Source organism: Kribbella amoyensis, from assembly GCF_007828865.1.
Classification (GTDB): Bacteria; Actinomycetota; Actinomycetes; order Propionibacteriales; family Kribbellaceae; genus Kribbella; species Kribbella amoyensis.
Genome location: NZ_VIVK01000001.1, coordinates 625,760 through 1,528,058, shown reverse-complemented (window position 1 = coordinate 1,528,058; position 902,299 = coordinate 625,760). Strand labels below are relative to the sequence as shown.

846 protein-coding genes, 12 tRNA genes, 8 pseudogenes and 1 riboswitch (2 of these 867 cut by a window edge) are annotated in these 902,299 nt (G+C 70.3%); of the genes and pseudogenes, 512 read left to right on the top strand and 354 right to left on the bottom strand.

What is annotated here, in order from left to right:
- From FB561_RS07300 to FB561_RS07255, 10 genes are all read left to right on the top strand, one after another.
- Nucleotides 1-705: the 3' portion of a hypothetical protein gene (locus tag FB561_RS07300; protein WP_238334694.1), read on the top strand. 21 nt of this gene lie to the left of the window's left edge; 705 of the gene's 726 nt are visible here — the last part of the coding sequence; its start codon lies beyond the left edge, outside the window; its stop codon occupies nucleotides 703-705.
- On the top strand, nucleotides 705-2,273 hold the full coding sequence (locus FB561_RS07295; RefSeq protein WP_145804321.1) for a DNA cytosine methyltransferase: 1,569 nt from the start codon (nucleotides 705-707) through the stop codon (nucleotides 2,271-2,273). Before FB561_RS07300 ends, FB561_RS07295 begins: the two co-directional genes overlap by 1 nt.
- Nucleotides 2,270-4,621: an FtsK/SpoIIIE domain-containing protein gene (locus tag FB561_RS07290; RefSeq protein WP_145804319.1), complete on the top strand. Its 2,352-nt coding sequence runs from the start codon at nucleotides 2,270-2,272 to the stop codon at nucleotides 4,619-4,621. Before FB561_RS07295 ends, FB561_RS07290 begins: the two co-directional genes overlap by 4 nt.
- A 249-nt stretch (nucleotides 4,622-4,870) precedes the next feature.
- Nucleotides 4,871-5,185 (top strand): hypothetical protein, encoded by a 315-nt coding sequence (locus FB561_RS07285; protein ID WP_145804317.1) that lies wholly within the window; start codon nucleotides 4,871-4,873, stop codon nucleotides 5,183-5,185.
- A gap of 27 nt (nucleotides 5,186-5,212) precedes the next feature.
- The gene (locus FB561_RS07280; RefSeq protein ID WP_145804315.1) at nucleotides 5,213-5,404 is read left to right on the top strand and encodes a hypothetical protein; all 192 of its coding nucleotides are present in this window, start codon (nucleotides 5,213-5,215) and stop codon (nucleotides 5,402-5,404) included.
- Nucleotides 5,404-5,904 (top strand): RRQRL motif-containing zinc-binding protein, encoded by a 501-nt coding sequence (locus tag FB561_RS07275; RefSeq protein WP_238334693.1) that lies wholly within the window; start codon nucleotides 5,404-5,406, stop codon nucleotides 5,902-5,904. Before FB561_RS07280 ends, FB561_RS07275 begins: the two co-directional genes overlap by 1 nt.
- A 344-nt stretch (nucleotides 5,905-6,248) precedes the next feature.
- Nucleotides 6,249-7,121 (top strand): bifunctional DNA primase/polymerase, encoded by an 873-nt coding sequence (locus FB561_RS07270; protein ID WP_145804313.1) that lies wholly within the window; start codon nucleotides 6,249-6,251, stop codon nucleotides 7,119-7,121.
- Nucleotides 7,118-8,764: a YfjI family protein gene (locus tag FB561_RS07265; protein ID WP_145804311.1), complete on the top strand. Its 1,647-nt coding sequence runs from the start codon at nucleotides 7,118-7,120 to the stop codon at nucleotides 8,762-8,764. Before FB561_RS07270 ends, FB561_RS07265 begins: the two co-directional genes overlap by 4 nt.
- Before the next feature lie 89 nt (nucleotides 8,765-8,853).
- Entirely contained in the window at nucleotides 8,854-9,153 is a 300-nt protein-coding gene (locus FB561_RS07260) for a helix-turn-helix domain-containing protein (RefSeq protein ID WP_337692293.1), read from the top strand.
- Nucleotides 9,154-9,166: 13 nt separating this feature from the next.
- Complete coding sequence (locus FB561_RS07255; protein WP_238334692.1) at nucleotides 9,167-10,453, top strand: tyrosine-type recombinase/integrase; 1,287 nt, start codon at nucleotides 9,167-9,169, stop codon at nucleotides 10,451-10,453.
- 149 nt (nucleotides 10,454-10,602) lie between these two features.
- Here FB561_RS07255 and FB561_RS07250 read toward each other — a convergent pair whose 3' ends face one another.
- From FB561_RS07250 to FB561_RS07235, 4 genes are all read right to left on the bottom strand, one after another.
- On the bottom strand, nucleotides 10,603-12,039 hold the full coding sequence (locus FB561_RS07250; protein WP_145804309.1) for a S1C family serine protease: 1,437 nt from the start codon (nucleotides 12,037-12,039) through the stop codon (nucleotides 10,603-10,605).
- Nucleotides 12,040-12,134: 95 nt separating this feature from the next.
- The gene (locus FB561_RS07245; RefSeq protein ID WP_238334691.1) at nucleotides 12,135-13,757 is read right to left on the bottom strand and encodes a sensor histidine kinase; all 1,623 of its coding nucleotides are present in this window, start codon (nucleotides 13,755-13,757) and stop codon (nucleotides 12,135-12,137) included.
- A complete protein-coding gene (locus FB561_RS07240) occupies nucleotides 13,754-14,446 on the bottom strand; it encodes a response regulator transcription factor (protein ID WP_145804307.1) in 693 nt (230 codons plus the stop codon). Before FB561_RS07240 ends, FB561_RS07245 begins: the two co-directional genes overlap by 4 nt.
- Nucleotides 14,447-14,574: 128 nt before the next feature.
- Nucleotides 14,575-15,480, bottom strand: coding sequence for a DMT family transporter (locus FB561_RS07235; protein ID WP_145804305.1), 906 nt, complete (start codon nucleotides 15,478-15,480; stop codon nucleotides 14,575-14,577).
- A 63-nt stretch (nucleotides 15,481-15,543) separates the two neighbouring features.
- On the opposite strand from FB561_RS07235, the gene FB561_RS07230 reads away from it, so the two are divergent.
- From FB561_RS07230 to FB561_RS07220, 3 genes are all read left to right on the top strand, one after another.
- A complete protein-coding gene (locus FB561_RS07230; protein WP_145804303.1) occupies nucleotides 15,544-16,029 on the top strand; it encodes an Lrp/AsnC family transcriptional regulator in 486 nt (161 codons plus the stop codon).
- A gap of 262 nt (nucleotides 16,030-16,291) precedes the next feature.
- Entirely contained in the window at nucleotides 16,292-17,374 is a 1,083-nt protein-coding gene (locus tag FB561_RS07225) for an IS110 family RNA-guided transposase (protein WP_145812809.1), read from the top strand.
- A gap of 183 nt (nucleotides 17,375-17,557) precedes the next feature.
- Nucleotides 17,558-18,769, top strand: coding sequence for a pyrophosphate--fructose-6-phosphate 1-phosphotransferase (locus FB561_RS07220; RefSeq protein WP_145804301.1), 1,212 nt, complete (start codon nucleotides 17,558-17,560; stop codon nucleotides 18,767-18,769).
- A 696-nt stretch (nucleotides 18,770-19,465) separates the two neighbouring features.
- Here FB561_RS07220 and FB561_RS07215 read toward each other — a convergent pair.
- Both FB561_RS07215 and FB561_RS07210 read right to left on the bottom strand, forming a co-directional pair.
- Nucleotides 19,466-19,915 carry a low molecular weight protein-tyrosine-phosphatase gene (locus tag FB561_RS07215; RefSeq protein ID WP_145804299.1) on the bottom strand — a complete coding sequence of 150 codons (450 nt, stop codon included), beginning with the start codon at nucleotides 19,913-19,915 and terminating at the stop codon, nucleotides 19,466-19,468.
- Nucleotide 19,916: 1 nt separating this feature from the next.
- Complete coding sequence (locus FB561_RS07210; RefSeq protein ID WP_145804297.1) at nucleotides 19,917-20,303, bottom strand: phage holin family protein; 387 nt, start codon at nucleotides 20,301-20,303, stop codon at nucleotides 19,917-19,919.
- Nucleotides 20,304-20,434: 131 nt separating this feature from the next.
- Between FB561_RS07210 and FB561_RS07205 the strand changes: the two genes are divergently transcribed.
- The 7 genes from FB561_RS07205 to FB561_RS07170 are packed head-to-tail and all read left to right on the top strand — an operon-like array spanning nucleotide 20,435 to nucleotide 29,571.
- Nucleotides 20,435-21,655, top strand: a complete 1,221-nt coding sequence (locus tag FB561_RS07205; protein WP_145804295.1) for a DUF4185 domain-containing protein — start codon at nucleotides 20,435-20,437, stop codon at nucleotides 21,653-21,655.
- The gene (locus tag FB561_RS07200) at nucleotides 21,652-22,356 is read left to right on the top strand and encodes a FadR/GntR family transcriptional regulator (protein WP_238334690.1); all 705 of its coding nucleotides are present in this window, start codon (nucleotides 21,652-21,654) and stop codon (nucleotides 22,354-22,356) included. Before FB561_RS07205 ends, FB561_RS07200 begins: the two co-directional genes overlap by 4 nt.
- A 16-nt stretch (nucleotides 22,357-22,372) precedes the next feature.
- Complete coding sequence (locus FB561_RS07195) at nucleotides 22,373-23,659, top strand: ABC transporter substrate-binding protein (RefSeq protein WP_145804292.1); 1,287 nt, start codon at nucleotides 22,373-22,375, stop codon at nucleotides 23,657-23,659.
- Nucleotides 23,656-24,594 carry a carbohydrate ABC transporter permease gene (locus FB561_RS07190; protein ID WP_238334689.1) on the top strand — a complete coding sequence of 313 codons (939 nt, stop codon included), beginning with the start codon at nucleotides 23,656-23,658 and terminating at the stop codon, nucleotides 24,592-24,594. The genes FB561_RS07195 and FB561_RS07190 overlap by 4 nt, the downstream gene beginning before the upstream one ends.
- Nucleotides 24,591-26,261, top strand: coding sequence for an SDR family oxidoreductase (locus FB561_RS38510; RefSeq protein WP_238334688.1), 1,671 nt, complete (start codon nucleotides 24,591-24,593; stop codon nucleotides 26,259-26,261). The genes FB561_RS07190 and FB561_RS38510 overlap by 4 nt, the downstream gene beginning before the upstream one ends.
- Nucleotides 26,262-26,266: 5 nt before the next feature.
- Nucleotides 26,267-27,496 (top strand): enolase C-terminal domain-like protein, encoded by a 1,230-nt coding sequence (locus FB561_RS07175; protein WP_145812836.1) that lies wholly within the window; start codon nucleotides 26,267-26,269, stop codon nucleotides 27,494-27,496.
- Nucleotides 27,493-29,571, top strand: a complete 2,079-nt coding sequence (locus FB561_RS07170) for a glucosidase family protein (RefSeq protein WP_145804290.1) — start codon at nucleotides 27,493-27,495, stop codon at nucleotides 29,569-29,571. Before FB561_RS07175 ends, FB561_RS07170 begins: the two co-directional genes overlap by 4 nt.
- A gap of 45 nt (nucleotides 29,572-29,616) precedes the next feature.
- On the opposite strand, the gene FB561_RS07165 is transcribed toward FB561_RS07170, so the two are convergent.
- Nucleotides 29,617-30,285, bottom strand: a complete 669-nt coding sequence (locus FB561_RS07165; protein ID WP_145804289.1) for a GntR family transcriptional regulator — start codon at nucleotides 30,283-30,285, stop codon at nucleotides 29,617-29,619.
- 191 nt (nucleotides 30,286-30,476) lie between these two features.
- On the opposite strand from FB561_RS07165, the gene FB561_RS07160 reads away from it, so the two are divergent.
- The 6 genes from FB561_RS07160 to FB561_RS07135 all read left to right on the top strand — a co-directional run bounded on the left by FB561_RS07160 (nucleotide 30,477) and on the right by FB561_RS07135 (nucleotide 36,710).
- Entirely contained in the window at nucleotides 30,477-32,078 is a 1,602-nt protein-coding gene (locus FB561_RS07160; protein ID WP_145804287.1) for a phage tail tip lysozyme, read from the top strand.
- Nucleotides 32,071-32,691, top strand: coding sequence for a PEGA domain-containing protein (locus FB561_RS07155; RefSeq protein ID WP_145804285.1), 621 nt, complete (start codon nucleotides 32,071-32,073; stop codon nucleotides 32,689-32,691). Before FB561_RS07160 ends, FB561_RS07155 begins: the two co-directional genes overlap by 8 nt.
- A 113-nt stretch (nucleotides 32,692-32,804) precedes the next feature.
- Entirely contained in the window at nucleotides 32,805-33,677 is an 873-nt protein-coding gene (locus FB561_RS07150) for a dimethylarginine dimethylaminohydrolase family protein (RefSeq protein WP_145804283.1), read from the top strand.
- A gap of 79 nt (nucleotides 33,678-33,756) precedes the next feature.
- Nucleotides 33,757-34,836 (top strand): histidinol-phosphate transaminase, encoded by a 1,080-nt coding sequence (gene hisC, locus FB561_RS07145; RefSeq protein ID WP_145804281.1) that lies wholly within the window; start codon nucleotides 33,757-33,759, stop codon nucleotides 34,834-34,836.
- Nucleotides 34,833-35,549 carry an SDR family NAD(P)-dependent oxidoreductase gene (locus FB561_RS07140; protein ID WP_170284593.1) on the top strand — a complete coding sequence of 239 codons (717 nt, stop codon included), beginning with the start codon at nucleotides 34,833-34,835 and terminating at the stop codon, nucleotides 35,547-35,549. The genes hisC and FB561_RS07140 overlap by 4 nt, the downstream gene beginning before the upstream one ends.
- A 576-nt stretch (nucleotides 35,550-36,125) precedes the next feature.
- The gene (locus FB561_RS07135) at nucleotides 36,126-36,710 is read left to right on the top strand and encodes a hypothetical protein (protein ID WP_145804277.1); all 585 of its coding nucleotides are present in this window, start codon (nucleotides 36,126-36,128) and stop codon (nucleotides 36,708-36,710) included.
- A 246-nt stretch (nucleotides 36,711-36,956) separates the two neighbouring features.
- On the opposite strand, the gene FB561_RS07130 is transcribed toward FB561_RS07135, so the two are convergent.
- Nucleotides 36,957-37,970 carry an EamA family transporter gene (locus tag FB561_RS07130; protein ID WP_145804275.1) on the bottom strand — a complete coding sequence of 338 codons (1,014 nt, stop codon included), beginning with the start codon at nucleotides 37,968-37,970 and terminating at the stop codon, nucleotides 36,957-36,959.
- A gap of 236 nt (nucleotides 37,971-38,206) precedes the next feature.
- Between FB561_RS07130 and FB561_RS07125 the strand changes: the two genes are divergently transcribed.
- The 4 genes from FB561_RS07125 to FB561_RS07110 all read left to right on the top strand — a co-directional run bounded on the left by FB561_RS07125 (nucleotide 38,207) and on the right by FB561_RS07110 (nucleotide 43,392).
- Nucleotides 38,207-39,469: a phytase gene (locus FB561_RS07125; RefSeq protein ID WP_145804273.1), complete on the top strand. Its 1,263-nt coding sequence runs from the start codon at nucleotides 38,207-38,209 to the stop codon at nucleotides 39,467-39,469.
- 355 nt (nucleotides 39,470-39,824) lie between these two features.
- Nucleotides 39,825-40,991, top strand: a complete 1,167-nt coding sequence (pdhA, locus tag FB561_RS07120; RefSeq protein WP_145804272.1) for a pyruvate dehydrogenase (acetyl-transferring) E1 component subunit alpha — start codon at nucleotides 39,825-39,827, stop codon at nucleotides 40,989-40,991.
- Nucleotides 40,991-41,968 carry an alpha-ketoacid dehydrogenase subunit beta gene (locus FB561_RS07115; RefSeq protein ID WP_202880558.1) on the top strand — a complete coding sequence of 326 codons (978 nt, stop codon included), beginning with the start codon at nucleotides 40,991-40,993 and terminating at the stop codon, nucleotides 41,966-41,968. Before pdhA ends, FB561_RS07115 begins: the two co-directional genes overlap by 1 nt.
- Complete coding sequence (locus FB561_RS07110; protein WP_145804270.1) at nucleotides 41,968-43,392, top strand: dihydrolipoamide acetyltransferase family protein; 1,425 nt, start codon at nucleotides 41,968-41,970, stop codon at nucleotides 43,390-43,392. The genes FB561_RS07115 and FB561_RS07110 overlap by 1 nt, the downstream gene beginning before the upstream one ends.
- A gap of 119 nt (nucleotides 43,393-43,511) precedes the next feature.
- Here the strand turns inward: FB561_RS07110 and FB561_RS37740 are convergent, their stop codons facing one another.
- Entirely contained in the window at nucleotides 43,512-43,658 is a 147-nt protein-coding gene (locus FB561_RS37740) for a hypothetical protein (protein WP_170284592.1), read from the bottom strand.
- 100 nt (nucleotides 43,659-43,758) lie between these two features.
- Between FB561_RS37740 and FB561_RS07105 the strand changes: the two genes are divergently transcribed.
- The gene (locus FB561_RS07105; protein ID WP_202880557.1) at nucleotides 43,759-44,589 is read left to right on the top strand and encodes an EamA family transporter; all 831 of its coding nucleotides are present in this window, start codon (nucleotides 43,759-43,761) and stop codon (nucleotides 44,587-44,589) included.
- Nucleotides 44,590-44,658: 69 nt separating this feature from the next.
- Here the strand turns inward: FB561_RS07105 and FB561_RS07100 are convergent, their stop codons facing one another.
- Nucleotides 44,659-46,125, bottom strand: coding sequence for a S8 family serine peptidase (locus FB561_RS07100; protein WP_145804267.1), 1,467 nt, complete (start codon nucleotides 46,123-46,125; stop codon nucleotides 44,659-44,661).
- Between the two features lie 278 nt (nucleotides 46,126-46,403).
- Here FB561_RS07100 and FB561_RS07095 point away from each other — a divergent pair, with 278 nt between their 5' ends.
- From FB561_RS07095 to FB561_RS07070, 5 genes are all read left to right on the top strand, one after another.
- The gene (locus FB561_RS07095) at nucleotides 46,404-47,138 is read left to right on the top strand and encodes a GntR family transcriptional regulator (RefSeq protein ID WP_202880556.1); all 735 of its coding nucleotides are present in this window, start codon (nucleotides 46,404-46,406) and stop codon (nucleotides 47,136-47,138) included.
- Nucleotides 47,135-48,451, top strand: a complete 1,317-nt coding sequence (locus FB561_RS07090; RefSeq protein WP_145804263.1) for an MFS transporter — start codon at nucleotides 47,135-47,137, stop codon at nucleotides 48,449-48,451. The genes FB561_RS07095 and FB561_RS07090 overlap by 4 nt, the downstream gene beginning before the upstream one ends.
- A 756-nt stretch (nucleotides 48,452-49,207) precedes the next feature.
- Nucleotides 49,208-50,194 carry an ATP-binding cassette domain-containing protein gene (locus tag FB561_RS07080; RefSeq protein ID WP_145804261.1) on the top strand — a complete coding sequence of 329 codons (987 nt, stop codon included), beginning with the start codon at nucleotides 49,208-49,210 and terminating at the stop codon, nucleotides 50,192-50,194.
- Nucleotides 50,191-51,015 (top strand): ABC transporter permease, encoded by an 825-nt coding sequence (locus FB561_RS07075; protein ID WP_145804258.1) that lies wholly within the window; start codon nucleotides 50,191-50,193, stop codon nucleotides 51,013-51,015. The genes FB561_RS07080 and FB561_RS07075 overlap by 4 nt, the downstream gene beginning before the upstream one ends.
- Before the next feature lie 148 nt (nucleotides 51,016-51,163).
- Entirely contained in the window at nucleotides 51,164-51,790 is a 627-nt protein-coding gene (locus FB561_RS07070; RefSeq protein ID WP_145804256.1) for a TetR/AcrR family transcriptional regulator, read from the top strand.
- Here FB561_RS07070 and FB561_RS07065 read toward each other — a convergent pair.
- Nucleotides 51,780-55,028: an ATP-binding protein gene (locus FB561_RS07065; RefSeq protein WP_145804255.1), complete on the bottom strand. Its 3,249-nt coding sequence runs from the start codon at nucleotides 55,026-55,028 to the stop codon at nucleotides 51,780-51,782. The two genes, FB561_RS07070 and FB561_RS07065, sit on opposite strands and share 11 nt — an antisense overlap.
- A gap of 109 nt (nucleotides 55,029-55,137) precedes the next feature.
- Between FB561_RS07065 and FB561_RS07060 the strand changes: the two genes are divergently transcribed.
- Together FB561_RS07060 and FB561_RS07055 are read left to right on the top strand one after the other, a co-directional pair.
- Nucleotides 55,138-56,484, top strand: coding sequence for a serine hydrolase domain-containing protein (locus FB561_RS07060; RefSeq protein WP_145804253.1), 1,347 nt, complete (start codon nucleotides 55,138-55,140; stop codon nucleotides 56,482-56,484).
- Between the two features lie 27 nt (nucleotides 56,485-56,511).
- A complete protein-coding gene (locus FB561_RS07055) occupies nucleotides 56,512-56,745 on the top strand; it encodes a hypothetical protein (RefSeq protein ID WP_145804251.1) in 234 nt (77 codons plus the stop codon).
- A gap of 39 nt (nucleotides 56,746-56,784) precedes the next feature.
- Here the strand turns inward: FB561_RS07055 and FB561_RS07050 are convergent, their stop codons facing one another.
- On the bottom strand, nucleotides 56,785-57,426 hold the full coding sequence (locus FB561_RS07050; RefSeq protein WP_145804249.1) for a DUF433 domain-containing protein: 642 nt from the start codon (nucleotides 57,424-57,426) through the stop codon (nucleotides 56,785-56,787).
- Between the two features lie 122 nt (nucleotides 57,427-57,548).
- Nucleotides 57,549-58,073 carry a DinB family protein gene (locus FB561_RS07045; RefSeq protein ID WP_145804247.1) on the bottom strand — a complete coding sequence of 175 codons (525 nt, stop codon included), beginning with the start codon at nucleotides 58,071-58,073 and terminating at the stop codon, nucleotides 57,549-57,551.
- A gap of 320 nt (nucleotides 58,074-58,393) precedes the next feature.
- On the opposite strand from FB561_RS07045, the gene FB561_RS07040 reads away from it, so the two are divergent.
- Complete coding sequence (locus FB561_RS07040; protein WP_145804245.1) at nucleotides 58,394-59,017, top strand: TetR/AcrR family transcriptional regulator; 624 nt, start codon at nucleotides 58,394-58,396, stop codon at nucleotides 59,015-59,017.
- On the opposite strand, the gene paaK is transcribed toward FB561_RS07040, so the two are convergent.
- The 3 genes from paaK to paaI are packed head-to-tail and all read right to left on the bottom strand — an operon-like array spanning nucleotide 59,003 to nucleotide 61,960.
- Complete coding sequence (gene paaK, locus FB561_RS07035) at nucleotides 59,003-60,316, bottom strand: phenylacetate--CoA ligase PaaK (RefSeq protein ID WP_145804243.1); 1,314 nt, start codon at nucleotides 60,314-60,316, stop codon at nucleotides 59,003-59,005. The genes FB561_RS07040 and paaK overlap by 15 nt on opposite strands.
- A 16-nt stretch (nucleotides 60,317-60,332) precedes the next feature.
- Complete coding sequence (gene pcaF, locus FB561_RS07030; RefSeq protein WP_145804241.1) at nucleotides 60,333-61,538, bottom strand: 3-oxoadipyl-CoA thiolase; 1,206 nt, start codon at nucleotides 61,536-61,538, stop codon at nucleotides 60,333-60,335.
- The gene (gene paaI / locus FB561_RS07025) at nucleotides 61,535-61,960 is read right to left on the bottom strand and encodes a hydroxyphenylacetyl-CoA thioesterase PaaI (RefSeq protein WP_145804240.1); all 426 of its coding nucleotides are present in this window, start codon (nucleotides 61,958-61,960) and stop codon (nucleotides 61,535-61,537) included. Before paaI ends, pcaF begins: the two co-directional genes overlap by 4 nt.
- Nucleotides 61,961-62,066: 106 nt before the next feature.
- On the opposite strand from paaI, the gene paaN reads away from it, so the two are divergent.
- The 9 genes from paaN (at nucleotide 62,067) to FB561_RS06980 (ending at nucleotide 74,434) form a co-directional block, all read left to right on the top strand.
- Nucleotides 62,067-63,743 carry a phenylacetic acid degradation protein PaaN gene (gene paaN / locus FB561_RS07020; protein WP_145804239.1) on the top strand — a complete coding sequence of 559 codons (1,677 nt, stop codon included), beginning with the start codon at nucleotides 62,067-62,069 and terminating at the stop codon, nucleotides 63,741-63,743.
- A 33-nt stretch (nucleotides 63,744-63,776) separates the two neighbouring features.
- Nucleotides 63,777-65,162, top strand: a complete 1,386-nt coding sequence (locus FB561_RS07015) for a serine hydrolase domain-containing protein (protein WP_145804238.1) — start codon at nucleotides 63,777-63,779, stop codon at nucleotides 65,160-65,162.
- A 33-nt stretch (nucleotides 65,163-65,195) separates the two neighbouring features.
- The gene (locus FB561_RS07010; protein ID WP_145804237.1) at nucleotides 65,196-65,714 is read left to right on the top strand and encodes a flavin reductase family protein; all 519 of its coding nucleotides are present in this window, start codon (nucleotides 65,196-65,198) and stop codon (nucleotides 65,712-65,714) included.
- A gap of 655 nt (nucleotides 65,715-66,369) precedes the next feature.
- Complete coding sequence (locus tag FB561_RS07005) at nucleotides 66,370-67,401, top strand: zinc-dependent alcohol dehydrogenase family protein (RefSeq protein ID WP_145804236.1); 1,032 nt, start codon at nucleotides 66,370-66,372, stop codon at nucleotides 67,399-67,401.
- Between the two features lie 208 nt (nucleotides 67,402-67,609).
- Nucleotides 67,610-68,890 (top strand): ABC transporter substrate-binding protein, encoded by a 1,281-nt coding sequence (locus FB561_RS07000; RefSeq protein WP_145804235.1) that lies wholly within the window; start codon nucleotides 67,610-67,612, stop codon nucleotides 68,888-68,890.
- 39 nt (nucleotides 68,891-68,929) lie between these two features.
- Nucleotides 68,930-69,829 (top strand): carbohydrate ABC transporter permease, encoded by a 900-nt coding sequence (locus FB561_RS06995; protein ID WP_145804234.1) that lies wholly within the window; start codon nucleotides 68,930-68,932, stop codon nucleotides 69,827-69,829.
- Nucleotides 69,826-70,737 carry a carbohydrate ABC transporter permease gene (locus tag FB561_RS06990; RefSeq protein ID WP_145804233.1) on the top strand — a complete coding sequence of 304 codons (912 nt, stop codon included), beginning with the start codon at nucleotides 69,826-69,828 and terminating at the stop codon, nucleotides 70,735-70,737. Before FB561_RS06995 ends, FB561_RS06990 begins: the two co-directional genes overlap by 4 nt.
- A 232-nt stretch (nucleotides 70,738-70,969) precedes the next feature.
- Entirely contained in the window at nucleotides 70,970-72,604 is a 1,635-nt protein-coding gene (locus FB561_RS06985; RefSeq protein ID WP_238334687.1) for a hypothetical protein, read from the top strand.
- A 45-nt stretch (nucleotides 72,605-72,649) separates the two neighbouring features.
- Nucleotides 72,650-74,434 carry an NHL domain-containing thioredoxin family protein gene (locus FB561_RS06980; protein ID WP_145804232.1) on the top strand — a complete coding sequence of 595 codons (1,785 nt, stop codon included), beginning with the start codon at nucleotides 72,650-72,652 and terminating at the stop codon, nucleotides 74,432-74,434.
- A 3-nt stretch (nucleotides 74,435-74,437) separates the two neighbouring features.
- On the opposite strand, the gene FB561_RS06975 is transcribed toward FB561_RS06980, so the two are convergent.
- The 6 genes from FB561_RS06975 to FB561_RS06945 all read right to left on the bottom strand — a co-directional run bounded on the left by FB561_RS06975 (nucleotide 74,438) and on the right by FB561_RS06945 (nucleotide 81,334).
- Nucleotides 74,438-74,686: a DUF6458 family protein gene (locus FB561_RS06975; protein WP_145804231.1), complete on the bottom strand. Its 249-nt coding sequence runs from the start codon at nucleotides 74,684-74,686 to the stop codon at nucleotides 74,438-74,440.
- Nucleotides 74,687-74,829: 143 nt separating this feature from the next.
- Nucleotides 74,830-75,600, bottom strand: a complete 771-nt coding sequence (locus FB561_RS06970; protein WP_145804230.1) for a DUF4097 family beta strand repeat-containing protein — start codon at nucleotides 75,598-75,600, stop codon at nucleotides 74,830-74,832.
- 188 nt (nucleotides 75,601-75,788) lie between these two features.
- Nucleotides 75,789-77,054, bottom strand: coding sequence for a hypothetical protein (locus FB561_RS06965; RefSeq protein ID WP_145804229.1), 1,266 nt, complete (start codon nucleotides 77,052-77,054; stop codon nucleotides 75,789-75,791).
- A complete protein-coding gene (locus FB561_RS06960) occupies nucleotides 77,054-77,716 on the bottom strand; it encodes a hypothetical protein (RefSeq protein WP_145804228.1) in 663 nt (220 codons plus the stop codon). Before FB561_RS06960 ends, FB561_RS06965 begins: the two co-directional genes overlap by 1 nt.
- Nucleotides 77,713-79,020: a hypothetical protein gene (locus FB561_RS06955; RefSeq protein ID WP_145804226.1), complete on the bottom strand. Its 1,308-nt coding sequence runs from the start codon at nucleotides 79,018-79,020 to the stop codon at nucleotides 77,713-77,715. Before FB561_RS06955 ends, FB561_RS06960 begins: the two co-directional genes overlap by 4 nt.
- 454 nt (nucleotides 79,021-79,474) lie before the next feature.
- Nucleotides 79,475-81,334, bottom strand: a complete 1,860-nt coding sequence (locus FB561_RS06945; protein ID WP_145804224.1) for an acyl-CoA dehydrogenase — start codon at nucleotides 81,332-81,334, stop codon at nucleotides 79,475-79,477.
- A gap of 113 nt (nucleotides 81,335-81,447) precedes the next feature.
- Between FB561_RS06945 and FB561_RS06940 the strand changes: the two genes are divergently transcribed.
- Complete coding sequence (locus tag FB561_RS06940; RefSeq protein WP_145804222.1) at nucleotides 81,448-81,963, top strand: histidine phosphatase family protein; 516 nt, start codon at nucleotides 81,448-81,450, stop codon at nucleotides 81,961-81,963.
- Nucleotide 81,964: 1 nt separating this feature from the next.
- Here the strand turns inward: FB561_RS06940 and FB561_RS06935 are convergent, their stop codons facing one another.
- Both FB561_RS06935 and FB561_RS06930 read right to left on the bottom strand, forming a co-directional pair.
- A complete protein-coding gene (locus FB561_RS06935) occupies nucleotides 81,965-83,323 on the bottom strand; it encodes a hypothetical protein (protein WP_145804220.1) in 1,359 nt (452 codons plus the stop codon).
- Nucleotides 83,320-83,820, bottom strand: coding sequence for a SigE family RNA polymerase sigma factor (locus tag FB561_RS06930; protein WP_145804218.1), 501 nt, complete (start codon nucleotides 83,818-83,820; stop codon nucleotides 83,320-83,322). The genes FB561_RS06935 and FB561_RS06930 overlap by 4 nt, the downstream gene beginning before the upstream one ends.
- Nucleotides 83,821-83,965: 145 nt before the next feature.
- Here FB561_RS06930 and FB561_RS06925 point away from each other — a divergent pair, with 145 nt between their 5' ends.
- Both FB561_RS06925 and FB561_RS06920 read left to right on the top strand, forming a co-directional pair.
- Complete coding sequence (locus FB561_RS06925; RefSeq protein ID WP_145804216.1) at nucleotides 83,966-85,264, top strand: MFS transporter; 1,299 nt, start codon at nucleotides 83,966-83,968, stop codon at nucleotides 85,262-85,264.
- Nucleotides 85,264-86,439 (top strand): anhydro-N-acetylmuramic acid kinase, encoded by a 1,176-nt coding sequence (locus FB561_RS06920; protein ID WP_145804214.1) that lies wholly within the window; start codon nucleotides 85,264-85,266, stop codon nucleotides 86,437-86,439. The genes FB561_RS06925 and FB561_RS06920 overlap by 1 nt, the downstream gene beginning before the upstream one ends.
- On the opposite strand, the gene FB561_RS06915 is transcribed toward FB561_RS06920, so the two are convergent.
- Nucleotides 86,429-86,902: an AAA family ATPase gene (locus tag FB561_RS06915; RefSeq protein WP_238334686.1), complete on the bottom strand. Its 474-nt coding sequence runs from the start codon at nucleotides 86,900-86,902 to the stop codon at nucleotides 86,429-86,431. The two genes, FB561_RS06920 and FB561_RS06915, sit on opposite strands and share 11 nt — an antisense overlap.
- A gap of 79 nt (nucleotides 86,903-86,981) precedes the next feature.
- Here FB561_RS06915 and FB561_RS38925 point away from each other — a divergent pair, with 79 nt between their 5' ends.
- Nucleotides 86,982-88,007 carry a DNA polymerase III subunit beta family protein gene (locus FB561_RS38925; RefSeq protein WP_145804212.1) on the top strand — a complete coding sequence of 342 codons (1,026 nt, stop codon included), beginning with the start codon at nucleotides 86,982-86,984 and terminating at the stop codon, nucleotides 88,005-88,007.
- The gene (locus FB561_RS06905; RefSeq protein WP_145804210.1) at nucleotides 88,004-89,155 is read left to right on the top strand and encodes an MFS transporter; all 1,152 of its coding nucleotides are present in this window, start codon (nucleotides 88,004-88,006) and stop codon (nucleotides 89,153-89,155) included. Before FB561_RS38925 ends, FB561_RS06905 begins: the two co-directional genes overlap by 4 nt.
- On the opposite strand, the gene FB561_RS06900 is transcribed toward FB561_RS06905, so the two are convergent.
- Complete coding sequence (locus tag FB561_RS06900; RefSeq protein WP_145804208.1) at nucleotides 89,109-89,876, bottom strand: CPBP family intramembrane glutamic endopeptidase; 768 nt, start codon at nucleotides 89,874-89,876, stop codon at nucleotides 89,109-89,111. The two genes, FB561_RS06905 and FB561_RS06900, sit on opposite strands and share 47 nt — an antisense overlap.
- Nucleotide 89,877: 1 nt before the next feature.
- Nucleotides 89,878-90,474: a TetR/AcrR family transcriptional regulator gene (locus FB561_RS06895; protein WP_145804206.1), complete on the bottom strand. Its 597-nt coding sequence runs from the start codon at nucleotides 90,472-90,474 to the stop codon at nucleotides 89,878-89,880.
- A 187-nt stretch (nucleotides 90,475-90,661) separates the two neighbouring features.
- On the opposite strand from FB561_RS06895, the gene FB561_RS06890 reads away from it, so the two are divergent.
- Nucleotides 90,662-92,365: a DUF8094 domain-containing protein gene (locus tag FB561_RS06890; protein WP_145804205.1), complete on the top strand. Its 1,704-nt coding sequence runs from the start codon at nucleotides 90,662-90,664 to the stop codon at nucleotides 92,363-92,365.
- A 3-nt stretch (nucleotides 92,366-92,368) separates the two neighbouring features.
- On the opposite strand, the gene FB561_RS06885 is transcribed toward FB561_RS06890, so the two are convergent.
- Nucleotides 92,369-94,876 (bottom strand): polysaccharide lyase family 8 super-sandwich domain-containing protein, encoded by a 2,508-nt coding sequence (locus FB561_RS06885; protein ID WP_145804203.1) that lies wholly within the window; start codon nucleotides 94,874-94,876, stop codon nucleotides 92,369-92,371.
- Between the two features lie 351 nt (nucleotides 94,877-95,227).
- Nucleotides 95,228-95,301: transfer RNA gene (locus FB561_RS06880), tRNA-Gly, on the bottom strand.
- A gap of 222 nt (nucleotides 95,302-95,523) precedes the next feature.
- Between FB561_RS06880 and FB561_RS06875 the strand changes: the two genes are divergently transcribed.
- Together FB561_RS06875 and dcd are read left to right on the top strand one after the other, a co-directional pair.
- Nucleotides 95,524-95,964, top strand: coding sequence for a MarR family winged helix-turn-helix transcriptional regulator (locus tag FB561_RS06875; protein WP_238334685.1), 441 nt, complete (start codon nucleotides 95,524-95,526; stop codon nucleotides 95,962-95,964).
- A gap of 284 nt (nucleotides 95,965-96,248) precedes the next feature.
- Entirely contained in the window at nucleotides 96,249-96,824 is a 576-nt protein-coding gene (gene dcd / locus FB561_RS06870) for a dCTP deaminase (protein WP_145804201.1), read from the top strand.
- A 103-nt stretch (nucleotides 96,825-96,927) separates the two neighbouring features.
- Here dcd and FB561_RS06865 read toward each other — a convergent pair whose 3' ends face one another.
- The 3 genes from FB561_RS06865 to FB561_RS06855 all read right to left on the bottom strand — a co-directional run bounded on the left by FB561_RS06865 (nucleotide 96,928) and on the right by FB561_RS06855 (nucleotide 98,770).
- Nucleotides 96,928-97,146, bottom strand: coding sequence for a hypothetical protein (locus FB561_RS06865; protein ID WP_145804199.1), 219 nt, complete (start codon nucleotides 97,144-97,146; stop codon nucleotides 96,928-96,930).
- Between the two features lie 80 nt (nucleotides 97,147-97,226).
- Complete coding sequence (locus FB561_RS06860) at nucleotides 97,227-98,042, bottom strand: DUF4097 family beta strand repeat-containing protein (RefSeq protein WP_145804197.1); 816 nt, start codon at nucleotides 98,040-98,042, stop codon at nucleotides 97,227-97,229.
- Nucleotides 98,039-98,770: a hypothetical protein gene (locus FB561_RS06855; protein ID WP_145804195.1), complete on the bottom strand. Its 732-nt coding sequence runs from the start codon at nucleotides 98,768-98,770 to the stop codon at nucleotides 98,039-98,041. Before FB561_RS06855 ends, FB561_RS06860 begins: the two co-directional genes overlap by 4 nt.
- A gap of 111 nt (nucleotides 98,771-98,881) precedes the next feature.
- Here FB561_RS06855 and FB561_RS06850 point away from each other — a divergent pair, with 111 nt between their 5' ends.
- Nucleotides 98,882-99,676, top strand: a complete 795-nt coding sequence (locus tag FB561_RS06850; protein WP_238334684.1) for an SDR family NAD(P)-dependent oxidoreductase — start codon at nucleotides 98,882-98,884, stop codon at nucleotides 99,674-99,676.
- Between the two features lies 1 nt (nucleotide 99,677).
- Here FB561_RS06850 and FB561_RS06845 read toward each other — a convergent pair whose 3' ends face one another.
- The 9 genes from FB561_RS06845 to FB561_RS06805 form a co-directional block, all read right to left on the bottom strand.
- Nucleotides 99,678-100,481, bottom strand: a complete 804-nt coding sequence (locus tag FB561_RS06845) for an SCO4651 family lipoprotein (RefSeq protein WP_145804193.1) — start codon at nucleotides 100,479-100,481, stop codon at nucleotides 99,678-99,680.
- Between the two features lie 98 nt (nucleotides 100,482-100,579).
- Nucleotides 100,580-102,733, bottom strand: a complete 2,154-nt coding sequence (locus FB561_RS06840; RefSeq protein ID WP_145804191.1) for a (Fe-S)-binding protein — start codon at nucleotides 102,731-102,733, stop codon at nucleotides 100,580-100,582.
- A 94-nt stretch (nucleotides 102,734-102,827) separates the two neighbouring features.
- Nucleotides 102,828-103,172, bottom strand: a complete 345-nt coding sequence (locus FB561_RS06835; RefSeq protein ID WP_145804189.1) for a DUF6204 family protein — start codon at nucleotides 103,170-103,172, stop codon at nucleotides 102,828-102,830.
- Between the two features lie 28 nt (nucleotides 103,173-103,200).
- Nucleotides 103,201-103,797: a TetR/AcrR family transcriptional regulator gene (locus FB561_RS06830; RefSeq protein ID WP_145804187.1), complete on the bottom strand. Its 597-nt coding sequence runs from the start codon at nucleotides 103,795-103,797 to the stop codon at nucleotides 103,201-103,203.
- Between the two features lie 26 nt (nucleotides 103,798-103,823).
- The gene (locus FB561_RS06825; RefSeq protein ID WP_170284591.1) at nucleotides 103,824-104,945 is read right to left on the bottom strand and encodes an ROK family protein; all 1,122 of its coding nucleotides are present in this window, start codon (nucleotides 104,943-104,945) and stop codon (nucleotides 103,824-103,826) included.
- Between the two features lie 113 nt (nucleotides 104,946-105,058).
- A complete protein-coding gene (locus FB561_RS06820; RefSeq protein WP_145804183.1) occupies nucleotides 105,059-106,333 on the bottom strand; it encodes a sulfatase family protein in 1,275 nt (424 codons plus the stop codon).
- Nucleotides 106,334-106,366: 33 nt separating this feature from the next.
- Nucleotides 106,367-107,995, bottom strand: coding sequence for an extracellular solute-binding protein (locus FB561_RS06815; RefSeq protein ID WP_145804181.1), 1,629 nt, complete (start codon nucleotides 107,993-107,995; stop codon nucleotides 106,367-106,369).
- 53 nt (nucleotides 107,996-108,048) lie between these two features.
- On the bottom strand, nucleotides 108,049-108,996 hold the full coding sequence (locus FB561_RS06810; RefSeq protein WP_238334683.1) for a carbohydrate ABC transporter permease: 948 nt from the start codon (nucleotides 108,994-108,996) through the stop codon (nucleotides 108,049-108,051).
- Nucleotides 108,993-109,958 carry an ABC transporter permease gene (locus FB561_RS06805; RefSeq protein WP_170284590.1) on the bottom strand — a complete coding sequence of 322 codons (966 nt, stop codon included), beginning with the start codon at nucleotides 109,956-109,958 and terminating at the stop codon, nucleotides 108,993-108,995. The genes FB561_RS06810 and FB561_RS06805 overlap by 4 nt, the downstream gene beginning before the upstream one ends.
- A gap of 236 nt (nucleotides 109,959-110,194) precedes the next feature.
- Between FB561_RS06805 and FB561_RS06800 the strand changes: the two genes are divergently transcribed.
- Nucleotides 110,195-111,403: an exo-alpha-sialidase gene (locus FB561_RS06800; RefSeq protein WP_170284589.1), complete on the top strand. Its 1,209-nt coding sequence runs from the start codon at nucleotides 110,195-110,197 to the stop codon at nucleotides 111,401-111,403.
- A 90-nt stretch (nucleotides 111,404-111,493) separates the two neighbouring features.
- Nucleotides 111,494-113,896: a polysaccharide lyase 8 family protein gene (locus FB561_RS06795; RefSeq protein ID WP_145804177.1), complete on the top strand. Its 2,403-nt coding sequence runs from the start codon at nucleotides 111,494-111,496 to the stop codon at nucleotides 113,894-113,896.
- Nucleotides 113,897-113,970: 74 nt separating this feature from the next.
- On the opposite strand, the gene FB561_RS06790 is transcribed toward FB561_RS06795, so the two are convergent.
- Both FB561_RS06790 and FB561_RS06785 read right to left on the bottom strand, forming a co-directional pair.
- Complete coding sequence (locus FB561_RS06790) at nucleotides 113,971-116,841, bottom strand: M36 family metallopeptidase (protein WP_238334682.1); 2,871 nt, start codon at nucleotides 116,839-116,841, stop codon at nucleotides 113,971-113,973.
- A gap of 147 nt (nucleotides 116,842-116,988) precedes the next feature.
- Nucleotides 116,989-117,978 carry a hypothetical protein gene (locus FB561_RS06785; RefSeq protein WP_145804174.1) on the bottom strand — a complete coding sequence of 330 codons (990 nt, stop codon included), beginning with the start codon at nucleotides 117,976-117,978 and terminating at the stop codon, nucleotides 116,989-116,991.
- 124 nt (nucleotides 117,979-118,102) lie between these two features.
- Here FB561_RS06785 and FB561_RS06780 point away from each other — a divergent pair, with 124 nt between their 5' ends.
- The 6 genes from FB561_RS06780 to FB561_RS06755 all read left to right on the top strand — a co-directional run bounded on the left by FB561_RS06780 (nucleotide 118,103) and on the right by FB561_RS06755 (nucleotide 124,829).
- Entirely contained in the window at nucleotides 118,103-118,516 is a 414-nt protein-coding gene (locus FB561_RS06780) for an RbsD/FucU family protein (protein ID WP_145804172.1), read from the top strand.
- A gap of 127 nt (nucleotides 118,517-118,643) precedes the next feature.
- The gene (locus tag FB561_RS06775; RefSeq protein WP_145804170.1) at nucleotides 118,644-119,969 is read left to right on the top strand and encodes an ABC transporter substrate-binding protein; all 1,326 of its coding nucleotides are present in this window, start codon (nucleotides 118,644-118,646) and stop codon (nucleotides 119,967-119,969) included.
- Nucleotides 119,970-119,973: 4 nt separating this feature from the next.
- Complete coding sequence (locus FB561_RS06770) at nucleotides 119,974-120,894, top strand: carbohydrate ABC transporter permease (RefSeq protein WP_145804167.1); 921 nt, start codon at nucleotides 119,974-119,976, stop codon at nucleotides 120,892-120,894.
- Nucleotides 120,879-121,703: a carbohydrate ABC transporter permease gene (locus tag FB561_RS06765; protein WP_238334681.1), complete on the top strand. Its 825-nt coding sequence runs from the start codon at nucleotides 120,879-120,881 to the stop codon at nucleotides 121,701-121,703. Before FB561_RS06770 ends, FB561_RS06765 begins: the two co-directional genes overlap by 16 nt.
- Nucleotides 121,700-122,347: a hypothetical protein gene (locus FB561_RS06760; RefSeq protein ID WP_145804166.1), complete on the top strand. Its 648-nt coding sequence runs from the start codon at nucleotides 121,700-121,702 to the stop codon at nucleotides 122,345-122,347. Before FB561_RS06765 ends, FB561_RS06760 begins: the two co-directional genes overlap by 4 nt.
- Nucleotides 122,331-124,829 carry a GH116 family glycosyl-hydrolase gene (locus FB561_RS06755; protein WP_145804164.1) on the top strand — a complete coding sequence of 833 codons (2,499 nt, stop codon included), beginning with the start codon at nucleotides 122,331-122,333 and terminating at the stop codon, nucleotides 124,827-124,829. The genes FB561_RS06760 and FB561_RS06755 overlap by 17 nt, the downstream gene beginning before the upstream one ends.
- A gap of 108 nt (nucleotides 124,830-124,937) precedes the next feature.
- On the opposite strand, the gene FB561_RS06750 is transcribed toward FB561_RS06755, so the two are convergent.
- Nucleotides 124,938-125,315 (bottom strand): DUF779 domain-containing protein, encoded by a 378-nt coding sequence (locus FB561_RS06750; RefSeq protein WP_145804161.1) that lies wholly within the window; start codon nucleotides 125,313-125,315, stop codon nucleotides 124,938-124,940.
- A gap of 11 nt (nucleotides 125,316-125,326) precedes the next feature.
- Nucleotides 125,327-126,850, bottom strand: a complete 1,524-nt coding sequence (gene adh, locus FB561_RS06745; RefSeq protein ID WP_145804159.1) for an aldehyde dehydrogenase — start codon at nucleotides 126,848-126,850, stop codon at nucleotides 125,327-125,329.
- Nucleotides 126,851-126,959: 109 nt separating this feature from the next.
- On the opposite strand from adh, the gene FB561_RS06740 reads away from it, so the two are divergent.
- Entirely contained in the window at nucleotides 126,960-128,408 is a 1,449-nt protein-coding gene (locus tag FB561_RS06740; RefSeq protein WP_145804157.1) for a GAF domain-containing protein, read from the top strand.
- A gap of 93 nt (nucleotides 128,409-128,501) precedes the next feature.
- Here FB561_RS06740 and FB561_RS06735 read toward each other — a convergent pair whose 3' ends face one another.
- A complete protein-coding gene (locus FB561_RS06735) occupies nucleotides 128,502-129,509 on the bottom strand; it encodes a LacI family DNA-binding transcriptional regulator (RefSeq protein ID WP_145804155.1) in 1,008 nt (335 codons plus the stop codon).
- A 116-nt stretch (nucleotides 129,510-129,625) separates the two neighbouring features.
- Between FB561_RS06735 and FB561_RS06730 the strand changes: the two genes are divergently transcribed.
- From FB561_RS06730 to FB561_RS06715, 4 genes are all read left to right on the top strand, one after another.
- A complete protein-coding gene (locus FB561_RS06730; protein WP_145804153.1) occupies nucleotides 129,626-130,555 on the top strand; it encodes an amidohydrolase family protein in 930 nt (309 codons plus the stop codon).
- Nucleotides 130,556-130,663: 108 nt separating this feature from the next.
- Nucleotides 130,664-131,233 (top strand): cysteine dioxygenase, encoded by a 570-nt coding sequence (locus FB561_RS06725; RefSeq protein ID WP_145804151.1) that lies wholly within the window; start codon nucleotides 130,664-130,666, stop codon nucleotides 131,231-131,233.
- 91 nt (nucleotides 131,234-131,324) lie between these two features.
- Nucleotides 131,325-132,257 carry a class I SAM-dependent methyltransferase gene (locus FB561_RS06720; protein WP_337692291.1) on the top strand — a complete coding sequence of 311 codons (933 nt, stop codon included), beginning with the start codon at nucleotides 131,325-131,327 and terminating at the stop codon, nucleotides 132,255-132,257.
- Nucleotides 132,250-132,789 (top strand): hypothetical protein, encoded by a 540-nt coding sequence (locus FB561_RS06715; RefSeq protein ID WP_145804147.1) that lies wholly within the window; start codon nucleotides 132,250-132,252, stop codon nucleotides 132,787-132,789. Before FB561_RS06720 ends, FB561_RS06715 begins: the two co-directional genes overlap by 8 nt.
- A gap of 53 nt (nucleotides 132,790-132,842) precedes the next feature.
- Here FB561_RS06715 and FB561_RS06710 read toward each other — a convergent pair whose 3' ends face one another.
- Nucleotides 132,843-133,961: a TIGR03118 family protein gene (locus tag FB561_RS06710; RefSeq protein WP_145804145.1), complete on the bottom strand. Its 1,119-nt coding sequence runs from the start codon at nucleotides 133,959-133,961 to the stop codon at nucleotides 132,843-132,845.
- 114 nt (nucleotides 133,962-134,075) lie between these two features.
- Between FB561_RS06710 and FB561_RS06705 the strand changes: the two genes are divergently transcribed.
- Together FB561_RS06705 and FB561_RS06700 are read left to right on the top strand one after the other, a co-directional pair.
- On the top strand, nucleotides 134,076-134,471 hold the full coding sequence (locus tag FB561_RS06705; protein WP_145804144.1) for a RidA family protein: 396 nt from the start codon (nucleotides 134,076-134,078) through the stop codon (nucleotides 134,469-134,471).
- Nucleotides 134,472-134,545: 74 nt separating this feature from the next.
- The gene (locus FB561_RS06700; RefSeq protein WP_145804142.1) at nucleotides 134,546-135,406 is read left to right on the top strand and encodes a PhzF family phenazine biosynthesis protein; all 861 of its coding nucleotides are present in this window, start codon (nucleotides 134,546-134,548) and stop codon (nucleotides 135,404-135,406) included.
- On the opposite strand, the gene FB561_RS06695 is transcribed toward FB561_RS06700, so the two are convergent.
- The gene (locus FB561_RS06695) at nucleotides 135,407-136,045 is read right to left on the bottom strand and encodes a hypothetical protein (protein WP_145804140.1); all 639 of its coding nucleotides are present in this window, start codon (nucleotides 136,043-136,045) and stop codon (nucleotides 135,407-135,409) included. It lies immediately after the preceding gene.
- Between the two features lie 295 nt (nucleotides 136,046-136,340).
- Here FB561_RS06695 and kdpF point away from each other — a divergent pair, with 295 nt between their 5' ends.
- The 9 genes from kdpF (at nucleotide 136,341) to FB561_RS06650 (ending at nucleotide 147,657) form a co-directional block, all read left to right on the top strand.
- The gene (gene kdpF / locus FB561_RS06690; RefSeq protein ID WP_145804138.1) at nucleotides 136,341-136,430 is read left to right on the top strand and encodes a K(+)-transporting ATPase subunit F; all 90 of its coding nucleotides are present in this window, start codon (nucleotides 136,341-136,343) and stop codon (nucleotides 136,428-136,430) included.
- Nucleotides 136,430-138,091, top strand: a complete 1,662-nt coding sequence (kdpA, locus tag FB561_RS06685) for a potassium-transporting ATPase subunit KdpA (protein WP_145804136.1) — start codon at nucleotides 136,430-136,432, stop codon at nucleotides 138,089-138,091. The genes kdpF and kdpA overlap by 1 nt, the downstream gene beginning before the upstream one ends.
- Before the next feature lie 8 nt (nucleotides 138,092-138,099).
- Nucleotides 138,100-140,172: a potassium-transporting ATPase subunit KdpB gene (kdpB, locus tag FB561_RS06680; protein WP_145812818.1), complete on the top strand. Its 2,073-nt coding sequence runs from the start codon at nucleotides 138,100-138,102 to the stop codon at nucleotides 140,170-140,172.
- 14 nt (nucleotides 140,173-140,186) lie between these two features.
- Nucleotides 140,187-140,813 carry a K(+)-transporting ATPase subunit C gene (kdpC, locus tag FB561_RS06675; RefSeq protein WP_145804134.1) on the top strand — a complete coding sequence of 209 codons (627 nt, stop codon included), beginning with the start codon at nucleotides 140,187-140,189 and terminating at the stop codon, nucleotides 140,811-140,813.
- A 4-nt stretch (nucleotides 140,814-140,817) separates the two neighbouring features.
- Nucleotides 140,818-143,403, top strand: coding sequence for a sensor histidine kinase (locus FB561_RS06670; RefSeq protein WP_145804133.1), 2,586 nt, complete (start codon nucleotides 140,818-140,820; stop codon nucleotides 143,401-143,403).
- Complete coding sequence (locus FB561_RS06665; protein ID WP_145804131.1) at nucleotides 143,400-144,077, top strand: response regulator; 678 nt, start codon at nucleotides 143,400-143,402, stop codon at nucleotides 144,075-144,077. The genes FB561_RS06670 and FB561_RS06665 overlap by 4 nt, the downstream gene beginning before the upstream one ends.
- Nucleotides 144,078-144,184: 107 nt before the next feature.
- On the top strand, nucleotides 144,185-145,027 hold the full coding sequence (locus FB561_RS06660) for a prenyltransferase/squalene oxidase repeat-containing protein (RefSeq protein WP_145804129.1): 843 nt from the start codon (nucleotides 144,185-144,187) through the stop codon (nucleotides 145,025-145,027).
- A gap of 67 nt (nucleotides 145,028-145,094) precedes the next feature.
- The gene (locus FB561_RS06655) at nucleotides 145,095-146,330 is read left to right on the top strand and encodes an SGNH/GDSL hydrolase family protein (RefSeq protein ID WP_145812815.1); all 1,236 of its coding nucleotides are present in this window, start codon (nucleotides 145,095-145,097) and stop codon (nucleotides 146,328-146,330) included.
- A 109-nt stretch (nucleotides 146,331-146,439) separates the two neighbouring features.
- Nucleotides 146,440-147,657, top strand: coding sequence for an SGNH/GDSL hydrolase family protein (locus FB561_RS06650; RefSeq protein WP_145804127.1), 1,218 nt, complete (start codon nucleotides 146,440-146,442; stop codon nucleotides 147,655-147,657).
- Here FB561_RS06650 and FB561_RS06645 read toward each other — a convergent pair whose 3' ends face one another.
- Entirely contained in the window at nucleotides 147,658-149,088 is a 1,431-nt protein-coding gene (locus FB561_RS06645; protein ID WP_238334680.1) for an aromatic amino acid ammonia-lyase, read from the bottom strand. It abuts the gene before it with no gap.
- 511 nt (nucleotides 149,089-149,599) lie between these two features.
- Between FB561_RS06645 and FB561_RS06640 the strand changes: the two genes are divergently transcribed.
- Entirely contained in the window at nucleotides 149,600-149,995 is a 396-nt protein-coding gene (locus FB561_RS06640) for an ArsR/SmtB family transcription factor (protein ID WP_145804125.1), read from the top strand.
- Nucleotides 149,992-150,714 carry a hypothetical protein gene (locus FB561_RS06635; RefSeq protein WP_145804123.1) on the top strand — a complete coding sequence of 241 codons (723 nt, stop codon included), beginning with the start codon at nucleotides 149,992-149,994 and terminating at the stop codon, nucleotides 150,712-150,714. The genes FB561_RS06640 and FB561_RS06635 overlap by 4 nt, the downstream gene beginning before the upstream one ends.
- A 72-nt stretch (nucleotides 150,715-150,786) precedes the next feature.
- Here the strand turns inward: FB561_RS06635 and FB561_RS06630 are convergent, their stop codons facing one another.
- Together FB561_RS06630 and FB561_RS06625 are read right to left on the bottom strand one after the other, a co-directional pair.
- Nucleotides 150,787-151,032 (bottom strand): type B 50S ribosomal protein L31, encoded by a 246-nt coding sequence (locus tag FB561_RS06630; protein WP_145804121.1) that lies wholly within the window; start codon nucleotides 151,030-151,032, stop codon nucleotides 150,787-150,789.
- The gene (locus FB561_RS06625) at nucleotides 151,029-151,661 is read right to left on the bottom strand and encodes a GTP-binding protein (RefSeq protein ID WP_238334679.1); all 633 of its coding nucleotides are present in this window, start codon (nucleotides 151,659-151,661) and stop codon (nucleotides 151,029-151,031) included. Before FB561_RS06625 ends, FB561_RS06630 begins: the two co-directional genes overlap by 4 nt.
- 51 nt (nucleotides 151,662-151,712) lie before the next feature.
- On the opposite strand from FB561_RS06625, the gene rpmG (FB561_RS06620) reads away from it, so the two are divergent.
- Nucleotides 151,713-151,880, top strand: coding sequence for a 50S ribosomal protein L33 (gene rpmG, locus FB561_RS06620; protein ID WP_145804119.1), 168 nt, complete (start codon nucleotides 151,713-151,715; stop codon nucleotides 151,878-151,880).
- 5 nt (nucleotides 151,881-151,885) lie between these two features.
- Nucleotides 151,886-152,191, top strand: coding sequence for a 30S ribosomal protein S14 (gene rpsN / locus FB561_RS06615; RefSeq protein ID WP_145804117.1), 306 nt, complete (start codon nucleotides 151,886-151,888; stop codon nucleotides 152,189-152,191).
- Nucleotides 152,192-152,266: 75 nt separating this feature from the next.
- Here the strand turns inward: rpsN and FB561_RS06610 are convergent, their stop codons facing one another.
- The 4 genes from FB561_RS06610 to FB561_RS06595 form a co-directional block, all read right to left on the bottom strand.
- On the bottom strand, nucleotides 152,267-153,805 hold the full coding sequence (locus FB561_RS06610; protein WP_145804115.1) for a carboxylesterase/lipase family protein: 1,539 nt from the start codon (nucleotides 153,803-153,805) through the stop codon (nucleotides 152,267-152,269).
- Between the two features lie 99 nt (nucleotides 153,806-153,904).
- Complete coding sequence (locus tag FB561_RS06605; RefSeq protein WP_145804113.1) at nucleotides 153,905-154,663, bottom strand: IclR family transcriptional regulator; 759 nt, start codon at nucleotides 154,661-154,663, stop codon at nucleotides 153,905-153,907.
- A gap of 24 nt (nucleotides 154,664-154,687) precedes the next feature.
- On the bottom strand, nucleotides 154,688-154,882 hold the full coding sequence (locus FB561_RS06600) for a hypothetical protein (RefSeq protein WP_145804112.1): 195 nt from the start codon (nucleotides 154,880-154,882) through the stop codon (nucleotides 154,688-154,690).
- A 1-nt stretch (nucleotide 154,883) separates the two neighbouring features.
- Nucleotides 154,884-155,780, bottom strand: coding sequence for a GNAT family N-acetyltransferase (locus tag FB561_RS06595; protein WP_238334678.1), 897 nt, complete (start codon nucleotides 155,778-155,780; stop codon nucleotides 154,884-154,886).
- Between the two features lie 108 nt (nucleotides 155,781-155,888).
- Between FB561_RS06595 and hutH the strand changes: the two genes are divergently transcribed.
- The 10 genes from hutH to FB561_RS06545 all read left to right on the top strand — a co-directional run bounded on the left by hutH (nucleotide 155,889) and on the right by FB561_RS06545 (nucleotide 167,548).
- The gene (hutH, locus tag FB561_RS06590) at nucleotides 155,889-157,433 is read left to right on the top strand and encodes a histidine ammonia-lyase (RefSeq protein WP_145804110.1); all 1,545 of its coding nucleotides are present in this window, start codon (nucleotides 155,889-155,891) and stop codon (nucleotides 157,431-157,433) included.
- 15 nt (nucleotides 157,434-157,448) lie between these two features.
- A complete protein-coding gene (gene hutU / locus FB561_RS06585) occupies nucleotides 157,449-159,104 on the top strand; it encodes a urocanate hydratase (RefSeq protein WP_145804108.1) in 1,656 nt (551 codons plus the stop codon).
- 135 nt (nucleotides 159,105-159,239) lie between these two features.
- Nucleotides 159,240-160,241: an ABC transporter ATP-binding protein gene (locus tag FB561_RS06580; protein ID WP_145804106.1), complete on the top strand. Its 1,002-nt coding sequence runs from the start codon at nucleotides 159,240-159,242 to the stop codon at nucleotides 160,239-160,241.
- Nucleotides 160,238-160,891, top strand: coding sequence for an ABC transporter permease (locus tag FB561_RS06575; RefSeq protein WP_145804104.1), 654 nt, complete (start codon nucleotides 160,238-160,240; stop codon nucleotides 160,889-160,891). The genes FB561_RS06580 and FB561_RS06575 overlap by 4 nt, the downstream gene beginning before the upstream one ends.
- Before the next feature lies 1 nt (nucleotide 160,892).
- On the top strand, nucleotides 160,893-161,546 hold the full coding sequence (locus tag FB561_RS06570) for an ABC transporter permease (RefSeq protein ID WP_145804102.1): 654 nt from the start codon (nucleotides 160,893-160,895) through the stop codon (nucleotides 161,544-161,546).
- Between the two features lie 50 nt (nucleotides 161,547-161,596).
- A complete protein-coding gene (locus FB561_RS06565; protein ID WP_145804100.1) occupies nucleotides 161,597-162,529 on the top strand; it encodes an ABC transporter substrate-binding protein in 933 nt (310 codons plus the stop codon).
- Nucleotides 162,530-162,531: 2 nt separating this feature from the next.
- Entirely contained in the window at nucleotides 162,532-163,737 is a 1,206-nt protein-coding gene (locus FB561_RS06560; RefSeq protein ID WP_145804098.1) for an allantoate amidohydrolase, read from the top strand.
- On the top strand, nucleotides 163,734-165,041 hold the full coding sequence (locus FB561_RS06555; RefSeq protein WP_145804096.1) for a formimidoylglutamate deiminase: 1,308 nt from the start codon (nucleotides 163,734-163,736) through the stop codon (nucleotides 165,039-165,041). The genes FB561_RS06560 and FB561_RS06555 overlap by 4 nt, the downstream gene beginning before the upstream one ends.
- The gene (gene hutI, locus FB561_RS06550) at nucleotides 165,038-166,201 is read left to right on the top strand and encodes an imidazolonepropionase (protein ID WP_145804094.1); all 1,164 of its coding nucleotides are present in this window, start codon (nucleotides 165,038-165,040) and stop codon (nucleotides 166,199-166,201) included. Before FB561_RS06555 ends, hutI begins: the two co-directional genes overlap by 4 nt.
- Nucleotides 166,202-166,465: 264 nt before the next feature.
- The gene (locus tag FB561_RS06545) at nucleotides 166,466-167,548 is read left to right on the top strand and encodes an IS110 family RNA-guided transposase (protein WP_145812809.1); all 1,083 of its coding nucleotides are present in this window, start codon (nucleotides 166,466-166,468) and stop codon (nucleotides 167,546-167,548) included.
- A gap of 58 nt (nucleotides 167,549-167,606) precedes the next feature.
- Here the strand turns inward: FB561_RS06545 and FB561_RS06540 are convergent, their stop codons facing one another.
- Nucleotides 167,607-168,482 carry a type IV toxin-antitoxin system AbiEi family antitoxin domain-containing protein gene (locus tag FB561_RS06540; RefSeq protein WP_145804092.1) on the bottom strand — a complete coding sequence of 292 codons (876 nt, stop codon included), beginning with the start codon at nucleotides 168,480-168,482 and terminating at the stop codon, nucleotides 167,607-167,609.
- Between the two features lie 167 nt (nucleotides 168,483-168,649).
- Here FB561_RS06540 and FB561_RS06535 point away from each other — a divergent pair, with 167 nt between their 5' ends.
- The 3 genes from FB561_RS06535 to FB561_RS06525 all read left to right on the top strand — a co-directional run bounded on the left by FB561_RS06535 (nucleotide 168,650) and on the right by FB561_RS06525 (nucleotide 170,702).
- Nucleotides 168,650-169,672: a sialidase family protein gene (locus tag FB561_RS06535; RefSeq protein WP_145804090.1), complete on the top strand. Its 1,023-nt coding sequence runs from the start codon at nucleotides 168,650-168,652 to the stop codon at nucleotides 169,670-169,672.
- 55 nt (nucleotides 169,673-169,727) lie between these two features.
- A complete protein-coding gene (locus FB561_RS06530; RefSeq protein WP_170284587.1) occupies nucleotides 169,728-170,297 on the top strand; it encodes a phosphoribosyltransferase family protein in 570 nt (189 codons plus the stop codon).
- A 102-nt stretch (nucleotides 170,298-170,399) separates the two neighbouring features.
- Nucleotides 170,400-170,702 (top strand): hypothetical protein, encoded by a 303-nt coding sequence (locus FB561_RS06525; RefSeq protein WP_145804088.1) that lies wholly within the window; start codon nucleotides 170,400-170,402, stop codon nucleotides 170,700-170,702.
- Nucleotides 170,703-170,820: 118 nt separating this feature from the next.
- Here the strand turns inward: FB561_RS06525 and FB561_RS06520 are convergent, their stop codons facing one another.
- Nucleotides 170,821-171,294, bottom strand: coding sequence for a GNAT family N-acetyltransferase (locus FB561_RS06520; protein WP_145804086.1), 474 nt, complete (start codon nucleotides 171,292-171,294; stop codon nucleotides 170,821-170,823).
- 243 nt (nucleotides 171,295-171,537) lie between these two features.
- Here FB561_RS06520 and dnaK point away from each other — a divergent pair, with 243 nt between their 5' ends.
- The 5 genes from dnaK (at nucleotide 171,538) to FB561_RS06495 (ending at nucleotide 176,692) form a co-directional block, all read left to right on the top strand.
- Nucleotides 171,538-173,418 carry a molecular chaperone DnaK gene (dnaK, locus tag FB561_RS06515; RefSeq protein WP_145804084.1) on the top strand — a complete coding sequence of 627 codons (1,881 nt, stop codon included), beginning with the start codon at nucleotides 171,538-171,540 and terminating at the stop codon, nucleotides 173,416-173,418.
- Complete coding sequence (gene grpE, locus FB561_RS06510; protein WP_145804082.1) at nucleotides 173,415-174,113, top strand: nucleotide exchange factor GrpE; 699 nt, start codon at nucleotides 173,415-173,417, stop codon at nucleotides 174,111-174,113. The genes dnaK and grpE overlap by 4 nt, the downstream gene beginning before the upstream one ends.
- 30 nt (nucleotides 174,114-174,143) lie before the next feature.
- Nucleotides 174,144-175,319: a molecular chaperone DnaJ gene (dnaJ, locus tag FB561_RS06505; RefSeq protein ID WP_145804080.1), complete on the top strand. Its 1,176-nt coding sequence runs from the start codon at nucleotides 174,144-174,146 to the stop codon at nucleotides 175,317-175,319.
- The gene (locus FB561_RS06500; RefSeq protein ID WP_145804078.1) at nucleotides 175,319-175,774 is read left to right on the top strand and encodes a heat shock protein transcriptional repressor HspR; all 456 of its coding nucleotides are present in this window, start codon (nucleotides 175,319-175,321) and stop codon (nucleotides 175,772-175,774) included. The genes dnaJ and FB561_RS06500 overlap by 1 nt, the downstream gene beginning before the upstream one ends.
- A 342-nt stretch (nucleotides 175,775-176,116) precedes the next feature.
- Entirely contained in the window at nucleotides 176,117-176,692 is a 576-nt protein-coding gene (locus FB561_RS06495; protein WP_238334677.1) for a GNAT family N-acetyltransferase, read from the top strand.
- Nucleotides 176,693-176,760: 68 nt separating this feature from the next.
- On the opposite strand, the gene FB561_RS06490 is transcribed toward FB561_RS06495, so the two are convergent.
- Both FB561_RS06490 and FB561_RS06485 read right to left on the bottom strand, forming a co-directional pair.
- Entirely contained in the window at nucleotides 176,761-180,453 is a 3,693-nt protein-coding gene (locus FB561_RS06490; RefSeq protein WP_238334676.1) for a S8 family peptidase, read from the bottom strand.
- A 107-nt stretch (nucleotides 180,454-180,560) separates the two neighbouring features.
- The gene (locus tag FB561_RS06485; RefSeq protein WP_145804072.1) at nucleotides 180,561-181,772 is read right to left on the bottom strand and encodes a glycosyltransferase 87 family protein; all 1,212 of its coding nucleotides are present in this window, start codon (nucleotides 181,770-181,772) and stop codon (nucleotides 180,561-180,563) included.
- A 234-nt stretch (nucleotides 181,773-182,006) separates the two neighbouring features.
- Between FB561_RS06485 and FB561_RS06480 the strand changes: the two genes are divergently transcribed.
- The 6 genes from FB561_RS06480 (at nucleotide 182,007) to FB561_RS06455 (ending at nucleotide 189,943) form a co-directional block, all read left to right on the top strand.
- Entirely contained in the window at nucleotides 182,007-183,923 is a 1,917-nt protein-coding gene (locus tag FB561_RS06480) for a sensor histidine kinase (RefSeq protein WP_145804070.1), read from the top strand.
- Entirely contained in the window at nucleotides 183,920-184,594 is a 675-nt protein-coding gene (locus FB561_RS06475; RefSeq protein ID WP_238334675.1) for a response regulator transcription factor, read from the top strand. Before FB561_RS06480 ends, FB561_RS06475 begins: the two co-directional genes overlap by 4 nt.
- 167 nt (nucleotides 184,595-184,761) lie before the next feature.
- On the top strand, nucleotides 184,762-187,344 hold the full coding sequence (clpB, locus tag FB561_RS06470) for an ATP-dependent chaperone ClpB (protein ID WP_145804067.1): 2,583 nt from the start codon (nucleotides 184,762-184,764) through the stop codon (nucleotides 187,342-187,344).
- A 104-nt stretch (nucleotides 187,345-187,448) separates the two neighbouring features.
- The gene (locus tag FB561_RS06465; RefSeq protein WP_145804065.1) at nucleotides 187,449-188,237 is read left to right on the top strand and encodes a hypothetical protein; all 789 of its coding nucleotides are present in this window, start codon (nucleotides 187,449-187,451) and stop codon (nucleotides 188,235-188,237) included.
- On the top strand, nucleotides 188,237-188,590 hold the full coding sequence (locus FB561_RS06460) for an ArsC/Spx/MgsR family protein (RefSeq protein WP_145804063.1): 354 nt from the start codon (nucleotides 188,237-188,239) through the stop codon (nucleotides 188,588-188,590). Before FB561_RS06465 ends, FB561_RS06460 begins: the two co-directional genes overlap by 1 nt.
- A 57-nt stretch (nucleotides 188,591-188,647) precedes the next feature.
- The gene (locus FB561_RS06455; RefSeq protein ID WP_145804061.1) at nucleotides 188,648-189,943 is read left to right on the top strand and encodes an NTP transferase domain-containing protein; all 1,296 of its coding nucleotides are present in this window, start codon (nucleotides 188,648-188,650) and stop codon (nucleotides 189,941-189,943) included.
- Between the two features lies 1 nt (nucleotide 189,944).
- Here FB561_RS06455 and FB561_RS06450 read toward each other — a convergent pair whose 3' ends face one another.
- Entirely contained in the window at nucleotides 189,945-190,946 is a 1,002-nt protein-coding gene (locus tag FB561_RS06450; RefSeq protein WP_238334674.1) for a LacI family DNA-binding transcriptional regulator, read from the bottom strand.
- Between the two features lie 133 nt (nucleotides 190,947-191,079).
- Here FB561_RS06450 and FB561_RS06445 point away from each other — a divergent pair, with 133 nt between their 5' ends.
- Genes FB561_RS06445 through FB561_RS06420 form a run of 6 tightly spaced genes read left to right on the top strand, consistent with a single transcriptional unit; the run spans nucleotide 191,080 to nucleotide 197,741 of the window.
- Nucleotides 191,080-192,612, top strand: coding sequence for a sodium:solute symporter family protein (locus FB561_RS06445; RefSeq protein ID WP_145804056.1), 1,533 nt, complete (start codon nucleotides 191,080-191,082; stop codon nucleotides 192,610-192,612).
- On the top strand, nucleotides 192,605-193,834 hold the full coding sequence (locus FB561_RS06440; RefSeq protein WP_145804054.1) for an AGE family epimerase/isomerase: 1,230 nt from the start codon (nucleotides 192,605-192,607) through the stop codon (nucleotides 193,832-193,834). Before FB561_RS06445 ends, FB561_RS06440 begins: the two co-directional genes overlap by 8 nt.
- Nucleotides 193,831-194,589 (top strand): glucosamine-6-phosphate deaminase, encoded by a 759-nt coding sequence (locus FB561_RS06435; protein ID WP_145804052.1) that lies wholly within the window; start codon nucleotides 193,831-193,833, stop codon nucleotides 194,587-194,589. The genes FB561_RS06440 and FB561_RS06435 overlap by 4 nt, the downstream gene beginning before the upstream one ends.
- Nucleotides 194,579-195,355 carry a sugar isomerase domain-containing protein gene (locus FB561_RS06430; RefSeq protein WP_145804050.1) on the top strand — a complete coding sequence of 259 codons (777 nt, stop codon included), beginning with the start codon at nucleotides 194,579-194,581 and terminating at the stop codon, nucleotides 195,353-195,355. The genes FB561_RS06435 and FB561_RS06430 overlap by 11 nt, the downstream gene beginning before the upstream one ends.
- Nucleotides 195,352-196,497 carry an N-acetylglucosamine-6-phosphate deacetylase gene (locus tag FB561_RS06425; protein WP_145804048.1) on the top strand — a complete coding sequence of 382 codons (1,146 nt, stop codon included), beginning with the start codon at nucleotides 195,352-195,354 and terminating at the stop codon, nucleotides 196,495-196,497. The genes FB561_RS06430 and FB561_RS06425 overlap by 4 nt, the downstream gene beginning before the upstream one ends.
- Nucleotides 196,494-197,741 carry a neutral/alkaline non-lysosomal ceramidase N-terminal domain-containing protein gene (locus tag FB561_RS06420; RefSeq protein ID WP_145804046.1) on the top strand — a complete coding sequence of 416 codons (1,248 nt, stop codon included), beginning with the start codon at nucleotides 196,494-196,496 and terminating at the stop codon, nucleotides 197,739-197,741. The genes FB561_RS06425 and FB561_RS06420 overlap by 4 nt, the downstream gene beginning before the upstream one ends.
- Here the strand turns inward: FB561_RS06420 and FB561_RS06415 are convergent, their stop codons facing one another.
- The 3 genes from FB561_RS06415 to FB561_RS06405 form a co-directional block, all read right to left on the bottom strand.
- Entirely contained in the window at nucleotides 197,742-198,893 is a 1,152-nt protein-coding gene (locus tag FB561_RS06415; RefSeq protein ID WP_145804044.1) for a pyridoxal phosphate-dependent aminotransferase, read from the bottom strand.
- Nucleotides 198,894-198,927: 34 nt separating this feature from the next.
- A complete protein-coding gene (locus FB561_RS06410) occupies nucleotides 198,928-199,302 on the bottom strand; it encodes a hypothetical protein (protein ID WP_145804042.1) in 375 nt (124 codons plus the stop codon).
- A 225-nt stretch (nucleotides 199,303-199,527) separates the two neighbouring features.
- A complete protein-coding gene (locus FB561_RS06405) occupies nucleotides 199,528-200,232 on the bottom strand; it encodes a FadR/GntR family transcriptional regulator (RefSeq protein WP_145804040.1) in 705 nt (234 codons plus the stop codon).
- Between the two features lie 178 nt (nucleotides 200,233-200,410).
- On the opposite strand from FB561_RS06405, the gene FB561_RS06400 reads away from it, so the two are divergent.
- From FB561_RS06400 to FB561_RS06375, 6 genes are all read left to right on the top strand, one after another.
- Complete coding sequence (locus FB561_RS06400) at nucleotides 200,411-201,724, top strand: ABC transporter substrate-binding protein (RefSeq protein ID WP_202880554.1); 1,314 nt, start codon at nucleotides 200,411-200,413, stop codon at nucleotides 201,722-201,724.
- 4 nt (nucleotides 201,725-201,728) lie between these two features.
- On the top strand, nucleotides 201,729-202,706 hold the full coding sequence (locus tag FB561_RS06395; RefSeq protein ID WP_145804038.1) for a carbohydrate ABC transporter permease: 978 nt from the start codon (nucleotides 201,729-201,731) through the stop codon (nucleotides 202,704-202,706).
- Nucleotides 202,703-203,539, top strand: a complete 837-nt coding sequence (locus FB561_RS06390) for a carbohydrate ABC transporter permease (protein WP_145804036.1) — start codon at nucleotides 202,703-202,705, stop codon at nucleotides 203,537-203,539. The genes FB561_RS06395 and FB561_RS06390 overlap by 4 nt, the downstream gene beginning before the upstream one ends.
- Before the next feature lie 76 nt (nucleotides 203,540-203,615).
- Nucleotides 203,616-204,383, top strand: a complete 768-nt coding sequence (locus FB561_RS06385; protein WP_145804034.1) for an SDR family NAD(P)-dependent oxidoreductase — start codon at nucleotides 203,616-203,618, stop codon at nucleotides 204,381-204,383.
- 3 nt (nucleotides 204,384-204,386) lie between these two features.
- Entirely contained in the window at nucleotides 204,387-205,223 is an 837-nt protein-coding gene (locus FB561_RS06380) for an endonuclease/exonuclease/phosphatase family protein (protein WP_145804032.1), read from the top strand.
- Between the two features lie 92 nt (nucleotides 205,224-205,315).
- The gene (locus tag FB561_RS06375; RefSeq protein WP_145804030.1) at nucleotides 205,316-206,137 is read left to right on the top strand and encodes a hypothetical protein; all 822 of its coding nucleotides are present in this window, start codon (nucleotides 205,316-205,318) and stop codon (nucleotides 206,135-206,137) included.
- Between the two features lie 45 nt (nucleotides 206,138-206,182).
- Here the strand turns inward: FB561_RS06375 and FB561_RS06370 are convergent, their stop codons facing one another.
- Both FB561_RS06370 and FB561_RS06365 read right to left on the bottom strand, forming a co-directional pair.
- Nucleotides 206,183-207,094: a LysR family transcriptional regulator gene (locus tag FB561_RS06370; RefSeq protein WP_145804028.1), complete on the bottom strand. Its 912-nt coding sequence runs from the start codon at nucleotides 207,092-207,094 to the stop codon at nucleotides 206,183-206,185.
- Between the two features lie 46 nt (nucleotides 207,095-207,140).
- On the bottom strand, nucleotides 207,141-208,280 hold the full coding sequence (locus FB561_RS06365) for a mandelate racemase/muconate lactonizing enzyme family protein (RefSeq protein ID WP_145804026.1): 1,140 nt from the start codon (nucleotides 208,278-208,280) through the stop codon (nucleotides 207,141-207,143).
- A 169-nt stretch (nucleotides 208,281-208,449) separates the two neighbouring features.
- On the opposite strand from FB561_RS06365, the gene FB561_RS06360 reads away from it, so the two are divergent.
- The 7 genes from FB561_RS06360 to FB561_RS06330 all read left to right on the top strand — a co-directional run bounded on the left by FB561_RS06360 (nucleotide 208,450) and on the right by FB561_RS06330 (nucleotide 218,328).
- Complete coding sequence (locus tag FB561_RS06360; protein WP_145804024.1) at nucleotides 208,450-209,430, top strand: LacI family DNA-binding transcriptional regulator; 981 nt, start codon at nucleotides 208,450-208,452, stop codon at nucleotides 209,428-209,430.
- A gap of 196 nt (nucleotides 209,431-209,626) precedes the next feature.
- Nucleotides 209,627-210,997, top strand: a complete 1,371-nt coding sequence (locus tag FB561_RS06355) for an ABC transporter substrate-binding protein (protein ID WP_170284586.1) — start codon at nucleotides 209,627-209,629, stop codon at nucleotides 210,995-210,997.
- Nucleotides 210,994-211,935 (top strand): carbohydrate ABC transporter permease, encoded by a 942-nt coding sequence (locus tag FB561_RS06350; RefSeq protein ID WP_145804020.1) that lies wholly within the window; start codon nucleotides 210,994-210,996, stop codon nucleotides 211,933-211,935. Before FB561_RS06355 ends, FB561_RS06350 begins: the two co-directional genes overlap by 4 nt.
- On the top strand, nucleotides 211,932-212,813 hold the full coding sequence (locus FB561_RS06345) for a carbohydrate ABC transporter permease (protein WP_145804018.1): 882 nt from the start codon (nucleotides 211,932-211,934) through the stop codon (nucleotides 212,811-212,813). The genes FB561_RS06350 and FB561_RS06345 overlap by 4 nt, the downstream gene beginning before the upstream one ends.
- 6 nt (nucleotides 212,814-212,819) lie before the next feature.
- Complete coding sequence (locus FB561_RS06340; protein ID WP_145804016.1) at nucleotides 212,820-215,180, top strand: hypothetical protein; 2,361 nt, start codon at nucleotides 212,820-212,822, stop codon at nucleotides 215,178-215,180.
- Nucleotides 215,177-217,489 (top strand): hypothetical protein, encoded by a 2,313-nt coding sequence (locus FB561_RS06335; protein ID WP_145804014.1) that lies wholly within the window; start codon nucleotides 215,177-215,179, stop codon nucleotides 217,487-217,489. Before FB561_RS06340 ends, FB561_RS06335 begins: the two co-directional genes overlap by 4 nt.
- Entirely contained in the window at nucleotides 217,486-218,328 is an 843-nt protein-coding gene (locus FB561_RS06330) for an NAD-dependent epimerase/dehydratase family protein (protein ID WP_145804012.1), read from the top strand. Before FB561_RS06335 ends, FB561_RS06330 begins: the two co-directional genes overlap by 4 nt.
- Here the strand turns inward: FB561_RS06330 and FB561_RS06325 are convergent.
- From FB561_RS06325 to tdh, 5 genes are all read right to left on the bottom strand, one after another.
- Entirely contained in the window at nucleotides 218,318-218,533 is a 216-nt protein-coding gene (locus FB561_RS06325; protein WP_145804010.1) for a hypothetical protein, read from the bottom strand. The genes FB561_RS06330 and FB561_RS06325 overlap by 11 nt on opposite strands.
- A 229-nt stretch (nucleotides 218,534-218,762) precedes the next feature.
- The gene (locus FB561_RS06320) at nucleotides 218,763-219,587 is read right to left on the bottom strand and encodes an aldo/keto reductase (RefSeq protein WP_145804008.1); all 825 of its coding nucleotides are present in this window, start codon (nucleotides 219,585-219,587) and stop codon (nucleotides 218,763-218,765) included.
- A gap of 62 nt (nucleotides 219,588-219,649) precedes the next feature.
- Nucleotides 219,650-220,735 carry a winged helix DNA-binding domain-containing protein gene (locus tag FB561_RS06315; RefSeq protein WP_145804006.1) on the bottom strand — a complete coding sequence of 362 codons (1,086 nt, stop codon included), beginning with the start codon at nucleotides 220,733-220,735 and terminating at the stop codon, nucleotides 219,650-219,652.
- A gap of 34 nt (nucleotides 220,736-220,769) precedes the next feature.
- The gene (locus tag FB561_RS06310; protein ID WP_202880811.1) at nucleotides 220,770-221,939 is read right to left on the bottom strand and encodes a glycine C-acetyltransferase; all 1,170 of its coding nucleotides are present in this window, start codon (nucleotides 221,937-221,939) and stop codon (nucleotides 220,770-220,772) included.
- An 11-nt stretch (nucleotides 221,940-221,950) separates the two neighbouring features.
- Nucleotides 221,951-223,000: an L-threonine 3-dehydrogenase gene (tdh, locus tag FB561_RS06305; protein WP_145804002.1), complete on the bottom strand. Its 1,050-nt coding sequence runs from the start codon at nucleotides 222,998-223,000 to the stop codon at nucleotides 221,951-221,953.
- Nucleotides 223,001-223,109: 109 nt separating this feature from the next.
- On the opposite strand from tdh, the gene FB561_RS06300 reads away from it, so the two are divergent.
- The 3 genes from FB561_RS06300 to FB561_RS06290 all read left to right on the top strand — a co-directional run bounded on the left by FB561_RS06300 (nucleotide 223,110) and on the right by FB561_RS06290 (nucleotide 225,679).
- Entirely contained in the window at nucleotides 223,110-223,754 is a 645-nt protein-coding gene (locus FB561_RS06300) for a class E sortase (RefSeq protein ID WP_145803999.1), read from the top strand.
- A gap of 684 nt (nucleotides 223,755-224,438) precedes the next feature.
- The gene (gene pyrE / locus FB561_RS06295) at nucleotides 224,439-224,984 is read left to right on the top strand and encodes an orotate phosphoribosyltransferase (protein WP_145803997.1); all 546 of its coding nucleotides are present in this window, start codon (nucleotides 224,439-224,441) and stop codon (nucleotides 224,982-224,984) included.
- Nucleotides 224,984-225,679: a type III secretion system chaperone family protein gene (locus tag FB561_RS06290; RefSeq protein WP_145803995.1), complete on the top strand. Its 696-nt coding sequence runs from the start codon at nucleotides 224,984-224,986 to the stop codon at nucleotides 225,677-225,679. The genes pyrE and FB561_RS06290 overlap by 1 nt, the downstream gene beginning before the upstream one ends.
- On the opposite strand, the gene FB561_RS06285 is transcribed toward FB561_RS06290, so the two are convergent.
- Nucleotides 225,649-226,476, bottom strand: coding sequence for an IclR family transcriptional regulator domain-containing protein (locus FB561_RS06285; protein WP_145803993.1), 828 nt, complete (start codon nucleotides 226,474-226,476; stop codon nucleotides 225,649-225,651). The genes FB561_RS06290 and FB561_RS06285 overlap by 31 nt on opposite strands.
- Nucleotides 226,477-226,531: 55 nt before the next feature.
- Nucleotides 226,532-228,028 carry an amidohydrolase family protein gene (locus tag FB561_RS06280; protein WP_145803991.1) on the bottom strand — a complete coding sequence of 499 codons (1,497 nt, stop codon included), beginning with the start codon at nucleotides 228,026-228,028 and terminating at the stop codon, nucleotides 226,532-226,534.
- Between the two features lie 207 nt (nucleotides 228,029-228,235).
- Between FB561_RS06280 and FB561_RS06275 the strand changes: the two genes are divergently transcribed.
- The 8 genes from FB561_RS06275 (at nucleotide 228,236) to FB561_RS06240 (ending at nucleotide 237,367) form a co-directional block, all read left to right on the top strand.
- Nucleotides 228,236-229,420 carry a CaiB/BaiF CoA transferase family protein gene (locus FB561_RS06275; protein WP_145803989.1) on the top strand — a complete coding sequence of 395 codons (1,185 nt, stop codon included), beginning with the start codon at nucleotides 228,236-228,238 and terminating at the stop codon, nucleotides 229,418-229,420.
- The gene (locus FB561_RS06270) at nucleotides 229,417-230,217 is read left to right on the top strand and encodes a citryl-CoA lyase (RefSeq protein WP_145803987.1); all 801 of its coding nucleotides are present in this window, start codon (nucleotides 229,417-229,419) and stop codon (nucleotides 230,215-230,217) included. Before FB561_RS06275 ends, FB561_RS06270 begins: the two co-directional genes overlap by 4 nt.
- A 12-nt stretch (nucleotides 230,218-230,229) precedes the next feature.
- The gene (locus FB561_RS06265; protein ID WP_145803985.1) at nucleotides 230,230-231,093 is read left to right on the top strand and encodes a DODA-type extradiol aromatic ring-opening family dioxygenase; all 864 of its coding nucleotides are present in this window, start codon (nucleotides 230,230-230,232) and stop codon (nucleotides 231,091-231,093) included.
- Nucleotides 231,090-231,449 (top strand): hypothetical protein, encoded by a 360-nt coding sequence (locus FB561_RS06260; protein ID WP_145803983.1) that lies wholly within the window; start codon nucleotides 231,090-231,092, stop codon nucleotides 231,447-231,449. Before FB561_RS06265 ends, FB561_RS06260 begins: the two co-directional genes overlap by 4 nt.
- 14 nt (nucleotides 231,450-231,463) lie before the next feature.
- On the top strand, nucleotides 231,464-232,465 hold the full coding sequence (locus FB561_RS06255; RefSeq protein WP_145803981.1) for a quinone oxidoreductase family protein: 1,002 nt from the start codon (nucleotides 231,464-231,466) through the stop codon (nucleotides 232,463-232,465).
- A gap of 36 nt (nucleotides 232,466-232,501) precedes the next feature.
- Nucleotides 232,502-233,386, top strand: a complete 885-nt coding sequence (locus FB561_RS06250) for a LemA family protein (protein ID WP_145803979.1) — start codon at nucleotides 232,502-232,504, stop codon at nucleotides 233,384-233,386.
- A 398-nt stretch (nucleotides 233,387-233,784) separates the two neighbouring features.
- The gene (locus tag FB561_RS06245; protein ID WP_145803977.1) at nucleotides 233,785-236,763 is read left to right on the top strand and encodes an AfsR/SARP family transcriptional regulator; all 2,979 of its coding nucleotides are present in this window, start codon (nucleotides 233,785-233,787) and stop codon (nucleotides 236,761-236,763) included.
- A gap of 214 nt (nucleotides 236,764-236,977) precedes the next feature.
- Nucleotides 236,978-237,367 carry a hypothetical protein gene (locus tag FB561_RS06240; protein ID WP_238334673.1) on the top strand — a complete coding sequence of 130 codons (390 nt, stop codon included), beginning with the start codon at nucleotides 236,978-236,980 and terminating at the stop codon, nucleotides 237,365-237,367.
- Nucleotides 237,368-237,460: 93 nt separating this feature from the next.
- On the opposite strand, the gene FB561_RS06235 is transcribed toward FB561_RS06240, so the two are convergent.
- On the bottom strand, nucleotides 237,461-238,180 hold the full coding sequence (locus FB561_RS06235; RefSeq protein WP_272952531.1) for a DedA family protein: 720 nt from the start codon (nucleotides 238,178-238,180) through the stop codon (nucleotides 237,461-237,463).
- A gap of 34 nt (nucleotides 238,181-238,214) precedes the next feature.
- Between FB561_RS06235 and FB561_RS06230 the strand changes: the two genes are divergently transcribed.
- Both FB561_RS06230 and FB561_RS06225 read left to right on the top strand, forming a co-directional pair.
- A complete protein-coding gene (locus FB561_RS06230) occupies nucleotides 238,215-238,874 on the top strand; it encodes a TrmH family RNA methyltransferase (protein WP_145812798.1) in 660 nt (219 codons plus the stop codon).
- A 9-nt stretch (nucleotides 238,875-238,883) separates the two neighbouring features.
- On the top strand, nucleotides 238,884-239,684 hold the full coding sequence (locus FB561_RS06225; protein WP_145803975.1) for an endo alpha-1,4 polygalactosaminidase: 801 nt from the start codon (nucleotides 238,884-238,886) through the stop codon (nucleotides 239,682-239,684).
- On the opposite strand, the gene FB561_RS06220 is transcribed toward FB561_RS06225, so the two are convergent.
- The 4 genes from FB561_RS06220 to galE form a co-directional block, all read right to left on the bottom strand.
- Nucleotides 239,672-240,562: an intradiol ring-cleavage dioxygenase gene (locus FB561_RS06220; RefSeq protein WP_145803961.1), complete on the bottom strand. Its 891-nt coding sequence runs from the start codon at nucleotides 240,560-240,562 to the stop codon at nucleotides 239,672-239,674. The genes FB561_RS06225 and FB561_RS06220 overlap by 13 nt on opposite strands.
- Nucleotides 240,559-241,617 (bottom strand): maleylacetate reductase, encoded by a 1,059-nt coding sequence (locus FB561_RS06215; protein ID WP_145803959.1) that lies wholly within the window; start codon nucleotides 241,615-241,617, stop codon nucleotides 240,559-240,561. The genes FB561_RS06220 and FB561_RS06215 overlap by 4 nt, the downstream gene beginning before the upstream one ends.
- A gap of 80 nt (nucleotides 241,618-241,697) precedes the next feature.
- Entirely contained in the window at nucleotides 241,698-242,111 is a 414-nt protein-coding gene (locus FB561_RS06210) for a VOC family protein (protein WP_145803957.1), read from the bottom strand.
- A gap of 168 nt (nucleotides 242,112-242,279) precedes the next feature.
- Complete coding sequence (gene galE / locus FB561_RS06205; protein ID WP_145803955.1) at nucleotides 242,280-243,272, bottom strand: UDP-glucose 4-epimerase GalE; 993 nt, start codon at nucleotides 243,270-243,272, stop codon at nucleotides 242,280-242,282.
- A gap of 204 nt (nucleotides 243,273-243,476) precedes the next feature.
- Between galE and pelF the strand changes: the two genes are divergently transcribed.
- The 4 genes from pelF to FB561_RS06185 all read left to right on the top strand — a co-directional run bounded on the left by pelF (nucleotide 243,477) and on the right by FB561_RS06185 (nucleotide 248,073).
- Nucleotides 243,477-244,898, top strand: coding sequence for a GT4 family glycosyltransferase PelF (gene pelF, locus FB561_RS06200; RefSeq protein ID WP_145803953.1), 1,422 nt, complete (start codon nucleotides 243,477-243,479; stop codon nucleotides 244,896-244,898).
- Entirely contained in the window at nucleotides 244,895-246,289 is a 1,395-nt protein-coding gene (locus tag FB561_RS06195; RefSeq protein WP_145803951.1) for a hypothetical protein, read from the top strand. The genes pelF and FB561_RS06195 overlap by 4 nt, the downstream gene beginning before the upstream one ends.
- A gap of 15 nt (nucleotides 246,290-246,304) precedes the next feature.
- Nucleotides 246,305-247,069, top strand: a complete 765-nt coding sequence (locus FB561_RS06190; protein WP_145803949.1) for a spherulation-specific family 4 protein — start codon at nucleotides 246,305-246,307, stop codon at nucleotides 247,067-247,069.
- A gap of 224 nt (nucleotides 247,070-247,293) precedes the next feature.
- Nucleotides 247,294-248,073 (top strand): endo alpha-1,4 polygalactosaminidase, encoded by a 780-nt coding sequence (locus tag FB561_RS06185; protein ID WP_202880553.1) that lies wholly within the window; start codon nucleotides 247,294-247,296, stop codon nucleotides 248,071-248,073.
- An 11-nt stretch (nucleotides 248,074-248,084) separates the two neighbouring features.
- Here FB561_RS06185 and FB561_RS06180 read toward each other — a convergent pair whose 3' ends face one another.
- The gene (locus FB561_RS06180) at nucleotides 248,085-248,753 is read right to left on the bottom strand and encodes a response regulator (RefSeq protein ID WP_145803945.1); all 669 of its coding nucleotides are present in this window, start codon (nucleotides 248,751-248,753) and stop codon (nucleotides 248,085-248,087) included.
- Entirely contained in the window at nucleotides 248,750-249,487 is a 738-nt protein-coding gene (locus FB561_RS06175; protein ID WP_145803943.1) for an ATP-binding protein, read from the bottom strand. Before FB561_RS06175 ends, FB561_RS06180 begins: the two co-directional genes overlap by 4 nt.
- Nucleotides 249,488-249,800: 313 nt before the next feature.
- Here FB561_RS06175 and FB561_RS06170 point away from each other — a divergent pair, with 313 nt between their 5' ends.
- The gene (locus FB561_RS06170) at nucleotides 249,801-252,734 is read left to right on the top strand and encodes a fibronectin type III domain-containing protein (protein WP_145803941.1); all 2,934 of its coding nucleotides are present in this window, start codon (nucleotides 249,801-249,803) and stop codon (nucleotides 252,732-252,734) included.
- Nucleotides 252,735-252,869: 135 nt separating this feature from the next.
- On the opposite strand, the gene FB561_RS06165 is transcribed toward FB561_RS06170, so the two are convergent.
- Nucleotides 252,870-253,916 (bottom strand): SIS domain-containing protein, encoded by a 1,047-nt coding sequence (locus FB561_RS06165; RefSeq protein WP_238334672.1) that lies wholly within the window; start codon nucleotides 253,914-253,916, stop codon nucleotides 252,870-252,872.
- 113 nt (nucleotides 253,917-254,029) lie between these two features.
- On the opposite strand from FB561_RS06165, the gene FB561_RS06160 reads away from it, so the two are divergent.
- Together FB561_RS06160 and fbaA are read left to right on the top strand one after the other, a co-directional pair.
- A complete protein-coding gene (locus FB561_RS06160) occupies nucleotides 254,030-254,752 on the top strand; it encodes a GntR family transcriptional regulator (RefSeq protein ID WP_145803939.1) in 723 nt (240 codons plus the stop codon).
- 164 nt (nucleotides 254,753-254,916) lie between these two features.
- Nucleotides 254,917-255,942: a class II fructose-bisphosphate aldolase gene (gene fbaA / locus FB561_RS06155; RefSeq protein ID WP_145803937.1), complete on the top strand. Its 1,026-nt coding sequence runs from the start codon at nucleotides 254,917-254,919 to the stop codon at nucleotides 255,940-255,942.
- A gap of 139 nt (nucleotides 255,943-256,081) precedes the next feature.
- On the opposite strand, the gene FB561_RS06150 is transcribed toward fbaA, so the two are convergent.
- From FB561_RS06150 to FB561_RS06140, 3 genes are all read right to left on the bottom strand, one after another.
- Nucleotides 256,082-257,119, bottom strand: coding sequence for a hypothetical protein (locus FB561_RS06150; RefSeq protein ID WP_145803935.1), 1,038 nt, complete (start codon nucleotides 257,117-257,119; stop codon nucleotides 256,082-256,084).
- Nucleotides 257,120-257,371: 252 nt separating this feature from the next.
- Complete coding sequence (locus FB561_RS06145; protein WP_238334671.1) at nucleotides 257,372-258,400, bottom strand: type IV toxin-antitoxin system AbiEi family antitoxin domain-containing protein; 1,029 nt, start codon at nucleotides 258,398-258,400, stop codon at nucleotides 257,372-257,374.
- Between the two features lie 91 nt (nucleotides 258,401-258,491).
- The gene (locus FB561_RS06140) at nucleotides 258,492-258,935 is read right to left on the bottom strand and encodes an HNH endonuclease (protein WP_145803933.1); all 444 of its coding nucleotides are present in this window, start codon (nucleotides 258,933-258,935) and stop codon (nucleotides 258,492-258,494) included.
- A gap of 143 nt (nucleotides 258,936-259,078) precedes the next feature.
- Between FB561_RS06140 and FB561_RS06135 the strand changes: the two genes are divergently transcribed.
- From FB561_RS06135 to FB561_RS06125, 3 genes are all read left to right on the top strand, one after another.
- Nucleotides 259,079-259,486 carry a DUF3151 domain-containing protein gene (locus FB561_RS06135; RefSeq protein WP_145812793.1) on the top strand — a complete coding sequence of 136 codons (408 nt, stop codon included), beginning with the start codon at nucleotides 259,079-259,081 and terminating at the stop codon, nucleotides 259,484-259,486.
- A 51-nt stretch (nucleotides 259,487-259,537) separates the two neighbouring features.
- Nucleotides 259,538-260,281, top strand: a complete 744-nt coding sequence (locus FB561_RS06130) for a 2-phosphosulfolactate phosphatase (protein ID WP_145803931.1) — start codon at nucleotides 259,538-259,540, stop codon at nucleotides 260,279-260,281.
- Between the two features lie 167 nt (nucleotides 260,282-260,448).
- Nucleotides 260,449-261,666 (top strand): MFS transporter, encoded by a 1,218-nt coding sequence (locus FB561_RS06125; RefSeq protein ID WP_145803929.1) that lies wholly within the window; start codon nucleotides 260,449-260,451, stop codon nucleotides 261,664-261,666.
- Here FB561_RS06125 and FB561_RS06120 read toward each other — a convergent pair.
- Complete coding sequence (locus FB561_RS06120; RefSeq protein ID WP_145803927.1) at nucleotides 261,663-262,481, bottom strand: AraC family transcriptional regulator; 819 nt, start codon at nucleotides 262,479-262,481, stop codon at nucleotides 261,663-261,665. The genes FB561_RS06125 and FB561_RS06120 overlap by 4 nt on opposite strands.
- 57 nt (nucleotides 262,482-262,538) lie before the next feature.
- On the opposite strand from FB561_RS06120, the gene FB561_RS06115 reads away from it, so the two are divergent.
- Nucleotides 262,539-263,027, top strand: a complete 489-nt coding sequence (locus tag FB561_RS06115) for a VOC family protein (RefSeq protein WP_145803925.1) — start codon at nucleotides 262,539-262,541, stop codon at nucleotides 263,025-263,027.
- Nucleotides 263,028-263,365: 338 nt separating this feature from the next.
- Nucleotides 263,366-264,658: an adenylosuccinate synthase gene (locus FB561_RS06110; RefSeq protein WP_145803924.1), complete on the top strand. Its 1,293-nt coding sequence runs from the start codon at nucleotides 263,366-263,368 to the stop codon at nucleotides 264,656-264,658.
- Nucleotides 264,659-264,710: 52 nt separating this feature from the next.
- On the opposite strand, the gene FB561_RS06105 is transcribed toward FB561_RS06110, so the two are convergent.
- Nucleotides 264,711-266,732 carry a serine/threonine-protein kinase gene (locus FB561_RS06105; RefSeq protein ID WP_145803922.1) on the bottom strand — a complete coding sequence of 674 codons (2,022 nt, stop codon included), beginning with the start codon at nucleotides 266,730-266,732 and terminating at the stop codon, nucleotides 264,711-264,713.
- A 235-nt stretch (nucleotides 266,733-266,967) separates the two neighbouring features.
- Here FB561_RS06105 and FB561_RS06100 point away from each other — a divergent pair, with 235 nt between their 5' ends.
- Nucleotides 266,968-267,189 (top strand): DUF1330 domain-containing protein, encoded by a 222-nt coding sequence (locus tag FB561_RS06100; RefSeq protein WP_202880809.1) that lies wholly within the window; start codon nucleotides 266,968-266,970, stop codon nucleotides 267,187-267,189.
- 69 nt (nucleotides 267,190-267,258) lie between these two features.
- Here the strand turns inward: FB561_RS06100 and FB561_RS06095 are convergent, their stop codons facing one another.
- The gene (locus FB561_RS06095; protein ID WP_145803920.1) at nucleotides 267,259-269,346 is read right to left on the bottom strand and encodes a sialate O-acetylesterase; all 2,088 of its coding nucleotides are present in this window, start codon (nucleotides 269,344-269,346) and stop codon (nucleotides 267,259-267,261) included.
- A 196-nt stretch (nucleotides 269,347-269,542) separates the two neighbouring features.
- Here FB561_RS06095 and FB561_RS06090 point away from each other — a divergent pair, with 196 nt between their 5' ends.
- Nucleotides 269,543-270,133 carry a DJ-1/PfpI family protein gene (locus FB561_RS06090; protein WP_145803918.1) on the top strand — a complete coding sequence of 197 codons (591 nt, stop codon included), beginning with the start codon at nucleotides 269,543-269,545 and terminating at the stop codon, nucleotides 270,131-270,133.
- 2 nt (nucleotides 270,134-270,135) lie between these two features.
- Here the strand turns inward: FB561_RS06090 and FB561_RS06085 are convergent, their stop codons facing one another.
- On the bottom strand, nucleotides 270,136-271,269 hold the full coding sequence (locus FB561_RS06085; RefSeq protein ID WP_145803916.1) for an SAM-dependent methyltransferase: 1,134 nt from the start codon (nucleotides 271,267-271,269) through the stop codon (nucleotides 270,136-270,138).
- Between the two features lie 99 nt (nucleotides 271,270-271,368).
- On the bottom strand, nucleotides 271,369-272,070 hold the full coding sequence (locus FB561_RS06080; protein ID WP_145803914.1) for an SDR family oxidoreductase: 702 nt from the start codon (nucleotides 272,068-272,070) through the stop codon (nucleotides 271,369-271,371).
- 93 nt (nucleotides 272,071-272,163) lie between these two features.
- Here FB561_RS06080 and FB561_RS06075 point away from each other — a divergent pair, with 93 nt between their 5' ends.
- Together FB561_RS06075 and FB561_RS06070 are read left to right on the top strand one after the other, a co-directional pair.
- Nucleotides 272,164-272,754, top strand: coding sequence for a TetR/AcrR family transcriptional regulator (locus FB561_RS06075; RefSeq protein ID WP_145803911.1), 591 nt, complete (start codon nucleotides 272,164-272,166; stop codon nucleotides 272,752-272,754).
- A gap of 248 nt (nucleotides 272,755-273,002) precedes the next feature.
- Nucleotides 273,003-274,217, top strand: coding sequence for an alginate lyase family protein (locus FB561_RS06070; RefSeq protein ID WP_145803909.1), 1,215 nt, complete (start codon nucleotides 273,003-273,005; stop codon nucleotides 274,215-274,217).
- A 92-nt stretch (nucleotides 274,218-274,309) separates the two neighbouring features.
- Here FB561_RS06070 and FB561_RS06065 read toward each other — a convergent pair whose 3' ends face one another.
- Entirely contained in the window at nucleotides 274,310-275,146 is an 837-nt protein-coding gene (locus FB561_RS06065) for a siderophore-interacting protein (protein WP_145803908.1), read from the bottom strand.
- A gap of 116 nt (nucleotides 275,147-275,262) precedes the next feature.
- Here FB561_RS06065 and FB561_RS06060 point away from each other — a divergent pair, with 116 nt between their 5' ends.
- The 3 genes from FB561_RS06060 to FB561_RS06050 are packed head-to-tail and all read left to right on the top strand — an operon-like array spanning nucleotide 275,263 to nucleotide 278,322.
- Entirely contained in the window at nucleotides 275,263-276,339 is a 1,077-nt protein-coding gene (locus FB561_RS06060; RefSeq protein ID WP_202880552.1) for a FecCD family ABC transporter permease, read from the top strand.
- Nucleotides 276,339-277,409: a FecCD family ABC transporter permease gene (locus FB561_RS06055; RefSeq protein WP_145803905.1), complete on the top strand. Its 1,071-nt coding sequence runs from the start codon at nucleotides 276,339-276,341 to the stop codon at nucleotides 277,407-277,409. Before FB561_RS06060 ends, FB561_RS06055 begins: the two co-directional genes overlap by 1 nt.
- A 1-nt stretch (nucleotide 277,410) precedes the next feature.
- Nucleotides 277,411-278,322, top strand: a complete 912-nt coding sequence (locus FB561_RS06050; RefSeq protein WP_145803903.1) for an ABC transporter ATP-binding protein — start codon at nucleotides 277,411-277,413, stop codon at nucleotides 278,320-278,322.
- Nucleotides 278,323-278,336: 14 nt separating this feature from the next.
- Here the strand turns inward: FB561_RS06050 and FB561_RS06045 are convergent, their stop codons facing one another.
- From FB561_RS06045 to FB561_RS06035, 3 genes are all read right to left on the bottom strand, one after another.
- On the bottom strand, nucleotides 278,337-278,957 hold the full coding sequence (locus tag FB561_RS06045) for a DUF2238 domain-containing protein (protein WP_145803901.1): 621 nt from the start codon (nucleotides 278,955-278,957) through the stop codon (nucleotides 278,337-278,339).
- 107 nt (nucleotides 278,958-279,064) lie between these two features.
- Entirely contained in the window at nucleotides 279,065-279,436 is a 372-nt protein-coding gene (locus FB561_RS06040) for an FKBP-type peptidyl-prolyl cis-trans isomerase (protein ID WP_145803899.1), read from the bottom strand.
- A 127-nt stretch (nucleotides 279,437-279,563) separates the two neighbouring features.
- Nucleotides 279,564-280,436: an alpha/beta fold hydrolase gene (locus tag FB561_RS06035; protein ID WP_145803897.1), complete on the bottom strand. Its 873-nt coding sequence runs from the start codon at nucleotides 280,434-280,436 to the stop codon at nucleotides 279,564-279,566.
- 130 nt (nucleotides 280,437-280,566) lie between these two features.
- Between FB561_RS06035 and FB561_RS06030 the strand changes: the two genes are divergently transcribed.
- The 4 genes and pseudogenes from FB561_RS06030 to FB561_RS06015 form a co-directional block, all read left to right on the top strand.
- Complete coding sequence (locus FB561_RS06030) at nucleotides 280,567-281,307, top strand: hypothetical protein (protein ID WP_145803895.1); 741 nt, start codon at nucleotides 280,567-280,569, stop codon at nucleotides 281,305-281,307.
- A gap of 46 nt (nucleotides 281,308-281,353) precedes the next feature.
- On the top strand, nucleotides 281,354-283,552 hold the full coding sequence (locus FB561_RS06025; RefSeq protein ID WP_145803893.1) for a DEAD/DEAH box helicase: 2,199 nt from the start codon (nucleotides 281,354-281,356) through the stop codon (nucleotides 283,550-283,552).
- The gene (locus FB561_RS06020; protein ID WP_145803890.1) at nucleotides 283,549-284,085 is read left to right on the top strand and encodes an NUDIX hydrolase; all 537 of its coding nucleotides are present in this window, start codon (nucleotides 283,549-283,551) and stop codon (nucleotides 284,083-284,085) included. Before FB561_RS06025 ends, FB561_RS06020 begins: the two co-directional genes overlap by 4 nt.
- A gap of 26 nt (nucleotides 284,086-284,111) precedes the next feature.
- Nucleotides 284,112-284,525: pseudogene (locus FB561_RS06015) on the top strand (NUDIX hydrolase); the annotation flags it as partial.
- A gap of 125 nt (nucleotides 284,526-284,650) precedes the next feature.
- Here the strand turns inward: FB561_RS06015 and FB561_RS06010 are convergent.
- From FB561_RS06010 to FB561_RS06000, 3 genes are read right to left on the bottom strand one after another with little or no spacing between them, the layout of a single operon-like run.
- Complete coding sequence (locus FB561_RS06010) at nucleotides 284,651-286,057, bottom strand: ABC transporter substrate-binding protein (protein ID WP_145803888.1); 1,407 nt, start codon at nucleotides 286,055-286,057, stop codon at nucleotides 284,651-284,653.
- Between the two features lie 17 nt (nucleotides 286,058-286,074).
- Nucleotides 286,075-286,929: a carbohydrate ABC transporter permease gene (locus tag FB561_RS06005; RefSeq protein ID WP_145803886.1), complete on the bottom strand. Its 855-nt coding sequence runs from the start codon at nucleotides 286,927-286,929 to the stop codon at nucleotides 286,075-286,077.
- Nucleotides 286,926-287,867, bottom strand: a complete 942-nt coding sequence (locus tag FB561_RS06000) for a carbohydrate ABC transporter permease (protein WP_238334670.1) — start codon at nucleotides 287,865-287,867, stop codon at nucleotides 286,926-286,928. Before FB561_RS06000 ends, FB561_RS06005 begins: the two co-directional genes overlap by 4 nt.
- A 133-nt stretch (nucleotides 287,868-288,000) precedes the next feature.
- On the opposite strand from FB561_RS06000, the gene purD reads away from it, so the two are divergent.
- The 6 genes from purD (at nucleotide 288,001) to purB (ending at nucleotide 293,820) form a co-directional block, all read left to right on the top strand.
- Nucleotides 288,001-289,278, top strand: coding sequence for a phosphoribosylamine--glycine ligase (gene purD, locus FB561_RS05995; protein WP_145803884.1), 1,278 nt, complete (start codon nucleotides 288,001-288,003; stop codon nucleotides 289,276-289,278).
- Nucleotides 289,279-289,338: 60 nt separating this feature from the next.
- A complete protein-coding gene (locus FB561_RS05990) occupies nucleotides 289,339-289,842 on the top strand; it encodes a SigE family RNA polymerase sigma factor (RefSeq protein ID WP_145803882.1) in 504 nt (167 codons plus the stop codon).
- Nucleotides 289,843-289,853: 11 nt separating this feature from the next.
- Nucleotides 289,854-290,675 carry a hypothetical protein gene (locus FB561_RS05985; protein WP_145803880.1) on the top strand — a complete coding sequence of 274 codons (822 nt, stop codon included), beginning with the start codon at nucleotides 289,854-289,856 and terminating at the stop codon, nucleotides 290,673-290,675.
- Between the two features lie 18 nt (nucleotides 290,676-290,693).
- Nucleotides 290,694-291,857, top strand: a complete 1,164-nt coding sequence (locus tag FB561_RS05980; RefSeq protein WP_145803878.1) for a phosphotransferase — start codon at nucleotides 290,694-290,696, stop codon at nucleotides 291,855-291,857.
- A gap of 33 nt (nucleotides 291,858-291,890) precedes the next feature.
- Complete coding sequence (locus tag FB561_RS05975; protein ID WP_170284585.1) at nucleotides 291,891-292,304, top strand: glutaredoxin family protein; 414 nt, start codon at nucleotides 291,891-291,893, stop codon at nucleotides 292,302-292,304.
- A gap of 79 nt (nucleotides 292,305-292,383) precedes the next feature.
- A complete protein-coding gene (gene purB, locus FB561_RS05970; protein ID WP_145803876.1) occupies nucleotides 292,384-293,820 on the top strand; it encodes an adenylosuccinate lyase in 1,437 nt (478 codons plus the stop codon).
- Here the strand turns inward: purB and FB561_RS05965 are convergent.
- Both FB561_RS05965 and FB561_RS05960 read right to left on the bottom strand, forming a co-directional pair.
- Nucleotides 293,800-294,333, bottom strand: coding sequence for a pyridoxamine 5'-phosphate oxidase family protein (locus FB561_RS05965; RefSeq protein WP_145803874.1), 534 nt, complete (start codon nucleotides 294,331-294,333; stop codon nucleotides 293,800-293,802). The two genes, purB and FB561_RS05965, sit on opposite strands and share 21 nt — an antisense overlap.
- Nucleotides 294,330-295,175 carry an imine reductase family protein gene (locus tag FB561_RS05960; RefSeq protein WP_145803872.1) on the bottom strand — a complete coding sequence of 282 codons (846 nt, stop codon included), beginning with the start codon at nucleotides 295,173-295,175 and terminating at the stop codon, nucleotides 294,330-294,332. Before FB561_RS05960 ends, FB561_RS05965 begins: the two co-directional genes overlap by 4 nt.
- 82 nt (nucleotides 295,176-295,257) lie before the next feature.
- Between FB561_RS05960 and FB561_RS05955 the strand changes: the two genes are divergently transcribed.
- The 7 genes from FB561_RS05955 to FB561_RS05925 all read left to right on the top strand — a co-directional run bounded on the left by FB561_RS05955 (nucleotide 295,258) and on the right by FB561_RS05925 (nucleotide 301,500).
- Nucleotides 295,258-296,115 carry a helix-turn-helix transcriptional regulator gene (locus FB561_RS05955; RefSeq protein WP_145803870.1) on the top strand — a complete coding sequence of 286 codons (858 nt, stop codon included), beginning with the start codon at nucleotides 295,258-295,260 and terminating at the stop codon, nucleotides 296,113-296,115.
- Nucleotides 296,116-296,158: 43 nt separating this feature from the next.
- Complete coding sequence (locus FB561_RS05950; protein WP_145803867.1) at nucleotides 296,159-296,515, top strand: hypothetical protein; 357 nt, start codon at nucleotides 296,159-296,161, stop codon at nucleotides 296,513-296,515.
- A gap of 2 nt (nucleotides 296,516-296,517) precedes the next feature.
- The gene (locus FB561_RS05945; RefSeq protein ID WP_145803865.1) at nucleotides 296,518-296,916 is read left to right on the top strand and encodes a hypothetical protein; all 399 of its coding nucleotides are present in this window, start codon (nucleotides 296,518-296,520) and stop codon (nucleotides 296,914-296,916) included.
- Between the two features lie 63 nt (nucleotides 296,917-296,979).
- Complete coding sequence (locus FB561_RS05940) at nucleotides 296,980-298,227, top strand: bifunctional glycosyltransferase family 2/GtrA family protein (protein WP_145803863.1); 1,248 nt, start codon at nucleotides 296,980-296,982, stop codon at nucleotides 298,225-298,227.
- On the top strand, nucleotides 298,227-300,305 hold the full coding sequence (locus FB561_RS05935) for a glycosyltransferase family 39 protein (RefSeq protein ID WP_145803861.1): 2,079 nt from the start codon (nucleotides 298,227-298,229) through the stop codon (nucleotides 300,303-300,305). Before FB561_RS05940 ends, FB561_RS05935 begins: the two co-directional genes overlap by 1 nt.
- A gap of 14 nt (nucleotides 300,306-300,319) precedes the next feature.
- Complete coding sequence (locus FB561_RS05930; RefSeq protein WP_145803859.1) at nucleotides 300,320-300,964, top strand: hypothetical protein; 645 nt, start codon at nucleotides 300,320-300,322, stop codon at nucleotides 300,962-300,964.
- A gap of 104 nt (nucleotides 300,965-301,068) precedes the next feature.
- Nucleotides 301,069-301,500 carry a hypothetical protein gene (locus tag FB561_RS05925; RefSeq protein ID WP_145803857.1) on the top strand — a complete coding sequence of 144 codons (432 nt, stop codon included), beginning with the start codon at nucleotides 301,069-301,071 and terminating at the stop codon, nucleotides 301,498-301,500.
- Between the two features lie 9 nt (nucleotides 301,501-301,509).
- Here FB561_RS05925 and FB561_RS05920 read toward each other — a convergent pair whose 3' ends face one another.
- Nucleotides 301,510-302,109 (bottom strand): TetR/AcrR family transcriptional regulator, encoded by a 600-nt coding sequence (locus FB561_RS05920; RefSeq protein ID WP_145803855.1) that lies wholly within the window; start codon nucleotides 302,107-302,109, stop codon nucleotides 301,510-301,512.
- 46 nt (nucleotides 302,110-302,155) lie between these two features.
- On the opposite strand from FB561_RS05920, the gene FB561_RS05915 reads away from it, so the two are divergent.
- Both FB561_RS05915 and FB561_RS05910 read left to right on the top strand, forming a co-directional pair.
- A complete protein-coding gene (locus tag FB561_RS05915) occupies nucleotides 302,156-303,274 on the top strand; it encodes an FAD-dependent monooxygenase (protein WP_145803853.1) in 1,119 nt (372 codons plus the stop codon).
- A 132-nt stretch (nucleotides 303,275-303,406) separates the two neighbouring features.
- A complete protein-coding gene (locus FB561_RS05910; RefSeq protein WP_145803851.1) occupies nucleotides 303,407-304,282 on the top strand; it encodes a phosphoribosylaminoimidazolesuccinocarboxamide synthase in 876 nt (291 codons plus the stop codon).
- Nucleotides 304,283-304,298: 16 nt separating this feature from the next.
- On the opposite strand, the gene FB561_RS05905 is transcribed toward FB561_RS05910, so the two are convergent.
- The 5 genes from FB561_RS05905 to FB561_RS05885 are packed head-to-tail and all read right to left on the bottom strand — an operon-like array spanning nucleotide 304,299 to nucleotide 307,969.
- On the bottom strand, nucleotides 304,299-304,787 hold the full coding sequence (locus tag FB561_RS05905; protein WP_145803849.1) for a VTT domain-containing protein: 489 nt from the start codon (nucleotides 304,785-304,787) through the stop codon (nucleotides 304,299-304,301).
- Between the two features lie 26 nt (nucleotides 304,788-304,813).
- The gene (locus FB561_RS05900) at nucleotides 304,814-305,437 is read right to left on the bottom strand and encodes a CDP-alcohol phosphatidyltransferase family protein (protein WP_145803847.1); all 624 of its coding nucleotides are present in this window, start codon (nucleotides 305,435-305,437) and stop codon (nucleotides 304,814-304,816) included.
- Nucleotides 305,437-306,777 (bottom strand): hypothetical protein, encoded by a 1,341-nt coding sequence (locus tag FB561_RS05895; RefSeq protein WP_145803845.1) that lies wholly within the window; start codon nucleotides 306,775-306,777, stop codon nucleotides 305,437-305,439. The genes FB561_RS05900 and FB561_RS05895 overlap by 1 nt, the downstream gene beginning before the upstream one ends.
- Nucleotides 306,774-307,451, bottom strand: coding sequence for an ABC transporter ATP-binding protein (locus FB561_RS05890; RefSeq protein ID WP_145803843.1), 678 nt, complete (start codon nucleotides 307,449-307,451; stop codon nucleotides 306,774-306,776). The genes FB561_RS05895 and FB561_RS05890 overlap by 4 nt, the downstream gene beginning before the upstream one ends.
- Nucleotides 307,448-307,969, bottom strand: coding sequence for a PadR family transcriptional regulator (locus tag FB561_RS05885; protein WP_145803841.1), 522 nt, complete (start codon nucleotides 307,967-307,969; stop codon nucleotides 307,448-307,450). Before FB561_RS05885 ends, FB561_RS05890 begins: the two co-directional genes overlap by 4 nt.
- A gap of 114 nt (nucleotides 307,970-308,083) precedes the next feature.
- Between FB561_RS05885 and purS the strand changes: the two genes are divergently transcribed.
- From purS to FB561_RS05860, 5 genes are read left to right on the top strand one after another with little or no spacing between them, the layout of a single operon-like run.
- Entirely contained in the window at nucleotides 308,084-308,335 is a 252-nt protein-coding gene (gene purS, locus FB561_RS05880) for a phosphoribosylformylglycinamidine synthase subunit PurS (protein WP_145803839.1), read from the top strand.
- A complete protein-coding gene (gene purQ / locus FB561_RS05875) occupies nucleotides 308,332-309,003 on the top strand; it encodes a phosphoribosylformylglycinamidine synthase subunit PurQ (RefSeq protein ID WP_145803837.1) in 672 nt (223 codons plus the stop codon). Before purS ends, purQ begins: the two co-directional genes overlap by 4 nt.
- Before the next feature lie 14 nt (nucleotides 309,004-309,017).
- Entirely contained in the window at nucleotides 309,018-311,063 is a 2,046-nt protein-coding gene (locus FB561_RS05870; protein WP_238334669.1) for a hypothetical protein, read from the top strand.
- Between the two features lie 3 nt (nucleotides 311,064-311,066).
- Nucleotides 311,067-313,328 carry a phosphoribosylformylglycinamidine synthase subunit PurL gene (gene purL / locus FB561_RS05865; protein WP_145803833.1) on the top strand — a complete coding sequence of 754 codons (2,262 nt, stop codon included), beginning with the start codon at nucleotides 311,067-311,069 and terminating at the stop codon, nucleotides 313,326-313,328.
- Nucleotides 313,329-313,339: 11 nt separating this feature from the next.
- Nucleotides 313,340-314,050 carry a tyrosine-protein phosphatase gene (locus tag FB561_RS05860; RefSeq protein WP_145803831.1) on the top strand — a complete coding sequence of 237 codons (711 nt, stop codon included), beginning with the start codon at nucleotides 313,340-313,342 and terminating at the stop codon, nucleotides 314,048-314,050.
- On the opposite strand, the gene FB561_RS05855 is transcribed toward FB561_RS05860, so the two are convergent.
- On the bottom strand, nucleotides 314,033-314,809 hold the full coding sequence (locus FB561_RS05855; protein ID WP_145803829.1) for a TetR/AcrR family transcriptional regulator: 777 nt from the start codon (nucleotides 314,807-314,809) through the stop codon (nucleotides 314,033-314,035). The genes FB561_RS05860 and FB561_RS05855 overlap by 18 nt on opposite strands.
- A 116-nt stretch (nucleotides 314,810-314,925) precedes the next feature.
- On the opposite strand from FB561_RS05855, the gene FB561_RS05850 reads away from it, so the two are divergent.
- From FB561_RS05850 to FB561_RS05820, 7 genes are all read left to right on the top strand, one after another.
- Nucleotides 314,926-315,666, top strand: a complete 741-nt coding sequence (locus tag FB561_RS05850) for a DUF2306 domain-containing protein (protein WP_202880551.1) — start codon at nucleotides 314,926-314,928, stop codon at nucleotides 315,664-315,666.
- 31 nt (nucleotides 315,667-315,697) lie between these two features.
- The gene (locus FB561_RS05845; RefSeq protein WP_145803827.1) at nucleotides 315,698-315,892 is read left to right on the top strand and encodes a ferredoxin; all 195 of its coding nucleotides are present in this window, start codon (nucleotides 315,698-315,700) and stop codon (nucleotides 315,890-315,892) included.
- A gap of 5 nt (nucleotides 315,893-315,897) precedes the next feature.
- Entirely contained in the window at nucleotides 315,898-317,079 is a 1,182-nt protein-coding gene (locus FB561_RS05840) for an NAD(P)/FAD-dependent oxidoreductase (protein WP_145803825.1), read from the top strand.
- Nucleotides 317,076-317,549 (top strand): VOC family protein, encoded by a 474-nt coding sequence (locus tag FB561_RS05835; RefSeq protein ID WP_145803823.1) that lies wholly within the window; start codon nucleotides 317,076-317,078, stop codon nucleotides 317,547-317,549. Before FB561_RS05840 ends, FB561_RS05835 begins: the two co-directional genes overlap by 4 nt.
- 77 nt (nucleotides 317,550-317,626) lie before the next feature.
- Nucleotides 317,627-321,871 carry a P-loop NTPase family protein gene (locus FB561_RS05830; protein ID WP_145803821.1) on the top strand — a complete coding sequence of 1,415 codons (4,245 nt, stop codon included), beginning with the start codon at nucleotides 317,627-317,629 and terminating at the stop codon, nucleotides 321,869-321,871.
- A gap of 104 nt (nucleotides 321,872-321,975) precedes the next feature.
- Entirely contained in the window at nucleotides 321,976-322,479 is a 504-nt protein-coding gene (locus tag FB561_RS05825; protein ID WP_145803819.1) for a DUF1707 SHOCT-like domain-containing protein, read from the top strand.
- A gap of 120 nt (nucleotides 322,480-322,599) precedes the next feature.
- Nucleotides 322,600-324,990, top strand: coding sequence for a beta-L-arabinofuranosidase domain-containing protein (locus FB561_RS05820; RefSeq protein WP_145803817.1), 2,391 nt, complete (start codon nucleotides 322,600-322,602; stop codon nucleotides 324,988-324,990).
- A 59-nt stretch (nucleotides 324,991-325,049) separates the two neighbouring features.
- On the opposite strand, the gene FB561_RS05815 is transcribed toward FB561_RS05820, so the two are convergent.
- On the bottom strand, nucleotides 325,050-325,913 hold the full coding sequence (locus tag FB561_RS05815) for a hypothetical protein (RefSeq protein ID WP_145803815.1): 864 nt from the start codon (nucleotides 325,911-325,913) through the stop codon (nucleotides 325,050-325,052).
- On the bottom strand, nucleotides 325,900-326,484 hold the full coding sequence (locus FB561_RS05810) for an RNA polymerase sigma factor (RefSeq protein WP_145803813.1): 585 nt from the start codon (nucleotides 326,482-326,484) through the stop codon (nucleotides 325,900-325,902). Before FB561_RS05810 ends, FB561_RS05815 begins: the two co-directional genes overlap by 14 nt.
- A gap of 117 nt (nucleotides 326,485-326,601) precedes the next feature.
- Here FB561_RS05810 and FB561_RS05805 point away from each other — a divergent pair, with 117 nt between their 5' ends.
- The 3 genes from FB561_RS05805 to FB561_RS05795 are packed head-to-tail and all read left to right on the top strand — an operon-like array spanning nucleotide 326,602 to nucleotide 328,163.
- Complete coding sequence (locus FB561_RS05805) at nucleotides 326,602-326,934, top strand: YnfA family protein (RefSeq protein WP_145803811.1); 333 nt, start codon at nucleotides 326,602-326,604, stop codon at nucleotides 326,932-326,934.
- Nucleotides 326,935-326,948: 14 nt separating this feature from the next.
- Entirely contained in the window at nucleotides 326,949-327,494 is a 546-nt protein-coding gene (locus tag FB561_RS05800) for a GNAT family N-acetyltransferase (RefSeq protein WP_238334668.1), read from the top strand.
- 15 nt (nucleotides 327,495-327,509) lie between these two features.
- Nucleotides 327,510-328,163 (top strand): cupin domain-containing protein, encoded by a 654-nt coding sequence (locus FB561_RS05795; RefSeq protein ID WP_145803809.1) that lies wholly within the window; start codon nucleotides 327,510-327,512, stop codon nucleotides 328,161-328,163.
- A 1-nt stretch (nucleotide 328,164) separates the two neighbouring features.
- Here the strand turns inward: FB561_RS05795 and ptsP are convergent.
- The 7 genes and pseudogenes from ptsP to FB561_RS05770 all read right to left on the bottom strand — a co-directional run.
- Nucleotides 328,165-329,763 (bottom strand): annotated as a pseudogene (gene ptsP / locus FB561_RS05790) (phosphoenolpyruvate--protein phosphotransferase); the annotation flags it as partial.
- 29 nt (nucleotides 329,764-329,792) lie between these two features.
- Complete coding sequence (locus FB561_RS37735; RefSeq protein ID WP_170284532.1) at nucleotides 329,793-330,092, bottom strand: hypothetical protein; 300 nt, start codon at nucleotides 330,090-330,092, stop codon at nucleotides 329,793-329,795.
- Nucleotides 330,093-330,114: 22 nt separating this feature from the next.
- A pseudogene (locus FB561_RS39110) lies at nucleotides 330,115-330,342 on the bottom strand (HPr family phosphocarrier protein); the annotation flags it as partial.
- A gap of 54 nt (nucleotides 330,343-330,396) precedes the next feature.
- Nucleotides 330,397-330,804, bottom strand: a pseudogene (gene dhaM, locus FB561_RS39105) (dihydroxyacetone kinase phosphoryl donor subunit DhaM); the annotation flags it as partial.
- 31 nt (nucleotides 330,805-330,835) lie between these two features.
- Complete coding sequence (gene dhaL / locus FB561_RS05780; RefSeq protein ID WP_145812782.1) at nucleotides 330,836-331,456, bottom strand: dihydroxyacetone kinase subunit DhaL; 621 nt, start codon at nucleotides 331,454-331,456, stop codon at nucleotides 330,836-330,838.
- A 2-nt stretch (nucleotides 331,457-331,458) separates the two neighbouring features.
- Nucleotides 331,459-332,463, bottom strand: a complete 1,005-nt coding sequence (gene dhaK / locus FB561_RS05775; RefSeq protein WP_145803807.1) for a dihydroxyacetone kinase subunit DhaK — start codon at nucleotides 332,461-332,463, stop codon at nucleotides 331,459-331,461.
- Nucleotides 332,464-332,592: 129 nt separating this feature from the next.
- Nucleotides 332,593-333,153 (bottom strand): RNA polymerase sigma factor, encoded by a 561-nt coding sequence (locus FB561_RS05770; protein ID WP_145803805.1) that lies wholly within the window; start codon nucleotides 333,151-333,153, stop codon nucleotides 332,593-332,595.
- Nucleotides 333,154-333,215: 62 nt separating this feature from the next.
- On the opposite strand from FB561_RS05770, the gene FB561_RS38500 reads away from it, so the two are divergent.
- The gene (locus FB561_RS38500) at nucleotides 333,216-334,865 is read left to right on the top strand and encodes a serine/threonine-protein kinase (protein ID WP_238334667.1); all 1,650 of its coding nucleotides are present in this window, start codon (nucleotides 333,216-333,218) and stop codon (nucleotides 334,863-334,865) included.
- A 172-nt stretch (nucleotides 334,866-335,037) separates the two neighbouring features.
- Here the strand turns inward: FB561_RS38500 and FB561_RS05760 are convergent, their stop codons facing one another.
- The 5 genes from FB561_RS05760 to FB561_RS05740 all read right to left on the bottom strand — a co-directional run bounded on the left by FB561_RS05760 (nucleotide 335,038) and on the right by FB561_RS05740 (nucleotide 339,658).
- Nucleotides 335,038-335,724 carry a ubiquitin family protein gene (locus FB561_RS05760; RefSeq protein ID WP_145803803.1) on the bottom strand — a complete coding sequence of 229 codons (687 nt, stop codon included), beginning with the start codon at nucleotides 335,722-335,724 and terminating at the stop codon, nucleotides 335,038-335,040.
- Nucleotides 335,725-335,852: 128 nt separating this feature from the next.
- Nucleotides 335,853-336,551, bottom strand: coding sequence for a hypothetical protein (locus tag FB561_RS05755; RefSeq protein WP_145803801.1), 699 nt, complete (start codon nucleotides 336,549-336,551; stop codon nucleotides 335,853-335,855).
- Nucleotides 336,548-337,159, bottom strand: coding sequence for a thiaminase II/PqqC family protein (locus FB561_RS05750; RefSeq protein WP_145803799.1), 612 nt, complete (start codon nucleotides 337,157-337,159; stop codon nucleotides 336,548-336,550). The genes FB561_RS05755 and FB561_RS05750 overlap by 4 nt, the downstream gene beginning before the upstream one ends.
- Before the next feature lie 44 nt (nucleotides 337,160-337,203).
- Nucleotides 337,204-338,640: a family 43 glycosylhydrolase gene (locus tag FB561_RS05745; protein ID WP_145803797.1), complete on the bottom strand. Its 1,437-nt coding sequence runs from the start codon at nucleotides 338,638-338,640 to the stop codon at nucleotides 337,204-337,206.
- Between the two features lie 175 nt (nucleotides 338,641-338,815).
- On the bottom strand, nucleotides 338,816-339,658 hold the full coding sequence (locus FB561_RS05740) for a hypothetical protein (protein ID WP_145803795.1): 843 nt from the start codon (nucleotides 339,656-339,658) through the stop codon (nucleotides 338,816-338,818).
- Nucleotides 339,659-339,798: 140 nt separating this feature from the next.
- Between FB561_RS05740 and FB561_RS38185 the strand changes: the two genes are divergently transcribed.
- The 19 genes from FB561_RS38185 (at nucleotide 339,799) to FB561_RS05645 (ending at nucleotide 362,577) form a co-directional block, all read left to right on the top strand.
- Nucleotides 339,799-340,419, top strand: a complete 621-nt coding sequence (locus FB561_RS38185) for an excalibur calcium-binding domain-containing protein (protein ID WP_202880550.1) — start codon at nucleotides 339,799-339,801, stop codon at nucleotides 340,417-340,419.
- A 204-nt stretch (nucleotides 340,420-340,623) separates the two neighbouring features.
- Nucleotides 340,624-340,857 (top strand): hypothetical protein, encoded by a 234-nt coding sequence (locus FB561_RS05730; protein ID WP_145803793.1) that lies wholly within the window; start codon nucleotides 340,624-340,626, stop codon nucleotides 340,855-340,857.
- A gap of 150 nt (nucleotides 340,858-341,007) precedes the next feature.
- Complete coding sequence (locus tag FB561_RS05725; protein ID WP_145812778.1) at nucleotides 341,008-342,405, top strand: FGGY-family carbohydrate kinase; 1,398 nt, start codon at nucleotides 341,008-341,010, stop codon at nucleotides 342,403-342,405.
- Nucleotides 342,402-343,019 carry a histidine phosphatase family protein gene (locus FB561_RS05720; RefSeq protein ID WP_145803791.1) on the top strand — a complete coding sequence of 206 codons (618 nt, stop codon included), beginning with the start codon at nucleotides 342,402-342,404 and terminating at the stop codon, nucleotides 343,017-343,019. Before FB561_RS05725 ends, FB561_RS05720 begins: the two co-directional genes overlap by 4 nt.
- Nucleotides 343,016-343,813 (top strand): DeoR/GlpR family DNA-binding transcription regulator, encoded by a 798-nt coding sequence (locus FB561_RS05715; protein ID WP_145803789.1) that lies wholly within the window; start codon nucleotides 343,016-343,018, stop codon nucleotides 343,811-343,813. Before FB561_RS05720 ends, FB561_RS05715 begins: the two co-directional genes overlap by 4 nt.
- Nucleotides 343,814-343,826: 13 nt before the next feature.
- On the top strand, nucleotides 343,827-345,311 hold the full coding sequence (locus FB561_RS05710) for an FGGY-family carbohydrate kinase (RefSeq protein ID WP_145803787.1): 1,485 nt from the start codon (nucleotides 343,827-343,829) through the stop codon (nucleotides 345,309-345,311).
- Nucleotides 345,308-346,330 carry a 2-hydroxyacid dehydrogenase gene (locus FB561_RS05705; RefSeq protein WP_145803785.1) on the top strand — a complete coding sequence of 341 codons (1,023 nt, stop codon included), beginning with the start codon at nucleotides 345,308-345,310 and terminating at the stop codon, nucleotides 346,328-346,330. The genes FB561_RS05710 and FB561_RS05705 overlap by 4 nt, the downstream gene beginning before the upstream one ends.
- Before the next feature lie 22 nt (nucleotides 346,331-346,352).
- Nucleotides 346,353-347,045, top strand: coding sequence for an MgtC/SapB family protein (locus FB561_RS05700; protein WP_145803778.1), 693 nt, complete (start codon nucleotides 346,353-346,355; stop codon nucleotides 347,043-347,045).
- Nucleotides 347,046-347,114: 69 nt separating this feature from the next.
- The gene (locus tag FB561_RS05695; RefSeq protein WP_145803770.1) at nucleotides 347,115-347,918 is read left to right on the top strand and encodes an inositol monophosphatase family protein; all 804 of its coding nucleotides are present in this window, start codon (nucleotides 347,115-347,117) and stop codon (nucleotides 347,916-347,918) included.
- On the top strand, nucleotides 347,915-348,865 hold the full coding sequence (locus FB561_RS05690) for a carbohydrate ABC transporter permease (protein WP_238334666.1): 951 nt from the start codon (nucleotides 347,915-347,917) through the stop codon (nucleotides 348,863-348,865). The genes FB561_RS05695 and FB561_RS05690 overlap by 4 nt, the downstream gene beginning before the upstream one ends.
- Entirely contained in the window at nucleotides 348,862-349,677 is an 816-nt protein-coding gene (locus FB561_RS05685; protein WP_145803763.1) for a carbohydrate ABC transporter permease, read from the top strand. The genes FB561_RS05690 and FB561_RS05685 overlap by 4 nt, the downstream gene beginning before the upstream one ends.
- Before the next feature lie 2 nt (nucleotides 349,678-349,679).
- On the top strand, nucleotides 349,680-350,996 hold the full coding sequence (locus FB561_RS05680) for an ABC transporter substrate-binding protein (protein ID WP_170284584.1): 1,317 nt from the start codon (nucleotides 349,680-349,682) through the stop codon (nucleotides 350,994-350,996).
- Nucleotides 350,993-351,673, top strand: a complete 681-nt coding sequence (locus FB561_RS05675; protein ID WP_145803749.1) for a glycerophosphodiester phosphodiesterase — start codon at nucleotides 350,993-350,995, stop codon at nucleotides 351,671-351,673. The genes FB561_RS05680 and FB561_RS05675 overlap by 4 nt, the downstream gene beginning before the upstream one ends.
- A 1,091-nt stretch (nucleotides 351,674-352,764) precedes the next feature.
- Nucleotides 352,765-353,961: a Gfo/Idh/MocA family protein gene (locus FB561_RS05670; protein WP_145803747.1), complete on the top strand. Its 1,197-nt coding sequence runs from the start codon at nucleotides 352,765-352,767 to the stop codon at nucleotides 353,959-353,961.
- A 144-nt stretch (nucleotides 353,962-354,105) separates the two neighbouring features.
- A complete protein-coding gene (locus tag FB561_RS05665) occupies nucleotides 354,106-355,743 on the top strand; it encodes a phosphodiester glycosidase family protein (protein ID WP_145803745.1) in 1,638 nt (545 codons plus the stop codon).
- A 284-nt stretch (nucleotides 355,744-356,027) separates the two neighbouring features.
- Entirely contained in the window at nucleotides 356,028-356,438 is a 411-nt protein-coding gene (locus FB561_RS05660) for a DUF7144 family membrane protein (RefSeq protein WP_145803743.1), read from the top strand.
- A gap of 13 nt (nucleotides 356,439-356,451) precedes the next feature.
- Nucleotides 356,452-358,581, top strand: a complete 2,130-nt coding sequence (locus FB561_RS05655; RefSeq protein WP_145803741.1) for a phage holin family protein — start codon at nucleotides 356,452-356,454, stop codon at nucleotides 358,579-358,581.
- A 145-nt stretch (nucleotides 358,582-358,726) separates the two neighbouring features.
- Nucleotides 358,727-361,309, top strand: coding sequence for a LuxR C-terminal-related transcriptional regulator (locus tag FB561_RS05650; protein WP_145803739.1), 2,583 nt, complete (start codon nucleotides 358,727-358,729; stop codon nucleotides 361,307-361,309).
- Nucleotides 361,310-361,395: 86 nt separating this feature from the next.
- Entirely contained in the window at nucleotides 361,396-362,577 is a 1,182-nt protein-coding gene (locus tag FB561_RS05645; RefSeq protein ID WP_202880549.1) for an AI-2E family transporter, read from the top strand.
- On the opposite strand, the gene FB561_RS05640 is transcribed toward FB561_RS05645, so the two are convergent.
- From FB561_RS05640 to FB561_RS05630, 3 genes are all read right to left on the bottom strand, one after another.
- A complete protein-coding gene (locus tag FB561_RS05640) occupies nucleotides 362,539-363,549 on the bottom strand; it encodes a formylglycine-generating enzyme family protein (RefSeq protein ID WP_145803737.1) in 1,011 nt (336 codons plus the stop codon). The genes FB561_RS05645 and FB561_RS05640 overlap by 39 nt on opposite strands.
- 71 nt (nucleotides 363,550-363,620) lie before the next feature.
- The gene (locus tag FB561_RS05635) at nucleotides 363,621-364,112 is read right to left on the bottom strand and encodes a DUF1269 domain-containing protein (RefSeq protein ID WP_145803735.1); all 492 of its coding nucleotides are present in this window, start codon (nucleotides 364,110-364,112) and stop codon (nucleotides 363,621-363,623) included.
- A 109-nt stretch (nucleotides 364,113-364,221) separates the two neighbouring features.
- Nucleotides 364,222-366,579 (bottom strand): arylsulfatase, encoded by a 2,358-nt coding sequence (locus FB561_RS05630; RefSeq protein WP_145803734.1) that lies wholly within the window; start codon nucleotides 366,577-366,579, stop codon nucleotides 364,222-364,224.
- 265 nt (nucleotides 366,580-366,844) lie between these two features.
- On the opposite strand from FB561_RS05630, the gene FB561_RS05625 reads away from it, so the two are divergent.
- Entirely contained in the window at nucleotides 366,845-367,279 is a 435-nt protein-coding gene (locus FB561_RS05625; protein ID WP_145803732.1) for a DUF6325 family protein, read from the top strand.
- Between the two features lie 11 nt (nucleotides 367,280-367,290).
- Nucleotides 367,291-367,611, top strand: coding sequence for an SHOCT domain-containing protein (locus tag FB561_RS05620; protein WP_145803730.1), 321 nt, complete (start codon nucleotides 367,291-367,293; stop codon nucleotides 367,609-367,611).
- A 66-nt stretch (nucleotides 367,612-367,677) separates the two neighbouring features.
- Here FB561_RS05620 and FB561_RS05615 read toward each other — a convergent pair whose 3' ends face one another.
- The 5 genes from FB561_RS05615 to FB561_RS05595 all read right to left on the bottom strand — a co-directional run bounded on the left by FB561_RS05615 (nucleotide 367,678) and on the right by FB561_RS05595 (nucleotide 371,474).
- The gene (locus tag FB561_RS05615) at nucleotides 367,678-368,307 is read right to left on the bottom strand and encodes a hypothetical protein (RefSeq protein ID WP_145803728.1); all 630 of its coding nucleotides are present in this window, start codon (nucleotides 368,305-368,307) and stop codon (nucleotides 367,678-367,680) included.
- 7 nt (nucleotides 368,308-368,314) lie between these two features.
- Nucleotides 368,315-368,848 (bottom strand): DUF7144 family membrane protein, encoded by a 534-nt coding sequence (locus FB561_RS05610; protein ID WP_145803726.1) that lies wholly within the window; start codon nucleotides 368,846-368,848, stop codon nucleotides 368,315-368,317.
- A gap of 114 nt (nucleotides 368,849-368,962) precedes the next feature.
- Entirely contained in the window at nucleotides 368,963-369,388 is a 426-nt protein-coding gene (locus FB561_RS05605; protein WP_145803724.1) for an SHOCT domain-containing protein, read from the bottom strand.
- A 173-nt stretch (nucleotides 369,389-369,561) separates the two neighbouring features.
- Entirely contained in the window at nucleotides 369,562-370,029 is a 468-nt protein-coding gene (locus FB561_RS05600) for a DUF6069 family protein (RefSeq protein WP_145803722.1), read from the bottom strand.
- Nucleotides 370,030-370,052: 23 nt separating this feature from the next.
- The gene (locus FB561_RS05595; protein WP_145803720.1) at nucleotides 370,053-371,474 is read right to left on the bottom strand and encodes a hypothetical protein; all 1,422 of its coding nucleotides are present in this window, start codon (nucleotides 371,472-371,474) and stop codon (nucleotides 370,053-370,055) included.
- Nucleotides 371,475-371,628: 154 nt separating this feature from the next.
- On the opposite strand from FB561_RS05595, the gene FB561_RS05590 reads away from it, so the two are divergent.
- Genes FB561_RS05590 through FB561_RS05570 form a run of 5 tightly spaced genes read left to right on the top strand, consistent with a single transcriptional unit; the run spans nucleotide 371,629 to nucleotide 375,904 of the window.
- Nucleotides 371,629-373,173, top strand: a complete 1,545-nt coding sequence (locus tag FB561_RS05590; RefSeq protein ID WP_145803718.1) for an arylsulfatase — start codon at nucleotides 371,629-371,631, stop codon at nucleotides 373,171-373,173.
- 13 nt (nucleotides 373,174-373,186) lie between these two features.
- Nucleotides 373,187-374,113: a formylglycine-generating enzyme family protein gene (locus FB561_RS05585; protein WP_145803716.1), complete on the top strand. Its 927-nt coding sequence runs from the start codon at nucleotides 373,187-373,189 to the stop codon at nucleotides 374,111-374,113.
- On the top strand, nucleotides 374,110-374,652 hold the full coding sequence (locus FB561_RS05580; RefSeq protein WP_145803714.1) for a hypothetical protein: 543 nt from the start codon (nucleotides 374,110-374,112) through the stop codon (nucleotides 374,650-374,652). The genes FB561_RS05585 and FB561_RS05580 overlap by 4 nt, the downstream gene beginning before the upstream one ends.
- On the top strand, nucleotides 374,649-375,188 hold the full coding sequence (locus FB561_RS05575) for an RDD family protein (protein ID WP_145803712.1): 540 nt from the start codon (nucleotides 374,649-374,651) through the stop codon (nucleotides 375,186-375,188). Before FB561_RS05580 ends, FB561_RS05575 begins: the two co-directional genes overlap by 4 nt.
- Complete coding sequence (locus tag FB561_RS05570) at nucleotides 375,185-375,904, top strand: neutral zinc metallopeptidase (RefSeq protein WP_145803710.1); 720 nt, start codon at nucleotides 375,185-375,187, stop codon at nucleotides 375,902-375,904. Before FB561_RS05575 ends, FB561_RS05570 begins: the two co-directional genes overlap by 4 nt.
- Nucleotides 375,905-375,913: 9 nt before the next feature.
- On the opposite strand, the gene FB561_RS05565 is transcribed toward FB561_RS05570, so the two are convergent.
- Nucleotides 375,914-376,804 (bottom strand): YhjD/YihY/BrkB family envelope integrity protein, encoded by an 891-nt coding sequence (locus tag FB561_RS05565; protein WP_145803708.1) that lies wholly within the window; start codon nucleotides 376,802-376,804, stop codon nucleotides 375,914-375,916.
- Between the two features lie 187 nt (nucleotides 376,805-376,991).
- On the opposite strand from FB561_RS05565, the gene FB561_RS05560 reads away from it, so the two are divergent.
- Nucleotides 376,992-377,528 (top strand): potassium channel family protein, encoded by a 537-nt coding sequence (locus FB561_RS05560; protein WP_145803706.1) that lies wholly within the window; start codon nucleotides 376,992-376,994, stop codon nucleotides 377,526-377,528.
- A gap of 15 nt (nucleotides 377,529-377,543) precedes the next feature.
- On the opposite strand, the gene FB561_RS05555 is transcribed toward FB561_RS05560, so the two are convergent.
- The 3 genes from FB561_RS05555 to FB561_RS05545 form a co-directional block, all read right to left on the bottom strand.
- The gene (locus tag FB561_RS05555) at nucleotides 377,544-379,403 is read right to left on the bottom strand and encodes a glycoside hydrolase family 15 protein (RefSeq protein ID WP_145803704.1); all 1,860 of its coding nucleotides are present in this window, start codon (nucleotides 379,401-379,403) and stop codon (nucleotides 377,544-377,546) included.
- A gap of 1 nt (nucleotide 379,404) precedes the next feature.
- Complete coding sequence (locus tag FB561_RS05550) at nucleotides 379,405-380,160, bottom strand: CYTH domain-containing protein (protein WP_145803701.1); 756 nt, start codon at nucleotides 380,158-380,160, stop codon at nucleotides 379,405-379,407.
- Between the two features lie 82 nt (nucleotides 380,161-380,242).
- A complete protein-coding gene (locus tag FB561_RS05545) occupies nucleotides 380,243-380,746 on the bottom strand; it encodes a hypothetical protein (RefSeq protein ID WP_145803698.1) in 504 nt (167 codons plus the stop codon).
- A 138-nt stretch (nucleotides 380,747-380,884) separates the two neighbouring features.
- Between FB561_RS05545 and FB561_RS05540 the strand changes: the two genes are divergently transcribed.
- Nucleotides 380,885-381,112 carry a hypothetical protein gene (locus FB561_RS05540; RefSeq protein ID WP_145803696.1) on the top strand — a complete coding sequence of 76 codons (228 nt, stop codon included), beginning with the start codon at nucleotides 380,885-380,887 and terminating at the stop codon, nucleotides 381,110-381,112.
- A gap of 16 nt (nucleotides 381,113-381,128) precedes the next feature.
- Here FB561_RS05540 and FB561_RS05535 read toward each other — a convergent pair whose 3' ends face one another.
- Nucleotides 381,129-381,809: a GntR family transcriptional regulator gene (locus tag FB561_RS05535; protein WP_145803694.1), complete on the bottom strand. Its 681-nt coding sequence runs from the start codon at nucleotides 381,807-381,809 to the stop codon at nucleotides 381,129-381,131.
- Between the two features lie 199 nt (nucleotides 381,810-382,008).
- Between FB561_RS05535 and FB561_RS05530 the strand changes: the two genes are divergently transcribed.
- Genes FB561_RS05530 through FB561_RS05505 form a run of 7 tightly spaced genes read left to right on the top strand, consistent with a single transcriptional unit; the run spans nucleotide 382,009 to nucleotide 392,508 of the window.
- The gene (locus FB561_RS05530) at nucleotides 382,009-384,729 is read left to right on the top strand and encodes a UxaA family hydrolase (protein WP_145803692.1); all 2,721 of its coding nucleotides are present in this window, start codon (nucleotides 382,009-382,011) and stop codon (nucleotides 384,727-384,729) included.
- 11 nt (nucleotides 384,730-384,740) lie between these two features.
- The gene (locus tag FB561_RS05525; protein WP_145803690.1) at nucleotides 384,741-385,631 is read left to right on the top strand and encodes a fumarylacetoacetate hydrolase family protein; all 891 of its coding nucleotides are present in this window, start codon (nucleotides 384,741-384,743) and stop codon (nucleotides 385,629-385,631) included.
- Nucleotides 385,628-387,085 carry an aldehyde dehydrogenase (NADP(+)) gene (locus FB561_RS05520; RefSeq protein WP_145803688.1) on the top strand — a complete coding sequence of 486 codons (1,458 nt, stop codon included), beginning with the start codon at nucleotides 385,628-385,630 and terminating at the stop codon, nucleotides 387,083-387,085. Before FB561_RS05525 ends, FB561_RS05520 begins: the two co-directional genes overlap by 4 nt.
- Nucleotides 387,082-388,971, top strand: a complete 1,890-nt coding sequence (locus FB561_RS05515; protein WP_145803686.1) for an IlvD/Edd family dehydratase — start codon at nucleotides 387,082-387,084, stop codon at nucleotides 388,969-388,971. Before FB561_RS05520 ends, FB561_RS05515 begins: the two co-directional genes overlap by 4 nt.
- Nucleotides 388,971-390,278 (top strand): nickel pincer cofactor-dependent isomerase, group 22, encoded by a 1,308-nt coding sequence (locus FB561_RS37730; protein WP_170284531.1) that lies wholly within the window; start codon nucleotides 388,971-388,973, stop codon nucleotides 390,276-390,278. Before FB561_RS05515 ends, FB561_RS37730 begins: the two co-directional genes overlap by 1 nt.
- Nucleotides 390,275-391,141 (top strand): hypothetical protein, encoded by an 867-nt coding sequence (locus FB561_RS05510; protein ID WP_145803684.1) that lies wholly within the window; start codon nucleotides 390,275-390,277, stop codon nucleotides 391,139-391,141. The genes FB561_RS37730 and FB561_RS05510 overlap by 4 nt, the downstream gene beginning before the upstream one ends.
- Nucleotides 391,138-392,508, top strand: a complete 1,371-nt coding sequence (locus FB561_RS05505; RefSeq protein ID WP_145803682.1) for an FAD-binding oxidoreductase — start codon at nucleotides 391,138-391,140, stop codon at nucleotides 392,506-392,508. The genes FB561_RS05510 and FB561_RS05505 overlap by 4 nt, the downstream gene beginning before the upstream one ends.
- 184 nt (nucleotides 392,509-392,692) lie before the next feature.
- On the opposite strand, the gene FB561_RS05500 is transcribed toward FB561_RS05505, so the two are convergent.
- Nucleotides 392,693-392,893, bottom strand: coding sequence for a hypothetical protein (locus FB561_RS05500; protein WP_145803679.1), 201 nt, complete (start codon nucleotides 392,891-392,893; stop codon nucleotides 392,693-392,695).
- A 59-nt stretch (nucleotides 392,894-392,952) separates the two neighbouring features.
- Nucleotides 392,953-393,036, bottom strand: a tRNA-Tyr gene (locus FB561_RS37725).
- A gap of 126 nt (nucleotides 393,037-393,162) precedes the next feature.
- Between FB561_RS37725 and FB561_RS05495 the strand changes: the two genes are divergently transcribed.
- The 4 genes from FB561_RS05495 to FB561_RS05480 are packed head-to-tail and all read left to right on the top strand — an operon-like array spanning nucleotide 393,163 to nucleotide 394,966.
- Nucleotides 393,163-393,363, top strand: coding sequence for a hypothetical protein (locus FB561_RS05495; RefSeq protein ID WP_145803677.1), 201 nt, complete (start codon nucleotides 393,163-393,165; stop codon nucleotides 393,361-393,363).
- Between the two features lie 7 nt (nucleotides 393,364-393,370).
- Complete coding sequence (locus FB561_RS05490; protein WP_145803675.1) at nucleotides 393,371-393,889, top strand: DUF6879 family protein; 519 nt, start codon at nucleotides 393,371-393,373, stop codon at nucleotides 393,887-393,889.
- 31 nt (nucleotides 393,890-393,920) lie between these two features.
- Nucleotides 393,921-394,730 carry a helix-turn-helix domain-containing protein gene (locus FB561_RS05485; RefSeq protein ID WP_238334665.1) on the top strand — a complete coding sequence of 270 codons (810 nt, stop codon included), beginning with the start codon at nucleotides 393,921-393,923 and terminating at the stop codon, nucleotides 394,728-394,730.
- Between the two features lie 44 nt (nucleotides 394,731-394,774).
- Nucleotides 394,775-394,966, top strand: a complete 192-nt coding sequence (locus tag FB561_RS05480; RefSeq protein WP_145803671.1) for a hypothetical protein — start codon at nucleotides 394,775-394,777, stop codon at nucleotides 394,964-394,966.
- A gap of 48 nt (nucleotides 394,967-395,014) precedes the next feature.
- Here FB561_RS05480 and FB561_RS05475 read toward each other — a convergent pair.
- The 9 genes from FB561_RS05475 to FB561_RS37710 form a co-directional block, all read right to left on the bottom strand.
- Nucleotides 395,015-395,103: transfer RNA gene (locus FB561_RS05475), tRNA-Ser, on the bottom strand.
- Between the two features lie 46 nt (nucleotides 395,104-395,149).
- Nucleotides 395,150-396,346 carry an RtcB family protein gene (locus tag FB561_RS05470; RefSeq protein WP_145803670.1) on the bottom strand — a complete coding sequence of 399 codons (1,197 nt, stop codon included), beginning with the start codon at nucleotides 396,344-396,346 and terminating at the stop codon, nucleotides 395,150-395,152.
- A gap of 36 nt (nucleotides 396,347-396,382) precedes the next feature.
- Nucleotides 396,383-396,455 (bottom strand) — tRNA-Gln (locus tag FB561_RS37720).
- 31 nt (nucleotides 396,456-396,486) lie between these two features.
- On the bottom strand, nucleotides 396,487-396,933 hold the full coding sequence (locus FB561_RS05465) for an HNH endonuclease (RefSeq protein WP_145803668.1): 447 nt from the start codon (nucleotides 396,931-396,933) through the stop codon (nucleotides 396,487-396,489).
- 94 nt (nucleotides 396,934-397,027) lie between these two features.
- Nucleotides 397,028-397,103, bottom strand: a tRNA-Leu gene (locus FB561_RS05460).
- 27 nt (nucleotides 397,104-397,130) lie between these two features.
- Nucleotides 397,131-397,207: transfer RNA gene (locus FB561_RS37715), tRNA-His, on the bottom strand.
- Nucleotides 397,208-397,209: 2 nt separating this feature from the next.
- Nucleotides 397,210-397,283 (bottom strand) — tRNA-Arg (locus FB561_RS05455).
- A 90-nt stretch (nucleotides 397,284-397,373) separates the two neighbouring features.
- Nucleotides 397,374-397,449, bottom strand: a tRNA-Pro gene (locus FB561_RS05450).
- Nucleotides 397,450-397,680: 231 nt separating this feature from the next.
- Nucleotides 397,681-397,824, bottom strand: a complete 144-nt coding sequence (locus FB561_RS37710; protein ID WP_170284583.1) for a hypothetical protein — start codon at nucleotides 397,822-397,824, stop codon at nucleotides 397,681-397,683.
- 182 nt (nucleotides 397,825-398,006) lie between these two features.
- Between FB561_RS37710 and FB561_RS05445 the strand changes: the two genes are divergently transcribed.
- Nucleotides 398,007-398,795, top strand: coding sequence for an SDR family oxidoreductase (locus FB561_RS05445; RefSeq protein WP_145803665.1), 789 nt, complete (start codon nucleotides 398,007-398,009; stop codon nucleotides 398,793-398,795).
- A gap of 131 nt (nucleotides 398,796-398,926) precedes the next feature.
- Nucleotides 398,927-398,999: transfer RNA gene (locus FB561_RS05440), tRNA-Thr, on the top strand.
- A gap of 276 nt (nucleotides 399,000-399,275) precedes the next feature.
- Here the strand turns inward: FB561_RS05440 and FB561_RS05435 are convergent.
- Nucleotides 399,276-400,559, bottom strand: a complete 1,284-nt coding sequence (locus tag FB561_RS05435) for an IS256 family transposase (protein ID WP_238335133.1) — start codon at nucleotides 400,557-400,559, stop codon at nucleotides 399,276-399,278.
- A gap of 180 nt (nucleotides 400,560-400,739) precedes the next feature.
- Between FB561_RS05435 and FB561_RS05430 the strand changes: the two genes are divergently transcribed.
- Together FB561_RS05430 and FB561_RS05425 are read left to right on the top strand one after the other, a co-directional pair.
- Complete coding sequence (locus FB561_RS05430; RefSeq protein WP_145803663.1) at nucleotides 400,740-400,952, top strand: hypothetical protein; 213 nt, start codon at nucleotides 400,740-400,742, stop codon at nucleotides 400,950-400,952.
- A 79-nt stretch (nucleotides 400,953-401,031) separates the two neighbouring features.
- Nucleotides 401,032-402,126, top strand: coding sequence for a zeta toxin family protein (locus FB561_RS05425; protein WP_145803661.1), 1,095 nt, complete (start codon nucleotides 401,032-401,034; stop codon nucleotides 402,124-402,126).
- A 369-nt stretch (nucleotides 402,127-402,495) separates the two neighbouring features.
- On the opposite strand, the gene FB561_RS05420 is transcribed toward FB561_RS05425, so the two are convergent.
- A complete protein-coding gene (locus FB561_RS05420; RefSeq protein ID WP_202880547.1) occupies nucleotides 402,496-402,816 on the bottom strand; it encodes a hypothetical protein in 321 nt (106 codons plus the stop codon).
- A 110-nt stretch (nucleotides 402,817-402,926) separates the two neighbouring features.
- Between FB561_RS05420 and FB561_RS05415 the strand changes: the two genes are divergently transcribed.
- The gene (locus FB561_RS05415) at nucleotides 402,927-403,424 is read left to right on the top strand and encodes a DinB family protein (RefSeq protein WP_145803656.1); all 498 of its coding nucleotides are present in this window, start codon (nucleotides 402,927-402,929) and stop codon (nucleotides 403,422-403,424) included.
- 75 nt (nucleotides 403,425-403,499) lie between these two features.
- Here the strand turns inward: FB561_RS05415 and FB561_RS05410 are convergent, their stop codons facing one another.
- A complete protein-coding gene (locus FB561_RS05410) occupies nucleotides 403,500-404,414 on the bottom strand; it encodes a LysR family transcriptional regulator (protein WP_170284582.1) in 915 nt (304 codons plus the stop codon).
- Nucleotides 404,415-404,532: 118 nt separating this feature from the next.
- Between FB561_RS05410 and FB561_RS05405 the strand changes: the two genes are divergently transcribed.
- Genes FB561_RS05405 through FB561_RS05395 form a run of 3 tightly spaced genes read left to right on the top strand, consistent with a single transcriptional unit; the run spans nucleotide 404,533 to nucleotide 407,927 of the window.
- Complete coding sequence (locus tag FB561_RS05405; protein ID WP_145803651.1) at nucleotides 404,533-405,717, top strand: MFS transporter; 1,185 nt, start codon at nucleotides 404,533-404,535, stop codon at nucleotides 405,715-405,717.
- A complete protein-coding gene (locus FB561_RS05400) occupies nucleotides 405,714-406,955 on the top strand; it encodes a hypothetical protein (protein ID WP_145803648.1) in 1,242 nt (413 codons plus the stop codon). Before FB561_RS05405 ends, FB561_RS05400 begins: the two co-directional genes overlap by 4 nt.
- A 33-nt stretch (nucleotides 406,956-406,988) precedes the next feature.
- Nucleotides 406,989-407,927: an aldo/keto reductase gene (locus FB561_RS05395; protein WP_170284581.1), complete on the top strand. Its 939-nt coding sequence runs from the start codon at nucleotides 406,989-406,991 to the stop codon at nucleotides 407,925-407,927.
- Nucleotides 407,928-407,949: 22 nt separating this feature from the next.
- Here FB561_RS05395 and FB561_RS05390 read toward each other — a convergent pair whose 3' ends face one another.
- A complete protein-coding gene (locus FB561_RS05390) occupies nucleotides 407,950-408,330 on the bottom strand; it encodes a MerR family transcriptional regulator (protein ID WP_145803646.1) in 381 nt (126 codons plus the stop codon).
- Nucleotides 408,331-408,455: 125 nt separating this feature from the next.
- Here FB561_RS05390 and FB561_RS05385 point away from each other — a divergent pair, with 125 nt between their 5' ends.
- Entirely contained in the window at nucleotides 408,456-409,343 is an 888-nt protein-coding gene (locus FB561_RS05385) for an ester cyclase (protein ID WP_145803644.1), read from the top strand.
- A gap of 24 nt (nucleotides 409,344-409,367) precedes the next feature.
- On the opposite strand, the gene mraY is transcribed toward FB561_RS05385, so the two are convergent.
- The 6 genes from mraY to FB561_RS05355 form a co-directional block, all read right to left on the bottom strand.
- The gene (gene mraY, locus FB561_RS05380; RefSeq protein ID WP_145803642.1) at nucleotides 409,368-410,453 is read right to left on the bottom strand and encodes a phospho-N-acetylmuramoyl-pentapeptide-transferase; all 1,086 of its coding nucleotides are present in this window, start codon (nucleotides 410,451-410,453) and stop codon (nucleotides 409,368-409,370) included.
- Nucleotides 410,454-410,510: 57 nt separating this feature from the next.
- Nucleotides 410,511-411,293: an inositol monophosphatase family protein gene (locus FB561_RS05375; RefSeq protein ID WP_145803640.1), complete on the bottom strand. Its 783-nt coding sequence runs from the start codon at nucleotides 411,291-411,293 to the stop codon at nucleotides 410,511-410,513.
- A gap of 8 nt (nucleotides 411,294-411,301) precedes the next feature.
- A complete protein-coding gene (locus FB561_RS05370; protein ID WP_145803638.1) occupies nucleotides 411,302-412,000 on the bottom strand; it encodes a class I SAM-dependent methyltransferase in 699 nt (232 codons plus the stop codon).
- Between the two features lie 180 nt (nucleotides 412,001-412,180).
- Nucleotides 412,181-412,942 carry an SAM-dependent methyltransferase gene (locus FB561_RS05365; protein WP_238334664.1) on the bottom strand — a complete coding sequence of 254 codons (762 nt, stop codon included), beginning with the start codon at nucleotides 412,940-412,942 and terminating at the stop codon, nucleotides 412,181-412,183.
- A 185-nt stretch (nucleotides 412,943-413,127) separates the two neighbouring features.
- The gene (gene smpB, locus FB561_RS05360) at nucleotides 413,128-413,607 is read right to left on the bottom strand and encodes an SsrA-binding protein SmpB (RefSeq protein WP_145803634.1); all 480 of its coding nucleotides are present in this window, start codon (nucleotides 413,605-413,607) and stop codon (nucleotides 413,128-413,130) included.
- Between the two features lie 35 nt (nucleotides 413,608-413,642).
- Nucleotides 413,643-414,272: a histidine phosphatase family protein gene (locus tag FB561_RS05355; protein ID WP_145803632.1), complete on the bottom strand. Its 630-nt coding sequence runs from the start codon at nucleotides 414,270-414,272 to the stop codon at nucleotides 413,643-413,645.
- A gap of 131 nt (nucleotides 414,273-414,403) precedes the next feature.
- Here FB561_RS05355 and FB561_RS05350 point away from each other — a divergent pair, with 131 nt between their 5' ends.
- Nucleotides 414,404-415,276: an MIP/aquaporin family protein gene (locus FB561_RS05350; RefSeq protein WP_145803630.1), complete on the top strand. Its 873-nt coding sequence runs from the start codon at nucleotides 414,404-414,406 to the stop codon at nucleotides 415,274-415,276.
- A gap of 8 nt (nucleotides 415,277-415,284) precedes the next feature.
- On the opposite strand, the gene FB561_RS05345 is transcribed toward FB561_RS05350, so the two are convergent.
- The 5 genes from FB561_RS05345 to FB561_RS05325 form a co-directional block, all read right to left on the bottom strand.
- Entirely contained in the window at nucleotides 415,285-416,001 is a 717-nt protein-coding gene (locus tag FB561_RS05345; RefSeq protein WP_145803628.1) for an ion channel, read from the bottom strand.
- A 51-nt stretch (nucleotides 416,002-416,052) separates the two neighbouring features.
- A complete protein-coding gene (locus FB561_RS05340; RefSeq protein WP_145803626.1) occupies nucleotides 416,053-417,501 on the bottom strand; it encodes a DUF2252 domain-containing protein in 1,449 nt (482 codons plus the stop codon).
- 104 nt (nucleotides 417,502-417,605) lie between these two features.
- Nucleotides 417,606-418,094, bottom strand: a complete 489-nt coding sequence (locus FB561_RS05335) for a GNAT family N-acetyltransferase (RefSeq protein WP_238334663.1) — start codon at nucleotides 418,092-418,094, stop codon at nucleotides 417,606-417,608.
- Between the two features lie 156 nt (nucleotides 418,095-418,250).
- Nucleotides 418,251-419,096, bottom strand: a complete 846-nt coding sequence (locus FB561_RS05330; RefSeq protein ID WP_145803622.1) for an SCO6745 family protein — start codon at nucleotides 419,094-419,096, stop codon at nucleotides 418,251-418,253.
- 361 nt (nucleotides 419,097-419,457) lie between these two features.
- A complete protein-coding gene (locus FB561_RS05325) occupies nucleotides 419,458-420,012 on the bottom strand; it encodes a DinB family protein (RefSeq protein ID WP_145803620.1) in 555 nt (184 codons plus the stop codon).
- Between the two features lie 28 nt (nucleotides 420,013-420,040).
- On the opposite strand from FB561_RS05325, the gene FB561_RS39170 reads away from it, so the two are divergent.
- The 3 genes from FB561_RS39170 (at nucleotide 420,041) to FB561_RS05310 (ending at nucleotide 422,316) form a co-directional block, all read left to right on the top strand.
- The gene (locus tag FB561_RS39170) at nucleotides 420,041-420,412 is read left to right on the top strand and encodes a class I SAM-dependent methyltransferase (protein WP_170284580.1); all 372 of its coding nucleotides are present in this window, start codon (nucleotides 420,041-420,043) and stop codon (nucleotides 420,410-420,412) included.
- The gene (locus FB561_RS05315; protein ID WP_145803618.1) at nucleotides 420,405-421,061 is read left to right on the top strand and encodes a hypothetical protein; all 657 of its coding nucleotides are present in this window, start codon (nucleotides 420,405-420,407) and stop codon (nucleotides 421,059-421,061) included. Before FB561_RS39170 ends, FB561_RS05315 begins: the two co-directional genes overlap by 8 nt.
- 136 nt (nucleotides 421,062-421,197) lie before the next feature.
- The gene (locus FB561_RS05310) at nucleotides 421,198-422,316 is read left to right on the top strand and encodes a serine hydrolase domain-containing protein (protein ID WP_337692290.1); all 1,119 of its coding nucleotides are present in this window, start codon (nucleotides 421,198-421,200) and stop codon (nucleotides 422,314-422,316) included.
- Here FB561_RS05310 and FB561_RS05305 read toward each other — a convergent pair whose 3' ends face one another.
- The 7 genes from FB561_RS05305 to FB561_RS05275 form a co-directional block, all read right to left on the bottom strand.
- On the bottom strand, nucleotides 422,317-422,694 hold the full coding sequence (locus FB561_RS05305) for a VOC family protein (protein WP_145803613.1): 378 nt from the start codon (nucleotides 422,692-422,694) through the stop codon (nucleotides 422,317-422,319).
- A 27-nt stretch (nucleotides 422,695-422,721) separates the two neighbouring features.
- Nucleotides 422,722-423,015, bottom strand: a complete 294-nt coding sequence (locus FB561_RS05300) for a hypothetical protein (protein ID WP_145803611.1) — start codon at nucleotides 423,013-423,015, stop codon at nucleotides 422,722-422,724.
- A gap of 231 nt (nucleotides 423,016-423,246) precedes the next feature.
- Nucleotides 423,247-423,660: a GNAT family N-acetyltransferase gene (locus FB561_RS05295; protein ID WP_145803609.1), complete on the bottom strand. Its 414-nt coding sequence runs from the start codon at nucleotides 423,658-423,660 to the stop codon at nucleotides 423,247-423,249.
- Entirely contained in the window at nucleotides 423,657-424,142 is a 486-nt protein-coding gene (locus FB561_RS05290) for a GNAT family N-acetyltransferase (protein WP_145803607.1), read from the bottom strand. The genes FB561_RS05295 and FB561_RS05290 overlap by 4 nt, the downstream gene beginning before the upstream one ends.
- 2 nt (nucleotides 424,143-424,144) lie before the next feature.
- Entirely contained in the window at nucleotides 424,145-424,984 is an 840-nt protein-coding gene (locus FB561_RS05285; RefSeq protein ID WP_145803605.1) for an alpha/beta fold hydrolase, read from the bottom strand.
- Between the two features lie 51 nt (nucleotides 424,985-425,035).
- Entirely contained in the window at nucleotides 425,036-425,323 is a 288-nt protein-coding gene (locus tag FB561_RS05280; RefSeq protein ID WP_145803603.1) for a DUF1905 domain-containing protein, read from the bottom strand.
- A 19-nt stretch (nucleotides 425,324-425,342) separates the two neighbouring features.
- On the bottom strand, nucleotides 425,343-425,591 hold the full coding sequence (locus FB561_RS05275) for an Imm7 family immunity protein (RefSeq protein WP_145803601.1): 249 nt from the start codon (nucleotides 425,589-425,591) through the stop codon (nucleotides 425,343-425,345).
- 52 nt (nucleotides 425,592-425,643) lie between these two features.
- Here FB561_RS05275 and FB561_RS05270 point away from each other — a divergent pair, with 52 nt between their 5' ends.
- The gene (locus FB561_RS05270) at nucleotides 425,644-426,315 is read left to right on the top strand and encodes an HAD family hydrolase (RefSeq protein ID WP_145803599.1); all 672 of its coding nucleotides are present in this window, start codon (nucleotides 425,644-425,646) and stop codon (nucleotides 426,313-426,315) included.
- 17 nt (nucleotides 426,316-426,332) lie between these two features.
- Here FB561_RS05270 and FB561_RS05265 read toward each other — a convergent pair whose 3' ends face one another.
- Nucleotides 426,333-426,722, bottom strand: a complete 390-nt coding sequence (locus FB561_RS05265) for a VOC family protein (protein WP_145803597.1) — start codon at nucleotides 426,720-426,722, stop codon at nucleotides 426,333-426,335.
- 181 nt (nucleotides 426,723-426,903) lie between these two features.
- On the opposite strand from FB561_RS05265, the gene FB561_RS05260 reads away from it, so the two are divergent.
- From FB561_RS05260 to arcC, 5 genes are all read left to right on the top strand, one after another.
- The gene (locus tag FB561_RS05260) at nucleotides 426,904-427,311 is read left to right on the top strand and encodes a VOC family protein (protein ID WP_145803595.1); all 408 of its coding nucleotides are present in this window, start codon (nucleotides 426,904-426,906) and stop codon (nucleotides 427,309-427,311) included.
- Between the two features lie 126 nt (nucleotides 427,312-427,437).
- Nucleotides 427,438-428,253, top strand: coding sequence for an alpha/beta fold hydrolase (locus tag FB561_RS05255; protein WP_202880546.1), 816 nt, complete (start codon nucleotides 427,438-427,440; stop codon nucleotides 428,251-428,253).
- A 62-nt stretch (nucleotides 428,254-428,315) separates the two neighbouring features.
- Complete coding sequence (locus tag FB561_RS05250) at nucleotides 428,316-428,810, top strand: DinB family protein (protein WP_145803590.1); 495 nt, start codon at nucleotides 428,316-428,318, stop codon at nucleotides 428,808-428,810.
- Nucleotides 428,811-428,967: 157 nt separating this feature from the next.
- A complete protein-coding gene (locus FB561_RS05245; protein WP_145803588.1) occupies nucleotides 428,968-431,739 on the top strand; it encodes a cation-translocating P-type ATPase in 2,772 nt (923 codons plus the stop codon).
- 27 nt (nucleotides 431,740-431,766) lie between these two features.
- A complete protein-coding gene (gene arcC, locus FB561_RS05240) occupies nucleotides 431,767-432,681 on the top strand; it encodes a carbamate kinase (protein ID WP_145803586.1) in 915 nt (304 codons plus the stop codon).
- Between the two features lie 77 nt (nucleotides 432,682-432,758).
- Here the strand turns inward: arcC and FB561_RS05235 are convergent, their stop codons facing one another.
- Nucleotides 432,759-433,730, bottom strand: coding sequence for a 2-hydroxyacid dehydrogenase (locus tag FB561_RS05235; RefSeq protein ID WP_145803584.1), 972 nt, complete (start codon nucleotides 433,728-433,730; stop codon nucleotides 432,759-432,761).
- A gap of 98 nt (nucleotides 433,731-433,828) precedes the next feature.
- Between FB561_RS05235 and FB561_RS05230 the strand changes: the two genes are divergently transcribed.
- From FB561_RS05230 to FB561_RS05205, 6 genes are all read left to right on the top strand, one after another.
- Nucleotides 433,829-434,833, top strand: coding sequence for a magnesium and cobalt transport protein CorA (locus FB561_RS05230; protein WP_145803582.1), 1,005 nt, complete (start codon nucleotides 433,829-433,831; stop codon nucleotides 434,831-434,833).
- 81 nt (nucleotides 434,834-434,914) lie between these two features.
- Nucleotides 434,915-435,886, top strand: coding sequence for a hypothetical protein (locus FB561_RS05225; RefSeq protein ID WP_145803580.1), 972 nt, complete (start codon nucleotides 434,915-434,917; stop codon nucleotides 435,884-435,886).
- Nucleotides 435,887-435,939: 53 nt separating this feature from the next.
- Complete coding sequence (locus tag FB561_RS05220) at nucleotides 435,940-436,374, top strand: VOC family protein (protein ID WP_145803578.1); 435 nt, start codon at nucleotides 435,940-435,942, stop codon at nucleotides 436,372-436,374.
- A gap of 63 nt (nucleotides 436,375-436,437) precedes the next feature.
- Nucleotides 436,438-436,938, top strand: coding sequence for an AAA family ATPase (locus FB561_RS05215; protein WP_145803576.1), 501 nt, complete (start codon nucleotides 436,438-436,440; stop codon nucleotides 436,936-436,938).
- A gap of 10 nt (nucleotides 436,939-436,948) precedes the next feature.
- The gene (uppS, locus tag FB561_RS05210) at nucleotides 436,949-437,719 is read left to right on the top strand and encodes a polyprenyl diphosphate synthase (protein WP_145803574.1); all 771 of its coding nucleotides are present in this window, start codon (nucleotides 436,949-436,951) and stop codon (nucleotides 437,717-437,719) included.
- Nucleotides 437,720-437,728: 9 nt separating this feature from the next.
- Nucleotides 437,729-438,712 carry a LacI family DNA-binding transcriptional regulator gene (locus FB561_RS05205; protein ID WP_145803572.1) on the top strand — a complete coding sequence of 328 codons (984 nt, stop codon included), beginning with the start codon at nucleotides 437,729-437,731 and terminating at the stop codon, nucleotides 438,710-438,712.
- A 19-nt stretch (nucleotides 438,713-438,731) separates the two neighbouring features.
- Here FB561_RS05205 and FB561_RS05200 read toward each other — a convergent pair whose 3' ends face one another.
- The 5 genes from FB561_RS05200 to FB561_RS05180 all read right to left on the bottom strand — a co-directional run bounded on the left by FB561_RS05200 (nucleotide 438,732) and on the right by FB561_RS05180 (nucleotide 443,673).
- Nucleotides 438,732-440,093, bottom strand: a complete 1,362-nt coding sequence (locus tag FB561_RS05200; RefSeq protein WP_145803570.1) for a Gfo/Idh/MocA family protein — start codon at nucleotides 440,091-440,093, stop codon at nucleotides 438,732-438,734.
- A 9-nt stretch (nucleotides 440,094-440,102) separates the two neighbouring features.
- Nucleotides 440,103-440,927: a carbohydrate ABC transporter permease gene (locus FB561_RS05195; protein WP_145803568.1), complete on the bottom strand. Its 825-nt coding sequence runs from the start codon at nucleotides 440,925-440,927 to the stop codon at nucleotides 440,103-440,105.
- Complete coding sequence (locus FB561_RS05190) at nucleotides 440,917-441,798, bottom strand: carbohydrate ABC transporter permease (RefSeq protein ID WP_145803566.1); 882 nt, start codon at nucleotides 441,796-441,798, stop codon at nucleotides 440,917-440,919. The genes FB561_RS05195 and FB561_RS05190 overlap by 11 nt, the downstream gene beginning before the upstream one ends.
- A 6-nt stretch (nucleotides 441,799-441,804) precedes the next feature.
- Entirely contained in the window at nucleotides 441,805-443,091 is a 1,287-nt protein-coding gene (locus FB561_RS05185) for an ABC transporter substrate-binding protein (RefSeq protein WP_145803564.1), read from the bottom strand.
- A 93-nt stretch (nucleotides 443,092-443,184) separates the two neighbouring features.
- Nucleotides 443,185-443,673, bottom strand: coding sequence for an Lrp/AsnC family transcriptional regulator (locus FB561_RS05180; RefSeq protein WP_145803562.1), 489 nt, complete (start codon nucleotides 443,671-443,673; stop codon nucleotides 443,185-443,187).
- 120 nt (nucleotides 443,674-443,793) lie between these two features.
- Between FB561_RS05180 and FB561_RS05175 the strand changes: the two genes are divergently transcribed.
- From FB561_RS05175 to FB561_RS05165, 3 genes are read left to right on the top strand one after another with little or no spacing between them, the layout of a single operon-like run.
- The gene (locus FB561_RS05175) at nucleotides 443,794-444,882 is read left to right on the top strand and encodes a thiamine pyrophosphate-dependent dehydrogenase E1 component subunit alpha (protein ID WP_145803560.1); all 1,089 of its coding nucleotides are present in this window, start codon (nucleotides 443,794-443,796) and stop codon (nucleotides 444,880-444,882) included.
- Between the two features lies 1 nt (nucleotide 444,883).
- Nucleotides 444,884-445,870: an alpha-ketoacid dehydrogenase subunit beta gene (locus tag FB561_RS05170; RefSeq protein ID WP_145803558.1), complete on the top strand. Its 987-nt coding sequence runs from the start codon at nucleotides 444,884-444,886 to the stop codon at nucleotides 445,868-445,870.
- Nucleotides 445,867-447,291 carry a dihydrolipoamide acetyltransferase family protein gene (locus FB561_RS05165; RefSeq protein WP_145803556.1) on the top strand — a complete coding sequence of 475 codons (1,425 nt, stop codon included), beginning with the start codon at nucleotides 445,867-445,869 and terminating at the stop codon, nucleotides 447,289-447,291. Before FB561_RS05170 ends, FB561_RS05165 begins: the two co-directional genes overlap by 4 nt.
- A 13-nt stretch (nucleotides 447,292-447,304) precedes the next feature.
- Here FB561_RS05165 and FB561_RS05160 read toward each other — a convergent pair whose 3' ends face one another.
- Nucleotides 447,305-447,997 carry a TetR/AcrR family transcriptional regulator gene (locus tag FB561_RS05160; RefSeq protein ID WP_145803554.1) on the bottom strand — a complete coding sequence of 231 codons (693 nt, stop codon included), beginning with the start codon at nucleotides 447,995-447,997 and terminating at the stop codon, nucleotides 447,305-447,307.
- A 731-nt stretch (nucleotides 447,998-448,728) separates the two neighbouring features.
- On the opposite strand from FB561_RS05160, the gene FB561_RS05155 reads away from it, so the two are divergent.
- Together FB561_RS05155 and FB561_RS05150 are read left to right on the top strand one after the other, a co-directional pair.
- The gene (locus tag FB561_RS05155; RefSeq protein ID WP_145803552.1) at nucleotides 448,729-449,871 is read left to right on the top strand and encodes an abortive phage infection protein; all 1,143 of its coding nucleotides are present in this window, start codon (nucleotides 448,729-448,731) and stop codon (nucleotides 449,869-449,871) included.
- 105 nt (nucleotides 449,872-449,976) lie between these two features.
- A complete protein-coding gene (locus tag FB561_RS05150; RefSeq protein WP_145803549.1) occupies nucleotides 449,977-450,432 on the top strand; it encodes a MarR family winged helix-turn-helix transcriptional regulator in 456 nt (151 codons plus the stop codon).
- A gap of 59 nt (nucleotides 450,433-450,491) precedes the next feature.
- Here the strand turns inward: FB561_RS05150 and FB561_RS05145 are convergent, their stop codons facing one another.
- The gene (locus tag FB561_RS05145; RefSeq protein WP_145803547.1) at nucleotides 450,492-451,079 is read right to left on the bottom strand and encodes a hypothetical protein; all 588 of its coding nucleotides are present in this window, start codon (nucleotides 451,077-451,079) and stop codon (nucleotides 450,492-450,494) included.
- Nucleotides 451,080-451,358: 279 nt separating this feature from the next.
- Between FB561_RS05145 and FB561_RS05140 the strand changes: the two genes are divergently transcribed.
- The 3 genes from FB561_RS05140 to FB561_RS05130 all read left to right on the top strand — a co-directional run bounded on the left by FB561_RS05140 (nucleotide 451,359) and on the right by FB561_RS05130 (nucleotide 454,964).
- Nucleotides 451,359-452,321: a phosphotransferase family protein gene (locus FB561_RS05140; RefSeq protein WP_145803545.1), complete on the top strand. Its 963-nt coding sequence runs from the start codon at nucleotides 451,359-451,361 to the stop codon at nucleotides 452,319-452,321.
- 102 nt (nucleotides 452,322-452,423) lie between these two features.
- Nucleotides 452,424-453,704: a DUF1800 domain-containing protein gene (locus FB561_RS05135; RefSeq protein WP_145803543.1), complete on the top strand. Its 1,281-nt coding sequence runs from the start codon at nucleotides 452,424-452,426 to the stop codon at nucleotides 453,702-453,704.
- A 9-nt stretch (nucleotides 453,705-453,713) separates the two neighbouring features.
- Nucleotides 453,714-454,964, top strand: a complete 1,251-nt coding sequence (locus FB561_RS05130; protein WP_145803541.1) for a DUF1501 domain-containing protein — start codon at nucleotides 453,714-453,716, stop codon at nucleotides 454,962-454,964.
- Between the two features lie 69 nt (nucleotides 454,965-455,033).
- On the opposite strand, the gene FB561_RS05125 is transcribed toward FB561_RS05130, so the two are convergent.
- From FB561_RS05125 to FB561_RS05105, 5 genes are all read right to left on the bottom strand, one after another.
- Nucleotides 455,034-456,356, bottom strand: a complete 1,323-nt coding sequence (locus FB561_RS05125; protein WP_238334661.1) for a sensor histidine kinase — start codon at nucleotides 456,354-456,356, stop codon at nucleotides 455,034-455,036.
- The gene (locus tag FB561_RS05120; RefSeq protein ID WP_145803539.1) at nucleotides 456,353-457,021 is read right to left on the bottom strand and encodes a response regulator transcription factor; all 669 of its coding nucleotides are present in this window, start codon (nucleotides 457,019-457,021) and stop codon (nucleotides 456,353-456,355) included. The genes FB561_RS05125 and FB561_RS05120 overlap by 4 nt, the downstream gene beginning before the upstream one ends.
- Nucleotides 457,022-457,101: 80 nt before the next feature.
- Nucleotides 457,102-457,305 carry a DUF3099 domain-containing protein gene (locus FB561_RS05115; RefSeq protein WP_238334660.1) on the bottom strand — a complete coding sequence of 68 codons (204 nt, stop codon included), beginning with the start codon at nucleotides 457,303-457,305 and terminating at the stop codon, nucleotides 457,102-457,104.
- A 49-nt stretch (nucleotides 457,306-457,354) separates the two neighbouring features.
- A complete protein-coding gene (locus tag FB561_RS05110; RefSeq protein ID WP_145803537.1) occupies nucleotides 457,355-458,281 on the bottom strand; it encodes a cation diffusion facilitator family transporter in 927 nt (308 codons plus the stop codon).
- Nucleotides 458,281-459,198 (bottom strand): LysR family transcriptional regulator, encoded by a 918-nt coding sequence (locus tag FB561_RS05105; protein WP_145803535.1) that lies wholly within the window; start codon nucleotides 459,196-459,198, stop codon nucleotides 458,281-458,283. The genes FB561_RS05110 and FB561_RS05105 overlap by 1 nt, the downstream gene beginning before the upstream one ends.
- A 71-nt stretch (nucleotides 459,199-459,269) precedes the next feature.
- Here FB561_RS05105 and FB561_RS05100 point away from each other — a divergent pair, with 71 nt between their 5' ends.
- The 6 genes from FB561_RS05100 (at nucleotide 459,270) to FB561_RS05075 (ending at nucleotide 465,859) form a co-directional block, all read left to right on the top strand.
- Nucleotides 459,270-460,331: an SDR family oxidoreductase gene (locus FB561_RS05100; protein WP_145803533.1), complete on the top strand. Its 1,062-nt coding sequence runs from the start codon at nucleotides 459,270-459,272 to the stop codon at nucleotides 460,329-460,331.
- 48 nt (nucleotides 460,332-460,379) lie between these two features.
- Complete coding sequence (locus FB561_RS05095; protein ID WP_145803530.1) at nucleotides 460,380-460,970, top strand: helix-turn-helix domain-containing protein; 591 nt, start codon at nucleotides 460,380-460,382, stop codon at nucleotides 460,968-460,970.
- Nucleotides 460,971-461,038: 68 nt separating this feature from the next.
- Nucleotides 461,039-462,199, top strand: a complete 1,161-nt coding sequence (locus tag FB561_RS05090; RefSeq protein ID WP_145803528.1) for an NAD(P)/FAD-dependent oxidoreductase — start codon at nucleotides 461,039-461,041, stop codon at nucleotides 462,197-462,199.
- Entirely contained in the window at nucleotides 462,196-463,962 is a 1,767-nt protein-coding gene (locus tag FB561_RS05085; RefSeq protein ID WP_238334659.1) for an FAD-dependent oxidoreductase, read from the top strand. The genes FB561_RS05090 and FB561_RS05085 overlap by 4 nt, the downstream gene beginning before the upstream one ends.
- A complete protein-coding gene (locus FB561_RS05080) occupies nucleotides 463,959-464,861 on the top strand; it encodes a dihydrodipicolinate synthase family protein (RefSeq protein WP_145803526.1) in 903 nt (300 codons plus the stop codon). Before FB561_RS05085 ends, FB561_RS05080 begins: the two co-directional genes overlap by 4 nt.
- Nucleotides 464,858-465,859, top strand: a complete 1,002-nt coding sequence (locus tag FB561_RS05075) for a proline racemase family protein (RefSeq protein ID WP_145803524.1) — start codon at nucleotides 464,858-464,860, stop codon at nucleotides 465,857-465,859. Before FB561_RS05080 ends, FB561_RS05075 begins: the two co-directional genes overlap by 4 nt.
- A 1,104-nt stretch (nucleotides 465,860-466,963) precedes the next feature.
- On the opposite strand, the gene FB561_RS05070 is transcribed toward FB561_RS05075, so the two are convergent.
- Genes FB561_RS05070 through FB561_RS05050 form a run of 5 tightly spaced genes read right to left on the bottom strand, consistent with a single transcriptional unit; the run spans nucleotide 466,964 to nucleotide 471,871 of the window.
- Entirely contained in the window at nucleotides 466,964-467,803 is an 840-nt protein-coding gene (locus tag FB561_RS05070) for a 5-oxoprolinase subunit C family protein (protein WP_145803522.1), read from the bottom strand.
- Nucleotides 467,800-468,414, bottom strand: a complete 615-nt coding sequence (locus FB561_RS05065) for a 5-oxoprolinase subunit B family protein (protein ID WP_145803520.1) — start codon at nucleotides 468,412-468,414, stop codon at nucleotides 467,800-467,802. Before FB561_RS05065 ends, FB561_RS05070 begins: the two co-directional genes overlap by 4 nt.
- On the bottom strand, nucleotides 468,414-469,175 hold the full coding sequence (locus tag FB561_RS05060; protein WP_145803518.1) for a LamB/YcsF family protein: 762 nt from the start codon (nucleotides 469,173-469,175) through the stop codon (nucleotides 468,414-468,416). Before FB561_RS05060 ends, FB561_RS05065 begins: the two co-directional genes overlap by 1 nt.
- Before the next feature lie 24 nt (nucleotides 469,176-469,199).
- Nucleotides 469,200-470,477: an NRAMP family divalent metal transporter gene (locus FB561_RS05055; RefSeq protein ID WP_145803516.1), complete on the bottom strand. Its 1,278-nt coding sequence runs from the start codon at nucleotides 470,475-470,477 to the stop codon at nucleotides 469,200-469,202.
- 50 nt (nucleotides 470,478-470,527) lie between these two features.
- Complete coding sequence (locus FB561_RS05050) at nucleotides 470,528-471,871, bottom strand: hypothetical protein (protein WP_145803514.1); 1,344 nt, start codon at nucleotides 471,869-471,871, stop codon at nucleotides 470,528-470,530.
- 149 nt (nucleotides 471,872-472,020) lie between these two features.
- Here FB561_RS05050 and FB561_RS05045 point away from each other — a divergent pair, with 149 nt between their 5' ends.
- The 5 genes from FB561_RS05045 to FB561_RS05025 all read left to right on the top strand — a co-directional run bounded on the left by FB561_RS05045 (nucleotide 472,021) and on the right by FB561_RS05025 (nucleotide 476,490).
- On the top strand, nucleotides 472,021-472,752 hold the full coding sequence (locus FB561_RS05045; protein ID WP_145803512.1) for a GntR family transcriptional regulator: 732 nt from the start codon (nucleotides 472,021-472,023) through the stop codon (nucleotides 472,750-472,752).
- Nucleotides 472,753-472,779: 27 nt separating this feature from the next.
- Nucleotides 472,780-473,793 carry an LLM class flavin-dependent oxidoreductase gene (locus FB561_RS05040; RefSeq protein ID WP_145803510.1) on the top strand — a complete coding sequence of 338 codons (1,014 nt, stop codon included), beginning with the start codon at nucleotides 472,780-472,782 and terminating at the stop codon, nucleotides 473,791-473,793.
- 10 nt (nucleotides 473,794-473,803) lie between these two features.
- The gene (locus FB561_RS05035) at nucleotides 473,804-474,589 is read left to right on the top strand and encodes a putative hydro-lyase (RefSeq protein ID WP_145803508.1); all 786 of its coding nucleotides are present in this window, start codon (nucleotides 473,804-473,806) and stop codon (nucleotides 474,587-474,589) included.
- A 10-nt stretch (nucleotides 474,590-474,599) separates the two neighbouring features.
- Complete coding sequence (locus FB561_RS05030; RefSeq protein ID WP_145803506.1) at nucleotides 474,600-476,021, top strand: aminopeptidase P family protein; 1,422 nt, start codon at nucleotides 474,600-474,602, stop codon at nucleotides 476,019-476,021.
- 244 nt (nucleotides 476,022-476,265) lie between these two features.
- On the top strand, nucleotides 476,266-476,490 hold the full coding sequence (locus FB561_RS05025; RefSeq protein ID WP_145803504.1) for a hypothetical protein: 225 nt from the start codon (nucleotides 476,266-476,268) through the stop codon (nucleotides 476,488-476,490).
- A 50-nt stretch (nucleotides 476,491-476,540) separates the two neighbouring features.
- On the opposite strand, the gene FB561_RS05020 is transcribed toward FB561_RS05025, so the two are convergent.
- Nucleotides 476,541-478,043: an alpha/beta hydrolase gene (locus FB561_RS05020; RefSeq protein ID WP_238334658.1), complete on the bottom strand. Its 1,503-nt coding sequence runs from the start codon at nucleotides 478,041-478,043 to the stop codon at nucleotides 476,541-476,543.
- A gap of 114 nt (nucleotides 478,044-478,157) precedes the next feature.
- On the bottom strand, nucleotides 478,158-479,075 hold the full coding sequence (locus FB561_RS05015) for a hypothetical protein (protein WP_145803500.1): 918 nt from the start codon (nucleotides 479,073-479,075) through the stop codon (nucleotides 478,158-478,160).
- A 103-nt stretch (nucleotides 479,076-479,178) separates the two neighbouring features.
- On the opposite strand from FB561_RS05015, the gene FB561_RS05010 reads away from it, so the two are divergent.
- Both FB561_RS05010 and FB561_RS05005 read left to right on the top strand, forming a co-directional pair.
- Nucleotides 479,179-479,523, top strand: coding sequence for a DUF3817 domain-containing protein (locus FB561_RS05010; RefSeq protein ID WP_145803498.1), 345 nt, complete (start codon nucleotides 479,179-479,181; stop codon nucleotides 479,521-479,523).
- A 62-nt stretch (nucleotides 479,524-479,585) separates the two neighbouring features.
- Nucleotides 479,586-479,678, top strand: a riboswitch (glycine riboswitch).
- Nucleotides 479,679-479,756: 78 nt separating this feature from the next.
- Nucleotides 479,757-481,130 carry an L-serine ammonia-lyase gene (locus FB561_RS05005; RefSeq protein WP_145803496.1) on the top strand — a complete coding sequence of 458 codons (1,374 nt, stop codon included), beginning with the start codon at nucleotides 479,757-479,759 and terminating at the stop codon, nucleotides 481,128-481,130.
- On the opposite strand, the gene FB561_RS05000 is transcribed toward FB561_RS05005, so the two are convergent.
- Nucleotides 481,092-481,781: an alpha/beta fold hydrolase gene (locus tag FB561_RS05000; RefSeq protein WP_145803494.1), complete on the bottom strand. Its 690-nt coding sequence runs from the start codon at nucleotides 481,779-481,781 to the stop codon at nucleotides 481,092-481,094. The two genes, FB561_RS05005 and FB561_RS05000, sit on opposite strands and share 39 nt — an antisense overlap.
- Before the next feature lie 153 nt (nucleotides 481,782-481,934).
- Between FB561_RS05000 and FB561_RS04995 the strand changes: the two genes are divergently transcribed.
- The gene (locus FB561_RS04995) at nucleotides 481,935-482,555 is read left to right on the top strand and encodes a hypothetical protein (RefSeq protein ID WP_145803492.1); all 621 of its coding nucleotides are present in this window, start codon (nucleotides 481,935-481,937) and stop codon (nucleotides 482,553-482,555) included.
- A gap of 231 nt (nucleotides 482,556-482,786) precedes the next feature.
- Here the strand turns inward: FB561_RS04995 and FB561_RS04990 are convergent, their stop codons facing one another.
- The gene (locus tag FB561_RS04990; RefSeq protein WP_145803490.1) at nucleotides 482,787-483,491 is read right to left on the bottom strand and encodes an SDR family NAD(P)-dependent oxidoreductase; all 705 of its coding nucleotides are present in this window, start codon (nucleotides 483,489-483,491) and stop codon (nucleotides 482,787-482,789) included.
- A 102-nt stretch (nucleotides 483,492-483,593) separates the two neighbouring features.
- Here FB561_RS04990 and FB561_RS04985 point away from each other — a divergent pair, with 102 nt between their 5' ends.
- From FB561_RS04985 to FB561_RS04975, 3 genes are all read left to right on the top strand, one after another.
- Entirely contained in the window at nucleotides 483,594-484,442 is an 849-nt protein-coding gene (locus FB561_RS04985) for a helix-turn-helix transcriptional regulator (protein WP_145803488.1), read from the top strand.
- A 224-nt stretch (nucleotides 484,443-484,666) separates the two neighbouring features.
- Nucleotides 484,667-485,437 carry a hypothetical protein gene (locus FB561_RS37705; RefSeq protein ID WP_170284579.1) on the top strand — a complete coding sequence of 257 codons (771 nt, stop codon included), beginning with the start codon at nucleotides 484,667-484,669 and terminating at the stop codon, nucleotides 485,435-485,437.
- A 13-nt stretch (nucleotides 485,438-485,450) separates the two neighbouring features.
- Entirely contained in the window at nucleotides 485,451-487,601 is a 2,151-nt protein-coding gene (locus FB561_RS04975; RefSeq protein WP_145803486.1) for a bifunctional polysaccharide deacetylase/glycosyltransferase family 2 protein, read from the top strand.
- 3 nt (nucleotides 487,602-487,604) lie between these two features.
- On the opposite strand, the gene lysX is transcribed toward FB561_RS04975, so the two are convergent.
- Nucleotides 487,605-490,952: a bifunctional lysylphosphatidylglycerol synthetase/lysine--tRNA ligase LysX gene (lysX, locus tag FB561_RS04970; RefSeq protein ID WP_145803483.1), complete on the bottom strand. Its 3,348-nt coding sequence runs from the start codon at nucleotides 490,950-490,952 to the stop codon at nucleotides 487,605-487,607.
- Nucleotides 490,953-491,016: 64 nt separating this feature from the next.
- Between lysX and FB561_RS04965 the strand changes: the two genes are divergently transcribed.
- A complete protein-coding gene (locus tag FB561_RS04965) occupies nucleotides 491,017-491,784 on the top strand; it encodes an alpha/beta fold hydrolase (protein ID WP_145803481.1) in 768 nt (255 codons plus the stop codon).
- Here the strand turns inward: FB561_RS04965 and FB561_RS04960 are convergent.
- The 6 genes from FB561_RS04960 to FB561_RS04935 all read right to left on the bottom strand — a co-directional run bounded on the left by FB561_RS04960 (nucleotide 491,753) and on the right by FB561_RS04935 (nucleotide 500,288).
- Nucleotides 491,753-492,238 carry a TspO/MBR family protein gene (locus FB561_RS04960; protein WP_145803479.1) on the bottom strand — a complete coding sequence of 162 codons (486 nt, stop codon included), beginning with the start codon at nucleotides 492,236-492,238 and terminating at the stop codon, nucleotides 491,753-491,755. The genes FB561_RS04965 and FB561_RS04960 overlap by 32 nt on opposite strands.
- A 240-nt stretch (nucleotides 492,239-492,478) precedes the next feature.
- Complete coding sequence (locus FB561_RS04955; protein ID WP_145803477.1) at nucleotides 492,479-493,708, bottom strand: ROK family transcriptional regulator; 1,230 nt, start codon at nucleotides 493,706-493,708, stop codon at nucleotides 492,479-492,481.
- A 203-nt stretch (nucleotides 493,709-493,911) separates the two neighbouring features.
- Nucleotides 493,912-496,833, bottom strand: coding sequence for a helix-turn-helix transcriptional regulator (locus tag FB561_RS04950; RefSeq protein ID WP_145803475.1), 2,922 nt, complete (start codon nucleotides 496,831-496,833; stop codon nucleotides 493,912-493,914).
- Nucleotides 496,834-496,945: 112 nt separating this feature from the next.
- Complete coding sequence (locus FB561_RS04945; protein ID WP_145803473.1) at nucleotides 496,946-497,149, bottom strand: hypothetical protein; 204 nt, start codon at nucleotides 497,147-497,149, stop codon at nucleotides 496,946-496,948.
- A 62-nt stretch (nucleotides 497,150-497,211) separates the two neighbouring features.
- Nucleotides 497,212-497,415: a hypothetical protein gene (locus FB561_RS04940; protein WP_145803470.1), complete on the bottom strand. Its 204-nt coding sequence runs from the start codon at nucleotides 497,413-497,415 to the stop codon at nucleotides 497,212-497,214.
- On the bottom strand, nucleotides 497,412-500,288 hold the full coding sequence (locus FB561_RS04935; RefSeq protein ID WP_238334657.1) for a type 2 lanthipeptide synthetase LanM family protein: 2,877 nt from the start codon (nucleotides 500,286-500,288) through the stop codon (nucleotides 497,412-497,414). The genes FB561_RS04940 and FB561_RS04935 overlap by 4 nt, the downstream gene beginning before the upstream one ends.
- A 421-nt stretch (nucleotides 500,289-500,709) precedes the next feature.
- On the opposite strand from FB561_RS04935, the gene FB561_RS04930 reads away from it, so the two are divergent.
- Both FB561_RS04930 and FB561_RS04925 read left to right on the top strand, forming a co-directional pair.
- Entirely contained in the window at nucleotides 500,710-501,777 is a 1,068-nt protein-coding gene (locus FB561_RS04930) for an MsnO8 family LLM class oxidoreductase (protein WP_145803467.1), read from the top strand.
- Between the two features lie 61 nt (nucleotides 501,778-501,838).
- Nucleotides 501,839-503,299: an NAD-dependent succinate-semialdehyde dehydrogenase gene (locus FB561_RS04925; protein WP_145803465.1), complete on the top strand. Its 1,461-nt coding sequence runs from the start codon at nucleotides 501,839-501,841 to the stop codon at nucleotides 503,297-503,299.
- Here the strand turns inward: FB561_RS04925 and FB561_RS04920 are convergent, their stop codons facing one another.
- The 6 genes from FB561_RS04920 to FB561_RS04900 form a co-directional block, all read right to left on the bottom strand.
- Nucleotides 503,300-504,526, bottom strand: coding sequence for a glutathionylspermidine synthase family protein (locus FB561_RS04920; RefSeq protein WP_145803463.1), 1,227 nt, complete (start codon nucleotides 504,524-504,526; stop codon nucleotides 503,300-503,302).
- On the bottom strand, nucleotides 504,526-504,939 hold the full coding sequence (locus FB561_RS04915) for a hypothetical protein (RefSeq protein WP_145803461.1): 414 nt from the start codon (nucleotides 504,937-504,939) through the stop codon (nucleotides 504,526-504,528). The genes FB561_RS04920 and FB561_RS04915 overlap by 1 nt, the downstream gene beginning before the upstream one ends.
- A complete protein-coding gene (locus tag FB561_RS04910) occupies nucleotides 504,936-506,297 on the bottom strand; it encodes an APC family permease (RefSeq protein WP_145803459.1) in 1,362 nt (453 codons plus the stop codon). Before FB561_RS04910 ends, FB561_RS04915 begins: the two co-directional genes overlap by 4 nt.
- On the bottom strand, nucleotides 506,281-506,409 hold the full coding sequence (locus FB561_RS38920; protein WP_272952530.1) for a hypothetical protein: 129 nt from the start codon (nucleotides 506,407-506,409) through the stop codon (nucleotides 506,281-506,283). Before FB561_RS38920 ends, FB561_RS04910 begins: the two co-directional genes overlap by 17 nt.
- 47 nt (nucleotides 506,410-506,456) lie before the next feature.
- Nucleotides 506,457-507,128 carry a polysaccharide deacetylase family protein gene (locus FB561_RS04905; RefSeq protein ID WP_145812762.1) on the bottom strand — a complete coding sequence of 224 codons (672 nt, stop codon included), beginning with the start codon at nucleotides 507,126-507,128 and terminating at the stop codon, nucleotides 506,457-506,459.
- A gap of 273 nt (nucleotides 507,129-507,401) precedes the next feature.
- Nucleotides 507,402-507,956 carry a GNAT family N-acetyltransferase gene (locus FB561_RS04900; RefSeq protein WP_145803456.1) on the bottom strand — a complete coding sequence of 185 codons (555 nt, stop codon included), beginning with the start codon at nucleotides 507,954-507,956 and terminating at the stop codon, nucleotides 507,402-507,404.
- A gap of 49 nt (nucleotides 507,957-508,005) precedes the next feature.
- Here FB561_RS04900 and FB561_RS04895 point away from each other — a divergent pair, with 49 nt between their 5' ends.
- Nucleotides 508,006-508,578, top strand: coding sequence for a TetR/AcrR family transcriptional regulator (locus FB561_RS04895; protein ID WP_145803454.1), 573 nt, complete (start codon nucleotides 508,006-508,008; stop codon nucleotides 508,576-508,578).
- On the opposite strand, the gene FB561_RS04890 is transcribed toward FB561_RS04895, so the two are convergent.
- Genes FB561_RS04890 through FB561_RS04865 form a run of 6 tightly spaced genes read right to left on the bottom strand, consistent with a single transcriptional unit; the run spans nucleotide 508,532 to nucleotide 516,496 of the window.
- Nucleotides 508,532-509,404 (bottom strand): MerR family transcriptional regulator, encoded by an 873-nt coding sequence (locus tag FB561_RS04890; RefSeq protein WP_145803452.1) that lies wholly within the window; start codon nucleotides 509,402-509,404, stop codon nucleotides 508,532-508,534. The two genes, FB561_RS04895 and FB561_RS04890, sit on opposite strands and share 47 nt — an antisense overlap.
- Before the next feature lie 34 nt (nucleotides 509,405-509,438).
- Entirely contained in the window at nucleotides 509,439-511,964 is a 2,526-nt protein-coding gene (locus tag FB561_RS04885) for a glycoside hydrolase family 2 protein (protein ID WP_145803450.1), read from the bottom strand.
- A 51-nt stretch (nucleotides 511,965-512,015) separates the two neighbouring features.
- Complete coding sequence (locus FB561_RS04880; protein ID WP_145803448.1) at nucleotides 512,016-514,040, bottom strand: glycoside hydrolase family 36 protein; 2,025 nt, start codon at nucleotides 514,038-514,040, stop codon at nucleotides 512,016-512,018.
- The gene (locus tag FB561_RS04875) at nucleotides 514,040-514,651 is read right to left on the bottom strand and encodes an SGNH/GDSL hydrolase family protein (RefSeq protein WP_145803446.1); all 612 of its coding nucleotides are present in this window, start codon (nucleotides 514,649-514,651) and stop codon (nucleotides 514,040-514,042) included. Before FB561_RS04875 ends, FB561_RS04880 begins: the two co-directional genes overlap by 1 nt.
- Before the next feature lies 1 nt (nucleotide 514,652).
- On the bottom strand, nucleotides 514,653-515,750 hold the full coding sequence (locus FB561_RS04870) for a Gfo/Idh/MocA family protein (RefSeq protein WP_145803444.1): 1,098 nt from the start codon (nucleotides 515,748-515,750) through the stop codon (nucleotides 514,653-514,655).
- Nucleotides 515,747-516,496 carry a sugar phosphate isomerase/epimerase family protein gene (locus tag FB561_RS04865; protein WP_145803442.1) on the bottom strand — a complete coding sequence of 250 codons (750 nt, stop codon included), beginning with the start codon at nucleotides 516,494-516,496 and terminating at the stop codon, nucleotides 515,747-515,749. The genes FB561_RS04870 and FB561_RS04865 overlap by 4 nt, the downstream gene beginning before the upstream one ends.
- A gap of 266 nt (nucleotides 516,497-516,762) precedes the next feature.
- Between FB561_RS04865 and FB561_RS04860 the strand changes: the two genes are divergently transcribed.
- Nucleotides 516,763-517,791, top strand: coding sequence for a LacI family DNA-binding transcriptional regulator (locus FB561_RS04860; RefSeq protein WP_145803440.1), 1,029 nt, complete (start codon nucleotides 516,763-516,765; stop codon nucleotides 517,789-517,791).
- On the opposite strand, the gene FB561_RS04855 is transcribed toward FB561_RS04860, so the two are convergent.
- The 3 genes from FB561_RS04855 to FB561_RS04845 form a co-directional block, all read right to left on the bottom strand.
- Complete coding sequence (locus FB561_RS04855) at nucleotides 517,745-519,877, bottom strand: molybdopterin-dependent oxidoreductase (RefSeq protein WP_145803438.1); 2,133 nt, start codon at nucleotides 519,875-519,877, stop codon at nucleotides 517,745-517,747. The two genes, FB561_RS04860 and FB561_RS04855, sit on opposite strands and share 47 nt — an antisense overlap.
- A gap of 57 nt (nucleotides 519,878-519,934) precedes the next feature.
- Nucleotides 519,935-520,444, bottom strand: a complete 510-nt coding sequence (locus tag FB561_RS04850) for an AAA family ATPase (protein WP_145803436.1) — start codon at nucleotides 520,442-520,444, stop codon at nucleotides 519,935-519,937.
- A gap of 72 nt (nucleotides 520,445-520,516) precedes the next feature.
- Entirely contained in the window at nucleotides 520,517-521,116 is a 600-nt protein-coding gene (locus FB561_RS04845; protein ID WP_145803434.1) for a TetR/AcrR family transcriptional regulator, read from the bottom strand.
- 78 nt (nucleotides 521,117-521,194) lie between these two features.
- On the opposite strand from FB561_RS04845, the gene FB561_RS04840 reads away from it, so the two are divergent.
- From FB561_RS04840 to FB561_RS04830, 3 genes are all read left to right on the top strand, one after another.
- Nucleotides 521,195-521,752: a 2TM domain-containing protein gene (locus tag FB561_RS04840; RefSeq protein ID WP_145803432.1), complete on the top strand. Its 558-nt coding sequence runs from the start codon at nucleotides 521,195-521,197 to the stop codon at nucleotides 521,750-521,752.
- Between the two features lie 76 nt (nucleotides 521,753-521,828).
- Entirely contained in the window at nucleotides 521,829-522,476 is a 648-nt protein-coding gene (locus tag FB561_RS04835; protein WP_145803430.1) for a Pr6Pr family membrane protein, read from the top strand.
- A gap of 10 nt (nucleotides 522,477-522,486) precedes the next feature.
- Entirely contained in the window at nucleotides 522,487-523,128 is a 642-nt protein-coding gene (locus FB561_RS04830; protein WP_238334656.1) for a class I SAM-dependent methyltransferase, read from the top strand.
- A gap of 107 nt (nucleotides 523,129-523,235) precedes the next feature.
- On the opposite strand, the gene FB561_RS04825 is transcribed toward FB561_RS04830, so the two are convergent.
- Nucleotides 523,236-523,928, bottom strand: a complete 693-nt coding sequence (locus tag FB561_RS04825) for a transglycosylase family protein (RefSeq protein ID WP_145803426.1) — start codon at nucleotides 523,926-523,928, stop codon at nucleotides 523,236-523,238.
- Nucleotides 523,929-524,513: 585 nt separating this feature from the next.
- Between FB561_RS04825 and FB561_RS04820 the strand changes: the two genes are divergently transcribed.
- Complete coding sequence (locus tag FB561_RS04820; RefSeq protein WP_145803424.1) at nucleotides 524,514-525,113, top strand: response regulator transcription factor; 600 nt, start codon at nucleotides 524,514-524,516, stop codon at nucleotides 525,111-525,113.
- Here FB561_RS04820 and FB561_RS04815 read toward each other — a convergent pair.
- The 10 genes from FB561_RS04815 to FB561_RS04770 all read right to left on the bottom strand — a co-directional run bounded on the left by FB561_RS04815 (nucleotide 525,110) and on the right by FB561_RS04770 (nucleotide 537,774).
- Nucleotides 525,110-526,858 carry an ABC transporter ATP-binding protein gene (locus FB561_RS04815; protein ID WP_145803422.1) on the bottom strand — a complete coding sequence of 583 codons (1,749 nt, stop codon included), beginning with the start codon at nucleotides 526,856-526,858 and terminating at the stop codon, nucleotides 525,110-525,112. The two genes, FB561_RS04820 and FB561_RS04815, sit on opposite strands and share 4 nt — an antisense overlap.
- A complete protein-coding gene (locus FB561_RS04810; RefSeq protein WP_145803420.1) occupies nucleotides 526,855-528,510 on the bottom strand; it encodes an ABC transporter ATP-binding protein in 1,656 nt (551 codons plus the stop codon). The genes FB561_RS04815 and FB561_RS04810 overlap by 4 nt, the downstream gene beginning before the upstream one ends.
- Complete coding sequence (locus FB561_RS04805; protein ID WP_145803418.1) at nucleotides 528,507-530,459, bottom strand: prolyl oligopeptidase family serine peptidase; 1,953 nt, start codon at nucleotides 530,457-530,459, stop codon at nucleotides 528,507-528,509. Before FB561_RS04805 ends, FB561_RS04810 begins: the two co-directional genes overlap by 4 nt.
- Nucleotides 530,460-530,538: 79 nt before the next feature.
- Nucleotides 530,539-530,679 (bottom strand): SapB/AmfS family lanthipeptide, encoded by a 141-nt coding sequence (locus tag FB561_RS04800; RefSeq protein ID WP_145803416.1) that lies wholly within the window; start codon nucleotides 530,677-530,679, stop codon nucleotides 530,539-530,541.
- A gap of 5 nt (nucleotides 530,680-530,684) precedes the next feature.
- Nucleotides 530,685-533,252 carry a class III lanthionine synthetase LanKC gene (gene lanKC, locus FB561_RS04795; RefSeq protein WP_145803413.1) on the bottom strand — a complete coding sequence of 856 codons (2,568 nt, stop codon included), beginning with the start codon at nucleotides 533,250-533,252 and terminating at the stop codon, nucleotides 530,685-530,687.
- 247 nt (nucleotides 533,253-533,499) lie between these two features.
- Nucleotides 533,500-534,456, bottom strand: coding sequence for a catalase family protein (locus FB561_RS04790; RefSeq protein ID WP_238334655.1), 957 nt, complete (start codon nucleotides 534,454-534,456; stop codon nucleotides 533,500-533,502).
- 120 nt (nucleotides 534,457-534,576) lie between these two features.
- Complete coding sequence (locus FB561_RS04785) at nucleotides 534,577-535,704, bottom strand: ABC transporter ATP-binding protein (RefSeq protein ID WP_145803411.1); 1,128 nt, start codon at nucleotides 535,702-535,704, stop codon at nucleotides 534,577-534,579.
- Nucleotides 535,701-536,513, bottom strand: a complete 813-nt coding sequence (modB, locus tag FB561_RS04780; protein WP_238334654.1) for a molybdate ABC transporter permease subunit — start codon at nucleotides 536,511-536,513, stop codon at nucleotides 535,701-535,703. The genes FB561_RS04785 and modB overlap by 4 nt, the downstream gene beginning before the upstream one ends.
- A 65-nt stretch (nucleotides 536,514-536,578) precedes the next feature.
- Nucleotides 536,579-537,367 carry a molybdate ABC transporter substrate-binding protein gene (gene modA / locus FB561_RS04775; protein ID WP_145803409.1) on the bottom strand — a complete coding sequence of 263 codons (789 nt, stop codon included), beginning with the start codon at nucleotides 537,365-537,367 and terminating at the stop codon, nucleotides 536,579-536,581.
- The gene (locus tag FB561_RS04770; protein WP_238334653.1) at nucleotides 537,367-537,774 is read right to left on the bottom strand and encodes a TOBE domain-containing protein; all 408 of its coding nucleotides are present in this window, start codon (nucleotides 537,772-537,774) and stop codon (nucleotides 537,367-537,369) included. The genes modA and FB561_RS04770 overlap by 1 nt, the downstream gene beginning before the upstream one ends.
- 103 nt (nucleotides 537,775-537,877) lie before the next feature.
- On the opposite strand from FB561_RS04770, the gene FB561_RS04765 reads away from it, so the two are divergent.
- Both FB561_RS04765 and FB561_RS04760 read left to right on the top strand, forming a co-directional pair.
- The gene (locus FB561_RS04765) at nucleotides 537,878-539,797 is read left to right on the top strand and encodes an acyl-CoA dehydrogenase family protein (protein WP_145803405.1); all 1,920 of its coding nucleotides are present in this window, start codon (nucleotides 537,878-537,880) and stop codon (nucleotides 539,795-539,797) included.
- On the top strand, nucleotides 539,790-540,407 hold the full coding sequence (locus FB561_RS04760; protein ID WP_145803403.1) for a hypothetical protein: 618 nt from the start codon (nucleotides 539,790-539,792) through the stop codon (nucleotides 540,405-540,407). The genes FB561_RS04765 and FB561_RS04760 overlap by 8 nt, the downstream gene beginning before the upstream one ends.
- A 39-nt stretch (nucleotides 540,408-540,446) precedes the next feature.
- Here FB561_RS04760 and FB561_RS04755 read toward each other — a convergent pair whose 3' ends face one another.
- Together FB561_RS04755 and FB561_RS04750 are read right to left on the bottom strand one after the other, a co-directional pair.
- Nucleotides 540,447-540,632 (bottom strand): hypothetical protein, encoded by a 186-nt coding sequence (locus FB561_RS04755; protein ID WP_145803401.1) that lies wholly within the window; start codon nucleotides 540,630-540,632, stop codon nucleotides 540,447-540,449.
- 510 nt (nucleotides 540,633-541,142) lie between these two features.
- On the bottom strand, nucleotides 541,143-543,662 hold the full coding sequence (locus tag FB561_RS04750) for a bifunctional FO biosynthesis protein CofGH (RefSeq protein ID WP_145812758.1): 2,520 nt from the start codon (nucleotides 543,660-543,662) through the stop codon (nucleotides 541,143-541,145).
- A gap of 121 nt (nucleotides 543,663-543,783) precedes the next feature.
- Here FB561_RS04750 and FB561_RS04745 point away from each other — a divergent pair, with 121 nt between their 5' ends.
- Nucleotides 543,784-544,341: a TetR/AcrR family transcriptional regulator gene (locus FB561_RS04745; protein WP_145803399.1), complete on the top strand. Its 558-nt coding sequence runs from the start codon at nucleotides 543,784-543,786 to the stop codon at nucleotides 544,339-544,341.
- 95 nt (nucleotides 544,342-544,436) lie between these two features.
- Complete coding sequence (locus FB561_RS04740; protein WP_145803397.1) at nucleotides 544,437-546,317, top strand: FtsX-like permease family protein; 1,881 nt, start codon at nucleotides 544,437-544,439, stop codon at nucleotides 546,315-546,317.
- 49 nt (nucleotides 546,318-546,366) lie between these two features.
- On the opposite strand, the gene FB561_RS04735 is transcribed toward FB561_RS04740, so the two are convergent.
- The 4 genes from FB561_RS04735 to FB561_RS04720 form a co-directional block, all read right to left on the bottom strand.
- A complete protein-coding gene (locus tag FB561_RS04735) occupies nucleotides 546,367-546,915 on the bottom strand; it encodes a TetR/AcrR family transcriptional regulator (protein ID WP_145803395.1) in 549 nt (182 codons plus the stop codon).
- 71 nt (nucleotides 546,916-546,986) lie between these two features.
- A complete protein-coding gene (locus FB561_RS04730; protein WP_238334652.1) occupies nucleotides 546,987-548,204 on the bottom strand; it encodes an MFS transporter in 1,218 nt (405 codons plus the stop codon).
- The gene (locus tag FB561_RS04725) at nucleotides 548,201-548,659 is read right to left on the bottom strand and encodes a MarR family winged helix-turn-helix transcriptional regulator (RefSeq protein ID WP_145803393.1); all 459 of its coding nucleotides are present in this window, start codon (nucleotides 548,657-548,659) and stop codon (nucleotides 548,201-548,203) included. The genes FB561_RS04730 and FB561_RS04725 overlap by 4 nt, the downstream gene beginning before the upstream one ends.
- Before the next feature lie 61 nt (nucleotides 548,660-548,720).
- Complete coding sequence (locus FB561_RS04720; RefSeq protein WP_145803391.1) at nucleotides 548,721-549,983, bottom strand: glycosyltransferase; 1,263 nt, start codon at nucleotides 549,981-549,983, stop codon at nucleotides 548,721-548,723.
- Between the two features lie 37 nt (nucleotides 549,984-550,020).
- Between FB561_RS04720 and FB561_RS04715 the strand changes: the two genes are divergently transcribed.
- From FB561_RS04715 to FB561_RS04695, 5 genes are read left to right on the top strand one after another with little or no spacing between them, the layout of a single operon-like run.
- The gene (locus FB561_RS04715; protein WP_145803388.1) at nucleotides 550,021-550,503 is read left to right on the top strand and encodes a MarR family winged helix-turn-helix transcriptional regulator; all 483 of its coding nucleotides are present in this window, start codon (nucleotides 550,021-550,023) and stop codon (nucleotides 550,501-550,503) included.
- A complete protein-coding gene (locus FB561_RS04710) occupies nucleotides 550,496-550,987 on the top strand; it encodes a methyltransferase family protein (protein ID WP_145803386.1) in 492 nt (163 codons plus the stop codon). The genes FB561_RS04715 and FB561_RS04710 overlap by 8 nt, the downstream gene beginning before the upstream one ends.
- Nucleotides 550,988-551,014: 27 nt before the next feature.
- Nucleotides 551,015-551,665 carry an acyl-CoA-like ligand-binding transcription factor gene (locus FB561_RS04705; protein ID WP_238334651.1) on the top strand — a complete coding sequence of 217 codons (651 nt, stop codon included), beginning with the start codon at nucleotides 551,015-551,017 and terminating at the stop codon, nucleotides 551,663-551,665.
- Nucleotides 551,662-553,284, top strand: coding sequence for an MDR family MFS transporter (locus FB561_RS04700; RefSeq protein ID WP_145803384.1), 1,623 nt, complete (start codon nucleotides 551,662-551,664; stop codon nucleotides 553,282-553,284). The genes FB561_RS04705 and FB561_RS04700 overlap by 4 nt, the downstream gene beginning before the upstream one ends.
- A gap of 42 nt (nucleotides 553,285-553,326) precedes the next feature.
- Entirely contained in the window at nucleotides 553,327-553,626 is a 300-nt protein-coding gene (locus FB561_RS04695) for a thiamine-binding protein (RefSeq protein WP_145803382.1), read from the top strand.
- Here FB561_RS04695 and FB561_RS04690 read toward each other — a convergent pair.
- Nucleotides 553,623-554,384 carry an SDR family oxidoreductase gene (locus tag FB561_RS04690; RefSeq protein ID WP_145803380.1) on the bottom strand — a complete coding sequence of 254 codons (762 nt, stop codon included), beginning with the start codon at nucleotides 554,382-554,384 and terminating at the stop codon, nucleotides 553,623-553,625. The two genes, FB561_RS04695 and FB561_RS04690, sit on opposite strands and share 4 nt — an antisense overlap.
- 99 nt (nucleotides 554,385-554,483) lie before the next feature.
- Here FB561_RS04690 and FB561_RS04685 point away from each other — a divergent pair, with 99 nt between their 5' ends.
- Nucleotides 554,484-555,329, top strand: a complete 846-nt coding sequence (locus FB561_RS04685) for a helix-turn-helix transcriptional regulator (RefSeq protein ID WP_145803378.1) — start codon at nucleotides 554,484-554,486, stop codon at nucleotides 555,327-555,329.
- A gap of 31 nt (nucleotides 555,330-555,360) precedes the next feature.
- Here FB561_RS04685 and FB561_RS04680 read toward each other — a convergent pair whose 3' ends face one another.
- Entirely contained in the window at nucleotides 555,361-556,005 is a 645-nt protein-coding gene (locus tag FB561_RS04680) for a response regulator (protein WP_238334650.1), read from the bottom strand.
- Complete coding sequence (locus FB561_RS04675) at nucleotides 556,002-556,967, bottom strand: HAMP domain-containing sensor histidine kinase (protein WP_238334649.1); 966 nt, start codon at nucleotides 556,965-556,967, stop codon at nucleotides 556,002-556,004. Before FB561_RS04675 ends, FB561_RS04680 begins: the two co-directional genes overlap by 4 nt.
- Nucleotides 556,968-557,165: 198 nt before the next feature.
- Between FB561_RS04675 and FB561_RS04670 the strand changes: the two genes are divergently transcribed.
- On the top strand, nucleotides 557,166-557,735 hold the full coding sequence (locus FB561_RS04670; RefSeq protein ID WP_170284577.1) for an SPFH domain-containing protein: 570 nt from the start codon (nucleotides 557,166-557,168) through the stop codon (nucleotides 557,733-557,735).
- Between the two features lie 10 nt (nucleotides 557,736-557,745).
- Here FB561_RS04670 and FB561_RS04665 read toward each other — a convergent pair whose 3' ends face one another.
- Nucleotides 557,746-558,624, bottom strand: a complete 879-nt coding sequence (locus FB561_RS04665) for a bile acid:sodium symporter family protein (RefSeq protein WP_145803370.1) — start codon at nucleotides 558,622-558,624, stop codon at nucleotides 557,746-557,748.
- Nucleotides 558,625-558,754: 130 nt separating this feature from the next.
- On the opposite strand from FB561_RS04665, the gene FB561_RS04660 reads away from it, so the two are divergent.
- From FB561_RS04660 to FB561_RS04650, 3 genes are all read left to right on the top strand, one after another.
- Nucleotides 558,755-559,852, top strand: a complete 1,098-nt coding sequence (locus FB561_RS04660; protein ID WP_145803368.1) for a WD40/YVTN/BNR-like repeat-containing protein — start codon at nucleotides 558,755-558,757, stop codon at nucleotides 559,850-559,852.
- A 67-nt stretch (nucleotides 559,853-559,919) separates the two neighbouring features.
- Nucleotides 559,920-560,735 carry an endonuclease/exonuclease/phosphatase family protein gene (locus FB561_RS04655; protein WP_145803366.1) on the top strand — a complete coding sequence of 272 codons (816 nt, stop codon included), beginning with the start codon at nucleotides 559,920-559,922 and terminating at the stop codon, nucleotides 560,733-560,735.
- A gap of 291 nt (nucleotides 560,736-561,026) precedes the next feature.
- Entirely contained in the window at nucleotides 561,027-562,382 is a 1,356-nt protein-coding gene (locus FB561_RS04650) for a C40 family peptidase (RefSeq protein ID WP_238334648.1), read from the top strand.
- Nucleotides 562,383-562,476: 94 nt separating this feature from the next.
- Here the strand turns inward: FB561_RS04650 and FB561_RS04645 are convergent, their stop codons facing one another.
- Nucleotides 562,477-562,965 (bottom strand): inorganic diphosphatase, encoded by a 489-nt coding sequence (locus FB561_RS04645; RefSeq protein WP_145803362.1) that lies wholly within the window; start codon nucleotides 562,963-562,965, stop codon nucleotides 562,477-562,479.
- A gap of 51 nt (nucleotides 562,966-563,016) precedes the next feature.
- Between FB561_RS04645 and dacB the strand changes: the two genes are divergently transcribed.
- The 14 genes from dacB to FB561_RS04575 all read left to right on the top strand — a co-directional run bounded on the left by dacB (nucleotide 563,017) and on the right by FB561_RS04575 (nucleotide 575,530).
- Entirely contained in the window at nucleotides 563,017-564,378 is a 1,362-nt protein-coding gene (gene dacB, locus FB561_RS04640; protein WP_145803360.1) for a D-alanyl-D-alanine carboxypeptidase/D-alanyl-D-alanine endopeptidase, read from the top strand.
- Nucleotides 564,379-564,415: 37 nt separating this feature from the next.
- Nucleotides 564,416-565,513 (top strand): zinc-dependent metalloprotease, encoded by a 1,098-nt coding sequence (locus FB561_RS04635; RefSeq protein WP_145803358.1) that lies wholly within the window; start codon nucleotides 564,416-564,418, stop codon nucleotides 565,511-565,513.
- Nucleotides 565,485-566,576: a tRNA lysidine(34) synthetase TilS gene (gene tilS / locus FB561_RS04630; protein WP_145803355.1), complete on the top strand. Its 1,092-nt coding sequence runs from the start codon at nucleotides 565,485-565,487 to the stop codon at nucleotides 566,574-566,576. Before FB561_RS04635 ends, tilS begins: the two co-directional genes overlap by 29 nt.
- A gap of 4 nt (nucleotides 566,577-566,580) precedes the next feature.
- Nucleotides 566,581-567,132, top strand: a complete 552-nt coding sequence (gene hpt, locus FB561_RS04625) for a hypoxanthine phosphoribosyltransferase (RefSeq protein WP_145803353.1) — start codon at nucleotides 566,581-566,583, stop codon at nucleotides 567,130-567,132.
- Between the two features lie 200 nt (nucleotides 567,133-567,332).
- Nucleotides 567,333-569,363 (top strand): ATP-dependent zinc metalloprotease FtsH, encoded by a 2,031-nt coding sequence (gene ftsH / locus FB561_RS04620; RefSeq protein WP_145803351.1) that lies wholly within the window; start codon nucleotides 567,333-567,335, stop codon nucleotides 569,361-569,363.
- Nucleotides 569,364-569,367: 4 nt separating this feature from the next.
- Complete coding sequence (gene folE / locus FB561_RS04615) at nucleotides 569,368-569,940, top strand: GTP cyclohydrolase I FolE (protein ID WP_145803349.1); 573 nt, start codon at nucleotides 569,368-569,370, stop codon at nucleotides 569,938-569,940.
- Between the two features lie 162 nt (nucleotides 569,941-570,102).
- Nucleotides 570,103-571,218 (top strand): S1 family peptidase, encoded by a 1,116-nt coding sequence (locus FB561_RS04610; protein ID WP_145803347.1) that lies wholly within the window; start codon nucleotides 570,103-570,105, stop codon nucleotides 571,216-571,218.
- Between the two features lie 141 nt (nucleotides 571,219-571,359).
- Nucleotides 571,360-572,157 (top strand): dihydropteroate synthase, encoded by a 798-nt coding sequence (gene folP, locus FB561_RS04605; RefSeq protein WP_145812755.1) that lies wholly within the window; start codon nucleotides 571,360-571,362, stop codon nucleotides 572,155-572,157.
- Nucleotides 572,154-572,621, top strand: coding sequence for a nuclear transport factor 2 family protein (locus tag FB561_RS04600; protein ID WP_145803345.1), 468 nt, complete (start codon nucleotides 572,154-572,156; stop codon nucleotides 572,619-572,621). The genes folP and FB561_RS04600 overlap by 4 nt, the downstream gene beginning before the upstream one ends.
- Entirely contained in the window at nucleotides 572,618-573,010 is a 393-nt protein-coding gene (gene folB, locus FB561_RS04595) for a dihydroneopterin aldolase (RefSeq protein ID WP_145803343.1), read from the top strand. The genes FB561_RS04600 and folB overlap by 4 nt, the downstream gene beginning before the upstream one ends.
- On the top strand, nucleotides 573,003-573,569 hold the full coding sequence (gene folK, locus FB561_RS04590) for a 2-amino-4-hydroxy-6-hydroxymethyldihydropteridine diphosphokinase (protein WP_145803341.1): 567 nt from the start codon (nucleotides 573,003-573,005) through the stop codon (nucleotides 573,567-573,569). Before folB ends, folK begins: the two co-directional genes overlap by 8 nt.
- A 2-nt stretch (nucleotides 573,570-573,571) precedes the next feature.
- A complete protein-coding gene (locus tag FB561_RS04585; RefSeq protein WP_238334647.1) occupies nucleotides 573,572-574,087 on the top strand; it encodes a DUF3180 domain-containing protein in 516 nt (171 codons plus the stop codon).
- 11 nt (nucleotides 574,088-574,098) lie between these two features.
- On the top strand, nucleotides 574,099-574,539 hold the full coding sequence (locus FB561_RS04580; protein WP_145803337.1) for a hypothetical protein: 441 nt from the start codon (nucleotides 574,099-574,101) through the stop codon (nucleotides 574,537-574,539).
- A 196-nt stretch (nucleotides 574,540-574,735) separates the two neighbouring features.
- Nucleotides 574,736-575,530, top strand: a complete 795-nt coding sequence (locus tag FB561_RS04575; protein WP_145803335.1) for an inositol monophosphatase family protein — start codon at nucleotides 574,736-574,738, stop codon at nucleotides 575,528-575,530.
- Here the strand turns inward: FB561_RS04575 and FB561_RS04570 are convergent.
- Nucleotides 575,505-575,927, bottom strand: coding sequence for an HAD domain-containing protein (locus FB561_RS04570; protein ID WP_145803333.1), 423 nt, complete (start codon nucleotides 575,925-575,927; stop codon nucleotides 575,505-575,507). The genes FB561_RS04575 and FB561_RS04570 overlap by 26 nt on opposite strands.
- 54 nt (nucleotides 575,928-575,981) lie before the next feature.
- Nucleotides 575,982-576,875 carry a hypothetical protein gene (locus FB561_RS04565; protein ID WP_145803331.1) on the bottom strand — a complete coding sequence of 298 codons (894 nt, stop codon included), beginning with the start codon at nucleotides 576,873-576,875 and terminating at the stop codon, nucleotides 575,982-575,984.
- Between the two features lie 218 nt (nucleotides 576,876-577,093).
- On the opposite strand from FB561_RS04565, the gene FB561_RS04560 reads away from it, so the two are divergent.
- On the top strand, nucleotides 577,094-577,501 hold the full coding sequence (locus FB561_RS04560; RefSeq protein WP_202880543.1) for a hypothetical protein: 408 nt from the start codon (nucleotides 577,094-577,096) through the stop codon (nucleotides 577,499-577,501).
- Nucleotides 577,502-577,528: 27 nt separating this feature from the next.
- On the opposite strand, the gene FB561_RS04555 is transcribed toward FB561_RS04560, so the two are convergent.
- Nucleotides 577,529-578,734: an NADH-quinone oxidoreductase subunit D gene (locus FB561_RS04555; protein WP_145803329.1), complete on the bottom strand. Its 1,206-nt coding sequence runs from the start codon at nucleotides 578,732-578,734 to the stop codon at nucleotides 577,529-577,531.
- Between the two features lie 26 nt (nucleotides 578,735-578,760).
- Between FB561_RS04555 and FB561_RS04550 the strand changes: the two genes are divergently transcribed.
- The gene (locus FB561_RS04550) at nucleotides 578,761-579,249 is read left to right on the top strand and encodes a PH domain-containing protein (RefSeq protein WP_145803326.1); all 489 of its coding nucleotides are present in this window, start codon (nucleotides 578,761-578,763) and stop codon (nucleotides 579,247-579,249) included.
- Nucleotides 579,246-580,673 carry a PH domain-containing protein gene (locus FB561_RS38180; protein ID WP_145803324.1) on the top strand — a complete coding sequence of 476 codons (1,428 nt, stop codon included), beginning with the start codon at nucleotides 579,246-579,248 and terminating at the stop codon, nucleotides 580,671-580,673. Before FB561_RS04550 ends, FB561_RS38180 begins: the two co-directional genes overlap by 4 nt.
- A gap of 95 nt (nucleotides 580,674-580,768) precedes the next feature.
- Here the strand turns inward: FB561_RS38180 and FB561_RS04540 are convergent.
- A pseudogene (locus FB561_RS04540) lies at nucleotides 580,769-581,428 on the bottom strand (SAM-dependent methyltransferase); the annotation flags it as partial.
- Nucleotides 581,429-582,049, bottom strand: a complete 621-nt coding sequence (locus FB561_RS04535) for a 2'-5' RNA ligase family protein (protein ID WP_145803320.1) — start codon at nucleotides 582,047-582,049, stop codon at nucleotides 581,429-581,431.
- A 130-nt stretch (nucleotides 582,050-582,179) separates the two neighbouring features.
- Here FB561_RS04535 and FB561_RS04530 point away from each other — a divergent pair, with 130 nt between their 5' ends.
- The 7 genes from FB561_RS04530 (at nucleotide 582,180) to FB561_RS04500 (ending at nucleotide 589,223) form a co-directional block, all read left to right on the top strand.
- Nucleotides 582,180-583,055: a Rossmann-like and DUF2520 domain-containing protein gene (locus FB561_RS04530; protein ID WP_145803318.1), complete on the top strand. Its 876-nt coding sequence runs from the start codon at nucleotides 582,180-582,182 to the stop codon at nucleotides 583,053-583,055.
- On the top strand, nucleotides 583,052-583,879 hold the full coding sequence (panC, locus tag FB561_RS04525) for a pantoate--beta-alanine ligase (RefSeq protein WP_145803316.1): 828 nt from the start codon (nucleotides 583,052-583,054) through the stop codon (nucleotides 583,877-583,879). Before FB561_RS04530 ends, panC begins: the two co-directional genes overlap by 4 nt.
- Nucleotides 583,880-583,901: 22 nt before the next feature.
- Entirely contained in the window at nucleotides 583,902-585,566 is a 1,665-nt protein-coding gene (locus FB561_RS04520) for an L-aspartate oxidase (RefSeq protein WP_145803314.1), read from the top strand.
- Nucleotides 585,567-585,571: 5 nt separating this feature from the next.
- A complete protein-coding gene (gene nadC / locus FB561_RS04515; RefSeq protein WP_145803312.1) occupies nucleotides 585,572-586,426 on the top strand; it encodes a carboxylating nicotinate-nucleotide diphosphorylase in 855 nt (284 codons plus the stop codon).
- Nucleotides 586,426-587,190 (top strand): type III pantothenate kinase, encoded by a 765-nt coding sequence (locus FB561_RS04510; RefSeq protein WP_145803310.1) that lies wholly within the window; start codon nucleotides 586,426-586,428, stop codon nucleotides 587,188-587,190. The genes nadC and FB561_RS04510 overlap by 1 nt, the downstream gene beginning before the upstream one ends.
- A 117-nt stretch (nucleotides 587,191-587,307) precedes the next feature.
- Entirely contained in the window at nucleotides 587,308-587,742 is a 435-nt protein-coding gene (locus FB561_RS04505; RefSeq protein WP_145803308.1) for a DUF6220 domain-containing protein, read from the top strand.
- A gap of 35 nt (nucleotides 587,743-587,777) precedes the next feature.
- Nucleotides 587,778-589,223: a multicopper oxidase family protein gene (locus FB561_RS04500; RefSeq protein WP_145803306.1), complete on the top strand. Its 1,446-nt coding sequence runs from the start codon at nucleotides 587,778-587,780 to the stop codon at nucleotides 589,221-589,223.
- Nucleotides 589,224-589,225: 2 nt separating this feature from the next.
- On the opposite strand, the gene FB561_RS04495 is transcribed toward FB561_RS04500, so the two are convergent.
- Nucleotides 589,226-589,792: a carboxymuconolactone decarboxylase family protein gene (locus tag FB561_RS04495; protein WP_170284576.1), complete on the bottom strand. Its 567-nt coding sequence runs from the start codon at nucleotides 589,790-589,792 to the stop codon at nucleotides 589,226-589,228.
- Between the two features lie 144 nt (nucleotides 589,793-589,936).
- On the opposite strand from FB561_RS04495, the gene FB561_RS04490 reads away from it, so the two are divergent.
- Nucleotides 589,937-591,193, top strand: a complete 1,257-nt coding sequence (locus FB561_RS04490) for a hypothetical protein (RefSeq protein WP_170284575.1) — start codon at nucleotides 589,937-589,939, stop codon at nucleotides 591,191-591,193.
- Between the two features lie 12 nt (nucleotides 591,194-591,205).
- Nucleotides 591,206-592,465 carry a hypothetical protein gene (locus FB561_RS04485; protein ID WP_145803300.1) on the top strand — a complete coding sequence of 420 codons (1,260 nt, stop codon included), beginning with the start codon at nucleotides 591,206-591,208 and terminating at the stop codon, nucleotides 592,463-592,465.
- 6 nt (nucleotides 592,466-592,471) lie between these two features.
- On the opposite strand, the gene FB561_RS04480 is transcribed toward FB561_RS04485, so the two are convergent.
- Nucleotides 592,472-592,873: a TIGR03668 family PPOX class F420-dependent oxidoreductase gene (locus tag FB561_RS04480; protein WP_145803298.1), complete on the bottom strand. Its 402-nt coding sequence runs from the start codon at nucleotides 592,871-592,873 to the stop codon at nucleotides 592,472-592,474.
- A gap of 85 nt (nucleotides 592,874-592,958) precedes the next feature.
- On the opposite strand from FB561_RS04480, the gene FB561_RS04475 reads away from it, so the two are divergent.
- Nucleotides 592,959-594,245 carry a hypothetical protein gene (locus FB561_RS04475; protein WP_145803297.1) on the top strand — a complete coding sequence of 429 codons (1,287 nt, stop codon included), beginning with the start codon at nucleotides 592,959-592,961 and terminating at the stop codon, nucleotides 594,243-594,245.
- Here FB561_RS04475 and FB561_RS04470 read toward each other — a convergent pair.
- The 4 genes from FB561_RS04470 to FB561_RS04455 form a co-directional block, all read right to left on the bottom strand.
- Nucleotides 594,231-594,905, bottom strand: a complete 675-nt coding sequence (locus FB561_RS04470) for a DedA family protein (RefSeq protein WP_145803295.1) — start codon at nucleotides 594,903-594,905, stop codon at nucleotides 594,231-594,233. The two genes, FB561_RS04475 and FB561_RS04470, sit on opposite strands and share 15 nt — an antisense overlap.
- A 32-nt stretch (nucleotides 594,906-594,937) precedes the next feature.
- The gene (locus tag FB561_RS04465; RefSeq protein ID WP_145803293.1) at nucleotides 594,938-595,861 is read right to left on the bottom strand and encodes an SPFH domain-containing protein; all 924 of its coding nucleotides are present in this window, start codon (nucleotides 595,859-595,861) and stop codon (nucleotides 594,938-594,940) included.
- Nucleotides 595,837-596,295 (bottom strand): NfeD family protein, encoded by a 459-nt coding sequence (locus FB561_RS04460; protein WP_145803291.1) that lies wholly within the window; start codon nucleotides 596,293-596,295, stop codon nucleotides 595,837-595,839. The genes FB561_RS04465 and FB561_RS04460 overlap by 25 nt, the downstream gene beginning before the upstream one ends.
- Nucleotides 596,296-596,390: 95 nt before the next feature.
- Nucleotides 596,391-596,957: an ArsR/SmtB family transcription factor gene (locus FB561_RS04455; RefSeq protein WP_202880542.1), complete on the bottom strand. Its 567-nt coding sequence runs from the start codon at nucleotides 596,955-596,957 to the stop codon at nucleotides 596,391-596,393.
- A 57-nt stretch (nucleotides 596,958-597,014) separates the two neighbouring features.
- Between FB561_RS04455 and FB561_RS04450 the strand changes: the two genes are divergently transcribed.
- The 6 genes from FB561_RS04450 (at nucleotide 597,015) to FB561_RS04425 (ending at nucleotide 605,158) form a co-directional block, all read left to right on the top strand.
- Entirely contained in the window at nucleotides 597,015-598,277 is a 1,263-nt protein-coding gene (locus FB561_RS04450; protein ID WP_202880541.1) for an MFS transporter, read from the top strand.
- A gap of 62 nt (nucleotides 598,278-598,339) precedes the next feature.
- The gene (gene lysS, locus FB561_RS04445; protein ID WP_145803287.1) at nucleotides 598,340-599,860 is read left to right on the top strand and encodes a lysine--tRNA ligase; all 1,521 of its coding nucleotides are present in this window, start codon (nucleotides 598,340-598,342) and stop codon (nucleotides 599,858-599,860) included.
- 279 nt (nucleotides 599,861-600,139) lie between these two features.
- On the top strand, nucleotides 600,140-600,469 hold the full coding sequence (locus FB561_RS04440; RefSeq protein ID WP_145803285.1) for a histone-like nucleoid-structuring protein Lsr2: 330 nt from the start codon (nucleotides 600,140-600,142) through the stop codon (nucleotides 600,467-600,469).
- A gap of 348 nt (nucleotides 600,470-600,817) precedes the next feature.
- Entirely contained in the window at nucleotides 600,818-603,358 is a 2,541-nt protein-coding gene (locus FB561_RS04435; protein ID WP_145803283.1) for an ATP-dependent Clp protease ATP-binding subunit, read from the top strand.
- A gap of 181 nt (nucleotides 603,359-603,539) precedes the next feature.
- Complete coding sequence (locus tag FB561_RS04430; RefSeq protein WP_145803281.1) at nucleotides 603,540-604,073, top strand: SigE family RNA polymerase sigma factor; 534 nt, start codon at nucleotides 603,540-603,542, stop codon at nucleotides 604,071-604,073.
- Nucleotides 604,070-605,158, top strand: coding sequence for a CU044_5270 family protein (locus FB561_RS04425; protein ID WP_145803279.1), 1,089 nt, complete (start codon nucleotides 604,070-604,072; stop codon nucleotides 605,156-605,158). The genes FB561_RS04430 and FB561_RS04425 overlap by 4 nt, the downstream gene beginning before the upstream one ends.
- A gap of 45 nt (nucleotides 605,159-605,203) precedes the next feature.
- On the opposite strand, the gene FB561_RS04420 is transcribed toward FB561_RS04425, so the two are convergent.
- From FB561_RS04420 to FB561_RS04410, 3 genes are all read right to left on the bottom strand, one after another.
- Nucleotides 605,204-606,376 carry a hypothetical protein gene (locus tag FB561_RS04420; RefSeq protein WP_145803277.1) on the bottom strand — a complete coding sequence of 391 codons (1,173 nt, stop codon included), beginning with the start codon at nucleotides 606,374-606,376 and terminating at the stop codon, nucleotides 605,204-605,206.
- A gap of 141 nt (nucleotides 606,377-606,517) precedes the next feature.
- Nucleotides 606,518-607,033, bottom strand: coding sequence for a hypothetical protein (locus tag FB561_RS04415; protein WP_145803275.1), 516 nt, complete (start codon nucleotides 607,031-607,033; stop codon nucleotides 606,518-606,520).
- Nucleotides 607,030-609,633 (bottom strand): hypothetical protein, encoded by a 2,604-nt coding sequence (locus FB561_RS04410; protein WP_145803273.1) that lies wholly within the window; start codon nucleotides 609,631-609,633, stop codon nucleotides 607,030-607,032. The genes FB561_RS04415 and FB561_RS04410 overlap by 4 nt, the downstream gene beginning before the upstream one ends.
- A gap of 393 nt (nucleotides 609,634-610,026) precedes the next feature.
- Between FB561_RS04410 and FB561_RS04405 the strand changes: the two genes are divergently transcribed.
- Both FB561_RS04405 and FB561_RS04400 read left to right on the top strand, forming a co-directional pair.
- Complete coding sequence (locus tag FB561_RS04405) at nucleotides 610,027-612,042, top strand: kinetoplast-associated-like protein (protein ID WP_145803271.1); 2,016 nt, start codon at nucleotides 610,027-610,029, stop codon at nucleotides 612,040-612,042.
- A gap of 72 nt (nucleotides 612,043-612,114) precedes the next feature.
- Entirely contained in the window at nucleotides 612,115-613,068 is a 954-nt protein-coding gene (locus tag FB561_RS04400) for a DivIVA domain-containing protein (protein WP_145803269.1), read from the top strand.
- Between the two features lie 70 nt (nucleotides 613,069-613,138).
- On the opposite strand, the gene FB561_RS04395 is transcribed toward FB561_RS04400, so the two are convergent.
- Nucleotides 613,139-614,032: an HhH-GPD family protein gene (locus tag FB561_RS04395; protein WP_145803267.1), complete on the bottom strand. Its 894-nt coding sequence runs from the start codon at nucleotides 614,030-614,032 to the stop codon at nucleotides 613,139-613,141.
- A gap of 32 nt (nucleotides 614,033-614,064) precedes the next feature.
- Here FB561_RS04395 and FB561_RS04390 point away from each other — a divergent pair, with 32 nt between their 5' ends.
- A complete protein-coding gene (locus FB561_RS04390; protein WP_145803265.1) occupies nucleotides 614,065-614,769 on the top strand; it encodes a hypothetical protein in 705 nt (234 codons plus the stop codon).
- Here the strand turns inward: FB561_RS04390 and FB561_RS04385 are convergent.
- From FB561_RS04385 to FB561_RS04370, 4 genes are all read right to left on the bottom strand, one after another.
- Complete coding sequence (locus FB561_RS04385; RefSeq protein WP_202880540.1) at nucleotides 614,757-616,280, bottom strand: DHA2 family efflux MFS transporter permease subunit; 1,524 nt, start codon at nucleotides 616,278-616,280, stop codon at nucleotides 614,757-614,759. The genes FB561_RS04390 and FB561_RS04385 overlap by 13 nt on opposite strands.
- Nucleotides 616,256-616,831, bottom strand: coding sequence for a PadR family transcriptional regulator (locus FB561_RS04380; protein WP_238334646.1), 576 nt, complete (start codon nucleotides 616,829-616,831; stop codon nucleotides 616,256-616,258). Before FB561_RS04380 ends, FB561_RS04385 begins: the two co-directional genes overlap by 25 nt.
- A gap of 96 nt (nucleotides 616,832-616,927) precedes the next feature.
- Nucleotides 616,928-617,983, bottom strand: a complete 1,056-nt coding sequence (gene disA, locus FB561_RS04375; RefSeq protein WP_145812750.1) for a DNA integrity scanning diadenylate cyclase DisA — start codon at nucleotides 617,981-617,983, stop codon at nucleotides 616,928-616,930.
- Between the two features lie 312 nt (nucleotides 617,984-618,295).
- Nucleotides 618,296-619,234: a beta-ketoacyl-ACP synthase III gene (locus FB561_RS04370; protein WP_145803263.1), complete on the bottom strand. Its 939-nt coding sequence runs from the start codon at nucleotides 619,232-619,234 to the stop codon at nucleotides 618,296-618,298.
- A 263-nt stretch (nucleotides 619,235-619,497) separates the two neighbouring features.
- On the opposite strand from FB561_RS04370, the gene FB561_RS04365 reads away from it, so the two are divergent.
- On the top strand, nucleotides 619,498-620,058 hold the full coding sequence (locus tag FB561_RS04365; protein ID WP_145803261.1) for a dihydrofolate reductase family protein: 561 nt from the start codon (nucleotides 619,498-619,500) through the stop codon (nucleotides 620,056-620,058).
- Between the two features lie 22 nt (nucleotides 620,059-620,080).
- Here the strand turns inward: FB561_RS04365 and radA are convergent, their stop codons facing one another.
- The 6 genes from radA to FB561_RS04335 all read right to left on the bottom strand — a co-directional run bounded on the left by radA (nucleotide 620,081) and on the right by FB561_RS04335 (nucleotide 627,206).
- Complete coding sequence (radA, locus tag FB561_RS04360; protein ID WP_145803259.1) at nucleotides 620,081-621,490, bottom strand: DNA repair protein RadA; 1,410 nt, start codon at nucleotides 621,488-621,490, stop codon at nucleotides 620,081-620,083.
- 64 nt (nucleotides 621,491-621,554) lie between these two features.
- Nucleotides 621,555-622,880: a hypothetical protein gene (locus FB561_RS04355; protein WP_145803257.1), complete on the bottom strand. Its 1,326-nt coding sequence runs from the start codon at nucleotides 622,878-622,880 to the stop codon at nucleotides 621,555-621,557.
- Complete coding sequence (locus FB561_RS04350) at nucleotides 622,877-624,649, bottom strand: ABC transporter permease subunit (protein WP_145803255.1); 1,773 nt, start codon at nucleotides 624,647-624,649, stop codon at nucleotides 622,877-622,879. The genes FB561_RS04355 and FB561_RS04350 overlap by 4 nt, the downstream gene beginning before the upstream one ends.
- Complete coding sequence (locus tag FB561_RS04345) at nucleotides 624,649-625,887, bottom strand: ABC transporter substrate-binding protein (RefSeq protein ID WP_145803253.1); 1,239 nt, start codon at nucleotides 625,885-625,887, stop codon at nucleotides 624,649-624,651. The genes FB561_RS04350 and FB561_RS04345 overlap by 1 nt, the downstream gene beginning before the upstream one ends.
- Nucleotides 625,884-626,435, bottom strand: a complete 552-nt coding sequence (locus FB561_RS04340) for a P-loop NTPase family protein (protein WP_145803251.1) — start codon at nucleotides 626,433-626,435, stop codon at nucleotides 625,884-625,886. The genes FB561_RS04345 and FB561_RS04340 overlap by 4 nt, the downstream gene beginning before the upstream one ends.
- 75 nt (nucleotides 626,436-626,510) lie before the next feature.
- Nucleotides 626,511-627,206, bottom strand: a complete 696-nt coding sequence (locus tag FB561_RS04335) for a class I SAM-dependent methyltransferase (protein WP_145803248.1) — start codon at nucleotides 627,204-627,206, stop codon at nucleotides 626,511-626,513.
- A gap of 115 nt (nucleotides 627,207-627,321) precedes the next feature.
- Between FB561_RS04335 and FB561_RS04330 the strand changes: the two genes are divergently transcribed.
- Nucleotides 627,322-628,128, top strand: coding sequence for an SDR family NAD(P)-dependent oxidoreductase (locus FB561_RS04330; RefSeq protein ID WP_145803246.1), 807 nt, complete (start codon nucleotides 627,322-627,324; stop codon nucleotides 628,126-628,128).
- Between the two features lie 71 nt (nucleotides 628,129-628,199).
- Here the strand turns inward: FB561_RS04330 and FB561_RS04325 are convergent, their stop codons facing one another.
- On the bottom strand, nucleotides 628,200-628,802 hold the full coding sequence (locus FB561_RS04325) for a TetR/AcrR family transcriptional regulator (protein WP_145803244.1): 603 nt from the start codon (nucleotides 628,800-628,802) through the stop codon (nucleotides 628,200-628,202).
- Between the two features lie 78 nt (nucleotides 628,803-628,880).
- Nucleotides 628,881-630,161: an MFS transporter gene (locus FB561_RS04320; protein WP_145803242.1), complete on the bottom strand. Its 1,281-nt coding sequence runs from the start codon at nucleotides 630,159-630,161 to the stop codon at nucleotides 628,881-628,883.
- Between the two features lie 188 nt (nucleotides 630,162-630,349).
- Here FB561_RS04320 and FB561_RS04315 point away from each other — a divergent pair, with 188 nt between their 5' ends.
- On the top strand, nucleotides 630,350-631,774 hold the full coding sequence (locus FB561_RS04315; protein WP_145803240.1) for a beta-N-acetylhexosaminidase: 1,425 nt from the start codon (nucleotides 630,350-630,352) through the stop codon (nucleotides 631,772-631,774).
- Here the strand turns inward: FB561_RS04315 and FB561_RS04310 are convergent.
- Complete coding sequence (locus FB561_RS04310) at nucleotides 631,771-632,931, bottom strand: alpha/beta hydrolase family protein (protein WP_145803238.1); 1,161 nt, start codon at nucleotides 632,929-632,931, stop codon at nucleotides 631,771-631,773. The genes FB561_RS04315 and FB561_RS04310 overlap by 4 nt on opposite strands.
- A 117-nt stretch (nucleotides 632,932-633,048) precedes the next feature.
- On the opposite strand from FB561_RS04310, the gene FB561_RS04305 reads away from it, so the two are divergent.
- A complete protein-coding gene (locus tag FB561_RS04305; RefSeq protein WP_145803235.1) occupies nucleotides 633,049-634,482 on the top strand; it encodes a WS/DGAT/MGAT family O-acyltransferase in 1,434 nt (477 codons plus the stop codon).
- Nucleotides 634,483-634,509: 27 nt separating this feature from the next.
- Here FB561_RS04305 and FB561_RS04300 read toward each other — a convergent pair whose 3' ends face one another.
- Complete coding sequence (locus FB561_RS04300) at nucleotides 634,510-635,142, bottom strand: VOC family protein (RefSeq protein WP_145803233.1); 633 nt, start codon at nucleotides 635,140-635,142, stop codon at nucleotides 634,510-634,512.
- Nucleotides 635,143-635,237: 95 nt separating this feature from the next.
- Between FB561_RS04300 and FB561_RS04295 the strand changes: the two genes are divergently transcribed.
- Nucleotides 635,238-635,690 carry a group II truncated hemoglobin gene (locus FB561_RS04295; protein WP_145803231.1) on the top strand — a complete coding sequence of 151 codons (453 nt, stop codon included), beginning with the start codon at nucleotides 635,238-635,240 and terminating at the stop codon, nucleotides 635,688-635,690.
- Nucleotides 635,691-635,710: 20 nt separating this feature from the next.
- Here FB561_RS04295 and FB561_RS04290 read toward each other — a convergent pair whose 3' ends face one another.
- Nucleotides 635,711-636,454: a DUF3109 family protein gene (locus FB561_RS04290; protein WP_145803229.1), complete on the bottom strand. Its 744-nt coding sequence runs from the start codon at nucleotides 636,452-636,454 to the stop codon at nucleotides 635,711-635,713.
- Nucleotides 636,455-636,611: 157 nt separating this feature from the next.
- Between FB561_RS04290 and FB561_RS04285 the strand changes: the two genes are divergently transcribed.
- From FB561_RS04285 to FB561_RS04270, 4 genes are all read left to right on the top strand, one after another.
- Complete coding sequence (locus tag FB561_RS04285) at nucleotides 636,612-637,544, top strand: Ppx/GppA family phosphatase (protein ID WP_145803227.1); 933 nt, start codon at nucleotides 636,612-636,614, stop codon at nucleotides 637,542-637,544.
- 22 nt (nucleotides 637,545-637,566) lie between these two features.
- Nucleotides 637,567-638,427, top strand: coding sequence for a sugar phosphate isomerase/epimerase family protein (locus FB561_RS04280; RefSeq protein WP_145803225.1), 861 nt, complete (start codon nucleotides 637,567-637,569; stop codon nucleotides 638,425-638,427).
- Between the two features lie 95 nt (nucleotides 638,428-638,522).
- The gene (locus FB561_RS04275; protein WP_145803223.1) at nucleotides 638,523-639,245 is read left to right on the top strand and encodes an ABC transporter ATP-binding protein; all 723 of its coding nucleotides are present in this window, start codon (nucleotides 638,523-638,525) and stop codon (nucleotides 639,243-639,245) included.
- Nucleotides 639,242-639,979 (top strand): ABC transporter permease, encoded by a 738-nt coding sequence (locus FB561_RS04270; protein WP_145803221.1) that lies wholly within the window; start codon nucleotides 639,242-639,244, stop codon nucleotides 639,977-639,979. The genes FB561_RS04275 and FB561_RS04270 overlap by 4 nt, the downstream gene beginning before the upstream one ends.
- A 9-nt stretch (nucleotides 639,980-639,988) precedes the next feature.
- On the opposite strand, the gene FB561_RS04265 is transcribed toward FB561_RS04270, so the two are convergent.
- A complete protein-coding gene (locus FB561_RS04265) occupies nucleotides 639,989-641,026 on the bottom strand; it encodes a DUF695 domain-containing protein (RefSeq protein WP_170284573.1) in 1,038 nt (345 codons plus the stop codon).
- Nucleotides 641,027-641,254: 228 nt separating this feature from the next.
- On the opposite strand from FB561_RS04265, the gene FB561_RS04260 reads away from it, so the two are divergent.
- From FB561_RS04260 to FB561_RS04250, 3 genes are all read left to right on the top strand, one after another.
- Nucleotides 641,255-642,184 (top strand): proline dehydrogenase family protein, encoded by a 930-nt coding sequence (locus FB561_RS04260; protein WP_145803219.1) that lies wholly within the window; start codon nucleotides 641,255-641,257, stop codon nucleotides 642,182-642,184.
- A gap of 219 nt (nucleotides 642,185-642,403) precedes the next feature.
- Nucleotides 642,404-642,913 carry an excalibur calcium-binding domain-containing protein gene (locus tag FB561_RS38495; protein WP_238334644.1) on the top strand — a complete coding sequence of 170 codons (510 nt, stop codon included), beginning with the start codon at nucleotides 642,404-642,406 and terminating at the stop codon, nucleotides 642,911-642,913.
- A 326-nt stretch (nucleotides 642,914-643,239) separates the two neighbouring features.
- The gene (locus FB561_RS04250) at nucleotides 643,240-645,732 is read left to right on the top strand and encodes a tetratricopeptide repeat protein (protein ID WP_145803217.1); all 2,493 of its coding nucleotides are present in this window, start codon (nucleotides 643,240-643,242) and stop codon (nucleotides 645,730-645,732) included.
- Nucleotides 645,733-645,734: 2 nt separating this feature from the next.
- On the opposite strand, the gene FB561_RS04245 is transcribed toward FB561_RS04250, so the two are convergent.
- Complete coding sequence (locus FB561_RS04245) at nucleotides 645,735-646,223, bottom strand: hypothetical protein (RefSeq protein WP_145803215.1); 489 nt, start codon at nucleotides 646,221-646,223, stop codon at nucleotides 645,735-645,737.
- A 123-nt stretch (nucleotides 646,224-646,346) separates the two neighbouring features.
- Here FB561_RS04245 and proC point away from each other — a divergent pair, with 123 nt between their 5' ends.
- From proC to FB561_RS04225, 4 genes are all read left to right on the top strand, one after another.
- Nucleotides 646,347-647,150 (top strand): pyrroline-5-carboxylate reductase, encoded by an 804-nt coding sequence (gene proC, locus FB561_RS04240; RefSeq protein ID WP_145803213.1) that lies wholly within the window; start codon nucleotides 646,347-646,349, stop codon nucleotides 647,148-647,150.
- A 237-nt stretch (nucleotides 647,151-647,387) separates the two neighbouring features.
- A complete protein-coding gene (locus FB561_RS04235) occupies nucleotides 647,388-647,834 on the top strand; it encodes a hypothetical protein (RefSeq protein WP_238334643.1) in 447 nt (148 codons plus the stop codon).
- Between the two features lie 236 nt (nucleotides 647,835-648,070).
- Nucleotides 648,071-648,829, top strand: a complete 759-nt coding sequence (locus FB561_RS04230) for a beta-phosphoglucomutase family hydrolase (protein WP_145803209.1) — start codon at nucleotides 648,071-648,073, stop codon at nucleotides 648,827-648,829.
- The gene (locus tag FB561_RS04225) at nucleotides 648,826-651,195 is read left to right on the top strand and encodes a glycoside hydrolase family 65 protein (protein WP_145803207.1); all 2,370 of its coding nucleotides are present in this window, start codon (nucleotides 648,826-648,828) and stop codon (nucleotides 651,193-651,195) included. The genes FB561_RS04230 and FB561_RS04225 overlap by 4 nt, the downstream gene beginning before the upstream one ends.
- Before the next feature lie 210 nt (nucleotides 651,196-651,405).
- On the opposite strand, the gene FB561_RS04220 is transcribed toward FB561_RS04225, so the two are convergent.
- Both FB561_RS04220 and trpS read right to left on the bottom strand, forming a co-directional pair.
- Nucleotides 651,406-652,164, bottom strand: coding sequence for an endonuclease/exonuclease/phosphatase family protein (locus FB561_RS04220; protein ID WP_145803205.1), 759 nt, complete (start codon nucleotides 652,162-652,164; stop codon nucleotides 651,406-651,408).
- 88 nt (nucleotides 652,165-652,252) lie between these two features.
- Nucleotides 652,253-653,251, bottom strand: a complete 999-nt coding sequence (trpS, locus tag FB561_RS04215; RefSeq protein WP_145803203.1) for a tryptophan--tRNA ligase — start codon at nucleotides 653,249-653,251, stop codon at nucleotides 652,253-652,255.
- Between the two features lie 213 nt (nucleotides 653,252-653,464).
- On the opposite strand from trpS, the gene FB561_RS04210 reads away from it, so the two are divergent.
- The 3 genes from FB561_RS04210 (at nucleotide 653,465) to FB561_RS04200 (ending at nucleotide 655,372) form a co-directional block, all read left to right on the top strand.
- On the top strand, nucleotides 653,465-653,716 hold the full coding sequence (locus tag FB561_RS04210; RefSeq protein ID WP_145803201.1) for an amphi-Trp domain-containing protein: 252 nt from the start codon (nucleotides 653,465-653,467) through the stop codon (nucleotides 653,714-653,716).
- A gap of 146 nt (nucleotides 653,717-653,862) precedes the next feature.
- Nucleotides 653,863-655,038 (top strand): acetoin utilization protein AcuC, encoded by a 1,176-nt coding sequence (locus FB561_RS04205; protein WP_145803199.1) that lies wholly within the window; start codon nucleotides 653,863-653,865, stop codon nucleotides 655,036-655,038.
- 118 nt (nucleotides 655,039-655,156) lie between these two features.
- Entirely contained in the window at nucleotides 655,157-655,372 is a 216-nt protein-coding gene (locus FB561_RS04200; protein WP_012923942.1) for a helix-turn-helix domain-containing protein, read from the top strand.
- A 93-nt stretch (nucleotides 655,373-655,465) separates the two neighbouring features.
- Here the strand turns inward: FB561_RS04200 and FB561_RS04195 are convergent, their stop codons facing one another.
- The gene (locus tag FB561_RS04195; protein WP_202880539.1) at nucleotides 655,466-656,338 is read right to left on the bottom strand and encodes an alpha/beta fold hydrolase; all 873 of its coding nucleotides are present in this window, start codon (nucleotides 656,336-656,338) and stop codon (nucleotides 655,466-655,468) included.
- Nucleotides 656,339-656,429: 91 nt separating this feature from the next.
- On the opposite strand from FB561_RS04195, the gene FB561_RS04190 reads away from it, so the two are divergent.
- Nucleotides 656,430-658,346, top strand: a complete 1,917-nt coding sequence (locus FB561_RS04190; RefSeq protein ID WP_145803194.1) for an AfsR/SARP family transcriptional regulator — start codon at nucleotides 656,430-656,432, stop codon at nucleotides 658,344-658,346.
- Nucleotides 658,347-658,390: 44 nt separating this feature from the next.
- Complete coding sequence (locus FB561_RS04185; protein ID WP_145803192.1) at nucleotides 658,391-658,909, top strand: GNAT family N-acetyltransferase; 519 nt, start codon at nucleotides 658,391-658,393, stop codon at nucleotides 658,907-658,909.
- 20 nt (nucleotides 658,910-658,929) lie between these two features.
- Here the strand turns inward: FB561_RS04185 and FB561_RS04180 are convergent, their stop codons facing one another.
- Nucleotides 658,930-659,604, bottom strand: a complete 675-nt coding sequence (locus tag FB561_RS04180) for a class I SAM-dependent methyltransferase (RefSeq protein WP_145803190.1) — start codon at nucleotides 659,602-659,604, stop codon at nucleotides 658,930-658,932.
- Nucleotides 659,605-659,700: 96 nt separating this feature from the next.
- On the opposite strand from FB561_RS04180, the gene FB561_RS04175 reads away from it, so the two are divergent.
- The 3 genes from FB561_RS04175 to FB561_RS04165 all read left to right on the top strand — a co-directional run bounded on the left by FB561_RS04175 (nucleotide 659,701) and on the right by FB561_RS04165 (nucleotide 662,045).
- The gene (locus FB561_RS04175; RefSeq protein ID WP_008356322.1) at nucleotides 659,701-659,802 is read left to right on the top strand and encodes a 30S ribosomal protein bS22; all 102 of its coding nucleotides are present in this window, start codon (nucleotides 659,701-659,703) and stop codon (nucleotides 659,800-659,802) included.
- An 88-nt stretch (nucleotides 659,803-659,890) separates the two neighbouring features.
- Nucleotides 659,891-660,883 carry an NAD-dependent epimerase/dehydratase family protein gene (locus FB561_RS04170; protein ID WP_145812746.1) on the top strand — a complete coding sequence of 331 codons (993 nt, stop codon included), beginning with the start codon at nucleotides 659,891-659,893 and terminating at the stop codon, nucleotides 660,881-660,883.
- Complete coding sequence (locus FB561_RS04165; RefSeq protein WP_145803188.1) at nucleotides 660,876-662,045, top strand: lysophospholipid acyltransferase family protein; 1,170 nt, start codon at nucleotides 660,876-660,878, stop codon at nucleotides 662,043-662,045. Before FB561_RS04170 ends, FB561_RS04165 begins: the two co-directional genes overlap by 8 nt.
- An 84-nt stretch (nucleotides 662,046-662,129) precedes the next feature.
- On the opposite strand, the gene FB561_RS04160 is transcribed toward FB561_RS04165, so the two are convergent.
- From FB561_RS04160 to FB561_RS04150, 3 genes are all read right to left on the bottom strand, one after another.
- On the bottom strand, nucleotides 662,130-663,197 hold the full coding sequence (locus tag FB561_RS04160) for a DUF5667 domain-containing protein (RefSeq protein ID WP_238334641.1): 1,068 nt from the start codon (nucleotides 663,195-663,197) through the stop codon (nucleotides 662,130-662,132).
- Between the two features lie 253 nt (nucleotides 663,198-663,450).
- Nucleotides 663,451-663,993 carry a sigma-70 family RNA polymerase sigma factor gene (locus FB561_RS04155; protein ID WP_145803184.1) on the bottom strand — a complete coding sequence of 181 codons (543 nt, stop codon included), beginning with the start codon at nucleotides 663,991-663,993 and terminating at the stop codon, nucleotides 663,451-663,453.
- Between the two features lie 44 nt (nucleotides 663,994-664,037).
- Nucleotides 664,038-664,937, bottom strand: coding sequence for an HAD family hydrolase (locus FB561_RS04150; protein ID WP_145803182.1), 900 nt, complete (start codon nucleotides 664,935-664,937; stop codon nucleotides 664,038-664,040).
- 36 nt (nucleotides 664,938-664,973) lie between these two features.
- Here FB561_RS04150 and FB561_RS04145 point away from each other — a divergent pair, with 36 nt between their 5' ends.
- The 7 genes from FB561_RS04145 (at nucleotide 664,974) to hemB (ending at nucleotide 672,415) form a co-directional block, all read left to right on the top strand.
- The gene (locus FB561_RS04145) at nucleotides 664,974-666,422 is read left to right on the top strand and encodes a class I adenylate-forming enzyme family protein (RefSeq protein WP_145803180.1); all 1,449 of its coding nucleotides are present in this window, start codon (nucleotides 664,974-664,976) and stop codon (nucleotides 666,420-666,422) included.
- The gene (locus FB561_RS04140) at nucleotides 666,419-666,661 is read left to right on the top strand and encodes a glutaredoxin family protein (protein WP_145803178.1); all 243 of its coding nucleotides are present in this window, start codon (nucleotides 666,419-666,421) and stop codon (nucleotides 666,659-666,661) included. The genes FB561_RS04145 and FB561_RS04140 overlap by 4 nt, the downstream gene beginning before the upstream one ends.
- A 114-nt stretch (nucleotides 666,662-666,775) precedes the next feature.
- Nucleotides 666,776-667,534 (top strand): redox-sensing transcriptional repressor Rex, encoded by a 759-nt coding sequence (locus FB561_RS04135; RefSeq protein ID WP_145803175.1) that lies wholly within the window; start codon nucleotides 666,776-666,778, stop codon nucleotides 667,532-667,534.
- Nucleotides 667,531-668,817: a glutamyl-tRNA reductase gene (locus tag FB561_RS04130; protein ID WP_145803173.1), complete on the top strand. Its 1,287-nt coding sequence runs from the start codon at nucleotides 667,531-667,533 to the stop codon at nucleotides 668,815-668,817. The genes FB561_RS04135 and FB561_RS04130 overlap by 4 nt, the downstream gene beginning before the upstream one ends.
- Complete coding sequence (gene hemC, locus FB561_RS04125; RefSeq protein ID WP_145803171.1) at nucleotides 668,814-669,695, top strand: hydroxymethylbilane synthase; 882 nt, start codon at nucleotides 668,814-668,816, stop codon at nucleotides 669,693-669,695. The genes FB561_RS04130 and hemC overlap by 4 nt, the downstream gene beginning before the upstream one ends.
- The gene (locus FB561_RS04120) at nucleotides 669,692-671,428 is read left to right on the top strand and encodes a bifunctional uroporphyrinogen-III C-methyltransferase/uroporphyrinogen-III synthase (protein ID WP_238334640.1); all 1,737 of its coding nucleotides are present in this window, start codon (nucleotides 669,692-669,694) and stop codon (nucleotides 671,426-671,428) included. Before hemC ends, FB561_RS04120 begins: the two co-directional genes overlap by 4 nt.
- Nucleotides 671,429-671,431: 3 nt before the next feature.
- Nucleotides 671,432-672,415 (top strand): porphobilinogen synthase, encoded by a 984-nt coding sequence (hemB, locus tag FB561_RS04115; RefSeq protein ID WP_145803169.1) that lies wholly within the window; start codon nucleotides 671,432-671,434, stop codon nucleotides 672,413-672,415.
- Between the two features lie 153 nt (nucleotides 672,416-672,568).
- Here hemB and FB561_RS04110 read toward each other — a convergent pair whose 3' ends face one another.
- Nucleotides 672,569-672,841 carry a hypothetical protein gene (locus tag FB561_RS04110; RefSeq protein ID WP_202880538.1) on the bottom strand — a complete coding sequence of 91 codons (273 nt, stop codon included), beginning with the start codon at nucleotides 672,839-672,841 and terminating at the stop codon, nucleotides 672,569-672,571.
- 1 nt (nucleotide 672,842) lies between these two features.
- Complete coding sequence (locus FB561_RS38490) at nucleotides 672,843-673,100, bottom strand: helix-turn-helix domain-containing protein (RefSeq protein ID WP_238334639.1); 258 nt, start codon at nucleotides 673,098-673,100, stop codon at nucleotides 672,843-672,845.
- A gap of 507 nt (nucleotides 673,101-673,607) precedes the next feature.
- On the opposite strand from FB561_RS38490, the gene FB561_RS04100 reads away from it, so the two are divergent.
- From FB561_RS04100 to FB561_RS04085, 4 genes are all read left to right on the top strand, one after another.
- A complete protein-coding gene (locus FB561_RS04100) occupies nucleotides 673,608-674,303 on the top strand; it encodes a type IV toxin-antitoxin system AbiEi family antitoxin domain-containing protein (RefSeq protein WP_145803165.1) in 696 nt (231 codons plus the stop codon).
- 47 nt (nucleotides 674,304-674,350) lie between these two features.
- The gene (locus FB561_RS04095; protein WP_170284572.1) at nucleotides 674,351-675,202 is read left to right on the top strand and encodes a nucleotidyl transferase AbiEii/AbiGii toxin family protein; all 852 of its coding nucleotides are present in this window, start codon (nucleotides 674,351-674,353) and stop codon (nucleotides 675,200-675,202) included.
- 1,066 nt (nucleotides 675,203-676,268) lie between these two features.
- Complete coding sequence (locus FB561_RS04090; protein WP_145803161.1) at nucleotides 676,269-676,475, top strand: hypothetical protein; 207 nt, start codon at nucleotides 676,269-676,271, stop codon at nucleotides 676,473-676,475.
- Nucleotides 676,472-677,260, top strand: a complete 789-nt coding sequence (locus FB561_RS04085; protein WP_145803159.1) for a hypothetical protein — start codon at nucleotides 676,472-676,474, stop codon at nucleotides 677,258-677,260. The genes FB561_RS04090 and FB561_RS04085 overlap by 4 nt, the downstream gene beginning before the upstream one ends.
- 38 nt (nucleotides 677,261-677,298) lie before the next feature.
- On the opposite strand, the gene FB561_RS04080 is transcribed toward FB561_RS04085, so the two are convergent.
- The 4 genes from FB561_RS04080 to FB561_RS04065 form a co-directional block, all read right to left on the bottom strand.
- Nucleotides 677,299-677,823, bottom strand: a complete 525-nt coding sequence (locus FB561_RS04080) for a dihydrofolate reductase family protein (RefSeq protein WP_145803157.1) — start codon at nucleotides 677,821-677,823, stop codon at nucleotides 677,299-677,301.
- Nucleotides 677,824-677,878: 55 nt separating this feature from the next.
- On the bottom strand, nucleotides 677,879-678,901 hold the full coding sequence (locus FB561_RS04075; RefSeq protein ID WP_238334638.1) for a cobalamin B12-binding domain-containing protein: 1,023 nt from the start codon (nucleotides 678,899-678,901) through the stop codon (nucleotides 677,879-677,881).
- On the bottom strand, nucleotides 678,898-680,259 hold the full coding sequence (locus FB561_RS04070; RefSeq protein WP_238334637.1) for a PP2C family protein-serine/threonine phosphatase: 1,362 nt from the start codon (nucleotides 680,257-680,259) through the stop codon (nucleotides 678,898-678,900). Before FB561_RS04070 ends, FB561_RS04075 begins: the two co-directional genes overlap by 4 nt.
- Nucleotides 680,260-680,365: 106 nt before the next feature.
- Nucleotides 680,366-680,731: an STAS domain-containing protein gene (locus FB561_RS04065; RefSeq protein WP_170284571.1), complete on the bottom strand. Its 366-nt coding sequence runs from the start codon at nucleotides 680,729-680,731 to the stop codon at nucleotides 680,366-680,368.
- A gap of 338 nt (nucleotides 680,732-681,069) precedes the next feature.
- On the opposite strand from FB561_RS04065, the gene FB561_RS38915 reads away from it, so the two are divergent.
- A complete protein-coding gene (locus FB561_RS38915; protein ID WP_272952529.1) occupies nucleotides 681,070-681,204 on the top strand; it encodes a hypothetical protein in 135 nt (44 codons plus the stop codon).
- Entirely contained in the window at nucleotides 681,201-682,037 is an 837-nt protein-coding gene (locus FB561_RS04060) for a hypothetical protein (protein ID WP_145803153.1), read from the top strand. Before FB561_RS38915 ends, FB561_RS04060 begins: the two co-directional genes overlap by 4 nt.
- Here FB561_RS04060 and FB561_RS04055 read toward each other — a convergent pair.
- The 5 genes from FB561_RS04055 to FB561_RS04035 are packed head-to-tail and all read right to left on the bottom strand — an operon-like array spanning nucleotide 682,034 to nucleotide 687,684.
- Complete coding sequence (locus FB561_RS04055; protein ID WP_145803151.1) at nucleotides 682,034-682,864, bottom strand: carbohydrate ABC transporter permease; 831 nt, start codon at nucleotides 682,862-682,864, stop codon at nucleotides 682,034-682,036. The genes FB561_RS04060 and FB561_RS04055 overlap by 4 nt on opposite strands.
- Nucleotides 682,854-683,795, bottom strand: a complete 942-nt coding sequence (locus FB561_RS04050) for a carbohydrate ABC transporter permease (RefSeq protein ID WP_170284570.1) — start codon at nucleotides 683,793-683,795, stop codon at nucleotides 682,854-682,856. The genes FB561_RS04055 and FB561_RS04050 overlap by 11 nt, the downstream gene beginning before the upstream one ends.
- Nucleotides 683,792-685,057 (bottom strand): ABC transporter substrate-binding protein, encoded by a 1,266-nt coding sequence (locus FB561_RS04045; RefSeq protein ID WP_145803149.1) that lies wholly within the window; start codon nucleotides 685,055-685,057, stop codon nucleotides 683,792-683,794. The genes FB561_RS04050 and FB561_RS04045 overlap by 4 nt, the downstream gene beginning before the upstream one ends.
- Before the next feature lie 14 nt (nucleotides 685,058-685,071).
- Nucleotides 685,072-686,667, bottom strand: coding sequence for an FAD-dependent oxidoreductase (locus FB561_RS04040; RefSeq protein WP_145803147.1), 1,596 nt, complete (start codon nucleotides 686,665-686,667; stop codon nucleotides 685,072-685,074).
- Nucleotides 686,668-687,684 (bottom strand): LacI family DNA-binding transcriptional regulator, encoded by a 1,017-nt coding sequence (locus FB561_RS04035; protein ID WP_145803145.1) that lies wholly within the window; start codon nucleotides 687,682-687,684, stop codon nucleotides 686,668-686,670.
- A 145-nt stretch (nucleotides 687,685-687,829) separates the two neighbouring features.
- Here FB561_RS04035 and FB561_RS04030 point away from each other — a divergent pair, with 145 nt between their 5' ends.
- On the top strand, nucleotides 687,830-689,707 hold the full coding sequence (locus FB561_RS04030) for a hypothetical protein (RefSeq protein ID WP_145803143.1): 1,878 nt from the start codon (nucleotides 687,830-687,832) through the stop codon (nucleotides 689,705-689,707).
- A 95-nt stretch (nucleotides 689,708-689,802) separates the two neighbouring features.
- Here the strand turns inward: FB561_RS04030 and FB561_RS04025 are convergent, their stop codons facing one another.
- Nucleotides 689,803-691,494, bottom strand: a complete 1,692-nt coding sequence (locus tag FB561_RS04025) for a hypothetical protein (RefSeq protein WP_145803141.1) — start codon at nucleotides 691,492-691,494, stop codon at nucleotides 689,803-689,805.
- A gap of 203 nt (nucleotides 691,495-691,697) precedes the next feature.
- Here FB561_RS04025 and FB561_RS04020 point away from each other — a divergent pair, with 203 nt between their 5' ends.
- From FB561_RS04020 to FB561_RS38485, 5 genes are read left to right on the top strand one after another with little or no spacing between them, the layout of a single operon-like run.
- Nucleotides 691,698-692,624, top strand: a complete 927-nt coding sequence (locus tag FB561_RS04020) for a carbohydrate ABC transporter permease (RefSeq protein ID WP_145803139.1) — start codon at nucleotides 691,698-691,700, stop codon at nucleotides 692,622-692,624.
- Nucleotides 692,614-693,498 carry a carbohydrate ABC transporter permease gene (locus FB561_RS04015; RefSeq protein WP_145803137.1) on the top strand — a complete coding sequence of 295 codons (885 nt, stop codon included), beginning with the start codon at nucleotides 692,614-692,616 and terminating at the stop codon, nucleotides 693,496-693,498. The genes FB561_RS04020 and FB561_RS04015 overlap by 11 nt, the downstream gene beginning before the upstream one ends.
- 31 nt (nucleotides 693,499-693,529) lie before the next feature.
- Nucleotides 693,530-694,852: an ABC transporter substrate-binding protein gene (locus tag FB561_RS04010; protein ID WP_145803135.1), complete on the top strand. Its 1,323-nt coding sequence runs from the start codon at nucleotides 693,530-693,532 to the stop codon at nucleotides 694,850-694,852.
- A 32-nt stretch (nucleotides 694,853-694,884) separates the two neighbouring features.
- Complete coding sequence (locus tag FB561_RS04005; RefSeq protein ID WP_145803133.1) at nucleotides 694,885-696,114, top strand: Gfo/Idh/MocA family protein; 1,230 nt, start codon at nucleotides 694,885-694,887, stop codon at nucleotides 696,112-696,114.
- Entirely contained in the window at nucleotides 696,111-697,022 is a 912-nt protein-coding gene (locus tag FB561_RS38485) for a DUF6807 domain-containing protein (RefSeq protein ID WP_145803131.1), read from the top strand. Before FB561_RS04005 ends, FB561_RS38485 begins: the two co-directional genes overlap by 4 nt.
- A 51-nt stretch (nucleotides 697,023-697,073) precedes the next feature.
- Here FB561_RS38485 and FB561_RS39165 read toward each other — a convergent pair whose 3' ends face one another.
- A complete protein-coding gene (locus FB561_RS39165; protein WP_420371354.1) occupies nucleotides 697,074-697,331 on the bottom strand; it encodes an ATP-binding protein in 258 nt (85 codons plus the stop codon).
- Here FB561_RS39165 and FB561_RS38480 point away from each other — a divergent pair.
- Nucleotides 697,271-697,462: a hypothetical protein gene (locus tag FB561_RS38480; RefSeq protein ID WP_238334636.1), complete on the top strand. Its 192-nt coding sequence runs from the start codon at nucleotides 697,271-697,273 to the stop codon at nucleotides 697,460-697,462. The two genes, FB561_RS39165 and FB561_RS38480, sit on opposite strands and share 61 nt — an antisense overlap.
- 15 nt (nucleotides 697,463-697,477) lie before the next feature.
- On the opposite strand, the pseudogene FB561_RS39160 reads toward FB561_RS38480, so the two are convergent.
- A pseudogene (locus FB561_RS39160) lies at nucleotides 697,478-697,723 on the bottom strand (histidine kinase dimerization/phospho-acceptor domain-containing protein); the annotation flags it as partial.
- 178 nt (nucleotides 697,724-697,901) lie between these two features.
- On the opposite strand from FB561_RS39160, the gene FB561_RS38475 reads away from it, so the two are divergent.
- Both FB561_RS38475 and FB561_RS03990 read left to right on the top strand, forming a co-directional pair.
- Nucleotides 697,902-698,120 (top strand): hypothetical protein, encoded by a 219-nt coding sequence (locus tag FB561_RS38475; RefSeq protein ID WP_238334635.1) that lies wholly within the window; start codon nucleotides 697,902-697,904, stop codon nucleotides 698,118-698,120.
- Nucleotides 698,121-698,216: 96 nt separating this feature from the next.
- Nucleotides 698,217-699,104: a S1C family serine protease gene (locus FB561_RS03990; protein WP_170284569.1), complete on the top strand. Its 888-nt coding sequence runs from the start codon at nucleotides 698,217-698,219 to the stop codon at nucleotides 699,102-699,104.
- Nucleotides 699,105-699,107: 3 nt separating this feature from the next.
- Here the strand turns inward: FB561_RS03990 and FB561_RS03985 are convergent, their stop codons facing one another.
- Complete coding sequence (locus FB561_RS03985; RefSeq protein ID WP_145803124.1) at nucleotides 699,108-700,040, bottom strand: phosphotransferase enzyme family protein; 933 nt, start codon at nucleotides 700,038-700,040, stop codon at nucleotides 699,108-699,110.
- Between the two features lie 186 nt (nucleotides 700,041-700,226).
- Between FB561_RS03985 and FB561_RS03980 the strand changes: the two genes are divergently transcribed.
- Nucleotides 700,227-701,864: a hypothetical protein gene (locus FB561_RS03980; RefSeq protein WP_145803122.1), complete on the top strand. Its 1,638-nt coding sequence runs from the start codon at nucleotides 700,227-700,229 to the stop codon at nucleotides 701,862-701,864.
- Nucleotides 701,865-701,873: 9 nt separating this feature from the next.
- On the opposite strand, the gene FB561_RS03975 is transcribed toward FB561_RS03980, so the two are convergent.
- Together FB561_RS03975 and FB561_RS03970 are read right to left on the bottom strand one after the other, a co-directional pair.
- Nucleotides 701,874-703,082: a cytochrome P450 gene (locus FB561_RS03975; RefSeq protein ID WP_145803120.1), complete on the bottom strand. Its 1,209-nt coding sequence runs from the start codon at nucleotides 703,080-703,082 to the stop codon at nucleotides 701,874-701,876.
- Nucleotides 703,083-703,115: 33 nt separating this feature from the next.
- Complete coding sequence (locus tag FB561_RS03970) at nucleotides 703,116-704,066, bottom strand: GlxA family transcriptional regulator (protein WP_145803118.1); 951 nt, start codon at nucleotides 704,064-704,066, stop codon at nucleotides 703,116-703,118.
- A 71-nt stretch (nucleotides 704,067-704,137) separates the two neighbouring features.
- On the opposite strand from FB561_RS03970, the gene FB561_RS03965 reads away from it, so the two are divergent.
- Nucleotides 704,138-704,725, top strand: a complete 588-nt coding sequence (locus FB561_RS03965; RefSeq protein ID WP_145803116.1) for a DJ-1/PfpI family protein — start codon at nucleotides 704,138-704,140, stop codon at nucleotides 704,723-704,725.
- A 62-nt stretch (nucleotides 704,726-704,787) separates the two neighbouring features.
- On the opposite strand, the gene FB561_RS03960 is transcribed toward FB561_RS03965, so the two are convergent.
- Nucleotides 704,788-705,873, bottom strand: coding sequence for an aldose epimerase family protein (locus tag FB561_RS03960; protein WP_238334634.1), 1,086 nt, complete (start codon nucleotides 705,871-705,873; stop codon nucleotides 704,788-704,790).
- Between the two features lie 354 nt (nucleotides 705,874-706,227).
- Between FB561_RS03960 and FB561_RS03955 the strand changes: the two genes are divergently transcribed.
- The 8 genes from FB561_RS03955 to FB561_RS03920 all read left to right on the top strand — a co-directional run bounded on the left by FB561_RS03955 (nucleotide 706,228) and on the right by FB561_RS03920 (nucleotide 714,189).
- A complete protein-coding gene (locus tag FB561_RS03955) occupies nucleotides 706,228-706,827 on the top strand; it encodes an isochorismatase family protein (RefSeq protein ID WP_202880537.1) in 600 nt (199 codons plus the stop codon).
- Nucleotides 706,828-706,834: 7 nt separating this feature from the next.
- Nucleotides 706,835-707,761: a GlxA family transcriptional regulator gene (locus FB561_RS03950; RefSeq protein ID WP_145803112.1), complete on the top strand. Its 927-nt coding sequence runs from the start codon at nucleotides 706,835-706,837 to the stop codon at nucleotides 707,759-707,761.
- A gap of 150 nt (nucleotides 707,762-707,911) precedes the next feature.
- Nucleotides 707,912-710,068, top strand: a complete 2,157-nt coding sequence (locus FB561_RS03945; RefSeq protein WP_238334633.1) for an MMPL family transporter — start codon at nucleotides 707,912-707,914, stop codon at nucleotides 710,066-710,068.
- A 126-nt stretch (nucleotides 710,069-710,194) separates the two neighbouring features.
- Nucleotides 710,195-711,652, top strand: coding sequence for a helix-turn-helix domain-containing protein (locus FB561_RS03940; protein WP_145803110.1), 1,458 nt, complete (start codon nucleotides 710,195-710,197; stop codon nucleotides 711,650-711,652).
- A 5-nt stretch (nucleotides 711,653-711,657) separates the two neighbouring features.
- A complete protein-coding gene (locus FB561_RS03935) occupies nucleotides 711,658-712,593 on the top strand; it encodes an NAD-dependent epimerase/dehydratase family protein (protein ID WP_202880536.1) in 936 nt (311 codons plus the stop codon).
- A gap of 103 nt (nucleotides 712,594-712,696) precedes the next feature.
- Nucleotides 712,697-712,957, top strand: coding sequence for a hypothetical protein (locus tag FB561_RS03930; RefSeq protein ID WP_145803106.1), 261 nt, complete (start codon nucleotides 712,697-712,699; stop codon nucleotides 712,955-712,957).
- Nucleotides 712,958-712,966: 9 nt separating this feature from the next.
- Complete coding sequence (locus tag FB561_RS03925; protein WP_145803104.1) at nucleotides 712,967-713,785, top strand: DNA/RNA non-specific endonuclease; 819 nt, start codon at nucleotides 712,967-712,969, stop codon at nucleotides 713,783-713,785.
- Nucleotides 713,782-714,189: a hypothetical protein gene (locus FB561_RS03920; protein WP_145803102.1), complete on the top strand. Its 408-nt coding sequence runs from the start codon at nucleotides 713,782-713,784 to the stop codon at nucleotides 714,187-714,189. The genes FB561_RS03925 and FB561_RS03920 overlap by 4 nt, the downstream gene beginning before the upstream one ends.
- A gap of 11 nt (nucleotides 714,190-714,200) precedes the next feature.
- On the opposite strand, the gene FB561_RS03915 is transcribed toward FB561_RS03920, so the two are convergent.
- Both FB561_RS03915 and FB561_RS03910 read right to left on the bottom strand, forming a co-directional pair.
- Nucleotides 714,201-715,208, bottom strand: coding sequence for a hypothetical protein (locus FB561_RS03915; RefSeq protein ID WP_145803100.1), 1,008 nt, complete (start codon nucleotides 715,206-715,208; stop codon nucleotides 714,201-714,203).
- The gene (locus tag FB561_RS03910; protein ID WP_145803098.1) at nucleotides 715,201-715,830 is read right to left on the bottom strand and encodes a hypothetical protein; all 630 of its coding nucleotides are present in this window, start codon (nucleotides 715,828-715,830) and stop codon (nucleotides 715,201-715,203) included. The genes FB561_RS03915 and FB561_RS03910 overlap by 8 nt, the downstream gene beginning before the upstream one ends.
- 247 nt (nucleotides 715,831-716,077) lie before the next feature.
- On the opposite strand from FB561_RS03910, the gene FB561_RS03905 reads away from it, so the two are divergent.
- The 3 genes from FB561_RS03905 (at nucleotide 716,078) to FB561_RS03895 (ending at nucleotide 724,824) form a co-directional block, all read left to right on the top strand.
- Nucleotides 716,078-717,040, top strand: coding sequence for an LLM class F420-dependent oxidoreductase (locus tag FB561_RS03905; RefSeq protein ID WP_145803096.1), 963 nt, complete (start codon nucleotides 716,078-716,080; stop codon nucleotides 717,038-717,040).
- Nucleotides 717,041-717,250: 210 nt separating this feature from the next.
- Complete coding sequence (locus FB561_RS03900) at nucleotides 717,251-720,961, top strand: S8 family serine peptidase (protein WP_238334632.1); 3,711 nt, start codon at nucleotides 717,251-717,253, stop codon at nucleotides 720,959-720,961.
- A 182-nt stretch (nucleotides 720,962-721,143) separates the two neighbouring features.
- Nucleotides 721,144-724,824 carry a S8 family serine peptidase gene (locus tag FB561_RS03895; protein ID WP_145803092.1) on the top strand — a complete coding sequence of 1,227 codons (3,681 nt, stop codon included), beginning with the start codon at nucleotides 721,144-721,146 and terminating at the stop codon, nucleotides 724,822-724,824.
- A gap of 128 nt (nucleotides 724,825-724,952) precedes the next feature.
- Here FB561_RS03895 and FB561_RS03890 read toward each other — a convergent pair whose 3' ends face one another.
- Nucleotides 724,953-726,320, bottom strand: a complete 1,368-nt coding sequence (locus tag FB561_RS03890) for a lytic transglycosylase domain-containing protein (RefSeq protein WP_145803089.1) — start codon at nucleotides 726,318-726,320, stop codon at nucleotides 724,953-724,955.
- 229 nt (nucleotides 726,321-726,549) lie between these two features.
- Here FB561_RS03890 and hemL point away from each other — a divergent pair, with 229 nt between their 5' ends.
- The 8 genes from hemL (at nucleotide 726,550) to FB561_RS03850 (ending at nucleotide 735,198) form a co-directional block, all read left to right on the top strand.
- Nucleotides 726,550-727,872: a glutamate-1-semialdehyde 2,1-aminomutase gene (gene hemL, locus FB561_RS03885; protein WP_145803087.1), complete on the top strand. Its 1,323-nt coding sequence runs from the start codon at nucleotides 726,550-726,552 to the stop codon at nucleotides 727,870-727,872.
- Between the two features lie 41 nt (nucleotides 727,873-727,913).
- Nucleotides 727,914-728,537, top strand: a complete 624-nt coding sequence (locus tag FB561_RS03880; RefSeq protein WP_238335142.1) for a histidine phosphatase family protein — start codon at nucleotides 727,914-727,916, stop codon at nucleotides 728,535-728,537.
- Nucleotides 728,537-729,103 (top strand): TlpA family protein disulfide reductase, encoded by a 567-nt coding sequence (locus FB561_RS03875; protein ID WP_145803083.1) that lies wholly within the window; start codon nucleotides 728,537-728,539, stop codon nucleotides 729,101-729,103. The genes FB561_RS03880 and FB561_RS03875 overlap by 1 nt, the downstream gene beginning before the upstream one ends.
- A gap of 13 nt (nucleotides 729,104-729,116) precedes the next feature.
- Entirely contained in the window at nucleotides 729,117-729,860 is a 744-nt protein-coding gene (locus FB561_RS03870) for a cytochrome c biogenesis CcdA family protein (protein WP_145803081.1), read from the top strand.
- A gap of 1 nt (nucleotide 729,861) precedes the next feature.
- Nucleotides 729,862-731,442: a cytochrome c biogenesis protein ResB gene (gene resB / locus FB561_RS03865; protein WP_145803079.1), complete on the top strand. Its 1,581-nt coding sequence runs from the start codon at nucleotides 729,862-729,864 to the stop codon at nucleotides 731,440-731,442.
- On the top strand, nucleotides 731,439-732,413 hold the full coding sequence (ccsB, locus tag FB561_RS03860; RefSeq protein ID WP_145803077.1) for a c-type cytochrome biogenesis protein CcsB: 975 nt from the start codon (nucleotides 731,439-731,441) through the stop codon (nucleotides 732,411-732,413). The genes resB and ccsB overlap by 4 nt, the downstream gene beginning before the upstream one ends.
- Nucleotides 732,414-732,443: 30 nt before the next feature.
- Nucleotides 732,444-732,695 carry a DUF4229 domain-containing protein gene (locus FB561_RS03855; RefSeq protein WP_145803075.1) on the top strand — a complete coding sequence of 84 codons (252 nt, stop codon included), beginning with the start codon at nucleotides 732,444-732,446 and terminating at the stop codon, nucleotides 732,693-732,695.
- A 148-nt stretch (nucleotides 732,696-732,843) separates the two neighbouring features.
- Nucleotides 732,844-735,198: a LamG-like jellyroll fold domain-containing protein gene (locus FB561_RS03850; RefSeq protein ID WP_145803072.1), complete on the top strand. Its 2,355-nt coding sequence runs from the start codon at nucleotides 732,844-732,846 to the stop codon at nucleotides 735,196-735,198.
- 78 nt (nucleotides 735,199-735,276) lie between these two features.
- Here the strand turns inward: FB561_RS03850 and FB561_RS03845 are convergent, their stop codons facing one another.
- Nucleotides 735,277-736,206: an RNA polymerase sigma-70 factor gene (locus tag FB561_RS03845; protein WP_145803070.1), complete on the bottom strand. Its 930-nt coding sequence runs from the start codon at nucleotides 736,204-736,206 to the stop codon at nucleotides 735,277-735,279.
- 171 nt (nucleotides 736,207-736,377) lie between these two features.
- Here FB561_RS03845 and FB561_RS03840 point away from each other — a divergent pair, with 171 nt between their 5' ends.
- From FB561_RS03840 to FB561_RS03830, 3 genes are all read left to right on the top strand, one after another.
- Nucleotides 736,378-737,718 (top strand): FAD-binding oxidoreductase, encoded by a 1,341-nt coding sequence (locus FB561_RS03840; RefSeq protein ID WP_145803068.1) that lies wholly within the window; start codon nucleotides 736,378-736,380, stop codon nucleotides 737,716-737,718.
- 161 nt (nucleotides 737,719-737,879) lie between these two features.
- Nucleotides 737,880-738,488 (top strand): TetR/AcrR family transcriptional regulator, encoded by a 609-nt coding sequence (locus FB561_RS03835; RefSeq protein ID WP_145803066.1) that lies wholly within the window; start codon nucleotides 737,880-737,882, stop codon nucleotides 738,486-738,488.
- 54 nt (nucleotides 738,489-738,542) lie between these two features.
- Complete coding sequence (locus FB561_RS03830; RefSeq protein WP_145803064.1) at nucleotides 738,543-740,114, top strand: MFS transporter; 1,572 nt, start codon at nucleotides 738,543-738,545, stop codon at nucleotides 740,112-740,114.
- A 63-nt stretch (nucleotides 740,115-740,177) separates the two neighbouring features.
- Here the strand turns inward: FB561_RS03830 and FB561_RS03825 are convergent, their stop codons facing one another.
- Nucleotides 740,178-741,233 (bottom strand): FUSC family protein, encoded by a 1,056-nt coding sequence (locus FB561_RS03825; RefSeq protein ID WP_145803062.1) that lies wholly within the window; start codon nucleotides 741,231-741,233, stop codon nucleotides 740,178-740,180.
- A gap of 127 nt (nucleotides 741,234-741,360) precedes the next feature.
- On the bottom strand, nucleotides 741,361-742,347 hold the full coding sequence (locus tag FB561_RS03820; RefSeq protein ID WP_272952528.1) for an alpha/beta hydrolase: 987 nt from the start codon (nucleotides 742,345-742,347) through the stop codon (nucleotides 741,361-741,363).
- 92 nt (nucleotides 742,348-742,439) lie between these two features.
- On the opposite strand from FB561_RS03820, the gene FB561_RS03815 reads away from it, so the two are divergent.
- Nucleotides 742,440-743,147, top strand: coding sequence for a hypothetical protein (locus tag FB561_RS03815; protein WP_145803058.1), 708 nt, complete (start codon nucleotides 742,440-742,442; stop codon nucleotides 743,145-743,147).
- Between the two features lie 54 nt (nucleotides 743,148-743,201).
- Here the strand turns inward: FB561_RS03815 and FB561_RS03810 are convergent, their stop codons facing one another.
- Nucleotides 743,202-744,212, bottom strand: a complete 1,011-nt coding sequence (locus FB561_RS03810) for a M48 family metallopeptidase (protein WP_145803056.1) — start codon at nucleotides 744,210-744,212, stop codon at nucleotides 743,202-743,204.
- Between the two features lie 150 nt (nucleotides 744,213-744,362).
- On the opposite strand from FB561_RS03810, the gene FB561_RS03805 reads away from it, so the two are divergent.
- Entirely contained in the window at nucleotides 744,363-745,001 is a 639-nt protein-coding gene (locus FB561_RS03805) for a M23 family metallopeptidase (protein WP_145803054.1), read from the top strand.
- Here FB561_RS03805 and FB561_RS03800 read toward each other — a convergent pair.
- A complete protein-coding gene (locus FB561_RS03800; RefSeq protein WP_145803051.1) occupies nucleotides 744,977-745,315 on the bottom strand; it encodes a hypothetical protein in 339 nt (112 codons plus the stop codon). The genes FB561_RS03805 and FB561_RS03800 overlap by 25 nt on opposite strands.
- A gap of 127 nt (nucleotides 745,316-745,442) precedes the next feature.
- Here FB561_RS03800 and cds1 point away from each other — a divergent pair, with 127 nt between their 5' ends.
- Nucleotides 745,443-746,582 carry an L-cysteine desulfhydrase Cds1 gene (cds1, locus tag FB561_RS03795; protein WP_145803049.1) on the top strand — a complete coding sequence of 380 codons (1,140 nt, stop codon included), beginning with the start codon at nucleotides 745,443-745,445 and terminating at the stop codon, nucleotides 746,580-746,582.
- A 39-nt stretch (nucleotides 746,583-746,621) separates the two neighbouring features.
- On the opposite strand, the gene FB561_RS03790 is transcribed toward cds1, so the two are convergent.
- A complete protein-coding gene (locus tag FB561_RS03790; RefSeq protein ID WP_145803047.1) occupies nucleotides 746,622-747,494 on the bottom strand; it encodes a 1,4-dihydroxy-2-naphthoate polyprenyltransferase in 873 nt (290 codons plus the stop codon).
- Between the two features lie 89 nt (nucleotides 747,495-747,583).
- Between FB561_RS03790 and menE the strand changes: the two genes are divergently transcribed.
- The 4 genes from menE (at nucleotide 747,584) to FB561_RS03770 (ending at nucleotide 752,080) form a co-directional block, all read left to right on the top strand.
- Nucleotides 747,584-748,675, top strand: coding sequence for an o-succinylbenzoate--CoA ligase (menE, locus tag FB561_RS03785; protein WP_145803045.1), 1,092 nt, complete (start codon nucleotides 747,584-747,586; stop codon nucleotides 748,673-748,675).
- Nucleotides 748,672-749,613, top strand: a complete 942-nt coding sequence (locus FB561_RS03780; protein ID WP_145803043.1) for an o-succinylbenzoate synthase — start codon at nucleotides 748,672-748,674, stop codon at nucleotides 749,611-749,613. Before menE ends, FB561_RS03780 begins: the two co-directional genes overlap by 4 nt.
- The gene (gene menD, locus FB561_RS03775) at nucleotides 749,610-751,262 is read left to right on the top strand and encodes a 2-succinyl-5-enolpyruvyl-6-hydroxy-3-cyclohexene-1-carboxylic-acid synthase (RefSeq protein ID WP_145803041.1); all 1,653 of its coding nucleotides are present in this window, start codon (nucleotides 749,610-749,612) and stop codon (nucleotides 751,260-751,262) included. The genes FB561_RS03780 and menD overlap by 4 nt, the downstream gene beginning before the upstream one ends.
- Before the next feature lie 218 nt (nucleotides 751,263-751,480).
- Nucleotides 751,481-752,080, top strand: a complete 600-nt coding sequence (locus FB561_RS03770) for an Abi family protein (RefSeq protein ID WP_145803039.1) — start codon at nucleotides 751,481-751,483, stop codon at nucleotides 752,078-752,080.
- On the opposite strand, the gene mptB is transcribed toward FB561_RS03770, so the two are convergent.
- The 3 genes from mptB to FB561_RS03755 form a co-directional block, all read right to left on the bottom strand.
- Nucleotides 752,016-753,527 (bottom strand): polyprenol phosphomannose-dependent alpha 1,6 mannosyltransferase MptB, encoded by a 1,512-nt coding sequence (gene mptB / locus FB561_RS03765; RefSeq protein WP_170284568.1) that lies wholly within the window; start codon nucleotides 753,525-753,527, stop codon nucleotides 752,016-752,018. The genes FB561_RS03770 and mptB overlap by 65 nt on opposite strands.
- A 90-nt stretch (nucleotides 753,528-753,617) precedes the next feature.
- Nucleotides 753,618-754,382, bottom strand: coding sequence for an ABC transporter permease (locus tag FB561_RS03760; RefSeq protein WP_145803037.1), 765 nt, complete (start codon nucleotides 754,380-754,382; stop codon nucleotides 753,618-753,620).
- 76 nt (nucleotides 754,383-754,458) lie between these two features.
- Nucleotides 754,459-755,454: an ABC transporter ATP-binding protein gene (locus FB561_RS03755; RefSeq protein WP_202880535.1), complete on the bottom strand. Its 996-nt coding sequence runs from the start codon at nucleotides 755,452-755,454 to the stop codon at nucleotides 754,459-754,461.
- Nucleotides 755,455-755,563: 109 nt separating this feature from the next.
- On the opposite strand from FB561_RS03755, the gene FB561_RS03750 reads away from it, so the two are divergent.
- Together FB561_RS03750 and FB561_RS03745 are read left to right on the top strand one after the other, a co-directional pair.
- Nucleotides 755,564-756,193: a PadR family transcriptional regulator gene (locus tag FB561_RS03750; RefSeq protein WP_145803035.1), complete on the top strand. Its 630-nt coding sequence runs from the start codon at nucleotides 755,564-755,566 to the stop codon at nucleotides 756,191-756,193.
- 153 nt (nucleotides 756,194-756,346) lie between these two features.
- Nucleotides 756,347-757,174 (top strand): GNAT family N-acetyltransferase, encoded by an 828-nt coding sequence (locus FB561_RS03745; protein WP_145803032.1) that lies wholly within the window; start codon nucleotides 756,347-756,349, stop codon nucleotides 757,172-757,174.
- Between the two features lie 174 nt (nucleotides 757,175-757,348).
- On the opposite strand, the gene FB561_RS03740 is transcribed toward FB561_RS03745, so the two are convergent.
- Nucleotides 757,349-758,074, bottom strand: a complete 726-nt coding sequence (locus FB561_RS03740) for a hypothetical protein (RefSeq protein ID WP_145803030.1) — start codon at nucleotides 758,072-758,074, stop codon at nucleotides 757,349-757,351.
- On the bottom strand, nucleotides 758,071-758,637 hold the full coding sequence (locus FB561_RS03735; RefSeq protein ID WP_145803028.1) for a SigE family RNA polymerase sigma factor: 567 nt from the start codon (nucleotides 758,635-758,637) through the stop codon (nucleotides 758,071-758,073). The genes FB561_RS03740 and FB561_RS03735 overlap by 4 nt, the downstream gene beginning before the upstream one ends.
- Nucleotides 758,638-758,879: 242 nt before the next feature.
- On the opposite strand from FB561_RS03735, the pseudogene FB561_RS39155 reads away from it, so the two are divergent.
- Together FB561_RS39155 and FB561_RS03725 are read left to right on the top strand one after the other, a co-directional pair.
- Nucleotides 758,880-759,227: pseudogene (locus FB561_RS39155) on the top strand (RHS repeat-associated core domain-containing protein); the annotation flags it as partial.
- Nucleotides 759,228-759,815: 588 nt separating this feature from the next.
- A complete protein-coding gene (locus FB561_RS03725; protein ID WP_145803026.1) occupies nucleotides 759,816-760,295 on the top strand; it encodes a hypothetical protein in 480 nt (159 codons plus the stop codon).
- A gap of 407 nt (nucleotides 760,296-760,702) precedes the next feature.
- Here the strand turns inward: FB561_RS03725 and FB561_RS03720 are convergent, their stop codons facing one another.
- Both FB561_RS03720 and FB561_RS03715 read right to left on the bottom strand, forming a co-directional pair.
- Nucleotides 760,703-761,320: an MBL fold metallo-hydrolase gene (locus tag FB561_RS03720; protein WP_145803024.1), complete on the bottom strand. Its 618-nt coding sequence runs from the start codon at nucleotides 761,318-761,320 to the stop codon at nucleotides 760,703-760,705.
- A 2-nt stretch (nucleotides 761,321-761,322) separates the two neighbouring features.
- Nucleotides 761,323-762,594 carry an isochorismate synthase gene (locus tag FB561_RS03715; RefSeq protein WP_145803022.1) on the bottom strand — a complete coding sequence of 424 codons (1,272 nt, stop codon included), beginning with the start codon at nucleotides 762,592-762,594 and terminating at the stop codon, nucleotides 761,323-761,325.
- Nucleotides 762,595-762,778: 184 nt separating this feature from the next.
- Here FB561_RS03715 and FB561_RS03710 point away from each other — a divergent pair, with 184 nt between their 5' ends.
- The 17 genes from FB561_RS03710 to FB561_RS03630 all read left to right on the top strand — a co-directional run bounded on the left by FB561_RS03710 (nucleotide 762,779) and on the right by FB561_RS03630 (nucleotide 781,678).
- Nucleotides 762,779-763,477 (top strand): demethylmenaquinone methyltransferase, encoded by a 699-nt coding sequence (locus tag FB561_RS03710; RefSeq protein ID WP_145803019.1) that lies wholly within the window; start codon nucleotides 762,779-762,781, stop codon nucleotides 763,475-763,477.
- A gap of 208 nt (nucleotides 763,478-763,685) precedes the next feature.
- On the top strand, nucleotides 763,686-765,005 hold the full coding sequence (locus tag FB561_RS03705; protein ID WP_145803017.1) for a geranylgeranyl reductase family protein: 1,320 nt from the start codon (nucleotides 763,686-763,688) through the stop codon (nucleotides 765,003-765,005).
- A gap of 109 nt (nucleotides 765,006-765,114) precedes the next feature.
- Entirely contained in the window at nucleotides 765,115-765,474 is a 360-nt protein-coding gene (locus tag FB561_RS03700) for an NADH-quinone oxidoreductase subunit A (RefSeq protein WP_132147066.1), read from the top strand.
- Nucleotides 765,475-765,477: 3 nt separating this feature from the next.
- Nucleotides 765,478-766,032, top strand: a complete 555-nt coding sequence (locus tag FB561_RS03695) for a NuoB/complex I 20 kDa subunit family protein (RefSeq protein ID WP_145803015.1) — start codon at nucleotides 765,478-765,480, stop codon at nucleotides 766,030-766,032.
- The gene (locus FB561_RS03690) at nucleotides 766,029-766,736 is read left to right on the top strand and encodes an NADH-quinone oxidoreductase subunit C (protein WP_145803013.1); all 708 of its coding nucleotides are present in this window, start codon (nucleotides 766,029-766,031) and stop codon (nucleotides 766,734-766,736) included. The genes FB561_RS03695 and FB561_RS03690 overlap by 4 nt, the downstream gene beginning before the upstream one ends.
- Complete coding sequence (locus FB561_RS03685) at nucleotides 766,736-768,073, top strand: NADH-quinone oxidoreductase subunit D (protein ID WP_145803011.1); 1,338 nt, start codon at nucleotides 766,736-766,738, stop codon at nucleotides 768,071-768,073. Before FB561_RS03690 ends, FB561_RS03685 begins: the two co-directional genes overlap by 1 nt.
- A complete protein-coding gene (gene nuoE, locus FB561_RS03680) occupies nucleotides 768,074-768,901 on the top strand; it encodes an NADH-quinone oxidoreductase subunit NuoE (protein WP_145803009.1) in 828 nt (275 codons plus the stop codon).
- A 3-nt stretch (nucleotides 768,902-768,904) separates the two neighbouring features.
- Nucleotides 768,905-770,206, top strand: a complete 1,302-nt coding sequence (nuoF, locus tag FB561_RS03675) for an NADH-quinone oxidoreductase subunit NuoF (RefSeq protein ID WP_145803007.1) — start codon at nucleotides 768,905-768,907, stop codon at nucleotides 770,204-770,206.
- Nucleotides 770,203-772,632: an NADH-quinone oxidoreductase subunit G gene (locus FB561_RS03670; RefSeq protein ID WP_145803005.1), complete on the top strand. Its 2,430-nt coding sequence runs from the start codon at nucleotides 770,203-770,205 to the stop codon at nucleotides 772,630-772,632. The genes nuoF and FB561_RS03670 overlap by 4 nt, the downstream gene beginning before the upstream one ends.
- Nucleotides 772,629-773,966, top strand: coding sequence for an NADH-quinone oxidoreductase subunit NuoH (gene nuoH, locus FB561_RS03665; RefSeq protein ID WP_145803002.1), 1,338 nt, complete (start codon nucleotides 772,629-772,631; stop codon nucleotides 773,964-773,966). Before FB561_RS03670 ends, nuoH begins: the two co-directional genes overlap by 4 nt.
- A complete protein-coding gene (gene nuoI / locus FB561_RS03660) occupies nucleotides 773,959-774,519 on the top strand; it encodes an NADH-quinone oxidoreductase subunit NuoI (RefSeq protein ID WP_145803000.1) in 561 nt (186 codons plus the stop codon). The genes nuoH and nuoI overlap by 8 nt, the downstream gene beginning before the upstream one ends.
- Entirely contained in the window at nucleotides 774,519-775,361 is an 843-nt protein-coding gene (locus tag FB561_RS03655; RefSeq protein WP_145802998.1) for an NADH-quinone oxidoreductase subunit J, read from the top strand. The genes nuoI and FB561_RS03655 overlap by 1 nt, the downstream gene beginning before the upstream one ends.
- Complete coding sequence (gene nuoK, locus FB561_RS03650) at nucleotides 775,358-775,657, top strand: NADH-quinone oxidoreductase subunit NuoK (protein WP_145802996.1); 300 nt, start codon at nucleotides 775,358-775,360, stop codon at nucleotides 775,655-775,657. Before FB561_RS03655 ends, nuoK (FB561_RS03650) begins: the two co-directional genes overlap by 4 nt.
- 12 nt (nucleotides 775,658-775,669) lie before the next feature.
- On the top strand, nucleotides 775,670-777,541 hold the full coding sequence (gene nuoL / locus FB561_RS03645; protein WP_145802994.1) for an NADH-quinone oxidoreductase subunit L: 1,872 nt from the start codon (nucleotides 775,670-775,672) through the stop codon (nucleotides 777,539-777,541).
- Nucleotides 777,538-779,061: an NADH-quinone oxidoreductase subunit M gene (locus FB561_RS03640; RefSeq protein WP_145802992.1), complete on the top strand. Its 1,524-nt coding sequence runs from the start codon at nucleotides 777,538-777,540 to the stop codon at nucleotides 779,059-779,061. Before nuoL ends, FB561_RS03640 begins: the two co-directional genes overlap by 4 nt.
- Nucleotides 779,058-780,659 carry an NADH-quinone oxidoreductase subunit NuoN gene (nuoN, locus tag FB561_RS03635; RefSeq protein WP_145802990.1) on the top strand — a complete coding sequence of 534 codons (1,602 nt, stop codon included), beginning with the start codon at nucleotides 779,058-779,060 and terminating at the stop codon, nucleotides 780,657-780,659. Before FB561_RS03640 ends, nuoN begins: the two co-directional genes overlap by 4 nt.
- A complete protein-coding gene (locus FB561_RS03630) occupies nucleotides 780,656-781,678 on the top strand; it encodes a polyprenyl synthetase family protein (protein WP_145802988.1) in 1,023 nt (340 codons plus the stop codon). Before nuoN ends, FB561_RS03630 begins: the two co-directional genes overlap by 4 nt.
- 1,142 nt (nucleotides 781,679-782,820) lie before the next feature.
- On the opposite strand, the gene FB561_RS03625 is transcribed toward FB561_RS03630, so the two are convergent.
- Nucleotides 782,821-783,255, bottom strand: a complete 435-nt coding sequence (locus tag FB561_RS03625; RefSeq protein ID WP_145802986.1) for a GNAT family N-acetyltransferase — start codon at nucleotides 783,253-783,255, stop codon at nucleotides 782,821-782,823.
- A gap of 68 nt (nucleotides 783,256-783,323) precedes the next feature.
- Between FB561_RS03625 and cpt the strand changes: the two genes are divergently transcribed.
- Entirely contained in the window at nucleotides 783,324-783,857 is a 534-nt protein-coding gene (gene cpt / locus FB561_RS03620) for a chloramphenicol phosphotransferase CPT (RefSeq protein WP_145802984.1), read from the top strand.
- Here the strand turns inward: cpt and FB561_RS03615 are convergent, their stop codons facing one another.
- The 4 genes from FB561_RS03615 to FB561_RS03600 form a co-directional block, all read right to left on the bottom strand.
- Nucleotides 783,858-784,370: an NUDIX hydrolase gene (locus FB561_RS03615; protein ID WP_145802982.1), complete on the bottom strand. Its 513-nt coding sequence runs from the start codon at nucleotides 784,368-784,370 to the stop codon at nucleotides 783,858-783,860.
- 63 nt (nucleotides 784,371-784,433) lie between these two features.
- Nucleotides 784,434-784,886, bottom strand: a complete 453-nt coding sequence (locus tag FB561_RS03610; RefSeq protein ID WP_145802979.1) for a cupin domain-containing protein — start codon at nucleotides 784,884-784,886, stop codon at nucleotides 784,434-784,436.
- A gap of 15 nt (nucleotides 784,887-784,901) precedes the next feature.
- The gene (locus FB561_RS03605; protein WP_145802977.1) at nucleotides 784,902-786,323 is read right to left on the bottom strand and encodes an MFS transporter; all 1,422 of its coding nucleotides are present in this window, start codon (nucleotides 786,321-786,323) and stop codon (nucleotides 784,902-784,904) included.
- Nucleotides 786,324-786,371: 48 nt separating this feature from the next.
- Nucleotides 786,372-786,854, bottom strand: a complete 483-nt coding sequence (locus tag FB561_RS03600) for an RrF2 family transcriptional regulator (RefSeq protein WP_238334631.1) — start codon at nucleotides 786,852-786,854, stop codon at nucleotides 786,372-786,374.
- Between the two features lie 95 nt (nucleotides 786,855-786,949).
- Between FB561_RS03600 and FB561_RS03595 the strand changes: the two genes are divergently transcribed.
- From FB561_RS03595 to FB561_RS03585, 3 genes are all read left to right on the top strand, one after another.
- Nucleotides 786,950-789,106, top strand: a complete 2,157-nt coding sequence (locus FB561_RS03595) for a bifunctional serine/threonine protein kinase/MFS transporter (RefSeq protein ID WP_145802975.1) — start codon at nucleotides 786,950-786,952, stop codon at nucleotides 789,104-789,106.
- Nucleotides 789,107-789,178: 72 nt separating this feature from the next.
- Nucleotides 789,179-791,350, top strand: coding sequence for a bifunctional serine/threonine protein kinase/MFS transporter (locus tag FB561_RS03590; protein ID WP_145802973.1), 2,172 nt, complete (start codon nucleotides 789,179-789,181; stop codon nucleotides 791,348-791,350).
- A gap of 50 nt (nucleotides 791,351-791,400) precedes the next feature.
- Nucleotides 791,401-791,646, top strand: a complete 246-nt coding sequence (locus FB561_RS03585; protein WP_145802971.1) for a hypothetical protein — start codon at nucleotides 791,401-791,403, stop codon at nucleotides 791,644-791,646.
- A gap of 197 nt (nucleotides 791,647-791,843) precedes the next feature.
- Here the strand turns inward: FB561_RS03585 and FB561_RS03580 are convergent, their stop codons facing one another.
- Together FB561_RS03580 and rarD are read right to left on the bottom strand one after the other, a co-directional pair.
- Nucleotides 791,844-793,910 carry a PhoX family protein gene (locus tag FB561_RS03580; protein ID WP_145802969.1) on the bottom strand — a complete coding sequence of 689 codons (2,067 nt, stop codon included), beginning with the start codon at nucleotides 793,908-793,910 and terminating at the stop codon, nucleotides 791,844-791,846.
- Between the two features lie 136 nt (nucleotides 793,911-794,046).
- Nucleotides 794,047-794,955 (bottom strand): EamA family transporter RarD, encoded by a 909-nt coding sequence (gene rarD / locus FB561_RS03575; RefSeq protein WP_145802967.1) that lies wholly within the window; start codon nucleotides 794,953-794,955, stop codon nucleotides 794,047-794,049.
- Between the two features lie 127 nt (nucleotides 794,956-795,082).
- Between rarD and FB561_RS03570 the strand changes: the two genes are divergently transcribed.
- Nucleotides 795,083-795,835, top strand: a complete 753-nt coding sequence (locus FB561_RS03570) for a sugar phosphate isomerase/epimerase family protein (RefSeq protein ID WP_145802965.1) — start codon at nucleotides 795,083-795,085, stop codon at nucleotides 795,833-795,835.
- Here the strand turns inward: FB561_RS03570 and FB561_RS37700 are convergent, their stop codons facing one another.
- Nucleotides 795,836-797,239 carry a hypothetical protein gene (locus FB561_RS37700; RefSeq protein WP_170284567.1) on the bottom strand — a complete coding sequence of 468 codons (1,404 nt, stop codon included), beginning with the start codon at nucleotides 797,237-797,239 and terminating at the stop codon, nucleotides 795,836-795,838.
- Nucleotides 797,236-797,724, bottom strand: a complete 489-nt coding sequence (locus FB561_RS03560) for a SigE family RNA polymerase sigma factor (RefSeq protein ID WP_238334630.1) — start codon at nucleotides 797,722-797,724, stop codon at nucleotides 797,236-797,238. Before FB561_RS03560 ends, FB561_RS37700 begins: the two co-directional genes overlap by 4 nt.
- A 200-nt stretch (nucleotides 797,725-797,924) precedes the next feature.
- Here FB561_RS03560 and FB561_RS03555 point away from each other — a divergent pair, with 200 nt between their 5' ends.
- A complete protein-coding gene (locus tag FB561_RS03555; protein ID WP_145802961.1) occupies nucleotides 797,925-798,692 on the top strand; it encodes a D-Ala-D-Ala carboxypeptidase family metallohydrolase in 768 nt (255 codons plus the stop codon).
- Nucleotides 798,693-798,710: 18 nt separating this feature from the next.
- Here FB561_RS03555 and FB561_RS03550 read toward each other — a convergent pair whose 3' ends face one another.
- Both FB561_RS03550 and FB561_RS03545 read right to left on the bottom strand, forming a co-directional pair.
- Nucleotides 798,711-799,367: an HAD family hydrolase gene (locus tag FB561_RS03550; RefSeq protein WP_145802959.1), complete on the bottom strand. Its 657-nt coding sequence runs from the start codon at nucleotides 799,365-799,367 to the stop codon at nucleotides 798,711-798,713.
- Nucleotides 799,364-800,515, bottom strand: coding sequence for an alpha-hydroxy-acid oxidizing protein (locus FB561_RS03545; RefSeq protein ID WP_145802957.1), 1,152 nt, complete (start codon nucleotides 800,513-800,515; stop codon nucleotides 799,364-799,366). Before FB561_RS03545 ends, FB561_RS03550 begins: the two co-directional genes overlap by 4 nt.
- Before the next feature lie 103 nt (nucleotides 800,516-800,618).
- On the opposite strand from FB561_RS03545, the gene FB561_RS03540 reads away from it, so the two are divergent.
- The 4 genes from FB561_RS03540 (at nucleotide 800,619) to FB561_RS03525 (ending at nucleotide 803,820) form a co-directional block, all read left to right on the top strand.
- Complete coding sequence (locus FB561_RS03540; RefSeq protein ID WP_145802955.1) at nucleotides 800,619-801,821, top strand: MFS transporter; 1,203 nt, start codon at nucleotides 800,619-800,621, stop codon at nucleotides 801,819-801,821.
- A gap of 72 nt (nucleotides 801,822-801,893) precedes the next feature.
- Complete coding sequence (locus FB561_RS03535) at nucleotides 801,894-803,141, top strand: DUF445 domain-containing protein (protein WP_145802953.1); 1,248 nt, start codon at nucleotides 801,894-801,896, stop codon at nucleotides 803,139-803,141.
- Nucleotides 803,142-803,194: 53 nt separating this feature from the next.
- Entirely contained in the window at nucleotides 803,195-803,443 is a 249-nt protein-coding gene (locus FB561_RS03530) for a type II toxin-antitoxin system Phd/YefM family antitoxin (RefSeq protein ID WP_145802951.1), read from the top strand.
- Nucleotides 803,440-803,820, top strand: coding sequence for a type II toxin-antitoxin system VapC family toxin (locus FB561_RS03525; protein ID WP_145802949.1), 381 nt, complete (start codon nucleotides 803,440-803,442; stop codon nucleotides 803,818-803,820). Before FB561_RS03530 ends, FB561_RS03525 begins: the two co-directional genes overlap by 4 nt.
- 30 nt (nucleotides 803,821-803,850) lie before the next feature.
- On the opposite strand, the gene FB561_RS03520 is transcribed toward FB561_RS03525, so the two are convergent.
- From FB561_RS03520 to FB561_RS03505, 4 genes are all read right to left on the bottom strand, one after another.
- Entirely contained in the window at nucleotides 803,851-806,235 is a 2,385-nt protein-coding gene (locus FB561_RS03520) for an ATP-binding cassette domain-containing protein (RefSeq protein WP_145802947.1), read from the bottom strand.
- A 90-nt stretch (nucleotides 806,236-806,325) separates the two neighbouring features.
- Nucleotides 806,326-806,676, bottom strand: a complete 351-nt coding sequence (locus FB561_RS03515) for a VOC family protein (protein WP_145802945.1) — start codon at nucleotides 806,674-806,676, stop codon at nucleotides 806,326-806,328.
- A gap of 172 nt (nucleotides 806,677-806,848) precedes the next feature.
- Nucleotides 806,849-807,928: a 2-oxoacid:ferredoxin oxidoreductase subunit beta gene (locus tag FB561_RS03510; RefSeq protein WP_145802943.1), complete on the bottom strand. Its 1,080-nt coding sequence runs from the start codon at nucleotides 807,926-807,928 to the stop codon at nucleotides 806,849-806,851.
- Nucleotides 807,925-809,913, bottom strand: coding sequence for a 2-oxoacid:acceptor oxidoreductase subunit alpha (locus FB561_RS03505; protein WP_238334629.1), 1,989 nt, complete (start codon nucleotides 809,911-809,913; stop codon nucleotides 807,925-807,927). Before FB561_RS03505 ends, FB561_RS03510 begins: the two co-directional genes overlap by 4 nt.
- Nucleotides 809,914-810,191: 278 nt before the next feature.
- On the opposite strand from FB561_RS03505, the gene FB561_RS03500 reads away from it, so the two are divergent.
- The 3 genes from FB561_RS03500 to FB561_RS03490 all read left to right on the top strand — a co-directional run bounded on the left by FB561_RS03500 (nucleotide 810,192) and on the right by FB561_RS03490 (nucleotide 812,952).
- A complete protein-coding gene (locus tag FB561_RS03500) occupies nucleotides 810,192-810,995 on the top strand; it encodes a hypothetical protein (protein ID WP_145802941.1) in 804 nt (267 codons plus the stop codon).
- Nucleotides 810,996-811,893: 898 nt separating this feature from the next.
- Entirely contained in the window at nucleotides 811,894-812,250 is a 357-nt protein-coding gene (locus tag FB561_RS03495) for an NADH-quinone oxidoreductase subunit A (protein ID WP_145802939.1), read from the top strand.
- 60 nt (nucleotides 812,251-812,310) lie between these two features.
- Nucleotides 812,311-812,952, top strand: coding sequence for an SMI1/KNR4 family protein (locus tag FB561_RS03490; protein WP_145802936.1), 642 nt, complete (start codon nucleotides 812,311-812,313; stop codon nucleotides 812,950-812,952).
- On the opposite strand, the gene FB561_RS03485 is transcribed toward FB561_RS03490, so the two are convergent.
- Nucleotides 812,949-813,845 carry an ornithine cyclodeaminase family protein gene (locus tag FB561_RS03485; RefSeq protein WP_145802934.1) on the bottom strand — a complete coding sequence of 299 codons (897 nt, stop codon included), beginning with the start codon at nucleotides 813,843-813,845 and terminating at the stop codon, nucleotides 812,949-812,951. The genes FB561_RS03490 and FB561_RS03485 overlap by 4 nt on opposite strands.
- A gap of 43 nt (nucleotides 813,846-813,888) precedes the next feature.
- On the opposite strand from FB561_RS03485, the gene FB561_RS03480 reads away from it, so the two are divergent.
- Both FB561_RS03480 and FB561_RS03475 read left to right on the top strand, forming a co-directional pair.
- A complete protein-coding gene (locus FB561_RS03480; protein WP_145802932.1) occupies nucleotides 813,889-815,037 on the top strand; it encodes a serine hydrolase domain-containing protein in 1,149 nt (382 codons plus the stop codon).
- Between the two features lie 166 nt (nucleotides 815,038-815,203).
- The gene (locus FB561_RS03475; RefSeq protein WP_145802929.1) at nucleotides 815,204-815,596 is read left to right on the top strand and encodes a hypothetical protein; all 393 of its coding nucleotides are present in this window, start codon (nucleotides 815,204-815,206) and stop codon (nucleotides 815,594-815,596) included.
- Between the two features lie 66 nt (nucleotides 815,597-815,662).
- Here FB561_RS03475 and FB561_RS38910 read toward each other — a convergent pair whose 3' ends face one another.
- The 6 genes from FB561_RS38910 to FB561_RS03460 all read right to left on the bottom strand — a co-directional run bounded on the left by FB561_RS38910 (nucleotide 815,663) and on the right by FB561_RS03460 (nucleotide 821,632).
- Complete coding sequence (locus FB561_RS38910) at nucleotides 815,663-818,578, bottom strand: helix-turn-helix transcriptional regulator (RefSeq protein ID WP_145802927.1); 2,916 nt, start codon at nucleotides 818,576-818,578, stop codon at nucleotides 815,663-815,665.
- A gap of 179 nt (nucleotides 818,579-818,757) precedes the next feature.
- Nucleotides 818,758-818,919 carry a hypothetical protein gene (locus tag FB561_RS37695; protein WP_170284566.1) on the bottom strand — a complete coding sequence of 54 codons (162 nt, stop codon included), beginning with the start codon at nucleotides 818,917-818,919 and terminating at the stop codon, nucleotides 818,758-818,760.
- A 13-nt stretch (nucleotides 818,920-818,932) separates the two neighbouring features.
- On the bottom strand, nucleotides 818,933-819,064 hold the full coding sequence (locus tag FB561_RS38905; protein WP_272952527.1) for a hypothetical protein: 132 nt from the start codon (nucleotides 819,062-819,064) through the stop codon (nucleotides 818,933-818,935).
- A gap of 262 nt (nucleotides 819,065-819,326) precedes the next feature.
- Nucleotides 819,327-819,491: a hypothetical protein gene (locus tag FB561_RS37690; RefSeq protein WP_170284530.1), complete on the bottom strand. Its 165-nt coding sequence runs from the start codon at nucleotides 819,489-819,491 to the stop codon at nucleotides 819,327-819,329.
- A gap of 126 nt (nucleotides 819,492-819,617) precedes the next feature.
- Entirely contained in the window at nucleotides 819,618-820,145 is a 528-nt protein-coding gene (locus FB561_RS03465) for a cysteine hydrolase family protein (protein ID WP_145802925.1), read from the bottom strand.
- Nucleotides 820,142-821,632: a purine-cytosine permease family protein gene (locus FB561_RS03460; protein WP_145802923.1), complete on the bottom strand. Its 1,491-nt coding sequence runs from the start codon at nucleotides 821,630-821,632 to the stop codon at nucleotides 820,142-820,144. Before FB561_RS03460 ends, FB561_RS03465 begins: the two co-directional genes overlap by 4 nt.
- Nucleotides 821,633-821,799: 167 nt before the next feature.
- On the opposite strand from FB561_RS03460, the gene FB561_RS03455 reads away from it, so the two are divergent.
- The 3 genes from FB561_RS03455 to FB561_RS03445 all read left to right on the top strand — a co-directional run bounded on the left by FB561_RS03455 (nucleotide 821,800) and on the right by FB561_RS03445 (nucleotide 823,877).
- Nucleotides 821,800-822,546 (top strand): SDR family NAD(P)-dependent oxidoreductase, encoded by a 747-nt coding sequence (locus FB561_RS03455; RefSeq protein ID WP_145802921.1) that lies wholly within the window; start codon nucleotides 821,800-821,802, stop codon nucleotides 822,544-822,546.
- A 63-nt stretch (nucleotides 822,547-822,609) separates the two neighbouring features.
- Complete coding sequence (locus FB561_RS03450; RefSeq protein ID WP_145802919.1) at nucleotides 822,610-823,173, top strand: NADH-quinone oxidoreductase subunit B; 564 nt, start codon at nucleotides 822,610-822,612, stop codon at nucleotides 823,171-823,173.
- Complete coding sequence (locus FB561_RS03445) at nucleotides 823,170-823,877, top strand: NADH-quinone oxidoreductase subunit C (protein ID WP_145802916.1); 708 nt, start codon at nucleotides 823,170-823,172, stop codon at nucleotides 823,875-823,877. Before FB561_RS03450 ends, FB561_RS03445 begins: the two co-directional genes overlap by 4 nt.
- Here FB561_RS03445 and FB561_RS03440 read toward each other — a convergent pair whose 3' ends face one another.
- Complete coding sequence (locus FB561_RS03440; protein ID WP_145802914.1) at nucleotides 823,878-824,708, bottom strand: SDR family oxidoreductase; 831 nt, start codon at nucleotides 824,706-824,708, stop codon at nucleotides 823,878-823,880. It abuts the gene before it with no gap.
- 60 nt (nucleotides 824,709-824,768) lie between these two features.
- Between FB561_RS03440 and FB561_RS03435 the strand changes: the two genes are divergently transcribed.
- Nucleotides 824,769-825,719 carry a complex I subunit 1/NuoH family protein gene (locus tag FB561_RS03435; protein ID WP_145802912.1) on the top strand — a complete coding sequence of 317 codons (951 nt, stop codon included), beginning with the start codon at nucleotides 824,769-824,771 and terminating at the stop codon, nucleotides 825,717-825,719.
- Between the two features lie 13 nt (nucleotides 825,720-825,732).
- Here the strand turns inward: FB561_RS03435 and FB561_RS03430 are convergent, their stop codons facing one another.
- Genes FB561_RS03430 through FB561_RS03415 form a run of 4 tightly spaced genes read right to left on the bottom strand, consistent with a single transcriptional unit; the run spans nucleotide 825,733 to nucleotide 829,176 of the window.
- On the bottom strand, nucleotides 825,733-826,944 hold the full coding sequence (locus tag FB561_RS03430) for an ABC transporter permease (protein WP_145802910.1): 1,212 nt from the start codon (nucleotides 826,942-826,944) through the stop codon (nucleotides 825,733-825,735).
- Nucleotides 826,944-827,606 carry an ABC transporter ATP-binding protein gene (locus FB561_RS03425; RefSeq protein ID WP_145802908.1) on the bottom strand — a complete coding sequence of 221 codons (663 nt, stop codon included), beginning with the start codon at nucleotides 827,604-827,606 and terminating at the stop codon, nucleotides 826,944-826,946. Before FB561_RS03425 ends, FB561_RS03430 begins: the two co-directional genes overlap by 1 nt.
- Nucleotides 827,603-828,664, bottom strand: a complete 1,062-nt coding sequence (locus FB561_RS03420) for a peptidoglycan-binding protein (RefSeq protein ID WP_145802906.1) — start codon at nucleotides 828,662-828,664, stop codon at nucleotides 827,603-827,605. The genes FB561_RS03425 and FB561_RS03420 overlap by 4 nt, the downstream gene beginning before the upstream one ends.
- Nucleotides 828,661-829,176 (bottom strand): hypothetical protein, encoded by a 516-nt coding sequence (locus FB561_RS03415; RefSeq protein WP_145802904.1) that lies wholly within the window; start codon nucleotides 829,174-829,176, stop codon nucleotides 828,661-828,663. Before FB561_RS03415 ends, FB561_RS03420 begins: the two co-directional genes overlap by 4 nt.
- Nucleotides 829,177-829,313: 137 nt before the next feature.
- On the opposite strand from FB561_RS03415, the gene FB561_RS03410 reads away from it, so the two are divergent.
- From FB561_RS03410 to FB561_RS03355, 12 genes and pseudogenes are all read left to right on the top strand, one after another.
- Nucleotides 829,314-829,970, top strand: coding sequence for a response regulator transcription factor (locus tag FB561_RS03410; protein WP_145802902.1), 657 nt, complete (start codon nucleotides 829,314-829,316; stop codon nucleotides 829,968-829,970).
- Nucleotides 829,967-831,208, top strand: coding sequence for a sensor histidine kinase (locus FB561_RS03405; RefSeq protein WP_202880534.1), 1,242 nt, complete (start codon nucleotides 829,967-829,969; stop codon nucleotides 831,206-831,208). The genes FB561_RS03410 and FB561_RS03405 overlap by 4 nt, the downstream gene beginning before the upstream one ends.
- Nucleotides 831,209-831,254: 46 nt before the next feature.
- Nucleotides 831,255-831,599 carry a YciI family protein gene (locus tag FB561_RS03400; protein WP_145802900.1) on the top strand — a complete coding sequence of 115 codons (345 nt, stop codon included), beginning with the start codon at nucleotides 831,255-831,257 and terminating at the stop codon, nucleotides 831,597-831,599.
- A gap of 1 nt (nucleotide 831,600) precedes the next feature.
- On the top strand, nucleotides 831,601-832,812 hold the full coding sequence (locus FB561_RS03395) for an RNA polymerase sigma factor (RefSeq protein ID WP_145802898.1): 1,212 nt from the start codon (nucleotides 831,601-831,603) through the stop codon (nucleotides 832,810-832,812).
- Nucleotides 832,813-833,084: 272 nt separating this feature from the next.
- Nucleotides 833,085-833,300 (top strand): annotated as a pseudogene (locus FB561_RS38460) (4Fe-4S binding protein); the annotation flags it as partial.
- A gap of 260 nt (nucleotides 833,301-833,560) precedes the next feature.
- Nucleotides 833,561-834,082, top strand: coding sequence for an NADH-quinone oxidoreductase subunit J family protein (locus tag FB561_RS03385; RefSeq protein ID WP_145802893.1), 522 nt, complete (start codon nucleotides 833,561-833,563; stop codon nucleotides 834,080-834,082).
- A 1-nt stretch (nucleotide 834,083) separates the two neighbouring features.
- Nucleotides 834,084-834,425, top strand: a complete 342-nt coding sequence (gene nuoK / locus FB561_RS03380; RefSeq protein ID WP_145802891.1) for an NADH-quinone oxidoreductase subunit NuoK — start codon at nucleotides 834,084-834,086, stop codon at nucleotides 834,423-834,425.
- Nucleotides 834,422-836,188 carry an NADH-quinone oxidoreductase subunit 5 family protein gene (locus tag FB561_RS03375; RefSeq protein ID WP_145802889.1) on the top strand — a complete coding sequence of 589 codons (1,767 nt, stop codon included), beginning with the start codon at nucleotides 834,422-834,424 and terminating at the stop codon, nucleotides 836,186-836,188. Before nuoK (FB561_RS03380) ends, FB561_RS03375 begins: the two co-directional genes overlap by 4 nt.
- Nucleotides 836,185-837,735: a complex I subunit 4 family protein gene (locus FB561_RS03370; RefSeq protein WP_145802887.1), complete on the top strand. Its 1,551-nt coding sequence runs from the start codon at nucleotides 836,185-836,187 to the stop codon at nucleotides 837,733-837,735. Before FB561_RS03375 ends, FB561_RS03370 begins: the two co-directional genes overlap by 4 nt.
- Nucleotides 837,732-839,183, top strand: a complete 1,452-nt coding sequence (locus FB561_RS03365) for an NADH-quinone oxidoreductase subunit N (RefSeq protein ID WP_145802885.1) — start codon at nucleotides 837,732-837,734, stop codon at nucleotides 839,181-839,183. Before FB561_RS03370 ends, FB561_RS03365 begins: the two co-directional genes overlap by 4 nt.
- Before the next feature lie 117 nt (nucleotides 839,184-839,300).
- Nucleotides 839,301-839,669, top strand: coding sequence for a hypothetical protein (locus FB561_RS03360; RefSeq protein ID WP_145802883.1), 369 nt, complete (start codon nucleotides 839,301-839,303; stop codon nucleotides 839,667-839,669).
- Between the two features lie 80 nt (nucleotides 839,670-839,749).
- On the top strand, nucleotides 839,750-840,775 hold the full coding sequence (locus FB561_RS03355) for a lactonase family protein (protein WP_145802881.1): 1,026 nt from the start codon (nucleotides 839,750-839,752) through the stop codon (nucleotides 840,773-840,775).
- On the opposite strand, the gene FB561_RS03350 is transcribed toward FB561_RS03355, so the two are convergent.
- The gene (locus FB561_RS03350; RefSeq protein ID WP_145802879.1) at nucleotides 840,772-841,926 is read right to left on the bottom strand and encodes an MFS transporter; all 1,155 of its coding nucleotides are present in this window, start codon (nucleotides 841,924-841,926) and stop codon (nucleotides 840,772-840,774) included. The two genes, FB561_RS03355 and FB561_RS03350, sit on opposite strands and share 4 nt — an antisense overlap.
- Before the next feature lie 103 nt (nucleotides 841,927-842,029).
- On the opposite strand from FB561_RS03350, the gene FB561_RS03345 reads away from it, so the two are divergent.
- From FB561_RS03345 to FB561_RS03330, 4 genes are all read left to right on the top strand, one after another.
- Complete coding sequence (locus FB561_RS03345; RefSeq protein ID WP_145802877.1) at nucleotides 842,030-843,556, top strand: HD domain-containing phosphohydrolase; 1,527 nt, start codon at nucleotides 842,030-842,032, stop codon at nucleotides 843,554-843,556.
- 75 nt (nucleotides 843,557-843,631) lie between these two features.
- Nucleotides 843,632-844,657 carry a LacI family DNA-binding transcriptional regulator gene (locus FB561_RS03340; protein WP_145802875.1) on the top strand — a complete coding sequence of 342 codons (1,026 nt, stop codon included), beginning with the start codon at nucleotides 843,632-843,634 and terminating at the stop codon, nucleotides 844,655-844,657.
- A 111-nt stretch (nucleotides 844,658-844,768) separates the two neighbouring features.
- Nucleotides 844,769-845,875, top strand: a complete 1,107-nt coding sequence (locus tag FB561_RS03335; RefSeq protein WP_145802874.1) for a glycoside hydrolase family 172 protein — start codon at nucleotides 844,769-844,771, stop codon at nucleotides 845,873-845,875.
- A 15-nt stretch (nucleotides 845,876-845,890) separates the two neighbouring features.
- A complete protein-coding gene (locus tag FB561_RS03330; protein ID WP_145802872.1) occupies nucleotides 845,891-847,276 on the top strand; it encodes a glycoside hydrolase family 32 protein in 1,386 nt (461 codons plus the stop codon).
- 74 nt (nucleotides 847,277-847,350) lie between these two features.
- Here FB561_RS03330 and FB561_RS03325 read toward each other — a convergent pair whose 3' ends face one another.
- A complete protein-coding gene (locus FB561_RS03325; protein ID WP_202880533.1) occupies nucleotides 847,351-847,683 on the bottom strand; it encodes a hypothetical protein in 333 nt (110 codons plus the stop codon).
- A complete protein-coding gene (locus FB561_RS03320; RefSeq protein ID WP_145802870.1) occupies nucleotides 847,680-848,543 on the bottom strand; it encodes a phytanoyl-CoA dioxygenase family protein in 864 nt (287 codons plus the stop codon). Before FB561_RS03320 ends, FB561_RS03325 begins: the two co-directional genes overlap by 4 nt.
- 144 nt (nucleotides 848,544-848,687) lie before the next feature.
- Here FB561_RS03320 and FB561_RS03315 point away from each other — a divergent pair, with 144 nt between their 5' ends.
- Nucleotides 848,688-849,455, top strand: coding sequence for an AraC family transcriptional regulator (locus FB561_RS03315; protein ID WP_238334628.1), 768 nt, complete (start codon nucleotides 848,688-848,690; stop codon nucleotides 849,453-849,455).
- 54 nt (nucleotides 849,456-849,509) lie between these two features.
- A complete protein-coding gene (locus tag FB561_RS03310) occupies nucleotides 849,510-850,205 on the top strand; it encodes a VOC family protein (RefSeq protein ID WP_145802868.1) in 696 nt (231 codons plus the stop codon).
- A gap of 17 nt (nucleotides 850,206-850,222) precedes the next feature.
- On the opposite strand, the gene FB561_RS03305 is transcribed toward FB561_RS03310, so the two are convergent.
- Genes FB561_RS03305 through FB561_RS03300 form a run of 3 tightly spaced genes read right to left on the bottom strand, consistent with a single transcriptional unit; the run spans nucleotide 850,223 to nucleotide 851,700 of the window.
- Nucleotides 850,223-850,879, bottom strand: coding sequence for a phosphotransferase enzyme family protein (locus FB561_RS03305; protein ID WP_170284565.1), 657 nt, complete (start codon nucleotides 850,877-850,879; stop codon nucleotides 850,223-850,225).
- Entirely contained in the window at nucleotides 850,876-851,151 is a 276-nt protein-coding gene (locus FB561_RS37685; RefSeq protein WP_170284564.1) for a hypothetical protein, read from the bottom strand. Before FB561_RS37685 ends, FB561_RS03305 begins: the two co-directional genes overlap by 4 nt.
- A gap of 57 nt (nucleotides 851,152-851,208) precedes the next feature.
- A complete protein-coding gene (locus FB561_RS03300) occupies nucleotides 851,209-851,700 on the bottom strand; it encodes a YajQ family cyclic di-GMP-binding protein (RefSeq protein WP_145802866.1) in 492 nt (163 codons plus the stop codon).
- Between the two features lie 82 nt (nucleotides 851,701-851,782).
- On the opposite strand from FB561_RS03300, the gene FB561_RS03295 reads away from it, so the two are divergent.
- Nucleotides 851,783-851,865: transfer RNA gene (locus FB561_RS03295), tRNA-Tyr, on the top strand.
- Nucleotides 851,866-851,941: 76 nt separating this feature from the next.
- Here the strand turns inward: FB561_RS03295 and FB561_RS03290 are convergent.
- Nucleotides 851,942-852,220, bottom strand: a complete 279-nt coding sequence (locus tag FB561_RS03290) for a hypothetical protein (RefSeq protein ID WP_145802864.1) — start codon at nucleotides 852,218-852,220, stop codon at nucleotides 851,942-851,944.
- A gap of 481 nt (nucleotides 852,221-852,701) precedes the next feature.
- On the bottom strand, nucleotides 852,702-853,448 hold the full coding sequence (locus FB561_RS03285; protein ID WP_170284563.1) for an AraC family transcriptional regulator: 747 nt from the start codon (nucleotides 853,446-853,448) through the stop codon (nucleotides 852,702-852,704).
- Between the two features lie 85 nt (nucleotides 853,449-853,533).
- Here FB561_RS03285 and FB561_RS03280 point away from each other — a divergent pair, with 85 nt between their 5' ends.
- Nucleotides 853,534-854,301, top strand: a complete 768-nt coding sequence (locus FB561_RS03280) for a phytanoyl-CoA dioxygenase family protein (RefSeq protein ID WP_145802861.1) — start codon at nucleotides 853,534-853,536, stop codon at nucleotides 854,299-854,301.
- A 62-nt stretch (nucleotides 854,302-854,363) separates the two neighbouring features.
- Here FB561_RS03280 and FB561_RS03275 read toward each other — a convergent pair whose 3' ends face one another.
- Nucleotides 854,364-855,029 (bottom strand): DUF4097 family beta strand repeat-containing protein, encoded by a 666-nt coding sequence (locus FB561_RS03275; protein WP_145802859.1) that lies wholly within the window; start codon nucleotides 855,027-855,029, stop codon nucleotides 854,364-854,366.
- Between the two features lie 157 nt (nucleotides 855,030-855,186).
- Between FB561_RS03275 and FB561_RS03270 the strand changes: the two genes are divergently transcribed.
- Nucleotides 855,187-856,128, top strand: a complete 942-nt coding sequence (locus FB561_RS03270; RefSeq protein WP_145802857.1) for an ATP-binding cassette domain-containing protein — start codon at nucleotides 855,187-855,189, stop codon at nucleotides 856,126-856,128.
- Entirely contained in the window at nucleotides 856,125-856,868 is a 744-nt protein-coding gene (locus FB561_RS03265) for an ABC transporter permease (protein WP_145802855.1), read from the top strand. The genes FB561_RS03270 and FB561_RS03265 overlap by 4 nt, the downstream gene beginning before the upstream one ends.
- Here FB561_RS03265 and FB561_RS03260 read toward each other — a convergent pair.
- The gene (locus FB561_RS03260; protein WP_145802853.1) at nucleotides 856,852-859,992 is read right to left on the bottom strand and encodes an AfsR/SARP family transcriptional regulator; all 3,141 of its coding nucleotides are present in this window, start codon (nucleotides 859,990-859,992) and stop codon (nucleotides 856,852-856,854) included. The genes FB561_RS03265 and FB561_RS03260 overlap by 17 nt on opposite strands.
- A gap of 105 nt (nucleotides 859,993-860,097) precedes the next feature.
- On the opposite strand from FB561_RS03260, the gene FB561_RS03255 reads away from it, so the two are divergent.
- Nucleotides 860,098-861,231: a hypothetical protein gene (locus FB561_RS03255; RefSeq protein ID WP_145802851.1), complete on the top strand. Its 1,134-nt coding sequence runs from the start codon at nucleotides 860,098-860,100 to the stop codon at nucleotides 861,229-861,231.
- Nucleotides 861,232-861,255: 24 nt separating this feature from the next.
- Here the strand turns inward: FB561_RS03255 and FB561_RS03250 are convergent, their stop codons facing one another.
- Both FB561_RS03250 and FB561_RS03245 read right to left on the bottom strand, forming a co-directional pair.
- Entirely contained in the window at nucleotides 861,256-862,125 is an 870-nt protein-coding gene (locus FB561_RS03250) for a GIY-YIG nuclease family protein (RefSeq protein ID WP_145802849.1), read from the bottom strand.
- A gap of 70 nt (nucleotides 862,126-862,195) precedes the next feature.
- The gene (locus FB561_RS03245) at nucleotides 862,196-862,741 is read right to left on the bottom strand and encodes a P-loop nucleotide/nucleoside kinase family protein (protein ID WP_238334627.1); all 546 of its coding nucleotides are present in this window, start codon (nucleotides 862,739-862,741) and stop codon (nucleotides 862,196-862,198) included.
- Between the two features lie 181 nt (nucleotides 862,742-862,922).
- On the opposite strand from FB561_RS03245, the gene FB561_RS03240 reads away from it, so the two are divergent.
- The 3 genes from FB561_RS03240 to FB561_RS03230 all read left to right on the top strand — a co-directional run bounded on the left by FB561_RS03240 (nucleotide 862,923) and on the right by FB561_RS03230 (nucleotide 865,959).
- Complete coding sequence (locus FB561_RS03240; RefSeq protein WP_145802846.1) at nucleotides 862,923-863,720, top strand: class I SAM-dependent methyltransferase; 798 nt, start codon at nucleotides 862,923-862,925, stop codon at nucleotides 863,718-863,720.
- A gap of 108 nt (nucleotides 863,721-863,828) precedes the next feature.
- Nucleotides 863,829-864,878 carry a hypothetical protein gene (locus FB561_RS38170; protein WP_202880531.1) on the top strand — a complete coding sequence of 350 codons (1,050 nt, stop codon included), beginning with the start codon at nucleotides 863,829-863,831 and terminating at the stop codon, nucleotides 864,876-864,878.
- Between the two features lie 238 nt (nucleotides 864,879-865,116).
- Nucleotides 865,117-865,959 (top strand): FG-GAP repeat domain-containing protein, encoded by an 843-nt coding sequence (locus tag FB561_RS03230; RefSeq protein WP_145802844.1) that lies wholly within the window; start codon nucleotides 865,117-865,119, stop codon nucleotides 865,957-865,959.
- A gap of 43 nt (nucleotides 865,960-866,002) precedes the next feature.
- Here FB561_RS03230 and FB561_RS03225 read toward each other — a convergent pair whose 3' ends face one another.
- The 3 genes from FB561_RS03225 to FB561_RS03215 are packed head-to-tail and all read right to left on the bottom strand — an operon-like array spanning nucleotide 866,003 to nucleotide 868,417.
- Nucleotides 866,003-866,389: a VOC family protein gene (locus FB561_RS03225; protein ID WP_145802842.1), complete on the bottom strand. Its 387-nt coding sequence runs from the start codon at nucleotides 866,387-866,389 to the stop codon at nucleotides 866,003-866,005.
- Nucleotides 866,390-866,399: 10 nt separating this feature from the next.
- The gene (locus tag FB561_RS03220; RefSeq protein WP_145802840.1) at nucleotides 866,400-867,311 is read right to left on the bottom strand and encodes a TrmH family RNA methyltransferase; all 912 of its coding nucleotides are present in this window, start codon (nucleotides 867,309-867,311) and stop codon (nucleotides 866,400-866,402) included.
- 53 nt (nucleotides 867,312-867,364) lie between these two features.
- Entirely contained in the window at nucleotides 867,365-868,417 is a 1,053-nt protein-coding gene (locus tag FB561_RS03215) for a LacI family DNA-binding transcriptional regulator (RefSeq protein WP_145812719.1), read from the bottom strand.
- Nucleotides 868,418-868,663: 246 nt separating this feature from the next.
- Here FB561_RS03215 and FB561_RS03210 point away from each other — a divergent pair, with 246 nt between their 5' ends.
- Genes FB561_RS03210 through FB561_RS03160 form a run of 11 tightly spaced genes read left to right on the top strand, consistent with a single transcriptional unit; the run spans nucleotide 868,664 to nucleotide 882,497 of the window.
- Complete coding sequence (locus FB561_RS03210) at nucleotides 868,664-869,953, top strand: extracellular solute-binding protein (RefSeq protein WP_145802838.1); 1,290 nt, start codon at nucleotides 868,664-868,666, stop codon at nucleotides 869,951-869,953.
- Nucleotides 869,954-869,981: 28 nt separating this feature from the next.
- Complete coding sequence (locus FB561_RS03205) at nucleotides 869,982-870,926, top strand: carbohydrate ABC transporter permease (RefSeq protein ID WP_145802836.1); 945 nt, start codon at nucleotides 869,982-869,984, stop codon at nucleotides 870,924-870,926.
- A complete protein-coding gene (locus tag FB561_RS03200) occupies nucleotides 870,913-871,791 on the top strand; it encodes a carbohydrate ABC transporter permease (RefSeq protein ID WP_238334626.1) in 879 nt (292 codons plus the stop codon). The genes FB561_RS03205 and FB561_RS03200 overlap by 14 nt, the downstream gene beginning before the upstream one ends.
- Before the next feature lie 23 nt (nucleotides 871,792-871,814).
- Nucleotides 871,815-872,579, top strand: coding sequence for an SDR family NAD(P)-dependent oxidoreductase (locus FB561_RS03195; protein WP_145802834.1), 765 nt, complete (start codon nucleotides 871,815-871,817; stop codon nucleotides 872,577-872,579).
- Nucleotides 872,567-874,318, top strand: a complete 1,752-nt coding sequence (locus tag FB561_RS03190; protein WP_145802832.1) for a heparinase II/III domain-containing protein — start codon at nucleotides 872,567-872,569, stop codon at nucleotides 874,316-874,318. Before FB561_RS03195 ends, FB561_RS03190 begins: the two co-directional genes overlap by 13 nt.
- Before the next feature lie 2 nt (nucleotides 874,319-874,320).
- Nucleotides 874,321-876,345, top strand: a complete 2,025-nt coding sequence (locus FB561_RS03185; RefSeq protein ID WP_145802830.1) for a heparinase II/III family protein — start codon at nucleotides 874,321-874,323, stop codon at nucleotides 876,343-876,345.
- Entirely contained in the window at nucleotides 876,345-876,917 is a 573-nt protein-coding gene (locus tag FB561_RS03180; protein ID WP_145802828.1) for a YesL family protein, read from the top strand. The genes FB561_RS03185 and FB561_RS03180 overlap by 1 nt, the downstream gene beginning before the upstream one ends.
- Before the next feature lie 25 nt (nucleotides 876,918-876,942).
- Complete coding sequence (locus FB561_RS03175; protein ID WP_145802826.1) at nucleotides 876,943-878,007, top strand: DUF1565 domain-containing protein; 1,065 nt, start codon at nucleotides 876,943-876,945, stop codon at nucleotides 878,005-878,007.
- Between the two features lie 8 nt (nucleotides 878,008-878,015).
- Nucleotides 878,016-879,173, top strand: coding sequence for a GDSL-type esterase/lipase family protein (locus FB561_RS03170; protein ID WP_202880530.1), 1,158 nt, complete (start codon nucleotides 878,016-878,018; stop codon nucleotides 879,171-879,173).
- Nucleotides 879,174-879,183: 10 nt separating this feature from the next.
- Nucleotides 879,184-881,499 carry a polysaccharide lyase 8 family protein gene (locus FB561_RS03165; RefSeq protein WP_145802823.1) on the top strand — a complete coding sequence of 772 codons (2,316 nt, stop codon included), beginning with the start codon at nucleotides 879,184-879,186 and terminating at the stop codon, nucleotides 881,497-881,499.
- A gap of 11 nt (nucleotides 881,500-881,510) precedes the next feature.
- Nucleotides 881,511-882,497, top strand: coding sequence for an acetylxylan esterase (locus FB561_RS03160; protein WP_145802822.1), 987 nt, complete (start codon nucleotides 881,511-881,513; stop codon nucleotides 882,495-882,497).
- On the opposite strand, the gene FB561_RS03155 is transcribed toward FB561_RS03160, so the two are convergent.
- Entirely contained in the window at nucleotides 882,451-883,650 is a 1,200-nt protein-coding gene (locus FB561_RS03155) for a hypothetical protein (protein WP_145802819.1), read from the bottom strand. The genes FB561_RS03160 and FB561_RS03155 overlap by 47 nt on opposite strands.
- 105 nt (nucleotides 883,651-883,755) lie before the next feature.
- On the bottom strand, nucleotides 883,756-884,625 hold the full coding sequence (locus tag FB561_RS03150) for an alpha/beta fold hydrolase (protein WP_145802817.1): 870 nt from the start codon (nucleotides 884,623-884,625) through the stop codon (nucleotides 883,756-883,758).
- 73 nt (nucleotides 884,626-884,698) lie between these two features.
- Between FB561_RS03150 and FB561_RS03145 the strand changes: the two genes are divergently transcribed.
- Nucleotides 884,699-885,184 carry a CGNR zinc finger domain-containing protein gene (locus tag FB561_RS03145; protein WP_145802815.1) on the top strand — a complete coding sequence of 162 codons (486 nt, stop codon included), beginning with the start codon at nucleotides 884,699-884,701 and terminating at the stop codon, nucleotides 885,182-885,184.
- 20 nt (nucleotides 885,185-885,204) lie between these two features.
- On the opposite strand, the gene FB561_RS03140 is transcribed toward FB561_RS03145, so the two are convergent.
- A complete protein-coding gene (locus FB561_RS03140; RefSeq protein WP_145802813.1) occupies nucleotides 885,205-886,203 on the bottom strand; it encodes a LacI family DNA-binding transcriptional regulator in 999 nt (332 codons plus the stop codon).
- A 182-nt stretch (nucleotides 886,204-886,385) separates the two neighbouring features.
- Between FB561_RS03140 and FB561_RS03135 the strand changes: the two genes are divergently transcribed.
- Entirely contained in the window at nucleotides 886,386-888,296 is a 1,911-nt protein-coding gene (locus FB561_RS03135) for a glycoside hydrolase family 127 protein (RefSeq protein WP_145802810.1), read from the top strand.
- Nucleotides 888,297-888,388: 92 nt separating this feature from the next.
- Here the strand turns inward: FB561_RS03135 and FB561_RS03130 are convergent, their stop codons facing one another.
- Both FB561_RS03130 and FB561_RS03125 read right to left on the bottom strand, forming a co-directional pair.
- On the bottom strand, nucleotides 888,389-889,681 hold the full coding sequence (locus tag FB561_RS03130; protein ID WP_145802808.1) for a TerC family protein: 1,293 nt from the start codon (nucleotides 889,679-889,681) through the stop codon (nucleotides 888,389-888,391).
- An 88-nt stretch (nucleotides 889,682-889,769) separates the two neighbouring features.
- Nucleotides 889,770-890,333: a helix-turn-helix domain-containing protein gene (locus tag FB561_RS03125; protein WP_145802806.1), complete on the bottom strand. Its 564-nt coding sequence runs from the start codon at nucleotides 890,331-890,333 to the stop codon at nucleotides 889,770-889,772.
- Nucleotides 890,334-890,372: 39 nt separating this feature from the next.
- Here FB561_RS03125 and FB561_RS03120 point away from each other — a divergent pair, with 39 nt between their 5' ends.
- Nucleotides 890,373-890,897: a GNAT family N-acetyltransferase gene (locus FB561_RS03120; protein WP_145802804.1), complete on the top strand. Its 525-nt coding sequence runs from the start codon at nucleotides 890,373-890,375 to the stop codon at nucleotides 890,895-890,897.
- 7 nt (nucleotides 890,898-890,904) lie between these two features.
- On the opposite strand, the gene FB561_RS03115 is transcribed toward FB561_RS03120, so the two are convergent.
- On the bottom strand, nucleotides 890,905-891,555 hold the full coding sequence (locus FB561_RS03115) for a M15 family metallopeptidase (protein WP_145802802.1): 651 nt from the start codon (nucleotides 891,553-891,555) through the stop codon (nucleotides 890,905-890,907).
- Between the two features lie 93 nt (nucleotides 891,556-891,648).
- Between FB561_RS03115 and FB561_RS03110 the strand changes: the two genes are divergently transcribed.
- Nucleotides 891,649-892,152: a GNAT family N-acetyltransferase gene (locus tag FB561_RS03110; protein ID WP_238334625.1), complete on the top strand. Its 504-nt coding sequence runs from the start codon at nucleotides 891,649-891,651 to the stop codon at nucleotides 892,150-892,152.
- On the opposite strand, the gene FB561_RS03105 is transcribed toward FB561_RS03110, so the two are convergent.
- A complete protein-coding gene (locus FB561_RS03105; protein ID WP_238334624.1) occupies nucleotides 892,153-893,031 on the bottom strand; it encodes a M23 family metallopeptidase in 879 nt (292 codons plus the stop codon).
- A gap of 709 nt (nucleotides 893,032-893,740) precedes the next feature.
- Between FB561_RS03105 and FB561_RS03100 the strand changes: the two genes are divergently transcribed.
- The 3 genes from FB561_RS03100 (at nucleotide 893,741) to rpmG (FB561_RS03090) (ending at nucleotide 894,169) form a co-directional block, all read left to right on the top strand.
- A tRNA-Thr gene (locus FB561_RS03100) sits at nucleotides 893,741-893,813 on the top strand.
- Nucleotides 893,814-893,863: 50 nt separating this feature from the next.
- A tRNA-Met gene (locus FB561_RS03095) sits at nucleotides 893,864-893,937 on the top strand.
- Nucleotides 893,938-894,001: 64 nt separating this feature from the next.
- Entirely contained in the window at nucleotides 894,002-894,169 is a 168-nt protein-coding gene (gene rpmG / locus FB561_RS03090) for a 50S ribosomal protein L33 (RefSeq protein WP_131361122.1), read from the top strand.
- Nucleotides 894,170-894,364: 195 nt separating this feature from the next.
- Here rpmG (FB561_RS03090) and FB561_RS03085 read toward each other — a convergent pair whose 3' ends face one another.
- A complete protein-coding gene (locus tag FB561_RS03085) occupies nucleotides 894,365-895,123 on the bottom strand; it encodes a (2Fe-2S)-binding protein (RefSeq protein ID WP_145802794.1) in 759 nt (252 codons plus the stop codon).
- A gap of 81 nt (nucleotides 895,124-895,204) precedes the next feature.
- On the opposite strand from FB561_RS03085, the gene FB561_RS03080 reads away from it, so the two are divergent.
- From FB561_RS03080 to FB561_RS03045, 8 genes are all read left to right on the top strand, one after another.
- The gene (locus FB561_RS03080; protein ID WP_145802791.1) at nucleotides 895,205-895,627 is read left to right on the top strand and encodes an FAS1-like dehydratase domain-containing protein; all 423 of its coding nucleotides are present in this window, start codon (nucleotides 895,205-895,207) and stop codon (nucleotides 895,625-895,627) included.
- Entirely contained in the window at nucleotides 895,624-896,031 is a 408-nt protein-coding gene (locus tag FB561_RS03075; RefSeq protein ID WP_145802789.1) for a MaoC/PaaZ C-terminal domain-containing protein, read from the top strand. The genes FB561_RS03080 and FB561_RS03075 overlap by 4 nt, the downstream gene beginning before the upstream one ends.
- Nucleotides 896,028-897,074, top strand: coding sequence for a UDP-N-acetylmuramate dehydrogenase (locus tag FB561_RS03070; protein ID WP_145802787.1), 1,047 nt, complete (start codon nucleotides 896,028-896,030; stop codon nucleotides 897,072-897,074). Before FB561_RS03075 ends, FB561_RS03070 begins: the two co-directional genes overlap by 4 nt.
- 153 nt (nucleotides 897,075-897,227) lie before the next feature.
- Nucleotides 897,228-897,974 carry a type IV toxin-antitoxin system AbiEi family antitoxin domain-containing protein gene (locus FB561_RS03065; RefSeq protein ID WP_145802785.1) on the top strand — a complete coding sequence of 249 codons (747 nt, stop codon included), beginning with the start codon at nucleotides 897,228-897,230 and terminating at the stop codon, nucleotides 897,972-897,974.
- Nucleotides 897,975-898,063: 89 nt separating this feature from the next.
- Nucleotides 898,064-899,365, top strand: a complete 1,302-nt coding sequence (locus tag FB561_RS03060; protein ID WP_202880529.1) for an ABC transporter substrate-binding protein — start codon at nucleotides 898,064-898,066, stop codon at nucleotides 899,363-899,365.
- Nucleotides 899,365-900,297 carry a carbohydrate ABC transporter permease gene (locus FB561_RS03055; protein WP_145802783.1) on the top strand — a complete coding sequence of 311 codons (933 nt, stop codon included), beginning with the start codon at nucleotides 899,365-899,367 and terminating at the stop codon, nucleotides 900,295-900,297. Before FB561_RS03060 ends, FB561_RS03055 begins: the two co-directional genes overlap by 1 nt.
- Nucleotides 900,290-901,114 carry a carbohydrate ABC transporter permease gene (locus FB561_RS03050; protein ID WP_145802781.1) on the top strand — a complete coding sequence of 275 codons (825 nt, stop codon included), beginning with the start codon at nucleotides 900,290-900,292 and terminating at the stop codon, nucleotides 901,112-901,114. The genes FB561_RS03055 and FB561_RS03050 overlap by 8 nt, the downstream gene beginning before the upstream one ends.
- A gap of 12 nt (nucleotides 901,115-901,126) precedes the next feature.
- Nucleotides 901,127-902,299, top strand: partial view of a hypothetical protein gene (locus FB561_RS03045; RefSeq protein ID WP_238334623.1) — the 5' portion only. 201 nt of this gene lie beyond the right edge of the window; 1,173 of the gene's 1,374 nt are visible here — the first part of the coding sequence; the start codon lies at nucleotides 901,127-901,129; its stop codon lies beyond the right edge, outside the window.

Here is a 902,299-nt window from a genome sequence, read left to right as displayed (position 1 = left end):
GCGGCCTGGCTGCTGGACCCGATGGTGTCGCTGGTGCTGATCGCTGTCCTTCGGGCCGAGCAGATCACCGCCCGGTACCAGGTCAGCGACGCCGGTCCGTGGATCCGCCGTACGAAGCGGTTCGCCTTCGCCGCGACCTACGTGATGAACACGTGGGCCTCGTTCGGCAAGGGCGACCTGGCCGGGATCGTGTTGCACTCGGTGCCGCCGCTGCTGGTGTTCTGCGCGGCCGAGACTGCTCCGGTGCTGCGGGACCGGCTGACCGAAGCGGTGCTTCGGGCCGAGCAGGCCGCCGCGCTGGCCGACCCGCACAAGGCCGCTGAGCCGCTGACGGTGCCGGTGCCGGTGGTGACCCAGGAGATGCCCCCCGCGCCGGTCGCGCTCGAATCGGCGCCTGACCCGGAGGCGGGGGCATCTCCCGAGGCGATCACCAAGACCGCAGCTCCCCGGCCGCCGCGCAAGCCGTCACAGCCGCGCAAGAAGCCGGGCAAGGGTGCCAAGGCGGGCCGGATGTTGCTGGCCGACTACGTGGCCGAGGGCCTGGCCAAGGCCGACCCGGAGATCACCGCCGATGAGGTGAGCCCGGCGTGGGCGCGCAAGACGACGGGTTGTTCTGCGGGGCTGTCGGCCAAGGTGGCCGCCGGTGTCCGCGACCAGCTGGTTGCTGTTCCTGCGGTCACTTCGATCGAGAAGGCGGTGGCCTGATGAGTGGGCTGACGATGACCGACCTGTTCTGTGGTGCCGGTGGCTCGTCGACCGGTGCGGCGATGGTGCCTGGTGTGACGGTGCGGATGGCGGCGAATCACTGGCGGCTGGCGGTGGACAGCCACAACACCAACCACCCCGGCGCCGACCACGACTGTGCCGACCTGTCGCAGGTCGACCCGTCGCGCTACCCGCGCACGGACCTGCTGTGGGCCTCGCCGGAGTGCACGAACCACTCCCAGGCCAAGGGCCGCAAGCGCAACGTCGATTCGACTCCGGACCTGTACGGGCAGGTGTTGCCGCTGGAGGCGGCCGAACGGTCGCGGGTGTCGATGTTCGACCCGCTGCGGTTCGCTGAGTACCACCGCTACGCCGCTGTGGTGATCGAGAACGTCGTGGACGCGGCCAAGTGGGTGATGTGGCCCGCGTGGCGGGCTGGGTGGGACGCGCTGGGCTACTGCCTGCACGTGGTCTACCTGAACTCGATGCACGCCCAGGCCGGCGGGCGCCCCGCGCCTCAGTCACGCGACCGGCTCTACGCGGTGGCGCACCTGAAGGCGACGCGCTGCCCGGACCTGAACCAGTGGACCCGGCCCGCCGCGTACTGCCCCGGCTGTGACGAGATCGTGCGGGCGATGCAGGCGTGGAAGAAGCCCGACAAGGCATGGGGCCGCTACCGGGCGCAGTACGTGTGGCGATGCCCGCGCGTCACCTGCCGCAACCAGGTGCTCGAGCCGGGTTGGCTGCCCGCCAGCTCGGCGATCGACTGGACCATCCCCGGTCAACGGATCGGCGACAAGGCGCGCCCGCTGGCCGACAAGACCATGGCCCGGATCGCTGCCGCGCTGGAGCGCCAGGCCAAGCAGGGTGCGCCGCTGGTGGTGCCGATGGAGGGCCGCGACGGCAAGCAGGCCGCGCCGGTGACGGCGGTGCTGCGGACCCAGACGACCCGCAACGAATCCGCGCTGCTGGTACCTGCGGGCGGGACGTGGAACGACGCCGCGACCGGGGTCCTGGACGTGATGCGGACCCGGACCGCGAACGAGACCGAAGCGCTGGTGGTGCCGCTGCGGGCCAACAACACCGCCAAGGGTGTCGGGCAGGTCTTCGACACCTTCGCCGCCGCTGGCAACCACCACGGCCTGTTGATGCCCTACTACGGCAACGCCACCGCCCGCACCACCGACGACCCGCACGGCACATTCACCTCCCACGACCGGTTCGCGCTGGTGATGCGCAACAACACCAGCACCGGTGACGGTGCCGAGATGTCCACACCGGTCGGTGAATCGCTGCGGACACTGACGACCGCCGGGCACCAGTCGCTGCTGGAGTACTCGACCCCAGCCGTGGACGACTGCCTGTTCCGGATGCTGGAGCCGCACGAGATCGGCGCCGGGATGGCGTTCACGCCCGGCTACGTCGTGCTCGGGAACAAGCGCGAGAAGGTCCGCCAGCTCGGCAACGCCGTCACCCCGCCCGCCGCCCGTGACCTAGTCGCCGCCGTGGCCGAATCGCTCGGGCACTCCGTAGGCGACCTGGCCGGCGCGCAGGCGGTGGCGGCATGAACCACGATCCGGAGGAGAACGCCGTGAACGACCGTGACACCAACCAGAACACCAACCGTGACACCACCACGAACAACGTTCACCGGCTTCACGGGACCGATCATGAGACCGTTCAGGACGCCGTTCACGAGAACGTTCAGGAGGACGTTCAGGGCATCGTTCACGCCGACGCCGAGCGGGTCACCGTGAACGACACCGACGACGTTCACAGCGACGCCGAGGTGATCGAGGGCGAGGTGCTGACCGACGAGGAGTCGGCCGAACTGGACCGCCGGTTGGAGACGCGCGGTGCGCTGGTGGTGCGACGGGCGACCGCACCCGTGCGCGTGGTGAAGTCTGCGGCGGTGGCGGTCAAAGGCCACGAGCCGACCATGACCGCGGGCAAGACTGTTCTGCGCCACTCCTGGACGGTGGTGCAGGGCGTGGAGTCGTTCGCCAAGCGCGCCTACGACGCGTCCACGATGGGCGTCTACCGGCGCCAGATCAAGGCCGCCGAAGCGGTCGGGGACCGGGAGGCGCTGAAGGAGTGGGCCGACCGCAAGGAGATGGCCACCGAGCGCCGCCACAAGCGCCTGATGGACCTGCCCCGGCTGTTCATCGGTCTGGTGAAGGTGTTCGCCGCCACGCTGATCGGTATCCCGCTGGCGGTGTTCGTGATCGCCGTGCTGACCAAGCTCACCGGCAACGGATCGTTCACCGGCGTGTGGCTTGGGTTCTTCGCCGTGATCGGGTTCGTGATCGCCGCCGTGTCGCTGGTGTGGGGCCTGTTCGTGATAGCGCTGCCGTTCCTGCTGGTGCTGGCCTGCTACCGCGAGGGCAAGCGCCGCGCGGAGCCGCCGAACTGGCTCGTCACCACCAGCGACAACACCTACGAGGCGACGGTGGATGAGTCCACGATCGCGCTGGCGCTGGACGCGCTGCGGATCGGCAACATCACCCGCTACCTGAAGGAGGGCTACAAGCTGCAGTTCATCACGCCGGCGCGCCAGTTGGGGCGCGGTACTCACGCCGTGGTGCGGCTGCCTGCCGGTGTGCCCGCTGCTGAGATCGGTCGCCGCCGCACCGACCTGGCCACCGGTCTTCACCGGGCCGCCTCCGAGGTGTGGCCGACTGTCGGCGACGAGGCCGGAATCCTGGACCTGTGGGTCGCCGACAAGGGCGCGCTGGCCGACGGCGCCGGACCGTACCCGCTGCTCGAAGAGGGCCTGGTGGACGTGTTCAAGGGCGTCCCGGCAGGCCGCACGCTGCGCGGCGACGCGATCTACATGCCGATCACCGGACGGAACACGATCGTCGGTGGCGCACCGGAGCAGGGCAAGTCCAGCGCCGCCCGGATCACGATGATGGGAGTCGCGCTCGACCCGACCGCAGAGCTGCGGATCTGGGTGCCGGACATGAACTTCGACTTCGAGCGGTTCCGGCCGCGCTGCTCGCGCTACGTGCGCGGCGCCGACGACGACTCGATGCGCCAAATCCGCGACGACCTCAAGGAACTGTTCGAGGAGATGCAGTCGCGCGGCGACCTGCTCGACAAGTTCGAGATCCCCGAGGTGAACCGGCAGATCGCCGACAAGAACGTCGGCCTGCACCCGATCGTGGCGCTGCTCGAAGAGGCACACGTCGCCTACAACCACGCCGAGTACGGCAAGGAGATCAGCTACTACGCCACCCAGATCGTGCAGCTCGGCCGCAAGCGCGGCATTCACCTGATCACCTCCACCCAGGCGCCGACCGCGACGTCGATCCCGCGTGACATCACCCGCAACTGCACCAACGGGATCGCGTTCTACGTCGCCGACCACACCGCCAACGACGCCCTGCTCGGCCAGGGCGCCTACAAGGCCGGGATCAAGGCGACCGACCTGATCCCCGGCAAGGACCGGGGAACCTCGGCCACGAAGGGCTTCACCGCCGCCCGCTTCGAGTTCATCCAGTGGTACTTCCTGTCCGTTGCCAAGGACAACGACCAGGTCACGCCGCTGATCGAGCGGTCGCTGGCCGCGATCAAGAAGCGCAACATGCCCGCCCCGACCGACAACGCCCGGCCCGAGATCGAGACCCGCGACCTGCTCGCCGACCTGGACGAAGTCCTCAACACCGACCCGGTCAACATCGCCGACGTGCCCGCCCTGCTGCGGGATCTCGCACCGGACTGGACCCCGTACCAGAACCTGTCCGGCAAGGCGCTGCGGGAGACCCTGGCCGCCGACCACGGCATCAAGGTCCCCTCGACCGGGAACCGCTACCCCCTCGACCCCACTACCGTCCGTAACGCGATCGTGCTGCGGGAGCGTGACGCCGGCCCGGCCGACGACACCGCACCGGGCGCCGAACCGCTCGCCAGTTAGCTCCGAGCACCGGGGCCGGAAACCCCGCCGCGAGCGGCCTGACCAGCCCGTTCCCGGCCCCGGTTAACTCGGCCCACTCGGTAACTAACCGCAGGTCAGAGCAACATTCACCCCACCTCACTCGCCAAGTGAGGAACCTAACCCGATCACCGCCAGCTAACCCCAACCCGAAACCCCCGGCCGACGACCCGCAGCGGGTCGCCGCCTCCACCCGCCACACCCACACTCGACTACAGAAAGTGACTGATCGTGGTCCCCGCGAATCACCTCCTGTGGCTCTACGCCTCGACCGTCCTGCCCGCCAGCGTCGTCACCGAGACCCAGTCGCTGACCCAGACCCAACGCGTCGCGGTGTGGATCGGCACCGGCCTGGCCGCCGTCGCGCTCTACCTGCTCGGCTGCCTGATCTTCCCCTTCGCCAACTGCACCAAGTGCGCAGGCTCGGGCAAGTCTCGCGCCCCACGAGGCAAGTCGTTCCGCAACTGCCGCCGCTGCAAAGGCACCGGCCGCCGGACCCGGATCGGGCGCCGCCTGATCGATGCCCACCGCAACCGCACCCGCTGACCGCTACCCAGGGAGACCCGAACCGTCATGGCCCGCACCCCCCGCAAGACCACCCGCAACGCCGCCACCACCGACGACGCGCTGAGCCCGGCTGAGGAGTACCGGGCCGCGCTGGCCGACTTCAGCAGCTACTCCAGCGAGAACGAGACGTCCGAAGCGCTGGCCGCCCGCGACCGGCTCGACACCGCCGAACGGCGCCGCCGCTGGTGGCACTTCTGATGGCCGCGACGCTGATGGACAAGGCGAGCCTGCACCCGGCCTGCTCGCGCTGGATCGAGCTGTGGAACGGCCAACAGGCACTCGGCTGGGACCACGAAGGAACCCCGGTGTCCAAGTTCCGCTGGGCACCCGCCGGCCTGGCCACCCGCCGCCAGCTCCGCGCGATGCGGATGTGCCCCGGCGGGCAGGAACCCTACGCGCTGCTGGTGTGGCGAGGCGGTCAGCGATGGGCCTGGCTGTACCGCCTCGACCTCGCCCGGCCGTCGCGGGTCGCGTCCCCGGCACAGCTCAACGCCCTCGACAAGGCCATGGAAGCGCGGCGCCGCTGCAAGCTGTGCGGCCTGGTCGCGGACTACTGCATCCCCACCTCTGACGGCCGCTGCATCGACTGCATGACACCAGCCCCGAGCACCCCATCCCCTGGCCAGTTCCCTCCCACAGCCAGAGGACAGGGCTGGTGCGGCGCACCTTCGCCATCTGTACCTGCCGACACGGCCTGAGCGGTCGTACGACCGATGACCAGCCGCCACGGAGAGTCCCGGTACGCCCCCCTATTTGGCACCGGCACCTGGCGACTGAGGCTCCTGCAGAAACACCGGCCGCTTGCTGCGGACTGTACGCGCAATTTCCACCGCTGAATACACGAGCACAACGTTGAGCTGAGTCACCCATGAATGACCTGCTGACCGCCGCCCAACCCCGTACACGAGGCGGTCCCCGCCGGGGGGGAGGGCGGGGACCAGTGGGTGGCTCGAGAACACCGTGCATTTTACGCCCGACCGCCTCCACCTGCCAGCGATCCAAGCCCCAAAACCGTGACGTGCCACCCGAAAGGACCCTTCCCGTGACAGAGCTGCTGACCGCCGCCCTGGACGCCGCCAACCGTGGCTGGCCGGTGTTCGTGCTCGGACGCTCCAAGCGCCCCGTGGCCAACTGCGATGCCTGCCCCAAAGACGCGCACGACCCCGCGACGTGCGGTCACCTGACCTGTCACGGGTTCTACGCCGCGACCACCGATCCCGACCGCGTTGCGGCCATCGTCGCCGCCATCCCGTACGGGCAGCTCGCCGTCCGCACCGGCGCCGTGTCCGGGCTGCTCCTGGTTGACGTGGACCCCGCCCACGGCGGCGACCGCAGCCTGATGCACCTGATGGACGAGGAACTCGTCCCGCGAACCCTGCACGTCCACACCGGCTCCGGCGGACTGCACCTGTACTACCGCCACCCCGGCCACCACATCGCCTCCCGCCCCATGCCCGGCCGACCCGGCATCGACATCAAGGCAGACGGCGGCTACGTCGTCCTGCCGCCCTCGATCCACCACCGCACCCACCGCCCCTACCAGTGGGGCCAGACCGCCACCGACGTGGAGATGCCCCCGCCCGGACTGCTCGCCGCCTGCCAGCCACCCGAGGCCGCCCAGACCCCGCCCGCCGGCCTGCCGACCACCCGAACCGGCAGCGGGGGCATCTCCCACCCCGACAAGCTCCTCACCGCCCACCTGGCCGCCGTACGCGACGCCCCAGAGGGCAAGCGCCGAACCACCCTCTACGGAGCCGCCAGAGGCGTCGCACGACTCGTCGCGGCAGGCGCGATCGACCGCACCGACGCCATCGCTGTACTGACCGACGTAGGCCACCTTGCCCAGCAAAGCGACCGCGAGATCCGAGCCGCCATCAACGGAGGCTTCCGCGACGAAGGGATCGCCGCAGCATGAGCGCCGAACACATCCCCGACTGGCTACCGCCCCTCAGCGAACCGCCCGAAGACCCATGGGAACCGACCCCGCCGACACCGATCAAAACTCAGCACACACCCATGCATCACGAGCCGATGGCGCCGCCCGCCACGTCGCAGGCGACCACCGCCGGTCCGGTGTGGGACGGCGCTCCGGTGCCGCTGAAGACCGACCGGTTGCTCAGGCCGTTCCCGGTCGATGTGTTCCCCGGTTGGCTGGCCGACCAGGTGAGCGCCGTCGCGGAGGCGACCCAGACCCCGGCCGACCTGGCCGGATCGGTGGCGCTGGCCTGCCTGTCCACGGCAGCCGGGGGCAAGGTGCTCGTGCAGGTCGATCGGTCCTGGCTGGAACAGGTCAACCTCTACACCGTGACCGCCCTGCCGCCCGGGTCGCGCAAGTCGCCGGTCTTCCGGGCAATGACTGGGGCGCTGACCAGCGCCGAACAGGCACTCCGCGAGGCCACCGGGGAGCGGCGGGTGGAGGCCGAGCTGGCAGCACGGATCGCCCACGCACGCGCCGAACAGCTCGCCAAGAAGGCCGAAGCGCTCACCGTCAACCCGCAAGAGGCGCTCGCCGACGCGACCGCAGCAGCGAAGGAAGCCGCGGGGATCGTGGTTCCCGCCCTGCCACAACTCATGACCGACGACGTGACCCCGGAGGCCTGCGTCTCCCTCATGGCCGCCCACGACGGCCGGATCGCTGTCCTGTCCGCTGAAGGCGACGTGTTCGCCACCCTCACCGGCACCCGCTACTCCGCAGCCCCCAACCTTGGAGTGTTCCTCAAAGGCCACGCCGGCGACCCAATCCAGGTCGACCGCAAGGGCCGCGAGTCCGAGTCGATCGAACGGCCCGCGCTCACCCTCGGAGTCACCACCCAACCCGGCACCCTGCAAGGCCTCGCCGCCCAACCCGGCTTCCGTGACCGGGGCGTCCTCGCCCGCATCCTCTACAGCCTGCCCACCAACACCGTCGGCACCCGAAACAACCAAGCCGAACCCGTCCCCGAACCCACCGAAACCACCTACCGCGACGCCCTCCGCACCCTCGTCCTCCTCCTGGCCGACCACGACACCCCCCACCACCTCGACCTCACCCCCGACGCCCGCCAGATCCTGCTCGACTTCCAGGACTGGATTGAGCCCCGGCTCCACCCCCAAACCGGGCAGCTCGCACCCATCACCGACTGGGCATCCAAGCTCGCCGGAGCCGTCGTCCGGATCGCCGCACTACTCCACCTCGCCCACACCTTCACCACCGGCTACGCCACACCCATCACCGCCGACACCATGCACGCCGCCGAACGCATCGGCCGCTACTACCTCGACCACGCCCTGGCCGTCTACGACCTCATGGGTCGATCCCATCCAGACCTCGACGACGCCCGCGAAGTCCTCACCTGGATCACCAACCACTGCAACCGGACCGGCCGACCCACCTTCACACGCCGCGATGCCCTCAACGGCCTGAACGGACGAACCCGGTTCGCCACCGTCGCCGATCTCAAACCGGCACTGGAAGTCCTCACCGAGCACGGCCACATCCGTCCGGCCGAATCCAAGTCCACTGGCGGCCGCCCCTCCGTCGCCTACGACGTCCACCCCGCAGCCCTCCAGACCCCGTAGCAAAAGCAGCAAAAGGAGCAGAACCCCACTTCTGCACCTTTTGCACCTTTTGCTCCGGCCTTCCTCGCCACGCGAAGGAGACACGAGCAGTGACTGCCAGCACTGACTACGCCACTGACGACCGCAGTCCGCAGCACCAGCCTCACGACGGGAGTTCGCGCCAAGTGTCAACGACAGAAGAAGTCGCAGCTACTCCGCTGCTACTGCTCACGGTCGAGCAAGCCGCTAAGCGCCTCGGCATCGGCCGGACCACCTGCTACGCGCTTGTGAGCTCAGGGGAGATCGAATCCGTGCCGGTGGGCCGCCTCCGCCGCATTCCCGCCGAGTGCATCTCCGAGTACGTCAACCGCCTCCGAGCAGCCGCCCGCACCACCAACCAAGCAGCCTAGGAAGGGGATCCAAGTGGAGAAGCGACACAAGAACCCTGACGGCCGATCGACCATCTATCTCGGCGCTGACGGCAAGTGGCATGGCCGCGTCACAATGGGATTGAAGGATGACGGCTCGCCGGACCGGCGCCACGTCAAGCGAAAGAACAAGGATGCCGTGGTGGAGCGCGTCAGGGAGCTGGAGACGGAACGGGATACCGGCAAGGTCAGGCCGGTCGGTGAGAAGAAGTGGACAGTGGAAACGTGGCTGCTGCATTGGCTGACGATTGTCCAACCGAACCTTCGATTCGGTGCGTACAGGGCATATGAAAGCGCCGCACGAATTCATCTCATTCCAGGCATTGGGAAGCACAAGCTAGACAAGCTGCAGCCAGAGCATCTCGAACGGCTGTACACGCGAATGCAGAACGCCGGAGCACGGCCCGGCACCGCGCACCAGGTTCACCGAACGATCCGAACCGCTCTCGGTGTGGCGGAGGCACGAGGCCATATCAAGAGCAATCCGGCCACCAAGGCGAAATCGCCCCGATCCGATATCGAGCAAGAGGAAGAGATCGAGCCCTACACGGTGACGGAGATTCGGGCCATCCTTCACGAGGCTGGTAAGGGGCGAAACAGTGCTCGGTGGGCGATCGCTCTTGCGCTCGGTCTTCGCCAGGGGGAGGCCCTCGGCCTCAAGTGGTCGGACATCGATCTCGAAGGCGGGATCCTTCAAGTCCGGCGTAGCCGGAACAAGCCGCACTATGTGCATGGCTGTGTCGACAAGCCATGCGGGCGCAAGATTCCGGGCCACTGCCCAGGGCGAGTGTCTACGCGGCCAGACGCCGCACCCACAAAGTCCCGAGCTGGACGGCGCACAATCGGGCTCCCCGACGAGCTGGTGTTGATTCTGCGCACCCACCAGGTGCAGCAGACGGCGGAGAAGGAAGCTGCCCGGCAGCTATGGATTGACGAGGGGTGGTTGTTCGCGAGTCGCACGGGCAAGCCACTGAACGCACGCACGGATCACCAGGAATGGAAAGACCTACTGAAGGCGGCCAAGATCCGCGAGGGTCGGTTGCACGATGCCAGGCACACCGCCGCGACAGTGATGCTGCTGCTCGGGATACCGGAGCGTGCCGTGATGGATGCGATGGGCTGGGCAACTACGGCCATGGCCAAGCGCTATCAGCACATCACCGCACCGGTACGACGCGACATCGCATCCCGCGTCGGCGGGCTCCTGTGGGCTACGCCAGCGGTGGAAAAGGGCCACGATGAAGACGAAGACGGGAGCGCCGGACAGCTCGTGCCGGCCTAATCAGAGGGTCCGTTGAGACCCTCGTTGAGACCCTGCGGGGGGCAGCAGGTCTGCTGCCCCCCGTTTCACGCTCAGCTAAGGGCCGAAAATGCGCGACTGCGGCCGCTCGGTGGGCGGTCGCAGTCGCCGTTGGGGGTGGCGGGCTTCGGTCAGCCGGTGGGGTTGCCGTTGTCGGAGCCGAGGGTGGTCTTGGCGGTCTCGGTCTTGCCGCCGCGGATGTAGGTGATGGTCACCTGGTCGTCCGGGCGGTGCGAACGGACAGTGGCGACCAACGCGTCCCCTGACGCGATCGCCTTGCCGTCCACAGCGGTGACCACGTCACCTTGCCGCAGACCGGCCTTGTCCGCCGCACCGCCGGACGTCACCTCGCCGAGGGTCGCTCCCTGCGTGAGCCCGTCGGAGGACTGCGCGTCGCCGACCGTCACTCCGAGCCGCGCATGTGTGGCCTTGCCCTTGGCCACCAGCTCGTCGATGATCGGCTTGGCCTGGTCGATCGGGATTGCGAAGCCCAGGCCGATGTTCCCGCCTTCGGATTGTCCCGATCCGCCGGCGGTCTTGATCGCGCTGTTGATTCCGACCACCTGGCCGGCGAGGTCGATCAGGGCGCCGCCGGAGTTCCCCGGGTTGATGGCGGCGTCTGTCTGGATTGCTGGGAAGACCGTGGTGCTGCTGTTCTGCTGCTCACCGCCGGACGTCACCGGCCGGTTCAGCGCGGAGACGATGCCGCTGGTGACGGTCGCGTCCAGGCCGAACGGCGAGCCGATCGCGACCACACCCTGGCCGACCTGCAGCTTGCCGCTCTGGCCGAGCGCGGCCGGGGTCAGGTCGTTGGCGTCCGCGCGGATCACCGCGAGGTCGGTCAGCGGGTCCGTCCCGACGATGGTGGCCTGGACGGTCTTGCCGTCGTTCAGGATCACCGACAGCTTGCCGCCGTTCTCGGCGCCCGCCACCACGTGGTTGTTGGTGACGATCAGGCCGTCCTTGCTGATCACGATGCCGGATCCGGTGCCGGAGCCCTGGTTGGAGGCGAAGGCGATCTTCACCACGCTCGGCAGGACCTTCGCGGCGGCGTTCTGCACCGAGCCGTCCGGTGCCGACACCGGGGCGGCCTGGCTGCCGTTCAGCGGGGCGGTGACCGACGGCGTCGAGCCGGAGTCGTTGGTCGCCGAGTACACAGCCGCACCGCCCACACCGCCGGCGGTACCGACCAGCAGCGCGGTGGCCGCGACCAGAGCCAGCCCGCGCCGCTTCGGCTTCGGGGGCTCCGGCTGGGCCGGCTGCGGTCCGAACGGCCAGTTCGACCCCGGCGGCGTCCCCTGATGCGCCCCGGTCGGTCCGAACTGCCCCTGCGGATAAGCGCTCCCACCTGAGGAGTGCTGACCCGGCCGCGCCTGTCCTGCCGGCGCGTACTGCTGCTGCGTGTGCTGGCCGTAGCCGGTCGTCGGCAGCTGCTGAGTACGCTCCTGCGAACTCGAGCCGTACGACGGCGACGCCCCCTGCGCGGGGTTGTTCCCGAACGTCGAACCCCGGCCCGGGGTGTCGTTCCCGGTCGGGTTCTGCGGCTGGTGCGGCTGGTTCTCGGTCATGGACCTACCTTGACCGCCGGACCTGAGAGGGCCCTGAAGATCGTTTGGGAGCTGCCGAAGAACTCTGTGAAGATCCCCTGAAAGACCTGTGAGGATCAGCGGCCGGCCGTGGCCGCGTGCGGCAGCCACAGCGTGAACTGGGCCCCGCCGCCCGGCGCGTTGCGCGCGTAGATCATGCCGCCGTGCTGCTCGGCCGCGTGCTTCACGATCGCCAGACCCAACCCGGAACCGGGCAGGCTGCGCGCCTCGCTGGACCGGTAGAACCGCTCGAACACGTGCGGCAGGTCCGCCTCGGCGATCCCCGGCCCGCTGTCGGTCACCGTGAGCACGCCGTCGAGCAGGCGCACCGTCACCTTCGGCTTCGGCGCCCCTTCCTCGGCCGGACCCTCCGGCAGGCTGTACTTCGCGGCGTTGTCGAGCAGGTTCGTCACGGCGCGGCCGAGCAACCGCTCGTCGCCCCAGACCGGGAACGGGGTGATCTCCACCTCCCAGTCCAGCTGCGGGGCGCGCCGGCGGACCTTGATCACGGCGTCCTCGACCACGTTCGACAGCTCGATCAGCTCGGCGTCACGGACCTGCGGGGTGTCCCGGGCGAGCTCGGTCAGGTCGCCGATCAGCGTGGTCAGCTCGTCCATCTGCGCGCGGACGTCGTCCAGCAGTTGCTGCCGGTCCTCCGGGCGCAGGCCGCCTCGCTTGTCCGCCTGGGCGAGCAGGTCGAGGTTCGTCCGGATGCTGGTCAGCGGCGTCCGCAGCTCGTGCCCGGCGTCGCCGACGAGTCTTCGTTGCCGGTCCTGGGACCGGGCCAGCGCGGCCAGCATCGCGTTGAACGCCTGCGCGAGCCGGGAGATCTCGTCCGATCCGGTCACCGGGATCGGTTTCAGCTCCTCGGTCCGGGCGATGTGCTCGGCCGCCCCGGTCAACCGGGCCAGCGGACGCAACCCCGACTGGGCGATCGCGTTGCCGGCCAAGGCCGCGCCGATCACGCCGAGCAGGCCGACGGCCCACAGCACGATGCCCAGGTTGTGCAGCGTCTGGTCGATCGGCCGCAGCGACTGGGCCACCACGAGCGCGGCCGGCTGCAGATCGTCCTGGCTGCACCTGGTCCGGTACGGGCAGTACTGCGCGGGCACCGCGACCACCCGGAAGTGCGGCCCGTTCGCGACCCCGACAGTGCGGACGCTGTACTCACTGCCCTGGGACCGGGCCACCTGCAGCTCGGTCGGTCCCATCGGCGGCAGGTAGCTGTCCGCCGCGCCGAGGCTCTTGCCGTCCGCGGTGTACAGGCCGAGCTGGATGTCGCTCAGGCCGAGCGCGTCCGGCGGGATCTCCTGGAGGTTCTCCAGGTTGGTCAGTACGCCCTTCTTGGCGGCCTGGCTGGCCCGGTCGACCAGGCTGTTGTCCAGGTTGCGGTACATCTGCTGGCGCACGGTGAGGTACGCGGACACGCTGACGAGCGCGACCGCCAGGCCCACCGCGACGGCGGCGAGCAGGGTCACGCGAGCGTGCAGGCTCAGGTGGTGCAGCTTGTCGCGCCACCAGCTCTGCGTCCGGGCCGCGGTGGCCGTGAACGGGTTGGTGCTGTTGCCGGGGCGTTCCGGACGCGGGCCGGTGGTCGGCTGCTGGGCCCCGTCGGGACCGTTCGGGGAGCCGTCGCCCCGCCGAGCCGGGTCGCCGCGGCGCGCGGCGTACTCCGGGAAGTTGCTGGGGTCGGAACTCACGGCGGGGTGTCCCTCAGGACGTAGCCGATGCCGCGGACGGTATGGATCAGCCGGGGCAGTCCGTTCACCTCGGTCTTGCGGCGCAGGTACCCGATGTAGACCTCGAGCGAGTTGGCCGTGGTCGGGAAGTCGTAGCCCCAGACCGCGTCCAGGATCACCGCGCGCTCGAGCACCCGCCGCGGATTGCGGATCAGCAGCTCGAGCAGGGAGAACTCGGTCCGGGTCAACGGGATCGGGACGTCGCCACGGTGGACCTCGTGCGCATCCACGTCCACCACGAGGTCGGCGTACTGCAGCACCTCGCCGCGCGGACCACCCTCACCCGGCGCGGTACTGCGGCGGAGCAGTGCGCGCAGCCGGGCCAGCAGCTCCTCCAGCGCGAACGGTTTGGTGAGGTAGTCGTCACCGCCCGCGTCCAGGCCGTCCACCCGGTCGGCGACGGCGTCCCGCGCGGTGAGCACGAGGATCGGCACATTGTTGCCCGCGGCGCGTAGTGCCTTGGTGGTCTCCAGGCCGTCCAGCCGCGGCATCATCACGTCCATCACGACCACGTCGGGCTCGACGTTGCCGATCACGGCGAGGGCCTCGGCGCCGTCGGAGGCGGTGACCACCTCGAAGTCGTTGAACTCCAGCGAACGGCGCAGCGAGTCCCGGACCGCCCGGTCGTCGTCCACCACCAGTACCCGCATTCGTGCTCCCGCTCGCCTGAAGTCGTGACCCGGCAGTTCCCGGGCCTCCGTCTGTCGAGACTAGGCGGTCTCATTGAGAAACGGCTGAGAACCCGCGCAGAACCACCCACACCACTTCCGCAGGGCGGCTACCGCCGAGCGTCGACGGGTACTGAGCTCTCCACGCGAACCTTCGGAGTACGGCGGGAGAGGGCGACCCCGAGCAGGCAGAGGACGCCACCACCGAGCGCGAGCAGAGCGGGCGTCTCACCCAGCAGCAACCAGGCGAGCAGTACGGCCACCACGGGCACGAGGTACGTCGTGGCGCCCATCCGGCCCGCGCTGGTCCGGGACAGGGCGAACGCCCACGTGGTGAAGCCGAGCGCGGTCGGGAACGCGCCTAGGTACACCACCCACCACAGCGTGGACGTCTTCGCGGTGGAGACCTCGTCCACCAGCGCCGGGGCGTACGGGAGGCAGGCGATCGCGCCGATCGTGCAGGCGATCCAGGTGACCTGTGCGGCGGGAAGCCTGCGCAGCAAGGGCTTCTGGGAGACCACGCCCACGGCGTACGAGATGGCGGCCACGACACAGAGCACCACGCCCCACGTCTCCGCGTGCCCGGTCGAGGTGGCTGTGCCGATCAGGAGGACCCCGCCGAACGCGACGACGCTGCCGAGTACGAGCTGCCGCGGGAACCCTTCGCCGAGGGTCAGGCCGGCCAGTAGCGCGATCAGCAGTGGGGCGATGTGGACCAGCATGGCCGCGGTCCCTGCGTCCAGGCGCCGCTCGGCCTCGTTGAGCGCGACGTTGTAGACGCCGAACCAGAGCAGCCCGCACGCGATCAGCGGTACCCAGTCGCGCAGAGTAGGGCGACGCCACTCCTTGGTGAGCAACAGCAGGCCGAGCAGCACACTGCCGACCAGCAGGCGTGCCAGCGACAGCGGTCCCGCGGACAGCTCGGTCCCCACGTGGCGGATGGCGACGAACGCGGACGCCCACAACAGCACGGTCACCCCGGCCGCCGCGACGGCCAGCCCTCTCTGATCTCTCACGGTCTCAACGGTAGGAAGTACGCTGGCGGAGAACCATGCCGAAACGGAGCCTTGGAGGCCGTGATGGTTGCCGAAACGAAGGCGTACCGGGCGCCGGTCTTCCCGGCCGATCTGCTCGACGAGCTGAACCGGCGGTTGCTCCGCGAGCTGACCGACGACCCGCGGGCCCGGACGACCGAGCTGGCCCGCCGGCTGGGCGTGTCCACGCCGACCGTGCGCGAGCGGGTCGCCCGGTTGGAGGAGGCCGGGGTGATTCGCGGGTACCGGCTGGACGTCGATCCCGCCGCGCTCGGTCTGCCCGTGGCCGCGTGGGTCCGGCTGCGGCCCGGTCCGGGTCAGGTCGGCCGGATCGCGGAGCTCGCCGAGCGGATCCCCGAGGTGGTCGAGTGCCACCGGATCTCGGGCGAGGACTGCTTCCTGCTCCGCGTCCAGGTCCCCGCGATCGACGCGCTGGAAGGGATCCTGGACCGGCTGAACGTGCACGGCTCCACGAACAGCTCGTTCGTCGTCTCCACCCCGGTCCCGCCGCGCGGCGTCCCGCTCGACTGACAGCGGACGCGCAGCACTCACAGTGAGGATGATGGGTGTGGTCCCCCGCGGTGGTCGTCCTGACTCAAGCACTCACTGACTTCGGGTCTTGAATTGGATATGTCGGTCGACCACTGCGGGGGTCACGTGCACTCACCGGACGAGGGGTCTGTGACCTCATAGGAGCCTGTGCCAGCAGGCACCCATCACTGTCTTGTCCGCTCGCCTCGGCTGGTGCGTGCCGCCCTCATCCCTAGCCAGTGGAAGGACGGCAGTACCCACCATGCCACGAGCAGAGGCCCGGTCCCAGGTCGAGATCACCGGTGGTGTCGACACCCACCGAGACACTCACACCGCGGCCGCGATCGATCAGACCGGCCGGATGCTCGGCCATGCCACGTTTCCCACCACCCGGGCCGGCTATGCCGCGCTGCTGGCCTGGCTGCGGTCGTTCGGGCGGCTGGTCCTGGCCGGAGTGGAGGGCACCGGCGCCTACGGGGCCGGTCTGACGACCTATCTGAGCGAGCAAGGCATCACGGTCGTCGAGATCGACCGGCCGAACCGTAAGACCCGCCGCCGGGCCGGGAAATCCGACCCGATCGATGCCGAAGCCGCCGCCCGCGCCGCCCTGGGCAAAGTCCGCACCGGCACCCCCAAAAACCGCGACAGCCAGGTCGAGGCGCTGCGGAACCTGCGGGTCGCCCGCACCAGCGCCGTCGACCAACGCGCCGGCTGCATGCGCCAGATCAAAGCCCTGATCGTGACCGCACCCCATGGTCTGCGCGACCAGCTACGAGGCCTCACCACCGCCCGCCTGATCCACACCTGCCGCAACCTGCGACCCGATACCACCCAGATCGGCGTCCCGGAACAAGCCGTCAAAACCGCGCTGCGTTCACTGGCACGCCGCTACGCCACCGCCCAACAAGAGATCGCCGAGCTCGACACCCTCATCACAGCCCTGATCGAAACGATCAACCCGGCCCTTCTCCAGCTCACCGGAGTCGGCCCCGACATCGCCGGGCAGCTCCTGGTCACCGCCGGCCCCAACCCCGAACGGATCCACTCCGAAGCCGCCTTCGCGATGCTCTGCGGCGCCGCCCCCATCCCCGCATCCTCAGGCCAAACACAACGCCACCGCCTCAACCGCGGCGGCGACCGCCAAGCCAACAAAGCCCTCTACCTCATCGTCATCAACCGACTCCGCTGGGACCCACGCACCCACACCTACCTCGCCAAACGCACCGCCGACGGCCTGTCCAAAAAAGACACCATCCGCTGCCTCAAACGACTCATCGCCCGCGAGATCTACTACACACTCCGCCAAACACAACCCACCACCAACAAGCAACCAGCCACTACTTGACCATCCATAGGAGCATCCAACCGCCGGCTCGGCGCCGCTCGTCGCGGAGGCCCTGTGGAGCTTCTGTGGGCGCCGGAGATTGGTGAGTGGTGGATGTCCGGGTAGTGGCCCAACCAGTCCTCAGGGTGGTCTACATCACTACGCTGGAGGGGACTTCAGTGACGTCTGGAAGGACCCTGACCCATGGCTGCCGACAAGTCTGTCCGCAGAGTTGCCCTTCTCACCGCGGGCGGGCTCGCGCCCTGCCTGTCGTCCGCCGTCGGCGGGCTGATCGAGCGCTACACCGAGGTGGCGCCCGACGTGGAGATCATCGGATACCTGAACGGCTACCACGGTCTGCTCAGCGGTCGGCACATCGAGGTGACGCCCGAGGTGCGGGCCAAGGCCGGCCTGCTGCACAAGTTCGGTGGCAGCCCGATCGGGAACAGCCGGGTGAAGCTGACCAATACCGCGGACCTGGTCAAGCGCGGCCTGATCGCCGACGGCCAGAACGCCCTCCAGGTCGCGGCTGAGCGACTGGTGGCCGACGGCGTCGACGTCCTGCACACCATCGGTGGTGACGACACCAACACCACCGCCGCCGACCTCGCGGCGTACCTGCACGAGCACGACTACGACCTGACCGTGGTCGGCCTGCCGAAGACGATCGACAACGACGTGGTGCCGATCCGGCAGAGCCTGGGCGCCTGGACCGCGGCCGAACAGGGCGCCATCTTCGCCCGGAACATCCTCGCCGAGCACACCTCGAACCCGCGCATGCTCGTCGTCCACGAGGTGATGGGCCGCAACTGCGGATGGTTGACCGCGGCAACGGCCCTGGCGTACCGGGAGTGGTTCGAGCAGCAGGACTGGAACCCGGGCATCGGCCTCACCGCCGGCGGCTGGGACGTGCACGCGGTGTACGTGCCGGAGGCCGCGATCGACCTGGACGCGGAGGCCGAGCGGCTCAAGGCGGTGATGGCGGAGAACGACTGCGTCAACATCTTCCTCTCCGAAGGCGCCGGCGTGCCCGCGATCGTGGCGGAGCTCGAAGCCCGCGGTGAGACGGTGGCGCGCGACCCCTTCGGCCACGTCAAGCTGGACACGATCAACCCGGGTGCCTGGTTCGCCAAGCAGTTCGCCGAGCGGATCGGCGCCGAGAAGACGATGGTCCAGAAGAGCGGGTACTTCAGCCGGTCCGCCGCGGCCAACGACCGCGACCTGGAACTCATCAAGCAGTGCACCGACTACGCCGTCGAAGCAGCCCTGCGCGGCGAGTCCGGCGTGGTGGGTCATGACGAGGAGCAGGGCGACAAGCTCCGCGCCATCGAGTTCCCGCGCATCGCCGGCGGCAAGGAATTCGACCCGACCACGGCCTGGTTCACCGACCTCAAGTCGAAGATCGGCCAGCCGTAACAGCTTCAGAGAAAGTCTTGAGTGACCGGGCGCCCCTGACGGCGTCCGGTCGACCTCACGTCCTGCCCCGCTGAGCACGCGAGCAAGCTCGCAGCTGTGGTGAGGGTCGGTGTGTATGCCAGAGCGGCACGTGGTGCGTGATCGCCGCCGGTGGTGGGCCCGTGCCGAGGTGTTTCGTCGATGGCGCGTAGTTTGACGTCTGACGCGTTGCAACCCTGCCAGCGGTCAAAGAACGCGGCCTCTGGCCGGTCGCCAAGTCACGGGTGCTCGGCCACTGGCGCCTAGTTTCACCCACCGACGCGTTACAACCCGCCGTGGGTGAACAACCCGCTATCCGCTGGGCTGCTACAAGTCGAGTGAGCAGCTTGCGGGAGTGCTGAGCGAGCGGCGGCCTGATAGTTGATCGCAGCCCCGACCTCCAGCCGCGAGCTCGCTCGCGCACCCAGCCAGGCAACCCGCGGCACCCGACCAACCCCCAGCACCATCCGCCGTACTGACCCCGGGCCTGGCAGCCTGTTCTACACCTGCGAGCTCGCGTGCTCAGCCCGGCAGTTGCGGCACGCGACCAACACCAGCACCACGCGCCCGTAGTTTCCCGCGCCTGGCAAGCTGCCTTCACTCCAGCTGCGAGCTCGCTCGCCTGCCTAGCCTTTGGGTTGCTTGAGGTGGGCAACTGGTTTGGGGCGCACTCATCTTTCAGTGGTGCTTGAGGGTTTCTACCCAGGTGTCGGCGGCCTTCTCGATCTGGTCGAGGACTTCTTCGAAGCCTGCGTCTTCGCCGTAGTAGGGGTCGGGAACTTCTTGGTCGGCGTAGAGGTGGAGGGGTGCTTGCGGGCCGGCTTTGCGGCGGAGGGTGGTGAGGTGGGTTTCGTCCATCGCCAGGATCAGGTCGCGGTCGGGGAGCCAGGAGGTGCGGAACTCCTGGGCGCGGTGGGCTGATCCGTCGTAGCCGCGGTTGCGGAGTACCGCCGCGGCTCTCGGGTCCATCGGGTCGCCCGCGTGCCAGCCGCCGGTGCCCGAGCTGGTGACGATGACGTCGTCGACGCCGGCTTCGGCCAGTTTGGCGCGGAGGACGACTTCGCCGATCGGGGAGCGGCAGATGTTGCCGGTGCAGACGACCTCGACGTGGCGGACGGGGCCGGGCATGTCAGCGGATCTCCGCTTTGTCCGGGAGCAGGGTGTTCAGCAGGATGCTGACCAGGGTGATCACCAGGGAGCCGAGCAGCGCCGAGCCGAAGCCCGCGACGTGGAACTGGACGTCGAGCTGTCCGGTGATCCACGAGGTGAGCAGCAGCATCAGGGCGTTGATCACGAAGATCAGCAGGCCCAGCGTGAGGATGATGAACGGCAGCGAGATCAGCTTGGTGATCGGCTTCACCACCGCGTTCACGACGCCGAAGATCGCGGCGACGATCAGCAGGGTCAGGATCCGCCGGCCGGTGGTCGCGCCCTCGAGCGTGATCCCGCCGACGACCCAGGTCGCGACCGCCAACGCCACCGCGTTCGCCAGCAACTTGATGATCAAGTTCTTCATGCCCTCGATCCTGCCACCCCGGGGTTCATCGCCCCGCCGCACCCGGCCCTGACGCGACCCTGACTCTTGACAGGCTAATGACCAAGTGATCAGATCATTTTCCTACAGGTCACCCGCTGCCGAAGAGGATCATGGTGAGAGACAACAAGTCACGACGCCGCTGGGCCGCCGTCACCCTGAGTGTCACGGCGCTGACCGCCGTCACCGGTCTGTCGACGGCGACCGCTGCCACGTTCCCGCGCCCGACCACCGAGGCGGCGGGCCGGGTGCACCCCTTCGCCGCCCCCGCCGCCGGGCAGGACTGCGCGACCGTCCGCACCTCCTGGAAGGCGAGCGCCCAGCCGAACGCCGCCCCCGAGAGCCTCTTCAACGCGTACAGCGACACCGGCAAGGGCTGGACCGGCGCCGACAGCACGTACTCGGTACCGCTGCGGGGTGGCCGGACGGCGTGGATCTTCTCCGACACGTTCCTCGGCCCGGTCAACCCCGACGGCTCCCGCCCGACCACGACGCCGTTCATCAACAACTCGTTCATGGTCCAGCGCGGCAACACCCTGGAGACCGTCACCGGCGGGACCGCAGACAAGCCGACCGGGCTCGTACCGCCGCCCGACAACGGCTGGTACTGGTTCGGCGCGGCCGGGACGAGCAAGGCGGGCCGCAATCTCGACGTGGTCGCGCTGCGGTTCGAGCGGACCGGGACGGGCCAGTGGGACTGGCGCTGGGCGAGCAACTCGCTGGCCAGGTTCGACAGCAAGACCCTCAAGCTGCAGAAGCTCATCCCGTTGCCGTCGTCGGCCAACATCCAGTGGTCCGCCTGGTTGCTCCGCGAGGGCGCGTACACCTACGTCTACGGCGTCGAGGACCTCGGCTCGTCGAAGTACCAGCATGTCGCGCGGGTCCGTGGTGACGACCTGACCGCGGCTCCCTGGCAGTACTGGACCGGGTCCGGCTGGTCCGCGGACGAGAAGGCGTCGACGCGGATCCTCGAGGGGGTCGCCAACGAGCACAGCGTGACCCGGTGGGGTGACGGGTACCTCCTGGTCACGCACGACACCACCGAGCTGTTCAGCGACAAGGTCGTCGGGTACTTCTCCTGCTCGCCGACCGGCCCGTTCGTGAACCAGGTCGAGCTCTACAAGACCCCCGAGACGGGTGCGTCCGGCAGCTACGGCGACGCGGACATCATCACGTACAACTCGCACGAGCACCCGCAATTGCGCCGGGGGACGACCTTGCTGGTGAGCTACAACGTGAACAGCCTGGACTCGAACAACGACCTGTACGCCGACGTGAGCATCTACCGGCCGCGGTTCGTCGGCGTCACCCTGGTCCCGGACGGACCGCGGTGAGTACGCCCGGCGTCGCCCGGCGCAGTCTGCTCGACGATCTGGCCACGTCGATGCTGTCCCTGATCGCGGACCGGAAGCTGGTCTCCGGTGACCAGTTCGAGTCGGTCCGGTCGCTGGCCGATCGGTTCAAGGTGGCGGTGCCGACGGTCCGGGAGGCGTTGCGCCGGTTGGAGGCCACCGGTGCCGTGGAGCTGCGGCACGGGTCCGGGGTGTACGTGGGTCCGCACATCGGCCGGCTCGTGCTGGCCAATCCGCTGGCCCCGACCCCGTCGGCCGATCGGCTGGTCGAGCTGCTCCAGGCCCGCGCCCTGATCGAGCCGCCGGTGGCCGCGCTGGCCGCCCGGGTCCGTGACGACGCGGCGCTGACGCGGATGGCGGGCGACCTGGCCGCGGCCGAGGAGCTGATCGCCGGCGGCGACCACGCCCGGCTGGCCGAGGTGAACATGGACTTCCACCGCAACCTCGCGCAGGCGTCCGGCAACGCGACGCTGGCCGAGGTGGTCGAGTCGGTCACCGTCGTCAACGTGCGCGAACAGCTGGAGATCCTGCACATCCACGGTGAGGCGCAGACCGACCTGGACGAGCACCGGGCCATCCACGCGGCCGTCGCGGCCGGCGACGCGGAGCTGGCCGAACGGCTCACCCGAGAACATCTGGACGGCGTGCTCGCCGTCATCAACGACCGCGTACGGCACCCCTGAGCTGAGAGGTACACCCATGGCACGCATCGCCAACCGAACGACCGCCCTCACCGCCCTCGCGGTGGCCGGGGCGCTCGCGCTGTCCGCCTGCGGCGGCGGCGGCGGATCCCCGGCGGCGAAGGGCGAGGACAAGCCCGTCGACTCGCTGAAGTTCTACAACGACAAGGGCGGCTGGAAGGAAGCCTTCGTCCAGGTGGGCGCGGCGAGCAAGAAGGACATCGGGGTCGGGATGGAGCCGGTCGGCTACTCCGACTCCAACGCCTACACCGCGTTCGTCCGGTCGTCGTTCCGGACCAAGGAGAAGGCGGACCTGTTCAGCTGGCACACCGGCAAGGAGCTGGAGGACCTGGTCGACCAGAAGCTGGTCGCCGAGACCACCGACCAGTGGACCAAGGCCGTTGCGGATGGCAACATCCCGGAGCAGCTCAAGCAGTACTTCACCTTCGACGGCAAGCAGTACTGCGTGCCGCTGAACGCCGGCTACTGGGTGATGTACTACAACAAGGCCGTCTTCAAGAAGGCCGGGATCACCGCCACGCCGAAGACCTGGACCGAGCTGCTCGCGGTCGCCGACAAGGTGAAGGCGGCCGGGGTGAAGCCGTTCTACCAGACCAACATTCTGTTCAGCTTCGTCTGGTTCGAGACGCTGCTGGCCGGCAAGGACCCGGACCTGTACGACGCGCTCGCGGCCGGCAAGGCGAAGTACACCGACCCGGGCGTGGTCGAGGTGATGAACGACTGGAAGAAGATGCTCGACGCCGGCCTGTTCAGCGACCCGGGCTCGAAGACCGAGCCGCAGGCCCAGCTGAAGAGCGGCGACGTGGCGATGATCAACTTCGGCACCTGGTTCAGCGGCAATCTGAACACGCTGAAGATGAAGGCCGGCACCGACTACGACTTCTTCGTGATCCCGAACGTGAACCCGGCGCTGCCGAAGACCTCGATGATCTTCGAGACCGGCCCGGTCTGCTCCGCCGCGCAGAGCGACCACGCCTCGACGGTGACGAAGTGGACGGACTGGTGGGTCACCCCGCAGGCGCAGACCGCGTGGGCGAACTCGCGCGGCGACCTGTCCTTCAACCCGAAGGCCGAGGTGAAGGACCCGGGCCTGGCCACGCTGAACAAGGACGTCGGCGGCGACGGGTACCGGCTGATCAACCGCTGGTTCGAGGCGACGCCGGTGCCGGTCGCGACCAAGGCGCTGGAGGTGTTCGGCGCGTTCGTCACCAAGCCGGGTGACCCGATGCCGGGCCTGCAGAAGATCCAGGACGAGGCGGACAAGTACTGGGCCAAGCAGAAGTGACTTCTACCGTCCAGAGTCCGGTCCGACGGACCAGCAAGCCGCAGTGGCCGGTCCGGAACGCGCAGGGCGCGCGGACCGGATCCCGGGTCGCGCCGCTGTTCGGTCTGCCGGCCACCGGGATCGTCGCGCTGCTGCTGTACCTGCCGTTCCTGTGGACCACCTACATCAGCTTCACCGAGTACAACGGACTCGGTTCGCCGATCTGGGTGGGGCTGACCAACTACAAGGCGATGTTCAGTGACCCGGACCTGGTGGGGGCGCTGACCAACACGCTGCTGTGGGTCGTCGGCATGGTGACACTGCCGGTCGTGCTCGGCCTGCTGGTCGCGGTGCTCACGTACGGGCACCGCTGGGGTACGTGGCTGCGGCTGCCGTTCCTGCTGCCGTACGCGATTTCCGGGGTCGCGGTGGGCGTGATCTGGGGGTTCGTGCTGCAGCCGGACGGCGCGCTCGGGCAGGCGCTCGGGTTCTTCGGCCTGCCCGGCGCGAGTACCGGCTGGTTGCAGGCCGGGCCGGGTAACACGCTGATGATGATCGTCGCGGTGACCTGGCAGGCGGCCGGCGTGAACGCGCTGCTGTTCGTGGTCGGCCTGCAGTCCATCCCGGCCGAACCGCTGGAGGCGGCCCGGCTGGACGGTGCCGAGGGGTTCCGGTTGTTCCGGTACCACCTGTGGCCGCAGCTCCGGCCGATCACGACCGTGGTGATCGGGCTGTCGATCGTCGGCAGCCTGAAGACCTTCGACGTGGTCTGGGTGATGACCCAGGGCGGCCCCGGGACGTCGTCCGAGACGCTCGCACTGTCGATGTACAAGGAGACCTTCGTGCTGAACGACTACGGCCAGGGCGCGGCGATCGCGTTGTTCCTCAGCCTGGTCACGTTCGCCGCGTCGGTGCTCTACCTGCGCTACCAGCTCGCGGACGGGGACACCCGATGAAGAACACCTCCTCCGGACCGATCCGGACGGCTGTCCTCGTCGTCCTCGGACTGATCTGGCTCGCCCCGGTCTACCTGCTGATCGTGAACGCGGCCAAGCCTGTCGACGGGTACGACGCGGGCACCGTCTGGAAGCCGGAAGGGTTCGCGCTGCTGGCGAACTTCGCCGACGCCTGGGACAAGGCCGCGCTCGGTGGGACCCTGCTGGCCACCACCCTGTACTCCGTGGTCGCGCCGGTGCTCGCCGTCCTGATCGGGGCGGCGGCCGGGTACGCGATCGTGGTGCTGCGGTTGCGCCGTGGGTTCCTGTGGTTCGTGTTCATCTTCGGCGGCACGATCTTTCCCATGCAGATGGTGCTGATGCCGCTGTTCTCCGGCTACGCCAGCTCCGGCCTGTACGACACCAAGCTCGGCATGGTGATCGTGTACACGGCGATCAGCGTGCCCTTCTCGGCGTTCGTGATGCGGAACTTCTTCACCGGCATCGCCCGCAGTGTGTTCGAGGCGGCGATCGTCGACGGCGGCGGGTTGTTCCGGATCTTCCGCAGCATCTACCTGCCGATGGCCGGCAGCGCGCTGGCCGCGATCTTCATCCTGCAGGCGACGTTCGTATGGAACGACCTGCTGCTCGGCCTGACGCTGAGCCAGTCCGACTCGGTCCGGCCGATCATGCCGGCACTGACCGGACTGCAGAGCACGTACGGCGGCGCCGCGCTGCCGACCGTCCTGGCGGGCGGCCTACTGGTGTCGCTGCCGACCGTCGTGCTCTTCCTCGCCGCCCAACGCTTCTTCTCCCGGGGCCTCGCCCTCGGGCAGTTCTGGTCTCGGAGGATCTCTATGGCACAGCAACCGCACGCCACCCCTGGTGGCGGCGTGGTGGAGGACGGACCCGGCGCAGTGGTGGTGACCGGCGGCGCCGCCGGGATCGGCCGGGGCGCGGTCGAGCGCTTCGTCCGGGCCGGCGCCCGGGTGTTCGTCCTGGACCGGGACGCCGACGCCCTGGCCGCCCTGACCGCCGAGCTCGGCGACCAGGTCACCGGCCTGCGCGTCGACGTCGGTGACCGGGAGGCTCTCGCGGTAGTGGCCGGCCAGGTCTCGGAGGCGCTCGCGGGTGGCGGTCTGTCCGCGCTGGTCTGCGCGGCCGGCGTCCAGCGGTACGGCACCGTCGTCGACACCCGGTACTCGGTCTACGACGAGGTGATGGCCGTCAACGTCGGTGGCGTGTTCTTCGCCTGCCAGGCGTTCGTACCGTTGCTCCCCCGCGGCGGCAGCGTCGTCGTGGTCTCGTCGGTCCAGGCGTACGCCGCGCAACACGGGGTCGCGGCGTACTCGATGGGCAAGGGCGCGTTGCTGTCGCTGGTCCGGGCGATGGCCGTGGATCACGCGGCGGACGGGATCCGGGTCAACGCGGTCTGCCCGGGGTCGGTGGACACGCCGATGCTGCGGACCTCGGCGGCCGAGTTCGCCGGCGACCGGTCGACCGACGAGGTGGTCGCCGAATGGGGCCGCTCGCATCCGCTCGGCCGGGTGGCGACTCCGGCGGAAGTTGCCGACGTCATCCATTTCCTCACTTCGCCCGCGGCCGCGTTCGTGACCGGGGCGGACCTCAAGGTCGACGGCGGACTGACCGCCGGCCTGGCCGTGCTGCTGCCGGAGGACGAGCGGTGACCGGGATGAAGATCGTCGACGTCCGGGCGACCACCGTGACGATGCCGCTCGAAGCACCGCTGCGGCACAGCAACGGCGCGCACTGGGGCCGGTTCGTCCGTACCGTCGTCGAGGTCGAGGCCGACAACGGCCTGATCGGACTGGGCGAGATGGGCGGGGGCGGGCAGAGCGCCGAGGACGCCGTCGCCGGGCTCAAGCAGTACCTGGTCGGGCACGACCCGGCCCGGACCGAGGCGCTGCGGTGGATGCTGGCGAACCCGACCGCGAGTCTCTACAACAACCGCACCCAACTGCTCGCCGCGATCGAGTTCGCCTGCCTGGACCTGCAGGGCCGCGCCCTCGGGATCCCCGTGCACGAGTTGCTCGGTGGCAAGGTGCGGGAGCGGGTACCGTTCGCGAGCTACCTGTTCTTCCGGCACCCGGCCGACGACGGAACCGGCGAGATCCGGACGCCGGAACAGCTGGTCGAGCACGCTCGCGCCTTGGTCGACGAGCACGGGTTCGGCGTGCACAAGCTCAAGGGCGGCGTCTTCCCGCCCGACTACGAGCGGGAGTGTTTCCGCGCGCTGGCCGAGGCGTTCCCCGGGCATCGCGTCCGGTTCGACCCGAACGGCGCCTTCTCGGTCGAGGAGGCGATCCGGTTCGCCCGCGGGATCGAGGACCTCGACAACGACTACCTGGAGGACCCGGCCTGGGGTCTGAACGGGATGCGCCGGGTCCGCGAGAAGACCTCGATCCCGCTGGCCACCAACACCGTGGTGGTGAACTTCGAACAGCTGGCCGCGAACGTCCGCGATCCCGCGGTCGACGTGATCCTGCTCGACACCACCTTCTGGGGCGGGATCCGGCCGTGTATCAAGGCCGCCGGGGTGTGCGAGACGTTCCAGCTCGGCGTGGCCGTGCACTCGTCCGGTGAGCTCGGTATCCAGCTCGCCACCATGCTGCACCTCGGCGCCGTGGTGCCGAACCTGTCCTTCGCGGCCGACGCGCACTACCACCATCTCCGCGACGACATCGTTGCCGGGGGCAAGCTCCGGTACGAGGACGGCGCGATCGCGGTCCCGGACGGGCCCGGCCTCGGGGTCGAGCTGGACCGGGACAAGCTGGCCGAGTACGCCGAGCTGTTCCGCGAGCTCGGTCCCTACCCGTACGACCGCGACCCGGCCCGGCCCGGGTGGTACCCGCTGCTCCCGAACACCGACTGGGCCGATCCCTCCGCCGAAGGAATCCGATGACCATCCCGCGCAGTGCCGACCTGGCCAGTGACGTCCTCACCCACTCCTACGACGACATGTTCAACCCGCCGGGACTGACCAACTTCCTCGGCACCGCGCAGGTCGACCTCGACGTGTTCGCGATCCGGAGTGTGAACTTCCCGCCGTACTCGCACGGCGACACGATCACCGGCCAGCTGTACCTCGACGGCCGGCTAGCCCGCTCGTACGGTGGCGAGGTCGAGGTCGTCTGGCGGCCGGATCACGTGGTCCGGTCGACCACGATCGACGGGCTGTCGTTGCGTAGTACAACGGCCTGCGCTCCGGGCCGGCCCGCGGTCGTAATCCAGCTCGACCTGGAAGGGCTGCCGGGCCGCGAGGTACGGATCGGGTTCGCGCTGGCCAGTACGGCGACCCGCTCGCCGAGTGGCTGGTTGCGTCCGGAGCCGCCGTCCGAACCGAACACGCTCACCGCGTCCGACGGGCGGGTGGCGTTGCTGGGGACCGGTGAATCGGGGTCCGCGGTGAGCCTGCAGGGATTCGCCGGGCAGGGTGAGATCCGCGGGCAGTCGATGGTGGAGACGACGGTCACGCTGGACGAGGCGGGACGCGGGCGACTCGAGTACGTCCATGTCCTCGCCGAGACGGTGGAGGAGTGCGGCGAGCACTACGACGCCTGCGCGACCGACGTACCGGCTGTGCTGACCGCAGCGGAGCAGCACTGGGACAAGGCGTTGGCGGATGCGTTCGACCCGGCCGGGGACGGGTTCAGTGGGGCGCTGCCGATCCTGGAGACGTCGAGCGACGTACTGCGCAAGCTGTACTGGTGGGGCGTCCTCGGGGTGATCTGGTTCCGCCGGGACAACCCGGCCAGCGTGATCGGGCGGACGTACGACACGTTGATGCCGCGGTACTGGCAGACGACGACGTTCATCTGGGACTACAGCCTCTCCTCGCTGACGCACGCGCTGCTGGACCCGGTCCCGATGCGCAAGCACATCGAGCACTGGATCGACCTCGACACGCACGCGCACTTCGGGACCGAGTGGCTCACCGGTGGACCGGTCGGCTACTGGTACTCGGTCAACGACTTCGCGATGACGCGACTGGTGCGGGACTACGTCCGGTTCAGCGGGGACGGCGAGTTCCTGGCGACGCCGGTCGGGCAGGACGCCGTCCGCAAGCCGGTCGGTGAGCACCTGCACGACTGGGCGACCGCGTGGCGGGGGCTGCGCAAGGACCACGCGCTCGCCGACTACGGCGGCATCGACAACCTGATGGAGTGCGTCAGCAGCTACATCCACGAGGTCGCCAGCTTCAACGCGGCGAACGTCTGGTGCCTGCGCGTCGCCGCCGAGCTGGCCGACCGGGACGGGGACACCGACCGTGCGGAGCTGCTGCGCAAGGAGGCCACCGAGCAGGCAGGGCACGTCAACGAGCTGTACATCGAGGGCGCCGGCTTCTGGCACGCGCGGCAGCCCGACGGCACGCTGCTCCCGGTCCGACACTGCTACGACTTCAACCTGGTCGGCACGACGATGGCGGACGACCTGTCGGAGACACAACGCGCCGAAATGGTCGAGTTCTTCCAGCGCGAACTGCAGACACCGACCTGGATGCGCGCACTCTCCCCGTACGACGCGGACGCCGCCTTCAGCCTGCGGCCCGATCACCAGTGGAACGGCGCGTACCCGGCCTGGCCGGCGGACGCGGGGCGCGCTCTGTTCGCGCTCGGCCGGGGTGACGTCGCGCTGGACTGGCTGCCGGGGCTGGCGAAGACCGCGAACCAGGGCCCGTGTGGTCAAGCGCACTTCGTCGAGGAAGCGGTACCGGCGATGGCGGGCGGGGCCCGGAAGTCGCCGCCACAGTTCCCGTACCTGATCGACTGGTCCTGCTCGTCGTCCGGCTCGTGGGTGAGCCTGATCCTGGAAGGCGTGTTCGGCCTGGAGATCGGGCTCGACGGCAGCGTCAGCGCGAACCCGCAACTGGCGACCCTCGATCCCGACGCCCGGCTCCGCGGTCTCCGGGTCGGCGGCACCACGTACGACGTCACGGCGGCCGGCGCGATCGAGGTCGGTGTGACCGCGGCCGGCTGACCAGCGCGGCTGATCGGTTCGGCCTGGTCCCTGGGTGACCGGGGATCAGGCCGGCGGCGTCGTGATGGCTTCGAGCAAGGACTCCTGGGCGCCGGCCAGGTGCCGGTCCAGCTCGGCCACGGCCTCGTCCAGGTCGCCCTTCTCGAGCAGCCGGATCAGCTTGCGGTGCGACGCGACCTGGAGCTTGGCGTCCTGGCGGAGCTGGTCGACCCGGGCCAGCGCCAGCCGGGCCTCGGCGGTGATCGAGTCCTGGGTCGCGATCAGCCGGGCGCTGCCGGTCAGCGCGACCAGGCTGCGGTGGATCGCCAGGTGCGTCTCGGTCATCGCCTCCGGGTCGGCGCCCTCCTTGGCGGTCGCGGCGAACTCCCGCATCGCCTGCCGGACCCGCTCCCGGGCCACCTCGTCGGCGTCGTACCAGGCCCGGATCCCGGCCGACTCCAGCACGAACCGGGCCCGGCAGATGTCGGCGACCGCGGACGGGTGCAGGATCGCGACGCTGACCCCCTTGTTCGGCTCCCGGATCGCGAGCCCCTCGGTGACCAGCATCGTCATCGCCTCGCGCACGGTGCTCCGGGCCACCCCGAGCGCCTCGGCCAGCGGCTGCTCACGCAACGGCGTCCCGGGCTCCAGGTCCCCGGCGAAGAGGGCGTCGCGGAGGGCGTCGACCACCCGGTCCACCGTGGTCGAGCGGTCCACCCGCAGCCGTTCGTACATGGTGGTGATTCTCGTCCAGCCGGACCCCGTTGTCGCGTGCGGCACCCGGAGTTCGCCCGGTCGGCGGCCAACCTGTGGATAACTTTCGACCTGGTGAGCCGGTTTTCGGGCAATCTGTTCCCAGCAGGTCGACGGCCGCCCGTCTCCCTGACCCGCCCGGGGAGAGCCGCCGACAGCAGGAGGAGGAAGCCGTGCAAGGCAAGTCAGTGACGCTCCTCGGTGGACTCGGTCTGGGGTTCCTGTTGCCGTTCATCGTCGTCGTCGTGATGCTGTTCGCCACGATGGGGTCAGCTGGTGCCGAGGAGGCGTGTGACACCTCGGAAACGACCGGCAAGGCGTTCGGCTGGCCGACCGACGAGCATGAACCGGCCTTGGGCTACCTCCCGCTGGGAACGGCCAGGCACACCGGCCTCGACTACCGGGTGAGCAAGGGCAGCACCGTCCGCGCCGCCGAGGAGGGCGAGGTCGTCTCCACCGACGGCGACTGGATCAAGATCCGGCACGGCGAGGGCCTGGAGACCTGGTACCAGTTCTTCGAGTCCAAGTCGGTCCGCGTCGGCGACAAGGTCGGGCGCGGCACCGAGATCGGCAAGTCCGGATCGGGGACCGAGGACGGCCCCGGCCTGGACGGCGAGCACCTGCACTTCGAGATGCGGGTGCGCAAGGACGACGACGGCGACCTCGAGCCGGAGGACCCGACCGACCAGATCGGCGAGGAAGCGAGCGAGAGCGCGAGTGCCGGCTGCAGCTGCGAGGGCGCGCTGGTCGGTTCCAACAACCAGCAGAAGGCGTTCAACTACTTCGCCTCGAACGGCTACAGCAAGGAGCAGGCGGCCGGCATCGTCGGCAACATGATCCACGAGTCGAGCGTCGAGCCGGCCCGGCTGCAGAACACCGCGCCCGGGACGGTCACGAAGGCGAAGGCCGCGATCGACTCCCCGCTCGGCTGGGGCATCGTCCAGTGGACCCCGGCCGGCAAGATGATCCGGCCGTCGCTGGCCGCGACCAACGACGACGAGAAGAAGGTCGAGTCGCTGGAGTGGCAGCTCGAGTTCCTCAAGAAGCAGCTCGCCGGTGAGGGCCCCCTCCCGGAGGCCGACGCGGGGACCAAGCTCAGAGCGACCAAAACGGTTGAGGACGCGGCGGTCGCCTTCGGCCGGTGGTTCGAGCGGTTCGCCGGGTCGGAGGACCTGAGCAACCCGCGGTACATCCAGCGCAAAACCGCCGCCCGTGCGCTGCTGGAGATCTTCGGCGGTGGCGAGGGCGGTGCCGGTGGTGGCGGCTGCGGCGCGGGCAACGGCGACATCGTGCAGACCGCGCTCGGGCTGGCCTGGGACACCCCGGGCCACGGCAAGAACCGGTCCGACGCCAGACCGTCGTACCAGGAAGCAATGCCGAAGTACAACGGCGCCACCGACATCGATCCGTACAGCGACTGCGGGGTCTTCGTCGCAACGGTGATGGTGATGAGCGGGGTGGACAAGGACTACCAGAGGCGCAGCACCGGCGAGCAGCTCAAGTACGTCCGGGCCTCGTCGAAGTACGAGACCTTCGACAACATCACCGACGTCGACCAGCTCAGACCGGGAGACATCCTGGTGAAGGGCAGTGAAGGGGGTGAGGTCGGCCACACCTACCTCTACACCGGCAACTACAAGGGCGGTGACGGCAAGACGTACAACGCGGCCTCGGCGTCGCTGCACGGACACGTGCCGGAGGCAACGAACGTCTACTTCGACGGCTTCACGGTCGCTCGGATCAAGCAGTCAGGAGGCGGCGAGCAGGATGGATGAGAATCCCCGGCTGTGGATGCTCAGTGGCGTGGTCGTGGTGATCCTGGTCGTCCTCGTCGGCGGCTACCTGGTCTTCCGCGGCGGTGGCGAGCACACCGTGCGGGTGCGCTCGATCCCGAACGACCTCACCCTCACCGTCGACGGCGTCAAGGTCGACCCGAACGGCGACCTCAAGCTCAAGTCCGGCGAGCACACCCTGGTCGGCGAGCGGGACGGGTTCGAGACCCATACCCAGACCGTGAACGTGCGAGGTGACGTCGCCGTGAAGATGTTCCTGTTCTCGAACGGACCAGCCGGCCGGGAGTGGGAGAAGAACCACCCGGACCAGGTGCTGGAGACCGAGGCCGAGGGCGGCCGCAAGTTCGACGAGCAGAACAAGCGGATCCAGCGGAAGTACCCGATCCTGCAGGAGTTGCCGTACGTCGGGCCTGGCTTCACGGTGAACTACGGCGCGTCACGCAAGTCCAAGGACGATCCCGAGACGCTCGCGTTCATCATCAAGCTCAGCGACTCCGAGGGCCGGAAGAAGTCCCAGGAGTGGCTGGTCGGTCACGGGTACGACCCGAGCAAGCTCGAGATCGTCTACCAGAACGCGCCCGGCTTCACCGGCTGATCAACCGCTCCACCACCTCGTGTTGACTCCGGCCGGGTTGATCTGCACACTGACGGATTGTCGGACAATCAGGGGATCAGTCAATGCCGGTCCCGAGTGCAGCGAGGTGGATCATGGGTCAGCCGTTGGGGTGGGGTCGCCGTTATCTGATGGTCCGTCCGGACCACTTCCGGATCGACTACGTGATCAACCCGTACATGTCGACCCAGGACCAGCCGGACCCGGAGCTGACCCGCAAGCAGTGGGACGCGCTCGGCCAGGCGATCGTCGACGCCGGCGGCGAGGTGGAGGTGCTCGACCAGCGCCCCGACTCGCCGGACATGGTGTACGCGATGAACCTCGGCCTGGCCACCGTGGACGGCCGCGCGATGCTCTCGCACATGCGGTTCGCGCCGCGCCGCAACGAGTCGCTGACCGCGGCGCCCTGGTTCACCGAGCACGGGTTCGACCTGCGCCGGACCGGGTCCGACGGGGTCGGCCCGCACTTCGAGTCCGGTGACGCCTTCGTCTTCGGCGACAGCCTGGTCGTCGGGTACGGGCCGCGGACCGAGGCGGACGCGCTCAAGCACCTGGCCACCGAGTGGGGGATCCGGGTCCGCGGCCTGCGGATCGCGCACGAGGGCATGTACCACCTGGACCTGCCGTTCTGCCCGGTCGACAGCACCCACGCGCTGGTCTACCCGCCGGCCTTCGACGCCGCGAGCCAGGCCGAGCTGGCCGGGATCGTGCCCGAGCCGATCGTGCTCACCGACGACGAGGCGTTCGCGTTCAGCGGCAACTCGGTGGTGGTGGGCGAGACGATCATCATGCCGGCCTGCTCGGACCGGTTGCGGGCGATCCTGACCGGGCTGGGACTGCGGGTGGTGGTGCTCGACCTGACCGAGTTCCACAAGGGCGGTGGCTCGGCGCGGTGCCTGACCAACCCGCTCGACTTCGACCTCACCCCGGCGACGGTGGCCGGTGGCGAGGTCGTGCTGCCGGCCTGACGGGCCTCGCTCCAGGGGGCGGGTGCGGGCCGCGGGGTGTGGGGTTCTGCTGGCGACGCGCAGGGCTTAGCCTGCGGCCATGACCGCTCACGACGAGGTCCGCTTCCGCTCCTGCCTGGACGATGTCGCGGCTTACAAGCCGGGCAAGCCACCGGAGCGCGCCGACGGACGGCCGACCTACAAGTTGTCCTCCAACGAGAACCCGTACCCGCCGCTGCCCGGCGTCCTGGCCGCGGCGACCGAGGCGGCCGCCTCGATGAACCGCTATCCCGACATGGGCGCGCTCGAACTGCTCGAGACGCTGTCCGCCCGGTTCGACGTCCCGGTCAGTGACCTCGCGGTCGCGACCGGGTCGGTCGCGCTGCTTTACCACCTGCTGCAGGCCTCCTGCGCCGAGGGCGACGAGGTCGTCTACGCGTGGCGTTCGTTCGAGGCGTACCCGATCGCGGTGCAGCTGACCGGCGCGACGTCGGTCCAGGTGCCGCTGACCGACGACGCCCGGCACGACTTCAAGGCGATGGCGGCCGCGCTCACCGACCGTACCCGGGTGGTGCTGGTGTGTACGCCGAACAACCCGACCGGGCCCGTGGTCCACCGGGACGAGCTGGTGTCGTTCCTGGACGCCGTACCGCGGAACGTGCTGGTCGTGATCGACGAGGCGTACCGCGAGTTCGTCCGCGAACCGGCGACCGTCGACGGCGTCGAGCTGTACCGCGACCGCCCGAACGTGGTGGTGCTGCGGACGTTCTCCAAGGCGTACGGGCTGGCCGGGTTCCGGGTCGGGTACGCGGTCGGCCACGCGCCGGTGATCACCGCGATCCGCAAGTGTGCGCTGCCGTTCGGGGTCAGTGAGATCGCGCAGACGGCGGCCGTCGCGTCGCTGAAGGCGGAGGCCGAGCTGCTCGAGCGGGTCGAGGCGCTGGTCGCCGAGCGGACCCGGGTCGTCGGCGAACTCCGCGCGGCCGGCTGGGACGTACCGGAGACGCACGCGAACTTCGTCTGGATGCCGCTCGGGGACGACACCGTGGCGTTCGCCGAGGCGGCCCAGGCCGAAGGGGTCTCGATCCGGCCGTTCCCCGGGGACGGCGCCCGCGTCACGATCGGCGAGCCCGAGGCGAACGACCTGTTCCTCGGCGTCGCCCGGTCCTGGCGCCGGTGAAGTCGCTGGTCTGGATCTCGGGCGCCTCGGCCGGGATCGGCGCCGCGCTGGCCGCCGCGATCCCGGCCGAGGACACCCGGATCATCGGCATCTCCCGCCGGCCGACCCCAGCCGGAAGTTCGGTGGAGCACTTCGCCGCCGACCTGGCGGACCCGGCCGAATGGGCTCGGGTGGAGCGGCACTTCGGTGAGGCCCTGGCCGGGTTCGCGGGGGAGCGGGTGGTGTTCGTGCACAACGCGGGCACCATCGTCCCGATCGGCCCGGCCGACCAGGTCGACAGCGCGGAGTACGCCCGGGCGATCCTGCTGAACTCGGCCGCGCCCCAGGTCCTCGGCGCCGCCTTCCTCCGCGCGACCGCGGGGCTGGACTGCGAGAAGCACCTGATCCTGCTGTCGTCCGGCGCCGCGAAGAACCCGTACCCGGGCTGGTCGGCGTACAACGGCGGCAAGGCGGCCGTGGAGCAGTGGGTGCGCACCGTCGGTGCCGAGCCGAACGGCTGCCGGGTGCTCTCGGTGGCGCCCGGCGTCGTGGACACCGCCATGCAGGCCGAGATCCGCAAGGTCGACGAGCGCGCCTTTCCGGCCGTCGAGCGATTCCGCGACCTCGACCGGTCCGGCCGCCTGGTCAGTCCCGGCCAGGCCGCCCGCGGGCTGTGGTCCCTGCTGGACCGCGACCTGGACTCCGGCAGCACGATCGACCTGCGCGACTTCTGACCGCCGGTTCGCGCGGCCGCCGGTCCGCGCGGCCACCGGTCCGCGCGGCCACCGGTCCGGGCAATCACCCGGTCCGGGCAAAGGAAAGACCCGGGCTCCCATGGGGTGCCCGGGTCTCCCACCGCTGCCGATGCGCGCGGCAGCGGGTCTTGAGTGACCGGTCACGCGCCGTGCCCCGAAAAAACACGGCGCGAATATCCCGGTTGTGTTGCAATGACATTCCGACTCATCTTCATATTACCGATTCGGCGGCCACCGAGCCCACCGAAATATCACCGAATCATCGGACCATCCGTCTCCTGCGATCAGACAACGAGGAAGTCGCGGACGAGTTACGGCTTGCCTGAAAACACTTTCCCGCGCGGGCGGCTGGCCTTCCTGCGGTCTCAGCCACCGAGAAGTTGCCTGGTCAGAGGCATGTTGCTGCCGAGTCAGCGAACTCGGTGGGCGTCACCTCGGCCGTGAGCGGGAATCATCCCGGCCAGAAAAAATCGCCGACGAATTTTGTAACCCGCTACCGCACCTGTCGTTAGCCCCTAAGACGAATCCGTCAAACCCGAAAGGAAACCTCGCATAATGCAGGTAACTCGCAAGATCGCCGCTGCCGCGGCCGTGGCGACCGTCGCGACGCTGGGCCTGGCCACCGTCGTCAGCGCGAACATGATCGACGACACCACGTCCCAGGCCGGCCTGGCCGACGCGGCGTCCGTGGCCAGCAAGGCCTACAACATGGGTGGCAAGGACTGGTACTGGGTCCGCGACAACGGCTCGCTCGTTGCCGTTGACGACAACGCCATCGGCCCGTTCCAGGCCTGCCACAACTTCGTTCCGGTCAACGGCGTCGGCGGCCAGGTGCCGATCAACGACATCACCGCGATCGTCGGGATCGACCAGAACGGCAACGAGGCCACCGCGGTCAAGACCTGCGAGACCGACTCGGAGAACAACGGCGCCAAGTGGCACCGGATCGGCGAGGACGGCCTCGTCTCCGTCTCCGGCAACTCGGTCGGCCCGTTCCAGGCCTGCCACAACACCATCCCGGTGAACGGTGTCGGTGGCCAGGTGCCGATCAGCAACCTGACCGGCCTGCTGGGTCTGGACCAGAACGCCAACGCGGTCAACTCGCTGGAGACCTGCGAGCTGGAGTCCGAGAACAACTGACCTTCAGGTCGGTTCGATGCTCGCTGACCTCCTCCCTTGGTCAGTGATGCAGGACCCGGAGATGTCGCCTCGGTGGGGCGATTGACTCGGTAGCACCATTGAAGCGGCATCGGGAAGTACGCCTCACTCCTTCCCGATGCCGTTTCGCGTTCCCCGGAGGCCGGCGCACCGCAGGGCCCGGCCTCGTGGTTGTTCACCTGCCCGCCCGGTGGTCACCGGCGTCGGAGGATGCTCGGCCGGACCGGATCAGCGGTCGGCAGCAGGTGGCGCCGGGGGGACGGCGGGATCCGGTGGGGCCGGGTCAGCCGGGACCGCGGCCGCGCGAGGCCGGCGTTCCGCGCTGACGACCAGCGCGACGCCGAGGACGACGACCGCGCCGCCGAGCAGGATCTTCGCGGTGACGTGCTCGTCCAGGATCAGCCAGCCGAGGAAGACGGCGACCGCCGGATTCACGTACGCGTAGGTGCCGATCAGCGAGATCGGCGCGTTCGCCAGCAGGTACGTGTAGGCGGAGTACGCGATCAGCGAGCCGAAGCCGACCAGGTACGCGAGCGCGAACCAGCCCTTCGTGTCCACCGCGCCGAGGTGGAGCCGGCCGGGCTCGCCGCGGAGGACGCCGATCAGCACCATCGCGGCGCCGCCGATCGCCATCTCGTAGACGGTCGCCACCAGCGGGTCCTTCGGCAGGCCGAGCCGGGGCGAGAACCGGGACCCGATCGCCCAGCAGATGGTGCCGAGCACCAGGATCCCGACCGACAGCGGCTTCGCGCTGGTGTCGCCGCCGGAGACGGACAACAGGGCCGCGCCGCCGAACCCGATCAGCACGCCGGCCCAGGTCAGCAGTCGCGGCCGTTCACCGCCGCCGACGCGCAGCAGCATCAGCCACAGCGGGACCGCGGCGACCAGCAGGGCGGCCAGACCGGACGGCACCGTCTGTTCGGCGACCGCGACCGCACCGTTGCCAAGGGCAAGCAGCAGCAGCCCGACCGTCCCCGCGCCCAGCAACTCGCTCCGGGTCACCCGGAGCCGGCGCCCGCCGGACCGGACCACGAGGAACGTCGCCAGCAGCGTCGCCGCGATCAGGAACCGGGCCGCCATCCCGAGCATCGGCGGGATCTGTGCCTCGACGACGATCCGGATCGCCAGGTACGTCGACCCCCAGACCACGTAGACGACGGCGAGCGCCGTCCAGATCATCGCCGCCGACGGCTGGTGCGCCGCCAGGTCGGGCCGGACCGCGGGCGCGGACGTGGTGGCCATCGATCAACCCCTCGAATTCCATGTCATGGGTGTAATGCAGAGACGATCCTGACAGTAAGACCTGGTTCGACGTCCGGGCAAGCCACTTCCTGCCACCCCGCGCCGGTTTCCTGCCAGCTCGCCGCCAGGCGTCGAGGGCGCCGAGTTCACGTCCGGGTCAGGTGTTGGTCATGGCGCCGGGCGAGGGTGTCCGGCAGCGTCCGCCGGTGGGGTGGACCGAGCTCGAGGAGTGAGGCATGGGCATCACGCGGGTTCTGCTGGCCGGCGGTCTGGCCGTGGTTGCTGTGAGTGGTCCGGCGATGGCGGTGCGGGCCGACCCGGGACCGACGCCGGTGGTCGCGGCCGCCGAGACCGGGCCGAACTGGGACGACGAGGCGGGCAGTGACGCGAACGCCGACGACCCGGCGATCTGGGTCCACCCGACCCGGCCGGACCGCAGTGTCGTGCTCGGCACCCTCAAGAACGGCGGCCTCACCGCCGTCGACCTGGCCGGTCGTCAACTTCAGCACGTCCCGACCCCGCCGGCGCCGGAGCCGGACCAGGAGGCGGGCCGGTTCAACAACGTCGACCTCGTCACCGGCGTACGCCTCGGCGGCCGCGTCCGCGATCTGGCCGTCGTCACCGATCGTGGACTCGACCAGCTCCGTGTGTACGCCGTGGACCGCCGCGGCGCCGACGCGGGGAACAAGGTGCTCACCGACGTCACCAGCCCGGACGCCCCGCTCGTGTTCAGCAAGGACACCGACGACGTCCAGGAGCAGCGGACCGCGTACGGCGTGGCGGTGATCGCCGATCCGGCCGGCCCGCTGGTCGCCGTCAGCCGGCGCAGCGAGACCCGGATCGGCCTGTACCGCCTGGTCGCCGACGGAGCGAGGGTGACGTACCGGCCGGTGACGCACTGGGACTTCCCGGCGAGCTTCGAACTCCGCTCCGGCAGCACCTGGTCGCCGTGCGAGGACCCGGGTGACCGGCCGCAGTTCGAGGGCATGGTGTTCGACCAGGACACCCGGACCCTGTACGCGGCCCAGGAGGACGTCGGCATCTGGCGGATCCCGCTCGCCGGTGGCCGGCCGGCCCTGGTCGAGAAGGTCCGCGAGTTCGGTCAGCCCGCGGCGTACGACGAGGCGAGCGAGGAGTGCGTCCCGACCGGCCCGGTCGTCCCGGACGGCGGGAAGCACCTCAGCGCGGATGCCGAAGGTCTCACGATCGCGACCCGCGACGGTGTCCGGACCCTCTACGCGTCCGGCCAGGGCGACTCGACCTTCGCGGTGTACCGGATCGACGGGCGCGGACTGACGTACCGGGCCGGCTTCCAGGTCGTCGACGGCCCGGCGACCGACGGCGTCCAGCACAGTGACGGTGCGGCCGTCACCACGCAGCCGTTGGGGCCGCGGTTCCCGCACGGGCTGCTCGCTGTGCATGACGGTGAGAACACGCCGGGTGACGGCGGCCGGGAGGGAACCAACTTCAAGCTGGTCCGGCTCGAGCTGGTGCCGTAATCGGTACCGAGCTGTGACACATGCCGCACGGATCGCGCCGGTGGTGTCACACCGGGGCGATTCGCGCTCCCGGACACCCCTCGATACGACCAGTGGATGGACTGGTGTCTCAGGCCTGAACGCCTTTCGGTACCGGCGTACGAGTCCGCGTCCAGACAGTTAGCGGAGAAGCAATCCGGTCGGTACGGTGTCCGGCAAGATGGGCAGTGATACCAGTGAGGAGGTTCACTGCCGGACAGTGCATCAACCCTGGATCCACGGGGTCCTGCCTGCGAAGCCTCACCCGGCTGGTCAGGCCGGGCTGCGTGCAAGTTGCGGTCGCGGCGATCCCGCGCTCGAACCCGAGGAGTGCCTGATGAGTGAGTCGGTGCCGGGGATTGCCCCGGAAGTGTTCGCGCCCGTGGAGGCGCCGGTCAGTCCCCCGCAGACCTCCGAGGAGGTCGAGTTCGTCCAGCTGCTGACCCCCGAGGGTGAGCGCCGCGAGCACCCGGAGTACTCCTTCGACCTCGACGACGAGGCGATCAAGGGTTTCTACCGGGACATGACGCTGGTCCGCCGGATCGACACCGAGGCGACCGCGCTGCAGCGGCAGGGTGAGCTCGGGATCTGGGCCTCGCTGCTCGGCCAGGAGGCCGCTCAGATCGGCTCCGGCCGCGCGCTGAACAGCAAGGACATGGTCTTCCCGACCTACCGCGAGCACGGCGTCGCGTGGTGCCAGGGCGTGGACCCGCTGAAGCTGCTCGGCCTGTTCCGCGGCGTCGACCAGGGCTCCTGGGACCCGCGCGACAACAACTTCCACCTGTACACGATCGTGATCGGCGCGCAGACGCTGCACGCGACCGGGTACGCGATGGGCCAGCAGCGCGACCACGCGATCGGCGACGCCGAGCAGGGTGAGGCCACCATCGCGTACTTCGGTGACGGCGCGTCCAGCCAGGGCGACGTGAACGAGGCCTTCATCTACGCCTCGGTCTTCAACGCGCCGATCGTGTTCTTCTGCCAGAACAACCAGTGGGCCATCTCGGAGCCGATCGACCGGCAGACCCGGATCCCGCTGTTCCAGCGCGCCGCCGGCTTCGGCTTCCCCGGCGTCCGCGTCGACGGCAACGACGTGCTCGCGACGTACGCGGTCACCCAGCAGGCGATGAAGCGGGCCCGCGAAGGCAGCGGCCCCACCCTGGTCGAGGCGTACACCTACCGGATGGGCGCCCACACCACTTCCGACGACCCGACCAAGTACCGGCTCTCGGAGGACCTGGAGCACTGGAAGCTGAAGGACCCGATCGAGCGGGTCCGGGCGTACCTGACCCGGACCGCCGAGGTGGGCACCGACTTCTTCGACGAGGTGGACGCCGAGGCCGACACGATCGCGGCCAGGCTCCGCGAGGGCTGCCTGTCGCTGCCCGACCCGTCGCTGACCGACTTCTTCGACCACGTGTACGTCGAGCAGACGGCCCAGCTGGCCGAGCAGCAGGAACAGTTCGCCGCGTACGCCGCTTCGTTCGAAGGCGAGGCCCACTGATGACGAAGATCAGCCTCGGCAAGGGCATCAACGCCGGCCTGCGGGCCGCGATGGAGAACGACCCCAAGGTCGTCGTGATGGGCGAGGACATCGGCAAGCTCGGCGGTGTCTTCCGGGTCACCGAGGGCCTGCAGAAGGACTTCGGCGAGGACCGGGTGATCGACACCCCGCTGGCCGAGTCCGGCATCATCGGGACCGCGGTCGGCCTGGCGCTGCGCGGGTACCGGCCGGTCTGCGAGATCCAGTTCGACGGGTTCGTCTTCCCGGCGTACGACCAGATCATCAACCAGGTCGCCAAGATGCACTACCGGTCGATGGGCAAGCTCCGGATGCCGGTGGTGATCCGGATCCCGTTCGGCGGCGGCATCGGCGCGGTCGAGCACCACTCGGAGTCGCCGGAGACGCTGTTCGCGCACGTCGCCGGCCTCAAGGTGGTCGCCTGCGGGGACCCGGTGGACGCGTACTGGATGATCCAGCAGGCGATCGCCTCGGACGACCCGGTGGTGTTCTTCGAGCCGAAGCGCCGGTACCACGAGAAGGCCGAGCTGGACGAGTCGGTCCCGCCGGCGCTGCCGCTGCACAAGGCCAAGGTGGTCCGCGAGGGCACCGACGCGACGCTGTTCTGCTACGGCCCGATGGTGAAGACCTGTCTGCAGGCGGCCGAGGCGTCGCTGGAGGACGGCCGCAACCTCGAGGTGGTCGACCTGCGGACGATCTCCCCGCTGGACCTGCCGACGATCTTCGACTCGGTGAAGAAGACCCGGCGCGCCGTCGTCGTGCACGAGGCGCCGTACTCGCTCGGTCCCGGCTCGGAGATCGCGGCCCGGGTGACCGAGGAGTGCTTCTACCACCTGGAGGCCCCGGTGTTGCGGGTCGCCGGGTTCGACACCCCCTATCCGCCGTCGCGGATGGAGGAGGAGTACCTTCCCGACCTGGACCGGGTACTCGACGGCGTCGACCGCGTGATGGAGTTCTGATGGGCGTACAGCAGTTCCGCTTGCCCGATGTGGGCGAGGGCCTGGTCGAGGCCGAGATCGTCAGCTGGAAGGTCAAGCCCGGCGACACGGTGAAGTTGAACGACACCATCGTCGAGATCGAGACCGCCAAGTCGCTGGTCGAGCTGCCGGTCCCGTTCGCCGGGACGGTCACCGAGTTGCTGGTCCCCGAGGGCGAGACGATCCCGGTCGGTACGCCGATCATCGCGGTCGTCACCGGTGACGCGGCGCCGGGCGACCTGACCCCGCCGGTCACGGAGGGGACGCCGAAGGAGGACCTGGTCCCGTCCGTCCCCGAAGGCGACGAGGTCGAGGCCGGCAAGATCGGCGGCACCGCCCCGGGCGGCCGCACTGCAGTCCTGGTCGGCTACGGCCCCCGCACCACCGAAGCCAAACGCCGCCCCCGCAAGGGCACCCCGGCTCCGGTCGCCAGCGCACCTCCGGTTCCGGTCGCCGCACCCGTACCAGTGGTGGAGACGGCGCCCGCACCGCCTGTTGCTGAGGGCAACGGGGTGCAGGTGTTGGCGAAGCCGCCGGTGCGGAAGTTGGCGAAGGATCTCGGGGTGGACCTCGGCGCGGTGACGGCGACCGGGCCGGGTGGGATCATCACCCGGGCCGACGTCGAGAACCACGTCGCCGCTGTCCCGGCTCAAGGGGCACAAGCGGCTCCGGCCGAGGTCGCCGAGCCGGTGCAGGTGGTGAGCGGCCGCGGCGACACCCGGATCCCGATCAAGGGAGTGCAGAAGGTGATGGCCCAGGCGATGGTCGCCAGCGCCTTCACCGCGCCGCACGTGACCGAGTGGATCACCGTCGACGTCACCGCCACGATGGACCTGGTCGAGCGACTGAAGACCGACAAGGCGTTCCGCGACCTCAAGGTCTCCCCGCTGCTGGTGATCGCGAAGGCGGTCACGCTGGCGACCCGGCGGACCCCGATCGTCAACGCCGCCTGGGACGAGGCGAACCAGGAGATCGTGCTCAAGGGCGCGGTCAACCTCGGCATCGCCGCGGCCACCCCCCGCGGCCTGATCGTGCCGAACATCAAGAACGCCGACCAGCTCACCCTGCCGGACCTGTGCCGCGCGCTCAACGACCTGGTCGCCACCGCGCGGGACGGCAGGACGCAGCCGGCCGACCAGGCGGGTGGGTCGTTCACGATCACCAACGTGGGCGTCTTCGGCGTCGACGCGGGAACGCCGATCATCAACCCGGGGGAGGCCGCCATCCTCGCCGTCGGCGCGATCCGCAAGCAGCCCTGGGTCGTCGACGACGAGATCGTGCCGCGCTGGGTGACCACGCTGGCGTTGTCGTTCGACCACCGGCTGATCGACGGCGAGAAGGGTTCGGTCTTCCTCGCCGACGTGGCCGGGCTGCTCGAGGACCCGTCCAGGGCGCTGATGTTCTGATCCAGCCGATGTTCTGATCCAGCCTGCGGACGGCCGGTACCGGGTACCCACCCGGCGCCGGCGCCGGGTACCCACCCGGCGCCGGCCGTTCGCGCTGTGGTGGTTCAAGCGATTGTTGCTCAGGGCGACGGCTGGGAGGGGGACCGGATCCCGAACCAGGCGTCGAGCAGGGCGTCGTCGGTGGCCACGTCCCCGTGGTCACCAGCGGTGCGCTCCACCAACCTCAGCAGCGCGATGAGCCGTCGCGCGACGTCTGTTCCTGTCACCGGTCCTTGCTCCTCCTCCCAATCGCTCTATCGGTGCCGAGGGCCAGGATGTTTCACCCCCGGTGTGTCGTGAGCGCCACAGCTGGGAGAGGCTGACCTGGTGGGCGTCTTGCTGGCGGTACTCGGGGCTGCGGTCCTGCACTCGATCTGGAACGCGATCGCCCACGGGGTACCGGACCGCGCGGCCGGGTTCGCGCTGCTCGGGATCTCCTCCGGCACCGTGGGTGCGGTGGCCGCCGTCGTCACCGGGTTGCCACCGGCATCGACCTGGCCGTTCATCGCCGCGTCGGTGCTGCTGCACCTCACGTACTACGCGGGGCTGCTCGCGTCCTACCAGCTTGGCCAGTTCAGCCAGGTCTATCCGCTGGCCCGGGGGACGTCACCGTGGGTCGTGGCCGTGGTGGCGGTCCTGGTGCTGGGGCAGCAGGTCGCCCCGGTCGAACTCGGCGGCATCCTGCTCATCTCGGCCGGGCTGATCGCGCTCGTCTTCATCGGCGGCCGCCCGACCCGGAGTCAGCGGCCCGCTCTCCTCGCCGCGTGCGGGACCGGCCTCGCCATCGCGGCGTACACGGTGGTCGACGGGCTCGCGGTGCACCGGATGCCGGTACTGCAGTACATGGGGTGGGTGTTCATGATCCAGGGATTCAGTGTGCCGTTGCTGACCTGGTGGTGGCGCGGGCCCGGTTTCCTCCGCCAGGAGCGCGGCGCCCTGATCGCGGGGCTCGGTGGCGGCGTGGTCTCGATGGTGGCGTACGGGCTGGTGCTGTGGGCGCAGACGCGGGGCGCGCTGGCATCGATCGCGGCGCTGCGGGAGACCAGCATCATCTTCGGCGCGGTGATCGGCCGGGTCTTCTTCGGCGAGCGGTTCGGACCGGCCCGGGCGGCGGCCGCGGGGGTCGTCGTCGCCGGCATCGTGTTGATTGCTCTCTGAGCAGCGGCCGACCCGAACAGAAAGAATGAGGGGGTCCTGGGCGGAGGACCCCCTCATCCGGTCAGTGGATCACCAGCCGCGCCGGACGGCGTCCAGCGCGTCGGCGATGCCCTCGCCGTAGAAGGCGTTGTCGGCCGTGGTCCCGGTGCAGCGCGGGTCCGGCGTGGCCGGGCAAGCGGTGTCGTCAGCCTGCTTGCGCAGCCCTCGCTCCAGGTCCCGCGGACCCCACCACGGGTGCACCGACTTCATCAGGGCGGCGACCCCGGCGACGTGCGGGGACGCCATCGAGGTACCGCTCATCGTGCCGTAGCCGCCGCCGGGGAGCGTGGACAGGATGCTGCTGCCCGGCGCCGCGACGTCGATGGTGTGCAGCCCGAAGTTGGAGAAGCCGCTCTTCGCCTTCGCCTGCGTGGTGCTGGCGACCGTGATCACCCCGGGCAGCTCGGTCGGCAGGTCCAGGCAGTCGTTGTCGATCTGCCGGGTCACCGCGGTGCTGTCGTTCGGGCTGGACGAGTCCGTGGTCTTGTTGGACAGGTCGTAGTTCGAGTTGCCCGCGGCCGCGACGGACAGGACGCCCCGGTCGGTCGCGTACGCGACGGCCCGGCGGACCGCTTCCTGGACGGCGCCCTGGTCGGCGTTGTCGTCGCACCAGAACTGCCACGGGTCGATGAAGTAGCTGTGGTTCGTCACGTCCATGCCGTGCTCGGCGGCCCACACGAACCCGCAGATCGCGTACTCCGGGTAGATGTACCCGTCGTCGTTCACCACCTTGACCGACGCGATCCGGACCCCGGGCGCGACGCCGACGATGCCGACCCCGTTGCGGGCCGCGGCGACCGTACCGGCGACGTGCGTACCGTGCGCGCTCGTGGTCGGCCGCCAGCCGCCCGGGGTGGTGTCCGGGACGCCGTTGCCGGTGCAGTTGACCGAGTTGCGCGCGTCGAAGTTCGGGGCCAGGTCCGGGTGGGTGTCGTCCACGCCGCTGTCGTTGATCCCGACCAGGACTTGCCGGGAACCGTCGGTGACCTTGTGCGCCTGGTCCGCCTTGATCTGGACCATGTCCCACTGCTTGGCCTCGTCCGGGTCCGCGGCCATGGTCGCCTCCCCGGCGGCAAGACCCTTGGTGGGAGCTTGGGCGGAGGCCTTCGCGGCGGACCCGACGGGACCCTCCGAGACGGCCGCGGTCCGGGTGGCGCCGACGGACTGGACCTCGCGACCGTCGCGGCCCGCGCGGACGTCGGTACGGAAGTCCGGGTTGGTGGACTGGGCGACGACGACGCCGATCCGGGCGTACGACTCGACCACGGTGCCGCCCGCGGCCTTGACCGCGTTCTCGGCCTTGCGGACGTGGCCTGGACTGGCCTTGGTGTTCACCACGTAGTTCATCAGCGGACCGGGCTCGGCCGCGGTCACGGTGGATCCGGCCGGGGCGTACGGCATGGCGTACGCGGCGGAAGCGGCACCGGCCGTGGTCAGGGTGAGGGCTGCCACGGCGAGGCCGGCGGTGAGCCGGCGGGTTCGGGAGGTCAGGGACACGAGCTCTCCTCGGGGCGTGAGGCGTCACGGGGGACGGTGACGCTGCCCGCGACTCTAGGGTCGCGGGTCGGCCCCCGTCCCGGTTCCGCCGGAAAGCACGGGAAACCCTGCACTCGTCACTACAGAACGTCCCGGCGATCACAGAGAGCGAGAAGGGTGCCTGGAATATCCGAAGTTATCCACAGGTTGGTCCACAGGTGTGGGTCGGAGCGGTGAAGGCTGTGCACCCGTTACGATAGATACAACAGGTATACGAGATGTATGGGTTAGGGAGTGCAGTGGGTAGCGGGACAGCCGGAGACGAGCCGGCGAACGGGTTGACGTTGGGGGACGAGACGGCGGAGATCGCCCGGGTGGTGGTGGAGTCCGCGCCCGAGGCGGAGAAGATCCCCGCGGCCGAGCGCGTCTACGCGTACGTGAAGGCCGCGATCCTGGACCGGACGTACCCCGGCGGCGAGCTGCTCACCGAGGGCGAGCTGGCGACCGCGGTAGGCGTGTCCCGGACCCCGGTCCGCGAGGCGCTGCTGCGGCTGGAGGAGTCCGGCCTGGTCAAGCTGTACCCGAAGCGCGGCGCCCTGGTCCTGCCGGTGCTTCCGCAGGAGATCAACGACGTCGTCGAGGCGCGCGAGCTGATCGAGACGCACGCGGCCGCCAAGGTCTGGCCGCGGCGCAAGCAGCTGATCGCGGTACTGACCGAGAAGGTCGACGAGATGCGGACGCATCGCCGGGCCGGGGACGCGAAGAGCTTCCTGGAGGCCGACCGGGCCTTCCACGAGGCCATTGTCGATGCCGCCGGCAACCAGATTCTCGCCAAGCTCTACAACAGCCTGCGGGACCGCCAGGTCCGGATGGGTGTGCCCGGGATCGAGGTCCAGCCGGCCCGGATGGACAAGTCGATCGTCGCCCACCAGGAGATGATCGACGCGCTCGGCGGCAACAGCGTGAAGCGGTTCCGCGAGCTGGTCGTGGCCCACATCGAGACCGCCGCGGCGGATCTGCGAGGGGTGCAGTGACCGAGCTCCTCTTCCCCCTGGGCGGTCGGCGAGCCTGGGCGGTGTGGATGACGGCTGTCCTCACCTACCTCGTCACCGTGTTGCACCGTGGCTCGATGAGCGTGGCCGGTCTGCAGGCCGCCGAGCGGTTCGACATCTCCGCGTCCGCGCTGGCGAGCTTCACCGTGGTCCAGCTGACCGTGTACGCCGCGATGCAGGTGCCCGTCGGCGTCCTGCTCGACCGGTACGGGTCGAAGCGGCTGCTGATCCTCGCGTCCGGGCTGCTCTTCGTGGCCCAGTCCGCGTTCAGCCTGGTCGAGTCGTACCCGGCGGCGCTGGCGGCCCGCGCCGTCCTCGGGGTCGGCGACGCGTTGGTCTTCATCAGCGTGCTGCGGGTGGTGATGTCCTGGTTCCCGGCGCTCCGGCAGCCGGTGATGTCGCAGGCCACCGGGATGCTCGGCGGGATCGGCGCGATCGTGTCGACGGTGCCGATGGCGGCCGCGTTCCACGCGTTCGGCTGGACCACCACGTTCGCGACCGCGAGCGTGCTCAGCCTGGTGACCGGGGTCGCCGTGCTGTTCCTGATCCGGGACACCCCGTACGACGAGGCGCTGCACCGGGCCAAGCAGCCGCTAGCGGAGGTCCGGCGGAATCTGCGCCGCGCCTGGCAGGAGCCCGGGACCCGGCTCGGTCTGTGGACCCACTTCACCACCAGCTTCTCCGGCTCCACCTTCGGCCTGCTCTGGGGGTACCCGTTCCTCGTCCGCGGTGAAGGGGTCGCCCCGACGACGGCGGCCGCGATGCTGATCGTGCCGGTCCTCGCGGGATTGTTCTACGGCCCGCTGGTCGGCCGGTACGCCGCGCGGTTCCCGTTCTACCGGTCCTGGATCGTGCTGGCCGTGATCGCCGGATCCGTGCTGATGTGGACCGTCGTGCTGGCCTGGCCGGGACAGGCGCCGATGCCGGTCCTGCTGCTGCTGATCGTGGTGCAGGCCGCCGGTGGTCCCGGGTCGATGCTGGGCCTGGACTACGCCCGGACATTCAACCCGGCGACCCGGTTCGGCGCCGCCAACGGGATGGTCAACACCGGTGGCTTCATCGCCACCCTGATCTGCATCGGGATGGTCGGCATCCTGCTGGACGCGTCGTCCGGCGGTGCGCCGCAGACGATCACCGACTTCAAGTGGGCGCTGATGTTCCAGTACGTGCTGTGGACGATCGGCACGGTGCAGATCCTGAAGTACCGGCGCCGCGCCCGGGCCACCCTGGCCCGGTACAACCCGGAGATCTACGAAGCCCTCCGCGCCAACCGGATCGTCCCGATCCAGACCTGACCCACCCACCCCACCCCACCCCACCCCACCCACCCCACCCACCCCACCCACCCCACCCACCCCACCCACCCCACCCACCCCACCCACCCCACCCACCCCACCCCCTCGCCCGGCCGGTGGCGCGCGCCGTTTCGTGGGTTAACCCCTCGGTTGCAGGGTTGGCCCACCGTATTTCCGTTGGCCAACCCTCCACTTCGGGGGTTAACCCACCAAACGCCGCACCGCGGGTGGGAGCTGGCTGGGTGCGGGCCAGCACATCCGCGAGGCGGTGGTGCGGGGTCGCCCGCGGGTGAGCGCCGGGTGGTACGGGCCCGGTCGGTGGCGCCGGCCAGCACGGTCTGCCCGCCAACTGGCCCGCTTCCGCCTGCCCGCCGGGCGCCTGCCCCCGGCCGGTGGCGCGCGCCGTTTCGTGGGTTAACCCATCGGCTGCAGGGTTGGCCCACCGTATTTCCGTTGGCCAACCCTCCAACTCGGGGGTTAACCCACCAAACGCCGCGCGCGGGGTGGGCGCTGGCTGTGGTGCGGGTTCGCGGGTGGGAGCCGGGTGGTGCGGGGTTCGCGCGGTGGGCGTCGGCTGGTGTGGGCTGGCACCGGCTGGCACCGGCTGGCACCGGCTGGTACTGGTGGGCGTCGGCTGGCGCCGGCTGGTACCGGCTGGCATGGGGTGAGGCGGGGCTCTCAGCCGAGTGCCAGGGCGGTGCCAGCGGTGCGGTGGACGGTGGTTCCAGTCAGAGAAGTCCGCTGGAAGGAACCCCGATGTCCACCACGAACCAGGTCGCCATCCAGGCCGAGGGTCTGGTCAAGCGATTCGGCACCACCACCGCCCTGGCCGGCGTCGACCTGAGCGTGCCGGCCGGCAGTGTGCTCGGCGTCCTCGGTCCGAACGGGGCCGGCAAGACCACCGCCGTCCGGATCCTCGGCACGTTGCTGCAACCCGACGGCGGGCATGCGACCGTCGGCGGGTACGACGTGGTCCGCGAGGCCGGCAAGGTCCGGGAGATCATCGGTCTCACCGGGCAGTACGCCTCCGTCGACGAGGACATGTCCGGGCACCGCAACCTGGTCATGATCGGCCGGCTGCTCGGGATGAACCGGTCGGCCGCGAAGACCCGCGCCGACGAGCTGCTGGAGCGGTTCGAGCTCACCGACGCCGCCGACCGGATCGCCAAGACGTACTCGGGCGGGATGCGCCGCCGCCTCGACCTGGCCGCGAGCCTGGTCGGCGACCCGAGCATCCTCTATCTCGACGAGCCCACCACCGGGCTCGACCCGCACGCCCGCAACGGCGTCTGGGACACCGTCCGCGAGCTCGTCCTGGACGGGACCACGGTGCTGCTGACCACGCAGTACCTGGAGGAGGCGGACGCGCTGGCCGACTCGATCATCGTCATCGACAAGGGCGCGGTGGTCGCCTCGGGCCGCCCGGCCGAGCTGAAGGCGCAGGCCGGCAAGCAGTCCCTCGATGTCCGCCCGGCCGAGCCCGGTCACCTCGAACGGGTCGCCGCGATCGTCGCCGAGTCGGTCGGCGTCCGGCCCACCGTCGACGTGGTCAACGCACTCGTGAGCGCCCCGGTGACCGACGGCTCCGCGATGCCGGTGGTGGTCCGCCGCCTCGACGAGGCCGGGATCGCCGTCACCGAACTGTCCCTGCGGCTGCCGAGCCTGGACGAGGTCTTCCTCGCCCTCACCGGTCACGCCGCCGAAGCCGAAGCCACCGCAGTCCTGGAAGGAGCGGGCCGATGAGCACCGCCACGATCGACACAGCGCCGAAGGCCACTCACGCGGCCCGCCGGAGCCGCCCGTTCGCCTGGGTGGAGCAGAGCCTGACGCTCGCCTGGCGGAACCTGGTCCGGATCCGGCAGAACCCCGAAGCCCTGGCGGACGTGACGTTCCAGCCGATCATCTTCCTGGTGCTGTTCCTGTTCGTCTTCGGCGGCGCGATCTCCGGCGGCGGCACCTGGCGGGACTACCTGCCGTACCTGCTGCCCGGGTTGCTGGTGCAGACGGTCGTGTTCTCCACGATGGGCACCGGGGTCGCGCTCAACGACGACTTCGCGAAGGGCGTGTTCGACCGGTTCCGCAGTCTGCCGATCGCGCGGATCTCCCCGCTGGTCGGCGCGGTCCTCGGCGACGCGGTCCGGTACATGATCTCGATCGTGATCCTGATGGGCACCGGCTTCGTGCTCGGCTTCCGGTTCCAGAACGGGATCGGGTACGGCCTGCTCGCCTGCGCCGTGATGCTCGCGTTCGCGCTGGCGATGTGCTGGATCTGGGTCTGGCTGGGCCTCACCCTGCGGACGGCCCAGGGCGTCCAGGGGATTGCCTTCCTGGTGATGTTCCCGCTCACCTTCGGCAGCAACGTGTTCGTCCAGACCGACACCCTGCCCGGCTTCCTGCAGGCGTTCGTGAACGTCAACCCGGTCAAGTACCTGGTCGACACGATGCGCGGCATGATGCTCGGCGGCGACATCCAGAAGCCGTTCCTGATCACGCTGGCCTGGATGGTCGGACTGGTCGCGGTGTTCGCCCCGCTGGCCATCCGCGCGTACCGCCGGCGCACCTGATCCGGACACCCGGCGAGAACCGGTGGGAGCCCGTTGGCGCCCACCGGTTCGTCGGAGGTGCACCAGGCGGTGAGAACGGGGTGCGGACGTGGCTAAGATGTCCGTCACGCACGGGGTTTCGGCAACACGCACATCAACAAGAGGTGCAATGAGCGAACCCTCCGTACGCCGTTATTCCGGGCGCTCGGTCGACGAGTGGAAGGCGGCGCGACGGGAGCGTCTGCTGGACGCCGCGCTGGAGCTGTTCGGGACCGACGGGTACCCAGCGACCTCGGTGGAACGCCTGTGTGCACAGGCGAAAGTGTCGACCCGGCACTTCTACCACGAGTTCCAGAACAAGGAAGCCGTGCTCCTCGCCGTCCACGCGCAGGTGATCGAGCTGGCCGTGCGCAGTACCGGGGAGGCGTTGGAGCGCACCGCGGACGCGCCGGTCCGGGACCGGATCGGCGCCGCCGTCGACGGGTACCTGCGCACGATCATGACGGACCTGCGCCGGGCCCGGGTGTCCTTCGTCGAGGTGGTCGGTGCCAGCCCGGCGGTCGAGGAGCAACGGATCGCGTTCCGCGAGCTGCTGGTGTCCAGCGTGGTCGGGCTCGGGGAGGCCGCGGTCGAGCGGGGCGAGACCAGTCGCAAGGACTTCCGCTTCCTCGGGCTGAGCTTCATCGGCGCGGTCAACACTGTCGTCTACGACTGGATGCTGGCCGATCCGCGGCCGCCGGAGGAGACCGTCCAGTCCGCGCTGCGCGACCTGGCGGTGGACCTGCTCACGGACTGAAGCGCTTGCGGATCTCCGCGGTCGCGTCCTCGCGGGTGGAACTCGCGCCGGACAGGTAGGCGGCGTCGTACTGCTCGTCGCCGAGTGCCTGCCGGGCCCGGTCGATACTGCCGCGGACGTCGGAGTCCGGGACGGTACGCATCCCGCGCAGGGCCGCGGCGAGGCCGAGGGTCCGAGCGGCCAGCTCGGCGTCGCCGGCGAGCAGCTCGATGTCGGCGGCCATCTCGACGACCGCGGCGAGTAGCGGCATGTCCTCGGTCTTCAGGGCCAGTTCCAGTGATTCCTGGCTGCGCTCCCGGGCCTTCCCGAGGTCGCCGCGGGCAACGTCGACCCGGCTGAGCTGGGCCAGGATCATCGCCTGGCCGTGCGGCGCGACCCGCTCCGTCTCCAGGTCGAGCCGCGCGTACGCCTGCTCGGCGAGCTCGCGGGCCTCGTCCAGCCGGCCGGTCCGGCGGGCCAGGTTGGACAGGCCGATGAACGCCATGCTCTCGCTGCTCCGGCTGCCGGTCTCCTCGGCCAGCCGCAGCGCGTACTGCAGGTCGGCCCGGGCGCCGTCCAGGTCGCCGAGCTCGGACCGGTTCAGGGCGGACTGACCCAGCAGCTGGGACACGCCCTCGGTGGTGCCGAGCTCGCCGATCAGCCGGCGGGCCTCCTCGATCCGCTCCAGCGACTCCTGATGGTTGCCTCGGGCCCCTGCATAGGTGGCCAGCCCGCGCAGCGCGAGCGACGTGCCCCAGCGTTCGCCCAAGGCCCGGAAGCCGTCCAGCGCGAGGTACAGGTCGGCGGCCATGCTGTCGACGTCGCCCTCGTTCTCGCGCAGCATCGCCGACATCATCAGGGCCATGTTCCGGGTCCACGGGTCGGGGTGGCTCCGGGCCTCGTCCAGTTCGCGGAAGCAGGCCGCCCGGTCCCGGCGGACCGCGGCCCAGACCGCGTTGGTGAACCGGCCGACCCCGGACTCCCGGACCTCGGCGTACTGCCGGCTGAGCAGCCGGACCTTGGCCAGCGAGCGGATCGCGGCGACGAACGATCCGGACGGGTCGTCGCCGTAGGAGAGAGTGCCGAACGCGTGCATCATCAACGACGTGGCCCGGGCCTGCACCTCGGTCGAGCCCGGCGCGGCGAGCGCGGCGTCGAACCAGCCGACCGCCTCGGCCGGGCGGCCGCGCATGTTCCAGTACTCGCCGAGCACGGACACCATCCGCAGCGCCGTGTCCGCCTCGCCCAGGTCGATCGCGGTCCGGAGCGCGCCGAGCAGGTTCTCGTTGTCGGCGTCGAACCGGGCGATCCACTGCAACTGGTCCCGGGTCCGCAGGAACGTGCTGCCCACCGCGATCAGCTCGGCGAAGTACACCTGGTGCGCGGCCTGGACCCGATCGACCTCACCCGACGCGGCGAGCTGCTCCGCGCCGTACGCCTTGACCGTCTCGAGCATGCGGTAGCGCACGGACCGATCGTCGGCGGCTGCCTCCACGAGCGACTTGTCGACCAGCGAGGCGAGCACACCCAGTACTGCTTCGGGCGGCAGCCCCGGTCCGCTGCAGACCTGCTCCGCAGCCTCCAGGGTCGCGCCACCCGAGAAGACGGAGAGCCGCCGGGCAACCGCTTGCTCGTCCGGGTCGAGCAGGTCCCAGCTCCACTCGACCACCGCGCGGAGCGTCTGGTGGCGGGGGAGCGCGGTCCGGCTGCCGCTGGTGAGCAGGCGGAACCGGTCCTCGAGCCGCTCGACGATCTGGACCGGGGTCAGCGCCCGCAACCGCGCCGCGGCCAGCTCGATCGCCAGTGGCATCCCGTCCAGCCGGCGGCAGATCTCGTTGATCGCCTCGCGGTTGGCCGCGGTGACGGCGAAGTCGGGCCGCACCGCGCGGGCCCGATCGACGAAGAGCTGGACGGCCGGGTACCCGTCGTCCGTACTGTCGGCCGGCGGCAGACCGAGCGGGCCGACCTGATGCAGGTGCTCACCCGGGATACTCAACGGCTCCCGGCTCGTCGTCAGCACCCGGAGTCGCGGGCACTCGGCCAACAACGAGTCGACCAGGGACGCGACCTCCTGGACCAGGTGCTCGCAGTTGTCCAGGACGATCAGCACCCGGCGATCCGCGATCACCTCGACCAGGCGCTCGGTCGCCGCCCGGCTGGTCGGGAAGCGCTGTGGGGTCAGGGTGGTCCGCAGGTTGTCGACGTACTCGCTCGCGCCGAGCGCACTGAGCAGGGCGGGCGCGACGTCGGCCGCGTCACCCAGCGGGGCGAGCTCGACGAACCAGATCCCGTCGCCGCTCGCACCGACCAGCGAGCGCCCGGTCTCGGTGGCGAGCCGGGTCTTGCCGGCGCCACCCGGACCCACCATCGTCACCAACCGGGTCCCGTCGCTGAGCAACCGGGTCAGCTCCGTCACGTCCTCGGATCGCCCGACGAAGCTGGTCAGCGGGGCGCGCAGGTTGTTCCTCGGCGGCGTCGCGGCAGCCGGTACCAACGTCTCCTGGGTGACCGGGGCCGGGTCGATCGCGTCACCCCGGAGTACTGCGACGTGGAGATCGCGCAGCTTGGTCCCGGGGTCCGCGCCGAGCTCGTCGGCCAGGGTCTCGCGGATCCGCTCGTAGGCCGCCAGCGCCTCGGCTTGGCGGCCGTCGGCGTACAGGGAGCGGATCAGCAGTTCGTGCAGGCGCTCGCGCAACGGATGGGAGAGGGCGAGCCGCTCGAGCTCGGTGATCAGGTCGCGCGCGTGGCCCGTCGCGATCGAGGCCTGGGCCAGGTCCTCGGTCGCGCTCAGCCGTAGCTCGGCCAGCCGGTCGGCCTCGATCCGCGCGAAGGGCAGGTCCCGCAGATCGGCGAGTGCGTCGCCCCGCCAGAGCCGCTCGGCCTGGGTGAGGACGGAGCGCGCCTTCTCCGGGTCGGACCCGAGCAACTGGCGACCGCGGCGGACCAGGTCCTCGAACTGGAGCGCGTCGACGCAGTCGGTGCCGATGGTCAGCGTGTACCCGGCCGGACCGGATCGGACCGACACGCTCGACTCGGTCGCGGGCAGCCCGGAGCGCAGCCGGGAGACCAGGGACTGCAGGGCGTTCGCGCTCGGGGCCTCGCTGCCCCAGAGCCCGTCCACCAGCGTCTCCACCCCGACCGGCCGCCCCGCGCTCAACGCCAGCCGGGCGAGCAATCCGCGCAGGCGGACACCGCGGACGTCGAGCGGAGAACCGTCGGCCGCCCACATCGCGAGTGGTCCGAGCACCGCTATGCGCACCCGTCCAGCCTCCCACACGGCCAAGACCAAATCCCCTGTCTTTTGTCACGCCCTTCGCCCGGCGAAATCTCTGTCCGCGGCGACCGGGGATGACCTAAGGTCGGCAGTCGTGACCGACATCGCCGCGCCCACCCAGACCGCTCTCACCCGGATCGTCACGGACCGTCAGACGAAGGGCCGGGTACCAGGGCTCCTCGGTGGCCTCGCCCGCGACGGCAAGCTGGCCTGGTCGGCCGGGGTGGGCTCCGCCTCGCTCGACGAGCCGGGAGTACCGCCGACCGCGGACTCGCAGTTCCTGATCGCGTCCCAGAGCAAGACGCTGACCGCGGTCGCGATCATGGCGCTGCGGGACGAAGGCAGGCTGAGCCTGGACGACACGGCCGACCGGCTGATCCCGGAGAGCAAGCACGAGGGCATCACCGTGCGGCAGATGCTCAGCCACGTCACCGGGATGCAGCGCGAACCCGTCGGCGACGTCTGGGACCAGATGCGCTTCCCGGACCGGGCCGAGCTGGTCGCCGGCTGGAACGAGGCCGAGCGGATCGGCAAGCCGCACCACCGGTTCCACTACTCCAACCTGGTGTACTCCCTGCTCGGCGAGATCGTCGCCCGGCTCGACGGCCGGTCCTGGTACGAGTCGATCCGGGCCCGGATCCTGGACCCGCTGGAGATGCGCCGGACCACGGTCGGGATGGACGGCGGCCCGGCCGCGAAGGGGTACTACGTCCCGCCGTTCACCGATGTCCCGGTCGCCGAACCGCTGCTCGACCTCGGTGCGATGGACGCGTGTGGGGGACTGGCGAGTACGGCCGAGGACCTGGCGAAGTGGGCGATGTTCCTTGCCGACCCGACCGACGAGGTGCTGTCCGCGGACACCCTGGACGAGATGTGCCAGCCGCAGATCATGGCCGACCTGGACCGCTGGCAGCTCGGCTTCGGACTCGGGTTCATGCTGCTCCGGGTCGGCGAGCGCGTCTTCATCGGTCACACCGGCGGGATGCCCGGCCACATCACCGGGACCTTCCTGCACCGCGCCTCCGGGACCGCGGGGATCGCGCTGATGAACACCACCTCGGCCCCCTCGCCGGCCGCCCTCGCCACCGACCTGGCCGTCAAGGTGCTCGACGAGGACCCGGTCCTCGCCCCGGCCTGGACTCCCGGCACCACGGTCCCGCCCGAACTCGCCGACGTCCTCGGGACCTGGTTCACCGAAGGCGCCCCGTTCGTCTTCTCGGTCCGCGAAGGCCACCTCGAAGCCAGGTCCCCGGCCGCCCCCGACCACCAGGCCCCCGCCGTCTTCGAGCGCATCGGCGAAGACCTGTACCGCACCATCTCCGGCCGCGAGACCGGCGAACTCCTCCGCATCACCCGAACCCCCGAAGGCACCCCCGAAAAACTCCACTGGGCCACCTACCTCTGCACCCGCCAACCCCTCGCCTTCGGCCAGCACCTCTGAGCTTCAGCGCGGCCAGTACTTCGGGGGATGAAGGACTGGATCAATCGACTGATACCGGCTGCCCGGATCGAGACCGTTGATCCGGATGAGCCGCTGACTGCTGACCCGGCCGAGCTCTGCCATCACGAACGGCATGGCCGACAGGAGCGCGCCGAGTGCCAAGGCCAGACCGGCCAGGCCCAGGTCGTACCGTTGGCGGAACCGGACGTGGCGCAGCCCACTCCGCTTGATGGCTGCGGAGGACGTGCTGTAGCGCTGTGACGGCTTGGACTGCTACGTCCTCGTCGAGGAGTACCCGCATCAGGCCGCGGCAGGGGCGCGGTTGTACCGCTCGACGTAGTTCGCGAAGTCCAGTGCGTCGTCGGCGGCGTCGGCGGTGACGCCGGGGTAGTACTCCCCGACCTCGTCGACCGGCACGCCGTCCCGAACGAGGGCGGCGACGAGGTCGAACGGGACACGACTGCCGGAGATCGTCGGATGGCCGCCTCGAACGTCCGGATCCACTCGCAGACTCCGCCTCGGGTGCAGAAGGTCGGGCACCGTGATGTCGCCGGAGGTGGTGAAGGGCCGGAGCACCTCGGCCAGGACGACGGTGGTCACCTGCTGTCCGGGCCGCTCCACGAGGTCTACGGAGGGGCCGTCCTGTGGTACCAGCACCACGCTGTGGCCCTGGGCCAGAAGTTGGTAGCTCGACAGGTGATCGACCTCGCCCAGGTCACGCAAACTGCCCAGCGCACGGCGAATCCGCTGCAGGGACAGGCGTTCGCGAAGGTAGACCGCTGTCCGGAGGGCAACCACGTCCCGGAACGAGTAGAGCAACGGGCTGGAAGAGGTCTCGGGGACGAGCAGCGCGCCGGCCGGGCCGTCCGCCCGCCGCCAGTACGCGAGTTGGCCGACGGAGGCGCCGGACAGCGCGGCAGCCAGTTGCGGCCGGTAGGCCATTTCCCCACCTCGACTCTCTTCGAATGCTCACGATGGTAGACCGAGAGCCGAGGTGCCGCCGGACAGTTTGTGGACAACCGGCCGATCTGCCCGGGGATGCCCCGGGCAGATCGGAACCTGCCCTACTTGGTGTAGCCGGTTCTGCCGTCGAGGAGTTCTCGGATGATGTCGAGGTGGCCCAGGTGGCGGGCGGTTTCCTCGATCAGGTGGCAGAGGATGAAGCGGGTGGAGCCCGGGTTGTCGTCGCGGTAGGTGCCCTGCTCCAGGGCGTCCAGCGGCAGCGTGGCCACCAGGGCGTTGGAGCGGGCGCACTCCTCGTCGTACTCGTCGAGGAGCTGGGCGAGCGGGACGTCGTCGACGAACATCTCGGCGTCGACGTGGCCGTCGTCGGTCCACGGGGTCTGGCCGGTGTCGGGGACGCCGGCCAGGTTCAGCTGGAACCAGGAGTACTCGTTCCAGCGCAGGTGGGCGACCAGGCCGGCCACGGTCATCAGCGGTGAGGTGGGGAGGACCTTGCGGTGGGCGTCGGCCTCGCTCAGGCCCTCGCACTTCACCCGGACGATCGAACGCTGGACGTCCAGCCAACCGACCAGCTGGGTGCGCTCGTCGGCATCACCGGCGGGACGCTTGGTTGCTACTGCGGTCATTGCAGCTCTCCAAAGGTGGTGACGAAGCCACCTGTCAGCCGCGGGCGCGACGGGCAGGCAGCACGATTCGGTCGAACATCGCGCTCACCTCCTTCTCGTCTCGCCGAGCACTCTAGCCGACCCGGAGTCCAGGCCGCCGCCCGCTGCACCCAGCCCTTGCCGGGAGCAACGGAATCACGTTGACGCCGCGGTCGCCGGTGAGGCGGCGACCGGGCGATGGCACCAGCGTTTCCGACTTCTGGACGGTCGTCAAGACTTTTCTGGACACCTGTCAAGACAACAAGATCCGGCGTTACACTGCCGCCAGGAGGCAGCGCCCCATGACCGACGTGTCGGACCGGAACCCGCGCCGGCCGGTGGACAAGTTCGCCGAGCGCCGGGCGCAGCTGGCGACGTCCGCACTGCGCACCCTGTCCGAGCTCGGGTACGCCCGGACCAGCCTGCGGGAGATCGCGCAGAACTCGGACTTCTCCCACGGCGTGCTGCACTACTACTTCCGCGACAAGGTCGACCTGATCACGTACTGCGTCCAGCAGTACAAGGCCGAGTGCGTCACCAGGTACGACCAGATCGTGGCGACGGCGGCGGCCGCCGAGCCGCTCCGTCAGGACTTCGCCGAGGCGCTCACCGGGACCTGTCGCGACGACGCCACGATGCACCGGCTCTGGTACGACCTGCGCAACCAGGCGTTGTTCGAGGAGGCGTTCCGCGCCGACGTGCTGGAGATCGACAGGTCCCTCGAGCAGATGATCTGGCGGATCGCCAGTACGTACGCCGACCTCGCCGGCCGGCCGCTCGCGGTCACCCCGGCCACGGCGTACGGGTTGCTCGACGGGCTCTTCCAGCAGGCCCTGCTCCGTCATCTGGCCGCGGACCCGGCTGCGCTGGACAACCTGCGCGACTCGGTCGTCCAGACTCTTCCCAGACTGCTAGCGGCGCCGTAGATCGCTGATGCGTTTCGCCTTGCCCAGTGAGCGTTCCAGGGCGTGCGGCGGCAGCACCTCGACCTTCGCGCTGATCCCGATGTGGGTCTTGATCCGGTGCGAGAGTTCGGCGGCCGGGCTCTGGTGATCGGTCAGTCCGGGCGCCGCCTCGACCTGGACGGTCAGCTCGTCGAGCCGGTCCGGACGGGTCAGCACGCACAGGTAGTGCGGGGTCAGGCCCTCGATCAGCAGGAGCTGTTCCTCGATCTGGGTGGGGAAGACGTTGACGCCACGGACGATCATCATGTCGTCGGTCCGGCCGGTGATCTTCTCCATCCGGCGCATCCCCGGCCGCGCGGTCCCGGGCAGCAACCTGGTCAGGTCGCGGGTCCGGTACCGCAGCACCGGGAACGCCTCCTTCGTGAGCGTGGTGAACACCAGCTCACCCTCGGAACCGTCGGGCAGTACGTCGCCGGTGACCGGGTCGATGATCTCCGGGTAGAAGTGGTCCTCCCAGATGTGCAGGCCGTCCTTGCTCTCGACGCACTCCTGCGCGACACCCGGCCCCATCACCTCGGACAGCCCGTAGATGTCGACCGCGTGCATCCCGGTCCGGCCCTCGACCTCGGTCCGCATCTGCTCGGTCCACGGTTCGGCGCCGAAGATCCCGACCCGGAGCGCGGTGTCCCGCGGATCCAGGCCGCGGGCGTCCATCTCGTCGAGGATGGACAGGAAGTACGACGGCGTCACCATCACGATGTTCGCGCCGAAGTCCCGGATCAGGTCGACCTGCCGCTCGGTCATCCCGCCGGACACCGGAACCACCGTGCACCCGAGCCGCTCGGCCCCGTAGTGCGCGCCGAGCCCACCCGTGAACAGCCCGTACCCGTACGCCACGTGGCACACGTCGCCGGCCCGTCCACCGGCCGCGCGGATCGACCGGGCGATCAGGTCGGCCCAGCGGTCGATGTCGCCGCGGGTGTACCCGACCACGGTCGGCCGCCCCGTCGTACCGGAGGAGGCGTGCACGCGGACGACCTGCTCCCGGGGCACCGCGAACATGCCGAACGGGTAGTTCTCCCGCAGGTCGTGCTTGGTCGTGAACGGCAACCGGCCCAGGTCCGACAGCTCCCTCAGGTCGTCCGGCACGAAGCCGACGGCGTCCAGCGCCTTCCGGTAGTGCGGCACGTTCTCGTACGCCGTGCGCACGGTCGTCCGCAGCCGCTCGAGTTGCCGCGCTCGTAGCTCGTCGACGGACAGCCGTTCACCGGCGTCCTGCAGGTCGGGCGGACAGGGTTCACCGAGGAAGCGGTCGGTCATCGAGACCTCCGGGGACTCAGGGGCGGGCCAGCAGGGTCGCGATGCCCTGGCCCACGCCGATGCACATGGTGGTGAGCGCATACCCGGCGTCGCGGTGGCGAAGCTCGAGGGCGGCGGTGAGGGTGAGACGGGCGCCGGACATCCCCAGCGGGTGGCCGAGGGCGATGGCGCCGCCGTTCGGGTTGACGTGGTCGGCGTCGTCGGGGAGGCCGAGGTCACGCAGGACGGCGAGGGACTGGGAGGCGAACGCCTCGTTCAGCTCGACCACGCCGACGTCGGTCAGGGCCACCCCGGTCCGGTCCAGCAGCTTGCGCGTCGCCGGGGCCGGGCCGATCCCCATGATCCGGGGCGGTACGCCGGCCGCGGCCGTCCCGACCACGCGAGCCAGCGGGGTCACCCCGAGGCGCTCGACCGCCTCGCCGCTCATCACCAGCAGCGCGGCGGCACCGTCGTTGACACCGGACGCGTTGCCCGCGGTGACGGTCCCGGGATCGCGGAACGGCGTCCGCAGTCCGGCGAGCGCCTCCAGCGAGGTCTCCCGGGGATGCTCGTCCACCTCGACGACCGTGACGGCACAGCGCTTGCCGGGGACGGACACCGGCGCGATCTCCTCGGCCAGCCGCCCGTTCGCGATCGCCTTGGCCGCACGTTGCTGGCTGCGCAGGGCGAACAGGTCCTGGTCCGCGCGGGCGATGCCGAAGTCGGCGGCGACGTTCTCCGCGGTCTCGGGCATCGAGTCGATCCCGTACTGCCGCTTCAGTACCGGGTTCACGAACCGCCAGCCGATCGTGGTGTCGAACACCTCGGCCGTCCGGTCGTACGCAGTGGTTGCCTTGGGCATCACGAAGGGCGCGCGCGACATCGACTCGACACCACCGGCCAGCACGATCTCGTGGTCACCGGCAACGATGGACCGGGCGGCCGAGGCGACCGCGTCCAGGCCGGAGCCGCAGAGCCGGTTGATCGTCGAGCCGGGCACCGTGGCGGGCAGCCCGGCCAGCAGCGCCGCCATCCTGGCCACGTTGCGGTTGTCCTCGCCGGCCTGGTTGGCGCAGCCCAGCACCACGTCGTCGATCGTCGCCGGATCCAGCTCGGGGTGCCGGGCGAGCAAGGCGGACAGTGCGTGGGCCGCGAGATCGTCCGGACGGACCGCGGCGAGGGCGCCGCCGTACCGGCCGATCGGGGTGCGGATGCCGTCGACCAGATAGGCGACGCGGGTCATGACTCCTCCTTGACGACGGTGCCGGACAGCTGCCGGCTGCGGCCGCGGAACTCGGCGATCACCTCGTCGCCACGGCGGACCGTCACGTCGTAGATGCCGTTTCGGCCGAACGCGGTGCGCTCCCGGGCCTCGGCGATCAGCCGGTCGCCGCGCTGCGCCGGGGCGACGAAGACGATGTCGCACGCCTGCGCGACGGTGACCTGGTTGCGCGAGTTGCAGGCGAACGCGAACGCGGAGTCGGCCAGGGTGAACACGAATCCACCATGCGCGATGCCGTGCCCGTTGACCATGTCGTCGCGCACCGTCATCTCCAGTCGCGCGCTGCCCTCGGTCACCTCGACCAGGCGCATCCCGAGGCCGGCGCTGGCGGTGTCGTCGGCCCACATCGCGGCGGCCACCCGGGCCGCCAGTTCATCACCCATGCGTCCACCCGGGAAGTTGGGACTGACTGGTTGTGACACTCTATCCCCGATCTGGTCAATGACTGTAACATCAGCTCTGTTGTCGACCCGAGCTTGGAGCGCACCCATGACATCGACCGACTGGCTTGCCGCCCACCGCGAGCGCCTCGACGGCGCCCTGGCAGCGATCCGGACCCGGGGCTACTACTCCGCGTTCCCCGAGTCGCCCAGTCCGCGGGTGTACGGCGAGACCGCCGCCGCGGACGGCAAGACCGCGTTCGAGGCGCACCTCGGCACGACGTACCCGGTCGAGACGCCGGGCGCCAACGGCACGGTCAGCAGCGAGCAGTCGCCGTACGGGCTCGAGCTCAACGTGCAGTACCCGCGGACCACCGAGAGCGGGCTCGACGAGCTGCTCGCGGCCGCGCAGCAGGGCCTGACCGGCTGGCGCAACGCCGGGCCGGACGGCCGCGTCGGGGTCGCCCTGGAGATTCTCGACCGGCTGCACCAGCGGGTCTTCGAGTTGGCGAACGCGGTCCAGCACACCAGCGGCCAGGCGTTCGTGATGGCGTTCCAGGCCGGCGGGGCGCACGCCCTCGACCGCGCGCTCGAGGCGGTCGCGTACGCGTACGAGGAGATGAGCCGGTACCCGGCGGAGGCGACCTGGGAGAAGCCGGCCAAGGGCGACCCGATCCGGATGACGAAGAACTTCACCGTCGTCGGCCGTGGCGTGGCCCTGGTGATCGGCTGCAACACCTTCCCGACCTGGAACTCCTGGCCTGGCCTGTTCGCGTCGCTGGTCACCGGCAACGCGGTCGTGGTCAAGCCGCACCCGCTCGCCGTCCTGCCGCTGGCGATGACGGTCGAGGTGTGCCGCGAGGTGCTCGCCGAGGCCGGTCTCGACCCGAACCTGGTCACCCTGGCCGCCGAGCGGCCCGGCGACGGCCTGGCCAAGCCGCTGGCCGAACGCCCCGAGGTGAAGGTGATCGACTTCACCGGCGGCAGCGAGTTCGGCGAATGGCTGGAGCAGCACGCGACGCAGGCGGAGGTGTTCACCGAGAAGGCCGGCGTGAACGCGGTCGTGGTCGACTCCACCGACTCGTTCAAGGCGCTCTGCAACAACCTCGGCTTCACCCTGTCGCTGTACTCCGGCCAGATGTGCACCACGACGCAGAACATCTTCGTCCCGGCCGGCGGGATCGAGACCGACGAGGGGCACAAGTCGTTCGACGAGGTCGGGGCCGGGATCGCGGCCTCGATCGGCAAGCTCACCGGCGACGACGCCCGCGCGGTCGAGCTGCTCGGCGGCATCGTCAACCCGGCCGTGATCAGCCGGCTCGAACTGGCCCCCGAGTACGGCGACGTCGTGCTGGCGTCGCGCGCGGTCAAGCACCCGCAGTACGAGGACGCGGTGGTCCGGACACCGTTGGTGGTCGCCCTGGACGCCAAGGACGAAGAGGTCTTCGGGCGGGAGTGCTTCGGCCCGGTGTCGTTCCTGATCCGGACCGCGGACACGGCCGAGTCGCTCGACCTGTTCCGCCGGACCGTGGCCGAGGGTGGCGCGATGACGGCCGGGGTGTACTCGACCAGCGCGGACGTGCTCGACCAGGCCCGGGACGCGGCCCTCGACGTCGGCGTCGCCCTGTCGGAGAACCTCACCGGCCAGGTCTTCGTCAATCAGTCCGCCGCCTTCAGCGACTTCCACGGCACCGGCGCCAACCCGGCCTCCAACGCCACGTACACCGACGGTGCTTACGTGGCCTCTCGATTCAGGGTGATCCAGTCCCGCCGACACGTAGTCTGAGGTGTCCATTCCCACCGTCCAGGGAGTACACCCGTGACCGACGCGCCGAATCCGCAGACTCTGAGCGAAGTGCTCGCGTACTACGACAGCTGGCTGGGGTTCTACCAGCGGTACCAGCGGATTCCCGGGGTGCAGGCCGCGGTGTACGCGGGGGACCAGGTTGCGTTCTCGGCGGCGTACGGGCGGGCCGATGTCGCGGGTGAGGCCGCGCTGACCGAGCACCACCTGTTCCGGATCGCGTCGCACTCGAAGACGTTCACCGCGACGGCCGTGCTGCAGCTGGTCGAGCAGGGCAAGCTGCGGCTCGACGACAAGGCCGGCATGCACGTCACGGAGCTGGTCGGCGGCCCGCTGGGCGAGCTCACCCTGCGGGACCTCCTCAGCCACGGCGGCGGCGTGACCCGGGACAGCCTGGAGGCCGACTTCTGGCAGCTCGACCGGCCGTTCCCGGACCGGGACCAGCTGCTCGACGTGCTCCGCCGGGACACCTCGGCCGTGCTGGTCGAGAACGAGCGCTTCAAGTACTCGAACATCGGGTACGGCCTGCTCGGCCTGGTGATCGAGGCCGCCACCGGCACCACGTACAACGAGCACGTCCGGTCCGCCATCGTCGGCAAGCTGGGCCTGACCGACCTCGGTCCCGAGTACGAGCCAGACCGCGCCGCCGACTACGCGGCCGGGTACAGCGCGCACGCGTACGCGGACGAGCGGGTCCGGATCGACCACGTGGACACCCGCGCACTCGCGGCGGCGACCGGGTTCTACGGCACCGCGCGAGACCTGGTCGGGTACTTCTCCGCCCATCTGCCCGGCGACGACCGGCTGCTCACCGACGCGTCCAAGCGGCAGATGCAGCACCCGCACTGGCAGACCGGCAAGGAGACCGGCCCGCGGTACGGGCTCGGCCTGCAGATCACCAAGGTCGGCGACCGCGACGTCTTCGGTCACGGCGGCGGGTACCCGGGCCACATCACCCGCTCGATGGTCGACCCGGAACGCCGGATCGTGGTGGCCGTGCTGACCAACGCGATCGACGGCCCGGCCACGCAGCTCACCGAGGGCCTGCTCAAGCTGGTCGACCTCGCGACCTCGAAGGAGCGCGGCGAGGGCGACCTGGCCCGGTTCACCGGCCGGTTCGCGAATCTGTGGGGCGTGAGCGACGTCGCCCTGCTCGGCGGCCGTCTGTACGGCCTCGACCCGGCCGGCTCCGATCCGACCGCCGAGCCCGTCCTGCTGGAGCCCGACGGCGACGACGTCCTGCGGGTCACCGGTGGCAGCGGGTACGGCGCGTACGGCGAGACGTACCGTTACACCTTCGACGCCGACGGCCAGGTGGAGACCGTCCGCGGTGCCGGTGGCCTGATCAGCCGTCCGCTGGACCGATTCACCCTGCCGGACCGGGTCCGCGTCACCGACTGACCCGGTGACGACCGGCCGGGTAGCGTGACTCGCATGACGATTCACGGGGACCACCCGTTCCTGCCGCCCGAGTCCGAACGGAGCCCGGTCCGCCGGTTCCGTGGCCGGCTGCCGTCCCCGGTCAGCCTGTGGACCACGCAGTACGCCGGGAAACGGGCCGGGCTGACCGTGTCGTCGATCCTGGTGGCCGATGGCGAACCGGGGGCCGTGGTCGGGTTGATCGACCCGGACTCGGACCTCTGGGAAACGTTGCGCCAGGCAAAGACCGCCGTGGTCAGCCTGCTCGACGACCGGCATCGCCAGTTCGCCGACGCCTTCGGGTACGTGGCTCCGGCGCCCGGTGGCCCGTTCAAGCTGGCCGACTGGACCGACACCGAGTGGGGCCCGGCGCCGGTCGGCGTCACCACCTGGGCCGGCTGCCGCCTGGTCACCGAGGACCCGGCCGAGGTCGGCTGGTCCCTGCAGGTCCAGCTCGAGATCGCGCACGTGGAGCTCACCGCCGAGGAGCGGCCGTCGCTCGCCCATCGCCGCGGCCGGTACTACCCCGTCTAGTTCCTGGTTGGGATGGCTGACGCGCGCACAAGTCCGGCGCTGTGCTGGCGTGAGGTGGGGCGTTGCGCCGTACGCCGTGCCGGGCTGGGCTGGTGCCGCACCTTGTGCGCGTACCGGCTACGTCGCTCTGACCTTGTGCGTGGGTCAGTTGTCTGGGGGCGGCTGGGACGTCTGCTGCGTGCACAAAGTGCGGCCCGGCGCGGTGTGAGGGAAGGGGTTTTGCCGCCGGGCGGTGCCGGGGTGGAGCGGTCCGCAGTTTGTGTACGTACTGGTTGGGGCGCGCCGACCTTGTGCGCGGGTCAGTCGGCTGGCCGCGGCTGGGATGGCTGATGCGCGCACAAAGTGCGGCGCTGCGGCGGCGTGAGGTGGGGCATTGCGCCGTACGCCGTGCCGGACTGGGCTGGTGCCGCGCCTTGTGCGCGTACCGGCTACGTCGCTCTGACCTTGTGCGTGGGTCAGTCGGCTGGGCGGGGCTGGGATGGCTGACGCGCGCACAAAGTGCGGCGAGCTGGTTCCGGGGCGCGCGGGGGTGCGGCGTGCGGGCCAGGGCGTCCGGGGCCAGGGCGTGCGGGAGCGGCGGGGGTCAGTTCCTTGCCAGTGGCAACCAGGGTGGCCGCGGAACGCGCCGCGGTGCGCTGGTTCTACACTCCGAAGCATGCGTGCCGCGACGATCCATGCCCCGTTCGACGTCCGGCTCAGCGAGGTCCCGGACCCGGTGATCGAGAAGCCGACGGACGCGGTGGTGAAGATCGTCGCCGGCTGCATCTGCGGCTCCGACCTGTGGCCGTACCGCGGCGAGAACGCGATCACCCCGGGCAGCCGGATCGGCCACGAGATGGTCGGCCTGGTCGAGGAGATCGGTGCCGACGTCCGCACGGTCCGGCCGGGCGACTTCGTCGTGGTGCCGTTCGTGGCCAGCGACGGCACCTGCCCGAACTGCCTGGCCGGGTACCAGTCCGTCTGCCAGAACATCGTCGGGATCGGCGGTGGCCAGCACGACGGCGGCCAGGGTGAGTACGCGCGAATCCCGTGGGCCGACGGCACGCTGGTCGCCACGCCCGAGGTACCGGACGACGAACTGGTGCCGTCCCTGCTGACCCTGTCCGACGTGATGGGGACCGGGTGGCACGCGGCCCGGTCCGCTCGGGTCCGGGCGGGCGACACCGTCGTGGTGGTCGGTGACGGCGCGGTCGGGTTGTGCGGCGTCCTCGCGGCCGTCCGGATGGGCGCCGAGCGGGTCGTCGCGCTGTCCAGGCACGAACCCCGTCAGAAGATTGCGCGCGACTTCGGTGCCACGCACATCGTTGCCGAACGTGGTGACGCCGCCCGGGACGCGATCCTCGAACTCACCGACGGCGTGGGCGCGGACGCGGTGCTGGAGTGTGTCGGCACCGACCAGTCGTTCCGGACCGCGTTCGCGATCGCGCGGGCCGGTGCGACCGTCGGCTTCGTCGGGATCCCGCACGGCGTCGAGGTCCCGGCCCGGACCATGTTCAGCCGCAACATCGGCCTGGCCGGCGGAGTCGCTCCGACCCGGGCGTACCTGCCGGAGCTGATGAAGGACGTGCTGACGGGCGCGATCGAACCGGGCCTGGTGTTCGACCAGGAACTGCCGCTGGCGGATGTGGCCGACGGCTACAAATCCATGCACGAACGACGCGCGATCAAGACGCTGCTGCGTCCCTGACAGCACCGACGACGGTACCGGACCAGTGCCGAACTGGCCTGCGGGAGCAGAATGTGTGCGCTCTCATACCGGACGTGCGCACGGCATCACGTCTGCGCAACGCGCCTGCGCGGAGCGTTGACACCCGCCCGCGGGCGTGCCCAGAGTTGGGCCGTCAAGGGGGCATTCGTTGTCAGACAGCTCCGTTACCCGATCGGAGAGTGAAATCATGCGTGGTGGTTGGAGCAAGACCTTCGCGGCCATCGGTGCCGTAGGTCTTCTCGCGGTCAGTGCCTGCGGAAACAGCAACGACAGTGGCAGTGGTGACTCGTCGTCGGCCAGCAAGGATGTCACCGTCTTCACCTGGTGGGCGGACGGTGGCGAGAAGGCCGGCCTGGACGGGCTCGTGTCGGTGTTCGGCACCGACTGCAAGGACTACAAGTTCGTCAACTCCGCCGTCGCCGGTGGCGCCGGCTCGAACGCCAAGCAGGTGCTCGCGAACGACCTGGCCGCCGGCAACCCGCCGTCGACGTTCCAGGCGCACGCCGGGGCCGAGCTGGGCGACTACATCAAGAACGGCCAGGTCGACGACGTCAGCTCGCTGTACACCGAGTTCGGTCTGGACAAGGCGTTCCCGCAGAACCTGATCGACAACCTGACCGTCGACGGCAAGATCTACTCGATCCCGGCGAACGTGCACCGCGCGAACGTCGTCTGGACCAACCCGGCCGTGCTGAAGAAGGCCGGGATCGACGCGAACACCGCGCCGGCCAGTGTGGACGCGTGGATCGCGGACCTGGAGAAGCTGAAGGCCGCCGGGGTGAAGGCGCCGCTGGCCACCTCCAAGGGTTTCGCCCAGGAGATGGTGATGGAGGCCGTGCTGCTGGCCGAGCTGGGTCCGGAGAAGTTCACCGGCCTGTGGAAGGGCGAGACCGACTTCAACGGGGCCGACGTGACCGCGGCACTGGAGAAGTACAAGAAGCTGCTGTCGTTCACCAACGCCGACCGCGAGGCGATCGACTGGCCGGACGCGCTGCAGTACGTGAACAAGGGCCAGGCCGGCTACACGCTGATGGGTGACTGGGTCGCCGCGCAGCAGTTGTCCGACAAGGTGCCGGACAGCGCTTACACGTACTGGCCGGCTCCGGGGACGGCGGGCAACTTCCAGTACCTGGCCGACTCGTTCACGCTGCCGACCAACGGCAAGGACCCGGACGGCGCGAAGTGCTGGCTGAAGGTCGTCGGCAGCGCCGAGGGCCAGAAGGCGTTCAACACCAAGAAGGGTTCGATCCCGGCCCGGTCCGACGCGGTCCCGGCCGACTACCCGAAGTACCAGCAGGCCGCGATGGCCGACTGGAAGAAGGACAAGATCGTCCCGTCCTGCGCCCACGGTGCCGCCTGCACGCTCGGCCAGAACGACAGCATCCTGTCCGCGATCGGCCAGTTCAGCAGCGGTCAGAACGTGCAGACGTTCCAGCAGGCCCTGGCCGCCGCGGCCAAGCCGAACTGACCGCCGACCGCCTGACCGAGATTCGGAGGCCCGATAACCATGCACGGAAGAATCCGTACCTGGGGGCCGGGGGCGCTGGTACTGCTGCCCACGGTGCTGCTGCTCGGGTACTTCGTCTACGGGCTGATCGCCTGGACGTTCAACACCTCGTTGACCGACCGGCACACGGCCCGGAAAGGTCCGGCGGAGTACGTAGGCCTCGAGAACTACGTCAACCTGTTCGGTGAGGAGCGGTTCCTCAACTCGCTGAAGAACCTCGGCGTGCTCACGGTGTCGTTCATCGTGGGCACGCTGGTGTTCGGCGTGCTGTGGGCGCTGCTGCTCGAGAAGGGCGTCACCGGCGAGGGCGTGTTCCGGTCGATCTTCCTGTTCCCGATGGCGATCTCGATGATTGCCTCCGGTGTCGTCTGGGGCTGGTTGCTGAACCCGTCCCAGGGCGAGGAAGCCCGCGGCCTGAACCGGTTGTTCTCGATCGTCGGCCTGAATTTCCTGGAGAATCCCTGGTGGACCGCGGGCAGTAGATGGACGACGATGGCGGCCATCGCACTGCCCGCGGTCTGGCAGTTGTCCGGCTACATCATGGCGCTGTTCCTGGCCGGCTTCCGCGGCATCCCGCCGGAGCTGCGCGAGGCGGCCCGGGTGGACGGCGCCAGCGAGTTCAAGCTGTACCGGCACGTGCTGTTCCCGCAGCTGTCGCCGATCGCGCTGTCCGCGCTGATCATCCTCGGCCACATGTCGCTGAAGCTGTTCGACCTGATCTACGCGATCACCGGGCCGAACCAGTTCCGTACCGAGGTGCCGTCGATCTACATGTGGAACACCTTGTTGCGCAGTGACATGGCCAAGGCGGCCGCGATCGCGATCGTGCTGCTCGCCGTCGTCGCCGTCCTCGTCATCCCGTACGTGGCCTACACCGTCCGGCAGGAGAGCGAAAAATGACCGCGGCCGAAGTCCCGGCGGACGCGGCGACCGGCAAGGCCGCCGCCGCCATCTCCCGCAAACCGCGCCGCGGTGCGAGCAACGACGGCACCACCCGGGTCAGCCGTACGGTCCGGTACGTGCTCCTGCTGTTGTTCCTGCTGTTCGTCCTGATCCCCGTCTACGTCGTGGTGATCGGCAGCTTCAAGACCGCCAGCGACACCACCGCCGCCGCGCAGTGGAACCTGCCGGAGACCTGGACGATCGAGCCGTGGCGGAAGGCGTGGGACGTCCTGCAGCCGTACATGGTCCGCTCGCTGCTGCTGGCGGTCCCGGCCGCGATCATCTCGTCGCTGATCGGCTCCGCGAACGGGTTCGTGCTGGCCCGCTGGCGGTTCCCGGGCGCGAACATCGTGTTCGCCTTCATCCTGTTCGGCATGTTCATCCCGTACCAGGCGGTGATGCTGCCGCTGCGGACCACATTCCAGGAGCTGGACGTGACCCGCGGGGTCCCGACGCTGATCATCGCGCACGTCATCTACGGCATCCCGATCTGTACGCTGATCTTCCGCAACTACTACGCCACGGTCGTCCCGCACGAGGTGATCGAGGCGGCCCGGGTGGACGGCGCCGGGCTGATCCAGACCTATCTGCGGATCATCCTGCCGATCTCGATCTCCGGGTTCGTGGTGACGCTGATCTGGCAGTTCACCTCGGTCTGGAACGACTTCCTGTTCGCGCTGTTCCTGACCCAGCAGAACAACGGCCCGGTCACCCTCGGCCTGGCCGCGCTGGCCGGTGGGCAGAAGGTGGACTACGCGGCGAGCATGGCGGGGGCGCTGATCACCTCGCTGCCGACGCTCCTGGTCTACATCGTGCTCGGCCGCTGGTTCATCGGCGGCCTCATGGCCGGAGCCCTCAAAGGCTGACCACCCCACCCGCCCCCCCCGCCCACCCCGCCCACCCCGCCCCGCCCCCGTTGCGCGTTTGATGGGTTAACCCCTGAGGTGGTGGGTTGGCCCACCGAAATTCGGTGGGCCAACCCACCACGTGCGGGGTTAACCCATCAAACGGGGGCGGTGACTTTGGGTGGTGGGGGTTGTCCACAGGACGCGCGCACCGGTCTGCGGCCGGGTGGGGTTCGGCGGTAATCTCGCCAGGGTGACCAAGTCACGAGGCAGGGACGGACGCGGCAGCCACCTGAGGCTGGTCGGCTCCTCCCCCGAGCCCACTCCCCAGCCACCGGCGGGTGTCACCGACGTCGACACCACGCCGAGCGCCGCCGTGCTGGAGACCCTGCAGGAGACGTTGCTGCTGGATCTGGCCGCGGCGCCGTCCGCGCTGCACCCGGTGATCGCCGAGGCCTCGGTGGCCCGGTCCGCCGCGCTGCTCGCCGACCAGCTCTGGCCGGCCGGGCGACCCGACGAGATCGGCGAGGTGGAGCGGTTCTTCTGGGCCGACGCGGCCCGGGTCCTCGGTGAGCGCCGGGACCCGGATTCCTTCGTCCTGCTGACGAGTCTGGCCCGTACGGTCGGACCGGCCGGGCGGTTGCCGCTGCAGCGGGCCCATCTGTCCCGGGCGCGCACGCAGTTGGGCGTGCCCGAGTGGGTGTCCCGGATCGCCGGCTTCCGGCTGACCAGCGCGGTGGTCTCCGAGGACGTCACCGGCGACGGGCTGAGCGTCGTGCTCGACTACGACGACGACGAGTACGGCCATACCCTGGTGGTGTTCGTCGACAACAACGTCGGCGCGATCGTGAAGGACGTGTTCGTCGGACCGCCGGTGGACCGCGTGGTCGAGGCGTACCAGCGGGGTGGCCGGGTGACGGTCCGGTCGATCCGGCCGGCCGCGGCCGCGGGGATCATCCTGCAGGCGCTCGGCGAGACCGGCGACCACGACGACCCACCGGTGACCGAGGACTTCGAGTTCTTCTCCGGCCTGCTGGTGAACCGGCTGACCCAGTTGCCCGAGCGCCCGATCCGGCCGCCGATCCGGGCGATGCTGTCGCCGCGGCACCGGCAGGAGCTGGTCGACGAGTTCCTCGCGTCGGAGTTCGGGGCCGGCCTGCCCGAGGACGCGCCCGACATCGCCCGGCTGTGGGTCGACCACGCGCTGGATCGCACCGTGGGCGGGCCGATGCGGGTCAGCGCCGTCCTGGTCGAGCTTTTCCTGGCGTCCTGGCTGCCCCGCAAGGTGCTTGCCGACAGCACCTACTTCGGCGCGGTCCCGCGGGTGGTCAAGGCCTGGCTGGAGTTCGCCGGCGACCGGACCCACCTCGACCTGGACGCGATCGCCGAGGCGACCGACGCGGTCGACGTCTGGACCCCGGCGCTGGAGGCCGCGGCACTGGACGAGCCGATGGGCCCACGATCCGGCGAGCGCGTCTTCCTGGACGAGACCGGTACCGACCTGGAGGAGGCGTACCGGAGCCTGGCCGGCCTCGGCTCGCCGCCGAAGCCCGACCTCACCGGCCTGGACAAGAACCAGTCCGCCACGGTCTCGGTGCTCGCCCCGCACGCCTGGCTGCTGGCCGGCGAGACGCTCGGCCTGGACTTCGCCGAGGAGGCGTTCGTCATCGCCGAGCGGCTGGTTCGCGACGCCCCCGACCTACTCACCAAGGCCCGCCTCTCCACCTGGCCACGCGCCATCGTCTGGCACCTGGCCCATCGCCACCGCCTGGTCGGCCCGGGCGAGCAGCTCACCCCCCTCACCCTGGCCGCCGACCTGGCGTCGTCGGCCCCCACCCTCCGCAAAACCGCCAAACTCCTCACCGACACCCTGGTCCTACCGAGGTAGTACGCCCGGCGGCACCTCGCTTGGGGTGGCGCGGACAATGGGGGCATGCATGTGCGTGCGCCGGAGCTCAAGGGTCGTGGCTGGCTGAACACCGGAGGGCGGGAGCTGCGGCTCGCGGACTTCCGGGGGCGGTTCCTGTTGCTGGACTTCTGGACGTTCTGCTGTATCAACTGCCTGCACGTACTGGACGAGTTGCGGCCGTTGGAGGAGAAGTACGGCGACGCGCTGGTGATCGTCGGGGTGCATTCGCCGAAGTTCGCGCACGAGGGGGAGGAGGCCGCGGTCCGGGCCGCCGTCGAACGGTACGAGGTGGGGCACCCGGTACTGGACGACCCGGAGCTGGTGACCTGGCAGAACTACACCGCCCGGGCCTGGCCGACGTTGGTGCTGGTCGACCCGAACGGGTACATCGTCGCGCAGTACTCCGGGGAGGGGCACGCGCACGCGTTGGATGCCCAGCTGGCCGAGTTGATCGCCGAGCACGAGCAGGCCGGGACGTTGACGCGCGGCCGGTCGCCGTACGTCGCGCCCGAGCCGGTCCCGGGGGAACTGCGGTTCCCGGCCAAGGTGGTTGCTTTGGACAATGGTTTCCTGGTCGCCGACGCGGGGAACCACAGCGTCGTCGAGCTGGCCGAGGACGCGACCACCGTGGTCCGCCGGTTCGGCACCCGCGAACGTGGGTTCGTCGACGGCCCGCCGGACCAGGCCACCTTCTCCGAGCCGAACGGCCTCACCCTGCTCCCGGCCGAGGTGGCCGAGCGGGCCGGGTACGACGTGGTCGTGGCGGACACCGTCAACCACGCGCTCCGCGGGATCAACCTGACCACCGGGATCACCAGCACCCTGGCCGGGACGGGCAAGCAGTGGATGGACGGCGACGGGACCGACGTCCTCAGCTCGCCCTGGGACGCGGCGTGGTGGCAGGGCAAGGTGTGGATCGCGATGGCGGGCGTGCACCAGCTGTGGACGTACGACCCGCTCACCCGGGTGACCGAGGTGGCCGCGGGGACGACGAACGAGGGCCTCCGTGACGGCGAGCCCGAGCAGGCGTGGTTCGCGCAGACCAGCGGGCTCGCGGCCGACGGCGACCGGCTCTGGCTCGCGGACTCGGAGATCTCCGCGCTGCGCTGGATCGACACCGAGGTACACACGGCCGTCGGGACCGGACTGTTCGACTTCGGTCTGCGCGACGGCAAGGCGGACGAGGCCCTGCTCCAGCACCCGTTGGGCGTGACCGTGCTGCCGGACGGCTCGATCGCGGTCGCCGACACCTACAACGGCGCCGTCCGCCGGTACGACCCGCGGCAGGCGACCGTGGAGACGATGGCGACCGGCCTGGCCGAGCCGAGCGGTGCCGTTGTGGTAGGCAACGAACTGTTCGTGGTCGAGTCGGCGGCGCACCGGCTCACCCGGATCCCGCTCGGCGCGTCCGCCCAGGTGGACGAGTTCAGCACCCGGACCCAGCGACCGCCGACCGAGATCGCGGCCGGCGAGGTGACCCTGGAGGTGGTGTTCACGCCGCCACCGGGTCAGAAGCTGGACGACCGGTACGGCCCGTCCACGCGGCTGCTCGTGTCGGCGACCCCGGAGAGCCTGCTGCGCGAAGGCGCCGGCGACTCCACCGACCTCACCCGGACGTTGGTGGTGGACGAGCGGGTCGGCGACGGCGTCCTGCACGTCGCCGTCCAGGCCGCCTCGTGCGACGACTCGGCCGAGGTCGAGTTCCCCGCGTGCCACATGCACCGGCAGGACTGGGGCGTACCGGTCCGCGTCACCGCCGACGGCGGTCCCCGGCTCGAACTGGTGCTGTCCGGGGCGTCGGCCGGCTGAGGGCTACTCCCGCACGTCGCGGTGGTGCTCCTCGACGACGCGGTACTCCTCCTCGACCGCCGGGTCGATGGCCTCGGACGGGACTCGCCGGCGGCGGTTGGTGATGTAGAAGGAGAGCACGATCCCGGCCAGTCCGGCGAGCATCAGGATGTAGCCGACCACGGTCAGGTCGACGGCCTCCCACGAGTCCCGGACGGCGAACGCGAGGATGGCGCCCACCACCATCAAGAAGATCCCCACACCGATGCTCATCGCGAGCCTCCTCGTGAAGTCGTTCGACACTTCCGGTCCCGAACGCAGGACGGAACCGGCCCGTTGTCCTGGTACCCGGCCGGTAAACGGAACCGGCCCGGCGGTGGCGCCGCCGGGCCGTCCAACGTGTCGCCGAAACGAGCTCAGCGGGAGTGCAGTTCGACGTCCCCGCTCACGGTGGTTGCCTTGAGCAGCCGGGTACCGTCGCTCGTCTGGCCGAACGCGTTCTCGACGTCACCGCTGCGGGTCGAGGTCTCGGTCCGGTAGCTGCCGGCCGGCGCGGTGATCTCGACATCGCCGCTGCGCCCCTCGGCGGTCACGTCGGCGGCCTCGTCCAGCTCCACCTTCACGTCACCTGAGGTCGTCTTCGCGGTGACCGGGCCGCCCTTCAGCCGGGTCGCCTCGACGTCGCCGGAAGTACTCTCCAGCTCCACCTTGCCGGTCACCCGGTCGATGCTCAGGTCCCCGGACGTGAGCTCGACCTTCACGTCGCCGGTCACGTCCTCGACCAGTACGTCGCCGGACTGCGACCTGGCGTCCACACTCCCGACGCCGTAGAACTCCAGGTCCCCGCTGCCGTTCTCGCCGGTCACCTTGGTCCCGCGCGGGACGGTGATGACGTAGTCGGCGCGGCACTGCCAACCGCAGTCGCCGTCCAGCTTCAGCGTCGACCCGTTCACCTCGTAGCCCTTGCCGCGCTTCAGGAACCAGTACGTCCGCTGCTCCTCGACGACGGTCTTGTCCACGTCGTCGGTCCGGATGGTGACATCGGCGCTCGACGAGGCCAGCCGGACCTCGGAGATCCGCTCGCTCACCTCGTGCCGGTCGTTCGATTCGCGATCCGCGAACGACCAGATCGTCAACCCCACCCCGGTCGCCAGCAGCAGTGCGCCGACCTGCCTGACCTCGGCCATCGTCCGTCCTCTCCGTCCCACCACCCGATCGTGGTACGACCGTAGGCGGGCGGCGCCGGACGCCGGATCAGGCAGCGACCCCCAGCCACCCCTGATCGGCTCGGCGGGGACCCCGGCTCGTCCCTGACCAGGTCCTCAGGGGGAGCCGTCCGCCGGCGTACTCAGGGGGAGCCGTCGGCCCGTCGTACTCAGGACCGGTGCTCGCCGCGACCGACCGCGGTCGCGAGGTCCTCGCCGAGGCTACCGAAGAACGTCCGCGCCCAGAGGTCGTCGCCGTGCCAGTAAGGCCCGTCGTCGCCGGGCAGCGACCCGGGCGCGGTCCCACGCTTCAAGGCCTGCCGGCACTCCGCGCACAGCGGCAACGTCAAGGTCGTGCCGTCGTCCTTCACCTGCGTCGGGCGTCCGGACGAGCGGCCGTGCAACGGATTGAACGCGCACAGCGGTGCGACGTCGTCCACCTTGCGTCCGTTGGCGGCCGCGACGGCGAGGTCGTACTCGCGCCGGGCCTTGTCCAGCAGGACCATCGCACCGACCAGGTCGACGAGATCCTCGGACGAGTCGAGCACGCGGCCGGCCGCGTGGTGCGCGTCGAGCGCGGACTGCTGGTGCCGCAGGCCGTCGCCGGACGCGGCCGGCAGCGCGGCGAGCTGGGATCCGAGCTCGGTCAGCTCGGTGGTGGTCTCCTTGGTCAGCTTGCGGCGCCGTTCGGCGGCCACCGTCGCGGCGACGTGCGGCGGAATGCTGAACGCCTTCTCCCGGCGCGGCCGCTCGCCCCGTCGGGGGCGCTCGCCGCGGCGGCGCAGCCCGATCACCAGGCCGAGCAGGATCAGCAGGAGCACGCCCCCACCGATGCCCAAGGCCACCTTCCCGCCGGAACCGGCGTCCACGCCGTAGTCGTCACCGGACCGGCTCGCCTTCCGCTTCCCGTCCGGGTTCAGCGCCGGCAGCTTCGGGTTCGCGAGCAACGCGTAGAACCGGCTGATCACCTCGGTCGGCCCCGCGTCGTAGGAGGTGTCGTCGAGGGCGCGCTCCCGGAGTTGGCGGAGCTGCTTCTCGTCCACCTGTGGGAGGTCCTTGGCCTCGAACCACGGGAACCGGCTGCCGCCGTCGACCACGACGTACAGGCCGGGCTTGCGCAGCGCGTCCATCACCAGGGTGAGGACGTTGCGCTCCTTGCCCTCGAACGCGTCGCTCGGCGTCAGCGGCAGCACGATCGTGAAGACCGGGTACCCGAGCGCCGTGGCCTTGGTCTTGACGTCGGCCCGCAGGTTCGCCGGCACCGCCGCCCCGTACGCCGGGTCGATGTACAGCGGGTCCTTCGTCAGCGCGGTCGCGATCTCCGTGGCCCGTTCGGCCGGAGTCGGCGGATCGGCCCGCGGCACCGCGCCGGCCGGTAGGGCGGTCAGCGACACCAGCAGCGTCACCAGAACTGTCAGCGCGTACCTGGCCTTCACTACCGTCCTCCTCGTCGAGCGACCAGCGAGGCCACTCCCAGCACGATCCCGGCGAGCACCGCGCCGCCGATCAGTCCGATCACGCCCCCGCCGACGCCGTTGCCGATCGCCTTCTTGGGGGTGAACTTCTCCTCCGGGTACGACCGCTCCACCGGCGGCGGCAACGGCGTGGTCCGGGCCGGCTCCGGCTCGTACCGCTCACCCGTTTTGATCTCACCCAGGTACTCCTCGAGCTGGGGGACCAGGCCGTCCTCGGAGTCCGACATGTACGTCCGCCGCGGGCCCGACGCGGCGATCAGGTGATCGACCCCGGTCGTCGTGATGCCGTCCATCACCAGGTAGATCCCGGGCCGTTCGTTCGCCGTCGCGAGCCAGCCGGCCAGCAGCGCGGTGTCGCCCTTCTCCTGGTACCACGCACCGGACGGCAGCACCGCGACGTACACCGGCACGCTCGCCCCGCGGATCCGCTCGACCAGCTTCGCCTCGTCCTCACCGACCAGCGGCGCGTACGCCGGATCGACGTACAGCTCGCTGGTCTTCCAGGCGGCCACGGCGGCCTTGATTCGCGGGTCGGTCGGGACCGCGGCCGACGCGACCGACGGCGACACCACCGAGAAGAGGGCGATCAGCAACAACCCGAGAACCGCCTTGGCGCGCGTCATCGGACCCCTCCGAAGGCTCGCTCGACCCGCTCCGGCAGGTCGTCGGTCAACGCGCCGAACCCACTCGCCACCAACGGGCTGTCCTCCGGGTCGAGGGTCCAGTACGGCACCTCCGACCGGTCCAACCCGAGCAGACCGGAGCGGCCGGGCACCCGCAGACCGCGGGGCGTACCGCCGCGTTCGACGGTGCGGGCGCAGTTCCGGCAGGCCGGTACGTCCGTGTCGTCCGACCAGGTGGCCTGGTGCGTGCCGGACGGATGGGTCGGGTCGAAGAAGCAGGGCGGCTGGACCTTGGTCGCTGTCGCGGCCTGGTGCGCCTGCCGGGCGAGGACGAGGGCGCCGGCCGTCGTGAGCAGGTCGTCCGCCTTCGCCTCGCGCAGGGTCCGGGCCGCGTCGAGCCGCCGGACCGCGTCGTCGCGCCGGTCCAGCTGCTCGGAGGACTTGTTCTTCCGGGCCTCCAGGGACTTGACCGACCGGCCGGCCTTGGTGAGCCAGCGATCCGCCTGGTCCTGGACGGCCGACACCGTGCTCGGCGCCTCGCCCCGGGCCTTCGCGGCCGCTGCCGCCTTCGCCCTCGCCTTCGCGGTCGCCTTCGCCGTGGCGGAGCGGGGCCGGATCCCGTCCCGCCGGCGGGCCGTGGAACGCCGGTGCAGCAGGGTGAGGATCAGGGTGAGCAGGAACCCGATACCTCCGCCGATCCCCATCCCGGTGAACGCGGCCTTGTCCTCCTGGTCCGTGACCGACGGACCTTCCCGCCGCTTCCTCGGCGGCTGCAGGTCACTCGCCGGGATCTGCGGCAGCGGGCGGCCGTCGTACGCGGTCGCGGCCTGCTGGACGGTCCGCGCGATCCCCGGGGCGGGCCGGTCCTTGACCAGGTCGTTGTCCTGCTTGTCGTCGAGCTGCACGCCGACGAGCTCGCGGCCCTTCAGCCCGGCCGGCCGGGTCAGCTTCGACGACCCGGCCCAGTAGTCGTCCGAGACGGACCACACCGTGTACAGCGCGGGCTTGCCGATCCGGGCGTACAGCAACGTCACCAGGTCGACCTGGTCCTCGCGGAACTCCGGGGTCCGGGGCACCAGCGCGATGTACACGGGGAAGTCGACGGTCTTGGCGGCCGCGCGGATCCGGTCCAGCTCGGCCTTCGGGAACGCGACCCGCAGCCCCTCGTCGATGTACAGCGGGTCCTTCTTCCACGCGGCGGCGATCCGGTCCGGCAGCTCCGGAGGCGCGGCGTGCGCGGGACTCGTCGGCAGGAACGCCAGCACGGCCAGCAGGACGGCGAGGCGACGCAAGTGGGCGAACATCGCGCACAGCGTACGACGGGCGGCGGTGGACACGCCTGCACAGACGCTGGACGGACGGCGGCGGTTCCGGGTCGGAGCTCACCCCACTGACCCGGAACCACGGCGACCGGCCCCAGATTCAACTCAGGGGTTAACCCACGAGGTTGCGGGTTGGCCCACCGAAATCTGGTGGGCCAGCCCCTGCTCTCGTGGGTCAACGCCTGAAATGCGGCCGCCCGAAGTGGGGCCGCCTGAAATGGGGCCGCCTGAAATGGGGCCGCCTGAAGTGGGGCCGCCTGAAGTGGGGCCGCCTGAAGTGGGGCCGCGGCCCTGGCGCGGACAGGGGAAGCCGGGCCAGGGTCGCGGTGCCACGGGCGCAAACGTTGCCTCCGCCGGGACGGTTCTACCAGGCCATCCGGCGGGGCATCCCGGGGCAGATCGGCCGGAGCCGTCGGGGGCGCGACGGCTCGCGGGGTCAGAACGCGGACTCGGGCAGGTCCATCACGTCCAGGTCGGTGAGCTCCGCCTTGACCCGCTCGGCCCGGACCGACGGCATCGTGGACCGGACGAACCATTGCGCCGCCGCCACCTTGCCGGTGTAGAAGTCCTGGTCGGCCGGGGACAGCTCGCCGCCCAGCCGGTCCAGCGCGATCTCGGCCTGCCGCAGCATCAGCCAGGAGCAGACCACGTCGCCGAGCACGAAGAGCAGCCGGGACGTGTTCAGGCCGACCTTGTAGACGTTGCGCGGGTCACCGTTCTCCGCCTGCGGGTTGCTCGCCATCAGCGCCTGGCCCATCACGCCGAGGATCTTCTGCGCGTCCTCCAGGCCCTTGGCCAGCAGCCCGCGCTCCTCCTTCAGCCGGCCGTTGCCCGCCTCGGAGGCGACGAAGCCCTGGATCTGCTCGGCCAGGTGACCGAGGGCGCGGCCCTGGTCCTTGATGATCTTGCGGAAGAACAGGTCCTGGCCCTGGATCGCGGTGGTGCCCTCGTACAGGGTGTCGATCTTGGCGTCCCGGACGTACTGCTCGATCGGGTAGTCCTGCAGGAACCCGGAGCCGCCGAACGTCTGCAGCGACTCGGTGCCGAGCAGCGTCCACGACTTCTCCGAGCCGTACCCCTTGACCAGCGGGAGCAGCAGGTCGTTCACACCCTCGGCGACCTCGTCCTGCTCCCCTGCGTACCGGGCCTGCTCGGCGCGGTCCTGGTACGTCGCGGTGAACAGCACCAGCGCGCGCAGCGCCTCGGAGTACGCCTTCTGCGTCATCAGCGAGCGGCGCACGTCGGGGTGGTGGGTGATCGTGACCCGCGGCGCGGTCTTGGCCGGGTTGGTCAGGTCGGCGCCCTGGACCCGTTCCTTGGCGTACTCGAGTGCGTTCAGGTACCCGGTGGAGAGGGTGGCGATCGCCTTGGTGCCGACCATCATCCGGGCGTACTCGATCACCTGGAACATCTGCGCGATGCCGTCGTGCACCTCGCCGAGCAGCCAGCCCTTGGCCGGCGTGGTCTCGCCGAAGGTGATCTCGCAGGTGGTGGACACCTTGATGCCCATCTTCTTCTCGACGTTGGTGACGTAGGCGCCGTTGCGCTCACCGGTCAGCTCGCCGGTCTCCAGGTCGAAGTCGTACTTCGGCACCACGAACAGGCTGAGGCCCTTGGTGCCCGGGCCGCCCGCACCCTCGACACCCTGCGGCCGGGCCAGCACCAGGTGCACGATGTTCTCGGTCATGTCGTGCTCGCCGGAGGTGATGAACCGCTTGACGCCTTCGAGGTGCCAGCTGCCGTCCTCCTGCAGGGTGGCCTTGGTCCGGCCGGCGCCGACGTCGGAGCCGGCGTCCGGCTCGGTCAGCACCATCGTCGCGCCCCAGCCGCGGTCGATCATGTGCCGGGCGATCTTCTGGTCCCGCTCGATGCCGTTGCGCCAGACGACGTGGGCGAAGTTCGGGCCGGCCGCATAGATGTGCACGGCCGGGTTGGCGCCGAGCACCATCTCGGCGGCGGCCCAGCGCAGCGACGGCGGGGTCGGCTGGCCGCCGAGCTCGGCGGGCAGCTCGAGCTTCCACCACTCGGCGTCCATGTAGGCGTGGTAGCTCTTCTTGAACGCCGCCGGCATCGCCACCTCGTGGGTGGCCGGGTCGAACACCGGCGGCGTCCGGTCGGACTCCTCGAACGAGGCGGCCAGCTCGGTCCGGGCCAGCCGGTCGATCTCGGACAGCACCTCGCGGGCGGTGTCCACGTCCATGTCGGCGTACGGGCCCTGTCCCAGTACCTCGGTGCGGCCCAGGACCTCGAGCAGGTTGAACTCGATGTCCCGCAGATTCGACTTGTAGTGGCTCACGCGCCTACCCCTGCCTCTTCGCTGACTATACTCACGAGTAACTTAAGTATATACCCGCGGGTAACGAGGGCAAAGCGTTCTCCGGTGTGAGCTGGATCGGGGACCCTGGAGCAGTGGAGCTGATCTACGAGACGCACGCGACCACGGTGGACAACGAACGCGGCATCGCGACCGGGTGGTTGCCGGGGGAGTTGTCCGCGGCCGGGTGCCGGCAGGCCGTCGACCTGGGCAAGCGGCGCGGCGACGTGGACGTGGTGTTCAGCTCCGACCTGCACCGCGCGGTCCGGACAGTCGAGCTGGCCGCGCTCCCGGTCCCGCACTTCCAGGACTGGCGGCTGCGGGAGTGCGACTACGGCGAGCTCAACGGTGCCCCCGTCGAGGAGCTCCGGCCGCGGCTGCGCTGGATCGACCAGCCGTACCCCGGCGGCGGCCAGAGCTACTGGGACGTGCTCGAACTCACCAGGTCACTGCTCGAGGACCTCAAACGCTGGTACGACGGCCGCCGAGTCCTCGTCGTCGCCCACTCGGCCAACCGCTGGTCCCTGCAACACCTCCTCGACCACGTCCCCCTGGAAGACCTCGTAGACGCACCCTTCACCTGGCAACCCGGCTGGACCTACCGGGTCTGAGTCAGCGCAGGGTGACGACCGTCTCCTTGTCGCCCTGGACGACCTTGACCTCGGCGGCCGGGCCGGCCGGAACGAGCAACGCGTTCTGGCGGGGCTTGCTCCAGGACCCGGCGCCGAAGCGGTAAGAGAGGTCGGCGTCCCGTTGTGCGACCGCCCAGCCTTGACCGCCGGGGAGCTTGATCGACACCGGCAGGGCGGCGTCGCGGTCCGGGACACCACCCGGGGTAATGGTGATCCGGCCGGAGCGCGACTTCAGGACGGCATAGGTCCGGGTGGGGTCGTTGTCGAGCCGAATCTCGCCGAGGAAGAGGTGGGACTTGTCGGCGGTGACGCCGTAGCCGGTCCACAGCGACATCGCGAACGCGTACGTGTCGGGATCCCGCGCGGCGGACACCGGACCGTCGAACTGGTCGGCGGCGGTGCCGCGCAGGCTGTCGGCGCTCTCGGTCATCGGCCACAAGGCGAACTCGGGGAAGTCGGTCCAGAGCCGCTCGTCCTTGCCCTGTTCTATCGGAGCCCGGTTGACGCCGCCGTTGGCGATCGACAGGCTCGACGAGTCCTTGCTGGTGGGCAGCACGCTCAGTGCGAGGTCGGCCAGGTCGGTACCGGGCGGAAGCGCGACGACGCTCACGCCGTTCTCGAAGCGGAGCGGGGTGTACTCGCGACCGCTGCCGCCCTGCGCGTTGTAGTGCCGGCCCGGCGACCAGCCGGTGCGCTTCCCGGTGTCGAGCACGACGAGTGCCTGGTTCTCGCCCTGGGTGGTGACGAATCCGGCGTCCAGGGAGACGCCCGGGGCGGGATAGCTGTCGGCCACGACGGTGGGGCGCCCGTCTTTGCCCTCGCCGACGAACCCGACGAGCGTCTGCACGCCCTCGCGATCCAGTTGGATGTCTTCGTGGTGCCGTAAGTCCGAGTACTGCGCCACGATCGCGGCTCGACCGGCCGGCGTGGTGCCGGCCCAGACGACCTTGGGCCGGCCTTGCAGCCGGTCGAAGATCCCGCGGTAGTGGTTGGCGGACTTGCGGTGGCTGCCACGCCATGCGGCCAGGACCTGATCGAGGTACTCCTCGTCGCCGGCCAGATCGCCGCGGGTCGGCGACGTCATCAGGAAGCCGTACGGGTCGGTGGCTCCGGGGGCCGGAGTCGCGGCCAGGTCGTCGGACCGGCCGCGCAGGGTGGACGTCGTGGCGGCCACTCCGCCCGCCGCGGCCACGGCGGCGAGCGAGGCGCCCAAGGCGAGGAACCGCCGGCGACGGAGCCGGGTCCGGCCGCCCGATCGGGCCCGGTCGAGCAGGTCCGGCGGCGCCTCGACGTCGACGACGGTTGCGCTCAGCCGGTCCTTCAGTTCGGTGTCGGTCATCGCAGTCCTTCCATGATCGCGGGTTCGGTGAGCTGGCGGAGCCGGTCCAGGCCGCGGGAGGTCTGGCTCTTGACGGTCCCGACCGAGCAGCCGAGCGCCTCGGCGGTCTGCGCCTCGGTCAGGTCCTCGTAGTACCGGAGCACGATCACGGCGCGTTGCCGCGGTGGCAGCTCCTGCAGCGCGCTGAGCAACTGGTCCCGGACAGCGAAGGCGTCGGAGCGGTCCCCGGTCGGCCGGTCATGGCCCGGTCCGAGCGCCACCTCCGGTTTCCGGCCCTTGCGGCGCCAGCGATTCGCGACCAGGTTCGTCAGTGCCTTGCGGGCGTACGGCTCGGGGGCACCGGTGACCCGGCCCCAGTGCACGTACATCCGCTCGTAGACTTCCTGCACCAGGTCCTCGGCGGCCTGCTGATCGCCGGTGAGCAGGACCGCGGTCCTGAGCAGCCTGGTCGAACTGCCACGGACGAAGTCGTCGAAATCGTCACCTCTGGTGACCATCCGTCCCCCTTCTCGCTGTTACGCGCTACGACACCGGGCCGGTCGGAGAGGTTGCCAGGCCGGGCGACTCGCCAGGTGGGAACTGATGGACCAAGATGGGGCTGAGGGTGGGAGGAAACTTACGGGGCCGGACGAGAGGAACCCGATGAGCACTGCACCCGGTACGGCGACCCTGGACGTCCGGCGGCATCGCCGGTCGCTGGTGGCGGGCACGGTCGGCAACTTCGTCGAGTGGTACGAGTTCGGCGCGTACGGCTTCTTCGCCACCGTAATCGCGGCGAACTTCTTCAGCGCCACCTCGACCAGTGACGCCGAGAGCCTGATCAAGACGTACGCGTCGTTCGCGCTGGCCTTCTTCTTCCGGCCGATCGGGGCGGCCGTGTTCGGCCGGGTCGGGGACCGGATCGGGCGGCGGCCGACGTTGATCCTCGTGCTGCTGCTGATGACGTTGTCGACCACCCTGATCGGTCTGCTCCCGACGTACGCGACCGTCGGTGCGGCGGCGCCCTGGTTGCTCACGCTGGTGCGGGCGTTGCAGGGGTTGTCGGCCGGTGGCGAGTTCGGGGGCGCGGTCGCGATCATGACCGAGTTCGCGCCGAAGACGAAGCGCGGGTTGTACGGGGCGTGGCAGTCGCTGACCGTCGCGCTCGGCCTGCTCGTCGGGGCCGGGCTGGCCGCGATCCTGGGGACGGCGCTGAGCAAGGAGGCGCTGTACGACTGGGGCTGGCGGGTGCCGTTCCTGCTCGCGCTCCCGCTCGGCCTGGTCGCGTTGTGGTTGCGGCTGCGGCTGGACGAGACACCGAACTTCGCGCGGGTCCAGCAGGAGCCGCAACAGCCGGCGGACAAGGCCGAGGTGGCCAAGGCGATCGCGCTCGGGATCGGCCGGTTGATGGGCTGGTCGGCCGCCGGGTACACGTTCCTCGTCGTGATGCCGTCGTACCTGCAGGCGACGTTGAACGCGACGTTCCAGCAGGCGCTGGTCGCGACGGTGCTGGCGAACTTCGGGTTCGCGGTGTCGATCATGCCGGCGGGCTGGCTCAGTGACCGGATCGGCCGGCGCCCGGTGATGGTGACCGGAGCGGCGCTGGTTGTGGTGCTGGCGTTTCCGCTGATGAACCTGTTGCAGGACAAGGAGAGCTCGACCGCCGCCAAGGGGATCGCGGTCTTCGTTGCCGGTCTGGTGGTCGGGTTGATGGCGGGTCCCGGTCCGGCGATGCTGGCCGAGATGTTCCCGACCCGGGCGCGCTACACCGGGCTCGGGCTGGCGTACTCGCTGTCGAACGCGGTCTTCTCGGGCTGTGCGGGCCTGATCATCACCGAGTTGATCAAGCGGACCAAGAACGTCGACATCCCCGCCTGGTACGTGATGATCACCTGCGCGGTCAGCGTGCTGGCGCTGCTGACGTTGCGCGGCGACGACCACCGACGGGAGTTGCGCGACTGATGCGGGTCATCGGCCTCATGTCCGGCACCTCGTACGACGCGATCGACGCGGCGGCCGCGGATCTCTGGCTCGACGGTGATCGGCTGGTCCTCCAACCGCTCGGCCTGCTCAGCCGGTCGTACTCCGAGGAACTGCGCGCCGAGCTGACCACCTCGTTGCCGCCAGCAAGCACCTCGGTCCGGACCGTGTGCCGGCTCGACACCGGGATCGGCCAGGCGTTCGCGGAGGCGGCGGAGCAGGCGGTCGAGCAGTTGTGCGGTGGTCACGCGGATCTGATCGTGTCGCACGGGCAGACGGTGTTCCACTGGGTCGAGGACGGTGTCGTGCGCGGCACCCTGCAGCTCGGTCAGCCGGCCTGGATCGCGGAGGCCACCGGGACCGCGGTCGTGTCGGACCTACGTTCACGCGACGTCGCCGCCGGGGGCCAGGGGGCGCCGCTGGTCAGCATCTTCGACGTGCTCTGGTTGCGGGGCCGTCCGGGGACGCCGGTCGCGCTCAACCTGGGCGGGATCGCGAACATCACCGTGGTCCCGCCGGTCGGTGACCCGCTCGCGTTCGACACCGGTCCCGCGAACGCGCTGATCGACGCGGTCGTCCACGAACTCACGGCGGGCCGGGCCACGTTCGACGCGGACGGCGTGATGGCGGCGCGCGGCCGGGTCCATCCCGAGCTCTTCGACCGGCTGCTGGCCGAGCCGTACTATCAGCGGCCGGCGCCGAAGAGTACGGGCAAGGAGCTGTTCCACCTCGGGTACCTGGCCTCGATGATGGCGGGCCTGCCGGAGATCCCGCCCGACGACGTGGTCGCCACCGTCACCGCTCTCACTGCCCGGACCGTGGCCGACGCGGTCCGCAAGTACGCCGGGACCGAGGTGATCGCGGCCGGCGGCGGGATCCGGAACCCGGTCCTGCTGCACCTGCTCGAGCAGGAGCTGGCCGGGATCCCGATCCGCAGTACCGACGAGCTCGGGCTGCCCGCGGTCGCGAAGGAGGCGTACGCGTTCGCCGTCCTGGGCTTCCTGACCGCGAACGGGCTCGCCGGGACGGTTCCGAGCTGTACCGGGGCGCGGCACGCGAGCGTCCTCGGCTCGATCACGCCGGGCCGTGGACCGTTGCCGGTCGGGGTGGCTGGGTCGTTCCCGGTCGCGCTGGAGATCGCGGGGGCTACTCCTTGATCCAGGTGAGGATCTGCTGCGCGGCGTCCTCCGGCGTGCCCTGGTTGGAGACCGAGCGGGGGACCATCTTGCGGAGTTCCACCGCGTCCTGGAGCGCGTCCTCGACGGCGGCGGTGGACCAGCCGCGGGCGGCGAGGCGGTCGCGGCGCAGGTCGTCCGGGCAGTCCAGGTGCAGCCAGCGACCCTCCGGCAGCTCCTGCGGAAGGGCCGGTGTCAGCAGCAGCACCGGGGAGCCGGAGCGCCGGACCAGCGCGGTGATCCGGAGCCAGAGCGCGTTGTAGGCCGGCCAGATCGGCGCCGCCTCGGGATCGGCGACGGCGATCCCGAGCAGCCGGCCGTCGTCGTCGAGCAGCTCGTCCATGTCCATCACGACGAGCCCGTCCGGGCCGAGGCGGACCAGCTCCGGGACGACCGTCGACTTCCCGGCACCCGGTGCACCCGTCACCACGAACAACCTCGACACCTCCCCATTCTCACCAGGCCGGGCCGGCGCGGCACCCGGTTTTGACCTTCGACCCACTTGAAGGGCGAGGATCACGGGTATGGCGGACGGGTTGCTGACGATCAGCGGGTTCGCGCGCCGGGTCGGCCTGACCCCGAGCGCGCTCCGGTTCTACGACGACTGCGGGCTGCTCCGGCCGGCCTTCGTCGACGACGGCAACGGCTACCGGTACTACGCGCCCGGCCAGGAACCACGGGCCCGGTTGCTCCGGGACCTCCGCGAGATCGACCTGCCGCTGGCCGAGGTCCGGCAGGTGCTGGACGCGGGACCGGACGAGGCGGCGGCCGTGGTTCGTGCGCACCTGCGGACCGTCGAGGGCAAGGCGGAAGCGGCTCGGCGAGCGGCGGCGCGGATCCTCGGCACGCTGGGATCCGCGGGGACCGGGGTCGTCCTCGGCGGCGCGGAACTCGCCAGCGCGATCCGCCAGGTCACCCCGTCCGCGGCCGTCGAGGGCGAGTTCCCGGCGCTCGAATGCGTCCAGGTCGAGCTGACCGAGGACGAGGTCACCCTGGTCGCGACGGACCGGTACCGGCTCGCCGTCCGGAAGCTGCAGCCGCAGTCGTTCACCGGGACGCCCGGGAGCGTACTGGTCCGGGCCGGTGAACTTGCCGCGGTGGCGAGGTGGGTCGCGGCGACGGCCGAGGTGCGGATCGAGACCGGGAGTACGGTCGTGCGGCTGCACCGGGACGGGGAGGTCCGGGAGCTGGAGTCGGTGGAGGCGGAGTTCCCGGCGTACCAGGGGATTCTCGACGGGCTGCCCGCGCCGTCGTCCCGGGTCGTCGTGGACCGGCTGCGGTTGCGCGAGCTGCTCGGTGACGACGTGGTTGTCTTGAGCATCGAGTCCGGACGCGTCGTGGCCGGGGACCGGGGTGAGTTGGAAGCCGCCGTGTCCGGGCAGCCGGTCCGGGTCGGGTTCACGGCCTCGTTGCTGGTGGCCGCGCTGGACGCGAGTGTCGGGCCGGACGTGTTGCTGGAGATCGGGGCGCCGGATCGGCCGGTCGTGGTCCGGTCGGCGGACCAGGGCACGTTCACCACGTTGGTGATGCCGGTCCGCCTCGACGGGTGACCGCGTACTACCGCTGGCTCGCGGGTGCGTCGCTGTCGTCCTTCGGGGACGCGGCCGTCTTCTTCGCACTCGGCTGGGCGGCGACGGGGATCGGTCCGCACGTGGCCGGGTTGGTGCTCACCGCGTTCACGGTGCCACGGGCCGTCCTGTTGCTCGCGGGCGGCGTACTGGGTGACCGGTGGGGTCCACGGCGCGTGCTGCTGAGCGGGTACACGGCGCTTGCCGTCGCGACCGCGGTACTTGCCGTCGTCATCCACGTTCTCGGTACGACGACCGCCGTCCTGCTGGCGACCGCGTTGACGATCGGGGTGGTGGACGCGTTCACGTTGCCGGCGGCGGGGGCGTTTCCCCGGTTGTTCGCACGGGATGGCGAACTCGCGAAGCTGATGGCGTTGCGGGCCTCGACGAACCAGGTGATCACGCTGACCGCCGGACCGATCAACGGCGTCCTGGTCGCGGCCGCGGGACTTGTCGGTGCGCTGTTCGTCGACGCGACCACCTTCGCCGTGGCCGCGCTGATCCTGCTCGTCACCCATCCGCCGTACCGGGTGTCGGCGCCGCCCCGGCAGTCCGCGCTCCACCAGGCCGTCGACGGTTTGCGCCTGGCCGCCTCCGACGCCGTACTGCGGCCGCTGCTGCTCACCGTCGCGCTGGTGGCTGGGTTCGTGTTGCCGGTGACGTCGCTGTGCTTGCCGTTGCTGGCCCGCTCGCGTGGGTGGAGCGCGTCCACCACGGGCCTGCTGGTCGGGGCCACGGCGGCCGCCGGGTTGCTCGTGACGCTGGCCGTGGCGCGGTTCGGGACCTTCCGACGACCAGGGTTCACGGCTGCCGTTGGTTGCGTTGTCGCCGCGCTCGGTATCGCGGGGCTGGCGTTCGTTCCTTGGCTCGCGGTCCCGGCCGCCTTCGTCCAGGGGTTCGGGGTCGGGCTCTTCACGTCGCATCTGCAGCCGCTCTTCGTGGCCGCGACACCGGCGTCCCACCTCACCCGGCTGCAGTCGATCCTCAGCCTCGCGCAGACGATCCCGTTGCTGCTGACGACGAACCTGCTCGGAGTCCTGGCCGGTCACTCGGTACCGCTGGCCCTGACCGTCTGCGCGGCCGCTACCGCCCTTGCGGGACTTCTGCTGCTGGTCGCGCGGCGGTGGTGACCGGGCGGGACTTCGGCCGGAGAGCGAGGTGGGTCGCGATCGCGATCACGACGCCGACCGTCGCGAAGGCCGCCATCGGGAAGAGGTCGGTCTCCTCGTCGAACAGGAGCAGGAGGCCGAGGTTCACCGCGGCATGGGCGGCGGTGGCGACCGGGAGACTGGTGCGCGGCGCCGACCGCAGGATCGCGCCGAGGATCACCGACAACGCGGTCGTCATCACGACGAAGGCCACCATGTACGCGAGGCCGTTGGCGAAGCCGCCGATGTGCCACAACCCCCAGAGCGCGCCGACGGTGAGCGACGAGCGGAGCACGGAGTACCGGGTCTGCAGGTACGGCTGGAGGTAGGAACGCCAGCCGAGCTCCTCACCGATCGCGCCGACGATCATCGTCAGCACCAACGCCCAGAACGGGAACTCCAGGTCGCCGAAGTGGATTGACCGGCCCGCGAGGAGGTGTACGACGACGGTGGTCAGCAGCGCCGCGACAACGAGACCGACGGCCAGCGCGGATCTACGGACCACGTCGGTCGTGGACGTCCGGCCGACCTTGACCCGGGTGGTCCGGCGGAAGACCAGCAGCATCACGCCGACCGCCGACGCGGGGGCGAACTGGACCAGCTGGAGCAGTCCAGGATCCGGCCCGGTGGCGTTCTGCAGTGCGTTCAGGGCGCCCGAGAACAGGAAGGTGGTCAGGTAGAAGACGGTGACGCGCAGGAACATCTCACTCCCCACTCGGGATCACGTACGGCGAGAGCAGCAGGTCGAGCTGGTCCCGCAGGAAGTCGGTGAGCGCACCCCAGCCGTTCACGGCCCAGACCTGGAGCGCGCCGTTGAAACAGACGAGGGTGAGTCGGGCCAGCGCCGGGACGTCCACGTCGGGCCTCAGCCCCCCGGCCTCCTGTGCCGCTCGGAGCAGCCGGGCCGTGCTGTCGACGATCGCGGCCGAGTGCGCCAGCGCGTACGCCCGGAACTCGGGGTCGGCGACGTCCAGCTGGACGAACCCGAGTCCGTTGCCGAGCTCCTCCCGATGCTTGATGTGGGCAACGCTGGTCAGCGCGAAGTCCCGCAGCGTCGCCAGCGGTGAGGTGTTGCGCGCCTCGGCGGCGGCCGCCTCGCGCAGCACCATCTCGGGGGACCGCGCGGCCGAGGCGAGCAGCAGCCCGCGTTTCGAGCCGAACCGCTGCACCAGGGTCGGCGGTGCCAGCCCGACCCGGGCGCCGACGGCGGCCAGCGTGAGCTTGACCGGACCGAGCTCGGCGAGCACCTGGCGGGTCGCGTCCAGGATCGCGTCGTCGCTGATCAGGCGGGGTCTGGCCATGGCGTCAGCGCCCTTTCCAGGTTTATGAATGGCCGTTCACTAACGCCGGAGACCATAACAGATTCGCTGTCGGGTCAGTTAACGAAACGACGGGCGGCCGGCGGGATGACACCTCAGGCTCGCTAGGGTCTGTGCCGGTCGGCCCTCCGCCCTGGGTCGGCCCGACGTACCAACGGGAGACCTTCCAATGCGATTCGTCCGCGTCCTTCTCGGCCTGCTGCTCGCCCTCGCCGGACTGGCGGTGACGCTCGCCGGAGCCGTCGCCGCGTTCTGGCTGGTCGGCCCTGACAACACCGTCGACACCGGTGCGCAGCACCTGGTGAGCAAGGGTGCCGCCATCGCGACCGCGCCCGATCTGCTCGACCGGCACGGTCCGACCCTGCATGTCACCGCGACCGACAGCGCGAAGCCGGTGTTCGTCGGGATCGGCCAGGAACTCGACGTGTCCAGCTACCTCGAAGGCTCGGCATACACGCGGGTGGTGCGGCTCGAGGTGCCGCCGAAGCTGGAGACGCAGGAGATGAAGGGCGACGCGGCCAAGCTCAACCCGCCGGCCGGGCTGGACTGGTGGAGCGCGAAGGCGACCGGCGCCGGCGAGCAGTCGATCGCCTGGCCGATGGCCGACGGTGCGTACAGCGTGGTCGTGATGAACGCGGACGGTACGCCCGGCACGGATGCGCGGGTGACCCTCGGCGTGGAGCTGGAGGGGTTGTTCGTGACCTGCCTGCTGGTGTTCCTCGCCGGGCTGGTGCTGCTGGTGGTCGGGCTGCTGCTGATCTTCCTGCGCCGCCGCCGTCCGAGTACGCCGGTGCCGGTGCCCACCGTCCCGCAGTACGAGCAGCAGTACGCGAATCAGCAGTTCCAGGCGCCGGCGTACCAGGCCCCGCAGCAGCACCAGGGTGGCCCGATGCGGCGGACCGCGCTGGCCGCGACCGGGGTCTCCTTGTTGCTCGTGGCAACTGGTTGTGCGGCGGTCCCGGAGAAGAACGTGAGCCCGAAGGCGGCCACCCGGCCCGCCGTCACGGTGGCCGACGGCCAGGCGGCGGTCAAGCGGTACACCGACGTCAACAACAAGGCGAACCAGGCCCGCGACGCGAAGCTCTCCGAGACGGTCGAGGCGGAGCCGACGCTGTCGATGAGCCGGGCCGGGTTCAAGATCGGCCGCAAACTGGACGCGGCCGGCAAGGAGAAGTCCAAGCCGTTCACGTTCACCGAGCCGAAGATCGGCGCGCCGCGGTACGGCAAGTACCCGATGCGGTTCGTGGTCAGCTCCGGCGTCTCCGGTGCGGCGGACACCCGTCAGCTCGGCGTCTGGGAGCGCGAGAACGCGGGCGCCCCCTGGGTCGTGACGTACTCGGTCTACCCGGCGACGACGGTGAAGGTGCCGTCGGTCGAAGGGCTGCGGCAACCGGTCAAGGCGGACTGGGCCAAGCTCGCCAGCCTGCCGAAGTCCGCCGCCGACAACCTCGCCACGTACCTCTCCGAGGGCGCCCGTTCACCGAAGGCCGCGCTGTTCACCCCGTCCCCGGGCACGATCAACCTGCTCAACGCCCGGGCCAAGAGCAAGGCGGCCGACACCAAGGAGACCTACATCTCCACGGTCGTCGACACCTTCCGGACCTCGGGTGACCCGCTCACCTTCATCACCACCGACGGCAGCGCCCTGGTCTTCCTGGCCCTCACCGAGCAGTACCTGCAGAACGTCGAGCCCGGCTCCAACGCCTACTGGACCAGCGGCGCCGTCACCGCCTTCAGCAGCTACGTGAAGTACACCCAGAACCTCACCCGCGACCACCTCCACCAGGCCGCTCTGGTCATCCCCCCGAAGGGCAAGGGCAAGATCCGCATCCTCTCCCTCGACAGCCAACTCGTCGGCGCCGGCGGCAGCTGACGATCAGCCGCGCAGGTCCGCGGTGAGGGTGCGGCCGTGGGTCTGGTGGGTGGTGAAGGTGATGTGGGTGCCTACCGGGGTCGGGGTGACTCGGATGCCGGGGGTCGGGGTGACGAGGGTCAGGCGGCGAGCCGGGACGAAGACGGTGATGTCCCGGCGGGTGAAGGTGGGATCGGAGACGGCGACCTTGACGTGGCGGCCTTCGGCCTGGTGGATGACCGAGGCGGGTCCGTTGATGATGAGGCCCGGGATCACGTGCGGGCCGGGGGCGAAGGTGTTGGCCGCGGTCAGGCCGAGGGTGGTGTGGTGGACGGCTTGGGCGCGGGTGGTGTTGGTGAGGACCCGGACCGCGCGGTAGCCGGCGAGTTGGGCGGTCGTGGCGTGGGGGACCAGGACGTACGCGTGGGAGGTCTGGCGGCCGGCCTGCTGGGCCAGGGTGAGGCTGAAGACGTTGCGCGTGACCTGGGTGTCGGGGTTGCTCACCCGGACGACCCGGCGGCTCCTGGTCACCAGGGTCAGGTCGACCGTGGGGCTCGCCGGTTGGAGGAAGTAGTAGCCGAGTGACGTGTCGTTCCGGGTGTAGCGGAGCCACTTGAGGTCGGACGGTCCGGTACCGCGGGACCACGGGCGGCCGTCGCGGAGTACGCCTTCCAGGGTGACCGTGTCGGCCGGGAGGGACGGGCGGGCGTCGATCGTGGTGGTCACGGCGCGGGCCGAGTCGCCGACGCCGGCCGCGAGGACCACGATCTCGTCGTCGAGCAGGAACCAGGACTTGGTGGCCGACGCGTTCCGGTAGACCACGAAGTCCTCGGGCAGCTTCTTGCGGTTCGCGTACGCGTAGTCGTCCGACTGCACCCACCCGGCCGCGCCGTACGCGTCGAGGGTCGCACCGCCGGAGTACTGGTTGGTGCCGCGCGGGAAGTAGACGTACGTGTTCTGCGACTCGGACGACGCGGTGAAGTTCAGCGGGTGGTCCGCGTTGTCGTAGAAGGCCTTCCCGTACAACTCGGGGATCGACTTGCGCTGCTCGACCGGCGCGGTGACCCCGGCCAGCCCATACGGCGAGACCGTGGTGAGGTAGTCGACGCCGTACGACAGGGACTGGTCCAGGCCGGACAGGTACAGGTAGTACGCGCCGTCGCCCTGGAACCACGGCAACAGGTTCTCGTTGCTCATGTACTCGTACTTGCTGATCCGGCTCGAGTTCCGGGCCAGCGCGAACGCGTACCCGGGCCGGCGGTGCACCGTCTTGTCCATCGCGTTGAAGGCGACGCTGGTCGCGGCCGGGTTGAGGTCCGCCGGTTCGACCGAGGCGTCCGCGACGATGTCGGCGAACCGGGCCACGCTCACCGGCGAGACGAAGCCGGCCGGGTTCAGGGTGGGACGGGCGGTGAACTTCACGTACGAGCGGAGCCGGTCCGCGTCGGTCCCGGTGGCGTAGTCGGACAGGTCGACGATCGCCTCGACCACGACCGCCACGTCGTCGTACCCGGTCGCGGTCCGGGAGATCGCCCGGCCCTTGACGATCTCCAGCATCCAGCCCTCGAAGATCAACGGTGCGAACCCGGTCTCCACCCAGCCCTGCACGACCTTCACCAGGTCGTCGTTGCGTGCGTACTCGGTGCCGTCGAGCACCTTGATCGTCTGCACGACCCGGCTGAGCAGGGCCTTGCCGTACGACCCGGTGTACGCGACCGAGCTGTGCTGGATGAACGAACCGTCCGCGTAGTACCCGTCGGTGACGCCGTGCTGGAGGTTGTACGGGTCGACCGTCGCGAACACGGTGAACTGGTCCTGCAGCGCCTTGCGGACGCGCGCGTCGTCGCCGAGCAGGGCGCCCTGGACGACCCGGTTGGTGGTGATGTCCGCGAGGTTCGCGCCGGTGTGGAACCGCGAGTCGAGGTTCACGTCGCCGTTCGTGCCGTTGCGCAGGTACGCGTCCATCGAGGCGACGTACGGCGTGACCAGGTCGGTGGGCGCGTCCAGCAGCGCCAGGGTCCGGCCGGCGTAGGTGGAGATGCCGATCTCCCAGGTGAACCAGTTGCCGTAGTACCCCTTCGCCTGGTCGCCGTAGTAGTTCGCGTGCAACCACGCCAGCTTGTCGAGCACCTTCGTCCGGACCTCGGCCGCGCCCTGCAACTCGGACGCCGGTCCGGGCCGCCGGTACGCGAGCGCGATCTCGTAGAGGTGCTGGTACGTCGCGCTGAGGTTGGGGTCGCTGGTGCCGAGGGGCAGGCCGGCGAACACCTCGGTGCTCCCGGCACCTTCCAGGGCGGCGAGCCAGGTCCGCGCGGTCTTGTCCAGCGCGGTCAGCTTGGCGGCGACCTCGGGACGCGCGTTCACCTCGGGCGTCCCGGCGAAGATCGCGATCAGGTTGTCCAGCAGCCGCGAACTCTCCGCGGCTTGCCGGACCACGTCGGCGGGTCCGGCTTGGGCGACAGCCGGTCGCACTGCGGTCAGCAGCGCGGCGGCGGGGACGAAGGACAGCAGGCGGCGGCGACTGAGCTCCACGACAACTCCCGGGCGAAAGGGAAGAACCTCACCACCCGAGTCAATCAGTCGAAACTATCTGTCGGCAACCGTTTGCCACAGGTTGATTGCCGAGTTGACAGATTTCATCGGCTTCATCGGCACCGCGGCGAGGCCCCAGGGTCGCCCGAGCGCCGGCCCGATCGAACGATCGTTTGCCTAAGGCATGCAGTTGGCGGCGGTGCGTACCCCGGGCGGGATTTGATCAAACGGCCGGGACCAGTCGAGGTTCGCAGAAAGCGCCGGCGGGTCGGCGCACAGTGACCAAAGTGAAAAGGCGCCTTCCATCGGGAAGGCGCCCTCGAACCGGTCCGCACCACATGTTCGGACAAGTGGAGCGGGTGACGGGAATCGAACCCGCACTGTCAGCTTGGGAAGCTGATGTTCTGCCATTGAACTACACCCGCGGAACAGCGACGCGTTGGATCATACCCGGTCCCCGGGGTTGTTTGCACAGGGGGTGAATGGGCAGTTTTCCACAAAGCCTGCCCGAGGGCTGGGCACAGCGCCCGAACTCTGGCAGATTAGAACGCGTTGCCGGGGGCAACATTCGACGCAACGTGAGGATGCGGTCCTTGCCAGGACCGGACAAGATGGTTGCGGGGCAACTGCAAAGAAGGGGTGTAGAGGTGGCAACTGACACGAACGACGCGCTGGACAACCTGGAACGGGAGCTCGTCACGATGGCGCGCCGGCTGCGTGGTCTGCAGCGGACGCTGTCCGACGAGGCGCACCCGGACCTGGAGCCGGCGCAGTACGCGTTGCTGAACCACGTCGAGGAACTGGCACCGGTCCGGATGGCCGATCTGGTGGCGGCTCTCGAGGTGGACAAGGGTCCGGTCAGCCGGGCCTGCGCGCGACTGGAGGAAGAGGGTCTGCTCAAGCGGGCGGCGGACAAGTCCGACGCCCGGGCGACGTTGCTGACGTTGACGGCGAGTGGCCGGCGCAAGCTGGCGGCGGCCCGGAAGAAGCGGCACAAGGTGATCGAGGACCTGCTCAAGGATTGGTCCCCGACGCAGGTGAAGACCTTCGCGACGCAGGTCTCGAAGTTCAACAAGCTGGCCGGTTAGGCCGGCGGGCGGCCGGCCGCGACGTGGCCGGTGGCGCCTGGGAGGAGAGGCTGTTGCCGACGGCCCGTAGGTGTGGCGTGTTCCGGATGGCTGAGGGGTCCGGACGACGACACCGAGTCGCTGGGGGCGACTGGGACGGGCCGCCGGGCTGATCGGCCGCGGGCCGGGGACCACCCCGGAACCGCCGGCCGGTGTCCCGAGCGGCGTGGCAGCGGAAGCGGTACGGGTAGCACGTGGTAGGCAGGGAGTGCGCCGGAAGCGGTGTGCTGCGGTAACGTGCGTCCGTGCTGCTCTCCGACCGTGACATCCTGGCCGAGCTCGACGCGAAGCGGGTCCAGCTGGATCCCTTCGACGCTGCGATGGTGCAGCCGTCGAGCGTCGACGTACGGCTGGACCGGTACTTCCGGGTGTTCGAGAACCACAAGTACCCGCACATCGATCCGGCCGAGGAACAGCCCGACCTGACCCGGATGGTCGAACCGGAGGGCGAGGAACCGTTCATCCTGCACCCCGGCGAGTTCGTGCTGGGCTCGACGTACGAGCAGGTCACGCTGCCCGACGACGTCGCGGCCCGGTTGGAGGGCAAGTCCTCGCTCGGCCGGCTCGGCCTGCTCACCCACTCCACCGCGGGATTCATCGACCCCGGCTTCTCCGGCCACGTCACGCTGGAGCTGTCGAACGTGGCCACCCTGCCGATCAAGCTCTGGCCGGGGATGAAGATCGGCCAGTTGTGTTTCTTCCGGTTGTCCTCGCCGGCCGAGCACCCGTACGGCTCGGAGAAGTACGGGTCCCGCTACCAGGGCCAGCGTGGCCCGACGCCGTCGCGCTCGTACCGGAGCTTCCACCGCACCGACATCTGATCGGGCGGGAGCCGTCCGCCTCGGCCCGGTGCGTCACTTCCTGGTGACCAGGCCGAGGCGGTACAGCACGCTCAGCAGCGACTGGCCGGTCATGCCCACGCCCTCAGCGGACGAGGGAGAGGCCGGCCCGGCGGTGCCGGGGCTGGGGTTCGAGGCGGTCGGCGAGCCGGCGCAGGGCGCCGGCGATTTCCCGTCGCGGCGCGCTCACCCGCGCCTCCTCCGGCCGGCTCGCCCGATCCGCCTTGCGCAGTGCGCGGGCCTCCGCCGCGCGCAGCTGCTCGGCGACCTGGTACCGCGCGATCTCCTGGTGTTCCGTGATCATCGTGCTCTCCCCTCTGGTCGTTCACCGTGTCGGTGTATCCCGTGGCGGGCACAAGCCCCGCACCCGCCGAATTCGTTGCCTCAGGCCCGGATGACGGTGATGTCGCCCGAGGTCGTCCGTGCCCGCAGCAAGATCGAGCGCTCGTCCTCGGCCGGCTTGTCGGCCGGCTCCAGGTCGCACCGGATCTGTCCGGTGACGGTCTTCAGATCGAGGTAGGCCGGCAGCCCGTCCGGTACACCGACATGGACGTCGCCCCGACCGGTCATGACCTGCACGCTCGGCCCGTCGGCCAGTCCGGCCCGGACGTCGCCGGAGCCGGCGGTGGCGATCAGGTGGTCGAGCACCCGGTCGATGGTGATGTCACCGGAACCCACCTTGATCGTCGTCCGGCCGTGTGCGTCGCCGACCCGGACGTCACCGGAGCCGGTGGACAATGCGGCCGCTCCCGTGGCCTCGCCGATGTTCACCCCGCCGGAGCCGGTCCTGGCCCGGACGTCACCGGCCGCGTGGCCGATCCTGACGTCACCGCTGCCCGTGCCCACGCCGAGGCTGCCCTCGACCCGATCGAGCTGGATGTCGCCGGACCCGGTCGACAGTCGGACCTCGCCCAGTGCGGATCGGCCGGTGATGTCGCCCGAACCGGTCTTGACCCGGGCGTCCAGCGTCTTCGGGGTCTGGATCCGGACCTGGATCTCCGGGCCGCGACGGACGTTGCGCGGGCCGTCGACGATCAGTTCGCCGTCGACCACCTCGAAACGGACGTCGCCGTCCTCGCCGCTGTCGACCTCCAGCTCGGCGCGACTCTCGTCGCCGGGCACGATCTCGACCAGGCCGGAGCCGATCTCGATCCGGACCCGGTCGAACTCGTCGGCCAGGTGCGTCGCGTAGCCGCTCACTGGGCCCACCCCGTCATCCGCTGACCCGGGCCGCGGCCACCGCGGCGGTGGTCCCGGCCGTGTCCCCGGTCCCGGCCGCGACCGCGGTCCCGATCCCGGTCACCGAACACGCCTTCGGGGCCGAACGGTCCGTCGGGACCGAACACGCCGTCCGGGCCGAACACACCTTCGGGGCCGAACGGTCCGTCCGGGCCGAGTGCGCCCTCCGGGCCGAACACGCCACCTCGTGGTCCGCGCGGCGGGCGGGGCGGCCGGGGCGGGCGACCGCGGCCGCCGGACAGGGCGGTCATCACGGTGCGCATCAGCCACGCGTTCGAGGAGATGCCCTCGGCCGCGGCGGCCTCGTCGACCTTGTTCTTCACCGACAGCGGCAGCCGCAGGGTGACCCGGGCGGTGGGCTCGTCGGCGTCCGGCGCGAGGTCCTCCGCGGCCGGCTCTTCGTCGGTGTCGTCTTCCACGTCGTCGTCCGCACCGGTGAGCTGGCTCGGGGCCGGCGTCACCACGAACTCGGGACGGCCGCCGGCCATCCGGAGCTCCACCGATCCGGGCGACAGCTCACGGCTGATCTCCCCGGCGGCGTCGGACAGGGCTGAGATGAGGGCCAGCCGGCCCGCGTCATCCAGCGTGGCTCCGAGGCGTTCGGCCACGGAGCGAGTTTGGTCGTCGGCCAGGGCCGTGGCGTTCTGCACGCTGCGGCGGACCGACTCGAGGTAGTGGTCAAGTTCCATGACAGCAAGCATGACGTCATGATGACGTCACTGTCAACCCCTTCTGATGTCATCGCGTTGTCGTGGTGCCGTCACGGGCAGAATGGGGGCAGTCGAGGAGAGGGGATCAGCGTGTCCAGAGGAGTACTCGTCACGGGTGCCTCGCGAGGTGTCGGCGCCGAGGTGGCCAAGGTGTTCGCCGCCGGCGGCGACCGGGTCGTCCTGCACTGCCGCGGCGCCGTCGACAAGGCCGAGGCGGTCCGGCGCGAGCTCCCTGGTGAGGGGCATGCCGTGGTCGCCGCCGACCTCGGTGACGCGGACGCGATCCCTTCCCTGGTTGAGGAATCGGTGGCCGCGCTCGGCCGGATCGACGTCCTGGTGAACAACGCGGCGCTGTTCGTCGACGACCCGGTCGCCGGATCCCGCCGGATCGGGCACCCGCTCGCCGAGACGTCGTACGAGGACTGGGTGGCCGCGTGGCGCCGGACGCTCGCGGTGAACCTCGAGGGTGCGGCCCATCTGACCTGGTGTGTCGCCCGGCAGATGCTCGACACGGACCCGGCCGAGGGGGTGCGCCGCGGCGCCATCGTCAACGTCGGGTCCCGCGGGGCGTATCGCGGTGAGCCCGACGTCTCGGCGTACGGGGCCTCGAAGGCGGGGCTGCACGCGTTCGGTCAGTCGATGGCGGTCTCGCTGGCGCCGCATGACATCACGGTGACGTCAATCGCGCCCGGGTTCATCGCCACCGACATGGTCGCGCAGGGGCTGGACGGTCCGGGCGGCGACGCGATCCGGGCGCAGAGCCCGTTCGGCCGGGTCGCGACCGCCGACGAGGTGGCCGCGGCGATCCACTGGCTGGCCGCGCCCGGATCCGGGTGGTCCTCCGGCGCCGTCCTCGACTTCAACGGCGCCTCGTACCTCAGGTAGGTCAGCGGGTGACGATCTTGCTCGCCGGCGGGGCCTTGATCGTGACCGGCTTGTTGAACTCGTCCATCGTCATCACCATGCTCACGCCCTGCAGGTCGAACGACAGCCTCCGGACCAGCCGGGACGAGTCCAGCCAGAGGTCGTAGGTGAGCGTCTTCGGCACCCCGGCCGGTACCGCCTTGCCCTGGGCCTTCAGGGCGCCCGCGGTGTCGACGGTGACCGCGTACCGGTCCAGCTTGCGGCCGGCGATCGTCTCGGTGCGGACGAACTTCGCGTTGATCAGCGACTTGTCGAACGCGGCGAACGTCTTGGTCGGGTCCGCGCCGGCGGCCAATTCGGTGAACTTGGCCAGCGACGCGTCGTCCAGGTCGAGCGCGACGTACTTGCCGGCCGGGGTGACACCGGGCATCGACAGGTAGAGCTTGCCGCCGGCCATCACCACCTTGGCCTTCGCGCCGTCGAACGCGGCACCGCTCATCTCCATCGACATCGCCAGCGGCTCGGCCTGCTGGAACCCGTTCATCGTCATCAGCGTCTCGCCGCCGGCGGTCATCGTGCCGGTGGTCCGCCAGGCCTTCTGCCGGGCGAACGCCCCCTTCATCGCCGGCAGGAAGGTGACCCGGTTGAGCTGCGTGGCCGGCTGGAGGGCCTGCTGCTTCGCGACCGCGGGCTTCGACGGGGTCGACGACTCGACCGGTGCGGACGGCAGATAACCGGTCGGCTTGGGCTCGCCGCCACAGGCGGCCAGTCCGAGTGCGAGCGGCAGGAGGGCGACGGCAGCTGTCGCCCGACGACGGAACCTCACGACTTCATCCTCCCCAGGTGAACCGAGCCGTCGGATCCTACGGCCCGGAACCCCTGCCAGGGAAGAGACTTGCAGCTAGTTGCAGCGTTGGTGGTAGGTCAGCTCTCGCCGCGCTTCACCGAGGCGAGCAGCAGCTGCGCGACGTCGGCGACCTCGACCGACTCGCGGGCCGAGCCGTCGGCCTGCTTGGCGGTCAGCCCGTCGGACAGCATCACCCGGCAGAACGGGCAGCCGGTGGCGATCTTGTCGGCGCCGGTCTCGACCGCCTCGGTGGTCCGGTTCAGGTTGATCCGGCTGCCGAGCTTCTCCTCCATCCACATCCGCGCGCCGCCCGCCCCGCAGCAGAACGACTTGGTCTGGTTGCGCGGCATCTCGGCGTACTCCGCGCCCGGGATGATGTCGAGCAGTTCGCGCGGGGCGTCGTACACCTGGTTGTGCCGGCCCAGGTAGCACGGGTCGTGGTACGTGATCTTCTGGCCGTTCAGCGTGCTGTCGGCCGGCGCGACCGGGGTGAGCTTTTTCTCCCGGACCAGCCGGTTCAGCAACTGGGTGTGGTGGATGACGTCGAGCTCCACGCCGAGCTGGGAGTACTCGTTCTTCAGCGTGTTGAAGCAGTGCGCGCAGGTCGAGACGACCTTCTTCGCGCCGGTCTCCTGGAACACCTCGGCGTTCTGCATCGCCAGCTGCTGGAAGACGAACTCGTTGCCCGCCCGCCGGGCCGGGTCGCCGGTACAGGTCTCGCCGTCACCGAGGACGGCGAAGCTGACGCCGGCGATGTTGAGCAGTTCCGCGACCGCCTGGGTGGTCTTCTTCGCCCGGTCCTCGAACGCGCCCGCGCAGCCGACCCAGAACAGGTACTCGACCTCGGCCAGCGTCTCCACGTCGGTACCGACCTGCTTGACCTCGAACGGCAGGTCCTTGGCCCAGTCCATCCGGCCGGACTGGTTCATGTTCCACGGGTTGCCCTTGTTCTCCAGGCCCTTGAACAGCCCGTTCAGCTCGGACGGGAACGACGACTCGATCAGCACCTGGTACCGGCGCATGTCCATGATCGCGTCCACGTGCTCGATGTCGACCGGGCACTGCTGCACGCACGCGCCGCAGGACGTACACGCCCACAGCGCCTCCTCGTCGATCACGGCGGCATCGGCCGGACCGACCAGCGGCTTGTCCTGCTCGGCGAGCACCAGCTCGGGCAGCGACTTGCGCTCGTCGTCGTCACTCGCCAGCAGGTACGGCGCCTTGGCGTACGCGTGCTCGCGCAGGTTCATCATCACCAGCTTCGGCGACAACGGCTTCTCGGTGTTCCAGGCCGGGCACTGCGACTGGCAGCGGCCGCACTCGGTACAGGTGGTGAAGTCGAGCAGGCCCTTCCAGGTGAAGTCCTCGACCTTGCCGACCCCGAGCGCGGCGTCCTCGTCCAGCTCCTCGATGTTCTCGAAGTCGATCGGGGCGCCGTTCACCATGATCGGCTGCAGCCCGCCGAGCGCGGTCCCGCCGTCGGCCCTGCGCTTGAACCAGATGTTCGGCCAGGCGGTGAAGCGGTGCCAGGCCACGCCCATCGTCGCGTTCAGCGAGATGGTGATCATCCAGGCGAACGAGATCAGGATCTTCACCATCGCGACCAGGTAGACCGCGGTCTCCAGGCCCGACTCGCTCAGCCCGCCGAACAGCGCCTCGCCGACGAAGAACGTGGTCGGGAAGTGGAACTTCGACCCGGCGCCGAGCTCGTACTCCAGGCCGCGCAGCAACAGGATGCAGACCAGCACGCCGAGGATCGTGTACTCGACGTAGTACGCCTGCCAGGCCCGCGACCCGAAGAACCGGCTGTACCGCGCGTTCTCGCCCTTCGGCAGCTGGGTCAGCCGGATCGCGATCAGCCCGATGATCGACAGCAGCCCGGTCCAGGTGAGGAACTCGCTGACCCACTCGAAGACGAACCAGTGCCCGATCACCGGCAACGCGAAGTGCGCGTCGAAGAGCTGGCCGAACGCCGTCACCAGGCTGAGGAACAACCCGATGAAGCCGAACGCGACGAACCAGTGCAGCACACCGATGTGGCTCCACTGCAACATCCGGGTGTGGCCGAGGGTCTCCTTGGCCAGGGTGGCGGTACGCTGCCCGGGGTTGTCCGTCCGGCTGACCGGCTGACCCAGCTTGACCACGGACACCATGTGCCCGATCGTCTTGCCGAACAGCGCGATCCCGACTGCCGCGACGGCCAGCGAGACGACGATGGCGAGGATCTGCATACCAGCGATGGTATTGGTTGGTTACCGGTGAGTCATGTCGGTGTCGGCCTCATCACGCCCGCGTGTTCCGTCTCACTTCTCCGGGTACCACGGGTCAGCGGCGCGCCTTCGGCCGGTTCACCTTGACGTCCTCGAGGCAGGTCGCGCTGGTCCGCAGCCGGTCGTACCCGAGTTCCGCCCGCTCGAGCAGCTCGATCGCGACGAGTGTGCCGGTGTCGGTCGCCTCCTGGTCCGGCCGATCCGCTGGCTGCACCACCTGGCATCGCACGGTGAAGGGCCGCAGTTCGGCGTCGTAGCTGAGGCTGCCGCTCTCGGGATAGCCCGACGTCAGCAGGTCGTGCTGGTCCAGCTCCGCCCGCAGCCGGTCGCGTTGCGCCTCGCTCAGATCACGGAACTCGCCGCGCACGATGACCCGGAAGGTGCGTACCTCGGAATTCATATCCAGGACTGTATCTGAGTGAGCCGCCTCAGTCCTGCGGATTTCGGGCCAGCGCGACCCACGCCCGCGCGAGCAGGGTCACCGCGTCGACGACGGCCTCCGGCGGGACGGCGTCGGGATCGAGGGCGCGCTGGATCAGCAGGCCGTCCTCCAGCGCATGCACGATGAGCGCGAGCTGGTCGAGGTCGGCGGGAGCGGATCCGTCGGCGAAGAGTTCGGCCAGCCAGCCTTCGTGGGCCTGTCGGGCGAACCGTTCCCGGTCCCGAAGTTCCGTCCGAACCTCGGTGCCCTCGCGCGCGGCGTACAGCAGGAGTTCCAGCCGGAGCGCGAGCCATTCGGGGGTGTGCGCGGACCTCTCCTGATGCCACGCCCGCAGGCGATCCGCCGGCAGCTCACGCAGTTCGTCGTACTCGTGCCGCGTCCGCTCGGCGAGCAACGCGGCGACCACTTCGGGCTTCCCGGCGAAGTGTCCGTAGAAGGCGCCCCGGGTGTACCCGGCCCGCTCCGCGATCTGCTCGATCGACGTGCCGTTCACCCCACGATCGGCGAACAACCCGGCCGCCGCCGACAGCAACCGCTCCCGGGTCCGCGCCTGAGTCTCCGCCCGCGGTACGCGCTCACTCATGACGCGAGCCTAGGCCCGCGACGGCCTCACCCGGTCTGTCGCGAGGCCCTGTCCGTCTCGTGCTCGAGGGGGGACGCGAGGTACCGGTCCAGGGCGAGGGCCGCGGAGGCGTGGGCCCAGTTGAAGGAGCGGCTCTCGTAGTACCGGACGCTCGCGTCCCGCCCGACCAGCTCGCGGTGCCGTACGCGAATCGCGTCGACGCAGGTCGAGATCTCTTCGGGCGTGCCCAGCCGGCCGTGGATGGTGGTCTCGGCCGGGGCGACCAGGCTGATGATCAACGGGATCACGCGACCGAGATCCTGCGCCCGGGCCGTCCGGAGTTGCCGCAACGGCTCCGTGTCCTCGTCTGGGTAGAGGTCGCGCTGCAAGGCACCGGCCGGGAGCAGGCCGGCCTCGACGGCGCGCCGCAGCAACGCGTCGTCGGTACAGGTCGCCTTGACGCAGCCGATCTGTCCGCAGTCACAGGGGTACTCGGATCCCGGGACGACGAGGTGGGACACCAGACCACCGGCATCCGGCCCGTCGCCGACCAGCTCGCCGCCGCGCAGCTGGGCGACTCGGATCGAGCGTCCGACCAGCACCGTGAGGACGTCGTCGCCGGCGCCGTCCCACCAGTAGTGCTCCAGGGCCAGCGCGCGAACGTTGGGCTCCACCCGCACCGGAAGCCGGAGCCGCTCCCGAAGACGGTCCCGCAGCTCGTCGCGATCGACGTCCGCCACCAGCGGGGGCGGCTGCGCGTGGTGAACCTCGGCCCAGGGCGTGGTCACCCCGACACCGAGCACGGCCGCGGCACCGGCCTCGGTCACCACGTCGTCGATCAGCCGCGCCGCTTCCTCGATCCGCTCGTGCTGGTCGCGCCCACTCGCCGGCGCGGTCCGCCACGCGATCCGCTCGCCCCGCAAGGTGAACGCCCCGCACGACGTACTTTCCGGGTGCAGGTGGGCGCCGACCACCAGCCGCTGCTTGTCCGGGACGTCCAGCGGTACGACGGGACGTCCGGCGCCTCGGGGCGTCAACGGCGCCGCCTCTGTCAGGGCGCCGAGCTCGATCAACTCGGTCACGGTCTTCGTGATCGTGGTGAAGGTGACGCCGGTGGCCGACGCGAGCTCCTTCCGGCCGACCGGGCCCTCGCGGACGATCGCACGCATGATCGCTGAGGCCGTCGCGTTCCGCTGACGCACCATGAGCTCAGTCCGCACCGTGCCGGAAGCCACCGTTCAATCCTAGGTGCTGGCGGGGAGAAACGACGCCGTCGGCCGGCTCAGGCCGGTTGCCCGTCCGGCACCGGCGGCGGGACCGGGCCGCGCAGCAGCGGGTCGCCGGTCTCGAGCATCCAGCGGTCGAGTCGTTCGGCGAGGTCGGCCTGAACCGTCGCCACCGTCGGGTCGCCGGCCAGGTTGCGGAGTTCGTGCGGGTCGAACATCAGGTCGTGCAGCCGGACGCCTGGTACCGTCTGCTCTGCCCAGCCGGCCTCCACCCACAGGGTCTTGCTGCCCGAGGCGTCCACGTTCTCGAGGTTCGGCCGGCTCTGGTCGTCGAACGACCGGATGTACAGCCACCGGTCGGTACGGATCGCCCGCTGGGGTTGGTAGGCGGCGTGGTAGGTGATCTCGGCAAACGTCTCGTCCCGCACGGATCGGCCCTCCAGCGTCGGCAGCAGCGAACGCCCCTGCAGCCACGACGGCGGCTCGATGTCGAGCAGCTCGCACAGGGTCGGGAACACGTCGACCTGGCTGACCAACGAGTCGACAGCGAGACCACTCGGCAGACCGGGCCCGCGCAGCATCATCATCACCCCGGTGCCGGTCGCGCCAAGCGTGCACTTCATCCCCGGCATCGCCAGGCCGTGGTCGGTCGTCACCAGGACGATGGTGTTGTCGGCCAGGCCCTGCTCCTGCAACGTGTCCAGCACCGCGCCGAGCGTCCGGTCCACCTGGTCGGCGGCCGCGTGGAACGACGCCATGTCGCGCCGCGTGGCCGTTGCGTTCGGCATCGTCGGCGCCGGAGCGGTCCATCGTTCGTCACCGGCGGGGTGCCCGAAGAGCCACTCGGTGTCCCGCATGGTGTGCGTCTCCAGCAGGCCGACCGAGAGGAAGAACGGCTGGTCGTGAGGCCGCCGCAGATAACTCACCGCGGCCTCACGACGGGCCGGTGCCAGCCTGTCCGCCGTCGGCAGCTCCTCGTGGTACCCGATGGTCCGCGTCGCCGCCTCCGGGCCACTGGCTTCGTGCTGGACGCCGATCAGCGCGGACGTGTACCCGTGCCGGTGCAGCGTGTGGACCAGGTGCTGGTCGTAGTCGTTCAGCTCATGCCCGCGATGGGAGAGGCCCAGCATTCCCGCGCTGTGCGCCCACTGTCCGGTGAGCAGTCCGGCCCGGCTGGGCGAGCAGGTCGGCGCGACCGAGTGCGCGTTCCGGAACACCACCGACTCCTCGGCGAACGCCTGCAACCGCGGTGTCCGGATCGGCGCACCGTAGGGCTCGATGTATCTCCCGGTGTCGTGCGTGTGGAAGTAGACGATGTTCGGTCGGCTCATCTTCGGGCTGCTCCTCCTGGACGGACCCGCCGGTCAGCGGGACGACTTGAGTTCCGCGTTCAGCTCTTCGGCGATCTTGTCGCCGCCTGCGCTCTTCCACTTCTTGACCGCCGGCGCCCAGTCGGACACCTTTTTGCGGCCCTGGATGATGTCTTCGGACACCGTGGTGATGTCGCGGTTGATCTGCGCACCCTTCCGGCTGCTGGTCTCGGAGTACAGACCGTCGACCGGGTTGGCCAGCGCCTTGGGACAGATCTCCTTCATCGCGTTGAAGCAGGCCTCCGTACTGCCCTTCCGCTCAGGCAGGAAGATCGCCCACGGCCCGTCCGCCTGGTACTGCAGGGCGAGCTGCGTCTCGCTGAAGCCCTTCTTCGTCAGCACCGGGTCGCCGTCGCGCACCTGGTAGTCGATGCCCTTGATGCCGTACTTGCGGAACAGGTACTCGCTCGTCCCGAACGGAGCGGCCAGGTAGTTCAGGTACGCCAGCATCGTCTCCACCCGGTCCTCGGCCGACTTGCTGACGGCCGTGACCGAGAGCGTCGGGGCGCCCAGCCAGGTGTGGCCGTCGCCGGATCCGTCGTGCGCCGGTGGGGGGATGATCGCGATCTCCGCCTCCTCGTCCATCGTCTGCAGGTACGTCGGCCACCCGCTGAAGGTCGCCACCACCAACGGGCCGGTGCCGTTGCCGAACCGCGTCTTGCGGTCCTGGTTCTGGCTGGTGAACGCCTCGGGATGAACGTAGCCCGACTTCCACAGCTGCTGAACCAGCGCGAGGGCTTCCTGCTGGGCCGGATCCTCGAAGCCGCTGACCAGTTTGCCGTCGGCCTCCTTCCAGGAGTTCGCGATCCCGAACATGTTCCGGACGAACCCGGTGGGCAGATCGGCCAGGGCGAACCGGTTCTTCCGCTTGTCGGTGAGGGCCTTGCAGAGCTGCACGAAGTCGTCGGCGCTCTTCAGCTCGGCGGGGAGACCCTGCGCGTCCAGGATGTCCTTGCGCGCGTACAGCACCTCGGAACTGATCGCGCCGCGCGGGATCGGGACGCCGTAGATCTTGCCATCGAAGATCGCCGCGTTCCAGCTGGTCTCGGGCAGGTTGGCCAGGTACGGGTACTTCTTGATGTTGTCGCCGGACAGGTGCGGGGTCAGGTCAACGGCCTTGGCCGCGAGCATCTGCGGCTTCTGCGGGATGTTGCCGATCGAGAAGAGGTCGCCGAGGGTGCCGCCGGCCACGGCCGTGGCGAACTTCTGGCTGTAGTCCACCGACGGCGTGAGATTCAGCCGCACCGGGGACCCGACCCGCTCGTTGAACTGCTGCCAGAACGCGTTCTGTGGCAGGCTCGGCGGGATCGGCGTGTTCGTACTGGTCATCACCTCGATCGGCTTGCCGTCACCCGGCGGCTCGGTGATCGCCTGCACGGGGTCGGCCGGGTAGCGGAGGAACCCGTCGGGGATGCCGTACGGCTCGCCCGGCAGGTCGGCCTTGACGCCGTCGTACCGCACGTAGGCCGGCCGGACCTTCGCCTTCGCGGCGGAGTCGTTGGATCCGGACGTACCGCCGCGGCCGGCGTTGGAGCAACCGGTCACGGTCGCCGACACCGCGAGCGCCGCGCCGGCTCCGAGCACCGTCCGGCGGGACAACGGCTGTGAATCGAACTTCGGCATGATGGTCAGACCTTCCACGGTGAAGGAGCGGGACAGGGTGCTGCGGAGTTTCGTCAGCCCTTCACGGCGCCGGTCAGGACGCCCTTGGCGAAGTGCCGCTGGATGAAGGGATAGACGCAGAGGATCGGGACGACCGAGATCATCAGGATCGCCATCTGGATCGTCGTCTGCGGCGGGAGCGACTCGGATCCGATGCCGAGGTCCTGGCCGCCGAGTTCGACGCCGTTCACGACGTAGGTCCGCAGCACCAGCTGCAGCGGCCACTTGGCGGAGTCGTTCAGGTAGAGCAGCGCGCTGAAGAAGCTGTTCCAGTAGCCGACGCCGTAGAACAGGCCGACCACGGCCACGACGGCCTTGGACAGCGGGAGCCCGATGTGGCGGAACATCTTCCACTCCGACGCCCCGTCGACCCGGGCGGCGTCGAGGATCTCGGCCGGCAGACCGGTGAAGAACGAGCGCACCACGATGACGTTGAACGCGCTGACACAGGTCGGGACGATCACCGACCACAGGCTGTCCAGCAGGCCGAACTGCTGCACGACGAGATAGGTCGGGATCAGGCCCGGGTTGAAGAGCAGGCTGACCAGGACCAGCATCAGCAGCGGCTTGTTGCCGAGTGTGCCGCGCCGGCTGAGCGCCCAGCCCAGTGTGCAGGTCAACACGAGCGAGATCGTGGTCCCGACGACGGTGACGAAGCCGCTGACCAGGAGCGCCTGAGTGACGGTCCCGCCGGCGAAGATGGAGCGGTACGCCGACAGGTCGATGCCGTGCTTCGGGAACAGCACGAACCCGCCGGCCCGGTTCACTTCCTCGGGCGTCGCCAGACTGGTCGAGATCACCGCGACGAACGGGACCACGACCAGCGCGCTGATCACGGTCAGGAAGATCCCCTTGACGATCCGCTCCGGCATCCCCGGCCGGGGCATACCGTCGATCACGGCCTGCCGGCGTGGTCCGGTGGGAGGAGCGGTCGAGGGCTTGACCGGTGCCAGGGTTGTCATCCGCGGTAGATCCCTTCCTCGCCGAGCCGATGGGCGAGCTTGTTGGCGGCCAGGACCAGCGCGAGGCCGATCAGCCCCTTCACGAGCCCGACCGCCGCCGAGACTCCCCAGGCGCCGCCGAGGATGCCGTTGTTGTAGACGTAGGTGTCCAGCACCTCGCTGGCCTCGGTACCGACCGCTGGTTGCTGCAGGATGATCTGCTCGAAGCCGACCGACAGCGAGTCACCGAGCTTGAGGATCAGCAGCAGGATGATGATCGGCCGCAGGCCCGGCAGGGTGACGTGCAGGATCTGCTGCCAGCGGCTCGACCCGTCGACGGCGGAGGCCTCGTAGAGCGAGCGGTCGATCTGGGACAGCACCGCCAGGAAGAGGATCGTCGCCCAGCCGGTGTCCTTCCACATCACCTGCGAGGTGAGCAGGGCCCGGAACGCCTCGGCGTTGCCGATGATGTGCACCGGGTCCAGGCCGTGGCTGCGGAGCCAGTTGTTGATCATGCCGGTGCCGCCGAGCACCTGCTGGAAGATCGCGACCACGATCACCCAGGACATGAAGTGCGGCAGGTAGAGGATCGACTGCACCAGCTGCCGGAGCCGGTTCGACAGCAGGGTGTGCAGCGTGATCGCGACCACGATCGGCGCCGGGAACACGATCACGGTCTGGATCAGGGTCAGGATCAGCGTGTTCTTGACCGCGTTCAGGAACTCCGGATCGCCGTTGCCGACGACCGCGAAGTTCTGCACGCCGTTCCAGAGACTCTTGCCGATCCCGAGGTAGGGCTGGAAGTCCTGGAAGGCGATGACGTTGCCGTAGAGCGGGTAGTACTGGAACGCGAGGATGATCAGCATCCCCGGGATCGCCAGCACCAGCACCGGATAGTCGCGCAGCAGTCGCGCACCGAACGACAACGATCGCCGCCGTCGGGCCCCGCGCGCGGCAGGCCGTTCGCTCGCTGTGTGCTCCATGGACAAACCCATCGTGTGAAACCCCTGTGTGTACAGGGGAAAAGGTCGGTTGGTCGCTGCTGGAGCCCTCGCTACGGGCTCCCGGTCCGGACAGCCAGGACGAGATTTGCATCGCAGCCAATAATTTGTCAAGGGCATATTTTTAATACGCGCTTGATAAGATGCGGACGCGATGGGCCCACGTCGCCCGAACAGCTCGCCCACTCCCGTGGACCACCTCTGACAGGAGGCCAGGAATGCTGTCACCCGAACGCAGGATCGCTCGACGTCACTTGCTCGCAGGCTCGGTCGCCGCCGTCGGCGCGACCGTCGTCGCCGGCGCCGGTACCTCGGCGCAAGCAGCCGGACCACGGTCCCTCCACCGCGCACCAGCGCTGGACCTGGACCCGACGAGCTATCTCGAACTCGATGCCGACTTCCTCGGCACCCAGACCGCGCACTACCCCCGGATCAAGAAGATGCGGGACGGCCGGTTCGTCCTCTTCTACCAGAGCTCTCAGCACTCCTGGAGCGTCTACTGGACGACCAGTCGTGATCTGAAGACCTGGGACAAGCCGCGGTTGTTGTTCGCGACGCGCAAGATCCTCGACGGCGCGGACGACCTTTGCTTCGCCACCGCCGACGGCTGTGTCCTGGACAACGGCGACGTCCTGGCCGTGTGTTCGTTCCGGTCCAACCTCCACTTCAGTACCGCCATGGACCTCGACGGGCTGGTCCTGCGCCGCAGTGTCGATCACGGCCGTACCTGGCAAGCGGAGCAGGTGATCTACACCGGCGCGAACTGGGAGCCGTTCGTCCACCAGACCGACAGCGGTGAGGTCCAGGTCTACTTCACCCACAGCGCGCCGAAGATGGCCGTCGAGAAGACCAAGGGCTCGACCGGTGTCGGGATCATCCGGTCCCGCGACCGGGGACGGACGTGGACTCCACACGTCCGCGAGTACCCGTACGCCGCCGATCGGGTGGCGCAGCAGTACACCCGCACCACCGACACCGGCGTGCGGATGTTCACCGACCAGATGCCCAGCGCGCTGCAGATCCGGCCGCACGGGCGGATCGCGTTGGCGATGGAGTCCCACCTCGCCAACGGGAAGTACATGATCTCGTTGGCGTACACCGCGAGGAACTGGCCCGACAAGCTGGCCATGAACGAACCCGGGCCCGCGGATCGCCAGGACAACCTGTTCCTGGGGGCGGGTCCGTATCTGGCCCGCTTCCCGTCCGGTGAATCGGTGCTCGCCTACAACCAGGGTTCCCGGCAGTACCTCCGGCTCGGCGACCGGGAGGCTCGCGAGTTCGGTGACCCCGTGACGTTCCTGCCGGGTACCGGGTTCTGGGGGTCGATCGAGTTGGCCGGACCCCGCCGGCTGGTGACCACGATGGCCAACGTCCGGCCGGATGGCAACAAGATCATGCTCGGCGTACTCGATCTAGCGAAGCGTTAGCTAATCCGTATTAGCTTCTTGACTGCTGCCAGCGCAGCCGGATTCGATGGGGCCTTACCCAGCATCGACGACCACCAGTGAGGTGCACTCGTGTCCGACTCAGAATCCGGTGTTTCCCGACGGAAGGTGCTGCTCGGCACCGCGGCGGTCATCCCCGCGTACCTCAGCGCGTCGGCGGTCGCCCGGGCCGAACCGGCGCAACCAGGGCAAGCGGGGGTGGCCGCCGCGAGCAGCGACTTCGACACGCTGCGACTGCAATGGCTGGCGACGCTGGTCGTCTCGGAGCCCGGCGATCCTGTGGTGGCCAAGTACGTGCGTGACTCCGCGGCGGTCGCGGAGGAGCTCTGGCGGTCGATGAACACCGCGCCCGATCGCACCTACCTGTGGGCTGATCTCGACAGCACCACCATTCCCGCCGTGCAGCGCAACAACATCGGCCGGCTGCGGCAACTGGCGTTGGCGCTCAAGTCCCCGGGCTCGTCGATGGCCGGTGATCCGAAGCTCGCGGCGGACCTGCTGTCCGCGCTGGACTGGTTCCTCGCGAAGAAGTACGGCGTCAGCGAGCTGTACGGCGGCTGGTGGGACTGGCAGATCGGGATCCCGCTGGCCCTCAACGACTTCTGCGTACTCCTGTACGACGAGCTGTCCGCCGCCCAGCTCTCGACGGCGATGAATGCCATTCGGCGGTACCTGCCGGATCCTCGCCACATCGGCTCCGGACCGTCGACCGGAGCGAACCTGAACTGGACCTCGGCGGTGACCCTGCTGCGCGGCGCACTGAGCCGGGACGCGAGCACGATCAGGGCCGCCAAGTCCGCCTGGGCCGGGGTGCTGACCTACTCCACCAGCGGCGACGGCTTCTACACCGACGGCGGCTTCATCCAGCACGTCAACTACTCCTACAACGGCAGCTACGGCGTCTCCCTGCTGCAGTACCTGACCTACGGTGTGGTCGCGGCCCGCAACACACCCTGGGCCTTCACCGCCGGCGCCGTCGAGCGGATCGCCACCTGGGTGCAGGACAACTACCTGCCGTGGATCTACCGGGGCGCGTTCATGGACATGACCCGCGGGCGAGCGTTGTCCCGCTTCTACGAAACAGACCAGCGCATCGGCCGGCTCACGTCCGCGACGCTGTTGCAGTTGGCCGACGCTCTTCCCGCGGAGCAGGCCCGGCAGGTTCGGTCGCAGGTCAAGAGCCATCTGAGAGAGGACAGCTTCCTCCCGTTCTTCGAGTACGACCCGGTTCCGATCGAGCAGGTGCGCCTGCCTTCGATCGCCCAGGGACGCGCGGTGCTGGCCGACCCCTCGATCCCGGCGGCGGGCGCCCTGGTGACGACCCGCGTCGCGACGTCGATGGCTCGCGCGGTGCATCGCCGGCCCGGCTTCGCCTACAGCGTCGCGATGGACCGGCACGCGATCTACTCGTTCGAGACCGCGAACAAGGAGAACGTCGAGGGCTGGTACACCGGCGAGGGCGCGGTCTACGTGTACGTGCCTGGCCAGGTGGGCCAGTGGGCCGACAGGTACTGGCCGACCGTGGATCGGTACCGGATCCCCGGGGTCACGCGAGATCGCCGAACGCTTCCCGCTGGGGTCAAGCGATACACCTTCAACGACTGGGCCGGCGGTGCCGTCCTCGACAACAGGGCCGCCCTTGGCATGCAGCTCGATCCGAAGGGTCAGACGCTGCGCGGGAACAAGTCCTGGTTCTGTGTCGACGACGCAGTGGTGTGCCTGGGGTCGGCGATCTCGAGTACCGACGGGTTCGGCGTCGAGACCGTCGTCGACAATCGCGCCATCGGCGAGAACGGGGCAGCACAGCTGACGGTCGACGGCCGCCCGATCGCGTTCGGGGCCGGCGGTACTCCGATCCGGCGCGCGGCGAGCTGGGCCCATCTCGACCGGGTCGGGGGATACGTGTTCCCGGAACGCACGCCGGTCGACATCCTTCGCGAGGACCGCTCCGGGCGCTGGACGGACATCGATCGTCGCGGCGTGTACGAGGACGATGCGCTGTACACCCGCCGGTTCGTGACCCTGTGGGTCGACCACGGCACAGATCCCACCGACGCCCGGTACGCGTACGTGCAGTTGCCGGGGGCATCGGCCGCGGAGACGCAGCGCTTCGCGCGCCGCGGCGCGATCGAGGTGCTGGCCAACACTCCGGATGTGCACGCGGTGGCGCGACGCGATCTCGGGCTGACGATGGCCAACGTCTGGAAGCCCGGTACGCCCGAGGTGGGCGGGATCCGCGTCGACCGCACCGCCTCGGTCGTCGTGACCACCCAGCGGGGCGTCCTCACCGTCGGCGTCTGTGATCCGACGCAGTTGCTGACCGGGGACGTCACCGTGGAGATCGCGGTCCCGGTCAGCCGGTACCTCGGCGGTGATCCGGAGGTCCGGGCGGCTCGCCGGGAACGGTCGGCGGTCGTGACCGTGGACATGACCGGGTCAGCCGGTCGGACGTTCGTCGCGCGCTTCCTGCGCTGACAGAATTCCTGCGCTGACAAAGCCGAGGGCCGGTCGAGCGGGTGCTCGGCCGGCCCTCGCGGGGTGGTTCGGAGTTACTTGGTGCCGAAGACCTGCAGTTCCGTCATGTCGGTGAACTGGCAGCCGCCGTAGGCGCCGGCCGGGCAGTTCGTCGCGAAGTCGGGGACCTGCGGGCTGAGCATCCAGAACCGGACGTACTGGACGTTCGTGGCGTTGGCGCTCGGGGTGAGCTCGGTGTACTTGCCGCGGTTGGCGGCGGTGAACTCGCCCTCCTGGGCCGGGGCCCAGGTGGTGCCGTCGGCCGAGGTCTCGATCCGGTACTTGCCGGTCGAGGCCGAGCCCGGGTCGCCACAGGTGTTCGACGGGTCGACCGAGAACTTGGTCACGGTCACTTTCGACGGCAGCTTGATGTCGATGTGCTTCGGGACCATCACGTTCGTCGGGGTGCCGTTGTCGTCACCGGTGGTGCTGCCCCAGCCGGTGCCCTGGCTGGAGTCGATGGCGTAGTCCGGGCCGCAGGACGGGCTGAAGTCCGGCCCGTTGAACTTGGCCACGGTGCCGCCGCCGGAGGCCGCGGCCCAGTTGCGCCGCGGCGAGAAGTTCGCCGTGGTGCCGTTGGACTTGACCGCGAGCGGAGCACCCAGCACCTCGTACCCGGCGCCGGAGACGACGAACTTGCCGTAGGTGCCCGGCAGCACGCCGTCGATCTTGTACTTGCCGTCGGCACCGGTCACGGCGGAGTAGTCGCCCGCGTAGCCGGAGGCGTGGCCGCCGATGAAGACGAGCGCGCCGGGGACCGGGGCGCCGGTGTCCTTGTCGGTCACCTGGCCGGTGATGCTGGTGGTCTTGCCCGTTGGCGGGACGTGGAAGTCCTCGACCGGGTTCGCGTCGCCGCCGTCCAGCACACCGGCGAACCAGCCCATGCCACGGTTCGCGAAGACCTGCCAGATGATGCCCGCGTTCTTGCCGCCGGAGGCGACCAGGTCGGCCTGCACGATCGCGTTCCGCATGTCCAGCATGGTCGGGTCCGCGGCGGACAGCTCCATCGCCCGGGTGATCAGGCTGAGCGCGTACGCCCGGCCGAACCGCTCGCGCAGGTCCCACAGGGCCTGCGCCCAGACCTCACCGGAGGAGTGCACCTCCGGCGTCCCGCCGATGGTCGGGAAGTCGCCGTAGGTGTAACCGCCCTGCGAGCCGTCGATGCCGACACAGGTCGGCGCCTTGGCCTTCACCCGGCAGTCGATCGCCTGGGTCCGGAACAGCTCGCCGTGCGCGACGTACTTGCCCTCGAGCACCTCGCCCGGGGCGACGGTGTCCTTCTCCAGGCCGTGCGAGACCAGGTAGTCCATCGCGTAGAAGTCGCTCCACGCCTCACCCATCGAGCCGGCCTGGATGCTGTTCAGCGTCGAGTTGCCGGTGGCGTCGACGACCAGGCGGTTCGACAGGCCGTGGGTGTACTCGTGGTAGAGCACGCTGGCGTCGTTGCCCGAGCTGCTCGGCACGAACGGGTCCTGCTCGTCCGACGCACCGGGCTGGTGGAACAGGTACATCTGCATGGTCGGCGGGGTGCCGTCCGGCGGGGTGGACATGTTCGCGTTGTCGACATGGTTCGCGTCCGGCAGACCGTTCGCGGTGTTCGCGCCGTCGAGCGCGTTCAGCAGCACCGGGTCGCCGCCGTCGGCGTCGAACGAGCCGGCCGCCTTGGTGAAGCTGATCGGCGGCTTGGCCAGCCAGTCGTGGAAGTTGCTGGCCAGGTAGAACGCGTTGGTGACGTCCTGGTTCAGGTTGGTGCGCCAGGAGTTCGGCTTGGCCGGGTCCCAGGTGCAGATGAACTCCGCCGAGCAGAACGACGACGCGTCCGGGAAGCTGGTGAGCTTGTACTCCGCGCCGGTCTTGGTGCCCGGGACCTTGACGGTCTCGTCGGCGTTCGGCTGGTTGTCGTCGTTGATGTCGGCCCAGGCCGCCACCGAGGTGCCCTCGAGCAGCGTCTTGGCGTTCTTCGGCAGCCACTTGTTGTAGATCAGGTTCTCGACCCGCTGGGTGCCGCCCTTGGCCGCGCCCGGGTAGTTGTCCTGGACCAGCGCGTCACCGTTGCCCTCGGCCACCAGGTCCCGGCGGTACAGCAGGCCGCCGGTCTGGGCGTCGATCACGTGGCTGTAGATCAGCGAGCCGCCGGCGTTGACGTAGGTCGTCCAGGCCTTGCGCAGGCCGTTCGCGGTGTGGAACCAGACCGGCTTGGCGGTGTCGCCGTTCGCCCACTTGGTGGTCGCGCCGGACTTGCTCGCCTTGGCCGCCTTCGCCTTGCCGCCGATGTCCTCGGCCGCGGCCGAGCGGGCGCCGTCGGCGCTGACCGACGGGGCGGCCGAGCGGGACCTCGCCTGCGCGGTGAGCCCGGCGATCGGGGCGCCCTGCAGCGAGATCAGCTTGCCGTCCTTGGTGACGTTCGCCTTCAGGCCGTTGCCGAAAACCTCGATCCCGTCGACCTCCTGGACCCAGGAGATGTGGTGCGTGCCCAGGTCGTCGACGTAGTCGCGGCGCAGCTTGAGCGTGCCGAGGTCGGCCGCGGAGAGCTTGAAGACCTCCGGGTGGGCCTTCACGTAGTCGAGCGCGATCTGGCTGGCCTTCTTGCTGCTCGCGGCGGTGAGGAAGCCGTTCAGCTTGGTCACCTGGGCGGGGGTGCCGGTGTTCGCGTCGACGTCCACGATGCCCTGGGTGCCGAGCGAGTCACGGAACTTCGCCGAGCTCGCGGTCTCCTTGCCGACCACCTTGGCGGCGCGGGCGTAGGTCGCGCGGGCGTCCGGCGTCCGGGCGTCGTAGTTGCCCTTGCGCTCCTTCTTGGCGATCGACTTCGCGCCGGTCTCGCCGGGGGCCTGGTCCGGGGTCGCGGTGGTGGCGGCCGAGGCGCCGCCGCCGGCGGCTACCGCCAGCAGGGCGGTGGCAGACACGGCGGAGACTGCGAGCAATCCCCGTCCTTTGCCTGAAACTTTCACAGCAACGCTCCATGGAGTTGTGTCGCGCGGGTCGCCCTCCACGACCCGTCCGGGCCCGACCCTAAGCCTGTGGGTGGGCCCGGGGAAGGGAAATCGGCGGAATCAGGGTGAGACGAGGGACTTCCTTCGTGCGCGCAACACCACGAAGAGCGACGAGAAGATGGTCGCTCCGAGCAACGAAGCGGACGCGAGGAGTGTCGCCTGTCCAGGGTGCACGATCGACTCGCCGCGCTCGGCCTGCCAGGTCACCAGCCAGACCAGCCCTCCGTACGCCGCGGCGCCGATCGCGACCAGGGCCGTCCGCGGGGCCTCCGGCCGGAGCGCGGGGTACCGGCGGGCCAGCAGAAGGAGGCCCAAGGCAAGCAACGGGATCGCCTGCAGCGCGTGCACGCCGAGGAAGTGGCCGATCCGCAGGTCGCCGGCCTCGGTGCTCCACCCGGTGACCGGCAGGCCCGGTCCGCCGTCCTCGACGCCGACCGAGTGGGCGCCGAAGAAGTCCTCCCGGCCGGTCTCGTCCATCGCCCGCTGCTGGGCCGGCGTCGCCCGGAACATCAGGTTGCCGAGCAGCATGCCGGCCAGCGTGGTACTGAGGGCGAGTCGGATGCTCCATCGCAACGCACGGTCACCGGGCCGGTCGAACAGCAGTTGGATCGCGACCACCAGGACGGCGGCCCAGATCGCGTACACCGTGCCGGCCATGATGTCGTGGATCAGCTGGTCCGTCGGCGTCGACATGTTGAAGTGCAGTTGCCGGCCGCGGACCACGACCTGGCCGACGATCAGCACCATCTCGGCCGCGACCCCGACGGCGACCACGGTGCCCATCCACCAGCCCAGCCGGCGGCGCTTGGTCTGCAGGGACAACATCCACGCCAGCGTCGCGCAGTACACGGCGAAGCTGATCATGAACTTCAGCGGCTTCATCCAGAGCGGATGGCCGAGCAGGTCGCGGTCGTCGAACAGGGCGCCGCCGATGCCGACGAGGGTCAGAACGGCGAGCGCGGCGGCGACGACGAGCAGTGGGCGATGGAGGCGGTGCGGCCCGATCGGCAGGACCGAGCGGGCGGTGGACGGCGAGACGGTCGTGGTCATGGCTCGATCCTCGGGACCGCGGGCGGTGTCCACAGGAGCGTTGAGCCCCGCACGCGAGGTGGAGCTGGACCTACCCTGAGAACACCCTGATTTCGATTTCCCGCCGAGCTCCCGGAGGTCCCTGGTGCTGCGTCAACCGTTGATCCACCCGCCGTTGCTGAACGCGCTGGCCCGGGCCGGGCACGGCTCCGTCGTCCTGCTGGCCGACGGCAACTATCCGTACGCGACCGCGGTGGCGCCGGCGGCCGAGACGGTCTGGCTGAACCTGCGGCCCGGCCAGATCCCGGTCGACGACGTCCTCGAGACCCTGCTCGGCGTGGTCCCGATCGAGGCGGCCCGGGTGATGGCGACCGACGACGGTACTGAACCGGACGTGTACGGCCGCTTCCGCGAACTGCTGCCCGGCATCGCCCTCCAACCGTTGGCGCGCGCCGACTTCTACGCCACCGCCCGCGGCCCCGAGCTGGCCGTCGCGGTGGCCACCGGCGAGCAACGTCTGTACGCCAACATCCTGCTCACCTTGGGTGTTGTGGTCTGAACCATTTGATCGAACACCCTTGACAGAGGTGATGCGGCGGGCTCTATGCTGGCGAGAAATCGATTTCCCGCCGAGGCGCGGACCCGCTGGTGACGAGTCGTCGCGCCGGTCTCGAGGAGCGAGCGCGATGAGCCCTGCCACCGATCGATCTCTGCCGAATCTCAGCCGCCGTGGCTTCCTGCGCGCCGCCGGCGGTACCGCGATCGCCGCCGCCGCGGGTGGGACGCTGTCCGCCTGCGGTGGTGACGACGGTGCCGGCGGCTCGTCGTCGAAGGAGTTGTCCTTCGTCTACATGGGCACCGCCGAGCAGCAGGCGACCTGGAACAAGCTGTTCGCGAAGTTCACCGAGCAGCACCCGGAGATCAAGCTCAAGGCCGAGGGCATCCCGCTGTCCAACTGGGGCGACTTCTTCAACAAGCTGTCCACCCGGTTGGCCGGCGGCCAGGTCCCGGACGTGATCCAGGTGGCCACCGAGGGCCAGCGGCTGTTCGCGTCCAAGGGCCTGCTGGCCCCGCTCGACGACTACATCGCCAAGGACCAGGCGGTGATCGACGACTACTACACCGACATGGACCCGAACCTGGTCGAGTGGAACAAGAAGTACAGCTCCACCGACGGGAAGACGTACTACCTGCCGGGCGAGTTCAACACCATGTGCATGTGGTACTCCAAGGACCTTTTCGCCAAGGCCGGCGTTGCCGAGCCGACCGCGAAGTGGACCTGGGACGACTTCCGCAAGGCGTGCGAGCAGATCAAGGCGAAGACCGGCGCGTTCGGGTACGCCGCGGGTCCGGAGTACTTCGCGGCGATCATGCCGTGGCTGCTCACCAACGGGACGAGCAGCTTCACCGACGACTGGTCCAAGCCGACGTTCAACGATCAGAAGGTGATCGAGGCGGCCGAGTTCAACCGGGCCCTGGTCGCGGACAAGCTGTCGCCGCCGCCGGGTGGGACGTTCGACGCGACCACCGCGGCCGCGCAGGGCAAGCTGGCCATGTTCGGCGGCGGCCGCTGGCCGATCATCAGCATCCGGAACCTCAAGTTCCAGTCGAAGATGGGGATCGTGCCGTGGCCGACCAAGGTCGAGCAGGGCTCGCCGGTCGGCTGGAACGGCTACCCGATCATGAAGGCGTCCAAGCAGAAGGACGATGCCTGGACCTTCATCAAGTTCCTGATCTCCAAGGAGGGCTCGTCGTTCTTCGCCCAGCTCGGCGGCACGATCGTCCCGGCCCGCAAGTCGATCGCGAACAGCCAGTCGTTCCTGACCGACGCGCCGAAGGGCACCGAGTCGCTGTACCAGGCGCTGAGCTACGCGACCCCGATCCCGTCGCCGGACAAGGGCGCCGCGATCCAGAAGGCGATCGAGGACGGCTGGAAGCAGGTGCTGACCGGCAACGCCGCCCCGGCCGACGCGCTCGGCAAGGCCCAGACGGCACTCGAGGGGCTGGTCTGAACCGATGGCCACCGCGGTCGCGGAGCTGACCAGAACCGAGAAGCCGACCCCCAAGCAACGCCGGGACTGGTTGCCGGGCTACCTGTTCATCAGTCCCGCGGTGCTGTTGTTCCTGGTCTTCGTCGCCGCGCCGCTGGTGGCCGCGTTCGGGCTGAGCCTGTTCCACTGGGACCTGCTCAGTACGCCGGAGTTCGCCGGGCTGGACAACTTCCGCCAGCTGGTCACCGACGAGGCGACGATCCGGGCCGTGCTGAACACGTTCGTGTTCGCGATCGCCTCGGTGGTGACGCACATCGGGATCGGCATGCTGCTCGCGCTCGGGGTGCACCGGACGATGACGCGCGGCACGAAGTACTTCGTCCGGACCGCGTACTTCTTCCCGTTCCTGGTGTCGTGGGCGGCGGTCGCGCTGGTCTGGAAGTACGTGCTCGATCCGACCTTCGGGCTGGCCACCCACTATCTGTCGGAGCTCGGCCTGCCGACGACGAACTGGCTGGCCTCGCCGACCTGGGCGCTGCCGACGCTGATCGTGGTCGACTGGTGGCACACCATCGGGTACACCTTCATCATCCTGCTGGCCGGGCTGCAGACGGTGCCGGCCCAGTTGCACGAGGCGGCCCGGGTGGACGGCGCGAACGCGTGGTGGCGGTTCTGGAGTGTGACGCTGCCGGTGATGTCGCCGACGATCTTCTTCGCGACCGTGATCACCTTCATCGGCGCGTTCCAGATCTTCGACCCGATGGTGATCATGACCAACGGCGGTCCGGACGGCGCCACCCGCAGCATCGTGCAGTACACCTACGAGAAGGGCTTCCAGTCCTTCGAGGTCGGGTACGCCGCGGCGCTGTCGCTGGTGCTGTTCGTGGTGATCATGATCGTCACCGGCCTGCAGTTCCGGTTGAGCCGGAAGTGGGTGCACCAGTGAAGGGCAAGCTGCTCGACCTCGTCCTCGTGCTCGGCGGGTTGCTGATGATCGCGCCGCTGGTCTGGCTGGTCGTCACCGCGCTGTCGCAGCCGATCGACGCCTTCCAGCTGCCGCCGCAGTGGATCCCGAGTCCGCCGACGCTGGAGAACTTCCGCCAGGTCCCGGACCTGATCCCGTTCGCGCAGATGGCCTGGAACAGCCTGCAGATCGCGGTGATCACGACGGCCGGCTCGTTGCTGACCAGCGCCCTGGCCGCGTACGCGTTCTCCCGGTTGCGGTTCCCGGGGCGCGATCAGATCTTCATGGTGCTGCTCGCCGCGTTGGTGGTCCCGGTGCAGCTGACCGTCGTCCCGGTGTTCGTGCTGATGCGCTGGCTGCACCTGGTGGACACCACGGTGGCGATCTGGCTGCCGGCGTTGGTGAACGTGTTCGGCATCTTCTTCCTGCGCCAGTACATCGCGTCGATCCCGCGGGAGCTGGACGAGGCCGCGATCATGGACGGCGCCGGGCACTTCTGGATCCTGTTCCGGGTCATCCTGCCGCTCGCCCGGCCCGGCCTGACCGCGCTCGGGATCTTCGTCTTCGAGGCGTCCTGGAACAACTTCTTCTGGCCGTACATCTTCCTGTCGTCGCCGGAGAAGATGACCCTGCCGGTCGGCCTGGTGTCGCTGCAGGGCGCGATGGGCGGTGGCCCGGCGGTGGTGCTGTTCGCCGCGATCACCCTGGTGGTGCTGCCGATCCTGGTGCTGTTCCTGATCTTCCAGCGGTCGTTCATCGCGTCCATCGCGACCACCGGGTTGCGCGCATGACCGATCGCCTTCCGGCCGCACTCCGCGCGCTCTGGCACGAGCTGCCGTTGCTGGCGGTCTCCGGTGTCCTCGTCTGTACGGCGTTCGCCGCCGTCGTCGCCGTCCTTCCAGGGATGGGCCCGTTCGCGATCCTGCTGAGCGTCCTGCTCGTATCCCCGGTGTGGGCGGGCCTGGTCGCGTCCACGGACTCGGTCGTACTCCGTGACGCCGGTGGGGTCGCGTTGTTGTTCCGGAACATCAGGCGTTACTGGCGTCACGGCCTCGCGGTCGGCATCGTGCCGGGCGTCCTGGCTGCCGTTGCTCTGGTCAACTGGTCGCTCGCGGGGAGCACCGTGATGCTTGTGCCGCTGGGGATCAGCGGATGCGCGTCGGTGCTCGCCGTACTCGCGTCCTTCAGTGCCTTCAGTCTGCGGGTGACCGCGGGGCTGCGCGGCAAGGAGCTGTGGTTGACCGCGCTCACCCTGGTGGCTCGGAGCCCGTGGATCCCGCTCGGTGTCGTGTCGGTCGTCGTGGTCGCGATGCTGCTCGGCGTATCGGTTGCCGCGTCCCTGTTGTTGCTCGCGCCCGGTCCGGTGGCGTTGCTCGCCTCGGCCGGGACCTGGACTGTCTATCGGACGGAGAACCTGCATGCACTACACCGGTGAGCACCTGCGGCATTTCGCCCTGCCGCTCGGTGGACTGGGGACCGGCACCGTCGCGCTGGCGGGCAACGGCGCCCTGCGGCAGTGGCAGCTGCACAACATCGGCAACCACGAGGGTTACGTCCCGGACAGCTTCTTCGCGCTTCGGCTGTCCCGGATCGAGCCGCCCGTGGACGAGGTCCGGCTGCTGCAAGGGCCTTTGCTGGAGGCAACGAACACCCCGCTGGTCACCGACGACGTGATCCCGGCCGGGGAGCGCAGGTTGCACGAGGTGCTGCCGTCGATCGGCGCGGCCACAGTGACCGCGGTGTACCCGAACGCGAGGATCGACTTCGACACCGACCTGCCGGTGGACGTGAGCCTGGAGGCGTTCAACCCGCTGGTCCCGTTGGACGCGGCCGCGAGTTCGCAACCTGTGGCCGCGTTCACCTTCACGCTGCACAACCCGGGTGACGTCGAGCTGCACGGTTGGCTCGGCGGCGCCCTGCAGAACTCGGTCGGCTGGGACGGCGTCACTCCGATCGACGGTGTCGCGTGCGGCCTGTACGGCGGCAACACGAACCGCGCCCGCGAGCGGGACGGCTGGACCTCGCTCGTGATGGAGAACAGCACGCTCCCGGCCGACCACGCGGGCGCGGGCCAACTAGTACTTAGCGCGGATGCCGCCGGCACACAGGCGTACGCGCAGTGGGCCTCGCCCGAGCAGTTCGCCTCCTTCCTGGTCGGGCGGCCGTCGAAGCGCCCCGTCGTCGCGGACGGCCCCAGTGCTCCGGGGACCACGTGGAACGGCGGACTCGCGGCGCCGTTCAAGCTGGGCGCGGGGGAGACGGTGCGGCTGCGGTTCCTGATCGCGTGGCACTTCCCGAATCGGTATGTCGACTTCCCGCAGTTCGGTGCGCGCCGGATGGACTACGGGCACACCCGCTTCTGGCTCGGCAACGCGTACACGCAGGCACAGCCCGACGCGGTCGCCGCCGCCGAGGCGTTGACCGCACAGTGGAACGACCTGGCCGCCGCGGGTCAGGACTGGGCGGACGCGTTCACCAAGAGCACGTTGCCTGGGGAGGCCGGTGCACGGCTCGCCGCGCTGGTCGCCGACGTGCGGAGCCCCACTGTGTTCCGGACGGCCGACGGCACAGTGTTCGGGTTCGAGGGAGTGCTCGGTGCGTCCACGGCGATGTGGGGCGGCCGGTACGGCGGTTCGTGCCCGCTGAACTGCACCCACGTGTGGAACTACGAACAGACCTTGTCCCGGCTCTTCCCCGCGTTGGAGCGGAACATGCGGGACACGGAGTACGACGTGATGCAGGCGCCCGAGGGGTACATCCCGCACCGCGTGATCGCCCCGACGTACCACCGGCAGCTGTGGGACGTGGTGATCGGTGGGCCCGAGGAGCCGGCGCTCGACGGCATGCTCGGGAACGTGCTGAAGACGTACCGCGAGGTCCGCCAGGGAGCCGGGCTGGAGTGGCTGGGTGAGCGGTGGCCCAACGTCGTCCGGTTGCTCCAGCACATCCGGGACAAGTGGGACCCGGACGGTACCGGGGTGCTGCGCGGGATCCAGCCGAGTACGCACGACATCGACCTGTGCGGGGTCAACTCGTTCATGGGGACGTACTGGCTCGCCGCGTTGCGGGCTGCCGAGGAGATGGCGCTGCTGGTCGGGGACGACGCGAAGCCGTACCGGGCGTTGTTCGAGGCGGGCAGCAAGGCGTACGACGAGCTGCTGTTCACCGGTGAGTACTACCGGCAGGTGCTGTCGCCGGAGGAGAACCAGGACTTCCAGTGGGGCGACGGCTGCCTCGCGGACCAGCTGATCGGCCAGTGGTGGGCGCACCAGCTCGACCTCGGGTACATCCTCCCCGCCGACCACGTCCGCACCGCGCTGCGCAACGTAGTACGGCACAACCTGCGGACCGGGTTCGACGGGTTCGACCACCCGTACCGCGTGTTCGCCGACGGGGACGACACGGGGCTGCTGATGTGCACGTGGCCGCACGGCGGGCGTCCCGCGGTACCGACCCGGTACTGCGACGAGGTGTGGACCGGATCCGAGCACCAGGTCGCCGCGCACTGCCTGTACGAGGGCCTGGTCGACGAGGGCCAGGCGATCCTGCGTGGCCTGTGGGACCGGTACGACGGAACGCGGCGCAACCCGTTCAACCCGATCGAGTGCGGTGACCACTACATCCGCAACGCGGCCGGCTGGTCTGTCCTGGAAGCGCTGGCCGGCTTCCGCTACAACGCTCTCACCGGGACCGTCGCCTTCGCCCCGATGGAGCTGGCGCGCTCGGAGGACGGCTGGCGGCTCCCGTTCGTCGCGGGTACCGGCTGGGGTGTTGCCCACCGAACGGCCGACGAGCTGACCATCGAATGCCACTCCGGCCAGCTCGACCTGAAGACCATCCAGGTCGACGGCGCAGCGATCCCGACCGACTCGGCAGCAGTCGTCCCCGGCAGCCCTCTGGTCGTGCGTCTGACCTGAGACGAAAGAGAGCGCCGGCCGCCCGGCAACGCCACCGGACGGTCGGCACTCGTTCTTGGCCCGGGGTGGTGCCGCGTGGCGCTGCGGCACCACCACCGGGAGCTTGGGTCAGAGCATGCCCAGTTCTCGGGACTCTTCATCACTGAACAAGCGGGACCGGATCAGGAAGCGGACGCCTTCGGGGGCTTCGACGGAGAACCCGCTGCCACGACCTTTGACCACGTCGACGGTGAGGTGGGTGTGCTTCCAGTACTCGTACTGGCTCGCCGACATCCAGAAGCCGATCGGCTGCGCCAGTCCGTCGACGGTCAAGTTGCCCAGATGCACGTCCGCCGACCCCGTTCTGAACTCCCCGTCCGGGTAACACATCGGGGAACTGCCGTCGCAGCACCCGCCGGACTGGTGGAACATCAGCGGACCGTGCATCTCGGTGAGCCGGCGGAGCAGCTCCGCCGCCTCGTCCGTGAGGGACACCCTGTCGACCATCGCCGGCTCGCTCAGAAGAAGCCGAGCTTGTCGGGCGAGTAGCTGACCAGCAGGTTCTTGGTCTGCTGGTAGTGGTCGAGCATCATCTTGTGGTTCTCCCGGCCGATGCCGGAGTTCTTGTACCCGCCGAACGCCGCGTGCGCGGGGTAGGCGTGGTAGCAGTTCGTCCAGACCCGGCCGGCCTGGATCTCCCGGCCGGCCCGGTAGGCGGTGTTGATGTCACGCGACCAGACCCCGGCACCGAGCCCGTACAGGGTGTCGTTGGCGATCTTCAGCGCGTCGGCGTAGTCGTCGAACCGGGTCACCGAGACGACCGGGCCGAAGATCTCCTCCTGGAAGATCCGCATCTTGTTGTCGCCCTCGAAGATCGTCGGGGTGATGTAGTACCCGCCGCTCAGCGCGCCGCCGAGATCGGCCTTCTCGCCGCCGGTGAGCACCTTCGCGCCCTCGGCCTTGCCGATGTCGATGTACGACAGGATCTTCTCGAACTGGTCGTTGCTGGCCTGCGCGCCCATCATCGTGTCGGTGTCGAGCGGGTCGCCCTGCTTGATCGCCTGGGTCCGCGCCACCGCGTCGCCGAGGAAGCTGTCGTAGATCGACGACTGGATCAGCGCGCGGGACGGGCAGGTACACACCTCGCCCTGGTTCAGCGCGAACAGGGTGAACCCCTCCAGCGCCTTGTCGTAGAACGCGTCCCGCTCGCTCGCCACGTCGGCGAAGAAGATGTTCGGGCTCTTGCCACCGAGCTCGAGCGTCACCGGGATGATGTTCTCCGACGCGTACTGCATGATCAGCCGGCCGGTCGTGGTCTCACCGGTGAACGCGACCTTGGCTACTCTGTTGCTGGAGGCAAGCGGTTTGCCGGCCTCGACGCCGAACCCGTTGACCACGTTCAGCACGCCCGGGGGCAGCAGGTCGTGGATGAGTTCGAGCAGGACGTGGATCGACGCCGGGGTCTGCTCGGCCGGCTTGAGCACGACCGCGTTCCCGGCCGCGAGCGCGGGCGCCAGCTTCCAGGTCGCCATCAGGATCGGGAAGTTCCACGGGATGATCTGGGCGACCACGCCGAGCGGTTCGTGGAAGTGGTACGCCACGGTGTCGTCGTCGACGGCCGAGATCGAGCCCTCCTGGGCCCGCAGCGCGCCGGCGAAGTACCGGAAGTGGTCGACCGCGAGCGGCAGGTCGGCCGCCAGCGTCTCGCGGACGGCCTTGCCGTTGTCCCAGGTCTCCGCCACGGCGAGCAGTTCGAGGTTCTGCTCGATCCGGTCGGCGATCTTGTTCAGGATGTTCGCGCGTTCGGCCGCCGAGGTCCGGCCCCACGCGGGGGCGGCGCCGTGGGCCGCGTCGAGGGCGCGCTCGACGTCGTCGGACGTGCCGCGCGCGATCTCGGTGAAGTTCTCGCCGGTGACCGGGGTCGGGTTCTCGAAGTACCCGCCCTTGGCCGGCGGTACCCACTCGCCGCCGATGTAGTGGTCGTACCGGGACTTGAAGTCGGCCGGGCTGCCTGCCTGGCCGGGAGCCGCATAGATCGTCATTGGTCCTCCTGCGGTGCTGGTGCCCGACAAGCTAGAGCGCGCGACGTTGCACGGACGTTGCATAGGGTTGTGGTCTTGAACAGCCGCCGATTCCAAGCGAGGCTGAAGCGTGGACCCACCGGAGCAGGCCCGCCGGCTCAGTGAGCTGTACGACGAGGTGCTCGGCGGTGGCCGGGTGCCCGGCGTGCCACGCCCACTCGTCGCGGAGTCCTGGCAACGGTCCCTCGCGGCGCTGGTCGATCCCGAGCTGGACGCGCCGCCGGTGGTGGTGTCCGGCGATCGGCTGGAGGAGCTGCGGTCCGGCCACCCGCTGTACGCCGTGTTGCCGATCCTGCGGCAGACGCTGACCACGATCGCCGACGAGGCGTCGCACATCATGATCGTCACCGACGCGCAGGGGCTGATCCTCTGGCGCGAGGGTGCCGCCGAGGTCCGCCGGCAGGCCGACCGGATCGCCCTGTCCGAGGGCGCGGTCTGGGCCGAGGACGCGATCGGGACCAACGGGATGGGGACCGCGCTGGCGGCCGACCAGCCGGTCCAGATCCACTCGGCCGAGCACCTGGTCCGCCGGATCCACGCGTGGACGTGTGCGGCCGCGCCTGTCCACGACCCGGACACCGGCAAGCTGCTCGGCGCCGTCGACGTCTCCGGCCCGCTGCGGACCGTGCATCCGGCGATGATGGCGCTGGTGACCGCGGCGGCCAAGCTCGCCGAGGGTCAGCTCCGGGTCCGGATGGCCGCGGCCGACGAGGTGCTGCGGGCCCGCAACATGCGGCACCTGATCGCGTTGGGAGACGCCCCGGGCGCCTTGCTGACGCCGACCGGCCGGGTCCTCGCGGTCCAGCCGCTGGCCTGGTTGCCGGACCGGCTGAACGTCCCGCCCGGTACCGATCGCATCGATCTCGGCGATGGCCGGGAGGGGGTCGTCGAGCAGCTCGACGAGGGCTTCCTGCTGCGCATCCCGGGCGCGGCCCGCCGCCGACGCGCCTCGCTCCGGCTCAAGCTTCTGGGCTCGGGGCAACCGATCGCCGTGGTCGGTGGTCGTGAGATCGCGTTGACGCTGCGCCGGGCCGAGGTCCTCGCGCTGTTGCTGCTGCACCCGGCCGGACTCACCGCCGAGCAGCTGATGCTGCAGCTGTACGGCGACGAGGGCAATCCGACGACGGTCCGCGCGGAGATGCACCGGCTGCGCAACCTGCTCGGCGACGGCGTCCTGGACACCAAGCCGTACCGGATCGTGGCCGACGTCAGCGGTGACGTGACCGACGTCCAGCGCGCCGTCCGTACCGGCGATCTGGCCCGCGCCCTCGACCAGTACAGCGGACCGCTGCTCGGCCGCTCCGACGCCCCGGCCCTGCGCGCCGAACGGGACGAGCTCGACGTCACCCTGCGCGGGGCGGTGCTGGACTCCGGCGACTCCGACCTGCTCTGGCGGTACGCGGACACCTCGGTCGGCGCCGAGGACCTGGAGGTCTTCGAGTCCCTGGCGCACTGGCTGCCCGCCGACGACCCCCGCCGCGCCGCGGTCACGGCCCGGCTGCGGCGCCTCACTGACTGAGCAGATTGTTCACATGCTGGACGGTGAAATTTAAGTCCACTTGATTGGTCTAATTTCGACGGTGTGACCGTCGTGGGTGCATCCGGCTCGCCGTCACGCCTTCGCGGGCGGGGCGGCGACCGAGCCGCGCTCGATCAGGATGGGCGTCACGGTGGTCCGCCGGACCCGGCGGTTGGTGTCGACGGCCGAGGTGACGCGGGCGACCACATCGGCGACCAGGTCGTCGAGCGGCCAGTGCAGCGTGGTCAGCGGCGGCGTGAGCAGCTGGGACATCGGCTGGTCGTCGTAGCCGAGCAGGGACAGGTCCTGCGGCAGCCGGATGCCGAGCTCGGCGCACGCGGCGTACACCCCGAAGGCCATCGAGTCGGCGAGCGCGAGCACGCCGGTCGGCCGCGGGTTGCCGGTCAGCAGGGTGCGGGCCACCTCGGCCGCGCCGGTCAGGTCGTGCGTGCACGGCGCGATCAGGATCTTCAGGCCGAGCTCGAACGCGACCCGCTGGGCGATCTCCTCCGAGGGGCGCTCGCTGCCGAAGCGGCGTTGTGGGCTGAGCACGGCGACGGTCCGGTGACCCGCGTCGGCCAGCCGGCGCAGCGCCGTACTGATGCCGGTCTCGTTGTCGAACAGGACCTCCGACTTCGCCTTCGCGGCGGGCAGCTCGTCGCCGATCGCGATCACCGGGGCCTGCCGCGCGATGGCGGCCCAGCCCGGCGCGGCCGGGTCGATCGGGATCACCACGATCGCGTCGGCGCGATGGTCGACGAGGTGCTGGGCCAGTTCCAGCTGGCGGTCGCCGTCGCCGGCCGAGTCGATGATCCAGGCGTTCCGGTCCGGGGCGAGCAGCTCCCGGCCGAGCGCGGCCGCGAGTCGCTGCTGCCAGAGGTCCTCGAGCGAGGCGCAGAGCACGCCGACGGAACCACTCCGGCCGGACGCGAGCGCGCGGGCGACCGGATCCGCCTGGTACCCGAGCCGGTCCGCGGCCTCCTGGACCCGCTGCCGGGTCTCCGGGGTCCCGTGCAGACCGCGGAGCGCGTAGGACACCGCCGCCATCGAGAGGCCGGTCTCCGCCGCGATGTCCTTGAGGGTGGGCCTGCGTCCGGACATGGGGACGAGCCTAGACCGCGGCCCGGACACTCGGTTGACAAACACGGCTTTGAAGCGCTTCACTCTAAGGGTCTTGAAGCGCTTCAAAAGGTCGGCTCGGTGAAGGGAGGGCGCGGATGATCGACGTCCACCAGCACCTCTGGCCGGCCGAGTTCGTCGACCGGCTGCGGGCCCGGCCCGAGCCGCCGTACCTGGACGGCTGGACGTTGCACACCGCCGGCGAGGCGCCGTACGAGGTGGACCCGGCCGCGCACGCCGTGGACAAGCGGGTCGCCCTCGAACAGGACGCGGGGACGTCATTGGCGGCGGTGTCGCTGTCGAGTCCGTTGGGGGTCGAGCAAGTCGGCGATCAGGCGCTGCTCGACGCTTGGCACGACGGTGCGCTGACGTTGCCGGAGCCGTTCCGGGCCTGGGCGTCGGTAGATCTGCTCGACCCGGACGTGGCGGGCCTGGAGGCCTTGTTTTCCAAGGGATTCCTGGGTTTGCAGTTGCCGGCGCAGGTGCTCGGTACGCCGTCCGCGTGGGCTGGTGCCGGTGAGCTGCTGACCGCTGCGGAGCGCGCGAACAAGCCGATCCTGGTGCACCCGGGCCCCGCCGTACCGCCTGCTGGTGAGGTGCCAGGTTGGTGGGCGCCGGTGGTCGACTACACGAACCAGCTGCAGGCGGCTTGGTGGGCGTGGCACGCCTACGGCGGACGCAGGGAGTACCCGAACTTGCGGGTGTGCTTCGTGGCTGCGGCCGGTCTGGCTCCCGTCCAGCACGAACGGCTCGCTGCCCGTGGAGGGCGCCTCGGCACGATCGACCCGAACCTCTACGTCGACACGTCGAGCTACGGACCACAAGGTGTCGACGCGGTCGCCCGGGTGCTCGGCATCGACCAGGTGGTCCACGGCACCGACCGCCCGTACGCGGGGATCACCGAGCTTCGGCAAGGAGCGGCGGCCACCGCGGTCATCCGGCAGGACAACCCGCACCGCCTGCTCTTCGGGAGCGCGGCACCGCCCGGCGCGAGTTGGCCGGCGCCGACCGGTACGTCCCCGCCCTGAGTTTCGTACCGGCAGCCGTCGGTACGCCGGCCCGATCGCAGGAAGCGTGATCGGGCGACCATCCAGAGCCGGGCCACCAGCCCGGCGAGATCCCGAGAGGGGAGTGCAGTGACTGCTCAGCCCGTGACCGACCTACCCGTCGTACCAGCGCGCCAAGCCGGCCGGCTCGTGGAGCTCAACGACTGTTTGTCGCTGGAAAGCCTCCCGGGCCGCGACCTGGACAAGACCGAGCTCGCCGAACTGGCCGCCTCGATCGCCGCCCAGCCGCACCTGTGGGAGGACCAGGTCGCGTACAGCGACGAGGAGCGCGTCTTCGCCTCCCTGCACCGCGACGCCAACGTGGACGTCTGGCTGATCTGCTGGACCCCGGTCAACGACACCGGCTGGCACGACCACGACGTCAGCTCCGGAGCGGTAGCGGTAGCGCGCGGCAAACTGGTCGAGCACAACCTCTCCATCGGCAACGCCTCCGGCTCCGTCGAAACCGAAGTAGAAGCAGGCGACGTCTACGGCTTCGGCCCCGACCACATCCACCGCCTGACCGGTCTCGACAAGGGCTCGGTCACCGTCCACGCCTACAGCCCACCCCTGTGGCGCATGGGCCAGTACTCGGTCCGCGACGGAGTCCTCCGCCGCATCTCGGTCTCCTACGCCGACGAACTCCGCCCCCTGGACTGAGGGTCGTCCGGACCGCCACCACTCACGAACCCCCTCTCCAGCCCATCACCCCGGCTGACCACGGCGCGCTGCTGTCGATCAGCAGTACTTGATGAGTGCTGCACGTCCGCACTCCGTGTGTCGGGCAACGGAGGGTAGGTGCCCTGGGATGCCCCGGGTTGCCCTGGGATCTGGCCTCTGGGGATCGGGGTTCGGTTCGCAGGGTTGGGGGATGACGGTTGATGCTGAGATCGAGGTTCACTACACCACGCGGCATGACGAGGCTGTTCGGCTCAGTGGGACTTTGAAGGGGCGGCTCGAGCGGGTTCGGGTCGGGGAGCTTCTGGGGCGGTATCTTCCGCCTCCGCCGGCCCGGGTTGCGGATGTCGGGGGTGGGCCTGGGGTACATGCCAGTTGGTTGCAGGCGGCCGGGTACGACGTGGAGCTGCTCGACCCGGTACGGCGGCATGTCGACCAGGCCACGGCCGCCGGGATCGCTTCCGTACAAGGGGATGCCCGGCGGTTGCCGTGGGACAACGAGGACTTCGACGCGGTCCTGCTCGCCGGGCCGATGTACCACCTGCCCGAGGCCGCGGATCGGCGGTTGGCGCTGCGGGAGGCGATTCGGGTCCTGCGGCCTGGTGGGTTCGTGGCGGTGATCGCGATCAACCGGGCGGCGAACCTGATCGGGTCCGCACTGGCCAATCGGTTGCTCGAGCGGCAGCAGGTCGTGACCGAGATCCTGGAGACCGGGTTCAGCCCGGACAACGAGCGGATGGCGCACACGACGTACCACACGGTGACCCAGCTGCGGTCCGAGTTGGTGAACTCGGGTCTGCGAGGCGTCACCGTGCACGGGCTGACGGGGCCGGGTGGTTGGCTGACGGTGGCGATCGACGCGCACTTCCGCGATCAGGGGCTGCCCGACAGCCTCAACCAGCCGGACCCGTTGGAGACTGCGCTCGCGTGTTCGCGGCTCGCGGACCGCTGCCCCGAGCTGGTCCCCGCGAGCTCGTTGCTGTTCGCAGTTGGTCAGCGTGCTTGAGACGTGGAGCCGGAGCCGGAAGGCCCGTCGGTTGTACGAGCGCGCCGTCCGGTACGCCGCCAACGGGTGGCCGGTCGCCGCGTTGGCGGTACCGTGGCACGGCGTTTGCCCGTGTGACCTCGGGGACTGCGTGGAGCCGCATCCCGTCGGGGAGCCGATCCGGAACGGGTTCGTCGCCGCCGGGGTCTGGAAGGCGTACCCGTGGGACATCGCGCTGGTGACCGCGGACTTCGACGTCGTCGACCTGCCGCCGGAGTACGGCGCGTTGCTCAACCACCAACTGAAGGCGGCCTGCCCGACCGCGATGGCACCGGCTCGGCGGCGGTGGTGGTTCTTCGTCGAGCCGGGGTCGATCGAGGCGGAGCGGATCGCCGCGGCCGGTGGCGTGCTGCATACCGGGGTCGAGGACTGGGTGGCGGCGCCGGGGACGTTGGTCGAGGGCAGCGGCCGGATCCGCTGGCTGGTGCATCCGCATCTGACCGACTGGCGTCCGTACCGCCGGCGCGATCCGTTCGACCTGGTGCTGTTCTGACGCCGCCCTGCCCAGGATCTGGGGAGCCCCAGGTCCTGGGCAGCGGTGCGGTCCTACGGGTGGCGAAGTACGCCGAGCAGGCCGTGGTTCTCGTCGTCGATCCCGGCGGAGAAGAAGATCGAGTCCGTACCGCCGGTGGTCGCGGTGCCCTGGAGCAGGGCCCACAGACCGGGGATGACCAGGGTGTGACCGTGGCCGTTCGTCAGCTGACCGAAGATCCGGTGGTCGAAGCGGTGGTGCGGCTTCGGCAGTACCACGTTGATCCGGCCGTCACCGAAGTTGCCGACCAGCAGGGCGCCGGCCAGTTTGCCCCAGGACGACGGCGCGATCGCGAGTCCCCACGGCGCGTTCAGCGAACCGCGGGCGACGACACGGTCGACGAGCCGGCCGGTCGGGGTGTACTCGTCGACGAAGCCGAGACCGCGGCCGGCCTGCTGCTCGCCGGTGGCCGGGTCGACCTTGGCGTACGCGACGAAGATCCGGCCCTGCAGCGTCTGCACGTTGAAGGGTGCGTACCCCTTCGGCAGGTGCCGGTCCTGGAACGCCCACCGCGGCTGCTTCACCAGGTGGAACTTGTGGTTGAACACGTCGATCCGGCGCTGCGCGAAGTTCGCCGCGTACAGCCGGGTGACGTGCCGGTCGGTCGCGATCGCGAGACCGGTGTACACCGCGCCCCGGACCGAGGCCTTGATCTGGGCGGCGCCGATCAGCGGACTGACCGGCGGACCCCAGGCGGCGATCTTGCCGTTCTGGGTCGCGAAGATGAACCGGGCCGGCGCGCTGACCTGGCCCTTGGTGAGGACGAAGCCGGTGGTCGGGTTGTTGACCTGCCCGGTCGGCAGCGGCGGGACGTCGACGCGGACGGTCGGCACCTTGGTGGCGGTGGTCGCGCCGGGGGGCGAGGTGTAGAGCGTCGAGGACGCGGTGCCGTTGTTGGAAACCCACAACGGCGTCGTCGCACCGAGCGACAGACCCCACGGATTGACCAGATCGGGATCGGTCAACGCGGCCTTGCCCGGGAGATCGGAGACCAGGTTCACCTGCTGTACTGCGAGGTCGGTGCGGGGCGGATGCGACCGATGGGCAACGGCGGTGCCGGGCGCCATCAACGCGAGGCCACCGAGCAAAGCGGTGGCCAGGGCGACCGGACGGCCCTTCAGGCGTAGCGACATGGCACTTTCCTTCGAGTAGGGACTGGAACACCTTCCACACGAGGGAATCCGGTGGCCGGTTCACCCCTTCGCGAGATAAACAGTCCCGAGTCGACGACGAGGTGGGGAGACCAGATGACAGAGCTCGCGATCACGCCGCTGAACCCGGCGGTGTTGCCGGCCGCGACCGGGAACTACACGCACGGGGTCCAGGTGGACGGCGGGCGGCGCATGGTGTTCGTCAGCGGTCAGGTTCCGTGGGGTGACGACCAGGGCCGGATCCCGGAGGAGTTCGAGGAGCAGTGCCGGATGGTCTGGCGCAACCTGCTCGCGGTGCTCGGTGAGGCCGGGATGGATGCGCGGAACCTGGTGAAGGTGACCATGTACCTGTCCGACCGGCAGTACCGGGCCGCGAACTCGAAGATCCGCGAGGAGGTGCTCGGCGAGCACACGCCCGCGCTGACGATCATCATCTGCGACATCTACGCCGAGGAATGGCTGCTCGAGATCGAGGCGGTCGCGATCGCCTGACCGGGCCACTCGCCGGGAACTGGATCTGGTCCGGATCCTGCCCGCGGGGCACGCGGGGCACTAGGTTCGGGCGTATGCGAATCCGGATCATCGACGCGTTCACCGACCGTCCGTTCGCGGGCAACCAGGCCGGGGTCTGCCTGCTGCCGCTCGGGCCGTGGCCGGACACGGACTGGATGCAGCGGGTCGCGGCCGAGCTGAACCTGGCCGAGACCGCGTTCGCCCGGCCGGTCGGGCCGGCGGAGGCGGACTGGGAGCTGCGCTGGTTCACGCCCGCGGTCGAGGTCCGGATGTGCGGGCACGCGACGCTGGCGACCACGCAGGCGCTGGTGGACGACAAGCTGATCGAGCGCGAGGTGCGGTTCGGGACGTTGAGCGGGGTGCTCGCGGCGTCGGTGGGCGAGGACGGCGAGGTGACGCTGGACTTCCCGGTCTCGCCGCCGGTCCCGCTGACGACGCCGGCCGGTCTCGCCGAGGCGCTCGGCGTCGAGCCGGTCGGCGTGTACGGCACCGGCGCGCTCGGCGACCTGCTGGTCGAGCTCGCGGACGAGGCCCAGGTCCGCGCCCTCACCCCCGACCTCGGTCTCCTCGAACGCCTCAACCGCACCGACGCCGTCCGCGGCACCATCATCACTGCCGCGGCCGCGAAACCGGCCGCGGCATCGGCGCCGACGGCGGCCACACCCGAGCCGACCGCGGAGTACGACTTCGTGTCGCGGTTCTTCGCGCCGGCGTCGGGGATCCCGGAGGACCCGGTGACCGGGAGTGCGCACACCGCGCTCGCGCCGTTCTGGGCCGCTCGGCTCGGCGGAGACCACCTGACCGGGTACCAGGCGTCCCCGCGCGGCGGCGTCGTCCGCGTCGTCCTGGCCGGTGACCGCGTCCACCTGATCGGCCGCGCGGTCACCGTCCTGGACGGAGAACTGCTGGGGTGACTACGCCCAGGTCTCGGCGTGGGTGACGGTTCCGTTGGGTGCGCTGATCTCGGTGATCACGTCGTCGGCGTCCGCCTCGAGCGGCTCGAACGGGTACTCCGGGACGACGTACGCGCGCGCTCCGGCGACCAGGTCGACGCCGGGCAACTCGAACCACGCCTCACCGGTCTCCCGGCTGATCTCGTAGATCGCCTGCTCGGCGGTGTCGACCGGGTCGGGGTCGGACGGGTCGTCCACCTCGACCGGGTGCCGCTGCTGCGCCGCGCGGCCGGCCTCGAGCAGCGCGTCCAGGTCGACCACCTTCAGGTCGAACCGGGACACCACGCTGATCAGGTGGTCCTGGTCGGCCTCGTCCTCTTCCTCGACCTCCTCGACCTCGTCGTCGAGCAGCAGCGGGGCGGTCCCGGTGTGCTCGAAGACCGCGTCGTTCCAGCCGTCGACCACTTCCTCCAGCGCCGCGTTCTGCTCGAAAAGGGCGGTCTGCTCCTCGCTGCCGGTCATCGCCAGCAGGGCCTCGGTGTGGGCCAGCAGGCGCTCGGCGAGCAGCCGGCTCGCCTCGGCCAGCGCCTTGCGCGTCTCCTCGGTGAAGAACTGCTCGGAACCCTGGGCGGGGAACTGCCGATTGTCCACTTCAGTCACTGCGGTCTTCCCTAACTCTGTGAGGATCGCTGATTGCCAGGCGTAAGTATCAGGGCTGCGGCCGTCAGCGCGAAGTCGGGTCCGGAAAGGGGACTGTGAGATCCCCGTGAGAGCTGCGCCGGCACTCGTGAGAGTGCTGCGAGAAGACTCCTGACAGCGCAGCGGCCGAGGTCCAGTAGAGACATGAGTACTTCGTCCGAGGGGTGGGTCCGGCCATGACGGATCTGGTCTTCCTCGTCGTCTGTGTTGCCGTCTTCGCGACCGTGTGGCTGGTGCTGCGAGGGGTGGAGAAGCTGTGAGTGCCGAGAACATCGCCGGTCTGGTGATCGCCGCCGCCCTGGTCGTCTACCTCGTCGCCGCCCTGGTCTTCCCCGAGAGGTTCTGATGTCCGACACCTCCGCCGGCCTGCTCCAGGCCGGCCTTCTCGTCGCGCTCCTCGCGATCGTCTACCGCCCGCTCGGCGGGTACATGGCGCGCGTCTACACCTCCGAGCGGGACGGCCGGGTGGAACGCGGGATCTACAAGCTCCTCGGCGTCGACGCGAAGGCCGACCAGACCTGGGCCGTGTACGCCCGGTCGGTGCTCGCCTTCTCGGCCGTCGGGCTGATCCTGCTCTACCTGCTCCAGCGCCTGCAGTCGCAGCTGCCGCTGTCCCGCGGTCTCCCGGGCGTCGAGCCGTCGCTCGCGTTCGACACTGCCGCGTCGTTCGTCGCCAACACCAACTGGCAGTCGTACTCGCCCGAGGCGACGATGGGCCACCTGGTCCAGTTCCTCGGACTCGCGGTGCAGAACTTCGTCTCGGCGGCTGTCGGGATCGCGGTCCTGGTCGCGCTGGTCCGCGGCCTGTCCCGGTCGGCGACGGACCGGCTCGGCAACTTCTGGGTCGACCTGACCCGGACGGTCTGGCGGATCCTGCTGCCGATGGCGATCGTGGGCGGCCTGATCCTGGTCGCGACCGGCGTCATCCAGAACTTCGCCGGCGGCCACGAGGTCACCTCGGTCGTGGGGCAGACCCAGACCATTCCTGGCGGGCCGACGGCCAGCCAGGAGGTGATCAAGGAGCTCGGGACCAACGGTGGCGGCTTCTTCAACGCCAACTCGGCGCACCCGTTCGAGAACCCGAACCCGCTGTCCAACCTGTTCGAGATCTTCCTGCTGCTGGTCATTCCGGTCTGCCTGACCCGGACGTTCGGCGTGCTCGTCAAGGACAAGCGGCAGGGGTACGCCGTGCTCGCGGTGATGAGCACGCTGTGGATCGGGTTCACCATCGCCGCGACCGCGTTCGAGTCGGCCGGCGGCGGTACGGCGACGCAGGCCGCCGGGGCCGCGATGGAGGGAAAGGAGACCCGGTTCGGGATCTGGGCGTCCGCGTTGTTCGCGTCGTCGACGACCGGGACTTCCACGGGCGCGGTGAACTCCGCGCACGACTCGTTCACTCCGCTCGGCGGTGGGGCCGCGTTGTTCCACATGATGCTCGGCGAGGTCAGTCCGGGCGGTACCGGCTCCGGGTTGTACGGCATGCTCGTGCTCGCCGTCCTGGCCGTGTTCGTGGCCGGGCTGATGGTCGGCCGGACCCCGGAGTACCTGGGCAAGAAGATCACCGCCCGGGAGATGAAGCTGGTCTCGCTGTACATCCTGACCACGCCCTCGCTGGTCCTGATCGGGACCGCGGTCGCGATGGGGCTGGCGAGTGCGCGGGCCTCGATCTTCAACGTGGACAGCCCGCACGGGTTCTCCGAGGTGCTCTACGCGTTCACCTCGGCGGCGAACAACAACGGCAGCGCGTTCGGCGGACTGAGCGCGAACACGACCTTCTACAACACCGCGCTCGGTGTGGTGATGCTGCTCGGCCGGTTCGTCCCGATCGTGCTGGTCCTCGCCCTCGGCGGGTCGTTCGCCCGTCAGCGGCCGGTCCCGGTGACCCCCGGAACGCTGCCCACCCACAAGGCCTTGTTCGTCACGATGCTCGTCGGCGTCGTGCTGATCGTCACCGGCCTCACCTACTTCCCCGCACTCACTCTCGGACCCCTCGCGGAGGGACTGTGACCACCCTGATGAAGCCGCCGGCCGTCGAGGCCGCGGCAACGCCCCCGAAGAAGCTCGCCTCGGGGCTGTTCGATCCCAAGCTGCTGCTCACCTCGTTGCCGGACGCTCTGCGCAAGCTGGACCCGCGGGTGATGGTGCGCAACCCGGTGATGTTCGTGGTCGAGATCGGCGCGGTCGCGTCGACGGTGCTCGCCGTCGCCGAACCCAGCGGCTTCGTCTGGTGGATCGTCGGCTGGCTCTGGCTGACCGTCGTGTTCGCCAACCTGGCCGAGGCCGTCGCCGAGGGTCGTGGCAAAGCCCAGGCCGAGACGCTGCGCCGGGCCAAGACCGAGACCACCGCGCGCCGGCTGACCGGGTCCGGGACCGAGGAGGAGATCCCGGCCACCGCGTTGCAACTGGGCGACCGGGTCGTGGTCGAGGCGGGCCAGATCATCCCGGGCGACGGTGACGTGGTCGAGGGGGTCGCGAGTGTCGACGAGTCGGCGATCACCGGTGAGTCGGCGCCGGTCATCCGCGAGTCCGGCGGCGACCGGAGCGCGGTCACGGGTGGGACCAAGGTGCTGTCGGACCGGATCGTCGTCCGGATCACCACCCGGCCCGGTGAGAGCTTCATCGACCGGATGATCGCGCTCGTCGAGGGCGCCGCCCGGCAGAAGACGCCGAACGAGATCGCGCTGAACATCCTGCTCGCCAGTCTGACGATCGTGCTGCTGCTGGCGACCGTGACGCTGCCCCCGTTCGCGCGGTACGCCGGGATCGACCTCAACCTCGTCGTCCTGGTGGCCCTGCTGGTCTGCCTGATCCCGACCACGATCGGGGCCCTGCTGTCCGCGATCGGGATCGCCGGGATGGACCGGCTGGTCCAGCGCAACGTGCTGGCGATGTCGGGCCGCGCGGTCGAGGCCGCCGGTGACGTGAACACGCTGCTGCTCGACAAGACCGGCACCATCACCTTGGGCAACCGGCAGGCGGCCGAGTTCATCCCGCTCGGTGGAGTCGGCGAGGCCGAATTGGCGGATGCGGCGCAGCTGTCCAGCCTGGCCGACGAGACACCGGAGGGCCGGTCGATCGTGGTGCTGGCCAAGGAACGGTACGGACTGCGCGAGCGGACCACGGGCGAGTTGCCGCACGCGCACTTCGTCGAGTTCACCGCGCAGACCCGGATGAGCGGCGTCGACGTGGACGGCCGGCAGATCCGCAAGGGCGCCGCGGGTGCGGTGACCCAGTGGATCCACGACCAGGGCGGCACCGTGGTCGCCCAGCTCGGCGAGATCGTGGACGGGATCTCGGCCTCCGGTGGTACGCCGCTGGTGGTGGCGGTCAGCAAGGAGGAGGTGGCCCGGCCGCTCGGCGTGATCCACCTGAAGGACGTGGTGAAGCCGGGGATGCGGGCGCGGTTCGACCAGATGCGCGCGATGGGCATCCGGACCGTGATGATCACCGGCGACAACCGGCTGACCGCGCAGGCGATCGCCGAGGAGGCCGGGGTGGACGACTTCCTGGCCGAGGCGACACCCGAGGACAAGATGGCGCTGATCCGGAAGGAGCAGGAGGGCGGCCGGCTGGTCGCGATGACCGGCGACGGGACCAACGACGCGCCGGCGCTGGCCCAGGCCGACGTCGGGGTGGCGATGAACTCGGGCACGTCGGCGGCGAAGGAGGCCGGCAACATGGTCGACCTCGACTCCAACCCGACCAAGCTGATCGAGATCGTCGAGATCGGCAAGCAGCTGCTGATCACCCGCGGATCGCTGACCACGTTCTCGATCGCGAACGACGTGGCGAAGTACTTCGCGATCCTGCCGGCCCTGTTCACCGCGGCGTACCCGAGCCTGGACAAGCTCAACGTGATGGGCCTGCACTCGGCCGAGTCGGCGATCCTGTCCGCGGTGATCTTCAACGCGCTGGTCATCGTCGCCCTGGTCCCGCTGGCCCTGCGCGGCGTCCGGTACAAGCCGTCCTCGGCGTCCGCGATGCTGCGCCGCAACCTGCTCGTGTACGGCGTGGGCGGTCTCGTCGCCCCGTTCGTCGGCATCAAACTCATCGATCTACTGATCTCGGTCATCCCCGGGATCAGGTGAAGGAAGTACCGGAGATGACCAGAAGAGGAATGCTCGCCCAGTTGGGTGTCGGGGTCCGCGCGGTGCTCGTGCTGACCGTACTGCTCGGGGTGTTGTACCCGCTGGCGATGACCGGGGCGGCGCAGGCGCTGTTCCCCAAGAACGCGAACGGGTCGATCGTCCAGGTCGACGGCAAGGACGTCGGCTCGTCCTTGATCGGCCAGGCCTACACCCGCGACACCGGCAAGGTGGACGCCGACGGGAACGCGATCACCGAGCCGGACCCGCGGTGGTTCCAGACCCGCCCGTCGGCCGTGAACTACGACGGAGCCGGCAGCGCGGCCTCGCAGTACGGACCGAACAACGCCGAGTTGAAGGACCTCGTCGCGCAGCGCCGGGCCGAGGTGGCGAAGCTGGAGGGCGTGGACCCGTCACAGGTTCTGCCGGACGCGGTGACCGCTAGTGGCAGCGGCCTCGACCCCGACATCAGTCCCGAGTACGCCGCGCTGCAGGTCAACCGGGTCGCCCGGGAGCGCGGGATCGGCGTCGACCAGGTCAAGCAGCTGGTCGAGCAGAACACCAAGGGCCGCTCGCTCGGCTTCCTCGGCGAGCCGCGGGTCAACGTGGTCACGCTGAACCAGGCCTTGGCGGAGCTGAACTGACACTATGGGAGCTGTGACAGCCGGCGGGCAGGCGAGGGGGCACCTGCGGATCTACCTCGGTGCCGCACCCGGTGTGGGCAAGACCTACAAGATGCTGGGTGAGGCACACCGCCGGCGTGACCGCGGCACGGACGTGGTGGCCGGGTTCGTGGAGACCCACGACCGGGCCCAGACGGCCGCGATGCTCGAAGGACTCGAGGTGGTGCCGCGGCGGATCATCGACCACCGCGGCGCCAGCTTCACCGAGCTGGACGTCCCGGCCGTACTGGCCCGCCGGCCGGACGTGGTCCTCGTCGACGAGCTTGCCCACAGCAACGTTCCGGGCAGCCGGAACGCGAAGCGCTGGCAGGACGTGGACGAGCTGCTCGGCGCCGGGATCGACGTCATCTCGACGGTGAACATCCAGCACCTGGAGTCGATCAACGACGTGGTCGAGAAGATCACCGGCGTGCCGCAGCGGGAGACGGTCCCGGACCGGGTGGTCCGGGCCGCCGACCAGATCGAGCTGGTCGACATGACCCCGGAGGCGCTGCGCCGGCGGATGGCGCACGGCAACGTCTACGCGGCCGACAAGGTGGACGCTGCCCTGGGCAACTACTTCCGGGTCGGCAACCTGTCCGCGTTGCGCGAGCTCGCCCTGCTCTGGCTGGCCGACCGGGTCGACGCCGGACTGCAGGCGTACCGCGAACAGCACGGCATCGACTCCACCTGGGAGGCCCGCGAGCGGGTCGTCGTCGCGCTCACCGGCGGACCGGAGGGGGAGACCCTGATCCGCCGCGCCGCCCGGATCGCGGCCCGCTCGGCGGGTGGGGACCTGCTCGCTGTGCACGTCACCCGGTCCGACGGGCTGACCGGGGCCGACCCGTCCCGGCTGGCCCAGCAGCGGCAGCTGGTGGAGAGCCTGGGCGGGACGTACCACCAGGTGGTCGGCGACGACGTCTCGGCCTCGCTGCTCTCGTTCGCCCGGGCCGAGAACGCGACCCAGCTGGTCATCGGTGCGAGCCGCCGGCGCTGGCTGTCCACGTTGCTCACCGGGCCGGGGATCGGGTTGACCTCGATCCGGGACTCGGGGGACATCGACGTCCACATCGTCACGCACTCGGAGATGGGCCGCGGCCGGTTGCCGAGCGTCCAGGGGGCGTTGTCGCGGCGGCGCCTGGTGTACGGGTTCGTCCTGGCGATCCTGCTGCCGCCCTTGCTCGCCGTACTGCTCGGGTTCGGCGGTGACACGCTCAACCTGACCAGCAACGTGCTGGCCTTCCTGTTCGCGGTCGTGGTGGTCTCGCTCGTCGGCGGACTGTGGCCCGCCCTGCTGATGGCGGTGGCCGGGACGATCGTGCTGAACTGGTTCTTCACCCCGCCGACCAAGTCGTTCACGATCACCGAGCCGAACAACGCGCTGGCGCTGGGCATCTTCGTCCTGGTGGCCGCGCTGGTCTCGTCGGTGGTGGACCGGGCGGCCCGGCGGACCCGGCAGGCCGCCCGGTCGGCGGCGGAGTCCGAGACGCTGGCGACATTGGCGGGCAACGTCCTGCGCGGGGAGACGGCGTTGCCAGCCCTGCTCGAACGGGTCCGCGAGGCGTTCGGGATGACCTCGGCCTGCCTGATGGAGCGGGTGGACACCGACGAGCTCACCGAGACGTGGCAGCCGCTCGCCTCGGCCGGGACGCCGACCTGCCGCCGGCCGGAAGACGGTGACGCCGAAATCCCCGGCCGGGAGGACCTGGTCCTGGTCCTGCAGGGCCGACCGCTCGAAGCCGACGAACGCCGGCTGGTCGGCGCCTTCGCCGCGCACGCCGCGGCGCTCGTCGACCGGACCCGGCTCAGCGAAGCGGCCGCCGAGGCCAAGCCGCTCGCCGAGGCCGACAAGCTGCGGACCGCGCTGCTGCGGGCGGTCGGCCACGATCTCCGCTCCCCGTTGGCGTCCGCGAAGGCGTCGGTCACCAGCCTGCGCAGTTCCGACGTGGACTGGACCCCGTCGGAGCGGGAAGAACTGCTCGAAACGGCCGATGAGTCGCTGGACCGGCTGACCCGGCTGGTCGACAACCTGCTCGACCTGAGCCGCCTCCAGGCCGGGGTCCTCCCGGTCTTCCCGCGGCCGATGGCGCTCGACGAGGTACTGCCGGTGGTGCTGGCCGAACTCGGGGAGCCGGCCGACGAGATCCGGGTCGACGTCCCGCACACCCTGCCGATGGTCGAGGCCGACCCCGCCCTGCTCGAACGGGTCCTCGCGAACCTGCTGGCCAACGCGCTCCGGCACTCACCGGCCGACGCGCCGCCGTTGCTCACCGGCAGCGCGCTCGGCGACGTGGTGGAGATCCGGGTGATCGACCGTGGCCCCGGGATCCCGGCGGCCGACCGGACCAAGGTGTTCGCCCCGTTCCAGCGGCTCGGTGACACCGACAACACGACCGGGGTCGGGCTGGGGCTGGCGCTGGCCCGGGGCCTGACCGAGGCGATGGGCGGCGCCGTCCAGCCCGAGGACACGCCCGGCGGGGGCCTGACCATGGTGGTGTCGATGCCGTCAGCAACAATGAGGCCGGCGGACGCGCCGGTACCGGGCCGGCTCGAACGGGGAGAGGACCGATGACCAGAGTGCTGGTGGTCGACGACGAACCACAGATCGTCCGCGCGCTGCAGATCAACCTCCGCGCCCGCCGGTACGAGGTGCACGTGGCCGCGACCGGGGCGGCGGCGCTCAAGGTGGCCGCGCAGTATCCGCCGGACCTGGTCATCCTCGACCTCGGGCTGCCGGACTTCGACGGCGTCGAAGTGATCCGCGGGCTGCGCGGCTGGACCGAGGCGCCGATCCTGGTGCTGTCCGGGCGGATCGACAGTACGGACAAGGTGGAGGCGCTCGACGCGGGTGCCGACGACTACGTCACCAAGCCGTTCGGTATCGACGAGCTACTCGCCCGGATGCGGGCCGTCCTGCGCCGCAGCAACCTGGCCCAGGACGAGCCGGTGGTCCAGGTCGGCGACATCCAGGTGGACCTGTCCGCCAAGCGGGTCACCGCGGCCGGTGGCGAGGACATCCGGCTCACCCCGACCGAGTGGCACCTGCTGGAGGTCCTGGTCCGGCACCCGGGCAAGCTGATGGCCCAGCGCCAGCTGCTGACCGAGGTGTGGGGGCCCGGGTACGAGAACGCGGGCGGGAACCTGCGCTTCTACATGGGCCAGCTCCGCCGCAAGCTCGAGGCCGACCCGGCCCGCCCGAAGCACCTGCTCACCGAACCGGGAATGGGCTACCGCTTCGAGCCGTGATGCCGAGGGCAACGATCCGGTGCATGGGATCCGGCCGGTGAACCAGCGCGGGCCGAGTGTCCGATTCGTTCAAGACCCGGTGAGCGGATCTGCGCCAAGGTAGGTCCATGGACATCTTCGAAGCAGCGCGTGAGTTCGTCCGGCGGGAAGGCCGGCTGGTGGAGCGGCGGTTGTTCGCGACCGTCTTCGAGGGCGCTGACCCGATCGGGGTGGTGGACGCGTTGCGGGGGTACCGCAACGCCGACGGGGGCTTCGGGCACGGTCTGGAACCGGACAAGCGGGTCCCGGACAGCCAGGGGCTCGACGTGGAGACCGCGTTCAACGTCCTGATCGCGGCCGGCGCCCGGGACGACGAACTGGTCCGCGGAGCCTGCGACTGGCTCGCCTCGGTGGCGACGCCGGAGGGTGCCGTGTCGCTGGGGACCGCGGCGATCGAGGGGTACCCGCACGCCGATCACTGGGCTGCCTGGGCGTACCAGCCGGGCCTCAACCCGACGGCCGGGCTCGTCGGGCGGCTGCACACGCTCGGCGTCGAGCACCCGTGGCGGGACCGGGCCGCGCAATGGTGCCGGGCGCAACTGGCCGAGGGGTTTCCCGAGGACGCGCACGCGATGCACGAGTCGATGGAGTTCCTCGAACACGAGCCGGACGTCGACATCGACCGGGTCCGGGACTGGCTGCCCAAGCTGAGCCACTACCGCGCCGACGCGGCGGACCCGTCGTACGGTGTGACGCCGCTGCAGTTCGCGCCGACGCCGGACAGCTTCTGGCGGCAGCTCTTCGACGACGCGCAGCTTCAGGCCCACCTCGACCGGCTGCTCGCGGACCAGCAGCCCGACGGCGGCTGGGCGCTCACCTGGGAGCCCCCGGGCCAGGCCGCGACCCTCGAGTACCGCGGCGCCGTGACCGTCGCAGCCCTCACCAAGCTCAAGGCCTGGGGCCGCCTGTAAGACCGGGGTTTCTGCCCTTCACCCTGTGGAAGAATGCCCCGGGTGAGGAGGTGGCCGACAACCCGTGATGCTCGCTGAGAGCTGGTTGCAGTCGCTTGTCACCGCGGTCGCGGTGATCGCCTCCTCCCTCCCGGGGACCACCAGCGCCCCGGAAATGCCCGCCCAGGTTGCGTCGTCCGGCGACTGGGTGGCGAGCTGGGGTGCCGCGATGACCGAGGCGGGTCCCGCGGGCCCGGCCGCGAAGGGCGTCCGCAACCAGACGATCCGGCAGGTCGCGCACCTGTCCGTCGGCGGCAGCACGCTGCGGATCCGGCTGTCCAACCGGTTCGGCAAGCGCCCGCTCGTGGTCGGCCGAGCCACGGTCGCGCCGCGCAAGAGCTCGGCCGCCGGGACGCCGAACGTCGAGCTGCTCCGGCTCATCCCGGTCACCTTCCGCGGGAGTGCCGCGGTGACGATCCCGGTCGGTCGCGAGGCCGTGTCCGACCCGATCGACGTCGAGGCGCCCGACGACAGCGACCTGGTGATCAGCACGTACTTCCCGGGCTCGACCGGCCCGTTGACGCAGCACCCGGCCGGGTACGCGACCGCGTTCGCCGCGCCGGGGAACCAGACCGGCGCGGGTGGTGCGGCGTACCGGCGGATCCCGGGGATGGCGCGGTTCGTCGTCGACGGGGTGGACGTCCGGTCCGACGCGCGGGGCTCGGTGGTGCTGTTCGGCGACTCGATCACCGACGGCGCCTCGTCACCGATCAACGGCAACCTGCGGTACCCGGACCAGCTCGCCGACCTGCTCGCGCTGCGCCGGTACGGAGCGGTCAACGCGGGGATCGGCGGGAACCGGCTGCTGGCCAACGGCGGCGTCTCCGGCGAGGCCGCGATCGCGCGGTTCGAACGGGACGTGATCCGGCGGCCCGGGGTGAAGAGCGTGCTGGTGCTGGAAGGCATCAACGACATCCGGGCGACCCGGGGCGGCATCTCGGCGACCCAGCTGATCAACGCGCACAAGGTGATGATCGCCAAGGCGCACGCGGCCGGGCTGAAGGCGTACGGCGCGACCCTGACGCCGTACTGGGCGACCGAGCACTACACGGTCGGCGGCGAGATCGCCCGGCAGGCGCTGAACCAGTGGATCCGGACGTCCGGCGAGTACGACGGGTACGTGGACTTCGAGCACGCGGTCCGGGATCCGAAGCAGCCGTTGCGGTTGCTGCCGGCCTACGACAGCGGCGACCACCTGCATCCGAACGCCAAGGGGTTCACCGCGATGGCCCGCGCCGTCGACCTGCTGATGCTCACCAGCTGACCGGTCGTCGCAGCAGACCGACCGTTCACCGAGCGCGGGGTTGCGATCCTTCGTCACGGTCCGTGGAATCGGGGTACCACTCCGTATCCGTCCAGACGAAGGTGGTTCCATGCGACCGTTCCGCGTTGTCGCCACGCTCGCGCTTCTCGCCCTCCCCGTCACCCAGGCCGTCCCGGCCACCGCCGCCCCACCCGCCGACTGGGTCGGTACCTGGGCCGTCGCGGTCACCCCACCCGGTACCTCCGGGCTGTCCGCGACCGGCGTCACCGACACCACCCTGCGCCAGGTCGCCCACGTCTCGGTGGGCGGTCCCGAACTCCGGCTCCGGCTGTCCAACGTCTACGGCAGTACCCCGCTCGTCGTCGGCAAGGTCACCGTCAGCCCGCGCGCCGACAACCTCACCGGGACGCCGACCGTCGACCCGGCCAAGCTGGCCCCTGTGACGTTCGACGGCCGTGCGTCCGTCACCATCCCGGTCGGCGCCGAATGGGTGTCCGACCCGGTCCGGACGACGCTGCCCGACGACACCGACCTGGTGATCAGCACGTACTTCCCGGGCCCGACCGGCCCGCTGACCCAGCACCCGGCCGGGTACGCGACCAGCTTCTCCGCCACCGGCGACCAGACCGGCGGCGACGGGTCGCAGTACCAGACGCTGCCGGGGGCGGCGCGGTACATCATCGAGGGCGTCGACGTGAAGAGCCGGGTCCGCGGCTCGGTCGTGCTGTTCGGCGACTCGATCACCGACGGCGTGGTGTCGCCGGTCGACAAGAACCTGCGCTACCCCGACCAGCTCGCCGATCGGCTGCTGGCCGAACCGCCGTCGCGCGAACTCGGCGTCCTGAACGCGGGCATCAGCGGGAACCGGCTGCTCAACGACGCCGGTACCGCGGGCGACTCGGCGCTGTCCCGCTTCGACCGGGACGTCGTCGGCCAGGCCGGCGCCCGGACCGTCGTGCTGCTGGAAGGCATCAACGACATCGGCAACAGCCGCGGCGCGACCGACCCGGCGGACCTGATCGCCGTCCACCGGCAGTTCATCGCGCGGGCGCACCAGGCCGGGCTCAAGGTGATCGGCGCGACCCTCACGCCGTTCGAGGGCGCCGGGTACTACACGCCCGAGGGTGAGGCGGACCGGCAGGCGCTGAACCAGTGGATCCGGACGTCCGGTGAGTACGACGGTGTGGTCGACTTCGACAAGGCGGTGCGGGATCCGCAGAACCCGGGCAAGATGCTGCCCGCGTACGACGTCGGCGACCACCTGCACCCGAACGCCGAAGGCTTCAAGGCGATGGCCGCCGCCCTCGACCTCCACGCCCTCAACTGATCAGCTCGGGTCGGCTGTTTCGGCCGGGTGCTCGACCTGGCGATCGCCCCACTGCGTGAGCAGACCGCGGGCGATCTCCAGGTCGTCGCGCAACGACCGGTCCTCGAGGTCGTCGGGCAGGGCGGCGATCGCGTCGGCGAGCCACGGCCCGACGGCCGACGGGGCCAGATCCTCGGGCTCGAGACCGGCGAGCCGGATCGCGCGCACCGCGGTCACGAGTTCGCAGGCGAGGACCTCGCGTAATGCGTCCAGGAGCTGGGTGGTGAGCACCGCGGCCTGCGGCGCGAAGCTCGCGTGGTGCTCGGCGCCACGGGACAACGTCGCCGTACCAAGGGTCGCGGGTTGCGCCGTCGACCGTACGGCGGCGAGCGCGTCGTGGGCGACGTACTCGATCATCATCACGCCCGAACTCGCCTCCGCCCCGCTGGCAAGGAACCGGCTGAGACTGCTGAAGTCCGGGTCGACCAGGTTCGCCACCCGGGACGTGGACAGCGTCGCCACACTGTGCAGGCTCAACCGGAGCGAGTCCAGCGCGAGCGCGATCGGCATCGCGTGCCAGTTCCCGTTGTGCAGCACGGTGTCGCCGGCGACCAACGGGTTCTCCGCGGCCGCGTTGACGTCGATGGTCAGCGTGTTGCCGAGGGCATCGACATGGTCGACGGCCGGCCCCAGTACCTGGGCGAACGCGCGCAACCCGAACGGGTCCTGCACCCGCGCCGGTCGCAGCGGCAACCCGTCGAGCAACCCGCGCATCCGCTCCGCCACCCGGACCTGACCAGGCTGCGGCCGCGCCTGGTGGACCCGCTCGTCGTACACCTCCGCGTTGCCGCGCAGCGCGACGTGCGAGAGCGCGCCGACCAGCGGTACGACGTCGACGAGGGTCGCGGCCTCGACGTACGCGAGACAGCACTCGGCGAGGGTGAGCGCGTTGCTCGACAGCAACGGAAGCGCGCTGGTCCCGTCGACGACGTCGCCGAGGGCGAGCCCGAGTTCGGCGAGCGGCCCGAGGTCCCCGGTCCCGATCGCGCCGCCCCGATGGAGCTCGGGCAACGTCCCCTCGTTGAGCAGGCCGACGATCGCGTCAGCGACCTCGGGAGCGAGCCCGGATCCACCGGTGGCGAGCTGGTTCACCCGGATCAGCAGCCCGAGCCGGACGACGTCGGCCGGGTACGCCGTGGTCCCGGTCGTCGAGTGCGAAGCGAGCAACCGCGCCCCGTGCTCGGGATCCGCGGTCAGCACGTCCCGGTTCGCGCCGACCCCGGTCGTCCGCCCGTACACCGGTTGCCGCTGCGCGATCTCGGCCACCGCGACCGCCGACTCGGCCATCCGCTTCCGCGCGGTCTCCCCCAACCGCACAGCCGTCCGCCGCTGCCCGAGCGCCACCGCGCCCAAAGGCGTCAACCCACTCCCCGAAAGCTCCACCGGCTCCACCCGCCCAGTGTGCGACCACCCCACCCACCCCGCGAAACAACTTCACCCAGCCGCCGTCTCGTACCCGAGACACCCCCGAACCGAGCCCCCGAACGCCGCTGGCACTTGGTGCACGTACTGGCGCACGTACTGGGAACTCGGATCAGCCGGGGCCTCGGACATGTCATCGGGACCTCGGACACTGCAGGACTTGTTCCACGTAGCCGGTTGGTGTTCCAGGCACCCGGTCGGTGTTCCAGGTACCAGGTTGGTGCTCCAGGTACCCGGGTGGTGCTCCAGGTACCCGGGTGGTGTTCCAGGTCCGGGTTGTTCCCGCTGTACGCCTGGTCGGTGTTCGAGGTCGCTGGTTGGTGCCCGTGGTCCCGGCTTTGGGTGACTCTGGATCCGGCTTGAGGTTCAGGGCTGCGGATTCGTCCGCAGCGGCACCCGGTGGGATCCCGGTTTCCCAGCGGAAGGCGGCTGGCTCGAGGGAGGTTTGTGTAGGGCCAGGCCGCCGGACTACTATTTCGGTATGTCGCGAAATAGCGAAGAACCGGGAGACGGGCTCTTCGCCGCCCTGGCTCACGGTGGGCGGCGGGAGATCCTGCGCTATCTGCGCGACAAGGACTTCGTTCGGGCCGGTGACATCGGTGCCGCGTTGGGCATCGGTCCGTCGACCCTGTCCGGGCATCTCAAGGTCCTGCGGCAGGCGGGTCTGGTCGAGACCCGGCGTCGCGCGACCGAGGTTCAGTACCGGCTGCAGATGAGTTTGCTGGACGAGGCGATCGCCGCCCTGGCCGGGTTACGTCGCCCGCAACCGTCGCGGGCCGATCCCGAAGCGGCCGAAACCAGCGAAACCACGGCACGCAAAACCACCGAGCACGAGACCGCGGCACGCGAGGCCGCCGACCAGAAGGGCACTTCATGACCGCGACCGGCTCCACGGAAGTGTTCGGTACCGAGAACGCACCGCCTCCGTGGGTCCTCGTCCCCTGGCCGGGTGCCATGGTGGCGGTGGCCGCTGTCGGGATCATGGTCGTGGCGTCGATTGCCGCGTGGCCGGAGATGGCGGTCGAGGTCGTCACCCGCGAGGCCGGTGGACGGCACGGGGAGAGCGTGGCGAACCGTGGAGTCACGGCTGCCGCCATGCCGGCCGTCCTGCTCGGGCTCACGGTCCTGCTCTCCGTGGTACTCCGAGCGGATCACGAGCTGCTCAAGCGCACGCCCGTGGGACTCGACCGTTCACCCGAACGAGCACGACGGATGTTCAGCTGGACGCTGATGGGCCTGTCCGTGGTCCTGGTCGCGCTCCACCTCGGGTTGCTCTCCCTGCACACCGGAACCGCGTTCCCATTGGAGCAGGCCGTCGCGGCCGCCGTCGGCATCCTCCTTGCCTGTCTCGGTGTGGCGACGCCGTTGGTCGCGCCCGGCGGGCGTGTGACCGGGCGGCTCGAGCGGTTCAGGGCCGCGCAGAGCAAGCTGTACCGCGGGGCCGGCGGCTTCCTCGTGATCGCGGGCATCGCAACGGCCGTGGTGGCGGCTTTCGAGCCGGGGGTCGCGATGATGGTCGCCGTAGCGTCCGTCGCGGTCGCCTTCCTGGCGGTCGCCCTGACCGCTTTCCGGGCGTCGCGGAAGTCGCCGGAGTAACGCCAGCACCCCGGACATGCGAACGGCCCGCCGATCAGGTGATCGGCGGGCCGTCGTCGGCTTGGGCTGGGGTCAGCTCTGGCCGTAGCGCTTCTTGAACTTCTCCACGCGGCCCTGGGTGTCCATGACCCGCTGCTGGCCGGTGTAGAAGGGGTGGCTGGCCGACGAGATCTCGACGTCGACCACCGGGTAGGTGTTGCCGTCCTCCCACTGCACCGTCTCGGTGCTCGCCCGGGTGGAGCCGGTCAGGAAGCTGAAGCCGGCGGACTTGTCCCGGAAGACGACGCTGCGGTAGTCGGGGTGGATGTCCTTCTTCATGCTGCGGTACTTCCTTCCAGATAAGGGGCGAACGGGTCGGTCAGTGCGCTGACCTCCTCGTCCGCACGCAAGACACAACCGTCCAGGCGGCGCGCTAATTCCCAGACGTCCAACCCGGCCCCGGTCAGCGACAGGTACGACGAGCGGTCGCCGTGGTCGGGGTGCCATTCCAGGGCCGACCGGGCTCGGTGGCTCTGGCTGACCTCGGACCAACGGTCCACCGGCAGGTCGGCGAGCCAGCGGCCGAGGACGCCGATCGAGATGTTCGTGCCGAAGCTGTCCCACCCGAGCCGGGCGTGCGACTGGGTCGCCAGCCAGACGGTGCCCTTGCCGCGCGCGGTCCCGGCGACCAGGTCCTCGAGTGCGTCGTACAGCCTCTCCGGGTGGAACGGACGGGTCGACTGCCACACCAACGTCCGGACACCCCCGGATTCTTCCCACACCGGCGCCGTGATCGTCCCGGGCTCGACGCGCGTCTCGGCCGCGTCCGGATCGTGCAGCTGAACCCCGGTCAGTCCGTCGACCGTGGTCCGGACCAGAGCCTGCGGGTTGATCGCCTGAACCAGCGCGGCCACGGTCTCGTCGGGCCGGGTCAGGACCACCGCGTCGGCGTACTCGAGCTGCCGCACGATCGCCTCGGCCAGGGCGCGCGCGCGACAGCGCCCGGAAAGGTTGGTTCGATGGCCAAGCGCAACGACATCCGCCCGATCGTCCAGCTCCGGAGCACCGCGGGCACCGGGTTCACCTACGTGACCCGGAAGAACCGGCGCAACGACCCTGACCGGCTGACGATCCGCAAGTACGACCCGAAGGTCCGGCAGCACGTGGACTTCCGCGAGGAGCGGTAGGCCTCGTGGCGAAGACGAGCAAGATCGTCCGGAACGAACAGCGCAAGCTGACCGTCGCCCGGTACGCCGAGCGCCGCGCGGAGCTGAAGCGGATCATCGCCGACCCGCGGACGTCCTTCGCGGCGCGCGGCGACGCCCAGTTGCGGCTGCAGAAGCTCCCGCGCGACGCGAGCCCGATCCGGGTCCGCAACCGCGACGTCGCCGACGGCCGCCCGCGTGGGTACCTCCGCAAGGCCGGCATCTCGCGCGTGCGGTTCCGCGCGATGGCGCACCGCGGTGAGCTTCCGGGGATCACCAAGTCCTCCTGGTAGCAGGCGAACGACGGCCCGGCGCGGGGTCAGGTGGTCCCGCACCGGGCCGTCGTCATGTCCTCCCGACGAGGGCGGCTACAGCGAGGCCCAGAACGCGATCCGGTGGTCGCGGACGAAGTCGGTCCGGGTCACGCCCGCCGGATCCAGCGACTGCACCTGGCGATCCACCGGCGTCGCCCTCGGCCAGTACTGAGTGCCGCTGGTGTTCGGGTTCCCGGTCCTGGCAAAGGTGCTCCACCGGGTGATCAGCTCGTCGGCGAGCCGGTTCTGCGCGGGAGTGAGCGGCTCGAAGACGTTCGTGTCCAGGAAGTACGCGACGTCGCTCAGGTGGTGCGACCCGACGGGCCACGTCGGCCGGTCCAGCCCGCGGTACCAGGGGGCGTCCCCGGCGAACTCGAACGAGTAAGTCGGCATCCGGAGTGCGAGCAACGCGTTCGACCGGAAGGCCGGATACGCCCACTGCGCGTCGCTCAGCACCGTGGCCAGGGCGAGTCCGGCCGGCCGCACATCGGCGTACTCGGCGAGGATCCGGTCCGCGTCCGCCCCGAACGTCCGACGCACCTCGTCCTCGTACGCCGCGGTCGTGGTCGGCGTCCCGGTCGCGGATTCCTGGGCACCGATCTGTCCGTGCACCTCGTCGTGGTTCACGCCGTGCAGGACCGGGACCCGGTTGACCCGGCTGGTGAGCAGCGCCTTCGCCGGGTGGAGCGGCAGCACCGGTCCGCCGAGGACGGGACCGAACTCGTCGTCCTTCGTGGCCTCCAGCAGCCTGGCCGGGGTGACCTTCCGCAGGCACTCCGCGGTCGTGCAGCCCAGTGACGCGGCAAGGTCGCGGCCGTACTTCTCGGCGTCCGCGCGGGGTCTGGGAGCCGCGTAGTTGGTCGCGTGGTCCTGCGCGCACGGGCCGCTCTGGACGATCGCGCGCTGGAACAACCCGGCCGAACCAGGGGAGACCAGGTGGTCGCAGACGCTGTACGCGCCGGCCGACTCGCCCATGATCGCGACCGTTCGCGGACTCCCGCCGAAGGCCGCGGCGTTCCGCTGGACCCAGCGCAATGCGGCTTGCTGATCCTCCAGGCCGAAGTTGCCCGAGCGGTCCCCACCGAGCAGCGGGCTCGCCAGGAAGCCGAGCGCGCCCAGCCGGTACTGGATCTGGACGACGACCACATCGCCTTTGGCCGCGAACCGCTCGGCGTCGTACACCTGGGTGGCTCCGTTGGTGAAGCTGCCGCCGTGGATCCACACCACGACGGGCCGATCACGTCCCGGGGTCTTCGGCGTGGTCACGTCCAGGTAGAGGCAGTCCTCGCTGGTGCCGGCGATCCCGATCGGGTGCTCGCCTTGCGCACAGGGGTCGGCGTACTGCGTCGCGTCGCGAATCCCCGTCCATCGCTGGGCGGGACCTGGTGATCGCCAACGAGCATCGCCGGTCGGCGGGGCGGCGTACGGGATGCCACGGAAGGTCCGGGTGGTCTCGCCGGTCAGGCCGCGTACCTTTCCTTGTTCGGTGGTCACCACGGAGTCCTCGGTCCCGGCGAAGGCGAGGGCGAGGGGCGTCGTGGCGAGCAGGAGAGAAGACGCGGCGATCAGGGCGGCAGCGGAGCGGAGTCGCAAGGGAGGGCCTCTCTGAGGATCGGTGTGGGTCCAATCCTTCGAGCGGCGGCCGCCCCGGACACTGGCGTCAGGCCCACGCCCTGGGTAGGGGTAGGCCTACTATCCGCCGAGGCGGCGGGTGAGGGCGTCGGCGGTCTGGCGGACGCGGCGGGCCAGCAGGGCTCGTTCGGGCGGTGGGATCGACTCGCTGCGGAAGGAGACGCTGATCGCGGCCGCTGGATGGCCGGCGTGGTCGAGGGCGGCGCTGGCGACCGAGGTGACGCCTGGGGTGATGTGCGAGTCCTCGACGGCGAAGCCCTGACGGCGTTCGTCCGTGAGCAACCGGCGCAACTGGGGGAGGGACTGCGGGCCCTGGTCGGTCCGGCGGACGAAGCTCTCCGGTGCGGGGAACAACGCGCGCACCTGGGCCGCCGGAAGCGCGGCGAGCAGGGCACGGCCGGACGCCGTCAAGGTGGCGGGCAACCGGACACCGACATCGGTGACGAGGGTGACCGGACGCGGTGGCTGTTCCTTCAGCAGGTAGACGAGTTCACGGCCGTGCAGGACGCCGAGATGCGCGGTCTGGCCGACGTCGGTGACGAGCTGGGCCAGCAGTGGCCGGGCCAGCCGCTCCAGCGGATCGTGCCGCAGGTACGCCGAACCGATCTCGAACGCCGCGACGCCCAGGCCGTACCGCTTCTCCTCCGGCAGGTGCACCACGAAGCCCTCGGCGATCATTGCCTTGAGCAAGTGATACGTCGAGGAGCGCGGTAGTCCGACCGCGGCCGCGATGCGCTCCATCGGCACCGGACCGGGCTGGGTGGCCAGGAAGGTCAGGACCCGCAGGGTACGGGTGGAGGCGGGAACGTTGCCGCTCACACCTGCGAGGGTAGCGGGCCCGTCTCAGATTCCGGACGATTGACCGCTCCGGGCGCGGCTGCGGCGGATCCGGTACCGGATCGCCTCGCCGGCCAGCGCGATCGCGAACAGCCCGCCGCCCACCCGCCAGTCGAACGTCTCGTCGTCCCCGGCCAGCAGGAACCCGACGCCGATCGACAGCACGGCGAACATGGTCAGGGAAAGAATGATCCTGGTCATCTCAGAGCGTCTTCTCCGCGGTCCAGGCCGATCCGGACACCCGGTAGCCGAGCCAGTGGTTCACCGCGAGCATCGGCCGGTTGCCCGCGTCGTTCCCGGTATAAGCCGCGGTCAGTCCGGCCTCGCGGCTCCGCGCCAGCGCGTGCGACTTCACCACCTTGGCCAGCCCGCGGCCCCGGTACGCCGGGACGGTGCCGGTCAGGTTCGACCAGATCACCCCGCGGCCCGGATCGGCGGTGGTAGTCACGAACGACACCACCCGCTCGGCGTCCAGGACGGCGAAGCTGAGATCGCGGCGCAGGTCCGGGTGGTTCCAGTCCGTCGCGTACCAGTCGTCGTACGGCGGGACGTGGGACAGCCCGCTCGGGTCACCGTCGGCCACCGCGATCGTGGCGGTCCAGACCTGACGCGGCGTGAGCTGTTCGTAGCTGACCAGCTGAAGTCCGTCCGGGACGTCGGCCGGCTTCGGCAGGCTCGCCAGGGCGGCCCGCGAGTGGCTCATCTCCCGGCCGAGGGTGAAGCCGCGATGTTCCGCGAACGCCTTCGCCGCGGGGTCCTCGTTCACCACCACCAGCAACGAACCCGCGCGAAGTTCGACGGCCTTGGCGATCACCGCGTCGGCCAGTGCCGTGCCGATCCCGCGGCCGCGGTCGTTCGGTGGCACCTGGACCGCGATCCGCACCCGGGGCGCCTGCTCGCCGGCCTCGGGGCGGTAGACGTTGCCCATCCCGACGATCCGGTCACCCTCGGCGGCGACGAGCACGATCCGTGAGCCGCTGACCCGCAGTTCGGCCTCGATGCCCCGGGCCGTCTTCACCAACTGCGGCATCGCGGCGGCCCAGACGCCCGCGATCCCGCCCGCATCCGCCGGCACCGCTGGCCGCACCTCGAACCCCATCCCTTGACCCTATGCGGCGCGAGGGTCGCGCCCGGGCATCTCGGATCTGAGACAGAAAGGCGGCGGCGGTGCTGTCGGGGTGCCGGTGCGGCGCGGTGCAATGGGCGGGTGGAGACAGTTGAGGTTGTGGTCGGGGTCGGTCCGCTGACCGCCGGCGACGTGGTCGCGGTCGCACGGTACGGCGCACGGGTACGGATCGACGACCGGGCGCTGGAGGAGATCGCGAAGTCGCGGGCCGCCGTGGAGGCGCTCGCGCACGCGGAGACACCGCACTACGGGGTGTCGACCGGGTTCGGCGCGCTGGCGACGAGGCACATCGCGCCGGAATTGCGGGCGCAGTTGCAGCGCAGCCTGGTCCGTTCGCACGCGGCCGGATCCGGGCCCGAGGTCGAGGCCGAAGTGGTCCGCGCACTGGCGTTGTTGCGGTTGTCGACGCTCGCGACCGGGCGGACCGGGGTGAAGGTGGAGACGGCCCAGGCCTACGCCGGACTGCTGAACGCGGGCCTGACTCCGGTCGTGCACGAGTACGGCAGTCTCGGGTGTTCGGGTGACCTCGCTCCGCTGTCGCACGTCGCCCTGGCGGTGATGGGCGAGGGGTACGTGCGGACCGTCGACGGTGAGCTGGTCCCGGCCGGCGAGGCGCTGGCCGCGCACGGGCTGACCCCGATCGTGCTGGCCGAGAAGGAGGGGCTCGCGCTGATCAACGGGACCGACGGGATGCTCGGCATGCTCGTCCTGGCCCTCGCGGATCTCGAGCGCCTGCTGAAGACTGCCGATCTCGCGGCCGCGATGAGCGTCGAGGCGCAGCTCGGGACGGACCGCGTGTTCGCCGCCGAACTGCAGGCGTTGCGCCCGCATCCAGGCCAGGCCGCGGCGGCCGCCAACCTGCGCGCCGTCCTCGCCGACAGCGCGATCGTGGCGAGCCATCGCGGGCCCGAGTGCAACCGGGTCCAGGACGCGTACTCACTGCGCTGCTCGCCGCAGGTCCACGGGGCCGCACGGGACACCGCCGTGCACGCCGCGACCGTGGCCGAGCGGGAACTCGCGGCCGCGATCGACAACCCGGTCGTCCTGCCCGACGGGCGGGTCGAGTCGAACGGCAACTTCCACGGCGCCCCGGTCGGGTACGTGCTCGACTTCCTCGCGATCGCGGTCGCCGACGTCGCGAGTATCAGCGAACGCCGGACCGACCGGTTCCTCGACGTCGCCCGCAACCACGGGCTGAACGCCTTCCTGGCCGACGATCCCGGGGTCGACTCCGGCCACATGATCGCGCAGTACACCCAGGCCGCGATCGTCTCCGAGCTGAAGCGGCTCGCGGCTCCGGCCAGCGTCGACTCGATCCCGAGCAGCGCGATGCAGGAGGACCACGTGTCGATGGGCTGGTCCGCGGCCCGCAAGCTGCGCCGCGCGATCGACGGTCTGCAGCGCGTCCTGGCGATCGAGATCCTCACCGCCGCCCGGGCGCTCGACCTGCGCGCCCCGCTGACTCCCGCACCCGCCACCGCCGCCGTCGTGCACGTGCTGCGGCAGCACGTCGAGGGACCGGGCACCGACCGGCACCTCGCCCCCGAGCTCGAACACTCCGTCGTACTGGTTGCCGATGGCACCTACTTGTCCGCTGCCGAGGCCGTCACCGGCCCGCTGAACTGAAAGGCTGGATCACCCATGTCCGGACCTCGTCCTGTCCGCGCGCCCCGAGGCGCCACCCGTACCGCCCAGGGCTGGCCGCAGGAGGCCGCGCTGCGGATGCTGCAGAACAACCTGGACCCCGAGGTGGCCGAACACCCCGACGAGCTGGTCGTCTACGGCGGCTCCGGCAAGGCGGCCCGGGACTGGGCCTCGTTCGACGCGATGGTCCGCACCCTGACCACGCTGCGGGACGACGAGACGATGCTGGTCCAGTCGGGCCGGCCGGTCGGCGTGATGCGCACGCACGAGTGGGCGCCGCGGGTACTGATCGCGAACTCCAACCTGGTCGGCGACTGGGCGAACTGGGAGGAGTTCCGCAAGCTCGAGGCGATGGGCCTGACGATGTACGGCCAGATGACGGCCGGGTCGTGGATCTACATCGGTACCCAGGGCATCCTGCAGGGCACGTACGAGACGTTCGCGGCGGTCGCGGCGAAGAAGTTCGGCGGCACCCTGGCCGGCACCATCACGCTGACCGCCGGGCTCGGCGGGATGGGTGGCGCGCAGCCGCTCGCGGTGACGATGAACGACGGCGTGGCGATCTGCGTCGACGTCGACGACACCCGGATCCGGCGCCGGATCGAGCACCGCTACCTCGACGTCCGGGCCGATTCGCTGGACGAGGCGCTGCGGCTGGCCGAGGAGGCGAAGGCGGCCCGGCGGCCGTTGTCGATCGGTGTCCTCGGCAACGCCGCGGTGATCGTCCCGGAGCTGCTGGAACGCGGTGCGCCGATCGACATCGTGACCGACCAGACCTCGGCGCACGACCCGCTGATGTACCTGCCGGTCGGGATCGAGTTCGACGACTGGACCACCGCGCGGGAGAAGGACCCGGCCGGCTTCACCGAGCGGGCGCAGGCGTCGATGGCGCGGCACGTGGCCGCGATGGTGGGGTTCCAGGACGCGGGCGCCGAGGTGTTCGACTACGGCAACTCGATCCGGGACGAGGCGCGCAAGGCGGGGTACGGGCGGGCCTTCGACTTCCCCGGGTTCGTGCCGGCCTACATCCGGCCGTTGTTCTGCGAGGGCAAGGGCCCGTTCCGCTGGGCCGCGCTGTCCGGGAACCCGGCCGACATCGCCCGCACCGACCAGGCGATCCTCGACCTGTTCCCGGACAACGACCACCTGGCCCGGTGGATCAAGATGGCCGGCGAACGGGTCGCGTACCAGGGGCTGCCGGCCCGGATCTGCTGGCTCGGTCAGGGCGAGCGGGACAAGGCCGGCCTGCGGTTCAACGAGCTGGTCGCGTCCGGTGAGCTGGAGGCGCCGATCGTGATCGGCCGGGACCACCTCGACACCGGCAGCGTGGCCTCGCCGTACCGGGAGACCGAGGGCATGCTGGACGGCTCGGACGCGATCGCGGACTGGCCGTTGCTGAACGCGATGGTGAACGTGGCCAGCGGCGCGTCCTGGGTGTCGATCCACCACGGCGGCGGCGTCGGGATGGGCCGGTCGATCCACGCCGGCCAGGTATCCGTTGCCGATGGCACCGAGCTGGCGGCGGCCAAACTCGAACGGGTGCTGACCAACGATCCGGCGATGGGGGTGATTCGGCACGTCGACGCGGGGTACGAGAAGGCGGCCGAGGTCGCCACCGTCCAGGGGGTGCGGATTCCGATGCAGGAATCCTGACGCTCTGCGACGATGGCAATCCCTAGCGCTACAGTGCACTTTCCCGAGGGATGAGAAAGGTGCCGATCACGTGGCTCCGGACTATCCGTCACCTAGGATCGTTCGGGCGATCTCCGACGAGCGCGAAGGGGCGCCATGATCGAGTTCGAAGACGTCACCAAGCGATACCCGGACGGCACCGTCGCCGTGGACCGGTTGTCGCTGCGGATCCCGAGCAACGAGATCACCGTGTTCGTCGGGCCTTCGGGCTGCGGCAAGACGACCTCGCTGCGGATGATCAACCGCACCATCGAGCGCACCGGCGGCCGGATCACGATCGACGGTGAGGACATCAACGCCAAGGATCCGGTCGTCCTCCGCCGCGGCATCGGGTACGTCATCCAGCACGCCGGGTTGTTCCCGCACCGGACCGTGGTGGACAACGTCGCGACCGTGCCGAAGCTGCTCGGCTGGGACAAGAAGCGGACCCGTGACGTGGCGATGGAGCTGCTCGAGCGGGTCGGCCTCGATCCCAAGCTCGCCCAGCGGTACCCGGCCCAGCTGTCCGGGGGCCAGCAGCAACGAGTCGGTGTCGCCCGGGCGCTCGCGGCGGATCCCGAGATCATGCTGATGGACGAGCCGTTCAGCGCGGTCGACCCGATCGTGCGGCACCAGCTGCAGGAGGAACTGCTCCGGCTGCAACGCGACATCGGCAAGACCATCGTGTTCGTCACCCACGACATCGACGAGGCGATCAAGCTCGGCGACAACGTCGCGGTGCTGCGGGTCGGCGGCAAGCTGGCCCAGTTCGCGCCGCCGGCCGAACTGCTGGCGAACCCGGCCGACGAGTTCGTCGAGAGTTTCGTCGGCCAGGACCGCGGCTACCGGGCGCTGACGTTCCGGCAGGCCGAGGGCGTCGAGCTCGGACCGTTGCCGGACGAGCTGATCGTCGACGAGGCGGGCAAGCCGGTCGGCTGGAGCAAGGGCGGCGACGAACTGCTGCCGGTCGGTGCCGTGTTCCACCGCGGCGACTCGCTGCGCGCGGCCCTGGACGCGGTGCTCACGTCGCCGGTCGGCCAGGGTGTCTGCGTGGACGACGACGGCAAGGCGGTCGGCGCCGTCGACCAGGCGATCCTCGCGGGGGCGCTGCGCTCATGACCTGGATCGGCGACAACCTCGGCCTGATCTGGGAGCAACTGCGCGAGCACCTGTACCTGGCGATCGTGCCGGTCCTGCTCGGCCTGCTGATCGCGGTCCCGCTGGGCTACCTGGCGACCCGGTACAACTGGCTGGCGAATCCGTTGATCGCGTTCGGCGGCGTGCTGTACTCGCTGCCCTCGATCGCCTTGTTCATCGTGCTGCCGGTGATCCTCGGCACCCAGGTGCTGTCCCCGGTGAACATCGTCATCGCACTGACCATCTACACGGTCTCGCTGCTGATCCGCAACGTCATCGACGGGCTGCGCTCGGTCCCACCGGATGTCCGGCAGGCCGCGATCGCGGTCGGCTTCGGGTCGCTGCGCCGGGTGCTCACCATCGACCTGCCGATCGCGGTCCCGGTGATCTTCGCCGGCCTGCGGGTGGCCACGGTCGCCAACATCTCGATGGTCAGCGTGGGCGCGGTGATCGGGATCGGCGGACTCGGCGAGCTGTTCACCCAGGGGTTCCAGAAGGACTTCCTCACCCCGGTCGTCGTCGGTGTCGTGCTGTCGCTGCTGCTCGCGCTGCTCGCCGACCTGGTGCTCGTGGTCCTGCAGCGGGTCCTCACTCCGTGGGCCCGGGTGAACTCTCCGGTGAAGGCGGCCTGACATGTTCGAGTACCTCTTCGACTCGTTCAACTGGTCCGGTCCGGAAGGCATCGGCGCCCGGATCATCCAGCACATCTGGTACACGCTGGCCGCGCTCGGGCTGTCCGCGGTGATAGCGCTACCGGTCGGCCTGTACATCGGGCACACCCGGCGCGGCGCGTTCCTGGCCATCAACCTGGGCAACGCGGCCCGGGCGCTGCCGAGCCTCGGGCTGCTGATGCTCGCGGTGCTGCTGACCGACCAGATCGGCTTCCTGCCGGTGCTGATCGCGCTGGTGGCGCTGGGCATCCCACCGATCCTCACCTCGACGTACGCCGGGCTGTCCGGCGTGGACGCGGCGACCGTCGACGCGGCCCGCGGGATGGGCATGACCGGCCGCGAGATCCTCACCAAGGTGGAGATCCCGATCGCGATGCCGCTGATCATCTCCGGGTTGCGCGGCGCGACGCTGCAGATCGTCTCGACCGCGACCATCGCGGCCCTGGTCTCGCTCGGCGGGCTCGGCCGGTATGTCGTGGACGGGCTCAAACTGCGGGACTTCCCGCAGATGTTCGCCGGGGCCCTGCTGGTCGCGCTGCTGGCGATCCTGCTGGACCTGTTGTTCGCCCTGGCCGGCCGGATCACGGTCTCGCCCGGACTGCGGCGGAACGCATGAAGAAACTCGATCGGCGCCGGCCGGCGTCGAGCGGAATACTGGAGGTTCCCGTGTTGAGATCCACGCTCGTCCGCACCGCGCTCGCCGGAGTCGCGGTGCTCGGCCTGGCCGCCTGTGGGGGTGGAGGCGATCCGTTGTCGGGTGACAGCGACGCGGGCTCCTCCCCGGCACCGGACAAGGTCACCAGCATCACGGTCGGTTCGGCCGACTTCTCCGAGAGCCAGATCCTGGCCGAGATCTACGGTCAGGCACTGGCGAGCAAGGGCGTCGAGGTCAAGCAGCAGTCGAACATCGGCAACCGCGAGACCTACATGGCCGCCATCAAGGACGGCTCGGTGCACCTGCTGCCGGAGTACACCGGTGCGGCGCTCGACTACTTCAAGAAGGGCGCGACCGAGACCGACGAGAACGCGGCGTACGACGCGCTCAAGGGTGCGCTGCCGTCCGGGCTCGAGGTGACGGACAAGTCGCCGGCCGCCGACGAGGACACCATCGTGGTGACCAAGGCGACCGCCGACAAGTACAACCTGAAGTCGCTGGCCGACCTGAAGGCCGTGTCGAAGGACATGGTCGCGGGCGGCAGCTCCGAGTTCAAGGTCCGCGAGGCCGGGCTGAAGGGGCTGAAGGAGAAGTACGGCGTCGAATTCAAGGAGTACAAGACGCTGGACGCCGGTGGTCCGCTGAGCACCAAGGCGCTGCTGGACAACCAGATCCAGGTGTCGAACTTCTTCACCACCCAGTCGGTGATCAAGGACAACAACCTGGTCCAGCTGGAGGACCCGGAGAACATCCTGCCGCCGAACAACATCGTTCCGCTGATCCGGACCGACCACAAGTCGGACGACATCGCGGCGACGCTGAACGCCGTCTCGGCGAAGCTGACCACCGACTCGCTGACCGAGCTGGTCAAGCGCGCCGACGTCGGCAAGGAGCAGCCCGCCGCGATCGCCAAGGACTGGCTGGCGCAGAACCCGCTGACCTGATCTTGTCCGAGTCGTTCGAGAACCTGTGGGCGGCGCTGGCCGCCGTGGGCCGGGACCCCGACACCGGGGGTTACCGCCGCGGCGGCTGGACGCCGTCCGAACGGGCCGCCACCGACTGGTTCCTGGACCAGTGCGCCGCCCGTGACCTGACCGTCGAGACCGACGGGATCGGCAACACCATCGCCTGGTGGGACCCCGCGCAGGCAGCCGGGGACCGCCCGGGGGTGGTGACCGGGTCGCACCTCGACTCCGTCATCGACGGGGGTGCGTTCGACGGTCCGTTGGGCGTCGTCTCCGCGCTGTCGGCGATCGACCTGCTCCGGGCCGAGGGATTCGTCCCGTCGGTACCGATCGGGGTCGGGGCGTTCGTGGAGGAGGAGGGGTCCCGGTTCGGGATGCCCTGTCTCGGCTCACGGGTCGCGGCCGGCGTGATCCCGCGGGAGAAGGCGCTCGCGCTGACCGACCGGACCGGGCTGACCCTGGCCGAGGCGCTCGGCCGCTCCGGCATCGATCCGGCCGGTGTGGGGCCGTCGCCGTTGCCGGCCAAGATGGGCGCGTTCGTCGAGCTGCACGTCGAGCAGGGCCGGGCGTTGACGGCGCCGGTGGGGGTCGCGAGCTCGATCTGGCCGCACGGGCGGTTCCGGTTCACCTTCACCGGTGAGGCGAACCACGCCGGTACCACGCTGATGGAGGACCGGCACGACCCGATGCTCACGTACGCGATGACCGCGCTCGCGGCGAACAAGCAGGCCCGCCTCGCCGGTGCGCGGGCCACCTTCGGCCGGTTGTCCGTCGAGCCGAACGGGACCAACGCGATCCCGTCGCGGGTCATCGCCTGGCTGGACGCGCGGGCCGCGACCGAGGACGCGCTGCAATCGTTGCTTGGAGCAATCACCAGGCTCGCCACCGAGCGGGCCGAGCGGGACGGGACGACGGTCGAGCTGGTGCCCGAGTCGGTCACGCCGATCGTCGACTTCGAGGCCGGGCTGCGGGACCGCCTGGTCGGGGTCCTCGACGGGGCCCCGGTGCTGCCGACCGGCGCGGGTCACGACGCCGGGGTGTTCTCCGACGCGGGGATCCCGACCGCGATGCTCTTCGTCCGGAATCCGACCGGCGTCTCGCACTCGCCCGCGGAGTACGCCGAGATGGACGACTGCCTGGCCGGGGTGGACGCGCTGACCGCGGTACTGAAGGATCTCGCCCGGTGACGTCGTACTGGTGTGCTCGGGCCGTCCTGCCGACCGGAGTGGCGGACGGCGTTCTCATCGGGGTTTCCGAGGGGCGCGTCATCTCGGTCGAGACCGGCGTCGTGCCGGGTGACGCGGTGCGGCTGGACGGGCTGGTTCTGCCGGGCCTCGCGAACTGTCACAGCCACGCCTTCCACCGAGCTCTCCGGGGCCGGACCCAGACCGGGCGCGGCACCTTCTGGACGTGGCGCGAGCAGATGTACGCAGTGGCGTCGGTGCTCACGCCGGACACGTACTACCGGCTCGCGCGGGCCGTGTACGGCGAGATGGTGCTCGCCGGGATCACCGCGGTCGGCGAGTTCCACTATCTCCACCACGCTCCTGGCGGCCGCAGGTACGACGACCCGAACGCGATGGGCGCGGCCCTGATCGCGGCCGCGAAGGACGCCGGACTGCGGATCACGTTGCTCGACACCTGTTACGTCGCGGGCGGTTTCGACCAACCGCTGAACGAGGTACAGCAGCGGTTCAGCGACGGCGACGTGACCGGATGGGTCCGCCGGGTCCAGGAGTTGCGCGGTGACGACGACGTGGTGATCGGGGCCGCGGCGCACTCGGTCCGTGGCGTCCCGAAGGATCAGCTCGGCCCGGTCGCCTCGTTGTTGCCGGAGGCCCCTTTGCACGTCCACCTGTCCGAGCAGGTCGCCGAGAACGAGGCCTGCCTGGCGACGTACGGGCGGACGCCGGCGCAGGTGCTGGACGAGGCCGGGTTCCTGAGTGCGCGGACGAGCGCGGTGCACGCGACCCACCTGACCCCGGTGGACGTCGGCCTGCTCGGGAGTTCGGCGACGTACTCGTGTTTCTGCCCGACGACCGAGCGCGATCTCGCCGACGGGATCGGGCCGTCGGTCGCGCTGCGGGACGCCGGTTCGCCGTTGACGCTCGGGTCGGACAGTCACGCGGTGATCGACCTGTTCGAGGAGGCGCGGGCCGTCGAGCTGGACGAGCGGCTGGCGTCCCAGGAACGCGGGAACTGGTCCGCCTCCGAGCTGCTCACCGCCGCGACGTCCGCCGGACACCAGTCGCTCGGATTCGCGGACGCGGGCCGGATCGAGATCGGGGCCCGGGCGGACCTGGTCGCGGTCCGGCTGGACAGCGTACGGACCGCGGGGACGGGCGGGTCGGTGGAGACCGCGGTGTTCGCGGCGTCGGCGGCCGACGTCACCGACGTGGTCGTGTCGGGGCGCCAGGTTGTTGTTGAAGGCAAGCATGCAGGGATGGACGTGGCGGCCGAGCTGGCGGCCTCGATCGCGGAGGTGACATGAGCTCGCTGCTGTTGACGTCGATCGGTTCGCTGGTGACCAACGACCCGGCCCACGGCGGCCCGCTCGGCGAACTGCGGGACGCGGCGCTGGTGATCGAGGGCGGCAGGATCGCCTGGGTCGGCGGCCGCCGCGAGGCCCCGGCCGCGGACACCTCGATGGACCTCGGCGACCGCGCGGTGATCCCGGGATTCGTGGACTCGCACGCGCACCTGGTCTTCGCGGGGGACCGGGCCGAGGAGTTCGCGGCCAGGATGACCGGACAGCCGTACAGCGCGGGCGGGATCCGGACCACGGTGACCGCGACCCGCGGAGCGGCCGACCAGCAGCTCACCGCGACCGTGGCCCGGTTGGTGACCGAGATGCGCCGCCAGGGTACGACCACGGTCGAGATCAAGTCCGGGTACGGCCTGACCGTCGCCGACGAGGCGCGCTCGCTCGCGATCGCGGCCGGCTTCACCGACGAGACGACGTACCTGGGCGCGCACGTGGTCCCGGCCGAGTACCAGGACGACCCCGCGGGGTACGTGGACCTGGTGACCGGGCCGATGCTGGACCAGGCGGCCCCGCACAGCAAGTGGGTCGACGTGTTCGTGGAACGCGGGGCCTTCGACGCGGACCAGGCGCGCGCGATCCTGCGAGCGGGTCAGGCGAAGGGTCTGCAGGCCAGGGTGCACGCGAATCAGCTCGGCGAAGGCCCGGGCGTCCAGGTCGCCTGCGAAGTGGGCGCGGCCGCCGCCGACCACTGCACTTACCTGACCGACGCCGACGTGGACGCGCTGGCCTCCACCGGGGTCGTGGCCGGCCTGCTGCCCGCGATCGAGTTCTCCACCCGGTCGCCGTACCCGGACGCCCGTCGTCTCCTCGAAGCCGGCGTCACGGTCGCCCTGGCCACCGACTGCAACCCGGGCTCCGGCTACTCGTCCTCGATGCCGTTCTGCATCGCCCTGGCCGTCCGCGAGATGCGCATGTCCCCGGCCGAAGCCCTCTGGTCCGCCACGGCCGGCGGCGCCGCCTCACTCCGCCGCGAAGACATCGGCCACCTCCGAGTAGGAGCCCGAGCCGACCTCGCCGTCCTCGACGCCCCCTCCTACGTCCACCTCGCCTACCGCCCCGGCGTCCCGCTGGTGACGCAAACCCTCGTCGGTGGGCGTCCCGGGTAGGGCCGCGGACCTGCACCACTCACAGTGAGGATGATGGGTGTGGTCCCCCGCGGTGGTCGTCCTGACTCAAGCACTCACTGACTTCGGGTCTTGAATTGGATATGTCGGTCGACCACTGCGGGGGTCACGTGCACTCACCGGACGAGGGGTTTGTGACCTCATAGGAGCCTGTGCCAGCAGGCACCCATCACTGTCTTGTCCGCTCGCCTCGGCTGGTGCGTGCCGCCCTCATCCCTAGCCAGTGGAAGGACGGCAGTACCCACCATGCCACGAGCAGAGGCCCGGTCCCAGGTCGAGATCACCGGTGGTGTCGACACCCACCGAGACACTCACACCGCGGCCGCGATCGATCAGACCGGCCGGATGCTCGGCCATGCCACGTTTCCCACCACCCGGGCCGGCTATGCCGCGCTGCTGGCCTGGCTGCGGTCGTTCGGGCGGCTGGTCCTGGCCGGAGTGGAGGGCACCGGCGCCTACGGGGCCGGTCTGACGACCTATCTGAGCGAGCAAGGCATCACGGTCGTCGAGATCGACCGGCCGAACCGTAAGACCCGCCGCCGGGCCGGGAAATCCGACCCGATCGATGCCGAAGCCGCCGCCCGCGCCGCCCTGGGCAAAGTCCGCACCGGCACCCCCAAAAACCGCGACAGCCAGGTCGAGGCGCTGCGGAACCTGCGGGTCGCCCGCACCAGCGCCGTCGACCAACGCGCCGGCTGCATGCGCCAGATCAAAGCCCTGATCGTGACCGCACCCCATGGTCTGCGCGACCAGCTACGAGGCCTCACCACCGCCCGCCTGATCCACACCTGCCGCAACCTGCGACCCGATACCACCCAGATCGGCGTCCCCGAACAAGCCGTCAAAACCGCGCTGCGTTCACTGGCACGCCGCTACGCCACCGCCCAACAAGAGATCGCCGAGCTCGACACCCTCATCACAGCCCTGATCGAAACGATCAACCCGGCCCTTCTCCAGCTCACCGGAGTCGGCCCCGACATCGCCGGGCAGCTCCTGGTCACCGCCGGCCCCAACCCCGAACGGATCCACTCCGAAGCCGCCTTCGCGATGCTCTGCGGCGCCGCCCCCATCCCCGCATCCTCAGGCCAAACACAACGCCACCGCCTCAACCGCGGCGGCGACCGCCAAGCCAACAAAGCCCTCTACCTCATCGTCATCAACCGACTCCGCTGGGACCCACGCACCCACACCTACCTCGCCAAACGCACCGCCGACGGCCTGTCCAAAAAAGACACCATCCGCTGCCTCAAACGACTCATCGCCCGCGAGATCTACTACACACTCCGCCAAACACAACCCACCACCAACAAGCAACCAGCCACTACTTGACCATCCATAGGAGCATCCAACCTCGTCCGCGCCGGTCGGCTCACGCTCAGCGCCGCTCTCAGGCGGCGATGCGGAGGCCGTTGGTGAGTGGTGCGAGTCCGGCCGCCCGACCAACCGCGGCCACCACCCACTCCCCGTCGTACATCACGTCCTCCCAGCTGAACCGCAAGACCCGCCAGCCCCGCAGGCTGAGGTTCACGTGCCGGCGGCAGTCCCGGACCAACGCGGTGCGGGTGCCGTGGTGCTCGAAGCCGTCCGCTTCGACGCCGAGCCGCAGGCCGCGGTGACCGAGATCCAGCCGAGCGGAGAACTCCGGGTCCACGACGGCGACCTGGGGCTCGAACCCGTCGAGACCTGCCTCGATCAGCAGCGCCCGCAGAGCCGACTCGAGCACAGACTCGGCCCGGCCGTCGGCGAGTCCGACCACCCGCTGGATCCGGCGGCGATGCGGACCGACGAGTTGCTCGGCCGCCGCCAGCAGGTCTTCCAGATCGACGATCCGTTGGTGGAGTGCCGAGTCGGCGATCGCCAGAGCTTCGGCGAATGGCAAGGTCCGGACGCAGTCGAGCACGGTTCGCACCGGGGTGACGACGTCGCCGATGGCCGGCACGTCGGCCCAATGCAGGACGCACGAGAGACCGGCCTGTCGCCGCAACCGTCCGCGCGGCAGGGTGACATGTGGAAGGAGGGGCGCGTTGATCGTCCGCATGCCCCAGTGCTGGGCGGCGCTGGCGTGCGACACCAAGCCGCCGTGGCTCCGCGCGGCGGTCAACGCCTCGGGTGCCTTGGGTAGCGCATAGACGCCCTTGGCAACTCGCCGGATCTCCCCGCTGGAAAGCGCCGTGCGGATGGCTCGTCCCGACACGACGGCCCGCAACTCGGCGAACCGCGCACTACCGCCGCTGGTCGCCAGCACTTCCACGACTGTTGCCACGGACCAAGCCTGACCGATCTCGCCGAGACGCGGTCTCGGTTGTCCACAGCGGACCTGCAGCACTCATCAACCACCGCCGGCCCGCCGGTTCCCGGGTCGCCCCCGCCATGACGTCCGGTGGCGGGGGAGGTTGGTGAGTGGTGGGTGTCCGCACTAGCTTGGCCGTCATGTCTCGTGTTGTGATCGCCAGGACCATTGCCGGGCAGTTGCCGTACTTTCCCAGTGCTGTCCGGTTGGGGGACGGGCGGGTTTTCGTGGTTTGGCGGGAGGGGTTGGGGCACGTCCGGAGCAATGGGCGGATCGTGGCCGCGGAGAGTTCGGACGAGGGGCGGAACTGGTCGGAGCCGCGGGTGGTGGTGGACACGATCCAGGACGACCGGGATCCGATGGTGGTGCAGCTGGCCAACGGGGACCTGTTGCTGAGCTGGTTCCAGATCGACTGGTCGGTGCGGCCGTACGTGTGTCCCGGGGTCCAGGTGGCACGGTCGACGGACGGCGGGGCCAGTTGGGACTCGCCGGTCGCGGTGGGGTCGGGGATGGTGGACCACGAGACCGCGGAGGTGTGGCACTCGTTCCGGGCCGGGCACGTCGTCGCGCACGGGCAGATCCTCGAGTTGCCGGACGGCGACCTGCTGGCCCCGGTGTACGGGGTGTTCCCGGGGGACCACCGGCACTCGGCGGCCGTGGTCCGGTCGACCGACGGCGGGCTGACCTGGCCGGCGGAGAACGAGATCGTCCTCGGGCGGCAGCCGGACCGCGAGTACACCGAGCCGGTCCTGACGTTGCTCCCCGACGGCCAGGTGGTCGCGTTGCTGCGGACCGACCAGGAGGCCGACCTGGTCCGCTCGGACGACAACGGGGTGACCTGGTCCGAGCCGGAGCCGAGCGGGTTGTACGCGTCGTCGTCGGACACGCTGACGTTGTCGGACGGCGCGGTGCTGCTGGCGTTCGGGGACGTGTCGCGGCGGTTCAACCCGGGCCGGCCGACGGTCGCGACGGTGATCCGCGAACCGCGGGGGCGCTGGGACAAGGACCCGCAGCACCTGGTCATCGACGCGGGCCAGGACACGATGGACCAGGCGAACCCAGCTGTCGTCGAGCTCCCCGGGGACGAGCTGCTGGTGATCAGCTACGACATCTTCACCCGCGAGATCGTCGGCGAGATCCTGCCCCGTACCGCTCTCGGGTAGCACCTGACCCGATAAATGCGGTGCGCGGTCGGCGGGAGGCCGTCACGCTGGGTCCATGGCCAGGACCGCGGTACGCCGACGGGCCGACGGTGACCTCCGTCGGCGGCTGGCGGACGCCTACGTCGCGCGGCAGGACCGGACGGACCGATGGGGGTACGCCGACATCACCGGGTGGTGGCGGGACGCGTCCCTGCTGCGCGATCTCGGGCCCGCCCTGGGCACCCTGTACGACGAGACGCCCACCGTGGTGATCGGTCCGCAGTCGCGCGGCACCCTGGTCGGCGCCTTGACGGCGGCCGCGCTCGGGGTCGGCCTGGTCGAGGCGCGGAAGGTGGTCACCCAGGCGACCGACAGCGATCGCTGGGTTCAGCGGACGAGCGGACCGGACTACCAGGACCGGCACGTCGTGTTCGGCTTCCGGCGCGGGTTGATCCGGCCGAGCGACCGCGTCCTGATGGTCGACGACTGGGCCGACACCGGCGCCACCGCCCGGGTCGTCCGCGCCCTCGTCGACGACTGCGAAGCGCACTGGATCGGCGCTGCCTGCATCGTCGACGCCCTCGCCGACCCGCGTCTCCGCCGGGACCTCCCGCTCCGCTGCCTGCTCGACATCCGCCGCTTCTGACCACCCGGACGGGCTCCCGACCCCGGCAGTCGCGAGGCAGCTACGCGACAGGCCGGAGCGGAACGATGACCTGGTCAGTCAGGCCCGAACGAAGGGAAATTCATGAGAGTCCTGTCAGGCGTCGCGGCGGCGGCGATTCTGGCGCTGGGCGTCGCGGTGCAGCCGGCGAGCCACGCGGTACAGACGGCCCCGGCGGCGGCCGAGAGCGTGACTGGAAGCCAAGCGGCGACCGTCTGGAAGTACCGGCACAACTGCGGCCTCAGCTACGACAACTGCGCGGAGGACCGGCGGCTGTACTCGCGCCTCGGCTGGCCGGTGAGCGCGATCTACTACACGTCCGGCACCGGGACGTGCCCGGGTGGCGGGTGCCCGAAGGGTTACTACTTCTACTACGGAAACGGCTGAGAGCCCGATCCGGCGGCCGTCGCCTCACCGCGGCCGCCGGATCCGCTGCACGGTGAGGAACTCCGCGTCGGCCGACGGACAACAGGCACGAGCGATGACGCGGGCCGGGCCCAGGAGCTCAGGCGTCCGCGAGCTCCTTGGAGCACAGGGCCATGGTCAGGCCGTCGGGGCGGAGGAGTTTGCCCACCTCGAAGAAGCCGCGGACCGCGTGGAAGGCGAGCGCCGGCGCGTCCGGGGGATCCGAGCGGATCTGGCAGACCAGCCGGTCGAACGGTTTGGCGGCGCGTTCGACCGCCCGGTACACCGCGGTACCGATGCCCTGGCGGCGGTGCTGCTCCGCGACCACGATCCGGTCCAGGTGCAGGAAACGGTCCGCGTAGGTTTCGGTGAACCACTGGAAGTCCAGGCTGTCCTGGGCCGAGCCCGGCGCGAAGGTCAGCACGAACGCGGCCACCTCGCCGTCCAGGTCGACGACAGCGGCGTGCGCGGCGATCAGCCGGAGCCAGTCCAGCCGGTCGGCGCCGAGCGGATCGACGTGCCGTTCGGCGGCGGCGTTGAGCGCGAGCACCGCACCTTCGTCAGCGGTGGTCATCGGGCGGAGCTTCACCCGTCCACCATCCCATGGCAATCGCTTTCCGCGGCAGGGGTCAGGTCAGGGGAGGGCCGGACCGGACCCCGAAAACCCGGACCCGGGGTTGGGAATGAACCCTGCGTCGTGCAATGTTGAGCCAGGTGTACTCAAGTCTGCCGGATCGGATTCGGGCGGCGATTTGAACAACCGGTCTCGGATCGGCAACATTGAGTCTGCATCACTCAACTTCGTGGAGGTAACAGCATGGCCCGCGCGGTCGGTATCGATCTCGGTACGACGAACTCCGTCATCGCCGTACTGGAAGGTGGCGAGCCCACCGTCATCCCCAACGCCGAGGGAGCGCGCACGACGCCCTCGGTGGTGGCTTTCGCCAAGAACGGCGAGGTCCTGGTCGGCGAGGTGGCCAAGCGCCAGGCCACCACGAACGTCGACCGGACGATCCGCTCCGTCAAGCGCCACATGGGCGAGGACTGGAGCGTGGACATCGACGGCAAGAAGTTCACGCCGCAGCAGATCAGCGCGTTCGTGCTGCAGAAGCTGAAGCGGGACGCCGAGGCGTACCTCGGGGAGCAGGTCACCGACGCGGTCATCACCGTGCCGGCGTACTTCTCCGACGCGCAGCGCCAGGCGACCAAGGAGGCCGGCGAGATCGCCGGCCTGAACGTGCACCGGATCGTCAACGAGCCGACCGCGGCCGCGCTCGCGTACGGCCTGGACAAGGGCACCGAGCAGACCATCCTGGTCTTCGACCTCGGTGGCGGCACCTTCGACGTGTCGCTGCTGGAGATCGGCGACGGCGTCTTCGAGGTGAAGGCGACCAGCGGTGACAACCACCTCGGTGGTGACGACTGGGACCAGCGGATCGTGCAGTGGCTGGTGACCCAGTTCAAGAACAAGAACGGCACCGACCTGTCCGGCGACAAGATGGCCATGCAGCGGCTCACCGAGGCCGCCGAGAAGGCCAAGATCGAGCTGTCCGCCGCGGCCGAGACGACCATCCACCTGCCGTACCTGAGCCTCACCGACTCCGGTCCGCTGCACCTGGAGGAGAAGCTCTCCCGGGCCGAGTTCCAGAAGATGAGCAACGACCTGCTGGAGCGCGCCCGCGCCCCGTTCAAGGCCGTCATCAAGGACGCCGGCATCGACGTGGCCAAGATCGACCACGTGATCCTGGTCGGCGGGTCGACCCGGATGCCCGCGGTCGCGGACCTGGTCAAGGAGCTGACCGGTGGCAAGGACCCGAACAAGGGTGTGAACCCGGACGAGGTCGTCGCCGTCGGCGCGTCCCTGCAGGCCGGGGTGCTGAAGGGTGAGGTCAAGGACGTCCTGCTGCTCGACGTGACCCCGCTGAGCCTGGGCATCGAGACCAAGGGCGGCGTGTTCACCAAGATCATCGAGCGCAACACCACGATCCCGACCAAGGGCTCGGAGATCTTCACCACCGCCGAGGACAACCAGCCGTCGGTGATGATCCAGGTGTACCAGGGCGAGCGCGAGATGGCCCGCGACAACAAGTCGCTCGGCAACTTCGAGCTGACCGGCCTGCCGCCGGCGCCGCGGAACGTGCCGCAGATCGAGGTCACCTTCGACATCGACGCCAACGGCATCGTGCACGTCAACGCGAAGGACCTTGCCACCGGCAAGGAGCAGCGGATGACCGTGACCGGTGGGTCGGCGCTGCCGAAGACCGACATCGACCAGATGGTCCGCGACGCCGAGCAGTACGCCGAGGAGGACCGCAAGCGCCGGGAGGCGGTCGAGAACCGCAACCAGGCCGAGGGCCTCGTCTACCAGACCGAGAAGTTCCTGTCCGAGAACGAGGACAAGATCCCGGACGACGTGAAGACCGAGGTCAAGGACAACGTCGCCGAGCTGAAGAAGGCGCTCGAGGGTGACGACGCCGACGAGGTCAAGGCCGCGTCGGAAAAGCTCGCCCAGTCCAGCCAGAAGATGGGTGCCGCGATGTACGCGAACGCCCAGGCCGCCGGTGGTGGCTCCGAGTCGGGCGCGTCCGCCGACGGCGACCAGGCCGGTGCTTCCAGCAACGACGACGACGTGGTCGACGCCGAGATCGTGGACGAGGACCGTCCGCAGGACACCAAGCCGGAGGGCGACACCAAGTGACGGATCGTCCGAACGAGCCTGGCAGCGAGTTCGGCGACGGCGAGCCCGTCGTCCGCGACAAGCGCCGGATCGACCCGGAGACGGGCCAGGTGCGGGAGTCGTCCGCGGCTCCCGCTCCGGGTGCCGCGCCCGGTATGCCCGGGACCCCTGGAGCCCAGCCGCCGAAGGACCCGTCGGACCTGATCGGTCCGTCGGCCCAGGAAGCCCTGCTCACCGAAGCGCTCGCGGAGCGTACGGCGGACCTGCAGCGACTGCAGGCCGAGTACGTGAACTACAAGCGCCGGGTGGACCGGGACCGCGAGGCGAATCGCGAGCTGGTGATCGGTTCGGTGCTGACCGAGCTGCTGCAGACGCTCGACGACATCGGCCGGGCCCGCGAGGCCGGCGAGCTGGAGGGGGCCTTCAAGGCTGTCTCCGAGTCGCTCGAGCGGGTCACCGAGAAGCTGGGCCTGGTGCGGTACGGCGAGGTCGGTGACCCGTTCGACCCGCGGATCCATGAGGCGTTGCTGCACAACTATTCCGACGAGGTGGACGGCCCGACCGCGACGGTGGTGATGCAGCCGGGGTACCGCCTCGGCGAGCGGATCCTGCGGGCGGCCAGGGTGGCGGTCTCGGAACCGACCGAGCAGCTGCCCGCCCCGACGGCAGAGGGCACAGATGACAGCGACCGGTCCGCAGAGAAGTCTGCGGAGTAGCGGCGAGCGCGTTCAGGAGGTGACACGCCGATGAGCACGAAGGACTGGCTGGAGAAGGACTTCTACAAGGTTCTCGGTGTCGCCAAGAACGCCGAGGCCGACGAGATCAAGAAGGCCTACCGCAAGCTGGCGCGCAAGTACCACCCGGACTCCAACGCCGGGGACGCGTCGGCGGAGGCGAAGTTCAAGGAGGTCTCCGAGGCGTACGACGTCGTCGGCGACCCGAAGAAGCGCAAGGAGTACGACGAGGCGCGCCGGCTGTTCGGCAGCGGTGGCTTCCGGATGCCGGGTGGCGGCGGCTCGACCGGTGGGCAGGGTGGGTTCGGCTTCGACGTCGGCGACCTGTTCAACCGGGCCGGGTCGGGTGCCGGCGGCGGACTCGGCGACATCCTGGGCGGCGTGTTCGGCGGCGGACGGGGGACGACCACCACGTCGTCCACCGCCCGGCCGCGGCGCGGCGCCGACATCGAGACCGAGGCGACGATCGAGTTCGGCGAGGCCGTCAACGGGGTCACGGTGGCCCTGCGGATGACCAGCGACGAGCCGTGCAAGACGTGTCGCGGGACCGGTGCGAAGTACGGCACCGTGCCGAAGGTCTGCCTCAAGTGCGAGGGCACCGGGATGCAGACCTCGGTCCAGGGTGGCGTCTTCGCGATGACCGAGCCGTGCACCGAGTGCAAGGGTCGCGGCCTGGTCGTCGACGAACCGTGCGAGACCTGCCACGGCTCCGGCCGCGGCCAGTCGAGCAAGACCATGCAGGTCCGCATCCCCGCGGGCGTGCAGGACGGTCAGCGGATCCGGCTGAAGGGCAAGGGCGCGGCCGGCGAACGGGGTGGCCCAGCGGGCGACCTCTACGTCACCGTGCATGTCAACCCGCACCGGATCTTCGGCCGGCAGGCGGAGCACCTGACGTTGACCGTCCCGGTCAGCTTCACCGAGGCCGCGCTCGGCGCGGAGATCAAGGTGCCCACCCTCGACGGTCTTCCGGTCACCGTCCGGATCCCGGCCGGCACCGCGAACGGCAGCAAGCTGCGCGTCCGCGGCAAGGGTTCGGTCCGGCGGGACGGCAGCAAGGGCGACCTGCTGCTGACCATCGAGGTGCAGGTCCCGCACGAGCTGAGCGACGAGCAGCGCGCCAAGCTGCAGGAGTTCAGCACCGCGTCGGACCAGCCTGATCTGCGGGCCGGGTTGTTCGGGAGTTCCTGATGGGCATCCCGTTCAGCCAGGTGCCGACCTGGGACGACCGCACCCCGATCTACGTGATCTCGGTGGCGGCCCAACTGGCCGGCATGCACCCGCAGACGCTGCGCCAGTACGACCGGCTCGGTTTGGTGGTGCCGAGCCGGGCCAGCGGCCGCGGCCGGCGCTACTCGGCGTACGACGTGGCCCGGCTCAGGTACGTCCAGCACCTGTCCCAGGTGGAGGGCGTGAACCTGGCCGGGATCCGGCACATCCTGGACCTGCAGTCGGAGGTGGAGGACCTGCGCAAGCGGGTCAACCAGCTGCTCGCCGAGGTCCAGCGGGGTGTCGGGGTGTCCCGGCGGAGTTCGGCCAGCCGGGTCTTCTCGGCCGGTCCCGCCGGGGACGTGATCGCGATGGGCCGGCAGCAGACCAGTACGCGCTGGATCCGCACCCAGCCGCTCGAGCTGGGCTCGCGCTGAGCTGAGACCACCGGCGGTTCCCGGGAAACCGGGGGCCGCCGGATCCGGCCGGGATCGACCCTGTCAGGGTGATCCCGGCGACCACCGGAGTAACTCCTCCCCCTCGAGGAGGCTCCGATGTCGCCGGAACGGACCGAATCCCCCCTCGGTCGTTCCGGCTGGGCCGGCGATCTTCCACCCCCCGGAAGTCCCCGGCCCTGGCCGCGCGCCTTCCCCCCCCCGAAGGCCGCGGTCGCCGGCCAGAGGTCTCCCTCCCCCCGGAGCCTCTGGCCGGTCCCCTCGGGCACCAGGTGTTCACCGCGAACCTCTTGCCGCCACCCGGTGCGTGCCTACGCTGAAGAGGTGACGCTGACACTCGAGAGTGACCGGCTGCTGATCCGGGACTGGGAAGAGGCCGACGCCGAAGCCGCGGTGGAGATCTACGGCTCGGCGGACGTGGCGCAGTGGTTGTCGCCGGCGATCGAACGGATCGACGAGGTGGCCACGATGAAGCGGGTACTCGCTGCCTGGGTCGAGGCCCAGCCCAACTTCGTCCTGCCGGCCGGCCGCTGGGCGGTGCTGCGCAAGGACACCAACGAACTCGTCGGCGGGCTGCTGATCCGGCTGCTGCCGCCGTACGAGGAGGACCTGGAGATCGGCTGGCAGCTGAAGCCGTCCGCCTGGGGGTACGGGTACGCGACCGAGGCGAGCCGGACGCTAATGCGCTGGGCGTTCACCGAGGGCGGGATCGACGAGTTGTTCGCGGTGGCCCGTCCGCACAACGAGCGCGCGCTGGCGACCGCCGGCCGGCTCGGGATGGAGTGGGTCGGCGAGACCGACAAGTACTACGGCCTGAACCTGCAGGTGTACCGGATCCGGGCCGGCGACTTCAAGGCCGAGGACGCCAAGGAGCACCCACCGGCGCCCGGCGACGACTGACCGGCTGACCGGCTGACGACGGACCGGAGCCGCGGGCGGTCGACGCCCACGACCCGGTCCGCCGGGCATCAGCTGATCAGCCCGTAGGCGCTGGTCACCTCCTGCTCCAACTTGTTGCCGTCAGCATCGACCGCGGTGAGCCGCAGCGACGGCTTCTTCCCCGCCTGCGCCGCCGGATGCGTGACGGTCGTGCTGTAGCGGCCGTCGGCGTGCTTGGCCAGCTTGAGCTCCGTCCACTTCTTGCCGTCGTACGACAGCTCGAGCTTGGCGGAGGTGAACTTCGCCGTCGAACCCGATTCCGCCTGGTGCCGCAGCCCGAGCGTGAGCTGCGTCGGTACGCCGGTCCGGACCCGGCTGAGCTGGTCGGCGGACGGTACGTCGAGGTCGGCGAACACCACCGGCATCACCTCGTCCTCACCGCCCTTCGCCTTCCACGACCAGACCGAGCGCACCTTCGTCGAGTACAGCCAGGTTTCATGGTTCCGTTCGGCCAGCAGCGTCGCCCGGTACGTCGCGGGCTCGGTCGGCGTCTCGACCCACAGGCCGGTGTCCTCCGCGGACGCGAGCAGTTCGCCGTCGCGCTCCACGGTCAGCTGTGCCGTGTTGCGGTAGGTGTCCGCGAACTCCACGCCGCTCTGGAACGGACTCACCTGGAACAGCAGTCCGCCTTCGACATATCTGATGCTGCCCTCGTTGGTACGGGCCACGGGAAGGCCGCTGTTCTGAACGGGGGCCAGGAACCGGAGCGAAGCGCGCTCTCCGGGTCGGTAGCTGCGCTCGGTCGTGTTCGACCCGAAGTTGGCGTCCCCGTTGTTGTAGATCAGCGAACTCGACCATGCCGCGGGGCCCGCCTGGACATAGCTGGTCCGGTGCGAAGGCGCGCTGAAGGTCGGGACAAGCCAACTACCGAAACTGCCCCCGCCCGGGGTGGAGCCGTGCCGAACCTCCGAGGTCGGCACGTTCGCCTTGTGGCTTCCGAACGACTCCGTCACCGTCGCAAGCTGCTTCCGGGGCACCACGACCTTGCCGACAGCGGGCACCTGACCCGTCCACGGCTGCATCAGGTCGTACACGTACGGCGTGGTCGCCTGGCCCGTCAGCTCGACGGTGACCGGCTTCGGCCGGTCCAGCAGCAGCTGCGCGGCCGCCCGCGAGGTTCGCATCGCCGGGATCGTGGCCGCACCGGAATCGCCGGTCGCCCAGTACGGGTTGACCCCGCCGTCACCCGCGATCTCCGGGTTGTACAGCAGGACCGCGGCCGCGCCGGCGTCCTCGGCCGCCTTGACGATCTCACCGTTGTACCGCGGGTCGCTGGTGCCGCGGCGAATCAGGGCCAGCTTGCCCTTCGTCCCCTTCAGCTCCTCGGCCGAACCCGCGCCCGCGTCGTACAGCGCGAGCTTCTTCGTCCCGGTGAAGCGCGGCCCGAAGTAGTAGTCGAGCACCGTGAACGCACTGCCGCCCTGGACCTTCGCCCGGTACGGCGGGACCTCCAGCCGCGTGCCGAGCGCGAACTCCGCATTGCCGGTGCTCACCTTGCTGGTCGGCGTGGCCCGGGTGACGCGAGCGCTCCCGGTCAGATCGAGTCCGATGCCACCAGCCTGCCTGCCGTCCTTGTCCCGCAGCACGTAGACCATCGAGCGCTGCCGCGACGTCAGGTCCTGCGTACCCTCCGCCGTGAGGTCGACCGGCTCGGCCTTCCGCGCGTCCAGGGTGACCGTGCTGTCCTGGGTCACGTTCACCTCGTCTCCGGCCACGAGGTCGAACTGCTCGAGCGCGGTATCCGTCGCAGGCGTACCGAAGAAGGTGGACGCGACATAGCGGCCCGGAGGAACGCGGACCTTGGCCACACCGTCCCGCATCGGCAGGCCGAACGGACCGAGGTCCAGCGGCGCACCGTCGAGCCGGGCGATGGTGATATCCGCGTTCGCCGGCCCGCCGGCCCTGGTGATGCCCTTGAGGGTGAGGTCGTACATCTCGGCTTCGGCGAACCAGCCGATCGTGGTGACGATCGGGTCCGCGCCGGCGGCCGTCGCGGTGATGCGGCCGGAGAAGGTCCCGGTCCCGGCGGCGGCCCGGTCGGCCGTGACGGTGACCTTGGCCTCGCCATTGGCGGGGACGACGAGCTGGGTGGCACTCAGCTTCGGGGTCGCCTGCGCCGGGTCGAGGGATGCCGCCAGTTGCAGCGTCACCGGCGTACCGGTGGGGTTGCGGTAGGTGAGGTCGCGGCTGACCTCGTCCTTGGCCGGGTAAGGCCAGAGCAGCGTGCCGAGTTCCAGTTCGCCGAGGTCGACCGTGACGGCCGGCTCGGTGGCCTGGTCGGCGTCGACACGGCCGGCGCCTTCTTCGTCGACCCGAGCCTGCTGCGGGTCGGCCGTGGAGATCAGCCGCGCCTTGAGCTGGGTGGCCTTCCAGTCCGGGTGGGCCTGCGCGACCAGGGCCGCGGTCCCGGCGACGTGCGGCGTGGCCATCGACGTACCGGTCAGGGTCGTGTAGCTGTCGCCGACCGGGTCACCGATGGACGTCCCGGCGGCCCGGGCGGCGACGATGTCGGTCCCGGGAGCGGAGATCTCCGGCTTCAGGGCGCCGTCGCCCTTGCGCGGACCACGGCACGAGCTGTCGTTGAGCGAGCCGTCCCGTTGCAGGTTTCCGACGGCCAAGGCGTCGTCCGCGGCCGCCGGCGAGGTGACGGTGGCCGGCTGCGGGAAGAAACAGTTGCCAGCAGCAACGACGAAGAGGGTGCCGGTGTCCTGGGTGAGCCGGTTGACGGCCAGCGACAGGTCGTCGGTGCCGTCGCTCGGGTCCGCGCTGCCGAGGCTCAGGTTCGCCACGTCTGCGCCCTGGGCAGCGGCCCACTCCATGCCGGCGATGATCCCGGAGAAGTAGCCGGAGCCGAAGTCGTCGAGCACCTTGGCGTTCAGCAGCGTCGCTTCGTGGGCGACCCCCTTGTACTTGCCGCCCGACGCCGCACCGGAGCCGGCGGCGATACTGGCGACGTGGGTCCCGTGGCCGAAGTGGTCGACGGCGTCCGCGGCCTCGGAGAAGTTCTCCGACTGCGCGATCCGGCCGGCCAGGTCCGGATGGGTGGGGTCGAGGCCGGTGTCGAGGACGGCGATCTTCGTGCCCTTGCCGGTGAAGCCACGCTGCCAGGCGGCCGGCCCACCGATCTGCGGAACGCTCTGGTCCAGGCCGGCTCGGACCTGCCGGTCGAGGGACACGCGCTGGACGGCCGCGTTCACCCGGGCCGTACTGCCGGGAGCCAGGGTGGCCCAGAAGTCGTCCGTCGAGCTCTTGTCCACAGCCGCCGCGCGGGCGCCGATGCTGGTCAGGACCCGCGAGCTCTTGGTCCCCGGGAGTTGGGCCTGCCGGGCTCGCGTGGTGGCCGCGGCCGGCGTCCCGGCGTACCGGACGATGACGGGCAGGGTCTTCGAGCTCGCGTCGTCACGGCCTTCGGCGATCAGCGTGGTGACGTCGAACAGGGTGCGGTCGAGCCGGCCGGAGAGAACGTCGGCCCGCGCGGCGGACGGTACGACGTACGTGTGGCCGCCCGAGTACGTGGTGATGGCGGACGTGGATCGGCTCGTCGGGGTGGGTTCGAAGACGACCTCTTCGGGCTTGCCCGGCCGCGGGGTCACGCGGACCCGGTCACCGGTGATCAGCGTGATCGTCTTCGGCTGGACTGTGGCCCGCTCGGACGGCGGTGGTGGTGCCGCCTGAGCGGGCGAGGCCGCCGCGGTGCTCGCGAGGAGCGCGCCGACGACCAAGGGGGTGATCCATCGGGGATGCAAGTGATCCTCCAGTAGACGGAAACGGTTCGCCCGGAAGACGTCACCTGGCGTGCCGACGGTTCTGTTTCGCCCCCGATTCGCAGTCACGCAGTGCGGCGGCGCGTCCCGTAGAGAGCCATTCCGATGGTCGCGAACGCGCACAGTGTGTAGGAGTTGCCGGCCAGGAGTTGGAGTCCGTGGTGCGTGTACTCCTTGTCACCCAGGTACGGCGTGTGCCACGGCAGGCCGATGCCGGTCGCAACCAGCCAGCAGAGCGCCAGCCCGCCCAGCGCAGAACTGCGGGCCTGCAGCGCGCGGTACACCAAGACGGCGGTGATCGGGAGAGCCCAGACCCAGTGACCGGTCCAGGAGATCGGTGACACCAGCACACCGACCAGTGAGGTGAGGAGCACGGACTCCAGCACGTAGCCCTGCTCGTACGCTCGTCGTACCGCCAGGAAGCCGAGGACCAGCGTTACCGCGACCGCCAGCAGCCAGTACGGTGCGATGCCGTCGATCCCGCCGTTGATCCGGGCGAACACCCCGCGCCACGCCTGGTTGCTGATGAAGTGTGTCGCGCCCGGCCGGCTCGGGTCGAAGAGGTGGTGGCCCCAGAACTGCCGGGAAGCGTCCGGGAGCACGAGCGCACCGGCCAGCATCGTGCCGATCGTCGCCGCGGCCGCCGTCGCCGCCTCGCGGTAGCGCCGGGTGACGAGCAGGTAGACGATGAAGATCCCGGGCGTCAGCTTGATCCCGGTCGCCACGCCGACCAGCACGCCGCGGAACCGAGGCGGCAGGTGGCCGAGCAGGTCGACCAGGAGCAGCGCCGTGAGCACGAGGTTCACCTGGCCGAGGTCGAAGGTGGACCGGACCGGCTCCAGCGCGACGCCGGCGGCCCCGACCGCCAGACCGATCGCGGCGACCCTCCAACGCGACCACCGCGGCCTGAGCGCACGCACGGTGACCATGCCGATCACCAGTAGGGCCGAGGCGTTGACCAGTGTCATCAGGGCGCGGCCGCCCGCTGTCCCGAGCATCGCGACCGGTGCGAAGACCACGGCGGCGAACGGTGGGTAGGTGAAGCCGAGCACCATGTCCTTCGGGTAGGCCAGGTGGGCGGTGTAGATGTCCTGGCCGTCGAGGAACGCCTGGGCGGACACCACGTAAACCCGCAGGTCGTACTGCAAGGAGGTTGGTGGCCAGAGCCACAGGCAGACCGTCAGGAAAAGGATGGCCGTGGCAACGAGCAGGAGGACTGGCTGCCGGGCCGGGACCGAGCCGCGGCCGGCCGGACGTACGGGAGGACTGATCGTCATGCGCTCGACCCTCGCCGCGCGACCCCCTGGGCCACATCGCCGCGAGGAGCCACCCCGGGTCGCCGGTCGGAGTGACTCGCCACGCCGCAGGATCACTCCAAAGAGTGACGGCCCGGGACCCGCTCGCCCGCAGAATGGTCGGGTGACCGCAGACGCCGTGCTCGCCGCGCCGCCGGGTCGCCGGACGGTCCGCCTGCTCGTGGTCGAGGGCAGAGTCGCGCGGATAGTTGCCAGGTGGCCGCAGAGGCAGGGCCGATGAGCCTGGTCCGGCGGGTGCGCGACCTGTTCGCCGACCCGGCAGGTGACGTCGTGCTGGCTGTGCTGGCCGTCGGGCTGACCCAGCTGTGGTTCCTGCGGTGCACCGACGACTGGGTCTACGCCCGGCTCGGCTTTCCGCTTCTGGTAGCGGTCGTGCCGGTACTGATCGCGCTCTGCCGGATCGAGCCGATGGTCGCCGCGATGGGGCTGGCTGCCGGTGCGTTCGGGTCCCTGCTGATCGGCAACGTCAACTGGGTCGTGGTGGCCGGCTGCTGCCTCGCGCTGTGGTGGTTGCCGGCGCGGTGCGACTGGCGGACCGTTCTGGTGACGGTCGCTGCGGTCACGGGGCTCCCGTTCTTGCTCGGCCTCGTCCGCCTCGAACTGGTCGCGGTCGCCTTGCCGAACGTCCGCGAGGCGATCAACGGCGAGGGCGGCGCGCTGATCGCGATGTCGCGCGGGATCGCCTGGGAGCGGTACGAGCGGATCTACAACCTGTCCTGGCCGTGGTGGTTCTCAGCGCTCTTCCTGCTCGTCGGAGCCGGCTCCTGGCTGTGGTGGTCACTGCACAGCGAGCGGGGCGAGGTGAAGCCCGAGTGGCAGCGGCGGCAAGACCTGGCCGCGTTCCTCCGCCGACCGGACCGGGCGCTGGTGCTGGACACCTTGCTGGGCTCGGTCATGAGCGCGCTCATCCTGCTGGACCTGGTCCGCGACGTCGCCAAGGACAGCAACTGGTGGACTGCCCCGGGCTGGATGCCGTACGCCATCGCGTACTCGGCCCTCACCCTCGTCGTACGACGTCGCCGGCCGGCGATCCCCGTGGTCGTGCTGGGGATCGCCGCTCTGCTGACGTACTGGCAGACCTGGGACAGCTGGTCGGTGCTGGGCGCTCTCGGCCTGGCCGTGTACTCGCTGGCGGCCGGGCGGCTCAAGTTCCGATGGATCCTGGTGACCGCGATCGGCGTGCTCGGCGCGTTGCCGCTGATCGCCCGGGTCGTCCGCTACCCGCAGCTGACCCTGGTCTTCCCCGAGCTGGACCGGCAACCGTTCGACTTCGGGACTTCCGGGGACGGCCAACTGCACAACCTTGCCTACGAGGCAGTGGTCGACCGGAAATGGCCGGTGTCCCTCTCCTTGCTCCTGTTGCTGCCGTTGTCCGTCGGCTTCCTGGCCAGGCTCTACCGTCGCAATCGGGAGGCGTCGGAGCGCGAGGCCGCATTGGAACGCGCCGCGGCCGAGCAGGACGCGGCACAGGTCGTACTGACCGAGCGGTCGCACATCGCCAGGGACCTGCACGACGTGGTGGCGCACGCGGTGAATCTGATGGTCATCCAGGCCGAGACCGGCCCGGACCTGGTCGCGCGGGGTGACCAGGACGTGCTGGCCGGCTTCCAGCGGATCGGTGACGCCGGCCGGCGGGCGCTGGGAGAGCTGGACCGGATGCTGTCGGCACTGCGCGACGCGGACGGCGTACCGGACCCTGAGCTGACCCCACAGCCCGGGCTGGCCGAGCTGCGGTGGTTGGTGGCGGACGTGGCGCACGACGGGCTCGCGGTGGAGCTGTCCGTCCAGGGAGAGACCGAGCTGGCGCCGACGGGGCACCAGTTGGCGGCGTACCGGTTGGTGCAGGAGGCGTTGACCAACGTGGTGCGGCATGCAGCGGCAACGGAGGTGATGGTGACGCTGCGGGTGGACGCCGAGGAGTTACGGGTGGAGATCAGCGACAACGGGCACGGTTTCGACCCGGAGGCGGCGCGGGCCGCTGGGCGGCACGGACTGGCCGGGATGCGGGAGCGGGTACGGATCCACCACGGCACGCTGGCGATCGACTCGGTGCCGGGGCGGGGCACGACGATCGCGGCCCTGATCCCGCTGACGGCGAAGGTGGCCCGGTGATCAAGGTGATGGTGGTCGACGACCAGGACCTGGTCCGGGACGGGATCTCGATGATCCTGGACGGGCAGCCGGACATCGAGGTGGCCGCGCAGGCGGTCGACGGCGCCGACGCGATCCGCCGGGCGGCCGGGCTGCTCGACCTGCGGGTCGTGCTGATGGACGTCCGGATGCCCGTGCTGGACGGGATCGAGGCGACCCGCCGGCTGGTCCAGCGGCCGGACGCGCCGCGGGTGCTGATCCTGACGACCTTCGATCTCGACGAGTACGTGTACGACGCACTGCGGGCGGGCGCGAGCGGGTTCCTGCTGAAGAGGTCGTCGCGGGACGAACTGATCAACGCGGTCCGGGTGATCGCCGCCGGTGACGCGCTGCTGGCGCCGCCGGTGACCCGGCGGCTGCTCGACCGGTTCGCCGCCGGCCGGCCGGCCCCCGACGAGTGCGGCCGGCTCGACGAGCTGACCGCGCGCGAACGCGAAGTACTCCGGCTGGTGGCCGAGGGCAACTCGAACGCGGAGATCGCGGCCGCGTTGCACCTGACCGAGCACACGGTCAAGACGCACGTCAGCCGGATGCTGACCAAGACCGGGCTGCGCGACCGCGTGCAGGCGGTCATCCTCGCCTACGACACCGGCCTCGTCGCACCGCGGCCGTTCGACCGTCGCAGCCTGTAGGTCCGGCCGGGTCTGTGACCGCCGCATCACTGAGCGTCAAAGCGTCTGGACCCGGGCGTGACCCTGACTCTTCCCGGGGATTTGGCAGACTTGAGTGGAATGGACTCAACTTTCGCTAGGTTGTATCTAGCGAAGACTTGACGTGAGAAGTGAAAGGCTGGAACCAGATGGATGTTCAGCGGTTGACGACGCTGGCGCGCGAAACGCTGTCGGTGGCGATCCGTCAGACCTCCGCGGCGGGCAACCCGACCGTGGAACCGATTCACCTGTTGTCGGCACTGCTCGCGCAGCCCGAGGGGACCACCGTCGGTCTGCTCGAGGCCGCCGGCGCCGAGGTCGACGCGGTCCGCCGCCGGACCGCCGAGCAGCTCGCCCGGCTGCCGAAGGCGAGTGGTGGCAGTGTGCAGGCGCCGAGCCTGTCCCCGAAGACCAGCGACGTGCTGAACCAGGCGGAGCAGCGGGCGCTCGGGCTCGGCGACGAGTACGTCTCGACCGAGCACCTGCTGATCGCGCTGGCGACCGTCGAGGGCGTCGCGCAGACCGCGCTCGGGGTGACGACCGACGCGCTGCTGCAGGCGTTCGACCAGATGCGTGGCAACCGCCGGATCACCTCGCCGGAGGCCGAGGGCACGACGAAGTCGCTGGAGAAGTACGGCATCGACCTGACCGAGCGGGCTCGCGACGGCAAGCTCGACCCGGTGATCGGCCGTGACTCCGAGATCCGCCGCGTCGTGCAGGTGCTGTCCCGCCGGACCAAGAACAACCCCGTCCTGATCGGTGAGCCCGGCGTCGGCAAGACCGCCGTCGTCGAGGGGCTGGCCCAGCGGATCGTGGCCGGTGACGTGCCCGAGTCGCTGCGCGGCCGCCGGCTGATCAGCCTGGACCTCGGCGCGATGGTCGCGGGCGCCAAGTACCGCGGTGAGTTCGAGGAGCGGCTGAAGGCGGTGCTGACCGAGATCAAGGAGTCGGACGGCCAGATCATCACCTTCATCGACGAGCTGCACACCGTCGTCGGCGCCGGCGCGTCCGGCGAGGGCGCGATGGACGCCGGCAACATGCTGAAGCCGATGCTGGCCCGTGGTGAGCTGCGGATGATCGGCGCCACCACGCTGGACGAGTACCGGACCCGGATCGAGAAGGACCCGGCGCTGGAGCGCCGGTTCCAGCAGGTGTTCGTCGGGGAGCCGTCGGTCGAGGACTCGATCGCGATCCTGCGTGGCCTGAAGGAGCGCTACGAGGCGCACCACAAGGTCGCGATCTCCGACAGCGCGCTCGTCGCGGCCGCGACGCTGTCCAACCGCTACATCACCGGCCGGCAGTTGCCCGACAAGGCGATCGACCTGGTCGACGAGGCCGCGTCCCGGCTGCGGATGGAGATCGACTCCTCCCCGGTCGAGATCGACTCGCTGCGGCGGACGGTCGACCGGCTGAAGATGGAGGAGCTCGCCCTCGGCCGCGAGGAGGACGCGTCCAGCCAGGAGCGGCTCGAGCGGCTGCGCGCCGACCTCGCCGACCGCGAGGAGGAACTGCGCGCGCTGGAGTCGCGGTGGGAGAAGGAGAAGTCCGGCCTGAACCGGGTCGGTGAGATCAAGGAGCGGATCGACGAGCTGCGCGGCCAGGCCGAGCGGGCCCAGCGCGAGGGCGACTTCGAGACCGCGTCCCGGATCCTCTACGGCGAGATTCCGCAGCTGGACAAGGAGCTCGAGGAGGCCTCGGCCGAGCCCGAGGTCACCGACGGCCCGGACGCGATGGTCAACGAGGAGGTCGGCCCGACCGAGATTGCCGAGGTGATCGCGATGTGGACCGGCATCCCGACCGGCCGGCTGCTCGAGGGCGAGACCGGCAAGCTGCTCCGGATGGAGGACGAGCTGGGGCATCGGCTGATCGGTCAGCGCGAGGCGGTCAAGGCCGTCAGCGACGCGGTTCGCCGGGCCCGTGCGGGCATCTCCGACCCGGACCGGCCGACCGGTTCGTTCCTGTTCCTCGGCCCGACCGGTGTCGGCAAGACCGAGCTGGCCAAGGCGCTGGCGGACTTCCTGTTCGACGACGAGCGCGCGATGGTGCGGATCGACATGTCCGAGTACGGCGAGAAGCACAGCGTCTCCCGGCTCGTCGGCGCACCGCCCGGGTACGTCGGCTACGAGGAGGGCGGTCAGCTGACCGAAGCGGTCCGGCGGCGTCCTTACTCGGTGATCCTGCTCGACGAGGTGGAGAAGGCGCATCCCGAGGTCTTCGACATCCTGCTGCAGGTGCTGGACGACGGCCGGCTGACCGACGGCCAGGGCCGCACGGTCGACTTCCGCAACGTGATCCTGATCCTGACCAGCAACCTGGGCTCGGCGTACCTGGCCGATCTGGGGCTGGACGACCAGGCCAAGCGGGACCAGGTGATGGCGGTGGTGCGGCAGTCGTTCAAGCCCGAGTTCATCAACCGGCTGGACGAGATCGTGCTGTTCGACGCGCTCGGCAGCGAGGAGCTGACCCAGATCGTCGGGCTGCAGATCGAGGCCCTGCAGAAGCGGCTGGGCGACCGGCGGATCACGCTCGACGTCGGCGACGACGCGATGGAGTGGCTGGCGATGACCGGGTACGACCCGGTGTACGGCGCCCGCCCGTTGCGCCGGCTGGTCCAGTCGGCGATCGGCGACGAGCTCGCCCGGGCGCTGCTGGCCGGTGACGTCCGCGACGGCGACACCGTGTACGTCCGGCTGAACGAGGCGAAGGACGCCCTCGAGGTCAGCACGCTCTGACCACGGGCCGGGAAGCCCCGGGTGGATCACGGTGATCCGTCCGGGGCTTCGTGGTTTCCGGGGCCTGATCTGGGAGGATCGAAGGAGAGTGTGGAGGAGTTCCGATGAGCGACCAGCACGGCGACCCCGCCGACCCTGACCGGCCGAAGCCCGCCGAGCAAGCCCCGCCGGCCGGCGACACCAGCCGGCCGAGCGACGCGACCCCACCGGGCGCTGCGACTCCACCGAGTGGTGGGTCCACCCCGCCGAGTGGTCAGCCCGCTGTGCCGGGTGGTGACGACCCGCGGCCCGGTCCGTACCAGGGCGTGTTCGGCGCGAGCGGACAGCAGCCACCGCCCCCGCAGTACGATCCGGCCACCGGTGTCGAGCGGCCCGGTCCGTACCAGGGTGCCTTCGGCCAGCCGGGTGGTCCCGGTCCGCAAGGTGGATTCGGCCAGCGGGGCGGCTACGGGCAGTACGGTCAGCAGCCGCCGAATCCGTGGGGTCAGCCGCAGAGCCCGTACGCCTACCAGCAGGCACCGGTCGCACCGCCGAAGCAGGTCGTGATCGCCTCGGTGATCGCGTTCGGGCTGGGTGGTCTGTGTGTCCTGCTCGGGTTGTTCTCGCTGACCGCGGCCGGTGGAGAGATCGCCGAGACGCTGGCCGGGTCGAGCGATATGCAGGGCGTCGTGGTGGCCGCGATCCTGCTGTCCAGCGTGCTCTACCTCCTGCCGGCGATCTTCGTCCGCAAGCGCAAGCAGTGGGCCCGGATCATGCTCATCGTGGTCGCCGCGATCGGGATCGCCGGCGGCGTCGGCGCCCTGCCCGGCAGCCTGATCGGGCTCGGGTTGCACGCCGCACTGCTGATCCTGATGCTGCAGCAGCCCACGAAGCTCTGGTTCCAGCACCGCTGATGGAGATCTGGATCAACCCGGCCTGTTCCAAGTGCCGGGCTGCCACCGCCGCCCTGGACGAGGCCGGGATCGCCTACACGACCCGGCGTTACCTCGACGACCCGCCGACGCCGGCGGAGCTGGCAGAGGTCCTGGCCCGGCTCGACCTGGAGCCGTGGCACATCACCCGTACCGGCGAGCAGGCGTACGCCACCCTCCGCGATCTGCCGCGCGACGCAGAGCACCGGGACGAGTGGATCGCGGCTCTGTGCGCCGGTCCGATCCTGATCCAGCGGCCGATCCTCACCGCCGACGACGGCAGCACGGCCGTCGCTCGTGATCCCGAGGCGCTGAGCCGCCTGCTCGATCGCTGAACCCTCTTCCGCTCCGCTCGCTCCCGCGCATCATGAGAGAGCGAGGGGAGGCCGCCAGTGATCGAACAAGGGGCGATCGGAGTCGCGCTGGTGCTGGCCGCGGGGCGAGGGCTCCGGATGCGGTCGGCGCGTCCGAAGGCGTTGTGCCGGGTCGGGGGGATCAGCCTGCTGGAACGCTGCAGCCAGGTGCTGCGCCAGGCCGGGGTACGACGGGTCGTCGTTGTGGCCGGCTATCGGGCCGAGGACGTCGTCGCGGCGGTCCGGGCCAGGAACCTGCCGGTCGAGGTGGTGACGAATCCGGACTGGGAACTCGGGACGGCGTCGTCGGTGCTGGCCGGTCTGCGCGCGGTCGGGGACTGCCGCTGTCTGGTGGTGATGGGCGACCACGTCTTCGAGGCGGCCGACCTGCGCCGCCTGCTCACCGCCGACGGCCGCAACGTGATCGCGGTCGACCGGGACCCGGATCGCCAGGTCGGCGGCCTGAACGGCGATCCACCGAACCGGGTCCGGCTGCGCGAGGACGGCCAGGTCGCCGCGATGGGGACCGAACTGGACTGCTACGACGCGGTGGACGCCGGGCTGGCGGTGGTCCAGGTGAGCGACGTCCTGTCCGTCGCCGACTCGGGATCCCGGACCTGGCTCGAACTCCGGCAACGCATGCTCTTGCGTGGATGCCCCGTGCAGACCCGTGAAGTCCAAGGGCTCTGGGCGGACGTCGACACCCCGGAAGCGGTGCGCGCGCTGGAGCGGTTCATGTGGCGGCGCTACGGTCCGAAGCCGACCGACGGCGTCATCGCCCGGACGGTGAACCGGCGCATCTCGGGGCCGCTCACCCGGATGCTGCTGCGGACCGGCCTCAAACCCGACGCCGCGACCGCCCTCGCCTTCGCCGCGACCCTGCTCGCCGCCGGCCTGGTGGCCACCGGCAACACCTGGCTGATGGTTGCCGGGGGCATCGGTGTGGTACTCGGCTCGGCCCTCGACGGCGTGGACGGCGAGCTCGCCCGGGTCAGCGGTACGGCGTCCCGGCGCGGCGCCACCCTGGACACCCTGCTCGACCGGTACGCCGATCTCGCGGTCGTGCTCGCCCTGGTGCTCGCGGACGGCGGGACCCGGACCGCGTGGACGTGGGGGTTCGCCGCGGCCGCCGGATGCCTGCTGGTCTCGTACATCCACGCGGTCGGCCGGGACACCGACGTCCGGCTGCTGTTCCGTCGGGAGTTCCGGTTGCTGATCTTCGCGATCGCGGCCGTGATCGGGATGCCGCTGTGGGGCCTGATCGCGGTGGCGGTGGCCGCCAACCTCGACGTGATTCGCGGCGTGGTCCTGCTGCTGAGGGCGATGCGCGAGTAAGTCAGCCGGCCGGTGGTGCGGTGGTCGAACGGAGGACCAGCGAGGTGTCCAGTTCGCGGCGGACATCAGCCCGAGCCCCGTCGAGCGAGGAGAGCAGCAGGTCGACGGCCGCGCGACCCGCGTCCCCACCGTGGGCGGACACCGTGGTCAGGGGCGGGTACATGGTCGCTGCGAGCACGTCGTCGCAGCCGATCACGCTGAACTCGTCCGGGACCCGCATCCCGCGCTCGGCCAGCCCGGCCAGGACGCCCTGGGCCAGCAGGTCGTCGAACGCGATCGCCGCCGACGCCCCGGAGGCCAGGATCGCCTCGGTCCGCTGCACGCCCGCGTCGTACGTGGACCGGCGGGCCGCGACCGCGGTCACCTTCACCCCCAACCGGCGCCCGGCCGCCCGGACCGCGTGCCGGCGTTGGGCGTTGGACCAGGACGAGGCGGGGCCGCTGACGTAGACCAGGTGCCGGTGGCCCAGCCCGGCCAGGTGCTCGACGGCGGCCTCGATCCCGGTCGCGGTGTCGATCAGGACCCGGGGCAGGCCGGGCACGTCCCGGTTGATCAGGACCAGCGGGCGGCGTTCGGCGTGCGCGAGGATCTGCTCCTCGGTCATCCGGGACGAGGCCAGCACGATCCCGTCGGTCTGCGGGCCGAGCTTGCCGACCAGCACGTCCTCGCGGGTCGGGTCCTCGTCCGAGTCGCCGAGCAGCAGGCTGAACCCGGCCTGGTCCGCGGCCGCCTGGGCTCCGCGGATCAGCGGCGGGAAGAACGGGTTCGCGATGTCCGGGACGACGATAGCGACGGTGCCGGCCCGGCCGGTACTGAGCGCGCGGGCGGTGTGGTTCGGGACGTAGCCGAGCCGGGTGGCGACCTCCATCACGTGCGCGACCGTCTCGGCGGTGATCATCTCCGGCCGGGAGAACGCCCGGGACACCGTGGACTTCGAGACTCCGGCCGCCTCGGCCACCTGGTTGATGGTCGGCCGGCCGCCGGATCCGCGCTGCTGGGTCACGCGCTCACTGTACGGGGCGACCGGACCGATTTCGCTTGATCGCTTGACGTGCAACCGGTTGCACGGCATGGTTGCGGGAACGCGGTCCGAGCGGTCCGCGTTCCGCGACGGTTCCGCAGCAAGGGAGATTCCGGTGGCAGCTCTGGACTGGCTGGTGGTCGGCGGCTACTTCTTCGTGATGGTGGCGATCGGCCTGTGGGCGAAGGCGCGGGTGCACGACGCCGCCGACTTCTTCACCGCCGGCGGCCGGATGCCGTGGTGGCTGTCGGGCATCTCACACCACATGTCCGGGTACAGCTCGGCCGTGTTCGTCGGGTACGCGGCGATCGCGTACACCGAGGGCTTCGTGCTCTACGTCTGGTGGGCGCTCGGCATCACCTTCGCGATGGTGGTCGGCGCGTTCGTCTTCGCGCCCCGCTGGCCACGACTGCGGCAACGGCTCGGCGTGATCTCACCACTGGAGTACCTGAAGATCCGGTACAACCTCCCGACCCAGCAGCTGCTGGCCTGGAGCGGGACGGCGCTGAAGGTGTTCGACGTCGGTGCGAAGTGGACCGCGACGGCCTTGCTGCTCAACGTTTTCGCCGGCGTCCCGATCGCGTGGGGCGTGCTGATCACCGGTGGGGTCACGCTGATCTACTCGACGATCGGCGGGCTGTGGGCCGACGCGCTCACCGACCTCGGCCAGTTCGTCATCCAGCTGGTCGCCGGGATCGTGCTGTTCGTCGCGGTGCTCGGCAAGCTGGGCGGGGTCTCCTCGATCTGGACGATGTGGGGCGACCTGCCGGAGGGCAACGCGAAGCCGTTCAACGGCCAGTACACGGTGCTGTTCGTGATGGTGTACCTGCTGATCAACACGCTGTCCTACAACGGCGGTACCTGGAACCTGGCGCAGCGGTTCATCGCCTCGCCCAGCGGCAGTGAGGCTCGCCGGGCGGCGCTGTTCTCCGGTGGGCTGTACCTGGTCTGGCCGCTGGTGATGTTCTTCCCGATGTGGGCCGCGCCGATCCTGCTGCCCGACCTGGCCAAGCCGGACCAGTCGTACGCGCTGCTGACCCAGGAGCTGCTGCCGATGGGCCTGATCGGGCTGGTGCTGGCCGGGCTGTTCTCGCACACGATGGCGATGACCGGTTCGGACGCGAACGCGATCTCGGCCGTTGTCACCCGCGACATCGTGCCGGCCCTCTGGCGGGGCGCGCACCGGATGACCGGCAGGACCGAGCTGCTCCTCGGCCGGATCAGCACCTTCGCGTTCATCGCGCTGAGCATGGCGATCGCGCTCACCGCGGACAGCTTCGGCGGCGTGCTCGGCCTGCTGATCCTCTGGTTCGGCGGCCTGGTCGGGCCGATCGCGATCCCGATGCTGCTCGGTCTGCTGCCCGCGTTCCGGCGCTGTGGCCCGGCCGCGGCGATCGTCTCCTGGGCGACCGGTCTGCTGGTCTTCTTCGTCACCCGGTACGTCTTCGACGAGCGGATCGCCGAACTGGCCAAGGACAAGGTCACCGCGATCCAGGTCGGCGGCCCGGTGGTCTGCTCGCTGATCGTGTTCGTCCTGATCGGCCTGCTCCGGCCGTGGCACAACGCCGCCTCCGACGAGCTGGTGGATGCCCTCAGCAACGACCCGGACGGCGCCGGCGACCTCGAGGTGAAGGCCGGGCATGCCTGATCCGTACGCACGGCACCTGGTGGACGACGTCCTGGGCTGGTGGATGGAGAACGGCCCGGACCGCGAGTACGGCGGGGTCCTGACCTGCTGGGACAACGCGGGCACGACCCTGGTGTCCACGGACAAGTACACCTGGTCCCAGGGCCGCTGGGTCTGGCTGATGGCCCGCGTCGTCACCGCGGTCCGGAACGGCATGCTCGACCTCGATCCCGCGCCGTACCTGGAGCAGGCGCGGACCACGGCCGCGTTCCTCCGGGATCACGCTGTGCTCGCGGACGGCTCCACGGCGTACGTGACCGATCGGGCCGGGTCGCCGAAGGAGCCGGTTGTCGGGGACGGGGTGAGCGTGAGCGTGTTCGCGGACCTGTTCGCGGCGCTCGGATTCGCCGGACTGGCCCAGCTCGATCCGGAGTGGGGCGAGCCCGCCGAGGAGATCCTGCTGTCCGCGGCCCGCCGGATCGAGGCCGGGACGTACCGGTCGGAGCCGTACCCGGTGCCGTCGGGCCACGACTCGTTCGCGTTGCCGATGATCCTGCTCGGAGTCGGCGAACAGGTGCACCGGGCCACCAAGTCGGCCGCGTCCGCCGAGATCGTCCGGGCCGCCGTGGCCGCGATCGAGGGGACGTTCGTCCGCGGGACCGAGGTGGTCGAGATGCCGCCGCGGACCGCCGACCGCGGCGACCTGCTGCTCAGCCGGCATCGGGCTCCGGGGCACACGCTCGAGGCGCTGTGGTTCCTGCAGCACGCGGCCGACCTGGTCCCCGGTTCGCTCGCCGACGACCCCGATCGCCTGGCCGGCATCGCGGTGCATGCCTGCCGGCTGGACTGGGACGACGAGTACGGCGGTCTGCTGCGCTTCGTCGATCGCGAGGGCGGCGAGCCGACGGGACGCCGGACGGACGACCCGTACGAGGCGCTGGTCGTCGGCACCTGGGACACGAAGCTGTGGTGGCCGCACGCGGAAGCGCTGTACACGACGGCCTTGCTGAGCCGGCTCACCGGACGAGCCGACGTCGCCGAGTGGCACGAGGAGCTGTCCCGCTACACGCTGCGGACGTTCCCGGCCGGGCCAGGGCGGGAGTGGGTCCAGATCCGGCAGCGGGACGGGAGTCCGCTGGAAGCCACGGTCGCGCTGCCGGTGAAGGATCCGTTCCACATCGCCAGGTCACTGCTGTTGCTGGTCGAGCTGTTGCACACCAACCGAGACACGGAGGTCCAGTGAGTACGACGGGGACGGAACAGCCCACGGTCCAGGTGTTTCCCGACCGGGAGGCGCTCGGCCGGAAGGCGGGCGACGACATCGCGGCAGAACTGCGCCGCCGGCTGGCCCAGCAGGACGGCGTGCGGATGATCTTCGCGGCCGCACCGAGCCAGCAGGAGACGCTGGCCCGGTTGCGGGTTGCCGAGGGCATCGACTGGAGCCGGGTGACCGCGTTCCACATGGACGAGTACGTCGGCCTGCCGGCCGATGCGCCGCAGCGGTTCGCCGCGTGGCTGAACAAGGCCCTCTTCGACCACGTCCCGTTCGGCAAGGTCCACCTGCTGGACCCCACCGAGGACCTGGCCGCGGACGTCCGGCAGTACGCCGACGAGCTGGCCTCGGCGCCGATCGACCTGGTGGTGCTCGGCATCGGGGTGAACGGGCACATCGCGTTCAACGACCCGCCGGACGCGGACCTGGACGACCCGGAGCCGGTCCGGGTGGTCGAGCTCGCCGAGGCGAGCCGCCGGCAGCAGGTCGACGACGAGTGCTTCGACCGGATCGAGGACGTGCCGACCACGGCGATCACCTTGACGGTGCCGCGGCTGCTCGACGCGGAGCGCCTGTTCTGCGTCGTCCCCGGAGCCCTGAAGGCGAACGCGGTCCGCGCTGCGCTGACGGATCCGATCGGCCCCGCGTGCCCGGCGACGGTCCTGCGACGCCACGCCGACTGCACGCTGTACCTCGACAAGGAGTCGGCCGCTCATGTCCGATGACAGCATGACAGCGGACGAGCTGTGCCGCGGCTACCTGGACAACGTCCACGAGCTGCTGCAACGGATCCAGACCGAGGAGTCGAAGTCCATCGCGGCCGCGGCGGGGCTGCTCGCGGACCAGATCGCGGCCGACCGGCTGGTGCACATCTTCGGGCCCGGCGGCCACTCGAACCTGGCGGCCCAGGAGGTGTTCTTCCGGGCCGGCGGGCTGATGCACATCGCCGCGATCCTGGACGAGGGGACGCTGCTGTCCAACGGCGCGCTGCGGTCGATGGCGATCGAGCGGACCCCGGGGTACGGGCGCATCGTGGTCCGGGATCGCGAGCTGGGCGAGGGCGATCTGCTAATCCTGGTGAACGCGTACGGCATCAACGCCGCCCTGATCGACGCGGCGCTGGAAGCCCGGGAACGCGGGGTCAAGCTGATCGGGATCAGCTCGCGGTCGCATGCCGAGCAGACGGCACCGGAGCACCCGGCGCGGCACCCGACCCGGCAGAACCTGCACGACCTGGTCGACGTGGCGATCGACTCGAAGGTGCCGATCGGCGACGCGATCATGGACGTCCCCGGCGCGCCGGAGCGGATCGCCGCGGTGTCGACGTTCGCCAACGCGTTCGTACTCAACTCGCTGACGCTGTGCACCGTCACCGAACTGGTGGCCCGGGGCATCGAACCGCCGGTCTGGCGGAGCGGCAACGCGCCGGGCGGCGACGAGGCGAACAACCGGTTCGTCGGCCGGTTCCGGCATCGGGTGCCCACGCTGTGACGACGTACACCGGCCTGGACCCGGCCACCGGCCGCCTGCTGGCGGTGGAGGTCGGGGACGGGCGGATCTTGTCCGTGGCAGAAAGCTCGGGCGACCTGGCGGGGGCCGGGTGGCTGGCGCCGGGGCTGGTGGATCTGCAGGTGAACGGGTTCGGCGGGTTCGACGTGAACGGGCCGGAGGTCACGGCGGACACCGTGATCGAGCTCGTCCGCGCCCTCGCCGTCGCCGGGACGACGACCTTCGTCCCGACCGTGATCACGGCCTCCGAGGCCGACATCGTCCGGTCTCTGCAGGCGATCGCGGCCGCGCGTTCGGTGGATCCCGCGACCCGGTCGGCGATCCCGTTCGCGCACGTGGAAGGACCGCACCTGTCGCCCGACGACGGTCCCCGTGGGGTCCATCCGGTCGAGCACATCCGGCCGCCGGACGTGGCGGAGTTCACCCGGTGGCAGGAGGCTTCCGGCGGGTTGGTCGGCATGGTCACGCTGTCGCCGCACCACCCGGCGTCCGCCGAGTACGTGCGCGCTCTGAGCAGCGCCGGCGTCCTGGTCGCGGTCGGTCACACGGCGGCGACACCTGACGAGATCATTGCCGCTGTCGATGCGGGCGCGACCCTCTCGACCCATCTCGGCAACGGCGCCGACGCGGTACTCCCGCGGCACCCGAACTACCTGTGGACCCAGCTGGCCGACGACCGCCTCACGGCGGGATTCATTGCCGACGGCCACCACTTGCCCGGCGACACGCTCACCGCGATGCTCCGCGCCAAGGGTCTCGACCGCAGCATCCTGGTCTCCGACTCGGTCGCGCTGGCCGGATCCCCGCCAGGCGACTACCGGACCCCGGTCGGCGGCACGGTCCAGCTCACCGAGTCCGGCCGGCTTTCGTACGCGGGGACGCCGTACCTCGCGGGGGCCGCACGGTCGTTGGCGGACTGCGTGGCGACCGCGACCGAGCTGGGCCGGATCCGGCTGGCCGACGCGATCCGGCTGGCGACGGCGAATCCCGGGCGGTTCGTGGGTGGTCGTGGGGAACTGCGACCGGGTGAACCGGCGGACCTGATCGAGTTCGACTGGGCTCCGGGTGACAAGGTGTTGCGGTTGCGGAAGGTCGTCCAAGCGGGTCAGGAGGTCGGTCGGTGAGCAGGGTGCAGGCGGGTGTCGCGGTGATCGACGTGACCCCGGCGGTCGGCACGTGGATGTCCGGGTTCGTGGCGAGAACGGGTCCGTCGACGGGTGCGCACGACCCGATCACGGTCCGCGCGGTGTGCGTCGACGACACCGCGATCGTGGCGGTGGACGTGGTCGGCCTGCACGAGGACTTCTGCGCGGCGGTCGCCCGCGGTACGTCGTTGCCTAGCGCAAACGTCCGGGTGCACGCGACGCATACCCACGGCAGCCCGGCCAGCGTGGTGGACCGGCTCGGCGGCAACGCGGACCCGGCCTGGCTCGAATCGCTGGAGCAGGCCTGCGTGGCCGCGGTGGAGGAGGCGCGCCGGACCAGCCGGCCAGCCCGCGTACTCGCCGGGTACGCGGCCGAGGTCGACGTGGCCCACAACCGGCGACGGACGGACGGCCCGGTCGATCGGTCGGTCCCGGTCGTGCACCTGGTCGACGAAGCGGGCGACCCGATCGCGATCGTGGTCTCGTACGCCTGCCACCCGGTCGTCCTCGGCGCCGACAACACCCTGCTCACCGCCGACTACCCCGGCGTCGTCCGGCGGGTCGTCGAAGCGCAGTACGCCGGAGCCGTGGCCCTCTTCCTCACCGGATGCGCCGGCGACGCCAACACCGGCCACGCCGCCAGCGCCTCGGTCTCCCTCCAATCGGGAGCCAACCGGACCTTCGCCGACGCCGAAGCCGCCGGTACCGAACTCGCCGACGCGGTGATCGCCGCCGAGCTCCACCCGGTCGACGGGAACGTCACCGCAGCGGTTGCCGAGGTCACCCTGACCATCGACGTCGACCCGCAGTTCAGCGATGCGGCGGCGGAGTGGCGGGCGGTGGCGGCGGATCCCGAGGCGGACACGGCGACAACGGCCTTGATGCAGTGCTGGGTCGAGTGGGCCGACAAGTTCGCGTCGATCGAGCCGAGTACCTGGCAAGCGCGGGTCGGTCTGCTGCGCTGGGGCGGCGTCCGGATCGTCACGTTGCCCGGCGAGCCGTTCACCCAGACAGGGTTGGACCTCCGCGCCACCTTCGACCGGGATCCCGGCATCACCATCGTCGCCGGGTACACCGACGGGTGCCCCGGCTACCTGCCGACGACCTGCGAGTACCATTACGGCGGGTACGAGGTCGCCGAGGCGCACCGGTACTACGGGCTCCCGGGCCCGTTCGCCGCCGGCTCGGCCGAACGACTCGCGGAAGCCGTCACCGAGCTCTGATCAGAGCTTGGTGAGCCGGTTCAGCGCTTCCTCCAGGACGTGCTGCTGCTTGCAGAACGCCCAGCGGACCAGCGGGCGCCCGGCGTCGACGTTGTCGTAGAAGACCTGGTGCGGAATCGCCACCACGCCGGTCTTCTCCGGCAGCATCCGGCAGAACTCGACCCCGTCGTCGTACCCGAGCGGCCGCACGTCGGTGGTGACGAAGTACGTCCCCTGCGGCCGGTGCACGCCGAAGCCGAGCGATTCCAGCCCGTCGCAGAGCAGATCGCGGCGGGCCTGCATCCCGGCCCGGAAGTCGTCGAAGTACTCGTTGCCTAAAGCAAGCGCTCCGGCCACGGCCGGCTGGAACGGCGCCCCGGACACGTAGGTGAGGAACTGCTTCGACGTGTTCACCGCGGTGACCACCTCGGGCGTGCCGGTGACCCACCCGACCTTCCACCCGGTGACCGAGAACGTCTTGCCCGCGCTTCCGATCGACACGGTCCGCTCGGCCATCCCGTCGTACGCGGTGAGTGGCCGGTGCTCGCCCCCGTCGTACACGAGGTGCTCGTACACCTCGTCGGTGATGACGACGAGATCGTGCTCGACCGCGACCGCCGCGATCCCGCGCAGCTCCTCGTCGGTGAGCACGGTCCCGGTCGGGTTGTGCGGCGAGTTGATCAGCAGCACCTTCGTCCGCGGAGTCACGGCGGCCCGCAACTCGTCCAGGTCCAGGCGGAACTCAGGAGCACGCAGCGTGACCGGAACCCGGTGCCCACCCGCCATCGCGATCCCGGCGGCGTAGGAGTCGTAGTACGGCTCGAGCGCGATCACTTCGTCCCCGGGCTCGACATAAGCGAGCAACGCGGCCGCGATCGCCTCGGTGGCGCCGGTGGTGACGAGGACCTGGGTGTCGGGGTCGTACTCCAGCCCGTAGAACCGCTTCTGGTGATCCACGACCGCTTGGCGCAACGCGGGGATCCCCCGGCCGGGCGGGTACTGGTTCGCCCCGGACCGGATCGCGGCGACCGCGTCCTCGAGCAGCGACTCGGGCCCGTCGGTGTCGGGGAACCCCTGCCCGAGATTCACCGAGTTCGTCGCCACCGCGAGGGCGGACATCTCGGCGAAGATGGTGGTCCCGAGTCCGTTCAACCGCTGAGCGTGATCGCGCATGACCCTGACCCTAACCAAAGCACCCGGGGTGATGTCAGCAGTCGGCCTTCACGGTGGTGAGCATGGTGTCCACGGCCGCGATGAAATCCCGGTATCCCGCGACCACCGCGGCGAGCGTCGCGGCGGTCGGCCCGGCGATGGCGGTGGACAGCGCGGTCTGCAGGGTGCCGTAGGTCCTCTCGACCGCCTCGATCTGGAACGGGTACTCGGCCTCGGCATCGGTCTTCACCTGCGCGAGATCGTCCTCGACGGCGTTCAGCCCGTCCTTCAGCTCGGTGCGCGCACTGGGCGAACCGAAGTCGATCTGCTGGATCGCCTGGACGGACGACTTGAGCGTGTCCACGGCGTAGCAGATGGGCCGATCACCCGAACAACTGGTGAGGGAGAGGGCGAGAAGCGCTGTCGTCAAACCACCGACCACGGGAGACCTCATCCGCGTTCACCCCTTCGCGAGACCAGACCCTCACATCCTGCGGGCGGGAAAACCCCACCACCTCACCCAAACCACGTGAGTGTGCGCACCGGCATCACTCATCAACCTCCCGACCACACCGCCATCCGACGCCTTCCACGCCTGGTCACCTCCGCTGACCGGCCGGCAAGGCGGGTTGATGAGTGCTGCAGCTCCGCCCTGTCACGGACTGGGAAGGGCAACCTGCGGATCTGGGCGTAGGGCGCGTAACCACAGTTCGGTTTGGGCTATGTGGGCCGACGCCGCGGTTGCGGCCGCTGCCGGGTCGCGGTTGGTGATGGCGGCGAGGATCGCGCGGTGGCCGCGGTCGCTGGTTTCCTTGATCGCGTTGAAGTCCGCGCCTGGGTCGAAGATCCGGTAGTGCCCGCCGCGGCCGCGGATCACCCCGGTCAGCGCCGTCACGGTCGGGTTTCCGCCGGCCGCGCAGATCGCGCCGTGGAACTCCGCGTCGAGGGACTGGATCTCGCCCGCGTCCGTGGTCGCTTCCAACTGGTCCAGGATCGCGGCCAGCTTCGCTTCCAGCCCCGGATCCTGGCGGGCGGCGGCGGCCGCGGTCGCGTGGGATTCGAGGACGCGGCGGACCTCGAGCAGTTGCAGGACGCCTTCCAGCGGGATCAGCTCGACGGACAGCGAGAAACGGCTGATGATCTCGGCGGGGTCGAGCGCGGAGACGTACGTGCCGGAGCCGTGCCGGGATTCGATCACACCGAGCGCGGCGAGTGAGCGGACCGCTTCGCGCAGTGAGCTGCGGGACACGCCGAGGTGGTCGCAGAGCTCCGGCTCGGGCGGGAACTTCGCTCCCGGCCCGAGTTCCCCGGACGCGATCATCTGTCGCAGGCCGGCCAGTGCCTTGTCGGTGGCTGCCATGAGACCTCCTCAAGTCCTCAGACCACTTACGGTCACATCATCATCAAGTCCTTGTCGTCACAGCGCAATCCTCGCTAATGTCTGGTCAACGGTCGACCAATTCATCAGATGTCAGGGCAAACATCCACTGCCATCGACTGAGCCACCCCCTGGCCCACATCCCCTGAGGAGAAGTGCCGTGCGTCACCGACAGATGTTTGCACCCCTCACCGCCGCGCTGGCTGCGGCCACACTCGTCGTCACCGCCTGTGGCCCCGGCCCGGCCGAGAAGGCGCAGGAAGGCGGCGAGGTCCGGCTGCAGATGGTCGAGAGCCTGACCAACCCGACCCGGACCCAGCTGCTCAAGAAGCTCATCGCCGACTTCGAGGCGAAGAACGACGGCATCAAGGTGCAGCTCATCTCGCCGCCGACGAACCAGGCGGACCAGAAGATCCAGCAGATGCTCCAGTCCGGCAAGGGCGTGGACGTGCTGGAGGTCCGCGACACCACCGTCGGCCCGTTCTCCACGAACAAGTGGATCTACGACATGGCCCCCGACCTGAAGGGCTGGGACGGCCTGGACGCGCTCACCCCGAACGCGTTGCAGGTCACCCAGCAGGGCGGCAAGTCGTACATGGTCCCGTACGGCTTCTACGGGTTGTCGCTGTTCTACCGCAAGGACCTGGTCCAGCAGGCCGGGTTCAGCGGACCGCCGAAGAGCTGGACCGAGATGGTCGAGCAGGCGAAGAAGATCAACGACCCGTCGAAGAACCGGTACGGCTACTCGTTCCGCGGCGGTCTCGGCGGTGGCGGCAACGCGATCGCGGTGATCTCGGGGTACGTGATCGACGACATCAACAAGGACAACGCGTTCAAGCTGACCGACGGCAAGACGATCTTCTCGTCGCCGAAGGCCGTGGACGCGCTGAACCTGTACGTCGACCTGTTCAAGAACGCGTCGCCGCCGTCGTCGGTGAGCTGGGGCTACCCGGAGATGGTGCAGGGCTTCACGTCCGGGACCACCGGGTTCCTGCTGCAGGACCCCGAGGTGATCGCCACGGTCCGCGAGTCCAAGACGATCAAGGAGGACCAGTGGGGTACGGCGCCGTTGCCCGTCGGCCCGACCGGCAAGGCCGCGCAGCCGCTGGCGAACGCGGGCTGGGGGGTCGCGCAGGGCAGTGAGCAGAAGGAGGCCGCGGTCAAGCTGGTCAAGTTCCTCACCTCCGGCGACGCCGCGATGACGTTCTCGAAGGAGAACAGCCTGGTCCCGATCCTCAAGTCGGCCGCCGAGGACCCGTTCTTCAAGGACGGCCCGTGGGCGTCGTACGTCGCGATGAACTCGTCGCCGGACACCTACGTCGTGGTCACCCAGCCGCGCGGCGTGCCGTGGTCGACCGAGTGGGGCAACAAGGCCGACGCCGACGTCCAGAAGCTGATCACCGGGAAGGCCCAGCCGGCCGAGATCCTGAAGAGCTGGGACGAGTACTGGACGAAGAAGTGGGCCGGGAACTGAGCGCATGGCCCTGACCGAGACTGAGCGGCCGGCCGCCGGAGGTACTCCTGGCAAGGGGGTACCGCGGCGGCCGGTCGGCAACCGGCGCAGGTTCACCGGGCGGACCGCGCTCGTGCTGTTCCTGTTCATGCTGCCCGCGATCGTCTTCGTCGGGCTGTTCACCTACTACCCGTTGCTGAGCGGCATCCAGATGGCGTTCCGCAACTACAACCTGAACGACCTGTCGGACACCTCCTGGGTCGGGCTGGACAACTTCCGCACCCTGGTCGGCGACGAGATGTTCCGCGGCACGGTACGGAACTCGCTGGTCTGGGTGGCCGGCTCGCTGATCCCGCAGTTCCTGATCGGGTTCACGATGGCGCTCTGGCTGCGCCGCCGGTTCCGGTTCCGCGGGGCGTACCAGGCGCTGGTGTTCTTCCCGTGGGCGGTGTCGGGGTTCCTGATCGGGATCCTCTTCCGCTGGATGTTCAACGGCGAGTTCGGTGTGGTCAACGACCTGCTGATGAAGACGCACCTGATCGACACCCCGGTGCCGTGGCTGGCGGACGCGAAGTACGCGATGGTCGCGGTGATCGTGGCGAACGTCTGGTACGGCGTCACCTTCTTCGCGATCATGATCCTGGCCGCGCTGCAGTCGGTACCGGACGAGCTGTACGAGGCGTCCGCGATCGACGGCGCCGGCAAGGTGCGGACGCTGTTCAGCATCACGATCCCGTCGATCCGGACCACGCTCGCGCTGACCGTGCTGCTCCGGGTGATCTGGATCTTCAACTCGCCCGAGCTGATCTTCGGGATGACCGGCGGTGGTCCCGCGAACGAGACCCACATCGTCACCTCGTACATGATCCAGGTGACCCAGGAGGGCGACTACGGCCGCGCCTCGGCGATGGGCGTGATGGTGGTCTTCGTGCTGCTGCTGTTCGCGGTGTTCTACCTGCTCGCGATCAAACCCCGTACGCCGCGCCGGAAGGTGGCCCGATGATCCTCCACGAGACCCTGGCCGGCCGGATCGCCAAGTTCACCGGGCTCGGGATCTGCCTGCTGTTCACGGTGTTCCCGCTGTACTGGATCCTGGTCACGTCGTTCAAGGACCCGGGGTCGATCTTCGCCTACCCGCTGAAGTACTGGCCGTCGCAGTTCTCGCTGGAGAACTACCGCGGCCTGTTCGACCAGTCGAACTTCGGCGTCTTCATCGGCAACAGCCTGATCGTGTCGCTGGTCGCGGCCGCGCTGGCGACGGTGGTGTCGTTGCTCGCGGCGTACGTGCTGGCGCGGTTCGAGTTCGTCTCCAAGGGCGCGGTGATGGGCGCGTTCCTGGTCACCCAGATGATCCCGGGCTTCATCGCGCTCGGGTCGCTGTACATCCTGATGACCAGGATGTACCTGGTGGACAGCCGCTGGGGCCTGGTCCTGGTGTACGTCGCGATCTCGATCCCGCTCTGCACGGTGATGCTGCGCGGCTTCTTCGAGAACGTGCCCGCCTCGCTCGAGGAGGCCGCGATGGTGGACGGCTGCTCCCGGTTGTCGGCGTTGTTCCGGGTACTGGTGCCGGTGATGACGCCGGGGATCGCGGCGTCGTTCATCTTCAACTTCGTGAACTGCTGGAACGAGCTGTTCCTGTCGGTCACGTTGCTGAACAGCGACGAGAACAAGACCGTGCCGGCCGCGCTGAACGGGTTCATCAGCAGCTACAACATCGACTGGGGCTCGATGTCCGCCGCGGCGGCGCTGTCCATCATCCCCACGATGATCCTGTTCGCTTTCGCCAGCCGGTACATCGTCGAAGGTCTGACCGCGGGCGCCGTCAAGGAGTAGAAACCCTGCGACGGCGCCTGCGGGCGACCGCGCCCAGGTGACAGACTGGGCGGGAGTCGACGGAAGGGTGCGGGGCGTGGCGACGGCGGTGATCACTGGGGCCAGTGCCGGCATCGGGCGGGCGTTCGCGGACAAGCTGGCCCGCGAGGGGTACGACCTGGTGCTGGTGGCGCGCGACGAGGCGCGGCTGAAGGAGATCGCGGGGGAGATCTCGCGGTTGCACGGTGTCTCCTGTGAGGTGCTGGCGGCCGACCTGACCGATCCGGAGCAGCTGGCGGTGGTCGAGCAGCGGTTCCGCACCGGGCCGGTCGAGGTGCTGGTGAACAACGCCGGCTTCGGTCACAAGCGGCCGTTCTGGGCGAACCCGGTCGAGGCCGAGGAACGCCAGCTCGACCTGCTCGTCCGGGTCGTCCTCCGGCTCACCCACGCGGCCGTGCTGCCGATGATCGAGCGCGGCTCCGGTGCGGTGGTGAACGTGTCGTCGGTGGCCGGGTTCGTACCCCGCGGGACGTACAGCGCGCACAAGTCCTGGGTGACGAACTTCTCCTCCGGGCTCGCGGTCGAGCTGCACGCGAAGGGCGTCGCGGTGATGGCGGTGTGCCCCGGGTTCGTGCGGACCGAGTTCCACCGCCGGATGGGCGTGGACAAGACGATCATCCCGTCGTTCCTCTGGCTGGACGCGAACGACCTGGCCGACGCCGCCTGGGCCGACCTGATGCGCGGCAAGGCGATCTCGATCCCGACCTGGCGGTACAAGCTGATCGCGTTCGGCGCCCGGACCGTCCCGCGCTCGCTGGTCGCCCGGGTCTCCACGCTCGGTCTCGACGGCCGTCGGCGCGGCTGATCGGTGCGCGTCCTCAGCTGGAACCTGTGGTGGCGGTTCGGTCCCTGGGAGCAGCGTGAGGCCGCGATCCTGACGGTGCTGCGGGCCGCCGACGCCGACCTGATCGGCCTCCAGGAGGTATGGGCTCAGGGCCACGAGAACCAGGCCGAGCTGCTCGCCGCCGAGCTCGGGCTGCACTGGACGTTCGAGCCGTCGCTCGCGCCGGAGTCCTGGCAGCGTCGGATCGGCGACCCGACGGTTGCTGTCGGCAACGCGATCCTCAGCCGGCCGCCGATCGACGAGCGGGAGGTCCGCCGATTGCCCGGCGCGGAGGGACGGTTCGCGCTGTACGCCTCGACCGGTGGGGTGCCGTTCTTCACCGCGCATCTGGAGGCGCCGCTGGATGCTTCCGCGGTGCGCTGTGATCAGGTGCGTGCGTTGGCGGAGTTCGTCGCGGAGCACCCGGGCGGCCATCCGCCGGTCGTCACCGGGGACTTCAACGCCGTCCCGGACTCCGACGAGCTGCGCCTCTTCAGCGGACTACGGACCGCGCCGCCGGTACCGGGTCAGGTCCTGATCGACGCTTGGGAGTACGCGGCTCCCGGCGAGCCCGGTGCGACCTGGGACGCCGCCAATCCGTACGTCCGGCGCACGTTCACCCCGAGTGCGCGGGTCGACTACGTCCATGTCGGTGTCCCGCGGCCGGACGGAGGCGGGCACGTCACCGCGGTACGCCGGGCCGGAGCCGAGGCGGTCGACGGGGTCTGGCCGTCGGACCACGCGGCGGTGGTCGTGGACCTCGCCCCGGTGTTAGATCCCGCCCCGGTGGTCGTGGATCCCGCGCCGGTGAGCGGCAACTGAGACACGGCGGCCCGGAGCAAATCCCGAGCCAACCAATCCGTGCTCGCTAGCGTCCACTTCATCGACGCGACGAAGACGGAGAGGTGGGACCGATGGCGGGACGGGGATGGCGGACGCGCCGGACGACGGCGGTCGCCGGAGTGGCCGCGGCGACGATGCTGCTGGTGGCCTGCGGCAACGACGCGGGAGCTGGGTCGGGATCGGGCTCGGGGGACGCCTCGACGTCGCCGAGTGCGACGGCCGGTGATTCGCCGACGACGCCGCCGGTGAGCACGCCGACTGCCGGTCCGTCCGGGACGCCGACCGGGACGCCGAGCGCGAAGCCGAGTACGACGCCGACGGGGAAGCCGACGCGGCCACCGGTCGAGACGCCGACGCCGGCCAAGCCGGTCCGCCTGGTCACGTCGATGCTGCTCACCGGTGGAGAGGTCTCCAAGGCCGACCCGAAGCGGGGCTGGGCGGCGACCGAGGGCAGCGCGAGTACGCCGATCTGCGGTCGGTCGTCGACCCGTGGCGAGGACGTGGCCGGCGCGTTGAGCCGGAACTTCACCACCGGACTGGACGCGTCCGGAGGCCAATGGCTCACCCGGTACAAGGACGCGGCGACCGCGACAACGGCGTACAACCGGATCGTCGCCACGATCAAGTCCTGCAAGGCGGCGCGGCCGGCGCCGACCCACGCGCGCAAGCTGACCGAGAACCGGACCCTCCCGGTGGGCCAGGCGACCACGATCCTGCGCTGGTACGACTACCCGCTCCCGTCCGACCCGGGCAGCGAGGACGGCGGCTTCCCGTACGCCGTCACCCGTCAGGGCGCCGTCGTCTCGGTGCTGGCGTTCCGCGAGATGGGCAAGGGTGTCAAGCCCGCCAACTTCGAACGCCTCACCCGAGCCGCCGCCGCCCACCTCGGCTGAACTCACCTCGTCGGAGCAGCCGAGGAGGTCCTGGCCCTGCTCGGGTCAGCGGGCGAGGGGTAGGTCCGCGGCGGTCGCGGCGAGGGTCTTGAGCGTGGCCGCGATGAGCGGGTGATCGGTCCGGCTGCGACGGGTGGCCGCGAAGACCCGGCGGGTGGGTGTCGGCGCGGCCAGCGGCAGGATCGCGGCCGAGGTCCGCTGCGGCAGGGCGAGCTGGGGGACCAGGGAGACCCCGGCGTCGGCCGAGACGAGGGCGGCGACCGAGCGGAAGTCGTCGCTGGTGTGAACGATCCTCGGCTGGAACCCGGCCTGCTCACACGCGAGCAGGACGACGTCCCGGATCGGGTTGCCGACCGACGTCATCACCCAGTCGTCGTCGGCGAGGTCGGTCAGGTCGACCGCTTCGGACCGGGCCGCCGGATGGGTCGGAGGGAGCACGGCCACGAACGGCTCGGCGTACAGCGGGATGACGGTGAGCCGTTCGTCGTCGGCGCGGGGCGAACCGCGGTGCTCGACGGTGACGGCGAGATCGACATCGCCGTCGAGCAGCTGGGTGACGGCCTGGTGTCCCTCGGCATCGCGGACGACGAGCCGCAGGCCGGGCGTGGTCTCGCGGAGCTCGGCCAGCGACGGCGCGACCAGCAGGCTGATCGCGGTCGCGAACGCGGCCACCCGGACCTCGCCGGTGACCCCGTCCGCGTGCAGCCGCATCGCCTCCTCGGCGCGTTCGACCTCGGCGAGGATCGCGTCCGCGTGGGTGAGCAGCAGCCGGCCGGCCGACGTGATCGCGACCCGGCGGCCGCGGCGTTCGAGCAGCTCCTGGCCGACCTCGGTCTCCAGCGCCGCGAGTTGCTGGGAGACGGCCGAGGGGGTCAGGTGCAGCACCTCGGCGGCCGCGGTCACGGTGCCGTGATCAGCCAGGGCCCGCAGGACCCGCAACCTTCGGACTTCGATCACGTGCCTCAGCTTCGCACACCGGCGCGCGGCGGGCGGTTCAGCGGTCTCACCAGTTCGTGAACGACCCGTCGGGCTTGCGCAACCGCGGGAGCTCCCGGGACGCGGCGCGGTACGCGCGGGCGCGTTCGCGGTCGATGTCGACCCCGAGACCGGGCAGGTCCGAGCGCAGCACCCGGCCGGGGACGACCGTCGGGCGAGCCGTGAACAAGGCGGCCAGCTCCGGCTCTGGTTCGGCCTGATGCTCCTGGATCGCGGCACTGGAGCTGGCCAGGTTGAGCTGCAGGGAAGAGGCCGCGGTGACCGGGCCGAGCGGGTTGTGGGTCGCCACCTTGACGTAGTGGGTCTCGCAGCCGGCCGCGATCTTCCACGCCTCGGTCAGGCCGCCCGCGATCGCCACGTCGACCCGGGCGTAGTCGATCAGCTCGGCCTCGACCAACCGGGCGAACTCCCACTTCGAGGCGAACTGCTCACCGGCGGCCAGCGGTACGCCGGTGCGCGCCCGCAACCCGCGGTACGTCTCCGGACGCTCGGCCCGGAGCGGGTCCTCGACGAAGTACGGCCGGGCACTCTCGATCTCCCGGCACAACGTCACCGCCTCGGGGGGATCGAGCCGGGTGTGCACGTCGAGGATGAGCTCGACGTCGTCACCGACCACTTCGCGGACCTGGTGGAACAACTCGATGCCCTGCCGGAGTGTCCGGCGTTCGTCGAGGACGGCGTCGTCGTGCGGTACGGAGAACCGCAGGTGCTGCCAGCCTTCGGTGACGAGTGTGCGGCACCGTTCGAGGAAGCGGGGCCGGTCGTTCATCCCGTCGCCGACGTGGACGTAGCAGGGCACGTGGTCGCGCACCGGCCCACCGAGGAGCTGGTGCACCGGGACGCCGAGCGCCTTGCCGCGGATGTCCCACAACGCGACGTCGAGGGCCGCGATCGCCGAGCTGAGCACGCGGTCGGCGGGGTAGAAGCCGCTCCGGAACATCAGCTGCCAGAGGTGCTCGGTCCGCAGCGGGTCCTCGCCGGTGATCAGCTCGCCCAGGTGGTCGAGACCGCCGGCGACCGCACGCTGCCGGGAGCGGACGCCGACCTCGCCGATGCCGTGGATGCCCTCGTCGGTGTCGACGACGACGAGCATCATCGCGTCGCCGCGATCGGGGAGGGTGAGAACTTCCCAGCCGGTGATCTTCATCGAGCCTCATCCATGTTTCAGAAACGTTGCGGGACGGCGTCATCATTCATCCCAGATCGCCGCACGGCAAGAGGGAAGGCAGCAGGAAAATAGGGTGAATCGAGCTGTTGACATGTTTCGGGATCGATTGCAAGCATGTTGCAACCGAATGACAGAAGAGGTGGTCCGGATGGCAGTGACGGTCAGGGACGTGGCGAAGGCGGCCGGGGTGTCGCCGTCGACCGTCTCGCGGGTCTTCACCGCCCCGGAGCAGGTGCAGACCAGCACCCGGGACAAGGTGATCGAGGTGGCGAGCCGGCTCGGCTACCGGCCTGACCCGACGGCCCGGTCCCTGCGCAGCGGGCGGACGGAGTCGCTGGGTCTGGTGATCCCCGACATCGCCAACCCGTTCTTCCCGCCGATCGTCAAGGCGATGCAGACCCGGGCCCGCACCCACGGTCACACCCTGCTGGTCGCGGACTGCGACGAGCGGGAGGCCGACGAGCTGGAGACCATCGAGGCGATCGTCAAGAAGGTCGACGGTCTGGTGCTCTGGGCCTCGACGCTGTCCGACGGGCGGCTGCGGGAGCTGGCCGAGGAGATCCCGCTCGTGCTGGTGAACCGGCACGTGCCAGGCATCCCGGAGCTGCACGTCTCGCTCGCTCCCGGGGTCACCCAGGCCGCCGAGCACCTGCGGGCGCTCGGCCACACCAGCTGTGTCTTCGTCAACTGCTCGCGGCCGGAACACCTGCGGGGCAAGGCGATAAGAGAAACCTTCGACGCGCAGGGCCTCGGCCTGGTCGAGCTCGGCCCGTACGACCCCCGGTTCGAGACCGGCCTGCACGCCGCGACGCTCGCGATCGCGAACGGTGCCACCGCCATCCTCGCGCACAACGACCTCGTCGCGGTCGGCGTCCTGCACGGCCTGACCGCGGCCGGCGTCGACGTCCCCGGGGAGGTGAGCGTGATCGGGATCGACGACACGCTGCTCGCCGGGCTGTCGATCCCGGCGCTGACCACGATCAGGATCTCCCCGCAGGCCGTGGCCACCCATGCCACCGACCTGATCGTCGAGACGATCACCGGCTCCGCCACTGCCCAGCACCTGGTGGAGGTCGGCTCGCGCCTCATCCCGCGCGCGTCGACCGGCCCCGCCCCCCACCGCGCCTGACCTCTCACCGCAGCACGTCTCACCGCAGCACGTCTCACCGCAACACCACTCACCGCACCACCACGCAGCGCGCCGGACGGCGCGACTGATGCGCCGAGGTGTCCCACGGCGCGCACCTCATCCACGGCGACGGGCCGGCGGCTCGTCGTACGCACTCCCCTGGAGAACAACCATGGCTAGATCGACGTGTGCCCGTGTGGGTTACCTGGCGGTGGCGGGGGTCGCTGCCCTCGCGCTGACCGGCTGCTCGGGGCTCGCCCCCAGCAAGAGCGACGACAGCGGTACCGGATCCGCGATCGTGCTGCGGGTCCAGGGCATGCCGGCCGCGACCGACAAGGCCGCGCTGGAGCAGTTCAACCGGCTGGCCGACGACTTCGAGGCGAAGAACCCCGGCATCACGATCGAGGGCACCGAGAACCGCTGGGACCCGCTGACGTTCTCGGCGAAACTGGCCGGCAAGACGGTCGAGGACGTCATCCAGGTCCCGCTCACCGAGCCGCAGGGCCTGATCGCGCGCAAGCACGTGCAGCCGATCACCGGGTCGCTGAAGGCGTGGAACCACTACACCGAGTTCAACCCGCAGGTCCTGCAACCGCTGAGCGACAGCGCGGGCGAGGTGTACGGCGTTCCGCTGGCACCGTTCGCGCAAGGACTGGTGTACAACCGGGCCCTGTTCACCAAGGCCGGCCTCGACCCGGACAAGCCGCCCACGAACTGGGACGAGGTCCGCGCCTTCGCGAAGCAGATCAGCGCGAAGACCGGGAAGGCCGGGTTCGTGCACGAGGCCAAGGGCAACACGGGCGGCTGGCAGCTGACCATGCTGACCTACACGCACGGCGGCTCGATGGAGACCGAGCAGGACGGCAAGTTCGTGGCCGGGTTCAACAGTGCGCCGACGAAGACGGCGCTCGAGCTGCTCAAGGCGATGCGCTGGACCGACAACTCGATGGGCCAGAACCAGCTGATGGACCAGGACGACGTGGTCAAGCAGTTCGCCGCCGGCCAGATCGGCATGTTCATGGGCACCCCGGGCACGTACCGGCTGGCCAAGATGAAGTTCGGCCTGAAGAACACCGCGGACTACGGCATCACCGCCCTCCCGCAGGCCGGCGGGAACGCCACCCTCGGTGGCGCCGAGGTGTTCATGGTCCCGGCGTCGGTGTCGAAGGAGAAGGCCGAGGCCGCCGCGAAGTGGCTGCTGTTCGCCAACGCCGAGCCGCAGTACGACCCGGCGATCGCGGCCGAGCGGGCGCAGGCGCTCGCCAAGGACCCGGAGGCCGCCGTCGGCGTCCCGACGCTGCCGATGTTCAGCGTCGAGCAGCAGGCCAAGATCGACGCGGCGATCAAGCCGCACGTCAACGTCGAGCTCGAGCACTTCCAGCCCTGGCTGGACGGGACGCCCAAGCTCGAGCTGCGCCCCGAACCGCCGGTAGCGGCGCAGAAGCTCTACACGATCCTCGACCCGGTGGTGCAGTCCGTGCTCACCAAGCGGGAGGCGGACATCTCCGCCCTGCTGGCCAAGGCCGAGGCGGACGCGAACAAGATGCTCGCCGCGGAGCAGAAGTGACCACACTCCTGGCGCCTGCGCCACAGCGGGACACCGTCGCCGTCCAACCGGCGCCGGCGTCCCGCAGGCGGGCCTCGCTGCGCCGTGAGCTCATCGGGCTGGTCTTCCTGGCGCCGGCCCTGCTGGTCTTCGGGTTGTTCTCCTGGTGGCCGATCCTGCGGGGTCTGCTGATCTCGTTCCAGCGCACCAACCTGGTCGATCCGGCCGTCTGGGTCGGGCTGGAGAACTTCCGGGCCGTGCTGACCGACCCGCTGGTCGGCACGGCCGTGGGGAACACGCTGCTGTTCGTCGCGCTCGGTGTGGTGATCGGGTTCCCGGCGCCGATCCTGCTGGCTGCCCTGATGTCGACGATCCGGCGCGGTGGCGCGGTGTACCGGGTGCTGGTGTACCTCCCGGTCGTGGTGCCTCCGGTGGTGGCGATCCTGCTGTGGAAGTGGTTCTACGACCCGGGCAGTGGGCTGTTCAACCAGGCGCTCGGGCTGATCGGTCTCGGCCCGTACCCGTGGCTGCAGTCGCCGCAGTCGGCGATGCTCAGCCTGGTCCTGGAAGCGACCTGGGCCGGGATGGGCGGCGCCGCGCTGATCTACCTGGCCGCGATGACCGGCATCCCGGCCGAGCTGTACGAAGCGGCGGAGAGCGACGGCGCCGGGATCTGGCGGCGGATCTGGCACGTGATGCTGCCGCAGCTCCGGCCGGTCATCGGGCTGCTGTTGCTGTTGCAGCTGATCGGCACCATCCAGGTGTTCACCGAGCCGTACATCTTCACCCAGGGCGGGCCGGACAACGCGACGCTGACGATCCTGCTGCTGATCTTCCGCTACGGCTTCCAGGACGGTGAGTACGGCCAGGCGGCCGCGCTGTCCGTCGTCCTCGCGATCGTCCTGGCGGCGTTGTCGGCGGTCTACCTGCGGTTGACGAGAAGCTGGAGCAAGACGTGACCGAGCACCCGACGACATTTGCCTCCAGCAACGACCTTCGCCGGCCCTGGGTCGCGGTCGCGCTGCGGACCACCCAGGTACTGACCTTGATCCTGCTCCTGGTGATCGGGGTCGGCCCGTTGTACTGGACGCTCAAGGGCGCCGTCTCGCCACCGGCCGAGCTGGTCGCGCACCCACTGCGGTGGTGGCCGATCGAGCCCGACTTCGGCAACTTCACGACCGCGTTCACCGAGCTCCGGGTCGGCCGGTACCTGGCGAACACCGTGCAGATCGTGATCGGGTCCTGGTTCGTCCAGCTGTTCGTGGCGATGACCGCGGGCTTCGCGTTCGCGGTGATCCGGCCGCGGATCGGGCGGTACGTGTACGCGGCGATCCTGGCCACCATGTTCGTGCCGTACACGGTCTCCCTGGTCAGCCTGTTCCTGACCATGCTGGACGTGCCGCTGCTCCGGCTCAACCTGCTCGACACCTACTGGGCGATCTGGTTGCCGGCCGGGGCCAACGCGTTCAACGTGCTGCTCGCGACCCGGTTCTTCGAGGCGCTGCCGCAGGAGTTGTACGACGCCGCGAAGGTGGACGGCGCGAGTACCTGGCAGTTGCTCACCCGGATCGTGCTGCCGATGAGCCGGCCGGTGATCGCGGTGATCAGCCTGCTCGCGATCATGCACTCCTGGAAGGAGTTCATCTGGCCGCTCGTGGTGATTTCCGATCCCACCCTGCAACCGATCAGCGTCGCCCTGGTCAATCTCGTCGACGCCGCTCCGCTCGACGAACTGATCGCCGCGATGGCGATGGCGCTCGCACCTCCCGTCCTCGTCTTCCTGGTCCTGCAGCGCTACGTCGTCGCGGGCCTCGGCTTCACCGGTGTGAAGGGGTGATCGGCTGTGGACACACCACCCATCCGCAGGCGGGTCGTACTCGGCGGCACGGTCGCCGCCACGGTTCTCGGCGGTACGGCGGGTCCCGCGTACGCCGCTGACGTACAGATCACCGACTCGGCGGGGACGGTCACCCTGATCGCCGTCCCCGACGCAGCCGGAGTGCCGGGGTACGTGAAGGTCCTCGACGGCGGCGGCATCCACCGGTTCGACCTGACGGCGTTCGAGTACGCGCACCTGGTGGACGGGGTCAAGGTGGTGCGGCGGACGACCGGCATCACCTCGATCGTGGCGAACAGCCCGCAGCAGTTCACGATCACGTACGCCGCGCAGATCGGCGAGGTGATCGGGACGTTCTCGGTCGGACTGCGCAAGGCCCGGGTGCGCTGGGACGTCACCGAGGTCCCCAATCTCCGCGTGGACAGCTTCCGCTTCGCCCGGACCGTGATCGGCTCGGGCGCGGTCGAGACGTACGATCCGGTCGCGCTGTGGAATCGCGACCTGAACCCGTCCACCGGTGACCCGCGGGGCGGTGTTCCGTTCGAGACGACCAACGGGGTCGGCTACTTCTCCGTCTGGTCCGACAACCGGGCCTTCGTCCGGGTCCCGCAGAGCACCAAGGGATTCAGCAACGGCGGCTACCTGCACGCGGTCGGGACGGCGATCGGCAGTTCCAGCGGCTACGTCGAGAGCAACCTGGTCCTCGGGGTGATGCGGTCGCACTCGGCCGGGGTGATCGCCCGCGACGGTGACCTGGGGATCGACCTGTGGACCGACCAGCCCTTCAACCTCTGGACCACGGGCGGGTCGAAGACCGTCAACCTCCAGGTGGTGAACGCGGGCCTGGCCGCCCGGACGGTCCGGGTGGACTGGGTGGTTCGCGACTGGAACGGCAACAGCACGACCGGGACCACCAGCGGCACGGTCGGGGCTCGGGCAGTCTGGAACGCGGACTTCCAGCTCGTCCTCGGTGGCCGCGACGTCCGCTTCGTCGAGGCGGTCGTGTACGACGTCGCCGCGCCGGCCGTCGAGGTGGCGTTCGCGCGGACCACCGTCGGCGTGCTGTCGAGCTACACCTACGGCGACGGCGCGGACAGCATGTTCGGGATGGCGAACTTCGCGTATCTCGAGCGGCCGTCGACCACCGCCGTCCTCGACCTGATGAAGCTCATCGGGATGCGCTGGGTGCGGACCGCCTACCGGAACTACAACAACTTCGGTGCCTCACCTGGTCCGACCGTCGACGCCCTGGACGCGGCGGGTTTCGCGCACAACCTGCAACTGGCCGGTGAGCTTCCGTGGGGAGGTGGCAGTGCGGCTCAGACGTGGGCCGACGACATGGTCGGTCGCGCGATGTACTCGGGGGCCGGCTACTACGAGTGCGGGAACGAGCTGAACCTCACGGCGGCGGACCACACGCCCGCGGAGTACGTGAACGACGTCCTCCTGCCGTTGCGCGAGGCAATGACCTTGAGGAGCGCCGGCTTCAAGGTGATGCACTGCGGGCTGGCCGGATGGCCGGAACAGTGGGTCGCCGACTTCGGCGCCGCCGGCGGGTGGGGCCAGGTCGACGTCCTCGCGTACCACCCGGGGCGCGGCAACTTCGTGGCCGACTACGATCCGCCGGAGCCGTGGTCGAACGAGACCCGCTGGAACTTCCTCGGCACGTTGCGCAAGGCCAAGGCGGCTGCCGTTGCCAATGGCAACAAGGAGCTCTGGCTCACCGAGGCGTACGCCGTGACCCGGCCGAACCGGTGGTGGACCGACACGTACCGGCACGCGGCCGAGAACGTGCTGCTGCAGCTCGCGCTGGCGAAGGTGTACGGCGTGCGGTGCGTGAACTGGTACACGCTGAACGACTCGATCCAGTTCCAGCCGATGGAGGCCGAACCCGGTGACCAGGAATACCACTACGGTCTGCTGAACCGTGATCTCAGCCTCAAGCCCTCGCTGCTGGCGTTCGCGACCGTCGCCCGCTGGCTCGACCAGTCGACCTGGCTGGGCTGGGCCGCGCTGGCCGATCCGGAGCTGTTCGGTCTCGTCTTCGACGGTCCGGGCGGCAAGGTGAACATCCTCTGGTCCCGCAAGGACGGGTACGTGCTCAACACCGACCCGAACCGCAGGATCCCCAGCAGCACCGAGTACTACCGCAGTCCCGAACCGTGGGAGGACCTGTGGCCGACGAAGACCAGCGTGACGCTGGCGACGCCGGCCGCGACCACCTCGGTCCGCGAGCTGAACTGCCTCGGTATGGACGTCGCCGTCCACCAGGCGACCAACTCACAGGTGACCGTCACGCTCGACGGCGCACCCCGCATCTTCATCGGCCTCAGCCTGCCCCTGCAGACCACCGGAGGAACGCCATGACAGAACCAGTAGCGAAACCGACCCGCCGTCTCTTCGTGGCCGGATCGCTCGCGGCCGCCGGAGTGGCCGGCGGGCTGCTCCCGAGCGGGACCGCCCGGGCCGCGACGGCGTACACGCTCAGCGCGGACGGGATCGCGATCGTCGCCCAGACCGACGGGACCTTGGTGGTCAGCGACGGGGCCGGGACCGAGCGGGTCCGGATCGCGCACTTCCAGGTGAAGGACACCGTGCTCGGCAACCAGCGGACGTTCGGCGGCACCCCGTCGGTGGTCACCCTCGCGGACGGCCGCCAGGCGATCCGGGTCGAGTACCGGATGGGCGCGGCGGCCCCAGGGATCACCGTCACCGGGACCTTCGACGTCACCGCGCGTCGCCTGCACGTGCGCTGGGACGCGACCAGCTCGAACACGATGTACCTGAACTCCCAGTTCCACCGGACCGTGGTGAACGCGAGCGAGCCGGAGCGGCCGACCGCGATGACCCGGTGGAACCGTGACCCGGGCGGCGGCGTGCCGTACGAGACCAACGACGGCATCGTCTACGCCTCGGCCTGGCCGGACCTCACCGCCTACTTCCGGCTCGAGTCCAGCCGCCCGGCCTGGACGACACCGGCCTGGATGCACATCGTCGGCACGTACGACGCGCTCGGGGTGCTGAGGCACGAGGCCGACCTGGTCCTGGGCAACCTGCGACCGGCCGCCGCCAATGCCGCCGCGGTCGCCCGGCCGGTGGGCGTCGACCTCTGGACCGACCAGCCGTTCAACCTGTACGAGGTGGGCGCGGCGATGCCGGTCCGGGCCCAGGTGGTCAACGGTGGCCCGTCCGCCGCGTCGATCCAGCTGAGCTGGTTCGCCCGCGACTTCGACGGCCGGAAGCTCGCGGGTGGGTCCAGCACGCTCACGCTGGCAGCGGGGGAGAGCACCGACCGGACGCTGACCGTGCCCGCTCTCGACCAACAGGGCATCGCCTTCGTCGAGGTGAAGGCGTCGGCCAACGGGGCCGAGGCGTTCGCGCGGACGACCCTGGCCACGCTGCCGCCGTACGAGTACCAGGGTGGTGGCATCTTCGGCATCGCGAACTACCCGTGGTTGCTGGAGCCGAGCAAGGACGACGTGGCCGCGCTGATGCAGCGGATCGGGGTCGCGTTGGTGCGGATCGCCTACGAAGGCGCTCCCGGGATCGCGCCGGCCGAGCTGCGGGCGATGGGCATCATGACGAACATCCAGCACGGTGACGTCGTCTTCGACTCGACCCCCGAACAGGCGAAGGCCTGGGCCGCCGAACTGGTCGACGTCGTGGTCGACGCCGGCGCGCGGTACTTCGAGGTGGACAACGAGCGGAACCAGCCGTGGATGTCCGGGCTGTACGCCGACAAGTACATCCGCGACGGCCTGCGCCCGGTGGTCGAGCGGCTGGCCGAGGTCGGGTCCGACGTGAAGGTGATGAACAACGGTCTCGGTGGCATGGACGTCAACTGGACCGACAACTTCCACGCCGCCGGTGGCTGGGACCTGATCGACGTGTTCGCGTTCCATCCCGGCCGCGGCAACTTCACCCCGGACTACGCGCCCACGCCGGCCGAGTGGGTGACCGGCGACAACGGCACGTACTGGAACTTCCTCGGGTCGGTCCGCGAGGCCAAGCGCCGGATCAGCGAGTACGGCGGCGGCAAGGAACTGTGGCTGACCGAGGCCTACGCCTGTACGCGGCCCAACTACTGGTGGAACGACACGATGCGGCAGGCCGCGGAGAACGTGCTGCTGACGATGGCGCTCTGCAAGGCCGAGGGCGTCGACGGCGTGAACTGGTACCAGTTGCACGACAGCACCATCCACCACCCGCAGGAGGCGGTGCCGAGCAATACCGAGTACCACTTCGGCCTGACGAACCGCGACCTGTCGGCCAAGCCGTCGTTGCTCGCCTTCGCCACCGGGACCCGTCTGCTCGAAGAAGCCGAGTTCGTCCGCTGGCTGGACTTCTCCGCGGTCGACCGGGACCTGCACGGCCTGCTCTTCGAGACCCCGGACGGCCCGGTGTCGATCCTGTGGAGCCGCAAGGACGGATACCTGCTGAACGCCGATCACGCGCCGAACCAGCCGTACTACCCGCACCCGGAGGCCTGGCAGGACGACTGGCCGAGCAAGACGACGCTGGTGATCCCGCGTGCCCGGATCACCGAGACCGACTGCGTCGGCCGGAGCCGGGTGCTGGACGGCAAGAACGGTCGCGTCACCTTCCAGGTCGACGGCGCGCCCCGGATCTACCACGGTCTGTCGGCTCGCCCGGAGCAGTTGGTACGCCGCGGATGAAGCGAGTGCTCGTCACCGGGGCCGCCGGCCGGATCGGGAGTGCGGTGGTCGCGGAGTTGCTGGGCCGAGGAGTCGAGGTGACGGCCCTGGTACTCCCCGGCACCGCGGCCCCGGTGAAACGGGTGCGGTGGGTCGAGGGCGATGCGGCCGATCCCGTGAGCTGCCGGGAGGCGCTGGCCGGCGTGGATGGCGTGGTTCATCTCGCCGCTCGGCCGGCGCCGCACCGGGGCACGCCGTACGAGGTGTTCGGCGGCAACACGTTGGCGACGTTCACCTTGCTCGAGGAGGCCGGGGTCGCCGGGGTACGGAACGCGGTGCTGGCCAGTAGCTACGCGGCGAACGGGTTGCCGTTCGCCGACCGGCCGCTGAGTCCGGAGTACGTGCCGGTCGACGAGCACCTGCCGAGTCAGGCCGCGGATCCGTACGCGCTGTCCAAGCAGGCCGACGAGCTGACGGCGGCGATGATGGCGCGTCGTCACGGCATGAACGTCGTCGCGTTGCGGTACCCGTTCGTCGGTGATCTCGAGGATCGCCTGCTGCCGCGGGCCGAGCAGATCGCGGCAGACCCGGCGACGGGCGCTGCCGATCTGTGGGCCTACCTGGACACGCGGGATGCCGCGCGGGCCGCGGTACTGGCGCTCCAGGCCACCGGGACGCACGTCTTCCACGTCGCTGCCGCGAACACGCTGGCGCCGTACCCCACCCTGGACCTCTTACGGCGCTTCCACCCGGCGACCCGGATCCGCGCCGAGTTGCCCGGCCGGACGACTCCGCTCGACCTCACCTCGGCCGAACGGGTGCTGGGTTTCACCGCGGAGTACGAGCTGGTTATGCCGTGACGTAGGTGTTGATCTCGGCGATCGTGCCGTCGGCGGCCCGGATGACGTGCGGCATCGCGTTCCACCGGGCCACTTCGTACCCGACCGTGATCAGGTCCTCACGGTCGGGCCCGGAGGCGAACGGGCCGGGACAGTCGGCTCGGCCGGTGTGCCACGCGCCCTCCCGGTAGTACGTCTCGACAGCCGGCTCATGATGTCTGGGCATCCACAACTCCACGCTCACAGGTGACAGTTCCCCCCGCCCCCAGGCCCGGCCCGCAGAAGACTGCGGCCGGTCCGGTCCATCGACCGCCGAGTCCTTCGATTGAGCCATCCCCGCCCGCGACGGGACAGGGCCGAAAGACCCTGACCGGCGAGTAGCCGCCTGGGCGGACCGCTCGCCGGTGCTGGACGGGTTCCTGTGAAGAGGTGTTACTTCCTGTGGCTGGAGTCGGTCAGCCGAAGACGTCCGGGTCGCCGCCGGTGCGGACGCCGGTCTCCAGGTCGGCGATCGCGGCCATGTCCTCGTTGTCGAGGCTGAAGTCGAAGACGGCGATGTTCTCCGCCACCCGGGCCGGCGTCTTCGACTTCGGGATCACCACGTTGCCGAGCTGCAGGTGCCAGCGGATCATCACCTGGGCCGGCGTCCGGCCGTGCTTCTCGGCCAGCTTCGCCAGCGTCTTGTCGTTGATCAGCTGACCGGACGCGAGCGGGCTCCAGGCCTCGGTGACGATGTCGTTCTCGGCGTGGAAGGCGCGCAGCTCGTCCTGCGGCAGCGCCGGGTGCAGCTCGATCTGGTTCACCGCCGGGCGGATCTCGGTCTCGTCGAAGAGCCGCTGCAAGGCCGGGATGTGGAAGTTCGACACCCCGATCGCGCGGACCCGCTTGTCGGCGTACAGCTGCTCGAACGCCTTCCAGGTGTCGACGTACTTGTCCTGCTGCAGCGACTGCCAGTGGATCAGGTACAGGTCGACCGTCTCCAGGCCGAGCTTGCCGACGCTCTTGTCGAAGGCGCGCAGGGTGCTGTCGTAGCCCTGGTCGTTGTTCCACACCTTGGTGGTGACGAAGAGGTCGTCGCGGGCCAGGTCGCTCGCGGCGATCGCGCGGCCGACGCCCTCCTCGTTGCCGTAGATGGCCGCGGTGTCGATGTGCCGGTAGCCGGCGTCGAGGGCCGCGGCGACGACGTCGGTGACGAGGTCGTCCTCGATCTGCCAGACCCCCAGGCCCAGCTGCGGGATCTCGACGCCGTTGTCCAGAGTGATCATGGGGACTGTGCTCATCTGTCTATTCCACTCGGCAAGCGGGTTCCAGCCCAGTCATCGGACGTGTGACAACAACCTCATTAACCGGCCGTAACCACCGCGGACGAGGTGGCGTCCGGCTCGAGGAAGCGCAGTAACGCCGTCCCCTCCCGCTCCAACGCGGTCAGATGCTTCTTCAGCAGCTTGCCGAACGGGGTCAGGGTGAGAGTGGCCACACCACGCTTCCTCTCCGCTGTCCACAGTCCGGCCACCCGGCCGTCCACCAGATAGGTCGACTTCACCCGCAGGTTCTTGGTGAAGACGGCCGGCCGATGATCGTCGGCGATCACCCGCTCCCGATTGGCGTGCGCGAGCAACAGGTTGTCGAACTCGGGCAGGAACCGCACCGGCGCCGGGACGTCCGGGTCCGGCCGCGGTGCGTCGGGCAGGTCGTACAACGGCTTGCCCGCCTCGTCGGTGAACTCCATCAGCTCGGCGGCCTCGAAGGACGCCTTCGCCTTCGGGATCCCCGACCAGGTCTGGAAGTCGGCGGGTGTGGCCGGTCCGAACGCGGCCAGGTACCGGACGACCAGCTCGGCGGGTTCGGCCTTCCGATGCAGCTTCGCGCCGAGCCAGTCCTCGGCCGGGGTGAACCGGGCGTTCGCGGGCCAGCCCCACCGCGTGTCGGCCGGGTCCATCACCAGCGGCACCATCATCCGGGTACAGAACCCGAGGGCGCGGTCGTTCACGTCCGGGAACTCCTCGACCAGCGCGTCCCGGACCTGGGTGAAGGTGAGCGGCTCCTTCTTGAGCAACCGCGTCGCCGCCGCGACCACCTTCGCCGGCTCCAGCCCGTCGGCCCGGTCCTTCAGCATCCGCAACCCGGCCTCCAGTACCGGGCTCAACGTCGTCCGGAACCGCAGGTAGTCCGCCGCGGTGACGAGATGCAGCGTCCCCCGGAACATGGTCGCCCGGACCACCTCGCGCCGCCCCACCGCCGCGGTCAGATCGGCGTCCGCGAACCCGGCCAGCCGCGTCCACAACCCGACGTACGGATGCTTCGGCTCCTGCCCCTGCATCCCGGCCAGCCGCGCAACCGCCTCCACCGGCGAAATCTCGGCCCGCTCCAGCAACAACTGCCGAGCCAGAGTCGCCCGATTGACAGCATCCGCACCCAAGACCGTCATAACCGCATCCTGCCGGACCCGGCCGACAAAGTGGTCAGCCGAGGGCGGCGCGGGCCTCGACGAAGGCGGCGATGGCACGTTCGACGTCTTCGGTCGAATGGGCCGCCGACATCTGGGTGCGGATGCGGGCCTTGCCGTGCGGGACCACCGGGTACGAGAAGCCGATGACGTAGATGCCGAGGTCGAGGAGCTTGTCGGCGAGGCGACCCGCTTCGGCGGCGTCGCCGATCATCACCGGGGCGATCGGGTGGTCGCCGGGGAGCACGTCGAAGCCGGCCTCGGTCATCTTCGTGCGGAACAGCGTCGTGTTGGCGGCGAGCTTGTCGCGCAGGTCGGAGGAGCCGCCGATCAGCTCCAGCGCCTTCAGCGACGCGGCGGTCACCGACGGGGCCAGCGAGTTGGAGAACAGGTACGGGCGGGACCGCTGGCGGAGCAGCTCGACGATCTCGGCGCGGCCGGAGACGTACCCACCGGAGGCGCCGCCGAGCGCCTTGCCGAGGGTACCGGTGACGACGTCGACGCGGTCCTTCACGCCGAACAGCGAGGGCGTCCCGGCGCCGTCGGGGCCGACGAACCCGACCGCGTGCGAGTCGTCCACCATCACCAGCGCGTCGTACCGCTCGGCCAGGTCGCAGATCTCGTCCAGCGGAGCCAGGTACCCGTCCATCGAGAACACGCCGTCGGTGGCGATCAGCCGGTACCGCGCGTCGGCGGCGTCCTTCAGCTGCGCCTCCAGATCCGCCATGTCGCGGTTCTTGTACCGGTACCGCTTCGCCTTCGACAGCCGGATCCCGTCGATGATGCTGGCGTGGTTGAGCTCGTCCGAGATGACCGCGTCCTCGGCGCCGAGCAGGGTCTCGAACAACCCGCCGTTGGCGTCGAAGCAGGAGCTGTACAGGATCGTGTCGTCGGTCCCGAGGAAGGTGCTCAGGGCCCCTTCCAGGTCCTTGTGGATCTGCTGGGTCCCGCAGATGAAGCGCACCGACGCCATCCCGAAGCCCCACTCGTCCAGGGCACCCTTGGCGGCCGCGATCACGTCCGGGTGGTCGGCCAGGCCGAGGTAGTTGTTCGCACAGAAGTTCAGCACCTCGTTGCCACCGGCCACCGAGATCCCGGCGTTCTGCGGCGAGGTGATCACCCGCTCGGACTTGTACAGCCCGGCGTCCCGGATCTCACCGATCGTCGTGGTCAGGTCGTCCCGCATCCGGCCGAACATCAGTTGCTCTCCTCGTAACTCGGGGTCGTCCAGTCCAGGATGACCTTGCCGCAGTGTCCTTCCCGGGCGACGTCGAAGCCCTGGGCGAAGTCGGCGTACCCGAACCGGTGGGTGATCACCGGGGCGAGGTCGAGGCCGCGTTCCAGCATCACCGACATCGAGTACCAGGTCTCGAACATCTCCCGGCCGTAGATCCCCTTGATCGTCAGCATGTTGAGCACCACCGTGCTCCAGTCGATCGCGATCTCGTCGGCGGGCAGGCCGAGCATCGCGATCTTGCCGCCGTGGTTCATGTTGGCCAGCATGTCCCGCAACGCGGCCGGCTGCCCGGACATCTCCATCCCGACGTCGAAGCCCTCGCGCATCCCGAGCTCGCGCTGCGCCGCCGCGATCGGCTGCTCACCGACGTTGACGGCGTGCGTGACGCCGATCTTGCGGGCCAGCTCCAGCCGGTACTCGGACAGGTCGGTGATCACCACGTTCCGGGCGCCGGCGTGCAGCGCGACGGCGGCGGCCATGATCCCGATCGGGCCGGCGCCGGTGATCAGCACGTCCTCGCCGACCACCGGGAACGACAGCGCCGTGTGCACCGCGTTGCCGAACGGGTCGAAGATCGCGGCGACGTCCAGGTCGACCTGGTCGCGATGCACCCAGACGTTGCTCGCCGGCAGCGCGACGTACTCCGCGAAGCCGCCCGGGACGTGCACGCCGAGGCCGCGGGTCTTGATGCAGAGGTGCCGGCGGCCGGCCCGGCAGTTGCGGCAGCGGCCGCAGACCAGGTGACCCTCGCCGCTGACGACGTCACCGACCGCGACGTCGCGGACCCCGGCGCCGATCTCGACCACCTCGCCGGCGAACTCGTGTCCGACGACCATCGGGACCGGGACGTTGCGCTGGGCCCAGTGGTCCCAGGCCTGGATGTGCAGGTCGGTCCCGCACAACCCGGTCCGCAGTACCTTGATCAGCACCTCGTCCGGAGCGATCTCGGGCTCGGGCACGTCCTGCAGCCACAGCCCTGGTTCGCTCGCGGCCTTGACCAGCGCCTTCACGTCCGTACCTCCTCGGATGTCTGCCGTCCACATCGTCGTCCCGGGGCGTGGGCCGCGTCCATCGACACGTCGTACACAGGCTTTACAGCCGATCTGCATACTTGTCGCCATGGCACGGCGCGTACTCCGGGGGCTCGGTGTCGTGCTGCTCGTCGTCGGACTCGGCCTGATCGGCTGGGTGAGCTGGCAGTACTTCGGGACCGGGGTCACCTCCAACCGGACGATGGACCAGCTCGAACGCGACCTGCGGGACCAGTGGCAGACCCCGAAGCCGCCGACCACCGAGCCGACGACCGCGAAACCGGCGGCCGGGACGCCGATCACGCTGCTGCGGATCCCGAAGTTCGGCGCGGACTGGGAGAAGCCAGTGGTCGAGGGCGTCACCGCCGACGACCTGGCCCGCGGGATCGGCCACTACCCGCAGACCGCACTGCCCGGTCAGCCCGGCAACTTCGCCATCGCCGGTCACCGGGTCACCCACGGGTCGCCGTTCCGCCGGCTGCTCGACCTGGACAAGGGGGACCAGGTCGTCGTCGAGACCCGGGACGCGGTCTACACGTACGAGCTGGACACCTCGCCCCGCGACCTCACCTTGAAACCGGCCGACACCTGGGTCCTCGACCCGGTCCCGGGCCACCCGGGCCAGGCACCGACCCGGCCGACCATCACCCTGACCACCTGCCAGGACCTCTTCCACTCCCCGGACCGCTCCATCGCCTTCGGCCACCTGGTCACCCAAACCAAGAAGCGCTGACCCGCCCCCGCCCCCGCCCCCGCCCACCCCACGCCCAGCACCCCGCGCCACCCCGCCCCCACCCCGTCACCCAGCACCCCGTCACCCAGCACCCCGCCCCATCCCGCGCACCCCGCCCCATCCCGCGCCACCCCGTCACCCAGCACCCCGCCCCATCCCGCGCCACCCCGTCACCCAGCACCCCGCGCTACCCCGACCTCGCACCCCGCGCGTCCGCGCGCCCAACCCCACTTTGAGCACGCACCCGCCATGCCACGCCACCCGCCCCGCGTCACCCAGCGCCCCGCCCCAAGCCGTCACCCCTGACCTTGTGCACGGCCCGGCCACCTTCGGCGGGCCCCGGTGACCGGTCTGTGCTCAAGGTGGTTGCCGAGTACCACTTTGTGCGCGGGCTGGTCGAAATGGGCGGCTCTGGGTGGCTGGTCGGTGCACGAAGTGGCGGGCGCACTGGGGGTGCGGGGTTCGGTGGGGGTGGGCGTGGCGGGTGCGTGCTCAAAGTGGGGACGGGCGCGCGGGGGCGCGGGTCGGGGTGTGCGGCGTACTGGGGGTTCGGTGGGGGTGGGCGTGGCGGGTGGGTGCTCAAAGTGGGGGCGGGCGTGCGGGGCCGGGGTGGGCGGGCGTACTGGGGGTGCGGGGTTCGGTGGGGAGAAGGGGTGGCCGGGGGGTCGCTTAGGGTGGGTGCTTATGAGTGCTGATCGTGAGGCGTTGCTGGAGCAGGTCAAGGGCAAGGCCGTCGTGCACGGCCGGGTGACGCTGGCGTCCGGGAAGGAGGCCGACTACTACGTCGACCTGCGCCGGGTCACGCTGGACGCCGAGGCCGCGCCGCTGATCGGCCCGGCGATGCTCGAGCTGACCGCGGACCTGGACTACGAGGCCGTCGGCGGACTGACGCTGGGCGCCGACCCGGTCGCGCTGTCGATGCTGCACGCCGCCGCACAGCAGGGCCGCAAGCTGGACGCGTTCGTGGTGCGCAAGGCGGAGAAGACGCACGGGATGCAGCGCCGGATCGAGGGTCCGGACGTCAAGGGCCGGCGGGTGCTCGCGGTCGAGGACACCTCCACCACCGGCGGTTCGGTCCTCACCGCCGTCGAGGCGTTGCGCGAGGCCGGGGCCGAGGTGGTCGCCGTCGCGGTGATCGTGGACCGGGCCACCGGTGCGAAGGAGAAGGTGGAGTCCGAGGGCCTGGAGTACCGGGCCGCGTTCGGGCTGACCGACCTGGGCCTGAGCTGATGGAGGTCGCCCTCCTCATCGTGGTGGGGCTCGCGATCGCGGGCGCGATCGCGTACTTCAACTACTACGCCGCGAAGAAGCGTCGCGAGGAGTTCGCCACCTTCGCCGCCCAGCAGGGGTTCACGTACCAGGAGGAGAACCACGGCCTGGCCGGGCAGTGGGGCGGCGAGCCGTTCCAGACCGGTGACCACCGGCGGGTCCGCAACGTGCTGACCGGGGCGGTGCAGGGTCGCCAGATGGTTGCCTTCGACTACAGCTACCAGACGCACTCGACCGACTCGAAGGGCCGGCGGCGGACGACGACGCACAAGTACGGCGTCGTCGTGCTGCAGCTGCCCGGCCCGTTGCCGCACCTCGAGGTGACCCACGAGGGCATCTTCGGCGGCGCGGTCGCGAACGCGTTCGGGTTCGCCGACCTGCAGTTCGAGAGCGACCAGTTCAACCGCGCGTTCCGGGTGAAGGCGGACGACGAGCGCTTCGGTCACGCGGTGATCCACCCACGGATGATGGAGCTGCTGCTGGCCCGCGGCGAGATCGGCTGGCGGGTCGAGGGCAACTCGCTGGTCGGCTGGGACAAGGGCCCGCACAGCCCGCCCGAGGTGATGAACCGCCTGCACCTGCTCGAGCAGGTCGTCAGCCAGGTCCCGCCGTACGTCTGGCGGGACTACGCCGGGGTGGATCCGCGCGAGGGCTGATCCACCTCCACGTGGGGCCGAGATTGCCACCGGGCCCATTCGGCGCTGACATCGCCCGCTGTCCGTAGGAGCAGCGGCAGGTGGTCCTTCAGGAGTTGCTCGGTGGTCGTCTCGGCGGCATGGACGGTGACGTTCATCGCGGCGCGGATCGTGCCGGTGCCGTCGCGAACCGGGGCAGCCACCGACCGTACGCCGGGCGCCAGCTCCTCGTCGGCCAGGGCCCAGCCGCGCGCGCGGATCTCGGTGAGCTCCTCGCGCAACTGCTCGGCGGAGCGGCCGATGTACGGCGGGAGCCCGGCCCGGCTCGGCTGGTCCAGGGTCTCCGCGAGCTCGTCGGCGGACAGCCCGGCCAGCAGTACCTTGCCCTGGGACGTCTGCACGGCCGGGAACCTGGTCCCGATCTCGACCCGGAGCGCGATCAGCTTGGGCACCGACACCCGGGCGACGTAGACGATGTCGGAGCCGTCCAGCTGCGCCATCGACGACGACTCCCCGGTCCGGGCGACCAGGGCCTCCAGGTGCGGGCGGGCGATGTCCCACAGACCGAGCGCGCCGACGTACGCCATGCCGAGCGTCAGCACCTTCGGCGTCAGCTGGTACGCGCCGCCGCTGGACCGGACGAACCCCAGCTCCGCCAGCGTCAGCAGGAGCCGGCGAGCGGTGGGACGGGCCAGGCCGGCCGCGGCCGCCACCTCGCTGAGGGACATGCTCGGGTGGTCGGCGTCGAAGCAGGCGAGTACGTCGAGACCCCGCGCCAGCGACTCGACGAAATCGGGTCCCGCGCCTCGTCCTGCCATCTGTGCCTGCCTCCGCTCACCGGTTCCGCCCGAGCCTACGACCCGGCCGGTACCGTCAGCCGTCGGCGTCGCCGCCCGAGCCGGGATCGCCGAACATGCTGCCGCGCGCCTCCCGGGTCGACTCGGACTTGTACTCCGTGTACTGGTACGGGTTGTCCAGCACCTCGTCCTGCGGCAGGTCCGGGTTCATCCCGTTGAGCCAGGCCTGCTCGCCGAGGGCCGTGCGCAGGTGGTCGATGGTCGCCTCCACGCTCCGCCGGACCGCGGGCAGATCGGCGTCGACCAGCCGGTGCTCGTACTTCACCACCCGGCCGTCGACCAGCACGGTGTGGACGTCGCCACGCTGGGACTGGAAGGCGACCTGACCGTACGGGTTCACCAGCGGGAACGACACCGGTGACGCGTCGTTCTTGATCAGCACGACGTCCGCCTTCTTGCCCGGTTCGAGGCTGCCCAGGTCGTCGCGGCCGAGCGCCTTCGCGCCGCCCCGGGTGGCCCAGTCGACCACGTGCTCGGCGCGCAGGTGGGAGTGCGTGACGGTCTCGCCCTTGACGTGGGCCTCCAGGTGTTCGCGGGACCGGTCCGCGCCCAGCGTCGTCCGCATCGCCGAGAACAGGTCGCCGCTCCACCACACGCTGGTGTCCTGCGAGAGCGAGACGTCGATCCCGTACCGGCGGACCTGCCAGGTCGGTGGGTACCCCTGGCCGGCGCTCTGCTCGGACTCCGTCGACACCGAGACCGAACCGCCGGTCGCCGCGATCCGCTGGTACGAGTCCTCGGTCAGCGTGGCGGCGTGCACGTAGATGGTCCGCGGCGTCATGAACCCGTGCTCGTACATCAGCCGGATCCCGTCGTCGTTCGTCGCGCCCCAGACCCCGGCGTGCGTGGTGACGGTGAGGTCGAGGTCCCGCGCCACCTCGAACGCGGCCCGCTCGGGGAATGCGGGATCGCCCGTGACGTCGAACGCCAGCTGCAGGCCGAGCAGGTCGTCGGCGGCGGCGCGGCGGCGTTCCAGGAAGGACCGGACGGCCGGATCCGCGGTCCACTCCCACGGCCCGGCCTGGATGTTGCCATAGGCAAGCACGAACCGGCCGGGGACGGACTGCAGCGCGTCGACGGCCGCCTCGGCGTGGTCGACGCTCTGCAGACCGTGCGACCAGTCCACCGTCGTGGTCACCCCGGCCTCGAGCGACTCCCAGGCCGAGACCAGGTTGCCGGCGTGCACGTCCTCGGGCCGGAACACCTTGCCGTGCTCGAGGTAGTACCAGACGAAGTACTGCGTCAGCGTCCAGTCGGCGCCGTACGCGCGCATCGCGGTCTGCCACATGTGCCGGTGGGTGTCGATCATCCCGGGCATCACGATCCCGCCGCGGGCGTCGATCTCCGCCGTCCCGTCCGGGACCGCGAGCGCGGGCCCGACCGCGGCGATCCGGTCGCCCTCGACCAGGACGTCCGCGTCGGTGAGCACGGTGTGGCGGTCGTCCATGGTGAGCACGGTGCCGCCCCGCAGGACCACCGGCCGGCCGGTCGCCGGCGCCTCCGCAGTGGACATGGTCTCCTCCTGAAACTGTCGTCGCGCAGCGGTCGGACATACGTCCGTATGTCGGTCAGAGGGCGATAAGTTCACTATTGAATCGCTACGGAGGTCTGTCAAGAGGTCGTGCTGCGACGCCTTGACAGCGGTGCTCGGGGCGATCGAGACTGCCGTTGACGCTCAGTGCGGACAAGTGTCCGTTTTGTTGGACGACGGGAGGGACCCGTGCCTGACGACCTGCCGCAGGGACCGCTCGCGGGATTGCTGGTGGCCGACTTCTCCCGGATTCTGGCCGGGCCGTACGCGACGATGCTGCTGGCCGACCTGGGCGCCGAGGTGGTCAAGGTCGAGGCCCCCGGCGGCGACGACACCCGGTCCTGGCAGCCGCCGGTGCGCGACGGCGTCTCGACGTACTACCTGGCCGTGAATCGCAACAAGCGGTCGATCGCGCTCGACCTGAAGGACCCGGCCGACCTCGCGGCCGCGCAGGAGCTGGCCGGCCGGGCCGACGTGCTGCTGGAGAACTTCAAACCCGGCGGCCTGGCCCGGTACGGCCTGGACTACGCCGCGGTCGCCGCCCGGAATCCCGGCATCGTGTACGCGTCGATCAGCGGGTTCGGTAGTGGACCGAAGGGCGCCGCGCTTCCCGGGTACGACCTGATCGTGCAGGCCATCTCCGGGTTGATGAGCCTGACCGGCGACCCGGACGGCGAACCGTACCGGGCCGGGATCTCGGTGTTCGACGTGATCGCGGGACTGCACGCGACGATCGGCATCCTGTCCGCGCTGAACGCCCGTCACGCCAGCAACCGCGGTCAGCACGTCGAGGTGAACCTGCTGTCCTCCGCGCTGTCCGGCTTGGTGAACCAGTCCAGCGCGTACGTCGCGGGCGGGGTCGTCCCACTCCGGATGGGGAACAGCCACCCGAGCCTGTTCCCGTACGAGCCGCTCCCGTGTTCCGACGGCGAGCTGATCATCACCGCGGGGAACAACGGCCAGTTCCGCAAGCTGGTGGACGTTCTCGGGATCCCGGAGCTCGCCGACGACCCGCGGTTCGACCGGAACGAGAAGCGGACCGCGAACCGGGACGAGCTGCGGCCCTTGCTGGTCGAGCGACTGCAGACCCGGACGAAGCTGGAGTGGTTCCGCGCCATCATCGCCGCGGGCGTCCCGTGCGGGCCGATCAACACGGTCGACGGCGGCGTCGCGTTCGCCGAGGACATCGGCCTGGACCCGGTCGTCACGGTCGGCTCGATCCCGACGGTGCGCAACCCGATCACGTTCTCCGAGACCAAGGCCGGGTACCGCCTGCCGCCGCCGGACCTGGACGAGCACGGCGCCGAACTCCGCCGCTGGCTGGCGGGCCCACGGGACGGCCGCGGACCCGGCGACGAGGAGCGTTCCGCATGACCGAACCCGATCACGGGCTGTCCTTCCCGACCTCGCTCGGTACGTCGACCGCGGACGAGATCCGGCTGCTCGGGCAGGACCTGACGGCCGACCTGATGGGCCAGGTCGGATTCGGCGAACTCGCCTTCTGGCTGGTCGCGTTGCGCCGGCCGACCCCGGGGGAGACGCGGGTCTTCGAGGCGGTCCTGGTTGCCTTGGCGGACCACGGCTTCACCCCGACGGCGATCGCGGCCCGGCTGACGTACCTGTCCGCGCCCGACTCGCTGCAAGGCGCGCTCGCGGCCGGCCTGCTCGGAGGCGGGTCCCGTTTCCTCGGCGTCACCGAGGACTGCGGCGCCTTCCTCCACGAAGCCCTGCAACGCCACGAGGGCGACCTGCCGACCGACGACGCCGGCTGGGATGCGCTGGCGCTGGAGGTCGTTGCCGAAGCGAAGGCGGCGAAGCGGTACGTCCCTGGCCTGGGCCACCCGGTCCACAAGGTCCAGGATCCGCGGACCCCGGTACTGATCGGCATCGCGGCGGAGGAGGGGCTGCGCGGACCACATCTGCGGTTGTTCGAGGCGATCGGCCGCGTCCACGAGCAGGTACTCGGCCGGCGCCTCCCGCTCAACGGCGCCGGGGTGTGCGGTGCAGCGCTCGCCGATCTCGGGTTGCCGGTCGAGCTGTTGCGCGGATTCGCCTTGCTGGCAAGGGCCGCCGGCCTGCTCGGTCAGCTCGCGGAGGAGCGGCGCCGGCCGATCGGTATGGACACCTACCTGACTGTCGACCGGCACGCGGTCTACGTCGATCCGACCTGAGGGAGCCACGTCATGGCCACAGTCGCCGCGGTCATCGCCTCCACCCACCATCCCTTCTACTACCGGGCGAGCACGGCCACCGGGGACGACCGGCCGCCGTTCGCGGACGCGTGGGTCGCCAAGATCGAGGCGTTCCGGGAGACCCTGACCAAGGCCCGGCCGGACGTGCTGGTGATGGTCGGCAGCGACCACTTCCACCAGCTCTGGCTGGACAACATGCCGCAGTTCCTGGTCGGCAAGGCGCCGTTCTTCGACGGCAACTTCTACAACGAGGAACGCGAGTTCGGCCTGCCCCGGATGACGCTGCCCGGTGAGGAGCAGCTGGCCGCGCACATCCTCCGGAACGGCCTGGACGCCGGCTTCGACCTTGCCTTCAGCAACGAACTGCGGATCGACCACAGCATCACCTGCCCGATCATCACGCTGCGGCCGCAGGCGGACCTGCCGATCGTGCCGATCTACACCAACATCTTCGCGCCGCCGCTGCCCCGGCCGCGGCGATTCGTCGAGCTCGGCCGGACGATCCGGCGGCTGGTCGAGTCCTGGCCGGGCGACCAGCGGGTGGCGATCATCGGGACCGGGCACCTGTCGCTGGAACTCGGTGGTCCCCGGCAGTTCGGCGAGCACGGGCCCGATCCGGTGTTCGACCGGAAGGCGATCGACTGGATCGCGAGCGGCGACCTGGACGGATGCCTGGCCGAGGTGACGCTGGACAGCCTGCATCTCCCGGGCAACGCGACGCACGGGTTCATGGACTTCCTGCTGATGATGGGCGTGGCCGGGGCCGGCGCGAAGGCCGATCACGTCGACTCGCTGGACCTCTTCCACACGAGGGAGGCGTACTTCACCTGGTACCCGAACGGAGTGCCGGCATGAGCAAGTACCTGCTGGACAAGTTCCTCTTCACGGTCGACCGCGATCCCGAGCTGGTCGAGCGGTACCGCGCGGACGCGGCCGGCACGGTGACCTGGTGGGAGCAGGAGTACGCGAACAAGCTGCTCAACTGCACCAGCGACGAACGGTCCACCTGGCTCGCGTTCACCGACGAGGAGCGGCGCGCGCTTCGCGAGTACGACCACGTGGCGTTGTTCGAGCTGGGCGCGCATCCGTTCCTCACGTTGACGCTGTTCATCGCGATGTTCGAGCGCGACCACGGTCCGCTCGAGTACCAGAAGGCGTACGGTCGGGCGATGGCGCACCTGCACCCGCCGTACCCCGACATCGCCACCTGAGCCGAGGAGAACCCGTGCGAGCTGCCGTCCTGCGTACCCATGGCGAACCGCCCGCGCACGCGGATCACCCGGATCCCGTCGCCGGCGAGGGCCAGTCGGTGGTCCGGGTCACCGCGGCCCCCGTCGTACCGCTCGACCTGCTCTGCGCGTCGGGTACGTCGTACTTCGGGCCGCCGGCGGTGCCGTATGTGCCCGGGGTCCAAGGGGTGGGCGTGGTCGAGGAGTCGGCGGTGATGTCGCCGGGGACCAGGGTGTTCTTCGCGACGTCGGCGGGAATGGCGGCCGGTGACGGCAGCCTGGCCGAGCGGTGCGCCGTCCCAGATACGGACCTGATCCCGCTGGACTCGCCGGTTCCCGACACCGTCGTCGCCGCGCTCGGTCTGTCCGCGGTGGCCGCGTGGATGACGTTGACCTGGCGGGCGCGGCTCCAGCCGGGGGAGCGCGTACTCGTCCTCGGTGGTGGCGGCGCGGTCGGTCAGGCGGCGATCGGCGCGGCCGGAGTCCTCGGGGCCGCCCAGGTGATCGCGGTGTGCCGGTCCGACGAGGCACGACGACGCGCACTCGCGGCCGGAGCGAACGACGTGGTCACCCCGTCACCCGACGTCGACGAACTCACGGCCCGACTCGCGGCGGCGACGGGTGGTGCGGTGGACGTGGTGATCGACCCGGTGTTCGGGACCGCGGCGACTGCGGCCGCCCGGGTCCTCGCCGAGCGTGGCCGGCTGGTGAATCTCGGCGGCGCTTCGGGTGATGAGGCAACTTTCTCGTCAGCGATCCTGCGCAGCCGGTCCGCGGAGATCCTCGGCTACACCAACAACGCGATCACCCCGGAGCAACGCCGGGACGCGCTGACCGCGGTCCTGCCGCACGCCGGGACCGGTCGGATCAGGGTCGCCCACGAGATTGCCGGACTGGCCGACGTCGCCGCGGCCTGGCAGCGTCAATCGGCCGGCGAGACCGCCGGCCGGCTGGTCCTCACGATGAGTGACCGCGGCCAGGGACCCGCGGAGGGCTAGAGTCGCGGGGTAGTCACCGACACTCGGGAGCAGGGAATGACCGCAGTCATCATCGTGATCGTGGCGCTCGTCGTGATCCTGGCGATCGCGCTGATCGTCTCGTACAACCGGTTCGTCAAGCAACGGAACCTGATCCAGGAGTCGTGGCGGCAGATCGACGTCGAGCTCCACCGCCGGTACGACCTGATCCCGAACCTGGTCGAGACGGTCCGGGCGTTCGCCGCGCACGAGCGGCATGTGTTCGAGGAGGTCGCCCGGCTGCGCACCCAGGCGGTGAACGTGCAGGGCGCGACGCCGGAGCAACGCGCGGCCGCGGAGGGTGAGCTGTCCGGTGCGCTGCGCCAGATGATGATCTCCGTCGAGGCGTACCCGCAGCTGCAGTCGAACCAGAACTTCCTCAACCTGCAGCGCGAACTGACCGACACCGAGGACCGGATCGCGGCCGGCCGCCGGTTCTACAACGCCAACGTGGGGGACTACAACACCCGGATCGAGGCGTTCCCGTCGAACCTGATCGCGGGCAGCTTCAAGTTCGAGAAGGCCGGCTACTTCGAGGTCAACGACGAGGCCGTCCGGTCGGTCCCGCAGGTCTCGTTCGGCACGATCGGCTCGGTCGCCGGTGAGCAGGCGCCGCCGCAGATGCAGCCGGGCCAGCAGTCCTCGGGGCAGATCCACCCGCAGATGCCGGGCAACGACCAGGCCGGCTACTCCCAGCTCCAGCCGGGCCAGCAGCCGTACCAGGGCCAGCAGCCGTACCAGGGCCAGCAGTACCAGAACCCGCAGTACCAGCAGAACCAGCCGTACCAGGGGCAGCCGGGCCAGCCGCCGGCGCCGGACCAGGGGCGGCCACCGGTGGGCGGGCCGCCCGCGGGAACCCCCGCTCCGCAGGACGGTCAACCGCCGTTCACCGGTGGCCAGTAGGGCGCGTCACCCGGCTCCCCGCAGCCCGGAGACGCTCCCTCCGCCGCGTCACCCGGCTCCCCTGATGCGGTGACACGGCAGGCTTCGCGGACCGGGTGCCCGCACAGGCACCCGGACCGGTGGCCCGGTGGGCGCTGAGCCTCCCCCCGGCCGCCCCCCGACGACCGTTGCCCAGCGCCCGCGTTCGTCCCGGGTCGGGAACGAGTCCCGATCGCAGGCCCGGTCGCGACGGCGGTCAGTCCGTCACCCCGTTCCTGCCCTCCCCCCGGTACGGCCACCACGATGCCCGGGACGCATACATCCGGCATACATCGCGGCGTACATCGGAGCTCCGGAGCCTTCCCGGTGGCCCGGCGGGATGCCACCATGGGGGCCGACTTAGTTGAGAGGGCGACCAAGTGGACAGTCTGAGGTACGAAATCCTCGGACCTCTGCGGCTCGGTCACGTCCAGGGACAGCCCCTCCGCGCGGTCAAACCGCGCCAGCTCCTCGCCACCCTGCTGCTGCACCCGAACAGGTTCGTCTCCACCGACCTGATCGTGGACGCGCTCTGGGAAGGCAACCCGCCCCGCTCCGCGACCGCGAACATCCGCACGTACGTCCGGGCGCTGCGCGGGGTGCTGCAGGAGGCCGGGCTGCCGGCGCCGATCGACACCTCCGCCTCCGGGTACAGCATCGAGGTCGGCGTCGACGAGCTCGACTCCAGCCTGTTCGAGTCGCTACTGGCCGAAGGCGGCCACCTCCGGGACGCCGGCGAGGGCCGGCAGGCGATGCAGGTGCTGTCCCGCGCGTACTCGCTGTGGCGTGACCGCCCGCTGATCGACCTGGGCATCTCAGCCGCCTGGGAGGGGTCGATCGCCCGGTTGGAGACCCAGTACCGCGGCCTGGTCGACACGTTGCTCGATCTCCGGCTCGACCACGGTGACGCCGCCGGCGCCGCCGTCCTGCTCAGCGCCCGGCTCACCGAAGATCCGTACGACGAGCAGCTGTGGCGGCGGTTGGTCGACACCCTGACCGCCGCGGGCCGGACGGCCGAGGCGCGCACGGCGTACCAGAAGGCGGTCCGGACGCTGGCCGACGAGCTCGGCGTCGAACCGGGCGACGAACTCGCCGCCGCCGGTGCCCGCGCCGAACACGGCCGCTCCGCGAACTGGCCCGATCCGGGCATCCCGGCGCCGATCCGGAGGCCGGAGCCGACCGCCGAGCCGCCCGGCCTGATGGCGGCGCCCGCGTTGACCGATCCGCGCCGGCCCCCGAGCCAGCTGCCGCTGGACCTCGCCGACTTCGCCGGCCGCCAGGACCACCTGGACCGGCTCCGCGACCTGGTCTGTGGCCGGGACCCGGTCCGGCCGCCGATCGCGGTGATCTCCGGTGCGCCGGGGACCGGCAAGACCTCGCTCGCGGTCCGGCTCGGGCACCAGGTGCGGGAGTCGTTCCCGGACGGGCAGATCTACCTCGACATGCGCGGCGCGACCGAGGCCCGCGATCCCGGCGGCGCGCTCACCGACCTGCTGCTCAGCCTGAACGTGCCCGACTTCGCCGTCCCCGCCGATCCGGAACGGCGGTCCGCGATGCTCCGGTCCGAGCTGGCCAGCCGGCGGGTGCTGATCATCCTCGACGACGTCGCGTCCGCGGCCCAGGTGCTCCCGCTGATGCCGGGGACGGGCGCGTCCGCGGTCGTCATCACCAGTAGGAACCGGTTGATGGACCTGGCCGGCGCCGACAGCGTTCCGCTGGACACGTTCGAGAACACCGAGGCGGCCGAGTTGTTCCAGCGGGTCGCCGGTTCGGGCCGGGTGGACGGTGGGTCCGCGGCGGCCGAGGAGATCCTCGCGGCCTGCGGGAACCTGCCGCTGGCGATCCGGATCGTGGCCAGCCGGCTCGCCCAGCGCCCCGACCTCAGCCCGGCCGAGCTGGCCCGCCGGCTGCGCGACGAGACGAACCGCCTCGACGAGCTCAGCATCGGCGAGCTCGCGGTCCGGACCAGCGCCGACCTCAGCTACGACTCGCTCAGCGCGGAAGAGGCCCGGCTGTACCGGCTGATCGGCCACTTCGCCGTCGGGGTGTTCTCGGCCCGCGTGCTCGAACCGGTGGCGAGCCCGGCCGCGGTACGACGTGCGCTGGACCGGCTGATCGAGGTGAACCTGGTCCAGATCAGCTCGGTGGACGCGACCGGCAAAGCGCGGTACCGGGTGCACGATCTGCTGCGGCTGCACGCGATCGGCGTCGGCGACGAGGCCCAGAAGGCGCAGGCGCTCGAGGACCTGGCGACCGTCCTGGACGCGTTGCTGCACAAGGTCCGCCGAGCCGCGGCCGCGCTGCCGTTCGAGTACTTCGGCAGCCTGGACTACGAGGGACCCCTGCGGGCGCCGGATCCGGAGCCGTTCACCGACGCGGACGCGATCGCGTGGTTCGACAGTGAGCGGAGCACGTTCGTCCCCGCGATCCGGGCCGCCGCGCAGAACGAGTTGCACGAGCAGGCCTGGCGACTGGCGGCGGCCTGGGGACCGTACCTGGACATGCGGGCCGGCTTCGACGACTGGAACGAATCCCACCGGCCCGGGCTGCTCAGCGCGATCGCGTGCGGTGATCGCCGGGGCAGCGCGATCCTGCACCGGAACCTCGGCCAGCTCGCCTTGTACCGCGACGACTGGGAACCGGCCTGGGAACACCTGACCGCGGCGGCCTCGCTGTTCGCCGAAGTGGGCGACCGGTTGGGCGAGGGCGTGGCCGCGGTCGGCCTGGGGACGTGGTTGCGCGAACGCGGCCGGCCGGACGAGGCGCTCCCGCAGTACGAGAAGGCGGTGAACGCGTTCGTCGAGGTCGGCGACCGCAACGGCGAAGCGGTGGCGCGGAGCGCGGCCGCCTCGATCTGGCTGGCCCGCGAGGACACGGTCACCGCCGGGCGGTACCTGGCCGAGGCGTTCCTGCTCGGTGTCCGGCTCGGCGACCGGCACCGCGAAGCCAAGGTCCGCCGCCGCATCGCCACCCTCCGCCTCCGCCAAGGCAGGCCCGACCAGGCGGCCAGGCAACTGCGGGCGTCCCTGGCGATCTTCAAAGGCATCGGCGACGACCACTGCGCGGCGTACGCGAGAGCCGAACTGGGCGAGGTCCTGATGGTGCTGGGCGAGGACGCGGCCGCCCGCAAGATGCTCCTCGAGGCGATCGAAGTAGGCCACCGCCTCGGCGATCGCAGCGTGGAAGGCGACGCGGCCCACAACCTGGGCCGCCTCCACCGGTCCACCGGCAACCCCGACTTCGCCCGCCGCTACCTGAACCGAGCCATCCGGGCCTGGCAACAGATAGCCAACGACACCAAAGTCACCCAAGCCAAGAAAGACCTCACCCAACTGACCACAGACCTCGCTGTCAGCTGACCGGCCGCGTGCATCCGGACAGGACGTGGTTCGCGGTGCTGGCTGGGCCGGCCGCTCAGGTCCGGTGAGCAGCCTCCGGCGACGGTGATGACCTCCTGTCCAACCGCACACCGGCTTGGGGGGAATGTATCGGCCGTGTATGTCGGGTGGTGAGAATTTTGCTGTCGCGGCGGTTTGCCGAGGATGGGGGTTTGGCGGCCGGGGGGTGTTGTGAGTGGGACGGCGGATCGCGATGCGGGTGGTGAATCCGCGGGACACGGAGTCGGCTCTGGAGTGGCAGCTGGCTCGGATCGGGTCCGCGGCTTGGCAGGAGTGGTCGTTGAAGTTCCAGCGGATGGCGTTCGGTTACGCGAACGACAGCGGCTGGCACGATCCGGCCGACGCGTTGCAGTGGCTCGACCACCACGCCCTGTTGCACGAAGGGGCGGCGCCACGGGGGGCGCTGGTCTGGTACCAGGCGGCTGACCGGGTTCGGGTGGGTTGCTCACTCGGGTCCGGCCGGCTGGTCGGGCCACTGCCGTCGGGCCGGATCGGCATCGGCGTACTCGACCAGCTCAGCACCGACTACCTCTGGTCCGACCCGCACTTCCCGTTCGGCCACTGAGACCGTTCGGCCACTGGGCGTTCGGGGCCCTGGAGTCCCGGACACGCTGCGCGGCGTACTGAGGGCCCGCGAGCCCCCGGTACGCCGCTCAGTTCACTCGTTGATCTTCTCCATCACCGCGGCGCGCTCGGCGGCGGTGTCGTACCGGTCGTCGCGGCCGTCGCCGTTGTGGTCGTTGCGGCGTTCGCGGCGCTTGGCCAGGACGAACTCGACGATCATCGGGATGATCGAGATGAAGACCAGCAGGATCAGCGCCGACTCCAGGTGCTCGTGGATGAAGTCGATCCGGCCGAGCGCGTGCCCGAGCAGGGTGACGCCGGTACCCCACAGCACCGCGCCGATGCCGGTCCAGAAGAAGAACTTCCGCGGGTCCATCTTGCCGGCGCCGGCGGTCACGGTGATGAAGGTCCGCACGATCGGCACGAACCGGGCCAGCACCAGCGCGCGCGGACCGTACTTGTCGAAGAACGCGTGCGTCTGGTCGAGGTACTTCGGTTTGAGGAACTTCGCGTCCGGGTTCTTGAACAGCGTGGTCCCCAGCGCGCGGCCGATGTAGTACCCGGACACGTTGCCCAGGAACGCGGCCGCGGTCAGCACCACACACGCCAGCCAGAGCGGCACGCCGATCGTGCCCAGCGCGATGAACAGGCCGACCGCGAACAGCAGCGAGTCACCGGGCAGGATCGGGAACAGCAGCCCGCACTCGATGAAGATGACCGCGGCGGTCCCCCACAGAGCCCAGTCGCCCAGCCAGTTCAGCAGGAACTCCGGGTCCATCCAGTTCGGCATCAGCATCGCGATGAGAGGTAGCACGGGCAACAGGGTAGCGTCCCAACCTGTGCGGGAGATGAATCGTGGTGGGACGGCTGACCTGGTCGGTGCCGATCTGGTCGGCCCGGCCGAAGTAGGGGTCGGGCCGTGGCCCGGGGATCCACCCGACGACCCCCGGCTCGATCCGGAACTGCTCGCGCACGGTGACCGGCGCAACGTGGTCGACAAGTACCGGTACTGGCGGCTCGAGGCGATCGTCGAGGACCTGGACCGGCAGCGGCACCCGTTCCACGTCGCGATCGAGAACTGGCAGCACGACCTGAACATCGGTTCGGTGGTCCGGACGGCCAACGCGTTCCTGGCCCGCGAGGTGCACATCGTCGGCAACCGGAAGTGGAACCGTCGCGGCGCGATGGTGACGGACCGCTACCAGCACGTGCGGCACCATCCGCAACTGGCCGACCTCGCCGGGTATGCGCGGGAGCACGGGCTGCCGGTGATCGGGATCGACAACCTGCCCGGGTCCGTACCGTTGGAGACCTACGAGCTCCCGGAGGCCTGCGTGCTGTTGTTCGGACAAGAGGGCCCGGGTCTGACCGAGGCGGCGCACGAGATCTGTACGGACGTGCTGAACATCGCCCAGTACGGGTCGACCCGGTCCATCAACGCGAGCGCGGCGGCCGCGATCGCGATGCACGCCTGGATCCGCCGGCACACCTTCGGTCAGCGGACCTAGGGACCGGCGATGAGACGGCTCGTGGTCGCGGCACTGTGCCTGGCCGTACTCGCCGGGTGCGCGGACAGCTCCGCGGAGCCGCCACCGAGGACCACCGCACCGGCCGGCGATCGCTGGTCCCCGCAGCAGGGAGCGCCCTGGCAGTGGCAGCTGCGCGGCGACCTGGACCTCGACGTCGACGTCCCGGTGTACGACGTGGACGGGCAGACCACTTCCGCCGAGCAGGTCGCCGAGCTCCACGAGAAGGGCCGCCACGTGATCTGCTACGTCAGCGTCGGCACGTACGAGGACTTCCGGCCGGACAAGGACCGGTTCCCGGCGGACGTGCTCGGCAAGCAGCTCGAGGACTGGTCGGACGAACGCTGGCTCGACATCCGCCGATGGGACCAGCTGGAACCGATTCTCGCGGCCCGGTTCGACCAGTGCCGGGACAAGGGGTTCGACGCGATCGAGCCGGACAACGTGGACGCGTACGCCAACGACAGCGGCTTCGGTTTGACCGCCGACGACCAGCTCACCTTCAACCGCCGGATCGCGGACCTCGCGCACGCCCGGGGCCTGTCGGTCGCGCTGAAGAACGACCTGGACCAGGTGGCCGCCCTCGAACCGGACTTCGACTTCGCCGTCAACGAGGAGTGCATGCGGTACTCCGAGTGCGACGAGCTGGAGCCGTTCCTGCGGGCGGGCAAGGCGGTCCTGCACGTCGAGTACGAGCTGGATCCGAAGGACTTCTGCGCCGAGGCCCGCAAGCTCGGGATGAGCTCGATGCGCAAACCGCTCGACCTCGGCCCGGACCGTCAACCCTGCTGAGGTCGGGTCTCCTCGACCGGGGCGAGGACCAGGTCGTACTCCACGCTGAACCACGGCCGGTCCAGCTCGCGTCCATCGGGTGCGGCTGAGCCGGCCGGGTGCTCGGTGAACTCGGCGACCAGCGAGTCCTTCACCCCGAACACCGCGTCGTCGCCGAGATGCTCGTCCCCGGCCGCGAACACGTGCGTGATCAGCCGTGCGTACCCGGGCGCGGTGACCATGAAGTGGATGTGGGCCGGCCGCATCGGACCCCGGCCGCCGGCCCGGAGCAGTTCGCCGACCGGGCCGTCCGCCGGGATCGGGTACGCCACCGGCCGGACCGCCCAGAACGAGTAGTTGCCCTCGGCATCGGTTGTCAGGTGGCCGCGGTTCTGCGGTTCCGCCAGGTCCTTCTGCACGTCGTAGAAGCCGTCCTCGTCGGACTGCCAGGTCTCCACCAACGCCCCGGCGATCGGCTCGCCCGACGTGGCGAGCACCCGGCCGCTGACCAGACACGGCTGCCCGGGTGCGCCGTTCGCGACGTCGCCGCCGAGCTCGACCGCCGGTGATCCCTCGACGAAGAACGGCCCGAAGACGGTCGAAGCGGTGGCGGCGGGTGGTTTCGGGTTGCCCAGGCCGACGGTCAGCATGGACAGGCCGAGGACATCCGCGAGTAGCACGAACTCCTGCCGGGTGCCGGTCGAGATCTGCCCGGTCCTGGTCAGGAAGTCGATCCCGGCGAAGTACTCCTCCTCGGTCAGGTCGACCTCCCGGGCGAACGCGTGCAGATGCCGGACGAGCGCGCCCAGTACCTCCCGCAGCCGCGGGTCGGGACTGCCGTCGAAGCTCGCCACCACGGCCGAGGTCAGCTCGTCGCCGGCCAGGTTCGTTCCGCTCATCGTCCGGTCCCTTCAGGTCGTCGGCCGGACCAGGCCCGGACGAGGAGATCGGTCAGCTGGTCCACGGAGACCTGGCCGTCGAACGACTTCGCCGCAGCAACGGCCTGCTCCTCGGTCAGCCCCAGCTCACCGAGGCTCGTCGGTACGCCCGCTGCCTGGAAGAGGTCGAAGAGTCCGGTGGCGAGGTCCTCGGTCTCCAGGGCCGCTTCCATTCTCGCCTTGGCGCGCGGGACGTTCCCGGCCAGCAGCCGGGTGACCTGGGGAAGCACCGCGGCATGGGTCTCCGCATGGGGCAGGCCGAACTGGCCGCCGAGGAGATGGCAGAGCTGGTGGTGCAAGCCGGTCCCGGCCTGGGCCAGCGCGGATCCGGCCAGGCAGGCCCCGAGAAGAAGGTTGCTCCGGGCCTCCAGATCGGTGCGCTCGGCAAGTACTCCGAGCAGGCCGGCCCGGAGGGTCCGGGCGCCCTCGATCGCGACCACCTCGGTGAGCGGGTCGGCCTTGGGGGTCCAGATCGCCTCCACACAGTGCGCGATCGCGTTCGCGACACTGGCCGCGGTCACGGTGACCGGGAGCCGCCGGCTCAGGAGCGGGTCGTAGACCACGGTCCTCGGCAGCACCACCGGATCGGTACCGGTGGACTTCCGGCCGTCCACGGTCAGTCCCCAGACCGGGGTCCGCTCCGATCCGGCGTACGTGGTCGGGATCGCGATGATCGGCAGGCCGGTGGTCAGGGCGATCGCCTTGGCCAGGCCGACCGCGGAGCCGCCGCCGAGTGCGACCAGGCCGCGGGCGTCGACCTCGGCCGCCTTCGCCCGGGCCACCTCGGCCTGCTCGATCGGGACGTGCTGACGGACCCCGTCGATCCGGCCGGCGAAGCGATCACCGAGACCGACCTCGAGCAGGTCGGCGTCGTCGCGGGCCGAGGCGGTGGCGATCAGCAGCACCCGGCCGATCCCGATCCCGAGCAGGTCGACCTCGTCCGGGACCCGGTCCAGCGTCCCGGGCCCGAACACGATCCGGCCCCCCGGCTCGACGTGCACGAACGACTCGGCCATCGCCATCACCCCTCGAACCCGAGAACCCCGTCGAACACACCGTCACCGCTGCGGCCGCACCGCGCAAGGGTGCTCGCCGGTCACTTCCGCAGCGACTCGAAGATCTCCACGTAGTGCGGGTTGTACATCACGCCGAGGACGTTGCCGAACGGGTCGACGACGGAGGCGGTGCGGAACCCGGTGTCGCCGCGGGCGGTGATCGGTTCGTTGACGGTGGCGCCGAGCTTCTGCAGCCGCTCGAAGGTGGTTTCGAGGTCGTTGACGTGCCAGTAGACGATCGCGCCGGCCGGGGTACCGACCTGGTGCGGGGCGTACTTCGCGTCGATCAGGCCGAGCTCGCACTGGAAGTCGCCGAAGCGGTACTCCAGGTAGCTCGGGTTGTCCGGGGTCGGCACCGCGAAGTACGGCTCGATGCCGAGGAGTTCGGAGTACCAGGCGCGGGCCGCCGCCAGGTCGGTGACGTAGAAGCTGACGGTCGCAAAGCCTCGCAACATGATGCTGGTCCTTTCGTCGATTCCCTTGCCCTGCTGACGAAATCAACGATCGCACTGATAAGTGCTCATCGAGCGAGCACTTTTCTGGCGACTTCCGGCCCACCCGGGTGTCCCCGCTCCCTCGACGGGTGTGGGGAGTCTGGAAGCGGGGACCTTCCCGGGTGGGAATCAGCGGGCCGTCAACGCCGGCGTGTGCGCGTACTGCCAGGCGTCCCAGGCGGACCGGACCATGGCGTCGAGGTCGTACCGGGCGGACCAGCCGAGGTCGGCACGGATCCGGGCCGGGTCGGCGACCACCGAGGGCGGGTCGACGGGCCGGGCCGCGACGACCTCGTACGGGCGGCGGATCCCAGTGACGCGCTGGGCGGCGGCGAGCACCTCGAGCACGCTGTACCCACGGCCGCACCCGACGTTGTACACGGCGCGGGTCGTGTCCCGGCTGTGCAGGTGGTCCACGGCGGCCAGGTGCGCATCGGCGAGATCGGCGACGTGGACGTAGTCGCGGACGCAGCTGCCGTCCTGGGTGTCGTGGCCGCGGCCGTACACCTGGGGCCGGGATCCACGGCTCAGCGCCTGCAGGGTGAGCTGCATCAGGTTGGCGACGCCGGGATCTCCCAGGGACGGATCCCCGGCACCGGCGACGTTGAAGTACCGCAGCCCGATCCAGGACAGCCCCAGGGACGACGCGGCGTCCCGGACGAGCCACTCGCAGATCAGCTTGGTCACGCCGTACGGGTTGATCGGTGTCGTCGGCGTCGACTCGGTCACCGGCCCCGGCGGCGGGACGCCGTACACGGCCGCACTGGAGGAGAGGACGAGGCGGCGAACCCCCGCGATACTCATCGCCTGCAGCACACTCGCCGTCCCGTGCACGTTCTGCTGGTAGTAGTGCAGCGGACGGTCGACCGACTCGGCCACCGCCTTCTTCGCGGCCAGGTGGATGACCCCGGCGATCCGGTGGCTCTTCATCACGTCCGCCAGCTCGGTGGTGTCGAGGACCGAGGCGGCGACGAGCTCCACGTCCGCCGGGACCCGGGCGGGATCGCCTGTACTCAGGTCGTCCACCACCAGGACCTCACGGTCGGCCCGGCGCATCGCGGCGGCCACGTGCGCGCCGATGTACCCGGCGCCGCCGGTGAGCAACCAGATCTGTCGGTTCATGCCAGTCAGCGTCGGGCGCCGGCCGGGACCCCGGAACGTGCAGCTGGCGGACCACAGCTCCTCCGTCCGGCCCAGTCCGGCGCATCCTCTCTCCGTCACCTGCACTAGTGCAGGCGGATACCCCTGGTCCCCTCAGTTGCCGGATCACCGCGTCCACGGGCCGGGGCAGGCTGGGTCCGGCAGACGACCGACGGGGGGAGTGGGATGGACGTCGTGCTCATCAACGAGGGCACCTACCCGTACGTACCGGGAGGCGTGAGCACCTGGTGCGACAAGCTGGTCAACGGGCTGGGAGAGCACACGTTCGACCTGGTCACGCTGGTGGCCTCGGGCAACGAGCGGCCGCAGTGGGAGCTGCCGGCGAACGTCCGCTCGCTCCGGGCCGTGCCGTTGTGGGGACCGGCCTCGACTCGCCGCCGGCGGGACTACCAGCCGCGGGTGATCCGCGCCGTCCGGGCGTTGCTCGGCGGGATCGTCCGGGACGAGCTGGACATGTTCGAGATCGGCCTGTTCAAGCTGGCGCTGCTGGCCGCGGAGATGGACCTGGGGCCCGCGCTGCGCTCCGCGGACCTGCTCACCGAGCTGCTGACCGTCTGGCCGGCCGCGGATCGGCAGGACAACCTGTCGGTCCACGACGCGCTGACAGCGGTGACCCTGCTGGAGCGGTCCCTGCTGCCGTTGACGGTGCGGCTGGAGACGCAGCCCGATCTGTGCCACGCGGTGTCGAACGGGCTGCCGACGATGGTCGCGCTGGCCGAGAAGTGGCGGCACGGGACACCGTTCGTGATGTCCGAGCACGGTGTCTACCTGCGTGAGCGGTACCTCGCCTTCCAGGATCTCGAGCTGCCGCAGAGCGTGCGGTTCGTGGTGCTCGGGTTCCTCCGGATGCTGACCGCGGTCGGCTACCGCAACGCCGACTTCGTCGCGCCGGTCGCGGAGTTCAACGCGCGCTGGGCCGAACGGCTCGGCGCCGACCCGGAGATCATCCTGCCGGTCTACAACGGGGTCGACCCGCAGGCGTACCAGGAGCTCACCGACGAACCGCGGGTGCCGACGATCAGCTGGGTCGGCCGGATCGACCCGCTGAAGGACCTGGAGACGCTGATCAGCGCGTTCGCCCTGGTCCGGTCCAAGCTGCCGGCCACGATGCTGCGGCTGTTCGGGCCGACCCCGGCCGGCAACGAGGCCTACCGGGACCGCTGTCTGCGACTGGCCGAGGAGCTCGGCGTCCGGGACGGGATCCGGCTGGAGGGACCGGTGGCGTCCTCCCGGATCGCGTTCGCGGCCGGGCACGTGGTCGCGCTGTCGAGCATCTCCGAAGGCATGCCGTACACCGTGATCGAGGCGATGATGTGCGGCCGGGCGACGGTCTCCACCGACGTCGGCGGGACCGCCGACGCCGTCGACACCACCGGGCTGATCGTGCCGCCGCGGGACCCGGAGGCGTTCGCCGAGGCGTGCCTGACCCTGCTGACGGACGACGACCTGCGCCGTGACCTGGGCGCCGCGGGCCGGAAGCGGGCGCTGTCGACCTTCACCCTGCAGCAGTCGCTGGACTGTTACCGCGAGCTCTACGACGCCGCGGTACCGGGAGAGCTGCAGCTTCTGAGCGGAGGGGTTTCATGAGTGCTGATTCCGTCCTGTTGCCGGCCGTCCCCGAACGGCCGGGTGAGCTCGCGGTCCGCCCCGGCGGCGAGGTGGTTCCGGTGGACGCGTTCGAGGTCGCGGCCACCCTGGAGGCGAGCGGGGTGAGCGACCGGCTGGCCCGGCAGCGGTACGGCCACACCGACGTGTTCGCGCTGGCGCGGCAGCGGTACGAGGCCATCACGGCCGGGGAGCCGGTGACGCCGGCCCAGGTCGCGCCGCCGAAGGTCGACGTCCGGGACACCTTGCTGCGCGGCTTCGTGTTCGTCCTCCCGGCCCTGCTGACGGGCGCGGCGCTCGGCCGGCACCCGTCGCTGCCGTTGGTCGCGATGGTGCTGGCCGCCGTGATCGTCGGCTGGGCGGCCGGCCAGGGCATCGCGTACGTGGGCTACCGCGTCCTCGGGGCCGGCTCGGCCACCGGGGCGCGGTTCCAGATGATGAAGCTCGCCCTGGTCACGGTGGCCGGCTCGCTGGTCGCCGGGGTCGTGGTCGGGCTGCTGGGCTGGGTGACCTGGCCCGCCGTCGTGCTCGCGGTCGGGCAGATCGCGTTCGTACTGTCGTCCAGTATCGCGCTGGTCCTCGGCCGGCCGGCCGTGATCGGGATCGCGCTGGTCCCGGGGTTGTGCGTGAGCATCCCGGCGCTGATCCAGCCGAGCCTGGTCCCGCGGTGGCTCGTGCTGGCCGCGATCTGCTGCACGCTGGTGATCGCGGTCGGCTGGGTGGGCCTGCTGCTGCGCGGGGCCACGGCGCCGTCCGCCGAGCTGGCCCGTGCCGCGACCGCGGGCGCGATGCCGTACGTCGGGTACGGGTTGTCGCTGGCGTTGCTGCTCAGCATCGCGCTGGTGGACAGCGTCCGCGCCCCGACGTCGGTGGCGATCGCGGTCACGATGGCTCCGTTGATGTGTGGCGTCCTGGTCGCCGAGTTCCAGCTCGCGCGGTACCGGCGGAGTGCCGAGATCGCCTTGCGGACAGCGGAATCACGGGCCGACGCGACGGCCGCACTGCGACGCGCGCTCCGGCGGTGCCTGGGCGGCTACCTGCTCGGGCTGACCGTGCTGACGGCCGTCGCGATCGTGCTGCTGGCCCGGAGCAGCGACTTGGCGACGCTGCTGCGGTTCGCCGGGGCGGGGGCGCTCGGGTGGGCGTTCCTGGCCGCGTTGATGTTGGTCGCCTTCCAGCAGTTGCTGCCCGTGCTGGTGGCGAGTGCCGCGGCGCTGTACCTGCTTGCTGCCCGGGAACTGCTGCCGGCCCTGCCGGTCGAGCCCCTGGCCGCGCAACTGGCCCTGGAGTACCTGCTGGTCGCTCTCGCGCTGGCCGTCGCGCTGACGGTCATCGCCCTGCGGCTGCTGGTCCGCCCGGAACTCCACCGATAGACGAGGACTGGTCACATGAAGCTCAGGTTCTCCCGGCGGCAGCCCGCCGAACCACTGCCCGCCGTCCGTCCCGCGGACCTCCGCCTCGCTGTCCCGTGGTACCTGCACCCGGCCGAGAACCCGGAGCAGTGGGCCGAGCTGATGCGGCAGGCACAGGCCGGCCGGATCGCCTTCGCCGTGGTGAACGTGGCGAACGGACCAGGCCTGGCCGACGACCCGTACTACCCGGGCGGCCTCGACGCGCTCCGGCAGGGCGGCGTCCCACTGCACGGGTACGTCGACACCGACTACGGGGCCCGGCCGTCGGCGCAGGTGCTCGAGGACATCTCCGTGTGGAAGGAGCGGTACGACGTCGAGGGCGTGATGTTCGACCGCGTCTCGGCGGACCCGGCGAACCTCGGCTACTACAAGCCGATCGCCGCCTTCGCCCGGCAGATCGGGGTCGAGGTCCTGGTCGGCAATCCGGGCGTGATCCCGCACCAGGACTACCTGGAGACGTTCGACGTGTGCTGCGTGTTCGAGAACGTGGACACGGTGCACCGCCGGCTGACCACGATGCGGCGGCCCGGGGACATTCCGCCGGAGCGACTGTGGCACCTGGTGTACGACGTTCCGCCGGGCGGCTTCGAATCCGTGCTGGAGCGGACGGCGTCGCAAGGCGCGGCGCTGGTGTTCGCGACGGACCGAGGCGGCGCCAATCCCTGGTGCGGACTGTCGGCCGAACTACTGCACGAGATGGACCGTCTCGGTATCGGCGCGCGGCACAGCACGCGCGCATGAGGAGGAAGCTGTGGATCTCCCTGGTGGCGCTAGCGTTGTCGGGATGTGGCGCTGCTCAGGTTGAGGTGCCGGCGGGGCCGGTGGGACCGACAGCGGCCGGGGCGTCGACCCCGGTTGCGAAGACCGGCCCCGCCGCGACACAGCAGCCGTCGGCCACTCCCAAGTCACCGACCTCCGTACCACCTGGCCCTGTGCAATCAAGCACTGCCGAGTCAAGTCCTGCCGTGCCGGCGCCGACGTCCTCGTCGAAGGTGAAACCGCCGGGGGCGAATCCGCCCGCCGTCACGCCGACGCCTGCGCTGCCGAAGACAGGGGACCGGTGGATCCCCAGACGTTCGACGGCGTGGCAGTGGCAGCTCAGCGGGCCGCTGGACCTGTCGGTGGACGTGCCGATCTACAACGTCGACGGCGCGACCACCACAGCCGCGCAGGTCGCGGAGCTCCACAAGCAAGGACGCCGGGTCATCTGCTACGTCAACGCGGGCGCCGCGCGGCAGGGCGACGGGTACCAGGAATCCCTTATGGGCAAGGCATTGAAGGACTGGCCGGACGAACGCTGGCTCGACATCCGCCGCCTCGACGCGATCAAGCCGGTGCTCACCCGGCAGATCGCGGTCTGCCGGCGCAAGGGATTCGACGCGGTGGAGCCGGACAACGTGGACGGGTACGCCAACGAGAGCGGGTTCGCCCTGACCGCCGCGGACCAGCTGAGGTTCAACCGGTGGATCGCGGACGTGGTCCACCAGCACGGGATGTCGGTCGGGCTGAAGAACGACCTCGCCCAGGTCGCGGAGCTCGAGCCGTCCTTCGACTTCGCGGTGAACGAGCAGTGCGCGCAGTACGGCGAATGCGCGAAGCTCGTCCCGTTCGTCCAAGCAGGCAAGGCGGTACTGCACGTCGAGTACGAGCTGGCGCCGGGCAAGTTCTGCGCGCAGACCAGGGTGTTCGGGTTCAGCTCGATGCGCAAACCACACGATCTCGGACCGGCCCGTCAGCCGTGTTGATCAGTGCGGGGTCAGCCGCGATGGCCCGGCGGTTCGATCACCTTGTTGGCGATCGCGTAGCTGACCGCCTCGAGCCGGGAGTGCACGCCGAACTTGCTCAGGATCGACTGCACGTGGGCCCGGACGGTGGTCTTCGAGATGCCCATCCGGCGGCTGATCCCCTCGGTCGTCATCCCGGCGACCAGGTACGTGAGCACCTCGTGCTCGCGCGGGGTCACGTACGACGCCAGGAACTGGGCCTGGCTCTGCCGGGTCGCGGACAGGCCGAGCGCGTCCCGGAGCAGGTTGTCGTCGCAGTAGATCTCGCCGCCGGCCACCCGGCCGATCGCGGTCAGGATGTCGTCGATCCCGCGCTCCTTCGACGCGACCCCGCGGGCTCCGGCCGAGACCGCCTTGCGCAGGACCTCGGAACCGGTCCGGGCGGTCAGGACGAAGATGCGGATCTCCGGATCGAGCGCGGCGATCTGCGCGGCCACCTCGAGCCCGTCGGCGTCGGGGAAGCTCAGGTCCAGGACACAGAGGTCAGCCAGGTCCTGGCGCAACAACTCCAGCAGCTGGGCGGGGTCGTTGACGACCGCGGCGATGTAGTACCCGTGGGCCGACAGCACCGCCGCGAGCGCCTCGGCGAAGACCTGGTGGTCGTCGCAGACGATCAGCCGGACCGCGGTCTCGCCGCTCATCCTGCGCGGGTCAACGGCAGCGTCACGGTGACGCGAGCGCCGCCCAGATCCGACCGGCCGATCTCGAGATCGCCACCGGCGGCCGAGGTGAGGCCCGCGACGATCGAGAGTCCGTGCCCGGCCAGGCCCCGGGGCGCCTGCCCGAAGCCCGGGCCGGAATCGGCCACCTCGATCGCCACCCCCGTTGGGTCCGTTCCCGGACCCACGCGGACCTCCACTCGGCCGTCCGGCGCCGCCCGAAGCGCATTTCCCACCAGGTTGCGCACCACTCGCCGCAGTGCGACCCGGCTCATCCCCACCCGGTACCCGCCCGCGGCCGTCGCGGGCCGCCGCCGGGCGTGGAACTCGAGCACGATCGGCGTCGTCGGCTCGAGCGGCTCGACGACATCACGAACGACCTCGACCACGTCGGCGTGCTCGAGCGGCACGACCGGCGCCGGCTCGGCGACGACCGACGGCCGAGGCTTGGGTGCGACCGCCCGGGCCGGCTCGGGCTCGGCCGGTTGGGCGCCGAGCGAGCTGAGCAGGTCCGAGATCTGTACCGTCTCGGCTTCGATCAACCGGATCAGCCGGTGCTGGGATTTCCCCTCCGGCATCAGCAATGCGGCCGCGGTCAACGCCTGGATGGTCGCGAATTCGTGCACCAGGTCGTGCCAGATATCGGCCGGAACGAGCTTCGCCCCAGATTTGGAGAAGCGCTGCAAAGGAATGTGCGACAGCACATCTACGGTCACGGTGCCCCCCACCGTCGACGGTCGGGTGCCCACCCCCCACCCCTTGCGTGCACCCGTCCCTGCATGAAAGGTAGGTGGACCTGATTGCGGCTGTCAATTACTTGAAGGCTCACCGGAATTGACCATTCGGCGAACCTCGGGCGTCGCCGCATTTGTGCCACCGCGCGGTTTCGTAATGCAGACGGCCAGGTCCAAGGCTGTTCCGCACATTGTGCAGATGCACTAGGGGCCCTCATCCAGCGGTCGGATCCGGAGCCGGTCGGCTCGCGTGAGGATGGACCCTCACGTGCCGTCGACCGTGGGGGATATGACGATGACCCGGCAGTTTTTGCCTTCCGCCTTCCGCAGACCTTTGACCGCGGTCGTCGCGGTTCTGACGCTGCTGACCGCGTTCCTGGTGGCGGCCTCGGCACCGGCGGCCGCCGCCGGCGAACCGCGGATCGACCTCCGCGTACTGGTCGTGACCGACGGCAGCGAGTGGGTCGGCGCGATCGCCACCGAGCTCGACGCCGAGGGGGTGCCGTACACCCTGGTCGACCTGCGCAGCGGCACCCGGCCGACGATCAACGCCGCTTATCTGTCCGACACGGTGGCCTCGGTGCCGCGGGCCAAGTTCCAGGCCGTCGTGCTGCCGAACGAGGCGCCGGGGCAACTGACCGCGGCCGAACTGACCGCCCTGCACACGTTCGAGGCCGCGTTCGGGATCCGCCAGGTCGACGCCTCGACGTGGGCGCACCCGGGCGTCGGCCTCAACTACGCGGCCAACCCGGGGTACATCGGCAAGCTGGACGGCATCACCGCGACCGCGACCACGGCCGGCCGCGCGGACGCCTTCCGGTACCTGAAGGGCCCGGTCGGGTTCGAGGACATCGACACCGCGGTGCTGGAGAGCGACGGGTTCGTGGCCCGGCCGCTGCCCGACGACCCGGTGGCCAAGTCGTCGTTCCGGATCCTCGTCTCGGCGCCGATGACCGGTGTCACCGAGCAGGGCTCGCTGGTCGGCGTTTACACCCATGAGGGCCGTGAGGAACTCGTCATCACCTTCACCTACAACCAGTACCAGCAGCAGTTCCAGTTGCTTGCCCCCGGCATCGTTTCCTGGATGACCCGCGGCATGCACCTCGGCTACAACCGGAACTACTTCGCGGTCCAGGTGGACGACGTGTTCGTCGAGGACCTGCGCTGGAGCACGACGGCGAACTGTACGCCGGGTGACGTCTGCCCGCCGGGGACGCCGATGAACGAGCCGATCCGGATGGTCCCGGCCGACGTGACCACGCTGAAGGCCTGGCAGACCACGAACGGGATGCCACTGGACATGGCGTTCAACGCGGAAGGCGCGGTGGCCAACGACGCGCTGACCACCTCGTTGCTGGCGAACAAGTCCTCGCTCCGCTGGCTCAACCACACCTGGTCGCACCTGTACCTGGGCTGCCAGCAGAACTTCACCGTGATCCCGTGGACCTGCAAGACCTCGGGCGGCGCGATCCAGTACGAGTCGCGCGCGCTGATCAACGGGGAGATCGGCAAGAACCAGACCTGGGCGACGTCCAACGCGGTCACGATCGACCGGACCGAACTCGTCACCGGTGAGCACTCCGGCCTGAAGTCGCTGCCGCAGATGACCGTGGACAACCCGAACCTGGCCGGCGCCTTGCAGGACACCGGGATCCGCTGGATCGCCTCGGACGCGTCCCGGGAGGCGGAGCAGCGGGCGATCGGGCCGGCGCTGACCGTGCCGCGGTACCCGATGAACATCTTCTACAACGTCGCCACCAAGGCCGAGGAGGTCGACGAGTACAACTGGATCTACAACTCCCGGGCCGACGGCGGCAGCGGGATCTGCGAGGACAACCCGCAGACCTCGACCTGCATCCCGCCGCTCAGCCTGACCACCGGGTTCGACTCGTACATCGTGCCGATCGAGGTCCAGAACGCGACCCGGCACCTGCTCGGCAACGACCCGCGCCCGCACTACGCGCACCAGTCGAACCTGACCGAGGACCGGATCCTCTACCCGGTGCTGAACGGCATCCTGGCCAAGTACGCCACCGCGTTCGCCGCGAACACGGACCTGTTGCACCCGACGCTAAAGGAGAGCGGCACGATCCTGCGGCAGGCCGCTCTGTGGAAGACGGCGCGCAACAACGTCACGGCGTACGCGATCGGGGACACCGTGACCGTGCAGAACACGTCCGGCAGCGCGATCACGGTGCCGGTGACGATGCCGAACGGCACGCTGACGCTGACCTCGTCGGGTGCGACGGGACCCGCGTTCGGCGAGGCGTACAGCGGTGAGCGGTCGAGCCAGGTGGCGTTCACGGGTCAGCAGACCCAGCGGTATCGGCTGCCGGCGGGGGCCGGGTACCCGTCGCCGGTGACCGTGCCGGGCGCGCCGACGATCGGTACGCCGACCGCCGGGAACGCTACCGCCACGGCCACCTGGGCGGCGCCGGCGAACACGGGCGGCTCGGCGATCACCGGGTACCGGGTGCGCGTCTACCGTGCCGGGGCGCTGATCAACACGCTGTCCGCTGCGGCGAGTGCGCGCAGTCTGGCGATGACGGGACTCATCAACGGTCAGCCGCACCAGTTCTCGGTGGCGGCGGTCAACTCGGCCGGGACCAGCGCGTACTCGGCGATGTCGAGCACCGTGACTCCCGCCGCGGCAGGGACGGTACCGGGGGCACCGCCGATCGGTACGCCGACCGCGGGGAACGCGACCGCGACGGCGTACTGGGCGGCGCCGTCGAACACCGGTGGCTCGGCGATCACCGGGTACCGCGTCCGGGTCTACCGGTCCGGGACGCTGATCAACACGCTGTCCGCCTCGGCGAGTGCGCGCAGTCTGGTGATGACGGGACTCATCAACGGTCAGCCGCATCGGTTCTCGGTGGCCGCGGTGAACGCGACGGGGACGGGGGCGTTCTCGGCGCTGTCGAACACGGTGACGCCGAAGGGGGTCTCGTACGCCCCGGCGATCGGGACGGCGACCGCGGGCCGGGCGGCGGCGACGATCCGCTGGTCCGCGCCGACGAACAACGGTGGCTCGCCGATCACGAGCTACCTGGTCCGGACGTACCGGTCCGGGGTGCTGATCAACACCAAGACGGTGTCGGGGAGCGCGTCGAGCGTGGTCAACACGGCCCTGATCGCCGGGCGGCCGCACCGGTTCTCGGTGGCCGCGGTGAACGCGCAGGGGACCAGCAACTTCTCCGCGCAGTCGAACCAGGTGGTGCCGTCGTGAGTCTCACTCGGTACCCCGTTCCGTCGACTGATCCTGCTGGCGCCTGATCCGTCCGGTTGGGGAAAACAGCTGCCGCTCCCGGTGCCGTGCCGGGAGCGGCAGCTGCTTGCTGAGACTTGCTGACCGAGTCCTGGGTCAGTCGGTCTGGGTGACCTTGCGGAGGCCGCGGGGAGCGTCGGGGTCGAGGCCGAGCTTGCGGGCGAGTGCCTCGATCGCGCGCTGAGCCGGGATCACCAGGGCCAGCGGGGCGAGCGTCTCGGGCAGGTCCGGGCCGGCCAGGTTCACGTCGCAGCGCGAGGCGAACGTCGCGTCGCCGCCGATCCCGAGGATCTTGCTGCCCTTCTCCCGCACGACGGAGGCCAGCTCGGTCATCCCGGGCAGCGCCGGCCCGTCGGCGGCGGCGACCAGGATGGTGACCAGGTCGGCGTCGACGACCGCGATCGGCCCGTGCTTCAGATCGGCGTACGACAGGCCGCGGACCGGCTGCAGGCAGGTCTCCTCCAGCTTCAGCGCGACCTCGAGCGTGGTCCCGAAGGTGAGCCCGCGCCCGCTCGCCAGGACGTCGTGGGCCCCGGCGAGCAGCTCGGCGGCCGCGTCGACGGAACCTTCCAGCATCTTCGCCGCCGCATCCGGTACCCGGGCGATGTCGGCGTCCAGCGTGCCCGGCCGCTGCGCCAGCGCGTCGACCGTGACGGTGATCGCGGCCAGCTGCGTGGTGTACGTCTTGGTGGCGGGGACGGCCAGCTCCTTGCCCGCCTGGGTGATCAGGGCCACGTCGGCGGTCGAGGCCAGCGGGCTGTCGCCGTCGTTGGTGATGCCGACGATCGCGGCGCCGTTGCGCTTGGCCCACTCGGCGGTGTCGACGATCTCCTGGGTCGCGCCGGACTGGCTGACCGCGACGACCAGCGAGTTCGACAGGTCGAGGTTCGCGCCGTACAGGGTGGCGACCGACGGGGCCGCCAGCGATGCCTGCCGGCCGGCGTGGATCTCGGTCAGGTAGCGGCCGTAGACGCCGGCGTTGTCCGACGATCCGCGGGCCACGAAGATGATGTGCCGGCGGCCCGCCGCCAGCCGGGTGATGTCGTGCCGCAGCGGCAGGACGTGCTCGAAGGTCGCCGCCAGGGCGGCCGGCTGCTCGGCGATCTCGCGCGCCATCTGGGTGGCCGGAGCGGGGACAGACACCACTGGGATCACTGGTCCTATCTGGTCTTAACAGGTATGCTGCGCACGATAGCAGTGAGTGGCGCCCCGGGACACCCCCGGCGGCCCCGCCCGGTCTGGAGGAGCAGGTTCCGATGGTTGCGACGAAGCGGGCGCAGGTCCGGTCCGTGCTGGAACGGCTGATCGACGTCGAACTGCACCCGGGTGATCCGATCCCGTCCGAGCGGGCACTGGTGGACAAGCTGAACGTGTCCCGGGTGACCGTCCGGCAGGCGATCAGCGACCTGGTCGAGTCCGGTGCGCTGGAACGCGTGCACGGCAAGGGCACCTTCGTCACCGGCCCGCAGGTCGACTCCCAGTTGCACCTCACCTCGTTCTCCCGGGAGATGCGGGCCCGGGGCCTGGAGCCGGGCACCGTCGTGCTGTCGGCCACCGAGATCGAGGCCTCCGACGAGACCGCCAAGGGACTCCGGGTCGCGAAGGGCACGAAGGTGATCCGGGTCGAGCGGCTGCGTACCGCGGACGCCTCCCCGATGGCCTACGAGGTCGGCTACTACCCGTCCGCGCTCTTCCCCGGCCTGCTCGGCCGCGAGCTCGGCACCCTGTACGACGTGTTCGCCAGCGAGTACGACGTGGTCGTCACCTCCGGCGAGCAGACGGTCCGGGCGGACAACGCCGACGGACATGTCGCCCGCGTGCTCGGGGTGGCCCGGCGGGCACCCCTGCTGGTCCTCGAGCGCACCACCTTCGCCGGCCGCAAGGTCGTCGAGCTGTCCTGGTCGGCCTACCGGGCCGATCGGTACCGGCTGCACATGGCCCTCACCCCGCGGGGGCCGCGCACCGGTTCGTCCACCTGACCCGAACTGGACCGGTCCTGTTCATCAACTGGTCTGTTCTCCTGCCTCGCCGGACGCCGGCTCCGAGCCGGTCCAGCAGGCAGGCCGCTACGTACGACGAGGTGCGTTGCGGTGATACTGAAGCCAGAACCACACGAACTTCGTTGTGAGGAGTACCGCGAGACATGCCTATTGCCACCCCTGAGGTCTACGCCGAGATGCTGGACAAGGCCAAGCAGAACCGCTTCGCCTACCCGGCCATCAACGTCAGCTCCTCCCAGACGCTGATCGCCGCGATCCGTGGTTTCGCCGAGGCCGGCTCGGACGGCATCGTCCAGGTCTCCACCGGCGGTGCCGAGTACCTGTCCGGCTCGACCGTGAAGAACATGATCACCGGGTCGGTCGCGCTGGCCGCCTACGCGCACGAGGTCGCCAAGGGCTTCGGCGTGAACATCGCGCTGCACACCGACCACTGCCCGAAGGACAAGCTGGACGGCTTCGTCCGGCCGCTGCTGGAGATCTCCGCCGAGCGTGTCGCCCGGGGCGAGAACCCGCTGTTCCAGTCGCACATGTGGGACGGTTCCGCAGTGCCGCTGGAGGAGAACCTGGAGATCGCCAAGGACCTGCTCGCCAAGGCGGCGGCCGCCAAGATCGTGCTGGAGATCGAGGTCGGGGTCGTCGGCGGCGAGGAGGACGGTGTCGCCAACGAGATCAACGACAAGCTCTACACCACCGTCGAGGACGGCCTGGCCACGGTCGAGGCGCTCGGTGCCGGGGAGAACGGCCGCTACCTGACCGCGCTCACCTTCGGCAACGTGCACGGCGTCTACAAGCCGGGTGCGGTCAAGCTGCGTCCGGAGATCCTCAAGGAGATCCAGGACCAGGTCGGCGCCAAGATCGGCAAGGAGCGCCCGTTCGACCTGGTCTTCCACGGTGGTTCCGGCTCGACCCTGGAGGAGATCCGGGCCGCGGTCGACCACGGTGTGATCAAGATGAACGTCGACACCGACACCCAGTACGCCTTCACCCGGCCGGCCGCCGCGCACATGTTCAGCAACTACGACGGTGTGCTGAAGGTCGACGGCGAGGTCGGCAACAAGAAGGCCTACGACCCGCGCGCCTGGGGCAAGCTGGCCGAGGCCGGCATGGCCGAGCGCGTCGCCGAAGCCTGCGAGAGCCTGCGCAGCACCGGCACCAGCCTGAACGCCTGACCCACCCCGCCTGCGGAGTCAGGTACGTACCAACGGATGGGCCCGCCGCGGTGATCGCGGCGGGTCCTTCTCGTTCTCGTCAGCCGACTGTCGCCTTGCCCGGACGATCGCCTGTCCCGACGATCACCTGTCCCGACGATCACTTGGCTCCGACGATCACCTTGCCCCAGTCGGGCGCGAAGAACGGGACGGTGGCCTGGCAGTCGTTGATGGGCTCGTCGGCGAAGCCCCAGATCCAGCCGATCCGGTCGACCCGGCCGTCCTTGAACGAGAACGAGACCGGCTTGCCGACCAGCTCCGGAGCGACCGAACTCGTCACCACCCCGGTCGCGACACCGACGGGCCCGCCGACCGCGAGACAGGTGATCTTGCCGGTGAAATCGGCGACCACCTGCCCGTCCGGCTTCAGATGGGTGACGTGAAACCGGCCGCGCACCTGCAGCGCGTTGTCACCGGGCGCGATCCGAGCGGCCACGGAGAACCGCAGCGGATCGTCCTTGAAGGCGGGGGAGTCGCTCTTGCCGCCGAGCAAGGCCAGGACGCTGGTCCCGGTACTGCCCGACTTGATCGCCACCTGTTGTTGGGCCGTTTCGGCTGCCTCCGGTCCAGCGCTTCCCTGCACCGTCAGGTCGCCCCAGGAGAGCGGGAAGTGCGGCGCGGTGCCCTGGAGCCGGCTGACCGGGGCGCCGAAGAAGCCCCACACCCACCCGAGGCGATCCTGCCGAGCCTTCCCGGACTTGCCGGTCCGGCCGGCGCCGCCGCTCTTCCCGGACTTGCCGTGCTGTGGGCCGCCGTCGTACACGGTGAAGCTGACCTGCTTGCCGACGAACTCGACGGGGAGCCCTGGGTGGGCGGCCTGCTCGATCACGCCGGTCACGATGCCGACCTCGTCCACGGCGGCCACGCTGGTCGCCCGGCCGCTGAACTCCGCGCGCAACCCCCCGTCGGGTTTGCGGTGGACGACGTGGAAGGTGCCGGTCGGCTCGAGCGGGTTGGCGGCCGAGGCGTCGAGCTCGAAGCTGACCGGGTCGCCGGCGTACTCACCGAACTCGCTGCCCAGGATGCCGCCACCCTTGCCGGTCACGCGCATCACGTCGGGGTCGGCCGCCTGGGCTGGGCTCCCGGGCAGCACAGCAGCGGTGGTCAGGGCCACCACGGCGACAGCCAGGGCGCGCATCCTTCGCGTTCGAAGCCTGGTCCGCAACGTCGTCTCCTCTCACAGGCGGCCGTGGTCCGGCCGCTGATCGTCCTTCGTCCAGGCGTTCGCCGGGACCTCGACCAGGGTGGTTGCCCGGTCACGTCACTACCGTCGCCCGCCGTACACCTGCCACAGATCCCTCGCACGGTGGAACCGTCTGCCCCCACCGAGTGACCGCACCCTGGCCGACTCGGCAACCACGCCGGCCACACCGGCCACGGCCAGGCCGGATCAGCTGCTGAGGTCGTGGGCCGGCAGCAGCGTGATCTCCGGGCGCCGCCGTCTGCGCCGCGGCCGGTTCGGGTCGAACGCGCGAACTCCGGTCCGCCGCATCGCCCGGGAGAAGGTCGCCTGGACGCGATGGACGACGAGCTGTGGGTTGTCGAGGTCGGCCCACGAGATCCAGCAGTACTCAAGAGGTGCCGGGTCCCCGGACTCAGCCGACTCCCCGGCGTCGAAGAACCGGGCCGCGGCTTCCTCGACAGCATCGGCGTCCACTTCGCACCAGTAGGGGTAGCGGGGCTCGAACTCCACCACGGTTCGCTCGTCGGGGAACCAGAGTGTGCACCCGCTGAGGTCGAGCTCGTCGGCCGGTGGTGAGGATGACGACGGCAACGGCAGCCCGGCTTCGGCGAGGATCAGGCGCAGGCGGGACTCGGCCACCGACGCCGACTTCGGCTGGGCGCGGCTGGCGACGAGATTCGCCTGATCGGCTCCGGCCACCAGCTCGGCGGCGGCCTTACGCAGCGTGCCCGGGGTCGCCAGTCCGGCGGCGAGTGCGGCCTCGGCCACCGCGACCGCGGCCTCGAACGGCGAGGTCGCGGCGACTTCGGCGACAGCGCGCGGAGCCGACGTCAGGCGCAGGTTGTTCCACACCTGGACGCCCGGGCCGAGTGGATCGCGGACATGACGGCACACACCCGGACTCATCGGTGCCGGCGTCCGGGCGGTGACTTGGACGTCGGCCAGGTCGAGGCCCCACACCGGCAGGGCATGCAGGGCCGCCGCCGACTGGTGACTCGCGACCTGGCCGCGGTCTCCGTCCCGGAGCACCCGGTACGTCCGGCGCAGGTGCTGCATGTGCTCGCCGACGACGGCGAAGTCGCGGTACGGGGCGTACGTGCCCGGCCGGATCCGGCGCCAGCCGCCGGACTCCAGCAGGGTGTCGATGTCGGGATCGGGATAGCCGCAGGCGCGGGCGTCGGCCCGGGTGAAGACGCCGCCGCGGATCGTGGTCATCACGCTGAGTTGTGGGTTCACACTCAGAAGATGCCGCGATCAGCCCACCCGCGAGCCGGTCTCTCCGGAACCTGTGGACAGGTGGAAAAGGGCATAAAAAATGCCCGTCATGTCAGATGACGAGCTCGGCCCGAGTGGGGATCCAGGGTTGCCAGAGGAGGGGCATGTCGGCCTCGCCCGGGGTCCGGTTGCCCTTCCGCTCGTTGCAGGCGGCGTGGGCGGCGACCGCGTTCAGCCATTCGGTGCGGCCGCCTCTGGACCTGGGTTGGACGTGGTCCATCGTGTCGGCGTTCTCCAGGCCGCAGTACGCACAGCGGAACCTGTCCCGCCGGAGGACGCCGTGCTTGCTGTACTTCATCCGGCCGGCCGCGTACCGCCAGTGGGTCACCACGTAGCGGACGAGGCGGAGCACCCGTGGAACCGGAAAGGGCCCGATGGTCCGTTCGCCGTGCGCCTCTTCGACGACCGCGACCTCCCGGACCAGCATCCGGATGGCGTGCTGGATCGAGACGGTGTGCAGCGGTTCGTACGACGCGTTCAGAACGATGACGCTCATCCGGTGCCTCCTTCCGGCCGTAGCTGGGAACCACGGCGGCTATCGCAGGGTCTCAAGCATCCGTGGCCGGTCGGTGAACGGTCAACGGATTTCGCCAGACGGTCACGTGCCGGTTCGGCTGCGTGATCGGCGAAGATGTGCTTATGGAATTGAACAATCTGCTGAGCGGTCCACCCGAGACACTACTCCCTGTGGACCCGGCGGCTGCGGAACTCGCCGCCGGTACCACCCCGGCCGACGCCGCGGCGAAGTATCCGGCCTCGTCGCTGGCCTGGGCCGAACTGGCCGAGGCGGCCCTGGCGGACGGCCGCACGATCGAGGCGTACGCGTTCGCCCGGACCGGGTACCACCGCGGCCTCGACCTGCTTCGCCGCAACGGCTGGAAGGGTCACGGCCCGGTCCCGTGGGAGCACGAGCCGAACCGCGGCTTCCTGCGCTGCCTCGCTGCCCTGGGCAAGGCCGCGGCGATCATCGAGGAGAAGGACGAGGCGGAACGCTGCCTCACGTTCCTGCGCGACTCCTCGCCGACCGGGGCCGACGCCCTCGCCTGACCGAGCGAAACGTGGTTGTGGGGGCTGGTCCCCGGCGGGAATGATCGGCCGGTGACCAGCCCCTACGCGCAGTCCGCATACCGCCTCGGCTTCGACTGGGGCCCGACCGGCGCCCTGGCCGTGCCGGGCAACTTGGTCGCGGTCGTGGACGTGCTCTCGTTCACCACCACGGTCACCGTCGCCGCGGACGAGGGCATCGACGTGCTGCCTTACCGCTGGCGTGACGAGTCCGCGGTGACGTTCGCCGAGCAGCAGAACGCGGTCCTGGCCGCCGGCCGCTCGCAACCAGGGATCACCTTGTCGCCGGTGACGATCCGCGCGGCCGAAGGGGTCGAGCGTCTGGTACTCCCGTCGCCCAACGGTTCGACGATCTCCCAGCAGCTCGGCGACAGCGGCGCCACGGTACTGGCCGTGTCGCTCCGCAACCGGCAGGCCGCTGCCGACTGGGTCCAGGCCGAGCTGGCGAACGACCCGGACCGTACCGTCGTCGCGATCGCGGCAGGTGAACGGTGGAAGGACGGGTCACTACGCCCGGCCGTGGAGGATATGTGGGGTGCCGGCGGATTCCTGGCCGCGCTGAGTGACCGTGGCGTCGGCCCGATCTCACCGGAAGCGCGAGCGGCCATCGCGGCGTACCGGGAGGTCGCTGACGAGCTGCCGCGGCTGTTGCGTGACTGCGCGAGTGGGCGCGAGTTGACGGAGTACGGGTTCGCGCAGGACGTGGAGATCGCGGCGGAGGTGGACCGCAGTACGTCGGTGCCGGTGCTGCGGGACGGCGTGTTCGCAGTAGACTGACCGCATCACCAGACACCTCTAGAGGTTCTGCCCGGTGACATAACCGGTAGGTGGCGTGCGTCCCCGCTTCCTGCCGAACATGGACGGTTGTAGGCGGCATCGACGGACCGAACGAGCTGGACGCCCACGGTCAGATCACCGCCCCGCCGGGCAGCGGAAGGTTCACCGTGCCGGCTCTCACCGGACGGATCCGCACGCCCCGTACCGGCTATCACGCCGTTCTCCGCACTCCGGGAGCGTGGAAGTTCTACCTGGCGGCAGCACCAGCTCGTATCGGGATCGCGATGACGGGCCTCGGCATCGTCTGGCTCGTGCACGGATCGACCGGCTCGTACGCCGCGGCCGGCAGCGTGACGGGTGGCTTCGCGGTCGCCGAAGCGCTCGCCGGTCCGCAAGTAGCGCGCCTGATCGACCGATTCGGGCAGACCAGGATGCTGCCGATCACCCTGCTCGCACATGCGTTGTCGGTCGCGCTCCTGATCGGACTGACGGTCAGCGACAGACCGTTGTGGTCGCTCGTCGCCGCGGGAGTTCTCGCAGGCGGCTCGCTCCCACAGATCGGCGCCCAGACCGCGGCCCGCTGGTCCCTCGCGCTCCGCGGGAACCCGTTGCTCTCCACGGCGTTCGCGTTGGAGTCCCTGAGTACCGGTGTCGCCTTCATGGTCGGCCCCGCCCTCATCGGTACCGTCAGCTCGCTCGGTAGTCCGGTAGCCGGCACAGTCCTCGCCACCGCACTCGTCCTCCTCGGCGGCTTCTCCCTTGCCCTGCAACGCCGAACAGCACCTCCACCGATCGAGCGTGGTCAGCAGCAGAGCTCGGCACGCCTTCTGCACAAGGGATTCCTCGCCCTGGTCGCGACGAACCTCGGCATCGGTCTGTTCTTCGGCACCATGCAGGTCTCGGTCACCGCGTACGCCGTCGACCGTGGCTCACCGTCCCTCGCCGGACCCCTGTACGCGATCACCAGCCTGGTCAGCCTCTTCGCCGGATTCGTCTACGGAGCAAGGCGTTGGCGGCTCCCGGCCCCGACCCAGTTCGTCCTGGTACTGACCGCACTCGCGATCACCACAGTCCCGTTGCTCCTCGTGGAATCCCCGTGGGCACTGGGCCTCGCACTAGCCCTCCCCGGCCTCGCCCTCGCACCGTTCCAGGTGTTGTCCGCACTACTGGCCGAATCCGAGGTGGAGCCCGCCGTCCTCACCCAAGCCTTCACCTGGCTCAACTCAGGCAGCGCAGCCGGCATCGCTCTAGGCGCAGCATTCGCCGGCCGAGTAGTGGACACCCACGCAGCCCAATACGGCTTCGCCCTCGCCCTCCTGGCCACCCTGGTCGCAACCACCATGGCCATCGTGGTCCGCAGTACCAGGGTGCGAGCGGTCGCCTAGCGGTAGGTGATCTGGCGTTCGGCTTGGGTTCGGGTGGCGTATTCGGTGGGAGTGAGGCCGATCTGGTCCTTGAACTCGCGGGTGAAGTGGGCCTGGTCGAAGTAGCCGAGGGCAACGGCCAGGTCGGACAGTTCGGCGGCGCGGCCGCGGGCGAGCAGTTCGGCGCCGTCGTGCAGGCGGTACCGGCGCAGCACCCACTTCGGGCCGACGCCGACGTAGCGCCGGAACAGCCGTTGCAGGGTGCGGATCGGGACGCCGAAGCGCTCGGTGATCTGGTCGACCCGGGTCACCGAGCGGTCGTCCGACATCGCCGCGACGATCTCCCGGACCAGCTCGTACTGCGCGTCGACCGGGACCAGATGGTCGGTCAGGTACGCCTCGAAGACGGCGCGGCGGCGCTCGTCGGACTCCGCGGCGAACATCAGATCGGTCAGCCGGTCCGCGGCCGGGAACACCTCGGCCAGCGGCAGCACCTGGTCCCGGAACGTCGCCACGTCCCGCCCGGTCACCGCACCGAATCCGCCGGCCCAGAACTTCACCCCGAAGGCGCGTCCGCGACCGGCCAGCTCCCGCTCGAACTTCCGCGTGCACACCCCGTTCACGAACGCGCCGCCCGGCTGCTCGAAGGTCACGTTCACGCTCGGGTACGGCAGCACCTCGGCGGTGTACGGCGTGGCCAGGTCCCACTCGACGATCCAGTACCACTCGACGAAGCGGCCCACCTCCGGGCCGGGCGCGAGCCTGCTCAGGCTGCGGTGCCGGGCCTGCTCCTGCGGGTGCAGGATGCCCTTCTCGCTGTCGGGCGGTTGCGTCACCGTGGCTGTCGCTTTCTTCCAAGACCCCGAGGCCCGCGGTCGCGAAGACTGCGGGGTATGACGACGAACACGGTAAACCCTGTCCCCGACGGTTATCACTCGCTCACCCCGTACCTGGCCGTGGCGGACGGCCCGAAGGCGATCGAGTTCTACCAGCGGGTGTTCGGGGCCGAGGTGATCAGCCGGCAGGACCTGCCGGACGGGCGGGTCGGCCAGGCGGAGCTGAAGTTCGGGAACTCGATGCTGCAGCTCAGCGACCAGATGCCGCAGATCGGGCTGCGGGCGCCGAACGGCGAGTGGGTGCACTCGTCGCTGGTGCACTACGTGCCGGACGTGGACAAGACGTTCGCGGCCGCGATCGAGGCGGGCGCGACGCCGGTCGAGCAGGTGCAGACCTTCATGACCGGCGACCGGTACGGCACGGTGATCGACCCGTTCGGGCACCGCTGGGCGATCCTGACGAAGGTGGAGGACGTGTCGGCCGAGGAGGCGGACCGCCGGGTGAAGGAGTGGCTGGCGTCGAACCCGGAAGGCCTGGACGCCTGACCGATCACGCCAACTGAAACGAAACGGCCGCGGGAACGAGGAAGCGGCCCGCCGGAACCGTCCCCTGCGGCAGTTTCGGCGGGCCGCTGACTAAGAGTGTGCACGCGATCACGGGAAATAGCAACCCGGTGTCATGAATTGCGCGCGCGCTGTCACGTGTTGCCCGCACGGACGGCTCTGGACGTGGTAATACGCAGGTCCGGTAGGCTTTGGTCGCAAGAGCCTGGACCGCGCCGCCGGATGAATGTCCGGTGAACGTGTCCGGGCTTCACCGTTTCCAGCGGCCGGCTGTCCACGGCGAGGGTGCCGTCAGCCGACGCGTGAAGAGGAGGGCTGAGATGCCCGCAATCGTGCTCGTCGGCGCCCAGTGGGGCGATGAGGGCAAGGGCAAGGCGACCGATCTGCTCGGCAACACCGGGGCCGTGATCGACTACGTGGTGAAGTTCAACGGCGGCAACAACGCCGGCCACACCGTGGTCATCGGCAGCGAGAAGTACGCGCTGCACCTGCTGCCGAGCGGAATCCTGACCCCTGGCGTGACCCCCGTGATCGGCAACGGCGTGGTGGTCGACCTGAACGTGTTGTTCACCGAGCTCGACGCCCTGCAGGAACGCGGCGTGGACACGTCCCGGCTGGTGATCAGCGCCAACGCGCACCTGATCCCGCCGTACAACCGGACCCTGGACAAGGTGACCGAGCGGTTCCTCGGCAGCCGGAAGATCGGTACCACCGGACGCGGGATCGGCCCGACCTACGCGGACAAGATGAACCGGATCGGTATCCGGGTCCAGGACCTCTACGACGAGAAGATCCTCGCCGCCAAGGTGACCGGCGCGCTGGAGCTCAAGAACCACCTGCTGGTGAAGGTGTACAACCGGCGCGCGGTCGAGCTGGACGAGGTGATGGACGAGCTGCTCGGGTACGCCGACCGGCTGCGCCCGATGGTGGCCGACACCAGCCTGCTGCTCGGCCAGGCGCTGGACCAGGGCAAGACCGTGCTGATGGAGGCGGGCCAGGCGACCCTGCTCGACGTGGACCACGGGACGTACCCGTTCGTCACGTCGTCGAACGCGATCTCGGCCGGTGCCTGTACCGGGTCGGGGATCCCGCCGACCCGGATCGACCGGGTGATGGCGGTCGTCAAGGCGTACACGACCCGCGTCGGCGAGGGCCCGTTCCCGACCGAGCTGCTGGATGCCGACGGTGAGTGGCTGCGGCAGCAGGGCTTCGAGTTCGGCACCACCACGGGCCGGCCGCGGCGCTGCGGCTGGTACGACGCGGTGATCGCCCGGTACGCGGCCCGCGTGAACGGTGTCACCGACTTCGTCCTGACCAAGCTGGACACCCTGACCGGCCGCGAGAAGATCCCGGTCTGCGTCGCGTACGACGTGCACGGCGTCCGGCACGACGAGATGCCGATGACCCAGACCGAGTTCCACCACGCGGTCCCGGTGTACGAGGAATTCGACGGCTGGGACGAGGACATCACCGGCTGCCGCAACTTCGACGACCTGCCGAAGAACGCCCAGACCTACGTCCGCGCGGTCGAGTCCCTCAGCGGCGCCCCCATCTCCGCGGTCGGCGTCGGCCCCGAGCGCACCCAGATGGTCATCCTCGACAACCGCGTCTGACCGAACCACCCACCCGACCCCGCGCCCACCAAGGGCAGCGGGGTCGCGGCGTTCAGCGGCCGATGATCGGGAGGTCTCGGAGGATGGGGAGATCGCGGAGGTTCTCCATGGTGGGACGGGCGGGGAGGTCGGGGAGTTTGAAGACGTCGCCCAACGGGGTCCAGTCGGTGCCGGCGGTGAGGGCTCCGTAGGTGAGGAAGCCTGCCGTGGCCAGGAGGGCTGCTGTTGCGAGGGCACTGAGCCAGGTGGGCCGGAAGGCGGTGCGGAGGCCGGCTCGGGTGCCGCGGCGGAGGGAGGCACCGCCCGGGCCGACCCAGGCGGTGAAGAGGCCGGCGATGGCACCCGCGGCGACGCTGATCGGGCTCAGCGAGACCCAGTCGAAGCCTTGGGCCAGGCCGAGGACCAGGGTGACCAGGCCGCCGAACACGAAGCCGGTCAGGATCGGCAGCAGCGCGCACGGCAGCGTGATGAGTGCCGCGGACAAAAGGTGGACGGGGCTCGCGGCGACCGCGACGAAGCCGTCCGAACGGCCGCGGTACCCACGGGTCTCCCGGCGCCGCAGCAGAGCGGTGCTGGACTTGTCGACCATGCGGGCGAGGACGGCGAGTGCGGCCGCGACCAGGACACCGGCGATCGGCAGCAACGCGATCAACGCGGCCAGGGCCAGCATCAGCGCGAACACCATGCCGCCGCGGTTCGGCTGCAGATGCGGCGGCAGCTTCTCGACCGGCTTCGGCTGGTACTGCGGCTTGGCCACCACCTGATTCGACGGGCCGTAGTTCGACGGGGCGGAGTTGGACGGGCCCTGGTACGGCGCCGGGTAGTTCCCGTTCGGCGTGTACGCCCCCGGATAGTTGTCCGGCTGGTACGTCGTGGGCGCCGCGTACCCCGGGGCCTGGTACGGGAGCGGCATCGCGGCAGGCGCGGCGGCCGTCGGGTTCGGACTGTAGGTGGCCGGGTGGACCGGCACGCCGTCCGCCTTCGCCTGCTGAGCGGCTCGCTGGTTCGCCGCTTTCTCCCGCAGCTTGTCGCGCAACGGGGCGAACGTGGACCACGGCGGGATCACCGGCGGCACCAACTGCGCCACCTCGGCCGGATCTGGGTCACCGGCGACCGAGCCGGCAGCGAGGGCGCCCGCCGCCAACGCGGCCGCCTCGCTGTCCGGCATCACCCGCGTCATCAGCACGGTCGGCGGATTCGGCTGCTCGGCGACCACCTCGGTCGGCGGGTCCCGCGGCACCAGCGCGTCCCGGCCCTCGGCGTACCGGTTGAGGGCGGCCATGATCTCGGTCTGGGTCGGACGGTCCCGTCGATCCGGCGAGAGGGCCGCGGCGAGCAGGGGCTTCAGCCGCGGATCCATGCCTTCGAGGTCGGCCTGGCCGCTGTGGACGCGGTGCAGCACGACCTCGAACGGGCCCTTGCCGAACGGCCGGCGCCCGGTCGCCGCGAACGTCACGGTCGCCGCCCAGCCCCACCAGTCGGCCGACTCGGACACCAGCTCGCCTTCGATCAGCTCGGGCGCGAGGTACCCCGGGGTGCCGATCACCAGGCCGGTCTGGGTGAGCCGCAGGTCGTCGGCCGCCTGGGCGATGCCGAAGTCGATCATCACCGGCTTGCCGTTGAACATCATCACGTTGCCGGGCTTGAGGTCCCGGTGGATGACCCCGGCGGCGTGAATCGCCTGCAGTGACTCGGCCAGGCACCCGGCCAGCGGCAGCCAGCGTCGCGGAGTCAGTGGGCCGCGTTCGTCGACCTGCTCGTCCAGCGGCCGGCCGGGGACGAAGCGGGTGACCAGGTACGGCCGGTCGGCGCCCAGGTCGTGATCGATGATGCCCGCGACACCGGGGTGGTTCACCTTCGTCAGGGTGGTGACCTCGCGCTCCAGCCGGGCCCGCGCGGTCGCGTCGTGCGCCACGTGCGGCCGCAGGACCTTCAGTGCGACCTCGTCCTGGTCGGGTCCCTCGGCCAGGTACACGACGCCCATGCCGCCCTGACCGAGTCGCCGGACCAGCCGGTACGGCCCGATCCGCTCCTCCTCCACCTCGGTCGAAGGAGGTCCCCCTGTCACTGCCATGCCCTCTACGGTACGTCGGCAACGGCCCATCCCTGGTCGGCACAGTGATGACCTCCGACGTAATCGTCCGAACGAACGATCTCCGCGAGCCTGGTCGCACCAACCAGTACGACAGGGAGAGACCACCGTGACGCACTACGCGATCGCCAACCTCCGCGACGTCCGGATGGGCGCCGGAATCGTCGAGTACCTCGAGAAGATCGACGCCACCCTCGCGCCCTAAGACGGCCACTTCATCATCCACGGCCTGCCGCAGCAGTCGATCGAGGGCGAGTGGGACGGCCACCTCGTGGTGATCGAGTTCCCCTCGGCCGAGCACGCCCACTCCTGGTACGACTCCCCGGCATACCAGGAGATCCTCCCGCTCCGTACCGACAACTCCGACAGCGTCACGATGCTCGTCGAGGGCGTCGACCGCGACCACGTCGCCACCGACGTCCTGAAGACGACCACCTGAGCAGCGCCGTGCTGACCCCGATCGACGCGGCCGGCGCCCCGGAGCGGTGGGGCGTCGGCCGCGTCACGGTCAGGGGGTCACGGGGAGCTTGAAGGCGAGCAGGCCGACGCCGGTCGCGTTGGTGATCCACGGACCCGCGCGCAGGTGGCCCTGGTACGTCAGGCCCGTCACCCCGTCGGCCGGGCCGGACAGCGTGAGCACGAGCTTCCCGCCCGCCTCGTACGCGACCGACGAGACCGTGACAGCCGCACCCTCGACCACGAAGTCCGCGGCGACACCGGACTCCACCGTGAGCGGATCGGTCGAACGGAGCTGGACGACGAGTTGCGTACCGTTCGCGGTTACCGCAGACGGGTTCGGCGCGGCCACACCGGCCGACGCGCCCCCGTACAGATCACGGGCTAGCACGGCGAACGCGTGGTCGCCCAAGTCGCGATAGCCGCCGAGGTACGCGTAGTGGCAGCCGTCGTGCCCGGACAGCCCGTTCGTCGAGAGCACGATGACTCCCGCGGTGTCACCGAGTTGCCGCTGTGCCTCGCGGAGGTCGACGCTCGTCGTGTTCCCACAGGGCGACGTACGGACCTGGTGGACGTAGTACCGCGCACCACCAGGGACCGCCGTACCGAGATCCGCCCGCCAGTCCGCCAGCAAGGATGTGAACCCGTTGATGTGGACGGACGCGTTGTTGTTGTCCGACTCGCCCTGGTACCAGAGCACGGCCTTCACCTGGTCGATGACGCCCGCCGCCTCGAGCCGTTGCCGCAGCCGCCCGTAGTTCGTGGCCGGGTCGTCCGGGTTCGCGTCGTTGCGCTGGAAGAAGTCGATCGGCCGGCCACCGTGCGCCCCGTTGAACATCGCGATCGGGACCTTGTACGTGTCCACGAGCCGCCGGCCCATCCGGATCGCCCACTGCCCGACGGAGCCGGACTGGTTCGTCACGTCCCCGGTCGCGTAGTGCCAGACCCGGTCCGCGCCCGAGATCGAGCCGTCCGACGTCGGTGATCCGAAGCTCCGCAGATAAGGGGATTCCTCGCCGTTCGCGTTGCCGTTGAACTTCGCCGCCTCCGCGTTCGACTGACCCTGGACGACGACCACGTCACCGGCGACGACACCCTCGCGGTGCGCGACCACCCGGTCGATCCCGGGCCCGGTCGCGCGCAGCTCGAAGGTGTACTCGTGCAGGCCGGCCTTGATCCTCGGCGTGAAGCGGAACGTCCTCGCCGACGAGGTGAACGTCTCGGTCCTGCCGTTGCCGGTCACTCGCAACTGGACCCGCCTGACCCGCTGGTCCACCACCTCGCCCGCGACCGGGACGACCGCGCCGTTCTGCCGGTCCCGGGGGACGAGCTGCCGGTCCTGCGGCGACTCCGTCACCTTCACCGGGGAGGTGCGGACGTACGCCGTGAACCGCCGCTGCGAATAGCGCTCCGCGTTGTTCGCGAAGGTCCAGTCGGGCTGGCCGGCGAGGTTCGTCCCGATGCCGAGGGAGAGCTGACCGTTGTCCGACTCGGTGAACGTGTTGATCGAGAACACCTGCTGGGCCGCGACCGTCGACGGCCGGGTGGCACCGATCTGGGCGACCTGGAACGAGCCGTACCCGAGTGGCGAGGTCGGGTTGTCATCGGCGTCGTACGTCTGCGGGGAACCGTTCGCGACCTGGGTGCTGGCGCTGGACTGGTACTGGTTCGGCCACATCTCCAGGTACCCGGTCTTGCCGGTCCCGGTGCTCACCGACGGCACGTTCGAGCGGACCTCGAGATCGCCGACGCGTTGCCGGACGAGCTCACCGGGCCGGGTCGGCAGACCGATCCGGCGGGCGTCGGTGGTGAACGGTTCCATCGCGGTCCAGACCCACTGCGGACCGTCGGGACCGTTGAGCTCCACGCAGTACCCGACCCGGTCGAAGGTGGGGACCTCACCGGTGCGGTCGATCGCGTACGGCGGGGCCTGGTTGAGGTAGTTGGCCCGGGCCGGCACGTCGAGTTGCAGGACCGGGGTGAATCCGGCCGCCGCGGCGTCGCACGCGGTCGCGGCCGCGGCCGGCGCCGCCGAAGCGGGAGCGATGACGGCCGTACCCGCGAGGGCTGTGGCCAGGACGGTGGTGAGGGCGGTGACGATCGAGCCGGGATTCGCGCGGACGGGCGCAGGACGAGGCATGGCGGACCTCCGATGGGCGTGATGTCTCCACCAGGGGTAATCGATCGCTCACATCCGGTGCGAGCCTTCTGCGCCGAGCGGTTCGAACCCTGCGCTCAGCGGCACTTGGTAGGCCCAGGCCGCGTGGCCGGATCCTGACGAACAGCGACCATCCGGCCACTCGCGATCATGCCGTCCAGCGGCTTGGGTTGACGGCATGCGGATCGAGATCGTGGTGTTCGACGGCGTCGACGAACTGGACGTGCTGGGACCGTTCGAGGTCTGGAGCCTGGCCGCCGGCCGCTCCGAGCTGGAGGTCGCCCTGGTCGGGCTGGACGGCCCGGTCGAGGTGACCGGTCATCACGGCCTGCAGTTCAAGGCTCCGGCCGGGCTGGGCGAACCCAGCGCCGTCTTCGTTCCCGGCGGCGGCTGGCTCAACCGGGCGGAGCGGGGCTCCTGGGCAGAAGCGCGACGGGGCGTACTCCCGGCACGGCTGGCCGAGCTGGCGCCACGACTCGACTGGATCGGCGCGGTCTGCACCGGCTCGATGCTGCTGGCCGAGGCCGGTCTGGTGAAGGGCCGGGCGGCCACCACGAACCGCAACGCGTGGGCCGAGTTCGAGGAGTTCGGCCCGCGGCTGAAGCAGAACCGGGTGGTCGACGACGGCACGCTCGTCACGGCGGGCGGCATCACGTCCGGGATCGACCTCGCCCTGCACATCGTCGAACGCGAGCTCTCGGCCGAGCTCGCCGACGGGGTCGCGGCGTCGATGGAGTACACCCGAAACCGCGACGTCCACGGCGGCTGACCTCACCGCCTTCGGAGCAGTACCCCTCGGCTGCCGCGTTTACGCAGGTACGCGCGGCCGTTCGCGACCGGCTCGAGCCGTGGTCCGACCAGGTCCACCTGGTCCTCGACGATCCAGCCGGCCGGCCAGGTCTGCGCGGCCAGCTTGTCGGGCTCCATCGAGACGAACAACCGGTCCGTCGGGAACCGCCCGACCATGGCCAGCTCCTGCTCGTAGTACAGAAGCTCGATCAGCAGGTACGCCGAACCGGTGAGGCGTCGCGTGGTCGCCAGGTCCTCGAAGCTGTGCGGGAGGATCCGGACGTCGCCGCCGGTGGTCTCGCGGAGCCGGGTGAGGAAGGCCTGGTTCGGTTCGGTGGCGTCGACCGTGAACCCCTCGGCCAGCAGCCGCCGGGTCAACGCGCCCTCACACGCACCGACCTCGATCACCCGGCCGGCCGCGGGATCGAGGTGCCGCTTCACCCACGAGACCGTCGCGTCCAGCCGTTCCCGCTCGTACGGCGAGGTGGCGAAGTCCCACGGATCGCTGACGAGCGCGGCGTCCTCGCCGAGACCACGCATTGCCGCGAACATCCGGGTCCGCTGATCCGTGTCGGCGGCGAAGAACCGCTCGACCGCGGGCACCCGGTTGGTGGTGAGCGCGTCCTCGTCGTCGGCCGGCAACGCGAGCAACGCGGCCGCGTGGGTGTTGACGAAGTCCAGCTTGGCCTCGACCAACGGTGGCGGCAGCCGTTCGTCGGCCTCGGTGAGCCACTGGAACCAGGGCGCGTCGCCGACCGCGTGCAGGACCCGCGCCTGCCGGATCAGCCCGGCCAGCTCGTACCCCCAGCGGCCGCGGCGTTCGCGGTTGTCGGCGGGGTTGTGGGTCCAGACGGTCGCGCTGACGCCACCGGTCTCCAGCGTGATCGTGTCGGCGGCGGTCTCCGGCGAGAACGGCTTCACGCCGTCGTCCGAGGAGTGCAGGAATTCGGCCACCGCGGCGAGCCGGCCGGACAGGGATCCGCCGGCTGGGAGTTCGAGATAGGCACCACGCCCGGCGATCAGCAGATGCGCCGCACGGCCGCGGTCGGGATCGAGGACGGACAGGAAATCGACGACAACATCTTCCGGGCGGAGTACGGCGATCACATCGATCATCCCGGACTAGTTTATGCAAATTCCCTGCAAAAAGCTGGCCGGAGCGTGTCGGTCTCCCCCTCCGCCGGAGAAGGGGAGACGACGATCCGGTGAACCCGCTCAGCCGGCCAGCTGCGGGTAGAGCAGGGTGAGGTCGCCCGACAGCCCGGCCTTGGTCTGCCGCGAGGTCTCGTCGGCGAGCACCTCGTAAGCTCCCGCCTCGACCCCGTCCAGGGCGGCCTTGGCGATGTCGGCCGGGTTCTCCTTCGGGGCGGTGACGGCGGCGACCATCTCGGTGTCGACGTAGCCCATGTGCAGGCCGGTCACGCCGATGCCGCGGTCCAGCAGTTCCAGCCGGATCGCGTTGGTCAGCTGCCAGAACGCGGCCTTGGTCGCGGCGTACGCACCGTGCCACGCGACCCAGGACAGGGCCGAGTGCATGTTCAGCAGATGGCCGCCGCCGTTCCGCTCGATGACCGGGACGAACGCGCGGGTCAGGTTCAGCGGGCCGAAGAAGTTGACGTCGAAGACCTGCCGGACGGCGGCCTCCGGGGCGTCCAGGTAGGTGTCCGGCGAGCTCGCGCCGGCGTTGTTCACGAGCACGGTGACGTCGGGCGCCGCCGCGACCAGGGCATCGATCGAGGCCTGGTTGGTGACCTCCAGCGGCAGGGTCACGACGCGCGGGTCGTCGCTCGGCTTCGGCGCCCGCGCGGTCGCGTACACCTTGCGGACGCCGCGGTCGAGCAGCTCGTCGACGATGGCCTTGCCGATACCGCGGTTGCCGCCGGTGACCAGGACGACGGCGCCTTCGAGAGTGGTCATGGAATGTGCTCCTGACAGGTGGGAACCGATCTGTTTCCCTCGACTATAAACAGTTCGGTTTCCTCAGCCAAACCGAGCCGGTACGCTCGGTGCATGACGACCTCGCCGACACCCCGCGAGCGGCTCCTGGACGCCGCGGCCGACCTCTTCCACCGCGACGGCGTGAGCATCGGCGTGGACGCGTTGTGCAAGGCGGCCGGGGTGTCGAAGAAGTCGATGTACCAGCTGTTCCGCTCCAAGGACGAGGTGATCGCGGAGAGCCTGGCCAGCCGCGGTCCGTACTACCAGGCGATGCTGCTGCCCAGCCCGGACGACGAGCGGCCGGCCCGAGCCAGGATCCTGGCCGTGTTCGAGCGCCAGGACGAGTTGGCTGCCGGAGGCAACTACCTCGGCTGCCCGTTCGTCAGTACGGCGGTCGAGCTGAAGAATCCGGAGCACCCCGGCAGCGTGGTCGCCCGGCACTTCAAGCAGCAGCTCACCGACTTCTTCCGCTCCGAGCTGGCCGCGGCCGGGGCCGAGGACCCGGACGGCCTCGCGATCCAGCTGACGCTGGCGTTCGACGGCGCGAGTGCCCGGGCCGTGGTTCGCGCGCAGGCGCTCAACGGAGTCGGGATCCGGCTGGCTGCGACGATGCTCGACGCCGCCGGGATCCGGGACGAGGAGCTGGCGGGCCACCGCCGCTAGGTACCAGGTCGCCGGTTACGCAACGTAGTACCGGTGGCTCTGTCCGCGGGGTCTGAGGGCGGCCTCGGTGGGACGAGATCGCTGGTTGTTCCAGCGATCGTGGGACGGATCCGAGTTTTGTTCCACAGTGAAGTAATCTCACTTCTGGTCTTGACGTGTTTACGGTGCGTCGTCAAACTTTCGAAAAGATCCTGCGGTAGTGGGGGAATCGCAGGGTTCTACCGCCCCGTAGAACAGGACATCCGCCCATGCGAAAGAAAGCAGTGCTCCTTGCCGTGCTGTCCGCGGCACTGATCGCCGGGACCCTGAGCACCCCGGCCCTCGCGAGCCCGGCCGCACCCGACCGGACCGCCGCCGTCAACGCCCCGCAGGCGCCCGCGACCTTCACCCATCCCGGAGTCGGGGTCAGCCGGCCCCAGCTCGACTTCGTCCGGGCGAAGGTGCAGGCCGGTGCGCAGCCGTGGACGAACGCCTTCAACCAGGCGAAGAACAGCGCGTACGCCTCCCTGAGCCGGACTCCGAAGCCGCGTGCCGTGGTCGAATGCGGCTCGTACTCGAACCCGAACTACGGCTGTACCGACGAACGCGAGGACGCGATCGCGGCGTACACGGACGCGCTGATCTGGTACGTCACCCGCGACGATCGCTATGCGCAGAAGGCGATCCAGCTGATGGACGCGTGGTCGGCGACGATCCGCGACCACACCAACAGCAACGCGCCGCTGCAGACCGCGTGGGCCGCGTCCTCCTGGCCGAAGGCGGCCGAGATCATCAAGCACGTGTACGGCGACTGGCCGAACGCGGGCCGGTTCGCGACCATGCTGCGCAATGTCTACGTCCCCGAGATCTACAACGGCTCGAACTCCAACGGGAACTGGGAATTGAGCATGACCGAGGCCCTGCAGGGCATCGGCGTGTTCCTGGAGGACCGTGGCATCTACGACCGGGCGATCTCGCTGTTCCGGGTCCGGACGCCCGCCTTCGTGTACCTGGAGTCCGACGGCGCGTTGCCGAAGACGAAGCCGGCCCAGAACCTCGACACCCGGGACAAGATCGTCGCGTACTGGCAGGGGCAGTCCACCTTCGTGAACGGGCTGACCCAGGAGACCTGCCGCGACTTCGTCCATACCGGGTACGGCATCTCGGCGATCTCGCACGTGCTGGAGACGTCCCGGATCCAGGGCATCGACCTGTACCCCGAGTTCGGCGCCCGGTTGCAGCACGCCCTCGGCTTCCAGGCTCGCTGGGAACGCAACCAGGAGCCGGTCCCGTCCTGGCTGTGCAAGGGCAGCGTCGAGCGTGGGCTCGGCCCGATCACCGAGGTCGGCTACAACGCGCTGCACACCCGGCTCGGGATCGCGATGAGCAACACCCAGGCGCTGACCGAGTCCCGTCGTCCGGCCGGCTCGAACAACCTCTTCGTCGCCTGGGAGACCCTCACCCACGCCGAGAACCCCAGCTGAGCCACCGGCGGGCGGGTGACTGCCGACCCGTCCGCCGGTCCGCGCCCCGGAGGCCACTGCCCGGCCCTCCGGGGCGCGTCACGTCTCGAAGGTCAGATCTGGGCTTGGCCGCGTTTCCAGTAGCCCTGGAAGGAGATCGCGGACTTTGGCAGTCCGGCCGTGGTGACCAGGTGGCGGCGGACCTGCTTGATCATGCCGGACTCGCCGGCCACCCAGGCGTAGTCGAGGTCGAACGGCAACGCGGCCGCCTTGAGGGCCTCGAGCAACGACTGCGGGCCGTCGGCGGGCGCGCCCGCGTGCGCGATCCAGGTGATGTCGGCGGTACCGGGGGTCGGCAGCGGGCGGATGTCGCGGATGTCCGGGACCTCGGCGAACACGGTCGCGTGCACCGACGCCGGCAGCTGCTCGAGAATCCCCGCCAACGCGGGCAGCGCGGTCTCGTCCGCGACCAGCAGCCGCCGAGTACTCGTTGCCGGGGGCACGTAGTCGACTCCGGAGTGAAGCAGGCCCTTGGTGCTGGTGGTGTCGACCGCGAACGGGATGATCAGGCCGACCTCGTCGCCCGGGACGGCCGCGCTGACCCAGGCCGACGCCGGCCCGTTCACGCCGTGCAGGACGAACTCGATGTCGAGCTCGGCCACCTCCGGCCGGAGCGCGCGCACGGTGTACGTCCGCAGGACGAACCGCTCGTCCTCGGGCATCGCGCACCACTGGGTGTACCAGTCCGGGCCGACCGGCAACCGCAGCTCGGCGCCGCTCGGCGGATCCAGCAGGACCTTGATCCGCTGGTCCGGGCCCGCGGTCACTGCCGCCGCGATCCGAGGTGCGACGAAAGTCACCCGGCGCAGGTGCGGGCTGAGGTCCTCGATCGCCGCCACGGTGGCGAGGACGGAGTCGAACGTGATGGGACGTTCGAGCACTGTGGTCATGCCGGTTCTCCGGGTAAGTAGTGACAAAGCAGGGGACCCCGGATGCGTCCCGGTGGCGAGCGGGCTATCCTGAGGCGTCTAGAGGTTAGCCTTACCTAAGAGGATCCCAAAGTCCAATGCCCCCGCTGCCTGCCGCCGCCACCCGGCCGGCTTCCCCCTCCGCCGACGCTGTTCCGACCCGTCGGCCGCGCACGCGCCGAGCCACCCTCGTCGTGGGGCTGCTGGTGTGTCTCGCGCTGCTGGTCGTGGTGAGCCTGCTCAGTATCGCGGTCGGGTCCAAGCAGATCCCGCTCGCGACCGTGCTCGACGCCCTGCGGCACTACGACGAGGCGAACACCGATCACGTGATCGTGCACTCGCTGCGTATCCCGCGGACGCTGATCGGCCTCCTCGTCGGTGCCGCACTCGGCCTGTCCGGCGCGTTGATGCAGGGCGTCACCCGGAACCCGCTCGCCGACCCGGGCATCCTCGGCGTCAACGGCGGTGCCGCCCTCTTCGTTGTCGGGGGCATCTACTGGTTCGGCCTGAACAGCCTGACCGCGTACGTCTGGCTCGCGTTCCTCGGTGCCGCGGCCGCCTCGGTCGCGGTGTACGCGCTCGGCTCGCTCGGGCGGGAGGGGGCGACGCCGGTCAAGCTCGCGCTCGCGGGGGCCGCGATGACGGCGATGCTCGGTTCGCTGACCACGGCGCTGCTGATCGGCGACGTGGACACCTTCGACCAGTACCGGTTCTGGTCGGTCGGTTCGCTGGCCGGCCGCGGTTCGGAGATCGCCAGCCAGGTCGCGCCGTTCATCCTGATCGGGATCGTGCTCGCGCTGGTCTCCGGCCGGATCCTGAACGCGCTGTCGCTCGGTGACGACGTGGCCCGCTCGCTCGGTCAGCGGGTCGGGCTGGCCCGGCTGTTCACCGCGGTCACGGTCGTCCTGCTCTGCGGCGCGGCGACGGCGGCCGCGGGACCGATCGGTTTCGTCGGACTGACGATCCCGCACATCGCCCGGCTCTTCACCGGTCCCGACTACCGCTGGATCCTGCCGTACTCGATGCTGCTGGCCCCGATCCTGCTGCTCGGCTCGGACGTCATCGGCCGCGTGGTCGCCCAGCCGGGTGAGCTGCAGGTCGGCATCGTCACCGCCGTGATCGGGGCGCCGTTCTTCATCGCGCTGGTCCGCCGCCGGAAGCTGGCGGACCTCTGATGGCCGGGCTGACGAAAGCCCCGCAGCGGCCGCAGGACCTGTCGCCCGCCGAGGTGATCGCGCACGCCCGCGCGATCCGGCAGGCCCGGTCCGTGCTGGTGATCGGCGTCCTCGCGGTCGCGGTGTTCGCCGCGTTCTGCGTCTCGCTCTCGCTCGGTGACTTCAAGATCCCCGTCCTCGACGTGGTGAAGACGTTGTTCGGCGCGGGCGACCGGGCCACCGAGTTCATCGTGAACCGGCTCCGGCTGCCGCGCGCCCTGACCGGTTTGCTGGTCGGCGCCGCGCTCGGGATGTCCGGCGCGATCTTCCAGAGCATCGCCCGGAACCCGCTGGCCAGCCCGGACATCATCGGGGTCACGTACGGCGCCAGCGCGTTCGCGGTGTTCGCGATCATCACGCTCGGCCTGACCGGGCCCGCCGTGTCCGCGCTCGCGATCGCGGGGGCGTTGCTGACCGCGTTCGTGATGTACCTGCTGGCCTGGCGCCGCGGGGTGTCGTCGTACCGGCTGATCCTGGTCGGGATCGGGATCGGCGCGATCGCCACCAGCATCACCTCGTACCTGCTGACCAAGGCGCGGGTGGAGATCGCCCAGCAGGCACTGATCTGGCTGACCGGCAGCCTGAACGGGCGGGACTGGTCACACGTGCGCTCCCTCGCGATCACGATCGTGGTGCTCGCGCCGATCCTGGTGGTCCTCGTCCACCGGCTGCGGATCCTGCAGCTCGGCGACGACACGGCGTCCGGGCTCGGTCTGCGGGTGGAGGGATCGCGGCTCGGGCTGATCGTGCTCGCGGTCCTGCTGGCCGCGGTGGCGACGGCGGCCGCGGGACCGATCGGGTTCGTCGCGTTCGTGGCGCCGCCGATCGCGCGCTGGCTGAGCCGGTCGCCGGGTCCCGCGATGATCGCTTCCGCGCTGGTCGGGGCGCTCGTGGTGAGCTTGTCCGACCTGATCGCGCAGCACGCATTCGGTGACACCCAACTGCCGGTCGGCGTCGTCACCGGCGTCGTCGGCGCGCCGTACCTGATGTTCCTGCTGGCCCGTGCCAACCGGGTCGGGAGTGGTGGCTGAGATGGAGAACCTGGTGGAGGCCTTGGTGGAACACAGTCTGTCCGCGCAGAACCTTGCCGTCGGCTACGACCAGCGGGAGATCATCCACGACCTGTCGGTGCGGATCCCGACCGGGAAGATCACCGTGATCGTGGGCGCGAACGCGTGCGGCAAGTCCACCTTGCTGAAGACGCTGGCGCGGTTGCTGAAGCCGTCGAAGGGCACGGTGACGCTGGACGGCAAGAGCATCCAGCAGGTGTCCACGCGGGAGGTCGCGACCAAGCTCGGGTTGTTGCCGCAGTCCCCGACCGCGCCGGAGGGCATCACCGTCGCCGACCTGGTCGGCCGCGGCCGGTACCCGCACCAGGGCTGGATCCGGCAGTGGACCAAGGCCGACGACGAGGCGGTCGCGGGCGCGATGGAGTCCACCGACGTGCTGGAGATCGCCGACCGGCCGATCGACGAACTGTCCGGCGGTCAGCGGCAGCGGGTCTGGATCGCGATGGCGCTGGCGCAGGAGACCGACATCCTGCTGCTCGACGAGCCGACCACCTTCCTCGACCTGACCCACCAGTTCGAGGTGCTGGACCTGCTGGTCGACCTGAACCAGCGCGACGACCGCACCATCGTGCTGGTCCTGCACGACCTGAACCAGGCCTGCCGGTTCGGCGACCACCTGATCGCGATGAAGAACGGCGACATCGTCTGCGAGGGCAAACCCTCCGAGGTGATCACCGAAGCCGTCGTCCAGGACGTCTTCGGCCTCGCCGTCAAGGTCATCCCCGACCCGGTCGCGGGCTCCCCGATGGTCGTCCCCATCGGCCGCCACACCACCCGCCAGGACGAAACCCCGTCGCCGGTGGCGAACCCGGCAGCCAAAGCCCTCGCAGCCAGCGCAGCCGCCAACGGAGTCTGCCGCCCCACCGACCGCTGAGTACTCCTAGTGGCTCACGCCGCCTTGCGGTGGCGGGCCTGGTGGACGGTGAGGCCGGCCAGGAGCGCGCCGAGGGTTCCTAGGGTCAGGTCGCCGAGGGTGTCCGTGTAGGCGGTTTGGAGCTCTGCGGAGTGGCGGATGAAGGCGTAGTACTCGCCGACTTCCCAGACCACGGCCGCGGTGGCGCCGAAGCCGAGGGCGGCGAAGGTGGTCAGGCCGCGGGACAGCGTCGGGGTCGCGAAGGCCAGGAGGACGCCTGCGGTGAGGAGGCCCCAGAGGAGGAAGTGCATCGCGTCGTCCCACCAGGTGACGGTGTCGAAGAGGTTCAGGCGGTTGCCGATCAGGTCGACCAGCCACGGCAGCGTCATCAGCAGGTCGGCGGCCCATGGGAAACCACGGTGCAGCTTGCTCCGCGTCCGGCCGTAGGCCCACCACCACAGCGGGAGCACCATCGCGCCGAGTGGGTAGACGACGAGCCGTGCCGTGGAGGCCTTGCCCTTGATACCGCTGAGGTCCGGCCAGATGAGGGCCGAGAGCAACAAGGCGGAGAGGGCGAGCTTCGCGGCCAGGGCGGCGTACCTGGTCAGGTTCGAGGCGCGCCGTACGGGGACGGTGGTGGCAACCATCGTGGTCATACCTCCAGTCAAGCCGGTCGCGGACCGGCGCGCCTGAGTACAACTACGCGAAAGCCCCCGGTCGCGTCATTGTGACGCACCCGGGGGCTTGGCGGTTGGAGGTGAGCTCAGCTGACGCTGACCAGGTCGACCACGAAGATGAGCGTCTCGCCGGGCTTGATCGCGCCGCCCGCGCCGCGGTCGCCGTAGGCCAGGTGCGGCGGGATGACCAGCTTGCGCCGGCCGCCGACCTTCATGCCCTGGACGCCGGTGTCCCAGCCCTGGATGACCTGGCCGACGCCGAGCTGGAAGGCCAGCGGCGCGCCCCGGTTGTACGACGCGTCGAACTCCTCGCCGGTGGAGTGGGCCACGCCCACGTAGTGCACGTTCACCCGGGAGCCGGCCTTCGCTTCCGCGCCGTCGCCCTCGGTGATGTCGGTGATCTCCAGATCCGCCGGCGGCGGCCCGTCCGGAAAGTCGATCTCAGGCTTGTCAGTCATGTCACCAGCTAAGCAGATCCCGGACGCCCACCACTCACCAACCTCCGTCCCACGCCGTCGTCACCGCGTGATGCCCCGACGACCGGATGCGGGGAGGGGAGTTGGTGAGTGGTGCAGGTCCGCCGGGTCAGGGAACTGCCAGTACCTCGCGCAGCTTGGCCGCGAACTCGGCCGGCTTCCCCGGCATCCCGTACTCGTTGCCGAGGAACCCGCCGTGGTTGCTCGGGAACACCACCGGGGTGAGACCGAGCCGGCCGGCGATCGCCTCGCCGCCGCGCCGGGCGAGCTGCGTGTTCGACTCCTCGCCGACCGCGACGACGATCCGGTCCGCCGACTTGCCGAGTGCCTCCACGTCCGGCTGGTACGACGTGCAGCCGCGCAGGTTCTGCCCGAGCAGCGCGTCGTCGCGGGAGCCGTCGTCCTCGGTCGGCAGCCCGAACATCGCCGGATCCGGGGCCGGCTGCTTCACGTACTCGTCGGTGAACTCGCCCTCGAAGCTGGTGATCGCGATGAACTTCGCCATCCCCGCGCCCATCCCGTCCCGCTGGTACGTCTGGTAGATGTCCTCGCACGCGGCGAGCGCGCCCGCGCTGTCGGGCAGCAGTCCGGCCAGCGGGGGTTCGTGCGCGACCAGCCGGCGAACCAGGTCCGGCCGCTTCGCCATCAGGGCGAGCGCGTTCACGGCACCACCGCTGCTCGCGAAGAGGTCGACGGGTCCGGCGTCGAGTGCCTCGATCACCGCGACCAGGTCGTCGGCGTGCTGCTCCGGCGACAGTTCCCCGGCGCCGTCGCTGCGTACGCTGCGCTCCACCCCGCGCGGGTCGTACGTGACGACGGTGCGGTCCTCGAAGTGCGAGGCCAGCGTCGGGAACCCGCTGGCGCCCATCGGCGAACCGATCATCAGCAGCACCGGCTGCTCCCGATCCGCGAGGTCGCCGCGGACGTCGTACGTCAGCGTCGCCCCCGGGACGCCGAGAGTGCGGGTGACAGGATCCGGCATGACAACTCCTTCATGTGCTCGTGGACCGAGCGGTCCCCTCCTCAGATCGCGAGCCTAGAACGACCGGCCGGTTCTGGACAGCACCCGCGCGGCTCCGGCCTGGACCGGATCGGCACTAGGGTCGGGATACATGCGGAAGAAACTCGCCGTCCTGTCCACCGTTGCCGTGCTTCTCGCCGCGGCGACCGCCCTCACCGTTCAGCGCGACTCCGACGCGAGCACGGCCGGTCCGGTGGCGGAGAACTACGGCCAGTACTCGTTGATGTTCGAGCGCTCCGCGGGCCAGTACTGGGCGGGTGGTACGGCCGCGGGCCAGTGGGCCTGGACGCCGCAGTCCGCGACCAGCTCCGACATCTCCTGGGGCGACCCGAAGGCCTGGCCGCCGAAGTCGGCCGAACACTTCGTCAAGGAAGGCGACTGGGTCCTGCTCGACGGCTACTCCGACGGCGCCGGTCGCCCGTTGACCCAGGTCCAGCGCGTCACCTCGGAGAAGATCGGCGCCGCGGACTGCACCGGGATGCAGCCGATCCCGTCGTCCGGCGGCCGCCAGCACTACGTCAGGTGGATGATCCCGGCGACCGGGTACTGCCTGGACGCCACCGGCACGATCAAGCCCCCGAACGGCTCGACCACGGTGAACTTCCGCCACCTGCAGAAGTGGTCCCCGCCGCACGCGTGCGCCAACGCCACCTTCAAGGATCAGGTCTGCATCACCCAGTTCGAGCAGTGGTGGGACGACAACCAGCACCCGTACTCCCTGCAGCTCAGCCGCAGCCTGGAGATTGCCAAGGGCAAGGGACCGGCCTTCACCAACCGCACCACGGTCCCGGTCGCCTGGAACGCCGAAGCCAAGTACTACTGGCACTACTGACCCCGAGCCGTTGAGCTCGGCGCGGCCCGGTCGGCACAATGGCGGGATGAGCGATCAGGGGGAGTCGCCGGACGCCGGCCGGAGGCGGCCGAGCGTCGGCCGGGAGGCTCGCCGGCTGATCCGCCGGATCGACGCTCTGCAACGCCGTTCGCAGGAGCTGGTCGAGCGGCCGGACGTCCTCCGGGGCCACGCGCGGCAGCAGTTGGGCGCCCTGACCCAGCGACAGGTGCAGAGCGAGCTGGACACCTTGCCGGTGACCTCGTTGCAGGACGTGGTGGGGGCCCGATTCGTCGACGTGCTCGAGCGGGCCCGGTACGCCACGATCGGGCGGCTGGCCGGGGTGTCCGAAGAAGAGCTCATCGCCCTGCCTGGTATCGGGGCGAAGACCGCCGAGAAGATCACCGCCGCGGTGGCGACCGTGGTGCACGACGTCGCCCGGTCGACGCGGTTCAGGTTCGACCCGGATCGGCCGGATCCGCAGCAGCGGGACCTGCTCGCGACGCTGGCCGCGGTACGGCGTGCTGACGCTGCCGCGGCCGAGTTGGTCGGGCCGGCCCGGGAGATGGCCAGTACGGCGCGGACCTTGCTGGACGCCGCGGCACCCGCGCGGTGGGGGATTCGGCTGCTCTTCGCGGGACGGGAGAAGAAGCGGGCCGCGTTGGAGGCGCTCAGCCGGCTCGAGGTGCTCGACGGGCATCCGCGGACAGCCTGGCTGGAAGGCGAACTGGCTCGGCATGCTCGGGTGGATGGTCCCGTCGACGACCGGTTGTGGGGCGACTACGCCGGCAACGCCGCGGCGTACAACGCGACGCTGTCGACGATCGGTGGCGTCGAGGTCCAGGGCGAGGCGGCGCAGGGGTTCGTCCCGGACGAGCTGAGGCGGCGGATCACGGCGGTACCGCTGGACACGAGCTTGGTCCGGTCGACGTTGCGCGGGTACCAGGTGTTCGGGGCGCAGTACCTGATCCACCAGGAGCGGTCGATCCTCGGGGACGAGATGGGGCTCGGCAAGACGATCCAGGCGCTGGCCGCGGCGGCGCATCTGGCGGCCGGCGGGCAGCAGCGGTTCCTGGTGGTGTGTCCGGCGAGTGTCCAGATGAACTGGCTGAACGAGATCGAGAAGCACACCAAGCTGAACGCTCACAACCTGCACGGCCCCGCCCGCGACGGGGCGGCGCAGCGGTGGTTGCGGGAGGGCGGAGTCGCGGTGACGACGTTCGGGACGTTGGGCAGCCTCGACGTCCTGACGGGGCACGAGGTCGCGCTGCTGATCGTGGACGAGGCGCACTACGTGAAGAATCCGAAGGCCGAGCGGTCTCGCCTGGTCGGTGAAGCTGTCGCGTCGGCGCACCGGGTGGTCTTCCTGACCGGTACGCCGATGGAGAACCGCGTCGAGGAGTTCCGGACCCTGGTCGGTTACTTGCAACCGGCCACAGCTAAGGGGCTCAAGGCAACGGCTGCGGTGACGGGTGCCCGCAGGTTCCGGCGTGCTGTCGCCCCGGTGTACCTGCGCCGTAACACCGAGGACGTCCTCACCGAGCTCCCGGACAAGATCGAGATCGACGACTGGGTGCTGCTGACCGAGAAGGACCAGCGCGCGTACGTCGCGGCCGTCCGCTCGGGCAACCTGATGCGGATGCGTCAGGCGGCCTTCGAGTCCGACGACTCGGCCAAGCTCGAACGCATCCTGGAGATCGTCGAGGAAGCACGCGAGGACGGTCGCAAGGTGATCGTCTTCTCCTTCTTCCTGGGCGTCCTGGACCGGATCGGCGCCGGCCTGCGGGGGGATGTCGTCGGCCCGATCCGCGGCTCCGTCCCACCCGCCGAACGCCAGCGCCTCCTCGACACCTTCGCGGCCACCCCAGGCCACGCCGTCATCCTCAGCCAGATCGACGTCGGCGGTGTCGGTCTCAACATCCAGGCCGCCTCGGTCGTCGTCCTCGCCGAGCCGCAGTGGAAACCGAGTACCGAAGAACAGGCGATCGCGCGAGCCCACCGGATGGGCCAGATCCGTACCGTCCAGGTCCACCGCCTCCTGGCCAAGGCCAGCGTCGACGAACGCCTCCGCGAGGTCCAGGCCAAGAAGCGCCTCCTCTTCGACGAATACGCCCGCCAGAGCGAAGCCAAGAACCTCGACCCCCGAGCCGTCGACACCCTCAACCACCTGACCAACGAAAGAAGCCCCATCCAAGACCGAGTAGTCCAAGCCGAACAACACCGCCTAGGCCTAGAGTCACCCCCGTGACCCGCTGGAAGATCCAAGCTGAACGAGTCGTCGACGACACCCGCCGCCTCAAGCTGAGCATCGCCGCGGTCGAACTCCCCGACGGCGTGCAGTTCGAGCAGTACGTCCTGCGCATGCCGAAGGCGGCCATGATGGTTGTCCTCGACAACGATCAGGAGCAGGTGCTGATGATCTGGCGCCACCGCTTCATCATCGACCGCTGGGTCTGGGAACTCCCCGGCGGCTACGTCGACCCGGCAGAGGACCCGGCTGCCACGGCCGCTCGCGAGGTCGAGGAAGAGACCGGCTGGCGCCCCCGCAACGCCAGCCACCTGCTCACCCTCCAACCGTCAGTCGGTACAACCGATGCCGAGAACCTCTTGTACCTCTCGATCGGCGCCGACCACATCGGTACTCCGACAGACATCAACGAAGCCGACCGCGTCGCCTGGCTCCCCCTCGACACCATCCCCACCCGCATCCGATCAGGAGAGATCCCCGGTGCAGCCTCCCTAGCCGGCCTCCTGCACGTCCTCGCCTTCCCACCAAGCTGATCCGTCGGCGTGGGATCGTGCGGGGTATGGGCAGGATCGATTATCTCGACGACCCTGGTGCGCCGGAGGCGAACAGTTTGGTGCCTTCGGCGAATGTTGTCGTGACGGACGAGCATGGGCGGATCCTGCTGATCCGGCGAAGTGACAACGGCAACTGGGCGCTGCCCGGTGGTGCTATGGATCTTGGCGAGACGATCGTGCGGGCGGGAGAGCGGGAGGTCTTGGAGGAGACCGGGATCCGTTGCCGGGTGAATGGTCTCGTCGGGATCTACACCAATCCGAACCACGTGCTGGAGTACACCAGCGACGGTGAGGTGCGGCAGGAGTTTTCGATCGTCTTCACGGCCGAGCTGCTCGACGGGGTACCGACGCCGAGTTCGGAGTCTTCCGAGGTGGTTTGGGTATCGCCGGGTGATATCGACGAACTCACGATGCAGGCCTCGATGAGACAACGCATCGAGCATTCCTCGCGAAGGACGACCGGCCTTACCTCGGCTGACACGCGAACGGCGCCCGGTGAACCCTGGGTGGGTTCGCCGGGCGCCGATTGTTCAGCGAAGACCTGTTACTTCTTGACGGTCTTGTTGTACTGGTCGATCTGGGGCTTGATGGAGTCGGCTGCGGCCTTCATCGCTTGGGCCGGGTCGGTGCCGAGGACCGCTTTCTCCAGGCCGTCCTCGGCGGCTTTGCGGGCCTGCGGCATGACGCCGAGGATGCAGCCGGAGGACGGGTTGGTCGGCTTGGTGTTGTGGAGCTGGGTGATGGCCGTGGTGAACTGCGGGTACTTCGCCACCCACGCCTTGTCCTCGGGGAGGTCCAGGGCCTTCTTGTTGATCGGGAAGTACCCCGTGCCGGTGTGCCAGGCCGCCTGCTGCTCGGGGGAGGAGGCGAACTTCACGAACTCCCAGGAGGCGCGCTTCTCGGCGTCGGAGTGGCCCGGGCCGTCGATCCACATCGAGGCGCCGCCGATGATGGGGCCGCCGGTGTCGGCCGCGGTGAGCTTCGGGAACGGGGCGGTGAGGACGGTGAACTTGCCCTTGGCCGCGTCCAGGTAGCCGCGCAGGGAGCCGGTGGACTCCAGGTGCATCGCGGAGGTGCCGGACTTGAAGACGGCCTGGGCGTCGTCGGTCTTCTTGCCGGTGTTCGGCATCAGGCCCTGCTTGACCATCTGCTGGTACCAGGTGGCGATCTTGACGCCCTGCTCGTCGGCGAAGTTCACCTGGGTGGCGAGGTCCTTGCGGCCGTTCTCGTTGTCGCAGTACGTCGTCCCGGACTGGGCGATCAGCTGCTCGACGAACCAGCCGTAGATCGCGGCGTTGAAGCCGTACTGGACGGTCTTGCCGCCCTGCTTGACGGTCAGCTTCTTCGCGGCGGCCATGATCTCGTCGAGGTTCGACGGCGGCTTCTCCGGGTCCAGCCCGGCCTTCACGAACGCCTCTTTGTTGATGTAGAGCAACGGCATCGAGGTGTTGAACGGCATCGAGTTGAGCTTGTTGTCGATCGAGTAGTAGTTCGCGATGTTCGGCTCGATCGAGTCCAGCGTGTAGCCGTCCTTGTCGGCGAAGCTCTGGATCGGCACGGTCTGCTTGGAGTCGATCATGAACCGCGAGCCGATGTCGTAGATCTGCACGACGGAGGGCGTGTTGCCCTGCTGCACCGACGTCTTGTACTTGGTGATCGTCTCGTCGTAGTCGCCCTGGTAGACGGCCTGGACCTCGATCTTGCCGGTGTTCTTGGCGTTGAACGCCTTCACCAGCTGGTCGACGGCCTCGCCGTTCGCGCCCTTCATCCCGTGCCAGAAGGTCACCTTGGTGACGCCGCTCGCGGTGTCCAGCGCGCTCGCGTCGGGCGCCTCCTGGCCACTGCTCTCGGCGTTCTCGGAGTCACCGCCACCGCAGCCGGCGGCGACCAGGGTGAGGACGGCCAGCAGGGACGCCGCGGTCACCGTACGCCGTTGTCGGACTGATCGCATGTACTCGCCTTTCTGTACTACCGGATGGCGCCCGCGGTCAGCCCGCGGACGATGAAGCGCTGGCCGAAGACGACGATGGCCAGGGTGGGCAGGATGGACAGGGTGACGCCGGCCAGGATCAGGCCGGGGTCGGCCGCCTCGGCGTCGTTCAGCTGGCTGATCCCGATCTGCAGGGTCCGCTTGTCCGCGGAGTCACCGATCAGCAGCGGCCAGAAGAACTGGTTCCACGCGGCCAGGAAGACGTACAGCCCGACCGCGGCCAGGGCCGGCTTGTTCAGCGGGATCAGGATCCGGCGCAGGAACCGCCAGTGCCCGCAGCCGTCGATCGTGGCCGCGTCGCGCAGTTCGGTCGGGAACTGCAGGAACGACTGCCGGAGCAGGAACACCCCGAACGCGTTCGCCAGGAACGGCAGCACCAACGCGATCATCGTGCCCGCGTACGACGCGGTCAGCCGCTCGCCGCCGAGCTCCCAGCCGGTGATGGTCAGGTAGTTCGGCAGCACGATCGACTCCCACGGCACCATCAGCGTCGCGAGGAACAACCCGAACAGCACGGTCCGGCCCCACATCTTCATGAAGACGAACGCGTACGCCGCGAGCACGCTGGTGATCAGCTGGGACAAGGTGATGATCGAGGTCTGCAGGACCGAGTTCAGGTACTGGCGGCCGATCGGGGTCCCGGACGAGGACGCGCCCTCGTAGTTGCCGGTGAAGATGCCGTGCGGGAAGAGGTCCGGGGGATACGAGGAGATCTGCCCGGGGGACATGATCGAGCCGGCGATCACGTAGTACACCGGGAAGATCACCGCCAGCGCGGAGAGGATCAGGACGGCGTACGTGACGATCCGTCCGGCGGTCAGTGGTTGCCTCACTTGTAGTGCACCCGCCTCTCCAGGACGCCGAACTGGATCGCGGTACAGGCCAGCAGGATGACCAGCAGCACGATCGCCTGCGCCGAGGCGGCGCCGAAGTCGCTCGCGTTGTTCGCGAACGCGGTGTGGTAGATCGAGTAGACGAGCGTCTTGGTGGACTGCTCCGGCCCGCCCTCGGGGGTGAGGATCTTGATCTGGCCGAAGCCCTGCAGCGACTGGATCGTCGAGATCACCACCAGGAAGAACAGCTGCGGCCCGAGCAGCGGGAAGGTGATGTACCGGGAGATCCGCCAGCCGCCGGCGCCGTCGAGGGTGGCGGCCTCGTTGATCTCGGTGGGGATCGCGCCGATCCCGGCGGACAGCACCAGTACGTTGTAGCCGATGCTCATCCAGACCGTGGTGATCGCGACGCTGATCAGCGCCCAGTCGGGGTCGGTCAGCCAGCCGATCCGGTCGATCCCGATCCGGCCGAGCAGCCCGTTGGCCAGCCCGATCGCCGGGTTGTAGATGGTGGCGAAGATGACCGAGGCACTGGCCACCGAGAACGCGAACGGCAGCGCGAACGCGGTCCGGAAGATCCGGATGCCGCGGATGTGCTGCTCGAGCAGGAGCACCACGACCAGCGCGCCGAGCACGCCGGGGATCACGGTCAGCAGGACGAACGCGAAGGTGACCCAGAGGATGTGCCGGAACTCCGCCGAGCCGAGCATGTCCCGGTAGTGCTGCAAGCCGACGAACGCGTCCGGCCGGCCGAACAGGTCCGACCCGTGCAGCGACAGCGACACCGACTTGCCGAGCGGCCAGACGATGAACAGCGCGAACACCACGATGCAGGGCAGCAGCATCAGCCACGACAGCAGCGAGGCGGGAGTGGGGCGGCGAGCGGCCACCGCTGGTTCCGAGCGGGTGGCCACCGCGGGCACTGATTCCGTAGTCAAGCGAACACCTCCAGTAAGGCGCAGTCTTACACCGCCCAGGGCCGGACAAACCAAGCACACGCAGGGGGCACCTGGCGGTCCTTTCCCTCCGCGCCTGCGCGGCCGGGGACCGGATGCCTTAGGCTCAGGCGACGTGAAGGTATTGGTCATCGGCTCCGGAGGCCGTGAACACGCACTCGTCTGGGCACTCACCCAGGACCCCGAGGTCGAGCAGGTCGTCGCCGCCCCGGGCAACCCTGGCATCGCGGCGTTGCGCCCGGCGTACGACGGGCAAACGGTCGCTTGCCGCGCGGTGGACATCTCGGACCATGCCGCGGTGGTCGCGCTGGCCACCGAACTGGCCGCCGACCTGGTCGTCGTCGGCCCCGAGGCGCCGCTCGTCGCCGGGGTCGCGGACCCGCTCCGTGAGGCCGGGATCCCGGTCTTCGGCCCGTCCAGGGCGGCCGCCGAGATCGAGGGGTCGAAGGCGTTCGCGAAGGACGTGATGGCCGCCGCGAGCGTGCCGACCGGCCGCGCGTACGTCTGCAAGACCCCCGAGCAGGCCGCCGAGGCGATCGACGCGTTCGGCCCGCCGTACGTGGTGAAGGACGACGGGCTCGCCGCCGGCAAGGGCGTCGTGGTGACGTCCGACCGCGAGGAGGCGCTGGCGCACGCCGCGGCCTGCGAGCAGGTGCTGATCGAGGAGTTCCTGGACGGCCCGGAGGTATCGCTGTTCGCGATCTCCGACGGCACCACCGTGCTGCCGATGCAGCCGGCCCAGGACTTCAAGCGGCTCGGCGACAACGACGAAGGCCCGAACACCGGTGGCATGGGCGCGTACACCCCGTTGCCGTGGGCCCCGGAGAAGCTGGTCGAGGAGATCGTCGAGAAGGTGGTCCAGCCGACCGTCGACGAGCTCCGGCACCGCGGTACCCCGTTCGTCGGGCTGCTGTACGCCGGGCTGGCGCTGACCGGCCGGGGCGTCCGGGTGATCGAGTTCAACTGCCGCTTCGGTGACCCGGAGACGCAGGCGCTGCTGCCGTTGCTGAAGACCCCGCTCGGTGGGCTCCTGCTCAGGGCGGCGACCGGCAAGCTGGCCGACGCCGAGCCGCTGAGCTGGAAGAACGGCGCCTCGGTGGCCGTGGTGGTCGCGGCGAAGAAGTACCCGGAGAAGCCCCGCAGCGGCGACGTGATCACCGGCATCGACCAGGCCGAGGCCGGTGGCGTCCGCGTCTTCCACGCCGGCACCGCGAGCGAGGTCGACGAGGTCGTCACCGCGGGCGGCCGCGTCCTGGCCGTCACCGCGACCGGCAAGGACCTCGACGACGCCCGCCAGCGCGCGTACGCCGGGGTCGGCCAGATCCGGATCAAGGGCTCCCAGCACCGCACCGACATCGCCCTCAAGGCGGCCCGCGGCGAGATCACCGTCTGACCCTGCAACCCCGCGAGCCTCCGGTTCCGTCTTGAGGACAGGAGAGCAGCGGGAGGGCTGATGGTGGAGCGGGACCAGGAGTACGCGGAGTTCGTCGCGTCGGCCGGTACGGCGCTGCGGCGGACGGCGTACCTGGTGTGCGGGGACTGGCACCGGGCCGACGACGTCGTCCAGGACGCGCTGTACAAGCTGTACGTGTCCTGGCCGAAGGTGGTCCGGAGTTCCCACCCGTTCGCGTACGCGCGGCGCGTCGTCGTCAACGCGGCCCTGGACAGCGGTCGGCGCCCCTGGCGCCGGGAAGTGCCGACCGACCGTCCACCCGACCGTGCCCAGCAGTCCGACTCGTCGGCGGCCCATGCCGACCGGGACGAGATCCAGGCGGTCCTGGTCGGCCTGCCGCCGCGGCAACGGGCCTGCGTGGTGCTGCGGTACTACGAGGACCTGTCGGTCGACCAGACGGCCGAGCTCCTCGGCGTCTCGCCGGGCACGGTGAAGAGCCAGGCGGCTCGTGGTCTCGCAACTCTCCGGAACGCCATCGACCAGGCGCGCGAGCGCCGCTCGTGAAGGAGACCGAGATGCCCGAGGACCAGGAGATCGGCGCCGAACTCCACCGCCTGGCGGAGCGTGATCCGCTGGCGCCGCTCGATCCCGAAGCCCTGCTGGTGCGTGGCCGTCGAGGAGTGCGCCGGCGACGGGTACTGGCGGTGGCCGGCGCTGTCGTGGTCACGGCGGTCGCGGCCTCGGTCGCCTTGCTGCCCGGATCGGCCTTCGACCAGGGCGTACCGCCGATCGCGACGCCGTCCCCCTCGGTCCCGGCCTCGCCGCGTCCGGCCACGTCGATCCCCGCGCGGCCGGTGGACGATCCCGCGGTGACCGACGAAACGTTGCTGGAGGCATGTACTCGGCAACTCAACGGCGGCGGTCTGACCGGGCCCGACACCATCGTGGGATGGCAGGTGAAGGCCCGGTCCACCCAGCCGAAGGTGGGGACAGCCTTCGTCGCGGTCTCCCCGGACGGCAAGTCGGTCGCGACGTGCGACGTCTACGGGGCGTCGGCCGACCTCGTCGCGAACTCGAGAAGCGAGTCCCACGTGGTCGGACCCGCCCCGCAGGCGATCGACCCGAACCTGATGGGGACCGGCGCGGCCTGCCCCAGGTCGCTGTGCCGCGGCTGGCTCTTCGTCGAGGCCGGCCGGGTCCCGGTGAACGCGGTCCGCATCGAGGTGGACGCGGGCAACGGCCACAGGACCACCGTCCCGGTGAACGACGGCTGGTTCGCCCTGCTCTGGGCCGGCGGCGCGAACAGCGAGTTCCCCGCCACGTACCGCGCGTACGACGCGTCCGGGAAGGCGCTGCCGCAGGGTGAACCGGCGATCGGCAAGACTCGCGTTCCCTGACACTGACGGGAGACTCGGGTGCATTTTCCGTTGACGCGGGCGCGGTTGGACGTGGTCTTGGACGGGCTCAGTACGGTCTGTGGGCGGCGGCCCGTGGTCGTCGAGGCTGAGGGGGTTGGGCACGAGTGGGCGCCGGTCACGCGGTTGGTGTTCGACGACGAGCTGCCCGGGTTGGGTCTCGACGGTGACGGCGGCCGATCGGTCATCGTCAAGACCCGCCGGGTGGACGGCGAGGGCCACGGCGGCCCGGCGTACCTGCGGCGGGAGGTGGCCGGGTTGCGGACGATCGCGGCCGAGGACGTGGCTGCGCGGGTCCTCCTGGTCGATGACGAGGCCGGGTTGGTCGTTCAGTCGGATCTCGGGGTGTGGCCGACGCTGGAGCAGATCTTGCTCGGCCACGACGCGGAGCGGGCCGCCTCGGCGATGGTCGAGTACGGGCGGACCGTCGGGCGGCTCCACGCGGACACGCTCGGCCGGCGGACGGAGTACGCGGGGGCGCTGGCGGAGTTCGGTGCGGCTGACGTGACGACGGGCGGCAACGTCGGGATCTGGGGTACAAGGCGGTGGAACGTCGTCGAGGAGGCGTGCGCTGATCTGGGGTTTCCCGATGCCCAGGTCGCGCGGGACGACCTCGCGTACCTCTGTTCGCGGCTGGCCGAGCCAGGTCCGTACGCCGCGTTGGTGCACGGTGACCTCAATCCGACCAACGCGCTGGTCACTGATCGCGGAGTGCGGCTGGTCGACTTCGAGGGCAGCGGATTCGGGCATGTCGGCTTCGACACGTCGTTCCTGTACTACCCGTTCCCGCACCACAGCGCGAACTGGTCGATCCTGCCCGACCGGATCACGGCCGCGGCCGGCGAGGCGTACCGCGGGACCCTCGCCGAGGTGACGACGGTCCGCGGGTACGAGGAGATGCTCGCGGTGGGCGCGGCGGCGGCGCTGGCGACCAGGGTTCCCCGGCTGCCGTTGATGGCCCGGACCGACCAGAGCGAGTACGACAGCTGGCGTCGGCGGGCGCAGTTGGTGCACCAGTTGGGGGTGTTCGCCCGGTTGGCGGAGGACGCCGACTGCCTGCGGGATCTGGCCGGCTGGGCGGTGGAGCTGGCCGAGGCGATGAGTGAGCGGTGGCCCGATGCGACCTCGCCGTTGCCTGGCTACTACCGCGCGTTTCGGGCTTGAGCGTTCCCGGTCGTCGTTGGTTACGGTTTCCGGGTGGTGAAGAGCTGGGGTGTACCGGGTGCTGTGCTGCTGTTCGGTGTGTTCGTGACCGCGACGACCTTCTCCGGAGGTTCGCCGGTGGTAGCAGTCGTCGAGGGGCTGCTGTTCCTGGGATTGGCGATTCTCCTTTCCCCGTTGGGGTTTCCGCGCTCTGGTTCGGCACGCGAGGCGGGTGGCGTGGTGGTCTACTGGCGGCCGGGCTGCCCGTACTGCCTGCGGTTGCGGCTGGCGTTGCTGGGCGTCGCGGAGCGGGCGAGCTGGGTGAACATCTGGCGCGATCCCGAGGCCGCGGCAGCAGTACGGGCAGTCGCGGACGGGAACGAGACGGTACCGACGGTGGTGATCGCGGGCGACGCGATGGTGAACCCGCCACCTGGTGAGATCCGGCGGAGGCTGCGGACCGGGTGAGCCTGGGGACGTCAGGTGAACTGTCCACGTTCGGGGACCGTGGTACTTCGGGTTTCCGGGGACCAGCGAGAATGGGGGCGTGTCGAACTCCAGCAAGCCCCGGATCCCCAACGTTCTCGCCTCGCGCTACGCCAGTCTTTCGATGGCTCAGTTGTGGTCGCCGGAGTACAAGATCGTGCTCGAGCGGCAGCTGTGGCTGGCGGTGCTGAGTGCGCAGAAGGACTTCGGGGTCGACGTACCGGACGGCGTGGTCGAGGACTACCGGCGGGTGCTGGAGCAGGTCGACCTGGAGTCGATCGCCGCGCGGGAGCGGGTGACGCGGCACGACGTGAAGGCGCGGATCGAGGAGTTCAACGCGCTGGCGGGGCACGAGCACATCCACAAGGGGATGACGAGCCGTGACCTGACCGAGAACGTCGAGCAGCTGCAGATCCGGGCCGGGCTCGAGCTGGTCCGGGACCGGGCCGTCGCGACCGCGGTGCAGCTTGGCCAGAAGGCGGCCGAGCACGCGGCGCTGGTGATGACCGGGCGGTCGCACAACGTGGCGGCGCAGGCGACCACGTTGGGCAAGCGGTTCGCGTCGGCGGCGGACGAGTTGCTGGTCGCGATCGCGCGGCTGGAGGAGCTGATCGACCGGTTCCCGTTGCGCGGGATCAAGGGGCCGGTCGGGACGTCGCAGGACATGCTGGACCTGTTCGGCGGCCAGGACAAGCTGCTCGCCGGCCTGGAGTCCGAGGTCGCGCAGCACCTGGGCTTCCGGCGGGTCCTGACCAGCGTCGGCCAGGTGTACCCGCGCTCGCTGGACTACGAGGTCGTCACCGCATTGGTGCAGCTGGCGGCGGGTCCGTCCAGCCTGGCGACCACGATCCGGCTGATGGCCGGGCACGAGCTGGTCACCGAGGGGTTCAAGGAGGGCCAGGTCGGTTCTTCCGCGATGCCGCACAAGATGAACACCCGGTCCTGCGAGCGGGTGAACGGGCTCGCCGTGATCCTGCGCGGCTACGCGTCGATGGCCGGTGAACTGGCCGGCAACCAGTGGAACGAGGGCGACGTCTTCTGCTCCGTGGTCCGCCGGGTCGCGCTGCCGGACGCGTTCTTCGCGCTGGACGGGTTGTTCGAGACGTTCCTGACCGTCCTGGCCGAGTTCGGCGTGTACCCGGCCGTCGTCGGGCGCGAGCTGGAGCGGTACCTGCCCTTCCTCACCACCACCAAGATCCTGATGGCGGCGGTGAAGAACGGCGTCGGCCGGGAGACCGCGCACGAGGTGATCAAGGAGCACGCGGTAGCCACGGCACTCGACCTGCGCCAGGGCCTGGCCGCGAACGACCTGTTCCACCGGCTCGGCGAGGACGGCCGGCTGGGCCTGACCGAGGAGCAGATCACCGGCATCGTCGGCGAGCCGCTCTCGTTCACCGGCGCGGCCGTGGCCCAGGTGAACGCGGTCGTCGGCAAGATCGACCAGCTCGCCAAGCGGTACCCGGAAGCCGCGTCGTACTCACCGGCCGACATCCTCTGACCCAGCCGGGACGAGCTCGGCAGCCGGCGTCCACAGCCGAGCCGCGTCCGGTCCGCCGCGGGCCAGCTCGGCCGCGCGGAGTACCTGGATGCGGTACGGCTCGAGCCGCAGGACCTGGAACGCCTCGCTGTCCGGCCCGCCCGGCCAGAACGGCGCAGGCGGGTACCCGACCCCACGCGGCGAGCCCTGTTCGTACAGGTCCCACACGTGCCGGCGTTCGTCGTCGTTGTCGGTCCACCGGGCGATCGCGTCGATACTCGCGGTCTCCTGGCTGCGGTCCCAGTACGAGAACGTGGTGTGCGGGTTCGCCGCCAGGTGCCGGGCCTTCACCGGTGTCCGGAAGGTCGCCAGCCAGCCGAGCGGCTGGTCGCGGTCCAGCTCCCAGACCGCGATGAGGACGCGCGACCGTGGTCGGCCTCGAAGATCGACCGTGGTCATGGTCGTGTAGCGGACCCGGGACAGCACCGCGGCGAGGTCGTCGCGCAACTTGGCATAGGGAACCTTGGTCGTCATCGCAGCACCTCCGTCACGCTCGCGAGCCCGTCGTCGCCGTGGCCGGCTTCGATGGCCCGGTTGATGACCGACCGCACCGGGACGGCGACGTCGGTACCGACGCCGCGGTCGGCGGCGGTCGCGATGAGGTGGTCCACTGCGGCCGCGTACACGGCGAGGGAGCCGTCGTCGTCCGGGTACTGCTTGGCGTCGATCTGCCGGGCGTGGTCGGCGAGCAGTCCGGTCGCGAAGGGCAGGTACTCCGCGGAGATGGCGGCGACCTTCTCCGCCGAGCCGCCGATCAGCGCGACGGCCTGGTAGAACGCGCCGAGCACGCCGAGATTCAGGCCGAGCAACGCGGTGTCCCAGAGCGATGCGTCGCCCGGATCGGTGCCGACCGCGCGGGCGATCCCCAATGCTCGCAGGGTCGGCTCGGCATCGGCGAACGTGGTGGCGTCCCCGGCGTACAGGAACAGGCCGGTGGGATCGCCGACGAGCCGGGTCCCGCTCATCGCGGCGCCGTCGAGGTAGCCGGCGCCGACCCGTCCGGCGAGCACCTGGGTCTGCTCCGGGGTGGTGGAGGTGAAATTGACGACGATCTTGCCGGCGATCGCGTCGCCGGCGGAGTCGAGGACAGCCCGGGCGGCCGCGGCGTCGGCGACCACGAGCGTGATCAGGTCGGCGTCGGCGATCGCCTCGGGGACGGACAGGGCCGGCCGCAGCGCCGGGGTGTCGGCGACCAGGGCGCTCAGCCGGTCGGGGGTGCGGTTCCAGACGGTGGTGGGGTGACCGGCGGCGGCGAAGGCGCGGGCGATGACCGCGCCGAGCGAACCGGCGCCGAGGACAGCTACTCGTTGACTCATGCGGAAGAGTCAAGCGGCCCTTAGGTCACATCGAAATATCTGGACAGCCCAGCCTGATACGAAATCGTCTACGCTGCTCACCATGACCGATACCCTCTCGCGACTCCTCGACGACGTCCGGCCGCTGGGGGTCCTGGTCGAGAGTGCCCGGCTGGAGGCGCCCTGGCAGGTGGGCTGCCCCAATGGTTCCGCGCTCACGGTGGTGACGATGATCCGCGGTTCAGCGGCCCTCGCCGTTGACGGCCGGCCGCCTCAGGTCCTCGCGCCCGGTGACGTTGCCCTCGTCGTCGGTCCGTCCGCGTACTCGCTCTCGGGCGTCGACGGGGACACGGACGACGCGGTCCTGGTGACCGGGGCGTACGACGTCGGCGTCGGCGGGGGAGTGTGCGACCGCGTACTCGGTGGCCTGCCGGCCGTGCTGTTCGTCGAGTCCGGGACCGAGGTCGGCAGCGCGGTGGCCCTGCTGAGCCGCGAGCTCGACGGTGACCGCGCCGGGCGACGGGCACTCCTGGACCGGCTGCTCGACCTCGTCCTGCTCACCGCGTTGCGCGAGTGGCTCGACCGGCCCGACTCGGGCGCACCCCAGTGGTACACCGCGCAGAACGATCCCGCCGTCGGTGCGGCGCTCGCGCTCATGCACGCCGAGCCCGCGTACCGGTGGACCGTCGAGGATCTCGCGCGGCGGAGTGCGATGTCGCGGGCCGCGTTCTCCCGGCGGTTCCGCGACCTGGTCGGCGAGCCGCCGATGTCGTACCTGACCTGCTGGCGGCTGTGCCTCGCCGCCGACCAGCTGCGCCAGTCCCACGACACGCTCGCCACCATCGCCCGGAAGGTCGGCTACGCGAACGCGTACGCGTTGAGCGCCGCCTTCACCCGGTACTACGGCGTCCGCCCGGGCGAGTACCGGGCCGACGCGCGATCGGAATCGGACGCCGCCTGACCCTGTCGCCACCTGGTTTGGCCGGGGTGACATCCTCTGACCTGTGTTCGAACCGCTCACCTGGGCGCTGGTCGCGCTCTCGCTCGTCGCCATGGTGTACGCCATCGTCCTGGCCGCGCGCGATCGCCGGATCGACTGGTGGTTGCTCGGCCTGCTCGGTGTCGTCGAGGTCCTGCTGCTCGCGCAGCTCGTCGTCGGCATCGTCCAGCTGACCGGCACCGACCGGGACGTGTCCGCGGTCCTCTTCTGCGCGTACCTGATCGGGTCGCTCATCATCCTGCCGATCGGCGCCTTCTGGGCGCTCGCCGAGCGCAGCCGCTGGGGCGCCGGCGTTCTCGCGGTCGCCTGTGTGGTGGTCCCGATCCTCGAGCTGCGCATGTACGAGATCTGGGCGGTCTGACGATGGTCGACGCGACCGCGACGAGACAGGGACCGGGCCGGGTCCTGATCGCGGTGTACGGCCTCTTCGCCCTCGCCGCGACGTCGCGTGCCGCGGTCCAGATCGCCACCGACTTCTCGGCCGCGCCGGTCGCCTACGTCCTGTCGGCCGTTGCCGCGGTCATCTATTGCGCGGCCACCTTCGCCCTGGCCCGCGCGACCCGGGTCTCCCGCAAGGTGGCCACCGCCGCGATCGTCGTCGAACTGGTCGGGGTGCTCGCGATCGGCGCGTTCAGCTACGCCGTGCCCGAGGACTTCCCGGACGCCACGGTGTGGTCCCACTTCGGCCAGGGGTACCTGTTCATCCCGGTCGTGCTGCCGGTGCTCGGCCTGCTCTGGCTCCGCCGGACCGCGTCCGACTGACTGCCAGCGAATTCCCAGCCGCGCGCAGGGGTGGACTCAGCTTGACCCGACAGCCTGGGTGGCATGCAGAACTCAGGAGGTCCCAGTGCACCGCGGCGGCACACGGCGGTCGAGATCGTCGTACCCGTTCGCAATGAGGAGTACGATCTCGGCCCGAACATCCGCAGGCTGCGGGCGTTCCTGGACACCGCCTTCCCGTTCCCGGCCGAGGTCTGCATCGCCGACAACGGCAGTACCGACGCGACGTACGAGATCGGCGCGTTGCTGGCGACCGAGCTGCCCGGGGTCCGGATCGTCCGGATCGAGCAGCCGGGTCGTGGCCGGGCGCTGAAGCAGGTCTGGTCGGACAGCGACGCCGACGTCCTCGCCTACATGGACGTGGACCTGTCGACGAATCTGAACGCCCTGCTGCCGTTGGTCGCACCGCTCGTCGCCGGCCACAGTGACGTGGCGATCGGGACCCGGCTGGCCCGGGGCTCGCGGGTGGTCCGGCGGCCGAAGCGGGAGGTGATCTCGCGCGGCTACAACCTGTTGCTCAGGGCAACCTTGAGTGCCGGCTTCTCGGACGCGCAGTGCGGGTTCAAGGCGATCCGCGCCGACGTGGCCCACGAGCTGCTGCCGTTGGTCGAGGACACCGGCTGGTTCTTCGACACCGAGCTGCTCGTCCTCGCCGAACGGGCCGGGCTGCGGATCCACGAGGTCCCGGTGGACTGGATCGACGACCTGGACTCCCGGGTGAAGATCGCGCAGACCGTGATCGACGACCTCAAGGGCATCGCCCGGCTCAACCGGACCGTCGGCCGCCTGCCGCTGGAGCCGGTCCGGCAGACCTTCGGCCGCCCGGCGATCGCGGATCCACGCACCGCGCTCGCGGCCCGGATCGCGCGGTTCGCGTTCGTCGGCGTCCTCAGCACGATCGCGTACGCCCTGCTGTACCTCGCGCTCCGGCAGGCGATGCCGGCCCAGGTCGCCAACTTCGCCGCGCTGTTGATCACCGCGGTCGCCAACACCGCGCTGAACCGCCGCATCACCTTCGGCGTCCGCGGCGTGGAGAACCGCGGCCGGCACCAGCTCCGCGGACTCGTCACCTTCTTCATCGGCTGGAGCGTCACCGCGTCCTCGCTGTGGCTGCTGCACGCGGCGATCGCCGTCCCGGCGCAGGCCCTCGAGATCACCGTGCTGACGATCGCGAACCTGGCCGCCACGGTGGTCCGCTTCAGCCTCTACCAGAGCTGGGTCTTCGACGACGAGGCGCCCACACTGCCCGCCTTCGAACCCCCGGCGGTTCTCGACCAGACCCGGAGCAACTGATGAGCACCCTGACCGAACCGACCACCGTCTCCGGCGCACCCCGCACCGAAGGCCGCCGGGCCAGACCCCGCGCACTCGCCCGGACGCACTCGCTGAGCCGGGAGAAGGTCCTGCTCGGCGGGCTGTTGGTCCTGACGGCGATCGCGTACCTGTGGGGCCTGGCGAAGAACGGCTACGCCAACGAGTACTACGCGGCCGCGGTCCAGGCCGGCTCGACGAGCTGGAAGGCCTGGTTCTTCGGCTCGTTCGACGCAGCCGGTTTCATCACCGTGGACAAGACGCCCGCTTCTCTGTGGGTGATGGGATTGTCCGGCCGGATCTTCGGGTTCGGTGTCTGGAGCATGCTGATCCCGCAGGCCCTGATGGGGGTCGCGAGCGTCGGCTTCCTGTACGCGGCGGTGCGGCGCTGGTTCTCCGCGAACGCGGCGCTGCTCGCCGGGGCGGTGCTCGCGCTGACGCCGGTCGCGGTGCTGATGTTCCGGTTCAACAATCCGGACGCGCTGCTCGTCCTGCTGCTGGTGATGGGTGCCTGGGCGGTGACCCGGGCGATCGACTCCGAGAAGTACGCGTGGCGATGGATGGCGCTGGCCGGGGTGCTGGTCGGGTTCGGCTTCCTGACCAAGATGCTGCAGGCGTTCCTGGTGCTGCCGGCCTTCGGGCTCGCGTACCTGGTGGCCGGCCGGCCCGCGCTCGGGAAGCGGGTACTGCACAGCCTGGCCGCTCTCGGCGCGATGATCGTCGGAGCCGGCTGGTGGATCGCCATCGTGGAACTGATGCCCGCCTCGGCCCGGCCGTACATCGGCGGCTCACAGACGAACAGCATCCTCGAACTGACCCTCGGCTACAACGGACTCGGCCGGCTCACCGGCAACGAGGCGGGCTCGGTCGGCGGCGGCGTCGGCAACCCGGGCTGGGGTGGAGCGACCGGACTGCAGCGGCTGTTCGGCGGGGAGTTCGCGAGCCAGATCGCCTGGTTGTTGCCGGCGGCCCTGCTGGCCACGGTGGTCCTCGCGGCCGTCACCTGGCGGGCGCCGCGGACCGACAAGACCCGCGCGTTCGCGCTTCTCTGGGGCGGCTGGCTGGTCGTCACCGGGCTGGTGTTCAGCTACATGCAGGGCATCATCCACAGCTACTACATGATCGCGCTGGCGCCGGCCGTGGCCGCGTTGATCGGTGCGGCGGCCTCGGTCCTGTGGCGGCGCCGGTCAGGCTGGTTGCCCAGGGCAACTCTTGCCGGTGGCGCTTTGCTGACCGCCGGGTGGAGTTTCCGGCTGCTGTCGTCGACTCCCGACTGGCTGCCGTGGCTGCGCTGGACGGTCCTGGTGGCGGGGATCGTGGCCGCCGCGCTGGTGATCATCGTGCCGGAGCTGCCGGGCCGGCGGACCACGGTCCGCCGGGCGAGCGTCCTGGCCGGAGTACTGCTGGCGCTGAGCGCGTTGGCCGGGCCCGCGGCGTACTCGGTCGAGACCATCGGCACCGCGCACGCCGGCGCCCTTCCGTCGGCCGGACCGGCCGGGTCGGGCGGCCTCGGCGGCGGACCCGGCGGGCGGATGGGCGCCCCGCCGAGCCAGAACGGGACGACCGGTGGCCCGGGTGCGACCAACGGCGGGCCCGGCGGTACGACCAACGGGCCCGGAACGACCACCAACGGTGGACCTGGAACGACCACCGGGACGCCGGGCGGCGGGATGGGTGGCTTCCTCGGCGGCAACGGGACGAACGGGGTGTCGAGCGACCTGGTCGCGCTGCTGCAGCAGGGCGCGAGTGGGTACACCTGGGCCGCGGCGGCCGTCACCGCGAACGGCGCGGCGCCGTTGCAGATCGCCGCCGAGGTCCCGGTGATGGCGATCGGCGGCTTCAACGGGACGGATCCGGCGCCGACGCTGGCCGAGTTCCAGCAACTGGTGGCCCAGGGCAAGATCCACTACTTCGTCGGCAGCGGTGGTGGCATGGGCGGCATGGGCGGCGGCATGGGCCGGGTCGGGACCACCAGCGAGATCGCCACCTGGGTGCAGGAGAACTTCCAGTCCCGGACCGTCGGCAGCACCACCGTCTACGACCTCACCACGAACTCATGACCCGGAGCCACGAGATGAACCAGAAAATCACCCCGCAACAGATCCCGCACTGGGTCGCCGGCACCACCAACCCGCCGACCCCCGAGCAGCAGTTCCAGGCCGCCCACGACACGAAGCCACCGACCTCGGGGCCGCCGTCCGGACCGCCTGCTGGGCAGGCGTCTGGGCATGCGTCTGGGGAAGCGCCGAGCGGTGGTCCGGCGGAGGCCGGAGCCGAGCAGGCGCCGGCGACGGTGGATGCCGGCGGCAAGGGATCGCGGCCGAGCGGGCTGATCCTCGCCGGCGCCGGATCGCTGCTGGCCGTGCTCGCCTTCCTCGGCGGGACCGCGGTCGGACATGCCTGGGGGAGTTCCTCGGGCGGCACCGAGCAGACCCAGTTCAACGGACCCGGAGGCGGCCGGTTCCGCCAGTTCCCCGGCCAGGGCACCCAGCAGAACCCGGCCACTCAGCAGAATCCGGGCACTCAGCAGAATCCCGGCAGTCAGCAGGACCCCAATCAGCAACAGCTGCCAGGAAATCAGCAGGATCCGAATCTGCAGCAGAATCCCGGAACCCAGCAGAACCCGGGCGCTCAGCAACAAGACCCGAACGCGCAGGACTCGGGAAGCCTGCCCGGATCCGGGCAGGGGAGCGGGGCCGGCCAAGGTCAGACCACCTGACCCACCGGTATCATCCGGCGACGGAGCGTATCGGTCCAGTCCGAGCTGACTGGACCGACGCGTTCCGGCGTTCGGGCCGGGGACGAGCGGGGTATGGAACGGACGTGGAATGGTCGAACGTCACCTGGTTCCTGACCGCCCTCGGCGCTGTCGTCGTCCTGCTGACGCGCGTCCGCCTCGGTGCGGCGACCGCTGCCGCCGCCGGCGAGACCACCCGGACGAGCGGCGTCGCGGGGTACTCCGGCGCGCTGGTTCGCGTCCACACGACCGTCGGCGTGCTCACCCTGATCGTCTGGGTCGTCGCGCTCGTCACCACCCAGGAGCTGATCGCCTACGGCGCGCTGGCGGGCTGGTGGCTGCTGGCCGCCGTCGGGTTGTTACTGCTGGCCCGTTGGCTGCCGAGCGGCGGCCGGCACTCCGAGGGCAAGGTCGCCGACGCCTGGGGATCCGGCGCCGGCCTCTCCCTGCTCGGTCACCTCGGCATGGTCATCGGCGTCTGCTACTTCACCTTCGTCACCGTCACCGAGCGCCTCTGAATCGGCCGATCAGTCCGTCTTGATCAGTCCGTCGAGGACCGCCTTCACGGCGCGGCGGACGCCGGACTCGAAGGCCTCGGGCGACATCGTCCGGCCGGCGCCGGCGACGCGGTCCCACAGCAGCCCGTCGAGCATCGCCGCCAACGGCCAGGCGACCTCCTCGGGATCCGGAACGCCGAGAGTGCCGAGCATCTGCGCCAGCCCTTCCCGCAGGACCCGGCCGCCCTGGACGAGCGTGTCCAGGAGTTCCGGCTGCCGGCCGGCTTCCAACGACAACTCGTACCGCGCGACCTGGTCGTCCGGGCGATCGCGGACCAGGTGAATGACCATCGACGCGAGCAGTTCCTCGATCGCGGCCGCGGACGGAACCACGGTCGCCGTCGTCGCTGGCTGGGCGGCGAGATCGCGTTCGAGCATCCGGTTGACGCAGGCGGTGAGCAACGCGCTGCGGGTGCGCAGGTAGTACGAGGTCGAGCCCGGGGGCAGACCGGCTTCCGCGTCGACGGCCCGGTGGGTGAGTCCGCGCAGGCCGCGGGTGGCGACGAGGTGGATGGCGGCATCGGCGATCGCGGCCCGGCGGTCCGGTCCGAGCGGGACTTTCTTCGGCACGGGACCACTCTACCGATCGATCCTCTACAGATGTAGAGTCAGGATCATGAAGACTGCGATCGTGGTGGGGGCGGGGATCGGTGGGGTGACGGCGGCCGTCGCGCTGGAGCGGTGCGGGTGGCAGGTCACGGTGCTCGAGCGGGCCCCCGAGTTGGGCGAGGTCGGCGCGGGTCTCTCGGTCTGGCCGTCCGCGGTCGCCGTGCTCGAGGAGCTCGGGGTCACCGGCGTGGAGAAGTCGAGCGTCCCCGCTGGGATGGCCGGGATGCGCTGGCCCGGCGGCGGCTGGGTGGTGGAGGCGTCCGCGCTCGGCGTGGAGATCCCGGTGATGATCCACCGGGCCCAGTTGCACGACTTGATCACGGCTCGCTTCGGCGCGGGCGTGACGGTGCGGACCGGGACCACGATCACCGGGATCAGCCAGACCGCCGACGAGGTCACGGTGGTCGCCGGGGACGAGGAGTTCCGGGCGGACCTGGTCGTCGCGGCCGACGGGATCCGCAGCGTCGTCCGGAGCACGCTGCACCCGGCGTACGAGGGTCCGCGGTACGCGGGGTACACGGCGTACCGGGGCATCGCCGAGGTCGACGGGGACGATGGTGGTGGGGAGACGTGGGGACGTGGGCGGCGGTTCGGGTACGCGCGGCTGATCGACGGGCGGATCTACTGGTACGCCACGGCGAACCAGCCGGCCGGGACACCGCCAGGACCCGACGGGCGGAAGGCGGACGCGCTGAAGCTGTTCGGTGACTGGCACGAGCCGATCCCGTCACTGCTCGCCGCGACGCCCGAGGACCAGGTGCTGCAGAACGACCTGTACGACTTGGCGGCGCCGCTGGTCCCGTTCGTCACCGGCCGCATCGCCCTTCTCGGCGACGCGGCGCACGCGATGACCCCCAACCTCGGCCGCGGCGCCTGCTCCGCCATCGAAGACGCCGGCGCCCTGGCCCGCCACCTCACCCCGCTGCCGGCCGCTACCCCGTCGGCGGGTGAGTTGGCGGAGGCGCTGGCGCGGTACGACGCGGAGCGGCGCCCGGTGACGGCGAAGCTGGTCCAGCGCTCCCGCGCGATCGGCCGCGTCGGACAAATGCAGAACCCCCTCGCCGGCGCGATCCGCGACAGCCTCCTCGTCCTCGGCGGCAAAGTCGCAGCCCTCCGCAAACACTGACCCGGACCCCCACCACTCACCAAGCCGCCCCAACCCATCGAGTCGGTCTCGCCTGCCGACTCAGCCGCCGCTCACGCACCAGGGAGGTGGGAGCTTGGTGAGTGGTGCAGGTGCGCATGGAAGAATCGCGGCGTGACGACTTCTCCGCAGCCGGCCGAGATTCCTGGCGCCAAGCACCTGCACTCCGGCAAGGTCCGGGACCTGTACGAGCTGGAGTCCGGCGACCTGCTGATGGTGGCGAGCGACCGGATGAGCGCGTTCGACTGGATCCTGTCGACGCCGATCCCGGACAAGGGCAAGATCCTCACCGCGATGAGCCTGTGGTGGTTCGAGCAGCTGGACGTGCCGAACCACATCGTCTCCACCGACGTCCCGGCCGAGGTCGCCGGTCGCGCCGTGGTCTGCGAGAAGCTCGCGATGTACCCGGTCGAGTGCGTCGCCCGCGGGTACCTGAGCGGCTCCGGCCTGGTCGACTACAAGGCCACCGGCGAGGTCTGCGGGATCCCGCTGCGGGCCGGCCTGGTCGAGGGGTCCCGGCTGGACGAGCCGATCTTCACCCCGGCCACCAAGGCCGAGCTCGGCGAGCACGACGAGAACGTCTCCTACGACGCGGTGGCCGCCACGGTCGGCGCGGAGACGGCCGCGAAGCTGCGCGACCTCACCCTGGACATCTACGGCCGCGCGCACGCGATGGCCGAGCAGCGCGGCATCATCCTGGCCGACACGAAGTTCGAGTTCGGCGCCCGGGCCGACGGCACGATGGTGCTCGCGGACGAGGTGCTCACCCCGGACTCGAGCCGCTTCTGGCCCGCCGACCAGTGGAAGCCCGGCCGGCAGCAGCCGTCGTTCGACAAGCAGATCGTGCGCGACTGGCTGGAGTTCGAGTCCGGCTGGGACCGTTCCTCGGGCGAGGCCCCGCCGCCGCTGTCCGACACGGTGATCGAGCGCACCCGCTCGGCCTACATCGACGCGTACGAACGCCTCACCGGCCGCACCTTCACCGGCTGACCCAGGGCGCACCGGCTCAGAACAGGCCGATGCCCAAGGCAAGGAGTACGAAGCGCGCGAGCCGCCCGGCCAGGACGGACAGGGTGAACGTGACCACGCTCATCCGGCTCGCGCCGGCGATCAGCGCGACGCCGTACAACGGCGGGATGCCGACCGATGCGCTGAGCAACGTCACCGGGATCCCCCAGCGCCGGTCGCTCAGCGCGTCCAGCAGACGCTTGCTGAGATCGCGGTTCCACTGCACGAAACGGCCCCACCGGGTGTCCAGGTCGACCGGCTTCGGCTCCTTGGTGCGGCGCGCGGCGTACCCCGGCCGGTAGCGGACCGCGAGGAACATCGCGAGCTTGCCGATGGTCTGGCCGACCGACACCCCGATCGCGGCGGCCAGCGGGTCCAACCGGCCGGACACCCCGGCGCCGAGGATGTAGGCCTCCGCGTTCAGCACCGGAACGACGGCGGACCCGATCCCGAAGCCCACCGCCAGCACCAGTTGCCACACCCACATGACATCGAGGGTATGCGCGGGACCGATCACCGCACCGCCGGGACCGCGGGACGGCGGCCGGTGATGATCAGCAGCAGCCGGTACAGCGAGGCCGACTTGACCACCACGGCGGCCAGCGCCACGGCGTACGGCAGCTCCATGAAGCCGGTCAGCTGGCCGATCACCAGCGACACCACGACGGCGCCGGTGTTGAGGCCCTTGGCGATCCGGGACCAGTTCCAGATGTAGATCTTCTGGTCGACCTTGTAGAAGTAGTTCGGGCTGAGCGTGTCCGGCCAGAGCAGGAACGCCAGCGACAGCATCGTGTCCAGCACGCCGAACTGGAACAGGAAGATCGCCAGCGGACCAACCACCTCGGGATAGGTGGCCATGAACGCGGCCGCCAGCAACGAGCAGCAGGCCCGGTCGCAGACGATGTCGAACACGGCGCCGACCACGGTCTCCTGCTTCAGGTACCGGGCGACGCCACCGTCGAGCGAGTCACCCAGCCAGTACGTCAGGTAGCCGGCCACCAGCCAGACGAAGTCACCGGTGAGGAAGGCGGCCGTGGCGACCGCCATCGCGATGACCGTGCGGACCAGCGTGATCCGGTTCGGCCAGCCGAGCAGGAGCTCGACGGAGACCGGCCGGGGGAGGTGGGTCGTGCTCATCAAGCGGCCCTCAGATTCTCGGGATCGAGTGCGTCCCGGAGTTGGTTGCGCAGCAGGTGACCCGCGACGGCGGCCCCGAGGACGCCGAAGGCCAGGCCGAGGAACAGCAGCACGATCGCGGTGATGGTGACGATCGCGAAGTCGGGGCGGTCGGTGTGGAACCCGATCAGCGGGAACGTCCCGCTGAACGCTCCCACGAACAGGCCGATGCCGGTCGACGGCGCGGCGACCACGACGAGCTGGCGCCGGACGACCTGGCCGAGGAATCCGGTGCCGACGCCGAGCGCGGTGAGGCAGGCGAGTTGCCGACGCTGGTCGACCAGCTGGTCGGCGACCCCGACGGTCAGCGCGGCCAGCGCGATCACGCCGATCAACACCAGCCCGAACGCGGCGAGCCCGAAGCCGGTGAGGTAGAACTCGGTCCCACCGCCGCGCTGGATGCCGCGGTCGTCGACGATGAACACGGCCGTGATCGTGATGCTCCCGACCAGGAAGCCGCAGCAGAACAACAGGATGCCCAGCCGTGAGGCGGGCCGCAGGTCGGCCACCAGCCGGCTCGCCGTCAGCAGGTCGACCGGATCGGGCGACCGGCGCATCCACCGGGCCACGAGAACCAGGATCCGGCGTACGATCGCCGCGCCGAAGAAGGCCACGCCGAGCGCCGTGAAGCTCAGCGCGGACAACCCGATCCGAGTGGTCGCCACGGTGCCGATCAGGACCAGCACCGCGCCGACCGCCGCGGCACCCCAATTCGTCATCCGTTGCGCGGGGACCGGCTGGACCTCAGGTGTACCGCGGTGCAGGAAGTGGCCGAGTCCGGCCGCGCCGAGGGTGAGGACCGCGATCACGCCGACCCAGGCGAGGACGTCCCGAACTGTTGCTCCGGGCAACAGACGCATCATCCGTGGGAGCCCGCTCATCGCGAACGTCAGCACGAGGTACACCGGTCCGGCCCAGAGCGCCCCGGCGAGCCCGGCCAGCGCCGCGTCGATCGTCGCGAGCCGGCGGACCTGACCCTCCGATGCCCCGGCCAGCCGGAGAGCGACGAGCCGGCGTTCCCGCGCGGCCGTCCCGATCCGCAGAGCCTGCACGGCCAGGCTGCCGGACAGCACGGCGAGCAGCACCAGGATGGTGACCAGGCCCGGACGCAGACCGCTCTCGGCGAGGTAATTGCTGTACTTGCTGTAGTCCAGCTCGCCGGAGAACTGCAGGACCCGGCCCGCACCGATCAGCAGGGCGCCGCTGAACGCGAAGGCGGCCACGGTGAGGCGGATCCGGCTGCGGTCGGCCGGGGTCCGCGAGCGGGCCAGGTGGACCGCCGTACCGAGGGGGAGGCTCATCGCAGCTCCACCTCGTGCTGGATCACGCCGTCCCGCAAACGGATCTCCCGGTCGGCCGAGGCGGCCAGCACGTTGTCGTGGGTGACCATGACGAGGGCGGCGCCCCGATCGCGGGTCGCGCCGAGCAGTACCCGCAGCAGGTCGTGTCCGGCCTGGCTGTCCACGCTGCCGGTCGGCTCGTCGGCCAGGACCAGCGCGGGATCGGTGATCAGGGCCCGCGCGATCGCGGCCCGCTGGTTCTGGCCGCCGGACAGCTCGGCCGGTACGGCGTCCGCCTCGTCCGCGATCCCGACCCGGTCGAGCCAGTCCAGCGCGGCCTTGTTCGCCGTCAGCCGGTCCGCACCGTCCAGGAGGAGTGGGAGCGCCACGTTGTCGGCGAGGGGCAGGTCCGGGACGAGCTGCCCGAACTGCAGGACGACGCCGATCCGGGTCCGCCGCAACCGGCTGCGCTGCTCGTCGGTGAGGGCGGCGAGGTCCTGCCCCTCCAGGGCCACGGTGCCGGTGTGCGGAGTGAGGATCCCGGCCGCGCAGTGCAGCAGGGTCGACTTCCCGCAGCCGCTGGCCCCGGTCACCGCGACCACCTCGCCGGGAGCGACCTTCAGCGAGACCCCGCGCAGGGCGACGTCGCGCCGGTAGGAGTACTCCACCGCGGTGAGCTCGAGCGTGGACGTCATCGGCGGGTCTCCTTGTCGTCGGTGAGTCGCTCGAGGGCAGTGTCGAGCCAGCGCAGATCGGCGTCGAGGTGGGCGACGATGTACGACCGGACCAGCCCGGCGGTGGGGTCCTCGCCGGGCGGGCTCTCCTGCAGCTCGCGGATCCGGCGCAGGTGGCCGGCGCGTTGGCGGGCCAGGAAGCCGGCCGCATCACCCCCGGTCCGGACCGCGGTGACCAGCTTGCGCAGCATCTCGTCCGCACTGCCCCAGGCCGGTGGGACCGCGTCGTGGAGCCAGTCGCGCAGGTGCTGACGGCCCTTCGTGGTGATCGCGTACACGGTCCGGTCCGGGCCGCCGGCGGAGGTCTTCTCGACCACCTCGACGAGTCCGTCCCGCTCCAGTCGCCCCAGCGTCGTGTAGACCTGCCCGAAGGCGAGCGGCCGGCTGTCCGGGAACCAGGCGTCGTGGCCGCGCTTGACGTCGTACCCGTGCGCGGGGCCACCGGACAACAGTCCCAGGATCAGCTCCGCGGTGGCCATGCGGCGACTATACACAGTGTGTATATACTCAGTGAATAGTCCGGCGGATGAGGGGTTTCACCGGACGCTCGGTAGGATCTAGGCGTCATCCCGGACCGGAACCAGGAGTAGTCAGTGGCTCGCGTTGTCGTCGACGTCATGCTCAAGCCCGAGATCCTCGACCCGCAGGGCAAGGCGGTGCACGGCGCGTTCGGCCGGCTCGGCTTCGACGGCGTGGCCGACGTCCGCCAGGGCAAGCGCTTCGAGATCACCCTCGACGGGGAGGCGACCGAGGAGCGGGTCGCCGAGATCCGGAAGGCGGCCGACACGCTGCTCGCCAATCCGGTGATCGAGGACTACACGCTGCACGTCGAGGCGGACCGATGAAGATCGGCGTCGTCACCTTTCCCGGCTCGCTGGACGACGTGGACGCCCGCCGGGCGGCTTCGGTCGCCGGTGCCGAGACGGTCGCGCTCTGGCACGGTGACGCCGACCTGCACGGCGTCGACGCGGTGGTGCTGCCGGGCGGCTTCTCGTACGGCGACTACCTGCGGGCCGGGGCGATCTCCCGGTTCGCGCCGGTGATGGAGACCGTGATCAAGAAGGCCGGTGAGGGTCTGCCGGTGCTGGGGATCTGCAACGGCTTCCAGGTGCTCTGCGAGTCGCACCTGCTGCCGGGCGCCCTGATCAAGAACCACCACCGCAAGTTCATCTGCAAGGCCCAGCCGCTGCGGATCGAGAACAACCGCACCGCCTGGACCAGCGACTACGACGCGAACCACGAGATCAGCATCGTGCTGAAGAACCAGGACGGTTCCTTCGTCGCCGACGAGGCCACCCTGGACCGGCTCGAGGGAGAGGGTCGCGTCGTCGCCCGGTACCTCGGCGACAACCCGAACGGCTCCTACCGGGACATCGCCGGGATCACCAACGAGCGGGGCAACGTGGTCGGCCTGATGCCGCACCCGGAGCACTGCGTCGAGACCCTGACGGGTCCGAGCACGGACGGACTGGGCTTCTTCACCTCGGTGCTGAAGGCCGTCGTCGCCTCCTGATGAAGCTGCCGGCGGTGCGGAGGACCCTGATCCGCACCCTGTTCGCACTCCTCGCCGCGGTGACGGCCGTCCTGGCCGGGACCGTTCCGGCGAACGCCCAGCCCGGCGACGCCAAGGTCATCGTGATCGGCGTCCCCGGCCTGCGCTGGTACGACGTCGAGGCGTCGCCCGAGCTCACCGCGCTGGTGAACCAGGCCAACGTGGGCTCGATGTCCGTGAAGACGGCCGGCCCGCACACCTGCCCGATCGACGGCTGGCTGACGATCAACGCCGGAGCCCGGGCCTGGGGCAGCGTGCCCGGCAAACCCTGCGGCGAGCTGCCGCCCGTGGTCGACGGCAAGGTCCAGAACTGGTCCGAGTACGTCGACCGCCAGGCCGAGCACCACACCGGCGCCCCGCTCGGGCGGCTCGCGGAGAGCCGGCCCCGGATCTGCGGGTTCGGCCCCGGCGCCGGGGTCGCGCTGGCCCGGACCGACGGCACCGTGACCGGCTGGCAGTCCGAGTTCGACCTCGGCAAGCTGGCGAGCCCGAACTGCGGCGACGCGATCGTCGACGCCGGACCGATGCCGCTGCGCGGTCGCGACGAAGCCCGGCGCCAGGTCGCCGAGCTGGTCACCCAGGCCCGGAACAGCTCGCCCGGCGCGTGGGTCCTGCTGGTCGGGGTGAGCGAGGAGCTCGAGAACGCTCACCAGGAGCCGCTGGTCGCGATGCAGCTCCCGCCCGAGGACGGCGCCCGCTGGCTCACCAGCGACTCCACCCGGCGTCCCGGCCTGATCCAGCTGTCCGACGTCACCGCGACCGTGCTCCGCGGCGAGGCCAAGCCGATCGACCCGGCCGGTCCCGCGCAACCAGGCCCGCTCGACGGCTCCGAGATCCACGCCACCGGTGACGTCCACACCGACGCGGCCGCGGTGATCGAGGACCGGCTGGACGCGAACGAACGGTTCGAACATCCCCGGCCCGTCCTGGTCGCGGTCGGGATCACCCTGCTCGTCGTCCAGTTGGGTGCGCTGGCCTGGTTCGTGATCCGGCGCAGCCCGCGGTCCCGCAGTACGTTCGTCTTCACCTTGCTGTGCCAGGCCGGGTTCTTCAGCGCCGTCTTCCTGTCCACGGTGACCAGTTGGTGGCGGTGGCCGGAGCCCGCGTTCTCCTTGTACTGCGTGGTTCTGGGCCTCAGCGCGTTGGTCGCGGTGCTGGCGAAGCTGGTCGCGAAGAACTACGCGTTCCTGCCGATCGCGCTCGGGACGTACCTGCTGCTGCTCGTCGACGGGGTGCTCGGGACACCGTTGCAGGTGGGCAGCATGTTCGCCGACGGGCCGGTGATCGGCGGCCGGTTCTACGGGTTCGGCAACTCCACCTTCGCGGCCCTCGCGGTCGGGGCACTCGTGACCGCCGGATGGGCCGCGCACAAGCTGATCGACCGGAGCCGGACGCAGGCCGCGCTCGCCGTGCTCGCGATCGGCGGGGCCGCGATCGTGGTCGACGGCAAGCCGGGCTGGGGGACCGACTTCGGCGGCATCATCGCGCTCACCCCGGCCGTCCTGCTGATGGCCTGGCTGGTCTGGCGGGACCGGGTCTCCTGGCGGGCGTTGGTCGGGATCGGCCTGACCGGTCTGGTCGCCGTGTCGGCCGTGGCCTGGCTCGACTACCAGCGGCCGCCGGCCGAGCGCAGCCACTTCGGCGCCTTCGTGGCCCGGCTGCTGGACGGTGACGTGTCCGACGTGCTGATCCGCAAGCTGGACATGGCGCTGGCGATGTTCCAGAACCCGGGCGGCTGGGGCATGCTGCTCGGCGTCCTGCTGTGCATGGCGGCCACCGTGCTGCCCGACCGGGTGCCGTCCGCGGCGTACCGGGCCTTCTACCACGAGCAGCCGCTGGCCCGGCCGACGCTGCTCGCCCTGTCGACGTGCGGTCTGGTCGGCATGGTGCTGAACGACGCGGGTGTCGCCCTGCCCGCGATCATGACCGGTTTCGCGCTGCCCCTGCTGGTGGCGCATCTGGTGGCCTCCGAGCGGACGGCTACCGTTTCACCTGAGTCCCACCTAGTCCAGGAGCAGTGAATCGTGTCGACGGACACCGTGACCAATGCGAGCAGTACCCCGGAGGTCGAGCAGCCGTGGGCCGAGCTCGGGCTGAAGCCGGACGAGTACCAGCGGATCCGCGACATCCTGGACCGGCGGCCGACCAGCTGCGAGCTGGCGATGTACTCGGTGATGTGGAGCGAGCACTGCTCGTACAAGTCGTCCAAGGTGCACCTGAAGCGCTTCGGCGAGATTCCGCAGGAGACGCCGGCCGGCAAGATGCTGGCCGGGATCGGCGAGAACGCCGGCGTGATCGACATCGGTGAGGGCTACGCCGTCACGTTCAAGGTCGAGTCGCACAACCACCCGTCGTACGTCGAGCCGTACCAGGGCGCCGCGACCGGGGTCGGCGGCATCGTCCGCGACATCCTGGCGATGGGCGCCCGGCCGGTCGCGGTGATGGACCCGCTGCGGTTCGGCCCGCTGGACGCCCCCGACACCAAGCGGGTGCTGCCCGGGATCGTGTCCGGCGTCGGCGGGTACGGCAACAGCCTCGGCCTGCCCAACGTCGGCGGCGAGGTCGTCTTCGACCCGACGTACCTGGGCAACCCGCTGGTCAACGCGCTCTGTGTCGGGGTGATGCGGCACGAGGACCTGCACCTGGCGAACGCGACCGGCGTCGGCAACCAGATCATCCTGTACGGCGCGAAGACCGGCGGCGACGGCATCGGCGGCGTCTCGGTGCTGGCCAGCGAGACCTTCGCCGAGGGCGGCCCGACCAAGCGGCCCGCGGTCCAGGTCGGCGACCCGTTCATGGAGAAGCTGCTGATCGAGTGCACGCTGGAGCTGTTCCAGGCGCGGCTGGTCGAGGGCATCCAGGACCTCGGTGGCGCGGGCCTGTCCTGCGCGACCTCCGAGCTGGCCAGCGCCGGCGACGGCGGGATGTACGTCGAGCTCGACAAGGTGCCGCTCCGGGACGCCTCGCTGGCGCCGGAGGAGATCCTGATGAGCGAGTCGCAGGAGCGGATGATGGCGGTGGTCACGCCGGCCAACGTCGAGGCGTTCCTGAAGATCTGCGCCAAGTGGGACGTGCAGGCCGACGTGATCGGCGAGGTCACCGACACCGGCCGGCTGGAGATCGACTGGCACGGCGAGCGGGTGGTCGACGTCCCGCCGCGCACGGTCGCGCACGAGGGCCCGGTGTACGAGCGGCCGTACGAGCGCCCGTCCTGGCAGGACGACCTGCAGGCCGACGGCGCCGAGAAGTTGCCCCGGGCAAGCACCGGTGCGGAGCTGCGGGACACCCTGCTGCGGCTGGTCGCCTCGCCGAACCTGTGCGACAAGTCCTGGGTCACCGACCAGTACGACCGGTACGTGCTCGGCAACTCGGTGCTCGCGCAGCCCGAGGACAGCGGGATGATCCGGGTCGACGAGACCAGCGGCCTCGGCGTCGCGGTGTCCACCGACTGCAACGGCCGGTTCGCCAAGCTGGACCCGTACACCGGGGCCAAGCTGGCGCTGGCCGAGTCGTACCGCAACGTCGCGACCACCGGCGCCCGCCCGGCCGCGGTGACCGACTGCCTGAACTTCGGCTCGCCCGAGGACCCGGCCGTGATGTGGCAGTTCGCGGAGGCGATCCGCGGCCTGGTCGACGGCTGCAAGGAGCTCGGGATCCCGGTCACCGGCGGCAACGTGTCGTTCTACAACCAGACCGGCGAGACCCCGATCCTGCCGACCCCGGTGGTCGGTGTGCTCGGCGTGATCGACGACGTGACCCGGCGGACCCCGATCGGGTTCACGGCCGAGATGGAGGGTCACCAGCTGTACCTGCTCGGCGACACCGACGAGGAGCTGTCCGGCTCCGAGTGGGCGCACGTCGTGCACGGTCACCTCGGCGGCCGGCCGCCCGCGGTCGACCTGGCCAAGGAGGCCCAGCTGGCCGACATCCTGATCAACGCCAGCCGGGACGGCCTGATCGACGCGGCGCACGACGTCAGCGACGGCGGCGTGGCCCAGGTGCTGGTGGAGTCGGCGCTGAGGGGCGGGGTCGGGGCCCGGGTCTGGGCGCCGGACGGGCTCGACACGTTCCTCTTCCTGTTCGCGGAGTCGGCCGGTCGTGCGGTCGTCGCGGTGCCGCGGACCGAGGAGGTCCGGTTCACCGACATGTGCACGGCGCGCCGCTTCCCGCACACCAAGATCGGCGTTGTCACCGGCGAGTCCCTCGACGTCCAGGACCAGTTCGAGATCCCGCTGACGGAGCTGCGCGAGGCCTGGACGGCCACGCTGCCGGCCGTCCTGGGCTGAGTCGTCACCGGATGACCCGCGAGCAGGAGTGGGAGGGCGCGATCAACGCGCGCGACCTCGGCGGCCTGCCCGCGGGCTCCGGGCGGATCCAGCCGGGCCGGCTGTTCCGGTCGGCCCGGCCGGACGGACTCACCGACGTCGGCGCGCAGCAGCTCGCGGCCGCCGGCGTCAGCACGATCGTCGACCTCCGCAACGACGACGAACGCCTGGAGGTGCGCGTCTTCGACACGCTCGACGTGCACCATCACCCGATCGAGGACCAGGGCGACCAGGTCTTCATGGCCGCCTGGGGCGACCGGCTCGACAGCCCGGCGTACTACAGCGAGGCACTCCGTCGCTGGCCGGCCCAGATCACCGGCGTCTTCGCCCGCCTCGCCGACGCTCCCGACGGCGGCATCCTGGTCCACTGCAAGGCGGGCCGCGATCGCACCGGCCTGATCGTCGCCATGCTGCTGGCCCTGGTCGAGACCCCGGTCGCCGACATCCTCGACGACTACGAACTCGCCGCCCGCACGATCAACGCGTACTACGCCGAGAACCCCGAGGCCGGCGCGAGCCCGCTCTCCGAGGCGGCCCTCGAATCCCAGTGCGCGAACGCCTGCCTGGAGCTCCTGGCCTTCCTCAACTCGACCGACATCGCCGGCTACCTGACCGCCACCGGTCTCACCTTCGAGCAGTTGGACCGGCTCCGGAGCAGGCTGCTGTCAGCTCGGCCGTTGTGACGCCGCGACCCAGGACTCGATGCCGTCCAGGAACCGGTCGACGCCGAAGCTGAGCTCGAACGGCAGGGCGTCCTGGTCGGGCCGCTCGCGGTCGGGATGCGGATCTTCGGCGGCGTACACCGCGGTCACCGCCGGGTAGTCCTCGGGATCGATGAACTCGGCAACGGTCTGTGCCGCGTCCGCGGCGTTGCGAGGGATCCCGTCGGCCGTGTCCTCGGCGCCGGTCATGTTCAGGCTGATCTGCGCCGTCCCGCGCACCACCGCGGTCAGGTGCAGCGCCGCCACTCGCGCCTCGCCGCCGGGCAGACCGGCGGCGAGCAGCGGGCGGAGCAGGCGCTCGAGCCAGGCGAGCTGGTGCGGTCCCATCGAAGCGTTGTCGAGCGGGACCCGCAGCATCCACGGCCGCTGCCGAAGCCCGTTCCACAGTGCGGCGACCCAGGCCCGGACCGCCGGCCGGAGCTCCTCGGTGCCGTCGAGGTCGGGCGGCACTCCCGCCCCGATGTCCGCGGCCACCTCCAGTAACAGTTCCTTGCTCGGAATGTGGTTGTAGAGCGACATCGTCGAGTAGCCGAGGTCGGCCGCGATCCGTTGCATCGACAGCGCTTCGAGCCCGTCGGTGTCCGCGATCCGGATCGCCGCCTGGGCGATCCGCTCCACGCTGAGCTGAGCCCGGGGGCCGCGCTGTCCCTGCCGCTGCCCCGACCACAGCAGCTTCAGGCTGCGCTGGGGGTCCCGGGTCTTCCCGTCTTTGCTCGTCATCCGCCATCCCGCAGAGGTTCTCGGTCCGTGGCCATCCTAAATCTATGTACGCCATACACCAAACGTATGTTATACATAGTTTCTGTTGGCAGCCCATCACGGACGAATGGACCGTTATGACCTCGACTCTCGACGCACCGCCCCCGCCGACCAGGTCCCGCCCACAGCGGGTCTGGTGGCGCCGCCCCTGGATCGCCCCGCTGATGCTGGCGGCCGCGGCGTTCCTGGCGTTCTCGGTGCCGCCGTACCTGACCTTCGACCCGGCGAACTCGCGGCTGGAGCCGCCGCCGGGCAACGACCTGTACTACCCGCTGCTGGTCGCGCACGTCCTGTTCGGCACCGTCGCGATGACGACGGCCTGCTTCCAGGTCTGGCCCGCGTTCCGCGCGAAGTACCGGCGCGGGCATCGGATCACCGGCCGGATCTACGTCTTCGCCGGCGTCCTCCCGGCCGGCGTGCTCGGGCTCTACATCGGCTGGTACACCGCGGCCGGCCCGTCCGTCCGGGTGGCGAACCTGGCCGGCTCGGCGCTGTGGCTGATCGTCACGGTCGCCGGCCTGCGGATGGCCCGCCAACGCCGGTACGACGAGCACCGCCGGTGGATGTCGCGCAGCTTCGCGCTGGCGATGTCGATCGCGTTCAGCCGGGTCATCAACATCGCCAGCATGATCGCGCTCACCCCGAGGGTGGACAGCACCTTCGGCGGCAACGAGGAACTGATGCGGCAGACCGCGACGAGTATCGGCGTCTGGCTCAGTCCACTGCTCCTGCTGATGTTCGCGGACTACCTGCTGGACCGCCGCAAGTACGGCGCCCGCCGTCCCGCGGGTCGTCAGGCGCCCGCGGCCGCCCGGTGATCACCACCCACGACGATCGAGGAGACGACTGATGAAGGTATTCGTGGACCAGGACCGCTGTGTCGCCTCCGGGCAGTGTGTGTTCGCCGCGGAGGGCGTGTTCGACCAGCGCGACGACGACGGCATCGCTGTCGTGCTCGACGGCAACCCGCCCGACGACCGGCTGGACGACGTACGAGAAGCCGAAGCGGGTTGCCCGGCGTCGGCGATCCTGGTCGAGGGCTGACGATCGTGCTGCGCAACGTTGTCGTCGTGGGTGCCTCGGCCGCGGGACTGTCGACCGCGGAAGCCCTGCGCGCCAAGGGGTACGACGGGAAGCTGACCCTGGTCGGGGAAGAGCGGCGGCTGCCGTACGACCGGCCGCCCCTGTCGAAGCAGGTCCTCGCCGGGGTGTGGGAACCGGAGAAGGTGGCGCTGCGCGACGAGCCGGCGATCGGCAAGCTGGACGCCGACCTCCGCCTCGGCCGGCGCGCTCTCGGGCTGGACGTATCCCGGCGCGAACTCCGGCTCGACGGCGACCGCCTCGCGTACGACGGCCTGGTGATCGCCACCGGGGTCAGTCCGCGTCGTCTGCCGGGCGACGAGCTGGCCGGCGTGTACACGGTGCGGACCCTGGACGATGCCCTTGCCCTGCGTACGGCGCTGCTTGGCGGTACGAGGGTGGTCGTCATCGGAGCCGGATTCCTCGGGTCCGAGGTCGCGGCGACCGCTCGTGGTCTCAACCTCGACGTCACCCTGGTCGGCCCGCAGCCGGCGCCGCTGTACCGGCAGTTCGGGGCGGGCATCGCGGCCCTGGTCGGCGAGCTCCATCGGGATCACGGTGTCCGGCTGCGGATGACCACGGGAGTGACGCGGTTCGTGGCCGACGAAAGCAGGGTGGTCGGCGTCGAGCTGACCGACGGCACGGTGCTCGATGCGGACGTGGTCGTGGTGGCTATCGGTGCGAGCCCGGCCACTGGATGGCTCGCGGATTCGGGTCTCACGGTTCGTGATGGCGTGGAGTGCGATGCGCAGTGCCGTGCGGCTCCCGGGATCTATGCGGCGGGTGACGTGGCGTCCTGGTACCACCCGTTGTTCGACCAGCGGATGCGCGTGGAACACCGGCTCAACGCGACCGAGCAGGGGATGGCGGTCGCCGCGAACCTGCTCGGTGCGGACCGGCCGTTCGCGCCGATCCCGTACTTCTGGAGTGACCAGTACGACGTGCGTCTGCAGGCGTACGGGATCTTCCCGCAGGGGGCGCCGATGACCTTGGTGCACGGGGAGATCGCGGCCGGCCGGTTCGTGGTCGCCGCGGTCGAGGACGGCGTCGTGGTCGGCGTCCTCGGCTGGAACTGCCCACCGCGCGATCTCCGCGAACTCCGCCGACTGGTCGCCGATCGCCGAGCCCTCCCCGAAGGAGCCAGATCATGAGGACGAGCACGCTCCTGTGGTTCGATAACCAGGCGGAGCAGGCGGCCGAGTACTACACGAAGCTGTTCCCGGCTTCGCGGATCCTGCACCGGCAACGTGCGGCGAACGGCCAGGTCAGCACGGTCACGTTCGAGGTCGCCGGGCAACGCCTGGTCGCCTACAACGGGAGTGTCCCGCTGACCTTCACCCCGGCGATCGCGCTGTACGTCGAGTGCGACAGCCAGCACGACATCGACACCGCCTGGTCCGGGCTGACCGACGGTGGGACGGAAGGCCCGGGCGGTTCGTTGACCGATCGCTTCGGCGTGACGTGGCATGTCGTCCCGAGAACGCTGGGCGAACTCCTGGCCGACGCCGCACCGGACTGCGCCGAACAGATCCTGACCGACCTGCACGCGATGACGAAGATCAGCGTCCAAGGGCTGATCGACGCCGGCGCCCGGGCCGCGGTCCACCGCGCGCTGAGCTAGTCTGCCAGGGCAAACGCGACGTCACAGCCAACTCACCAACCGTGACGTCGGTCGGCTCCGTGACCTGGGGAGGCGGGTTGGCCGCTCGACGTCGAGTCTGGCGCTGGCTGCTGCGCGGTCTCGCGGTCCTCGTGCTCGCTGCCCTGGGCACCTATCTGTACGTGGTCGGGCTCGATCAGGCCGACAAGCTGGCGAGCGCGCTGGGCCTGTTGGTCGCGGTGGCCGGACTGTTCCTCTCCCTGCGGGCAAGCCAGTCGCCGCGGGCCGAGGTGGAAGACGCGCAGAAGCCCGAACCGCTGAGCGAGCCGCCCAGGACGGCGTACCTCGAAGACGTTCGGATGCTGGCGCCGCCACAACTTCTCGGCCGGGAAGCCGAGCTCGCCCAGCTGGCCACGTTCTGCACCGCCGACGGCCCGAGCCACTGGCGATGGGTCGCCGAGGCGTGGTCGGGCAAGTCGGCTCTGCTGGCATGGTTCGTCCTCCATCCGCCCGAGCGCGTGGACGTGGTGTCGTTCTTCATCAGCACCCGCTTCGACCAGCACGACAACCGGGACGCGTTCATCGACGCGGTGACCGAGCAACTCGACGCGCTGGCCGGTGTCGAATCGGCGCCGCTTCCGGTGTCGGCCCGCGCCAGGCATCTCCGGCACCAGCTGAGAAACGTCGCGGCGACCCGCCGGCGCGACGGTCGGCGGTTGGTCCTGGTGGTCGACGGACTGGACGAAGACAGCGCCGCTGCCGTCGGTCAGTCGATCGCCGGGTTGCTGCCGCAGGAGGCGGTACCCGGTCTGAAGGTGATCGTCGCCGGCCGGCCGAATCCACCGCTGCCGCCGGAGCTCGCGGCGGATCATCCGCTGCGGTCGGCCACCAACATCCACGTACTGACACCCTCGGGCCGGGCCAAGGATCTCCGGCTGGCCGCGGAACTCGAGCTGCGAAGGTTGCTCGGTGACCCGTTGGGTCGCTCGATGCTGGGCCTGCTGACGGTCGCCGCCGGGCACCTGACCGCGGCCGACCTGGCCCAGCTGTCCGGGGCGGAGAAGTACGAGGCGCGGCAGCTCCTCCGGTCGTCGACGGGCCGGACGTTCGTCAGCCGGCCAGGTCGCTGGCGGACCGGTCCGGAGTACGAGACGTTCGGTCTGGCCCATGAGGAGCTTCGGCTGGAGACCCTGTGGTCCCTCGACGATTCGGAACTGGAGAGGTACCGCCAAGCGCTGCTGTCGTGGGCCGCGCGCTTCGAGGCCGACGGTTGGCCGGCGGACACCCCGGAGTACCTGCTTCGCGGCTACCCGGGCTTCCTGCGTGATGCGGAGCGTTTCGAGCTCGCGGTGGCGCTGGCGTCCGACCAGAAGCGGCAGTCCAGAATGCTCGAAGTCACCGGTGGCGACCAGTACGCCTTGAGCGAGATCAGCAGCCTCGTCACTGAACTCGTGTTCCAGGATCGGCCCGATCTGCCGGCGCTGGCCCGGCTCGGATTCCATCGCCGGCACCTCGAAGTCCGGAACAGCCTGCTGCCGATGAATCTGCCGTCCCTGTGGGCGAAGCTCGGCCAGTACGACCGAGCCGAGGCGATGGCCCACGCGTTCGCCACCGAGTTCGGGCGCGAAGGGGCCGTCGGAGGTGTGGTCTGGGAGATCGCCGAGCAGCGCGATGTGCCGAGGCTCGAGCGCCTGCTCAGCTCGTCCGAGGACCCGGATCACCGGCTGTGCGCTCTCGCGGCTCTCATCGAAGCAGCCACCGCGGACGCTGACTGGCTCCGCGTGGACCAGTTGACCGATCGGGTTCTCGAGGAGGCGTCCTCGGCCAGTGACCTGCCGGCGTTGATGCTCGTGGTCACCGCTCTGGCGGAAAGCGACGATCAGCGGGCCGAACGCCTGCAAGCGCGGTTGGAGGGCAAGGGGTACTTCGCTGCCCTGGTCCTGGTGACGCGGGCGAAGGCGGCGGGGGAGCGCGGTGATCACGCGCTGGCTGCTCGGCTGTCCAGGCGCGCCGAGGCGCTGTCCGACGACTTGCCCGACGCACGCCGCTTCATCGTCCTGTCCGAGCTCGCTGCCGCACCCTCGGTGGTGGCCGACGAGCCGTCCCGTGAGGCCCTTCGGCGCAAGACCGTCCCGGAGCCCGACCAGGATCTCGCACCGGCCGCGAAGGTCGCCGTCCTGACAGAGGCGGCCGCCCGGTACTGGCGTGCGGGATGGTCCTCGATCGCCGGCGAGCTGACGGACGAGGTCCTGTCGGCGTACCGAGCGCTGCCCACCGGTGCGGAAGCCCGCACCGCACTCGACGGCCTGTGCCGGCTGCTGGGCCTGGCCGGGGACAGCGCGCAGGCTCATGTCCTGATCGGCGCGGCCCGAGAGCGCTACCGGACCGATGGGCGCGGTCAGCAGGCGCTGCTCACCGAGTTGGCTCTGGGTCTGACGGAGGCCGGTCACCATTCGGCGGCTGATCAGGTGCTCGAGGGGTGGCCGGGGGATGCTCGCGAGGTTTCCTGGGGGCGGCTGGCGCAGGCTGAGGCGGGCCGTGGCTCGACCGACCGCGCCCGGTCGATGATCGCCCGGATGGCGCCAGGGCCCGATCGGCTGCAGCCGCTGGCGGAGCTCGCGCAGGCGCTGGCCAAGGCCGGGGACGGTTCGGCGGTGGCTGCGGTCGCGGACGAAGCGATAGGGCTCGCCGACGCCGTCCCGGACGTCGACATGGACAACTACCTCACGCCGGAGATGACCGTCTACGGTGCGATGGTCGATCTCGCGCACGCGCTGGCGGACACCGGGCTCCCGGACCGCGCCGCCGAGCTGGCCGACTGGGTGGAGACCCGACGCGCGGGCCGGGTCGACCATCCGGCGACTGCCGAGCTGGTGGGGCTCGCCGACGCGCTGATCGGTATCGACGACGCGGTCCGGGCGGAGCGGGTGATCGCGGTGATCGATCCGATGGCGCAGCGCCGCCTCCAGGCCGATCTGGTGGATCGCCTGCTGAGCCGCGGTGACGATGTTCAGGCCGAGGCTGTCGCCGATCGCATGCTGTCGGAGGAGGGTCGGCTCAAGAGTTTGGCGGCTGTCGTCCGTCGTCGCGGTTGCGATGGGTCGGAGTTGGCGAGCAAGGTTTGCGAGCCTCTCGGTACGGGTGGTGCTGCGCCCTACTACGAGGCCCAGGCCCGGGTATCGGCGGTTGTGGAACTGGGTGCCGGCTGCGGCTACGACGCCGCGGCCAGGCTCGCGGAGACGATTGCGGTTGACGATGACGTCGATTGGCGCGAGTGGGCCTTCGTGCTGCTCGCGGTCACGGCGGCCGAGGCCGGCGACGACCAAGCAGCTGAGCGACTGGCTGATCAGGTTCACCGGCCGTTCCGCCGGATTCAGGTCCTGACGGCGCGAGCGGAGTCGGGCAGCGGTGCGGATCGCGTGGATCTGGTAGCGCGAGCAGTCGCGACGCTGCCGGAACTGGAGGATCCGGAGCAGCGGCGACAAGCGCACTTGTCGATCGCGTCCGCCTTCGAGGCTTCGGAACTGCGGGACCCGGCGATGGAACAAGCAACCGCGGCTCGGTCACTCGCCGCGGCGATCGCGGATCCCGAGGACCGGGATCGTGCGCTCCTCGACGTCGTCAAGTGGTTCGTCGGCGTCGCCGAGTTCGACACAGCGGCAGCGACGGCGGACCTGGTCGGCGACGAGTACGAACGTCGTGAAGCGTTCGTCCCGATCGCCAAGGCCGCGGCGATCGCGAACGACCTGGTCCGTGCCGAGGCGGCGGTCAACAGCCTCCCGACGGAAGAGTGGCGGCAGGACGCGTGGGCTGATGTCGGCACAGCGGTCGCGGACAGCGGCGACCATCGGCGAGCTGAAGAGCTCAGCCGTTGCATCATCGTCGAGAGCGACGGCTGGACCGGGGGCTACCAACGTGTTGCCGGTGTCCTCCAGGCTGCTGCTCGCTCGGCGTGGTCGCGGGACGACCTGGACGAGGCCGAGAGGCTACTGATCGCGCTGACCAATCAGGCGCCCTTCGGTACCACCCCGTTCTGGGCGGCGGACGTCGCCGGCTCCTGGGCGGACCTGGCCGGCGCTGTCGGAGATCCCGCCGACGAGCGGGCGCGGCTGTGGGTCGGTCGGGCGCTCGACCTGGTCGGCCAGATCCGCGAGGCGGAGGTGAGATCCGTGACGCGGCTCCGCTGCGTACCGGCGGTGTACTCGCGGCTGGCTGCTGGGCTGATCGGTCAAGCGTTCGCGGACGGGCCGTGGCATCTTCCGCTGGCCGCGTGGGGCGGAATCGAACCGGAGGGTCTGCAGGAGTTCGCGGACGAGGTTCTCATGACTCGTCATCGCGGCTGAAGGTTTCCGGTCGCCCGGCTGGCGGCGGAGGTGGAGGCGAGAGCGATCCTGGTGAGCTCGCGTCGACCTGGCACACTCGGAGGAGGGCTAGTGGGGAGTTTGCGATGAGTGAGCGGGACGGCAGGTCCAAGCCGAGCGCGCAGTTGGCGAACCTGGCAGGCATGGCGGCCGCGGCCGGCCAGGAAGCCAGGGTGGCGGCGGCGCAACGACGGCTGGCCCCGGTCCGGCTGACCGACGAGGAGCGGCGCCTCTGCATCGACGAGCTGTCCGAACAGTTCGCGATCGGGCGCCTCGATGAGGACGAACTCCATCGCCGCGTCGACCTGGCGAACGAAGCCGTGACCCATCGCGATCTACAGCCCGCCTTCGCCGGACTGCCCGCGCCGTCGCTGTACCGGCCCGTGGAGAACCGGCGACCTGGGCGGTGGAGGTGGGCCGCGTTCGCGGGCGCGGTGTGGTTGGCGTTGCCGTTCTTCCTGACCGGGTTGGCGTTCCTGGTGTTCGGGCGCGAGGTGGCGGCCGCGATCTTCGGGGTGCCGGCGGTGGTGTGGGTGATCTTCGCGTACCGGTGGGCGTCGCGGCCGAAGCGGGAGGGGCGGGGGACTTAGGTCCCCCACGCTGGTCTCCTCCGGAGCCTGGCTTTCAGCGAGCAGACCCCGCCCCTCTGGCCTACGTTGTCAGTACGTCACTGTGATGCCCGCCCACCCATCACCGCGAAAGGCTCCGCCATGCCCGCAATTCCGGATGCGCACGCGAACGACGCGGCCCACGCCGCTTCCGACCCGGCCGGACCGCCGGCTACCCGAGGCGGGCACTACGTCCCGCAACGTGCGCCGCTTCGGCCGGTACCGTTCCAGAAGCTGCCACCGGGTGCGATCGAGCCGCGCGGCTGGTTGGCACAACAACTCGACTTACAGGTGCGCGGTTTGTGCGGCCGGTACGACGAGATCTCCGACTTCCTCGGCTACGAGACGAACGGCTGGGTTGATCCGGCCCGGGGCGCCTGGGAGGAACTTCCGTACTGGCTGCGTGGCTTCGGTGATCTCGGCTACGTCACCGGGGACCCGGGCGTCCTGACCCGGGCCGAACGCTGGATCAACGGCATCCTCGGTACTCAGGCCGACGACGGCTGGTTCGGACCCGAACGGCTGCGCACCTCGTTGGAGAACGGGCCCGACTTCTGGCCGGGGATGCCGTTGCTGGCCGCGTTCCGGTCGTGGTTCGAGTACTCGGGCGACGAGCGGGTGATCCCGTTCATGACCAAGTACCTGCGGTTCCAGAACACCCAGCCGCCGGAGGTGTTCAACCGGTCGTGGGGTGCGTTCCGCTGGGGCGACAACATCGACAGCGCGTACTGGCTCTACAACCGCACCGGTGACGCGTGGCTGCTCGACCTCGTCGGCAAGATGCACGCCGGCTCGGCCGACTACACCACCGGGATCCCGAACTGGCACAACGTCAACCTGGCCCAAGGATTCCGCGAACCCCTGCAGTACTGGCTGTTGGCCGACGACCCGAAGTACCGGGATGCGACGTACCGGAACTACGCGACCGTCCTGGGGATGTACGGGCAGTTCCCCGGTGGTGGGTTCGCGGGAGACGAGAACTCGCGGCCCGGGTTCGGCGATCCGCGGCAGGGGTTCGAGACCTGTGGGATCGCCGAGCTCATGCACAGCTGCGAGCTGCTCACCCGGTTCACCGGCGACCCGGTGTGGACGGATCGGTGCGAGGAGCTCGCCTTCAACTCGTTGCCGGCCTCCTACGATCCGCTCCAGCAGGTCATGCACTACATCACCTGCGCCAACAGCGTGCAGCTCGACGATCGCCCGAAGCACGGCCAGTTCCAGAACCCGTTTGCGATGCTCGCCTACAAGTACGGCGTCCACCAGTACCGCTGCTGCCCGCACAACTACGGCATGGCCTGGCCGTACTACGCGCAGGAGCTGTGGCTGGCGACGTCCGACCACGGCCTGGCCGCGTCGATGTACGCCGCGAGCAAGGTCACCGCGCGCGTCGGGGACGGTACCGGCGAGGTGGTCAGCGTCGTGCAGGACACGGAGTACCCGTTCGGTGAGTCGATCAAGTTCACCGTCCAGGCAACCCGGGACACGCGATTCCCCTTCTACCTGAGGGTTCCTGGCTGGGCGCACAGCTTCACGGTCGAGGTGAACGCCGAACGGGTCCACGCCAAGGCCGACGGTGGGTGGGTCAAGCTCGACCGGACCTGGCGACCAGGTGATCGGGTCGAACTGGTGCTGCCGATGCGGACCACGACGCGGACCTGGAAGGACAACCAGCACTCCGTCTCGGTCGATCGTGGCCCGCTCACGTACTCGCTGGAGATCGCCGAACGGTACGAGCGGATCGGCGGCACCGAGGAGTGGCCCGAACTCGCGGTCCACCCCGAGTCCGCGTGGAACTACGGCCTAGTCCCCGGTGCGAAGTTCGACCTCGTACGCCGGGACGTCGCGGCCGACGCGGACCCGTTCACGCACCAAGGGGTACCGCTGGCCCTGACCACGAAGGCTCGGCGGATTCCGCAGTGGGAGACCGATTCCGAGGACGTGGTCGGCCTGCTCCAACCGGGTCCCGCACGGTCGGCCGAGCCGGTCGAGACCGTCACCCTGATCCCGATGGGCGCGGCGCGCTTACGGATCACCGCGTTCCCGCAGGTCGCCGAAGACGGCCACGACTGGATCTACCGGACCAGGATCACCGCATCGCACGTCTACGAGGGCGACTCGCTCGAGGCGGCCGACGACGGGCGGTTGCCGAAGTCGTCCGCGGACCAGTCGATTCCGCGCTTCACCTGGTGGGACCGGCGCGGGACGACCGAGTGGATCGAGTACGACCTGCGCGAGGCGCGGGAGTTGTCCGAGGTCGCGGCGTACTGGTTCGACGACACGGGGACCGGGCAGTGCCGCGTACCGGAGTCGCGGCGGGTGCTGTGGCTCGACGGTGAGACCTGGCGTGCGGTGGAGAACACCACGCCGTACGAGGTGGCGGTGGATCGCGTGAACACGACGAGGTTCACGCCGATCCGGGCGCAGCACGTGCGAGTGGAAGCGGTCCTGCGGCCGACGTACTCGGGTGGGCTGCTGCACCTGGCGTTCGGCTGACGCAACGGTCCCGCCGTCGCTGGGCTGCGACGGCGGGACGGGGTGGGCTACTCGGCAGGCTATTTGCCGGGCGTCGAGGCCACGAAGAGGACGACGTCGCCCGGGGAGTACGAGGCCGCGTCGCGCACGTACCAGGTGGACGGCGGCTCGGGGATACCCCACTGGACCTCGTCCTTGCCCGCAGCCTGGTACGCCTGGATCTTCAACCCGTGAGCGGCCACCAGCGGCTTCACCTCGGCGAGGGTGAGGTTGCGGAACTTCACCCCGTGCAGGGCCTCGCCCGGGTCGTCGATGTTGCCGAAGTGGTGGTAGATCTCGCCCGGTCGTGCCGCCCGGCCGAAGTTGATCCTGGCCCAGCCACGGAAGCCCTGCTGGATCTCCAGCCCTTCCTGGCAGCCCGGGTCGGCGGCGGTCAGCGTACCGCTGCACTTCTCGCCCGGCTTCAGGATCTGCATCTTGTCGAGGTCCTCGGAGGTGCGGGCCGCGTAGTCGCTGAACTTGCCGACGTTGGGCGGGCTGACCGGCATGGCGTCGACCCTGATGTCCAGGCCCATCGCCTTGAAGTCGGCGTTGTACTGCGCGGTGTCGGCGGTCGGGTCGATGACCCGGACGATCAGGTTGCCGCCCTGCTCGGTGAACGAGAGCGCCTTCGGCTGATCCTGGCCCGGCCGGCTGTGCAGCGTGGCGCCGACCACGCCGCCGATCAGCAGGAGCGTGGCCGCGACCAGGACGAGCCGGCGTCCGGTCGTGGCCCGGCGTCGCGGAGGCTCGACGGGAGCGGGGCTCTCGGTGGCGGTGCGCGCTGCCGGGTCGGTCGCGGTGATGTCGTCCGCCAGCCGCTGCCAGGTCTCCGGTGTGACGGACGGGGAGCTGGTGACGGGTTCGAGGGCGCGGGTGACCGCGTCGACGTCAGGCGTCTTCATGGCTGACCTCATCTCTGGCGAGTGCCGGCGGGCTCGCCGCCAGCAGTTTCGCGAAGCGTTTCCTTGCCCTGTGCAACCGGATCCGGACGGCGTTGCGCGAACACCCCAGGGCGGTGGCGATCTGCGCGGAGTCCAGCTCCTCCCACGCGACCAGCGAGAGCAACTCGCGGTCGGCGTCGGGGAGCGCCCGGAAGGCCCGACCGGCGGTGGACGTGTCCGGTGCGGGTTCGGGTGGCGTCGTCTCGGTCAGCTCGGACCGGAGCCGGTCGGCCAGCGCCGTCCGGCGGCCCTCGCCGCGCCGGTGGTTCGCCAGCGCACGCCGCGCCACGCCGTACAGCCAGGGCCGGGTCTGATCGCCGGCCGGGACGTCGTCGAGACGGCGCCAGACGACCAGGAACGTGTCCGCCAGCAGGTCGGCCGCGTCGTGCCCGTTCCCGGTCCGGCGCCGCAGGTATCCGAGCACGGCCTCGCGGTGCGCCGCGAACAGCTCCTCGAACCGCTCCCGCCGGGGATCGGGCACACCCGCCTCGCTCACTGGGCCGGGGCGGGCCCTGATCGGTGTCTGCGTCATACCTCCCACATGTCCGGCACCCCGCGTCCCATTTCACCCGACGAAGGTTGCACCCGGGGCCTGCTCGGCCGCACAGTCCGATGACCGTCCGCGGGCCCCGCCTCGTAGGCTGCGGACATGACCGCGCTGCGATCGATCGCGTTGTTCGGGCTGGCCGCGCTGGCGGAGATCGGCGGGGCCTGGCTGGTCTGGCAGGGCGTCCGCGAGCACCGGGGCGTGCTCTGGGTCCTGGGCGGGATCCTTGCCCTCGGCGCCTACGGGTTCGTCGCGACGTTGCAGCCGGACGCCCACTTCGGCCGGATCCTCGCCGCGTACGGCGGGGTCTTCGTGGCCGGGTCGTTGCTCTGGGGAATGGTGCTGGACGGGTTCCGCCCGGACCGGTGGGACCTGATCGGGGCGGCGGTCTGTCTCGCCGGGGTGGGCCTGATCATGTACGCGCCCAGGTCCTGAAATAGCCTGGCGTCGTGACCGATGCCCCGACCGCCGTGCAACGCCTGGCCGTCCCCGCCGACGCGCCCGCGATCGCGGAGCTGGCACGCTCCTCGGTGCGCGCGCTGTTCCCGGCGTACTACGACGAGCGGCAGACCGCGAGCGCGGCGACCCACATCGCCGTCCTGGACCTCGCGCTGATCGAGGACGGCACGTACTACGTGCACGAGGCGGCCGGCGAGATCGTGGCCTGCGGCGGCTGGAGCCGGCGGAACAAGCTCTACAACGGGACCGACGCCGGCGCCGACGCGCGGCTGCTCGACCCGGCGACCGAGCCGGCCCGGATCCGGGCGATGTTCGTCCGCGGCGACTGGACCCGGCGCGGTCTCGGCCGGGCGATCCTCACCGCGTGCGTCGACGCCGCCCGGGTCGAGGGGTTCGGCACGCTCGCGCTGATGGCGACGCTGCCCGGCGTCCCGCTGTACCAGGCCTTCGGCTTCACCGAGGTGGAGCACACCGACCTGACCATGCCTGACGGAGTCGTGCTGGGTGGGGTCGCGATGGAACGCGCCGTCGACTGATCGGAGAGACAGACCATGACCGCAGGCACCACAGCCACCGCCCCGGACGGTACCGAGGTCGTGCTCGGTGAGATCGGCACCCGGGTGGTGTTCGAGAACGGCCGCGTCCGGGTCTGGGAGGTCGCCCTCGACCCGGGCGAGGCGCAGGGCTGGCACCTGCACCACAACCCTTACGTCGTGCTCTGCCTGTCGACCTCGCCGTGTCACATGGACTGGCTCGACGGCAGCCCGGCGCGGCAGCTGAGCGAGACCGTCGGCGGCTCGGTGTACCGGGCGGTGTCCCCGGTGCACATGCTCACCAACGACGGCGACGCGCCGTACCGGAACCGGCTGATCGAGGTGCTCGATCTCGGCGAGGAGGCGTCGGGTACGCCGTACGACGCGCCCGCCGGCGTGGCCGAGGCCGGGTTCGCGGAGGCGGGCGAAATTCCGGCGAAGGTGGTGCTGGAGGACGACGATGTCCGGGTCCGCCACGTCACCCCGGACGCGGGCGCGGCGTACACCTGGCGGACCGGGGCGTACCCGTCGCTCGTGGTCGACCTGGATCTGTCGACCGAGCCGCTCACCGGCGTGCGGTACGTGGAGCCGGGAGAGTCGTACGCCCTGCCGGTCAAGGCCGAGCAGACCTCGGGGTACAACATCGTCGAGCTGCTCTACTACGCCCGCTGAGCTAGCTGGTGCGTTTGAGGAGCTCGCGGACCTCGGTGGCGCTCGCGCAGTCGAGGGCTTCGGTGGCGAGGGCGGCCGCGTCGGCGTAGGCGAGGCGGCGCAGTTTCGCCTTCACCAGCGGGACTTGTGGGCCGACCGCGCTCAGCTCCTGGACGCCCAGCCCGACCAGCAGCGACGCGGCGGCCGGGTCGCTGGCGAGGTCACCGCAGACGGCCACCTCGACGCCGGCCGGTACTGAGCTGACCACGGTCGCGATGAGCTGCAGTACCGCGGGGTCGAGGCCGTCGGCGAGAGCGGCGACGGCCGTGTTCGTCCGGTCGGCGGCCGTCGTGTACTGGGTCAGGTCGTTGGTGCCGATGCTGACGAAGTCGAGTCGCTCGGCGAGCCGCCCGACCCGGAGCGCGGCGGCCGGGACCTCGACCATGATGCCGATCTTCAGCCCGTCCGGCCGGGATCCGAGCGCGTCCAGCTGTTCGATGCCCCAGGCAACTTCCTCGACAGTGGTCACCATCGGGAACATCACCAGTACCGGTGTCTCCGCGGCGACCTCGCGGACCGCCCGCAGTTGGTCGCGGAGCAGGTCCGGGCGACGGCGGAAGACCCGCAGCCCGCGTTCGCCGAGGAACGGGTTCGCCTCGGGCGGCTGGGGGAGGAACGGCAACGGCTTGTCGCCGCCGATGTCCCAGGTGCGGATCGTGATCGGCCGGCCGTCCAGCGCGGCCGCGATCGCCCGGAACACCTCGGCCTGCTCGGCGGTCGTCGGGGCGGTCCGCCGATCCCCGAACAACACCTCGGTCCGTACGAGCCCGGAGCCGTCCGCGCCCCGGGCGTCCCGCGCGTCCTGGACCGAGCCGACGTTCGCGAAGACCGGGATCGTCCGCCCGTCCGTCGTGGTCGCGGGCTGATCGGCCTCGGCGAGGGCGACCTCACGCTCGGCGGCACGCTCCCGGATCGTCGCCCGGAACGCGTCCTCGTCGGGATCGACCACGAAGACCCCGGTCCGCGCGTCGAACCCGACCCGCACACCGTCGCGCACCTCGACGTCACCGATCCCGGTGATCAACGGAATCCCGCGCGACCGAGCCACGATCACCCCGTGCCCGGTGGTTCCCGCAGCCCGGATCGCGATCCCGGCCACTTGCTCCGCGTCGATCGTCGCCGCGGTCGCGGCATCCAGCTCGCGAACCACGAGTACTCCGTCCGCGGGCGGCTCGACCTCCTCGACGCCGGTCAGCGCGCGGAGTACCCGGTCGCGCACACTGCGAACGTCCTGGGCCCGCTCCCGCTGATAAGCATCATCAAGCTGCTCGAAAGCCTCAGCCAATTCGGTGAGCGTCGCCCGCCAGGCATCGGGAGCACTGGAGCCGCGGTCGATCGCCCGCTCGATCGTCCGCAACTGCGCAGGATCACCGAGCAAAGCAGCCTGAGCCTCGAAGATCCCCGCCTCAGCAACCCCGACCCGCACCTCGGTCTCGGCCCGCAACCCCTCCAACGCCCGCCCAGCAACCCCCCGAGCCTCCGCAGACCGCCCCCGCTCCTCAGCAGTACTCCCAGCCACGTACCGACTCAGATCAACCTCAGAAACCCAAACAACAGCCGCCCCCAAAGCAACATCAAGCCCAGACCCACCTACCCCAGACCGAGCTGGCACGACCGCGCCGACAGCACCTCCAGCAACGCCCGCTCCACCAGCGTCACCAGCCCCAGCAGCGCCCTCCCCGCCAGCACCCACCTCAATTCCAGCTGGCGCGACCGCGCCGACAGCACCTCCAGCAACGCCCGCTCCACCAGCGTCACCAGCCCCAGCAGCGCCCTCCCCGCCAGCACCCACCTCAATTCCAGCTGGCGCGACCGCGCCGACAGCACCTCCAGCAACGCCGGCTCCACCAGCTCCGTCAACCACCGCGGCGCCGGAAACAGGTTCATCATCAAAGTTCCGCTCAGCCAACGACCGAACCGCCTCGAGCGCCTCAGCCGCCTGCTCCCCAGCAGCCCCCACCCGCAACCGATGCCCCTGCTGCGCGTTCAACGTCGCAACAAGACTCAAACTCCCCGCATCGACCGGCCCCCGCCCGGTATCGAGATCCGTCACCGTCACGACCGCCTCGAACGACCCCACCAACCCCACCAACCGAGCCGCCGGCCGAGCATGCAACCCATGCTCGTTCCCCACCAGCACCTCGATCTCCAGCTCGTCGCCGGCAGCAACCTCCGCACCAACCTCGGCCACCACATCACCAAGGTGATCCTGCTTCCCCGCCAACCCCCGCCCAGCCTCCGCGACAACCGCCTCGAGCGACGCCCCCGTCGACGCGGTCACCGCCGCCGCGACCAACCCCTCGACCAACGGCGCACTCGACAGCACCACCCGCCCAGCCACCTCAGGATCGACGAACTCCAGCGCCATCTCCGCACTGAGAATCGCGCTCCCGAGATCGAGCAGCACGAGCACCCCGTCCGGGCTGTCCGCCTCGGCGATCGCCTCCGCGACAGCGGCCGCGTCGGTCCCGAACGTGCTCGCGTCCAACCCGGCCGCCACCGCGATCACCGGCCGGTTGTCTTCGGCAACCATCTCCGCAGCGAGCCCCACCGCCGCATCCGCCAACGCGCGGCTGTGCGACACCACCACGATGCCGATCATGCCGCCGCCTCCGGGCACTCGCGGGCTGGTGTCATCCGAGCGTGCGGGCAGCGGACTCCAGTACCAGGGTCGTGCTGGTCGCGCCCGGGTCCTGGTGGCCGGCGCTGCGTTCGCCGAGGTAGCTCGCGCGACCCTTGCGCGCGACCAGCGGTACCGTCGCGTCCCGGCCCTTGGCGGCCGCCTCGGCCGCCGCGACCAGGGCGCCGTGCACGTCGGAACCACCCGCGACCGCCTCGTCGTACGCCGCCAGCGCCGGCGCCCACGCGTCGTACATCGTCTTGTCGCCGAGCTCCGGCTTGCCGCGCTGGAGGATGCCGCCGACCCCCGCCTTCAGCGCCTCGCCGAGCGAGGCCGGGGTGATCTCGGCGCCGGTCAGCGCGGTCCCAAAGCGGAGGAAGAACGTGCCGTACAGCGGCCCGCTCGCCCCGCCGACCTTGCTGACCAGCGTCATCCCGGCCTTCTTCAGCATCTCGTCGGGCGCCGCGAAGGTGGTCTCGTCGAGCACCGCGACCACCGCCTGGAAGCCACGGTCCATGTTGCTGCCGTGGTCCGCGTCGCCGATCGCCGAGTCGAGCTCGGTCAGGTACGCCGCGTTGTCGTGCAGCGTGCTCGCCAGGTCGCGCAGCCAGCTCTCGAAGGTGTCGACTCCCATGCTCACGCGCCCCAGCGTAGGCCGGGGGTGTTCACGGGCGCGTCCCAGAGCCGTACCAGGTCGTCGTCCACCTTGAGCAGCGTGACCGAGCAGCCGGCCATCTCCAGCGAGGTGATGTAGTTGCCGACCAGCGACCGGGCCACCGTGATCCCGGCGCTGTCCAGCAACTGCCGGACCTCGTTGTACATCAGGTACAGCTCGATCAGCGGGGTCCCGCCCATGCCGTTGACGAAGGCAATCACCGAGTCGCCCTGCCGGTACGGGAGGTCGGAGACCACCGGGTCGACCAGCAGCGCCGCGATCTCCTTGGCCGGCGCCATCGGCAGGCGCTGGCGGCCGGGCTCGCCGTGGATGCCGATGCCGACCTCCATCTCGTTCTCGGCCAGCTCGAACGTCGGCTTGCCCGCGGCCGGCACGGTGCACGAGGTGAGCGCCATCCCCATGCTGCGGCCGTTGTCGTTGACCCGGCGGGCCAGGTCGGCGATCTCCTGCAGCGGGCGGCCCTCCTCGGCGGCGGCGCCGACCAGCTTCTCCAGCAGCACGGTCACGCCGACACCGCGGCGGCCGGCCGTGTAGAGGCTGTCCTGGACGGCGACGTCGTCGTTGGTGACGACCGACTGCACCTCGGTCCCGGCCTCGGCGGCGGCCATCTCGGCGGCCATCTCGAAGTTCATCACGTCGCCGGTGTAGTTCTTCACGATGTGCAGGACCCCGGCGCCGGCGTCGACCTCCTTGGTCGCGGCCATCATCTGGTCCGGCACCGGCGAGGTGAACACCTCGCCCGCACAGGCGGCGTCCAGCATGCCCAGCCCGACGAACCCGCCGTGCATCGGCTCGTGCCCGGAGCCACCGCCCGAGATCAGCCCGACCTTGCCGGCCCGGGGGGCGTCCTTGCGGTAGACGATCCGGTTCTCGAGATCCACCCGGACCTGCTCGGGATGCGCGGCCACCAGCCCACGCAACGCTTCACTCACAACATCGGCAGGGTCGTTGATGAGCTTCTTCATAAGCCCATCTGAGCACACCGGACACCGAAGAGGTAGAGGGGCGAAAACCGGGCCGCGACCGGACGCGGCCGAACGGCATCACAAAGTCACAAGCCGACTACCTGCCCGGTGCCGGGCAAAGTCCGCGGATCAGTCCTTGGGGCGCAGCAGCGGCCGGACGACCTCGCGGGCGTCGTGGATCCGGGACTTCACCGTGCCCAGCGGGGCGCCGACCTCGGCCGCGATCTCCTCGTAGGAGAGCCCGTACACGTCCCGCAGGACGAGCGGGGTGACCATCTGCGGCCGGTCCCGCTCCAGCGTCTCCAGCGCCTCCAGCAGGTCCAGCCGGGTGCCGGCGATGACGCTGGTGGTGCGCGGGTCCGGTCGGTCCATCGTCTCCGGGTTGTGCGCGGCCTGGGCGGACCGCTTGAGCTTGCGGTACGTCGAGCGGGCCGAATTCGCCGCGACGGAGTGGACCCAGGTGGAGAAGCTGCTGCGGCCGGAGTAGGTGTTGATCTTGGTGGCGATGTTGAGCAGCGCCTCCTGGGCCGCGTCCTCGGCGTCCGCGGAGTACGGCAGCACGCTGCGGCAGATCCGCAGGACCCGCGGGTGGACCAGCCGGAGCAGGTCGTCCAGGGCGTTCTTGTCACCGCCCTGGGCCCGCTCGGCCAGGACGCCGAGGTCGTCGGTCGGGCTGCTGGTCTCGCTCATCTCCGCCTTCGCTGTCGCCGGTCCCCGGGGCGGGGGACTCCCAGTGATCCATAATGCCTTGTATGGGGGTCCCAACCAGACTCGGGCGGTACGTCGTGCGCCGTCGCCTGGGCTCAGGCGGGTTCGCGACCGTGTGGCTCGGCTACGACGAGCAGCTCGACGCCGAGGTCGCGGTCAAGGTGCTGGCCGAGAACTGGGCCCACGACGACTCCGTCCGGCGGCGGTTCCTCGAGGAGGGCCGGTTCCTGCGCCGGGTCGAGTCCGAGCACGTCGTCCAGGTGCACGACGTCGGCGAGCTCGAGGACGGCCGCCCGTTCCTGGTGCTGACGTACGCCGACCGCGGCACGCTCGCGGACCGGTTGAAGAAGGAGCCGCTGGACCTGTCGACCGCGATCGGCGTGGTGGTCCAGGTCGGCCGGGGTCTCCAGGCGCTGCACCGGCGCGGGCTGCTGCACCGTGACGTGAAACCGGCGAACGTGCTGTTCCGCGGGACGGACGAGGGCGAGCGCGCCGTCCTGTCCGACCTGGGGCTGGGCAAGTCGCTGGACGAGGTCTCCCGGATCACCATGCCGGGCGGTACGCCGTCCTACGTGGCACCCGAGCAGGCGATGGGGGAGCGGCTGGACCAGCGCGCCGACCAGTACTCGCTGGGCGCGGTCGCCTACGCGGCGCTGACCGGGCGGTCGCCGCACCAGGTGGACGGCCTGGGCGCGGCCGGTCGCGTCAAGGCGCCGGAACCGCCGAGCGCGCTCGGATTCGCGGTCCCGGACAAGGTGGACGCGGCGATCGTCCGCGCCCTCGACCCGAACCGCGAGAACCGCTGGCCCGACGTGGCCGCCTTCACCCGCGAACTCGTCGGCGCCCTCGACGAGACTACCCACGACTTCGTCCCCGGCGCGGCGCTCGCCACGATCGTGGTACCGGCTGAACCGAAGGATGCGGGCGGCAAAGACCCCGGAGTCACCACGCTCAGCGACGCCAACGCGCCCACCGTCTTCAAGCCCTCGGTGGAGAAGTCCGTCACCGTCGAGTGGTGGGACCCCGCCGACACCGCCGGCGCCGGCCCCGCCTCCCACCGCACCCTCAGCCCCATCAAACCCGAACCCGACCCCGGCGAAGCCACCCCAGCCCAAGCCGCTCCGAGCACCCCACCAGCCGCCGGAACAGGCACCGCCCAGCCCGGCAGCGCTCAAACAGGTGTCGCTCCCGGCGCCTCCCAGCCGGGAGGTGCGGCTGGCGCCGCACCGGTGGATCCTGCGGCTGACACAGCGCGGATCGGCGCCACATCCGGCACGGCGCACTCCAGCACCACCACCAAGGGCGGCGCAGCTCCCGGCACTGCTCACGGTGGCGCGGCGTCCGGGAGCCCGCAGGGTGGCGCGGCGTCCGGTGGTGCGCAGGCTGGCAGCGGGCCTTTCGCCGCGCAGGCCGGTGCTGCGCGGGTGTCGGTGGGTGGCCCGGATGCCGAGACTGCTGTTGTCGAGCGGGCGCCGGAGAAGGTGGGGCGGCGGAAGGGCCGGTGGATCGCCGCTGCCGTGGTGGTCTTCCTGGTCGGTGGTGGGGCCGGGTTCGCGGCGCAGCGGTACTTCGAGGATCGGGCTCTGCCGGGGTTGCGGGCCTGTGCCGTGGTGAAGCCGAGTGGTGTCGGCGTCAGCGAGATTTCGGCGGAATGCCGGGGCGGGTCTACGCTGCCGCAGCATGAGAGAACGTGACCGCCACGGTCACCTGATCCGGGGGTGAGGATCATTGTGAGAGACGTCGTCGAACGGTTCCGGTTGTCCCCCGCGTTCCGCCAGTCGAGCCGGCGCAGGTTCTACCGGCTCCGGTCCGCGGTCTTCCGCACCATCTGGCCGGCGGAGTAGCGCCCTAGCTTGCCCTAGGCAACTATGTGGCCTGGTCCGTCCGCGTCACCGTGTCGGTGGCGTGTTCGAGCACGTCCCGGACCGCCTGCTCGTCCTGCGGCAGACCACCCGCGCTGATCTCGACGGCGCAGTTGCCGGAGTCGTCCAGGGCGACCCACCGGACCACCACGTGGCGGACCGATTCCTGCGGGATGTAGGTGTAGACCAGGGTGGCTGTGCGGCCGTCGTCGGCGACGTCGCGCGAGAGGATCTTCAGGGCCTGGCTCGGCGGGACTCCCCTGAGCGCCTGAATCTTGGCCTCGAGGGAGGCGGTCGGCGGCCGGGTGATGGTGAAACCGGCCTCGATCCGGACGAAGCGCTTGCCCGTCGGATCGGTGAACCGGGCTTCCTTCTTCGGATCCGGCTGGGTCATCCACCAGTTGGAGGGCACCTTCACCGTCACGTTCGAGCGCACGGCCCAGTCCGCCACGAACGAGCGGGTCTTGTACCGCAGGTCGCCCTTGTCCAGCGCCGGGGTGTTGTCGGGCAACCCGGTCTTCACCGGTTCCGTGGGCGTGGGCGTCGTCGAGCCGATCGGTGCGGGTGATCCCGAGGTCTGCGCGTCGGCCGAGGTGAGCAGGCCGACGCCGTACCCACCGGCGGTACCGAGGGCGGCGATGCCGAGCAGGCCGGAGGCGAGCAGCATGGTGCCCGCGACTCTGCTGACCACGCGCATGCCTCCTCCACCGAATCAGGCTCGCCCGCGTTCGCGGGCCTACGACTGAGACGACGCAGCGGCCCTCTTGGTTGGCCCGGGCGGCCAAAATCACCGCCGGAAGGTTCGTCCGGAGCGCGGGCTCAGTCCTTCTGGCCGACCGTCTTGGTCGCCTCGAACAGCACCGCGCCGAGCCCGTCGGCGTCCTGTGGCAGACCGGTGATGCTCATCTCGACGGTGGCCTTGTCGTCACCGCCGGCCGCTACCCAGCGGACGATCACGTACCGTCGGGTCTCCTTCGGGATGTAGGTGTAGATCAGCGTCGCGATGTCCCGCCGGGTGCCTTCCTCGTCGGTCACGGTGTCGGCGCCTTGCTCCAGGATGCGCAGGTCGTTCTCCGGCGGCTGGCTGGACCGGAGGTCGCCGATCAGCTTGTCCAGCAACTGGGCCGGCGTCAGGTCGGCGGGAAAGCCGGACTCCACCCGCACCGCGCGCTCGCGCAGCGGATCCAGGAACTTCACCTCGCCCGGGGTGTCGGGCGAGGTGGTGAGCCGCCAGCCGCGCGGGGTCGCGAGCGACACCCGGACCGACGGCTGCGGCTCCTGCCGGACCGAGAAGGTGTGGTCCTGGAACCGCATCCCCTTCACCTTGAGACCGGGCAGCGAGTTCGGAACCGGGGTCTTCAGGGCGAACGCCGGCGGCGGAGTCGGCTCGGTCGTGGCTTCGCCCGGCCCGGTCCCGCCCGCCGCGGCCGACTCGGTGCGCCGGCCAATCTCGTACCCGGCGGCACCACCGAGGAGCCCGAGCAGCACCAGGCCACTCGCGAGAACCGCTGTCTTCACCCCTGCACCAGATCCCAGAACGCCAGTTCGAACCGCACCACCCGGTCGAAGGCGAGCGTCAGTTCCGCGGCCGGCTGCTCGCGGTCGACCAGGCCGGCCAGTTGCTCGACGTACGCCGCGAACTCCGGCGACGACCAGTTCGCGACGAACCCGGCGTACGGCGTGTCCGGGCCGGTCGTGTCCCGGACCGAGGCCCACGCGTCGTAGTACGCCTTCTCCACCGCGTACAGCACCGTGATCCCGACCGGCCAGCCCGCGTGCACCGACGCGAGCAGGTAGGACGAGTACCCGAGGTTCAGCAGCGACGGCTCGACGGCCAGGTCGAGCCCGCGCTCGGCGGCCTCGGCCTCGAACAGCGCCAGCTCGGGCTCCAGCGCCGCGAGACCACCGGCCAGTACCTCCCGCGCCGCGTCGTCCGGCGCGATCGTGCTCAGCTCCCGCAGGAACGCGCGGAACGCCAGCACGAAGAAGTAGTCCTCGGTCAGCCACCGGTCGAACCTGGCCCGGGGCAGTGTGCCGGCAGAGGTCCGGGTGACGAACGGGTGCGTGAGGATCCGCTTCCAGGCAGACTCCTGCCCGGCGAGCAGCAACGACGAGGTCTCAGGCACCCGGCCATTCTGTCATCCGGCGGTGACACCGGCCCGCGACCGGATCAGTACACCTCGATCCGATCGATGCTGACCTGGGTACTGGTGGAGGCCGGGTTCTTCTCCCCGGTGACCCGGACCCTGAGCGTGTGCTCGCCCGCCGGCAGGGTCGGGCTGACGTAGTTCAGCTGCTCCCCGACCCGGATCGAGCTGTAGTAGTCGACCCGTTGCTCGGGCCCGCCGTCGATCGAGATCGCGGCGATCCCGTTGCCGACGTCGCGCACGCTGAGCAACGCCACCTTGGTCCCGCTGAACCGGATCGTCGCCGTGTTGCCGGCCGCCCCGCTCCAGTGGTCGTTGCCCCAGAAGCACTGCACGCCGCAACCGGACCCGGAGTTCCAGACCCCGGAGTACTGGACCTGGTTGAGGCCGGTCCCGACGTCGGTGTCGTTGATCACCGAGGTGGCCGCGCCCGGGTCGCCGGACGGCAGGGTCTGGGTGGCGCCGGCGGCCAGCGGGCGGCCGAGGTTCGGGGTGCCGTCGGCGTTCCAGCCGATCTTCTGCACCCGGCTGGTGCGGAACGAGTACGTGTACTGGCTGGTGTTCTTGCCGTGGTACGCGATCCAGTCCTCGGTGCCGTCGGGCGAGGTGAAGAACGAGTGGTGCCCCGGTCCCCAGACGCCGGTCGCGTCGTTGCGGGAGAAGATCGGGCCCGGATGCTGGACCCAGTTCGCCGCGACCATCGGGTCGGCGCCGTTGGCGATGCTCTTCATCCACAGCTGGTAGTCCGGTTTGCCGGTGTCGCAACTGGAGTACGTGAGGAACGTGCGGCCGTTGCGGTACAGCGGCGTCGGACCCTCCCGGACCTCGTTGCAGCCACCGCTGGCCGGGATCGCGACGCGGGCGCCGGTCGCCGTCCACGGGTTGCTCATCCGGACGATGTACAGCTGCGCCGGACCGCCCATCCCGCGACCCGGGCCGGCCCAGACGAAGTACTGCTGCCCGTTGTGCGTGATCGGTTCGCCGTCGATCGCGTACTCCCCGAAGTCGGCGATCTTGGCCTTGAACGTGTACGGGCCGAGCGGGTCGTCGCCGGCCGACTCGAGCACGTACATCCGGTGGTTCGCGTCGACCCCGTCGGAGGCGGTGTAGTACACGTACCAGCGGTTGCCGACGTGCCGGAACGCGGGCGCCCACATCTGGGTGTTGCGGCTCGGGTCGGACTCCCGGTAGACCACGGTCTCCGGGGCGACCAGCAACGTGGCCAGGCTGGGGGAGGACCAGATCCCGATCCGGTTCCCGGTCGTCGTCGCCACGTAGTACCGGCCGTTGTGGTACAGCAGCGACGGGTCGGCCCCGGCGTTCACCGGGTTGCGGAAGGTCTGGGCCATCACGGTCTCCGGGGCGGCGGGTTCAGGCGGCACCGGTTCGGCCGCCGCGGCGGTCCCGGTGGCGAGCAGGGTGGCGAACAAGGCGGTGAGGAGCGGGCGGACGAGCCTCATGGCGGACCCCTTCGTGGGCGGACGGTACGGATCCCTGCGCCATTATTACAACGTTAAAGCGAGGATCGGAAGGCCCTATCACCGAGATCGAAAGGCGGAACCGACGGCGGCCGTAGTCCCGCCGAGGCGCTCGCGGCCGCTGGTGCCGTTGCCATGGGCACCCAGCTGGTCCGGGTCAGCGGATCGATCCGTCAGCCCGCAGAGCGGGGCCGTTGACCTGGAGGAAGTTGTTGCGCAGGGCAATCATGCGGGCGGCGAGCGGTTCGGCCACGGGCAGGATCAGGTCGTCGTCCAGCAGCCGGGTGCCGCCGGTCGTCTCGTACTCCCGGGCGCCGGCGCTGACCAGGTCGAGCAGCACGGTGTTGGTCCGCAGAGTCAAGCGCTGCAAGGCGATCCGGTGTGCGGCGACCCCGCTGAGCGCGAGCATGAGCCGCTCCGCGACGACGATCTCGGCCCACGCCTGCGCGAGCTGACCGGCGAGTCCACCGGGCCCGATCCACGGTTCGACCGCGATCGCGAGCTGGCGCCGGTAGCCGTCCAGCCAGGGTGAGCACGGACCCTCGATCGGCCCGGTCGTGAACATCGCCGGCACGGTCCCGTCCGCGACCACGTACCGCATCATCGCGATCTTGTCCCGGACGCCGGAGAACCGCGGCGCCCCGGCGAACAGGTCCAGCTCGTACTCGACCAGGATCCCGAGTCGCCGGAGCAGCTGGACGGCCGCGATCAGCTCCCGCAGGCGGCCTGGGTCCCCGGGGACTCCACTGAGATCCACCCGGGCGAGGAACAGCCCGTTCTCCCGGAGTACCTGGAAACCTCCGGCGAGCACGTCCCGTGGCGTACACGCGGTACTCCACAGGACGTGGCCGAGCAGCCCGTCGGCGGCCAGTTGCTTGACGACGTCGGTCCCGAAAGGCTCCCCGGGCCGGCGCGAATCGCAGTGCAGAGTGAGCAGTGTGGCTCCGTGCAGACAGCCGCTGAACCGGCGCAGCACGACAGAGCCCTGATCAGTATCCATGGTCCCCCCACGACGCCGATCGACTGAATTCAAGGTCCGCCCACCCACCGTCGATGTCAAGCCCCGACCTGCCGCCTCGGCAATTTCCTGTAACGCGGCACCCCCGTCACAGGATGTAGCCGCCGGAGGGGGGAACTTCCATGGATCACTTCAATTCACCGCCGGGCTGGCCGGCTCCACCGACGCCCGACTGGCGACCTCCGCCGGGCTGGCGTCCCGACCCGTCCTGGCCGGCGCCACCGCCGCGCTGGCGGTTCTGGGTCAACGAGCGCGGCGGCCGCAGCCTCGGCCCGCGAGGTCTGTACGGCTCGGTCGGCCGAGGTCGACTGGCGGCCGTGGGTGGGGCTGGTGGGGTGCTGCTCATCCTGGTGCTGAGCGCGCTCAGCGGAGGAACCGGGCAGGCTTCGCAGGCGGTGGACAAGCCGACTGTCACTCGGACGGTGCCTGGGCCGGAGACCACTGTGACGGTTCGGGAGACCGTGCCGGGGCCGACGGCAACCGTCACGCAGCCCGCGCCGCCACCGCGGACCGTCACGGTCAAGCCGACGCAAACGAGGACGGCGACGCAGCCGGCGCCCTTGGTCAGGCAGACCAGGACGGCGGCGCCGAAGGCAACCAGTACGCGCACGACGGAGCGGGTGAACGTCTCCTACGCGAACTGCTCGGAAGCGCGGGCCGCGGGTGTGACTCCCTTGTATCGCGGGGATCCGGGCTATGCGTCGCATCTCGACCGGGACGACGACGGGGTCGCCTGCGAGTAGCCAGGATCGCGGATCGTGAGCAGGCGATTGCTCTCGGCAACAGTGCGGAGAGTGATAGACGACTACTGTCTGTTCCTTGCGCGCGACACGGGGTTTCGCCATAAACTTTACGAAGATTTAGGCGTGACGTTCGGACGACCTGGTCGTTGACGAGTCAGTGACTTGTTGATCCCGGGTCTCCTGGGGAATCCGGAAGGGCCGCCCGTGCACAGATTCAATCCGCCACCCAGCTGGCCGGAACCGCCGAGTGACAGCTGGCGGCCGCCGCCCGGCTGGGAGCCCGACCCTGCTTGGCCGGACGCACCGGCCGGCTGGGGCTTCTGGGTGAACCGGCACGGCCGACCGGCGACCGGCCCGATCGGGGCGTACGGCGCTCTCGACGGCGGCCGGATCGGGGTCGCGACGGCCGATCGGTCGTTGCTGTTGATGCACTCCTGACATGTACTGCGGACAGCCCCGCGTTCCCCACCGTGGAACGCGGGGCTTTCCGTTGCCCCCGTCTGTTGCGCAGTATGGAACCGGCACAACTCTTATCGCGATCCGATGTTATGTTATCAATCTAGCTAACATCGGTGAGGGGAGAGCGTGGTGGCCTGGATCGGCGTGGACCTCGGCACCCAGAGCGTCCGGGCCGTCCTGGCCGGGGACGACGGGACCGTCCTGGCCCATACAGCGCGGCCACTGACCAGTACGCGGACCGGTGATCGGCACGAGCAGGATCCGCACGAGTGGATCACCGCGGTCGAGAACGTGCTCGCCGAGGTCGCGACGCCGGAAGTCCGCGGCCTCGCGATCTGCTCGACCTCCGGCACCGTCCTGCTCACCGACCGCGCGGGTCGTCCGGCCGGCCCGGCCCTGATGTACGACGACGCCCGGGCCGCCGCCATCCTGCCGAAGGTGGTCGCCGCCGATCCCGGGCGCTGGGCCACCTCGATGCAGCCGACCTGGGCGCTGCCGAAGATCCTCTGGCTCGCACGGGGCGACCACCTCGTCGCCCACAGCGCGGACGTGGTCGCCGCCGACCTTGCCGGTCACCCGGTCGCCACCGACACCAGCCACGCGCTCAAGACCGGGTACGACCTCACTGTCGGACCGATCGGCGCCTGGCCCGTCGAGGCTTACGAACGGCTCGGTCTCGCCCCGGATCTCCTCCCCGAGGTGGTCCTGCCGGGGACCGAGATCGGCCGGGTGTCCGCGGCGAAGGCCAAGGTCACCGGGCTCCCCGAGGGGACGCCGATCCTGGCCGGGATGACCGACGGGTGCGCCGCCCAACTCGCGGCGGGCGCACTCAGCCCGGGCGCGTGGAACTCGGTCCTCGGCACCACCCTCGTCCTCAAGGGCGTCACCAAGGACCTGATCGAGGACCCGACCGGCGCCGTCTACAGTCACCGTCATCCCGACGGCGGCTGGCTCCCCGGCGGCGCGTCGAACACGGGCGCCGGCGCGCTGACCACGATGCTCCCCGGCGCCGACCTGGAGGCGCTCGACCGGGCCGCCACCGAGCTCACCGACACCGACGGGCCGATCGGCGCCACGATCTATCCCTTGACCAAGCGCGGTGAGCGGTTTCCGTTCGTCGCCCCCGATGCGGAGGGCTTCGAGCTCGGCGAGATCCAGGACGACCTGCACCGGTACATCGCGGTCCAGCAGGGCGTCGCGTTCGTCGAGCGGCTGGCGTTCGACCACCTGGTCCGTCTCGGCGCCGAACCGCTGCGGTCCGTGTCCCTCACCGGTGGCGCGGTCCGCAGCGACCACTGGAACCAGCTCCGCGCCGACGTCCTCGGCGTACCGGTGGAGTTGCCGGCGGCCCCTGATCCGGCGTTCGGGATGGCGGTTCTTGCGGCGTCGGCCGGGACCTCGGTGACGGAGACCGCGGGCCGGATGGTGCGGGTCGCCCGGGTGATCGAGCCGCGCTCGCGCCCGCGACTGGACGAGCTGTACTCCGCGTTCGTGGCCGAACTCGAGACCAGGGGGTACCTGCGATGAGAACGACGATCGTCCTGGCCAGGCACGGCCGGACCGAGTGGCACCACGGCAACCGGTACACCGGGTCGTCGGACCTGCCGATCGACGACGTCGGCCGGCAGCAGGCGTTGGTGCTCCGGGACTGGGCGGCCGACTTCGCGCCGGACGCGCTCTGGTCGTCGCCGATGCTGCGGGCCCGGCAGACCGTCGAGCCGACGGCGGCCGCGTTGGGGCTGACCCCGACGGTCGACGCCCGGCTCCGCGAGGTCGACTTCGGGTCGGCCGAGGGCAAGATGCTCAGCGAACTGCCGCCCGCGGTCGCGAAGGCGTTCGAGCTGGACCCGGTCGGCTCGCACTTCCCCGGTGGCGAAGATCCAGCGGCCGCGGCCGATCGGGTCACCGAGGCGTTCCACGAGATCGCCGCGCGGCACCAGGGTCAGAAGGTGCTCCTGGTCGCGCACAACACCCTGATCCGGTTACTGGTCTGCCGCGTTCTCGGCATCGAGCTGACCGAGTACCGGCGGTTGTTGCCGATGCTCGGACCGGCGGCGTTGGTGCGGCTGCGGTGGCAGGACGGCAGAGTTGGACTCGAGGCCTACAACATCCCCGCAGTCCGAACGGAGATCCCCGCATGACCGATGCCGACGGTGACACCACCGAACTGAGCCGCCCGGCCCGCCGCCAGGCCGAGATCGCCGAGTACGTCGTGCAACACGGCTCCGTCTCCGCCAACGACCTGGTCGAGGCGTTCGGCGTCAGCGTGATGACAGTGCACCGCGACCTCGACGAACTCGAACGCCGCGGCGTCGTCCGTAAGTACCGCGGTGGCGTCACCGCCCAGCCGACCAGCGTGTTCGAGTCGAACGTGGCGTACCGGATGACCGCGGCGCACGCGGAGAAGGCGGCGATCGCGCGGCACGCCCGGGCGATGATCGAGCCGGGCATGTCGGTGATGCTGGACGACTCGACCAGCGCGCTCGCCCTGGTCGACCTGCTCGAGGACATCACCCCGTTGACCGTGGCGACGAACTTCCTGCCCGCGATCAGCAAGCTGGCCGGGTACCGCGACGTCACGCTGCTCGCGCTCGGCGGGATCTACTCGGCCACGCACGACTCGTTCGGCGGGATGCCGTGCGCCGAGGCGGTCCAGGCCCTGCACACGGACCTGCTGTTCTGCAGCGTGTCGGCAGTGTCGCCGACGCACGCGTTCCACCAGGAGCAGGAGATCGTCCTGGTCAAGCAGGCGATGCTGCGGTCCGCGGCGACCAAGGTGCTGCTCGTCGACCACGGCAAGCTGCAGCGGACCGCGCTGCACCGGCTGGCCCCGCTGACCGACTTCGACGCGGTCGTGGTGGACGAGAAGACACCGGCCGACCTGGTCAAGACCCTGCGCGACCACGGCGCCTCCGTGGAGGTCGCGCAACTCTAGAGAGGAGTCCGGGGTGGACGTCGGAGTAGATGTCGGCACCACCGTCACGAAGGCCGTCGCCTTCGACGAGCACGGCCGCCAGCTGGCCGAGGCGTCCCGCCCGACCCGGCTGGTCCGGCCGGGACCGGGCCGGTTCGAGCACGACACCGCCGAGATCGTTGCCTCGGTCAACGAGGTGGTCGCCGAGCTGGCCGAGCGTACGACTGCCACCGAGGTCGGGGTGCTGGCGATCACGGGCCAGGGCGACGGGCTCTGGCTGGTGGACGCCACCGGGCACGCGGTCCGGCCGGCGATCTCGTGGCTGGACGCGCGGAGCAGTTCGATCCTGGAGCAGTGGACGACCGACGGCGTGGCCGACCAGGTCTTCCGCCGATCCGGGAACCGGATGTTCCCCGGCGCGTCCGGCCCGCTGCTGGCCGCCGTACTCGCCGAGGAGCCGGACGTCCTGCGGGCAGCGGCCACCGCGGCGTACTGCAAGGACGTCGTGATGCAGCGGCTGACCGGAGTTCGCGCGACCGACGTGTCCGACGCGTCGGCGCCGTTCCTCGATCCACGCACCGGTGAGTACAACGACGAGGCGCTCGCCGCGTGCGGTCTGACCGATTGGCGGCACATCCTCGCCCCGGTCGAGCCGAAGGGACCGATCGGCGAGCTGACCGATCCAGGGACCGGTTTGCCCTTGGGGACAAGGGTTTCCGCCGGACCTTACGACCTGCCCGCGGCCGCGATCGGCGCCGGCGTGACCGAGGTCGGCGACGCTCTGCTCACGGTCGGTACGACGCTCGCGTGCCAGGTGGTCACCCGGGATCTGCCCGTCGACGGCGAACCGGCCGGGCTCTTCCTCGGGACCTGGACGCCCGGTGTCTGGCTCCGCGCGATGCCCGCGATGGTGGGGACCGCGGCGCTCGACCGGGTACTCGCCCTGGTCGGCCTGGGGACCGACAAGCTCGCCGGGTTGCTCGCGGAAAGTCCACCTGGTGCCAACGGCGTCACCGTCCTCCCGTACCTGTCCGAGGCGGGCGAGCGGGCGCCGTTCGTCGACACCAGGGCCCGCGGCAGCTTCGACGGGATCTCGCTCGCCACGTCCCAGGCGGACCTGGTCCGTGCCACCTGCGAGGGCATCGCGTACGCCGCGCGGCACTGCCTGGACGCGGCCGGCTGGACCGGCAAGGTGACCGTCTGCGGTGGCGGTGCCCGCAGCGGTGAGTGGACACAGATCCTCGCGGACGTCCTGAACAGCCCGCTGCACACGACCGAGGCGTCCCAGGTCGCCGCCCGGGGTGCCGTCGTCGCTGCGAAGCGGGGGCTCGGCCCGGTCGGCGACGAGTGGATCGCCGAGACCCGGCAGGTCGATCCCGACCCGGCCCGCGCCGCCTTCTACGCCGAGGGCTACGCGCACTACCTGCGCAGGATCGAGGCCGCCCGGCCGCGCTGGGCCGATCCTGCTCCGTACCCGACGACGCCGCAACCGACGACAACGACACCAGGAGTTCGATGAGAACCGTCAAGGCCCTGCTGGCCGGCGACCACTTCGTCCGCAACGAGCTGCTCGCCGCCGCGCTGACCGCCCTGCCCGACGTGCGGTTCGAGTTCCGGGAGGTCACGCTGCCGTGGCCGCTCACGCCGTTCGGTCCGGTCGCCGAGGTGGACGAGGCCAGTGACGCGGAGGACCAGCTGATCGGGGCCCTGCCCGGGGTCGAGTTGGCGGTCACCCAGATGGGCCCGTTCACCGAACGCGTCCTGGATGCTGCTCCCGACCTGCGCTTCCTGGTCTGCTGCCGCGGCGGCCCGGTCAACGTGAACGTCCCGGCCGCGATCAAGCGCGGGATCACGGTCGCGTCCACCCCCGGCCGGAACGCGGTCGCCGCCGCCGAGCACGCGGTCGCCCTGATGATGGGCGCGATGCGCCGGCTCCCCCAGTTGCAGCGCACGCTCGAACAGGGGGAGTGGCGTAGCGACCTCTATGCGTACGACGAGTGCGGTACCGAGCTGGACGGTGCGACCGTCGGCCTGATCGGGTATGGCGCGATCGGCAGACGGGTCGCCCGGGTCATGCTCGCCTTCGGAGCACGGGTGCTCGTCGTGGATCCGATCCTGGACCGGGCCGCGCCGCCGGACGGGGTCGAGGTGGTCGAGCTGAACGACCTGTTGCGGCAGTCGGACGTGGTCAGCCTGCACGCCCGGCTGACCGACACGACGCGCGGCATGATCGGCGCCGACCAGCTCGCCCGGATGCGCCGGGGGAGCGTCCTGGTCAACACAGCGCGTGGTGGTCTGCTCGACTACGACGCGACCGTGGACGCGCTGGAGTCCGGGCACCTTGGTGCCGCGGCGTTCGACGTGTTCGCGGCCGAACCGGTCCCGCCCGGATCGCGCCTGCTGACGGCACCGAACGTGGTCATGACGCCACACCTCGCAGGCGCCACCCAGCAGACCGCACTGCGGGCCGGGTCGATCGCCGCCGAGGCGGTGGCCGCTTACCTCGTCGGCCGCGAGCCGGTAGGCGTGCAACGCTGAGGAAAGGGGAACTGGTCAGGCTATGGACTTGGTCACCTCGACGACCTGGACCGAATTGCTGCTCCTGCTGATGGCCTTCGGGCTGTCCATGCTCATCGGGGTGGAGCGTCAGCTGCAGCAGAAGAGTGCCGGGTTGCGTACACACACCCTGGTCGGCACCGGATCGGCTCTGTTCACCCTCGTCTCCGGCTTCGGCTTCGCCGGGGTGCTCGGGACGGACGTGAACCTGGACCCGTCCCGGATCGCCGCCCAGATCGTCTCCGGCGTCGGGTTCCTCGGCGCCGGGGTGATCTTCATGCGCCGCGACGTGGTTCGCGGGCTGACCACTGCCGCCACGATCTGGATGACGGCCGCGATCGGCATGGCCTGCGGGGCCGGGATGCCGATCCTGGCCGCGGCCGCCACCGTGCTGCACCTGATCGCGGTCGGCGCGTTCGGGCGGCTGGCGCAGTTCCTGCCGTCACCGGACCGCCGCCGCATCGTTACGGTGCGGTACCTGGACGGCAACGGCGTGCTGCGCACCATCCTGTCCACGGCGACGTCGATGGGTTTCGAGGCCTCCGTCGTCGGGACCGAGGCGTACCGGGACAGCGGGACGCCGCAGGTCCGCGCCGCGATGCGGTTCCGGGGCCGGCCGCCGCTGCAGGACCTTGTCCTCGCGCTGGGCTCGTTGGAGGGTGTCACGGGCGTCCGGCTGCGCGATGACGACGACTGATGTGAATTCAGTGAGAAATTCACATCCGTGGGCTGTTTGAAACCATGATTCGATGATAATTTCACACGCGTGCCGCTCACAGACGCTCCCCGCGACCTGCTCGCCCTCGCCACTCGGCTCGCCCTCGAGGCCGGCGTCGAGTTGCTCGGGCGGCAGGCCGGGCTCTCGGTGGAGCAGGCACAGACGAAGAGTTCCGGCACCGATCCCGTCAGTGCCGCGGACCGCGCCTCCGAGCGTCTGATCGTCACCGGGCTGGCCGCCGAGCGGCCGAAGGACGGGGTGCTCGGTGAGGAAGGCGCCCGGACGGCGTCCGTCAGCGGGCTCACCTGGGTGATCGACCCGCTCGACGGCACCGTGAACTACCTGTACGGCCGGCCCGACTGGTGTGTGAGCATCGCGGTCGAGGACGGCGAGGGCGCCCTGGCCGGAGTGGTGCACCAGCCGACGACCGGGATCACCTGGTCCGCGGTCCGTGGCGCCGGTGCCACCCGGGACGGCCGTCCGCTCCAGCTCCGGACCTCCCGCGGACTCGCGGAGGCGCTGGTGGCCACCGGCTTCTCCTACCTGGCCGATCGCCGGGCGGAGCAGGCGGAGTACCTCGGTCGCGTACTCCCCGGAGTCCGCGACCTGCGCCGTGGGGGATCCGCGGCGCTCGACCTGTGCTCGGTGGCCGACGGGACGGCCGACGCGTACTACGAACACGTGATCCAGCCCTGGGACGTCGCCGCCGGCGCGTTGATCGCGCGGGAGGCCGGAGCCACGACGGTCGGTGGACCGGGTACGCCCTTGCCGGGTGGCCTGCTCGCCGCGCCGGCCGGCCTCGCCGAGGCGTTGCTGGGGTTGCTCGACCCGTCCAGGAAGAGGGTGGCGTGACAGTTCTCGACCTGCCGGCCCGGTCGCATCCCGACCAGCACCGGCAAATTGCCCACAGCAACCAACGGCGCAGGCAGCGGCGCCGCGAGTACGGCCTGTTCGCGCTCCTGGTGGCGCCGAACCTGCTGGTGATCGCGGTGTTCGCGTACTGGCCGATCGTATACAACGCGTTCCTCAGCCTGACCGACTGGAACATGATCGCGGCCCGGCCGGAGTTCGTCGGGCTGACCAACTACGCGAACACGCTGACCGACCCCGCGTTCCACAAGACGCTCGGGATCACCGTCGCGTTCACCGGTCTGATCGTGCTCGGCAGCCTGGTGATCGGGCTCGCGCTGGCGCTGCTGTTCAACCAGCCGCTGAAGGGCCGCGGCCTGGTCCGGACGATGTCGTTCGCGCCGCACATCCTGTCCGGTGCCGCGGTCGCGACGATCTGGCTGTTCATCTTCGACCCCGGCTACGGCCTGATGCGGGCGCTGATCGAACCGCTCGGCGCCGAACCGCCGGACTGGATGAACAACTCCGACTGGGCGCTGCCGGGTCTGGTCATCGTCTACCTGTGGAAGAACGTCGGCTTCACCGCGCTGATCTACCTGGCCGGTCTGCAGGGGCTGCCGAAGGAGCTCGACGAGGCGGCCGCGATCGACGGCGCGAGCACCTGGACCCGGTTCCGGGCGATCAAGCTGCCGTTGCTCACACCGATCACGTTCTTCCTGCTGATCACCACGGTGATCGGCACGTTCCAGGCCTTCGACGTGATCGCGGTGATGACCGGCGGCGGTCCGGGTGACGCGACCACCACGCTGAGCTGGTCGATCTACAACGAGGGCTTCCAGGCGTTCAACGCGGGCCGCGCGGCGACGCTGTCGATCATCATGTTCGTCATCCTGCTCGTCGTCACCACCGTGCAGGCCCGGGTGATGGAGAGGCGGGTGCACTACAAGTGAAGGTACGAGCGCTCCAGTACGTCGTCCTGCTCGGCGTCGCCGCGATCTTCCTCGGCCCGCTGTACTGGCTGATCAGCACCGCGGTGAAGCAGCCGGCCGACATCTACCAGTGGCCGCCGGACTGGTGGCCGGACACGTTCAGCTGGGAGAACTTCTCGCTGGCGTGGAACGCGGCGCCGTTCGACCGGTTCTTCCTGAACTCGACCGTGATCACGGTCGCCGGGACCGCGCTGAAGGTGGCCAACGCCGTGCTGACGGCGTACGCCTTCGCCTATCTGCGGTTCCCGTTCAAGAAGCCGCTGTTCCTGCTGATCCTCGGCGCGATGATGGTGCCCGGGCACGTCACGCTGCTGCCGAACTACCTGACCGTCGCGTCGCTCGGCTGGATCAACACCTACGCGGGCCTGATCATCCCCGGTATCGGCTCGGCGTTCGCCACCTTCCTGATGCGGCAGCACTTCCTCACCTTGCCGACGGAGGTCACCGACGCCGCCGCCGTCGACGGGGCCGGGCACCTGCGGACGCTGTGGCGGGTCGTGCTGCCGATGTCGCGGCCGATGCTGATCACGGTCGTGGTGATCACCGCGGTGGAGGAGTGGAACAACTTCGTCTGGCCGCTGATCGTCACGAACACGGCCGAGATGCGGACCCTGCCGGTCGGGCTGCTGATCCTCAAGGACGAGGAAGGGCTGGCGAACTGGGGCACGATCATGGCCGGCACGCTGCTCGTGCTCGCGCCGATGCTGCTGATCTTCCTCGTCGCCCAGCGCTACATCGTCGGCGGCATCACCCAAGGAGCGTTGAAGGGATGAGCATGAAGCGCAGAGCGTTCTTGGGGCTCGGCCTGGCGGCGACCCTGGCCGGCTGCGGGTACCGCTCGCTGGACGCCGAGTACGAGCAGCCGGCCGGGACGGTGCCGAAGCGGTACGCGCACCGGACCCGGGTGGTGTTCTGGTCCTCCTACGGCGGCGCGAACGGCAAGGCGGTCGACAAGCTCGTTGCCAAGTTCAACGAATCGCAGACCGACGTCTACGTCGAGGCGCAGTTCCAGGGCAGCTACGACGACGTCGCGCAGAAGGTCGCGGCCGGGCTGATCGCCCGGCAGGCACCCGACATCGCGGTGCTGTCCGACGTGACCTGGGAACGGTTCTTCCTGAACGACGCGCTGGAGCCGCTGAACGGGTACTTCACCGACGGGTTCGGGCCCGCGGTGTTCCACCAGAAGCTGTTCAACGAGTACGTCGTGAAGGGGCAGAGCTGGTGCGTGCCGTTCGCGCGCAGTACGCCGATCCTCTATTACAACCGGGACGTCTTCGCGAAGGCCGGGCTGCCGGACCGGGCGCCGCGGACCTGGAGCGAGATGCGGTCCTGGGGTGACACGCTCGCCAAGGTCGACGCCAAGGGCCGGCCGATGCGGACGCTGGCACTGGCCAAGGTGGACGGCGACTGGCAGTTCCAGGGCAACGTCTGGCAGTTCGGCGGCGCGTACTCGAACGGGCTGGACGTCGCGATCGACCAGGACGGCGCGGTCGCGGCCGGCGAGTTCCAGCGGCAGCTGATCCACTCCGACGGGCACGGGTACATGGCCAGCAGCCCGATGACGGACTTCGCCGGCGGCCTGGTCGCGATGTGCCAGGACTCCACCGGTGGCCTGAAAAGCGCTATGAGCAAGGCGAAGTTCAAGGTCGGCGCCGGGTTCATCCCGGCCGAGGTGGCGGCCGGGATCGCCACCGGTGGCGGTGGGATCGGGATGTTCCGGAACGCCTCGGCCGAACGCAAGCAGGCGGCGGCCGCGTTCCTCGCCTTCCTCGCGCTGCCGGAGAACTCGGCCTGGTGGACCACACAGACCGGGTACCTCCCGGTGGTCGACAAGGCGCGCGAGGACCCGGCGCTGCAGAAGCTGGTCGCCGACGAACCGAACTACGGGGTCGCGATCGCCCAGCTCGCGAACGCCCGCCAGCAGGACGCGATCCGGCTCTACGGGCGGAACGCGAACGTGGCCATCTACACCGGCCTGCAGCAGATCTACGCCGACAACGCGGCGCCGAAGAAGGTCTTCGGTGCGGTCGCCGATCGCCTGGAGGCCATCGGTGACGAGGTTCGACGACTCTACGAGGAGAAGGTGCTTTGATCATCACCGGCCATCGCGGCGCGATGGGATCCGAACCGGAGAACACGCTGCGCTCGTTCCGCCGAGGCGTCGAGGCCGGGTGCGACGAGATCGAGCTCGACCTGCGGGTCACCGCCGACGACCGGCTGGTGGTGCTGCACGACGCGACCGTCGACCGCACCACCAACGGCTCGGGCGCGGTCGAGGACCTCACCTTCGACGAGCTGCGGGCCCTCGACGCCGGTCGGGGTGAGCAGGTCCCGACCTGGGAGGAGACCATCGAGGCGGTCGACGTCCGGTTCCAGGCCGAGGTGAAGGCGGCGCGCGCGGTACCGCTGCTGGTCGCGTCCCTCGAGGCGGACCCGGAGCTGGCCGCGCGGACGATGGTGACGTCCTCGCACGCCGACATCCTGCTCGCCGTCCGCCGGGCCCTGCCGACCGCGACGACCGGCCTGATCTTCGGTCGTACCCCGGACGTCGCCGACGTGCTCGCCTTGACCCGGGCCGCCGAGGCCGAGTGGGCCCTGTGCGGCATCGCCGGCCTGACCGCCGACGGCGTGGCCAAACTGCACGCCGAAGGCCTCTCGGTCACGGCCTGGCCGGTCCCCGACCCCGAAACCCTGGCCGAAGCAACCACCCTCGGCGTCGACGGCATCACCACCGACCACCCCAACCTCCTCCTCACCCCGACCCATTAGCCCCCTCCACCCCCACGCCCCGCACACCCGCGCCCCGCACCTCCGCGCCTTCCGCCGCCACCTCGCACTTTGTGCGCCCACCAGCCGTCTGCTGGCTCGTTGTGCATCGTCCAGTCGTCTTGGTGGTCGCTGGCTGGCTGGCCGGTGCGCAAAGTGGGGGTGGTGGAGGGGTGGGGGGCGACGGTGGCGCACCTCGGCCCGTGTCCCGCGCCCACAGCTTGCACTTTGTGCGCCCACCAGCCGCCGGCTGGCTCTTTGTGCATCGTCCAGTCGTGTTGGTGGTCGCTGGCTGGCTGGCCGGTGCGCAAAGTGGGGGTGGTGGAGGGGTGGGGGCGACGGTGGCGCACCTCGGCCCGCGTCCCCCCGCCGCCAGCTCGCACTTTGTGCGCCCACCGGCCGTCTGCTGGCTCTTTGTGCATCGTCCAGTCGTCTTGGTGGTCGCTGGCTGACTGGCCGGTGCGCAAAGTGGGGGTGGGGGAAGGGTGGGGGCGACGGCGGTCGCACCTCGTACTGTGTACGCCGCCTCCGCCTCACCTCGGACTTTGTGCACACAGCGGCGGGGTCGCTGGCTCTTTGTGCGCCGTCCAGCCGTCTTGGTGGTCGCTGGCTGACTGGCCGGTGCACAAAGTGGGGGTGGGGGAAGGGTGGAGGCGACGGCGGCGCACTCCGCACCGCGTATCCGCCTCCGCCTCACCTCGGACTTTGTGCACACAGCGGCGGGGTCGCTGGCTCTTTGTGCGCCGGCCAGCCGTCTCGGTGGACGCTGGCTGACCGGCCTATGCACAAGGTGGGGGGAGATGCCGGGAGGGTGACTGCGGCGCACCTCGCACCTCGCACCCCGGCCGAGGCGCTGAGCTGGCTCGTCGGGCCCCGCCCCCAGCTCGCATTTTGTGCGCCCACCAGCCGCTTGCTGGCTCTTTGTGCGCCGGCCAGTCGTCTCGGTGGTCGCTGGCTGACCGGTCCGTGCACAAAGTGCGGGGTGGGGGAGAGGCGGGGCGGGGCGGAGGTGATGGGCGGCGTGGTGGGCGTCACATATTTCAACGTGCGGATTTGTTCTTTCGTGGAACAAAAATGTGTGATTGCCTTGATCCATGAGCATCAGCATCGGTGTGGTCGGCGCCGGCCAGTTCGCCCCCTCGTTCCTGCGGTTGTGGACCGCGCACCCCGACGTCACGGAGGTCCGGCTGACCGATGTGCTGCCGGACCGGCTGGCCGAGATGGCCGAGCGGCTGGGGGTGAAGGTCACCTACTCCTCGTTCGAGGACATGCTCGCCTCGGACGTCGACGCGGTGGCGATCTTCACCCAGCGCTGGCTGCACGGCGAGATGGCGATCCAGGCCCTGCAGGCCGGCAAGCACGTGTACTCGACGGTGCCGATGGCGATCGAGGCGGACCAGATCGCCCGGATCATCGAGCTGGTCAAGGAGACCGGCCTGACCTACATGATGGGGGAGACCAGCTTCTACTACCCGTCCTCGGTGTACTGCCGGGAGAAGCTGGACAAGGGCGAGTTCGGCCGGGTCTTCTACTGCGAGGGCGACTACGTCCACGACATGGACCTGGGCTTCTACGCCGCGTACCAGTACAGCGGTGGCGAGGAGTGGAAGAAGACGGCGTCCTTCCCGCCCATGCTCTACCCGACGCATGCCGTGGGCAACGTTCTCTCGGTGACCGGGCAGCACGCGACGCACGTGTCCTGCATCGGCGTCCAGGACGACCGCGGTGACGGTGTCTTCGACAAGGACGTCAGCCAGTTCGGCAACGACTTCAGCAACGCGACCGCGCTGTTCAAGCTGGCCGACGGCGGCGTGATGCGGACCAACGAGATGCGCCGGGTCGGGTACCCGTCGCACATCCGCGAGTCCCGGCTGCGCGTGTTCGGCACCGAGGGCAGCTTCGAGCAGCTCGCGACCACCACGGTCTGGCAGACCAAGGAGGGCGTCGAGGACATCAGCCAGCTGATGGAGACGAAGCCGAGCGGCGACCTGGAGGACGAGGACCTCGCGAACGTCGACCCGGCGCTGCGGGACGCGTTCCTGTCCGGGCTGTCCCCGGTGCACGACCGGGACCGGCTGCCGAAGGAGTTCGCCGGCCTGCACAACGGGCACGAGGGTTCGCACCACTTCCTTGCCGACGACTTCGTTCGCGCGGTCGTCGACAAGGCGGTCCCGCCGGTCAACGCCTGGGTCGCGGCCCGGTACACCCTGCCCGGCATCTTCGCGCACAAGTCGGCCCAGCAGGGCGGCGTGCAGCTGGAGATCCCGGACCACGGTGACGCGCCGGCCTGATCCGGTCAGAGCTGACAGCAGGGCCCGGGTGACCACCCGGGCCCTTCGTCATGGCCGATCGGACCCATGAGGTCATGGAGAGGTCGTTGCCAGTTCACTGTGAGGTCTTTGCGGGCGGTAGATCGCTGACATAGGAATGAGGGCATGACCTTCCGCCACTCGTCCCGCCCCGCCGTGGGCCTGCTCGCGGTTCTCTCCGTGGGCTCGGTCCTGACCGGCACGGCGGTCGCCCAGCCGTTCACCGACACCGCGAGCGCCACGGTCGCTCTGCCGTTGGGGCCAGCCGGTCTCCAGGAGACCCGGACCACGCGGGCCCTGCAGCCCGGTGTCACCCTGACCACGATCGTCCGCGGCCAGACCGATCCAGCGGTCTCGCGCTGGACGGTCGAGGTCGCGATCCCGTCCAGTTCGCCCGATCCGGACGCGCCCGCGACGGCGTTGTCGGACCAACCCACCGCGGACGCCACGGCGGCCAAGCTGAGGGCTGCCGGGCTGGACGCGCGGGTCGAGTCGGTGCCGACGCCACAGCTGACCGACGCGGGTGGCGGCAGCCTGGGGTGGCGGGTGCGGGTCGGTTCGCTGCCGACGAAGGCCGAGGCCGACGCGGTGCGGACCAAGGTGATCGCGGCCGGACTGAGCGGATCGAGCCTGTACACGGGGTGGGACGGCGAGCCCGACGACGTCAGCGGTTCCACCGGGCCGTGGCATGTCCAGGTGCTCACGGTCGATCCGAAGAAGTTCCGCGGCACGCTCGACGCGTCGTACGGGCTGGACCTTGAGCAGCGGGAGACGACGAGCACGCTCGCGACGTTGACGGGTGCGACCGCGGCCGTGAACGCGGGCTTCTTCGTGCTGGACCCGAAGGCGGGTGCGCCTGGTGATCCGGCCGGCGTCGCCGTGTACGACGGGCGGCTGGTCAGCGAGCCGACCGCGGGACGACCGGCGCTGGTGATCGCGGACAACGCGCGCGGTACGTCGGTCGAGCGGTTCGGCTGGCGCGGTGAGGTCCGCGGGATCGGTCGGCCGTTGCCGCTCGACGGGCTGAACAGGGTGCCCGGTCTGATCCGGAACTGTGGTGGCACCGCGGACGACCTGCCGACCGCGAAGCCGTTGCACGACGTCACGTGTACCGACGCGGACGAGCTGATCGCGTTCGACGCGGCGTACGGGGTCGCGACGCCGAGTGGGCCGGGTGCGGAGGCGATCGTGGATCGGCGGGGAGTCGTGACCGCGATCCGGGCGACGCGGGGCGGGGCGATTCCCGAGGGCGGGCGGACCGTGCAGGCGACCGGGACGCAGGTCGATGCATTGCTGGCCGCGGCGAAGGTGGGGCGGCGGCTGGAGATCCGCGCCGCGCTGACCGACGAGCGGGGCCGCGAGGTGGGGTTGTCGCCGCGGGCCACGATCGTCAACGGCGGACCCAACCTGCTGACCGACGGGCGGTTCGACACCACCCCGAAGGCGGACGGGATGGCGCCGGCCGAGAACCGGAGCTTCTACTACGGCTGGGTCCACAAGCGGAATCCGCGCACCATCGCCGGCGTCGACCAGCAGGGCCGGACCGTCCTGATCACCGCCGACGGCCGCTCGGTGAACAGCCTCGGCCTCGGCATCGGCGAAGCGGCCGCGGTCGCCAAGTCGTTCGGGCTGCGCGAGGCCATCAACCTCGACGGTGGCGGCTCGACCACGATGGTTGCCGAGGGCAAAGTCCTCAACACCCCCTCCGACGCCGCCGGCGAACGCCCGGTCGGCGACGCCCTCACCATCACCCCCATCCGCTGAACCACCGCTGAACCACCGCTGAACCAGTCGCCTCACCACTGAGCGCGTCTCCTGAGGCTGAACGCCGCCCCTGACCGCTGACTGTCGCCACCAACTGTCTCCACCAGAGTTCGCTCTGTCTCCAACTCGTCGTCACCAGATTTCCGGGGGAACCGGCCGCCGTATCCAGGTCTCGCGGCGGACCGGTCACCCGGGGTGAGCTGTTGTCTCACCCGTTCGGGGTGATTCGGGGGTGGGGTGGCGGTCCTAGCGTCGGAGCAGGACTGACGATTGGGGAGGCAACGATGGTCCAGGAAACCGACAGGTCGCAGCAACCGGTGTCCGGTTGGGCGACCGGCGGAGTCACCTTCGCGGCGACGATGCTCGTGCTGGTCGGCGTCTTCCAGGTGATCGCGGGCCTGGTGGCGGTCATCGACGACGAGTTCTACGTCGTCGCACGCGGGTACACGTTCAATCTCGACACGACCGCCTGGGGCTGGATCCACCTGATCCTCGGCGCCCTGCTGCTGGTGGTCGCGTGGGGGCTGTACTCCCGGCAGACCTGGGCAGGGATCACCGCCCTGTTCCTCGCCGTGCTGAGTGCGATCGACAACTTCTTCTTCATCCCCTACTACCCGTTCTGGTCGTTGCTGGTGATCGCCCTGGATGTCTGGGTGATCTGGGCGTTGACCAGGCCGGGCGTGATCCGCACCTGAGAGCGCGGGACCGGTGGCTCGCCTGGGCGGCGCCCGGCCGGCGTTCCGCCTGGGCGACCTGGGGCGTGTCCTGGTCACCTGGATCGGGGCCGCCCTGGCGCTCGGGTTCGCGGACGCGGTGCTGAGTGGTCTGCGGTTCAGTTCGATCGGCCAGATTCTCCTCGCCTCGGCGGCCACCTTGGTGGTGGGCGCGGTGGTGCGTCCACTGCTCGTGGTCGCGAGTGCCGCGATCGGCTGGCTGGCCGTGTTGCTGCTCGCGATCTTCGGGCAGGCTCTCATCCTCGCCGCGGCGCTCTGGGTGATCCCGGGGATCGAGGCGAGCTCGTTCGGTGTCGTACTCGCGGCCGCGTGGATCGCGTCCATCGTCTGCACCGTCCTCGCCTGGCTGCTCACCTCCGGTACGCCGGAGGCCTTCACCGCCGCGTTGGTCCGGCGGGCCCGTCGGCGGCGTCAGGCGGTCGAGGATCCGGACGTTCCCGGGGTCGTGTTCGTGCAGCTCGACGGGGTTCCGTATCCCATGCTCCGCTGGTGTCTGCTGGCCTCGACCCTGCCGACGGTGAGCCGATGGGTCCGTGATCGCGGGTACCACCTGGTCGAGTGGACGCCACGGCTACCGGCGACCACTCCGGCCAGTCAGCTCGGCATCCTGCACGGCACGATCGACGGGATCCCGGCGTTCCGCTGGTACGACCGGGGGACGGGCAAGGTCCTGGTGGCCAACCGGGTCGCGGACGCCACGGTGATCGAGGAGCGCGCATCGGACGGTCAGGGCTTGCTGGCCGGTGGCGGGGTCAGTGTGTCCAACCTGTTCAGCGGGGATGCGGAGCGGTCGTTGCTGACGATGAGCCGGATGGAGCTGAGCCGCGGATCGGCGGACACCCGCCGCCGCGTCGCGTGGTACCTGGCTCGGCCGGACGGGTTCGCGGGCAGTCTGTCGGGCGCGATCGCGGAGGTCGCGCGGGAGCGGTTCCAGGCCCGGCGCCAGCGGCGGAACGACATCCGGCCGCGCGTTCATCGGGGCTGGGTGTTCGCGGGACTGCGCGCGGTGACCAATGTCGTGCTGCGGGATCTCAACACCGCACTCGTCGCCGAGGAGATGCTGCGCGGGACGAAGGCGATCTACGTCGACTACGTGGACTACGACGAGGTCGCGCACCACGCCGGCGTCCTCCGGCCGGAATCCCTGGCCACGTTGGACAAACTCGACCGAACGCTTGCTTGCCTGGAGGAACTGGCCGCCGAGGCACCCCGGCCGTACCGGATCGTGGTGCTGTCCGATCATGGTCAGTCGCAGGGGGAGACGTTCGCCGATCGGTACGGCCTCGACCTCGCCGGCCTCTGTGCCCGGCTGACCGAGGCGAACGTGGAGGCCGTGGAGAAGCCCGTCGAGGGCTGGGGCCGGTTGGAGGGGCTGCTCGACGACCTGTCCGGCTCGAAGGGCACCGGCCCGCGGATCGCGCGGAACGTGGCCGAACGCGTGCACCACCAGACCGATTTGCCCGACGTCGCCACCGGGTCCGAGCTGATCGTGCTGGGCTCGGGAAACCTGGGCCTGATCTGCGTACCGGGTGATCGGCGGCTCACGTTCGAGGAGATCAGCAGGCGCTGGCCGGCCCTGATCCCCGGGCTGGCCGAGCACGGCGGGATCGGGTTCGTCGCCGTCCTCAGCGCCGAACACGGGCCGCTGGTCGTCGGCGCGAGAGGGGTGCACGTGCTCGAGACCGGCACCGTCACCGGCGACGACCCGCTGGCTCCGTTCGGCGAGCGCGCGCGGCTCGACGTCCTGCGGGTGGTGAGGATGCCCGAGGCACCGGATCTGTACGTCAACAGCGCGGTCGATCCGGAGACCGGCGAGGTGGCCGCGTTCGAGGGGCTGGTCGGTTGTCACGGTGGGCTCGGAGGCTGGCAGGACCGGGCGATGGTGCTCGCTCCGCCCGACCTGCGGCTGCCGGACGAGCGGATCGTCGGGGCGGACGCACTGCACCATGTGTTGGTCGGTTACCTGGAAGACCTCGGCACCCGTAAGCCGCGAACCACGGCAGCGCAGGACTTTAGGCCTACAGATGCGGGACAGTCAGTGGCCTCCCGGGCGCGGCACGGACCGGTTATTCTCGATAACGACTCGCGCAAGGGGACGCGGTAAGAGCACACAAGGGCAGCAGTGAGGCTCAACGCAGGAGCACGCCGGCCGGGAGGGGCGAAGCGTGGCTATTCGGGGGCCTGGGGATGCGCACGAGGGTGTCCGGCGTCCGGCGGCAGCACGTACACCGCGGCCGCCGCTGACGCTGGTGACTCGTGGGCGGCTGCACGCTGCGTTGGATCGTGGCGCCCGGTCGCCGCTGACGATGCTGGTCGCGCCGGCCGGGACGGGGAAGACCGTCCTGCTGTCCGACTGGGCCGCGCGCCGCCGGGACACCGGCCAGGACGTGCTGTGGGTGCCCGCGCAGGAGCCGGAGATCCTGGAGCAGATCCTCGCCGAGGCCGACGGGGCGGACGCGACCGTGATGCCCGCACCGGTCGTGGTCGACGACGCGCACCTGTTGCCGCCGTCGACGTTCGCGGCGCTCGCGAAGGTGCTCACCGACGAGCCGCACGCGGTCCGGTTGGTCCTGGCCGGCCGGTACGACCTGCCGCTGCCGGTCGCCGAGCTCGAACTGCGTGGTCTCGGTTCCACGTTGCGTTCGCGCGATCTGCGGTTCACCGACAGTGAGGCGGCCGCTCTGGTCCACGCTCACGCCGAGCGCGCCACCGCGGAGGACGTGCAGATCCTGCAGCAGAAGACGGCCGGCTGGGCCGCCGCGCTCGTGCTCGCGGCGCGCGCGATCGCCTCGTCCGGGGATGCGGCCGCCCCGATCGTCACCGAGCGCCCGGTCCTGGACCTGTTGCTGGGCGAGACGTTCAGCACCCTGGACGAACGCGTCCAGACGATGTTGCTGAGTACGTTCGGCGCGACCACCGTGACCGGGCGGCTGGCCGCGGTACTCAGCGGTGACCCGGACGCGGGCCCGATGCTCGCGGACCTGGCCGGCAGCGGGTTGCTCGTCACGGCGTACGCCGACGAGCCCGGTGCGGAGCCGATCTACCACTACCACCCGCTGTTGGTGGAGTTGTTGCGGCGCCGGGTCGTCGGTCGTCCCGAGGACGCCAGGTTGATCGTCGCCGCTCACCACCGAGCCGCGTTGTACTACGAGAACCGGGGCGAGGCCGGCGCCGCACTGCGCAACGCGCTCGGGGCAGACGATCCCGGCCTGCTCGCCCGGGTCCTGCTCGGCCATGGCCCGACGGTCCTGGCCGGTGGCAACCTCGGGCTGGTCGGGGCCGGGTTCGAGGCGCTGCCCGACGGGTACGTGGACGCGCACCCGCAGCTGCTCGGGGTCCGCGGCCTGATGCGCCGGCTCACCGGTGACGTGATGGGGGCGATGATGGACGCCGCCTCGGCCGCCGACGCCGCCGAGGCCGCGGCGGAGGACACCGACTCGACCACGCCGGACGACGACGCGCTCGAGGCCGACGCGTTGCTGCTGCAGCTGTGGGAGTCGCGGTACGGCTGGTACGACGTCCGGGACGCGATCAACCGGACCGGGTCCTTCCTGCTCCCGAACCACGCCGCCGAGAACGGCCGGCATCGCGCCGTCCTCGGTCCGGAACGGCTGGCCTGGCTGCTGATCGAGCTCGCCGCCGCGGAGACCTGGGCGGACGGGCTCGACGAGGCGTTCGGCCATCTCGACGAGGCCCTGGTGACCGCACGGATGGCCGGTCATCGCCAGCTGATCGCGGGGGGCCTCGCGCACCGGGCCGTCGTGCAGTACGTCCGTGGCCAGATGCAGACGGCGGCCCGCTCGGCCCAGTCCGCGCTGGACATCGCGGGGGAGCACCTCGCCGAGGACTACAAGGTACGAGCGCACGTGGTCCTGGGGTTCGCGGCGCTCAACCAGCTCGACCTGGAGGCCGCGCAACGGTGGGAGCAGAAGGTCGCCACCACCGACGTGGCCAAGTCGGACACCGTGGTCGCGGCGCTCCGGACGATGCTGCGGGTGGTCCTGCTGATCGAGAAGGGGAACCTGGACGAGGCCCGGACCGAGCTCACCACGGATCCCACCTCGGCGGGCCCGCTGCCGTCGTTCCTGGCGAGAGACCTGGCCCTGCTGCGGTTCTGGGTGTCGGTGCTGGTCGGTGACCGGTCCGGTGTCGAGAGTCAGCTGGAGGTACTGGAGCGCACCGGTAGCCAGGCCGAGGCGGACCTGGTCCGTGCCCTCGACCTGGTCTTCGACGGTGACCTGCGGGCCACCTTGGAGGCGATCGAAGCCGCCCTCGCGAAGGGTGACGTCCACCCGGTACTGGCCGCCTCGGCAGCCGCGTTCCGGACCGTACTGCTGCTCCGGCTCGGCGATGACCGAGCGGCCGAGACAGCGCTGATCGACACCCTGAACCGGGTCGCCCCGCAACGCATGCTGTACGCCGTCGCCTCCGCTGGTCAGGAGCCCGCGTTCCTCGACCTGCTCCGCCGGTACGTCGCCGGCCCGAGCCCGCATCCGTACGCCGAGGTCGTGCTGGAGAAGCTGTCCGGGTACGAGTCGTCGTGGAGCGACGCGGGCGGTGTCGCCCTGCTGACCAGGACGCCGCTCGGGGTGAAGACGGCTCCACCGCGCCGGCTGGAAGCGGTGATCAACGGGGCCCGGATCAAGCTGACCGCCCGGGAGGCCGACGTGCTCGACCAGCTCGCGCTCGGCAGCTCGTACACCGAGATCGCGCAGGCGTTGTTCATCACCGAGAACACGGTGAAGACGCACCTGATGTCGCTGTACCGGAAGCTGGGCGTGGAGAAACGCTCGGCGGCGCTGCGGGTGGCGCGCAGCGTGGACCTGATGTAGCGCGGGCTCACCTGAGACGGGTGAGCCAGCCGCCGGGGCGGGGACGAACACTGAGGGCAGTCGTCGTCGGACCCGAGGGGACCCGGATGGCACCAACGCTGGACGACCGGCCGATTGTGCCGCGGGGACTGGTCGTACTGGGAACGTTCGCGGCGGCGGTGGTCGTGATCGCCGGGCTGCGGTCCGCGGCGGGCCTGGTCGGTCCGGTGTTCCTCGCGTTGGTCCTGACGATCGTCGTCCACCCGGTCCGCGGCTGGCTGCGTCGGCTGAAACTGCCGAACTGGGCCGCCTCGCTGATCTGCGTGATCACCGTGTACGGGCTGCTGCTCGGCCTGGCCGTCGCGCTGGTGATCGCGACCGCGCGGTTCGCCACCCTGCTCCCGTCGTACGCGACGGAGTTCGACGATCTGGTCGACGACGTGGCCGCCAAACTGGCCGAACTCGGGATCGGGCAGGACCAGATCACCCAGGTCCTCGGCACCGCCGACTTCGGCCGGATCGCGGGCGTCATCCAGGCGTTGCTCGGCAGCGTGGTGGACGCGGTGTCCAGTCTGGTCTTCATCCTCGCGCTGCTGCTGTTCCTGACCATGGACGCGGGTACGTTCCCGGCCCTGCTGAGCCGCGCGGAGGCGTCCCGGTCGTCCCTGGTCGCCGCATTGCTGTCGTTCGCGCACGGCACCCGGCGGTACCTGGTGGTGTCGACCGTGTTCGGGTTCATCGTCGCCGTGATCGACACGGTCGCGCTGGCCATCCTCGGGATCCCGGTCCCGGTGCTGTGGGGACTGCTCGCGTTCATCACCAACTACATCCCGAACATCGGCTTCGTGATCGGCGTGATCCCGCCCGCGGTGCTCGGCCTGCTCGAGGGCGGTTGGAGCCTGGCGCTCACCGTCGTCGTGGTCTACAGCGTGATCAACTTCATCATCCAGAGCGTGATCCAGCCGAAGATCGTCGGCGACGCGGTCGGGTTGTCGACCACGCTGACGTTCCTGTCGCTGGTGTTCTGGTCGTGGGTGATCGGCGGTCTGGGCGCGTTGCTCGCGATCCCGCTGAGCCTGCTGGTCCGGGCGCTGCTGGTGGACGTCGATCCACAGTCGGCCTGGCTGACGCCGTTGCTCTCGAACCGGGACAACGGCGACACCACGCCACCCGAAGTCGAAGCGGGCGAGCCGGAAACCGAAGAGGCCGAGACAGCGGACCAGGACGGGAAGACGCCAGGCGAGGGCGGTTCACTCAGTGGGGCCAGGAGCCCGCACGATGCACCGTAGTCCCAGGTGGGACGTGGAGATGTCGACCGCCTGCGAGATCCGCGCGGCCGGACGGTACCGCCGGCAGTAGTTGGGCGCGCACAGATGCGAGCCGCCCTTGAGCACCTTCGTCGGTACCGGGCCGCCGTCGGCCAGCGGGTCACGGGTCCGCGGATCGCCGCTGCAGCACGCATGCCGGGGATCCGGGTGCGCGGCGTACCAGTCGGCGGTCCACTCCCAGACGTTGCCGATCATGTCGTACAGGCCGTACCCGTTCGCCGGGTACCGGCCGACCGGTGACGTCCCCGCGTACCCGTCGGCGCGGGTGTTCTCGATCGGGAACTCGCCCTGCCAGGTGTTCGCCATCATCCGCCCGCCCGGCGCGAACTCGGTCCCCCAGGCGTACGGCGCACCGTCCAGCCCACCTCGGGCCGCGTACTCCCACTCCGCCTCGGTCGGGATCTCCCGGCCGGCCCAGCGCGCGTAAGCAACCGCGTCGGCCCAGGCCAGGTGGACGACGGGATGGTCCGGGATCCGCCAGATCGAACTGTGCGGTCCCCGTGGTCGCCGCCAGCTCGCGCCGGGGACGTACTTCCACCACAGCAAGGGATTCCGCAGATCGACCCGCTGGGCCGGCTGGACGAACACGCTGGACCCGGGCACCAACAACTCAGCCGCGGCGTCCGCGGAGTCGGCGAGCCGGGGGCGCCGTTCGGCGACGGTCACGTACCCGGTCGCGTGCACGAAGCGGGCGAAGTCCCGGTTACGGACCTGGTACCGGTCGATCCAGAACCCGTCGACGGCGACCGGACGGACCGGCGCCTCCTCCGGGTAGTGGTCGTCGGACCCCATCCGGAAGGTCCCACCGGGAATCCAGACCATCCCCGCCGCGGCCAGCGCCGGCGGATCCGCGACCGGCGAGACCAGGTCGGCGGCCGGGCCGGCCGGGAGTGCGGCGGGCAGTGCCGGCCGGTCGTCGGTGACGTCACTCATGCCAGCTCCCCCCTCGGACCGAGGACCGTCCCGGCGGTGAGGCCGGAACGGTCACCCGGGATTCCGGAAACTCACTCGTCCCCGGTGAACACCTCGCGCAGCTTGGCTTCCTGCTCGCCGGACAGGTTGGTCTTGAGCAGTTCGGCGTGGTGGCCCTTGAACGCTTCCTCGACCTTGTCCATCACGGCGCCGCTGGTCATCACGAACAGCGCCGACGTGCCCGGAGTCACCTTGGACCGGACCGACGCGATGAAGTCGTCGTCGATCCCGACGTCGCTGAGCGAACCGGCGAGCGCGCCGGCCGCGGCCCCGATCGCCGCCCCCAGCAACGGCACGAAGAAGATCAGGCCGAACAGCATGCCCCAGAACGCACCGCCGAGCGCACCGGCACCGGCCATGTTGTGCAGCTGCCGGGTCTTCGGCTTCTTCGCGCCCTCCTGCCAGTACACGATCGCGGCGTCGTGGATCTGGATCAGTTCCTCCTTCTGCAGCCGCTGCAGCGTCTCCTTCGCCTCCTCCGCCCCCTGCGCGGTGGGGAACTTCCATACCGTCAACGTGGCCACGAGGAACTCCTTCCATCTGGGATCGACCAGCTCAACGTCCGGACTCCTGCAGTGAAGTCCGTGGGCACCGGGCCCGTAATCACCCACAGCGGGTGAAGCCAGGACGCCGCTACTGCCGGGTGGTGACGATCCGCATCCAGTCGTCGGCGGCGATCAGGTGGTCGACGGCGCCGGCGTCGTCGCCGAGATCGAGCTGGACCCGGTGGATCCGGCCGGTGAACCCGCTGTCCCGGGGACCGTAGTCGTCGCTGACCGGGGTGGCGCTGTCGCTGCCGACGTCGGTGGTCTCGTCGGCGGAGAACACCAGCGGGACCGTGCCGTCGATCCGCCCGCTGCCGGTGTGCTCGCCGTCCAGGTACAGATCCGCGGTCCCGCCCTTGCCCAACCCGCCGCCGTCATAGCTGAACTCCAGGCGTACCTGGTGGTCGCCCGCCGGGACCACCACCTCGCCGTACACCTTGAACCGCTGCAGGCCGAACAGGTTGTAGCAGTACGCCGGACGGCCGTCGTCCAGGTACAACGCCCAGCCGCCGAAGGCGCCGCCCTGGGCCACGATCACCCCCGACGCGCCGCCGTTCGGGACGGTGAAGTCGGCGGTGATCGCGTGCGACTTGTTCTTCAGGTTGAGCACCGTGTTCTCACTGAGCCGGCCCATCCCGCCGAACAGCAGCTGGCTGGAGCCCTGGATCAGGGTCGGCCGCCCGGCCATGGCAGGGTCGAACCGTTCCACCCGGCGATCGTCCAGCGGAAACGCGTTGTAGCGCGAGGCTTCCAGCAGGAACAGCTGTTGCAGTCGTGCCAGTCGTTCGGGGTGTTCGGCGGCCAGGTCGTGCGCCTGGGTCCAGTCGTCCGGGCCGTACAACTCCCACACGTCGTCCGCCAACGGTGGGAGCTCGCCGACCACCCAGGGCGTGGAATGCCGGGTCACCGCGGTCCAGCCCAGGTGGTAGATCCCGCGGTTGCAGAACATCTCGAAGTACTGCGTTGTGTGCCGCTCGGCCGCGTCCGCGTCGGCGAACGTGTACGCCATGCTGACGCCCTCCAGCGGGAGCTGCTGCACGCCGTGAACGACCGCCGGCTCGGGCAGGCCGGCTGCTTCGAGAACGGTCGGCGCGACGTCGATGACATGGTGGAACTGGTGTCGTACCTCGCCGCGCGCGGTGATCCCGGCCGGCCAGTGCACCACCGTGCCGGTGCGGGTCCCACCCCAGTGCGACGCGACCTGCTTGGTCCACTGGTACGGCGTGTCCATCGCGTGCGCCCAGCCGACCGCGTAGTGGTTGTACGCGGCCGGGGTGCCGAAGTCGCCGATCCGGTCGGCCATGAACTCGGTGGTCTGCAGTCCGCCGACGCCGTTCAGGTTCATCAGCTCGTTGAACGACCCGTGCACGTCGCCCTCGGCCGAGGCGCCGTTGTCGCCGATGATCAGGTAGACCAGCGTGTCGTCGAGGACCTCGAGCTCGGTGAGCGCGTCGATCAACCGGCCGACGTGGTGGTCGGTGTGTTCGAGGAACCCGGCGTACACCTCCATCTGCCGGGCGAGCACCGGTCTGAGGTCGACCGGCATCTCTTCCCAGCTGGGGATCTCGGCCGGCCGGGCCGTGAGCTCCGCCTCCGGTGGGATCACGCCGAGCTTCTTCTGCCGCGCGATCGTCTCCTCACGCAGCGCGTCCCACCCCTGGTCGAACTGGCCGCGGTACCGCTCCGACCACTCGCGCGGTACGTGATGCGGCGCGTGGGTCGCCCCGGGCGCGTAGTACACGAAGAACGGCCGGGCCGGCATCAGCGCCTTCTGCTGGCGGACCCAGGCGATCGCGTGATCGGTCATGTCCTCGGTGAAGTGGTACCCCTCCTCGGGGGTCCGGTCCGGCTCCACCGGCACCGTGTCGCGATAGAGCGCCGGCGCGTACTGGTTCGTCTCGCCGCCGATGAATCCGTAGAAGTGCCCGAATCCGCCGCCCCCGCTCGGCCAGTTGTCGAACGGGCCCAGCGGACTGGTCTGCCAGACCGGAACCTCGTGACACTTGCCGAACTGCGCGGTCGAGTACCCGTTCAGCTTGAGCGTCTCGGCCAGCGGGGCACAGGTGTTCGGGCGCAGCGAGTTGTACCCGGGTGCGGACGTCGCGATCTCGGTGATCCCGCCCATCCCGACGGTGTGGTGGTTCCGGCCGGACAACAGCGCGGCCCGGGTCGGCGAACACAGCGCCGTGGTGTGGAACCGGGTGTACCGCAGACCACCCGCGGCCAGCCGGTCGAACGCCGGCGTCCGCACCGGTCCACCGAACGTACTGGCGGCGCCGAATCCACAGTCGTCGATCAGCACCACCAGGACGTTCGGCGCCCCCGCGGGCGGGTACAACGGCTCGATCGGTGGGAAGGAGGCGTCCGGGTCCTTCGCGTCGAAGGTCACCGGGCCGGTCGCGGGCCGGTCCGGGATCGGCAGTACCTCGCGCTGCGGCTCGTTCACGATCGTCTCCTCCACCCCCGTGGCCCACCGGCCGGTCCGATGTGCCCGTCAGTCGACGCAGGCCGAGCGATCCGGTGGGCGGGGCACCCACCCACCGGATCAGCACTCCTGATGGTGGCCGGGCCCGGCCGTCGCCGGACTCACCCGTGCCGGGTGACCGCTGGATCATCCGCCGCGTAGGAGGTACCGGCCGCCGGGATGCCGGAGGGTGGAGCCGAACGGAGACCGAGGGGGTCCCGATCCCAGCTGCCAGGAGTGAGTACCCATGACGGTGACCAACGACGTGCACGGCCCCATCGACTTCGTCCTGATCGAGTTCCCGGGCGACAAGCTGACCGGCGAGGCCGGCCCGGCCCTGGTGGATCTGGTCGAACGCGGCATCATCCGGCTGTACGACCTGATCGTGCTCAGCAAGGGCGAGGACGGCACCATCCAGGCGCTGGAGATCAGCGAGGACAGCGCCGGTGGCTTCCAGTACTTCGCCGGCGCCCGCTCCGGGCTGCTCGGTGACGAGGACGCCCAGGAAGCGGCCGCGGCGATGGAGCCCGGCACGGTGGCCGCGCTGATCGTCTACGAGAACGCCTGGGCCATTCCCTTCGTCTCCGGCGTCCGCAACAGCGGCGGCGAGCTGATCGCCAGTGCCCGGATCCCGGCCACCGACGTGATGGCCGCCCTCGACGCCCTCGAACCCGCGAACTGAGGAGAACCACCATGCCCGGACTGCTGCGAGGAATCGCCAGAACCGCCGTCGTGGCCGGCACCGCGACCGCCGTCGCCGGCCGCGTCCAGCGCCGCCAGGCCGAGAAGTTCGCCGACCGGGACGCGCAGATCTACGCCGACCGCGAGCAGGCGTACCAGGAACAGACCGCGCCCCAGCAGGGCTACGAGCAGCCACCACAGCAGACGTACCAGGAGGCCCCGCCGGCCGCGGACCCGATCCAGCAGCTGAAGGATCTCGCCGACCTGAAGTCGCAGGGCATCCTCACCGAGGAGGAGTTCGCCGCCCAGAAGGCGAAGATCCTCGGCCGCTGACCGCTCCACGTCCAGGCCGCACGCGAAGGGCCGGTTCATCCGAGCCGGCCCTTCTCTGTGGCGCGATCAGAACTGTTGTGTCCCGCCTGATCCGGACGAGTTCGACGACGGAGCCGACGTCGGCTCGGTCCGGCGGGCGCGCGGACGGTGGTAGTACGGGCGGTCCGGCCGGGGCCGGTGCGAGCGGTGCTCCTCGTGATGCCCGTTCGGCTCCTCGGTGCGGGCGCGTTCGTACAACCGCACCACCCGTTGTTCGTACGACAGCCGCACGGCCGCACCGCGGGCCCCCAGCCGGTCGAGCCAGTACCCGGCCTTCAGTGGCTTGGGCACGAGTGGCGGCAGGAGCAGGATCCGGACGACCGGTCGGACGACGGGCCGGACCACCGGGCGGGTCAGCCGGACCGCGCCGACGACCACACCCCCGGCCAGCGAGGTGGCACCGACGAGCACGTCGAACGGCGCGGCGTGCTCCTCCGCCGGCGACTCCTGCGCGGACTCCTGCGGCGACGTCTCCTGCGCGGACTCCGGCGCAGGCTCCTGGACGGTCTCCTCCGCAGGCTCCTGCAGGGTCTCCTCCGCGGCGTCCTCCGCCCAGGACTCCGCGGAGTCCGCCGCCGAGTCCTGGGCGGTGTAGGGGTCGATGCCCTGGGCGGTGTCCGGGTCGAGGTCCCGGTCGCCCTGGTCTGAAGTGGTCATCCCGGCGCTACCAGCGATCGGCGTAGGTCTTCATCTCGCGACCGTGCACGATGGTCGCCCACAGCACCAGCACACACAGCCCGATCATCAACGCCGACCAGATCGGGAACGCCTTCAGGAACGCGGCGCTGATGATCGCGCTCACCACCACGAAGATCGAGGTGGTCACCCGCGCCCAGGTCTGTCCGACCATCAGGCCCGCGCCGCTGGCGATCATCAGTACGCCGATGACGATCTGGATCCAGCCCCAGGTGGTGTAGCTGAACTCGATCGCGAGCCCGCTCTTGGCGACCAGGTAGTAGTCGTCGTGCAGCAACGCGATGAAGCCCTGGAAGAAGTGGAAGATCCCGAGCATCAGCCCGACCAGGCCGCCGAAGATCAGCCAGCCGGTCCAGCCGGTCGGCTCCGGCCGGTCCCGGTCCTCCACGTACCCGTTGGCGGACGAGGACGTCGACGGGGGCGGAGTGGACTCCGTCCGGGTCGATCCATCGCTCCCGGGCGCGTCCGCGGGACCGTTGGCCCCGATGTTGGTGTCGGTCATGATGACCTCTCGATGAGTGATCGGTCGCGGCCCGCCGCCGGCGACTCAGTGCCAGCCTGAACCGGCGGACAGGCCCTTTCCTCACCCCTCACGGGTGATCGGTCCGGTGCGGTGTCAGGACACCCGCTGACCGTTTCCGGTGCTGGTGGTGCCGCCACTGCCGAGGGCGTTCGCCTTCAGCGTGTCGAACTCCGCCTGCGAGATGGTGCCGGCGTCCAGCAGTGCCTTCGCCTGGTTGATCTGATCGACCGGCGACGCCGTCGACTGCGACGCGACGTCGCGGATGTACGCCTCCTGCCGCTGCCGCACCACCTCGGACTCCCGCGCCGACCGCTCGGCCATCCCGTGGCCGCGGGCGATCATGTACACCAACGCGGTCAGCAACGGCACGATGAACAGCGCCACGATCCACACCGCCTTCACCCAGCCCGACGTCTCGTGGTCGCGGAACAGGTCGGCGAGGATCCAGAACAGCATCATCAGATACGCCACGAACAAGAAGCTGATGCAGATGAACCACACGACATCCCAGAACGACATGATCGGATTCCTCCTCCGGGTCAGGTCAGGCAACGCCTGTCCATCAAGGCGGAGTGTGCTCGCGGGGAAGGCCCGTCACCTCATCTGCTGCGGGTGAGACCCGACCGGTTCGGGTGACTCCCGCGAGTGCACCCGGACACCGCTGTCGCTGACACAACTTCCGACGCGGGGCACTAGGCCGCGGTGCGGCGGAGCTGGACGGCGCTGCGGGCGACGCCGTTGAGCAGGGTCGTGATCGCCAGACCGACCGCCAGGTTGATCAGCGCGGTGACGATCTGCGACTCGGTGGAGGCGTCGGTGACGAACGGCAGGATGGCCGCGACCACCGTCGCGAGCCCCATGATCCAGCCGAAGAAGCTGCGCGGCCGCGGTGTCGACACCAGCAGCAGGTGCATCAGCCCGGTCGCGATCAGCGCCGCCAACGCGCAGTACAGCGCGTACAGGGTGGTGTCCGCGTCGCCCCACGTCCCCTCGCCCTCGGGCGCCAGCACGTTGACGTCGAGGACGCCCCGGGCGAGCAGGATGCCCGCGATCGCGATCAGCGCGGCCACCACCGCGGTCGCGGCTCCGCCCGCCCACAACCGGCCCGCGTTGACGACCACCTCGGTACTTGGTTCACCACTTCTGGCTGGGTAGGTCATCGGCGGACTCTCCTGTCGGTCGGTCAAGCGGCGCCGGACGTGCCGGCCGCTTCCGGATGGGGTGGGCGGGCGAGGAACTCGAGGATCAGCAGGACCAGCACGGCGACCCCGGAGATGATCAGGACGTCCTTGCCGGTCGGGCGATCCAGGAACACGAACCACAACGCGGCGATGGCGACCACGGCGATCCGCAGGACGGTCAGGTTGTGGTGCACCCAGCTGCCGACCGGACCGGTCCGCAGGCCGGCCTTGTCGCCGCGTTCGCGCAGCCAGCGGGTCGCGGACTTCACGCCCTCACGGGTCCGGACAGCGGTCACCGACGGACCGGAGAAGAACGCCGCGGCCGCGATCACCAGGCCGACCACCAGCACCATCCGGAGCCCGGCCCGGGCGAATCTGACCAGGATGTCGAACACCGAGGCCGCAGTGGTCGTCGACAGCACGTTCTCCGGGATCCGGTCCAGGTACGCGGACCGGGCCAGCGCGATCGCCGCCCCGAGCAGTACCATCGAGACCGCGATCCCGAGTCCGGCGCCGATCAGCGCGCGCCGATGGCCGCTGGCGACGTACACGCCGAGCGCGATCAGGCCCAGCGCGATGAACGGCAGATAGGTACCGACCTTCTCCAGCAGCTTGTACCCGGTCTGCGCCTTGGCCAGGTCGCTCGACGCGAACAACGTGAAACTCGGATGGATGTCCGGAATCCGTTGCGCGGCGTTGAATCCGGCCTGCACCAGACTCTGTTTCGCGGCGGCCACGAACGGCCCGAGATCGATGCTGACGGTGCCCTCGCTGACCTTGACCGCGCCCTGGCCCTCACCGCTCAGCGCGGCGACCATCTGCTCGTGCGCGACCCGGTTCGCGGTGACCCAGGCGTCCTTGAACGCGTCGCTGGCGACCACGTCGCCGACCTTGCCCCGGACGAAGCCCTGCACGGCGTTCGTCACCGGCCCGGCCAGTCCGCGGAGCTGCGTCGCGACCGCGGGTGGCAACCCTTGATTGGCCAGCACGGTGACGGCCTGGTTGGTCAGCGCGGCCACGTCCACGTAGTTGAAGATCTCCGCCGTGATCCGGTCCGCGACGGCGTCCTGGACGCCCGGGTCCGAGGCGAGCGGCGTGACGGTCGCGATGTACCGGTCGGTGTTGGTCACCTGGTTCTTGGCCCACACCCCGACCACCGACAACGGCATCAGGACACAGCCGATCAGGATCAGCAGGAACGACACCACCGACCGCCAGGTGATCCGGCGGCGCCGTGGCTGCGGTGGTGCGGCCGATCCGTCGTCACCGCCGCCCTGCCGGTACTCGGACACCTCGGCGCGCAGCCGGTCGAGCTCGGCCCGCTCGTCGTCCCGCAGCCCGCTCTCGTCCTTGACCGCCTCGTTGTCGGTGACGGCCCCGTCCGGGGTCGGCTTTCCGACCTGGTTCTCGAGTGCGTCGCTCATGAGCCGCCTCCAACCCGTTTCGGCCCCACCCAACCGACAGATCGAGCCTGACCAGCTGGACCGGCCGCTTCATCCCCCGCTGCGGGTGATCCGGCGCGGTCCGCGGCCCACGAAGGTGGTCGGCAGACGGACCGGACACCCAGAGGAGCCGACCATGGCCGACCCGCGGCAGCCGAACATCCTGGTGATCTGGGGCGACGACATCGGGATCGCGAATCTCAGCTGTTACACCGGCGGCCTGATGGGTTACCGCACGCCGAACATCGACCGGATCGCCGACGAGGGGATGCGGTTCACCGACTCGTACGGCGAGCAGTCGTGTACGGCCGGCCGCGCGTCCTTCATCACCGGGCAGAGCGTGTACCGGACCGGGCTGAGCAAGGTCGGCATCCCGGGCGCCACCGTCGGGCTGCAGGCGGAGGACCCGACGATCGCGGACCTGCTCAAGCCGCTCGGGTACGCCACCGGGCAGTTCGGCAAGAACCATCTCGGCGACCGCAACGAGTTCCTGCCGACCGTGCACGGCTTCGACGAGTTCTTCGGCAACCTCTACCACCTCAACGCCGAGGAGGAACCGGAGCTGCCGAACTATCCACCGGCGGCCGACTTCCCGCGGTTCAAGGACCGGTTCGGCCCCCGCGGGGTACTGCACTGCTGGGCCACCGACAAGGACGACGAGACCGAGGAGGAGCGGTGGGGCCGGGTCGGCCGGCAGCGGATCGAGGACACCGGTCCGCTGACCAAGAAGCGGATGGAGACGATCGACGACGAGATCGTCGAGGCCGCGCTCGACTTCAACCGGCGCGCCCACCAGAGCGGGACACCGTTCTTCACCTGGGTGAACACGACGCACATGCATCTGCGGACACACCCGAAACCGGAGAGTGTCGGGCAGGCGGGCCGCTGGCAGTCGCCGTACCACGACACGATGATCGACCACGACCTGCTGGTCGGCCGGTTGCTCGACCAGCTCGACGAACTCGGCATCGCCGAAGACACGATCGTCGTCTACAGCACCGACAACGGCCCGCACATGAACACCTGGCCGGACGGCGGGATGACCCCGTTCCGGAGCGAGAAGAACACCAACTGGGAGGGCGCGTTCCGGGTCCCGGAGGTGGTCCGTTGGCCGGGAAGGATCAAGGCCGGCACGGTGTCCAACGAGATCGTCCAGCACCACGACTGGCTGCCCACCCTCCTGGCCGCCGCCGGTGATCCGGACGTGGTGAGCGAACTGAAGGACGGCCACGCGGCGAACGGGCACACGTTCCGGGTCCACATCGACGGGTACAACCTGCTCCCGTACCTGACCGGCGCGGAGCAGAAGGGGCCGCGGCAGGGGATGGTGTACTTCTCCGACGACGGCGACCTGGTCGCGTTGCGGTTCGACAACTGGAAGCTGGTCTTCATGGAACAGCGGGTCGAGGGCACCCTGCAGGTCTGGGCCGAGCCGTTCGTCCCGCTGCGGTTGCCGAAGTTGTTCAACCTACGCACCGACCCGTACGAACGGGCCGACATCACGTCGAACAGCTACTACGACTGGTTCGTCGACAACGCCTACCTGGTGCTGGCCGCCCAGGCCGTGATCGCCGACTTCCTGGCCTCGTTCCAGGAGTTTCCCCCTCGGCAGCGGGCCGCGACCTTCACCATCGACCAGGCGCTGGAGAAACTCGAGGCCGTCCTCACCACCGGCCACTGAAGCGGAATCCGCGATGTCGCCGGCGCGCGCTCCAGCTCAGCCCGCTGTCCACGTTCCCAGTGGGATCTACGCGCTGGGCTCGGACCAGCACTATGCCGAGGAACGCCCGCTCCGCAAGGTCCGGGTCGAGGCGTTCGCGATCGACCCGTACACCGTGACCAACCGCCAGTACGCCGAGTTCGTGGCCGACTCCCGGTACGTCACGGTGGCCGAGCGGCCGTTGAACCCGGCCGACTTCCCGGGCGCACCGAAGGAGAACCTGGTCCCGGGATCGATGGTGTTCACCGGCACCCCCGGACCGGTCGACCTGCGGCACCTGAGTCAGTGGTGGGCCTGGACCCCGGGCGCGTCCTGGCGACGGCCGGAGGGACCCGGGTCCGACGTCCACCACCGGGCCGACCACCCGGTCGTCCACATCGCCTACGACGACGCGCTCGCGTACTGCGACTGGGCCGGCGCGGTGTTGCCGACCGAGGCGCAGTGGGAGGTCGCGGCACGCGGGGGTCTGGACTCCGCGACATACGTGTGGGGCGACGATCCCGAACGACCCGGGCAGCGGTTGGCCAACTACTGGCACGGCGACTTCCCCTGGCGGCCGGAGGCGGGGTACGGGACCACGGCGCCGGTCGGCTCGTATCCGCCGAACGGGTACGGGTTGTACGACATGGCCGGCAACGTCTGGGAGTGGACCAGCGACTGGTACCAGACCGAGGCGGACCACGATCACTCCTGCTGTACGTCCATCGACGGAGCGACCGCGAGTCTCGATCCGGATCAGCCGCAGTTCCGGATCCCGCGCAAGGTGATCAAGGGCGGCTCGTTCCTGTGTGCCGACAGCTACTGCCTGCGGTACCGGCCGGCGGCGCGGCGGCCGCAGATGGTCGACACCGGGATGAGCCACCTCGGCTTCCGCTGCGTCCGGACCGGGCGACCGCGATGAGTACCGAGGTCGACACGACGGGCGGCGCGGGCCGGCTGATCGGCCGGATCGCCGGCAAGGTCACCGGCCGGGTGGTCGAGACCGTCCCGGTCGACCTCATCCTCGAACAGGTCGACGTCGACGCCCTGGTCGAGCGGATCGACCTGAACCGGCTGCTGGCCCGGGTGGATCTCGACCGGGTGCTCGCCCGGGTCGACGTGAACCGGCTGATCGACCGGATCGACCTGGAACGGGTGCTGGTCCGCGTCGACGTGAACCGGGTCGCGGACCGGATCGACGTGAACCGGATCATCGGCCGGGTCGACGTGGACGCGGTCGTCCGCGAGGTCGACCTGGAGGCCGTGGTCCGGCGCTCCGGCGTCCCCGAGATAGTTGCCGAGAGCACCAGCCGGATGGCCGGCTCGGCGCTGGACCTGGCCCGCCGCCAGCTGGCCGGCCTGGACACGGTCCTGGACCGGGTGGTCAACAAGCTGCTCCGCCGGGACCCGAGGAAACAGCCGGACGCCCCCGAGTACCTGCACGAACTGGAGGAGGCATGACCGGCCGGGTCACCGTCACCGGTCACTACGCCGGCGCGGTCAGCCGGGCGGCGGCCGGGGTGGTCGACCTCCTGCTCATCTTCGTCACGTTCACCCTCGGACTGGCCGGGCTCGACCTGTTGACGACCGCGTTCTTCGACAAGTCGTTCCGGCGGGACCCGTCGGCGCCGCTGGCCACCGTCGGCCTGGTGGTGTGGAGTTTCGTCTACGCGTTCACCTCGCTCGCGATCACCGCGCGGACCCCGGGCAAAGGGGTCGTCGGGCTGCGGGTGGTCCGCGCCGACGGGCGGACGGCGCGGACCGGGCGGTTGTTCCTGCGGGTGTGTGTGTTTCCGCTCAGCGTGGTGTTCTTCTTCATCGGCTTCCTGCCGATCATCTTCCAGAAGGAGCACCGCGCCCTGCACGACCTGATCGCGGGGACCGCGGTGGTCTACGACTGGGGGGAGCGGCCGGCCGAACTGCCCGGCCCGCTGTCGGACTTCCTCCAGCGCGCCAACGCGCCCGCCGAACCACCGCCGTCCGGAGGACCCTCATGAGGAAGCTGGCCGCGCTCGCCTGTCCGTTCGTCCTGCTGCTCCTGTTCGGCTGCGACTCCACCGGCACCGAATCCAGCGGCGGGACCGCACCGCCGACCACGACGACCACCACGTCCCCGCCGTCCGAACCGTCGACGCCGGGCACGGTCGGCCAGGTGGATCGGGCGGCGATGAACCAGGACGCCAAGGAGGCCGTCCAGGCGATCGGCGCCTACTGGCGGACGAACTTCCCCGAGGCCTTCAACCAGGCGTACCGGCCGCCGCGGGTGGCCGGCGGGTACACCGGCACGGATGGACCGCCGTGCGGTGGAGAGCCGTCGGTCCCCTTCAACGCCTACTACTGCCAGCCCGGCGACTACCTCGCCTGGGACGAGGACCTGATGGCCGCCGGGTACAACCAGATCGGCGACGCCTGGGTGTACCTGATCATCGCGCACGAGTGGGGACACGCGATCCAGGCCCGGCTGAACGACGACCTGGTGTCGGTCCAGGCCGAACTGCAGGCCGACTGCCTGGCCGGCGCGTCCCTCGAAGGCGCCGCGAAACAAGGCCTGATCACGATCGAGCCCGGTGATCCCGAGGAGCTGGCGAAGACCCTGGCGGCCGTCGCGGACGACTACCCGTGGACCAAGCAGAGCGACCACGGCGACGTCCAGGAACGGATCTCCGCGTTCCGCACCGGCGTGACCGGCGGCATCCCGGCCTGTACGACCTGACCCGCGCGCTCAGTCGTCGACCGACGGTTGCGGATCCTGCTGGTCCTCTGCCGGTTCCGGCGGCTCTGCTTCGGTCTGTGCCTCGTTCCGCCGAGCGAGGGCGGCGCCGAGCTGCGCACCGACCACGGCCGAGGCGACCACGAGCAGCGAGAGCACGACGAGCCAGGAGATCAACGCGATCGCGACACCGATCACGCCGTACCGGTTGGCGTTCCGCTCGATCAGGTGCGGGACGTAGACGGCACCGGCCGCACTGACGAGGACCTGCGCCAACGCACTGATGACGGCACCCGGAAGCAACAGCCGCCAGGCGACCCGGCGACTCAGCAGCAACCGCGTCCCCAGCCACCAGCCCGGAACGGCGACACACGTCTGCACCACCAACGAGACGATCAGGCCGCCCGGCAACTCGTCGGCGAGGCTCGCCACGTACGCGAGCGCGACCAGCGCGGCCAGGAGCAGCAGCGCGCCCTGGATACCGTCGAGGGTCCGGCGGATTCCGCGCGCGGGCAGCTCCCAGGCGACCTCGTACGTCCGCTGGACCGACCGGGCGAAGCTGCTCGCCGACACCAGCACGGTGAGCACGCTCAGCAGGGTCAGCCCACCGGACACCGAGGGCGGCCGGCCGAACAACGAACGGACCGCGTCCGCCGACGCGCCCGTCAACGAGAAGCGGCTGATCAGGAAATCGGCGACGGCCTGCGCGTCCGAGTTGCTGACCACCGTGGCGACCACGATCATCAACGGGACCAGGGCGATGAAGGCCTTGCCGGCGATCGTCAACGCGCGGTCGTAGACCCGGATCTCGACCGTCGCGACCATGATCCGCCAGACCAGACTGGTCCGCAGCCGGGACTCGATCCGCCGGATCCAGGGCCGCTCGGCCCAGCCGCGGTTCATCCCGCGCTCTCGGTACCGGCCCAGACCTCGCCCATCGGAGTCCTCCCCGGGGTACGCGCTGTCAGGACACTAGGCGAGCCGCCGGGCCGCGGACTCATCCAGGGCGGGTGAGGGTGGACCGCGGCCCCGGACCCGATCCTGAAACCGTGACTCGACGCCGGGGACCAGGCTGCACGGGGGACCGGCCGTGATCGCCGTTCGCTGGCGTCGGCCGATCGCGGCCCTCGTCGGCCTGATGGTCATCTACTACACGATCCCGAGCGGGTTCACCACCAACGGCCGGTTCTTCGTCGGACTGGCCACGACGATCGCCGCGCTGGTGCTGCTGGCCTGGGCGATCACCAGCCAGGTCCGCAAGCAGATGTTCGGCGGGACCGAGGTCGCGGTACAGAGCCTGGTGCTGCTGGTCGAGATGGTCGTGGTGGTGTTCGCCTACGGGTTCTACCTGCTCGAGCAGGCCCGGCCCGGCGAGATCGCCGGCCTGGACACCCGGACCGATTCGCTGTACTTCACCCTGACCACGATGACCACGGTCGGGTACGGCGACATCCATGCGGCCGGTCAGGTCGCCCGCGTCGTCGTGCTCGTCCAGTTGTTCTTCAACGTCGTGTTCGTCGGTGCGCTGGTCTCGATCCTCACCGCCACGCTCCGCGGCCGGGTCGAACAACGCGTCCGCAGGAAGTCCGGCGGGGACGACGGCCAAGCGCCGCCGTCCCCGCCGTGACGACCCCTCCCCGAGCTATCTCGAAGCGCCGCGCAGCCGCGCCTCCATCTCCGGCCGGACCTCGAGCTGACCGCCGGTCCGGTCGAGCGCCGCGTCCAGGGCGAGCGCGGCGTTGATCAGCGACAGGTGGGTGAAAGCCTGCGGGAAGTTCCCGAGCTGCTCACCGGTCAGCCCGACCTCCTCGGCGTACAACCCGACGTGGTTGGCGTAGGTGAACATCTTCTCGAAGGCGTACCGGGCCATTTCGAGCCGGCCGGACCGGGCCAGCGCCTCGACGTACCAGAAGGTGCAGATCGAGAACGTCCCCTCGCCGCCCCGCAACCCGTCGGGCGACGCGCTCGGGTTGTACCGGTAGACCAGGCTGTCCGACACCAGCTCGTCGTTCATCGCGTCCAGCGTCGACAGCCACAACGGGTCGTGCGGGACGACGAAACCGACCAGCGGCATCATCAGCAGCGACGCGTCCAGCACGTCGGTCCGGTCGTGCTGGGTGAACGCCTTCCGCTCCGCGTTCCAGCCCCGCTCCATGATCCGGTGGTAGATCCGGTCCCGCTCCTGCTCCCAGCGCTCCAGGTCCGCGGGCCGGCCGTGCTCGCGGGCCAGCCGGACCATCCGGTCCAGCGCGACCCAGCACATCAGCCGTCCGTAGGTGAAGTTCTGCCGGCCACCCCGGGTCTCCCAGACACCTTCGTCCGGCTGGTCCCAGTGCTGACAGAGCCAGTCCGTCACCTCGCTGAGCTTGGTCCAGGCCGGGTGGCCGATCCGGAGCCCGTGCTGGTCGGCCGCCCAGACCGCGTCCAGCATCTCGCCGTAGATGTCCAGCTGCAGCTGGTCGGCGGCGCCGTTGCCGACCCGGACCGGCCGTGACCCGGCGTACCCGTTCAGGTGGTCGAGCACGTCCTCGTCCAGGTCCGAGGACCCGTCGATCCGGTACATGATCTTCAACGGCCCGGACGTCTTGCCGACCTGCTCGGCGGCCCGGCCGCTGATCCAGCGCAGGAACGCCGCCGCCTCGTCGGTGAACCCGAGACCGAGCAGCGCGTGCACGGACATCGACGCGTCCCGGATCCAGGTGTAGCGGTAGTCCCAGTTGCGTTCGCCGCCGACCTGTTCGGGCAACCCCGTCGTCGGCGCCGCGACCAGCGCGCCACTCGGGGCGTACGTCATCAGCTTGAGCGTGATCGCCGACCGGTTGACCATCTCCCGCCAGCGACCCCGGTACCTGGAGGTGGCGAGCCATTCCCGCCAGTACCGCGCGGTGTCCTCGGCCAGGACGGTCAGCTCCGTCGCCGTCGGGGTCCTGGGCGGTCCGTCGGCGGCGGACTCGAGGATCACCCCGACCAGCTGGCCGGCCTGGAGGGTGAGGTCGCCGTGCACGTCCTTGCCACGCTGCTCCAGACCGGAGGGGCCGTGCAGGGTCAACTCGAGTCCGTGCGTCCGGAACACGGCGCCCTGGTCGGTGACCTCGACCTCGTGGTCCTGCCGGCCGTAGCCGAACCGTGGCGCGCAGTCGAGGGTGAACCGCATCGTGCCGCGGACACACCTGATGCCGCGGACGATCCGGTGCCGGTCGGTCACCTCGCCGGGGTTGTCGACCGGCATCAGGTCGATCAGCTCACCGACACCGTCGGGCGTCATGAACCGGGTGATCAGCACCGCGGTGTCCGGGAAGTACAGCTGCTTCGTCGTGCAGTCGCCGACCGGGGCAATGCTGAACCGGCCGCCACGTTCCTGGTCCAGCAACGCGCCGAACACGCTCGGCGAGTCGAACCGCGGGCAGCAGTACCAGTCGATGGTGCCGTCGGTCGTCACGAGGGCAGCGGTCTGCAGGTCTCCGATCAGCCCGTGGTCGGCGATCGGTGGATAGCCCGCCATCTCAACCGACCGGTTCCGGCTTCGGCACGTACTTGACGAAGTACTCCAGTGCCCGCCGGGTCTTCGGCTCCTGCGGGCCGGTCGCGGTCAGCCCGTGCTTGCGGACGAAGGCCCGCCAGTCCACCACCGCGTCGATCAGGCCCTGTGGCTCGGTCTTGATCGACATCTCCAGCAGCGGCATTTCGCCCGGGTAGTTCCACTGCTCGATCGTGGTCCGCCAGTCGAAGCCCTCCGGGAACGACTTCAGCAGCACGACGATGATCGGGCCGAGCGGGAGGACGTCGTTCCAGTCCGCGCCGGCCGGCTTGTGGTCGGCGAAGAACCTGCGCTGCTCCTTGGTGAACAACCGCTCGATCGAACCGCCGTCGCCGATCGCTTCGCGGACCGATCCCGGCGGCCGCTTGCCCTTCAGCGACGCCGAGACCACGTACGCGCCCTTCACGACGTCCATCTCGACCTTGAGGTTCTTCGACAACCGCAGTTCCTCCGGCAACTCGGCCGGGACCGCGGGACGCAGCTTGACCACGGTGTCGTCGACCTTGCCCTGGGTTCGCCGGGCCCGCAGCACGACGCCGTTGTGGTAGAGCGTGAGATCCGGGGTGTCGAAGAAGAAGACCTCGCGGATCTGGCCCTGCAGCGGATCGAGACGCAAGCCCCGTAACGACATTCGCTGATCCGCGGGCACGTTCATCTTGAGCTCGACACTCGGGACCCCGCGCAGGTCCTCGAGCATCGTCATGATCTTCTCCTGGTCCACGACAACCCCCTCCTCCTCCGGTCCGTGCCAGCCTTTCGCCGCGCCCAGGGACGGGCCTCCCCCGATGCGGGTGAGCCGCCGATCAGTGGATGACCACCTCGAGCACGACGATCGCGATCCCCAGCAAGGCGTTCAGCGCACCGGCCGTGAGGGCGATCTGCCAGGACCAGTTCTGCCGGCGCGCGAGCGAGATCCCCCAGCCGAACAACTGGACCACGCCGCACCACAGCGCGAGCCGGATCGCGACGTCGTCGGCGAACAGCCCGGTCGCACCGAGGGCCAGGAAAACCAAGCCAGGCAAGGGTCCTGTGACCAGCGGCCACTCCTCGGCCATCGCCCGGCGGATCGCGCTGAGGTCGATGTGTTTGGCCCCGCGCAGGTGGTGGGCGAGGGTGTCGGCGTACACGTGCGCCACCCAGAAGACACCGAGCGTGGCCAGCGTGACCCACAGCAACTTGTCGACCGCGACGTCCCGGGCTCCGGCGGCGATCACGGCCATCGACGCGATCGTGCCGTAGATCGCGCCGGCGGTGTCCGAAGAACGAACCTCGCCGGGCCGCGAGTGCCGTTCCGCTGCTTCCGCCATCGCGTCTCCCACCGCCATCGGACCCCGCTCATCGCATTGTCACGCGACCGGCCGCGGCCCCGGTCCCCCAGGAAGGGTGATGCCCGGCGCGATCCGGAGCAGCACAGTCGTTCGCGAGGGGCTGTGAAAGGGGATCCGATGGGTCACTACGTCATTCGGGTGAAGGGCAACTTGTCCCGGGAACTGACTGACGCGTTCCCGACCCTCAAAGCCGACAAAGAACCGCCCCAAACGGTCCTGCACGGCCACCTCGACGACCAGGCCGCCCTGGCCGGCATCCTCAACCACCTCGACATGCTCGGCATCGACATCGTCGAGGTCCTCCAGGTCCCCCCGACCCCCAAATCAGCCAAAGCCAAGGAGTAGCCGCCCGGCAGGTCCGTCAGTCGTAGACCTTGCGGAGGCGGATGGACATCGAGTTGATCAGGTGCTGGGTCATCGCCGCTTCGGCTGCGTCGGGGTCGCCCGAGGTGATGGCGGCGACGAGCTGGCGGTGTTCGAGCAGGACCTCGGGGCCGATGTCGCGGTCGAAGTGCAGGCGGAAGATGTGCAGGTGGCAGTGGGTGCGCTCGAACGCGGAGCGGACCTGCTCGCTGCCCGAGAGAGCCGCGATGAGCAGGTGGAAGCGGTTGTCGTGCGCGGTGAGTGACTTGTACCCCGCGTAGTCCACCGAGGTCGGTTCGGCCGCGGTCGCGAGCTCGGCGGTGAGCCGGTCGCGCCCTTCGTCGTCGATCAGCTCGGCGGCACGCCGGGCGGCCCACGGTTCGAGCAGCCGGCGGAAGCGGTACAGGTCGTCGAACTCGTCCTTGCTGAGCAGCGGCGTCGCGCGGTACCCCTTCAGCGGCTCCTTCACCGCCAGACCCTCGGACTCCAGCCGCGCCAGCGCCTCCCGGACCGGCGTCGACGAGACCTGGAAGTCCCGCGCCAGGCCGTCGATGGAGATCCGCGCGCCGGGCCGGATCGCGTGGTCCATCAGCATCGTCTTGATCGCCTCGTACACGTCGTCGGCGAGCATCTGCCGCCGGAGCAGCCGCCGGTCCTGCGGCTCCACGGTCTCCGTCATCGGCGTCTCCTACTGACGTCGGCAGGGGTTCCCCTGACCGTTTCCGGCCACTTCCACCCAGCGGGCGCGGCCTTGACCCAGCCCGCCGGATTAGGCAGGGTGGCACTCGTAATCATGCATCATGCACGATTTGTGGCCGTCCAGCCAGCAGTCCGCCCGTTCGGCGGCTGGCGACCGGCCCAGGAGAGGGCGCTGACGGATGCTGAGGTTCGAAGACATCGGGGTCCTTCCCGAACCCGAGGACAACGCCGCGATCTGTTCGCGCCGTCTCGCCGCCGGGACGGTCGTCGACTTCGACGGTACCGCGGTGACCCTGCCGCACACCGTGCTCGAGGGACACCGCATCGTGGTCCGCCCGGTGCGGGCCGGCGAGGTGATCACGTCCTGGCAGACCCCGTTCGCCCGGGCCCGGCGCGACCTGGTGATCGGCGACTACGTCTGTACGCCGACCAGCCTGGCCGCCGTCACGGCCCGCGGCGTGGAGGGCCTGCCCACCGAGCCGTCCGCGGACAACGCCGCCCTCGACCCGTACGAGCTGGACGAGAACGCGCTCAACCTCGGCCGGCAGGTCACCTCGGTCGAGCAGCCCGGCACCTTCCTCGGGTACCCGCGCGCCCAGGGCCCGGCCGGGACCCGGAACCACGTCGTGCTGATGGCGACCAGCTCGCGCAGCAGCGGCTTCGTCACCGAGCTGGCCCGCCGGTTCGAGGGCGCCGCGGCCGGTGACGGCGTCGTCCCGGTCGCGCACACCGAGGGCGGCGAGTCCGGCACCCCGAACAATCTGCACTTCCTGCTCGCCACCCTGGCCGGCTTCACCCTGAACCCGAACGTCGGCGCCGTCCTCGTCGTCGACACCGAGGAGGACCAGGTCTCCGGCCAGGCGATCCGCGACTTCATGGCCGAGCAGGGATACCCGGACCTCCAGGTCCCGCACGCGTTCTTCACCCGCAGCGCCGGGTTCGAGACCGACCTGACCACGGCCGGCGCGCTGGTCGAGCCGTGGCTGCCGGTGGTCGACGGTCAGCAGCGCCAGGAGGTCCCGCTGGCCGACCTGAAGATCGCGCTGCAGTGCGGCGGATCGGACGCGTTCTCCGGGATCTCGGCGAACCCGCTCGCCGGTGCCGTCGGCCGCGAGGTGATCCGGCACGGCGGTACCGCGGTCCTCGCCGAGACCGACGAGCTGATCGGCGCCGAGCGGTACGTGCTGAAGAACGTCCGCGACCTCGCCACCGCGCGGCGCTTCCTCGACACGGTCCGCTCCTTCAAGGACCGGGTCGGCTGGCACGGGCACACCGCGGAGGGCAACCCGTCCGGCGGCAACGTGTACCGCGGCCTCTACAACATCGTGCTGAAGTCGATCGGCGCGGCCCGCAAGCTGCCCCGCGAGGTCCGGCTGGACCACGTGATCGACTACGCCGAACCACTGCCGGGCGACGGGTACATCTTCATGGACAGCCCCGGCAACGACCTGGAGTCGGTGGCCGGCCAGATCGGCAGCGGCTGCAACCTGATCTTCTTCACCACCGGCAACGGGTCGATCACCAACTTCCCGTTCGTGCCGACGCTGAAGTTCGTCACCACCACCGCCCGGTTCGAGCAGCTCGAAGCCGAGATGGACGTGAACGCCGGGCCGTACCTGACCGGGACGTCGATGGACGACCTGACCGCGAGCACCTTCGACCTGACCGTCCGGGTCGCGTCGGGGGAGCGCAGCGCGGGCGAGAAGGCCGGGCACAGCCAGGTGTCGATCTGGCGGAACTGGCGGCAGAGCGGACCGGTCGAGGGCATCTCGATCAGTACCGACGGCCGCACCAAGCGCGAGCTCACCGACCTGCCGGCCGAGGACCGGGACGCCCCGCTCGACGGGCTCCCGCTCCCGGTCCGGACGCCGGCCCCGGCCGAGCCGACCCCGGTGAAGCTGCTGGCCGCGGACGGCAAGCAAGCCCCCGAGCAGGTCGGCCTGATTCTCCCGACCAGCCTGTGCTCCGGGCAGATCTCGCTGCGGATCGCGGCCCAGGCCGAGCTGGAGAAGTGGGCCGGCGACGCCGTCTCGCGGATGGTCGCCCTGCCGCACACCGAGGGGTGCGGGAGCAGTGGCGGCGCGTCGGAGGAGACGTTCGCGCGCACCATGCTCGGCTACCTGCTGCACCCGAACACCCGGATGGCGCTGCTCCTCGAGCACGGCTGCGAGAAGACGCACAACGACTACTTCCGGTCCCGCCTGGTCGAGGCCGGCAAAGACCCGTCCCGGTTCGGCTGGGCGAGCATCCAGGGCGACGGCGGCCTCGAAGCCGTCACCGCCCGGGTCCGCGACTGGTACGCCGGATTCGACCTGCCCGCACCGGCCGAGATCGACGGGACCGTCGGCGACCTCACGGTCGCCCTCGAAGCCCGCGGCGCCCTCACCGGTGAGACCGCCGAGGCGCTGGCCCTGATCGGTCGGGAGATCGTCGGCGCGGGCGGCTCGGTCGTCCTGTCCTCGCGTGGCGCCCTGCTCGGTCACGAGGGCTTCCGGACCGCGGCGTTCGGGACGGCGGACGAGGTCGGGCCGACGATCGCGCACGGCCAGCGGTTCGCCGAGCCGGGCTGGCACGTGATGCGGATGCCGGGCACCGACTGGATGGAGACGGCGACCGGCTTCGGCGCGGGCGGGGTCCAGCAGATCCTCGCCCACGTCGGCGGCGGCACGCTGTCGGCCCAGCGGTTCGTCCCGGTGGTCCAGTTCAGCAGCGACCCGGAGACGGTCGCGAAGTACGGCGACGACCTCGACGCGGTGGCCGCCGGCGCCGCGGCCGACCAGGCCCGGACCGGCCTGGACACGATCGCCGCGGTGGCGAGCCGCCGGCAGGTCCCCAAGGCTGTTGCCTCTGGCAACATCGGTTTCCAGATCACCCGTGGCCTGCTCGGCACCTCGATGTGAAAGGCGAACACATGCACCTGGTCCGATACCAGCTCCCCGGAGGCCGGCCTCAGGCCGGCGTCCGTACCGGTGACACCGTGGCGCCGGTGCTCGGGTTCACCGAGCTGGCCGAGCTGCTGCGGCTGACCGCCGACGACCTGCGGGCGGCGGTCGGCAAGCTCGGCGACGAGGTGCCGGTCTCCGACGTCCGGCTGCTGCCGCCGCTCGACGGCCGCGGCGAGGTCTGGTGCGCCGGGGTCACCTACGAGCGGTCCCGCGGTGCCCGGATGGAGGAGAGCAGCCAGCAGGACGTCTACGACAAGGTGTACTCCGCGAAGCGCCCCGAGCTCTTCCTGAAGTCGCCGGCCTGGCGGCTCGTCACCGAGGGCGAGCCGATCGGGATCCGCTCCGACTCCGGTCACGACGTGCCCGAGCCCGAGCTCGCGATCGTCGCGAACGCGCACGGCGAGATCGTCGGCTTCACCATCTGCAACGACCTGAGCTCGCGCTCGATCGAGGGCGAGAACCCGCTGTACATCCCGCAGGCCAAGGTGTTCGCCGGTGGCTGCGCGCTGGCCGCCGGGATCCGGCCGGCCTGGGAGGTCGCGGACCCGAAGGACCTGACCATCGACCTGGTGATCCGGCGCGGCGCCGACGAGGTCTTCACCGGCACCACCTCGACGGCCAAACTGGTCCGCGGGCTGCAGGACCTGATCGACGTGCTGTTCGTGCCGAACGACTTCCCCGACGGCGTGATCCTGGCGACCGGGACCGGCATCGTGCCCGAGCTCGACTTCGCGCTGCAGGCCGGTGACGTGGTCGAGATCGCGATCGCGGAGATCGGCACCCTGACCAACACGGTGGCGGTCGGCCGCGAACCGTTCGCGTTCCTCGCCGCCGAGAGCCTGGAGGAGAACCGATGATTCCGGACACCACGCCGGCCGAGCTGGAGCAGGCACTCGCCGACGCCGGCGGGGCCGCGGCCGCGCTGGCCGCCTCCGCGCCGTCGGTCCGGGCCGGCTGGATCCGCGCCGTCGCCGACGCGCTCGACGCGGCCGTCGACGAGCTGGTCCCGATCGCGCAGCGGGAGACGTCGTTGCCGGAGCCCCGGTTGCGCGGCGAGGTCGCCCGCAGTACCGGGCAGCTGCGGCTGTTCGCGGACGTGCTCGAGGAGGGATCCCTGCTCGAGGTCGTCATCGACACCGCGAACCCGGAGGGCAAGCCGGTCCCGATCCCCGACCTGCGCCGCGTCCTGGTGCCGCTCGGCCCGGTCCTGGTGTTTGCCGCCAGCAACTTCCCGTTCGCGTTCAGCGTCTGCGGCGGCGACACCGCCTCCGCGCTGGCCGCGGGCTGCCCGGTCGTCGTCAAGGCGCACCCGGGTCACCCCGAGCTGTCGGTCAAGACCGCCGAGGTGATGATCGAGGCGCTCCGCGCGGCAGGCGCCCCGGCCGGGACGTTCGGCCTGGTCCAGGGGTACGACGTGGGCGTGGCCGCGCTGAAGGACCCGCGGATCACCGCCGCCGGGTTCACCGGCTCCGTCCCGGCCGGCAAGGCGCTGCACGAGATCGCGGTGACCCGGCCGGAGCCCATCCCGTTCTACGGCGAGCTCGGCAGCCTCAACCCGGTGTTCGTCACCCAGGCCGCGGTCGATGCCCGGGGCAATGACATTGCGACCGGGTACGTCGGGTCGTTCACGCTCGGCGTGGGCCAGTTCTGCACCAAGCCCGGGCTGCTCTTCCTGCCGGCCGGGCACGGTCTGACGGACCAGCTGGTCGAGGCGACCGGCGGCGTGGCCGCGGCGAAGATGCTGAACGACCGGATCGCGGACGGGTTCTCCTCGGGGCTCGACCGGCTGCGCAAGGTCGAAGGCGTTCGCGTCCTCGGCGAGGGTGGCGGCGCCACCCTGCTCGGGACGACGGTGACCGAGTTGCTGGCGCGTCGCGAGGAGATCCTCGAGGAGTGCTTCGGCCCGGTCTCGATCGTGGTCGAGTACGCCTCCACCGACGAGCTGCTCGCGGCCGTCGCGGCGTTCGAGGGCAACCTCACCGCGACCCTGCACGCCGAGGAGAGCGCGGACGCCGAGCTCGCGAGCAAGGTGCTCCCGCTGCTCACCGAGCGCGCCGGCCGCGTGTTGTGGAACGGCTGGCCCACCGGTGTGGCCGTGTCCTGGGCCCAGCACCACGGTGGCCCGTTCCCGTCGACCGTCGGCTCGATCCACACCAGCGTCGGCGTCACCGCGGCGCGCCGGTTCCAGCGGCCGGTGGCGTACCAGGACACGCCGGACGCGCTGTTGCCCGCAGTACTGCAGGATGCCAACCCCGCCGGGATCAGCCGCCGGGTGAACGGGACCGTGACCACCGCGGAGGTGTCTCGATGAGCGATCTGCCCCCGACCAACGACCCGAACGAACCGATCGACCCGACAGCGGCCGGTTTCGGCCCAGGGCCCGACGGCGAGCCGACCCCGGAGAAGACCGGGCGCCCGAGCGGCGAGGCACCGAGCGCGGCCACCGGTACGCCGGGCACGGGCCGCCGCAGCTTCGACCACTGGTTCGGCGAGAAGGACCGCAACGGGTTCATCCACCGGTCCTGGATGCGCTCGCAGGGCTTCTCCGACGAGGTGTTCGACGGCCGCCCGGTGATCGGGATCTGCAACACCTGGTCCGAGCTGACCCCGTGCAACGCGCACCTGCGCCGGCTCGCCGAGTCGGTCAAGCGCGGTGTCTGGCAGGCCGGCGGCTTCCCGCTGGAGTTCCCGGTGATGTCGCTCGGCGAGACGATGCTGCGGCCGACCGCGATGCTCTTCCGGAACCTGCTCAGCATGGACGTCGAGGAGTCGCTGCGCGGCAACCCGATCGACGGCGCCGTGCTGCTGACCGGCTGCGACAAGACCACGCCCGGGTCGATCATGGGCGCCGCGTCGGTCGACCTGCCGACCCTGGTGGTCACCGGCGGCCCGATGCTGAACGGCAAGTTCCGCGGCTGCGACATCGGCTCCGGGACGGCCGTCTGGCGGTTCACCCAGGACATGAACGCGGGCCGGATGTCGGCCGAGGACTACGCCGCGGCCGAGTCGGGCATGTCCCGCAGCAACGGGCACTGCATGACGATGGGCACCGCGTCCACGATGGCCTGTATGGCCGAGGCGCTCGGGCTGCAGCTGACCGGGTCGGCGGCGATCCCCGCGGTCGACTCCCGGCGGTACGCGATCGCCCAGCAGGCCGGTCAGCGGATCGTGAAGATGGTCGAGGAGGACCTCAAGCCGAGCGACATCCTGACCCGGGACGCGTTCGCCAACGCGGTCCGCGCGAACGCCGCGATCGGCGGTTCCACCAACGCGGTGATCCACCTGCTCGCGATCGCCGGCCGGGTCGGCGTCGACCTGACCCTGGACGACATGGACGAGTGGGCCCGCGGCGTACCGTGGCTGGTCGACCTGCAGCCGTCCGGCAAGTACCTGATGGAGGACTTCTACTACGCCGGCGGCCTGCCCGCGGTGATGAAGGAGATCTTGCCGCTGCTCAAGGCCGACGCGATCACGGTCACCGGCAAGTCGATCGGCGAGAACGTCGCCCGCGCCGAGCGCACCGACTGGATCGGCCGGGAAGGTGAGCCGCCGAATCAGGTGATCCGCCCGGTCGGCAACCCGCTCGGCAGCGGCGCCGGTACCGCGGTACTGAAGGGCAACCTGGCTCCCGACGGTGCTGTGGTCAAGCAGTCCGCGGCGTCGGAGCGGTTGCTGCAGCACCGGGGCAAGGCGCTGGTGTTCAGCAGCATCGAGGAGTACGACAAGGCCGTCGACGACCCGGACCTCGACGTCGACGAGGACACCGTGCTCGTCCTGCAGAACGCGGGCCCGCGTGGCTACCCGGGCATGCCCGAGGTCGGCAACATGACGATCCCGCGCAAGCTCGCCGAGCAGGGCGTCGACGACATGGTCCGCATCTCCGACGCGCGGATGAGCGGCACGGCGTACGGCACCGTGGTGCTGCACGTCGCGCCGGAGGCCGCCGTCGGTGGTCCGCTCGCCCTGGTCCGGACCGGCGACTGGATCGAGCTGGACGTGCCGGCCCGCCGGTTGCACCTGGACGTGTCCGAGGAGGAACTGGAGAAGCGCCGGGCCGACTGGCAGCCACCGGTGGTCCCGAACGACCGTGGCTGGGCCAAGCTCTATGTCGACCATGTCACCCAGGCCAGCCAGGGCTGCGATCTCGACTTCCTGGTCGGGCGCACCGGGTCGGCCGTGGCGCGGCAGAGTCACTGATGTCCTGGGGGCCGTTCGAGGCGATCCGTGACCTGCGGCCGGACGGTGTCCTGCCGCAGGTCACCCCGATCCGCCGGCTGCTCCCCGACCTGCCGTCCGAGCCCGACCCGTACGCCGCCGGACTGGCCGCCCTCGCTCCGTTGGCGGCGGCCGTCCGGCCCGGGCAGCGGATCGCGGTCACGGCCGGGAGCCGCGGCATCCACGACCTGGTACCGGTGGTCAAGGCGGCCGTGGACTGGGTGAAGTCGGTCGGCGCGGAGCCGTTCGTGGTCCCGGCGATGGGGTCGCACGGCGGCGCGACCGCGGACGGCCAACGGGACATGCTGGCCGGCCTCGGGGTCACGCCCGAGTCCGTCGGCTGCCCGGTCGAGGCGACGATGGAGACCGTGGTCGTCGGCCACCTGGAGGACGGGACGCCGGTCCACCACGACGCGCTGGCGGCGAAGGCCGACGGCGTGCTGCTGGTCAACCGGATCAAGCCGCACACCGACTTCCACGGGCCGGTCGAGAGCGGGCTGGCCAAGATCCTCGCGATCGGGCTCGGCAACCACGCCGGCGCGGCCGCGTTGCACGCCGGCGGGATCCCCGCACTGGGAGCCGCGATCGAGGCGGCGGCCCGGATGGTGGTGGCCCAGGGCAAGATCCTGGGCGGGCTGGCGATCCTGGAGAACGCGCTGGAGAAGACGGCCGCGGTCGAGCTCGTCACCGCCGACGGGATCGCCGGGGTGGCCGAGAACGCCTTGCTGCAAAGGGCCGGCAGCTTGCTGGGCCGGCTGCCGTTCGACGAACTGGATGTGCTCGTCGTCGACGAGATGGGCAAGAACAAGTCCGGTACCGGGATGGACACGAATGTGATCGGCCGGTGCTGGGTGCACGGGATCGAGGAGTTCGAGTCGCCGTCGATCGCCGCGATCACGGTGCACCGGTTGTCCGCGGAGTCGCACGGGAACGCGTCCGGGCTCGGCCTGGCCGACGTGGTCCCGGCTCGGATCCTGGAGCAGATCGACCTGCGGGCGAGTTACGTGAACGCGCTGACCTCGGGAGCCGGGGGAGCGCGGCGGTCCCGGCTGCCGATGGTGCTGGCCGACGACCTGGCCGCGGTGACCGCGGCCGCGGCGATGAGTGGACGCCGGGACTGGGCCGGGCTGCGGCTGGCCCGGATCCGGGACACGCTGTCGCCGCACGAACTGCTGGTGTCGCCGGCACTGCTGGCCGAGGCGGCCGAGCGGTTCGACCTGGAGATCACCGGGACGGCCCACGACCTGACCGACGCGTCGGGCTCACTGAGAAGCTGGGGAGAGGCATGAATCTGCGGGAAGCGCGCGCGTTGCTGGCCGATCGGGGATTCGCCGCGGGCGGTGAGTCCGAGAAGCGGTTCGCCGACGGGGCGCCGTACAAGGTGGAGATCCCGAGCTGCGAGGGCCCCGGCGTGATGCGGGCCGTACTGGAGGAGGCGAAGGCGCGCGGGGTCACGGTGCACCGGGTGTCCCAGGGCAGCGGCGTGATGATGCTGACCGACGGCGAGATCGAGGAGATGCTCGAGCTCGGCGCCGCTCACGACGTCGAGGTCTGCCTGTTCCTCGGGCCGCGCGGCGCCTGGGACATCGGTGGCCAGGCCAAGGTGTCCGCCGCCGTCGGCAACGTTGCACGCGGCAACGAGATGGTCGCGGCCTCGCTCTGCGACGCGTTCCGGGCCGTCGAGCTCGGCGTCCGGTCCCTGCTGGTCGGCGACCTCGGGGTACTCGAACTGCTCGGGCTGCTGAAGAAGGACGGTTCGCTGCCGTCCGACCTGGTCCTGAAGACGTCCGTGCTGATGCCGTTGCCGAACGCCACCACCGGCGCGCTGTACGAGCGGCTGGGAGCGACGTCGCTGAACGTCTCCACCGACCTGCCGCTGCCGGTACTGGCCGAGATCCGGGCCGCGACGACGGTACCGATCGACATGTACATCGAGGTCCCGGACGACCAGGGCGGCCACGTCCGGTTCTACGACGTGCCCGAGGTGGTCCGGGTCGCGGCGCCGGTGTACCTGAAGATGGGGCTGCGGAACGCGCCGAACATCTACCCGGTCGGTCAGCACCTCGCCGGGACCGCCGAGGCGCTCGGCCGGGAACGGGTCCGCCGGGCCGAGCTCATTCTCCGGTTGCTGGCGGAGCAGGACGAGGGATGAGCTCGCTCGTTGCCCGGCTGACGGCCGCGCTCGGGGTGAACGCGGTCGTCACCGACCCCGACGTACTGGACAGCCATCGCAACGACGAAGCGACCTTCTGCGCCGCCGGCGTACCGGCCGTACTGGTCCGCCCCGGCTCGACGGCCGAGGTGCAGGAGGTGATGCGCGCGGCCACGGAGTACGGCGTCCCCGTGGTCACGCAGGGCGCCCGGACCGGGTTGTCGGGTGCCGCGAACGCGATCGACGGGTGCATCGTGCTGTCGACGGCCCGGTTGAACCAGGTGCTCGAGGTGTCCGTGGCGGACCAGGTCGCCGTGGTCCAGCCGGGCGTGGTGAACGCGGACCTGTCCCGCGCGGTCCTGGCCGAGGGGTTGTTCTACCCGCCGGATCCGTCGTCGTGGGAGATGTCCACGGTCGGCGGCAACATCGCCACCAACGCGGGCGGGCTGTGCTGCGTGAAGTACGGCGTCACCGGTGACTTCGTCCGCGGGCTGGAAGTGGTCCTGGCGTCCGGCGAGGTGGTCCGGACCGGGCGGCGTACGGTGAAGGGCGTGGCCGGGTACGACCTGACCCGGCTGATCGTCGGTTCCGAGGGGACGCTCGGCGTCGTCACGGAGGCGACGCTCGCTCTGCGTCCGGCCCCGGAGGCGGCGTTGACCGCGGCGGCGACCTTCCTCTCGATCGAGGACGGCATCGCTGCAGCGGCCGCGGTGATGGCTTCTGGGTTGCGGCCGTCGTTGCTGGAGTTCCTGGACGGTCCGACCGCCCAGGCGATCCAGAACTACCGCGACATGGGTCTTCCGGCGAACGTCGGATCGTTGCTGCTGGCCCAGTCCGATCGCGGTCCGCGAGCTGCCGAGGACGTGGCCGCGATCGCCGCGATCTGCGCCTCCCATGGTGCGGTGGACGTGGCCGAGGCGTCCGACGCGGCGGAGTCGGCGATGTTGCTCGAGGCCCGCCGACTGGTCCACCACGCGCTCGAACCCCTCGGCACGACGCTGATCGACGACGTCGCGGTGCCGCGGAGTCGCCTGGTCGACCTGCTCACCGGAGTGGGTGCGATCGGCAAACAGTACGACGTGCTGATTTGTTGCCCAGGGCACGTAGGTGACGGCAACATGCATCCCACCGTCGTCTTCGACCGCGACGACCCGGCCGCCGAGGCGCGTGCCCTGGAAGCGTTCGGCGCGGTGATGGACCTCGGCCTCTCCCTCGGCGGAACCATCACCGGCGAACACGGCGTCGGCAAGCTCAAACGTCAGTGGCTCGCCCAGGAGCTCGGTCCGGTCGGCCTGCGCCTGCAGCGCGAGGTGAAGGCGGTCTTCGACCCGGACAACCTGCTGAACCCGGACAAGCTCTTCCTCTAGTCGTTGGGTCTCCCTGCCTGGAGTCGAACCAGGGACCCGGCCTTCGGAGGGCCAGGCGTGCATCCGTCACCAGGGAGCGCGGACTCCCACCACTCACCAACGCGTTCGTTGGTTGGGAGCCAACCGTTGCTTGAGCCGGCCGTTGCGGCGCCGGGCGGGGTTGGTGAGTGGTGGGTGACCGGTCCTACTCGTCGACCGAGACCACCCGCACCCAGTCGGAGCAGTCGGCCTCACACCAGACGTGGTCCCCGGCATGCGCGATCCGGTCCCGCTGCACATGCCCACAGGCCAGCGTCACGCGGCGCATCGCGTGCCCCTGCTGCACCGGAGCACCGGTCCGCCCGCCCGGAATCCTCTTCCCCTGCTGCAATCTGAGGTCGGCCATGGCCGGTCCCCCTCTCGTCTCGAATGGTGTCGGCACCGGCCCGTCCTGGACCGGTCGCGTGCAGAAGACAGGACTCGAACCTGCCCAGCCCGAAGGCAACGGGTTTACAGCCCGCCCCACCTCCCCACCGGTGGCGCTTCTGCGTGGCAGAGGCCGCGTCATGGGAGACTCGGCCCAGCAACAACTAGCAACAACCTTGGACCGCAACAGTTGGGAACCTCAGACTCGGTGTCAGCAAGTTCGAGCAACGCAACAGACAAGGGAGCAGCATGAGACTCACGTACGTAGCCGGTGACCCGGAGTCTGTCCCGCAGAACTCGCCGACGCTCTACAAGACCGACCGGGGAAGCTGGGTCGTCCAGGGATGGGTGGTGACCGACCCTGACGCACTCGCAGCGCTGAACCTCCCGGAGGGCGAGACGGCAGTCGAGATCCCGGACCGCATGATTCCGCTCTTCACGCAGCCGTAGGACGTTCGTGGAACAGATCACCGAGCAGGAGTTGACGGAACTGACCGGCAGCTTCCAGCGCAGTGCCGTTCATCTTGAGACTCGGGATGCTTACGGCACCGAGGTCGAACTGCCGTACATGGCCAAGTGGGCGGCAGGTGAACCTGACGACCTCGAGTGGATGCAGGAGTGGTGCCGGAAGATGCGGAGCCATGTTGATGCCGGTCGGACTGTACGAAGGGCGAAGATCGTCTCGGAACCGCTGAGCGACTACCAGCGGTGGACCCAGGCGATCATCGGCCCGATGGTGGACGCAGGCGAGGACATTCGGTGGGTGCCTCGCAGGCTGACCTCACCGATCTGCATCCCCGGCAACGACTACTACCTGTTCGACGACGAGCGAGTGGTCTTCCTCCATTACGCCGGATCCGGCGTGAACACTTCGTTCACGACGACCACCGATGTGGCCGTTGTCGAGATGTGTTCTGTGGCCTTCAAGAAGGTCTGGGCACTGTCAGTCCCGCACCGTGACTACAAGCCCGTCTGACGCTGCCAGAAAGGCGCGAGAAGCCCTCGGCTTGCGCCTGCGGGAGATACGGAAGGACGCCGGGCTGACCGGTCGTGCGCTGGCAGCCGCGACCGGTTGGCACTTCACGCGCATCTCGAAGATAGAGAACGGGGCGCAGAGCCCCACCGACCAGGACCTTCGCACGTGGTGCGGCTTCTGTGCTGCCGAGGAGCAGGTGCCGGACCTCATCGCTCAGGCGCGGGCGGTCGAGTCGATGTACCTGGAGTTCAAGCGGCAGGCTCGCGCAGGCTTGAAGCAGTTCATGCTCGCGCCGGTGCCGTTGTACGAGCGAACCGAGCGATTCCGCATCTACGAACACCACGCCGTCCCGGGTCTCTTCCAGACCGCGGAGTACATGCGGGCGATGCTCAAGTTCTGGTTCGGCTTCCTCGACACACGAAACGACATGGACGAGGCAGTCGAGGCGCGCATGGTCCGCCAGGGGGTCCTCTACCAGAGCAGCAAGACCTTCTCGGTCGTACTCGAGGAGGCAGCGCTCTCTACCCGCTTCGGCGGTTCCGAGACGCTTGCTGGGCAGCTGGACCGGCTGCTGTCGGTGATGAGTCTGCCGAACGTGTCCATCGGCATCGTGCCGAGGAACGCCGAGCGCGACGTGATCGGGCAGGCGGGCTTCTGGATCTTCGACGACAAGCTCGTCAGTCTGGAGACCCCGACAGCGAGTATCGAGGTCACCCAACCTCAAGAGGTCTCGCTCTATGCGCGGATGTTCGATCATCTGCGACGGCCGGCACTCTACGGACGAGACGCCCGAAGAATCATCGTCGGTCTCCAGAACGAACTCTCGGGGAGCAACCAATAGCAACTCTGTAGCTGCTGATCGCGAAGCGCTTCTACGGTTCGAACATGGCATCAGGAGCTGCTTCTCACCTCACGGTGGAGTGGGGTGGCGAACCGAACGACACCGGCTGGCCCGCGATGCGGCCGACCGACCGCTGTGACGGCGAGAATCCGATGACCGGGAGCGCCTGTGTGAACGGGCACCACAAGGGCTATCACCGTGACGTGTCCGGCGCGGAATGGCTCGACGACGAGTGACCATCGCAAGCTCATCAGCCTGAGAGAGCTTGTCAACAAGGGAGTTTGCGGTGAGAGCGAGATTCGAACTCGCGGACCGGCCGGGGCCGATCGACGGTTTAGCAAACCGCTGCCCTTGCCAGCAGGCGGATCTCACCCAGACCGGCCGCCCGTCGTCTCCCCTGAGGACGACGGGCGGGCGGTTCAGCCCTTGACGCAGATGATCTGCTTCAGGTGGGCGACGACCTCGACGAGGTCGGACTGCGCCGCGATGACGGACTCGATGTCCTTGTACGCCGCCGGGATCTCGTCCAGCACACCGGCGTCCTTCCGCGACTCGACCCCGGCCGTCTGCGCGACCAGGTCGTCCACGGTGTACCGCCGCTTCGCCTCGTTGCGGCTCATCCGCCGGCCTGCCCCGTGCGAGGCCGAGTAGAACGAGCGCTCCGAGCCGAGCCCGCGGACGACGTACGAGCCGGTGCCCATCGACCCCGGGATCAGGCCCAGGTCGCCGGACCCCGCCCGGATCGCGCCCTTGCGGGTGACGAGCAGGTCGTGGCCGTCGATGGTCTCCTCCGCCACGTAGTTGTGGTGGCAGGAGATCGGCCGCTCGAACGTGATCTCGTGCTCGAACGACTCCCGCACCGCCTGCATCACCAGGGCGAGCATCACCGCGCGGTTCCGCGAGGCGTACTCCTGCGCCCAGCCGAGGTCGCGACGGTACGCGTCCATCTGTGGCGTCCCCGCGAGGAAGACGGCGAGGTCACGGTCCGGCAGGTCCGCGTTGTGCGGGAGGTCCCGCGCGATCCGCATGTGCCGCTCCGCGAGCTCCTTGCCGATGTTCCGGCTGCCCGAGTGCAGCATCAGCCAGACCCGGTCCTCGTCGTCCAGGCAGACCTCGATGAAGTGATTGCCGCCGCCGAGCGACCCCATCTGCTGATGCGCCTTCTTCTCTCGGTCCTGCACGCCGTCGTGCAGGCTCGTGAACGCACCCCACAGCCGGTCCCACGCCCGCGGGTCGAGCCCGAGCCGCCGGATGCTCACCGGGTACTCGTGCGCCCGGAAGCCGACCGGTACCGCCGCCTCGATCCGGGAGCGGATCGCCGACAGGTCCTCCGGCAGGTCCGCCGCGGTCAGCGACGTCAGGACGCCTTCCATGCCACACCCGATGTCGACCCCGACCGCGGCCGGCGACACCGCCTGCTTCATCGCGATCACGGACCCTACGGTCGCGCCCTTGCCCAGGTGCACGTCCGGCATCACGCGGACGCCGTGCACCCACGGCAGCGCGGCGATGTTCCGGAGCTGCTGCAGCGCCTGCGCACCAACCTCGTGCTCCTGCGACCACATCAGAGTGGAGCTCTTCGCCCCACTCAGCGCGACCGGGTACTGAACGTTCATCTCCCCACTCCTTCGTCATTGGTTGTGATGGCAGAGCTGCCAGGGCAGGGCTCGAACCTGCGGGACCTCGGGTCAGAACCGAGGGTGGGACACCGTCGCCCACCTGGCACCGCTCCGACGCGGCACCGGTGGGCGTCGCGTCAGAGTGCTATCTCCGCACGGGAGGGGATCCACGGCTGCCACAGCAGCGGCATCCCCGCCTCTTCGGGCGTACGGCAGCCCTTCTTCTCGTTGCAGGAGGCGTGCGCCGCCACCGCGTTCAGCCACTCGCCGCGTCCGCCACGGGACCGCGGTACGACGTGGTCCATGGTGGTCGCGCCGCGCCGGCCGCAGTACGCGCAGGTGTACTTGTCCCGCTTCAGGACACCGGCCCGCGTGTACTGCAGGCGGCCGGTGGCGTACCGCCACTTGGTCACGACGTAGCGGACCAGGCGGAGTACCCGGGGCAGAGGAAACGGACCGATGTGGGCGCCGTCGTGCGCTTCCTCGACGACGGCGACCTCGCGGACGAGCATCCGGATGGCGTGCTGGATCGACACGACATGCAGCTGTTCGTACGAGGCGTTGAGCACGATCACACCGCTCATGGTGGTTCCTCCTCTCCTCCAGTGTGCCCCGACCGGTACTGGTCGGGGCGGGTCGTCCGGTGCGTCCGTACGGCGGACCGGTGGTTGCTGCTGGTGGTGCGGCTCCAGGGATTCGAACCCCGAACCTGCCGGTTCTGAACCGGCCGCCTCTACCGTTGGGCCAGAGCCGCTGAACCGGCCGCGAAGAACGGCCGGCGTGGGGTGTCCGGCGGGACTCGAACCCGCTTCCGCCGGGGCCACGTCCCGGTGCATCGCCCACTTCTGCTTCGGACACAGCACGCCCGGCAGGACTTGAACCTGCAACCCCCTGCTTCGTAGACAGGTGCTCTCTCCGGTTGAGCCACGGGCGTTCGTACCCCGCGCCGGATGGACTGCGGATTTCCGGCGCAGGGCAGCTTCGTGGCGCCCGCTCGGCCGGTAGCTGACTTCCCGCGGGCGCCTGGTCGAGCTGGAGAGATTCGAACTCCCGATGTCCTCATCCCAAATGAGGTGGCCTGGCCGCTGGCCTACAGCTCGTCGCTCCCGGGTGCCTCGACGGCACCCGGGAATTGCAATGGCATATCCAGTTGTCAATTCTTCGATTCGCCGTCCGTAAAAGGCGAAAAAGCATCGGTGGAAGGAGTCGAACCCTCATGACGCGGGTTTGGAATCCGGTCCGCAACCAATGCGCACCGACGTGGGGTGAGAAAAGAAAAACCGCCCGGATCGGGGTGTCCCGACGGGCGGCTCCTGGTGCGATCGCGCAGATCACACAGGGGGACCGCCGTACCTCGGGCTCAGTTCGGCCTCAAGCTGGTAGCCGAACAAGTGCTGGTGTCCGGGTCGCAGGCAGGCCGGCACGACGAGACGCTCGATGCGCCACGCTTTCCGCCAGTTCTGCTTGCCGGTCACGATCGTTCTCCTTGGTCTGAGTGTCTTGCGGGCAATAGTTTGACCCGAAAGCACAGTAGAAGTCAACGAATTTCCTGGGTCGTCTTATTCCGGCGAAATTCCCGGTGCCGGACGCGAGGTGCGACGGGGTGCCGGCGGCGCTGGTTCCACGGATTGTCGGTGGGCTGTGCTGGGATGGACCGATGACTGTTCTCGTACTCGGTTCCACCGGATCGACCGGACGACGCGTCACCCGTCAACTGCGCGATCGTGGCCTCACGGTCCGCGCCGCGTCCCGGCACGGCGACGTCGCGTTCGACTGGACCCGCCCGGAGAGCTGGGCCGCGGCCGTCGAGGGCGTCTCCGCGATCTACGTGATGGCGCCCGACGGTGTCCCGGTCAAACCCGCGTTCCTGGACCAGGCGGTCGCCGCGGGCGTCGAACGGCTCGTCCTGCTCTCGACGATGCACCCCGAGGAGATCGGCGACCACCGCCTCGTCGCCGCCGAGTCCGCGGTCCGCGCCGCCGGTACGAGCTGGACCGTCGTCCGCGCGCACTGGTTCGACCAGAACTTCGACGAGGGCTTCTTCCAGCCCGCGATCCAGGCCGGCGAGCTCGTCATCCCCCTCGCCGACCAACGCCAGGCCTTCGTCGACGCCGAAGACATCGCCGCCGTCGCCGTCGAAGCCCTCACCGGCGACGGCCACCACGGCGCGACGTACGAGGTGACCGGCCCCGACGCCCTCACCTTTGGAGAGGCGGTCGCCATCATCGCCAAGGTGACGGACCGTGACATCAGCTACCAGGGGACACCAGAGGCATACCTGGCCACTCCGGGCGCCGACCAGGCCATGCTCAACTACTTCACCAACCAGCTGACCCTCGGCGACTCGACCCCCACCGACACCGTCGAACGCCTCACCGGCCGCCGCGCCATCCCCTTCGCCGAGTACGCCGCGGCCGCCGCGAAGACCGGCGTCTGGACCCCGTAGAACCAGACCTGCCGAGCCGGTCCACCCGCTCATCCAGGCTCCCCGAGGTGACCTGCACCACCCGACCCCCGAATCCGATTCGGAATCCACCCACCCTTCCCGCTACACTCTTGCCTCGGCTCCAGAGCCACGCCGCCTTAGCTCAGTCGGCAGAGCGTCTCACTCGTAATGAGAAGGTCGTCGGTTCGATTCCGACAGGCGGCTCCGCAAGAAAGCCCAGGTCAGAGCGTATGTCGCTTCGACCTGGGCTTTCTGTTCCACCTGACCGCACGCCACGGTGCGACAGTTCATCGATCGCCATCTCACCGACGCAAAGCTCGGCATCAACCATGCATCAACTACCGCAGCCAAACCGACAAGCACATCATCCCCTGCATCGGTCAACAGAAGGCGCGCGCAGTCGATGCCGACGTCGCAGACTCCTGCTACTCGGAACTGCGGGGTCTGTCAAAAGAACGGTGTAACTCGGGTTGAAGAAGGTTAGTTACGGCCAGTGGTGAGCCGGCCCTCGAAGGCGATATCGAAGGCGTTGAGTGCGGGTTTCCAGCGCATGGTCCAGCGTTTGCGGCCGTTGCCGGTCGGGTCCAGGCTCATGATCGCGAGGTAGACGCACTTGAGTGCGGCTTGCTCGTTGGGGAAGTGGCCGCGGGCCTTGACCGCGCGTCGGATCCGGGCGTTCACGGACTCGATCGCGTTGGTCGAGCAGATCACCCGGCGGATCTCGGGATCGAAGGCCAGGAATGGAACGAACTCGGCCCAGGCGTTGTCCCACAACCTGACGATCGCCGGGTAGCGCCCGCCCCAGGCCTCGGTGAACTCGGCGAACCGTTCCTTGGCGCCGGCCTCGGTCGGTGCTGTGTAGACCGGCTTGAGCGCCTTTGCGATCGCGGCCCAGTGCTGCCGGCCGGCGTAGCGGAAACTGTTGCGGAGCAGGTGCACGATGCAGGTCTGGGTGATCGCCCGCGGCCACACGGTGCCGATCGCGTCCGGCAACCCGGCCAGCCCGTCACACACCACCATCAAAACATCCGCGACGCCGCGGTTCTTGAGCTCGGTCAGCACATGCAGCCAGTACTTCGCGCCCTCGCCGCCGTCACCTGCCCACAACCCGAGAATGTCGCGGTGACCCTCACAAGTCACCGCCAACGCCACATAGATCGGCCGGTTCGACACCTGCCCATCGCGGACCTTGACGTGGATCGCGTCGATGAACACCACCGGATACACCGGGTCCAGGGGCCGGTTCTGCCACTCGACCATGCCCTCGACCACCTTGTCGGTGATCGTGGAGATCGTCTGCCGCGACACCCGCGCCCCATACACCTCGCCCAGATGCGCCGAGATCTCACCGGTAGTCAGACCTTTGGCCGACAACGAGATCACCATCTCGTCCACCCCCGACAACCGCTTCTGCCGCTTCGCCACGATCCTCGGCTCGAACGACGCCTCACGATCACGCGGCACATCGATCTCGACCTCGCCAACATCGGTCAGCACCGTCTTCGAACGCACACCATTGCGCGAATTGCCCGTCCCGCGGCCGGCCGGATCGTGCTTGTCATAGCCCAGGTGATCGGTGATCTCGCCCTCGAGCGCGGATTCCAGCACCCGCTTGGTCAGCTGCTGCAACAGCCCGCCCTCACCGGTCAACTGCAGCCCGCCGGCCCGGGCCTGTCCCACCAACTGCTCGACCAGTTGCTCATCCAGACCATCCAGCCCCGACCCAGGCCCCGGCTCCTCAGCATGCTCCACGTCAGCCATCATCTCGGTCATCAGATCTACTCCCACGATTGGGAGTTACACCGAACTTTTTACAGTCCCGAACTGCGGCGTTGCGGTTCGCCTGAAGTGGTTCCGGGCAACGGTGTTGTGCCTCTCGCCGCTTGTAGGCTGCCGTTCGTGGAGATCGGGCGGTGGTCACCGGCGGAGGTTGTGAGATACGAGGTGGCCGGTGATGTTGTTCATGCGCTGTCGGCGCTGTGCACGGCGCGGATGTCCGAGGTGTCCGATCCGCGGGTGATCGAGCATTGGCGTGGCATCGCCGCGGACTGCGATCGTCGGTGGCGTGAGCTCGACCCCGGCGATGTCCAGGCGGTGGAGGCGTTGGTCGCGGAGTGTCGTGACCTGGTCCGTACCCTGACCCAGCAGGCGCGGTGACACCGAGACCGGTGGCTGGCCGGCTTGGCGGGTGGGCGGGGGTCACCGGGTGAGGTTGGGGGGAACGAGGTGGCCGGTGATGTCGTTCCTGCGCTCGCGGCTGTCGGAGCGCGATATCCAACAGATCTTCGATCGGGAGATCGCGCCGCGGCTGATGGCCGGGGTCGGTCGCCCTGAACAGCCCTGGCTGCTGTTCGTGTTCGGTCAGCCCGGTTCCGGCAAGACGACGGCTCAGCGTCAGGTCCTCGAGCGGATCGGGCCGGTCGGTGCGGTGATCGCGGACACCGACTCGCTCAAGTCCTATCACCCCGGATACGCCGACCTGTTGGTCAAGGACGACCAGACCGCGGCGCTCGTGGTCGCGCGAGCCTCCAATGCCTGGACGAGGATGGCGATCGATCTGGCCGAGCGGCACCGCGTACACCTCATCCGTGAGGGCAGCTACGCGCCCCGGAACGAGGCGACGCGTTTCGCCGCCGCCGGGTACACCGTTGAGGCCGACGTGATGGCTGTTCCGGCGGCGATCAGCAGGCTGAGCGTGCTGCTGCGCTATCAGCTGATGCGCGACGAGCTGGGTTTCGGCCGACTGGTACGAACCGGGACCCACGATCGCGTGTTCGAAAGCCTGCCGCGGATCCTGGCCGACAACGACCATCGCAAGTTCATTCCACAGGTGCGGCTGCACCGCTGGGGCGGCGAGACCATCTACGCTGATCGGCTTGACGCCAACGGTGAGTGGCAGGACCCCACGGCCGCCCGCGCTGTGCTGGAGACCGAGCGAAACCGCGAGCTGACTGCGGCCGACGCCACCTGGTTCACCGAACAGTTCAACGCCCTCAGCCGCTCCCTACCACCAAACCTCCGCGCACAACTGCCTCAGATCGCCGCGCTGGCCCGCCCACTCGGAATCGATCTGGCCAACACCCCGACGCCCGATCAACGCACTCGCAGCACGCCGCACGCCGTCAAGCACACCAAAGGGTCCACGCCGGCAGCACCGAAGCCGGCATCAACAGCGAGGTTCATCAGCGCCGGGCTCGCACCAGCCCACCTCGCCACCACCACGCCCAGCCCAGGCACCGAGCAGGCCGGCGAGAAACCACTGAGAAGCAGTCCAGCAACTATCCCCACGCAGACACGAACCGGCGCAACCATCGATCCACCGACGAGATGACGTCCCGGCGGACCGTAGCGGCCATGATCGTGTGATGTCGCAGGACACCGGTGACGGTTCTGTGTCAGGACATCGGTGACACTTTGGGGGTTCTTGGTGGTGGCACTTCCGCACTGAGGCTCGGGCGGTGGCTGCCGACCAGCCGCCGGGGCGCGTACGGCGACGGCCCGCCGCTCACCACAGCCATGTCACGCCACGTCCACCCAGATACCCGTTGTTCTCCTACAGCAAAGCGTTACGGTCGACTCCTGGCGTATCCATCGCTCAATAGCAGGTCCGGTCGTCTGGCTGCCTCTCGTCACCCGCGCCTGCCAAGCTCCGAGTTCTTCGCGGCCCGAGAATCCGGGAACGCCGTGTCCGCCGGCACATTCACTCCAGCTGACTCTGGCGCTCAGCCCCTGTAGCGAAGTACCGGTCCAGGTACGACTCGGCGTCGAGCGGACTTGTTCGTAAGAGGCTGAACACCTCCGCGCCATCCGCCACTGCATCGGATAGGACGTAGCCCTGCGCCAGGCCGACGTACTCGGCATCGATGCCGGCGGCGTACTCCTCGGCCTCCGCCTCGGCGCGGACGATGGCCGTGTCGGCATCGCGGGCGTGCCAGAGAGTCACGCGTTCCTCGTAGACCTGGCTGCCTTCGATCGTCAGCCGAAAGACACACCGAACCGCGACCCAACCGCTCGATTCCACAGCCATACGCTGCCACAGCAGGAGCGGCCCAAGCACCCAACGATCACTCGGACACCAACATCCCAAGCCGCCTTGAGCCGTGGTCAGTGGGGCGAAATAGGGTTTCGCCCATGGCTGACACTGAACTGACGACGCTGCTCGGCGTCTTGAACAGCAAGCGTGAGCATGTCCTGGGGATCTTGGAGGGGCTGGACGAGGAGGCGCTGCGGCGCCCGGTTCTACCGTCCGGCTGGACATGTCTTGGGCTGGTGCACCATCTTGCGCTGGACGACGAGAAGTTCTGGTTCCGCGCGGTTGCTGCCGGGGAGCAAGCAGCGATCGACGAGATCCTCGGGTCCGGGGAGAACGCGTGGCAGCCCGCTCCGGAGAAGACAGCTGAGGAGGTCTTCGCTCTCTACCGCAAGGAAGGGGAGCTCGCCGACACCTTCCTCGCCGGGGCCGACCTGGAGGCGGCCCCGAGCTGGTGGCCGGACTTCTTCGGTAACTGGCGCCTCGACAACCTGCGCGAGGTCGTCCTGCACGTGATCACCGAGACCGCCACCCACGCCGGCCACTTGGACGCCGTGCGCGAACTCATCGACGGCAGGCAGAGGCTGGTTCTCCTCTGACGGGCAGGTCGGCATCTCGGTTGGCTCGCGCATCTCTCGGTACCGTCGGGACGCCCGCGCCGATGGTTGTGCCGTTCATCCGGCGGTGGCGGCGAAGGCGAGGATTCGGGGGTCTTCGCGGCCGGTTCGCCAGATCAGGCCCAGGGGGAGGGGCGGGAGGTCCTCGATCGGGCGGAACACGAGGTCGCCGCGGATCACGTTGCCCTGGGCCGCGCCGTCCGTGGTGAGGTGGACGACATCGGTGCGGGCGATCAGGTCTGCGGCCTCGCTGAGCGTGTGGCACAAGGCGCCGACCTTGGGGATCGGTCGGCCCGAGGGCGTACGGGCCGGGATGATCATGTCGTAGGTGGCGTCCGACAGGCCGGGGTTGCGGACGAAGTTCGGGAAGCCGTACTCGGCCAGGTCTTCGAGGGACACGAAGTCCCGCGCGGCGATGGGGTGGCCGGAGCGCATCACCACGAACCTTTGTCGCCGGTCGATGACAGGTCCCAAGGTGAGCTGGGGGTCCGCGACGATGTGCCACCAGGCGAGGATGTCGATCTCACCGTTGGTCAACGGCGTGAACGGTTCGACCAGTGGCAGTTCCCTCAGGGTGACGTTGCACTCCGGATGGTCGTGAGTGAACCGCTCGACGAGGCGGGTCAGCGCTGCGAGGGCGGTGGTCGCGGTGCAGCCGACGACCAGTTCGCCGGAGAGGCCACCCGCGATCGCGCGAGCGTGCGTGATCGCGTCGACCACGCTGGTGTAGGCGGGCCGCAGTTCGGCCAGGAACGTCATTCCCAGCGGCGTAAGACTGACGGTGCGGCTGGTCCGTGCCAGGAGTGGACCGCCGACGCGATGCTCGAGGGCGGCCAGGGTGCGGCTGACGTGCGGCTGCGAGAGATACAGGCGTTCGGCGGCTCTCGCGAAGTGCAGTTCCTCGGCGAGTACCAGGAAGACGTGCAGTTCGCGGGCGTTGACGTCGCTGAACGAGGCTTTGCGCAGGTCCACGGTGACCCCCCGGGTGGCGCGATGTCTGATCCCCGACCAGGATCGATACCTGTCACACATTGAACCATGCCGGTCTGGGCATTGTTGGCCCTGACGGCTCCTGGCCAGACTCCTTGGCATGGCGAGACAACCAGTGAAACCGGATCCGGCGCAGATCATCCCTGGTACGGATCGACGCGCTGTGCTCGCGTTGGGCTTCGGCGCGTGCGCGATCGGCTTCTGCGAGCTCGCCGCGATCGGCGTTCTCGGCTTGGTCGGTGATGACCTCCGCAGCAGCGTGGCCGCCACCGGATACATCGTCACCGCCTATGCCCTCGGTGTCTGCGTCGGGGGGCCGCTCCTGGCCGTCGCGACCGCCCGGATGGATCGACGGAGCGTCCTGTTGGCTGCCTTGTCTGCCTTCGTGGTGGCCAACGTGGCCACCGCCGTGGCGCCCAGCCTCGCCTTCCTTGTCGTGCTGCGGTTGGTAGCCGGTTCCATCCATGGGCTCTACGTCGGCTTTGCGACCTCGCACGCCGCGGCGCTGGCGGCCCCGCATCGACGAGGTGGCGCCGTGGCGTTGGTCTTCGGCGGCATCGCGGTGGCGACGGTACTCGGTGCCCCGCTGGGCAGGCTCTTCGGTGAGGCACTCGGTTGGCGCGCCGCGTTCTGGGTGGTCGCTGCCGTGTCCGCGGTCGCGCTGATCGTGGTCGCCGGGGTCGTACCCTCGGTGCGGGAAGCCGTCGGCGCGGAGGTGACCGGGACGCTGCGGGCCGCGATGTCCCCACGGGTGGTGGCGTTCCTCGGCTTGATCCTGCTGGTGATGGGCGGGGTGTTCAGCCTCTACACGTATGTCACAGAGTTCCTGGAGCACCGCACCGGCACGACCGGCGCCGGGGTCAGTGCCGTTCTGCTGGCGTTCGGCCTGGCCAGCGCGGTGGGCACAATCCTTGGGGGTCGTCTCGCCGACAGGTCCGCGGTGGCGACGATGACCATCGGAGCGGGTATCGCGACCGTGGCATTGGGCGCGCTGGCCGTTGTGGGGTCCTCTCCGGTCGTGGTTACGGTCTGTCTGGTCGTATGCGGGCTCTCCGCGTTCGCCTACATTCCGGCTTTTCAGCTCCGTCTGATGAGCCTGGCTGCGCCGGCCACGGATCTTGCGGCGACCCTGGGAGCGTCGGCCGCGAACGCCGGCATCGCGCTTGGCGCCGTTGCGGGAGGCGCCGCACTGGCCCGTGGTACCGACGCACTTGTGGTGGTTGCCTGCGCCCTCTGCGCGGCCGGGTTCATCGCCACGTTGCTTGTCGGCAGGCCCCGTCGATGACCTCTGTCTGGTTCGGGCGCTTCCTGCTGGCCATGCTGGCGCTGCCCACCCTCAAGTCAGCTTTGGGCGTGGACGGTGGAGCGGTGTTCCAGATCCTCGCTGTCGAGGATCTCGGCGCATCACCAGCGGCGATCGGCACTGCGCTGGGACTCGGAGTGGTCTCCGTGCCGATCCAGATCTGGGCCGCCCGCATGCCGATCTCTGTCTCGCAGCGCAACCTGATCGCCTTCTTCGGGGTTGTAGCTGCCGCAGCCGGGCTACTCGCCGTGATGGTGTTCCTTGCACGGTCTGGGACCGTCGCCACGGCCATCGTGGTTGTCGGGCTGAGCGTGACGGTGGTCGCGGAGCTGGCGGTGTCGGTGCTGTTCGCGACTTCGTGGCAGCCGTTGCTGTCCTTGACGCTGACGTCCACCCAGCGCCAGAACGTCAACTCGCGGGGGCGCGCAGCCGGCAGCGCGGTACTGGTGGCGGTGCTGCTGCTCTTTGGCGCAGGGGACAGTGCCGTCCGTGTCGCCATCCTCGTCGGTGTCATGATCACCGCCTGCGCCATCATGCTGATGCTGCGGAAGTTGCCGATGCCTGGACCCGGCAACGACGCCCCGGTGACCGTCGGCGAAAGCACCCTGAGACCCCTCGCTGGCCGAGGCGGTGTGCCCCGGGACGTCGTTCCCCTGTTGGTCTTTACCGGCTTCGCGGTGGCGTCCGCGTGGCCCTTGTTTCCCGTCTACGCTGCCAAGGTGTTCTGGCCGTCGGCCGACCTTGGCGTCATCGGCGCGGTCGAGATCGGCGTCACGATCGCTGTTGCCGCCCTCTGGCGACCGACAGCAGGCAACCTCTTCGGCCGCGCTCGGGTCTCGGTGGCCGCCCTTGTGGTCGTCGCCCTCTGCTTCGTCGGACTTCCCTCGCCCGAGGGCTCGGGCATCGCCGGGATGGCAACCCTCGCGCTTTTCGCCGTGGCGGTCGCCTGCCGCGATGTCGCGCTACTGGCAATGCTCGAACTGGTCCATCGCGCCGTGGACCGGCGCACGTCGGTGCGGACCCTGACCATCCTGGACGTCGTCGAATCGACGTCGCTTCAGGCTGCTCTCTTCGCCGGCGGACTCATGATCACGTGGAGCGCTTCGGTCAGTCTTGGGGCGACCGATCCCTACCGGCTCTACGTCCTCGCGATCACCGTTGGTGCCGCGATCGCGTTCCGGGGCGCCCAGAAACGCCGGACTACTCCGGTGGCGGCTTGACCTGGAGCGCGCTCCAGCTATGAGGGTGGGGTCATGAACACACCCACGATGGCCCTCGGGACGATGTACTTCGGCACCAGGGTGGACGAACCGACCGCATTCTCGATCCTCGACCGGTACGCCGAATTGGGCGGCGCCTTCGTCGATACCTCCAACAACTACAGCTTCTGGACCTCCGAGACCGGCTTCGGTGGCCAGAGCGAGGCTTTGTTGGGCCGCTGGCTGGCGTCCAACCCCGGAGTCCGCGTCCGCCTCAGTACCAAGGTCGGCGCCCAGCCGACGCGGGTCGGCGGATTCCCCGACCATCTCGAAGGGCTGGGCAAGGACGTGGTCCGCACCGCCATGGACAAGAGCCTGGAGCGGCTGGGCGTGGACGGGGTGGACCTGTACTGGGCGCATGTCGAAGACCCGACCGTTCCGGTGGAAGACCTGGTCGAGACGTTCGGCGGCCTGGTCCGTGACGGACTGACCGCTCGCTGGGGCTTGTCGAACCACCCGTCCTGGCTGCTCGAGCGGATCCGGGCCACCGCCGAACGCGCCGGCCAACCGGAACCGGTCGCGTACCAGGAGCGCTACTCCTACCTTCAGCCCGCCGGTGGCATGGCCGTGGAGGGCCAGCCGATCCCGCTGGGAATGCTGTCGCCGGACGGCCTCGACTTCCTGCGGCGCAACCCGTCGTTCGAGGGCTGGGTCTACACCGCCACCCTCCTGGGCCGGTACGACCGCGACGACCGCCCACTCGAGACCGAGTACCGCCACCCGGGCACCGAACGACGGCTGGCGGCGCTGACCCGGGTCGCCACTGCACGCGGACTCCGACCGGGCCAGGTGGTGCTCGCGTGGTTGGCCTCCGGGAGCCCGGCGCTGACCCCGATCGTCGGGGTCAGCAGCGTCGAACAGGTCGAGCAGGCCGTGGAAGGCGCGTCCACCGTCCTCACCGAGGACGAACTGGCGGAGCTGGACGGCGCCTAGGACAGCCCGATACCGGAGTGGCTCAGGACGCCGCATCCCCGGTCCGGCGGAGCTCCCCGCGGTACCACTCCGCCTTCTCCTCGACCCGGGTGAGGGTCGCGTCGAGCTCGGCGATCCTCGCCCGGATCGAGGCGGCGTGCTCCTCCAGCAACGCGACTCGCTCCGGCATCGTGGTCTCGTCACGGCTCAGCTCGCCGTACCGGCGCAGCTGCTCGATCGACATCCCGGTGTCGCGCAGGCACCGCAGGAATCCGAGCATCCAGAGATCGCCGTCGCTGTATACGCGCCGCCCACCAGCGTTGCGCTCGATCCGCGGCAGAATGCCTTCGCGCTCGTAGTACCGCAGCGTATCGATGCTGAACCCGGATTCCGCGGCCGCCTCGGCCGGCGAGTAGGTCGTCATCACCCGAACGTAACAGCCCACCTGGAGCCAACTCCAGCTCCAACCAGACCAGCCCGCCGGCCAACCACCGCACCTTGGCCGGCGTCAAAAGCTGGGGGACCAGCATCGTTGAGGGGGCGATCACCATGTCCGCGGAGGGGAACAAGGCGATCCTGCGGGACGCGTACGACGCGGTCTTCACCCGGCACGAGCTACACCGCGCTGACGAGTTCTACGCTGCGAACTACCTCGACCCTGGTGTCCTGCCGCAGCCAGGCGGTCTGGAAGGAACCAAGCAGAGCTGGGCTTCCGCCCTCGTCGGCGTCCCCGATCTGCGGGTCGCGATCGTGGAGCTGATCGCGGAGGCGGACAAGGTCGCGGTGTCCTGGTCATTGGAGGGCACGCACTTGGAGGACTCGCCGGGCCTTCCAGTGACCGAACGGCCTGTCCGTTTCACTGGCCTGGCGCTCTATCGCCTTGCCGCCGGCCGGATCGTCGAATTCGTGGCGGGTACGTCGCCGATGTCGTCGCTGCGTGTCGGCGTCACGCAGAAGGTGATCGCCGATCGGTCCACCGAGCGGTCGAAGGCCCTGCTGGACGAGGTTGTGCGGCTGGTCCCCGAGATCGATGAGATGGACCGTCCCCGGTTGTTCGACTTCGAGTTCGCGCACGAACCGAGGAAGCGTCAGGTGATCGCCGGCGCGGACCGAACCTACCCGGGGCTCGGTCAAATCACTGTGCACATCGCGGTCAGCTCCCCGGGCAGGTGGCGGTTGCCCTGTACCCCTGGGAGTACCGGCGATCCGTGCACCCGGATCGAGGATTTCGCGGACGGATCGACGGCTTATCTGCGGACCTATACCGTCCCTGGCACCGTTGGCCATGCCTACGACGTCACCCTGGTCAAGCCCGACGGCACCGGCATCTCCGTCTCCAGCGCCGCCTACCGCCCCGAACACGCAGACATGCCTGACGCCCCACTGTCCCTGGACCGGGTCCTGGAGATCGCTCGACAGATCACCATCACCCCCTGAACCCACCAGTTCTGTACGTGAGGGTCAGGTCAGCCAGGTGGCGTAGAAGATGCCGAGGCCGAGCGCGACGAAGACGCCGGCGATGACCCAGAAGCGGATCACTACGTTGACTTCGTCCCATCCGAGGTGTTCGAAATGGTGGTGGATGGGAGCGATGCGGAAGATGCGACGGCCGGTACCCGTGAGTCGCTTGGTGACCTTGAAGCTGATCATCTGCAGCAGCACGGACAGGGTCTCGAGGACGAACAGTCCGGCGATCACGGCCATCAGGAGTTCGGTGCGGGACATGATGGCCAGGCCTGCCAGGGCGCCGCCGAGGGCGAGTGAACCGACGTCGCCCATGATGATGCGGGCGGGCTTGGCGTTCCACCAGAGGAAGCCGACACAGGCAGCGGCGATGGCGGCCGCGAAGATCGCCAGGTCGAGCGGGTCGCGGACCTGGTAGCACTGTGACTCCACCACGTTCGGCCGCGTGGAGTCGCACAGCTGGTTGTTCTGCCAGATGTTCACGATCGTGTACGCGCCGAAGATCAGCGCCGACGAACCGGCGAGCAGCCCGTCGGCACCGTCGGTGAGGTTGGCGCCGTTGGACGTCGCGGTGACGAGGAACCAGATCACCAGCAGGACCACGACCAGGGGCAGCTTGATCCCCCAGTCGTGTGTGGTCGAGAGGTACTGCGACGCCGGCCGGACACCGCGCTCGTCGGCGAAGAACTGCGTGGCCAGGACCCCGAAGACGAGCGCGACCAGCGTCTGGCCCGCCATCTTGGCCCGGCTGCTCAGGCCCTGGTTGTTCTGGGTGTAGACCTTGATGAAGTCGTCGAGGAACCCCACCACCCCGCAGCCGAGGAACAGCAGCATCAGCAGCCAAGCGCTGGCACTCGGCCACCGGCCGGTCAGGATCGTTGCCGCCAAGTACGCCGCGGTGGCACTCAGCAGGATCACGAGGCCGCCCATCGTCGGCGTACCCCGCTTGACGTGGTGGGTCCTCGGTCCGTCCTGCCTGATCGGCTGGCCGAAGCCGCGCCGGGCGAACCACCCGACCGCGACCCGCGTCCCCAGCAGCGAGCAGACCGTGGCCAGAAAGCCGCTCAGGAGAAGTGCCCGCATACCATTCAGCCTTCCTGGCCGTTCGGATGACGCTGGAACAGAGCTTCTCCGAGGCGACTAGCGGAGTCGCTCAAGGTGCTCGAGAAGGTCTGCCTGGACTTGCTCGGAGGCGCTGACCACCAGGCCGTCGCCTGCGTGCAACGGGCCTCCGGAAAGATTCGTGACGACGCAGCCGGCAGCTTCGGTGATTGCCAGGCCGGCGGCGAAGTGGAGGTCGTTGCGGAAGGTTCCGTCGGAGACGTACGCGGCGCGTCGGCCGGCCGCGACCCAGGCGACGCCCAGAGTCGAGGAAAGAACGCGTGGCGAGTACTGCGAGCGGAACGCGACGTCAGCCACGAGTTGCGCGCTGACCGATCTGCTGCCGCTGGGTCGGTCGACGTTGATCTCCACCAGTCCCGTGGCCGGCGTTGGGACCAGTGGATCGTCGGTGTCCCCGCGTCGCACCCACGCCGACCCGCCGTCGGTCCAGAAGATCTCGTCCGCCATCGGGTCGGCAGAGGCTGCGGCTACTGTCCGATCGTCGTCGAGCAGGGCGACATTCACGACCATCAGGGGAGTGGTGGCGGCGAAGTTGAGGGTCCCGCACAAGGGGTCGATCAACCACCGCCGAGCCGTTGAGGCGGGACCGGATCGACCGAACTCCTCTCCTTCCCGGGCGTCGTCCGGTCGGTGGGCCGAGAGCACGGCCACGATGGCCTTCTCGCCGTCCAGATCGGTCTGGGTCGCGAAATCCGTCGACGACTTGGCGTATCGGGTGGTCTCCCGGCCGTACGCCCCGGCGACGACACGCGCTCCGGCCTTGGCTGCCTTGAGCGCAACCTCTGCGTCGGTCAACGTCATCGGTCGGGTCAGCACGCCTCGAGGACGAAGAAGATGAAGCTGATGAACCTTGCCGGGTGTGGCAGACCCTCCGGACGCAGTTCGGTGGGCGTGTCCGGGTCGATCGGCGGCTCGCTGATGGCCGAGATCCGGAATCCGGCCGCTGTGAAGGCGTCGCTCATCGCCTGCAGAGGCCGGTGCCAGAGCGTGTAGACGACGGTACGGCCGGCGTGCTCGGCGTCGAAGGAGAACTCGGTGACCCCGAAGTAGTCGGCGTCGGGGTTCAGCGCCTGGTGGACGATCGGGTGGTTCAGCGACAGGATGAGGCGCCCGCCCGGCTTCAGTACCCGGCGGAGCTCCGCGAGCGGCTCGGTCCAGTCCTCCAGGTAGTGCAGGACGAGGGACGCCATGACGTCGTCGAACGCGGCGTCGTCGTACGGGAGCGGCTTGGCCAGGTCGGCGACGGTCAGGTCGGCGTCCTCGCCCAGCCGTCGGCGAGCCAGGTCGATCATCGCCGAGCTCAGGTCGAAGCCGGAGACGATCGCGCCACGGTCGCGGAGCGCCGCCGACAACGGACCGGCGCCACAGCCGACATCGAGGATCCGCCGGCCGGTCACGTCGCCGGCGAGGCTCAGCATCGCGGGCCGCTCGTAGTGGCCGTTGAGCAGATTGACCTCGTTGTCCGCGGCGTACGCCTCGGCGAACTCGTCGTAATCGGTCTTCGGCACCAAGCGCTCCTTCGGTCGGCCGGCAGCAACGATCCACGTGCTGTCGCGACTCGCCGGCAGCACGGTGTCCGTTGGTGAAGACGTGCCGATGCCCGAAATAGTTTGCCGGACTTCAGCGCGTGGCCGACCGGACGCCCGGTCGAGGCGCCGGACGAAGTCGCCCGGCGCTGGAGCTTCGGGTCAGCGCAGGCGGGCGACGCCGCCGAACTCGATCCACTCCCGGGTCAGCTGCTTGGCCGGGGTCTGGGCCTCGTCGGGACGCCAGGTGGAGACCTCGACCAGACCCGGCTCGAGGATGTCCATGCCCTCGAACCAGCCGGCGACGTCCTTCTCCTCGCGGACGCGGCCCCAGTGTCCCTGGGTCGCCTGGTCCATGAACTTGGTGACCGACTCGCGGATCGAGGCGTCCTCGCTGACCAGCTGGCACAGCACCACGAAGCTGCCCGGGACCAGTTTCTCGGTGACGCGGCGGACCACGGCCGGCGGACCGTCGGTCTCGCTGTCCGGGATGCAGTGGAAGACCGAGTTGAACAGGACCGCCACCGGCTTGGAGAAGTCGAGCAGCCGCTCGGTGTCCGGGTGGGAGAAGATCGTGTCCGTGTCGCGCATGTCGGCCTGGATGACCGTGGTGCGCTCGTCCTCGACCAGCAGGGCGCGGCCGTGCGCGAGGACCACCGGGTCGTTGTCGACGTAGACGACGTGGGAGTCCGGGGCGGTGCGCTGGGCGACCTGGTGCACGTTGTTCTGCGAGGGCAGACCGGAGCCGTGGTCGAGGAACTGCCTGATCCCGTGCTCCTCGGCGAGGACCTTCACGGCCCGCGCGAGGAACTGCCGGTTGTTCACGGCCAGGGCGCGGGTGCTGGGTACGACCTTGTCCAGCTCCGCTACGGCCGCGCGGTCGGCGGCGAAGTTGTCCTTGCCCCCGAGATAGAAGTCGTACATGCGCGCGGCTGTCGGAATGGATTCGTTGACCGTCGTCATTGGCGTCTCAGGCTGCATACCTTCCCCAAGTTCCGAGCTTTGCCGAGCGGAACGCCGGCTGACGACACATTACTAGGTCTCGGTCACCTGGGGTATCGACAAGGCACGCCTGGTGACAATCGCCTGGCCAGACCGCAGGTAGACCCTCAGGCCGAGCGGCCCTTGAGCCGCCGGCTGAGCGCGCGCTGGGCCTCCCGGCTCGCCTCCCGCTCGGCGAGTGCCTGCCGCTTGTCCCACGTCTTCTTGCCGCGGCCGAGGGCGATCTCGACCTTCGCGCGGCCGTCCTTGAAGTACAGGAGTGTCGGGACGATCGTCAGCCCGCTCTCGTTCACCTTGCGCTCGATCTTGTCGATCTCAGCCCGGTGCAGCAGCAACTTCCGCTTCCGGCGCGACCCGTCGTTGAACCAGCGAGCTTGCATGTACTGCGGGATGTGGACGCCGTGCAGCCAGATCTCCCCGTTCTCGACCTGCGCGAATCCACCCACCAAAGAAGCCCGCCCAGCCCGGAGCGCCTTCACCTCCATCCCCTGCAACACGATCCCCGCCTCCCACGACTCCCCCAACTCGTAGTCGTGAGCAGCCTTCCGGTTACGCGCGATCACGGGATCCGTCTGGGGCTTCTTCACAAGCCGATTCTGCCCCGCCACCTCAACCGACGCTTTTACAGACCCTGTAGGTGGGTTGTTTCGTTGAGGGTGATGACCTGGTGGCTGTGGTGGGTGTCGTTGTGGAGGAGGGTGGTGATGCTGCCTGAGGTCAGGGGGAAGAAGGCTCGGTCTGTGGACTTCATCGGCATGCCCAGCCAGGCGGTGATCAGGTAGCTGGTGGCGGAGCCGTGGGACACGACGATCTGGTACTCGGCGTCGCGGCTGAGGATGTCTTCGAGGGCCGGGTAGAGGCGTTCGACCAGGGCCAGCCGGGTTTCGGCGCCGGCTGGTCCGTCGTGGTGGCCGAGGCGGTCGCCGAATTCCGGCATCGGGATGCGGCGCTCGGCCAGCCACGCCTGGGGACGCCCGTCCGCCTCGCCGTTGGACCGCTCGCGGAGTCGCGGGTCGGTCCGGACGTCGACGGAGAACCTCTGGGCGATGCGCGCTGCCGCCTGGCCGGCTCGGCGGAGGTCGGAGGAGTACACCTCGACCGGCTGAGGTCCGATCCTGCTCGCCAGCACGTCGGCGATGCGCTCCGCCTGCAGGTGCCCACGGGCTGTCAGCTCCGAGTCGTACCAGCCTCCGACGAGGCCGTCGACGTGATCCTGTGCCTCGGGATGCGTGACGAGATAGACGTGTCTCATGGCCCCTCCTTCGAGGGTCGGAGCCTCTCACGCGTCAGGTCCGGGGGAGCGTCATCCGCGCAGGGTGATGCCGTCTAGGACGCTCGATTCTCACCCTGGGAGGAGGGGGCCGACCGGAGAGGGGCGTCCAGATGACCAGCAAGCAAGAGGGACAGGTCCGACCGGCCGCGCCCGACGGTAGGACTACTCCCGCGCATGTCGAGGTAGCGCTGCGGTCCTTCGGGGTGCCGAACTCGGTCGCCCACGAGTTCGACTTCTGGGACGGCAGTTACGAGGCGCGGCGGCTGTTCTCCGAACTGCTCGGCACGTTCTTCCTGGTCCTCGTCGCCGTCGGTGGCGGGATGGTGAACGCGCGTTTCGGCGGCGACGCGGTCCCGTACGGCGCCTTGGTCGTGTCACCGGCGTTGATGGTGGCGGCCATCATCCTGTTCATGGGCGCGGTGTCCGGTGCGCACCTGAATCCGGCGGTGAGCATCGCGTTCGCGCTGAGGGGTGACTTCCCGTGGAAGCGGGTGCCGGCCTATATCGTCGCGCAGCTGCTGGGCGCCGTACTGGCCACGCTGCTGCTGGCCGCGCTGATCGACAAGCAAGGCAGTGCCGGGCTGACCCTGCCAGGCAACGGGATCTCGGCCACCACGGCGATGCTGTGGGAGATCGTGCTGACCACCGGACTCGTGAGCGTGATTCTCGGGACCGCCTCCGGCGCCCAGCAGATCGGGCCGTTCGCCGCCCTCGGGGTCGGCAGCTACATCGCGCTGGCCGGGTTGTGGGGATCGCCGGTCAGCGGCGCGTCGATGAACCCCGCGCGATCGCTCGGACCGGCCCTGGTACTCAACGACTGGAGCGCCTGGTGGGCCTACCTGGTCGGCCCGGTGGGTGGCGCCGTCGTCGCCGTCGGCTTCGCCATGATCCTGCGCGGGGTCGGCGGGGGACGGAGTGGGATGTCGGCCGCGCAAGGCACGCTCGGCGTGGACTGGCGAACGGGGACCCAGCCGCGCCAGTAGGCCGCGGTTCAGCCGTCGTCGGACGGCGGGCGCCTGCGCGCAGGGCGTACGGCGTTGACGACCTTGGCCACCGCCGTCACCAGGAACAGCTGGCCGATCAGCATCTCCCCGACGGCGAGGCTCTGACCCGGATTCTCGGCGGGGACCAGATTGCCGTACCCCGTGGTGGTCAGGGTCGTGAACGAGAAGAACAGGTCCTGGGCGGAGTCGCCCTCGCCCTGCGGCCCGAAGAACGGACCGTCCTGGATCACCCCCAGGGCCCGGTACAGGAAGGCGAACGCCATCCCGACCATCAAGTACGCCGCGATCGCACCCAGCAGCGTCTCGCCGTCGACGGCCGGACGCAGGACCAGGTGGCGCACGATGACGACCGGCGCGGCCAGGTACAGCAGTCCGCTGGTCACGGCGATGATCCCGGAACTCGCGGCCTCGTTCGGGACGAACAGGTGCAGGACCGCGATCCCGGCCGAGGCGACCAGGAGGACACTGGCCACCGCGCGAAGTCGCCGGCGCGCCTGGGAAGCCCGGAGCGTCATCCAGATCGTCGTGATCTGCAGGACCAGGCCCAGCGACGCCGTCCAGGCCGACGTGGCCATCGCGGTCACGACGTAGGTGACCAGGATGAGCACCAGCACCAGGCCGTAGCTGTCGGGTGAGGCGATGAGCTCGCGGACCCGCCTCGGCCGCCGTCGGGGCCGAACCCGGTGGTCGGGCTCCTCCGCCATCGTGGACCTCCCGCGGTCGGCGCGCTCGGTGCGGGGGCCGGTCAGCGGCCTTCAGACGCCTTCGAGTGCTGTCAGCTGTCCGGAGCGGACCGCCTCGGCGAAGGCCTGGTAGTCGCGCTCGTTCTGGTCGGCGTAGTGCTTGGAGAAGTCGGCGATCGCCTCGTCGAAGTGGTCCCGCTTCCCCAGGTAGGCGTGGATCGCGATCGGATCACCGGAGCGGGCGTGCGCCCGGGCCAGGGTCCAGCCGCAGACCCGGGCGTAGAAGACGAGGCCGGTCGGGAGCATCGTCTCGACGTCGGCCGAGCCCTTCATGTCGCGCAGCTGCCGCCAGTAGAAGTGCCGGTTGTTGTCCAGCCCCTTGGTCCAGCCCAGGTAGATGTCGCTGGCGGCTTGCATCATCCGCTGGCCGTACACGACCCGCTCGCCGTGCTGCTTGTACCGGCTCCTGGGCAGGTGGTCCTCCAGCACGGACCTGGTGGCCTCCTTGACCTGCAGGAACAGCGGATCCTTCTGGTCGCGGCCCTGCAGCAGCCCGATGAACGCCCGGGTCCCGACGCTGCCGACCCCGACCACCTTCCGGGCGATGTCGATCAGCTCGAACCGCTCCAGCAGCTGACGCTGATCGTCGCGCAAGGTCGCCCGGTACGCCCGGAACTGCTCGTGCAGCGCATGCTCGATCTCGTCCGCGGACAGGTTGTACTCGCTCTCCAGCTCCCGCATCGGGACCACGATCGGCGGCTGGCTGATGATCCGGTACCGTCCGTCGACCAGCTCACCCAGCTTCGACAACGCCTGCAGGCTGTCCCGGGTGTGGGCCTTCTCGACGGCCTTCACGGCGGTCGCCTCGGCCCGCTTGAGCTTCTTCGCGTTCTTCTTGTCCTTCCCGGTACTGGCGGCGGTCCGGGCCTGGCGGATCCCGGCCAGCAGCTCCTCCTCGTCCAGATGCGAGTACCAGATCGCCATCGTGCCCATCTTCGCGAAGTCGGCCATCGCCTTCCGGTACGCCGCCACGGACTCCACCGTCGCCGCCCGGGCGTCGGCCTTGGAGAAGCCGTTGTTCCGGGCGGCGATGGTGAAGCTGGCCGCCATCCGTTTGACGTCGTACTCGAACGGACCGGGCAGGGTCTCGTCGAAGTCGTTCAGGTCGAACAGCAACCGCCGTTCGGGGGAGGCGAACGCCCCGAAGTTCGACAGGTGCGCGTCACCGCAGAGCTGGACGGTGAGCCCGGCCACCGGGGTCCCGTCGAGGTCGGACGCCATGATCTTGGCGGCGCCGCGGTAGAAGGTGAACGGAGAAGCCAGCATCCGCCCGTGCCGCACCGGGACGAGATCGGCCTCCCGATCGGCGTCCTGATCCGTGAGCAGCTTGACCGGGTCGGGCCGGTCCGCGGCCGGTTCCCAGGCACCATGGCTGGCCAGCGGTGTCCGGATCCTCGCCTCTTTGCCCCGAGCCCGCCGTTCCGTGACGTCGGGGTGCGCGACCCGCCTGGTCCCGGTCATCCGACTCGCCTCCCGTGGTCGTCCACTCCCACCTCGATGGCACCAACCACCAGCTACCCACACATCACCCGGATGGGATGACACCTGTGGCGCGCGAGACCAGCTCAATCGGTCGAGGTGGGGGAGGGCCACCGGCCGCACCACTGTTCAGCGCCGTACGCCTCGAACCGGTCCACCTCGGCGAACCCCAATTTCGCCGCGACCCGCAGTGAGCGGCTGTTGGCGGTCTGGGTGTAGAGCACGACCGGCTCGCCGGGCAGCGCGGTACTGAACCAGTCGAGCGCCGCCGCGGACGCCTCGGCGGCGTACCCGTGTCCCCAAGCCGCGGGCAGGAACAGGTAGCCGAGCGCGACCTCGGTACTCAGCCCGTCGTGCCGAGGGCGCTCAGGCTCGCGTCGATCGAGCGAGACGGTGCCGATCATCTCCCCGTCGAGCTCGACCACGAACAACCCGGGCCGCCGGTTGGGCACCTCAGGAACAGCCCGCTCCAGAGCATCCCGCGACTGCGCCCCACCGATGTACGTACCCACCTCCGGCGACGCGAGCAGGTCGATGACCCCAGCCCGATCCCGCCCCTCAGGCTCCCGAAGCACCAGCCGCGCGGTCCTGATCCGACCGGGCGGCCAACCAACAGCTCCCAGCTCGCTCACGGCGCGCAACCTATCGCAAGCAAACAGGCGACTTCTCGCTACTGCTCGGGCCGATGGCGAGTGACGGCCTTGCACCTCCGATGAGCTCAGACCACCGCACTAGTGGCCGGCGGGGGTGATCTTCTCGGCGAGGGGGCCCAGGTCGGCGGTGAGCTGGTCGGCCTCCGCCGGCGTCAGGACGTCGTACGCGGGCGCGGCCAGCGTGTCGGTGAGGGCCTCGATCCGGTCCTTGGTCGCACGGCCGGCCGGGGTGAGCCGCGTGTCGTCGTCGACGAGTCCACGGACCTGCAACCCTTCGACGACGGCGGCGAGCTGGTCCGGCGAGAGCGGGTCGAGGCGGCCGAACTCGCGCGGTGTCATGCCGTGCGCGAGGGCGTGAAGCACATGGGACTCCTGGCCGTTGATCCCGGCGGCGACCAAGGCGGTGAGGTGGCCGTCGCCGCGGTGCTCACGCAGGAGCGTCGCCGCGTGCCAGAGACGGGCGACCGGCTCGTCGGGCACCGGGAGCGACCGGAGCGCGGAGTACAGGATCCGTCCTTCGCCTGGGGCGTTGAAAGCGGCGCGGAGCACGAGATCGGCGGATCGGGCGACCGCGGGGCCGTCGGCGAGGTCACCCACCATCCGGCGCAGGGCGGCGACACAGCCCTGCTCGCGGGCGGCGAGTACGGCGTCGGGGGTGGCGACGTCCCAGACCTCGGGGATGCAGGCGGCGACCTCGCCGGGCGCGAAGTTGTAGAAGAGCGCGTCCACGACCTCGGCCGGTACCTTGCCCAGCGGCGCGGAGCGGGCGGCGAAGTAACCGGGCCAGTAGCCCTCGTAACCGAGGGCCTGGAGCGCCTCGGTCGGCTCGTCGGCCATGTAGGCGACCTCGTGGATCGGTACCAGCAGCTCCTGGCACAGGCGGCGCGCGAGGGCTTCGCGGGGAGTGCTGCTGGTCGCGTACATGGTGACCTCCGGTACTGAACCGACCGGCCCGGTGCCGATCTCTCACCCTGGCTACGAACGGGTCCGGCCCCGTTCGACATCCTCGCCGGAGATCTTCTGTCGGGCCGGTCGATCAGCTAGCCGCCCAGCGAGTAGTAGTCGTAGCCGAGGTCGGAGATGTACTGACCGGGGGCGAAGCTGCGCGCGGGTGTGCCGGTGCAGGTTCTGCTGATGTACAGGCGCTGCTTCACCGTCGAGGTGTTGTAGACGGAACTGACCCCGAACCACTGCCGGCAGGACCCCGGGGGGCACCGGTCGCCTTGACGAAGCCGTCGAAGCTGCTCTTAGACCGCCGACAGAACACCGCCGATCAACAGGCAGCTCAGACATCGTTGTCGAAGGCACGGAAATGATCGGCGGCCTGCTGGACCTTGCCCTTCAGGAACGCGGCGTCGGCGTCCGCCGTGGTCCGGCCGTCGATCAGCTCACGAAGAATGTCGGCATGGCCGGCGTGCTGCGAGGTCTCGGCGGTCATCCGGACCAGCGCGCCCAAGGTCGTTGCCCCTTCCACCCAATGCGCGACCTGGCCGGGGCTGTCCAGATCGAGCTCGGCGATGGTCCGGTCGGAGTGCGCGCACGCCTGCCGGTACACAGCGGTGATGTACTCGCTCGACTCGTCCGGTGTGGCCCACAGGTCGATCTCGGTGGACGGGTCGTCGCGGAACCACGACGGTCGTTCGATCGGCGGGCGTCCGAACGCCTCGCCGAGGTACCCGTACTCCAGCCCCGCCAGGTGTTTGACCAGGCCGAGCAGATTCGTCCCCGTCGGCGTCATCGGGCGACGGCGGTCGTACTCGGGCAATCCGTCCAGCTTGGTGAGCATCACCGTACGGGCTTGGTGCAGCGCTGCCGAGAGGTCCGCCTTGAGATCGCTCATCGCCTGACCGTATCGGCTGGTAATCCAGGTGCGGGGCGGGAGAGGCGGGTGCGATTGTGCTCGTGACTGTGGAGGTGCGCGTGAGGTACGTTTCCTTGCGGAACGAGGCTTCCGGGTCGACGGGATCGACCTGATCCCGGACGCGATCGAACTCGCTCGGCGGTTCGCGCGGGAACGCGGTGTGGAGGTTGCCTTCAGCGTGCAGGACGTCTGCGCGATGGCGGACGAGCCGGCGCGCAAGGAGTACGACCTCATCGTGGACAGCTATTGCCTGCAGTGGTACCAACCGCATCGGCGTCACCTTCGCCCCGAGGCCCTGCGTGCAGAACTCGGTCGAGCTGGGTTCCGAGTCCTCTCCCAAGAAGCTGGAGACTTGGTTAGCATCGCCGACGATGAGTGACTGGGAGCGGTTCGTCGCAGAGGTCTCGTGGTTCGTCCAGCCGGGGGAGAAGGTGGACGTCGGTACCGCGCTGCCGTGGACCCGGGGTGGGGTCGACGGGTTGCCCGTACTGTCCGACCTCCTCGCGTCGGCGACGGTGACGCCCGTGTCGGTGGGCGGCAGGGCGTACGAGGTGGTTGCCTGGGGCCCGTCCGAGGGGCGGCGCGGCTGGCTCTGTCATCCACCGGTCGCGGCCTGGAACGACGCGGTGCACCCGATCCATCGCGAGTTCTGGAAGGTCTGCGGCGGCATCGTCGAACGCTTCGGCGAACCACCGAGCTGGTGGAGCAACCAGAACGAGGTCCTCACGGTCGCCGCGGCCGAGGTACGCGCCGCGGACGTGCTCGACGCGTACTCCTGGCTGTGGGAAGACAGCGGACTGGACCTGCCGATCGACCCGGCCGAGTACTCCGTGGTCGCGGTCGAAGCCAACGGCAACCTCACCCTCGCCCACCGCACCAAAGGCGACCTCCTCCTCTTCGCCCCCGACCACTCCTTCGAAGGCGTCACCGACCACCCAGCCTGCCCGCCCTACTCCCTCCTCACCATCGACGCAGCACCAGACCTCCCCACCTGGATAGACCTCTGCGCAGACGCTTGGCGCGGCTAGATTCAGGCAGGCTCCGGAGGCAACAACTGGTGGAACCCCCACGGGGGCTTGGGGGTGGGGTGGGGGTGGTTCCGGAGGGTTCTTTCGGGTCTGGTCCGTGAGGGTGGGGGTGACGGACTTTTGACTGGAGGCTGGGATGCGGCGCGTTGCTCGCGGAATCGTCGGTGTTGTTGCCGGCATGGGTTTGATGGTGGTGCCTGGGGTTGCTCTCGCAGCGCCGGGGAACGGGGATCGCTCGGGGTTGCAGGAGCGACTTGATGCGGTTGTTGCCGACGGCTCCGTTGGCACTTTGGCGGAGGTACGGGACGGCCGGCGGGTCTGGCGAGGTGCCAGTGGGGTCGCCGAGGTGGGTACTTCGCGGCCGGTACCGGTGGAGGGGCGGGTCCGGGTCGGTTCGATCACGAAGACGTTCCTCGCGACCGTCGTGCTGCAGCTCGTCGGCGAAGGGCGGATGGGGCTGGACGACTCGGTCGAGAAGTGGTTGCCCGGCGTCGTGCCGAACGGCGAGCGGATCACCTTGCGCCATTTGCTCAACCACACCAGCGGATTGCCGGACTACCGGTTTACGCTGGAGCGGCCCAACAGCCCGAAGTTCCTGGAGTACCGGTGGCGCACGTGGACCGCGGACGAGCAGATCCAGCGGGCCCTGACTCTCCCGCCGACCTCCGAGGAGCCGGGGAAGGCCTACTCGTACACGAACACCGGGTACCTGCTGCTCGGCCAGATCGTCGAGAAGGCGACCGGACGTTCGTACGCGGAGGAGATCGAGCGCCGCGTACTCCGGCCCCTGCACCTGCGCAACACGGTCCTGCCGGGGACGGGCCGGCGGATCGCGGGTCCGCATCCGCACGGGTACGTGCCGACCGAGTGGGAACCAGGCAAGCCTGAGCTGGTCGACTTCACCGAGATGAACCCGTCGTTGTTCGGCGCCGGTGGCGAGATGATCTCCACGATGGCGGACCTGAACCGCTTCGTCGCCGCCCTGCTCGGTGGTCGGCTGCTCCCGCCGCACCTGCTCGACGAGATGAAGAAGCCGGCCGTCGAGGGCAAGGCATACGGGCTCGGCCTGGCCTGGCGGGACACGACCTGTGGTCGCAAGGTGTACGGCAACGACGGCGACGCGGTCTCGTACCAGACGTGGTCCTTCACCACCGAGGACGGCCGCCATCGCGCCGCGCTCGCCCTGACCCCGAACTTCACCGGCGACGTGGACCCGGCTGTCGACGCCTTCCTGGACAAGGCGATCTGCGGCTGATCAGGAGCGCGGCGGGAGCCAGCACAAGCAGAAGGGGTGACCGGCCGGATCCGCGTACACCTGGAACCCGGACGGAGTACTACGGTCCTCGGCGGCCTTGAGCAGGCGGGCGCCGAGTGCGACGACCTCGGCGTGGGCGGCGTCGAGGTCGTCGACGTAGAAGTCGAGGTGCAGCTGTTGCGGGGTCCCGTCGGGCCAGTCGGGCGGGACGTGGTTCGGAGCCAGCTGGATGCCGAGCTGCCAGTCGCCGTCGACCCAGATGTTGTGCCAGCGGTTCGACTTCTCGACCGTCCCGCCGAGGAACCCGGCCCAGAACGCGCTCTCCGCCTCGAGATCCGCCGCGTCGAGCACGATCATCTTGTGCCGGATCTCGGCCATCGGTCACTCCTCAGGTCGGTGATGGTCTCAAGCTACGCCGAGCGCGGCGTCGAGCCGGTCCGGCCAGTCGGCGTGGGCGAAGTGGGAGTTCATCAGAGCGTCCCGCCAGTCGAGCTCGGCAAGCTCCAACTGCCGGCGGAAGGCGGTGAAGTCGCCCTTCGCGGGGAGGACGAGCGCGGCCTGCATGCGCTCGGGATTCTGGGACGCGCCCTGGGCAAGCTTCTCGGGGATGTCGGCAAGCCGAGCCAGCACCCGCGGCGCCTGGTCGGGCGAGAAGTCCGCACGAATCCGGCGCTCCAGCCGGTCGGAAACCTGAGCCATGCCCCGATCATCACACGCCGCGTGCAAGTGGACAGGAGGTCGACTGGAGAGGTGGAGCTGCAGCACTCACAAAGTGTGCCAACGGCGGTGCGGTCGGGCGGGAGTAGGCGTGGACGCCCTGGGGTGGCAGGGCCGGTGGGAGGTTGGTGAGTGGTGCAGGTTCGCTTCTGCCCGCGACGATCGCGATCCCGCGTACGACAGCGACCTGCTGCTCCTGGTCCCGCCAAACGGTCAGCGGTCGAGGAGGAACCAGTAGTTGGCGGTCGGCCCTTGGGCTGCGAGTCCTCCACCGAGCGATTCGTACAGCGCTCGCGCGGGGGCTCGGTCCGCGCCCGTGGTGAGGAACATCTTCGTCGCACCAGCTGCGCGGCCGGCGTCCATGAACGCGCACATGAGCCCTCGGCCAAGACCCTGACGGCGATGCGATTCGGCGACTTTCAGTTGGTGCACGTAGATCATCGGCGGACCGTCCGGCCGGATCAGCTGGTAACCCCACACCCACCCGACGACCTCGCCCTCGTCGACCGCCACGTAGGCCAGCGAGCCCGGCGCCTCGAGATACGCGCGGTTGGCGTCGGTGTTCATGAACTTCTTGGTCGCAACGGTCAGGTGGTCGAAGTCGGCAGACACGATCTCAGCAGTCATGAAGTCCTCTTGAGGATCTGGAATCCGCGGCGGCGGTAGTTCGGCAGGGCGTGCGGGTGGTCGGTACTGGAGGTCTGCAACCAGACCCGGGTGGTCGGGTCGGCGAGGGTCCACGCGGTGCGGATCACCTCAGTGAGGAAGGCGGCGCCGAAGCCGCGGCCCTGGTAGGTGGGGACGAGGCCGAAGACGACGATGCCCACGACGCCTTCGGGTTCCACCGAGAGTTCCGCGAACCCGGCCGCGTCACCGTGCACAGTGGCGACCCAGGTGTGGATGGTCGGAGGGGCGAGCTCATCGGCCCATTGTCCGTCCGACCAGGTCAGGCGACCGCCGGTTGCCAGCGGCTCCCAGGTCTGCCGGTAGAGGTCGCCGATCTCGGCCGCTGCCTCGGGACCGACCTCGGTGAGCTCCAGCGAGGACGGCGGTGGGTTGCCCGGGACGAGTTGATCGGGGGACGTCATCTCCAGGTGGATGATCGTCATCGTCAGGCGAGGAAGGTCGCGGTGGTTTTCGTGAAGGCCTGCGGGTCGTCCAGCCACGGGCAGTGGCCGGCCTGAGGTTGGGTGGTGCGGGTGGCTGAGGGGAAGAGGGCCGCGTACTCGTCCACGACGGCTGGGGGTGCGGCGAGATCCACTTCGCCCGCGAGGAGGAGTACCGGGTTGGTGAAGGCGGCGAGGGCGGCTCGGGTCGTCGGTGGGTCGTAGGCGCCCGCGGAGCCGAAGATCGCGGCGGCCTCGTTGTTGCGCTGGGTCGCGTTGGCGGCCTCGTGGGCCTGGGCGGCCTCGTCCCAGCGGCCCCAGCGGAACGGGTCGATGGCCTGCCAGTCGTCGTCGGTCGCCTGGCCCTGGGTGATGCGTTCGAGGGCGGCGAACGCGGCCGGGTACCACGGCTCGCCCTCGCGGAGGCGGGCGACTTCGAGACGGTGGTCGCCGGTGACCTGGAGGTCGACGGCGAAGACGCTCGGCGTGATCAGGGCGAGCTTGCGGACGCGGTCCGGATGACGGGTGAGGTACAGCGCGGCCAGGTTGGCGCCGGCCGAGTGCGCGAGCAGGTCCAGCTGGTCCAGGCCGAGGTGCTCGCGGAGCGCTTCCACGTCGTCGACGAGGCGGTCGCAACGGTACGAGGTGGCGTCCTCCGGTACGGCGGACTGCCCGGTGCCGCGGAGATCGAGGAGGTCGAGCTGCCGGTGTTCGCCGAGACCACCGAGGTCGCCGAGGTACGCGGAGTCGCGCATCGGGCCGCCGGGGAGGCAGATCAGCGGTTCCCCTTGTCCGAGGAGGTGATAGGCGAGCGTGGTCCCGTCGGAGGTGGTGAAGGTGGGCATCTGGTGAGCTTCGCAGCCGGACCGGAGTGCAGCAACCGGGTTATTCCGGCGTCAGTCGGTGACGGTGAGGTGCAGGTCGACCGTGTCGCCCTCGTCGAGGGATTCGGCGCGGCGGACGACGGCCTTCACCGGGACGATATAGCTGCCGTCCTTGGGGTACAGCGACGTGGTCCACTCGGTCCCGCCGATCCGCGCGGTCACCGGGATCATTCCCCACCCGTAGCTGACGAACGACGACTCCGCCTGCAGATCGGCGCCGAGGTCCTCGGGCACGGTCACGAAGTACCAGGGTGCCGGGCCGCGCCAGAACCAGATCTCGCCGCTGAACTTCAGCTCCATCGGGCCAGAATACGAGTCCTCACTCCGGGACCGCGGGATCCTCCACCCGGCCGACGTGCGGCGACAGGCTCGCATCCACCTCCGCGCTGACCGTTCCCCGCCGCAGGACCCACCGACGCCAGTCGCTCTCCCGGTCGAAGTCGATCGCGTACAACACCCCGTACGACCCGGGCGCCAGCTCCGCGATCGACCGGAACAACTCGACCGGACCGCCGTACGCAATCCCAGGATCAGCCACAACAGTCGCCCAGCCGTGCCACTCGTACATAAGCCGACACTCTCACGGACATCCCCCGGAGCCGCATCGGTAGGTTGAGCGGATGATCGGGTTCTTCGAGCGGGCCAAGGGCGTGTTGCTCGACTTCGACGGGCCGGTGGCCGATCTCTTTCCGAGCGGATACACCGGGAGGATCGGGGACGCGGTCCGGGAACCTCTGGTCCGAGCCGGGGTCGAGCTGCCGGAGCCGGTCGCCACCTCGGTCGACCACCTCGTGGTGCTGCGGTTCGCCGCCGCGCAGGCCCGTGATCAGCTGGAGGAGGCCGAGCGGATCGCCGTCGAGGCCGAGGTCGAGGCGGCTCGTACTGCGCCCGTCACGGCCGGGGCCGCCGAGTTCCTGGACGCCTGTACCACCGCGCGCCTGCCCATCACCGTTGTCAGCAACAACGCGGCACCCGCGATTGACCTCTTCCTCCAGCGACACGGGTTCGTGGCGAAGGTCGGCGAGGTGGTCGGGCGGCCGTTCGCGCGGCCGGAGTCGATGAAGCCGAGTCCCCGGATGATCGAGCACCTCGCCGTCGACCCGGCCGGCTGGGTGATGATCGGGGACTCGGCGAGCGACGTCGAGTTCGCCCGGCGGATCGGGGCCGGTGCGGCGATCGGGTACGCCAAGACCCCGCGGCACCATGACCGGCTCTCGGCCGCGGACGTCGTGACCGAGAGCATGGCCGAGCTGGCGGACGCCGTACTGCAGGTCGCTCGCCGGCGGGGCTAGTTGGTCGCGAGGCGCGGTCAGTCGGTCGCGGTCAGGGCGGCTCGCTCCGAGGCGCTCACCTCGATGCAGAACTCGTTGCCCTCGGGGTCGTGCATCGTCACCCAGCCGCGGCCGTTGGGCTTGCGGTGGTCCTCGTGGATGGTCGCGCCGAGTCCGACCAGGCGGTCGACCTCCTCGTCGCGGGTGCGCTCGTCGGGCTGCCAGTCGATGTGGACGCGGTTCTTCGCCGTCTTTCCCTCGGGCACTGCGATGAACAGCAGCGCGGGGACCGGCGACGGTGCCTCGACCAGGACCTCGTTGTCGCCCGGCGCGTCGTCCGCGGAGACCGGCCAGCCGGTCGCCTGGCTCCAGAAAGTCCCCAACTGGTAGGGATTCGCGGCGTCGATAGTGATGTGGCGCAGGATCATCCGCACACCCTAGGGCATGGCGTTCTCGTTGAAAGTTGTCATGGTCAACGATCACGGACGGCGCGGGACCGGTCACGGCGCGAGGTTGCCGCAATTGCCTGGTGCCGAGGCATCGCGGACCGTCCGGACCCGGCGTTAGTGTGCGAGAGAACAGAGGTCGTCTCGGCAAGGGGAGTGTGTGATGGCGTCTCGACTCAATCCGTATCTCCAGTTCAACGGCGACGCGCGCTCGGCGATGGAGTTCTACCAGGGGGTCTTCGGCGGGCAGCTGGACGTGAGCACGTTCGCCGAGTTCGGGATGGAGAACGCCCCGGAAGGGCTGATGCACAGCCAGCTCGAGGCGGACAACGGGTTCACCCTGATGGCGTCGGACACACCGCCCGACATGCCGTACAACCCGGGCAGCAACATCACGATCAGCCTCAGCGGCGACGACGGCGACGAGCTCCGCGGGTACTGGGGGAAGCTGTCCGACGGCGGCACCGTGGCCGTCCCGCTGGAGAAGCAGATGTGGGGCGACGAGTTCGGCATGTGCGTGGACCGGTTCGGCATCGGCTGGATGGTGAACATCGCCCAGCCGCAGGGCTGAGTGTCTCCAGAGCTACTGCGCCTGCCGGATGGGCGGCAGGCGCAGTACTGGAGCGCGGCCCCGCCCACACGATCCGGCCTGTTCCGGCGCTTCGGACCCGGACGCGGGAGGTCCCAGCCTGACCCGGTGGTCTTCTTCCTGCACGGCTGCCCGGACACGAGACATGCCGCGTACCCGGGAGCGGAGGCGGCCACCGACGCCGGCGTCCGCCTGATCGCAGTGAACCGGCCGGGGTACGGGCTGTCCGACCCGTGCGACTCGGACCACCTGACCGTGGCCGACGACGTCGCGGCCGTGGCGGACCAGCTCGGCATCGAGCGGTACGCCGTGCTCGGGATGTCCCTCGGCGGTCCGTACGCGCTCGCCTGCGCGGTCCGGCATCCCGGCCGGGTCACCGCGGTCGCGCTGGTCGAGTCGCCGGCGATCCCGTTCGAGCTCGATCCGCCGTACCACCGCGACGACCTCGGACCCGACCAGCAGAAGTTCTTCACCGACCTCGCCCATGGCACCGTCGACGAGGCGATCGAGGCGCTGCGGCCCGGCTTCGAGAAGTACCGCGCGAGCCTCGCGCTCGACGACCCGGACGACGAGGCGCTCGCGGCCCGCTGGATCAAAGGTCACCCGCCTCTCGACGCGGCGTACCTGGCCCACCTGCCGCCGTCGGCCGTCGCGGCGTCGGTCCGCGAGGCGCTGGCGAACCCGGCCGGCTATCTCCGCGACGCCGCGATCACCTTCCGGACCTGGTCGTTCCGGCCCGAGGCGGTCATCTGCCCGGTCACCGTGCACCACGGTGTCGAGGACCCGAATCCGTCCATCCGCAACGCGCATTGGCTCGCCGCGCACATCCCCGGCGCGACCGCGACCTTCCACCCGACCGCGCACCTCACCACACTGCACGAGCACTGGCCGCAGTTCCTGGACGAGCTCACCGGCCGGAGCTAAATAAGTACCGCGCGTCGCGGCACCCGGGTTAGCGTCGAAGGACTCGACGAGGGGAGCGACCTGTGAACGAGGTGCTGCTGGACTCCGTCCGGCACAACTGCTGGGCGACCGCGCACCTGATCCGGTTCTGCCAGGACCAGGACTTCACGGCCGAGCAGCTGGAGGTGACGGGCGTCGGGACGTACGGCGGGATCCTCGCCACCCTCGACCACATCGTCCGGTGCGACGGCAGCTACCTGCGCCGGCTCGCCCAGACCGAGCTCGACTTCGTGGACAGCGACGAACAGGCTGATCTCGCCCGGCTCGCGGAGTGGACCGAGCAGACCCGGGTGCTGTGGGAGGAGACCCTGGCGAAACCGATCGACACCGAGCGGGTGATCGTGATCGACGACGAGACCCGCGAGACCCGGGCCGGCATCTTCATCGCGCAGAGCCTCAACCACGCCAACCACCACCGCGAGCAGGTCTGCGCCGTCCTCACCGGCTTCGGCCTCGAGCCGCCGGACATCCAGGCCTGGGAGTACGCCTGGCACACGCACCGCATCTGGGACCGCTGACCACCTGGTGAACCGGTTCTCCCGGCCGGGTCACCCGGTGTGGGGGAGGTGGCGCCGGGGCCCGCCCGACCACGATGGGCGAGGTGACCGCCGCGCGGCGCTGGCGGTCGCCGACCTAGGGGGTCGGTCAGATGGACACGCTCGAACAGGCCGGACGATGACCGCGCCCGGCACGGTGGAGAACCGCCGGCAGCCTTCGCCGGTCGGACAGGAAGCCCGCGCGGTCGCCGAGCAGTTCGGCGTGGACCCGGAGCGCGGACTCGGCGCCGACGAGGTGCGCTCACGGCTCGCGGAGTACGGGCCGAACCAGCTGGCCGGCGGCAAGAAGGAGTCCGGGTTCCAGGCGTTCGTGCGGCAGTACCAGGACTTCATGCAGATCGTCCTGCTGGTCGCGGCCGTGGTGAACCTGCTCGCCACCCAGGAGGTCGGCACGACGGTCGTGCTGGCCGGGCTGACCGTGTTCAACGCGGTGATCGGGCTGCGCCAGGAGGCCAAGGCGGAGGAGAGCGTCAAGGCGCTGGCCCAGATGATGAAGACGATCGCCCGGGTCCGCCGGGACGGCCAGGCGGTGGAGATCGACGCCGGCGAGCTGGTCCCCGGCGACGTGGTGCTGATGGAGGCCGGCAACCTGGTCCCCGCCGACGGCCGGATCTGGCTGGCGGCCACGCTGGAGATCGAGGAGGCCGCGCTGACCGGCGAGAGTCTGCCGGTCGGCAAGTCGAGCGACCCGGTCCCCGGCGAGGACGTCCCGCTGGGCGACCGGATCTGCATGGCGTACATGAACACCTCGGTCACCCGGGGCCGCGGCGAGATGATCGTCACCGCGACCGGGATGAAGACCGAGATCGGCCACATCGCCGACATGCTCGCGAACACCGAGGCGGACAAGACGCCGTTGCAGAAGCAGCTGGACGGGCTGTCGAAGGTGATCGCGACGATCGCCGGGATCGCGCTGATCCTCGTCGTCGTTCTCGGCCTGATCCGCGGCGACTCGTTCGACACCCTGTTCGTCACCGGGGTCGCGCTGGCGGTCGCCGCGATCCCGACCGGACTGCCCGCGGTCGTCACGGCACTGCTGTCGATGGGAACCCGGGAGATCGCGAACCGGAACGCGATCGTCAAACGGCTGCCCGCCGTGGAGACGCTCGGCTCCACCTCGGCGATCTGCTCGGACAAGACCGGCACCCTGACCCTGAACAAGATGACCGCCCGCGAACTCGCGATCCCGGGCCAGAACCGGTTCCTGGTCACCGGTGAGGGCTACCGGACCGAGGGCGAGATCAAGCACGTCGGCGGATCCCGGATGGACCTGGACCCGTACCTGTTGCCGATGGCCCTGTGCGCCGACGCTGTGCTGGACGGGGAGGCCCTCATCGGCGACCCGACCGAGGGCGCGCTGATCGTGCTCGCGGCCAAGGGCGGCCTGGACCTCGACGAGACCCGGCGCAGCCACCCGCGGATCGGCGAGGTGCCGTTCGACTCCGAGTACAAGTTCATGGCCACCTTCCACGCCATGACCGGGACCGACGGGCGGCCCGTGGTCCGGGCGTACGTGAAGGGCGCGCCCGACGTCCTGGTCTCCCGGGGCGGCTCGTACCGGGAACCGGACGGCACCCTGGTCTCGATCACCGAGGCGAACCGGCATCTCGCGCTGGAGGCGAACGACCGGATGGCCGAGGCCGGGCAGCGGGTGATGGTGGTCGCGCAACGGGACTTCGACCCGGCCGTGTTCGAGGCGGCGTCCGGTGACGGCTCCACCCTGCTGCGGATGATCGAGGACCTCACCCTGCTCGCGATGGTCGGCATCGTCGACCCGCCCCGGCCGGAGGCGAAGGTGGCGATCGCGGAGTGCCACGCGGCCGGTATCCGGGTCCGGATGATCACCGGCGACCACGCCACCACCGCCGGCGCGATCGCCGGCGAGCTGGGGATCGAGGGCCGGGCGATCACCGGGACCGAGTTCGCCGCGATGAGCGACGAGGAACTGCTGGCCCAGTTGGACGACATCGGGGTGGTCGCGCGAGTGGCGCCGGAGGACAAGATCCGGCTGGTCCAGACGCTGAAGCGGACCGGCAACGTGGTCGCGATGACCGGTGACGGCGTGAACGACGCGCCCGCGCTGAAGGCCGCCGACATCGGGGTCGCGATGGGCATCACCGGCACCGAGGTCTCCAAGGAGGCCGCGGTGATGATTCTGACCGACGACAACTTCGCCACCATCGTCAACGCGGTCTCGTACGGCCGCACGCTCTACGACAACCTGGTCAAGTACCTGCGGTTCCAGATGTCCACCCTGGTCGCGTACATCGCGATCTTCATCTGCGCCGGCATCTTCGGCATCGCCGGCGGCGTCCCGCTGAACCCGCTGCAGATCCTCTGGCTGAACATGGTGATCGACATCCCGATCGCGATCGCGCTCGGCTTCGACCGGGCCACCCCCGGTCTGATGGAACGGGCCCCTCGTCCGGTCGGCGCTCCGGTGCTGTCCCGTGGCGACTGGATCCGGCTGTGTGCCCAGGGCGCGGTGATGACCGCCGGTGCCCTGGTCGCCTACCAGATCGGCGAGGCGCAGGGCGACGCGATCCTGGCCGCCACGATGCTGCTGACCACGCTGTCCCTGTTCCACATCGTCGCCGGGCTGATGTCGCGCGATCAGCGCAACACGATCTTCTCCCGCGACGTGATCCCCGGCGTCGCCCAGCTGCGCCGGTACGGGGTGGCGCTGCTGGCCATCATCGCCATCACCGCCCTCGACATCCTGCAACGGATCTTCGACACCACCTCACTCAGCTTCAACCAGTGGGTGATCTGCGCCGGCCTGTCGCTGGCCCTGCTCGTGCTGGAGGAAGTGATCAAGGTCTTCCTCCGCCGCCGCGAGCCCGAACCAGCGGTCCAGCCGATCACGCCGGCCGTCGCATCGGCGCACTGAGCAAGGGAGGACCGAGGGGGGATCGCGATGCGGGTGGTGGTGGCGCTGGGCGGTAACGCGCTGCTGAAGCGGGGCGAGCCGATGACGGCGGAACGGCAGCGCGCCAACGTGAAAGCGGCCGCGCCGGCTCTGGCGGCGATTGCCATGAGCCACCAGTTGGTGCTGTCCCACGGCAACGGCCCGCAGGTCGGCCTGCTGGCGCTGCAGGCCGCCGCGTACCCCGACGTCGAGCCGTATCCGCTGGACATCCTCAGCGCCCAGACCGAGGGGATGATCGGCTACGTCATCGAGCAGGAGCTGGGCAACGAACTCCCGCCCGACATCCCGCTGGCCACCGTGCTCACCATGATCGAGGTCGACCCGGACGACCCCGCGTTCGGCGACCCGGCCAAGTTCGTGGGACCGGTCTATCCGCAGGACCAGGCCGAGAAGCTCGCCGCGGACCAGGGCTGGACGGTCAAGCCGGACGGCGAGTACTGGCGCCGGGTGGTGCCGTCGCCGGAGCCGCGGCGGATCTTCGAGATCCGGCCGATCCGGTGGCTGCTGGACCGAGGCGTGATCGTGATCTGCGCCGGCGGTGGCGGGGTGCCGACGATGTTCGCGCCGGGCAATGGCAAGGCCCTCGTCGGGGTCGAGGCGGTGATCGACAAGGACCTCGCCAGCCAGTTGCTGGCGGCCGAGGTCGGCGCCGATCTGCTGGTGCTGGCGACCGACGTCGACGGTGTCTACCTCGACTGGGGGACACCGCGGCAACGCCGGCTCGACGTGGTCCCCGCGAGCGAGCTGCGGAAGCCGGCCCTCGCGGCCGGCTCGATGGGGCCGAAGGTCGAGGCGGCCAGGCGGTTCGTGACCGCGACCGGCCGGCGGGCCGCGATCGGCAGCCTGGCCGAGATCGAGGCGATCGTGGCCGGGACCGCCGGGACCCAGGTGGTCCCGACCTAGGAGGTCTGTCAGGGGGGAGGAACGATGCCTACGACGTTCGGTGTGCATTCGGAGGTCGGTCGGGCCCCCGGCGCTGATCAGCCGCGTGCCTTGGTGACCAGGCCCTTGGACTCGGCGACCGGCGTGACCGGGACACCGGAGTCGAACCAGCTGGTCAGGTTCTCGACCACCAGGCGGCCCATGGCGTCGCGAGTCGGGACAGTGCCCGAGCCGACGTGCGGGAGCAGGACCGCGTTGTCGACCTCGAGGAGGCCGGGGTGGACTTTGGGCTCGTGCTCGAACACGTCGAGGCCGGCGGCCAGGATCGTCTTGGTGGCCAGGGCTTCGGCCAGGGCCGCCTCGTCGACGACGGTGCCGCGGGCGACGTTGATCAGGATGCCGTCCGGTCCAAGCGCGCGGAGTACCTCGGCGTCGACCAGGTGCTTCGTCCCACCGCCGCCGGGGACCACGATCGTCAGGATGTCGACCGCCTCGGCCAGTTCGCGCAGCGTCGGGTAGTAGCTGTAGGCAACGTCTTTGCGACTGCGGTTGTGGTACGCGATCGAGATCCCGAACGCCTCCGCGCGCTGGGCGATCGCCTCGCCGATCCGGCCCAGGCCGAGGATGCCCATCGTCCGGCCCTTCAACGTCGCCGGGGTCAGCGGGTACGAGCGCTCCTCCCACTTCCCGGCCCGCAGGTACCGCTCGGCCTGCGGCAGCCAGCGGGCCGCCATCAGCAGCAGCCCCATTGCGGTGTCGGCGACCTCGTCGTCCAGGACGCCCGGCGTGTTCGTCACCACGACGCCCCGCTCGGCCGCGGCGGCCGCGTCGATCTGGTCGTACCCGACGCCGAAGCTGGCGACCAGCTGCAACGACGGGAACCGGTCCAGGAACGCGGCGTCGATCCGGGCCCCGCCGTTGGCGACGGCAACGACCTCCTTGCCGCGCTCGGCGAGCACCGCGTCCGGGTCCGCCGCCTCCCACAGCCGCAGCACCTCGAACCGATCACCGAGGCCTTCGGCGACGCGGGGGTTCATCGGGCCGGGCATCAACACGAGCGGGCGGGTCATGGGTGCTCCCAGGGTCTCGGTGCGGGGCTTTGTCCGGCCAAGCCTATTTCCCGGCGGCCGACGGGGTGACGATCGGGGGAGAGGCCCGAGGAGGAGTCATGATCATCGACTGCGCGTACTACCGCGACGGGCGCCGCCAGCATGTCGGCACGATGTCGGTCGCCGAGGCCGCCGAGCAGTGCTGGCAGGGCGGGTTCGTCTGGCTGGGCCTGTTCGAGCCGAGCCCGGAGGAGCTCCGCGAGGCGAGCGAGAGCTTCGGCCTGCACGAACTGGCCGTCGAGGACGCCCAGACGTTCCACCTGCGCCCCAAGGTCGAGCCGTACGAGGGCGACATCCGGCTCGTCATCCTGCGCACCGCCCGGTACGACGACGAGCGGGAGGAGGTGGACTTCGGCGAGGTCAGCGTGTTCGTCGCGCCGTCGTTCGTGATCACCGTCCGGCAGGGGGTCGCGAGCGAGTTGCACGGGGCCCGGACCCGGCTGGAGCAACGCCCCGAGCTGCTGGAGAACGGCACGAACTCGGTGCTCTGGGCGATCCTGGACCAGGTGGTCGACACCTACAGCCCGGTGGTCGCGGAGCTGGAGCGCGACATCGAGCAGGTCGAGCACACCGTCTTCGCCGGGGCGGTCGCGCCGACCGAGCGGATCTACTTCCTCCGCCGCGAGGTGACCGACTTCTATCGCGCCGTGCACCCGCTGATCGCCGTGCTCGCGACGATCGAACGCGCGGCCCGCAGTACCGGCCTGCTGCCGTACTTCCGCGACGTGCACGACCACCTGGTGCTGGTGAACGAGGAGGTCGCCGCCCAGCGGGACCTGCTGGCCACCGTGCTGGAGGCGAACATGGCGGTGATCTCGGTCGAGCAGACCAAGGTGAGTGTCCGCCAGAACGCGACGATCCAGCAGCTCACCGTCCTGGCCACGGTGTTCCTGCCGTTGACCTTCGTCACCGGCTTCTTCGGCCAGAACTTCGGCTGGCTGGTCGACCATGTCGGGACCGGCTGGGACTTCGTCGTCCTCGGGCTCGGCGGCCTGGTGGTGCCGTGCGTCGCGCTGCTCGCCTGGTTCCGGCACCAGCACCGGACCGCGCGGCAACCTACCTGACCCGCCCGATTCAGGTCGGCGACGATCGCCGTTCGGGCGGGCGGCCGAGGCTGCCGGGGATCCCTTCCCCCGGAGGTTGTGATGAAGAAGCTCCCCGCCCTGATCGCCGTGACGGCCACCCTCGCCGCGATCGCGCTGCCCGCCACCGCCGCCCGCCGGACCACCGCGGCGCAGACCCCCACCACCGCGGCGCAGGCGGCCGCCGTACCGGCTGCTGTGCAGGCCGACGAGCCGCCCGCGTTCCCGGCGGCGCCGTTGAGGTCGTACCCCGCGTTCGACGCCAACCAGGCGGTCGCGGTGGACGCGAAGTACTTCTACGCCGTGAACAACCGGACCGTCACCAAGCACGACCGCGTTACCGGCGAACCGTTGCTGCAGTTCGCGGGCGACACCGACGGGCCGTTCAAGCACATGGACAGCGGCGTGGTCGTCGGCGGCAAGCTGTACGCGGTGCACTCCAACTACCCGGAGTGGCCGATGGAGAGCTCGATCGAGGTCTTCGACACCAGGACGATGCGGCACGTCGACACGTACTCGTTCGGGATCTACCGCGGCTCGCTCACCTGGCTCGACCGGCACGACGGCGCCTGGTGGGCCGGGTTCGCGAACTACGACGAGATCCAGGACGGCATGACCGAGCCGTACGGGCAGACCTACAACACCCAGGTGGTGAAGCTGAACGACCGGTTCGAGCCGGTCGCGTCCTGGACGATCCCGAAGCCGATCCTCGACCGGTTCAAGCCGATGAGCAACTCGGGGGGATCATGGGGCCCGGACGGCCGGCTCTGGCTGACCGGGCACGACCTCGGCGAGGCGTACGTGCTGGAGTTGCCGAAGGCCGGCTCCGAGCTGCGCTGGATCGCGACCGTGCACCTGGCCGACGTCCAGGGCCAGGGCATCGCCTGGGACCGATCGAACCCGCGCAACCCGACGCTGTGGGCGATCAGCCGCCCGGCTCGGCAGGTCCGGACCTTCACCGTCCCGCTGGGCTCGATCACCGACCCGGACCCGCAGGGCTGGCAGATTCTCGGCCCGGGTCAGTTCCGGCGCTGAATCTCTTCGGGTAGCGGTCATAATCTGGCCGCTACCTTCGCCAAGCTGGACGCATGACCGAGAACAGCAACAGCACCAGGCCGGCTTCCTTGCACGCGTACTTCGCCTACCGGGACGCGGTGGGCGCCCTGCGGTGGCTGGAGAAGGCGTTCGGCTTCGAGACGACCATGGAGGTTCCCGACGACAAGGGCGGGATCATGCACGCCGAGATGCGCTTCGGCGACGTCGCGTTCACGCTGTTCACCGACGAGCAGGGCTACGACCGCCCGGCCCGCAAGGGGGACACCGTCGGCCACGGGGCGTACATCGGCCTCGCGACCGAAGCGGCCGTCGACGAGATCCACGCCCAGGCCATCGCCGCCGGAGCCGAGTCGGTGTGGACCCCGGACACCACCGAGTGGGGCAACTACCGCTGCCGCGTCGCCGACCCCGAAGGCTACGAATGGACCTTCGGCACCCACATCCCCGGCCAACCCACCACCTGGTAGAACCAGAAGTCCGGGCCCGCCCGCAACCGGGCCCGGACCTCAGACATGCCCTAGCCTGCCCGGATGGACCCCCGCCTGATCGTCGTCCGTGGCAACTCCGGCGCCGGCAAGAGCTCGGTCGCCCAGGCGATCCGGCGAGCCCACGGCCCGGGAGTCGCGTGGATCGAGCAGGACTACGTCCGCCGGATCCTGCTGAACGAGCTCGAGCCGCCCGAGCTCGGCAACGTCGCGTTGGTCGAGCAGATCACCAGGACCGCGATCGGACAGCGCTACCACGCGGTCCTCGACGGGGTCTTCCACACCGTCTGGTACGGCGAGATGCTGGCGCGGCTGGCCCGCGAGTACGACGCGTACTTCTTCCACCTCGAGGTGCCGTTGGAGGAGACGATCCGCCGGCACGGGACGCGGGAGAAGGCGAAGCTGTTCCCCGCGGACGATCTGCGCGCCTGGTACCGGGAACGCGATCTGCTCGCGGATCCGGTGGAGACCGTCATCGACCACACCAGCTCGCTCGACGAGACGGTCCGGCGCATCCTCGGCGCGACGGGGCTGGGAGCGGGGTAGGTTGCTCGGCATGGCGGTCAAGGGGTTGGTCTACGGGGTGTACCGGCGGCGGTTGCGTCGGCAGTTGGTGGGGAAGCCGCGGCCGGGGCATGTCGGTCTGGTGATGGACGGGAACCGCCGCTGGGCTCGCGGACAGGGGCACAGCAACCCCAGCGTCGGCCACCGGTACGGCGCGATGCACGTGGAGAAGGTGCTCGGCTGGTGCGAGGCGGCCGGCGTCCAGCACGTCACCGTCTACCTCTGCTCGACCGAGAACCTGGTCAAGCGCGGCAGCGCCGAGGTTGCGTACCTGATGCAGGTCACCGAGGAGATCGTCACCGAACGGCTGAACCGGCCCGACGCGCGCTGGCAGGTCCACGTGGCCGGACAGCTCGACCTTCTCCCGGACACCACGTCCACCGCGTTGAAGGCGGCCGTCGAGGCGACCGAGACGGTCAGCACCGGCAACCACCTCACGCTGGCGATCGGGTACGGCGGCCGGCAGGAGGTGGTCGAGGCGGTGCGCGCACTGCTGGAGACCGAGGCCGGGGCCGGTAAGGACCTGGACACGGTCGCCGACAGCCTGCAGGCCGAGGACATCGCCCGGCACCTGTTCACCGCGGGCCAGCCGGATCCCGACCTGATCATCCGGACCAGCGGCGAACAGCGCATGTCGAACTTCCTGCTCTGGCAGAGCGCCCACTCCGAGCTCTGGTTCTGCGACGCGTACTGGCCGGCCTTCCGCGAGATCGACTTCCTCCGCGCCCTCCGCTCGTACGCCGACCGCAAGACCGCGTCGTAAACTCACCGCATGGCCAAGGCGTCCCCCGTTACCCGCAACGACGTTGCGGAGTACGCCGGGGTGAGTTCGGCGGTCGTCAGCTACGTGGTGAACGACGGACCGCGCCGGGTGGCCCCGGAGACCCGCGAGCGCGTCCTGGAAGCGATTCGCGTCCTCGGCTACCGGCCGAACGCGACGGCCCGCGCACTCCGGATGGGGACCACGCAGACGTTCGGCCTGATCGTCCCCGACAGCGGAAACCCCTTGTACGCCGAGCTTGCTCGCGCGATCGAAAAGGAGGCGTCGGCGCGCGGGTATGTCGTGCTGCAGACCAACGCGGGCGGTGATCCGACGGTCGAGCGCACCAAGATCGCCGAACTGGTGGCCCGCCGGGTCAGCGCGATCATCCTCGCCACCCCGACCGAGGAGCCGGAGCTCAGCGAGACCGACGTTCCGGTGATCGCCCTGAACAGGCCGGTGACCGGTGCGACCTCGCTCATCCCGGAGTACCGGGAGGGTGCGCGGATCGGCGTCGAGCACCTGATCGGGCACGGGCACGAGCGCGTCGGCCTGGTGATGGGCCTCGACCTGACCGGCTGGCGGCCCGAACGCGAACTCGGCTGGCGGGACGCCCTGGAGCAGGCGGGGTTGCCGGAGGGGCCGATCGCGCGCGGGACGTTCACCCGGCAAGGCGGGTACGAGGCGGGCCGGCGGTTGTTGAAGGCGGACCGGCCGCCCGCGGTGTTCGTCAGCTCGGACCTGCAGGCCGTCGGCGTGCTCCGCGCGTTGCACGAAGCACGCCTCGACGTTCCTGGTGATGTCGCCGTGCTGTCCTTCGACGGGACGGCCGAGTCGGAGTTCAGCTGGCCGCCGTTGAGCGTGATCCGGCAGCCGATCGAGCGGATCGCGAAGGACACGGTCGCCCGCCTGGTCGACGGGCAGACCGGGATCGAGCAGGTCACCTACCCGACCGAGCTGATCCTCCGCCGCTCCTGCGGCTGCGGCGAAGGCTGAGCCTGAGCCGGGGTGAGTCTCAGCCGGCGATCGGAGCTGAAGTCTGGGCGGAGGCTTCGGGCCAGCCGCCGAGGTCGAGGTCGCCGACCACGACCGGTGCACCCGACGCCAGCGAGGCGTTCCCCGCGATGCCGACGGCAACGGCCCGCAACCCGTCGTAGAAGTCGGCCGCGCGCCCGAGCCGATCCTCGACCGCCCCGCGATAAAGGTGCTCGAACAACAGCCGATCCCCACCACCGTGCCCACCGACTCCGGCCGGGATCTCCACCTCGACCGCGGGCGACCAATGCCGTTGCAGGACAAGCCTTTCGCCGTTCACCCGTACCGCACCGCCACCCGCGGACGTGGTCGGGTAGCTCGGGTCCAGGTGCGCCGACGACGCCAGCACTTCGGCCCGCTCCACCACCTCCAGCTCGGCCCGTCCCTCGGTCCCGTTGACGGCGACCCGGTACCCCTCCCACGGCGAGTGCGCGTTCAGCGAGTACGTCAACCGCGCTCCGTTCGCGTACTCCGCGACCACGGCGAGGTTGTCCTCGATCGTGATCCCCGGACCGAACACGTCCTGGTCCCGCAGGTACCCGTCGTACTTCTCGGCCTCGTAGTACAGCTGCCGGTTGTCCTCGTCGGCCCGCAGGTCGAGCAGGAACGGGTCGCCGGCCGCACCGTCCACCGAACCACGCGCAGGTCGTTGCCCGAGGCCCCTTGCGGCCGCGTTCTCGGCGCCGTAGAAGGACAGGTCGCCGGACGCGAAGACCCGGGTCGGCACGCCGCCGATCCACCAGTTCACCAGGTCGAAGTGGTGCGACGCCTTGTGCACCAGGAGACCGCCGGAGTTCCGTTTCTCGCGATGCCAGCGGCGGAAGTAGTCGGCACCGTGCCGGGTGTCGAGGACCCACTGGAACTCCACACTCGTCACCTGGCCGACCGCCCCGTCGGCGATCAGCTCGCGCAACGCGCTGTTCCGCGGGGAGTACCGGTAGTTGAACGTGACGACGACCGATCGGCCGCTGTCCGTCATCGCCTCGACGATCCGCCGGGTCCCGGCCGGGTCGATGGTGAGCGGCTTCTCCACGATCACGTCGGCACCGGCGCGCAGGATCCGGGCGACGACGTCCGCGTGGGTGTGGTCCGGGCTCGCGACCAGAACACGGTCCACGGACTGCTCCTGGATCATCCGCTCGAGCCCCGCGACGTCGTACTGCGGGAGCCCGGGGCGGCCGAACTCGCCTGCGAGCCTGTCGTGGTACGCCAGCCGGCCCGGGTTCGGGTCGAGCAGGGCGACCAGGTCGGCGACATCGGCGTGGTCACGGAGCAGGGCGCGGACGTAGTCGCGGGCCCGGCTGCCGGTACCGGCGACGGCGTAGCGCTGCGGGATGGTCATGGGGTCCTTTCACTTGAGGCCGGTGGTGGCGATGCCGCGGAGCAGGTACCGCTGCCCGAACAGGAACGCCACGAAGACCGGCAGGAGGGAGACGATCGACATCGCGAACAGCGAGCCCCACGAGCTGCTGCCCTGCGCGTCGATGAAGGCGCGCAACGCCACCGGAACCGTGTAGAGGTCCGGTGAGGTGAGGTAGATCAGCGCGCTGAAGAAGTCGTTCCAGGTCCAGATGAAGGTGAAGATCGCGGTGGTCGCCAGCGCCGGCACCATCAACGGCAGCAGGATCTGGCCGAAGATCCGGACGTGTCCGGCCCCGTCCATCACCGCGGCCTCGTCGAGTTCGCGCGGCAGGCCGCGGATGAACTGGACCATCAGGAAGACGAAGAACGCGTCGGTGGCCAGGAACTTCGGCACGATCAGCGGCAGGAAGGTGTTCGTCCAGCCGAGCTCCGAGAACAGCACGTACTGCGGCACCACGACGACGTGGAACGGCAGCATCAGCGTGGCCAGCATGATCCCGAAGAAGATCCGCCGGCCGCGGTACTCCAGCCGCGCGAACGAGTACGCCGCGAGCGAGCAGGACACCAGGTTGCCGATGATCGCGCCGAGCACCACCACCGCGGAGTTCAGCAGGTACCGCCCGAACGGCTGCGACAGCGCGTTCCAGCCGTCGGTGTAGTTGGCCACGTGCAGGTCCCGCAGCCACAGTCCGGGCGCGCGGAAGATCAGGTCGTCCGGCCGCAACGACGACACGATCATCCAGAGCAACGGATAGAGCATCACCAGCGCGACCAGGATCAGTGCGGTGTGCTTGAGGATCGCCTTAGTTCTCATGGAACACCCAGTACTTCGCGCCGAGGAAGTTGATCGCGGTGAAGAGGCCGATGATGATCATCAGCAGCCAGGCCATCGCCGAGGCGTAGCCCATGTCGAACTTGCCGAAACCCTCCTGGTACAGGTACAGCGTGAAGAACGTCGTCGAGCCGGCCGGGCCACCGCTGCCGCCGGAGACGATGAACGCCTGGGTGAAGCTCTGGAAGGCGCCGATCAGCTGCAGGATCAGGTTGAAGAACACGATCGAGCTGAGCAGCGGCAGCGTGATCGAGAAGAACTGCCGGACCTTGCCGGCCCCGTCCACCTGCGCCGCCTCGTAGTACGTGCGCGGGATCTGCCGCAGGCCGGCCAGGAAGATGATCATCGGGGAGCCGAACGTCCAGACGTGCAAAAGGATGATCGTGCCGAGCGCGGTGTCCGGGTTCGACACCCAGCCCGGTCCCTCGATGCCGACCAGTTCGAGCAGCTGGTTGACCAGGCCGGCGGTACCGAAGATCTGCTTCCACAGCACCGCGATCGCGACCGACGAGCCGAGCAGCGACGGCAGGTAGAAGATCGAGCGGTAGAACGCCAGACCGCGCATCCCGCGGTCGAGCAGCAGCGCGGTCGCCAGCGCGACCACGAGCTGCAGCGGAACGGAGACGGCCACGTAGACGAAGGTGACCTTCAGCGAGTTGTGCAGCTTCTCGTCGTGCAGCATCTCGGTGAAGTTCGCCAGGCCGATCCACTGCGGCGCCTGGATCAGGTTGTAGTCGGTGAAGGACAGGTAGAGCGAGGCGAGCATCGGGCCGATGGTGATCACCACCAGCCCGATCAGCCAGGGGGCCAGGAACAGGTAGCCCGCCTTGGCGTTCCGTCGGGTGTAGGCCATGTCCGCCTATTCCATGTTGTTGTTGGCTTCGTCGATGAGCTTGCGCGCCGCGTCGAGGGACGACAGCCGCCCGAACAACACCTCACCGGTGGATTCGCCGAGCGGGAAGCCGGCGCCGCCCAGACCGACCGGGACCGGCGGCGTCGGGGCACCGAGATCCGGAGCCAGGTCGGAGATGAAGCGGTTGATCACCTGGTCGGTGGGCGACAGCTTCGACGCCGTCGCCTCACGCAACTTCTTGTTCGGCTGCGTACCCCGCTCGGACAGCAGCAGTTGCGCTGCCTTGTCCGAGTTCGCCAGGAAGTCGATGAACTGGCCGACCTCTTCGGGGTGCTTGGTCCGGGCCGAGGCGGACCAGAACTGGGACGCCTTGTAGTACTCCTGCGCGTCCTTCGGTTTGCCGGTCAGGCTGGGGAAGCGCAGCAGCTTGAACTCCTGCCCCGCCGCCTCGGAGACCTGGGCGAGCTGGTTGCTGTTCCAGAAGCCCATCGCGTACTTGCCGGTGGCCGAGCCGCTCTGGTTCACGGTCGCGCCGGCGTTCTCCTCGATCAGCTCGGCGGTCGGGATCGCCTTCGCGTCGCGGAGCTGCTTGACCTGGTCGAAGAACTCGGCCAGCTGCTCAGCGCTGAATCCGAGCTTGCCGTCCGCGGTGTAGAGGTCGGCGCCGCGCTGGCGCAACCAGATCTTCAGCGCGGCCGGGTCGCTGCCGAAGCTCTGCGATCCCCACACGCCCTTGGCCGACTTCGCGGTCAGCTCGGTCGCGATCCGGGTGTAGTCGTCCCAGGTCCAGGTCTTGTCGTCGGGCAGCTTGACGCCCGCCTTCTGGAACAGCTGCGGGTTCGCCAGTACGACCGGCGCGTTCACCCCGTTCACCACGCCGTACAGTCCGCCGTCGAACTCGCCCGCCTTCGCGACCGACGCGTCGAACCCGTCCAGGTTCACGTCGTACTTCGCCAGGTCGAGCAACGCGCCGCGGCCGGCGTACTCGCGGATGTACTGCTCGTCCATCTGGATGATGTCGGGCGCGTCGTTCGCGGCGACCTGGGTGGACAGCTTGTCCCAGTACCCGGTCCAGTCGCCGTACTCGCCCTTGATCTCGATGTTCGGGTGCTCGGCCTCGAACGCGTCGATCACCTTCTGCGTGATCGTGTGCCGGCCGTCCGATCCCCACCAGGTGAACCGGAGTGTCACCTTGCCGCCCGCGGCCTCGTCGCCACCGCCGCATCCGGCCAGCACGAGCGCCGCTCCGAGCGCTGCCGCCAGCCACCTCGTTCCCGCCAGTCGTCGTCCCATCGGTCCTCCTCGGAACCCAGGAAGCTACTCGTGTAGATCCCGAGGAACGTAGCAACCCGGCCAGAGGGCGTCAATACGTGTAGATCGCTCGGGTCAGAGCGTGCCGAGGTCCTCGAAGATCAGCGCGGTGCGGGTTCCGAGTACCTCCGGGATGGCTTGCAGCTTCTCCAGCACGACCCGGCGCAGGCCCTCGTTGTCGGCCGCCCGGACCAGCAGGATCGCGTCGAAATCACCGCCGACCAGGGCGATGTGGTGGACCTCGGGAATCGCCTGGAGCTGTTCGCGCAGGGTCCGCCAGGAGCTCTGCCGCAGACTCAGCGTGACGTACGCCGAAGTGGCCAGGCCCAGTTTCAGCGGGTCCACGGTCGCGGTGAACCCGGTGATCACGCCGGTCGCGGTGAGCCGTTCGACCCGGGCGTAGGCGTTCGCGCGGGAGATGTGCACCTGGTCGGCCAGGGCCCGGATCGACAGCCGGCCGTCCTGGCTCAGCGCGGCCACGATCTGCCGGTCGACCTCGTCCAGGGCGGGGGCGTGGGCCATCCGTCCAGCCGGGGACTCGCCGAGCATCGCCTCGTCGGACATCCTGCTCCTCTCGTCGGCGTGCGGTTCGGCCGATCGTCTCGCAATTTTCCAGGGTATGGATCCGAATGGCCAGAAGTATGACGATGAGGCATCCGTCCGTCTCCTGCGCAGGAGGGTGTCATGACCACCGTCGAGGAGCACTTGCTCCCCTCCGCCGAGCCGGTCCGGCTGCTCGACGAGCACGGCGTCCGGCACGTGCATCCGCGGTACCCGATGCCGGCCGCCGACGTCCTCGTCGACGGTTACGCACAGTTGGTGACCGGCCGCCGGATCAACGACCAGGCCGGTGCGCTCGTCCGCCAGGGCCGGCTCGCCGTCTACCCGTCGTCGCACGGCCAGGAGGCCTGCCAGCTCGCGGCCACGATGGTGCTGGCCGAGGACGACTGGCTGTTCCCGACGTACCGCGACACGGTGTCGATCGTCAGCCGGGGCGTCGACCCGGTCGAGACGCTCACCCTGCTCCGCGGCGACTGGCACTCCGGCTACGACCCGTACGCGCACAAGGTGGCTCCGCAGGCGACGCCGCTGGCGACCCAGCTCATCCACGCGGTCGGGGTCGCGCACGCGGCCCGGCTGAAGGGCGAGGACACCGTGGTGATGGCGCTGTGCGGTGACGGCGCGACCAGCGAGGGCGACTTCCACGAGGCGGTCAACTTCGCCGCCGTGTTCAAGGCGCCGGTCGTCTTCTTCATCCAGAACAACGAGTACGCCATCTCGGTCCCGCTGGCCCGGCAGACGGTCGCGCCGTCGCTCGCGCACAAGGGCATCGGGTACGGCGTCCCCGGGGAACGGGCCGACGGCAACGACCTCGCCGGGCTGCTGGCCGTGCTCGGCGAGGCGGTCCGGCGGGCCCGGGCCGGTGAGGGGCCGCAGTTGGTCGAGGCGCACACGTACCGGGTCCAGGCGCACACCAACGCCGACGACGCCGCGCGGTACCGGGACGAGGCGGAGGTGAAGCCGTGGCTCGAGCGGGACCCGATCAAGCGGCTGGACGCGTACCTCACCGCGGAAGGGCTGCTCGACGACCAGCGGAAGCAGGAGGTCGCCGAAGCGGCCGGTCGGGTGGCCGAGGAGTTGCGGGTCGGGTTGATGGCCGACGTGTCACCGGATCCGGCCGAGTTGTTCCGGCATCTCTACGCGACGCCGACGCCGCAGTTGCGGGAGCAGGCCGCGTTCCTGCAGGACGAGCTGGACCGTGAGGAGGCCTGACATGACGCACGCGAAACTCAGCATGGGCCAGGCGCTGAACCAGGCGCTCCGCGACGCGATGCGGGCCGACGACACCGTGCTGATGTTCGGCGAGGACGTCGGCGCGCTCGGTGGCGTGTTCCGGATCACCGACGGGCTGACCGCGGAGTTCGGCGAGGACCGGTGCTTCGACACCCCGCTGGCCGAGTCCGGCATCGTCGGGATGGCGGTCGGGCTGGCGATGAACGGGATGCGCCCGGTCGTCGAGATGCAGTTCGACGCGTTCGGGTACCCGGCGTTCGAGCAGGTGGTCAGCCACGTCGCGAAGATGCGCAACCGCACCCGCGGCCGGGTCACGCTGCCGTTGGTGATCCGGATGCCGTACGCGGGCGGGATCGGCGGGGTCGAGCACCACTGCGACTCCTCGGAGAGCTACTACGCCCACACCCCGGGCCTCACCGTGGTCGCCCCGGCCACCGTCGCCGACGCGTACACGTTGCTGCGCCGCGCGATCGAGTACCCGGATCCGGTGATCTTCCTGGAGCCGAAGAAGCTGTACTGGGCCAAGGACGAGGTCGATCTCACCGAGGACCAGCCCGGCATCGGTACGGCCGTGGTCCGCCGGGAGGGGACGGACGCGACGCTGATCGCGTACGGGCCGGCGGTGCCGATCGCGCTGGAGGCGGCCGAGGTCGCCGCGGCCGAAGGACGGCAGCTCCAGGTGGTGGATCTGCGGTCGATCGTGCCGTTCGACGACGAGACGGTGTGCGCCGCGGTCCGCAGTACCGGCCGGGCGGTCGTGGTCGCGGAGGCGAGCGGCTTCGCGAGCGTGTCGTCGGAGATCGTCGCCCGCGTCACCGAACGCTGCTTCCACTCGCTCGCGGCCCCGATCCGCCGCGTCACCGGCTTCGACATCCCGTACCCGCCGCCGCACCTGGAACGTCACCAGCTGCCCTCGGTCAACCGCATCCTCGACGCCGTCGACGACCTGCAGTGGGAGGACGCGTGACCACGACGAAGACCTTCCGTCTCCCCGACCTCGGCGAAGGCCTCACCGAAGCCGAGGTGGTCCGCTGGCTGGTCGCGGTCGGCGACGTCGTCACCGTCGACGCTCCCGTCGCCGAGGTGGAGACCGCCAAGTCCCTGGTCGAGGTCCCGTCCCCGTACGCCGGCCTGGTCGAAACCCTGCACGGCCAAGAAGGCACAACCATCGCGGTAGGCCAACCCCTCATCACCATCGCCACCCCGGCGACAGCAGAAGCCGAAACCTACCGCCAAGAAGAAGAAGCCGGCTCCGGCAACGTCCTGGTCGGCTACGGCACCCCAGAATCAACCACGACCCACCGAACCCGCCGCCCCAGAACCGCCATTCCGGCCTCCCATCGGCCGGCGCTCGGCCCGGGGTCCGACGCCTCCCTTACCCCCAACCCGCCGGCGAAGCCGGCTACCCCAGCCACCCACCGGGCGGACACCTCACCCACCACCCCCACCCCGCACCCGCCGGCGAAGCCGGCTACCCCAGCCAGGCACTCCGGGGAAAGCCGAGCGACCTCCGCAACCACCCGCCCCCGGGTACCTCTGGTGATCTCACCCCTGGTCCGCCGCCTCGCCCGCGACGCCGAGATCGACCTCAAGCAGCTCACCGGCTCCGGCCCCGACGGTCTCATCGTCCGCAGGGACGTAGAGCAAGAGATAGCCGCCCGCCACGAACCCCAGCAACCGGCCACCAACCACACCGGCCTCCCAGAACTCCGCCGCACCCCCATGACCGCCTTCCGCAAGACGGTCACCGCCACCCTCACCCGCAGCCGCGCCGAGATCCCCGAGGCGACCACCTGGGTCGACGTCGACGCCACCGCCCTCGTCGACCTCCGCAGCTCGTTGCGCACAGCAACCGACAACGGCCCCGGCCTGCTCGCCCTGATGGCCCGCTTCGTCGTCGCGGGCCTGCAGAAGTACCCCGAGCTCAACGGCTACGTCGACGGCGACGAGCTGGTCCAGTACGACGGCGTGAACCTCGGCCTGGCCGCGCAGACCGACCGCGGCCTCGTCGTCCCGGCGGTACCGAACGCGCACACCCTCACCACCCGCGGCCTGGACGCCGAGATCCGCCGCCTCACCACCTCGGCCAGGGAGGGAAAGCTCAGCACCCACGAGCTCACCTGCGGCACGTTCACGCTGAACAACTACGGCAGCTTCGGCGTCGACGGGAGCGCGGCGATCATCAACCACCCGCAGGTCGCGATCCTGGGGGTCGGCCGGATCATCGACCGCCCGTGGGTCGTCGACGGCGAACTGGCGATCCGCAAGCTCACCCAGCTCTCGCTAGTGTTCGACCACCGGGTCTGCGACGGCGGGACCGCGGCCGGCTTCCTCCGCTTCGTCGCCGACGCCTTCGAGAACCCGGCCTCCGCTTTCGCCGACCTCTGAGTACGCGGGGGGACTAGCGCAACTGGCGAGGGCGTAGACCGACCAGGATGACCCGGAGGCCCGCGGCGAAGCGGGTTTCCGGGCCGGAAAGATAGCCGTCGAGCGCGGACGCCTCCACGCCGAGCCGCTCGCCGGCCGCCTCCGCCCACGTCTTCTCACGCATCCCGCTGCGCCGCACCATCGACGTCCATGCCGCATCCGTCACGGCCGACCCGACGATGTAGTGCAGTACTGCCGTGACCGCGGCGTCCAGGTGTATCCCACGGAAGCCGGCGGACCGCAGTACGCCGACCACCTTCTCGGTGAACGCCTGGTAGTTCGGTCCCAGCCCCGCGTGCGACGCGAGCAACTGCGGCGCCCACGCATGCCGGGCCAGCGCGTCGTACGCCGAGGTCGCCAGCTCGGTCAGCTGATCGCGCCAGTCACCGTCCTCCGCGTCGACCAACGCCTCCGCGAGGACCGCGTCCACGGCCAGCTCGAGCAGGTCGTTCTTGGTCGCCACCCGCCAGTACAGCGCGGACGTCGCCGCGGTCCCGAGCTCGGCCGCCATCCGGCGCATCGAAAGTTTCTCCAGGCCCTCGCGATCGAGGATCGCCACCGCGGCCGCGACCACGTCGTCCCGGCTCAGCGTCGTCCTCGGCTCGGCCGTCTCGGCCCGCAACCACACCGACCCCAGTACCGACTTCTCGTCCGCCACCCGCGTCATGAGCAGGGACAATACACCGTGTCATTCCCTGGCACATTGTCTCCCGCTCACCCACCACCACCGCTCACCCACCACCACCGCTCACCCACCGCCACCGCTCGACCACCGCCACCGCTCGACAACCGCCACCGCTCGACAACCGCCACCGCTCGACAACCCCACCGCTCGACCACCTCACCGGAACCCACACCCCACGTCACCTGCCCACGAGCGCCCGCCCCACCTTGTGCGCGGGGCAGCCGTTTGTCCGGGTCGGCGGCGGCTGGTTGATGCACAAGGAACGCGGGGCGTGGCTGGTGGGTGCCCAAGGTGCGGCTGGCTGGGAGGGGGCGATGCGCGGGGCGGGTCCGCGCCGCCGCCCCGCGCGTTGGTGCTGCCGCCGCGCGGCTTTGTGCACGGGGTGGCCGTTTGCCGAGGCGAACGGTGGCTGATGAGTGCACAGAGAGGACAGAGCGTGGCTGGTTGGTGCACGAGGTGCGGCTGGCTGGGAGGGGGGCGATGCGCGGGGCGGGTCCGCGCTGGCGCCCCGCGCGTTGGTGCTGCCGCCGCGCGGCTTTGTGCACGGGGTGGCCGTTTGCCGAGGCGAACGGTGGCTGATGAGTGCACAGAGAGGACAGGGCGTGGCTGGTTGGTGCACGAGGACGGGGTCAAGGACGACGGGCGACCAAAGTCGGCGGACCGGCGACCTCGGACGGACGTACTCCGCGCCCCGGCCGCGAAGACTCGGGGCCATGACCAGACAGCTGAACCGAGCCCAGTTCATGCACCGAGCCGCCGTCCTGGGAGTGCTGGCCGCCGCCGGCACCGCCCTCCCGGCGAGCGCGACCACGACGAACGGACCGAGCTCGGCGCCTCGGCGGAGACTGGAGTTCCAGGGCGTCGCCTACGACACCGGGACCGGCTTCATCGGTGACGAGAGCCGGGTGCTGTGGGAGCGCGACCTGGTCCGCGGCGAGCTGCGCGCGATCCGCGACCGCCTGCACGCGAACTGGGTGAGCATCTACGGCAGCGACGTCGAACGGCTCACCGACACCGCGACCGACGCGCTCCGGCTCGGCCTGAAGGTGTCGATCCAGCCGCGGTCCTTCGACGAGCCGCAGGAGGACGCGCTGGCCAAGCTCGCCCGGACCGCCCGCGAGGCCGAGCGGCTGCGCTGCCGGTACGGGCCCGAGGTGATCCTGGTGATCGGGTGCGAGTTCATGCTGTTCACCCCGGGGATCGTGCCGGGCGCGAACTTCTTCGAACGGGTCGAGTACCTCACCACCGGCAACCCCGACATGGCCGAGCTGCAACGCAAGCTACGCGCGTTCACGGCGCGCGCGGTGGCCGTTGCTCGGAGCAACTTCCATGGCCGGATCACGTACGGTGCCGCGTCGGACCTCGAGCAGATCGACTGGTCCCTGTTCGACCTGGTCGGGCTGGACTACTACTCGTACCACGAGGACCGCGCCGGGCACACCGCCGAACTGGCCCGGTTCCGGCGCTGGGGCAAGCCGATCCTGATCCTGGAGTTCGGCTGCTGCACGTTCACCGGGGCGCCCGAGGCGGGCGGGATGGGCTGGGACATCGTCGACTACACCGTCGATCCGCCGGAGATCAAGGACGGCTTCGTCCGCGACGAGCAGGCTCAGGCGGACCACCTGCGGACCATGCTCACGGTGTTCCGGGAGGAGGGCTTCCTGGGTGCGTCGCCGTACACGTTCATCTCGCCCGACGCCCCGCACCGCCTCCGCGATCCCAAGCACGACGAGGACATCGCGGGGTACGGGCTGTGCAAGGTGATCCGGAAGGACAGCTGGGACCCGGCCTCGCCGTACCGTTGGGAGCCGAAGAAGTCATTCCACGCCGTGGCCGAGACCTATCGGACCAGGTGAATCCGGCCGGGCCTCGGTGGGGGATGGCGTTTCGGGTCCCTGAAGGTACCCTGGTGATTACCCGCGTGCGCGATAGTTGCAGGCGCGGACTACGCAGGAGGAGCTGTGGGACTACCGGACGACGCCGCCGAGGCCCGCGCCCAGGGCTGGCGCACCCTGGCCGCTCTGCATGCCCGGATCGAGGACGAGCTGGAGCGGTCGCTGCAGAAGAATCACGGCCTGTCGGTCAGTGAGTACAGCGTGCTCGACGTGCTGGCCCGCCAGGACGACTACCACCTGCGGATGAACCAGCTCTCCAACGCGGTGGTGCTCAGCCAGTCCGCGACCACCCGGCTGGTGAACCGGCTGGAGGACCGCAAACTGCTCGAACGGTACCTGTGCCCGGACGACCGGCGCGGCATCTACACAGAGGTCACCAAGGCCGGTCGCGACCTGCTCGACGAGGCCCAGCCGACCCACGACGCGGTCCTGACGTCCGCCCTGGAAAGGGCCGCCGAACTCCCCGAGCTGGCGCCGCTGGTGGACGCGCTCGCCCGCCTCTCACTGCCCGCGACGGTCTGACCTCAGGCCGGCAGCTCGGGCGCTGCACCTCCGGCTCGTCCACTCTGGGGCGAGGCGGGTCAGCCCGTCAGGGCCGCGATCACGGCTCCGAGAACCACCGCGGCGACAGCGAAGCCGAGGGCGCAGAGGAGCGTGAAGGCGATCGGGTGCCGCCCGGCCCAGCCCACGGAGCCTGGCTGCTCGCGGGCCAGCTGTGTCGTGGTGATCGGCCGGCCCGGCCCGCCGATGGGCAGTCCGAGGTGGAAGACCAGCCGGTCGAGATCGGTGGGCGAGTAGAGGGCGCCGTTGATCGTCAGCAGGGCGTGTCCGCCGGCGCCGAGGACGACGATGGTCTCGGCGGAAGCGCCGGGATGGACCACCGTAGCCCGGATCACCGAGGCTGCGAGGGCGCGGTCGCGACGGTGGTGGAAGGTCAGCCCGCGCGCCGAGATCTCGGCCGGGGTGACGACGATCCGGGAGCGCCGCAGGTAGACGGCGAGGGTGGCGGCCAGTAGCAGGGCGAGGCCGATGGAGGTGATCAGGGCGGGCCTGCCGCCGGCGTTGACGCCGCCGATCAAGAGGGCGACGGCGACGATGGCGGCGATCAGGAAGACCTTGCGGCGCGGGCCCGCAGCCGGCCGCAGGACGAGCAGGTCGGTGTCAGGCACGACCCGAACCCTACGGCACCGCAGACGGCAGCCCCAGCAGTGACTCACGCGTCCCATCCTGTGAGCAGCCGAGGCCGCAGAATCGACACGTCGTAGCTAGAGGCAACTACCAGGATCGACTCAGCGTGAGTCCCTCCGGAGCGGGTCGACTGACATACTGGTCGCCTCTGAGGGACGCGGCCAAGTGCTCGGAGCCGACGCCGACATGGTGGACCGCAGTCGAGAGGAGGCGACAGTTGCCCGTACTCCCGCCTGGAGCGTGGCTGTCGGTGGCTCGCCATGGATGACGAACAGGCCGTCGCCGCCGTCCTCGTCGCGCCGCAACTCAAGCGGTTCAGGGAGATCTGCGAGGTGGACGGGCCGATCGAGCCTCGATTCGACGGCTCCACGAAGCATGTTCTCCTCGCCGGCGACCGCGCCTTCCTGTTCCCCCGCAACCACACGATCGTCACGCAGCTCGAGCGCGAATGCGACGTCTACGCGACCAGCGACCACCCGACCGTCCCCAAGCTGCTCGGACGGTGGAACGAACCGGCGATCTCGCCGTATCCGTTCTTCGCCGTGACCCGGCTCCCGGGTTCTACGCCCGGTGACCTGTCGTCCGAACACCTGCGAGTACTGGCGCGCCAGCTCGGCGCGGCGCTGGCGGCCTGCCACGACCTCAGTCTCGAGCGAGTCCCGCGGCCGCTCTGGGCGAACGCCTGGTCGGAGCCGCCGATGGCGCCCCCGACAGCGGGCGATTGCTACACCCCTCTGCGCGAGCTGGGCGGTGCCGAGCAACTCGTCAAGTCAGCTGCTCCGTCCATCGGTCCGGCGGCGCGAACGACGCTGCTCGATGCCCTCGAAGCTGTCGACGCGATGGACCCGGTCCTTGCCCACGGCGACCTCTACGAGAACCATCTGCTGCTCGACGAATCCGGCACCCTGACCGGGATTCTCGACTGGGGGTTCGGAGGTGTGCTGTCTCCACTGGTCGACTTCACGTGCAGCCAATGGGACAGCGCGAGCTGGGCCGCCGAACGCTCCTACGGCGAGCTTCGCCGGTATCTCTGGACGGCGTACGCGGACCACAGATCGGCGCCGCTGCCGACCTGGGACCAGGTACACCTGGCGCTGACCATGTTCGACATCGCTGCGCTGGCTCCTGAGACGGAGACCCACTACTACTGGCAGAAGAGCGCCGAGTGGCAAGCTGCTCGGCGGGCTGCGGCGCGAGACTGTTTGCAGGCGCTGCTCGAGTAAGCGGGCGCTCCGCCTCGCTGGTCCGTGGCGGCTTCCTGTGGGTTGGCTGAAGAAGGGTCGATTCTGCTGGGCTCCTGGGCCGGGACTGGTCAGGATCGGGGCATGGGTGAGATCAGCGAACGTGCCGCCGTCCGGCGCCTGCACGACCGGCTCGGCTTCGGGCCGGTCGCGGGCGCGGCGGACCAGGGGTTCGACACCACGGTCGAGCGACTGCTCACCGGGGCGGATCCGAAGGTTCCGCCGCCACCTGGCCTGACACCACCCGAGCAGCCGAAGAAGGACGACCAGGCCGGCAAGAAGGCCGCCGCCAAGCAGCGGGCCGCGCAGGAGTTGCGGCTCACCGCCTGGTGGCTGGACCGGATGGTGACCGGCCAGTCCGCGACCGAGCGGCTGACCTGGTTCTGGCACGGGCACTTCGCCACCAGCGGCCAGAAGGTCCGCAGCGCCCAGCTGATGTGGCGGCAGAACGAGACGTTCCGCACGCACGCGCTCGGGAAGTTCGGCGACCTGGCCCAGGCCGTGGTGGTCGATCCGGCGATGATCCGCTGGCTCGACGGCAACGACAACCGCAAAGGCTCCCCGAACGAGAACCTCGCCCGCGAGTTCCTCGAGCTGTTCACGCTCGGCATCGGCCACTACACCGAGGTCGACGTGTTCCAGGGCGCCCGCTGCCTGACCGGCTGGGTGGTCCGCCGGGACGCGGCCGAGGCGCGGTTCGTCAAGGCGCGGTACGACGCGGAGACCAAGACGTTGTTCGGGAAGGCCGGTGCCTTCGACGCGCACGGGTTCGTCGGTCAGGCGCTCGCGCAGTCCGCGTCCGCGCCGTTCGTGATCGGGCGGCTGTGGTTCCGGCTGGTCTCGCCGACTCCACCGTCAGCGGAGACACTGCGCCGCCTGGTCGCAACGTACGGAGCCGAGCGCGATGTGCGCGCCGTCCTGCGGGCGATGGTGGCCGAGCCTGCCTTCACCGACAGCGCGTCCGCCTTGGTGAAGCAGCCGGTGGAGTGGGCTGTCGGGCTCCTGCGCGCGCTGAAGATCCAGCCGGCACGGCTCGACGAGAAGACACGGGTCCGGCTGATCGCGGGGCTGCGCGGACTGGGCCAGGTGCCGTTCCGGCCACCGAGTGTGGGTGGCTGGCCGGCCGGCGCGAGCTGGCTGACCACCTCGGCCGGCGTGGCCCGCCTGCAGGTTGCGCAACTGCTGGCCAGGAAGGCCGACCTGGCCGCGATCGAGGACGCGAAGGACAAGGCGGCCGCCGTCCAGACCGTGCTCGGGGTGGACGGATGGTCGGACCGGACCAGGTCCGCGTTCACCGGCCTGAGCGATCCCGCGCAGCTGACCGCGATCGCGGCCTGCGCCCCCGAGTACGTCGTGAGCGGTTGAGGAGGACCGATGGACAACCTGACCCGGCGCCGGTTCCTGACCATGAGCGGGGTGACCGCCGCGGGTGCGCTCGCAGTGGGCGCCACCCAGGTGAACTGGTCGGACCTGATGACCGCGGCGGTGCGGGATCCCTTGCCCAGCGGGGATTCCGTACTCGTCGTGGTCACCCTGTACGGCGGCAACGACGGGCTGAACACCGTCGTCCCCGCCGGCGACCCCGAGTACCAGAAGGCGCGGCCGGAGCTCGCGTACCAGGCCGACGAGGTGCTCGACCTCGGTGAAGGGCTCGGCCTCAGTCCCGGCCTCAAGGGGTTGAAGGGGTTGTGGGACGAGGACCTGCTGGCCGTGGTGCGCGGCGTCGGGTATCCAGAGCCCGACCGGAGCCACTTCCGATCGATGGCGATCTGGCAGACCGGCGCTCCGAAGACCCCGGTCCCGACCGGGTGGCTCGGCCGGTGGCTGGACGCAGCCGGCGCCGATCCGCTGCGCGCCGTCTCGGTGGAGCCGACGTTGCCGCCTTTGTTGGCCGGGGCAACGACCGCCGCCGCCTCCCTTCCGGTCCGCGGGCTGAAGCTGCCGGAGGGAAAGCTCGGGACGGCGTTCGCCGCGCTGGGCAAGCCGAGTCCGGGCGAGGAGCACTGGCACGCCGCTGCGGCGAAGTCGGTAGGCGACCTGCAGAACGCGGTGCGCGTGCTGGGCGGTGCCGTCCACGATGCCGCCGAGCGTGAAGAGGACGAGGACGAGGAGCGGACGAAGGGTGCCTCCGCCGGTGGTGGGTCGCAGCTCGGCGCTCAGCTCGACCTGGTCGCCGGACTGGTCGAGGCCGGCGTCCCGACTCGGGCGTACTCCGTGTCGCTCGGCGGATTCGACACCCACGCGGACGAGCGCGGCACCCAGCAACGGCTGCTCACCGAGCTGGACAAGGCGCTGACGCCCTTCGTCCAGCGGATGCGCAAGACCGATCGCGGGCGCAACGTCGTCGTGCTGGTGTACTCCGAGTTCGGGCGCCGCGTGCACGCCAACGGGAGCGACGGTACCGATCACGGGACGGCCGGTCCGCTGTTCGTCATCGGGGAGAAGGTGCAAGGCGGATTCCACGGCGAGCAGCCGAGCCTGACCGACCTGTCCAATGGCGACCTGAAAGCGACCACGGACTTCCGCGACGTGTACGCCAGCGTCCTCCGCGGCGTCCTGGACGCCGATCCAGAGCAGATCCTCGACGGTCACCGAGGCACGATCGACAACCTCATCAAGACCTGAAACCCCTGCTGTGCTTGATCTTCAGCGGTGGTGCCGGTCAGGGACGGAGGGGCTTGCCGTGGTTGGAGTTCAGCTGGGTGGGGAGGTGCGGGGCAGGGTGAGGCGGAAGGCGGCGCCGGGGTGGTTGTCGGCGCGGTCCAGGCAGATGAGCTGGCCGCGGTGGGCTTCGGCGAATCCGCGGGCGATCGGCAGGCCGAGACCCGAGCCGCGGCTGCGCTCACCGTGGACCAGCCGCTGGAAGATCCGCTCCCGGTCGGCCGGAGGGACGCCGGGGCCGTTGTCCTCGACCACGACCTCGGCGAACCGCTCACCCGCCCCGACCAGGATGCGCAGATCCGTCCCACCAGCCTGCCGCGCGTTGTCCAGCAGGTTGGCGAGGATCTGGGCGAGCCGGTCCGGATCTGCGATCACCTGGACCGGTTCGCCCTCGGTGCGCACGGTCAACTCCGGCGCGACCAGACGGAGGCGCTCGGCCTGGTTCTCGGCGAGTTCGAGCAGGTGGACGGGGCGTCGGCGCAGTTCGATGCCGGCGTCGATCCGGGCCAGTTCGAGCAGGTCGGAGACCAGGGTGCCGGCCCGGCGGGATTCGCGGACCAGCAGCAGTTCGAGGTCCGCACGACGCTCAGCGGGCGCGTCAGGTCCCAACTGGAGCAGGGTTTCCGCCGCCGACTGCAGTCCGGCGACCGGGGTGCGCAGCTCGTGCGCGGCGTCCGCGACGAACTCGCGCATCCGCTCTTCCGAGTTCCGCGCGGACCGTTCGGCGCCTTCTAGCGAGTCGAGCATCTCGTCGAACGCGGCCGCCGTCCGGCCGAGCTCGGTGTCGTGCCGCGTCGGCTGCAACCGCCCACCCCGGACCCCGGCCGCGATCGAGCGAGCCAGCCCGGTCATCCTGTCCAGCGGTTCGAGCGCGAACCGCATCCCCGCCACCAGCAGCAGAGCGGTGATCCCGATCGCGGCCGCGCCCGAAATCAGCAGGACGACCCGCAGAGTACTGCTGGCCTCGTCGAGCAACGACGTGTCCGCCGACAGCAGCAACGTCGCACCGCGGGTCCGCTGGCCTGCCTGCAATGTGGCCCGGACCTGGCGGATCTCACCGGCCGCCTCGACCGGCGGAGCGCCGAACTGCTGGCCGCCGCGGAGGATGAGGGTCACCCGCACACCGTCCGCGTCGATCCGGCGGACCAGGGCGGCGGGCGCTACGTTCTGCCGGGCGAGTTGCTGGGCGAGTTGGGCGCGGCCGTTGAGCAACGTGTTGAGGTTACGCTCGGCCTGCGCGTCGAAGACGGCCTTCACGGCGAACCCGGTGATCGGCAGGACGACGATCAGCACCGCGAGCGCGGTCAACGTGACCCGGCGACGGAGCGAGACCGTGCGCAGGCCGAACTCGGTCACGAGGCGCCCGGACGGAGGACGTAGCCGGATCCGCGGACCGTGTGCAGCAGCCGCGGACCGTGCGCCTCGAGCTTGCGGCGCAAGGCGCTCACGTGCACCTCGACCAGGTTGGCGGCGTAGTCGTCGTATCCCCACACCGCGGCGAGGAGCTGAGCCTTGCCGACCACCTTCTCCTTTCGCCCGGCCAGGAACGTGAGCAGCTTGAGCTCGGTCGCGGTCAGCTCCAGCGGCTGCCCGGCCCGGACCACGGACCCGGCCTCCGCGTCGATCACCAGGTCGCCGATCTCCAGCACGGTTCGCAACCGGCCGAGGCGGCGGAGGACGGCCTCGACGCGGGCGATCAGCTCGGCCAGGACGAACGGCTTCACCACGTAGTCGTCGGCGCCGGTCCGCAGTCCGTGCAACCGGTCCTCGACGCCGTCGCGCGCGGTGAGCAGGACGATGCCCGCGTTCGACGTGTCCCGCGTGATCTTGAGCAGCTCGAACCCGTCCCGGCCAGGCACCATCACGTCGAGCAGCACCAGATCCGGACGAAACGCGGCCAGATCACGCTCGTACGACGTCCCGTCGGCGCGGGTGAGCACCTCGGACCCGGCCTCCTGGAGCGCGATACCGACCGCGGTACGAATCGCCTCCGCGTCCTCGACCAGCAGTACCCGCGCCATCGGGCCATCCTCGCACTGCGTCCCGGTGGATCCACGGACCTGGCGACGACCCCGCGCGCATCTTCAGCGCATCTTCAGGCTCAGTCCTGCCGGTTGTTCGCGACGATGACGGCGATCGGTGGGATCACAGCGGCGACCGCGCTCATCCCGATCGCGAGCGGCACGGAGAACAGCCGGACCACGAACCAGGCCAGACCGATCAGGGTCAGACACGTCCCCATCAGCCACAGGTACGCCTTCTCGTTACCCGGGCGCCCGGTCATCCGCCACTTCCGATCCGCCACCCTTCCAAGGTACCCAGCGAGCGGCGCCCCAGTCCCGGGCCCGATGCCGTCAGTCGGAGGATCCGTGGGGATCGGGGGTCGGGTCGAGGTAGAGGTGGCGGACCGTCGGGAACTCGGCGCGGACCTCCCGATCGACGCGGTCGGCCAGTTGCTCGACAGCGGCGCCCGTGGTCTCACGGTCGTCCAGATCGACCCGGGCGACGACGAGGACCTCGTCGGCCGCCAGCCGCAGCGTCATCAGCTCGATCACCCCGACGATGCCGGGTGCGCGCCCGATGATCGCGCGGATCTCCCGCTCGGTCTCCGGCGGCAGCGCCTGGCCGATCAGCATCGCCTTGTTGTCCCGGCCAAGGGTGAACGCGACGCCGATCAGCAGGACCCCGATCGCGATCGACGCGATCCCGTCCCAGACCTCCTCACCGGTCAGCGCGCTCGCCGTGATCCCGGCCGCGGCGATGACCAGCCCGATCAAGGCGGCCGAGTCCTCGAACGCGACCGTCTTCACGGCCGGCTCGGCCTCGCGAAGATGGGAAAGCGCTGAGATCCCGGCGGCCCGTGCCTCCCGGCGGACCTGGCGTACCGCGCGCAGCCAGGAGATCCCCTCGAAGACGAACGAGATGACGAGCACCGGGTAGACGATCGCGAGCCGCTCCACCGGTTCGGGGTCCACCACGGCGCGCAGGCCCTCGGCGATCGAGAACCCGGCGCCGAGGACGAAGATGCCGACCGCGGCCAGCAACGACCAGAAGTACCGCTCCATCCCGTACCCGAACGGGTGCCGGTCGTCGGCGGGTTTGCGGCTGCGACGGAGCGCGGTGAGCAGGAAAACCTGGTTGAGCGTGTCCGCGACGGAGTGCGCGGCCTCGGCGAGTAGTGCGGTCGAACCGGACAGCAGCCCGGCGACGCACTTGGCCGCCGCGATCGCGAGGTTCGCCGCGCCGGCGAGCAGGACGGTGCCTTGGGATTCCTCAGCCATCAACCGTGCCGAGTGCCCTGGTTCCCCTCGGCCCAAACGGTGCGCAACACGTCGACGAAAGCGGCCGCGAGAGGGTCCGGTGTACCCCGCGTGTACGCCGCGAGCGTGCGGCAGACCCGCGGCTCCGGGTGGAGGACGTGACCGTCGAATCCGGGCGGCAGGATGTTCGCCGGGACCAGGGCCGGCCCAAGTCCCGCCGCGGCCAGCGCGGGAGCCGCGGCCGTCTGCTCGGTGCGTACCGCGATCCGCGGCTCGAATCCTGCCTGTGCACAAGCGAGATCGAGCATGTCGCCCAATCCGTGCCCGGGTACGTAGTGCACCCAGGCCCGCTCGGCGAGCTCGGTCAACTCGACCGTGTGCTGCCGGCGACGCCTCCGTCGAGGAGTGAGGAGCGGGTCGTCGGCCGCGACGACCACGACCAGCTCCTCCTCGCCGAGAAGGTGCTTGACCCCGGACCAGCCGGTGGGATCGGGACCGACGGCGAGGTCGGCCTGGCCGGTCCTCATCGCCTCGACCAGCTCGTCGGTGTGCCGGTGCTCGTACAGCCGGATGCCCACGTCGGGGTGCTCCCGCCGCCAGGCCCGTAACGCCGCGGGCAGGACGCCGAGGCTGAGCGAGTACAGCGTCGCGATCTGCAGCTCACCGGCCTCCAGCCCCGCCGTCTGCCGGGCCGCGCAGCGGGCGCGTTCGGCGTCGGCGAGCGCGGCCCGGGCGTGCGGCAGCATCGCGCGCCCGCTCGGGGTGAGCCGGATGTTCTTCGGCAGCCGCTCCAGCAACTGGCTGCCGGCCGACCGCTCGAGCGCGCGGATCTGGTGCGACAACGCGGGCTGGGTGACGTGCAGCAGCTCGGCCGCGCGGGTGAAGGAGCCCTGGTCGACCACGGTCACCAGGTACTCCAGCTGCCGCAGCGTGGCCATGCACGGAGTTTATCCACACTGTGAATGCAATGAGTTGGACTTATCCACAGGTTCAGCCACAGGCTGGGGACATGAGCACAGAACGGCGGAACGTGGCCCTGGTCGTCGGGGCCCGCGGAGTCATCGGCACCAACCTCGTGGAGCATCTGGCGGGCCTCCCGGACTGGGACGTGATCGGTCTGTCCCGGCGCGGGGGTGTGGACAACAGCCGCGTCCGCCATGTCGCGGTCGACCTGCTGGACCCGGACGACACCCGCGCGAAGCTGTCCGGCCTGACCGGCGTGACCCACGTCTTCTACGTCGCGTACCAGGACCGCCCGACCTGGGCCGAGCTGGTCGCGCCCAATCTCGCCATGCTGGTGAACGTGGTCGAGGCGATCGAGCCGGTCGCCCGCAACCTGCGGCACGTCAGCCTGATGCAGGGGTACAAGGTGTACGGCGCGCATCTCGGCCCGTTCAAGACGCCCGCGCGCGAGGACGATCCGCCGCACCTGCCGCCGGAGTTCAACGTGGACCAGCAGCGATTCCTCGAGGACCGGCAGGCCGGCAAGGCGTGGACGTGGTCGGCGTTGCGGCCGTCGGTGGTCGGCGGATCCGCGCTCGGCAACCCGATGAACCTGGCCGTCGCGATCGCGGTGTACGCGTCGTTGTCGAAGGAACTCGGCGTCCCGCTGCGATTCCCGGGCAAGCCCGGCGCGTACGACAGTCTGCTGGAGCTGACCGACGCCGGTCTGTTGGCCGAGGCAACTGTCTGGGCGGCCACCGAGCCGGCTGCGGCGAACCAGGCGTTCAACATCACGAACGGCGATCTGTTCCGCTGGAACGAGCTCTGGCCGAAGCTGGCCGGCTGGTTCGGGATGGAGGCGGCGCCGCCGTTGCAGATGGCGCTGACCGACGTGATGGCCGACAAGGAGCCGGTGTGGAAACAGCTCCAGGCCGCCCACGGGCTCGCCGGTACGCCGTTCGCCGAGGTGTCGTCCTGGCCGTTCGCCGACTTCGTCTTCGGCTGGGACTACGACTTCTTCGCCGACGGCTCGAAGGCCCGCCGCGCCGGGTTCCACACCTACGTCGACACCGAGGCGATGTTCTACGGCATCTTCGCCGACCTGCGGCGCCGCCGGATGATCCCCTGATCCGGCGCCGTCCGTCACCGGTCCGGGGTTTGTGACATGCTCCGGGCTGTGGCTGGTCAGGGAGCGGGGCGGGTACTGGGGGTGAACCTGCGCCTGCGCCGGGACGAGCTGGGCATCTCCTTGTCGGAACTGGCGCGGCGGTCCGGGATCGCGAAGGGCACGCTGTCCCAGCTGGAGTCCGGTGCGGGCAACCCGACGATCGAGACGGTGTTCAGTCTGTCGAACGCTCTCGGGGTCCCGGTCTCGGCCCTGCTGAGCGAGCCACCGGCCTCCGACCTGGTCGTGGTCCGGTCCGCCGACACCGACGTGCTGAGCGGTGACGCCGTCGATCTGCGGATGCTGCGCCGGCTGGAGTCGCCGGGCAGCCTGTTCGAGATCTACGACCAGCGGATCCACGCCGGCAAGGTGCAGCACTCGGCCGGGCATCCGGGCACCGAACACCACGTGATCCTGACCGGCCGGCTGCTGATCACGGCCCGCGACCAGACCCAGGAGCTCGGCCCCGGCGACTACTTGGCCTTCCGCGCGAACGGGCCGCACGAGTACGCGGCGCTGACCGACGAGGTGAAGTCGGTCCTGCTGCTGGAGTACCCGCCCGACGTCCATCCGGCCGGGCTGGACTCGCTGCACACCGGTTGACCTCGGCGCGATCCCGGTCGTACGCTCGGAATCGTTCATTAAACTGAACGATCTGCTGGGAGTGCTGGATGCCGGACGTCGTCGTGGTCGGAGCGGGCATGGTGGGTGCCGCCTGCGCCGAGGCGTTGTCGGCGGCCGGTGTCCGCGTCCTGGTGCTCGACCGCGGTGCCCCGGCGGGCGGGACCACGGCCGCCGGTGAGGGCAACGTCCTGGTGTCCGACAAGGAGCCGGGTCCGGAGCTCGACCTGGCGATCGCCTCCCGCCGCGAGTGGCCCGCCGTCCTCGACCGGCTGCCCGAGCAGGTGGCCGATGTCGAGTGGGAGGACAAGGGTGGCCTGGTCGTCGCGACGACCGATCCCGCACCGCTGGAGAAGTTCGCCGCCACCCAGCGCGACGCCGGTGTCGACGCTCAGCTGATCACCCCGGCCGATGCCTTCGAGCTCGAACCGCTGCTCACCCGCAAGGTGACCACGGCGGTCTACTACCCCGACGACGCACAGGTACAGCCCGTCCTCGCGACCACGGCGCTCCTCGCTGCGGTCCGGGCGCGTGGCGGTGAGGTCCGTTCCGGCGTCACCGTTCGCTCCGTACTCCGGTCCGCCGAAGGCCGCGTGATCGGTGTGGAGACGGATGCGGAGACGATCCCGTGTACCGCGGTGGTGAACGCCTGCGGGCCCTGGGCCGGCGCCTTCGGTACGGCGGCCGGCGCGCCCATCGAGGTACTCCCGAGGCGCGGCATGATCCTGGTGACGGCACCGCTGCCCGAGTCCGTCCGGCACAAGGTGTACGACGCGGACTACGTCGGCGCCGTCGGGAGCGGGGACGCGGATCTCCAGACGTCCACCGTGGTCGAGTCGACGAAGGCGGGCACCATCCTGATCGGGTCGAGCCGGGAGCGGATCGGATTCGACGACACGATCCGGGTCCGGGTGCTACGTGAGCTGGCCGCGAAGGCGGTCGGCCTGTTCCCGTTCCTCGGCGCGGTCCCCGTGATGCGGGCGTACGGGGGCTTCCGTCCGTACGCCCCGGACCATCTGCCGGTGATCGGGCCGGATCCGCGCGTCCCCGGGTTGTGGCACGCGACCGGGCACGAGGGCGCCGGGATCGGGCTGGCCGCGTCGACAGGGCGGCTGCTGACCGAGTTGTTCATCGGACTGCGGCCGCACGTGGACCAGGAGCCGTTCCGCGTCGATCGGCCGGCCGTCGTCGGTACGGGGGAGTCGTCGTGAGCCCGTACCTCCAGCCGGCCGGCGGTGACCCGGCCGAGCCGCGTCCCCAGGCGTCCATGCAGATCAGCGTTGATGGACAACCCGTGCAGGCGTTGCCTGGCCAGACGGTCGCGGCCGCGTTGATGGCGGCCGGGCGTGATTCGTGGCGGACCACGCGTGGTGCCGAGGCGAAACCGCGCGGCGTCTTCTGCGGGATCGGCGCCTGCTTCGACTGCCTGGTCGTCGTCAACGGGGTACCGGATGTCCGCGCCTGCCAGCGCACGATCGCGCCGGGCGACAGCATCTCCACCCAACACGGCGCGGTACTCCCTGCTGCGGTCAACGGCAGCACGGCCGCGGCACCACGGAGCCAGTGGAGCGTCGTCGTTGTGGGCGCGGGACCCGCAGGGATGAACGCGGCGTTGGCGGCGGCCGACGCGGGGGTCGACGTGCTGCTGGTCGACGCCGGGCGGGCCGTCGGCGGGCAGTACCACCGGCAGTTGCCCGCGGAGTTCAACGCGCGGCGTCCTGGTCGGGTGCACCACGGGTGGACCTCCTTCGCGCGGGTGCGGGATCGGATCGCGCGGCACGAGCGGATCGAGTACCTGGCCGAGACCTCGGTGTGGGCGATCGAGCCGCTGACGGGACGGACCGGGCGGCGCCTGTGGCTGCAGACGGGGGCCGCGGACGCGCCAGGGCGGCGGATGTCGTCTGTCGAGGCGGAGGCGCTCGTGCTCGCGCCCGGGGCGTACGACCGGGTGTTGCCGTTCCCTGGTTGGGATCTGCCCGGGGTGTACAGCGCCGGGGCCGCGCAGGCGTTGGCGAAGGGGCAGCGGATCGCGATCGGGCAACGCGTCCTGGTCGGCGGGACGGGGCCGTTCCTGTTGCCGGTCGCCGAGTCCTTGCTGGGCGTCGGGGCCGAGGTCGCCGGACTGCTCGAGGCGAACCACCTGAGCACGATCGCGCAGGGCTGGCGGACCGATCCGCTGGTTGCCCGCAGCAAGCTTCGCGAGGCGGCCGGGTACGCCGGGCTGCTGGCGCGGCACCGGCTTCGGTTGCAGCACGGGCGGGCGGTGATCGCCGCGCACGGTACGGACCGGGTCGAGGCGGTGACCGTCGCGCGGCTGACTCCGGACTGGCGGCCGATTCCCGGGACCGAGCGGCAGGTCGAGGTGGACGCGGTCTGCATCGGCTACGGCTTCACCGCTCAGCTCGAACTCGCCGTCTCGGCCCGCTGCGAGCTCGGTACCGGGCCCGACGGTGGACCGGCGGTCGTGGTCGACGACTCCCAGCGGACCAGCGACCCCGCGGTCTGGGCCGCCGGCGAACTCACCGGCATCGGTGGTGCCGACCTGGCCGCTGCCGAAGGTCGCGTCGCCGGCCAGGCCGCGGCCCACGCAGTACGAACCGATAGCTCCGTGCCCCCGACGACGGCTCGGCGGAAGGTTGTCGAGGGCAAGCGGTTTGCGGCTGCGCTGGCTCGGGCCTATCCGGTCCGGGACGGGTGGCGGTCGTGGAGCGACGACGGCACCTTGGTCTGCCGGTGTGAAGGCGTGACCCGGGGTGCGCTGGAGTCCGCTCTCGCCGAGCGCGACGTCGCCGGGTCGCGCCCGCTCAAGCTGACCAGCCGGGCCGGGCTCGGGCTCTGCCAGGGCCGGGTCTGTGCCCGCACCGTGGCCGATCTCGCGGCCGCCCACCAGCCCGGGGTACGGGCTGAACACCATCGTCCGATCGCCGTGCCGGTCCGGCTCGCTGATCTTGCCAACCTCCAGGAGGACCTGTGACCGAGAAGCTGGAAGGCGTCATCGTCGCCACCGCGCTGCCCTACGCCGAGGACGCGGCCGCGCCGGCCGGGTTGCGGCCAGACTTCGACAAGTACGCCGAGCACTGCCGCTGGCTGATCGAGAACGGCTGCCGCGGTGTCGGCCCGAACGGGTCGCTCGGGGAGTACTCGTCGCTCACCGACGACGAGCGCCGGCAGGTCGCCCGGACCGCGATCGAGGCGGTCGGCGACGACGGTGTCGTGGTGGTCGGCGTCCACGGCGCCGGCGCGCACCAGGCCCGGAGCTGGGCCGAGAAGGCGGCCGAGGACGGCGCCGACGGGGTACTGTGCCTGCCGCCGACGATGTACCGCGCGAACCGCGGCGAGGTGATCCACCACTACACCGAGGTCGCCAAGGCCGGGCTGCCGGTGATGGTCTACAACAACCCGCACGACACCAAGGTCGACCTGACCCCGGACCTGCTCGCCGAGCTGGCCCAGATCGAGAACGTGGTCGCGGTGAAGGAGTTCACCGGTGACGTCCGGCGGATCCTGGAGATCCGCGAGCAGGCCCCGGACCTGGCCGTGATCGCGGGCGCCGACGACCTCACCCTGGAGGCGCTGCTGATGGGGGCGACCGGCTGGTTCGCCGGGTTCCCGAACGTCTTCCCGAAGGAGTCGGTCCGGCTGTACGAGCTCGCGCTGGCCGGCGAGCTGGACGCGGCGCGGGCGATGTACGAGCCGCTGGTGGCCGCGTTCCGGTGGGACTCGCGGGTCGAGTTCGTGCAGGCGATCAAGTACGGGATGGACTACGTCGGCCGGTTCGGGGGACCGTGCCGCCCGCCGCGTGGTCCACTGGTACCGGAACACCTCGCCCAGCTGGAGCAGGACATGAAGAAGGCCGTGGAGTCGTTGCGATGAGATCCGTCCGCACCCTGACCGCGATCGACTCGCACACCGAGGGCATGCCGACCCGCGTGGTCACCGGTGGCGTCGGCGTGATCCCGGGCGCGACGATGGCCGAGCGCCGGGAGTACTTCCTGGCGCACGACGACGACCTGCGGCTGTTCCTGATGAACGAGCCGCGCGGCCACTCGGCGATGAGCGGCGCGATCCTGCAGCCGCCGACCCGGCCGGACGCGGACTGGGGCGTGCTCTACATCGAGGTGTCCGGCTGCCTGCCGATGTGCGGCCACGGCACCATCGGCGTGGCCACGGTCCTGGTCGAGTCCGGCATGGTGAAGGTGACCGAGCCGGTCACCGAGGTCCGGCTGGACACCCCGGCCGGCCTGGTCGTCGCGAAGGTTGCGGTGAGCAACGGCAAGGCCGAGCACGTGACGATCCAGAACGTGCCGGCGTACTCACACGCGCTGGACACCACCGTCGAGGTGAAGGGACTCGGCGAGGTCACCTACGACCTGGCGTACGGCGGGAACTTCTACGCGATCCTGCCGCTGGACCAGCTCGGCATCCCGTTCGACCGGGCCGAGAAGGAACGCATCCTGCAGGCCGGGCTGGACATCATGGACGCGATCAACGCGACCGACCGCCCGGTCCACCCGCTGGACCCGGGCATCAACGGCTGCAAGCACGTCCAGTTCACGGCACCCGGCCGGGACGGGTCGGACTCGCGCAACGCGATGGCGATCCACCCCGGCTGGTTCGACCGTTCCCCGTGCGGTACCGGGACGTGCGCGCGGATGGCGCAGCTGCACGCGCGTGGTGAGCTCGAACTCCTGAAGGACTACGTGAACGAGTCCTTCATCGGCACCCGCTTCATCGGCCGCCTCCTGGAGGAAACCCAGGTCGGCGACCGCCCAGCCGTCATCCCGACCGTCACAGGCCGAGCCTGGATCACCGGCATGGCCAACTACCTCCTCGACCCCACCGACCCCTTCCCCACCGGCTTCATCCTCTGACCCATCCGCAGGTTCCCGCCGGTACGCGTGCCCGATGACGCTCAGTTTGACCACTACCCCCGCTACAACACGCCATCGGCCAAACAACCCGCCAACCACCTGACAGCCCGCCAGTCGTCGAACGACCCAGCGGCCGTCCAACAACCCGCCAGTCGTCCAACAACCCGCCAGTTGTCCGACACCTTGGCGGCCACCCAACGACCCGGCGGCCACCCAACTGCCGGCAGCGGCACGCCTAACCCACGGAGCTCGCTGCCACGTCCGCCCCGCGACCACCGCCGTCCCGCCGAGACACACGCCCCGCCGCCGCCCCGCCGCTGTCGCCGTCCCGAGGTCGCGACTTTGTGCGCGGATTGGTCGTGTCGCGGCGTCCGTGGTGACCGGTGGGTGCACAAAGTGCGACGGGCGGTGGCTGGTGGGTGCACGAAGTGGGTGCGGGTGGGTGGTGGGTGCACGAAGTGGGTGCGGGTGGTTGGCGGGCGGCACGTCGTGGCTGCGGCTGGCGGGGCGTGGGTTGGTTCTCTGATGGCGCCCTTTGTGATCACCACCCCTGCTACAACACTCCATCGGTCAAACAACCCGCCAAGCGTCCAACAACCCGCTAGCCGACTACCTCACCGGCGAGCCCGCCCACCGCGTCCGCCCCGCCACCGCCGCCCCGCCACCGCCGCTCCGCCATCGCCGCGCCGGCCCTCCGGCCCGCGGCCCCTGGCCACCCGGCCCCTGGCCACCCGGCCCCTGGCCACCAGGCCTAGGCCCACCGCCCCCGGCCACCACCGCCGGCCCGCAGTCGAGCCGACTTTGTGTGCGGGTTGGTCATACTGCGCCGGCTGTGGCGACCGGTTGGTGCACAAAGTGCGACGGGCGGTGGCTGGTGGGTGCACAAAGTGGGGTGGGGCGAGGGGTGGGTAATGAGGCGGGGCGAGCGGGGGGGTGCTGGGGAGGGGCGAGCGGCGGGGTGCAGGGGCGGGTGCTGGGTGGGGCGAGTGGTGGGGTGCTGGGCGGGCGAGCGGTGGGGTGCTCGGCTGGGGCGGGTGCTTGGGTTGGGTTGGTGAGTGGGCGATGGGGGCGGGGCAGGTGGTGGGGTGGTGCGGGGTTACGGCCTCAGGGGGTGAAGCGGAGGGGTTGGCCGGGGCGGAGTTGGGCGCAGGGGTCTAGGTTTTCGGGGGCTACGTACGCGATGACGGGGTAGCCGCCGGTGACTGGGTGGTCGGCCAGGAAGAGGACGGGGAGGCCGGATGGGGGGATTTGGAGGGCGCCCAGTTCCATGCCTTCGCTGGGGAGTTCGCCGTTGCGGGCTCTTTCCAGGGGCTCACCTTCGAGGCGTACCCCGATGCGGTTGCTGTTGCTGCTGACCTTGTACGTCTGGCCGAGCAACGAGGCCCAGCCCGCATCCGTGAACCAGTCGCGCCGGGGACCAGGCAGGAGGCGTACCGTCACCAGTCCGCCGGCCGGTTCGGCGACGGGCGCCAGGTCGACGCCTGGCATCGGACCGTGGTCCTTACCAGCAGCAACCACATCGCCGGCCTTCAGCGGAGCGGGACCGAGCCCGGCCAGCAGGTCGGTCGAACGGGAACCGAGCACCGGTTCCACGTCCACGCCGCCGCGGATCGCCACGTACGTGCGCAGGCCGGTCCGCGGTACGCCGAGACGTAGGACCTCGCCCTTGCGGAGGATCGCGGGTGCGTTCAGTGGTACGCCGGAACAGGGGGCGCCGGTGATCGCGTACACGAGGTCCGCCTCGGCGAGCAGTGCGAGGCCGCCGAAGGTCACCTCCAACGCGGCCGCGTCCTCGCTGTTGCCGACGAGCCGGTTGGCCAGCCGGTACGCGGTCCGGTCGCAGGCCCCGGATCGGCCGATGCCCAACGCGGCCTGGCCGGTCCGGCCGGTGTCCTGCACGGTCGTCAGCGGACCGGTCTCCAGTACTTCGCAGCGCACCGTCACGCTCGACCCGCATCCACGAAGCGAATTCGCCGGCCGGGTTGCAGCAGGGCCGCGGGATCGCGGTCGAGGTCGAAGACGGCCACGTCGGTCCGGCCGAGCAGCTGCCAGCCGCCGGGCGACTCGCGCGGGTACACCCCGCTGAACTCGCCCGCGAGCGCGACCGAACCGGCGGGCACCTTCGTCCGCGGCGACTCGCGGCGCGGGATGTTCCAGTCCGAGCGGCCGGTGAGATATCCGAAGCCCGGCGCGAAGCCGCAGAACGCCACCGTCCACTCGTCGGCGGTGTGCCGGCGGACCACCTCGGCGACGTCGCAGCCGAGGATCCCGGCCAGGTCGTCGAGGTCCGCGCCGTCGTACACGACCGGGATCTCGACCAGGTCGCCGGCGGCCCGGCGATCGGCGGTCGGCACCGTCGCGCGCAGGGAGCGTTCGAGCGCGGCGAGGTCGGTGACGGCCGGGTCGGTCACCACCATCACCGTCCGGGCCGCCGGCACGATGTCGACGACACCGGCCGGCGGCTCGGCGAGCAGCGCCGCGTAGTACCCGAGGACCTCGTCGAGATCGGCGAGCTCCACCAGCAGCGCGGTACCGCCGCAGGGCAGCAGGCGCATCAGGCCGCGAACGGGGTCAGCTCGACACCCGCGTCCCCGAGCGACTTGCGGACCTGTTGGGCGATCTGGACCGCGCCCGGGGTGTCCCCGTGTACGCAGATCGACCCGGGGTGCAGCTTCAGCTCGCCACCCTCCACGTCCTTGATCGCGCTGCCGGTCGCCATCGCCACACAGCGCTTGGCGATCTCGCGCCCGTCGTGCAGGACGGATCCCTCGACCCGCCGGGAGACCAGCGTGCCCTCCGGGGTGTACGCGCGGTCGGCGAACGCCTCGTGTACCACGGTCAGCCCGGCCTCCTCGGCCAGCTTGAGCCACAACGCACCCGGCAACCCGAGCACCGGCAGCGCGCGGTCGTAGTCGGCGACCGCCGCGACCACGGCCGCGGCCTGGTCCTCGTGGCTGCCGATCGTGTTGTACAGCGCGCCGTGCGGCTTGACGTAGCGGACCTCGGACCCCGCGATCCGGGCGAACGCGTCCAGCGCGGCGATCTGGTACAGCACCTCGTCGCGCAGGACGGCCGGCTCGACGTCGACGAACCGGCGGCCGAATCCGGGCTTGTCGTTGTACCCGACGTGGGCCCCGATCGCCACGTCCCGATCGGCGGCGCGACGGCAGACCGCGCGCATGATCGACGGGTCGCCGGCGTGGAAGCCGCAGGCCACGTTGGCGCTGGTCACCACGTCGAGCAAGGCGTTGTCGTCGCCCATCTTCCAGCTGCCGAAGCCCTCACCGAGGTCGGCGTTCAGATCGACGGTGTTCATCGGATCTCCTCCTTCAGCGGCCGGTCAGCCGAACAGGTCGATGACGGGACGGACCGAGCGCACCGCCAGGTAGATGGTCAGCAGCCAGGCCAGCCCGCCGATCCCGAGCAGCCAGGCCGGGTAGTGGTAGCCGTTCAGCAGGTCCTTGCGCCGCCATGCCACCCAGAGAAGCACACCGATCCCCACCGGCAGCAGCAGCCCGTTGAACGCGCCGGCGAACACCAGCAGCGTGGTCGGCGCGGTCCCGATCACCAGGAAGAGCAGCGTGGTCACGACGATGAAGGCGACCACCAGGCCGGTCCGGACCCGGTCGCTGGTCCGCGTCCGCGAGGTGATGAACGAGACCGTGGTGTACGAGGCGCCGATGACGCTGGTGATCGCCGCGGCCCACAGCACGATGCCGAAGACCCGCAGCCCGACCTCGCCGGCGGCCTGCTCGAACGCGGACGCGGCCGGGTTCGCCGGGTCCAGCTTGGCGCCCCCGGCGACGACGCCGAAGATCGCCAGGAACAGCACGACCCGCATCACGCCGGTGATCAGGATGCCGGTGACCGAACCGCGGGTGATGTCCTTGAGATGCTCCGGCCCGCTCACCCCGGAGTCGAGCAGCCGGTGCGCCCCGGCGTACACGATGTACCCGCCGATGGTGCCGCCGATCAGCGTGGTGATGGCCAGGAAGCTGACCTGCTCGGGCAGCACCACGTTCTTCAGGGCCTGGCCGACGGGTGGTCCGGAGGTGATCGCGATGTAGGTGGTGAGCACGATCATCAGCGCGCCGAGCACGAAGACGATCCGGTCCACCGCCAGCCCGGCCCGCTTGGACAAGAAGATGCCGATGGCAATCAACGCCGACAGTGCGCCACCCAGCTTCGGGTCCAGGCCGAGCATCGCGTCGGTGCCGAGCCCGGAGCCGGACACGTTGCCGATGTTGAAGACCAGGCCGCCGACGAACAGTAGCCCGGCCATCACCCAGCCGAGACCGGGAGCGACCAGGTTGCCGAGTTCCTGAGCCCGCCGGCCGGACACCCCGATCACCCGCCAGACGTTCAGCTGGAGGGCGATGTCGACCAGGATCGACGCGGCGATGGCGAAGGCGAACGCGGCGCCGAGCTGCACCGTGAACGTCGTGGTCTGGGTGATGAAGCCGGGCCCGATGGCCGAGGTGGCCATCAGGAACATCGCCCCGATCAGCGTCGACCGGGTACTGGCCTTCATCGAGGTGGTGGCCGTGCCCTCCGAGCTGGGCTGTCCGGTCCGGCGGACGGGGCGGGGGCTGGTCGGTTTGGACGGCGGCTTGGCCATGGTGCTCTCCTGTTTCCGCTGGCGGTGAGGGGTGCGCAGGGACCGCGGCGTCAGCGCCGGACGGCCTTACCGGCGGCCTCGACGAGGGCGACGGTCTGATCCACGACGGCCTGGCGGTCCGCCTCGAACGCGGGACTGGTGAGCGCGCCCGGGTCGGCCGGGTACTCCAGGGCGGAGATGTGCAGGTGCCCGCCCGGCAGGGTCGGGTGACCGGTGCCGAGCCGGAGCCGGTTGGTGCGGTACATGGACTCGTTGGACAGGTAGTTGCCGCCCGGCGCACTGGCCGCGCGGGAGCCCGGCGACGGGTCGGGTGCGGTCCGCAGCGCGGTCGGGTCGGGGAAGGTGCCGGCCGGCCACTCGGTGATGCCCGGGTTGAGCTTGACCGGCCACGGCCCGGTGCCGGCGGCGATCATCGCCTGGTACGGCAGCGTGGTGTGGATGAACTGCGGCGACGGCTGCGGTTGCGGCCAGAGCGCGGCGGCCGAGATCGGGCCGTAGTTGATCGATCGGTTGTTGTCCGGCGAGCCGCCGCGGAACCCGCCGGCCCACTTCTCGATGTTCGTCTGGCCGCGACCGGTCTGGCTGATCGTCATCAGCGCGTCGATCGCGCCCTGGTACCGCGGGTCCTTGCGGTGCACCAGCCACGGGCCGAACGCGTCCTCGACGATGCCCTGGTCGAAGTCGGTCCAGTTCACCGGGAACATCACCGCCTGGACGGTGACGGTGCCGTGCTTGGTCTTGACGGTGCGGCCGTCGAGTTGGAGCGCGGAGGCGCCGGACGGGTTCGAGTTCCGCAGGCTGGCGTCCAGGCTGTAGGTGTCGAACCCGCTGACCAGCAGCTTGGTGGTGTTCTTTCCGAACTCGACCTGGTCGATCCCGCGGGAGGCGTAGCTGAACTGCCGCAGGATCGCCTGTCGCTGCAGGCTGGTCAGCGCGAACGGCGCCTGCCACTCCCGGACCGCGCGGCTCATCGACGTCCGCGCCCAGTACAGCGGGCGGTCGTCGTACCGGTCGATGGTGCCGGAGGTCAGCCGGCCCTGTGCCCGGTCGACCGCGGTCCGCCAGAGTGCGGCGCCGGCGGCCTTGATGGCGGTACTGGCCTCGCCGACGCTCGTGTAACCGCAGAGCCGGGCGGCGAAGTCGTCCACGATCCGCTCGAATCCGGCGGCCTCGATGAAGTCCCGGGCGACCGGGGTGGTCCGGCCCGGCAGGCTCAGCGTGGTCCGCTGCTCCTCGACCGTGAGCACGGTGCCGGGGGCGACGCAGGCGGACGAGGGCGCGGCCGCGGTCGAGGATGGGGCCATCGGGCTGCCGCCTCCGGTACTGGCCAGGGCTGCCACCGTGACGACGTTGAGGGCGAGCAGCGCGGACGGGAAAAGCCTCTGGTGGATCATCCGGGATCTCCCAAGGGGTCAGGCGATGCGTTCAGTGGGCGGTCGAACGCGTCTCGTGATTCCCGAGGGTAGATATTGTTCAACAATCCTGCAAGACTCCCATCCAACGCGGTTTCACTCCGGCACAGCGATTGGGTGATGATGCGAGGGTGTCCAGCTCCAGCGAGATCCGACCACCGGCCGTCCCGGGCACCGACACGTCCTGGCTGCGGGCCGTCGCCGACGACGCCGCGCTCTTCGACCGGAGCAGTTCGGCCGAGCGGGTGGCCGACGTACTGCGCCGCCGGATCACCGAGGGACAGCTCCGACCAGGGACTCAGCTGTCGGAGGAACTCCTCAAGGAAGCGCTCCAGGTCAGCCGGAACACCCTCCGCGAGGCCTTCCGGTTGCTCACCCACGAAGGACTGCTGGTGCACCGGATGCACCGCGGCGTCTTCGTTCCCGACCTCACCGAGGACGACCTGGTCGACCTCTACCGGCTGCGCCGCGTCCTCGAATGCGACGTGGTCCGCGGGCTCACCGATCTCGAGCCGGATCGGCTGGATCCACTCCGCGCCGATCTGGAGGCGAGCCGAGCGGCGGCCGGGTCCGGTGACTGGATCGCCGTCGGTACGGCGAACATGCGCTTCCACCGGCACCTGGTCGGTCTCGCCGGCAGCACCAGGATCGACGAGATCATCGGCCGCCTGCTCGCCGAGCTCCGGCTGCTGTTCCACGTCATCGCGACCCCGCAAGCCCTGCACGAGCCGTACATCGCGCGCAACCAGGCCCTGCTCGAACTGCTCGAAGCGGGGGAGTGCGAGCGCGCCGCGGACGAGCTCCACCAGTACATGCTCGACTCCGAGGCCCGCTTGCTCGCCGCCTTCCGCGCCCGCGGCTGATCCGTCGTCCCGGCTGGGGGTCGGCCGATGAGCGGGCTGCGGGTCGATCTGCGGGTACCGGTCGGGCGGCCGTTGCCGGAGCTGGCCGAGTTCGCCGCCCGGGCCGAGGCGGCCGGGCTGGACGGGATCGGTGTCCCGGATCACCACCACACCGGGCGGGACGCGTACCTCGTGCTCGCCGCGATGGCGTCGCGGACCGAGCGGCTGTCGCTGTTCCCCGCGACCTCGAACGTGGTGACCCGGCATCCGCTCGTCTCGGCCGCCCTCGCGAACTCGCTGGACGAGCTCGCGCCGGGACGCGCGATGCTCACCGTCGCCCCCGGATTCCTGTCGGTCGAGAAGGCCGGGGAACCCCAAGCCAGACGAGCCCGGCTCCGCGAGATCGTGCTCGCATTGCGCGGGCTGCTCGGCGAGGGCCACGCGAGCCTGGACGGGCACGAGCTGGAGTTGTTCCACCGGCCCGCGACCGGGTCCCGCGTCGTGGTACTTGCCTCTGGCCCCAAATTGCTGGAGCTCGCGGGTGAGGTCGCCGACGGCGTGATGATGCTGGTCGGTCTGGATCCGGCGGGGGTCGAGGCGGCCCGCAAGCACGTCCGGATCGGGGCCGAACGAGCCGGCCGGGATCCCGCCGAACTGGAGGAGATCCTGATCGTCCCGTTCGGGCTGGGGGACACCGCGACGGTCCGGGCCTGGCCGCGCGGCTGGTTCCGCCCGGGCCAGCCCTGGCTGCGGTACCCGAGCGCGTCCAACCTCACCTGGCTGCGGTACGCCGGGATCGACGTCCCGGACGGTCCGCCGGAGGAGCTGTCCGACGACCTGACCGATCGGATCCTGGACGCGTACGGGTTGTTCGGTACGCCCGAGCAGTGCGCCGACCGGCTGCTGCGAGCGCACGAGGAGCTCGGGACGACCCGGGTCTTCCTGTTCCCGGCGCACAGCTGGGACACCACGTACGAGCTGCCGCGCGCCGAGGTGGACGCGTTCGGCAGCACCATCGGACCGGCCCTGCGTGCGGCCGGCCTGTCCACCGCCGGAGCCTGAGGAGCGCCGCATGACCCCTGCCGACACCGCCACGCCGACCGCGGCCCGCAGCCGGTACCGGGACGGGCTGGTCGTGCCGTCCACCGGCCACGCCCCCGGATTCACCCAGGCGAACCTGGTGGTCCTGCCGCGCGACTGGGCGTACGACATGCTGCTGTTCGGCCAGCGCAATCCCCGGCCGGTCCCGCTGCTCGACGTCACCGACGCCGGGTCGTACCGGACCGTGCTGGCGCCGGACGCGGACCTGCGCACCGACCTGCCGAAGTACCGGGTCTGGCGGGACGGTGAGCTGGTCGACGAGCCGGCCGACGTGACCGGGCTGTGGCGGGACGACCTGGTCAGCTTCCTGATCGGGTGCAGCTTCAGCTTCGAGACGGCACTGCTGGAGGCCGGTGTCCCGGTCCGCAACCTGGAGCAGGGCCGGAACGTGTCCATGTACCGGACGTCGGTGGACTGCCGTCCCGCGGGCCGGCTGGCCGGGCCGTTGGTGGTCTCGATGCGCCCGATCCCGGCGGCCCTGGTCCCGGCCGCGGTCCAGGTCACCGGCCGGATGCCGCAGGTGCACGGGGCGCCCGTCCACGTGGGTGACCCGGCCTCGCTGGGCATCGATGCGCTGGACCGGCCGGACTTCGGCGACCCGGTCGAGTTCGCGCCGGGAGACGTTCCGGTCTTTTGGGCTTGCGGAGTGACGCCCCAAGCTGCGTTGATGGGCTCACGGCCCCCGTTCGCGATCACCCATGCTCCCGGGCACATGTTCGTGACCGACGTGCCGGACCAGGAGTACCGACAACTGTAGGGGGATCGACGTGACCCAGGACCGGACCGAAGAGCAGCGCAAGTCCTACCGGCCGATCGACGCGAAGGGGTTCCGGGACGGGATCGGCCGGAACTGGGGCCCGGTGGACCGGTCGGTGGTGCTGCCGGACGGCCTGGCCGAGGCGGCCGCCGAGCACCGCCGGAAGCTGAGCGCGGCGCTGCCGGGAAGGCGGATCGCGCTCGGGGCCGGCCGGGCGCCGGTCCGCTCGAACGACACCGACTACCGGTTCCGTGCCGACAGCGACTTCGTCTGGCTGACCGGTTGCCAGGCCGAGGGCGCGGTCCTGGTCCTCTCCGCCGACGGCGACGCCACGCTGTACCTGCGCGAGGCGGCCGGCCCGGCGGAGGCGGACTACTTCGCGAACGCGCGTGACGGTGAGCTGTGGATCGGCCCGGTGCCGGGGCTGAAGGACTGGTCCGAGGCGCTGCAGATCGCCTGCCGCCCGATCGAGGAGCTGCCGACCGCGGTCCGCGGCGCCGTCCCGTACATGCTGTCCGTGCCCGGCGTCGAGCCGATGCTGGACGCGCTGGTCCGGACCTCGCCGACCGACGGCGACATCCTCCGGCAGAGCATCTCCGAGCTGCGCCGGATCAAGGACGACTGGGAGCTCGACCAGCTCCGGGAGGCGGTCGAGGCCAGCGTGCAGGGCTTCGCCGACGTGGCCCGCGAGCTGCCGGAGGCGATCCGAGGGGGCGGCGAGCGCTGGCTGGAGGGCACCTTCGACCGGCGCGCCCGGACCGCTGGCAACGGCGTCGGGTACGCCTCGATCGTTGCTGCTGGCAACCACGCTCCGGTGCTGCACTGGGTCCGCAACGACGGCGCGGTCCGGGAGGGCGACGTGATCCTGCTGGACGCCGGGGTCGAGACCCGGACGCTGTACACCGCGGACGTCACCCGGACCTTCCCGGCCACCGGGGAGTACACGGCCGCGCAGCGCCAGGTGTACGACCTGGTCCACCAGGCCCAGCTCGCGGCGCTGGCGGCGGTCCGCCCGGGTGCGCCGTACCGGGCCTTCCAGTACGAGGCGATGCGGACGCTGGTCGAGGGGCTGCGGGACTGGGGGATCCTGGACGTGTCGCTGGACGAGGCGCTCGGGCCGGACGGCCAGCAGCACCGCCGGTACGTGGTCTGCGGGCTCGGGCACTACATCGGCCTGGACGTGCACGACTGCGATGCGGCGCGGCCGGAGAAGTACCTGGCCGGGGACATCGAGGTGGGGATGGCGCTGGCCGTCGAGCCGGGGCTGTACTTCCACCCGCACGACGAGACCGTGCCGCCCGAGCTGCGCGGCGTCGGCATCCGGATCGAGGACAACGTGGTCGTGCACGAGGACCAGCTGGAGATCCTGACCGAGCCGCTGCCGATCACGGCCGACGGGCTGGAGCAGTGGGTCAAGGCCCAGCAGGATTAGCCGCTCCGGTGTAGTACACCGAGAGTGACGCGGCCGGAGCGGAAAGAATTCTGGTCACAACCGGTAACACCGGGGCGGTCGGCAACGATGTAGGGGGCGGGGGGAGGGTCGACCCGGCGGAGCGTATGGGAGTGGGGGGCCGCGAGCCATACGCCCGCCGGGACGACCCTGACCGGGACTTCGTTTCCCGTCAGCGCTGGAGCTCGGCACTGGGGGACCCAGGTATCAGGAATTGGGGATTCCTATGAACCTGCGTGTGCGGGTGGTGCACTGCGCGTGCGCCGGCGGCCGGCACTGGTACGCCGACATCGACGACGCCGACGATCCACAACCGGACGATCCGTTCTGGTTCGTCGACGGTTGCGCGACCCAGACCCAGGCGCTGGAAACGGCCTGTGGTGAGTTGCTCGCGCTGTCCGACCGGGTGGTCCGCGGCGATTGGCTGCCGCGAGTCCTCGAGGACGCCTGAACGACCGGAGCCCCCGACGGCAGTACGGCGTCGGGGGCTCCGGCTTCCACTCAGCCCGCGGGTACGGCGGGACAGCTGTTGCCGCGCCGTGGGACCGTCAGCTCGACCAGGTACGTATCGATCGCGGCCTGCATGCACGGGCTCGTCGAGTAGCTGCCGTGTCCCCAGCCCTCGTACGTGAGCAGGACGCCCGAGTGCCCGAGTTGCCGGGCCACGTTCGTCGCCCAGTTGTAGCCCGACGCGGGATCGTGGACGGTCGCGGCCAGCAGGATCGGCCGGTCCAGGTCGCGCACCCGCAGACGGTGCTGTGGGTTGTCCACCTCGGTCGGTGCGCCGAGGCAGGACGCGGTCGCAAGCAACGCACCGGGGTATCGCATCTCCGGGTACTTGCGGCCCAGCGTGCGCAGCTGCGCGGCGTACTGCTGGTAGCTGTGCACCGGAAGTCGCCAGTCCTGGCAGAACACCGCGAACGGGTTCGACCGCAACCCTGTCGGCGCGGGCGGCTCAGTAACTACCGGGGGCTCGCTCTTCTCCAGCTGCTGCAGGATGCCGGCCAGCTTCGGCCACTCCGCGTCGTAGAAGGTCCGGAACGCCGCATAGCTGAGCGTGAACGGCGTCAGCGCGGTGTGCGGGTCCCTCGGATCGGGCAGCTCACCACGGCCGGCCCGGGCGAGCAGGTCGGCCCACAGCGCGCGCACGTCTCGCCCGTGCAGCACACAGTCCGTACTGCGTTCGCACCAGCGGACGAACTCGTCGAAGGAGTCCTGCGCGGTCGCGGCCTGCGTGTCGAGGAACGCGGACGTGCCGAGGCTGTGGTCGACCGAGCTCTCCAGCACGATCGCCCGGACACGCCGCGGGAACACCTCGGCGTACTGCTCACCCAGCAACGTCCCGTACGAGCTGCCGTGGAAGGTGAGTTGCTGCTCGCCGAGTGCCGAGCGGATCGCGTCGACGTCCCGGACGCTCTGCAGGCTGTCGATGTGGTCGTACACCGGTCCCGTGTTCGCGCGGCAGTCGGCGGACAGCTCCCGGTTGTAGCGGATCGTCCGGTCGAACTCCGCCTGACTACCGATCAAGGGTGAGGGCTGCCGGGCCAGCAACGCCGCCGAGCACTTCACCGGGTTGCTGCCGCCGATACCCCGTGGATCGAGGCTGACGATGTCGAACCGGTCCTGCAGGTTCTCGCTGAAGCGGGTCATCCCGGTCTTGATCCGGGACACGCCCGAGTCGCCGGGACCGCCGGGCCCGAAGACCAGCACCCCGACGCGCCGGGCCGGGTCCTTCGCCGGCCGCCGGGCGATCGCGAGGCCGAAGGTGGGTCCGTCCGGCCGCTGCCAGTCCACGGGGACCTGCAGGGTCGCACACTGCGATCCCTTCACCAGTTGGGGATCCTCGTCCCCGACCGGCGTGCAGTCGGACCACTCCACCTTCGACGGGCGCACCTCCGAGGGGGCGGCCTGGGCGGATGTCGGCAGGGCGCCGACGCCGGTTGCGGCGACGCCCAGGACCACACCCCACGCGGTGGTCCTGAGCCGTCTTGTTGCAGTGCGCACGTGGACATCTCCTGTCGTCTGGGAAACGTCCCCGATCCTTCGGCAATCGCTGTCCGGCGGCATCAGGTCTGTCCCCGGACCAGACCCCCGTCGCCGGTGGGGGACGGCTGGGGGTCAGCGACCGCAGCCCTTGCAGGGTCTGCGGGTCCGCAGGTGATACCCGTACGCCGCGACCGCGAGCCCCACGCCCCACGCGAAGTACGCGGGCACGGCGACCCAGAAGAAGCTGTCCGGCAACCCCACGTCCCCGTACACCGCCTTGCCCTGCAAAGCGGCCGCGATCATCTGCAGCAACCCGACACCGAAGTACGCCGTAATGCCCGCGCCCAGGCCGGCCCCGGGAAGGAGCAGCATCCAGCGGGGAAAGACGCGACCGGCTCGGTACACCAGCAGGAGCGGCAGCAGGATCCCCGCGAGCAGGAAGCCGCCCTCGAACAACAGAATCGACAGGCCCGCGTCGTACGGCACGAAGTCGAAGCCGACCACGGCCTGGGCGGCCAGACGAGTAAGGCAGCCCGCGACGGCGAGCCACGCAGCGGCGAAGGCCCACCGTGGAGTCGAGGTGAGGTGAGGTTGTCCGCTACAGCGGAGGCAGGTGGGGTCGAGCGCGCGTTGCCGGGTGAGCGCGGTGAGGCCGAGCAGCGCTGCGCCGGTCAGTGCACCGAAGCGGCTGAGCAGTCCGGCGAGGTCGAAGGGGATGCCCAGGCCGGGGAGGATTCCGCCGACCACGTCCAGCAACGCCAACGCGGACACGGCGACCCACCCGGCCGCCATCGCCCACACCAGGCCGATCAGCACGCGACTACGGGGGCGCTTAGCCAGCGTGACCAGCCCGGCGGCGCTCAGCGCACACCCGGCCACGGCGACCCAGTCCGGTACGAGCAGGTCGTTCCCCGGGAGCTTCCAGTCCGGCCCGTGTCCGGTGGCGAACCAGAGCCGCACACCGCCGTAGACCGCGGACCAGAGCAGCGCGGCCCGCGGTACTGAGGCGGCCCAGGCCGGGGCGGTCGAGGTCCGCGCGATCGTGGTCATGACCTCAGCCTGGTCGGCGCCCGCGGTCCGCGGATCACTCCGGCGGGGGAGCGGGCTCCATCGCCCGATGGGGAGTTGGCGCGCCTTGTTAGGGTCCAGATCGATGACCGAGATCGCCGCCGAGGCCCCCGCCGCCCAGAAGCACGCGATGTGGTTCCGCATCGTGGCCGTCGCCGAAGCCGTGTCCTGGACCGGCCTGCTGATCGGCATGCTGTTCAAGCACGTGCTGACCGAACAGGAGCTCGGGGTGCAGATCTTCGGCCCCATCCACGGCGGCATCTTCGTGCTGTACTTGCTCACCGTCGCCGTGGTCCGTAAGCCGCTGGGCTGGACCTGGCCGACCACGCTGCTGGCGCTGGCGGCGAGTGTTCCGCCGCTGTTCACCTGGTTCTTCGAGCTCTGGGCGTCCCGGACCGGGCGGCTCGGCGCGACCGGCCGGGCGGATTGACGCGCGCACCGGGTCCGCCGTACCGTCGCGGCGTCCGACCACTCAAGTGCACAGCAGCCGCATGAACCCGTGCGGGAGAGACCTGGGCTCGACCCGGGCGCCGTAGGAGCAACTCTCCCCAAGAATCTCTCAGGCACCTTCACCGCACGGGCGAGGCACCTCTGGAAGGCAGCAAGCCTGACAGAGTGGGGAGGCAACCAAACGGTCAACGGTGACCGGAAGGAATCCTCCAGATGGCGATCAGCGTCTTCGATCTCTTCAGCATCGGGATCGGCCCGTCCAGCTCACACACCGTGGGCCCGATGAGAGCCGCCCGGACGTTCGCCCTCGGCCTCGCCGACGACGGTCTGCTCACCCGGACCACGGCCGTCGAGTCGCAGCTGTTCGGCTCACTCGGCGCGACCGGGCACGGCCACGGCAGTGACAAGGCCGTCCTGCTCGGCCTCGAGGGCGAGGACCCGGAGACCGTCGACACGCGCTCGGTGAACGGCCGGGTCGAGGTGATCCGGTCCCACGGCCGGCTCCGGCTCGCCGGGACGCACGAGGTCGCCTTCGACGAGAACAGCCAGCTGGTGATGCACCGGCGCAAGGCATTGCCGTACCACCCGAACGGGATGCGGTTCCTGGCCCGCGATGCCGGTGGCGAGGTGCTGCGCGAGCGCACGTACTACTCCGTCGGCGGCGGCTTCGTGGTCGACGAGACCGCAGCGGCCGGGGACCGGATCGTGCCGGACCGGACGCCGCTGAAGTACCCGTTCCGCTCCGGCGCCGAACTGCTCGACCGGTGCCGCGAGTCGCACCTGCCGATCAGCGAGGTGATGCTCGCGAACGAGCTGGCCTGGCGGACCGAGCCGGAGATCCGGGCCGGCCTGCTGCACATCTGGCAGGTGATGCAGGACTGCGTCCAGGAGGGCTGCGAGACCGAGGGCGTCCTGCCCGGCGGTCTGAAGGTGCCGCGGCGCGCGTACGCCCTGCACCAGAAGCTCAGCCGGGACCCGTGGTCGATGGACCCGCTCAAGGTGATGGACTGGGTGAACCTGTTCGCGCTCGCGGTGAACGAGCAGAACGCGTCCGGCGGCCGGATCGTCACCGCCCCGACGAACGGCGCCGCCGGCATCATCCCCGCGGTGCTGCACTACTACCGCCGGTTCGTGCCCGGATCCACCGAAGAGGGCGTGATCCGGTTCCTGCTCGCGGCCGCCGCGATCGGCGTGCTGTACAAGGAGAACGCGTCGATCTCCGGGGCCGAGGTCGGCTGTCAGGGCGAGGTCGGCTCGGCCTGTTCGATGGCGGCGGCCGGACTCTGCGAGGTCCTCGGCGGCACCCCGGAGCAGGTCGAGAACGCGGCCGAGATCGCGATGGAGCACAACCTCGGCCTGACCTGCGACCCGGTCGGCGGGCTGGTCCAGATCCCGTGCATCGAGCGGAACGCGATGGCCTCGGTGAAGGCGATCAACGCGGCCCGGATGGCGATGCACGGGGACGGGGTGCACGTGGTCACGCTGGACAAGGTGATCAAGACGATGCGCGAGACCGGCGCCGACATGAAGATCAAGTACAAGGAGACGTCACGCGGCGGGCTCGCCGTGAACGTGATCGAGTGCTGACGGATCCTCCACGTGCGCGTTGTGGCCGAGCCCGGGCAGCGTGACCACCTGGTCGTGCAGCGCGGCGAGCTCGGCGTCGGTGTTCATCGGATCCAGCTCGCCCCGGGCCAGCACCACGTCGGCCTGGGCGTCACGCAGCAGCCTCGGGAGATTCGGGGCGCCGACGCCGAAGGCCCGTGGATCCAGGGCGAGCCGCCAGCCCTGGTCGTCCTGGACGAGGCCGTGGTCGACCGCGGGATCACGCGGATCCACGATGCCGTCGAGACCGGCGACCCGGAGGTACCGCGCTGCCGCCTCGTCGCGGGTGCCGTAGTACGCGATCGGGCGGGCCGCCAACGCCGCCGACCTGGCGAGGTCCTCGTCGGACCAGGTCACCTTGACCCCGAGCGCGATCACGCGATCCACGCGCACGCCGTACCGGCCGGACGCGAGCTCGAGGGCGAGGACGCCGCCGAGGGAGTGGCCGATGATCGTCACGCCGGCCGGGACGGTGGGCGCGAGAGCGGCGGTCATCGTTTCGAAGGAGTAGCCGGGCAGCGGGTCGGCGGTGCCGTGGCCGGGGAGGTCGGGCGCGATCGCGCCGTCGAGGTGCCACCGGTCCCACACGCGGCTCGTGGCCCCGAGTCCGTGCAGCAGCAAAGTTGTTGTCATCGCAGCAGGCTGGCACAGCGTGATCGGTCCTGCTCGTCGCGTGGGCGAGTTCGCTGAGCCGGCAGGTTGTGGCTGCCGGATTCGGCCGCGAAATGGTGAAGATCGTTCCAGGGTCTGTTTGAAACGACCCGGCTTCGTTACTGTGCCGGACTTGTGAAGCCGTTCTCCGAGGAAGAACAGGCAGCACGTCGCCGGCCTTTGCTGAGGAGCCCGAAAGGCCGCCGGATCGCCGCCGCCACCGCCACCCTGCTGGGAATCTACGCCGCCCTGACCGCAGTCAGCCTGCTCGGCGGCCCCCAGCTCCCGTTGATCCCCGGCCCGGGAACCCAGGACGCCCTGAACCCGGTCACCGGCCCCCCGTCGACCAGAGCATCCGAACGCGCCTACCCCCCGATCCCACCGGACAAGACGGCCGCACCGACCACCACCCCGGTCCCGACACCGTCCGCCCTACCGTCCTGGGATCCGCCCGCGACGGTCGCGCGCCCCGTCGACCGCCCGTCGGACGCGGCAACTCGGCAGCCGCGCGAGGTCAAGCCGACGCCGATCCCGGTCGAGGAACGGACAGGTGAGCCGACGACAGCGGCGACCCGAACCCCCGAGGTCCCGGAGCCGACGCGGACCCCGGAGCCGACGCGGACCCCGACGGTCACCCCGTCCGACCCACCAGAACCGACCGAGCCCCCGACCACCCAGACCCCACCTCCCGAAGACCCTGACCACCCGACGTTGGGTGACGCACTCCTAGCCCTCCTCGACGCCCTCACCCCGTAGCACTCAGAAGCCACGCGGCGGCGGACCGGCAGCACTCACCAACCAGTGCGGCCGGCCGGGTGTCGGACTGGATCAGGCGTGGAGGGCGTCGGGCGGCCGGCTGCCTGGGAGGTTAGTGAGTGGTGCAGGTCCGTGCTCACCCACGACCGCCGCCCCCGCCGTAACGCCTGCTTCGACAACTGCGAGCTCGTGTTTCCGGCCAGGCACCAGCAGCACCAGCGGGCCGGGCGTTCACCACGGGACGGTGCCGGTCAGGCTGAGGTATTGGCCGGTGGGGCCTTCGGGGGGTGTTTGGGCGAGGCGGACGATGATCTCGGCTCCTTCTTCCACCGTCTGGTTGCCTCGGTGACCGTTGAAGTCTGTGGCGGTGAAGCCCGGGTCGACCGTGTTGATCCGCAGCTCCGGGTGGAGGCGGGCGAACTGGAGGGTGAGCATGTTGAGCGCCGCCTTCGACGAGGCGTAGACCGGCGCCGGAATCCAGACCGGGACGGCTCCCGCGTTCGCCTCGGGATCCGCCGCGACCGTCAGCGAACCGAGCCCGCTGCTCACGTTGACCACGACCGGGTTGCTGCTCTTGCGCAGAACCGGCAGGAACTCGTTCAGCACGCTGACCGGCCCGTACACGTTCACCTCGTACACGGCCCGCACCACCTCCGCCGTCACCTCTTCCGCGGTCCGCCCGGCCCCCGGGATGCCCGCGTTGTTGATCAGCACGTCGAGCCCACCTTCCGCCTGGACCTGCTCGGCGGCGGCGCGGATCGACGGGACGTCGGTGACGTCGAGGTGGACGTACCGCGCGCCGAGTTCGGTGGCGGCCCGCTGACCGCGGGCCGGGTCGCGGGTGCCGAGGTAGACGGTGTGGCCTAGGGCAACCAATTGGCGGGCTGCTTCGTAGCCGAGCCCTTTGTTGGCTCCGGTGATGAGGGTTGTCGTCATGCTTCGAGCTTCGCGGCGGCACGGATCGGCAGGGAGTACCCGGACCAGCCTGGGGACTCGCAGTACCAGGTTGGGCCGGCCGGAGACCGCGATACTGGGGAGGTGGGCGAACTCGGCAGCACCCTGCACGCGTGGCGTGATCGCGTCACCCCGGCCGACGTCGGGCTCCCGGTCGGTGGGGTACGCCGGGCACCGGGGCTCCGCCGGGAGGAGCTGGCCCAGCTCGCCGGGCTGTCGGTGGACTACGTGGTCCGGTTGGAGCAGGGCCGGTCGTCGGCGCCGTCGGTCCAGGTGCTCACCGCACTCGCCCGGGCGCTCCGGCTCAGCGACGACGAACGCGACCACCTGTTCGCCCTGGCCGGCCAACTACCGCCCGCGCCCGGACAGATCTCGGCGTACATCCCGCCCGGGGTGCAGCGGCTGGTGGATCAGTTCCAGGGCGCCCCGCTCAGCGTGTACGACGCGGCGTGGACCGTCGTCACCTGGAACCCGTTGTGGGCCGCGCTGCTCGGTGATCCGTCCGCGCTCCGCGGTAGGCGGCGCAACATCATCTGGCGGCACTTCGTCCCCGACGAGGCCGAGAACGCCGACTTCGGCCGCGTCCTGCAGACCCCGGAACAGGCCGAGCGGTTCGGCGTGGCGATGGTCACCGACCTGCGCGCCGCCACCGCCCGGTACCCGCACGACCAGGAACTCCGCGCCCTGATCCGCGACCTCCGCGCCACCAGTCCCCGGTTCGCCGCCCTCTGGAACGAGCACCGCACCGGCTTCCACGAGTCCGACCGCAAGACCTTCGACCACCCGTCCCTCGGCCCGCTGGTCCTCGACTGCGACATCCTCACCGCCCCCGGCAACGACCTCCGCCTGGTCGTCTACACAGCACCCCCGAACACCGAAGCCGCCGAGAAGCTCAAGCTCCTGTCGGTCGTCGGCCTGCAGTCCCTGACCTGATTTCGAGACGTCGGCGTTCAAATAAAGGCGTTTCGCCGGGACTGCCGGTCGTTGTCGGTAGCAACGACGACTACGGGCCGGGGCGGTCCGGTCGCGGCCCGCTGGCCAGGAAAAACGGAACGCGACAGTTCTCCCCGGTGGCTGGAGGAATTCGGTGCTGGGTCTTCTGCGGTGCGCCGCTCGCGGTTAGTCTGGCGAAATTCAGTGCGGACTGGGGGGAATGCATGAAGAAGATTTTCGGCGAGCCCGTCTTCGTCGATCCGTCCGGCCGGCGGGGGCGCCGACTGCGCCGGACCGGTGTACTGGTCGTCGCGCCGACGTCGGCCTATCTGGCGTTGATGGTGAGCAGCGTGCTCGGTGGGCCGACCATCGACACACCCTTGTTGCCGTTGGCCCCGGCCGCCGGAGCCGGCCGGGACCAGGTAGCCGTTCCGGAGCGGGTCGCCGTGGTCGGCCCGGAGAATCCGATCAAGCCGGGCGCGAAGCCGACGAGCAAGCCCACCGAGGACGCGGACCCCGGCAGAGCTGCGCGGGAGGTCGTACCGGCCCCGCGCAAGTCGGCGCCCGCCGCGACCGAGGAGGCTGACGGGGCCGCGGGCTCGGCCGGCCGGAAGGTCGCGGAACCGGCCGACGCCCGGACCCCAGCGAAACCGGTGACCGCCAAACCGGCCGCGGACAAGCCGGTCACCGAGAAGCCGGCCACCACCAAGCCGACCACCAAACCAACCACCAAGCCGGTGCCGACGAAGCCGATCACCGAGAAGCCGACCGAGACCAAGCCGTCCACCGGCAAACCGGCGACCGACGAGCCGGACGTCGACGAACCGTCCACCGGCGAGCCCGAGTCGCCACCCGCGACGACCGAGCCGCAGCGGGGTCTGCTCCCGCCGGCCGTGGTGGAGCCGCTGACGTCCGTCGCGCCGCCCGTCACCGATCCGGTGATCGGCATCGTCAACGGCATCGGCCTGGGTGGCCTGCTGGGCACCAACCACTGACCGCCGCGCAGCCATGAACCTCCGCCCGGTCGTGAACCTCCGCCTGCGCCGGAGCGCCGGCCGGAGTACTCGGGACGTCCCACTCCGGACCCACTGGCTGGTGCTCACCGTCGCGCTGGCCGGGCTGGTGTCCGCCCTGATGCTGAACGGGTACGCCAGCCATCTGTTCGGCAACGCGCCGGACGCCGAGCCACCGCCGCGGACGTCGTACCAGCACGTGCCGGCCGACATCAGTGGTGGCGGGCCGGTGATCGACGCACGCGGGACGGACGGCCGGACGGCGTCGCCTCGACCGCTCACGATCGCGCTCACCTTCGACGACGGGCCGGACCCGGTCTGGACGCCACGGATCCTGGATCTGCTGCGGGAGCACAGCGCCAAGGGGACCTTCTTCGTGGTCGGCACCGAGGTCGCCGAGCACCAGGAGCTGACCCGCCGGATGGTGGCCGAGGGCCACCAGCTCGGGCTGCACACGTTCACCCACGCCGACCTCGCGACGGTCCCCGGGTGGCGGCGGTCCTTCGAGCTGCGGCAGAGCCAGCTGATCCTCGCCGGGGCCGCCGGGATCAGTACGCCGCTGCTGCGGCCGCCGTACTCGTCGAAGGCCGAGGCGGTCGCCGACGAGGACTGGTCCGCGATCGAGGACGCCCGCCGGCTCGGGTACCTCACCGTGCTGAACACCCGCGACAGCGAGGACTGGCGCCGGCCGGGGGTCGCCCGGATCCTGGCGGGCTCCCGGCCCACGGACGACGAGGGCGAGATCCTGCTGATGCACGACGCCGGCGGAGATCGTGCGCAGACCGTCGCGGCGCTGTCCGTGCTGATTCCCGAGCTCAAGGCCAGGGGCTACCGGTTCGCGACCGTCAGCGAGACGGTCGGTCTGCCCGAGCCGGTCCGGCCCGCGACCCCGAGCGAGCGGCTGCGGGGGCTCGGGATGATCGGGGCCCTGAAGGCCAGCGAGATCGTGCTCGCCGTCCTCACCGCACTCCTCGCCGCGGCCGGCGCCCTGAGTCTGCTCCGGGCCGTGATCACGGTTCTGGTGGCCCGGCGGCATGCCCGGTCCCGGGCCGACGCGTGGCGGGAGGTGGTGACCGATCCGGTGACGGTGGTGGTGCCCGCGTACAACGAGCGGGCCGGGATCGAGGCCGCGGTCCGCTCGCTGGTCGGCTCCGATCACCCCGTCGAGGTGATCGTGGTGGACGACGGGTCGACCGACGGGACGGCGGACCTGGTCGAGTCGCTCGGCCTGCCCGGGGTCCGGGTGATCCGGCAGCCGAATGCCGGCAAGCCGGCCGCCCTGAACGCGGGGATCCAGGCGGCGTCGTACGAGCTGATCGTGATGGTCGACGGCGACACCGTGTTCGAGCCGGACGCTGTTCGCCGGCTCGCGCAGCCGTTCGCCGACCCGGCTGTCGGGGCGGTGTCGGGCAACGCGAAGGTCGGCAACCGTGGCGGCCTCCTCGGCCGGTGGCAGCACACCGAGTACGTCGTCGGGTTCAACCTGGACCGGCGGCTGTTCGACCTGGCCCGCTGTATGCCGACGGTCCCGGGCGCGATCGGGGCGTTCCGGCGGACGGCGCTGCTGCGGGTCGGCGGGGTCAGCGAGGACACGCTCGCCGAGGACACCGACCTGACGATGGCGCTCTGCCGGGACGGCTGGCGGGTCGTCTACGAGGAGCGGGCGAAGGCGTGGACGGAGGCGCCCTCGACCCTCGGCGCGCTCTGGCGGCAGCGCTACCGCTGGTGCTACGGCACCCTGCAGGCGATGTGGAAGCACCGGGGTGCCCTGGCGCAGTCCGGGGAAGAGGGCCGGTTCGGCCGGCGGAGTCTCGGGTTCGTGTTCGGGTTCCAGGTGGTGCTGCCGCTGCTCGCGCCGGTCGTCGACGTCTTCGCGCTGTACGGGCTGATCTTTCTCGACCGGCGGCATGTCGCGACGCTGTGGCTGCTCTTCGTCGGCCTGCAGACCTTGACCAGCGTCTACGCGTTCCGGCTGGACCGGGAGTCTGTCAGAGCGCTGTGGAGCCTGCCGTTCCAGCAGTTCGTCTACCGCCAGCTGATGTACCTGGTGGTGATCCAGTCGCTCGTCACCGCGGTCGCCGGGTCCCGGCTGCGCTGGCAACGCGTCGAACGCTACGGCAGTCTCCAGGTGCCCACCGGCAGCTGACGATCAGGGGCGGGGGCGGACGAAGGGGAAGGCGAGGGTGGCGCGGATGTTCTGGCCGGTGAGCATCATCATCACCCGGTCGACGCCGATGCCGAGGCCGCCGGTCGGGGGCAGGGCGTACTCCAGGGCGCTGAGGAAGTCCTCGTCGAGCGACATCGCCTCGGGGTCGCCCGCGGCCGCCTTCAACGACTGCTCGGTCAGGCGGCGGCGTTGCTCGACCGGGTCCACCAGCTCGGAGTACGCCGTGCCGATCTCCGCGCCGAACGCCACCAGGTCCCATCTCTCCGCCAGTCGCGGATCGGTCCGGTGGACCCGGGTGAGCGGGGACGTCTCCAGCGGGAAGTCGGTGTAGAAGGTCGGCAGCGTGGTCCGCGGTTCGACCAGCTCGTCGTACAGCTCGAGGACCAGCTCGCCGGCCGACAGCTCGAAGCCCGCGTGGACGTTGTGCTCCGCGCAGATCTCGCGAACTCGTTCGACCGAGGTCGCCGAGTCCACCGGTACGCCGGTCGCCCGGCTGACCGCGTCGTGCACGGTGACGACGGGCCAGTCGCCGGAGATGTCCAGCTCGCCGTCCGGCCGCTGCACCACCGGCTTGCCGAAGACGGCGGTCGCGGTCTCGATCAGCAGGTCCCGGGTGAGCTCGCGCATCGCGTGGTAGTCGGCGTACGGCTGGTACGCCTCGACCGAGGTGAACTCCGGGTTGTGGGTCGCGTCGGCGCCCTCGTTGCGGAAGTTCCGGTTCAGCTCGAAGATCTTGCCCAGCCCGCCGACCCCGAGCCGCTTGAGGAACAGCTCCGGCGCGATCCGCAGGAACAGGTCGGTGTCGTAGGCGTTGATGTGGGTGACGAACGGCCGGGCGTTCGCGCCGCCGTGGACGGCCTGCAGCATCGGGGTCTCCACCTCGATGAAGCCGCGGCTCTCGAATCCGTTGCGCAGGGCCCGTACCGCGGTACTGCGCTGCCGCATCATCCGGAGCGAGTCCGGGTTCATCACCAGGTCCAGGTGCCGTTGCCGGACCCGGGACTCGGGATCGGTGAACCCTTTCCGCTTGTCCGGCAGGGGATGCAGGCATTTGGCCGCGATCAGCCAGCCGGTCGCGTCGACGGACAACTCACCCCGGCGGCTGGTGACCACCTCGCCGGTGACGCTGACGTGGTCGCCGATGTCGACGAAGTGCCGCCAGTCGGCCAGCTGCTGCTCGCCGCAGGTCCGCGCGGACAGCATCACCTGCAACTCGGCCAGGCCGTCCTGCAACGACGCGAACGCGAGGCCGCCGTGATCCCGCAGCCGCAGCACCCGGCCGGTCACCGACACCTCGTGCCCGGTCCGATGGTCCGCGGGGAGGTTCGGGTACAGCTCGCGGATCCGCTCCAGCGTCTCGGTCCGCGGCACCGTGACCGGGTACGGGTCGATGCCAGCAGCAACCAATTCGGTGAGCTTGCCGCGGCGGATCCGTTCTTGCTCGGTGAGATGGCGATCGGGGAGCGCCGGCCGGAGCAGCTCGTTCTCCTGCTCGTGCACGGCCGCCGCGAACTGGGCGCCGTCGCCGACCGTGATCGCGTGCCGGTCGGCGGTCGCCGTACTGTCCACGCGGGTCCACGGTCGCGGCGCCGGCAGGAAGCCCTCCGCGGTCCCGGCGGCCAGCAGTACGTGGGCCAGCGACGCGCCGCGGGAGTAGCAGACCAGCCGGGGCGACCAGCGCGGCAGGTACTTCTCGTTCGACAGGTAGAGGCTCTCCAATTGCCAGAACCGCGAGGCCGCGGTCAGCAGGGCGTTCGTCAGCCGTAGGAACGGCCCGGCGCCGACCCGCTCGGCGTCGCTGAAGATCTCCCGGAACATCGCGAAGTTCAGCGAGATCCGGTGTACGCCGAGATCGCCGCACGCGTCCACCAGCGCGGTCACCATGAACTCCATCAACCCGTTCACCGAGTCCGGGTCGCGCCGCATCAGGTCCAGCGAGACCCCGCGCACACCCCACGGGACGAACGAGAGCAGCCCGCGCACCGTACCGTCGGTGTCCCGCGCGATCACCATCACGCATCGCGCGTCGGCCGGGTCGCCGAGCCGCCCGAGCGCCATCGAGAACCCGCGTTCCGTCCGGGCACCCCGCCACTGCTCGGCCAGCCGGACGTACTCCGCGAGCGTCGCCGGGGACAGGTCGCCGTGCCGGACCACCTCGGCGTGGTACCCGGCGCGCTGGGCCCGGGTGACCGCCTGCCGGACCGGGCGCATCGTCCGGCCCTCGAGGGTGAAGTCGGCGACGTCGATGATCGCCTCGTCCCCCATCGCGAGCGCGCGCAACCCGGCGTCGACGTACGCGTGCGCCGCCTCCTCACCGGCCGACAGCACCGCCGGGGACCAGCCGTACGTCCGTGCCTCGGTCAGCCAGCGGTTGATCGCGCCGGGCCAGGCCGCGGGATCACCGAGCGGGTCCCCGCTGGCCAGGCTGACCCCGTTGACCACCCGGTACGCGATCGCGGCGTTGTTGTCGGGGGAGAAGACGACCGCCTTGTCGCGCCGGGTGGCGAAGTACCCGAGGCTGTCGCGTTCGCCGGCCCGGAGCAGCAGCCGGCGGACCTGCAGTTCCTCGGTCTGGCTCAGGTACCGGACCCGGCGGACCGAGCGGAGGAAGATCCAGAACGCCAGTACCAGCGAGGCGGCGGACAGGAAGCCGACCGCCAGCCCGACCCAGTTGTGGCCCTCGTGCCCGGACCCCATCCGGGCCCGGCTCTGGCCGAGCGCGGCGATGACCGCCCAGCCGATCTTCTCCCGCTGGCCCTGCAGGGTGTGCGGGAAGAGCTGGGTCAGCATGATGCTCACCGCGACCGAGATCAGCAGGCCGGTGACCAGGGTGCCGATCGCGAGCCGCCGGGTTCCGGGCGCGAGCCGGGCCGGGAAGCTGCCGCGGATCTTCCACAGCAGCACGATCAGCAGCAACGGCACGACCACGCGGGCGATCCCGACCTCGAGGTCGCCGACCGAGGCGTGGCCGACCTCGGCGATCAGGTCGGGGTCGTTCGGGTAGGCGATCTGCACGCTGATGAAGCCGAGCGTGGCCAGCTGCGTGACCACCGCCAGGCCCTCGAACACCCAGAGCACCCACAGCAACGCGGCCCGCTTGCCCCGGAGCAGCGCGCTGCCGACGACGGCGAGATAGACCGCGGAGAGGAAGGTGTGGCCGGCCGGGACGCCGAGGAAGTTGATCGCGGTCTCGACGTGCCGGACCAGCTCCGGCGCGATCAGGTGCAGCGGGACCGCGACGAACGACCAGACCGCCGCGAACACGACGGCCCGGGCCACCCAACCGGCCGCGTGCTGCTGCCACTTCGGGATCACCCGTTCCGCTGACACGGTGTGATCATCCCACTCTCGACGCCCGGGCGCGGGCTTGGCAGGCTGTGCGACCCTGGCTGACATGACCGCCGCCCGGTTGCCCTGGATCGTCCTGCCCGGACTCGGGGAGACGCCTGAGGAGTTCTCCCAGCTCGCCACGCTGTTGCCCACCGAGGACGTCCGGGTGCTGGATCCGTGGCGGACCCCGGTCACCTCGGCCCCGGCCGAGTTGCTGGCGGCAACGGGTTCACCGGCCGGCCGGATCGGGCTGATCGGCCACTCGATCGGTGGTCTGGCGGCGCTGCGCTGGGCGTTGCTGCACCCGGATCAGGTCGAACGCTTGATCCTGGTCGACACCAGCCTGACCACCGAGACCGGGCTGCCCTGGTTCCATCCGGGGACGCGGGGTGACCAGGTGATGCGGTGGATGCTCACGACCGCGGGCCGGTTCGGGCTGCCGACGCTGGCGGGTCCGGCGGCGCGCCGGCTGCTGGTCCGTCTGCTCAGCGTGGCCGATCGCGATCTCTTGCCCAAAGCAACCGCCCGGGCACGGTACGGGACGGCGTCCTCGTGGCTGCTGTTCTGGCGGGAGCTGACCGAGAGCTGGGTGCTGGCCCGCGAGGTCGGCAAGCTCGCGCTCACCCCGGTGGTGCCGGTCGTCGTGCTGGTCGCGACCGGGGGATCGTCACGGTTCACGGCCGCCCGCTGGCTGGCGGCGCAGCGACGGTTGGCGGACGCGCTCGGCGCCGAGCTCCGGGTCCTGGCGGATTCCGCGCATCTGGTGCACCTGGACCGGCCGGACGCGATCGCCGCGGCGGTTACCGATTCAGCCACCACACAGCCGCATTGAGCGCGGTGGCGAACGTGGTCCACGCCCAGTAAGGCAGCAGGAGGACCGCGGCCGCGCGGCGAACCCGCCAGAAGGTCAGCACGGTCCACCCGATCGCGAACCAGAGCACGACGATCTCGATCAGCGCGATCCCCATCGCCCCGGCGCCGAAGAACAACGGGGTCCAGGCCGCGTTGAGGACCAGTTGCACGGCGAACGGTACGAGCTCGCGGCCCCAGCCGACCTGCCGCCAGACCAGCCAGCCGCTGACCGCGATCATGCCGTAGAGCACGGTCCAGACCGGGCCGAAGACCCAGCTCGGCGGTGCCCAGCCGGGTTGCGCCAGGCTCTGGTACCGCTCGGCGGTGCCGGAGACGCCGACGACGCCGATCAACGCGGCCACGGCGACCGCGCCGACGAGCAACACCAGGACACCGGCACTGCGGACGGGGCGACTCTCTGTCCACGTGGTCATGACTCAGAGGTGCCCGCGGCGGCTGCGAGCAAACCGTTGCACAAGTTATGCAGCCAGAAACCGAGGGGTTTCACTCCGTGGAACGCGGGACACCGGGGCGCCCTGGGGAGGTTGGGCCGCAAGGTCCATGCCCGACGGTGGGGCGAGCAGCGCCGGAATGGGATGAGGGGCCTGTTCCGGCGCACCGTTGTCCGGACGCACCGGGTGCTCGGGGCGCACTCGCGGTCAGGAGCCTCGGGATCAGGCCGAGGTGGTCAACGCGGGCGTCGGGAGCTTGCGCTGCCAGACCTCGTCGAGCGCCATCCGCATCGCACCCGTGACGACGGCGTCCTCGGCGAGCGCGGACAGCTCGAGCTTCGGGTGGTTCAGCGTGAGCAGCCGGAGCTGGTCGGAGATCGCGTCGAGCAGGACCGCGCCGGCCCGGGCCACGCCACCACCGATGACCACGGCCGTCGGGTCGAGCACCAGCACCGCCGGAGCGAGCGCACGGGCGAAGGCGGCGGCCACCTGCTGGACCACGGCCTGGGCGACCGGGTCGCGCTCGGCGGCCGCGGCGAAGACGTCGGCGGTGTCGAGCTGGTCCCGGCCGAGCTCGGCCAGCCGGGAGTCCGGGTGGTCGATGACCGCCTGCCGGCCGAGCGCCGCGATCGCCTCGGAGCCGACCGCGCGCTCCAGCGGGCCGCGGCTGTCCTCGGGGTTGATCACGTCGTCGGGTGCGGTCGCGATGAAGCCGATCTCGCCGGCCGCGCCGGTGCCGCGGTGCAGCCGGCCGTCGATCACGATGCCGGCGCCGAGGCGTTCACCCCACTGGACCGCGAGCAGCGTGCCGGTCCCACCGCGGGCGGCCGCGATCGCGAGGGCGGCCAGGTTGGCGTCGTTGTCCAGCATCACCGGGCAGTCGAGCAGGCTGCGGACGTGCTTGACCAGGTCGATCGATGACCAGCCCGGCACGCTGGGGACCAGCTGGACCCGGCCGGTGTGCTCGTCCACGATGCCGGGACTGGCGGCGACCGCGGCAGCGACGTCCTCGGCCGGGACCTCGGCCTCGGCCAGCGCCTCGGTGATCACCTCGCTGATGACGCCGAGCAGTTCCTGCGCGCTCCAGCCCGGCCCGGACCGGCGGACCAGCGAGAGCTTGCGGCCGGCCAGGTCGGAGACGCCGACGGTGACCCGGTGCGGGCCGACGTCGAGACCGAGCACCGGCGCGGCCCGGCCGCGCAGCGAGACCCGGATGGCCGGACGGCCGAGCGAGCGGTCCGCGGAGTCCGGGCCGTGCTGCTGCAGCCAGCCCGCGTCGAGCAGCTCGTCGACGGCCTGCGCGACGGTCGGCCTGGCCAGGCCGGTCCGCTCGACCAGTTCGGCGACCCGCAGCGGCGCAGGGGCGGATCGCCGGACCGCGTCCAGCACCGCCGCGACGTTGATCCGCCGCAGCATCGTCGTTCCGCCGCCGCCGACCGTTCCCTTGCCCATGTCCGACCCCTTGCCACTCGCTTGCCACTGCGCAGTCTATATAGAAAGCGAGCGTTCATAAATTAACCGGTCCCGTGCGCCGCGACCTCGATCGCTCCGCGCGTCACCCGACACCGGAACGGGCGGTCCCCGGAAGTATTCGTGAGTCGACAACTATCACTGTCCGGCCGTCCTCGCTCCCCGTACACGCGTGGCCACCGGAATCAGTCCTGCAATACCGTCCTGGCGAAGCTGCTGAGCGCCTCGCGGTCCGGCTGCCGGGTCTTGGTCATCAGACTCGCCACGTGTTTCTCCACGGTCCGGGGCGAGATGTGCAGGCGCGACGCGATCGACTTGTTCCCGATCCGGTCCACCAGCAGCAGGCAGACCTCGTACTCGCGGGAGGTGATGCCGAGCTGGCGGAGATGGGCGGGCACCTGGTCCGATCCGGTGCGGCGCTGCGAGACCGTGGCACCGAGCTGGCGGAGCAGGCCACGGCACGAACTCGCGACCGCGGGTACCTCGGCGTGGTGGAACCAGTCCTCGGCCTGCCGCAACCAGGCGATCGGGTCGCCCCAGCCGTCCGCGGCCGCGGGCTCGGCGACCAGCCGCAGCCCGAGGTGCCGGGCCATCGGGTACAGCGACGACGTCTCCAGCGCGAGCTCGACCATCGCGGCCGCCTCGCCCAGCCGGCCGTCGCGGCCGAGCAGGATCGCGTGCGCCCATTGGACGAACTGCCGGTTCCATCGCATCCCGCTGGCCGCCGTCGCGGTGACCACCTCGAAGTGGGCCCAGCCGTTCCGCCCGGCCAGGACGCCGAGCAGCAGCCCGAGTCCGTGCTTGCCGGACATGTGGAACGTGGTCGGGTTCTGCGCGTCGTACGCGAGTGCCTGGGCCATCTCGGACTCGGCCAGCTCCCGGTTGTCCTCCAGCAACGCGCAGAACGTGCGGGCCAGCCCGTACGACAACGGCAGCTCGTGCGACGCGCGTTCGCCGTACGCGGCCAGCTCCGTGAGGGTCTGCTCCATCGCGGTCCGCCGGCCCTGGTGCCCGGCCAGGATCGCCTTCGTCACCAGTACGTACGGCGCGCCGCGGCTGAGCTTGAGCCGCCGGGTGACCTCGAGGCACTCCTCGATCATGGTCGCCGCCTCGGCGTACTCGGACCGGAAGATCGCCTGCTGGGCGAGCACCCCGTCGACCTCGTACGCGCTCGGGATGGCGCCGATCCGCAGGGCCTGCTTGCGGGCGCGTTCCAGCTCCTCGACGCCACCGTCGGCCAGGCACATCGAGCCGGCCTGGAAGATGTGCGAGGTGACCCGTTGCAGGCCGAGGTTGTGCTCGGCGGCGACCTGGCGGGCGCGCCGGAAGTACTCGATCGAGCGGTCCAGGTCGTGCTCGCGGGACAGGATGCCGAGCAACTGCCAGGCGTCCACCGCGACCTTCGGCAGCCGGGCGCGTTCGGCGGCCTCGGCGGCCCGGGTGGCCAGCGCGGCCGCCGACTTCAACCGGCCCGGGCTGGTCCGGGTGAGTTCGAGCGCGGCCGCCATCGCGTCCAGAGGGGCCAGGTCCTCGTCGGCCGCGTCGTGGCCGAGCAGCGAGCGCGCGGTGGCGACGTGGGTCGCGGCCGAGGACCAGCGGCCGGCCATGTGCTCGACACCGGCCAGCTGGACGTGCAACGCGGCCACCCGGCGGATCTCGAGTCCGCGCCCGGCCAGGTCGTCGATCGTCTCCGGCCGGGCCAGCGGGTGGTCGAACTGCCCGGTCTCACCGAGCGCGAGGTAGAGCGAGTCCAGGACACCGGCCCGGTAGGTGACGTCCTGGTGCTCGGTGAGCAAGGTGTACGCGCGGTCGAGCAGTTCGACCGCGGACCCCATCGAGCCCTCGTCGAACGACCGGCGGCCCGTCTCGGCGAACAACGTCCCGGCCCGGACGCAGTCGCCGCCGGCCTGGGCCAGCTCGGCCATCATCGGCTTCCAGTCGCCCGGCAGACCCGGGTGCAGGGTCTCGATCGCGTCCGCGCACCGGCGGGCGAGCGCGGCCCGTTCGGTCGGGTTGAGCCCGGCCAGCAACGCCTCGGCGGTCAGCGGATGCCGGAACGCGTACCAGTCCGGCACCGGCTCGTCGGGCCCGACCAGCTGGGCCGCGAGGCCGGCGCGCAAGGTGGCGAGCAGTTGCCGTTCGTCGATCGCGCTCGCCTGCCGGACCACGCTGAGCGGAAACCGGTGACCGATCACGGCGGCCAGGATCAGCAACTCCCGCGACTCGGGGCTGAGCTGTTCGGTCCGGCTGCTGATGCTGCGGACAACGGCATCCGGGACCGCCATCCGCAGGTCGTCGACGACCTGGAGCTTGCCGTCGGCCCCGGCCAGCAACTGACCCGACCGGCTCGCCTCCTGCAGCAGTTCCTCGACGATGAAGGGGATCCCGGCACTGTCCGACCACAGCCGCTCGGCCAGTTGGTCCGGCACCTCGGCGGCCGCGACATCGAGCCGGTCCGCGGCCAGGGCGCGGACGTCGTCGGGCCCGAGCGGCGGAAGTTCGAGGATCTCGGCGGTGCCGCGCCGGTCGGCCAGCTGGGCGAGCTCGGTGGCGCGGCAACGGTCCGACCGGGTGGTGGCGACCAGCGCGATCGGCTGATCCTCCAGGTTGTCGAGCAGGTACTCGATCACGGCCAGCGTCTCGGGGTCGGCGGCGTGCAGGTCCTCCAGCACCAGCAGGCAGCCGCGGCCGCGACCGACCAGGCCGAGCAACCGCAGCACGGCCTCGCCCAGGACCACGGCCGAGGTGGCCGTTTCCGGACCCACGCCGTCCTCCCAGTCCGGGACCAGCCGCGCGAGCACCCGCCGGTACGGGCCGAGGCTGTCCGGCGCCGGCATCTCGCCGCGCCGGATCAGCGACAGCAACGCCTCCGCGAACGGGCGGAACGCGACCGTCGTCCCGAGCGCGCCGACCCGGCCGCGCAGGGTCACCATCGAGTGGTCGAGCGCGTCGGTGGTGGCGACCGCGGCAAGCCGGCTCTTGCCGATCCCCGGTTCGCCGACCAGGAAGACCGCACCGCCGCGACTCACGCGCGCGGACGTCAGCAGGCGGCCGAGGTGGTCGATCTCCCCGTCCCTGCCGACCACTCCAGGCGCATGGGTCTGCATGCCTGCAAACTTTAACCGCGCCGTGGTGCCATCGCAGCGGGTCCGGCAGGTCCCAGCAAGCGTTTGAGCTCAGGGCGTCGAACGCTTGCTGGGGAGGGCCGGACCCGGTTCGTCAGACGTGGTGCTCGTTGATCGTGGTCAGCGTGGTGCCGTCCACGACCGCGTGCACGGCGAGCGCGGCCACGCTGGCCGTGCCGACCAGGGCGAGCGCGCGCCGGCCGACCGGGCTGCGCTTCGGCAGCGTGACGGGACCGATCGGGTCCGGGGTGGTGTCGGTGGCGGACCGGGCGGGGGACTGCTCGTGGTGCTGGTTCACAAGATGCTCCTGTTCGGAGTGGTTGGTCCGCGCGCCGCTGTGATGGGCGGCAGCGCGGCGGATCAGTGCGGGTCCTGGATCGAGGTATGGGTGGTGCAGTTGTCGACGACGAAGTGGACAGCCATCGCCGCCACGCTCGCGGTCCCGACCAGGGCCATCGCCCGGGCACCGATCCGGCCGCGCTTCGGCAGCGAGACCGGACCGAGCGGGTCCGGGGCGGCGGCGTCGGCCTGCGCCGTACGCGGGTCTTCGGGCTGGGCGGTCATGGTGTTCCCCTGTCGGTCGGGCCGGTACCACGCGTCGGTGCGGTGTGCCGGCCGGCGGTCGGTTGCATGAGTAGTGCGGACGGGACCTGGTGCGGGAAGCCGAGCCGGAGCAGGCCGTAGCCGATCCCGGCCAGTCCGGTGAGCAGCCCCGGTGACGGCACGGCCCGCGGCGTACCGCACCGCGCGCCGTACTGCTTGACCGCGGCAAGCACCAACCCGGTCCGGCGGCGCCGGACCGTCTCCGCTTGCTGGTTCCCGCTCTCGGTGAGCCACAGGAGTGGTTCGACCGTGCCGAGCTCGCCGTGACACAGACTCAGGTCGGCGAGCACCGGACGTTCGTTGGTGGCGCGCAGGTAGGCGTCCACGTCGACGGGCGCCCCCGACACGAGCCGGGCCAGCACCGTGCCCGTCGTACCGCCGCACCACCCGGCGTCCGCGGCTCCGTCGGCCGACGCCGCGTCCCGCGCCACCTGGTGGAAACGGTCACCCGGTACGCCGTACCGCGCCAGCGCCCAGGCGATTCCCCCGTCCCCACGAGCGAATCCCCCAGTACTACGGGACGCCGCGACCAGCTCCTCGGCGTACCGATGAGCGAGCCGTTCACCGCCGGGCACACCCAGTACCGCGGTGAGTCCACCGGCGGCGCCTTCCGCGTAGCCAGGGGAGTCGTCGGGTTCGAGTGACTCCATCAGGGCGAGTGCTGCCGCGACCGAGTCGGTGAGGGCGCTGTCGTCGAGCAGGGCGCGTAGCCGGCTCAACCCGTAGGTGATTCCGCCGAGCCCGTGCAGCCCTGGTCCCACGGCCTGGGCGGCGGCCGGGTTCGCGGCCAGCAACTCCAGCAAGGCGGGGATCGGGCGGATCGCGTCGCGGGCGAGCTCGCAGTACTTCCCCGCGCCGGTGAGGGCGCCGATCTGGGCCAGGAAGAGCGCGGTCCCGGTGTACCCGTTGGAGAGCCCCGCCCCCATCGGCAGTACGGCCCAGTGATGGTCGTCCAGGAGTTCTAGGCCGAGCCAGTTCGCACTGTCGCCACTGCGGCCGAGGACCTGGGCCATGATCTCGTCGGCCAGGTCGGTCGCGGCCGCGATCACGTGCTCGGGATCGGGCTCGACGGCGCCCAGGCCGGGCCGGTTCGCCGGGCTGCTGTGCCGGACCGGTTCGGGCCGGGTGGCCAGGCAGGCCGAGATGATCCACTGCTGCCGGTGCAGGTCCACCTCGGTCATCGCCGCGATCTTCGCCTCGACCGCGGAGAGTCCGTCGGCCGCGAGCACATCGGGGATCCGGGTCCCGTCCGACGCCCACACGTCCCGGCTGTCCGGCCGGGTGGTGAACAGCGGGATGTCGCCCGCCCACAGCTCGGCCAGTTCGTACGGGACCAGCCGGCGCAGGCTCTCGTCGGAGTCCCACAGCAGGTCCAGCAGTTCGGCGTGACCGTCGGCGCTGCGCAGGGCGTCCGGGTGCGTGCTCTCGTCCAGCAAGGTGGCGTAGATGTTGCTCGGCCGGGCGATGTAGCGGATCCGGTCCCGCGCGCAGCGAGCCGGTAGACCGCCCGGGCCGAGCAGGTCCCCGCCCTGCCGGGCGATCGCCTCATACGCGGCCCGGAACCCTGTGAGTACAGCGATCTCGTGGTCCCGCGGCTCCATCACGACGCCGTCGAGCCGGGGGCGGTTGGAGCCACCCCTGGTCGTCCCCGGGCGCCGGACGAGGTGCATGGTGTCCAGGCCCGCGTCGGCCCAGTCGACCACGTTGTTCGGTGTCGTCCCGCCCGCGTCGCCGCCCAGCCCGGACAGGTCCGCGACCCCGTGCTCACCGGAGACGAGCAACGGCAGCAGGGCCGTCCGGGACACCGAGCTGAGGAGAGCGGTCTGCGCCGGGTCGGCGGCGACACCGGCCGGCGTGATGCTCGGGTGGAACAGCGTCTCCACGTCCACGAGTACCGGCTGGTCCCCGGCCGCGATCAGGTTCTCGTAGTGCATGTCGGTGCCGTCCAGCACGTACAGCAGTGCCAGCAACGCGCCCTGCCGTTGGTAGAACCGCCGGACACCGGGCAGGTCGGCACAGTCCTCGGCCGCGACGTACTCGAGCCAGCCGTACTCGCCGCGCCGGAGCACGTGGACCGTCCGGATCCCCAACGTGGTCTTGGTGTTCAGCCAGCCGACCAGCTCGTTGAAGTGCTCGTGCAGGTCGAGCGGGCGCGGCTTGTAAACCACCCGGGCGCCGTTCGCGAACGTGAGCGTCGCCGTACTCCGGCCGCCGCGATGCGGGTCGCCGCCCGGGTCGACGGCGGTCAGCGCGCCCGGGTCCTGGCCGGCCAGCAATTCGGTGACCAGCAGCTCACGGTCCTCGGTGAGGCGCGCCAGGAGTTCGAGGTGCCCCTCGACCGCCTGCCGGCACGCCTCACCCAGGACCCGGGCCAGGACCGGGTACCCGGCCAGGAACTCCGCCAGCTCGCTCCCTCCTTCGAGCCGGTGGGTGAAGGCCAGGAACCGCTCCGCCGGGGTGGCGCCGGCCAGCTCGCCCCGGGCCCGGGCTCGCGCGAGCTCGAGCACGAACGTCCGGGCGGTGAGGCGGACCAGCCGGCGGCCCAGCCGGTGCAGGGCCTGCTCGGCCACCGCACCGGTGTGACCGGCCGCGACCAGGTCGGACCGCGCCGAGGCGAGCAGCGGTTCGAGACACCGGACCAGGGCCTGTTGCCAGTCGCCGGCGGCCGGGGCGGGCCGGGCGATCGATCGGGGCGGGATCGGGGTGGTACCGCGCTCGACGTACCGGGCCCACGCGGGCTTGGGCTGCCCATGTTCGTGGGCGCGCATCCCGGCGGACCACCAGTCCTGGCGATGGTCGGCCGGGGGAGCCCCGGTGGCGGCGGAGTCGAGCACGCGGACAGCGTGGCATCGGCCGCTGCCGCAGACATGGGTATCGCGCCCCCATATTTCCGCAAGCGCTCGCTGGGGGCGGAAGCAGCGAAAGCAAACGTTTGTGCTGCTGTCCGCGGGATGATGACTGGGGGTTGACCACCCCGCGGGCAGCAGCGCCCGAACCGGTTGTCCTCTGGTGGAAGGGCATCCGGGCCAGGTGTCGGAAGTGCGGGACCGTCACCGGCCCGCGCTGATCGAAGTCCTCGTGGCCGGCCTCCCGCTGGGGTTCGTGATGTGGTGGAACGAACGCCGTGAACGATGCCCGAGGCCCGGAGGCGCGAACAAGAGCCGTCCACCCCCAAATTCTTCGCCGCCCGCCGGTGCGGAACATGGGGGCCGATCCCCCATGTGCGGGCCGGGGCCGAGCTGTCACGGTGGGCGAGTGTTCAGCCACGCTCCCGGACTCCCGGTCTCCGCGCACTCCGTGCTCGACATGGTGCCGCAGCCGGCCGGCCAGTCGGCGGCCGCGGCGCTGCGCGAGACGATGGAGGTCGCCCAGGTCGCCGACGACCTCGGGTACCGCCGATTCTGGCTGGCCGAGCAACACGGTGTCCGCGGCATCGGCAGCGCGTCCCCGGCTGTACTGGCCGCGGTTCTCGCCGCCCGGACCGACCGGATCCGGCTCGGATCAGGAGGCGTCCTGCTCGCGAACCACCGGCCGCTGCTGGTCGCCGAACAGTTCGCCGCACTCGCGGCCGCGTACCCGAGCCGTGTGGACCTGGGTGTGTCGGAAGGATCAGTGGCGCACCCGTCGACCGCCGCCGCCCTCGGCTGGGGTGACGAGGCAAGGGACCTGTTCCCACAACGCCTGGACGAGCTGTGTCGCTTCCTCCGAGACGGACTGCCTGGCCGTGCTCCGGTGGGCGACGTACGGCTCGCGTTGGCAGGTTTGCCGCCACCCGTCTTCGTACTGGCGAACCGGCCCGCCACTGCGCAGCTGGCCGCGGTTCGTGGGTTGCCGATCTTCCTGACCGCGTCGGAGACCACGGTCGCCGCGGCCTCGACGTACAAGGACAACTTCGAACCCACCGGGCCCACGGTCCGCCCGTACCTCGGGGTGTCGGTCGGGGTGGTCGCCGGGGACACGGACGAGGACGCGCTCGCCCGGCTCGCGGAGTACGTGCGGGTGAAGCATCGGCTCGGTATGGCGTCCGTCCGCGCCACGCCGGCCGAGCTGATGGAGCTGCTGGAGCCACCGCTGACCGGGAGAGAGCGGGGCCGGGCCGAGCGGTTGGTGGACGACCCGGGGCACATCATCGGCTCCCGCGCGACCGTGGCCGCGGGACTCGCCTCGCTGGCCGCGAAGACGAGCGCCGACGAGATCATGCTCGCCCCCCTGGCGTACGACGGGCTGGTCCGCGCGTCGATCCTGCGAACCGTGGCCGCGGCGCTGACCAGGGCCATCCGGACCGTCCCGCGACCCGCGCCGCACTTCGTCGCCACTGCCTGAACCGGGCCGCCGCCGCGACCTATGGTGGGTACTGGATCCACCCAGGGGAAAGGCGAAGCTGATGGCGCGGGAGCAGGAAGTCGTCCAGGCGTGTCCGACCGAACTGTTCGTCGGTGGGAAGTGGCGAGCGGCCGAGGGCGGTAAGACCCTCCCCGTCGAGGACCCGGCCACCGGTGCCACCTTGTGCGAGGTGGCGGACGCGAGTCCCGCGGACGGTGTGGCCGCGCTCGACGCTGCCGTTGCCGCGCAAGCAGAGTGGGCCGCGACCCCGCCCCGGGAGCGCGGCGAGATCCTGCGCCGGACGTACGAGCTGATGACCGCGCGGGCCGACGAGCTGGCGTTGCTGATGACGCTGGAGATGGGCAAGCCGGTCGCCGAGTCGAAGGGCGAGATCGCGTACGCCGCGGAGTTCTTCCGCTGGTTCGCCGAGGAGGCGGTCCGGATCGACGGTGGGTATCAGGTCGCCCCGAACGGCGCGGGCCGGTTCCTGGTGCTGCGGCAGCCGGTCGGGCCGTGTCTGCTGATCACCCCGTGGAACTTCCCGGCCGCGATGGGCGCCCGCAAGATCGGTCCGGCGGTCGCCGCGGGGTGCACGATGGTGATGAAGCCGGCCGCGCAGACGCCGCTGTCGATGCTGAAGCTGGCCGAGTTGCTGACCGAGGCGGGCCTGCCGCCGGGTGTGCTCAACGTGATCACGACCAGCGACTCGGGCGGTGTGATGGAGCCGCTGATCCGCGACCCCCGAGCGCGGAAGCTGTCGTTCACCGGGTCCACCGCGGTCGGCCGCAAGCTGATCGAGCAGTCCGCCGAACAGGTACTGCGGACCAGCATGGAGTTGGGTGGCAACGCGCCACTGCTGGTGTTCGAGGACGCCGACCTGGACCAGGCGGTCGAGGGTGCCCTGCTGGCCAAGATGCGCAACGGCGGCGAGGCCTGTACCGCGGCGAACCGGATCTACGTGCAGGCCTCGGTGATGGACGAGTTCGCGACCCGGCTGACCGAGCGGATGAGCGCGCTCAAGGTCGGCCGCGGCACCGAGGACGGGGTCGACCTCGGCCCGTTGATCGACGCCGTCCAGCGGGACAAGGTGAAGGACCTGGTCGACGACGCCGTCGAGCGGGGTGCCCGCCCCCTCACCGGCGGAGAAGTTGCCGACGGCAAGGGGTACTTCTACCCGCCGACCGTGCTCGCCGACGTGCCGAAGTCGGCCCGGCTGCAGAAGGAGGAGATCTTCGGCCCGGTCGCCCCACTGACCGCGTTCGAGACCGAGGACGAGGCGGTCGCGATGGCCAACGACACCGAGTTCGGCCTGGTCTCCTACCTGTTCACCAAGAACGTCGACCGCGCGTTGCGGGTCAGCGAGCGGCTCGAGTCCGGCATGGTCGGCCTCAACCAGGGCATCGTCTCCAACCCGGCGGCCCCGTTCGGCGGCGTCAAACAGTCCGGCCTCGGCCGCGAGGGCGGCGCCCCCGGCATCGACGAGTACCTAGAGATCAAGTACATCGCCACCAATATCGGTTGATCACTCGTTCAGCCAGGTCTGGATGGTGTCGGCGTCGGGGCGCGGGCTGGTGCCGATGGCGTGCGGGACGAAGCGGGCGTAGTAGTCGGTGATCGGGCCGTCGGACTCGCGGACCATCATGCCGGCGGCGACACCGTCGACGATCCAGCTGCCGATGACGGCCCGGTTGCCCTCGTACGACGGGAGCGGGTGCCATTCCTGGTACACCATCGTCGAGGTGTCGTACGGGCCTTCGTGGACGTGGTCCTCGGGGTCGGCGACGGTGTGGATCACGATGTTGCTGCCCTCCCGCCCGTGCAGCGGTTTGGCCACCCACTCGAGCAGGTCGCCCGGGTCGCCGAAGTACGCCGGGAGCAGGTTCGGGTGGTTCGGGTACAGCTCCCACAGGACCGGGAGGATCGCCTTGGTGGACAGCATCGTCTTCCAGATCGGCTCGATCCACTGCACCGGTTCGCGTTCGACCCCGGCCAGGACGTACCGGCCGAACTCGTCGTCCAGCATGTCCTCCCACGGGTACAGCTTGAACGCGGTCCGGATCCGCCGGCCGCCCCAGTCGACGAACGCGCGCTGCGCCGACTCCCAGCCGAGGTCCTCCAGCTCGTGCCCGTACGTCGCCAGCCCGGCCATCGCGGCCGTGTCCCGCAGGTAGGCGACCGTCATCGCCTCCTCGCCGGTGGTCTCCGCGGCGGAGTTGAAGAAGTGCGCCTCGTTGCCCGGGAACCGGCCCTCGGCGAGTCGCTCGCTCCACCACTTCACCAGCCGGTCGTGCACCGAGTTCCACTGGTCGGCGTCGGGGAACACGTCCTCCAGCCAGTTCCACTGGATCACCGCGGACTCCAGCAGCCCGGTCGGGGTGTCGCCGTTGATCTCCAGCATCTTCGGCTCCGCCCCGGACCAGGCCAGGTCGAACCGCGCGTACACGGACAGGTCGTCCCGCTTCAGCGACTCCCGGACCAGCGGCAGCGTGCCGGACGCGAGCCCGAGCTGCTCGTCGGTGAACCGGTCACCCGACGCCATCACCGACGCGGCGTGCCGGCACATCGCGTACAGCTCCTCGGTGACGCGTTCGAGGTGCAGCACCTCGTCCATCGTCACCTCGTACCACGCGCTCTCGTTCCAGTACGGGCGTTCGGTGCCGTCGGGCAGATCGGTCATCGGGAAGACCAGGCCCTGCTCGACGACCTTGTCCCGCCAGCGCGGCCGGGGTTTGATCGAGTGCCGCCACATCAGCCGCCAGAGCTCCCCTTGCCGGACTTGCCGAACCCGCCCCGGGTGATGGTGCCGATGTCGCCACCCTTCCTGTCCAGGCCGCCGCGCCTGATCGTCGGCGACCCGCTCCCGCCGGACCCGGTCCGCGGGATCGTGTACGTGCCCTGGCCGGCGTTGTACCGGCTGCCGACCGCCGGGACGTACCCGTTGCCCCGGGTGGCCATGTAGAACCAGAAGAAGCCGGCGCCCGAGCCGTGGTACTCGCGTTCGTCCTTGCACTCGTCGTCATCGGTCCGGGTCTGGGTCTGCGGGTCCACGCAGATCGCCGCGTAGTCGGGCTGGTCGCCGCTCGAACAGCCGGTCAGCGACGCGGCCATCAGCGCGGTCAGGCCGAGGGTGATCCCGGCGCTGCGCATCCGTCGTTCGGTCATGACCTGCCTTCCCCCTCGGCCGGCGGTTTCATCGAGAACATGATCGCCGCGCCCACCGCCGTCGACACGGCCACCACGATCAGCGGCCCGCGGCCCACGTCGGACACCGCGAGCACCAGCACCAGGACGAAGCAGATCGTCGCCAGCAGCGGGACCACGACCCGTTGCACGACGCGCTCCCGCAGCTCGCCGGTGAAGTACACCGGGACCGCGATCGCCGTGGCCAGGTAGTACAGCGAGACCAGGATGGACACCGCGGCGACCGAGTCGGCCAGCACCGCGTCCGACGTGAGCACCAGCGTCACGTAGATCAGCACGCTCGCGGCGGCGAACACCCAGGTGGACACACTCGGCGTCCGGTACTTCGCGGAGATCCGCGCGAACTGCCCCGGGAACGCGTCCCGCCGGGCCATCGACAACATCGTCCGCGCCGTCGGCAGGATGGTGGTCTGGGTGGAGGCGAGCGCGGACACCAGCACGGCCGCGGTCAGCACCTTGCCGCCGGTCGTACCGAGCAGGTCCGCACCGAGGATCGCGAAGAAGTCGTCGTCCGCGATCTCGCCCAGCGGGTCGGTCCCGGCGTACGCGACCGCGGCCCACGCGACCACGACGTACAGGACGACCAGGACACCGTTTGCCACGAGGGCCGCGATCGCAGGGGTCCGGCGCGGATCGCGGGACTCCTCGTTGACGCTGAACGACGAGTCCCAGCCCCAGTACAGGAACACGGCCACCAGCACCGCGGCCGCCCAGGCGCCCTCGCCCGTGTCGGTGGACAGCGGGATGCTCGCGGTCCCGGCCTCCCGGAACGCGCCGATCGCGAACCAGCACAGCGCGACCAGCTCGACGGTCAGCAACAGGATCTGCGTCCCCGCGGCGATCCGGATGCCGCGATAGGCGAGCAGGGCCATCGCGAGGATGAACGCGGTCCCCAGACCGGCCTGCGCGAGCCGGGACTCCGCGGCGCTGTCGAGACCGAGCAAGGCATAGGTGTACACCGCGGCGACCTGGGCGAGGTTGCTCATCACCAGGACGCAGGCCATCACCGTGGTCCAGCCGACCATCCGGCCGATCCCGAGCCCGAACGCCTTCTCGGTCCACGGGAACGTGGTGCCGCAGTCCGGCTCGGCCCGGTTCAGCTCGCGGAAGCAGAGCGCGACCAGGATCACCGGGACCGCGCTGATCGCGAGCACCACCGGAGCGGCCGCGCCGACGTACGCGGTGAGCAGCCCTACCGACACGGCCAGTGAGTACGCCGGGGCGGTGGAGGCGATACCGATCGCGGTGGAGGCGCCTACACCGAGCGCGTCCTGTCGCAGGCTCCGGCCGCGCGACCGCGAGTCAGCGCTGGTCGTCATCGTCGGTGGTGTCACTGCACTCGGTCGTCATCGTCCCCCAGGGTGCCACGCCGTCGTGGCGGATCGGTCCACCATGCAGGCGTTGCGCGCCGCCGGACCGTCCGGCGGTCATGCCCTCACCCCTCGACGCAGCGCCTGCCGCCGCGGTTCCCCCGATTTTCAGCGGCCCCGCATCAGCTCGGTGACGGTGACCAATTCGTACCCACGGGCGCGCAGTCCACGCACGATCGGGCCGATCGCCTCGTCGGTGTACGGCGCGTTGTCGCCGCCGTGCATGTGCAGCACCACGATCGAGCCGTCCCGCGCGTTCGACAGCACCTGCTTGACGATCGGGTCCGGCGACTTGGCGAACCCGTCGGCCCCCGGTACGTCCAGGCCGACCGCGGTGAGCCCGGCCGGCGCGAGCTCGTGCAGTGCCGTGCCGTCGTAGCAGCCGCCGGGGAAGCGGAACCACCTGGTCGCGTTCGGGACGAGCCGGTCCAGCTGCACCACGGCCCGGCGGACGTCGGTGAGCATCTCGGCCCGGGGGACGGTACCGAGGGTGTAGCAGTGCTTGGTGAAGGCACGGTGGTCGTACGTGTGCGTGCCCAGCTCGAACAGCGGGTCCTTGGCGAGCTCGCGGGTCCGGTCCGGGTACTGCTCCATCCACAGCCCGGTGAGGAACAGGGTCGCCGGGACCCGGAGTGCGCGCAGCTCGGCGATGAGCTGGTCGTTGTAGTACGACTTCACGGTGCCGGCCTGGAGTCGTCGCCGCATCGAGGCCGTGAGATCCGCGTCGAAGGTGAGCGCGATCCGCTGCGGGCCCCGCGGTCCGTGCTGGATCACCGGCATCAGGTTGGTCGCGCGGGACGCACCCGGCCGGTCGGTACGAGCCGGGCTCGGGGTCGGCGTACTGCTTGGCGTCGGCGTACCGCTCGGTGTCGCCGAAGGGGACCGCGGGGTCAGCGTAGGCGCGCCCGGCGCCAAGGTCGATGGCGTCGGTGGTGGTGCTGTGGATGGAGCGTCGGTGCACCCCGCGAAAGCGGCCGCCGCGGCCACGAGCACAGCCGTGAGCCTGATTCCCCGTCCGACCGTCACGGCCCCCGAGTATGCCGTGGACCGGGCTCAGCGCTCGGCGCGGGCCTCCCACTCGGACCGGAGCAGCGACCAGATCTGCAGGTCGTGGATCTGGTCGCGGTACGGGAACGCCTGCCGCAGCGTGCCCTCCAGCGTCATGCCGAGGCGCTGCGCGACGGCGACGCTGCGGGCGTTGGCGGGGACGCAACGCCACTCGACCCGGTTCATCCCGCGGTCTCCGAGGGCCCAGTCGATCAGCACCTGCGCGGACCGGGTGACCAGGCCGTGGCCCTCGGCGTGACCGTCCAGCCAGACGCCGATCTCACTACTGCCCCAGCGCGGCTCGAAGGTCCGGAACAGCAGCCCGCCGACCAGTTCGCCGTCCAGCCAGATCCCATAGAGGCGGCCCGCGTCCTCGGCCTGCCGGACCGCGTAGCGCTGCAGGAAGGCCCGGGCCGACTCCTCGTCGACGACCAGCTCGGCCCACGGGATGTACGGCTCGATGTTCGCCCGGGCCTTGTCCACGTGGGCGAGGAACTCGGCCGCCTGCCACGGCTCCAGCGGTCGCAGCTCGGCGTTCTCGGTGATGGTCCTGGCGAACATCGGCACCCCTCCCGGTACATAACAAACGTTCGGTACGTACTATAGCGGCATGCCGGCCAGGACGGATCACGAAGCCAGACGACGCGATGTCTCCGCCGCGGTGTGGAAGGTGGTGGCCGCGGAGGGGTTCGGCGGACTCACGTTGCGCGCCGTCGCGGCGGCGCTGGGTGGATCGACCGGGATGGTGACGCACTACTTCCCGTCCAAGCAGGCGCTGATCAAGCACGCGCTCGAACTGGCCGAGGAACGTACCCGCACGTCGATCCCCGAGTCCGGCGATCTGCGGACGGCTCTGATCGCGGTGCTCCCGATCGCCGCGGGGACGACCGAGATCAGCCGGGTCTGGGTCAGCTCATGGGATCCAGCGCTCGCCGAACCGGAGCTGGGCGCGCTGGAGAAAGCCCGCTACCGCCGCTGGCGCACGAAGCTGGAGAAGCTCGTCGTGGTGGCGCAGGAAGCCGGCGAACTCCCCGCAGGCGACCCGGCCGACCTGGCCGCGAGCCTGGCCGCCTTCACCCATGGGCTGGTCGTGCAGACCCTGTTCGATCCCCGGGCCTTCCCCCGCAAGCGCCTCCTCAACCTGCTCGATACTCACCTGGCCTACTTGAGGCCAGCGCGGTGAGGGTCCAGTGGAGGGCTGGGGCCAGGGATTGTGGGGGCGGCCAGCCGTTGAGGATGGCGAGGAGTTCGAAGTAGCGCTCGCGGCGGGCGTCGGCGGCGAGTTCGAGGTGGTCGATCGGCAGGTCGCCGAGGGCCGCGAGGTACGACGCCGCTTCGCCGGAATCAGGGGCGACGCCGAGAGCCAGGGCGGGAGTAATTTGCTGCTGGATGCGCGCCACCACGTCAGGGCGTAACCCAGGTTGCTCCGCCGTGTGGTGTTCGACCAGCCGGCGCAACAGCGCCCGGAAGTCGTCGTCCGCCAACAGATCGAGCAGCTCGATCCACGCCTCGACCTGCTCGGTCGTGGGGTCGTCGGGCAGTTCCGGCCGCATCGTCCGCCGAGCCGCCGCGAACGACTCCCCGGCGGACTCGAACACCGCCGCCAGGAACTCGTCGACCACCGCGACCCGCTCCGCCTCCGACAGAGCCACGAACCGGTGCATCGCCGCCACCTCGTCCACGTCAGCTCCGCGCCGCACGACGGACGCGAGTACCGACCGCCGGAGCCGCAGGGTCCGCACCTGCGCGTCCAACGCCGCCACATGCGCCGCCGCGACCTCGGCGACCGAGACCTCCCGAGCCAGCACGCGCTCGATCGTGGCCAGGTCGAGGCCGAGGTCACGCAGGGTCCGGATCAGCTCCAGCCGGGCGACCGCGGCCCCGTCGTACTGCCGATAACCGGCCGTCGTCCGCGAAGTGGGCGGCAGCAGCCCGCGGTCGGAGTAGAACCGGATCGTCTTCACCGTCAATCCGGTCCGCTTCGCCAGGTCGCCGATCGAGTAGCTCATACCGCCCACTGTGCCGTCTCCTGCCGGGGGAGACTCAACCCACCAGATCGTTGACCGATCGCAGGACCGGGACGCCGAGCTCGCCCGTCGGCGCCGTGGCACCGGTGACGTGGAAGGTGTGCGAGTCGCCCGCGGACAAGGTGATCAGGCAGGAGTCCACCCGGGCCTCGGCGTCCAGCCGGTCCGGGAACAGGGCGAGGTCCTTCGCCAACGCGGTCGCCGTCACGGTGACGTCGTACCCGCCGTCGGTCGCCGTCACGGTCGCGGTGTACGCGTCCGCCGCCAACCGCAGAGCGGTGTCCTCGACGAAGTACCAGTACGCCGTGCTGCCGTCTTCCGCACGCACCTCGACGTACTCGGCGGCCGCGTCGGCCGGCTTGGCCACCGACTCGGGCAGCGAACTCGTCACCGCCGACCGCGGCGCGACGTCCAGCGCGAACGTCTCCTGCGCGAGCACGGCACCACCGTCGGCCGTACTCCGCCGCGCCACGGTGACCGAGGTCGTCCAGGGCTCGTCCGTGTCGTTGTGCGCGACAACGGCCGGGCCGTCCTCCCGCGGCTGCACGGTGAGCAGGCGATCGGCGTACACCCTGCGCAGTGTGAACCACAGCGGCTTGCGGATGCCGTGCCCGTCGACGGCGGCCCAGGAGATCACCGGCCAGTTGTCGTTCAGCTGCCAGACGATCGCGCCGGTGTTCAGCGGGAACAGGCTGCGGAAGTGCTCGATCCCGTACCCGACCGCGCGCGCCTGGTTGAGCTGCGTGATCCAGTGCCAGTCAGCCATCTTGGATTCCTGCCCCGCCCCACCGCCCCGGACGGCGTCCCACTTCGGCAGGTGCTCACCGAGTCCCCGCTCCAGTTTGAGGTTGCCCTCGAACGCCTTCTGGTGCACGAGCATCTGCTCGCCGTACGGATCGAGCGGCTCGTCGTGCACCACCGAGGTGAGCGTCGACCAGGCCGGCGGACCCTGGAAGCCGAACTCCGAGACGAACCGCGGCATGTACTTGCGGTACGTCGAGTAGTCCACCTGGTTCCACACGTCCCAGATGTGCATGGTGCCGTTCCGCTCGTCGTTCGGGTGGATGAACCGGTCGTAGGAGTACGGCGAGCCCTCGGAGTACGGCGTCCGCGGGTCCAGCTCGGCGACGATCCCGGGCAGCAGGTCGAAGTAGTACCCCTCACCCCAGGTCCGTCCGCCGAGCGGCTTGCGCCAGCCCCACTCGACGTAGCCCCAGATGTTCTCGTTGTTGCCGTTCCAGATCGCCAGACTGGCATGCCGGCTCAGCCGGGTGACGGCCTGCCGCGCCTCGGCCTCGACCTCGCTGCGCAGCGGCTCCTCCTCGGAGTACGCGGCGCAGGCGAACAGGAAGTCCTGCCAGACCAGCAGGCCGAGCTCGTCGCAGAGGTCGTAGAAATCTTCGCTCTCGTAGATGCCGCCGCCCCAGACGCGGAGCAGGTTCATCCCGGCGTCGACGGCGTCCTGCAGACTGCCGGCGTAGGTGTCCCGGTTCAGCCGGGTGACGAACGCGTCGTCCGGGATCCAGTTCGCGCCGCGGACGTAGAGCGGCTTGCCGTTGACCAGGATCACGAACGGGCCGCCGTCGTCGTCCGGCGCCACGTCGATCGTGATCGTCCGGAACCCGACCCGCCCCTGCCAGCCGTCGCCGTACTCGCGTGCCGTCAGTGCCACCGCCACGTCGTACAGCGGCTGCTCGCCATGACCCCGCGGCCACCACTGATCGACCTGGTCCACGGTCTGCGTCAGGCTCACCTCATCGGTGCCCGCGGCAACGGTCACCGCGGACGTCGTGCCGGCCACCTCGACGGTGACGGTCGCATCGCCCGCGAACCCGTCCGACCAGGCCAGCGCGACGTGCGTGTCGAGGACGCCACGATCGCCGTCCAGGGTGGCCAGCGGCCGGACCGAGTCGATCCGGGCGCCGGTCCAGGACTCGATCCGCAGCGGCCGCCAAACCCCGACGGTGGCGACGTCCGGTCCCCAGTCCCAGCCGAAGTTGCTGGCCATCTTCCGGATCGCGTTGTACGGGTGGTGGTTGGTGTGCGGCCACAACCCGAGCTGCTCGGCGAGCGCGTTCGCGGTCTGCACCGGCGCCGCGAAGGTGATCACCAGCTCATTGCCCTCAGCAACGAGGAGTTCGGTCACGTCGAACCGGTAGCCGCGGTGCTGGTTCCAGGTCCGGCCGAGCTCGGTCCCGTTCAGGGTGACCGTGGCGGCGGTGTCGAGTCCGTCGGCGACGAGTTCCTGCACCGCCTGACCGTCCGCGGCCCAGTCGAAGGCGGCCCGGTACGTCCAGCTGGTCCGGCCGATCCAGGCCAGCAGGCCCTCGTTCGCGCCGTCGAACGGATCCGGGATCGCGCCGGCGGCGAGCAGGTCGGTGTGCACCTCGCCGGGCACGGTGGCCGCGACCGGCGTGGTCAGCAGCGCGCCGTTGCCCTCGGGAACCGGGCCTTCGACCGCCTGGACGGTCCAGTCGACGCCGGCGTCGGTGCTGAGCGGAACCGCGCGGAGCGAGCCGGCAGCGGTCGGTACGGAAGTCACAGGCGGGAACTCTCTCTGCGGGTTACTTGATCAGGTTCAGTAAGTCTAGGGTCAATCGGTGAGTTCGATAACCCGCGCGGACGGCTCCCCGGCCGGGGCCGACACGGTCAGGCCGTCGGCACCGGCGCGGTACGCCCAGCCGTCAGCGGCCGCCGGGAAGTAGTCCGTCACCGTGGTCGCCGCCACCGGCAGGACGACCTCGGCCGCCTCCGATCCGCGGTGCCACAGCGCGAGGTACGACCGGTTGGGCCCGGCCAGGCCGAGCGCGATCCACTCGTCGGTCCACCCGGGCAGCCCGAGCGGCCAGAACGGGGTGAGGTGGGGGAGCTCGGTGAGCAGCTTCTTGTGCGCGGTCACGGCCTCGGCGACGGCACCGAGCTCCTCGGCGGTCATCCGGTTCAGGTGGCCGGACAGGTACATCCGGCCGAGCATCCCGTTCACCAGTGCGAACGTGCGCTGCTCGTCGGTCATCCCGGGCTGCGGGTACGCCCAGTTGCCGGCCTGTTCCGGGAGGACGGACGCCGGAGCGGCTGCCGCGATCGGGGCGTACAGACCGGGGTCCTCCTGGTCGGAGGTGGACTGCAGATGGAACCGGGACAGCATCGCGTAGTCCATCCGCAGGGCGCCGGACCCGCAGTTCTCCAGCAGCAGCTCGGGATGCCGCTCCTGCACACCGTCGATCCAGGCGAGCTGGGCCCGGTTGTGCTCCAGCAGCCCTTGTCCCGCGGACTTCCCGTCGAGGTCGGTCCCGGGCCCGGTCATCGTGTTGTAGTCCAGCTTGAAGAAGCCGATCCCGAACTCGGCGATCAACCGGTCCACGGTCGAGTCGAGGTGCGCACGTGCGGCCGGGCTGCGCAGGTCGAGCAGGTGCCGGCCGTGCTCCGCGACGCGGACGCCGCCGCGGCTGATGAACGCGTCCGCCGGCAGCTCGGTGGCGAGCGGGGAGTCGACGCCGACGACCTCGGGCTCCAGCCAGACGCCGGGCACCATGCCGCGGGCGCGGATCCGGTCGATCACCTCGCCGAGCCCGTTCGGGAACCGTGTCGTCGACGGCTGCCAGGCGCCGACCGTGCTCCACCAGTCGCCCTCGGCGTACCAGCCGGCGTCGATACAGAAGTACTCCGCGCCCGCCTCGGCCGCCGCGTCGATCAGCGGCAGCAGCTTCTCGGTGGTCGGGTCGCCCATCAGCGTGTTCATGTAGTCGTTGAAGATCACCGGCAGCCGGTCGTCGATCGGCCGCCGCTGCCGGATCGCCCGGCGCTGCGCGGTCAACGCGCCGAACGCCTCGTCCTGGCCGGTCGCGACCACGACCGACACGGGGACGGTCCGGAAGCCCGACTCGGCCGAGATCCGCGCCGTCCACTGGTGCTCCTGGTCGGTGGGACCGCTGAGCAGGACGTAGCCACCCGCGCGGGTCTCACCGAGCTCGTAGTGCCACTGCCCGTTGTGCTCGATCTGCCAGCCGAGCGCGAACGCGGCCGTCCGGTCGACCAGGACGCCGGTGGGCAGGCGCTCACCCGTCGACCAGGAGCCGTGCGACGTGACCGCGCACCGGGCGTGCGAGGTCGGCCGGTGCTCGGCCGACCGGATCTCGGGGACGCCCGCGGAGCGCAGCGGCCGCCGGGACCAGCGGCTCTCCGCCATCCAGTTGTTGTCCCCGGCCACCAGATCGACCGCGTCCACGTCCGGGGTACCGAGCACCGCGGCGGAGAGGAAGTCGAGGACCAGTTCGCCCGGTCCGGTCAGCCGCGCCTCGGTCCAGGTCCGGAACCCGGTGACACCCGGTGAGGCCTCGAAGAAGGTGGTGACCTGCAGCCCGGTGGCCGGATCCGCCTGCACGATCCGCAGCGTCGTCGCGGTCTGTTCGTGTGAGACGTACCGCAGGGCCTTGCCGAGGTCGGTGCCGACATGGCGGTAGGTGCCGGGCGATCGGCCGTGACCGATCGCCGACACCTCCACCAGGGTCTGCGCCGCGATCGTGGCCGCGGCCGGGTGGATCGACTCCACCCGGACCGGACCGTCGTCGAGCCGGAACGTCAGCGCGACGTCCGGTCCTTCCCAGCGCAGCGTGGTCATCAGTCCTCCAGGACGGTCCGGAACCACAGATCGGCGATCAGGCGATGCCCGGCCGCCGTCGGGTGCACCCCGTCGTCGGCCAGCGTGATCGCGCCGGCCTCGACGGCCCGCGCGGTGAACTCGGTGTCGGTGCGGACGAGCAGCGCGCCGTACTCGGCGGCCAGCCGGCGGACCACCTCGAGCTTGGGGTCGAGGTCCTCCCGCCAGCTGTGCTGCTCCTCCTTCACCGGCAGCAGGAACGGCTCGACCAGGACCAGCCGGACCTCCCGCAACGGCTCCAGCAACAGCCGGTACGAGGCCTCGAACTCCTCCGCCGAGGTCAGGTCGTCCTTGTCGTACCGGCGCCAGGTGTCGTTGATCCCGATCAGGATCGACACCAGGTCCGGCCGCTCGGCCAGCACGTCGGTCTGCCAGCGGGCCACCAGGTCCTTGGCCCGGTGCCCGCTGATCCCGGCGTTGACGACCCGCGGACCCGTCGACCCGAGGTGGTCGGCCAGCAGTTTCACATAGCCGTCACCGAGTCCGGCCGGGTCGGTCCGCCGGCCGCAGTCGGTGACGGAATCCCCGGCGAACACGATGGTCCGCCGGGGATCCAGGAGGGGTTCGGTCATCTCAGAGGGTCGCCGCGTGGACGTCCCAGTCGTCCGGCAGTACCGGCGGGACCTCGACCGTGCTGGTCACGTCGACGAACGCGCCGGTGTCGATCGAGTCGGTCACCGAGGCCATGATGTCGACGACGTGGAACGCCAGCGCCCCGGTCGCCCGGTGCGGCCGGTCGGCCCGGATCGCCCGCGCCATCTCCAGCACCCCGGTACCGCGCTCGGCCGACGCCTCGGTGGTCGCGACGGTCTCCCAGTCCTCACCGTCGCGGCGGCGGATCTTGATCTCACCGTCGAACCGGTTCGGGTCCGGGACGGCGAGCGTCGCGTCCGCACCGGTGATCTCGACGAAGCCACCGCGCGGCAGCGGCGAGTCGAAGCTGAAGATGCTCTGCGACGACTGCCCCGACTCGAACCGCGCGATCGCGCTGACGTGCGTCGGGACGGTCACGTCGAAGTCGGTGCCCGCCAGCGGACCCGAGCCGATCGTGCGCTGCTCCCGCGACTTCGAGCCGAGACCCGCGACCGCGGCGACCGGACCGAACAACTGCACCAGCGTGGTCAGGTAGTACGGGCCGATGTCCCACAGCGGCCCGGCGCCCTGCTGGAACAGGAAGGCCGGGTTCGGGTGCCAGGACTCCGGGCCGGGCGACTGCATCAGGGTCAACGCGGTCAGCGGCTGCCCGATGTCACCGCGCTCGATGATCCGCCGCGACTCCTGCAGCCCCGGGCCGAGGATGGTGTCCGGTGCGCAGCCCAGCCGCAGCCCCGCGTCCTGCGCGGTGGCGAGCAGCTTCAGCCCGCTCTCCTGGTCGAGCGAGAACGGCTTCTCGCTCCACACGTGCTTGCCCGCGGCGATCGCGGCCAGCGCCACCTCGACGTGCGCGATCGGGATGGTCAGGTTGACCACGATCTCGACGTCCGGGTTGTTCAGGACGGCCTCGGGCCCGCCGTGGGTGGCGATCCCGTACTGCTCGGCCTTGTCCTTGGCCGCCTCCGGTCGCAGGTCGCCGATCGCGACGACCTGCAGGTCGGGGAAGCTCTGCATGCTCTTGATGTAGGCGTCCGAGATCACCCCGGCGCCGATGACGCCGACCCCGACGGCGCTCATGCGTCGGCCAGCCCGGACAGGTAGCGGAAGCTGCCCTCGACGGCGTCGAAGATCTCGCCGCTGAAGTCGTCCAGCTCGACCACCCGCAGGGCGCCCGGCGACGCGGCCAGGATGTCGGTCACCGCGATGGTGCCGTCGCCGACCGCGACCTGGGCCTTGTTGTCCAGGGTGCCGTCGCCGTCCTTGACGTGCAGCGCCTTCACCCGGTCACCAAGCCGGCCGAGCAGCGCGGGGACGTCGGCGCCACCGACGGCGGCCCAGTACGTGTCGACCTCGAGGATGACGTTGTCGGACAGGTTCGCGGCCAGGATCTCCAAGCCGTGCACACCGTCCACCTTCGACTCCAGCTCGAAGTGGTGGTTGTGGTAGCCGATGGTGATGCCGTGCTCCGCGGCCTCGGCGGCGGCCTGGTTCAGTGCGTCCGCGGTGGCCTTGATGTCGTCCGCCGACTGCCACTTGGCCGGGTCCACGAACGGGTCGATGACGGTGCCGATGCCGAGCTTCTTCGCCACCTCGAAGGTGGGCGCCAGGCTCTCCTCACGAAGCAGGCCGGCGTGCGTGGTGGGCGCCGACAGACCGTACTTGGGCAGCGCCTCCGCCAGCTTGTCGGCCATCCCGACCACGCCGAACGGCTCCACCTTGCGGTAGCCGATCTCCGCGATCCGGGCCAGGGTGGCGTCGAAGTCCTCTTCCAGCTTGTGCCGGACGGTGTAGAGCTGGAGGGACAGATTGTCCACTGCGACCATGGTTTTCTCTCCTCGTCCCGGCGTGCCCCCGCTGCCCTGGGGGTGCACCGAACTGACATTGCCGAACCGGTTAAGTGCCGCGGTGAGCCTATCCCAGCCCGCCCCGCGCCGACCAGACCCGATTCACCTGGTGGGCCTTTGATCAAATCAGTCGCGGACGGTGATGGCAAGCGCTTACCCGCAGACAGTCCGTCCACCGGGGCGCACAATGAGTGATGACCGCGCCGGCCGTCCCGGCGCTGGGGTCGGGGGTGAAGGAGGCCGTCGTGGCCAGAGTGACGATCAGGGAGATCGCCTTACGGGCGGGAGTCTCCAAAGGAGCCGTCTCGTACGCGCTGAACAACCAGCCGGGGGTGTCGGAGGCCACCCGGGCCCGGGTGCTCAAGGTCGCCGAGGAACTGGAGTGGGTACCGAACCGGGCCGCCCGCCAGTTGTCGGCCGCGCGCAGCGAGACGTTCGGCCTGGTCCTGGCCAGGTCCGCGAAGACGCTCAGCGAGGAGCCCTTCTACATGGGCTTCGTCGGTGGCGTCCAGTCCGTCCTGAGCGAGAAGTCGTACGCGCTCGCCCTGCAGGTGGTGGCGGACCTCGACGAGGAGATGGCGACGTACCGGAAGTGGGCCGCCGAGCGCCGGGTGGACGGCGTGATCGTGGTCGACCTGCGGGTCGACGATCCCCGGATCCCCTTGCTGCGCAGGCTGGAGCTGCCCGCGGTCCTGGTCGGCGACCCGGCACTGGCGGACGACCTGACCTGCGTCTGGACCGACGGCACCTCCGCGATGTACGCCGCGGTCGAGCACGTCGCGTCGCTCGGGCACCGCAGGGTCGGGCGGATCGCCGGGCCGCCGGAGCACGGCCACGTGTGGATCCGGGACCAGGCGTTCACCGCGGTGGGCCGCAGACTGGGCCTCGACCTGAAGGTCGTGCACACCGACTTCTCCGGTGAGCAAGGCGCTGAGGCGACCCGCGAGCTGATGACGGCGACCGACCGCCCGACGGCGCTTGTCTACGACAACGACCTGATGGCGGTCGCCGGGTTGTCGGTACTGAGCGGGCTGGGCCTGAGGTCGCCGGACGACGTCACCCTGGTCGCCTGGGACGACTCGGCGCTGTGCCGGCTGGTGCATCCGAGGCTGACAGCGATGAGCCACAACATCGTTGCCTACGGCGCCGAAGTGGCCGAGCGGTTGTTCGCTTTGCGGGCCGGGGCACGACCGGAGGCGCACCTGTTCTCGACGCCGGTGCTGATGGTCAGGGAGAGCTCGGGGCCGCCGGCACCGGATCCGGCGCTGAACTGACGGTCACCGGGACGCCGTTCAGCGCGGCCGTCCCGGCCACCGGATCGGTCCGGCCGGCGTCGGTGACGTCGTTGGCGCTCGGCCCGGCGACGCCGTTCGCCACCGAGAGCCGCGCGCCCGGCCGGCCGTGCCCGAAACCGTGCGGCAGGCTGACCACGCCCGGCATCATGTCGTTGCTCGCGGCAACTTCGACGACGACCGAGCCGGCCGCCGAGGTGACCTCGACGAGCTGGCCGTCGGACAGTTCGCGCCGATCCAGGTCGGCCGGGTTCATCAGCAGCTGGTGCCGTGGCTTGCCCTTCACCAGCCGGGCCGAGTTGTGCATCCACGAGTTGTTGCTGCGCAGGTGCCGCCGGCCGATCAGGAGCAGCTCGTCACCGTTGCTGGGAGCAAACAAAGTCGCGCGGACTCCGGGCAGGTCGGCGAGGATCAACGGCTGGGCCAGGTCGATCCGGCGCTCCGGGGTCCGCAGGGCCTGCGGGAGTGCGGGCTGCAACGGGCCGAGGTCGATGCCGCCGGCCGACTTCCGCAGCTGGGCCACCGACAGCCGGTACGGGCCGACCCGCAGCCCGGCGTCCACGATCCGGCGAGGATGGAGCCGCAGCCGGGCGGTCGCGATCAGCTTGCGCCGGCTGCGCGGAGTACGCCGGAGCAGGGCCAGGCCGAGGCCGCGGAAGATCTCCCAGTCGTGCCGGGATCCGGCCGGGCGGGGGAGGACCGCGTCGTTCCAGCGGGCGGTGTTGCGGACGGCGAGCTGGTGGAACGCGAGGTCGTAGTGGTCGCGTTCGAGTGGCGGGGTCGGTGGCAGGATCACGTCGGCGTGCCGGGTGGTCTCGTTGATGTACGGATCGACGGCGACCATGAACTCCAAGCTGCCGAGGGCCTCGTCCAGCCGGCCGCCGGTCGGGAGCGAGAGCACCGGGTTGCCCGCGACCGTCACCATCGCCCGGATCTGGCCCTCGCCGGGGGTCAGGATCTCCTCCGCGAGCGCCGCGGCCGGCAGCTCCCCGCCGAACTCGGGCAGCCCGCGCACCCGGCTCCGCCAGCTCCCCAGGTGGCCCTTGCCGATCCCGCGCAGGGTGTCGACCGCGGGCCGCGGGATCATCACGCCCCCGGGCCTATCGAGGTTGCCGGTGATGATGTTGAGGACCTGGATCGCCCAGTGGCAGACGGCCCCGAACTGCTGGGTGGAGACCCCGACCCGGCCGTAACAGGCGGCGCGCTCCGCCTGGGCGAACTCGGCCGCGATCCGCCGGACCGTCTCGGCGTCGATCCCGGTCACCTCCGCGGCCAGCTCCGGCGTCCAGTCCCGGACCGCCTCGGCGACGGCTTCGAGCCCGTCGACGTACCGCGCCGGCCGGGCGTCGCCGTCGGCGATCACCTGGTGGATCAGGGCCAGCAGGAACGCGGCGTCCGTTCCCGGCCGGACGAAGTGGTGCTCGTCGGCGACGGCCGCCGTCTCGGTCCGGCGTGGATCGACCACGACCACCTTGCCGCCGCGCGCGCGGACCTCCTTCAACCGCCGGCCGAAGCCGGGTGCCGTCATCATGCTGCCGTTGGACGCGAGCGGGTTCGCGCCGAGGACGAGCAGGTACCCGGTCCGGTCGATGTCGGCCACGGGGACCATCAACTGGTGCCCGTAGAGCAGGTGACAGGCGAGCATGTGCGGCAACTGGTCGACCGAGGTCGCGCTGAACCTGTTCCTGGTCCGCAGCAGCTTGACCGTCGGCGGCAGGTGCGTCATCGCGCCCAGGCTGTGCACGTTCGGGTTGCCGAGGTACACGCCGACCGCATTCTTCCCGTGCTCCCGCTGGATCGCGGTCAGCCGCTCGACGACGTACTCGTACGCCTCGTCCCACTCCAGCTCGAGCCAGCCGTCCGCGGTCCGCCGGACCGGCCGGGTGAGCCGATCGGGATCCTCCTGCAGGTCCTTCAGCGCGACCGCCTTCGGGCAGATGTGCCCGCGCGACAACGGGTCGGAGGCATCCCCGCGGATGTCGGTCACGCGCCCGTCCGCGACGGTGACCAGTACTCCGCAGATCGCTTCACACAGGTTGCACGAGGTCCTCCGCACGGTGGCCGTCATCCGGCCAAACTACCCCTGGGTAGTCACCGCGGCCAGTCGTTCCGGCCGGGTCCGTGGTCAGTCGAAGCCGGCCTCGTCGAGGCGGCCGAGGATGGCGTCGACGGTCTCGTTCGGGGTCAGGTCGGAGTTGTCCAGCCAGAGTCCGCGACGGGGCGTGAAGGCGTGCAACTCGTAGTCCAGCTCGTCCACGGACAGGCCGCCGAGCCGGGACGAGATCACGTCCGGCCGTGGGGTCAGGACGACCAGGTACCGCGGCCGGCTCTCGATCGCGTCCAGGAACTCGCGCGCCAGTTCGCCGATCACCACGTCCTGCAGGACCACCGTGAACCCGGCCTGGGCGTACCCGTCGGCGGCCTGGCAGACCAGCCGGTACCGGAGCCGGAGCTGCTTCATCGCCTCGGCACCGTCATCGGCGTCCGCCGCGGCCTGGCCGCTGACGATCATCCGGCGGAACACCTCACCGCGCAGATGGACGCCGTACTGGAACCGCTCGGCGAGCAGTTGGGAGACGGTCGACTTCCCCGCCGCCGTGATGCCGGTGACGACGATGACCCCCTCCGACTCCATGGGGTGGATCGTGCCACGCGGAGACCGGCTTCGGTGAGGGTTCGTGCAACTTCTTTGCGGACTCTCAGGACGTCACGGCTGCAAGGACGCGAGGTGCGCGGTGAGCACCTGGCGGACCCGTTCCGGACTCGTCCGGCTGGGGACGACGGCGACGTGCGTCGACAGCCCGTCGATCAGTGCGTGCAACCGGTCGGTCTCCACCTCGGCGTCGAGTCCGTCCCGTAGCGCGCCGTTCTCCGACAGCAGGGCGATCACCGATTCGCACAGGCTGCGCAGGCCGTCGTGCATCGGGCCGACCTGCTCGCGCAGACCGCCGGCACCGGTCTCGGCCTGGGCCTGCGCGGTGAACGCCAGCCAGATGTCGAACTCGGCCCGGCGCTCGTCGTCGAGCGGCACGACCTCCTCCAGGTAGCGCAGCGCGATCTCGGTCAGCGAGCCCTTCGCCTCGAGCGCGCTGAGCCGTTCGCGCACCCGGCGGCCGACCAGCTGCATGGCGAAGCTGACCAGGCCGTCCTGGTCGGGGAAGTAGTAGCGGACAGCGCCGGCGGACCAGCCGGCCTCGGCCGCGACGGTCCGGACCGAGGCGGCCCGGATGCCGTCCCGGCGGACCACTCGCCAGAGGGCCTGGGCGATCTCCTCGCGGCGGGCTTCGTGGTCGACGATCTTCGGCATGTGCCCTTTTTAGCACAGCTGTGTTATCGTCGCTCTTGTCAACACAGTCGTGTCAAAAAAGACGGACGGAGAACTCTCGTGCTGCTCGCTGTGATCGCCGCGTGTGAGGTCGGCTTCTGGGTCCTGCTGGCCGGCGGCCTGGCGACCCGGTACCTGCTCCGGCTGCCGCGGCTCGGCCTGGTGCTGCTGGCCGCGGTTCCGCTGGTGGACGTGGTCATGCTGGTCGCCAGTGTGATCGACATCCGGCAGGGCGGGGAGCCGTCGTTCAAGCACTCGCTGGCCGCGATCTTCATCGGGGTCAGCGTCGGCTTCGGGCACAGCACGCTGAAGTGGGCGGACAGCTGGGCCGCGTACCGGTTCGCCGGCGCGCCGCGTCCGGTCAAGCCGCGCAAGGGCACCCGGGAGAAGGCTCGCAAGGAGCGCCAGGGCTGGTACCGGCACCTGCTCGCGTACTCCGTCGGGTGTGCCGTGATGATCGGGCTCGGCCTGCTGTCCGACCGTGGTTTCGACGCGCTGCTCGGACCCGCCTGGACCTGGACGATCGTGCTGGTGATCGACGGCTTCGTCTCGTTCAGCTACACCGGTGAGGTCGACGAGGACGCCGAACGGGAGCAGCGCGAGAAGCTCACCACCTGAGCCGGCCGGACCGCCACCCGGTCGACGGTGCCCCGAGATCCCGGCCGGGCCCGCGTCCGCGTCGTACATTGCGTCCATGACGAAGTCCGAGGCAGGGCGGGTCTGGTCCGGGATCACGGCGGCGGCCGTACTGGCCGGGATCGGGGTGCAGCTCGTCGTCACGGCGACCGGCACCGGCGGGTTCTACCCGGACAACCCGGAGCGCGTCCTCAACGTGTTCGCCTACTTCACCATCCAGTCCAACCTGCTGCTCGGCGCGACCGTCGCGGTGCTCGCGGCCGGCCCGGTGCCCGAGTCGATGCTGTTCCGCACCCTGCGGTTGAACGGCGTGCTCTGTATCGCGGTGACCGGCATCGTGTACCACGTGGCGCTGGCCGGTCTGGACGCCCTGACCGGGGCGGCCGCGCTGGCCAACTTCCTGTTGCACACGGCGACTCCGGTGCTCGGTCTTCTCGGCTGGCTGCTCTTCGGTCCGCGCGGTCAGAGCGATCCGCGGGTGGTCGCCTGGTCGCTGGTGTTTCCGCTGCTCTGGCTGGGATTCACGCTGATCCGCGGCGAGGGCACCGGGTTCTATCCGTACCCGTTCGTGAACGTGGCCGAGCACGGGTACGCGAGGGTGTTGCTGAACTGTCTGCTGGTCGCGGTACTGTTCCTGGCTTTGGCGGCCGGGGCGACCTTGCTCGATCGCCGGCTGCGCCTGAGGACCACCGTCGAGAGGCAGTAGAAAAGTGTTGGTGACATCTCGCTCGTACCTGGAGTACGAGGCGATGTTCGACCTGTCCGAACTCCCCGACTCCGTGCTGGACTGCTGTGCCGGCGGGGCCGGGTTCACCGCCGAGGCGGCCGCCCGGGGGGTGGACGCGATCGCCGTCGACCCGGCGTACGAGCTGCCGGCGGCCGAGCTGGTCGACACGGTGCGGCGGAGTCTGCCGGCCACCGCGGGGATCGTGGACGAACACACGGGCAGTTTCGTCTGGCACTGGTACGGCAGTCCCGAGCGCAAGGACGAGTTGCGGATCGAGGCGGCCGACCGGTTCCTCCAGGACGTGTCGATCGCCCCCGAGCGGTACGTCCCGGGCAGCCTGCCGGAGTTGCCGTTCGGTGATCAGCGGTTCGACCTGGTGCTGTGCTCGCACCTGCTGTTCACCTGGAGCGACAAGTACGACCAGGCCTGGCACCTGGCGGCGTTGCGGGAGCTGGTCCGGGTCGCCCGGAACGAGGTGCGGGTGTTCCCGCTGGTGCGGCAAGGGGGCGGCGAGTCGGTGCCGTACCTGAGCGAGCTGCTCGACCAGCTGACCGACGTCCGGTCCGAGATCCGCAAGGTGCCGTACGAGTTCCAGGCCGGCGCCAACGAGATGCTCGTGCTCTCACGTTGATGCTGTAGGCAACGAAGTGGTGGCCGGTGGCCACCGATGGGTCAAGGTCCGGCCGGTCGGCGGAAGGTTCGCCACCGTCCGGCCGGACCGTCGCCGCGCTCGAGGGGTCAGCGCAGGTAACGACCGCAGTTCGGCCACGGGGAGGCGCCGCGCTGCGAGTACAGCTTCTTGGCCCGCATCAGCTGCTCGCCCGCCGACGCGCTCGCCGGGTTGCCGGAGCCGCCGACGCTGCGCCAGGTCTGGTGGTCGAACTGGAACAGGCCGTAGTAGCCGGCCGGGCTGACCGCGCGCGGGTTCCCGCTCGACTCGCAGTGGGCCACCTTGGCCCAGGCGCCGCTCAGGTTGGCCCGGCTGCTGCCGCGGTTGGACTCGGTGCGCGTTCCACGATCGCGCTTCCTGGTCTGGCGTTCCTCGGTCCGGGTGCTCTTGCGTTCCGTCGACCGCTCGCGCTTGCGCTCCGAGGACCGCTCGGTCTTGCGCACCTTCCGTTCGGACTTCCAGGTGCTGCGTCGCTCGGAGTCGCGAGCGGTGACCTTGTGACCGCCATTCAGCTCGAGCTGCTGGCCGACCAGGATCAGGTCAGGGTTGTTGAGGTTGTTGAGCTCGGCCAGGCGGTGCCAGTTGGTCCCGTGCGCCTGGGCGATCTCGCTGAGGGTGTCGCCGTGCTTGACCGTGTAGTCCGCGGCGTTGGCCGCGCTCGCTCCGACGGCCGTGATGCCGGCCCCGAGACCGGCGATGGACAGAGTCCGGACGATTCGGCGGCTACGGCGCCGGGGGCGGGCGTGTCGTGCTTTGGACATCAGTGTTCTGCTCCTCATGAGCTGGGCATGGTGAACTCTTCTGCCCGGCTGATTCAGCCGCGTGCGCACTACCCCGAGAGTCCTCGCCGGCCGCCGCGTTCGGGCAGGCCACAGCGAGGTGATGGTGGTCGTCACCTGGGTGCGTGAGGCTCGGATCGACGGCCGCCGATGGGTGGCCGCGCCGGGCTCCGCAGTCTGGGTGAGGTACCACTCCCTTCGAGGGTCCAGGGGACAGGCGTCCGCCGCTGTGTGTCACGAGCCAGCGACCGAACGGTCACGCGTCGGTAACGACGCAACCCGGACATCGTGCGGGACCGAGGGGCCGAGCGCAAGACCTTTGCCGAATTTCGGTCAAAGTTCGCTGTCGCGCCGGGATCGCGAAACCTCAACAACAGAACGGTTTCCGCACTTCGCCGAGGCGTACTTCGAGCGTGGCCGTACCGCGTCCCGGAGCCGTCCGCTCGCCGTCGGAGGTCGCTGTCGAGCACCGGTATTCGTGCGTGCCTTCGGCCCGGTTCGCTCGTTGATAGCGCGGGAGTGGCTGCCTCGGCAGCGACCGGGCGAGAGAGGCGATGGGGGCGAGCGGTGATCCGAGTGGTGCTCGGCCACCGCGGCACGTTGGTGCGAGGCGCACTGGCCGCGGTACTGGCGCGCGAGTCCGATCTGGACGTGATGGCCGAGCTGGAGCGCGCGGACGAGGTCCTGACCGCGGTGCGGCTGCGTCCGCACGTGGTGGTCCTCGATCCGCAGCTGCCCGGCAAGGTCGGCGTCGAGGACCTGTGCCGCAAGCTGACCGGACGCGGCGTGCTCGTGCTCGTCGATCACGAGGCGCTCGCGGCGACCAGCCTCGCGCTGGTCAAGCAGGCGCCGCGGATCGGGCTGATCGCGACCGACGCGACGCCGCAGCAGTTCGTCGAAGCGGTCCGTGATGTCGCGAAAGGCCTTCCGGTGGTGGATGTCCGGCTGGCCGTCGCCGCGCTCCGGGCCGGCGACAACCCGCTGACCGAGCGGGAGTGCGAAGTGCTCCGCCAGGTGACGACGGGTGCCACCGCGCAAGAGGTCGCGCGGACCCTCAGCCTGAGCGCCGGGACCGTACGCAACTACCTGTCCCGCATCCTCGCGAAGACGGGGGCCCGCAGCCGGATCGAAGCCATCCGCAAGGCCCAGGACGCCGGCTGGATCTAGACACGGTCCGCCGGGCGGCGCCAGGACGCTGGTTGGGGGCGGCTCGGGCGGCGGGGTGGGATCGGGGTCTGCGGCTTCTGCGGTTGCCAGTGGCCGAGCAGTTCGCGGTAGAGCGGGGACGTGTGCTGCAGCGTCGGATGCGTACCGAGGGTGGCTTGGTTGCCGTCGAGCACGAGGACCTGTCGGGCGCGCAGGGCGGAGCTGATCCGGTGGGCGATGACGATCAGCGTTCCACCGCGGGCCGCGAACGCCTCTTCGGCCCGGCGTTCGGCCTCGGGGTCGAGGAAGCAGGTCGCCTCGTCGAGGACGACCAGCGGCGCCGGGGACAGGTACGCGCGAACGAGGGCGAGTTGTTGCCGTTCGCCCGCGGACAGCTCGTCCGGCTTCACCTCGGCCCGTAGCCCGCCCAGGCGATCCACGAGGCGCTCGATGCCGACGGCCCGTACCGCGCTCTCCACCTCGCCGACGGTGGCGTCGGGCAACAGATAGACGAGGTTGTCGAGCACGGTCCCGGTGAAGACGTACGCCTCCTGCGGGATCAGGACGCGCGTGTCCGCCAGGACGTCGGTCGTCAGGTCGGCAGGTGCCGCACCACCGAGCAGTACGCGACCGCTCGTCGGCCGCAGCAGCCCGCAGACCAGACCGGCGAGGGTGGACTTGCCGATCCCGCTCGGTCCGACCACGGCGAGGTGCTCGCCTTCGGCAACGGTGAGGTCTAGCCGGTCGAGGACGGGCTCGGCTCCCGGCCCGTACGCGAAGGTGAGTCCGCGCAGTTGCACCTCGTACCCGCTCCGCCGGCGGTTGGTGGGTGCGCGCTTCGCCTCGTCGGGGAGATCGGTGTCGAGGATGCGGCCGAGTGTGACCACGTACCGCAGGCCGCTGTCGCCGAGGGCGCTCATGATCGTGCTGAGGGCCGGCTGGAGTCCGATCAGGACGTAGGTGAGGCCGCCGAGCAGGGTGCCCGTGGTGACGCCGCGACCGAGTAACCAGGGACCGACGGCGAGCAGGATCAGGAGCGGGGCCCAGCCGCCGACGGCGAAGCACAGGGTGCGCAGAGCGGCGATCTTGGCGAGTTCGCGTTCGGCCGTTGCCTGGGCCTCGATCGGCCGGGCGACCAGGCGTTCGGAGAACTCCTCCGCCCCGGTCGCCGTGATGTCCCGGACCCCGCCGAAGGTCATCGTGGCCGCGGTCGCCAGCTCCTCGTCGGCGCGCAACGAGGCCCGGACCCGGTCGGCCGCGAGCCCGAGGACCGCGAGCGAGGCGGCGAACCCGAGCAGGAACGGGGGAACGACGAACGCCGCGATCACCGGTGCCAGCGACAACAACCCGGCCAGGACGCCGACCAGGGTGACCGCGAAGTTCCGGATCACCAGGACCAGGCCGGCGAACGTGTCGCGGACGATCTCGACCTGCCGGTTCACCCGGGCGACCGACGCCTCGTCCCCGGTGCGGAGTGCGCCGCGGACGACCCGGCGGACCAGGTCGTCGCGGACCGGTTCGACGAGTTCGCCGAGCCGGCCGTACACCTGGTGCGATCCCGCCGACCCGAGGCACGCGGTCGCGACGAGTCCACCCAGCCAGGCGATGCCCTGACCGGCGTTCCCGGCGAGGAAGCTGTCCGTGGCCCGGGCGACCGCGATCCCGTACAGGGCGGTCGGCAGGATCTCCGGTACGGACCACAGTGTGAGCTGCACGGCTGACCGGTTCCGGACCGCGGCCGCGCCGTACCGCAGTTCGCGCCTCATCCGAAGACCTCGCGGTAGGACGGCTCGTCCCACAGGGTGTCGTGCGGCCCGACCGCGCGGACCCGGCCCTGGTCGAGCCAGATCACCAGGTCGGCGCGGGCCGCCGTCGCGGAGCGGTGCGTGACGATCAACCGGGTCCGGTGGTGCCGATCCTCGGTCAGGGTCTTGCTGATCTGCAGTTCGGTCGCCGTGTCGAGACTGGAGGTGGCGTCGTCGAGGACCAGCAACCGGCTCGCGGGCCAGGCCCGGGCCAGCCCGAGGCGCTGCCGTTCACCGCCCGACATCGGTGCCATCGGCAACGGAGTCCGGTACCCGTGCGGCAACCGGCTGACGAAGTCGTGCGCGTGGGTGGCGCGGGCCGCGGCGAGCGTACGGACCGTACTGACCGCCTGCGACGAGATCGAGTCACCGATCGTCGTGCCGACCAGCAGCGGCCGTTCGAAGGCGCAGCCGACCGCCATCCGGAGGGACCGCCGATGCACCGCGGGCAAGGGGATCCCGTCCAGCAGCACCTGTCCGGTCGAGGGGTCGCGCAGCCGGGCGGCGAGGGCGGCCAGTACGGACTTACCGGCGCCGCTCGGCCCGACCACGGCGACCGTCGTGCCACCCGGGATCTCGAGTGACAGGTCTGCGAGCAGGACGGTCTCGCCGACGGTCACGCCGACCTGGTCGAACGTCAACCGGCCCGGCCCGACCGGCAGCGGCAGGGTCCCGTGCGGGACCGGCCGGACCGCGAACACCTCGGCCGCGCGCTGGATCCCGGCACGGGCCCGCGCGATCTCGCCGATGACCCCGGTGAGACTGCCGAGGCCGGCCCCGAGCACGGCGTACTGGCCGGCCGCGAACAGGTCGCCGGCGGTGATCCGGCCGGCGACGAGCTGGAGCCCGCCGACCGTGAGCACGGCGACCAGGACGAGCGGACCGACGATCGCGGCCTGCGCGCCCGAACGAGCCAGCACGCGCCAGGTGAGCAGGCCGTGCTGGTGCAGTTCCGGGAGCAGGCCGAGGATGCGTTGTTCCTCGCGCTTCGCCGTCCCGGCGGCCAGGATCGTCCGGAGTCCGGTGAGGGACTCGGTCAGCCGGGCCGCGATCCGCCCCTGCGTCTCCTGGTACGCCAGGCTGATCTGCGCGGTCCGCCGGGCGAAGACCCAGAGCACGCCGATCACCAGGACGACGCCGCCGAAGAACGCGGCGGCGAGCCACGGGTCGATGAGCGCCAGCAACACCAGGCTGCCGACCGGTGGCAGGACGGCGGCGACCGCGGTCACGGCCGCGGGACCGGCCTGCGCCGCATCCACCGCGTTGCCGGACACGCGGCTGACCAGGTCGCCGGTCGCGAAGTCCCGCGTCCCCTCCGGACCACCTCTTACCACTTGACGGACCAGGCCGTGCCGCAGCCAGGCGGTCGTCCCGGCGACACAGGCCGTCCCGGCAAACACCTCCGCCAAGGAAGCTACGATGCCCGCGGCAACCAATCCGCACGCGAGCCACAGCCAGCCGCCGTACCCGTGGCCGGCGACGGCGGTGTCCACGGCGCGCCCGAGCACGGTCGGCAGCGCCAGGGTGACGCCGCTGCCGATGAGCGCGGTCGCGCCGATCACCGGCAACCAGCCCCGGCCGTGCCGAGCGACCGCGCGGAACGTCAACGTCATCGCCGGAGCCCGGTGTGCTCGGCGAGGAAGGCGAGCATGTCCGCCGCCAGCCCGATGCCCTGACTCGCCGTCCCACCCGCGTGCCCGGCATCCGGCTCGAACCGCAGCACAACCGGTCGGTCGCTGTCGGTCGCGTTCTGCAAGGCCGCGCACATCTTCCTTGCGTGCAAGGGATCCACGCGCGTATCGCCACCGAAAACGGTGAACAACACAGCCGGGTACTTCGTGCCCGGCGTCACCCGGTGGTACGGCGAATAGGCCAGCAGATCCGCGAAGGCATCCGGGTCCGACGCCGAACCGAACTCGGCCACCCAGCTCGGCCCGAGTCCGCTCGACTCGTACCGCACCATGTCGAGCAATGGCGCCGAGCACACCGCAGCGGCGAACAGTTCCGGTCGTTGCGTGATCGCCGCACCGACGAGGAGACCACCGTTCGACTCACCGCACACCCCGAGTTGCTCCGGTGTCGTCCAACCTTGCGCGACCAGGTGCTCGGCCGCGGCCAGGAAGTCGTCGAACACACGCTGCTTGTTCGCGCGTGTCCCGGCCTGGTGCCAGCCTTCTCCGTACTCACCGCCGCCCCGCAGGTTCGCGGTGACGAACACGCCGCCCGCTTCGACCCAGGCGAGCGCGAACGCGGAGTACGCCGGGGTGAGCGACTGCCCGAAACCCCCGTAGCCGTAGAGGATCGTGGGACGTGGACCGGACTCGCCCGGCTTCGCGATCACGAGCATCCGCAACGGTGTCCCGTCGCCGGAGGTGAAGTCGACCCGTAGCGACTCGGCCTCGGGGACGTCGGCCACGCCCGGCGGTTGGGACCACAAGCTGGTGGTCGCCGTACTCGCGTCGTACCGGTGGATCCCGGCCGGGGTCACGCTGTCGGTGTAGCTGAAGTACGCCTCGGAGCCGCCGGCCGGATGCGCGGTCAACGATCCGACCGAACCGTTGCCGGGCAGCGGTACCTCGCCCAGCGGCCGCCCGGTGACCAGGTCGTGGACGGCGACCTCGCTGATGGTGCCGCGGGTCCGGCCGACCAGGACCACCTTGTCCAGGATCGCCAGGCTGCTGATCGGGGCATCCGGGTCGGCGGGGACGAAGTCGTGCCACCGCAGGGGATTCTCGGGATCGCCGACGCAGATCCGCCCGGTCGGCGCATCGCGCGTCGTCACGACGTACAGCCAGCCGTCGTGGCCCACGGACATCACCGTGATCACGTCGCCACCGGTCTGCACGGGCAACGGCGGTGCACCGCTCTCGAGATCCACGAGCCACAGGTCGTTGCCTGCGCCACGGACCGCGGAGATCGTCAGCCATCGCCCGTCCACGCTGAGATCCAGCCCGTACGACGCCTCGCCGGGCAGGACGGGCTCCTCGACGGGAGAGCCCAGACGATGCCGCACGACGCGGCGGAAACGGACGGTGAAGAAGGACGTTCCGTCCGGGAGCCAGGCGACAGGCGAGTAGCGGCAGCCGTCGAGTGGTCCGTCGACAGGTTGTCCCGTGGTCACGTCGAGCACGTGCAGGACGGACTGTTCGTCGCCGCCCCGAGAGACCTGGACGGCCACCAGAGAACCGTCGGGAGACGGCTGCCACCCGTCGATCGTGCTGCGGCCGCTCGGATCGAGCTGACGTGGATCGAGGAACGGCGCGTCGTCGACAGCGAGGACGGCGTGCTCCTGCTTGGCCGTGCGGCGCAGGACGAAGGTGTGGTCTCCCCGCCGGACCGGAGTGGACACGGAACCGACAGCGGACAGCGCGCGGACGCGGTTGCGGAAGCGGTAGCGGCTCCGCAGGCCGGCGGCGTGGTCGAGCCAGAGATCGTCCTGGATCGCTTGCCAGCTTCGCGTTTCGGGGCTCGAAGCGTCCTCGAGCCAGCGGTAGGGATCGGCGACCGGGTGACCGTGCAGCTGCTCCAGCAACGGCAGCCGGTCGGCGTTCGGGTGCTTCATCGTCGCCTCCTCCCGGTGGTACGGGGACGGCCCTGGGCAGGGTGTCGCCCGCCCAGGGCCTCGGATCCAGAGTGTCCGATCAGTGGCAGAGCACGAGGCTCAGGTTGCTCGGACGCTGCGAACCGCAGCCCAGCACGGTCAGCGTGGAGCCGCCGTGGTGGTGGCCGTGGTGACCGCCGTAACCGGGGGTCTCCAGACCCTGAAGGTCGAGAAGTGCCATGGTGTTTACACCTCCTCGGAAAGGTGTCGTCGGGATACGGACTCGGACCACTGGGGAGGTCCGAGGAACGGGAGGGACACCGGCCGCTCGTGCAGCGCGGTTCCCAGGGCCAGCAGGACGCCGGCGGATCCGGTGGCCAGGTCGGTCGACAGCCGGAGCAACTGGTTCCCGGGGAAGGCGAGGCCACCCGCGAACGGCAGCGCGTGCCAGCCGAGACCGCGGACCAGTTCGGCGGTGTCGTCGCCGAGCGCGGCGGCCGCCAGGAGCAGGCCGGCGCGACCCATGAAGAGACCGGGCTGCACGTAGTACCCGCACCTCGTGACGAGCCGGAGAGCGTCGAGGTCGGCGCGCAGCTCGTCGTCCGGGCGATGCCGCAGCAGCCGGTCCAGGACCAGGGCGATTCCGGCCGAACCCTCTTCCAGATAAGGGAGTGTCCGCCAGCCCTGGTTCACCTGGAGCATGCCGTCGGGGGTGCGCACACACCGCCGGAGATCCTGACGTACCGCGATCTCGGCGAGGTCCAGCAACCCGGTGTCGCCGGTCTGCTCGTACGCGGTGAGGAAGAGCAACGCGGGACCGGACGACCCGAACATCAGGCCGGCCCGTGGCTTCCCCTCGCCGCTCAGCTCCGGTACGTCGGTGACGTCGCCGAGCCGGTCCGCGACCAGGTCGAGCACCCGCGTCGCCGGGCCGCGCAGCCCTGGCTCGGTGGCGGCGAAGTGCAGCAGGTTGAGCCCGATCCCGGACAGCCCCGAGTGCATCCCGAGCTCACGCGCCCCGAACTCGTCGGCCAGGGTCCGCTCGATCGTGTCCAGCGCGTCCTGCCGGTGGCCGAGCTCGGCGAGCACATGCGCGACCCCGTGCAACCCGTCGTACAGACCGGGGCCGCTCTCGGTGGTCCGGGCCTGGTCGCGCAGCCACTGCTCGTACTCCGGGAAGCGGCCCGCATCGGTCTGCGCCAGCGCGTACAGCACACCCGCGGCGCCGGTGGCCAGGTTGATCCCGCCACCCGGCTGGAACTGCGCGATGTCGCCGGGGAACAACCGGTCGTCCCGCTCGGGGGTCGCGCTCGCCACGATCGCCTTGGTCAAGGCTGCCCGGACATCGGTCCAGTCGGCGCGACCCGGCAACGGCAGGGTGTCCATCTCCGGGTCGGACGTGACGTCCGGGCCGACGATCGTGCGGACCGCGCCGTCGAGGGCGACCCGCGGTACCCCGAAGGTCTCCGCGACCAGGTCGGCCAGCTGGAACGCCTTGCCCGGATGCAGGTGCAGCAACATCGTGGCCTGCGGGGCGAACAGGCCGAGCGTCACACAGGCCAGCGCGTACAGGTCGACGTCCGGGCCCTGTCGATCGCCGGGCGCCGCGTAGCCCGGGTGCGCGAGCGCGGACCGCGCCTGCTCCTCGGCCAAGGTGGCGACCTCGAAGTCGATCAGGACCAGCCGGCCGTCGGTCGCGAGCAGCACGTTGTCCGGATGCAGGTCGCAGAACACGACCCCGCGACCGTGCAACTCGCCGACCTCCTGCTCGACCCGCGCGACCATCTCGGTGGCCCAGGTCGCGTACTCGGCGAGCTCGGCCTCGGTGGCGTCCGGGTGCGTCAACGGGTACCGCCGGACCAGCTCGCGCTGCAACGGATTCGCGTCGACGAACTCCTGGACCAGGAAGTGGTGGTCGCCGAGGACGAGGTGGTCGTGCACCTTCGGGACCACGGCGAGACCGTCGAGCCGGGCCAGGATGTCCCGCTCGTGGCCGATCCGGGCGACCGCGTCGCGCCCGCTCACGTCCAGCCCGGCGTACGGCCGGCCCTCCTTGAGCACGACCCGGTCGCCGGTGCCGTTGTGGTGGCCGACGTACACGCCGCCGCCGTTGGAGAACTGGATGACGCCCTCGATCGTGTACGCGAGCTCGTCGGTGGTGACCGCGTTCCGCGCCGCCAGGTGCGACTCGAGGAACGACGGCAGCTCGATCCACGGCGGCACCGCGAACGTCGGGCCGCGGTGGTCCGGAACCAGCCGGCCGCGGTCGTCGGTGAGGGCCAGGACGCGCTCACCGGCCTCGTTCAGGGTGTACCGGCTGACGAACGCGCCGTACCGGACGAACAACGGGCCCTCGCCGTAGCGGAGGTCGCTCAGGATGTACGGGCCGCGGATCCCGTCCAGCAGCAGGTCGAGCTCCTTGAGGACAAGCTCGAGCTGCGCCTCGTCGGCCGGGTAGACAGTGACCAGCTTGCCGCTCGAACCACGCGGCGCGGACTTCGAGTTCACCATCACCAGGACCGGTTCGCTGCGCAGGAACTTGAACGCGATCCCGCGCGGCACGCAGTACTCCCAGATCGCCTCGAGCGCGCGCTCGGCGTCCGCGAGGCCGGCCGAGACGTGAATCTTCCAGCCCTGCTCGGGCAGCCGCAGACCGGTCGGCGCGTAGTGCATCCACAGCTCGCCGGCGACGTGGTCCCAACCGGCCGGCACCGGGCGGGTGGCCAGCGCGAAGTCGGGGTGGCCGGTCTCCCGGCGGCCCGGGGTGTCGTAGAACCGCCGGTCGGACAGGCAGTACAGCTCGTAACTTTCCATGGCGGTTCGTCCCCCTCTCGTTGGTGCCCGGCACATCTTGGGCAGTCCGGAGGGGGCCGGCGTAGTGCCCGACGTCACGACTCGGCCGTGAAGAACTCACACGCTACGAGTGAGTAAGTAAACACTCTTCGTTACGAACGAATCACTCTGAGCGGTGAAAGTGCTGTAACAACATGTCACTGCGTGGCGACCTCGTAACAGCTCGTAACTTCGCCCACTTTGGGTCGTGCTGAGCTTTGTTGCCGGATCAGACGGCGCCGCGCTGCTGCTGGCTCGCCAGGTACGCGACCTTGCGGGCCCGCATCACCTCGCCGAGCGGTCGGTGCTGGACGAGCGCGTTCCACGGGTCGAAGCTCGCCCCCTCGACCTCCTGGCCGAAGGCGTCGTCGGGCTTCTGCCGCCCGACGGTGAGCCGGCCGACGGTGGCGAACGGCGCGTCCCAGGGCACCGACGCATCCTCGATCGGGGTGTGCCGGTCGTCGGTGAAGAACTGGACCTGCAGGTCGTAGCCGAGCGGGGTGTCGATCAGCCGGTCGTAGACGTCGGCGGCCCAGTCGTCCCGGGCGTGCGGGTTCACCCGGTCGGAGGCCGCGACCAGCCGCACCCGGACCGCGTACGGGCCGAAGGCGATCGGGGCGGCGCTGAAGAAGTCCTGGGTGGCGAACCCGCTGAACGGTGCCCGGAGCGCCGCGGTCAGCGTCCGGGCCGGCGTGATCAGGGCGGGCGTCCGGAGCAGCGTCCACAGCATCCGGCCGCGCGGCTGGGACCCGGCGGCGACCACCTCGGCGAACTCGGTGCTGGTCGCGGAGCTGAACCGGTCGTGGTTGATCAGCGCGAAGTCTTGCGTCAGCGCCTCCCCACCGAGCGCCGCGGCCCCGCTCACCCCGAGCACCTTGATCGCGAAGCCGCGGATGTCCGGGACGTGGTCCGGCGCCCGGTGGAAGCCGCCGCTCGACAGCCGCACCCACGCGTCGTACTTGTCCGGCACCCGGAACAGTCCCTGCCGGGCGTACTCGGGCAGGTCGGCCGGCACCGTCAAGGTCGCTCGGAGCGCGGCCACCTGCCGGCGGTGCAGCGCCCGCCCCGTTCCGTACTCCTCGGACTTGCGCGCCTGCAGCTCGGCGAACCGCTCGGCTTGCCGGCGATGCCGCTCGGCCTCGTCCGGCTGGACCACTTCACGCCACTCCACGCTCGGTTCGGCCACGGCGACTCCCCACTCTCGTGGTGCTGGCGGCGGACCCCTCCAGTATCCGCCGAAATCTTCGTTGCACCAGGCAACGAGCTGGCAACTCGCGGAATTCGGCCCGGGGGTCGCCCGGGAAGGTCAGCCCGGGTAGGTCTGGACCTCGGTCGCCTTGAGTGTGGCCCACAGCTGCCGGCCGGGCGCGAGCCGCAGCTCGGCCACGGCGGCCGGGGTGACGTCGGTCAGCAGACTCGGCGGCGCGCCCGGCCCGCCGTCCGGGTGGTCGACGGCGCGATCGACGGAGTGGTCGACGGGATGGCCGACGGCGTGGTCGGCCGGGGCGAGGCGGACGCGGACGGTGTGGGCGTGCTGCTCGATCCCGGTCACCCGCACCGGCCAGCTGTTGCGTGGACTGCCGGCCGGGCGCTCGGGGTAGAGGCTGACGGCGGTGGGCGGAAAGGCCACATGGACCGGTCCCGTCGCGGGATCGGCGATCGTGACCGTCCCGCCGCCGGTGAGCGTGACGCTGGTGCCGTCGGCGGTACCGCGGTACAGATTGAGGCCGACGAGCTGGGCGACGTAGTCGGTGCGCGGCCGGCGGGCGATCTCGGTCGGCGAGCCCTCCTGGACCACCTGGCCGCCCTCCAGGATGACCAGCCGGTCCGCCAGCACCATCGCGTCCAGCGGATCGTGCGTGACCAGCAGCGTCCGGCCCTCGTACCGCGCCAGGTGCCGCCCGAGCTCGGCCCGGACGTGCAGCGTGGTGCCCGCGTCCAAGGCGGCCAGCGGCTCGTCCAGCAGCAGCACCTCCGGCTCGGTCGCCAGGGCGCGGACCAGGGCCACCCGCTGGGCCTGACCGCCGGACAGTGCGCGGGGCTTCGTCCGGGTGTACTCGGCCAGGCCGACCGCGTCGAGCCAGCCGGCTGCGGTGGCCCGGGCCGCCCGTTTGTCGACACCCCGGGCCCGCAGACCGAAGGCGACGTTCTCCAGCGCGCTCAGGTGGTTGAACAGCAGGTAGTCCTGGAACACGACCCCGATCGGCCGCCGGTCCGCCGGCCGGAAGATCCCCGGCGGCTCGTCCCAGGTCTCGCCGTCCAGCCGGATCCGGCCCGCGTCGACCGGCAGCAGGCCCGCGATCGCGCGCAGCGCCGTACTCTTCCCGGCACCGTTGGGACCGAGCAGCGCGACCACCTCACCGGGCGCGACGGCCAGGCTCAGCTCGAGCTCGAAGGCGGCGCGGGTGACCCGCAGATTCGCGGACAGGGTCATCGCAGACCACTGATCCAGCGTTCCCGCAGGCACGCGAGCACCACGACGGAAACGAGCAGCAGCACCAGGCTGAGGACGACGGCGACGTCCGGGTCGGTCTCCAGCGCGAGGTAGACGGCCAGCGGCATCGTCGTCGTCCGGCCCGGCAGGTTCCCGGCGAAGGTGATGGTGGCGCCGAACTCGCCGAGCGCCCGGGCCCAGCACAGGACGGCCCCCGCCACGATGCCCGGCGCGATCGACGGCAGCGTGACCCGGCGGAACGTGAGCCACCGCCCGGCTCCCAGCGTCGCGGCCGCCTCCTCGTACCGGGGGTCGGCCGCACGGAGGGCGCCCTCCACCGAGATCACCAGGAACGGCATCGCCACGAACGCCTCCGCGACGACGACGCCTGCGGTGGTGAACGGCAGCGAGAACCCGAACCACAGGTCGAGCCGCTCACCGATCAGCCCGCGCCGCCCGAGGACGAGCAACAGGGCGACCCCACCGACGACGGGCGGGAGCACCAGCGGCACGGTGACCAGGGCCCGGATGAGCCCGCGACCGGGGATCTCGGCCCGGGCCAGCAGCCAGGCGAGCGGGATGCCCAGGAGCAGGCAGATCACCGTGGCCGCGGTCGCGCAGATCAAGGAGAGCCGCAGGGCCTCGCCGACCTCGGCACTGAACAACCGGGACGGCAGCGACGACCACGGCGCCTCGGCCAGCAGCCCGATCAGCGGGACGAGCAGAAAGGCGAGCCCGAGCACCGCGGGCACCAGCAGGACGAGCGGGACGCGCCCGCTGACCGGCGTACGTCGCCGGGAGCGCGTCACAGGGCTTGCCGGTTCGGTGCCGTCGCCCCGTGGCCGCGGCACCGTCCGGGGCTCGCCTGGTTTCGTCACGGAGCTTCGAAGCCTGCCTCGGTGAGTACCTTCTTGCCGTCCGCGGACAGCACGTAGTCGACGAAGGCCTTGCCGCCGTCCGCGTTCGGCGCCTTGGTCAGGGTGGCGATCGGGTACTCGTTGACCGCCTGCGCGGCCTCGGGGAACTCGATCCCGTCGACCTTCTCCTGAGCGGACAGCACATCGGTCCTGTACACCAGCGCCGCGTCCACCTCGCCGAGACCGACCTTGGTGAGCGCCGCCTTGACGTCCTGCTCCAGGCTGTCCGGCTGCGGGGTCAGCTTCGCCGCCTCGAACACCTTCTTCGCGGCCGCGCCACACGGCACCTGCTCGGCGCACAGCGCGATCTTCTTGGCCTGGTCGGTGAAGTCGGTCAGGCCGGTGACCTTGCCCGGGTTGCCCTTCGGCACCGCGATCTCCAGCTTGTTCTTCACGAACACGGTCGGGGTGCCCTTGTCGGTCACCTGGTCCATGTTCTTCGGCGCGGCGGAGGCGAAGACGTCGGCGGGCGCGCCCTGGTTGATCTGCTGGGCCAGCGCCGAGCTGCCGGCGAAGTTGAAGACCACCTCGACGCCCGGGTGCGCGGCCTCGAACTGCTTGCCGAGCTCGGTGAACGTCCCGGTCAGCGACGCGGCGGCGAACACGTTCACGGTGCCGGAGACCGCGGCCGAACCGCTGCCCGCGGACGTCGGCGAGGACGCGGCCGGGGAGTCGTCGGAGCCACAGGCGGCCAGGGCGAGCGCGGCGACCGCGGTGAGCGCAGCGGCGACGGTACGGCGGAACATCAGGGCGCCTCCGGGATCTCGACGACGACGTGGGTGGACTTGATCGAGGCGACCGCGACGACCCCGGGCTCCAGGCCGAGCTCGTCGGCGGCCTCGCGGCTCATCAGCGAGACCACCCGGAACGGCCCGGCCTGCAGCTCGACCTGGGCCATCACCCCGTCCTTGACGACCCGGGTGACGATGCCGCGCATCCTGTTCCGGGCGGACGCGGCCGTGGTGGTCCCCGGCTCGGGCGTCTCCGCGAGCTGCTGGGCGAACGCCGCGAGCTCGCGCCCGTCGACGGCCATCCGCCCGCCTTCCTGGGTGGCCGGCAACCGGCCCTGCTCGACCCAGCGACGGACCGTGTCGTCACTGACTCCGAGTAGCGTGGCGGCCTCACTGATCCGCAAATTCGGCACGGAATCCATCCTAGAGCCGATTCTGCGGTTCGGGACCGGGATTCCGGGTGACGGATCGCGCACGCCGAGAGTCTTCACGGTGTGTCCTGGGCCGACCACATAGGTTGGGCCTATGACGGGCCTGCGGGAGTACCTGGACGGACCACACAAGGCTGCACGCGACGTAGTCCGGGAAGGACTGGCGGCGCACACGGAGCTGCTGGACGCGGGACTGCGGCTGCCGCGCGACGAGTACCGGGACGAGGTGCTCGCGCTGCTGCGGGAGATGTCGGCCGAGGCGGCCCGCGGGTTCCCGAAGGAGTACGGCGGCCAGGGCGACCTGGGCGGCTTCCTGGCCGGGTTCGAGACGCTCGCGTTCGGTGACCTGTCGCTGATGGTGAAGGCCGGCGTGCAGTTCGGCCTGTTCGCCGGCGCGATCCTGCACCTGGGCACCACCCGGCACCACGAGGCGTACCTGGCCGACGCGGTCGAGGGCCGGCTGCTCGGCTGCTTCGCGATGACCGAGACCGGGCACGGCTCGAACGTCCAGGCGCTCGGCACCACCGCGACGTACGACCCGGCGACCGGCGAGTTCGTCGTGCACACGCCGACGCCGGCGGCCCGCAAGGACTACATCGGCAACGCGGCCCGGCACGGGCGGATGGCAGCGGTGTTCGCTCAGCTCGTGGTCGGTGGTGAGTCGCACGGTGTGCACTGCCTGCTGGTCCCGATCCGCGACGAGGACGGCGAGCCGCTGCCCGGGGTGACGCTGACCGACTGCGGGCCCAAGCTCGGCCTGAACGGCGTCGACAACGGCCGGATCGTCTTCGACCAGGTCCGGGTCCCGCGCGAGGCGTTGCTCGACCGGTACGCCCAAGTGGATGCCGATGGCAACTACCAGAGCGACATCGAGAACCCGGACCGGCGGTTCTTCACCATGCTCGGCACCCTGGTCCAGGGCCGGGTCTCGGTCGGCGGTGCCGCGATCAACGCGAGCAAGGTCGCGCTGGCGATCGCGATCCGGTACGCCGACGGGCGGCGGCAGTTCGGGGCGCCGGGCAGTGCCGAGGAGACGTTGCTGCTCGACTACCGGATGCACCAGCGCCGGCTGCTGCCGTTGCTGGCCCGGACGTACGCCCTGCACTTCGCCCAGGCGGACCTGGTGGCCGAGTTCGTCCGGATCTTCGGCGGTGACGCCGAGGCCGGTGACCACGACCGCCGGGCGCTGGAGGCCCAGGCGGCCGGCACCAAGGCGGTCGGCACCTGGCACGCCACCGAGACGATCCAGCAGTGCCGGGAGGCGTGCGGTGGCGCCGGGTACCTCGCCGAGAACCGGCTGGCCGCGCTGAAGTCCGACACGGACGTCTTCACCACGTTCGAGGGCGACAACACCGTGCTGCTGCAGCTGGTCGCCAAAGGCCTGCTGACCGGGTACCGGGAGTCCTTCGGCAAGCTGGACCCGCTCGGCACGGCCCGGTTCATCGCGGCCCAGGCGGTCGAGATCGCGGTCGAGAAGACCGCCCTGCGGACCATGGTCGAGCGGCTCCGCGACGCCGTCCCGAACCGCGCGGACGTCACCGACCCGGACGCCGGGCTGCGCGACGACGCGTATCACGCGGGCCTGCTCCGGTTCCGCGAGGAGCACATGCTGGCCGGGGTGGCCCGCCGGCTGAAGGGCGGGATCGACGCCGGCGACGAGCCGTTCGAGGTGTTCAACCGGTGCCAGGACCACGTCATCGCGGCCGGCCGGGCGCACGTCGACCGGGTCGTGCTGGAGGCGTTCCAGACCGCCGTCCAGGCGGCGCCGGCCGGTGCGGTCCGGGACCGGCTGAAGGAGCTGTACGACCTGCACGCGCTCGCCACGATCGAGGCGGACCGGGCCTGGTACCTCGAACACGGCCGGTTGTCCGGGCCGCGGTCGAAGGCGATCACGGCGCTGGTGAACGAGCTGTGCGGGCAGGTCCGGCCGCACGCGGTGGCGCTCACGGAGGCGTTCGGCGTACCGGGCGCGGCGGTCGAGGTACCGATGGTTGTACCGTCGCAGCATGAGTGAGCCGATTGAGCCCGCGTCGGCCGCCGAGGCCGCCCGCGAACTGGCGAAGGTGCTGCTGGAGCAAGCCGACGCGCTGGACCTGCACGATCTGCGGGCGACCGCGGCGATCGAGAACGTCCGGGTCCAGGCCCGGATGCTCGCCGACGCGGTGCACGAGCGCGGCTGGGGCGACATCTTCCTCGGCATCGACTCCTACGACCCCGACGAGCTGGACGACCTGCCGCTCGGCCCGGACGACTTCGACGACCCGGCCGACTACCGCGAGCTGGTCGAGGGCGCCGGTCTGGACGAGCTGGACGAGACCTCGCTCCCGGAGAACGGGATGCGGCTCAGCTACCAGGCCCGCTACGACTTCGTGGTGACCGACCCGGACGCGTTCGTCGCCTACGTCCGCGGCCGCGCCGACGAGGCCCAGAACGACGAGGTGATCGACGACATCGAGGACGCCCGGTCGGCGTTCGAGCTGCTCGGGTACCTGGACGGGCTGGGGTCGAAGGACTACGAGGCGATGGGACTCAGCCCGGCCGGCGGCGAGGAGTCGCACAAGGTGGTCGAGTTCTCGCTGTGGGACATGGACCCGATCCGCCGCGACGACACCTACCCGTACTGAGCCTGGCCGTACCGGACCAACCGGTACGGCCAGGGAGGTTCAGTCGCGACCGTCGAGAGCGGCGCCGATATCCCGCTGCGCACCGGTTCGCGGAGCCTCACCCTGCGCTGCGCCGGAGCCTTTGGTCCCGGGCTCGGCGACCCCGTCCAACGCCTTGCGGATCGCCTCGGCATCGTACTTGTTGTACCCGCCGTTCTCCTGGCCACCGCTCTTCTGGGTGCTCACAGCGTGTCCTTCCGTCCGTCGTTCCGGCCCGGCGAGGTCCGCCGGATCGGTTGTCCGGCTGGTCTGACGGCGTGATCGGAGCTCCGGTTCCGGACGGCTGGGTACTCGTTGCGGCAGGCAACGTCAACACCTTCTGTGAAGGACCGACCACGGAGCGTGGCCTTCTGAAAAGCCAATGCAAATGTTTGATGCCGACCGTGGCGGTCGATCGCGGCGGCGTGCCAACGTTCAGTTGTCGGCGACGGACGGGTCGCTGACAAAGGCTCCTGGTGGTTACCGCGGTACTCCCGTCCTGGACCGGACTGTACCTCCCCTGCCGGTCTCGGAACGAGTACGAAGGACCGCCATCCTTCGGGCCGACCGCCCTCTCGGGGCAAGCAGGACGCCGGCCGTGTCGTCAGGGCCGCCGGTCGCCAGTGAGGTGGTGACCGACGCCCGGCACGGCCGGCGTTTTCGTTCCCCCGAGTACTGGTGCTGCTGGGGACCAGTACTCGGGGGAATTTCCTTGTCTCAGGCCAGTTCGAGCTCGCTGTGCGGCCGCTGCGGGACCTCGCCGTACGTGGTGGTCCGCTGCCGGGCCGGCCGGTTCGCGGCCGTCGCCATCGCGGTGAGCTCCTCGATCGACTTGCGGGAGCCGTGCTTGGAGCCGGCCATCCGCGAGATCGTCTCCTCCATCAGGGTGCCGCCGATGTCGTTGACGCCGCCGTTCAGCACAGCCACGCAGCCGTCGACGCCGAGCTTGACCCAGGAGCACTGGATGTTGTCGATCCGCCCGTGCAGCATGATCCGCGCCATCGCGTGCACGGCCCGGTTCTCGTCGTACGTCGGACCCGGGCGGGCCACGCCGGCCAGGTAGATCGGCGAGTTGGTGTGGATGAACGGGAGCAGCACGAACTCGGTGAACCCGCCGGTCTCGTCCTGAACCGCGGCGATCGTGCGCAGGTGCTGGACCCAGTGGTGCGGCGCGTCCACGTGGCCGTACATCATCGTCGAGCTGGACGGCAGGCCGACCTTGTGCGCGGTGCTGATCACCTCGATCCAGGTGGCCGTCGGCAACTTTCCCTTGGTCAGGATCCAGCGCACGTCGTCGTCGAGGATCTCGGCGGCCGTCCCCGGAACGCTGTCCAGCCCGGCCTCCTTGACCGAGACCAGGAACTCCTCGATCGACAGCCCGGTCCGCACCGACCCGTTGACGATCTCCATCGGCGAGTACGCGTGGACGTGCATCTGCGGGACCCGTTCCTTCACCGCGCGCACCAGGTCCGCGTAGGCCGTGCCGGGCAGGTCGGGGTGGATCCCGCCCTGCATGCAGACCTCGGTGGCGCCGACCACCCAGGCCTCCTCGGCGCGCTGGGCGACCTCGTCCATCGACAGCGAGTACGCGTCCGCGTCGGTCCGCCGCTGGGCGAACGCGCAGAACCGGCAACCGGTGTAGCAGACGTTGGTGAAGTTGATGTTCCGGTTCACCACGTAGGTGACGTCGTCCCCGACCGTTGCCTTACGCAACTCATCGGCGATGGTGGCGAGCTGGTCCAGAGCCGCCCCGGTCGCCGTCATCAGGGTCAGCGCCTGCGCGTCCGACAGACCCGCGGGATCACGCTCGGCCGCCGCCAGCGCGCTCATCACCTCGGCCTCGATCCGCTCCGGCGCCCCACTCGACCGCGCGGGTACCTCGGCGGCGCGCCGGGCCGCCACGTCCTCGCGGAGTACGTCCCAGTCGCCGTAGGCCGCGTCGAAGTCGGACCGGGTCTCGGTCCGTCGGCCCTCGGTGTCGATCGCGGTGTGCAGATCGGTCCGGCCGACACTGTCCCAGCCGCCGTCCGGCTCCTGCCAGGGCAGCCCCTTCGGCATCGCGGCCTCGTTCGCCAGCCCGGTCTCGGGATCGACAAGGGCCTCGACGTGGCTGATCAGCCGCGGGTCGAGCCACGGTTCACGCAGGTACTCCGGGTGCGTGGTGAGCCGTTCCCGCAGGGTGAAGCCGGCCTCGGCGGTGACCTTGGCCAGGTCGTCGATCTGCGGCCACGGGCGTTCGGGGTTCACGTGGTCCGGGGTGAGCGGGGAGACGCCGCCGAAGTCGTCCACGCCGGCGTCGAGCAGCAGCCGCGCCTCGGCCAGGTCGACCAGGTTCGGCGGGGCCTGCACCCGCATCCGGGGGCCGAGCACGATCCGGGTGACCGCGATCGCGGCCAGCCACTCGTCCAGCGGAACGTCGGCGTCGTTGCGCATCGCGGTGTCCGGCTTCACCCGGAACCCCTGCACGATCACCTCCTGGATCCCGCCGTACTGCCGGGCGATCCGGCGCAGCGCGAAGATCGAGTCGGCCCGCTCGGTCAGGTTCTCGCCGATCCCGATCAGCAGGCCGGTGGTGAACGGCACGTTCGACCGGCCGGCGTCCTCCAGCACCCGGAGCCGGATCGCCGGGTCCTTGTCCGGTGACCCGAAGTGCGGCTGGCCCTTCTCCTCGAACAGCCGGCGCGAGGTGGTCTCCAGCATCGTGCCCATGCTCGGCGCGACCGGCTTGAGTCGCTGCAGGTCCTGCCACGACATCACGCCCGGGTTCAGGTGCGGGAGCAGCCCGGTCTCCTCGAGCACCCGGATCGCCATCGCCCGGACGTAGTCGAGGGTGGAGTCGTAGCCCGCCTCCTCCAGCCACGTCTTCGCCGCGTCCCAGCGGTCCTCGGGGGCGTCGCCGAGGGTGAACAGTGTCTCCTTGCAACCGAGCGCCGCACCCTGCCGCGCGATCTCGAGCACCTCGTCCGGGCTCAGGTACGGCGAGTGCACGCGGCCCGGGGTGGTCGCGAACGTGCAGTAGTGGCACCGGTCCCGGCACAACCGGGTGAGCGGGATGAACACCTTCTTCGAGTAGGTGACGATCCCGCTCCGGCCGGCGTCGTCGAGACCCTGGTCCCGGACCCGGGCCGCGGTCGCCATCAACGTCTCCAGCGCCGGGCCGGTCGCGGCCAGCAGCACCTCCGCCTCGGCGACGTCCAGGGTCTTGCCGTCGTCGGCGCGCCGCAGCGCCCGCCGCATCGCCGTGCTGATGCCGTCTGCAGTAGTCACGGGATCCGAGCCTAAGCGCAGATTCGGTGTGGATCCCGCGAAATCGGCCCCGAAAAACAAGTGGTACGAACGTCCTGATACTTTGCCGTTCGTGCAGGTCGGACGGGGGATCGTGGACGGCCGGCGGGCCCGCGGGGCGCTCCGGCGAACAGAGTTGCTCAAGGCAACTTTGTCGGTGCTCGAACGCGATGGCGCGGCTGCGGTGAGTCACCGCGCGGTGGCGGCCGAGGCGGGCGTCTCGCTGGCCTCGACCACGTACCACTTCGCCACTCTCGACGACCTCCTGGTCGAGGCGCTCACCTGGGCCGCGGACGACCTCACCGCCGAACTGCACGAGCGCGTGACCGAGCTCGGGGCGCGACCGGCCGACGAGCTGGCCCGGTTGGTCGAGCATCTGCTGGTGTACCGCCGGGGCCGCACGCTCGCGGAGTACGAGTTGTATCTCCTCGCCGCCCGGCGGCCCGCGCTCCGCGAGGCGGCCGCGGCCTGGTTGCAGCCGCTGACCGAGATCGCCCGGACGTTCACCACGAACCCGCAGAAGGCGAGCCTGCTCGTCGCCGCGCTCGACGGGTTGCTGCTGCAGTCCTTGATCGGCGCGCGCCCGTTCGACCAGGCCGACGTCGCTGCGTTGCTCTCGCACCTCCGATAAGGCTCGCTGGAGGTAGCGCGCGCACTACCTCGGGTCGGGCGTCTCGGCTCCTGCATCGAACGGCTCCGCCCGGTTGGCTGGAGAGCATGCTGAGGATGTCTCTGGGGTCGGTGCGGGATCGGTGGCACCTGTTCGCGGGTGCCGTGGTCGCGGTGGCGTTGGGTGTCGGGCTGGTCCAGTCGGCGTTGCAGGTGCTGGCCGCCACCGATCGGCCGCAGGTGCCGCCCGGGGTGTCCGACTTCGAGCGGGCCCAGATCCGGGAGGGGTACGCCGGGGCCGGGACGCTGCTCGGGATGTGCGTGATGCTGGCCGTCTTCCTCACCGTGTTCGTGGTCAGCACGACCTTCGGATTCGCCGTCGCCCAGCGCCGCCGCGAACTCGGGCTGCTCCGCCTCGTCGGTGCGCACCGGAGCGGGGTCGGACTGATGCTGCTGGGCGAGGCGCTGGTGCTCGGGATCGCCGGGACCGCGGCCGGTCTGCCGATCGGCGTACTCGGGACGTGGATCCAGTCGAAGCTGCTGATCCACGTGGGCATCCTGCCGCCCTGGTTCGAGGCGCCATGGGAACAAGGGGCGTTGTGGGTGGCTGCGATCGTGGGTCTGTCGACGGCGCTGGCCGGGGTACTCGCTGCGGCCTGGCGGGCTTCTCGGGTCAGTGCCCTTGAAGCCCTGGCCGATCTGCCGCACACCCGTCCGGTGATGACCGGGTTCCGCTGGTTGTGGGGGATCTCGGCCGCCGCGGTCACGGTCCTGATGGTGATCGCCGGCCAGGCAGCGCGGGAGTTCCTCGCCGGGTTGGTGCTCGCGCTCGGCGTGATGGTCTGCGGCTCGGTCGCTCTCAGCCAGCTCAGTCCGGTCGTGGTTCCGCTGGCCGGCCGACTCCCCGCACTGGTCCTGCGGGGCCACCTGGTGGCCGACCTGGCCCGGGCGAACGTCCTGCACGCGGTACGCCGGAGCGCGGCGACCGCGGCCCCGTTGATCGTGCTGGTCGCGTTGCTCGTCGGGTTGTGGGGGACGTTCGGCTCGATGGCGAAGGCGGTCGGCGAGGAGCAACGGCAACTCGTCACGGCCGATCTGGTGATCGGCGAGAAGGTTGCCCCGGGCCCGGACTTCGCCGCGGTCTCGGTGCAGACGACGGTACCGGTCAAGGTGACGCGGACTGTCGGCAGGAAGAAGCGGACCGAGTACTCGGAGGCGATCGGGATCGACCCGCCCGCGTTCCAGCGGACACACAAGCTCCGGCCCCGCAAGGGTTCGCTGGACAAGTTGTCCGGGGCCACTCTTGCGATCGGGCCCGGGATGGCGATGGAGGGGTACAAGCTCGGCTCGACCGTCACGGTGGCGATCGGGGCGCGTCGGCTGCCGTTGAAGGTGGTCGCGGTGATGCCGGAGACCTTGGACGTGAGCGAGAACTTCTACGTCCCACGGGCGTTGATTCCGCCGGGGATCGGGACCACCGAGTCCCTGGTGAAGGTTGTCCCCGGCAAGGATCCGCGAGCGGTCGCGGCACGGTACTCGGAGGTGCGGACCGTCCAGGACTGGGCCGAGGCGAAGGGCGAGGAGCAACAGCGCGGCAACACCGGCCTGTTCGCGGTACTGATGGGGCTCGCCGGGGTCTACGTGGCGGTGGCCGTGGTCAACGCGGTGGTGATGGCGGCGACGGATCGGCGGCGGGAGTTCGCGCTCGCCCGGATGGCCGGCCTCACCCGGGGGCAGGTGATCGGGGTCGCCGCGATCGAGTCGATCACGGTCGTGGTGATCGGGGTGCTGCTCGGGTCCGTGGTCGCGGGGGCGGCGCTAGCCGGGATCGGTGCGGGGACGGCGAGCATGTTCGGGGTCGTGGTGCTCGCGATCCCGTGGAAGTTGCTCGGCGCGATCCTCGCGGCCTCGCTCGTCGTGGTCTGCTCGACGGCCGCGCTGACCGCGTGGTCGGCGACTCGGCAGCCGCCGATCGCCTTGCTCGGCGGCCGGGACTGACGAGAGCGGCCGGGACTGACGGCGGGCTGACGAGAGCGGCCGGGACTGGTCAGTCGAGCAGAGGTTTGCCGGTCGCCTGGCGCAGCGTCATCGCGTACACCTCGCGCAGCTCGTCGGCCCGCAGTGGCGGCAGGACCTGCTCGGCGCCGATCAGGATCAGGTAGAGCAACCGGGCCAGGTGGTCCGGCTGGTCGACGCCGAGACCGTGGCACAGCTCCCGGAGGTACTCGGTCCGGGTGCGGTCGACGCGTTCCTGGACCGCCTGGGCCTCCGCGTCCTGCAGCGCCCAGGCCCGGACCCCGATCTCCAGCCGGACGCTGTCGTGGTCGGCCAGGACCAGGTCGAGCAGCCGGACCAACTTGGTGGCCGCGGGGGCGTCCGGGTCCTGCTCGACGGTGTCGACGAGCCGGGTGGTGTGCCGTGCCTCGAAGTGCGCCAGCAGGGCGGTCCGGAAGTCGGGAGCGCCCTTGAAGTGGTGGTAGTACGAGCCCTTGCTCAGGCCCAGCTCGGTGGTCAGCCGCTCGATCGTCACCGCCGGGGCGCCGTCGCTCGCCAGTACCTCCAGGCCCGCGTCCAGCCAGGTCGTCCTCGTCGCCATGCCGGGACCATACCCTCAGGTACGACCGCGGCGGGCGACCCTGGTGGATCGTCCGCCGCGAAGGTCCGGGATCAGGCGTCGGCCGCGGTGAGGGCCTCGGCCTCCACCTTCGAGTGCGCCGACGGGGCCCGCAGGTGGGCCAGCGGCTTCCACCCGGTCGCCAGGGCCGCGACCGCGAGCAGGACCGCGAACGCGCCGACGTAGAACGGCAGCTGCACGTTGACCTCCTCGCCGAGCTTGCCCGCGAGCCACGGCGCGACCGCACCACCGGAGAACCGGACGAAGCTGTACGCCGCGGACGCGGTCCCGCGCTCGACCGGAGCCGCGCCCATCACGGCCTCGGTGATCAGGGTGTTGTTCACGCCGAGGAACAACCCGGCCACGATCACGCCGACTGCGAGGACCGGCTTGTGGTGGGCGTAGATCCCCATCACGGCCAGGTCCGCGCCGAACAGCAGCAGCGCCGTCATCACGACCGGCAACGTGCCGAACCTGCGCTGCAGCACCGGCGCGACGAACACCGAGGCCAGTGCCAGCCCGATGCCCCAGCCGAAGAAGATCAGCCCGATCTGCCGGGCCGACATCGCCAGCGGGAACGGGGTGAACGCGAGCAGGGTGAAGAAGCCGAAGTTGTACAGCAGCGCGGTCACCGCGACCGTGGCGAGCGACCGGTGCCGCAAGGCCTTCAACGGTTCGAGGATCGAGGTCCGCCGGGCCGCGGGCGGGGCGGCGGGGAGCAGGAACGCGGTGGCGGCGAGCGCGATCGTCATCAGCACCGCGACGCCGAAGAACGGTCCGCGCCAGGAGATCGTGCCGAGCTCACCACCGACCAGCGGGCCGGCCGCGATCCCGACGCCGAGCGCCGCCTCGTACAGGATGATCGCCTGCGCGACCGAGCCGCTGGCCGAGTTCACGATGGTGGCCAGCGCGGTCGCGATGAACAGCGCGTTGCCGAGACCCCAGCCGGCCCGGAACGCGACGATCGCGCCGATCGAGTTCGACAAACCGGCCAGCGCGCTGAACACGACGATGATCGCCAGGCCGATCAGCAACGTGCGCTTCGCGCCGATCCGGCTGGAGACGGCGCCGGTGATCAGCATCGCGACGCCGATCACCGCCATGTAGCTGGTGAACAGCAACGACACCTGCGACGGGCCGGCGTGCAACTGCTCCGCGATCGGCTTCAGGATCGGGTCGACCAGGCCGATGCCCATGAACGCGATCACACAGGCGAACGCGACGGCCCAGACGGACTTGGGTTGTTTGAGGAACGAGTTGCTGCTGCTCACCGGGGGTCGGCCTCCACTGGTTCGAGGGTGAGGATCGTGCGCATGACGGTGACCGCGGCCTCGAGCGTGGCGATGTCTTCCGCGGGCAGCTGACGCAACCGGGCGGCCAGGGCGGTACCGGCCTCGGACCGGGCGCGGTCGAGCTCGGCGCGCCCGGCGTCGGTCAGGCTGATCAGGCTGGCCCGCGAGTCGGCCGGATCAGGCTCCCGCCGGACCCACCCGCTCTCCTCCTGCCGCTGCACCAACGTCGACATGGTCGGCTGCGAACACCGATCGGCCTTCGCCAGCTCACTGATCCGCGTCGGCCCCAACTCGTCCAACCGCCCGAGCAGCCGCATGGCGGCATGCGGCAGAGCACTCACGTCCCGGCTGGCCAACCTGGTCACCCGCGCCGCGGACACCACCACCTCGACGCCCAACTTCGAAAGATCGGTCGCGATCACATCCACCCACATTACATAGCAATGCTATGCATCTCCAGGTGCAAACCCCGCCACACCCGGTGAAACGGGTCACCTACTCGGTGAGGGCGGCGAGTTTTTTGGCGGCTTCGGTCGGGGCGTCTGTGGTGGCGTAGAGGGTTTTGTAGTGGTCGGCTTGGGCTCGGTAGGTGGGGGTGGTGAGCATGTGGGTGGCTAGTGGGGCGAGGTTGTGGAGTTGGTCGGGGGCGGTGTGGCGGGCCGCGCCGATGCGTTCGACGACGGCGATGTTGAGGTCTTGTTCGAGGTGGAGGGGGAGGCCGAGGAGGGGTGTGCCGGAGGCGAGGGCGGTCTGGGTGCTGCCCTGGCCGGCGGTGGTGACGGCCAGGTCGACCTGGGGCATGACCAGGTGGCTGGGCAGGACGCCTTCGACCATGACCTGGTCGGTGGCCAGGTCGGTGAGGTCGTGGATGGTGCCCGCGACCAGGAGGCGGGCGTCGACGGTGGCGAGGGACCGGACCGTACTGCGGACCAGGTCGGCCGAGGTCGAGGTCATCGCGACGTAGACGACCGGGCCCGGTCGGTCCAGGAAGCGCTGGACGTGGCCGGGCAGCGGGACGTCCAGGTGGGCGAAGAGGGGGCCGATCGAGGTGAGGCGGGTGCTCGCGCGGTACCCCTTCTTCCCGGCCGGGGTCCACGCTTCCAGGTCGGCGCTCGGGACGCCGAGGACCTCGGGCAGTTCCGGGACCAGGCTGAGATCGCCGAGCAGCAACGCGGCCAGGCTCGGAATCCGTTCCACGCCGAGGGATTCGGCCACCCGGTTGAAGCCCGCGCAGTACGCCGGGATGCGGTTCGGGTTGTGGTTCGCGAGGTACCGGCTGAGCCACTTCGGAGCGTGCCGCAGCCGGGGATCCAGCGGGCGGCTCGGGGTCGGGATCAGGTGGCGCTCGAACACCGGTGGGACGAAGCCGCCCGCGTGCTCGGTGACCACCTGGACGCCGGTCAGCCGGGTCGAGAGCAAGGTGGTGAGGGTGAATCCGGTGACCGCGACGGTGATGCCGTGTGCCCGGAAGTACTCCGCCTCGCGCTGGACGTAGGCGCGGATCTCGGCGTCGTCGTACATGCTCTGACGCGGATCGCCGAGCCCGATCGCCGACGCCACGAACGCGGCCGACCGGGCCGGGGAGAGGCCGGGCCCGAGCACGTCGTACGGGACGCCCGCCTCGGCGAGCCGGCGTTCGTGCGGACCGCCGTGGGTGGCGACCCGGACCGGTAGGCCGAGTGCGGTGAGGGCGCGGTGGATCTCCAGCATCCGCGATGTCTCGGACAGATACGCGCAGTGCGGCAGCAGGCAGATCATCATTGCCTCCTCGGTGCAGATAGGTAATATATTGCGCATGTCGTCGCGTGAGCACAAGACCCAGGACCTGCTCGGGCTCGGACCGGACTCCGGACTGCCCTCGTCGGTGCGGGCGTTCCGGACCGTGCTGACGCTCGCGCAGCGACTCCGGTCCGCGATGGACAACCGGCTCCGCGAGGACGGGCTGACCACACAACAGGCGGCGTTGATCACCGTGGTCGAGGCGCTCGGCAACCCGTCGGTGATGGAGGCGGCGGCCGCGCTCGGCAGTACGCACCAGAACGTCGCGCAGATCGTCGCGGCCCTGGTCCGCAAGGACCTACTCCGGGTCGAACCCGATCCGGCCGACCGGCGCAGGAAGTTGCTCTCGACAACCAAGACGAACGCGGCGTACTGGCGCCGGCGTGACGAGGGCGACTTCGCCGCGGTCGACGACTGGTTCGCCGAGCTGACCGAGGACGAGCTGAAAACCTTTTGTACGTTGGCCGATCGCGTCCTGAAACGACTCGACGATGCTTAGGGCGGCGCTCGGCAGTACGGCGTTCTTCTTCGCCGCGCCCGGAGTCGTCGCCGGGGTGGTGCCGTGGTGGATCAGCGGCTGGCCGGCCCCGCGGTTCTGGCCCGCGGTCGTCCTGGTCGCCGCCGGAGTGCTCGTCGTCCTGCGCGCGTTCGCCCGTTTCGTCCGGGAGGGCCGTGGGACGCCGGCGCCGATCGCGCCGACCGAGGAGCTCGTCGTCGGCGGGGAGTACCGGTGCGTCCGCAACCCGATGTACGTCGGCGTGGTGGCGGCCGTTCTCGGGCAGGCCCTGCTCTTTCTCGACCCGTGGCTCCTGCTGTACGCGGTGGTCGCCTGGTCGGTGATGGCCGCCTTCGTCCGGTTCTACGAGGAGCCCGAACTCCGCCGGCGGTACGGCCCCCGGTACGACGCGTACCGGGCGGCGGTCCCGGCGTGGTGGCCGCGGTTCAGGCGGTGCAAAGTTGCGCGGAATAACAATTTGCACTGACTGCAAGTTCGTCCTTACCGTAGTCGGGTGATCAAGGTCGACGAGGCCGCTTCCGAGGGCCGGCGTGAGCGGAAGAAGCGGGAGACGCGGGAGGCCCTCGCGTCGGCCGCGCTGCGGCTGGCCGTGGAGAAGGGCGCCGACGCGGTCACCGTGGAGGAGATCGCCGAGGCGGCCGACGTCTCGGTGCGCACCTTCTTCAACTACTTCCCGCACAAGGAACACGCGATGCTCGGCCGCGACCCCGAGGACCTCGAGCGCGCGCTCGAGCGGCTCCGCGAGGCCCCGGCCGACCAGTCGCCGGTGACGACGATGCGGACGCTCGTCCACGAGGTGCTCGCCGACCTGGAGGACCCGGCCGGCGACACCACGCAGCGGTTCGCGCTGGTCATGCGTTCACCGACTCTGCTGTCCCAGTTCGTCCTGCTCGGCGCCGAGGACGAGCGGGTGCTCGCGGCCGCGCTGGCCGAGCGGATGGGCGAGTCCGACTCGCTCCGGCCGACGCTGATCGTCGGCGCGACCTCGACCGCGGTCCGGGTCGCGATCGAGCACCAGAAGAAGAGCCCGGGCCGGTCGCTCGGCGCGCTCGTCGACGAGGCGTTCGCGCTCGTCGCCGGCGGCCTCGACCCGGCCTACCGCACCACCACCATGCCCAGTACGCACCAGGAAGGTCAGTCATGACTACGACCTCATCGCCCACACCGCCGGACGCGGCGGGCGAGGTCAACGACCCCACCACCCCGCCGGAGGCCGCCGCGACCGCCGTCGCCGCGCTGACCCCGCGGCAGACCGTGCAGGCGATCTCCGGCCTGATGATCGGCATGCTCGTCGCGGTGCTGGCCGGCACCGTGGTGTCGACCGCGCTGCCGCGGATCATCGCCGACCTCGGCGCCAGCCAGTCCGCCTACACCTGGGTGGTCACCATCGAGCTGCTCGCGATGACGGCGACCGTGCCGCTGTGGGGCAAGCTCGCGGACCTCTACAACAACAAGCTGCTGGTCCAGCTGTCGCTGGCGTTCTTCGTGGCCGGCTCGCTGGTGGCCGGCTTCACCCCGAACATCGAACTGCTGCTGACCAGCCGGGTCGTTCAGGGCATCGGCGCCGGCGGTCTGACCGCGCTGGTGCAGATCGTGATGGCCGCGATCATCCCGCCGCGGGAGCTCGGCCGGTACTCCGGCATCTTCGGCGCGATCTTCGCCGGCGCGACCGTCGGCGGCCCGCTGCTCGGCGGCTTCCTGGTCGACTCCCCGCTCGGCTGGCGGGCCTGCTTCCTGGTCGGCGTGCCGTTCAGCCTGCTGGCGATCTTCCTGCTGCAGCGGACGCTGAAGCTGCCGACGATCCGCCGCGAGGTCCGGATCGACTGGCTCGGCGCACTGCTGATCACGGCCGGCGTGAGCACGATCCTGGTCTGGTCGACGTTCGCCGGGAACAAGTTCGACTGGGTCTCCGGCTGGAGCTTCCTGATGGCCGGCGGTGCCCTCGTCCTGCTCGGGGTGGCAGTCTTCGTCGAGTCGCGGCACCCGGAGCCGATCATCCCGCTCGACCTGTTCCGCAACCGCACGGTGACGCTGTCCGTGGTGGCCAGCATGCTGGTCGGCGTGGCGCTGTTCGGCGGCTCGGTGTTCCTGTCGCAGTACTTCCAGATCGCGCAGGGGCACTCGCCGACCTCGGCCGGCCTGATGAGCCTGCCGATGGTCTTCGGCATGCTGATCTCGTCCACGGTGGCCGGTGCGCTGATCACCAAGTACGGCAAGTGGAAGATCTACCTGGTCTCCGGTGGTGTGCTGCTGCCGGTCGGCCTGGGGCTGCTCGGCACCATCGACGCGCACACCGGTGGGCTGGAGATCTCGGTCTACATGGCGATCCTCGGTGTCGGCGTCGGCCTGGTGATGCAGAACCTGGTGCTCGCCGCGCAGAACGACGTCCCGGCCCGCGAACTGGGTGCAGCCACCTCCGTCGTCAGCTTCTTCCGCAGCATGGGCGGCACCATCGGCGTCAGTGCCCTCGGTGCGGTCCTGGCGAGCCGGGTGGCGAGCTCGCTCGGAATGGGCGGCGCTTCCGGTGGCGGCGAGGGCGCCGTGCCCGACATCAGCAAGCTGCCGGAGCCGGCCCGGATCGCGGTCCAGGAGGCGTACGGCAACGCGACCGCGGACCTGTTCCTGATCTCGGCCCCGATCGCCGTGCTGGCGCTGGTCGCGATCCTGTTCGTCAAGGAGAAGGCGCTGCTCACCACCTCCGCCTCGGAGCGGATGGCGGCCGAGGAGCCGGCCGGCGAGACCAAGGTGCAGGACACCGTCTGACCCCGGCTCCGACCCGGCGGCCGGACTGGCAAGCTGGAGGCCATGATCGTTGCCTTCAGTATCAGTCCGGCCGCCGGTGACGAGACCGGCGGCGTCGCCGAGGCGGTGGCGGAGGCGATCCGGGTGGTCCGCGCCTCCGGCCTGCCGAACGAGACCAACGCGATGTTCACCAACCTCGAAGGCGAGTGGGACGAGGTGATGGCCGTCGTGAAGCAGGCGGTGGACGCCGTCGCCGCGGTCTCGCCGCGGGTCGGCCTGGTCCTGAAGGCCGACATCCGGCCCGGGTACACCGGTCAGCTGACCGCCAAGGTGGAGCGGATCGAGCAGGCCCTCGCCGACTAGACCCCAGCCGCGACCGGGTGCCCGGGGTTGAGGGCGGCGACCGTGGCGTCGTACCGGTTCTCGCGCTCGGCGTCGCGGAGGAAGCGGACCCGGTCGACCAGGATCTCGTCGGCGTCCGGTTCCTGCTGGAGCCGGCGGACCGACTCGTCGACGAACTCGTCCAGCGGCATGTACTCCGGGTTCGTGGCCCCGCCCATCAGCTCGGTCCGGACCGCCGGCGGGACCAGCTCGATCACCTGGACCGGCGTACCGGCGAGCTGGATCCGCAGGCTCTGCGTGTAGCTGTGGACGGCCGCCTTGGTCGCGTTGTACGTCGGGGTGTCCACCAGCGGGACGAACGCCAGCCCGGACGTCACGGTCATGATCACCGCGTCCGATTTCGCCAGCAGGTACGGCGTGAACGCGGTCACGGTACGGATCGTGCCGAGCAGGTTGGTCTCGACGATCGCCTCGGCCGTGGCCAGGTGACCGAGGTCGCGTAGGTCCTCGGCACGCATGATCCCGGCCATCGTGACCAGGACGTCGAGGTCCGGGTACCGGGTGGTGACGGTCTCGAAGGCGGCCGCGATCGAGGCCGGGTCGGCGACGTCCAGGACGAGGCCGTCGATCCCGTCCTCGGCGGCGATCCTGGCCAGCAGGTCCTGGCGGCGGCCGCTGACGATCACGGTGTTGCCGAGGTCGCGGAGCCGGCGGGCCAGTTCGAGGCCGATGCCCGAGGTGCCGCCGGTGAGGAAGATCGTTCTGCCAGTCGTTTTCATGGCTCCAGCCTGTGACCGGAGCCCGGCGGCAACCAGGCTCGGCTCAGCCTCTGCTCGGCAGGCAGTGGTTGACTCGCCGAGGTTCGCGACACTGGTGGCATGGAGTACGCCGATCTGTCCGACTTCCTGCGCCGGCGCCGGGAGGCACTGCAACCCGAGGACGTCGGGCTGCCGCGCGGCCGGCGACGCCGTACGCCGGGCCTGCGGCGCGAGGAGGTCGCCACCCTCGCCGCCATGTCCACCGACTACTACAGCCGGCTCGAAGGCGGCCGAGGCCCGCAGCCGTCGGTGGAGATGCTGGCCGCGATCGCCCGCGCGCTGCGGCTGACCCTGGAGGAACGCGACCACCTCTTCCTGCTCGCCGGGCACGGGACGCCACCGCGGACCACGCGGCCCGACCACGTCGATCCCGGCATGCTGCGGATCCTCGACCGGTTGCACGACACCCCGGCGATGCTGCTGAACCGGCTCGGCGAGACGCTCGCGCAGACCCCGGCCCATGTCGCGTTCGCCGGTGAGCAGACCAACCTCCGCGGTCCGGAGCGCAGCGAGATCTACCGCTGGTTCGCCGATCCGGAGTCCCGCGTGCTCTACCGCGAACCCGAGCTGTCGCGGCACAGCCGGTTGCTCGCCTCGATGCTCCGGTCGGTCGTCACCGTGGACGGACCGAAGTCGGCCGCCGCCACCATGGCCCGGACGTTGCAGCAGCTCAGCCCCGAGTTCGCGGAGATCTGGGCCGCTCACGAGGTCGGCATCGCGCACAACCGGACGAAGCACTTCCGGCATCCGGTGGTGGGCGAGCTGGAGCTGTACTGCGAGGTGATCGACAACCGCGACCAGCAGCAGCGGCTCATCGTCTTCACCGCGACCCCGGGCTCCGAGAGTGCCGAGCGGCTCGAACTGCTGGCGGTCCTGGGCCGCCAGTCCCTCGACCCGGCCGGCTGACCGCCAGTCCCTCGACCCGGCCGGCTGACCGTCAGGGCTCGATCAGGCCGGCCCGGATCGCGTACCGGGTGAGCTCGGTCCGGTCGCGCATGCCCAGCTTCTGCAGGATGTTCGCGCGGTGCCGCTCGACCGTCTTCAGGCTGATGGTGAGCGCGCCCGCGATCTCCTTGGACGAGTGGCCCTCGGCGATCAGCTTGACCACCTCGTCCTCCCGCGGCGTGAGCACCTGACCCGGGACCCGCTCACCGCGCCGGACCCGGTCCAGGTAGTCGCGGACCAGCGCGCTCATCACCCCGGGGTACAGGAACGACTCGCCGCGGGCGGCCGCGTGGCAGGCGTCCACCAGGTCCTGGTCGGCGACCGACTTGAGCACGTACCCGGAGGCGCCGGCTTTCAACGCGGCGAAGAAGTACTGCTCGTTGTCGTACATCGACAGCATCAGCATCTTCGGGGGATCGCGGCGCCGGGACAGTTCGCGGGCCGCCTGCAGGCCGGTCATCCGCGGCATCGCCACGTCCAGCACGGCCAGGTCGATCTCGGTCTCCCGGGCCAGCTCGACCGCCTCGGCGCCGTCACTCGCCTCGGCGACGACGGTGAGTCCGGGTTCGCTGTCCAGGATCAGCCGGACGCCACGGCGGACCAGGGCGTGGTCGTCGGCGAGCAGGATCCGGATCACCGCGATCCCTCCGTCGGCAGCGTCAGCCGGACCTCGGTCCCGCCGGTCGGCCCGGACGTCAGTTCGAGGTCACCGCCGACGATCAGCGCCCGCTCGCGCATCCCGCCGATACCGGCGCCCTCGGGCTGACCGCGCAGGCCGCGCCCGTTGTCCTTGACCGAGAGCACCACGTCGTTCCCCTTCCGGGTGAGGGACAGTTCGACGGAGTTGGCCTGGGCGTGCCGGGCCACGTTGGTGAGGGCCTCCTGCGCGATCCGGTACACGACCAGTTCGGCGTCCGAGTCGAGCTCGGGCAGGCCCGGGGTGAAGGTCCGGCGGATCCGCAGGCCGGCCGGGGCGAAGTCGTTGCTCAGCGCGACCAGGGCGTTGTGCAGGCCGAGGTCCTCCAGTACGCCGGGGCGGAGCCGGCGCGCCACCTGCCGGACCTCCTCCAGCCCGGCCCGGGTCTGCTCCTGGACCAGCTGGACCTCCGGCAGGACGTCGGCCGAGGCCCGGTCGGCGACCTGCTTGAGGCCGAGCAGGACCGCGGTGAAGCTCTGGCCGATCTCGTCGTGCAGCTCCTGCGCGATCCGGTGCCGCTCGGCCTCCTGCGCGGCCAGCGCCTTGGCGTTGCTCATCCGGCGCTCGGTCTCCAGCCGGGTCAGCATCTCGTTGAAGCTCTTCACCAGGTGACCGACGGCGCCGTTGTCGTGCTCCGGGATGCGCTGCCCCGGATGCTGCAGGTCGACCTTCTCCATCATCCGGATCAGCTTGTCCAGCGGGGCCAGCGAGTTCCGTAGCAGCAACGAGTTGAGCGTCACGATGATGGCCAGGCCGAACACCAGGACGATCGCCTCGGACACCAGCACCCGCGCCGAAACCGTTGCCGGTGACAACGCCAACGCGACGGTGCCCAGCAGGAACACCACCCCGTTGATCAGGCAGACCCTCCAGTACAGCGGCAATCCAGTCCCGGCCTTCACCGTTTCAGCCTGGCCCATCGCCGTACCGGTTGTCCACGAGGCTCCGGCGGTTCCGGGCAAAAGTGGGTGGTAGCACTCATACCGCGCGACCTCGGCCCGGGAAACACTGGTTGTGCGGCCGGGACCCGGGCCGCCTCCCTCCCAACGGGGTGGATCGGCGACCGGCCGCACCAGCCACGCGATCCGAGGGAGGCGCCCGTGCCGCTGTCGACGATCACCGACACGGGCCTGACCGGGCCCGCGCTCTGGCTGGTCGTCGCCGGACTCGGGGTGGTGGCGGTCCTGTTCGCGAGCGTCCGCAGTGTCGCGGCCGACCAGCAGGCCGTGGTTCGGCGGTTCGGCCGGGTGGTCCGGGTCGCGGGCCCCGGTCTGGTCTTCCGGGTGCCGGGGATCGACAGGGTGACCACGGTCCCGCGGCTTCCGGTGCGGCTGCCGCTGGTGGTGTCGACGCTGAGCCGGGACGGTCTCCCCGTCCGCCTGATCGCCACGGTGGTCTGCCGGATCGCCGACCCGGCCCGCTCGTCCGACCCGTTCGGGACGACGGCCGCGACGGTGGAGGACGCGCTCACCCGGCAGGTCGGGCAGACGACGCTGGCCGATCTGCTCGCCGCCCGGGCCGAGGCGGAGAACGTGCTGCCCGGCCGGATCAGCGAGGTGACCGCGGCCTGGGGGGTCGAGGTGCTGGAGATCGAGGTGACCGACATCGAGACCCGCTGGTCGTCGGACCTGCTCCGCGTGGTCGGTCAGGACGCCGATCGAAATCAGTAGCTCTGAGCAACTAACCTCGCGCGACCACCCGGGCCGGCCGCCGGCTCAGCCAGTACGCGAACAGGCCGGTCGGGAAGAACATCACGATGCCGTACACCGCGACCGGAATGGACATCTCGCTGTTGCCGAGCAGGGCCGGGCTGAGCGCGATGGTGAGGGCGAGGGTGGCGTTGTGGATGCCGATCTCCATCGAGCACGCGACGGCCTGCCGGTCCGGCAAACCGGTCAGCCGCGGCACGACGTACCCGAAGGCGAGGCTGAGGACGTTGAGCAGCAGGGCGATCAGGCCCACCTCGGCGAGATAGCCGAGGACGTCGTCGCGTTCGGTCCAGACGGCGGCGAAGATCACCAGCGCGAGCACGACGATCGAGCCCAGTTTGACCGGCCGCGCCATCCGCTCGGCGAACACCGGCCGCCGGGACCGCAGCAGCATCCCCAGCGCGACCGGGACGAGCACGATCGCGAACACCTGCAGCATCTTGGCCGGTTGCAGCCCGATCTGGCCGTCGCCGAGGAAGTGCGCGAGCGACAGGTTCACCACGATCGGCAGGGTGACGACGGCGAGGACGGAGTTCACCGCGGTCAGCGTCACGTTCAGCGCGACGTCGCCGCCGGCCAGATGGCTGAACAGGTTCGCGGTGGTGCCGCCCGGTGACGCGACCAACAGCATCATCCCGACCGCGAGCGCCGGGGCCAGCCCGAACGCCTTGACCAGGCCGAAGCAGATCACCGGCAGCAGCACGACCTGGACCGCGAGCGCCACCAGCACGGCCCGCGGCATCTTCAGCACCCGGGCGAAGTCCGCGACGGTCAGGGACAAGCCGAGCCCGAGCATGATGATCGCCAGCGCCACCGGCAGCAGGACCGAGGTCAGTACGGAGTCGTCCATCTCCGGCTCCTTCACGAAGGCCCCCGCACCCGGCCGGGGAGATGGCTCAGGGTGACAGCAGGACGAGGTGGGTTCAAGACCTCGTGCAGCGTCTGTCGAAAGGTCTGCCGGGTGTACTACGTTGCCGCCCATGAAGACGCTGCGCAGCGCCGCCCTCGCGGCCGGAGTCCTGATCGCCCTGTCCCCGTTGACGTCTGCCCAGGCTGCCGGTCCCTCGGCCGCCGGCCGGCCCCAGCCTTCGTACCAGTGGGAGCTCAAGCCCACCGGGAGTGCTTCCCAGTTCCGCGGGCTCGCCGCGGTGAGCAAGGACGTCGCCTGGGTCGCGGGGAGTGCCGGGCAGGTACTGCGGACCGTGGACGGCGGGGCGAGTTGGCAGAACGTCAGCCCGGCCGGTGCGGAGGCGCTGCAGTTCCGCGACGTGGAGGCGTTCGATGCCCAGCGGGCGGTGATCCTGGCGATCGGGCCGGGCGAGGACTCGCGGGTGTACCGGACCACCGACGGCGGCAGGAGCTGGGCCGAGTCGTTCCGCAACACCGACCCGAACGCGTTTTACGACTGCCTCGACTTCAACGACCAGCGGCACGGGCTCGCGCTGAGCGACCCGGTGGACGGCAGGTTCCGGATCGCGGCGACCGCGGACGGCGGCAAGTCGTGGCAGATCCAGCCGTCGGCCGGGATGCCGGCCGCGTTGCCGGGGGAGTTCGCCTTCGCCGCGAGCGGGACCTGCCTGGTCGCCGGGCCCGGCCGGACCGCATGGTTCGCGACCGGTGGCGGTGACCGGCCGCGGGTGTTCCGGACGATCGACGGTGGGCGGACGTGGAAGGTGACCGACTCGCCGATGGCCAGTGGGGCAGCGGCGGGGATCTTCAGCCTGGCGTTCCGCGGGCCGCTGTTCGGCGTCGCGGTCGGCGGTGACTTCGAGAAGCCGACCGAGGCGGTGAAGGCCGCGTCGGTCACGTACGACGGCGGCCGGTCCTGGCAGCTGGTCCCGGCCGACAAGGCGCCGAAGGGGTACCGCAGCGGCTCGGCGTTCGTCCCGGGGACACTGGCGAGCGTGATCGCGGTCGGTCCGTCGGGGAGCGACTACAGCGTCGACGGAGGCCGGAGCTGGACCCAGTTCTCCGACGGCAGCTTCGACAGCGTCGAGTGCGCGGGCCACGGTCCGAAGGCGGCCTGCTGGGCCTCCGGAGCCAAGGGCGCGGTCGCGCGACTCGCGGTCCAGCGCTAGGACCAGCGGTTTCGGCGACACCCGTACGTCGTGCGGGGGTCGCCGTGATCGGGCCAGGATGGAGCCCATGCGTAGACTTCCCCGCCGCCTGCTGGTCGCCTTCGCGGGCCTGCTGATGCTGGCTCCGACCGCGGCCGCCGCGGCTCCCGCCGGTCATGGCCCCACCGTCAAGGCCATCACCTACAACATCCATCACGGCGCCGGGGTCGACGGCGTCCTCGACCTCGAGCGGATCGCCGCCGTGATCGAGTCCTCCGACGCGGACGTGGTCGGCCTGCAGGAGGTGGACAAGCACTGGGGTGAGCGCAGCAACTGGGTGGACCAGGCCGCCTGGCTCGCCCGCCGGCTCGACATGCACTACCGGTACGCGCCGAACCTCGACCTGCCGCCGGCCACCGCGGGCGAGCCGCGCCGGCAGTACGGCACCGCGATCCTGTCCCGGTTCCCGATCAGGGAGTTCGAGAACACCCTGCTGCCGCTCTACCCCGGTGGTGAGCAGCGCGGCCTGGCCGTTGCCTCGATCAAGGTCCGGGGCCAGGAACTGCGGTTCGCGAACACCCACCTGACCCACAACAACAACGCCGAGCGGCAGGAGCAGGCCACCAAGGTGGTCGACCTGCTGAGCGACTCGCGGAAGCCGACGCTGGTCGTGGGCGACCTGAACGCGGTGCCGACCACGCCGGAGATCAAGATCCTGACCGCGGTCTGGCAGGACAGCTGGACCGAGGTCGGCGGCCCGGGCTACACGAGCCCCGCGAGCAACCCGACCGCCCGGATCGACTACCTGCTGCACTCGGCGACGCTGCGGCCGCGCTCGGCCGAGGTGCTCTCCACCCTGGCCTCCGACCACCTGCCGGTGACGGCCACCTACACGCTGCGCTGACCCACGCCGATCCCGTACCGGCGTCGTCCCGTTTCCCCGGGGCGGCGCCGGTTTTTCGTGCGCCCGACTTTCACGCGCGCGAATTACAAGCTTGTAGTTTGTCAAGCCGACACGCAGGTGAAATGAAGTTATTCGTGTGAACAGTGTTCCCAATGGGGCTGAAGGCAACTAGTGTCACCTATGAGGTCCTCCGGGACCAAAAGTTCACGAATCCGGGGAAGGGATTCGTGACCGGCGGAAGGAAGGACCCCGATGCGGACGCCCTCGGGGGCCCGGTCCGGCAGTCGGGACGTGAGCACTGGGAAGACCGGCAGAGCGCTGCTCTCCGGTGTGCTCGCCGTCTCGCTGGCCGGTTCTACGGCCCTGATCACTGTTCCGGCCCAGGCCGATCCGAAGCCACCGGTCATCCCCTCGCAGTCCCAGGTGGACGCGGCGAAGCGGGCGGCCGCCGGCAAGGCAGCGCAGGTGGCGGCGATCGAAGGCCGGTTGGCCGCGGCCAACACCCGGCTCCAGCAGCTCGGCCGGTCGGCCGGGATCGCGGCCGAGCGGTACAACGGCGCGGTGTACCGGTTGCAGCAGGCAAAGACCGAGGCGGCCGCCGCGGCCGCCCGGGCCCAGAAGGCGGCGGTGACGCTCGCCGAGCAGCGCCGCCAGATCGGCCGGTTCGCGGCCGCGTCGTACCAGGGCGGTGGTGACCTGGCCACGCTCGGGCCGCTGTTCTCCGCGAACGGCCCGCAGCAGGTGCTCGACTCGGCCGGTGCGGCCCGGTCGGTGTCCCAGGCGATGCAGGGCTCGTACCTGCGCTTCACCGCGACCCAGGTGGTCAGCAATGCGTTCAAGGCGCAGGCGGACCAGTCCGTGGTGAAGGTGAAGGCGGCCGCCGACGAGGCCGCCAAGGCGAAGGCCGCGGCCGAGGCGGCGCAGGCCAACCAGGCCGCCGCCGTGGCCGCGATCGGCGCCGAGCGCAAGACCCAGATCAACCAGCTGGCGGCGTTGCGCAACACGTCGTACCAGGTGGCCGAGCAGCGTCAGCGGGGACTCGAGGAGCGTGCGCGCCAGCGAGCCGCCGCCCTGGCGAAGAAGAAGGCGGAGGAACTGCGCAAGCGGATCGCCGCCCGGGAGGCCGCCGAACGCGCCCGCGAAGCCGCCGCCGAGCGGGCCCGCGAGGAGCGGGAACGACGCGAGGAAGCGGCGAAGAACCAGCAGACCGGGACCAAGCCGCCCAAGAAGAAGAAGCCGAAGCCGCATCGGCCGGGCGGCGGCGGTGGTTCGTCGACGCGCGGCGGCGTGTCCGCGGTACTCGACTTCGCGCTGTCGCAGCTGGGCGACCCGTACGTGTGGGCCGCGGCCGGTCCGGACTCGTGGGACTGCTCAGGCCTGACGATGAAGGCCTGGGCGAAGGCCGGGGTTCGGCTGCCGCACTACAGCGTCGCGCAGTACGAGCAGGTCCGGCACATCTCCGAGGACGAGCTGCGCCCGGGTGACCTGATCTTCTGGGCCGAGACCGCCGGCGACCCGGGCACGATCTTCCACGTCGCGCTGTACCTCGGCGACGGCCGGATGGTGCACGCGCCGCGCACCGGCCGCCCGGTCACCATCGACAGCGTCTACTACTGGGAGACGCCGGACTTCTTCGGCCGGCCCTGACCGTCCGGGCCCCGGAAATCAGTACGCCCTCCGCCGGGTGGTACCGGGCGGAGGGCGGGGGCCGAAGGACTTGCAGGAAGCTGCAACCCTTCGGTCAGTGGTGGTCGGTCTTGAGCCGCTCGAACGAGGCGGTGATCTCGGCCTCGGCGTCGGTCCGGCCGACCCAGGTCGCACCCTCGACGGACTTGCCCGGCTCGAGGTCCTTGTAGACCTCGAAGAAGTGCTGGATCTCCAGCCGGTCGAACTCCGGCAGGTGGTGGATGTCGCGCAGGTGCTCCTGCCGCGGGTCACCGGCCGGGACGCAGACGACCTTGTCGTCCGGGCCCTTCTCGTCGGTCATCCGGAACATCCCGATCGCCCGGGCGCGGATCAGGCAGCCCGGGAAGGTCGGTTCGGGGAGCAGGACGAGGGCGTCCAGCGGGTCGCCGTCCTGCCCGAGCGTCTCCTCGATGAATCCGTAGTCGGACGGATACTGGGTGGCCGTGAACAGCGTCCGGTCCAGCCGGAGCCGATTGGTCTTGTGGTCCAGCTCGTACTTGTTGCGGGTGCCCTTGGGGATCTCGATGAAGACGTCGAACTCCATACGGCAGATACTGTCACGGTTCCGACCGACCGATTGACAGGGAGCAGCCCGGTGACCCGTAGTCCTCGTGCGGTCTTCGTCACGCTGCTGGCGGGGGCCGTCCTCACCGGACTCGCCGGCGGAGCGCAGGCCGTACCCGGCTCGTCGCAGTCCGCCACCGGTGCGACGGCTGCTCCACCGGTGCTCGCACCGGCGAAACCGGAGGGCGCGGCCCCGGCCACGGCCGGGGTCCAGAAGGCGCTGCTGGCCGCGTTGCGGGACCCGTCGCTCGGCAAGCACTACGGGGCGTACGTGTACGACGCGTCGCGCAACAAGACGCTGTACTCGGTCGGGACCACGAAGCCGTTCGTCCCGGCGTCCACGCTGAAGCTGCTGACCACGGTGGCGGCGCTGGAGGCGATCGGGCCGGACCACCTGTTCACCACCAAGACGGTCCGCAGCGGCGGTTCGCTGGTACTGGTCGGTGGCGGGGACCCGTTGCTGACCGTGCAGCGATCCAAGGACCCGCTGGACTTCCCGGTCAGGGCGACACTTCAGGACCTGGCCACCAGGACGGCGAAGGCGCTCAAGGCGGACGGGGTTGCGAGCGTCACCCTGTCGTACGACGCGACCCTGTTCTCCGGTCCGGCCGTCAACGCGAAGTGGCAGCCGAACTACGTCACCGAGGGCATCGCGGCCCCGACCTCGGCGCTCTGGGTGAACGAGGGGCGGCTGTCCCCGGGGATGGCCAAGCGGGCGCCCTCCCCGGCGCAGGCGGCAGCCACGTCGTTCGCCAAGCTGCTCCGCGCGGCCGGGATCACCGTGGCCGCGTCGGTCAAGCCGGCGAAGGCCCCGGCGGCCGCGACCGAGGTGGCCACCGTCCGGTCCGCGCCGCTCGGTGACCTGGTCGAGTACGTGAACCTGCACAGCGACAACGACGGCGCCGAGGTCCTGCTCCGCCAGGTCGGGGTCGCGACCGGCAACGGCGGCTCGTACGCGGGCGGCATCAAGGGATTGCGGGCGACGCTGACCAAGCTGGGCCTGGACGTGAGCAAGGCGCGCATCGAGGACGGCAGCGGGCTGTCCCGGACGAACCAGGTCCCGCTGGACGTCCTCGCCGGAGCGGTCCGGGTCGCCGTGGCCCAGCCGGAGTTGCGGCACCTGATCAGCGGACTCCCCGTGGCCGGGTTCACCGGCAGCCTGGCCGAGCGGTTCGCCTCCCCGGGGACGTCGGCCGGTACGGGCTTCGTCCGCGCCAAGACGGGCACGCTGACCGGCGTCCACTCGCTGTCCGGGCTGGTCCGCACGAGGACCGGCACCGTCCTGGTCTTCGCGGTCGCGACCGACAGTGTCCCGGCCGACAAACCACTCCAGGCCCGCGCCGCCCTGGACCGAGCCTCCGCGGCGCTCGCCAGTTGCGGTTGCACCGGCTGATCGAGCGCGTGTTTGCACCAGCTACTAAAGTCAAAACATGAGTACGGCGGAAGGCGGGACCGCGGCTGAGATGGTCGACTGGCAGCTGGCGACCGGGGTGGCGCGGAGGTTGCTGCGGCCCGGGCCGGCGGTGAGCCGGGCGGAGGCGGATCAAGTGGTGGCCGAGCTGCGGCAGTTCGCCGCGGACTCCGAGCACCACGTCCGCGAGTTCACCGGGCTGGAGGCGACCTCGGCGACCGCGCCGGTGGTGATCGTGGACCGGCCGGGCTGGGTGCAGGCGAACGCGGACGGCTTCCGGACCGTGCTCCAGCCGCTGGCCGACAAGCTGCGGGAGAAGCAGGAGAGCGCGAACGGCGGCATCTCGTCCGCGGTCGGCTCCCGGGTCACCGCGATCGAGGCGGGCGCGCTGCTCGCGTTCCTGTCGTCGCGGGTACTCGGCCAGTTCGACCCGTTCTACCCGTCCGAGCCCGACCCGGACCGCCCCGGCCTGACCGGACGGCTGCTGCTGGTCGCGCCGAACGTGATGCACGTGGAGTCCGAGCTCAAGGTCGTCCCGCGCGACTTCCGGCTCTGGGTCTGCCTGCACGAGGAGACGCACCGGGTCCAGTTCACCGCGGTCCCGTGGCTGCGGGACCACCTCCGCTCCGAGATCGCGCTGTTCCTCGACCAGGCCGAGCTGGACGCCTCGGCGTACGCGGCGATGTTCCGCGAGGCCGTGCAGCGGCTGGGCCGGTCGGTGAAGGGTGACGGCGAGTTGAGCCTGGTCGACCTGATGCAGTCGCCCGAGCAGCGCGCCGTGCTGGACCGGCTGACCGCGGTGATGTCGCTGCTCGAGGGCCACGCGGACTTCGTGATGGACGGGGTCGGCCCGTCGGTCATCCCGACCGTGGACACGATCCGGTCCAAGTTCACCTCGCGCCGGCAAGGCGGGAACCCGGTGGACCAGCTGCTCAAGCGCCTGCTCGGGCTGGACGCCAAGCTGCGGCAGTACCAGGACGGCGCCGCGTTCGTCCGCCGGGTGGTGGACCGCGTCGGCATGGAGGGCTTCAACCGGGTCTGGACGGGGCCGAACACGCTGCCGACCAAGCACGAGATCGCCAACCCCGATGCCTGGGTCACCCGGCTCCACGGCTGACGCCGACCCGGACCCTGGCTCCGGGTCGGGGGAGTCGCGGACCAGCGCGGAGGACGTGGTCGAGGAGCGGCGGGGCAAGCTGCATCCTGCCGTCGCCCGGACCCGCGAGGCGGTGCGGATCGCGCTGGCCGACCTGCCGCGCGGGACGACGGTACTGGTCGCGTGTTCCGGTGGGGCGGACTCGCTCGCGCTGGCGGCGGCGACCGCGTTCGAGGCTCCCAAGCTGGGGCTGCGCGCCGGGGCCGTCGTCGTGGATCACGGATTGCAGGCCGATTCGGCGCGGGTCGCGGAGACCGCGGCCGAGCAGTGCCGGTCGTTGGGCCTCGACCCGGTCCGGGTACGCGCTGTCGAGGTCGGCGTCGAAGGTGGACCCGAGGCGGCAGCCCGGACCGCACGGTACGACGCTCTGCGGGAGATCGCGGACGAGGTCCAGGCGGACGTGGTCCTGCTCGGCCATACCCGCGACGACCAGGCCGAGACCGTACTGCTCGGGCTGGCCCGTGGATCCGGGGCACGGTCGCTCGCGGGGATGGCCCCGGTCGCCGGGTTGCTCCGCCGGCCGCTGCTGGAGGTACCCCGCGCGACCACGGCCGCCGCTTGTATCGCGTCCGGCCTGCGCCCCTGGCACGACCCGCACAACGACGACCCGCAGTACACCCGGGTCCGGGTACGGCACGAGGTGCTCCCGGTCCTGGAGGAGGCGCTCGGTCCCGGCGTGGTCGAGGCGCTCGCCCGGACCGCGGGACTGCTGCGCGCCGACGCCGACGCGCTGGACGCCCTCGCCGCCGACCTGGCCGAGACCGCGGTCCGCCGTGCCGAGGACCAGGTGGTCTGCGACATCGGCATGCTCGAGGTGGAGCCGCCGGCCCTGCGGACCCGGGTGCTGCGGCAGGCCGCGCTGGAGGCCGGGTGCCGCGCGAACGACCTCACCGCGGGCCACGTCGCGGCCGTCGACACCCTGATCACCGGGTGGCGCGGGCAGCGCTGGATCGACCTCCCACAAGGCGTCCGGGCGATCCGCCGGGGCGGGTTCATCGTCCTGGCCACGGGTGTGACAGGCTGAGCGGGTGGATGCGGCGGACATCGAGAAGGACCTGACCGAGATCCTCCATTCCGAGGAGGAGATCCTGGCCAAGCTCAAGGAGCTGGCGGCCCGGATCGAGGCGGACTACGAGGGCAAGGACCTGCTGGTGATCGGTGTCCTCAAGGGCGCCGTGATGGTGATGGCCGACCTGGCCCGGTCGTTCAGCCGGCACGTCGAGATGGACTGGATGGCGATCTCGTCCTACGGCTCCGGGACCAAGTCGTCCGGGGTGGTCCGGATCCTCAAGGACCTGGACACCGACATCACCAACCGGCACGTGCTGATCGTCGAGGACATCATCGACACCGGTCTGACCCTGACCTGGCTGGTCAGCAACCTGCAGTCCCGGCAGCCGGCCTCGGTCGAGATCTGCACCGCGTTCCGCAAGCCGGACGCGGCCAAGATGGCGGTACCGGTCAAGTACGTGGGCTTCGACATCCCGGACGAGTTCGTGGTCGGGTACGGCCTCGACTACGCCGAGAAGTACCGGAACCTGCGCTGCGTGGCCACGCTGGCCCCGCACGTCTACTCCTGACTCCGGGATCACACCGGCGGCGGGGGCCTGGCCGGGAGCGGTACTTGGTGACAGCCTGTACAACGGACCGTACCGTCGTTTCAGGTGACCCTCGTGATGGGCAGGCTTGCCCGACACGAGACACTTGGACTGGTGTTACCGTCAAAGGCCCTCTCACCCGGGCCTGCTGAGCTAGGAGGGACGGGGCGTAAGCCTCGATCATGGACGTGAAGCGCATCTTCCGCGGACCCCTGTTCTGGATCGTCGTCGCCTTCCTGGGCGTCCTGGTGATCGGGCAGCTCCTGACCGGCTCGTCCGGGTACAAGACCGAGCCCACCGGCCAGGTCGTCCAGGTGATCCAGCAGGCCACGACGTCGAACGACAAGGTCATCAAGTCGGTCACGCTGATCGATCCCGATCAGGAGATCCGGGTCGAGAAGACCGACGGCACCAAGATCCGGGCGCACTGGGTGGACGGCCAGGCGAACAGCCTCGGCCAGTCGCTGCAGAAGCTGTACGACGACAAGAAGGTCGAGCGGTACGACGTCGAGAACCCGAAGCCGAGCTTCATCGGCCAGGTGTTCTCCACGCTGATCCCGTTCCTGCTGATCGCGGTCGTCTTCATCTTCCTGATGAACTCGATGCAGGGTGGCGGCTCCCGGGTGATGAGCTTCGCCAAGTCGAAGGCCAAGCTGATCACCAAGGACACCCCGAAGACCACGTTCTCCGACGTGGCCGGGTGCGACGAGGCGATCGAGGAGCTCGGCGAGATCAAGGAGTTCCTGCAGGAGCCGGGCAAGTTCCAGGCGGTCGGCGCCAAGATCCCCAAGGGCGTCCTGCTGTACGGCCAGCCGGGTACCGGTAAGACCCTGCTGGCGCGGGCGGTCGCGGGTGAGGCGGGCGTCCCGTTCTACTCCATCTCCGGTTCGGACTTCGTCGAGATGTTCGTCGGTGTCGGTGCCTCCCGGGTGCGCGACCTGTTCGAGCAGGCCAAGACCAACGCGCCGGCGATCGTCTTCATCGACGAGATCGACGCCGTCGGCCGGCACCGTGGCGCGGGCCTCGGCGGCGGCCACGACGAGCGCGAGCAGACCCTGAACCAGCTGCTGGTCGAGATGGACGGCTTCGACGTCCGCGGCGGCGTGATCCTGATCGCGGCCACCAACCGGCCCGACGTGCTGGACCCGGCGCTGCTGCGCCCCGGCCGGTTCGACCGGCAGATCGCCGTCGACGCCCCCGACCTGCCGGGCCGGGAGAAGATCCTGAAGGTGCACGCCCGCGGCAAGCCGATGGCGGAGAACGCCGACCTCGAGGCGGTCGCGCGGCGGACCCCGGGCTTCACCGGTGCCGACCTGGCCAACGTGCTGAACGAGGCGGCCCTGCTGACCGCCCGGCTGAACAAGCAGCAGATCGACAAGTTCGCGCTGGACGAGGCGATCGACCGCGTCATCGCCGGCCCGCAGCGCCGGACCCGGCTGATGTCCGACAAGGAGAAGGTGCTCACCGCGTACCACGAGGGCGGGCACGCCCTGGTCGCCGCGGCGCTGCCGCACTCCGACCCGGTGCACAAGGTGACGATCCTGCCGCGCGGTCGCGCGCTCGGGTACACGATGGTGCTGCCGGACGAGGACAAGTACTCGACCACCCGGTCCGAGATGCTCGACAAGCTGGCCTACATGCTCGGTGGCCGCGCCGCCGAGGAGATGGTCTTCCACGACCCGACCACCGGGGCCAGCAACGACATCGAGAAGGCGACCGGCCTGGCGCGCGCGATGGTCACCCAGTACGGCATGACCGAGCGGCTGGGCGCGATCAAGTTCGGCCAGGACTCGTCCGAGCCGTTCCTGGGTCGCGACCTGGGCAGCCAGCGCAACTACTCCGAGGAGATCGCCGCGGCGGTCGACGAGGAGGTCGGCAAGCTGATCCTGAACGCGCACCAGGAGGCGTTCGACATCCTGGTCGAGAACCGGGCCGTCCTGGACAGCCTGGTCGAGGAGCTGCTGGAGAAGGAGACGCTGGACAAGGGCGACATCGCCCGCGTCTTCGCGCCGGTGATCAAGCGGGACCGGCGGCCGGCCTGGACCGGTTCGTCCACCCGGGTGCCGTCGGACCAGCCGCCGGTGATGCCGATCCCGACCCGCGGCGACCAGAACGGCTCGCTGTCCGACGTGATCCCGGGCGGATCGGTCGGACCGGACGAGGCCGCGCACGGACCGAACTACGGCGGCGGCCCGACCCCTCCGGCGGAGTGACCGGGTGACCTCACCGAAGTTCGACCACGACCGGGCCGAACGGGCGATCCGCGAACTGCTGATCGCCATCGGTGAGGACCCCGACCGCGAAGGACTGAAGGAGACCCCGGCCCGGGTGGCCCGCTCGTACGCGGAGATTGCCGGCGGGCTGGGGCAGAGTGCCGCGGACGTCCTCACCACCACTTTCGACCTTGGCCACGACGAGATGGTCCTGGTCAAAGACATCGAGGTGTGGAGTCTCTGCGAGCATCATCTGGTGCCGTTCACCGGGGTGGCGCATGTGGGGTACATCCCGAGTGCGGAGGGGCGGATCACCGGGCTGTCGAAGTTGGCGCGGCTGGTGGACGTGTACGCGAAGCGGCCGCAGGTGCAGGAGCGGTTGACGACGCAGGTCGCCGACTCGCTGGTCGAGCTGCTCGGACCGCGGGGCGTGATCGTCGTGGTCGAGTGCGAGCACCTCTGTATGACGATGCGCGGCGTCCGCAAACCGGGCGCCAAGACGATCACGTCGGCCGTGCGCGGCCAGCTTCGTGACCCGGTCACCCGGGCCGAGGCGATGAGCCTGATCGTCGGCTGATCCGCCGTCCCGCGGACGAGCTTCCCGCTCCGGCCGTAGCCCCGCCGCCCTGGAATCGTTGAAGATTCAGGGCGGTGACCCATGGACATTCCGTGTCCGAACGCCTACGGTCCGTAGTGGCGCCTTGGCTCGGGTGGCAGGGCGCCGCGTGAGGAGGAACGTATGGCACGGCGTTTTCGGGTCGGCGCCGCTCTCACCGGAATCGTCGCCCTGACGGCGGCCGGTCTGATCGCGGCACGGGGCGCAGCAGCGGATTCCCCGGTGGCCGACCCGGAGCAGTTGCTCCAGGAGCAGGTGCTGAAGGCCGACACCGTGGAGACCCAGCTGGGGACCCGGGCGATCGGCAGTTATCTCGACGAGGCCGGTGAGCTCGTCGTCGCGGTGTCCGACGAGACGACCGCGGCCCTGGTCCGGGCGGCCGGCGCGATCCCCCAGTTGGTCCCGTACACGGCCGAGGCGCTGCAGTCGGTGCAGGCCGAGCTGGATCGCCTGGCGACCGGGTCGAGCGCCGGCAAGGTGCGGGCCTGGTTCGTCGATCCACGGACCGGCACCGTGGTGGTCACCGTGCCGCCGACCGCGCGGGACAAGATCACCCAGCGCTTCCTGGCCAAGGCCAAGGAGAACGGCGCGAAGGTGACGATCCGGCGGTCCGCCGGTGTGGTCACCCCGACCGACGACTTCGGCCTGCGCGGCGGCGTCCAGGTGGACAAGAACACCGGCTACACCTGCTCGCTGGGCTTCAACGCCCGGACCGAGAACGGCAGCCGGATCTTCCTGACCGCGGGGCACTGCACGTCCGGCAAGCCGTCGTTCTCCCGCAACGGGTACGTGCTCGGCGAGACCCGTTCGTCGAGTTTCCCGGGCAACGACTACGGCAGTGTCAGCGTGATCGACGGCTGGGACCCGCAGGGCTCGGTCGAACGCTGGAACGGCGAGCACGTCGCGATCCAGGGCCGCTCCGGCGTCACTGTCGGCGCGAGCGTCTGCAAGTCGGGCAAGACCACCAAGTGGACCTGCGGGCGCGTGGTGGCCAAGAACGTGACGGTGAACTACGGCCCCAACAAGGTGGTGAAGGGGCTGTACCAGCACACCGCGTGTGTCGAGTCCGGCGACTCCGGCGGGGCCAACCTGACCGGGAACTACGCCCTCGGCATCACCAGCGGCGCGGCTCTCATGGACGGCCAGTGCATGGGGAAGAAGGGACAGACCAACGAGTCGTACTCCCAACCGATCGGCGAGGTCCTGTCAGCCACAGGCGCCTCCCTGGTCCTGGGTTAGCGATCCCCGGCGGCGCCCGAGGATCGATGGGGGCCCAGGACCTGGGTGGGGCGGTTCGGGCCGGACCACTACGGTGGTCGGGTGCGAACTGCCCCACCGACTCATGTGCAGGGACTGCCCACTCCGGATCGTTGTCTGGTGATGGGTGTCGTCAACGTGACCCCTGACTCGTTCTCGGACGGTGGGAAGTGGTTCGAACCGGCCGCCGCGATCCGGCACGGGCGGGAGTTGATGGCCGAGGGCGCCGACCTGCTCGACGTCGGTGGGGAATCGACCCGGCCGGGAGCGGAGCGGCCCAGCCAGGACGAGGAGATCCGCCGGGTGCTGCCGGTGATCGAGACGCTGACGGCCGAGGGCGCGCTGATCTCGATCGACACGATGCGCTCCGACGTCGCCGAGCTCGCCCTGGACGCGGGTGCGGTGATGGTGAACGACGTGTCCGGCGGCCTCGCCGATCCGGACATGCTGCCGCTGGTCGCGGACCGCGGCGCGGCGTACATCTGCATGCACTGGCGCGGGCACTCCGCCGACATGCAGAGCCGCGCGGAGTACGACGACGTGGTGGCCGAGGTGATCGCCGAACTGGCCGAGCGGATCGAGGCGGTGCGGGCGGCCGGCGTGGACCTGAACAAGGTCGCCGTGGACCCCGGACTCGGCTTCGCCAAGAACGCGGAGCACAACTGGGAGGTACTCCGCCGGATGCGCGAGTTCGCCGTCCTGGAGCGACCCTTGCTGATCGCTGCCTCCCGCAAGGCGTTCCTCGGTAGGCTGCTCGCCGACGAGGAGACCGGTGAGCCCAGACCGGCGGTACGACGAGACGACGCGAGCGCGGCCGTTTCCGCCCTCGCCGCCGCGAACGGCGCCTGGTGCGTCCGGGCCCACGCGGTGGCACCGAGTGCGGACGCGGTCCGGGTGGCGCGCAGGTGGGGAGCGGTATGACGGACGAGCGGCCGGACGGCCCGCGACGCGGTACCGAGGCGTCGGCCGAGACCACGGTGCTGACCGCGAACACCGCGTTCTACAACGCGTTCGAGGCCGGCGACCTGGACCTGATGGCCGCGGTCTGGCTGCCCGAACCGGAACCGGTCTGCATCCATCCCGGCAACGCGGCCATCTCCGGGTACCAGGAGATGATGCGGGCCTGGGCGATGATCTTCGCCAACACCCCGTACATCCAGTTCTTCCTCACCGACGTCCAGGTCCAGGTGGACGGCGACGTGGCGTACGTCACGTGCACCGAGAACGTGCTGTCGTCCGGTGACGGGGCGCCCGAGGAGGGCTTCGCGGGCGGCAAGGCGCTCGCCACCAACGTTTTCCGGCGAACTTCCGGTGGCTGGCGGTTGTGGATCCACCATGCCTCACCGGTACTGTCGTCTGGGGGTCGACAGGAGGAGGCGGAATGAGCGGTCCCGAGGCGCCTCCGGACGTGATCGAGATCCGTGGCATCCGTGCGTACGGACGGCACGGGGTGTTCGCGCACGAGCGGGCCGACGGGCAGGAGTTCGTCGTGGACGTCCGGCTCGAGCTGGACACCCGGCCCGCCGCGGCCTCGGACGACCTGGCCGACACCGTGAACTACGGCGAGGTCGCCGAGCGGGTGCACAAGGCGATCGAGAACGATCCAGTCGACCTGATCGAGACCCTGGCGCAGCGGATCGCGGACCTGTGCCTGGACGATCCCCGCGTCACCGGGACCGCCGTGACGATCCACAAGCCTTCGGCGCCGATCAGCGTGCCGTTCGACGATGTTGTCCTGACCGTGCAGCGCAAACGGAGAGAACCCCGTGACTGAGACCCCTAGTCCCCACGTGATCGACGCGGACACCCTCAGCGGTGGCCTCAAGCCGATCCGGCAGGTGATCCTGTCCCTCGGCAGCAATCTCGGCGACCGTGAGGCGAACCTGCAGGGCGCGGTCGACGCGCTGCGGGACACCCCCGACGTCGTGGTCGTCGATGTCTCGCCGGTCTACGAGACCGACCCGGTGGGCGGTCCGGACGAGTCCGGTCCGTACCTGAACATCGTGCTGCTCGCCGACACCACGCTGTCCGTGGACACCCTGCTGGACCGCGCGCACGCCGTCGAGCAGGCGTTCGGCCGGGAGCGCAGTGTGCCCGGTGCGCCGCGCACGCTGGACGTCGACCTGATCACGTACGGCAAGAAGACGATCGAGTCCGACGAGCTGACCGTTCCGCACCCGCGGGCGCACGAGCGCGCGTTCGTGCTGGCGCCCTGGCTCGACATCGAGCCGGACGCGGAGCTGCCCGGCGTCGGCCTGGTCGCCGATCTGCTCGCCCAGGTCGGGACCGAGGGCGTGAAGAAGCTCGACGACCCGACCATCGAGTTGCAGTAGTGGTGTCCGGCGGTCCCGATGCCGGGCGGGCGCCCGGGGCCGGCAAGGAGCCACCTCCGGGGTCGGTCCGGCCGACCTCGAAGCGGCTGCTGGTGGCGATCGCCGTCCTCGGGGCGGCGATCGGCGTCACCATCGTCCAGGTCGTGGAGTCCGGCGGCGGGGTCGCGCCGACGGTCTCCTGGCTGTCCCTGGTCGCCTGGGCGTTCCTGGCCGCGCTGCTGTTCGCCGCGGCCCGGAACACCCATCAGCGGATCCAGGTCAAGCGCGAACGGATCGAACCGGCCCGCGCGGTGTTCCTGTTGCTGATCGGAAAAGCCAGCGCTTTCGTCGGCGCGTTGTGCACCGGTGTTTACGCAGGGTTCGCGTTATCCTTCGTGGACGCGGTGAGTTCCTCCGGACCCCGCAACCGCGTGATCGCAGCCGGTGTCGCGGCCGTGATCTCTGTGCTGGTCGTCACGGCCGGATTGCTGCTCGAACGTGCGTGTCGCATCCCCGAAGACCCCGACGAGAACCCCTAACATGTCGGTCCATGGGGTCAAGGGGTAACCGCCGCCGTACCAGGACCACAATTCTCACCGTCGCCAACGGTCTGCTGATCGTCGTCTGCCTGGGCGTGAGTATCGCCCTGTTCTCGCAGAACGCATGGATCCTGCGGGCCGCCGCCGTCGGTGCCGTCCTGGTGGCGATAGGTGCCTCTCTGCTGTTCCGCCACCAGCTCCTGGTCGAACGCCTGGCCCACAGCGACGAACGCGCCCACGTGGCGCAGGAGTACTCCCGGATCACCAGCGCCCGCGTCGTCGAGAACGCCGAGTTCGTCGACCTGATGCAGCGCCGGCTGGACCGTATCGACGAGCGCCTCGACAAGATCGACGAGGAGGTCGCCACGGTCGTTGCCGCCGGCGACAAACACTCCCAGTCCGAGGCCCCCACCGTCGTAGACCTCAAACTCCGCGGCCTCGCCGCCTCCTGAGCCCCGGTCAGTCACGAGGGACGGTCGCTCGCGGCTCTCCTGTACGCCGGTCCGGCTGCGCGCTGGAGCCACCACACGGCGGCCGAGCGACTTGGTCTTCGCAAGGACGATCCTGCGGGATGTGCCGTCGAGCAGTAGCCCGGAAACTTTTGGTCGCTCTGTGCAAGATTGTTTCCACTCGACGGAGGAGAACGCTGTGACGGAACTGGGTCGCCTGTTGGAGATTGCTGAGGCGGCGGTCGATGTTGCTGCTGGGGTGGTGGGGGCGCGGACGCCTGGCGCGCTGCATTTCAAGGGCGATCGGGACATGGCTTCCGAGACGGACATCGCGGTGGAGCAGGCGGTGCGCGAGTACCTGGCGAAGGTGACGCCGGAAATCGGGTTCCTCGGCGAGGAGGAAGGCGTTCGTGCGGGGGAGGGCGAGCTGTCGTGGGTGCTCGACCCGATCGACGGCACCGTGAACTACATCCACGGCGTGCCGCTGTGGGGGATCTCGCTCGGCCTGATCGACGGCACCACGTCGCTGCTCGGCGTCATCGACTTCCCGGACCTCGGCCGCCGGTACAAGGCCGCGCAGGGCCATGGGGCGTACCGCGACGGCGAACGCATCCACGTCAGCACGGTCGATCAGTTGCCCGAGGCCCTTGTCATGGCGGGCGACTTCGCGGTGGGCGAGGACGCCGCCGAGAAGAACCGCGCCCGCTTTGCCCTGCTCGACCTGCTGGTCCCGCGGGTCCAGCGGGTGCGGATGCTCGGTACGGCGGCGCTCCACCTCGCCCTGGTCGCGGACGGCAGCCTGGACGCCTCGATCATGTTCAGCAACAAACCCTGGGACACCAGCGGCGGCGTCGTCATCGCCCGCGAAGCCGGCGCCCTCGTCCTCGACGCCGAAGGCAACAACCACACCGTGGCCTCCACCGCCACAGTCGCCGTAACCCCCGCCCTCTCCGAAGCCCTCATCCCCCTCATCCACCAAGCAACACGAGCCTGAACCCGCGGTACGGGTTCAGGCTCAGAGACCGGCGATCCAGCGTCGGACCGCAGCGAAGTCCAAGGTGGAGAGGCGACGATCGCCGAGGTTTCCAGTGCAGCCCGTTCGGGAGAGGCGCATCATCGGGCGGCCATTCGACGAACGCCAGCTCCGGCAGACCGATCCGTGGCGCCACCGCCTCGTTCGCATCCTGAGCCCAGGTGGAGGCCCAGACGATCTCGCAGCCGAGTGCGGCCAGCTCCGGGCCGAGAGCAGGGTTGATGCGAGCGACGAGCGGATTGATCCCGGCGCCGGTCGGTACCGGCTCATAGATCGGGTGCGTACCTTGGCCTCCGAACGGGATCAGAGGTCCGTCCACGTCCAGGAAAAGAATCGGCCGCTGCCGCCCGCCCGTCATCGCCCCAGGGTAGGTGGGCGCGACGACGGAGGGCCGACAGCGGCCGATCAGTTGTCAGTAGGCCTTTTCGGTCCAGTTGAGGGCGCCGAGGGAGCCGCCCTTGATGTCGGAGCCGAGGCCGTCCTTCTCGTTGGCGTCGAAGTAGATCGAGGCGCTGCCGGTGGCGGTGATGCCGAGCAGGCTGCGGCCGTTGGGGCGTGAGGAGCAGAAGCCCGCGTTGATGCTGGTGAACTGGTTGAAGCCGCTGGGGCGGACGACCTTCGACGTGATCTTGGCCGGGTCCTTCTCGGAGACCTGCCACTCCTTGAGCTCGCCGGTGGTCTTGCCCCCGAACAGGACGTGGATCGGGGCGGCGGCCGTACCGCCGGTGCGCTGGTACTTCAGGGTCTTGACCGTGTTCCAGGCGGTGCCGGGCATCAACACCGGCGTCGTGATCCGGGGCGCACCGTCGCCGAAGACCGTCTGGAAGCGGTACAGCGACTTGCCCGCCACCCGGTAGTAGTAGGACCCAGGTCCGCCGACGAGGATCCGGGTGCCGGCGAACCCGGACGCCAGCGGCGTGGTGGTCTGCTCGGTGACCCGCCAGACGCCGTCGGTCCGGCGGATGACGCGCTTCAGCAGATAGAGCTTCCCGTCGGTGGGATGGGTGACCAGGTTCTGCGCCATCTGCACGTCCTCGCCACCGGACGCGGCGCCCTCCGCCATCGCGGTCGGCACCCAGCCGAGGTTGTCGTTCTCGATCGCCTCGACGCTGGTCTTCTTGGCGGCGTACTTGTAGCTGAGACGCTGTCCGTCCGCCCGGTACGCCGAGGTCCTGGCCTGGCAGTCGGCCGGTACGTCGCTGAGGGCCGCGTCGGCCGGACCGGCGCTACCGACGATGCCGGCCACGGCCAGACCGGTCGCGACGACGGCCAGTGTCGTGGCCGCGGCCACGAGAGATTTACGCATCAGAGAAGTTCCTTCAGGGGAGGTCGAGTCGAGCGGGTCCGGCGCACAACTAGTTGCTGTAAACAACAGGCAGCCGAACCGCCGTCCGAGCGTAGAGCTGACCATCGTCGCGGCACTGCCCGTACTTCCCCCGTACCCGGTCGTTTCCTCGGCAGTCGGTTGCCATTGGCATCCGTCGTGACCGATCCGGTCGCGGGGGCCGGGTACGATCCCGGTCCATGAGAACTCGGTGGATGTCGATGGTCGTGGCGTCGGTGCTGGTGTTGTCCGTGCCGGCGTGCTCGCCCGGCAGGGTCTCCAAGTGCGAGAACGCGTACAAGGCGGCGACCACCTCGGTCGACGGCGTGGCCTCCGCCGAGTTCGAGTGCAGCTTCCAGTTCGGCGGCGGCTGGCAGCGCGCGAAGGTGGTCTTCGAGCCGACCACCGAGGCCAAGGCCATCGTGATGGTGGACAAGATCCTGCGGGCGATGGCCGCGTCTCCCGACCTCGAGGACAGCTGGGGAACGCCGCAGGAGTACGCGACCGCGGACCGGTCGGTTCTCGTCAGTGCGGGTGACGTGGGATTCAAGGCCGGCGTGCCGAACGTGGGCGAAGTCCGCCAGCGCTTCGGCATCACGCCCCGCTGATCCCACCGCCCGGCCCGGCCGGACCGGCTACTTGTCGATGTCTCCGACCACGAAGAACATCGAGCCGAGAATCGCGATCATGTCCGCGACCACCGTGCCCGGCAGCATCTCCGGCAGCACCGAGATGTTGTTGAAGCTGGCGGATCGGAGCTTGAGCCGCCACGGGGTCTTGTCGCCGCGGGAGACCAGGTAGTACCCGTTGATGCCGAGCGGGTTCTCGGTCCAGGCGTACGTCTGTCCCTCGGGCACCTTGAGGATCTTCGGCAGCCGGACGTTCACCGGCCCGGCCGGCATCGAGGCGAGCTTGTCGATGCAGGCGTCGACGAGGTCCAGGGAAACCTTCACCTGGTCCAGCAGCACCGCGAAACGCGCGTAGCAGTCGCCGTCGGATCGCGTGACTACCCGCAGGACGCCGTCGCGGGCCAGCTCCTCGTACGCGAGGTACGGCTCGTCGCGGCGGAGGTCGGCGTCGACGCCGGCGGCTCGCGCGATCGGGCCGGAGACGCCGTAGGACGTGATCAGCTCGGGGCTCAGCCGGCCGACGCCCTTGGTCCGGGCGTGGAAGATCTCGTTGCCGAGGACAAGGTTCTCGATGTCGGGGAGGCGGCCGCGGACGGCCTTCGACGCGGCGGCGGCGCGATCCAGCCAGCCGTACGGGAGGTCCTCCTTCAGCCCGCCGACGCGGTTGAACATGTAGTGCATGCGGCCGCCGGAGAGTTCCTCCATCACCGACTGCAGGGTCTCGCGCTCGCGGAAGGCGTAGAACACGGGCGTGATCGCGCCCAGTTCGAGCGGGTACGAGCCGAGGAACATCAGGTGGTTCAGGATCCGGTTCAGCTCGGCCAGCAGGGTCCGCAGCCAGACCGCGCGGACCGGGACCTCGAGACCCATCATCCGCTCGACGGCGAGCACGACGCCGAGCTCGTTCGCGAAGGCGGACAGCCAGTCGTGCCGGTTCGCGAGCACGATGATCTGGCGGTAGTCGCGGACCTCGAACAGCTTCTCGGCGCCGCGGTGCATGTAGCCGATGATCGGTTCGCAGCCGAGGATGCGTTCGCCGTCGAGGGTCAGCCGCAGCCGCAGGACGCCGTGGGTGGCGGGGTGTTGCGGGCCGATGTTGAGCACCATGTCGGTGGTGGCCAATTCGGAGCCGGTTCCGGTGCCGCCGCGCTCGTACGCGGGGTCCAGCCCGGCCGCCCCGGCACCGATTCCGACCACTCTTTCGGTACTCATGCCCCCTATCGTGACAGGCTTGTCCCGTGGATGACCTCTTCGTACCGTCGGATGTCAGCTGGACGCCGGTCTCGCCGAAGCTCGCCTCGGTCCGCCGGGTGAACGCGGCGATCACGTTCGGGCTGCTCGGGATCGCCGGGTTGGTGGTGCTCGGGCTGACGCTGGACTGGCTGTACGGCGGGCTGTGGCTGGTCGTCTGCCTCGGCGGGCTGGCCTGGTCCTGGGTCCTGGTCGGGCGGAACCAGCGGTCCTGGAAGTACGCCGAGCGCGAGGACGAGCTGCTGGTCAGTCACGGCATCCTGTTCCGCCAGCTGGTCGTGGTGCCGTACGGGCGGATGCAGTTCGTCGACGTGGCCGCCGGGCCGTTGGAGCGGGCCTTCGGGATCGCGACCGTGGAGCTGCACACGGCCACCCCCGCGACGGACGCGAAGATCCCCGGGTTGCATCCGGACGAGGCGAGCCGGTTGCGGGATCGGCTGTCCGCGCTCGGCCAGGCGCAGGCGTGGGGCCTGTGACCGAGCCCGTCGCACCCTCCCAGACGTCCCAGCCGCGGGCCGAGCAGACAGGGGAGCGGCTGCATCCGCTGACCCCGTTCGTGAAGGGCTGGGGGTACTTCGTCGTCGCCGCGTTCGCGATGGCGAACAACGAGAGTCTGCGCACCAACCTGACCATCGCCGGGATCGTGCTCGGCGCCGTGCTGGTCGGCGGCATCCTGCTCGGCGCGTTGTCCTGGTGGTTCACCAAGTGGCAGCTGACCGACGACGCGATCCGGGTGGACAGCGGGTTCCTGTTCCGCCGGACCAGGATCATCCGGTTCGACCGGATCCAGACGATCGACGTCGCGCAGCCGCTGGTGGCTCGCTTGTTCAACATGGCCGAGCTGCGGATGGACGTGGCCGGTGGCAGCCGCAGCGACGGCCGGCTGAGCTACTTCACGTACGACGACGCCGCGAACCTGCGGACCACGCTGCTGGTCCGGGCGAAGGGCGAGCAGGCCACCGAGCGGCCGGAGGAGCCGCGGTACGAACCGCCGCCGCTGCTGGTGGTCCCGACCGGGCGGCTGCTCGGGGCGACGTTGCTCTCCTCCACCGTGCTCGGCAGCCTGGCCGGTCTGATCTGGCTGATCGTGGCGACCACGGTGCTGGAGTTCCACATCGGTCTGTTCGCCGGTCTGCCGCTGTTGCTCGGCGTGGTGCAGCCGATCTGGAAGCAGGTCGTCGGCAACCACAAGTTCACGCTCGCGGAGACGCACGACGGACTGCGGACCAAGCGCGGCCTCTTCGACATCCAGCGGCAGACGGTGCCGCCGGGACGCGTGCAGGGCCTGCTGATCACCGAGCCGCTGATCTGGCGGCTGATCGGCTGGTCCCGCGTCGACCTGGACATCGCTGGCGTGGTCGGCGGCGTCCAGGGCGACGACGGTGACGAGCGGGACGGCGCACAGCTGCTCCCGGTCGGACAGCGCGACGAGGTGGCCGGCGTACTGGCTCGGGTGCTGCCCGGTCTGGACCTGTCCCGCATCGAGCTGCACCGCGCGCCGGAGCGGGCGAAGTGGCTGCGGCCGATCGGCTGGCGGTACCTGGCCTACGGCGCCGACGAGCAGGTCCTGGTGACCACCCGTGGCTGGATCAGCCGGCGGACGTCGATCGTGCTGCACCACAAGACCCAGTCGGTCCGGGTCCAGCAAGGACCGCTGCAGCGGCGCCTGGGGCTCGCCAATGTCCACGTGGACACCCCGCAGGGCCCCACCGACGCGGTTGCCCTGCACCGCGACCTGGGCGACGCCGCCGAGCTCCTCGAAGCTCAGACCGCCAGGGCCCGCGAGGCACGGCGTACGGCGTCCTCCCCGGTCCCCGTCCAGACCCAGCCGAATCCGCCGAGCCCGGACGGGTCCAGCAGCTCCGACGCCTCTCCGGCGGACGACAGCTCGGCCACGTAGCGCAGGGGGTCGGTGCGGGCCAGGTCCTGGCTGGGACGGCTCGCGGAGATCCCGAGAGCGCGGAGCGCGTCGCGCTGACTCGTAATGGTCCCGCCGAGCGAGTCCAGGGCGACGTGAGCCGTGATGTCGCAGCTGCCGTCCGGGACCGGATCACACTCCCGCCCCTGCCGGAAACCGGTCAGTGTCCCGTACGCCGGCCGCCCGGCGCGCACGTGCCCGTAGTCGATGGCGAGCGCGACCCCACCGTCGAGCCGGCCGAGGACGCCGGACCACGCGTCGTCCCGGCTGGTACCGATCTCGGCCCGGTCACCTGGTTCCGCGAGCGGCCACCACTTCGTCAGCCAGGCCAGGTCCTCGCCCTCCACCACCGGACCCGGGGTCAGGTCGGGCAGCAGGTACCGCGGGACGCCGTCCGGGTCGAGCTCGGCCAGTTCGCAGGGGACGTTGTCCAGCCATTCGTTCGCGACGAGCAGGCCCGGGATCCGCGCGGGCAGCTCGTCGTCCAGCTCGATCCCGGCCACCTCCAGGTCCGGATCCAGCGAGCGCACCGCCCGGCCGAGTTCGCCCGAACCGGCGCCGAGATCGGTGATCCGGTCGGCCCCGATCGCCCGGGCCAGCCGGACCAGCGCCGCCGCGAACAGCGGCGACACGTGCACCGAGGTCCGGAAATGGGCGGCCGGCCGCTCCCGGCGGTAGAACCCGTCGGGGCCGTACAACGCGGTCTGCCAGGCGTCGCGGAAGGTCGCCGCGGCCATCTACCCGGTGCCCAGCGGGACCGAGCCGACGAGCCGCCAGATCTGGTCGCCGCCCTCCCGCCAGATGGTCAGGTCGTCGAGGAGCACGGTCGGCGGTGCCGCCAGCTCCAGCGCGGTCTCCGCCTCCGCGACCAGCTCGTCGGTGCCCTGCCCGGAGGACGCGATGGTCAGGTGCGGGTACGGATCCGGGTGCTCACCGCCGTACGGCGGGCACTCCGGGAACGCCTTCAGCACCCGCTGGATCACGTCCAGCACCTCGTCGAACGGCTCCGGCCGCAGGTACACGGTCCCGTTCGGGAACCGGCCGACGCCGTCGAAGCCGAGCTGGAACGGCGGGACGTCGGCGAGCGCGTCGGTGAGCCGTTGGACGTGCTCCGGCCGCGGGTCGGCCACCCACGGCACCAGGACGGTCACGTGCGGTGGGATCAGCGCGCTCAGCGGGAGATCCGGGCGCACGGACGAGTACGAGCCGGTGCGCCACCGGTCCGTGTACCGGGCGAGCTCGGGCACCGCGATCAGCAGAGCGGTCAGTCCCGCCCGTTCGGTCCAGGTCCGCTGCGTACTCCCCGTGTCCGGCCGGTGTGCGGACGCACGGCCGGGGTCGAGCTGTTGTCCTCCCATCGGCTCATCGTGCCACCTGTGAGGAAGGACTCGTACCTGTCCGGCCCGGTACTCCTGCCCCTACGCTGGAAGACAACCGCACCGAATCGTCTGGTACCCGCCCGTCGGGACTGGAACGTAGAGAGTGGATATGGAACGCATCGGCATCATCGGAGCCGGGCGGGCCGGGAGCGCCCTGGGAGCAGCCTTGGCGTCCGCCGGGTACCCCGTCACGGGCCTGACCGCACGCACCCCGGTCTCCCGGGAGCGGGCCGCACGGCTGCTCCCGGACGTCCCCGTCCTCACCCCGGACGAGGTGACCGCCCGCGCCGACGTGGTGCTGGTCGCGGTCCCGGACGACCACATCGCCACCACCGCGGCCGCGCTGCCGTTGACGGCGGGCCAGTACGTCGTCCACCTCTCCGGCGCCCACGGACTCGCGGTACTGGCGGGAGTGGACGCGGTCCCGATCGCGCTGCACGCGCCGATGACGTTCACCGGTGGCCCGGCGGACCTCACCGATGTGGTGCTCACCGCGACCGCGCCGGAGGCGGCGAGGACGTTCGTCGAGCGACTGGCCAAGGACCTCGGCGCCGACGTGCAGTGGGTCGCGGAGGAGCAGCGGGCCCGGTACCACGCGGGCATCGTGCACGGGGCGAACCACCTGACCACGTTGCTCGCGCAGGCGTTCGACGTACTGCGGGCAGCGGGCGTCCAGGATCCGGCGGCCACACTGCGGCCGCTGGTCACGGCAACTCTCGACAACACGCTGCGGTCCGGTCATGATGCGCTGACCGGGCCGATCGCCCGCGGCGACGTCGACACGGTCGCAGCCCACCTCGCCGTCCTCCGGGACCGCACGGCAAGCACGTACGCCGAGCTGGCCCGGGCCACGGTGGAGCTGGCCGCGGCCGACGGCAGGCTGGACCAGGCGACCGTCGCCCGCTTCGGCGAGGTACTGGCGGGGAACCGGGCGCCGGACGAACAGGTGCTGGAGCGGGATCGAGCAGGGGAGGCACCGCGGTGAGACTCACCCAGACGAAGGCCGAGTTGCGAGCGGCTGCCGCGGTGCGGCCCCGCGCGGTCGTGATGACGATGGGCGCGCTGCACGAGGGACACGCGGCGTTGCTCGCGGAGGCGCGGGAACGGGTCGGGCCGGACGGCAGCGTGGTCCTGACGATCTTCGTGAACCCGTTGCAGTTCGGGCCGTCCGAGGACTTCGACCGGTACCCGCGGACGCTGGCCAACGACCTGGCGATCGCGAAGGCCGAGGGCGTCGACCTGGTCTTCAACCCGTCCCGCGACGAGCTCTATCCGAACGAGCCGTCGATCACCGTGCATCCCGGCCCACTGGCCGACGAGCTGGAGGGCATGGTCCGGCCGGGCCACTTCGCCGGGGTGCTCACGGTGGTGGCGAAGATGCTGCACCTGACCGCGCCCGACCTGGCGCTGTTCGGTGAGAAGGACTACCAGCAGCTGACGCTAATCCGGGAGATGACGTGCGACCTGGACTGGGACGTCGACATCGTCCCGGTCCCCACGGTCCGCGAGGCCGACGGACTCGCGCTGTCCTCCAGGAACCGGTACCTCGACGAGACCGAGCGGGACGAGGCGCTCGTCCTGTACCGGGCCCTGACGGCCGGCGCGAAGGCGGGGATGAACGGACCCGACGCCGTCCTCGCGGCCGCCCACGCCGAGCTGGAGGCGGTCCCGTCGGTGAAGATCGACTACCTCGCCCTCCGAGCACCCGATCTCGGCCCCGTGATCGGCCCCGGCGAGGCCAGAATGCTGGTCGCGGCCCGGGTGGGAACGACCCGTCTCATTGACAACATTTCCATCACGCTGCGGTGAAACAGCTTGATACGGTCGCGGGATGACTGCTCCCGCCGTGCCGCAGCGGCTTGCCGCGCCCGCACCTGGTTGGACCGACACCGTCGACGTGGTCGTGATCGGGTCCGGGATCGCCGGACTCACCGCGGCTCTCAAGGCTCGTGCGCTCGGTTCGGTCCTGGTGGTAACCAAGGACGTGGTCGCGTCCGGGTCGACGCAGTGGGCGCAGGGTGGGATCGCGGCCGCGCTCGGACCGGGTGACTCGCCCGAGGACCACCTCGAGGACACCCTGGTCGCCGGAGCAGGGCTGTGTGACCCGGCCGCGGTCCGCGCGCTCGTCACCGAAGGGCCGGACGCCGTCCGCGAACTGATCGACCTCGGGGCCCGGTTCGACACCGCGGCCGGTGGGGACCTGTCGCTGACCCGCGAAGGCGGCCACCACCGGAACCGGATCGCCCACGCCGGCGGCGACGCGACCGGGATGGAGATCGAGCGCGCCCTGGTCGCCGCGGTGAAACGGGCCGACGACATCCGGATCATCGAGCACGCCCTGGTCCTCGACCTGCTGCGCGCGGACGACGGCGCCGTCGCGGGCGTCACCCTGCACGTGATGGGCGAGGGCCAGCTCGACGGCATCGGCGCGATCCGCAGCCGGGTGGTGATCCTCGCGTCCGGCGGTCTCGGCCAGCTGTACGCCGCGACCACCAACCCGAGCGTGTCCACCGGCGACGGCGTGGCCCTGGCGCTGCGAGCCGGCGCGAAGGTGCGCGACCTGGAGTTCGTCCAGTTCCACCCGACCGTGCTCTGGCTGGGCAAGGGCGCGAAAGGCCAGCAGCCGTTGGTGTCCGAGGCCGTCCGCGGTGAGGGCGCGTTCCTGGTCGACCACGACGGCAACCGGTTCCTGCAGGGTCAGCACGAGCTGGCCGACCTGGCGCCGCGCGACATCGTGGCGAAGGCGATCATGCGGCAGATGCTTGCCACCGGCAAGGATCACATGCTGCTCGACGCCCGGCACTTCGGCGACGAGCTCTGGCGGGTCCGGTTCCCCACCATCCTGGCGTCCTGCCGCTCGCACGGCATCGACCCGGTCCGCGAGCTGATCCCGGTCGCGCCCGCGTGCCACTACTCCTCCGGCGGCGTCTGGACCGACCTGGACGGGCAGACGTCCGTCCCCGGCCTGTACGCGTGCGGCGAGGTCGCCTGTACCGGCGTGCACGGCGCGAACCGGCTGGCCTCGAACTCGCTGCTCGAAGGCCTCGTCTTCGCCGGCCGGATCGTCACCGCCCTCGCGAACGACGGCCTGCCGCCGCTGCGGGAGCCGGCCGTCGACAGCCGGGTGGCCGGTCTGGTCGACGCCGACGTGGTCGCCGAGCTGCAGCGGACGATGACGGTCGGGGCCGGCGTGATCCGCAGCGCGACCGGGCTCGCGGACGCCGGGGAGCGGCTCGGCAAGCTGATCGAGCAGCCGGCGGGCGAGCCGGGGACCCCGCACTGGGAGGCGACGAACCTGGCCACGGTAGCCTCCGCGCTGGTCGCGGCCGCGACCGAGCGCGAGGAGAGCCGGGGCTCGCACTGGCGGGAGGACCACCCGGATCGCGACGACACCCGGTGGTCGGGCAGTGTGGACCTCACACTGCCGGCCGACGGGACCGCGGCCCGGCCGGCCACGGCGTTCGTGGCGCTGAAGGAATCGTCGGAGGGAAAGTGACCAGCATGGATGACACGCTCGACAAGCAGTGGGTCGAGGATCTCGTCCGGGCCACCCTGGAGGAGGACCTGGCCGGTGGCGTCGACGTCACCACCACCGCCACCGTGGACCCCGACCAGGTCTCGGTCGCGGAGCTGGTCGCCCGGGTCGACGGCGTGGTCGCCGGCCTCGAGATCGCCGAACTGGTGATTCGGCTGGTCGCGGGGTCCGATCCGGTCGAGATCGAGCACTCGGTCACCGACGGCACCGCGGTCCGGGCCGGCGACGTGCTGCTCACGGTGCGCGGCAAGACCAGGCAGCTGCTGACCGCCGAGCGCACCGCGCTCAACCTGATCGGGCACCTGTCCGGCGTGGCCACGCTGACCCGGCGCTGGGTGGACGCGGTCGAGGGCACCGGCGCGGTCATCCGCGACACCCGCAAGACGATGCCGCTGCTGCGCTCGCTGGAGAAGTACGCGGTCCGCTGCGGCGGCGGCCGGAACCACCGGATGGGCCTGTCCGACGCGGCCCTGATCAAGGACAACCACGTGATCGCGGCGGGCGGGGTCGCCGAGGCGTTCCGGCTGGTCCGCAAGGCGTACCCGGACATCGCCGTCGAGGTCGAGGTGGACTCGGTCGAGGACGCGCTGATCGCGCTGGAGTCGGGCGCGGACCTGATCCTGCTGGACAACATGCCGGTCGGGCAGCTCCGCGAGGCCGTCGAGAAGGTGGCCGGCCGGGCCCGGCTGGAGGCGTCCGGCGGGCTCACCCTGGACACCGCCCGCGCCGTCGCCGAGACCGGGGTGGACTTCCTCGCGGTCGGCGCCCTGACCCACTCGGCCCCGGTCCTCGACATCGCGATGGATCTGCGAGCCGTCTGATGCTGCTGGCCGTCGCCGTCGAGAACACCAGGACCCTGGTCGGTCTGGTCTTCGAGGGCACGGTCAAACGGCACTGGTGGGTGGGCACCGACCCCCGGCGTACCGCGGACGAGTGGGCCGTGTTGCTCGACGGGCTGCTGGCCGGGGAGTCGCCGGTCTCCGGGGTCGCCGTCTGTTCCGCGGTCCCGCACGTCCTGCACGAGCTGCGCGACGTCGTCGGCCGGTACTACCAGGACGTCCCGAGCGTGGTCGTCGAGCCGGGGGTGAAGACCGGGTTGCCCGTCCTGGTCGACAACCCGCGCGAGGTCGGTACCGATCGCATCGCGAACGCGCTGGCCGCAGTCAACCGGTACGGCGCTCCCTGTGTGGTGGTCGACCTCGGCACGGCGACCACCGTCGACCTGATCAACCCGGCCGGCGCCTTCGTCGGCGGAATCATTGCCCCCGGCATCGAAACGGCGACCGACGCCCTCGGTGAGTCGGCCGCCCAGCTCCGCCGGGTCGAGCTCACCCGGCCGCGTTCGGTGGTCGCCCGCAACACCGTCGAGGCGTTGCAGTCCGGCGCGATCTTCGGCTTCACCGCGCTGGTCGACGGCCTGGTCACCCGCGCCCTCGTCGAGCAGTCGCTCACGCCGGGCGAGGTCCCGGTGATCGCGACCGGAGCGCTCGCTCCGCTGATCGTCGCGGAGTCCGGCCTGATCACCCAGCACGAACCCTTCCTGCCCCTGCTCGGACTGCACCAGGCCTTCACCCGGAACCGGTGACCGCTCTGCGTGGTCGTTCGATCACGATGAAATGCTCTTGTCGCCCGGCCCGCCGAGGCTCAACATGAGATGAGCTACGCCCGGACTGGGGAGGCCCGGGCACAAGGGGGGAATCAGATGAGGTCCGTTTACCGTGTCCTCGCGTCGCTGGTCGCGATCGGGGTGCTCGCCCAGGCCATGACCATCGCGCTCGGCTGGTTCACCACGTTGAAGGACGTGGACGACGGCCTGGTGTTCGACAAGAACTCGGACGCCAACTTCGGGCAGATGGCGCACGGCATCCTCGGGATGACGGTGATCCCGGCGCTCGCGTTGCTGCTGCTGATCGTGTCATTCTTCGCCGGCGTCGACGGCGGGGTGAAGTGGGCGCTGATCGTGTTCGGCCTGGTGGTCCTGCAGGTGGCCCTCGCCTTCGTGTCGTTCGGCGTTCCGGCCATCGGCGCGCTGCACGGGGCGAACGCGCTGGCGGTGATGGCTGTCGCCGGGATGGCCGGCCGCCGGGCGGCGGGGCCGAGAACCGAGACGCCGGCGCCGAGCGAGGCCAAGCTGTAGATGTCTAGGGCAACAAGGAGCGACCGGCGGGCCCGATGACCGGGCGCCGCCGGCGGCTCCTGATCGGCCTGGCCGCGGCCGTCGTCGTGCTCGCCCCGCTCGCCTTCTTCTGGCAGCGCAGCCTGGTTCCGGGCGAGCTGTCCCCGATGACGATGGGGTACGCCGACTACGGCGGCGGCCCGGCCACGGCCGCGGGTCACGCCGGTCACGAGCGCGACATCAAGACCTTCGACGTACCCACCAACCGGCCCGCGGACGTCGTCGTCGAGCTGGTCGCGCGGGCGGAGCGGTTCGACATCGCGGGCCGTGGTCCGACCGAGGGCTACACCTTGAACCACAGCTCGCCAGGCCCCCGGATCACCGCGAAACAAGGGCAACTGATCCAGGTGACCTTGCGCAACGAGTCGGTCCCGGACGGGATCACGTTGCACTGGCACGGCGTCGACGTCCCAGCCGCTGCGGACGGCGTCGCCGGGGTCACCCAGGACGCGGTCCGGCCCGGGCAGAGCTTCGTGTACCGGTTCATCGCGCGCGACGCGGGGACGTACTGGTACCACTCCCACCAGGTGTCGCACGAGCAGGTGAAGAAGGGGTTGTTCGGCCCCCTGGTGATCTCGCCTGGTCCTGCCGACGTGGTGGCGGCCGTCCACACGTACGACAAGATCCGCACCGTCAACGGCCAGTACGGCGAACACCGCGTCGACGCGGCCCCCGGTTCGGTCGTGCGGGTGCGGCTGATCAACACCGACAACGGGCCGATGGCGACGTGGGTCGACGGGGCGCCGTACGCCGTGGTCTCGGTGGACGGGACCGACGTGCACGAGCCGGGCCAGGTGAACGGCAAGTCGGTCCTGGTCACCGCGGGCGGCCGGATCGACCTGCGGATCCGGATCCCGTCCGGCTCGGCGGTCCGACTAGGCCTGGGCGGCGGCCCGACCACGCTGGTCCTCGGCGCGGGCGATGCGCCGACGGGGACCGAACCGGCCGACCGGGTGGACCTGCTCAGCTACGGCACCCCTGCCCCGACGGGCCTGGACGCGTCGTCGCCGGATCGGCGGTTCGAGTACCGGATCGGCCGGCGGCCCGGGTTCCTCGACGGACGGCCGGGGCTCTGGTGGACGATCAACGGCCACCTGTACCCGGACGGGCCGATGTTCATGGTGGCGGACGGGGACGTGGTCGTGATGACGATCAAGAACACCTCCGGCCAGGTCCACCCGATGCACCTGCACGGCCATCACGTGCTCGTGCTGAGCCGCGACGGGGTCAAGGCGTCCGGGAGTCCCTGGTGGACCGACTCGCTCAACGTGGAGGACGGCGAGACGTTCGAGATCGCGTTCAAGGCCGACAACCCGGGCGTCTGGATGGACCACTGCCACAACCTGGACCACGCCGCCCAGGGCCTGGTCACGCACCTGATGTACGTGGGTGTGAATACGCCCTACAAGATCGGCGGCACGTACGACAACGAACCCGAGTGAGCTCAGCCAGGCGCGTCCACGGCCCGTCCGACGGTGAGAGCCTCGCGTAGCTGGGTCGGCAGTGAGTGGAACGCGGCGTCGGGTGCCGTCCCGGTGGCGTCCAGTGTCTTCGAGAAGAAGCACCGAGCCGCGGCCGCGAGCGCGACGTCGAGCACGTCGTCATCCGACAGGCCGACGCCCCGGAGCTCGTCCACGTCGGCCTGGGTGACCCGGTCCGCGGCCAGGGCCACCTTGCGGGCGAACGCCATCACCGCACGATCGACCGGATCAGCGGGCGGCGTACTCACCAACGCGGCGACCTCGTCCGGACTGTAGAACTTCTCGGCCAGCACCTTCCCGTGCGCCAAGCTGCAGTAGCTGGACCGCAACGCGGCCGCGGCGGCGAGCGTGGCCAGCTCGTACCGGCGCAGATCCATCGAGGACCGGATCGCCGTGTTGAGCTGTTTCCAGGCCTCGTAGACAGCAGGCCGCGCCGCGAACGTCCCCACATAGTTCGGCACGTACCCGGCCGCGACCCGGTTCTGCTCGAAGAAGTCCTCGTCGGTCGAGGGCGTACGGATGAAGGTCATGAGTTCCCCCCGGAAGTCGTGCCCCCAGTCTGACCCACCCGGGTCGACCCGGAAAGCCTGCAACAACCTGCAACCGTGTTGCCGACCGCCCCCTGCTCCTGCAGAATGCCCTGGCCAGGCCGTGGGGGACATGGCCTCTTCACCGTGGGGAACACCTTGAGAACCGCCATCGCGGCCGCATTGACGGCTGCCCTCGTCACCACCCTCACCACCCCGGCGACCCCGGCCGCAGCCGCCGAGACCGCGCCGACCAACGTCCGCATCGCCTGGAAGGACAGCACGTACCAACGCGTGGTGGTCAGCTGGGACGAGACGGAGCCGGTCGCCAACCTGGTGACCCTGCGGACGCGGGGCGATCGCAACTACTTCTCGGTGACCACGACCGCGGACCAGCCGAACGCGATCGAGGTCGAGGCCGCCCGGATCCGCGACTACTCCTGGTACTCGCCGGGCAAGCCGCTCGAGTTCGTCGTCGCCGGTGGCCCCTCCTCGGCGGTCTCGCCCGGCTTCGACGCCTTCGCTCCGAACCAGGCGCACCTGATCGCCGCGACCAGGTCGGCGGCCGGCGCGACCACGGTGCGCTGGCAGCCGCCGACCGGGACCGACCTGACCCCGAACGACCCGCTGGACCGGAACCTGCCGCTGACGTACCAGGTCTCCTACATCCCGGCGAGTACCGGCCGCCAGGTCCCGATCGGCGGCCGGACCACGGCGACCCAGGTCACGTACACGCTCCGCTCGGAGTACAAGCTCCAGGTCGTTGCCCACAACGAGTGGGGTGGGCAGTTCCCCACCACGATGGTGACGGCGAACGCGACCCGGATCACCGCGCACGTACCGTCCTGGGCGGTCTACGACAGCGATTCGGTGGTGACCGGGACCTACACGCCCGCGGACCAGCAGCGTCAGGTCGTGCTGCAGGCCCGTAACAGCTCCACCAGCCCCTGGTACACGGTCCGCTCGATCACTGCCAGGGGCGGGAGGTTCGAGTTCCCGCTGGGGACCGGTGGCAGTCGCCAGTACCGCGTGACCGCTCCGACCAGCCAGTACTACAACGGGGCGCTCGTGTACAACGCCGCCTCCACCGCGCCGGCCGCGTCGACCACTCAGCTCCGGGTGCTGGGCGCCTTCTGGTACACGCAGATCCTCGCTGGCTGGACGAACGAGGCGCGCCTGTACGTCGCCCCGAAGGTCAACACCACCGCGACCCTGCAGCGCTGGAACGGCAAGACCTGGACCACCGTCGGCCCGGTCAAGGTGAAGAACGGCTACGGCGTCGGCTACATCCGTACCACGGCCAAGGGCCGCACCGCCTACCGCTACTACGTCCCCGCGACCACGTACGCCGGCGTCTACTTCGCCGCCGCGTACACCCAGAACTTCGTCAACGTCGTCGTCTGAAAGGCAACACCCGTGAAGAAGTGGCCCGCCGCCACGCTGGCCGGAGCCCTGCTCGCCTCCGCCCTCGCCCCCACCCAAGCCCACGCCGCCGACACCGCGCCGACCAACGTCCGGATCGCCTGGAAGGACAGCACCCACCAGGAGGTGCGTGTCACGTGGACCGAGGAGGGGACGCGGCCCAACCGGATCAGCGTGCGGAGCCAGGCGAGTCCGACGGCGCTACGGACGTTCTACGTCGCGAGCGATGCGCCTGACGAGCTGGACATTCCGGCGAGTTCCATCGCCCCCAAGACTGGGACGGACGCGGTCTTCCAGATCGGCGTCGCGGCCGGCACCGAGGCCGGCGAGACGAGTGCGGCCGAGTTGTCGCCGGCGTTCGACATGCTCGGTCCGGTTTTCATGGAGCTGGACAGCTACTCCCTGGCAGGCGGGAGCACACTGAGCGTCAAGTGGAAGCGGGCGTCGGTGCAGGCCGAGGACAAGACGCCGAACGATCCGCTGGACGTCACCGGTACCGACCTGTACCAGCCGCAGTACGTCAAGGACGGGCGAACGGTGCCGCTGGGCGAACCCACCAGGAGCACGGCCCTCACGTTCACCGGGCCGCGGCCTCCATTCACGGTCGAGTTGGCCGGGACGAACGAGTGGATCGGCTCTGACCATGCCGGTGCGACGATCTCCGTGGCGTCCTACCACCCGACGGCCTCGATTCCCGCCTGGGTGCGGGCCGACACCTCGCAGAACACGGTCCGCGGAACCTTCACCGGATCCGGGCACGACAAGGTCATCCTGCAGGCTCGCAACAGCGCCACCAGCCCCTGGTACACGGTGGGTTGGCAGAACTTCACCAACAACCAGTACGCCTTCGACATGCGGGCGGCCGGCTCACGCCAGTACCGGGTGCAACTGCCCAACACCGTGAAGGGTGAGCGGGCCTTCTTCGGCGGTTACAGCCCGGTGGTGTCGACGACGGTGCAGACCAGCGTCGGGGCGAACTTCTGGAATCCCACCATCCGGGTCGGCCAGACCTCGCGGGCCGCCGTGTACATGAGGCCGTACCTCGTCGGCCATGCTCGCCTGGAGCGCTGGAACGGCAAGACCTGGACGCTCGTCGGCCCGGTCCCGATCGCGAACGGCCTCGGATTCGGCTACATCCGTGGCGCAACACCCGGCCGGGTCGCCTACCGGTACTACATCCCCGCCGGCACCCTGAACGGCCAGTGGTTCGCGGCCGCGTACTCCACCACGTTCGTCCTCACTACGACCCGCTGAGGCCGCTCAACTCGCCGACCAGCCGGTCCATTTCTCGATCTGGATCTCGATGAAGGGGCCGGTCGGTGGGGTCTCGGCGTACTGGGGGTACTTCGCGGCGAGGGGTTCGGTGGGGACACTGGGGAGGACGGTGGCGGTGCCGTCGGCTCGGGTCCACCAGAGTTGGGTCCAGTCGGGGGTGTAGTGGTCGGCGAGGAGGGCTACCCGCGGGTTCTCGGTGAGGTTGCGGAGCCGGCGGAGGTTCTTCGTCGTCTTGGGCTTGTGGTCGATCGCGATCAGGACCCGGTCACCGGTCAGGACGAAGGTGACGGGGACCAGATGGGGGCGGAGGTCGGCGCCGGTGGTGGCGAGGACGACGCGGTCGGCGGCCGCGAAGAGTTCCCGGCAGCGGCCGGGCGGAAGTATCACGATTCGGCCCTCCTGCTGGTGTGTCGCATGTCCTCACTATGTATCGTCTACGCGGTTCCGGTTTCCCGAGGGCAGGTGAGGCGCGATGGGCGGGGTGCGGCTGCCGCTTGCCATCGTGCTGCTCGTTCTCGGGGTCACGCTGACCGCCTGTTCGTCCGATCCGACGCCGACCGACGTGACGATCGCCTGGGCGGACAAGGGCCGGTCCGCGGTCCAGGTGAGCTGGAAGGACAACGGCGCCCCGAACCGGATCTCGATCGAGGGTGTGGTGTCCGCGAGCCCGTCGTACGTGAAGTACGTCGCCGCCTCCGACCCGAACACCTGGGCGATCCCGACCTCGGCGTTCCCGCCCGACGGGAACTACCGGATCGCGGTCGCCACCGGGACGTCCCAGGGCGGGGTGACCAGCAAGCCGGCCCGGTCGCCGATGTTCGACACCGACGGCCCGCTCCGGCCGACCGACGCGGTCGCGACCCCGCGCGGGAAGGACGTGGTGGTGAGCTGGCGGGTCCCGCCGCCGACCCAGGACTTCACCCCGGGTGACCCGCTCGACGTGCCGACCGGCTCGCAGCAGTACACACCCGTCATCGGCAGCAACGGCCAGCCGTTCCGCGCCGTCGCCGCGCCGACCACGAAGACCCAGCTGGTCCTCAAGAACGTCAAGCCGCCGTACTTCTTCCAGTTGCGGGCCAAGAACGAGTGGGCCTCGCTGACCGGGGCCGAGATCGCCGGCCGGGTCAGCTCGACGTCGATCGCGGTGCCGACGCTGTGGACCTTCGGCAAGCAGATGCTGATCCGCGGCCGGACCATCCAGCAGCAGATCAGCTGTGCGGAGACTCGTTGCTCGGTGCAACAGACCACCTCGGCCGGGCTGCCGGTGGTGATGCTGGCGCAGACCCGGGCCGGCGCGCCGTGGGTCGAGGTCGGCCGCGCGACCACGCAGGGCGGCGGGCACTTCGAGGTCCGGGTGAACACCGGCACCACCCGGTCGTACCGGGCCTACGTCCCGCTGACCAGCCGGACCGGTTCGCTGTCGACCGCGTCCAGCAGCAAGGCGTACCTGACCCGGAGCCGGCTGCTGATCCAGGGCGCCGGATACCAGGGCGGCAACCTGCACAACCGCAACGAGGTGATCACCGCGGCGGTCGTGGTTCGCCCGGTGTACAACGGCACCGCGACCCTGCAGTTCTGGAACGGCCGGGCCTGGGGCAACGTCAAGGCGACCCCGCTGCGCAACGGCCGGGCCACGATCTCGTTCAAGGCGACCAAACCGGGGATCTTCGCGTACCGCTTCCTGGTCCCCGGGACGACGTACCAGGGCTCGCCCGTCTTCGGGACGGCGACGCCCAGCCTGGTGCTACGCGTCCGCTGACTCCTCGACCACAGCGGGAGCCGCGACCGGGGCCACGATCTCGGTCCGGGTCCGGCGGTGCCGCAGTTTGAAGAACACGTACGCCCCGACCGCCACCACCGCGATCGCGACCAACGCCCAGATCGAGAGTTCGCCGAAGATCCGGTCCGCGTTGTCGCCGACCTTGTACGCGACCAGCCCGATCGTGGTCGACCAGGCGATCCCGCCGGCCGCGTTGGCGGCGAGGAACTGGGGGTACGGCATCCGCAGCGTGCCCGCCATCGGACCGGCGAAGATCCGCAGCAACGCGACGAACCGGCCGAAGAACACGGTCCAGACCCCGTACTTGTGGAAGTACCGCTCGGCCCGCTCGATCCGCTCGGCGGAGAAGTGCCTGGACCGGCGGCCGAGTCGCTGGAACAGCCCGCGCCCGGCCCGGCGGCCGATCATGTACCCGATCGAGTCGCCGACGATCGCACCGACCGCGGCGGCACCGATCACGTACCACAGGTTCAGGTCGCCCTGGGAGGCCAGCAGCGCGGCCGCGATCAAGGTCGTTTCCCCAGGCAACGGAATGCCCATGCTCTCGACCCCGATGACGAGGCCCACGACGAGGTAGGCGAGGGCGGCGATCCCGCCGGTCGGTACGGCGATGGCCAACGCGTGCAAGGATTCCCCCATAGGCCCCATCCTGGCACTGTCAGGCAAACGGATTACTGATCTGTGAGCTTCTCCGCCTTGGGAATATCGGCCGTGAGCCCGTTGTTCGACGGCGGGGCGATCGGCGGTGCCGGCGCCGTCGACCCCTCCGGTGCGAACGCCTTGCTGACCTGCTGCAGGGCGTTGGTCACCTCGGACGGGATCACCCAGAACGTGTTGCCCGGCGCCTTGGCCAGCTCGGGCAGCATCTGCAGGTACTGGTACGCGAGCAGCTTCGGGTCCGGGTCGTTGCGATGGACCGCCTCGAACACCGTGTCGATCGCCTTCGCCTGCCCCTCGGCCCGCAGGATCGCGGCCTGCCGGTCGCCCTCGGCGGTGAGGATCCGGGACTGCCGCAGCCCCTCGGCGGCCAGGATGGTGGCCCGCTTCTCCCGCTCGGCGCGCATCTGCTTCTCCATCGACTCCTTGATCGACGTCGGCGGCTCGATGCCCTTCAGCTCGACCCGGTTCACCCGGATGCCCCACTTGCCGGACGCCTCGTCGAGGACGCCGCGCAGGGTGGAGTTGATGTGCTCGCGGGACGTCAGCACCTTCTCCAGGTCCAGGCTGCCGATGACGTTGCGCAGGGTGGTGACGGTGAGCTGCTCGATCGCCTGGATGTAGTTGGCGATCTCGTACGCCGCGGCGCGCGGGTCGGTGACCTGGAAGTACAGCACCGTGTCGATGTGGACGACCAGGTTGTCCTCGGTGATCACCGAGCGCGGTTCGAACGACACCACCTGTTCGCGCAGGTCGATCAGCGCCCGCGGCCGGTCGACGAACGGGATCACCACGTTCAGTCCTGGTTCCAGCGTGCGCAGGTACCGGCCGAGGCGCTCGACGTTGCTCGCCCGGGCCTGCGGGACGATCCGGATCGTCCGCAGCACGAGCACGACGGCCAGCAGCGCGGCGATCAGCCCGACGATGAGTTCGGCCATGGTTCCTCCCGAGGGTGCACGAGGGCGGTCGCGCCCTCGATCGCGAAGACGTCGACCAGCGTGCCGGCCGGGATCGACAGGTCCGGGTCGTAGGACCGCGCGGTCCACTCCTCGCCGCCGATCCGGACCCGGCCCGGTTCCCGGCCGACCTGGCTGAGCACGACGGCCTCCCGGCCGATCAGCCCGGCGACGCCGCTGCGTAACTGCGGGGCCTGGGTCAGGCGCCGGCGCGCGACCGGCCGGACCAGGGTGATCATCGCGGCCGCGGTCAGCAGGAACGCGGCGAACTGCAGTCCGGCCCCGAGCCCGAGCGCGGCCACTCCGGCGGCGGCCAGCGCGGCCACGGCCAGCATCAGCAGGTCGAAAGTGGCCGTGAGCAGTTCCGCGGCGCCGAGTACGGCGGCGATGCACAACCAGATCAGCCAGGACTGCATGAACGATCACCCGCAGCGGAAGTTCCTCTCTTCCGAAGGTACTCCCGCCCTGGTGGATCCGTCCCTAACAGTTCGGCTATCAGGTCCCTTACGGCTCAGCCGGCGGCCGGCGGCTTCCCCAGTGGGACGACCGCGAGCAACGTCGAGACGTCCCGCGTCCCGGCCGGGTGGCTGGCCGCCGTCCGGCCCTTGCGGTACTTCTCGACGACCGCGGTGAGCTCCTGGCTGAACTGCTCGGCCTCCTCCTGGGTCAGCCACAGCCGGCTCCGGCGCATCATGCTGAGGCCCTCCCACTCGTCGGTGGGCGGCAGCTCGCTGAACTGCTCCAGCAGCCGGTCCACCGCGGTCCGCATGATCGCCTGGCTCGCCAGCCGCCCGCTGGTACTCGGCTCGGAGGCGATCTCGAGGCTGGTCGCCGGCGCCCGCCAGGGCCGCTCGCGGCCGTCGGCCGAGGCGTCCGACCGCTCGACGATGCCCCACTTCTCCAGCGCCCGCAGGTGGTAGCTGGTCGCCGACGGCGTCAGCCCGGCCAGCTCGGCGCAGTCGGTCGCGGTCAGCACCCGGCCGTTGTAGAGCTCGTCGATGATCCGCTGCCGGGCCGGATGCGCGAGCGCCCGGATCGCCCGCGGATCGGTCAGCACCACCCGCTTCTTCTTCGCCACGAGCACAGCGTAACGCGCCCTTGACGATCCAAATCGTGAAGCATTAACTTCATAACTGTGAAGCAACCACTTCAGAGTTCGCTCTGGTCCAGCCCCGACCTGCGGCTGGTCCTGCCGGCCCGGGCGCTCTCGTACGCCGGTGACTCGATCGCCCTGATCGCGCTGATGCTGCGTGTCTCCGACACCGGCGGACCGGCCGCGACCACCGCGCTGTTGCTGGCGTTCGCGCTGCCGACCGTCGCGATGATCCCGTTCGCCGGGAAGCTGGTGGACAGTCACGACTCCCGGACCGTGCTGGTGTCGGCATCCCTGCTCCAGGCCGCGGCCGGGGTCTGCCTGGCCTTGGTGGATGGCCTGGCCGCGACGCTCGCCCTGGTCTGCGTACTGCAGGTAGGCCAGGCGGTGGCGGGTCCGGCCTGGGCCGCGTTGATCCCGCGGATCGTGGGCGAGGAGCTGGTCGGCCGGGCCACGGGGGTGAGTCAGGCGCTGACCGGGGTGGCGATGCTGGCCGGCTCGGCGGCCGGTGGCGTCCTGGTGGCGTGGAAGGGCGAGACGGGTGCGTTGCTCGTGGACGCCGGCACGTTCGCGATGCTGGCCGTGGTGGCGTGCTTGGTGAAGACGCGGCGCCGGCCGGTGCCGTCCTCGGGTGAGGTCGAGCGGGGTGGGCTGTCGGTGGGACTGCGGACGCTGTTCGCCGACGACCTGCTGAAGATCCTGGTCCCGGCGCTGTGGGTGTTCATCCTGGTCGGGGAGGCGCTGAACGTGGTCGAGGTCTTCCTGATCCGGGACGAGCTCGGCCTGGGACCCGACGGATATGGGGCCGTGCTCGCCGCGCAAGGAGCCGGCGCGGTGGTGGGCGCGTGGTCGTGCGGGCGGCTGACCTCGGATCCCGGCCGCGCCCGCGCGGTACTGCTCGGCACCGGGTCGCTGGGACTGGCGGCCGTGGTGATGGGGGTCGCGCCCGGTGTGGTGCTCCTGGTCCTCGGCGCGGTCGTGATGGGAGCGGGCGGCGGACTACTCAACGCGGCGACGAGCACCCTGGTGGTGACGAGGTCCCCGGAGGCTGTCCGAGGTCGCGTGATCGCGGCGCTGACGGGGACGGCGCGAGCCAGCAGTCTGCTCGCGCTGCTCCTTGGAGGCGCGGTCGGCAGCCTGCTGGGACCCCGGCTCACCTTCGTGGCCGGCGGCGCGGCCGGAGCTGTGACGGCGATGGTGGCGGGCGTGCTGGTGTGGTGCGGTCAGGCAGCACTCACCAAGTCGGTCCCGAGGGAGCCGCTCCCGCGTGAAGTGAGGGCCGAATCGGGCTCGGCGCGAGGTTGACGAGTGGTGGGCGTCCGGAAACCGATTCGTACCTGGCGACCCTGACTCACTAGCCTTTGGTCATGACTGATTCACGTGAGCACCCGGTGACCCCCGACAGCGGGCAGGACGACCTGCCCGAGCAGCTGCGGGTTCGCCGGGAGAAGCGTGACCGGTTGCTGGCCGAGGGGGTGCAGCCCTATCCGATCTCGGTGCCGCGGACGCACCTGCTGAAGGACCTGCGGGACACCTACGACGCCCAGGAGCTCGCGCCGGACACCCGGACCGGGGAGCAGGTCGCGGTCGCCGGCCGGGTGATCTTCCTGCGCAATACCGGCAAGCTCTGCTTCGTCCGGCTGCGCGAGGGTGACGGGACGGAGCTCCAGGTGATGCTGTCGCTCGCCGACCTCGGTGAGGAGGAGCTGGCCCGGTTCAAGGCGCTGGTCGACATCGGCGACCTGCTCTCGGTCCAGGGCGAGGTGATCACCAGCCGTCGCGGTGAGCTGTCCGTGCAGGCGACGGCCTGGCAGATGGCTGCCAAGACGCTCCGCCCGTTGCCGAACGAGCACAACCCGCTGAGCGAGGAGGCCCGCGTCCGGATGCGGTACGTGGACCTCATCGTCCGGCCGGAGGCGCGGGACATGGTCCGGACCAAGGCGGCGGTGCTGAAGTCGCTGCGGCAGACGTTCGACGACCAGGGGTTCGTCGAGGTGGAGACGCCGACCCTGCAGCTGACCAACGGCGGTGCCGCGGCCCGGCCGTTCCGGACCCACCTGAACGCGTTCGACCAGCAGATGCTGCTCCGGATCGCGCTCGAGCTGGACCTCAAGCGGGCGATGATCGGCGGCGTCGACCGGGTCTACGAGATCGGCCGCACGTTCCGGAACGAGGGGCTGGATTCCACCCACGCCGCGGAATTCTCGATGATCGAGGCCTACCAGGCCTACGGCGATTACGACTCGATGAAGACTTTGCTGCGCGATCTGGTCCTCAATGCGGGCGAGGCGGTCGGTCGCACCACCGTCACCGGCCGCGACGGTTCGGAGATCGACCTGACCCTGCCGTGGCGTTCGGTGAGCGTTTTCGAGCTGATCTCCGAGGCGGTCGGTGAGGAGGTCGACGTGACCACCGAGGCGCCCCGGCTGATCAAGCTGGCCGAACAGCACCAGGTCGAGCTGCAGCCGGGCTGGAATGCCGGCGAGATCGCGCTGGAACTGTACGAGAAGCTGGTCGAGCACACCCTGATCCAGCCCACCTTCGTGCAGGACTACCCCGAATCCGTCCGGCCGCTGGCCAAGCCGCATCGTGAGACGGCCGGCCTGGTCGAGGCGTTCGACCTGATCGTCAACGGGGTCGAGCTGGCACCGGCGTACTCGGAGCTGAACGACCCGGTGATCCAGCGTGAACGCCTGGTGGCACAGTCGTTGCTGGCCGCGGCCGGGGACCCGGAGGCGATGGACCTGGACGAGGACTTCCTCCGCGCGATGGAGTTCGGGATGCCGCCGGCCGGTGGTCTCGGGATGGGCCTGGACCGGTTGATCATGCTGTTCACCGGGGTCGGGATCCGGGAGACGATTCTGTTCCCGCTGCTGCGTCCGGAGTGATCCGGAAAACGGGCCCGGGGAGTCGTTGCATAGCACAACCAATGCCGATATCCATTCCCGGGTCCGTTTTCTCCGGACCACCGTCGGCGGAGCGAGATGAATACCCAAGGTCACCACGGATGCGGGCTGCCGGTCCGGCCGGAGTTTTCAGTCACATTTTTCCGGCGCATTCCGCCTGTTGAATGACAGCGCCCGGGTTTGTGCGGTACAAATCAGGTGCAAACCTAAACGGCTAAGGGGGATTGTGCCCGGTGGCGGGCGCGGAAAGGACTGTCATCGATGGCGCAAAGGGTTCAGGTGGTTCTCGAGGACGATCTCGACGGCGGTAAGGCCGACGAGACCGTCAGCTTCGGGTTGGACGGCACGACGTACGAGATCGACCTGTCCAAGAAGAATGCCGCCAAGCTGCGCGACGCCCTCTCCGGGTATGTCGGTGCGGCACGCAAGGTCTCCCGGAGCCGTGGTGGCGCCGCCCGGGCGCGGGGCCGGGGCCGGTCGGCGACCGACTCCGCCGACATCCGCGCGTGGGCCAAGGAGAACGGGTACGAGGTGAGTGAGCGGGGCCGGATCTCCGCCGAGGTGCGCGCGGCGTACAACGAAGCCAAGTAGTTTCTTTCGAGATCCGCGGTCCCGGTGCCGATGAGGGCGCCGGGACCGTCCGCATTCCGGTTGTTTCACACTGTGGACACAGCCTCGCCGCCGTCGGCTCCGGATCCCCGACAGGTCGTTGATCCGGCAGGGACCGGGAGATATTCGCTGGTGGCGAACAGGTGGCGTGCCGGGAACACCTGGCCGCCCCCGGTGGTTGTTCCCTTGTGATCCCCAGTAGGCGGCCGGACGAGAGGTCGTCGCTTGTTCGCTGAGAGCGAGCCTGTCGGTGCCGGGGACTAGCATGCATGTACGGGGGTCGGCCTACACGGCACGTCCGACTCCTCTGAGGCAAGGAGCGCTTTGGCGATGTTTGAACGATTTACGGACCGCGCCCGTCGCGTTGTCGTCCTGGCCCAGGAAGAGGCCAGGATGCTCAGCCACAACTACATCGGGACCGAGCACATTCTGCTCGGCCTGATCCACGAGGGTGAGGGTGTCGCCGCCAAGGCTCTCGAGAGCCTGGGTATCTCGCTCGAGGCCGTCCGTTCCCAGGTCGAGGAGATCATCGGCCAGGGACAGCAGGCTCCGAGCGGGCACATCCCGTTCACCCCTCGCGCCAAGAAGGTGTTGGAGCTCTCCCTGCGTGAGGCCCTCCAGTTGGGCCACAACTACATCGGCACCGAGCACATCCTGCTCGGCCTCATCCGCGAGGGTGAGGGTGTCGCCGCGCAGGTCCTGGTCAAGCTCGGAGCGGACCTCAACAAGGTCCGTCAGCAGGTCATCCAGCTGCTGAGCGGTTACCAGGGCAAGGAGACCGCCACCGCCGGAGCCGGTGCCACCGAGGGGGCGCCCAGCAGCTCGTTGGTGCTCGACCAGTTCGGCCGGAACCTCACCCAGGCCGCCCGCGAGTCCAAGCTCGACCCGGTGATCGGGCGCGAGAAGGAGATCGAGCGGGTCATGCAGGTGCTGTCCCGGCGGACCAAGAACAACCCGGTCCTGATCGGTGAACCGGGCGTCGGCAAGACCGCGATCGTGGAGGGCCTGGCCCAGGCGATCGTGCGGGGCGACGTGCCGGAGACACTGAAGGACAAGCAGATCTACACCCTCGACCTCGGCGCCCTGGTCGCCGGGTCGCGGTACCGCGGTGACTTCGAGGAGCGCCTGAAGAAGGTGCTGAAGGAGATCCGCACCCGCGGTGACATCGTGCTGTTCATCGACGAGATCCACACCCTGGTCGGTGCGGGTGCCGCCGAGGGCGCGATCGACGCCGCCAGCATCCTGAAGCCGATGCTGGCCCGCGGTGAGCTGCAGACCATCGGCGCGACCACCCTCGACGAGTACCGCAAGTACGTCGAGAAGGACGCCGCGCTGGAGCGCCGGTTCCAGCCGATCCAGGTGGCCGAGCCGTCGATCGCGCACACCATCGAGATCCTCAAGGGTCTGCGCGACCGGTACGAGGCACACCACCGGGTGACCATCACCGACCCGGCCCTGGTCGCGTCGGCGCAGATGGCCGACCGGTACATCTCCGACCGGTTCCTGCCGGACAAGGCGATCGACCTGATCGACGAGGCCGGTTCCCGGTTGCGGATCCGCCGGATGACGGCGCCGCCGGACCTGCGCGAGTTCGACGAGAAGATCGCGAACGTGCGCCGGGAGAAGGAGTCGGCGATCGACGCCCAGGACTTCGAGCGGGCGGCCGGACTGCGCGACGACGAGAAGAAGCTCATCAACGCGAAGGCCGAGCGCGAGAAGCAGTGGAAGGCCGGCGACATGGACGTCGTCGCCGAGGTCGACGAGGAACTGATCGCGGAGGTGCTCAGCACCGCGACCGGGATCCCGGTCTTCAAGCTGACCGAGGAGGAGTCCTCGCGGCTGCTGAAGATGGAGGAGGAGCTGGCCAAGCGGTACATCGGCCAGACCGACGCCGTGAAGGCGCTGTCCCGGTCGATCCGGCGGACCCGTGCGGGTCTGAAGGACCCGCGCCGGCCGAGCGGCTCGTTCATCTTCGCCGGTCCGTCCGGTGTCGGTAAGACCGAGCTGTCGAAGGCGCTGACCGAGTTCCTGTTCGGCGACGAGAGCGCGCTGATCAGCCTCGACATGTCGGAGTACTCCGAGAAGCACACCGCCTCCCGGCTGTTCGGCTCCCCGCCCGGTTACGTCGGGTACGAAGAGGGTGGCCAGCTGACCGAGAAGGTGCGCCGCAAGCCGTTCAGCGTGGTGCTGTTCGACGAGGTGGAGAAGGCCCACCCGGACATCTTCAACTCGCTGCTGCAGATCCTGGACGAAGGTCGCCTGACCGACGCCCAGGGCCGCGTGGTCGACTTCAAGAACACCGTCATCATCATGACCACGAACCTGGGCACCCGGGACATCGCCAAGGCCGTCAGCCTCGGCTTCTCCCAGGTCAACGACGCCTCCGGTTCGTACGAGAAGATGAAGGCGAAGGTGACGGAGGAGCTCAAGCAGCACTTCCGCCCCGAGTTCCTGAACCGCGTCGACGAGATCGTGGTCTTCCACCAGCACGGCATGGACGAGATCGTCAAGATCGTCGACCTGATGGTGAACCAGGTGGAGGAGCGGCTGAAGGACAAGGACATGGGCATCGAGCTCACGTCCGCGGCCAAGGAACTGGTCGCGAAGCGTGGCTTCGACCCGGTCCTCGGTGCTCGCCCGCTGCGTCGCGCGCTGCAGCGTGACGTGGAGGACGTGCTCGCCGAGAAGATCCTGTTCGGGGAACTGCGCCCCGGCCAGATCGTCCTCGTCGACGTCGCCCCGGAGGGCACGACCAGCGCCGACGGCGTGCCGGAGTACTTCACCTTCACCGGCACCGAGAAGGCCAGCCCGGACCTGGAGCTCACCGAGATCGCCGGCGGCGGTACCGGTACGGGCGTCCAGGACAGCTGAGCCAGTAGCACCCGGCAACACCCAGTAGCACCCGAAGGGCCTCGCGGATCCGTCCGCGGGGCTCTTCGGCGTCTCCGCGGACGAGGTGGCCGGCCCCATCCCCGGGCAGGATGCAACCCAGGGGTGGGACCAGCCGGTTTTTCACGGTGAGGAAGCGCCGAACGAAGACCGGAGGAGATACGTGGCCACCGACCGCGACACGGAGTTCTCGAACTTCGTCCACGTTCATCGAGGGCGGATGCTGCGGACCGCACGCCTGCTGACGACCGGTGACGGGTACTGGGCCGAGGACCTGGTCCAGACAGCTCTCACCAAGCTGTACCTGCACTGGCGCAGGATCGGCCGGGATCCCGGGGCCGCCCGGTACGCCGACCGGATCCTGGTCAACGTGTTCCTGGACGAGCGGCGCCGGTTCTGGCGGCACCGGGAGACGTTGACCGACAACCTGGCCGAGTCCGGCCGGGCCGGCGCGTCGGCGGGCAGCAGCGACGCGGGGACCGACGACCGGCTGGCGATGCTCGCCGTGTTGGAGCAGTTGCCGCGTCGGCAGCGGGCAGCGGTGGTGTTGCGGTTCTTCTGCGACTTCGACGTGGCGACCGTCGCCGAGCTGATGAATTGCAGCCAGGGCACGGTGAAGAGCCAGTCGGCTCGCGGCCTGGACAAGTTGCGCGACCTCGTCGACCGACCCCTGGACACCTTGGAGACTGCGCGATGACCGACCTGAAGGACTTTCTCGAGACGGCCGCCGGACCGGTTCCGGCCGTGACGGACGACGACGTGGCCGCGGACCTCGGCCGGGCCCGGAAGGCCGCGCGCCGGCGGCGGTTCGCCCAGGCCGGGATGACCGCCGGCGTCGCGGCGATCACGGTCGCGGCACTCGCGGTACCGCTGGCGATGGCCCCCGGCGGCGAGCCGGACGTCGCCTCCCCGAGTATCACCTCGCCGGACGGCGCCGGTGTCGACAGGACCCCGGCCCGGACCATGACGGCCGGCCAGCTGCTGCTGGTCGCCGCTGCCGCGGAGGAGCGCACGCCGGCCACCACCGGGCGGTACTTCCTGGTCCGGTCGGTGTCGAGCCGTGACTACGTGATCCGCGGCCCGGAGACGTACAAGGTCCGGCAGGACAAGCTCACCGAGACCTGGACCGGCCGCAAGGGTGGGACGGCGTGGGTCGGCGAGCGGTCCATCAGCGTCAAGCCGGCCACCCCGGCGGATGCGGCGGCGTGGGAACGGGCCGGTTCTCCGTCGACCTGGAATCTCGGGCCGACGGACACCGCCGACGGACACGATCTGATCCTCTCGGCCAAGGGCGGCCCGGGCACGCTGCGGGAGGCGAAGCAGGACGCGGACCGGTACCACGCGCTCGGTACCGATGCCGTTCCGCTGGCGGAGATCCTGGCCCTGCCGAGGACGGTGGAGGGCTTGCGCAGCCGCCTGCTGCGAGACAAGGCAGCTCGGGCGGCCGCCGCCGACACCACCTCGTACCTGGCCGAGATGGCCGCGGGCCTGATCAGCAGTACCCCGGCTCGGCCTGAGGTCCGCGGCGCGGCGTTGCGGCTGCTCGCCGGTCTCCCGGGTGCCGAGGTCACCGAGCGAGTGACCGATCCGATCGGCCGGCGGGGCACGGCGGTGCGGTTCTCCTTCTCGCAGTACCAGCTCGGCCTCGAGCTGATCATCGACCCGGCCACCGGCAAGTTGCTGACCAGCCGGCGATCGGGCGGGAAGAACGGGGACACCTCGGTGCTCTCCATCGGCTGGACGAACGACCGGCCGGTGGCTCCGACGACGAACGGCGGCTGACCCGAACCCCGGCCGGACCGTGGAGGGACGGTCCGGCCGGGGTACCTATGCGAGTCCGCAGGTCGTGCAGATGGTGCGGCGGCGGTAGTAGTACGCGGCGGTGGCGAGGGCGACCGCCGTGCCCCAGAGGGGGAACGGGAAGAGGATCAGGTCGCGGAGGTTGATCCAGAGCGAGGCCTGGTTCTGCCAGCTGACCTGGAGCAGGGAAACGCTGCTGACCACGAGCAAGGTGGCCGCGATCGTGCCGGGGACGACGGCCGCCTTGATCGGTACCGGGCGACCCGCGAGGAACGGGATCCAGCGCGGCCAGATCTCACCCCAGGGCCGGATCAGGCCGAGGGTGGCGACACCGGCCGCCAGCGAGATCAGGCCGAGGCCGAGACCGAAGAGCTTGATCCCTGGTTCGGCGTCGAGCTCGGCCGCGTCGAAACCGATCGGGTTCGGCAGCAACCACGTCATCCGCAGCAGGCCGTAGGGGAGCGGGCACAGAACGGCGACGACGGTCGCCCAGAACCCCCAGCGCCGAGCCACCTCGGGCCGCGTCCACCGCGCTCCCGGCCGCCCACACCTCAAACAGCGACCCCGCGCACTCCGCAGTCCGCGCACCCCGAGTACGGCCCAGCCGGCGCCGAGCAGGAACGCGCCGACGACGAACAGCGGCCGCGTCCCCACCCGGCCGGGTACCTCGGCCAGCCCCTTCCCGAGTTCGCGGAACGCGTCCCAGTCGAACAGCCCGGTCGTCAGCTCGAGGACGACGACGAGCAGCGCGATCCCGGCCAGCACGATCCGCGTGGTCCGTTGCCGCCAGGCGCCCGCGATGACGAATCCGAGCGCGGTCGGCAGGCCCAGCAGGACGAGCAGGTACCCGGCCACGATGACGACCGTGATGCTCGGCGCGAGCAACCCGAACACGACCGCCTGGAGCCCCGAGAACGCGAGCAACGGCCGGTACGCCGAGGCGGTCCACTCCGTCCGGGTATGCGCGAGCGCCGCCGGTACGCCGAGGAACCCGAGGACCGCGATCAGCCCGGCGCCGGCGTGGTCGGGCAGGAACGCGAGCGGCGACAACCTGTCCCCATCCGGCGGCACCGGCCCGAACGGGTACCCGAACCCGTCTCCCAGCCACAGCAGCCCGAAGATCCCGTACAGCAGGGACAGGCCGGCCACCATCGCCGGGAGCCGGGTCTTCGTGGTTGCCCGGATGATCGTGTCGCTCATCGTTCCTCCAGCCGCATCTGTGTGGTCTCACAGTGCGACCGGCGGCGACCCGCTCACCTCGGTCCGCCGGGTGGTCCCGTTCCCTCCGGCGGGTGAAATGAGGCCGTTCGCCAGGTCGGCGGTTCGCGCAGCGGGGTGAAATCAGCGGTTCGCGCGGAGGCGGGTGACGGCGTCGGTGAGGGCGTCGGGGTCATCGGCCCGGGACCGCGGCCGGTCCGCGACCAGCAGGGCGGTGGCCGCGAGGATCCAGCAGACCCCGGCCACCACCGCGATCGCCGGACCGGGACCGGCCCAGCTGTCACTCGACGGACCCAGGTCGCGCGCCTGCCAGCCACCCGCGGCATAGACCAACGCGACCACCCCGCTGATCGAGGCCGCGGTCCGGGCCCAGATCCCCGGCCGCACCCACAGCGCGATCACGGCTGTCACCAGCCCGGCCACCCACGCGAGCGACAGTTCCGGCGACACCTCGACGCCCAACTGCCAGACCGACTGGCCGAGCCGGCGGCTGAATGCCCACGGCAACAACAGCGCGGCCCCACTCGCCAACGCGGCGAGTACGACGGCCAGGGCGAACCACCGGTGCTCGGCCCTGGCCAGCAACCGCTCCGCCGCGTCCAGCTTCTCGGGGAGGACCTCGTCCGGGAGCTCGGTCATCGCACCGGCTCCAGCCGCACGACGTCGTTGCCGAGCTCGAAGTACAGGTCGTCACCGATCACGGTGACCTGGTCGGCGGCCTGCGGTACGCCCTGCGCCGGTCCCGCGACCACGGTGACGCGGCCCGGTCCGTCCACGCGGACCAGGTGACTTCCGTCGTACCCCCACGCCCTGCCATCGGGTCCGGTGAACCACAGGCCGTCCGCGGTCCGCTGGGTCACGGGCACCTTCGTCGTGGAGAGCGGCCAGCCGGTGCTCACCCCGCCGAGCAGCGCCGTACTGCGTCCGTCCGGGCTGACCTCGACGAGTCGTTCACCGAGGACCATCGCGATCGCGCCCGAGGGCAACTGGACAAGGCTGTCCTGCCGGAGTTCCCCGGTCACCGGGAGGCGGCGCACCTGCTGCCCCGGTCCGTACAGGTTGTACGTCGCGGAGCCGATACCGGTGACGAGCCGATCGCCCGACGCCGCCGCGGATTCGCCGCGCTGACCTACGGACGCCTGCTGTGGATCCCGTACGACGGCCGCCGTACTCCGCTGCAGATGGACGGCAACCGGGCGAGCCGCCGACGGCACCGTCCACCACACACCACCGAGCCCGTCCGGTGCCCACGCCTGCGCGGCACTCGGCATCCTTACCCGGGCAACGCGTCCCCGCGGATCCAGGGCGAGCTGCGTACTCGCACCGCTCACCGCCTTCCCCGGTCGCCCCTCGGCGTTGACGGGCGGATCCACGCGAGCCGCGTCCATCACGGTCGCCCGGTATGCCGTGGTGCCGTTGGCGGGCGTCCGCCGATCGCAGCGGGCCGTCGGTACAGGCGCAGCCGGGTACGAAGGTGCAGCGGCTGCGGCGTCGTCCACGCGGATCACCTGGTCCCCACCACCCGGGGACGAGCCCAGCACCACCGATCCGTCAGGCCGTGCCTCGATGGTTTCCACGGCGGCCGTGTTCCCCGGTACGACCCGCTGGACCCCGTCGGGCGTGACCACCGAGGTCGGGAAGCTCCCACCGAGCCACAGGTTGCCGCGGAGGTCCACGGCGAATGCCTCCACCGACATCGACGAGCTGGCCACGTCACTGCTCAGCGCACACCCGGCCGGCGCGATCCCGGTGAGCTGCCGCGTCCGACCACCTGGACGGAGTACTGCGAGACCGGTCCGGCTGGTCCGCCAGGCCGTGGTTCCGTCCGGCCCGGTGGAGACTTCGTTGCCCGGTGCACCTGGTCCGGGATCGACGACGAAGTCCGTGAGCCGCATCCCCACCCGCAGCTGGTTCGCGGGGATCTGCCAGGTGGTGGTGCCGTCCCGGAGGGCGATCGAGCGGTCCGCGTTCCGTTGGAGCAAGGCCGCCCCTGTCCCGCTGGCGAGGACGTTCACGCCCGGCGTCACGTAGTACGAGCCGTCCGGGTTCTTGTGGGTGAGGGTGAGATCCGCGGCGACCAGGTCGAGTGGGACCGACAGGAGGGCCCACGGTCGCCCGGACGATCCACCGGCGAGCAGTAGCATCCGGTTGTCGGTCACTCCGATCAACGCGGGCGGGGTGGTGCCGTGGCTGAGCGAGACCCGGGGAAGGGCGACGCCGTCCCGGTACTCGAACAGCGTGGACCCCTCGGACCCGGTACGCCCCAGCAACCACTGGCCCGGCGTACCGTCGAGCGTCTCCGCCAACGAGTCCAGCGGGTCCGCAGTACCAACGGCGACGCGCATCCCGTACCGGTCCTCGAGCTGTCCGCCTTCCAGGTCGAACAGCCGGTACGGAACTCCCGCGACCACGTCCGGCTCGTACTGCGGGCCGGCGGGCGCGGGCGCGAACAGGCCGGCCGCGATCCCGGCCGTGCCCGCGACGACGACGATCGCGAGCTCCCACGGGGTCCGGCGGAGCGAAGTGACCAGGCCGAGGACGAGCAGGAACGCGCCGAGACCGAGGGCGACCCACACCCCGACCCCGACGCGGTACCCGACACCGTCGCCGAGCCGAGGTGGAAGGTGGACGGGCGCGGCCAGGATCCCGACGACGACCAAGGTGCCGGTGGCAACGGCGGCCGGCCGGAGCACGCGGTCGGCCGAACGCAGAGCCGGGGTGGCGACGGCAGCGGCGAGGGTGGTCACCGCTGCCGCGACGACCAGCACCGCCCAGCCCGCGGCGTACGGGAGCTCCCATAACTGCGATCGGATGACCCCGGCCTCGGCGCCCGTCGGTCCTGTCGCCACCGGGTCGATCAGCTCGCGCCACGGCAGCACCGTGCTGACCAGAAGCAGGGCCGCGGCGACGCCCGCGAGCACGGCCGGACGACCGGCCCGAACCGTCCTCGTCTCGATCGCTGACACCAGTCGGACAAACGTTTCTCGCAATTCGGACTGATTCAGCGGTTCCGCCGAAGAATCTTCCACCGGCCCGGCGAGCAGCGGCGGGACGTCCCGGACCCGGGTCGCCCAGGACGCCGCGACGGCCGCGCCGAGCAGTCCGCAGCAGAGTGTGCCGATCACAGCCGGTGAAGTGGAGCAGCCCGCACGGCCCTGGACGACCAGTCCGGTCCAGGTCGCCCCGGTGACCACCGCGACCGTCAGCGCACCCCATCCGCGAACCTGTTGACGAAGCACGAATCTGTCCGCAGACAAGCGATCCGCGAACACCAGCGCGACCAGCGTCACCGGCAGCACCAGGGCCCAGCCGCGGCCGCTGACCGGTTGGGAGGTCGCACGCCAGAGGTAACAGCCTGTGCCCGCCGGACCCGGCAATAGCACGAACACCGTGGCCCCTACGGCGAGACACGCCAGAGTCACACCCTGCCACCGAGTTCGTCGTATGGTCCTGCGGTGCTGTAACTCCTCAGTCCGGAGCAGGGCCGCCGCGGCCTTCGATTCGGTGGGAAGATCGCGCAGCGGCATGAAAAGAAGCTACCCGCCACCCTGGTGGCTCGTTGTAAGAGCGTGACAACCGCAAGTGGACCCGGACTGTTGGAGAGGGGGCCGGAGATGGAATCATCTCCTCGCATGGACGCCCCGCGTCTGCTCCTGACCCAGGAACCGGTCGCCGACGCCGGTTCCTTTGGCGTGCGGCAAGCGGGCGGCGTGCTGGAGCGAGCGCAGCGGATCGCGGACACCCTCCGGGAGCAGGCCGAGCTCGAGAACGACACCGCGCTCGAGGAGGCCGAGCGGATCCGGATCGACTCCGGCCGGCTCCGCGCCGACGCCGAGGCGGCCGCCCAGAAGCTCCGCGCCGACGCGTCGTCGTCGGCGCAGCGGCTGCTCAACGACACCGAGCGGGCCGCCGAGCAGCTGCGGTCCGAGTCCGAGGCGCAGGCCGACCGGCTCCGCACCGACGCCCTCGCCGAGGCTGAGCGAGTCCGTGCCGAAGCCGCCGCCGAAGCCGAGCGAGTCAGGTCGGAGGCCGAGGCCGAAGCCCGGCGGCTGACCGAGGAAACCGCGGCCGAGGTCAAGAGGCTGCGGGAAGAGTCGACCGCGGAGGCCGAGCGGATCCGGCGGGAGTCGACCGCCACCGCCGAGAAGCTCAAGGCGGACTCCGAGGCCGCGGCGGCGAAGCTGCGGACGGACGTGGCCGCCGAGGTGGCCAACCGCCGCGAGGAGTCCGAGGTCGCCGCCGACCGGCTCCGGGACGAGACCCAGGCCGCCGCGGACGAGCTGCGCGCGGAGTCGCAGGCAGCCGCCGCCCGCCGGGTGGCCGACGCCGAGGCCGAGGCCGCGGTGCTCAAGGAAGAAGCCGAAGAACTGCTCGACGACGCGCGGCAGACCCGCGAGCTCGCACAGCAGACCGTCGAGCGAGCCAGTCGCGAGGCACAGCAGCTGGTCGCGGACGCTGGTGACCAGGCTGCCCTGGTGTCCCAGGCCGCTGTCCGCAACGAGGCCGAGCTGATCGCGAACGCCGAGGCCGAGGCGACGGAGCTGCGCACCGCGGTCGAGCGCGAGGTGGAGGCCGCCCGCGAGCGGTCCCGGTCCGAGATCGCCGAGGCGCACGCCGAGATCGAGCGGCTGCGCGGCGAGAACCGGGCCGAGCTGGACCGCCGGACCGCCCAGCTGGAGGAGACCGAGCGGGCCAAGCTGGCCGCGATCTCGCTGGAGATCGACAAGCTCCGGACCGAGGCGATCGAGGAGCTCGCCACCCAGAAGGCCGCGGCCGAGGAGACCAACGAGCGGCTGATGGCCGACGCCCGGGCCCAGGCGAAGCTGGTCGTCGACAGCATCGAGGCCGACCGGCGGACCGCCACCGCGGAGGCCGAGCGGATCGTCGAGGAGGCCAACGCGGCCGCCGAGCTGGCCCTGGCCGAGGCGGAGAAGCAGACCGCGTGGAGCAAGCGGACGGTCGACGAACTGGTCGCCGCCGCCGAGGCCGAGGCGCAGACGATCCGGGAGCAGGCGAGTGCCGACGCGACCGAGCTGCTGCGGCAGAAGCGGGCGCACCTGCGCCGCGTGATCAGCCGCTCGACCAGCCGGCTGAAGGCCACCCAGGAAGAGATCACCCGGCTCAACGCCGAGCAGACCACGCAGGCCGAGGCCGCGCTCAAGTCCGCCACCGCGCAGGCCGAGACGGCGCTGGACACCGCGAGCAAGCAGGCCGACCGGCTCACCGTCCAGGCGCAGGCCAAGGCCGAGCGGGTCCGCGCGATCGCTGACGCGGAGGCCAAGGAAATCATCGACCGGGCCCATCGCCGCGAGGCCGAGGCCGAGGCGAGTACGCAGCTGCTCCGCGAGCGGGCCGCCAAGGATCTCGCCGACGCGCAACGGCAGTCCCACGAGGTCATCCGCAAGTCCCGCGCCGAGGCGCAGCAGCTGGAGGCCCAGGCTCGCGAGCACGCCGATCAGCTGCGTGCCCAGGCCCGCAAACTTCTCGCCGACGCCGAGGCGAGGGTCGCCGCGCTGAACCAGCGCCGTGATGAGATCACCAAGGAGCTCACCCAGCTTTCGGGTGTGATCGAGGCACTCGCTGTACCGGGCATCCGCGCAGGTGGTGGAATGTCCTCCGGCGAGGGTTCCACGGGGGAATCAGGATGAGGACGTGACAGTCAGATCCTTGTCAGTGACAATGTGTGATCCACCCACCCACCGAAGTGAGCATCTGAAGACATGAGCAGTGAAGCACCAACTCCGTTCCGCACCGTTCTGCGTGGCTACGAGCCGGCCCAGGTGGACCAGCACGTCCGGGAGCTGACCACCTCGCTGACCGCACTGCAACAGCAGTCGGAGCAGCTCCAGCGCCACGTCCAGGAGCTGCAGTCACGGACCGACGCGGCGGAGGCCGCTGTCGTCACCGCCCAGGAGGACCGGGGAGACCGGACGCCGACGTTCACCGAGTTCGGTGAGCGCGTCGCCAAGATCCTGTCCCTCGCCGACGACGAGGCGCGCGATCTGGTCACCCGCGCCCGGGCCGACGCGGAGGCGATCGTCGCCGACGCCGAGGCGCACGCGAAGAAGGTCCGCAAGGAGGCCGAGCAGTACTCCCTGGACTGGAAGAGCGAGGTCGACGCCGAAGCCGCCCGCATCCTCGAGGAAGCGCGCACCCAGGCCGACGACATGCGGGACGAGGCCGAGCGGGACGCGAACGCGCGCCGCAGCGAGGCCCAGGCCCTGTACGAGCAGGAGCGGGCCAAGTCCGCCCAGGCCGCGGCCGCCTTCGAGACCACCCTGGCCGAGCGCCGGGGCAAGGTCGAGCAGGAGTTCGCCGCCCGGACGGCGCTGGCCGAGCAGCAGCTGGCCGCGGTCACCGACCGCGCCGCCCAGGTGCAGCGCGAGGCCGACCGGGCCCGGTCCGAGGCCGAGCGGCTGGCCCAGCAGCAGCTGGCCGACGCCAACCGGCAGGCGCAGGAGATCGTCGCGGCCGCCAAGGACAAGTCCGAGCGGATCCGGGCCGAGTCCGAGCGTGAGCTTGCCGCCGCCACGCAGCGCCGGGACAGCATCAACGCGCAGCTGACCAACGTCCGCCAGATGCTGGCGACGCTGTCCGGCAGCCCGGCGATGCCGCTCGACCTGCTCGGCGACGAGACCGACGACACCGCCGCGAGCAGCAGCAAGAAGAACTGAGCGACCGCAACCAGCCCAGTCCTTCGCAGGCCGGCGCCCGGACCCACCGTCCGAGCGCCGGCCTTCGTCGTCAGGCGGGCAGTCTGAAGCGGTGGTTGTCGAGTGGCTCGACCAGGCCGTCGGCGACCAGGCCGTCCAGGGCTCGTTCGCGCTGGACGTCATCCGGCCAGCACGCGTCCAGCGACGGCTTCGCGACCGGACCGTGCGCGGCCCGCAGGACGGCGAGCAGCCGGCCGCGGACCTGCCGGTCGGTGCCCTCGTACGTCTGCCCCCGCCGCGGCGGCCCGTCGTACGGCGGACTGCCGGCCAGTACCCACGCACAGCGCGCCCGGATCGGGCAGTCGGCACAGCGCGGCGTCCTCGCCGTACAGACCAGCGCGCCCAGCTCCATCGTCGCGACCGCCCATCGAGCCGCGGTGGCCTCGTCCTCGGGCAGAGCGGAGACGGCGAGCCGCTGGTCGGCCGCGGTCGGCGAGATGGTCGGCTGCGCGGTCCCCGTGAGAGCACGGGCGAAGACGCGCCGCACGTTCGTGTCCACCACCGCGTGCCGCTGTCCGAAGGCGAACGACGCGATCGCGGCCGCCGTGTACGTCCCCACGCCCGGCAACGCGAGCAGCGCCTCGTGGCTGTCCGGTACTTTGCCGCCGTGCTCGGCCACGATCGCCTGTGCGGCGGCGTGCAGCCGGAGAGCGCGCCGGGGGTACCCCAGCCGGTCCCAGGCCCGCACAGCCTCACCTGGCGCCTCCGCGGCCAGGTCCACCGGCTTCGGCCACCGTCGCAGCCAGGTGGCGTAGGCAGGGAGTACCCGGTTGACCGGTGTCTGCTGCAGCATGAACTCGCTGACCATCACCGCCCACGGACCGGCGTCCGGCTCCCGCCAGGGGAGTGTGCGGGCGTTCCCGGCGTACCAGTCGAGGACCGGAGCGTGCAGGGCTGATGCGAGGGGGAGCGGCGAGTCTGACATGGCAGGGTCAATCCTGACATTAAGGTGCGACCATGAGCAGCCTGCTCCGACCGATCGGGCACCTGCCCGCCAGTGTGTACTGGTTCCGGCGGGCGCTGCTGCTCGTCGTGCTGGTGGTCCTGGTGGTGTTGATGGCCCGGCTTTTCGGCGGCAGCGGCGACGACCAGCAGAACGCGGCGGCCGGCGGCCCCGAGCAGATTCCGCCCTCCAGCCAGCCACCGGTCCCGAGCACGACCCCGTCGACCGGATCGACGCCGTCGCCCGACAGGCCCGGTGACGGCAGGACCACCGCCTCCGGCAAACCGTCGACGCCGGTCAAGCCCAGCTCGACCCCGCCCGCGACGCCGAAGGACGTCCAGTGCACCGGCCGGGACGTCCGGATCGACGTCCTGCCCGCCGTCCGTACCGTGACCGCGGGTGGCTCGCTGAACTTCGCGGTCCAGCTCAGCGCGGTCCGGGACGAGTGCAAGGCGGTGATCGACCCGACCCTGCTGTCGGTCACGATCACCTCCGGCCAGGACCAGATCTGGACCACCACGCAGTGCGAGCAGGCGATCCCGCGGGCCACCCTGGTGGTTGCCAAGGGCAAGGACTCCACCAGTACGGTGCTCTGGAACGGCCGCCGGTCCGGCCCAGGTTGCCTTCCCGGCCAGCCGCAGGCGAAGGCCGGGACGTACGTCGCCAAGGCCGTGTACGACGGCCAGGTGTCAAGCCTGCAAGCGTTCTACGTCGTCTGACCCGCATCCGCCGCGGCGGTGTCGGCGGGCCGCGCCTCGAGGTACGTCGGCTTGCTGAACATCAGCGCGGCGACCAGCCCGATCAGCAGGACCGCGGCGGGCAGCATCAACGACTGCGCCATCGAGTCGCTGAACCCCTGGCTCAGGGCCTCAGGCAACTTCCCCCCACTGAACCCCTCACCGGCCGGTGCGACACCCCCTGGCATCGCCGGCAGGTTCGCGGCCAGCCGTGACTCCATCAGGACGGCGATGCCCGCGCTGCCGAGGACCGCACCCACCTGACGCGTCGTGTTGTAGACCCCGGCTCCCGCACCCGCCTGGTGCATCGGCAGGTTCCGGGTCGCCGTGCTGCCGATCGGTGCCCACATGAAGCCGTTCGCGACGCCCAGCAACGCGATCGGCAGCAGCAGCTCCCAGATCGGCACGGTCGGCTCGATCACCTGGCTGAGCCAGAACAGCGCGACCGAGCAGCAGAACAGCCCGAACCCGGCGATGTACCGTGGGTGGGCCCGATCGGTCAGCCGGCCGACGAACGGCGCCAGTACCCCGGAGATCACCGCCATCGGAACGAGCAGCAACGCCGCCCGGGTCGGGCTGAGTCCGCGGACCGCCTGCGCGTACAGCATCAGCGGGAACGCCATCGCGGTGATCGCGAACCCGACCGTGGTGATCGCGGTGTTGGCCAGCGAGAAGTTGCGGTCCTTGAACAGCGTCAGCGGCAGCAGTGGCTCCCCGCGGTTCCGGGACTGCCAGACCAGGAACACCGCGAGCACGACGATCCCGGTGATGATCAGCGACCAGACCGAGAGCGGTCCCTTGATCTGGCCCCAGTCGTACTTCTGCCCCTCCTGGATCCCGAACACCAGGCAGAACAGGCCGATCGTGCTCAGCGCGACCCCGAGCAGGTCGAACTTGTGCGGGTGCGTCGGCAGGTCCGGGACCAGCCGCAGCGCCAGCACGAACCCGACCACGCCGACCGGCGCGTTCACGAAGAAGATCCACTGCCAGCCGAGTCCGTCGACCAGGACGCCGCCGAGGATCGGCCCGACCAGGGTGGCCACTCCGGCGGTGGCGCCCCACAGGCTCATCGCCCGGCCACGCTGGTTCGGCGGGAAGATCCGGGTGATCACTGCCATCGTCTGCGGCGTCATCATCGACGCGCCCAGCCCCTGGAAGACCCGGGCCACGATCAGCATCTCGATCGACGTGGTCAGCCCGCACCACACCGACGCGACCGTGAACACCGCCAGCCCGGTCAGGTACAGCTTCTTCGGCCCGACCCGGTCGCCGAGCCGCCCGGTGATCAGCAGCGGCACCGCGTACGCGAGCAGGTAGGCACTGGTCACCCAGACCACCGTGCCGACGTCGGATCCCAGGTCGGCCAGGATCGCGGGCGTCGCCACCGACACGATCGTCGAGTCGACCAGGATCATGAAGAAGCCCAGCACCAGGGCCCAGAGTGCGGGCCACGGCCGGAGTTCGGGCTTCACCTGCTCGTGCGGTGTGACCATGCCAAGTCCTCGTTCTCGATCCTGTCGACGATCCCGACGAGCCAGTCGCGTTCGGCGGCCAGCTGGGTGCGGATGTAGTCCCCGGCCATCCAGAACGCCTCGGGCACCTGCCGCTCGGTGGCGTCGGCGATGCTCGTCTCGGCGTCCGCGAGCCGGCGATCCAGTTCGCGGACCCGCCGCCGGAACCGCTCCAGCGCGTCCTCGCGGTCGAGGTTGTGCGCTTCACCCAGTACCACCGGGAACAGCGGGTATTCGTACCGGAACGTCTCGATCCCGGCCTGCACCCGGCCGATCAGCGCGGCCTGGCCGGCCGGGGTGATCGCGTAGGTGGTCCGCTCGGGCCGGTTCCCGGACCGCTCGGTCCCGGTCGCCTCGACGAGTTCGTGCCCGGCGAGCCGCTCGACCGTGTGGTACAGCGAGCCGGGCCGGACCTTGACGAGCTGGTCGTTCCGCCGCTTGATCAGCAGCTGGTACATCTCGTAGGCGTGCATCGGGCGCTCGTTCAGCAACGCCAGCACGGCGATCCCCAACGGCGTCAGCTCGGCAGCCACCAACCACTCCACCCGGATTGATCCGTACGAACTATTCCACGTGGAGTATTACGCGCTCACGCCGCACCGATCAAGGCCCGGGATCGGGCGGCAGGCTCAGACGTAGCGTTCGAGGATGCTGGACTCGGCCAGCCGGGACAGGCCCTCGCGGACGGTGCGGGCGCGGTTCTCGCCGACACCGTCGACGGTCTGCAGGTCGTCGATACTCGCCGCGAGCAGCTTCTGCAGGTGGCCGAAGTGGTCGATCAGCCGGTCGATCACGGCGCCTGGCAACCGCGGCACCTTCGCGAGCAACCTGTACCCGCGCGGGGTCACCGCCGCGTCCAGCTGCTCGGCCCCGCCCAGCTGCAGGGCCCGGGCGACCTGGCCGATGTCGAGCAGGTCCGTCGGGCTGACCGCGTCGAGCTCGACCAGCACGTCGTCGGCCGTCTTCGGGCGGCGTCCGGTGGCCGGCGGCAGGTAGTCGCGGACGACCAGCTCGCGCTCGCCCGCGACCCCGGCGACCAGCTCGTTCAGCTGCAGGGTGAGCAGCCGGCCGTCGGTGCCGAGCTCGACCACGTAGCCGTCGATCTCGGTCGCGATCCGGCGCACCATCTCCAGCCGCTGCGCGACCGCGGCGACGTCGCGAACGGTGACCAGGTCCTCGATCTCCAGCGCGGACAGCGTCCCGGAGACCTCGTCGAGGCGGAGCTTGTACCGCTCCAGGGTGGCCAGGGCCTGGTTCGCGCGGGACAGGATCGCGCCGGAGTCCTCCAGCACGTACCGCTGGTCGTCGACGTACAGCGCGATGATGTGCATCGACTGCGACACCGAGATCACCGGGAACCCGGTCTGCCGCGCGACCCGGTCGGCGGTCCGGTGCCGGGTCCCGGTCTCCTGGGTCACGATCGCCGGGTCCGGCATCAGGTGCACGGCGGCCCGGATCATCCGGACCGCGTCCCGGTCGACGATGATCGCGCCGTCCATCTTGCTCAGCTCGCGCAGTCCGGTCGCGGTGAACTCGACGTTGATCTCGAAGCCGCCGGTGGAGATCGCGTCGACGGTCTTGTCGTGACCGAGCACGATCAGCGCGCCGGTCCGCCCGCGCAGGATCCGCTCCAGCCCTTCGCGCAGTTCGGTGCCGGGCGCCACCGCTGCCAGGGTCGCGCGCATCCGCGCGTCGGTGCTGTTCTTGTCGGTATTCGCCGCCACGGCACCTGAGTCTATGCGGCGCGGCCGCCGGGTGTGAGCGAAGTGCCCCGGGAGCGGCCGATCCGGGCGGCGTGACGGCCGGGCCGGTGCGAACGCTCGTGCATCCGGGCGTGCACCGGTTCCGTGCACGGCCGATCCCCGCCGCAAACCCCAGAAAACAAAGCCGGTACGCCGTCCGCCGCGTCCGCGCCGAAGCTCGGGACCCGGCCGCATTTCAACCAGATCACTTCGGCGCGTCGCGTCGCCGGACGCTGCCGGGGCGACGTCCTGAGGTCAGGGACAGCGGATGATCTGGCCGGCGTAGGAGAGGCCGCCGCCGAAGCCGAAGAGCAGGACCGGGGCACCCTTGGGGATCTCCCGGCGCTCGACCAGCTTGGACAGCGCGAGCGGGATGCTGGCGGCCGAGGTGTTGCCGGACTCGACCACGTCGCGGGCGACGACCGCGTTGACGGCGCCGAGGCGTTTGGCCAGTGGCTCGATGATGCGCAGGTTCGCCTGATGCAGGACCACGCCGCCGAGGTCCTCGGGCCGCAGACCGCTCTTCTCGCAGATCTGCCGCGCGATCGCGGGCAGCTGGGTCGTCGTCCAGCGGAAGACGCTCTGCCCCTCCTGCGCGAACTTGGCGTCCCGGCCCTCGATCCGGACCGCGTCGGACATCTCCGGAACCGAGCCCCAGACGACCGGGCCGATCTCCGGCTCCTCGCTCGCGACCAGTACGGCCGCGCCGGCGCCGTCGCCGACCAGGACGCAGGTGGTGCGGTCGGTCCAGTCGGTGAAGTCGGTCAGCTTCTCCACCCCGATGACGAGCGCCTTCGACGCGGCGCCGGCCCGGATCGCGTGGTCCGCGGTCGCCATCGCGTGGGTGAACCCGGAGCACGCGGTGTTCACGTCGAGCGCGGCCGGGCTGCCCAGGCCGAGACGCTGCGCGACCCGGGCCGCGATGTTCGGTGAGCGGTCGATCGCCGTACAGGTCGCGACCACGACGAAGTCGATCTCGGCCTTGTCGATGCCGGCGTTCGCGACGGCCTTCTCGGCGGCCCGCCAGGCCATCTCGTCGACCTGCTCGTCGGGCGCGGCGACCCGGCGTTCGCGGATGCCGACCCGGCTCTGGATCCACTCGTCGCTCGTCTCCACCATGGTCGCGAGCTCGTCGTTGGTGAGCACCCGCTCCGGCTGGTAGTGGCCGAGCGCGACAACTCTGGATCCGGTCATGAGTGCTCCTCCGAGAGGGGTACCGCGGCCTGGGGCGTGACCGGCGGCGGGTCGGGGCTCGCGGGCGTACCGCGGTGGGGGCCGCCCACCAGAGTACGTTCCGCCCAGTCATGGGGTGGACGGGCGTCTCACCACCCGGTGAACACCGGCCGACACGATGTGAGCGGAGCCACAGGTGGGATTTGTCCGCAGCGATGTCAAGGGCGCCGGGACCGCTCCGACCACCGGGCGAGTACACCCCCTGAGCGGCAAGGAGCAGGACCATGCGAAAGATCGTCTTCTACGTGCACACCTCCGTCGACGGCTACATCGAGGGCCCGAACGGAGAGTTCGACTGGCCGGTGATGGGGCCGGAGCTGTCGGCGTACGCGATGACGCTGAACGAGCGGACCGGAACCTTCCTGTACGGCCGGGTGGTGTGGGACATGATGTCCGGCTACTGGCCGGAGGTGGAGTCGATCTCCGACCACCCGCACGACCTGGAGTTCGCCCCGGTCTGGCGGAAGACGCCGAAGGTGGTCGTCTCCACGACCCTGGAGTCGGCCGACTGGGACACCACCGTCGTCCACAGCATCGAAGAGCTGGCCGCGCTGAAGGAAGGGACCGGCAGCGACCTCCTGCTCAGCGGCGGTTCCGCGTTGGCGTCGGCGCTGACGGAGCAGGGCCTGATCGACGAGTACCACGTCGTGATCCACCCGGTCCTGCTCGGCGGCGGCAAGCGCCTCTTCCCCGAGGGCCGGTCCCGTCGCCCGCTGGAGCTGCAGGAGTCCCGCGTCTTCGACGGCCGGACCACCCTGATGGTCCACCGCCCGGCCGCGAGCTGAGCCGCGACCCGGCGGATCGAGGTCAGAGGATGCCGGCGGCGTGCATGGCGGCGCGGATGTCGCCGGCGGCGAAGACGCGCAGGCCGTACTTGGCCTGCATGTCCAGCGGTTTGAGGTCCTTGCTCCGGTTCGGGACGTCGGCGGGCACGATCGCTTTCGTGAACCCGAGCCGGGCCGCTTCGGCCAGCCGCTTCTCCAGCCCGCCGACGCGCCGGACCTCGCCGGCCAGGCCGACCTCGCCGATCGCGATCAGGCCGGGGTGGATCGGTTTGTCGGTGACCGAGGAGGCGACCGCGATCGCGACCGACAGATCGGCGACCGGCTCGCTGATCTTCACGCCGCCGACGGTCGCGACGTACACCTCCTGGTCGGTCAGCTTCAGGCCGGCCCGGTTGCCGAGGACGGCCAGCACCATCGCGACCCGGGACGACTCCAGCCCGGACGTGGTCCGCCGGGGCTGCGGCGCCGCCGACGGCCCGACCAGGGCCTGCACCTCCGCGAGCAACGGGCGGCGGCCCTCCATCATCACAGTGACGCACGTCCCGGCAACCGGCTCGGCGTGCTCGGAGACGAACAGGCCGGTCGGGTCGCTGACCTCGACGATGCCGGTGTCGACCATGTCGAAGCAGCCGACCTCGTCGGACGGGCCGAACCTGTTCTTCGTCGCCCGCACCATCCGGAACCCGGAGTGCTTGTCGCCGTCGAACGCGAGCACCACGTCGACCAGGTGCTCGAGCATCCGCGGCCCGGCGATCGCGCCCTCCTTGGTGACGTGGCCGACCAGGACGACGGCGATGTTGCGCTCCTTCGCCAGCCGGACCAGGGCGCCGGTGACCTCGCGGACCTGGGTGACACCGCCCGGCGCGCCGTCGACGTCGGGGTGCGCCATCGTCTGCACCGAGTCGATCACCAGGAACGACGGCTCGACCGCGTCCACCTGGCCGATCACCGCGGACATGTCCGTCTCGGCGGCCAGGTACAGCTCGTCGACCAGCGCGTCCGTACGACCCGCGCGCAACCGGACCTGGGCGGCCGACTCCTCACCGGAGACGTAGAGCGTGCGCTGACCGTGCCGGGCGGACTGCGCCGCGACCTCCAGCAGCAGCGTCGACTTGCCGACCCCGGGCTCACCCGCGAGCAGGATGACCGCGCCGGGGACGACGCCGCCACCGAGCACCCGGTCGAGCTCACCGAGACCGGTCGGCCGGGACTCGGCCTCGATCGCGGACACCTTGGCGATCGGCATCGCGGGCGACGACACCGGCCCGGCGGTGATTCGGGCGGCCTTCGGTGCGCCCACCTCGGCGACCGTCCCCCAGGCCTGGCACTCGCCGCAGCGGCCGGCCCAGCGCGCCGTCGTCCACCCGCACTCCGAGCAAGCGAACGGCGACTTGCCCGCCTTCGATCTGGTCTGCCCCGCAGCCTTCGCCATGCCCGACAACCTAGGCGACCCCGCCGACAAAACCCGCAACCACCCGAAGGGTGAGTCGTGGCCGTCAGTGCAGGCGCCACCGGGTGATGGCCTGGCGGAGGCGGCTCGCCGTCGTCCGGCGTTCCGGCTCCTCGGGGAACTCCGGTGGTTCCGCGGTCTGCTTGGCGGCTTCCAGGTACGTCGTCAGCGTCGGGCTCTTGTAGCCACGCAGAAGGGCGCTCTGTTCCAGCAGGAGGACCGCCTCGTCCAGCCGACCGGCCGACACCTCCGCGGAGCCGAGGTGTTGCAGGCATCGTGCCTGGCCCTCGGTTTCGTTGATCTCGGCGTAGAGGTGTTCCGCGTGCTGCCACCACTTGCGGGCTTCGTGGTTGCTGCGCAGCATCCACGCGGCCACACCGGTCAGCTCCACCGCGTGGGCGAGGCCACTCGCGTCTCCCGCGGCGGTTGCGCGAGCAGCGGCCGGGCGGAGTTGGTCCAACGCACCCTCGGGATCCTGCTGGTAGAGGTGGACGATCGCGAGGTTGATGTGGATCGCCACCTCGGCCGCGAAGTCCGGACCAGGCCGGCTCAGCCGTGCGTCGTCCAGTCGGTCCCGCGCGTTCAGGACGACCTCGTCGCGATCGTTGCCGACCGGTGCCGATGCCGCGTGGGCCAGGTGGACCAGGGCGTGCTCCACCTGACGCCGGGTCTCCAGCGCGGCCGCTGTCCGGCTGCGTGCCCTCCTTGCCGGTGCCACGTTGCCGGACTGGCCGAGCCGGGTGTTCGCCAGGTCCAGGTCGCCCAGCATCCGGTACGCCGTGGCCGCCCGCGCCGCCGCGAGTTCGGCGAGGTCACGGCGTCCACATCCGTCGGCCACCGCGCCCAGGAACTCGCTCAGCGTCAACAGTTCCTCGGGATCACGACGCACCACGTACCAGGAGTCCAACGCGTCGCAGATCCGGGCGACGTCGTCCGCGGTCCCGGGGGTCGCTTTCTCGGTGAGCAACAGGGTGCGCAGCCGTGGTTCGTTCTGCTCGAACCACTCGGCGGCCGCCATCCCGCCGGAGTCCGAGCCGAGCGACACCAACCACTGCTCGGCCTCCTCCGCGGCGGTCCGCAGCTTGTTGCCTTCAGCAACTGTGGCCGCGGTACCGGCTCGCCAGCGACGGTATCTCCGCAGGCCGATGGGCGCGTTGTAGATCGCCCACACCAGCGCGAACACCACGGTGACGCTGAACCCGGCAACGCTGATCCAGCCACCGCTGTCGAGGCTCTGCGAGAGCTTGTCGCCCGCCAGGCCGGACAACAACGCGGACGCCAGCGCGCTGATCCCGAAGATGTCACCGCGCCGCCGATCGCGTTTCTCGCTCGCCTTGTCCTCGGCCGGCTCGGGCTGTCCCTCATCGGTCACGGCCGGCTCCCCACGGTCAGGCCGCGCACGACGGTACGCCAGAACGACAGCAGCAGGACCACGGGCACGATCGACGCGACCACGGCCGCCGCGGCAACGGTCCCCGCGGACGCCGAGAACTGCCGCGCCTCGCCCCACAACACCAACGACAACGGGGTACTCCCGGGCCCGCTGATCAGGAAGCCGACGATGAAGTCGTTCCACACCAGCACGAACTCCAGTACCGCGACCGCCACCAACGCAGGGCGGTACGTCCGTCGCACGGTCGCCAGGACCGCGCTCTGCCGGGCCGGCCCCTGCAGCGCTTCGGCAACCAACACAGGAGGGGCAGAAGCGAACGCGGACCGCAGCAGCAGTACGGCGAACGGCAACCCAGCCGCGGCGTGGACCAGAGCCAACGCAACGCGAGACCCCGCGAGCCCGGCCGCGCCGATCGCATCCCGCAACGGAGCCGCGTACATCTGCACAGGCGTCACCGCGAGGACGACGAACACGCTGGTCACCACGCGACCCAGCCACGGCGGCAGCCCACCCCACGCGACCAGGTACGCGGTCGGGACCGCGATGACGAGCAGTACCACCGTCGCGATCGACGAGATCAGCAACGTGGAAAGGAGAGCCCGGAGCAACCCCACGTTCGCCGCGGCCGCGAACGACTCGAACCCGAACCCGCGCGCCGACCACCACCCGTCCAGCCCGGCCGCGGTCGGCGAGTGCAGGGCCGTGGCCACCAGGACGATCGCGGGCAGGATCCAGAACAACGCCACCGCGAACCCCACGGTCGACCCGACCCGCCTGGTTCGCCGGCTCGGCCGGGGCCGTCGGACCGAACGCTCCGCGGTCACCACGCTCACCGGCATCGCCCAGCGCCGGCGCCGCAACCCGCGAACCCCGATCACGCCGACGGCCGCGACGATCGCGAACAGGACGACCCCAAGGGCCGCGGTCCGCCCGGACGTACCGCCTGCCGACGAGCGCCACCAGTTGATCCCCAGCACGTCCGCGTCCTGTTGCAGCGAACCGGGAACGAGGATGAGCACCAGGTCGAACACCCGGACCGCGGCGATCACCAGGGTCAGCGTGACCACTCCCGTGATCGGGCGCAGCAGCGGCAGTTCGAGCACCCGCAACCGCCGCCATCCGGTGACGCCCTCGGTCTGGATCGTGCGGCTCACGTCGTCGGGGATGGCGTCCAGGCCGGCCCGGAACAACGACACGACGTACCCGAGCCAGGTCCAGCCGAACGCCGACACGAGCACCAGCCAGAACATGCCCGGCCCGAGCCAGACCGGGCTGGTACCGAACAGCTTCGTCCAGACCGCCGTGACCGTGCCGCGTTCGGGGGTCGGATCGAAGATCAGCCGGAACGTCGCACCGGAGACCAGGACCGAGACCGCGAACGGGATCACCAACGCCGGTTGGAGGAACGACGACACGGCGGGCAGCCGGTAGCTCACCAACGCGAGCAGGAACCCGAGCACGACGAGCCCGAAAGCGACCGCGACCCAGGCCAAACTGTTGCCCACGGCATGCAAGGCCGCAGGGTCGGCCATCACCGCGAAGTTGCCGAACCCGAACGACCCGTCCGGCAACCGGAACGCCGCCACCACGGTCACGCCGACCGGGATCAGCAGCAGACTGCTGAGCAGCAAGGCCGGCAGGCCGAGCAGGTACGGACCCGCCGGCCGGCGTGGACGGCCAGGCACCGGGCGGCCCGAGATCTCCCGCCCGACGAGCTCGATGGACAGGTTGTTGGTCCGCAGCACCATCAGCTCTCCACCTTCGCCAGCTCGGTCAGCGCCACGTCCACCGCTTCCCGAACCACCTCGGTGCCCTGGTCACCGACGCGGACCAGGAAGTCGTTCAGCACGCGCTGCAATCCGTCGTCCAGCTGGTACAGCCGGTCGGACAGGTCGAACTGCAACGACCTCCCCGGGGCCACCAGTTGCTCGGCGAGCCGCGTGAGTTCGGGCGAGTACCCGGTGGTGCGGCCGTCGGCGAGGAAACCGCCGGTCGCGATCCACGGATCCGCGGCGGCCGGGACGGCGAGCCGGCGGACCAGCTTCTGCGCGTCCTCGGAGGCCGGTCTCGGCAGCACCATCACGTCACCGCCGACGACCACCGGCGCTGCCGTACCCCGGGTCATCGAGGGGAACGTGAACAGGCCGATGTCGTCCGGGTCCGCGGCGAACGAGCGGACCACCGGTTCGGCGAAGTCGGACGCGAGCACCATCGCCGCGCGCCGATGCCCGAACACCTCGACGATCGCGTCCGGGAACTGCTGGACCAGCGACCGGTCGACGCCACCCGCGAGGGTCCCGGGTGCCGCCCACAAAGTACCGAGCAACCGCAGCGCAGCAGCGAAAGCGGGCTCCTGGGAAGGACGGGGCTCCGCGGACGATGCCAGCGACCGGTACGCCGAGGGTGCGGACCCGAGCAGGACGTTCTCCAGGAAGTCGGTCAGTACCCAGCCGTCGCCCGCCGCGAGCGCCAGCGGCCGGATCCCCGCCAGGGAGAGTTGCCGATTCACCTGGAGCCAGTCGCTCCACACCTTCGGCGGCTCCACGCCCACCTGCTTGAAGACGGACGGGCGGTACCAGATCGCCGACTTGTGCGCGGTCTTGAACGGGACGCCGTACGTCTCGCCTTCCTGCACCAGCAACTCGTCCCACAACCGGGTCCGGCCGCGGTCGGCCAGCTCGGCGGGGACGGGCTGCAGGTTCTCCAGCTGTTGGGGAACCAGTCCGGGCCGCGGCAGCATCACCACATCGGGCCGCCGGGTCGAGCGCGGACCGAACGCGGTCGGGATGTCGTCGCCGAGCGGGATCACCTCGACCGGGAACTCCAGGTCACCGAGTCCGTCGAGCACCCGGTGGAACTCGCGCAGCTCCGCGCCGCTCCAGCTCACCGCGACCCGGACACTGCGGCGCAACCCGAGGACGTCCGGTGCGCACCCGGACAGAGCGGCGGCACCGACGGCACCGAGGAAGAGACGGCGACCGATCACGCACCGAATCCCGTCGTCCGATCGGCGTCCGTGGTGATCAGCAGGAACGCGGCCGAGAACAGCTCCGGGTTCGTCTTGTCGAAGCGCAGCAGCGATCCCCAGGTCGGCAGGCCGGCCGCGTCCTCCAGCACGATCACCGCGGGGACCGCACGCAAGGCGCGCGCCACTCCGGCCAGGCGTCGCCGTCCCGGGGTCAGCTCGTGCGGATAGCGGTCGAGCACGTCCTCCAGGCCACACGAGGACGCCGTCATCCGGCAGACGCCCTCGGCCGCTCGCCGGGTGACGCGGTGGGTGACCGTGTGGCCGTGGACGATGTTGCCGAGCACGGTGAGATGGGGGAGCAGCCCGCCTTCGGCCGGGACCAGACGGACCGGCTGGGACGCCTTCACCACGGCGCCCTCGGGCGGATCCTCCTGGCCGACGATCACGTCCGCGCAGTACCGGGCCTCGTCCACGCTGCCGGTCAGCAGGGACCGCTGGACGCCGATGTCGAGACGGAGGGACTCGGGGTACGCGGGCAGCAGCCGTTCGAGCAGCAGTCCGTCCATGCCGGCCAGGCGCCTCCCAGGTCGTTGGCGTCTTACCTTAGGAGGCGCGCGGGGTCGTCGCAGCGTGACAGCGTGTCAGTACGTCCGGGACCACAGGTTGATCGCGTAGTCGACCTCGGTGCCCGGATGCGAGGCGATGATCCGCTCGGCGTCGGCCGGCTTGAACTCGATCCGCACCACCGCCTCGAAGTCCTCGCGCGCCTCGAACCGCCAGCCCATGTCCAGCTGGGTCCGGTGCCACCCGCGCGACGACCAGAAGCGTTCCACCTCGGCCGGCTTGATCATCGGGTACGCCGCGGCGAACCAGCCCCCGAACGTCGACCGGCCGGCATCGTTGTCGATCACGAAGGCGGTCCCGCCGCGCCGCATCACCCGGTCCAGCTCGGCCAGCCCTGGTTCGCAGCCGGGGCCGAAGAAGTACGCCCAGCGCGCGTGCATCACGTCGATCGAGGCGTCCGGCACGGGGATCTGCTGCGCCGTGCCCTGGCGGACGTCGACGGCCGGCAGGTTCCGCGTCCGCCGCCGGGCCGCCTCGGCCAGGGTGCCGTGCGGCTCGACCCCGATCACCCGCGCCGCGGTCGCCGCGAACATCGGCAGGTGGTACCCGGTGCCGCAGCCGAGGTCGAGCACGGTGCTGCCGGCCCAGTCCCGGATCGCCCGCAGGGCCGGCTCGATCACGCCGCCGGGGTCGACCGCGCGGTTCTCCAGCTCGTAGGTCTGCGGGTGGTGCCAGATGTTCGGGCTGGGGATCCCGCCCTCGGCGATGCTCACGGGCCGAGGGTAGCGACCGGTCCGGCGGTGGGGAAAAAGTGGACTTGGAAGTCCATTTTCTCCGGCGCAAACTGAACCCGACGGTCCAAAAAACAGACGACAAGGAAGTGACGAGATGGATCTCGGGTTGACTGGCCGGCGGGCCCTGGTGACGGGGTCGAGTGCGGGCCTGGGTGCGGCGGTGGCCAAGCTGCTCGCCGAGGAGGGCGCAGCGGTCGTGGTGCACGGCCGCGACGAGGCCAGGGTCGGCAAGGTGACCGCGGAGATCGTCGCCGCGGGCGGTAGCGCGGACGGCGTGGTCGGCGACCTGACCACGGACGAGGGCGCGGCCGCGGTGGCGAAGCTGGCGCTCGAGGGCGGCCCGGTGGACGTACTGGTCAACAATGCCGGCGCGTACGACGTCAGCCGCTCCTGGTCGGATCTCACGGCCGACGACTGGGCCGGTCTCTACAACCTCAACGTGCTGTCCAGTGTCCGGCTGATCGAGCGGCTGCTCCCCGGCATGCGGAACCGCGACTGGGGCCGGGTGATCCAGATCGGCAGTGTGACCGGGCTGCTGCCGCAGGCGTCCCAGCCGCACTACGCGGCGACCAACGCGGCCCGGCAGAACCTCGCCGCGTCGCTGGCCCGCGAGCTCAAGGGCACCGGCATCACCTCGAACCTGATCGCCCCCGGCGGCATGCTGACCGAGACCGGCGAGAAGAACCTCACCGCGCTCGGCCGGTCCCAGGGCTGGGGCGACACCTGGGACGAGATCGAGCCGACCCTGGTCCAGCACCTCGCGCCGAACGACACCGGCCGGATCGCCCGGCTGCACGAGGTCGCGGCCGCCGTGGCGTACCTGGCCAGCCCGGTCTCCGCCTACATCACCGGCGCGACGCTGCGGGTCGACGGCGGCTGGTACGACGCCCCGGCGGCCTGATCGCGATCCTGTCCCGGCGCGGCGGATCAGCGCCGAGCGCGGCGGCCGGTCCGGTGGATCGGCCGCCGCGGTCAGTCGGGAGGGCGGAGCTGGCGGAGGCCGAGGTCGAGGGCGGCTTCGAGGTGCTTGGTCTCACCGGTGGACAGCATCAGCACGACCCCGCCCTGCAGGCCGGCCAGCAACGCGGTGGCCGCCTGGTCGGCGTCGAGATCGGCCGGCGCTTCACCGAGGGCCTGGGTCCGCCGGATGCCGTCGGCGAGTGCGGCCGCCCAGTTCGCCATCATCGTGCGCACCATCGGGCGGCTGGCCGGATCGTCCCGGCCGAGCTGCTGCAGGAGCGCACCGAGCGGGCAGGTGTCGCCGAGTGCGCGGTACCGCTCGACGACCACGTCCCGCCAGTCCAGCCAGGACCGGAAGGTCGACAACTGGCCGAGATACGGCTGCTGGTCCTCGATCACCCGATCGGCCTCGTGCTCGGCGACCGCGAGCAGCAACGCGTTCCGGCCGTCGGGGAAGTAGTGGAACAACTGGCTCCGGCTCGTCCGCGTGACCCGCCCGACGTCGTCCAGCGTCGTCCCCTCGATCCCCCGCTCCCGCAGCAACTCGGCCGCGCCCTGGACGATCCGCTCCCGCGTCGCGACCCCCTTCGGCGTCAGCTTCCTGGCCGTCCTCACCACCGGCACCTCCAGCTCGCGAACCACCCGGCCCGGACAACCCCGCCAGCGTACTCGCGGGCGACCGCGGACGGTCGGTTACGTGCGTTGAGGGGTTGTTGCCGCGAGCAACGCGACGGGGATGAGCAGGAGGCCGCAGAGGACGGCCAGCCAGTGAAAGCCGAGGTACGCGAGGACCGGGCCGGCCGCGGTTCCGGCGACCGAGGCGAACGCGCCCATGGTGAGGTCGGACAGTCCCTGGGCCGAGGTGCGGATGTCGTCGGGAACGCTCCGGGACAGCAGCGTCGAGCCGGCCACCAGGCACGCCGACCAGCCGAGTCCGAGCAGGAACAACGCCAGGCCGGTCAGGCTGTGCGCCTCGTCGGGGGCGACAGCCGCGACCGTCATCGCGGACGCCAGGATCGCCAGCCCGATCCCGATGGTGGGGATCCGGCCGATCCGGTCGGCCAGCCAGCCCATCACCGGCGACAGCGCGTACATCCCGGCGACGTGTCCGCTGATCACGAAGCCCACGATCGTCAGCGAGGCACCGTGGTGGCGCAGGTGCACCGACGTCATCGACATCACCCCGACCATCACCGAGTGCGCGGTCGCGATCGCCACCAGTCCCAGCCGGGCCTGCGGGATCGCCATCACCCGGCGGAACGTCGCGGCCAGCGGTTGCCGTTCGACCTTGGCCCGCGGCGTCTCCTGGTGCAGCCGGCGCAGCCCGAACCACACCGTGACCAGGCTCAACCCGAACGCGACCACCGAGAACACGTACGGCCCGGCCAGCGCCGGGACGCCGAGGTTCGTGCCGACGGTGCCGCCGATCCCGGTGAGGTTCGGGCCGACCACGACGCCGATGGTGGTCGCCCAGACCACGATCGACAGCGCCCGGGCGACGTGTTGCGGGTCGGCCGCGTCGGTGGCGGCGTACCGGGACTGCAGGTTCGCGGCCGAGCCGCTGCCGAACAGACAACCCGCGACGAGCAGCAACGCCATCGAGTCGAGCTGCGCGGCGACGATGCTGAGTAACGCGCCCGCGACCGCGATCAGGTACCCGGTGGTGAGCGAGATCCGGCGGCCGTGACTCCGGGCCAGCCGAGCCAGCGGGACCGCGAGGATCGCCGCGCCCAGCGTCGTCGAAGTGGCGACCAGGCCGGCCAGCGAGGTGGATCCGGAGATGCTCTCCGCCAGCAAGCCCGCGACCGCGAACCCACTGGCCACCGCGACCCCACCGACGACGTTGCTGAGCACCAGCACCCGCAACGTCGTCCGCTGCACCGCCCGCGCCGACGAGCCGGTGGCCGGCGAACCGGGGGTGGACGGATCGGCGGTCGTGTCCTGGGGCCGGCGGTCGGTGGGTTCGGTCGTCACCCGCTCACCTTCTCATTGGATCCCTTCCCCGGCAGCCGCTTTGTGAGCGGTCAGACTGCGCGGCAGTGTTTCCACAGTGCGGATTGCGAACAGTTCGGAGCGTGGACCAGACCTGTTCCCCGCTCGGCCACCGCTTGTAAGGTCACTCCGACTGTGGCTGCGCTCTCATCGACCCCCTTGGAGTCCGGATGCCCGAAATCGCGATCGTCCCCGCACCCCGTGAGCTCGTCGTCGAGGAAGGCCGCTGGGTCACCGCCGACCCGGGCACCGAGGCCGTCCGGACGGTGGTGGAGAACCTCGCCGAGACCGAGTACCGGATCGACGTGACCGCGGAGGGTGCGCGGCTGTCGGCCGGGTCGGCGGAGGCGCTGCTGTGGGCCGACCAGACGTTCCTGCAGCTGCTCGACGCGGCGGAGCCGGCCGAGGACGGTGCCGTCGCGGTGCCCGCGGTCCGGATCGCCGACGCGCCGCGGTTCGGCTGGCGCGGGCTGATGCTCGACGTCGCGCGGCACTTCCTGCCGAAGGAGTTCGTGCTCCGGATCGTCGACGTGGCCGCCCTGCACCGGCTGAACGTGCTGCACCTGCACCTCACCGACGACCAGGGCTGGCGGGTCGAGATCGACGCGTACCCGAAGCTCACCGAGATCGGTGCGTGGCGGGACCAGACGATGGTCGGCAAGATGTCGCACGAGCAGACCGAGTTCAGCTTCGACGGACAGCGGCACGGCGGCTTCTACACCAAGGACGACCTGCGCGAGATCGTCGCGTACGCGGCCGAGCGCGGGATCACGATCGTGCCCGAGATCGACCTGCCCGGGCACATGCAGGCGGCCGTCGCGGCGTACCCGGAGCTGGGCAACCACCCGGACGAGCCGATCGGCGTCCGGCAGATCTGGGGCATCAGCGACGACGTGCTGAACGTGAACGACGCGACCGTGGACTTCGTCCGGACCGTGCTGCGTGAGGTGCTGGAGATCTTCCCCGGCCCGTACATCCACCTCGGCGGCGACGAGTGCCCGGCCAAGCAGTGGCGCGAGTCCGACGAGGCGCAGAAGCGGCAGGCCGAGCTCGGCCTGACCGAGGCGAGCCAGCTGCAGGGCTGGTTCACCGCGCAGGTCGCGTCCGTGCTCGCCGAGGACGGCCGCCGGCTGGTCGGCTGGGACGAGATGGTCGAGACCGACTGCCCGAAGGACGCGGTGATCATGGCCTGGCGCGGCGCCGACCGCGGCGAGATCGCGGCGAAGGCCGGCCACGACGTGGTGATGGCGCCCTGCGAGTCGGTCTACTTCGACTACTACCAGGGCGATCCGGCGACCGAGCCGCTGGCGATCGGCGGCTTCATCCCGCTGGAGAAGGTGTACGACTTCGAGGTGGTCCCGGCGGGCCTGACCGAGGAGGAGCAGGCCCGCATCGTCGGGACCCAGTGCCAGATCTGGACCGAGTACATGGAGGGCCCGGAGCAGGTCGCGTACATGCTGCTGCCGCGGCTGTCCGCGTTCGCCGAGCGCGCCTGGGGCTCGCCGCGGACGTCGTACCCCGAGTTCCTCGACCGGCTGCGCCCCCACCTCGGCCGGATCGAGAAGCTCGGCCTCGACTACCGCCCGCTCGACTAAGGCGTCTGCCGCACCGCCTCCGGGTACCGCGGGTCGGCGCCGTCGAGGATCGGCGCTGACGGCAGGCCCCGGAGGTGGTGGTCGAGGAACCCGGTGACCAGCGCGCGGGTGACCTCGTCCGTGCGGTCACCGTCGAGCGGCGCCTCCGGGTCGGCCGGGAGCCCGAAGCGCTTGGCCAGCGGGGCGAAGTCGGTGAACGACAGATGCCCTGTCTCCGGCAGCACGAACCACCGCCGGTACCCGGTCAGCAGGTTCCAGCTGTCGTCCCACGACCGGTCCACCTCGTCGCCCGGAGTGTGCGTGCCCGGTGCGCCGACCAGGAGGAACGGCTTCCGCACTCCGGTCGAGGGGAGCGGCGTGAAGAAGGTGCCGTCCAGGTTCACCCCGGCGTCGATCCGCGGATCCGCGACCATCGCGTCCGCGGCCGAGTTCCCGCCGATCGAGTGACCCGCCATCCCGATCCGGCGGGCGTCGATCCACCGGCTGCCGCGCCACCCCGGCTTCGGACCGACCAGGTGGTCCAGCACGAACGACACATCGGCGGCCCGGATCGGCGGGACCTGTTCCGCCTCGCCGACCTCGCAGGCCACGCAACTCTTCACGGTGCCGTCCGGGAATTCGGTACCGCTGGACTCGTACGCGTGGTCGATCCCGGCGACGACGTACCCCTTGCTCGCCAGGTCCTGCGCGAGGCTCGTCAGGGTCGCGACCGGCAGGGTGAAGCCGGGGGAGAGCACGACCAGCGGGTACCGGTGCAGTGCCGGCCGGATCGGGGTGCCGGTCTTCGCGACGCCGCGGACACCGGCGATCGCCTTCGGGTCCAGCGGGAGTTGCCGGAAGTCCACCAGACCCTTGGCCTCGGCCTCGGTCAGGTACGGCGCGGGCTCGCCGGGCGTGGGCAGGGCCGGATACCAGACCGACACCATCAACCGGCGTGATCCGGACGCGGGCACCCACGGATCGGTGCGGGAGCGGTCGACCAGCTCGAACCGGTCGAGGCCGACGGGCAATCGGCCGGACGGCACGGGCAGGCTGACCGCGGCCTCGGTTCGGATGGAGGCCGTGGTCGCCGGAGCGGCGGTGGACGGCAGAGCTGCTGCGGTGACGCCGAGTGCGGCGGTCAGCACGAGAGCTGTAGTACAGGCGATGAGCTTCATACCTGTGAACCTAGGAATCGACCACTGTCCGCGGTCACTGCCGATCGTCAGTGCCGCCACCCCCTTTCGTCAGGTACCGCGGGCTTGTGAGGATGGGCGGCGAGCCAGGGAGGCCGGATGACCGCGGTGGGGCCGTTGGACGCGATGTTCCTGCTCGGTGAGACGCGGGAGCAGCCGATGCACGTCGGTGGCTTGATGCTGCTCGAGGTCCCCGACAGCGCCGGCCGCGATCACGTGTTCCCCGACGGCACCGACCGCGACTACGTGGCCACGCTCTACCGCGAGATCGTCGAGCAGCAGCAGGTGAACCCGCTCTTCGCGCAACGCGTCCGCAACCGGGTCCGCGAGCTCGGGTACTGGTCGTGGGAGCCGGACGAGGAGATCGACCTCGAGTACCACGTGCGGCTGTCCGGACTGGCCCGGCCGGGACGGTACCGGGAGCTGTTCGAACTGACCTCGCGGTTGCACGGGACCCTGCTCGACCGGCATCGGCCGCTGTGGGAGATGCACCTGATCGACGGGATCGAGGGCCGCCGGTTCGCGATCTACCACAAGGTGCACCACTCGATGATCGACGGCGTGACCGCGCTGCGCTGGATGCAGGCCACGCTGACCGACGACCCGAACCGGACCGGCATGCCCCCGACGTACGCCCTGCCGCCGCTCGACGCACCCGCGGACGTGGTCGCCGAGGAGAAGGCGGCCGTGTGGTCCGAACTGGCCCGCACGGGTGGTCGCGCGGCCGGCGGGACCTGGCGGGTGCTGTCCGATCTGGTCGGGCTGACCCCGGTCGGGTTGAAGAGCGCGTGGCACGCGGTCCGGTCCGAGCATTCGCCGGTCGCGTTCCAGGCGCCGATGACGATCCTGAACGGGCCGATCACCGGCGCCCGGCGGTTTGCGGCCCAGTCCTGGCCGAAAGAGCGGCTGGAGAAGGTCCGCGCGTCCACCGGTGCGACGCTCAACGACGTGCTGCTGGCGATGTGTTCAGGTGCCTTGCGCAACTACCTGCTGGACCTCGGCGCCCTGCCGGACCAGCCGATGACCGCGATGGTGCCGGTCTCGCTGCGGACGGGCGATCAGGACGCGCCCGGCGGTGGCAATGCGCTGGCGACCCTGATCGCCGACCTGGCCACTGACGAGTCCGATCCGGAGCAGCGCATCCGCCGCATCACGGACTCGACCGCCTACGGCAAGCGGGTGCTCTCCCAACTGACCCCGCTGCAGAACCTGATGATCGGCGCCCTCGGCCTCGGCGCCGCCGGACCCGCGGCCGTCGTACCGGCGCTGGCCGGCCGCACACCCCCGCCGTACAACGTGGTCATCTCCAACGTCCCCGGCCCAGGCAACGGCCCGCTGTACTGGAACGGCGCCCGCGTTCTCGGCATGTACCCGGCCTCGGTCGTCCTCAACGGCCAGGCCCTCAACATCAGCGTCACCACCTACGACCGTCAGGTCCACTTCGGCCTGACCGGCTGCCGCCGCACGGTCCCGCATCTCCAACGCCTCCTCCAAGACCTGGAGACCGCGCTCGTGGACCTCGAACAACTCTAAGTACTAGTTGTCAACAGCAACGGAAAATCACAGCCGGACGGTGCCGTTCGGGGTTTCGAAGACGGCGGCGACCAGGCCGGGCTGGCCGTTGGGGCCGACCCAGTCGACCTCGAGGTCGTCGAGGAGGTGATCGGCCGGGTGGCCGAGCCAGTCGCTGACCCGGGTCGGGTCGCCGGCGATCTCGAGGGCGGTCAGGCGCAGCCCCTTGCCACCGACGGACGGGTGCTGGCCGAGGTCGTCCCAGTGCACGAAGAAGGGCAGCTGGGGGTCGGAGATCAGGCCCTTGACGCCGATCTGGCGCCAGGTCAGGTTGACGCCGTCGGGGCGGTGCCGGTTACCGGGGACCGCCTCCCGGCCGAGGCGCCGCTCCATCCGCTCCATGTCCCGGACCGCGACCACCCAGCCGAGCCAGCCGCCACCGAGCTCCTTGCGCGCCCGGACCGCCTGGCCGAACGGGGCCTTGTCGGACGCCGGGTGGTCGAGCACGTCGACGACCTCGATGTAGCGGTCGTTCTCCAGCGGCAGGATGTGGTTCACCGTGCCGAAGCGGGGGTGCACGCCGCCGTCGACGAAGTCCGCCCCCAGCAGCGCGGACAACCGGTCGACGGTGGCGCGGTAGCCGTCGGGCCCGGCCGCGTACGAAAGATGATCCAAGCGCATGTCAGCCATTGTGGTACCAACGATCCGGACGCGCTGCCTCAGGGTGTCGTCCCGGCGGTCTTGGCGCCGTCGCGCGGTTCTGCCAGCCTGAGGAGATGGCGACGGTTTACGAAGCGGCGGGTGGGGCGGACGGAATGCTGCGGCTGGCGCACGCCTGGCACGAGCGGGTGATGGCCGACGAGGTGGTCAGCCACGCGTTCAGTCACGGATTCCGGCCGGACCACACCGAACGGCTGGCCGCGTACTGGACCGAGGCGCTCGGCGGGCCCGCGGCGTACTCGGAGGTGTACGGCGACGAGACCTCGGTGGTCCGCATCCACAGCGGCAACGGGCCGCACGAGGAGATGGACCGGCTCGCGATCGCCTGCTTCGACCAGGCTCTCACCGACACCGGCTTGGGCACCGACGACCGGCTCCGCGCGGTACTCCACGACTACTTCAGCTGGGCCACCACGGTCACGATGGCGAAGTACCACGGCTCCCGCGACCAGGTCCCGCAAGGCATGACGATCCCGCGCTGGTCCTGGGACGGCCTGGTCGAGCCCTGAAACTTGCTCAGGGCAACGGGCTACTGCTTCGAGGCGGGGTGCGGCAGCAACGGGCGGGCCGCTTCCAGGTGGCGGCGGCAGTACTCGGCGAGGACGTCGTACGCCTTGAGGCCCATCAGCGTCTGCAGCTCGACCTTGCTCGACTCGAAGACCGCCTCGACGCCGATGTGGGCCTCGGTGTTCCCGGTGCAGTACCAGTCCAGGTCGTGCCCACCCGGACCCCAGCCGCGCCGGTCGTACTCGCCGATCCCCACCTCGGTGTACGACGTGCCGTCCGGCCGCTCGACCTCGCGGAAGGTGCGGCGGATCGGCAGCTGCCAGCACACGTCCGGCTTGGTCTCGACGAAGTGCACGCCCCGCTTCAGCGCGAGCCCGTGCAGCGCACACCCGGCGCCGCCGGAGAACCCGGGCCGGTTCAGGAAGATGCAGGCGCCCTCCCAGACCCGGGTCTTGCGGTCACCGTCCTCGTCGGTCTCCACCCAGCCGTTGGACCTGCCCTCCTTGCGGAACTGCCAGTCCTCCTTGCCGAGCTGCTTGACGTACCCCTTCACGCGCTTCTCGTCGTCTTCGTCGGAGAAGTGCGCGCCGAGCGTGCAGCAGCCGTCGTTCGGGCGGCCCTTGTAGATCCCGCGGCAGCCGCCGCCGAAGATGCAGGTCCAGTTCGACGTCAGCCAGGTCAGGTCGCAGCGGAACACCTGGTCGGGATCGTCGGGGTCGACGAACTCGACCCAGGCACGGGGGAAATCGAGAGAAACCTCAGGCACCCGAAAAGCGTACGCGCCCCCTGCCGCCTTCCGAACCGCGGCGGGCCCCGGAGAGCGGAACGAGTTTGCCTGCCGGGCGGTAGGTGACGCCTCAAATCCCCGGGAAGACGGAACCGCGCCGGACGAGGCATGCACCGTCGTCCAGTAGCGTGAGGGTATGCGGCTCGGCGTACTCGACGTGGGATCCAACACCGTCCACCTGCTCGTGGTGGACGCGCACCGTGGTGCCGCGCCGCTGCCGGCGTACTCGCACAAGACCGAGTTGCGGCTGGCCGAGCACCTGGACCAGGACGGCAACATCGACCGGTCCGGGGCCGACGGGCTGGTCGAGTTCGTCCAGGAGGCGGCCGACCTGGCCGAGGACAAGGGCTGCGAGTCGGTGCTCGCGTTCGCCACCTCCGCGCTGCGCGAGGCGCCGAACGGCGAGCAGGTGCTGGAGCGGGTCGGCAAGGAGACCGTGATCGACCTGACCGTGCTGACCGGGCAGGACGAGGCGCGGCTGACGTTCCTCGCCGTCCGGCGGTGGTTCGGCTGGTCGTCGGGCCGGCTCGCGGTGTTCGACATCGGCGGCGGCTCGCTGGAGATCGCGGCCGGGTCGGACGAGGAGCCGACGGTGGCCGTCTCGGTCCCGCTGGGCGCCGGCCGGCTGACCCGGGAGGGGCTCACCACCGACCCGCCCGACAAGGACGAGGTCCGCGCCCTGCGGAAGCGGATCCGTCAGGAGATGGCCGCGGTCGCGGGCGACGTCCTGCGCGCGGGCCGGCCGCAGCGCGCGGTGGCGACCAGCAAGACGTTCCGCTCGCTCGCCCGGATCTGCGGTGCGGCGCCGTCCGACGACGGCCCGTATGTCCCGCGAGGGCTGCGGCGCGAGGACCTGGCCGAGTGGCTGCCGAAGCTGATCAAGATGACCGCCGCCGAGCGCGCCGACCTGCCCGGCGTCTCGGTCGGCCGGTCCAGCCAGTTGGTCGCGGGGGCCCTGGTCGCGGACGCCGTGATGGACCTGTTCGACCTCGGGTCGCTCGAGGTCTGCCCGTGGGCGCTGCGCGAAGGCGTCATCCTGTCCCGGCTGGACCAGTTGCAACCCCGATGAACCAGCGCGAAGGCAAGCCCCGATGACCAGCAGCACGGCCGCGAAGATCGGCCTGTCCACCGCGTCCGTCTACCCCGAGTCGACGGCCAGCGGGTTCGAACTCGCGTCCCGGCTCGGCTACGACGGGGTCGAGGTGATGGTCGGGATCGACCCGCTGAGTACCCAGATCGACGCGATCAAGCGGCTGGTCGAGTACCACCAGCTGCCGGTGCTGGCGATCCACGCGCCCTGCCTGCTGATCACCCAGCGGGTCTGGGGGACCGATCCGTGGGGCAAGCTCGAGCGCAGCGCGGAGGCCGCCAAGGAGCTCGGCGCCGACGTCGTCGTGGTGCACCCGCCGTTCCGCTGGCAGCGTGACTACGCCCGCGGTTTCGTCGAGGGGATCGCCCGGCTGGAGGCCGAGACCGGGGTGATCTTCGCGGTCGAGAACATGTACCCGTGGCGCGCGCCGGGCAAGGGCCTGCAGGCGTACGCGCCGAGCTGGGACCCGACCGAGCAGACCTACGCGCACACCACGCTGGACCTGTCCCACTCGTCCACCGCCGAGCAGGACTGCGTCGAGCTGGCCGCGACGATGGGCGCCAGCCTGACCCACATCCACCTCACCGACGGCACCGGTTCGGCCAAGGACGAGCACCTGGTCCCGGGGCGGGGGACCCAGCGCGCCGCCGACCTGCTGCAGGGCCTGGCCGCAGGAGACTTCCGCGGCCACATCATCATCGAGATCAACACCCGCCGAGCCGCCAGCCGGTCCGAGCGCGAGGTGGACCTGATCGAGTCGCTCGAGTTCACCCGCAAGCACTTCGCCCGGACCGACGACGCACCCCGCCGCTCGGCCTTCGCGGTGACCAGCGACGGCGAGGTGTCGGAGCTCAACCCGTGACCACCAAGCGGCGCGGCCACCTTCCCGGAGTCGCCGGACGGCCGGCCGCGGCTGACGGCGATGCTGGTCGGTGTCCTGGCGGCTAAATTCATCACGTGGTGAAAAACGCCGTCGAGTGCCGGGACGTCGTCGTGGTCCGCGGTGACCGGGAGGTCCTGCACGGGATCACCTTCGGGCTGCGGACCGGGTCCGTGACCGGGTTGCTCGGGCCGTCGGGCTGCGGCAAGACGACGCTGATCCGCGCGATCGCGGGGCTGCAGGCGAAGGTGACCGGGGACGTCCAGGTCCTCGGGTCCCCGGCCGGTACGCCCGGGCTGCGCGGCCGGATCGGGTACGTGACGCAGGAGCCCAGCGTGTACGGCGATCTGACGGTGACCGAGAACCTGCGCTTCTTCGCGGCCGTCCTCGGGGTCGGCGCCGCCGACGTGGACCGCGTGATCGACGCGGTGGACCTGCGCAGTCACGCCGATGCCCGGGTCGACCGGTTGTCGGGTGGGCAACGATCCAGGGCCTCGCTCGCGGCCGCGTTGCTCGGGAGCCCCGAGTTGCTGGTGCTGGACGAACCGACGGTCGGCCTCGATCCCGTCCTCCGGCGCGACCTGTGGGACCTGTTCCACCGGCTCGCCGACGACGGCGCGACCTTGCTCGTCTCCAGCCACGTGATGGACGAGGCGAGCCGATGCGATCGCCTGTTGTTGTTGCGGGACGGCGACCTGCTCGCCGACGACACCCCGGACGCGTTGCTCGACGCGGCCGGTGCGGTGGACATCGAGCAGGCGTTCCTCACCCTGATCGAGCGGAAGGCGAGGACCCGATGACTCTCCGCGTCACCTTCGCCGTCGCGGCCCGGGTGGTCGCGCAGTTGCGCCGCGACCACCGGACCGTCGCGATGCTGATCGTGTTGCCGGCCCTGCTGGTCAGCCTGATGTGGTGGATGTTCACCGACTCGCCGGCCACCTTCGACCGGATCGGCGGTCCGCTGCTCGCGGTGTTCCCGGCGATCATCATGTTCATCGTCACCTCGGTCGCCACCCTGCGCGAACGGTCCAGCGGGACGCTGTCGCGGCTGTTCACGTTGCCGATGGCGAAGCTGGACTTCCTGCTCGGGTACGCGCTCGCGTTCGCGGTGATCGCCGTGGTCCAGGCGGCCGTGGTCGTGTCGATCTCGCTGTACGCGCTCGACCTCGACATCCGCGGACCCGCTTGGCAGCTGGGCGTTGTCGCGGTGCTCGACGGCGTCCTCGGGACCGCGCTCGGGTTGTTCGCGAGCGCGTTCGCGGCGACCGAGTTCCAGGCGGTCCAGCTGATGCCGGCCGTGATGATCCCGCAGCTGCTGCTCTGCGGGCTGTTCCTCCCACGCGACCAGCTGCCCGGCGTCCTGCACGCGATCTCGGACGTGCTGCCACTCTCGTACGCCGTGGACGCGGTGGTCGGTGTTGCTGCGGGCAACGGTTTCGGCCAGGGGGCCGGGGTGGACGCGTTGGTCGTGGTCGCGTTCGTCGTCGCCGCCTTGGCACTGGGAGCGGCGACCCTCAGACGACGGACCGCCTGAGCCCTCGTCTCAGCCGGCCAGGTGGCGCACGTTGCGCCAGGCCGGATCGCTGGACGAGCGGACCTCGATCGGGCCGTGCGACCAACCGCCGAGTGCGGCCCGCAACTGCGAGGCGGCGGGCGTGGTGCCGTCGACGTAGAAGTGCAGGGTCCGGGTGCCACCGAACGTCTCGTGCGCGAGCAGCCGGCCGGAATCGCCCAGCCGGTTGGTGAGGTGGTCCTCGAGCGCGCGCAGGTGGTCGAGCATGTCGGTCTCGGGCAGCCCGTCGTCGCGGACCGACCGGTACCCGACCGCGATGCCGACATGGGTGTCGAGATGCGGCAACCGGATCGACCGCAGCGGTACCTCCGTACTCGCGATCAGTCGTTGCCCGTCCTGCTCGCCCTCCAGCAGCCGCCAGGTGGGATCCCCGTCCTCGGTCGTGAACTGCGCGGCGAAGGCGGCGACGGCGGGGAGCAGGTCGCGGATCGGGACGGCGTCGGCCGGCCGGTCGGGGAGTACCTCGACGGCACCGACCCAGGTCTCCACCATCTCCTCGCCGAGGGTGAGGTCGAGCAGCAGGAACGTGATCCGGCGACGCGCGTCCTCGGGCAGGTCCAGGAACACCGGGTGGTGCACCCCGACATGGACGGCCGCGGCCGAGTCGTCCGGGACGGCGGTCACCCAGGCCGCGTCGATCTCGACCGCCGGCAGTCCCGTGAACCGCAGCGTGAAGGTGGGCGCCGGGCGTCGCAGGTCGGCGTACTCCCAGAGCCAGTCGGACGGCGGTGCCGCGCGCAGCCACCGCCGGGCGACCGCACGGACCGCGGGATCGCCGGCCGCGGTGACGACGAGGGCGTGCTGGGCGTGCAGTCCCGGGCCGAGTTCCCAGTCCAGCGCCTTGTCGATCCGGTGCACGTGGTCGGCGAGCACGGCGCTGATCGCGTGCGGATCCTGCCGGGCGATCGACTCGGCCAACGCGGTCCCGCCGTCGTTGGCCCACCACTGCCAGAAAGCCTCGATCGGATCCCCCGATCCCCGTCCCCGCCACCGTCGCAGGCTGCGCATCCCCGCATCCTCTCCCGTCATCGGTGCACGCCTGGCCGAGTGCGTCCCGACACTCGGATCCGGCCGGTCGCTTGTGGTGGCCGGGGTGGGTGTCCGATGCTGGGCTGGCGCGGACCAGTGGGGCGACTGGTGTGGTCCGGGCCACACGATTAGGGCGGTCGCGTCCAGGCGCGTAGCCTGCTGACACCCCTGGCAGTGCGGCCGGGTGGCGAGGAGGAGGAACGCGTAGTGCTTCGGCGAATCCTGCTGGGCGTGTCCCGCAGTCCCCAGATCAAGAAGGCCGTCTCGTCCCTGCCGGTGTCCAGTGGCATCGTCGCGCGGTTCGTGGCCGGCGAGACCGCGCCGGAGGCCGTGCTGGCCACCGAGAAGCTGGTCAGCAACGGGCTGCAGGTCACCCTCGACCATCTCGGTGAGGACACCACCGACCTGGCCGCGGCGACCGCCACCGCCGATGCGTACCTGGAACTGCTCAAGCAGCTCGCCGAGGCCGGTCTGACCGCGAACGCCGAGGTCTCGGTCAAGCTCTCCGCGGTCGGCCAGGCGCTGCCCGGCGACGGCGAGAAGATCGCCCTGGAGAACGCCCGCACCATCTGCCTGGCCGCCCGTAACGCCGGCACCACGGTCACCCTGGACATGGAGGACCACACCACCACCGACTCCACCCTGGGCATCCTGCGCGAACTACGGCAGGACTTCCCGGAGACCGGGGCCGTGCTGCAGGCGTACCTGCGCCGTACCGAGGCCGACTGCGTCGATCTCGCGTACGCCGGGTCGCGGGTGCGGCTGTGCAAGGGCGCGTACAAGGAGCCCGAGTCGGTCGCGTACCAGGACAAGCGCGCCGTCGACAAGGCGTACGTGCGGGCCCTGAAGGTCCTGATGAACGGCGACGGGTACCCGATGATCGCGTCGCACGACCCGCGGCTGATCGCGATCGCCGGTTCGCTCGCGGACCGGGCCCGCCGCGCCCACGACAGCTACGAGTACCAGATGCTGTTCGGCATCCGCCCCGAGGAGCAGCTCCGGCTGGCCCGCGAGGGCAACACCGTCCGCGTCTACATCCCGTACGGCGAGGACTGGTACGGCTACCTGGTGCGCCGCCTCGCCGAGCGGCCCGCCAACCTGCAGTTCTTCGCCCGGTCCCTGGTCAGCAAGAAGTAGCCCCGGGGCAGGAAGCTGCAAACCGCCGCCTGAAGGTCCCGGCCGAGGCGGTCGTGACCTAAGCTCCCCGGTGAGCAACTTCCAAGGGGGGAAGAGGTCGTGAGGCGTTTTCACACGCCGCCTGGCTGGCCGGAGCCGCCGAGTGTTCGGTGGCGACCGCCGAAGGGTTGGGCACCCGATCCGAGCTGGCCGGCGGCGCCGGTCGCGTGGGCGTTCTGGGTGGACGAGAACAGATATCCGGTCCGTGGACCGATCGGCCGGTACGGCGGTCCGCGGGTCTGGCCGATCGGCGTCGTGGCCGCGGCGGCGGTGCTGCTGGCCGTGCTGGTGATCACCACGCCGTTCGGGGCCGGCGATCCGGTCGCCGGTTCGCGGCCGACGCTCGACGCCGCGCCGCCGGGGATCGGCGCTGACGTACCGGTCGAGGAGGACAGCTCGGTGGCGCCGACGCCCGCCGAGACGGTCACCGTCACGCCTACGCCGACGCGGACCTCGATCAGTCCGACGCCGACGCCCACGCCGCGCAGACGCGAGGCGTTGACGCCGACCCCGACGCTGTCAACCGCGCCGACCGCGACGCCGGTCCGGGTGACGGAGGCGGTGGCGTTCAGGAGCTGTGCCGAGGCGCGGGCCGCGGGCAAGGCGCCGCTGCGGCGCGGCGAGCCGGGGTACTCCAGAGACCTCGACCGGAACGGCGACGGCGTCGCCTGCGACCGCGGCAACTCCTGATCCGACGCGGGGCCTGGCCTGAACCGAAGACCGGCCGGGCCGGGCCCATGGGGGTGGGTCCGGACCGGCCGGTCGCACACGTTCCCCCGCGCGTCGGACGGGACGGCGACGTGTGAGTCGAGAGCACCCCAATCCGCGGGTGCCGGCTCCTCGTTTCCGAGCTTGGTACGACCACGACCCTGCTGGTTCGCGTTGCCGGTGTCGCCGATCTCGACCAAACTCGATCAGGCACGTGCGACGGCGTCGGTCGTGTCAGGGGAGGGGCAGTGGGGCGAACGGGGAGAACAGCACCACCGGAACCAGGCGGAGCGCGCACCGTCGACGAGTTGGCCGCGCGGCTCCGAGCGCTGCACAACTGGTCCGGTGTGTCGTACCGCGAGATCCACCGTCGCGTGCTCGCGGCGCGGCGGCAGCGCGGTACGGCGGAACTGCCCGCGTACAACACCGTGTACCGCTGTCTGCAGCCGCAGCGCAGTCGGCTGGACGTCGAGCTCGTGGTCGACATCGCGGCCGTGTTGCTGCAGGACGAGTCCCTCGTCGCGCCGTGGCGGCAGGCTCATCAGGTGGTCGTCGGCCGGGCCGCGGACGCCGCGATCGTCAGCGTGACCGACAGCATCCCGGCCGCACCGGCGTTGTTCGTCGGCCGGTCCGCCGAGGTCGCCGACCTGCTCGCGGCCTGCGAATCGGGGACGACGCAGTTCGTGCTCGGCGGGATGGCCGGGGTCGGCAAGACCCAGCTCGCGCGGTACGTCGCGCATCGGCTGCTCGACGCGGGACTGGGCAACGAACTGCAGTTGGCGGTGGACCTGCGCGGCTTCGATCCGCAGCGGCCGCCCGCCGATCCCGCCGCTGTGCTGGACGGATTCCTGCGCCGGCTGGGTGTTCCGGGGAGTCAGGTGCACTGCCTCGATCTCGCCGGCCGGGTTCGCCGGTTCCGGCAGCTGATGGCCGACCGGAAGGCGATCGTCCTGCTCGACAACGCGGCGACCGAGGACCAGGTCTGGCCGCTGCTCTCCGCGAGCCCGCACTGCGTCACGCTGGTGACGAGCCGGTACCAGCTGTGCGGCCCGCCGGACGTCCGGTCACTCGCGCTCGACGTGTTCAGTCCGGGGGAGTCGCTGGAGTTGCTGAGCGGCGTCGTCGGTGAGCGGGCGATCGCCGACGACCCGGTGACCGCGGCCCGCATCGCCCGGCTCGTCGGTCACCTGCCGCTCGCCCTCGCCGTGGTGGCCGGCCGGGTGACCGAGTCGGCCGACTGGTCCCTGCGCGACCACCTGGAGCGCCTCACCGAACACCGCGAACGGCTCCGCCTCGACGGTGGTGTCGAGCCCGCGCTCGCGTTGTCGTACGAGGCGCTGCCGTCCGAACGCCGGCAACTCCTTCGTCTGCTCGCCCTCCATCCCGGCCGCGACTTCGACTCGTACGCCGCTGCCGCCTTGTCCGCGCAGTCCCGCGAGGAGGTGCTGCACGATCTCGCCGAGCTGGTGCGGGCGAGCCTGGTCCAGCCGGGGGCGCCCGGGCGGTTCGTCCTGCACGACCTGGTCCGCGTGTTCGCCGCCGACCGGTCCCGCGACGAGGATCCGGGCAGCCTGCGCCGGGAGGCGTTGACGAGGTTGCTCGACCACTACCGCTGGACCGCGGCGCAGGCGGCCGCCGGGTACGCGCCGCACGAGGGAAGCCATCGGGTCATGGTGGTGAACCCCGGGACCGGCTACCCGCCTGTCGAGACCAGGGAAGAGGCGAAGGCGTGGCTGGACGCCGAACGCGCCAACCTGGTCGCCGTGGTGCGCGCCGCGGCCGACAGCGGACGCCCCGGTCCGGTCACCGACATCTCCACGGTCGTGCACTACTACCTGGACACGTCGGGGTACTTCCGCGAGGCCGAGCTGATGCACGACTGCGCGGTCGCCGTGGCGGACGACGACACCGCGTTGAGCCGCGCCTGGAACAACCTCGGCTGCGTGTACTGGCGACTCGGCCGGTACGCCGACGGCCGGGACTGCTACCAGCGGGCGCTCGAACTGACCCGCCGGACCGGCAACCGGGTCGGAACCGGCAAGTGCCTCGGCAACGTTGCCCTCGGCCACTTTCGGCTCGGCCGCTACCCGGAGGCGATCGACTGCTACCGGCAGGCGCTCGCGATCCTCGAGGAGGAGGGCGAGACGCTGATCTCCAGCGCGAGCACGACCCGCGGCGGACTCGGCTGGGGCCTGCTGAGGATCGGCCGGTACGCCGAGGCGCTGGCCGAGTTCGCGCAGGGCCTGGAGACCGCGCGGTTGCTCGGCGAGAACACGTTCGAGGAGGCGTACGCGCTGACCAACGTGGGCATCGCGCACGAGCACCTCGGCTGCTTGCCGAAGGCCACGGAGTACGGGGTGGCCGCGCTGGCGTTGTCACGGCGGCTCGGGTTCCGGTCGGGGGAGAGCGACAGCCTCAACCTGCTCGGCCGGATCCGGCTCGCCGAGTTCGACCCGTCGGCGGCCGTCGAGTACCAGCAGAGGGCGCTCGAGCTCACCATCGACACCGGCAACCGTTCGCTCGGGGTCGAGATCCGCAACGACCTCGGTGCGTCGCTGTGCGCGGCAGGGCGGTTCGGCGAGGCACTGGAGGAGCACCGGCTCGCCCTGGTGGTAGCCGATTCGCTGGAGGACCGCTACGAGATCGCACGGGCGCACCGTGGCCTGGCCGAGGCGCTGGACCGGAGGGGCGAGGACGGGGCCGAGCACGTGCGACTGGCGAGTGCCTTGTTCGTGGAGATGGGGACGCCGGAGGGCCGTCGTACCGCCGGCGCCCCCGCGAAAGGGCGCCGACGGGACTGACGTCAGCAGCGGGTGCCGGTGGAGGCGTGGAAGTACGGGCTGAACACCGTCCAGTTCCGGGTCACGCCGTCCTTCAGTTCGTAGAACCGGAACCGCACACAACCGTCCTCGCGGTGGTCGTACGTGCACTCGCCCCAGCCCTGCGCGGCCGGGAGTGCCCCGCAGTACCGGTTCTTGCCGTAGTTGGTCTGGACGTGCACGACGGCCTGCCAGCCGTTCGCGTTCAGGTCGCGGATCCACTGGTCGTCGCCGTCGTACTCGTAGCAGGACTGCGCGTACGCCGACTCGACGTACGGGCGGCAGGCGGCCGGCGGCGAGGCGAGCGTGGTCATCGACGAGGACGCCTTGGCGACCGGTACCGCGGCCACCGGCGCCGTGGGGCTGCCGTCGCCGACGGACCCGGTCGGCGCCGCGCTGGCGAGCGTGGCGGTCCCGGCGACGAGCACTGCGGCCCCGGCGAGCGCGCCGAGGGTGCGGGTGAGTCTGGACATGGGCGGTGTCCTTTCGCTGGTAGCGATGATCGGACCACCAAGGTGCGCCCGGCGGGCCGCTGCCGTCCCGGATATCGACCAATCTCGATCAGCACCTGGTGGTCACCCCGATAACCTGAGGCCATGACTAGTCAGGTGGCCATCCTCGGAGCCGGTGTGATGGGCGAGACCCTGCTGTCCGGGCTGTTACGGGCCGGGCGGCGTCCGGACGAGCTGCTCATCACCGAGCGCCGGGAGGAACGCGCCACGGAACTGCGCGAGCGGTACGGCGTGGACGTGGTGACGAATCTCGAAGCGGCCAAGCGCGCGGACACGTTGATGCTCGTCGTGAAGCCGCAGGACATGCCGGAGCTGCTCGCCGAGATCACCCCGGCGGTCCGGCCGGAGCAGACCGTGGTGTCGCTCGCGGCCGGCATCACCACCGGGTTCGTCGAGTCCCGGCTGCCCGAGGGCGTCGCCGTGGTCCGGGTGATGCCGAACACCCCGGCCCTGGTCGACGAGGGCATGGCCGCGATCTCCCGCGGCGCGCACTGCGACGAGAGCCACCTGGTACTGGCCGAGAGCCTGCTCGCCGCGACCGGCCGGGTCGTCCGCGTCCCGGAGAAGCAGCAGGACGCGGTGACCGCGATCTCCGGCTCCGGTCCGGCGTACCTGTTCTTCGTGGTCGAGTCGATGATCGAGGCCGGCGTCCACATGGGCCTGCCCCGCTCGACCGCCACCGACCTGGTCGTCCAGACCGTCGTCGGCTCCGCCAAACTCCTCCGCGAAACCGGCGAGCACCCCACCGTCCTCCGCGAAAGAGTCACCTCCCCGGGCGGCACCACAGCAGCCGCCATCCGCGAACTCGAGGACCACAAAGTCCGAGCAGCCTTCCTCAGCGCCATAGAAGCAGCCCGAAACCGCTCCCGAGCCCTCGCCGCCGAGTAACTACGCGATACGGCCGGGTAACCGCGGCGGCGGTCCAAGCGCTATGGTGGTCGCCGCCGTTTCCTGCTCGGACAAGGGATGAGTCGAACTATGGTCCCGCCCATGGGTAATCGATCGGGTGCGTCTGGTGCCGCTGTACCGCGGGCGGTCGAGGACGTGCCTGCTGAGCAACTGCCCGGATTGCCTTGGCGGGTGCCGTTGGATCGGGCGCCTTGGTGGGCTTGGGGTTTGTTCTTGGTGCCTTTCGTGGCGGTGCCGCTGCTGAACACGTGGTTGTGGATGGGTGGGCGGGATCTGCTCGCCGTCGCGTTGTTCACGATCATCGGGGCTTCCGTCGTGCGGGTGGCCGGTGGGGTCGTGTTGTACCGGGTCGAGGTGACCGCGACCGCCTTGAAGGCCCGGACGAGTCTGCTGGTGCGCAGCCTGGCTTGGCAGGACGTGGACCGGGTCGAGGCCGGTGAGGGGTTCGTCGTGCTGACCACCGGCCAGGACGAGAACGAGATCAACGGCATCACCAAGGACCGCTCGCCGTACGTCGCAGGCGTGATCGAGGCCGCCCGCAGAGCCGCCGCCGACCAGCCCGTACGCCGCGCCCGCCCGCGCCCGGGGCTCGGGGTCCTCCTGGTCCTGCTCTACCTGGTCCTCTCCGTCGGCGCCTTCGCCTGGAAGTGGCACCTCGTCTGATGTAACCAGGCATGACCGTAGGGCATGTCTCCTTGCCCCGCGCGTGCTGCGCGGCACTCGGCACGGCACCTCGCCGCACGGGAGCAAAGACGACGATGCACCAGCATCGACGCCTTCCCTCCCGCACGCCGAGCTACCGCACCGAGCACCTGCTCGCGACTGCGCGGGGCAAGGAGACATGCCCTAGGCTGAATCACCGCCCAACCGGAAACAGTGCCGATCGGGGAAGGTGAGCAATGCTGGGACTGCCCGAGCGGATCAGGGCCTGTCTGTTCGACCTGGACGGGGTTCTGACCGACACCGCTGCTGTGCACGCGGCCGCGTGGAAGGAGATGTTCGACGACTTCCTGCGGACCTGGGCCGACCAGCACGGTGAGCCGTTCGTCCCGTTCGACGCCCGGGACGAGTACGACCGGTACGTCGACGGCAAACCCCGGATGGACGGTGTGCGCGACTTCCTCGCCAGCCGGCACATCGAGCTCCCCGAGGGCGAACCGGGCGATCCACCCGCACATCTGACCGTCAACGGTCTCGGCAACCGCAAGAACGAGGTCGTTCTCCGCCGGATCCGGACCGACGGCGTCAAGGTGTTCGAGGGATCCCGGCGGTACCTGGAGGCCGCCCGACGCGCCGGACTCCGCCGTGCCGTGGTGTCGTCCAGCGCGAACACCCAGGAGGTCCTCGAGGTCACCGGTCTCGCGCAGTACGTCGAGGAGCGGGTGGACGGCGTGACGATCCAGCAGGAGCACCTGCACGGCAAGCCGGCGCCCGACACGTTCCTGGCCGCGGCTCGCCGGTTCGGGCTGGAGCCCGCGGAGGCGGTCGTGTTCGAGGACGCGCTGGCCGGGGTCGAGGCGGGCCGGAGCGGCGAGTTCGGGTACGTCGTCGGTGTCGACCGGGTCGGTCAGGCCGCCGAACTGAAGGAACACGGCGCCGACGTCGTCGTGCAGGACCTGGCCGAACTGCTCGACGAGGACGCGGAGGCGGGCCGATGATCGACCGCGGACACCACCCGATCGACCCCTGGCGGCTCCGCGAGACCGAGCTCGACCTGGACAAGCTGGCCCAGTCGGAATCCCTGTTCGCGTTGGCGAACGGGCACATCGGCCTGCGCGGCAACCTGGACGAGGGCGAGCCGTTCGGCATCCCGGGCAGCTACCTGAACTCCTTCTACGAACGCCGCCCGCTGCCGTACGCCGAGGCGGGCTACGGGTACCCCGAATCCGGCCAGACCCTCGTCGACGTCACCAACGGCAAGCTGATCCGGCTGCTCGTGGACGACTCGCCGTTCGACGTCCGGTACGGGCAGCTGCACACCCACGAACGGTCGATCGACTTCCGCGAGGGCATCCTGCAGCGCGACGTCGAGTGGACCTCGCCGGGCGGCAAACGGGTCAAGGTCCGGTCCCGCCGGCTCGTCTCGCTGACCCAGCGAGCCGTCGCCGCGATCGAGTACGTGGTCGAGGCGGTCGACCAGCCGGCCCGGTTCGTGGTCCAGTCCGAGCTGGTCGCGAACGAGACCCAGCCGCGGTTGTCCGACGATCCCCGCGTCGCCGCCGTCCTGCAGAACCCGCTCCAGGCCGTCTCGCACGACAGCGACCACGAAGAGGTGGTGCTGCTCCACAAGACCCGGGCCAGCGAGTTGCTGATGGCCGCGGGGATGACGCACCAGGTGGACACGACGACCCGGTACGAGCTGGACGTCGATGTCCGCGACGACTGGGCCCGGACCACGGTGATCTGCGAGCTCCAGCCCGGCGAGAAGCTGCGGGTGACGAAGCTGGTCGCGTACGGGTGGTCCAGTCTGCGCTCGGAGACGGCGATCAGCGACCAGGTCGCGGCCGCGCTGGCGAGCGCGAAGTTCTCCGGGTGGGACGGGCTGGTCAAGCAGCAGCAGACGTTCCTCGCCGACTTCTGGGACGCCGCCGACGTCGAGGTGCACGGGCATCCCGAGTTGCAGCAGGCGGTCCGGTTCGCGTTGTTCCACGTGCTGCAGGCGGGAGCACGGGCCGAGCGGCGGGCGATCCCGTCGAAGGGGCTGACCGGCGCCGGGTACGACGGCCACACCTTCTGGGACACCGAGGGCTTCGTCCTGCCGGTGCTCACGTACACGATGCCGGACGCGGCGGCCGACGCGCTGCGCTGGCGGCACTCGATCCTGCCCGAGGCGAAGGAACGCGCGGCCGTGCTCGGCCTCCGCGGGGCCGCGTTCCCGTGGCGGACGATCCGCGGTCCGGAGTGCTCGGGGTACTGGCCGGCCGGGACCGCGGCGTTCCACCTGAACGCCGACATCGCCGACGCGGTGGTCCGGTACTACCTGGCCACGGACGACACCGACTTCATGGAGGAGGTCGGCCTCGAACTCCTGGTCGAGACGGCCCGGCTGTGGATCTCGCTCGGCCATCACGACCGGTACGGCCGCTGGCACCTGCCCGGCGTGACCGGCCCGGACGAGTACAGCGCGGTTGCCGACGACAACGTCTTCACCAATCTGATGGCCGCGCGCAACCTCCGCGCCGCCGCCGACGCCACCTCGCGGCACATGGCGAAGGCGCGGGCGCTGGGCGTGGACATGGAGGAGGAGGCCACCTGGCGGGACGCGGCCGGCGCGGTCCACATCCCGTACGACAAGGAGCTCGGAGTCCACCCGCAGTCCGAGGGCTTCACCGGGTACGCCGAATGGGACTTCGAGGCCTGGCGCGACCGGTACCCGCTGATGCTGCACGCGCCGTACTTCGAGCTGTACCGCAAGCAGGTGATCAAGCAGGCCGACCTGATGCTGGCCACGTACTGGTGCAGCGAGGCGTTCACCCCGGAGGAGAAGGCCCGCAACTTCGACTACTACGAACGCCTGACGGTCCGCGACTCGTCCCTGTCGGCCTGCGTCCAGGCGGTGATGGCGGCCGAGGTCGGTCACCTCGACCTGGCCTACGACTACGCGTACGAAGCCGCGTTGATCGACCTGCTCGACCTGCACCACAACACCGGCGACGGCCTCCACATGGCGTCCCTCGCGGGAGCGTGGACAGCCCTGGTGGCCGGATTCGGCGGTCTCCGCGAACGAAGCGGCCACCTCTGCTTCCAGCCGGCACTCCCGGACGGCATGACCCAGCTGGCGTTCTCCCTGCGCTGGCGGGGAGTACGGCTCCGCGTCGAGATCCACCACCGGCACGCGACGTACACCGTCCACGACGGCCCGGATGCTGCCATCACCTTGAGCCACGACGGCGAAGAAGTCACCGTCACAGCCGGCAACCCGGTCACCCGCCCGATCAAGAAACGCAAACCCCTGCTGCCCCGACCGACCCAACCCCCAGGCCGAGAACCTATGTCAGCCCTAGGCCGCAACCACTCCGCCTGATCCGATCCACAGCGTGCATCAGACAGGAAGCACCAGATCCCGGACCCGTCGACGCCGGACGCCGGCGCGGTCCTGACCGGTCTGCTCAGCTTCTGAGCCGCAGGCTCAACCACACCCGCGAGCGTGCTCGCGTACCCAGCCCGAGGATTGCGGTGGACTGGGCGGCGGGTGAGCGGCGCAGTACTGATTCTCCCTTGTTCCCAAAGGTTTTCAGGGAAGTTGGAGGGTTGCGGCGACCGGCCAGTGGTCGCTGGGGAGGCGGCCTCCTGGGCGGTGGTGGGAGACGGCTGCTTCCAGGATCTCCCAGGTTTTGCTCAGCAGGATGTGGTCGATCCGGTGGTGGTCCGTCGCACCCGTGAACTCGTGCTCGGTCCCGCCCGCCTCGGCCGGGATCGCGTCGATCCAGCCTGCTTCGGTCAGGGCTCGCAGCGGGGCTGAGCCTGGTTCGGAGTTCAGGTCGCCCATCGCGATCCAGTGCAGGTCCGGCTCGGCCGACATCCACCGGTCCAGCAGGCGCGACGACTCCACCCGGGCCTGCTCACCGACGTGGTCGTAGTGCGCGTTCGCCACGCCGATCCGGACACCGTCGCGGTGGACGAGGCGTACCAGGGTGGCGATCCGGGTCAGGTCCGCGTCCCAGCCGACCGATCCGGGGACGGCCGGTTCCGCCGACAACCAGCGCGTCTCGTGCGACTCGATGCGCCAGGCACCCGACTTCACCATCACCGCCGAGTGCTCACCCGCGCTCACGCCGTCGTCCCGGCCGGCGCCGACGATCTCCCACCCGGCGAACCGCTCGCGCAGGTACTCGAGCTGGTCGGGCAGCACTTCCTGCAGCCCGACCACCTCGGCGTCCAGGGCGGCGATCGCGTCGGCCGTGGCTTCCCGGCGGACCGGCCAGGCGTTCTCGCCGTCGGGGGCGGACGAGTTGCGGATGTTGAACGTGGCGACACGCAGCTGAAGACTCACCCGCTCGATCCTGCCAAACCCGCGCCCCCGCCAAACCACCCCGCCCTACCGTCTCGTCGGCCGAGACTCCCCGGTCAACCAGGCCTCTTCAACCGGCCACGGGCTCCAGCGCGACCACGTCGCCCCGGCTTCCGGCCAGCCCCATCGCCTCGACCGCGGCCCGCAGACGCGGAGCACTCGCCTCGATCGCGCGGTCCCGTCCTTGCGCCAACATCGCGTCCACGGCGCCGGGCTCCCCGGCCAGGACGGCGTACTGCTTCTGCAGTGGCTCGATGACGGCCAGCACCGCGTCTGCCACGTCCTTCTTCAGCGCGCCGTACGTCGTGTACGCGTCCGCGAGCGCTACCGGGTCCCCGTCCGTACACGCTGCGAGGATCTCCAGCAGATTCGTCACACCGGGCTTCATCACGTCGTCGTGCCGGACCTCGGACCCCGAATCGGTCACCGCCCGCATGATCTGCCGGCGGATCACGTCGGCCGGGTCGAGCAGCCGGATCGTGCCGACCGCGTTGTCCTCGTCCGACTTGCTCATCTTGGTCCGCGGATTCGCCAGGTCCTTGACTCGCATCGCCAGCGCCGCCTTGTCCAGCCGCGGCACGACGAACGTCTCGCCGTACTCGCGGTTGAACCGGATCGCCACGTCGCGGGCCAGTTCGACGTGCTGGTCCTGGTCACCGCCGACCGGGACGCGATCCGTGCCGTACAACAGGATGTCGGCCGCCATCAGACACGGATACGTGAACAACGACGCCCGGGTCATCGGCCGGCCCCGGCCCTTCTCCTTGTACTGGATCATCCGGGACAGCTCACCGACGTACGAGGTGCACTCCAGCAGGTACGCCAGTTGCGCGTGCGCCGGGACGTCGGACTGGACGAAGACCGTGCCCGGTGGGAGGCCGGCCGCGAGCATCAGGGTCGCGGTCTCCCGGGTGAGGGCGGCGAGTCTTCGCGGGTCGTGTTTCGTGGTCATCGCGTGCAGGTTCGCGACGAAGTAGAAGCCGTCCGGATCGGTGAACCGCCGGAGCGCGCCGAGGTGGTTGCCGAGCGTCAGCCGGCCGGACGGGGTGATGCCCGAGAGGGTGGTCATGGCAGTGGTCCTTGTCGGTGTCGGGCCCCACCGAGGACAAACAAAAAGGCCGCCTCGGCAAGGCGGCCTGGGGTGCGTGTGAACGCTGCGGGTCCGCCGTCAGGCGGCCCACCACAGCTGCAAGGTCTGCTGGTTCACGCTGCCACGGTACCTGGCGCCGGCCGGGGGGCGCCAGTACGGGGTGCGACCCCGGTGGCTGGGAGGATCGGGCGCATGAGTGAGCGAGATGTCGAGCGCAACTATTCGGTTCCCGAGTTCGCGGCCAAGCTGCGGCGGCTCGCGGACGCGCTGGAGTCGGGCAAGCCGTTCCGGATCCAGATCGCGGGCGAGCGGTTCACCGTGCCGCGGAACGCGCAGATCAGTGTGGAGCACGAGCGCGGCGACTCCGAGGAAGAGGTCGAGTTCCAGCTGAAGTGGAGCCTGGCGGACGCCGAGGAAGCCGACGACGACGAGGCCGAAGTCTGACCCTGTTCACCCCCAAAGGCCGGCGAGGAATCCCCTCGACCGGCCTTTTGTCTTCTCGGTCAACGGTTGTTGACGAGGGTGGTCCGGGTGTCCAGGGCGGCCGTCTGGGCGGGGCGGGTTCGGGTGGTGCGGGCTATGGTCGGGGCATGAGTGGTGAGGCGATGCTGGTCTTCGACGAGGGATTGACGGCTTACGACTTCGGCCACGGGCACCCGATGAGTCCGGTCCGGGTCGAGCTGACCGTTCGCCTCGCCCGGGAGCTCGGGGTGCTGGACCAGCTGAAGATCGTGCCGGCCCCGGTCGCCGACGACGCGTTGCTCGGGACCGTACACACCGCCGAGTACATCGCCGCCGTGAAGCGGGCCGGCGACGACCCGGACGTCCCCGATCTGGAGCACGGGCTCGGGACCGACGACACGTACTGCTTCCGCCAGATGCACGAGGCCTCCGCGCACGTGGTCGGCGCGTCGGTCGAGGCCGCGCGGGCCGTGTGGGAGGGCGACGTGCTGCACGCCGCCAACATCTCCGGCGGGCTGCACCACGCGATGCCCTCGCTGGCCAGCGGATTCTGCGTCTACAACGACCCCGCGATCGCGATCCAGTGGCTGCTCGACCACGGCGCGGAGCGGGTCGCGTACGTCGATGTCGACGTGCACCACGGTGACGGCGTCCAGACCGTCTTCTACAACGACCCGCGGGTACTGACCGTGAGCCTGCACGAGTCGCCGACGACGCTGTTCCCGGGGACGGGGACCGCCGGCGAGACCGGTGGACCCGGCGCCGAAGGGACCGCCGTGAACGTCCCACTCCCGCCGGGGACCGGGGACGCCGGGTGGTTGCGCGCGTTCCACGCGATCGTGCCGGACGTGGTGAAGGCGTTCCGGCCGGACGTCCTGGTGACGCAACACGGGTGCGACTCGCACGTGGAGGATCCGCTCGCGCACCTGACGAAGACGGTCGACGGCCAGCGCGCGGCGTACTCGGCACTGCACGATCTCGCGCACGAGGTGTGCGGCGGCAAGTGGGTGGCGACGGGCGGCGGTGGTTACGCGGTCGTCGACGTGGTGCCGCGGGCCTGGACGCACCTGCTCGCGATCGTCGCCGGGCATCCGCTCGCCCCCGAGACGGAGGTGCCCGCGGGGTGGCGCGAGGACGTGCGGATCCGGTACGCGCGGGTCGCGCCGCTGCGGATGACCGACGGCCGGGACGCGGCCTATGTGGACTGGTCCACCGGCTACAACCCCGATACCTGGCTGGACCGCTCGATCAAGGCGACCCGGGACGCCAGCTTCCCGCTGCTCGGCCTCGACCCGTCGTACTGAGTCACACCAGACACCCTCTTTCCCATTCGTACCAACAGCCACTACGCTCGTGGTATGCGCGGACGGAGGTGCCGGAGGGGAAGCCGGCGCACGATCCGTGCTGGAAGTGCGGTGCGCAATGGCATCAAAGAAGTCCGGTGGTGAGCAGCCGCTCGCCGAGGTGAAGTTCCTGACCGTGGCGGAAGTCGCCACGGCCATGCGCGTGTCCAAGATGACGGTGTACCGGTTGGTGCACTCCGGAGAGCTGCCCGCGGTGCGGGTGGGTCGGTCGTTCCGGGTTTCGGAGGACGCCGTGCACGACTACCTCAAGGGCGCCTTCTTCCAGGCCGGATAACCACGAGAAGGTCAAGCGGCCGGATCCTTCGGGACCGGCCGCTTCGCCTTGTCCGGCAGGGATATTCCTGACGCGGCAACTATCAAGCCATTGTTATCGGGCCAGCAGGTCCCGGAGCGCCTTGGTGACCAGTTCCGGCGCCTCTTCGGCCAGGAAGTGGCCCGCGGTGGCGGTCCGGTGGTCGAGGTCCGCGGCCCACCTGGACCAGAGCGCGGCCGCGTCGAATCCGAGGGCGGCGCCCCAGTCCTGCTGAATCACGGTGACCGGCATCCGCAGCCGGTTCCCCGCGTCCCGGTCGGCCTGGTCGTGCTCGACATCGATCCCGGCCGACGCCCGATAGTCGGCGACGATCGACGGTACGGCGGCCCGGCATGCGGCCAGGTACTCGGCGCGGACGTCGGCCGGGATCGCGGCCGGGTCGTTGGTCCACAGGTCGAGGAAGTACCCGAAGAACGCGTCCGCGCTCGCCCCGATCAGCTGCTCGGGCAGGCCGGGTGCCTGCGCCATCAGGTACAGGTGGAAGCCGACCGCGGCGCTGGTCCCGTGCATCACCGACCACATGTCGAGCGTGGGAAGCACGTCCAGGCTGGCCAGGTGAGTGACCTTGTCGGGGTGGTCCAGTCCGGTGCGGATCGCGACCAACGCGCCCCGGTCGTGCCCGGCCAGCGCGAACCGGTCGTACCCGAGGGAGGCCGCCAGCGCGACCACGTCGTTCGCCATCGTCCGCTTCGAGTATGTCGTAGGACCGTTCTCGGCAGGCTTGTCGCTCGCGCCGTACCCGCGCAGGTCGGGGCAGATCACCGTGTGGTCCGCGGCCAGGTCGGCCGCGACGTGCCGCCACATCAGGTGCGTCTGCGGGAACCCGTGCAGCAGCACGATCGGGCTGCCCTCGCCGCCGACCGCTGCCGTCATCGTGATCCCGTCCGCCCCGGGCAGCCGGCGCAGCTCGAATCCTGGGAGGTTCATCGTCGTCCTTTCGGGCAGAACTTCTGGAGATTCCGTCGGCCCTCACGGTGCCGTGCGCCGATGAGCATTCGATGAGCGCTACGGTGGCGCCATGCGGGTGCGCTTCGGGGTCCTCGGCCCGGTGGTTGCCTGGGACAACAATGGGTACGTGGTCGGGCTGAAGGGTCCCCGGCATCGCGCGGTGCTGGCCCGGCTGATCGTCGCCCGCGGCCGGGTGGTCCCGGTCGGCCTGCTGGTGGACGACCTGTGGAGCGACCCGCCGGCCGGGGGAGTGAGCGCGGTCCGGACGTTCGTCGCCGCGTTGCGCCGTGGCCTGGAGCCGGACCGCGAGGCCCGGAAGAAGGCGCAGGTGCTGGTCACGGAAGGACCCGGGTACGCCCTGCACGCCGGACCCGACGACGTGGACGCCTGGCGGTTCGAGCGAGTCGTGGATGCCGTTGCCACGCTGCCGCCGGCGCAGACGGATGAGCGGCTGACCGAGGCGCTCGGGTGGTGGCGCGGTCCGGCGTACGCGGAGCTCGGTGAGGCCGATTGGGCGATGGCCGAGCGGTCACGGTTGTCGGAGCTCCGGTTGCGCGCGGTCGAGCAGAGGGCGGAGGCGCGGCTCGCGCTCGGCCGGACCGCCGAGGTGGTCGCGGATCTGGATGCGCACGTCATCGAACACCCGTGGCGTGAGGATGCCTGGCGTCTGCTCGCGCTCGCGCTGTACCGCTCCGATCGGCAGGGCGACGCACTTGCCGTACTGCGGCGCGCCCGCACGTTGCTGGTCGAGCAGTTGGGCGTGGATCCGGGTCCGGGGCTTCGCCGGCTCGAGACGGACATCCTCCGGCAGACCGAGCAGCTGGACCCGGCCGACGAGGTGTGGGCCCGCGCGGTCGCCGCGTACGACCGGACGGTGGGAGCCCGGGCGCGGCTGGAGTCGTCGGTCGGTCTGCTGCGCAGCCTCGCGGTCACCGGTGGTGGCGGACTCGAAGCGGCTCGGCAGCAGCGGCTCGCGGCGATCTCCGCGGCCGAGGAACTGGGCGACACGGAGCTGACCGCGCGGGTGATCGGGGCGTACGACGTCCCGGCGATCTGGACGCGGTCGGACGACGAGGAGCAGGCGGCCGGCGTGGTGGCTGCGGCCGAACGCGCCCTGGCCGCGTTGCCGACCTCGGCGAGTCCGGCGACGCGGGCGCGGTTGCTGACCACGATCGCGCTGGAGTCGCGCGGTACCAGGGCGTCCCGTGGTCCGGAGGCGGCGCGCGAGGCCGAGGAGCTGACCCGGGACCTGGACGAACCAGGGCTGCGCGCGTTCGTCCTGAACGGGGTGTTCATGCAAACGTTCCAGCGCACCGGGCTCGCACCGGAACGCGATGCACTCGGCGTGGAGTTGATCGACCTCTCGACGCGGCACGGGCTGGTCACGTTCGAGGTGCTCGGCCGGCTGATCCGAGTCCAGGCGCTGAGCGCGTTGGCGGATTTCTCCTCGGCCGACGCGCAGGCCGAGGCCGTCGATCGGTTGGCCGCGCGGCACGAGTTGCCGTTGGTCGGGGTCTTCACCGAGTGGTACCGCGGGCTGCGACTCGCCGCTTCCAGCGCTCCGCGCGACGAGGTCGAGACCGCGTACCGCGCTGCCGCTGGAAAGCTCGCGGGAGCCGGAATGCCTGGCCTGCAAGGGGGTTTGCTGCCGTTGGCGTTGCTCTCTGTGCGGTTGCGATCGGGGCTTCCTGCCGTTGCCGACGACTATGGTCCGTACCTTCCGTGGGTGACGCCGTTGGTCTTGCTGGGCGAAGGTCGTCGGCCGGCGGCGGCCGATGCGCTGGACCGGATCCCAGCGCCGCCGCGGGATCTGTTGCAAGAGGCGATGTGGTCCCTGACCGCCGGGGCAGCGATTGCCCTGGGCAACCAAGCGGTGATGCGGACGTGCCGGGACGCGCTGACTCCGGCGGCCGGGGAGCTCGCCGGGGCGGGGAGCGGGCTGGTCACGTTCGGTCCGGTCGCGGATCGGCTGGCGGAGCTGGGGTGACGTGCGGCCCCCGGTTGTCGGTGGGGTGGTGGAGACTGGGGAGCATGGTGATCAAGTACGGCGAGCCGCCGCTGCGGCTGGAGGGCGACGGACTGGTCCTGCGGGAGTGGGAGCGTGGCGACCTGGTGGCGATGAGCGACCTGTTCGACAACCCCGAGGTCGCGTACTGGACGCCGTTGCGGTCACCGTTCGACCTGGACGCGGCGCAGGCGTACTACGACGCCGCGCACACCGACAACGGCCGGATCCACCTCGCGATCACGACCGACGGCGGCCGCCCGCTCGGTGAGGTCATGCTGAACGGCAAGACCGCCGCTCTCGGGTACGCGGTCGGCCCGGCGTACCGGGGTCAGGGCCTGGCCGTCCGCGCGTTGGGGGTGCTGACGAAGTACGCACACGAGGTGCTCGGGTTACCGCGGGTGATCCTGGAGATCGAGCCGGACAACGACGCCAGCTCGTCGGTCGCACGGCGCAGCGGCTACCGGCCGGCCGACGTGCCGGCGACGCAGGTCACCGACAAGGGGCGCGAGTTGACCCTGCTGACCTGGGAGCACCTCGGGTAGCTCTGCCGAGGTGGTGCCGATCAGCGGCGGGCGCGGATCGCGAGGGTGTGCGGGACCGGCATCGTCGAGGGCTCGGCGAAGTGTTCGAGGGTCAGGCCGGCGTCGACGAATCCGTTCAGCAGGACGGCGAGCGGGGTGTGCCGCATCCCGACCGTGACGCGGATGCCGTCGTCGGCCCACCACGGCTGCGGTTGGTGCCAGTCCGCGATCGAGTACGTCGGGTGCACGACCCGGCTCCCGTCCTCGAGGTACTCGCTGTGTGGTCCGTTGAAGCACGGGTGGACGCCGTAGAAGTAGAAGGCCCCGCCGGGCTTGAGCAACCGGGCGATCTCGCGCAACGTGCCGAGGATGTCGTCCAGGTCGGTGGAGATCCACAGCGTGAGAACGTCGTCGAAGCTCGCATCGGCGAACGGCAACCGCGCCGAGTCGCCCTCCACCAGCGGCACCGGGTCGGTCCGGCCGAGCCGGCGGTCGCGGGCGATCCGGAGCTGGTCGGCGGACCGGTCGAGCCCGATCACCCGGCGGCCGGTGCCGCGGACGATGTCGAAGTAGTTGCCGTTGCCGCAACCGAGGTCGAGGGTCAGCCGGCCGTCGCCCGGGCCGAGCAGGTCCACCACCTCGGTCCGGTTGTGCTCGGCCCAGTCGGTGGTGCGGGCGGCGTACCAGTCGGCGACTCCGTTGTACCGGGCTGTCATGCTGTCCTTCCTACCCCTGACCAGACCGCTTTAGGCGGGTCAGCGGGTGAACGGGTAGGCTTTGCCGACGCTCTCTTAATGTTTGGAAGGTCCACAGTGGGTTCGGTTATCAAGAAGCGCCGTAAGCGGATGGCGAAGAAGAAGCACCGCAAGCTGCTCAAGAAGACGCGGGTGCAGCGCCGCAAGCTCGGCAAGTAAGCACTTCCGCCGCTCCGGCGCGCTCGCGCGGGGCGGCGACGTACGGGGTTGCTGTCTGGCTGGGGGTTGACTCGTGGCGCAGGTGGTGATGGTGACCGGCGTCTCCCGGGACGCCGGTGCTCGGTGTGCCCGGAAGCTGGCCGCCGACCCCGCCATCGACACGGTGATCGGGATCGACGTGGTCCCACCCCGGGCCGAGCTCGGCCGGGTCCGGTTCGTCCGCGCGGACATCCGGAACCCGGTGGTCGCCAAGGTGATCGCCGGGGCGGACGTCGACACGGTCGTCCACACCGGCGTGGTGGCGACCCCGGGCAGCGCCGGCGGCCGGTCGTCGATGAAGGAGATCAACGTCATCGGCACCATGCAGCTGCTCGCCGCGTGCCAGAAGGCGCCCGGTGTCCGCAAGCTGGTGGTGAAGTCGTCGACCACGGTGTACGGCGCGGGTCCCCGGGATCCGGCCCTGTTCACCGAGGAGATGGCGCCGCGGGCGATCCATCAGACCGGCCTGAGCAAGGACGCGGTCGAGGTGGAAGGGTACGTGCGTGGCTTCGCCCGGCGCCGGCCCGATGTCTGCGTGTCCACGTTGCGGATGGCGAACTGGATCGGCCCGCAGACCGACTCACCAATGACCCGGTACTTCGGCCTGCCGGTGATCCCGACCGTGCTCGGGTACGACGCGCGGCTGCAGTTCCTGCACGAGGACGACGGCGTCGCGGCCGTCCACCATGCCACCGTGCACGACCTTCCCGGTACCTTCAACCTCGCCGGTGACGGGATCCTGGTGCTGTCCCAGGCGATCCGCCGGCTCGGCCGTCCCGTCGTCCGGTTGCCCTCGTTCACCGCGTCGGGGACGGCGGCCGCGGTCCGCCGGGCCCGGCTGGCCGACTTCTCGCCGGACCAGATCACCTTCCTGACCTACGGCCGCGCCGTCGACACGACCCGGATGCGGACCGAGTTCGGCTTCGAGCCGGCGTACACGACCGCGTCCGCCTTCGACGACTTCCGCGCCTCGCTCGGGACCGGCGCGATGACCGCGGCCGCCAGGCTGATGACGGCCGGCCTGGGAGCACTCCGTGGCTGACGCCGACATCATCCCGATCGGCTCCGGCGGCCGCCCCGGCCGAGGCAGCCGGACGACTCCTTCCGCGGCGGCACGAGCCCTCGCGGGCAACTCCCGCAAACGCCGCACCGAGACGGCAGAGCCCGACTCGGGATCGACCGCGGCTGCTCCTGCCGGTCCGGCCAAGCGCACCAAGCGCACCAAGCGGAAGGCCTCCGCCCCGGCCGAGTCGGCCCGGCTGCGGATCGAGGAGCCGACCGACGACCGTCCCCTCGACGCCGTACCTGCGGGTGGACCGGGGGTGCCGGACTTCGCCGGGTTCGAGCGGATGGTGCGGGAGACGCTCGGGGCCGAGGGGGAGCGCAGGGTCGCCGAGTGGCTCGCGTTCCTGCGACGGCGGCTGACCGGGGAGTACGAGGTGGACGAGTTCGGCTACGACGCCGAGCTCACCGACCAGGTGCTGCTGTCCGGGCTGCGGCCGCTGGCGGAGAAGTGGTTCCGGGTCGAGGTCCGCGGGGTCGAGAACATCCCGGCCGACGAGGGCGCGCTGATCGTCGCGAACCACTCCGGCACGATGCCGCTGGACGGGCTCGTCACCCAGCTGATCGTCGCCGACCACGCGCACCGGCCGTTGCGGACCCTCGCGGCCGACCTGGTGTTCCGGACGCCGTTCGTCGGGGAGCTCGCACGCAAGGGCGGGGCGACGCTGGCGAGCAACGACGATGCCGAACGCCTGCTCCGCCAGGGCAACCTCGTCGGCGTCTGGCCGGAGGGGTTCAAGGGCATCGGCAAGCCGTTCAGCGAGCGGTACAAGCTGCAGCGGTTCGGCCGGGGCGGGTTCGTCAGCGCGGCGATGCGGACCGGCGTACCGATCGTGCCGTGCTCGATCGTCGGCGCCGAGGAGATCTATCCGCTGGTCGGCAACATCGCCTCGCTGGCCCGGCTGCTCGGCGTGCCGTACATCCCGGTGACGCCGTTCTTCCCGTTGCTCGGTCCGCTCGGCCTGATCCCGCTGCCGTCGAAGTGGCTGATCGAGTTCGGCGAGCCGATCCGCACCGACGACTTCCCGGACGGCGCCGCCGACGATCCGATGCTGGTCTTCAACGTCACCGACCAGGTCCGCGAAACCATCCAGCAGACCCTGTACTCCCTGCTGATGCAGCGCCGCTCCGTCTTCTTCTGACCCATCACGTTCCCCCGGTCCGGCTGATCCGGGCAACGCAAAGGGCCCCGAGCTTCGTTGCTCGGGGCCCGTTCCGGTGTCTGGCTACTTCCAGGGTGGCAGCAGAGTCTGGATCACGCCGGGAAGGTCGATCGTCGGCAACGGCAGGCTCAGCGTCGGGAACGGCCACGGCCAGGTCTGTCCACCCGGGGTGGGCAGGCTCGGCGTCAGCGGACCCGAGGGAGTACTGCTCGGCGTGCTCGACGGTCGCGCCGTGGGTGGCGTCGCGAGGGTCGGAGGCGGCTTGCTGGTGTTCCGCTCCTCGACGATCGTCGGGTCGGGGCCCTGCCGGGTCGGCGTCGCGCTCGGCTTGGTACCGGGCGTCGGCTTCGCGGACGGGGCCGTCGGCTTCGCGGTGGTCGGGCCGGCCGGGTCGGTCGACTCGGCCGGATCGGTGGCCCGGGTGTCCTGGGTGGGCTGTCCCGCGTTCTTCGCCGGCTTCGGCTTGTCGCACGTGGGGCAGGCCACCGTGGTGTGCTGGGCCAGTTGCTCGATCGTCGCCAGTGCCTCGACGGCGGACTTCAGCGACTCGGGCGGCAGTTGCGGAGCCAACTCACCGATGGCCTGGCGGGCGCTGGTGATGAACTCCGTGACCACCGTGATCGAGGTCGGGTCTTCGTCTTGCTGGTACGACGCGACGAGCCGTGACACGCCCTTGCGGGCCTGCCTCGAGAAATCGTCGAGCGTGCTGTCGATGGTGGCCACGTCGCCACCGTTGTCGACCAGCGAACGGACTTCGGACAGACGGTTCATCGCGTGCTCGAGATCGCGCCGGCCCCGGGAGTCGTCACCGACGCTCACGTTGGTCGAGACGTTCTCGATGCTGCGCTTCATCCCGTACAGCGTGTCGCCCGGCATCGCCTGCTGGGCGGCCGCCGCCGAACCGACGCCACCACCGAGCAGCACCAGTGCCGCGGTGCTGGCGACCAGCCGGATGCGCCGGCCGGGACGACGGGGGCGGATCTCTGTCACGGACGCGTCGTCCTCGCGTGGCTCCTCGTCCTCGCTGTCCGGAGCGCTGCGCACCACGGTCGGAGTCGTTGCGGCACGGGCCGCGGCCTGCTCGAGGAGGCGATGCCTCAGCTCGGCAGAGAACTCCGGTCGCGGTGCCACTGCCCCGGCGGTCCTCAGTCGCCCGGCCAGCTCCACAGCTTCCAACAGCTCAGGGTCGTCGCTCAATCGCGAAGAGTGACGGGGCCCGTGATCGACGGCGTGCGCGAAAGTCTCCGCGCGCGCTCGAGCCCTGGTTAGGTCACTCATGGATACTCGTTCTCCTCAATGACAAGCCGGGGTCACCGACAGGTCCTCACCAGGCAAACGAGGAAACTCCCTGACGGGTTACGAAAGACATTCGTTGTCATCCTCCTCACCTCAAATCCTTGGGGATAACCTTCGCCAAGTGCCGCACGGCTCTCAGCTGAAGTTGCTTCACGGCGCCCTCTGATTTCTCCAGCGCCCGGGCGGTCTCGGCGATGGACAGGCCGGCGAAGAAGCGCATCGTCAGGCAGTCCCGTTGCTCGTCGGGCAGCGCCGCGACCGCGTCCCGGAGGACTTCCGCGGTGGCGGCGGCGAGCACGTCGATCTCCGGGCCCTCGGTCTGCCGGTCGTGCGTCTCGATCTCGTCGGTGACCACCTCGAGCCGGACCCGGCCCGACTTGTAGTGGTCGGTGATCAGGTTCCGGGCGATCGTCACCAGCCAGGCGCCGAAGTCCCGGCCCTGCCAGCGGAACGAGTCCAGCGCGCGCAGCGCCCGGACGAACGTCTCGCTGGTCAGGTCCTCGGCGAGTGCCGCGGACGACACTCGCGCGTAGATGTAGCGGTAGACGGTGAGCGAGTACTCGTCGTACAGCTCACCGAAGGCACCGACGTCTCCAGCCTGGGCGCGATCGACGAGTTCTGCACGTCTCATCCCGTCCGGGCTCGGCTCCGGCGTCGTCAAGTTCTCTCCCCGTTTCAACTGACACGTCTACGACTGACACACCCGCGGTTGAGACAACGGCGCACGGCCACAGCGGCTGAGACAGCACCGAGCGTTACGCCTGAAGCACCGGCTGTCAACAGGGCAAGGCGCGTCGCCTTCCGTCCGGTCCGGTAATCACGGACGCGCCAACCGGCCACTTCGGCGTGCCGGCGCAGCCTGCCGTCGGGATTGACAGCACATGGATTCCCCACCATTTCCAGCATCGGCAAGTCGTTCACCGAATCCGAGTACGCCGAACACGCGGCCAGGTCCAGGTCTTCGCGGTCGGCCAGCGCCCGGACGGCTTCCGCCTTGGCCGGGCCGTGCAGAATATCGCCCACGAGTTCACCTGTATAGACCCCGTCACTCTCCGCTGCAACCGTTCCCAGCGCGCCGGTGAGTCCGAGCCGCCGGGCCAGCAGTTGGGCCACCTCGACCGGGGCCGCGGTGACCAGCCAGACCCGCTCACCGGCGTCCAGGTGCTGCTGCGCGAGGGCCCGGGTGCCGGGCCAGATCCGGTCGGCCATCAGCTCGTCGAAGATCTCCTCGACCAGGATCCGCACCTCGGAGACCCGGTGGCCGGCGATGAACGACAGCGCCGCGGCGCGCGCGTCGGCGACCGACTCGGGCGTCTCGCCCTGCAGCCGGAACCGCAGCTGCTGCCACGCCTTGCCGGAGATCTCCCTGGTCGTGAAGAACTTCCGCCGGTACAGACCCCGGGCGAGGTGGAACACCGAAGCGCCCTGGAGCATCGTGTTGTCGACGTCGAAGAACGCGGCGGCATGGCTGGCCGGAGGAGTCGTCAAGGCGGCCTCGAGCTCGGCAGCGGCCGCACTGGCCTCACCGGCAAGAACCGACCGCGCCCGAAGATCCCGCGGTGAGGACCGAGTCATGTCCGCACCCTAGTGGGGGCATGAAAGACTCGCCTGGTGAACTTCAACTTCGCGGACATTCTTCGTGACACAGCGCAACGTCACGGCGAACGTCTCGCGCTGGTCGACGGGGACCGGCGGCTGACCTGGCGCGAGCTCGAGGAGGCCGTCGACGCGGCCGCGCAGGGGTACTCCGCGGCCGGTCTGGTGCCCGGGTACCGGGTGGTCCTGCTGCTCGCGAACAGCGTGGAGTTCGTCACCTCCTACCTGGGAAGTCTTCGCGCCGGCCTGGTCGCCGTACCGCTGAACACCGGCCTGACGGCGACCGAGATCGGGCACGTCGTGGCCCATTCCGGGGCCCGGCTCGCGGTCGTCGACGCCGACCTCGCGGACAAGGTCGAGGGGGTCCGGACGGTCTGGGCCGGCGAGCTCACCGGTCACGCTCCGTTGTCACCGCAGACCGACCCGGAGAGCCTCGCGGTCCTGCTCTACACCTCCGGTACGAGTGGCGAACCGCGCGCCGCGATGCTGACCCACCGCGCCCTGGCCGCGAACGTGAAGAACCTCTCCGAGCTCGGCGAGGACCGGATGGGGCCCGAGGACGTCGTGCTCGGGGTGCTGCCGATGTTCCACGCGTTCGGCCTGAACGCCGTGCTCGGCTGGACCGTCGCGACCGGCGCCGCCCTCGTCATCGACCGCCGGTTCGACCCGGCCGGCACGCTCGACCTCGTCGTCCGGTACGGCGTCACCCGGCTGCCGCTGGCCCCGCCGGCCCTGAACGCGTTGCTGACCCGGCCCGACCTGAAGGACCAGCTCGGCACGGTCAAGGTGGTCCTGACCGGCGCGTCCACCCTCGATCGCGGGATGGCGGACCGGTTCGAGCAGGCCACCGGCTTGTTCGTCCACCAGGGCTACGGACTCACCGAGGCCGCGCCAGGTGTCACCACCACGCTCGGCGAACAGGACCCGAAGCCCGGGTCGGTCGGCCGCGCGGTACCGAACGTGGAGGTGCGGATCGCCGACGAGCAGGGCGAGGACGTCGAAGGCGACGACCCCGGCGAGATCCTGGTCCGCGGCGACAACCTCTTCTCCGGGTACTGGCCGGACGGCGTGGACGGACCGGCCGACGACGGCTGGTACCGGACCGGGGACGTCGGCTTCCTCGACGGGGACGGGGACCTCTATCTGGTCGACCGATTGCGCGAGCTGATCATCGTCAGCGGGTTCAACGTCTTCCCGAGCGAGGTGGAGGAGGTCCTGGTCGGGGCGCCCGGGGTCCGCGAGGCCGCCGTGATCGGCGTACCGTCCGAGGAGACCGGTGAGGCCGTGAAGGCGTTCGTGGTCCCGAAGGCGGGGGACAGCGTTGACGCCGGCGCGGTCCGGGCGTACGCGGAGACCCGGCTGGCGCGGTTCAAGTGCCCGGTCGACATCGAGGTGGTGGACCACCTGCCGCACTCGGTCACCGGCAAGGTCGCGAAGGGCCGGCTGCGGGAGGCGGACCGATGAGCGCGCCGCGCGTCACCCTGTACGGCAAACCGGGCTGTCATCTGTGCGAGGACGCCCGCGCGATCGTCGACGCGGTCTGCGCCGAGCTCGGGGTCGGCTGGACCGAGGTGGACATCACCACCGACGCCGCGCTGATGGCCGAGTACGGCGAGCAGATCCCGGTGACGTTCGTCGACGGCCGCCAGCACGACTTCTGGCGGGTGGACCCCGCGCGGCTCAGGAAGGCCTTGACAAAGTAGTGCTGTCCGTCACGACGGGCGTTCTCGATTTTGTTCTCACGTTCACAAACTCCTAGAGTGGGGTAGTCGCCGACCGCGAGGCGGCGGCAGAGAACCACGTCCTCCAGGAGAATCGTGACGCCTGCCCGCAGCCGTCGCCCCGGCGCGCCGACGAGAACCGAACGCGGCATTCCCGAGGCCACTGTCGCGCGCTTGCCGGTGTACCTGCGGGCCCTGACCGCCTTGTCGGACAGCGGCATCGCCACCGCGTCGAGCGAGGACCTCGCGACCGCGGCCGGGGTGAACTCGGCCAAGCTCCGCAAGGACCTGTCCTACCTCGGGTCGTACGGCACCCGCGGCGTCGGCTACGACGTCGAGTACCTGCGCTACCAGATCGCCCGCGAGATCGGCGTCACCCAGGACTGGGCCGTCGTCATCGTCGGGATCGGAAACCTCGGCCACGCGCTGGCGAACTACTCCGGCTTCGGTACCCGCGGCTTCCGGATCGTCGCCCTGCTGGACGCCGACCCGCAGCTGGTCGGCGAGCGGATCGGCGACATGGTGGTCCGCGACTTCGCCGAGCTGGAGGACATCGTCGCCGCCGACCGGGTCTCGATCGGCGTGATCACCACGCCCGCGGGCCCGGCCCAGGAGGTCTGCGACCGGCTGGTCGCGGCGGGCGTGACCAGCATCCTGAACTTCGCGCCGGTGGTGCTGTCCGTGCCCGACGGCGTCGACATCCGCAAGGTGGACCTCTCGATCGAGTTGCAGATCCTGGCGTACCACGAACAACGCAAGTCTGGAGAGGCGGCGCTCCCCCCGGTGCCCGAGCTACCCCCGATGAACGGCCTCGCGACCGACCTGCCCAGCGTGGGTGGGGGTGTCGGCGCATGAGCTATTTGGTGGTGGGGATCTCGCACCGCAGTGGGGACATCTCGGTCCTGGAGCGGGTCGCGCTGGACCCGGACGCGGCGACCAAGCTCGCGCTCGCCGTTCAGCACAGCCCGGCGGTGGCCGAGTCGGCCGTGCTCGCGACCTGCAACCGCACCGAGGTGTACGCGAACGTCGACCGCTTCCACGCGGGCATGGACGAGGTCACCGCGATCCTGTCCGACATCACCGGGGTCCCGCTGCTGGACCTGGCCGAGCACCTCTACGTGCACTTCGAGGAAGGCGCCGTCGCGCACCTGTTCCAGGTCGCGGTCGGGCTGGACTCGATGGTCGTCGGCGAGAGCCAGATCCTCGGCCAGGTGAAGGAGTCGCTGCGGATCGGCCAGGACCTGGAGACGATCGGTACCGACCTGAACGCCCTGTTCCAGCACGCGCTGCGGACCGGCAAGCGGGCCCGCGCCGAAACGGGGATCGACTCGGCCGGCCGCTCGGTGGTCTCGGCCGGCCTGGACGCCGTCGGCGGGTACGAGGGCCGGCGCGCCCTGATCGTCGGCGCCGGCTCGATGGCCTCGCTCGCCGCGCAGACCTTGCTCGCGGGTGGCGCGACCAGTGTCACCATCGCGAACCGGAACTACGACCGCGCGGTCGCCCTGGCCGACCGGATCGGCGGCATCGCGATCCCGCTGGCCCAGGTTCCCGAAGCGCTCGCCGAGGCCGACCTGGTGGTCAGCTGCACCGGTGCGCGGGGCGTCGTCCTCACCGAGGAGATGATCCGCAACGCGAGCGACGGCCGCCCGTTCGGCGTACTGGACGTGGCGTTGCCGCGGGACGTCGAGGCGGGTGCGGCCCGGGTCCCCGGGGTCACCCTGGTCACGCTGGCCGACCTGGCCGGCACCGCGGGCGGTACAGAGGACGACATCGAAGAGGTCCGCCGGATCGTCCACGACGAGACCGGGGCCTTCGACGCCACCCGCCGGGCCGCCTCGGTCGCACCGACCGTGGTCGCGCTCCGGGCGATGGCCTCGCAACTGGTCGACTCCGAACTGGCCCGGCTCGAACGCCGGCTGCCGGGGCTCGACGAGACCCAGCGGCAGGAGGTCGCCCGGACGATCCGCCGGGTGGTCGACAAGGTGCTGCACACCCCGACGGTCCGGGTGAAGGAGCTCGCCGCCGACCCCGGCGGGCCGACCTACGCCGACGCGCTGCGGGAGCTGTTCGCGCTCGACCCGGCGACCGTGGACGCGGTCACCGCCCCCAAGACCACCCCCGGAGGTGAGTCCGCATGATCAGGCTCGGAACCCGCCGGTCCGCGTTGGCCACGGCCCAGGCGACCCACGTCGCCGACACCCTGAGGGGCCTCGGACACGAGGTCGAGCTGGTCCCGATCGTGACGACGGGGGACCTCAACCGCGCGCCACTGGAGCAGATCGGCGGCACCGGCGTCTTCGTCAGCGCGCTCCGCGACGCCTTGCTGGCCGACGAGATCGACATCGCGGTGCACTCGCTCAAGGACCTGCCGACCGCACCGGTCGACGGGCTGGTGATCGGCGCCGTCCCGGTCCGGGAGGACCCGCGCGACGTCCTGATCGCCCGCGACGGACTGACCCTGGGCGAGCTGCCGACCGGTGCGCTGGTGGGCACCGGGTCGCCCCGCCGGCAGGCCCAGCTGGACTCGCTCGGCCTCGGCCTCGAACTGACCGGTATCCGCGGCAACGTGGACACCCGGATCGGGATGGTCACGGACGGCAAACTGGACGCGGTGGTGCTCGCCCGGGCAGGGTTGGCCAGGTTGGGCCGGCTCGCCGAGGTGACCGAGACACTGGATCCGATCCAGGTCCTGCCGGCCCCCGGACAAGGTGCCCTGGGCATCGAGTGCCGGACCGGCGACACCGCGGTACGGGATGCGCTGGCGGCACTGGAGGACCCGGCCACCCGGGCGGCCGTGACCGCCGAACGGCAGCTGCTGGCCACGCTGGAGGCGGGGTGCACGGCACCGGTCGGCGCCCTCGCCGAGGTGGTCGAGGGTGAGGACGGCCCGGAGCTGTGGCTGCGGGGCGCGCTCGGTACGGACGGCGGCGTCCAGCGGCTGTCCGCGAACGGGTCGGTGGACGACCCGGCGGCGGTGGGCCGGGCACTGGCGAACGAACTGCTGGAGCGGACATGACACCGGCACGGGGCAGCACGACGACGGCCAAGAAGACGAGCAAGACGAGGGCGAAGGCGACGGCAGACGTGAGCAGCGCGAAGACGGCGGCCGCCAAGGCACCGCAGAAGGTGCCGGCGAAGATCGCGGCGAACACCAGCACGGTCAAGCAGACCCGGCCGCTCGGCCACGTCACCTTCGTCGGCGTCGGCCCGGGTGACCCGGCGCTGCTGACGCTGGCCGGCCGCGACGTCCTCGCGAACGCGGACGCCGTGGTCGTCGAGGGGCCCGAGCACGACGCCTTCCTGGCGTACTGCAAGCCGGGCGTCGAGGTGATCGACGGCTCCGGCGCCGAGGGCAGCCGCGCGCTGCGGATCGCGGCCCGGGCCCGGCTGGTGGTGAAGACGGCCAAGTCCGCGGCGACCGTGGTCCGGCTGCTGTCCGGTGACCCGTTCACCTTCTCCAGCGGGGCCGAGGAGGCCGCCGCCTGCCGCAAGGCCGGGATCGGCTTCAACGTGATCCCCGGTGTCAGCGAGGTCAGCGCCGTCCCGGCGTACGCGGGCATCCCGCTGACGGTGAAGAACGAGCGCGAGGTGACCGTGCTCGACCTGGCCGAGGCCAAGCTCGACTTCGCCCGGCTGCACCCGAAGCAGACCCTGGTCCTGCTGAACGCGACCGACGTGCTCAAGGACACCACCGCCGGCCTGATCGAGGCCGGCTTCGACGCCGCGACCCCGGTCTGCGCGACCGTCGGCGGGACCACCACCGCACAGACCAGCGTGGTCGGCACCCTCGGCACGATCGTGGCCGACCTGCGCGCCGCCAAGCAGACCGGTGACGCCGTCATCGTGGTCGGCTCGGTGGTCGAGCAGCGCGAGGCGCTCAGCTGGTTCGAGACCAAGCCGCTGTTCGGCTGGCGGATCCTGGTCCCGCGGACCAAGGACCAGGCCGGCCCGCTGATGGACCGGCTCCGCCGCTACGGCGCGATGCCGGAGGAGGTCCCGACGATCTCGGTCGAGCCGCCGCGGAACCCGCAGCAGATGGACAAGGCGATCCGCGGCCTGGTCGAGGGCCGGTACGAGTGGGTCGCGTTCACCTCGGTCAACGCGGTGAAGGCGGTCCGGGAGAAGTTCGACGAGTACGGCCTGGACGCGCGCGCGTTCTCCGGGCTGAAGATCGCCGCGGTCGGGGAGAAGACCGCCGAGGCGATCGCCGCCTGGGGAATCCGGCCGGACCTACTGCCCTCGGGTGAGCAGTCCGCCGCCGGCCTGGTCGAGGACTGGCCGCCGTTCGACGAGGTGCTGGACCCGATCAACCGGGTGTTCCTGCCCCGCGCCGACATCGCCACCGAGACGCTGGTGGCCGGCCTGACCGAGCTGGGCTGGGAGGTCGACGACGTCACGGCGTACCGGACCGTCCGGGCCGCCCCGCCGCCCGCGCCGACCCGTGAGGCGATCAAGTCCGGCAAGTTCGACGCGGTCGTGTTCACCTCGTCGTCCACGGTCCGGAACCTGGTCGGCATCGCCGGCAAGCCGCACGCCTCCACGGTCATCGCGGTGATCGGCCCGGCCACCCTGAAGACCGCCGAGGAGCACGGCCTGCGCGTCGACGCGATGGCCGAGTCCCCGTCGGCCGAGGAACTGGCGGACGCGCTCGCTCGCTTCGGTGCGGATCGGCGTGACACCATGATCGAGGCCGGTGAACCGGTCACCCGTCCGTCCGAGCGCCGCTCGGGTTCGCGCAGGAAGAGCTGAGTCGTGTCTGGTTTCCCGGAGGTCCGGCCGCGGCGGCTACGGTCGTCGTCGGCGATCCGCAGGCTGGTCTCCGAGACCACCCTGGAACCGCGGCAGCTGATCCTGCCGATGTTCGTCCGGGAAGGCGCCCGCGAGCCGATCGCGATCAGCTCGATGCCAGGCGTGTACCAGCACACCCGCGACACCGCCCGCAAGGCCGTCGCCGAGGCGGCCCAGGCCGGACTCGGCGGCGTCATGCTGTTCGGCGTCCCGCTGGAGAAGGACGAGCGCGGCTCCGGCGCCATCGACCCGAACGGGATCCTCAACGTCGCGATCCAGGACGCCGTCCACGAGGCCGGTGACGACCTGCTCGTGATGGGCGACCTGTGCCTGGACGAGTTCACCTCGCACGGCCACTGCGGCGTCCTCGACGAGGCCGGCCGGGTGGACAACGACGCCACCCTCGAGCTCTACGCCGAGATGGGCATCGCGCAGGCGTCCGCCGGTGCGCACGTGGTCGGCCCGTCCGGGATGATGGACGGCCAGGTCGGCGCGATCCGTACGGCGCTGGACGGTGCCGGCTTCCAGGACACGGTGATCCTGGCGTACGCGGTGAAGTACGCCTCCGCCTTCTTCGGCCCGTTCCGCGAGGCCGTCGACTCGTCCTTGCAGGGCGACCGCAAGACGTACCAGCAGGACCCGGGCAACGCCCGCGACGCCCTCCGCGAGGTCGACCTCGACGTGGCCGAAGGCGCCGACATCGTGATGGTGAAGCCGGCCCTGGCGTACCTGGACATCATCCGCCAGGTCCGCGACCACGTGAACGTCCCCGTCGCGGCGTACAACATCTCCGGCGAGTACGCCATGGTCGAGGCCGCCGCCGCCAACGGCTGGATCGACCGCGAGAAAGCCATCCTGGAAACGCTGACCAGCATCCGCCGGGCAGGCGCCGACACGATCCTCACCTACTGGGCCACCGAGGTCGGCAACCTCCTCCGCCACCGCTGAGTGAGGCGGGGGAAAGGCCCGCCTCCGCGGCTCCTCCGTCGCAGCTCCCCACCCCCAGCTACCGGCGCTCCTCCGTCGCACCTCCGCCGCCACTTGTTGAAGGGGTGGGCGTGCGTGCCGGGTGATTGATTGCTAGCTGGAACGCTGAGACAGTCACTCCCGCAATGCAGCGACGCTTCCGACCAGCCCACAGTGATCAAGGGCCTTGAGGATGTCGTCGATCGCGTCGTTCATCAGTTTGCGGGTGCGATCGAGCTTGTCCGGATCGAGGTCGGGGCGATTCGCTCTGAGGTTGCGAAAGGTCTCATCGAGGATCCGGTCGGTCCACTTGGCCTGGACCAAACCGGCATGGGCGACCCGGATGAGCATGTCCCTTACGTGGTTCGGAGAGAGAACGTTGGCGTGGTACAAGACGATGAACGGCACGTCAGTACAGACCCATGTCCTGGTTGAGATCGGCCAGCTCGTCGGCGACCTCGCGCCGCTTCTGGTCGTCCTTGCGCTTGTAGTCCAGCAGGGAGTCGACACGGACCCGGCGGTGCTTCCCGACCTTGCGGTACTCGATCTCCCCGGCGTCCAGCAGACCGATCAGGTACGGCCTGGACACGTTCAGGAGATCGGCGGCCTTCTGGGTTGTGAGCTCGGCATGAGCCGGAACCACCGACACGCCTCGACCGGCGGCCATGTGCGCAAGGACGCTTGCAAGAAGCTCAACAGCTCCTCGCGGCAGAGAGAGGGTGTCGTCAGGATCCCCGCCGACCACCACGCGAATCGCACGCTCGTCGGCATGGGTGGACAGGTAGCGCTGGACGCGTCGCAGCGCGAGATCAGCCGTCTGTACCTCGGAAGCGTCCGGGGGACGGGAACAGATTCTGCTGCGTTACTCATGTGGTCTCCTCCTCGTGGATCGCCGGCGCTCATCAGCGACCACAACTGCAGTACCGCAACAAACGCAACAAACGCAACGTGACTCAGGGGCTCAGCGGAGTTGGCCGTCCGCTGGCCCGCATCAGCGGGTTTCGGCTGGCCTGACTCGGCGGTTCTCGCTAGGTGCCTAGCCGGGCACGGCACGTTCGTCGATCAGCGGCGCGCACCCGGCTGCTACTTCAAAATATAGCGTTATCGCTACATTTTGAAGCGTCGGGCCTGTTCGCTACTTCATTTGGTCGCGATAACGCTATAAAGTGAAGTAGTGCTCAGATCGACGACGTGGTCAGCGGTGCTCTCGCTAGCCGATGAGCAGTGGGGTCTCGTGACCAGCCAGCAGGTCGAGGCGACGGGGATTGCCAAATCGACACTGGCGCGGCAGGTGCGCAACGGGGTCTTCGAGCGGGCCGGGACCGGCGTCTACCGCCTGAAAGGCAGCGGCGCCGTGGAGCATCTGGAGCTTCGTGCGGCGTGGATCCAGCTCGATCCCGCGACGCCGGCGTGGGAACGATCGGCGGCGCAGGGCGTGGTTTCCCATCGTTCGGCCGCCGAGCTGTTCGGGCTCGGCCAGCTGCCGGCCGACATTCACGAGTTCACGCTGCCCCAGCGAAAGCAGCTTCGACGGTCAGATGTGCGGCTGCACCGGGCCCGTCTCGACGACGCCGACTGGACCAGGCGCGGCGGTCTGCCGGTGACCAGGCCGCGACGGATCGCCGCAGATCTGCTGGCCGAGCGGGAGGATCCCGGCGCTGTCGGTCAGATCATCGCCGACGCACTGCGAGCCGGCCTGGAGTCTTCGGCCGATGTCGCTGCGGCCGTCGCGCCATATGCCCTCTCCCACGGCTTCCGATCCGGCGACGGGCTGGGTCTGCTGCGCTGGCTCCTCGAACTGAGCGGCGATCCCGACCAGGCGACCTGGATTGCCCAGGCAGCTCGACCAGTCGGTCGTGGTGACGCATGAGCGAGGTTAGGCGCCGGTACAAGACGCCGGACTCAGCGCGTGCCGCCGTGACCGATCAGCTGCGCATGCTGGCGCAGGACGGACGCTGGCGGCTCGGCGATCTCCAGCGTCAGTACGCCTACGACCAACTCGTCGAGCGGCTGTACCGACTCGACAGCAAATGGGTCATCAAGGGGGCGACCGCTCTGCTCGCGCGGCGGGTCTCGGTGCGTCACACGATCGACATCGACATCTACCGACCGGGTCAGATCGTGGATGTCGAGCGCATGGTCCGAGAGGCGGCTGCGCTCGACATCGCTGACTGGATGCGGTTCGAGGTCGCGCAGTCGAGGCCGGTGCAGGCTGCCGGGGCCGAGGCGGCCCGGGTCGGTCTGCGGTCGTTCATCGGGACGAAGCTGTGGGCCGCCTTCCAGGTGGATCTCGTGGCCGACGGCGTGGTCATGATCGGCGAGCCGGACGAGGTACACCCGCTGACGGCGCTGAACGTCGGTGATCGCGAGCACACACTCTGGCGGGCGTATCCGCTGGTGGATCACGTTGCGGACAAGGTCTGCGCGATCCTGGAGACGCATGGCGGCCGGCCGTCCACGCGGTACAAGGATCTGATCGATCTTGTGGCAATCACGCAGCAGAGCAGCGTGCCTGCCGACCTCCAGCGGCGGGCATTCGTGAAGGAGGCCAGGCGCCGAACGCTGACGCTCCCGAAGTCTTTCGACGTTCCCGACGTTGAGCTTTGGACTCGAGGCTACCGATCCGAGGCACGGCGGACTGTTGGTCTGCAGGCCGTGGAGCTCGAGGATGCGCTGAAGTTGGTGAAGCCGTTCGTCGATCCGTTGCTCGCGGGGCCGGTGGCTGGACGCTGGGTGCCTGAGAACCGGTCCTGGGAATTGGTGGACTGACATCGGCATGGTTCTGCGCCCAGCGCAACGCCTCAGCAGTCCCATCCATGTCGCCGCACGAATCTCCTTCTCGATCGGTCGTCACCAGCGATCCCCGGCCCGTTGACGGCAGAACCTTGCTGCCCGCGGCGAGAATCGTTGCCGAAGCCCGGCTCGGATCCGCGATTCAGCCGCCGCAACCCCGTCACGTCTACAGCGGCGACTGGCCGGCGCCACGGCGCAGCACCACCTGGGATGAGCTGATGGCCGAAGCAGAACGGATGCTGCGGGCCGGTCGCTTGGTCAGGTGAGGATCAGTATTCCGTCGGAAGGGAGCGTTTTGGACCGGGTCCGGTTTGGAGCGATGAGGCCGGCCCGGGCCGGTGACGATGAGTGTCGCCGGCCCGGACCAGGTGGCGCTAGCTGCGAGTTGGGCCGGCTTTGCTCTCGGCCGTAGGAAGCGTGATGCTCCACTCCCCTACAGATTTGTTGCGGACCGAGACCCGGCCGACCCGGCTGCCCGCGGGAAGGGGGTCGAACCCCGCGGTGATGTCGATGTCGTCGTTCCCGTAGCCGGCGGAACTGCCCCGCCCTGAGAGTGGTGTCCCGTCCTCGAGCCAGACCTCTACTCCCCACGGATCTCCAGTGGCATCCAGCCCAGCCTGGTGGGTTCCTTCCAGGAGGATCCGAGCTTTGAGGTTGTACTCATCGGGCCTGTCCGGAACGACGATCGGCCACACCTCGATGCGCGGCTGCGTCTGGCTCAGGACCAGGTCATGTCAGAACCCGCATTTAATCTCCGTCTGGTTGGACTCAACGGGGCTGGGGTAGTACTGGTAGTTCGCCATGATCGAATACGCTACCTGCACGTACGTCGAGTACTTACTGCGGTTGCATCCCTTCACAAAGGTGTCGGTGCGGGCCACCTGTGCATGGACGACGCTGCCCGCCCTGAGTGGTCGCCAGCGAATTTCCAGCCAGTGGCCGGCGGCAACGACCGGCTGCGGTGGAAAGGCGGCCGGAGCAGGTGGACCGGCCCCGGGTTACGCTCGGCGAACCGATCGGCCGGCCGAGAGGAAGTACCGCCGTGGCAGCACCACCACCTGGACCCCGGGCGTCCCAGCCGGGTCAGTCCCCTGAGCCGCCCGCCGACGCGGCGAGCCGGGCCTCGCTCGAGCAGCTGCGGGCCGCGCGCAACCATCTCGGCGAGGTCGAGGCGATCCTGCGCCGGGCCCTCGCCGAGGACGACCGGCTGGCCGGCCAGGACGAGAAGGCACCGGAGGCCGGGGCATGACGATGACGCCCGAGGAGCGGGCGGTCGATCTGACGGATCACGCCGCGACGGCGCTGATCCGGGCGCGGTCGATGGTCGGGATCGCGGCGGAGGACTCCGCCGAGCTGGGCAAGCTGCTGATCCGGAGCGAGAACGACATCGACGAACTCACCGGGCACGCGGCCAAGGTGCGCGAGATCGTCGAGGTCGAGCCTGAGACTTTCCTGCGGTATGCGTCGGAGGTCGGTGACGACATCAACAAGCGCCTGCAGGGCGCCCGGACCCAGGTCGAGGAGATCGGCGACTACCTGAACAGGGCCGGTCTGGCGGTACGGGAAGGCCGCGACGCGCTCGAGGAGCTCGGCCAGCTCCCGCAAGGGCAGACCGACGAGGTCAACGAGCTGTACCAGCGGCTAGGCGGGCTCCAAGGAGCGGTCGTGGCGGCACAGGACCAGCTGACCGAGGTGGACAGCCGGCTGGTCCGGGCGCAGTCCGAGCTCGAAACGCTCCGCGCTCCTGTCACGCAGGCCAGCCGGGGTGCCGCCGAGGCCCTGATCACCGACACCCATCGCGATGTGTCCGAGCAGGCCCAGGCGGGCCGGAGAACGCTCGGGGACATGGCCGAACGGCTGGAGGACTCGACCTCGCAGTTCTCGGCCGCGGCCGCCCGCGGTGAGGACCTGGCGCGCACGGCCCAGGCCGCGATGAACCCGACGCCGGTCGATCAGCAGGTCGAGCCCGGATCCGCCGACAAGCTGGCCAGTCGGCTGTCCGGCGAGTCGCAGGACAACTCCCTCGAACGCTGACCACCGGCCGGCCAGTACCGGCCGGCCGGTCGGTCGAGTCAGCGTCGGACCGTGTAGTCCGACTGGACGAAGCCGGCCTTCAGGGTGCGGGTGGCGTTGTGGTTGAGCTCGATCTCGCCGTCCAGGTCGCCGAAGAGCGGCAGGCCGCGGCCGAGCAGTACCGGTGCCGTGGTGATGGTCAGTTCGTTCAGCAGACCGGCCCGCAGGAACGTCTGGATCAGCCGGCCGCCGTCCACGTAGATCCGCTGCGCGCCACGGTCGTTCAACGTCTCGACCAGCCCGTCGAGGGTGCGGTGGACGATGATCCGCTCGTCCACGTCGGCCGGCAACGTCGTACTCAGGACCTCGACCTGCTTGCCCTCGTACGGCCAGGTGCCGAACGTCAGCACCTTCTCGTACGTGGCGCGCCCCATCACCATCGTGTCGACGGTCGCGACGAACTCGTCGTACCCCGTGTCGCCGGCCTGCTCGCCGCGCTCGGTCAGCCAGTCGATGGACCCGTCCTCGCGGGCGATGAACCCGTCCAGGCTGACCGCGATGAAAACCGCCGCGTGAAAGCTCACCCTGCTCCTGTCTCTCCGTGGACCTTCAACTCTGCCACGGACCGCGGACAGTCGCTCAGCTGGTCGGCCAGGTAGTACTGACCAATCGGTGCGCCAACGGATAGTCCCGCAGTACCGCGGCCGTCGCGGCACCCAGGTCCGCGGCCAGGGTGGGATCGGCGGCCCGGGCGGTGAGCAGGATCCTGATCCACTCGGCGGTCTCCGGCACCGGCCGGGTGTCCCCGGTCAGCAGGGCTGCCCACACCGAGTGCAGGGTCTGCTGCACCGCGTCGTCACGGATGTCGAGCTCGGGATCCGCCCGCCACTGAGTACCGATCTCGGCGACCAGGGCGCGGTGGTCCAGTTCGAGCGCGGCCTGCTCGGCGGCGGGTTCGGCGGGGAGCGGTTCGACGGCCGGGACGACCGCGGGAAGGTTGCCGATGGCCCGTACCGCGGACTCCGCGTCGGGGGCCCAGGCGGTCGCGCCGAGGGCCAGTGCGCGGTCCGGATCCGGCCCGAACGCGGCCCCACCGACCACCGCCGGGATACCCGCGGAGGTGGCCGCCTCGACGAAGCGACGCGTGGTCGGCAGGGCGCCGAGCATCGAGCAGCTCACCGCGAGCGCGTCGGGACCGAGGTCCTGCAGGTACTGGCTGAGCCGGACCGGTGACGTCGAGGCACCGAGCAACGTGGTGTTCCAGCCGTTCGCCCGGAGCGCGCAGTCCACGATCATCGCGGGCAGCGCGTGCCACTCCCGCTCCGCGCAGGCGACGACGACGCGTCCGTGCGTGACCGGGGTCGCGCGAACCACGCGGGCAACGGCTTCGGTAGCGGCGACGGCGATCGCGGTGGCGGCGTGCTCCTCCGCGACCGACCACTCACCCTGCTGCCAGCGGACGCCGACCTGCCGTTGCGCGGGCGCGATCACGTCGACCAGCAGCCGGACCGGATCCACCTGGTCGGCCAACGCCCGCTCCATCAACGCGACGGCCGCGACCGTGTCGGTCGCCGCCAGCGCGCCCTCGAACTCCGCGCGCAACTCGCCCAGCCGGACCCCGGCGTCACCGGACGCCGCGACGACCGGCGTACCCCCGGTCACGCTTCACCCGGGCAGGTGATCGCCAGCAGCGCGATGTCGTCGTGCGGCCGTCCGTCCAGGTGCTCGACCACGTCCTGCTCCAGCGCGGACACGATCGCCTCGGAGCCGGCGCCCGCGTACTCGGTCAGTAGCTCGATCACGCGCTCCAGCCCGTAGAAGCCGCGCGCACCGCGGGCCTCCTCGACGCCGTCGGTGAACATCAGCATCGTCTCGCCCGGCCGCAGCAGCACCGTGGTGGACTCGTACTCGACCTCGGCCAGGACTCCGGCGACGGTGCCCTCGACGTCGACCTGCTCGATCGACCCACCGGCACGGAGGACCAGCGGTGCCGAGTGCCCGGCGACCGCGACGTCGACCTCCAGCCCGGCCGGCACGATCCGGACCCGGGCACAGACGACGGTGATGAAGCGGTCGGACCGATCCTCGTAGACCACCGCGTTGAGGGCTGAGAGCAACGGTCCGGGCCGGCGCTCGAAGTACGCCGCGGTCCGGATGCTCTGCCGCGCGCGGCCGGTGAGAACCGCCGCGTGCACGCCCTTGCCGGCGACGTCGCCGAGGGCGACCAGCCAGTCGTCCCCGGCGCCGTACACGTCGAAGAAGTCCCCGCCGATGTCGAGATGCTCCGCCGCGGCGCGGTACCGGGAAGCGAAGTCGATCCCGGGGACGACGGGCAGCGGCGGCGGGACCAGGCTGGACTGCAGGGCCCGCGCGACCTGGCTGCGTTCCTCGTAGAGCCGGGCCGAATCCAGCGCGAGCGCGGCCCGGCTCGCCAGCTGCTCGGCGGTGGCGACGTCGGTCTCGTCGTACCCCCTGCCCTGGCCGCGGACGACGATGAGTGCGCCGAGCGTGGTACCGCGGGCGGTGAGCCCGAGACCGAGGACGTCGACGGGCCGCAGCGACGCGGCCTGCCGGCGGAGCTCGCCGTCGGGGATCAGGGTGCTGAGACTCTCGTCGTCGGCCAGCTCCAGTGCGACGTGCAGCAGCTCGCTCCGGCCGCTGCGCAGGATGCGTTCCAGGCCTGTACCGCTGAGCGCGCGCCGGGTGACCCGAGTCTTCGTCCCGACGTCGTCGCCGCCGTACACCCGGATGGCGCCGCCGCGCAGATCGGCCAGGACGACGATCGCCCAGTCGGCGAGCTCCGGCCGGACCGCGGTGAGCAGTTGCAGGACCATCCGGCGCAGGTTCAGCGACCCGGCGACGGTCTGGGCGATCTCGTCGACCAGCTCCGGCCGCACCCGCGCCGGAGCCGTCATGGCCGACCCCGCCTCGGCCAGCGCACCCTCGACCCGCGCCGCCTCACCCAAGGCAGCCGCGGCACCCGAGGCGACCTCGGTACCCGAGGCGACCTCTGTGCCCAAGGTTGCTTCGGCTCGAGCTCGCTCGGCAACAGCGGTTTCGCTGCGGGAGCGTTCGCTGCGGGGACGTTCGGTCCTGGGCAGGTCCGGTGTGGTCTCGGACGACAGCTCAGACGTCACTGTTGGCCGCCGTCGCGTCGGCCAGGGACTCGCGGACGGTCAGGACCTTGTGCAGCTTGGTGATCCGCAGGATCTTCGTGACCCGGGGATGCGGGTTCACCAGCTCCAGCGAGCCGCCCTGGGCTTCGGCTTCCTTGTGCGCGCCGACCAGGACCCCGAGGCCGCTGGAGTCCATGAACTCCACCTCGGCCAGGTCGATGACGAGCGGCGCGGTCCCGAGGGTGGCGAGCACCGCCTTCAACGTCTCGGTCAGCTCACCGCTGGATTCGATGTCGACGTCTCCGGCGAGGCGGACCAGCGCGTACGGGCCAGGACGGTCGATGTGAACGGACAGATCTGTGCCTTCGTCAGCCACGATCTGGGGGCTCCTTCAGTTGTCGGCCGCCTGGAGAAGCTGGGCAGGCTGCCGCGGGCGCCGCCGCCTGTGAGCGCGGAGGCAGATGGCTGCTGGCAGAACCATCGTTCGCAGCCAGGAGTATCACCCGCCCGCTGTCCGGAGCAACCGCCGACGCCCCGCCGATATCCCGCTGTGCACGGATGGGGACCGAATCGTCACGCTCGGTGCCGGGCGGGCCCTTTCACGAAACTCTCCGGAGATGTTCACGCAAAGGGCACGAACCAGCCGCATCGGTGACCTAGCCTCGCGCAGACGTCGATCGCTGGAGAGGAACCCAATCCGTGCAGAATCCGCCGTTGGACGAGGCCGCCCCGGACCCCGAACTCCGCGCCGCGCGCGAGGAGATCCGCACCGTGGCCGACGGCCTCCGTGCGGCCCTGGCCGCCGACGATCAGGCGATCACCGCCGACCCGACGGAGGCCGGCCGATGAGCCCCCAGGAGCAGACCACCGCGCAGCCCGGTGAGCGGGCCACCGACCTGGCCGAGAAGACCCTGAACGCGGTGGCCTCGGTGCGGACCCGGTTGGGCCGCGCCGTGGCGGCTGCCGAGGAGAGCGACGGGCGGCTGTGGGAGGCCGAGAAAGCACTGGTCGAACTGCCGGCACTGCCGACGGCCGCGGAAACCGATCGGTCGGCCGCCGGCTCCGAGGCGTCGCCCCCGCAGATGGATCGGCAAACCTACTCCCATGCGCAGTACCAAGCAGGCATCATCCACAGCGCGTTGGCCGACGCGCAAAGGGGGGTCGACACGCTGCGCGAGGAACTGACCTCCGGTGCGGCGGCTCTCGACCAGGCCACCACGTACCTCGACCAGCTCGAGAAGCTGCCCGGCGACGGGTCCGCGCAACCGACGGCCGGGCTACGGGAGCGGCTGGCGGGGCTGGAAGCCGCGATCGAGGTCGCCGGCCGGGGAGCCGAGAGAACAACCCAGCGGCTGGACGCCGCACGGACCAGCATCCAGCCGTTGGTCTACGAGGTCGGTGAAGTGAACTACTGGGGGCCAGGCCAGGCCGGAGCGCGGGCCGGGCGGGCCGCGAGCATCAGACAGACCCTTCCCGGGATTCAGGCCGGTGTCGGGACGATCTCTGCCGCCCACGTCCAGGCGGACCGGTCGACGGCCGACGCCATCGAGCTGGCGAACGCGGTGCGCGCTGCCTCCAACCCCACCCCGAGGACAGGCCAGGCCGCGTCCGGCACGACCTCCGAGGAGGTCCGGCGCGACCGGTCCCAGGGAACCGGCCGCGCCCAGGGCCGCGACCTCTAACCCTTCAGGCCGGTCTGGGCGAGGCCTTCGACGAACTGCCGCTGGGCGAGCACGAAGACGATCAGCACCGGCAGGGCCGACAGGGTGGCGGCCGCGAGCTGGACGTTCCACATCGCGCCGCCGTACGCGTCGACGTACTGGGTCAGCGCCTGCGGGATGGTGAACTTGTCCTTGCTGGACAGGAACACGATCGGCTCGAGGAACAGGTTCCAGCTGTGCAGGAAGGTGAAGATCGAGACCGCCCCGATCGCCGGTTTCGCCAGCGGCAGCGCCACCCGCCAGAACAGCCCGAGCCGGCCCAGCCCGTCCACCCGGCCCGCCTCCTCCAGCTCGCGCGGCAGGGTGATGAAGAACTGCCGCATGATGAACGTCGCGAGCACGCTGGGCGCGCCGAGGACCGGGATGAGGATCAGCGGCCAGTGTGTGTTCACCAGGCCGAGGCCGTCGAACATCCGGTACAGCGGGATGATCGTCACCTCGTTCGGCACCAGCAGGCCGGCCAGGACGACCACGAACACCACGCCGGCGCCGCGGAACGGGATCCGGGCGAAGGCGTACCCGGCCAGTGAGGACACCACCAGCGTCCCGGCCGTCACCACGACCGCGATGTACAGGCTGTTCAGGTACTGCTGGCCGAACGGCTGCAGCTCGAACACCTGCCGGTACGCGTCCAGGGTCGCATCCTTCGGCCACAGCGATGGCGGGAACGCGAAGATCTCGCTCACCGGCTTCAGCGACGTGGTCGCCATCCACCAGGTCGGGAACACGAACGGCACGCAGCAGACCAGCAGGACCGCATAGACGACCAGCTTCGACCTACGACTCATGGAAGACCCACCTCTTGCGCATCCGCCACTGCAGGACGGTCAGAGCGAGCACGATGACGAACAACAGCAGCGAGAGCGTCGCCCCGTAGCCGAAGTGATGGAACTGGAAGGCCTGCTGGTACAGGTAGTACACGAGCACCGTCGTCGACGTCCCCGGCCCGCCCTGGGTCAGCACGGCGATCTGCGCGAACACCTGCAGCGACCCCACGATCGTGAGGATCGAGGTGAGCAGGATCGTCGGGCTGATCAGCGGCAGCGTGACCTGCCGGAACCGCGCCCACGCGGACGCGCCGTCGATCCGGGCCGCCTCGTACAGCTCGGCCGGTACGCCCTGCAGCGCGGCCAGGAAGAGCACCATGTTCAGGCCGACGCCCTTGAACAACTGCACGACGATCACCGAGATCATCGCCGTGGTCGAACCGCGCAACCAGTTCGGCCCGTCGATCCCGAGCAGGTCGAGGAAGGCGTTGACGCCACCGTTGTCCTGCAGCAGGAAGCCCCACACGATCGTCCAGGCGACCAGTGTCACCACCACCGGTGAGAAGAACAGCGTCCGGAACACCACGGTGCCGCGGAGCTTCTGGTTCAGCAGCACCGCGAGGAACAACGCCAGGCTGAGGTTCAGCACCACCAGGCCGGCCGAGAAGATCCCGGTCGCCCGGAGCGCCGGACCGAGCCGCGGATCGGACGCGAGCTGCTCGTAGTTCGCGCCGCCGACGAAGTCGAAGGTGCCGGCCAGCACGTTCCACTCGTGCAGGCTGTACCAGACCACCAGCCCGAGCGGAACGATGACGAAGGCAACGATCCCGGCGAGCTGCGGCGCGACCATCAGCCAGCCGGCCAGCTCGTCGCGCCGCCGCATCGTCCAGTACGGCGCCCGCCGCGGCCCGGTGTCGGCCACCGCGGCGGGCTTGTCGGCGAGCAGGGTCATTTCGCCAGCAACGGGTTGATCTTGGCGCAGACGCCGGACATGACCGCCTTGACGTCGGCGTCCGGCTTCCACAGCGGGTCGAGCTCGGCCCGCACGGTCTGCTGGAGCTCGGCGTACCCGACGTGGCTGGTCTTGATGTCACCGCGCTCGATGCCGTCGATCACGACGCTCTGCAGCTGGGCCGGCTTGAGCAACGGGTTCGCCTTGGCCAGCACGTCGGTGGTGAGCTGGGACTTGCGCGGCGGCGGGAAGAACTGGGCCAGCTTGGCGGAGTTCTCCTGGTTGGTGAAGTAGGCGAGGAACTCCTTCGCCGCGTCCACATGCTTGCCGCGCTTGAGCACCCCGATCCCGGCCTGCCCGACGACCGAGTACTCCCCGGCGGGTCCCTTCGGCAGCGGGACCAGGTCCCACTTGAACTTCGCCTTCTCCAGCAGCGCCGCCCGGCTGATCTGGGTCAGCACCATCGCGGCGTCACCGGCGAAGAAGTCCTTGGTCACGCCCGGACCCGGCATCGCCTTGTCGGTGAACACCATTTTGTGGATCGCGGTCATCGCGGCGACCATCTCGGGCTGGTCGAACCCGCAGGTCCTGCCGTCCTCGCTCCACGGCCGCGCGCCCCAGCCGGCCCAGATCGAGTTCAGCGCGTCCCAGCCCTTGAAGTCGAAGTCGCCGACCACGACGCCGCCCTTGCCGCTCTTCTGCACCGCGGCGCCGGTCGCGATCGCCTGGTCCCAGGTCCAGGTCCCGGCCGCGACCTGCTGGGCCGGCGTCGGTCGTCCGGCCGCCGTCACCAGGTCGGTGTTGACGAAGACGCCCAGCGGTGAGGTCGAGAACGGGTACGCGTACAGCTGACCGTCCTGCTCCCAGTTGGTCGTTGTGGTCGGCAACAGATCGGCGTCCTTGTCGATCGGCGCCAGCGCGCCCGAGGTGACGAAGTCCGGTGCCGTGCTCTCCAGGATCCAGGCCAGGTCGGGCACGTTGCCGCCGCCGATCTGGGTGGTGAGCGTGGTGGTGTAGTTCTCGTACGGGATCGACTCGAAGGTGATCTTGCCGATCTCGGGATGGTCCTTCTTGTACGCGGCGGCGATCTGGTCGAACAGCGCGGTGTGCTTGGCGTTCGCGCTCCAGATCGTCATCCGCAGGTCGATCGGTCCGGAAGCGGCTTCGTCGCCGGAGCCGCCCCCGCAGCCGGCCAGGGCGAGCAGCGCCGCGGCCACCCCGGCCGCGGTCAGGCCGGACAGCTTCAGCTTGGGGAGTTTCATCGGTCAGTCCTCCATCAGTAGCCGGTGACGTCCGGCCAGCTCAGTTCGACGCCCTGGGCGACCAGGCGGGCCTGGAAGTCGCCGAGCAGCGCGGGGGTGTTGCGGACCGCGCGTGGGCTCACGCCCCGGTCCAGGCAGAAAGCGGCGAGCAGACCGGCGGCTTCGCCGATGTTCCACTCGACCGGGTGCAGCCGGTAACAGCCGTTGGTGATGTGGGTGGTGCCGAGGTTCTTGCTCGCGGGCAGCAGGTTGTCCACCCGTTGCGGGATCAGCGCCCCGAGCGGGATCCGGAACGGGCTGCTGGCCACGTCGATGTAGTTGTCGCCGCCGGTCGACGGGTGCAGGTCGATCCGGTACATCCCGACCCCGACGCTGTCCTCGTACTCGACCGCGCCCCGGTCGCCGCGGACCGCGACGGCCAGGTCCTGCTCGACGATCGTGTACTCCGCCGCGATCCGGCGCGACTCCCGGATGTACGGCGCCTGCGCGAGCCCGTCGGCCGAGCCGACCACGTCCGCGCGCAGCCGCAGCCCGGGGAACCCGGTCCCACCGTCGGGCCGGGGCGCCTCGGTCTGCAGCCAGTAGAACACCGCCTGGGACAGCTCCTTCGCGCCCTGCAGGTGCGTCTCGGCGTCCAGCACGTCGATCACCGGACCCTCCAGGTAGTCGACCATCGGCCAGTTCACCAGGCAGATGTCGCTCGCGTAAGCCCCGGGCAGGAAGTGCCGGCGGGCCGCGATCCGGCGGAAGGTCCACAGGTTCGTGTCGCCACCGGTCCGGCGCTGGTCCGCGACCACGGCCAGCGGGTCGTCGTCCGGGTTCGGTGTGAAGGTCCGGCGCGAGGTCGCCAGCGTGCGCGGGTCGGGCGCGTTCCAGGACAGCATCCGGTCGCCCCAGAACGCGGGCTGGTAGTTCCGCCAGAACGAGTAGTTCGGCGGTTTGTCCCCGACCTGGTCGCCGTCCACGTGGTCCACCGCGAAGCAGTACGACACCGCCTGCATGTTCAGCGGCTGCGCCTCGGCCGGTGCGCTCGGCTCCCCGGTCGTGCCCTGCGCCTCGAACCCGGTCACGTACTCCGTGCCGGTCAGCGGCAGCAGCTCGCCGGTCTCGGTCGCGTCCAGCACGTACGGCGCGGTCAGGGTCAGGTCCTCGCCGGTGTCACGGTGCCGCACCACCACCGAGGTGACCCGGTCGCCGTCGGTCGAGGCCGACACCGGCTTGTACGGCTGCAGCACCTGGAGCCGGCGCGACGCCCGGTACGGCGCGAGCATGCCCTCGAGTACGGCGAGCGCGACCCGCGGCTCGTGGCACAGCTTCGACACGTATCCGGCGCCCGGGTTGAGCTCGGCGGCCGCCCGGGACGCCTCGGTCAGCGGGTAGTACCGCCGGTAGTAGTCGCGGATGCCGTCCCGCAGTTCGCGGTACGACGCCGTGACGCCGAACCGCTCGACCCAGGTGTGCTCGTCGGGTGGGACGGCCTGACTGGTCAGCTGGCCGCCGATCCAGTCGAACTCCTCGGTCATCACCACCCGTCGGCCGGCCCGCAGGGCGGAGAGGGCGGCGGCGACCCCGCCGAGCCCGCCGCCGATGACCAGGACATCCGCTTCCATCTAGAGACCTCTCGGTTCTGCGAGGGTGCTTCCCTCGACGAGTTCGCAGGACAACAGTTGCTGGGGCTCGGCCGGGTCGCCGGACAGGATCGCCTCGAGCAACCCGACCGCCTGCCGGCCCATCTCCTTGCGGGGGATGTGGAACCCCGAGTAGTCGGCGTCGCTCGGCACCGGCCGGCTGGCGTCACCGAGCGCGATCACCGACAGGTCGCCCGGGACCGACAGCCCCCGGCACCGCGCCGCGTCGGCGAGCGCGTCCGCGTCGGCCAGGTCCTCCACGAAGACCGCGGTGACGTCCTGGCCGAGCAGCTCGTGCAGCACGTCGGTCAGCTCGCGGCCGGCCGACGGAACATGGGCACCACGCGGCGAGACCGACCGGAACCCGCGCAGCCGATCGGCGGACGACTCGGCGCCCTCACCCGGACCGACGAACGCGACCCGCTCGTGCCCCAGCTCGAAGGCACGGGCCGTCAGCGTCGCGGTCGCGCTGGTGTAGTCGGCGCCGACGTACGGCACGGTGGTGCCGTCGTCGGGATCGTCGCGGCGGCCGACGGACACGAACGGGTACTTCTCCGTCACCAGGCGGCTCAGCTCCTCGCCGGGGATCCAGCGGCCGAGGAGTAGCGCGCCGTCGGCGATCCGGAGCCGGTTGTTGTCGTGGAAGACGCGGCGCCGGCCGTCGGCGGTGACCGGTGCGCTGGTGAACAGCAGCAGGTCGCAGCCGAGCTCCTCGGCGCTCTCCTCGATGCCGTTGAGGAACGGGTGGTAGAAGTCCGCGCTCGCACTCGGGAACACCGACTCGTAGGTGAACACGCCGAGGATCTGGTTGCGCTGCTGGAGCAGCCGGCGGGCCAGCGGATCGGCGACGTACCCGGTCTCGCGGATCACCTTCAGCACCCGCTCGCGGGTCTCGGCGGGGATCCGGGCGGACGCGGTGGTGCGGTTGTTCAGCACCAGCGACACCGTCGTCTGGCTCACCCGAGCCAGCCGGGCGATGTCCCGCTGGGTCAACCGCATCGTCACACCCTCCTTTGATAATACGTATTGCCCGGAACCGTAAGGGCGCCGATCGAAGCACGTCAAGACCGAAGTGCTCAAGTAATACGAATTAGCTAACGCATCCTCTTGACGGTCCCGGTTCGCCGGGCCGAAAGTTCCGAACATGTCCCTGACTCGCCGTACCCTGTTGACCACAGCCGCAGCTGCCGCCCTCACCCCGTCCCTGCCGGCCCTCGCGAGCACCGCGGCGGAGACCGGAGCCCAGTCAGGAGGCCCGTTGCCTCTGCTCACCCCGCTGCCCGCCGGCGCCCCGGACCGCCACCTGTTCGCCCCGCTCGAGCAGCGCTTCGCCGGGTACCTCCGGATCCTCGCCCCGATGGCGAACGACATCGTCGACACCGATCCCGCGACGTACGGCTTCATGGCCGGCGGCTGGTGGCGGACGCCCGCGCAGCCGTACAACTCCCGCATCCAGGAGCACGTGTTCACGCTGAGCTGGTTCTACGCCAACCAGCGAGCGTGGAACCCGTACCACCGCGACGCCGCACTGCTGGCCCGCCTGGACGCGGCGCTGCAGCACTACCTCCGGCTGCAGAACGCGGACGGTTCCTGGCCGGAGTACTCACCGGGGGAGCGGGGCAAGGCGTCCAGCGGCTTCGGCCTCGGCTACCTGGCCAAGACCCTCGCGAACCTCCGTCAGGCGAACGCTCTGCCGCAGCGCCGGACCGAGCTGGAGGCCGCGCTGCGCAAGGGCGTCCGCTGGTACCTCGATCCCGCGAACACCGTCGTCTGGGACGAGCCGTTCAAGTACACGAACCAGGCCGTCGCGGGCGTCGCCGGTGCCGCGCTCGCACTGAAGTTGCTGCCCGACCACGCGCTCCAGCTCCGGCTGCAGGAGCGGATCCGGTTCGTCGCGCGCTGGGCGCAGAGCCCGGTCGGCTTCTTCTACGATCCGCGCGGCATGGACATCAACTACAACTTCGAGGTGATGCTCCCGGAGATGGCCGAGCTGTACCTGCACACGAAGAACCCGGCGCTGGTCACGATGACGCGGCGCTTCACCGAGTGGTTCGGGTACAACCTGCTCCGCGAACCCGACGGCTCCGGCTGGCTCACGTACTACGCGGTCTCCGACCGGACCGCGACCGCGTACTACGACGACGTGGTCCCCGATCCGGACCGGACCAATCTCGGCAGCTTCTTCGTCCCGCAGGTCCCCGACCTCGGTGCGTTCTTCACGTCTCGCGAGGACCGGGCGGCGACCAGGGCGGCCTGGGCCGCGGATCCCGCCCCGGTCCCGGCGTTGGCGAAGCAGGACACGTCGCCGCGGATCATCGCGCACGCGCCGTTCGGGGAGGCGATGCCGAGCCGGCAGGACAAGCAGGCCGCGATCGCCCGTGTTCCGTACCTGCGCAAGGACACCTTCACCGAGCTGCGCCGCGACGACGTGGAGAACCAGGACTACCTCTACGTCCGCCGGCCGGGGCTGTACCTCGGCGCGTTCTTCGGCACCCGCCCCGGCAGCGTGGTGAAGGCGGGCACCGGGTTCCTCTGGCACCCGAAGGCGGGCACCGTGATCCACGCGCAGCAGACCGCCACCGGCGCCTGGGCCACCGTTCTGTCCGGCAAGTCCGATGCCGAGGGCAACTTGATCGCGGAGTACCCGGCGGCGGACCTGGTCCGCTACCGGACCGCCGACAACTCCGTCGCGACCGAGCTGGTGATCGGTCGGGCGTCCGTCACCCGTCGGGTCCGGGCCACGTCGGCCGCGACCGAGCAGATCCCGCTGGTCCTCCAGCCGGGCGACGAGGTCACCTTCTCCGACGGCACCGCGGTCCCGTACAACGAGTCCCGCACCGCCACCGCGTCCGGGCTGAAGATCCGCCGCGGCAGTACGACGATCACGATCACCTGGTCCACCGAGCTCGCCGCGTCGCTCAGCACGTCGAGCCGCACCTACCTGCGCGACCAGCGCCGCCGGGTGCACGTCCTGCGGATTCCGCACGGCGGATCGCTGGAGACGACCGTCCGGATGGACTGAGCTGAACGAACCGGCGGCCGTCGTCGTGGCGGCCGCCGGTTCCCTGGTTCAGGCGGTCCGCAGCCGCAGGGTGTACCGGCTCGGCGCGCGGCCGGTCAGGTAGACGCGCAGCCCGTCCGGGACCAGGCTGCCGTTGAGCTGGGTGTAGCGCTCACCCGGGTCGCGCCGTTGCCCGGACCGAACTCGATCCGGTCCGCGCCGACCGTGTATGCCCCGGTCCCGGCGGCCAGCTGGTAGTTGCCTCCTGCATCGAGCTGGTCGACGCCCGACAACGTGCCACCGGGCCGGAAGCAGAGCTCGATCGCGAACGGCACCTCGGACTCGGTGAGATCGAAGGTGAGGTCGAACCCGCTCGCCACCTCGGCCACGGTGACCGTGGTCCGCAGCGTGCGGTACTGCTTCGGCCGGTGCGGGAAGTCCATCGAGGCGTAGAAGCGGCCGTCCAGGGTGAGGGCGTACAGGCCGTCGTTGCGCCGGTACCGCTTCGGCAGCGGCAGGTGGTACGGAACCTTCACCTCGTCGGCGAGCTGGAACGTCCGTGGCCCGATCCGGCGCAACCCGTCGCTCCGGAAATGGCCGGTACTGAAGAACTGGGGCGACAACCGGACCGAGTCGAGGATCGCGGCACCCTGGCGAAGCTTGAAGAACGTCGGGTTCGTCGACAGCCCGGACGCGATCACCGGGATGTCGTGGAAGTCCGTCCCGCCGAACAACGTCGCCGTCCGCGTGCCACGCCGGACCCGGGCCAGCGCCTGCGCGGGGAACTCCTGGACGAAGTCGTCCGGCACCGCGACCGGCTTCGGCAGTTCGGCCGCGAGTTCGGGCCGTTCGAGCACCTCGGCCAGGAAGTCACCGAGTTCGCCGGTCCCACGCCGTTCGATGTCCTTGGCAACGGTCGCGAACCTGCCGTTGCGGTCCAGCAGCGCGAGTTCGCGGAACTGGGTCAGGTACCACCAGACGTCCCGGATCCGGGTCTGGTCCTGTCGCCGGGACGCCGTGGTGTCGACCTCGCCGTTGGGCTCCAGCAGGTACAGCGTCGACGCGAGGTTGCGGCGGACGTACCCGAGCAGGTCGGGCTTGTTCCGCAACCACGCGATCGTCAGCAGGCAAGGGTTCGTGACCTCGGAGGCGTAGGTCGAACTGCGCTCGCTGTAGATGCCGTCGGGCAGCGCGTCGATGCCCTCGTCCAGCCAGTCGTCGATCCGCGCGGCGTACCGGCGATCGGGGAACAGATGATGCGTCCGGGCGAGTGCGGCGGAAACTTCCCAACGGTGGTTGGGAGTGTGCACACCACCGCCCGCCAACGCCGGGCCCGCCTTGCGCAGAACGGCTTCCAGCGTCGTGCGGTGCGGTTGGGTGGCGGCCTGGTCGTCGGTGTCGAGCAGGGCCCACATCATGCAGAGGTCCTGGATCGCGAACGCGCTGTCGGGCGGCGAGTGCAGGTTGCCGGAGTCGTACGTGCCGTCGTCGTGCTGCATCGTTCGCAGCTTCTCCACCAGGAACCGCAGCGGTTCGAGCAACGCCGCGTCGTGGTGGTACTTCGACCGGCCCCACGTGTACCCCGCGATCAGCCGGCGGCCCTTGCGGGCAACGGTTCGGACGCTGTCGGAAGCGTTCTGGTAGTTGCCGAGCACGAGCGCGATCTGCGCTTCGTTCGCGCTGGTGAGGAGTTTCAGGAAGTCCTCGTCCACCGGTGACTCGGTGGCGACCGCGGCCGCGGTGCCCGGCACCAGCGTGCTCGCGGTGAGTGTGGTCAGCGATCCGGTCAGGAACGTACGACGGTGCATGGACCCTCCAGGCAAGGGAAAGCGGTTGCCAAATGTGCAGTACTGTCCTGTTGCGACTTTGTCCTGTCAAGACTTCGCAGCTGTCCGGATTCGGTCATCGAATCGGCCGGCGAACTCTTGCCGGAGCCCGCCGGCTCGGCTAACTTGACCGCTCTGGGTAAACGCTTTCCCAGAGGTTCCGAGCTTTCCGGAGGCAAGTAAGTATGAGTGCGCTGGGTGCCCTGGGCACGCTCGGGCGGGGCCGACCGCCAGGCAAGAAGAAAAAGGACAATCTCGCCGCGTACCTGTTCCTGTCGCCGTGGCTGCTCGGGTTGTTCCTGATCACGATCGGGCCGATGATCGCGTCGCTGTACCTCGCGTTCACGGACTACAACCTGATCCAGGCGCCGCAGTGGATCGGGCTGGAGAACTTCACCCGGATGCTGTCCGACGAGCGGCTGCACAACTCGCTCCGGGTCACCTTCACCTACGTGTTCGTGTCGGTCCCGTTGCAGCTGGCGGTGGCGCTGCTGCTGGCGGTCGTGCTGGACCGCGGGGTCCGCGGGATGGCGTTCTACCGTTCGGTCTTCTACCTGCCGTCGCTGCTCGGCTCGAGTGTCGCGATCGCGATCCTGTGGAAGCAGGTGTTCGGGACCGAGGGGCTGCTGAACCAGGTGCTCGGCACCTTCGGCATCGCCGGCAAGGGCTGGATCTCGGACCCGAGTACGGCGCTCGGCACCCTGGTGGTGCTGAACGTCTGGACGTTCGGGGCGCCGATGGTGATCTTCCTGGCCGGGCTGCGGCAGATCCCGGCGATGTACTACGAGGCCGCGTCGGTGGACGGGGCCGGGGTGCTGCGCCGGTTCTTCAGCATCACGATGCCGCTGCTCACCCCGATCATCTTCTTCAACCTGGTGCTGCAGATCATCCACGCGTTCCAGTCGTTCACGCAGGCCTTCGTGGTCTCCGGCGGAACGGGCGGGCCATCCGACTCGACGATGTTCTACACGCTCTACCTCTACGACCGTGGCTTCGGCAATTTCGACATGGGATACGCGTCGGCGATGGCGTGGTTCCTGCTCGTGATCATCGGGGTCTTCACCGCGGCGAACTTCGTCGCCTCGAAGTACTGGGTGTTCTATGACGACTGAGACCATGAGCCGGCCGTTGACGTCGGGCGGCAGCCTGTCGGTCGGGTGGCGGCGGATCCGCCCGGTACTGATCCATCTCCTGCTGGCCGCGTCCGCGCTGGTGATGCTGTACCCGGTGATCTGGATGGTCGTCAGCTCGCTGCGGCCGGGCGACGAGATCTTCCGCGAACCAGGGCTGCTGGTCCGCGATCTGGAGATCAGCAACTACCGGGTCGGCTGGAACGCACTGACCGAGCCGTTCACCCGGTACCTGCTGAACTCGGCGGCGGTGGTGTTCGGCGCGATCCTGGGCAACCTGGTGTCCTGCTCGATGGCGGCCTACGCGTTCGCCCGGCTGGAGTTCACCGGGAAGAAGTTCTGGTTCTCGATCATGCTGGTCACCATCATGCTGCCGATCCACGTGGTGATCGTGCCGCAGTACATCCTGTTCTCGCAGGCGGGCTGGATCAACACGTTCCTGCCGCTGGTGGTGCCGAAGCTGCTCGCCACCGACGCGTTCTTCGTCTTCCTGATGGTGCAGTTCATCCGGGGGATCCCGCGGGAGCTGGACGAGGCGGCGCGGATCGACGGCTGCGGCAAGGCCGGCATCTTCCTGCGGGTGATCCTGCCGCTGATGGTGCCGGCGCTGGCCACCACGACGATCTTCACGTTCATCTGGACCTGGAACGACTTCTTCAGCCAGCTGATCTACCTGACCGATCCGAAGATGTACACCGTCCCGGTCGCGTTGCGGTCGTTCGTCGACGCCACCGCGAGCACGTCCTGGGGATCGCTGTTCGCGATGTCCGTCGTGTCCCTGGTGCCGGTCTTCCTCGCGTTCCTGCTCGGACAGCGGTTCCTGATCAAGGGCATCGCCACCACCGGCATCAAGTAGTGCAGGCCCCCTGCCACAAGAAAGGTTCACCATGAGGCCGATCCGAATCTCCGCACCGCCCGGCAAGGCGTTGCGGGCCCTCGCCGCGGTGGCGGTCGCCACCACCCTGCTGGCCACCAGCGCCTGTGGGGGTGACTCCGGCGGCGGCGCGTCCGCGGACGGCAAGGTCACCCTCCGGTTCAACTGGTGGGGGTCCGACACGCGGCACAAGATCACCCAGCAGGTGATCGACCAGTACGAGAAGGACCACCCGAACGTCGACATCAAGGGCGAGTTCGGCGAGTGGTCCGGGTACTGGGACAAGCTGGCCACCACGGTCGCCGCGAACGACGCGCCGGACATCATCCAGATGGACGAGAAGTACCTGCGCGAGTACGCCGACCGCGGCGCGCTGCTGGACCTGAAGAAGGCCGAGGGCCTGGACACCGGCAAGTTCGAGCCGGACACGTTGGGCGCCGGCGAGTTCGACGGCGGCCTGTACGGGCTGAACGCAGGCATCAACGCGTTCACGATCGTGGCGAACCCGGCCGTCTTCAAGGCCGCCGGGGTGGCGATCCCGGACGACACCACCTGGACCTGGGACGACTACGCGAAGATCTCGGCCGAGATCAGCCAGAAGCTCAACGGCAAGGGCTGGGGCACCGCGGCGTACGGCACCAACGACGCCAGCCTGAACATGTGGTCCCGCCAGCACGGCGAGTCGCTGTTCACCCAGGACGGCAAGCTCGGCGTCACCAAGGAGGGCGTCACCGAGTTCTACACCAACCTGCTCAAGCTGCGGGACATGAAGGCGACGCCGTCGGCGGAGTTCACCTCGCAGGACATGAACGCGCCGCTGGACCAGTCCGGGATGGCGACCGGCAAGCTGGCCATGTCGTACGCCTGGAGCAACCAGCTCAACGCGCTGAGCAAGGCGGCCGGCCAGCAGCTCAAGCTGCTCCGGCTGCCCAGCGTCACCGGTAAGGCGACCGAGAACGGCGCCTACTACAAGGGCTCGATGTTCTGGTCGATCTCGTCGCGGAGCAAGCACCAGAAGGAGGCGGCGGAGTTCGTCAGCTATCTGGCGAACAGCCCGGCCGCGGGCAACCTGCTGCTGGCCGAGCGGGGCGTCCCGCCGAACACCGAGATCCGCGCCGCCGTGGCGAGCAAGCTGCAGCCGGCCGACGCCGCCTCGCAGACCTTCGTCCAGGGCATCGCGAAGGAGCTCGGCAAGCCGTCCCCGCCACCGCCGGTCGGTGGTGGCCAGGTCGAGAAGATCATCCAGCGCTACACCACCGAGGTGATGTTCGGCCGGATGAAGCCAGACCAGGCGGCGCAGGCGTTCATCGACGAACTCAACGGGGAGCTGAAGTAGACCGTGACGTTGCTTCTGGCAACTGATTCCCGGTGAGCGGCACCGGGTCCCGAGCCGCGGCTTCCGGCGTCCAGCCGGAGGCCGCGGCCTCCTCCGCGTCCACCTCCACTCCCACCGGCGTACCGCGGGTCGCCCTGATCGGCGTCCACGGCTACGGCGCGAACCACCTGCGCCGCGTCACCGAGTACGCCGCCGACGGCCGGGTCCAGCTGGTCGCCATCGCGGACCCGAATCCGCCGGCGGCCGACGACCTGCCGCCCGGCACCCCGACGTACGACGACCTGAGCGCGTTGCTCGCGGCCCAGGTGATCGACGTGGCCGTGATCAGCACGCCGATTCACACCCATGTCCCGTTGGCCGAGCTCGCGTTGCGGGCCGGGGCCGACGTGCTGCTGGAGAAGCCGCCGGCTGCTTCGCTGGCCGAGTTCGAGCAGCTGTCCGCGGTCGTGACCGAGACCGGCCGGATCTGCCAGGTCGGCTTCCAGAGCCACGGATCCGCGGCCGCGCACACGCTGGCGAGCTGGGTCGCGGACGGCCGGCTCGGCGAGGTCCGCGGCATCGGTGCCGTCGGCGCCTGGATCCGGACCGACCGGTACTGGCAGCGGTCCCGCTGGGCCGGGAAGCGGATGCTCGACGGCATCGCGGTCGTCGACGGCGCGGTCACCAACGCGTTCGCGCACGCGTCCGCGACCGCCTTGCTGGTGGACGGATCCGGCCGGTCCGACCAGATCGTGTCGGTGGAGACCGAGCTCTACCGCGCGAACCCGGTCGAGTCCGACGACACGTCCACGGTGCGGATCCGGACCAGCCGGGGGACGACGCTGCTCACCGCGGTCTCGCTCTGTGCGGAGGTGCCCGACTTCGAGCCGGCGGTGATCGTGCACGGTTCGCAGGGTCGAGCGGTCCTGCGGTACCGGCTGGACCAGATCGAGCTCACCGTCGACGGCGACACCACGATCACGCAGTACGACCGCGAGGACCTGCTCGGGAACCTCCTCGATCACCGGGCGGACCCGTCCGTACCCCTCCTCGCGCCGCTGGCCGAGACGGGCGGGTTCACCGGGATCCTCGAAGCGATCCGGACCTCACCGCCACCGGCCGCGATCGATCCGGCCCTGGTCCGCTGGGAGGGCGAGGGCCTGGATCGGCACCCGATGGTGCAGGACGTCAGCAAGTGGGTCAGCCAGGCGACGGAGGACCTGGCCCTGTTCGGCGAGATCGGCGCACCGTGGGCCACCAACGAGAGGAACTCCCCGTCATGACGTTGTCCCTCGGCTGCAACCACGCCGTCGGCAAGTCGATCCAGGTCACCGCCGGTGAGACCGAGCTGTTCACCTACGTCTACGAACCGACCGACGCGCAGCTGGAGGCACCCCGGCCGTACCTGCACCCGATGCGCACGGTGAGCGGGGACCTGGTCACGGTGTTCCGGCCGCACGACCACGTCTGGCACAAGGGTCTCGCCTGGTCGTTGCCGCACTTCGGTCACGACAACTTCTGGGGTGGCCGGACCTTCTCGCTGGAGACGGGGTACCGCCAGCTCGACAACAACGGCTCGATGGACCACGAGCGGATCACTCAGCTCGACGTCGCCGACGACGTGGTCCGGTTCGGGCACGAGCTGGCCTGGCACACCCAGGCCGGAGCGCACGTGGCCGACGAGGAGCGCGTCCTCGAGGCGCGGCTGGTCGAGGACGGGTGGGTGCTGGTCTACCGCACCACGACGCGGAACGTGTCGCCCGAGACCGTGCAGATCGGCAGCCCGACGACGGCGGGCCGGGAGAACGCGGGGTACGGCGGGTTCTTCTGGCGGGGTCCGCGGTCCTTCACCGGCGGCACGATCCTCGCTCCACAAGGCAGTGGTGGTGACGAGTTGCGGGGCCAGAAGGCGCCGTGGATGGGGTTCTCCGGCAAGCACGACTCGACCGACCGCGCGTCCACCGTGCTCATCGTCGATGCCGGTGACAACCCACGGCATCCGCCGCAGTGGTTCGTCCGCTCGGAGAACTTCGCGGCCGTCTGCCCGGCCCCGTTCTTCTCCGAGGAACTGCCGTTCGAGCCAGGCGCCACCCTGACGTTCCGGTACGCCGTCCTGATCGCCGACGGCGCCTCGGACGACGACCGCGCCACTGCCCTCGCCGCCCAGGCCGAGAAGGCGCTGACCGTCTGACCGACGTCGGAAGGGGCCGCTGGTGGTTGCCAGCGGCCCCTTTGCTGGAGGTCAGCGCGGTAGGGCGAGGGTGAAGCGGGTGTCGCCGGGGTGGGAGCTGACGACGATGGCACCGCCGTGGGCCTCGGTGATCGACTGGGCCAGCGAGAGCCCGAGGCCGGAGCCGCCGGAGTCGCGGGTACGGCCGTCACGGTGGTCCCGGGTGGGGTGTGCCGGCGGGCGTTGGTCAGCAGATTGGTGACGACCTGGTGGAGCCGTTGTTCGTCGCCGAGGACGAGGATCGGTTCGGCCGGGACGGTCAACGCCCAGCGGTGCTCGGGGCCGACGATCCGCGCGTCGGCCACCGAGTCGGTCGCCAGCCGGGTCAGGTCGACGGCGCGACGGTCCAGCGGCCGACCGGCGTCGAGGCGGGCCAGCAGGAGCAGGTCCTCGACGAGTGACGCCATCCTGGTGGCCTCCGACAACACCTTGCCCATCGCCGGCGGAAGCTGGTCCGGCTGCCGGAGACTGAGCTCGGCGTACCCGTGGATGGTGGTGAGCGGGGTCCGCAGCTCGTGCGAGGCGTCCGCGACGAACTGGCGGACCTGGGTCTCGCTGCGGTGCCGCGCGTCCAGGGCTTGTTCCCTGTGGCCGAGCAACGTGTTCAGGGCGAGCGCGACCTGACCGACCTCGGATCGTTCGTCGGCGAGGTTGTCGGGCACGCGCGCGGTCCGGCCGATCCGGCCCGTGGCCAACGGCAGCCCGGCCACCGAACGAGCGGTCTGCGCGACCTGCCGCAGCGGCCGCAGCTGACGACGAACGACGAGAACGGCGACCCCACCTGCCGCGGCGACTCCCAGCGCGCTGAACGTCACCTTCCATCCGACCAGGCTCGCCAGGGTGTTGTCGAGATCCCGGGTCGGCAGGCCGGTGATGACCGTGGTGGTGCCGACGGTCGAGGCGCTGACCCGGTACGCACCGAGCCCGGGCAGGTCCACGGTCCGGTTCGCGGTCCCGGCCGGGACGGACTCGAGCCGGCTGATCGCCTGCTGGTCCATGGTTCCAGCGTGGGCGGCGATGCCTGGGACTTCCTGGCCGCAAGCTGGGGGAAAGCTGTGAATGCGGGCTCCCACCGTGCTCCCGGCCGGTGCCCAGGGTTCTCCCAGGTTCGGGCCGCAGGGTCGAAGTACAACGAGCCGACCCGGAGGTAGACCGATGAACTCCCACACCAGCCGACCGACCACCCGGACCAGCCTGTGGAGCCCGGGTCCCGCCCGCCGCCGAGTCGCGGCCGTCACCGCCGCGACGCTGGCGCTCTCCTTCGCCACCGTCCTCCCGGCCGCGGCGCTTCCCGCGGTGACCGCGTACGCGCCGGGCCGGACGGCGACCGACCCGAGCTTTCCCCAGTACCCACAGGGCCCTTGGGGCGTTCCCGGGTACGGCCGCGGCCCCGGCTGGTACTCACTGGGTACGCAGGCCCTCGACACCACCACGGCGCCCGAGGACCAGGAGAACGGGCTCGTCCTGGTCGCGAGCACGCTGGCGGACGGATCCGGGACCGCGGCCGGCACCGGGATGGTGATCGACGAGGACGGGATCGTGCTCACCAACAACCATGTGATCGAGGGCGCCGGCTCGATCGAGGTCACCGTCGCCACCACCGACGCGACGTACACGGCCCGCGTCGTCGGGACCGACTCGGCCCACGACGTCGCCGTACTCCAGCTCGTCGGCGCCGACGACCTTGACGTGGTCACCACCGACCCGACCGTTGCCACCGGCGACGAGGTCACCGCGGTCGGGGACGCCGGGGGCGACGGCGGCTCGCTCACCGCGTCGCCCGGGACCGTGACCGCGACCGGTCAGGCCATCACCGTGAACGGCGAGGACGGCGCCACCGAATCGCTCGGCGGGCTGATCGAGGTGGATGCGGACGTCATCTCCGGCGACTCGGGCGGCGCGTTGCTCGACGCGGACGGCGAGGTGGTCGGCATGACCACGGCCGCTTCCAGCGGGACGCCTGACATCTCCGGGTACGCGATCCCGATCGGTACCGCGTTGGCCGTCGCCGACTCGCTCCTCGGCAGCGCGAGCGGGGCGTGACGGTCAGAGCAGTTGCTCGGCGGCTCGGTGCAGTGTGGTGAGCTCGCCGGCCGCCCAGCCTTCGGACCGGGACTCGGTGCCGCCGATCAACGGCTTGTCGACCAGGTGGAACCGCAGGTTCGAGATCGAGCCGACGACGGTCAGGTAGGGGATCGCGGCGAGGTCGGCCTCGGCGACGCTCCGCCGTTCGCAGTAGCCGTCGAGGAACGCGGGCCAGTGCGGCGTCGACGCGACCCCGCAGAAGTCGGCGGCCTGATACCCCGGCGCGGACAGGTCGAAGTCGTGCAGAGCGAGGCCGCGATCGGTGATCAGCACGTTGTCGAGACTGACATCGCCGTGGCAGAGACCGTGGCTCAAGGCATCGGAGTACTGCGCGAGGTGATTCCGTACTGCGGCCGCCAACGCGAGCAGCAGGTTTTCCTCCGCGGACGGCAGCAACGGCCTTATCTGTTCCAGCGGAATCTCGAGCTGCCGGACCAGGTCGGACGCACGGCGCGGAAACTGCGGCCGATAGCGGTCGCCGGCGTCGTGGAAGGATGCCAGCAACCTGCCGAAGCCGAGGTACAACTCGTCGCTGAAGGGTGGTTTCGGTTTGGTTCCGATGACGAACCCGGACAGCACGAACGGGCGCTCACCCTCGGCCGTCGCGAGCAGCCCGACGTCGGTCCCGTCGAGCAACGGCCGGACCGCCGGAACCCCTAGACCGGCCGCGGCCAGATGCGCCGAAAGCCCTGTCTCCCAACGGATCTCGTCCGGTTCCCACCGGTTCGCGCGGTACAGCTTGAGCACGTACCGGCCGTCGGGTCCGGTCAGCTCGTACACGTCGTTCACCAGCGAACGCAGCAACGTGCAGGAGTCGAACGCGAGGCCGTAGACGGTCCTGAGACGGTCGCGGAGCGCCTGCGGATCGGGGAGTGACCGGAGCGTCGGAATCACCCGGCCGACCCTACGCGCGGCACGGTCCCGAGGGCATCCGAGAATCGTCGCCGGCGCCGGATGGGATCAGCGCACCACGCGGGTGGATTTGTGTTCTCCGAGCAGGAACGGAATCGTTGCCCGAATCGCCTCCCCTGGACGGCCCGGAAACCGGTAGCCTCGTCCAGCCACCTGGGGAGGCAGTGCATGACCATCACCGACGAACTGCCGGAGAGCCCAAACCGGTCAGGAGACCACGTCTTGCAGGAGAACACCACCAGCACCAGTACCGGCGAGCTGAACAACGTACCCCTCACAGGTGCGGACAAGGTCGCCTACGCCTTCTACGCCACCGCGGCCACGGCCGCGCTCGTCGGCCAGGTCTGGGCCGGCGTCACCCACATCCCCTGGCCCGAGGAAGGCTTCTCGACCTTCCTCAAGATCGCCCTGGTCACTCCGGCCGTCGCCGTCATCGAGCTCGGCGGTGTCGCCACCGCGGCGCTCGCGGACCTGCGCCGCCGCAAGGGCGAGCAGGCCTACGCCTACCGAGCGATGTCGCTGTTCGCCGCGATCGTCGCGCTCGTCTTCAACGTGGTCGGCCACTGGCGGCCGGAGGAGCGGTTCCTGGCCTTCGGCTTCGGCGGCCTGTCCGCGTTCGCCTACGTGCTCTGGCTGATCCACAGCTCGGCCCGGCGCCGCGACGCGCTCCGCCGGTCCGGCCAGATGGCGAACACCGGCCCGGTGTACGGCGTGGTGCAGTGGCTGCGCGAGCCGCGGATCACCTGGCTGGCCCGGTCGCTGGCGATCGAGCACGGCCTCGGCATGTTCGAGAGTATCCGCGCGGCCCGCGAGCAGATGCGCAACGCCGCCCGGCGGAACGCGATCGCCGGCACGGTCGCGGAGTACATCCGCTCCGAGCACCAGGACGAGCGGCTGGCCAAGATCGCCGAGACGACGTACGACCCGGACCGGCTGGCCGGCATGCTCGAGGAGCGGATCAACTACGACGTCATCACGAACAAACTGACCCGGGCGATCTCGCCGCCGCCGGAGCCCGCCGACGAGCAGGACCGCGACGACCTGCGCGCCGCGGTCTGGGTGGTCGAGGGCACCACCCGCAAGCCGCAGCAGCTCCGGCCGGCCGACGGCGGTGTCTCGATCCGGGACGAGGACGCCTGGGAGGAGGCGATGACCGGCGAGCTGATGGCCATCGTCGAGCCGAAGCCCGACCGGTCCGCGGAGGCGGTCGCCGAGGCCGAGGTGGTCGAGGACGAGGCCGAGAAGGCGTCGCCGGTGGTGCAGAAGCCGCAGCCACCGTCGCCGTTCGCGCCGGCCGAGACCGGGATCACGCCCGGCCTGCTCCCGGCCGACCAGCCGGCCAGCCGGCCTTCCCCCCGGCCCGCCGCCGCGACCACGACGCCGCCGGTCTCCACGCCGGCGGCTTCCCCGGGCGCTTCTTCCACTGTGCAGCGGACCCCCGTGGTCGAGCCGGTGATCACGCCGACGCCGATCAGCTCGGTCAGTCCGTCCCGGCCCGTCGTCGAGGAGGCGGTCGTCGCCACCCCGGCGATCACCGAGTCGGTCCGGGTCGACGAGCCGGCCGAGCCGGCCGCCCGGAGCACGGCGAGCTCGACCCGGACCAAGCCGGCGGCCGGCACGCCCCGCAGTGCCGGGGGAAACCTGGACAAGAAGCGGATGCGCGCCTGGGCCTTGCTGTCCGACTGGCCCGAGGACCGGACCCGCGACGCCGCCACGCTGGCCGCCGCGATCGCGTCCAGCGAGAAGGACGCGGCCACGTTCATCGCCCAGTACGACGTCGAACACGGCCTCGTCTCGGCCCAGTAGGTCTGCGTCCTAAGCGGTCTCGCCGAGGTTCACCGGAAGCTCGGCGAGACCGCTGACCAGGACCCGGCGCCATTCCAGGTCCTCGGCCGGCTTGGCCAGGCTGAGGTTCGGGAAGCGGCGCAGCAGGGCGAGCGACGACTCCTGCAGCTCGATCCGCGCGAGCTGCGCGCCCAGGCAGAAGTGCGGTCCGAAGCCGAACGACAGATGCTTGTTCTCCTGCCGATCCAGCCGCAGTTCGTCCGGAGCCTCGTACGCACGGGGGTCGCGGTTCGCGGAGTTGAGCGCGGCCATCACGCCGTCGCCCGCCTTGATCCGTACCCCGTGGAGTTCGAGGTCCTCGCTCGCGACCCGGAGCTGGCCGACCTCGCTGAAGCGGTTGAAGCGCAGCAGCTCCTCCACGGCCGACGGCACCAGTGAGTGGTCCGCGACCAGCCTCGCCCAGTTCTCCGGCCAGCGCAGCAGGGTCGCCACACAGCTGGAGATCTGGTTCGCCGAGGTCTCGTGTCCGGCGACCAGCAGGTTCACCCCGAACGCGATCAGCTCGTCCTGGCTGAGCCGATCGCCTTCCTCCCGGGCGCGGACCAGCTCGTCCAGCAGATCCTCGGCCGGTTGGTCGGCGGTCGCCAGCTTCCGCGTCACCAGCGCCTCGATGTACGCGGTCAGCTGGGTCATCGCGTCCTCGACGAGGTCCTTCTCCGCCATCCGCATGCTGTACCCGAGCTCGGTCCACTCGCGGAACTGCTCCCGGTCCTCGTACGGCACCCCGAGCAGCTGGCAGATCACCTGGATCGGCAGAGGCAACGCGACCAGCTGCCGGAGGTCCGCGCCGTCCCCGGCCCGCGCGACGTCGTCGGCGAGCTGCTTGGACAGGTCCGCCACCCACGGACGGGTCCGCTCGATCCGCCGGTGCGCGAACGTCGACGACACCAGCTTGCGCAGCCGCGAGTGCTCGGGCGGATCCGTCGTGGTCAGACTGTTCGGCATCGGCTTGGCCAGCGCGACCCGCGGCGCTCCCTGCTTCACCACCGCGGCCCGGGAGAACCGCGGATCCGCGAGCACCATCCGGACGTCCTCGTACCGCGTCACCAACCAGACCTCGGCACCGGCCAACGTCCGGACCCGGGCGACCGGCCGGTGCTCCCGTAACTCCGCGAAGGTCGGCGAGGGATCGAACCGGAAGGCGTCGTCGAAGGGGATGTTCAGCACGGGCTCGGTCATGGTTCGACCCTAAGAGGTTAGGTAACCCTTCGCTCACCTCGTCGGCGGGTTGAACGCGCGTCGATAGCTGGTCGGGGTGGTCCCGAAAGCACGGGCGAAGTGCTGCCGGAGCAGGAGGGCGGAGCCGAATCCGGCGGCGGTCGCGACCTGGGCCACGGACAGGTCGGTGGTCTCCAGGAGTTCCTGGGCTCGGGCGAGGCGGAGCCGGATCAGCCACTGCAACGGCGTCGTCCCGGTCTGGTCGCGGAACCGGCGGCTGAGGGTCCGGGTACTCATGGCGGCCTGGGCCGCGATCGCGGCCAGCGTGAGCGGTGCGGTCAGGTGCTCGGTCATCCAGGTCAGCACCGGCTCCAGGGATTCGTTGCTCTCGACAACTGGTGCGGCGATGAACTGGGCCTGGCCGCCACCACGATGCGGCGCCATCACCAACCGCCGGGCGACATCGGCCGCCACCGCGGAACCGTGATCGCGCCGGACCAGGTGCAGGCAGAGATCCAGCCCGGCCGTCACCCCGGCCGAGGTGAGGACGTCGCCGTCGTCGAGGTACAGCACGTCGGTGACCACCTCGACCGCCGGCCATCGCCGGGACAGTTCCGCCGCGTGGTTCCAGTGCGTCGCCGCCTGCCGCCCGTCGAGCAGCCCGGCCGCGGCCAGGACGAAGGCGCCCGTACAGATCGACGCGACCCGGACTCCCCGCCGATGCGCGAGCCGGACGACGTCGATCACCTCGTCCGACGGGTCGAACGACGCCGGCACGATCAGCGTGTCCGCGGTCAGCACGTCGGCCAGACCGTACGGCGTGACCGCGCGGAAGATCTCCCGATCCACGGCCATCACCTGCGTACCGGCGTCGGTGCCGCAGACCCGCACGTCGTACAGCGGCCGGCCGTCGACCGGGTCCACGGCCGCGGCGAACACCTGGCACGCGCCGGCGAACTCCAGCCCGATCACGCCGTCGACCGCGAGGACAGCCACCGTCTTCATGGCTCGAATCTAGCGAACAGGGTCTTTCCAGCCACTCACTTGTCCGGTCGGGGAGAACCGAGGGTGGATGGATGCGGATCGACATACACATGTACGACGGCGTCGCCGAGGTGGACGCGTTGACGACCTACGCGGTGTTCGCGAACGCCGCGCGCCGTGGACTGGCGGTGGAGCCGCACCTGGTCACCGCCGACGGGGCGACCGAAGTGACCGGGTGCTACGGGACCCGGTTCGGCGGACTGGAGCGGTGGTCCCCGGAGACGGCCCGGGTGCTCGCGGTGTCCGGCGGCTGGATCCTGGAGGAGATCGAGCGCGGGGTGATTCCGCGCCAGCTGGCCGAGGCGAAAGCGATCGGCGGCGACAACCTGATCCTCGCCGGGATCGACTCGGGCACCTTGCTGCTCGGGGCGGCCGGCCTGCTCCAGGGTCGCCCGGCCACCACCCATCGCGTCGACCTGGACCGGTTGAAGGAATGGGCCGAGGTCGTCGACGCCCGCGTGGTCGACGACGGCGACCTGGTCACCTGCGGATCCGGCTGGTTCGCCGGCGTGGACCTCGCCTGCTGGCTGCTCGAACGCGAACTCGGCGCGAACCCGGAGATCGTCGCCCTGGAACAGTGGATCGGCCGCGACCGCCAAGGCACGGTCTGGCGGCGCTGACGCACGGACGCTGGTCTTCGGGCGCGCCCGAAGTACCGCCGTACTCCGGGCGCGCGACGCCGCTACTTGGTGCCGAAGGTGTAGACGGTGGTGCTGCGGAACGTCTCGCCCGGGCGGAGGGTGGTGGACGGGAAGGCCGGCTGGTTGGGCGAATCGGGGAAGTGCTGGGTCTCGAACGCGAACGCGTCGCCCTGCCGGTAGGTCTTGCCGCCGATGCCCTGGAAGGTGCCGTCGAGGAAGTTGCCGCTGTAGAACTGGGCGCCCGGCTGGCTGGTGTGCACGGTCACCGTGCGGCCGTCCTCGGGCTCCCAGAAACGGGCCGCGAACCGCAGGCCGTCCTCGTCGGTCTTCTCACCGAGCACGAAGTTGTGGTCGTAGCCACGCCCGATCACCAGTTGGGGGTGGTCGTCCCGCAGCCGCCGGCCGATCGGGGTCGGCCGGCTGAAGTCGAACGGCGTGCCCGCGGTCTTGGCGATCTCGCCGGTCGGGATCAGGCCCTCGTCGACCGGGGTGTACCCGGGCGCGTTCAGTTCGAGCACGTGACCCTCGATCGAGCCGCTGCCCTCGCCGGCCAGGTTGAAGTACACGTGGTTGGTCAGGTTCTGCACGGTGGCCTTGCCGGCCACCTTCGCCTGGTAGTCGATCCGCAGGTTGTCGTGCCGGTCCAGCGTGTACGTGACCGTGCTGGTCAGCTCGCCGGGGAAGCCCATCTCGCCGTCCGGGCTGACATAGGTGAAGGCGACGCCGACGGCCTTGTCGGACTGCACGACCTTGGCCTTCCAGACCTTCTTGTCGAAGCCGATGGTGCCGCCGTGCAACGCGTTCTCGCCGTTGTTGACCGGGATCTGGTAGGTCTGGCCGTCCAGGGTGAACCGGCCCTTGGCGATCCGGTTGCCGTACCGGCCGACGGTCGACCCGAAGTACGGGCTGAGGGCCGCGTAGTCGGGCAGGTTGTCGAAGCCGAGGCTGATGTTCTTCGTCCGGCCCTTGCGGTCCGGGGTCTCCACCCGCTGGATGGTCGCTCCCCAGGTGAGCATCGAGACGGTGACCCGGCCGTTGGTGAAGGTGTAGACGTCGACCTTCACTCCTTCCGGGGTGGTACCGAACGGATCCTTGCGGATGGACAGGCGGCCGTGGTGTGAACCCATGGCGGCGACTGTAGTCGTTGGGTTCGCGGCGGCCGTGCTCGCCAGCGCACCGGCGGTGGCGGCGCCTAGACCGAGCGCGCCCGCGGTACGCAGCACCTGGCGACGGGGCAGATTGTCAGGCATGGCATCCCCTCTTCGTAGGCGGGTGGGGTCGGCGAGAGCGCTTCCACGCCGACGTCCCGGGCACTGTAGGCACGGGTGTCCGGCGTTTGGAACAGTTCGTAACCGTTTGAATTCGTCCGATGACTCCGAGCGTTGGTTGGTGACCGGCTCTCTCAGCGTTGACCAGATCGGTCCGGTCCGGGGCGGGATGCGGTCTTCTGCCCGGGCCGTCCCGGCGAGCACGATGAGGGCATGACGCAGACAGCTCTGATCGTGATCGACGTCCAGGAATCCTTCCGGGTCCGGCCGAACTGGCAGGCCGTGAACCACCCCGACATCGCCGACCGCGTCAATCGGCTGGTGACCGCGTCCCGGGCGCGCGGCGACCTGGTCGTCTGGGTGCTGCACACCGAGCCGGGCACCGGTGGCGCGTTCGACCCGGTCAACGGTCACGTCCGGCTGATCGAGGGGCTCCAGCCGGCCGACGGCGAGCCGGTCCTCACCAAGACCTCGCACAACGCCTTCACCACCACGCATCTCCAGCAACTCCTCACCCAGTACGGCATCCGCGAGGTGATCATCAGCGGCATCCGGACCGAACAGTGCTGCGAGACGACAGCTCGGGTCGGCTCCGATCTCGGGTACGACGTCGTCTTCGTGACCGAGGCGACCGCGACCACGCCGCTGCCGCACTGGACGCTGCCGGCCGACGCGTCGCTGGAGGAGGTGCTCGCGGATCCGCGGACGCTCAGCCCCGAGGTCGTCACCGAACGCACCGAGTACGCGCTGGCCGGCCGGTTCGCCACCATCCGGACGCTCGACGACCTGACCGGGCTCGCCGTGGCATCCTGACCGGATCATGCGCAAGGTCGTCTTCTTCCTGGTCCCCAGGCTGCACCTGCTCGACCTGGCCGGTCCGGCCCAGGTCTTCTCCACCGCGAACGACCTCGGCTACCGGCACGACCTGTACTACGTGGGCGAGACGGACGAGATCGGTACCGCGCAGGGCGTCCCGGTGAAGGCGCGCCGGGACTGGCCCGAGCTCGGGCCGGCCGACCTCATCGTCGTTCCGGGTTGGCGGTCGCCGCGGCTCGCACCGGTCCCGCCGATCTCCGCCGAGACCAAGCGGGTCCTGCGCGACCACCACGCGGGCGGCGGCTCGGTGGCCAGCGTGTGCTCGGGCGCCGACGCGCTCGGGGCGGCCGGACTGCTCGACGGCCGCCGGTACACCACGCACCACGACCTCACCGAAGAGCTGGCCGCTCGGTATCCACGCGCGTCGATCGTGCGGGACGTGCTGTACGTGGTGGACGACCGGGTGATCACATCGGCCGGGATCGCGAGCGGGATCGACCTGGCGCTGCACCTGGTCGCGGTCGAGTGCGGGGCCGAGGCGGCCGCGAAGGTGGCGCGGGAGATGGTCGTGTACGCGCGCCGCAACGGGGACGAGTTGCAGGAGAGCGCGATGCTGCGGCACCGGGATCACCTCAGCGATCTCGCCCATCGGATCCAGGACGTCATCGACGGCCGGTACACCGATCGGTTGCCGCTGACCGACCTGGCCCGCGGCGCCGGTGTCAGCGAACGGACCCTGACCCGCGTCTTCACCAGCGCGACCGGGCTGACCCCGTTGCGGTACCAGCAGTTGCTCCGGCTGGAGCGAGCCGAGCACCTGATCGGGCACGGCGCCACCGTCGAGGCCGCGGCTCGCGCAGTCGGCTTCGAGGATGCGCGGATGTTGCGCCGGCTCCGCTCCCGCGCGCCCGAGCCGGTCGTCGTGCACTGACTTCGGCGGGCTCGCGACGACCCTGGACGGCGCGAGGTGGGCCTAGGTCTACCTCGGCTGGGGGTTTGCGTCTCCTGAGATCCGGCCGTCCGCCCGTCAGGCTCGGAGATGGCCGGGCAGGGCGCCCGGTTCTGGGCCGGGGAGAGGCTGATGAACAGCAGGGGAGCGGTGACCGTGCGGATCGCGCGGTGGAGTGCGACACACCCATGGCGGGCGATCGGTTTGTGGCTGGTGCTCGTCGTCGTCGCGGTGGGGCTGTCGATCGCGATTCCGAAGCAGCAGACCAAGGAGGCCGACAACTGGGTCGGCCAGTCCGGCCAGGCCGCCGAGCTGATCCAGCGGGCCGGTCTCGAGGACAAGCCGAGCGAGACCGTCCTGATCACCGACCCGGACGGCCCACTCGACCGGGCCGCCGCCACCTCGGCGCTGACCCAGCTGCGGCAGAAGATGACCGCGATCGACGCGGTCGGCGCCGTCGGTCAGCCGGTCTGGGCCGAGAACGGCAAGGCCGCGCTGCTCCCGATCGAGCTGAAGGGCAGTGCCGACGACGCGGCCGAGAACATCGACCAGTTGGTCACGGCCACCGCGGACGTACAGAAGGCGCATCCCGGCCTGACCATCGCGGAGACCGGCGGTACCTCGCTCGACGCGGGGATCTGGACCCAGGTCGGCTCGGATCTCGCCCGGGCCGAGAAGCTCAGCCTGCCGATCACGTTCGCATTGATGCTGCTCGCGTTCGGGGCGCTGATCGCGGCCGGGATCCCGGTCCTGCTGGCGTTCTCGGCGGTCGGTGCGGCGCTCGGGTTCTACGCCCCGCTGTCGTACCTGTTCCCCGACGGCGGCTCGGTGGCGAACGTCGTGCTGCTGATCGGGATGGCGGTCGGCGTCGACTACTCCCTCTTCTACCTCAAGCGTGAACGCGAGGAACGCCGCCGTGGCCGCAGTACGGTCGACGCGGTCGAGATCGCGGCCGCCACGTCGGGACACTCGGTGGTGGTCTCCGGCCTGGCCGTGATCGTGTCGATGGCCGGGTTGTTCGTCGCCCAGGATCCGACCTTCTCCTCGATGGCGGCGGCGACGATCGTGGTGGTCGCGGTGGCTGTGATCGGTTCGCTGACCGTGCTGCCGGCGCTGCTGGCGAAGCTCGGTCACCGGGTGGACCGGCCGCGGGTCCCGCTGCTGTGGCGGCTCAACCGGCGGATCGGCCCGGGCGGGATCAGCCGCCGCCTGCTGGCCCCGGTACTGCGCTTCCCGCGGGTCGCCCTGGTCGTCTCCACCGTCGCCGTGATCGCGTTGGCCGTCCCCGCGCTCGGGATGAAGACCGAGCCCGGTGGTCTGGACACGCTGCCGCAGAGCATCCCCGAAGTGAAGACGATGAAGACGCTGCAGCAGAACTTCCCGTCCGAGGGCATGGCGTACGACGTGGTCGCCAAGGCGGACGACAAGACGGCAGCCGTGGCAGCCCTGAACCGGTTGCAGCAGGCGGCCGTGGAGAGCGGGAAGTTCGTCCCCGGCCAGGCCGTCCGGACCTCGGGTGACACGGCGATGCTGCGACTCGTCTCGGTCCTCCCGGACACCACCGCGGACGCGAAGGTCGCGCTGGACCAACTGCGCGGCGACCTGGTCCCGAAGGCGTTCAGCTCGTTGCCCCAAGCAACCTGGGCCGTCGGCGGCGAGTCCGCCTCGTCGGTCGACTACGGCGAGCACCAGCGGGACAAGCTGCCGTACGTGATCGCGTTCGTCCTCGCGCTGACCCTGGTGATGATGGCGTTCACCTTCCGCAGCGTGGCGATCGCGCTGGTCACGACCCTGCTCAACCTGGCCTCGGTGGCAGCGTGCTTCGGCGTCCTGGCGCTGATCTTCCAGCACACCTGGGCCGAAGGACTGCTGCACTTCACCTCACCCGGCTTCGTGGTGTCGTGGATCCCGGTGTTCCTCTTCGTGATCCTGATCGGCCTGTCGATGGACTACCACGTCTTCGTCCTGGGCCGCATCCGCGAAGGCGTCCGAGCCGGCCTGAACCCGAGGGAAGCAGTCCGTCAAGGCGTGGTCGACTCCGCCGGCGTCGTCACCAGCGCGGCCGCCGTCATGGTCTCGGTCTTCGCCGTCTTCGCCACCCTCGGCATGATCGAAATGAAGCAGATGGGCGTAGGCCTGGCCGTAGCAGTCCTGATCGACGCAACCCTGGTCCGCATCGTCATGCTCCCCTCGATCCTCGTCCTCCTCGGCCGCAAGGCCTGGTGGCCCAACAAACTCCCCACCCCCACCCCAACCCCCACAAAAGAAAGAGAACTGGTCACCGCCTGACCCAAACCCGAAGGCCCCCGCCGACCCGGGGGCCTTCGCCTTGCCTGCCGCTGTTTGTACGCAGTGCTGAACCGGCGGCCGCGCCGCGTTCCCTCGAATGCGGCCATCGGCTGGGATCATGAGTCCATGGCGTCCCCCGAACCGTGGCTCTATCCGGCCAATGGCACCCAGTCGCCGCCCGACGGCTCGGACGTCGGCGAGGTGATCCGGTGGTACCGCCTCAGGGAGGGTCTGACCCAGGAGCAGGCCGCGGTACTGCTCAACACGACGCAGTCGCGGCTCTCGAAACTGGAGAAGGGTGCCCAGGCGCTCCGGGACATCGACGAGCTGAGGTTCATCGCAGCTCGGCTCGGGATCCCGTCCGAACGGCTGGGCGTGCTGCCCGATCGCTCCGCTGATGCCCGGCCTCGGTCGAACTCGGTGGCTGGCTCACCGGGTCCGGTGCGGGACAGTCAGGACCGCTGGCGGGCAGTCCGGGCCGAGCTCAACCGGAACCGGGCCGTGCTCGGGGATCTCGCCGCCGAGCTTTACCCGGAGTCCCAGCGGTTGCCCGGGACGACCGTACTGTCGGCGCCTGGCTGGATCCCCGACGGCCCGGTCGATCTGGCCGACATCGAGTTGACGTGGCTTCCCGAGTCGCCGGCGCCGCCGATCACCGGCCGGGCCGAGGCAGCCGCCGCGGCGCGGGCGCTGCGGGCCGATGGGACCTCGTACGACCGCTACTCGAGAGCGTTGCGAGACCTGGCCCGCCCGAAGCTGCTCGACAACCGGGTCAGCTACCGGTTGCTCGCGGCCGATCTGGCCGACAGCGCCCGGCTGGCGTTCAACTACACCAGCTACTTCGATGTGCTCGATGTCGGCGAGGCCGTCGCCCACGAGTTCGCGTCCGCTTGGCTGGACGCCGGCAACCGCCGTCCGAGCCTCGCCGATCTCCCGTTCCGGCGGCTCGTCGAGGATCCCTTCGATCTCACCGCCCGCCCGATGCTGCCCAGCATCAACACGCTCACGATCCGGCGAGATCCGATCGACGGGCACAGGATGTACCTGCACAAGCGGGACTCGCAGTCGGTCGCCGCGGCCGGCGGGATGTACCACGTCGTCCCGGCTGGTGTCTTCCAACCGGCCGCGCTGGCGCCGGCCCATCAGGCCAACGATTTCTCTCTGTGGCGCAACATCCAGCGCGAGTTCTCCGAGGAACTCCTGGGCAATGCCGAGCACGACGGCAACGCGGTCGATCCGATCGACTACCTCACCGATGAGCCGTTCGCGTCGTTCGAGCAGGCCCGTCTCGCCGGCGACTTCCGGACCTCGGCGCTCGCCCTCGTGCTCGAGCCGCTGACCCTGTGGGTGGAGCTGCTGACGGTGTCGGTCATCGAGGCCCCGGTCTTCGACCAGCTGTTCGCGGACATGGTGGCAGTCAACGAGGAAGGTGTCGCTGTGACCACCGACGCCGCTCGGCCGACGGTCGGCATCCCGTTTACCTCGGACACCCTGCACCGACTGGACGAGGAGCCGCTCTCACCCATCGCACGGGCCTGCGTCAGCCAGGTCTGGGCGCACCGGCATACACTCCTGGGCCGATGAGAGTCTTGGTCACCGGCGCGGCCGGTTTCGTCGGATACGCCGTTGCCAGTCGCTTCGTGGAAGCGGGCTGCGAAGTGCACGGATTCACACGCAGTGGTGCCGGGCTGCCCTCCGGCGTCGAGCCCGTCCACGGCGACCTGCTTGCCGAGGATTCGGTCCGGAAGGCTGTCGCGCAGGTGGCGCCCGAGGTGGTGTGCCACCTGGCTGCTGCTGTGCGCGTCCGCGAGTCACGGACCGATCCAGTGCGGTACTGGCGGACAAACGTCGGCGGAACCCTGGCCGTGCTGGACGCGCTGGCCGAGACCGGTTCGGGGTCGGCGAAGCTGATCCTCGCGTCGACCTGCGCGGTGTACGGCGAACCCGAGCGGCAACCCATCGGCGAGAACGCCGAGCCGGCACCGAGCAACCCGTACGGTGCCGGGAAACTCGCCGCTGATCGGGCGGCTGCGGATCTGGCAGCCACCGGAGCCATCGGCGCCGTCAGTCTGCGCTCCTTCAACGTCGCCGGTGGTCTTCCAGAGCATCCGGACCGGGACGAGTCACGGCTGATCCCCAAGGTCGTCGCGGTGGCGCAGGGCCGGGCCACGGAGTTGGTGGTCAACGGAGACGGTACAACGGTCCGCGACTATGTCCACGTGCTCGACATGGCGGACGCATTCCTCGCTGCTGTTGGTGTGTGCGAACCGGGGCAATGGCAGGCCTACAACGTGGGGGGCGGTGGCCGGACCCGGATCGTCGATGTCATTGCCACCACCGAGCGTCTGACCGGCAAGCCGTTGCCCGTCCGGCATCAGGCCGGCGCCGCCGAACCACCCGAGTTGATCGCGGATCCCCGTTCTTTCCAGCGGGCCACCGGTTGGTCGGCTCACCGCTCGGGGCTCGAACAGATCCTGGGGGATGCCCTGGCGGCGGCCCGATCGGCATATGCGCCGGGCGAATAGTCGGATCCGGAATATCTGCTCTTCGACTGGCCAGCTACTGCCGCAGCGGTGCCGGTCCGGGTGTTCTGGGAGTACGTCACCCTCCCGGAAGTGAGGCACTTTCATGTCGGACATTCAGGTTCTCAAGGGCCAGCTCTACCAGATCACCACGGAGGCCAAGCAGGCCGCAGGCAGCCTGGGCGGCTTCGGCCAGAAGTTCGGACAGCACATCGCTCAGGTGCAGAGCCTCATCGCCGGAACCACGACGGGCGCCGACCGAGATATCGCGCAGCTGCTGGACGCTGCCGCCCGTTCGCTCGGTCAGGCCGTCGAGTCGCTGCAGATCGCGGCCGATGGATGCAGTCGCTATGCGGATCAGATCTGACTCAGGCCGATGCCGTCCGATCTCGAGCGAGTCGCGGCGGGACTCGTCGCCTGCTTGAACCAAGTGCCTCAGGTGGTGCAGTACCTCCACCGGCTCGCCCGCCAGTGTCGGGAGAGCGCCGCGTTCCTCGGCGGTTTCGCCAGCAGCAATCCAGCAGCTCGGACGGCGGCACTTCAACTCGATGAGGCGGCCCGGCGCTGCGAAGAGGCAGCCCAGCTCGCTGCTGAGGCACCCGTCAAGGCAGGGGCGTGGGCGCAGCAGATGGTTCGCTCCGGAGCCGAGCGGCCGGTCAACGATCGCCTGCATCGTCCGGGCGCAGCCGACCCGGGCGTTGTCGAGCTCGACACCGCGCGCGAAGAGCACAAGCGTCTCCTTGATCAGCCGCCGGCGGACTCGACCGTTCGGGTGGATCGGAAATTCACCTACCGCACGGATGAGCAAGGCAGAGTCGTCTCGGCCCGGACCACGCTCGACGAGCTGGATCTGGACCATCCGCGGGACGCCGGTGCCCAGCGACGGCTGATCGGGAAACTCCCGGGCGACCACGCCGGGCACCTGTTCGCCCGGATCTTCCGTGGTCCCGGGGGCACGATGAACCTGGTCCCGATGGAGGCCATCAAGGTCAACCTCGGGCAGTACAAGGTCCTGGAGAATCGGTGGCGGAAGATCATCGAAGCTGGCGGCACCGTGGAAGTGTTCATCGAACTCAATTACCCCGAGGCGAGCGTCCGCCCGGACATCATCGACGTCGGATACCGTCACGACGGCCGGCTGAGGTGGGTCTCGATCGTCAATTCTCCACGGCAGAAGGGTGACAGCACACCATGAAGGACGAAGCGCAGGAGTCTCTGACCGCTGTGGCGAAGGCGCTCGCTCGGGCGGCGTCGGCGGGCTGGACGCGGGCCGAGTTGCGGATCACGGCTGCGGGTGGGATGACCGAGACCGAGGTTGATGTGCAGTTGGCTGATGGGTCGGTCGACACCTCGGCTGGGCTCGACCGGGAGGGCCGGGTTGCCGCGTACGAGTTGCGGGAGCGGATGTACGAGGTGGGGAAGGGGAGTTGGTACAACGCGCGGGTCGTGTTGGTGCCTTCGGGGGAGGTTTCGGTGGAGTTCGACTACGAGCGGCCGCCGTTCGACGGGGATGCTGATGCTGAGCTTTTGATTGCGGATCAGGAGTCTTGGCCGCGGGACGCCGAGCTGCTGCCTGTCTGGCACCCGTCGCGGGGTTGAGGCCTGCTGCCTCAGAGGGTGAGGCCCTCGGACTTGGTGGGGGTCTTGGCGGTGGAACTGGTCGTGGCTGCGCTTGTGGGGGAAGGGGATCCTGGGCGGGCTAGGCCGGTGGTTGAGTGGGTCAGGGCTTGGTTGGTTTCGTGCCAGGCTGCTGCTCTTTGGTGCTGGGCCGCGTGGGTGCGGATGAGTTCCGGGAGCTGCTGGGTGGCTTGCTCGATCTTCTGAAGCATTCGCTCACCCGACCTGGCCGAGGTGGTGCGGCGATCTTCCGGTGGGCCGGTGATGCGGTGGAGGGCGGAGAGGTCGGGGCTGATGGCTTCCCAGGTTCTCTGGTAGACGGCCTGGTGGAGTTCGGGGGTGAGATTTCCGCCGAGGTTGGTGAGTTCCTGGCCGATGTCGCTCGTGCGGACCACCATGTCGGTGACCACGTTGACCTTGCCGATCGCGTTCTGTCCGGCGAGGAGGCGGAGGACCTCGTCGCGGTCCAGGCCGGTGCGTTCGCCGAGGCCTTCGGCGAGGACGGTGACCGCCGGCGCGAACCGGGCGTACCCCTCGTCCGTCCGCACCTGGTCGATCCCCGGGGCCACTTCGTCGAGGCCGAGGTCGGTGATGAAGTCGTCCAGGTGCTGGTGCGCCCAGGCTTCGGTGGCGCCCTCGTCCAGCGCCTGGATCGCGGGGTCGGTGAACGCCTGCTCGGCGTGACCGTGTTCGGTGCCCTCGGTCGCGAGCAGGTGGGTGTTCTCGTGCAGCACGATCTGCAACGCGCGGCGGAACTCGGTCAGCTGCTCGGCGGAGTGCTGCCGCCCCGGCTCGGCGAAGAGACGGTCCAGCGGCTCGCGGACCGCCGGACCGAGGGCGAGGGATCCGTCCCAATCGGCGACCGCCTCGGTATCGCGGTGCGGGTTGTCCACCACCTGGCCGTTCCACGACGAGTGGTGGGCGCCGGACAGCCGTACCGCGGTCTCGGCCTGGCGCGCGAGGAACTCGTCCAGCGTGCGCACGGTCGGGCGGTCATTCACGCGCACCAGGATGCCTCGCCGCCGGGCCACCGCCACCGCCGCCGAAGCCGCCAACGCCGAGCACGGTCGGCCACATCGCCGGACGCGCGCCGAGCCGGAGCCGGAAGCGGGCCAGCTCGGCCACGGGGAGCTCGACGGTACCGACCGGGGTCGCGCGGTGCGATCGGACCCAGCTGACCAGGTCCTCGGGCCGGTCGATGTCGGCGGTGAAGTGCACGAGATTCACGTACCAGATGTCGCGCGTGAAGTGATCCCGCTCCAGCCAGGCGTCCTCGCCGAGCGCGGAGGCGAAGAGGTCGGCGAAGCGGCCGGCCGCGTCGTCGAGCGGGCGGGCGGCGGCCATCACGGTGGCCGGCGTCAGCGTGAGACCGGTGATCTCAAACCGCAGCGCACCCACCTTCGCCGCGGCCACCTCCAGCGCCGTCCGATAACGCTCGACCGCCGGGTCGTCGGCCGGTACCTCGTCCCTGTACCGCTCCAGCGCGCGCACCGTGAAGTGGGCGGACCCGGTCTGCCCGGTCTGCCAGTGGTCCGGGCCGGCCAGGTCGGCGGCCGTCTCGGTCAGTTCGTCCAGGCGCCGGCCGACCGGGTCGTCGGCGGGTGGCCGAAGGATCACGCTCACCGGCCAGCGGCCGCCTTCGACGGGTGGGGTGTCGCGGTTGTGGGTACCTGCGGCGATGCGCGGCGCGGCCTCGGTGAAGAGCAGGTCGAACTTGTCGATGGTTCTCGCCTCCGTTCCGCCCCGTACGACGCCACCCGGGCGAGCCGGGTTCGGCGCGGGATTGAGAAATCCGGGTGCTCGGACTGAGAAGGATTCCCGTCCGCCGGATGGTGGACCGGTTCAGCCGAGCCGGGAAAGGATGGAGACCATGACCACACGTTTCGGGATTTTTGTGCCGCAGGGCTGGAAGATGGACCTCGCCGGGATCGCCGACCCGGTCGAGCAGTGGGAGGCGATGACGGACGTCGCCAAGCGCGCGGACGAGGGGTCCTGGGACTCGATCTGGCTGTTCGACCACTTCCACACGGTGCCGGAGCCGAGCGACAACACCACGTTCGAGTGCTGGTCCGCCACGGCGGCGCTGGCCCGCGACACCGAGCGGGTGAACATCGGCCAGATGGTCGGCTGCAACGGGTACCGCAACCCCGCGCTGTACGCGAAGATCGCCTCCACCGTCGACGTCGCCAGCCACGGCCGCCTGTACGCCGGGATCGGCGCCGGCTGGTACGAGCACGAGTGGAAGGCGTACGGCTACGAGTGGACCGACATCCCGGAGCGGATGGCCGCCTTCCGGGAGGCCACCGAGATCATCCACAAGATGTGGACCGAGGACAAGCCGGTCTACAACGGCAAGCACTACTCGATCGACGCGCCGATCAACGAGCCCAAGGGCGTCCGCAAGCCGCACCCGAGCTTCTGGATCGGCGGCGGTGGCCCGAAGGTCACGCTGAAGCTGGTCGCGCAGTACGGTGACGCCGCGAATATCGGCGGTGGCAACCCCGAGGTGATCAAGGAGAAATGCGACATCCTCCGGGAGCACTGCCGCAAGGTCGGCCGGGACTACGACGAGATCATCAAGTCGACCAACTTCAACATCTTCCCGATCGACAAGGGCGACGACCCGCAGAAGGCGACCGAGAAGGCGCTCGGCCCGATGAACCGGGAGCGGTTCGACCGGGACAACCTGATCGCCACCGAGGACGAGATCGCCGACAAGGTGGAGGCCGCGCTGGAGGCCGGCGCCGACTACGTCATCTTCTACGTTCCGGGTGTCGCCTACGACCTCGACCTGGTCGACCGGGCCGAGCAGATCGCCAAGCGCTTCGCCTGACCCGGCCGGCGCGCCCGTCCGCGCGCCCTGCCGCAGCACTCCCGACGCCGCCGGTGGTACCGACCACCGGCGGTGTCGTGCGTTCCGGGCTGACCGGATCAAGTCATGGCAGGTGTCCGCCAGGCCGGACCGTGGACCGTGGCCAGGAGCAACGGTCACGCTCGGATCCGATGGCTCCGCGACCGTCGGAGCATCGGGAGGTCTCTCTACGTGCGAACATCACGTCGCGTCGCCGGCCTGGTCCCGGTCGTGGCCGTGGGCGCTCTGCTGGCGTCCCTGGCCGCGGTCCCCGTGACCGCGGCGGCACCACCGCCCCCACCGAACCCGCCCACGGCGAACCCGGCCCACCGTACGCCGGGGGCCGAGACACACCGGGTCACCCTGATCACCGGTGACGTCGCGGAGTACACCAGCGAACCCGGCGGGCAGCACTCCGCCCGGTTGCTGACCGGCGAGAACTGGTTCCTCAGCCGGACCGACGGCAAGCTGACGATCGTGCCGCCGGCGGCGTACGGCCTGGTCGCGTCCGGCCGGTTGGACCAGCGGCTCTTCAACCTCACCGATCTCGTTGCCCAGGGCTACGACGACGCCAGGACGGCCACCCTGCCGCTGCTGCTCACCGGCGACACGGCTCCGCGGGCTCCTCAGGCGGCGACGACCCGCCGGACCCTGGCCGCCGCCGGCGCGACGGCGGTGTCGGTCCAGAAGTCCGAGGCGACGCGGTTCTGGCAGGGGCTGCAGGGCGGCAACCTGCGGAGTACGGGCACCGAGAAGGTCTGGCTCGACGGCCGGACCCACGCCACCCTCGACCGGTCCACCCAGCAGATCGGGGCCCCGACGGCCTGGCGGTCCGGGTACGACGGCCGCGGCGTCAAGGTGGCCGTCCTCGACACCGGCTACGACCGGAATCACCCGGATCTCAAGGACCAGGTGATCGCGGCGAAGAGTTTCGTCCCGGATCCCGACGTCCAGGACAAGCACGGCCACGGTACCCACACGGCATCCACGGTCGCGGGCCTCGGCGCCGCCTCGCAGGGCAAGCGCAAGGGGGTCGCGCCGGGTGCGGACCTGCTGATCGGCAAGGTCCTGAACGACAACGGGGCCGGCCTCGACTCCGAGGCGATCGCCGGGATGGAGTGGGCCGTCGAGCAGGGCGCCAAGGTGGTCAGCATGAGCCTCGGGACCGACCTGCCGTCGGATGCGTCGGACCCGATGAGCCAGACCGTCGAGCGGCTGTCCGAGCGGACCGGAGCCCTCTTCGTCGTTGCCGCGGGCAACACCGGCCTGGAGGAATTCATCGGCAGCCCGGCCGCGGCGTCGCATGCGCTCACCGTCGGCGCCGTCGACCGGAACGACAAGCTCGCGGCCTTCTCCAGTCGCGGACCGCGGTACGGCGACGGCGCGATGAAGCCCGAGGTCACCGCCCCCGGCGTGGACATCGCCGCCGCACGGGCCGCCGGGACGAACACGGGGCGCAACCTCAGCGAGTACTACACGACGATGAGCGGTACGTCGATGGCCGCCCCGCACGTGTCCGGGGCGGCCGCGATCCTCGCGCAACGGCACCCGGACTGGACCGGCCGCCAGCTCAAGGCGGCCCTCGTCGGCTCGGCCCTCTCGACGCCGGGCACCTCACCGCTGGCCCAAGGGCTCGGCCGCGTCGACGTGGCGAAGGCCCTGGCTGCCAAGGTGGTCGCCGACGACGCGACCGTGCTCTTCGGCGACCTCTCCTGGACCGGTACGGCGCCGCCGCCCGTCACCCGGACCCTGACCTACCGCAACCCAGGGACGAAGCCGCTCACCCTCGACCTGACCGCCGACGTCCGCACCCCGGCCGGTGTCCGGCCGAAGCTCAAGGTGACCCCGGCCGGCCTCCGGATCGCGCCGGGCGGCTCCGCGACGGCCACCGTCACCCTCGACCAGGCCGCCACCCCGCCGGGCAAGTACTCCGGCGCGATCACCGCGCGGTCCGCCGGGTCGACGTACCGGACCGGGGTCGGCTTCACCGCGGGCGGCAAGCTGCACCGGATCACGGTCGACGCCGTCGGCCGGGACGGCAGGCCCGCTCCCTCGACGACGGGCATCCCCAGCGGGGCGCACCTGTGGAACCTGGATACCGGCCGGGCCGAGCTGACCACGTTCGATCGGGACGGCCGGCACGTGTTCGAGGTACCGACCGGCCGGTACAGCCTGATGGTGTTCGTGATCGGCCTCGGCCCCGACGGGACGATCGCGACCGAGACTCTGCTCGGTCAGCCGGAACTCACCGTGAACTCGGACCGCGCGCTGTCCTTCGACGCCCGGCAGGCCCACCGGATCGACATCCGGACCCCGCGTCGTGCCGATCTCGCCACTGTCGGGCTCGCCTGGAGCCGGCACAACGGGGACCGGTTCGCGACGGCGGGCTGGCGGCTCGGGACCAGCGTGACCGATGTGTACGTCCAGAACTTCGGCAAGCCCAGGACCGGCAAGTTCCAGATCCTGCAGCGCTGGGACCTGGTCGAGCCGATGGTCACCGTCGACGTGAACGGCTCCGGTGGCTTCCGGCTCCGGACGCCCGAGCCCGCGGCGTACCACCTCCCGTACGTCGGATCCGGGGCGCTCGGGTTCCACGATGGCGGTACCGGGGAGCCGGGTGAGCTGGACGGCGCGGACGGCAAGGTCGCGCTGCTGCGGTGGAAGGGCATCTTCGAGACCGTCAACCAGGTCCGCGCCGCCCGCGACGCCGGGGCCAGGCTGGTGCTGCTCTACAACGAGACACCTGAACTGTGGTCCGCCGACGCCACCGAGGTCGGGCTCCCGGCGTACATGATCAGCCGCCAGGACGCGCATCGGCTGCTCGGGCTGAAGCCGGCGACGCTGCAGGTGACCGGACTGCGGAACAGCACCTACCGGTACGACCTGGCGATGGCGCCGGAGGTGGTCCGGAACGGGCTGACCTACGACCTGGCGAAGCTGCGGCCGGCGGAGCTCACCACCACCTTCCACCGGAACGCGAGCTGGCCGACCCATGTCGAGAGCCGGAAGGCGTACCTGGACGGCATCCCGTTCAGCCTGGAGTCGATCCGCACGGTGAACGAGGACCACGTCCGCACCGACTACGTCTACGCCGACAGCGCGGGCATCCAGTGGTCCGAGGAGGCGATGGGTGGAGCGGAAGGTCTGAGCGGCCGCGAGCTGACCGTCCCCCGGGCCTACCGGGCCGGTGAGCGCGTCGGCAAGGACTGGTGGGTCGCGATCACCCGGCCCGCGGTCCCCGCGATCGCGGGTGGCGAGGCGGACGGCCTGCCGGCGGCCCGGTTCGAGGACGCGCTCCGCGTCGCCGTCCCGCAGCACGTGAACGGAAACCGCTCGGTGTACGGCTGGAGCGACAACAAGCTCGACCGGTCGACGCTGGTCCTGCGCAGCAACGGCCGCGAGCTCGGCCGGCGGGACTGGTCGACCGCCGCGTTCCCGGTGCCGAAGCAGACCGCTTGGTACGACCTCAGCCTCGACGTCCGGCGCGCGCCGAACACCTGGGCGACCACGTCCATCGCGACGCACACCGAGTGGAGGTTCCGGTCCGGGACGACGAAGACCCGGGCGGTGCTGCCGTTGGTCCAGGTGGACTACTCGCTGGAGACCGGCCGCGACAACGCCGTCCCGGCCAAGGGCGGTAGCCGGCTCGTGCTGACACCCGGGTACCAGCCGGGTGCGTCCGGGCCCGGGTTCTTCCGGACCACGGCTGAGATCTCGTACGACGGGTCGTCGTGGCACCGGTTGTTCCTGCTGCCGGTGGACCTGCGCGGCTCGGTCGGCGCCCGGCTGCCCGCGGTTCCGGCCGGGACCGGCGCCGTGCACCTTCGGGTGACCGCCACCGACCTGGCCGGCAACCGGGTCGGCCAGCAGATCGAGAAGGCCTGGCTGGTGGAGCAGAACTAGGTCAAGATCGCCGGCCGGTACCCAACCGATCGGACCCGGGCCGCCACCCCACGGCGGCCCGGCTGACCAGAAGTGGTCATGGCGGATGTCGGTCAGGGTCATCGATGGACTGTGGCTGAAGGCAACTGCCAGGCTCACGGCGTTGGCTTCGCGCCCGTCGGGGCCAGGGAGGTAGGCCGCCGATGCCTTTGTCACGACGCGCGACCAGCATGTTCTCCGCGGTGATCGCCGCCGCGGTTCTGACCGCCACGCAAGCGCTGGCGGTCCCCCCGTCCGGTGGTGCCGGCTCCCCGTCCGGCACCACCGGGCCGGGCGGGGCAGCGGATACCCCGGGCGGTTCGACGCACCGGATCACGCTGATCACCGGCGACGTCGCCGAACTCACCAGTACCGCGAACGGCCAACGGTCTGCCCGGCTGGTCGGCGGCGGCAGTTACTACTTCGGGGACTTTGACGGCGAACTGACCGTCGTCCCGACCGCGGCGTACCAGCTGTTCACCGAGGGCCGGCTCGACCGGCGGCTGTTCAACCTCACCGATTTGGTTGCCCAGGGCTACGACGATGCCCGGACCGCGAAGCTGCCGTTGCTGCTGACCGGCCAGGCCGCGCCGCGGACCCCGGCGAACGCGACCACCCGGAGCACGCTGAGCAAGGTCGGGACCACCGCGATCGCGGTCGAGAAGTCCCAGGCGAAGCAGTTCTGGGAGGGCATCCGCTCCGCGCCGACGTTGCGCAGTACGGGCGCCGACAAGATCTGGCTGGACGGCCGGACCCGCGCCACCTTGGACCGCTCCACCCGGCAGATCGGCGCCCCGACGGCGTGGAAGTCCGGGTACGACGGCCGCGGCGTCAAGGTGGCTGTGCTCGACACCGGGTACGACGCGAACCACCCGGACCTGAAGCAGCGGGTGAGCGCGGCGAAGAGCTTCGTCCCGGAGCAGGAGGTCCAGGACCGGCACGGTCACGGCACCCACACCGCGTCGATCGTGGCCGGTCTCGGCACGGCGTCCGGTGGTCAGCGCAAGGGCGTCGCCCCGGGCGCGGACCTGCTGGTCGGCAAGGTCCTCGACGACAACGGAATCGGTATGGACTCCGAGGCGATCGCCGGGATGGAGTGGGCCGTCGAGCAGGGCGCCAAGGTGGTCAACCTGAGCCTCGGCGGGTTTCCGACCGACGGCACCGACCCGATGAGCGAGGCCGTCAACCGGCTGTCGCAGTCCAGCGGTGCCCTGTTCGTCATCGCCGCCGGCAACTTCGGGGTCGAGGAAGGCATCGGGACGCCCGGCGCGGCCACCGAGGCGCTGACCGTCGGCGCCGTGGATCGCGACGACAAGCTGGCCGCGTTCTCCAGCCGCGGCCCCCGCCAAGGTGACGGTGCGCTGAAGCCCGAGGTGACCGCGCCCGGCGTCGACATCGCGGCAGCCCGGGCAGCCGGGACCGAGGAGGGGTTCAAGCTCGGCGAGTACTACACCTCGATGAGCGGCACGTCGATGGCGACGCCGCACGTCGCCGGGGCGGCCGCGATCCTCGCCCAGCGGCACCCGGACTGGTCCGGGTCACAGCTGAAGGCCGCGCTCGCCGCAACCGCGATCCCGAGCAAGACGGCGACCACTTCGCAGCAAGGACTCGGCCGGATCGACATCCCGCGCGCGCTCGACCCGAAGATCCTGCCCGACACCGCGAACCTGTTCTTCGGCGACCTGTCCTGGACCGGCTCGGAAGCGCCCGCCCCGGTCAGCCGTAAGGTTGCCTATCGCAACAACTCGCGGACCGCACAGACCCTCGACCTGTCCGTCCGCGCCACCTCGCCGGGCGCCGTGGACGCGGCCGTCACGGTCACCCCGAAGAAGCTGACCGTCCCGCCGGGCGGGACCGCGACCGCGATCGTCCACCTCGACGTCGCGAAGACCAAGCCGGCCAGGTACGCCGGGGAGCTGGTCGCCCGCGCCGGCGGCACGGAGTACCGGACCGGACTCGGTTTCGCGGCCGGCGGACGGCTGAACCAGGTCACCGTCAAGGCGATCGGCCGGGACGGCCGGCCCGCGGCGGCGACCCCGCTCACCAACAGCGGGGTGCAGCTGTGGAACCTCGACACCGGTGACGTCACCGCGGTGACCTTCGACCCGAACGGCAGCCGGGTCCTCGACGTGCCCACCGGGCGGTACAGCGTGATGGCGTACGTGATGGGCGGCGACGAGGCCGGCTGGACGAACAAGGTGAGCCTGCTCGGCGACCCGGAGACCCGGATCGAGGCGGACCGGACGATCACCTTCGACGCCCGGAAGGCGCACCCGGTGACCGTCCGGACCCCGCAACGCGCGGACGCCGCGAGTATCGGGATCGCGTGGCATCGCAAGGCCGGTGATCGGCAGGCGGTGTCCGGGTTCGGCTTCAGCGGCGACGTCGCGAACGGCGTGTTCGTGCAGGACTTCGGCAAGGTGAAGGACGGCACGTTCCAGCTGGTGCAGCGGTGGGACCTGGCTCAGCCGATGATCACCGTCGACGTGACCGGACCGGGCGGATTCCGGCTGCCGACTCCGCGTGGCGGCACGTTCCGCAAGACGTACGTGGGCAACGAGAAGCTCGAGCTGGTCGACGCCGGGGACGGGACCGCGGAGGAGCTGAAGGGTGTCGCCGGCAAGATCGCGCTGATCCGCTGGCGGGACTACGACCAGACCTTCGGCCAGGTGGAAGCCGCCAAGAACGCCGGCGCGAAGGTGGTCCTGCTGCACAACGACCAGCCGGGCTTCTGGAGCGACGCGGCCGAGACCGGGATCCCGGTGTACCTGCTCCGCCAGACCGAAGGCGCCAAGCTGCTCGGCCTGCTCGAGCAACGACCGGTGACGCTGCAACTGACCGGGTTGCAGGACAGCACCTACCGGTACGAGCTGGCCGCTGGTCCGCAGCAGGTCAAGGGCGGGCTCACGTACGACTTCGCCCGGATGCGGCCGGCCGCGGTGACCACCAACTACCACGGCAACGACGCGTGGTTCCTGCACGTCGACCAGCGGTCCGCGTACCTGCCCGGGCTCTCGACCGGGCTCACCTCCACCCGGGACGTGACCGGTCCGGTGGCGCGGACCGACTACCTGGCCAGCGACGTGTCCGGGGTGACCTGGAATGAGAAGACGGCCGCCGGGGAGTGGAACGAGTCCGGCTTCGAGTACTCCGTGGGCCGTGGCTACCGCCCGAACGAGCGGGTCACCCGGGACTGGTGGGCGCCGATCACGCGGCCGGCGATCCCCGACCTCACCGGCGGTGAGACCGAGGGACTGCCGGTGGCCCGGTTCGAGAACGCGATCCGGGTGGCGATCCCGCAGCACGTGAGCGGTGACCGGTCGGTGTACGGCTGGAGTGACAGCCGGGGCGACGTCACCGACCTCAAGCTGTCGAGCAACGGCAAGGAGTTGGGCCGCAAGGACTGGTCCGTCGCCCAGTTCCCGGTCCCGGCCGGGACGGCGTGGTACGACCTCAGCCTGGACGTCCGGCGCGCACCGGACACCTGGGCGAAGACCTCGACCGCGTCGCACACCGAGTGGCGGTTCCGCTCGGGGACGGCGAAGTCGCGGGACGTCCTCCCGCTCGTCCAGGTGGACTACCGGCTCACCGGCAACCGGCTGGAGCTGCGACCCGGGTACCAGCCGGGGGCTCGCGGTGTCGGTCTCTTCCGGACCACCGCGGAGCTGAGCTACGACGGCAAGACGTGGCACCGGCTGCCGACGTGGGGCCTGTTCGGTCCGGTCACCGCGACGGTGCCGACGGCCCCGGCCGGAGCGACCGCCGTCCACCTCCGGGTCGCCTCGACCGATGCCATCGGCAACAAGATCGTGCAGACGATCGAGAACCCGTGGCCGGTGCGCTGAGGGCAAGTAAGCGCTTGACCTAGAAGAAAAGGGCGACGCCACGGAGCTGGGGGGAGGTGCTCCGTGGCGTCGCCAGGGGCGCGCCAAGGGGGGGAGGGGTGGGGGCAGGCGCGCCTGTCTAGGGGGAATCAGCTCCCGAGGATGCCTCCACCGAGAACGCCGAGCAGGCCGAGCGCGGACAGCAGGCCGCGGATCACCTGGTCGACCGCGGCGGTCCCGCCGGTCTGGAAGGCGGTCACGCACTTCTGCAGCTGCTCCTGCGTCGGGTGCGTGATGGTGACCTTGGTCAGCTCGCCCTGGCAGTACTGCGCGGCCTTGGTGAGCTCGGCGAGCGTGCTGCCGACCGTCCCGACGACCACGCCGGCCGCGGTCTGCAATCTCGCCACCACGGTGGTCGGGGTGCTCGGCGGCGTCGACGGCTTGCTGGTCGGGGGCTTGCTCGTCGGCGGCTTCGTCGTCCCCGGCTTGCCCGGTGTGGACGGCTTGGTCGTCGGCTTGCTGTCGCCCGGCTTCCGCGTCGGCGTCGTGGTCGGCCTGCTCTCACCCGGCGTCTGCGTCGGCCGGGTCTGGCCCGGCGGGCGGACCGGCAGGTCGACGGCCTGCGGCAGGTTCTGATCGGCGGGGGCGTCGATGGTCGGGTCGTCGATCTTGCCGTCGGCCCGGTCGATGCCCTGGTCGTCGCTCTCGGTCTCGTTGCCGACCGCGATCCAGCTGCCACCCGCGTACGCCTTGGCGATGCTCAGCACCAGGTCGACGTACTGCTGGGAGTGGTTGTACCGCAGCACGGCCTGGGTGAGGTCGCCGGCCTGGGAGAGGTCGGTCTTGCCGGAGCACAGGTAGACGGCGGCCGACATCGCCGCGTCGTCGATGTCCTGCGGGTTCCGGACGCCGTCACCGTCGCCGTCGACGCCCATCGCCTGCCAGGTGGCCGGGATGAACTGCATCGGGCCGACCGCACGGTCGAACGCGCCGTCACCGTCCAGCCGGCCGGCGTCCGAGTCGGTGATCCGAGCCGTGCTCGACCCGTCCAGCCGGGGCCCGAAGATCCCCGGTCGCGCGACGCCGTCGGTGGTCAGCGCGTTGCCGCCGAAGCGACCGTGGTTCGACTCGACGCGGCCGATCGCCGCGACCAGGGTCCACGGCAGCTGACAGGCCGGATCCACCTTGGCCATCACCTGCTGGGCCCGCGAGTACGCCTTCAGCGCCGCGGTCGGGATGCCGTCGCGGGAGAGCCCGGACACCACCTGGGTCGGCTCCTCGCCGCGGTCCACGCCGTTGCCGACGACACCGGGGACGGGAATGTTGGCCGGGTCCTTGATCTGCTGCTTGGGGACCACGACGGGGGTGTTCCCACCCGTCTGCTCCAGCGCGGCCGTCGCGACCGCCGGGTCGTCCGTCGCGCTCACGGTGAACGCGCTCGCGAACAACGCCAGCGGAACCAGCGGCGCCACCTGACGCCACCCGCTCCCCGCCGCTCGGCGTCTGCCCTTCGCCATCGATGATCCCTCCGTGACTCATCGACCTGTCCCGCCCCACGTCGCGGACACGTCCTCGTCGGTCCCGGCTCCCGTCGTACCTGGTACAACGCCTGGCCCGTACGTGGGTTACGGGCGGGCGCGACTGCTGTACGAGCGGTCACCGAGTACCCATACTGGCGCGTAACATCCCGGAACGGAACCCCCAGGGGGCTGCCCGCCCACCGGTTCACGGGGGCGGTCGGGGAGAATGGCGGCCGTGTCCGACCACACCGCTCGTTCCGCCGCTCTGTTCGATCAGGCCACCGCAGTCACGCCTGGCGGGGTGAATTCGCCGGTCCGCGCGTTCCGCGCCGTCGGCGGGGTACCGCGCTTCATGGCCTCCGGTGACGGATGTCACATCACCGATGTCGACGGCAACACCTATCTCGACCTCGTCTGTTCGTGGGGACCGATGTTGCTCGGCCACGCCCATCCCGAGGTGACGGCCGCCGTCCAGGCCGCGGTCGCCCGCGGCACGTCGTACGGGACGCCGACCGAGGCCGAGGTGTTGCTGGCCGAGGAGATCGTGGCCCGGACCCCGGTCGAGAAGGTGCGGCTGGTGTCGTCCGGGACCGAGGCGACGATGTCCGCGCTCCGGCTGGCCCGCGGCTTCACCGGCCGGGCCAAGATCGTGAAGTTCGCCGGCTGCTACCACGGTCACGTGGACGCGCTGCTGGCCCAGGCCGGCTCCGGTGTCGTCACCCTCGGGATCCCGGGCACGCCGGGAGTCACCGAGGCGACCACCGCCGACACGATCGTGCTGCCGTACAACGACCAGGCCGCCGTCACCGACGCGTTCGCCCGGTACGGCCACCAGATCGCGGCCGTGATCACCGAGGCCTCGCCCGGGAACATGGGCGTCGTTCCGCCGCAGGACGGCTTCAACGCGTTCCTGGCCGGGATCTGCCGGGCCAACGGCGCGCTGTTCATCTCCGACGAGGTGATGACCGGCTTCCGGATCACCCGGTCCGGCTGGTACGGCGTGGACGGGGTCGCGCCCGACCTGATGACGTTCGGCAAGGTGATGGGCGGCGGGTTCCCGGCGGCGGCGTTCGGCGGCCGGGCCGAGATCATGGCGCACCTGGCCCCGGAGGGCTCGGTCTACCAGGCCGGCACCCTGTCCGGGAACCCGGTCGCCACCACGGCCGGCCTGACCACGCTGCGGCTGGCCACCGACGAGGTGTACGCCAAGCTCGACGAGACCTCGGCCACCATCCAGCGGCTGGTCGGGACCGCGCTGGACAAGGAAGGTGTGCCGTACGTCATCCAGGCCGCCGGGAACCTCTTCAGCGTCTTCTTCGTGGACTCCACGGAGGGACCGCGCCCGATCCGGGACTTCGCCGGGGCGAGCGCCCAGGTGCTGCCCCGGTTCGCCGCGTTCTTCCATGCCATGCTGAAGTCCGGCGTCTACCTGCCGCCGAGCGCGTTCGAGGCCTGGTTCGTCAGTGCCGCGATCGACGACGCGGCACTGGAACGGCTCGAGAAGGCACTCGGCTCGGCGGCGGTCGCCGCGGCGGCCGGACAACACTGAAGGGATCGGCAGCGGTGACCGAAACGACGGTCGTGCACCTGATGCGTCACGGCGAGGTGCACAACCCGACCGGCGTGCTCTACGGCCGGATCCCCGACTTCCACCTGTCCGACCTGGGCCGCCGGATGGCCGAACGGGTCGCCGAGCACGTCGCCGGCCGCGACATCGTGCACCTGGTCAGCTCGCCGCTGGAGCGGGCCCAGGAGACGATGGAGCCGATCGCCAAGACGTTCGGGCTGACCCCGGACCTCGACGAGCGGGTGATCGAGGCGGCGAATCAGTTCGAGGGCAAGAAGTTCGGCGTCGGCGACGGCGCGCTCCGGCAGCCGAGCGCCTGGTGGCTGCTGCGCAACCCGTGGAAGCCGTCCTGGGGCGAGCCGTACAGCCAGCTGGTCCGCCGGATGCGGGACGCGATCGAGACCGCCCGGGAGAAGGCCGCCGGGCACGAGGCGCTGATCGTGTCGCACCAGTTGCCGATCTGGATCGTCCGGTCCGCGATCGAGGGCCGCCGGATGCTGCACGACCCGCGCAAGCGGCAGTGCAGCCTGGCCAGCCTGACCTCGTTCACCTTCCACGGCGACGCGATCGTCTCGGTCGGGTACGCCGAGCCCGCCAAGGACCTGCTGCCGGTCAAGAACCCGAAGAAGTTCGCGGGAGGTGCCTGATGCGCCGTACCGCGATCGTGCTGGCCGGTGCCGTCCTGCTGCTGACCGCGGCCTGTAGCTCGGGTCAGCAGACGAACGAGAACCGCAGCGGTCAGACCGGTTTCGTCAGCGGCAACGGCCAGATGTCTGTGTTCGCGCCCAACGAACGCAAGCCGGCCCCCGCCTTCGGTGGCGAGACGCTGGACGGCAAGGAGTGGAAGTTCGCCGACCACAAGGGCAAGGTCGTGGTGCTCAACGTCTGGGGCTCCTGGTGCCCGCCGTGCCGCAAGGAGGCGCCCGCGCTGATCGAGGCCGCCAAGCAGGTCGGCCCGGAGGTGGAGTTCATCGGGCTGAACACCCGGGACCTCGACAAGGCGCCGGCGAAGAAGTTCGTCCAGGAGTTCGGGGTCACCTTCCCGAGCCTGTTCGACCCCAGCGGCAAGCAGTTGCTCGGGTTCCGCGGCCAGATCTCGCCGACCTCGATCCCGAGCACGCTGGTGATCGACAAGCAGGGCCGGGTCGCCTCCCGGGTGATCGGTGAGGTGACGACCCAGACGCTGGTCGGCATGGTGAAAGACGCCGGCTGATGGAGCAGTTCTGATGGGGCAGTGGTTCGCCGAGACGATGACGGGGTCGATGCTGGTCGCCCTGCCGATCGCGGTGCTCGCCGGCGCGATCTCGTTCTTCTCGCCGTGCGTCGTCCCGCTGCTGCCCGGCTATCTTTCGTACGTCACGGGGTTGTCGGCGGCCGAGCTCGGCTCGGAGCGGCGGGGCCGGATGCTGGCCGGGACGAGCCTGTTCGTGGCCGGGTTCTCGGCGGTGTTCATCCTCACCGGCGTGCTGTTCGGGGCCATCGGCAACGCCCTGCTCGAGCACCAGGTGGCGATCACCCGCGTACTCGGCGGGATCACCGTCTTGCTCGGGCTGATCTTCCTCGGCGGCTTCGGCTTTCTGCAACGCGACCTGCGGGTGCACCGGGTCCCCGCGGTCGGGATCGCGGCCGCGCCACTGCTCGGGGTGCTGTTCGGCTTCGGCTGGACCCCGTGCATCGGGCCGACACTCGGTACCGTGATGAACCTGGCCGCCACCGAGGGCAGTACCGGCCGGGGTGCCGCACTGGCCCTGGTCTTCAGCCTCGGACTGGGCATCCCGTTCGTGGTGGCCGCGCTCGCGTTCCGCCGGATGCTCGGCGCCGTCGCGTGGGTCCGCAAGCACCAGTTGCTGGTGATCCGGATCGGCGGCGTGCTGATGATCGCCGTCGGGCTACTGCTGCTGACAGGGGTATGGGATTCGATGACCGCCGATCTGCGTCAATGGGTCAGCAACTTCGGGTCGGCGGTGTGACATGACCGACGTCAAGGACCGCGTCGCCACCCCGATGCCGGGCGGCAAACCCCCGAGCACCGACCCACCGGCCCTCGGCCTGGTCGGCTGGCTCCGCTGGTCCTGGCGCCAGCTCACCTCGATGAAGACCGCCCTGGTCCTCCTCTTCCTCCTCGCCCTCGGCGCCGTCCCGGGCTCGCTCGTCCCGCAGATCCCGGTCGACCCGATCAAGGTCTCGGACTTCTACGACGCGCATCCCGACCTGGCGCCGGTGTACGACAAGCTCGGCCTGTTCGACGTCTACAAGTCGGTCTGGTTCTCCGCGATCTACCTGCTGCTGTTCATCTCGCTGATCGGCTGCGTGGTGCCGCGGCTGCAGGTGTACCTGAAGGCGTTACGGGCCCGGCCGCCGAAGCCGCCGCGCAACCTGCACCGTCTGCCCGGGTACCAGAAGTTCGAGCTGGACGGCGGCGAGACCGAGGTCCTCGCCGCCGCCACCAAGGAACTGCGCCGCCGCCGGTTCCGGGTCGAGGCGTACGACGGCGCGGTCGGCGCGGAACGCGGGTACCTGCGCGAAGCGGGCAACCTGCTCTTCCACTTCTCGCTGATCCTCTGCCTGGTCGGGGTCGCCTGGGGCTCGCTGCTCGGCTACCGCGGCACCGTCCTGGTGGTCAAGGGCAACGGTTTCTCGAACTCGGTGGCCCAGTACGACGACTTCACCCCGGGCCGGGTGTTCAGCCCGGACGAGCTGCCGCCGTTCTCGCTCACCGTGAACGACTTCAAGGCGACGTACGAGACGCAGGGCCCGCAACGGGGATCCGCGCGCAGCTTCAACGCGGACATCACCTACCAGCTCACCCCGGAGTCCCCGGAGGAGCGGTACGACCTGCGGGTCAACCACCCGCTGTCGGTCGAGGGCACCAAGGTCCACCTGCTCGGCAACGGGTACGCCCCGAAGGTGACGGTCCGCGACGGGCAGGGCCAGATCGCGTTCTCCGGGCCGGCGCCGTTCCTGCCGCAGGACGCCAACCTCTCGTCGTTCGGCGTGATCAAGGCCCCGGACGCCCGGCCCACGCAGCTCGGGTTCGAGGGGTTCTTCCTGCCGACCGCGGTGATCGACCAGCGCGGCCCGATCTCGGTCTTCCCCGACACCGTCAACCCGGCGCTCGTGCTCACGGCGTACTACGGCCGCCCGGGTGACGAGACCGGCAAGCCGCAGTCGGTGTACCAGCTGGACAAGACGAAGCTGACCCAGTTCGACGACGGCAAGGGGGACAAGCTGCGGTTCCAGCTCGCCCCCGGCCAGACCGTGACGTTGCCGGACGGGCGCGGGTCGCTCACCTTCGACTCGTTCGAGCCGTGGGTGAAACTGCAGATCAGCCACACCCCGGGGCTGAACCTGGCGCTGGCCGGGATCCTGCTCGCCATCCTCGGCCTGATGGGGTCCCTGTTCGTCCACCCGCGCCGGACCTGGGTGCGGGTGCGCACGCAGGACGGGCGTACCGTTGTGGAGGTCGCCGGTCTGGACCGGGGGCCGGAGCGTGGTCTCGGTGACGAGATCGACGCCGTCTCGACCATCCTGAAGAAGCAGGAGCAGTCATGAACTCGGCGACCCTCGCCTCGGTGTCGAACCTGTTGGTCCCCACCGCGACAGTGATCTACGCGCTCGCTCTGCTGGCGCACACCGTCGAGTGGTCGAGCGGTCTGCGGGTGGTGAAGAAGACCGAGAAGAAGGTCCTTGTCACCGCCGACGGCAGCGAGATCGAGGAGCCCGGCTCCACCGACGTCGACGAGCCGCCGGTGTCGTCGTTCCGGACCGAGCTGGCCAGCCGCATCGGCGTCGTGCTCACCATCTTCGCGTTCGTGCTGCACGCCGGCGGCGTCCTGACCCGCGGCCTCGCCGTGACCCGGGTGCCGTGGGGCAACATGTACGAGTTCGCGATCACCGCGTCGCTCGCGGTGGCCGCGGTGTACATCGCCCTGCTGAAGCGGTACCGCCTGCAGTGGATGGGGCTCGGCGTCACGTTCGTGCTCGCGGCGACGCTCGGGATCGCGGTCCTCGCGCTGTACGTGCCGGCCGCCGACCTGCTGCCCGCACTGCACTCGTACTGGCTGGTGATCCACGTGTCCGCCGCGGCGATCGCCGGTGGGGCGTTCACGGTCGGCGGCCTCGCGTCAGTGCTGTACCTGATCAAGAACCGCGCCGAGCGCCGCGAGACCGAGGGCAAGCCGATGCCGGCCGCCCTCCGCCGGATCCCGACCGCCGGCGTGATCGACGGCGTGGCGTACAAGGTGCACGCGTTCGCGTTCCCGCTGTGGACCTTCGGCGTCCTGGTAGCGGGCCCGATCTGGGCGTACTACGCCTGGGGCCGCGCCTGGGGCTGGGACCCCAAGGAAGTCTGGTCCCTGGTCACCTGGGTCGTCTACGCCGCCTACCTGCACGCCCGCGCCACCGCCGGCTGGCGAGGCCGCCGCGCCGCCTGGGTAGCCATCGCCGGCTGGGTCGTCTTCCTCTTCAACTTCATCGGCGTCAACCTGCTGCTCTCCGGCTTCCACGCCTACTCCGGCCTGTGATTTGCTGAGAACGAGAACCAAGGAGCCGGCGTGAAAGAGTTCGCGATCTACACCGGGTTGCGCCTGGTGCTTTTCGCTGCCTGTTTTGCTGTGTTGTGGTTCGCCCTGAACAGCTGGCTGACCGTCTTCCCGTTGTTGCTGCTGGCGTTGATCGCTTCTTCGATTCTGTCGATCTTCGTGCTCCGGGCGGCGCGTGATCGGCTGGCCGGGAAGATCGAAGGCCGGGCCGCGAAGATGTCCGAGCGCCTCGACGCGGCCCGCCGCGCCGAGGACGACGACTGAGGCGTACTCGACCCGAGGCGCTGCCTCACAGGGCTACCGGCGAGTTTCATAGCGAGGTTTACGAATAGACCTTGTGTAACTGGTGGGTCGGTGATATTTCTAACGGCACCCGCCAACCAGGGCGGCCCCGACGAGTTGGGGTGCACGGATGTCGTTGCCTGTTCGGTCCGTAGCCAGACAAGCCCGGTCGCCTTTCGGTGGCCCACTATTCGTCCGTGGGGTCGCCGTCGCCCTCGGACTGGCGCTCATCGTCGGCCTGGGGGCAAACCCACCGACGGCAGGAGCAGAATCCCCCGAGGCGGCGACCTCGACCTCGACCTGGGAGCTCGCCGGCGACGCCCGCGACTCGGTCGCCGATCGCCATGGCGAGGCACTGGCCGGCGTCACGTTCTCAGAGAGCAGCGCACGCTTCTCGGGTCGTGACGACTCCGAGATCCGGCTTCCGTACGCCCGGGTCCTCGAGCCCGGCGAGGAGAGCTGGAGTCTGTCGCTGTCGGATGTCGTGCCCGGCACCCTGACCCGCTCGCACCAGGCGATCGCGACCAGCAGGTCGACCACCAATCAGGGCTGGGCCTTCTACATCATGCCCAACGGCGAGTTCCGCTTCTGGTCCCGCGTCGTGGGTCAGGCCGCTTGGTCGCAGTTCGCCACCGGCGTGATCGCACGACCTGGGACGAGCTACGACGTGACCGTCCGGTGGGAGCCGGGGACGGTGACCGTTCGGATCGCCGGTGGTGCGACGGCGGAGCGGACCTTCTCCATGGCGATGCCGGTCATCAACGACGGCAGCAACCCGATCCGCCTCGGCAACGGAGGCGACCGCGGTACCGAGTTCTTCTACAACGGGTCGATCGGCGGCGTCTCGCTGTCGGCCACGGCCCGCGCCAACCCCTGGTCGCGGTGCGAGGCGAACGCCACGACGCCCGCGGTCGTCACTCCGCCCGACCCGGCGATCCTGCGCCGTCAGATCCCGACCGACGAGGTCAGCCGGCTTGCGCTGGAAGCGGCGCGGAACGCCAACCGCCACATCTCCACCACCTACTGGAACGAGCAGTTCGCCGGCGAGCAAGGCGAGCGGATCAACCTCGCCCAGCGCCTCGGCAACACCGAGTACGCCCTGCGTGGCCCGGCGATGGCGGCGGTCAGCTCCGCGATCATGATCGCCACCGGGGCGTACGACCCCGCCGACACCGGGGTCAGCGAAACCGAGGCGCGCTCGCGGGTCGTGCGGCTGGTGAGCTCGGCGGCCGCCGAGCACCGCGCGAACGACCCGGGCGGCTGGGGTACCGAGTCGAGCCTGTGGCAAGCGTCGCTGTGGGCCTACTACAACGGCTTCGCCGCTTGGTTGGTGTGGGACGACCTCAGCCCGGCGCAGCAGGCGTGCGTGACGAACATGGTGGCGCTGGAAGCGGACGCGATGCCCGATCCGGCCTACTACCGCGATGCCGCCGGGACGATCATCCGGCCAGGCAACACGCAGGCCGAGGAGAACGCGTGGCGCAGCTCCCTGTCCGGCCTGGCCGCCCTCATGATGCCTGGCGCGGCGGACAGCTCGCGGTGGCGCGGCGACGCTCTCGACTTGGCGCTGGCGGCTTGGGCGACGCCCGGGGACGTGACGGCGACGGAGGTCGTCAACGGCCGCCGCCTCGACGCGCTCCTCGACGGATCCAACGTCGAGCCGGACGGAACGGTCGAGAACCACAACCTGATGCACCCGATCTACATGCTCGCGTTCGACCAGAACGTCAACAACGCCCTCGCGCAGCAGCTGACCGGGCAGCTGCCGGCCTCGGCCTACCTCCGCAATGTCGGTCTGACCTACGAAGCGCTGGTGGACAAGGACTTCCCCTCGCCACCCTGGCTGTCGCCGGGAGGCACGATCTATGTCCCGGGTGAATCGACCATCTACTACCCCGACGGCAACGACTGGGGCACCACGTTCCCGTTGTACTTCGCGCAGGCCGACGTGATCGCGGACAGCTACGGCATCGGCGGCGAGCTCAGCGCGCCGCCGAGCGAGTGGGCGGCGCGGCACCTACGGGCCGCCGTCGACCTGCAGAATCGCTTTCCTGACGGTCACACCTACCTCAACACCACGGAAAGCAACTACCGGCTGCGGGAGGAACGCACAGCGCAGATCGCCGCGCACACCTTCCTGACGCGGGTGCTGAACTCGGGCGCCCGGACCTGCCTCACGAACCGGCCGTACACCACCAGCACGACCGATCCGCTCCTCGGTGAGCTGGAGATCGCCTGGCAGGCCATCGAGAGTGAGGCGGGCAAGGCGCTGCCCGCCAAGCTGCGCAGCGATCTCGGTGCCGCGCTCGACCGGGCCGCCAAGGCCAAGAACCACGGTCAGAAGGTTGCCGCGATCCGAGCTCTGCAACTGCACCTCGCCAGGGCGGACGGCGATTCTCCCGCGCTCGACCAGATCCGCACGGCCGTCGACTCGGCCGCATCGTGCGTACTCCGGCTGCCGGGAGGCCCAGACGGGTCGCGGTGATCGGAAAGGCAACGATCGGCCGCGTCTACCTTCTGCGATCCGGAGGCATCGCGGAAGGTGGACGCGGCGGACCGGGGCTCAGCGGCGCAGGGTTGTCTGCTCGGTGAGGTTCGAGAGTTTCTCCGGGTTGCGGACCGTGTAGAGGCCGGTAATGAGGCCTTCGTCGATGCGGAGCGCGATGACAGCTTCGATGCGGTCCTCGCGGCGGACGATGAGGGCCGGGTAGCCGTTGACGTGGGCCGGCTGGAAGGTGGCGTCGGCGAGGAGTCTGCGGCCGGACGAGAGCAGGCCGGCGACCTTGTCGGCGCCGACCAGCGGGACCGGGAACGCTTCGACCTTGCCGCCGCCGTCGCCGACCAGGACGACGTCCGGGGCGAGGATGTCGAGCAGGTTCTGCAGGTCGCCGGTCTGGACCGCGCGCTGGAAGGCGTTCAGGGCGTCGCGGGTCTCGGCGGCGGAGACAGTACCGCGGGGCCGGCGGGCGGCGACGTGGTTCCGGGCCCGATGGGCGATCTGGCGAACCGCGGCCGCGTTCTTGTCGACGGCGGCCGCGATCTCGTTGTACGGCACGTCGAACACGTCGCGGAGGACGAACACCGCCCGCTCGGTCGGGGTGAGCGTCTCCAGGACCAGCAGCATCGCCATCGAGACGCTGTCGGCGAGCTCGACGTCCTCGGCGATGTCGGGCGTCGTAAGCAGGGGCTCGGGGAGCCACGGGCCGACGTACGACTCCTTGCGCCGGCCGAGGGTACGCAGCCGGGTGAGGGCCTGACGGGTGGTGATGCGGACCAGGTACGCGCGCTGGTTCTGGACGGTGGCGAGGTCGACGCCGGCCCAGCGCAGCCAGGTCTCCTGCAGAACGTCCTCGGCGTCCGCGGCCGAGCCGAGCATCTCGTACGCGACCGTGAACAACAGGTTGCGGTGAGCAACGAAGGCGTCGGTCGCGGGATCCGGCGCGCCCTGCGGTTCGGTGCGATCCTCGGTCGAGCCCGGCGACGTGCCGTCCATGCGTGGCTCCTCTCAGCTCTCCGCCATGACAATCACCCGACGCCGCTGGCTGCCGGTTTGTGACATCGGAGCCATTGTGGCCTGCGTCACAATCGGGCGATGTCACAGGAACTGCCGCACCGGCATCTCGTGATCGGTCAGTGCAGCGGAATCCCCTGTGGAGGGAAAGTCATGAGTACACCCCTGGAAGTTCTTCGCCGCGACTTCGGCGGCGACATCATCGAGCCGGGCGGCGCGGAGTACGAGGCGGCCAGCCGGTCGATCCTGGTGACCGGCAGCCCGGCTCGCGTCCTGCGGCCCAAGACCGTCGAGGACGTGCGCGCCGGCGTCCGGTACGCCGTGGACGCGGGGCTCGCGTTGTCGGTTCGCGGCGGCGGGCACAGCTTCCCCGGATTCGGTACCAACGACGGCGGCGTCGTGATCGACCTGAGCCAGCTGGCGACCGTCGAGCTCGTCGACGACCAGCGCCACCTGGTACGCGTCGGCGGCGGAGCCACATGGGGAACGGTCGCCGACGCGCTCGCTCCGCACGGCCTGGCGATCTCGTCGGGCGACACCAGAAGCGTCGGCGTCGGCGGACTGACGTTGAGCGGCGGCATCGGCTGGAAGGTCCGGAAGTACGGCCTGGCGCTGGACAGCCTGGTCGCGGCGGAGGTGGTGACCGCGGCCGGGGAGGTGGTGCGGGCGTCCTCCGAGGAGAACCCGGAGCTGTTCTGGGCGCTGCGCGGTGGCGGCGGCAACTTCGGCATCGTCACCGCGTTCGAGTTCGCGGCGCATCCGACGACGGACGTCTTCTTCGGCCGCATCACGTTCCCGGCGGCCGAGGCGGCCACCGTGTTGCAGGGGTGGGCGGACTACCTGCGGACCGCGCCCGAGGAGCTCACCTCGATCGTGAACCTCGCGAACCCGTTCGCCGGTGGACCGAACGCGCCGGTCGAGATCACGGTCGCCTTCGACGGCGACGACCCCGAGTCGGCGGCCGCGGCCATCGACCCGATCCGCCGGCTCGGTTCGGTGATCGACGACGAGGTCACGCCGAAGCCGTACGGGGAGGTCCTGGTGGAAGGGCTGGTGCCGCCGCCCGGGATTCGGATCGTGGCTCGGAGTGCCTTTGTTTCCAAGGAATCCGCGGGTGAGGTACTGCGGATCCTGGCCGAGGTGGGGGCTTCGGAGCGGTCGCCGTTGATCTCGGTGCGCAGCGTCGGCGGTGCGGTGTCGAAGGTGGCGGCCGATGCGACGGCGTACGCGCATCGGCAGGCGGAGTTGATGTTCGTGACGACGATCGCGGGTCCGGCGCCGGTGGTCGAGGCCGCGGGGCCGGGATTGGATGCGGTGTGGGCGAGGTTGCGGCCGCAGGTGGCTGGGGCGTACGCGAACTTCCTGGCGACGGCGACCGAGGCGGATGTCGCGGCGGTCTACCCGGCCGAGACGTACGCACGGTTGGCGGCGGTGAAGACGAAGTACGACCCCGGCAACCTGTTCGCGGGAAACCACAATGTGCGGCCGGAGTAGGCGGGTGAGTACCAGTGCGGTGACTGGTACTCAGAGTGACACAGCCCACGTCGACGATCGGCGGAAAAGTGTTTGTGCATTCCTTCACATGAGTCGTATCGTGGTGGATGAAACGAAACCGTTTCGTTCTATCTGCGCGTGAATGCTGACTCAGGGTGATCATGACCGACGTTGCCGATGCCGTCCACCGCCAGCGCCCGCGGGTCGAGGGGGGCCGGGAGGAGGAGATCCTCGCGGCGACCGTCGACGTGCTGGTGGAGCTGGGGTACGACCGGCTGACGATGGACGCGGTGGCGACGGCCGCCAAGGCCAGCAAGGCGACGTTGTACCGGCGGTGGTCGAGCAAGGCCGAGCTGGTGGTCGACTCGATCAGCCGGGCGAAGGGGTGCCCGGTGCCGGACGACGTCGACACCGGGAGTCTGCGGGGCGACCTGATCGCGCTGTCGTGCGACCAGGGCGGGTTCGACGAGTTGCCGATGTCGGTGATGGCGGGGCTGTTGACCGCGCTGCACCGGGACGCCGATCTGCAGGAGGCGTTCCGGGAGCGGTTCCTGGCACCGCGGCTCGAGGTGATGAGCCGGGTGTACGAGCGCGCCGCCGAGCGGGGCGAGCTGGCTCCGGGTACCGATGTCGAGCTGCTCGCGCAAACTTTGCCCGCGGTCGTCGTCCACCGGGCGTTCGTCCTCGGGATCGAGCCGACGGAGGACCTGATCCTCCGGGTGATCGACCACGTGATTCTGCCTGCGGCGCGGGGGTCGCAGGTGCGCTGACCGGTGAGGGGCCGGCGAACCGATACCAAGTTTTCCAGAGGGGATTAACTCAGCATGTCCGAAGACGTCATCAAGGCCGATCCGCCGGACGAACGGCGGCCGGTCGACACGGTGGCAGCGCCCGAGTCGGGCCACGGCCACCGCAATCTCGGCATCGCGCTCGCGCTGATCAGCATGGCGCAGCTGATGGTGGTGCTGGACGGCACCATCGTCAACATCGCGTTGCCGCACATCCAGACCGATCTCGGGTTCAGCAACGGGTCGCTGCCGTGGGTGGTCAACGCGTACGCGCTGGCCTTCGGTGGTCTGCTGCTGCTCGGCGGCCGGATCGGGGACATCCTCGGCCGCCGCAAGGTGTTCATGTTCGGCGTGGTGCTGTTCGGCCTCGCTTCGTTCATCGGTGGTATCGCCCAGAGCGAAGAGGTCCTGCTCGCCAGCCGGATCCTGCAGGGTGTCGCGGCCGCCGCCGCCTCGCCGAACGCGCTGGCCCTGATCACCACCACGTTCCCGGCCGGCAAGGAGCGCAACCGCGCGATGGCCGTGTACGCGGCGATGTCGGGCGCCGGGGCCGCGGTCGGCCTGATCCTCGGTGGTCTGCTGACCGAGGCGTCCTGGCGCTGGACCTTCTTCATCAACACGCCGATCGGCCTGATCGTGGCGTTCCTGGCGATCCGCTTCCTCGGTGAGTCGGCGCGGCAGAGCGGCAAGTTCGACCTGCCCGGCGCGGTCACCGGCACCGTCGGTCTGACCGGCCTGGTGTACGGCCTGACGCACGCGGCCGAGAAGGGCTGGGGCGACCCGGTCACGCTGGCCTTCATCCTCGGCGGCCTCGCCCTGATCGGGGCCTTCCTGCTGATCGAGGCCCGGTCGCGGCACGCCCTGATGCCGTTCCGGATCCTCGCGAACCGGACCCGCGGGGTCAGCTTCTTCGTGATGCTGATCGTCGGTGCGGCGATGTTCTCGATGTTCTACTTCCTGGGCATCTTCATCCAGAACATCATGGGCTACAGCGCGCTGAAGACCGGGTTCGCGTTCCTGCCGTTCAGCGTCGGCATCGTGATCGCGGCCCAGGTCGGCTCGGCGCTGATCTCCCGGATCGACCCGCGCTGGATCGCCGGGACCGGTGCCGTGTTCGCCGCGGTGGGCATGTTCGGGTTCTCCCGGCTCGAGGTGGACTCGTCGTACCTGACCCACCTGCTGCCGTTCATCATGCTGCTGTCGTTCGGCATGGGGCTGATCTTCGTCCCGCTCACCCTGACCGCGGTCAGCGGCGTGGCGAAGGAGGACTCCGGCGTCGGTTCGGCGGTGCTGAACACGGTCCAGCAGATCGGTGGTGCGATCGGGCTTGCGTTGCTGGGTACTGTGTCCACCAACGCCATCAAGGACAGGTTCACCGAACTGGCTCCGGGGTTGCAGAAGGCTGCGGAGGCGGGTCAGTCGCCGCAGCAGATCAAGCAGCTGGAGGGCCAGTTCACCGCGGTCGCCACGACGCACGGCTTCACCCAGGCCTTCCTGGTCTCGGCCTTCATCATCCTCGGCGCCGCGCTGATCACCCTGGTCGGCCTGAGCGTCAAGGCGAAGGACCTGGCCACCGACGGCCAGTCGGGCGCCGTGCACATGGGCTGATCCGGCCAAAGGACCGAAGGGTCGCATCCCGGGGCGGGGGTGCGGCCCTTCTTCTTTGCCCGCTCAGGTCTCAGTCGTGGGGGATCGGCGCGGCCGGATCAGCAGCGCGATCGTGAGCCCCACGGTGACCCCGATGACCGTCTCGACCAGGCGGTCGGTGACGAGGGTGGAGATCGGTTCGGCGTGCGCCATGTCGACCAGGAGCAGGGCCAGCGGGGTGATGACGATCAGGGCCGCGCCGTAGTTGCGCGCGATGAGCAGCTCCGCGGTCCCTTGCAGCGCGGGGACCGCGACCAGGATCGCGAGGACCGGTAGGTCGAGCGCGAGCAACGGGACGGCGAGGAAGATCCCGATGAGCGTCCCGGCCGCGCGGTGTACTCCGCGGACGAACTGCTTGCGGAAGCCGACCGCGGCCAACGGGGCGACGGCGGCGATCATCGCCCAGTACGGGTGGCTGATCCCGCTCGCGGTGGCGATCCCGCCGGCGATCAGGACAGCGGCGGCGTTGGCGGTTGGATTCACGATGCGCGGTAACGGCGCCGGCGGTGGTGCGGGCGGTGGAGTGGCTTGCGGTGGCGGTGGGGCCAGGCGGTCTTCGAGGACGCCCAACAGAATGGCGAGGGCCGCGGTACTCGCGGTGACGGCGATCGCGGGCAGGACGTTGGCGGCGGTGATCGGTACGGAGGAACAAGCCGCCACCGCGAACACGGGGAACAGGGCACCGGGCGGTTTCCAGTGGAAGTGGTCGGACAGCGCGGCGGCGAGTGCGGCCCACGCGGCGGCCGCGGGTACGGCCAGCCAGGTGCGTTCGGGATGCAGGGCGATCAGTACGCCGCACGCGACCGCGGCGGTCAGGGTCAGGCCGACCGCGATCTGCAGCTTCCAGCGACCGGGTGAGCGCAGACCGCCGCCGAAGACGGACGTGAACGCGCCGAAGGTCGCGTAGAGCGCCCACTCCACCCGGTCGAACCACCACAGCGTCAGCAGCGCGATCAGCATGGACAGCGCCGCACGGGCCGCGACCCGATGTGCGGCAGGGGCGGGGCGGACTTGGAGGAGATCGGTGCCGAGCACGCGGTACAGGCGGTCGGCGACGGACCTCACCACGTTCGCCGCCAACGGTCCACCTCCCTGCCCGCACGGGATCAAGGCACCGTACCTCGCGGCTCACCCGGGCGCCTCCACCGCCGGTACTGCCATGGGACGGCAGCACCGGCGGCTGGGAGTGCTGGAGCGCTGGGGAGTGCTAGGCCTTGCGGAGGCGGCCGAGGATCCCCTCCAGGTCGTGGGTGAACATGTCACCGCGGAAGACGTGGCCACCCGGCTGCTCGAGCCCCTCGTGCTGGATGCCCGCGGCCCGGAGCGCGGCGCGGAACTCCTGGTGCCCGGCCAGGACCTGGCGTTCGTTGGCCATGTCGAAGAAGTTGATCGGGTCCGGGCTGGTCCCGGCGACCAGGAAGACGCGCTTGCCCCGGTACCGCTCGAGGTTCTCCATCGGGTTGTCCGCGGTGACGCGGGCCTCGTCCCACAGCGGGACGCCGTAGATCGAGCCGCCGCCGAGGTCGAGCGCGGCCGAGGACACGTTCGCCCAGTGCGCGACCAGGCCGGCGTCCCGGCGGATGCTGGCCGGACCCGAGTGGGAGCTCACCGAGGCGAAGTGGCCGTAGTACTTGGCCGCGTACTTGAGCGCGCCGAAGCCGCCCATCGAGAAGCCGGCCACCGCGCGGCCGTCGAACTCGGCGAAGGTGCGGAAGTTCGCGTCGATCCACGGGATCAGCTGGTTGAGGTGGAACGTCTCCCAGTTCCGCGGCCCGGTGTTGGAGTTGACCGGGTTGGAGTACCAGCCGGCGTGGCCGCCGTCGGGCATCACGACGATGATCGGCTTGCCCGCGGTCAGTTCGCGGATCCGCATCTTGTCGAACGTCATGAAGTCCTGGTCGGTGCCGCCGCCGTGCAACAGGTAGAGCACCGGGTACCGGCGGCCGCTGTTGTAGTCGTCGGGGAGCAGGACGTTGACCGCCGGGTCCCACTCGATGGCGTCGGTGGCGAACCGGTAGTACTTCATCCGGGCGTTGTCTTCGTTACGGTCGACGATGTGCAGCCCGAAGCCGTCGTCGGCCGCACTGGCAGCGGCCGAAGTGGCGAGAATGGTCCCGCCACTCAGTCCCAGCGCGGCGGTCAGTCCGCCGGCGGCTTTCAGGACGGTGCGGCGTGAGGGGCGGTGATCGGTCAAGGTCAGGACCTCCTGATCGGAATGTGTTCGGCTGGTTACCGTGCGATTAGTTACTACCATAACTAAGGGTTCACCGAGTCAGGGAAGGTGTTGTGGCCAAGGAACGATCGCGGTCGACCACGGGCGGCCGCCCCGCCCAGATCACCCTCGCCGACATCGAGCGGGAGGGTCGCCGGATGGGTCTCACGGCACTCACGGTCGGCGGGGTGGCGAGCGCGCTCGGCGTGACCCCGACCGCGTTGTACCGGCATGTCGACGGCAAACTCGGCCTCGAACGGCTGGTGGGGGAGTCCGTGCTCGCGGAGTTCGTGCTCGTCGACGATCCGGGCCAGGACGCCCCGCGGTACCTGCTCTCGCTGGCGCACCAGCTCCGCGCCTTCGCGCTCGCGGAGCCGGGTATCACGGCGTACCTGCAGACGTTCTTCCCGCGCGGCGAGTCCGGCGCCAGGCTGCAGCGGGAGGCGATCGAGTCACTCGGCCGGCGCGGCTACGACCCCGCCGTCGGCGCGATGTTGTCCGGGACCGTCGCACAACTCGCGATCAGTCTGACCGCGGCCGAGCAGCGGCACCTGCCGGCAGACGACAACGGCCCGCTCAGCCGCGAACTGGAGAACGCGGAGGAGGTCCTGGAGTCCGACGCCGTACTCGCGACCGCGCACGGTGGTCTGCCGAACATCACCGAGGAGGACTACTTCCGGATGGTGATGACGGCCTGCATCCGAGGCCTCACCGACACCGCCACCCCCGGCCGCCCCGCCCTCGAAGTCCTGATCGACCTGGGCCTGTACGACCAGGGCTGACCGTCAGGAGCACTTCGCAGGACGAGCCGTCGGGTATCGGGCCGGCTTGAAGTCTCAGCGGGAGGTGAACTTGCCGGAGACCCAGTCGCGGACGCCGCCGAGGCCGTCGCCCATGTCGCGGAGCAGCTTGGCCAGTGGGTCCTGCGAGCGGTTGAAGGCCTCGGTGTAGGACTTGGCCGCGTTCTTCGCCTCTTGCGACATCGAGGCGTCCTTGTCGTCCTGGCGCTTCGGGTACGTGCCGCTGACGATCGCGGTGTACTCGCCCTCGTCCATCCAGCGGCGCAGCTCGTGCGCGCGGACCACGGCGAGCGGGTGTGTGGTGGCCTCCAGCAACAGCAGCTTGAGCACGCTGTCGCGCAGGTCGCCGGCGCTCTCGTACTCCGTGCCCTGGGCAAGGAACGCGGTGGTGTCGAGCTCGGCGAGCTGGCCGCCGCTGGCCATCTTCATCTGTACCCGCAGCGCGACGGCCGGGTCCTGGACGGCGAGCAGCCCGGCCCGGTCGCCGGACAGCTCCGCCTTCCGCGACCACTCGTGCAGGGCGGCGATGATGGCGCGCAGACCGAGGGCGCCGATCGGCATCCAGTTCACGGCGCCGGTCAGCCGCATCAGCCAGAGCAGCAGCGACTGGTACAGGGCGTGGCCGCTCTGCGCGTGTCCGAGCTCGTGGCCGAGGACGAAGCGGGTCTCCTCGTCGTCCAGGCCCTGCAGCAGCGCGCTGTTGACGACGATGAACGGCTTGTCCATGCCGATGGTGACCGCGTTCCAGACCGGGCTGTTGGTGACGTACAGCTCGGGCAGGGTGCGGACGTCGAGGGTGGTGCCGGCCTCGGTGTACAGCCGGTGGACGCGGGGGAACTGGCGCTCGTCGACCCGGATCGCGCCGCCCAGGTACTGCAGCCGGAAGGCGCGCTCGTTGATCATCCCGGACATCTTCCGGAGCACGAAGTCGAACCCCTTCAGCTGCCGCAGCGCGACCAGCGCACCCCGGTCGGCCGGGTGCTCCCAGGCGCGCGAACTGATGTCGGTCAGCGTCACCCGCTGCCGCGTCGGCCGTTCCTCGGTCATCGTTCCCCCTGCGGTCGCGGTTCGGTCCGACCAACCTAGCTCGCCGTGGGGCGACCGGCCCGGCTGATCGAGATTGGTCGAGGTGGTTGCCGGTGCGGACCGCGGCTCCGAGGCTGGTGGCGTCAACTCCACCGCCCAGGAGGAAACAGCATGAAGCACGTACTGACCGGTGGCCTGGTGGCCGCCCTCGCGGTCGCGGCCGGCCTCGCCGGACCGGCGAGTGCCGCACCGAGGTCCGAACCGGCCCCGGCGCCGCAGAGCTACCTGGCCCAGCGCGCCGCGATCCCCGCGAACCAGAAGGCCGCCGCCGAGGCCGCCGCCAACTTCGAGACGATGGCCGGGACCCGCCCGGTCCTGCGGGTGCCGTTCCGGTGCGGCGAGAACTGGTCCGGGGCCAGCCGCAGCGGCCACAGCCCGTCGTACTGGTCGCTGGACTTCAACTGGGGCGCCGGGTCCGACGACCTCGGCAAGCCGGTGAAGGCGAGCAGGTCCGGCACCGTGGTCCGGTCGGCCTTCGACGCCGGCGGCTACGGCAACTACATCGAGATCGCGCACGGCGAGGGCTGGCACACGCTGTACGCGCACCTGCAGAGCCGCGCGGTCGGCGTCGGCGCTCGCGTCTCGGACAGCCAGCAGATCGGCCGCGTCGGCGGGACCGGCAACGTCACCGGCCCGCACCTGCACTACGAACAGATCCGCGACAACGTGGTCGTCCAGGCCCGCTTCGGCCAGTCCACCTGGGCGTCGTACCCGGGTCCGGCCACCTACAGCCGCGCCCACGACTGCTGATCGGCGGTCCCGGGGTGCTGCTTGACCCTGAGCAACCAGGCGAGCAGCCACCCCGGGACCCACGCGATCGGAATCGCCCAGAACCTGAGCCCCAGCTGGAACAGCCCGTACGTGATCGCCAGCGTCAGCGCCGAACCCCACAGCCAGTACCAGAACCCGTTCCAGCCGGGATGCGCCGTACCCCGGGACGTTCCGACGAGCGCCAACGGCAGGGTCACCGGCACGGCCACGGCCAGACCCGTCGTGATCAGGATCAGTAGCAGGACCAGCTGTGCGGTCGGCGAGAGCTCCAGCTCGAATCCCATCGGCACCATGGAAGTGATCCTCGCGGTGGCGAACCGCGGTCGGGAGAGTAGGACTACTCAGCTCGGCCGTGACCGCGCGTAATCGGCCGGTCCCGGGGATGTGCGAGGACGGGCATTCAGATCTAGCCTGTCCCGCATGAGCGAGGTGTACGGGGACCGGAGCCGGCCGGTGGTGTGCCGAGAGGTCGATCGGCGGGACGACAAGCAGCGCGCCTGGGTCGCGGAGGCGATCCGGATCGTCGACGCGGACGCGAACCGGAGTGCGGACACCCATCTGCACGTGTTCCCGATGCCCGAGGCGACCGGCGTCGACCTGTACCTGAAGGACGAGTCCGTGCACCCGACCGGCTCGCTCAAGCACCGGCTGGCGCGCTCGCTGTTCCTCTACGCGCTCTGCAACGGGTGGATCCACGAGGGCACCACCGTGATCGAGGCGTCGAGCGGGTCGACCGCGGTCAGTGAGGCGTACTTCGCGCGGCTGCTCGGGCTGCCGTTCGTGGCCGTGATGCCGGCCTCGACCTCGCCGGAGAAGATCGGCCTGATCGAGTTCTACGGCGGCCGCTGCCACTTCGTCGAGCGGTCCGGCCAGATCTACGGCGAGGCGAAGCGGCTGGCCGAGGAGACCGGCGGCCACTACATGGACCAGTTCACCTACGCCGAGCGGGCGACCGACTGGCGCGGCAACAACAACATCGCCGAGTCGATCTTCGGCCAGCTCGCCCTCGAGCAGCACCCGGTGCCGACGTGGATCGTGGTCGGCGCGGGCACCGGCGGCACCTCGGCCACGATCGGCCGGTACGTCCGGTACCAGCGCCACGACACGTCGGTCGCCGTGGTCGACCCGGAGAACTCGGCGTTCTTCCCCGGCTTCGAGGCCGGCGACCACGACTTCTCGACCGGCCGCCCGTCCCGGATCGAGGGGATCGGCCGGCCGCGGGTGGAGCCGTCGTTCGTCCCCGGCGTGGTGGACCGGATGATCTCGGTCCCGGACGCGGCGTCGATCGCGGCGATGCGGTTCTGCTCCCAGGTCACCGGCCGGCTGGTCGGCGGTTCCACCGGAACCAACCTGTGGGGCTCGCTCCGGCTCGCGGCCGAGATGCGGCGGAACGGGGTGGAGGGGAGCATCGTCACGCTGCTCTGCGACAGCGGCGAGCGGTACGGCAAGACGTACTACGACGACGCCTGGCTGCGGACCAACAACATCGACATCACGCCGTACGCCGAGACGCTGGACGGGTTCGCCCGGACCGGCCGGTGGCGCGAGCCGCTGCGCTGAGCGGTTGGAGCAGCTGACCAGATCGGCCGGGTGACGGGTTCAGCCGCCGAGGGCGAGGCCGATCGCCAGGCCGATCGCGTACACCAGCTCGGTCAGCCCGGTGCCCTTGAGGACGGGGATCAGCGCGGGCCCGACGGCGTCGCTCAGCACCACGCGGATCGAGCGGACGCCCAGCGGTACCGCGATCAGTCCGAGCAGCGCCCACGGGGTCGCGATGGCCGACACGGCGGCGAGGACGAACGCCAGCCCGACCAGGGCCGCGTACAGCTGCCGTGACCGCTTCGCGCCGAGGACGACGGCCAGGGTGCGTTTGCCGGTCACGCTGTCGGTCGGGATGTCCCGCAGGTTGTTCGCGACGAGCAGTGCGCACGCGATCGCGCCGATGCCGACCGCTCCGGCGACCGCGGTCCAGTGCAGTGTCTCCGCCTGGACGTAGGTCGTGCCGAGCACCGCGACCAGGCCGAAGAACACGAACACGCTGACCTCGCCGAGCGCGCGGTACCCGTACGGCTTCTTCCCGCCCGTGTAGAACCACGCACCGACCAGCGACGCGGCACCGGCGACCAGCAACCACCAGTTGGAGGTCGCGCAGAGCACGATGCCGAGCACAGCGCCCACGCCGAAGCAGGAGAACGCGGCCGCTTTCACCGCACCCGGACTGGCGACCTTGGACCCGACCAACCGGAGCGGGCCGACCCTGTTCTCGTCCGTGCCGCGGATGCCGTCGCTGTAGTCGTTCGCGTAGTTCACGCCGATCTGCAGCGCGAGGGCGACACCGAGGGCCAGCAGCGCCTTCCACCAGACGAACCCGTCCAGGTAGGCGGCGGCACCGGTTCCGACGAGGACGGGCGCCACGGCCGCGGGCAGTGTGCGCGGACGAGCACCTTCGATCCACTGGGCAGGGGTGGCCATGACCGACGATTCTGTCAGCCCGCTGCCGACGGCGCGCAGGCGGCACGGGCTGCGGGACCGCCGGGGCCGGGACGTACTCTCAGAGGGACATGTCTACGTTGCGGCTGATCCCCGGCACCCCCGACGCGGTGCTGTCGGCATTGACGGAAGTCCTGGCCGGATCCGGTTCGCCGTTCGCCCCGTTGCCGTCCGACCCGGCCGGTGCCGCGCGGGTCCGGCAGGCAGCGGTGCCGGACGAGCCGGTGGAGGACGGCTGCGCGGTCGTCCTCTCCACGTCGGGCTCCTCCGGCGAACCGAAGGGCGTACTGCTCTCCCGCGACGCGCTGATTGCCTCCGCGAGTGCGACGCACGACCGGCTCGGCGGACCAGGGCAGTGGTTGCTCCCGATGAAGCCGTACTTCGTCGGTGGCCTGCAGATCCTCACGCGCTCGGTTCTCGCCGGGACGACGCCCGTGCTCGCCGGGGACGACTTCAGCGCCGCCGCGGCCCGCATGACCGGGTCCCGCCGCTACACCGCGATGGTCCCGACCCAGCTCGCGCGGTACCTCGAATCCGCCGCCGACGCGCTCCGCTGTTTCGACGCGATCGTGATCGGCGGAGCCGCCATGCCCGCCGACCTGAAGGCCCGGGCCGCGACCGCGGGCGTCACCGCGATCCCGGCGTACGGGATGACCGAGACCGGCAGCGGGTGCGTGTACGCCGGGGTGCCGCTGGCCGGGACATCGCTGGACCTCGATGACGGACGGATCCTGATCAAGGGGCCGACCCTGTTCTCCGGGTACCGGCTGCGGCCCGAGTTGACGGCCGAGGTGCTCCGCGACGGGTGGTTCCGGACCCAGGACCGCGGTGAGTTCGTCGACGGGCGGCTGCGGGTGATCGGGCGGCTGGACGACGTGGTGATCTCCGGCGGGGTCAACGTCACCCTGCCCGCGGTCCAGGCGCGGCTGCTCGAGCATCCCGAGGTGAAGGACGCCGTCGTGCTGGGCGTGCCCGACGTGGAATGGGGGACGCGAGTGGTCGCGTTCGTGGTCGGGCAGCCCCGGCGCCAGGCCCTGCGCGACTTCGTGGCCGAGACCCTGCCGCGAGCGTGGGCGCCGCGGACGGTCGTCCAGCTGGACGCGTTGCCGATGCTTGCTTCCGGCAAGGTGGATCGCCAGTCGCTGCTGGACGGTGTGCGGTGATCACGTACTCGCTGGGACTGCGGAACAGGTTCCGTGGGATCACGGTGCGCGAGGGCATGCTGTTCGAGGGTCCCGCCGGTTGGGCCGAGTGGAGCCCGTTCCTGGACTACGACGACGCCACCTGCGTCTCCTGGTTGCGCGCGGCGCACGAGGCGGCGTACGAGGGCTGGCCGGAGGCGGTACGGACAGCGGTACCGGTGAATTGCACGGTGCCCGCCGTTGGTCCGGAGATCGCACGGCAACTCGTGGAGCGATCCGGGTGCCGTACTGCGAAGGTGAAGGTCGCCGAGCCTGGACAGACGTTGGCGGACGACCTGAATCGCGTGGAGGCGGTACGGGACGTCCTCGGTCCGGACGGTCGGGTGCGGATCGACGCGAACGGCGCGTGGTCCGTCGACGAAGCCGTTGCCGCGTTGAAGGAGCTCGACCGCTTCGACCTGGAGTACGTGGAGCAGCCGTGCGCCTCGGTGGAGGACCTGGCCGCGGTACGCCGGCGGACCGACGTACTGGTCGCCGCGGACGAGTCGATCCGGCGGGCCGAGGATCCGTTGCGTGTCCGCGAGCTGGAAGCCGCCGACATCGCCGTACTGAAGGTGCAGCCCATCGGCGGAGTGCGGGCGTGTCTGGAGATCGCCGAGCAGATCGGGCTGCCCGTGGTGGTGTCGTCCGCGCTGGAGACGTCGGTGGGGATCGCCGCCGGGGTTGCGCTCGCCGCCGCGTTACCGGAACTCCCGTACGCGTGCGGGTTGGGCACTGTCTCGATGTTCACCAGCGAGGTGGTCGCCGAACCGCTGCTGCCGGTGCACGGGATGCTGCCGGTACGGCGGATCTCACCTGACCCGTCGCGGTTGGAGGCAGCCACTGCTTCGGCGGAGACCAGAGCGGTGTGGGAAGCACGGTTGGCCAGAGTGCAGGAGCTGAAGGGAAGTACGGGATGAACCCGTCCACGGCGTTCGCGACAGTGGTCGTCGACGAGCTGATCCGCTGCGGCGTCCGCGAAGCCGTCCTCGCACCGGGCTCACGCAGCGCCCCTCTCGCGATGGCGCTCGCTGAGGCCGACCGGGACGGGCGACTGCGCCTGCACGTCCGGATCGACGAGCGTACTGCGGGATTCCTTGCCCTCGGCCTTATCCGCGGAACAGGGCTGCCCGTGCCGGTCGTGACGACGTCCGGTACCGCGGTGGCGAACCTGCATCCCGCCGTCCTGGAGGCGTCGCACAGCGGGCTCCCGTTGATCGTGCTGAGCGCGGACCGGCCGCCGGAGCTGCGGGGGAGTGGGGCGAACCAGACCACCGACCAGCTGAAGGTGTTCGGCGACGCGGTCCGGTTGTTCCACGAGATGGGCGTACCGCGACGCGAGGCGGGCCAGGTCGCGTACTGGCGCTCGCAGGTCGCCCGGGCCGTCTCGACCGCGGTCGGTGCTCGCACGGCGGATCCGGGTCCCGTGCAGCTCAACTGTCCGCTGGTCGAACCGCTGGTACCGACCGAGGGACCGGACTGGCCCGAACCGCTGGACGGCCGAACCACGGGACCGTGGACCGCGATCCACGCGACCTCGGCTCAACCGTCGGCGCTCGCGGTGGGACCGAAGACCGTGGTCGTCGCCGGGGACGGGGCGTCGCAGGCCGCACGCCTGGTGGCCGAGGCCGGGAACTGGCCCTTGTTCGCTGAGCCGTCGAGCCGGGCGCGAACGGGGTCGGCCGTCGTCCCGACGTACCGGTTGTTGCTAGGCGCAACGAGCTTGGCGGACGAGATCGAGCGGGTGATCGTCTTCGGCCACCCGACCCTGTCCCGCCCGATCACCCGCCTGCTGTCGCGTCCCGACGTCGAGGTCGTCGTGGTCGCCCCGACCGGCCGCTGGCCCGACGCGGCCCGCCGGGCGACCTCGGTCATCACCGGCGCCGAGGTGATCGGTACCGACGAGACCGACTGGCTGGCCCGCTGGCTCCACGCCGACGAACTGGCCCGCCCGGCGATCGACAAGGTGCTTGCCAACTCCACGTCCCCGGGAGCGTTGACCGGTCCCTCGATCGCGGCACTGGTCGGATCCGCGGTCGGCGCCGACGGCATGCTCGTGGTCGCGTCCTCGAACCCGATCCGCGACCTCGACCTGGCCCCGGTCGTCCCGATCCGCACGATCGCGAACCGCGGCCTGGCCGGTATCGACGGCACCCTCTCCACCGCGATCGGCGCGGCCCTGGCGAACGCGGGCCCGACGTACGCCCTGGTCGGCGACCTCGCCTTCCTGCACGACACCAACGCGCTCGTCATCGGCCCCGGCGAACCCCGCCCCGACCTGCGCATCGTGGTCGTCAACGACAACGGCGGCGGCATCTTCTCCACCCTCGAACAAGCCGGCACCACCCACTTCGAGCGAGTCTTCGGCACCCCCCACGACACCAACCTCGAAGCCCTGGCCGCCGCCCACCGAATCCCCTACACCCAAGCCAGAACCCCCGAAGCCCTCCAAGCAGCCCTGACCACAACAGTCGCCGGCATCGACCTGATTGAAGCCCGCATCCCCCGCCCCACCACCCTCCCCCAAGCCCTCACCACCGCCACCACCCAAGCCCTCAAGCAGATCTGACGGTTGTCCACAGGATCAGCGGGAGACTGAGCAGAACAGACGTTGAGCGCACTACGCTCGTAGTGCGCTCAACGACCTTGCTGAACAAAAGAAAAGGCCCCGGGGGGTTTCCCTGGCCGAAGCCGGTACGCCGTGATTCCCGGGGCTCCCAATGCCTTCGACGGTAGAGCATCCGCACCAGCCAAGCAAACCCGAACCCCTCAGGGAAGGCTCTACCGTTGCCCCGCTCACCCTGGACCCTCGAGGACCTCCTGTCCCGGGCCCGCCTCGCCCCTTACCTCACCACCTGCTCGGGCCGAATCCCTGATGCCCTGATCCTCTACGGCTGGAATTCCGAGGTCAGTGGCGCCTTCTTCGAATCACTCCACTACCTGGAGGTCGGCCTACGGAACGCCATGGACCGCCAGTTGACCGGCTGGGCGGCGTCCTGCGGTGCTCGGAAGGCTTGGTACGTCGACGAGGTGGTGCCGCTGTCGCCGCCCACCCGCGCGAAGATCGCCGTCGCGCGGCACAATGCGACTCGTGATGACCGGGCCGAAGTTCCGGGCAAGGTGGTCGCCGAGCTGCCGTTCGGCTTCTGGTGGTCCTTGCTCGGGGACGAGTACAACCGACGACTCTGGCAGCCCTGCCTTCGGTACGCCTTCGACGGTCCGGTGCGCCGGCTGCGCCTCCACTCCGAGCTGAACGGGCTGCGCCTGCTGCGGAATCGGATCGCTCACCACGAGCCGATTCAAGCCGCGACCTCGGCATGGCCTACGAACGACTGGTGGACGTGGCGGACCGGATCTCGCCGTTCCTGCGCTCCCGGATCGAACTGACCAGCCGGGTGCCGACGATTCTCGGCTCGCGCCCGCCAGTCGCGGCCTGAGGGGCCGGCAGGAGGGTTCGGAGGTGGCCTAGGAGGGCTCCGGCTACTACCAGGACGAGGGCCGTGGTGACGAGGATGGGGATGACGGCTCCGCGGAGGGAGGAGTTGAGGGGGGCCGCGATGGTGAGGATGAGGCTGACACCGACGACGGCGGTGGTGAGGCGGCGGCCGGGGCGGGCGACGGCCAGGAACGGGAGGCACCAGAGGAAGTACCAGTCGTGGGCGGTCGGGCCGAGGAGGATGACGGCGAGCAGGGCGACGCCGACCGCGCGGGCGGCTTGGTGGATGTGCGAGCGCAGGCCGAGGACGGCGATCAAGGTGAGCGCGGTCAGGATGCCGAGCAGGCGGATGACCTGTAGCGCTTCCTGAGCGGCCGTGTCGGCGCCCAACCATTCCAGGACGCCCGAGGTGCCCATGCCGAGCAGGTTCGCGATCGAGAACGGGGACCGGACCAGGCCGGGGACGTCGAGGGCGCCGAGCCAGCCGGAGCCGACGCCGGTGAGTTCGCCGATCGTCACCAGGGTGAGGACTGAGACGACACCCGCGATCGCCAGGCTCGCGAGCCGGAGGGCGCGGCCCGCCAACGGGCTCATCACGGCGGCGATCGCGATCACGACGAGTCCACCCGGCGCCTTCACCGCGGCGGCCGTCCCGGCGATCACGGCAGCTGTTCCCCACTGGCCGGTCAGCGCGATCGCGAACGCCGAACAAGCCAGGCCGAGCATCAGTACGTCGTTGTGCGCGGCACCGAGTCCGTGCGTGATCAGCATCGGGTTCGCGACGACGAGCCAGGTCGCGATCGTGGGATCCACGCGGCAGGCCACGGCGAGTTTGGGGATTGCCCACGCGATCAGGACGATGCCGAGCAGCGCGAGCGCCCGATGCGCGAGCATCAACAGGTACGGATCGAGGGTGACCTGTGCCGCCAGTCCGCCGTACGCGAGGGGGAGTGGCCCGTACGGCGCCGGCGTGTTCATCCACATCGGGTCGACGGCCTCGATCACCCGGCCGGAGAGGGCACCCGGGCCCAGGGCGTACGGGTCGAGGCCGTGCGAGACCAGGGCGCCCTGGGCCGCGTAGCTCCACGCGTCCCGGCTGAACAGCGGCGGCGTGAACAGCAACGGCGCGCACCATGCCGCAACGAGGGGGAGGAGGCGGTGCTGTACTCCGGCGAGGACGTCCCGGCCGACCGACAGCCAGGCCCAGCCGAGCAGGCCGAGTCCGAACACCATGAACGCGAGCCCGATCATCCGGCCCGGCAACGAGTGCCGCAGGTCGCTCGCGATCGGCAGCGATGCCACCCACGACGACGCGGGTACCACGGACGTCACCAGTGAGGCGGCCGCGACGACGAACGCCCCCACCACCCCACGCACCATCGGCGAAGGCACTCGCATGCCGGGCACGCTAACCAGGCCAGGCGACCACCCGATGAACACAGCCTTGCGTCCGGAGAACCCTGTGGGCTCTCCGGACGCGGCGGACGGCTAGGCGGATTCCTTGCGGAAGGTGCGAGCTCCGACGGCCAGACCGATCACGGTCAGCAGCACCACCCAGAACAGCCCCCACAGCGACGAACTGCTCCCGATGTCCCCACGGAACAGGGCACGCACCCCGGTGACGACGTGCTTGAGCGGGCTGATGTCGGACAGCCGCTGCAACCAGGTTGGACCGATCTGCATCGGCAGCAGGATCCCGGACAGCAGCAGCAACGGCATCGCGATCCCGTTCAGCAGCGGGGCCAGGGCGTCCTCGCTCTTGGTGATCAGGGCCACCGAGTACGACAGCGAGGCGAACGTCGCACCGAGCAGGGCCACGATCACCAGCGACAACAGCACCCCGCCGACCGGGGCGCGCAGGCCCATCGGGATCGACACCACGAGGAGCAGGACCGACTGGACCACGAGCACCACGACGTCCCGCAGGACCCGGCCGGCCATCAGCGCGATCCGGCTGGCCGGCGTGACCCGGTCCGCCTCGATCACGCCGGCCCGGTACTCCGCGATCAGGCCGAAGCCGACGAACATCGCGCCGAACATGCCGAGCTGGACGATCAGGCCGGGGATGAACACCTGGTACGCGTTGGTGGTCGCGCCCTCGCTGATCTGGGCCGTGATCGGCTTCAGCAACGGGCCGAACAGGAACAGGTACAGCAACGGCTGGCTGAGCATCAGGATCGACCACATCGGGTTGCGCAGCGACAGCCGCATCGCCCGGTTGAACACGATCCACGTCTCCCGCAGAGTGCTCATCGACGTCCTCGCTTCGCTCCGGGCGTCGATGAGGCACGACCTGGGCTGTGTTCGACGATGACCTCGCTTCGCTCGCTCATGCCACGGTCTCCTTCTCGGTCTCGTTCTGGGGCTTGGCGTCGCTGTCGTCCCGCAGCGAGCGGCCGGTCATGGTCAGGAACACGTCGTCCAGCGTCGGGCGATGCACCTCGACCCCCTCGAGCTCGATGCCCTGGGCATCGATCTGACGGAGCAGGCCGGGCAGGATCGCGCCACCCTTCGGGATCCGGAAGCCGACCACGTCACCGTCGGTCTCCACCTCGACCGCGCCGGGCAGTTCCTCGACCACCTTCGTCACGGTCGGCGCCTGGGCCGGATCGGCGAGCCGGAGCCGGACGCCGTCGCCGGACACCTGCTGCTTCAGCTCCTCCGGGGTGCCGGAGGCAACGATCTTGCCGTGGTCGATGACCAGGATCCGGTCGCAGAGCGCGTCTGCCTCGTCCAGGTAGTGCGTGGTCAGGAAGATCGTCGCGCCGCGCCGGCGGAGCCCGCGGATGTGCTCCCACAGGTTCGCCCGCGCCTGCGGGTCGAGGCCGGTGGTCGGCTCGTCCAGGAAGATCAGCTTCGGATCGTGGACCAGCCCCATCACGATGTCGAGCCGCCGCCGCTGCCCGCCCGACAGCGTCTTGCACTGCCGCCGCCACAGCCCGGGCAGGTCCAGCTCCTCGAACAGCCGCTGCCCATCGGCCGTCGCTTTCCGCTTGTCCACCCCGTACAGCCGGGCGTGGTCGACCACCTCGTCCCCGGCGATCGCCTCGGGCAACGTGGACCCGCCCTGCGGCACGTACCCGATCCGCCGCCGGACCCCGACCGGGTCCTTGGCCAGGTCGCACCCGGCCACCGTCGCACTGCCGCTGGTCGGCTGGATCAACGTCGCCAGCATCCGCATCGTCGTGGTCTTACCGGCCCCGTTCGGGCCCAGGAAGCCGACGATCTCCCCGTCGGTCACCTGCAGATCGACCCCCTGGACAGCTTCGACCGTCCCTTTCCTCGTCTTGAAGGTGCGGACCAACCCGCGTGCCTCGATCATCATGCCGACGAGTGTGAGTGATCAACTTTGAATAGTCAACGTTGATTAAATCCGGTACCAGCCCGGCGCGGGGGCTCGCCGCACCCCTGACCAGCGGATTTAGGATGCGGGCATGTCCACCACGCGGTTGCTGCTGCTCGGGGTCGTGCGGATCTTCCAGCCGGCCTACGGGTACCAGTTGCGGCGCGAGCTGCTGACCTGGAAGGTGCAGGACTGGGCCAACATCAACCCCGGCTCGATCTACACCGGCCTCCGCACCCTGGCCAAACACGGCTACCTCCAGGAACTCGAGGAAGGCCCCGGCCACAAACCGGGCCGCACCTCGTACAAGCTGACCGTCGACGGCGAGAGCGAGTACTTCACCCTGCTCCGCAAAGCCCTGTGGAGCGTGGACGGCTTCCAGCCCGACCAGATGCAGGCCGCGCTGAGCTTCCTCTGGTCGCTGCGCCGGGACGAGGTCCTCGCGGCGTTGGAGTCCCGCATGGTCCAGCTCGAACAACGCGCCAAGTCCGCGCCCTTCGCCGAACGCCAGATCCTGGAGGACCCAGGCGTCCCGAACCACGTGCTGGAGATGTTCCGCATCACCACAGCGAGAGACCAGGGCGAACTCGACTGGACCAAGTCCTTCCACGCCAGAGTCCAGGAAGGCGCGTACTCCTTCGCCGGCGAACCCCCGGACTGGACGCCCCACCCGGACATGACGACCCACTGGCAGGAGATCCCAGACCCCCCGAAGAGCTGATTCGCGTACCGGTGGACAGGAGGTAGTCGGGCTCTGCGGGCTGACTGCGGTCGTCATCCGCAGTGCCGGCTGCTGTAAGGGCGACTACCTCCTGTCCACCTGCACGCTGGTTATTTGGAGGTGCTTCGGCCCGTCCGGTGGTTAGCTTGGGGGATGGTGACGTGGGTTACTGGTGATGCCGGCGACTTCCGGGCGAGGGTTTTCGCCTTCCTGGAAAGGGATCCCGTCCTGCACACCGTCATCCTCAGCAACGTGGATGCGCGAGCACGCGGTACCTATCGCACCGAGGTCGGCTCGTCGATTTTCGTCGCCGTGGTCGACGGCAACGACGACGTCGTCGGAGCGGCGATGCGGACTCCGGGGCAGCGCGTGTACCTGGGCGGGCTGGCACCGGAGTACGCCTCCGAGGTCGCCACCGCGTTCGCCGACCACCTGACCGACCTCCGCGGCGTCGCCGGTCGGCCGGCCGCCGCCGAGGCGTTCGCGCAGACCTGGGCCGAGCTCCGCCACACCACGGCGACCGCGACCAGAGGCACCCGCCTCCACAAACTCATCGACCTCACCCCACTCCAGGCAAACGGCGTACCCCGCCTCGCTGCCGACGCGGACGTCGACCTCGCCGCCGAGTGGGTCGTGCACGATTTCGGCGACGAGATCGGCGACACGCTCGACTGGGCTCGCGGCCGGATCGCGGACAAGACCCTCTGGTTCTGGGACGTCGACGGGACCACGGTGAGCATGGCCGGACACCACCTACCGATCTTCGGCGTCTGCCGAGTCGGTCCCGTCTACACGCCGACGGAGTACCGCCGCAACGGCTACGCCGGCGCGCTCACCACCCACGTCACCGCGACCATTCTTGCCCAAGGCAACCAGGCCTGCCTCTACACCGACCTCGCGAACCCGACCTCGAACAAGATCTACCACGCCATCGGATACCGCCCGATCACCGACTTCGTCGACCTCGAGTTCACCTCATGACGATCCGATCCACGTCGGCCGCTTCACCCTGACCGGCATACCGAAGCGGTGGCCATGACGGACCTCCACCACTCACCAACCCGAGCCGCACCCACGCCGAACGCCGCCGTCCCGACCTGCGCCGCCGTCACGCCGGTCGGGGTCGCGCCTTCATGAGTGCTGGCGGTCCGGCCATCACGGTGTCGTCTTGATCTGGCGGGCGATCTCGAGGACTCGGTCGAGGGACAGTGGTGCGTCGGGCATTGCTGCGTTCTTCGGGCGTTGGGCCGCGCTCGAGACCGAGACGCCGGTGCCGTCTGCCTTGATCAGTTGCACCTCGTACGCGCGCCCGACCGTGGCTGGGACGGTGTAGGTCCACAGGTACGCGGTGGTGCCGTCCGGGAACGACGTGATCCGCGTGCAAGGCTCGAAGTTGGGCCGGACGGAGCATGGCTGCCGGGTCGCGCTCTTCGAGGAGACTCTGATGTCCACGGTGATCTGGCCGATGCCCTCGTAGATCCGGTCCGCCCCGGCGACGATCTCCCGTTCCGCCGGGCCCTGGCGGAATTCGTAGTCGTACAGCGTCGGCTTGTCCAACTGGCGGATCTCCGGGATCAGCTGCTGCATTTCGGCCAACAGAGCCCGGGAACTCTCGGTGGACGTGGCGGAGTTCTCCCGGGGTGACGATGCCGATGCGGTGGGGGTCGCTGCGGTCACCGGCTGCTCGTCCGTCGGCCGGATCGCGAGGAACGCGCCGAGCAGGACGACCGGAACGGAGGCGGCCGCGACGCCGACGGTCACCAGGTGGCGGAGGCGGCGTCGTTGGCCCCGGCGGATCTGCTCGTCCACGTCGATGGCGACCGGTGGCGGTTCCTCGACCAGGTCGGCGAGCAGCAGGTGGACGGAATCCTTGTCGGTCATGGTGCCTCCTCGTACTGCGTGCGAGTGGTGACACCGGCCGGCAGCAACCGGCGGATCGAGTCCAGCGCGCGGTTGGTCAACGTCTTCACCGCGCCTTCGCTGCAGCCCAGGATGCCGGCGGTCTGCTCGACGGACAGGTCGTCGTAGAACCTGAGCACGAGCACCGCACGCTGCCGCGCCGGCATCCGGGCGAGGAGACGATGCAGATCGGCCCGGCGCGCCGTGAGGCCGGCCACGGACCGGTCCGGGTCGGCGGCGTCGGCCGGTACGCCGAAACCGTCGCGGCCGGCGTCCGGGTCGGGGAGCGGGTCGGCCGGGGCTTCGCGGCGCCAGGGGCGGCGTCGTTCGTCCAGCCAGACGCGGACCACGATGCGACGGACATAGGCGTCCAGGTGCTCGACCTCGCGGATCTTCGGCCACGCGGTGTAGAGCTTCACCAACGCCGTCGAAACAACGTCCTCGGCGCGATGCCAATCACCCGACAGCAAGTACGCCGTCCGGAGCAGCGCCGCATTCCGAGCGACCACGTACTCCCGGAACGCGTCCTGATCCCCCGCCTTCATCCGGCCCCCTTCGTCGTTCCTCTCCTTGGTAGACGGAAGACACCGGGTGGGAGGTTACGGTCAGCTGATTTCGAGGGTGTCGCCGGGGGTGGCGAGGATGTAGGGGCCGGACTCGCCGTCCAGCCAGCGCTGGAACATTCCCTGGCCGATGGGGCTGAGTAGGGCGTCGTGGATGCCGAGGGTCTGCTGGGAGTCGACGGCGCGGGCGTACTCGACGGCGGTGGGAGCGAGAACGACGGGGCCGGTTCATCTCGGTCGACCCACTGGCCGATGTGGCCAACCCGCAGCAGCTCAACGCCTACGCATACGCCGGGAACAACCCAGTCACGGCCTCGGACCCGGACGGTCTGATGGAGACGTATGAGCCGAGTTACGGCGAAACGGCACCGGATCGCAACGGCAACCAGCCGCCGCCGACCCCGGACCCGCCGACGAGGACGACTCCTCTGGACAAGATCGGAAGCGGGGCCGAAAGGGTGAGTAGGGCCCGTGGTGATGCCGAACGTTGGCTCGGCCGTGCTGCGAAGAGGAAGGCCCGCGAATTCAGCGACTTCATGAACACCCATGGCAGCGTAGTTGAGGGGCAGTAGCCGCTAGGAATTCGAATGGAGAAGGCCGACGGTACATGCTGACAGCGACCGAGGGGCATCCGTTCTACACACCGGTGACTGGGCGACGGGTCGAAGCCGGAGATCTCCTTCGTCGGAGACGAACTCAAGGCGCTCGGTACTGCGTTTACCCGTGTCCTTAAGGCGACGCCTTTGATCGCAGACAGGCGTGCATACAATCTTACGACCGATGGTTCTCATACGCACTACGTGGTCGCTGGCGGCACGCCGGTGTTGGTCCACAATCAGCGGAGTGGATACTCAGGCCCGATCGGGCTGGGGGGGGTGGCTATACAGGCCGCCTGGATAGGTTCCCGATGGGTCACGGTACGGACTTCGAGATCCACGTTATTATCGAGGGCAAGAAAAGGGGCCCTTCGGGAGCAATGGATTCTTCGACATCCACAGCAACGCTGCTGTGGATGTAGAGGTCCCAGGGGAGACGTCTGCAATCGCCTCAAAGGGAAAGCGGTGGAGGAGATGCGACGGTCCGGCCGAATTGGACCGCTGGGAACGCAGGACATCAAGGGTGAGGGGTGGAAGTTGCCGCGCCTCAAAGGGGAGTGCTAGGTGAAATTCATAGAGATCGAGGAGATAGATGGCGGGTACTTCCTGGATCCGCGAAAATATCTCCAGGAACTGAAACTCATTGGGCCCGATCTCCCACCGGGGGCTCGTCGGTTCGCTCAAGATGCGGATCATTACGATTTCGCCGCATCGAAGTGCGTCAAGGATCTAACGCTGTCCAGCGTGAGTATTTCGGGTGGAAACGGTTCTCTTTCTGCTGAGGTGGAATTCGCGCCGAACAAGTTCAAGCACGAATCTGGTCTATCGGTCCGGTACTGGGGCTTGGTGAATTTGATGGTCGAGGTGTCGCCGGAAGCTGGGGGCAGCGGCGTTCGATCGGAAACCGTTCGCCTCGGAGACGTGCAGCTCGATGAAATCCTTCCTCATGAATCTGGATGCGCTCATGAAATTGCCTTCACCGGTGGAGTAATTCGGATTGTGAGCGCTGATCTGGTAGCTGAGTGGCGCTTAGCGGGCGAATGATCGCTCGTTAATGAAAAGCTGATCTTGGTCGCGGCTGTGGGAGGTCCATCTTCTGATCTACTACCAAACAGGTCGCCAGATGAGCGCCAGCGGACAGGGCGATGGCTGCGAGCGAAGAGGTAAGGCTCGACGCTCGCTGGGAAGGCGTGCAGCGCGATTTGAGAGGCGGTCTTCGGTCGCCAGCGGTTCGCCGACTTGACGGGTTTGGCAGTTCGAGCCGGGGCGCCCGTTGAACCTCGCGATGGCTCGGCATCACCGATCGACGTGCTGAGTCACCAACTTCGAGCGCTAAACCCTGACCGGCGGGCCTCCACCACTGACCAACCCACGCGCCGAGCGTCACCGCCCGCCTCACGCAGCCGTCCGGTCGGTCGCGAGCAGCAGCTTGGTGAGTGGTGGCGGTGCGGTCAGCCGATTTCGAAGGTGTCGCCGGGGTTGGCCAGGTGGTACGGGCCGGACTCTCCGTCCAGCCAGCGCTGGAACATTCCCTGGCCGATGGGGCTGAGTAGGGCGTCGTGGATGCCGAGGGTCTGCTGGGAGTCGACGGCGCGGGCGTACTCGACGGCTGGGGCCAGGGAGAACCACGGGCCGGAGACCGGGACCAGGTTGGTGTGGACGGCGCGGTCCGGCTGGGTGAAGGAGTCGCCCGGGTGGTACACCGCGTCCTCGACCAGGAAGCCGACGTTCTGGCAGGGGACGCCGAGCTCGGGCAGGATCACCGCGTGGTCCTTGCCGTAGGCGCGGATCGCGAAGCCGGCCGCGTCGAACGCCTGGCCGTCTTCCACGACGTGGACCCGGTCACCGAGCTCGGTCAGCTGGGCGGCGACGGCGGCGTTGGTGTAAACGGGGGCGTCGAGGTTCTTGATCCGGTCGACGTCCAGGTGGTCCGGGTGCTCGTGGGTGACCAGGATCGCGTCGGCCCGCTCGAAGGCGGCGTCCTCGCTGAACGACCCAGGATCGATCAGCAGCGCCTTCCCGTCCTTGTCCAGCCGGACACAGGCATGCGTGAACTTCGTGAGCTGCACAGTCAGTCTCCCAACGCGTCTCTCATCGGTACCAGCTTGGCGTTCGTCTCGGCGAGCTCGGCCTCCGGGTCGGAGCCGGCCACGATGCCCGCGCCGGCGAAGAGCCGCATCCGGGTCGGGTCGGCCGGGTCCGCCTGGCCGCAGCGCAGGGCGATGCACCACTCGCCGTCGCCGGCCGCGTCCATCCAGCCGACCGGGCCGCTGAACCGGCCGCGCGACATCCCCTCGATCTCGCCGATCAGGTCGCGGGCCACGTCGGTCGGCGTCCCGCAGACGGCGGCGGACGGGTGCAGAGCGGCGGCCAGGCCGAGCGCGGACGCGCCGTTCGCGGCGACGCCGGCGACGTCGGAGGCGAGATGCATCACATTCGGCAGGTGCAGGACGAACGGCGTCTCCGGCACGTTCATCGACTTGCAGTGCGGCTCCAGCGCGTCCGCGACGGACCGGACGGCGAACTCGTGCTCCTCCAGGTCCTTGCTGGACCGGGCCAGCGACGCGGCCAATGCCAGGTCGTGCGCGTCGTCGCCGGTCCGCCGGATCGTGCCGGCCAGCACCCGCGAGGTGATCAGCCCCTTCTCCCTGCGGACCAGCAGTTCGGGCGTCGCGCCGATCAGCCCGTCGACCGAGAAGGTCCAGCAGTTCGGGTACGCCGCGGCCAGCTGCCGCAGCGGCCAGCGGAGGTCGATCGGCTCGGGCGCCAGCGCGATCAGGTCGCGGGCCAGCACCACCTTGTCCAGCTCGCCGGCGGTGATCCGGCGGACCGCGTCGGCGACGATGCCGGACCAATCCGTCCCGGACCGGGAGCCGTCCGCGAACGCCACCTGGCCGACCGGCTCGGGCTCGTACCGGGTCAGCTCGGGCGGGGGCGGCAGCGCGCTGGCCGGTGAGATCGTGGTCACCCAGGCGGTCCCGCCGCGGCGGCCGACGATCACCTCGGGCACGACCAGTTCGCTCGGATCGGCGTCGGTGAAGCCGAACGAGCCGAAGCAGACCAGGCCCGACCCCGGCACGCCGACCTCGTCGCGGACGACCGCGCCGGCGACCAGGTCCTTCCACCAGGCCTGCGCCTCGGCGAACCGGTTGCTCCCAGCAACCTCGAGCTTGGCGGCGGCACCCCAGCCGACGTGACCCTCGCCGCGCCGGACCCAGGCCAGCCCGGTGCCGTCGGGCAGGTGGTCCATCAGAGCTTCTGACACGTCGTCGGCAGGCCGGCTGCGGACGACCAGACTCGGTGCCGGCCGGTGGCCGGGGCGGACCGGGTCAGACAAGCTCACGGCAACACTCCTCGCTCGCGCTCTGGCCCCGGGTCACGGTGGCCGACGGGCTCCATCGTGGTGCACTCACGGATCAATAGCGTATGCCTGCTCCGCGCCGGCGCGTTATCGGTGCCGGTCCGAGCCGTGACCAACCAGACAGCCCGCTCGTCCCGCCGGGACCGCGGTGCAGGACACTGGACCGGTGACCCGAGCCGACCTCAGCAAACAGCCCGAAGCCGTCGCGGCGATGTTCGACAACGTGGCCGAGGGCTACGACCGCACGAACGCGGTGGCGACGATGGGCCTGGAGAAGTTGTACTGGCGCCCGCAGGCGCTGGCCGAGATCGCTCCCCGCCGGGGGCTGCGGATCCTCGACCTGGCGGCCGGGACCGGCGCGTCCAGCGTGAAGCTGCGCGAGGCCGGCGCCGAGGTGGTGTCGTGCGACTTCTCGGTCGGCATGCTCCGGGTCGGCAAGCGGCGCAACCCCCAGCTCGACCTGGTCGCCGGGGACGCGCTCCGGCTGCCGTTCGCGGACGATTCCTTCGACGTGGTGACGATCTCCTGGGCGCTGCGGAACGTGAACGACGTCACGCTGGCGCTGCGGGACATGCTCCGGGTGACCAAGCCGGGTGGCCGGCTGGTGATCCTGGAGAACTCGCACCCGACCTGGAAGCCGTTCCGGGTGGGGTACCTGGAGTACATGATGCGGGCGGTCCCGGTGGTGGCGAAGGTGGTGTCGACCAACCCGGAGGCGTACGAGTACCTGGCCGAGTCGGTCCGGGCCTGGCCCGGGCAGGCGCCGCTCGCCGACACGATCGCCGGGGCCGGCTGGTCCCGGGTGCAGTGGAAGAACCTGACCGGCGGGCTGATCGCGATCCACCGCGCGGTGAAGCCGGGCTGACAGACCAGCGGTGCCACTGGTCCGGCCTCAGCAGGGCCTCGATTTACGCAAGGTGAATCGTGCGTAAATCGCCTGCAGGCAAGGGAATCCGGGCCGGTTTCGCGTCCTCGTCAGGCAGTCCTAGACTGTCGGATGACCGGGGCTCGTGAATCGCTTCACGAGAAGCCACCGGGTGACCAGACTGCCCCAACCTCCAGGCCGGGATGAGATGAGCCAGATCGCGTCGACCACGGGTCGGCAGCAGGCCGAGACCGCGGATGTGATCGTCGTCGGTGCCGGGCCCGCGGGCTCGGCGGCCGCGTACCACCTGGCGAACGCCGGTGTGGACGTGCTGCTGCTGGAGAAGACCGCGTTCCCGCGCGAGAAGGTGTGCGGCGACGGCCTCACCCCGCGCGGTACCAAGCAGCTGATCAACATGGGCATCGACATCTCGCCCGAGGCCGGCTGGATCAAGAACTACGGCCTCCGGATCCAGGGTGCCGGGCACCAGCTGCAGCTGGACTGGCCGGACCTGTCGAGCCACCCGAACTACGGGCTGACCCGGAACCGGATGGACTTCGACGACATGCTCGCCCGGCAGGCCGTGAAGGCCGGCGCCCGGTTGCACGAGCGGACCAACGTCACCGCCCCGATCCTGGACGACAAGGGCTTCATCGTCGGCGTCACCGCGAAGCCGGTCGACGACAACGGCCGCCGGGCCGGCGCCGACGTCGAGTTCCGGGCGCCGCTGGTGATGGCGGCCGACGGGAACTCCTCGCGGCTGAGCGTCGCGATGGGCCTGCACAAGCGCGACGACCGGCCGATGGGCGTCGCGGTGCGCACCTACTTCACCAGCCCGCGCCACGACGACGACTACCTCGAGTCGTGGCTGGAGCTGTGGGCGGACGACCCGCAGAATCCCGGTCAGCGCAACCTGCTGCCCGGGTACGGCTGGATCTTCGGGATGGGCGACGGCACGGTCAACGTCGGTCTCGGCATCCTGAACACCTCCGAGGCGTTCGGCAAGGTGGACTACTCGGACCTGCTCAAGCAGTGGCTGAAGAACACGCCGGAGGAGTGGCAGTTCCGCGACGAGTTCCAGACCATCCCGATCCGGGGCGCGGCACTGCCGATGGGGTTCAACCGGCAGCCGCACTACACCCGCGGCCTGATGCTGCTCGGCGACGCCGGCGGCATGGTGAACCCGTTCAACGGCGAGGGCATCCCGTACGCGATGGAGTCCGGGGCGTTCGCGGCGGAGGTCGCGTCCCAGGCGCTGCGCCGGCAGCCGAACCAGCGGGAGCGCGCGTTGTCGGCGTACCCGAAGGCGCTGAAGCAGGAGTACGGCGGTTACTACACGCTCGGCCGGGTCTTCGTGAAGCTGATCGGAAACCCGGAGGTGATGCGGCTCTGCACGAAGTACGGTCTGCCGCGCACCACGCTGATGAAGTTCACCCTGAAGTTGCTGGCGAACCTGACCGATCCGCGCGACGGCGACGTGATGGACAAGATCATCAACGGACTCACGAAGGTCGCTCCCGCGGCATAAGTTGCCGGGGGCGAGTGACGTGAGCCACAGCGGTACTGATAACACAGTGCTGACTCGAAACAGGTAAATCAGGCGGCAGTACGACGCAGAAGGAGGGAGCACCGACAAGATGCACCCTTACGTACCGATCCTCGTTCTCGGTGTGCTGGCGGCGATCTTCGTGGCCGGCACCTTGGTGACGAGCGCGCTGGTCGGCCCGAAGCGGTACAACCGGGCCAAGCTCGACTCGTACGAGTGCGGGATCGAGCCGACCCCGCAACCTGTCGGCGGTGGACGGTTCCCGGTGAAGTACTACATCACCGCGATGCTGTTCATCGTCTTCGACATCGAGATCATCTTCCTCTACCCGTGGGCGGTGGCCTTCGACCAGATGGCGCTGTTCGGGCTGATCGAGATGGTCATCTTCATCGTCACCGTCTTCGTCGCGTACGCCTACGTGTGGCGGCGCGGCGGACTGGAGTGGGACTGAGCTATGGGTGTTGAGGAACAGCTTCCGGCCGGCGTGCTGCTGACCACGATCGAGGGCCTGTCCGGCTACATGCGCAAAGCATCGTTGTGGCCGGCAACCTTCGGGCTGGCCTGCTGCGCGATCGAGATGATGACCACCGGCGCACCGCGCTACGACGCGGCCCGGTTCGGCATGGAGGTCTTCCGGGCCTCGCCGCGGCAGGCCGATCTGATGATCGTGGCCGGCCGGGTGAGCCAGAAGATGGCTCCGGTGCTGCGCCAGATCTACGACCAGATGCCGAACCCGAAGTGGGTGCTGGCGATGGGCGTGTGCGCGTCGTCCGGTGGCATGTTCAACAACTACGCGATCGTGCAGGGCGTGGACCACGTCGTCCCGGTCGACATGTACCTGCCCGGCTGCCCGCCGCGGCCGGAGATGCTGCTGGACGCGTTCCTCAAGCTGCACGACGACATCCAGCACGGCAAGCTCGGCGCGCACAAGAAGGCGCTGCAGGCCGAGCAGGAGGCCGCGGCGCTGACCGCGGCCCCGACGATCGAGATGAAGGGGCTGCTCCGGTGAGTGATACTCAGCCCGAGAACCTTCCGGCAACGTCGCCGGCCGGCGACGCTCAGACGCCGGCGGCGGAGGTGGTCGACCAGCGCCAGGGCATGTTCGGTGTCCGCGGCACCGGTGACACCTCCGGCTTCGGCGGCCTGCGCCGCCAGGTCGCGCTGCCGGGCGGATCGCCGAAGCCGTACGGCGGCTGGTTCGACGGCGCCACCGACCGGCTCGAGGGCCTGGTCGGCGAGGGCGCGATCGAGAAGGTCGTGGTGGACCGGGGCGAGCTGACCCTGCACGTCCAGCGCGAGCAGCTGGTCGAGGTGGCCCAGCACCTGCGTGACGACGAGAGCCTGCGGTTCGAGTTCTGCTCCGGCGTCTCCGGGGTGCACTACCCGAACGAGACCGGCCGCGAACTGCACGCGGTGTACCACCTGCTCTCGATCACGCACAACCGGCGGATCCGGCTCGAGGTGTCCTGCCCGGACGCGGACCCGCACATCCCGTCGATCGTCTCGGTGTACCCGGCCAACGACTGGCACGAGCGGGAGACCTGGGACTTCTTCGGCATCATCTTCGACGGACACCCGGCGCTGACCCGGATCCAGATGCCCGACGACTGGCCGGGCCACCCGCAGCGCAAGGACTACCCGCTCGGCGGCATCGACGTCGAGTACAAGGGCGCCGTCATCCCGCCGCCCGACACGCGGAGGTCTTACAACTGATGACCACGACAGATCCGTACGCGACCACACGCGACACCACCGAGGGCAAGGTCTTCACCGTCACCGGTCAGGACTGGGACTCGGTCGTGGCCGGCCTCGGCGAGGAGCCGGAAGAGCGCATCGTCGTCAACATGGGCCCGCAGCACCCGTCCACGCACGGCGTGCTCCGGCTCATCCTCGAGATCGAGGGCGAGACGGTGACCGAGGCCCGCTGCGGCATCGGCTACCTGCACACCGGCATCGAGAAGAACATGGAGTTCCGCTCCTGGACGCAGGGCGTCACGTTCTGCACCCGGATGGACTACCTGTCGCCGTTCTACAACGAGGCGGCGTACTGCCTCGCGGTCGAGCGGCTGCTCGGGATCGAGGACCAGATCCCGGAGAAGGCCAACGTGATGCGGGTGCTCCTGATGGAGCTGAACCGGATCAGCAGCCACCTGGTCTGTATCGCCACCGGTGGGATGGAGATCGGCGCGCTGACCGTGATGACGATCGGCTTCCGCGAGCGGGAGATGACGCTCGACCTGTTCGAGCTGATCACCGGCCTGCGGATGAACCACGCGTTCATCCGGCCGGGCGGTGTCGCGCAGGACCTGCCGCCGGGTGCGCTCGACAAGATCCGCGAGTACATCACCTGGATGGACAAGCACCTGCCGGAGTACGCGGAGCTCTGCAACGCGAACCCGATCTTCAAGGCCCGGCTGCAGGACGTCGGCTACCTGGACCTGACCGGGTGCATGGCGCTCGGCATCTCCGGCCCGCCGCTGCGGTCCACCGGGTACGCCTGGGACCTGCGCAAGACCCAGCCGTACTGCGGTTACGAGACCTACGACTTCGACGTCCCCACCTGGGACAGCGCGGACTCCTACGGGCGGTTCCGGATCCGGCTGCAGGAGATGCACGAGTCGCTGAAGATCGTCGCGCAATGCGCCGACCGGCTGGAGAAGCTCGAGGGCGCGCCGGTGATGGTGGCCGACAAGAAGATCGGCTGGCCGAGCCAGCTCGCCGTCGGCAACGACGGGATGGGCAACTCGCTCGACCACATCAAGCACATCATGGGCGAGTCGATGGAAGCGCTGATCCATCACTTCAAGCTGGTCACCGAGGGCTTCCGGGTACCGGCCGGCCAGGCGTACGTGGCACTGGAGTCGCCGCGCGGCGAACTGGGCTGCCACCTGGTCTCCGACGGCGGCACCAAGCCGTTCCGGGCGCACTTCCGTGACCCGTCCTTCGCAAACCTGCAGGCGATGCCGATCATGTGCGAGGGCGCACAGGTCGCCGACGTGATCGTCGCCGTCGCCAGCCTTGACCCGGTGATGGGTGGAGTGGACCGATAGATGGCCGAGAACCACACGACTGCTACCGACAAGCCGGTGCCGTACAGCACCGGTGACTCGAAGATCACCGAGACCACGATCGCGGAGATGCGCGAGCTGGCGGCCCGGTACCCGGTCGGCCGCTCGGCCCTGCTGCCGATGCTGCACCTGGTGCAGTCGGTCGAGGGCCGGGTCACCCCGGAGGGCATCGAGGCGTGCGCCGAGGTGCTCGGGCTGACCGGTGCCGAGGTGTCGGCGGTGGCGACCTTCTACACGATGTACAAGCGCCGCCCGGTCGGCGAGTACCACGTCGGGGTCTGCACCAACACGCTCTGCGCGGTGATGGGCGGCGACCTGATCTTCGAGCGGCTCAAGCAGCACCTCGACGTCGGCAACGACGAGACCACCGAGGACGGCAAGATCACCCTCGAGCACCTCGAGTGCAACGCCGCCTGCGACTACGCACCGGTGATGATGGTGAACTGGGAGTTCTTCGACGACATGACGCCGGAGACGGCCACCCAGCTGGTCGACGACCTGCGCGAGGGCACCGAGGTGAAGTCGCCGCGCGGTGCCACCATCTGCACCTGGCGCGAGGCCGAGCGGGTCCTGGCCGGCTTCCCGGACGGGCGGGCCGACGAGGGCCCGACCGGCGGCAAGGCGACGCTGGCCGGGCTGCGGCTCGCCCGCGAGCGCAACTGGACCGCGCCGGCCGGCCAGCACGGCGGCGGTGGCGCGGCGGCCGAGCAGACCGTCAGCCCGGAGGCCGCGGCCGGTCCGCGGCCGGAGGACCAGCCCGGCAAGGAGTCGCAGGCGGTCCACTCCGACGACACCCGGAAGGAGGACTGACCCATGCTGACCCCGGTGCTGTCCGACAACTGGGACCAGATCCGTTCCTGGCAGCTGGCCTCGTACCAGCGGTCCGGCGGCTACGACGCACTGCGTACCGCGCTGCGGATGCAGCCGGCCGACGTGGTCACCGCGGTGAAGGACTCCGGCCTGCGCGGCCGTGGCGGTGCGGGCTTCCCGACCGGCATGAAGTGGTCCTTCATCCCGCAGGACAACCCGAAGCCGAAGTATCTCGTCGTCAACGCCGACGAGTCCGAGCCGGGTACCTGCAAGGACATCCCGCTGATGATGGCCTCGCCGCACACGCTGGTCGAGGGCGTCATCATCGCCTCCTACGCGATCCGCGCGTCGGTGGCGTTCATCTATGTCCGCGGTGAAGTCCTGCACGTGATCCGCCGGCTCCAGCAGGCGGTCGAGGAGGCCAAGCAGGCCGGCTTCATCGGCACGGACATCCTCGGCACCGGCTACGACCTGGACGTGGTCGTGCACGCCGGCGCCGGTGCGTACATCTGCGGCGAGGAGACGGCGCTGCTCGACTCGCTGGAAGGCCGTCGCGGTCAACCCCGGCTGCGTCCTCCCTTCCCGGCCGTGGCCGGTCTGTACGGCTGCCCCACGGTGATCAACAACGTCGAGTCGATCGCTTCCGTTCCCGCGATCATCCGCAACGGTGTGGACTGGTTCGCCTCGATGGGCACCGAGAAGTCCAAGGGCATGACGCTGTACTCGCTGTCCGGGCACGTCACCCGCCCGGGCCAGTACGAGGCGCCGCTCGGCATCACGCTGCGCGAGCTGATCGACCTGGCCGGCGGGATCCGCGAGGGCCACGAGCTGAAGTTCTGGACCCCGGGTGGTTCGTCCACGCCGCTGCTGACCGCCGAGCACCTCGACGTCCCGCTGGACTACGAGGGCGTCGGGTCGGTCGGCTCGATGCTCGGCACGAAGGCGCTGCAGATCTTCGACGAGACGGTCTGCGTGGTCCGTTCGGTGCTGCGCTGGACCGAGTTCTACAAGCACGAGTCCTGCGGCAAGTGCACGCCGTGCCGTGAGGGCACCTGGTGGCTGGTCCAGATCCTGGAGCGGCTGGAGGCCGGCAAGGGCACCGAGGCCGACCTCGACACCCTGCTCGACCTGAGCGAGAACATCCTGGGCCGGTCGTTCTGTGCCCTGGGCGACGGTGCGACCGCGCCGATCACCAGCTCGATCCAGTACTTCAAGGACGAGTACCTGGCGCACTTCAGCCACGGCGGCTGCCCGTTCGACCCGATGGCAAGCACTGTCTTCGCGACCGCTGGAGCAAGCGCATGACGATCCAAGCCAACCCGCCTTCGGGTGCCGAGGTCGAGAAGGTCGACCTGGTCACCGTGACCATCGACGACATCGAGGTCAAGGTCCCGAAGAACAGCCTGGCGATCCGGGCCGCGGAGCAGATCGGGATCCAGATCCCGCGGTTCTGCGACCACCCGCTGCTGGACCCGGTCGGCGCCTGTCGGCAGTGTCTGGTCGAGGTGCCCGACGCCGGCAACGGCCGGGGGATGCCGAAGCCGCAGGCGTCGTGCACGCTGACGGTTGCCGACGGCATGGTGATCCGGACCCAGGTGACCTCGCCGGTCGCCGACAAGGCCCAGCACGGGAACATGGAGTTCCTGCTGATCAACCACCCGCTGGACTGCCCGGTCTGCGACAAGGGCGGCGAGTGCCCGCTGCAGAACCAGGCGATGACCAACGGGTCCGGCGAGAGCCGCTTCCACGAGGTGAAGCGGACCTTCCCGAAGCCGATCAACATCTCCGCCGAGGTGCTGCTCGACCGCGAGCGCTGCGTCCTCTGCGCCCGCTGCACCCGGTTCTCCGAGCAGATCGCCGGTGACCCGTTCATCGCGCTGATCGAGCGCGGCGCGCTGCAGCAGGTCGGCATCTACGAGAAGGAGCCGTTCGAGAGCTACTTCTCCGGCAACACGATCCAGATCTGCCCGGTCGGCGCGCTCACCAGCGCGGCGTACCGGTTCCGGTCCCGGCCGTTCGACCTGGTGTCGGTGCCGTCGGTGGCCGAGCACGACTCGTCCGGCGCGGCGATCCGGGTCGACTACCGGCGCGGCAAGGTGATGCGCCGGCTGTCCGGTGACGACCCGGCGGTCAACGAGGAGTGGATCTCCGACCGGGACCGGTTCGCGTTCAACTACGCGACCACCGGTGACCGGCTGACCCACCCGCAGATCCGGGAGGACGGCGAGCTGCGGCCCGCGTCCTGGCCGGAGGCGCTGGCCTTCGCCGCCGAGAAGCTCACCGCGGCCCGCGGCAACGCCGCCGTCCTGACCGGTGGCCGGCTGACCCTCGAGGACGCCTACGCGTACTCGAAGTTCGCCCGGGTCACGCTGGGTACGAACGACATCGACTTCCGGGCCCGCCCGCACTCGCCCGAGGAGGCCGACTTCCTGGCCGCCGCGGTCGCCGGGACCGGCCTGGGCACGACCTTCGCCGACCTGGAGCGGGCCGGATCCGTGCTGCTGGCCGGGTTCGAGCCCGAGGAGGAGGCGCCGACGGTGTTCCTCCGGCTCCGCAAGGGCGTCCGGAAGAACGGCACCAAGGTCTTCACCGTCGCGCCGTTCGCGTCCCGCGGGGTCGAGAAGCTGTCCGGTGTCGTGGTGCAGAGCGCACCGGGGACCGAGGCCGCCGTCCTGACCGACCTGCGGAGCACCGGTGAGGCCGGCGCGGCCGCGCTGGACTCGCTCGGCCCCGACTCGGTGATCATCGTCGGCGAACGGCTGGCGAGCGTCGCGGGCGGGTACTCCGCGGCGCTGCGGCTCGCGCTCGACACCGGCGCCCAGCTGGCCTGGATCCCGCGTCGTGCGGGTGACCGGGGCGCGCTCGAGGCCGGCTGTCTGCCGGGCCTGCTGCCCGGTGGCCGCCTGGTCACCGACCCGGCCGCGCGGGTCGACCTGCAGGCCGCCTGGGACGTGGAGCACCTGCCGGCCACGGTCGGCCGCGACGCCGACCAGATCGTCGCCTCGGCCGCCGAGCTCGGCGCGCTGGTGGTGGCCGGGGTCGAGATCGACGACCTACCGGATCCGGCGGCCGCGCTGGCCGCGCTCGAGGCGGCCCCGTTCGTGGTCAGCTTCGAGGTCCGCAGCTCGCAGGTGACCGAGCACGCCGACGTCGTCTTCCCGGTGGTGCCGCCGGCCGAGAAGGACGGCACCTTCGTGAACTGGGAGGGTCGCGAGCGGACGTTCCCGGTGGTGCTCAAGGTGCCGACCGCGATGCCGGACGTCCGCGCTCTGGCCGCGCTGACCCAGGAGATGGGTCTGTCGCTCGGCTTCAGCACGCCGGCCGGGGCGAAGAAGGAGTTCGACGAGCTCGGCCGCTGGGACGGCGACCGCGCGCAGGAGCCGACGTACCAGGCGGGTCCCTCGCTCGGCGCGTTCGACTCCACCCGGCTGGCGACCTGGCGGATGCTGATCGACGAGAGCCGCGGCAACGACGGTGAGCCGCACCTGGTGGCCACCGCGCGCAAGCCGGTGGCGCGGATCTCGCTGACCACGGCGCACCGGGTCGGCGTGACCGACGGCGACGAGCTGGTGGTCAGCACCGATGCGGGCACCATCCGGCTCCCGGTGGTGGTCACGCCGATGACCGACAACGTCGTCTGGCTGCCGACGAACTCGGCCGACTCGCACGTCCGCCGGTCCCTGCACGCCGACCATGGCTCGATCGTCACGATCGCCGGAGGGAACGCATGAGCACGCTGTCCATCCCGCTCGCGACGCCGGATGCCGGCTTCGGCCAGGACCCCTGGTGGGTCGTCGGCCTGAAGGTACTGCTGGTCTTCGTCTTCCTCGTCGTGCTGACGCTGTTCAACATCTGGTGGGAGCGCCGGGTCGTGGCCCGGATGCAGCACCGGATCGGCCCGAACGTGCACGGCCCGCAGGGTCTGCTGCAGTCGCTCGCCGACGGTATGAAGCTGATGTTCAAGGAAGACCTGATGCCGAAGGGCGTGGACAAGTTCCTCTACGTCCTGGCCCCGGTGATCGTGTCGATCCCGGCCTTCCTGACCTTCGCGGTGATCCCGTTCGGGCCGACGGTGAAGATCCCCTTCACCGACACCTACACCCGGCTGCAGATCACCGACCTGCCGGTCTCGGTGCTGTACGTGATGGCGGTCGCCTCGATCGGCATCTACGGCATCGTGCTCGGTGGCTGGTCGTCGAACTCGACGTACTCGCTGCTCGGCGGTCTGCGCTCGAGCGCCCAGATGATCTCGTACGAGGTCGCGATGGGCCTGGCGCTGGTCACCGTGTTCCTGTTCGCCGGCTCGATGTCCACCTCGGAGATCGTCGCCGCGCAGGGCTCGAACCAGTCGATCAGCTTCTTCGGGGCGTTCGACATCCCGATCCCGGGCTGGTACGCGTTCCTGCTCTTCCCGTCCTTCGTGATCTACGTGATCTCGATGGTCGGCGAGACGAACCGGGCGCCATTCGACCTGCCCGAGGCCGAGGGCGAGCTGGTGGCCGGCTTCCTGACCGAGTACTCGTCGATGAAGTACGCGATGTTCTTCCTGGCCGAGTACATCAACATGGCGACCGTGTCCGCGCTGGCGACCACGCTGTTCCTCGGCGGCTGGCGGGCCCCCTGGCCGATCTCCATCTGGGACGGCGCCAACTCGGGGTACTGGCCGGTGTTGTGGTTCGTCGGCAAGATGATGTGCTTCATCTTCTTCTACATCTGGCTGCGCGGAACGCTGCCGCGACTGCGCTACGACCAGTTCATGAAGCTGGGCTGGAAGATCCTGATCCCGGTCTCGCTGGGCTGGATCCTGCTGGTCGCCACCGTCCGCGCCGTCGGCCGCGAGGTCGAGTTCCAGCGCAACTACCTGCTGGTGGCCGCGGGCATCGTCGCGCTGATCGCGGTGATCACGATGTTCCTGCCGCAGAAGAAGACCCCGGAGCCGGAGGCCGTCGAGACCGGGGAGGACTTCGACCCGTTCGCCGGCGGGTACCCGGTCCCCCCACCGCTCGTCGGCACTCCGAGCAGCAGTGAGACGGACAGTCGTAGCAAGGAAGGCAGCCGTGGCTAGTGTGAAAGAGTCCCTCTGGGACCCGGTAGCGGGATTCGGCGTCACCTTCCGGACGATGTTCCGGAAGGTGTTCACCGAGGAGTACCCGTTCGACAAGAAGCCGACCGCCCCGCGGTTCCACGGCAGGCACCAGCTGAACCGCTGGCCCGACGGCCTGGAGAAGTGCGTCGGCTGTGAGCTGTGCGCGTGGGCCTGTCCGGCGGACGCCATCTACGTCGAGGGCGCCGACAACACCGACGGCGGCCGCTTCTCGCCGGGTGAGCGCTACGGCCGGGTGTACCAGATCAACTACCTGCGCTGCATCCTCTGCGGGCTGTGCATCGAGGCGTGCCCGACCCGGGCGCTCACGATGACCAACGAGTACGAGCTGGCCGATCGCAGCCGCGAGTCCCTCATCTACGAGAAGAAGGACCTGCTGGCGCCGCTGCTCCCGGGCATGCAGGAGCCGCCGCACGACATGCAGCTCGGCAGCACCGAGAAGGACTACTACCTCGGGCTGACCGGTGCGGCCACGACGGGCGAGCGGGCCGTCGAGGGTGGTGGCGACCAGTGATGCCACTCGTGACGGGGACCGAGGTCGCCTTCTGGCTGCTCGCCCCGATCATGGTGCTCGCCGCGATCGCGATGGTGCTGGTCCGCAAGGCGGTGCACTCCGCGTTGCTGCTGGCAACGGTGATGGTCTGCCTGGCCGTGCAGTACGCGGCCCAGGACGCGCCGTTCCTGTTCGCGGTGCAGATCATCGTCTACACCGGCGCGATCCTGATGCTGTTCCTGTTCGTGCTGATGCTGGTCGGCGTCGACGCGTCCGACTCGCTGGTGGAGACGATCCGCGGTCAGCGCCTGCTGGCCGGCCTGGCCTTCCTCGGCTTCGGTGTCCTGCTGGTCTTCGCCGTCGGCAACGCCGTGTACGGCGACCCGGTCGGCCTGGCCCAGGCGCAGCCGGACGGCAACCCGGTCGGGATCGCGCAACTGCTGTTCGGCAAGTACGTGTGGACCTTCGAGGTCACCTCGGCGCTGCTGATCACCGCGGCGCTCGGCGCGATGATGCTGGCGCACCGGGAGCGGCTGACCCGCAAGAAGACGCAACGCGACCTGTCCGAGGAGCGGATCCGCAAGTACGCCGACAGCGGCGTGCACCCCGGTCCGCTGCCGACGCCGGGTGTGCTGGCCCGGCACAACGCGGTCGACACCCCGGCGCTGTTGCCCGACGGCTCGATCGCGCCGACCTCGGTTTCGCGGGTGCTGCAGGCCCGTGGCACCGTGTTCCCCGAGTCGGAGGAGCGCGAGGAGCTCGACCGGGTCCGCAAGATCAGCGACGGCGACGCCGGCGACGAGGTCCCGTCCGAACCCACGGGCACGGACCTGACCGGATTCGGTGAAGGAGAAAAGCTGTGAGTGTCGAGCCGTACATCGTGCTCTCGGCGATTCTGTTCAGCATCGGCGCGCTCGGCGTCCTGGTGCGCCGTAACGCCATCGTCGTCTTCATGTGTGTCGAGCTGATGCTGAACGCGTGCAACCTGGCGTTCGTCAGCTTCGCCCGCCAGCACGGCAACCTCGACGGCCAGATCGCCGCCTTCTTCGTGATGGTGGTGGCCGCGGCCGAGGTCGTGATCGGTCTGGCGATCATCATGGCCATCTTCCGCACCCGTCGCTCGGCCTCGGTCGACGACGCCAACCTGCTCAAGTACTGAGGTCTGAAACCGATGAGTCATGAGCTGACGTGGCTGCTGGTCGCGATCCCGGCGGTGTCGGCGGCGATCCTGCTGCTTGGTGGCAAGGCCACCAACGCGTGGGGTCACCTGCTCGGTACCGCGGCGTCGCTGGCCTCCTTCGTCTGCGGTGTCCTGCTCTTCTTCCAGATGCAGGGCCTGCCGGCCGAGGAGCGGTCCGAGACGATCCAGCTGTTCCAGTGGTTCTCGGTCGGTGACGTCACGGTCAACGTGTCGTTCCTGATCGACCAGCTGTCGGTCCTGTTCGTGCTGCTGATCACCGGTGTGGGATCGCTGATCCACATCTACTCGATCGGCTACATGGCGCACGACCCGCGCCGGCGCCGCTTCTTCGCCTACCTGAACCTGTTCATCGCGGCGATGCTGCTGCTGGTGCTGGCCGCCGACTACCTGGTGCTGTTCGTCGGCTGGGAAGGCGTCGGTCTGGCGTCGTACCTGCTGATCGGGTTCTGGCAGCACAAGAACAGCGCCGCGACCGCCGCGAAGAAGGCGTTCGTGGTGAACCGGGTCGGTGACATCGGCCTGTCGCTCGCGGTGATGAGCATGTGGTTCCTGTTCGGCTCGTCGGCCTTCGAGAACGTGAACGCCGGCGCCGAGAACCTCACCACCACCTGGGCGAACCTGCTCGGCCTGATGCTGCTGCTCGCCGCCTGCGGCAAGTCGGCCCAGGTCCCGCTGCAGTCCTGGCTGCTGGACGCGATGGAGGGCCCGACCCCGGTGTCGGCGCTGATCCACGCTGCCACCATGGTCACCGCCGGCGTCTACCTGGTCACCCGGTCGCACGCGATCTACGAGCAGGCCGAGGTGGCCTCCACCGCGGTCGTCGTGGTCGGTACGGTGACCGTCCTGGCCGGTGCGATCATCGGGTGCGCCAAGGACGACATCAAGAAGGCGCTGGCCGGTTCGACGATGAGCCAGATCGGCTACATGATGCTCGCGGCCGGCCTCGGCCCGGCGGGGTACGTGTTCGCGATCTTCCACCTCATCACCCACGGCTTCTTCAAGGCCAACATGTTCCTCGGGGCCGGCTCGGTGATGCACGGCATGAACGACGACGTGAACATGCGGCACTACGGCGCCCTGCGGACGGCGATGAAGATCACCTTCGCCACCTTCCTGATGGGCTACCTGGCGATCATCGGCTTCCCGGGCTTCGCCGGCTTCTGGAGCAAGGACAAGATCATCGAGGCCGCGTTCGCCGACAACCCGGTGGTCGGGTTGTGCGCGCTGCTGGCGGCCGGCATCACCGCGTTCTACATGACGCGGTTGATGATGATGACGTTCTTCGGCAAGAAGCGCTGGGCGAAGGACGTGCACCCGCACGAGTCGCCCGCGGTGATGACGGTGCCGCTGATCATCCTCGCGGTGCTCTCGATCGGCGGCGGCGCGCTGTACTTCGCCGGCGACTGGATCGTGCACTGGCTGGAGCCGGTGGTCGGTCACGAGGAGCACCACCCGCCGGTCAGCGCGCTGGTGATGACGCTGATCACGGTCGCCGTGGTCGCCGTCGGTGTCGTCGTCGGGTTCCTCCGGTACCGCGGCGAGATCCCGCGCGAGGCGCCGGTCCAGGTCTCCCCGGTCACCACGTTCGCGCGCAAGGACCTCTACGGTGACGCGCTGAACGAGGCGGTCTTCATGCGGCCCGGGCAGTACCTGACCCGGACGCTGGTCTGGCTCGACAACCGGGGCGTCGACGGCCTGGTCAACGGGCTGGCCGCACTCTTCGGCGGGCTGTCCGGCCGGCTCCGCCGGGTCCAGACGGGCTTCGTCCGTTCCTACGCACTCAGCATGGTCTTCGGCGCCGCGCTCGTGGTCGTCGCTCTCCTCGCGGTGAGGTTGTCGTGAACATCGGTTGGCTGACCATTCTCCTGCTCCTGCCGTTCGTCGGTTCGCTGGCGACGATGGCGGTGCCGAAGTCGAACGGGACCCTGGCGAAGCAGCTCTCGCTGGTGTTCTCGCTGGCGACGCTGGTACTGACCGCCGTCATCGCGATCGGGTACCACCGCAACGGTGCCGAGGAGTACACCGAGACGCACACCTGGATCGAAGCCTTCGGCGCGCACTGGGCGCTCGGCCTCGACGGGGTCGGCCTGGTGCTGATCGTGCTGACGGCGCTGCTCACCCCGGTCGTCCAGATCGCGTCCTGGAACGACGCCCGCGAGGGCCGCTGGTCGGAGAAGTCCTTCTTCGCATGGATCCTGTTCCTGGAGGCGCTGTCGCTCGGCGTGTTCGCCGCCACCGACGTGTTCCTGTTCTACGTGCTGTTCGAGGCCACGCTGATCCCGATGTACTTCCTGATCGGTGGCTTCGGCGGGGCGCAGCGCTCGTACGCCGCGGTGAAGTTCCTGCTCTACTCGCTGCTCGGCGGTCTGCTGATGCTGGCGTCGGTGATCGGCCTGTACGTGGTCTCGTCGCAGGCCGGCGAGCCTTCGTACCTGCTGACCGACCTGATGAAGCTGGACATGAGCCAGAACACCGAACGCTGGCTGTTCCTCGGCTTCCTGTTCGCGTTCGCGGTGAAGGCGCCGATGGTGCCGTTCCACACCTGGCTGCCGGACGCCGCCGCCGAGGCGACGCCGGGCACGTCGGTGCTGCTGGTCGGCATCCTGGACAAGATCGGCACCTTCGGGATGATCCGGTTCTGCCTGGGCCTGTTCCCGAACGCGTCCGAGTGGGCCACCCCGGTGGTCCTGGTGCTGGCGCTGATCAGCGTGCTGTACGGCGCGTTGCTGGCGATCGGGCAGACCGACATCAAGCGGCTGATCGCGTACACCTCGATCTCGCACTTCGGGTTCATCGTGATGGGTATCTTCGCGCTGACCTCGCAGGGTCTGACCGGGTCGACGCTCTACATGTTCAACCACGGCCTCTCGACGGCGGCGCTGTTCCTGGTCGCCGGGTACCTGATGTCGCGGCGCGGATCCACCCGGATCGCCGACTACGGCGGGGTCGAGAAGGTGGCTCCGGTCCTGGCCGGCATGTTCCTGTTCGCCGGTCTGTCCAGCCTCGCGCTGCCCGGTCTGTCGCCGTTCATCAGCGAGTTCATGGTGCTGGCCGGGACCTTCAGCCGGCACAAGGTGATCGCGGTGATCGCGGTCGTCGGCATCGTGCTGGCCGCGCTCTACATCCTGATCATGTACCAACGCCTGATGACCGGGCCGGTGCGTGACGGGGTGGAGAAGCTGAAGGACCTGAACTTCCGCGAGGTGTTCGCGATCGCCCCGCTAGTGCTCCTCATCGTCGGTCTCGGCATCTACCCGAAGCCGGTGGTCGACATCATCAAGCCCGCGGTCGAGTCCACGATGCAGCGCGTCGGCGTCACCGACCCGGCCCCGGAGATCCCCGTGACGGAGGGACAGAAGTGAGTGCACTGCTGACGGCGCAGGCCCTGCCGCTGGCGGACTTCACCGCGCCGAAGATCGAGTACAACGAGCTGATGCCGTTGCTCGTCATCTTCGGGGCGGCCTGTGTCGGCGTCATCGTCGAGGCGTTCCTGCCGCGGACGATCCGGCACCTGGTCCAGGTGGCCCTGACCGTCGTCGCTCTGGCGGTCGCCGGGGTCCTGACGGTCCTGCTGATGATCGACCAGAAGGAACTGATCGCGGCCCAGGGCGCGATCGCGGTGGACGGCCCGGCGTTGTTCACCTGGATCACGCTGCTCGCGCTGAGCCTGATCAGCGTGCTGCTGTTCGCCGAGCGGTCGGTCGACGGTGGCCTGTCCGCGTTCGCCGGCCAGGCGGCCGCGGTCCCGGGCAGCGAGGCGGAGCGCGAGGGCACCGCGGCGAAGATCGAGCACTCGGAGATCTTCCCGCTCACCCTGTTCGCGGTCGTCGGGATGATGCTGTTCGCCTCGGCGAACGACCTGCTCGTGCTGTTCGTCGCGCTCGAGGTCTTCTCGCTGCCGCTCTACCTGCTCTGCGGCCTGGCCCGCCGGCGTCGGCTGATCTCGCAGGAAGCCGCGATGAAGTACTTCCTGCTCGGCGCCTTCGCCTCGGCGTTCCTGCTGTTCGGCATCGCGATGCTGTACGGCTACGCCGGCACGATGTCGCTCGGCGGCATCGCGGACGCGCTCGCCACCCAGACCGGCGGCGACGTGATCCTGCTGGTCGGGACCGGCATGGTCGGCGTCGGCCTGCTGTTCAAGGTCGGCGCGGTGCCGTTCCACTCCTGGACGCCGGACGTCTACCAGGGCGCGCCGACGCCGGTCACCGGGTTCATGGCGGCCTGCACCAAGATCGCCGCGTTCATCGGCCTGATGCGGGTGTTCTATGTCGCCCTCGGCGGCAGCCGCTGGGACTGGGCACCGATGATGTGGGTGGTCGCGATCCTGACCATGGTGGTCGGCTCGATCGTGGCGCTGACCCAGACCGACGTGAAGCGGATGCTCGCGTACTCCTCGATCGCGCACGCCGGCTTCCTGCTGACCGCGTTCGTCGGGCTCGCGCAGACCGGCAACGGCGTCACCACCGGGATCACCTCGACCCAGGCGGTGCTGTTCTACCTGGTCACCTACGGTTTCGCGACCGTCGGCGCCTTCGCCCTGGTCACGCTGGTCCGGGACGCGGGCGGCGAGGCCACCCACCTGTCCCGCTGGGCCGGGCTGGGCAAGAAGTCGCCGCTGCTGGCCGGTATCTTCGCGTTCTTCCTGCTCGCCTTCGCCGGGATCCCGCTGACCTCGGGTTTCACCGGCAAGTGGGCCGTGTTCACCGCCGCGTGGACCGGGGGTGCGTGGCCGCTGGTCGTGGTCGCGGTACTGTGCAGCCTTGTCGCCGCTTTCTTCTACATCCGGGTGATCGTGCTGATGTTCTTCTCCGACCTGCCGGCCGACGCGCCGGACGTCGCGCTGCCCGGGTGGCAGACCACCGCGGCCGTCGCGCTGGGTCTCGCCGCCACCGTCGTGCTCGGTCTGGTTCCCGGACCGGTGCTGGACCTGGCGGCCCGAGCGGGTGAGTTCATCCGTTGAGCCCTTCCCCGCTGCCGGCCGAGAGCCTGGGATTCGCGATCGCCGACGAGGCGCTCGAATCCCGGGTTCGTGCCGGTCTGGAACGGGTCGAACAGGCGCTGCGCGACTCCACGCAGTCCGAGGCGCCGTTCGTCACCGAGGCCGCCCAGCACGTCATGGTGGCGGGCGGTAAGCGGTTCCGGCCGCTGCTGGTGCTGCTGGCCGCGGAGTTCGGCCCGCGGCCGGATTCCGACGAGGTGGTCGAGGCCGCCGTCGTGGTCGAGCTGACCCACGTGGCGACCCTGCACCACGACGACGTGATGGACGAGGCCGCGCTCCGCCGGGGCGCGTCCACCGCGAACGCGGCCTGGGACAACTCGGTCGCGATCCTGGCCGGCGACTGGTTGTTCGCGAAGGCGTCCGACCTGGTCGCCGGACTCGGCCCGGAGGCGGTCCGGATCCAGGCCCGCACCTTCGGCCGGCTGGTCGAGGGCCAGATCCGGGAGACCCTCGGCGTCACCGAGGGCCACGACCCGCTGGACCACTACCTGTCCGTGGTCGCCGACAAGACCGGCTCGCTGATCGCCACCTCGGCCCTCTTCGGTGCCCGGTTCGCCGGTGCGTCCCCGGAGGTCCAGGAAGCGCTGCGGGCCTTCGGCGAGGAGATCGGCGCCGCCTTCCAGCTCGCCGACGACATCCTCGACGTCACCTCCGAGTCCGTCCAGTCCGGCAAGACCCCGGGCACGGACCTGCGCGAAGGCGTCCCCACCCTGCCGGTCCTGATCTTCCGCGCCCAGGCCGACCCGTCGAAGCCCGAGGACGCCCGGTTGCTGGAGCTGCTCGACTCCGACCTGACCGACGACGCCAAGCTGGCCGAGACGCTGGGCCTGCTCAGGGGCCACCCGTCCCTCCAGCAAGCCGAGGACGACGTCCGCCGCCGCGCCAACGACGCCCGCAAACTCCTCGCCGACCTCCCCGAGAGCATCGCAAGAACAGCCCTCGAATCCCTCTGCGACCTGGTCGTCACCCGCTCCGTCTGAACTGAGTACGCCGAAGGTACATGCCGTCGGCGTACTCGCTTCGTAGCCGGAAGCCCACGCCGGCACCCCGCGCGGAGTACCACGCCACGAACCGCCGGCCGCGGCACCTACCTCCGCCGCGCCGACCTGCTGCGACCTTCCCCATCCGGCTACGCCGCCCCGCCCCGCGCTACACCAGCCGCCGCACCTACCCCTGCCGCGCGAACCTGCTGCGTACCTCGCCCATCGCCCTCGCGTCACCGCGCCAAGCCCCAGCCGCCCCAGCCGCCCCAGCCGCGCCAGGCCGCCGAGCCGCGCCAGCGCCGCCGCGCCGCGCCAGCGCCGCCGCGCCAGCGCCGCCGCGCCGTCGCGGGGTACCGGCGACTTTGTGCGCCGGTTGGTCAGTTCGGCGTGGGGAGTTCGACTGGGTGGTGCACAAGGTTGACGGTGGTTCGGACCTTGTGCGCGGAGCGGTCGTCACCGAGGAGCTGGTGTGGCTGGTGGGTGCTCAAAGTCCGGGGGTGGCAGGGGAGGCGTGAGTAGCTGGGGGGCGGGTGTTGGGCTGGGGGTGGGGGCGACTTTGTGCGCCGGTTGGTCAGTTCGGCGTGGGGGAGTTCGGCCGGTTGGTGCACAAGGTCGGCGGTGCTCAGTTCCTTGTGCACGGAGCGGTCGCTACGAACGAGCTGGTGTGGCTGGTGGGTGCTCAAAGTCCGGGGTGGCCGGTCGGCCCCCTGGGTCTCGGTGGTCGCGGCGTTGCCGGGGGAGGAAGCGCGAGCGGACGAGGTCCGACCGGGTGCTGGGGTGGGGGCGACTTTGTGCGCCGGTTGGTCAGTTCGGCGTGGGGAGTTCGACTGGGTGGTGCACAAGGTCGGCGGTGGTTCGGACCTTGTGCGCGGAGCGGTCGTCACCGAGGAGCTGGTGTGGCTGGTGGGTGCTCAAAGTCCGGGGGTGGCAGGGGGATGCGCGAGTGCTGGGGGGGGTGAGCGGGTGCTGGGTTGGGGTTGCGGGCGACTTTGTGCATGTACCAGGTGGGGCTACGGGCGGTCGGTGGCTGGTGTGTGCTCAAGGTCGTGGGCGCGGGGTGGTCGGGGATGGCGGACGGATGTGGCTGGTGGGTGCTCAAAGTGGGGTCGGGTAGGGGAGGGGAGGGCCGGGGAGGCCGGTTAGGGGTGGGTTTTGGCGAGGTAGGCGGTTTTCTCGTGGGGGGAGAAGCCGCAGGCGCGGTAGAAGGCGTGGGTTGAGGGCTTTTGGGATCCCGTCGCGAGCATGACCTTGTAGCAGCCGGCGTCCCAGGCTGCTTGGAGGGTGGCGGCCATGAGTTGCTTGCCGAGGCCGGTGCCGCGACGAGCCGTGGTGACGATGACGTTCTCGACGACGGCGTACGGGGCGGCTGCGCGGGTGAGGTTGGGGATCACGTTCAGGTACGTCGAGGCGACGACGTCACCGTCGAGTTCGAGGACGAACAGGTGGAGCCCGGGTGAGTTGAGGATCCGCGTGAAGACGTCGGCGGCGTCCCGCGGTACCGGGTCGTTGGGATGCAGTTCCTGGTACAGCCGCATGATCGCGGCGTAGTCCGCCGGCCGAGCCTCACGAATCATGGTCGGCAGCTTAGTGGCGGCAGCGGAATTGTTTCGACGGTCGGCCTGGGCGTGGTTACCGTGGCGCGGTGAGTACTCGACTGGTGATCGTCAACGGTGGTTCGAGTTCGGGGAAGACGGGGATCGTGCGTTGTTTGCAGGCGATTCTGCCGGAGCCATGGCTGGCCTTCGGGGTGGACGACTTCGTCGCGTCGATGCCGGCCGCGATGCAGGCGTCGGACGACGGGATCGACTTCGGGCCGAACGGTGAGGTGAGCGTCGGGCCGCAGTTCCGGCAGCTCGAGAAGGCGTGGACGGCCGGGATTGTGGCCATGGTGGAAGCCGGTGCCCGGGTGATCGTCGACGACGTGTTCCTCGGTGGGCCGTCCTCGCAGAACCGCTGGAAAGAAGCGCTCGGTGGTCTCGAAGTTCTCTGGGTCGGTGTTCGCTGTACTCCCGAGGTGGCCGCCGGTCGCGAACTCGCCCGCGGCGACCGCAACGTGGGCATGGCCGCGTCGCAGGCCGAACTCGTTCACGAAGGCGTGTACTACGACCTCGAGGTCGACTCCACCCACCAGGAGTCCCTCGCCTGCGCGCAGACCATCGCGGCCCACCTCAAGTAACTACGTGCAGGACTTGAGGGTTCGCCAGGTCCCGATGACCTGAGGTTCCCAGCCTGCTGAGGTCTTGTGGTGGGTGGCGTTGAAGTAGAGCTTCCCGCTGCGGCCATGGGCGACGTGGTCGATGACCGGCCAGGCCAGGGGTGAGGTTTCGGCGGGGTCGAGGGTTCGTGGGTCGATCCAGTCGACGGCTTCGATACCGGACTCGGTCGCCTCCGCCTGTTGGATGCCGGGGTGCGTGGCCTGGAAGTAGAGGATGCCGACGGTACGGCCGTCCCACTGGTGGCGGCATTCGGCCAGGAGGCGGCCGGGTACGACGTGGAGGCCGGTCTCTTCCTGGGTTTCGCGGATCGCTGCCTGGACGGTGGATTCGCCTGGTTCGATGTGGCCGCCGGGGAGTTCCCAGCGGGTGAGGCCGAGGCGTTCGTGGCGGATCAGGAGGATGCGGCCGGCCGGGTCCGTGGTACAGGTGAAGGCGGTGAGTCGTTGGGGGAGGGTCAACGGCTGCGCGCTCATGGCTGGACACGATACGGCGCCGCTCGCGGGACTCGAGGTCTCGCGAGCGGCGCCGTACTGCGGTCAGCGGTTGGTCCAGGCCGGGCTTTCGACGTAGTGGCTGTCGTAGAGGTCGGAGGTGGCCGCCAGTTCGGCCGGGTCGGTCTCGCCGCGGTACACGCCTTCGAGCAGGCGGTAGTAGTCGAACCGCGGCTTCGCGTGGGTGAGGACGAAGAGGACCTCGGCCTCGGAGTCACCGTCCGCCTCGAAGGCGTGCGGGGTGTTCGGCGGGACGACCAGGAAGTCGCCGGTTTCCAGGGTGACGAGTTCCTCGCCGACCAGGACGCGCAGCTTGCCGGACAGCAGGTAGAAGAGTTCGGAGGCTTCCTTGTGCTGGTGCGGTGGGGCGCCGGCCTTGCCGGGCTGGAAGATCGAGCGGTGGCTGGTCAGGTGCCCGTTCGTCGCGGTCGTGTCGGCGAACAGGGTGACGCCGCTCGCGCTGAGGACTTCGGCTTCGGTGCTGCGGACGAGAATCATGCTGGTCTCCTTGAGTCAGTTGCTGACGGCATCGGCCAGGACAGGCTGTGCCGCGGGGATTCTGGGGGTACGGATCGCGAGTACGGCCGTGATCGCGATCCCGACGGCGCTGAGCAGTACCGCGGTCCGCAGGCCGTCCGTGGTCGTGGTACGCAGGACCTCGCCGGTCCGGCCCTCGGTCCCGTGGTTGGCCACGGCAACCAAGATCGCCAGCCCGACCGCGTTCCCGACCTGCTGGCCCGTGGACGCCATGCCCGAGCCGATGCCCTGGTACTCCGGGGCGACGCCGGTCGACGCGGCGGCGTACATCGTGGTGAACGCGCTGCCCTGGCCGAGTCCGAGGATCACCAGGCCGGGTACGAGCACGGCGTACGACGCGGTCTGCGAGAGCGTGAGACCCAGCAGCGCGGTCCCGAGCGCGCCGAGGGCCAGGCTGGCCGCGAGCGTACGGTGCAGCCCGAACCGGGTCGCCAGCCGGCCACCGAGGTTCGCGCCGATCAGGATCGCGACCGTCGGGACGAGGTACGCGAGCCCGGTCTCGAGCGCCGAGTACCCGTGGACGAGCTGGAAGTAGACGGTTTCGAAGTACAGCAGCGGGCCGAACGTCGCGGCGAAGAGCAGGATCACCGTGATCCCGTTCCGCAGCCCGCGATCGCCGAGCAGGTGCAGCGGCATCAGCGGATCAGGTGACCGCAGCTCGACCAGGACGAACACGGCCAGCAGGATCGCCCCGACGACGAGCGCGCCGAGGACGGCGGGCGCGGTCCAGCCGGATTCGGGACCTTGGACGAGCGCGAAGACGATCGCCGTGATCCCTGCGGTGGCGGTGACGGCGCCCGGTACGTCGAAGGTCTGCCGGGTCCGGTTCGGCGGGTCCCGCGGGATGAGCACGAAGGCTGCGGTACCGGCGATCGCGGCGAGCGGGACGTTGACGTAGAACACGGACTCCCAACCGAAGGCCTGGGTCAGTACTCCGCCGAGCAGCGAACCGAGTGCCATCCCGCTGCCGCCGGCGCCGCCCCAGATCGAGAAGGCGCGGTTGCGTTCCCGTCCTTCGGCGAAGAGCACACCGATGAGCGAGAGGGTGGCGGGGGCGAGGAGGGCGCCGCCGAGGCCCTGGACCGCGCGGGCCGCGACCAGGAGCTCGGGGGAGTTCGCGAGCCCACCGGCCAGCGACGACGCGCCGTACAGGAACAGGCCGCCGACGAACATCCGGCGCCGGCCGAGCAGGTCGGACATCCGGCCACCGAGCAGCAGGAACCCGCCGAACGCGACGGCGTACCCACTGACCACCCATTGCAGGGTCTGCGCGGAGAAGCCGAGCTCACGGCCGATCTCGGGGACGGCGACGAAGACGATCGTGTAGTCGATCGCGATGATCAACTGCGCGAACGCGAGCAGGGCGAGGATCGCACCCTTGTTTCGGACATTCAACATCCAGAATCAACTCCTGGGGGAGGGGAAGTCGTGGTGAGGACGAAAGAGCTAGGACTTCAAGTTGGCGAACCAGGTCCGGGTGGACTCCGCCGCGTTCGGGTAGGTCCGCTCGACCTCGGCGACGATGTCGGCGATCGTCCGGCCGGCCAGCTCGCGCCGGTAGCCGAGCTCGGCCTGCCGCATCGCCTGCGAGATCACGCAGGTCTTCACGTAGTCCTGTTTCGGGTCGCCGTTCGGCCCGGAGCGCAGGATCTCGGTACAGCGGAAGGCCTCGTCCGGGCCATCGATCGCGACGACGATGTCGAGCAGGCTGATCCGCTCGATCGGCCGCGCGAGCTGGAACCCGCCCTTCGGCCCGGAGGTGGAGGAGAGGATGCCGGCCCGCGTGAGAGCCTGGAGCTGCTTGTTCAGGTAGGCCGTGGGAAGGTCGTAGAAGGCGGCGAGGCGCTTCGCGGTGACGGCCTCATCGGGGATCCAGTTGAGGTTCACGCAGCTGTGCATCGCCCACTCGACGCCCTCGTTCATCTTCATAACCTGGATATTAGACATCCAGAATAGGAAAAGCAAGACCGGGGGCGACACCCGCGTCCGGTCGGGGTGGAACCGTGCGCCACTAGGGTCATCGGGTGAACGAGCGCACGGTGGCGAACGGCCGGTACGTCCTCAGCGAGCCACCATTGGGGATCGGCGGGATGGGCACGGTCTGGAAGGCGTTCGACACGGTCCTGCACCGCGAGGTCGCCGTGAAGGAGCTACGGATCCCGGACGGCCTGAACCCGGCCGAGCGCGATCGGTTGCGCGAGCGGGCGTTGCGCGAGGCGCGGGCCGCCGCCGGTCTCGATCACCCCGGGATCGTCACGATCTATGACGTGGTGGACGAAGCGGGCCAGCCGTGGATCGTGATGCGGCTGCTGCCCGGCCGGTCGCTGGACCAGGCGGTTGCAGCGGACGGGCCGTTGAGTCCGCGACGCGCCGCGGAGCTCGGCATCCGGTTGCTCGAGGCCCTGACCGCGGCCCATGCGAAAGGCGTGCTGCACCGGGACGTGAAGCCGCAGAACGTGATGCTCGGTGGCGACGACCGCTGGATGCTCACCGACTTCGGGATCGCGTCGATCGCCGGCGCCACCCGGACGCTGACCGGTACCGGCATGGTGACCGGCACGCTCGGGTACGTCGCGCCCGAGCGGCTGTCCGGCGCTGAGTTCGGCCCGGCGGCGGACCTGTGGGCGGTGGGCGCAACGCTGTACTACGCGGTGGAGGGCCGGGGCGCCTTCGACCATGACGACATGCCGGCCATGATCGCCGCGGTGCTGACCCGCGATCCGGCCCCGCCGAAGCACGCCGGTCCGCTGGCGCCGATCATCGCGGGGCTGATGGAGCGCGACCCGGCCCGACGCTGGGATACCGACACGGCCTTACGGCACCTGCAGAACGTTGCCGGCGGCTACCCGACCTTCGAGCAGCCCACCGCGCGGATGGCGGGCCCCGACCAGCCGACCGAGCGCTTCGCCGGCGACGGCTCCACCCGAGTGATGCCACCCGGCGCTACCCCACCTGGCGCCAACTCGTCCGGGACTACCCCACCAGGCGCCAACTCGCCCGGTGCCACCCCGGGTGATCCTGCGGCCGAGCCGGTCGGGGAGTACGGCCGAAACCGTCGTGTGCTGCTCTGGCAAGGGTTTGTGCTGAACGCGGCGGTCGGGGCGATGCTGGCGCTGATCGTCGCCAGCCATCTCGACGGGCTGCCGATCGTCCGGCTCTCCGGCGGCGCGGTAGTGGCGCTCGTGGTCAGCGGTGGTATCGGCGTGGCACTGGCGCCTTTCGTGGCGGGCCGGCTGGGCACGTGGAGGACGCTTGGTGCGAGCGCACTGCTGATGGGCGAATCGCTCCTCGCTGCCGGTCTCATGACGGCACCGGGCAGCCTCCTCGTCCTCGGCGTCTTCTCCTGCCTGTCCATCGCGGCGTTCATGATGTGGCATCCGCTGGCTTATGCACAACATCGGCGGATGGGTGTTGCTCGCGCTTCCACGACCGCAATCTGGACCGGGTTCGTGGGGGCGGTCGTCGGCTTCGGGCTGAGCGGCGCCGTCTGTTGGTACCAGGCGAGGTACCCGCAGGAGCTCGACGGCAACTACATCGGCACGGTACTGGTGGGGGCCGGCGTCGCCGTGACGTTGGTCGCGCTCTGGGGAATTCGCGCCCTCCGGAAAGCGTCGGCGACCGAACCGCGGAGGCGGTGGGCGGCGGCCGCCACCACCGCCTGCGCACTCCTGGTCCCGGTGCTCGTCGGGGCTGTGGTTGCCGCTCGATCCCTCGACAGCCGGGACGACTTCACCACGGCCCCCGACATCTGCACCCCGAACATCGTGACGAAGGAGCGCATCGCCAAGGTCATGCCGGATCCGCCCAGCGTGGACAGGACTCTTGACCCCTCGAACATCGGTTGTCGCTGGTCGAAGACGGGCGACGACGCCGCCAGGCTGGACGTCTCCCTCAGCCAGTACGACGACTCCCGCGATGCCCATTCCAGCCTCAGCAGGGAGAGGTCGTCGGCGGAAAGCGAGAACGAGTCGGTCGTCGGGCTCGACCTCGGCGACGAAGCCATCCGTTGCAGCTTCGACGATTCGATCGACTCCGTGGACACTCGCGGTACCTCCGTCACCGTCCGCGTCGACAACCTCGTCCTGGAAGTCGGGTACGAGCGGGCGGAATCACTCGGCGCGCCCGCTCCGGACGCGTTGCAGGCGCTGGCCGCCGACCTGGTCGAGGAGATCAAGCGCTGAGACCGAGGACGACGGTGGCGTGACGACACGCGTTCGAGCCGAAGTGGAACCGTGCGCCACTAGGGTCGTCTGGTGAACGAGCGCACGGTGGCGAACGGCCGGTACGTCCTCAATGAGCCACCGTTGGGGATCGGCGGGATGGGAACCGTCTGGCGGGCCTTCGACACCGTGCTGCACCGCGAGGTCGCGGTGAAGGAACTGCGGATCCCGGCCGGCTTGAATCCGGCGGAGACCAATCGGATGCGCGAGCGGGCGTTGCGCGAGGCGCGGGCCGCCGCCGGTCTCGACCACCCCGGGATCGTCACGATTCACGACGTGGTGGACGAGGCCGGTTCGCCATGGATCGTGATGCGGCTGCTGCCGGGGCGGTCGCTCGACCAGACGATCCGCGCCGACGGGCCGATGAGTCCGCGGCGCGCCGCCGAACTCGGGGTCCGGTTGCTCGAGGCGCTGAAGGTCGCGCACGCCAGCGGCGTCCTGCATCGGGACGTGAAACCGCAGAACGTGATGCTCGGTGGCGACCACCGCTGGATGCTCACCGACTTCGGGATCGCGTCTGTCGCCGGCGCCACCCGCACCCTGACCGGTACCGGCATCGTCACCGGCACCCTTGGGTACGTCGCGCCCGAGCGACTCTCCGGCGCTGACCCCGGCCCGGCGGCGGATCTGTGGGCGGTGGGCGCGACGCTGTACTTCGCGGTGGAGGGCCACAACGCCTACGACTACGAGGATCTGCCGGCGATGATCGCTGCGGTTCTGACCCGGGATCCGGCGCCGCCGAGGCAAGCCGGTCCGCTGGCGCCGATCATCGCGGGCCTGATGGAACGCGACCCGGCGCAGCGTTGGGATGCGGACACGGCCCTGCAGCAATTGCAGAACGTTGCCGGGGGCTACCCGACTTTCGAGCAGCCCACTGCGCGGATGGCCGGCCCGGACCAGCCGACCGAGCGTTTCGGCCGAGGCGGCTCCACCCGGGTGATGCCACCCGGAGCCACCCCGCCCGGAGCCACCCCGCCCGGGCCGAAGGCGGCTGAGCACGCGCCGCCGCCAGACGGGCCGTACGACCCGCGCCACCCGGTACTGCGTGCGCTGCTTTGGCAGGGCGCCGCGTTGATCGGGGCATTCGGGGTGTTGTGCGGGCTGATCTCCTTCAGCCTGGCCGACGGGATGCCGCCATGGATCGCCGTGGTCTTGGTACTGGCGATCGTTCTCGGGGGCGGGATCGGTTCGCTCCTGGCTCCCGTCCTGGGGCGCTGGCTCGGCTGGTCCAGAACGCTCGGCATCAGTGTGCTGCTGATGGGCGAGTCGCTTGTCGCGGCCGGTCTCACCGTGGAGCCGGCCCGGCCGATCGGCGCCGCGATTCTCGCGGGCGTCGCGCTGGTGTCGTACATGGTGTGGAGCCGGACGGCCCGGGCGACGCGTCGGCGCCTGGTACCGGCGGACCGCCTCGGCCGGGCGACCACGGCCGTCCGAGGGGCCGGGGCCGCGGGGTTCGTGGTCGGCCTCGCGATCGGTGTCCTCGTCTGCTGGGGCGTGGAGGAGAACGGTCGGGAGTTCTTCGACGGCAACTACGTCATGGTGGCCCTCGTCGGCGCCGGCCTCATCGTCCTGCTGGCCGCTCTGCGCGGCATCATCGCCATCTGGCTCGCGACCTCCGGCGGCCCAGGCGAACCCCGCAAGCCCTGGGCCCCGGTGACGACGACAGCCGCCGCGCTGGTGATCCCGGCCCTGGTCGGAGGCCTGACCATCGTGCGCTACATCGAGGGCCGCGACGACTTCACCACCGTGCCCAACCTCTGTGAGTCGAAGGTCCTGACCACCAAGCGCATCGCCGAGCTCATCCCGGACCAGCGCTCACAGGACGGATACAAGGGCGAGGGCTCCTCCAGGTGCGAGTGGGAGCGGAGTGGCGACAGTGCCGCGGGAGTCGGAGCGTACCTCCGGATGTACGACAGCTCGCGCTCGGCGGCTCGCCGGATCGGTGGGGCGAAGTCGTCGGCGGAGAAGGACGACGAGACCGTGGCCACGGTCGATCTCGGCGACCAGGCCATCCGCCATGGCTTCGACGGCTCGATCGACTCCGAGGACACCCGCGGCGTCTCCCTCGTGGTCCGCATCGACAACCTCGTCCTGGAAGCCGACTTCGACCACGTCGAATCACTCGGCGACCCCGACCCGATCCCCCTGCAAACCCTGGTCACCGACCTGGTCCAGGAAATCGAAAACCAACGCCCGAACCGCTGAGCAAGATGCGGAGGATCTTCGTTGTCGGCCCGTGTCGCACGTACCGGTCGATGGCTTCGGCGGGCGGCAGCGTTCCGTACCCGGCGCTGCTGATCGGGGCGGGGGCGGCAGGTGCCGGCGGTGGGATCTGGGCGCTGGTCGCGGGCACTGAAGATCCCGACGCGTTCTGGAAAGGGGCGGGGGTGGGGATCGGGGTTTGCGTTGCCTGGTTGATCTACTCGATCGCGGTGGTCGGCGTACTGCGGCTTGCGGGCAAGGACCACACGAAGATCGCCCGGGAACGTCGAGCCGACTGAGGCACGCCGCACTGAACCGGTAGTACCACCTGCTGACTGGTGGCTTGTTGGCTCGCTGGCGTGTTGTAGGGCGCTATCGAGCAGATAAGCCGCCAGTCGCCGAGGGAGCGGTGTGGGTACCAGTGCCGTCCGGTTCCGGCACAGGCAGCGGAGGTGCGACGGAGGAGCCGCGTGGGCGGCTCCTCCGAAGTACTCGATCAGCTGCCGACCCGACCGCCGTCCTTGCGCCATACGCAGGCGATCGCCGGGCGCGGGTACTTGTCGGTGTGCGGCCACGTCGAGGCCGGCTTCTCGAAGGTGGCGTCGTCGGTCTCGCCCGGGTGCTGGACGGCGACGAAGGCGGTCTTGTCGTCCTCCGAGACCAGCGGCCCGCAGGCTTCGGCGCCGAAGGGGACAGAGAGGAACTGCTTGACCTGGCCGCGGTGCGGGCCGGCGACCGGGACGGTGAAGATGCCGTCGTTCGAGCCGAGGACGTTGCCGTCGGTGGAGATCCACAGGTTGCCCGAGCCGTCGAAGGCGACGTTGTCCGGGCAGGAGATCGGGCTCACCTTGGACTTGTCGTAGCCGCCGAAGTACGTCTCCTGGCCGGCCGGGTCGCCGCAGACCAGGAAGAGGGTCCAGAAGAAGCCGGTCTTGGCCGCGTCGTCGCCCTCCTCGGTGAGTTCGAGGACGTACCCGTTGCGGTTGCCGGCCTTCTCGGTCAGCGGGCTGCCGAGGGAGTCGCGGACGTGCGACCTGGCCAGCGGGTTCGCCTCGTCGACGGCGAACTTGCCACCGCGGTCGGAGTTGTTCGTCAGCGCGGCGTAGACGCGGCCGTTGATCGGGTTGCGCTCGACGTCCTCGGGCCGGTCCATCCGGGTCGGGCCGACCTTGTCGGCGGCGCTCCGGACGTTGATCAGGACGTCGGCGACCGACATGCCGTCGACGAACGACTTCGTGTGCGAGGTCAGCGGGATCCACTGGCCGGTGCCGTCGTACAGGCCGTCCTCGGCGCCGTCACCGGTGAACTTCGCGACGTACAGGGTGCCCTCGTCGAGCAGGCCGAAGTTGTTCCTGCGGTTGTCCTGGTCGTACTGGCCGGCCGAGACGAACTTGTAGATGTACTCGCCCTTCTCGTCGTCGCCGAGGTACACCGCGATCCGCCCGTCGGCGGTGAGCGTGGTGGTCGCGCCCTCGTGCTTCATCCGGCCGAGCATGGTCCGCTTCTTCGGCGCCGCCTTCGGGTCGTACGGGTCGACCTCGACCACCCAGCCGGCCCGGAACACCTCGGTCGGCGTCCTGGTCAGGTCGAACCGCGGCTCGACGGTGCTCCACTCGCGCTCCGACTTGGTCACCGTCGTCGGCACGCCGTACCGCTTGTAGCTGTCGACGTACTCCGCGGGCACGGTGCCGGTGACGTCGAAGTACCCGTTGAAGTTCTCCTCGCCGGACAGGATCGTGCCCCACGGGGTGACGCCGCCGGCGCAGTTCCCGAAGGTGCCGTAGGCAACCTTTCCGACGCGCTGGTCGGCCGCGGCCGGGCCGGTCACCTCGAACTTGGTGGTGGCGGTGATCCGGCGGTTGTACCGGCTGCCGTTCTTGTCCCGGCGCCAGTGCCCGCTCTTGCCGACGCGCTCGATCTGGACCACCGACATGCCGTGCGCGGCCAGGCCGATCTTGGCGATCGTCCTGGCGTCGTACTTGCCGGTCGGGAACATCAGGTACTCGTCGGTGTACTCGTGGTTGCAGACCAGCAACGCCTTCCGCTCGTCCTTGAGCGGCACGATCATCGTGTAGTCGTTGTTGTACCCGAACTGCTTGGCCTGCGCCTCCGGCGTCTGCCGGTGCACGTCGAACCGCGGCGCGCCGTACTCGACCGGGTCGCCCCAGCCGATGATGACGGCCTGCTCGTAGCCCTTCGGCACGACGAGGTCGTCCTTGCGGTTCGGCGGCACCACGCTGTGGGTGAGCTCGCCGCGCGGTCCGGCGAAGCCGGGGAACGCACCGTTGCCGCGGTCACCGCCCGAGGTGACGAGGTCGGCGGCGGCGGGCACGTTGGTGGCCAGGGTGGCGACACCGGCCGCGGCGACGCCGGCGGCCCCGACCTTCAGCATGCCGCGGCGGGAGAACGCCGAGCGCATGACGGTCTGGATGTGCTCGTTGCCCGAGGAGTTGGGCTCCGCGTGGTCGCACTGGTTGGCGCACTTCAGCGCACAGGTCCGGTAGGTGCGGGATCCGTGGCGGGTGCCGAGCTGGCTGATCAGCGGCAGGAACTTGGGGCTCACTTCGCGGTACTCCGGTTCTCGCGGTGGACGGTCAGCAGTCGCCGCGAGGCTAGGGAGCCGAAGTTGGGACGGAGTGAAGGTCAGGTGAACGTCACAAGGCTTAGGTTGACCTCAGTAGCCGGTCGCGCCGGGCCGGTCACACAGCGGAGGCGGCGACCTCGAGCGCCATCGTCCGCCGGCGCTGCCGCATCCCGTTCAGGGTGAAGATCACCAGCGCGATCCAGACCAGCCCGAACCCGGCCCAGCGCATCGGGGACATGGCCTCGTGGAAGACCAGGACCCCGGTCGCGAACTGCATGATCGGCGCGATGTAGTTGAGCAGGCCGAGCGTGGTCATCGACACCCGGGTCGCCGCGGCGCCGAACAGCAACAGCGGGACCGCGGTGATCGGACCGGTCAGCAGCACCAGCACCAGGTACCCGGTGCCGTGCTGGGTGACCGTCGTCTGGCCTTGGATGCCGAGCGCAACGATCACGCCGAGCGCGATCGGCGCGACGGTGGCCGACTCGATCGCCATTCCCTCGATCGCGCCGGCCCCGGCCTTCTTCTTGGCCAGCCCGTAGAACCCGAACGAGAAGGTCAGCAGGATCGCCACCCACGGCGGCCGGCCGTTCTCGATGGTGAGACCGACGACCGCGACGAAGGCGATGCCGAGCGCGGTCCACTGGGCCGCCCGGAGCCGTTCCTTCAGCACGAACACGCCGAGCAGCACGGTGAACAGCGGCGTGATGAAGTACCCGAGCGAGGTCTCGACGATCCGGTTGTGGTTGACGGCCCAGATGTAGGTACCCCAGTTCACCGAGATGAGGACCGAGGCGGCCATCAGCGACCAGCGGCGACGGGGATCCTTCAGCAGCGCCCGGAGGTAGCTCAAGCGGCTGAGGGCCACGGTGAGCAGGGCGACCGTGACCAGGGACCAGAGGATCCGGTGGGCCAGCAGTTCGAAGGCGCCGGACTGGTCGATGAGCTTCCAGTACAGCGGGAAGAGCCCCCAGAGAAGGTAGGCGCTGAATCCGTAGACGAACCCTCTCCGCTGCTCTGGCACATCTGGCAGTGTAAGTCTTGAGTCAGTGCCGTCCAATCCGTTTGCTCATGACGTGAGATCGGCGCGTGGGGCCGCGGTTCCGCTTTGGTCCGATGCGGTTGGATGGAGGGGACACAAGGAGGAATCCGTGGGTGTGAGGACCGGCCTGGTCTCGGTGACGTTCCGGCAACTGGCTGTCGAGGAGGTCGTCGACACCGCCGTGCGGACCGGGCTGTCCGCGATCGAGTGGGGCGGTGACGTGCACGTACCGCTCGGTGACCTGCCGGCCGCTCGCAAGGTCCGCGCGCTCTGCGAGGACCGCGGGATCGCGATCGCGGCGTACGGCTCGTACCTGCGGGCCGGCAGTGTGGACCGCGAGGAGATCCGTGCCGCGGTCACCACGGCGGCCGAGCTCGGGGCGCCCCGGATCCGGGTCTGGGCCGGGACGGTCGGGACCGCCGAGGCGGGCGTCGGCGACCGGATGGCGGTGACCCGGGGTCTCGGCGAGCTGGCCGACGTCGCGGCCGGGGCGGACATCGAGATCGCGATGGAGTTCCACCGCGGCACCCTGACCGACGAGGTCGACTCGACCATCACGTTGCTGCTCGACGTCGGCGCCCCGAACCTGAAGACGTACTGGCAGCCCCCGGTCGACGCCGACGACGCGACCTGTCTGGATCAACTGGAAGCGCTGATGCCGTGGCTGAGCACGGTCCACGTCTTCTCCTGGTGGCCGTCCAACCACCGGCTCCCGCTGACCGGTCGCGAGTCACTCTGGCGCCCGGTCCTGGCCCGGCTGGCCGCCGAACCCCGCGAGATCAACGCCCTGCTGGAGTTCGTGGTCGACGACTCGGTCGACCAGCTCACCAAGGACGCCGCCGACCTGCACGCCTGGCTGTAATCACTCCGGCAGGTAGACCGCGAGCACCAAGTGGCCCCTGGTGGGCTTACCCAGGACGAGTTCCAGTCGGACGGTGGTGCTCTCCGGGGCCGCCGGCCGCTTGTCGTTCGTCAGGCCGAAGCTGTCCGGTCCACCCTGGGTGGTGTGGGTGGTCTCGACGTCCTCCGAGACGACGTTCGCGCTGACGGTCTTGTCCGTGCCCAGGGCGGAGCTGCCGGACAGCAGCAGGTACTCCGTGTCGGCCGGCGTCTCGATCGTCACCTTGCGTGCGGTTGCGGCTGGTGCGGTGCGGAGCTGCTGGAGACGGTAGGTGCGCCCCTCGTACTCGACCACCTCGTCGACCGCGGCCTCGTCGACCGTCCGCTGTGCTCCCTTCTCGTACACCCCTACGCCGATCCGCGCCTGCGGAACGGAGATGTCCCGGCCGGTGCGATCGGTGAGCTTCGCGGTGACCTCGACGACCCGGCCCGCGGTCGCCACGTCGGGCAGGGTGGCCCCACCCGATCCGCCGGCATCCGTGGTCGTGGCCGAGCAGCCACTGATCCGTTCGACCCCGTCCACGCTGATGCGCAGGTCGTACCGGGGATCGAAGCCGAAGTCGTTCCCCGTGCAGAAGCCGCGGAGTGAGATCGGTTTGCCGGTCGCGGTGAAGCTGGTCGTCACCTGACTCTGCCCGCGGTCACCGATCACGGCTGTCGCCAGCCGGTCGCCGGCGATCCGGTCGCGGAACCGGAATCCGTCCCGGATGTGGTCGGCCGGGCCGGTCGGCAGCGGGGCGGGGTCCCTGCCGTCGACCTGGTAGATGCCCAGGGCAAGTTGCGCGGTCGCGTCCCGGAGCGGCTGGCCGGCTCCGTCGACCAACTGCGCGGTGACCTGGGCCTGTTCGCCGACCGGCGTGTCGAGCCACAGCGGGTCGTCCGCCATCGCGTACGAGCCGGTCCGGATCCAGTCGCCCGCGCCCTGACAGGTGCCTTCCGCCACCTTGTGGGCGTTCACCCGCACCCAGTACGACCGGGGGCTGCTCGCGGCCGACCTGCAGATCACGTAGAAGGCGGCCTTCGGCTGCGTGGGAGTCCAGGCGACGTCCAGCTGGTTCTGGCCGAGGTCGCCGATCCAGCCTTTCTCCAACCGGTCCGAGCTCTCCGTCCTGCGGAGTGTGATGCCGTCCTTCGTCAGGTCGGCCGGTGGTGTCTCGGCCGGTGCGGGCTCTGTGGTGGTGGTGAGGCCGGGGATCAGGCTGAGGGCGAGCGCGACGGCGGCGACGGTACCGGCGGCCAGGGCTGCGACTCGGCGTTGTTTGGTGCGACGGATCTTTCGCCGGACGGCGGGGAGCAGGTCGATCGGGCGCTCCTCGGTCGAGGTGGCGCGGGTGTGCAGTTCCTCGCGGAGGTCGGTGAGGTTCATCGCGGCGTCTCCTGGTCCACGAGGAGGGCGGGGTCGAGGCGGAGTTTGGCGAACGCCTTGCTGGTCTGGCTCTTCACGGTGCCGACCGTGCAGCCGAGCAACCGAGCGGTTTCCGCCTCGGTCAGGTCCTCGTAGTAGCGCAGGACGACGACCGCCCGCTGCCGGCGGGGGAGCCGCTGGAGGGCGTCCCACAGGTCGACGCGGTCCGGCGCCTCGTCCTCGGCGGACTCGGGCAGCTCCTCGGTCGGGCGCTCACCGTTCCAGCGGCGGCGCCACCAGCTCGCGTACGTGTTGACCATGATCTTGCGGACGTACGGTTCGGGGTCGCCGCCCTCGATCCGGGACCAGGCGAACCAGGCCTTCGCGAGGGCGGTCTGCACCAGGTCCTCGGCCAGCGCGTGGTCCTGGGTGAGCAGGTACGCCGTGCGCAGCAGTTTGCGGGACCGCGCCTGCACGAACGCGTCGAAGGTCTCCGCATCCGGCACCGCTCGCCCCGTTCCGCCGGCACGCAGAGTGAGCGTGCTGTCGTCGATGGTCACATCATGGCCGACCGGCTCGGGTACGGAGTTGGTTGCCTGTTGGGCGAAAAGTTTCTGCTGATCCCTGGCCAAACGGCAGATATTGGCGCGATCCTGGGTGAGGAAAGCGCGTACCGCCCCGACCGCGTCCCACCGGAGGTCCTCCGATGTCCCTTCGCACAGCACTGTCCAAACCCTGGCCCCGTCTGCTGGCCGTCCTGGCCGTGTTCGCGGCCATCCTCGGCACCACGGTCACCACCCAGGTCGTCACCGCCACGAAGGCGCACGCCGACGGCTGTTACACCTGGAACCGCACCCTCAGCGAGGGCACCAGCGGTGAAGACGTCCGGCAGTTGCAGATCCGCGTCGCCGGCTATCCCGGCTACGGCGCGCACCTGGCCAAGGACGGCATCTTCGGGCCCGCGACCAAGGCCGCGGTGACCCGGTTCCAGCAGGCTTACGGAATCGCCGCCAACGGCATCGCGAGCGACGCCACGTTCACCAAGATCTACGCGTTGCAGGACAACGACTGCACGCCGATCCACTTCACCTACGCCGAACTCGACGACGGCTGCGGCGGATCCGGGTACGACGGCGGACCGTTGTCCGAGGCAGCGACCCGCGCCAACGCCCTGCAGACCATGTGGCAGCTCGAAGCGATGCGGCACGCACTCGGCGACCAGCCGATCACCGTCTCCAGCGGATTCCGCAGCTATCCGTGCAACGAGGCGGTCGGCGGCGCCAGCGACAGCCAGCACCTGTACGGACGCTCGGCCGACCTGGTCGGGGTGCACTCGTTCTGCACGCTGGCCAAGCAGGCCCGCAACCACGGCTTCGGCGGCATCCTCGGCCCCGGCTTCCCGGGCCACAACGACCACACCCACCTCGACATCCGGACCAACAACTACTGGTCGGCCCCGTCCTGCGGGATCTGACCCCTCGTCGCGCTGCGCTCAGCTGGTACTACGGACCAGCTGGGCCAGCGTGACTCCCGCGGCCCGGTCGAGGTGTTCGGCCGAGAGACCCGCGGCCCTGGCGCCGAGCACGTCGAGGTCCAGGTTGTCGCCGATCATCAGCGTGTCGACCGGGTCCACGCCGAGCGCCTCGCAGGTGTCCAGGTAGGCCCGCGGATCCGGCTTGCTGCAGCCGAGCGTCTCGGTCGTGCAGACCACGTCCACCAGCTCGGCCAGACCGATCGCGGTCAGCTTCGCGTGCTGCTGGACCGTACTCCCGTTGGTCAGCACGCCGATCCGCCAACCGTTGCTCCGGGCAACCTCCAACGCGGGCCGGGCGTCCTCGAACGCGATCCAGCAGGCCCGGTACCGGTCGAGGTACCCGGTGAAGACCTCGTCCAGCCCCGCCTCGGTCGCGGGGACCGGCAACTCGAGGAACGGCAGGAACTCGCGCAACCGCTGCCGGCGCTGGCCCTGATGGGTGAGCCGGCCCGCCAGCCACTCGGGGTAGACGGCGTCCTCGATCGCGAACCAGCGGCCGAGCAGGTCGTCCGACCAGGTCACCCCGAGGGTAGGAACCCAGGAACGGAGCGCCCTGCTCGCGGAGGCGGTGTGGTCGAAGAGTGTGTCGTCGAGGTCGAAGACGATCGCCTTCACGCCGGCACCACCGAGTCCCGGTTGAGCTCGCGATGGTTCGCGTGCCCGGCCAGCGCCAGGGTGAGATCCAGCTCGGCCAGGAAACACCGCAACACGTGCTCGACGCCGGCCTGACCCGCGAGCGCGAGCCCGTACAGGAACGGCCGGCCGAGCAGGACCGCCTTCGCGCCGAGCGCGAGCGCCTTCGCGGCGTCGGCGCCGGTCCGGACCCCGGAGTCGAAGAGCACCGTGAGCTGCTCACCGACGGCGTCCGCGATCGCCGGCAGCGCGTCCAGGGCGGCGACCGCGCCGTCGACCTGGCGGCCGCCGTGGTTGGAGACGACGATTCCGTCGACCCCGTGCTCGGCGGCGAGCTTGGCGTCGTCGACGGAGGTGATCCCCTTCAGCGCGATCGGGCCGGTCCAGTTGTCCCGCAGGAACGACAGGTCGTCCCAGCTCAGCCCGACGTTCGGGAACATCTGCGCCCAGTGCATCACGGCCGCGGTCGGATCTTCGGCGATCGGCTTGGCCAGCTTCGCCTGGAAGGCCGGGTCGGTGAGGTAGTTCGCCAGCCCTTCGCCCTTGAGGAACGGCAGGAAGCCGCGGTCCAGGTCGGCCGGCCGCCAGCCGATCGTGCCGGTGTCGAGGGTGAGCACGAGGGTGGAGTACCCGTTGTCCTTGGCCCGTTGCAGGAAGCTCAGGCAGACGTCCCGGTCGGTCGGCCAGTACAGCTGGTACCACTTGCTGCCGGCCTCGATCTGCTCGAACGCGTGGCTCGCCTGGGTCGAGTGCGTGTACGTCAGGCCGAGCGCGTCCGCCGCCCGCGCGGTCGCCAGCTCGCCCTCGGGATGCGCGAGCGTCTGGACACCGACCGGCGCGACCAGGACGGGGGCCGGCATCTTCGTCCCGAGCACGGTGCAGGACAGATCGCGCTCGGTGGAGCCGCGCAACATCCGCGGCACCAGCCGCCAGCGGTCGAAGGCGGCCAGGTTCGCGCGCGCCGTCGCCCCGCTGCCCGCACTGGGCACGATGTACCCCATCGCCTCGGCGCTGAGACTCGCCGCCGCCTGCACCTCGAGCCGGGACAGGTCCGTGGTGATCTCCGGCCGCACGTCCTGGAACATGCCCTGCACGTAGATCCCGAGCTGGTGATCCCCGAAGTTGGCCATGCCGGATGCTTTCACGCGGCCCGCGACCGCACCAGCCGCGACCTTGCGCCGCGGATTCGGAGCCGGCCTGTAGTTGATGTGACAATCAGGCGTGACATCTTCGATGACTCCTGACAAACGGACCGCCTCGCGGCACGTCGGGCTGGCCCTGCTGGCGCTGGCGACCGGCGGATTCGCGATCGGGACCACCGAGTTCGTCACGATGGGCCTGCTGCCGGAGATCGCCGACGGGGTCGGCATCTCCATCCCGACCGCGGGACACATCGTCTCGGCGTACGCGATCGGTGTCGTGGTCGGGGCGCCGGTGATCGCGGCGCTCGGGGCGCGGACCGGGCGGAAGCGGTTGCTGCTCGGGTTGATGGGCGTCTTCGTGCTCGGCAACGTGCTGTCGGCCGTTGCCAACAGCTACGAACTGCTGATGGCGGCCCGATTCGTCTCCGGCCTGCCGCACGGCGCGTTCTTCGGGATCGGCGCCGTCGTCGGCGCCTCGCTGGTGCCGGCGAACCGGCGGGCCTGGGCGGTCTCGATGATCATGGTCGGCCTGCCGATCGCGAACATCGTCGGTGTCCCGGCGACCACCCTGCTCGGCCAGCAACTCGGCTGGCAGCTGCCGTTCCTGCTGGTCGGCGGACTCGGCCTGCTCACCCTGGTCGCGGTGTACTTCTGGGTCGCCCCGCAGCCGGTCGGCAGCGAGGTGAACGCCCGCAGCGAGCTCAGCGCGCTGGCCCGGCCGCAGGTCTGGATGGCGCTGCTGGTCGGCATGGTCGGCTTCGGCGGCATGTTCGCCACCTACTCCTACATCACCCCGACGATGACCGAGCTGGCCGGCTTCAGCCCGGCCGCGGTGACGATCGTGCTGGCCGTCTACGGCGTCGGCATGACCGGCGGCACCCTGGTCGGCGGCCGCCTCGCCGACCGCGCGTTGATGCCCAGCCTGTACGGCGGGCTGGTGGCCGTCACCCTCGTCCTCGGGGTGTTCGGCTGGCTGGCGCAGAGCAAGCCGGGGGCGCTGATCGGGGTGTTCGCGATGGGCTTCTCGGCGAGCATCCTGATCCCGGCCCTGCAGACCCGGCTGATGGACGTCGCGCACGAGGGCCAGGCACTCGCCGCCTCGCTGAACCACTCCACGCTGAACGTGGCGAACGCGCTCGGCGCCTGGCTCGGCAGCGTCGTCCTCGCCGCGGGGTACGGGTACCAGTGGCCGAGCCGGGTCGGGGCCGCGCTCGCGGTCGCCGGGCTCGTCCTCGCCGTCGTCTCCGGGCTGATGGACCGCCGGACCGAACGCCTCGTCGCCACCAACGCCTGAACTCCGCCGGACCACGGGGCGCGCGGCCCGCGGTACCGGGCGTCGTCACCAGGGAGTTGGTTGAATCGGACCATGGCGACGATGACGTTGAGCGCGGCGGACGTGGTCCGGCGTCGAGGGCTGCGGCAGATGCGAGGAGTGGCGCTTTCGCTGCTGCTGCTCGCGGCGGTCATCTATGTGATCACGTTGCACCGCGACGGCGGCTGGGGGTACGTGAACGCGGCCGCGGAGGCGGCGATGGTAGGTGCGCTGGCGGACTGGTTCGCGGTGACGGCGTTGTTCCGGCACCCGCTCGGACTGCCGATCCCGCACACCGCGATCGTGCCGACCCGCAAGGACAGCCTGGCCGAGAGCCTGGAGCAGTTCGTCACCGAGAACTTCCTCTCCGAGGAGGTGGTCGCGACGAAGATGCGGTCCGCCGAGGTGAGCCGCCGGGCCGGTGAGTGGCTCGCCGCCGGCACCCACGCCGAGCGGATCGTCGCGGAGGGCGCCCGGACCGTCGGTGCCGTCCTGCCGAAGGTCGGTGACGCGGACGTGACCGCGTTCGTGGGCGGCTCGCTGCTGCCCCGGTTCGCCGAGGAACCGCTGAGCCCGATCGCCGGTCACTTCCTCCAGTCCGTGGTCGACGACGGCGCCCACCACGCGCTGTTCGACCTGGTCGTGGTCGAGGCGCACGACTGGGTCCGGGACAACCGCGACACCCTCGCCGACGTGATCGGACCGCGCGCGCCGCGCTGGTCCCCGCGCTGGGTGGACTCGCTGGTGATCGACCGGATCCACCGCGAGATGTTCACCTGGCTGACCGACGTCCGCGACAACCAGGAGCACTCGGCCCGTCAGGCTGTGGACCGGCTGCTCGCCCAGTTCGCCGACGACCTGCAGCACGACCCGGCGATGATGGAGCGCTTCGAGGCCTTCAAGCGCCGGATGCTCGCCCACCCCGACCTGGCCCCCAGCCTCACCGCGGTCTGGGACGCCGTCCGGATCGCCCTGATCGACGCGATCGCCGACCCGCGGAGCACCCTGCAGACCCGGGTCGCCCAGGCCATCAAGGACCTCGGCAAGCGCCTGCAGACCGACGACGACCTCAGGGCCAAGGTGGACGCCCGCGCCGCCGAGGCCGTCGGCTACGTCATCCGTACCTACGGCCGCGAGATCGTCTCGGTCATCTCCGACACCATCGAACGCTGGGACGGCCGCGAAGCCGCCGCCAGGATCGAACTCCACGTCGGCCGCGACCTCCAGTTCATCCGCATCAACGGCACCGTCGTCGGCGCCCTGGTAGGCCTCGTCATCCACACCCTCAGCCAACTCCTCTGACCCCGCTCGACGATCCCTGGAGTCCAGGTAGCACATGTGCTACTTTCGGAGCCATGGACGCCCTGGGACTACGGGAACTGCGGCAGAACGCGAGTGATCTGGTCCGCCGTGCCGAGGCCGGCGAGCACCTGGTGATCACCGTGTCCGGCCGTCCGGCCGCCGTGCTCGGACCGCCGGAACGGGACCAGTGGCGCCGGTACGAGGAGGTCGCCGACGTCCTCAGCCCACGGCCGGACGCGGAGTGGGAGACCGATCGTGAACTGGTCGACCAGGATCTGGCCGATCCCTGGGAGCGCCGGTGAGGGCACTGCTCGATACCGGCATCCTGATCGAGGGCCTGGACGAGCCCGTCGATGCCGAGCTCGCGATCAGCACGGTCAGCCTGGCCGAGTTGCACTTCGGGGTCCTGGTCGCGAAGTCGACGGAGATCCGCGCGGCCCGGTTGCGCCGGCTGTCCGCCATCGAGCGCGCGTTCGAGGCGCTGCCCGTCACCGACGCGGTCGCCCGGACGTACGGCAGTATCGCGGCGACCGTGAGCGCGGCCGGTCGGCAGCCGCGCGCACGGGCGTTCGACCTGTTGATCGCGGCGACCGCCGCCACCCACGAGGCCGCGCTCTACACCCGTAACCCCAAGGATTTCCAAGGCCTCCAGGACTACCTGGAGGTCATCGCCGTCTGAGCCCGGCGAGAGCTCGGACGGCGACCTGCCTTACTGGCCGACGTAGTCGGCGAGGTGTTGGCCGGTGAGGGTCGCGCGGGACTTGACCAGGTCGGTGGGGGTGCCTTCGAAGACGATGCGGCCGCCGTCGTGGCCGGCACCCGGGCCGAGGTCGATCAGCCAGTCGGCGTGGGCCATCACGGCCTGGTGGTGCTCGATCACGATGACCGACCTGCCGGCGTCGACGAGGCGGTCGAGGAGACCGAGGAGTTGCTCGACGTCGGCCAGGTGCAGACCGGTCGTCGGCTCGTCGAGGATGTAGACGTCGCCCTTCTCGGCCATCTGGGTGGCCAGCTTCAGCCGCTGCCGCTCACCGCCGGACAGCGTGGTCAGCGGCTGCCCCAGCGACAGGTACCCGAGACCGACGTCCTCCAGCCGGTCCAGGATCTTGTGTGCCGCCGGCGTCCGCGCCTCGCCTTCTTCGAAGAACACCTCCGCCTCGGTCACCGACATCGCCAGCACCTCGGCGATGTTCCGGCCGCCGAGCGTGTACTCCAGGACCGAGGCCTGGAACCGCTTGCCGTCGCACTCCTCACAGGTGGACTCGACGGTCGCCATCACGCCCAGGTCGGTGTAGATCACCCCGGCGCCGTTGCAGGTCGGGCAGGCGCCCTCGGAGTTCGAGCTGAACAGGGCCGGCTTCACCCCGTTGGCCTTCGCGAACGCCTTCCGGATCGGGTCCAGCAGCCCGGTGTACGTCGCCGGGTTGCTCCGCCGCGAACCGCGGATCGCGCCCTGGTCGATGACCACGACGCCTTCGCGCCCGGCCACCGAGCCGTGGATCAGCGAGCTCTTCCCCGAACCGGCGACCCCGGTCAGGACGCAGAGCACGCCGAGCGGGATGTCCACGTCGACGCCCTGCAGGTTGTGCGTGGTCGCGCCGCGGACCTCGAGCGCGCCGGCGGGCGTCCGTACCTCGTCCTTCAGCTCGGCCCGGTCGTCCAGGTGCCGGCCGGTGATGGTGTCGCTCTTGCGCAGCCCGTCCACGGTGCCCTCGAAACAGACCGTGCCACCGCCCGATCCCGCGCCCGGACCGAGGTCGACGACGTGGTCGCCGATCGCGATCGTCTCGGGCTTGTGCTCGACCACGAGCACGGTGTTGCCCTTGTCCCGCAGCTGCAGCAGCAGGTTGTTCATCCGCTCGATGTCGTGCGGGTGCAGCCCGATCGTGGGCTCGTCAAAGACGTACGTGACGTCGGTGAGCGACGATCCCAGGTGCCGGATCATCTTCGTCCGCTGCGCCTCACCACCGGACAGCGTGCCGGCTGGCCGGTCCAGCGAGAGGTACCCGAGGCCTATCTCGGCGAACGAGTCGAGCAGGTGCTGCAGCCCCGCGAGCAACGGCGCCACCGACGGCTCGTCCAGGTCGCGGACCCACTCGGCCAGGTCGCTGATCTGCATCGTGCAGACCTCGGCGATGTTCTTGCCGTTGATCTTCGACGACAACGCTTCCTGGCTGAGCCTGGTCCCGCCGCACTCGGGGCAGCTCGTGAACGTCACCGCCCGCTCCACGAACGCCCGGATGTGCGGCTGCATCGCGTCGACGTCCTTGCTCAGGAAGGACTTCTGGATCTGCGGGATCAGCCCCGAGTACGTCAGGTTGATGCCCTCGACCTTGATCTTGGTCGGCTCCCGGTAGAGCAGGTCGTGCATCTCCTTCTTGGTGTACTTGCGGATCGGCTTGTCCGGGTCGAAGTACCCGGCGCCGCGGAAGATCCGGCCGTACCAGCCCTCCATGCTGTACCCGGGGATGGTCAGCGCGTCCTCGTTCAGGGACAGGCTGTCGTCGTACAGCGCGGTCAGGTCGAAATCGGTGACCGAGCCCATCCCCTCGCACCGCGGGCACATCCCGCCGAGCCGGTGGAAGGTCGCCTTCTCCGCCTTCGTCTTGCCGCCGCGCTCGACCGTGATCGCGCCGCTGGCCTTCACCGACGGGACGTTGAACGAGTACGCGTTCGGGGAGCCGATGTGCGGCTTGCCGAGCCGGCTGAACAGGATCCGCAGCATCGCGTTCGCGTCGGTCGCGGTGCCGACGGTGGAGCGCGGGTTCGACCCCATCCGCTCCTGGTCCACGATGATCGCGGTGGTCAACCCGTCCAGCAGGTCCACCTCGGGCCGGGCCAGCGTCGGCATGAAGCCCTGCACGAACGCGCTGTACGTCTCGTTGATCATCCGCTGCGACTCCGCGGCGATCGTCGCGAACACGAGCGAACTCTTGCCGGAGCCGGAGACGCCGGTGAAGACGGTCAGCCGGCGCTTCGGCAGGTCGACGCTGACATCCTTGAGATTGTTCACGCGCGCGCCCTGCACGCGGATCAGGTCGTGGCTGTCGGCGACGTGCTGCCCCCGCGCCTGCGTGTCCGTCTTCCTGGCCATGCTCATCCCGTCCCCATCTGTTCACACTGGGTCGCGAGTGCGATCCCCATCGGTCCTGCCTGGCTCAATCTAACCGTGCCGGGTCCTTCCTCAGCTGTCCTGCAGCAGCCCGAGGACGTTGCCGTCGGCGTCGGTCACGGTGGCGACCAGCCGGCCGCCGCCGACGTCACGCGGGGAGTCCTTCAGGGTCGCGCCCGCGGCGGTCACCTCGGCGATCTTCGCCTCGATGTCGGTGACGTGCCAGTACGCCACCGGCGAGGCCATCTCCTGCGGCCCGCCGTTCGGGACCAGGCCGATCTGCTGGCCGCCGGTCTGGTAGCCGACGTAGTACTCGCTGTCCGCCTGCGGCTCGATGCCGAGCAGCGCGGTGTACGTCGCCTTGGCCTTGGCCAGGTCGGAGACGGGGTGCAGGACGGTCTGGATACCCAGGGTTTCGGTCATGGTCTTACTCCTGAAGCTGGGGCCCGCCGCGGTCGGCGGGCTCGATGACTTCAAGCTATGCGGGGCGTACCGGCCCGTGCTTCTCGATTCCTGATCGATCGCGTTCGGCCCCCGGAAACGCGAAAGGAGGAGCCACGCGAGTGCGCGGCTCCTCCTCCCGGTGCTGCTCTGACTAGTCGATCGTCCAGGTGTCGGCGCCGGTGACCAGCTGCTGCAGGTCGCCCTCGCCCTGGGCCTCACGCGAGGTCTCCACCTGCTGGCGGACCAGGTCGTCGTACGCCGGCCGCTCCACCGAGCGGAAGATCCCGATCGGGGCCCGGTGCAGGACGCCGCCGTCGGTCAGCCGGGACAGCGCGAACGCGTACGCCGGGTCGTCGGCGTGCGCGTCGTGCACGACCAGGTCGGCCTCGCCGTTCGGCAGGTCGGCCACCTCGCGGACCGCGAGCGAGGCGAACCCGTCCCGGACCACGCCGAGCCGGCCGTCGGTCCCGAACCGGATCGGCTCCCCGTGGGTGAGCGGGATGATCGCGTCGTCCCGGGTCTCGGGGTTCTTGAAGGCGTCGAACGCGTTGTCGTTGAAGATCGGGCAGTTCTGGTAGATCTCCACGAACGAGGTGCCGCGGTGCGCCGCCGCCTGCCGCAGCACCTCGGTCAGGTGCTTGCGGTCGGAGTCGACGGTGCGGGCCACGAAGGTCGCCTCCGCGCCGAGCGCCAGCGAGACCGGGTTGAACGGGTTGTCGACCGAGCCCATCGGGGTGGACTTGGTCACCTTGCCCGGCTCCGACGTCGGCGAGTACTGGCCCTTGGTCAGGCCGTAGATCCGGTTGTTGAACAGCAGGATCTTCAGGTTCACGTTGCGGCGGAGCGTGTGGATCAGGTGGTTGCCGCCGATCGACAGCGCGTCGCCGTCACCGGTGACCACCCAGACGCTCAGGTCCGGCCGCGCCACCGCGAGCCCGGTCGCGATCGCCGGCGCGCGGCCGTGGATCGAGTGCATGCCGTACGTCGACAGGTAGTACGGGAACCGGGACGAGCAGCCGATCCCGGAGACCATCGCCACGTTCTCGCGCTTGATCCCGAGCTCGGGCAGGAACCCCTGGAACGCCGCCAGCACGGCGTAGTCGCCGCAGCCGGGGCACCACCGGACCTCCTGGTCCGACACGTACTCCTTGCGGTTCTGCGGTTCGGCCGCGGCCGGGACGCCGCGCAGTCCGCCCGGCAGGCTCGGCAGGCCGAGATCGACCGTGCTCATCGTGCTCCCTCCGACTGGTGCTGGTGGCCGTTCAGGTCAGCGGCGAGGGCCTCGCCGTGCTTCAGGTTGGCGGCGGCGGACCCGAGCCCGCGGGCGTCGTCGTCGATCCCGGCGGTCTCCTCGACCAGGTTGCCGATCACCTCGGCGAGCTCCGCGGCGCCCAGCGGCATGCCGCGAACCTGGGCGTACGAGACGACGTCGACCAGGTACTTCGAGCGCAGCAGCATCGCCAGCTGGCCCAGGTTCATCTCCGGGACCAGGACCTTGTCGTAGCGCTTCAGGACGTCGCCGAGGTTCGGCGGGAACGGGTTCAGGTGCCGCAGGTGCGCCTGTGCCACCTTGCCGCCGACCTTCCGGACCCGGCGGACGCCGGCCCCGATCGGCCCGTACGTCGAACCCCAGCCGAGGACCAGGACCTTCGCCTCGCCGTCCGGGTCGTCCACGACGACCGGGTCGATGCTGCGCGCGATCCCGTCGACCTTGGCCTGCCGGGTCCGGATCATCAGGTCGTGGTTGGCCGGGTCGTAGGAGATGTTCCCGGTCTTGTCCTCCTTCTCCAGCCCACCGATCCGGTGGTCCAGCCCGGCCGTGCCCGGAATCGCCCAGGCGCGGGCCAGCGTCTCCGGGTCGCGCAGGTACGGGAGGTACTTCGGCTGTCCGTCGTCGCCGACCGCGTTCGGCTCGGTGGTGAAGTTCGGGTCGATGGTCGGCAGGTCCTCGATCACCGGGATCTGCCACGGCTCGGACCCGTTCGCCAGGTACCCGTCGGAGAGCACGATCACCGGGGTGCGGTACGTGACCGCGATCCGGGTCGCCTCGACCGCGATCGCGAAACAGTCCGCGGGGGACTGGGCCGCGAGCACCGGCAGCGGGGCCTCGCCGTTGCGGCCGAACATCACCTGCAACAGGTCGGCCTGCTCGGTCTTGGTCGGCATCCCGGTGGACGGGCCGGCCCGCTGGATGTCGCAGACCACCAGCGGCAGCTCGAGCATCACGCCGAGGCCGATCGTCTCGGACTTCAGGCTGATCCCCGGCCCGGACGAGGTGGTCACGCCGAGGGCGCCGCCGAACGACGCGCCCAGCGCCGCCCCGACGCCGGCGATCTCGTCCTCGGCCTGGATCGTGGTGACGTCGAACCGCTTGAGCTTGGACAGCTCGTGCAGGACGTCGGAGGCCGGCGTGATCGGGTACGCGCCCAGTACCAGCGGCAGCCCCGACCGCTGGGCGCCCGCCACCAGGCCGTACGCCAGCGCGAGGTTGCCGGAGATGTTGCGGTACGTACCGGTGGCCATCGCGGCCGGCTTCACCTCGTACCGGACCGAGAACTCCTCCGCGGTCTCGCCGAAGTTGTAGCCGGCCCGGAACGCCGCGATGTTCGCGTCCCGGATGTCCGGCTTGCCGGCGAACTTGGTCTCCAAGAACGTGATCGTCGAGTCGACCGGCCGCTGGAACAGCCAGGACACCAGGCCGAGCGCGTACATGTTCTTCGCCCGGGACGCGTCCTTGCGGGACAGCCCGAACTCCTTGACCGACTCCACCGTCATCCCGGTCAGGTTCAGCCCGACGACGTGGTACCCGTCGAGTTCGCCGGTCTCCAGCGGGTTCTCGTCGTACCCGATCCGCTTCAGGTTGCGCGCGGTGAAGTCGGCGGTGTCGACGATCAGGGTCGCGCCGCGCGGGACGTCGCGCAGGTTCGCCTTGAGCGCGGCCGGGTTCATCGCGATCAGCACGTCGGGCGCGTCACCCGGCGTGAGGATGTCGTGATCGGCGAAGTGGAGCTGGAAGGAAGAGACCCCCGGCAGGGTTCCGGCTGGTGCCCGGATCTCGGCCGGAAAGTTGGGCAGCGTCGACAGATCGTTGCCGAACGATGCCGTTTCCGCTGTGAACCTGTCCCCCGTGAGCTGCATCCCGTCGCCGGAGTCGCCGGCGAAGCGGATCACCACGCGGTCGAGCTGCTTGACCTCGATGGTCACTGTTCTGTTCATCTCCAAGTCGAGCTTGGGCCGGCCGGGCGTCGGGTGGACGTCAGGCCGATCCCCCCAGTCAGGGCGATAACCCCAATATTAGTTCGCCCTTAGTACGGAACCATGCGGAAGCCCTGGAGGTCCACAGCCTGGGACGGGGACGTGGAACCAGGCGGGTCAACCTTCCAGTGTGACGGTCCGGAGTCGCTCGCTTGCCTTCCGCAGCGAGACCCGGCATGGTGTCTTCATCAAGTTGTGATCAACCCGGGATTCGCCCCGGTCTCGAGGGAGTTTTCACCATGGGCCTGCGCCCTCTGCTCGGTCTTGTCGCGTCCACCACCCTGCTGCTCACCGGCTGCGCCGCCACGGTCGCACCGGCGGAGAGCGCACTGAGTCTGACCGGCAGTCAGCAGAGCGGTGACGCGGCGGCGTCCCGCGCGGTGAAGATCACCAGCATCCGCACCACGGAGTACACCAAGGGCACGCTCACCGTCACCGGCACACTGACCCCGGCCCCGGCCCCCGGATCCAGGATCGCCTTGCAGCGCTGGTCCGCGACCGCCGGCTGGCAGGAGATCGGTCACGCCGCGTCGACCGGAAGCACGGTCACCGTCTCCTCGAACCAGCCCGGCTCGATCCGCACGTACCGGCTGGCGATCGGCCCGCAAGCGCCGTACGCCGCGGCCGCCTCGGCACCGACCGGTTTCCATCACTACGTGTGGCGCGGGATGTTCAAGAAGCCGCTGCTCGCCTCGGGTGGGAAGGGCCGCCCGACATTCACCGTGTCCCCGCCGGCCGACGCACCCCGGCGCGCGGAGGCCGAACTGCTCGCCGACAAGGGCGGCGTGGTCTGGGGCGACGTGAACACGGCCGGCTGCTCCTGGGTGAAGAACTGGCTCGGCAACATCACCGACGGCACGGTCCGGGTGTCACTGCTGAACGGCACCACGGTCCTCGGCACCGTCGACCAGGCACAGGAAACCGAGACCTGGCTCAACCGCAAGATCCTCGGCACCAACCGCCTCCGCCTCCAGGTAGCCGACATCCGCTCCGGCTACGGCCCCCAAGTAGCCCTCGACGCCATGCTCCTCTGCACCAACTGACCCACCTGCTGCACCTCACCCCCCACCCGCTGCCGCGCACGCCGCACCCGCGCACCCGCGCACGCCGCACCCGCGCACGCCGCACCCGCGCACGCCGCACCCGCGCACCCCGCACCCCGCGCTCACCCCTGCCCGCTTCGGCGAGGCGACTTTGTGCACCCACCAGCCGCGGCCGGGGTGTGAGCACTAGCGATGCGTGCACAAAGACGCTGCTGGTACCTGTGCCCCGGTTGCTCCAGCTTCGGCGAGGCGACTTTGTGCACCCACCAGCCGCGGCTGGGGTCTGGGCACGAGCGATGCGTGCACAAAGGCGCTGTTGGTACCTGTGCCGCGCTTGCTCCCGCTTCGGCGAAGCGACTTTGTGCACGCAGCGGCCGCCGCTGGGGCCTCGTCGTGGCCGGCATGTGCACAAAGAGGCTGCTGGTACCCGTGCCGCGCTTAGCTCCGCTTGAGCGAGGCGACTTTGTGCATCCACCAGCCGCGGCTGGGGTCTGGGCACGACCGGTGCGTGCACAAAGAGGCTGCTGGTACCCCGGCCGCGCTTGCTCCAGCTTCGGCGAGGCGACTTTGTGCACCCACCAGCCGCCGCTGGGGTCTGGGCACGAGCGATGCGTGCACAAAGACGCTGCTGGTACCTGTGCCGCGCTTGCTCCAGCTTCGGCGAGGCGAGTTTGTGCACGCAGCGGCTGCCGCTGGGGCCCGGTGGCGACCGGCATGTGCACAAAGACGCTGGTGACGGGTGACGGGGGCGGGGGAGCTCGGTGGCGGGGGAATGTGGTGGATGGCGGGTTGTGGGGCTGGTTGTGGTCACATAACGCGTTAGTGGTCCGGTATCGCGTGGGTGGTGACGGTTCGGCGATGCGGTTCGGGGTGCGGGGTGAGCACTAGACTTCCGGGCATGTCCGAGACGTACGGGGTCGTCGCCGCGATCGTGGTGCTCGGCGTGCTCGGGTTGATCGGTGCTTTCGCGTTGAACCGCGCGCTCACGATCACGAACCCGACCGCGGACAAGCTCAAGACGTACGAGTCCGGCGTGGACCCGGTCGGCGAGGGCTGGGCCCAGCTGCACATCCGGTACTACCTCTACGCCTACCTGTACGTGATCTTCGCGGTCGACGCCGTCTACCTCTTCCCCTGGGCCACCGTCTTCGCAGCCGTCGGCGTCGCCTCCCTGATCGAGATGTTCGTCTTCCTCGCCTTCGTCACCATCGGCCTCCTCTACGCCTGGCGCAAGAACGTCCTCAGCTGGACCTGACCGCACTGTCGATCCCCGCCTCTAGGCTCCGCTCATCCACGAACCTGGGGGCGGAAACACATGAGCACGGTCACGCAATCCTGGAGCCAGATCGTCACTTGGCTGGAACAGAACGCCCCGGCCACGGCCGCCCTCATCAACCCTCCGGCCGACCCCAAGACGATCCGCTGGCTGGAGACGGCGATCGGGTACTCACTCCCGCCGGACCTCAGCGAGTACCTGCGGCAGGCGGACGGCACGCGACACCGCTGGGTGCAGGGCCGCCTCGTCCCGACTCTCTACAACCTCGTCCCGTGCGAGGACATGCTGGACATCCACAAGATGTGGATCAAGATTTCGGGCCGAGGTCCGCACCTCGGTGACGCCGACCCTGCCGGCACCCTGAGCACCGAATGGCTGGGTGCATTCCTCCCGATCGGGGAGTCGGGCACGTCGGTCAAGCTGTTCGTCGACCTCCGCCCGGGTGACCTGCACGGGTGCGTCGGTGAGTACTCGCCGGAGGACGGCGGCTTCCACTCGGTCCCCTGGTGGCCGAGTGTCGGAGTGATGCTGGAAGACCTCGCCGAGGCGATGGTGAACCGCCGTCCGGCCTGCCAGGAGTACGCGACCGCCACGACCACCGCCTGGAGCAAGCCGAGACCGTATCTGCCGACTGTTGAGGAGGACGGGTACCTGCGGTGGGACCGCGTGTACGAGGACTAGCTCTGGCTGAGGAGGTTGGCTACGGACCAGTCCTGAGGGCCTACTCCTACTGATTTGAAGACTGTTCGGCCGGTCGGCTGCGGTGGGGTTTCGAGTGCTTCGCCTAGTTCGACCAGGGATTCGCGGGGGAGTGCGCCGGAGTCGACAGCTTCGATGACTTCGCCTGATTCCTCCAGGGCGGCTTCGACCTGGTCGACCAGGACCACCGAGGCGGTGGTGAGGAGGTCGTGGGGGAGTTCGCGCATGATGGGGCGGAACGAGCCGATGGCGTTCACGTGGACTCGTTCGGGGAGGTCTTCGGCGGCGAACAACGGGGTCGAGGTCGACGTCGCGCAGCACACGATGTCCGGGGTCGCAATCGCTTCGGGCAGGTCGGCCGACACCGCGAACTTCACCTCGGGGAACTCCTCCGCCAGCGAACCGGCGAGCCTCTTCGCCCGGTCGGGATCGCGGCCGCAGACGGTGGTCTCCGCGATCGGGCGTACGGCGAGGACGGCGCGCACCTGGTCCGCGGCCTGGGCGCCGGTGCCGATGAGGGTGAGCCGGGCGGCGTCGCGGGGCGCCAGCAGGTCGGTCGCCACACCGACGACGGCGCCGGTTCGCAGCGTGGTGATCGAGGTGCCGTCGGCAACTATCTGCTCGCTGCCGGTCCAGATCAGGGTCGCCCGGATCGCCGGGTCCCGGCTCAGGTCGATGCCGATCTTCTTCACCACGGCCGTCCTCGTGGGTGCGTGGTACGCCGACATGACCAGGACGGCCCCGTCGCCGAACACCTGGCGCGGCGGCAGGACGAACGCCCCGGCCCGGAGTTCGCGGAACGCCTCGCGGACCGCGTCGATCGCGGCCGGCATCGGGACGGTCCGCCGCACGTCCTCGGCAGTGAAGATCCTCATCGGCCAACCGTAGGCCCAGGTCGCCGGCGCGGGGCACGATGGATTGGTCGAGGAGGAGGGCCTGGTCGACCTCGACCGGCCGGTCCGCGAGTACCTGCCCGAGTTCGGCCTGTCCGACAGCGCGGCCGCGAAGGTCGTCACCGCGCGGCACCTGCTCACCCACACCAGCGGATTCGCCGGGGACGCGTTCATCTCGACCTCGCGCGGGGACGACGCGGTCGAGCTGTTCCTCACCGACGTGCTGCCGGGACTTCCGCAGGAGATCCCGCCGGGCGCGGGCTTCTCGTACAACAACAGCGGCTTCGTGGTTCTCGGCCGGATCACCGAGGTTCTGCGGGGCAAGCCGTTCCACGTCCTGGTCCGCGAGCGGATCGGGGAACCGCTCGGTCTCGAGCACCTCGCCACGGTCCCGGAGGAGGCGCTGCTCCATCGCGCCGCGCTCGGTCACGTCACGTCGAAGCCGGGGGGCCCGCACGAGCCGGCGCCGGTGTGGAGCCTCATCCCCGCGATGGGCCCGGCCGGGTCCCTGCTCGCGATGAGCGCGCGCGACCTGGTCACGTTCGGCCAGGCGTACCTGGAGAACAAGCTCGTCTCGGCGGAGACCCGGGAACTGCTGTGGACACCCGAGGTCGACGTCCCGGACCTCGGCGGATTCGCCCAGCACTGGGGACTCGGCTGGATGATCTTCGACGTCGAGGGCGGCCGGATGTACGGCCACGACGGCGGCACGATCGGCCAGTCGGCGTACTTCCGGGTGATCCCGGACCAGGGCGTCGTGATCGCCCTGCTCACCAACGGGACCAGCCAGGCGCTGTACCACGACCTGGTCGGCCACCTGCTCGGCGAACTGGCCGGGTACCGCCACCCGGCGCGCCCGGTCCCGCCCGAGCAGGCGCCGCGGATCGCGCCGGAGCTGTACCTCGGCCGGTACGACGCGGTGCTGACGTCGACCGAGATCACCGCGACCGAGGACAGCGAGATCTGGGCCGAGGAGACACCGCGGACCGACGAGGCGCGGGCGCTGATGCCCGAGGTCGAGCGGCGGCGGATGGTCCCGCTCGACGCCGATCGGCTGATCACCGCCGAGCCGGACCGCGGGGAGTACCAGGTGCTCGCGTTCCGGCAGCCGGGCGCGGACGGGCGGGCGGCGTACCTGTTCCGCGGCGGCCGGCTGATTCCCCGGGGTGACTGAGCGTCGAGCGAGGTCGTTGCCTCATCACCCTGAGTTGTTGCGGTCGTCAACTATCGTGACCGGATTCGCCTGTCTGTAACGGAGTGCGATGGACCTATCGCAATTTCGTCAAGACGCGGTTAAGGTGATTACTGGGGGGAACGGGGCGAATACGGGGTGATGAGGCATGGGATGGCAACTCTGGGTAGTGCTCGCGACCGTGGCGGTTGGTCTGCTGGTCCTGCTTGTACTGCGCGTCCAGCGGGCCCAGCGGGTCTTCGACGACATCCTCGACCAGTTCGACGATGCCCGGAGCGAAGTCGCCGGACCCAGTAGCAGTCCCGAGCCCGTCGACCGGCGGATCGGCGATCGGCGGACCGGGGACCGGCGCAAGGCCGACCGGCGGGCCGCCGCGGTCGAGCTGGAGTCAGAGTCCGGCGCCCCGGCGGTGAACGACGACGAACGCGCCCGGCAGCTGGACGAGGTCGCCCGCCAACGCCGCCGGCACACCAACCACCCGACCTACGTCCCCAGCCACGAGCGCCAGCGCCAGCGCCGCACCAACCCTCACCGCCGCTGACCAGCAACGGCGGCAGTGCCAACCCTTGCCGCCGCTGACCACCTACGGATCCGCCGAGCGGACCGTTCAGTCGAGCAGGCCGTCGCGCCGGGCCACGGCCGCCGCTTCCGTGCGGGAGCGAACGCCGAGCTTGGCCAGGATGTTCGAGACGTGCACGCTGACCGTCTTCTCGCTGATGTACAGCTCGCGCGCCAACTGCCGGTTCGTCCGGCCTTCGGCCAGCAACCGAAGGACCTCCGTCTCCCGCGCCGTCAACGCGGCCGCACCACCCGGATCGGCCGCACCACCCAGCTCGTCGAGCAACGGCTTGGCCCCGAGCTCCCGCGCGACCTCGGCCGCGAGCTGAGCCTGTTCGTTCGCGTCGGCGACCCGCCCGGCCGCCCGGAGCGCCGCCGACAGCCGCAGCCGCGACCACGCCTGCTCGAACACGTACCCGTAGCCGAACGCGTCCACGGTCCGCTGCCAGGTCGCGACGTGCTCCTCGGCCGTCGGCGCGTCGATCGCGGCGAGCCAGCGCAGCCGCTCCCACTCCGCCTCCAACCGCGCCAGCCACGCGACGCCCTCAACCCCCAGGACCCGTCCGGGGGGCAACCCCTTCTCCGCGGTCGACTGCCCCTCGCTCACCAGCTCGGCCCCACGCGCGACCAGCTCGGCGGCGTTGGTCGGCTCGCTCACCACCCGGTGGCAGAGCAGCTGCAGCCCGAGCGCCGAGAAGCGGATCCGGGCCATGAACCACTCGGTCTGGAAGACGTCGGTGAGCAGCGCGGACACGTCGGCGATCAGCTTCTCGGCCTCGGCGACCTGGTCCAGCGCGCGGTACGCGTCCACGGCCGGCTGCAGGCCGACGATCGGCAGCATCACGTCGAGGTTCCACCACTTCCGCAGCCGGCGCAGCTCCTCGGCGACCGAGGTGTCACCGCGTCCGCTGCGGACCGCCATCCCGACCGAGCGCAGCGCCGCCTCGATCGCGGCCGGTGTGCGCGCGTCGGTCCGCGCGGTGAGCGCCGCGTCGTCCCACTCACCCAGCACGAACTGGGTCAGCGCGAGCATCCGCCGGGCGTCGAACCCATACGCCGCCCACTGCCGGCCGAGCTCGTTCGCCCGCCGGTCCGCGTGCTGCAGGGACCGCTTCGCCTCGGTGAGCTGGCCCAGGTCGTAGTGGTTCGAGCCGAGCAGGTACCGGCTGCGGACCTCGGCCGCCGCGTCGCCGGAGAGCTGGGCCCGGACCGCGGCCTCCTCCAGCTGGCGCGCGGCCTCGACCGGATCGCCGGCCCGCTTCCGCAGCTGGGCCAGCGTGATCCCGGCGTCCCCGGCGGCCGCCTCCTGACCGATCTCGCGGGCGATCTGCAGTGCCTCGTGTGCCCACCGCTCCGCCTCCATCGGCCGGCCGAGCGCATCCGAGACCCGGGCGTACAGCGCGATCACCTGGGCCTTGAACACGCTCGCGGGCTCGTCCGACATCAGCCGGAACGCCTGCGAGATCGCCTCGTGCGCCTCGTTGTCGTTGTCGATGATCAGCGCGATGTCGGCCAGCGGCAGCAGCAGCTCGGACCGCTCCACCTTCGGCGCGTCCGGCGGCAGGTCGGCCAGCGTCTTGCGAAGCAGCTTCACCGCGCGCAGGTGCTGGGACGACAGGGTCGCCGCCGTCGCCGTCTGGACGACCAACCAGGTCTTGCCGATCGGGCTGTCCTCGGCCGCGTTGGGGAACAGCTCCAGCGCCAGCTCGAAGTGCTTCAGCGCGTCCTGCGGCGCGGCGACCGTGATCGCCTCCTGGCCGGCCCGGACCCGAGCGAGGAACGCGGTCGCCAGGTCGTGCGAGCGGGTCGCGTGCCCGGCCAGCTCGGCCGCGGTCCCGGCGACCGTCTGATCCTTCAGAGCCTTCGCGTACGCCGCGTGCTGGCGGACCCGCTCGCCTGGGAGCAGGTCGTCGTACACCGCCTCGGACAGCAGCGCGTGCCGGAAGTAGTAGCTCGCGTTGCCCGGGTGCTCGAGGATGTGCGCGTCGATCAGCTCGCGCAGCGCGGCGTCGAGCTCGCGGTCCGGCAACCCGGCGACCGCGGTCAGCAGCGTGTGCGGCACCCGCCGGCCCGCCACCGCGATCACCCGAGCCACCTGGCGGGCGTCGTCGGACAGCGGGTCGAGCCGGACCAGCAGCAGGTCGGCCAGGTCCGGCGGGACCGCGTCGGCGTCGCCCATCGACGCGGCCGCGACCAGCTCCTCGGTGAAGAAGGCGTTGCCGCCGGCCCGGTCGAGGATGCGGCGGACCTCGGTCTCGGGCAGCGGCTCGGTCAGCAGCGAGGTCAGCAGGGTGCGGGACTCGTCGGCGTCGAGCGGGTTGAGGCTGACCCGGCGGACGCGCGGATTCCGGGACCACTCGGCGATCGGGCGGCGGAGCGGGTGCCGCCGGTGCAGGTCGTCGCTGCGGTACGAGACGAGCAGGGCGAGCCGTTGCGAGGTCAGCCGGGTGAGCAGGAAACCGATCAGGTCCCGGGTCGAGTCGTCGGCCCAGTGCGCGTCCTCGACGATCACCAGCAGCGGCTCGCTGGTCGACAGCGCCGTGAACGCGCCGAGGACGGCGTCGAACAACGCGGCCCGGTCCAGCTGGCCCTCCTGCGGGACCGGCTGGGCGCCGATCAGCCGGTGCGTCGGCAGCAGCCGGCCGATCGCGGGGAAGTTCGTCAGGACGCTGTCGACCAGCTCCGGCCGTTCCCCGGCCAGCCGGCCGAAGATCTCGGTGAAGGGCAGGTACGGCAGGCCGGCGTCGCCGAAGTCGGTGCAGTGCCCGACCAGGACGCCGAAGCCACGCTCCTGGGCCCCGGTCGCGACCTCGTCCAGCAACCGGGTCTTGCCGACGCCGGCGTCACCGGACAGCAGGATCGCGCCGGCTCGGCGCGTCCGGGCTTCGTCCACGGCGCTGAGCAGGGCGGCCATCTCGGTCGAGCGGCCGACGAGTGGTGTCGAGATCCAGGGCACGTCGTCCATTTTCGCCCCTGGCGCCGACACAATTCGACGACATCCCGCCCGCCGCCCGCCGGCGGCCAGCAAAACGTCCACTTCCACGGGGCCCGAAGCCGGTTCGGCAGCCGCTCGCCGCAGGGTCGTGGAACGAGAAACGCCGTCCCTGACTGTCTCTCGAGAGTCAGGGACGGCGTCCGTGGCCGTCATGCGGCCGGAGTGGGTCGCAGGGACCGGCGCGGGTGCCGGGCTTCGGGCTTCGTGGCCCGCGCCCGGCGCCGCTCACGGGCGGAAGCCCGGAAGTCGCGCTTGATCCGTTCCTGCCGGTAGGCGGTCTCCGCCTCGAGCATCAACGTCGTGGTGAACATGGTGTCCCTCCTCTCAGGCGTTCCGGGTGAACAGGCGGGTGAGGTGCCGGCGGGACCCGGTCCTGCGGGTCGAGCGGCGGAAGTCCCGGGCGAGGCGCTCTCTGCGGTAGTCGGCCTCGGCGCGAGCGGACTCGGTGGTGAACATTTCGGGTGCCTCCTGGGCTGTTGTGGTCTCGACGTTCTGTCGATGGCCTTAATCTCCTCGGCTGAGGAGCCCCGGCACATCGGAACTCCTCCCTATCCAGCGGGCCGCCGGTCCTTACCCGCCCCTAGGGACACCGATCGCCACCCCTAGGTACTCCCGGGGACCGCGCCGATCGGGCCGGAAACGCAGGAGCGCGGCCGGGTTCCGGACGGAACCTCGGCCGCGCTCGGGGCGGATAGGGGGACGGGTGGTGGACGGGCACTCACACTGCGTGCCGCGAGTGCACCAGACGCAGTCGATGCGTCGTCTGCTCAGGCTGCGGCGCCGGCGTCCGGCGGAACCAGAGCGGCCGCTGGTAGTCCCGCTTCAGCCGCTCCTGCCGGTACGCGATCTCCGCCTGTACTGACTCGGTGGTGTGGAACAACATCGTGCTGCCCTCCGGGGTGGTCGATGGCTCGACTGTCCCCGGCTGAGGAGGAGCGCCACATCGGCACAACTCCCTAGTCCCCGCACGACCGGACCCTTAGGCACCTCGGACGAGGCGTGAGGACACTTAGAGACCCGCTACGTCGGCGGTGACGATCTCCAGCATCGGCGAGTACAGCCGCATGATGTCGATGGCCTTGCGATGGCTCTCCTCGTCGGCGCCGGCGCAGGCGTCCTCGACCACCTGGACGTACATCCCGGCGTCGACCGCGGCCAGTGCGGTACTGATGACGCAGCAGTCCGTGGAGACGCCGGCCAGTACCAGCCGGCCACCTGGGCCGACCGCCTCGGCGAGCTCCGGGCCCCACTTGCCGAAAGCCGGTTTGTCCAGCGTCGGTACTCCGCGGAACTCGTCGACCAGCTGGTACGCGTACGAGTCCGGCGGCTGCAGCGCGAACGGGTACTGCTCGTAGTACGCCGCCCAGGATCCCCGCGGCTCGTCCGTCGGTGCGACGAAGCGGGTGAACACCACGTCCGGGGCGAACCGCTCGACCAGTTCCTGGACCGGCTTCACGACGCGCTGGAAGTCGGGCGCGGCCCAGGCGCTCTCGGGTTCGGCGAAGATCCGCTGCAGGTCGATCAGGACGAGCGTCATCGGCCCACCGTCTCCCGGGTCACCGCGGTCCGGCGCTCCTGGATCTCGACCGCGCGCCGACCGCCGAAGTACTGGACCAGGAACGACGCGACCAGCGCGACCAGTACGCCCAGGTTGGCGAACGCCCACGCGCCCTCCTTGCCGCCGAGGCCCAGCGGCGCGAGCAGGTACCCCTGCCAGTCCAGCCAGCCGGCCGCGCTGTTCGTGACCAGGCCCCACCCGATGCCGGTAGCAACGATCATGGTGAGCACGGGCAACCAGCGGACGTCGCCGTACCGGCCGCGTGGGTCGAACAGGTCGGCGTCGGCGTAGTCGCGCCGGCGGCGGGCGATGTCAGCCAGCATGATCCCGCACCAGGCCGCGATCGGGACGCCGAGTGTGATCAGGAAGCCCTGGAACTCACCGAGGAACTCGTCGCCGAAGAACACCACGTAGACGGTGCCGGCGATCATCACCAGCCCGTCCAGGAAGGCGGCGACGTACCGCGGGGCGGGCAGGCCGATCGACAGCAGCGCGAGCCCGGACGAGTAGATGTCCAGCACGGCCCCGCCGACCAGGCCGAGCACCGCGACGATCACGAACGGGACCAGGAACCAGGTCGGTAGCGCTTCGGCGAGTGCGCCGATCGGGTCGGCGGCGATCGCGGCGCTCAGGTCCTGCGACGACCCGGCGAGCAGCAGACCGAAGATCAGCAGCACGACCGGCGCGAGCGACGACCCGAACGTGGTCCAGCCGACCACTCCGGGACTGGACGCGGAGCGGGGCAGGTAGCGGGAGTAGTCGGCGGCGGCGTTCACCCAGCCGAGGCCGAAGCCGGTCATCAGGAAGACCAGGGCACCGATCAGTTGCTCGGTCGATCCGCCCGGCAACGCGGACACGGCGGTCCAGCTGATCTGGTCGGCGACCAGCACGATGTACACGATCGTGAGGACCGCGGTGACGATCGTGATGACGGTCTGCATCCGCATGATCAGGTCGAACCCGAGCACCCCGCCGGCGACGATCAACGTGCCGACGACGACCAGCGCGACCACCTTGGTGATCTCGCCGCCGCCCCAGCCGAGCCGCTCGAACACCGTGGCCGTGGCCAGCGTGGCGAGGATGGTCAGCACGGTCTCCCAGCCGACGGTCAGCAACCAGGAGACGAGTGCGGGCAGCTTGTTGCCGCGGACCCCGAACGCGGCCCGGCTGAGCACCATCGTCGGGGCCGATCCGCGTTTGCCGGCCAGCGAGACCAGGCCGCAGAGCAGGAACGAGAACACGATCCCGATCAGCCCGGCGATCACCGCCTGCCAGAACGAGACCCCGAACCCGAGGGTGAACGCGCCGTAGCTCAGCCCGAGCACCGAGACGTTCGCCCCGAACCACGGCCAGAACAGCTGGCTCGGCCGGCCCTTCCGCTCGGCGTCGGAGATGACGTTCAGCCCGTTGCTCTCCACCGCGAGCGCCCGCGACTCCTGTGCCCCCACCTCGAACTGCTCGGCCATGGCCGTCTCCAACCCCGGCGAAGGAACCTGTCAGACCTGCCCACTCAAGCTAGGTGGGGGTGATTGCACGGTCAAGGAGCTTGCGCTTCGGCCGGACGGCGCGACGGCTTGACCTAGAGTGCGATCTAGCTCCTAGTCTCGGCGGTCCGACGCTGAGAGGAGTAGTGGTGAATCGGTTCGAGGGCAAGGTCGCGTTCGTCAGCGGTGCCGCGCACGGGATCGGGCGGGCGACGGCGCTGCGGCTGGCGGCGGAAGGAGCCGCGGTCGCGGTGGCGGACGTCGAGCTGGCGGCTGCCGAGCAGGTGGTCGCGGAGTTGGGTGGCCAGGGGATCGCCGTCGAGTGCGACATCACCAGCCGGGCCTCGGTGGACGCGGCGGTCGCGGCGACGGTCGAGCGGTTCGGGCGGCTCGACGTACTGGCTCAGGTGGCTGGGCACAACCTTGCCAATCGCGAACCTGTCGAGGCCGGCGACGGGCAGTGGGCGCGGCAGTACGACTTCACCTTCACGGGAGCGGTGCGTTGCGTCGAGGCGGCGCTGCCGCACCTGGTGGCGACCGGGGGTGCCGTCGTCCTGGTCGGGTCGATCAGCGGAGTCGTTGCCTTGGGCACCAATCCGTACGCCGCGGCGAAGGCCGCGCTGAGCAGCCTGGTGCGCAACCTGGCCGCCGATCACGGGCCGAGCGGGGTGCGTTTCAACGTCGTCGCGCCGGCGACGGTCGCGACGCGGGCGTTCAAGGACCCGCGGGTGCTCGAGGAACTCAAGGCCATCTACCCGCTGCGCCGGGTCGGTCAACCCGAGGACGTCGCTGCCGCGGTGGCGTTCCTGGCCTCGGCCGACGCCGCTTGGATCACCGGGATCACGCTGCCGGTCGAAGGTGGGCTGACCACCGGGCCAGGGCACCTGATCGGCTGAGTCCGGTACCCGGACACCGCTCTTGCTCACACAACTTCCGACGCGCGGCACTAGGCTGGGCCTATGGCTGATCACGCGGTGCACCTGCCGACGCCGACGGTGCGGCCGGCTGTCGGTGGGCTGGCCAAGCTCGCGCCCGAGCCGGTCCGGTACCTGCTGAACTGGGGCCGCAAGTACTCGCTCTGGGTCTTCAACTTCGGCCTGGCCTGCTGCGCGATCGAGTTCATCGCGGCGTCGATGGGCCGGCACGACTTCATCCGGCTCGGGGTGATCCCGTTCGCGCCCGGGCCGCGGCAGGCCGACCTGATGGTGGTGTCCGGCACCGTGACCGACAAGATGGCGCCGGCGATCAAGCGGCTCTACGAGCAGATGCCGGAGCCGAAGTACGTGATCTCGTTCGGCTCCTGCTCCAACTCCGGCGGTCCGTACTGGGACTCGTACTGCGTGACCAAGGGCGTCGACCAGATCATCCCCGTGGACGTGTACGTCCCGGGCTGCCCGCCGCGGCCGGAGGCGTTGCTGCAGGGCATCCTCAAGCTGCAGGAGAAGATCGCCGGCGAGGACGTGAGCACCCGGTACGAGTCGTCCGCGCAGGCGCTGACCCGCGGGCTGGTGGAGCCGCGGTGAGCGAGGACCTGCTGGCCGCGCTGACCGACGCGGGGATCGCCGCGACGGCCGCCGACAGCTTCGGCCCGGCCGCGATCGACGTGCCGGCGGAGGCGTGGGTCGCGGCGCACGAGATCCTCCGGGACGACGTCGGGATGACGTTCTTCGACTTCCTCTCGGCGAGCGACGAGCTGACCGACGGGTTCCGGGTGGTGACGCACCTCGCCGACTTCTGGGGCGGGGCGCACGTCGAGCACGTCATCGTGCGGACCAGGATCCCGCGCGACACCCCGCGGCTGCCGACCCTCAGCTCCGTCTACGCGGGGGCGAACTGGCACGAGCGCGAGACGTTCGAGATGTTCGGCATCAGCTTCGACGACCACCCGAACCTGGTCCCGCTGCTGCTCCCGGACGGCTTCGAGGGCCACCCGCTGCGCAAGGAGTTCGTCCTCGCCAGCCGTGTCGCCAAACCTTGGCCGGGCGCCAAGGAGCCGGGCGAGTCCGACCACGCGCCCAAGGGTGGCGCCCCGTCCCGCCGCCGCACTCTGCCCCCAGGCGTCCCCGACCCCGATTCCTGGGGTCCCCGCCCACCAGGTTCACCCGACCCCGACCCCCTGGCCCCGGCAGCAGCAGCCTCGACCCCGGCCCGCCCCCGCCGAGCTCCAGGCGAACGTCGAGCCCGCAAACAGGCCGAGGCCCCACCCGCCGCACCAGATCAGTCCTGATCAGCTCGCCCGGAAGGTGGGGGCGTGGTCTTGGGCCCAGGTTTGGAAGGTTCGGGGTGGGTTGCCGGTGAGGGTTTGGACTGTGGTGGTGGTTGGTTCGGGGTTGTCGACGAGGTTGGCCCAGTAGGCGAGGGCGTTGGTGGCGAAGGACTCGTCGGCGCCTTGGGCCAGCAGGGCGGCTCGGGCTTCTTCGGGGGACTGTTCCTCGACCCGCATCGGTTGGCCGAGGACGGCGGCGATGGTGGCGACCTGGTCCTCCTGGGTGAGGACTTCGGGGCCGGTCAGGTCGTATGCGCGGCCGGTGTGGCCGTCGGTCAGCAGGGTGAGGGCGGCGACGTCGGCGATGTCGGCTTCGTGGATGAGGGAGCGGGCGGCCTTCGGGGACGGGAGGTGGATCACGTCACTCGTACGGAACTGGTCGGCCCAGCCCAGCGTGTTCCCGGCGAACCCGCCCGCGCGGAGGAACGTGGCGTCGGCGCCTGCTCCGATCAGGAGTTGCTCGACCTCGCCCCAGACGCCGGCCGGGTTCAACGCGGAGAGGTAGACGACCCGGCGTACCCGGTCCACCAGCGCGTCGACCACGGGTCCGGCCGCGTCCGCTGTGAAGTACGGCCAGAGCAGGAACGCGGCGTCCACCCCGTCGGCCGCCCGGCCAACCGCCTCCGCGTCGGTGATGTCGCCCGCGACCACCTCGACCTCCGGCGGGAGTTCGGCGAGTTCGGGACGGCGTACCAGCGCGCGCACGGCGACGTCCTCGGCGAGCAAGCCCGCGACCAAGTACTTCCCGACCTTGCCGGTGGCGCCGGTGACCAGCATCTTCTTCTGCGACATGCCCCCAGCCTTTGACCTGAACCATGGTTGAGGTCAAGCCCGACTCGGTAAGGTGCCGTCATGCTCGAGTTCGTACTGCGGGTCGTCGGGGTGCTGGCCGCGTTCCTGGTCGCGCCGCTGCTGGTCGGTCAGGCCGAGCACAAGGTGATGGCGCACATGCAGTCCCGGCTCGGGCCGATGTACGCGGGCGCGTTCCACGGCTGGGCCCAGCTCGTCGCCGACGGGGTGAAGTTCGTCCAGAAGGAGAGCGTGACCCCGGCGGCCGCCGACAAGCGGGTCTTCGAGTGGGCCCCGGTGGTCGCGATCCTGCCGTACATGGCGGCGCTGGCCGCGATCCCGCTGGCGCCGGGCATCGTCGGGGCCGACCTCGACGCGGGCCTGTTCTACGTCCTCGCGGTGATGAGCGTCGGCGTCCTCGGCTCGCTGATGGCGGGCTGGGCCAGCGGCAACAAGTACAGCCTGCTCGGCGGACTCCGGGTCGCGGCGCAGCTGATGAGCTACGAGCTGCCGTTCGTCCTCTCCGCCGCCAGCGTCGCGGTCGCCGCCGGGACGCTGAGCCTCAGCGGCATCGTCGATCAGTGGAACCCGTGGTGGTTGCTCTGGCAGCTGCCCGGCCTGGTGGTGTTCTTCGTCGCCGGTCTGGCCGAGTTGCAGCGGCCGCCGTTCGACATGCCGGTGGCCGACTCGGAGGTCATCTTCGGCCCGTACACCGAGTACACCGGGCTCCGGTTCGCGCTGTTCCTGCTCGCCGAGTACGCCGGGATCGTGGTGCTGGCCGGCCTGACCACGGTGCTGTTCCTCGGTGGCTGGAGCGGGCCGGGACCGGATTCGATCGGCTGGATCTGGACCCTGCTCAAGGTCGCGGTCGTCTCGCTGGTGGTGATCTGGGTCCGGGTCGCGTTCCCACGGCTGCGCGCCGACCAGCTGCAGAAGCTGGCCTGGCAGGGCCTGGTGCCGGTGGCGCTGCTGCAGCTCGCGCTCACCGGCATCGGCGTCGTCGTCTTCTACTGATCTCGCCAGGCCGTCAAGGCGTCGCGAGCGCCTCGGTCGGGGACAGCCGGGACGCCCGGATCGCGGGATAGAGCCCGGCCAGCCCGCCGATCACGAGCGTTGCCGCGACCCCACCGGTGACCGCCCAGACCGGGATCACCGTCAGCCAGCCCTGGTATGCCGCGTACGCCGCCGTCACGCTGCCGCCCAGGGCGGCACCCCCGAGTCCGCCGAGTGCGGAGAGCAGCAGCGACTCGGTCAGGAACTGTGTCCGGATCTGCCCGCGGGTGGCGCCGAGGGATCGCCGCAGCCCGATCTCCGCGCGCCGTTCGAGCACGGAGATCACCATGATGTTCGCGACCCCGACCCCGCCGACCAGCAGGGCGACCGCGCCGAGTCCGAGTAGCAGCCCGGTGAACGCCTCGCCCGCGGCCTGCTTCGCCGCCAGTGCGTCCGACGGCCGGGACACGTTGACCTCGTTCGGCGCCTCCGGGTTGGCCGTTGCCCCGAGCACCGACCGGACCGCCTCGACCTGGGCGTCGGCGGACCGGGTGTAGATCTTCGTCGGGTGCCCGTCGAAGCCGAGCGTGCTGTCGGCGGCCGGCCAGCCGATCAGCGCCGCGCTGTCCAGCTCGGGCGCCAGCTCGGCCGGGGCCAGGATGCCGAGCACCGTGAACCACTCGTCCCCGATCAGGACCTGGGTGTCGGGCCCGGACCGGCTGATCCCGAGACGTTCCGCGGCCGCCGCACCGAGCACGGTCGCGGGGTACCGGCTGGTGGCGGCGTCGAGCCATTTGCCGCTGCGGAGCACGCCGCCGATGGTGTCGAGCAGGTCGGTCCGGGCCGCGTACGGGACGATGCCGTTGGTCTCGACGGTGGGGATCCGGTCCGTGCGGTACACGTTCGCGTCGTCCACCCGGCCGATCGAGGAGAGCGCCTGGACCGGGGTGATCCGGCGGACCATCGCCTCCGCGGCGAGCGGCAGCTGGGCCTGTTCGCCGGTCAGCCGGTTGCCGGGTTCGACGGTGAGGAGATTGGTGCCGAGGGAGTCGAGGGTGGCGTCCAGGTCGGCCCGTGACGACGACGAGATCCCGACCACGGCGACCATCGCGGCGATCCCGATCGCGATCCCCAGCGCGGACAGGAACGCGCGCAACGGCCGCGTCCGCAACCCGACCGCGCCGACCTTCACCACGTCGCCGGGCCACAACTTCGCCGGCTGCAGAGGTGGCGCCTGGCCGCGCATCAGTGCACCTCCGCGACGATCCGGCCGTCGCGCATCTGAACCTGGCGCGGCAAGGAGGCGGCGATGTCGCGGTCGTGGGTGATGATCACGACCGTCGTCCCGGCCGCGTGCAGATCGCGGAACAACTGCATCACCCCGGCACCCGACTGCGAGTCCAGCGCCCCGGTCGGTTCGTCCGCGAGCAGCAGGACCGGATCACCCGCGACCGCTCGCGCCACGGCGACCCGTTGCTTCTCACCACCCGACAGCTCGTGCGGCTCGTGGTCCAGCCGATGGCTCAGCCCGACCTTCGCCAACGCGGCCGCCGCCCGCCGCCGACGCTGGCCGGCCCGCAGCCCGGAGTACAGGAGTCCGTCGGCCACGTTGTCGACCGCGCGGACTCCGGCGGCCAGGTGGAAGTGCTGGAAGACGAAGCCGATCCGCGTCGCTCGCAGCGCGGACAACCCGGTGTCGGACAGCCGCGCCACGTCGTACTCGTCGATCCGGACCTGTCCCGCCGTCGGCCGGTCCAGGGTGCCGAGCACGTTGAGCATGGTCGACTTCCCGGATCCCGACGGCCCGACGATCGCGACCAGTTCGCCCCGGCCGATCCGCAGCGAGACGCCGCCGAGCGCGGTCACGCCACCCGGGTACACCTTCGTCACGTCGGTCAGTTCGATCACTTCGGTACCCCCACGGACACCCCGGCCGCGATCCCGCTGCCGCTGACCTCGACCCGGCCGTTCGCGAACAACCCGGTCTTCACCGGCACGTACCGCGACGACGTCCCGTCCGTCACCTCGACGCCGAACCCGCCCTCGCTCAACGCGAGCAGCGCCGCTACCGGGACGGTCAGCACGTTCTTCCGTTCCGACGCGGTGAAGGTGACGTCGACCGAGGCGCTGGTGTACCCGGCCAGCGCCTTCTGGTTGCTGATAGCAACGATGACCTCGATCTTCGTGGTCGGATCCTGGTCCTGCCCGGTGGCCGGCACGACCACCGTCGACACCTTGTCCACGACGCCCTCGGCCGTCTTGTCGTCGGGCAACGTGACCGTCACCTTCGCGCCCTTCTTGGCCAGCCGCTGGTCCGCGGCCTCGAGCTCGACCGTGACCGCCTTGGTGGTCGCGGTGTACCCGAGCACGTTCTGGCCCGGACCGATCGGGGCGCCCTCCTGCGCGGCCAGGTTGTCCACCCGGACCGGGCCGGCCGCGAACAGGACCTGCCCGAGTTCGACCGACCCGGTCTCCTCGAACCCCTTGTCCTCCTGCCACTGCTCGACCGCTTCGGCCGTGTTCGCGGTGTACTCGTCGTCGACCGTGAAGCCGGTGTAGCCCGACGCGGCCAGGTTCTGTTCGAGCTGGAGTACGTCCTGGCCCTCACTGCCGACCGCGAGCCTCCGGTACGCGGGCAGCGCGCCGTACAGGAGGACGGTCGGCTTGTCGTTCACGGAGAACACCGTCTGTCCGCGGTGGAACAGTTGCCCGCTCTCGGGGACAGCCGTGACGGTACCTGCGCTGCGGCTGACCGCGGTACTGGTGGTGCCGTACCCGAGTTCGCCGTCGGCGGTCTCCGTGTCCTTCAAGGTCTGCTGGGTCACCTTGGCCGTGTTCGGCGGCAGCGTGGGTCCTCCTGCGTCGGCGGCCTGGCTGCTGTCCGTCCGGGTCAGGAGGACCGCGGTGAGCGCGCCGCCCACGGCCAGGACGGCGACTGCGGTGAGCGCTGTCCGGCCGCGGCTCACTTGGCCGCCAGGACGCTCTGGCAGGCCTGCTGCGCCTTCTCGAAGTCGGGATCCTCGGCCGTGTTCTTGTCGACCATGATCCCGCGCTGCCCCGGCTTCGGGTCCTGGAACTTCTCCACCCCGTTGTCCCGCATGCACTTCGCGTACTCCCGGCCGCGCGCCTCCATCTCCGGGTTCGCGGCGTCACCCTGCGGGCTGTACTGCTTGCACGCCTCCATCGCCTTGTCCACGTCCTCCCGGCTCATCCCGGACTCCGGGCCGACCTTCAGCTGGATCCCCTGGCCGGGCTCGGGATCGGGCACGTTCAGGCCGTGCTCCCGCAGGCACTGGGCGAACTTCACGCCCTTCTCCTCCTTGCTGAGGTTGTCCGGCGCGGCTGAGGTACTGCCGTCGGCTTGTGGTTGTGCGCCGCCGGCCGACGCGACCTGGTTGTCGTCCGGCTCGGCACCGCACCCGGTCAGGGCCACGCTCGCCGCCAGTGCCACCGCGGCCAGCAGCTGCAGTCGTTTCATGTCGTCTCCTCGTTCGCCGATCTGGTCCGGTTCAGCCAACGCCGTGGCCCGTTTCGGTACCGTTTCCGTGCTTGCTAACGCGGGGGAAACAGGCCGTCGGGGATCATGGGAGCGACGGGCGGAGAGCGGGTGGTGGCGTGCGGGTGCTGGTGGTCGAGGACGAACCGTTGCTGGCGGCAGCGATCGCGGAGTGGTTGCGGGACGAGGCGCACGCGGTCGACGTGGCGTACGACGGTGCCGCGGCCCAGGAACGCCTGGACGTCAACGCGTACGACGTGCTGGTGCTGGACCGCGATCTCCCGAAGGTGCACGGTGACGAGGTGTGTCGCGAGCTGGTCGCGTCCGGTTCGCCGACGCGCGTCCTGATGCTCACCGCGGCCGCTGCCGTCACCGATCGCGTGGACGGCCTTGGACTCGGCGCGGACGACTACCTGACCAAGCCGTTCGCGTTCCCCGAGCTGGCGGCCCGCGTCCTCGCCCTGGGGCGCCGCAGTCGTCCCGCCGATCCGCCCGTCCTGCGGCGCGCGGGGCTCGCTCTGGATCCCGCCCGGCACGAGGTGTTCCGCGACGGGCGGTACGTGCCGCTGTCGAAGAAAGAGTTCGCCGTGCTCGCCGAGTTGCTCCGCGCGCACGGCGCGACCGTGTCGGCGGAACAGCTGCTGGAGAAGGCGTGGGACGAGCACGTGGACCCGTTCACCGGGGTGGTCCGGCTGACCATCCTCAAGCTGCGCCGCAAGCTCGGCGAACCAGGGATCGTGGAGACCGTGACGGGAGTGGGGTACCGGATTCCGTGAAGCTGTTGCCGCGTCGCCTCACCCTCCGAGCCCGGCTCACCCTGATCTACGGCGGGCTGTTCATGATCGCCGGGGTGCTCCTGCTCGGCCTGACGTACGCCCTGTTCAGCCAGCAGATCGGCAAGGACCGCGTGATCGTACGCGGGATCTTCCAGCAGACGCCGGCCGCGTCGCCCGGCCCGTCCGGGAAGCCGCAGCCGATGGCGAAGGAGCTGTACGTCCTCAACCGGGACGGGGACGTACTGACCGGCCCGGACGCCCGGCAGATCCTCGACGCGCAGCAGAGCCAGGTCCGGTCCGCGGCGACCCAGAGCCTGCTCGTCCAGGGCAGCATCGCGCTCGTCCTGGTCGGCACCCTGGCGGCCGGCTTCGGCTGGATCGTCGCTGGCCGGGTCCTCGCGCCCCTGCACCGCGTCACCGACACGGCCCGGCGGATCGCGGCCGCACCCGCCGCCGGTCGCGGGCTGCACGAGCGGATCGCGCTGCGCGGCCCGGACGACGAGGTGAAGAACCTGGCCGACGCGTTCGACACCATGGTCGAGCGGCTGGACCACTCGTTCGACGGACAGCGCCGGTTCGTCGCGAACGCGTCCCACGAACTGCGGACCCCGCTCACCCTGGGCCGTGCGTTGGTGGAGGTCGCCATGCACCGCAAGACGGCCTCCGACGACGTCCGGCACCTCGGCGAGACGCTGCTCGAGATCAACGCGCGGCACGAACACCTCATCAACGGTCTGCTCGCGCTGGCCGACTCGGAGAAGGAGCTCGGCACGCGGTACCCGGTCAACCTGGCCGACGTCACGATGCACGTGGTCGCCCAGTTGTCCCGGGAGGCGGCCGACGCCGGGGTCGAGGTTAAGACCGACGCGGGCGACGCTCCGACGAGGGGCGACGCGCTGCTGCTGGAACGCCTGGTGCACAACCTGGTCGAGAACGGCATCCGGCACAACGTGGAAGGCGGGGGCGGCTGGGTGCGGGTGACTTCCCGGACCACGGGTGACCACGTGGAGGTCGAGGTGACGAACAGCGGTCCGGACGTCCCGCCGTACGAGGTGGAGGGGCTGTTCAAGCCGTTCCGGCGGCTCGGCGAGGACCGCGTGGTCGGGACCAGGGGAGCGGGACTGGGGTTGTCGATCGTACGGTCCGTGGCGGAGGCTCACGGTGGGACGGCGCAGGCGGTTCCACGAGTCGGTGGCGGTTTGTCGGCTCTTGTCGCGCTCCCTGTCGATCTGGGCTGAGCCCGTTCGTGTAAGGGACGACAGCAACACTCGCGAGGAGGTCGTGATGACGAAGTATCTGCTCAGCATCTACCAGCCCGACGGTCCCGTGCCGGAGCCGGAAGTCCTGGGGCGGATCATGGCGGACCTGGCTGCGCTCAACGACGATCTCCGGGCCGCCGGCGCCTGGGTCTTCACCGCCGGTCTGCACCCGCCGGAGACCGCGACCGTACTCCGCGCCCGCGGAGACGAGATGCTGGTCACGGACGGGCCGTTCACCGAGGGCAAGGAGCACCTCGGCGGGTTCACCGTGATCGAGGTCGCCGATCTGGACGAGGCGATGCCCTGGGCCCAGCGGATGACCCGCATCCTCGAACCCCTCTCGGTCGAGGTCCGGCCGTTCGCGGACTGACGTGACCGTCTCCGCCGACGACGTGGCGGCCGTGTTCCGGCAGGAGCACGGCCGCGCGGTAGCCGTCCTGACCAGGGTCTTCGGCGATCTCGACCTGGCCGAGGACACGGTCCAGGAAGCGTTCGCGGCCGCCCTCGAGAAGTGGCCGGAGCAGGGCCTGCCGCCGAGCCCGGCCGGCTGGATCATCACCACCGCCCGCAACCGCGGGATCGACCGCCTCCGTCGCGAGGCCGCCCGCGCGGACAAGTACGCCCAGGCAGCGCTGCTGCACGCCGAGGACACACCAGTGGAGGAGGGACCCGTGCACGACGACCGACTGCGGCTGATCTTCACCTGCTGCCACCCCGCGCTCGCGCTGAACGTCCGGGTCGCCCTCACCCTGCGCCTGCTCGGCGGCCTCACCACGACCGAGATCGCCCGCGCCTTCCTGGTCCCCGAGCCGACGATGGCGCAACGCCTGGTCCGCGCGAAGACCAAGATCCGCGCGGCCGGCATCCCGTACCGGATCCCGGCCGACGCCGATCTGCCCGACCGGCTCCGCGGTGTCCTCGCCGTGGTCTACCTGATCTTCGGCGAGGGGTACGCCGCGTCGTCCGGCGACGACCTGATCCGGACCGAGCTGTGCGCCGAGGCGATCCGCCTGGGCCGCGTCCTGGTCGACCTGATGCCCGACGAACCCGAAGCCGCCGGCCTGCTCGCCCTGATGCTCCTGCAGGAATCCCGCGCCGCCGCCCGGACCGCCGAGGACGGCACCCTCATCCCGCTCCCCGAGCAGGACCGCACGAAGTGGGACCAGCACCTCGTCGCCGAAGGCCAAGCCCTGGTCCGCCGCTGCCTCCGCCGCGACCAGCCCGGCCCGTACCAGCTCCAAGCCGCCATCAACGCCGTCCACAGCGACGCCGCGAGCGCCGAGGAAACCGACTGGCGCCAGATCGTCCAGCTGTACGACCACCTGATGACGATGACCCCGACCCCGGTCGTCGCCCTCAACCGGGCCGTAGCGGTCGCCGAAACCACCGGCCCCGCGGAAGCCCTCACCCTGGTCGAAGCCCTCGACCTCGACACCTACTACCTCTTCCACGCCATCCGAGCCGACCTCCTCCGCCGCCTCGACCGCCCCGAAGAAGCCGCGACCGCGTACAAGAAAGCCCTCACCCTCACCGCCAGCAAACCCGAACAAACCCACCTCCACCGCCGCCTCACCGAACTCTGAGGTGGACCTCCTCGCGCACTCTTCGTGCACTGGGTGGGAACTTCGGGGGCTGGGTGGCTCCGGTTGGGGCTGGGAACCGTTAGTGTCAGCGTGCAGGGAGTTCGGTTTCCGGAACGGTTGGACGGGGAGGTGACGAGGTGGGGTTTCCCGGGAAGGGCTTGATCGACGGGTTGCGGGTGACCGCGAAGACGTTGTCGCGTCGTGCCGTCACCGAGCAGTACCCGGACGTCCAGCCCGAGCTGCCGCCGCGGACGCGCGGGGTGATCGCGCTGATGGAGGAGAACTGCACCTCCTGCATGCTCTGTGCCCGCGAGTGCCCGAGCTGGTGCATCTACATCGACTCGCACACCGAGACCGCGCCGTCGGTCGGTGAGCAGGCCCGCGAGCGCAGCCGGAACGTGCTGGACCGGTTCGCGATCGACTTCTCGCTCTGCATGTACTGCGGGATCTGCATCGAGGCGTGCCCGTTCGACGCGCTGTTCTGGTCGCCGGAGTTCGAGTACGCCGAGACCGACATCCGCAACCTCACGCACGAGAAGGACCGGCTGCGGGACTGGATGTGGACGGTCCCACCACCGCAGCCGATCGACCCAGGGCCGTCGGTGATCGAGGCCGAGCCCGCCGACAGCGGCGGACCGCCCGCGGGGACGGACGGGCCGTCCGATGCGAACGGTTCGTCCGATGCGAACGGGTCTCCCGGTGCGACCGGGTCGTCCGGTGGTGGGGACCGACCTGCCGGGGGCGGCGAGTGACCACTGCGCTCTTCTCCATCGCGGCAGCGGTGGCGATCGTGGCGGCCGTGGTCGTCGTCACCTCACGCCGGATCGTGCACGCCGCCCTTTGGCTCGTCGTCGCGCTCGGCGCCGTCGCCGGGTGCTTCGGCGCGCTGCACGCGGAGTTCGTCGCGCTGGTGCAGATCCTGGTCTACGTCGGCGCGATCGTCGTCCTGGTGCTGTTCGCGCTGATGCTCACCAAGGCCCCGACGAATCCGTTGCCCTCACTCACCTCCGGCCGTAGCCCGTTCGCCGCGGTGGTCGCCGGGGTCCTCGCCGTGCTGCTCGGTACTGGCGTGGTGATTGCCTTTGGCAACGAGAAGATCGACCCGGTGCCGGCCGGCTCGGCCGCCGACGTCGGCACCTCGGTGTTCAAGATCTGGGTGCTGCCGTTCGAGGTCCTGTCCGTGCTGCTGCTGGCCGCGCTGGTCGGCGCGATCGCGCTGTCGCAGCGCAAGCGGTCCGACGAGTCCGCCGCCGCGGGCGAGGAGGACTGACGTGCCGCTGGTTCTCCCGCTCCTGCTGGCGGTCGTGCTCTTCTGCCTCGGCGTGTACGGCGTGCTCGCCCGGCGCAACGCGATCACGATCCTGATGTCGTTCGAACTGATGCTGAACGCGGTCAACCTCAACCTGGTCGCCTTCGACGCGTGGCGCCTGGACGGTCTCGCCACCGGCCAGACCCTGGCCGTCTTCGTGATCACGCTGGCCGCGGCCGAGATCGGGCTCGGCCTGGCGATCGTGCTGCTGCTGTTCCGCGGCCACGGGCACGTCGATGCCGACGCGGCCCGCGACCTGGTCGAGCAGGACGCCGCCCCGGCCGAGCGGGGGGCCGAGCAGTGATCGCCACCACCTGGCGGGTCATCGGGGTCGGCTTCTCGCTCGTGGTGGTCCTGGCCGCGATCCTGCTCTGGGGTGTCGACCCGGGTGTCACCGACTTCCGCGGGACGGGGGTCGACCAGGTCGTCTTCTGGACCTACGACCTGCGTACCGACAACCTGACCGTGCTCATGCTCGCCGTCGTCGGGGTCGTGTCGACCTGCGTCCAGGTGTACTCGATCGGCTACGTGCACGAGCGCGTCGCCTCGTACACGGCCCTGGTCACCTTGTTCACCGCGGCGATGGTCACCGTGGTCGTCGCGGACAGCCTGTTCCTGCTGCTGATCGGCTGGGAGGTGATGGGTGCCTGCTCGTACCTGCTGATCGGCCACTACTGGGAACGCCGCGACGCCCGCTCCGGCGCGATGAAGGCGTTCCTGATGACCCGGCTGGGCGACGTCGGCTTCCTGTTCGGCATCTTCGTGCTCGGCATCGGCTACGGCACCTTCCGGATCTCGGACCTCGGGGCCGGCTCGATCTCGCCGGCGGTGCTGACCACCGGGACGGTGCTGCTCCTGGTCGGGGTGATCGGCAAGTCCGCCCAGGTCCCGCTGCAGACCTGGTTGCCGGACGCGATGCCCGGTCCGAGTCCGGTCAGCGCGCTGATCCACGCGGCCACGATGGTGGCGGCCGGGGTGTTCCTGATCGCGCGGCTGTTCGACCTCTTCGTCGAGGCGCGGACGACGCTGACCATCCTGGCGATCGTGGCCTGCGTGACGATGCTGTTCGCCGCGTTGTGCGCGATGGCCGCGGTCGAGGTGAAGCGGGTGCTCGCCTGGTCGACGGTGAGCCAGCTGGCGATCATGTTCTCCGGCCTGGCGCTCGGGACCGAGGACGGTCGGCACGCGGCTCTGTTCCACCTCGCCACCCACGCCGCGTTCAAGGGTCTGCTGTTCCTCTGCGCCGGGGTGCTGCTGCACCAGGTCGGCAGCGCGGCCTTCATCGTGCTCCGGCGGTACACGCGCAAGGGTGCACTCCGCAAACAGTTGCGGGTCACCTTCGTGACGATGACGATCGGCCTTGCCGCCCTGGCCGGGGTGCCAGGGCTGGCGGGTTTCTTCTCCAAGGACTCCGTGATCGAGGCGGCCTGGCACGTCGCGCGGGACGGTTCGACCGTCGGCTGGATCGTGCTGGTGTCGGTCTGTCTCACGGCCGCGCTGACCGCCTTCTACTGCGTGCGCCTGTGGCTCTGGACGTTCTTCCGGACGCCCGCGCTGGCCGGGGCGCTCGGCGCGTTCGAGGACGACGACGCGATGGCCGACCTCGACGAGCCGGACACGTCCAAGCTGAAGGACGCTCCCTGGGTGATGCTCGCGCCGCTGATCGTGCTCGCGCTCGCCGTGTTCGTGATCGGGTACCTCGACGGCGTCCACCTCGCCTGGGGGATCGCCCTGCTGACGACGGTCCTCGCGATCCTCGGCGCGCTCCCGGCGTACTCGCTGTGGCGGCGTGGGGCGGATCCGCGGCCGGTGGTGCTGGAGCACGAGTTCGGCTTCGACGCGGCGTACCAGCGGGGTGTCGTGGTGCCGGTGGAGTGGTTCGCGAAGCTGACGGTGCTGGGTGACCGGGACGTCATCGGTGCGTACGTCCGGGCCGCCGGGCGCGCCGGGACGCTCGCCTCGGCCGGCTTCCGGAAGCTGCAGACCGGGAACGTGCAGACGTACCTGACCGCGGCCGTGGTCGGTGTGGTCGCGCTCGCCGTCCTCGCGGGGGTGATCGCGTCGTGAGTACGTTGCTGCTCGTCCTCCTCGCTGTCCCGGCGCTGACCGCGATCGTGCTGTGGTGCCTGCCGTTCTCGATCGGCGACCGGATCGCGGCGCTGGTCGGCACGGTCGTGTCCGGCCTGGTCCTGATCGGGTCCGCGGTGCTGTGGTGGGACCTGATCCGCCCTCGGAGCGGTGTGGGCGAAGTGACCTTCACGGCAGGCACGCCACCTCGGCGTGAGCTGCCCGGGACGATCACGACCTACGCCAACACCGACGTGCCGTGGATCCCGCCGCTCGACGTGCGCTTCCACGTGGCGGTCGACAAGATCTCGCTGCCGCTGATCATGCTGACCGCGTTGCTGGTCCTCCTCTGCTGTGTGTACTCCCTGCGCATCACCCCGAAGGTCGGCCGGACCCGCTCGCTGATCGCGCTGCTGCTGGTGATCGAGACCGGTGTGATCGGCACGTTCTCGGCCGTCGACCTGGTGCTGTTCTTCCTGTTCTTCGAGGTCGTGCTGATCCCGATGTGGCTGGTCATCGACATCTGGGGCGACGAGCACGACCGAGCCGGGCGACGTCGGGCCGCGACGACGTTCGTGCTGATGACCGTGCTCGGTTCGGCGGTGATGCTGCTCGGCTTCCTGCTCGTGTACCGCGAGGCCGGCACGTTCGACCTGGCCGTGCTCGCGCAGCTCCCGGTGACTGGCGGATCCGGCGTGCCGCTGGCCGCGGCGATCCTGATCGCGCTCGGGCTCGCGGTGAAGATGCCGCTGTGGCCCTTGCACATCTGGCTGCCGGACGCCCATGCCAAGGCGCCGACGGTCGGCTCGGTCCTGCTCGCCGGGGTCCTGCTCAAGCTCGGCAGCTACGGCATGATCCGGATCCTGGTCCCGGTGCTGCCGGACGCAACCGCCACCATCGCGCCGTACCTGGCCGGTTTCTCCACCGTCGCGATCGTGGCCGGCTCGCTGGCCTGCCTGGCCCAGACCGACGTCAAGCGGCTGATCGCGTACTCGAGTGTCGGCCACATGGGCTTCATCGGTCTCGGCATCGCGACCCTGTCACCCGAGGGGTTGACCGGCGCGTTGTTCGCCAACATCGCGCACGGCGTGATCACCGGCCTGCTGTTCTTCCTGGCCGGCGCGATCAAGGACCGGCACGACACCAGCGACCTGCGGACGATCGGCCGTGCCCTGTACGCCCGGCTGCCGCGGATCGGCGGGCTGCTCACCTTCGCCTGTCTCGCCTCGCTCGGGCTGCCCGGGCTGGCCGGGTTCTGGGGCGAGATGCTGGTCCTGCTCGGTGCTTACCGCCCGGGCGACTCGTTGCCGCGGACAACGTTCCTGGTGCTGATGGTGATCGCCGGCCTCGGCACGGTGCTCACCGCGGCGTACTTCCTCCGCCTGATCCGCACCCTCTGCCAGGGTGATCCGGCCGAGCATCCGGCGACCGCGTTCGCCGTCGACCTGAGCCGGATCGAGCTGGTCACCTGGGCGCCGTTGATCGTGTTGACGGTCGTGCTCGGCCTCTGCCCCTGGCTGCTGCTCAACCACTGGACCTTCCTATGACGATGACCTGGATGGACTGGCAGGCGATCGCGGTCCCACTGGTGCTCGCACTCGGCGCCGTCGCCGCGTTGCTGGTGGACGCCTTCTGGGCCGACACGAACCGCGAGCTCAAGCACGTCACGGTGAGCCTGGTCAGCGGCGCCGCGATCGTGTTCGGCCTGGTCTTCCTGATCGCCCAGCACAACTCGTACCGGCCCGGGTTCTGCCGCGCGGCCGTCGAGGGTCCGGCCGAGTGCAGCCTGGTCTACGAGCCACTCACCGTCGGACTCTGGGCCGTCCTGCTGATTGCCGGACTCGGGGTCGTCGGGCTCTCGACGTACCAGTTGCTCGACCACGCGATCCCGGTCGGCGAGTACCACTTCCTCCTGCTCAGCGCGCTCACCGGTGCCACGGTGCTCGCGGCCGCGCGGGACCTGGCCACCGTGGTGATCGCGCTCGAGGTGGTCTCGCTGCCGAGCTTCGCGATGGTCGCCCTGCGCCGGGACCGCCGCGGTTCCGAGGCGGCGATGAAGGCGTTCCTGGTCTCGGTGCTGTCGACCGCGGTGATGTTGTTCGGGATCTCGTACCTCTACGGCGTGACCGGTTCGCTGTACCTGCAGACCATCGTCACCCGGCTGCCCGGACTGGACCCGGACCTGCGCCGGGTGGCGTTCGCGGCCGGCTTGTTCGTGCTGGTCGGGTTCGGGTTCAAGATCGCGGCCGTCCCGTTCCACGGCTGGCTGCCGGACACGTACGCCGGGGCGCCGGTCGAGGTGGCCGCGTTCCTGGCCGTGGTGTCCAAGTCCGCGGGTGTGGCCGGGTTGCTCGTGCTGGTGACGTTCGGGGTGGCGCCGAGCGGGTCCGAGCTGCGGACCGTGGTGGCGATCCTGGCCGCGGTCACGATGACCGTCGGCAACCTCGCCGCCCTCCGCCAGCGCGAGGCGGTCCGGCTGCTCGCCTGGTCGTCGATCGGTCAGGTCGGGTTCCTGCTCGCGCCGTTGGCGGTCGGCGACGCCCAGGCAGTTGTCGGGTACTTGGCCGCGTACGTCGTCGTCACGCTCGGCGCGTTCGGCGCGGTGGCCGTGGTCCAGCGGCATCGGCCGAGTGGTCTGCTCGCCGACTACCGGGGAATGATCCGCTCCGAGCCGGGGCTCGCGGCGGCGCTGATCCTGTTCCTGGTCATCCTCGCCGGGTTGCCGCCGGGCCTGGCCGGGCTGTTCACCAAGTTCGCCGCGTTCCAGGCCGTGATCGACGCCGACCTGCTCTGGCTGGCCCTGGTGATGGCGGTCAACGTGATGATCGGGCTCGCGGTGTACCTGCGCTGGATCGCCGAGTTGTTCCGGTTGCCGGCCGACGATCCGTTCTCGGTCGACATCGAGACCCCCGCGGTCACCGTCCTCAGCGCCTGCGCGGGCGCGGCAGTCGTGCTGTCGATCCTGCCCAGCACCCTGTTCACCCTGATCGGCTGAGCCGGCCACTTCTGACCTAGCGCCCCGCGATCAGGCCGGGACGCCTCACTTGGCCAATCATTCTCAATTTGATAATGTTTGCATCGATGAAAGCAAACTAGGAAGGGAGCGACCGAGATGGCGACAGTACGGATGGACGACCGCCAGGTGACGATCGAACTCACCCGCTGGGAGCGCCTCTTCGCCGGCGGCCGGGCTCGCTTCGTCCTGCCGCGCGAGGCGATCGCCTCGACCGACTTCGTCGAGCACCCGACCCGCTGGCAGGCCACTCCGGGCGGTCGCTCGGGGATCATCGTGACCGGGGTTCTGAAGGTCGGCCGGTGGGGTGTCGGCACCAGGACGCGGCTCTTCGTCAGCGCCCGTCGCTGGATCCCGGCGGTCCGCTTCGGCCTCACCCCGGAAGGCGCCGACCTCACCGGCTACGACGCATTCCTGATCAGCACCGAGGACGCCGCAGCCCTCACCCGGACCCACCAACCGGCCTGACCAAAGCTGCACGAGGGCCGCTCTCCAGGGTGTGGATCGGAGGGTGCTGGGAGTGGCCGGGGGATGGCAGGGTAGGCGGCATGGCTTCGGAGCGGATTTATGTCGGCAGTTACACCAGCGCCACCGGCGGGGGAACCGGTGTCGGGTTCGGGACCGTGGCGGGGCTGGAGGTCGCCGCCGAGACGGTCGACCCGTCCTTCCTGACCTGGTCGGGTGACGGGCGGTTCCTGTACCTGGTGAACGAGGAGGAGGCCGGCCGGGTCAGCGCGTTCGCGGTCGGGGCCGACGGCCGGCTGGAGTTCCTCGACGACCAGCCGACCGGGGGCGCGCACCCGTGTCACCTGGCGATCGACCCGAGTGGACGGTTCGTGCTGAGCGCGAACTACAGCTCCGGTTCGGTCGCCGTGCACCCGATCGCGGCGGACGGTTCGCTGGGGACAGCGACGCAGATCCTGCAGCGCGAGGGCAGCGGTCCCAACGCCGAACGGCAGGAGGGGCCGCACGCGCACCAGGTGGCGTTCGACCCGGCCGGTGAGTTCGTGTTCGACGTGGACCTCGGGTCGGACACCGTCTACGTCTCCACGCTGACCACCGACGGCGTACTGCGGGACGTCGGCCAGGTCCAGGTCCACGCCGGTGCGGGACCGCGGCACCTCGTCTTCCACCCGGGCGGCGGCGCGGCGTACGTGCTGAACGAGTTGGACTCGACGTTGGTGGTTTGCGGGTTCGCCGACGGGAAGCTCTCGATCGTGCAGACCGTGTCGACGCGACCGGACGGCGCCGAGGGTGACAACTTCCCGGCGGAGCTGCTGATCTCGGCCGACGGGCGGTTCCTCTACGGGTCGAACCGCGGTGACGACAGCATCGCCGTGTTCGCGGTCGCCGCGGACGGGGCGAGCGTCGAGCTGGTCCAGACGATCGGGTCCGGCGGCGCCTGGCCGCGACACCTTGCCCTCAGCAACGACGGGACCCAGCTGTACGCGTCGAACGAGCGCTCCGACGTGATCGCCCTCTTCGACGTCGACCAGGCCACCGGCGTCCTCACCGCAACGGGGACGCAGCTGACCTGGCCGAAACCGGTCTGTGTCCTGCCCGCCATGCCTTAGACAGTTGCGGGTTGGCTCGTCCTGGTCAGGGTTCGGCCGGCCAGGGCGAGGCCGGTGGCGGCGACCAGGGCGGCGGTGAGGAAGCCGGTGCCGCGGCCGGACGTCACCGCGACGACGCCGAAGCTGGCCGGCCCCAGTCCGAGGGCGACGTCGAGGCTCATCGTGACCGTACCCAGGACCGCACCGCGTTCGGCGGCCGGCGCGTTCTGCAAGGCGAGCACCATGATCGACGGCGTCCCGAGCGCCACCCCGATCGCCAGCACCACGGTCCCACCGACCAACCCGGGCGCAGTCCGCCACAACCCGATCACCAGCAACCCCGCACTGGTACACGCCAACGCGAGCCGAACCGCCCGGACCGCGCCCAGCCGATCCGGTAAGCGGGCCCCCGCGCTGCGGATCACGATCACGATCCCCGCGAAGAGGAACAGCAGGTACCCAGCGCCGGACAGCCCGACGTCCACCGCATACAGCGGGACGAAGGCCAGGAACCCCGCCATCCCCCACACCAACGCGAGCAACAACAAGGCAGGCAGTACCCCGGCCGGATGGACCAGCCGCCCGCGGGGATCCACCGGCGACGGCACCCGGGTCTCGCCGACCCGCCAGGCCAGCAGAACCGCCAACCCGGCCGCGCCCGTCGACACGATCCACACCACGCCGAACCCGAGAACCGTGATCACCCGTTCGCCGATCGGCGGTCCCACCGCCAACCCGGCGTACAGGGAGAGCGAGAACAGGCTGATCGCTTCGCCACGTCGGGCGGCCGGGGCGAGATCGCTCATCGCGGTGACGCAGCCGACGAAGAAGAACGCCTCGCCCACGCCGGTCAGCAGCCGGAGCGCAACGAGCAGTTCGACCGACTGGGCCAGCCCGTAACAAGCGACCGACACCGCGAACACGGTCGCCCCGACGAGCATCGAGATCACCCGCCCACGCCGGTCCGCCAACCGTCCGGCCCACGGTCGCAGCAGCAACGCCGACAAGCTGAACGCGCCGACCGCGAGCCCCACCGCCGCGTCCCCACCGGCCAGCGGACCGGTGACGTACAGCGGCACGCTCGGGACCAGCAGGCCGTCGGCGAAGAAGTACGCGAGACCCGCGCTGCCGAGCAGGGCGAACCGTGGGGTGATGAGGCGAGTCTCGGTCATGGTGATTCCTCCGCTCCAGCAGGTTCACAATGGCCGTACGGCGCCCGCCGGGGCATCGGTAGATCTGCCCATCCACGGCACCGGGCGCCGGGGGAGGGCTGCGATGGCACGCGACGACCTGAGGCTCGCCGAACTCCTCTGTGCGCTCTCCGTGTCCCTCGACCTCGCGATGGCGCAACCGCTGGAGAAGTCGATCCGCTCCTGCCTCGTGGCTCTCCGGCTCGCCCAGCGCCTCGGACTGCCGCCGCCCACTCAGCAGACGACGTACTACGCGACGCTGCTGCGCCACCTCGGCTGTACCGCGACCACGCACGAAGAGGCCCGCCTGTTCGGTCCGGGCGCGGCCGAGCTCCGTCCACTCCTGGAGCGCATCGACCCGGCCAGGAAGCGCGAGGCGTTGCCGGTACTGCGGCAAGTCGGTCGGGGCACCGGGCTCCACCGGCTGCAGTACGTCGGACGCGCGGTGGTGGGATCCGGGGAAGCCCAGATCCTGCTGGCGGTCTGCGAGGTCGGCAGCATACTCGCGGACGGCCTCGGCCTGGGCCCCGAGGTCAGTACCGCGCTCTACCAGAACCTGGAACGCTTCGACGGAGCCGGAACGCCGCGAGGGCTGGCCGCGGACGAGATCGCCGTCGCCACCCGGATCGCCGAGGTCGCCACTCAGGCGGTGATCTACCAGTACCTCGGTGGTCCCGACGCGGTCGTCACCGTCCTCGGCCGACGAGCCGGCGGCTGGCTCGATCCGGACGTGGTCGCCGCCTACGACGAGCAACTGACCGAGGACCTGGACACGATCGACGTATGGCAGGAGATCCTCGAGGCCGAACCAGGGCCGGTCCGGCGGATCCCCGACGACCGGATCGATGCCGTGGCCGAGACGTTCGCGCACTTCGTCGATCTCAAGTCGCCGTACTTGCTGGGCCATTCGACCGGCGTCGCCGAGTTGGTCGACGCGGCCGCCGTATCGGTGGGGATCGACGACCCGCGGACCGTACGGCGAGCGGCTTTGCTGCACGACCTCGGCCGGGTCGCGGTACCCACTGGGGTGTGGGAGCGACCGCGTGAACTCCGGAGGACGGACTGGGAGCAGGTCCGGCTGCACCCGTACCAGTCCGAGCGGATCCTCGCCCGCTCCGCAGTACTCGAACCGGTGGCCGACCTGGTCGCGCTGCACCACGAACGGCTCGACGGGAGCGGCTACCCGCGACATGCGAAGGCAGGGGACTTGCCCGTCCCGGCACGATTGCTCGCGGTCGCGGACGTCTACCAAGCGCTCACCCAGGAACGTCCCCACCGACCCGCGTACGAGCCGGACGCGGCGGCGTTGGTCGTACTCGCCGAGGTGGCCGCGGGTCGATTGGACGGCGACTGTGCGAAGGCCGTACTCGGTGTGGCCGGACACCAGGTCCCCGGTCACCTGACGAGTCGTCCGGCCGGGTTGAGTGAGCGGGAGGTCGAGGTACTCCGGCTGCTGGCCCGGGGCCGGGCGAACGCGGAGATCGCTCGCGAGCTGGTCGTTTCGCCGCGGACCGCGGAGCACCACGTGCAGCACATCTACGGGAAGATCGGCGTCTCCACCCGCGCGGGGGCCGCCCTGTTCGCGTTGCGGAACGGGCTGTTCACGCCCTGACGGCGAAGCCCGGTCCGGTCGAACCGCCCGTGAGATGCTGGCACGGTCCCAGCAGTGACCGGACGGAAGTGATCGATGCGCAAGCGGCGGGTGACGTCGGCCGACATCGCCAAGGCGAGCGGTGTGTCCCGGTCGTCGGTGTCGCTCGTGCTGAACGGCCGCGCCGCCGGCATGGTCGACGCGGAGAAGCAGGAGCGGATCCGCGCCGTCGCCCGCGAGATGGGGTACGTGCCGAACGCGTCCGCGGTGAACCTGCGCCGGCAGAGCACCGCGACGATCGGGCTGGTGACCGACGCGATCGCGAGTGCCCCGTTCGCCGGGCCGCTGCTGTCCGGCGCCAGCGACGTCGCGATCGAGTCCGGGTACATGATCCTGACCATCGACACCTGGCAGCACCCGGCCTACGTCGACGGGGCGATGGCCACGTTGCGGGCCCGGGACGTCGACGGCCTGATCTACGCGGACGCCGGGTTGCGCGAGGTGGCCCTGCCGACGGTGCCGGACGACCTGCCGATCGTGCTGGCGAACGCGTTCACCGCCGACGACTCGCTGCCCGCCTACATCCCCGACGACGAGGGCGGTGGCCGGGCCGCGGCCGAGCTGGTACTCGCGGCCGGGCATCGGCGGATCGCCTTCCTGACCGGGGATCCCGGCGCGCCCGCGACCGCATGGCGGGTCCAGGGCGTCAGCTCGGCGCTCACCGCCGCCGGCGTGACCGTTGCCGACAGCATCATTCCCGCGCGGTACTCGGTCGGCTCGAACCACGCGGCCGCGCTGGAGCTGCTGCGCCGGCCCGATCGGCCGACCGCGATCCTGGCGGCGAACGACCGGGGCGCCGTCGGCGTGATGCTCGCGGCAGCGTCGCTCGGGTTGTCGGTCCCGGGTGACCTGTCCGTGGTCGGGTACGACGACGAGCAGGTCTTCGCGGCCGAGATTCCGCCGGGCATCACCACGATCGCGCTGCCGCACAGGGAGATGGGCCGGCGGGCCACGACCGACCTGCTGCGCCGGATCGCGACCGGCGACAACTCCGGCGGTGGGACGGAGAAACTGCCCTGTCTCCCGGTTGTGCGTGACACCGTTTCCAGCCCTTCCAGCTGACTTCGTCGCCCGATCGGACTCTTGACACTGCACGCCTAACACCTGTTAGGTGAAGCCCTCGACCGAGTCACCCGGCAGTCGCATCCGTCCTCGTCCCCGGAGGAAGACCCGATGACCCACGCAGACTGGTCCGCCCTGACCCGAGCGCCCGGCCGCAGCCGGAGCCGGTCGATCAACGCCGAGAACCCGACCGGCGAGCCGGGCCGCGCGGCGATGACCGCGTCCGCGCTCGGCCCGTCCCGCAAAGGCCGGCCGGCGATCGCGCTGGAGCCGGGCGAGACGGCGACGCTGGCGGAGATCCACGGTCCCGGGGAGATCCGGCATCTCTGGATGACCGTGCCGGACAAGACCGAGGCCGGCCCGTGGGTACTGCGTGACCTCGTGCTGCGGATGTGGTGGGACGGCGAGGAACGGCCCGCCGTCGAGGTGCCGCTCGGCGACTTCTTCTGCAACGGATTCGGCCAGCGCGCGCTGGTCACCTCCGTGCCGATCGTGGTCGCGCCGACCGGTGGGCTGAACTGCTACTTCCCGATGCCGTTCCGCCGGCGGGCCCGGATCGAGCTCACCAGCGAGCACCCCGGCCCGGTCGGCGGGATCTACTACCAGGTCGACTACACCGTGGACGACGAGCTGCCGACCGACACCGCGCACTTCCACGCGCACTGGCGGCGCAGCAACGCGTCCACGGCGCTGGGTGAGGACCACGTGATCCTCGACGGCGTGACCGGCAGCGGCCACTACGTCGGGACGTACATCGGCCTGACCGCGCTCGAGCGGTACTGGTGGGGTGAGGGCGAGGTGAAGTTCTACGTCGATGACGACGACGCCTATCCGACCCAGTGCAGCACCGGGCTCGAGGACTACGCCGGGGGTGCGTGGGCGTTCCAGGACGCGCTGCGGAACGATCCACCGCCCGTCCCGCTCACCTTCTCGGCGCCGTACTGCGGGTACCCGTTCTACTCCGCCGAGGACACCACCCGCGCTTCGCCGTTCGCCACGAGCACGCTGCAGTCCCACGGCATGTACCGCTGGCACCTGCCCGATCCGGTGATCTTCCACGAGCGGTTGCGGATCACGCTGCAGCAGATCGGCGCGTGGGACCACGGCCACTTCGAACGCAGCGACGACATCAGCAGCGTCGCGTACTGGTACCAGACCCCGGGCGGCGCGAACGAACTCGGTTCCCTGCCGCCCCGCGAACTCCGTCGCCCCCGCTAGTACGGAAGGTGCTCGATGACCGCAGAGACGATGCCCTACCCCGCGACCGACTACCAGGAGGCCAACCGCGGCCAGTACCACTTCAGTACCCGCGGTGGGTGGATGAACGACCCGAACGGGCTGCTGCACTACCGCGGGACGTACCACCTGTACTACCAGCACGCACCGAACAGCCTGGTGTGGGACACGATGCACTGGGGCCACGCGACCAGTACCGACCTGGTCCGCTGGGAGCAGCAGCCGATCGCGCTCAACCCGGAGCAGCACGTCGGTGAGCTGTGGTCCGGTGGCGGCGTGGTCGACGTGCGGAACACGTCCGGTCTGAAGGACGGCGACCACGATCCGATCCTGGTGTTCACCGGGACCCAGGGGGTGCGGACGTTCTACAGCCTGGACGGTGGCTTCACGTTCACCGCGTACGACGAGGGCCGGGTGATCGCGCAGCCGAGCGGCCGGGAGAGCCGGGACCCGAAGGTGGTCTGGCATCCGCCGACCGAGCGTTGGGTGATGGTGGTCTGGTCCGACAACGACGGCAACGGGCTGGACTTCTTCGTCTCGGCCGACCTGCTCAGCTGGGAACGCACCAGCCGGATCACCGCCGGTTGGGCGTTCGAGTGCCCGGACTTCACCCTGATGCCGCTCGACGGCGACCTCACCGACCTTCACTGGGTACTCCGCGACGGCCGCGGCTCGTACCTGGTCGGCGACTTCGACGGACGTGAGTTCCACACGGACTGGACCGAGCCGCAGACGATCACGAGGAACCCGGGTCCGGCGGCGAGCGACTACTACGCGGCCCAGTCGTTCGACAACCTGCCCGACGGCCGCGTGGTCACGGTGGCGTGGCAGGGCAAGAACAGCGGGTCCGTCTGGACCGGCAACCTGAGCCTCGCGGTGGAACAGCGGCTGGTGTCCACACCGGAGGGGCCGCGGTTGGCCAGCGAACCGGTGGACGAGCTCCGTACTCTGCGGCACTCGTCGTCGACCTGGCAGCCTGGCCGGCTCACTCCCGAGGAAGCTTGCGCCCTGCTCGCGGGCGAGGCGGCCGAGACGTACGAACTCGCGGCGACCATTGATCTTGGCGCGACCGAGGCGGGCTCGATCACCTTCCGGCTGCGGGTCGTTGCCGACGGTACCTCCGGCCGGGACGTGACGTACGACGTCGCGGCGGTCACGCTGGACGGTCACTCGTTGCCGACCGCACCGAACGGGGTACTGACGGTGCGGCTGCTGGTGGATCGGGGGCAGCTCGAGATCTTCGCCCAGGACGGCCTGTTCTACGAGTGCCTCAACGTCGACTTCGACAGCGGGTCAGGGGGTGACGGGATCGAGCTGGTCGCCGACGGCCCGGTGGTCCTGACCGACCTCGCCGTGCACCGGCTCGGCTCGATCTGGACCTGACCGAACGCCGCCGGACACCGCTCGGTTTCGCGGTGTCCGACGGCGTCGGTGGTGGAACCAGAAAGCGGTGCCGATCAGGAAGCGGTGTCGACCAGCTTCTCGAAGAAGAACTCGTGCTTCAGGAACGACACGTCGTACTCGTGCCCGTGCTGCGGCGGCAGCAGCTGCGCGGCCTGGAACAGCCGCCAGCCGTCCTTCAGCGCGTCCAGCCCGCTCGCGTACGGCGGGACGTCGCTGTCACCGGTCGTCGGCGAGGTGCCGCCGGTGCCGTCGTAGGTGGACCAGCCGACGGTCCGGGAGTCCAGCGCCGACGAGGCCAGGTAGAGCACCAGGACCTGCTGGCGCACCGTCGTCTGCGGGGTGCCGGCGCCGGTGGCAGCGCCGGTGTCTTGGGCAGTGGCGGTCATACCATCTCCTTCTTCGCGGCGTGCGGGTTCAGGCTGCGCTGGGCGACGACGCGCTGCGGGCGGTTCGACACCCGGGTCACCCAGTAGTCCGGGTCGAACGTGTCGTCGCCGGTGATGGCCTGCCAGAGCTTGACCCGGTTGTAGATCTCCAGCCGGCCGGTGGCGTTCTCGTACCAGGGGAACGTCTGCTTCAGCTCGGTCGCGACCGCGTCGTCGTACAGGTCCTCGGTGTTCCACAGCCGGACCTGGCGGACGGTCGGGTTGAACCGGATCTTGAACATGTACCGGTCGATCGCGCTGTCGTTGCGGCGGCCGCCGTGCCAGATGCCGTGGTGCAGGAAGACCACGGTGCCGGCCGGGCAGGTGAGCCGGGTCTGGCCGAGCAGGTTCTGGTACCGGCCGGTGTCGGACTCGTTGGTCCGGCGCAGGTGGCTGCCGGGCACGCTCAGGGTGCCGCCCATCTCGAGCGTCACCTCCTGCGGGTAGTACATCAGCTGCACGTCGAAGGCGTCCTCGCGGACGTCGATGATCGCGTCCCCGTGCAGGTTCTGCGCCTCGCCCTCGTTCGCCTTACGGATGTGCACCGCGTGGTGGTCGACGGTCGGCTCCGGGCCGACCAGGCTGTGGATCGCCCCGGCGACCTCGGGCAGCTGGACCAGCCGCTGCACGAACTCGCTGCCGGCGAACGCCTCCGACAGCGGGGTGCCGTACGGGACGCCGGGGATGCCGGCCTGCAGGACGTCGATCGCCTGCTGGTTCATCTCGTCGGGCACGACGGCGTCCATCCGGAGCGCGCCGGTCGCGACGAAGTGCGCCATCTGGACCGAGGTGAGGAGGTTCTTGCGATGCGGGTGGGTCATGTCTCTCCCTGGTGGGCGAGGTCCTTGGTGGTTCCTACTCGTCCAGGCTAGGTTTCGATGCCCTTGTTTCGCGTGGGCTGTGATCACCACTGGTGGTAAATTTTCACCGTGTCCACGTCCTCGCCCCGATCGCTTCGGTTAGCCTTGGCTGAGCCGCCCGAGGTGCTGAACGTCGGCGCGGGGATCCACGGCGTCCGCAGTCTGCGCGACGTGTACCTGCTGCCCGACCTCTGGCAGCTCCACCTGTACAACTACTCCGCCGAGCTCACCGTGGACGGCACGACGTACGCGGTCGCCCCGGGGTACGTCAGCGTGACCCCGGCCGGCGTCGAGGCCGAGTTCCGGTACCGCGGCCGCTCGGAGCACCTGTACGTCCACTTCCGTCCACGGCCCGGTGGTGAGGAACTGCGCCTCCCCGTGGTCCAGGACGCGGGGGCAGCTGCACCGGTACTGAGCGACCTGCTCCGCTCGGCGCTCGAGGTGTCACCCAGTGGTTCGCCCCGGGTGGTGGCCGAGGTGTGGACCGCGTTGTGGCGGGTCGTCCAGCTCGGGTCCGCGGGGGAGAGCGGCGGGCAGACCACGCACCCGGCGGTGGCGGCCGCGATCGCGTACATCGAGGCGAACCTGGCCCGCCCGTTGACGGTCCCCGCGCTCGCCCGCGTCGCCGGGGTCTCGCACAACCACCTGACCCGCCTGTTCCACACCGAGACGGGGACGACGGTGATCGCGTACCTCCGGCAGCGCCGCCTCACCCGGGCCCGCCACCTGCTGATGGCGTCCACCTTGTCGATCCCGGCGATCGCGGCCTCGGTCGGCATCCCGGACCTGCAAGCCTTCAACAAAGCCTGCCACCGCGAACTCGGCGGCTCCCCGAGAGCGATCCGCACCACGGTGCTGGGAAGTCCGTCCTGAAGCGCGGTCTTTTGCGGAAGTGGATCGTCCGGAATCGGGATTATCGTCGCCGGTATGGACATGTTGAGGGATGCGCAGATCGCCGAGCTTGGGCTGGCTGACTGGCGGAAGCTGGGTCAGGGGCTGCACGCTCGGTACCTGGTCGAGGACTTCGGGGCCGGGGCGCGGTTCGTCGCGGCGGTGGCTTCGGCGGGGGACGCGGCGGGGCATCATCCGCGGACGACGCTCGGGGACGGGTTCGTCGACTTCAAGCTGATCAGCCGGGACGCGATCTACCGCGATGATGCCGGTCAGGAGCACGTCGTCGAATGGGTGACCCAGAAGGACGTCGACCTGGCCGGCCGGATCACCGAGCTCGCCGCTGAGCAGGGACTGACCGCCGACCCGGCCGGGATCCTCACGATCGAGCTCGCCCTGGACACCGCGAACGCGGCCAAGATCGCGCCGATGTGGGCCGCGCTGCTGACCGGGAGTACCGACGCCGCGGGCCGCGGGACGATCTCCGACGACGTGCGCGACCTGACCGAGCGGGTACCGATCCTGTGGTTCCAGGGGACCGACGAGCACGAGACCCCGCGGCAGCGGTTCCACCTCGATATGTGGGTCCCGGCCGAGTTCGCCGAGGAACGGATCGCGGCCGCCGTCGCCGCGGGCGGGACCGTGGTCGACGACAGCGAGGCCCCGTCGTACACCGTGCTCGCCGACGTGGACGGCAACAAGGCCTGCGTCTGCGCGGCTGTCGGCCGATAGTTTGCGGGGGCCTTGGTTCAGCTGAGGGCGAGTGGGGCGAGGCCGTGTTCGAGGATGCCGCGGGTGATGGTGAGGGCTTCCTCGCGGTCGGGGCCGGTGATCACCTGGTGCGACCAGCCGACGACGTCCTCGCGAGCGCGGAGGTGGCGGTAGTACCGGACGGCGTCCTGGTCGATGCCGACGTCGCCGTACCCGGTAAGGAAGGCGCTCAGGTGTTCGGGCGCGGTGGGGCCGACCGCGCCCATCCCGCCGAGCATGAACATCAGGTCCTGCTCCCGCGGCGCGAGCACCACGTCGTCCCAGTCGATCAGGTGCACCCGCCCGTCGACCAGCACGTTGCCGAGATGCGGATCCGCATGACAAACCACCTTCGGCCCACTCGGCTCCGGCGGCGCGGTCCCCACCAACGTGGTGATGACCTCGTCGTACTGCGTCCACACGGCGGCCAACTCGGCCTCCACCTCGTCCACGGGCTCGATGGCGAGCCGGGTACGGATCTCCTCGGCGAGAGCCGGTGTGCTTTCACTGACCGGACTGAACCGGGGGAGCGCGTCCCGTAGTACGGCGGGCGGCTCAGCGGCGTGCACCTGAGCAAGGAGCGCGCCGTACTCGCCCCACTCCTCCAGCGACAGCCCGTCATCGGCAGCGCGCGTCCCGTCGATCCACGGAGTCACGGTGAGCCGCTTGCCCTCGTGGTAGCCCCACAGCCACCCGCGACGGTACGCACGAGCTGCGGGATCCCGGCGACACCGGAGTCCGCCAGAAACGCAGCCACCTCGTGTCCCGTATCCGAACCAGCCGCACTCCACTTCACGGCGTACCGGCCCTCGGCGGCGACCGCCTCCCAGACCTGCGCCGCGATGTCGGCACCGTGCCCGACGGACGTGATCTCGGCCACGTTCAGCCCGAAGTCGGCGCGGATCCAGTCCCGCAGTCTGTCGTCCACGGACCCCAGGATGCCCGGCCAACCGGCGGCTGGCGACCGAATTGGCCGGGCCTGGGATCAGCGGTAGTTCACGAACTGGACGGCGAAGTCCAGGTCCTGGCCCTTGATCAGCGACTGGACCGCCTGCAGGTCGTCGCGGCTCTTGCTGGAGACCCGGAGCTCCTCGCCCTGGATCTGCGCCTTGACGCCCTTGGGGCCCTCGTCGCGGATCAGCTTGGACAGCTTCTTCGCGTTCTCCTGGGTAATGCCGGCGCTGATCGACGCGGTGATCTTGTAGATCTTCCCGGACAGCTTCGGCTCGTCGGCGTCCAGCCCCTTCAGCGAGATCTGCCGCTTCACCAGCTTGTCCTTGAACACGTCCAGCACGGCGTTCACCCGCTCCTCGGTGTTCGCCTGCAGGTCGATGTTCTCCCCGGACCACTTGATGCCCGCGTCGACGTTCTTGAAGTCGAACCGCTGGCTGATCTCCTTCCCCGCCTGGTTCACGGCGTTGTCCACCTCCTGACGGTCGACCTTGTTCACGATGTCGAAGGAGGACTCCGAAGCCATGGGCACTTCCTTTCCGATTTGCTGTCAGGGGTGCAGTCTGTTGTATCGTCTCTCCCGCCGGTCCTCGGACCGGCACCACCCTGGCAGGTTGCCCGAGCGGCCAAAGGGAGCAGACTGTAAATCTGTCGGCGTTAGCCTACGCAGGTTCGAACCCTGCACCTGCCACAGGGAGTAGAACCGCCCCTGACCTGCGGAAACGCGGTCAGGGGCGGTTCTTGTTGTGCCCCAGGCATTCGAAGCCTCAGAGCTTGCTGCGCGAGGTCGGCGTCGGCGAGAAGGCTTCGCCGGGCCTGAGAGCCTCGGCGAGATCGGCGGCCTGCTCCACTGTCAGGAAGCCGCTGCCCTGACCCGAACCGATGATGACGCCGCCGTGGTCGAGCTTCACCAGGTGCTGGTCCAGGCCACCGGGCAAGGCCTGCGCCCGTCCCTCGGAGAGGTAGCTCAGGTACCCGATGTCCGGGCCTGGCTTGCCGGCACCCTGCAGCCCGGCCAGAGCGTCGGTGAGAGACCTCGATGTCATCGCCCCAGTCCGGATCCCACACCGACACGAGCCGCCGCAGGATCTGCTCGGCGAGCGCGTCGCTCCCGTACCACCGCAGCACGAAGGTGTTCCGCACCTGCGGGGATTCGGCGTACCGCCCCACACCCATCGCGATCCGGATCTTCGGGATCTGCTGCCCGCGCCCGCCGTACGCCTGGTTGATCCCGAGGTGGGGAGCATCGGTGTTCGCCCGGAACGCGTCAGCGATCACGCGCCGAGCATTCGGCGGCTCGGCGAGTGACTGCCCCGGAAGCTCGGGAGACGACCACCGAATACTGTCCCCGACGACCTCATCCAGCCCTTCGAGGAACGCAAGCAACTTGTCGGCGATCCGATCCGGCCCCTCCTGTCGCGGTCCCCAGAATCCCCTTGCGATCAGCGGTTCGTCCACGCCCGCCAAACTACCGCCGGCCCGGGTCGCGACTCCTGAGCTCGAGCGGGGAACGTTCACCAAGTTCGTTCAGGCGGTGGTGCGGAGGGTGCCTGGGGGTTTGCCGGTGGCTGCTTTGACGTGGCGGCTGAGGTGGCTTGCCGAGTGGTAGCCGGTGAGGCTGGCGATGGCTTGGAGGGGGAGGTTCGAGTTGCGGATCAGGCCGAGGGCGTGGCGGAGGCGGACCTGTTGGAGGGCCGCGCTGGGGCTGGTGCCGCGGAGGGTGGCGTAGGTGGCGCGGAGGTTCGAGGGGGAGAGGCCGAGTTCGGCGGCGACCTGGCTGACTCGGAGGCCGGTGGCGAAGCGTTCCTCGAAGATGCGCTCGGCTTGCGCGACCAGCTTCTCGGCGGTGGTCGGTTCGGTGGCGGCGGCTGCGCGGCGGAGGTGGATGTCGAGTTCGCCGAGGAGCAGGGTGCAGAGGCGGTCGGTGTCGGCTCGGGGTTGGGCGCTCTCCTGGACCAGGGCGTCGAAGATCCGGCCGAGGCTGCGGCTGCCGTCGTCGTAGCAGATGCGGGGCCAGGGCCAGGTACTCGTGGCGTCGACCTGGAGGAAGCGGTTGGTGTACCCGGAGCGGCTGAGCTCGGCGTGCCAGGTGCGGGGTGGGGTGAGCAGGACGGTACCGGGGGTCGCCGCATACGTGTCGTCGCCGATCGGGCAGGTGATCCGCCCGCGCACGTAGTACACCAGCTCCCACGAGGTGTGGGCGTGGGACGGATAGTCCTTGCCGGGGCCGGCGGTGTGGATGCCGGCGCCGAGGAGCCGAAGCGATTTGTGCATCAGCGCAGTCGCCTTCTGCATTGTCCGGTGGGCGGGTCCCGATGATGCTGGCATCGATTCGTGCAGCTGAGAAGGGAGCGCCTGGATGGATATGACGACCGCTTTGCGCGAGCTCGGTGTCGCCGGCGACGTGCTCACGCAGGACGAGAAGGACCAGCTGGACCGGGACGGGTACCTGCCGCTGGCGGGGATCCTGACCGCCGAGGAGGTAGCCGCGTTCAACGAGCGGATGGCCGAGTTGACCGCGGGCGAGGGTGACCGCGCCGGGTTGGAGGTGCACCAGGAACGAGGCACCGATCGGCTCGCCGACCTGGTGAACAAGGACCCGCGGTTCGAGGTGTGCTTCAGCCACCCGCGCGTACTGGGGGCGATGCGGCACGTCCTCGGAGAGTTCCGGCTGTCGTCGCTGAACAGCCGGGCGGCGCATCCTGGTCAGGGGCACCAGGCTCTGCACGCCGACTTCGGTCATCCGGTCGAGCCCGGCGAGTACGAGGTGTGCAACTCGATCTGGTTGCTCGACGACTTCACCCCGGAGAACGGCGCGACCCGGGTCGTCCCGGGCTCGCATCGGCGCGGCACGATGCCCGGTGACGAGATGGCGGATCCGGCCGACGAACACCCGGACCAGGTCCAGCTCACCGGCAAGGCCGGCACCGTCGTGGTGTTCAACAGCCACCTCTGGCACGGCGGGACGCGGAACACCACCGACAAGCCGCGCCGGGCGATGCACTCGTACTTCGCGTTGCGCCATCTCCCGCAGCAGCTCGACCAGCAGGCGTACCTGCGGGTGGAGACGTACAAGCGGCTGAGTCCCGCGCAACGCTTCATCCTCGACGTCACCGGCACCGGCTGAGAACCGGGCAGGGCCGCCTCTGACCTGGAAGGGCCAGAGGCGGCCGGTGCCGGCCCTCATGCTCAGAGCGAGTGGGCCGAGATGTCACCGTGCGAGGTGGTCGCGTGGATCTGCAGGGCGGCCACCCCGTCGGCGTTCTTGAGCGAGTTCTGGATCCGGCCCAGGGTGGTCCCGGCGTCCAGCGAGGCGGAGACCCCGGTCGCGGCGCCGACCGTGATGTCGCCGGCCTGGGTGGTCAGGACGATCTTGCCGCTGACCGCCTCGGTGATCCGCAGGTCACCCTTGGCGGTGCTGAGCTCGCCGGCCCCGGTCAGGCGGCCGACCGTGATGTCCCCGGCCTGGGTGGTGAGCCGGACGTTCGCGGCCTCCTCGATCTCGATCGCGCCGTGCGAGCTCTCGACGGTGAAGTCGCCGAATCGGCCGGCCGCGGTGAGCTCGGCGCTGGCCGCCTTCGCCGCGACCTGGGACCCGGCGGGTAGCTGGACCGTGACCTCGACGGTGCCGGAGCTGCCGAGGATCTGGGTCTTGGTGGGGGCCTCGATCCGCAGCACGCCCTCGGCGTACTCGACCTTGGTCTCCTCCGTGGCCTTCACGTCGCGGCTCTTGGCCGGGTTGGCGGGCCGGACCTCGACCGTGGTCTCGGTGCGGTCGGCGGCGACGAACCGGACGGTGCCGGCCGGGATGTCGAGCACGGTGGAGATCGCGGCGGGGGTTTCGAAGGTCTGCATGGTGTGCTCCTTGTAAGTACTGGTGATGTGCGGTCCTGCTGACAGGAGCAACCATTCCGGGCCGGGCTGACACCGGGCAGTCACGGCGCTGACGCGGTCCCGGCCGGTGTCAGACGCGTGTCAGGAGGGTGTCAGGGCGGCCGCTGAGAGTGGAGCCATGACAGAGCTGGCAATCACGGCTTCCGGACTCCGGAAGGCCTATCAGGACAAGGTCGTGCTCGACGGCATCGATCTGGCGGTCCCGGCCGGGACGATCTTCTCCCTGCTCGGCCCGAACGGCGCGGGCAAGACCACGACGGTGAACGTACTCACCACGCTGCTGCAGGCCGACGGCGGTACCGCCCGGGTGGCCGGCCACGATCTCGCGACCGGGACCAAGGCGGTCCGCGCGGCGATCGGGGTGACCGGTCAGTTCGCGGCCGTGGACGAACTGCTGACCGGCCGGGAGAACCTGCAACTGATGGTCGACCTGAACCAGGTCCCCACGAACGACGGTCCCCGCGTCGTCAAGGAACTCCTGGAGCGCTTCGACCTGGCCGAGTCCGCGGACAAGCCGGCCTCGACGTACTCCGGCGGGATGCGGCGCAAGCTGGACCTGGCGATGACCCTGGTCGGCAATCCGCGGATCATCTTCCTGGACGAGCCGACGACCGGTCTGGACCCGCGCAGCCGGCGGACCATGTGGGCGATCATCCGGGACCTGATCGCCGACGGAGTGACCATCTTCCTCACCACCCAGTACCTCGAGGAGGCCGACCAGCTCGCCGACAAGGTCGCCGTTCTCGACCAGGGCCGCCTGGTCGCGGAGGGTACGCCCGCCGAGCTGAAGCGGATGATCCCCGGCACCCACGTCCGGCTCCGGTTCGGGACCGCGGCCGAGCTCGACGCGGCCGCCCGGATCATCACCGAGGCCACCCGGGACGAGGAGGCGCTGGTCCTCCGCGTCCCCGGCGACGGTGGGACCAGGACGCTGCGGACGTTGCTGGACCGGCTCGACGAGTACTCGATCAGCGCGGAGGAGTTCTCCGTGCACACCCCTGACCTGGATGACGTCTTCCTCGCCCTGACGGGCCACACCACGGAGGTCCTGGCGAAATGAAGAACCCCTCGATCGTGATGCTGCGCCGCAACTTCAAGCACATCGCCCGCAACCCCACCTCGGTGTTCAACGCGATCCTGATGCCGGTCGTGATGATGTTCATGTTCGTGTACATCCTCGGCGACGCCTTCAACGTCGGCGTGGACTACGTCGACTACGCGACGCCGGGCCTGCTCCTGCTGGCTGTCTGCTACGGCCTCGGCGCGGTGGCGACCGCGGTGAACTCGGACATGACCAAGGGCATCATCAACCGGTTCAAGGTGATGGACGTCCCGCGCAGCGCGGTACTGACCGGTCACGTGGTGGCCAGCCTGCTGACCAACCTGATCGCCGTCGCGGCCCTGCTCGGCGTCGCGTTCCTGCTCGGCTTCAGCCCGTCGGCGAGCTTCCTCGACTGGCTCGGCGTGATCGGGATGGTGGCCCTGCTCGGGTTCGCCACCGCCTGGCTCACGGTCGCGCTCGGCCTGTTCGCGAAGTCCCCGGAGACGGCGGGTCTGGCGTCCGTCCCGCTGGTCATGCTGCCGTTCTTCAGCAGCGCGATCGTGCCGGCGGACAAGATGGGCGCCGGCGTCCGGCAGTTCGCGGAGTACCAGCCGTTCACGCCGATCATCGAGACCCTGCGCGGCCTGCTCAACGGCACCCCGGCGGCCGGGGACGCGATCCAGGCGCTCGCCTGGTGCCTGGGGATCGCGCTCGTCGGCTACCTGTGGGCGTCGTCCACGTTCACGAAGCGAGCGTGACCTGGGCCAGTTCCGGCCAGCTCGCCTCCGTACCCTGTCGCGTCGCCTCGGTGAACTCCGGATCACCGAGGCGACGGCGCGTCTCGGCCTCGATCCGGGTCAGCTCGGGGTTGGACCGGTCCGGCAGTCCGCGGACCCCGGCACTCGCGCCCAGCAACCTGGCCGCCTGCTCGTACTGTTCGTTGCGCAGGGCAAGGTCCGCGACGCCGACCAGGACCTGCGCGATCGCCGGTGCGTACGCCGCCTCGGACGCGGCCTCGAAGGCGGCGATCCGGTGCTCGCGGGACTCGGCCGTGTCCACCGCGAGATACCCGAGCAGGTCGTGCCGCGTCGCGCGGAGGTTCGCCTTCTCGGCCTCGCTGCCCAGCAAGGTGGTCGCGGTCCCGAGCTGCCGGCGGGCCTGCTCGGCGTCGCCGCTCCACCGCGCGAGCTCGGCCTTGCCCAGGGCCAGTTCGACCAGCGCCTCCGGCCACGCGACCCGCTCCGCGAACCGCTGCGCCTCCGCCATCGCCGCCGCGCTCGCGTCCTTCTCCCCGGCCAGCCAGTACAGCTGCGCCTGCCGCGTCCGCATCCGGACGACGTCCTCGATCGCGCCGGCCTCGGTCACGACGGCGACTGCCTGGCCGTAGTACTCGCAGGCGCGGGCGAAGTCACCGCGGACGGCGATCCGGTCCGCCAGCTCGGTCAGCGCGAACGACATGCCCCAGCGTTCGCCGATCGCGCGGAACTCGGCGAGCGCGGTCTCCAGGTACTCGTCCGCCTCTTTGCCACCCTCGCCGAGCATGATCCGCATCTTGCCGAGCTGGAGCCGGGCCAGCGCGCGGACCCACGGATCGTCGTCGTCGAGCAACGGTTCGAACGCGGTCAGGAAGGCGTCCGGCCCGTGCAGCAACCGCTCCAGCGGCGCCGCGAACTTCACCGCCGGATGCGGGCTCTCGACCCGCAGGCTGAGCTCGTACGCCTTCCGGATCCAGTCCGCCGCCTGGTACTGGTCCCGCCCGCGCCCCGACGTCAGGAACCCGGTGACGAACGAGTACACCAGCGCCTGGACGTCCTCGGCCACCTCACCAGGGACCGCGGTTGCCGCGAGCAACAGCTCGTCGCCCTCCGCCTTGTGCCCGCCGAGCCACCAGTACCAGCCCGCGTACGCCGCGAGCCGCATCGCGCCGTCGGCGTCACCGGCGGCGATGGCACCGCGCATCGCGGCGGCGACGTTGTCGTGCTCGGCCTCGACCGCGGCCAGCCACTCGAGCTGCTCGGCGCGGCGCAGATGCGGTTCCGCGGTCTCGGCGAGCTCGGTGAAGTACGCCAGGTGTGTCCGCCGGGTCAGCTCGGCCTCCCCGGCCTCGGCGAGCCGCTGCTCGGCGTACTCCTTGATCGTGCCGAGCATCCGGTACCGCGGGTTGTCCTCGCCGGTGACGACCACCAGCGACTTCTCGGTCAACGCGGTCAGCAGCTCGAGGACCTCCCAGCTCTCGACCGCGTCGCCCGCGCAGACCCGCTCGGCCGCCTCCAGGCTCGCCCCACCCGCGAACACGGCGAGCCGGCGCAACACCATCCGCTCGGCGTCGCTGAGCAGCTCCCAGCTCCAGTCGACCACCGCGCGCAGGGTCCGGTGCCGCGGCAACGCCGTCCGGCTGCCCCCGGTCAGCAGGCGGAACCGGTCGTCGAGGCGGTTCGCGAGCTGGTCCAGCGTCATCGTGCGCAGCCTGGCCGCGGCGAGCTCGATGGCCAACGGCATCCCGTCCAGGGCCCGGCAGATCCGCGCCATCGTGGCCATCGTCGCGGCGTCGGTCCCGAGATCGTTGCGTACGGCACTGGCTCGGTCCTGCAGCAGCCGGACGGCCGGCGACGCCTCGACCTCGGCGGCGTCGGCGGTCTCCGCGGGCAGGACCAGCGGGGCCACCGGCCACAGGGCCTCACCCGTGATCCCGAGCGGTTCGCGGCTGGTCGCGAGGATCCGCAGCCGCCGGCACTCGCCGAGCGCGCGATGGGCGAACGCCGCCGCCGACTCGATCACGTGCTCGCAGTTGTCCAGGACCAGCAGCATCTCCCGCTCGCGGACCGCGGCGATGAACCGGTCCGTCGGCTCCGCGTCCGGGACCTCACCGACCAAGGCGTCCCGCAGCCGGAGCGCGTCGAGCGCGGCCTGGGCCACGTCGGCGTCGGCGCCGATCGCCGCGAGCTCGACCAGCCAGGCCCCGTCCGGCAGTTCGTCGAGCAGCGTCCGGGCGGTCTCGGTCGCCATCCTGGTCTTGCCCGAACCACCCGGCCCGATCAACGTGGTGAGCCGATGCCCGGCGATCAGCTCGCGGACCGCGGTGACCTCGGTGTCCTTGCCGACGTACGTGGTCAGCTCGGCCCGCAGGTTCGTCGGCCGCTTCTCCTCCCGCCGGACCAGCTCACCCCGCAGCAACGCGACGTGCAGTGCGGACAACTCGGGGGACGGATCGACGCCGAGCTCGTCGGCCAGCGCCTCCCGCGTCCGCTCGTACACGAGCAGTGCCTCGCTGTCACGGCCGCTCGCGACGAGGGCCCGCATCAGCGCGCCGACCAGCCGCTCCCGGACCGGGTACGCGGCCACCAGATCGGTCAGTTCGGGGACCGCATCCGCACCGCCGCCGTGGGCGGTCTCGGCCTCGAACCGGTCCTCCACCGCGGTCAGCCGCAACCGCTCGAGCCGGGTGACCGCGGCGTCGAAGGCTTCGCTCTCCTCCAGACCGACGTCCTGCAGGGCCGCACCGCGCCACAGGCCGAGCGCCTCGCGCAACAGCCGGATCCGGTGCGCCTCCTCGTCCGTCCGGGCCTCGCCGACGAGTCGCTCGAACTCGACCGCGTCCACGGCATCCGGCGCGAGCTTCAGCCGATAGCCGTCGGTCAGGCCCTCGATCGACCCCTCCGGCAGGATCTTGCGCAGCCGGGAGACCAGGCGCTGCAGGGCGTTGGTGGCGTCGGCGGGCGGTTGTTCGCCCCAGATCCAGTCCACCAGCGTCGCCTTCGCGACCACCCGGCCCGGTTCGAGCGCGAGCGCGGTCAGCAGCGCGCGCAGCCGGGCACCCGGTACCTCGACGAGGGCGCCGCCGTCCGTGCGAACCTCGAAGGGTCCCAGTATCCCGATCTGCACCCGGCAGATTTTGCCACGGCGCCGGCGGGGACCCGGTGGGAATACGGACCGGACGGCTGGGAGTTGGTGCTGACAGGAGTCCTCCGGCAGGGAAGGGAGCGGGTGGTGAAACCCACCGAGTTCGTGAAGGTGAACGGGCGGTTCTGGGGCGAGCACCTGGGAGGTGTGAGCGAGCATCTGCCCGGGAGTCACCGGACCGAGTTGGCGGGTCAGCTGCTGTACCCGCGGTTGATGGTGCTGACCGAGACGCCGGACTGGAACATCCTCGAGCTGGTCGGGGTGAGCCGGGAGTACCGGTCGCTGGAGGTCCGCCGGCAGAAGGCGGCGAGCGTCGAGGAGTACTTCGGTCTCGGGGCGGGCGCGCCGGTGGTCACGCTGCCGGGCGAGAACGTGTTCAAGGACGCGACCGTGGCGACCGAGGTGGGCCGGCGCGAGCTGGCGGCCCGGTGGCCGGGTGCGGTGAAGATCCTCGGTGACGAGTACGTCGGCGCGGGGGAGCAGCTGTTCGGGTTCGCCCCGGGGAACTACTCGGTGTTCGACCGGGTGCTGCTCGCGCACACGGCCGGATCCGCGGTCCGGGTGCGCTGGACCTTCTTCGCGGTCGCGATCCACCGCTCGGAACCGGCCGGCAAGTACCTCGACTTCCTGCAGAACTACATCAACGCCGCGCCCCACCTCGACCCGGTCGGCACCGTGAGCGTCCCGGTGGACCCGGCCGCCCTGCGCGACGACGCGTTCACCAGTACCTATCTCGCGCACGGTCTGCAGGACGTGACCGTGGACGAGTTCCTCAGCAACCACGAGGGCATCCTGCTGTCCGCGTTCGACGCGACCCGGCTGATCAGCCGGCCCCACCTCGAACGCCACGACGGCGCCGGCGAGGCCCTCACACCCGACTTCCTGCTGGAACGCGCGGACGGTACGCACGTCGTCGGCGACCTCGCGCTCCCGCTGCTCGAATCAGGTGCCAACGGCAAGAAGCATCGCCGCTCGGTCACCCGGCCGGTCCACGACGGAGCAGGGCGTCTGGCCGAGTACGAGGAGTACTTCAAGGTCGCCGAGAACCGCGCCTTCGTCCAGACCAAGTACGGCGTGGACGTGCAGGACCCGCGCAAACTCCTGATCGTCGGCACCCAGGACATCGTGACCGCGGAGGACCTGACCCAGGTCGCCCCGACCGGCGCGGAGATCCTCGACTACGACACCGTCCTCCGCCTCCACCTCGCCGCCAAGTCCTGACGTTCTCCGGTCGCGCCCGCGTCCTCAGATCTGGAGGAGGCGGGCGGCCAGGTCGGCGTTGCGTTGGGCGAAAGGGCGCCACAACGCTGGGGTCTCGGCGACTCGGGTGCGGGCCGTGACTTCCGTGGCTGGACGTTGGGTCCAGGTCCGGACGCGGCCCGCTTCGAGGTGGAAGCGGACCAGGATGCCCTGGGACCAGCCGTAGACGTCGAGGGTGTGCGGTTCGAGCCAGGACGCCTTCTGGTCGGCGACGATCCAGTCGAACGCGGTGAGCTCGTCCTGGAGTTTCGCCGCGAACTCGAACCGGAGTTCGGCGGCCGCGCGATCGCGACGGCGGATCAGCTCGGTCCGGAGTGCGGTGACGGCCTCCGGGTCGCGTTCGAGGACCGCGATCGCTGTCCGGGCCAGGGTTTTACGATCATCGGGGCCGATCCCGAAGAGCTGGGCGAACTCGCGGACCGATCCGTCCGCGGCACCCGAGTACGTCAACGGCAGCACGCGATGCACCGCGGCGATGGCCTGCCGGATCCGGAGGCCGCCGAGGTACGGGCCGAAGTGCGGCGCGTTCGGGGTGACCGTGTGGGTGAACCGGAGTCCTGGCCGGGCCGGGCCGGCGTCGAACCGGATGTACCCGACGACCTCGGCGCCGCCCTCCACCCGGTTCCAGCGTGGTTTGGACTGCTCGAGGAGGTTGCGTTCGAGCATCGCGGCCTCGTGCTCGGAGTCGCACCAGACCCCTTCGACCCGGGCGATCCGGCGCACCATCGTCGCGAGCCGGGGCCGGTCGCCGAGGTTCGTCCAGTACGACTGGACCCGGCGCCGCAGGTTCCGCGCGCGGCCGATGTACAGCACCTTCCCGGCCTCGTCGCGGAACCGATAGACCCCTGGCTCCATCGGAAGCAACCGAGCGACGGTCCGCGGCGCATCCACAGTCCCTCACCTCACCAGAGACCCGCGGCTGTGTCTACCGGCGCAGGAACGCGGCGATCTCCGGCAGGCCCGGGTGGTACCCGTCGGTCGTGTCGACGATCAGCGTCGGCACGTCGAGCGCGATCCGGTCGAACACCTGGTGGTTGCGGACCCAGCGCTCCTTGTCGTGGTACGCGTCCTCGTGGACCGACCGGGACGGCGTACTGGCCGAGCGCGCCGTGATCCGCTGGTACGCGACCTCGGGATCGACCTCGCAGTGCACGATCCGGATCTCGGCCTGACTCGCGAGCGGTTCGAGGCCGGGCCGCCAGACCCGGTCCTGGAACGCGGCCTCCGCGACCACGGTGGTACCGCGGCCGGCGAACAGCCCGAGCACGTCGAAGAACGTGGCCAGCGTCCGCATCGTCAACGGGTCACCGGGCCCGGGCACGAACCCGGGTGTCGCGTGCGCCATCCCCTCCTTGATCTCGTCCCGGCAGATCGCCGGGCACCCGACCGCCTGCGCCACCTGGTGGGCCAACGTCGTCTTACCACTGCCGGGCGGGCCACTGATCACGATGAGCATCGGCTTCGAACGCACCGCCGCACCCTAGCGGTCTTCACCGGAACTGCCCAGACGTTTCCGCGAACTCGTCCGCCCTGGACGCTTTTGATGCTTAGAGCAACTATTTTAATGTCTCAAATAAAGAGATGAATGGTCTCAAAAATAGAGACAACGCGGTAGCGTGCAGACTGGGAGACAACGGACGAAGGGGTCCACGATGAGCAACGTCTACACGCACGGCCACCACGAGTCGGTACTGCGGTCGCACCGCTGGCGGACCGCGGAGAACTCGGCCGGGTACCTGCTGCCGCAACTGCGTCCGGGGATGTCGCTGCTCGACGTCGGCGCCGGGCCGGGCACGATCACGGCGGACCTCGCGGCCCTGGTCGAACCGGGCCGGACCACCGCGTTGGAGGCGAGCACGTCGGCCCTCGCCATTACCCGCGCGACCATCGCCGAACGGAAGGCGGGCACGGTCGACTTCGCCGTCGGCGACGTGCATCACCTCGACCTGCCGGACGACAAGTACGACGTCGTGCACGCGCACCAGGTGCTGCAGCACGTGGCCGATCCGGTCCAGGCGTTGCGCGAGATGCGGCGGGTCTGCAAGCCCGGCGGGATCGTCGCCGCCCGGGACTCGGACTACCACGCCTTCACCTGGTACCCGGAGCTGCCCGAGCTCGACGAGTGGATGGACCTGTACCAGCGGATGGCGCGGGCGAACCAGGGCGAGCCGGACGCGGGGCGCCGGTTGTTGTGGTGGGCGCAGGAGGCCGGGTTCGAGAGGGTCGACGCGACGACGAGTACGTGGACGTTCGCGAACCCGGAGGACCGGGCATGGTGGGGCGGGATGTGGGCGGACCGCGTCCTGCAGTCCGCGCTCGCCGACCAGGCCCGCGCGGCCGGCGTACCGGAGCAGACGTTGGAGCGAATCTCGGCCGCGTGGAAGAAGTGGGCCGAGGCACCGGACGGTTTCCTCTGCGTCCTGCACGGGGAGATCCTGGCGACGGCGTAACGGGCAGGGGGTACGCGGCGATAGACGGGCTGGCGGTCCGTCGGCTGGGGGTCCTGGGGAGGACATCGGCGGAGTTCACCGCCTGACGTCCGAGGGGGACACATCCGCATGCGTTTCAGATCCGCAGCCCTGGGGCTGGCGGTGGTGGCGACCGCTGCCGTCGGCCTGACCGCGCCGGCCGAAGCCGGTCCGTCGACCACCACCGCATCCACCGCATCCACCGCTGCCGCCGCGACGAAGGTGGTCAGCTCGGCGATCCGGTGGGGCCAGAACGGCGACATCCCGGTTGCGCGCAACTACGTGGGGGACAGCAGGTACGAGCTCGCCGTGTTCCGTCCGAGCAACGGGACCTGGTACCTCCGCGGCGGCAGCACGATCAAGTTCGGCCAGGCCGGCGACATCCCGGTCCCGGCGGACTTCACCGGTGACGGCCGCGCCGAGCTCGCGGTGTTCCGTCCGTCCAACGGGTACTGGTACGTCCGCAACGTCGGCCAGTTCGTGTGGGGTCAGCGGGGCGACGTCCCGGCGCCGGCGAACTACGTGGGCGACAGCCGGGCCGAGGCGGCGGTGTTCCGTCCATCGACGGGCCGCTGGTTCATCCGGGGCGCGGCGCAGATCGCGTGGGGCGTCAACGGCGACGTGGTAGCCCCGGCGGACTACGTCGGCGACAGCCACGCCGACCTGGCCGTCTTCCGTCCGTCCACCGGCCGCTGGTTCATCCGCGGTGCCTCGCAGCTGCCGTGGGGTGTGCGCGGCGACGTCCCGGCGCCCGCGAACTTCGTCGGCAACGGCAAGGCGGACCTCACCGTCTTCCGCCCGTCGACCGGCGCCTGGCACGTCCGCGGCGGCAGCACCACCACCTGGGGCCGAAGCGGCGACCGCCCCCAACCCGGCAACTACGCCGGCACCACCGCCACCGACCACACAGTCTTCCGCCCCACCAACGGCACCTGGTACCTCCGCTACGTAGTCCAGACGACGCCGCCGACCCCGCCGCCGACGACGCCGAACTGCGACCCGTCCTATCCGACGGCCTGCATCAAGCCCCCGCCGCCGGATCTCGACTGCGGCGACATCCCGTACCGCAACTTCCGGGTGATCGGTGCCGACCCGCATCGTTTCGACAGTGACAACGACGGGATCGGTTGCGAGAGCTGAGAGAGCCGCCGGCCCCCGAGGTAGCAGGTCGGGGGCCGGTTGTTTTTCGGTTGAACGTGCAAGCGATTCTGGTATTTCCGGATTTCCCCATTCTTGCGCCTTGCGATCGGATAAATGATTTGTGACGATCGCGGCAGGCCCTGCGGAACGACAAACAATCGTGGGCGGTGGGCCGGTCAGGGGGCCGGGTGGGAGACGCCGGCTGTCAATGCCGCCTGTCTCTCAAGGGGGAACTGCCTTGCACTACAAACGTGTCCTTGCGGGCCTGTCCGTGCTCGTGACCACCGCCGTCGGGCTGGCGCCGACCGCGCCGGCCGCGACCACCGACACCAGAATTCTCACCCAATCGATTGTTTGGGGCCGCGACGGTGATATTCCGGTCCCGGCGAACTATGTCGGTGACGGCCGCGCCGATCTCGCCGTCTTCCGGCCGAGCAACGGCACCTGGTACATCCGCGGCGCGAATCCGATCCAGTTCGGCCAGAACGGCGACATCCCGGTCCCGGCCGACTACAACGGCGACGGCAAGGCCGAGCTGGCCCTGTTCCGCCCGTCGAACGGGTTCTGGTACATCCGCGGCATCGGCCAGTTCCTCTGGGGCCAGAACGGCGACGTGCCCGCCCCGGCGAACTACCTCGGCGGCGCGTCGTACGAGGCGGCCATCTTCCGTCCGTCGGCAGGCTTCTTCCACGTCCAGGGCTCGTTGGAGCCGATCACCTGGGGAACGGTGGGGGACAAGGCGGTCCCGGGTGACTACCTGGCCGACGCGCACGCCGACATCGCGGTGTACCGGCCGTCCAGCGGGCAGTGGTTCGTCCGCGGTACGTCGGGCGGGATCGTCTGGGGCGAACCAGGTGACCTCCCGGCCCCGGCGTACTTCACCGGCCGCGGCAAGGCGGACCTGGTCGTCTTCCGGCCGTCCACTGGCCAGTGGTTCGTCCGTGGTGGCACCACCGTCACATGGGGCGTGAACGGCGACGTCCCGCTGCCCGGCGACTACCTCGGCGACCCGGTCACCGACCACACCGTCTGGCGCCCGTCCAACGGCACCTGGTACATCCGCTACCAGGTCACCACCTGATCCCAGCAGACCCGGCTGGCCGGTCCGGCTCACTCCGGGCCGGTCAGTCGCGATCGGCGAGGACCACGAGATAGTTGTCGGGATCGCGCAACCAGAGCTCGTCGTGGTGCGCGTTCGGGTTGTGGTGGATCTCCTTCTGCACGATCGCGCCCGTACGCCGTGCTCGGGACAGCGCCGCGTCCAGGTCGTCCACCGCGAACCAGACCGCGACCCCGTTGCCCAACGGCAGCGCGGGATCCGCGAACAGGCCGTGGTGGTGCCCGATCTCCAGTCGGTGCAACTGCAGGACGAATTCGTCACCGACGACGACCCGTTCGTACTCCGGTCCGCCGTGGCCGCTCGTCGCGTCCAGGACCGCGCAGTACCAGGCGCTGCTCTGCTCCACGTCGTGAACCGCGAGCAGGGGTTGAGGTTGTACGCGAGTGCTCATACCGCCGAAGTTACGAGGCGTCCCCCGCATCGGTCTTGAACTTTTGGGCGCGCTGCCGGGACACCTCGTAAAGCACCGCGGTTGCCGCGTTCGCCGCGTTGAGCGAGCTGGCCGCACCGGTCATCGGGATCCGGACCAGCTCGTCGGCCAGTTCCTTCCACGCCGCGCTCAGCCCGGTGGTCTCGTTGCCGACCAGCAGCAGCGTCGGCCGGGTCAGGTCGACGTCGTACACGTCCGCCGTCCCGTGCTCGTCGGTGCCCACGACAACGATCGGCACCCCGGCCGAGCGATGCTCCTCGACCCACGCCATCACCTCGCGCTGCGACGGCACCCGGACCGCGGGCAGCGCGAACAACGAGCCCGTACTCGCTCGCACCGACCGTGGGTCGTACACGTCGGCGGCGTGCCCGGTGACGATCAGGCCGTCCGCCCCGAACGCGTCCGCCGACCGGATGATCGAGCCGATGTTGCCCGGGTTCGTCGGCCGGTCGAACAGGACGCCGAGGAACTCGCGCCCGCCGGTCCGCGCGCCCGCGGCCGGGGTGAGCGGCTCGTGCCAGTCGTCGCCCGGGCCGAGCGGCTGGTGGTGGACCGGGATGCGGTGCAGGTCGTCCGGCGGCAGCTCGACGACGGCGACCAGTTCGGCCTCGTCCTTCTCGCTCAGCTCGGCGAGCAGGTCGGGCGCCATCGTCACCCGCTCCGCGTCGCGATGGGCCCGGAGCAGGTCCTGCGCCCAGTGGGACAACGGCCGGCTCGCGTCGTGGAGCAACGCGGTGATCGTCCAGCCGTGCTCGGCCGCGAGGCTGATCGGCCGGACGCCCTGGACCAGGAACTCACCCGCGCGTTGCCGCTTGGTCCGGTTCGTCAGCAACGCCTGCCACACCTGGAACCGTGCGTTCCGGTTACCGATCCGCGTCGCCATCAACCCTCCACCTGGAACCGTCCGACCTCGTCCACACTACGAGGCGGTCGTAGTCAGGACAGCGGCGGCGCGGTGGATTCGCGGACGATCAGCTCGGGCCGGAACAGCAGCGACTGGCCCTGGCTCGGGCCCGAGTCCTCCAGCCGGGCGCGGAGCAGGCTGAACGCGGACGCGGCCATGTCCCGCATCGGCTGCCGGACCGTGGTCAGCGTGGGCGCGTACAGCTCGGCGAGCACGATGTCGTCGAACCCGACCACGGACACGTCCTTGGCGACCTCGAGTCCGCCTTCCCGGATGCCGCGGCAGATCCCGAGCGCGCACATGTCGTTGATCGCCACGATCGCGGTCGGCGGCTCGTCCCGGGCCAGCAACTCGGCGGCCGCGGCCCGGCCCAGCTCCGACGCCTCGACGTCCCCGAAGGCGTCGGCGCCGCTGCCGCTGGGGGCCAGCATGGCCGTGGCCGGGTCGATTCCGGCGCGTTCGAGCGCGGCGACGAAGCCGCGGTGCCGCTCCTTGCGGTTGACGCTGGCCAGCGCGCCGGAGACGAACGCGAGCCGCTCGTGGCCGAGCTCGGTGAGGTGCCGGGTGGCGAGCTCGCTGCCGACCGCGTTGTCGACGCTGATGCTGACCAGCGACGCGGGATCGCCGGCCTGCGCCGTCCGGTCGAACGCGACCAGTTGCAGTCCTCGCTCGACCAGCGGCATCACGTGCTCGAGCGACGGCAGCGACGAACACAGCACCACGCCGTGCACGCCGTCGGCCCAGAGCTCGTCGATGTAGTCCCGCTCGCGGCGCGGATCACGCTCGGAATTGCAGAGCAGCACGTGGTACCCCTCGGCCAGTGCGGCCGACTCCAGGTGCCGGGCCAGCGCGCCCCAGAACGGGTTGCCCACCGACGGGACGACGAGCCCGATGGTCTGGTTGCGGCCGGTCCGCAGCTGCCGGGCGGCCCGGTTCGGCCGGTAGCCCAGCTTGTCGATCGCCGTCTCGATCCGTTGCCGGGTCTCCGGCAGCATCCGGTGACTCCGCCCGTTCAGCAGGTTCGACACCGTACTCGGCGAGACGCCGGCCGCCGTCGCCACCTGCTGGATCGTCACCTCTCCCATGGCCACCCGCGCATTCTTCCCGGTAGATCCACCCGTGTCCCCTTCGTCCAGTGCAACGATGCAACAGAACGTGCCGAAAAGTCTACGGGAAGGTTGGGCGACCCGACCTCTTGACGCTTTCGATTTCTGCTCCCTAGCATCGGTGCATCGTTGCACCAGTCGACACCACCAGCGCCGCTCTCGGTGGTAGATCGTTGCACCAACGCATGCACTCAACCCTGCTCGCAGCACCACGAAAGGCGCGCCATGGAGTACACCCGCAGATCTGTCCTGACGGCCCTCGGCCTCGGCGCGTTCGCCGCCGCCACCGGGTGCGCGGCGTCGCCGTCCGGGGACGCGCAGGCGGCCGCCGACGGGCCGGCCGAGGGGGAGATCACGTTGCTGACCCCGATCTTCGAGGGCAGCACGGGCAAGCAGCTGCTGGAGGGCAAGCTGCTGCCGGCCTTCCTGCAGAAGAACCCGAACGTCAAGGTCAAGGTCGACTACACGACCTACAACGCGCTGAACGAGAAGCTCACCACCGGCTTGGCCAGCGGCCTGATGCCCGACGTGGTGATGCTCGGGGTCGGCTGGATCCCGCCGTTCGCGCACAAGAAGGTGCTCGCACCGCTGCCGGACTCGCTGGCCAGCCGCTTCGACTACGAGGACCGGGTCCTCGAGCCGTCCCGGTACGACGGCAAGCTGTACGCGCTGCCGCTCGTGCTGGACACCCGGATCGTCACGTATCGCAAGGACATGTTCGCCGAGGCCGGCATCAAGGCACCGCCGAAGGACTGGGCCGAGCTGCGGGAGATGTCCAAGGAGCTGGCCCGGTCCGACGGGTCCGGCAAGCTGACCCGGGTCGGCTTCGACCCGTTCTCGATCGACCTGCGGCAGTGCTGGGAGACCTTCCTGTTCGCCAACGACGGCAACCTGTTCGACGAGGCGGGCAAGGAGGTCCGCTTCAACGACGACCGTGGCGTCGAGGCGTTGCAGCTGTTCCTCGACGTGGTGAAGGACAAGTCCGCCGACTTCTCCTTCAAGACCTCGACCGGTCAGCCGAGCACGCTGGCGCAGGGCCGGTCCGCGATGATGATGGCGAACAACTCCCTGTGGGTGCAGCTGAAGCAGCAGAACCCGGAGTTGCTCAAGGAGGACAAGGTCGGCGCGTTCGTGCTGGCCAACAAGGTGCCCGCGATGTTGCAGGGCGGGACCCTGGTGGCCCGCTCGGCCTCGTCCAAGCACGCGTCGGCGGCGCAGGCGCTGGTGGAGTTCCTCGGGACGCCGGAGTCGATCCTGCCGACCGCCGAGCAGCGCGGTTCGGTCCCGGGCGTGCAGGACCTGCGGACGTCCGAGTACGTGCAGAACAACGACTTCGTGAAGCTTGCCCTGGACAACATGAGCAAGGCCCGGTCCGAAGGCGGGACGGCGGCCTGGATGGAGATCCGGGAGAAGATCAAGGTCACCCTGGAGACCGCGGTGGTCGGCCAGCGGACCGCCAAGGAGGCCATCGACGAGCTGGCGAACCTGAGCAAGCAAGCGATCTCCCGGCTGTGAGCGGGACCGTTCGCGGAAAGGTGCCGCCATGGCAGTGATGTCCCTGCCGGAACGGGTGCGCGAGGTCGCACCCGGTCCGGCCACCACCCCACCGAGCCGCCGGCTGATGCGCAGTCGGCGCCGGGCCGGCCTGTTGATGGTGGCGCCGGCCCTGCTGCACTCGATCCTGTGGATCGGCGTGCCGCTGGTGGCCGCGGTGGTGCTGAGCTTCACCTCGTACGACGTGCTGACGCCGCCGCGGTTCGTCGGGCTGGAGAACTTCCGCGACCTGCTCGGTGACGACGTGTTCCGGCGCGCGGTGCTGAACACCAGCGTGTACACGTTCTTCACGGTGCCGGTGGCGATGACGATCGCGTTGCTGATCGCGCTGATGCTGAACGCGAAACTGAGGGGCCGGGCGATCTTCCGGACCGCGATCTTCATCCCGCAGGTGACCGCGACGATCGCGGTGGCGCTGGTCTGGCTGTGGATCTACGACCCGCGCAGCGGCCTGGCCAACGCGGTGCTGTCGTTCCTCGGCCTGTCCGGGCCGAACTGGCTGTCGTCGACGGACTGGGCGATGCCGGCCGTGATCGTGGTCGGGATCTGGCAGGGCATCGGGCTGAAGATGCTGATCTACCTGGCCGCGCTGCAGAGCCTGCCGACCGACCTGTACGAGGCGGCGTCGGTGGACGGCGCGTCCAAGGTCCGGCAGTTCTTCAGCCTGACCGTGCCGCTGCTGAAGCCGGCCACGTTCTTCGTCTTCGTCACCTCGGTGATCGGCGCGTTCCAGTCCTTCGACCAGGTCTACATCCTGACCGACGGCGGTCCGGCCAACAGCACCACGATGATGACGTACGAGATCTACAAGTCCGCGTTCCGGGAGTTCCGGATGGGGTACGCCTGCGCGCAGAGTCTGGTGCTGTTCGCGCTGCTGCTCGTCCTGACCCTGGTGAACCGGCGGATCACCGGAGGCGATCGTGGCACTCGTTGAGAACCGGCGGATCCGGCCGGGCCGGATCGCGCTGTACGTGACGCTGGCCGCGATCTCGGTGGTGATGATCGTCCCGTTCGTCTGGATGCTGCTCACCTCGGTGAAGACACCGGCCGACATCGCCGCCGCACCGCCCCGGCTGCTCCCGACGGAATGGGCCTTCGGCAACTACGTGGACGCGCTGAAGGCGGCGCCGTTCGCGACGTACGCGCGGAACAGCTTCGTGATCGCGGTCAGTCACACGATCCTGAACGTGGTGATCGCGTCGATGGCCGGGTACGCGCTGGCCCGGCTGAAGTTCCGGGGCAGCTCGCTGATCTTCCTCGGCTTCGTCGGCGCGCTGATGATCCCGACGTACACCAAGATCCTGCCGGAGTTCCTGATCGTGCGGTTCATGCCGCTGTTCGGGGGCAACGACATCACCGGCCAGGGCGGGACCGGCTGGCTGGACACCTGGTGGGCGCTGATCATCCCGGGCGCGGTCAGCCCGTTCTCGGTGTTCCTGTTCCGGCAGTTCTACCTGGACCTGCCGGTGGAGCTGGAGGAGGCGGCCCGGCTGGACGGGCTGGGGGAGCTGGGCATCTACGCCCGGATCATGACGCCGCTGGTCAAGCCCGCGTTCATCACGGTGGCGCTGCTGACCTTCGAGGGGTCGTGGAACAACTTCCTCTGGCCACTGCTGGTGACCAAGAGCGACAGTCTGCGGGTGATCCAGGTCGGGTTGTCGGTGTTCCGGACCGAGAACGACACCCAGTGGGCCTTCCTGATGGCCGGCACCACGCTGGCCACCGTCCCGATGGTGGTGCTGTTCCTGATCGGGCAGCGCTACTTCGTCCAAGGTTTCGCGACCGCGGGCATCAAATGACACTGATCGAAGGAGAGCAAGGTATGTCGGAGGAACTGCAGGGATCGCGCGCGCTCGTCACCGGGGCCGGACACGGGATCGGCCGGGCGGTCGCGCTCGGCCTGGCCGCGGCCGGGGCGGACGTCGTGGTCCACTACGGCAAGTCCGCGGACGCGGCGGCCCGGACGGTCGCCGACATCGAGGCCCTCGGCCGGAAGGCGATCGCCGTCTGCGCGGACGTGACCAGTACGGCGGACGTGAACCGGCTGCTGGACGAAACCGTCGGGTTTCTCGGCGGGCTGGACATCCTGGTCTGCAACGCCGGCCACCTGATCGGCCGGGTCAAGGTCGAGGAGATGTCGGACGAGCATTTCCAGCAGGTGGTCGACGTGAACCTCGGCGCCACCTTCCGGACCACCCGGGCCGCGATCGGTCACCTGGCCCAGTCGGTCAACCCGCGCATCATCACCATGGCGTCGCTGGCTGCGCACAACGGCGGCGGACCCGGCTCGGTCGTCTACGCGGCCGCGAAGGCCGGGATCCGCGGCTTCACCAAGGGCCTGGCCAAGGAGCTCGGGTCGCAGGGCATCACGGTCAACGCGGTCGCGCCCGGGTACATCGCCGAGACCGCGTTCCACCAGACCTTCTCCACCGAGCAGGCGCAGGCGGCGATGGTCGCCGGGACCCCGATCGGCCGGGCCGGCTCGGTCGAGGACGTGGCGAACGCGGTCAAGTTCCTGGCGTTGCCCGCGTCGGGCTACCTGACCGGGATCACCATCGACATCGACGGTGGCACGTGGCCTCGCTGACCCCGGATCAGCCCAGCGGCAACCCGCCGACCGAGCGCGGTGGCTGGTGGCATCAGTACGTGTGCCCGGCGCACGGGGTCGAGCTGGAACCCGCCGGCTACGAAACCGGTGAGTTTCCGGCCGGCGGCGTGCCCTGCTCGTACGGATGCCGGGTGGACACCGAGGCGGTGCGCGGGGCCTGGCGGGTCCTCGCGCACCACTGGTGGGGACGCCGGATCCGTCTGCTGTCCCACACCGGCGAGGGCGGCGAGTTGCTCATCCGGTACGCGCGGCTGTACCTGGAGCTGACCAAGGAGGGGGAGCATGAGGAGGCGCAGGGCTGGATGCAGCGCGGCCGGTTGTTCCACCAGGCGCTGACCGACGCGGTCTGGGGCGTACCGATCGCGCACTCGGCGAAGAACCTGGCCGACCGCGGGGTCGAGCTGGCCGAATGCCTGCCGATGCTGGACGACATGGTCGCCGGGGCTCGGCTGGCCCGTGACGCGATGGTGGCCCAGGACAAGTTCTCCTCCAACTACACGGCTTGGTTCAACGCGCTCGGTACCGTCGCCGGGCAGGCCGCGGCCGCGATTCGCGGTGAAGCCTGGGACGGCGCGACGGAGTGGCTGACCGGCGAGCACGGGCAGTACGCGCACCTCGCGGTCTCGACGGCCGAGGACGGCTGGGAGTGGGAGAACAGCACGTACTACCACGGCTTCGTGCTGCGGGCGTACCTGCTGAGCCTCCGCGGCCAGGACCCCACGTCCGTACCGGATCGGCTCGAGGCGATGATCTCCGCGCTGGCCGGGATCGCGACCGACGGCGGGATCCTGCCCGCGCTGCACGACGGCCCGTACCGCCGGGTGCCGCTGGCGATCGAGTGGCTGGAGATCGTGGTCCTGGCGCGTCAGTTCACCGAGCACCACGGACTCGATGCCGTCGGCAACCGGGCTCGCGCGGAAGTTGGACCGGGGTACGACGGGCTGGAGGACCAGCTCGATGGCTGGTTCGCCGGACCGCCTCGGCAGACCGAACCGGTCGACCGCCCCACGGTCGAGGTGACGAACTCGTACGCCGTGCTCCGGGTCGACGGGATCCACGCGCTGCTGGACCACGGTGCGCACGGTGGAAGCCACGGCCACCACGACAAGCTCGCGCTCTACCTGTACGGCGCGGACACCCCGTGGCAGCCCGATGCGGGCCAGGTCCCGTACGGGCATGCCGAGTGGCGCCGGTACTACCAGTCCGCCGCCGCGCATCCGACGATCCGCATCGACAACGCCGAGCCCGAAGAGGCCACCGGGGTTCTCCTTCACCACGGCCCCACTTCGGTGACTGCCGAGGTGAGTGGCTGGTACGAGGGGGTGCGCGCGGTCCGGCACGTCGCGGCCGGTGACGGGTATCTCGTCGACCTGGTGAGCGTCGAGGCCGACCGGGACCGCGAGATCGTGCTGCAGTTCCGCCCCGACGTCGAGTTGGCGGTCCAGGTCGCGCCTGAGTTCGTCCGGACGACCTGGTCGGGCGTCGAGGTGCTTCACGGTCTCCACCTGGCCGCGGACAACGCCGTACCGGTGACCCGCCCTGCCCCCGGTCCGGCGGACGACCCGCAACGGACCAGGACAGCGCTGGACTGGACGGTCGTCGGCGCCTCCGCCTTCTACTGCTCCGTGTACCACCGCGACGCGGACGCGCTCACGTCGGTGCGACTCGTCGACGGTGGCGTGCGGGTCAGCGACACCGTTCACCGGATCGGAGGATGACGATGCTGATCGACTCCCGACTCGACGAACTGCGGTCCGGCCTGGACGGCAGGTATGCGGCTCGCTGGCGCCGGCTGGTGGAGCAGTGCGACTGGTACCGCGGCCAGACCCCGCCGACCGAGCACCCGTCGGCCAGCATCACGTACTTCGGCCCGGCCGCCGCCAACCTCGCGCTCGCGTACCGGCTGACCGGGCACGAGCACTACCGGACCGAGGCCGTGCGCTGGATCTCGGCGGCGATCGGGTTCCCGCACTGGGGTAAGGCGCACCTGCCCGACCACGACCTGGACGCGGGCTGGCTGCTGCACGGGTTGTCGCTCGCGTACTCGTGGCTCGGGGACGACTTCGTCCTGGCCGACGAGCTGCGCGCGAAGCTGGAGTTGCAGGGCACCCGCTTGTACGAGTTCGCCGTCGAGTCCGAGGGCTCCTGGTGGAGTTCGTCGTACTGGCAGAACCACAACTGGATCTGCTACACCGGCCTCGCCGCCGCCGGGTACGCACTCGGCAAGTCGGAGTGGACCGAGCGGGCGAAGACCAACTTCGCGACCGTGATCGACCTGCTCCCGGCCGACGGCTCTGACATGGAGGGTGTCGTCTACTGGCGGTACGGCGTGCCGTGGCTCGCGACGTACCTGGACCTTCTGCAGGACCGGGAAGGGCTGGACTGGTGGGACCGGTGCCGCTTCCTCGCGAACACGTTCTCGTACCGATTGCAGCAGTGCGCACCCGGTTTCGAGGAGAACATCGACCACGGTGACTGCCACGATCGGCGGAGCGGGCACAGCGTCTCCCTGTATTACAAGCTCGCCTCCGCGTACCGGATCGGCGAGGCGCAGTGGCTCGCGGACCAGGTGGCCGAGCGGTTCTTCTGGCGAGAGGCGTACGCGAGTGGCGTGAAGCCGGGCGTGATGCCGGAGGCGTACCTCGAGCTGCTCTGGTACGACGAGTCGGTGGTCCCGGTCGCGCCGGCCGACGCGGCGCCGTTGTCGGCGTACTTCCCGGACCTCGGCCTGGTGACCGCGCGGACCGGATGGGACGACCAGGCGACCCTGGTGTCGTTCAAGGCCGCTCCCGGTGGTGGGCACCAGGCCTGGGAAACCTCGCACCGGCTGGATGCCGAGCGGGGTTGGGACACGCTGAGCGCCGGGCACCACCACCCTGACGCGGGGTCGTTCGTGCTCACGTCCCGCGGTGCGTTCCTGGCCGTGGACGAGGGGTACAGCAACCGCAAACGAGCCGGTGACCACAACCTGATCCTGGTCGACGGGCAGGGTTTCGCCGACGAGGACCGGTACCACGTCTACAAGGGCGCGCCGGTCGAGCGGCGGGCCGAGATGGTGGACGTGCTGGCCGCCGACGGGGTGGCGCATGCGACTGCCCGGATCGCGGCGATGTACCCGGCCGACCTGGAGATCGATCGGCTGGATCGCACTCTGGTGTTCACCCCGTCCGGCCGGTTGGTGCTGCTCGACCGGTGTGCGGCGCGCTCGCCTCGGGAGTGGACGATGTTGCTGCACGCGGACTGGCCGCTGGAGTTCGACGGCGAGGAGATCGTGCTGCGGTCGGGCTCGGCTCAGGCGTTTGTCCGGACGCACACGCCAGTCGGGATCTCGGCCGCTGTCACCGAAGTGGAGGCGAACCCGACCTCGAGTACGCCGAGTCTGCGGCTCACCCGGACGATGCACACGCTGCGAGCGACCTCGGAACGTACCGCGGCCGCGACCTTCCTGACCACGATCGAGCCGGCCTCGTCGCTGCGTCCCGAGCCGGCGACCGGTCGCCGGATCGCGCTGGATCGTGGGTTCGGGATCGCCTTCGAGGGTGAGACCGTCCTGCTCGGTGACGACGACGGTCTGGTCGAGGGCGACGGCTTCAGCGCCCGGGCGACCGCGGTGATCCTGTCCGAGCGAGCCGGGTTGTCACTGGTGGACGCGACGCACGTCGAGGTGGACGGGCGGGTCGTGTTCACGAGCGAGCAGGCCGAGACCCTGGCGAACATGGAGCTCCCCGTGGTGGTGGGTTCCTGATGCGTCGGGCGCTGGACTGGCTCGGGTGGCTGGCGAGCCCGGTGATGGCCGGGGCCGCGTTCACCCTGTTGTGTGTCGGGGTGGTGACCTGGTTGCCGGCGCTGGCCGCGGTCGGGTACGCCCTGCATCGCTGGCGGACCGACGGGGACACGCGCGTGTTCACCGGGGTGTTGGCCGGCTGGCGAAGGTACTGGCGCCCGCTGCTGCCGCACTCGATCCTCGCGACCTTCGCAGCGGTTGTTGCTGCTAGCAACTTTGTGTTCCTGGCCGGTCGCTCCGGACCGGCTCCGCTGGTCCTGTTCATGATCCACGTCGGCCTGATCGCCGCCGGGATCACCTACCATCTGGCGCTCGCCGTCGTCGCCGGACGCGATCCGTCCGGGACCGCGACGGCCTGGCGCCGGGCGGCCTTCGGGCTCGCCTTCACCTCGGTACCCCGCGGGACGGCGCTGCTCGGCGCCGCGATCGCGGCGCCCATCTTCTCGCTCGTAGTTCCGGCGGGCCCGCTGCTGCTCGGCAGCACCGTCCCGGTTCTGGTCGGCCTGCTGGTGGCCGACCAAGCAACGTCATAGTCCGACCGCCCCCAGGAGGACCGTCATGTCCAGAAGACTGTTCCGAGCTCTTCCCGTCCTGATCATCGGTACCGGCCTCGTCCTGCCCGCCGTCCCGGCCTACGCCGCGACCGACTACTACGTCTCCACGTCCGGGAGCGACGCGAACTCCGGCACCTCGTCCGGGACCCCGTTCGCGACCATCCAGAAAGCCCTCGACACCGCGCCGCGGGACGCCACTGTTCACCTTGCCCCGGGCACCTATCGCCAGGACGCGGTGACAGTGCGCTCCGGTGTCACCGTCACGGGTCCGTCGACCGCCGTGGTGAAGGGTGCCGGCAACTCGCGGATCTTCCAGGTGCTGCACGACGGCGTCACGCTGGACGGCTTCACCGTCGACGGGCTGCACGGTTCGTCGACGAGCGCGTCCGGCTATCGCGACAAGCTGATCTACGTGATGAGCACCAGCCCCGGCGACGGGGTCGGGACCCTGACGATCAGCGACATGACGCTGAAGAACGCCGGCGGTGAGTGCGTGCGGCTCCGGTACCTGGTGACCAACGCCGACGTGCACGACAACACCATCGGCCCGTGCGGGGTGTACGACTTCAAGTTCGCCGGCGGCGGCAAGAACGGCGAGGGCATCTACCTCGGCACCGCGCCGGAGCAGCAGGGCCAGAACGGCGCGCCCGACGACCAGCCGGACCGCAGCCGGAACAACCGGATCCACCACAACACGATCGCGACCGCGGGCAACGAGTGCGTGGACGTGAAGGAGAACTCGACCGCGAACGTGATCGAGTACAACGACTGCAGCCAGCAGAAGGACGCCAGCTCCGGCGGCCTGGACGCGCGCGGCAGCGGCAACACCTTCCGCTACAACACGATCCACGACAACACCGGCGCCGGCGTACGGCTCGGCGGTGACACCGCGACCGACGGCACGAACACGAACGTCTACGGCAACACCATCAAGAACAACGCCGCGGGCGGCATCAAGTTCATGCGCACGCCGCAGGGCCAGGTCTGCGGCAACACCATGTCGGGCAACACCGGCGGCAACTCGGTCGGTACCTACGGCGCCGACTTCAACCCGACCGGTACCTGCTGATGCCCCCGATGTCCCGCCGCACCCTGCTGGGTGCGGCGGCGGGTAGTGCTGCCGTCTTCGCCACCTCGACCATGGCCGAGGCGAGCAGCTCCCGTACTCAGTGGGTCACCAGCTGGGCGACCGCGCAGACGGCGCCGACGGCCACCGATGCGGACGCGACCGGCGGCTTCACCGACACGACCCTCCGGCACGTACTCCGGTTGTCGGCATGCGCGAGCTCGATCCGCCTGCGCTTCGCGAATCCGTTCGGTACGAGTCCGCTGGTCCTTGGGCCCGTCGTGGCTGGTGGTCAGGCGGTCGGCTTCGGTGGGGAGAAGACGGTCGTACTCGCTGCCGGGGCGACCGTGATCAGCGATCCGGTCCCGGTGGCTGTGCCGGACGGCGGCGACCTCGTCGTCAGCCTGTACCTGCCTGGGCCGACCGGACCGATCAGTTTCCACCGCAATGTCCACGCGAACGGGCTGATCGGATCCGGTGAGCTGACCGGCGCCGCCGACTCGGCGTACGGGCGGCAGACCAAGTCCGTGTTCCTGCTGGCCGGGGTCGACGTGAACCGGCGCGGGCAACGGGCGCTCGCGGTACTGGGTGACTCGATCACGGAAGGCGTCGGGACGCCGGACGACGTGAACCTGCGCTGGCCCGACCAGTTCGCGGCACGGTTCCGGCGGCGTCCCGCGGTCGCGAATCTCGGGATCAGCGGGAACCGGCTGCTGCTCGACGACGGCCGGTTCGGTCCGGGTGGGCAGGCGCGCTTCGACCGGGACGTGCTCGCGCTGCCGGGGCTCGACGCCGTCCTGGTCTTCCTCGGGATCAACGATCTCCAGCAACCCCCGAGCCAGCTCGACCCCGCCGCCCTGCTCACGGCGTACGACCAGCTCGCGCGCCGGGGCCGGGACCACGGGCTGAAGGTGCTCGGAGCCACTATCGGCCCGTTCAAGGGCTGGATCCGCTACACCGACCAACTGGAGGGGATCCGGCAGCAGGTGAACGCCGGACTCCGGACCGGCCCGATCTTCGACGCGCTCGTGGACGTCGACGCGGCCCTGCGTGACCCGGCCGACCCGGCCCGCCTGCGCCCCGACTTCAGCAGCGGCGACGGACTGCACCCGAATGCCGCCGGGGCTCGCGCGATCGCGACCGCCGTCGACCCCGACCTCCTGTCCTGAGAGGAACCCCATGTCTGACCTCATCCTCCGCCGCCGGACCGTCCTCGGCGGCATGCTCGGCGCGGCCGCGTTGACGGCCGGCCCGCTCACCCTGCCGGCGTGGGCCGACGCGTCCACCGACGAACTCCGGCAGCGCTGGCACACCCTGCTCACCGGCGGGCCCACCGTGGACCCGTCCGACCCCGACCTCGCGGTGGCGATCGCGCGGATCGACAAGCTCGCGAAGTCCGCCCTCACCACGCTCGACCGCTCCGCGAACCGGACGACGTTGTGGCCCGACCTCGCCAGCACCACCTTGTCGAACCACGTCGCCTCGAACCTGCGCCGGATCAAGCAGCTCGCGGTCGCCTGGGGGACCACCGGTTCGGCGTACGCGGGGAACGCCCAGGTCGCCGAGGACGTGCTCGGCGCGCTCGACTGGATGTACGCGAACCGGTACAGCCCGACGTTGCCGCGGTACGACAACGACTACGACTGGGAGATCGGCGGCGCGGGCGCGTTCGCGGACACGCTCGTGCTGCTGTACGACGTGATCGACCCGGCGTTGCGGGCCAAGTACACGGCCGCCATCAACCACTACACGAACGACCCGAACCTGTGGCGGGCGGACCGGCAGATCGCGACCGGCGCGAACCGGGTCTGGATCGCGACCGTCGTCGCCGTCCGCGCGGTCCTGGACGGGGACACCGCGGCGCTCGTCCGGGTCCGCGACGCGATCAGCGATGTCGAGGGCAACGGTGCGAACAGCGTGCTCGCCTTCAACGACGCACCGGGGCGTACCGACGGGACGGGCGAGGGCTTCTACAGCGACGGCGCGTTCCTCCAGCACTGGAAGCACCCGTACAACGGTGGCTACGGCAAGGAGTTGCTCGGCACGCTGTCGTCGCTGCTGTACCTCCTCGGCGGGACCCCGTGGACCGTCACCGATCCGGACCTGGACAACATCTACCACTGGATCGACGACGCGTTCGATCCGCTGATCGCCCGCGGTGACCTGATGGGCTCGGTCTGCGGCCGCGAGATCGCCCGGCCGAGCAAGCAGAACCACGCCCCGACCCAGACGGTGATCGAGGGCGCGCTCCGGCTGATCCCGGCAGCACCGGCGGACCGGGCCGAGCAGCTCACCGCGCTGGTCAAGCAGTGGATCACCGAGGACACGTTCCGCGACTTCCTGACCGTCACCGACCCGGCCTCGCTGGTGGCGGCCCGGGCCGTGCTCGCGTCCGGGACGCCGGCCCGCGGTCCGCTCGTGCTGCACAAGCAGTACCCGCGGATGGACAAGGCGGCGCACCACCGGCCCGGGTTCACGATCGGGCTCAGCGCGTACTCGTCCCGGATCTACAACTACGAGTCGATCCAGACCGAGCACCTGCACGGCTGGCACCTGTCCGACGGCATGGTGCTGGTCTACGACGACGACCTCGGCCACTACTCCGGCGACTACTGGCCGACCGTCGACCCGTACCGGTTGCCCGGGACCACGGTCGACACCCGGCGGCTGGCGGACTCGTACGGGTTCCGCAGTACGAGTGCGGCCGACTGGGTCGGTGGTGCGGCGGTGCCCGGGACAACGATCGGTGCCTACGGCATGGATCTGCGCGGGCACGGGACCGAGCTGCGGGCGTTGAAGAGCTGGTTCCTGATCGACGACGTGATGGTCTGCCTCGGCTCGGACATCAGCGGCCCCGGAGCGGTCGAGACGATCGTGGAGAACCGGAAGCTCCGGACCGGCCAGGAGACCTTCACCGAGGCACCCGGGTACTGCCACCTGGCCGGGACCGGCGGGTACGTGTTCCCCGACCAGACCTCGGTCCGCGTGCTGCGGGAGAACCGGACCGCGACCTGGCGGGAGATCAACCTCAAGTACGGCACCGACGTTCCGGTGACCCGGCCGTACCAGACGGTCTGGATCGACCACGGCGCCGCGCCCGTTGCCCAGGGCTACTACTACGTCCAGCTGCCGACGGCGAGCCTGGCCGCGACCGAGGCGTTCGCCCGGACCCGCCCGGTCCGGCGGTTGCGCGCCGACGCGACCGTACACGCCGTCCGGCTCCGCAACGTCCTGGCCGCGAACTTCTGGACGGCCGGGTCGGTCGACGAGATCACCGTCGACGGCCCCGCGTCGGTGGTCGTCGCGGGCGGATCGGTCGCCGTGTCCGACCCGACGCAGGCCCGGACGTCGGTGACCGTCGACCTGACCGGGCCCGGCCGCCGGCTGGTGTCCGCCGACGAGGGCGTACAGGTCACTCGCCGCGGGTCCGGCTGGCGCCTGGTCGTCGATGTCACGAACCGGCACGGCGGTACGGCCGCTGTCACCTTCCACTGAGGAGAAACCTGATGCTCGTCGACATGCCCCTGGACCGGTTGCGGGACTACCGGCCGGACCCGGAGGAGCCCGCGGACTTCGACGCGTTCTGGAAGCAGACGCTCGACGACGCGGCCAGTCCGATCGACGCCCGGTTCGAGCCGTACGCCGCGCGGCTGGCGACGGTGGACGTGCAGGACGTGACGTTCGCCGGCTGGGGTGGTCAACCAGTGAAGGCCTGGCTGCTGCTGCCGCGTCATCGCCGTGGCCCGTTGCCCGCGGTCGTGCAGTACATCGGCTACAACGGCGGCCGGGGGATCCCGTACGAGTGGCTGACCTGGAGCGCCGCGGGGTACGCGCACCTGGTGATGGACAACCGTGGTCAGGGTGGCGGCGGCAAGACGGTCGCGGACACCGTGGACGTCGCGCCCGACGGACACGGGTCGTCCTCGCCGGGCTTCCTGACCCGCGGGATCGAGGACCCGTACCGGCACTACTACCGGCGGCTGATCACGGACGCGGTCCGCGCCGTCGACGCGGTGAAGGCCAGCCCTGACGTGGATCCGTCGCGGGTCGCCGTCGTTGGCGGGAGTCAGGGCGGCGGTCTCGCGTTGGCGGTGGCCGGGTTGCGGGACGACCTGGCCGCGGCGATCGCGGACGTACCGTTCCTGTGCCATTACCGACGCGCGTCGCAGATCACCGACAACGGGCCGTACGCGGAGATCGGGCGCTGGTTGAAGGGGCACCGGTTCGAGGTGGAGACGGCCATCTCGACGCTGTCCTACTTCGACGCGGTGAACTTCGCCGCCCGCGCCGACTGCCCGGCCTGGTTCTCGGTCGCACTGATGGACAACGTCTGCCCACCGTCGACCGTGTTCGCCGCGTACCACCAGTACGCCGGGCCCGCGCAGCTGGAGATCTTCCCGTACAACGGGCACGAGGGCGGCGCGGAGTACGACCTCCCGCGCAAGCTCAGTGCGCTCGAGTCCGTCTTCGGGTCTTCTGAGGCGGCCGGCTAGTCAGGCGGATCGCACCGAGCAGGACGAGGACCGGCAGCCAGAGCACGACCAGCCACGGCACCCGCCACCACGGGGAGCCGCCGGCGAACTCGGGCTGCCGGTCCGCGGCGAACGGGCGCGCCGTCCCCGACCACACCACGAACGCGTCGCCGATCGGCAGCAACCCGAACGCGTACCGCTTCGTCTTCCACCCCGAGATCGGTACGCCGAGCAGATCGCCTTCGCGGGCCAGCCGATCGGCGAGCGGGTCCTGCTGGATCCTCGCGGCCCCCATCGTCACCGCGGTCGCGGACAGGCTGACCCCGAACACCAGCGGCCCCGAGTCCACGTCCCCGGACCCGGCCACGCCCTTCGGGTACTCGAGTACGCCGAGCCCGCCGACGAACGCGTCCCGGAAGAGCTGGTACTGGGACCGTGCGAACGCCGGGTCGATCTCCACCAGGAACCGCTGGATCATGCTCTGCGACGTCGCCCGCGCCCCGGTCGTCGCCGGGGTCACCTGGTGCGGAAGCAGCCCGGTCGCCGGATCCAGCTCGCCCTTGACCGCGGTGATCCAGCCGGCCGTGGTCCGGACGAATCGCGGCGCCACGAGCTTGTCGTACAGGCTGAGAGAGGCCATCGCGACCGTGGAGTCGACCGGCCAGGCCTGACCCGGGTACGCGGCCAGGAACGGCGACTTCGACGTCCGGAACGCGGCCGCGATCTCGGCCGAGGCGCTGGTGTACTCGTCGATCTCGCGGGCGTCGGACTGCTGCAACGCGACCAGGCCGCCCCGCAACCAGTTGGTCCAGCCCGCGTGGAACACGCCGTACCGGGGTTTCAGCGTGGGGTCGAACGGGGCCGTGCCGTCGGGGGAGCGGACTCGGTCGAGCGCCCACCGGGCCTGCCGGGCCGCCTCGGAAGCACGCTCGGGGTGATCGAGGCCGACCTGGACCCAGGTCAGGCCGTAGAGCACGTTGAGGAAGAAGTATCCCTCGGGGAACAGCTGCTGGGCCTCGTGGTCGGCGCCGCCCTCGATCTCCTCGCGGAGGAAGGCCAGCTGCTTCACGGCACCCTTCGCCGGATCGCTCCGCGGCAGCACCAGCCGCGCGGTCCCCACCCCGGCGACCAGGACGGCGATCACCGCCAGCCCGATCAGGATCCGTCGCCACACCCGGGTCAGCGTACGGCCACCGGGCGGCCAACCGAGGTCATCCGAGCATCTCCAGCATGCCGAGCTGGTGGCCGTCCGGTTTCGACTCGCGCGGCGGTTTCCGGTTCAGCGCCTGGCCAGGACCCGGGTGAGGAAATCGTCGATCAGGCCGGCGATCTCGGCGGCGTGGGTCTCCAGGGCGAAGTGGCCGGTCGGGAGCAGGTGCACCTCGGCGTCGGGCAGGTCGCGCTGGAACGCCTTCGCCCCGGCCGGCGGGAAGATCTCGTCGTTCCCGCCCCACGCCGCGAGCACCGGGACCTGGCTGGTCCGGAAGTACTCCTGGAACTGCGGATACAGCGCGAAGTTCGTGACGTAGGTGCGCACCAGGTCGAGCTGGACCCGGTCGGCGCCGGGCCGGGCGAGCAGGCTCAGATCGTGCTGCCAGCTGTCCGGGCTCACCAGCGTCGGGTCCGGAACCCCGTGCAGGTACTGCCACTTCACCAGCTGCTCGCTCTGCATCTCCAGGGCGGCCGCGGCGGTCTCCGGCGAGGGCGCGGCGTCGTACGCGATCACCGGTGCCCACATCTCCTCGACGATCCCGTCCTCGTACGCGTTGCCGTTCTGCGTGACGATCGCGCGGACCCGCTCGGGATGCGCGAGCGCCATCCGCCAGCCGATCGGGGCGCCGTAGTCCTGTACGTACAGCGCGAACTCGGTCAGCCCGAGCCGCTCGGTGAACGCGGTGGTCAGCGCGGCCAGGTTGGCGAAGCTGTACTCGTACTCGTCGGCGCCCGGCATCGCGGAGTACCCGAAGCCGAGGTGGTCCGGCGCGATCACCCGGTACCGCTCGGCCAGCCGCGGCAGCAGGTCCCGGAACATGTGCGAGCTGGTCGGGAACCCGTGCAGGAGCAGCAGGACCGGCGCATCGGCCGGCCCGCCCTCCCGGTAGAAGATCTCGTACCCCTCGACCTCGACGGTGCGGTAGTGGATCGTCATCGTACCTAACCCCTTTGAACGTTTTAGCCGGTTATAGCCGTCAGCTAACACCGCGACCATGTAACCTGTCAACATGTCCAAGGTGGTTAGATCCGACGAAGACCTCCTCCTGACCCTGCTCAACTCGAGCCCGCTGCTCGACGGCGAACCGCGCGACGAACTCCGCGGACCCGGTGCGGGAGCCTGGCTCCGGACCCACGAGATCCCCGGCACGCCCCGCACGTCCCGCGAACTCCGCGACGCGATCGCGGCCGTTGTCCGGGGGGAAGCGCGGCCCACGACCCTGCAGCACTACCTGCACGCGGTCCGGCAGATCCCGGTCCTCACCGAAGAGGGCGTCCAGTGGAAGACCATCGGCGGTGGCATCGGCGCCCGGGCGGTACTCGCCTGGGCAGCCCTGGGCGACCGGCTCCGCGCGTGCGAGAACGACCAGGAATGCCGGCTCTTCCTGATCGACCGCAGCAAACCCAACACCCGGCGCTGGTGCTCGATGAAGACCTGCGGCAACCGCCTCAAAGCTCGCCGCCACCACGAAAAACTCAAGTCCCCCACGGACTGAGCCCCGTCGCGGCCGGCGGGTCAGGTGCCGAGGGTGGACTCGCGGGGGACCAGGCGGGTGGGGAGTTGGTGGAGGCCTGGGTCGGGGTGGCCGGCGATGGCTTCGAGGAGGAGTTGGGCGGTCCGGCGGCCCAGTTCTTCGAGTTCGAGGTCGACCGTGGTCAGGGGTGGGCGGCTGGCCAGGGCCATCACGGACCAGTTGTCGTAGCCGGTGACCGCGATGTCGTCGGGGACGGCGCGACCCAGTTCGCGGAGGCGGTCGCAGACGCCGCGGGCGATCTGGTCGCTGCCGCAGGTGATCGCGTCGAGGCCGGGCTCGGTCCGGAGCAGGACGTCGACCGCGTGCCGGCCCCAGCGCTCGCTCCATTCGCCGTGCAGTGGCTCGCCCACCATCGCGTCGCCGGCGGTCTCCACCACGGACGCCGCTCGGACCAACGCGCTGTGGTGCGTCGAGGGTCCCGTCACATGGGCGATCCGCCGGCGACCGAGGCTCTGCAGGTGGCGTACGGCGGACGCCGCGCCGCCGCGATCGTCCATCACCACGGACAGGTCGGCGGGATCGGTCGACGGGCTGAACGCGTAAACGACCGGGATCGGCACGTCGACGGGTGCGCGGGGCTCGGTCCGGCGGCCGGTGACGATGATGCCGTCGACGCGCCGGGATACCAGGGATCGCAGGTAGTGCGATTCGCGCAGCGGGTCGTCGCGGGTGTCGCACAGCACCAACGCCATCTCGCCGGCGCTCAACGTGTCCTCGGCGCCGAGCATGATCGGGATGCTGAACCGCCCCGAGCTGTCGGTGGTGATCAGCCCGACCGTGTAGCTGCGCCCGGACGACAGCGCCCGGCCCCGGCTGTCCGGCGTGAACCCGAGCTGCTCGGCCGCGCGGCGGACCCGCTGACGTGTCTCCTCGCGCAGCTGGCCGGTGTCGTTCAGCGCCTTCGACGCGGTACTGGCCGAGACCCCGGCCAGCGCCGCCACGTCGGTGATCCGCGGCAGCGAAGGTCCCCGTGTCGTCATCGGCGCGCCCTCCCTGGGTTTTCCGGCGTTTCCGGACGAAGTTTCCACACGGTACCGCACGCGCACCGCGAGCTCGCTGATTCACGGTGGTCAAGGGGTTGACCCGTACGCCACGGCCCTCGTACGTTCGGGAGGAAAACGTGTTCCGGATTTTCCGCCACACACCTGATGGAGTCGCCGACATGAGCGCTGCCCCGCAAGCTCCCACCACCTCCCGCACTGCCGCCGACAGCACCCGCGGCCGCTGGCGCCCGGCCGGCCTGAACCAGGCCCGGATCACCGGCGGCTTCTGGGCGCCGCGCCAGCAGCGCAACGGTGAGCGGGCGATCCCGTCCGGCCAGGACCAGCTGGAGTCGGCCGGCAACCTGCAGAACCTCCGGCTCGCCGCCGGGATCGGCGAGGGCGAGGCGATCGGCCCGGTGTTCGCCGACTCGGACGTCTACAAGTGGCTCGAGGCGGTCGCCTGGGAGTACGCCCGGCACCCCTCCGACGACCTGCTGAAGCGGCAGCGCGAGCTGACCGCGGTCGTCGCCGCCGCCCAGCGCGACGACGGCTACCTCGACTCGGTCGTCCAGCTCCGCTACGGCGACGAGGGCCGGTACCAGCAGCTGGTCTGGAGCCACGAGCACTACTGCGCCGGCCACCTGATCCAGGCCGCCGTCGCCCAGGTCCGGTGTACCGGTGACCGCGGGCTGCTCGACGTCGCCACCAAGCTCGCCGACCACCTGGTCGCCAGTTTCGGCGAGGTCGAGGACGGCAAGATCCGCGACGTCGACGGTCACCCGGTGATCGAGATGGCGCTGGTCGAGCTGTACCGCGAGACCGGCACCGAGGCGTACCTCGACCTGGCCCGCTGGTTCGTCGAGGCGCGCGGCCACGGGATCATCAAGGAACACGGCCACGAGCCGGCGTACTTCTCCGACCGGCTGCCGGTCCGCGAGCAGACCACCGTCGAGGGCCACTCGGTCCGCGCCGTCTACCTCGCCGCCGGTGCCGCCGACGTCGCGCTGGAGACCGGCGACACCGACCTGCTCGACGCGCTGAAGAACCAGTTCGCGCACATGTGGTCCACCAAGACCTACGTCACCGGCGGACTCGGCGCCCGCTGGGAGGGCGAGGCGTTCGGCGACGAGTACGAGCTCCCGCCGGACCGCGCGTACGCCGAGACCTGCGCTGCCATCGGCGGGATCCAGTGGGCCTGGCGGATGCTGCTGGCGACCGGGGACGCGTTCTACGCCGACGCGATCGAGCGGATGCTCTACAACGGCTTCCTGGCCGGGGTCTCGCTCAGCGGCGCCGAGTACTTCTACGTGAACGCGCTGCAGCTGCGCGGATCGGCCCAACCCGACAACGGCCGCAGCCCGGCGAGAGGACGGCGCGGCTGGTTCGAATGCGCCTGCTGCCCGCCCAACATCATGCGCACCTTCGCCAGCCTGGACGGGTACCTCGCCAGCTCCTCCGCCACCGAGATCCAGCTCCACCAGTACGCCGAGGGCGAGGTCGCCGCGGAACTCGACAACGGCACCGTCGAGCTCAAGGTGGACACGGAGTACCCGTGGCAGGGCGCGGTCCGCGTCACGATCCAGCAGACCACCGACCAGCCGTGGACCCTGGAACTGCGGATCCCCGCCTGGGCAGAAGGCGCGACCGTGGACGGCGAGCGGGTGAAGGAGGGCGAGTACGCCCGGATCGAGCGGACCTGGTCGGCGGGCGACACCGTCGAGCTGCAGCTCCCGCTGGATCCCCGCGTCGTCGGCGCCGACCCACGGGTCGACGCGGTCCGGGACAGTGTCGCCGTGGAACGCGGACCGCTCGTCTACGCGGTCGAGCAGATCGACAACACCGCCTCGGTCGACGACCTCCATCTGGTGCCCTCAGCAACAATTTCGGCGACGCACCGGCCGGATCTGCTCGACGGGGTCACCGTGCTCACCGCGCGGGGCCGGGCCGGGGCCGGTCACCGGGACGGCTGGCCGTTCGCGCCGGACAGCACGGACGCGACCGGGGACGAGGTCGAGGTCACCGCGATCCCGTACTACGCCTGGGCCAACCGCGAGATCGGCGCGATGCGCGTCTGGCTCCCGCGCGGCTGATCCGCAGGAAGCTCTCGGGGCGGTCGCCGCGGGCGGCCGTCCCGGGTTGCGGCTCGGTGCTGCTGTATGTCGGCCTGCAGCGGTTCCACGTGTCAGGTCTGGCTTCCGGAGCCGTCAAGGGATGACGGCGGCCGGGGGTACTTGGAGCTGTCCAGCGGCGACGGTCCGCCGTCGTGGAAGGACGCCACCGGATGCTGCCCGTCCGCCATCGCCCGCTCGTGGCTCGCGGCGGCCAGCCGGCACAGCTCGAGCAGCTCGGGCTCGTTCTTGACGATCTGCTTGGCCTTCGGGCCGAGCGCGACGATGTGATCCCGCGACTCGACCAGCCGCTTGAAGATCCGCTCGCGCTCGTCCGGGTCCCGGGTGTACTCCGAGTCCAGGTACGCCGTCGCGTCCCGGCGGGCGTTGGCCATCGCGGTCTGGGTCCGGCCGCGGGTACTGAACAACGAGGCGAACACGGTGATCACCAGCACGACGAGGATGACGGCGAGCGACAACCCGGTACCGATCTCGCCGACTTCGACGTGCTCACCGTTGTTGATGAACGGGACGTTGTTCTCGTGCAGGGCGTGCAGCACCAGCTTCACCCCGATGAAGCCGAGGATCACCGCCAGACCGTACGACAGGTAGATCAGCCGGTCGAGCAGCCCGTCCAGCAGGAAGTACAGCTGGCGCAGCCCGAGCAGGCTGAACGCGGTCGCGGTGAACACGATGTACACGTTCTGGGTCAGCCCGAAGATCGCCGGGATCGAGTCCAGCGCGAACATCAGGTCGGTGCCGCCGATCGCCACCATCACCAGCAGCATCGGGGTCATCACCCGGCGGCCGTCCTGGACCGTGAACAGCTTGTCGCCGTCGTAGTGGTCGGTGGTGCGGAACAACCGCCGGCTGATCCGGACCACCACGTTCTGCGCCGAGTGCGACTCCTCGGTCTGCGGCTTGAACATGTTCCCGGCGGTGATCAGCAGGGCCAGCCCGAACAGGTAGAACACCCAGCTGAACGTGTTGATCAGCGCCGAGCCGAGCAGGATGAACCCGGTCCGGGCGATCAGCGAGAACACGATCCCGACCAGCAGCACCTTCTGCTGGTCCTCCCGCGGCACCCGGAAGCTGGTCATGATGATCAGGAAGACGAACAGGTTGTCGACCGACAGCGCCTTCTCGGTGATGTACCCGGCGAAGTACTCCGAGCCCATCGCGGTGCCGCCCAGCACCAGGGTGCCGACGCCGAACAGCAGCGCGATCCCGACGTACAGGCTGGACCAGATCGCGGCCTCGCGCAGCGTCGGAACGTGCGCCCGGCGGACGTGGAAGAAGTAGTCGAAGGCGAGCAGGCCGAGGATCCCGAGGACGGTCAGCGTCCAGACCAGCGGCGATACGTCCATGCGAATCCCCTCGACCGGTGCGTCGGCGGCGGGCGGCCCCGACTACTCAACCACCAACCACCGGCGGGTGTCGCGCGATTCCGCCGAATCAGGCCCGGCCCTTGACCAGCGCGACCAGGTACCGGCACGGCGAGTCGGTCGGGTTGTGGAACGTGGTCGCCGTCGGAGCACCGAGCTGGAGGCAGTCGCCGGGGCCGAGCTCGTGCACGGTGTCGCCCTCGTGGAACCGCAGCCGCCCGTCGAGGATCCACAGCTGCTGGTACTTGAAGATGTACGCGTCCGCCGGGTACGCCACGGACGCGCCGGGCGGGAGCTCCACCTCGACCAGTTCGAGCGGCCCGTCGGTGACCGGCGAGACGGCACGCCGGCGGTACCCGGTGGCCGGGTCGGTCCAGACCGGCTGGTCGGCCTCGCGGCGGAGCAGGTCGCCGGATCCCTCGGCGCGGGCGACCAGCTCGGACAAGGTCATCCCGAGGGCGCCTGACAGCCGGCCGAGCAGGACCGCGGTCGGCTGGGCCTCACCGCGCTCGATCTTGCCGATCATCGCCCGGGAGACGCCGGACCGCTCGGCCAGCGCGTTCACGGACAGGTCCCGGCCGACCCGGGCAGCCTGCAGGGTGGCGGCGAGCGAAGCGGAAAGCGGATCGGTCATAGTTGCCACTATAGCGACCAATATGGCTACTATCATGACATGTCGATAATCCGAGCCGCCGCCCCGGAGCGGGACGCCGAGGCCTGCGCGGCGATCTACGCGCCGTACGTCCGCGACACCGCGATCAGCTTCGAGTTGGCACCGCCGACGCCGGCCGAGATGGCCGACCGGATCGCGGCCGCGCAGCGAACGCACGCCTGGCTCGTGCTGGAGGACGAGGGCCGCGTGGTCGGGTACGCGTACGGCGGACCGATGAAACCGCGGGCGGCGTACCGGTGGTCCTGCGAGGTGAGCGTCTACCTGGAAGGCGGCCGGCGCCGGACCGGGGGCGGGCGGGCGTTGTACGAGGCACTGTTCGCCCGGCTGACCGAGCGGGGTTTCCGTACCGCGATCGCCGGGATGACGCTGCCGAACGAGGCCAGCGTCGGCCTGCACACCGCGCTCGGCTTCGAACCCATCGGCACCTATCGCCGGATCGGCTGGAAGCACGACCGGTGGCACGACGTCGCCTGGGCCCAGCGAACCCTGGCCACCGGCGAGGACCCGCCGGCCGAACCGTACTGACCCCGGCTCAGCCCCGGGCGTCGGCGACCGGTGGCGGGCACTTGCCACCGGGCTCGGTCTTCAGTTCGAAGTGCCACCGCTCGTTCGCCAGGGTCTGGCACAGGCCGAACCGCGCGCCGCGCCGGATCAGCCAGTCGTCGGCAGCGGTCGGGCCGAGGTCGACCGCGTCGCCGGTGACGTGCTTCGACTCCTCCGGCGTGGCGACGAACTTGCGCGCCTCCTCCTCGCTGCCGTACTTGCGGATCGCCTTCTTCAGCAGCTGTTCCTGGTAGGTGGTGCTTCGCCAGCCGGTGTTCACGTGCAGGGTGATGCCGTCCATCGCCATCGCCTTCGCCGCCCGCTGAACGGCCCGCAGCAGCGCCGGGTCGAGCTTCGAGATCCCGGGCAGAGACTTGTCGAACGGCGACGCGCGATCCGGCAGGACACCGTCGGCCGCGGTCGCCGGCCCGTCCCGCAACTCGGGGTGCTCCGACTCCACCGACGTCTTCCCGCCCGACCCGGTACCGGTGCTGCTGGTGCCGGGACCCGGCGGCGGCACGGCGTCCGTCGCGGTCGCACAGGCGGTGAGTGCGACCGAAGCCACCACGGCCGCGACAGCGGTCAGCGCGGTGAGCCGGCGCTTCTTCTTGTGCGTGGCAACGAGTTCCCCTGCGGTCATACCAGCAGGCTGTCAACGCCGATGTTGCCAGGACGTCGGCATTTTCGGAGATGTTTTCGATACCTCCGGGACTGACCTGGGGCGTGGGTCAGGATGGAGGGCGTGACCGACAACCGCGTGACCATCCGCCGGGCGGTGGAGTCCGACGAACCAGCCCTGCTCGACATCGAGCTGACCGCGTGGGACGCGAGTTCGGGGTTCCCGTCGATGACCGAGGGCGAACGGGCCGGGTTCTTCTCCGACCGCAGCGGCCCGGACGCCCACCTGGTCGCGGTACTCGACGACCGCGTGGTCGGGTACATCCGGCTACAGGACAAGTACCGGTTCCGCGAGGGCGCCGGGGTGCTGGCGGTGAACGGGCTGGCGGTCGCGGTCGATGCACGGGGCCACGGGATCGGCTCGGCCCTGCTGACCGCGGTCACCGAGGAAGCAGAACGCCGTGGCGCCCGCAAGATCACCTTGCACGTGCACAGTTCGAACACGGTGGCAAGGCGCCTGTACGAGCGCCACGGCTATCAGGTCGAGGGGACCCACCCGAGAGAGTTCCTGATCGACGGTGAAGAGGTCGACAGTCTCACCCTGGCCAAGTTCCTCTAGTTACGGGTTCACCCCGCGGGCGCGGAGCCACGGCTCCGGGTCGATCTGGTCACTGCCACCGAGCAGCACCTCGAAGTGCACGTGCGGACCGGTGGTGTTCCCGGTCATCCCGATCGCGCCGACCTGGCCGCCGGCCGGGACGCGCTCGCCGACCGAGACGCTGAACTTCGACATGTGGCTGTACGACGTCACCGTGCCGTTGGAGTGCCGGACCTTGACCTGCCGACCGTACGCACCCGCGAACTCGGCCTGGATCACCTCACCAGCCAGGACCGAGCGGACCGGCGTACCGGTCGGGGCGGCGAAGTCGAGCCCGGTGTGGTCGCGGGACCAGCGGCCGCCGGCCTGACCGAAGTGCGCGGTCAGGTGGTACCCGGTGGTCGGCAGCACGATCCGGGTGGAAGCGCGCGCCTTCGCGACGGCGGCAGCCTTCGCGGCGGCCTGGGCGGCGGCCCGGGCCTGGGCCTTGGCCCTCGCCTTGGCCTTCGCTTCGGCTTCGGCCTTCGCCTTCGCGAGGGCCTGGGCCTTCGCCGCGGCGGCCTGGGCGGCCGCCTTCGCCTTCGCGGCAGCGGCGGCCTTGGCAGCGGCGAGCGCGAGCGCCCGGCGCTGGTTCAGGGTGGCCTGGGCGGCCGCCTTGGCGGCGCGCTCCTTCGCGGCCTTCGCGGCGGCGGCCTTCTGGGCCGACGCCAGCGACAAGTCGAGGCGGGACTGGTCCCGCGAGCCGAGGTCGCGCCGGTCGACCCGGGCGGCAGTGAGGGCCTGCGCCTGGGCCGGATCGAGGGAGGTTCCGGCGGAGGTGGGGGAGGAGGGGGAGGTCAAACCAGCGGCAGCGGTACCGGCGGCCGCGGCGAGGGCAGCGGTCAGGCCGACCAGCTGCACGCCGCGCCGGGAACTTCGCCGACGAGGGCGGTGCTTGGCCACCCGACGGGAATCAGCCGGGCGACTGGACGTCGGCCGATCTGCTTCCGGCACGTCATGGTGAGGGGACACGAGAGCCTTCCAGAGGGGATCGAGGCACCGCCACGAGTGCGCAGCGGCCTATCGACCATAACGACGAGGTCACGAAGCCCTCAAACGCTCTTTGCGATCGGTTCACGGATTTCGGTGGCGCTGGGTGATCGCCGTTTGGCGGCTCGTGGCCGTCCCCGCCTGAAGCACACCGGCGGGTAGTTGAATGTGGGCGTGACTGGGATCACGCGCGTCCTGGTCGGCCGGTAGCCTCGAAAGCCGCTATAGGGGTGATGGAGGGAGGGGCCGATCGACCAGCTCGCTTCCCTTGCGAACCCTCTCCGTCCTGGGCGGCCTCGCGGCGCCGGCAGTTCGGTGCCCCAGGTCGTTGCCTGAGGCTACATCTGGGAGTTCCGGTCCGATCCACTGGTCGCCCGGAGGCGGTGCCAGGAGGTGTTCGAGCTGAGGTCGCGCTCGTTGCCGAGGACGTGACTGTGGGAGTAGCCGGCGAGTTCCGAAAAGTGGTCGGAAGCACCTCTGGGAACCGGTATGCTTCTCGGGTCGGACAGAGGGGGCACAGGGTGCTCGGGCCTCGATTTCACATCGAGGCGACAGACCGTGTAATCTCTCTCCTCGGCTCGCCCCTTTAGCTCAGTCGGCAGAGCGTCTCCATGGTAAGGAGAAGGTCTACGGTTCGATTCCGTAAAGGGGCTCTGAGAATCGCTGTCCCACCCGGTCCGCCGGGTGGGGCGACGGACTCTCTGGCGGGGTAGCTCAGGTGGTTAGAGCACACGGCTCATAATCGTGGTGTCGCGGGTTCGACTCCCGCCCCCGCTACCCACCGACCGGCAACACGAGAGCGCGTGACTGGCAGGCGCGCTCCTGATCAGAAGAGGCAGCAGTGGCCAAGTCAACCGACATTCGCCCGAAGATCACGCTGGCGTGCACGGTGTGCAAGGAGCGCAACTACATCACCAAGAAGAACCGGCGGAACAACCCGGATCGTCTGGAGATGAAGAAGTACTGCGCCCGCTGCAACGACCACACCGACCACCGCGAGACCCGCTGACTCTCGCTCAGTCGTTCGAAAGGCCGCTTCGCGCTAGGCGAAGCGGCCTTTCGCTGTGCCCGCCGCTACCCGCGGGCGGGCGGCGGGGTCTCGGTAGTCCTGCTGGTCCAGGTCCAACGGCGATGAAGGCGGTTCCGGTCTTCAACGTCCGTATCGGCATGCCGCACCGTATCCGGGCAGGGGTTCCTGGCTGGGTCAGACGGTGAGGATGGGGCGGCCGCCCTCGTAGGCGGTGAGGCGGGCTTCCCGGGACGTGAGGCAGCAGCTGCCGCAGAGGGTGCCGGTGGATTTCTCGCTGGTGTAGTAGAGGCAGCAGGTGTTGCGGAGATAGACGAGCTTGCCGGCGGCCTCGGTGACGTCACCCAGCCTGGCCAGACCGGCGGGGGCCGTGGCGACGAAGGTCTGCCAGCGGTCGAGCAAGTACGACGGGTCGACGGCCTCCTGTTCACGGGTGGCGGCGCAGAAGCCCATCGCGCAGCCGGCCGCGACCCCGCCGTGGAGCTGGCGCAGGCCCGCCCTGGTCCGGCGGTGGAGCTCGGTGGCCAGGGGGAGCAGGTGCTGCGTGAGCACGACATCGTGCAGGGTACGCAGCCCGCCGGGAAGGAAACGGGCGGACCGGAGGGCGACCGCGGCGATGCCGTGGCCGTCGTGCGGTTTGAGCCAGAGGTTCTCGGGGCGGACGTCGAGGACGCGGCCTTCGAGGGCCCACAGCAGCAAGGCGGTCGCGGTCGCGCGGCCGGCGTAGAAGGACATCAGGCTGAGGGCGGCCGCGTGGTTCGAGACGTGCCCGGCGGCTTCGTGGTCGCGTTTGAGCAGTTCGGTCAGCTCCGGGCTGTCCGGTTCGAGGATGTGGTCGACCCGTAACCACTCCGAGCCCGCCGGTTCACCGAGCTCCAGCCCGTACCGCGGCGCGTACCTCGCCAGCGCGGCGACACCCGCGCGTCCTGCCGTCACGACTTTCCGCCTTTCCCCAGTGGTCTCAAGGGCAGTGGGTGGCGGCCACGCCCGCCCAGTCTGCCAGTAGGGTTGGACGACATGACGATCGACGCCACGATGGTGGGCCGGACCTACACGGCCGCCGAGTCCTACCAGGTCGGCCGGGAGAAGATCCGCGAGTTCGCCGACGCGATCGGCGACCCGAACCCGGCGTACCGCGGGGACGCCGCGGTCGCACCGCCGACCTTCGCCTTCCTGCTCGGCAGCCGGGCTCTCGAGCAGTTGCTCGGCGACGACGAGCTCGGCCTGCGGCTGGACCGGATCGTGCACGGCGCGCAGAAGTTCACCTACACCCGCCCGATCAAGGCCGGCGACGAGATCGCCGCGACCGCCACCATCACCACCGTCCGCAAGGCCGGTGCCGTCGAGGTGATCATGTACGAGACCGCCCTGACCACGGCGGCCGGCGAGCCGATCGCCACCTCCACCTCGACCATCTCGCACAACCGGGCGGACTCGTGAAGACCGTGGAAGCCGGCACTGAGCTGCCGCCGTTGACCGTCACCTTCCGCCGCGACGACCTGGTCCGCTACGCCGGCGCCAGCGGCGACTTCAACCCGATCCACTGGAGCGACCGGATGGCCGCGTCGCTCGGATTGCCGGGCGTGATCGCGCACGGGATGCTGACGATGGCCTCGGCGGTCCGGGTGGTCACCGACTGGCTCGACGACCCGGCCGACCTGGTCGAGTACGGCGTCCGCTTCACCAAGCCGGTCGTGGTCCCGGACGACGACAAGGGCACCACCGTGACGTTCGCCGCGAAGGTGGACAAGGTCGCCGACGGGCTGGCCGAGATCGACATCACCGCGGTCGCCGGCGAGGAGAAGGTCCTCGGCCGGTCCAGAGCGGTCGTGCGCGTCGCATGAGTACTCCGCAGAGCGCGGTCGCGACCGGGGTCCCGCTGGCCGGGCTGACCACGCTGCGCCTGGGCGGGCCGGCCGACAAGCTGGTCGAGGTGACCACCGAGCAGGACCTGATCGACGCGGTCCGCGAGGCCGACGCCGCCGGCGAACCGGTGCTGCTGCTGAGCGGCGGCAGCAACGTGGTGATCGGTGACGAGGGCTTCCGCGGCACCGTGATCAAGGTACGCACCACCGGGATCCGGGTGGACGCCGACGCGTGTTCCGGCGCGATGATCCACGTCCAGGCGGGCGAGGACTGGGACCAGCTGGTCCAGCGCGCGATCGCGGAGGAGTGGGTCGGCCTGGAGTCGATGTCCGGGATCCCCGGGCTGACCGGCTCGACCCCGGTCCAGAACGTCGGCGCCTACGGGCACGAGGTGGCCGAGACGATCGCGTCGGTCCGCGTCTGGGACCGCGTCGGCAACGCGGTCCGGACGGTGTTCGCCGCCGACTGCGGATTCGCGTACCGCACCTCTCGCTTCAAGCAGGACCCGAGCCGGTACGTGGTGCTCGAGGTCGCCTACCAGTTGCCGCTGGGCGACCTGTCCGCCCCGGTCGAGTACGCCGAACTGGCGCGCACCCTCGACGTCGAGCCAGGTGAACGCGCGCCGATGACCGCGGTCCGCGACGCCGTGCTCGGGTTGCGCCGGGGCAAGGGGATGGTGCTCGACCCGGCCGACCACGACACCTGGTCGGCGGGATCGTTCTTCACCAACCCGATCCTCGACACCGCGGCCGAGGTCCCCGCGGGCGCCCCGCAGTGGCCGCAGCCGGACGGCCGGGTGAAGAGCAGCGCGGCCTGGCTGATCCAGCACGCCGGCGTCGACAAGGGCTTCGCGATCGGCGACGCCGCGGTCTCCTCCAAGCACACCCTGGCCCTGACCAACCGCGGCCAGGCGACCACCAAAGAACTGCTCGCCCTCGCCGCCCACGTCCGCGCCCAGGTCCAGCAGGCCTTCGGCATCACCCTGGTCAACGAACCCGTCCTGGTGAACTGCAGCCTCTGACGCGTGCATCCGGACAGGAGGTAGCCGCCGCGGTGGGCTGAGGAGCCTCCGCGGCCGGCTGCCTAGGTCCCGCCTTGGGGAACTACCTCCTGTCCAAATGCACCTGTGGACAACGCCGGACGTCGGTAGGCCGCTTTCAGGCACCATCTCGGGATGGGATCCGTGGCCGAGGTGTTAGCCCACGGCCACGGGTACGCGACCTTTCGGCAGTTGGTGGCTGCGACCTCCCGGCGCGCGGTGGCGACGGCGGTCGAACGGGGTGAGATCGAGCGGCTCGCGCACGGTATCTACATACTTCCGGGCCTGTCGTCGGACTGGCTGACGGCGTTGGCCTACGACGGGGTCCTTTCCCATCAGAGCGCTGCAGCCAGGTGGGGGCTGCCGTTGCTCGTGACGCCGCCGAAGCCGCATCTGATCCTGCCGCCGAAGCGCCATCCACGACCGGGCCGGCCGGCGGTTCTGCACTGGGCGGAGACGACTGCGGAGGAACGCCGAGCCAGGCTGACCGGTTTGGCTCGAACGGTCGTCGACTGTGCTCGGGTCCTGCCGTTCGGCGAGGCGCTCGCGGTCGCCGACGCCGCACTGGCTGACGGTCGCTGTGGCCAGGAGGAGTTGATCTCTGCTACCGAGGCGATGCGTGGCCCTGGCCGGCCGAACGCTAGCCTGGTCGCCAGGAGCGCAACCGGGCTGGCGGGCAGCTTCCTGGAGTCGATGCTGCGCGCTCTGTTGATCACCGAGCAGATCAGCGGATTCGAACCGCAGGTGCACTGTGCGGCGGGTAGTCGGGCAGAACCGTGCAGATCGACAGGATGTGGGTGTCGCCTCTCGCCGCCCTCAGGCGTGATTCGTCGACCAGCTTGTCCTTGTCCAGGAACACCTCCTGTCGATCTGCACCTCTGAAAAAGTTTTGCAGGGACCCTTGTCCCATGCCAGAGTGGCCGATAATGTTTTGCCGAATTCGAGCCGGCTAGCCATGTAAGGGGGCTGGTGTGAGGGAAAGCAGATTGTCCCGCCGGGGATTTCTGGCGGGCATCGGTGCGGTGGGGGCCGCGGCCGCGGTACCTGGGTGTTCGTCCGGGACCGGGGCCAAGTCGAGTGTCTTGCAGGTGTGGGGCGGAGTCCCCGCGGCGTCCGGGCCGCAGGCGGTCGTGGACGCGTTCGAGCAGAAGTTCCCGCAGTACAAGGTGAACTACACCCGGTTCGTCAACGACGAGCGCGGCAACCTGAAGCTGGACACCGCGTTGCAGGGTGGCCTCGACATCGATGTGTACTTCACCTACGCGCAGCAGAATCTCGCGCTCCGGGCCGGGTCCGGGCTGACCGCGGACCTGACCGACCGGGTGAAGGCCGATCCGGAGCTGGCCGTGTTCCTCGACACCGAGGAGCCGCGGGCGTACGCCGAGGACGGCAGGATCAAGGCGCTCGCGACCACCCGTGAGCCGTACTTCGTGCTGTTCAACGAGAAGCTCCGCGAGCAGGCCGGGTTGGACCTGCCGACGGCGTGGACGATCGACGACTACCGGGCGACCGCGAAGCGGCTGACCACGGCGAGCACGATCGGCGCGTACACCATCCCCGACGTCGCCCGGATCTCGCTCGGGCCGAACTACTGGTACGACGGCGACCGGTCGAACTTCGGCCACCCCGCCTTCGAACGCGGGCTGCGGCTCGGCCAGGAGATGATCGCCGACGGCTCGATGTTCCCGTGGAGCGAGGTCCTGGCGCGGCACCTGGACGCGTACCAGCAGAACGCGTTCCTGCAGCAGGAGTTCCACCTCTGGTCCACCGCACCGTTCAACCTGCGGTTCCTGAACGACGCGAAGAAGTACCCGCACGACTTCAAGGTCGCCTTCGCCCCGGCCCCGACCGTGGACGGCGCGAACTGGAACGGCGGTACCTACGGCAACTTCGTGATGGTGAACCCGAAGTCGCCGAAGACCGAGGCGGCCTGGGAGTTCGTGAAGTTCTGGCTGACCGAGGGCTCGGCGCCGATGCTCAAGGGCGGCAAGCTGCCCACCCTCGGCAACGTCACCGACGACCAGGTGGTCACCGGGATGCTCGGCAAGGAGCCGGACAAGTACTTCGACGTCGACTCGTTCCGCCGGGTCGTGCTCGACGACAAGGTCAAGCTCGCCACCGACACCCGGCTGACCGGGTTCCCCGAGATCAACCTCACCTTCGGCCAGCAGCGGGACCTGTGCTGGCTCGGCGAGAAGGACCCCGGTCCGGCGATCCGCGAGGTCCGCCGGGTCGCCGACGCCGCGATCGCCCGCAACGAGAGGAGCTCGTGATGACCACGACGGCCACCGTCGCCGCGGCCCCCGCCGTCCGGGCCGAGAAGGCGCCCGGGATCAAGCCGCGCGGCTGGATCGGGTTCCTCTTCATCGCCCCGAACCTGCTCGGCGTGCTCGCCTTCACGCTGATCCCGCTGGTCAGTGTGATCGTGCTCGCCTTCACCGACTGGAACCTGGTCTCCGGGCTCGGCGGGATCACCTTCAACGGGCTGGACAACTTCGCCGCGATCGCCCGCGACCCCGGCTTCTGGAGCGCGGTCGGCCTGACCCTGGTGTACGTCGGGGTGAGCGTTCCGCTGACCGTGATCCTCGGCCTCGCGCTCGGAATCGCGCTGAACCGGCCGTTGCCGGGCCGGGCCGTGCTGCGGGCGATCTTCTTCCTGCCGTACATCGTCAACGTGGTCGCGGTCGGGATGACCTGGCTGATGCTGATGAACCCGAAGGCCGGCCTGGTCAACCAGGTGCTGGACGTGTTCGGGATCCAGCCGGGCTGGTTCGCCTCGTCGCACTGGGCGCTGCCGGCGCTGATCGTGATGGCGGTCTGGGGCGGGGTCGGGTACTGCTCGCTGATCTACCTGTCCGCGTTGCAGGACGCGCCGCGGCAGCTGTACGAGGCGGCCGACATCGACGGCGCCGGGGTGTGGGCCAAGTTCCGTACCATCACCTGGCCTTCGTTGCTGCCGACAACGGTCTTCCTGATGGTCACGCTGATCATCGGGGCGTCCCAGGGGTTCGGCCTGATCGCACTGATCACCGCCGGTGGCCCGGGCGATGCGACCACCACCATCTCGTACTACATGTACCAGACCGGCTTCCAGTTCTACCGGTTCGGCTACGCCTCCGCGATCGGCCTGGTGACGTTCGTCGGGGTGCTGGCGCTGACCCTACTGACCTGGCGGGCGCAGCGAGGAAGGGCGCTCAATGACTGACAAGGCCGCGAAATGGTACTGGGGGATCCCGTTGTGGATCCTGGCGATCGCCTTCCTCGCGCCGTTCGCGTGGATGCTGTCGACCGCGTTGAAGGCGGACGTGGACGCGTACAAGATCCCGATGCAGTGGATCCCGGATCCGTTCCAGTGGGACAACTTCAAGACCGTGCTGGTCGGTGAGACCTCGGTGCTGGCGTCGTTCGGGCGGTCCGTCTTCGTCGCCGCCCTCCGGGTCGCGGGCGAGTTGCTCACCGCCACGATGGCCGGGTACGCGTTCGCCCGGATGACGTTCAAGGGCCGGGACAAGCTGTTCCTGCTGTACCTGGCGACCGCGATCATCCCGGCCCAGCTGCTGCTGGTGCCGCGGTTCATCTACTTCCAGAAGCTCGGGCTGTACGACACGTTGTGGGCGCTGATCCTGCCCGGCATGTTCACCGTGCTCGGGACCTTCCTGATGCGGCAGTTCTTCGTCAGCCAGCCGGCCGAGTTCGCCGAGGCGGCCCGGATGGACGGCGCGAACGAGTGGCAGATCTTCAGCCGGATCTACCTGCCGCTGGCGACCCCGGTCCTGAGCGCGCTCGGGATCCTCGCCTTCGTCTGGTCCTGGAACGACTACGAGACCCCGCTGGTCCTGATCAGCAGCCCGGACAACTACACGCTGCCGCTCAGCCTGACCAACTTCGTCGACGAGCAGGGCCAGATCGCGCCCGGACTGACGATGGCCGCCTCGGTGGTCTCGATCGTGCCGGTACTGCTCGTCTTCGTCCTGCTGCAACGCCGCTTCATCGCCGCCATGACCCATACCGGGATCAAGTAGGAGGAGTTGTCCGTGAACGTCTCAGGTGTCTTCCCGTCGCTCGCGCAGATCGGGGACTTCGGTCCGCCGCGCAGCGAGCTCGGCATCGGTTCGCTGATGCCGTGGAACGGGAAGCTCTACGTCCAGAACTACAACTCGCACAAGGCCCACAGCGGCGGCGGGGTGAGCCTGCGCCGGATCGAGCCGGACTTCACGATGGAGATCGTGCCGGAGACGCTCGGCGTGGACGGTACGTACACCAACCGGTTCGTGCACTTCCCGACCTCACAGCTGGTGCTCGGTCCGCACGTGATCGACGAGAACCACAAGATCACCACCATCCCCGAGCTCCAGCCGCTGCGGGTGTGCGGCACGTCGCGGCACCTGACCAAGCCGGACACCCACGTGTACGTGCTGTGCATGGAGGGCGAGGTGTTCGAGCTCGACCTCACCACGTACGAGTGCGTCCAGGTCTTCGACCTCAACACCGAGCTCGAGACCGACGGCGAGATGAAGGTGCACTACAAGGACTGCTACACGTCCTTCGGCCGGTTGGTGGTCTGCTCGAACGAGTACGAGGAGGCCGACTGGGACAACCGGCAGGCCCGCGGCCGGCTCGCGGAGTACGACGGGACGTCCTGGCGGATCCTGGCCCGCAAGCCGTTCACCGCGATCGGCGGCCGGCACGAGTTCGGCGGCACCATCTTCGCGACCGGCTGGGACCAGGCGTCCGCGATCCTGGAGGTGTTCACCGAGTCCGACGGGCAGTGGACCCGGTACCGGCTGCCGAAGGCGTCGCACTGCTTCGACCACAAGTGGCAGACCGAGTGGCCGCGGATCCGCGAGGTCGAGCACGAGCGGCTGCTGGTCGACCACCACGGGATGTTCTACGAGCTGTCCCCGTGGGCGTACGGCGGCCGGGTCTGGGGCGTCCGGCCGATCTCCACGCACCTGTGGGTACTCGGCGACTTCTGCTCCTGGCGCGGGATGTTCGTCGCCGGCGCCGACAACGCCTCGCCCAGCCACGGGCTCAACCCGACCACGGCCGAGCCGCAGTCCGGGCTGTGGTTCGGCAAGACCGACGACCTGTGGAACTTCGGCAAGCCGGCCGGCTGGGGCGGCCCGTGGTGGGAGAGCCCGGTCGAGGCGGGCGTGCCGTCCGACCCGTACCTGATGACCGGGTTCGACAACAAGTGCCTGCACCTG

What these genes read in the sequence shown, in the direction of transcription:
- FB561_RS03555 (WP_145802961.1), top strand. Translation starts at nt 797,925, where the DNA reads ATGTCCCTTCGCACAGCACTGTCCAAACCCTGGCCCCGTCTGCTGGCC.
- FB561_RS05280 (WP_145803603.1), bottom strand. Translation starts at nt 425,323, where the DNA reads ATGGAGCTGAAGTTCAGCGGCGAGATCTGGTTCTGGCGCGGCCCGGCA.
- FB561_RS04370 (WP_145803263.1), bottom strand. Translation starts at nt 619,234, where the DNA reads ATGACCGGATCCAGAGTTGTCGCGCTCGGCCACTACCAGCCGGAGCGG.
- FB561_RS05930 (WP_145803859.1), top strand. Translation starts at nt 300,320, where the DNA reads ATGAACCAGAAAATCACCCCGCAACAGATCCCGCACTGGGTCGCCGGC.
- FB561_RS03930 (WP_145803106.1), top strand. Translation starts at nt 712,697, where the DNA reads ATGTCGGACATTCAGGTTCTCAAGGGCCAGCTCTACCAGATCACCACG.
- FB561_RS06195 (WP_145803951.1), top strand. Translation starts at nt 244,895, where the DNA reads ATGAGTGCTGATTCCGTCCTGTTGCCGGCCGTCCCCGAACGGCCGGGT.
- FB561_RS07225 (WP_145812809.1), top strand. Translation starts at nt 16,292, where the DNA reads ATGCCACGAGCAGAGGCCCGGTCCCAGGTCGAGATCACCGGTGGTGTC.
- FB561_RS06035 (WP_145803897.1), bottom strand. Translation starts at nt 280,436, where the DNA reads ATGCCGGATCCTGTCACCCGCACTCTCGGCGTCCCGGGGGCGACGCTG.
- FB561_RS06265 (WP_145803985.1), top strand. Translation starts at nt 230,230, where the DNA reads ATGGCCACAGTCGCCGCGGTCATCGCCTCCACCCACCATCCCTTCTAC.
- FB561_RS05260 (WP_145803595.1), top strand. Translation starts at nt 426,904, where the DNA reads ATGGCGTCTCGACTCAATCCGTATCTCCAGTTCAACGGCGACGCGCGC.
- FB561_RS05605 (WP_145803724.1), bottom strand. Translation starts at nt 369,388, where the DNA reads ATGTCGTTCTGGGATGTCGTGTGGTTCATCTGCATCAGCTTCTTGTTC.
- FB561_RS05885 (WP_145803841.1), bottom strand. Translation starts at nt 307,969, where the DNA reads ATGGCCACCGCGGAGCTGATCCTGGGACTGTTGTCCGGTGGCCCCGCG.
- FB561_RS03805 (WP_145803054.1), top strand. Translation starts at nt 744,363, where the DNA reads ATGAAGCACGTACTGACCGGTGGCCTGGTGGCCGCCCTCGCGGTCGCG.
- FB561_RS05585 (WP_145803716.1), top strand. Translation starts at nt 373,187, where the DNA reads ATGTCGCCGGCGCGCGCTCCAGCTCAGCCCGCTGTCCACGTTCCCAGT.
- FB561_RS04300 (WP_145803233.1), bottom strand. Translation starts at nt 635,142, where the DNA reads ATGCGCTTGGATCATCTTTCGTACGCGGCCGGGCCCGACGGCTACCGC.
- FB561_RS03300 (WP_145802866.1), bottom strand. Translation starts at nt 851,700, where the DNA reads ATGGCTTCGGAGTCCTCCTTCGACATCGTGAACAAGGTCGACCGTCAG.
- FB561_RS03345 (WP_145802877.1), top strand. Translation starts at nt 842,030, where the DNA reads ATGGCACGCGACGACCTGAGGCTCGCCGAACTCCTCTGTGCGCTCTCC.
- FB561_RS06090 (WP_145803918.1), top strand. Translation starts at nt 269,543, where the DNA reads ATGCGGATCGAGATCGTGGTGTTCGACGGCGTCGACGAACTGGACGTG.
- FB561_RS04800 (WP_145803416.1), bottom strand. Translation starts at nt 530,679, where the DNA reads ATGGCACTTCTCGACCTTCAGGGTCTGGAGACCCCCGGTTACGGCGGT.
- FB561_RS04910 (WP_145803459.1), bottom strand. Translation starts at nt 506,297, where the DNA reads ATGACGACCAGCGCTGACTCGCGGTCGCGCGGCCGGAGCCTGCGACAG.
- FB561_RS05100 (WP_145803533.1), top strand. Translation starts at nt 459,270, where the DNA reads ATGAGCACAGAACGGCGGAACGTGGCCCTGGTCGTCGGGGCCCGCGGA.
- FB561_RS05770 (WP_145803805.1), bottom strand. Translation starts at nt 333,153, where the DNA reads ATGAGCGAGACCAGCAGCCCGACCGACGACCTCGGCGTCCTGGCCGAG.
- FB561_RS06170 (WP_145803941.1), top strand. Translation starts at nt 249,801, where the DNA reads ATGACCCGGCAGTTTTTGCCTTCCGCCTTCCGCAGACCTTTGACCGCG.
- FB561_RS06405 (WP_145804040.1), bottom strand. Translation starts at nt 200,232, where the DNA reads ATGGCAGCCACCGACAAGGCACTGGCCGGCCTGCGACAGATGATCGCG.
- FB561_RS06525 (WP_145804088.1), top strand. Translation starts at nt 170,400, where the DNA reads ATGAGAGTCCTGTCAGGCGTCGCGGCGGCGGCGATTCTGGCGCTGGGC.
- FB561_RS03270 (WP_145802857.1), top strand. Translation starts at nt 855,187, where the DNA reads ATGACAGAGCTGGCAATCACGGCTTCCGGACTCCGGAAGGCCTATCAG.
- FB561_RS06270 (WP_145803987.1), top strand. Translation starts at nt 229,417, where the DNA reads ATGACCGAACCCGATCACGGGCTGTCCTTCCCGACCTCGCTCGGTACG.
- FB561_RS03670 (WP_145803005.1), top strand. Translation starts at nt 770,203, where the DNA reads ATGACGATCCAAGCCAACCCGCCTTCGGGTGCCGAGGTCGAGAAGGTC.
- FB561_RS04170 (WP_145812746.1), top strand. Translation starts at nt 659,891, where the DNA reads ATGGTGACCGGCGTCTCCCGGGACGCCGGTGCTCGGTGTGCCCGGAAG.
- FB561_RS04870 (WP_145803444.1), bottom strand. Translation starts at nt 515,750, where the DNA reads ATGAGCGCCGTCGGGGTCGGCGTCATCGGCGCCGGGGTGATCTCGGAC.
- FB561_RS03160 (WP_145802822.1), top strand. Translation starts at nt 881,511, where the DNA reads ATGCTCGTCGACATGCCCCTGGACCGGTTGCGGGACTACCGGCCGGAC.
- FB561_RS05500 (WP_145803679.1), bottom strand. Translation starts at nt 392,893, where the DNA reads ATGGCCGACCTCAGATTGCAGCAGGGGAAGAGGATTCCGGGCGGGCGG.
- FB561_RS37690 (WP_170284530.1), bottom strand. Translation starts at nt 819,491, where the DNA reads ATGTTGTTCCACACCACCGAGTCAGTACAGGCGGAGATCGCGTACCGG.
- FB561_RS05680 (WP_170284584.1), top strand. Translation starts at nt 349,680, where the DNA reads ATGAAGCGCAGAGCGTTCTTGGGGCTCGGCCTGGCGGCGACCCTGGCC.
- FB561_RS03140 (WP_145802813.1), bottom strand. Translation starts at nt 886,203, where the DNA reads ATGACGACACGGGGACCTTCGCTGCCGCGGATCACCGACGTGGCGGCG.
- FB561_RS03835 (WP_145803066.1), top strand. Translation starts at nt 737,880, where the DNA reads ATGACCGACGTTGCCGATGCCGTCCACCGCCAGCGCCCGCGGGTCGAG.
- FB561_RS07110 (WP_145804270.1), top strand. Translation starts at nt 41,968, where the DNA reads ATGGGCGTACAGCAGTTCCGCTTGCCCGATGTGGGCGAGGGCCTGGTC.
- FB561_RS05645 (WP_202880549.1), top strand. Translation starts at nt 361,396, where the DNA reads ATGGCACCAACGCTGGACGACCGGCCGATTGTGCCGCGGGGACTGGTC.
- FB561_RS37705 (WP_170284579.1), top strand. Translation starts at nt 484,667, where the DNA reads ATGAAGAAGATTTTCGGCGAGCCCGTCTTCGTCGATCCGTCCGGCCGG.
- FB561_RS06225 (WP_145803975.1), top strand. Translation starts at nt 238,884, where the DNA reads ATGAGACGGCTCGTGGTCGCGGCACTGTGCCTGGCCGTACTCGCCGGG.
- nuoF (WP_145803007.1), top strand. Translation starts at nt 768,905, where the DNA reads ATGCTGACCCCGGTGCTGTCCGACAACTGGGACCAGATCCGTTCCTGG.
- FB561_RS06820 (WP_145804183.1), bottom strand. Translation starts at nt 106,333, where the DNA reads ATGAGCCGACCGAACATCGTCTACTTCCACACGCACGACACCGGGAGA.
- FB561_RS38920 (WP_272952530.1), bottom strand. Translation starts at nt 506,409, where the DNA reads ATGACCGCCGGACGGTCCGGCGGCGCGCAACGCCTGCATGGTGGACCG.
- FB561_RS05715 (WP_145803789.1), top strand. Translation starts at nt 343,016, where the DNA reads ATGACCGATGCCGACGGTGACACCACCGAACTGAGCCGCCCGGCCCGC.
- FB561_RS07175 (WP_145812836.1), top strand. Translation starts at nt 26,267, where the DNA reads ATGAAGATCGTCGACGTCCGGGCGACCACCGTGACGATGCCGCTCGAA.
- FB561_RS03990 (WP_170284569.1), top strand. Translation starts at nt 698,217, where the DNA reads ATGAACTCCCACACCAGCCGACCGACCACCCGGACCAGCCTGTGGAGC.
- FB561_RS06865 (WP_145804199.1), bottom strand. Translation starts at nt 97,146, where the DNA reads ATGATCACGGAACACCAGGAGATCGCGCGGTACCAGGTCGCCGAGCAG.
- FB561_RS03340 (WP_145802875.1), top strand. Translation starts at nt 843,632, where the DNA reads ATGCGCAAGCGGCGGGTGACGTCGGCCGACATCGCCAAGGCGAGCGGT.
- FB561_RS03895 (WP_145803092.1), top strand. Translation starts at nt 721,144, where the DNA reads ATGCCTTTGTCACGACGCGCGACCAGCATGTTCTCCGCGGTGATCGCC.
- FB561_RS03195 (WP_145802834.1), top strand. Translation starts at nt 871,815, where the DNA reads ATGTCGGAGGAACTGCAGGGATCGCGCGCGCTCGTCACCGGGGCCGGA.
- menE (WP_145803045.1), top strand. Translation starts at nt 747,584, where the DNA reads ATGTCTACGTTGCGGCTGATCCCCGGCACCCCCGACGCGGTGCTGTCG.
- FB561_RS04180 (WP_145803190.1), bottom strand. Translation starts at nt 659,604, where the DNA reads ATGACAGCCCGGTACAACGGAGTCGCCGACTGGTACGCCGCCCGCACC.
- FB561_RS06330 (WP_145804012.1), top strand. Translation starts at nt 217,486, where the DNA reads ATGAAGCGAGTGCTCGTCACCGGGGCCGCCGGCCGGATCGGGAGTGCG.
- FB561_RS05060 (WP_145803518.1), bottom strand. Translation starts at nt 469,175, where the DNA reads ATGAACACCGTCGATCTGAACGCCGACCTCGGTGAGGGCTTCGGCAGC.
- FB561_RS04185 (WP_145803192.1), top strand. Translation starts at nt 658,391, where the DNA reads ATGGTGATCAAGTACGGCGAGCCGCCGCTGCGGCTGGAGGGCGACGGA.
- FB561_RS06500 (WP_145804078.1), top strand. Translation starts at nt 175,319, where the DNA reads ATGGGCATCCCGTTCAGCCAGGTGCCGACCTGGGACGACCGCACCCCG.
- FB561_RS04715 (WP_145803388.1), top strand. Translation starts at nt 550,021, where the DNA reads ATGTCGTCGCGTGAGCACAAGACCCAGGACCTGCTCGGGCTCGGACCG.
- FB561_RS07040 (WP_145804245.1), top strand. Translation starts at nt 58,394, where the DNA reads ATGACCGACGTGTCGGACCGGAACCCGCGCCGGCCGGTGGACAAGTTC.
- FB561_RS05855 (WP_145803829.1), bottom strand. Translation starts at nt 314,809, where the DNA reads ATGACGAGCAAAGACGGGAAGACCCGGGACCCCCAGCGCAGCCTGAAG.
- FB561_RS06835 (WP_145804189.1), bottom strand. Translation starts at nt 103,172, where the DNA reads ATGAATTCCGAGGTACGCACCTTCCGGGTCATCGTGCGCGGCGAGTTC.
- FB561_RS04565 (WP_145803331.1), bottom strand. Translation starts at nt 576,875, where the DNA reads ATGCGTAAATCTCTCGTGGCCGCGGCCACGACACTGGCCGTCGTCGCG.
- hutU (WP_145804108.1), top strand. Translation starts at nt 157,449, where the DNA reads ATGTCCGGACCTCGTCCTGTCCGCGCGCCCCGAGGCGCCACCCGTACC.
- FB561_RS07150 (WP_145804283.1), top strand. Translation starts at nt 32,805, where the DNA reads ATGGGTCAGCCGTTGGGGTGGGGTCGCCGTTATCTGATGGTCCGTCCG.
- FB561_RS03210 (WP_145802838.1), top strand. Translation starts at nt 868,664, where the DNA reads ATGGAGTACACCCGCAGATCTGTCCTGACGGCCCTCGGCCTCGGCGCG.
- FB561_RS04560 (WP_202880543.1), top strand. Translation starts at nt 577,094, where the DNA reads ATGAGAACTCGGTGGATGTCGATGGTCGTGGCGTCGGTGCTGGTGTTG.
- FB561_RS06775 (WP_145804170.1), top strand. Translation starts at nt 118,644, where the DNA reads ATGAGCCCTGCCACCGATCGATCTCTGCCGAATCTCAGCCGCCGTGGC.
- FB561_RS04975 (WP_145803486.1), top strand. Translation starts at nt 485,451, where the DNA reads ATGAACCTCCGCCCGGTCGTGAACCTCCGCCTGCGCCGGAGCGCCGGC.
- FB561_RS04155 (WP_145803184.1), bottom strand. Translation starts at nt 663,993, where the DNA reads ATGAGACGTGCAGAACTCGTCGATCGCGCCCAGGCTGGAGACGTCGGT.
- FB561_RS03955 (WP_202880537.1), top strand. Translation starts at nt 706,228, where the DNA reads ATGACGCAGACAGCTCTGATCGTGATCGACGTCCAGGAATCCTTCCGG.
- FB561_RS03925 (WP_145803104.1), top strand. Translation starts at nt 712,967, where the DNA reads ATGCCGTCCGATCTCGAGCGAGTCGCGGCGGGACTCGTCGCCTGCTTG.
- FB561_RS06060 (WP_202880552.1), top strand. Translation starts at nt 275,263, where the DNA reads ATGCCCCCGCTGCCTGCCGCCGCCACCCGGCCGGCTTCCCCCTCCGCC.
- FB561_RS04245 (WP_145803215.1), bottom strand. Translation starts at nt 646,223, where the DNA reads ATGTCCAGACTCACCCGCACCCTCGGCGCGCTCGCCGGGGCCGCAGTG.
- FB561_RS06700 (WP_145804142.1), top strand. Translation starts at nt 134,546, where the DNA reads ATGCGAATCCGGATCATCGACGCGTTCACCGACCGTCCGTTCGCGGGC.
- FB561_RS04385 (WP_202880540.1), bottom strand. Translation starts at nt 616,280, where the DNA reads ATGGTCACACCGCACGAGCAGGTGAAGCCCGAACTCCGGCCGTGGCCC.
- FB561_RS05745 (WP_145803797.1), bottom strand. Translation starts at nt 338,640, where the DNA reads ATGAGGCTCGTCCGCCCGCTCCTCACCGCCTTGTTCGCCACCCTGCTC.
- FB561_RS06040 (WP_145803899.1), bottom strand. Translation starts at nt 279,436, where the DNA reads ATGACTGACAAGCCTGAGATCGACTTTCCGGACGGGCCGCCGCCGGCG.
- FB561_RS05625 (WP_145803732.1), top strand. Translation starts at nt 366,845, where the DNA reads ATGACGGTGACCAACGACGTGCACGGCCCCATCGACTTCGTCCTGATC.
- FB561_RS06115 (WP_145803925.1), top strand. Translation starts at nt 262,539, where the DNA reads ATGACGACGAACACGGTAAACCCTGTCCCCGACGGTTATCACTCGCTC.
- FB561_RS05395 (WP_170284581.1), top strand. Translation starts at nt 406,989, where the DNA reads ATGAACACACCCACGATGGCCCTCGGGACGATGTACTTCGGCACCAGG.
- FB561_RS04880 (WP_145803448.1), bottom strand. Translation starts at nt 514,040, where the DNA reads ATGACCACGCTGCGCTGGGAAGGACCGGACGTCGCGCTGACGTTCCGG.
- FB561_RS04280 (WP_145803225.1), top strand. Translation starts at nt 637,567, where the DNA reads ATGACCAGCAGCACGGCCGCGAAGATCGGCCTGTCCACCGCGTCCGTC.
- FB561_RS05295 (WP_145803609.1), bottom strand. Translation starts at nt 423,660, where the DNA reads ATGACTGCTGAGATCGTGTCTGCCGACTTCGACCACCTGACCGTTGCG.
- FB561_RS06325 (WP_145804010.1), bottom strand. Translation starts at nt 218,533, where the DNA reads ATGCCCAGACATCATGAGCCGGCTGTCGAGACGTACTACCGGGAGGGC.
- FB561_RS06665 (WP_145804131.1), top strand. Translation starts at nt 143,400, where the DNA reads ATGACCAGAGTGCTGGTGGTCGACGACGAACCACAGATCGTCCGCGCG.
- FB561_RS03940 (WP_145803110.1), top strand. Translation starts at nt 710,195, where the DNA reads ATGGCGTCCCCCGAACCGTGGCTCTATCCGGCCAATGGCACCCAGTCG.
- FB561_RS03120 (WP_145802804.1), top strand. Translation starts at nt 890,373, where the DNA reads ATGTCGATAATCCGAGCCGCCGCCCCGGAGCGGGACGCCGAGGCCTGC.
- FB561_RS05580 (WP_145803714.1), top strand. Translation starts at nt 374,110, where the DNA reads ATGAGTACCGAGGTCGACACGACGGGCGGCGCGGGCCGGCTGATCGGC.
- FB561_RS05510 (WP_145803684.1), top strand. Translation starts at nt 390,275, where the DNA reads ATGAATCTGCGGGAAGCGCGCGCGTTGCTGGCCGATCGGGGATTCGCC.
- FB561_RS06415 (WP_145804044.1), bottom strand. Translation starts at nt 198,893, where the DNA reads ATGCGCGATCACGCTCAGCGGTTGAACGGACTCGGGACCACCATCTTC.
- FB561_RS03225 (WP_145802842.1), bottom strand. Translation starts at nt 866,389, where the DNA reads ATGAGCACTCGCGTACAACCTCAACCCCTGCTCGCGGTTCACGACGTG.
- hemC (WP_145803171.1), top strand. Translation starts at nt 668,814, where the DNA reads ATGATCAGGCTCGGAACCCGCCGGTCCGCGTTGGCCACGGCCCAGGCG.
- FB561_RS05445 (WP_145803665.1), top strand. Translation starts at nt 398,007, where the DNA reads ATGACTGTTCTCGTACTCGGTTCCACCGGATCGACCGGACGACGCGTC.
- FB561_RS05720 (WP_145803791.1), top strand. Translation starts at nt 342,402, where the DNA reads ATGAGAACGACGATCGTCCTGGCCAGGCACGGCCGGACCGAGTGGCAC.
- FB561_RS06575 (WP_145804104.1), top strand. Translation starts at nt 160,238, where the DNA reads ATGACCTGGATCGGCGACAACCTCGGCCTGATCTGGGAGCAACTGCGC.
- FB561_RS05835 (WP_145803823.1), top strand. Translation starts at nt 317,076, where the DNA reads ATGAGGACGAGCACGCTCCTGTGGTTCGATAACCAGGCGGAGCAGGCG.
- FB561_RS05530 (WP_145803692.1), top strand. Translation starts at nt 382,009, where the DNA reads ATGCTGAGGTTCGAAGACATCGGGGTCCTTCCCGAACCCGAGGACAAC.
- FB561_RS06810 (WP_238334683.1), bottom strand. Translation starts at nt 108,996, where the DNA reads ATGACAACCCTGGCACCGGTCAAGCCCTCGACCGCTCCTCCCACCGGA.
- FB561_RS05290 (WP_145803607.1), bottom strand. Translation starts at nt 424,142, where the DNA reads ATGACGATCATCCACCTGGAGATGACGTCCCCCGATCAACTCGTCCCG.
- FB561_RS07005 (WP_145804236.1), top strand. Translation starts at nt 66,370, where the DNA reads ATGCGTGCCGCGACGATCCATGCCCCGTTCGACGTCCGGCTCAGCGAG.
- FB561_RS06730 (WP_145804153.1), top strand. Translation starts at nt 129,626, where the DNA reads ATGATCGACGTCCACCAGCACCTCTGGCCGGCCGAGTTCGTCGACCGG.
- FB561_RS06840 (WP_145804191.1), bottom strand. Translation starts at nt 102,733, where the DNA reads ATGCAGATCCTCGCCATCGTCGTCTCGCTGGCCGTCGCGGCAGTCGGG.
- FB561_RS03400 (WP_145802900.1), top strand. Translation starts at nt 831,255, where the DNA reads ATGACGAAGTATCTGCTCAGCATCTACCAGCCCGACGGTCCCGTGCCG.
- FB561_RS06290 (WP_145803995.1), top strand. Translation starts at nt 224,984, where the DNA reads ATGGAGGTCGCCCTCCTCATCGTGGTGGGGCTCGCGATCGCGGGCGCG.
- FB561_RS03610 (WP_145802979.1), bottom strand. Translation starts at nt 784,886, where the DNA reads ATGATTCTCGTCCGCAGCACCGAAGCCGAAGTCCTCAGCGCGAGCGGC.
- FB561_RS03460 (WP_145802923.1), bottom strand. Translation starts at nt 821,632, where the DNA reads ATGGCCGAGCAGTTCGAGGTGGGGGCACAGGAGTCGCGGGCGCTCGCG.
- FB561_RS04685 (WP_145803378.1), top strand. Translation starts at nt 554,484, where the DNA reads ATGGAGTACGCCGATCTGTCCGACTTCCTGCGCCGGCGCCGGGAGGCA.
- FB561_RS06970 (WP_145804230.1), bottom strand. Translation starts at nt 75,600, where the DNA reads ATGGCCGAGGTCAGGCAGGTCGGCGCACTGCTGCTGGCGACCGGGGTG.
- FB561_RS04365 (WP_145803261.1), top strand. Translation starts at nt 619,498, where the DNA reads ATGCGAAAGATCGTCTTCTACGTGCACACCTCCGTCGACGGCTACATC.
- FB561_RS04570 (WP_145803333.1), bottom strand. Translation starts at nt 575,927, where the DNA reads ATGACGGGCGGGCGGCAGCGGCCGATTCTTTTCCTGGACGTGGACGGA.
- FB561_RS05900 (WP_145803847.1), bottom strand. Translation starts at nt 305,437, where the DNA reads ATGAGCACGACCCACCTCCCCCGGCCGGTCTCCGTCGAGCTCCTGCTC.
- FB561_RS07240 (WP_145804307.1), bottom strand. Translation starts at nt 14,446, where the DNA reads ATGCGGGTACTGGTGGTGGACGACGACCGGGCGGTCCGGGACTCGCTG.
- FB561_RS04205 (WP_145803199.1), top strand. Translation starts at nt 653,863, where the DNA reads ATGAGTGGTGAGGCGATGCTGGTCTTCGACGAGGGATTGACGGCTTAC.
- FB561_RS03975 (WP_145803120.1), bottom strand. Translation starts at nt 703,082, where the DNA reads ATGACCGAGCCCGTGCTGAACATCCCCTTCGACGACGCCTTCCGGTTC.
- FB561_RS05325 (WP_145803620.1), bottom strand. Translation starts at nt 420,012, where the DNA reads ATGAGCGATCTCAAGGCGGACCTCTCGGCAGCGCTGCACCAAGCCCGT.
- FB561_RS03365 (WP_145802885.1), top strand. Translation starts at nt 837,732, where the DNA reads ATGACGATGACCTGGATGGACTGGCAGGCGATCGCGGTCCCACTGGTG.
- FB561_RS04925 (WP_145803465.1), top strand. Translation starts at nt 501,839, where the DNA reads ATGGCGCGGGAGCAGGAAGTCGTCCAGGCGTGTCCGACCGAACTGTTC.
- FB561_RS05365 (WP_238334664.1), bottom strand. Translation starts at nt 412,942, where the DNA reads ATGTACGACTTCTATCTCGGGGGCAAGGACAACTTCGCCGCCGACCGC.
- FB561_RS03750 (WP_145803035.1), top strand. Translation starts at nt 755,564, where the DNA reads ATGTCCACCACGCGGTTGCTGCTGCTCGGGGTCGTGCGGATCTTCCAG.
- FB561_RS03165 (WP_145802823.1), top strand. Translation starts at nt 879,184, where the DNA reads ATGTCTGACCTCATCCTCCGCCGCCGGACCGTCCTCGGCGGCATGCTC.
- FB561_RS04920 (WP_145803463.1), bottom strand. Translation starts at nt 504,526, where the DNA reads ATGTGGCGGCACTCGATCAAACCCCGGCCGCGCTGGCGGGACAAGGTC.
- FB561_RS06390 (WP_145804036.1), top strand. Translation starts at nt 202,703, where the DNA reads ATGATCCTCCACGAGACCCTGGCCGGCCGGATCGCCAAGTTCACCGGG.
- FB561_RS05185 (WP_145803564.1), bottom strand. Translation starts at nt 443,091, where the DNA reads ATGGGACGACGACTGGCGGGAACGAGGTGGCTGGCGGCAGCGCTCGGA.
- FB561_RS06935 (WP_145804220.1), bottom strand. Translation starts at nt 83,323, where the DNA reads ATGACCGACACCGAACTGAAGGACCGGCTGAGCGCAACCGTCGTCGAC.
- FB561_RS03115 (WP_145802802.1), bottom strand. Translation starts at nt 891,555, where the DNA reads ATGACCGCAGGGGAACTCGTTGCCACGCACAAGAAGAAGCGCCGGCTC.
- FB561_RS04420 (WP_145803277.1), bottom strand. Translation starts at nt 606,376, where the DNA reads ATGAGCGACACGATCATCCGGGCAACCACGAAGACCCGGCTCCCGGCG.
- FB561_RS05385 (WP_145803644.1), top strand. Translation starts at nt 408,456, where the DNA reads ATGTCCGCGGAGGGGAACAAGGCGATCCTGCGGGACGCGTACGACGCG.
- FB561_RS07230 (WP_145804303.1), top strand. Translation starts at nt 15,544, where the DNA reads ATGGTTGCCGAAACGAAGGCGTACCGGGCGCCGGTCTTCCCGGCCGAT.
- FB561_RS05275 (WP_145803601.1), bottom strand. Translation starts at nt 425,591, where the DNA reads ATGTACGAGTGGCACGGCTGGGCGACTGTTGTGGCTGATCCTGGGATT.
- FB561_RS03110 (WP_238334625.1), top strand. Translation starts at nt 891,649, where the DNA reads ATGGAGGGCGTGACCGACAACCGCGTGACCATCCGCCGGGCGGTGGAG.
- FB561_RS06895 (WP_145804206.1), bottom strand. Translation starts at nt 90,474, where the DNA reads ATGGCCAGACCCCGCCTGATCAGCGACGACGCGATCCTGGACGCGACC.
- FB561_RS03465 (WP_145802925.1), bottom strand. Translation starts at nt 820,145, where the DNA reads ATGACGCTCGTCCTGATCGACCTGCAGCGGATCTTCGCCGAACCCGAG.
- FB561_RS03205 (WP_145802836.1), top strand. Translation starts at nt 869,982, where the DNA reads ATGGCAGTGATGTCCCTGCCGGAACGGGTGCGCGAGGTCGCACCCGGT.
- FB561_RS04315 (WP_145803240.1), top strand. Translation starts at nt 630,350, where the DNA reads ATGCCCGAAATCGCGATCGTCCCCGCACCCCGTGAGCTCGTCGTCGAG.
- FB561_RS04310 (WP_145803238.1), bottom strand. Translation starts at nt 632,931, where the DNA reads ATGAAGCTCATCGCCTGTACTACAGCTCTCGTGCTGACCGCCGCACTC.
- FB561_RS06720 (WP_337692291.1), top strand. Translation starts at nt 131,325, where the DNA reads ATGAGTGCTGCACGTCCGCACTCCGTGTGTCGGGCAACGGAGGGTAGG.
- FB561_RS06660 (WP_145804129.1), top strand. Translation starts at nt 144,185, where the DNA reads ATGGACATCTTCGAAGCAGCGCGTGAGTTCGTCCGGCGGGAAGGCCGG.
- FB561_RS05005 (WP_145803496.1), top strand. Translation starts at nt 479,757, where the DNA reads ATGGCGATCAGCGTCTTCGATCTCTTCAGCATCGGGATCGGCCCGTCC.
- FB561_RS04875 (WP_145803446.1), bottom strand. Translation starts at nt 514,651, where the DNA reads ATGACCGAACCCCTCCTGGATCCCCGGCGGACCATCGTGTTCGCCGGG.
- FB561_RS03130 (WP_145802808.1), bottom strand. Translation starts at nt 889,681, where the DNA reads ATGGACGTATCGCCGCTGGTCTGGACGCTGACCGTCCTCGGGATCCTC.
- FB561_RS04195 (WP_202880539.1), bottom strand. Translation starts at nt 656,338, where the DNA reads ATGAACCTCCCAGGATTCGAGCTGCGCCGGCTGCCCGGGGCGGACGGG.
- FB561_RS38910 (WP_145802927.1), bottom strand. Translation starts at nt 818,578, where the DNA reads ATGGACGACGTGCCCTGGATCTCGACACCACTCGTCGGCCGCTCGACC.
- FB561_RS04505 (WP_145803308.1), top strand. Translation starts at nt 587,308, where the DNA reads ATGAGGTCCGTTTACCGTGTCCTCGCGTCGCTGGTCGCGATCGGGGTG.
- FB561_RS04740 (WP_145803397.1), top strand. Translation starts at nt 544,437, where the DNA reads ATGTCTCTGGGGTCGGTGCGGGATCGGTGGCACCTGTTCGCGGGTGCC.
- FB561_RS05575 (WP_145803712.1), top strand. Translation starts at nt 374,649, where the DNA reads ATGACCGGCCGGGTCACCGTCACCGGTCACTACGCCGGCGCGGTCAGC.
- FB561_RS05415 (WP_145803656.1), top strand. Translation starts at nt 402,927, where the DNA reads ATGGCTGACACTGAACTGACGACGCTGCTCGGCGTCTTGAACAGCAAG.
- FB561_RS07070 (WP_145804256.1), top strand. Translation starts at nt 51,164, where the DNA reads ATGAGCGAACCCTCCGTACGCCGTTATTCCGGGCGCTCGGTCGACGAG.
- FB561_RS04520 (WP_145803314.1), top strand. Translation starts at nt 583,902, where the DNA reads ATGACTGCTCCCGCCGTGCCGCAGCGGCTTGCCGCGCCCGCACCTGGT.
- FB561_RS06365 (WP_145804026.1), bottom strand. Translation starts at nt 208,280, where the DNA reads ATGAAGATCACCGGCTGGGAAGTTCTCACCCTCCCCGATCGCGGCGAC.
- FB561_RS05355 (WP_145803632.1), bottom strand. Translation starts at nt 414,272, where the DNA reads ATGAGACACGTCTATCTCGTCACGCATCCCGAGGCACAGGATCACGTC.
- FB561_RS06900 (WP_145804208.1), bottom strand. Translation starts at nt 89,876, where the DNA reads ATGTTCCTGCGCGTCACCGTCTTCTACCTGACCACCTTCCTGTTCTCG.
- FB561_RS05670 (WP_145803747.1), top strand. Translation starts at nt 352,765, where the DNA reads ATGAGCATCAGCATCGGTGTGGTCGGCGCCGGCCAGTTCGCCCCCTCG.
- FB561_RS03265 (WP_145802855.1), top strand. Translation starts at nt 856,125, where the DNA reads ATGAAGAACCCCTCGATCGTGATGCTGCGCCGCAACTTCAAGCACATC.
- FB561_RS04500 (WP_145803306.1), top strand. Translation starts at nt 587,778, where the DNA reads ATGACCGGGCGCCGCCGGCGGCTCCTGATCGGCCTGGCCGCGGCCGTC.
- FB561_RS37700 (WP_170284567.1), bottom strand. Translation starts at nt 797,239, where the DNA reads ATGAACCTCACCGACCTCCGCGAGGAACTGCACACCCGCGCCACCTCG.
- cds1 (WP_145803049.1), top strand. Translation starts at nt 745,443, where the DNA reads ATGAGCGAGGTGTACGGGGACCGGAGCCGGCCGGTGGTGTGCCGAGAG.
- FB561_RS05375 (WP_145803640.1), bottom strand. Translation starts at nt 411,293, where the DNA reads ATGACGTTGACCGACGCAGAGGTTGCGCTCAAGGCAGCCAAGGCCGGA.
- FB561_RS03495 (WP_145802939.1), top strand. Translation starts at nt 811,894, where the DNA reads ATGTCCGAGACGTACGGGGTCGTCGCCGCGATCGTGGTGCTCGGCGTG.
- FB561_RS03135 (WP_145802810.1), top strand. Translation starts at nt 886,386, where the DNA reads ATGAGCGCTGCCCCGCAAGCTCCCACCACCTCCCGCACTGCCGCCGAC.
- FB561_RS07210 (WP_145804297.1), bottom strand. Translation starts at nt 20,303, where the DNA reads ATGAAGAACTTGATCATCAAGTTGCTGGCGAACGCGGTGGCGTTGGCG.
- FB561_RS04405 (WP_145803271.1), top strand. Translation starts at nt 610,027, where the DNA reads ATGGACGCCCCGCGTCTGCTCCTGACCCAGGAACCGGTCGCCGACGCC.
- FB561_RS03875 (WP_145803083.1), top strand. Translation starts at nt 728,537, where the DNA reads ATGCGCCGTACCGCGATCGTGCTGGCCGGTGCCGTCCTGCTGCTGACC.
- FB561_RS03890 (WP_145803089.1), bottom strand. Translation starts at nt 726,320, where the DNA reads ATGGCGAAGGGCAGACGCCGAGCGGCGGGGAGCGGGTGGCGTCAGGTG.
- kdpC (WP_145804134.1), top strand. Translation starts at nt 140,187, where the DNA reads ATGACCAGAAGAGGAATGCTCGCCCAGTTGGGTGTCGGGGTCCGCGCG.
- FB561_RS04765 (WP_145803405.1), top strand. Translation starts at nt 537,878, where the DNA reads ATGACGGGCCTGCGGGAGTACCTGGACGGACCACACAAGGCTGCACGC.
- FB561_RS05065 (WP_145803520.1), bottom strand. Translation starts at nt 468,414, where the DNA reads ATGCGCCTGCTGCCCTGCGGCGGTACCGCGCTGCTGGTGGAGCTCGCC.
- proC (WP_145803213.1), top strand. Translation starts at nt 646,347, where the DNA reads ATGACTAGTCAGGTGGCCATCCTCGGAGCCGGTGTGATGGGCGAGACC.
- FB561_RS06105 (WP_145803922.1), bottom strand. Translation starts at nt 266,732, where the DNA reads ATGGCAGTGACAGGGGGACCTCCTTCGACCGAGGTGGAGGAGGAGCGG.
- FB561_RS38170 (WP_202880531.1), top strand. Translation starts at nt 863,829, where the DNA reads ATGCGTTTCAGATCCGCAGCCCTGGGGCTGGCGGTGGTGGCGACCGCT.
- FB561_RS04915 (WP_145803461.1), bottom strand. Translation starts at nt 504,939, where the DNA reads ATGACCGAACGACGGATGCGCAGCGCCGGGATCACCCTCGGCCTGACC.
- tilS (WP_145803355.1), top strand. Translation starts at nt 565,485, where the DNA reads ATGCCTGGGTCACCCGGCTCCACGGCTGACGCCGACCCGGACCCTGGC.
- FB561_RS03700 (WP_132147066.1), top strand. Translation starts at nt 765,115, where the DNA reads ATGCACCCTTACGTACCGATCCTCGTTCTCGGTGTGCTGGCGGCGATC.
- FB561_RS03440 (WP_145802914.1), bottom strand. Translation starts at nt 824,708, where the DNA reads ATGTCGCAGAAGAAGATGCTGGTCACCGGCGCCACCGGCAAGGTCGGG.
- FB561_RS06825 (WP_170284591.1), bottom strand. Translation starts at nt 104,945, where the DNA reads ATGCGTGCGATCGTCCGCGAGGGCCCGGTCGGCCGGAAGGAGCTCGCG.
- FB561_RS03625 (WP_145802986.1), bottom strand. Translation starts at nt 783,255, where the DNA reads ATGATTCGTGAGGCTCGGCCGGCGGACTACGCCGCGATCATGCGGCTG.
- FB561_RS06230 (WP_145812798.1), top strand. Translation starts at nt 238,215, where the DNA reads ATGAATCGTGGTGGGACGGCTGACCTGGTCGGTGCCGATCTGGTCGGC.
- FB561_RS05200 (WP_145803570.1), bottom strand. Translation starts at nt 440,093, where the DNA reads ATGACCATCCCGCAGCGCTACGCCGTCGCCGGTACCGGCAGCCGGGCC.
- FB561_RS05860 (WP_145803831.1), top strand. Translation starts at nt 313,340, where the DNA reads ATGACCCGCGAGCAGGAGTGGGAGGGCGCGATCAACGCGCGCGACCTC.
- FB561_RS04190 (WP_145803194.1), top strand. Translation starts at nt 656,430, where the DNA reads ATGCGGGTGCGCTTCGGGGTCCTCGGCCCGGTGGTTGCCTGGGACAAC.
- FB561_RS37730 (WP_170284531.1), top strand. Translation starts at nt 388,971, where the DNA reads ATGTCCTGGGGGCCGTTCGAGGCGATCCGTGACCTGCGGCCGGACGGT.
- FB561_RS04350 (WP_145803255.1), bottom strand. Translation starts at nt 624,649, where the DNA reads ATGGTGCTGCGGACCAACAACCTGTCCATCGAGCTCGTCGGGCGGGAG.
- FB561_RS06095 (WP_145803920.1), bottom strand. Translation starts at nt 269,346, where the DNA reads ATGCCTCGTCCTGCGCCCGTCCGCGCGAATCCCGGCTCGATCGTCACC.
- FB561_RS05140 (WP_145803545.1), top strand. Translation starts at nt 451,359, where the DNA reads ATGGATGACGAACAGGCCGTCGCCGCCGTCCTCGTCGCGCCGCAACTC.
- FB561_RS38925 (WP_145804212.1), top strand. Translation starts at nt 86,982, where the DNA reads ATGGCGGACGGGTTGCTGACGATCAGCGGGTTCGCGCGCCGGGTCGGC.
- FB561_RS06815 (WP_145804181.1), bottom strand. Translation starts at nt 107,995, where the DNA reads ATGCCGAAGTTCGATTCACAGCCGTTGTCCCGCCGGACGGTGCTCGGA.
- FB561_RS04710 (WP_145803386.1), top strand. Translation starts at nt 550,496, where the DNA reads ATGCTTAGGGCGGCGCTCGGCAGTACGGCGTTCTTCTTCGCCGCGCCC.
- FB561_RS03320 (WP_145802870.1), bottom strand. Translation starts at nt 848,543, where the DNA reads ATGACCCACCCGCATCGCAAGAACCTCCTCACCTCGGTCCAGATGGCG.
- dhaK (WP_145803807.1), bottom strand. Translation starts at nt 332,463, where the DNA reads ATGAAGAAGCTCATCAACGACCCTGCCGATGTTGTGAGTGAAGCGTTG.
- FB561_RS04060 (WP_145803153.1), top strand. Translation starts at nt 681,201, where the DNA reads ATGAGCCCCCAGGAGCAGACCACCGCGCAGCCCGGTGAGCGGGCCACC.
- FB561_RS06075 (WP_145803911.1), top strand. Translation starts at nt 272,164, where the DNA reads ATGACGACCTCGCCGACACCCCGCGAGCGGCTCCTGGACGCCGCGGCC.
- FB561_RS06990 (WP_145804233.1), top strand. Translation starts at nt 69,826, where the DNA reads ATGACCGCGGCCGAAGTCCCGGCGGACGCGGCGACCGGCAAGGCCGCC.
- FB561_RS05090 (WP_145803528.1), top strand. Translation starts at nt 461,039, where the DNA reads ATGCCGGACGTCGTCGTGGTCGGAGCGGGCATGGTGGGTGCCGCCTGC.
- FB561_RS06315 (WP_145804006.1), bottom strand. Translation starts at nt 220,735, where the DNA reads ATGACGGTCTTGGGTGCGGATGCTGTCAATCGGGCGACTCTGGCTCGG.
- FB561_RS38510 (WP_238334688.1), top strand. Translation starts at nt 24,591, where the DNA reads ATGAAGAACACCTCCTCCGGACCGATCCGGACGGCTGTCCTCGTCGTC.
- FB561_RS05990 (WP_145803882.1), top strand. Translation starts at nt 289,339, where the DNA reads ATGGTGGAGCGGGACCAGGAGTACGCGGAGTTCGTCGCGTCGGCCGGT.
- FB561_RS38485 (WP_145803131.1), top strand. Translation starts at nt 696,111, where the DNA reads ATGACGTTGTCCCTCGGCTGCAACCACGCCGTCGGCAAGTCGATCCAG.
- FB561_RS04635 (WP_145803358.1), top strand. Translation starts at nt 564,416, where the DNA reads ATGAGTACGGCGGAAGGCGGGACCGCGGCTGAGATGGTCGACTGGCAG.
- FB561_RS06140 (WP_145803933.1), bottom strand. Translation starts at nt 258,935, where the DNA reads ATGAGCGTCATCGTTCTGAACGCGTCGTACGAACCGCTGCACACCGTC.
- FB561_RS05505 (WP_145803682.1), top strand. Translation starts at nt 391,138, where the DNA reads ATGAGCTCGCTCGTTGCCCGGCTGACGGCCGCGCTCGGGGTGAACGCG.
- FB561_RS04465 (WP_145803293.1), bottom strand. Translation starts at nt 595,861, where the DNA reads ATGGCCGAACTCATCGTCGGGCTGATCGCCGCGCTGCTGGCCGTCGTG.
- FB561_RS04425 (WP_145803279.1), top strand. Translation starts at nt 604,070, where the DNA reads ATGACCGACCTGAAGGACTTTCTCGAGACGGCCGCCGGACCGGTTCCG.
- FB561_RS06160 (WP_145803939.1), top strand. Translation starts at nt 254,030, where the DNA reads ATGGTTGCGACGAAGCGGGCGCAGGTCCGGTCCGTGCTGGAACGGCTG.
- FB561_RS03545 (WP_145802957.1), bottom strand. Translation starts at nt 800,515, where the DNA reads ATGGCCAACTTCGGGGATCACCAGCTCGGGATCTACGTGCAGGGCATG.
- FB561_RS06975 (WP_145804231.1), bottom strand. Translation starts at nt 74,686, where the DNA reads ATGAGCATCGGTGTGGGGATCTTCTTGATGGTGGTGGGCGCCATCCTC.
- hemL (WP_145803087.1), top strand. Translation starts at nt 726,550, where the DNA reads ATGGCGGCCGTGTCCGACCACACCGCTCGTTCCGCCGCTCTGTTCGAT.
- FB561_RS04460 (WP_145803291.1), bottom strand. Translation starts at nt 596,295, where the DNA reads ATGCAGTCCTGGCTGATCTGGTTGTGCATCGCCGCCGTACTCGGCGCC.
- FB561_RS03475 (WP_145802929.1), top strand. Translation starts at nt 815,204, where the DNA reads ATGGGATGGCAACTCTGGGTAGTGCTCGCGACCGTGGCGGTTGGTCTG.
- FB561_RS04340 (WP_145803251.1), bottom strand. Translation starts at nt 626,435, where the DNA reads ATGGACGGACTGCTGCTCGAACGGCTGCTGCCCGCGTACCCCGAGTCC.
- FB561_RS06285 (WP_145803993.1), bottom strand. Translation starts at nt 226,476, where the DNA reads ATGGCAGGACGAGGCGCGGGACCCGATTTCGTCGAGTCGCTGGCGCGG.
- rpmG (WP_145804119.1), top strand. Translation starts at nt 151,713, where the DNA reads ATGGCCAAGCGCAACGACATCCGCCCGATCGTCCAGCTCCGGAGCACC.
- FB561_RS04610 (WP_145803347.1), top strand. Translation starts at nt 570,103, where the DNA reads ATGGCACGGCGTTTTCGGGTCGGCGCCGCTCTCACCGGAATCGTCGCC.
- FB561_RS05405 (WP_145803651.1), top strand. Translation starts at nt 404,533, where the DNA reads ATGGCGAGACAACCAGTGAAACCGGATCCGGCGCAGATCATCCCTGGT.
- FB561_RS04035 (WP_145803145.1), bottom strand. Translation starts at nt 687,684, where the DNA reads ATGCGGTTGACCCAGCGGGACATCGCCCGGCTGGCTCGGGTGAGCCAG.
- FB561_RS05400 (WP_145803648.1), top strand. Translation starts at nt 405,714, where the DNA reads ATGACCTCTGTCTGGTTCGGGCGCTTCCTGCTGGCCATGCTGGCGCTG.
- FB561_RS03790 (WP_145803047.1), bottom strand. Translation starts at nt 747,494, where the DNA reads ATGGCCACCCCTGCCCAGTGGATCGAAGGTGCTCGTCCGCGCACACTG.
- FB561_RS04555 (WP_145803329.1), bottom strand. Translation starts at nt 578,734, where the DNA reads ATGAGTACCGAAAGAGTGGTCGGAATCGGTGCCGGGGCGGCCGGGCTG.
- hutI (WP_145804094.1), top strand. Translation starts at nt 165,038, where the DNA reads ATGAGCTCGCTGCTGTTGACGTCGATCGGTTCGCTGGTGACCAACGAC.
- FB561_RS03150 (WP_145802817.1), bottom strand. Translation starts at nt 884,625, where the DNA reads ATGACGATCCACTACCGCACCGTCGAGGTCGAGGGGTACGAGATCTTC.
- FB561_RS06280 (WP_145803991.1), bottom strand. Translation starts at nt 228,028, where the DNA reads ATGTCCACTGCGGAGGCGCCGGCGACCGGCCGGCCGGTGGTCCTGCGG.
- FB561_RS04330 (WP_145803246.1), top strand. Translation starts at nt 627,322, where the DNA reads ATGGATCTCGGGTTGACTGGCCGGCGGGCCCTGGTGACGGGGTCGAGT.
- FB561_RS06705 (WP_145804144.1), top strand. Translation starts at nt 134,076, where the DNA reads ATGACAGAGCTCGCGATCACGCCGCTGAACCCGGCGGTGTTGCCGGCC.
- FB561_RS04120 (WP_238334640.1), top strand. Translation starts at nt 669,692, where the DNA reads ATGACACCGGCACGGGGCAGCACGACGACGGCCAAGAAGACGAGCAAG.
- FB561_RS04030 (WP_145803143.1), top strand. Translation starts at nt 687,830, where the DNA reads ATGTCCCTGACTCGCCGTACCCTGTTGACCACAGCCGCAGCTGCCGCC.
- FB561_RS05845 (WP_145803827.1), top strand. Translation starts at nt 315,698, where the DNA reads ATGAAGGTATTCGTGGACCAGGACCGCTGTGTCGCCTCCGGGCAGTGT.
- FB561_RS04285 (WP_145803227.1), top strand. Translation starts at nt 636,612, where the DNA reads ATGCGGCTCGGCGTACTCGACGTGGGATCCAACACCGTCCACCTGCTC.
- FB561_RS05345 (WP_145803628.1), bottom strand. Translation starts at nt 416,001, where the DNA reads ATGGCGGAGGAGCCCGACCACCGGGTTCGGCCCCGACGGCGGCCGAGG.
- FB561_RS05850 (WP_202880551.1), top strand. Translation starts at nt 314,926, where the DNA reads ATGACCTCGACTCTCGACGCACCGCCCCCGCCGACCAGGTCCCGCCCA.
- FB561_RS04890 (WP_145803452.1), bottom strand. Translation starts at nt 509,404, where the DNA reads ATGAGCTACTCGATCGGCGACCTGGCGAAGCGGACCGGATTGACGGTG.
- FB561_RS04270 (WP_145803221.1), top strand. Translation starts at nt 639,242, where the DNA reads ATGACTCTCCGCGTCACCTTCGCCGTCGCGGCCCGGGTGGTCGCGCAG.
- FB561_RS05000 (WP_145803494.1), bottom strand. Translation starts at nt 481,781, where the DNA reads ATGACAACAACTTTGCTGCTGCACGGACTCGGGGCCACGAGCCGCGTG.
- FB561_RS05665 (WP_145803745.1), top strand. Translation starts at nt 354,106, where the DNA reads ATGACCTTCCGCCACTCGTCCCGCCCCGCCGTGGGCCTGCTCGCGGTT.
- FB561_RS05810 (WP_145803813.1), bottom strand. Translation starts at nt 326,484, where the DNA reads ATGACGCAGACACCGATCAGGGCCCGCCCCGGCCCAGTGAGCGAGGCG.
- FB561_RS07125 (WP_145804273.1), top strand. Translation starts at nt 38,207, where the DNA reads ATGGGCATCACGCGGGTTCTGCTGGCCGGCGGTCTGGCCGTGGTTGCT.
- FB561_RS07215 (WP_145804299.1), bottom strand. Translation starts at nt 19,915, where the DNA reads ATGCCCGGCCCCGTCCGCCACGTCGAGGTCGTCTGCACCGGCAACATC.
- FB561_RS03180 (WP_145802828.1), top strand. Translation starts at nt 876,345, where the DNA reads ATGCGTCGGGCGCTGGACTGGCTCGGGTGGCTGGCGAGCCCGGTGATG.
- FB561_RS03215 (WP_145812719.1), bottom strand. Translation starts at nt 868,417, where the DNA reads ATGGGAGAGGTGACGATCCAGCAGGTGGCGACGGCGGCCGGCGTCTCG.
- FB561_RS06320 (WP_145804008.1), bottom strand. Translation starts at nt 219,587, where the DNA reads ATGAGCACAGTCCCCATGATCACTCTGGACAACGGCGTCGAGATCCCG.
- FB561_RS06210 (WP_145803957.1), bottom strand. Translation starts at nt 242,111, where the DNA reads ATGTTGCGAGGCTTTGCGACCGTCAGCTTCTACGTCACCGACCTGGCG.
- FB561_RS05940 (WP_145803863.1), top strand. Translation starts at nt 296,980, where the DNA reads ATGCAGAACTCAGGAGGTCCCAGTGCACCGCGGCGGCACACGGCGGTC.
- FB561_RS04940 (WP_145803470.1), bottom strand. Translation starts at nt 497,415, where the DNA reads ATGACCGCCCAGCCCGAAGACCCGCGTACGGCGCAGGCCGACGCCGCC.
- FB561_RS04530 (WP_145803318.1), top strand. Translation starts at nt 582,180, where the DNA reads ATGGAACGCATCGGCATCATCGGAGCCGGGCGGGCCGGGAGCGCCCTG.
- FB561_RS05905 (WP_145803849.1), bottom strand. Translation starts at nt 304,787, where the DNA reads ATGTGGGTGTGGCAACTGGTGCTGGCGGTGGGCTTCGGGATCGGGTCC.
- dnaK (WP_145804084.1), top strand. Translation starts at nt 171,538, where the DNA reads ATGGCCCGCGCGGTCGGTATCGATCTCGGTACGACGAACTCCGTCATC.
- FB561_RS05340 (WP_145803626.1), bottom strand. Translation starts at nt 417,501, where the DNA reads ATGACCGGGACCAGGCGGGTCGCGCACCCCGACGTCACGGAACGGCGG.
- FB561_RS03685 (WP_145803011.1), top strand. Translation starts at nt 766,736, where the DNA reads ATGACCACGACAGATCCGTACGCGACCACACGCGACACCACCGAGGGC.
- FB561_RS04960 (WP_145803479.1), bottom strand. Translation starts at nt 492,238, where the DNA reads ATGACCACGTGGACAGAGAGTCGCCCCGTCCGCAGTGCCGGTGTCCTG.
- FB561_RS03125 (WP_145802806.1), bottom strand. Translation starts at nt 890,333, where the DNA reads ATGACCGATCCGCTTTCCGCTTCGCTCGCCGCCACCCTGCAGGCTGCC.
- menD (WP_145803041.1), top strand. Translation starts at nt 749,610, where the DNA reads ATGAACCCGTCCACGGCGTTCGCGACAGTGGTCGTCGACGAGCTGATC.
- mraY (WP_145803642.1), bottom strand. Translation starts at nt 410,453, where the DNA reads ATGCGGGCACTTCTCCTGAGCGGCTTTCTGGCCACGGTCTGCTCGCTG.
- FB561_RS03530 (WP_145802951.1), top strand. Translation starts at nt 803,195, where the DNA reads ATGGACGCCCTGGGACTACGGGAACTGCGGCAGAACGCGAGTGATCTG.
- FB561_RS03490 (WP_145802936.1), top strand. Translation starts at nt 812,311, where the DNA reads ATGAGCACGGTCACGCAATCCTGGAGCCAGATCGTCACTTGGCTGGAA.
- FB561_RS07290 (WP_145804319.1), top strand. Translation starts at nt 2,270, where the DNA reads ATGAACCACGATCCGGAGGAGAACGCCGTGAACGACCGTGACACCAAC.
- FB561_RS06085 (WP_145803916.1), bottom strand. Translation starts at nt 271,269, where the DNA reads ATGATCGATGTGATCGCCGTACTCCGCCCGGAAGATGTTGTCGTCGAT.
- FB561_RS04025 (WP_145803141.1), bottom strand. Translation starts at nt 691,494, where the DNA reads ATGCACCGTCGTACGTTCCTGACCGGATCGCTGACCACACTCACCGCG.
- FB561_RS05350 (WP_145803630.1), top strand. Translation starts at nt 414,404, where the DNA reads ATGACCAGCAAGCAAGAGGGACAGGTCCGACCGGCCGCGCCCGACGGT.
- FB561_RS05815 (WP_145803815.1), bottom strand. Translation starts at nt 325,913, where the DNA reads ATGAAGACGCCTGACGTCGACGCGGTCACCCGCGCCCTCGAACCCGTC.
- FB561_RS05705 (WP_145803785.1), top strand. Translation starts at nt 345,308, where the DNA reads ATGAGAACCGTCAAGGCCCTGCTGGCCGGCGACCACTTCGTCCGCAAC.
- FB561_RS04400 (WP_145803269.1), top strand. Translation starts at nt 612,115, where the DNA reads ATGAGCAGTGAAGCACCAACTCCGTTCCGCACCGTTCTGCGTGGCTAC.
- FB561_RS03540 (WP_145802955.1), top strand. Translation starts at nt 800,619, where the DNA reads ATGACTCCTGACAAACGGACCGCCTCGCGGCACGTCGGGCTGGCCCTG.
- FB561_RS37735 (WP_170284532.1), bottom strand. Translation starts at nt 330,092, where the DNA reads ATGATGAACCTGTTTCCGGCGCCGCGGTGGTTGACGGAGCTGGTGGAG.
- FB561_RS05525 (WP_145803690.1), top strand. Translation starts at nt 384,741, where the DNA reads ATGCACCTGGTCCGATACCAGCTCCCCGGAGGCCGGCCTCAGGCCGGC.
- FB561_RS05935 (WP_145803861.1), top strand. Translation starts at nt 298,227, where the DNA reads ATGAGCACCCTGACCGAACCGACCACCGTCTCCGGCGCACCCCGCACC.
- FB561_RS05310 (WP_337692290.1), top strand. Translation starts at nt 421,198, where the DNA reads ATGCGGCGCGTTGCTCGCGGAATCGTCGGTGTTGTTGCCGGCATGGGT.
- pdhA (WP_145804272.1), top strand. Translation starts at nt 39,825, where the DNA reads ATGAGTGAGTCGGTGCCGGGGATTGCCCCGGAAGTGTTCGCGCCCGTG.
- FB561_RS06010 (WP_145803888.1), bottom strand. Translation starts at nt 286,057, where the DNA reads ATGCGATCAGTCCGACAACGGCGTACGGTGACCGCGGCGTCCCTGCTG.
- FB561_RS07050 (WP_145804249.1), bottom strand. Translation starts at nt 57,426, where the DNA reads ATGGCCTACCGGCCGCAACTGGCTGCCGCGCTGTCCGGCGCCTCCGTC.
- FB561_RS04230 (WP_145803209.1), top strand. Translation starts at nt 648,071, where the DNA reads ATGCTGGGACTGCCCGAGCGGATCAGGGCCTGTCTGTTCGACCTGGAC.
- FB561_RS05640 (WP_145803737.1), bottom strand. Translation starts at nt 363,549, where the DNA reads ATGAGTGACGTCACCGACGACCGGCCGGCACTGCCCGCCGCACTCCCG.
- FB561_RS04020 (WP_145803139.1), top strand. Translation starts at nt 691,698, where the DNA reads ATGAGTGCGCTGGGTGCCCTGGGCACGCTCGGGCGGGGCCGACCGCCA.
- nadC (WP_145803312.1), top strand. Translation starts at nt 585,572, where the DNA reads ATGGATGACACGCTCGACAAGCAGTGGGTCGAGGATCTCGTCCGGGCC.
- FB561_RS05985 (WP_145803880.1), top strand. Translation starts at nt 289,854, where the DNA reads ATGCCCGAGGACCAGGAGATCGGCGCCGAACTCCACCGCCTGGCGGAG.
- FB561_RS06190 (WP_145803949.1), top strand. Translation starts at nt 246,305, where the DNA reads ATGAAGCTCAGGTTCTCCCGGCGGCAGCCCGCCGAACCACTGCCCGCC.
- FB561_RS05555 (WP_145803704.1), bottom strand. Translation starts at nt 379,403, where the DNA reads ATGGCGGGCTATCCACCGATCGCCGACCACGGGCTGATCGGAGACCTG.
- FB561_RS05825 (WP_145803819.1), top strand. Translation starts at nt 321,976, where the DNA reads ATGAGTGAGCGGGACGGCAGGTCCAAGCCGAGCGCGCAGTTGGCGAAC.
- FB561_RS06045 (WP_145803901.1), bottom strand. Translation starts at nt 278,957, where the DNA reads ATGACCACGATGGTTGCCACCACCGTCCCCGTACGGCGCGCCTCGAAC.
- FB561_RS05795 (WP_145803809.1), top strand. Translation starts at nt 327,510, where the DNA reads ATGACCGCAGGCACCACAGCCACCGCCCCGGACGGTACCGAGGTCGTG.
- FB561_RS03055 (WP_145802783.1), top strand. Translation starts at nt 899,365, where the DNA reads ATGACCACGACGGCCACCGTCGCCGCGGCCCCCGCCGTCCGGGCCGAG.
- FB561_RS05230 (WP_145803582.1), top strand. Translation starts at nt 433,829, where the DNA reads ATGATCATCGACTGCGCGTACTACCGCGACGGGCGCCGCCAGCATGTC.
- FB561_RS05235 (WP_145803584.1), bottom strand. Translation starts at nt 433,730, where the DNA reads ATGACCCGCCCGCTCGTGTTGATGCCCGGCCCGATGAACCCCCGCGTC.
- FB561_RS06260 (WP_145803983.1), top strand. Translation starts at nt 231,090, where the DNA reads ATGAGCAAGTACCTGCTGGACAAGTTCCTCTTCACGGTCGACCGCGAT.
- FB561_RS06650 (WP_145804127.1), top strand. Translation starts at nt 146,440, where the DNA reads ATGCGACCGTTCCGCGTTGTCGCCACGCTCGCGCTTCTCGCCCTCCCC.
- FB561_RS04495 (WP_170284576.1), bottom strand. Translation starts at nt 589,792, where the DNA reads ATGACCTTCATCCGTACGCCCTCGACCGACGAGGACTTCTTCGAGCAG.
- FB561_RS05915 (WP_145803853.1), top strand. Translation starts at nt 302,156, where the DNA reads ATGAAGACTGCGATCGTGGTGGGGGCGGGGATCGGTGGGGTGACGGCG.
- pyrE (WP_145803997.1), top strand. Translation starts at nt 224,439, where the DNA reads ATGAGTGCTGATCGTGAGGCGTTGCTGGAGCAGGTCAAGGGCAAGGCC.
- FB561_RS04010 (WP_145803135.1), top strand. Translation starts at nt 693,530, where the DNA reads ATGAGGCCGATCCGAATCTCCGCACCGCCCGGCAAGGCGTTGCGGGCC.
- FB561_RS03505 (WP_238334629.1), bottom strand. Translation starts at nt 809,913, where the DNA reads ATGAACAGAACAGTGACCATCGAGGTCAAGCAGCTCGACCGCGTGGTG.
- FB561_RS04655 (WP_145803366.1), top strand. Translation starts at nt 559,920, where the DNA reads ATGCGTAGACTTCCCCGCCGCCTGCTGGTCGCCTTCGCGGGCCTGCTG.
- FB561_RS03850 (WP_145803072.1), top strand. Translation starts at nt 732,844, where the DNA reads ATGTCGTTGCCTGTTCGGTCCGTAGCCAGACAAGCCCGGTCGCCTTTC.
- FB561_RS06535 (WP_145804090.1), top strand. Translation starts at nt 168,650, where the DNA reads ATGTCTCGTGTTGTGATCGCCAGGACCATTGCCGGGCAGTTGCCGTAC.
- FB561_RS03070 (WP_145802787.1), top strand. Translation starts at nt 896,028, where the DNA reads ATGAGTACTCCGCAGAGCGCGGTCGCGACCGGGGTCCCGCTGGCCGGG.
- FB561_RS06750 (WP_145804161.1), bottom strand. Translation starts at nt 125,315, where the DNA reads ATGGTCGACAGGGTGTCCCTCACGGACGAGGCGGCGGAGCTGCTCCGC.
- FB561_RS07195 (WP_145804292.1), top strand. Translation starts at nt 22,373, where the DNA reads ATGGCACGCATCGCCAACCGAACGACCGCCCTCACCGCCCTCGCGGTG.
- FB561_RS06375 (WP_145804030.1), top strand. Translation starts at nt 205,316, where the DNA reads ATGGCGGGACGGGGATGGCGGACGCGCCGGACGACGGCGGTCGCCGGA.
- FB561_RS05190 (WP_145803566.1), bottom strand. Translation starts at nt 441,798, where the DNA reads ATGGCCTACACCCGACGGAACGCCAAGGCGGGCTACCTGTTCCTGGCC.
- dhaL (WP_145812782.1), bottom strand. Translation starts at nt 331,456, where the DNA reads ATGGGAGTCGACACCTTCGAGAGCTGGCTGCGCGACCTGGCGAGCACG.
- FB561_RS04950 (WP_145803475.1), bottom strand. Translation starts at nt 496,833, where the DNA reads ATGCAGACCCATGCGCCTGGAGTGGTCGGCAGGGACGGGGAGATCGAC.
- FB561_RS06530 (WP_170284587.1), top strand. Translation starts at nt 169,728, where the DNA reads ATGGCCAGGACCGCGGTACGCCGACGGGCCGACGGTGACCTCCGTCGG.
- FB561_RS03310 (WP_145802868.1), top strand. Translation starts at nt 849,510, where the DNA reads ATGGACATGTTGAGGGATGCGCAGATCGCCGAGCTTGGGCTGGCTGAC.
- FB561_RS04440 (WP_145803285.1), top strand. Translation starts at nt 600,140, where the DNA reads ATGGCGCAAAGGGTTCAGGTGGTTCTCGAGGACGATCTCGACGGCGGT.
- FB561_RS07275 (WP_238334693.1), top strand. Translation starts at nt 5,404, where the DNA reads ATGGCCGCGACGCTGATGGACAAGGCGAGCCTGCACCCGGCCTGCTCG.
- FB561_RS03840 (WP_145803068.1), top strand. Translation starts at nt 736,378, where the DNA reads ATGAGTACACCCCTGGAAGTTCTTCGCCGCGACTTCGGCGGCGACATC.
- FB561_RS03605 (WP_145802977.1), bottom strand. Translation starts at nt 786,323, where the DNA reads ATGTTGAATGTCCGAAACAAGGGTGCGATCCTCGCCCTGCTCGCGTTC.
- adh (WP_145804159.1), bottom strand. Translation starts at nt 126,850, where the DNA reads ATGACGATCTATGCGGCTCCCGGCCAGGCAGGCAGCCCGGCCGACTTC.
- FB561_RS06110 (WP_145803924.1), top strand. Translation starts at nt 263,366, where the DNA reads ATGCCCGCAATCGTGCTCGTCGGCGCCCAGTGGGGCGATGAGGGCAAG.
- FB561_RS03615 (WP_145802982.1), bottom strand. Translation starts at nt 784,370, where the DNA reads ATGAGCGCGCAGCCGTTGACCCTCCCCCAACGACTCACCGCCTTCACC.
- FB561_RS03170 (WP_202880530.1), top strand. Translation starts at nt 878,016, where the DNA reads ATGTCCCGCCGCACCCTGCTGGGTGCGGCGGCGGGTAGTGCTGCCGTC.
- FB561_RS05595 (WP_145803720.1), bottom strand. Translation starts at nt 371,474, where the DNA reads ATGAGCGACGCACTCGAGAACCAGGTCGGAAAGCCGACCCCGGACGGG.
- FB561_RS05615 (WP_145803728.1), bottom strand. Translation starts at nt 368,307, where the DNA reads ATGACCACTTCAGACCAGGGCGACCGGGACCTCGACCCGGACACCGCC.
- FB561_RS03350 (WP_145802879.1), bottom strand. Translation starts at nt 841,926, where the DNA reads ATGACCGAGACTCGCCTCATCACCCCACGGTTCGCCCTGCTCGGCAGC.
- FB561_RS04510 (WP_145803310.1), top strand. Translation starts at nt 586,426, where the DNA reads ATGCTGCTGGCCGTCGCCGTCGAGAACACCAGGACCCTGGTCGGTCTG.
- FB561_RS04770 (WP_238334653.1), bottom strand. Translation starts at nt 537,774, where the DNA reads ATGGATTCCGTGCCGAATTTGCGGATCAGTGAGGCCGCCACGCTACTC.
- FB561_RS03760 (WP_145803037.1), bottom strand. Translation starts at nt 754,382, where the DNA reads ATGAGCACTCTGCGGGAGACGTGGATCGTGTTCAACCGGGCGATGCGG.
- FB561_RS05300 (WP_145803611.1), bottom strand. Translation starts at nt 423,015, where the DNA reads ATGGCTCAGGTTTCCGACCGGCTGGAGCGCCGGATTCGTGCGGACTTC.
- FB561_RS07295 (WP_145804321.1), top strand. Translation starts at nt 705, where the DNA reads ATGAGTGGGCTGACGATGACCGACCTGTTCTGTGGTGCCGGTGGCTCG.
- FB561_RS04600 (WP_145803345.1), top strand. Translation starts at nt 572,154, where the DNA reads ATGACGGACGAGCGGCCGGACGGCCCGCGACGCGGTACCGAGGCGTCG.
- FB561_RS03500 (WP_145802941.1), top strand. Translation starts at nt 810,192, where the DNA reads ATGGGCCTGCGCCCTCTGCTCGGTCTTGTCGCGTCCACCACCCTGCTG.
- FB561_RS04805 (WP_145803418.1), bottom strand. Translation starts at nt 530,459, where the DNA reads ATGAAGCACCCGAACGCCGACCGGCTGCCGTTGCTGGAGCAGCTGCAC.
- FB561_RS03145 (WP_145802815.1), top strand. Translation starts at nt 884,699, where the DNA reads ATGTCCAAGGTGGTTAGATCCGACGAAGACCTCCTCCTGACCCTGCTC.
- FB561_RS06735 (WP_145804155.1), bottom strand. Translation starts at nt 129,509, where the DNA reads ATGTCCGGACGCAGGCCCACCCTCAAGGACATCGCGGCGGAGACCGGC.
- FB561_RS05570 (WP_145803710.1), top strand. Translation starts at nt 375,185, where the DNA reads ATGAGGAAGCTGGCCGCGCTCGCCTGTCCGTTCGTCCTGCTGCTCCTG.
- FB561_RS06310 (WP_202880811.1), bottom strand. Translation starts at nt 221,939, where the DNA reads ATGCGGGACGACCTGACCACGACGATCGGTGAGATCCGGGACGCCGGG.
- FB561_RS05195 (WP_145803568.1), bottom strand. Translation starts at nt 440,927, where the DNA reads ATGAGAACTAAGGCGATCCTCAAGCACACCGCACTGATCCTGGTCGCG.
- FB561_RS05025 (WP_145803504.1), top strand. Translation starts at nt 476,266, where the DNA reads ATGAACCTGCGTGTGCGGGTGGTGCACTGCGCGTGCGCCGGCGGCCGG.
- FB561_RS06360 (WP_145804024.1), top strand. Translation starts at nt 208,450, where the DNA reads ATGGCAGTGACGGTCAGGGACGTGGCGAAGGCGGCCGGGGTGTCGCCG.
- FB561_RS04835 (WP_145803430.1), top strand. Translation starts at nt 521,829, where the DNA reads ATGACGAAGTCCGAGGCAGGGCGGGTCTGGTCCGGGATCACGGCGGCG.
- FB561_RS06520 (WP_145804086.1), bottom strand. Translation starts at nt 171,294, where the DNA reads ATGACCACCGCTGACGAAGGTGCGGTGCTCGCGCTCAACGCCGCCGCC.
- FB561_RS04865 (WP_145803442.1), bottom strand. Translation starts at nt 516,496, where the DNA reads ATGGTCGCAGTGGACAATCTGTCCCTCCAGCTCTACACCGTCCGGCAC.
- FB561_RS05180 (WP_145803562.1), bottom strand. Translation starts at nt 443,673, where the DNA reads ATGTCCGACGAGGCGATGCTCGGCGAGTCCCCGGCTGGACGGATGGCC.
- FB561_RS05055 (WP_145803516.1), bottom strand. Translation starts at nt 470,477, where the DNA reads ATGGCCAAGCCGCCGTCCAAACCGACCAGCCCCCGCCCCGTCCGCCGG.
- arcC (WP_145803586.1), top strand. Translation starts at nt 431,767, where the DNA reads ATGCGGGTGGTGGTGGCGCTGGGCGGTAACGCGCTGCTGAAGCGGGGC.
- FB561_RS05620 (WP_145803730.1), top strand. Translation starts at nt 367,291, where the DNA reads ATGCCCGGACTGCTGCGAGGAATCGCCAGAACCGCCGTCGTGGCCGGC.
- FB561_RS04140 (WP_145803178.1), top strand. Translation starts at nt 666,419, where the DNA reads ATGAGCGCGCCGCGCGTCACCCTGTACGGCAAACCGGGCTGTCATCTG.
- pelF (WP_145803953.1), top strand. Translation starts at nt 243,477, where the DNA reads ATGGACGTCGTGCTCATCAACGAGGGCACCTACCCGTACGTACCGGGA.
- FB561_RS07000 (WP_145804235.1), top strand. Translation starts at nt 67,610, where the DNA reads ATGCGTGGTGGTTGGAGCAAGACCTTCGCGGCCATCGGTGCCGTAGGT.
- FB561_RS04850 (WP_145803436.1), bottom strand. Translation starts at nt 520,444, where the DNA reads ATGGAGTCGGAGGGGGTCATCGTCGTCACCGGCATCACGGCGGCGGGG.
- FB561_RS04785 (WP_145803411.1), bottom strand. Translation starts at nt 535,704, where the DNA reads ATGACCCTGTCCGCGAATCTGCGGGTCACCCGCGCCGCCTTCGAGCTC.
- FB561_RS03175 (WP_145802826.1), top strand. Translation starts at nt 876,943, where the DNA reads ATGTCCAGAAGACTGTTCCGAGCTCTTCCCGTCCTGATCATCGGTACC.
- FB561_RS05600 (WP_145803722.1), bottom strand. Translation starts at nt 370,029, where the DNA reads ATGACCTACCCAGCCAGAAGTGGTGAACCAAGTACCGAGGTGGTCGTC.
- FB561_RS06250 (WP_145803979.1), top strand. Translation starts at nt 232,502, where the DNA reads ATGACCGCAGTCATCATCGTGATCGTGGCGCTCGTCGTGATCCTGGCG.
- FB561_RS05225 (WP_145803580.1), top strand. Translation starts at nt 434,915, where the DNA reads ATGAAGAAGCTCCCCGCCCTGATCGCCGTGACGGCCACCCTCGCCGCG.
- galE (WP_145803955.1), bottom strand. Translation starts at nt 243,272, where the DNA reads ATGAACCGACAGATCTGGTTGCTCACCGGCGGCGCCGGGTACATCGGC.
- FB561_RS05895 (WP_145803845.1), bottom strand. Translation starts at nt 306,777, where the DNA reads ATGAGCCTCCCCCTCGGTACGGCGGTCCACCTGGCCCGCTCGCGGACC.
- FB561_RS04895 (WP_145803454.1), top strand. Translation starts at nt 508,006, where the DNA reads ATGCCGGCCAGGACGGATCACGAAGCCAGACGACGCGATGTCTCCGCC.
- FB561_RS05330 (WP_145803622.1), bottom strand. Translation starts at nt 419,096, where the DNA reads ATGTACGCGACCAGCAGCACTCCCCGCGAAGCCCTCGCGCGCCGCCTG.
- FB561_RS05135 (WP_145803543.1), top strand. Translation starts at nt 452,424, where the DNA reads ATGGGTGAGATCAGCGAACGTGCCGCCGTCCGGCGCCTGCACGACCGG.
- clpB (WP_145804067.1), top strand. Translation starts at nt 184,762, where the DNA reads ATGGATGTTCAGCGGTTGACGACGCTGGCGCGCGAAACGCTGTCGGTG.
- FB561_RS06655 (WP_145812815.1), top strand. Translation starts at nt 145,095, where the DNA reads ATGCTCGCTGAGAGCTGGTTGCAGTCGCTTGTCACCGCGGTCGCGGTG.
- FB561_RS06995 (WP_145804234.1), top strand. Translation starts at nt 68,930, where the DNA reads ATGCACGGAAGAATCCGTACCTGGGGGCCGGGGGCGCTGGTACTGCTG.
- FB561_RS05965 (WP_145803874.1), bottom strand. Translation starts at nt 294,333, where the DNA reads ATGACGACCAAGGTTCCCTATGCCAAGTTGCGCGACGACCTCGCCGCG.
- FB561_RS07075 (WP_145804258.1), top strand. Translation starts at nt 50,191, where the DNA reads ATGAGCACCGCCACGATCGACACAGCGCCGAAGGCCACTCACGCGGCC.
- FB561_RS03290 (WP_145802864.1), bottom strand. Translation starts at nt 852,220, where the DNA reads ATGACATCGAGGTCTCTCACCGACGCTCTGGCCGGGCTGCAGGGTGCC.
- FB561_RS05545 (WP_145803698.1), bottom strand. Translation starts at nt 380,746, where the DNA reads ATGGCGGAAGCAGCGGAACGGCACTCGCGGCCCGGCGAGGTTCGTTCT.
- FB561_RS06220 (WP_145803961.1), bottom strand. Translation starts at nt 240,562, where the DNA reads ATGAGCGGAACGAACCTGGCCGGCGACGAGCTGACCTCGGCCGTGGTG.
- pcaF (WP_145804241.1), bottom strand. Translation starts at nt 61,538, where the DNA reads ATGACCCGCGTCGCCTATCTGGTCGACGGCATCCGCACCCCGATCGGC.
- FB561_RS06600 (WP_145804112.1), bottom strand. Translation starts at nt 154,882, where the DNA reads ATGACCAGGATCATTCTTTCCCTGACCATGTTCGCCGTGCTGTCGATC.
- FB561_RS03050 (WP_145802781.1), top strand. Translation starts at nt 900,290, where the DNA reads ATGACTGACAAGGCCGCGAAATGGTACTGGGGGATCCCGTTGTGGATC.
- FB561_RS04905 (WP_145812762.1), bottom strand. Translation starts at nt 507,128, where the DNA reads ATGCCGGTGATCCAGCACGGACCGCGGGGCCCGCAGCGGATCGCGCTC.
- FB561_RS05465 (WP_145803668.1), bottom strand. Translation starts at nt 396,933, where the DNA reads ATGAGCGGTGTGATCGTGCTCAACGCCTCGTACGAACAGCTGCATGTC.
- FB561_RS06065 (WP_145803908.1), bottom strand. Translation starts at nt 275,146, where the DNA reads ATGACCACAGTGCTCGAACGTCCCATCACGTTCGACTCCGTCCTCGCC.
- FB561_RS05245 (WP_145803588.1), top strand. Translation starts at nt 428,968, where the DNA reads ATGACCGCGCCCGGCACGGTGGAGAACCGCCGGCAGCCTTCGCCGGTC.
- FB561_RS03450 (WP_145802919.1), top strand. Translation starts at nt 822,610, where the DNA reads ATGGCTGATCACGCGGTGCACCTGCCGACGCCGACGGTGCGGCCGGCT.
- disA (WP_145812750.1), bottom strand. Translation starts at nt 617,983, where the DNA reads ATGCGCGCGACCCTGGCAGCGGTGGCGCCCGGCACCGAACTGCGCGAA.
- FB561_RS07205 (WP_145804295.1), top strand. Translation starts at nt 20,435, where the DNA reads ATGGTGAGAGACAACAAGTCACGACGCCGCTGGGCCGCCGTCACCCTG.
- FB561_RS06630 (WP_145804121.1), bottom strand. Translation starts at nt 151,032, where the DNA reads ATGAAGAAGGACATCCACCCCGACTACCGCAGCGTCGTCTTCCGGGAC.
- FB561_RS04815 (WP_145803422.1), bottom strand. Translation starts at nt 526,858, where the DNA reads ATGAGGCGCGAACTGCGGTACGGCGCGGCCGCGGTCCGGAACCGGTCA.
- FB561_RS04845 (WP_145803434.1), bottom strand. Translation starts at nt 521,116, where the DNA reads ATGCCGAAGATCGTCGACCACGAAGCCCGCCGCGAGGAGATCGCCCAG.
- FB561_RS03285 (WP_170284563.1), bottom strand. Translation starts at nt 853,448, where the DNA reads ATGCACAAATCGCTTCGGCTCCTCGGCGCCGGCATCCACACCGCCGGC.
- FB561_RS04295 (WP_145803231.1), top strand. Translation starts at nt 635,238, where the DNA reads ATGGCGACGGTTTACGAAGCGGCGGGTGGGGCGGACGGAATGCTGCGG.
- FB561_RS07265 (WP_145804311.1), top strand. Translation starts at nt 7,118, where the DNA reads ATGAGCGCCGAACACATCCCCGACTGGCTACCGCCCCTCAGCGAACCG.
- FB561_RS03250 (WP_145802849.1), bottom strand. Translation starts at nt 862,125, where the DNA reads ATGGAGCCAGGGGTCTATCGGTTCCGCGACGAGGCCGGGAAGGTGCTG.
- FB561_RS04695 (WP_145803382.1), top strand. Translation starts at nt 553,327, where the DNA reads ATGATCGTTGCCTTCAGTATCAGTCCGGCCGCCGGTGACGAGACCGGC.
- FB561_RS03970 (WP_145803118.1), bottom strand. Translation starts at nt 704,066, where the DNA reads ATGAAGACGGTGGCTGTCCTCGCGGTCGACGGCGTGATCGGGCTGGAG.
- FB561_RS04990 (WP_145803490.1), bottom strand. Translation starts at nt 483,491, where the DNA reads ATGACGACAACCCTCATCACCGGAGCCAACAAAGGGCTCGGCTACGAA.
- FB561_RS06300 (WP_145803999.1), top strand. Translation starts at nt 223,110, where the DNA reads ATGGCACGGCGCGTACTCCGGGGGCTCGGTGTCGTGCTGCTCGTCGTC.
- FB561_RS06960 (WP_145804228.1), bottom strand. Translation starts at nt 77,716, where the DNA reads ATGACGCGCGCCAAGGCGGTTCTCGGGTTGTTGCTGATCGCCCTCTTC.
- FB561_RS03755 (WP_202880535.1), bottom strand. Translation starts at nt 755,454, where the DNA reads ATGATGATCGAGGCACGCGGGTTGGTCCGCACCTTCAAGACGAGGAAA.
- FB561_RS03705 (WP_145803017.1), top strand. Translation starts at nt 763,686, where the DNA reads ATGAGCCAGATCGCGTCGACCACGGGTCGGCAGCAGGCCGAGACCGCG.
- FB561_RS03600 (WP_238334631.1), bottom strand. Translation starts at nt 786,854, where the DNA reads ATGAAGATGAACGAGGGCGTCGAGTGGGCGATGCACAGCTGCGTGAAC.
- FB561_RS06800 (WP_170284589.1), top strand. Translation starts at nt 110,195, where the DNA reads ATGCTGTCACCCGAACGCAGGATCGCTCGACGTCACTTGCTCGCAGGC.
- modA (WP_145803409.1), bottom strand. Translation starts at nt 537,367, where the DNA reads ATGTTCCGCCGTACCGTCGCCGCTGCGCTCACCGCGGTCGCCGCGCTC.
- FB561_RS05160 (WP_145803554.1), bottom strand. Translation starts at nt 447,997, where the DNA reads ATGACGCGGGTGGCGGACGAGAAGTCGGTACTGGGGTCGGTGTGGTTG.
- FB561_RS04130 (WP_145803173.1), top strand. Translation starts at nt 667,531, where the DNA reads ATGAGCTATTTGGTGGTGGGGATCTCGCACCGCAGTGGGGACATCTCG.
- FB561_RS03335 (WP_145802874.1), top strand. Translation starts at nt 844,769, where the DNA reads ATGACCCACGCAGACTGGTCCGCCCTGACCCGAGCGCCCGGCCGCAGC.
- FB561_RS04900 (WP_145803456.1), bottom strand. Translation starts at nt 507,956, where the DNA reads ATGTTCGCCAGGACCATCACCGAGAACGCCGAGCTGCGACCGCTGGAG.
- FB561_RS05285 (WP_145803605.1), bottom strand. Translation starts at nt 424,984, where the DNA reads ATGCCCACCTTCACCACCTCCGACGGGACCACGCTCGCCTATCACCTC.
- FB561_RS04015 (WP_145803137.1), top strand. Translation starts at nt 692,614, where the DNA reads ATGACGACTGAGACCATGAGCCGGCCGTTGACGTCGGGCGGCAGCCTG.
- mptB (WP_170284568.1), bottom strand. Translation starts at nt 753,527, where the DNA reads ATGCGAGTGCCTTCGCCGATGGTGCGTGGGGTGGTGGGGGCGTTCGTC.
- FB561_RS05050 (WP_145803514.1), bottom strand. Translation starts at nt 471,871, where the DNA reads ATGATCCACCAGAGGCTTTTCCCGTCCGCGCTGCTCGCCCTCAACGTC.
- FB561_RS05480 (WP_145803671.1), top strand. Translation starts at nt 394,775, where the DNA reads ATGGCATCAGGAGCTGCTTCTCACCTCACGGTGGAGTGGGGTGGCGAA.
- FB561_RS06030 (WP_145803895.1), top strand. Translation starts at nt 280,567, where the DNA reads ATGCGGAAGAAACTCGCCGTCCTGTCCACCGTTGCCGTGCTTCTCGCC.
- FB561_RS07080 (WP_145804261.1), top strand. Translation starts at nt 49,208, where the DNA reads ATGTCCACCACGAACCAGGTCGCCATCCAGGCCGAGGGTCTGGTCAAG.
- FB561_RS06785 (WP_145804174.1), bottom strand. Translation starts at nt 117,978, where the DNA reads ATGACCACGACCGTCTCGCCGTCCACCGCCCGCTCGGTCCTGCCGATC.
- FB561_RS04760 (WP_145803403.1), top strand. Translation starts at nt 539,790, where the DNA reads ATGAGTGAGCCGATTGAGCCCGCGTCGGCCGCCGAGGCCGCCCGCGAA.
- FB561_RS03905 (WP_145803096.1), top strand. Translation starts at nt 716,078, where the DNA reads ATGACCACACGTTTCGGGATTTTTGTGCCGCAGGGCTGGAAGATGGAC.
- FB561_RS05540 (WP_145803696.1), top strand. Translation starts at nt 380,885, where the DNA reads ATGGGTCACTACGTCATTCGGGTGAAGGGCAACTTGTCCCGGGAACTG.
- FB561_RS04690 (WP_145803380.1), bottom strand. Translation starts at nt 554,384, where the DNA reads ATGAAAACGACTGGCAGAACGATCTTCCTCACCGGCGGCACCTCGGGC.
- FB561_RS06440 (WP_145804054.1), top strand. Translation starts at nt 192,605, where the DNA reads ATGCCTGATCCGTACGCACGGCACCTGGTGGACGACGTCCTGGGCTGG.
- FB561_RS06335 (WP_145804014.1), top strand. Translation starts at nt 215,177, where the DNA reads ATGACAGAACCAGTAGCGAAACCGACCCGCCGTCTCTTCGTGGCCGGA.
- FB561_RS05265 (WP_145803597.1), bottom strand. Translation starts at nt 426,722, where the DNA reads ATGATCCTGCGCCACATCACTATCGACGCCGCGAATCCCTACCAGTTG.
- FB561_RS04200 (WP_012923942.1), top strand. Translation starts at nt 655,157, where the DNA reads ATGGCATCAAAGAAGTCCGGTGGTGAGCAGCCGCTCGCCGAGGTGAAG.
- paaI (WP_145804240.1), bottom strand. Translation starts at nt 61,960, where the DNA reads ATGGGTGATGAACTGGCGGCCCGGGTGGCCGCCGCGATGTGGGCCGAC.
- FB561_RS06460 (WP_145804063.1), top strand. Translation starts at nt 188,237, where the DNA reads ATGGAGATCTGGATCAACCCGGCCTGTTCCAAGTGCCGGGCTGCCACC.
- FB561_RS06955 (WP_145804226.1), bottom strand. Translation starts at nt 79,020, where the DNA reads ATGTTCGCCCACTTGCGTCGCCTCGCCGTCCTGCTGGCCGTGCTGGCG.
- FB561_RS38490 (WP_238334639.1), bottom strand. Translation starts at nt 673,100, where the DNA reads ATGGCCGCCGGTCGAGGCGTGTCGGTGGTTCCGGCTCATGCCGAGCTC.
- FB561_RS06430 (WP_145804050.1), top strand. Translation starts at nt 194,579, where the DNA reads ATGTCCGATGACAGCATGACAGCGGACGAGCTGTGCCGCGGCTACCTG.
- FB561_RS04050 (WP_170284570.1), bottom strand. Translation starts at nt 683,795, where the DNA reads ATGACCCTGCTCGCCGACAAGCCCGCCGCGGTGGCCGACACCGGGCCG.
- FB561_RS03080 (WP_145802791.1), top strand. Translation starts at nt 895,205, where the DNA reads ATGACGATCGACGCCACGATGGTGGGCCGGACCTACACGGCCGCCGAG.
- FB561_RS05075 (WP_145803524.1), top strand. Translation starts at nt 464,858, where the DNA reads ATGAGATCCGTCCGCACCCTGACCGCGATCGACTCGCACACCGAGGGC.
- FB561_RS07135 (WP_145804277.1), top strand. Translation starts at nt 36,126, where the DNA reads ATGCAGGTAACTCGCAAGATCGCCGCTGCCGCGGCCGTGGCGACCGTC.
- purQ (WP_145803837.1), top strand. Translation starts at nt 308,332, where the DNA reads ATGAAGATCGGCGTCGTCACCTTTCCCGGCTCGCTGGACGACGTGGAC.
- FB561_RS04810 (WP_145803420.1), bottom strand. Translation starts at nt 528,510, where the DNA reads ATGACGTTGACGTTCCGCGCGGTCGCTCGGCACGGCCGGGGCTGGTTG.
- FB561_RS03800 (WP_145803051.1), bottom strand. Translation starts at nt 745,315, where the DNA reads ATGGTGCCGATGGGATTCGAGCTGGAGCTCTCGCCGACCGCACAGCTG.
- FB561_RS04750 (WP_145812758.1), bottom strand. Translation starts at nt 543,662, where the DNA reads ATGCGGCGGGCGCTGCGGCGCGCCGACGACGGCAAGACCCTGGACGTC.
- FB561_RS03870 (WP_145803081.1), top strand. Translation starts at nt 729,117, where the DNA reads ATGGGGCAGTGGTTCGCCGAGACGATGACGGGGTCGATGCTGGTCGCC.
- FB561_RS06805 (WP_170284590.1), bottom strand. Translation starts at nt 109,958, where the DNA reads ATGGAGCACACAGCGAGCGAACGGCCTGCCGCGCGCGGGGCCCGACGG.
- fbaA (WP_145803937.1), top strand. Translation starts at nt 254,917, where the DNA reads ATGCCTATTGCCACCCCTGAGGTCTACGCCGAGATGCTGGACAAGGCC.
- nuoL (WP_145802994.1), top strand. Translation starts at nt 775,670, where the DNA reads ATGAGTCATGAGCTGACGTGGCTGCTGGTCGCGATCCCGGCGGTGTCG.
- FB561_RS05315 (WP_145803618.1), top strand. Translation starts at nt 420,405, where the DNA reads ATGAGTGACTGGGAGCGGTTCGTCGCAGAGGTCTCGTGGTTCGTCCAG.
- FB561_RS03280 (WP_145802861.1), top strand. Translation starts at nt 853,534, where the DNA reads ATGGATATGACGACCGCTTTGCGCGAGCTCGGTGTCGCCGGCGACGTG.
- FB561_RS04040 (WP_145803147.1), bottom strand. Translation starts at nt 686,667, where the DNA reads ATGGAAGCGGATGTCCTGGTCATCGGCGGCGGGCTCGGCGGGGTCGCC.
- FB561_RS03945 (WP_238334633.1), top strand. Translation starts at nt 707,912, where the DNA reads ATGAACAGCAGGGGAGCGGTGACCGTGCGGATCGCGCGGTGGAGTGCG.
- lanKC (WP_145803413.1), bottom strand. Translation starts at nt 533,252, where the DNA reads ATGGAAAGTTACGAGCTGTACTGCCTGTCCGACCGGCGGTTCTACGAC.
- FB561_RS03355 (WP_145802881.1), top strand. Translation starts at nt 839,750, where the DNA reads ATGGCTTCGGAGCGGATTTATGTCGGCAGTTACACCAGCGCCACCGGC.
- FB561_RS07115 (WP_202880558.1), top strand. Translation starts at nt 40,991, where the DNA reads ATGACGAAGATCAGCCTCGGCAAGGGCATCAACGCCGGCCTGCGGGCC.
- FB561_RS38500 (WP_238334667.1), top strand. Translation starts at nt 333,216, where the DNA reads ATGGGGGTCCCAACCAGACTCGGGCGGTACGTCGTGCGCCGTCGCCTG.
- FB561_RS03220 (WP_145802840.1), bottom strand. Translation starts at nt 867,311, where the DNA reads ATGGCGACGCGGATCGGTAACCGGAACGCACGGTTCCAGGTGTGGCAG.
- FB561_RS06055 (WP_145803905.1), top strand. Translation starts at nt 276,339, where the DNA reads ATGGCCGGGCTGACGAAAGCCCCGCAGCGGCCGCAGGACCTGTCGCCC.
- FB561_RS05270 (WP_145803599.1), top strand. Translation starts at nt 425,644, where the DNA reads ATGATCGGGTTCTTCGAGCGGGCCAAGGGCGTGTTGCTCGACTTCGAC.
- FB561_RS03330 (WP_145802872.1), top strand. Translation starts at nt 845,891, where the DNA reads ATGACCGCAGAGACGATGCCCTACCCCGCGACCGACTACCAGGAGGCC.
- FB561_RS05700 (WP_145803778.1), top strand. Translation starts at nt 346,353, where the DNA reads ATGGACTTGGTCACCTCGACGACCTGGACCGAATTGCTGCTCCTGCTG.
- FB561_RS06980 (WP_145804232.1), top strand. Translation starts at nt 72,650, where the DNA reads ATGCATGTGCGTGCGCCGGAGCTCAAGGGTCGTGGCTGGCTGAACACC.
- FB561_RS03740 (WP_145803030.1), bottom strand. Translation starts at nt 758,074, where the DNA reads ATGACCGACAAGGATTCCGTCCACCTGCTGCTCGCCGACCTGGTCGAG.
- nuoH (WP_145803002.1), top strand. Translation starts at nt 772,629, where the DNA reads ATGAGCACGCTGTCCATCCCGCTCGCGACGCCGGATGCCGGCTTCGGC.
- FB561_RS06635 (WP_145804123.1), top strand. Translation starts at nt 149,992, where the DNA reads ATGACCGCGACCGGCTCCACGGAAGTGTTCGGTACCGAGAACGCACCG.
- FB561_RS05565 (WP_145803708.1), bottom strand. Translation starts at nt 376,804, where the DNA reads ATGAACCGCGGCTGGGCCGAGCGGCCCTGGATCCGGCGGATCGAGTCC.
- FB561_RS05015 (WP_145803500.1), bottom strand. Translation starts at nt 479,075, where the DNA reads ATGACCACGATCGCGCGGACCTCGACCGCCCCGGCCTGGGCCGCCTCA.
- FB561_RS05390 (WP_145803646.1), bottom strand. Translation starts at nt 408,330, where the DNA reads ATGACGACCTACTCGCCGGCCGAGGCGGCCGCGGAATCCGGGTTCAGC.
- FB561_RS03240 (WP_145802846.1), top strand. Translation starts at nt 862,923, where the DNA reads ATGAGCAACGTCTACACGCACGGCCACCACGAGTCGGTACTGCGGTCG.
- FB561_RS03535 (WP_145802953.1), top strand. Translation starts at nt 801,894, where the DNA reads ATGGCGACGATGACGTTGAGCGCGGCGGACGTGGTCCGGCGTCGAGGG.
- FB561_RS05425 (WP_145803661.1), top strand. Translation starts at nt 401,032, where the DNA reads ATGTCGTTCCTGCGCTCGCGGCTGTCGGAGCGCGATATCCAACAGATC.
- FB561_RS04085 (WP_145803159.1), top strand. Translation starts at nt 676,472, where the DNA reads ATGACGATGACGCCCGAGGAGCGGGCGGTCGATCTGACGGATCACGCC.
- FB561_RS03920 (WP_145803102.1), top strand. Translation starts at nt 713,782, where the DNA reads ATGAAGGACGAAGCGCAGGAGTCTCTGACCGCTGTGGCGAAGGCGCTC.
- hisC (WP_145804281.1), top strand. Translation starts at nt 33,757, where the DNA reads ATGACCGCTCACGACGAGGTCCGCTTCCGCTCCTGCCTGGACGATGTC.
- FB561_RS03185 (WP_145802830.1), top strand. Translation starts at nt 874,321, where the DNA reads ATGCTGATCGACTCCCGACTCGACGAACTGCGGTCCGGCCTGGACGGC.
- FB561_RS06215 (WP_145803959.1), bottom strand. Translation starts at nt 241,617, where the DNA reads ATGGCCGAGTCGTTCGTGCACGTCGAGCCGGGGGGCCGGATCGTGTTC.
- FB561_RS07155 (WP_145804285.1), top strand. Translation starts at nt 32,071, where the DNA reads ATGGATGAGAATCCCCGGCTGTGGATGCTCAGTGGCGTGGTCGTGGTG.
- FB561_RS05590 (WP_145803718.1), top strand. Translation starts at nt 371,629, where the DNA reads ATGGCCGACCCGCGGCAGCCGAACATCCTGGTGATCTGGGGCGACGAC.
- paaK (WP_145804243.1), bottom strand. Translation starts at nt 60,316, where the DNA reads ATGACCGACCGCTTCCTCGGTGAACCCTGTCCGCCCGACCTGCAGGAC.
- FB561_RS04415 (WP_145803275.1), bottom strand. Translation starts at nt 607,033, where the DNA reads ATGACCGAGCTCCCGGACGAGGTCCTCCCCGAGAAGCTGGACGCGGCG.
- FB561_RS05520 (WP_145803688.1), top strand. Translation starts at nt 385,628, where the DNA reads ATGATTCCGGACACCACGCCGGCCGAGCTGGAGCAGGCACTCGCCGAC.
- FB561_RS05945 (WP_145803865.1), top strand. Translation starts at nt 296,518, where the DNA reads ATGGTCGACGCGACCGCGACGAGACAGGGACCGGGCCGGGTCCTGATC.
- FB561_RS03980 (WP_145803122.1), top strand. Translation starts at nt 700,227, where the DNA reads ATGACCATCACCGACGAACTGCCGGAGAGCCCAAACCGGTCAGGAGAC.
- FB561_RS05120 (WP_145803539.1), bottom strand. Translation starts at nt 457,021, where the DNA reads ATGGCGCGGGTACTGCTGGTCGAGGACGCGGAGGCGATTCGTACCGCG.
- FB561_RS06545 (WP_145812809.1), top strand. Translation starts at nt 166,466, where the DNA reads ATGCCACGAGCAGAGGCCCGGTCCCAGGTCGAGATCACCGGTGGTGTC.
- FB561_RS07220 (WP_145804301.1), top strand. Translation starts at nt 17,558, where the DNA reads ATGGCTGCCGACAAGTCTGTCCGCAGAGTTGCCCTTCTCACCGCGGGC.
- FB561_RS05205 (WP_145803572.1), top strand. Translation starts at nt 437,729, where the DNA reads ATGGCCAAGGCGTCCCCCGTTACCCGCAACGACGTTGCGGAGTACGCC.
- FB561_RS06580 (WP_145804106.1), top strand. Translation starts at nt 159,240, where the DNA reads ATGATCGAGTTCGAAGACGTCACCAAGCGATACCCGGACGGCACCGTC.
- FB561_RS03065 (WP_145802785.1), top strand. Translation starts at nt 897,228, where the DNA reads ATGGGATCCGTGGCCGAGGTGTTAGCCCACGGCCACGGGTACGCGACC.
- FB561_RS03510 (WP_145802943.1), bottom strand. Translation starts at nt 807,928, where the DNA reads ATGAGCACGGTCGATCTCGGCCTGCCGAGCCTGCCGGGCGGACTGCGC.
- FB561_RS05215 (WP_145803576.1), top strand. Translation starts at nt 436,438, where the DNA reads ATGGACCCCCGCCTGATCGTCGTCCGTGGCAACTCCGGCGCCGGCAAG.
- FB561_RS06890 (WP_145804205.1), top strand. Translation starts at nt 90,662, where the DNA reads ATGCGATTCGTCCGCGTCCTTCTCGGCCTGCTGCTCGCCCTCGCCGGA.
- FB561_RS03515 (WP_145802945.1), bottom strand. Translation starts at nt 806,676, where the DNA reads ATGACCGAAACCCTGGGTATCCAGACCGTCCTGCACCCCGTCTCCGAC.
- FB561_RS06485 (WP_145804072.1), bottom strand. Translation starts at nt 181,772, where the DNA reads ATGACGATCAGTCCTCCCGTACGTCCGGCCGGCCGCGGCTCGGTCCCG.
- folB (WP_145803343.1), top strand. Translation starts at nt 572,618, where the DNA reads ATGAGCGGTCCCGAGGCGCCTCCGGACGTGATCGAGATCCGTGGCATC.
- FB561_RS05175 (WP_145803560.1), top strand. Translation starts at nt 443,794, where the DNA reads ATGACCACCGTCGAGGAGCACTTGCTCCCCTCCGCCGAGCCGGTCCGG.
- FB561_RS06135 (WP_145812793.1), top strand. Translation starts at nt 259,079, where the DNA reads ATGGAATTGAACAATCTGCTGAGCGGTCCACCCGAGACACTACTCCCT.
- FB561_RS03325 (WP_202880533.1), bottom strand. Translation starts at nt 847,683, where the DNA reads ATGACCGCCACTGCCCAAGACACCGGCGCTGCCACCGGCGCCGGCACC.
- FB561_RS03965 (WP_145803116.1), top strand. Translation starts at nt 704,138, where the DNA reads ATGCGGATCGACATACACATGTACGACGGCGTCGCCGAGGTGGACGCG.
- FB561_RS03655 (WP_145802998.1), top strand. Translation starts at nt 774,519, where the DNA reads ATGCCACTCGTGACGGGGACCGAGGTCGCCTTCTGGCTGCTCGCCCCG.
- FB561_RS06180 (WP_145803945.1), bottom strand. Translation starts at nt 248,753, where the DNA reads ATGAGCGGCGAGACCGCGGTCCGGCTGATCGTCTGCGACGACCACCAG.
- FB561_RS07130 (WP_145804275.1), bottom strand. Translation starts at nt 37,970, where the DNA reads ATGGCCACCACGTCCGCGCCCGCGGTCCGGCCCGACCTGGCGGCGCAC.
- FB561_RS05740 (WP_145803795.1), bottom strand. Translation starts at nt 339,658, where the DNA reads ATGGATACTGATCAGGGCTCTGTCGTGCTGCGCCGGTTCAGCGGCTGT.
- nuoE (WP_145803009.1), top strand. Translation starts at nt 768,074, where the DNA reads ATGGCCGAGAACCACACGACTGCTACCGACAAGCCGGTGCCGTACAGC.
- lysS (WP_145803287.1), top strand. Translation starts at nt 598,340, where the DNA reads ATGACTGATTCACGTGAGCACCCGGTGACCCCCGACAGCGGGCAGGAC.
- FB561_RS04265 (WP_170284573.1), bottom strand. Translation starts at nt 641,026, where the DNA reads ATGCGCAGCCTGCGACGGTGGCGGGGACGGGGATCGGGGGATCCGATC.
- FB561_RS03435 (WP_145802912.1), top strand. Translation starts at nt 824,769, where the DNA reads ATGCTCGAGTTCGTACTGCGGGTCGTCGGGGTGCTGGCCGCGTTCCTG.
- FB561_RS07045 (WP_145804247.1), bottom strand. Translation starts at nt 58,073, where the DNA reads ATGACCGCAGTAGCAACCAAGCGTCCCGCCGGTGATGCCGACGAGCGC.
- FB561_RS06710 (WP_145804145.1), bottom strand. Translation starts at nt 133,961, where the DNA reads ATGTCGCTACGCCTGAAGGGCCGTCCGGTCGCCCTGGCCACCGCTTTG.
- FB561_RS04055 (WP_145803151.1), bottom strand. Translation starts at nt 682,864, where the DNA reads ATGAGTCGTAGGTCGAAGCTGGTCGTCTATGCGGTCCTGCTGGTCTGC.
- FB561_RS04825 (WP_145803426.1), bottom strand. Translation starts at nt 523,928, where the DNA reads ATGTCCAAAGCACGACACGCCCGCCCCCGGCGCCGTAGCCGCCGAATC.
- trpS (WP_145803203.1), bottom strand. Translation starts at nt 653,251, where the DNA reads ATGACCACCCTCTCGGGCATCACCCCGTCCGGCCGGCTGACGCTCGGC.
- FB561_RS04720 (WP_145803391.1), bottom strand. Translation starts at nt 549,983, where the DNA reads ATGATCTGCCTGCTGCCGCACTGCGCGTATCTGTCCGAGACATCGCGG.
- FB561_RS05170 (WP_145803558.1), top strand. Translation starts at nt 444,884, where the DNA reads ATGACGCACGCGAAACTCAGCATGGGCCAGGCGCTGAACCAGGCGCTC.
- FB561_RS04700 (WP_145803384.1), top strand. Translation starts at nt 551,662, where the DNA reads ATGACTACGACCTCATCGCCCACACCGCCGGACGCGGCGGGCGAGGTC.
- FB561_RS07010 (WP_145804237.1), top strand. Translation starts at nt 65,196, where the DNA reads ATGACGATTCACGGGGACCACCCGTTCCTGCCGCCCGAGTCCGAACGG.
- FB561_RS05495 (WP_145803677.1), top strand. Translation starts at nt 393,163, where the DNA reads ATGAGACTCACGTACGTAGCCGGTGACCCGGAGTCTGTCCCGCAGAAC.
- FB561_RS05105 (WP_145803535.1), bottom strand. Translation starts at nt 459,198, where the DNA reads ATGGCCACGCTGCGGCAGCTGGAGTACCTGGTGACCGTGGTCGACCAG.
- kdpB (WP_145812818.1), top strand. Translation starts at nt 138,100, where the DNA reads ATGAAGCCGCCGGCCGTCGAGGCCGCGGCAACGCCCCCGAAGAAGCTC.
- FB561_RS06640 (WP_145804125.1), top strand. Translation starts at nt 149,600, where the DNA reads ATGTCGCGAAATAGCGAAGAACCGGGAGACGGGCTCTTCGCCGCCCTG.
- FB561_RS04435 (WP_145803283.1), top strand. Translation starts at nt 600,818, where the DNA reads ATGTTTGAACGATTTACGGACCGCGCCCGTCGCGTTGTCGTCCTGGCC.
- FB561_RS05155 (WP_145803552.1), top strand. Translation starts at nt 448,729, where the DNA reads ATGACCAGACAGCTGAACCGAGCCCAGTTCATGCACCGAGCCGCCGTC.
- ccsB (WP_145803077.1), top strand. Translation starts at nt 731,439, where the DNA reads ATGAACTCGGCGACCCTCGCCTCGGTGTCGAACCTGTTGGTCCCCACC.
- kdpA (WP_145804136.1), top strand. Translation starts at nt 136,430, where the DNA reads ATGTCCGACACCTCCGCCGGCCTGCTCCAGGCCGGCCTTCTCGTCGCG.
- FB561_RS04725 (WP_145803393.1), bottom strand. Translation starts at nt 548,659, where the DNA reads ATGTGGGTGGATGTGATCGCGACCGATCTTTCGAAGTTGGGCGTCGAG.
- FB561_RS04475 (WP_145803297.1), top strand. Translation starts at nt 592,959, where the DNA reads ATGGGCGGGGTGCGGCTGCCGCTTGCCATCGTGCTGCTCGTTCTCGGG.
- FB561_RS04580 (WP_145803337.1), top strand. Translation starts at nt 574,099, where the DNA reads ATGGGGTCAAGGGGTAACCGCCGCCGTACCAGGACCACAATTCTCACC.
- FB561_RS03695 (WP_145803015.1), top strand. Translation starts at nt 765,478, where the DNA reads ATGGGTGTTGAGGAACAGCTTCCGGCCGGCGTGCTGCTGACCACGATC.
- FB561_RS06465 (WP_145804065.1), top strand. Translation starts at nt 187,449, where the DNA reads ATGAGCGACCAGCACGGCGACCCCGCCGACCCTGACCGGCCGAAGCCC.
- FB561_RS04150 (WP_145803182.1), bottom strand. Translation starts at nt 664,937, where the DNA reads ATGACTCGGTCCTCACCGCGGGATCTTCGGGCGCGGTCGGTTCTTGCC.
- FB561_RS05805 (WP_145803811.1), top strand. Translation starts at nt 326,602, where the DNA reads ATGACCGCGCTGCGATCGATCGCGTTGTTCGGGCTGGCCGCGCTGGCG.
- FB561_RS04470 (WP_145803295.1), bottom strand. Translation starts at nt 594,905, where the DNA reads ATGGGGGAATCCTTGCACGCGTTGGCCATCGCCGTACCGACCGGCGGG.
- FB561_RS38905 (WP_272952527.1), bottom strand. Translation starts at nt 819,064, where the DNA reads ATGTTCACCACCGAGTCCGCTCGCGCCGAGGCCGACTACCGCAGAGAG.
- FB561_RS04390 (WP_145803265.1), top strand. Translation starts at nt 614,065, where the DNA reads ATGAGCAGCCTGCTCCGACCGATCGGGCACCTGCCCGCCAGTGTGTAC.
- FB561_RS04660 (WP_145803368.1), top strand. Translation starts at nt 558,755, where the DNA reads ATGAAGACGCTGCGCAGCGCCGCCCTCGCGGCCGGAGTCCTGATCGCC.
- FB561_RS03485 (WP_145802934.1), bottom strand. Translation starts at nt 813,845, where the DNA reads ATGAGGATCTTCACTGCCGAGGACGTGCGGCGGACCGTCCCGATGCCG.
- FB561_RS05660 (WP_145803743.1), top strand. Translation starts at nt 356,028, where the DNA reads ATGGTCCAGGAAACCGACAGGTCGCAGCAACCGGTGTCCGGTTGGGCG.
- FB561_RS03845 (WP_145803070.1), bottom strand. Translation starts at nt 736,206, where the DNA reads ATGGACGGCACGTCGCCGGGCTCGACCGAGGATCGCACCGAACCGCAG.
- FB561_RS37695 (WP_170284566.1), bottom strand. Translation starts at nt 818,919, where the DNA reads ATGTTCACCACGACGTTGATGCTCGAGGCGGAGACCGCCTACCGGCAG.
- FB561_RS05470 (WP_145803670.1), bottom strand. Translation starts at nt 396,346, where the DNA reads ATGAACGTTCAGTACCCGGTCGCGCTGAGTGGGGCGAAGAGCTCCACT.
- FB561_RS03430 (WP_145802910.1), bottom strand. Translation starts at nt 826,944, where the DNA reads ATGCGCGGCCAGGCGCCACCTCTGCAGCCGGCGAAGTTGTGGCCCGGC.
- FB561_RS05110 (WP_145803537.1), bottom strand. Translation starts at nt 458,281, where the DNA reads ATGGCTGAGGAATCCCAAGGCACCGTCCTGCTCGCCGGCGCGGCGAAC.
- FB561_RS05130 (WP_145803541.1), top strand. Translation starts at nt 453,714, where the DNA reads ATGGACAACCTGACCCGGCGCCGGTTCCTGACCATGAGCGGGGTGACC.
- uppS (WP_145803574.1), top strand. Translation starts at nt 436,949, where the DNA reads ATGGCGGTCAAGGGGTTGGTCTACGGGGTGTACCGGCGGCGGTTGCGT.
- FB561_RS04665 (WP_145803370.1), bottom strand. Translation starts at nt 558,624, where the DNA reads ATGGACGACTCCGTACTGACCTCGGTCCTGCTGCCGGTGGCGCTGGCG.
- FB561_RS05010 (WP_145803498.1), top strand. Translation starts at nt 479,179, where the DNA reads ATGACCGAGATCGCCGCCGAGGCCCCCGCCGCCCAGAAGCACGCGATG.
- FB561_RS03275 (WP_145802859.1), bottom strand. Translation starts at nt 855,029, where the DNA reads ATGCAGACCTTCGAAACCCCCGCCGCGATCTCCACCGTGCTCGACATC.
- FB561_RS03735 (WP_145803028.1), bottom strand. Translation starts at nt 758,637, where the DNA reads ATGAAGGCGGGGGATCAGGACGCGTTCCGGGAGTACGTGGTCGCTCGG.
- FB561_RS06920 (WP_145804214.1), top strand. Translation starts at nt 85,264, where the DNA reads ATGCGGGTCATCGGCCTCATGTCCGGCACCTCGTACGACGCGATCGAC.
- FB561_RS05960 (WP_145803872.1), bottom strand. Translation starts at nt 295,175, where the DNA reads ATGAGTCAACGAGTAGCTGTCCTCGGCGCCGGTTCGCTCGGCGCGGTC.
- FB561_RS04045 (WP_145803149.1), bottom strand. Translation starts at nt 685,057, where the DNA reads ATGAAACTCCCCAAGCTGAAGCTGTCCGGCCTGACCGCGGCCGGGGTG.
- radA (WP_145803259.1), bottom strand. Translation starts at nt 621,490, where the DNA reads ATGGCGAAGGCTGCGGGGCAGACCAGATCGAAGGCGGGCAAGTCGCCG.
- FB561_RS06930 (WP_145804218.1), bottom strand. Translation starts at nt 83,820, where the DNA reads ATGGTCACCAGAGGTGACGATTTCGACGACTTCGTCCGTGGCAGTTCG.
- FB561_RS04735 (WP_145803395.1), bottom strand. Translation starts at nt 546,915, where the DNA reads ATGGCGACGAGGACGACCTGGCTGGACGCGGGCCTGGAGGTACTGGCG.
- FB561_RS06755 (WP_145804164.1), top strand. Translation starts at nt 122,331, where the DNA reads ATGCACTACACCGGTGAGCACCTGCGGCATTTCGCCCTGCCGCTCGGT.
- FB561_RS03520 (WP_145802947.1), bottom strand. Translation starts at nt 806,235, where the DNA reads ATGGCCAGGAAGACGGACACGCAGGCGCGGGGGCAGCACGTCGCCGAC.
- FB561_RS06855 (WP_145804195.1), bottom strand. Translation starts at nt 98,770, where the DNA reads ATGGAACTTGACCACTACCTCGAGTCGGTCCGCCGCAGCGTGCAGAAC.
- FB561_RS04855 (WP_145803438.1), bottom strand. Translation starts at nt 519,877, where the DNA reads ATGACGGCCACCGTGCGGAGGACCTCGTGCAACCTGTGTGAAGCGATC.
- FB561_RS03745 (WP_145803032.1), top strand. Translation starts at nt 756,347, where the DNA reads ATGGTGACGTGGGTTACTGGTGATGCCGGCGACTTCCGGGCGAGGGTT.
- FB561_RS03960 (WP_238334634.1), bottom strand. Translation starts at nt 705,873, where the DNA reads ATGGGTTCACACCACGGCCGCCTGTCCATCCGCAAGGATCCGTTCGGT.
- FB561_RS06150 (WP_145803935.1), bottom strand. Translation starts at nt 257,119, where the DNA reads ATGCGCGCCCTGGCTGTCGCCGTGGTGGCCCTGACCACCGCTGCTGTG.
- FB561_RS06050 (WP_145803903.1), top strand. Translation starts at nt 277,411, where the DNA reads ATGGAGAACCTGGTGGAGGCCTTGGTGGAACACAGTCTGTCCGCGCAG.
- FB561_RS04965 (WP_145803481.1), top strand. Translation starts at nt 491,017, where the DNA reads ATGACCGCCGCCCGGTTGCCCTGGATCGTCCTGCCCGGACTCGGGGAG.
- FB561_RS04395 (WP_145803267.1), bottom strand. Translation starts at nt 614,032, where the DNA reads ATGTCAGACTCGCCGCTCCCCCTCGCATCAGCCCTGCACGCTCCGGTC.
- FB561_RS06080 (WP_145803914.1), bottom strand. Translation starts at nt 272,070, where the DNA reads ATGACCACTCTCGAAGGCGCCGTCGTCCTGGTCACCGGCGGCAACCGC.
- FB561_RS06025 (WP_145803893.1), top strand. Translation starts at nt 281,354, where the DNA reads ATGAGCGATCAGGGGGAGTCGCCGGACGCCGGCCGGAGGCGGCCGAGC.
- FB561_RS05955 (WP_145803870.1), top strand. Translation starts at nt 295,258, where the DNA reads ATGACCGATACCCTCTCGCGACTCCTCGACGACGTCCGGCCGCTGGGG.
- dnaJ (WP_145804080.1), top strand. Translation starts at nt 174,144, where the DNA reads ATGAGCACGAAGGACTGGCTGGAGAAGGACTTCTACAAGGTTCTCGGT.
- FB561_RS03810 (WP_145803056.1), bottom strand. Translation starts at nt 744,212, where the DNA reads ATGACCGAGGAACGGCCGACGCGGCAGCGGGTGACGCTGACCGACATC.
- FB561_RS07250 (WP_145804309.1), bottom strand. Translation starts at nt 12,039, where the DNA reads ATGACCGAGAACCAGCCGCACCAGCCGCAGAACCCGACCGGGAACGAC.
- FB561_RS03950 (WP_145803112.1), top strand. Translation starts at nt 706,835, where the DNA reads ATGCGCAAGGTCGTCTTCTTCCTGGTCCCCAGGCTGCACCTGCTCGAC.
- FB561_RS06395 (WP_145804038.1), top strand. Translation starts at nt 201,729, where the DNA reads ATGGCCCTGACCGAGACTGAGCGGCCGGCCGCCGGAGGTACTCCTGGC.
- ftsH (WP_145803351.1), top strand. Translation starts at nt 567,333, where the DNA reads ATGGACGTGAAGCGCATCTTCCGCGGACCCCTGTTCTGGATCGTCGTC.
- FB561_RS05610 (WP_145803726.1), bottom strand. Translation starts at nt 368,848, where the DNA reads ATGACCGACACCAACATCGGGGCCAACGGTCCCGCGGACGCGCCCGGG.
- FB561_RS05890 (WP_145803843.1), bottom strand. Translation starts at nt 307,451, where the DNA reads ATGACGTCCACGCTCGAGCTCACCGCGGTGGAGTACTCCTACCGGCGC.
- FB561_RS06570 (WP_145804102.1), top strand. Translation starts at nt 160,893, where the DNA reads ATGTTCGAGTACCTCTTCGACTCGTTCAACTGGTCCGGTCCGGAAGGC.
- FB561_RS03415 (WP_145802904.1), bottom strand. Translation starts at nt 829,176, where the DNA reads ATGAAACGACTGCAGCTGCTGGCCGCGGTGGCACTGGCGGCGAGCGTG.
- FB561_RS04645 (WP_145803362.1), bottom strand. Translation starts at nt 562,965, where the DNA reads ATGGAGTTCGACGTCTTCATCGAGATCCCCAAGGGCACCCGCAACAAG.
- FB561_RS04535 (WP_145803320.1), bottom strand. Translation starts at nt 582,049, where the DNA reads ATGGGAGGACAACAGCTCGACCCCGGCCGTGCGTCCGCACACCGGCCG.
- FB561_RS04225 (WP_145803207.1), top strand. Translation starts at nt 648,826, where the DNA reads ATGATCGACCGCGGACACCACCCGATCGACCCCTGGCGGCTCCGCGAG.
- FB561_RS06760 (WP_145804166.1), top strand. Translation starts at nt 121,700, where the DNA reads ATGACCGATCGCCTTCCGGCCGCACTCCGCGCGCTCTGGCACGAGCTG.
- FB561_RS06770 (WP_145804167.1), top strand. Translation starts at nt 119,974, where the DNA reads ATGGCCACCGCGGTCGCGGAGCTGACCAGAACCGAGAAGCCGACCCCC.
- FB561_RS04305 (WP_145803235.1), top strand. Translation starts at nt 633,049, where the DNA reads ATGACCGCGGTGGGGCCGTTGGACGCGATGTTCCTGCTCGGTGAGACG.
- FB561_RS05220 (WP_145803578.1), top strand. Translation starts at nt 435,940, where the DNA reads ATGACCGAGAACAGCAACAGCACCAGGCCGGCTTCCTTGCACGCGTAC.
- FB561_RS38185 (WP_202880550.1), top strand. Translation starts at nt 339,799, where the DNA reads ATGGATCACTTCAATTCACCGCCGGGCTGGCCGGCTCCACCGACGCCC.
- FB561_RS03880 (WP_238335142.1), top strand. Translation starts at nt 727,914, where the DNA reads ATGCGTCACGGCGAGGTGCACAACCCGACCGGCGTGCTCTACGGCCGG.
- FB561_RS06595 (WP_238334678.1), bottom strand. Translation starts at nt 155,780, where the DNA reads ATGGGGTTCGAGGTGCGGCCAGCGGTGCCGGCGGATGCGGGCGGGATC.
- FB561_RS06070 (WP_145803909.1), top strand. Translation starts at nt 273,003, where the DNA reads ATGCGAAAGAAAGCAGTGCTCCTTGCCGTGCTGTCCGCGGCACTGATC.
- resB (WP_145803079.1), top strand. Translation starts at nt 729,862, where the DNA reads ATGACCGACGTCAAGGACCGCGTCGCCACCCCGATGCCGGGCGGCAAA.
- paaN (WP_145804239.1), top strand. Translation starts at nt 62,067, where the DNA reads ATGACATCGACCGACTGGCTTGCCGCCCACCGCGAGCGCCTCGACGGC.
- FB561_RS06830 (WP_145804187.1), bottom strand. Translation starts at nt 103,797, where the DNA reads ATGAGTGAGCGCGTACCGCGGGCGGAGACTCAGGCGCGGACCCGGGAG.
- FB561_RS05515 (WP_145803686.1), top strand. Translation starts at nt 387,082, where the DNA reads ATGAGCGATCTGCCCCCGACCAACGACCCGAACGAACCGATCGACCCG.
- FB561_RS07170 (WP_145804290.1), top strand. Translation starts at nt 27,493, where the DNA reads ATGACCATCCCGCGCAGTGCCGACCTGGCCAGTGACGTCCTCACCCAC.
- FB561_RS07280 (WP_145804315.1), top strand. Translation starts at nt 5,213, where the DNA reads ATGGCCCGCACCCCCCGCAAGACCACCCGCAACGCCGCCACCACCGAC.
- FB561_RS07055 (WP_145804251.1), top strand. Translation starts at nt 56,512, where the DNA reads ATGAAGGACTGGATCAATCGACTGATACCGGCTGCCCGGATCGAGACC.
- folP (WP_145812755.1), top strand. Translation starts at nt 571,360, where the DNA reads ATGGGTGTCGTCAACGTGACCCCTGACTCGTTCTCGGACGGTGGGAAG.
- FB561_RS03360 (WP_145802883.1), top strand. Translation starts at nt 839,301, where the DNA reads ATGGCGACAGTACGGATGGACGACCGCCAGGTGACGATCGAACTCACC.
- FB561_RS05040 (WP_145803510.1), top strand. Translation starts at nt 472,780, where the DNA reads ATGAGCGGGCTGCGGGTCGATCTGCGGGTACCGGTCGGGCGGCCGTTG.
- FB561_RS06925 (WP_145804216.1), top strand. Translation starts at nt 83,966, where the DNA reads ATGAGCACTGCACCCGGTACGGCGACCCTGGACGTCCGGCGGCATCGC.
- FB561_RS05535 (WP_145803694.1), bottom strand. Translation starts at nt 381,809, where the DNA reads ATGACGGAGACCGTGGAGCCGCAGGACCGGCGGCTGCTCCGGCGGCAG.
- FB561_RS05035 (WP_145803508.1), top strand. Translation starts at nt 473,804, where the DNA reads ATGACCCCTGCCGACACCGCCACGCCGACCGCGGCCCGCAGCCGGTAC.
- FB561_RS03585 (WP_145802971.1), top strand. Translation starts at nt 791,401, where the DNA reads ATGGCTTCGGCGGGCGGCAGCGTTCCGTACCCGGCGCTGCTGATCGGG.
- FB561_RS06670 (WP_145804133.1), top strand. Translation starts at nt 140,818, where the DNA reads ATGGGAGCTGTGACAGCCGGCGGGCAGGCGAGGGGGCACCTGCGGATC.
- FB561_RS05435 (WP_238335133.1), bottom strand. Translation starts at nt 400,559, where the DNA reads ATGATGGCTGACGTGGAGCATGCTGAGGAGCCGGGGCCTGGGTCGGGG.
- FB561_RS07165 (WP_145804289.1), bottom strand. Translation starts at nt 30,285, where the DNA reads ATGTACGAACGGCTGCGGGTGGACCGCTCGACCACGGTGGACCGGGTG.
- FB561_RS04955 (WP_145803477.1), bottom strand. Translation starts at nt 493,708, where the DNA reads ATGGGCAAGGGAACGGTCGGCGGCGGCGGAACGACGATGCTGCGGCGG.
- FB561_RS04210 (WP_145803201.1), top strand. Translation starts at nt 653,465, where the DNA reads ATGAGTGAGCGAGATGTCGAGCGCAACTATTCGGTTCCCGAGTTCGCG.
- FB561_RS03830 (WP_145803064.1), top strand. Translation starts at nt 738,543, where the DNA reads ATGTCCGAAGACGTCATCAAGGCCGATCCGCCGGACGAACGGCGGCCG.
- FB561_RS05305 (WP_145803613.1), bottom strand. Translation starts at nt 422,694, where the DNA reads ATGGCCGAGATCCGGCACAAGATGATCGTGCTCGACGCGGCGGATCTC.
- FB561_RS05820 (WP_145803817.1), top strand. Translation starts at nt 322,600, where the DNA reads ATGCCCGCAATTCCGGATGCGCACGCGAACGACGCGGCCCACGCCGCT.